Genomic DNA, 922,746 nt, shown 5'->3' with positions numbered 1-922,746 from the left:
CGTCGTATCGGGAGTCGCGTACCAGTGACGCCGCCTGCCGGTGCCGCTGGTACGCCGGGTCGTTCCTCGACGGCGGTCGTCACGCCACCGCGGGAACCAGCGGGAGCGCGTAGTCGACTGTACGGTGCGCGATCTCGAACCCGGTGCGGGTGTAGATGCCCAGAGCCCCGGTCGGGTTGTCCGCGTCCACCCCCAGCCCTGCCTTGTCGTACCCCTGCGTACGGAACTCGGCCAGCGCGTGCGCGAGCAGCGCGCTCGCCACCCCGCGCCCGCGCCACTCGCGCAGGGTGCCGATGATCTGGATCCACGCCTCACGGACCCCGGTCGCCTCGGTGTCGGCCTCGAAATAGTGGGTGAGCAGCACGCCCACGCTCTCCCCCGACGCGTCCAGCGCGACGAAGGACCCATCCGGCCGGAACACCTTCACCCCGACGACGGTGTTCCGCCAGGACTCCGCGGTGTGCTGGACGCTCCCCCAGTGGTCGACGAACGAGCGGTTACGCACCTCCCGGACGGCGTCCTCCAGCTCGTCCCGGTAGGTGACGATCCGGAGCCCATCCGGCGGCGAGACCTCCGGCAGTTCGGCGCCCAGGTCGAGGGCCATCCCGTAGAACCACCGGGCCGGCTCCATCCCGGCCCCGGCGACCAGCGCCCGCAAGCCCTCGTTGCGAGTGTCCACCTCGACATGGAGTTCGAGCGGCCGCCCGGGAAAGTGGCGCTCGTGCAGCACCGGGGTGTTGCCGATCGCCCACTCCAGCAGGTGACCCCCCAGCCCCCGGCGCCGATACTCCGGACGCACCCCGCCCCACAGACTCATCCGATGCACCGGCTCGGCCGCGGCCCGAGCCATGGTCACCCCGTACGCGACCAGCCGGCCGGACTCCCACGCCCCCAACGTGCCCGCGACGGGATCGAGCAGCGGGTTGACGAGCTCCTCGGCGAGGTCGTCCGCGTCGCTTCTCCCCCCGACCTGGTCCACCTCATCGATCGCCGTCAGCAACTCCGCCCACGCCTCGACGTCACCCTTGCTCAGCGGGGCCCACTCGACGGTCATGGGTATTAAGCGTAGAAGCAGGCCCCCCTGACCGGCGACCGGTTTTCCCGCCACCGGCTCCCACGGTTGATCTGCCGGACGCCTCACCGCTTTCGAAGGAGCCTCCGACAGGAGAAGCGTCACGCCGCCCTCCCATCTCCCCTGATCGTTCTTCTCAAGCTCCGCAGGGAGCCGGGTGCGTGGCGGCGGGACTTACGAACGGCATCTGACGTCCTCCAAGTTGCCAGGCAGACTTTTACCGGCGGGCTTGACGACCGGCCGGTTTCCGAGAAAGATCAAGATCGAGACCACCTGACGGGAACGCGCCGCGGCCTGTTCTGCTTGAGGACCTCTCTATCCGGCGACCGTGTCGATGGACGGACCAGGAGGACGCGACAGGAGGTGCTGGTGCCCGAATCGACTGATCTTTCGAGCGTGGACATTTCCAGGTCTCTTAATGGTGCGCTCTCCTGCCTGAGTAAAACGTACCGGTCGAACCCTGACGGCTCCGGCGGCTGGTATCACTATCTTGACGACTTGCAGCCGGGTGTCACCGCTTCTGCAGTGGGGCTGTTCACCTTCGATCTGGTCGGCAGCCATTTCGACTGCACCGCCGAAGTGTTGCGCTATCTGCTCAGCGAGCAAGAGCGGACGCCCGAGGGCGAACTGGGTGGCTGGTCGGTCCGCACCACCGAGGGATTCGCCGTTCTGGAGGCCACCGCGTGGGTGGTTCGAGCCCTGAGCCGGCGGGGGGTAGCCGACCTCAAGGTGGTTGACGCCTTACGCGGTGGAGTCGAATGGCTCAAGCGCAATCAGAATCCCGACCGTGGTTGGGGCTCTCATCTCAACGAGCCGTCGAGAGTCTTCCATACCGCACTCGCCACGCTCGCGATGCAGGAGTCCGGCGGCGACCCGGAGGTCATCGCGGGCGGTGTGAGCTGGTTGATCAAGGCACAGAATTCCCAACTGTCGGCCTGGGGACCACTGCCCGGCAAAGAGCCCACCCTGCTGCACACCAGCATCGCCCTATGGGCGCTGAGCCAGGTGCCGGGCGGACTGGAAGAGGAAAAGCGGGCGAAGTGCATGGACTGGATTCTCCAGCGACTTGCCACGTTCCAACACGTTGAGAGGTCAACTCAGGTCGAGGAGTTCAACGTCCCGTATATCCGAGACGGCGCCAACCTTGTCTTCCAGAACTCCCTTCCCCACTTCGCCGGCCCCGTGGCGGTCATCGCGTTGCTGTCCGCCGGTGTCGACCCGCTTAATCCCCGGATCTTCCAGGCGGCTGCCGTGATGATGAGAGATCAGCAGCGCGACGGGCACTGGGAATTGCCGCGCAGCCCCGAGCGGCAGTCGGTCTGGGCCATCTGGCCTTATGTGGCGGCGTTGTCAGCGCTGCGCTCCGCACTCTTCGTCACCGATAAGGGCAGTGTGAAGCTGATCTCGCCGGGCTGCGCCCTCGTCTTCTCCTCAGAACAGGGGCGGAAGGTCGGAGTACGAACGCTTTTCCGGACAAGGCTGCATGGATGGTGGCTCGCGATGCGACAGGCCAAGATTCTGCTCTGGGCCGTCAGCATCGTCGCTGTCACGATCTTCGCGCTGCTACTCAACATGGGGACGTTGACGCTGAATGAATTCCTGCTGGCGATGGCGTTGCCAGTACTCCTGATGGTCTTTCAGATCTCGTGGGACACCATCCGAAGGCGTCGGGAGCAGGATAAGAGTGGCTGAGAACCCTGTTGCGCTGGACTGCGAGCTATGTGTGGAGGTCCTGGCCGGAGTCGCGGTTACGGGAGGTTCGGCCACAGGGCCGACCAGCCCGTTCTTTTCCCGGCTGGTGCACCGAACCTCGGTGGTGGATGTGATAGCAGGACTTGGCGCGCTCGCGCCCGGCTATCTCCTGGTTCTGCCCAGGCAGCACGTCGAGAGCGTGGGGGAACTCGATCTGCAGGACCTCGCCCACGCCTACAGGGTGGCCCGGGAACTCGCCGTGATCGTGCGGCGGAGATTCGGTTGCCGCGTCGCACTGGTGGAGCACGGGTCGTCCGGGTTGGCGGGGTCATCGAAGGCGTGCATCGCCCACGCGCATATCCACCTCTTCCCGTATCCGCCTGGCCGGGAAGGGGCGGAGTTCGTGGCACCGGGGAGCGAGGCTGTCGAAGGGCTGGATGCCTTGCGTTCAGCTGCGGTCCGGGGGCAAAACTATTACTACTGCTCGCTCGCCGGTCAGGAAGGGAGAATTCTGGTGAACCCTGAACTGCCTTCGCAGTTCGCCCGGCAGAGATGGGCGAGCATGCTGGATGTCGCCGACAAGTGGGATTGGCTGATCTATCCGCAACTGGAGACGGTGACCAGCACCATGGACGTGCTTCGACGGGACTTGACGCACGAAGGGTCCCAGCTGCACGAGACCCTTCTCGGATATTCCGCGATGGCCTCGGACTACGTCCGGCGCACCAGTGTGTTTCCGAAGAACTCGGTGCTGAAGGATGAGATTGCCCGGCTCTCCGATCTGGCCGAGGGCAGCATTCTCGACGCTGGAGCGGGAGGAGGGCGTGACTCACTGCTCTTCGCCAAGCTCGGCCGAGATGTCATCGCGCTCGATGCCTGTCCCGACTTCGTGGCGGCCCTTCCCAAGAACGACCGGATCAGGCCGATGCTCGGCGACATCAGGGCGCTGCCGCTGGAAGCGGAGTCGGTGGGCGGAGTGTGGTGCTCAGCCGTACTTCTGCATTTGGATCAGTCGGATGTCGAGGTTGCCTTCGAGGAGTTCTTCCGGGTACTCAGGCCAGGGGGTGTGATGTACGCGTCTGTCAAGGAAGGGAGTGGACGCGACACCCGTGAGGCTTACGGCGCTTCGGAGCGACTGCTTCACTTCTTCTTCTATCGAGCGGAGACACTGACCGAGATCGCGATGGACGTCGGGTTTGAGGTGCTCGAGACCTGGACGGGCGATGAGCCTGACTCCTCCGGGGAGGTCACGAGCTGGGTGAAGGTGCTGCTGCGGAAGGCAGCTGAATGATTCCGCACCTGCACCTCCATCTGGAACCGTCGATCCGGAAACAGATGGAGGTAGGGCGCAAGCACACGTCGGTCAATGGCGACGAATTCTTCGCCTTCCGCCGGGTCGACAGGACGGATCGCCCGCGTACGAAGCTGACGGACCTGCGTGACTACCTGCTCGCATTGCACGCCGAACAGCGCGGTCAAGGCGTCGACTATGTGGAGATGCGGCTGTCTCCTGAGCGGTTCATCCGCGACGGGGCGAGCTGGGGGCGGTTGCTCGGTGAGCTTCAGGCGGTTCTTTGGCCGCTTTCCGAGCCGCGGATCCGGGTGGTTCTGGTCATCGTCCGCGGTTGCCCGGACAAGTTCATACGTGAGATTCACGACACCGTGCTGGGCACGCTGCCGCCAGTGGTCGTGGGATTGGACCTCGCCGGGGATGAGCGGCGGCCGTGGGATATCTCATCGGTACGCTCGCTGTTTTTCGCCGCCCGTGAGACTCTCGGCCTGGCCGTGCACGCCGGGGAGTTCGGCACCGCTACCGACGTGTGGCGTGCGGTGGACGAGCTCGGCGCTCAGCGCATCGGCCACGCGGTGGCCGCGGGGAAGAGTACAGCCCTGCTGCGCCGGCTCGCCGGGGACGGCATCATGGTCGAGGTCTCGCTCACCTCGAACCTCGCACTTGGCGCGGTGAAGTCGCCCGGTGAGCATCCGGTGACGGCATATGTGGAACACGGGGTGCCGATCTGCTTCAACACCGACATCCCTGTGGAGACCGGGTGCACGCTCGACGACGAACTCCAGCTGGCTTCCCGGATCTTAGGTCTCGGTTGGGACGAGATTCTGGAGATACAGCGGAACGCGATGCGCTTCCATTTCGGCCGCGATCAGGACTTCTGGAGAACCACCCGAACATAACGCCCGCGCCAGGCCCCGTTCGGTGAGTCGGCCGTTTCCCAGTGCACGATCCGGAAGCGTTCGTCCAGCGCTTTTCTGACGCCTTCGGAAGTGTCGAGCTCATAGTCGACCGCGTGTGCGGCGTACTCCTCGGCCAGCCGTGCGACGGTTGGGATCGGAATTCTCGTGTCCCGCTGGAACGGCTCCCACGAAGCGACCGCAGTCTGGACGAAGGAATCGACCAGTGTTTCCCGGCGGTCAACCGGGATATCGGGGTCGAGCACCCGGATCGTGGTGACGGCTCTACCGCCGGGGGCCAGTAACGCGTGCCAGGCGTCGAGGAGCGCCGACCGGCTCTCGCCGTTGGATCGGGACAGGAAGGAGTCGGAGCACACGAGGTCGAACTCGCCGTGCCGGAAGTCGCGCACGTCGGCGTGCTCCGTGGCGAGGGCGACACCCAGCCGTTCGGCCATCCACTCGCACGCGATCAGCGGAGTAGGGCACCTGTCCACGACGGTCACCGATCGCCTCGCCTCGCCCAGGGCATCCAGCACGTAGGCCGGCATCGTGTAGTCGGAGGTGCCAGAGACCAGAGCCCTTACCTCTGCCGGCGCCGTGGCGGGTGGCAGCCAGCGCTGGTAGAACTCCGCGTGCCAGTCTGGGTTGGAGACCAGATCGATGAGGCGGAAGCACTGCCAACTGCCGTGATACCAGGCGCAGGATCCGTTGCCGGTCTCGCCGCAGGTGCGCGGCGCGAGGGAGGCGAAATGCGCCGCGCTTTCCGCGAGCAACCCTGGAAGCGCGGGTACGGTCTGCGGAACCGTCGGTGAGTGGGAAGTGGACCTGGGCGAGCTCGAGTTGTCGTCCCTGGAAGAGGTCGTCACGGTAGCCCTCAGATTGGGGAAGTGAAGCCACGATAACTTGATCGCGACCATGTCGCCAGCCGCGGAATGGCTTGAACCAGACGGTTCGCGAGCCCGCCCGCGTCCAGAGACACCTCCGTACGATCCCGGTCATGAGGTCCGCCTACCACGGTGCCTGCGCGTAGTCCTTGAGGAAGACGCCGTGCACCGGGTCGCCCGCCTCGCCGCGCACGATCGGGTCGTAGACCCGCGCGGCACCGTCGATGACGTCCAGCGGCGTCCGGCGGTCGAGCCACTCCCGCACCGGCACCGGGTTCTCGTCGGTGATCCAGCCGGTGTCCACGCTGCACATGTACACACCCTGCCGTGCCAGATCGGCGGCGCTGGTACGGGTCAGCATGTTCAGCCCGGCCTTGGCCATGTTGGTGTGCGGGTGACGGCCGGTCTTGTTCGGCACCGCGAACTGTCCCTCCACCGCCGACACGTTCACGACGTACCGGCGCGAGAAGGGCGCGGCGAGCAGCAACGGCAGCAGCCGGTCGATCAGCAGGAACGGCGCGACCGCGTTGACCAGCTGGACCTCCAGCAGCTCGGCCGGGTTCACCTCACCGATCCGCACCGACCAGGAGTTACGCACCGACATATCCGGCAGCAGACCGGACGCGTCCGGCACTCCCAGATTCACATCCCCGGAAGGCGGGACCGACAGTCGCTTGGCCTCGTCCACGGAAGTCGAGAGGGTCTCATCCCCGAAAGGAGATACAGGAAGACCTGGCAGATCCCAAGCCCCGTCACCTGACGGCACCGGAAGACCCGACAGATCCCGGAGCCCGTCACTTGGCGACGACAGCGAAAGACCCGGCAGACCCCAGCCCTCATCATCGGAAGGCGGCATCGGAAGACCCGACGGACCCCGGTTCCCGGCACCGGAGAGTCGCACCGTAGGACCCGGCGTGAACCCCGGCACCGTCGACGCCCCCGGCGGAAGCCCGGCCCGCTCCCCCTCTAGCAGGGCGGTGTAGGCCGACGGCGGCCGACGCAGGGTCTGCGCGGCATTGTTGACCAGGATGTCCAGCGGATCCCCGGCCGCCAGGAACCGGTCAGCGAGCGCGATGACCTGGCGAGGGTCGCACAGATCGATCCCCACGACCTCCAGGCGCCCGCCCCAGTCACCGGCCGCCGCGAACCTGCTGACCGCGTCGGCCGGAAAACGGGTGGTCACCGTGACATGGGCGCCGTCACGGAGCATCTTCAGCGCGAGCTGATGCCCTATCTTCGTCCGCCCCCCGGTGACCAGCGCCCGCCGCCCCGACAGGTCGGTACGGGCCGTACGACGGGCCGCGTTGAAGGCCGCGCACGAGGGGCAGAGCAGGTGATACAGGCTGCCCACCCGGGTGAAGCGCTCCTTGCAAACGTAGCAGCGTCGCGCCCTGCACAGCTCTCCGGCCGGCTCTCCCACCGCTCTCTCCGAGAGGGGAACGTCGATCACCCGGTCCGGACTGCCCATCGCGGTGGCCGCCAGCACCGCGGCGTCGGCCTCCTTCGCGGCATGATCACGCTCCTGCCTGCGGCGCTGCTGCCCGTCACGGACCAGTGCGAGCGCCGCGTGCGCGATCCACCTGCGATCCGGATCGTCCAGCGGGAGCCGCCTGGCCTCGCCAAGCGCTCGCAGGACCGTCCAGACGGTCTCGGAGTCCACGTCATCCTCCCGGGGGTGGGGCCGGCTGGATTCTCTTTCCCTGTCAGAGAAAGCGCGACGGCCAACTGCGCTACGGCCCCCACGCAGAACGGCTCGGTTTCGAACCGGCACCTGCGTTCACCCTACCGAGAAGATCAACCCATTTTTGATCATTCGCCGGACTCCGAAGGGCCGCGTTAGAGATGGGAGGAAGGACCATAGGTTGCCCCGATCACCGTCATCCTTCGAGGTAGACACGTCCGAGGAACGCCCCCCGCGCGGCCCGCTTGGCCTCGGCGACCTTCTCGATGTCCGCCCACTCGTGCCCGTGCACCTTGGCGACGGCCCGCAGCACTTCGAGCACGTCGGCGATCTCCTCCGCCACTTCGGTCACCGAAGCCTCGCGCAGCTCCGCCGCCTCCTCGAACAGCTTCTCCAGCAGCGCCGCGCGGTAGTCGTCCTCGCCGAGCACGGTCACCACCGGCTCCCTGCCGTGCTCCCGAATGATCTCCGGAATCCTGTCCCGCACGAGTTTCCCCACCTCAGAGCACTCCTTCGCACACGTACGGCTTCCTTCGGAAAGCCCCGAGACTACCGGGCTCCTCCGCCGTGCGCGTTTCCCAGCACGAGCGGTGAAAATGGCCTGTATTTCGGCAAATACCCCCCAAGGATGGCGGATGGATTTCTCTCACTGGGAACAGAGCCCACGCTCCTCGTGGCGCATGGCCGTACTGATAGGGGCGAACACCCGCACCTACAAGTTCGCCCTCGGCTCCGCGCTCCTGGACGCCGCCGCCGAAGGCCGGTCGGAGATCCTGCTCCGCGACCTGGCGGTGCCGTACGCGATGGGACTGGTACGGCACATCGGCCAGGCACCGCAGATGCGCCTGCGCGCGGAGCGGGGAGAATCGGACTTCCTCTCGGTGGCCGAGCGAGAGGCTGCCGAGTCGCTCAGACTCGGCAGCCCCACCGAGAAACTGCTGGCAGCGGCCATCCGGAGCATGCCCGGGATGGTGATGCAGAAGTTCCACAACCTGCCCAGCGGAGGAGCGGAGGTGCCACATCGCTTCTACGAGGTGACCGGACGCTCCCCCGAACAGGTCGTCCGGCTGAGCAGGGAACTCCGCGACATCGCCCAGTCGGAGCAGGCCCCGACCCTACGAGGCGAGCTGGCAGCCCGCTGGAGCATCGTGGAGACGTCCTTCGCCATCGGGATCGGCCAGAGCCTGATCGATGAGGGTGTGGCCGTGGACATGACCACCCTGCAGATCACCGACAGGCAGCGCCGCCGATCGGTCACCGGCGTCACAGACGCGGTCATCGGCTTCCAGCGCGGCCTCTGCCTGATCTGCACGGAACCCATCACGCCGGGCGAGGACGACATCGCCGTCGACCATGTGTTCCCCTACTCGTTCATGAGACTTCTCCGCTCCGGAGAGCAGGACGCGCCTCTGGACCTGGACGCGGTCTGGAACCTGGCCCCCACCCACGCGCGCTGCAACGGCCCAAAGAGCAACCGGCCGCCCACGCGAGAGGAGATGACCAGGCTGGCACAGCGAAACGAAGCCATCATGCAGTCGCCGGTCCCCCTCAAGAAGACCCTGGAACTGACCCTGAAGCACAACAAGCACAGCAGCACCCGACCAGGCGAGTGGCCCAGGTTCATCCAGCACGTACGTGATCTACTTTGAGTCGCGCCGTCAACATGTGAGTGCTGGAGTCTGCTCCCAGGGCAGGGGATAGCGTTCGGTTCATGACCGAGAGTCGAACGGCTGTATCGCCCGCTGATCGCCCCGGATCTCCCTTCACCTCTGAGAGCACCAAGGCCACACTTCTGCGGGCATGCACCCGAGTCGGACTTGATCCGTCGAACGCCCGGTTGATCCGGCTCGGGGAGAACGCGGTCTACCGCCTGGCTTCATCCGTGATCGTACGCATCGGTCGGACGGTGGCGTACATACATGATGCTCAGAAGGAAGTCGCGGTAGCCGACTGGCTGACCACCGAGGGCTTCCCCGTTGTGCGCGCGCTCTCCCTCGATCAACCCCTCATCCTGGACGGACGTGTTGTCACGTTCTGGGAGTCCATCTCCGAGGTCGAGGACTACGCCTCGCCCGCTGAGCTGGGCACCCTGCTCGCCAGGCTCCACACGATGAGAACGCCAGCAGGGTTGCGGCTCCCCCGGCTGGAGCCCTTCGCGCGGGCGGAGCGCCGGATCGAGGACAACGACTGGTTCAGCCCCGGGGACGCCGCATTCCTACGCGAGCGACTCGCTCGACTACGCGATGAATACGCGGCGCTGAGTTTCGAGCTTCCCCAGGGTGTGATCCATGGGGATGCGAGCGTGGGCAACGTCATCCGCGACCGTACGGGGCGCCCGGTGCTGCTCGACCTGGACGGCTTCGCGCTGGGACCTCGCGAGTGGGATCTCGTCCTCACCGCGATCTACTACGAGCGCTTCGGCTGGCACACCGCCCAGGAGTACGACGCCTACACCCAGGCTTACGGCTTCGACGTGATGCGCTGGCCCGGCTACCGGGTCCTGGGCGATGTCCGGGAGTTCCTCATGGTCACCTGGCTCAGCCAGAAGGCAGGTCAGGACGAACGGGCCGCCGCAGAGGTGCGCAAGCGGATCCGAGCGTTGAGGACCGGCGCTGGGCGAGACGATTGGGAGCCCTACTGAGCCGTCGTCACCTGCTGCCACAAAGAGAAAGCCGCAGCCTGTTCGAAAAAGTCGCCGAGTTCCACGGAGGTGACCGTCGGCGTGAGCCGCACCGAGAACTCACGAAAATAGCTCGCACAGCGGGCAGAGCGTAGCTGCTCGCCAGCTTTCATTGCGACCAGGGCGGCCAGGCATGCCTGTCCGACTTCTCCCGCGCCGAGCTGTGCGTCCGCGAGAACCATCGCGGCGAAGAAGTCGCTTCGCAGATACTCGCCATCCCGGTCGGCCTTGACGCTCGGGGTCACGTACTGGCTGGCCGCCACCGGACGTCCCAGGTCACGAAAGCAATGGCCGAACTCGGCGGCGAGTTCGGCCTCGTCGAAGTAGCCGATCCAGTCCGGGTCGTCGTCGGGGTTTCGCCGCTCGAACTCCCGTACGGCCTGAGTCAGAGCACGATCACAGGCAGGGGCATCGCCCAGACGTGCCAGCGCTCGGGCCTCCATCGTGTGGAAGTGCGCTGTCAACGTCGGAGTGGCCACCCCTGCTGTTCCCTGGCGGGCTGCTCGGGCCAGGTTGACGGCTTCGCGATATCGGCCGACGAAGGTGGCCTGGTGGCTCATGGCATCGAGAACACCGGCGGCCAGCAGCCGGTCGTCTGCCGCCTGCGCCAGGCCGAGGGCTTGGATGAAGTAGCGCTGGGCCAGAGCATGCAGGCCGCTGTCGTATGACATCCAGGCTGCCAGAAGAGTGGCTTCGGCCACTACGGAGACGAGACGAGGGCTCGTCTTCTCCGAAGTCCGACCACGTAGAAGGCGGGTGGTGTCCGTATTCAGATAGTGGATGAAAGAACGTCTCGCATGCTCCCCGCCGAACCGATTGTCCAGCTGCGCAAACAGGTCAACCGTGGCGCGAAATCGCGCTATGTCTGCCTCGCCTATCCGAGATTCTCTTTCATCAGTGGACAGCGGCGTCGCGAGGAGCCAGGTCAGGGAAGCGTCGTTCCATGCTCGTGCGTTGATTTGTCCGTCGAGGACGACCGATGCCCCGTTGAGGTCGGCCTGCCACAGTCGCGTGACCGCCTCCACCCCCTCGGCTAGCGCTTCGGGGTAGGCCAATCCCAGGTCCACCGGCAGCTTGACTGAGGATGCCAGACCGGTGTCGGGGAGGGTGACCGTACGTCCCAGGGCTCGGCTCAACGTCGCGATGATCAGCCCTGTGGTGTCGCCGCGAGGCTGCATACCGTTCAGCCACCGACTCACCGACGTGTGATCACAGTTGATGGGAGTTCCGGCGTTCTCCGAGGCATCTCGGATCGCACGGGCAAACGATTTACGAGAAAACCCGGCTTCTTTGACAAGTCGGGCCAATCGGTCATTGGATATCCGCTCCGCCATTCCTCCTCCTCCCGAGTGCACATTTGCGCCCCCTTGAGCGCGCTGCGGCAGGCCCCCGAAAAGGCGCACTCTTGTGTTGTCCAGTCAAGCGGGGATTACCGGCCTGGTCTACGGCAACGAGAAAAGAAGGGGTGGCATGAACCAGTGAATTCTCCGAATTTCCGGCCGTCCATGGACGGATCTCTGAACAAAGATCCTCTTACCTCGATGGGACGCGTCAGCGCTCTTACCCAGCCCTTCGACGAATACGGTAAGCCGTTGGGACGCTTCCGGATGACCGCCTGGTGCCTACCCCCCGACAACGCCGCCCGGCGCGCCCGGGAGCTGTTCCGCGACCAGTTGGCCAAACAGCTCATGGACCCCGACGTGCTCGACGACCTGGAGATCGTCATCTCCGAACTCGTCACCAACGCCACCCGCTACGCCCCCGCCCCCTACGAACTACGCCTCCTGCACGACCACGGCCTCCCGGTCAGAGCAGAGGTCGTCGACGCCGGAGCGGGAACCACCCTCATCCACCACCTCCTACACCGCCCACCGACCATCCCCGAACACCTCGACGACCTCGAACCCGACGGCCGGGGCCTGCACATCGTCACGAACTCACCCACGGCCACTGCGGCACCCAATGGACCCGCCTGTGCGGCACCGGACAACTCGGCACCGCCGTCTGGTTCGACCTCACCACCCGGCCACACCAACCCTGAACTCCCCCGACCTCCGGGCAGACGGGATCGTCCCCCGATCCCCCTGACCCCGGAGCCGGTCCACGCCGACGGCTCCCCCGTGCCGAGCGTGGGCCGCACAAAAAGGCCGGCGTCCGCGGACCCGATCCCACCCCTGTCCGGGACGCCGGCCTTCCTACTTCCACCACGACGGAAAGCACCGGTTCTCATGGTCGTGCCAGCAAACGAACCCCTCCGCCCCCGAGGCCGCCGCCGTCGCGGAGCGGCCCCCGTACCCGACCTCCCCACCCCGGGACCTGCGACGAGCACGGACAACACCACCGACCTGGCCCACGACCTGGAAGCCCGCCACCTCGGCTGGGTCATCCTCTGGCGCCGCTGGGCCCGCCGCTACTGGGCCTTCCCGACCTGGCTCCCCAACGCCCCCGGCCCCATCGAAGCCAGAAATGTCCAGGACCTACTGGCCCAGATGAACGACGTGTATGACCAAGGGGGCAAAGGTCCCAGCTAGGAAAGGCCGAAGGGTCGGCACAGCACTTTCCCCGGAAGCGCTGACGTGGAAGCGGCCCCTCATCCAGACCGATAAGTTTCCGGGATCTGGTCCTCGGTGTCGCAGATCCGACACTAGACCCGAAGCTCTTCCTCGGTGGGAGTCTTGCCGCCGTGCTCCAAGCGGCTGGCGATGACTTCCGAGGCGGCGACATTCCCTGCTCCAGCAACCGCAAGCGCGAAGACCTTTTCCCTAAACGTCGCTCTACCATTTTTCTCATCTATATAGCCCAACAGACACCAATCGCCTTACTTTCGGACTTTTGACACAATTCGGGCCTCAACCCCTACTGTCCGAGCCGTATGATCTACACCCACAAAAGCGAACTCCCCGAGTCGGAGAGAAAATGCACTTCAAACCATGTAGGTTCATTCACCATCGATAGCCAAACGTAGGCAAAGGTGCATGCGTGCAGGACAGACCGAGGTCAACGTGGCAGTTCTATACCACAGCTTCTGGATCTGATGTGGTCAGCAAGGAGATCCACGAGGTCTTGCAGGGCAAGCCGCCGAGGCTGGAGCTAGGGAACCTCATGCGGCGCATCTCGGATGGCACGACGCTTCGACGCGACACCAAGCACCTGGGCAAAGGGCTACACGAGGCTCGGCTCACCTACGAGACGAACGAGTACCGCCTGTACTACGCCGTCAACCCCCGGGGAGAACATGTCCTTCTCGGTCTCAAGTTCCACATGAAGGGAAGCTCTGGAGCTCAAGACCGAGCCATGGAAGTCGCTCGGGATCGGCTAGCCGAGTGGCGAGGCAGGATATAAGGTGAACCCGATATGAGGAGGTCATGATGGATCAGCACATCGCCGATCTGCTGGGCATCGATCTAGACGACCCTGCCGTGCGCCGGGAGAGCGCCGCCATTGAGCGTGACATGCAGCTGATTGAAGCTCTTGTTACGACGCGCAAGCAGCTCGGCCTCTCTCAGTCGGATGTGGCGAGCCGCATGGGGCGCAGCCAGCCGTCCGTTTCCGACTTCGAGCGCATCGGGGGAGATCCACATCTTTCCACGATTCGCCGGTACGCCCTTGCCATCGGAGCCGAAGTTCGCCACACGGTCTGCATGACCACTGCCAAGGAACCCGCGACCCAGGCGCCTTCCTCACTCATAGTTCGCATGAAGGATGCCGGAGGAGAAACATCGACGGCGGCGGCGCAAAGTGGCACAACAGGCATCACGGCCATCATTACTCGAAGGAGCGCATAGTGCAGGCGTTCCTTCTACTATGCGATTCCGCTCAGCGCGACTCGGTTACCGGAAAAATCCATATGCTTGGCGCAGGATGGTCGGTAACCGGTCCCATTATTCCAGCTATGACGGTTGCCGTCTTTCTTCGACTGTCCTGGGATGAAGCAAGTTCGCCGCACGAATTCAGTCTTTTCCTGGTCGACGAGGACGGTAAATCAGTTACAACACCGTCCCCGGAAGGGGACAGGCCGATTCAGTTTGGTGGGAGTGTCGGCCTGGACAAGGCAGCACAGGCGGAAGTCGATGAAGTCCTACAGAAGACGGGCTTGCAAACCAGCTTCACGGTGAGCGTGCCGCCCCCGCCCTTGAATCCAGGCCATCACTACAAATGGATCTTCACCGCGAACGACGAAGAGCTATCCAGCATTCCTTTCAGCGTACGACCGCTTCCAGAAGACTGACATCGCATCACAGGCCTGCCTACCGCTGAGTACGACACCCTGGCATGTTGCGCTTTACCGGACATCGACGGCTAACCCGACTCGATTTGTGGTCAACGCCGTGGGAAGTAGGCGCTGAGCAACCTCGCGACGATCGGGCCACTTTGGCGGCCTGCCTTGGTTTCGCCACCTCAAAACCCAGGCCGCCGAGCACTCGAACAACGGTAGCGTTCCCCCCAGACGGCCTCAATAGCGCTCTTGCACAGCGCTATGTCGCCTGGATCGGTAGAAGTCCTTCGCTTCTCTCAGCCCGCTATGAGCGGCGCGTAGGGAGCGGTTGATCAGCGATGAGGCGTCGCAGTGCGGCGTGCGCGGGTGGGCCCCATGTGGCTTTGCCGCCTGGGCGGCCGCGGACGCCGGCTTCGCCGATGAGGATGCCGCTGAGGGCGCGTCCCACCGCCCATCCGCGGGCGCGGCGCAGGGTCGCGGCGTCCGGGGCCGGCCGGTAGGCGGCATGGAGGCGGTCGGCGGTGTCGTCCGGCAGCAGAATCCAAGCGGCGGCGAGGTCGCAGGCCGGGTCGCCCGCGCAGAGGTCGCCGAAGTCGATCACGCCACAGATCGTGCCGTCCGCGGTGAGGACGTTGGCCGGATGCAGGTCGCCGTGGAGCCATAGCGCCGGGCCGGTCCAGCCGGGCGCGGCGGCGGCGTCATCCCAGACCGCGCGGACGGCGTCCGGGTCGGGGATCAGCCCCAGCTCGGTGGCCGAGGCGAGCTGCTTGGCGAAACCCTCGGAGTGGTCGGCCAGCGGCCCCCCGCGTCCCCGGCCGGCGGGCGCCTCATCGGGGGCAGGTTGGTGAAGTGCCGTCAGGAAGGCGGCCAGGGCGGTGGCCGCCTCCGCGGCGCGCGTGACGGGGGCGCGGTCGGCAGGCTCGCCCGGCACCCAGGTGGTGACGATCCAGGGCCGCGGAAACCGCGCGGAGGGCTCGCCGAGGCGCTGCGGGACGGGAACCGGCAGTGGAAGGCGAGGGGCAAGAGCGGGCAGCCAGGTGTGCTCCTTGTGCAGCAACGCGTCCGCGGACTCCGTCGCCCAGGGCAACCTGACGGCGAGGTCGTCGCCGAGCCGCCATAGCTGGTTGTCCCAGCCACGCGCGCCGAGCCGCACAGGGTAATCGGCCAGGTCGGGGTGCTGGTCGTGCAGCAGGTCCCGCACCAGCTCCGCGGTGATCTCGATCTCGGCATGCGTCATGCGGAGCAACAGTAACCGAATGCCGGCCGCCCGTTCCGGCTGCTGGAGGCCGTGAAAGCCTCCGTTACGCCCATTGGCGTGATCACACGCTAGATTCACTCCACCCAAACTTGATCTTCACTCACCACCAGGATGTACGGCATGCACCCCCTCATCATCGCCTTAGCTCTCGTGACCGCCGCTCCCACCACCGCCCACGCCCAGACAGCCGAACCCGACCCGGTGGCGGGCCTGCGTTCGCTGCTCGCCCGCGGCGCCGGCGCGACGACCGAGTTCTACGGCCAGGCCTCCACAGACCTGTCCAAGGAGGTGCAACTGAGCAACGGCAGGCGCACCTTCATCGGGAGCGGTATGGGAGTGCGCGGAACCGGCAAGGTCAAGCTGGGGCAGGCCGGTGTGATCGCCTCGGAGCACGTTCGGCAGCTCAGTGTGAGCAACAAGGAGCTGATGGTGGAGGAGGCCCCCAACGACCCCTACTTCGCCGGTGTGCTCCGTACGGTGGGGACGCTGCGCACGATCAGCGTGGGCGGCTGGCAGTACCAGCTCGCGCCGGGGGCGAAGACCTGGGTGCGCACCGGCCGGGCCGGCGGCGCCGCCGCCGCGTACGGCGATCAGCTCATCAATGTCCTGGAGCCGGCCACGCTGCGCAGGCTGCTGTCCATCAAGAGCCGCAAGAGCGTCGCACCATGGCTCAAGGACCACACCACCGGCCGCAAGCAGCGGATTTACACCCTGACCGGGACGATCACGCTCAAGGAGCTCTATCGCGTCTCGCCCAGCTTCCGCGAGGCCGCGGGGACCTCGGCCCTCGGGACGTCCGAGGTGACATGGACGTACATGTACGACGACCGCGGATGGCCGTACCGGGTCGGCTGGCGGTTCTACGCGCACCCGCGGCCCGAGGTCCCGGGGCTCGGACACGACCGGATCCTGCGGGGGCACCTGGCCACGCAGTACCGGAACTGGGACAAGCCGATGACGATCACCGCGCCCAAGGCGAAGCCGGGCCAGGGACTGTCGGTGGACGACCTCGCCGACGTTCTCAGCGCCCCCGAACGCCGCGAATGAGGAGCGGCGACGGTGCCGCCCGGGCGGAGGGAGCGGAGCTCCCGTGGTGAGGACGCCTTGGAGTGACAGACCTCTTCTACGGCAGCTCCGCTGCTCTGCCTACCGGTGACTCTCGACTGACAGAACCCACACCTGACCGAACGGCGTTGGTTCTAGAAGACACGCTCCCTGACCGCGTTGGCCATGCCCGGGTCGTCGGCGAAAACGCCGTCGACGCCGAGGGAGTAGAGCTTCTCCAGCCAGCCCATCACGTTGCCGGTGGCTCGCGGGAAGGCCGGGCTCGCCGGGTTCCCGAACCGGAAGTCCACCGGGAGCTGCGAGTTCTCATTCCTGATGGTCCAGGTGTGGACTGCCAGGCCGGCCCGGTGAGCGTCCCGGATGAGCGGGGAGGGCTGCAGGAGGCGGCCGTCGGGGCCGACGGGCACGATCCGCCTGGTGTCGACACCGACGCCGTCCGCGTAGCTCGCCACATCGCGCGGCCCCGCAGGAGTGACCATGGTGTCGTAGGTACGCGGGTCTCCGGCCGCTGTCCAGTCGTACGGGGCACCGGCGGCGTTGATCAGCTGGACCAGCGGCAGCCTGGTCTTCTTGCTCAGCTCGCGTAGGTTGGCGGTCTCGAAGGACTGGATGAAGACCGGGTCCCGGCTCCCGCGCCAGCCGTGCCGGTCGAGCACCTCCAGCAGCGGCTCCTCCAGAGAGAGCCCGATGGAGTCGAAGTAGCTCGGGTGCTTGGTCTCGGGGTAGACCCCGACCCCGCTCCGCTTGGCGAGCGCGACGACCTCGTCGAAGGTCGGAATCTCCGCGAGGCCGTTGAAGGCGGTGTTGTCCGGACGCAGGTCGGAGATGCGCTCCTCGGCCCTGAGGGTCTTCAGCTCGGCGAGCGTGAAGTCCTCGGTGAACCAGCCGGTGATCGAGACGCCGTCGATGGTCTTGGTCGTACGGCGCCCCGCGAACTCGGGGTGGTTCTCGACGTCCGTGGTGCCGCCGATCTCGTTCTCGTGCCTGGCGACCAGCACGTGGTCCTTCGTCGAGACCAGGTCGGGCTCGATGTAGTCGGCGCCGAGCGCGATGGCGGTCTCGTAGGAGAGCAGGGTGTGCTCGGGCCGGTGCGCACTGGCGCCCCGGTGGCCGACGATGACGGGTTCGCGGCCTCGGGGCTCGGCGGTCGCGGGTTCGGGTTGTTGCAGCACAACGGCGACGGTGCCGGTCGCGAGGACCGCCAGCGCCGCGGCCAGAAGCCTACGGATCATGCCAGGACCGTAGGAGGCCCAGATGACCAGTGGAACAACGACTCACAAAGGAAGAGAGTCACGGAGGCAGCCAGTCACAAAGACCGATGATCCGGCTCGGGGAGAACGCGGTCTACCGCCTGGCTTCACCCGTGGTCGCGCGCATCGGTCGGACGGCGGCGTACATAGATGATGCTCAGAAGGAAGTCGCGGTAGCCCGCCGGCCGGCCATCGAGGGCTTCCCTTTCGACGTGATGCGCTGGCCCGGCTACCGGGTCCTGGGCGATGTCCGGGAGCTTCTCATGGTCACCTGGTCTTCTGGCGTCTTCCAGACTCTGCTGCCCTCGGTCACCGCGCGGGCGTACTCGGGGGTCTGGAGCAGTCCGTGAATGGCGAGGGGGTTGAAGACGAACAGGCCGCTGGCGCTCTCCACCTGGGAGAGGTAGTCGCCGAGCGGGTCGTCGACCACGCCTTCGTAGCGCTGCCACCAGTCGGCTTCGCCGGCCCGGCGTACGAGGTCGCGGAGTTCTTCCCGCAGGGCGGGGTCGGTGATGCCGAAGACCTCGAAGAAGTGGGGAAGCTGCTGGATCTTGAGTCCCTGCAGTCCGTTCTCGATCTTGCTGACCGTTGAAAGGGACTGGTATCCGAGGGCGAAACCCAAGCGAGCCCGCCGAGCATCTGCCGACCTGATCGCAGGGCCGCCCCCAGTCCCACCCGTTAGGAGCAACGATGCTCATCGAGCACGTTCCGGACCCCGGCGAGTACGGCAGACCCCACAACCGCTTCCGGATGACCGCCTGGTGCCTACCTTCAGGCAGTGCGGCCCGGCGGGCCCGGGAGCTGTTCCGTGACCAGCTGGCCAAGCTGCCCCTGGCCGCCGATGTGCTCGACGAGCTGGAGATCGTGGTCTCCGAACTGGTCACCAACGCCACCCGCTACGCCCCCGGCCCCTACGAACTTCGCCTGCTACACGACCACGGTCTGCCCATCCGCGCCGAGGTCGTCGACGCCGGAGCCGGAACCACCCTCATCGAACACCTCCTGCACCGCCCACTCCCCCTGCCCGAACGCCTCGACGACCTCGAACTCGGCGGCCGGGGCCTGCGCATCGTCACCGAACTCACCCACGGCCGCTGCGGCACCCAATGGACCCGCCTGTGCGGCACCGGACAACTCGGCACCGGCGTCTGGTTCGACCTCCCCACCCAGCCCTGACCTCCCCCGACCTCCGGGCGGACGGGATCCCCCCGATCCCGCTGACCCCGGAGCCGGTCCACGCCGACGACTCCCCCGTACCAGGCGTGGACCGTACCGGGGCCGGCGTCCACGGACCTGATCCCACCCTCGTCCGGGACGCCGGCCTCCCCACCCCAAGCCACCACGGAAAGCACCGGTTCCCGTGACCGCATCAGCAAACCCCAAAGGCCGCCACCGTCGCGGAGCAGACCTCGTACGTACCGACCTCCCTGCCACGAAACCCGCGGCGAACACGGACAATGCCACCGACCTGGCCCGCGACCTGGAGTCTCGCCACCCCGGCTGGGTCATCCTCTGGCGCCGCTGGGCCCGCCGCTACTGGGCCTTCCCCACCTGGCTCCCCAACGCCCCCGGCCCCCTCGAAGCCAGAAACGCCCAGGACCTGCTGACCCAGATGAACGACCTCGAAGTCCAGCACTCGCCACGAAGCAGCAACGCCTAACCCGCACATGGAAAATGAGGTAGGAGCTTCAATGGGTGCGGCTCTTCTGGAGGGACAGTGCGGATCAGGCCGTGAGGCCACATCGGGTCTGTTCCAGTCAGGAGAGCCGCAAGTCGATCCAGGGGATGGCGTCTCCGGGCAGCAGGTATCGATCGATCTCGACAAAGCCGTGCTTCAGCGCAAACCGCAGTCCGTCCTCGTTGGAGGACAGGACGACGGTCTCGATCACCTTGGCCCCCAGTTCCCGGGCCTGGTTGAGCCCGCGCGCATACAGTTCCTCGCCGAACCCCCGCCTGCGGTGAGCGGCGAGCACGCGGGCGATGACTGTGGCCGTCAGTGTTTCGTCCGTCGGCGGGCGCACCGTACTGCAGCCCACGAGATCGTCACCGAGGTACGCGATCTCCAGGTGGTTGCGCTGGGCACGTTCCCGTACCTCGTCCAGAGAGAGGGAGTGGGTAGGAATGATCACGTTGTGGGCGTACTGCCAGTCTTTGAGCGTGGCGTCGCCGTCCGGCTGCTGGATGCGAAGATCAGACATCGCAGCAGGAGACCCCAGGACGCCTCGGACGTCAACTCTGTTGGGTGTGGCGATATCTTCAGGGAAGTCCGTGATCAAGCCGTGAGGTCGTAGTCCTGCTGTTCAGGGGCGTGGTAGAGGCGCTGGTGAATTCCTGCTAGTTTCCGGCGGAATCGGACTTCATGATGAGCTGTGCGATCTCCGAAGCACCGGCCGAAACTTGTGTAGGTCAACCAGGCGGCAGCGCTCCGCGCCGCCGCCCAGGACGCGGACGGGTGGTCCCGGCCCTCTGTGTTTCCGGCGTGGCTGCCGATCAGTCCAGGGTGTCCTTAACTTTGATCATGCCGGCGTCGGTCACGAACCTCTGGTTGGTGTTGGTGTTCGCGCATCGCCACAGGTGCACCCGGGTGCCGTTGGCGCGGTGGTTGGTGGCGTCCAAGCACATCGGGGTAGCCGAGCCGAGAGTGTCCTTGACCTTGATCATGCCATCGTCGATCACGAACTTCTGGTTGGTGTGGTTCAGACATTGCCACAGGCGCACCTGGGTGCCGTTGGCGCGGCCGTTGGTGGCGTCCAAGCACATCGGGGTAGCCGAGCCGAGAGTGTCCTTGACCTTGATCATGCCATCGTCGATCACGAACTTCTGGTTGGTGTGGTTCAGACATTGCCACAGGCGCACCTGGGTGCCGTTGGCGCGGCCGTTGGTGGCGTCCAGACACACAGCATCTCCGACGACGGCAGCGTGGGCAGCGGGCTGCTGGACGGCGGCCTCGGCGGGCAGGGCGGTGACCGCACTCGCGGCGACGACGGCGATGGCGCCGGACAGCAGATGGCGGGCAAGCAACATGGTGCCTCCTGGGCAGGTTCGATCAGTACCCGAACACCATCCCGCAACCGAACGTACTTGATCAACTACCCGACGTCACGATCGGTTGCCCGTGTCGCTCTGCGGTCTGTCCCGACCTGGGAACTTACCGACATGGCCGTCGCATTGACGTACTGAATCCGAAAGCTCGGCGTGACGCGCGATCACGCCTCTGACCTGCGGCGACAGATAGCCTTCGAGTAACGTCCACCTTTGGCCGTCAGTACACCCGTGCAGTGATCCGGTTGTAGAGATCGAGCGAGTGTCGTACACCGCCTCCGCCGATATCGGCTGGTCATCGCCCGATGACGGTTTCCTCTACGCACGTGGCTTCATCGTCGCGCTGGGCCGCGACTTCTACGCCGCGGTGGCCGAGGATCCGAAGAAGGCGGTGCTGGATGCCGAGTGCGAGGAGATGTGTTACTTCTTCGCCCACCCGCACCACGAGCGCCATGGCACTTTCCCGGACACCGGATCGAAAATCTCACGCGAGTCGTGTTCCAACCCGGCCGGCTGGCCTGGCTGACCCACTCAGGCGGGGCCGGCTCCGGAGATCTGGTAGCGGACCACCTCGGCGTCGCGAATCATCACCGTCTGGTCGTCGCTCGGCCCGGAGCCTCGGAAGGCGTCGAGACTCTCCTCGGACTCCCAGCGCTCGTAGACGCTGATCCGATCGGCTTCGACGAGGTCGGCGCCGAGCGCGAAGTCGAGGCAGCCGGCCGAGGCACGCGCCTGCTCGACCACGCTGACACAGCCCCGCAGATAGGCGTCACGAGCACCGGGGTCAACCCTGATCCAACCCGAAATGATGATCACGCCGCCACCGTACGACTCGCCACCGACAGAACCGCCACCGCACAAGATCAAGCCTTGTCCTCGGTCACCGGACCACTGATCCTGCCGAGGAGGGCCACCCCTGGCCGGATGCCGGTCAGGAGCCGAGGCCGAACCGGATCGTGCGCGGTGTCGTGACGAACCTCCTCGGAACCGCGACCCGGCTCGGTGACCGATGGCCATCGACCCGAGGAACCGTGCAATCGGCTTGACTCTCCAGTGACTAGAGGGTTCATGCTGCTGCGGTGAACGACCGCGACCAACTGCTCACCATTGGACAGCTCGCTGACCGTACGGGCCTGTCGGTGCGTACCATCCGCTTCTGGTCCGACATCGATGTCATCCCGCCGACGCGCCGGTCGGTGGGCGGCTTCCGCCTGTACGACATGGAGGCGGTGGCCCGGCTTGACCTGGTGCGAACGCTACGCGAACTGGGGCTGGACCTCGACACCGTCCAGAAGGTCCTTACCAGGCAGTGCACGGTGGCCGATGTCGCGCGGGCACATGTGCGGGCGCTGGACACCCAGATCCGCTCCCTCCATCTGCGCCGGGCAGTGCTGCGGTCGATCGCCCAACAGGAGAGCACGACCGAGGAGATGATGCTCATGCACAAGTTGATCCGCCTGTCCGCTCAGGAACGGCAGCGAATGATCGACGACTTCGTCGACCGTACGTTCGACGGCATCGACCCACAGGCGCCAGGGGCCCACATCGCGGCCTCGATGCGCCAGATCCCGGCAGAGCTGCCGGACGAACCCACCCCAGAACAGGTGGAGGCCTGGCTGGAACTCGCCGAACTCGTGGGTGACGCCGGCTTCCAGGAACGTGTACGCCAGATGGCGGTGGCCGGCGCCACACCCGGCGACGAGTCCGGGCCGCAGCCGTACGACCCCACTCTGGTCCTCGAGCATGCCGGGAGAGCGGTGGCTACCGGCATCAGCCCCGAGTCGGCCGAGGGCAGGGCCGTCCTGGATCGGATCGTGGATCCGGCGCTGCCCGCCGGAGACCGCACCCGGGTGGCCGACCAGGTGGAGACGTTCACCGACCGCCGGGTGGAGCGGTACTGGCAGCTCGTGGGCGTGCTCAACGGCAGGCCGCCGTTTCCGCCCGGTGTCCCCGCCTTCGAATGGTTCATCGCCGCGCTGCGCGTATCCCCGATCTGACCCCGGCTTCAGCCGGGCCGCCCCAGGGGGAGGGCTCCGTCCCACCCCCGGGCGGTCGGCGCCGTGGCCACGTGGCCACGAGCATCCCGGCTCCGAGGTCCAATCCCGGGCCGGTTCGCCTTCGTAGTCGGCCTGCACTATTCCTCCAGGGGATGCCGGGTGGCGTCAGTGCGGTGCTCGGCGAGCTGATCGACAGCGTCCCTGTGGGGGCTCACAGCGCCCTGGCCTTTTTCGGTCCGCAGCGGACAATCCACACGAGAGGTTCTTTCTACATCGTGGAGGATGGAGCATGACCGCGATCAAATATGGCCTGCCGGCCATCGGCGCACTCGTCATGCTGGCTGCAGGATGCTCGGCGAGCGGTCCGGCGCCCAGAGCCGAAGGCGCCCGGCCGCCGGCCGGCGCGTGCGTTTCCACCGTCACCCGGGACGCGCTGCCCACCTGGGCGAGGAGCGGGTTCAGCGATGACGGCTCGGGCGTGGCCCACGTGTTCGGCGAGCACGGCGACATCATCGCCGTGCTGTTCAGCTATCCGCTGGTGGCCTCCACCGATCCTGAGGTCACGAACAAGATTCTCTGGGTCTCGCGGCTGCCGCAGCAGCCGATGCGGCCGCTGAGCATCAAGGCGACGCTGGACGGGACGACGACGTCGGTGGTCCGCGAGATCGACGGAGGTCCCGGGCCTTCGTCGGTCAACCTGCCCAAGGCTGGGTGCTGGCGTCTGACGTTGAACTGGTCCGGACACAGCGACGCCATCACGCTCAGGTTCACCTGACCGGCGAGTGGTGGTAACTTTTCGAAATCACCCACACACCCAAGGTAACGCCGTTTAGCCTTTACTTGTGATGGCTACAGTAAAGGTTATGGAGCACGGCAAGAGAACACGTGCCAGGCGTACGGGGCCGGCGCGCATCTCCAGCAAGAACCAGGTGACCCTGCCCGCGGCGGTGCTGCGCAAGCTCGGCCTGCACGCGGGGGATCCGGTTGACATCGCAGAAGAGGGTGGCCAGATCATCATCCGGCGACACCGCAGCCGTCTCGACGGAGTGATCGGCACCATCCCCGGCTTCACCGAGGCCGTGGACGTCGAGACGAGTCGCGAGAGCTGGAGCTGACCGGTGCCAACCGTGATGCTCGACACCAACGTCATCGCCGGCCTGCTCAATCCTGACGACGCGCTGCACGGCCACGCCGGTGACGCGGTCCGCCGCTGGGAGGGCAAGGCGGCCTCGTTCGCCGTCTCCGTGATCACCTGGAGCGAACTGCGGGTCGGTGCGGTCCGCAAGGGGGCCGCGGCCGAGAAGATGCTTGAGGCGTTCCGTGCCGCCGTCATCGACCGGATCGTCGAGGTGGACGAGGCGACGGCCGAGAGCGCGGCCCTGCTCAGAGCCGCGGACCTGACAATCCGGGTACCGGACGCCCTCATCATCGCGACCGCCCGTACGGTGGGGGCCGACGCACTGCTCACCGCGGACCGGAAATTCCCCGGCATCGCCCCGGAACTCGTCGAACTACTACGGCCGAGTTGAACCGTGGCGCGGAATCGCGCGATGTCGACCTCGCCCATCCGAGATCCCCTTTCATCGGTGGACAGCGGCGTACCTGCGACACGTCCCGGCCTGGTCGTGTCTCGCCGGCCTGCCTCCAGAGCACCGAGCAGGAGGGCGATAACCGGTCGCCGCCGCCCCCGGCCCCCTCTCCGGCAAAGAAGGTCCCCACCCCTTTCGTAGTCGACCACTTCTCGGTGAGACACCCGGCGGGTCATCGCCTCACCGGTCGGCGGTCGACGCTCATCATCGGGCAGTGACCGCGGCCACTACCCGTCAGCCTCAAAACTCTATATTCCGAAATTTCGAATTTATGGTTAAATCGAGGAATGCAATCCATCCTCGGCATGCTCCTGACCACAGCGCTGGTGGCCCCGATGACCGGTGCCGGCGCCGACCCCGCCGAACTCAAGGACGTTGAGGCCGTACTCGCCTACATCCAGGCCCACCCCGACGACGTCGCGCTGGTGACCCAGGGCATCAGCCACAACGCCGATCGCCTCACCCCGGTGGCGTCGACCATCAAGATCATCCATCTCGCCGCCTACGCCGACGCCGTCCGCAAGGGAAGGGTCAAGCCGGGCGAACGTGTCTCCATGGCCCTGTGGAACGCCTACCACCTGCCCGGCACCGATGGTGGTGCCCACGAAGCGGCGCTCGAACGGCTCAAGCCCGGTGCGAGCGTCACGCTCGACCAGGTCGTCTCCGCCATGATCGAGGAGAGTGACAACGCCGCCGCCGACCTGCTGCGTGACCGCCTCGGCCCCGGCGCGCTGCGCAAGATCGCACAGACCGGCGTCGGTACCATCAACGGCGAGATACTACGCGCCTTCGGCGGCTGCACGCTGCCCGCCGACGTCTGTCTGAAGAACTACGTCAAAGCCGGTACGCAGGTGCGGCCCACGCTCCCCGGCTTCGCCCAGCAGGCTGCCTGGGCCGAAACCGTGACCCGCGTCGAACCTGGCGTGCTGCGCGAAGTGCTCGCCGGACTCAGGAAGGACAGGACGGCGAGCAGGCACCTGGAGTGGCCGATGCGCCAGCCCGGCGCCGACCCCCGCACACTCCTCATCGGCACCAAGGGGGGCGCGCTGCCCGGCGTCATCAGCGAGGCCATGTACATCGTCCGGCCAGGTGAGAAGCCACGCGAGACCGTTTTCGCACTGCGGCGACTGCCTGAGGCGACCTGGTTCTCCGGGATGCGCAGCTATGCTCATCAGCAGTTCATTGTGCGGATGGCGACCGATCCCGTCTTCTTCGCGAAAGTCCGCGCAGCATTGAAGTGAGGCAACCCTGACCAGTGTCGACGACCGGCTCCAGGACCTCGAGGCGCGGGTCGCCGCCCTCGAGGCCGCACTCACCGTCCCCAAGCCACCGGCGGCCGGTGACGACACCGGCCTGATCACCTACGGCGGCCAGGCCAGACTCGGCGGCTACCAGTGGCTGTGGGAGGTGACCCGCAGCCCCGGCTGGTTGCTCCAGCAGCCGACCGGGCCGTTGGCCGCGGTGCTGGCCGCCGCCGGGCATCCGGCGCGCTTCGAGATCCTGCAGTCGCTGGTCGTCGGGCCCAAGCCGATCGCCGACCTGCAGGCCGAGCTGGCCCTCGCCTCCCCCGGCCAGCTGTACCACCACCTCAAGACGCTGGCCTCGGCCGGGCTGGTCGAGCAGCCCGAGCGGGGGGTCTACCGGGTACCGTCACATGCGATCTTTCCCGTGCTGGCCCTGGCCGCCGCCGCGATCGACGTGGCCGAGCGCTCCGGCGCTCCGGTGAAACCTCACGATCTTCCTGGCTGAGGTGCAACGGGTGCGCGAGATCCACCCCGCCGACACTCCGCTGTGACGGACACCCAGCGGAAGTGCCCCATCCGCGGACCTTTCCAGCCATGACGTCCGATGACCGGCATGCCGAGGCCTGTGGGCTCGCTGTGTCGGCGGGCGAACTGCCGCATGGTGATCCTCGAAGAGCGGTGGCTCCGACACGAAAAAAGAGAAAGGGCTACAACCATTCGCCCGGCGAGTCGCGTTAGGAACGGGCGAGAGGAGCTCACTTTGAATCACCACGACGGCTTCCGCGAGTTCGTGCTCGCCCGCCAGCAGGCGCTGATGCGGACCGCCTACCTGCTCACGGGAGACGCCCACCTCGCCGAGGACCTGCTGCAGAGCGTCCTGATCAAGGTCGCGGGGCAGTGGCCCAAGCTGTCCAGGGGCGGCAGTCCGGAGGCGTACACGCGCAAGGCGCTGGTCAACCAGTACATCTCCTGGCGGCGCCGGCCGCGCCTTGAGTCACCCAGCGCCGACCCGCCGGACCGCGGCGCCTCCTACGACGAGGCCGCACTCGACCGGATCGTGCTGCGCCGGGCGCTGGCCAAGCTGACCCCCAAGCAGCGTGCCGTGATCGTGCTGCGCTTCTGGGAGGACCTCACCGAGCCGCAGACCGCCGAGGCGCTCGGCTGCTCGGTGGGCACCGTCAAGAGCCAGGCCCATCACGCGCTGACCCGCCTGCGCACGCTCACGCCCGAGTTGACGCACCTGCTGTCCGATTCCGAGATCAGGGAGGTGGCCCAGTGAAGAGGCTGCGTGAAGCGCTGGACGGCATCGCCGATGAGGCCCCCCTGGTGGACCTGGCCGACCTGGTCGTCGCCGGCCACCGGCGCAGGCGGCGTACCACCCTGACGCTGGCCGCCGTCGCGGCGGTCGCGGTGCTCGGCGCGGCGACGGCGGCCGTGGCGCTGCCCGGGTCGCGCGGCGGCGACACGGCCACGTCGCGGAGCGTGGACGCGGTGCCCGATCTGCCCGACGGCAGGACAGGGGCGCTCAGCCACGCGTACCAGACGCAGTGCGAGGTCGACGCGGAGCGGCTGCTGCCACCCGACTGCAGCGCCATCGAGTGGCGGGTGGTCACCCGCACCGGCACGACCTACCGGGTGCCGCAGGCGCTCGTCAGGAACACCAAGGATCGACCGGTACCCGTCGCGATCAGCCGGGACGGGCGCATGTTCGCCTACTACAGCCGTCAGGCCCAGGCGCACGTGGTCCGCGACCTGGTGAGCGGCTCCGAGGTGACCTCCTCCGTCACGGTGAAGGAGGAACGGATCGGGCCGGGGTCCATGCTCGTCCTCTCCGACGACGGCCGCTATGTGATCTTCGACCCTCAGGAGGGGAGTAAGGATCCCGGGCTGCTGATCGACATGCGGACCGGCAGGACGGTGTCGGTGCCCGGCAAGTTCGAGGCGATCAGCATCAAGGACGGCGTCGCCGCGCTGGTCCGGTACGTCAAGACCGACCTGTGGCTGATGCCCGTCACCGGCGGAGGCACACCGGTGCGCTTCGACGGCGCGTTCATCATGTTCAGCGAGCTCTCCCCGGACGGCCGCACGGTGGCCGCCTTCAAGTGGCAGAAAGACGGGAGGCACACGTTCACCCTGCTCGACGCCAAGACCGGGCGGACCCTGCGGAAGGTCGCCATCCGCGGCCTGCCGAAGGACGGTGGCATCTCCAACACCACTCTCTGGCGGAGTGGATCCGAGGTCACGATCGTCTACCGGGACAGGAAGTCCCCAGGCACCTACGCGGTCGACGTCAACACCGGACAGGCTCGGCAACTGGCCCGCTACCCCGGCGACTTCGCGCACCTGACCCTGCCTGGAGTCGCGGACAACCAATAGCCACTCAGGATGGAGCGGTCGGCTTCGAGCAGTTCCGCACCGAGACCCGCGTCAAGCCGGTGGAATCGGCGCCGGAAATCGAGGTTCCGCTGGCAGACTCGACCTCGTGCAGGTAACGCTGGTCCAGGGGGACATCACCGCGCAGCAGGTCGACGCCGTCGTCAACGCCGCCAACTCCTCGCTGCTGGGAGGCGGCGGGGTCGACGGGGCCATCCACCGGCGCGGCGGCCCCGCGATCCTGGCCGCCTGCCGCGAGCTGCGCGCCTCGCACTACGGCAAGGGGCTGCCGACCGGCCAGGCCGTGGCCACCGTCGCGGGCGACCTGCCGGCCCGGTGGGTCATCCACACCGTCGGCCCCGTCTTCTCCCCCGCCGAGGACCGCTCGCACCTGCTGGCCTCCTGCTATCGCGAGTCGCTCCGGGTCGCCGACGAGCTGGGCGCGACCAGCGTCGCGTTCCCCGCGATATCCACCGGGATCTACCGCTGGCCCATCGACGACGCCGCCCGCATCGCGCTCGGCGCCATACGCAGCGCACCGACACAGGTCACGGACCTGCGGTTCGTCCTGTTCACCCCGGACGCCTACGGCGTCTTCGAAAGGACGCTCGGCACCGGGTGAGGGGTGGCGAACCACTGACACAAAGGCTGCCGTGCCTGCCTCTCCAGCCCTGACGAACCCTCAGGTGCCGTGAGGGTCCCGGGGCCGGGCGTCGAGCACGCGGACCATGAGCCGTTCGCGGACGCCGGGGTCGTTGGTGTGCGGCTCGGACTCGCCGGTGGCCTCGAAGCCCAGGCGCCGGTACAGCCGGGCCGCCCCGTCGTTGCCGTCCACGACCCACAGCTCGACCCTCCGATGCCCGCGCTCGGCGGCCCACGCGACGACCTCCTCGACCAGCAGGGCACCGACCCCGGCGCCTCGCGCGGCCGGATCGACCCACATGCCGTACACCTCGACCGCCCCACCCCGGCCTTCGGGCACCCAGCCGCCGGCGACCCCGGCCACCCGGCCCTCAACGACCGCGACCGCCTTCACTCCGCGCTCCGGCAGCATCCCGGCACGCCACCGCGCCTCGTCGTACGCCTGTTCCCGCCCGAGTGAGGAGGAGAAGGCCTCCGGTGCGTCCGCCAGTGCCGCGAGCCGGACATCACGGAACGTCCTCCAGTCCTCGGTCGTCAGGCGGCGGACCTCGGCCGGACCCATCCGGAATCCAGCTCGGTGCCCGGTCAGGGCCAGCTCGCCGATGACCTGGTTGTCCGCGGTGACCTTCTCTGGGCGAAGCGACGAAGACATGCTGACAACCTACAGATCGTCTCCGAGAACTCAACGGGATAAATGTCGCCCGGACCTGGCGACCACGACCACCGGAGGGAAGCGTCAACTCCTCCCCTGGACGCAAACGATCAAAAGGTGGCAGTGTTTGGGCAAAGGGGGGCGATGTGCGGGTTGAGGACTTGTCCGAGGCGGAGCGCCGGGTGTGGGAGGCGTTTCCGCTTGGCGAGGAGGTCGACTTCACCACCGGGAAACCGGAGGAGGACGACCCGGCGGCAGGGGCGGCCTGGGACGAGGGGCGGACGGTCCGGGCCAGGGTGATCGCCGTCCTGCTGATGAGCGAGGAGCCTCCTCGGTCGCATCGGATCCCGGTGCTCCGGATCAAGGGTGCCCGGATCACCGAGCGGGTGAATCTGGCCTACTCCACCCTCCGTCACTCCGCGCGGTTCCTGTCCTGCTTCTTCGAGGAGGAACCCAGCCTGTACTGGGCGCGGTGCCCGCAGCTGAGCTTCAACGGCTCCCACCTGCCGGGCCTGTTCGCCTCCAACGCGCAGATCGACGGGCATCTACGGCTGGAGAGGTGCGTGTTCACCGGCCCGGTGGAACTGCGCGGGACCCAGCTTGCCGGGAGCCTCACGCTGAGCCACGCGCGGAGCCTGGACATCGACTGCGAACGGCTCCAGGCGGGGCGGGGCATCTCCGCGATCGGGCTCGGCGCCACGGGTCAGGTCGGCTTCGCCAACGTCAAGGTGGGCGGCACCGTGATTCTGGATCATGCCCGCCTGACGGCCTCCGGCCGGAACGCGCTGGACATGGACGGGCTGATCGCCGACGGGAACGTCTTCTGCCGGTGGATGGCGGTCACCGGGATGATCAGCCTGCGCAACGCCCGGGTGGCCGGGCCGTTCGCCTTCACCGGGACCACGATCGACCGCCCCGGCCGGATGGCCTTCCTCGGTTCCAGGATCACCGCCGAGAACGGGCTCTACCTGGGCGTCGGGTTCAGCGCGACGGGCACCGTACGGCTGGCCAACTCGCGGATCGACCGGGAGCTCAGCCTGAGCGGCGCCCAGCTGAGCTGTCCCGGCGGCGACGCGCTCCAGGCCGCGGAGCTGCAGGTCGAGGGGAGCTTCGACGCGGACGAGCTCGGCGCCGAGGGGCGGGTGGACCTCTCCCAGGCGCGCGTCTCGGGGTCGCTGAACCTGACCGGCGCGAGCCTGTCCGCGTCCGGCGGGGTCGTGCTCGATGCCGACGGGGTGAGCGTCGGTGGCGGGCTGTCGTGCACCAAGGGGTTCCGGGCCGAGGGCGCGGTCCGCCTCGCCGACGCGCGCGTCGGGACGTTCGCCGACTTCAACGGTGCCCGGCTGAGCAACCCCGGTGGCCAGGCGCTCGATCTCGCCGGGGCGAGCGTCGGCGGCGGTCTGGAGTGCGGGCGCGGTTTCGTCGCCGAAGGCGAACTCACCCTGATCGGAACCCACGTCGGCGGGTACCTGTATCTCAACGACGCGACCCTGTCCGCGCCGGGCGGCCGTGCCCTGGCCGCCTGGCAGCTACAGGCCCGCGAGCTGCACCTACGCCCCACGCGGGCGCCCGAGGGCACCGTCGACCTGCGGCACGCCCGGATCGGGGTCATCCTCGACGACCCCGACACCTGGTCACCGCGTCGCCAGGACGGTCTCACCTACGAGGCCCTGGAACCGCGGCTGCCCGCCGCCCGGCGCCTGGCCTGGCTGCGGGACGACCCCGACGGATACGTGCCGCAGCCGTACGAGCAGCTCGCCGCCACCTACCGGCGACTGGGTCAGGACGTCGACGCCCGTACCGTACTGCTGGTCAAGCAGCGGCGGCAGCGCGCCGCGCTCCCGCGGCACGCGCGGGCCTGGGGATGGCTGCAGGACGTCACGGTCGGGTACGGCTACCGTCCGGTCCGTGCCGCCCTGTGGTTTCTGGCCCTGCTCGTCATCGGCGCCGTCGTGTTCGCCGTGCACAACCCGCCCCGCGCCGAAGCCGGCAAGGGTCCCGTTTTCAACGCGCTGTTCTACGCGCTGGATCTGCTGCTCCCGGTGATCGACTTCGGGCAGGAGAAGGCGTACCAGCCCGTCGGCGCCGGTCAGTGGGTCGCCTACGGGCTGGTGATCGCGGGCTGGGTGCTGGTCACCACCATCGCCACCGGCATCACCCGCACCCTGTCCCGCCACTGACCGCGAGGTGGACCGGCTCGGCTCAGGCCGAGGTCTCTCGCCCGCCATGGTGGCGATACCGCACGAGGACGAAGACGCAGGCCAGCCCGATGATCAGCTCCAGCGCGGCCGCGAGCACCAGCCCGCTCGCCGGCATCCCGTCCAGCGCGATGCTCAGCAGGCGGGACAGGCCGTAGGCGAGGTAGGTCGCGGCACCGACGACCGTGGCGGTGAAGGCCAGCCGTGCGACGAACGCGCCGAGCGCGATCAGCACACCGGCCGCCAGCAGCGCGCCGCCCGCGGCCCGGGTCTCGCTGAGCAGGCCGGCGTCGCTCCCGAGCTCGATGCCGTTGGTACCGTGAAAGGCCGCGGGCGCGAACAGGATCGCCGCGCCGATCCCGATCGCCACCACACCGGACACGAGCAGGACGAGTCTCAGTGGTCTCGCGTTCCGCATCCTCACCGCTGCCTCCGGCGGGTACGGCGGGCTCGTCATCTCCACGCCCCGGAGGCGGCGGCCGTCCGGCAGAAGTCGGTGAAGTCGCGGGGTTCGCGGCCGAGTGCCTCGCGTACGCCATGGGCCGGCGAGGCGTTGCGTCCGTCGAACACCTCTTTGCACAGGTCCGTGAGCAGGTCGGCATAGCCGAGCCCGACGCTCTGCTCCAGGGTTGCGTGAAACACCTCCGACGAGATGGCGACGTACTCGACCTGCCGGTCCGCGGCCTTCGCGATCTCGGCCGCGGCCTCGTGGAAGGTCAGCAGGCGCGGCCCGGTGAGCTCGTAGAGCCGGCCGGAGTGACGGTCGTCGGTGAGGGCGGCGACCGCGACGTCGGCGATGTCGTCGACGTCGACGAACGGTTCCGCGACCTCGCCGGCCGGCAGCGCGATCACGCCGCCGAGCACCGAGTCCCGCAGGTGGCCCTCGCTGAAGTTCTGCGAGAACCAGCTCGTCCGGATGAGCGTGTGGCTCAGGCCGGACTCGCCGACGATCCGCTCGCAGCGCTGCGCGTTGAGCTCGCCCCGGCCGGAGAGCAGCACCAGCCGCTGGACGCCCGCGTCGGCCGCGCACACGGTCAGCTCCTCGATCGCGGCCGGTGCGCCGGGCGCGGCGAGGTCGGGGAAGTAGGAGATGTAGACGGATTCGGCGCCGTGCAGCGCCTGGGGCCAGGTGTCGGGCCGCTCCCAGTCGAAGGGCGGGTCGAGGTGGCGCGAGCCGCCCCTGACCGGGTGGCCGCGCTCGGCGAGCCGTTGCACGATTCGCCGGCCGGTCTTGCCGGTCGAGCCGATGACGAGGGTGTGGGGTCGCCGCATGCTCTGGATGCTCCTTTGGTCGCTGGCGAGTCCAGTCTCGCGCGGCGCCTCTGGACCAACAATAGAAAAAAGTCCGTACTTCTTTGCTGTTCGTCCAGTTTCGTGGACGGTTGGTCGAGAGCGGTGACACCATGACGGCTATGCCGAGTGCCCCTCGCCCGTTCCCCGCCCCGGCCGACCCGCTGGGTGAGACCCTGCACCTGCTCCGGCTGACCGGCACCCTCTACTGCCGTGCCGAGCTCACCGCGCCGTGGGGGGTCGACGTACCGGCGCTCGACGGGTCAATGACGTTGCTGGTCGTCACCGCGGGCCGTTGCCGGCTGGAGATCGACGGAGCCGAGCCGCGCCTGCTCCGGCAGGGCAGCCTCACCCTGATCCCGCACGGCACCCCGCACCGGCTGCGGAGCGGTCCCGACGCCGACACCGAACCGCTCTTCGACATACAGGTCGAGCAGGTCAGCGAGTGTTACGAGATCATGCGCCACGGTGGCGGCGGGGACGTCACGCACGCCACCTACGGTGTCGTGCGCTTCGACCATGTGGCGGCCCAGCGCCTCGTCGCGCAACTTCCCGAGGTGCTGCACATCGACGCCTGGGACGACGACGCCGCCAACTGGCTCAACAGCACGCTCCAGTTCATCTCCCGCGAGGCTCTCGCCCTGCGACCGGGCGGGGAGACCGTCATCACCCGGCTCGCCGACATCCTCGTCATCCAGGCGATCCGTTCCTGGCTCGACTCGGCGCCCGAGGCGAACCAGGGCTGGCTGGCCGCCCTGCGCGACGAGCAGGTGGGGCGGGCGCTCGCGTTGATCCACCGCGCGCCCGAACGGCAGTGGAGCGTCGCCTCGCTCGCGCAGGAGGTCGGCATGTCGCGCTCGGCCTTCTCGGCGCGCTTCACCGACCTGGTCGGCGAGTCCGCCATGCGCTATCTCGCACACTGGCGCATGCAGCTGGCCCGCATGCACCTTCGGCAGACACCGGAGCCGCTCTCGGTGGTCGCCCGCCGCTTCGGCTACCAGTCCGAGGCGGCGTTCTGCCGCGCGTTCAAACGGACCTTCGGCGTGCCACCGGGGAACGCCCGCCAGGCCGCGGACGAGGTGAGCTCGACGGCGCGAGGGTGGGACGGCGCCTCAACACGCTGATCGCTGCTCGCGCGGGCCGCGTGCGCAGCGAAGGCGCCGGGAGTTCTAAGCTGTCCGATCATGCGCCTCCTCCCGCCCCGCGCCGGTTTCCGGCGGCCTCTTCGACCTTGGGCCCTGCTGGCCGCCGTGTGTCTTGCCGTCCTGCCCGCCGGAGTCGCGCAGGCCTCCGCGCCCAAGCCCTCGTTGCTGAAGTCCGGCAGGCTGGCGGTCACCTCGTGCCCGGAGCCGCCACTCATCGACAGAGGCGTTCCACAGCCGGGCGAGTACCTCACCGCGGTCATGAAATGTCTGAACACCTCGTGGTCTGCCCACTTCGCTCGGGCCGGGCTGCGGTTCCGCACGCCCACGGTCCGCCTCTACTCCGAACCCGAACGGCGCGTCTGCGGGATGGACTGGCCCCAGAGCGCGGACGCCTTCTACTGCACGGAACGGGCCACACTGGTGTTCCCGCTCACCGGTGCCTGGATCGAGGACCGGACCGACCTGTACCCCCTCAAGGTGGCGGCCCACGAGTACGGCCACCACCTGCAGAGCCTCACCGGCATCAGGGACCACTTCAAGAGGCGCGCCCGCGCCGACCTCTCCCGCCAGTTCGAACTCCGCCGCCGCTACGAGCTCCAGGCCGACTGCCTATCGGGGGTGTTCCTGGGCAGCGTACGGGACTCCCTGCCACGTACCGAGCAGGACTGGAAGACGCTGTCCGGGACGCTCCACGCCAACGGCGACGAGGGCGACCACCGCACCCACGGCACCGGCGCCAACCGGGTCCGCTGGTTCGAACGCGGCTACCGCGCCCTCTCCCCCGCCGCCTGCGACACCTGGACCGCCAGACCGTCCCGGGTGTCCTGACCCACGGGTGCCGGCGGGGACCGGACAGCCGCTACGGCTTCAGCTCAAGCACCAGGTTGAACGGGGTGGCGGTGGCCTGGCGGGTCCGGGTGAAACCCGCCTGCCGGGCCACCTCGAAGAGCCGTTCCCGCCCGGCCTGCGCGCCCAGGGCCTCGGTGCCGCCCTGGGCGAGCGCGTTGGGTACGCAGATGGTGGCCGAGGCGTTGAAGAAGAGCCGGCCCACCGGGTTGAGGTCGTCCGGCAGCCGCCCGTGCGCGAACGGTTCGACCAGCAGCACGGTGCCGTCGGGTGCCAGGGTGGAGTGCACGTGCCGTAGCACGGCAACGGGGTCGCCCATGTCGTGCAGGCAGTCGAACAGGCAGACCAGGTCGTAGCCGCCCCCTGGGTAGTCGTCGGCGTAGGCCGTCTCGAAACTCACCCGGTCCGTGACCCCGGCCTGCAGCGCCAGCTCGCGGGCCCGCACGATCGAGGGCACGTGCGCGTCGAAGCCGGTGAATCGCGAGTTCGGGTACGCCTCCGCCAGCACGATGGTCGAGGCGCCGTGCCCGCAGCCGACATCCGCCACCAGGGCCCCGGCGGTCAGCTTCTCCTCAACGCCCGAGAGTGCGGGAATCCAGCTGTCTCGCAGGTGGGCGGCGTATCCGGGGCGGAAGAACCGCTCGGTGCCGTTGAACAGCGCCCGGTCGTGGTCGGACCAGGCCAGGTCACCGGCACCCCGGTAGGCCGCCGCGATCCTGGCCTCGTCGCGGTAGACGGAGGAGATCAGTTCGGCGAGCCCGGTCATGAACACCGGGCTGGTCTCGTCGGCGAACACCTTCGCCTGCTCGTCGGTCAGCGTGTAGGCGCCGTCCCGGTAGCGGACGTATCCGGCACATGCCTGGGCCGCGAGCCATTCGGCGACGAGCCGCTCGTTGGTGCCGGTGCGCCAGGCCAGGTCACCGGGGCTGAGCGGGCCCGCCCCCACCATCGCCTTCCACAGGCCCAGCCGGTCTCCGAGCACGACCGTCGCCGCTCCGAAGGCACCCCCCAGGTCGAGCACGACCTGGTCCACGAGCCTCTGCAGCCCGGCCTCGTCCATGGGAGCCTTCCCCGTCGGTCCGTGTGATCGCCCGCGGCACTCGGGGCGAACTCCGTACGGGCCCTTCGAGCCCGCCCACCACGCGGAAGAGCCCGCGCGACCACCGTTCCCATCGTAGTGCCGGCCTCTCGCGCCTCCCGGAAACGGATGTTCAACGTCGCGCAACGGCTCCTTCGGCCTCGGATCAAAACGTCCGTGATCAAAACGGGATCAAAAGCGTCTGCTGTGCTGGCCGCTGTCCGATGTCTGCGGGAGGTCGGCCAGGAAAGGACGGAAGTGATGTGGCTCAGCGGGCAGATTCTCCGCCGGCTGCCCGTGCCGGGGGGAAGGGCCGGCTCGGTGCCTGCCCGCAGGGGCGGCCGGACGGCGACCGTACCGGTTCTCGGGGTCGGAAACGTTCCGGCCCAGGCGCTCAAGCAGCGGCGACACCAGCCGCACCGCCGGCGGCGTGAGCGCGAGCAGCACCGCCGTCACCACGCCTGCGGCGAGGGTCGCACCGGCGAACACGTCGTGCGGGTAGTGGACCCCCACCATCACCCGGAGCAGCGCCGCCGCTGCGGCCAGCGGCAGGGTCACCGCGGCGAGGCGGGGACGGAGCAGCGCCAGCCCGACCGCGAGTCCGGCGGCCAGGGTGGCGTGGTTGCTGGGAAACGACCAGTCCCCCACCTCCGGGCACTCCGCGATCGCCGCCGCGGCTCCCGGTACCACCCGGCAGGGGCGTTCCTCGATCACCATCAGCTTCACCGTCTCGCTGATCGCATAGGCGGCGACGGTGCCCACGCCGATCATGACGGTCCCGGCGACACCTCGTACGTCCCTTCGGCGCAGGGCGGTCCACCACACCAGGACGAGGATCAGCCCGAGGAGCACGAGGGTGCCGTCGGTGGCCACCTCCATCGCCGTGCTCGCCCATGAGGGCGCGTTCGCCACCGCCTCGGTCACCGATCGGTACCCGGAGGCCGAGGCGCCTTCCACCACCTTCGCCGGACCGGCCCCGCCCGTTCCCTCCGGCGAAAGCCAGGCAACGACTCCGGCGCCCACGCCCAGCGACACGGCCGAGCCCAGCAGCCGGTTGCGGAGATTGTTCTCAGCGTCAGTCTTCATAGCGGTTGATCATAAGAAGGACCGTGAGATAACACCTAAATGAACAGTGATCGAACCTGAGATGAATCTCAGGCCGGCTCGAATACCCGTCCCAGGCGCGCGCCGTCCGCCAAGCGGCGGAGCCCGGGTCCGCCACACGGCGGACGGCCGGCCGGCCCGCGTCTCTTCCGGGGAGGGTCGCCGGTAGGCGGCCGGCCTCTGTAGTCTGCTGCGCATGCCTGGTAGGACAAACGGTCTCGCGAGGATCAGGCTGGTCATCGCGGACGACCAGGCCATGATCCGCACCGGGCTCCGGTTCGTCGCGGAGACCGCCCCGGACATCGAGGTCGTCGGGGAGGCCGCCGACGGCCTGGAGGCCCTCTCCGTGACCCGGCGACTGCGACCGGACGTGCTGCTGATGGACATCGCGATGCCCCGGCTGGACGGTCTGGGCGCCGCCCGGCTGCTGCTCGCGGACCCGCATCCGCCCAGGATCGTCATACTGACCACCTTCGACACCGACGAGAACCTGCACGCCTCGCTCCGTGCCGGAGTGAACGGCTTCCTGCTCAAGACCTCGCCTCCCGAGCAGCTCATCGAGGCGGTACGGGTGGTGGCGGCCGGTGACGCGCTCATCGATCCGGCGGCCACCACGCGGGTGATCGCCTCGTTCACCGCACACCACGAGCCGGTCGCGCCGCCCGAGCTGGCCACGCTCACCCCGCGTGAGCTGGAGGTGCTGCTCCTGCTCGCCAGAGGGCTCTCCAACCTCGAAATCGCGCGCGAGTTCCAGGTGGGCGACGCGACCATCAGGACCCACGTCGCCCGGCTGCTGCACAAGCTCGGCCTGCGCGACCGGACCCAGGCCGTCGTGTTCGCCTACGAGGCCGGGGTCGTGCGGCCCGGGCAGCGGAACCTGCCGTGCTGAGGAGACTGCTCGGCGACTGGCGGCCGACCTGGCTGGATCTCCTTCTCTCCCTCGCCGTGGGGATCACCGGCCTGGTCGAATCCTTCGGCCGCCAGGGTTCCCAGCCCGGCCAGATCAGCGACCCGGTGCCGCTGGCGGTGGGGGCGGTCGTCGCCGGGACGCTGCTGCTGCTCCGGCGCAGGTTCCCCATGACCCTGCTCCTCGCGCTGACCTCGAACGGCCTGGCCGTGCGGGTGGTGGCGGGCGACGACTACTACGCCGCCTGGCACTTCTACTCGACGCTCATCCTCGTCCACACCGTGGCCAGCGCCGCGGAGCTGCGGAGCCCCCGCAGGATCGCGGGGCTGGCGTGCGTGCTGGCGGCGTACGTCGGCCTGCAGATTCAGGTGTTCCAGAGCAACGACATCGCCGAAATCATGATCACCGCCGTCTTCATCGGCGTGGCGTACGGGAGCGGCATCCTGCTGCGTCGCCAGATAGACCGGACGTTGCGGCTGGCGGAACACGCCATCCGCCTTGAGATGGAGCGCGAGGAGCGAGCCCGGCTGGCGGTGGCGGAGGAACGGACCCGGATCGCCAGGGAGCTCCACGACATCGTCTCGCACAATGTGAGCGTGATGACCCTGCACACCGGCGGGGTGCGGATGCGGCTCGGTGAGGAGCACAAGCGGGAGCGCGACATGCTGCTCGGGGTCGAGCGGGCCGGCCGCGAGGCGGTCGAGGAGCTCCAGCTCATGCTGGGCGTGCTCCGCGGGACCGGCGATCCGGACCCCGGCGCCTCCCAGCCGGGCCTGGAGCGGCTGGACGAGCTGGTCACGCAGGTCGGGGAGGCCGGGTTGGACGTCCGCCTCCGAATCACCGGCGAGCCGCGCCCCCTGCCGCCGGGACTCGCGTTCTCCGCCTACCGGGTGATCCAGGAGGCTCTGACGAACGTGCTGAAGCACTCCCCCGCCGCCAGTGCCGACGTCGTCATCGCCCATGGCCTGACCTGGCTGGATGTGGAGATCACCGACGACGGCACCGGGGGCGGGCGTGGCCCGAACGGGCAGCGCCCGGGTGGGCACGGCCTGATCGGGATGCGCGAGCGGACCGCGCTGCACGGTGGCGAGCTGTCCACCGGTCCCGTCCCCGGCGGCGGTTACCGGGTGGCCGCCCGATTCCCGCTGGACGCCTCGGCGACGACCGGCTGAGCCGCCTCCCGCCCGGCCCACTCCGCGTCGCTCATCCGCAGCATCCGCAGCCCGATCCCCCCAGAACCGGCCAGGTAGAGCAGGCCGCCCACGACCGTGCCGATCGGGAAGATCAGGGTGCCGAAGACGCCCGCGATGATCGCGAAGGGTGCCCACCACGGCCCGTGGCCGGCGTAGGCCAGGGCCAGTCCGAGCAGGAACAGGCCGAGCAGCCCGAGGAAGCCCGGGATCTGGAACCCGAAGGTGGCGCCGGGATCGGAGAGCACCTGCTCGGCGATCATCTCGACCTGGGCGGGCGGCAGGGTGAGATGCTCGCCGAGCCGGGAGTAGATGAAGTCCCCGAGCATCAGTCCGGAGAAGTTCACCACGCCGAGCAGCGCGAGACCGCCGGCGAGGTGGCCGAAGACGACTCCCCGGTGCCTGATGAGGTGGATCATCCCGATGATTCCCGGGATCATCAGCACCCAACTCCAGTGCAGCAGCGAGGCGGCGACCGAGACCTGCTCCGGATACCTGCCGTAGACGCCGGTGGTGTCACCGCCCTGCCGCAGGGCCGGGTCGACGACGGCGGCCACGATGTAGAGGAGTGGCGCGACGATGAGACACACCCCCGCCGCCCATCTGCGGAAACCAAGTGGATCGGAGAGCGACGGCATGAGACCTTCCCTTGCGTTCCGGCCCGCACCTGGGCGGGCGGGGCGAGAACGGGAACGCTAGGCGGCGACGTGGCGCGCGTCGTCCTCCTCATGGCCTATCGTCGCTCCGCTGCCCGGCGGACCCCGTACCCCACCGATCGCGACACGGACGCGGCGTCCCGGACCGTGAAAGCGAATCGGCGGATCGGGCGATAGAGAGGGACCGCCGTTCGCGTTCGAAGGATTTGCACATGACGGGAAGACCATCGTGATCGGCGCACCGCCGACCGCCCCGGCAAAGAAGGCAGTGGGCGACACGCCATCCCGTGCAGACGACAAGATTTGGATTCCAGCACGGTGATATAAGCCGAACGATACGATCCGCCGGTGGAGTTGGTGAAACGTCATCGGGCGCACAAGGCTCGGCTTGATCTCAGCGCGGCCCAGGTGGCCGTGCTGGACGGCCAAGCCCATGCCGCCCGCGCGCTGTGGAACCTGCTGCACGAGTACGCCACCTTCCGCCCGGGCCGGCTGGCGTCGTTGAAGGACTGCGATGAGGCGATCCGGGTGGCCCGCCGGGAGATCGACTAGATGGGGCAACTGCCCGCCCAGGCCGCCCAAGCGGTGCTGAAGACCTACCGGCAGGCGTGGGTGAACTTCCTCAATCCCGGCCACCCCGCCCGGCGGCCCACCTTCAAAAGCCGGTCCCGGTCCCGGATGGCCGTGGACGTCCCCCAGGCTCAGCACTTGAACACCATCCGGCTGAACCGGCGGTGGGGACTGGTGAACCTGCCCAAGGCCGGGCGGGGCCGGTTCCGGTGGACCAAGGACCTGCCCGGCGTCACCAAAGGCGGCCCCGCCGGACGCATCACCGGGGCGCGACTGGTCAGGGAACCTGATGGCTGGCACCTCGTGTTCCGCACTGAGCCCCTGGTCGAACCCGCCGCCGCGCACCGGGGTCCGCAGGTCGGCATCGACCGGGGGATCACGGTCGCGCTGGCCCTGTCGGACGGCACCAACCGCGAACATCGCCCCTGGCTCACCTCCGGCCAAAAGGAACACCTGCGCCGCCTGGAGCGGAAAAGCGCCCGCCAACGCCGGATCCGCCCCCGGGCCGGACGACGTCCAAGCGACTGGCCCGTACCTACCACCAGATCGCCCGGCTCCGTGCGACAGCCAAGCGCCGAGCCGTCGACTGGCAGCACCAGACCACCACCGAACTCGCCGCCACCTTCAGCGTGATCAAGGTGGAAAACCTGCTCATCTCGAACATGGTCCGCTCCGCCAAGGGCACCGCCGAGGCGCCCGGTAGAAACGTCGCGCAAAAGGCCGGGCTGAACCGGTCGATCAGCGGGGAGGCCTGGGGCCGGACCGTCACCCTGCTGGAATACAAGACCACAGACCGGGTCGGGCGAGTCGTGAAGGTCCCCGCACCCGGCACCTCACAGACCTGCCACCGGTGCGGCCACCGTGATGCGGCCGTGCTACCGGTTCACCGACACCGCGTACGGCGTCAGCCGTACGCGGTCGGTCCTGGTCGGCCACGGTGCCGACCTGATGGCCGTGCTGGACTCGGTCCCGGCGGGGTCGGCGCTGCGCAACCTGTGGCACTTCGCCCCCTCGCTCACGGTGGTCTCCAACCGTGACGGCCAGGTGGTCCTGGCCGACGGGGAGTGGCGGGTGACGCTGCTCCAACTCACGATGCCCTCGGGCCGGCCGCTCGGCGGGCAGACCGTGCGGGCCGAGACGATCGCCCTCGGCTACCTCAGGCAGGCCGAGGCGACGACGGTCCTGTCCCCGCCCGCCGAGTCGGTACTCACCCTGATCGTGCCCGGCACCGGCGACCCCGAGGTCACCCGGTCCGGCGGACGGCTGAGCGTCCGCACTCCCGGCGGCCACGTCTCCCTACGCTGGGACCCCGACCTGGGTTTCGCCGACCGGGTTCCGGTGCACCCCGGCGACGGTCAGGTGAAGACGACCGTACGGTGACCGTTGAGCAGCACCCGCTGCTGCACATGCCACTGGACGGCCCTGGCCAGGGTGCGGCACTCGGTCTCCCTGCCCAGCGCGACCAGGTCCTCCACCGACGCCGAGTGGTCGACCCGGGCGACGTCCTGCTCGATGATCGGGCCCTCGTCGAGGTCCGAGGTCACGTAGTGCGCGGTCGCGCCGACCAGCTTGACACCGCGCTCGTGCGCCTGGCGGTAGGGGTTGGCCCCCTTGAAGCTCGGCAGGAACGAGTGCCGGGGTCAACTACAACAACGTGTGGGCGGCCCGCGGTTACCCCGTCGACGTCATCAGGATGCGCCAGCGCGCCGGTGAGCCCTACGACTTCCACATCGGCGGCTCCGACGCGTCCGGCATCGTCTACGCCGTGGGCTCCGAGGTCTCCAACGTGGCCGTCGGCGACGAGGTCATCGTGCATCCCGGCTACTGGGACGAGAACGACCCCTGGATCGCCCGGGGCAAGGACCAGATGGTGGCCCCGTCCGCCCGGATCTGGGGCTACGACACGAACTTCGGGTCCTTCGCGCAGTTCGCCCGGGCGCAGGCCCACCAGGTGCTGCCCAAGGCCGGCCACCTCTCCTGGGCCGAGGCCGCGGCGCCCACCCTGGTCGGCACGACCGCCTACCGGATGCTGCACGGGTTCGAGGGGAACACCGTGCAGGAGGGCGACGTGGTCCTGGTCTGGGGCGGCTCCGGCGGTCTCGGCACGCAGGCCATCCAGCTCGCCAACCTGGCCGGCGCCAAGCCGGTCGCGGTGGTCTCCGACGACGAGCGTGGCGAGTACGCGCTGGCCAAGGGCGCGCTCGGCTACATCAAGCGCGGCGACTACAGCCACTGGGGAATCCCGCCGCTGGTCGACGACAAGGCGGGTCAGAAGGAGTGGCTGGGCCAGGCACGCGCCTTCGGCAAGAGGATCTGGGAGATCGTCGGCGAGCGGAAGGACCCGGCGATCGTCTTCGAGCACCCGGGCGCCGCCACCGTGCCGACCAGCATCATGGTCTGCGAGCCCGGCGGCATGGTGGTGATCTGCGCCGGCACCACGGGCTTCGACGCCATGGTGGACCTGCGTTACCACTGGACCCGCCAGAAGCGTTTCCAGGGCAGCCACGGCACCAACGACGCGCAGGCGGTCGCCTACAACGACCTGGTCATCGCCGGAAAGATCGACCCGTGCCTGGGGCGCGTCGTGGCGTTCACCGACCTCCCCCGCGTGCACGCCGAGATGGGCCGCGGTGAGCAGGTCTTCGGCAACTCCGTCGCCCTGGTGGGTGCCAAGCCCGAGTAGCGGGCCGCGAGACTCCCCGCCCCTCCGGAGGACTCCGGAGGGGCGGGTGAGATCGCCCCGGCCGCCGGCCGGGGCGCCGTCGTCACGGGGCCGTGCGCCCCAGTGCCGGGGTGAGCGAGATCGGTCCGGCGGGCAGGTGCCTGCCGCGGGGGACGGGGTCGGCCAGGAGGCCGTCGTGGACCACGACCCGGCCGCCGACCAGGACGGTCCGCGGCCTGCCGGTCAGGGTCATGCCCTCATACGGCGTGTAGTCCGTCGCCATCTGCAGGTCGCCGGCGCTCACCCGCCACCGGGCGGCCGGATCCCAGATCGCGATGTCGGCGTCCGAGCCCGGCATCAGCGTGCCCTTACGCGGGTACAGGCCGTTGGTCCTGGCCGGGTTGGCGGCGGTCAGCTCGACGAACCGGGTGGCGGGCAGCCCGGCCCCGGCGACGTACTCGGAGAAGATCACCGGTAGCCGGGTCTCCACCCCGGGCAGACCGTTGGGCATGGCCCGCACGTCGGTGCGCCGCGACTCCTTCTGCGCCACGTCGTAGCAGCAGTGGTCGCTGCCGATCGTGGTGATCTCCCCGGTGAACATGTGGCGTCCCAGCGCGTCGACGGCCTGGCGGGAGCGGAGCGGCGGGCAGTAGACGAACCGCTCCGGAGTGGGGCCGTCGTAGTTACCGTCGTCCAGCACCAGGTGGTGGGCGACCGACTCGGTGAACGCCGGTACGCCGCGTCGGCGGGTGCCTGGCCGGGCCGTGGGATGGCGAATTCCACGATCGTGGTGGTGCCGCCGAACACCGCGGCCGTCGTGCACCTGGTGTAGTCGTCGAGCGAGGTGAAGTCGCCGGAGGTGAAGCCGACGTGGCAGTGCGGGTCCACCCCGCCCGGCATGACCAGCCACCCGGTCGCGTTGACCTCGGTCGCGGTGCCCGGCGCGGGCGTGCCCGGCTCGGCCAGGGCGACGACGACACCACCGGCCACGAACACGTCGGCGGGGGCGGACCAGCCCGCCTCGACCATCGTGCCGTCCCGCACCACCAGCTCGGCGTCTCTCATCCGATCGCGCCCTGCGTCCGGCCGGACGCGAGGTAGGCGCGCCAGCCGCCGGCCGTGCTGATGTCGGTGACCCCCGGCAGGGTCAGCGCCCCGTCGCGCATCCGCATGGACAGCGATCCGCTGCCGTCGGCGAGCTCGATCACGCTCAGCTCCAGCTCCTCGGGCTCGTTCGGCAGCAGGTGCTCTCGCAGGATGGTGCCGATGTCGGTGATCCGCATCAGCACCTCGTCGACGACCTTCCCGCCGAGGGCCGCGACCGTGCCGGCCACGGTCCCGATCAGCGCCGCGGCGGCGATCACGATCATCGTGGCGGGCAGGGTGACCCGCGCGCCGGACAGCACCCGGCTGAGCACGTCACGGCCGCCGCCGTCGCCGGCGGCCTCTCCTGACCTTCCAGACGTACAGGATCTCCCAGACGTACGGAATCTCTCAGACGTACAGGGCATGGACAGGGGTATCGGGGCGTCTTACAGTTCGGGGATGTGCTGATCGCGGGTTTCCCAGTGAGGCTGTGGCATGCCGAAACGGTTGCTCTACGTTCCCACGCACCGTCGCTGTCCCGAGGCCATCGTCTCGTATCTGGACGAGAGCCTGTTCCTCGCCCGCGAGTACGGGGAGGAGATCCCCTTCCTGCTCGTCGAGTCGTTTCCGGCCGCCTGGATCTCCGAACATGCCGAGTTGCTCGGGCGGCTCAGCGTCGAGCGGTCCGCGCGGGCCTTTCATCTGATACCGGAGGGGCGGCGAGCCTACGTACGGGCGCTGGTGGAAGCGGCGGCCGATGAACCGGCGGATCGGGATCGGCTGGAAAGGCTCCTGATCCCGGAGGGGGTCTCCTACGGGGCTGGGCCGAACATCGCGGCGTTGGTCGCGGTGGCACTCGACGCCCAGGTGCTGCTGCGCCGGGACTCCGACACGCGCCCGATGCCGCGCGGGGAGGTCCTCGCGTTTCCCGGAGAGCTGGAACTGCGCGCGCTGGCCGGACAGGGGGTGTATTTCGTCGCCAGCACCTACGTGGGAGATCCGCCGCTGGACCGGCGCGACCTGCTGTCGGCGGGACCGGAGTTCGTGCGCCGTATCGAGCGCGAGATCAAACCCGGCCTGAGCGATCGGGAGATCGACGAACTGCTCCGCGAGTACCTGGTCGACGAGCCGGCCCGCGGCTACGACTCCGATTTCGTCACCCCCGACCGGCCTGGAAGCGTGGAGATGGGCGTCTCCTGCGTCAAGGAGATCTTCCGTACGGTGCCGGAGATGCCGCTCACCGAGATGCTCGGATCGGACTTCATCCAGCGGAACCTGCTGCTGGCCGTCGGGTATCCGGTGTTGTTCCACTCCCGGAAGGTCTACCACCGCTACGACAAGACCCGGCGCGGGCGCTCCGACTTCTCGGCCGCGGTCCGCTACGCGGTACGGGACCTGCGTTACCTGCTGTTCTGGCGGATCTGGAGCGAGCTGGCCGCGCGGGTGGCCGCGCGTCCCGAGGATTTCTGGCGCCCGCCGGGAGAGATCGACGCGGAACGGTTCGGTACGGCGGCGCGGCAGGCGGTCGCCCGGCAGGCTCCGTCGCTCCCCGGCATCGCGGCGGAGTTCGGCGCGGCGCACCTGGACGCGGCGGCGGAGACCGGTGGCGACGTCGCGGCACGGCTGAACGCGATCGGTACCGCCGCGCTCGACGGCGCCGACCGTCATGTCGCGGAGGTCGTGGACGGGTTCGCCGACTACTGTTTCCTGCTGGAGCGCTGGCCCGCGCTGGTCGCCGCCGCGTCCCGGTCGGCCGGTCTGGTCCGGGCCCTGACCTTGGTGGGAGAGGACCGGCTCGGGTGACCGATGGCGGGCCGCGCGACAGCGGCCAGGAGGTGCCGCACTCGGCCGCCTTCCGGCGGCAGGTCGCCAACGCGGTCAGGGCGGCCGAGTTCGAGAGATCAGCTCCCTGAGATCAGCCCCCTGAGCTCCGCCTCGCGGGGCGAGCCCACCTCGTGGAACCGATCGGCGGCCAGCCGCCGGTGCTCGGCGGCGGCCCCGGTGTCGCCCGCCGCCGCCCAGGTGTCGCCAAGCAGGGTGAGAATCCGGGCCTGCGCCAGCGCGTCGTCGGCTTCGGCCGCGATCCGCAGCGCCTGGTCGAGCCGGGTGACCGCCTCGGTGAAGCGGCCCGCGTCGGCCGCCACGGCGCCGAGCCCCGCGGTGGCCTCCGCCTCGCCGCGCCGCTGCCCGTACTCGACGCACGGCGGCAGCGCCTGCGCGAACGCCGCCTCGGCCTCGTCGATCTCACCCCGGTCGCGGTGCGCCCAGCCAAGCCTGACCAGCGCGTCGGATTCGGACAGCTTCGCTCCCTGCTCTCGTGCGATCTCCAGCACCTGCCGGTAGAACCCGGCGGCCAGGTCAGCGTGTCCGCGTACCCGCTGGACCTCCCCGATCGCGATCAGCGCGTAGCTCTCCCCACTGCGGTCGTGGAACTCACGCTGCATGACCAGTGACCGCTCCGCCTGTGCCATGGCCTCGTCGAGCCGCCCCAGCTGGAGGTAGCTCATCGCGAGATGGGTGTGGGTGTACGCCACGCCGGTCAGGTCGTCGATCCCGGCCCAGGCCGGCAGTGCCCGCTCGAAGTAGGCGGTCGCCTCGACCATCCGGCCTCGATCCAGGCAGACCTCACCCATCCCGTTGAGCATGAAGGCGCTCAGCAGCGTGCTGTCCAGGTCCGTCGCGATGGCCAGGCCCGCCTCGTAGCAGGCGATGGCCTGGGCCGGGCGGCCCTGGTCCCGGTAGACGTTCCCGAGGTTGCGCAGGATGCACGCCTCGCCTCGCCGGTTGCCCGCCAGCCTCGCCGCCTCCAGCGCCAGTTCGTGGGTTGCCACCCATTCGGCCCAGCGGGCGAGCACCCGGAAATGATAGTGCAGCGGATCGGCGAGTTCCCAGGTCAGGTCCCACAGCCGGTGTTCGTAGGCCTGCCCGACGGCGACGACGATGCCCGCCTCCTCGGTCACGAACCAGTCCATCGGCCGGGGACCGACCAGGACGTCGGCGTCGAGGTCGCGGGGCAGCCAGAGCCTCGCCCGGGGAGCCAGGGCGTCTCGTTTGCTGTTCGGCGACATCAGGTAGAGGGCGCGTTTGGACAGCGCCAGATACCCGCCGAGGACACGTTCCATGGCCTCGTCCGCGGGACCGTGGTCACGCAGCCGTTCCTGGGCGAACGAGCGCAGCAGGTCGTGGAAGCGGAAGCGGAGCTGCCCCACCGCGTCCTCGCCGATCGCCTCCAGGAGCTGGACGTCGGCCAGCCGCTCGATGAGCTCCTCCGCGGCCGCCAGGTCGGAGTCGAGCGCCGCCGCCAGGACCCAGGGGGCGAAGTCGGGTGCTCTGACCAGGCCGAGCAGCCGGAACGCCGACTGCTCCTCCTCGGTCAGGGCCGCATAGCTCAGGGAGAACGAGGCGCGCACGCTGAGATCACCGACTTTCAACTCTTCGAGGCGGCGGTGCTCGTCCTCAAGCCGGATGAGCATCCGGGCCAGCCGCCAGTGCGGCCGGACCGCCAGTCTGGCCCCGGTGATCCGGACCGCGAGCGGGAGGTGGCCGCAGAGCCGTACCAGCCGCTCGGCGGCCTCCGCCTCGGCATCGACCCGAGCCGGACCGACGATCTTCCTCAGCAGTTCGAGCGCCGCCTCGTGCGTCAGCACGTCCAGGTCAAAGCCTCGGGCGCCCTCCAGCGTGGGAAGGCGCCCGCGGCTCGTGATCAGTGCCGCGCAGCCGGGCATGCCGGGCAGCAACGGCCGGAGCTGGGCGGCGGAGGCTGCGTTGTCGAGAACGACGAGCACCCGCCTGCCGTCCAGCAACCCCCGGTAGAAGGCGGCGCGTTCGGCCGCCTCCGGCGGGATCGCCGGGCCCTGCACGCCGAACGCGCGCAGGAACCCGGCGAGGACGTCCGAGGGGTCGAGGGATTCGGCTTCCGCGCCCCGGAGGTTCACGTACAACTGGCCGTCGGGGAAGGAGTCCCGGAGCCGGTGCGCCAGCCGTACCGCGAGGGTGGTCTTGCCGACCCCACCCATGCCCGAGATCGCACTCAGCACCACCGTGTCCTCGGCTCCGACGAGCCAGGAGCGCAGGGTCTCCAACGCCTCCTCACGTCCGGTGAAGTCCGCGAGGTCGGCGGGGAGCTGGTAGAGCCCCGCGGTGATGGTGAACGGCTGGTCCAGATGCTGATGGATGATCAGGTCTCGTCCGGCGACGTAGAGGTCGCGTCCGGCGTGCATCTCAGGCATCGCACCTGCCCCATCGGGAAGGAGTCCAGAGTGACACGAGGATTATCCCCGAGGGGAGCCCGATGATGAAGGCGATTGTCACCAACATTTCCCGCCACGACGGAGCGCATGTCCTCGAAGCGCGCTACGGCGACTGGCGGATCACCGTTCACCTGCGTCCGGACACCGGGCCGGGGACGGCCGCCGAGCTCGCGGAGCCGCTCGGGGCCGTGGCCGCGGCCCTGGCGGCGGCACCGGCGGCGGACCCGCCCTGGAGCGACGCCGAGGACGCGGCGCTGGTGCGTGCCTTCGACGCCTTCCACGACCTCGACGCGGTGGCCGCGCGCCTGGGACGGCCCGCCGGGAGCGTACGGCGGCGGCTGACGCTCTTCGGCAGGCTGCCCGCGATGGATCCGGTGACCGGCCGGCTCATCGAGCCGTCGGACGACCGCGCCACCCCCTGACCTCGGCACGGTCCGCGGTCAGTGCGGCCGGCGTTCGAACAGGGTCCCGTTCACCACCATGGCGTCGAGGCCGGCCTCCCGGAACACCGCCATCGCCTCGGCCGGGGTCTCGACGATCGGCTCGCCGCGGATGTTGAGGGAGGTGTTCAACAGCACCGGGGGCGCGCCGAGGCCGGCGAACTCCGCCAGCAGCCGGCCGAGCGACGGGTGGTCCTGCTGCTCCAGCGTCTGGACTCGGGCCGTGCCGTCCACATGGCATACGCCCGCGAGCGTCTTTCGGTGCTCCGGCCGGATGGGCCAGGCGAACTGCATCCAGGGTGAGGCGCAGTCGGCGTCGAAGTAGTCCCCGGCCGCCTCCGCGAGGACCACCGGGGCGAGCGGCCGGAACCACTCGCGGTGTTTGATGCGGCTGTTGATCCGCCGTGCGACGTCGGCGCGCCGAGGGTCGGCGAGAATGCTGCGGTGGCCGAGCGCTCGCGGTCCGAACTCCGAGCGCCCTTCGAACCAGCCGACCACCCCGCCCCGGTCGAGCAGTTCGGCCGTGCGACGCAGGACCCGGTCGTCGATCTCCTCCGTGCCGTAGGTTCGCCCCCGGTATGGACCGACGGGGAAGCGCGCGGTCGAGGTCGGCGGGTCGAGTTCGAGTGCGGCGAGGATCGCCGCGCCGAGCGCCGTTCCGTCGTCGCCGGGGGCATAGACCACGTGGACCCGTTCGAACGGGGTGTTCCTTATGATCTTTCCGTTGAACGCGCAGTTCAGCGCGACTCCCCCGGCCAGGCACAGGTTGGGGCAGCCGGTCACCCGCCAGGCGTGGGCCAGCACGTGCAGCAGGATCTGTTCCAGGACCCACTGACCGGCGAAGGCGATGCTCGCGTCGACCTCGAACCCGCCGGACACCCGGTCCGAGCGGATCCGGCGGATCCGCTCGACCACGCCGTACGGTCCCTCCAGCGTGATGGTGAAGCGTCCGTCCGGCAACAGCTCGACGGCCTCCATGAGCTCGCCGGTGAACCGGTCGTCACCGTAGGGTGCGAGGGCCATCGTCTTGCCGGCCTGCATGAAGGCGAAGCCGATCCCCTCGGTGACCGCCCGGTAGAGGTCGCCGAGCGAGTTGGACATCAGCGCCGTCAGGTCGTTGGACGACGTGGCGCCCCGCTTGGCCCCCACCACCTGGCCGAGCCGGGTGAGCTCGTTGCCCCGGCCCAGCATCCAGGTGGTCGTCTCCCGCTCGTGCCGGTCCGCGGCGCCCGGTCCGACGACGCTTCCCGCTCCGTCCACGACCAGCACCACGGCCTCCTCGAAAGGGCTGGTGAAGAAGGTGCTCGCGGCGTGCGACCGGTGGTGGTTGACCCAGCGGATCGAGATCTCGGGTTCCCAGCCGCGCAGCGGGGTGAGCATGTCGTTCGCGGCGAAGGCCCGGATGTCCTCGGCCTTCAGGCCTGCCGCGTCCAGGCAGTAGGCGAGGGAGGCCCGGCAGGGGTCGGGGTCCAGCAGCGCGTAGCGGACCCGGCTGAGCCGCTCGTCCTCGATCGCGACGCTGCCGCCGTCCTCGGTGATCAGCCAGGTGGCGAAGTCGTGAATGGACCCGCCGAACCCTACGACGCCCGTCATGTTCTCTCCTTCGTTAGGTCTCGGCGCTGCCAGCCCACGGGTTGCACAGGTGGACGAGGAGGATCGCGATCGCCCAGCGGTCGGGCATCACCGAGGCGGCGCCCAGCGCCACCGGCGGGGCCGCCCACTGGTACAGCCGTGCCGTGTCCGTGGCGACGAGGAGCTGGGCGTAGGCGAGGGTCACGGTGACGACGAGCATGGGCACGACACGCGCGTCGGTGACGAGCAGCGCGAGCAGCCCGGCCCCCCAGGGCGTCAGCGTCGCCAGCGGGTCGAACCACTTTCCCGCGTGGTAGAGGCTGCCCGCCCGCCAGGGATCTCGCATCAGCTCGGACTGCCCGAAGTGGTCCTCGCCGATGGTGCCGGTCAGCCGGCGGATCAACGGGGCGGCGAGAGCGGCCAGGGGCAGCCAGTGCCAGGCGAAACAGGCGGCGAACAGCGGAGCCGACTCCTTGACGCACCCGGCGACGAGGGCCGCCAGCAGGGCCGGGAGCCAGAGCCCGTGCTGGAGGAGGATCGCCGAGCCCAGAGCCCAGGCGAGGGCCGTCCCGTCGACGAGCACCGGCCAGCGGAGCTGGATCCGCCAGATTCCCGGCATGCCGCATATCAACAGGCCGCCGACCACCCGCAGGCGCGCGTCGGGGATCCAGGGTTCCATCCATACGGTGACCAGCGGCGGCAGCGCCACCAGGTGCGCGGTCGTGCACCAGCGCCATCGGCGTTGGGAGTCCCCGCACAGCGCAGGCAGCAGCCAGCGCAGCATGAACGGCAGCGCGACCGGCTGCCCGGCTCCCGCCCGCAGGTAGCGGCGGCCATCGGGACAGACGGCCCGCACCGGCCAGTTGATCAGGCTCAACCCGAGCAGTACCAGGGAGAGACCGAGCGACCACAGCGCCGCGCTCACGAATCACCGCACTGTTCGCACCACCAGCAACCGGTGGCGTACGGGGTGGGTCCCAGCGGCGCGGGACGGTCGCACCGGGATCTCAGCCGCACCGGAGAGGTCTCCGGGGTCTCGATGGCCAGCATGGTCTCCATGACGTGTCCGACGAACCCGCCGGTCAGCCGCTGTTCGGTCAGGCCCCGCAGGGCGTGCGCCATGTCGACGACTCCGATCCCGCGGCCACCCGGCGCGTCCGCCGGATAGGGCACGGTCGTCCATCCCGATGATCGGGCCGTCTTCAGCCGGACCTTGCCGGTGTAGAAATTCGGGTCGGGGATCGCGAGGGTCCCCTCCGTCCCGAAGATCTCCAGATGTGGGATCCGGGTCCCCCACACCTCGAAACTCGTCGTCAGGGTGGCGACGGCCCCGGTTTCGAACTCCAGGAGGGCCGCCAGGTGGGTCGGCACATCCGCGAGGAAGGTCTCCCCGGCGCGTGGTCCGGTGTCGATCGACCGCCGCGGTACGGGCCGGCGGTGCGCGCCGACGACGTCACGCACCGGGCCGAGCAGTCCGACCAGCATGCTCAGGTAGTAGACGCCCATGTCCAGCAGCGGTCCCGCACCGGGCTGGTAGAAGACCTCGGGCGTGGGACAGCTCCGTTCGTGTCCGGGGGTCAGGAGTGCCGCCGCCGCACCCAGCGGATGTCCGATCAGGCCCTGGTCGATCGCGCGGCGGGCGGCCTGGGCGGCGGCCCCGAGTGCGGTGTCGGGCGCGCCGCCCAGCATCGCGCCGGCCGCCGGGGCCGTGACCAGCAGTTCGTCCAGCTCCGCGGCCGAGGCGGCGAGCGGTTTCTCGGTGTAGACGGACTTGCCGGCTCCCAGCGCCTGACGGGTGATCCCGGCGTGCCACCGCGGCGGGGTCAGGTTGATCACCAGCTCGATCGAGGCGTCCCGCAGCGTCTCGGGCAGGGAGGCCGGCACGGCCCGCGCGCAGGACGCGGCCAGTTGCCGGGCTCGCTCGGGAATCGAATCGCAGCAGGCGACGACGTCGATGATCGGCGCCCTGGTCAGGGTCCTCAGATATTTGGCGGAGACGTTCCCGCAGCCGACGACGGCGCACCTGACAGGGGGAACCGGCATGTCTGCCTCGCGTGAGTGGGTCTGTACCGTCATGGCGAATATTCGAAGGCTCTGCTCTTATTAGAGGAGAAAGCCGAAAAATGACAAGGAGAAATCCGGTTTTGTGACCGGACGACATTTACGGAGATGCCGTGGCGGAAATTCGGCCATTCCGTTTCGGGGTGGAGGCGGATGGTGCCCCGAACGCGGCCCGCTGGCGGGACACCGCCCGCGCGGTCGAGGACCTCGGCTACCGGACGCTGCTCGTCATCGATCATCTCAGCGACCAGCTCGCACCGGTTCCGGCGATGCTGGCGGCGGCCGACGCCACGACGACGCTGAGGGTCGGCTCGCACGTGCTCGCCAACGAGTTCCGCCATCCGGCGTTGCTGGCGAAGGAGGCGGCCACCGTCGACCTGCTGTCGGAGGGACGGCTGGAGCTCGGCCTCGGGGCGGGGTGGAACCGCGCCGAGCACGACCGGATCGGGGTCGAGCTGCCCGCCCCGCCCATCCGGGTGGACCGGCTGGCCGAGGCGATCGCCGTCGTCAAGGGCCTGCTGGAGCACGAGTCGTTCAGCTTCTCCGGCCGCCACTACGCCCTCGACGAGGTGGCCGGACTGCCCCGGCCGGTGCAGCGGCCGAGGCCGCCGCTGATGGTGGGCGGCGGCGGGCGGGCGATCCTGTCGCTGGCCGCGCGTGAGGCCGACATCGTCGGCCTGAACGCCAACCTGGCGTCGAGCCGTTCGGACGCCTCCAGCGCGGCGACCATGACCGGGGCGGCCACCGCCGCCAAGGTGGAGTGGATCCGGGCCGCGGCCGGATCCCGGTTCGACGCGCTGGAGCTCAGCGTCCGGGTCTACTACACGGCGGTGACCTCGGACGCGGAAGCGGCGGCCGCGAGACTCGGCCCGCTCACCGGGTTGCCGGTCGCCGAAGCGCTGCGCTCGCCCCATCTGCTGCTGGGCGACACCGAGCGGCTGGTGGACTCCCTCCAGGAATATCGCGAAATATACGGTATTTCCTATTTTGTAATTACGGCCGATGCCTATGAGGCGTTCGCCGGGGTCGTCGCCAGACTGGGATAACCGAGGCGGATGCGGGTTTCGGGGATTCTGTTCCGGCCGGCTTCGCCCTAGTCTGATCCCACAGTCGTCGGCATAGGGACGGTTTCAAATGGACATAGCTGCGGTGTCGTCCGCCGTGGCCCTCATGGCCGCCGGCGGCGCGGTCACGACCATGGGCGAACAGGTGGCCCTGGAGCTGATCGAGCGGATCCGCGCGAGGGTCCGCTCGATCTTCGGCTCCGACGAGCGCTCGGCGGAGACGCTGGACCAGGCGATCGAGGAGCCCGGCGACGAGGGCCGGATCAGGTCGCTGGCCGAGGCACTGTCCTGGTACGCGCGGCGGGACGAGGAGTTCGCCGGCGAACTGGCGGGGTGGGCGCGCGACCATCCGGCTCCGGCGTCCCTCGTGCAGAACATGCACGCGGGCAGGGACGCCTACGCGGCCGGCCGGGACATGACGGTCAACCAGCGCCCCGACTCCTGAGCTCGCCGGCTCCGGATCGACCGGCGGCCCGACGTCCCGGCCACCCGGCGGGCGGCCACCCGCTGGAGTCGAGCGCGGAGGGCCGAACGGTCACGGCGGGGACCGGAGACGGGGCGCATCCGAGCCGCCGGACCCGCTGAACTCAGGCGGGGGTGACCGTGACCGGGAGTTCCTTGATGCCGTTGACAAAGTTCGAGCGGACCCGGCGCACGTCCCCGGCCAGTTCGATGCCCGAGATACGCGGCAGCAGCTCCTCAAACATGATCTTGATCTCCAGGCGGGCCAGCGCGTTGCCCAGGCAGAAGTGCGGGCTGCCCTTGCCGAAGGTGACATGGTCGTTGTCGGCGCGGGTGACGTCGAAGCGGTAGGGGTCGTCGAAGACCCGCTCGTCACGGTTGCCCGAGGCGAACCACATCACCACCTTGTCACCCTCGGCGATCTTCTGGCCGTGCATCTCGACGTCGCGGGTGGCCGTACGGCGGAAGTGATAGACCGGGGAGGCCCAGCGCAGGAACTCCTCGACGGCGCCCGGCATCAACGAGAGGTCCTGACGGAGTCTCTCCGCCTGGTCCGGGTTGTCGATGAGGCCCAGCATCGTGTGCGAGATCGCGTGCCTGGTGGTCTCGTTGCCCGCCACCACCAAGAGCAGGAAGTAGTTGTCGAAGTCGGTCGGCGAGAGCGGCACGCCGTCGGCGGTGGGCTGGTTGATCAGCCTGCTGACCAGGTCGGTGCCGTTGCCGCCCAGACGCTTGCGGGCCAGCTCCCTGCCGTACTCGAAGACCTCGAGGGAGGCCGGGCTGCGGAAGGGCAGGTCCCGGTATTTCTCGCTCTCCTCGCTGTGCAGCAGCACGTCCGCGTAGTCCGGGTCGGTGTTGCCGATGATCCGGTTGCCCCAGTCGATGAGCTGCTGGGTGTCGTCGGCGGGGACGTCCAGCATCTTGGCCAGCACGTTGATCGGAAAGTCCGCCGAGACCTCCTTCACGAAGTCGAACGTGCCCTTGGCCAGCGCCGCGTCCAGGGTCCTGGCGGTCAGGCCGCGCAGGAAGACCTCGTAGCCCGCGACGGCCCTGGGGGTGAACTCGCGCTGCAGGATGCGGCGGAGCACGCTGTGCCGGGGGCCGTCGGTCTCCAGCAGCGAGCGCCGGATGGTGGCCTGGCGGTCGTCCACCTCCTCCAGGTTGGTGAACCTGGAGGAGGTGAAGGTCTGCGCGTCCCTGTCGACGGCCACGATGTCGGAGTGCCGGGTGACCGACCAGAAACCACTGCCGTGCTCCCCCTCGTCCTGCCAGTGCACCGGAGCCTCGGCACGGAGCACGTCGAGCATGCGCCACGGCGTCTCGCCGTCCAGGAACTTGTCGTTATCCGCCAGGTTGACGTCTTCCAGGCGCATGGATCCTCCTCAGGGGTGGCGGTGAAGCCGTGAAACGGTCGGACTACAGGTGGTAGGCGTACTCGCGGAACTCCCAGTCGGTGACAAACCGGGAGAACCTTTCGATCTCATTGCGCTTGTAGGCGAGGTAGGCGACGGCGAACTCCTTGCCGAGCACGTCGGTGAGCTCGGCGTCAGCCTCGAAGGCGTCCAGCGCGACGGGTAGCGACATCGGCAGCATGGGGGCCTTGGCGGTGTCGTAGCCGTAGCCCTCCAGCGGTGCCGGCGGCTCGACGCGGTCGCGGATACCGAGGTAGACGGCGGCCAGCAGGCCGGCGATGCCCAGGTAGGGATTTGCCGAGGCGTCGCCCAGCCGGACCTCCATCCGGGTACCGGCACCACGCTCAGGCGGGATGCGAAGCATCGCACTGCGGTTGTCCAGGCCCCAGTCGTTGAGCCAGGGGGCCAGCGTGTCGGGGCCGAACCGCTTGTAGGAGTTGATCGTGGGGTTGAGCAGGGCCGCGAGTGCGGGCGCGTGCGCCAGCACGCCGCCGATGGCGTGCATCCCGGTCTCGGAGATCCCGTACGGCGCCGCCGGGTCGTCGAAGACATTGCGCCCGTCGCCGTCCACGCACGAGAGGTGGACGTGGAAGCCCGAGCCGCCCTCGTCGTTGAACGGCTTGGCCATGAAGGTCGCCATCAGGCCGTCCCGCCGGGCCAGCTCCTTGATCGCCGACTTGAAGCGGAAGGCCCGGTCCGCGGCGTCGGTCACCTCGGAGTGGTTCAGGTTGATCTCGAACTGACCGCCGGAGAACTCGTGGTTGCCCATGGTCACGCCGATGTCCATCAGGCGGAGCGCCCGCAGGCTGCGGAGCACGTGCGAGCCCCGGTCACCCTTGAGGCCGGCGACGTAGACGTTGCCGGGGGCGTCGTCGTAGCGCTTCCAGCCCTCGCCGTCCGGCTCCAGCAGGAAGTACTCCAGCTCGGGACCGACCACGCCGCTGAGACCGAGCTCGCCCAGCCGGGCGGCGGCGGCGCGCACCACGGAACGGGGGGCCTGAGCGAAGGGCAGGCCGTCGGCCGGATCGTAGGCGTCTCCCAGACAGTGCGCGACGCCCGGTTCCCAGGGCAGCTCGACCAGGGTGGAGAGGTCGGGGCGGATCGAGACGTCCGGAAGACCGTTGTCGAGACCACCGGGCACGGGCACCACGTCGCCCTGAGGGGAGGTGTAGTAGACCGCCCGGCAGAACGCCAGGCCGCTCTCCATCACTTCCGGAAGCCGCTCCACCAGGACGTCCTTGCCGCGCTCCGTGCCGATGAGGTCGACGTATCCGACCCGGACGATGTCGATGCCCTGTTCTTTCAGGCGCTCAACGGTCCGCTCCACGGATTCCGGGCTCACTGGACCTCCTCGGGAACAACACGACGATTCGTTTGGATGCAAACAATACGCGCCGAACGGATCGGGAACAAGACCCCCCAAAGAGGAAAACAACGGCCCTCCACCGTGACATCCCGCAGCTCAGGGCATATCGTATGGACCCAAACAATTCTAATGCCCCGCAAGCAAGGAGGCATCGTGGCAACGGTGCACGGCTTCTACACACCCAAGACCGCGACCGGCCGCTCCTCCCTGGTCCCCAGCCCTCCCTGGCACTACTCGGGCGACCTGCTCACCGTGGAGTACCGCACGGATCCGGCCAGGGTGGCCGAACTGCTGCCCGAACCGCTGGGTCTCGCCGAGGAGGACCCGGGCGCGGTCGCGGTTATCTGGGCGGACTGGCAGTCCTGCTCAGGGAGCAAGGACGAACTGCTCGACCCGGTACGCGCCCAGTACCGGGAGTGCTTCGTCGTGGTGCGCTGCTCCTACCAGGGACGGACCTACTCCCGGTGCGTCTACATCTGGGTCGACAAGGACTTCGCGATCGCCCGCGGCACGCACCAGGGCTACCCGAAGAAGCTCGGCTCGATCCACATGACCCGCCCGCACCCGTTCGGCGCCGCCGCGCCGAGGATCGGCGAGGGCGGTGTGTTCGGCGCCACCCTCGCCGCCGCCGATCGCCGGCTGGCCCAGGCGGTGGTGCGGCTGCGCGAGCCGAGCGAGACCAACGGCTTCGTCAACGGTCACCCGATGGCGCACAACCGCTGGCTGCCGTCGATCGAGCTCGGCGGGGCACTCGCGCTGGACGAGCTGGTCGTCACCGGCGCGGCCTCCTTCGAGGGCGGCCAGGCCTGGCAGGGCGACGCGGAGATCGAGCTGTTCGACGCGCCGACCGAGGAACTGGCCGGTCTGGCCGTGGACGAGATCATCGGCGGCTACTACCGCCAGGTCGGGGTCGTCTGGAACGGCGGCACCCTGCTGGAGTCCGGCACCTCCGGCGCGCGCTGACCCTTCGGTGCCGAGGGCCCGTACGGCATGCCGTACGGGCCCTCGGCACCTCAGGAAGGTCGAAGGAAGGGGTCAGTCCTGCGCCGGCGCCCCCTGCCCGATCCGTGCGTACGCCTGCGGGTCGGCGGACCTCAGGTAGGCGCCGTAACCGATGCCGACGACACCGACCAGCACCATCACCGCCGGGAGCACCCAGTTGAGCATCGAGTCCGGCGGGGTGCCGAGCAGCGCGGAGAAGTTGGTGAAGGCGACGTAGAGGACCACCAGCAGCGCGACTCCGGACAGCGCCGGGGCGATGACCCTGCTCCAGGCGCTCTCACCTCGCGCGTCACGGCCGAAGAAGCCGATCACCGCGACCGAGGTGGCCACCAGCAACATGATCACACCCAGCGCGCCCAGGTTGGTGAACCAGTTGAACAGCGTGCCCATCGGGTCCCCACCGAGCACGCCGAAGCCCAGCACGACGACGACGGCGAAGACGGTCTGACTGATCGATCCCATGTACGGCGAGGCGTGCCGGGGGTGCAGGCCGCCCAGCCTGGCCGGGAGCACACCCTCGCGGCCGAGCGCGAAGAAGTAGCGGGCGACCGCGTTGTGGAAGGCGAGGGTGGCGGCGAACACCGCGGTGATCAGGAAGACCTGGCCGAGGGTGGAGAAGCCCGAGCCGAGTGTCCTCTCCCCCAGTACGAAGACCAGATCCGGGCCGTGTTCCCGGGAGGCGGCGATCACGTTGTCCACCCCGGCGCCCACCGCGGTGGCCCAGGCGGTGAAGGCGTAGAAGACGCCGATCACAGCGACGGAGATGTAGGTGGCCCGGCTGACGGTCCTGCGCGGGTCACGGCACTCCTCGCTGTAGATCGCCCCGGATTCGAAGCCCATGAAGGCGGCCATCGTCCACAGGAACCCGGCACCCACCGCGCCCGTGGTCAGCGCGCTCCAGCTGAACGGCTCCAGCGACAGGCCCTGCGGAGCCGTGGCGATCTGGGAGACGTCGAAGACCAGCACGAGGAGGCTCTCGCAGACCAGCAGTACGGCGAGCACCTTGGCGTTCAGGTCGACCCGGCGGTAGCCGAGGAAGGCGATGACCGCCAGGAAGGCCAGCGAGACGACCCACCAGGGAAGATCCACCCCGAAGGCGGAGGACAGGAAGCCCGAGGTACTGAAGCCGAGCAGGCCGTACAGACCGACCTGCATGGCGTTGTAGGCGACCAGCGCGACGAACGAGGCGCCCACTCCCGGAATACGGCCGATGCCGTGGGTGATGTAGGCATAGAAGGCTCCGGCGTTGGAGATGTGCCTGCTCATCGCCGCGTACCCCGCGGAGAAGACCACGAGTACGACTGCGAGGATCAGGAACATCGCCGGCACGCCGAGAACACCGGTGGTGGCGAAGTTCTGCGGCGTGCCGCCCGCGGCAACGGTGAGAGGGGATGAGGCTGCGACCACGAAGAACACGATGTCCGGCACACCGATGCGACGGCGTGACGGCGTGGCCCTGGAAGCTGCCGTTTCGTTGACGGCCATGGAAACCTTCCGTTGTAGCGAGGGGAGGCCAGAGGTCGTTCGTACTCGTACGACCCGCGTGGCCGGGATCGTACGGGTACAAATGAAGATGGCGCAAGGGTCTGTTTTCGCAGGTCCGTGCCAGTAAGGGTTTTCGACAACCGAGATCGAAGGAGTACGGGTGCCCGCGCACTACTCACTGACAGAGACAGAGGAGGCGGTCAACCGTCGCCTCGGGCCGATCCCGATCGAGCGAGAGGCACTGGCCGCCGTCTCCAACCTGTACCGGGCGGCCAGCACCGTCCGGCAACATCTGGAGAACTCGGCGCTGCGCGGGGCAGACCTGACCTGGAGCGCGTTCGTCGTGCTCTGGGTGGTGTGGATCTGGGAGAAGATCGAGACCCGGCACGTCGCGGCCGAGGCCGGCATCTCCAAGGGCACGCTCACCGGCATCATCAAGACCCTGGAGTCGCGCGGACTGGCCCTGCGCAGCCAGCACCCGGATGACGGCAGGCTGGCCCTGCTCAGCCTGACCCCCGAGGGAGTGGCGCTGATGGAACGACTCTTCCCCGCCTTCAACGCCGAGGAGTCCTTCGTGGTCGACATGCTCACCGGCGAGGAGTCCCTGCGCCTCGCGGACACCCTCCGGCGCATCGTCACGCACCTGGAGGAGCACGGCGAGGATCGCCGCGAGGAACTTCGCAGGCAGAGCCCCGTCCCCCCGCGCCGGGGCGGACGCCGCCGCGCGGGCTGACCTCCGCCCGCCCCTGACGCCGAGGCCCGGTGACGGCGGGCGACGACGTGGCCACCTACCCTCCGGCCTTCTCCACCAGGGCGTCGAAGAGCCGCCGGTTGGGGACGTCGGTGTGCGCGGTGTCCTCGGGGTGCCACTGGACACCGAGGAACCAGCCCCGGCCTTCGGCGAGTTCGACCGCCTCGACGGTGCCGTCGGCGGCATGGGCCGTGGCCACCAGCCCCTCCCCCAGCGCCGAGGCGCACTGGTGGTGGTAGCAGGACACCTCGATCTTCTCCGCCCCCACCGTCCGGGCCAGCAGGGAGCCGGCGCGCACCCCGACCGGGTGGACGAGGTGACGGTGGCCGGACTCCATGTGCTGGTCGAGCCGCCCGCCCAGGGCGACGTTGACCACCTGGAGGCCCCTGCAGATCGCCAGGGTGGGCAGCCCCTCGGCCAGCGCGTGCCGGGCCGCGGCCAGGTCGAAGGCGTCCTGGACGGCGTCCACGTCGTAGACGGCGTCGTGCGCCACGCTCTCGCCGTACGCGGCGGGATCGAGGTCGCCACCGCCGGGGAGCAGCAGCCCGTCGGCGAGCGCGAGCCGGGCCGCAGCCTCCTCCGCGCCGACCGGGTGCATCAGGAACGGCTCGCCGCCCGCCCGGTAGACCGCGTCGGCGAGCGTCCTGGCGGTGACCACGGCCGCGTAGCGGAGGGCCGAGGTGCTCGCGGCGAAGCGTGAGGGGATCGCGATGATCGGACGGCGGGACATCCAGAGGCCTCCAAGCTTGTTTGCATCCAAACGATAACCCAAACGCCCAGGTCATGTCTTGACCGGCCGTCAAACCACCCTTTAGATTGTTTGGACTCAAACGATTTGGAGGAGCGGATGGCCACTGTCGCCGGCGTCGCAGTCGAGGGCGGTCATTGGATCGGGGGCGAGCGCGTCTCCTCACCCACGACGTTCGATGACGTCTCGCCGATCGACGAGAAGGTGATCGCGGAGATCTCCAGGGGCGGGGAGAGGGAGGCCCGCGCCGCCGTCGAAGCCGCGGGCAAGGCGTTCCCCTCCTGGTCGCGGACCAGCCGGGAGGAGCGCGCGCGACTGCTGCACGCCATCGCCGACGGCGTGGAGAAGCGGCTCGACCAGCTCGCGATCGTGGAGACCACGGACAACGGCGCGCTGCTCCGCTCCCACCTGCGCGGCGTGATGCCGCGGGTCGCCCACAACTTCCGGTTCTTCGCCGACTGGCTGCTCACCCTGGGCCACGAGGACTTCGAGACCCGCGGTCACCGCAACCACGTGAGCTGGGACCCGGCCGGCGTCTGCGCGCTGATCACGCCGTGGAACGCCCCGCTCATGCTGGCCACCTGGAAGATCGCCCCGGCCCTGGCCGCGGGCAACACCGTGGTCCTCAAACCGGCGGAGTGGACCCCGCTGACCGCCTCGCTGCTGGCCGACATCACCGCCCAGGCCGGACTGCCGGACGGCGTGTTCAACGTGGTCCAGGGCTACGGCGCGGAGGCCGGCGCCGCCCTGGTCGCCGATCCCGGCGTCCGCCGGGTCAGCTTCACCGGCTCGGTCCCGACCGCGCGGCACATCTCCACCGCCGCCGCCGCCAACCTGACCCCGCTCTCCCTGGAGCTCGGCGGCAAGTCACCTCTCCTCGTCTTCGCCGACAGCGACCTGGACCTGGCCGTGGACCTCGCCGTCGAGCAGTACGACAACGCCGGGCAGGTCTGCCTGTCCGCGGTCCGGCTGCTGGTCGAGGAGTCGGTCGCCGAGGAGTTCACCGCCCGGTTCGTCGCGAAGGCGAGCGCTCTCAACCAGGGCGATCCGCGCGACCTGGCCACCGACATCGGCCCGCAGATCCACCGGCGGCAGTTCGAGCGGATCGACGGCTTCGTCCAGCGGGCCAGGGCCGAGGGCGCGACCGCCCTGATCGGCGGCGGCCCCAACACCGACCTGGGCGGGCTCTACTACCGGCCGACCCTGTTCACCGGTGTCGCCGCCGGCAGCGAGATCGTCAACGAGGAGGTCTTCGGACCTGTCCTCACCCTGCAGACCTTCCGCACCGAGGAGCAGGCCGTCGAGATGGCCAACTCCACCCGGTTCGGCCTCGCGGCCACCCTCGCGACCGGCTCCGAGGAGCGCGCCGCCAGGGTCTCCGAGCGGCTCGTCGCCGGGACCGTCTGGGTGAACTGCTTCTTCGTCCGCGACCTCAAGGCCCCGTTCGGCGGTTCCCGCCAGTCCGGCGTCGGGCGCGAGGGCGGCGACTGGAGCTTCGACTTCTACTGCGACCTCAAGAACACGGTGACCGCGCCATGGGAGAAGTAGTCGGGGCGGGCCTGCTGGCCCACGTGCCCACCATCGTCCTGCCTAAGGAGACCCGCTACGAGCTCAACGAGGGCAAGGAGATCACCCTCGTCACCGGGCTGGAGCGGCTCCGCGCGGAGGTCTTCGAGAAGGTCGACTACGACACCGTCGTCGTGCTCGACTCGCACTGGGCCACCACCGTGGAGTTCGTCGTCACCGCGCAGCAGCGCAGGGCCGGCCTGTTCACCTCCGAGGAGCTGCCCCGGGGCATGTGCCGCGTGCCCTACGACTTCCCCGGCGACCAGGAGCTGGCCCGCGCCGTCGCGGCCAAGGCCAGGGAGCACTCGACGTGGATCACCGCGATCGACGACCCCTACCTGCCGATCTACTACGCGACGATCAACCTGTGGAGGTACCTCGGCGTACCCGAGAAGCCGTGGGTGACGATCGGGGTCTGCCAGACCGGTGACAACGAGGACCACCTGCGGCTGGGCCGCGCGCTCGGCGACGCGATCCGCGAGTCCGGCCGCAAGGTCCTGCTGATCGCCTCCGGCGCGCTGTCGCACACCTTCTGGCCGCTCCGTGAGCTACGAGCGCACGAGGCCTCCGATCCGAGCCACATCTTCACTCCCGAGGCCCGGACGGCCGACCTGGAGCGGATCGAGTGGTTCAAGGCCGGAGACCACGCCCGGGTGCTGGAGACCATGCCGGAGTTCGCCCGGTTCAAACCAGAGGCGAGGTTCTTCCACTACCTGATGATGGCCGGCGCCATCGGCGAGGGTGCCTGCACCGCCCCCGGACGGCAGTACGGCGAGTACGAGAACTCGATCGGCACCGGCCAGGTGCACCTCTGGTTCGACCGGCCCGAGGCCGGCTTCCCCGCCCCGAGTGCGACCGACGCCTCCGGCGACCCCTACCCCTATCCCGGCTGAAGGAGCCCCGATGCCCGAGTACCGCAGGATCCTTCTCGACGGCTCCGCCACGCAGGTGCGCCGTGAAGGCGACGAACTGGTCAGCGCCGACGGCCGGGTGGTCGACGCCGCGGACGCCGTCCACCTGCCGCCGTCGGTACCCAGCAAGATCATTGCTGTGCACCTGAACCACCGCAGCCGGGTCGAGGAGTTCATGACCTCGCTGCCGCCCGCGCCGACCTACTTCCACAAGCCGACCTCGGCGCTCAACGGCCACCGGGGCGCCGTCGTGCGGCCAGAAAGGTGCAGGTACCTCAACTACGAGGGCGAGGTGGCCATCGTCATCGGCCGCACCGCGCGCAACATCTCCCCCGCCGAGGCCGGCGACCACATCGCCGGTTACACGGTCGGCAACGACTACGGCCTGCACGACTTCCGCGACACCGACGCCGGGTCGATGCTCCGGGTGAAGGGCTCGGACACGCTCTGCCCCCTCGGTCCCGGCCTCGTCACCGACTGGGACTTCCACGGCAAGCGGCTGCGGACCTACGTCAACGGCGAGGTCGTGCAGGACGGCTCCACCGATGAGATGGAGTGGGACATGCACTACCTCGTCGCCGACATCGCCCGCACGATCACCCTCTACCCGGGCGACGTGCTGCTGTCGGGAACCCCCGCCAACTCCCGCCCCGTCCAGCCCGGCGATGTGGTCGAGGTCGAGGTCGAAGGCCTCGGCAGGCTGACCAACCACATCGTCACCGGCCCCGCCCCGATCCGGGATGACTGCGGCGCCCAGCCCACCGAGTCCGAGGAGGTCATCTCGACCACCTTCGGTGGCGATTGGGAGTTCCGCGGCATCCGAGCACCCAAGCGCTGATTTTTCAGGAGAAATGCAATGAAGGTCATCGTCGATATGGACGTCTGCAAGGACCACGGGCAGTGCGTCTTCTCCGCGCCCGAGGTCTTCCAGCTCAGCGAGAACGGCCGGCTGGTCTATGTCTCCGACCCCGACGACGCACTGCGCGACGCCGTCGAGGAGGCCGCCGACGTGTGCCCGCTCCAGGCCATCACGGTCGAGGGCTAGCCCCTTCCCGATACGGTCCGCGCAGGCGGCACAGAGAGTGAGGGTGGCGATGAGCCAGCGCATCGTGATCGCGGGCGCGTCCATGGGCGGCCTGCGCGCCGCCGAGCGACTGCGGGCGGGCGGCTTCACCGGTGAGATCGTCGCGATCGGCGACGAGACGCACCTGCCGTACAACCGGCCGCCGCTGTCGAAGGAGGCCCTGGCCTCCGAGGTGACCCACGAGGCGGTCGCGTTCCGGCTCCGCCCGGCCGTCGCCGACGTGATCTGGCGGCTCGGCGTGACCGTGACCTCCGCCGACCTGACCGCCCGCGTACTGCGACTCGCCGACGGCACCGAGCTGACCTACGACGGGCTGGTGATCGCCACCGGGATGCGGCCCCGGCGGCTGCCCGTACCTGGCCCCACGACGGGAAGGCACGTGGTCCGGACCCTGGAGGACGCGAGCGCCCTGCGCGGGGAACTCCGGCCGGGAGCCCGGGTGCTGGTGATCGGCGCCGGGTTCATCGGCTGCGAGGTGGCCGCCACCGCCCGCGGGCTGGGCGCCTCGGTCACGGTCGTGGCACCGGAGGCCGTGCCGATGCTGCGCCCTCTGGGCACCGACCTCGGCGCCGCGCTGCGCCGCCGGCACGAGGCCGAGGGGGTGCGCTTCCTGCTCGGCCGTACGGTACACCGCTTCCTGGGCGACGCGGGGCGGGTGACCGGGGCGGAGTTGTCCGACGGCACCGCGGTCGAGGCCGACGTGGTGGTGGAGGCCGTCGGCTCGGCGGCCGCCACCGGATGGCTGGAGGGCAACGGCCTGGACCTGTCCGACGGCGTGCTCTGTGACAACGCGCTGCGCGTCGAGGGCCGGGCGGGTGTGGTGGCGGTGGGCGACGTGGCCCGCTTCCCCAACCCGCGCTACGACGAGGTGGCCCGGCGGGTGGAGCACTGGAGCATCCCCACCGACACCGCCAGGCGCGCGGCGGCCAGCCTGCTGGCCGATCTCGGGCAGGCCGATCACGACCCGGCCCCGTTCACGCCGCTGCCGACCTTCTGGAGCGACCAGTACGACCTGCGGATCCAGTCCTTCGGCGCCCCCGCGCTCGGTGGGGACGACATCCGCGTGCTGGAGGGCGACCTCGGCGGCGAGGCCGTGGTCGGCTACCACGAGGCCGGTCGGCTGGTCGGCGTGGTCATGATCGGCTTCTCCGCGGCGGCGGCGCGCTACCGCGCGCTGCTCATGCCGGTCCCCGTGACCACCTGACCTCCCCCGCCCCGCCGCCGAGACCCTCACCCGCCAAGGAGAATCCCCATGGACGTGCTGCGCAACGTGATCGCCGGTGAGAGCCGGGACCCGGCCTCCGGCGAGTGGATGGACCTGACCGACCCCGCCACCGGGAAGGTGTACGGCCGGGCGCCCCGTTCCTCCGTCGCCGACGTCGCCGACGCCGTCGCGGCGGCCACCGAGGCCGCGGCTCGCTGGCGCCGCACCACCCCGGCCGAGCGTCAGGGCCTGCTGCTGCGGCTCGCCGATCTGATGGAGGAGAACCTCGACGCGCTCGCCGACGCCGAGGTTCGCTCCACCGGCAAGCCGCGCGGCACCGCCCGCCGCGTCGACGTGGGCGGGTCCGTCGACGCGATCCGCTACTTCGCCGGAGCGGCCCGGGTGCTGGAGGGGCTGGGCGCGACCGAGTACGTCGAGGGCCACACCTCGTTCGTCCGGCGCGAGCCGATCGGCGTGGTCGCCCAGGTGACGCCGTGGAACTATCCGCTGATGATGGCCGCCTGGAAGATCGGCCCGGCCCTGGCCGCCGGGAACACGCTCGTCATCAAGCCCGCCGACACCACCCCCGGCTCGACCGTGCTCCTCGGCGAACTGTGCGCCCGGGTGTTCCCGCCGGGCGTCGTCAACGTCGTCTGCGGCGACCGCGACACCGGCCGCGCCCTCGTCGAACATCGAGGCGTGGAGATGGTGGCCATCACCGGATCGACCCGTGCGGGGGCCGAGGTGATGAGGTCCGCCGCCGACGACCTCAAGGACGTTCACCTGGAACTGGGTGGCAAGGCCCCGGCCGTCGTCTTCGGCGACGTGGACATCGCCGAGGTCGCGCGTTCGGTCGCCGAGGCCGCGTTCTTCAACACCGGGCAGGACTGCACGGCCGTCACCCGGGTGCTGGTCGAGGAGCGGATCCACGAGGAGTTCACCACGGCGCTGGCCAAGGCCGCCGCCGCGCTCACCGTCGGCGGTCCCGACGAGGAGGGCGTCTTCCTCGGCCCCTCCAACAACGCGGCCCAGGCCGAGCGGGTGGCCGGCTTCCTCGCGCGGCTCCCCGCCCACGCCAGGCTGGTCACCGGGGGCCGGATCGATCGGCCCGGTTACTTCTTCGCCCCCGCCGTGGTCGCCGGGGTCCGCCAGGACGACGAGATCGTCCAGCAGGAGATCTTCGGCCCGGTGGTGACCGTCCAGCCCTTCGCCGACGAGGACGAGGCGCTCCTGCTCGCCAACGGCACCGACTACGCCCTGGCGGCCAGCGTATGGACCCGCGACACCGGCCGCGCCATGCGGTTGACGGCCGCACTGGACTTCGGCGCGGTCTGGGTCAACTGCCATCAGGTGATCGTCCCCGAGCTGCCGCACGGTGGCTTCAAGCACTCCGGCACCGGCAAGGACCTGTCCAGGTACGGCTTCGACGCCTACACCCGGATCAAGCACGTGATGATCAGCCATTCCTGATCGCCGGGATCGAGACGCGGAGACCAGGCCGGCTGGTAACGCCCATTACCGGCTCTTCAATGTTGCTGGAAAGCGTCGAACGGTTCTGGCCCGAGCCGCTGGGGCTGCGACTCGTGGCTCTCACGTGTGTGGTGGGGTTATTGCTCGGACTCAGCGCGCTGACATGGCGTTTCATAGAGGCTCCGGCGCAACGGCTGGGCAGGCGCTTCGCGTCGGAGGTGGACCTGCAACAGAGCCGGATCGGACGTTAAGCCAGTTCAGGGAGGTCAGGAGGGGTGGCCGGAGCGGACGAGCGCGGCGAGGAGGCGAAAGACGTGACCGGCGGCAAGCATCGGCCCCCCTTCGGGCCGGGGGCGAGAGGGGGGCCCACCGCCCAGTTCCTCGCCCGCCCGCGGATAAGGGGCGTCGCGAAAGTCGCGAAATCGACGTCACCCGAGGACCGCCACGCCCTCCGCTGTCGTCCGATCAGCCCGCCTCCGCCGCGTCTTGCCGATGGCCCGGTGGGGGCTGTGTCGGCTGGCTGCGCCCAGGCGGACCCGTCCGGGACCGGCTCGGCCTGACGATCACTCCCGAGAGTTACCGTCTGTGGCTTGACGCACCCGACCGGCATCTGCCGCTTCCGGGTTGAGCGGCACACCGGGACTTTTACCACAGCTCGGCTGGAATCTTGCTACCCTCGCCGGAAGATCATGATCCCCACACGAAAGGGTGCCTATGCCATCCACGCGGATCGTCACCGCCGTAACGGCCGCCATCGGCGGGCTTTGTGTCGCGCTCGCCCCAGGCTTCACCCAACCCGCCTGGGCCGTGCCCGGCAATTGTTCGTCCTCCATCGTGGAGACAGGTACGGTCAGGGCGTCCTGTGTTTCCGGGACCGGTCAGTACCGGGCCGTCGCCACCTGCGTCACTGACACCAATCAGCGGCGCACCACTGCCTATGGCACGTGGAGGAGCCCCGCGACCTGGGTCTCCATCGCCACCTGCCCGAGTAGCTCCCCGTACGCGATCAACGCCTCCTATGAGACCAGATAGGCCCCCGCAGCCCTGACCTGGGGCTCCGCCCGCTCTTCGACATCCAGGCGAAGGGAAAGGCGGAGCTCCAGGTGGCGTCCCGGAAAGGAGCCCGGGAAGAACTCCCAGATCCTGCCCATCGCCACCTTGGACTGGCTCTCATGACCCGCAGGACAGGCCCTAGCCGGCGGCCTGCTGTGAGGCGGCGGCCTCCGGGCGCAGGTCGGCGAGGCTCAGCCGGTGCGCCGGCTCCTCCGGCAGCACGACCCGGCGGGTGGGGCTGAGGTCCGGTCCGATGTGGAACAGCTCGCCGGGCTCCATCAGGTGCCACCGGGGATGGTCGTCCATGCGCTCGCTGGCGACCACGGACGCGGAGGTGCCCGCCAGGTCCCGGGAACGGACCCGCATCCGGTCGTTACTGCCGCTGTGGTCGAGGTGCCGGACGCCGTGCTGCCCGCCGGCGGCACGCCGGAGTACGTACAGCTGGTGGGTATCGGGATAGCGCAGCGCCCACAGCTCCCGCGGCGTGGTGAGGACCAGGTTGAGGGCGTAGACGGGCAGGTTCCTGGCGACCCAGCGCGCGGCGCTCTCGATGCCGGCGGCGACGTCGCCGCCGTGCGCCCTGGTCTCCCGGGTGATCAGCGCGAAGAAGCGCTCCGAGTCGGTGTCCCCCTGGACCAGTTCCCGGTCCTTCCCCAGTTCCGCGTCGAGGTCGGCCAGGCCCTCGATCACCCCGTTGTGCGCGAAGAGCCGCCCGTCCTGCAGGAAGGGATGCGTGTTGCGCACCTCCAGGTCGCCGGTGGAGGCGAACCGGACGTGCGCCAGAAAGGTGGTGGACTCCACCTCCTTGGCCTCCTCGGCGAAGCACCGGTCCTCGTAGGCGGCGATGGGAGCCTTGTGCATGTGCGGGGTGCCGTCGGCGTCGAAGTAGCCCAGCCCGGTCCCGTCGGGGTCGCGGTGGCTCTGGTGACTCAGGCTGTCCGGGGCGTCCAGCAGCCAGAAGGTGGCACGGGTACGTTCAGGGGTGCTGCTCAGGCCGAACAGACGGCACATCTCAGGGTCTCCTTCTCTGTCACTTCTGCTCCGGCCGCACCGGCCCGCACCCGACCTGGCGCCGTCAGCCGTGGCGCCGGGGCCTCCTGGCCCCGGCGCCGTGCGCGAACCCACCGGCGTCCTCGGCGGTGTGACGTGGCCGGTCCTGGTCGGAAAGGCGAGGCAGGACCCGGTACAGGTCCTGCAGCAACAGGTCGGCCAGGTCGTTGCTGAAACCGTTACGGACGACGACGCGCAGCACCGCCAGATCCGTGCGGTTCTTCGGAAAGGTGTAGGCGGGCACCAGCCAGCCGCGCTCGCGCAGCGCGGCGGAGACGTCGAAGACCGTGAAGTTGTCGATCCCCTCCCGTACCCGGAAGGCGAACACCGGAGCCTGGCCGCCGTCGGTGATCAGCTCGAACCGGTCCAGCCTGGCGATCTCCCCGGACAGCCGGGTCGCCACGTCCCGGCAGGTCTGCTGGACCCGGCGGTAGCCGTCGAAACCCAGCCTCAGGAAGTTGTAGTACTGCGCGACCACCTGGGCGCCGGGGCGGGAGAAGTTCAGCGCGAAGGTCGGCATGTCCCCGCCGAGGTAGTTGACGTGAAAGACCAGGTCGTCGGGGAGCGCCTCGGAGTCGCGCCACAGCGCCCAGCCCACCCCCGGCATCACCAGCCCGAACTTGTGCCCGGAGGTGTTGATCGACGCCACCCTCGGCACCCGGAAATCCCAGTGCAGGTCGGGGTCGAGGAAGGGCGCGATCATCGCGCCGGAGGCGCCGTCCACGTGGATCGGCACGTCGAGTCCGGTACGGGCCTGCAGGTCGTCCAGGGCCGCGGCGATGTCGGCGACGGGCTCGTAGCTGCCGTCGTAGGTGGAGCCCAGGATGGCCACGACCCCGATGGTGTTCTCGTCACACAGCTCGACGGCCGTCTCCGGGCTCAGGTGGTACCGGTCGCCCTCCATCGGCACGTACCGGGGTTCCACGTCGAAGTAGTCGGCGAACTTCTCCCAGCAGATCTGCACGTTGACGCCCATCACCAGGTTGGGCCGTCCGGCCGGGCGTCCCTCGGCCTGGCGCCGGTGCCGCCAGCGCCGCTTGAGCGCCAGACCGCCCAGCATCGCCGCCTCACTCGAACCGGTCGTCGAGCAGCCCACCGCACGATGGGGCTCCTTCGCGTGCCAGAGCCGGGCGAGCATGTCCACGCACCGGATCTCCAGCTCCGCGGTCTGCGGATACTCATCCTTGTCGATCATGTTCTTCTCGGCGCACTCGGCCATCAGCCGCCGCGCCTGCGGCTCCGCCCAGGTGGTGACGAACGTCGCCAGGTTCAGCCGCGCGTTGCCGTCCAGCATCAGCTCGTCGTGTACCAGCTGGTAGGCCGTCTCCGGCTCCATCTCCCCGGCGGGCATGGCGTAGCGCGGAACCCGGATCGGCTCCCGGCTGAAGATCGGGTTGACCTCCAGATCGCGGCTTCCCCGCCCGGTGTGACCGGGCCGCCTCAGCGGCATCGCCCCACCCCTTCCCCAGCCGATCAACGCCCTCACCTGGGCTTTCCCCTTAGGCTGGGTACCCGTGCCGCCGCGCTGCGACACCAACCGCCGATGATCCGCCCGGCACCGTCACCGGTACGGCTGCCACCTGACCGTCTGGTCGCGGGCCTTGAAACTGCGCATGCGGTGTTCCCACTGCGACCGGATGCCCGGGTTGCTGCGCAGCACGGGCAGGACGCTGGTGACCAGCTTCAGCTCGCGGAGGCGGCGCAGCACCGGAAACCCGCGCCAGCGGGTGACGTCGAAGCCGTAGCCCTCGGCGAGCGACGTGTGCTCGTCGGCGGGGTAGTCCATCCGCAGGCGGCCGACCGCCACCGGGGCGAGGTCCCACTCACGCGGGCCCATCCCGGTGCTGTCGAAGTCGCACAGCACCGGCCCCCTGGACCCGGCGATGACGTTGCCCATGAACACGTCACCGTGGATGACCCCGGCGGGGAGCACGTAGTCGAGCGCGGCGAGCCGCTCCTCGACCTCGTCGCACTCGTCCAGCAGGAAGGCGTGGTCGCCCGCGGACAGATCCTCCGGTTCGGCGAGCCGCTGACGGACCTCGGTCATCGGGGCCCACTCCGGCAGGTCCACCGGCGGGTCCGGCAGCCTGTGCAGGCGTCTGAGCAGGGTGGCCAGCTCGCCGCCGCCGGGGCGCGGGCCCACCTCGGGGGTGTGCTTCCACAGCGTGACCAGATGGCCCTCCACCTGGAGCGGCTGCTCGCAGCCCGGCAGGAGCCGCACCGCGGGGAAGTCGTGGTCGGCCAGCCAGCGGGCGACCCGCACCACGGTCGGCACCCGCGAGCGGGCGGCCGAGGATCCGGCGATGCGCACCACGACGGGCGCCCGGCGCAGGCGGAAGACCGCGTTGTTCGTGAACTTGATCAGCTCGGCGTCACCGGGCACGAGCCCGGCCCGGTCACAGACCGATGCCAGCAGCGAGTGGAGCCGGTCGCGGGTGAGACCGCCGGCCTGACCGGCGGCGTGGTCTGCGGCGTGGTCGGTGGTCATCGTCATGCCGCACGCACCACCGAGATGCGCCGGGCGAGGTCCTGGGCGTCACCGACGTGCGCCCGCATCATGGCGACCGCCTGCAGCGGCGCGAGACGGTCGGTGATCCGCATCGAGCGGATCTCGGTCGCCAGGGTGACCGCCTCGTTGCCGTTGGCGATCCCGGCGGTCATGTCACCGGCTCTGAGCTGCACCGTCGCCAGAGCGGTCAGCTCGAAGGCCCTGCTCCTGGCCATGCTCGGCTCGCGCTGCCCGAGCGCGTCGGCGAGGAAACGCTCGGCGATGCCGAGGTGGCTGTCGAGGTGGGTCTCGGCGAGGTCGGCGTACACCATGCCGCTCGTGGCGTCGAGGTCGGCGGCGCCGAAGAAGCTCACCCAGGCCGGGGACTCGCGGTCATGGGCGCGGGCCAACTCGTCTGCCGCCCGGTTGATCGATTTGAGCGCGAGATCGCTGTCGCCCAGCAGGGCGTAGGCCCACGCCTCGTTGGCGAAGAGCATCGCCACGGTCCGCTCGCAGCTGGCGTCCTGCGCGCAGATCTGTCCGAGCTGGAAGAACCGCAGCGCGTCCAGGATGCGGTCGCAGTGCAGGTGGACGCGGCCCATCCGGTACAGGACGTTGGCCGCCAGCGAGGAGTTCCTCGCGTGCTTGGCCTGTTCGAGCGCGCGGGCCAGGTGGCTTCTGGCCGAACCGTACAGGCCGACGTCGAAGGAGGTCCAGCCCGCGAGGTTGTGCTGGTCGGCCAGCGCCTGGTGCAGGCGGAGGGTGACCGACTCCGGGCATGAGGCCCGCAGCAGCCGCTGTGACCAGGCCAGCTGTGCCACCACCGCGTCGCGGCAGACCCCGCCCCCGTGCCGGTAGTCCAGGGCGCGCAGCGTGCGGGTCACCGTCTCGATCTGCTCGACGTCGGCCATGCCGATGCGGTGCGGGACGGGGGTCTCGGTGGGCGTGACCGGCTCGGTCCACTCTTCCGCGTCCCCGGACGCCGCGCCGATGGTCACCTGCGCGGCGTGCGCGAGCAGGCGGCGCACCTGCTCGTCCTCGCTGGAGTCGTCGCGCTGGTCGGCCGCCGCCGCCGGGGCCAGTGTCGTGCAGGAGGCGTCGTAGGCCAGACCCATGTAGCCACGGGGAATCCCCAGACCGTCGGCGATCCGGCCCAGCACGTCGTACGCCATCACCTGGCGGCCCTTGAGGATCTCGGATATCTCCGACTGGGACTGCGCGGTGAGGGCGGCGATGTGACGCTGTGAGACGCCGATCCGCTGCAGTAACCGGTATACGGTGGCCATGTCGCGGGCGGCCAGGGCCTGTCGCATCTGCGGGCGTTCCCAGAGTGCGGGATCGACTTCCCGCGCGTTCGCGTTGCTGACGTTCATCCCGATCTTCCCACTGCGGAGTTCCCTTGCCGCCAAGGTAACCAGCGATGCGGCGTCGCCGGAGCCGTATCGGTGCGACCGATCACCCAAGGTGATCGGCTCGGCCTATCACCCGACCGATCTGCGGACAGTATTGGTCCTGCGACTCTCCGTATATCGGCCTTGTCCCTCAGGATGGGGGATTCAGACCAGCGAGCGCGATCCCGCGGCCCTGGTGTCCTACTCGATAGGAGCAACGATGCTCACCGAGCACGCTCCAGCTCTGGAGGTCGGCGTGCGCGGCAGGCACCGCGGACGCTTTCGAGTGACCGCCTGGTGTCTCCCCCCGGGCAACGCCGCCCGCCGGGCCCGCAAGCTGCTGCACGACCTGCTCTCCCGTCCGCCCTTCGCCCCCGACGACGTCGCCGACCTGGAGGTCGTGGTGACCGAGCTCGCCACGAACGCCGGCAGTTACGCCCCCGGCCCCTACGAGCTGCGCGTCCTGCACGACCGCGACCTGCCGATCAGGGCCGAGGTGGCCGACGCCGGCGGCGGGGTCCCGCTGATCGAACGTCTGCTGCGTCGCCCGTTCACGCTCCCCGGCCACGTGGACGAGCTGTCACTCGGCGGGCGGGGCCTGCGGATCGTCGAGGAGTTCACCTCCGGGCGCTGCGGGGCGCGCTGGACCCGGCTGTGCGGCACCGGGCAGATCGGAACCGGCGTCTGGTTCGACCTTCCGGCGCACCGCCCCCGGATGTGAACGCACCCGACGGGGCATGAGACCGGTTCACCGCTCGGACCTCGCCCTCAGCAGCGCGGACAGGCGCTCCACCTCGGGGTGATCGGGCCCGAGGGCGAGGTGCTTGACGCGCAGCGCGTCCCGGTAGCGTCGCCCCGCCTCCTCCGGGCGGCCCTGAAGATCGTCCAGGTGTGCCAGATTCACCTGGCACACCGCCACCTCGTAGTGATCGGCTCCCAGGCGCTCAACGAAGATGTCCAGGGCCCGGCTCAGCGTCTCCTCCGCCGCCGCGAGCCTGCCCTGGTTCGCGAGTACCGCGCCGAGCACCGCCAGGTCCGCCGCGACCTGGTCGTGGCGGGGACCGAGCACCCCGCGCCGGATCTCGATCGCGGCTCGCGCGTGGTGCTCTCCCGCGGGTCCGTCGTCACCTCGGGCATGCGCGAGCCCTGCGAGATTGTGCAGAACGTCGGCGCGGGCCAGGGGGTCGTCCACCCCATGCCGCTCCAGGCAGGCCAGCGCTCCGCGATAGTGGGTCTCGGCCTCGCCGTAGCGGCCGAGCTCCTTGCAGAGCACCCCCAGGGCCAGCCGCACCGCCGCGCCCCTCGGCCGGTCCGCCTCGTCCACCAGCTCGAACGCCCGGCGCAGGTGCGCCTCCGCGGTGGTGTGCCGGGCCTGCCTGCGCTCGATGTCACCCATCCGGATCAGCGCGTCGGCGAGTGATGCGTCGCGTCCGCCCCCGGCGGGCGCCGAGGCCAGCGACTCCACAGCCCGCCGGGCCCACTCGTGTGCCTGCGGGTAGCGGGTGAGCCCGTGCCAGAGTGACGCCAGATCCACCAGAAGCGTGGCATGTCCGGTGAGATCCACCTGGCCCGCCACCTCACCCGCCCGCCGCGCCCACCGCTCACCCTCGGCGTACCAGCCGCGCCTTCGGCAGTACGCACCGCGCAGCAGGCACCGGCGGACCACCTTGATCCGATGACGGCGGACGACTCGTTCGAACACCGTCAGGCGGACGGCTCACAGTGATTGGCGATGCGGATGGACTCCGCGGTGGCGCTGCCGGTCTGCAGCACCAGGAGGACGGGTACCGCCGCCGTGAGGATCAGCGTGTACAGGCGTGCGATCTTTCGCATTACCGCTCCTTCTTTCCGGAGAATCAGAACATCCTCATCGTGATCCCGGACGCTTGTGGCCCGGTTGGAAACGACTTGGCACACCCGGTGCCGGAGGAACCGTCGTGTCCGCACACCTGCCGGCCCATCTCGCCGGTTTTCCCGCGGACCGTCTCGGTGGGTTCGTTGTCGCACCGGACTCCGTGGGAGTGTTGCGGCTTATGAGTAGGTCGTTGAAGATGACACGCATCCTGCTGGTGGCCGCGTTCGCCGCCGGCCTTTCCGCCTGTTCCGCGGAGGACGGCTCGTCCGCCTCCTCCACCGCTCCGGCCGTCTCCGCCTCTCCCTCCGGCCCCGAGAGCACCCCTGCCCCTGCCCCTGCCGTCACCGTCACCGTCACCGCGGAGCCCTCGTCTTCGGCCGGCTCGACCGACTCCCCCGCCGAGCCCGCGGTGGACGAGCCGGGCGACGGCGCCGGGGACACCGGACCCGCCGTCTACCTGCTCGGACCACTCGGCACCAGTCCGGGACAGCCGGGCTGGATCACCGTGCGGACCGGCGACGGCGATGTGCAGCCGGTCATGCTCAGCCCGGACGCGGTGGTGCTCGACGCGCGGGGAACGATCTGCGACACGGGCAAGGTCCCGCACAGGTGCACCGCGGCACAACTGGAGAGGGCACTCAACGCGCGAAAGCCCCTGAACGCCAAGGTGATGCTCCAGGGCGGGGTGGCGGTAAGGATCGAGGCGACCACCGGGAAGTGACCCGGTCCGGCGGATCCACCCATTCGGCTGCGTGGATCCGCCGGTCGGCCGCGGTGAGGTGCGGGTCAGCCCACCGTGCAGGGTGTGCCGTTCAGGGTGAACTCGGTCGGCCTGGGGTTGGCGCCGGTGTAGGTGCCGTTGAACCCGATGCCGGTCGAGGCGTTGGGCGCGATGCTCGCGTTCCACGACAGGTTCATCGCGGCGACGGCGGCGCCCGACTGCGACCAGGTCGCCGACCAGGCGGGCAGGGTGACCTTCTGGTTGCCGGGGAAGGTGAACCGCAGCGTCCAGCCGTTGACGGCCGAGGTGCCGGTGTTGGCGACGGTCAGGTTGGCGCTGAAGCCACCTCCCCAGTCGTTGACCGTGTAGGTGACCTTGCAGGTGCCGCCCTCGCCACCACCGCCACCCGTGGTCGCGGTCACCGTGGCCGAGCGGGCCGAGCGGTTGCCCGCCGCGTCACGCGCGTACACCGCGAACGTGTAGGCGGTGCTCGCCGACAGCCCGGTGACGGATGCCGAGTTGGTCGTCGGCGTCGCCACCGTGGTCTCGGTCGTGCCCTGCACCCGTACCACGTCGTACCCCGTCACGCCGACGTTGTCGCTGGACGCCGTCCACGACAGGTTCACCGACGACGAGGTCACGTTCGACACCGTCGGGGTGCCCGGCGCCGTCGGCGGGCCGGTGTCCGCGGCGGACTCGTAGGTCAGCCCGTATCCGTAAGGGAAGAGCGGGGTCTTGCCGTCCCCGTCGTTGATCGGCTGCTGGCCGGCGCTGTTCATCCAGGTCACCGGGAGCTTGCCGGTGGGCTGGGTGAGGCCGAAGAGCACGTCGGCGACGCCCTGCCCCTCGGTGCCCGGCAGCCAGGAGGCCACCAGCGCGTTCCACCCGGAGAGCTGGGAGGAGATGTCCAGCGGGCGGCCGGAGACCAGGACCACGATCACCGGCACACCGGAGGCACGCAGCGTGTTGACGGTGTTCAGGTCCGCGCCGTCCAGCCCCATGGCTCCGGCGCGGTCTCCCTGACCTTCCGCGTACGGGGTCTCGCCCACCACCGCGATCGCCGCCCGGTAGGAGGAGTCGATGCCGCTGCCGGTCTGGTTGTAGGTCACCGTCGTGGAGGATCCGACGGTGTTGCGGATCCCCTGCAGGATGGTGGTGCCGGGAGTGATGTTCCCCGACGAGCCCTGCCAGGAGATCGTCCAGCCGCCGCTCTGGTAGCCGATGTTGTCGGCGCTCCTGCCCGCGACGAAGATCTTGCCGCCGCCGGTGGCCAGCGGCAGGATGTTCCCGCCGTTCTTCAGCACCACCTGCGACCTCGCCACCGCCTGGCGGGCCAGGGCGCGATGCGCGCCGCTGCCCACGGTCGAGGTGTAGGTCCGGTCGGCCAGTGGCTTCTCGAAGAGTCCCAGCTCGAACTTCTTGGTCAGGATGCGTCTCGTGGCGTCGTCGACGCGGGACAGCGGCACCCGGCCCGCCTGCACCTCGGCGCGGAGCAGGTCGATGAACTGCCGCCAGGCCTCGGGCTCCATCACCATGTCGATGCCGGCGTTGATCGCGGTTCGCACGTCGACGGCGGAGAGCCCGAGGGCGCCGTCGATCTGGTCGACGCCGTTCCAGTCGGAGACGACGAAGCCGGTGAAGCCCAGCTCGCCCTTGAGCACCGAGGTGACCAGATACCGGTTCCCGTGCAGCCTGCTGCCGTTCCAGCTGCTGAACGAGACCATCACCGAACCCACCCCGCGGTCCACCGCGGCCCTGAACGGCGGCAGGTGGACCGCCCGCAGCTCGGTCTCGGCCAGCTGCGTGTCGCCCTGGTCGACGCCGTTCGTGGTGCCTCCGTCGCCGACATAGTGCTTGGCGGTGGCCAGCACCGAGGCCGGCCCGTTCAGCGCCGCGCCCTGGGTGCCCGTGATGAAGCTCGTCATCGACGAAGGGATCTCCGGAAGTTCCCCGAAGGACTCGTAGGTGCGGCCCCACCGGTCGTTGCGCGCGACGCACACGCAGGGGGCGAAGTTCCAGTCGACGCCCGTCCCGGTGACCTCCTCGGCGACCGCCCTGCCGATCTGCTGCACCAGGGCGGGATCCCGGGTGGCACCGAGCCCGATGTTGTGCGGGAAGATCGTCGCGCCGGCCACGTTGTTGTGGCCGTGCACCGCGTCCACTCCGTAGATCATGGGGATGCCCAGCGGTGTCGCGAGGGCGGCGTTCTGGTAGCCGTCGTACATGTTCGCCCAGGAGGTGGCGTTGTTGGGCGAGGGCGCCGAACCGCCGCCGGACAGTACCGAGCCGAGCCGGTAGGTGGTGACGTCGGAGTTGCCGACCGAACCACGTTCCGCCTGGGTCATCTGGCCGATCTTCTCATCCAGCGTCATCCGCGAGAGGAGGTCGGCGACCCTGGTCGCCACCGGCAGGCCGGGATCCTGGTAGGGATTCACGGCCGCCGTCGCCGTCGCCGGGACGGATATCCCGGCCGCCAGCAGCAGCGCGGCGAGCCCGACGCGGAGACGGCGGCCCGGCCGGCCCGGCCGGTCGGTCAGGAGGGAGGTGCGCACATCAGGCCCCTTCGGGGAGGTCTTCCGGAAAAGCGGGTCGGACGGTGCAGGGCGGCAGGGCTTGCACAGGCCATTGTGGGAGCGCTCCCACATCTCGCACCATAGAATGCGGCCGCCCGGGGGCCAAGGGAGCTCCGCCTCCTCACCGGCCTGCCGACCCGACATTCACCGGGCCACCTGGCCGGACTCGCCCCGGCCCACCCACCACCCGGTGAAAATTTCACCGCCGGACCAGGCCGCACAGGTCTGCTGCCGGGCACCGGCGGACCCGGCCCTCGGCGGTCCCCGACGGATCGCCGTACCGCTGATCTGCTAGAACGGTGTTCATGCCACAAACCCGCCGGCAGGCGGGCACGGCAGAGGCACGCAGAGGTCGCGTAGATGTTGAAGCTGGACCGGTTGGTGAACGTTCTCGGTGGCTACGGGGCTCGGCTGTGCTGCGCTCCGGCATCGCGGGACGTCGAGCTGCGCAGCGTGGTGGTGCATGATCCGACCGACACCCGCCCCGCGACCGGTGACGTGTTCCTGGCGGTGGGCGTGGAGTCGGCGTCCGACGCCGTACGCCTGGCACGGGCGGCACGGGCCGTCACGGTGCTGGTGCACGGCAACCCTCCGCTCGACGAGAGCACGCTGGAACAGGCTCGTGCCGGTGGGATCGCCGTGCTGCTCGTCGAACCGGCGGTGTCCTGGAGCCAGCTCCTCGGCGTGGTGTACGGCCTGGTGCTCGAAGGCAGCCAGACCGGGCGGGGGCCGAACGATCTGCTGGCCTTCGCGGACACGCTCGCGACCGAACTCGGCTACGCGGTGACGATCGAGGACCAGATGTCGCGGGTCCTGGCCTACTCCGGCTCGCAGCAGACCGCCGATCCGGCACGGCTGGAGACGATCCTGGGCAGGCGGGTGCCGGACGCCATGCGCCGGCTGTTCGAGCGGGAGGGCGTCTTCGCCCATCTGGCGACCTCCGACGAGCCGCTGTTCGTCGACCCCTCACCGGCACACGGCCTCAGAGGCCGCATGGTGGTCGCGGTGCGGGCGGGGCGCGAGCTGCTGGGATCGATCTGGGTCGAGTGTGAGAGCCCGCTGTCCGACGCGCGGCGGACCATCCTGGAGGACGGGGCGCGGGCGGTCGCGCTGCACCTGCTGCGTTCCCGGGTCAGCGCGGACCTGGAGCGTCAGGTGGAGTCCGATCTCGTCATCCAGTTGCTGGAGGGGACCGCCGACGCGGCCGCGTTGATCAGCAGGCTCGGCCTGCCCCGGGAGCGGTTCCGGGTGATCGCGCTCCAGGCGCACATCGCCGAGGAGCGGCATGCCGCGATCCTGCTGGCCTTCGAACGCGCGACCACCGGTTTCGGCTGGTCGCGGCCGGGACGCAGTGCGCTGTTCGGCAACACCCTGTACACGGTGCTGCCCTGCGACAACGACGCCACGCCCACCCTGGACTGGCTCGCCGCGATCGCGAACGTCCTGCCGCGGCGGGTCAGCGTGCTCGCCGGTGTCGGCGGCCCGGCGGGGCCCACCCAGCTGGCCGCGAGCAGGCAGGAGGCCGACGAGAGCCTCGCCCTCCGGGCGGTGCGGCCCGCCGGCGCCCCGGCGGTCGTCTACGACGAGGCGTGGGACGAGATCCTGCTGCAACGCCTCCGGTCCGCCGCCTCGGCGGGGCGTACCCCCGCCCGCGGGCCGGTCGCCGAGCTGACCCGGCATGACGCCGAGCACGGCACCCAGTACATCGCGACGTTGCGCGCGTGGCTGGAGGCGCAGGGCGATCTGGCCGTCGCCGCCGGCCGCCTCAGTGTCCACCCGAACACCGTCCGCTACCGGCTGCGGAAGATGGCCGAGATCACGAACCTCCAGCTCGAACTGCCGGAGAAGCGGCTGGCGATGATCATCGCGCTGGCCGTCGGCCGGGCCTAGCCCCGCGGCGAGGACCGGCCGGCCGGTGCCTCCCGGGGCGGCGGAGGGAGCCGCGGTGGGCGCCGGATCCGGGGCCCGGCTCCCGGCGCTTGTCGCCGCACGACAAAACACACCATTGTGCTTGTCCGAAACGCACACACCATTCTCTGGCCACGCCAGCGATGCTCGAAACAGGCAACGAATGTCAGAGCGGAGAAAATGGTCATGGGCATCGACGGTGGGCCGCGTACGGCAGTGGTGATCGGCGCCGGCGTGGTGGGGTTGTCCACCGCGTGGTTCCTGCAGGAGCGCGGCGTGGAGGTCACGGTCGTCGACCGGGACGACGTGGCCGCGGGCGCGTCGTGGGGCAACGCGGGCTGGCTCTCCCCTGGGCTGGCCATCCCGCTGAACGAGCCCGGCGTCCTCCGCTACGGCCTGCGCTCCCTGCTCGACCCGAGCGCCCCGCTGCACATACCGGCCACTCCCAACCCGGCGCTGCTGTCGTTCCTCACCCGGTTCGCCATGAACTGCAGCTGGAAGTCCTGGAGCCGTGCCGTACGGGCCAACCTCCCGTTCAACGAGGAGTGCCTGGAGGCGTTCGACGTGCTCACCGCGAACGGCGTCGAGGCCCCCACGGTCGAGGCCCCGATCATGGCCGCCTTCGAGACCCCGCGGCAGGCGGTGGCGCTCCTGCACGAGCTCCAGCGCATCAACGAGTCCGGCCTGGAGATCAAGTACAGCGCGTTCGAGGGTGACGATCTCGGCAGGCAGGCGCCGCAGCTCTCCTCGCGCGCACGGGCCGGGATCCGGCTGGACGGGCAGCGCTACGTCGACCCCGGAGAGTTCACCCGCTCTCTCGCCCGCTCCGTCGTCGCCCGGGGCGCCACGATCCGGTCCGGCTTCCGGGTGATCGACGTCTACTCCCACTCCGGCGGGATCGCCGTCCGGTCGAGTGACGGGGACTCCGTCAGCGCCGACGCCGTCGTGCTGGCCACCGGCGCCTGGCTGAACCAGCTCGGCTCCTCCTGGGGCGTCCGGGTGCCGGTACGTGCCGGACGCGGTTACTCGTTCACCGTGCCGACGGACGAGCCCGTGCCCGGGCCGATCTACCTGCCCGCCGTGCGGGTGGCCTGCACGCCCTACCAGGGCAAGCTGCGCGTCGCCGGCACGATGGAGTTCCGGGACGCCGACGCCCCCCTGTACCAGAGGCGCGTCGACGCGATCATCGCGTCCGCCCGGCCGCTGCTCAGCGGCGTCTCCTGGGAGGAGCGCACCGACACCTGGGTCGGTCCGCGCCCCGTCACCCCCGACGGCAGGCCGCTGATCGGCGCCACCCGCGCCCCCGGCAGGTACGTCGCCGGTGGCCACGGCATGTGGGGATTCACCCACGGGCCGGTCACCGGTCGCATGCTGGCCGAGCAGATCACCACCGGAAAGCAGCCCGCGGCCCTACGGGACTTCGACCCCGTCCGCTGAGGCGGGACGGTTCGGCCCGCGGGCGGTGATCAGGACGCTGCCCGAGGGGATCGTGGCCCAGTCGGCGATGCCGTCGCGGATCCAGGCCACGGTCCCCGCACCGTACTCGGCCGCCAGCTCCGCGCGATGGGCGTCGAGCCGCTCCAGGATCCGCCGGTAGAACGGCTCGGTGTGCTCGGTGAGGTCCTCGACGGCGTCGACGCCGAGACCGGCGGCGCGCATGATCTCCAGGTACGCCCCGGCCTGCTCGATGGAGTGGACCTGGAACATCTCGAAGTACGTCGCCAGCCGAGGCCGCAGGTCGTCGGTGACGGGAACGTGCAGGCACGGGGCCTCCACCACCAACCGGCCACCGGGCCGCAGCACCCGGACGAGCTCGGCGAAGAGCGGCTCCGGCGCGAAGTGCGGCGTCGACTCGAAGACCAGTACCGCGTCGAACGCATCGTCGGGGTAGGGCATGGCCAGCGCGTCGCACCGCTCGAAGGAGACCAGCGGCTGCACGCCCCGCTCGCGCGCCCACGCCCTCCCCCGTTCCAGCGCCCGCTCGTCGACGTCGATCGCCGTCACCCGCGCCCCGGTGCGCTCCGCCACCATCACCGCGGGACGCCCGTTCCCACAGCCCACGTCCAGCACCAGCTCACCGGCCCGCGCGTCCAGGCGGTCGACCACGACCCCGGTCAACCGGCCGGTGGCCTCCTCGATCGGCGTGTCGTCGTCGGGTCCCGACCAGTAGCCGTAGTGCAGGTCGAGCCCGCCGACCTGCTCCGTCAACGAGGCCAGGTAGTCGTAGGAACTCGTCGTGGGATACGGCGTGCTGGGCATTTTTCCTCCGTACGCTTACCAGGACACCGGCAGTGATTCGAGGCTGTAGGCCGCGTTCATCGGGGTGAACCGGAGCTCCTCGAACGGGACGTCCAGCCGCAGGCCGGGGAAGCGGTTCAGCAGGCGGGGAACGCAGACCCGTAGTTCCAGCCTGGCCAGCTCGGCGCCCAGGCAGTAACGGGCGCCGTGCCCGAAGGCGAGATGGGGCAGCGGCTCGCGGGTGATGTCGAACCGGTCGGCGTCGGGCCCCAGGACGGCGTCCCGGTTGGCCGACGGCAGGGAGCACAGGACGTACTCCCCCGCCCGGATCTCCTGGCCGCCGACCGTGACGTCCTCCTCGGCGGTGAAGACCTTGCCGAAGGAGACCACCGACAGATGGCGGAGCATCTCCTCGACCGCGCGGTCCACGTCGGCCGAACCGTCGCGCAGCGCCGTGGCCTGGCCGGGGTGGCGCAGCAGGAGCAGGGCTCCCAGCCCGATCGTGCCGGCCGTCGTCGCGTACCCCGCGAGCAGCAACTGGGCGGCGATCCCGGCCAGCTCGGCGTCGGAGAGATCCGCGCCGTACGACGAGATCAGCCTGCCGACAAGGCCGCCGCCGTCGCCGGGATCGCGGCGGCACCGGGAGACGAACGCGCTCAGGTAGGTGTCCAGCTCGGCGAAGGCGACCGCCTGCTCCAGCGGCCTCGGGGTGAAGTCGAGAAGGACGTCGGCGTTGCGCCGCAGCCCCTCCCGGTCGGGCTCGGGGATCCCGAGGAGTTCGAGGAAGATCCGTGCCGGGACCGGGAGCGCGAAGTCCGCGATCAGATCGGCGCCAGGCCCGGAACGGCACATCGCCGCCATCCGCTCGTCGGCCACGGCCTCGACGCGCGGGCGCAGCGCCCGCAGCCGGCGGGCACCGAACTCCGCGTTGAGCATCCGCCGGAGGCGCGCGTGCTCGCGGGGGGCGTACGTCGAGAAGAAGCCGGGGCGCGGCAGCGGGAACCCTCCCGGAGGCTCCGGCGGCGGGATCGGGCCGTCGACCGCCGCCCTGGAGCTGAACCGCCACTGGTCCGCGACCACGCGGCGGGCGTCGGCGTAGCGGGTGACCAGCCACGCGCTCGCCCCGGTCGAGAGGGTGACCCGGACCACCGGCTCTTCGGCCCGCAACCGGGCGAACTCCTCGGCCGGGTCGAGGGGGCAGACGCTGGAGCGGCGGACGAAGAGCGGCACCGGCGGGCTGTCGTCGATCACGGCGGTCACGCGTGCGGGGAGGGGGAGAGCGGGTCGTCGCGGCGCCGCACACCGATGTCGCCGAGGCGGGTCACGATGTCGGTGACGAGTGCCGCCTCCGCGTCCACCGGGTAGAAGTGGCCCCCGGGGAAGGTCAGCAGCTCGAACCCCGCGGACGCGACGCGGTTCCAGGCGCGCATCTCGTCGTGGCTCACGCGCCGGTCGTCCGTCCCCAGGTAGGCGGTGATCGGAGCGGCGATCCTCGGGATGGCGGCGGGCCGGTAGGCGTGCAGCAGGTCGTGGTCCGCCCGCAACGCGATCATCGCCAGGTCCATCAGCTCGGGGAAGCGCAGCAGCGCCGGATCCGCGGCGGCGGCCTGCTCGGCGAGTTGCTCGTCACCGATGGGAATCCGCCGCGCGTCGCTCGCGCACAGGTGCGGCGCCGCGTGCGCGGACACCAGCAGCGACGCCGGGGAGATCCCGTGCTCCCCGGCGAGCCTGACCGCGACCTCGTACGCGACCACCGCGCCCATGCTGTGCCCGAACAGGGCGAGCGGGCGGTCGGCCAGGGGGAGGAGCACTCGGCAGAGATGGTCGACGAGGAGCTCCATCCGGTCGATCGGCCGCTCGTTGATGCGGTTCTGCCTGCCCGGGTAGCACACGGCGGACAGCTCGACGTCCTCGGGCAGGTGGTCCTGCCATCCCCGGTAGAAACTCGGCGACCCCCCGGCGTGGGGAAAGCAGACCAGCCGCAGCCGAGGCTCGGCGAGCATCTGCCGCCGGCGCAGCCACATGCACTGATCGGCCGGGATCGTCTCGGTCATGAAAGATCACTCCTTTCGAGAACCGGGCGCGGACCGCCCGCCCCGGTCTCTCCCTCGCCGTCCGCCCACGTCACGGCGAGTGCCTTCGCCAGGCCCTCGATCGTCGGAGCGACGAACAGTGCCTTGACCGGAAGCTGAACCCCGAATCGCTCCTTGCAGCGCTGGACCACCTGCAGCGCGCTCAGCGAGTGCCCGCCCAGGAGGAAGAAGTCGTCGCGCCTCCCGATCGTGTCGACACCGAGCACGTCCTGCCAGACGGCCAGCAGCTCCAGCTCGCGAGGGCTCCACTCGTCGGTGCCGCCGGCGGGTGGCGCGGCGGGGTGGCGCGGGCGAGGAGGTCGTGACCGGGCGGCGGGCACGGCGGGGCGCCGCGCGGCCTGCCCCGCACTCCCCGGCGGCTGGGAGGAGACGACCACCTGTCCCAGGGGAAGGGCCGCCAGGCACCTCTCGAAGGCCTCGACTCCCTCCTCGGGGCTCAACCCGCCGCTCAGCCCCTCACCGGTGAGCTCACGGTGGCGCCGTTCCATGTCACGGGCCATTCCCACCCCGTTCCAGCGGTCCCAGTTGATCGACAGCACCGGCAGGCCGTCGCGCCGCGCGCAGAGGGCGAACGTGTCGAGGAAGGCGTTGGCCGCCCCGTAGCAGGTGAGCCCGGGAACCCCGGAGAACGAGGCCAGCGAGGAGAACAGCGCGACGAAGTCGGGAACCGCGCCGACCTCCCGCAGGGCGGAGACCAGGGTGGAGGTCCCCTCGGTCTTGGCCCGCAACGCGGTGACGACGTCGTCCTCGGTCAGGAACTCCGCCATGCCGCCCCCCGGCACACCGGCGGCGTGGATCACTCCGTGGATCTCGCCGAACCGCGACCGCGTCTCGTCGAGAACCTCCCCGAGGCGCCGGGCGTCGGCGACGTCCGCGCCGCGCACCAGGACCTGCTCTCCCCGGCCGGCGAGGAGGGCCGTCACCGCCTCGCCCTCCCGGCTTCCGGGCCCGTGCGGCGGGAACTCCCCGGATACTCCGCGCCCGATCAGGACGAGCCGTGCCGAGTACGTGTCCGCGAGGTGCCCGGCCAGCCGCAGCCCGATCCCGCTCGTCCCCCCGGTGATCACGTAGGTTCCGCCCCGGCGTATCCGGGGGCCCGTTCCCGGTGTCACCCGCAGCGGCTCGAAGTGGCGCAGCCAGCGGTGTCCTGCCCGCAGGCCGATCGGGTCCTCGCCCGGATCCCCGCCCGGATCCTCGCGGGAAGGGCGGCAGAGCTCGGCGAGGAGCTCTACGGCTCGGGTTCCGTACTCCTTTCCGTCACCGGGATCCAGGTCCACGAGCCGGATGCGCGCGTCGGCCAGCTCGTGGCGGAGCGGCCCCGCGGCTCCGATCGTGAGGGCCGCGCGCGGGTCGAGCCGCTCGCCTCCGGTGATCTCCAGGGCACCCCTGGTGACCAGGGAGAGATCGGCCCGCGGCCGGCCGCTCAGGGCACGGGCCAGGCCGACGACGTGGCCCAGCGGCGGGCAGGTCCGCGAGAGCGGCGGCGCTCCCCAGAGGCAGACGATCCGCAGCGGTCCGGCCGCGTCGGCCTCCACCGTCTTCAGGAGCCTTTCGTAGTCCTCCCCGCACCCGGGGTCGATCGTGATCCGGTCCGGGGCCGCGCGCTGGAACGCGCGTCCCGGGGTGACGACGACCGTGGTGGCCCCGTACTCCGCCAGCTTCACGATGATCGCCTCGGCGAGGGGCGAGGAGTCGGAGAGCAGGATCCAGCGGTGCTCCCGCACCGCCGGCCCCGGATCCGCCGGCACCTCCACGGCCCTCCTCCAGGTGACCCCGTACAGGCCGTCGGGTGAGCGTTCCACACCGGGGAAGGCCGGCTCTGTGGCCCGCACCGGGTCCGGCGGGCGGGTGACGGTGGGCGCGAAGGGGTAGGGCACCGCGGGCAGCCGGAGCCGCCGTTCCGGCCAGAGCGAGGGCAGGTCGACCTCGACGCCCGCCTCCCACAACCGGCCCAGCGCGCGGAGCAGGACCTCCCTGTCGGCCCGCTCCTCCATCGGGTGGCGGGTGACGTTGACGACCACGGAGTCCGTGCCCGCCCGTACCCGGACCGGCGTGCTCAGCGTCGTGCCGGGACCCACCTCGACGAGGATCTTCGGCCCGTCGGCCAGGACGTGGTCGAGTGCGGCGTCGAACCTGACCGTCGCCCGCAGATGGGTCACCCAGTACTCGGGGTCGGCGAAGTCGGCGTCGTCGGTCCCCGTCACAGCCGAGATCAGGCGCATCGAGGGGGCACGCAGCGCGATCCCGGCGAGGAAGCCGCGAAACTCCCCGAGTACGGGGTCGACCAGGGCCGAATGCGCGGCGGTGCCGAGCGGCAGGAGGCGGCCGGTGATCCCGCGCCGGTCCAGCAGCTCCCTGACCTCGGCGATGTAGGCGGCGGGACCGGCGAGCACGCAGGACGCCGGGCCGTTGACCACCGACAGGCACACTCCCTCTCCGAGGAAGGGCTCGACCTCCCGCTCGGAGGCCGGAACCGCCAGCATCGCCCCGTCGTGCAGCGAGGCCAGCAGCTCGCCGCGTTTGGACACGACGGCGAGGGCGTCGCGCAGCGACATGACGCCCGCGACGCAGGCCGCCGCGTACTCACCGAGGCTGTGCCCCATCAGCAGGGAGGGGATCACCCCTTGGGACATGAGAAGCCGGGCGAGCGCGATCTCCATGACGAACACGGCGGGCAGTTCCAGGGCGGGGTCGCTCTCCCCGTCCGGGACGGTGTCCGAGACGGGGACCGGCATCGCGCCGGACCCGTCCGCCCACAGGGCACCCAACCGCCCGGCGGCGGAGCGGTCCGGCAGCAGGTCCAGGCACTCGTCCACGGCCGCGCGGAAGACCGGCTCCTCGTGGTAGAGCTCGCGCCCCATCCCGGGATACCGGGTTCCTCCACCGGGGAACATGAACACCACGTCGGCGTTGCCCGCCCGGACGGCGGAGGCGGTTCCGCCGGTCGCGCGCCCGCGCAGCTCCGCCACGGCGTGGGAGCGGTCGCGGAAGACTCCGGCATGGCGGAAGGGGAGATGGCGGCGGCCGACCGCGAGGGTACGGGCGAGGTCGGCGAACTCGGGATCGGAGACGTCACCGAGGGCGTCCGCGCAGGCTCCGGCCATCTCGGCGAGGGCCGTCTCGTCACGCGCGGACAGCGCGACGAGCTGCCACGGAGGGGCCGGGGCGGTGGGCGGGCGCGGCGGCGGCTCCTCAAGGATCACGTGGGCGTTGGTGCCACCGATACCGAAGGAGCTGACGGCCGCCCGGCGGGGGACATCCGTGAGCGGCCAGTCCTCCTCCTCCGCCGCGAGGCGGAACGGGCTCGTCTCGAAGTCGATCTCAGGGTTGGGGTGCGGTGAGACGACGGGGCTGGGCGGGATCCGGCCGTGCTGGACCATCAGCGCGGCCTTGATGAACCCGGCGACTCCGGCTGCCGCGTCGGTGTGCCCGATGTTCGATTTCACCGAGCCCAGCCGGCAGTATCCACGCCCGGTCGCCCCCGCCGCCCGGTAGGCCCGGGTCAGCGCGGTGACCTCCACCGCGTCTCCGAGCGCCGTGGCCGTTCCGTGGGCCTCGACGTAGCCGACGGTGTCCGGGTCGACGCCGGAGACCGCGAGCGCGGCCTCCACCGCGGCCTGCTGGCCGCGGACGCCGGGTGCCGCGTAGCTGAGCTTGTCCGAACCGTCGTTGGTGACCGCGCTTCCGGTGACCACCGCGTAGACGCGGTCGCCGTCGGCCAGGGCGTCCCCGAGCCTGCGCAGCACCACGATCCCGAGGCCGTCCGCGGGGACGAACCCCGACGCGTCCCGGTCGAAGGACCGGACATGGCCGTCGGCGGACCAGACGCCGCCCTCCTGGTGCAGGTAGCCCTGCCTGCGCAGCGGCGTCCAGGAGACCCCGCCGGCCAGGGCCATGTCACAGTCGTGGGTGATGAGCGCCCGGCAGGCGAGGTGGATCGCGACGAGCGAGGTGGAGCAGGCGGCCTGCACGGTGATGCTCGGCCCGGTCAGGCCGAGCTTGTAGGAGGCCCGGGTGGAGAGGAAGTCCTTGTCGTCGGCGGCCGCCAGGAGGTCCGCGGAGGTGCCGAGAAAGGCCCCGCGGTCCCTGTCCCGGTGCGTGCCGAGGGTCTGCCCCGCGTAGACGCCGATGGTGCCGGGGAAGTGGTCGGGCGCGTGGCCGGTGTCGTCCAGGGCGTGCCAGGCGGCTTCGAGGAACATGCGTTGCTGCGGGTCCATGAGGGCCGCCTCGCGCGCCGAGTAGCCGAAGAAGGAGGCGTCGAACCGGTCGGCGTCCCAGAGGATGCCACCGGCGGGAACGAGTTCGGGATCGGCGAGGCGCGCCTCGCTCGCCCCGCCCTCCCGCAGCTCGTCCGGGGTGAGCTCGGAGATGCCCCGGCGGCCCTCGGCGATGAGGCGCCGATATTCGGCGACGTCGCGCGCGCCGGGAAAGCGGCAGGCGATGCCGACGACCGCGATGTCGGCGCCCGAGACGCCGACACCCGCGATGTCGGCGCCGTCCGCGTTCGTCGGTTTCAACTCTGTCGTCCTTTCCAGCGGCGTTCCTCAAGTGACCGGCTTCCGGCGAGCAGGTTCCTCCTGCTCGCCGCGGCCGTCGCGAGGTCTCGCCCGGACCGGTCACGATCCCCGGCGCGCGTGTCGAGAAGTGCCGCGAGCGACCGCACGTCGGGGGCCGCGATGAGGTCGGCGACGGGGAGCAGGACCCCCCGGCGTTCGTGGATGTCGGCCTGGAGGGTGATGAGGTCGACCGAGGTCCCGCCCAGCTCGAAGAAGTTCTCCTCCGCGCCGACCTCGTCGAGTCCCAGGAGCAGCCCCACCATCTCGGCCACCTCCCGCTCCCCCGGGCGCGAGGACACCGCGTGGCCGTGCCTCGGCCGGCCGCCCGCCGGGCTCGGCAGCGCCGCGCGGTCGACCTTGCCGTGGGAGGTCAGCGGGAGCCGCTCCAGCGTCACGAAGAGCGACGGGATCATGTACGGGGGGAGCTGACCGGCGAGCAGCTCGCGCAACTCGCCGGCCGGAACCTCCGGCCCTCGCGAGAGCTGCGCGTACGCGGTGAGCCTGGCGGTTCCGGTCTCCTCACCGGTGGTGGTCACCGCCGCTCCGGTGACGCGCGGGTGGCGCATCAGGGCCGCCTCGACCTCGCCGGGTTCGATCCGGTATCCCCGGACGTTGAGCTGCTCGTCGATCCGCCCCACGAAGTCGATCTCTCCCCCTCCCAGCCGCCGGGCGAGGTCGCCGGTACGGTACAGGCGCGCGCCCGGGCGCCTCGCGAACCTGTCGGGGACAAACCTCTCGTGTGTCAGGTCGGGCCGCTTCAGGTATCCCCGCGCCACACCGCGCCCTCCGACGCACAGTTCGCCGGTCTCCCCCTCCGCGACCGGGTCGCCCGCCGCGTCGAGGATGTGGACCTCGACCCCGGCCAGCGGGCGTCCGACGGACGGCCTGCCCGCCCCCGGCCGGCAGCGCCCCGCCGTCGCGGACACGGTGGCCTCCGTCGGACCGTAGGCGTTGAACAGGCGCACCCTGGGTGCCCACCGCTCCACCAGGAACTCGGGCAGCGCCTCGCCGCCCGAGGTGAGGGTGGTGACCGGTACCGGGACGTCCTCGGGCAGGGTGGCCAGCAGCGACGGAGCGCCGGACAGGTGGGTGATGTCCAGCTCGCACAGGACGCGGCTCAGCTCGCGGCCGTACAGCGGCACCCCGGCCTCGGGGACGCAAAGGGTCGCGCCGTTGAGCAGGCTCATCGCGAACTCCCAGACCCAGGCGTCGAACGTGAACGGCGCGAACTGCAGGACGCGGGCCCCTTCGAGGTCGCCGAAGAGCAGCCGCAGCCCCTCCGCCAGGTTGGTCACGCCGCCGTGGTCCACCAGCACGCCCTTGGGGGTGCCGGTCGATCCGGAGGTGTAGAGCACGTAGGCGAGGCTGTCGGCCCGGGTCGCCGGTGCGGCACTCCCCTGCGCCGATCCCGTGACGGGATCCGGCCTTCCCAGGTCCGGCCGTACCGAGCGCAGGCCGTGTCCCGGCAGCAGTTCCTCCGGGTCCCGGTCGGCGACGACGATCCGGGCGCCCGTGTCGGACAGCACCAGCTCGTTCCGTTCCACCGGGTGCGACGGCGGCAGGGGCACGTAGGCGCCACCGGCCTTCCAGATGGCCAGGACCGTAGCGGGCAGCAGGAAGGAGCGCTCCATCAGCACCCCCACCGTGTCGCCCGCCCGCACCCCCGCCGCCACGAGCTCGCCGGCCAGGACCGTGGCGTGCTCGCGCAGCTCCGCGTACGTCATCCGCCCGCCCGGGTGGACGAGAGCGTCACGCTCGGGCGCGACCTCGGCCCATCTCTCGAAGAGATGGTCGGCACCCGCCTCTGCCCACCCCTCGCAGAGGCTGCCGGCACCGGCCGCGCCGCCGACCGGTTCAAACCCGTGCATGCTTCCCCTCAGCGGTTATGGACGGCCGCTCGGCGGCTGCGGAACTGTTCGGTGAGCACCGCCACGTGCTCGCGCCGGTAGCCCTGGTCCATCGCCCTCTGCACGCGCTCACGCATCACGCCCAGGTAGGACTGGTCGATCCCGGCCCGCTCCGCGATGCCGGTCAGGTTGTCGAGGACGTCCAGGTGCGAGGTCAGCGGAGCCTGCTCGAAGGTGTAGTCACGGCGCGCGATGAGACCGAGACCGACGCCGATCGTGTTCTGGAAACCGGGGTCGTAGAGCGGCACGGATTCGGCGAAGTCGTTGAGGGGGACGCCCAGGCTCTCCGCGATGGCCGAGCATTCCAGGAAGCCGTTGACGAACGCGTAGTAGAAGGCGCTGGACACGACGTGGTAGGCCTTCGCATAACCGGGATCGGAGCCCAGACGCACCTGCTTGCCGGAGAGCGCCTCGGTCACGCCCGCCAGTTCCTTGAAGTCCTCGGCCGCCCCGCCGTAGACGGTGAAGCAGTCCTCGGTGCCGATGGCGTCCGGGTAGTTGAGGATCGCCGCCTCCAGGTATCTGCCTCCCGCGGCCTCGACCCGCGCTCGCAGCGGGGGAACGTCGTCGGGGACGCCGCTGGCGTTCTGCACGACGAGCCTGCCGGAGAGATCGGCCGCGGCCCCGTCCAGGACCCGGTGGGTGACCTCGTAGTTGAGCAGGCAGAACAGCACGATCGGGGAGTCCTCGATCGCGGCGGCCGCCTTCTCGTGGATGCGGACGTTCCTTCCCGCGAGCCTCTCCGACCGTTCGGGCGTGCGGTTCCAGACCGAGACCTCAAGGCCGGAGTCGGCGCAGGCCCGCACCACCGCGGAACCGATCACGCCGGTTCCGATGACTGTCATGTCCGCCATGTCAGTGCTCCATCCTGTTGAAGGTCATGACCACTCCACCGACCTCGGTGGCGTCCGCCCAGGCCGCGAAGGTGTCGAGCAGCCGCTCGGTGCCGGCCCTGGCCTCAAGCCGCTCCCGGAGCGCCCATACGAGCCGGGGGAAGGAATCGCGCACGTTCTCCGTGATGTCGACGAGTTCGGTGATCGCCATCCCCGCCTCCCGCGCCGCCGACAGGTGGTCCTCGGGCGCGTCGAGCGACACGGCGTTCAGCATGGCCAGATAGGGGCCGATGCGCCCGCGGATCTCCTCCGTCATCGGAACCCGCAGGTAGGGCGTCTCGACCACCAGGCGCCCCTGCGGGCGCAGGACCCTGGCGATGTTCCGGTAGAGATCGGCGATGTCGAAGTGCGGGGTGACCTCGAAGGCCAGCACCGCGTCGAACGAGGCGGCGGCGAACGGCAGGTCCAGCGCGTCGACGCGCCGGAAGTCCACCATCTCCGCCATCCCGTGCGCCGCGGCGTGCTCCGCCCCGTTGCGCAGTGCCTGCCGGTCGATGTCGATCGCGACGACCCGCGCCCCGAATGTCCTGGCCAGGCGCACCGCCGGACGGCCGTTGCCGCAGCCCACGTCCAGCACCTGCGAGCCGGGGCCCACGTCCAGCCGGTCCAGCACGAAGTCGGTCATCCGCTCCGTGGCTTCGGAGATCGTGGTGTCGTCGTCGGGCCCCGCCCAGAAGCCGTAGTGCCGGTCGGGTCCCGCCGTCTCGCCCACCAGTGCGGCGAGCTCGTTGTAGGTTGACTCGATCTCCGAGGGAGCCGTTCTGACGTTTCCCGCGTCCACCCGGAGTTCGGAGTCCTCACCATCCAGACCAGAAATGAGAAACCTCCCGAACCGGCACCAATAATCTTAAATTGCCGATCGAATTAATTCCCCGGCCGAGCGAAACAGTAGCAGCGGGGGCCGACACAGTCGACGACCTCGAATATCGGTTTCCCACCCATTCGGGTCAACACTTCCACGAACGTCGGTACCGGTACACCACCCTTTCGCCATAAAACCATTTATCGACAAAAGGCGGATCTGTCTTTCTTGGTTTTGCCTTTCCCGCTTCACGGGTAATCCCGCTACGGAAGCCGGACCGCCTCCGCGGATGGTGAACCAAACGACTGTCGGCACCATTGCCCACAAAACGGATAGCCGACTCAGGCTGATGGGCGTCAACGGCGACGCCGAGGTCCGGCGCGGTGGCCGATTCCGGACTTGAACCCAGGCCAGCGAACCGAGTCATTCACCGGAGAGACCGTGGACATCATTCCCGAGCCCGTCGACTACCCTTTCGGTAAGCCCATCCGTCTCGACGTCGACTCCGAATACACGCGCTGCCGCGAGCGGCCGGGGCTGACCAGGGTCCACCCGCCCTACGGTGACGACGCCTGGCTGGTGACCCGCTACCACGACATGCGTTCGGTGCTGCGCGACCGCCGTTTCGTCCGGACGCCCCCCGCCGGCGGCGACGAGGCGCGCCTCACCGTCCTGCCGCTCCAGGACAGCATCCTCAACACCGACCCGCCGCAGCAGACCCGGCTGCGCCGGGTGCTGGCGAGCGGGCTCAGATTCAACACCGAGCGGATCCATCTGCTCCGATCGATCGCCGAGCAGCGTTCCCTTACGCTCATGGCCGGGTTCACGGACACGCCTCCCCCGTACGAGCTGGTCGGCGACTACATCAAGCCACTGGTCGTTGAGGTGCTGTGCCCGCTGATCGGGATCCCCGAGCAGGACCTCGCGATCTTCCTGAACTGGTTCGAGGGGTTCGCCGGCACCGAACTGGCCGCCGACGTCGTGGAGGCCAGGGTCGAGGAGATCTCCCGCTACACCGACCGGCTCATCGCCGCCCGGCGCGCGGAGCCAAGGGACGACCTCGTCAGCGTTCTCGCCAACGCCCTGGACGAGGAGGGTCCCGGCGGTGCCCCCGCCGAGGACGGGGGGCTCGCCGAGGCGGAGATCAAGGAACTGGTCAACGACATCCTGCTGGCGGTCGACAACGTCTCGACACAGCTGACGAACGCCTTCTATCTCCTGCTCACCTCACCCGGGAAGCTGGCGGAGCTGCGCGCGGATCCCGGGCTCATCCCGGCGGCCGTCGACGAACTCATCCGCTACGCGCCGTTCCCCTCGCACGTCACCTTCGCCCGTTACGCCACCGAGGACGTGGAGGTGGGTGGAACGCTGGTGCGCGCGGGAGAACAGGTGCTACCCGCCCTCCCCTCGGGCAACCACGATCCGTCGGTGTTCGCCGATCCCGGCGAGCTCGACTTCCACCGCGGTTCCAACCCGCACCTGTCCTTCGGGTACGGAACGCACCACTGCATGGGAGCGCCCCTGGTGCGCATGCTGATAGGGGTCGCGATCTCCTCGCTGTCGGAGTGCCCGCCGATGCGCCTCGCCGTCTCGGATGACGAGCTGCCATGGCGCTCGGATCTGCTGATCCGCCGCGTGGAGACACTGCCCGTCACCCGCTGACGCCGCGCCCGGCACTCGCCGGAGAAGGACCGCGTGAAAAGGTGGCGGTCGCCAACCGCACGACCGCCACCCCCATCCATCACCCCGGCTATTTCACCTGACCGAAGACCTGGCCGGTACGTGAGGTGAGCTCGCCGACGAAGAAGTCGCGGCAGGCCCTGAAGTATTCCTCGCTGCTGATCTGGCCGTCGCGGTTGGTGTCGATATTGCCCGCCCCCTTCTCCGCCTCGCTGCTGGACAGCCCCCAGGCCTGCAGCAGCTTCGCGTACTCGGATGGGGACAGGAGTCCGTCGTCGTCGATGTCGGCCGCCGCGAACTCGGCATCGGTCACCGGGCGAAGGAGCTTCTCGGCGTTCTCCTTCTTGGCGTTGTTCTCCATGTAGGAGCGGAACTCCTCCTTGGAGATCTCCTCGTTCCTGTCGGCGTCCATGGCCTCGGCCATGGCCACCCAGGCCCGGTCGTACGCCTCCGTGAGGCGGCGCCCCTTGGCGGATCCCTTGTCGCAACCGAAGTGCTTGAGGGTCCTGTCCGCCAGAGCCTGCAGGTCGCTGTGCTGGATCCGGCCGTCGCCGTTGACGTCGACCAGCTTGAACCAGTGGTCCGATTTGCGGGCAATAGCGTCTATAGCCATTATTTGCTCCATTCATATGACGGCCTACTTCTGTGACCGAAATACCCGTAGCGGAGCAACAAAAAAACCAAAGAACGAGAAATTCTTATAGCTTTCAGGAAAAGCCTAGCCGGACTATTCACGAAAAATCAGAGATATTCATACTCGAACGAGAGCCGTCATGATCGGTTCGCTCCGATCATGGATGTGGACAACCGGGGCCCCACGGACTCCAGGCACCCGCCGGCGCATCCGTGAACCACCGATGCCAGCCATATCGGCACATCCGGCCACTTCGATCAGGCAAAATATCCTGGTGATCGATCCGCCGCAGTCGAACCACCAAGATCCCCAGCCCTTCACTCACCTGAGCACACCGAACGCGCCGCTCTACCGTCAGGTGCTGCGTGCGTTCGCGCGGGCAAAGGAACGCTTCATCGTGCATCTGCGGCCCGAGGATGTCGCGGCCGAACTCGGCAGGGACAGTGACGATCAACTCGCACAGGCGCTGGGGAAGCTGACCGAATGGGGGAATCTGCGGGCGGACGCCGACACCGGCAGGGTCACCTCCGTCGAAGATTTCCACCGCAAGCGATTCCTTTTCCAGCTCACCGCGGCCGGCCAGGCGGCCGAGCAGGCCATCGCCTTCTACGAGGAGGCGGTCGGCCGCCGGGGCGCGCTGCAATCGGTGGCCCTCGGTGACATCGCCGAACAGCTCAGATCCCTGTCCGCGCTCGCGGAGCAGGCCGACCCCGATCCCGCCAAGACACATCTGCTGCTGCTCTCCCTGGCCGAGCGGTTCTCCTCGCTCGCCGACAACGCCCAGGCCTTCATGGCGTCGCTGCGCCGCGCCATCGACTTCTCCGACGGTGATGTGGAGGGGTTCATCGCCTACAAGGAACAACTGATCGACTACATCAACCGCTTCATCGCCGATCTCGCCAACTCCGGCGCCCGCATCGCCACGCTCCTGACCGAACTGGAGGCGGGTGACCACGAGAAGCTGCTGCGGCTGGCCGCGCGGCGAGAGGCCGCCGACGCCGTACCGGAGGGAACGGATGCGGCCGACGCCTACGACAGGGCCGAGGCCGCGGCGCTCGGCTCGTGGCGGAACCGCTGGCGTGGGCTGAAGGACTGGTTCGTCTCCCAGGGCACCGGCCACCCCTCGCAGGCCCGGCTGCTGAGGCAGGCGGCGATCACCGCGATCAAGCAGCTCATCGACGCGGTCGGCCTGATCAACGAACGTCGCTCGGGCCGCTCCGACCGCTCGGCCGACTTCCGTACCCTGGCCCGCTGGTTCGCCGAGGCACCGGACGAGGCGGCGACGCACCGGCTGTGGCGCGCGGCCTTCGGCCTGTCGTCCGCGCGGCACCTCACCGTCACCGCCGAGACCGAGAGCGCCTGGCGGCAGGAGGACCCGGCCCCGAACACACCGTGGCGCGCCGCCCCACCCGTCCGGATCTCCCCGCAGCTACGCAGGACCGGCTCCTACGAACGACGGGGGAAGCCGAACCGGGTGCAGGACCGCTCGCGGGCCCGCGCCTTCCTGCTGGAGCGGGTGGAGCGCGAAGCGACGGAGACCGCCGAGGCCCGCGCCATGCTCTGCGGCAAAGGACCGGCTCTCCTGTCCGAGCTCGGCGTCCTCGATCCGCGGGCGTTCCGGCTCTTCCTCGCTCTGCTCGGCGACGCACTGGCCGCCCGCCCGCCGGGCGAGACCGAGGTCAAGACCGTCACCGGCGACGGTTCGATGGAGGTACGGCTCTCGCTCGTCCCCGGCGGCGACCAGATCGAGATCCACACCGAGGACGGGACGCTCACCGGTCCCGAGCATCTCATCGAGATCATCGATCTGATGGCGGCCTCGTGATCCGCGACGAGGAGCGGGCGCAGCGGCGAACCGCGCTCCGCGCGCTGCTGGTCAAGCCGCTGCTCACCGCCGAGAACGACGCGGACAGGTTCGTGCTCGTCCGACGCCACCTGGCCGAGCTGCGTGACTGGCTGAGCCGGGAGACCGGCTGGCGGCTGCTGGCCGACGCGGAAACGGCACGGCTGTTCAAGACCGCTCCGACCCTCTCCGATGCCACCCATCCGGCTCGCGGCAGGGCCAAGGAGCCCTTCGGCCGCCGCCGCTACGTGCTGCTCTGCCTGGCCCTCGCCGTACTGGAGCGGGCGGACGCCCAGACCACGCTTGGACGGCTCGCGGAGGAGGTGCTCAACGCGGCGGCCGAACCCGGGCTCGACTTCGCCTTCACCCTGGAGAGCCGGGCCGAGCGAGCCGACCTGGTGGCCGTCGTGCGCACGTTGCTCGACTGGGGCGCGCTCCGCAGGGTCGCCGGTGACGAGGACGCCTACCTGTCGGCCACCGGCGACGTCCTGTACGACGTGCGCAGACCGGTGCTGGCCACGCTCCTCACTCCGGCGCGCGGCCCCTCCACCATCGATGCCACCGGCTTCGAGGACCGGCTGACCGAACTGACCGCCGAACCCGTCGCCGACACCGACGACCTGCGCAACCAGGCGATGCGCCGCAGGCTCACCCGCAGGCTCCTGGAAGACCCCGTCGTCTACTACGACGACCTCGACGAGGCAGAGCGTGCCTACCTCGTCTCCCAGCGCCAGGCGATCACCCGCAGGATCGAGGAGGCCACCGGGCTGCTCCCCGAGATCCGCGCCGAGGGCATCGCGATGGTCGACCCCGACGACGAGCTGACCGACGTGCGCATGCCCGAGCAGCGCACCGACGGGCACGTGACACTGCTGGTGGCCGAGCACCTGGCCGTCCATGGCGAGGCGGGCACCGAAGAGCTGCGCGCCTTCGTACGGGGGGCCGCGGCCACCCACGCCTCCTTCTGGCGCAAGGGAGTGACCGAACCCGGCGCCGAGGAAGAACTCCTGAGCATCGCGCTGGACAAACTGGTGGCGCTCCGGCTGGTCGAGGTCCGCCCAGATCACGTGCGCGGTCTCCCGGCCATCGTCCGTTACACCCTCGAAGAACCGACAGTCCGCGAAGCTGGAAAGGTCCGGCGATGACACATCCGACTCCGACCTCGGAGCGCTGGAAACCCCTCAGAGCCGGGCTCGTCGACATGTTCCATTACGACGTCGAGGAATTCCACTTCCACGACGGACGGCTGCTGTTGCGCGGCAACAACGGAACGGGCAAGTCGAAGGTCCTCGCCCTGACCCTGCCGTTCCTGCTCGACGGCGAGCTCGCGCCACACCGTGTGGAGCCCGATGGCGACCGCCAGAAGCGGATGGAGTGGAACCTGCTGCTGGGGGGCAGGCATCCGCATCCCGAGCGGCTCGGCTACACCTGGATGGAGTTCGGCCGGCGCGCCGCCGACGGCACCGTGGAGTTCCGGACGATCGGCTGCGGCCTGAAGGCGGTGCGGGACCGCGGCATCGTCAGGCACTGGTTCTTCGTCACCACTCAGCGGGTCGGCGCCGGGCTGGACCTGCTCTCCCCCACCGGCGTCTCGCTCACCAGGGACAAGCTGCGCGACGCCGTCGACGGGCACGGCATGGTCTACGACCGGGCCGTTGACTACCGCAGGGCCGTGGACGAGGCGCTGTTCGGGCTCGGTGAACACCGCTATGAGGCCCTGGTCAACCTCCTCATCCAACTCCGCCAGCCGCAGCTGTCCAAGAAGCCGGACGAGAGGCTGCTCTCCCGCGCACTCACCGAGGCGCTCCCTCCGCTGAGCCCTTCCCTGATCGGCACGGTGGCCGAGGCGTTCCGCGGGCTCGACGAGGAGCGCGACGCCTTGGGAGCGCTGGAGGAGGCCCGCGGCGCCGCGACCGACTTCCTGACCCACTACCGCAGATACGCGGGGATCGCCGCCAGACGCAAGGCCGCGGTGCCCCGCACGGCCCAGAGCCGCTACGAACATCTCGGCCGCGACCTCAACGAGGCCGAGAGCCGCCGTGCCATCGCCAAGGGCGCCCTGGAGGCGGCGCGAGAGTCATTGACCGGGCTGGCCGCGACGCGGGCGCGGCTGGAGGCCAGGAAGGAAACCCTGGAGAAAAGCCCCCGGATGCGCGACGCCGAACGGCTTACGCAGGTCAGCGAGGAGGCCGAGCGGCAGGCCGGACACTCACGTGTCCAGGAGAACGCCAGGGAGGACCTGGCCACCGAGGTGCGCCGCCGCCAGGTCCGGGCGGAGGCCACGGAGGCCAGGGCCGCCCAGGCCGCCCGCGAGCTTTCCGCCGTGCGGGAGTCGGCCGCGTCAGCCGCCCGTCAGGCCTTGTGCGAACGGGCCCACCTCGACATCGTGGCTCGCTGGGAGGAGGATCCGGCCGGGGCCCGCCGCGCCGCCGAGACCCTGGCCGACCGGCGATCGCAGGCGGTGGCCGAGCTTGACCGCCTGTTCGAGGCCGTCACCCGGGCCGGTGCCCGGCTCGATGCCGCCCGCGCCGAGACGGACCGGCTGACCCACGAGCTCCAGGCCGCCGCCGAACGCATCTTCACAGCCGGGCGGATCACGGAGGAGCAGACCGCCGAACTGGCCGGCTCCTATCTCGGCTACCTGGCGGGGGTGGTCGAGCTGCGGATCGACGACCCGGACGCGGTGCTCGGCACACTGGAGTCCTGGGCGGTCACCGCCGAGGGCCCCAACCCCGCGGCGACCGCCGTCGACGACGCCGCCCGGGCGGCTACCGCCGAGCTGAGCCGCGGGCAGGCGGGACTGGACGCCGAGCTGCGCGCCCGGCGGCAGGCCGCCGCGGACCTGGCAGAGGAGATCACCCGGCTGGAGTCCGGCGGTCACGACGCTCCACCCTCCCCGTACACCCGGCCCCCCGGCGCGCGCACCGACCGCCCGGGCGCGCCGCTGTGGAGAGTGGTCGACTTCGTCGGGGCGATCCCCGCCGACCAGCGGGCCGGGCTGGAGGCCGCGCTGGAGGCGGCGGGCATCCTGGACGCCTGGGTGACCCCGGCGGGTATCCTCGTGGCCGAGGACGACACGGTCCTGCTCGCGGGTACGGCTGTCGCCGGCCCCTCCTGCTCGGCCGTACTCCGTCCCGCCGTCGACCGCGCCGACCCTCAGGCGTCCGCGCTGCCGGACGCCGCCGTGCACGCGGTGCTCGCCGCCATCGGGCTCGGTCCCGGCACGACCACCTGGGTCGCGGCGGACGGCCGCTGGGCCAACGGGGTCCTGTCCGGGGCCTGGCACAAGGAGAGCGCCGAACACATCGGCGAAGGCACGCGGGAGGCGGCCAGGCGGGCACGTCTGGCCCGGCTCCGGGAGGAGCTGAACCGGCAGCGCGAGCGGCTGGAGGAGCTCCGGAGGGAGCTGGACGTCCTTGCCGCACGGCAGCGCGCGCTCGCCGAGGAGCACCGCGCGCTGCCGTCGGACGCACGGCTGCGCGAGGCGCACGTCAAGCTGGCGGGCGAGCATGAGCGGCGGCGCGAGCTGGACGGTGCGCACCGCGTGGCGCTCGGCGTGATGAGCGCGCGGCAGGCGGAGGTGGAGACGGCCCGGACCCTGGCAGGCGAGTTCGCCGAGGATGTCGGCCTGCCCACCGGGGCGGCGGAGCTCGCGTCGGTCAGGACCGGGGTGGCCGGCTACCGTCTCGCCCTGGCCGGGCTCTGGCCCGCGGCCGAGACGATGCTCGGTGCGCGCGAGGCCGCGGCGGAGACGGCCGAGGAGCTGTCCCTGACCCGCGAACGACACTCCGAGGCCGTTGAGCGGGCGGCGCGGGCCCGGGAGGGAGCGGAGGCCGCCGCGGAGGCGTACCGGGTGCTGCTGGAGACCGCCGGAGCGGGCGTCGAGGAACTCTACCGACACCTCGACGAGGTGCGGCAGGCCCTGCAGGAGCGGGACACCGCCGAACGCGCCGCGCGGCAACAGGAGCAGACCGCCCTGGTCGAGCAGGGTAAGGCGGAGGGCACACTCGACACCCTGCGTGGCGAGATCGAGCAGGCGGGGTTGGTACGCGACGCGGCGATCGCCGAGTTCCGCGCGTTCGCCGCCACCGGCCTGCTGCGTGTCGCCGTACCCTCACTGGAGATTCCCGATCCCGGCACCGAGTGGGCCGCGACCCCCGCGGTGCTCCTGGCCCGCGCGGTCAACGCCGAACTGGACGGTGTCGACGACGCGGACAGCCCGTGGGACAGGGTCCAGAAGCGGGTCACCGAGGAGCACAAATCGCTCTCCGACGCCATGTCCAGGCACGGGCACTCGGTCGGCCTGACCCTGCGCGACGGGGTCATGGTCGTCGACGTGCTGTTCCAGGGGCACACCAGGGACATCCCCGGTCTGGCGGAGGCGCTTTCCGAGGAGACCGAGCACCGCGCCCAGTTGCTGTCGGCCAAGGAGCGGGAGCTGCTGGAGAACCACCTTCTCAACGAGGTGGCCGGAACCCTCCATGAACTGATCGCCGCGGCCGAGACCGAGGTACGGGAGATGAACTCCGAGCTGGAGGCCCGTCCGACCTCCACCGGCATGCGGCTACGCCTGGTCTGGAAGATCGCCAGGAACGCCCCCGACGGGCTCGACCGGATCCGCGAGAAGCTCCGCCAGACGGTGGACGCCTGGTCTGTCGGAGACCGCGCCCTGGTGGGCGCCTTCCTGCAGGAACAGATCGCCAGGGAGTACGCCGACAACCCGGCCGCGGGCCGGACCGAGCAGCTCACCAGGGCGCTGGACTACCGGAACTGGCACGAGTTCGCGATTCAGCGTCTGCAGGACGGCCAGTGGCGCACCGCCGCCGGGCCGGCCTCGGGCGGCGAACGGGTGCTCGCCGCGTCCATGCCGCTGTTCGCCGCGGCGTCGGCCCACTACAAGTCGGCGGGCAACCCCCACGCGCCACGGTTGGTGGCGCTCGACGAGGCGTTCGCCGGGGTTGACGACGACTCGCGTGCCAAGTGCCTGGGGCTGCTGGCGACGTTCGACATGGACGTGGTGATGACCAGCGAGCGGGAATGGGGCTGCTACCCGCAGGTGCCGGGGCTGGCGATCTGCCAGCTGTCCAGACACGACGGCGTCGACGCCGTGCTGGTCACCACGTGGCGGTGGGACGGCAGGGAACGCCGCAGGATGGAGCGGCCAGATCCCCGCCCCACCGCGATCATCCCCGAGCAGGAGCCGGAAGGGCTGTTCACGTGACGTTGAGAATCCAGACGGCGACCACCCCTCGAAAGCGGACCCGGTGAGCGAAGGACCGTACGGCTGGGGGCCGGCCCCCCTATGAACGGCGAACTCCGCGTGGGCGAAGAGCCAGGGCGGCTGGAGCGGCTGCTCGGCGGCGGGGAGACCGGGTGGCTCGTCGAACGGATCCGCCGCCGCCTCGAACAGGGCAGGACGCCGACCGGGACGGTCACCCTCGGTGCGGCCTCGCCGGAGCAGCGCCGCGCGATAGAGGTGCTGCTGGGCCGCCGCGCGGGCACCGGTACCTCGCTGTCGGTCTCCCTCGACGAGGTCGACCGCGTCCTGCGCTCCAGTGGCGCCTGCCCCGACGGCCTGGCCGCCGCCGTCGTCCTGCTCCGCGGCCCCGTTCGCGACCTACCGCGCGAGAACACCGAACGGGAGACGGCCTGGCGCGGGGCCCTCGCGGAACTCGACACGGTCGTGGCCGGCCGCCCGGAGCTGCACGGCTGGCGTTCATGGCTGGACGCCACCGGTCAGGTGCGGCGGAGCGCCTCCGCCCCGGACGAGGCCCGCGTCCTGCTGGACAGGCTGGCCGAGGTGCTGCGCCGCCTGCCGCACCCGGGTATTCCGATCGGCCGTCTGGCGGCGGAGAGCTGCGACGACGCGCACGCCCTCGACGAGGGCCGGCCACTGGCCACACTGGCGATGTCGGCCGCCCGCGCCCTGGCCGGCCTGCCCTATGCCGGTGAGGGCACGGCCGACGCCCGCAGGAGGGCGTGGGCCGGGGTCGGAGTTCACCTCGACGACCTCTCATCGACCGTCGTCTGCCTGGGACTGCCCGGCGACGACCGTACCCCCACCGGGCGGATGCTCGCGGCCGCCCGCGAGGCGGGCGAGCCGTGCGTGCTCACCCTGCGCCAGCTACATCGCCACGAGACGCCCATCGCCGCGGGGCTGGTACGGATCTGTGAGAACCCGGTCGTGGTCACCGCAGCCGCGGACGAGCTCGGACCGCGCTGCCCTGGTCTGGTCTGCGTCAGCGGCAGGCCGTCGGCGGCCGTCTGGCGCCTGCTCGACCTGCTCTCCGCCGGAGAGACCGCCTTCGCCTACCACGGCGACTTCGACTGGGGCGGCGTGGGCATCGCCGCGGCCGTCCACGAACGGGTCGGCTGGCGGCCGTGGCGCTACGAAACCGCCTCCTACCAGGCGGTGGACTCCCGGAGCCCGCTCACCGGCCGCCCCCGGCCGACCCCCTGGGATCCGGGGCTCTCCGCGGCGATGGCGCGGCGGGCCGTGCGGGTGGAGGAGGAACTGGTGCTGAGCGACCTGCTCGCCGACCTGGCCGCCGACCGGCGGTGACGGTGCAGAGAGCGGACCGCGTGGCGTCACACCGCGAGGCCCGGGACGCACCTGGCATATTCGGCAGCGGCCGGAACGTCCCGTCAACCGGCGAGCAGATCACCGAGCCCGGAGGCGGAAACCCGACGGCGCGGCGTCGCCCCGCGGAGGCCCACCTGGCTTGTTCGGCGACCAGCCGATTCCAGCACGCGTCCCCGGCCTCCGGAAACGTCCCCGTCAGCCGGGAGCCGGACCGTCAAGCCGGGCGCGGTCGAAACGCTCCATGAGGCTGGGCTTGCGCAGGTGCTCCTGGCGCAGGCTCGCGAAGCGCCGCATGAAGTCGCCAAGACGGTCGGCACGCTCGGCCACCGCCCGCAGATCCTTCGGAATCTCGACCGCCTCGTCATACTCGGCCGCTTTCTTGACGCCGATCAACGTGTCGACACGCAGCCAGGCCCCCGCCTCGTCCTCGGCCAGCGTGTCCAACCGCTTCTCCCTGGCCAGAGCCTGCTCTCGTGCACGACGAGCTTCCTCCTGGGCGCGCCTGGCCACGGCAAGGAGTTCGCGTTCCTGGCGCCGCTCCGCCGCCGCGTCCAGCAGCTCGGCCACACTACGCCGGGGAAGACGACCACTGTCCGCCTTGGGTTCGCCGCGGAATCGGCGCAGCAGTTCCATCCGGACCTGAGCCCCCTGGTCCCGGACGACCCGCAGCAGCAGCCCGCTCTTCTCGGTCTCGGGCAGGTTCCCGATCCATGCGGCCAGCTCACGCTGATTGTCCCGTACCGCGGTCAGCTCGGGGCTCGCCTCGGCCGCGACCGCGAGCAGGTCGGCGTCAAGACGGAGGAAGTCGGCCAGGGCCTGCTGCCCCGCGCTCAATGATCCCAACCCCGCCGGAACCGGGGGCTCCATCTCGTCCTCGTCCGTGTAGTCGAAGGCGTCCTCGTCCCGCTCCCACCTGCCGAAGGCCGACAGCCAGACCAGGTAGAGGGGGCGCAGATCACCCGCGGCGAGCTCGGCCCGGACACCGACGATGGCCGACAGGGAGTCCTCGGCACCCTCATCCCATTCACCAGACTCGTCGTCGCTGGTCAGCTCAAGGACGAGATGCTTACCCGAAACCCACGCCGTCACCTGGTCCCCGACGCAGTACCGCTCCGCCACGTCCTGATCGAGCAGCGTTCGCGGCAGCCGGAGCATGATCCGGTGGGTGCCCCAGTTGGTCAGATACAGATGGGCGTCGTAGTAGTGCTCCATCATCCGGCGCGGATCGCCACGGAAGTTGCCCCAGCGATACTCGTTGGTAAAGCTGGTGGCGGTGACCCTGGCCCGGGTCGACAGCGCGCGGACCTCGGCCTGCTCGTGGGCGTCCAGGGGACGGTCCACCGCCAGGAACTCGTAGTACTGGTATTCGCTCATCGCCAGGACCCCCAGTGCCGATACGCCTCGATCCACTCCGAACCCTGGGGCGGCGGATCCGGCAGCGGAAGATCAAGGATGCCGATCGCCTGCCGGTACGCCCCCCCCGTGCGCAGATCGCGACGATCCCGCTCCCCGGGAGCAGATCGATCTTCTTGACCGTTACCTCGATCCCCAGGACAGTCGTCCGGAACGGCGTCGCCAGGTGCTCGTCGAGCATGACGTGGAACCCGGACAGCTGCTCATCATCGTCGTAGGCGTCGACGGTGGCCTCTTCGACCAGCGCGTCCAACTCCGCCTCGCTCAGTTCTGCCATGACCGGCCAGCGTAGCCAGAACGGCACGCCGCCATGGTCGTGATCTCGGCTTCCGAGGTTGTTTCCGTCTCACCGTGAGACGGTCGACATGCCGCCGTCACCGGTAGCGGAAGCCGTCGAGGAAACGGCGGAAGACACCGCCCACCCGGGGCAGGGGCTCGGCCGGTGGCGGAGCCACCGCGCGCTGCCTGGCGATGGGCTGGTCGTAGTCGGTCCGCGCGATGGCGTCGACGACCTGGGCCTCGTCGAAGTCCTCGGACCCCTCGATCACCGGCACGAAACCGACCAGCGTCCCGTTCCGCATCACCAGCGCTTCAAGCCCCGCCGTACCGTCGGTGTCCCAGTCCGCCTCACGCCCACCGGGCAGCAGGACCCGGACCCCGAACTGGTAGCCGCCTCTCGCCAGTTGAGCGTTGATGCCACGGTCACGCAACGCGTCGACCACCCGCCTGGCCCGATTCTCATCCACCCCTCCCACCGTAACCGGCCCCGGTTACCCATGAGCACCCGCGCGGGACCCGGCCGGATGGCCCGGCACGCGGATCGGTCCGGTGATGAACCGTGAGGATCGCCGCTCCGACGTCGAACGACTTGCCCGACAGGGGCCCCGGCGGTTCGAGGGATGCCGCGGGTGGTCCCTCAGCGACTCCGCAACGGCTGTTTCGAGCTTCTCCACCCTCCGTCCGGAGCCGATGCCTACAGCCTGTCCACCCTGCGCAGGAATCCGCGCACGTCCAGGAAGTCGGCGAGCGACCGGCGGTGCTCCGCACAGGCCGTCCAGATCTTCTCTCGCCCGGGCGGGTGAATCTTCGGGTTGTTCCAGATCACGGCGTACACCGCCGCCTCCTGGCAACCCTTCGCCGAGCAGATCGTCGGCTCGCTCATCCGCGGCACACCGCTGCCCACGAGATCCCGTGCCCGTCCTTGGCCCAGCCCACTGCGAGAGCGCTCAGCCGGAGCGTCGACTCATCCATGCGTTCAGCCTGTCATGCCACTGTGACTCCGGGGAGGGCGGTACCCGGATCACCCGGCCCCGCCCCGGAGAACATCGTGTGCGCGTGCACGACGGCCCGGAAAGGAGCGATCGGTCAGCCGAGGATGCCGCGTTCGTACGCGACCGCGACGGCCGCGGCCCGGTCCTTGACCCCCAGCTTGCCGTAGATATGGGTGAGATGGGTCTTGGCGGTCGCCTCGCTGATGAACAGCACGGCGGCGATCTCGCGGTTCGAGGTGCCCTTGGCGACGAGCACGAGCACCTCACGCTCCCTGGCGCTGAGCGTTTCGTTGCCCGGCGCCCTCATCCGTGAGACCAGGCGCGAGGCCACCGCGGGTGACAGCACCGTCCGGCCCTCGGCCGCCGCTCGTACGGCGGTGAAGAGCTCGTCGCGCGGCGCGTCCTTGAGCAGGTAGCCGGTGGCGCCGGCCTCGATCGCCGGCAGGGTGTCGGAGTCGGTGTCATAGGTGGTGAGGACGAGCACCCTGCTACGCAGCCCGCGGCGGGTCAGCTCGGCGATCGCCTCGACTCCGCCGCCGCCGGGCATCCGCAGGTCCATCAGGACCACGTCGGGGTCGAGGCGGGCGGTGAGCGCGACCGCTTCGGCTCCGTCGGAGGCCTCGCCGAGAACCTCGAAGTCAGCGGACGCGGCGAACATGCCGTGCAGCCCGTCGCGTACCACGGGATGGTCGTCGACGATCAGCAGGGTGATGATCCGCTCAGCCATGGCTCAGCAACGGTACGCGAGCCGAGACGGCTGTGCCGTGTCCCGGCTCGGACTCGATCTCGACCGTCCCCGCGATGCGTTCGGCACGGGCGCGCATGCCGCCGAGGCCGAAGCCGCGTGTGGTTTCGCGCCGGGGCAGCGTGTGCGGGTCGAAGCCGCAGCCGTTGTCGCGGACATCCAGCCTCACCTCGTCCTCCATGTACGAAAGGGTGACGCCGACCCGCGTGGCACGGGCGTGCCGACCCGCGTTGGCGAGTGTCTCCTGGGCGATGCGGAGCACGGTGGCCTCGATCTCACCGTGCAGTGCCTCGACGGTACCGGTGACGGTGAACTCGGCCCGCACGCCCGTCGAGACGGACCACGTCTCGACGATGTTCTTCAGCGCCTCGGGCAGCGTGTCGTGCTCCAGCGCTCCGGGACCGAGGTTCTGGACCGAGCGGCGGGCCTCTCCCAGGCTGTGGCGGGCAAGGGCCGCGGCGCGCTCGACGTGGTCGCCGGCGACCGCGGGGTCGGCGCTGTCGGCGGCCGCCTGGAGCTGGGTGACGATACCGGCCAGGCCCTGGGCGATGGTGTCGTGGATCTCGGCGGCCAGGCGCCTGCGTTCGTCGTTGACACCTGCCTCGCGGGCTTGGACGAGGAGTTGGGCCTGCAGTCCCGCGTTCTCCCTCAGTGCCTGCTCAAGACGGATGTTGGCGCCCTCCAGCTCCGCGATGGTGGCAGCCCTCGCCCTGCTGCGCTCGGCCTCCTTGACCCCGATGCTGCCGAAGACGAGGGTGAGCGAGGCGTTGAGCGCGAAGACCGCGCCGAAGGCGGCCCACTGCGTTCCGTCGGCGGGCGGCATACCGCCGGACTGCGAACCGGCCATGGTCACGGCGGTGGCGAGCAGTCCGGCGTACATCTGGCGGCGTGGCAGCAGCCGGTCGGCGTCGAAGTAGCCGATCACCGCGTAGATGGCGAAGAACGGGTTCAGCCAGGTGAGCACGGAGCCGAGCGCGAGGCGTGCGACGTAGTAGACCCGGCCCACCATGTCGTACTCGGGCAGGCCGGGACCGGTGCCGCTCCACCACAGCTGCAGGGCCAGCGCGGCCATGGCGAGCACCCAGGCCGCGTGCTTCTCGTCACGGGTCATCAGCATGTCGCCCGAGGCGATCGAGACCAGGCCGGCGAGACCGAGCAGAGCGTATGGCCCCCAGCGGAAGAACTGGTTCCCCCACTTCTCGGCAGTCATGTCGCCCGCCATCCGCGCGGTTCTCCTTATCTGCGCTACTCCCAACGGAACCAGCGTGACGCGGCACCGAGCAGAATCACAGTCCACAGTGCCGTGACACCGAGGTGCGACCAACCGGGCCAGTCACCCGCCGCCGCCTGGTTCAGCGCCTGCGAGGCCGCCCCGAACGGGGTGAACTCGACGATGCGCCGCAGGATATCCGGCATCGCCTGGACCGGAAACCAGACGCCCGCGGTGAACATGGCCGGGAAGAAGACCGCCGAGCCGAGGGCGGCGGAGATCTTCGTGGTGCGGGAGAACGCGGCGATCGTCGCTCCCATCGCGAGCGCGCCAAGCGTGGTGAGGACCAGTGCCAGCGCGTAGCCGAAGAGCTGCCCGGGGAGCGCCACGTCGAAGGCGAGGCGGCCCACGGTCATCGCGACGACCGCCGCGCACAGGGCGGCCGCGCCGTGCAGCACGATCTGCACCCCCAGCAGCGAGACGGGCCGCACCGGGGTGGTCGACATGCGACGCAGGATGCCACGCTCCCGGTAGCCGGTGAGGACGGGCGGCATGGCCTGCAGCCCGGCCATGATCATGGCGAGGAGCACGACCACGGGGACGTACAGATCGATGACCCGCAGGCCGCCGAGCGCCGGGTCGGCCTCCCGGAAGAACGGGATCAGGCCGAGGATCGTCAGCAGCAGGGTCGGGAAGCCGATTATCCAGAACAGGCTGCCGAGCTCGCGGCCGAAGAGCCTGGTCTCGGACTTCAGCACGGCGGTGGATGCGGACATGTCAGTCCTCCTGTTCTGTGAGGTCTGTCGTGAGGTCTGTCGTGAGGTCGAGGAACGCGTCGTCCAGCGTGGCGTCGGCGACGCGCAGTTGCCGGGCGGTGATCTGATGCCGGGCGAGCAGTGAGATCACCGCGTTGACCGTCTCGTCGGTCCCGTTGATGACCAGCCGGTCGCCCTTCCGCTCCACCGAGGTGACCGCGGGCAGCATGGTCAGTTCGCCGTCGTCCAGCGGCCGCGAGGGCGTGAACGAGATGACCGTCGAGTTCGCGGTGCGGCCGATGAGTCCCACCGGGGTGTCCAGGGCGGCGATCCTGCCCGCGTTGATCACGGCGACGCGGTCGCACAACTGCTGGGCCTCCTCCATGAAGTGGGTGACCAGCAGGACGGTCACCCCTCCGTCCCGGACCTCCTGGATGAGCTTCCAGGTGTCGCGGCGAGCGCGCGGGTCCAGGCCCGTGGTGAGCTCGTCGAGCACGACGACCCTGGGGTTGCCGATGAGGGCCAGGGCGATGAACAGCCGCTGCTTCTGACCGCCCGAGAGCTTGCCGAAGCGGGTGGCCAGCCGGTCGGCGAGACCGAGCCGGTCGGCGAGCGAGCGCCAGTCGGCCGGTCTCGGGTAGAAGGCGCTGTAGAGCTCCAGCGCCTCTCGCACGGTGAGCTTCGCCTGCAGCTCACTCTCCTGCAACTGCGCGCCGAGAAACCGGGTCACCTGTGCGTGGTCGGAGACCGGGTCGAGACCGGCGACCCGGACCGTGCCGGCGTCGGGCACCCGCAGTCCCTCGACGCATTCCACGGTCGTCGTCTTGCCCGCGCCGTTCGGGCCGAGGATTCCGAAGATCTCCCCCTCCTGCACGGCGAAGGACACCCCGTCCACGACGGGTCTGCCCCCGTACGCCTTGCGCAGCCCGCTGACTTCGATGATCGTCATACCTTGAGAATCCCGGTGGGCAGCGGTCCGGCACATCGCCCATCACGCTTGAAATCACCTCAACCGATCGGTTGACACTCGGGTACGACCTCTCATCCGCCGTCCGCGCCCGCGCCGCACGACTCGACCGCGTTCTCACCGACATGAGCGACGTGCGGGAGTTCCGCCGGCGTCGCCTGGCCCTCGCGACGTGAGCGGGGAACTCGACCGCGCCACTCCGGCGTGGAGGTCGCCGAGAGGACGGTTTTCCCTGCTCATGGCAGGTCGGCAGCCGATTCCCCGACCCGCGACCGGGTACAGAACCTGCTGCGCCCCGGTGACGGAGGCCGGGCCGCCGAGCCAGGCGACCTGGAGCTCTCCGCTCCGCGGCGCCCGGCGAACGTGGGGATCCTCCGCCGACCTTGGCAGGGGCTCGGAAAGAAGGTACGCGAAGATGGCCGAACGTACGGTGCCGCCCCCGGTGGATCTGCCCGCGCTCAAGCGGCGCCTCGGCGGCACAGGTGTGTGGCTGGGGTCGATCTCGGCGGCACCCGCGGCCGAGGCGCGGCGCGCGGCCACCACGATCGAACGACTCGGCTACTCCACGCTGTGGTTCGGTGAGACCCCGAACAGCAAGGAGGCCCTGGCCAACGCCGCGGTGCTGCTGTGCGCCACCGAGCGCCTGATCCTGGCCACCGGCATCGCCAACATCTACGGACGAGACGCGACCGCCGCCGCCAACGGGGCCAGAACCCTGGCCGACGCGTGGCCGGAGCGCTTCGTCCTGGGCCTGGGCGTGAGCCACGCCCCGCTGGTCACGAGTCGCGGGCACGACTACAGCAGACCGGTGTCCGCCATGCGCGCCTACCTGGACGCCATGGACACCACCGTCTTCAGCGCGCCCCTGGCGGAGGAGGCACCGAGGTTGCTGGCCGCGCTGCGCCCGAAGATGCTGGAACTGGCCGCGACCCGTGCCCAGGGAGCGCATCCCTACTTCGTCACCCCCGAACACACCGCCCAGGCCAGAAGGATCCTCGGCCCCGACCCCGTCCTCGCTCCAGAGCAGGCGGTGGTGGTCGACACCGACCCCGAGCGCGCCCGTGCCACCGCGCGCCACTACATGGCCCTGTACCTGGCCCTGCCCAACTATCTGAACAACCTGCGTGACCTGGGCTTCTCCGATGCGGACTTCGAGGAAGGCGGCAGCGACGCGCTCGTCGACGCGATCGTGCCCACGGGGGACGTGGAGACCGTCGCCGAACGTGTCCGCGCCCACCACACGGCCGGCGCCGACCACGTCGCCGTGCAACCCCTTGCCCGGACACTCGATCAGCAACTGGAACAGCTGCGACTGCTGGCTCCCCTCCTCATCGGCTGAGCACCACCCGTCCGCGGGAGGTGAGGGTGCCCGGATGGGCGGACTTGCGATACTGCTCCCATGTCCCCCACAACCTTCGTCCTCATCATCGTGTTCGTGGTGCTGGTCGTCACGAACCTGCCTCGCCGAGGCCGGGCCACGTCGTACCAGGACGCCGACCACCAGGGCGTGGTCGTCTACTGGCGGCCCGGTTGCACGTACTGCATGAGGCTGCGCACCCGCCTGCGTTTCACCCGGCTGCGCTACAGCGAGGTCAACATCTGGGGAGATCCCGAGGCGGCGGCGTTCGTCCGCTCGGTCGCGGACGGGAACGAGACGGTACCGACCGTGACCGTGGCCGGAAAGGCGATGGTGAACCCGTCGAAGAGCCAGGTGCTCGAAGCGGTCAGGACGCACCTGGACCCTCAGGTCTGACCCCGCTTCATGGACGCGCCCGGCCCCTCGGATCTGCCCCCGCTTCATGTCGGCGTGCCCCGATGGGAACGCAGCACCGACCACGCGTACCACGCGACCGTGTAGCCGACCAGTACCGCGCCGAACCCACCGACCCCGCCCAGAATCACACAGCGCACCAGGTCGTACAGGCTCACCGCGGCACGGTCGCCGCTCCCCAGCACGGCCGCGCCGAGAACCGCGGCGCCCACCCCGGCGACCAGGACCCATCCGCGCACCCGTCCCGGCACCCCGGGCCGTCCCTGTCGTACGGCGGCGCGCCGGTACCACAGCGCGAACCAACCGGCCAGGACCACCAGCCCGCCAAGCGAGCTGACGTACATCACCACGTTGAACACCCGGTGCGCCCCGACGACCGAGACGCGCATCGCCGGCCAGTGCACCACGGCGAAGCCGCCCACCTGGGTGAACCCGTCCCACACCAGGTGCGTGGCGATGCCGGTCAGTAGCGCGGCCGGCACCGCGATCCCGATCCCGGAGGGCGCCCGATCAGGTAGCCGGTCGCGTAACCCCTGCGGGGCCAGCGCCGTCAACGGCGCGCGGAGCAGCAGGTGGAACACGACGAGCACCGCGACTCCCACCGGCAGGGCCACCAGCAACCCGCCCGGCCAGCCATGGGTGGTGTTGGCGGAGAAGGGCAGCGGCAGGTAGTACGGCAGATCGGGCACCATCGCACCTACCGCCAGTGCCGAGGGGGGCAGCCGGCGCCGCAGCGGCAGGATCGCAACGGTATGGCTCAGCGTGAAAGGCATGTCCCATTGTCGATGTCGGCGACGGTGAGCCACGGCAGGAAGACACACCGAAGATTTCCGGAATCCGCGCGAAATGATGGGGCCGCCCGCGCCATGTAGGGAGTGTCCACTTTTCGTACCCGCGAAGGAGACCTGCCTTGGGAAGCGCCCGTGGATGACGACTGGCTGGCCAGGTTCGAGGCCGTCTACCGGGAGACATACCACCAGATCACGGCCTACGCCGTACGCCGCTGTGACTCGCCGCAGGACGCGGCCGACGTCGTGGCGGAGACCTTCACCATCGCCTGGCGCCGGGTGAGCGAGCTGCCACCGGGACCGGAGGCCAGGCTCTGGCTGTACGGCGTGGCGCGCAAGGTGCTGGCCGGCCACCGCAGGAGCGCGGCCCGGCACCGGCAGCGCAGCGTCGAGCTCGACACCGAGATGGCCGACCTCTACGGGAGTTCACCCGACAGCGGCGTCGAGCTGAGCGTGATCGCCCAGGTGTTCGGGAGCCTGTCCGATGACGACCGTGAGCTCCTCTCGCTGGTCGCCTGGGAGGGGCTGGGACGCGAGGAGATCGCCATGATGCTGGGTCTGTCACGCAACGCGGTACGTATCAGGCTGCACCGTGCCCGCAGGCGTTTCTCCCGCGCGCTCGACGAAGCCGGTGTCCGGTCCACCACGGAAAGCCGGATGGTTCCGGCGGGGAGGTCGCTGTGAGGAACGCCGATGAGATCAGTGAGCTGCTGAGGCCGCTGTCCCGGATCGAACCCGGGCAGCCGGAAGGCCACGCGTCCGGTGCGGGGGCACGAGCGCTGCTGACCTCGATCACAGCCCTGGAGCCGGAACGTGCCCGTCGACCAGGTCTCCTCCCGCGCGGCCCCCGCCGTCTCGCGCCGATCCTGGCCGCCGCGGTCGTGCTCGCGGCAGGCATCGTCGTGGGGCCGAGCCTGCTGGAGGACGGGGGTGGCGTGGCTACCTCCTACGCCAACTCCGCGGTGGAGATCCACCGGGAAGGTGACCAGTACGTCGCCCGCATCAAGGATCCGTTCGCCGACTACGGCAGGTACACCGAGGCGTTCCACGCGGTCGGCCTGAACGTCGATCTGCGCCCGGTGCCCGTCTCGCCGGGCGCGGTGGGAAAGACCCTGGGGATGGTCATCACCAGCAAGGACTCTCTCGCCCCCGACCCGCAGGGCACACCAGACCCCTCCGGCCCCCGATTCGGGGGTGTCGCCCTCTCGGTGGAGACGGCGCCCAGGGGATGCCATCCGGGACGGAGCAGCCACTGCGTCATGGTGATGCGGATCCCCACCGGTTTCGCCGGCGGGGTGAATGTCAGGCTGGGGCGCCAGGCGAAGCCGGGAGAGGAGTATGCGAATTTCGACGCGGCCCTGGCTCCGGGTGAGATGTTCGCCGGGGTCCGGCTGAGAGACGGCCGCTCCGTGGACGACATGCTGGCCGAGGCGCGCAGGCGCGAACTGACCGCGGTGTTCAGCCTCATCCGGACGGACGAGGAGACGGGCGGCCTGTCCTTCGAGCCGCTACCCGCGGACCGGGTCGGGCGCGGCTGGATCGTCTGGCACGCGTGGCAGGTGAAGGCCGGCGTGATCCGGTTGCTCGTCACGCCAGAGCGTCTGCCCGAGAACCCGTTCCACAACGGCAGCGCACCACCGCCCGCCTCCTGATCACGCAGGCGGAGATCGTGACTGTTCCTCCGGGGGCAAGGGTGTCCGCTGATCATGATGCCACCCGAGGCGACGGGCTTCAAAACCCCACCGCGTGATGTCGTTGCCGACCGGCGACCTGACCGGAGCAGACGGCCGGCCACCGCGCGACATCACGCGAAGATCATCAGCAGTCCCGCTTCGGCCGTGTTTCCCGGACTCATGAGAAGTCATCAGAGCCACCTCGCCGTCACGGCCAGAATGATTACCCACTGGCCGGACGGCGACCGACCATGACACGGTGTACCGGTGTCCGATCTCAGCAGACTCCCCCGCTCGGTCGCCGAGGCCATCGCCGCCGAACAGGACGGTGAGCGATTGCGTTACCTGTTCTTCTGGGGCCACCGGCCGGCGCGCGGCGGCGGGGTCGGCGCCGGATGCCTCAGCCAGTGGTGGGAGATCGGCTTCACCTCGGAAGGGCACCTCTTCCGGTCCGCCGAGCACTACATGATGGCGCACAAGGCGTGGCTGTTCGGCGACGACGAGACCGCTACGCGAGTCCTCGCCGCCGAGCACCCCGGTGAGGCGAAGAAACTCGGCCGCGAGGTCCGCGGCTTCGACGAGGCGATCTGGAACGAGCACCGCTACGGGATCGTGGTACGCGGCAACATCGCCAAGTTCGGCGAGCACCCCGAGCTGAAGGACTTCCTGCTCGGCACCCAGGCCCGCGTGCTGGTCGAGGCCAGCCCCGTCGACCGGATCTGGGGCATCGGCCTGGCCGCCGACGACGAACGCGCCGTCTCCGCCACCACCTGGCGAGGCCTTAACCTGCTCGGCTTCGCCCTGATGGACGCCCGCGACGCCCTGGAGGGCACGCCGTGAAACAGGGCCTGACACTCGCGGCGCTGTCACTGGTGGTTCGGTAGAATCCGGCCGCCTCACCCGCCTCACCCGCCTCACCCGCCTCACCCGCCTCACCCGCCTCACCCGCCTCACCCGGCTCACCCGGCTCCTCCGGCTCGCGCCGGATCCGGGCCTCGTCGGGACGTTCGAGCACCGTGTCACCGCCCATGTTGATCATCGCAGGGGCGGATCATGACATTCCACAGGGACTCACCGGAGGACGAGCGGCATGACTCACGGGCTGCCGCCATGGCCCTCCGGCCGCTGTAGTCGCCGAATCTGGCGGCGCAGTTCTTGCTCACGGTACTCATACTGCTGCTCACGCCGTAGTTCCAGTTCTTCGGCGGTCGCGTCGTCCCAGCGCGTCCGGGTCGCCTGGATGTGGTGCAGGGTGACGCGGGACAGCCACATGATGCCGATCGCGATGGCCATGAGCACGGTCATGTGACCGGCGAAGAGCAGCGCGAAACCGGCGACGAAACACATCCAGTACGCGGTCTTGACAGCGATTTCTATCGCGTCGATGTGCTTTTCGAACAGCGTCATCCCTTACTCCGATGGCGTTGGGTGGAGTAGTCGCTCCAACATGAGAGGGAATGACCGAAATATCGATTTCGCCCGCTCGGGTGGTCATGGCTCCACCAGCGGAAGCGCGATGCCGGCCGGGTACCGGACTTGCCGATTTAGACGATCAATACCTAATCTGGTATGCGACTTTTTCCTTCATCACGGGGTCATGAAAAGGACGGGGGTGGCGTGGCCGAGCGGATGGTGCCCAGTCCCCGGCACGAACGGCTGAGGCAATTGCTCGCCGAAGCCGAATACCGGGCTCACGAGGTGCGGCAGGCGTACCAGCACGCCTCCTCGGCGATGCGGTCGGGACAGGTGTGGACGGGGCCGACGGCCACCACCTGGACCACCGAGCTGGAAGACCGGCATCAACGGCTCGGACGGCTCGCCCAGAACGTGGTGGACGCGGTCGAGGAGGAGCTGCGCCGCTCTCCCCCGCTGGTGACCGAGGCAGAGGCGGACGCCATACGCCGGGAGATGGCCGGACGCACGTGACCGTCATGACCATGAGGGGGAACGTTCCATGGCACCGACCGCCGAGTTCTGCGGAATCGACCCCGAACAGATGGGTCAGCTCGCCACCTCCCTGCGCGGCGCCGCCGACCGGCTGACCGCGTACAGCAGGGAGTTCGAGGGAAAGCTCCGCCAGAACGGGGTCGAGGCCCCCGCACTCCGGGAGATCACCGACATCGCCGACTGGGGCGGGAGGCAGGTCTCCATGCTGCATGACCGGATCGACCTGATCAAAACCCTGGGCAACGGCGCCCCGGAGCTGGGCGGGGCGGGGGGCGCGGAGCTGGGCGGGGCCGGGGGCGCGGCCTCGATGGCGGCGGGCGGACAAGGGCTCATCCGGCTCCCCGACGAGCTGAAGGACTTTGATATCGCCCAAGGCCTGGCCAGGATGTACGGCGAGGACATCCTGGTGAACTTCCACGGCGAGTCGCAGGCCAAGCTCATCCACGAGCACATCGACGACGTCGCCAAACTCGCCGACAACCCCCAGGCCGCCGCCGCCTTCTTCGCCCTGCTGTCCCCGAAGGTCCGGGACGCGCTGCCCAGCATCATCGCGGTCACCGGCAGTAAGACCGCCAAGCAGGATCTGGCCGCCTTCAGCAAGGCCCTCGGCGCGGCCCTGAACGCTCCCGCCCTCGTCCCGGCCTTCGCTCAGGTCAGAGCCGACCTGGTGAAACCGGGCGAGGAGAAGGGGTCCGCGTGGAACCGGCTCGCGCTGCTCAAGGGCGCGAACGCCCCCTCGTCCATACGTAGCGCGGTGGCCCGTTCCCTGGTGCTGGACGACTTCGCGAAGGGGCGCAGCCGTGACTGGCGCGCCGGAGCCACCCAGACGCACGCGTACGACCTGCCCCCCGACCTGGTCGCGCTGAGTCTGGAGGTGCTCGCCGGGGACGGTGCGGCAGTACGGGACGCGTTCGCCAAAATGGGCGGGGCCGAGGTCACGCTGAGCCAGGTCGACAAGATGAAGCTGTTCATCGACTACGCCAAGAGCGTGGGCACCGGGGACGAGGTGGCCGACGCCTTCGGCCGGGCCGCGGAGGCGGGCACCGAGGCCACAACCGAGAAGCCCGGCCGGCACAGCCCGGAGGCCGCCGCCTTCGCCCTGGACCTGATCCGCGCCGCGGGCTCCTTCGGCGACGACCTGCCGCACCCGGCCAGGGATTCCATGGGTGTGATCGCCAACTCGTACGTCCACGAGTTGGTCTCGGGCGGACGCTTCGACAGGGCCTCCGACCGTGTCTCCAGCATGCAGATCCCCAAACATTGGGAAGCCTTTCCGGGGGTGACCCCCGCGTTCTACCTGAGTCCTGTCGATACCTATCAATTCATAAAAACCTTCGTCGGCGCTGAGGTTCCGGCCGACGAGTTCAACTCAACGGTGGCGAGGTTCCGCCACGACACCTTGCTGACTGCGGCCCGCTTGGACGCGCAGGGCAACACCGAGTACTTCGGCAAGGCTTCAGTGACGTTCGGTGACTTCGGCAGCGTCACGTTCAAGGCGGCGAAAGACACCCTCGGCGCGGAAGATGCCGTTGCCGATCTAGCCCTCGATTTCACTAAAAACACCGCTGGCCTCCTCCTCGGTGGAGTTGTCGTCGCGGGCCAGGTTGCCGAACTCGGATGGGAACTCACCCAGGCATATATCATCAGCTCCGCCTCGGATAAATGGGCCGACAGTTTTAAGACGCAGGTCGAAGCAGCCACCGAGAAGCGGGTCGATCTCGCCAAACGCATGAAGTACGAGATGGCATACCTTCTCCATAGCGGCGGTTACCCAGCGAGCGAACCCCCTAAGGAGCTAGTTAGCAAAGCCACGGGCGCTCTCAAGACCTATGACGAACTCGTAGCCGAGGCCAGGCGTGAGGCCAGCGGCGACAAGAAATGGGAAGAGGCGCTCCAAAAGAAGCTAGGCACTTACGAGGAATGGATGGACAGCAACGGTAAGCTCGATGAAAAGATTGAAAACTCGTCGCGATTCCAGACCAGCGACCTAGCCGAGAACCTATTGAAGATTCCAAACTGACACGATGGTTTCTCTCATCTCGGCAGGCAAGCAGTCTCCGCATGCAGACGCCAGGTTGGCGCCTCCGGCGCCACGTACACGTTCACCATGACCCCCACCTCTTTACTGCCATGGATGAACCGCCCCTCCGGGGCGTCTACCTGGCTGATGTCGTACGCCACTTTGTAATCCAAAATTTGAGAAAGGGTGTTCTCCATAAGCCTCTGAGCCTGGTCGAGATGAGAGTCCAGTGACTGGTCGGCGCGCGCATAGTCTGCCGTCATCCGCAGCACCCGCTTGACCTTCTCCCCACCACAGGGAAGATCCTTGTCCGGGCGCTGCAGGATGCGCAGTTTTTTGAGTGGGTTCTTGAAGACGTCGTCGGTTTCCAGGCGTTGGGTGTCTTTTTGTAGCTCCGCTGCCGCTTCTCCCAGGGAGGGCTCGGAAGTGCATCCCGAGGTCAGCATCACCAGCGCCAAGCTGGCGGCCAGCAACCGGGCGACGCGCATTCAGTACCTCCGGAGGGGTTGACGCCGAGACGTATCAATCTTCACTCACCCGGCTCACCTTCGCCACACCCTTCACATGCCCGTCCGGCAGCAAAGGGTGACTTCGAGGCGATCCACAGGTTCCGGCCACCGGCACCGGCCCCGGCCCCGGCGGAGGGATGTTCTCGCCGACCAAAGCTGCGGTCTGGCCAACCGAAAGGTCACCTGCCGTCGCGGGCCTCCTTTTCGGGTAATTTCCGATGTTCGCGGCCGGAGCGTGAAAGAGTGCTGTCTTATTCATGTGCGGCCCGACCTTTCTCTGATCAAGAAGGTGATTAACCACTTTCTTTCTTGTGCTTTCGTGAAGAGGATTTCTATGCCTAGACTTCCTTACCGGTAGTTGGCCTGCTACCGGATCGGCAGTCCAGGCTAGAGCGGATGATGACAGCCGTTGGTCTACCCGGACTGGATTCGACATCACCGGCTGGACATTAATTCCGTTTTTCCTAATTCGAGAGGAAATGTGATGGAAAACGCGCCGTCTCTCGACCCTGGATCCCCCCGAGTGCGGTTCGGCGCCGAGATGCGCCGCCTGCGGGAGGCCGCACAGCTCTCGCAGACCGCCGTGGCCAGACGCCTCGGCTGCACCCAGACCCAGATCAGCCGCCTGGAGAGCGCCAGCCGAACGCCGTCCAAGTCCGACGCCGAGAGACTAGACCTGCTCTACGGGAAGGCCAATGGCATCTCCTTCACGGGGATACGCGAGCACATCATCGCCCAACCCGGTGGACCGGCCTGGTTCTGGAACTGGGCCGAGGAGATCGAACCCAGAGCCCTCGTCATACGTTCCTGGGATCCTCTCCTGGTGCCTGGCCTGCTCCAGACGGAGGCGTATGCCAGGTATCTCTTCAGCCGAGGACCACAAATCACGTCCGAGGAGTTGGAGCAACGTGTCGAAGCTCGCATGCAGCGGCAACGGATCCTTGATCGGGAAGATGCGCCCACGCTCCTCGCCCTTATCGATGAGGGCGTACTGCGTCGTCGGATCGGTAACCCCGAGTTGATGCGGGAGCAATTTGGTCATCTGCTGGAGGCCGCACAGCGGTCCGCCGTCTCCATCCAGGTCGTCGATTCGGAGTGCGTGGCGGGCCTGGCGGGAGCCTTCATGATCGCCGAGCTTCCGAACGGAGAGCCGGACGTTGTCCATTCAGACTCACCTGCTCAGGGACACATCACGAACAACCAAGATCTTGTGACTTCTATTTGGAAGCGCTATGAGGCGATACGGCTATGGGCTTATCCTGAGCACATATCCCTCAAAAAAATCGAGGAAGTGAAACGGGAATGGACCTGAGCGCTGCCATCTGGCGGAAATCATCACGCTCCTCGGACAACGGTGGCCAGTGTGTCGAGGTGGCCGCCAACCTGCCAGGGATTGTCGCGGTCAGGGACAGCAAAGACCCAGACGGCCCCAAACTGCTCCTCACCCCCACCGAGTGGGCCACCTTCGTCCACGGCATCAAGTCTGGAGGCTTCGACCGCGAATCCTGCCTCGGTCGGGGACCATCAGCACGCATCCCTCAAGAAGATCGAGGAAGTGAAGCGGGAATGGACCTGAGTGCCGCCGTGTGGCAGAAGTCATCACGTTCCGGATCGAACGGCGGCCAGTGCGTCGAAGTCGCTGCGAACCTGCCCGGGGTAGTCGCCGTCCGGGACAGCAAAGACCCAGACGGCCCCAAGCTACTCTTCACCCCCACCGAGTGGGGCACCTTCGTCCACGGTATCAAAACCGACCGGTTCGACCACTAAACCGGTTCCGGTCAGGAGAAAACAACCCTTCAGAATTTGGAAGCAACGTAAGGCAACACGACTCTGTTCCCATTCTGGGTCGTGTTGCCTCAAGAAGGTCGAGGAACTGAAGCAGAAATGGACCTGAGCACCGCCATCTGGCGGAAATCATCGCGTTCCTCAGGCAACGGTGGCCAGTGTGTCGAGGTGGCCGCCAACCTGCCCGAAGTCGTCGCGATCCGCGACAGCAAGGACCCGGACGGCCCCAAACTGCTCCTCACCTCCACCGAATGGGGCACCTTCGTCCACGGCATCAAGGCCGGCGAATTCGACCGCTGACAGTGGCGAACCATAGGTGCCACTCGTGTGGGGCCACGGCGTCGCCGCGTTTGGGGCTCACGGAGCGGCCACCTCACCGTGGTCCTCGTCCGGCAGCGCGCGGGTGAGCCGCGCGGTCAGCTCGGGATCAGCCAGGATGCGGGCGGTGGCGCGCCACTCGACGATGACCCGGTGCAGCGTGGAGTGGACGTCCAGATCAACCGAGTCCCGGGTGGCGTCCACGAGTTCCCGGACGAACTCCCGCGTCTCCGCCGCGGAGAGATGCCGTGCCCATGGGAAGACCTCGGGCAGCGCGTGCAAGACGGCTCGGGTGCCTTCATCGCTGGCCAGCAGCGCGGCGATCATGCGGGCCGCGACGTCCGCGGTCTCTTCTCGCTGATCGTCATGCCTGGCTACTGAGATGAACAGGTCCTCTCCGTCGCGGCGCGTGACGCGTACGCGATGGAAGCGGTCGATGATCTCGGCGACCCGTTTGGAGTGCCTCGACAGGTCGGAGAACGGCACGGTCGGCATGGCCATGCCCAACCATACTTCGGAACACGTTCCGAAGTAAACGCTGCCGTTCCTCCAGGCAGACCGGCAAGCTCACCAGGCTCCGCCTCCCGGTCGAGGACACCCTGGTGACCGAGGCACTTCCTGGCCTGCGGAGTGCCCATGAAGTCACGCACCGCGCCGGGGTCGACCACTTGCACTGGATCGTGTACGTCCGCCTGTCTGACGCAACACAATAGAGCGATAAATCCATTTAAATGATGACTGAATCTCCTTCCGGTAAGTGCCGTTTACAGTTTTCCGGTGACCGATACCAGACCGGCTACCGACAGCGAATCCCGCAGGATAACCGGTGTTCGCGAGCAGGAGGAAGTCCCATAGAGACACCCGAAACCGTCTGGACAATGCCAGCAGTTTCCTATTGCCTTCGGAGTTGGAAACGGGAAACACCGGAACAGGCCTTGTCTGTCCGACATCGGCTAACACAGTCTTGCAAGCGGTGATTCACGGCTGCTCGGACAGGCGGTGACGGAGGTTCATGTGGTCCAGCAGCCAATCTCCTTCGGAAGGGAACTTCGGCGGCGACGTCTCGCCTCCGATCTCACCCTTACTGATTTATCCAAGTTGGTGCATTACAGCAAAGGCCAGCTCAGCAAGGTCGAGCGCGGCATCAAAGCGCCGAGCCGCGAGTTGGGCCGCCTCTGCGACGTCGCGCTCGACGCCGGAGGCGAGCTCGCCGCTCTGGTCCGCGAACAGCCTCCCAAAGAAGAACTCGTACAGGAGAAGAGTGGTGACGAGGATGAGGTGTGGCTGATGCAGTTGTCCTCAGACGGGCAGAACCGGTTCCAGCCCATGAGCCGGAGACAGGCGCTGGCAGCGGGGGCGGCTTCGATCACGGGAATGAGCATCGGCGGCCCGGCAACCCCGTCCGGCGCCGAGGACACGACGCTCCTGGGGGTATCGCGATCTCTGTTCGACCAGTATCGGCAGTTCGGTCAGACAGTCAGTCCAGGACTCCTACTCCCCGCGCTCATCGCGCAGACCCATACGCTCCGGGAGCTGTCCGCCCATGCCGGTTCTCAGACACGTCAGGGGTTGCTGAGGCTCGGTTCCCGGTACGCCGAGTATGTCGGCTGGCTGGTGCAGGAGACGGGAAACGAGCAGGCGGCGCTGTGGTGGACACAACGCGCCGTTGATTTGGCAGCCGTCGGCGGTGATCATGATCTTGCCGCCTACGGACTGGTTCGCCGGGCACTGGTCACCCTCTATCGCGAGGATGCGTCCCAGACCGTTGAACTGGCCCAGCAAGCGCAGAACGGCAAGGTCCCACCGCGGATCCGCGGCCTGGCAGCACAACGGGAGGCACAGGGTCACGCGCTCGCGGGTGACTACAACGCCTGCATGCACAGTTTGGACCGGGCGCGTGCGCTGCTCGTCGGCCGCGCATCCGACTCTGACGCGCCCGTCATCGGCACCACCAACCTGTCCGACCCGGTCGCGATGATCACCGGCTGGTGCCTCTACGACCTGGGACGGCCGGCCGAAGCCGCCGAAATCATGGAAACACAGTTGGCGCAGGTGCCAACCCAGGCACTGCGCACGCAGGTCCGTTACGGAGTGCGCTGCGCCCTCGCCCACGCCGCGGCTGGGGAGATCGACCACGCATGCGACGTGATCAGCCGACTGCTCGGCAGCGCTGTCACGGTGAGTTCGGCCACCATCGCTGCGGACCTGCGCAATCTCGCCCGTGCTCTGGCTCGTCACCAACGAAACCGATCGGTGCGCGCTCTCACCCCTGAACTCAGCACGACCCTGCAGATCATCGTCCCGTAGAGAGGGAAGCCACCATGCCCGACGTGTTCATCAACTACCGCACCGGAGACGGAGAGAAGACCGCTCTTCTCCTCGAAAAAGAACTATCCGCAATTCTCGGGGGAGAGGAACAGATCTTCCGCGCCACCAGGTCTATCAAACCTGGCCAGCGCTTTCCCGAGGAACTGCTCGGCAACGTGCGGTGCAGTACCGTCCTCCTCGCCGTCATCGGCCCCAATTGGATCCAGTCCCCCAGACTTCATGACGAGGACGACTGGGTCCGTCGAGAGCTCCTTGAGGCGTTCGCCCTAGGCATACCGGTCGTGCCGGTTCTCGAAGGGCACAGGACAAAACGGCTGGACCGGGCGGAGTTGCCGGTGGAGCTGGCCTGGCTCACCGAGACCCAGTCGGTGCACGTGGATCTGGAAAACCTCCAGGCGGACCTCACCCGCCTCGTCGCCAGGCTCGCCGACTGGGTGCCGTCGTTCAGAACGACGAAACGCCCGGCCTCTCAGCCGTCGCCCCCCGACTCCATCGCCAACTCGGCGGGCGACGTTCATGGCACGGTCATCCAGGGCCGCGACATTACCGCCGGCGATGTCGGCACGGTCATCAAGGGCGACCACGGGATGTTCCACACCGGCAAGGGCAACATCCAGCACTTCTCCGGAGACAGGGCAGCATACGTCGCCGGAGACAACCGCGGAGGAATCGGTCACCAGTTCGGCGACTCCCGCAAGGATGAGGAGAACGGCCGTTGAGCGACCAGATCAGGTCCTCCGTCTTCATCGGCCGTGAAGCGGCGGTGCACACGGGTAACGGCAACCAGATCATCTCGCTGGGCGAAGCCACGGGCAAGGATCCCCGGCGCATTGCCGATGACCAGTTGTTATGGTTCCGGCAGCGTTTCCTTTCTCCCGGAGGCTTCACCAGGGCAGGTGCGGTCCTGGAATCCCACGGCACCGTATTCCTGGATGGAACGCCGGGCACTGGAAGAAGGACCGCCGCATGGATTCTCCTGGGTGAGCTGTACTCCGGAAGCGAGACGTTCCACGAGCTCCTGCTGAAGGACAAACCCCCCTATCTGAAAACCAGCCAGGTTGGCGAAGGCGCCTTGGTGCTGGTGGATCTGTCAGCGATCACCAGTGAGCAGGCCTGGACCGAGGTCCAAGGCGAGCTTCCCGACCTCCGCAAGGTCGTGCACGAGCGCGGTGCCCACCTGGTGGCGATACTCCCGACCAGGAGAGTTGAGCGGCTCGGGGCGGATCTCGGCGCCTACCGCGTCGAGATCACCCGCCCAGCAGGCATAGGGGTGCTCCAGCGCTATCTGCGCATGGCGGGTATCCCGGTAGCCGAAACCGATTCGGCACCTCAGGCCACCTCGGGCTTCTTGCTCAGGAGCCCCTCGATGCAGGAGATCGCCGACTTCGCCGCGCTCGTCGTCGAGGCACGGACCACGGCGGGATCAGCGGGCGGATTCGCCGCCTGGTGTGAGAGCGCCCTGGCCGCATTGGACAACCACCAGGGCAAGCTCGTCGCCGACGATCTCGTCAAACTGCGCAAGGGACCACAGCGAGCGCTGCTGCTGGCCACGGCCATGCTGCACGGAGCCCATATCGACGTCATCCACCGGGCCACCGCCGCGATGTTGGAAGGGGTGAAGTACCCGCAGGATGAACGCCCTCTGCTGGAGCGGGCGGATCTTGCCGCCCGTTTTCAGAAGATCGGGGCGACACCCGACGCCTCCGGCCAGGTGCGGTTCGACAAACTCGGATACGACTCGGCGGTCCGTACCCACTTCTGGACCCACCGACCGGAACTACGGGAGCCCATCCAGAAATGGGTCGGTGACGCCGTGGGCCTGACGGGCTTGGAGACAGACGACCGCGACAAACTGATCAAGCGGTTCGCCGAGCTGTGCCTGCACGACAGGTACCGGGACCTCCTGCTGACTCTCATATCGCAGTGCGCGAAGGACACCGGGAACGGCTTCCGGACGAGCGCGGCCGTCCAGGCACTGCGACGAGGACTTCAACACGAGCAACACAGCCGGTTCTTCCGAAAGAAAATCTACGAATGGTCGCGTGAGACGAACCTGCCCAAGGGGCTCACCGAGGTGCTCGTCGTGGCGTGCTGGCAGGTGATGGCCGTGCGCCACCCGGACCAGGCCATGGTCCGGCTCCATCACCTGGCGCGCAGGGAACGCGGAACCACACATGCCCGCGCCGCGCTCATGCAGTTGGTAGGCGCCGACGCCCAGCTTCGGGTCCGGATGCTGGAGCGGTTGGTTGAACGGCTCCAGCTGGAAGAATGGCCGATCGACGCCGACCTGTTCGTGGAGTTCGCCGATCCGGCACCGCTCACAGCCACCGGGCCACGCATGCGCGCACCCCTGTCCGACCCCGGCCTAAGAGAGCGGCTGATCACCGGCTGGAGCATCGCCTTCCACCGGTGTCCGTACGAGGTCTGGCGCACGCAGGTGGAACGCTGGATCCGGACAGCCTCCGACGATGAACCACATCGCGAGTATCTCCTCGACACGCTCGTCGCAGGGGGCGGGCAACGTGCGGACCTCCTGGCCCGCCTGCACGTCATCACCCGAGACCTGGACCGCCCTGGGACGGACGGCCAGGAACGCCACGCCTTTCTCATCGATCACGTCCTACGGAAGATCAACTTTTCCATGGGTATCGGGGCCGTGTGAGCCGCCATCGTGACAACAGACCAGGGAGACAACACCATGGGTTCTGGCCACAGGACGGTGACGGTTTACTTTGTCGCCTTCGCGGGATTGATTCTCGTCGGTCTCATTCTGTTCGCCCCACTACCGCCCTGGACGTGGGTGGTGGTCGCCGTGGTAGCCGGGATCGTCGTGGTCCTGGCCATGAGGGTAACCGGCCGCGTAACGGATTCCTCGCCATCGGTGGAGACGACCTACCTTCCACCGCCACCGATAGAGCCTCGGGAGCAGCGGGTCGTCGGAGTCGCGCTGCCGAGTCTGGAGGAGGACTACGACTTCCTCTTCTCGGCGACGGTGCGGTGGTCTCCGGATGGCAGGACAGTGGACGAGCCGGTCGCCAACCTCGGCGGCCTGGCGGTCGACACGATCCTGGAACGTGCCATGAACGTCACGAAGAACCGGCTCCCCGGCAGGGCTTCGCTCGTTCAGCACGAGTTGAACGGTGCACTGAGCAGAATGCAGTCGGACGCCGACGGATGCGTGCGGGCGATGGCCGAGTCGGTCACGCTCACTCTCTCCGATCATGATCGGCAACGACTGGGGAAGCTCGCCGAGGTGCGCAAGGACAAGGCGGTCTGGGAGCACGAGAGGAAGTACGAGCAGAGCAAGCGGGAGTACCTCGGAGAGGACGTACTGAAAGACCCGGGCAGCACCGTGGTCTGGTGGCTCGCCAGGAACGACGACCGGGTGGAGAAGGTGGTACAGGACCTGGGCATCCTCGCCCAGCTCTCCTCCGCCGCGAACAACGAGGACATACCCGAGTGCTTCCGGTATCTGCTGCCGTCCCCCTCACAACCGGTGGACGACGAGCCGTCCACACCTGATCCCGGGCACGGATCACCCGTCGTCGACCACTTCGAGGCGTTCTTGAAGGCGACCGACTTCCCGGACGGTGACCCGCAACGTGCCCTGTTCACTCGGCAGGTGGCCGACTGTCTCGTCAAGCACGGCAGGCAGGACGCGGCTGACGACCTGGTACGCCGGTTCGACGCGCCCAGTGCCTTCGCCCCCGAGGGTCCGATTCCTCCTTCTGACCAGCTCGACGAAGGGCCGTACACCGACGATCCCGGATGAGCGAGTCGTGATGTTCACCACGGTGATCCCGAATACCTTTCTTGAAGGCGGATCGAGGACACGGCAGATCTTTCTGTCCGCTACCGGACTACGCGGACACTCCTCAATTCCTGCTCAGCAAGGGTACGTTTCTGATCTGTACCGGCACGCCGATCTCCTTACCCCCAGAGGGAGCGCGATGACAGGCACGCAGCAGAGGCCCGTTCCCGTCGATAATCTCTTACGGGCCGTACGCCTGGAGATCATCGCCGAGCTTCGCAGTGACGGCGACGGGGAGAAGGTCTCGCTGACCGCCGGGCGCAGGGTCGGAGGCGACGGGGAGATCCAGGAGTACCTGTTCTCCTGCAAAAGCTGGAAGGACGCGTTCTCTGGCGAGAAACTACTCGTCCGGCTCTCACGTTCTCGTGCCCCGTGGGTGAGCGCCGAGGCCGTGCGGATGCCCGACGGCAAGGTCGCGGTTCGCACCACGGCCGATCTGGGCAGCCAGCCGGGCAACGCTCAGCTACGCAAGGACGAGTCGGCGGGCATGGAGACCCTCGCCGAGCGGCTGGAGTCCGCCGGTGGAAGCGACGGTCTGGTCAATCTCACCACGGCGGGCTGGATGCTCGGCCAGGGAAGTCCGCGCGTCGACCGCTGCGTCGACCCGGACCGTTTCATCCGGGGGTATCGCGAACGCGAACTCAATCCTCGGCAGCGACAGGCGATCGAGCAGGCTCTCGACAGCGAGCTCACCTTCATCTGGGGACCGCCGGGAACCGGCAAGACCGACGTTGTCGCCTCCATCGTCGAGGGCTGTTACCGGCAGGGGATGCGGGTGCTCTTCGTCGCCCCGACCAAGGTCGCCGTGGACCAGGCGCTGGAGCGGATCTGTGCCTTGCTCTCCGGTGAGGAGGGTTTCGACACGGGACTCGTGCAGCGTGCCGGAGACATCGAGCTCGCCTCCCTGGCCACCAGGTTCGGCGACCAGATCAACGCCGGGCGAATCGCCGGACGGATCGCCGCCGCCATCACCGCGCGGATCACCGAAACGCGCGAACTGTTGAACGCGGCACGTCAAGACCTCGCACTCCACACCGAGGCCGAGCGCGTCTCAGGCGAGCTGCGGGACCTGAACGCGCGACACGACGAGGCCGGGCGGCACGCCGCGGCCCTGCGTCGGCAGATCCAGGCCGGGCAGGCCGCCCTCGCCAGGACCGAGCAGCAGATCCACGAGATCGGCCCCCCTTCCGGGCTCTTCGCCAAGAAGAAGCAGGCCAAGCTCGCCGACCTCGGCCGCGTGCACTGGACGCAGCGGAACGCCGTCACCGCGCTCGATCAGCAGCTGCACGCCGCGCTGACCGTACAGCGAAACCGTGCCACCGAAATCGCCAAACGTGAGCCGGAGCTGGCCGTGCTGCATGGCCGGCTGCGAGGGGTTCCCCCGCCCGGTCCTCTTCGGGATGCCGTCGAGAGGCTTCAGCAGCAACTCACCGCGTTGGAACAGGAACAGCAGAAGATCACCGAAGTGGTCCGGGGCAGCTGCCGCGTGATGGGCACCACCGTCGCCAAGGTGGTACAGTCCCGCAGGTTGCTCGACTCGATCGACGTGGTGGTCATCGACGAGGCCGGAATGGTAAACACCCCTTCGGCCTGGTGCGTCGCCGGACTCGCCGCCCGGCGGGTCGTCGTCGCCGGTGACTTCCGGCAGTTGCCCGCCGTGACCAGGTCCTCCGGCGACCGGGACGCCTCCCCCGAGGACAGGCAGCACGCCGCGCTCTGGATGGACCGCGATGTCTTCGTCACGGCCGGGCTGGTGGACCCGGCGGGCTCGGCCCGTCAGGACCGGCGGATGGTCTGCCTGGACACGCAGTACCGTATGCGCCCGTCGATCTGCGAGGTGGTCAATGTCGTCGCCTACCCCGACGCGCCCTTGCGCACCGGGCGCGGTGACCGCAGCAGTCTCCCGCCCTCGCCGTTGATCGACGGCCCGCTGATCCTTGTCGACACCACCCCGCGCCGCCTGCCCAACCCGAAAGGCCGCCGCAACGGGCACAAGACCAACCCGGTGCACGAAGCGGTCATTCACGAGCTTGTCCGAGGCCTGCAGTACGACGAGGTCCTGCCCGCTCGCAAGTGGACGGGCCTGGCCACCGGAGAGCGACCGGCCGACCGGCTGGCTGTGATCGCTCCGTTCAGAGACCAGGTGAAGGCGCTGCGGAACAGCCTGACCTACCGGTTTGGCGAGAGCTACGAGGGGCTGGTGGACACCGTCCATCGATTCCAGGGCAGTCAGCGTCCCCTTGTGGTGATCGATACCGTGGCCGGGGCGGGCGACAAGCTCGGCTACTTCTACGAGGGCTCGGGCCTGTCATCCTCCACCTGCCGATTACTCAACGTGGCCCTCAGCCGGGCGCAGGATCACCTCGTCGTCGTCGCCGACACCCGGTTCCTGCACGACAACCTCAGTCCGGGAAGTGAGGCCGCACTGATGCTCGCCCACCTGGAGCGCCACGCGCGGTTGCTCTCGGTGGACGACCTCGTCCCGTTCCGTTCCGCGGCCGACCTGGCCGGGCTGGACAAGGACGAGCTGGCCCGGCCTGCGTTCTTTCCCGCCGACGAGGTGCCCCGCGCCATCGCATGGGACATCGGGCAAGCTCAGCGCAGCATCGAGATCTACTGTGCCTTCCTGGACCCTGCCCCCGTCGGCAGATGGCTGCGGCATCTCACCCCGCGCATCAACAGCGGAGTGCAGGTCACCGTCCACACCCGGGACCAGGCCGACGATCCACGCAGGCGTGCTCTGGTACGAGACCTTGAGGCCGCTGGTTGCCTGGTCGCGGTACGCGAGCGCATGCACGAGAAGGTCATGATCGTCGACGACACCGTGCTGTGGCACGGCTCGCTCAACCTCCTCGCCAACACCGGCGCCACCGACCTGATGATACGGATCACCGACCCGTTCTCCTGCCGGCAAGTTCGTCACATCGTCGACCGCGCACGAATGGAACGTCCTGCCCGTACCTGGAAGCAGACATCGCCGGAGCCGAATTCGGCCCCCGATGTCAGATCTGGCGATGTGCTGGACGGACGCCTTTACATACAGGTCTCTTTCGACAAGAAAGACGAGTTCAAACACGCGCTACAGACCGCCGGGATACGCCCCCAGTGGCACGGGTCGAGGAAGCTGTGGCATGTCGATGCCGCTGTCCCACGGCACCTGGTCCAGCGTTGGCTTCCTCCGGCTACGCGCTGACAGTGTTGACGAAGTCTGCCTATGCGGCGTTGTCCAGGCCTCGTTCACGGTCACGCCAAAGGACGAGGGCGTGGCGCCCCGTCGCAGGAACTCCAGCGCGAGCGGCGCCTCCTCTTCGTAGCCATCGCCCGAGCCTGCGGCACGCCGTACGTGTCACACAGCGACAGGGCGAGCGCATTCCTCGGCGGATGAGACGCACCCCGAAACCACCGGAAAGCATCTTTCGGGTTTGCTCGCATGGTGCGTCGAACACTCCCTCCAGCCCTTTTCATGCCGTCCATCGACCGAACCACGCATGGCCCGGCGGATCCCATTCAAAGATAGGTCGAGATACCGTGACACGGCTGCGTCAGTCATCCACCGCGACGACCCTGACCGCTCGCAACGAGCCACCTTTGAATTCATGGTGCTGCCCCACGGAGGCCGAGGTAAGGACCTGTCCGAGTTCGGTGAACGGAGACACTCGGTCGTAGCCGTCGAGGTCGACTGCGGAAACGACGACTGCCCCCTCTTCACCATCGGGGTAACGGATGCGAATGAGGCTGCCCGGTGTGACCAAGCCGCATCCGGAGGGACGGCTACTCAGGCGGGGCCAGGCGCGCATGGAGTACAGGTCACGACGCCGGCCGCCCAACTGATCCCGATAGGTCTCGACGTCCTCACCTCGAGTGCTCAGACCGACGGAACGAGTGCTTCTGAGCATGTCCTCGATCGCCTTGATCTCGGCCCGGACCCGCTCGACCGCGTTGACCGTTAGAAACGCCCCTGCACGAACGCATGCCTCGCCTCGGAAGGACAGGCCGTGACGTCGTGCGAATCCTCTCAGGCTTTCCCTCACCATAGAGTGCTCCAACTCGTCGGCGTTCATCCGGTAGCCGCCGAGCCGATAGTCGAATAGGACGCGACCACTGGTTATCCGTCGTAGCTCTCTGTTGAACTCAGGGTTCTTGGGAAAACGGATGACGAGACTGTTCCCTGCGAGCCGAATCGAACTGTCCGTTGTCACATACACCGTCCATACCGTAGGGATAAACAACATCATCGGTGTGTACGGCATCGCCCGCAATACGATTAGATAAGCATCCGCCGCCCCAAGGGATATCGACTGAAACATACGAGCAGGGACACATTTGCTCTTGGCAGCGTGCGAGGACTGGAAGCCGCGCTCACCCACTAGCACCACCAGGCGTTATTTCAGATCGCTCGCCCATGCGGCAACGCCCGAGTCAGGCCAGGGAACGGGAAGAAAACGAAAAACCTGGCGAGAGGGATCGACTCGATCATGATCGGACTCTCGACGCCCATCGGAACGCACGCCGAGAGCGGAACTCCGCCGGTGACGCTCGCCCCTACGATCATGCTTCATGATGATTCACACATTGGCGGCCACTGCCGGGGTGTTCGCCCTGTTGTTCACCGGTACGGCCACCGCGTCCGCCGGTCCCATCGTCGGGGCTCCCGAGCTGACCCACAACCCGCTCTACAAGCAGGGCAGCCTCCCCTCGGTCTCCTGCAAGGTGACCAAGGGCACCAGCAAGGCTTCCACCACGAAGTACCTCAACAAGGTCGTCGACTGCCTGAACTCCGCCTGGCGCAAGACCATCAAGGACTTCGTCCCGGCCGGAGTGGACATCGAGGCCAAGGTCAAGGACGGTCTCTGCCTCACCGGCCTGCAGGTGTCCGGCTCCTTCGCCGCCTACTGCCACCGCTCCATCCAGGTGCAGCTCGGTTCCGACTGGATCAAAGCCAAGTCCGACCAGGCCATCCTCGTCGAGGTCACCCGGGCGTACGGCGTGTTCATCCAGGCACAGACCGGAATCAGCGAGGCCTGGTGGGCACTGCCGGCCGGCGACGAGGAGGACGGTGGCGACGAGCAGATGCACCGCTACTACCTGCAGGCCGACTGCCTGGGCGGGATCTCCATGAGGAGCCTGGGACGCTCGGCCAGGAACTGGAAGCCCCTCCTCACCGCCGAGACCCCGAAGGAGTACGCCAGGTTCAATTGGTACGGCAAGCCCGCCAACCGTCTCCACTGGTTCGAGCAGGGCTACGCGTCGAAGAAGCCGGGCGCCTGCAACACCTGGAAGGCTCCCGCCTCGAAGGTCGCCTGACCCCTGCCTGCTCGTCTCGGCGACGAGCCATGGCCAGGGTGGTTCCACCCGGCGGGCGAGGTTCAGCGGTTGCCACCGGCCTGTGCGTACGCGGGTTCACGCCCGGGGAGAGGGAGTACGGACGCGCCCCCAGACGCGGATGCCGCCCTCCTGCTTGGCGACGCGAGCGAGCGGCCCGACGGGCGATGCCGTCCGCCTCTGCGGATGGAGGTCGGGTGAGGATGGTGGTTCACGTCAAGACTGGACGGGAGTGCAGGTCACGGTCGGGGCGGGGGCGGCGGAAGTCCCCCGCTGGATGAAGGCCAGCTGGACCGCGGCGTTCGGCTTCATGGGATTCCACGACCCGTTGCTGTGGACGGTGACATCGGCCCCCGACTGGTCCATCCGGCCGGCCAGGGAGACGGTCACCTTCTGGTTGCCCGGCCACGTCCAGTTCAGCTGCCACTCGTCGATGATCGAGGGGCTGGTGTTCTTGATCGATATCTCGACCATGTTGTCGGTCACCCAGGACCCGTTCTCCTGGTAGGACCAGGAGTTGACCTCCTGGTACGTCGCCGTGCACGTGGAGGCCCCGGCCGCCTCGACCCCGAGGATCGCAACGAGCACCGGCGCCAGAACCGCCACGCCCAGGGCGCCGACCAGTCGACTTCGCATGTTCGAACTCCTCCAATCCGGGTTTACTAGGATTTTCTACTAAACCCTTATGGTTTCGGTCAAGGAGTGCGCTGACCTGGCCATACAAACTCTTGACTTCTTTACTGACATTTGACTCTGGAGCCATCTGATCGCGTGGGATCACCCGCACCCCACTCCTCGACACCGGCCATCACCTTCCGTCTGGCACCCGCCGGGTCCCGATGAGCGCGGCCTCGAACCTTCCACCCGCCCTCGCCGCGCTTCTCACCATGCGCGGCGCCGCACCTTCAACAGCGGCCCACCCTCCGGCGTGGCGCCCCGCGTGCGGGTTCTGGATGCTCGTACGCCACGTCCACGGGCGTGACCACGGCCGCACACCGCCGAACGCGAAAAGCGCCCCCGACCGCGAACACGCAGGTCAGGGGCGCTTTTCGGGTGATCACAAGGGGTAGGGCGGGCGGGACTCGAACCCGCGACCCAGGGATTATGAGTCCCCTGCTCTAACCGGCTGAGCTACCGCCCCTCGTGCACGCCGTACTGCGGCATTCAACCAAACGTGGGCGCTGTTCGCACACTTGCCGGGCGGGACGGGTTCAAGATGTGACCTTTGGCGGAGCCTGGTCCCAGGGACTCGCTACCCTAACGGTGGGCCTTGTTGAGGAGTGTTGGATCATGCGCGTTGTTGAAGCTTTCCGGGAGTCGTACGGAACGGAGCCCGCCGGGGTGTGGCACGCGCCGGGGCGGGTCAACCTGATCGGGGAGCATACCGACTACAACGACGGATTCGTGCTGCCGTTCGCGGTGCCGTGGGGGGTGACCGCGGCGGTCTCGCCGCGCGAGGACGAGGTGATCCGGCTGCGGTCGTTGCAGGTGGACGAGCCGAACACGCTCGCGACGCCCGACCAGGCCGAGGGCTGGACCCGCTACGTGGCCGGGATGTTCTGGGTGCTCCGCGGGGCCGGGCACCCGGTCGGGGGCGCGGACGTGGTGATCGACGGGGACGTGCCCCAGGGAGCGGGGCTGTCGTCGAGCGCGGCGCTTGAGGTGGTCGTCGGTACGGCGCTGAACGAGCTGTACGAGCTCGGCCTCACCAAGATGGAGATCGCGCTGAACGCGCAGAAGGCCGAGAACGACTTCGTGGGCATGCCGTGCGGGATCATGGACCAGGCGGCCTCGGCCCTCGCGGAGGAGGGGAAGGCGCTGTTCATGGACTGCCGGAGCCTCAGCACCAGGAGTATCCCGTTCGACCTGGCGAGCCACGGCCTCCAGTTGCTCATCATCAACACCGGGGTGCGCCACGAGCTCGCCGACGGGAAGTACGCCCACCGCCGCCGTGACTGCGAGAACGCCGCGAAGCACCTGGGCCTCGACGCGCTGCGCGACGTCACCGACCTGGGTGGCGCCCTCGCCAGGTTGAGCGGCGACGAGCGCAGGCGCACCCAGCACGTGGTGACGGAGAACCACCGGGTCGAGGCGGTGATCGGGCTGCTGCGGGCCGGGGCGGTACGGGAGATCGGCGCCCTGCTGAACGCCTCCCACCTGTCGCTGCGCGACCAGTTCGAGGTGTCCTGCGCCGAGCTGGACGTGGCCGTGGAGTCGGCGGTCAGGGGCGGTGCCCGGGGGGCGCGGATGACCGGCGGCGGGTTCGGCGGCTCGGCGATCGCACTGGTCACCGACGAGCGGGTGGAGTCCGTACGGGAGGCCGTTACCCGGGCCTACGCCGAGCGTGGCTGGGCCGCACCGGAGATCTACCCGGCGACCCCGGCGGCGGGAGCACGGCGACTGGCCTGAGCGACCCGCCTGATGGTTTCCGACACCTGCTTCACCTGCCGGCTCTCCTCGCGGTGATGGGGCTCGGGTGGGATGAGGGTACGGATGGTGTCATCCGCTGTTCCGCACGGGCCGGGGCGGGGCCCCGAGGGCGGTGGTGCGGAAAGAGCGGGACCGGGTCGGCGAGCCGCTCTCCCCGGCACTGGCCGGCGATCCGCGCCGAGGCGTCCGGGAGGAAGGGGGCCAGCAGGTCCGCCAGTTCCCTGCAGGTGGCGACCAGGGTGCCGAGGACCGCATCGAGCCGGGGCGAGCCCTCGCGGGCGAGGCGCCACGGCTCGGTGCGGTTGACGTACCGGTTGGCCTCCTCGGCGACCGCGTAGACGGCGGCGGTGGCCGCGCGGAAGTCGAACGCCTCCAGGGCCTCGATCATCACGCCTCGGGCCTGACCTCTGACCTCGTCCAGAGCCGTCTCACGCTCTTCGGGCACGATCCCGTCCCGGTAGCGGTGGACCATGCTGACCACCCGGTTGACGAGGTTGCCCAGCCCGTCGGCCAGCTCGCCGTCGTGGCGGGCGATGAGCCGCCTCGCGGTGAAGTCGACGTCGCCGACCCTGGGCACCTCCCGCAGCAGCCACCACCTGACCGCGTCCACGCCGTACGCCTCGACGAGCCCGATCGGGTCGACGGCCGAGAGATCGGTTCCCGCGAAGCCGCCACCGGATCGGCCGAAGACGTCGAGGCCTCCCGAAGCACCGGGACCGCCGGAGGCGTCGAGGACTCCGGCGGAGGCGCCCGCACCGCCGGGGACACCGGAGAGGGTCGATTTGCTGATCTTCCGGCCGTCCACGGTCAGGTAGTCGTGAACCAGGATGTCCGTCGGCGGCAACTCCCCCGCCGACAGCAGCATCGCCGGCCAGTAGACCGCGTGGAAGCGCAGGACGCCCTTGCCGAGCACGTGGATCCGCCGGTCGGCGCCGGACCACCAGTGGCCGTGCTCTCCCTTCGCGTAGTCCAGCGCGGTCAGGTAGTTGCCGAGCGCGTCCCACCACACGTAGATCACCTGTCCGGGATCGCCCGGCACCGGGATGCCCCAGCCGCGCGCCCGCGCCTGGGAGCGGGAGACGCTGAAGTCGGACAGCCCCGCGGCGATGAAGGCCAGGATCTCGTTGCGGCGCTCGGCGGGCTCGACGCGAATGCGGCCGCCGTCGATCAGGCCGTACAGCTCGTCGCGGTAGCGGGACAGGCGGAAGAACCAGTTCTCCTCGGACACGCGCTGGAGCGGGGCGTCGTGCTCGGGGCACTGCTCGCCGGACGGGTAGAACTGCTCGCAGCCGACGCAGTAGAGGCCCTCGTAGTGCCTGCGGTACAGGTCGGCGGAGCAGGCCCGCCAGAACCGCTCGACACCGGGCCGGTGCCGGGGGTCGGCGCTGGTACGGATGAAGTCGTCATAGGAGAGCGAGAGCGGTCCCGCCAGCCGGGCGAACTCGGCGGCGTTGCGGTCGACGAGATCCCGTACGGCGATCCCCTCGGCCTCGGCGGCCCGCACGTTCTTGAGCGAGTTGTCGTCGGTGCCCGTCTGGAACCTGACCTCGTCGCCGAGCAGGCGGTGATGCCTGGCGAGCACGTCCGCCTGGACGAGCTCCAGGGCGAAGCCCAGGTGGGGACGGGCGTTGACGTACGGGATGGTCGTGGTGAGCAGGATTCGGGACATCGGAACCTCCGCTGGAGCCCGAAAACAGATCGAGGCCCCCGTTTCAGGGCCTCAAGAAGACGTCAGGTGACCCCGGCTGCGGGGGAGAGCATCACCAAGAAGGTCATGCTCTCATGCTAACCACCCGTTCTCCGGTTCGACATGCGGTTTTCCGCCACGGCCTCGGTCAGGGCACGGCGGAGACCGGTTTGGGCACCGCGCCGAGCAGCTCGCGGGTGTAGTCGTGCTCGGGCAGGAAGAACACCTCATCCACGTACCCCTCCTCCACGACCCGCCCGGCGCGCATGACCAGCACCCGGTCCGCGACGTGGTGGACCACCCCCAGGTCGTGCGAGATGAAGATCATCGCGGTCCCGTCCGATGCCTGGATCTCCGCGAGCAGGTCGAGCACCTGGGCCTGGATCGACACGTCCAGCGCGGAGACCGGCTCGTCGCAGACGAGCACGTCGGGACGGGTGGCCAGCGCCCTGGCGATGGCCACCCGTCCCGACAGGCGCCGGGGATGGTGTCCCGCGACGTCGGCCGGTAGCCCGACCCGGGCAAGCAGCTCGGCCACCCGGTCCTTCCGCCACGAGGCCGGGGCCCCGCGACGGGAAGCACTCCCGAAAGAGGCCCCGCAGGAGGCGCCGCGGAGCGGTTCGGCGACCAGGCGGCCCACCGGGTAGCGAGGGTCGAACGACCCGAGCGGGTTCTGGGAGATCACCTGGATCCGGGACCTGCGGGTGCGTCGTCCGCGCTCGGGGATGCCCGACCAGGGCTCACCTCCCAGCAGCACCTGTCCCGAGGCGGGTTCGAGCAGGCCGAGGACGAGCCGGGCCACCGTGGTCTTGCCGGAACCGGACTCCCCCACGATGCCGAGCGTCTCGCCGGGAAAGACCTCGAAGGACACGTCGTCGACCACGGTGCGCGAGCCGTACGCGGCGCAGAGCCCCGAGGCCTCCAGAATCGGCGCGGCGTGGTTCACGGTCCGCTCCGGCAGCGGGGTGCGCAGCGCGACGCCCCCGGCGGCGATGGCGGACAGCCGGGTGCCGCGCGAGATCGCGGAGGGTACGGCCGCGAGCAGCAGCCTGGTGTAGTCGTGCCGGGGCCGCGCCAGCACCCGCCCCGTCTCCCCCTCCTCGACGATCACCCCGTCCTTCATGACCACTACCCGGTCGGCGATGGCGGAGACCACGGCGAGGTCGTGGCTGATCATGAGCAGTGCGGTCCCGGTGGCCTTGCGGGCGGCGAGCAGCCGCAGGATCTGAGCCTGTACGGTGACGTCGAGCGCCGTCGTCGGCTCGTCGGCGATGATCAGTGGCGGGTCGGCGGCGATGGCGGAGGCGATCAGGGCCCGCTGGCGCAGCCCCCCGGACAGCTGGTGGGCGTACTGCCGGGCGCGCACCTCCGGCTCCGGCACCCCGACCGCGTCCAGCAGCTCGATCACCCTTTCCCGCCGGGCCGCACGGGGTACGACGTCGTGGGTGGCGAGCACCTCGGCGATCTCGTCGCCGACGGTGCGGAGCGGGTCCAGCGAGGTCAGCGCGTCCTGGAGCACCAACCCGGCGAACCGGCCGCGTAGCCGCCGCCAGTCGCGGGCGCCGAACCCGAGCGCGTCCCGGCCGTCGACCGTGAACCGGGAGGCGGTGACCGAGGCGCCGGGGCCGGTCAGCCCGACCAGGGTCCTGGCCGTGACGCTCTTGCCCGAACCCGACTCCCCGACGATCGCCACGCACTCGCCCGCCTCGATCGACAGGCTCACCCCCCGTACGGCCTCCACCCCGGCCCCGGGGAAGCCGGCCCGCAGGTCCTCGATGTCGATGAGGCTCACCGGTCTCTCCCTTCGAAACGGCGCTGCAGGCGGCGCCCGACGAGCGTCAGGCTGATGACGGTCAGGGTGACGGAGAGCCCGGGGAAGAGCACGGTCCACCAGGCGACGCGCAGGTAGTCACGGGCCTCCGACAGCATCGAGCCCCACTCGGGGCTGGGCGGCTGCGGCCCCATGCCGAGGAAGCTGAGACCTGAGGTGGCGATGACGGCGGTGCCCATGCCGATCGTGGCGAGCACCGGCAGCGGACCCAGCACGTTGGGCAGCACGTGGCGCGCGACGAGCACCGGCCTGGCCAGGCCGAAGGTGACCGCCTGCTCGACGTAGCCGGAGCGGCGCACCACGAACGTCTGGGCACGGACCACGCGGGCATGGTTGGGGATCTGTGCGATGCCGATCGCGAGGATCACGTTGCCGGTTCCCGGACCGGTGACGGCGATGACCAGCAGGGCGAGCAGCAGCTCCGGGAAGGTGGCCACCACGTCGAACAGGCGGCTGAGCAGCTCGTCGAGGTAGCGGGGGGACAGTCCGGCCAGGACACCCAGCAGGGCACCCGCCCCGGCTGCGAGGCCGACGGCGGCGGCGCCGATGCTCAACGAGTGCCCGGCGCCGTGGACGACGCGCGACAGCACGTCGCGGCCGAGGTGGTCGGTGCCGAACCAGTGCTCGGCGCTCGGCCCGGCGAGCGCGTGCAACGGGTCGGCGGCCAGCGGGTCGACGCCGGTCAGCAGGCCGGGCGCGACGGCGGCGACCGCGGCCACCGCCAGGACCAGCAGCGGCACCGCCGACGGCACCCTGAAGGCGTGGCTGCGCCGCGCCGGAGCGGGAGCCGCGGTCACGACACCGGGAACCTCGGCGACCGTCGTCATCGGCTCCTCCCCGGACGGTACGGCGACCGGGGCGCCATCGGCATCTTCATCTAATAACTCCCGTGGATACCCCGGCCTTCAGGCCGGGGAGGAAACGGGAGCGGGAAGGCGCTCTAGCGCCTGAGCGTGCCTGGACCCGCACGACCCACCCCACCCAACACTTAACTGATCTTGCAGTAGGGTGTGAAACATGGCGCAGATCGTGAAGCGGGCATTCAAGTTCCGCTTCTACCCGACGGACGAGCAGGCAGCGGAGCTGTCTCGCACGTTCGGCTGCGCCCGCCTCGTCTACAACAAAGCCCTCGAACACCGCACCCGCGCCTACACCCAGGAAGGCCGCCGCGTCTCCTACGTGGAGTCCTCGGCCGCGCTCACCGCGTGGAAGAAGACCGAGGACCTCGCGTTCCTGTCCGAGGTGTCCTCGGTCCCGCTCCAGCAGGCGCTTCGCCACCTGCAGGCCGCGTTCTCCAACTTCTTCGCCAAACGCGCGAAGTACCCCACGTTCAAGTCCCGTAAGAAGTCCCGGGCGAGCGCCGAGTACACCCGTAGCGCCTTCCGATGGAAGGACGGCCGGATCACCCTCGCGAAGATGAACGGGCCACTGGACATCGTGTGGTCGCGTCCGCTGCCCGAGGGGGCCGAGCCGTCCACGGTGACCGTGTCGAGGGACGCGGCCGGGCGCTGGTTCGTGTCCCTGCTGGTCGAGGAGCGCATCACCCCGCTCCCCCGGCCGCGAGTACGGTTGGGGTGGACGCGGGCCTCACCGCCCTGGTCACCCTCTCCACCGGGGAGAAGATCGTCAACCCCGGGCACGAGCGGGCCGACCGCAAGCGCCTGGCCAAGGCTCAGCGCAGCCTCGCCCGCACGGAGAAGGGGTCGAACAACCGGCGGAAGGCGAAACTCAAGGTCGCCCGCGTCCATGCCCGGATCGGTGATCGGCGCCGTGATCACCTGCACAAGGTCACCACTCGTCTCGTCCGTGAGAACCAAACGGTCGTGATCGAGGACCTCACCGTGCGCAACATGGTGAGGAACCACAGCCTGGCCCGCGCGATCTCGGATGCGAGCTGGCGTCGGATGCGGTCCATGCTGGAGTACAAGGCCGCCTGGTACGGGCGGGAACTCCTCGTCGTGGACCGCTGGTTCCCCTCCTCCAGGCTGTGCTCGGCGTGCGGGGCGATCCAGCGGTCCATGCCGTTGGGCGTCCGGGACTGGGTGTGTGCCTGCGGCGCCGCCCATGACCGGGACGTCAACGCCGCGAAGAACATCCTCGCCGCCGGGCTGGCGGAGAGGTAAAACGCCTGTGGAGCCGGTGTAAGACCTCAAAGGGGATTTCTCCTGGCGGGCGACTGGCGGTGAAGCAGGAACCCTCACGGGCGACCGTGGGAATCCCCCTCGTTTACGAGGGGGAGGATGTCAACTGCTCCTCCTCAGGCGGGGGTCGATCGCGAGGTAGGCGAGGTCGACGATCGTGCTGACCGTCACGTAGGCGAGGGCGGAGATCAGCACGACCGCCATCACCAGGAACAGGTCCTTGCTGTTCACCGCGCCGACGGTGACCTGGCCGAGCCCGGGGCGGCCGAACACGGCCTCCACGATGATCGCGCCGCCGAGCAGGACGCCGGTGAACCAGCCGGTGAGGGTGACGGCGGGGAGCAGCGCGTGGCGCAGGGCGTGCCGGGCGACGAGCCGCCGCTCGGCGATGCCGCGCGAGCGCGCGGTCACCGCGAACGGCTCCTCCAGCGCGCGTTCCAGGCCCTCGCGGAGCACCTGGCCGAGCACCCCGGCGATCTGCAGGCCGAGCGCCAGCCCCGGTAGTACGAGCGAGACGAACCCCCGGTCACCGGAGACGGGGAACCAGCCGAGGGTGAAGGAGAAGACGGCGAGCAGCAGGATGCCGACGAGGAACGGCGGGACCGAGACGACGGCCAGTTCCGAGAGTCCGACCAGGCCGCCGAGCCAGGGCCGGCGCCCGGCGGTGGCCAGGGCGAGCACCAGGGCGAGCAGCACCCCGAAGGTCGCGGCGGTGAGCGCGAGCTGGGCCGTCGGCCAGATCTGGGAGGCCAGGATCTCCCCCACACCGCGCTGCAGGACGTAGGAGCGGCCCAGGTCGCCCTGGAGGAGGCGGAGCAGGTAGTCGCCGTACTGCTGGAGCGGTGAGCGGTCCAGCCCCCACTCGGCGATGATCTGCGCCCGCCGCTCGGGGGTGTCGAGGCCGTCGCCGATCAGCACGTCGATCGTGTCGCCGGGGGCGAGCATCAGCGCGAGGTAGGCCGCGGTGGCGGCGGCCCAGAGCACGGCGACACCCGCTCCGAGCCGCCTGGCCACCGGGCCGAGCCACCCGGCGGCGGCCAGCCCCCGCCGCCGGGTGAGTATGAGGGGGCTCATGTCCCGATCCGGAGGTCATAAGCACTGCTGGGGGTGCCGGAGACCGGTTCGAAGGTGATGCCGGTGACGCCGGCGCCGTAGGCGATCTGGTCGGCGGGCACGTACAGCGGGAGCAGCAGCGCCTCGTCCGTGACCACTGTCTTCTGCACCTTGGCGTAGAGCCTCTTGCGCTCGGCGAGGTCGGAGGTCGCAGACGCCTCGGCGAGCAGCCTGTCCAGCTCCGCGCTCTCGAACCTCGTACGGTTGATCGCGGCGCCCTTCGGCAGGATCAGGTTGAGCGCCGCCCCGGCGTCGGTGTCGCCGCGCGAGTTCTCGAAGATCTCGTACTCGTTCTCGTCGGCGGCCTTCTGCGCGGTGCCCTGGTCCACGAGCCTGACCTGGAAGTCGATGCCCGCGCGTCGCCTGACCGCCGCCTGGACGGCCTGGGCGAGGACGTCACGGCGGTCGCGGACGAACGGCGCGGCGCTGACCGTGCGGACCGTCAGCCGCCTGCCGTCCTTGACCCGGTAGCCCTCGGCGTCGCGTCCGGTCCAGCCGGCCTCGTCGAGCAGCCTGTTGGCCCGCGCCGGGTCGTTGCCGAAGGTGTTCTCCAGCGAGGGGTCGTAGAACTGCGGGCTGCCCTGGCCGATGACGCTCCAGGCTTGCTTGGCGGTGCCCTGGTAGACGGAGTCGAGTACGGCGTCCACGTCGACGGCGTCGCGGAACGCCTCGCGGACCCGCTTGTCGTCGAACGGGGGGCGGGAGACGTTGAAGTAGTAGGAGAACGCGCTACCTGAGTTGAGGCTGGTCTTCAGCGTCAGCTCCGGGTTGCCCTTGATGAGGCCGATCTCGGTGGCGGGCACGCCCTCGATCACCTGTACCTGCCCGGAGGTGAGCGCGCCGACCCGCACCGCTGCCTCGGGCAGGAAGCGGTAGGTGATCTCGGCCAGGTGTGCCGGTCCCTGGTGGGCGGCGCCGGCGGGCGGCCAGTCGTAGTTCGGGTTGCGCCGGTAGTGGACCTCCTGACCGGGGGTGAACCGGTCGAGGATGAACGGCCCGGTGCCGACCACGTCGACGCCGCCCGCCTTGAGGTCCTTGGCGTTCCTCAGCGACTTCGGGGAGACCTGGCCGGCGAGTGGGGAGGCGAGGAAGTCCAGGAACAGTCCGTCCGGGGCCTTCAGCGTGACCTTCAGGGTGTGGGGGGCGCTCACCTCGGCGTGGTCGAAGTTGCGCAGCTGGATGGCGCTGACCGCGGCGTTGTAGCCGGGCGAGACGAGCCGGTCGAGGTTGGCCTTCACCGAGGCGGCGTCGAACCTCTCACCGTCGTGGAAGGTCACGTTGTCACGGAGCTCGAAGGTGTAGGTCAGACCGTCCTTGGAAACCTGCCAGGAGGTGGCCAGCCACGGCAGGAAATCACCGTTCCCGCCTCGGGCGATCAACGCGTCGAACTGGTTGTGGACCAGCAGGCGCGCCTTGTTCTGGCCCCACTGGTGCGGGTTGAAGGTGATCGGCTGCGTCTCGACGGCCCACACGAGCGACCCTCCGTCGCCACCGGCCGCCACGGTCGGGGCCTCACTCCCGGCTCCGCACGCCGCCAGCGCCAGCACCCCGGCGAGCGTCAGAGCGCCCCATCGCAACTTCACGTTCTTCTCCCTTGACACCTGGCGGTTCACGCGACGTGCCGCCTTATCCGGGTGCCGACGGCCTCGGACAGGACGATCCGGGCGAGGGCGTCGGCGTGGCGGAAGAGCGGGGCGTTGCGTCGGGGCCTGGCGAAGCCGCCGGTGACCTGGCCGCCGACGACCCAGGGGCCGAAGGCGAACCTGCGCGAGTGCGGGGTGCCGGACCTGTCGACCAGGCGGCGGTCCGCGGCCCGCACGTTCACCAGCCCCGACTTCTCGTCGAGCTCGCCCCGGTCGCGGAGCGCGCCGATGAGCGGGTCGGTGGCCCGGCTCACGCTGGGCGCGGGCAGCCTGGCCTCGACAAGGGTCGTGGCCGTCACGCCGCCGGGCACGGTGGGGCTCTGTGCCCGCCAGCGCCTTTCGTGGTGGTCGACCTTGAGGTCGGCGCCGAGGAAGGTGACCACCCCTGCCCTGGCCAGGGCGCGCAGCTCCGCAAGCCGGGGTCCCGGCGGGCCGCTGGCGAGGTAGCTGAAGAACCCGTGGAACCACGGATCGGAGATGCCCAGCTCGGCCAGGACCCCGTAGACGGAGAGCAGCCCGAGGATCAGGGCGTGGTCGGCGCTGTGCGCCGGGTCGGCGCGCCGCTCCAGGTCGACCGCGAGGTAGCCGTGCATCCACTTCTGCAGCCCCGCCCGGTCGCCGAACCTGATGCCCTCCAGCGGCCGGTCGAGCCGGTCGAAGTCGAGCCGGTCCAGATGCCGGGGCACGGCCGTACGGATCAGCTTGCGCATCCCCGGGCCGCGCCACTCCTGGTCGGCGAACGCCTCCGCGAACGCCGCCCAGTCCAGCCTGGCGCGCTTGGGGTGGGCGGTGATGAGCTCGTGGTAGTACGCGAGGGCGAGCTCCTTGGCGACCAGCGGCCACACGTCCCGGCGGAAGTTCCACGGGCCCTCGCCCAGCGCCTCGCGGGTGAGGAAGCGCGGCACCGGCGGGTGTGCGCCCCCGAAGGGGTAGCCGGTCTTGGAGTGGTACGGCACGCCGCGCCGCGATCCCACGTGCAGCAGGGGTTCCCGACCACCGGGCAGGTAGACCAGCTCCCCGTCGTACTCGCGGACGAACCGGCCGCCCCGGCCCGAGGTGAGCAGCACCATCAGGTCGACGAAGGCCAGCCCCATCCCCCGCACGATCACCGGCTCTCCGGCGGGGATGCCGTCCAGGTCGAGGTCGGCCGCGTATCCGGTGGGCAGGTAACGCAGCCCGCCGCGCGCGGCCAGGTCGGCCAGCGCCCGCTCCTCCCCGCTCGGGGTCACGTCGCCGTGTCCCTGGGCCAGGATCACCGCGTCGACCTCGATCGTCCGGCCGTCCTCCAGCCGTACCGCCTGGCCGCCGGGGATGTCGGCGAGATCGACGGCGCGGACCGGGTGCACGTGCACCCGGACCCCGCGCGGGGCGGTCGCCACCGCGTGCCGGAAGACGTGGGAGAGGTAGCCGTTCTGGGCCGGGCGGGAGGCGAAGGCGCCGGGGTCCCCGCCGAGCCACTCGGCCAGCGTGGGGCCTGGACGGATCGGCCCCTCACAGCGCACCGACTCGTCGGTGAAGAGCGTCACGTCGGCGGCGGCGGAGTTCATCCAGAGCAGTTCGGGCTGGTCACGGCGCCAGACGCGGCCGCCCCCCGGCGGGTGGGGGTCGATCACGTGGACGTCGAGCGAGGGCCAGCCGAGCAGGTCGGCGGCGTTGGCGCAGATGCGCTCCACCAGGCAGGTGCCCGTCGGGCCGGCGCCGACGACGGCGATCGAGGCGCTCATACGGCGGCTCTACGGTGCGGCCGGTAGTGACCGTGGGTGTCGTACTCGACGGGGCTCGCACAGTTCAGTGTGCTGGTCTTCGACATGTGGCACTCCCGGACATGTCTCGGTGACCCCGGTGAGGGGTCCGCGCTTGCGGCACGCCGACCGTGCCGCCAGGTCTCCCCGGGGGCACCCCGCCGCGGTGCGAGGGTTGCCGGTCAGCCGGCCGGGGCTTCGCACTGACACTCTTAACCTATTTAGAAGGTAGGAAATACATAAATCTCTGTCAAGGCTTAATGTTGGGGAATGTCCTATGAGATGGTGAAGGTGGTCTACCGCAAATACGACGGATCACTGCACTGGAACCACAGCGGCCTTCTGCTCGGCGAGGACGAACACGGGGTGTGGACCGGCTGCGCGGCCAACTCCGTCGGCCGCAAGGGCCACGGGCCCGAGGTGGCCTCCCCGCACGCCTTCGTGATGCTCTTCCCCCGCGACGCCTGGTGGACCGCCGCCTTCAACTCCGCCCCGCACAAGCACGAGATCTACTGCGACATCTCCACCGTGCCACGGTGGAGCGACGGCGAGGTCACCATGGTCGACCTCGACCTCGACGTGATCCGGACGCGCCGTGACCTGGCGAGGGGGCGCACGCGCCGGGTCTTCCTGGACGACGAGGACGAGTTCGAGGAGCACAGGGTCAGGTACGCCTACCCGCCCGACGTGATCGAGAGCGCCCGCGCCTCGGCCGCCTGGCTGATGGAGGCCGTCACCGCGGGCACCGCCCCCTTCGGGGCGGCGCCGCACTGGCTCTCCCTGGTCACCTGAACGCGCCCGTCATCGGACGAAACCCTCGGCGTTTCCAGCCCGGCGAACGCCGGGAGTGCTCACCGGCACCATCTTCTTGGCGGACGCCGAGGGTCTTCAACGGTGCCGCCTCGCTAACGAACGCCGGGCGTGTTCCCCAACGCCGCGTTGAGAGCTTCGGTACGGGTCGCCGTTCCCCAGAGCCACTCGATGGTGGCCTCCCTGCGCCGGTCAGCCAGCCATTCGCCGAAAAGCCGCTCCTCGATCAGGGCGCGGGTGGCGTCGTCGAGGACCGCGGGCCGGACCTGAAGCACACGCGCGACGGCGAAGCCGCCTTCGAGGGGGAAGGGGCCGAACACGTCCCCTGCCGTGAGCGCCACAGCGGGCAGGTCGCGACGATACGTTCCTTCCATCTGACAGAACGCCGCGTTGTCCAGCACCTCCCTCGCGGCCAGGGCCACCGGGTCGGCACTGTCGCGCAACCGCAGGAACGCATCCCGCGCGGCTTCCGCTCCCGCGTACCGCAGCCGCAGGACGTGCAGCCCGTCGAACTCGTCGCGGCAGGCGTCGAAGGCGGCTTCCACGCGCCCGGCCACGATCCGCCGACGTAGACGCCCCGCCGCGGCTTGCGCGGCGACCAGTTCCTCCAGAGCGGCGAGACCGAGCCCGCGCTGTGCCATCCACTCCTGGGTGGCCGGCACGGTCAGCAGACCCCTCGCACGACGGAAGGCATCCATCGCCTCCTGGAGCTCGTCGTCCGTGAACTCCGCCGGCTCACTGGAAACCTCCTCCTCCACCAGATAGGCGTTGACCAGTCGTTCTGCCAACCGGACGTCATCCCACAACACGTCCAGAATGGAGATCGCGTGTTCCATGTCCAGGTTGATCCCGTTGATCCGGACGACGACCTGGTCCCCCGACGGCTGGCCACCACGCAATGGCCAGGGGAGAGCCCGGTCCGAGGCGAGGGCCAACGAGATCGTGCCGTCGGCCGTCTTGATCAGCAGGTCGTAGTGACAGGACTCGTCGGCGGCTTCACGCCGCCACACCAGCCTTATCGGCACATCTGAATACCGATCGTGGATGGCGGCCAGCTGTTCTTTGGCCTCGCGGGGCTGGAGACCGGCTACGTCCCGCAGGTAGCCGAGGACATCGGCGAACAGAGCTTCGGGGAGCCGGCCGGACGGAACGGACATGCTTAGGCTCCTTCAAGCAGGAGGTCACAGATGGCCTCGCTGATCGGCAGGCCGGTGAGTCGCTCGATCCACAGCCACTGGCCGTTGGGGTTGATCTCCAGGAAGACATAGCGGCCGTCAGGGGTGACGATCAGGTCCATCGCCCCGTACCGCAGCCCCAGACGGTCCATCAGAACCAGGCAGCGAGCGGCGACCTCGTCGGGCAGATGGTGGATCAGGTGCGGGGTGACATGGGTGTCGTACCGCCTCCAGTCGAAGCGGGCGCGGTTCGCGACCTGGGAGTGGATCTCGGCGGCGAAGATCTGCCGCCCCACGACGGTGACGCGCAGTTCGACCCGCTTGGGAATCTGCTCCTGCACGATGACCGGGCAGAACCGCAGCGCGTCGGTGTGGGTCACGTCACGGGCGGCGACCGGCTCACAGGGCCGGGTCACCATGATCCCATCCCCGACGCCCTCCACCCACGGAATGTTCAGCGGTTTGGTGATGATGCGGCCGTCGTGACGGTCATGGAAGTCGAGGAACGCCTCCCCATTCGTGGTGATCACGGTTTCCGGGATCAGGAAGCCGAGCTCGGCGGCGAGGGCGAGCTGATAGGGCTTGTGCCCGGCCTTCCTGAAGACCGACTCGCGCGCCGGAAGTTGCGGACAGCGCAGATGCTCCCACAGGCCGGTGAGAAGGGCCTGACACTCCTTGACCGTGTACTCGGCGATCGCCTTGTCGGTGAGAGCGGGGTCGGGGACCATGGGCATCGGCCGACGCCACCACATGGCCGTGAAGTCCTCCAGGTCGACGACCTCACCACCGGTGTGCAGGTGTCGGCGAACCGCGCCCTCCAGGTAGAACAGGTCCACCCGTGACGTGCGCTGGAAGTTCTCCGGATTGAACATGGTGATCCGCGCCCCGCGCTCGGCGAGCAACTCACAGACGCGCGCAGCGTGCGGATCCTCCTCATGGTCGTAGGTGAGGACAAGAACATGAGGGAACGACAACGGGATTCCTTTTTCGCGAGTTCCACGACATCAGGTGCGGGAGCCCTGTCTGGACTCCCGCACCCGCTGTTCATCAGACGATGTCGTCTATTACCGATCCGCCGTCGGCGCTGGTCCAGGAGTGAGGCTCCGCCGTCCGCTGGCCCCCACTGATGCCGAGGAGCCGGCTCTCGTCCAGTTCCGCCCCGGCGATGGCGATGTCAGCGAGCACGGTGCGCGAAACGTTACCCATCACGACCCTTCCCTTCGAAGAGCTTGAGTTGCCTTCGAGCACACTGTGCAACAACGGACTTGTGCCTTACTTGCATAAATCAGACGTAACTCATATCTCACGCACAAACCCTCCTGTCTGGGCATTTATCAAAACAAAGCGAATACCACTTGCACCTCACTTGGACCTTCTTGTGGTTTTCGCGAGGTTCCAGCGCAGACTTTCCACAGAACGGCAGAGCGAGGGGCCGATCGGACACCCATACCCGTGTGCGCTCCGTGAGCGTTAGGCCACTCGGACAGCGGATGTCATCGAACGCGTTGGAATCGTCGGCGCCCCCCTGCGGAGAGCCGGCAAAACCCTTACCGTCACGCCGCGCGACGAGCCCGCGATCCCCAGACCGGGGTCAGTTCTGCGGCATGGGAGCGTTCTGCGCACGCGTCAGCCGGGCGTAGTGCCCCTGAGCTCCCAGGAGTTCCTCGTGGCTGCCCGCCTCGATGACGCGCCCCCCGTCCATCACAAGGATGAGGTCGGCGTCCCGTGATGCGTCGGCGGGTGGCCACCAGCAAGCCGATTGTCCAGTTCGTCGGCGATCGCGCGGACGGTGGCGTGGTGCCCGTGCGCCGCGAGGACCATGGCGAGACAGGCGGCTCCGCATTCGGTCAAGGTGTGCTGAAGCTTGACGGGGACCTTCGTACGATTGAACGTCACGAATTCCTCAGTGTTCTCCGGGCCACTTGCATCTGGCTTGGAAGTCGACCGCTTGGAGAACCGGCGAGAGGCATGAGGTCGTTCATGTGCCCCACGTCGTACCGGATGGCGGGCACAGTCCAGGCGAGTGGATCGGGCGGGGCCCACGAGTGAAGCCCGGTCTGCGGAACCGAACCTTACGACAGGGGCGGGAAGTCCGTGGCTCGGCGTTCGACGAAACCGGCGACGCCCTCCGCGAAGTCGGGCCGGCCGAACGATTCGATCATCAGGCGGACCGCCTCGGCCTCCGACCGCTCCAGGGTCTCGGTCCAGTCCCCCCAGACCTGGCGTTTGATCACGGCCATCGAGGCCGGGGAGCTGTACGTCGCCAGCTCGTGGGCGTAGGCCAGGGTCTCCTCCAGCAGCCTGTCTCCCGGCACCGCCCGGTTGGCCAGACCCAGCTCGCAGGCCTCGGCACCGGTGAAGGTGCGGCCGGACAGCAGCAGGTCCATGGCCCTGGCCTGCCCGGCCAGGCGGGGCAGGATCCACGACAGGCCGTACTCGGCGACCAGGCCGCGCCGGGCGAAGGCGGTGGTCCACTTGGCCTCGGCGGCGGTGAAGACCAGGTCGCAGACCAGGGCGTGGACCATGCCGAGCCCGGCGCAGGCGCCGTTGACCGCGGCGATGATCGGCTTGCGGATCGTGGTCGGGAAGGTGGTGGGACGCCGGTCGGGCTCCCCCGCGTACGAGCCGTCCTGGATGGCGGTGAGCATCTGGAAGTCCGCCCCGGCGCAGAAGCCCCTTCCCGCCCCGGTGACCACGATCACCCGGACCTCGGGGTTCTTCTCCGCCTCGGCCAGCTGGTCGAAGTAGCGGCGGCCCATCTCGTCGGTCCAGGCATTGAGCCGGTCCGGCCGGTTGAACGTCAGCGTCAGCACGCCCCGCTCGATCGACGGCAGCACCAGGTCGAGCATCGCCTCTCCCTCCCGGAAGCCCTCGGGGCGCTCCCGCACAAGAGCTCCCCGCCCGGAGAGCTACAGAATATCGTTCTACACCTTTTCCCTCCCCGGTGTCAGCAGGTGCGAGCGGACCAGGTCCTCGACGCCTGCGCGCAGGCCCAGGAAGAGGGAGGTCCGCTTGACGGCGAGGGCCCGGTAGGCGGGCAGGTCGATCGGGACCTCGGCGGCGACCCTGCCGGGTCCGCAGGCGAAGACGAGGACCCGCTGGGCGAGCAGGACCGCCTCCTCCACGTCGTGGGTGACCATCAGCACGGTCGTGCCCGTGTCGCGCCACACCTCGCGCAGGAAGAGCTGCATGTCCTCCTTGGTCTGCACGTCCAGCGCCCCGAACGGCTCGTCGAGCAGGAGCACGGCCGGCTCGCACGCCAGCGCCCTGGCGATCGCCACCCGCTGGCGCTGCCCGCCGGACAACTGCCGGGGCAGCGCGCCCGCCAGGGACGACAGCCCGACCTCGCCGAGATACCAGCGGACCCGCCGTTCCCGGTCGGCCCCGGAGATCGGCAGCAGCCGCAGTCCGAAGGCCACGTTCTCCGCGACGGTGAGGAAGGGGAACAGCGCTCCCGACTGGAAGACCAGCCCGCGCTCGGGACCGGGGCCGACGACGGGTGCCCCGCCGAGTGTGATGGAGCCCGCGCTGGCCGGGGAGAGCCCGGCGATCAGCGACAGCAGCGTTGACTTGCCCGAGCCGCTCGCCCCGACCACGCACACGAACTCGCCCGGCTCCATCGACAGGTCGATGCCGTCCAGGACGCGGGTGGTCCCGTAGTCCTTGGCCACACCGCGCAGCACGAGGGTCATGCCGTCCACCTTCCGAGACGGTCGCGCAGCACGCGCAGCACGACGTCGATCAGCAGGCCGACCGCCCCGATCACGATGAGCACCGCGAAGATCTTGTCGGTCTGCAGGAACCGCTGGGCCCGGACGATCCGGTAGCCGAGCCCGGACTCGGCGGCGATCAGCTCGGCCACCACCACGAAGTTCCACGCGGCGGCGGCGTTGATCCGCGCCGCGTCCACCACCGCCGGCAGCGCGTACGGCCAGATCACCTTCCGGAGGATCTCGCCGCGCCGGGCGCCCAGGGTGGCGGCCGCCTGGCCGAGCTCACCCGGCACCCGCCGTACGGCGTCGGCGACCATCAGCGTGTTGAAGAACACCACGCCCAGCAGCAGAATCGCGATCTTGGACGGCTCGCCGAGACCCAGCCAGATGATCAGCAGCGGGATGAACGCGGCGGCCGGCATGTAGCGGAGCAGGCCGACCGCCGGTTCCAGCAGGGCCAGCGCCACGGCCGAGGTGCCCATCGCGACGCCCACCGGCACCGAGATCGCCACCGCCAGCCCGAACCCGGCCCCGACCCGGCCGAGGCTGGCGAGGGTGTCGTCGAGCAGCAGGCCGGTGCCCAGCATCTCCGCGAACGCCTCTCCGACGGCCAGCGGGGACGGCAGGAAGGTCGGATCGACCAGCTCCGCCATGCCGACGACGGTCCAGAGGGCGAGCGGGATCAGCACCGAGGCCGCCCGCAGACCCCAGCGGGCACGGGCGGACATCCCGGAGCTCCGCTTCCAGGCCGGACCCGGCCGGCCCGCGCGCCGGGGCAGCGGCTCCCAGGCCCGCCGCCCCGCCTCGGGGGGCGCGACGGGCTCCGCGGTCCTCGCGCTCATGACTGCCGCGACCTTCCTGGTGGCGAGCAGGGCGAGCTGAACCCGCCCCGGCCGCAACCGGTCGCCCGGCATGCTCTCCATATCGGCACTCCCGCACTCACGGCTTGAGGCTCCTGACGAACCTCGGCTCGAAGAGACCGTCCAGTGACGGCTCGGTGTCGGCCAGGCCCGACGCGACGAGGAACTTCGCGATCAGGGCGGCCTGGTGGTCGAGGTGGTCGCCGGTGTCGCCGGGCTCGAAGGCGGCCAGGTTGTCGTCCAGGGAGAAGATCGTGGTTCCCGCGTCGTAGCTCGCGTAGTCGGCCTCGCTCACCCCCGCCCGCCTGGCCATGATCGCGGTGGCGTCCGCCCTGTTGGCCGCGATCCACTCCAGAGTCTCGAACCAGGTCTTCACCAGCGCCTGAACCTCCTGCGGCCGCTCGGCGACCAGCGAGGTGGCCACCGCCAGGTGGTCGGGGATCGCGCCGGGGAAGTCCCTGGAGGTGGCGACGGCCGTGGAACCCGGCAGCCCCAGGGCGGTGGTGGTGAAGGGCGCGAACACGCCGACCGCGTCCACCTGGCCCGCCTTGAAGGCCGCCGCGGCGGCGTCCGTCGGCAGCGGCTTGAAGGTGACGTCCTTCTCGGTCAGTCCCACCTTCCGCAGCGCGAGCAGCAGCAGGTAGTGGTCGACGGTGCCCTGCTCGGCCGCGACGGTTCTGCCCTTCAGGTCGGCCATCGTGGCGATGCCGGACCTGGCGATGATCTGGTCGTTGCCGGTGGAGTTGTCGTTGACCAGCACGATCGTCTGCTTCGCCCCGCCGGACACCGAGGCGAGGGTGTCGTTGAGCGTCTGGCTGTTGGCGTCGACGTTGCCGGTGGCCAGCGCGGTCAGGCTGTCGGTGTAGCTGTCGAAGTACTTCAGCTCGACCTCGATGCCGTTCTTGGCGAACAGCCCCCTCTCCTGGGCGACCTGCCAGGGGAACCAGCCGGGCCAGGCGGAGAAGCCCAGGGTGAGAACCTTCTTCCCGCCGGACGCGGCCGGCTCGGCGGCCCCACCCGGGGTGGACGCGCACGCCGCGCAGGCGGCGAGCAGGCAGAGCGAGACGAGCAGGCGGCGGAGCATCACGCGGCTCCCTTCCTCTTGGGCAGATGCCCGGAACGGACCAGGCAGCCGAGGGTGTCGCAGATGACGCGGGCGGCGATCAGCGAGGTGATCTCCGCGTTGTCGTAGGGTGGCGAGCACTCCACGACCTCGATCCCGGCCAGCGGCGCCGCGTCGGCGATGATCTGGATGAACTTCAGGACCTCGCGTGGCAGGAAGCCACCGGGTTCCGGCCAGCCGGTGCCGGGGACGAACGCGGCGTCCAGGCAGTCGACGTCGAAGGAGAGCCACACGGCCTCGGCGTCCTTCCAGGCGACCTCCAGCGCGCGCTCGGCCGCCGCCTCGATGCCCATCTCCACGCAGTCGGTGACCGTCATGATCGTGGTGCCGCGCTCACGACCGACCTTTACCCCAGGTCGGGGCGCCTGCCACCCGCCGATGCCGATCTGCACCAGGTTCTGCGGCGGCACGTTGGGAATGTCGGTGGCGTGGAACCACGGCGTGGTGTGCATACGCTCGTCGAGGTCGGTCTCCTGGGTGTCCACGTGCCGGTCGAAGTGGATGATCCCGAGGTTGCCCGACAGGTGTTCGGCCACGCCGCGCACGGTCGGGTAACCGATGGAGTGGTCGCCTCCCAGCACGACCGGGAACGCCCCGCTGGAGTAGACGTGCGAGACGGCCTTGGAGATCTGGTCGAAGGTCTTCTCGATGTTGCCGGGGATGGTGAACACGTCCCCGAGGTCGGCCATCGTGATCGACTCGCGCAGATCCACCCCCAGCTCGAAGCTGTAGGGGCCGTACAGGGCGGAGATCTTCCTGATGCCCTGCGGGCCGAAGCGGGTGCCCGAGCGGTAGGTCGTGCCGCCGTCGAACGGCGCGCCCAGGATCGCCACGTCGTACGCGCCACAACGCCGCACGTCCTCGACGTACGGAGCCTTGAGGAAGGTGTTGATCCCGGCGAAGTGCGGCAGCTCTCCGCGGGAGAAGGTCGGGATGCGCCGGTCGACGATGGAGTCGGCGCCCTGCAGGCCCACCTCCAGGGCCCAGGCGACCTCGCGCTCCCAGTTGGCGGTGGGCAGCTCGGCCTCGCGGTCGACGGCGAAACGGGCCTCGGGACCGTACCGGTCGGGGCCCGAGGTGGCCGCGCCGGAGGGGCCCTGGCGGGCGGGGTCGGAAGCGGACGGGTGCCAGTGCATGGAGCTCCGATCAGCTCGGACCCCGGCTGGAGGACAGCCGGGATCGGCCGGCCTCCCGGGCTTTTGTCCCGCCGTGGAACGGCCACGCGGCCGCCTGCACCTCTCGGACCAGTCCCGCGCCGTCGCCGTACGGCCTCACGGTCGTGACGCCCGGCGTCGGCGGCGGCGGAACCCTAGATGCGCCCCACCACTCGGTGGGTCACTGCAAGTGCAGCGCCGGTACGTTTCCCCTGAATTAACCTCCCGTTGCAGTCCGGTGACCGAGCGCGCGCTCCAGGGAGTCGGCGTGGTGGACGAAGTTCGGCGACAGCCGCCTGTCCTCGTAGTAGCGGTGGAAGACCGGCGTGGCCGAGGCCGACATGGGCGGCACGATCCAGGTCCAGTCCGCGGGGCAGACCCGTCCTGCCCGCTCCTCGCGCTCCAGATGGATCAGGAAGTGCCTGGCCTCGGTGTGGTGGTCCGTCATCGTCACCCCCGCCCGCTCGAAGGAGTGCAGGACCGCCAGGTTCAGCTCCACCAGCGCCTGGTCCCGCCAGAGCGAGCGGTCGGTGCCGGTGTTCAGGCCCAGACGCCGGGCGATCAGCGGCATCAGGTCGTAGCGGTCGGCGTCGGCCAGGTTGCGGGCGCCGATCTCGGTGCCCATGTACCAGCCGTTGAACGGCGCCGCCCGGTAGCAGACGCCGCCGATCTCCAGGCACATGTTCGAGATGACCGGTACCGCGTGCCAGCGCAGCCCCAGCTGCTCGAACCACGGGTGGTGGGGATGCGAGAGCGCGACCTCCAGCACGGCGTCGCCGGGAATCGTGGACAGCAGCGGCGGCCCGTTCCCGACCGAGATCGCCAGCGGGAGGACGTCGAAAGGGCTTCCGGGGCCGCCGGGCCAGCCCAGCTCGCGCAGCATCGCGGTGAAGCCGACGTAGCGGGGGTCCCCGACGACCGAACCGTCCGCCATCGCGTACCCGGCGTACCGGATGAGCTGCTCGTTCCAGATCCGCGGTCCCGGCGCCCCCGGCCGGTCCTGGGGGAACACGGTGATCGTCGGGCGGATCCGGCGGGCGGGCGCCGCGTCCCGCAGGTGGTTCACGCACTCGACGGCGACGCCCTCGGCCGTGCTGACATGCCGCCGGTCGCGCACCCGCAGCGAGCGCCAGTACAGCCGCCCGATGCATCTGCCGCTGTTGCGCCAGGCCACCCTGGCGCCAAAGACCAGCTCACCGCTGGTGTGCGTGTACGTTCCCGTGTCGACGATCTCCTGCCGGACCTCGCGCAGGCGCTCCCGCAGGACCCCCGCACCGGGATTCTCCGCGTGAAACAGCCGCAGGTAGTCCTCGGCCGCCGCCATCACGTCGGCTGGAGGCACTTCGGGGACCTTGGGAACCTCGTGGAACGGATCCGGCGCACGCCGCCGGGACCTTCGCCAGGTCAGCACAGAAAAACCACCCATTGTGGCTCACGAGCACGACTGCCGTTCCGGGCGGCGTGGTGCCCTGAACGCGGCGGCCCTTCCCCGCTGCGATCACTGTTGGTCCGCGGCGACCGCGCACCGGCTCGCTCGCGGCGACACCGGGCATGGCCTCACTCATTTTCTGTGATTCACCGTGGTTTGTCCGCTGAATCGGGGCACGAGCAGGCCACCAAACCAGGGCATGAGACGCCAAAAGCCCCGGAAGCCGGGCTTCCGGGGCTCTGACACTGGCTCCCGCGATAGGACTCGAACCTATAACCTGCCGGTTAACAGCCGGCTGCTCTGCCGATTGAGCTACACGGGATTGCGCTTTGCGCTGGTCGGACCGGGTGTCCCCCGTTCCTTGCGGCGCAGGAATAGATTAGCGCACTCCATGGGTGTGTGTCGCATCGATAGTCCGGGGTAGGTGCGAGACGAACGGCCATCCGCGGGTGATCACAGGACAGGGACCGGCGGAACATGCTTGTGGAGGTGGACATGCGTTATCGGTTGATGTTCGGGATGGGCTTCGCGGCCGGCTACATCCTGGGGAGCCGCGCCGGTCGGGAGCGTTACGAGCAGATCAAGAGGATGGCCCAGCGGGTCTTCGACAACCCCACCGTGCAGGAGGCGGCCGGCCTGATGGGCGCCAAGGTCTCCAAGGCCACCGGCGTGGCGAGGACCAAGGTGAGCGACGCGGCCAGAAACCGGCTGCCCTTCCTGCAGTCGGCGAACGGCTGGCACGGCGACGAGCACGACGACACGGGCACCGGCTGGCCGGAGAACCAGCGGACCGACACGCCCCACTGATCTTGCCGGTGCCGCCCTGTCGGCGCCCGCGGGCCCCGTGGACGGCCCGCAGGCGCGAAAGGCCCCTCCAGGGGCCTTTCGCGTGTCCGGGCACCCTCAACCCCGGCTCAGACGCCGAAGCTCCTGCGGGTCTCCTCAAGCGCCTGCTCCGCGAGAGCACGCAGCCCGGCGTCGTCCGGGTCAAGACCCGCGTCGAAGACGAACTCCCAGACCAACCGGTCGGCGTCGGCCCTCCTCGCCACCAGCCGCACTCCCCCGCGCGCGTCCAGCGGGACGTAGTGGTTGACCACGATCGAGGCGGTCACCCGCTCCCGCACGGCCTCGGGGATCCGGCCGGGCTCGGGCAGCAGCGCCCGGTACGACCGCCCGTCGGTGGTGACGACGGTCAGTCCCTCCTCGTCCCAGGCGCCGCGGTCCACCTGGAACCAGGGCAGGCGCTCGCCGCCCAGGTAAAGTGCCCTGTCCGCGGCGATCACGTAACCGCCCGGGCCCTCGGCATAGGTGAGCACCCGGTCACCGGGATCGACGGTCCCGCGGATCTCGGCGGGCAGGCGACGGAAGAGCTTCATCTGAATCCTCACAGCGTGCGGAGGCGCGGCGCGGCCCCGCATGGTTCGGTGTCGTGTCCGGCGATGGCCGTACCTCAACACTCCACGGTATCCGCGAGCAGGTCGAGGGTGAGCGCGGCCGACCAGGAGAAGTCCCGGCTGCCTCGTCCGCTGCCGTCGAAGGGGTCGAAGCACTCGCGGAAACCCGCCTGCCGTACGAGGCGCAGGGTCTGCGAGCCCAGCACCCGCACCAGCCCCACCAGGCCGTGCGCCGCCGCCGCCCGCCGCAGCAGCCAGTTGGTGTTCACCCAGGACGGCCCGCGCCAGTAGCAGGACCGGTCGAACTGCGGAGCGCGGATCTCACAGCTCGGCACCGGGTACCCCGCGGCTCCCATGAAGCTCGCCGACTCCAACGTCCCCACCAGCTCCGCGATCCTGTCGGCCGGCAGTCCCGCGTCGAGCATCGGCCCGAAGGAGCCGACCGTGCGGATGGAACTGAGCCGCCCCGCGCGCAGGTCACGGGCGCGGAAGACGCCGTCGGCCCAGAGCCGGTCCAGCAGCGCGGCACGGATCCGCTCCACCGCCTCCCGGTGCGGGCCCGCGTCCGCTCCGGCCACCGGCGCCAGCTCGACGAGTGCCTGGCAGGAGGCGAGCCAGATCCCGTTGAACATCGGGTCCTCGACCGCGAACGGGTGCTCGTCTCTCAGGTACGCCGGGTCGTAGCCGGAGTCCCGGTAGCCCAGGACCAGCGCCATGTAGCGGTCGTGGTGGCTGTCGGGATGCCGCTGGGAGGGCTCCTCGCGCCGGTAGGGGTGACGGACCGGGGGCAGCGCCTCCAGCGGGGCGTCCCAGACGGGGCTGTCGTCCATCCCCGACTCCCATGGATGCACGATCGCGGCCAGCCCTCCCCCGCCCAGGTCCCTGGACGTGGCGAGGTAGTCGTGCTGGGCGACCAGCATCGGGTAGATCCGCCGGACGAGGGCCACGGCCGTGTCGCGATCGGCCGCGTGCCGCCACACCCACCACAGGGCCAGCGCCTGCAGCGGCGGCTGGGTCAGCCCGGAGGTACACAGGCCGTGGGGAGCGGCCCGGTGCTCCGTCGAGCGCCAGATGGCCGGGCCGGGGAAGTAGACCTCCTCGGGGGCGGGCTGGAAGACGATGTGCGGCACCATCCCGGTGTGCCACTGCCCCGCCAGCAGGCTGAGCAGTTCGGTCCCGGCCCTGCGGGTGTCCCAGCGGGCCAGACCGATCGCGATGAAGGTGGAGTCCCAGTTCCACTGGTGCGGATAGAGGCCCGGCGCGGGCACGGTCGCGGCACCCGTCGAGTTCGCGTCGAGCACGGACCACGCCTCGCGCCCGAGCGCGGCATCGTCGACCGCCGCTCGCGACTCCATTCGCCCAGTCTGCGCCTGTATCGGCCGGGAGAACAGCCCGCCTTTCCGGACGCGGGGAAAAGGCCCCCGTACGGCGCGGGCCCCGGGAACCTCGGTTCCCGGGGCCCGCGCCGTACGGCTCCTCAGTCGAGGTAGTCGCGGAGCATCTGCGCCCTCGTCGGGTGGCGTAGCTTGGCGAGGGTCTTCGACTCGATCTGACGGATGCGCTCGCGCGTCACGCCGAACTCCCGGCCGACCTCCTCCAGCGTCCGGGGATGGCCGTCCGCGAGCCCGAAGCGCAGCTGGATGATGCGCTGTTCCCGATCTGAGAGCGTCGCGAGGATGTCGTCGAGCTGGTCCTGCAACATGATGAAGGCCGCAGCCTCCATCGGGACCACCGCGTCCGCGTCCTCGATGAAGTCACCGAGGTCGGAGTCCTCCTCACCGATCGGCGACTGGAGCGAGACCGGCTCCTGGGCGATCCGCTGGATCTCGATCACCCTGTCGATCGGCAGGTCCATCTCCATGGCGATCTCCTCGGGCGCGGGCTCGCGGCCGAGATCCTGGTGGAGCTGGCGCTGGACACGCACCAGCTTGTTGATCGTCTCGACCATGTGCACCGGAATCCGAATGGTGCGCGCCTGGTCCGCGATGGCCCTGGTGATCGCCTGGCGAATCCACCAGGTGGCATATGTGGAGAACTTGTAGCCCTTGGTGTAGTCGAATTTCTCGACCGCCCGGATGAGCCCGAGGTTGCCCTCCTGGATGAGATCCAGGAACAGCATGCCGCGCCCCACATATCTTTTGGCGATTGACACGACCAGTCGCAGATTGGCCTCGATCAGCCGCTGCTTGGCCCGTGTGCCCTGCCAGGCGAGCTCCTTGAACTCCGGGAAGACCAGGCGTGAGACGACGCTGGTCAGCTTGTCCTCGGCGAACAGGCCCGCCTCGATGGACTTGGCGAGTTCCACCTCCTCCTCGGCCGTGAGCAGGGGCACCCGACCGATCTCCCGCAGGTAGATCCGGACGAGATCGCTGGTAGGAGCCCTTTTCCCGATATCCTCCTCATCGGACCGGGCGGGTTCCTCATCGCTCTGAGGCTCGAGGACCTCCACTCCGTGCTCGGCGAGCATGCGGACGACGCGTTCAAGCGCGTCGGACGGCAGCTCGGACTTGTCGAGAGCGGCGGCCACGTCATCGACCGTGACGCTTCCGCGCTCCCTTCCCTTCGTGACGAGGTCGGCCACCTGGTCTACCGATGGCGGCCCACTTGGCAGCACCGATGCACCCACGGAAGACAGTCTGCTGTATTGGGTCCCCTAAATGGCAGACCTATTTTTGTCACCGAAGGTAAGGCCGCGATCATTATCGAATTGAGACCTTATTCGGGTTTGGTGGAATCGCCTCGCGGATATTAAAGCCAATTACGCGATCAGCTCGCGGCGGCGCGTTCCCGCAGCACGCGCCGCTGCTGCTCAAGCGCGACCAGTTCCGCGTACAGCCGCTTGTACTCCTCTGGCTCCTCGACGGGATTGGTCCGCTCCATGCGTGATTTGAGCTGATCGAGCACGCGGGTGACGGCGATCAGTTCGAGTGCCACCAGCAGCCCCGCCGCGTACCGCTCCTCGCTCGTCAGGTCGGCGCGGATCTCCTCGACCGCGAAACGGGTCAGGAGCCCTCTCAGGGAGTCGCTCACGCCGTTCAGCAACCGGTCCACCCACTCTCGCCCACCGGCTCCGGCCGCCGCCGTGCCGCCCGCGTCGGCGATGAGCTTGTAGAGGGCGAGATGCTCGGGCAGGGTGAACGCCTCCCCGCCCATCACGTCGAACTCCGGGCCGAGCAGCGCGGGACGCTGCACCGCCAGTTTGAGAACCTCGGCCTCGGTCCTGACGGTGGGATCGGTCAGGTCCGCGACCTTCCTCGGCCTGGCCTTCTGACGGGGGCCCGGCTGTGCCCGCAGGGACACCTCCATGATCCGGTCCAGCACGAAGCTCTCGTCGTTGAAACCGAGCCAGCGGTCCAGGCTCACCGCGTACAGCTTGCGCAGCCCCTGATCCTTGATCCGGGCCACGATGGGTGCCGCGGCGTCGAGTCCGGCGAGCCGCCCCTCGTTGGTGCTCGCGTCGTAGCGGGAGATCACGCTGCGAATGGCGAAGGCGAACAGTGGCTCCCGGCCGGCGATCAGGTCGCGCACGGCCGCCTCGCCGTGCCTGATGCGCAGGTCACACGGGTCGAGCCCGTCCGCCTGCACCGCCACGAAGGTCTGGGTGGCGAACTTCTGCTCGTCGGCGAAGGCGCGCAGCGCCGCCTTCTGCCCGGCGGAGTCACCGTCGAAGGTGAAGACCACCTCGCCCTGGGAGCCCGTGTGGTCGAGCAGCAGCCGCCGGAGCACCTTGATGTGCTCCTCGCCGAACGCGGTGCCGCAGGTGGCCACCGCCGTCGGCACGCCCGACAGGTGGCAGGCCATCACATCGGTGTAGCCTTCGACGATCACGGCCTGAGAGCGCTTGGAGATCTCGCGTTTGGCCAGGTCGACACCGTAGAGAACCTCACTCTTCTTGTAGAGCGGGCTTTCCGGGGTGTTCAAGTACTTCGGCCCGTCTTCGGCGTCGTTCAACTTCCGCGCACCGAAACCAATGACATCGCCGGTTATATCGCGAATGGGCCAGACCAGCCGTCCCCGGAAGCGGTCGATCGGGCCGCGCCGCCCCTCCTTGGCCAGCCCTCCCTTGATCAGTTCCGCGCTGGTGAACCCTCTGGCCATCAGATGCCGCGAGAGCGCCTCCCACTCGGCCGGGGCGTACCCGACGCCGAAACGCTCGGCGTCGACCCGCTCGAACCCGCGCTCCGACAGGAACCTGCGCCCGATCGCGGCGTCGGGCGCGGACAGCTTCGAGGCGTAGAACTCGGCCGCCGCCCGATGGGCCTCGATCAGGCGGGTGCGCTCGCCCTGCTCGCGTCCCGGGACGTATCCGCCCTGCTCGTAGCGGAGCTGGATGCCCGCCCGGCCGGCCAGCCGCTCGACCGCCTCGCCGAACGACAGGTGCTCCAGACGCCGGACGAAGGTGATGACGTCACCGCCCTCGGCGCAGCCGAAGCAGTACCAGTAACCCCGGGTGGGGGTCACGTTGAACGACGGGCTCTTCTCCTCGTGGAAGGGGCAGAGCCCTTTCAGGTTGCCGCCGCCCGCGTTGCGGAGCTGGATGTGCTCGCCCACGATGTCGGCGATCGGTGAGCGCTCCCGTACGAGCGCGATGTCCTCGTCACTGATCCGGCCTGCCACGCCGCGAGTCTAGTCCGGCCCCCCGACAGGTCGGAGCAGCCGGCCCGGTCCGCCTCCGGACAGGTGGCGGCGGTGCCGCCGGGACGGGAGGAACGATGACTTTCCCGAAGCGGTCGTGACCAACCATGACGTCGGTTACAAAGGTAAAGGCGGATTCTCGATAATGTACGCGGGTGGAGATCATGCGATCGGGGCATATAGCACGATTGGCCGCTGTGACAGGTGCGGTGCTCGTCACCGGAGCCTGCGCGTCGCCGGGTGGGGTGGCGGGCATCGGCACGGCGGCTCCGAGCTTCGAGTCCGAGGCCGCCGCCGGGGCACCGGCCTCGGTCACCGCGACCATGCCCGAGGCGACGCCGACCCCCGCCCCGCAGACGGCGGTCGACCGTCCCAAGGCCGACCCCCCGGTGCGGGTTCCGCCGCCGAAGGTTTCCGAACACACCTATGCCTTCCCGGTGAAGGGCTGCTCGGTCAACTACCAGAGCAGGCTTCTGGTACTGCCCAAGACCACGATCTGGGCGGCCAAGGGCTGCTCCTTCGTCTCGCCGGTGAACGGCATGGTCGACGAGGTCAACGTCAAGAACCGCTGGAAGCCGTCCACCGATCGCGGCGCCGACCGTGAGGGGCGCTTCGTCACGGTCATCGGCGACGACGGCGTGCGCTACCTGGGCGGCCACCTGGACAAGGTGGCCCCGGAGGTCAGGCCGGGACTGCGCGTCAGCGCCGGCCAGGTCCTGGGCCAGATCGGCAACTCGGGCAATGCCCGCTCCACGGCCAGCAACCTCTATTTCGCGATCTCCTGGAAGGCCGATCCCTCGCTGTGGTGGGTCCGCCGGGGCATGGTCGAGCCGTGGGACTATCTGGACGCCTGGCTGAAGGGCAATCCCACGCTCTCTCCGGCCGACGAGATGCGGGCCGTGATGAACCGGACCGGGGCGGCTCCCAGGTGCGTCACCCTCTGCGCGTCGAAGCCGGTGCCGACGAAGAAGCCCACCAAGAAGCCGGAAGAGCCCGAGGAGCAGGAGCAGGTCACGCTGGGCGGCGGCGGCTGAGCGCGACAGCGGGTCAGTGACCCGCCAGGTGGCGGTGCCAGGCGACCGCGGAGGTATCGGTGAGCGAGGCGATCTGGTCGATGACCACGCGGAGCCGATCGGCGTTCCCCGCCGCCCTGGTGAAGGCGGGCCTGAAAGCCGGTTCCAGGGTGCCGGGGGCACCCAGCATGATCTGGTGGGCCAGGTCGTGGATCAGCTCGCGCTGCCTGGCCTGGTTGGCGTTGTGCGCGTCGCTGGCCATCACGTAGTGGGCGGTGACCCCCTTCAGCAGCGCGCACTCCAGCCGGGTGGCCCTGGGCACGATCAGGTCGGCGCTGTAGCGCCCGGCGGCCGGGCCGTACGCCTCGCGGGTGGCCACCTCGGCGGACCTGCAGAAGTGGCCGATGAGCGAGCTGGTGAGCCCCTTGATCGCGGCGAGGTCGGCGAGCGAGCGGTCGAAGTGACGGGGCCAGAGCGGCTGGGTGATCAGGCGCCCGAAGAGATCCTCCAGTTCGCCGGGCTCCGCGTCGGTGGCGTACCACTCGCGGGTGGTCGCGCAGACCTCGCGGCGCTCCGCCGGGTCGCGCATCGCCTCCAGCACCACGTTGCCCGAGTGGAGGGCGTCTTCCAGGTCGTGCACGGAGTAGGCGACGTCGTCGGCCCAGTCCATGATCTGGGCTTCGAAGCTGACCCGTCCCTCGGGTGCGCCCTCCCTGATCCACTCGAAGACCGGCAGGTCATCGTCGTAGACGCAGTACTTGGCACTTCTTTCCCTGGTCCACGGGTATTTGATCGCCGCGTCCAGAGCGGCGCGGGTGAGGTTGAGGCCGGCGCTACGGCCGTCCTCGGTGACCACCTTGGCCTCCAGCCGGGTCAGCAGGCGCAGGCTCTGCGCGTTGCCCTCGAAGCCGCCGCACCCGGCGGCGAGTTCGTTGAGCGCCGTCTCCCCGTTGTGGCCGAACGGCGGGTGGCCGAGGTCATGGGCCAGGCAGGCGGTCTCCACCAGGTCGGGGTTCCTGCCCAGCGCCTCCCCCATCTCCCGGCCGATCTGCGCGCACTCCAGGGAGTGGGTAAGGCGGGTGCGAGGGATGTGCTGGCCGCTGCCGAAGGTCTCTCCCGGGCCGACGACCTGGGTCTTGGCGGCGAGCCGCCGCAGCCCGGCGCTGTGCAGCACGCGTGCCCGATCACGCCCGAACGGATTTCTGCCGGGGTTGCCGGGAGGTTCCGGCACCCACCTGACCTGGTCGTGTTCGTCATAGCCATGCATAAGTGCAGTGATTTTATCCGCGAAAGGAGAGCACTATGCGGAACGGCGAGAAAACACCTGGTTACCGGGACCCGTGACCTTCGCCCCGGCTCGTGCCGGACCCCGAGGCCGCCCCGGTGAGGTGGGACGGCCGCGGGGCCCGACTTCGCGGGTGTCGCCTCCCGCGGTACCGGAGGCGACACACCCGCGAAGTCCGGATGGGATCCGAAGGTCAGCGAGTGTCGGATCCGGTGCGGGCCAGGGTGGCGCGAGCGGCCTCCAGCCGGGCGACCGGGACACGGAACGGCGAGCAGGACACGTAGTCCAGACCCACCTGGTGGCAGAAGTGGATCGAGTCAGGGTCTCCGCCGTGCTCGCCGCAGATGCCCAGCTTCAGGTCGGGCCGGACCTTGCGGCCCTCCTCCACGGCGAGGCCGACGAGCCTGCCGACGCCGTCACGGTCCAGGGTCTCGAACGGGGAGACACCGAAGACGCCAAGCTCGAAGTACTTGGAGAAGAACGCGGCCTCGACGTCGTCGCGAGAGAAACCCCAGGTCATCTGGGTCAGGTCGTTGGTACCGAAGGAGAAGAACTGGGCGGCCTCGGCGATCTGGCCGGCGGTCAGCGCCGCGCGCGGCACCTCGATCATCGTGCCGATCAGCGCCTCGACCCCGGCCTCGGCAAGGATCTTCCGCGCCTCGTCCTTGACGTGCTCCAACTCCTGGACCGCGGCCACGAGCGGAATCATGATCTCCGCGCGGCTGCCGGGCACGGCCTTGGCCGCCGCCGCGATCGCCCGGACCTGCATGGCGAACACGCCGGGGATGACCAGGCCGAGCCGGACACCGCGCAGGCCCAGCATCGGGTTCTGCTCGTGGAGCCGCTTGAGCGCGGCCAGCAGCTCGCGGTCCTTCTCCTCCGCCCCGTCGCCCGCGAGGGCGACCTTCACCGACAGTTCGGTGAAGTCGGGCAGGAACTCGTGAAGCGGCGGGTCGATCAGGCGGATCGTGACGGGCAGCCCCTCCATCGCCTGGAAGATCCCCGTGAAGTCCGCCCTCTGCAGCGGCTCCAGCGCGGCCAGTGCCCGCTCACGCTCCGCCTCGGAGGTGGCCAGCACCAGGTCCTCGACCAGGCTGCGACGCTCGCCGAGGAACATGTGCTCGGTACGGCAGAGCCCGATGCCCTGGGCACCGAACCTGCGCGCCCTGGCGGAGTCCTCGGCGTTGTCGGCGTTGGCGCGCACGGCCATCCGGCGTACCTCGTCGGCGTGGGACATGATCCGGTGCACGGCGCTGACGAGCTCGTCGTCCGCCTCGCCCACACCCTCGAAGTACTCCACGATCGGGGAGGGGACCACGGGCACCTCACCGAGGTAGACGGTCCCGCTGGTGCCGTCGATGGAGATGACGTCACCCTCGGAGACCACGACGCCGGAAGGCGTGGTGAACCTGCGGTCCTTGACCGAGACCTCCAGTTCCTCGGCCCCGCAGACGCAGGTCTTGCCCATGCCCCTGGCGACCACGGCGGCGTGCGAGGTCTTGCCGCCGCGGCTCGTCAGGACGCCCTGGGCGGCGATCATTCCGGCCAGGTCGTCGGGGTTGGTCTCCCTGCGGACCAGGATGACCGCCTCTCCCCGCGCGGCGAGCTCGACGGCCCGCTCGGTGGAGAAGACGGCCTTGCCGACGGCCGCGCCCGGCGAGGCGTTCATCCCCTTGGCGATCACCTCGCCGCCGGAGTCGGCGGCGAAACAGGGGAACATGAGCTGGGCGAGCTGGTGGCCGGTCACCCGGGTCACGGCCTCGTCGAGGTTGATCAGCCCCTGGTCGGCGAGCTGCACGGCGATGCGGAAGGCCGCGCCCGCGGTCCGCTTGCCCACCCTGGTCTGGAGCATCCAGAGCCTGCCGCGCTCGACGGTGAACTCGATGTCGCACAGATCCCGGTAGTGGTTCTCCAGCGTCTCCATGATCCGCATGAGCTCGTCGTAGACGGCCTTGTCGAGGCTCTCCAGCTCCTGCAGCGGCATGGTGTTGCGGATGCCCGCGACCACGTCCTCCCCCTGGGCGTTCTGCAGGTAGTCGCCGTAGACGCCCTGCTGTCCCGAGCCGGGGTCGCGGGTGAAGGCCACACCGGTTCCGGAGTCCATGCCGCAGTTGCCGAAGACCATCGAACAGACGCTGACCGCCGTGCCCAGATCGGCCGGGATGCGTTCCTGGCGGCGGTAGAGGACGGCTCGCGGGGCGTTCCACGACTTGAACACGGCCTCCACCGCCATGCTCATCTGCCGGTGGGGGTCCGCGGGGAAGTCCTCGCCGGTCTGGGCCCGGACGATGTCCTTGTAGGTCGCGACCAGGCGCCGGAAGTCGGCCGCCTCCAGCTCCAGGTCGTGGCGGCCGGCCTTGAGCTCCTCCAGTGCCTCGTCGAAGAGCTCACCGTCGATGCCCTGGACGGTCTTGCCGAACATCTGGATGAGGCGCCGGTAGGAGTCCCAGGCGAACCGCTCGTTGCCGCTCGCCTGCTTGGCCAGTCCGTGGACCGATTCGTCGTTCAGACCGATGTTGAGAACGGTCTCCATCATGCCGGGCATGGAGAACGCGGCCCCCGAGCGCACGCTCACCAGGAGTGGGTCGTCGGCCTGGCCCAGTCGGCGCCCCATCTTGGCCTCCAGCGCGGCCAGATGCGCGGAGACCTCCTCCCGCATTCCCTCGGGAATGACCCCGTCCCGCAGGAAGTTCTGGCAGGCCTCGGTGGTGATGGTGAAGCCGGGGGGAACCGGCAATCCGAGATTGGTCATCTCCGCGAGGTTTGCCCCCTTACCTCCGAGCAGACCTTTGAGATCTTTGTTGCCCTCGGTGAAGTCGTAAACGTACTTGGGCACGGTTGCTCCTTCTTCGACTTCAAAACCGGCGTCTGATTCCGCCTCCCTGCGGACTCTACCGACGAACAAGACGACGAAACGGCACCCATCAGACAACACTGCATTGTCCCAGCTCAGAGCAGGTGAACCGGTCTAATCCAATTCAAATCTGGACCAAATGCGCGAGGATATTGATCACTTCGGAAATTGGTTTACACCAATTGGTGTAAACCAATCTCTCCGGCTTCAACGCCGTTCACGGCGAGCTCGGCGACCGGCCGGACACCAACCACACCGCCGCATGACTCGGGTTTTTCTCACAGAACTGTGGTAGCGCGGAACCGCCTCAGGAGCCCTCTCACAGCTACACCGCCAGATAAATCGGGCTTTTCACACAGGGCCGCGGGGAACGGCCTCAGGAGCCCTCCCGCAGCCGGTACCCCCTACTGATCACGGTCTCGATCACGCCCTCGGCGCCGAGCTTGCGCCGCAGATTGCCCACCGTCACCCGCACGGTGTTGGTGAAGGGGTCGGCGTGCTCGCCCCAGACGTGCTCGAGCAGTTCCTCCGCCGAGACCACGTGCCCGCAGCGGGCCATCAGGTAGCGCAGCACGCCGAACTCCTTCGGGGTGAGCCCCAGCTCCCGTCCCCGCGCCCGGGCCTCGGCCCTGGGGATGTCCAGCCGCAGGTCCCCCACCTGCAAGATCACGGTGTCGTCACCCTGCTTCCGGTGCGGCAGCGCGCGCACCCTGGCCAGCAGTTCGGGAAAGGCGAACGGTTTGACCAGGTAGTCGTCGGGCCCCTCGTCCAGCCCGAGAAGCCGCTCGTCCAGCCGGTCCCGCGCGGTCACCATGATGATCCGCGCGGTCCGGCCGTTGGCGGTCCGCCGCAGCGCGCGGCACGACTCGAAGCCGTCACGGCCGGACAGGTCGAGGTCGAGCAGGACCACGTCGTACGGGTCGGCCTGCAGCCTCTCGGCGGCCTGCGCCGTGTCCCGGGCGACGCAGACCGCGTAACCAGCCCGGACGAACCCCACCCGCAGGGCTTCGACCAGGTCTTCCTCATCCTCGACAACGAGCAGTCGCATGGTACGAACCTAGATCGTGCACGGCCCGAAACCCGGCTGCCACCACCGTCCCCGCCCCCGTCGCTCCCGTGTCGTCGCGGGGCGGGCCTTTCCTCAGTCGTTGAGGTGCTGGCGGAGGTAGGACTCGACCTGGTCGAGGGCCACCCGCTTCTGGGCCATCGAGTCACGCTCGCGGACGGTCACCGCCTGGTCGTCGAGAGTGTCGAAGTCGACGGTGATGCAGAACGGCGTGCCGATCTCGTCCTGGCGGCGGTAGCGGCGGCCGATCGCGCCCGCGTCGTCGAACTCGACGTTCCACCGGCGGCGGAGCTGGGCGGCCAGGTCCTTGGCCTTGGGCGACAGGTCGGCGTTGCGCGACAGCGGGAGCACCGCGACCTTGACCGGCGCGAGCCGGTGGTCGAGCCGCATGACCGTGCGCTTCTCCATGACGCCCTTGGCGTTGGGCGCCTCGTCCTCGGTGTAGGCGTCGATCATGAAGGTGAGCGTGGCGCGGTCGACACCGGCGGCCGGCTCGATCACGTACGGGACGTAGCGCTCGCCGGTGTCCTGCTCGAAGAAGCTGAGGTCGGTGCCGGAGGCCTTGCCGTGCGCGGTCAGGTCGAAGTCCGTGCGGTTGGCGACGCCCTCGAGCTCGCCCCACTCACCGCCGGTGAAGTTGAAGCGGTACTCGATGTCGACGGTCCGCTTGGAGTAGTGCGACAGCTTCTCCTGCGGGTGCTCGTAGATGCGCAGGTTGTCGGGGTTGATACCCAGGTCGGTGTACCAGCGGAAGCGCTCGTCGATCCAGTACTGGTGCCACTCCTCGTCGCTGCCCGGCTTGACGAAGAACTCCATCTCCATCTGCTCGAACTCACGGGTACGGAAGATGAAGTTGCCCGGGGTGATCTCGTTACGGAACGACTTGCCGATCTGGCCGATACCGAACGGGATCTTCCTGCGCGCCGACTGCTGCACGTTGAGGTAGTTGATGAAGATGCCCTGGGCGGTCTCCGGCCGCAGGTAGGCGAGGCCCGACTCGTCCTCGACCGCGCCGAGGTAGGTCTTCAGCAGGCCGCTGAACTGCTTGGGCTGGGTGAAGGAGCCCTTGTTACCGCAGTTGGGGCAGGTGATGTCGGCCAGGCCGTTGACGGGCTCCTTCCCGTGTTTCTCGCTGTACGCCTCTTCGAGGTGGTCGGCGCGGTAGCGCTTGTGACACGCCTGGCACTCGGTCAGCGGGTCGGTGAAGGTGTCCACGTGGCCGCTGGCCTGCCACACCTCGCGGGCCAGAATCACACAGGAGTCGAGACCGACCACGTCGTCACGGCCCTGCACCACGGTCTTCCACCACTGCCGCTTCACGTTGTTCTTGAGCTCCACGCCCAGTGGACCGTAGTCCCACGACGCGCGCAGGCCGCCGTAGATCTCGCTGGAGGGATACACAAGACCGCGCCGCTTGGCGAGGCTGACGATGGTGTCCATGATGTCCGTACGGCGTGCCATAAGGGAAAATCTCCATCCGGCTGGAGGTCGGCGAGGAATTGATTGAACATCCAGCTTAGGGGAGACGGAGCCTCGGGACGTGCGGATAAACCATGACGCCCGCCTCACTCCGGCAAAGCTTCCGTGGAATCTCAGGGACGGTCGACGTCCTCGAACGCGCTCGGCTCGTTGATCATGAGCGTCATCAGCGGATACATCGCCATCCGCGCCGCGCCCAGCGCCCTGCGGTAGAACCCGGCGCCCTCCCACTCGCTGACCAGCGCCCACAGCTCCGGCTCGTCCACCGATCTCGACACCCTGCCGCGCAGGTAACCCGGCTGCCCGGCCAGCGTGTCGACGATCTCGTGGGCCCGGGCCAGGAACTCCTCGGTCTGGCCGGGCGGCACCGAATAACGGATGAGAGCGAGCATCCGCCCAGCATGCCAGAGCCCGGCTCCGTACGGGGCGGGGTGAGAGCCGCGGTGTCGTACCGGGCATCGGGGCGTGTCGCGGCGGGGGCTGTGGCGTTAGGCTCGGCCTGTGGCCGACAAGCACGGGAAACGCCCCGCACATCCGCTGGCACAACCCCGACGCCCGCGAGGCGGGCGTCCGCTGCCCGCGGGCGAGCAGTTCTTCACGCCGGGGGCGACCGGGCTGCGGCGCGGGGCCGAGCGGCGCAGCGCGGCCCCGCTGGTCTTCCTGTTCCAGCTCCCCCGCTGGATCGCCCCGGTGGTGCTGGTGATCCTCCTGTTGACCGGCTTCGCGGTGTCCTCCTTCTGGGGTGGCGTCGCCGTGCTTCCGGTGATCGGGTTCGTCGGCTGGCTCGCCTACATGTCGTGGCCGTCCCTGGGGGCCGGGGGCCGTCTGCTGCGCGTCGCACTGCTCACCTTCCTGATCCTGCTCGCCGCCGACCGCTTCGGCGCCTTCTGACGTCGCCCGGCCCTCGCCGCGCGCACCGCGCTCCCGGGCTCCGCGGTGCCCGTAGGTCGCGGGCACCCGGCGCGTGAAGCCGTCGCACCGGGGGCGACCGGGCTGACCTGGAGACCACACCCGTCCGCCGTGCCGGCGATCGTCGAGCCCGCTGATGACTTTGACAACCATTTTCATTTGCGCGCATACTGGATGACATGATGTCCGAGTCCTCCCGACGTATCCGCATACGTAACGCGAGCCTGGTCGTGGCCGCCGCCCTTGTCGCCACCACCGCCTGCGGCGCCGAAATCGGCTCGGCCAGTGAATCGTCCGGGGGGGCGTCAGGCGTCTCAGCGACGGGGAGGCCCGTCATCACCGCGGCCATGTATCCCCTGCAGTGGCTCGCCGAGCAGGTCGGCGGCCCCGACGTGACGGTCACCGGCCTGACCAAGCCCGGCGTCGAACCACACGACCTGGAACTGTCCCCACTCCAGGTGGCCGGGTTGCAGGAGACGAGGCTCGTCGTCTACATCAAGGGCATCCAGCCCGCCGTGGACGAGGCGGTCGAACAGCACGCCGCCGACCGGAGCTTCGAGGTGGCCTCCTCGGTCCCGACCCTGCCCGCGGCCGGGGAGGAGGGCCACGAAGGCGAGGAGGAGCACGGCCACGAGGAGATCGGCTACGACCCCCACCTCTGGCTCGACCCGGCCCGCTTCGCGACGGTCGCCACCCGGCTCGGCGAGAGGCTCGCCGCCGTCGACCCCGCGCACGCGCAGGACTACCGGGAGCGGTCCGCCGGAACCGCGGCCGGCCTCACCGCCCTGGGCGACGAGCTGGCCAGGGGCCTGACCACCTGCTCCTCACGCGCGATCGTCACCAGCCACGCCGCGTTCGGCTATCTCGCCAACCGCTACGGGCTCCACCAGGTCGGCATCAGCGGAATCGACCCCGAGGCCGAGCCCTCTCCCGCCCGCCTCGCCGAAGTGGCAAAAGTGGCCAAGCAGGAGAAAGTGACTACGATTTTCACCGAGACCCTCGTCAGCCCCAAGGTCGCCGAGGTTCTCGCCCAGGAGGTCGGTGCGAAGACCGCGGTCCTCGACCCGGTCGAAAGCCAGCCGGCGAACGGCGACTACCCGTCTGCCATGCGCCGGAACCTTGAAGTCCTCCAATCTGCGCTCAGCTGCTCGTAAGGGCCACACGTGACATCCAGCAAAACGGTTTTCACCATGAGCGGCGGCCGGGTCGACCTGGACCGCCGCCCGGTGCTCCGCGGGATCGACCTGTCCGTCGGGCCCGGCGAGGCGGTGGCCGTGCTCGGCGCGAACGGGTCGGGGAAGTCCACCCTCATCCGCGCCCTGCTCGGCCTCATCCCCCTGTCCGGCGGCGAGACCCTCCTGTACGGCAGGCCCCCCGCCCGGTTCCGCGAGTGGTGGCGGATCGGCTACGTACCCCAGCGGCTCTCGGTGGGCGGCGGCGTGCCGACCACGATCCGCGAGGTCGTCGCCTCGGGACGGATCGCCAGGCAGCGGCGCCTGCGGCCGACCAGCGCGGCCGACCGGGAGGCGACAGGCCGGGCGCTGGCCGCCGTCGGCCTGGCCCATCGCGCCTCCGATCCGGTGCAGACCCTGTCCGGCGGCCAGCAGCAGCGGGTGCTGATCGCCCGCGCCCTCGCCGGGGAGCCCGACACCTTCGTCATGGACGAACCCACCGCCGGCGTCGACTCCGAGAGCCAGAAGCTCCTCGCCGAGACCCTGTCCGTGCTCGTGGAGCAGGGCAAGACGGTCCTGCTGGTCGCGCACGAGCTCGGCCCGCTGGAACCTCTGATCACCCGCGCGGTGGTCCTGCGGGACGGGTACGTCTGCCACGACGGCCCGCCGCCCCACGCCGTCGGCGCCCACGCGCTGCCCGGCCACGACCACGTGCACCCGCACGCCGAGGAGGAGCCGGTGAGCCCGCTCGACTGGAGACCCACGTCGTGATCGAGCTTCTGCAGTTCGACTTCATGCGGCGGGCGCTGATCGCCGCCCTCCTCGTCGGCCTGGTCGCGCCCGCCATCGGCACGTTCATGGTCCAGCGCCGCCTGGCCCTGCTGGGCGACGGCATCGGGCACGTCGCGCTGACCGGCGTGGCCCTGGGCTTCCTGACCGGGACCGCCCCGGTGCTGACCGCCGTGCTGGTCTCCGTGCTCGGCGCCGTGGCCATCGAACTGGTCCGCGCGCGCGGCAGGACCAGCGGCGACGTGGCACTCGCGCTGCTGTTCTACGGCGGCATCGCCGGGGGCGTGTTGCTCATCTCGCTGGCCCCGGGCGGCAGCAACGCCACCCTGACGTCCTACCTGTTCGGCTCGATCAGCAGCGTTCCCGTCGAGGACGTGTGGGTGATCGGCCTGCTGGCGGCGGCGGTCCTCGGCGTGCTGGCCGTCTTCGGGCGGGAGCTCTACGTGCTCTGCCAGGACGAGGAGGTCGCCAAGGCCAGCGGCCTGCCGGTCCGCTTCCTCAGCCTGCTGATCGCCGTGACCGCCGCGCTGACCGTGGTCATCGCCATGCGCGTGGTGGGACTGCTTCTGGTCAGCGCGCTGATGGTGGTGCCGGTGGCGACCAGCCAGCAGCTCACCCGAGGTTTCACGAGCACGATGCTGCTTTCCATGCTTTTCGGGATGATCTCTACGGTCGGCGGCCTGACCTCCTCCTTCTACGTCGAGGTCCCGCCGGGCGCGGTCATCGTGATCGTTGCTCTCACGGGGTTCGTCCTCGCCCTCGGGCTCGGTAGATTCATACGCCGAAGTCGACCTCAGGAGTCCAGCCCATGAGCAACAGGCGTGATGCCGTCCACGCGGTCCTCCGTCAGAGCGAGGGTTTCCGCAGCGCGCAGGACGTCTACGCGGAGATGCGCGCGGAAGGCGCCAAGATCGGACTGACCACCGTCTACCGGGCGCTCCAGGCGCTCGCCGACACCGGTCACGTCGACGTGCTGAGAACCGACGACGGCGAGTCGGTCTACCGGGCGTGCGCCAGCGGCGACCACCACCACCACCTGGTCTGCCGCACCTGCGGCCGTACGGTGGAGGTGGCCGGACCCGCGGTGGAGCGCTGGGCCGAGGCCATCGGCTCCGAGCACGGGTTCACCGAGATCACCCACACCGTGGAGATCTTCGGGACCTGCGCCGTCTGCTCCACAGCCGCCAAACCGGCCCGTACGCCGAGCCGTGCCTGAGCCCGCCGGGATCCCCTGGCGGGCCGGGTCCCCGGCGGCCGATCCGCGCCCGGAACACCGCACCGGGCGACCCGGCGCACGCGGCGGGTCGCCCCGGACGCGGCGCCGCTGAAGATCACGCCCGCCGGGCGCTCACATGGCGCGCCATCGCGATGTGAGCGCGAGAGAGCAGGCACGAAGGTCCACCGGAGAGATACGCTTCCGACACGGCAAGCCACCGCTTTCTACAGGAGTCAACATGCCATTCGGACATGACATGGTGCACTCACTCGCCACCGCGGTCGACCTGGTCAACACCTCCCCCTCCACCGGAGGCGAGGACACCCTTACCGACCTGCGGGAGCTCGGCGACTTCGTGGCACGCTGGGAGATCAGCGGGATCGGTGCCCTGGACGCCGCCGACCTGGCCCAGGTGCGCGCCCTGCGCGAGGCCTTCCACAAGGTCTTCACCGCCCCGGACCAGCCCACCGCGGTCATCCGGCTGAACACCTTGCTGAGCGGGACCCGCATCACCCCGCACCTGGCGGAGCACGACGGCCACCCCCTGCACGTCCACTACTTCGCGCCGGACGCCTCACTCCACGAGCACCTGGCGGCCGACATCGGGGTCGCCCTGGCCCACCTGCTCGTCGAGGACGAGTGGGAGCGCCTGCGCACCTGCTCGGCACCGGACTGCGACCACGTCTTCGTGGACGAGTCCCGCAACCGCTCGCGGGTCTACTGTGACAGCCGCACCTGCGGGAACCGGATGCACGTGGCCGCCTATCGCGCGCGCCGCCGGGCCTGACGTCACTCTCCGCGTTCGGCCGGGCGCACCTGGCGGCGCGTCGAGGGCGCCCGGGACACGCCGTTATTCCGCGACCACGTTCGGCACGGCTCCGCCGTACCTCCTGTCGCGCTTGGCGTACGTCTCGCAGGCCTCCCACAGATCACGGCGGTCGAAGTCGGGCCAGAGGCGGTTGAGGAAGACCATCTCGGCGTACGCCGTCTGCCAGATCAGGAAGTTGGAGATGCGCTGCTCGCCGGAGGAGCGCACGAACAGGTCGACGTCGGGGATCTGCGGCTCGTCCAGGTAGCGGGCGAAGGTCTCCTCCTTCACCCTGCCCGGCTTGACCTTCCCCTCGGCGATGTCCTGCGCCAGGCGCAGGGCGGCGTCCACGATCTCGGCACGGCCGCCGTAGTTGACGCAGAACTGCAGGGTCAGTGTGGAATTGCCCTCGGTCATCCGCTCGGCGTCGCGCAGCTCCTGGATGACGCTCCGCCACAGCCGTCCGGGGCGGCCCGCCCAGCGGACCCGCACGCCCATCGCGTGGAGCTGATCCCTGCGGCGGCGGATGACGTCGCGGTTGAAACCCATCAGGAAGCGGACCTCGTCAGGGGAGCGCTTCCAGTTCTCCGTGGAGAAGGCGTAGGCCGACAGGTAGGGGATACCGAGCTCGATCGCGCCCTCGATCACGTCGAAGAGCGACGCCTCGCCCGCCTTGTGCCCCTCGGTACGGGGCAGGCCCCGCTGCTTGGCCCACCGGCCGTTGCCGTCCATCACGATCGCCACGTGCCGCGGCATGAGGTCGCGCGGGATCGCGGGCGGGGTTGCGCCGGAGGGGTGCGGGACGGGCGGGCGGACGTTCACGTGGCGAGCTCCCTTTCTACGTGTCGAAGAGAGCGTATGCCGTGTTCGAGGTGCCACTGGAGGTACGCGGCGACCAGACCGCTGCACTCGGCCCGGTGCCTGGGCCCCGAGGCGTCGGCGGTGGGCCAGTCCCCCTTGAGGAGCGCGACCATCAGGGCCAGGGTCTCCCCCTCGGGCACCGCCGCGCCCGCGGGACGGCAGGCCCCGCACACCACGCCACCGGCCACGATGGCGAAGGCCCGCACCGAGACCGCCTTGCAGCGGGCGCAGGCCTCCAGGGCGGGGGCGTAACCGGCGACCGCGAGAGAGCGCAGGAAGTAGGCGTCCAGGACGAGCCTGGCCTCGTGGGCGCCGGAACCGAGCGTGCGCAGGCCGCCGACCAGCAGCAGGAACTGGCGGAGGGCCGGCTCCTTCTCTCCCATGATCAGACGGTCGGCGGTCTCCAGCATCGCGGTTCCCGCCGTGTAGCGCGGGTAGTCCGCGACGAGCGGCCGGCCGTACGGCTGGATGGTCTCGGCCTGGGTGATCACGTCGAGGGTGCGGCCGGTGTGCAGCTGGAGATCGACATGGGTGAACGGTTCGAGCCGGCTGCCAAATCGTGATGTCGTGCGCCGGACGCCCTTGGCGACCCCCCGGATCTTGCCCATCCGCCGGGTCAGGACCGTGACGATGCGATCGGCCTCGCCCAGCTTGTGGGTGCGCAGCACGATGCCGTCATCACGGTACAGACTCACCCGCACAGTGTAGTGGGGGCGCGGGACGGTTCACTTGGCAGAGGTGCAACCATGATCAAACGACACGGATAGATCACTGGTGCGTGTTGTTCGCCCAAAACTCACTAAACTTTGGCCTCTGACGCAACGTATCCTCCGCTACACCGCCTCACACCCGTCTCCGCACGAAAGGGTGCCATGCCCCGCGTGGTCCTGCTGGGCTCATCGCCCGGCCCCGATGCCGCTACCGGCCAGGCGACGCCGCCCGCCGCGTTGACCCTGCCCGCGCTCGCCGGCTGCCCCACGGTGATCGGCAAGCTGCACGGCCAGCTCGCCTCGCTCGACTCCGAGCCGGTGACGATCGCCCGATCGAACGAGGCCGCCGCCTACCGTGGCTTCCCCGGCAGGCTCGTCGAGACCTCCGACCTGGCCGGCGACCTGCGCGCCCTGGCCGACGTGGTCGAGGACGCCACCGAGAACCTGCTCATCCTGCCCGCCAACTCGCTGATCCACGACGAGCTGATCTACCAGATCACCAAGTCGAAGCGCGGGGCGCTCGCGCTGATCGTCAGGGAGCCGCGGGAGGAGGACGAGAACGGTGACGCCGTCGTCCCCGACGTCCCGATCGACGAGGCACAGCCGGAGATCGGCGACCGGAGGCTGGAGGACCTGCCCGTCCGGGTACGCGCCCGCAGGTCCCGCATCATCTCGGTGGGCTCGGCCTTCCATGCGGTGACCAGGCCCAACGCGGTCCTGCTCGGCCCGCTGCACCTGCACCACAAGTACGCGCCCGTCCTCGCCGAGGCCGCCCGCGAGCTGGCCGACATGGCCCACCTGCTGGGCCCCGACGACGACCTGGCCCAGCTGCTGGTCCTGGGCCTGGTCCGCAAGGGCGTCTCGGTCGGCGTCCGCGGCCGCCGGGACCTGTTCTACCGCCGGGTGTCCACTCCCGAGCAGGCCACCGAGGCGCCGGCGGAGATGGCCACGTTCAACGAGGACCGGGCCAGGCTGAACAACGCGGTGAAGGGCGCCGATGGTTTCTTCACCACCTATTTCGTCAGCACCTACTCCCGGTTCATCGCCCGCTGGGCGGCCAGGCGGGGGCTGACCCCCAACCAGGTCACGCTGATCTCGATCGCGCTGGGTGTGGCCGCGGCGCTCTGCTTCGCCACCGGCGAGCGGGCCGGGATGGTCGCGGGCGGTGTGCTGATCTACTTCGCGTTCGTGTTCGACTGCGTGGACGGCCAGGTGGCGCGGTACGCCCGCAAGTTCGGCGTGCTCGGGGCGTGGCTGGACGCGACCTTCGACCGGTTCAAGGAGTACGTGGTCTTCGCCGGTCTGGCGGTCGGCGCGGCGGTCTCAGGTGTGGGCGACGTGTGGACGCTGGCGCTGATCGCGCTCGGTGTGCAGTCCATCAAGCACCTGCTCGACTTCTCCTACGGTGCGGCGAACCGGCGCAAGCCCCCGTCGCCGCTGCCCTCGGTGCCGCTGTCGGTCAGCGCCGACACCGGCCTTCGCCAGGCGCTGGAGCAGCGCAGGGTCGCCCAGACCGGCGGGATCCGCAACCTGCTGAGGATGTGGGGCAGGGCCGGCAGGTTCCGGGCCGTGCACTGGGCCCGCAAGATGATCGTGTTCCCCATCGGTGAGCGCTTCGCCGCCATCGCGATCGTCAGCGCCCTGTTCGACGCCAGGATCACCTTCCTGACACTGATCATCTGGGGTGGCATCGGCGCCGCCTACTCGCTCACCGGACGCCTGATGAGGTCTCTCGCATGATCACCCAGCCACAGACCATCCCTGCTCCGGACCCGTACGAGGAGCGGCTGCGCGTCCAGACCGCGCGGCTGCTCGCCTACCGCGACGACGGCCCGCTGGTGACGCTGCTGCGTGACCGGGTCGGACCCGGGCTGCCCCCGGTGCCCGCCACGCTCGCCGCGCTGCTGGCGATCATCGCGATGGCGGTGACCGGGATGCTGGTGGACGGGCCGATCCTGCTCGTCCCGGTGCTGATCATGATCGTCCTGGTGCTGCCCACCGCGGCCCGCGACCATCTCGGCAAGCTCGACTGGCTGGCGCCGCCGCTGATCCGCGGGGCCGAGTTCCTCGCGATCATCCTGATCGGCCTGGCGGCCGACGCGCCCAAGTGGCTGCTGTACGTGCTGATCTACGTGATCGGCTACCACACCTACGACACGGTGTACCGGACGCGGCAGAGCATCTGGCCGGCCCCCTGGGTCTTCCGTGCCGGCCTGGGCTGGGAGCTCAGGCTGCTGCTGATCGGCGCCGGCGCCGCGCTGGGCGTGCTGACCTGGGTGCTGGCCGCGCTCACCGTCTACCTCGGTGTGCTGTTCGCCGTCGAGAGCGTGACGAGCTGGGTCGGCCTGGACAAGCAGACGGCGCTCGCCCAGGCGGGCGACGACCTGGAGGCCTCCCCCGAGGAGGCCCAGGAGCAGGCCACCGGCGAGGCCGAGCGGACCTGACCGGAAACCTGGCGGATGCCGCCGGACAGGTCACCTGTCCGGCGGCATTTCCATTCATCAGCAGCACCGGGCACGCGGCGGCACGGATTCGGGTGACCGGGCGCCGCCGCTCGCCGTGAGCCCGGACGGACCCGAAGCGATATACAGGTCAGCGTGGAACTGGACAGGCTGGATCGCGACATCATCGGGGCGCTCGTCGAGGACGCCCGAGCCACGTACGCGGAGATCGGACAGCGGGTGGGCCTGTCGGCGTCGGCGGTGAAACGCCGGGTGGACCGGCTGCGCGAGACCGGCGCCATCACCGGGTTCACCGCCAGGGTGGAGCCCGCGGCGCTCGGCTGGACCACCGAGGCCTACGTGGAGCTGTTCTGCGCGGGGAAGACCTCGCCGTCGGAGATCGGGGTGGCCATCGGCCGCCATCCCGAGGTGGTCTCGGCGTGCACCATCACCGGCGAGGCCGACGCGCTGCTGCACGTCAGGGCCACCGATGTGCGGCACGTGGAGAGGGTGATCGAGCGCATCGCCTCGGAGCCGTTCGTGGTGCGGACCAAGAGCTCCATCGTGCTCTCCAGGCTGATCGAGGCACCGCTCATGACCTCGCGCGGCGAACCGTTCGTCGCCCCGCACAACGAATCACCGTTCATCGCCTGAAGCGCGCAAAAAACCCGCGTCAGAACGCAAGCGCAAGCTCTTGGCCTGCGAGAACACCGTTTCCTAGGCTGATGTCGCCGCCACTGGGCCGGCATTTCACCACGACCTTCGATACGGGGTTATTCATGACGAGGCACTACCTCATGTGTCGGCCCGACCATTTCGCGGTTGAGTACGCGATCAACCCGTGGATGCATCCCGAGGCCGGCGCCGACCGCGAGGTGGCGATCAGGCAGTGGGAGACGCTCAGGAGCGCCTATGAGGAGCTCGGTCACCGAGTCAGCCTCATCGACCCGGTGGAGGGCCTGCCGGACATGGTCTTCGCCGCCAACGGGGCGCTGGTGGTCGGCGGCCGCGTGTACGGCGCGCGGTTCACCCACCCGCAGCGAGCGGCCGAGGGCCCCGCCTACCGGGACTGGTTCGTCGACAACGGCTACCAGCAGGTCCGCGAGGCGACCTTCACCAACGAGGGCGAGGGGGACTTCCTCACCCTCGACCACCTGGTGCTGGCCGGCACCGGCTTCCGCACCGACATCACCGCTCACAAGGAAGCCCAGGAGTTCCTCGGCCGGCCGGTGGTCACCCTGCAACTGGTGGATCCGCGGTTCTACCACCTGGACACCGCCCTGTTCCCGCTAAACGGACACAACGTGGCATACTTCCCAGGGGCTTTCTCGCCTGGAAGCCAGGAGGTGCTCCGCGGCCTCTTCCCCGACGCCATCATCGCGAATGAGGACGACGCCTCCGTGCTGGGCCTCAACGCGGTCAGCGACGGCACCAACGTGGTGATCAACGTCGAGGCCGCCAACCTCCAGCTGGAGCTCAAGCGCCAGGGCTTCGAGATCGTCCCCGTGGACCTGTCGGAGCTCCGCAAGGCCGGGGGCGGTCCGAAGTGCTGCACGCTGGAGATCAGGGGATAGTGCCGGGCGAAACGGCCACGGACCAAGGAGGGGCGGATATCGAATGACCAGCACGGACGACTTCATCGAACTGAGCGAGCGCCGCAGCGCTCACAACTACCACCCCCTGCCCGTCGTGATATCCGAGGCGCAGGGCGCCTGGGTGGTCGACGTGGAGGGCAGGCGGTTCCTTGACTGCCTGTCCGGCTACTCCTCGCTGAACTTCGGGCACGGCAACCCGAAGATCATCGCAGCGGCCCAGGAGCAGCTGTCCAGGCTCACCCTGACCAGCCGGGCCTTCTTTCACGACCAGTTCGCCACCTTCGCCGCCGGGCTGGGCGACCTCACCGGCAAGGACATGGTCCTGCCGATGAACACCGGCGCCGAGGCCGTGGAGACCGCGATCAAGGTGGCCCGCAAGTGGGGCTACGAGGTCAAGGGGGTGGCCGCCGAGCAGGCCAACATCATCGTGATGGAGGACAACTTCCACGGTCGCACCACCACGATCGTCAGCTTCTCCACCGACCCCGACGCCCACGACGGCTTCGGCCCGTACACCCCCGGCTTCAAGATCGTAAAATACGGTTCCATCGAGGCGATCCACGAGGCCATCGACGCCAACACCGTCGCGGTGCTGCTGGAGCCCATCCAGGGCGAGGCCGGCGTGCTGGTCCCGCCGGACGGGTACCTCACCCAGGTCCGCGAGCTGTGCACCGCGGAGAACATCCTGATGATCGCCGACGAGATCCAGTCGGGTCTGGGCCGCACCGGCGACACCTTCGCCTGCGACCACGAGGGCGTCGTTCCCGACATCTACGTGCTGGGCAAGGCCCTGGGCGGCGGCGTCGTCCCGGTCTCGGCGATCACCGCGAACGAGGACGTGCTCGGCGTGATCAGGCCGGGGCAGCACGGCTCCACCTTCGGCGGCAACCCCCTCGCCTGCGCGGTCGCGAACGCGGTCATCGAGATGCTCGGCACCGGCGAGTACCAGGCACGGGCCAGGGAGCTCGGCGAGGTCATGCACGAGAGGCTACGCGGCCTGATCGGCCAGGGCGTGGTCACCGTCCGCGGGCGCGGCCTGTGGGCGGGCGTCGACATCGACCCGTCCCTGGCCAGCGGGCGTGAGGTCTCCAAGGCGCTCATGGCCCATGGCGTCCTGGCCAAGGACACTCACGGCTCGACCGTCCGTCTCGCCCCGCCGATCGTCATCTCCGAGGAGGACCTCGTCTGGGCGATCGACCAGCTCGGCGCCGTCCTCGCCGAACTGGCGGAGTGAGCCACCGGCTCGGACGGGCCGGCGGAACCTCGACATGACGGAGCCGGTGCGGCTCTCGCGTCCATGACGCGAGAGCCGCACCGGCTCCGCTGCGTTTCCGTCCCCCGGTCCCCGGGCGGGGACCGGGGGACGGCTGCTACGTCGTCCAGCCGTCGCGGGTGGTCAGGCCCAGCCGCTCGCGCCGTTCCTCCTCGGCCACCAGCCAGGCCGGCCTGGCCTTGGCCGGAGGCCGGTAGAGCCGCTTGACGGCGACCCCGCCGAAGACGAAGGACCCGAAGAAGGCGAGCCCGACGAGCGCGTCGAGGAGTTCCTGCCCGGACACCCAGGTGTAGGCCAGCATCACCGCCCAGAGGGAGAACATGATCGCCCCCGGGAGCTGGGCGAAGGGCAGGTTGCGCCACTCCTTCGGCTTGGCCTCGTCGAAGTAGCGCTCGGCCCACGCGCTCTGCGCGTCCGCCCTGCGGAACCGGCGATGGTTGACGAACCCGAGGACCGCCATGAGGGCGGCGGCGAGCACCGCCCACACCGGCGCGTGCGGGTAACCCGTCAGCACGGCTGTCTCATCCAAAGAGCTTGTTCCATCCCTTCTTGATCCCGGAACCGACGGACTTGACGGTGTTCACCACAGGATCTCGCATCTTGTCGTAGGCGGCGATGGCGGTGTCACCGACGACTCCGCCGACCATACCCCCGATGTAGGCACCGGCCGCACCGCAGACCGCCGCGAGGACCACTCCGGGGCTGCACGCCGCGGCCCCGATGGTGGCACCCGCATAGGCGCCGCCGGCCACCGCGGCACCGCGGATACCGGCTCTCAGGGCCTTCTCGCCCTTGTTGATGTCCTTTCCGCTGTCGGACTTCCACTGGGTCAGCGCGCCGTCGGCGAAGGTGGCCACCAGTCCGAACCGGCCCACGAACTTGCCGGCCTTGGCCAGGCGGCCGCCCCACTTGATGCCGCGCGCCTCCACCCTGACCGACTTGGCGTCGTACCACTTGCGCAGCCCGTTCCAGTACCAGCTGGTCTTCCAGTTGCCCTGCGGGTAGCTCGCCGCCTTGAGGGCGTAGACGCCGCCCATCACGCGCCCGTTCTCGGCGACGTTGGCTCCCCAGGTGTTGAGCATGTCGGACGGGCCGCCGAAGCCGTAGGCGAGCCAGCCCAGCGCCGTGAACTTGCGGGGATCGACGCTGCTGAGGGTGTTGTTCTTGACGGTGCTGCCGTAGGAGGTGGTCACGCCGCCGCTCGGCGCCGGGCGGTGCGGTGCGCCGCCACCACCGCCACCACCTCCGCCGCCGCCCTTGTTACCGCCACCGCCGCCGCTGTTGAGCAGCGCCATCAGTGCCCGGATGATCGCCAGCAGGGCGGCGATCCAGCTTCCCCAGAACTTGCCGTCCGGGTCGGTGAAGGTGACCGGGTTGTTGTTCGCGTAGGCGTACCCGTTCATCTGCTGCGGGTCCTGCGGGTCGATGATCGGGTCGACGCTGATGAAACGGCCGGTCGCCGGGTCGTACTCGCGGGCGCCCAGATGTGTCAGGCCCGTGGAGGAGTCGACGGTGCCACCGACGAACCCCTTCTCCGAGGGCCATGTCCCCGGTGGCGCCCCCCGCAGCTGGCCGAAGGGCTTGAAGCGGCGCTGAGAGACCGCCTGGGTGGTGGCGTTGATCGCGAGCTCGCCGGTGCCGTTGTGGTCGTTGGCCAGGAAGGTCACGCCCGCCGTGGTCCTGACCGCGACCGCGACCGTGTCGTGGACGTAGTACCTGGTGGCCTCGACCTTCGTGGTGGCGTTGGCCAGCCGGAGTTCCATGCCCGGCAGGTACAGGGTCGTGGCGGCCGGCTCCCTGCGGATCAGCCGGTTGCCGTCGGCGTCGTAGAGGTAGGAGGTGACCTTGGCCCCGTCGGTGACCTTGCTCAGCCGCCCCTCGACGTCCCAGTCGAGCTTCTGGTCGACGGCGCCGATCTTGCGGCTGGTCGTGTTGCCGGTGGCGTCGTAGCCGTAGCTCTCGACGCGCGCGCCCGCGCCCCCGGTCTGGGTGACCGAGGCCAGCGCGTGCGGTTGCGGTGCCCCGGGGGCAGGGTAGCCGTAGAGGCGCTGGGTGTCGGCGGTCCCGCCGATGCCGTGCTCGACCTCCCTGGTCCTGTTGCCCGTCGCGTCATAGCCGAACGACTGCCAGTACGGTGCCACACCTCCGACGAGGTTCGCCGCCGGTGCGGTGGCGCAGCTCTGGGTGCCCTGCGTCCACGCCTCGGTCATCCTGCGCAGGTAGTCGTAGGAGAAGCACTGGGTGTCCGTGCCCGGCCGGGAGACGTCGGAGACCGCGGTGACGTTGCCCGCCGCGTCGTAGCCGTAGGTGGCGTTGCGGTCCACCCCGGCGACGTCCTCGCGGTCGACCCGGGCCGACTTCAGCCGCTGCGTGCCGTACTCGTAGGAGTTGGTCAGCCAGACCTTCTTGCCTCCGGTGGAGAGCTCGTACTGCTCGGGCTTGCCGGTGAGGCTGTGGATCGACCTGGTCACATAGGAGGTGAGCCCGGAGGTGACGGTGGGCCGCCGCAGCTCGTCGTAGGAGTAGACGACGGTCTCGGCCGCCAGGCCGCCCGAGGCCGGGAAGGTGGCGGACTGTACCGTGCCGTCCAGCTTGTAGCGGGTGTCGAACTGGTAGCTGCCCGCCAGCTCCTTCTCGGTGCCGGGGATGGTGACCGTGGTCCGGATCGCCCGGTCCAGGTTGTCGTAGGCGTTGACGGTCGTGGTGTACGCCTGGCCGCCCACGTTCCTGGTGGAGCTGGAGAGCTGCCCCTTGCGGACCGTGTCGTAGGTCCACGCCGTCAGGACGGTGCCGGTCTCCGACCCCTCACGGACCTCGGTCTTGCGGCCGAGCGCGTCGTAGGTCGTGAACAGCTTGGCGCCCCTGGCGTCCTCGGTGGAGGTCACCCGGTCCAGGTCGTCGTAGCCGGACCTGGTCGTGCCCTTGTCCGGGTCGTCCACCCGGATCTCCCTGCCACGCAGGTCGTAGTGGTGGGTCCAGGTGTTGTTCGCCGCGTCCTTGACCGTGGCGAGCTTGCCCAGCGGGGTGTAGGTGTAGAGGGTCCGGTCGAAGTCGCCGGTCGGCGAGTCTCCCCGGTACTGGCGCAGCTCGACGATGTGGTCGCGCGCGTCGGTGAAGGTGGTGACCGGCGTGTCCCCGGTCGGCGGGTCCACCGTGACCCGGCCCCCGGCGTAGGAGGTGGTCGTGCGCCATTTCTCCTGGGTCTCGCCGTTGCCGACGAGGAACCGCTCGACGGTCACCCGGTTGCGGCCGTCGAAGTCGAAGACCTTCTGCGACTCGACGTTGCCGTCGAAGGCTCCGAAGAGGGTCGTCGAGGGCGCCCCGGTCGAGTAGTACTGCCCGTACTCGCGGGCGACGTTGCCCCGGGAGTCGTAGAGCTTGTCGGAGATCAGCCGCCCGCCGTCCGGACCCGGGTCCTGGGTCTGGCGCAGCCGCAGCCTGCCGTCGTACAGCTCGTAGGTGGGCTCGGTCTGGCCGCCCTCGGCGGTCAGCCGCTTCGTGCCGATCGCGATGATCTGACCGTCGGTCACCCGGTAGCTGAACTCCAGGTTCGGTGTCTGCCCGGACGCCTTGGAGCGGTCTGCCATCCACACCTTGAGCAGGCGGCCCAGCGCGTCGTACTCCAGGTCGGTCCGCTTGCCGTTGGCGTCCAGTTTGACCGTCTCGAAGCCGAAGGCCGGATCGCGCTCCTCGCTCGTGACGTGGGCCGTGCCGGCGTCACCGGGCTGCACCGGCGGTCCGCTGGTCTTCACCAGCGTGGCCAGGCCCGCGGTGTCGGTGTAGGCGACGGTCGTGACGTTGCTCGCGGCGTCCTTCGTGGTGAGTTCGCGGCCGTAGGAGTCGTAGGTGGAGATCTCGGTGGGGACGTACGTCGCGGTGCTGCCGTTGTGGCTCGCGATCTTCTCGACCCTGGTGACCTCTCCCCTGGTCGGCGCCGCGCCGAAGGCGCCGTTGTCGTAGAAGGAGCGCCCGTCCTCGATCACGTGTTTGGACCGGTCGGGCGTGACCGAGCAGGCCACCGAGAGGCTCTCCACCCGCGAGGGGAACTTCAGCATCCAGGCGGTCTTGTCCTGCGCGTACGTGGTCCTGACACACCGGTCGTCGGCCGCCGTGGCCAGGTCGCCCTTGTCGTCGACCTGGGTGGCGAGGCCCGTGGCGGGGTCGTAGGAGGTCACGGTCTCGGTCTCCCGCCACTTCCCTTCGTCCATCGCGGTCCAGGTGTGGCTCTTGGCGACGTCCGTCAGGTTGGCGGTGACCGTCCCCCAGCTCCTGGTACGGCTGGCGGTCTGCTGCCGCCACGGGGTGTTGACCGTCTTGACGGCCACCGCGCCGCCGACCCCCTCGTACTCCGTCCTCTTCAGCTCGAAGCCCTGCAGCGCCTCGTGGTCGACGTGCTCGCCACCCTCGCCGTCGGCGACGGAGACCTTCCTGGTCCCGCCGTCGGCGTTGAGCCGGTCACCGTCCATGCCCCTCAGGAACAGGCGCTCGTTCTGGGAGCGCAGGTCGTTCCACCCTCCCGTCTTGACCCGCACCCGGCCGTAGCCGCGCCACTGCGACCAGGTCTTGTACTTCTCCTTGGTCATGCCGTCGTCATCGTCGTAGTGCCAGGCCGCACCGTCGAGATACTCGTAGGCGGTGAGCATGTCCGGTGCCTTGCCGGTCCTGTCACTCTGCACGACCTGGGTGACCACGTACTTGTGGAACCAGTCCCGGATCGGGTCGGCATAGCCGGCCGGTGTCCACTTGACCGGGAAGCAGCGCCGGGTGTTGGTCTCCGGCGTCGGCAGCGAGGACAGTGTGCAGTCGGCGTCGGAGTAGTTGACGTCGATCTGGCCGCCGGACTCGTCGTAGATCGCCCCGATCCTGTACTTGATGAACGGCGCGATGTCATCGCCCAGTTTGTCCACCCGGTTAGGCAGCTGGACGTGGTTGAACGTCACCGGGGGCAGCGTGACGGCCGGGGACGCCGCGTGGCCGGTGTGCTGGATCGACTTGACCAGCAGGGCCCTGTCGATGTCGGCGTCGCCCCACAGGTGGTCCAGTTTCCAGGAGTCGATGTCCCGGTAGGCTCCGTCGGCCTTCAGCACCTGGGTGGTGACCTTGGTCAGCCGCTTGCGCGACCAGAAGGTGGGCGCCAGCGTGCCGTGGGTGCCCTTGCACTCGGTGTCGGCGGCGCAGTTCAGGTCCCAGGGCACGTCCGGCCACCTGGTCGGGTTGTCACCGATCTTGTCCGTCGCGCAGTCGGCGGCGGTCTCCGACAGGCAGCGCTCCGAGACGCCGAAGACCACCCGGGCCGACGGCTTCGCCGAGAACAGGGTGCCGGCGCGCTGGCCGTAGTCGATCCGGTCCAGCCAGCCGCCCCGCACGTAGGGGGTGTCGTCGGCGGGCTTGAGGTTGCGGCCGTAGCGGTTGCCCTCCTGCGTGTAGAAGTAGGAGATGGCGTTGCCCCGCGGGTCCACGACGTAGTCGAGGTTCCACCGGTAGGCCTGCTGGCACCAGGAGGTGGCGAACGTGGAGCCGTGGCAGGGCTCGTTGTCGTCGTCGCCGAAGACCGGGTGGGTCCACGTCGACTTCGTCTCCTCCTTGCCGGTGCTCCAGCCAGGCAGCCGGTTCAGGCCGAAGAAGTACTGCACGCCCTCGGTGGTGGTCAGCTTCCAGTACTCGCCGTCGTTGTCGCCGTTGGCCTTCCCGGTGTCCTTGACCCGCTCGATGCGCGTGCCGTCGTCGTTCTTCATCCGCCAGGTGCCGTCCGCGGCCTGGACCAGCTCGCCGCCCTTACCGTTCCAGCTGAGCGTGGCGTTCTCGTAGGCCCAGCACTGGTCGCCCGGCGGAGTGCCCCACTCGTCCTTGGGAGCGCCGTCGTCGGCGCACGGCTTGTAACCGCGCTGGATGTAGCCGGGCCAGTAGTCGAAGCCCTCTCCCACCCAGGACGGCTGGTTGTTGGTGTTGGACGTGCGGCCGTCCATCGCGCCCGAGGAGTAGCCGATCTCCACCTTGGGCGCGAGCTCGCCGGGGACGGGGGGCACCCGCATCGGGTACGACCAGGCGAAGTCGCCCGACTGCTCGGAGACCGCCCAGGTCGACGAGGCCGACAGCGCCGTCGCCTTGTAGTCGCCCTTGTCACTGGACTCCCCCGCCACCGCGGCGAGCACCGTCGCCTGCGGCGCGGCCGTCACCTCGGCCGACAGCGTTCTCGCCTCGGTGTCGTTGCGCGAGGGGACCTCGGTGCCGGTACGGCACTCCGGCGCGTCAGGGGTGGTCAGCGCGCAGGCCGGCAGCCGGACCAGGCGCAGGCGGCTGCCGTAGGACCCGCCGAAACTCCCGGCGAACCCGGAGTAGTCCAGTTCGACGCCGACCCGGCCGGTTTCGGGGCCGGTCCCGGGGCCGCCCACGGTCAGCACGACCCCGTCCACGCCAGCGCGCCGCGCCGCCGCCCGTTCCAGGACCTGGACCTTCACCTCTTCCACGGGGGGCGCCGCCCCCCTGGCCCGTGACTGGGGAGCGCGCACCCGGACCGGCAGGTTCCCGGCGCGGACCGCCTCCCCGCTCGCCGGTACCCTCGCCTCGGTCATGCCCGGCTCCGGCCAGCCCTTCGGGGCCGGGTCGGGCTCGGCCGCCGCGGGGTCGGGCTTGCGCGGTCTCACCGTCTCCGCCCTGCCGGGTACCACGCGCTCGGCGCTCTCGACCTCGGGACGCTCTCCGTCCGGTCCGACCGCGGCGTGCGCCGGCGGCGCCACCAGCAGGCCCGCGGCGGTGACCAGTGCCGTGAACACGGCCAGCCATCGCCGGGTACCCGATTCGGATAACCCCTTCATAAACATCCTCCGCACAGGCGCAGGCCACCGGCCGCCGCACACGGCGGCCGGGGCACCTCAGGAAATGGGGGTGGAAGGGGGATCGCGGGCCGCGATCCCCCTCCTCGGGTCAGGGGCCGGTCTCGGTGTCGAGCTCGTTGCCCGCGGCCAGCATCTGGATCTGCTCCTGTGTGGCGACCCCCTGGAAGGCCCACACGTCGTCGATCACGCCGGGCCAGTACTCGCCCCAGGCGCCGTCGCCCTTGGTCCGGCCGAGCTGCAACCCCTTCGTGGCGTTGAAACCCAGCACGTTGAACCGCCAGGACACCTGCTCCTCGGTCTGCTCCAGCTCCCCGTTGACGTAGAGCCGCATCTCGTCCTGGAGGGCGTCGTAGGCGATCGCCACGTGGTCCCACTCGAAGCTGGACTGGAAGGCCGAGTGCTCCGTGGTGGGGCGCGCGGCTCCGGTGGCGTCGGAGTCCGGCATCTCGATCTGGTAGCCGCCCGCGTTGGCCGGATCCGCCGGGTCCGGCCGGTAGCGGAGGGTGAAGGCGCTGTTGACCGCGCCCTCCTGGCTGAAGACCGCCGCCGTCCGGCCGGGACGGCCCGCGCTGGTCACCCAGCCGGCGACGGTGAAGCTGTCGTCCGTGCGCACCACGGGACCGGCGCTGGCCGCGTAGTCGCCGTCGCCGTCCAGGACCAGTGCGCCCGGCGGGGTGCCGACCCAGCCCGCGCCCTGGTCGATGCGGGCGTTGCCGTACAGGGTGACGTGACGGCCCGCGGTGCCGTCGTCGGCCGCGATGGTCAGCGGGGACCCCGAGGCCAGCGTGGCGATCTCGGAGTCGGTGACGACCTGGTCGAAGATCCGCAGGTCGTCGATCTCACCGGGGAAGAACGATCCCGCCGCGCCGTCGTAGGAACCCGCGCCGAGCTGCACCGGCCCGGTGGCGTTCCACGGCGTGGTGAACGCCGTGGTCGAGGCCAGCTTGCCGTTGACGTAGAGCCTGATCTGCTTGGCGGCCGCGTCGTAGGTTCCGGTCAGGTGCGTCCACACCCCACCCTGTGGCACCGAGGTGGACTGCGCCCGGGTGATCGTGGCGGAGGCGTTGTTCGCGCTGAACCGGTTGAAGATCCACCGATCGTAGGAGGAGGAGTAGTACAGCTCGAACGCGGGTTTCACCGTCGCGGTCTGGGTGGCGATGATCCCCGCATGGGTGGGTTTGGTGGCGGGGAGCCTCGCCCAGGCCGACACCGAGAAGCTCTTGGTGGTGTCGAGCACGGCTCCGGTGGTCTTCAGGTACCCGGTCGTGCCGTTGAGGGTGACGGCCTTGCCGACCTTCCCGGTCGTGCCGAAGGTGACGGTGCCGACCTTGCTCGCCGGGTGGACGCCGCCCACCTCCTCGGCCCGGGTCGCGCCCGCCGCCTCGTCCAGCTTCCAGTACGCCTTGCTCGCCCGGACCGCCGAGGCCGAGTCGTTCAGCTTCCAGCGGGCGTTCACCACCGGGTGCTGGGTGAAGAGGTTACCGACCTCCTCCGGGGTGATGATCCGGTCGAAGATCCGCAGGTCGTCGATCTCACCGGGGAAGAACGCGTCCGGGACCGTGCTGTACAGGCTCGCGCCGAGCTGCACCGCCCCCGTGGCGTTCCACGGCGTGGTGAACGCCGTGGTCGAGGCCAGCTTGCCGTTGACGTAGAGCCTGATGTGCTTGGCGACCGAGTCGTACACGCCGACCAGGTGTGCCCACTCCCCGCCCTGCGGCGCGGAGGTCCCGATGGCCCGCACGATCGTGGCGCTCGTGCTGTCGGTGCTGAACCGGTTGAAGATCCACCGATCGTAGGAGGAGGAGTAGTACAGCTCGAAGCCCGGTCTCGCCGTTCCCGCCTGAGTGGCGATCACTCCGGCATGGGTGGGTTTGACCTCCGGGAGCCGCGCCCACGCCGACACCGAGAAGCTCGTGGTGGTGTTCACCACCGGAGCGGTGGTCCTGGCGTACCCGTTGACGCCGTTGAACTGCGCGGCGCTCTTCGAGACGCCGTCCACGCCCAGGGTGACACCGCCGGTGACGGTGGCGGGGAAGGTTCCCCCGATATCCGTGACCTGCGGGGAGTCGATGGGCTCGTCCAGCGGCCATTCGGCCTTCGCCGGTGCTCCGGCCTTGACCCTGAAGGCGTGGCGGCCGATCTCGCTGGCGTTGCCGGCCGCGTCGAAGGCCTGGACCGTGATGTAGTTCGGCCCCGCGTGCTCGGGCGCGATGTCGATCGTCACCGGCCCGCCGTTGGTGCTGGGCTTGCGCTCGTTGGCCTGCGTGGGGTTGCCGTTGATCCCGAACCAGTACTTGACGACGTCGGTGGAGGCGGAGTCGGCGGTGAAGGCTCCGTAGCGGCCCACCCCGTCGTACCACGGGTCGAGCTCGTTCTCCGGGTCCGACGCGGGGTAGGCGGTCGAGGTCAGTGCCGGAGCGGCCGGCACGCTCTTGTCATAGGTGTAGTAGCAGCCGGTCGCGTCGCCCGCGTAGCTCCACGGGCTGTACTGGTAGCCGTCCCAGGTGCGTACGGACCAGCCGATCGTCTTCTTCTCGGGGATCGTCGAGGGCATCTTGACCTGGAACGTCGATCCCGTGGTCTTGGGGCCGATCCTGCCGGAGGTCCACTTCGTCGCGCCGTCCCAGCTGGCCTGGAACTCGGCGTACACCTTCTTGGCGTCGGCGGAGTCGGAGTCGTGCAGCACCGCCGACAGCGTCGGGGGCACCCGCACCGCCGGGGCCGGGGAGTAGACGCACTTGCCTCCCGGGTCCATCGTCAGGTCGGCCATCTTCGGCTGGGGCGGCGGGGTGTTGTAGTTGACCCGGAGCCAGGCGTCGTCGGCGAACCGCTTCCATCCGTACGGGTCGGTCTCGTACCCGGCCTGGAGGCCGAACGTGGTGGTCGACCACTTGCCCGCCGCAGCGTCCTTGACCGCCTTGGTCGCGTTGAACTCCACGTCGCCACCCGGGCAGCTGGAGGACCAGCCCTTCGCCACGTCCCGGGTGTCGAGGTGTTCGAGCCAGTTGTCCTTGGTGGAGTTCCAGGTCGAGCCCTCGACGAACCCCTTGGTCCGCCAGAGCTGCACGGTGCGGCCGTCGCAGGAGTAGGACCAGGTCTCCTTGGCGACGAACTCCGCGGAGATGATGTACTTGCCCGCGTAGGCACTGGTGGGCATCCGGTAGAAGATGCGCTTCACGTCCGAGGGCGCGCACTTGGAGTCGCCCGAGCAGTAGCCCATGCCGGAGTCGGCCTTGCCGCCGAACTTGTAGTACGACGTGCTCGGGTAGGTGCGGGAGACGTATCCCCAGGCAGAGGCCTTGACCGTCTTCCACACCGGGTCGATGTAAACGGGAAAGCGCGTGTCGGGAGCCGTCAGCAGCGCGGCCTCGGGAGTGAGGGTGAGTGATCCGCCCTCGACGGCGGCTCCGACGTCGGCCACCTTCGAGGTCGGTGCGGGGCCCCTGGCGAGGTCCTCCTGTGGCTCGGCCGCCGCGCGCCGCTCCGTCCCTGCCGACGGGGTCCCGGCCGACGGGGTCCCGGCCGACGCGGTCCCGGCCTGCGTGCCGGAGTCCCACATGGTCGCCGACGGGGCCTCGAAGACCGCGCCTCCTCCCCCGGTGTCGACGGCTCGCAGTTGCCCGTCCGTCTCCGTGCGCACCGCCAGGTCGGTCCCGCCCAGGTCGAAGCCGAGCCGGGCGAGGGCCCCGCTCTCCGCCGCCTCCCTGGTTTTGACGACGAGCGTGTGCGCGAACCCGTCGGTGTCGGCCCGGACGACCAGGTCGACGTCCTTGAGCACCGACCGGTAGACGGCCGAGTCGCCCTGCAGTTCAGGTTCCGGCAGTTTCCCCGGCCACTTCAGCGACATCTCCCGGCCGGCGCGAGCCATCCGCACCATGGGCTCGTCCCCTCCGCCGGAGAGGGTCAGATCGACGGTGGAGGCCCTGGGCCCGATGGACCCGTCGGGCCTGCGGATCAGGGTGACGTCCGGCGCCACCCAGGAGCTGTCCTGCCGGACCCTGACAGGGCGCAGGTGCTCCACCGCGGTGAAGGAACCGTCGGGGTTGGCGAAGACCTCCCTGCTCTCACCCCGCTTGGCGAGGATCTCCGTGCTGCGACCCGTCTCGCGGGCGATCCTGCCGGCCTGCTCATCTGTCGGAGCCACCGGCTCCACCGAGGACGCGACCGCCCTCGGAGCCCCTTCACGGACGTCGATCGCGACCGTTAACCCCGTAGCGATAACCCCGACGGCCACCACGGCCGCCAGGCCCCGTAACGTTGACATGCGCCTCACCAGAAAAAGGGATGACGGCAGCCTAAAGCCGCGTCACCTGGTAGAAAAGGGGCAAATCAGCGCTGATGATCACCATGTAAAACCGGGTGACGCTCGTTGTCAATGATCTTTTTGCGATCGAAACGAACGGGCTTGCGACTCTCGGTAAGCGATTTCCGCAACTTCCCAGGTGGATGCGTTCCACAACGTCCCGGTCGCACGAGAAGAATATTCCGGTTCTCTGGCCGGACGTCGGCCGGAAAACCACGGCATGCCCCGGACCTCTCGGCACGGGGAACAGAGGCGCTTCGCTAGATCCCCTTCAGCTCCACCGTGGTGATCTCCGAGACGTCGGTTCCGGTGGCGGTGTCCCAGCGGACCGAGGTGGGGGCGGTGTCCAGGGACAGCACCGCCACCGCGTTGGAGAACCACGGGCCGTTGGTGATCCGCCAACTGAAGGGCGCCTTGGGGATCTTGGCCAGGCGGGAGAGCGAGCGTCCGATCAGGCCGGCGACGCCGAACTGGGCGACGATGTTGGCCAGGCGGAGCGTGCGGCTCAGCGGGTTGCGGATCGGCGAGCAGACCAGTTGATAGATGGGGAGCCCATGCGCCTTCGAGACATAGGAGTAGTGCACGTCTCCGGAGAGTATGATCACCGGCCTGCCCAGCCCGGCCAGCAGCCTGGACAGGTCCTCGAAGGAGCGCCGGAAGGCCGCCCAGTGCTCCAGGTCCAGCCCTTGGCGCAGCGCCTCCGACCAGCGGGCCACCCTGACGCCCCAGGCCCCCTGCGCCAGCGCCTCGTTCCAGTTCTGGATGTGGTGGATGCCCGCGGGAAGCAGGAACGGCACCGAGGAGCCGATCACGTAGCGCTTCGCGCCGCCCCGCTGGAGTTGCTCGGTGAGCCACTCCCACTCCACCGGGTCGATCATGCGCCGGTCTTTCGGGGTGAGCCGGCGGGAGCAGCGGGAGTCCAGCATGATCAGGCGGGTGTCGCCGAGGTCGCGGGCGTAGCTCCACCGGCTGTCGGCGGGTACGTCGTAGGCGTGCTCGGCGAACGCGTCGAGGACCTCCCCGCCGTCCCCCTCGGCCGCGCACACCTTGCTGAGCAGTTCGTCGGCGGCGCGCTCCGCCGGCGACAGGTTGCCCAGATGCTGGTAGACCCAGTAGGCGCCGATCCCGGAGATCACCCGGTGCCGCCACCACGGGACGTGCTCCATCTGCTCGCGCCAGGTGCTGGAGGTGTTGAAATCGTCGCGCAGGTCGTGGTCATCGAAGATCATCGCGGTGGGCACCGTGGAGAGGATCCAGCGGATCTCCGGGTCGGTCCACGCCAGACGATACAGCTCGGCGTACTCCTCGAAGTCGGCGATCTCCTTCTTCGGCTCGCTGTCCCTGCGGTTTCCGATGAACTCCAGCATCTCGGCGGAGGGCTCGTCGGCGTAGACCTGATCGCCGAGGAGCAGCAGCAGGTCGGGCCAGCGGTCCTCGGGCGCCTCCATCAGGGTGCAGCCGTACGCGCGCAGCATGTCCACCCCGTGGGAGATCGTGTGCAGGGGGTCGTGCGGCACGCTGGTCCGGCAGGAGCCGAACATCACCCGGTCCGGCCCGTCGGGGCCGAGCAGGCGGATGCGACTGGGCGGCTGGTCGGGCAGCGGCCACACGGTCTCGGTGCCCAGGCGCACCTGGTAGGTCCCGCCGCCCGCCACGTCCACGATCGCGTAGTGGTGACCGTGGACCGTGAACGTCCTGGCCTGCGAGCTCACGCCACCGACCTCGACCGTCACCTCACACGGCTCGCTCGTCTCCAGCCATACCGACGCGCTCGTCTCGTCGACGTAACGCAACATCGGGCCGACCACAAGTTCCGGCACGTTCATCCCCTCAGTCACCGCACGACGGCAGGAATCCTTTACCGGAGCCCACCAGATCCGTACCTTCCTCCCAGATTGCCCAGAGACGCGGACAGATAACAACGCACCATCCGGTCGCGGTGGCGCGACCAGGCCTCGGAGCGGTCACGAGAACGAAACACGGCCCGTCCCCGCAGGCAAAAAAGCGCACCTACTCTGATCGTGACCAGCTGCCCCGGGCGGAGCAAAGGCGCCCCGCTCACCGTACGGAGGTTTCCCTTGAGGACGCTCACGGTGCCGTCGACGACGCCGGCCACCACCGCTCCCGTCAGCCCTGGCCGGCAGGCCCTCGACACCGCGCTCTTCCAGCTCGACCAGGCAGCCGACCGGCTGGACCTGGACGACAACCTGCGCGCCGTGCTCGCCACTCCCCGCCGCTCACTCACCGTGTCGGTTCCGGTCCGCCGCGAGGACGGCCGGATGGACGTCGTGCAGGGGTTCCGGGTGCAGCACAACATCACCCGTGGCCCGGCGAAGGGCGGCATCCGCTTCCACCCCCGCACCGACGTCCACGAGGTCACCGCGCTGGCCATGGGGATGACGTGGAAGTGCGCGCTGGCCGGCATCCCGTACGGGGGCGCCCAGGGCGGCGTCTCGGTGGACCCCGCCTCGCTGAGCACCCGGGAGCTGGAGCGGGTCACCCGCCGCTACGTCAACGAGGTCCTGCCGATCGTCGGCCCCGAGCGGGACGTCCCGGCCCCCGAGGTCGGCGCCGACAGGCGGACCATGGCCTGGATCATGGACACCTACTCGGTGAACGCCGGCTACCCGGTGCCCGGCGTGATGACCGGCGGATCGGCGACCTCCGGCGGCGCGCCGGAGCGGGCGGAGGCCACCGCACGCGGCGTGCGGTTCGCCGCGCTCAGGGCCATGTGCGGCTCCCCCGAGGGCCGTACCGTCGCGATCCAGGGCTTCGGCAAGGTCGGCGCCCCCGCCGCGCGCCACCTCGCCGACGCGGGCGCTCTCGTGGTCGCGGTCTCCGACAGCACCGGGGCCGTGGTCAACCGTTCGGGCCTGGACGTCGACGGCCTGCGGGCGTGGTCGAAGGAGACCGGTGGCGTGCGCGGCTACCGCGAGGCGGACCCGCTGTCCCACGACGACCTGCTGGAACTCGATGTGGACCTGCTCGTTCCCGCGGCCCTGGAGGGGGCGATCACCGAGGAGAACGCCCCCCGGATCAGGGCCGGCCTGATCGTGGAGGGCGCCAGCTGCCCCACCACGCCCGGGGCGGACCGCGTCCTCGCCGACGCGGGCATCACGGTGGTCCCCGACATCCTGGCCAACGCGGGCGGTGTGATCGTCTCCTACCTGGAGTGGCTACAGCAGGCGCAGGCTCGTTCCTGGAGCGCGCGCGAGGTGGACGCGAGACTCCGCGGCCTCGTGGAGAACGCGTTCGACACGGTCACGGCGGTCTCGGCCGAATGCGGGATCACCCTGCGCCAGGCCGCCCACGTGATCGGCGTCGGCCGGGTCGCCGAGGCGCACCGGGGGCGCGAGCTCTGATCCCGAAGCCGCCGGCGCTCCCGGCCGAACATGGGAACGTCCTCCCCGTCACGCGTTACCGTGTCGCGGCGTTGACGATGTCCTCGCAGACGGCGTGGGTGGCCAGGGCGTCGCCGGCGTCGACGACGGTGCCGGAGCGGACCGCGTCAAGGAACTCCAGGCAGACCTGCTCGATGCCCCGCTGCCGGGGGACCGGGGTCCAGTCGCCCCGCCTGGTCAGGGTCTCGGCACCGGCGTGGTCGGTCACATCGGCCATGTTGACCACCCGGCGCCTGGCGCCGCCGCCCATGACCTCCACGCTCTCCTCCGCCAGGCCGCCCACCCTGTTCATGATCCCGAAGGCGGTGAAGCCGTCCCCGGAGAGTTCCAGCGTCACGTGCTCCAGCAGCCCCTCCCTGACCCGGGTGCGAACGACGGTGTGCTCGACCTCGCCCGGCACCAGGAACCTGAGCGTGTCCACGACGTGAATGAAATCGTCGTAGACGGCGGCCCGCGGGTTCTCCGGATGGCGCGCACGATGCTTCTGCATCACCACCAGATCGCGGGGAAGATCGCGCAGAGCGGCGTAGGACGGCGCCCTGCGGCGGTTGAAACCGACGAGCAGCGACCGCTCGCTCTCCCGCGCCAGCCGCACCAGGCGCTCGGCCTCGGCGAGGGTGTAGGCGATCGGCTTGTCCAGGTAGACGTGGACGCCGGCCCGCAGCAGCGGTTCGACGACCTTCACGTGCGCCTCCGTCGCGACGTGTACGAAGGCCGCCTCGACCCCCGCGCCGAGCACCTCGTCCACCGAGGAGAGCCGGCGTTCGACCCGGTAGGCGTCACCGAGGCGGTCGAGCGTGGCCCGGTCGCGGGTGCACAGGTGCAGGTCGAGGCCGGGAGTCGCGCCGAGGACGGGCAGGTAGGCCTTCTGCGCGATGTCCCCGAGGCCGATGACAGCGATCTTCATGCTGAGAGCCTACGACGCGCGCTTTTCCGGCGCGTACGTCGCGCCCCGGGCCGGCGCACCCGCCGTACGGGGTCCGACCGGCCCCTACGCCGCCGCGGCCAGACGGTCGCGCCACCACGCGATCGTCGCGGCCAGCGCCTCGTCCATCGGGGTCGGCGCGATGCCGAAGGCGGCCTGGAAGTCACCCGAGTCCAGGACGAAGGGCCGGACGAACTGGTAGCGCAGCTCCTCCAGCTCGCCGAGCATCGGAGAGAAGGTCCCGGCGGCGCGCAGCAGCCAGTGCGGCATGGCCTTGACCCCCGGGTCGGGGATTCCGGCGAGCGCGCACAGCCGCGCGGCGACCTCGCGCACCGTCATCGGCTCGTTCGTCGGGATGTGCCAGGGGCGGCCCCAGGCGCGCTCGCCCTCTCCTGCCGCGACCAGGGCGCGGGCGACATCGGGCACGTAGGTCCAGCTGTGCGGCTGTGCGGGGTCGCCGACGACGCGAACGGTCCTGCCCGCCAGCAGCTTGGGCACGAGCCTCTCCCCCAGGTGCGACTGGTCCAGGCAGCCGGGACCGAAGAAGTCGGATCCGCGTACCTCGGTCACCCGGACCCGGCCCGCCTCGTGCGCGGCCAGGGCCTCCTGCCACAGCCGGACCCGTATCTCGCCCTTGGCGCTGGGCGGGGTCAACGGGTCACTCTCCCGCATCGGCCTGGTGGGAGCGGCGTAGACGTAGAGGTTGCCGAGGATGACGTATCCGGCGCCGGTGTCCTCGGCGGCGCCCAGCAGCGACGCGGCGAGCGGCGGCCAGTCCCGCGCCCACCGGTGGTAGGGCGGGTTGACGCAGTTGTAGAGGACGGCGGCGCCCTCGGTCAGGGCGGTCAGTCCCGCACGGTCGCCCGCGTCGGCGGCGACCCTGCGGATACCCGGCAGCTCGGGTCCTGAGCCCGAGCGGCTGACCAGGACCACCTCGTGTCCCTGCCCGGCCAGCAACCGGGCGACCTCGGAGCCGACCTGACCGGCTCCCGCGATGACGTGCTTGACCATGATGGTTCTTCCTTACTGGTTCCAGAGGAGCCGCAGCGCGGCATTGACGACGAAGAGCGCGGCGAAGGCGATCCCGGGGACGATGCGGCCGGCCATGACCAGCGCCGCGGCGCCGCCGCCGAACCAGAGCACCTCCAGGACGGCACGGGCGAGACCGGTGAGCGGGATCGTCGCGCCGTTGGCCGCGCCGAAGATCGCCCAGGCCACGACGAACAGCGCGGGGCCGCCGAGGCCGAGGAGCAGCTTCACCGGCCAGTTCGAGCCGGTGCCGAAACCCCAGTAGCCGACCGAGGCCAGCACGCCCAGCTCCAGCAGGAACATGACGAGCAGGTTGGTGTTCTTGGCCAGGGAGATCATGGGGGCTCCTAAGAGATTGCCGCTCCGCTCTGAGAGCAATGCTCTCGCCAAAGAGCGTTGTTCGTCAAGAGCAGTGCTCTCGTTTCTTTCCAGTGCTCTGGTATGGTCGGGGCATGAGTTCGAGCCTCACCGCACGCGAAAGGGTCAGGGCCGAGCTGACCCGCGAGATCGCCGACGTCGCCCGCAGGCAGCTGGCCGTCGACGGTGCGAGCGGCCTGTCCCTGCGCGCGGTCGCCCGCGAGATGGGCATGGCCTCCTCGGCGATCTACCGCTACTTCCCCTCCAAGGACGACCTGCTCACGGCCCTGATCATCGACGGCTACAACGCCCTCGGCGAGGCCGTGGAGAACGCCGACGCGACCGTCCCGCACACCGACCACGCGGGCAGGTGGATGGCGGTCTGCCACGCCGTACGGGACTGGGCACTGGCCCACCCGCACGAGTACGCCCTGCTGTACGGCTCCCCCGTCCCCGGCTACCAGGCTCCGCAGGACACCGTCCCCGCCGCGATCCGCGACACTGTCGTCTACGGCCGGATCGTCTCCGACGCCCACCGGGCCGGAACCCTGAGCCCGCCCGGTGACCACCCACCCGCCCCGCCGTCCTTCCGCGAGGACGCCGCACGCCTGCGCGAGCTGATACCCGACGTCCCCGACGACGTGATCGTCCGCGGCCTGATCACCTGGACCGGCCTGTTCGGCTGGATCAGCTTCGAGTTGTTCGGCCAGTTCAACAACGCGATCCTGGACCGCACCGCGGCCTTCGACCACACCATGCGCTGCCAGGCCCGCACCCTCGGCCTGCCCGCCTGACATCTAGCGACAGGACTTGAGGGGGAGAGGCGGAGCGGTTGACCGCCGGCCTCCGCGCGGCTCGCGGGGAGCCGTGTTCGTCTCCCTATTCGGAGACCGGTTCGGGAGTCGACGGGTCGTCAGGGGGCGGAGTGGCCCGGATGGCGCACCAGACCGTACGGCCCAGGCCGCGACCGTGCTCGCGGGTTCCCCACTCAAGGGAGATCTCACCGACGATCAGCAGTCCTCGGCCGTCTTCGGCATCTGGTTCTTTTCGGACATGAGGTCCCAAAAATATTGAACCAGGGTCATTAACCTCCACGTAGACGATTTCCATCGTCGCACTGAGGGTCAGGCCAATGAAGTCACCGGCGCTGGAATCGGAATGCTTGATCGAGTTTGTTACCAGCTCGGAAGTCGCCAGTACGATGTCGTCGACCATCGGATGATCGACACCGAGCCATTCGCGCACTTCAGAGCGGGCTCGTGAGACGGATTCACGAACGCTGGGCAGATCGACGCTGCCGAGAATCCTCGGCTCCGGAGTCGTCGCTTTCATGGTTTCACCCGCTTAGAAGAATCATCTCCGATCGGCCTTCCGACCATCCCAGCTTCCGGCTACAGCCGGTAGTTACTTGACTTCAATCAGCTATCAACGGTTTCAATGAAAGGTCCCTTGAAACTGTTGGCTCTCCCCGGGAGGTCAGATGCCAAAGGAAAGCGAGCTTCGTCCCACCGATTCGCCGACCGCTCTCTTCGGCTTCGAACTGCGACGGCTCCGCAAGGCCAAAGGCTGGTCCCAGATCCGGCTGTCCAAGGCCATCCCCTACTCGGTCGGAACGATCAGCATGATCGAGACCGCCAAACGATCACCGACGGAGGAGTTCGCCCGCTACTGCGACGAGGCCCTGGAGGCCGAGGGCGCCCTGATGCGGCTCTGGCCGATGGTCAGCCACGCCTCGGCTCCGCCCTGGTTCCGGCCATGGCTCGATGTGGAGGCCACCGCGGAGTCGCTCCGCACCTGGGAACCACTGATCGTGCCCGGCCTGCTCCAGACGGAGGACTACGCCAGAGCCATCCTGAGCGGCGACATCGGCGTGACGTCCGAGCAGATCGAGGAACAGGTGACCACTCGAATGGAGCGACAATCCATTCTCAGACGCCCCAAACCCCCCTTGTTCTGGGTGGTCATCGACGAAGCGGCCCTTAACCGCCCGATCGGCAGCCACGCTGTGATGGCAGCGCAACTCTCTCACCTTCTTGAAGCTGGTCAGGCCCCCCGGATCACCATTCAGGTTCTTCCCTTCAAGGCATACTCAACGACCGGCCTCGCCGGTGGGTTCGCCATCGCACAGGCTCGGGGAACCTTCGACACCGCATACGTCGAGTCTGCTGGGGTCATGAGCCGAGTAACAGAGCGACCAGAGGACGTGAGCGTTTTAACATACAGATACGAGGGGATTCGTTCCGAAGCACTGCCCCAGCGCGAGTCCCTAGAATTGATCAAGGAGACGACGCAGCGATGGACGAGTTGACCCAGGAACTCAACACTGCCGTCTGGCGCAAGTCCTCCCTGTCAGGACCCGACGGCGGCAACTGCGTTGAAGTCGCCGAGTTGTCCGGCGGCCGTAAAGGCGTCCGAGACAGCAAAAATCCAACCGGCCCCGCACTGGTCTTCACCCCCGGCGAATGGGGCGCGTTCGTCAAAGGCGTGAAGGGCTGCGAATTCGACTGACCGCTCCCCCTGTTTCCGAGGTTTCACCGGCGTGAACTCGACACGGGCACCGGGTCTTCCCCCTCTCCCGGTGACGAGGCAGCCCACCCCCCTGAGCGGAAACCGACATGCCCTTCCCTGCATCTATGCGCACTCAGGAGGGAGAATCACCCGCGAAGAGGTGGTCGTTCACGAACGGGTTGCGGAACTTGCCCGTGGGGTCGAGGTCGGCGGCCAGCCGCCGGAAGTCCGGTAGCCGGTCGTACCGGGACGCCAGGCGCTCGGGGCCCATCAGAAAGAGCTTGCCCCAGTGGGGGCGAGACTCGAAGGGCTCCAGTAGATCCTCGATCACGGTGAGCACCCGGCGCACCGCGGGCCAGTCCTTCTTCCAGGTGAAGTGGACCGCGACGACGTCCTGGCGGTAGGAGGGGCTCAGCCACAGCTCGTCCGCCGCGACGGTGCGGATCTCCGACACCTGCAGGACGGGGGAGACGACGTCCCTGACCCCGTCCAGCGCGCGGAGCGCGGCCAGGGCGTGGCGGCGCGGGAGCAGATACTCCGACTGGAGCTCCTCCCCGCTGCTCGGGGTGAAGTCCAGGCGAAAGTGCGGCAGCCGGTCGTACCAGGGACCGGGCACCCCCAGTTGCGCGGTGCAGTTGACGGCGGACAGCCCCGGCAGCGGGTGCCGGTCGGCCGGCGCGGCCGTGGCGTCCAGCCAGCGCGACACCGGCTCCCACGGGCCGGGCTCGCCGTCACGCCGCTTCACCCACACCTGGTCGATCACCGGGCCGTCCCATCCGGTGAACATGCTCACGCTGTATCCGGCCGAGGTGATCTCCTCGAAGTGCTCCTCAAGGCGCGCCCAGGGCAGGTTCTCGTAGACGTGCTGTCGCACCTCGAAGGCCGGGACGACGTCGAGGACGACCCTGGTGACGACTCCCAGCGCGCCGAGCCCGACGACCGCCCCCGCGAAGCGGTCGCCGTCCCGCTCCCGGCTGAGGAAGGTGACCTCACCGTCGGCGGTGACCAGTTCGAGGCCAGAGACCGCGGTCGCCAGGTTGCCGTTGGCGTCGCCCGAGCCGTGCGTGGCCGTGGCGCAGGCACCGGCGACCGAGATGTGCGGCAGCGAGCCGAGATTGTGCAGCGCGTAGCCCGCATCGTGCAGATAGCGGCTCAGCTCGCCGTAGCGCACCCCGGCGCCGACCGTGACCGTGCCGCGCGCCGGGTCGAGCTCGGGCCCACCCGGCAGATCCTCCAGCGAGACGAGGTCACCGCCGGGACGGTCGGCGATCTCGTTGAAGGAGTGCCGGGTGCCGAGTGCCCGGACGGCGTCGCTGCCGGCGACCAGTTCCTGGAGCTGCTCCATGCTGCCGGGGCGGTGGAACCGCGCGGCGCCGTAGGTGATGTTGCCCGCCCAGTTCAGCAGCCGTCCGGTCAAGTCGTGCCCTCTCTACGCCTCGCGCCAGGCCGTGCACGGCGGATGCGCGCCGCACACGGGTGGCCGGGCGGGGGCACGGCCCACGGCCGGCGGCCCCGCGAGGGCGCGACGACGGCATCGCCGCCCCAAGGGTATTTCAGACGCCTACGGTGGCGGAATGCCCCGCCACCGTAGGAGCCGATGTGCCGGGGACCGGTGAGCACCCTCACCGGCGATCAGACCGCCGTTTCATGAGAGGCGCCGACGGGGGATGCTCACCGCCCCCGGCCCCGCGAGGGTCAGGACCTAGAAATCGAAGACCGCACCTGTCGCGGCGTGCATGTCGCACTCGTTGCTGAAGGTCCGCCGGTACTGGATGTACTGGCCGTCCCACGTGCCGGTCGCACTCGCCGTCGTGGGGTCGTACACCTGCGCGCACCCCATCCACGTCGGCCTGACCATGGCCGGGTCGCCCTGCGCCGGGTAGAGCGCCGCGCACGCGTCCGCCGCGCGCGGGTGCGTCCCGAAGACCGGCGAGCAACTGAGCTGGACGCTACGGGTGCCCAACCTGCCCGCGACGGTCAGCGAGAGATCCCTGCCCAGTGGTACGCCCACCGTCACGGGCCACTGCGGAACCGGGCGCGGCGGCCACGGAGTCGGCCACGGCGGAAGCGGCCATCCGGTCGGCCTTGGCGGGAACGGGCGCGGCGGCCACGGGGTCGGCCACGGCGGAATCGGGGTCGGACGAGGCGGGATCGGCTGGCCCCAGGTGCCGGGTGGCCACGGCAGCGGAGGCCGCGGCGGCCACGGAGGTCGTGGGGGCGGGATCATCGACCCGGGCCCCGGAGGCAGCGGCCCCGGTCCCGGAGGCATCGGCGGTCGCGGGGGCAGCATGATCGATCCGGGTCCCGGGGGCATCGGCCGCGGCGGCCACGGAGGCGGATCGGCGATCGGCCGGCCCACGGCCGGGTCGGGCCCGCGGCCCGGCGGCTGCGGCAGCGCGTCCGCGGCGGCCGTCGTACCGCTGAGAAGGACGAGCCCGGCGGTGGCCAGGCCAAAGATACATCGCATGAATTCCCCCGATGAATACGAATTTCGTACATAGCCGAAAATGTCGCTTTCGGTGTGTTCGGGGGGAGCGAATTACGCCCTGAGCTGGAAAGATGCTATGTCGCTAACGATGGGGCACCTCGGAGCGACTCGCCGTGGAATGCCATGAATTCACCAGTTTGGAAAGGCCTCGGCCGAACCCGCTTCGTACCGCCGGTCGCCGCTACGGAAGGGTGAAACGACTCGACCGCGCGTCCGCGGGTTACGCGGGAGGCGCGGTCGAACAGGCGACAGATGACCTTGTGGGTCGTTGTCGGGCGCGTTGCCCCGGCGGGTCGTGCCGGGGACTAGCGGTTGGCGCGGTTGACCGCGGAGATGACGGCCTTGAGCGCGGCGGCGGTGGTGTTGGCGTCGATGCCGACACCCCACAGGGCCTGGCCGGCGATCTCGCACTCGATGTAGGAGGCGGCCTTGGCGTCGGTGCCGGCGCTCAGGGCGTGCTCGGCGTAGTCCAGGACGCGAACCTCGATGCCGACCCTGGCCAGGGCCTCACAGAAGGCGGAGATGGGACCGTTGCCGACACCCTCGACCTCCCGGATCTCCCCGTCGATCCGCAGGTCGGCGCTGATCGCGTCCTTCTCGTCGCCCTGGGAGGCGGTGCGGTGGGCCAGCAGGCCCAGCCGGCCCCACGGGCCGGCCTCGTTCGGCAGGTACTCGTCGGTGAAGATCTCGAACATCTGGGCCGGGCTCACCTCGCCGCCGAGGGCGTCGGTGCGGCCCTGGACGACGCGGGAGAACTCGATCTGCAGGCGGCGCGGCAGGTCCAGCTGGTGGTCGGCCTTCATGATGTAGGCGACCCCGCCCTTGCCCGACTGGCTGTTGACCCTGATGACCGCCTCGTACGTACGGCCGATGTCCTTGGGGTCGATCGGCAGGTAGGGGACCGCCCAGGTGAACTCCTCGACCGGGACGCCCGCGGCGGCCGCGTCGCGCTCCAGGTGCTCGAAGCCCTTCTTGATGGCGTCCTGGTGGGATCCGGAGAAGGCGGTGTAGACCAGCTCGCCGCCCCACGGGTGGCGCGGGTGGACGGGGAGCTGGGTGCAGTACTCGGTGATCCGGCGGATCTCATCGATGTCGGAGAAATCGACCTCCGGGTCGACGCCCTGCGAGAACAGGTTCATGCCCAGCGTGACCAGGCAGACGTTGCCGGTGCGCTCGCCGTTGCCGAACAGGCAGCCTTCGATCCGGTCGGCCCCTGCCAGGTAGCCCAGCTCGGCGGCGGCGACGGCGGTGCCCCGGTCGTTGTGGGGGTGCAGGGAGAGCACGATCGAGTCGCGATAGGCCAGGTTGCGGTGCATCCACTCGATCTGGTCGGCGTAGATGTTGGGCGTGGCCATCTCGACGGTGGCGGGCAGGTTGATGATGACCTTGCGGTCGGGGGTGGGCTGCCACACGTCGTTGACGGCGTCGCAGACCTCCACCGCGTACTCCAGTTCGGTGCCGGTGAAGGACTCCGGGGAGTACTGGAAGTAGATCTCCGTGCCGTCCATCTCTGCGGCCAGCTTCTTGCAGAGCTTGGCGCCCTCGACCGCGATCGCGGTGATGCCCTCGCGGTCCTGGCCGAAGACGACCCTGCGCTGGAGGGTGGAGGTGGAGTTGTACAGGTGGATGATCGCCTGCTTGGCCCCGCGCACCGATTCGAAGGTCCGCTCGATCAGCTCGGGTCTGGCCTGGGTCAGGACCTGGATCACCACGTCGTCAGGGATCAGATCCTCTTCGATGATCTGCCGTACGAAGTCGAAGTCGGTCTGGGAGGCGGCGGGGAAGCCCACCTCGATCTCCTTGTAGCCCACCTTCACCAGCAGCTCGAACATCTTGAGCTTGCGGTGGGGGTCCATGGGGTCGATCAGCGCCTGGTTGCCGTCACGCAGGTCGACGGCACACCACCGGGGTGCCCGCTCGATGACCTTGTCCGGCCAGGTCCGGTCGGCCAGCCGGATCGGCGCGAAGGACTCGTAGCGCTTGAACGGCATGGGGCTGGGTTGCTGCTGCGGATACATGCAAAGGCTCCTCGACTGGGAAAACAATCGTGGCCGACACGCATGGCTCGCTCCGCGACGAGGGAGCCGGCCCTTACAGGCCCTCGTCGCGGCAGCTAAGAAGCAGCCCGCGCAGCATGCATAGCACGCTATCAGACGGGTCCGAATGCCCGAGCCCCGGTCTCACATGGCGGAACTCGAAGATCTCCGGGATTCCGTCCGAGGATGGGCACGCGACGCGAACCACACCGCCGCCACCGACGCGGCTTCCGACGGTACGGTCACCAGAGGAGAACTCTGACAGGGGGAGAACCGCCATGAGGGACGTCGACATCCTCGCCCACATCAACGAACTCATCGCCGAGGAGCGGGAGCTCCGAAAGAGACTGACTTCACACTCGATCTCCTCGCATGAGGAGAACAACCGGATCCAGCAACTGGAGGAGGCTCTCGACCAGGCATGGGACCTGCTCAGGCAGCGCCGGGCCCGCCGCGAGTTCGGTGAGGACCCCGACTCCGCCGCGCCCCGCCCGATCGACGAGGTCGAGGACTACCGTCAGTGACCGCCCGCCCCGAAGGCCCCTGCCGGAGTCGGGGACGGGGACGGGGACGGGGAGACGGGAGCGGGTTCCGCGGCCGGGCGGCCCTCGCAGCGTGAATCGGCCGGGGTCCGCTGCGAGATCGGGGCGAGCCAGGAGATCACGCTCTGTTCGACGTACCAGCCGTGCAGGTTCGCCCATGTCCTGGGCACCTCGCCGGGGTCGGGGCAGAGCACCTTCGACCGCAGCCGCTCGTTGGAGATGAAGCTCACCGCACCGTCGCGGTGCAGGACCGTGGTCATCAGGTCGTCACTGGCGACCATGTAGCCCACGAGCACCTCGGAGGACTCCTCCCCGGTGATCTCCAGGGCGATCAGCGGGAGGATCGGCGCCCTCATCACGACCACGCCGACCAGGAACGGAGTGAACACCGCCATCGCGATCGCGATGCCGTGGGTCAGCACCCTGGCCGGCGCCTCGGGCACCGGGCCGGTCAGCAGCGCCGCGAACACCGGGGGAAGCGTCAGCAGGATCGCGGTCGCCACGTCCCGCGCGGCGAACGCGGAGACGATGGCCGGCCACAGCACGACGTACGACAGCACAGCGGCGATCACCGGCAGCGCGTAGCAGAACGTGGTCCGCAGTTCCTCGTGGGCCGGGAATCGTTCACGTACGGCCAGGCCCACCAGGGCCAGCGACAGCATCGCCAGCGTCGGCAGGAAGCGCAGCTGCCAGGTGCACACGCCCGCCACGACGGCCAGGACCACCACCCAGCCGGGCAGCCGCTGAGCGGTGCGCACCAGCCACGAGGAGCGGCCCGTGCTGATCCAGTAGAGGGTGCCGAGAAGCCTGCCGCCGACCACGACGACGGGCAGCACCCACACCGTGGTCAGCAGGACCGCGCTCAGCAGACCCAGCGGGCTGATGGTCTGCACGAGCAGGAGCAGCGTCTGGGTGTCCTGCCGGCTGGCGTACCACAGCCGCATCACCAGCAGGACGATCGGGAACACCGGCAGCAGCGTGAGGAACCACTCCTGGTTCCTCGGCGCGTCCCTGACCCGCCTGTCGGTCTTCAAGGTGCGGAGGGACAATCCTGGACGGGGAGGGTCCGCTCCCACGGCCAGCGGCGCACGTCCGGGGGAAGCGCGCACGGCTGCTGCGCCTGGGCCACGTTCACCCCGGGGTTGGCCGCCAGCAGCGGCCGGATGTGCTTGTCGTAGGCCTCCTCCCACCGCTGGTTCTGCGGATCGGCGTAGGAGCGGTAGAGCGCGAGGTCGACCAGAACGCGCAGCGCGGCGTTGGAACCCGCGTTGACCGCCCACATCTCAGTCTTCTCCAGCGCGATGTCGTGGTGGCGCAGCTTCCTTTCCGGCTCCGCGACGAACCCGGCCAGCAGGGCCGCGTCGGTGGTCACCGCGTCGGCCGCCCTGGCGGCCGGGAGGCCGTCCGCGAGACGGTCCACGCATTTGCTGATCAGCAGCTCGGCGATGGGGTCGACCTTGATCGCCTTTTTCAGCTCGGCCAGCGAGGTCGAGGTGCCGAGCGAACACACCTTCTTGTTCTCGAGTTGCCCCAGGGAGGCGACGTCGCGATCGGGATAGTCGGACCTGGTCACCACCGACTGCTCGGTATAGAGATAGGGCGTGGAGAAGCCGACGGAGGGATCCGCCCTGCGTTCGGGCGTCACGCTGAAGGTCGCCACCACGAGGTCGACCTTGACGAACTTGCCGTCCGTGTCGCGGGCCTGCATGCGCGCCCTGTCCTCGGTCTCGATGGACAGGAAGTCGACCTGGTCGGGCCGGAAGCCCAGATCCGCCGCGATCATGTAGGCGATGTCGATGTCGAAGCCCGTGAAACCGGTCTCTCCCGGCTTCCGCAGGGCGATGCCCGGGGTGTCCTCCTTCACGCCGATCAGGAGCCTGTCCTTGTTGAGAAGCCCCGCCTTCTCCCGCAGCTCGGCCTCGGTGGGAGGCCCGTTCACCCACGCGATGGACACCCCGACCACGACCGCGGCGACGACCAGCGTGATCCAGGCGGTCAGCCGGAAGCGGCGGAACCGGCGCCGACGGGGCGGTCCGGGCGGGCTGGTCGGTGGCCTGGAGTACGCGCCCTCGGCGGCCTCCACGCCCTCGGACCGCGGATCACGGTCGTATCGGCCGTCGCCCCAGCGGTCGCGCTCATACCGGTCATCGGACCTCTGGTCCCGGTCGTACCGATCGTCGTTCCAGCGGCCGCGCTCGTACGGTCCGTGGGACCGCCGCCCCTGCCCGTACCGATCGTCGTCCCACCGGTCGCGCTCATCATCGGCCCCCCGGTCAGGCGCGTCACCCGGCCGCCGATCACGCTCGCCAACGGCCCGGTCCCGACGCTCGCCGCCGGTCTCCCCGCCGGTTCGCCGGCCAGGCTCGGCATCGGCCGACTCGCCGCTCGGCCGGCTGGGCCGTGTCTCACGCTCGTCACCGGCCGGGCCGCCGGTCTCCCTGCGGGAAGACCGGCCCTGCTTCTCGGGAGGGGACGGCACCCCCTCCGATCGCGTTCCCCCGTCCGCAGGTTCCTCCGCCATGACACCCCTCGGACTCCCTTTTTGCTGGGTAGGTTATGTCGCCATCGCCCGCAGCGGGAGGTTCTTCATCAAGAAGAGATCAAATACGATCTTCTTGATATGAAATAGTGCGGTTCACACGGCGAGAAGGCGGTGAATTTCCTCCCCGTGTAATTCCTCCACCGCCCCCGAATGAGCGACGTGCCCGGCGTCGAGGATGAGAAAACGGTCGGCGAGGCGGAGCGCCAGGTCCAGATACTGTTCGACCAGCAGGAGCGACAGGCCGGAGGCGTGCAGCCGCTCGATCGCCTCCTCGATCTCGATGATGATCGAGGGCTGGATGCCCTCGGTGGGCTCGTCCAGGATGAGCAGCCTGGGCCGGGTGACGAGCGCGCGGGCGATCGCGAGCTGCTGCTGCTGTCCGCCGGACAGGAATCCGGCACGCCGCTTGAGCAGTGGCTTCAGGCGGGGAAAGGTCTCCAGCGCCTCCTCCAGCGCCTCCTGCGGGCCGCCGGAGGCCTCCAGCGTGACCTGAAGGTTGGCGAGCACGCTGAGCTGAGGGAAGGTCTCGTGCCCCTGGGGGACGTACGCCATGCCGAGCCGTACCCGCTCGTGCGGTGGCAGGCGCGTCACGTCCCGGTCCTCGAAGGTGACCGAACCCGCGGTGGCGGGCAACACGCCCATCACGGTGTTGAGCAGGGTGGTCTTGCCCACCCCGTTGCGCCCCATCACGCACACCAGTTGCCCTGGCTCCACCCGCAGGGAGACTCCGAACAGCACCCGGGCCCTGCCGTACCCGGCGTCAAGATCCTGTACTGACAGCATCTCCGCGCTTCCTTCCGAGATAGACCTCCTGCACGCGCGGGTCGTCGCGGACCTGGTCCACCGAGCCCTCGATCAGCACCTTGCCCTCGTGCAGGACGGTGACCTGCGAGGCGTACCTGCGCAGGAACTCCATGTCATGTTCGATCACGATCACCGTGTGGTCGTTGGCCACGGACGTCAGCAGCTCGCCGGTCCGTTCCCGCTCGTCCTTCGACATGCCGGCCACCGGCTCGTCCAGCAGGAGCAGCTTGGGGCTCTGGGTGAGCAGCATGCCGATCTCCAGCCACTGCCGCTGCCCGTGGGAGAGCACTCCCGCGGGCCGGTCCGCCAGCTCCCGCAGACCCGTGGTCTCCAGCGCGTCGGCGACGGCCGCGGAGATCCCGCGCCTGCGCCGGGTCAGCGACCAGAGCGAGCGCCGGAAGGAGGCCGCCAGGTCGAGGTTCTCTGAGACCGTGAGCTGCTCGAAGACCACCGAGGTCTGGAAGGTACGCCCGACGCCGAGCCTGACGATGCTGTGCTCGCGCAGGCCGACCAGGCTGCGGCCGTCGAAGACGACCTCGCCGGTGGTGGGGCGGGTGAGGCCGGTGATGACGTCGATGAGCGTGGTCTTCCCCGCGCCGTTGGGGCCGATCAGAAAGCGCAGTTCCCCCTCCTCGACGGTCAGGTCGATGCCGTCGATGGCGCGGAAGCCGTCGAAGACCACCGACAGCCCGCGTACCTCGATGATCGGGCTCATCCGACCTCCTCCATGACTCTCCTGCCGGGGGCGTCGTCCGCGGGCGGGGGTTCCGCGGCCGTGGGGCGCTTCGACCGCCGGGCCAGGGCGTCGCGGGCCGACGCCGCCAGGCCGAGGATCCCTCTGGGGGCCAGGGTCATCACCAGGATGAACAGCGCGCCCTGCAGGTAGAGCCAGCCGTCCGCGAACTGCTCGCTGAAGGAGGTCTTGGCGTACCCCATGACGACCGCGCCGAGGATGGCCCCGGCGAGGGCGAACCTGCCGCCCACCGCGACCGCGACGACGAGTTCGAGCGAGGGGACCACCCCCAGCAGCGCGGGCGAGATGATGCCGACCACCGGCACGAACAGGGCACCCGCCAGCCCGGCCATGCCCGCGGAGATCGCGAAGACGACGGTCTTCACCCTGGCCGGGTCGTAGCCGAGGAACCTGACCCGGTCCTCGCCGTCCCTGATCGCGACGAGCAGCCGCCCGAAGCGGCTGCCCACCAGCCGGCGGGCACCGAGGTAGAGCAGCCCGGTGACGATCGCGACCACGAAGTAGAGCCCGCGCTGGGTGGAGTCCGCCGCCAGGTCCTGGCCGAACAGGTCGAAGAAGTTGGTCAGACCGTTGGTGCCTCCGGTCAGGCCCTGCTGGCCGACGAGCAGGATGACGAACGCGGCGGCCAGAGCCTGGGTGAGGATCGCGAAGTACGCGCCGCGCACCCGCTGGCGGAACACCAGCAGGCCCAGCACGGTGGCGATCAGCATCGGCCCGAGTACGACCATGGCCAGCGCGAACACCGGGTTGGCGAACGGTTTCCAGAGCGCGGGCAACTGCTCGACCCCGCTCCAGACCATGAAGTCGGGCAGGTCTCCCTGGGCGTCCACCAGCTTCAGGTGCATGCCCATCGCGTAGCCGCCGAGCCCGAAGAACACGCCCTGGCCGAGGACGAGCATGCCGCCCTGCCCCCAGGCCAGGCCGATGCCCAGGGCGATGATCGCGAAGCAGAGGTACTTGGCCAGCAGGCCGAGGCGGAAGGGTTCCAGCAGCAGCGGTGCGACGACCAGGGCGAGCACGGCCACCGCCGCGAAGAGCCCCGGCCCTCTGAGGCGGGTGAGATTCATGTGAGCGCCCTCGAGCGGAGTACGAACAGGCCCTGCGGGCGGAACTGGAGGAAGGCGATGATCGCGGCGAACACGATGACCTTCGCCAGGCTGGCGTCGCTCCAGAACTCGGCGTAGGAGTTGAGCAGGCCGAGGCCGGCGGCGGCGATGACGGCGCCGCGCAGCTGGCCGAGCCCCCCGGCGACGACCACCAGGAAGGCGTCGACGATGTAGTAGGTGCCCAGCGCCGGGCCGACGGGGCCGATGAGGGTGAGCGCCACCCCGGCGACCCCGGCCAGCCCCGAGCCGATGAAGAAGGTCCGCTGGTCCACCCGGGCGGTGTCGATGCCGCTGACCGCGGCCAGCTGCCGGTTCTGCATCACGGCCTGCATCCGGCGGCCGGCGCCGGTGCGGTTCATGTAGGCCCAGATGCCGATGACCGTGGCGACGGCCAGGCCGAAGATGAACAGCCGGTTGTACGGCAGGGACGCGATGCCGCCCTGCAGCCAGGTGGGTGCCTGGACCTGCACGTTGGGCGCCCCGAACAGATCACGGGCGAGTTGCTGGAGCACGAGGCTGACGCCCCAGGTGAGCAGCAGGGTGTCGAGCGGGCGGCCGTAGAAGTGCCGGATCGCGGCCCGTTCCAGGATGAGCCCCATCAGCCCGGCGACCAGGAAGGCGACGGGCAGGGCCACGAGCACCGCCATCCGGCCGGTGAGGTCCTGGAGCAGGTAGGCGGTGTACGCCCCGGCCATGATGAATTCACCGTGGGCCATGTTGATCACGCCCATCTGGCCGAACGTGAACGTCAGCCCGAGGGCGATGAGGAGCAGCACGGCGCCGATGGACAGGCCGATCGGGAGCTGGTTGAGAAAGGCCTCCACCGAAGGTCCCCTTCCTACGAGTGTGTGGCTCCGGAGCCGGGCCGCGCCGCGTTGTGGGCGCGCCACGGTACTTTCCGTGATCTGGTCACGGCCCGGTCCGAAGCCGGTCTTGAGGGGGGTCAGCCGGTGGCCAGGCCACTCGCCCAGGGATAGCCCTTGAGGTAGGGGTCGGGCTTGATCGGCTGGCCGGAGTTCCAGACCTCCTTGATGAGACCATCGGGCTGGATCACCCCGATCCTGGCCGTCTTGTACATGTGCTGGTTCTCACCGTCGATGGTGACGAGGCCCTCGGGACGGTCCAGCGCGATGCCGCCCGCCGCCTTCCTGACCGCCTCGACCTCGACGCTGCCGGCCTTCTTGACGGCCTCGGCCCAGAGGTAGACGGCGTTGTATCCGGCCTCCATCGGATCGGAGGTCACCTTGTCCGCGCCGTACTTGGCCTTGAACGCGGCGACGAACTTCTCGTTGGCCGCGTTCCCGGTGGTCTGGTAGTAGTTCCAGGCGACGGGGTGGCCGGCGATGTTGTCGACGCCGATGCCCTTGACCTCCTCCTCGGCGACGCTCACCGACAGCACGGGCATCTTCTCCGCGGTGACCCCGGCGCTGTTGAGCTGCTTGAAGAAGGCGACGTTGCTGTCGCCGTTGAGGGTGTTGAAGACGGCGTCCGGCTTGGCCTGGAGGACCTTGTTGGTCAGCGTGCTGTACTCGGTGTGGCCGAGCGGGGTGTACTCCTCACCGAGGATCTCCATGTCGTTCGCCGCCGCGTACGCCTTGATGATCTTGTTGGCGGTCCGGGGGAAGACGTAGTCGCTGCCGACCAGGAAGATCTTCTTCTTGCCCTGTTCCCTGAGGTAGTCGAGGCCGGGGATGATCTGCTGGTTGGTGGTGGCGCCGGTGTAGAAGATGTACGGCGAGCTCTCCAGGCCCTCGTACTGCACCGGGTACCACAGCAGGGCCTTGCTCCGCTCGAAGACCGGCAGCATCGCCTTGCGGCTGGCGGAGGTCCACCCGCCGAAGGTGGTGGCGACCTTGTCCTGGCGGATGAGCTTGGTGGCCTTCTCCGCGAAGGTGGGCCAGTCGGACGCGCCGTCCTCCACCACGGGGACCAGCTTCTTGCCGAGCACTCCCCCGGCGGCGTTGATCTCCTCGATGGCGAGCAGTTCGGCGTCCCTGACGGTCACCTCGCTGATGGCCATGGTGCCGCTCAGCGAGTGCAGGATGCCGACCTTGATGTCTCCGTCACCGCCACTCGCGGCGGCTGTGTCCTTGCTCGCAGGGGCTTCACCGCCGCAGGCGGTCAGCGTCGCGGCCAGCGCCGCGACGGCCACCACGGAGCACCATGCTGTCTTCCTCAATGACTTTCCTCCTTGCCGGTACGGCCCCCGCACCGATCTATCTGCCGCCAAGGTGACTGAGTGAGGTTTCCCGCCTAGTTCGCGGTTGTTAATTGCGGTTTACCGGCATATCACCGCCGTGACAGGAGGCGGCACCGCGAACAACCCCCGGACTTTTATCCCGATAAGTCAAAAAATTTCGTGATATTAACCTTGAAATGCCTCGGCAGACCCACAGAAAAGGGAGCGCCGATGGACGGTTCTTCCTCTTTCGCGCAGCTCACGTCCCCTGGAAACCGGCACGACATCGGCGCGCAACGTCACCGAAACCGCCGGTTCCTATGGTCCGGGAATGCGGCTCACACCACACGAGCAGGAACGCCTGCTCATCCACGTCGCCGCCGGTCTCGCCCGCGACCGCAGGTCACGTGGCCTCCGGCTCAACCACCCCGAGGCCACCGCGATCATCGCGTCCTTCCTCATGGAGGGGGCCAGGGACGGGCGGACCGTCGCCGAACTGATGGAGGCGGGACGCAGGGTGCTCTCCCGCGACGACGTCATGGAGGGGGTGCCCGAGATGCTGTCGTCCGTGCAGATCGAGGCCACCTTCCCCGACGGCACCAAGCTCGTCACCGTCCACCAGCCGATCCCGTGACCCCAAGGAGCGGTGAGCGCCGATGACACCCGGTGAGATCCTGTACGGCGACACGCCCATCCCGCTCAACCCGGGCCGCGAGCGCGTCACCGTCCGCGTCGTCAACACCGCGGACCGGCCGATCCAGGTCGGCTCGCACTACCACTTCTCCGCGTGCAACCCCGGCCTGGAGTTCGACCGCCAGGCGGCCTGGGGCACCCGGCTCGACGTCCCCGCGGGTACGGCGGTGCGGTTCGAACCCGGTGTGGAGCGCGACGTGACCCTCGTGCCGATCGGCGGGCTGCGGATCGTCCCCGGTCTCCGTCCCGAATGGGCCGGACCTCTCGATGGGAGTCCCAGTGTTCATTGAACGATCCCGCTACGCCGCGCTCTACGGCCCCACCGCCGGTGATCGGATCAGGCTGGCGGACACCGACCTGCTCATCGAGGTCACCGAGGACCTGTCGACGGGCCCCGCCGGAGCGGGCGACGAGGCGGTCTTCGGCGGCGGCAAGGTCATCAGGGAGTCGATGGGCCAGGCCAGGACCACCAGGGCCGAGGGCGCACCCGACCTGGTGATCACCGGCGCGGTGATCCTCGACCACTGGGGCGTGGTCAAGGCGGACATCGGAGTCAGGGACGGCCGCATCGTGGCGATCGGCAAGGCCGGAAACCCCGACACCATGGACGGTGTCCATCCGGACCTGGTGATCGGCCCCTCGACCGAGATCCTCGCGGGCAACGGGAAGATCCTGACCGCCGGGGCGATCGACTCCCACGTCCACCTGATCTGCCCGCAGATCCTCGACGAGGCCCTCGCCGCGGGAGTGACGACCATCGTGGGCGGCGGCACCGGGCCCGCCGAGGGCACCAAGGCCACCACCGTAACCGGCACCTGGTATCTCGCCCGGATGCTGGAGTCTCTCGACTCCTACCCGATCAACGTCGCGCTGCTCGGCAAGGGCAACACGGTCAGCCGCGAGGGGCTGCTGGAACAGCTCCGCGCCGGGGCCTCCGGATTCAAGCTGCACGAGGACTGGGGCACCACCCCGGCCGCCATCGACGCCTGCCTGTCGGTGGCCGATGCCACCGGCACCCAGGTCACGATCCACACCGACACCCTCAACGAGGCCGGGTTCGTGGAGTCGACGCTGGCGGCGATCGGCGACCGGATGATCCACGCCTACCACACCGAGGGAGCCGGCGGCGGGCACGCGCCCGACATCATCCGGGTCGCCTCCTACCGCAACATCCTGCCGTCCTCGACCAACCCGACCCGCCCGCACACCGTCAACACGCTCGACGAGCACCTCGACATGCTGATGGTCTGCCACCACCTCAACCCGTCCATCCCCGAGGACCTGGCGTTCGCCGAGTCCCGGATCCGGCCGTCCACGATGGCGGCCGAGGACATCCTGCACGACATGGGCGCGATCTCGATGATCGGTTCGGACTCGCAGGCGATGGGCCGGGTGGGCGAGACGATCATCCGGACCTGGCAGACCGCGCACTTGATGAAGCGCCGTCGGGGGGCTCTGCCGGGTGACGGCCCCGCCGACAACCTCCGGGCTCGGCGCTACGTCGCCAAGTACACGATCTGCCCGGCCGTGGCCCACGGCCTGGACGGCGAGGTCGGCTCGGTGGAGACCGGCAAGCTGGCCGACCTGGTCCTGTGGGACCCGGCCTTCTTCGGCGTCAAACCGAACCTGGTGGTCAAGGGCGGTGTGATCGCCTACGCCCAGATGGGCGACGCGAACGCCTCCATCCCGACCCCGCAGCCGGTCATGCCGCGCCCGATGTTCGGTGCCGCCCCGGTCACCGCCGCCGCCACGTCCGTCCACTTCGTCGCCCCGCCGGCGATCGAGGACGGCCTCGCCGACCGGCTGGCCGTACGCAGGCGCCTGCTGCCGGTGGCCGACGTCCGCCGCAGGGGCAAGGAGAGCATGCCGCTGAACGACGCCATGCCCAGGATCGACGTCGACCCCGACACCTTCGCGGTCAGCGTCGACGGCGACCTGATCGAACCCGCCCCCGCCGAGACCCTGCCCATGACCCAGCGCTACTTCCTGTTCTGATCTCCTGCCCGGCCGAAGGGAGCCCCGATGAACGCAGCGCTGCTGCTGCTGGCCGATTCCCGGCTGCCCGCCGGGGGGCACGGTCACTCCGGTGGCGCCGAGGAGGCGGCCAGGATCGGCGCGATCCACGACCTCGCCGGCCTCGCCGCCTTCCTGCGGGGCCGGCTGGCCACCGCGGGCCTGGTGACGGCCGCCCTCGCCGCCGCGGCCTGCGGTCTCGGCGCGTCTCCCCCCGCGGCGACCGGCCGCCCGGAGTGGACGCGGCTGGACGCGGAGGCAGACGCCAGGATCTCCTCGCCCGCCCAGCGGGCGGCGAGCCGCACCCAGGGCAGGCTGCTGCTGCGGACCTCGCGGAGGATCTGGCCCTCCCCGGTGCTCGACACGCTGGCCGGGGCCCTGCCCCAGGGCGCCCACCACCCCCTCGCGCTCGGCGCGGTGGCGGCCGTGGCGGGATGCTCCCCCGCCGAGGCCGCCCTCGCGGCGGCCTACACCTCCGTCACCGGCCCCGCCACGGCGGCGGTACGGCTGCTCGGCCTCGACCCCGTCGCCGTCCACCGACTGCTCGCCGATCTCGCCCCGGCCTTGGAAAGGGTCGCGGCCACCGTCCCCACCGGCTGGGAGGCGCTGCCCGCGCATGCCTCTCCCGCGCTCGACCTGCTCGCCGAACACCACATTCGCGCGGATCTACGGCTTTTCGTGTCCTGACCACCATCTGGAAGGACGGTGACCCATATGGGCGCCAACCACGACGACCACCACCCCGCGGCCGACCCGCACGGCCGGGCGTTACGCCTGGGCATCGGAGGCCCTGTCGGCAGCGGCAAGACCGCGCTGACCGCGGCGCTGTGCCGGACGCTCGGCCCGTTCATGCACCTGGGCGTGGTCACCAACGACATCTACACCACCGAGGACGCCGACTTCCTGCGCAGGGCGGGCGTGCTCGACCCGGAGCGGATCGTCGCCGTGCAGACCGGGTGCTGCCCGCACACCGCCATCCGGGACGACATCGCAGCCAACCTCGACGCGGTGGAGACCCTGGAGGAGCGGTTCGGCCCGCTCGACCTGGTGATCGTGGAGAGCGGCGGGGACAACCTCACCGCCACCTTCAGCAGGGGCCTGGCCGATCGGCAGATCTTCGTGCTGGACGTGTCCGGCGGCGACAAGGTCCCGCGCAAGGGCGGCCCCGGCGTGACGACGGCCGACCTGCTCGTGATCAACAAGACCGATCTGGCCCCGATGGTCGGCGCGGACCTCACGGTCATGTCACACGACGCGGCAGCCGTACGGGATGGCAAACCCGTGCTTTTCACCTCGATCAGGGAGGATCCACGAGCGTACGCGGTCTCCGAATGGGTCACCGGCCTCGTCGAGTCCTGGGCCCACGAGCACTCCCACGCCTGACCCATGCCCCTCACCAACCCGGTCCCCGCACCCGTCCTGCCCGCTCCGGCGCCGGCGGAGTCCGTACCACGGCCGGAGCAGGCAGGACGGCGGGCGATGAGGGCGCGGGCGGCGATCGCCACCCGGCGGGACGCGGCCGGCCGGACCGTCCTCGCCACGATGCGTTCCGGCCCACCTCTCACGCTGCGGGCGACCGCGCCCGGCCGGGTGCACCTGGTGTCCACCGCGGCAGGTCCGCTGGGCGGTGACGATCTGGCCCTCGACATCGAGGTGGCACCGGGAACCGAACTGGAGGTGCGGTCGGTCGCGAGCACTCTGGTGCTGCCCGGCCCCGCGGGGGCCGAGTCACTGATGACGATCACGGCCCGGGTCGGCGCGGGCGCCTCGCTCAGGTTCGCGCCGGAACCGACGGTGCTCGCGGCGGGCTGCCTGCACCGCATGGTCGTCCGGCTCGACCTGGCCGAGGACGCGCGGGTGCTCTGGCGCGAGGAGATCGTCTTCGGCCGGTACAGCGAGCGCCCCGGACGCTGCCACTCACGCTTCGACGCCATTCTCGGAGGGGTCCCGCTGCTCCGGCAGGAGTTCGTGGTGGGCGACCCGGAGATCGACGGCAGTCCCGCCGTCTACGGCGACGCCCGCTGCGTGGGCAGCATCTTGATCACCGGCCGGGCACCGGAGACGGTGGTCGGCCAGGGCTGGGCCGCCCTGCCCCTGGCCGGACCGGCCACCCTGGTCTCCGCGCTCGGCCGGGACGCGGTCGAGCTGCGGCGACGGCTCGGGCACGGAGAGCAGGCCATCACCGACCGCCGCTGAGGGCCCCGCCACGGTCCCCGGGAGCCGGGCCCGCAGCCGCGGCTCGCTCCGTCGCGCCGGGAGCCGTCAGTCGTAGAAACCCAGGCGGCGGAGCTGCTTGGGGTCGCGTTGCCAGTCCTTGGCGACGCTGATGCGCAGATCGAGATAGACGCGGGTGCCGAGGAGTGCCTCGATCTGCAGGCGGGCGCGGCTGCCGACATCCTTCAGCCGGGAGCCCTTGTGCCCGATCACGATGGCCTTCTGGGACGGACGCTCGACGAACATGTGAGCGTAGATGTCGAGGAGGTCGTCACGCCCGTCTCTGGGAAGCATCTCGTCGACGACCACCGCGATCGAGTGCGGCAACTCGTCGCGCACCCCCTCCAGGGCCGCCTCCCGGATCAGCTCGCCGACCAGCACCTGCTCGGGCTCGTCGGTGAGCTGTCCTCCCTCGTACAGCGGCGGGCTCTGGGGCAGGCGCTGGACCAGCACGTCGGCCAGCACGTCGAGCTGCTCACCCGACTGCGCGGAGACCGGCACGATGTCGCCGAACTCGGCGAGCTGGGAGACCGCGAGCAGCTGCGCGGCGATCTGCTCGCGGGTCGCCAGATCGCACTTGGTCACCACGGCGACCACCGGGGTCTTCTTGACGCCTGCGAGCTTCTCGGCGATGAACCGGTCGCCCTTGCCGATGGGCTCGTTGGCGGGCACGCAGAAGCCGATCACGTCGACCTCGGTGAGGGTGGAGAGCACCAGGCTGTCCAGCCGCTCACCCAGAAGCGTGCGGGGCCGGTGCAGGCCCGGCGTGTCGACGATGACGAGCTGGGAGTCGGGACGGTGCACGATGCCGCGGATGGCCCGGCGGGTCGTCTGGGGCTTGGAGGAGGTGATCGCCACCTTCGTGCCGACCAACGCGTTCATCAGCGTGGACTTGCCGACGTTGGGCCGACCGACGAAGCAGGCGAAACCGGCATGGAAATCAGCAGCTGAGGAACTCACGTCAACCATTGTCGCCGATGCCGGACTCAGCTCTGACGCGGTGTCCCATCAGGACCGGCCACGAGCAGGGTCTCGGCACCCAGGTCGCGGACCGCCCGCGTGTCCTCGTCGGAGGGTCCCTCACCCGCGGTGACCAGCACGGCCGCCTCCAGCGACTCCGCTCCGCCGGACACCGCCATCGCCACGGCGACCTGGATCGCCGACAGGGTCAGCGACGGCAGCGCCACATTGGTCGCCGAGTAGGTCCGGCCTGTCTCGTCCCGTACCGCCGCGCCCTCGGCGGCTCCGTTGCGTGCACGGGCGGAACGGGCCAGCACGATGATCTTCTTGTCCTCGGGGTCGAGGGTCGCGTCACTCACAGCACAAGGGTATTCAGCTTCCGGCGCCAAGGACGACACGGGTGCGGTCCCGGCACCAAACGACACGGCTGCCGCCTCGCTCAGGCGGCGACCTCGTCGACCAGCAGGCGGGCGAGCTCCCGGGTGCGCTCGGCGTCGACGTCCCTGACACCGGCGTGCACCAGCGAGATCAGGGTGTGGCCGCTGAGAGCGAACACCAGGTGCATCTCGTACGGATATCCGTTCAGCCTGCCGTTCAGCCGCCTGGCCTGCACCTCGTCACCGACCCCTGCCAGGTTCAGGGGGGAGACCCGAAGAGCGGTGCCGCGGCCCGCCACTTGGGCGCGTGCGACCGGACAGCCGCTCAGCGCCTCCGTGAGCTCGTTGAAGTGAAGCTCGGCGTCGTCACCGCGGTAGGAGGCCAGACCGAACCCGGCCAGCTCCCCGACCCCGTCCCCCTGGTAGGTCACGGCCGCCCGCGCCCCCAGTGCCCGCTGCGGCGGCCTGCCTCCCGCGGTGTCGAGAACGAGCCGGCAGTCCTCGTTCACCGGCTGGAACGGAGCACGCCAGCCGTCACGCGGACGGGCCGAGAACCCGCTGGGCAGCGCTCGCGCCTCGTCGAGCACTCCCCGCAGCCGGTTCAGCTCCGCGGCACCGTCCATCGCGTCGCCGGCCCCCGCTCCGCCGGCGCATCCGGCCGCCCCGCCCACGATAAATCCACATAACACTACAAAAGCGACAATATTCATCCCCCGCGTCATGACCATCCCCCCAATGTCATGTGCGAGGCGTCTCGTCCTCGCCGACTCGCTTTCTTCCCCGTCGACAAAAGCGGCAATCATTAAGAAACGCCTAAGGGTGCCCTCAACCGTATTTCACGGTCGAGAACACCCCTAAGCGAGTGACGCAGGACAGCCACGAAGCCCTACGTGAACTCTTCCCCCATGGGCCGATCCGCGCGCCACGAACCCCTCCGGACGCGTGGATCTCCCACCGACTCCCGCGCGACCAGGTGCCGTGAGAGAAGCATCACTCGTGCCGCTTGCAGAGCACTTGCGGACGACTTGGGGCGAATCCACCACCCCGGCCCGTCACTGGTCGGGGGAGGCCGAGACCGAGTCGGGCTCCGCGGGGGCGATCCTGGTGACGAGGACCGTGCCGATCCGGTTGCGACGCCCGGCGAGGCTCTCTGCCGTGAGGCTGAGACCCTCCACCACCGCCTGGGAACCGGCGATCGGCACCCGGCCCAGCGCGTGGGCCAGCAGCCCTCCGACGGTCTCGACGTCGTCGACGTCCAGTTCGATGCCGAACAGGTCTTCCAGATCGTCCACCGGGAGCCTGGCGGTCACCCGCACCGCGCCGCCCTCAAGCGGCTCCACCCTGGGGACCTCCTGGTCGTACTCGTCGGTGATCTCACCGACGATCTCCTCCAGGATGTCCTCGATGGTGACCAGACCGGCCGTACCACCGTACTCGTCGATGACGATGGCCTGGTGGATCTGGCGGGCCTGCATCTCGCGCAGCAGCTGGTCGATCGGCTTGCTCTCCGGCACGTAGGTGGCCGGGCGCATGATGGACTCCACCGGCTCGGCGCGCCCGTCGTCACCGGTGTCCTGCACCCGGCGTGCGATGTCCTTGAGGTAGGCGATGCCGATGACGTCGTCCTCGTTCTCACCGACCACGGGAATCCGGGAGAAACCGCTGCGCAGCGCGAGGGACATGGCCTGGCTCAGCGTCTTGCCGCGCTCGATGAACACCATGTCGGTGCGGGGCACCATGACCTCGCGGACCAGGGTGTCGCCGAGCTCGAAGACCGAATGGATCATCTCCCGCTCGTCTGGCTCGATGACCCTGCGCTCCTCGGCCAGATCGACCAGGTCCCGCAGCTCCGCCTCGGAGGTGAAGGGGCCCTCGCGAAAGCCCTTGCCCGGCGTCACCGCGTTGCCGAGCAGGATGAGCAGCTTGGGCAGGGGGCCGAAGATCCGGGTCAGGCCGTACACCACGGGGGCGCTGGCGAGCGCGATAGGCTCGGCGTGCTGGCGGCCCAGCGTGCGCGGGGAGACCCCGACGATCACGTAGCTGATGACGATCATGACCGCCGCCGCCGAGGCGTAGGCCCAGCCCTGGTCCCCGAGCCAGTCGATGAAGAGCAGCGTGCCGATCACCGTGGCGACCAGCTCGCAGCTCAGCCGGAGCAGGAGCAGGAGGTTCAGGTAGCGCGGCGGGTCGGCGACGATGGCCTGCAGACGCACCGCGCCCCGGCGGCCGTCACGGACGAACTCCTCCGCGCGAACCCTTGAGATGCGAGTCAGAGCCGTCTCCGCGCTGGCGATCAACCCGCCGACCACGACGAGGACGACGGCGGAGAACAACCACCCGTTGGCGAGGTTCACCGCTGGGGGCGCACCTCCTGCCACGACTCCAGAAGCTCGCCCTGAAGGCCGAACATCTCCTTGTGCTCCTCGGGCTCGGCGTGGTCGTAGCCGAGCAGGTGGAGGATGCCGTGCGTGCACAGCAGCTCCAGCTCGGCCTCGGTACCGTGCCCGGCCTCGGCCCCCTGCTTGGCGGCCACCTGCGGGCAGAGCACCACGTCACCGAGGAGCGCCGGATCGGTGGGCGAGTCACCCTCCTGCCGCGCCCCCGTGCCCGGTCCCGGTCGCAGCTCGTCCATCGGGAAGGCGAGCACGTCCGTGGGGCCCGGCTCCCCCATCCACCGTTCGTGCAGAACCGACATGGTCTCTTCGTCGACGACCAGGATCGACAGCTCGGCTAGCGGGTTGATGCCCATCCGCTCCAGCACATGCCCGGCCAGTGAGACGATGAGCCCCTCGTCGATCTCGACACCGGACTCGTTGTTGACCTCGACGCTCACAGGTCCCCCCCTGCTTCCCACGTGCCGCGCGACCCGCCCCGGAATCGTTCCGCGCTCATGTCCTCTCCCGAGGACGCTGCTTGACCACGCCCTTGATCTGCTGCGGCGCGCGTTGGCGCTGCGTCTCGTCATAGCGCCCGTACGCGTCCACGATGTCGCCCACCAGCTTGTGGCGAACCACGTCGTCGCTGGTCAGACGGCTGAAATGGATGTCAGAGATGCCTTCGAGGATGTCCTGGACGACCCGCAGACCGCTCTGTGTGCCGTTCGGCAGGTCGACCTGGGTGACGTCCCCGGTGACGACGATCTTCGAGTTGAACCCCAGCCGCGTCAGGAACATCTTCATCTGCTCTGGCGAGGTGTTCTGCGCCTCGTCCAGGATGATGTAGGCGTCGTTGAGCGTGCGGCCCCGCATGTAGGCGAGGGGGGCCACCTCGATCGTGCCCGCGGCCATCAGCCGGGGGATCGACTCGGGATCGAGCATGTCGTGCAGCGCGTCGTAGAGCGGGCGCAGGTAGGGGTCGATCTTCTCGTAGAGCGTTCCCGGCAGGAAGCCCAGCCGCTCGCCCGCCTCGACCGCGGGGCGAGTGAGGATGATCCGGTTGACCTTCTTCTCCTGGAGGGCCTTCACGGCCTTCGCCATCGCGAGGTAGGTCTTGCCCGTACCGGCCGGGCCGATGCCGAAGACGACGGTGAACTTGTCGATCGCGTCGACGTACCGCTTCTGGTTCACGGTCTTCGGGCGGATGGTCCGGCCCCGCGAGGAGATGATGTCCAGCGAGAGCACCTCGGCGGGACGGTCGGAGGTCATCCGCAACATGGCGATGCTGCGCTCGACCTCGTCGACCGTGAGCTGCGCGCCTCCGCGGACGAGTTCGGACATCTCCTCGAAGAGCCGCACCACGGTGCTGCTCTCCTCCGGGCTGCCGGTGACGGTGATCTCGTTGCCCCGGACGTGGATGTCGGCGCGAAAGGCGCCCTCGATGACGCGCAACAGCTCATCGCGCGAGCCCAGCAGGCTGACCATCGACTGATCGTCCGGAATCACCACCTTTGCCTGAGTCCGGCTGGAACCCCTGGATCTCGGCGACGTTCTGCTGGAATCGTGTGTCTCGGACATGAGCTGGCCCTACGGCCTGTTCGCCTCCAGATATAGGCGTGGAACTTCAACGCCATCGTATCCGTGATCGCCAGGATCGCGCTTGCCGGTTTTCAGCCGGGCGGCCACTTCAGACCCCGCCCCCCGATCACGTGTCCGTGCACGTGGAAGACGGTCTGACCGGCCTCGGGTCCGGTGTTGAACACCAGCCGGTAGCCCGATTCCGCGACTCCCTCCTGACTGGCGACCGCGTGCGCGGTCTTGAGCACGTCGTCGGCCAGCCCCTGGTCGGCGGCCGCCAGCGCCGCGGCGTCCCGATGATGCTCCCTGGGGACCACCAGCACATGGGTCGGCGCCTGGGGGTTGACGTCGCGGAAGGCCAGCGTGCGATCGGTCTCATAGACGATCTCCGCGGGGATCTCCCCGGCCACGATCTTGCAGAACAGGCAGTCGGCTTCGCTCACCATGCAGGCACCTTACCGCCGAGGACGTTGTGAATCGGTGATGGTTCCCGCCAGCAAACAAAGATCCGCCCGGATATGGTGGTTGTGCAAAACTTCAACCAAGACAGCCTTTGCGCACAGCACCATATGGCCGCCTGGCGAGGACACGACTGGGTCATGCCCCTTAATGAACCGGAAGAGCGTAAACCCTCTGGGAAGGCCGAGCGTCCCACTGATGTGACCACCGAGACCCTCGTGGCAGACAGATCGCTCGGGGCGGCGCCCGTCGGGTGGGATGCCGACATGGCCGTTACCGCGCTCTACAGCGCGCACTATCGGTCTCTTGTCCGTCTCGCCGTACTGCTCGTTCGTGACATGGCGACCGCGGAGGAGGTCGTGCAGGACGCGTTCGTCGCCATCCATGGCGCCTGGCGTCGCCTGCGCGACACCGACAAGGCACTGGCCTACCTGCGACAGTCGGTCGTGAACCGATCACGTTCGGTGCTTCGGCACCGGGCGGTCGTCGAGAAGTACGCGCCCAAGGGCATGCCCGACGCGCCGAGCGCCGAGAACGGGGCGATCGGCGAGTTCGAGCGCTCCGCCGTCATCGAGGCGCTCCGCGGGCTGCCCACGCGCCAGCGGGAGGCCCTGGTCCTGCGCTACTACGGAGACCTGTCCGAGGCGCAGATCGCCCACGCGATGGGCATCAGCAAAGGCGCGGTCAAGAGCCACACCGCTCGCGGCATGGCCGCCCTACGAACCTCACTGGAGCAACTGTCATGACCGACTCCCCGGATGAGTACGGCGAGCTGCTCCGCCGTGCGCTCAGCGCGGAGGCGAACTCGGTCGTTCCCTCCCCTGACGGGCTGGAGATAATTCGCGCCCGTATCGAGCGACGTGGGCTCCGCTGGCTGACGTGGTGGCGGACCGGAGCCTCCGTCGCCGGTGCGCTCCTCGTCGCGGCGACCATCGTCATGGTGGTTCCCCAGTTCCGCGAACAGGTGATCCCCCAGGTGAGCACCGGCACGGTCAACTTCACCGAGTCCACTCCCCCGCCGGACGGATCAGCCACCTCAAGGCCCCCGGCTCCGTCCCAGCCGTCGTCCGGCCCCGCCCAGCTCCCCGCCGTCGGCAAGTCGGGGGCGGGCAACGGCACTCTCCCGCCGACGCCCACGCCGTCCAGGAGCACGACGCCCAGCACGAGGCCGACCTCCAGGGCGACCCCGGCACCGCCGACTCCCAGGCCGACGCCGACGCCCACCTGCCCCACCACCTCCCTCGACGAACCGCCGGTCGACCCCAGCGGGATCTCCAAGCAGTGCGAGGAGGCCGAGGCGACCCCCACGCCGACGAAGACGAGACCGCCGGCTCCCTCGGAGAGCCCGTGCTCGGCCGATGAGTGCGGGCCGTCCGATGACGCGTCACCCCCGATGCCGACGGAGGCGAGCATCCCCGCGCCGACCCCGGTCAGCAGCTAGGCCCTGTCCGGCGGATCCCGGCGTGCCGAGGATCGGTCAGACGGCCTCTCCCGGAGCGGAGGAGGGCGCCGCGGCGTGCCACGGCGCCCGACGCGGAAGGCACCGGGCGCAGGGCTCAGGACCGCCGGCCGGGGATCACCAGCGGCCGCTGCGTGTCTGGAGCACCGCCGCCGCGACGACCCCGGCCGTCGAGGTACGCAGCACCGTCGGCCCGAGCAGCGCCGGCACCGCCTTGGCCTCGCGGAAGACGGTGATCTCCTCCTGCGACACCCCGCCCTCCGGGCCGACCACCACGACGATGTCGCCGCCCGCGGGGAGCGGCAGGCCGGACAGCGGGGAGGCGGCCTCCTCGTGCAGCACGACGCCGAGCGCCGCCGCCGACAGCAGGGCGGCGACCCCGGCGGTGGACGCGAGTTCGGTCACCTCGGGCAGGCGGAAGCGACGTGACTGCTTGCCCGCCTCACGCGCCGTGGAGCGCCAGCGGGCCAGCGCCTTGGCCGCGCGCTCGCCCTTCCACTGGGTGACACACCTGGCCGCGGCCCAGGGGACGATCACGTCCACCCCCGCCTCGGTCATCATCTCCACGGCCAGCTCGCCCCGGTCGCCCTTGGGCAGCCCCTGGACCACGACCAGACGCGGGGACGGCACGGGCACCTCGTGACGGCGCAGTACCTGGACCCGGAGCGAATCCCTGCCCGCCTCGATCACCACGCACTCGGCGACGGAGCCCGCCCCATCCGTCAGGTCAAGCCGCTCCCCGGCCCGCAGCCGCCGTACGGCCGCCGCGTGGCGCCCTTCGGGGCCGCCGAAGACGAACTCCGGCCTGGCCAGGTCGGCGGGTTCGGCCAGGAAGACCGGAACGGTCATGAGCCGTCGGGGCGGCACGCCCCGGAACGGACCTTGCCGCCGCGACGTGAGCGGGGGCGGTCCGGGTCAGCGGCCATTGAAGGCGTCCCGCAGCCGGGAGAAGAAACTCTGCTGCCCGGGGGCGAACTTGCCGGGCGGACGCTCCTCGCCGCGAAGCTTGGCGAGCTCCCTCAGCAGCTCCTCCTGTGCCGTATCGAGACGGGCGGGGGTCTCCACGTTCACGTGGATCAGCAGATCGCCACGGCCGGTCTCGTTCAGGCGCTGCACACCGCGGCCGTAGAGCGGGATCGTCTGCCCCGACTGCGTACCGGGACGGATGTCCAGCTCCTCGGCTCCGTCGAGCGTCTCCATGGTCAGGATGGTGCCGAGCGCGGCCGCGGTCATCGGGATCTGCACCGTGCAGTGCAGGTCGTCGCCGCGTCGCTCGAAGATCTCGTGGGGACGCTCGACGATCTCCAGGAACAGGTCGCCGGGCGGGCCGCCGCCTGGGCCGATCTCGCCCTCTCCGGCGAGCTGGATGTGGGTGCCGTCCTCCACCCCGGCCGGGATGCGGACCTTGATGGTCCGCCGGGTACGGACCCGGCCGTCGCCGGAGCACTCCTGGCAGGGGTTGCGGATGATCGACCCGAAGCCGCCGCACTGGGGACAGGGCCGTGAGGTCATGACCTGGCCGAGGAAGGAGCGGGTGACCTGGGAGACCTCGCCCCGGCCGTGACACATGTCACAGGTGTCGGGGTGGGTGCCTGCGGCGGCGCCCGAACCCGTGCAGACCTCGCAGACCACCGCGGTGTCGACGACCAGCTCGCGGGTCGTGCCGAAGCCCGACTCGCGCAGGTCGAGCTCGACCCGGATGGTGGCGTTGCGTCCGCGACGGGCACGCGAGCGGGGGCCGCGACCGCCGCCGCCACCGGCCGCGCCGAAGAAGGCGTCCATGATGTCGCTGAACGGGAAACCGGCACCGAAGCCCCCGGCCCCCGCACCGCCCGAGGCGAACGGGTCGGCCCCCATGTCGTACATCTGCCGCTTGCTGGAGTCGGACAGGACCTCGTAGGCCTGTGTGATCTCCTTGAAGCGCTCCTGAGTCTCGGGGTCGGGGTTGACGTCAGGATGCAGTTCGCGCGCCAGACGTCGGTACGCCTTCTTGATCTCTTCCGCACTGGCGTCACGGCGCACCCCGAGGGTGCCGTAGTAGTCGCTCTTAGCCACTTTTCGTTGACCTCTTATGATGCAGCCAGGATCTGGCTGACGTAGCGTGCCACCGCGCGCACCGCGCCCATCGTGACCGGATAGTCCATCCGCGTTGGGCCCAGCACACCTAGCCGGGCCAGTTGCTTGTCCCCGGAACCGTATCCGGCGGCGACGATCGACGTGCCCTGGAGTCCGGTGTAGGGGTTCTCCGAGCCGATCCGCACAGTCAGCGCCGACAGGTCGGAGGTCTCACCGAGCAGTCGCATGAGCACGACCTGCTCTTCCAGCGCCTCCAGCACATCGCGGAGCCCGACCGTGAAGTCGGCTCCCGCGAGGTTGGCGGCCCCGGCAAAAACAATCTTTTCATCGTGCCTGTCCACCAGGGACTCCAGCAGCACAGACAGGATCGTGGCCGCGAGCGGCCGGTCCTCGGCGGGCAACCGCTCCGGCAGGTCGGCGACCTTGTCCGGGACGCCGGTGAGCCCGCACCCGTCGAGGGAGGTGTTGAGCATCGCTCGCAGATGGGCCACCCGCTGCTCGTCCACGACGTCGGGCAGCTCGATCACGCGCTGCTCCACCCGGCCGGTGTTGGTGATGAGCACGAACATCAGCCGGCGCTCGCTCAGCGGCACCAGCTCGACGTGCCGGACCGTCGAGTTGGTCAGCGTCGGATACTGCACCACGGCGACCTGCCGGGTGAGCTGGGCAAGCAGCCGCACCGTCCGCATGACGACGTCGTCGATGTCCACCGCACCCGCGAGAAAGCTCTCGATGGCCTTGCGTTCCGCGCTCGACAGGGGTTTCACCTGCGAGAGCCGGTCAACGAAGAGCCGATAGCCCTTGTCCGTGGGCACCCGGCCGGCGCTGGTGTGGGGCTGGGCGATGTAGCCCTGCTCCTCCAGCACCGCCATGTCGTTACGGATCGTCGCCGGGGACACCCCCAGACCGTGCCGATCCGCGAGAGCCTTGGAACCCACCGGCTCATTGGTGGACACGTAGTCCTCGACGATGGCGCGAAGCACGGCGAGCTTCCGGTCGTCGACCAACGTGGTCACCTCCCTGCCTGCGTTCAAATGGGAAACACGAGGTCTGGCACTCTGTGTTCCCGAGTGCCAAGTGTACGGCCCCTGTGCGGAAGGCGCGATAAGCAAGAGGTGCGGATGATGACGCCAAGCCATTGGCAAGTCAACTGCTATCGCGCTTCAACCGGCTCCCGTCACAATTCGTACATGTCCAACGATTTTGGTTCTTTTCCGGGCGACGCCTCCCGCAGCCCCGGTTACGGCTCCCCCCAGCAGCCGTATGGCCAGCAGCCCCACCAGAACGACCCCTCCTACGGTTACGCACCTCCCGGCTACGGCGCCCCGCAGAGCCCGCCCCCCACAGGGAAGATCAAGCCCGGTATCGGATGGATCGTCGGGGTATGGCTGCTCGCCCTGGTCAGCATCATCGTCGGCATCGGCGGCTTCGCCGGTGGCGTGCTGGGCGCGGTCACCAGCGCGGCACCGACGAAGACGTTCGCCCCCGGCGAAAACACGACGGTCACGCTCGACCCGGCCGACAAACCCGCCATCTATGTCTCCACCAGTGGACCCACCAATTTCGAGTGCACGCTGACCGGCGGCACCGGCACGCCCAGCCTGCAGAAGCCGCTCGTCCAGCAGACCGTGGCGGGCTCCGACGGCGTCGTCTGGGAGATGGGCCTGCAGATCGGCGTGGAGCAGGCAGGCGACTACCAGGTCACCTGTACCGCCGACCCCGTGGAGGGCACCACGTTCGGCGTGGGCCGGGAACTCTCCGCCGGATCACTGGTCGGCGGGGTGATCGCCCTGTTCGCGGTGCCCGGCATCGGGATCCTGCTGGCCATCATCGTGACGATCGTCGTATTGGTGAAGCGGGGCAACGTCCGCAAGCGCAGGGCCGCCGCGTCGGCGGGGCAGTGGGGAGCGCCGGGACCCTACGGCAGGTGACCCTGGCGTTTGCTAGCGTCCCACGTGATCCCTTGCGAGAGACGGTGGGCGGTCGGTGATGTACGAGCGTGACGTTCTGGCAGGAGACTGGCGGCGCCCCCGCAGAGGGGGGATTCCCCAGGTTCCCGCCGAACTCGATCTGGTCGTCGAGGACGCCGACGGCGGCTTCTGCGGTGCCGTGGTGGCCTGCGACAAGGAGGCCGTCACCCTGGAGGACCGCTTCGGCCGCCGGCGGGTCTTCCCACTGGAGCCTGCCGCGTTCCTCCTGGAGGGCAAGGCGGTGACGCTCGTGCGCCCGGCCGCCGCGCCACGTGGTCCCAGGCGGAGCGCGTCGGGCTCCATCGCGGTGGAGGGCCTGCGGGCCCAGGTGGCCAGGGAGAGCCGGATATACGTGGAGGGCGTGCACGACGCCGCGCTCGTGGAGAAGGTCTGGGGCCACGACCTGAGGGTCGAGGGTGTGGTCGTGGAGTATCTGGAGGGGGTCGATCACCTGCCCGCCATCGTCGGGGAGTTCCGCCCGGGCCCTGGCCGCCGCCTGGGTGTGCTCGTCGATCACCTGGTCCCCGGTTCCAAGGAGAGCCGGATCGCCGCGCGGATCTCCTCCCCACACGTGCTGATCGTCGGGCACCCGTTCGTGGACGTCTGGCAGGCGGTCAAGCCGCACACGCTCAAGATCTCCTCCTGGCCGTCGGTGCCGCGCGGCGTGCCCTGGAAGGAGGGCGTCATCGCCGCGCTGGGCTGGAAGACGGAACCCGGCGACGCGTGGCGCCGCATCCTCGGATCGGTTACGACATATGCCGATCTGGAGCCCGAGCTGCTCGGTCCGGTCGAAGAGCTGATCGACTTCGTCACGGTTCCCGGCGAGGATGGCTAGGCCGTCAACCCATCAGGAGGGGCCATGAGCGAGAACCTTGGGGATGCACCGGGCGAGGACCGGACGGAGCGGCGCATCGGCGATCCCCCGCCCGGACACACGACGCCGGGCCACACGACGCCGGGCCACACGGCGCCCGGATACACGGCGCCCGGACACACCATGCCCGGCCAGAGCGCCCCGCCGCCGGGCCAGGGCTACGGGCAACCGGGCCAGGGCTACCCCTCCCCCCCGTACGACCCGAGCGGTTACGGCTACCAGGATGGATACGCCCAGTACGGCGGGTACGGCCGGCCGGTGGGTTACGGCTACCAGGCGCCGCCGGGGACCTACGGCCCGCGGCCCGGCAGTGACGACACCACCATGGCGATGCTCGCCCACCTGCTGGGCCTGCTGACCAGCTTCGTCGGCCCGCTGGTGCTCTACCTCGCCAAGAAGGACGAGTCACCCTACGTGCGGGACCAGGCCGCCGAGGCCCTCAACTTCCAGCTCACGGTGATGATCGCCTATTTCGTCTGCATGATCCTGGTGTTCGTGCTCATCGGCTTCGTGCTGATGTTCCTCGTCTGGATCGGGTCGATCATCATGATGGTCATCGCCGCGGTGGCGGCCAACCGGGGGGAGAACCACCGCTATCCGATGAGCATCCGCTTCGTCAGCTGACCGGGGCCGGAACTCAGGTGAGGTCGCGGACTAGGGCGTCGGCCAGCAGGCGGCCGCGCAGGGTGAGCACCGCCCGGCCCGCCTTGAACGGCTCCGTCTCCAGCAGGCCGTCGGCCAGCGCGCGGGCGACCACCCGGGGGCGGTCGAGCTCCCCGAGCGGGAAACCCTGAACGAGCCGCAACTCCAGCATCAACCGCTCCACCGCCCTGTCCCCGGGCCCCAGCACCTCTCGCGCCTGGGCGGGCGAGGTGCCCGCGGCCAGTCGCCGGGCGTAGGCGGCGGGGTGCTTGACGTTCCACCAGCGGGTGCCGCCGACGTGGCTGTGCGCCCCCGGACCGACGCCCCACCAGTCTCCGCCGGTCCAGTAGAGCAGGTTGTGCCGGCATCGCCCGGCCTCGGAGGTCGCCCAGTTGGACACCTCGTACCATTCGAACCCCGCCTCGGCCAGCATGGCGTCGGCGATCAGGTAACGGTCGGCGGCCACGTCGTCGTCGGGCATCGGGAGCTCGCCCCGCCTGATCCTGGCGGCCAGCCTCGTCCCGTCCTCGACGATCAGCGAGTACGCGGAGACATGGTCGGGTCCCGCCTCGATCGCCGCGGCCAGCGAAGCACGCCAGTCGTCGTCGCTCTCCCCCGGCGTGCTGTAGATCAGGTCAAGGTTGACGTGCTCGAACCCCGCCTGCCTCGCCTCCCGTACGGCCCGCGCCGGGCGGCCGGGGGTGTGGCGACGGTCCAGCACCGCGAGCACGTGCTCACGGGCACTCTGCATCCCGAAGCTCATCCGGTTGAACCCACCCTCGCGAAGCTCCGCCAGGTAGGCGGGGTCCACCGACTCTGGGTTGGCCTCGGTGGTCACCTCGGCGCCGGGAGCGAGCCCGAACTCCTCCTCGATCGCCCCCAGGATCCGTACCAGGTCTCCGGCCGGGAGCAGGGTCGGGGTGCCCCCGCCGAAGAACACGGTCTCGACCGGGAGGCGCGCGGCGCCGAGGTTGGCCCGCGCCCGCCGCACCTCGTCGACGGCGGTGTCCGCGTAGTCCCGCTGCGCGGCGCCGGGACCGAGTTCCGAGGCCGTGTAGGTGTTGAAATCGCAGTAACCGCACCGGGTCACGCAGAAGGGCACGTGGACGTAGAAACCGAAGGGCCGCTCGCCGAGTCCGGCGAGCGCGCTCTCGGGGAGTTCGCCCGAGGCGGGTACGGGATCCCCGTCGGGAAGTGTGGATGGCACGCCCCAAGTCTGCCGCTCCCCACGCGATGCCCGGGACGTCGCCCCGGCTGTGGAACGCCCGCCGCCGGCCGTTCACCGGTCAAACCACCGCGGGCCGTTGACGGCCGGATCGCACAGGTCTACGATCCGGGAAAACTTAAAGGAAAGTTTCCTATAAGTTACTATTCCGAGCAGTGGAGAAGCCCGTGCAGAGACTCCTCCGGAACATGATCGCGGCAGCCCTCGCCGCCGGTCTCGCGGCGGTGGCCTTACCGGCCCCGGCCCAGGCCCAGACCCCCTCAGGAAACGGTGACCGCTTCAAGCGGGTCGCCTACTTCATCCAGTGGGGCGTCTACGGCCGCGACTACCACGTCAAGGACATGGAGAGCAGCGGCGCCGCCGCCAAGCTGACTCACATCAACTACGCCTTCGGCTTCGTCAACGCCGAGGGCGACTGCTACTCCGCCGACCCGTGGGCCGACTGGCAACGCCCGGTGGCCGCCGAGCAGAGCGTGGACGGCGTCGGCGACGCCGAGGGCCAGGCGCTGAACGGCAACCTGAACCAGCTGAAGAAGCTCAAGGCCAAGCACCCCGGCCTCAAGACGATGATCTCCCTCGGCGGCTGGACCGGCTCGAAGTACTTCTCCGACGCGGTGCTGACCCCCTCCGGACGCGCCAGGCTGGCCTCCTCCTGCATCGATCTGTGGCTCAGGGGCAACCTGCCCGGCACCGCCCCCGGTACCGGAGCGGGCGTGTTCGACGGCATCGACCTCGACTGGGAGTGGCCGGGCTCCTCCGGCAACGAGGGCAACATCATCCGCCCCGAGGACAAGCGGAACTTCACCCTGTTCGTCACCGAACTGCGCCGCCAGATGAACGAGTTCGACCGGCGCGCCGAACTGACCGCCTTCCTGCCCGCCGCCGCCGCGAAGATCGACGCGGGCTTCGAGGTCCGCGACGTCTTCAAGCAGCTCACCTTCGCCACGGTCCAGGGCTATGACCTGCACGGCTCGTGGGAGAACGTCACCGGCCACAACGGCAACCTGTTCACCGACCGGCGCGACCCCAACCCGGTGAAGTACAGCGTGGACCAGACGGTCCGCGACTACCTGAACCGCGGCGCCCCGGCCAAGAAGATCGTGGTGGGCGTGCCCGCGTACGGTCAGGGCTGGACCGGCGTCACCGGCGGCAGGAACGGCCTGTACGGCACCGCCACCGGTCCCGCGCCGGGCGTCTTCGCCGCCGGGGCCGAGGACTACAAGATCCTGGTGAACAAGCCGGGCAAGCGCTACCGCGACCTGCTGACCGGAACCGTGTGGCTCTACGACGGCAACGAGTTCTGGTCCTACGACGACCCGGCCTCGCTGGCCCAGAAGGCGGCCTACATCCGCCTGAAGGGCCTCGGCGGCTCGATGATGTGGTCCATCGACCAGGACGACACCTCGGCGTCGCTCACCTCGGCGCTCTACAGAGTCCTGCGCTGAGCGACCCTCTCATACCGGGCGGGGCCGCAGAGTCTGGGTCACCTGCGGCCCCGCCCGCACCTTCGTCCCCGGACGCCTAACCGCGCTCGCGGCCCAGCACCCGCTCGGCGACCCTGTCCCACTTCTCCGGGTGGCCCGGGTGGGCGAGCAGGCGGCGCAGCAGGTCCCTGTCACCGTGGTAGGCGCGGAAGGACTCGGTGACCGTGACGCTGCCCTCGGGGCACGAGACGATCTCGACGGCGTCGCCCCGGCCCAGCTCGCCCGGCTCGACCACCCGCAGGTAGGCGCCGACCCGCCCGGCCCGGGTGAAGCTCTTGAGCCAGCCCCGCTCCCCGATCCAGCCGCGGAACACCGAGCACGGCACCCTCGGGCCGGTCACCTCGGCCAGAACCGTGCCCATCCGCCAGCGCTCCCCGATCTTGGCCCCGTTGACGTCGAGCCCCGCTGTCGTGAGGTTCTCCCCGAACATGCCGTCGCGCAGCTCCCGGCCCAGCTCGGCCTGCCACCAGTCGTAGTCCTCCCGCGCGTAGGCGTAGAGCGCCTGATCGGAAGAGCCGTGGTGCTCCAGGTCGGCCCTCTCGTCCTGGGCCAGACCGCTCTCCGAGACCCCGACCCGGCCGCCCACGGAGGTCTTGTCTATCGCGGTGCGCTTGAGACGACCGGCCCACTCCGCATCGACCGCGCGACCCACGTTCACCGAGACGATGTGCATGACCGGACGGTACCGGAGCCCTCGATCGGAAGGCGAACCGATATCCACCGCTTCTCCATGCCCGGTTCCACGCCTGGCCGAGCCCCCGGTGTCCTTTACTTCTTTGACTTGTCCACGGAGGACTCGGTGGACAGCGCGGCGACGAACGCCTCCTGGGGCACCTCGACGCGGCCGACCATCTTCATCCGCTTCTTGCCCTCCTTCTGCTTCTCCAGCAGCTTGCGCTTGCGGGAGATGTCGCCGCCGTAGCACTTGGCGAGGACGTCCTTGCGGATGGCACGGATGTTCTCACGGGCGATGACCCTGGCGCCGATGGCCGCCTGGATCGGCACCTCGAACTGCTGCCTGGGGATGAGCTCGCGCAGTTTCTTGGCCATCTCGACGCCGTAGGCGTAGGACTTCTCCCGGTGAACGATGGCGCTGAAGGCGTCCACGGCCTCGCCCTGGAGCAGGATGTCGACCTTGACCAGGTCCGACTCCTGCTCGCCCGAGGGCTCGTAGTCCAGCGAGGCGTAGCCACGCGTACGGGACTTGAGCTGGTCGAAGAAGTCGAAGATGATCTCGCCGAGCGGCATCGTGTAGCGGATCTCGACGCGGTCCTCGGACAGGTAGTCCATGCCCTGCAGGTTGCCCCGGCGGTTCTGGCAGAGCTCCATGATGGCGCCGATGAACTCCGATGGGACGAGCACCGTCGACTTCACCATCGGCTCGAAGACCTTGTCCACCTTGCCGGTGGGGAACTCCGAGGGGTTGGTGACGACGACCTCCTTACCGTCCTCCATGATCACTTGATAGACCACGTTGGGTGCGGTGGAGATGAGCGAGAGGTTGAACTCGCGCTCCAGCCGCTCGCGGACGATCTCCATGTGGAGCAGGCCGAGGAAGCCGCAGCGGAAGCCGAAGCCCAGGGCGGCGGAGGTCTCCGGCTCGTAGACCAGGGCCGCGTCGTTGAGCTGGAGCTTGTCCAGCGCCTCGCGGAGCTCGGGGTAGTCGTCACCGTCGATGGGGTACAGACCCGAGAAGACCATGGGCTTGGGGTGCTGGTATCCGCTGAGCGCCTCGGCGGCCGGCCTCGACACGGAGGTCACCGTGTCACCGACCCGCGACTGGCGGACGTCCTTCACACCGGTGATCAGGTAGCCCACCTCACCGACGCCCAGCCCCTGGTCCGCGATCTTCGGTTCGGGCGAGATGACGCCGATCTCCAGCGTCTCGTGGGCCGCGCCGGTGGACATCATCAGGATGCGCTCACGCTTGCCCAGGTGCCCGTCCATGACCCGGACGTACGTGATCACGCCTCGGTAGGTGTCGTAGACCGAGTCGAAGATCAGCGCGCGGGCGGGCGCGTCGGCGTCGCCGACCGGGGCCGGGATGTTCTCGACCACGTGGTCCAGGAGCTCGCGAACGCCCACACCGGTCTTGCCGGAGACCCTCAGCACGTCCTCCGGGTCGCAGCCGATGAGGTGGGCGATCTCCGCGGCGTACTTCTCCGGCTGGGCGGCGGGCAGGTCGATCTTGTTGAGCACCGGGATGATCGTCATGTCGTTGTTCATCGCCAGGTAGAGGTTGGCCAGGGTCTGCGCCTCGATCCCCTGCGCGGCGTCGACCAGCAGGATCGCGCCCTCACACGCCTGGAGCGACCGGGAGACCTCATAGGTGAAGTCGACGTGCCCGGGAGTGTCGATCATGTTGAGGACGTAGTCGGTCTCGCCGACCTGCCACGGCAGCCTGACCGCCTGCGACTTGATCGTGATGCCGCGCTCACGCTCGATGTCCATCCGATCGAGATACTGAGCGCGCATGGAACGGTCGTCGACCACTCCGGTGATCTGCAGCATGCGGTCGGCTAGCGTCGACTTGCCATGGTCGATATGCGCGATGATGCAGAAGTTGCGAAGCACCGCGGGGTCGGTCTGGCCAGGCTGAATGCGCACCGGGGTCCGTTTCAACAGATTGATGACGATCATACGGCTGGCATGCCAGCCGCCTTCCATGGTGACATGTCCGGGTGATTGCCCGGACCAGAGCACGGCTCGGCCTGCGTTTTCTCGCTGTGGTGGCGGCCCTGCTCCTTGCGCTTCCAGGGTTGGCCGTGGCCACCCTCACCCTGCAGTTTACCGGGACACCCGCCCCGTGGGCGAAGACGACCGGCCACGACGCCCTGTGGCTCGGCCACGCATGGGTCGACGGCAGGAAGACCCACGACGACGTGCGGACGCTCGCCGCCAGGCTCCGCAAGACCGGTATCAAGGACGTCTATCTCCACTCGGGACCGTTCGACCGCGACGGGACGTTGCCCATCGAGAGATATCCCAGGGCCGTCGACCTTCTGAAATGGTGGCGCGAGGAGTTGCCGAAGGTCAGGATCTCAGCCTGGCTCGGCCAGAAGGTCGACGGCACCCTGGACCTCGACGACGCGGCCTCCAGGCAGCGTGTGCTGGACGGCGCGCGCGCGATCATGGCACTCGGCTTCGACGGCGTGCACTACAACTTCGAGCCGATCGGCGACGGCGACACCGAGTTCCTCGACCTGCTGACCCGGACCCGCGCGATCGTGGGCGACGGTCTGCTCTCCACCGCGACCCCGCAGATCGAGCCGTTCCCGCTCACCCGCCCGGCCGTACGCGCCGTCCTCGGCCACGACAAGTACTGGTCGCCCGACTACTTCCGCCAGGTGGCGAACCTTACCGACCAGGTAGCGATCATGACCTACGACTCGTATCTCCCCTTCCCCTCGGTCTACGGCGGCTACGTCGTGCGGCAGAGCACGCTGGCGCTGGAGCTCGTCCCCGAGGAGAAGACGGTGCTGATCGGCGCCCCGGCCTATCACGACCACGACGTCTCCTGGGCCGACGAGGCCGAGAGCGTCGAGAAGGCGGCCAGGGGCGCCCGGCTGGCGCTGACCTCGTACGGCAGGCCCCGTGAGCGGTTCGGGCTGGCGATCTACGTCGACTTCGCCGCCACCAAGGAGGACTGGGCCGAGTACGACAGGTTCTGGTTCAAGCCGTGAGGATCACGGTCCGAGCGATCAAAATCACACGCTAGACTGATCAGGCATCCCTCTGCCCGGCCTGTCGATTTGAGCGACGACCTCGGCAGTTGGTAGCCTAGTCAACTGCGTGTGGCGCGCCCTCTCTGCCCGCGCGCCCCATCCAACGACATTCACCGAGGCTTCTTCGTGGCGAACATCAAGTCCCAGATCAAGCGCAACCGGCAGAACGAGAAGGCCCGGCTGCGCAACAAGGCTGTCAAGTCTTCCCTGAAGACGGCCATCCGCAAGTTCCGCGAGGCCGCCGACCAGGGTGACGTCGAGCAGGCCGCTGTGCTCCAGCGCGCCGCCGCCCGCCAGCTGGACAAGGCTGCCAGCAAGGGCGTCATCCACAAGAACCAGGCCGCCAACCGCAAGTCGGCGATCGCCCAGCGCGCCGCCGCCCTGTCGACGGCCGCCAAGTAGTTTCAGGTTTCGCGGACGCCGCCCCCTCACGGGGTGCGGCGTTCTTGCGTTTCATCCGCCCGTGACGGCTCGGCGCACCGAGTTTCTCGCCCCTGGTGACCTCGTGACGCCTCGCCGGCGGCGTGCCTCTGCGGGCCCCGTGCCCCTGCCCGGCTGCTGCGTTCCTCAACGGAGATCGCGAACGCGTGAGGCCTCCGGGGCGGCCTTCCCGGTTCTCCTGGTCAGCGTGGATCTGTGCTTCCGATGAGGAACGTCGCAATCATTGCGGATCAGCAGCCATACCTGATCCAGTGCAGCGGGTGATCACCCCAGGTCGATCGGGGTCATCTGCGGAACGCAGGCTAGCGTCCGGTGCGGCTGGCGACCACGGTCTGGACCATGTGCTCCAGCGCGTACGCGGGGTCGGCGCCGCCGCCCTTCACCTGAGCGTCGGCGGTGGCGACGGCCTGGATCGCGCGGGCGAGGCCCTCGGGCCCCCAGCCGTTCAGCTGCCGCTGGACCCGTTCGATCTTCCAGGGCGGCATGCCGAGCCGGCCGGCGAGTTGACCGCCCCTCAGGTTGCGGGGAGCACCGCCCACCTTCGCCAGCGAGCGCAGGCCCCCGGCGAGCGCGCTGACCAGCAGGACCGGTGCCGTACCGGTCGCCAGGGCCCAGCGCAGTTGCTCCAGGGCGTCGCCCAGGCGCCCCTCGACTGCCGAGTCGGCCACGGTGAACCCACTGACCTCGGCCCGGCCCCGGTGGTAGCGCGCCACGGCGGCCTCATCGATCGCCTTGCCGGGGGTGTCGAAGGCGAGCTGGCTGCAGGCGGCGGCGAGCTCGCGCAGGTCGTTGCCCACGGCGTCGAGGAGCGCGGCGGCGGCGTCCGCCCCGATGGTGCGCCCGGCCCGTTTCAGCTCCGCCTTGACGAACGCCAGCCGCTCGGCCGGTTTGGTCACCTTGGTGACCGAGACCACCTGTGCCCCGGCTTTCTTGACCCCGTCGACCAGTGCCTTCCCCTTGACGCCCCCCGGATGGACGAGGATCAGCACGGTCTCCTCGGCCGGGTGAGCCGCGTAGGAGACGACTTCGGCGATGACGTCCTTGCCGAGGTCCTGGGCCGAGCGGACGACCACCACGGACCTGTCGCCGAACAGCGAGGGCGACGTCAGACGGGTGAGCTCCCCGAGCTCCATCTTCGCGCCGGGGAGATCGTGCACCTCGGCGGTCGGATCGGCCGCCTTGGCCGCCGAGGTCACCTCGCTCACCGCGCGGTCGGCCAGCAGTTCCTCGTCGCCGAGTATCAGGATCACGGGTGCCGGATCGGTTGCCGCCATGCCGAGCAGCATGCCACGTCCCGGTGGCGGGAGGGGCATCGGCAAGTCGTTCGCAATTGGAATGCAGGTGCCGTGAGACACCCTGGGAACACCACAGGAGGTGAAAAACATGACGAACTCCACCATTCGCCGCCACGCCTGCCCGCGCTGCGGAACATCCCTCGACGAGGGCCCGATCATGTACCGCTGCGCGCGCTGCAGCCGGTCGGTCTACGCCGCCGACGTGGACACCGAGTTCCGCCGCCCGGCCAAGGTCACGTCCTAGACCCCGTACCGTAGCCCCTACGGCCGGAGCGCTCCTTCGGGGGATGACGGACAGGGCTCCCCCGCTGTCCACCACGGCGATGTCCCCCGACAGGTCCGTCCGGTGGACGCGCACACCGAGCCGGTACAGCGTGGCCAGGGTCGACGGGGCGGGATGGCCGTACTCGTTGTCCGCCCCCACGCTGATGAGGGCGGTACGAGCACCGATGGCGGCGAAGAAGGCCGGGTCGTACCTGCTGGATCCGTGATGCGGAACCTTGAGGATCTCGGCGGGCGGCAGGCCCCTGCGGAGCAGCTCCGACTGAGCCTCGGTCTCGATGTCGCCGCTGAGCAGAGCCGACCCCGCGGCCCAGCGAACATGCACCACGACGCTGGCGTTGTTGACGGCCGCCCCCTTCCCCGCGCCGGTCAGGGACGCCTCGGCCACCGGGCCGATGACCGTCAGCTCGGAGGGCCCGAACCGCCAGCTCGCCCCCGGACTCGCCGCCCACTCGACCACCCGGCGGCGGGCGAGATCCTCGCTCAGCCTCGCCCCCTCGTGCTCCCCGGCATCGCCTCCGGTGCCGCGCGGGGTCACCAGCACCGCTCCCACCGCACGCCCGCGGAAGACACCATCGAGCCCTCCCACATGGTCGAGGTGCGGATGGGTGAGGATGACCAGCGGCACCTCCTCGATTCCCATGGCACGCAGACAGCGGTCCACCCGGACGGGATCGGGCCCCGCGTCCACCACCACGGCTCGCCCAGGCCCTGCCGCGACCAGCAACGCGTCCCCCTGACCAACATCGCAGGCCAGCAGCAACCATCCGCGAGGCGGCCAGCGAGTCACGATCGGCGCGGCCACCGTCACGGCGAGAACCAGGCCGACGACGGTCGCCAGGGCGATCAGGCGTATCCCCCGGTGCCGCAGTACCAGCACGGCGAGCGGGACGGCAGCGGCCAGCAGGAGCAGCCCGGTGACACCGCCCGGCCACGGGAGCACGCCCAATGGGAGCCCCGCGGTGTGCCCGGCCACCTCGATGATCCATCCGGTGGCCAGACCCGCCGGCCGGACCAGCAGCTGGGCGAGCCCCATGTGCAGGGGGGCGACCAGCGCCACCACGAAGCCGAGCAGAGTGGCCGGGGCCACGGCCGGGCCCGCGAGCAGGTTGGCCGGGATCGCCACCGGTGCGAGCTGCCCGGACATGAGGACCAGGACGGGGGTGACGGCGGCCTGGGCCGCGGCGGCCACGGCGATCGCCTCCGCCGCCCATCGGGGCATCCGGGTCGAGAGCCGGTCGCGCCAGCGCGGTGCGAGGACCAGAATGCCCGCGGTGGCGAAGACCGACAGGGCGAAGCCGTAGGAGCGGGCGAGGTCGGGGACAAAGAAGATCAGCCCCAGAACCGTCGCCGACAGGGCCGCGACACCGTCGCGCGAGCGGCCCGTGCCGAGTGCCACGGCGGCGACCCCGCCCATCAGGAGAGCCCTGAGCACACTGGGCGAGGGCCGGGCGACGACCGAGAAGGCGACCATGGCCGAGATCGCCAGCACCGCCCGCACTGCGAGTGGCAGACCGGCCATCCTGGCCATCGCGACCGCCGCACCGGCCACGACGGCGAGGTTCGCGCCGGAGACGGCGAGCAGATGGCTGAGGCCGGCCGCCTTGAAGTCGGCTCTGACCTGGTCGTCCATCCGGGACACGTCACCGACCACCAGGCCGGGCAGCAGCCCGCGCTGCGCCGGCGGCAACACCTCGGCCGCCTTCCTCAGCCCCGATCTGAGCACCCCGGCCGCGCGTTGCTCCCAGGAGGGCCCGCTCAGGACTCGCGGTGCCCCCCTGACCAGCACCACCGCCGCGAGCAGCTCACCGGGGTCCGCCGGGCCGAAGCGCCCGCTGACCTCGACCCGCTGGCTGGGCAGCAGCGAGCGCCACTCCGCGCCGGAGACGAAAAGCAGCACCGGAGCCCGCAGCGTCACCCTGTCCGCTCCCGCCCCGACCGACTCGACCCGGGCGGGCACCACGAAGCTCTCCCGTCGGAACAGCCCGCCACGCCGGGCCACCTCCCGGGGGTCGTCGGTCACCACCGCCTCCGCCACCGCAGAGGTGTGCCTGCCGGCCAGCTCGGCGACCGGTCCCGTACCGGCCGCGTGCACCCGGAAGGCCACCGACCCGGCCACCGCGGCCGTGCACCCCAGGACCGCGATCACCGCGTTACGCCAGCCCGCCGTCCTTCCTGTCCGGACCAGAACGGCCACGGCCAGGGCACCCACGGCCGTGAGACCGGCCACCACGGCACCCGTCGCCGCAGGACGGCCCAGCAGGACGAGGGCGGTCACCCACGATGCCGCCGCGGGCAGGAGCAGATGCGCGGCATGCGCACCCCATCCCTTTCCGGAACTCCTGAAACCGTCGGCCTGCCCGGAAGCACCGGAACCATCAGGGCTCTCGGTATCCCCGGCGCACGCGACCTCGACGGCCGGGCCGGCTCGCATCGCGACCGCCCTCCCCGGCCGGCGGATCACACGCGGACCTTGTCGCGCATCTCGGCATACTTACGGTCACCGATGCCGCTCACGTCGCGGAGTTGCTCAACAGTGCGGAAACCGCCATGGGCGGCGCGGTACTCGGTGATGCGCCGGGCGAGCACCTCGCCCACGCCCGGTAGCCGCTCGAGCTGCTCGGCCGTGGCCGTGTTGAGGTCGACGACGGCGGTGGCGGGGTCCGCCGGATCCACGGAGGCGGGTGCCACCGCGACGGCGGGGCCGGCCGAGCCGACGACGATCTGCTCGCCGTCGACGAGTCTGCGCGCGAGGTTGAGAGAGCCCGTGGCGGCTGCCCCGCGAACGCCCCCGGCCGCCTGGACCGCGTCGGCGACCCGGGAACCTCCGGGCAACGTGATCACCCCGGGGCGACGGACCTTGCCGGTCACGTGAACTGTCAGCTCGGTGGCCGGCGCGGGCCGGGACCGTGCGGCGTTGACAGGCTCCGACAGCGGAGCCCCGGAGATCGGTGCCGGCGGGGCCAGCGGCTCGGGCTCCGGCTGGGACCTCCAGGCATACACGCCGCCGGCGACGGCGGCCGTCAGGGCGACGAGCAGCAGGAGGCGTAACCCCGGCCTGCCCGGACCGAGAGCCTGTCCCTGTGCGGCCACGACCTTGCGCAGTGCCTCGAAGGCCGGGGGAGGCGGCATGGAACGCATGCGCGCGGCGGGACCGTCGAGGGAGACGACATCCTGCGGCCGACCCTGCCCACCGGACCACACATCCCCGGCCGGACAGGGCAGGCCGGCCCCGGCCTCCCCATGAGAGAGCGAATCTCCCGAATCGGCGGGGCCTGCCGGCCGGAACCGATCGTCGGGCAGCGGCAGGGCACGCAGGTCGGTCGGCCTGCGTGGGAGGGGCACGGCGGTAGGTGATCCACGCCCTGTCAGGATCCGCAGCCGCGACTCGGCTCGGAACCGCTCGATGTTCTGGCCTGTGGTCCGCACCCGCAGGACGCTACGGCGGCGGCACCGGGAACATCCTCGCCGAACTCCGTTCTGTGGATATCCGGCCGACCGCACGGCCAGGCTGTGGACGGCGATCCGGCGGACGGGCGCCCGGGCCGGGCATGAGCGCCCGCAGGTGTCACGAGGGCGGGAAGGAGACGGTGATGCCGAGCATCCCGGGGCCGACGTGGGCGCCGATGACCGAACCGACCTCGACGACTGTGACCTCGACGAGTGCGGGGATGCGCCGGGGCAGGCGCGCCGCCAGTGCCTCGGCACGGGCCGCGGCGCCGAGATGCTGGACGGCGACCTCCACCGGCGCGGTGCCCGCGGCCTCGACCGCGAGATCCTCGAGCCGGGCGATGGCCCGGCTCGCCGTACGGACCTTCTCCAGGGGAACGATCGCGCCGTCACGGATGTGCAGGATCGGTTTGATCATCAGTGCCGAGCCGAGGAGGGTCGCCGCCGCACCGATCCGGCCTCCCCTGCGCAGGTATTCCAGGGTGTCGACATAGAAGAAGCTGCGGATCGACTCCGCGCGGCGGCGGGCGGCATCCGCCACCTCCGTCCGGGTCGCGCCCGCGGCGGCGGCACCCGCGGCGGCGAGGACGGGGAATCCCAGGCCCATGGCGATGGACCCGCTGTCGATGACGTCGACCGGAACCGGTGAATCCTCGGCTCCCGCGCGGGCGGCCTCGACCGTGCCGGACATCTCCGCCGACAGATGGACGGAGACGATGCCGGTCGCGCCTTGGGCCGCCGCCTGGTCGTAGGCGTCCGCGAAACGCCGTGGGGCGGGCCTGGAGGTCGTCACCGTAGCCCGCTTCCCGAGTGCGTCGTCCATGCTCGCGCCGTCAAGCCGCGCCATGTCGTCGAGCGACCTGCCTCCCACGACCACCTGGAGCGGTACCACGATGATTCCCAGGCGGGAGACCTGCTCTCGCGGGAGGTAGGCGGTGGAGTCGGTGACGACGGCGACCGATGGCGACATGTCCAGAGGTTACTCGGAGGAGATCAGACGAAGAAGGCCGGAGTCACGGACGTTGGACCTACTGGACGGGGGTGCCGCCACGCCAGACCCGGCGGGGCTTGAGACCGAAGGCCCAGGCGAAGGCGCCCTCGTGGTCGGCGTCCCACTGGACGATGTCGGCCAGGCGACCTGGGGCGAGAACACCGCGGTCGGAAGCTCCGAGGACCGTGGCACCGCCGAGGGTGGCGGCGCGAAGGGCGTCGCCGACGCTCATGCCGAAGGCCGCCACCGCGAGGCTGATGACCAGTGACATCGAGGTGATGCCGCAGTGGCCCGGGTTGTGATCACTGCCGAGGGCCACGGTGACCCCCTGGGCAAGCATCCGGCGGACGGGAGGCAGACTGCCACGCTGGAGGGCGGTTCCCGGGCAGACCACGGCGGGGACTCCGTAGCGGGCCAGGATCGCGATGTCCTCGTCGGTGGTGTGATGGAGCAGGTCGGCGGAGGCGCAGCCGAGCTCGGCGGCGAGCTGGACGGCGCCCCGGCGGGTGTACGCGCCGGCGTGCACGCGGGGCTGCAGGCCGACGTTGCGCCCGGAGGCCAGGACCCAGCGGGCCTCTTCCGCGGTGAAGTGACCCTCGTCGCAGTAGACGTCGACGCTGTCGGCTCCCGCCGCCGCGGCGTCGGCGCACCAGGAGCCCACGGCCTCGACGTAGTCGCGCTGGCGGCCGAAGTATTCGGGCGGGACGACGTGCGCGGCCATGAAGGTCACGTGCACCCGCGGCATCATCGGCTCCTTCTCCAGCTCGCGCAGGAGCCGCACGTCGGCGAGTTCGCCGTCGCGGGTGAGGTGGTAGCCGGTTTTGGCCTCGATGGTGGTGGTGCCGCTGAGCAGCCAGTCTCGGAGCCGCTCACGGACACCGTTGCAGAGCGTCCAGGGATCGGTGCCCCGGGTGACCGTCACGGTGGAACCGATGCCGCCGCCCGCCGCGGTGATCGCGGAGGGGGTGGAACCACCGGAGCGCATCGCCATCTCGGCGTAGCGGTTGCCCGCGTAGACCGGATGGGTGTGCGCGTCGATCAGGCCCGGGGTGACCAGCGCGCCGCCCAGGTTCTCGACGTGGTCGACGTCGACGATGTCGTCGACGACGCCGGGCACGCTCTGCGGTAGATCCGCGGCTCGGCCGACCCAGGCGATCCTGTCGTTGTGAACGAGGATCGCCGCGTTGCTGAACACATCGTTTCCGGTCCAGAGCCGGCCGATGTTGGTCAGAAGGCGGACCGTCATCGCATCACCGCCTTGTGTTCAGGGGAAGACGCTTGGAGGAGGACCACACCCGGACGGGACGAGTCGCCCCTGACACTGCCGGGCACCGTGCCCTTCAAGCCCGCTGTGACTCCGGACGGCATCGGGGGTCTCCTGCTCTCATCCGCGTATCTGTTGTGCGGCGACAGTATCGCCGAGATCATGATCGGGCGATTTCAGTTCAGTTACGTTATTTCACAAGTCAGCCCGCTGTACAGGCTAATTGGGAAGAACGCCGCCTCACCGCGACCGCACCTCGCCCGCCGGCTCGACGATCACGCGTGGCGTTGAGCACCTTTCCACAGCTCAGACTACTTCTTCATCGTCCGTAACAGTAGTCACCAGAGCAACTTGCGTCATAACATCTCGCTAGATTTGCCTTATGGTAGCAATCTAAACCCCGGCCGACCACTGCGGCTTTCGTGGCTTTTGTACGTTTTCACGACCACAGTGCATCCCGCAGAGCCGCCCAGCACAAGCCCCGTCATTGAAACGCGATTCACGATCGATCTAAGCTGTTATTCCGGAGGCTTGGGCCATGATCCTTGCCCCCTCCACATCGGCGGCGGGCGGTTGCGTCGCCGTGCGGGCCCCCGGGACGAGCGGCGACATCGCCCCCGGACACCTGCCGACCGAATCCCCATAAAAGGCCGCAAGCAGGGCGCTCCATGTAGCCTTTCGTACGAGTTGTCTGCAGGTCACACGCATAGGAGTTGCCTTGTCCGTCCACGCGGACGCCGGTCGGCGTCGCATTGAAGAACTTCTCCAGGGGCACGAGGAACGCGTCTTCAAGCGCTGGCTCGAGGTCGCCGGTTCCTCCGCCGGAGGCCAGGTGGATCGCGGAGGGTTGGCCGAGCAGTTACGCGAGCTGTACCAGGCACTGCGTCGGTCGTTCGGCGACTCCGGCGACCTCAGCGACCTGCGTGGCCTCCTCGCCGAACTCTCCCGCGACCGCGCCCGCCAGGGATTCACCCCGACCGAGACCGCGATCGTGGTGTTCGGCCTGAAGGAGGCGCTCTACGAGAGCGTCGAGGAGGACGCCTCCCCCGAGGCCCTGCGAGGTTTCATCTGGTTCTCCCGGGTAATCGACGACCTCGGGCTCTTCACCGTGGAGAGCTACGCGGCGGCCAGGGAGAAGATCATCATTGACCAGGCGGAGCAGTTGCTGGAGCTGTCCACCCCGGTGGTCAAGCTCTGGGACGGCATCGTCGCGGTGCCGCTGGTCGGCACACTCGACTCGGCCAGGACCCAGGTCGTCATGGAGAAACTGCTGCAGACGCTCGTCGACACCGGCTCCGAGCACGCGGTCATCGACATCACCGGAGTGCCGGCCGTGGACACCGAGGTCGCGCAGCACCTGCTCAAGACCGTGGTGGCGGCCCGGCTGATGGGCGCCGAGTGCGTGATCTCCGGCATCCGCCCGCAGATCGCCCACACCATCGTCACCCTCGGCATCGAGTTCGGCGACATCGTGACCAAGGCCACGCTCGCCGACGCGCTGGCCCACACGCTGCGGGCGAGCGGCGTCAGGGTCGTCAAGGGCGGGGAGTCCCGAATCGCCGTGAGAACGGTTGAGGGCTGATGGAGCGCGTACCCATCCTCAAGCTCGGCGACATTCTGATCGTCTCCATCCAGATCGACCTGCAGGACATGAGCGTGCTCGCGCTCCAGGAGGACCTGTCGGAGAAGGTGGTCGCGACCGGCGCCCGAGGGGTGATCATCGACATCACCGCCGTGGAGATCGTCGACTCCTTCATCGGCCGGATGCTGGCCACCATCGCGGCGATCTCCCGCATGCTCGACGCCGAGACGATCGTCGTCGGCATGCGACCGGCGGTGGCGATCACCCTCGTCGAGCTCGGCCTCTCCCTCGGTGGCGTGCGCACCGCGCTCAATCTCGAGAAGGGTGTCGCGCTGCTGAACCAGCTCGAAAACTCCCGGACCTCTACGGCCACCTGGTGACAACCGCCGAGGAGCTGCCCATCAACGTCAACGGCGACGTCGTGCTGGTCCGCCAGCGCGTCAGGACCGTCGCCGTGAACGTGGGCCTGTCCCTGGTCGACCAGACCAAGGTGGTGACCGCGGCCAGCGAGCTGGCCCGCAACGCCCTGGTCTACGCGGGAGGGGGGCAGGTACGGGTCGAGGTCGTGCACAAGGGGGTACGGCGCGGCCTACGGATGATCTTCAGCGACAACGGGCCCGGCATCCCGGACATCGAGCAGGCGCTGACCGACGGATGGACCACGGGCAACGGCCTCGGTCTCGGCCTCAGCGGCTCCCGCCGTCTGGTCGACGAATTCGCCCTGGAATCGACTCCCGGTGAGGGCACGCTGATCACGGTGACGAAATGGGCACGTTGATCCGCTCGCGGCACGACGTCTGGGTGCCCGCCGAGGACGCCAGTGCGATCGGTGCGCTCCGCCGTACCGCCGTGGCGCTCGCCGAGACCCGGGGATTCGGCGAGGAGGACACCGGGCGGGTCGCCGTGGCGGTGAGCGAGGCCGCGTCGAACCTGGTGAAACACGCGATCGAGGGGGTCATGCTGATCCGGCCGCATCCCGAACTGGACTCGGCGGTCGAGGTTCTCGCGATCGATCGGGGGCCGGGGATGCAGGACGTCTCCCGTGCCCTGCGCGACGGCTACTCCACGGCGGGCACGCTCGGCATCGGGCTGGGGGGCATCGCCCGGATGGCCAGCGGATACGAGGTTCACTCCATGCCCGGCCGGGGAACCGTGCTCGGCATGTACTTCGTCGCGCAGGGCGCCCCGCGGCCCTCGTCCCAGGTGAGCGGCCTGACGCGCCCGATCGGCGAGGAAACCGTCTGCGGCGACGCCTTCGTGGTCACCGAGACCGGCACCGCGATGACCGTGATGCTCTGCGACGGGCTCGGCCACGGCCCCGCCGCCGCCCATGCCTCCCAGGAGGCGGTGCGCCTGTTCCTGCGGCACCCGGACCTCGCACCGGTCACCGCCCTGGAACGCATCCACACCGGCCTGGGCCACACCAGGGGCGGCGCGGTCGCGGTGGCCCGCGTCGACGGCGCCGCGGGCACGGTGAGCTTCGCCGGCCTCGGCAACATCTCCGCGTGGATCGCCCACGGCGACGGCCGTCAGGGGATGATCTCGGTACCAGGCATCGCCGGCCACAAGGCCAGGACCCTGCGCCAGTACGAGTACACCGTGCCGCGGCACGGTGTCGTCCTGTTCCACTCCGACGGCCTGTCCGAGCGCTGGGACATCACCTCCTACCCCGGGCTCGTCACGCGCCTCCCCTCCGTCGTCGCCGGCACGTTGCTGCGCGAGGCCGGCACCCGCAGGGACGACGCCTGCGTGGTCGCCGTCAGGCCGGGCGCATGACCGGGGACGAGCTGATCAGGGTCGGCGTCCGGGACGACCAGGACGTCTTCGCCATGCGCAGGCTCGGCCGTGAGGTGGCGGAGAGCGTCGGGTTGGAAGCCCAGGACCAGATCCGGGTGGCCACCGCGCTGAGCGAGATCGGCAGGGAACTCCTCGAAGCCGAGATCGAAGCCTCCGTCGCCTTCTGGCTGGAGCGGGACGCCCTGCTCGTCACCGTCGACTTCTCGGCGGAGACCGGTTTTCGTCCCTCGGACGGTGTGACGCTGGCGGGGCGTCTCGTCGACCTCATCGAGGTCGATTCCGCAGAGGGAAGAATCAACATGGTCAAACGGCTCCCGCAGGGCCGCAAGCCGAGGCTCTCGGCAGAGGAGATACGCGACAGACTCGCCAGCGTGGCACCCACCACCGCCCTCGACGAGCTGCGCCTGCAGAACCGCGAGCTCGCCGAGACCCTGGAGGAGGTCCTGCAGCTCAACACCGAGTTACAGGAGACCAACCAGGGAGTGCTGGCGCTCTACAACCAGCTCTCCGAGGAACTGGAGGAGACCAACCGCGGCGTCGTGGCGCTCTACGCCGAGCTGGACGAGAAGTCCGCGCAGCTCCGGACGGCGAGCGACGCGAAGAACAGTTTCTGGGCCACGGTCAGCCACGAGCTGCGCACCCCGCTCAACTCGATCATCGGCCTGGTCCGCCTCCTGGTGGGTCCCGGCGGGGAGCCCCTGGCCGCCGAGCAGCTCCACCAGGTGAACCTCATCGGCTCCTCGGCGGAGACGCTGCTGGCACTGGTGAGCGAGCTGCTCGACATGGCGAAGGCCGAGGCCGGGCGACTCGATCCCCAGCCCTCCATGGTCGACCTGGTGGCGCTGGCGGAACGGCTGCGTATGACACTCCACCCCACCAGCGGCAACGACGAGGTGGCGCTCACGGTGGAGATCCCGCAGGCACCGTTGGAGATGATGGTGGACGAGGTGATGCTCACCCGGATCCTGCGGAACCTGCTCTCCAACGGGCTGAAGTTCACCGAGCGGGGCGAGGTCAGGCTGGAGGTGCGCATCGACGCCGCCACCCACGACCTGGTCTTCACCGTGACCGACACGGGGGTAGGCGTGCCCGAGGAGTATCTGGAACGCGTCTTCGAGGAGTTCTTCCAGGTGCCGGGGGTGATCCAGGCACGGACCAAGGGGACCGGGCTCGGCCTGCCGTACGCCCGCCGGCTGGCCGAGGCTCTGGGCGGCGGACTGCAGCTGGCCAGCACGGTGGGATCCGGGACCACGGCCACCCTGAGGCTGCCCTACCGGCACAACGAGGCCCCGATGGTCGGCCGGTTGCTCGTCGTGGACGACGACGCGGAGTTCCGCGCCACGGTACGGCGGATGCTCACCGGTTTCGCCGCGCACATCGACGAGGCCTCCGACGGGCTGGGGGCGCTGGAGACGATGGCGAAGAACCCGCCCGACCTCGCGCTGGTGGACCTGCTGATGCCCCGTCTCGACGGCACCGCGCTGATGTTGCGGATGTCCGACGACGAGCGACTGTGCGGGATACCGGTGATCATCGTGACCGTCGCCACGTCCCGGCAGGCCCCGGAGGGAGCACACATGGTGATCTCCAAGCAGGGGCTCCGCCGTGACACCCTGCTGGAGGCGATCGGAAGCGCTCTGGGACACGCCCATGGGTAGCGGCGGAGCGACGGTGCTGGTCGTGGACGACACCCCGACCAAGCTGTACATCCTGTCGAGCTGGCTGCGCCGCTCGGGACACCAGGTCGTGCAGGCCACCGGCGGCTTGGAGGCGCTCGCCAAGGTCAGGGAGCTCCAGCCGGACCTGGTCGTCCTCGACGTACGACTGCCCGACATCAGCGGCTACGAGGTCTGCGAGCGGATCAAGGCCGACGCGGCGACGTCGTCGATACCGGTCATCCAGATCTCCGGAGCGGCGATCACCCCGGCCGACCGCGCCCAGGGGCTCGAACGCGGAGCCGACGCCTATCTGGCGGAGCCGGTCGAGCCTGACGAGTTCGCCGCGACGGTCGAGGCCACGCTGCGCTACTACCGCGCCCGGCAACGGGCCGAGCTGATGGCCCGGCGGCTGGCCGCCCTCACCGAGGTCACGCTCTCGATGAACTCCGCCGAGACGTTCGACGAGCTCCTCAGCACGGCCGTCGAGGGGACCTCCAGGATCCTGGAGCGGCAGGCGGGCACGCTCGCCCTGCCTCCCGACGGCCGGACCCGCAGGTTCTCCGCCATACCCCCGGAGAACGTCGCCGTCGCCAAGGTCGCGGCGCCGGACACGCTGAACAGGTTGAGCGCGATGTCCCTGGGCGACTCCGCGGGCACCCAGGTTTTCACGGTCCCCACCGCCGAGTGGATGGGGCTGGTGCCCGACTCGAAGATCAGCGGCGACGTCTCGGCCGTGATCTGCCGCACCAAGCTGGGCAGGCCCCCCGTCTACCTCGGGGTGGACGGGGTCCCGCCACTCGACGTCGACGAGTCCAACGTGCTGCGCCAGCTCGGCCAGGCCCTCGCCCTCGCCGTGGACGCGCTCCGGGCGTACGCCGAGGAGCACGCGATCGCCCTCACCCTGCAGCGCAGCCTGCTGCCGGCGCGGATCCCCGAGACCCCCGGGCTCACGATCAGCTGGCGGTACCAGCCCGCGGTCGACAACGTCGAGGTCGGCGGCGACTTCTACGAGGTCCTACGGCTGGGCCACCGGGTGCTCATCGCCATCGGCGACGTCCAGGGACACTCGCTGCTGGCCGCCACCGTCATGGCGGAGCTGCGCCACGCACTGCGGGCCTCCGTCATCGGCGCCTCGGATCTCGGCACGTCGATGGCCCTGCTCAACGATGTGCTGCGGCGCTACCACCCCGGTATGACCGCCACCGTCTGCCTGCTCCTGCTCGACCCGGTGACCGGGGAGATGGAGATCGCCAACGCCGGGCACATCCCGCCCCTGCTCATCGCCGGCGGCCAGGCCCGCTACCACCGCCTGGGCAATCTCCTACTGGGCGTGGCCGAGGAGAGCTACCGGGTCGACCGGGTGAACGTGCCGCGGGGAGCCGCGGTGCTGATGTTCACCGACGGACTCATCGAGGACCGCGACAAGCTGCTCGACGAGAGTCTGGAGATCGTACGGCACCTGGCCGAGGAGACGGAGGAGGACCTGGAGATCTTCTGCGACCGGCTGATCAAGAGGTTCGGCGCCAGGGAGGACGACGTGGCACTGGTCATGTTCCGCCGCGAGAGGTAGGGGAAGGCTTCGCCGTCCCGCCGTACCGCCTTCAGGAAGGCGGTACGGCGGAAGGAGCCGATCAGACGGTCTCGACCGGCTTGGCGGTCTTCTCCAGCTCGGCGAAGAGGCCGGGCAGAACCCTGGCGTGCAACACCGTGCCGTCCTCGGTGTGCTCGATGCCGAGAACCTCGCCCTCCCCGTGCGCCCTGGAGATCAGGTCGCCGCGCTCGTACGGCACGAGAAGCCTGACCTCCTGGTCGAACCGGGGCAGCTCCCGCTCGATCACGGCCCTCAGCTCGTCGATCCCGGCGCCCGTGCGGGCCGAGACCACGACCGTGTGCTTCTCCCGCGCGGTCAGCTGGGCCAGCACCACCGGGTCGGCGGCGTCGGCCTTGTTGATGACCACGATCTCCGGGATGTCGCGGGCGCCCTCGATATCGGCGAACACCTCACGCACCGCGGCGAGCTGCGACTCGGGGTCGGGGTGCGAGCCGTCGACCACGTGCAGGATCAGGTCGGCATCGCCGACCTCCTCAAGCGTGGAGCGGAACGCCTCGACGAGCTGGTGTGGCAGGTGCCGGACGAACCCGACCGTGTCGGCCAGCGTGAACAGGCGGCCGTCAGGCGTGTGCGCCCTGCGGACCGTCGGGTCGAGCGTGGCGAACAGGGCGTCCTCGACCAGCACTCCGGCACCGGTCAGCCGGTTCAGCAGCGAGGACTTGCCCGCGTTGGTGTATCCGGCGATGGCCACGGCGGGGACCTCGCGCTGCAGACGTCGCGCCCGCTTGGTCTCGCGGGCGGTGGTCATCTCGCCGATCTGGCGGCGCAGCTTGGCCATCCGCTCGCGGATCCGGCGGCGGTCCAGCTCGATCTTGGTCTCACCGGGACCGCGACCGCCCATACCGACGCCGCCCGCGGCGCGCCCGCCGACCTGGCGGGACAGGTTGCCACCCCAGCCTCGCAGGCGCGGCAGGAGGTAGTTGAGCTGCGCGAGCTCGACCTGGGCCTTGCCCTCGCGGCTCTTGGCGTGCTGGGCGAAGATGTCGAGGATCAGCATGGTCCGGTCGATGACCTTGACCTTGACCGTCTCCTCCAGCTGGCGGAGCTGGCCGGGGCTCAGCTCACCGTCGCACACCACGGTGTCGGCGCCGGTGGCGGAGACGATGTCGGCAAGCTCCTGCGCCTTGCCCGAACCGATGTAGGTCGCCGTGTCAGGCTTCTGGCGGCGCTGGATCAGCCCCTCCAGCACCTGTGACCCCGCGGTCTCGGCGAGGAGCTTGAGCTCCAGGAGGGAGTTCTCGGCGTCGGTCGCCGTACCGGAGGTCCAGACACCGACCAGGACGACCCGCTCAAGTCGCAGCTGGCGGTATTCGACCTCGGTGACGTCTTCCAGCTCCGTGGAGAGGCCCGCCACCCGGCGGAGCGCCTGGCGCTCGGCCAGATCCATCTCACCGGTGTCGAGCAGGTCGTCGAATCGATCGATGTCCATGTCCAGCGGCTCACGAGTGTCTATGTCGTCGCTCCATTCAGATGGTGGGTCCGTATGCGTTCTTCTCATCTGAGTGAACGCCCGAACACCCCGGGTCTCTTCCCCTCGATGGTGCCATGGGAACCGCTCCGCCATCACCTGGTTATCACCGCTCCGTCTGCCGGTCGGCACGGTGCCGGTGCCGGTGCCGGTGCCGGGTTCAGGAAAGCAGGACCCGGGCGTCGCCGGAACCGGTCTGCAGCGTGATCTTGCGCGGCGCCGAGGGGTCCCTGACGACCTCCACGGTCTCGTCGCCGGAGCCGGTCTCGGTGGTCACGTCGTAGCTGCCCTTGGGAAGGTACGCGGCCACGTCGCCGGAACCGGTCTGGATCTCCACCCTGTCGGGCATGACCACGAACCTCGCCTCGACCTCGCCGGAGCCGGTGTCGGCGGTGAACTGCCTGGCACCCAGGTTTCCCGCCTCGATGTCGCCGGAGCCGCTCTCGGCGCTCACTCCCCCGGTCAGCCCACGCAGTGTGATGGTCCCGGAACCGGTGTCGAGCTTGGCCGTCAGGCCCGGCGGGACCTCGACCTTGTAGTCGACCGAGCAGCTCATCCCGTCGCAGCGGTGCCGCAGGGTGAGCGTGCCGCCGTCCACCGGGTGCTCGGTGGTGGGCCTGTCGCCGCCGCGCCAGTGGATGGTCTCGGTCACCTGGACGGCCTGCCGGTCCGACTCGGTGATCACGATGTCGCCCGAGCCCGTGGCGACGTCCAGGGCCGTCACCCTGCCGGTGACGTCGTAGGAGACGACGTCCTGCTGCCGGTCACGGAAGTCCAGGGCGAACTCGCATCCCGAGAGCATGAAAACCGCCCCCAACAGCCCACCGGCGACGAGCGTGTTCCTCTTCATGCGCTCAATCCTCGACTTTCCGGGAAGTCTCCGCTTCCCATTCGCGACGTGTCCGTCCTCTCCCTCGGCCGGGAGGCGCTGATCCAACTGTCTCCCGGTTACATCCCCCGGCTCATCGGGGAATTCCCCGAGCGAGCCCTGAGGGGGACCCTGCCTTTGACCGGGAACTGGCCGTCAAGTAGCGTCTATTCCACAATTCAGAAGCTATTTTCCACGATACGGAAAGAGGGCTCATGGACGGTGTTGAGATCAGTGGCCCCGGTCAGGACCGCTTTGACGAGATCCTCACGCCGGAGGCGCTGACCTTCGTGGCCACCCTCCAGCGCGAGTTCAACGACCGGCGTCTGGAGCTGCTCCAGGCCCGCCAGGACCGTCAGGCGGAGCTGTCGGCGGGCGGCACCCTCGACTTCCTGTCCGAGACCAGGCAGGTGCGCGAGTCCGAGTGGCACGTCGCCCCGCCCGCGCCCGGCCTGGAGGACCGCCGCGTGGAGATCACCGGCCCGGTCGACCGGAAGATGACGATCAACGCACTGAACTCCGGCGCCAAGGTCTGGCTGGCCGACTTCGAAGACGCCAACGCTCCCACCTGGGAAAACACCATCAACGGCCAGCTCAACCTCCGCGACGCGCTCGACCGGACCATCGACTTCTCCGCCGGGGAGAAGAGCTACGCCCTCAAGCCCGACTCCGAACTTGCCACCATCGTGGTCCGCCCCCGCGGATGGCACCTGGACGAGAAGCACCTCACCCTCGACGGGGTGCCGTTCTCCGCCTCCCTCGTCGACTTCGGGCTCTACTTCTTCCACTCGGCGCAGCGGCAGATCGCCAAGGGTAAGGGCCCCTACTTCTACCTGCCGAAGATGGAGTCACACCTGGAGGCCCGCCTCTGGAACGACGTCTTCGTCAGGGCCCAGGAACTGCTCGACATCACCCGGGGCACGATCCGGGCGACGGTGCTCATCGAGACCTATCCGGCCGCGTTCGAGATGGAGGAGATCCTCTACGAGCTCCGCGACCACTCCGCCGGCCTCAACGCGGGCCGCTGGGACTACCTCTTCAGCGTGATCAAGAAGTTCCGCACCCGCGGCCGCGAGTTCCTGCTGCCCGAGCGGAACGCGGTGACGATGACCGCCCCGTTCATGCGCGCCTACACCGAACTCCTGGTCAGCACCTGCCACCGGCGCGGGGCCCACGCCATCGGCGGGATGGCCGCGTTCATCCCCTCCCGCCGCGACCCCGAGGTCAACAAGATCGCTCTGGAGAAGGTCACCGCCGACAAGACCCGCGAGTCCGGCGACGGCTTCGACGGTTCGTGGGTCGCCCACCCCGACCTGGTGCCGATCTGCCGCGACGTCTTCGACGCCGTCCTCGGGTCGCGGCCGAACCAGCTCGACCGCCTGCGCGAGGACGTCTCCGTCTCCGCCGCCGACCTGCTCGCGGTCGCCAAGACTCCCGGCGACATCACCGAGGCGGGGCTGCGCAACAACGTGGACGTGGCACTGCGCTACCTGGCCGCCTGGATGGGCGGGCTGGGCGCGGTCGCGATCCACAACCTGATGGAGGACGCGGCGACCGCCGAGATCTCCCGTTCCCAGATCTGGCAGTGGATTCACAACGACATCAAGCTCGCCGACACCGGCGCCGTGGTGACCAGGGAGCTGGTCGAGCAGATCATCGACGAGGAGCTCGCCAAGATCAAGGAAGAGCCCGGATACGACGAGGCCCTTTACGACCAGGCGACCGCGCTGTTCAAGGAGGTCGCCCTGGACGACGACTTCGTGGAGTTCCTTACTCTCCCTGCCTATGCGCGTATGCCATGACATGACCGGCTCGACGGTGAGGAATCCTCATCCCCTGACGAGGATTCCTCACTCCAGGCGGTCACCGGCGGCGGATGCGGAGGCCGAGCCGAGTGGATACTTTGCGTGCATGAGTGATGACAGGAACGGCGAGGAAGCCGGTCGGGGCGACTACGGGTCGCTGCTCGACGCCGTCAAGCGCGAGATCACCGGCAGCCGGGGGCGGGTGGCCCTGCTCACCACCGATGCCGAGCTGATCCGGCAGTACTGGCGGATCGGCCGCCACATCCTCGAACGGCAGACGGACGACGACTGGGGCAGGAGAGCGGTGCCCCGGCTCTCGATCGACCTGCGCGGCGCGTTCCCCGAGGCCATGGGCTACTCACGGACCAATCTCCTCTACATGAGGGCATTCGCGGCGGCCTGGCCGGACTCCGTCCCGCAGACCGGGCGGCCGATCCCGTGGGGCCACCACATCGTCCTGCTGGACATGCTGGACAGCCGGGCGACGAGGGAGTTCTACGCGCGCAAGACCGCGGACGAGGGGTGGGCCAGGGGCGTCCTGATCACAATGATCAAAGGTCGGCTCCACCTCCGCATCCGTCACTCCCCGCCAGGCCCCGCCCGTACCTCGCCGGTCCCCGACTGCCGGTCCGCCCAGCGGGAGTTCGCCGGCCTGCTGGACGAGGGCCCCAGGCACGGCAGGAACGCCGGTGCCCCCGTACTGAGCGAGAATGCGAGATGAGGGTTATGTCGTTAATCGGCCGATGCAGGCCGGTGGGCGACAGCGACGGCGTCCCCGTCGTCGCCGGGCCCTCGGTCACATCGCAGGAGGAACGATGTCGACGAAGACGCTGGACGAGTCGGCCCGCAGGTTCGAGGAGCTCCTCGGCCCCGGGTCGGTGATCACCGACCCCGTGCGGCTGCGCACCTACGAATGTGACGGGCTGACCCACCACCGGGCCACTCCCGGCGTCGTGGTGCTTCCGGAGAGCGCCGAGCAGATCGCGGCCGTGGTGAGGATCTGCAACGAGTACGGCCTGCCGTTCGTGGCCAGGGGCGCCGGGACGGGTCTGTCCGGCGGGGCTCTGCCGAGGACCGACGGGGTGCTGGTGGTGACCTCGAAGATGCGGCGGATCCTCTCCGTCGACGTGCCGAACCGGCGGGCGACCGTGGAGCCGGGGGTCACCAATCTGGCGATCACCGAGGCCGTCCGCGACCTGGGCTACTACTACGCGCCCGACCCCTCCAGCCAGCAGGTCTGCACGATCGGCGGCAACGTGGCGGAGAACTCGGGCGGCGCGCACTGCCTGAAGTACGGCTTCACGGTCAACCACGTGGTCGGCCTGGAGATCGTCACCCCCGACGGTGACATCGTCGAACTCGCCGACGTCGACCCCGGCTACGACCTGCTGGGCGCGTTCGTCGGCTCGGAGGGCACACTCGGCATCGCGACCAAGGTCGTCGTACGGCTGAGCCGGCTTCCGGAGGCCGTGACGACGCTGCTCGCGGCGTTCGAGGACATCGAGCGGGGCGGCCGGGCGGTCTCGGCGATCATCGGCGGCGGCATCGTACCGGCCGCGATCGAGATGATGGACGCCCTGGCCGTCGAGGCGGCCGAGGCGGCCGTGGCGTGCGCCTACCCCGAAGGGGCCGGCGCGGTGCTCATCGTGGAGCTGGACGGCCCGGCCGAGGAGGTCGCGCACCAGTTCGGCGAGGTGACGCGGATCTGCCGGGAGAACGGCGCGTTCGAGATACGGGTCGCCGACGACCCGGTGGAGCGGGCGGCCATCTGGCGGGGCCGCAAGTCGGCGTTCGCCGCGGTGGGCCGGATCAGCCCCGCCTACATCGTCCAGGACGGCGTCGTACCGCGGACCGCGCTGTCCGAGGTGCTGGCGAGGATCGACGGGCTCTCCCGCGAGTACGGGATCAGGGTCGCGAACGTCTTCCACGCCGGTGACGGCAACCTGCACCCACTGGTGCTGTTCGACGACGCGGAGCCAGGTGCGGGCGAGCGGGCGGAGATCGTCTCGGGAAGGATCCTCGACCTGTGCATCGAGCACGGCGGTTCCATCACCGGTGAGCACGGCGTCGGCGTGGACAAATCCCGATATATGCCGAAAATGTTCTCCGACGACGACCTCGACACCATGCAGCTGGTGCGCTGCGCCTTCGACCCCCGCGGCCTGTCGAACCCGGGCAAGATCTTCCCGACCCCGCGGCTGTGCGGCGAGGTCCCCGGGGTCCGCAAGGGCGTGCACCCGCTGGTCGAGTCCGGACAGGCGGAGCACTTCTGATGGAAGCACTGCACGAGACGGGTGTGCCGGTCCGCCCGGCGACCCCCGACGAGACGGTGGGTGGAGTCCTCCCCCGCTGGGTGGCCCTGCCCGAGAGCACCGATGAGGTCGCCGCGCTGATGCGTGTCTCGGCCGCGCACGACCTGGCCGTGGTCCCGACAGGAGGCGGCACGAAGCTCGGCTGGGGAAATCCCCCCGAGCGGTGTGACCTGCTGATCGACACCCGCCGCCTGCTCCTCGGCAACGGATCGACGGTCGAGCACTCCGCCGGCGACCTCGTGGCGCGAGTCGGCGCCGGGCTTCCCCTCGACGTCCTCGACTCCGCACTCTCGCGGTTCGGGCAGGAACTGGCCCTGGACGCCGCCCCGCGCGCCGGCACGGTCGGCGGCACGCTCGCCACCGCGGTCGCCGGCCCCCGCAGGTTCCGCTACGGCACCGCCCGCGACCTGCTGATCGGCATCACGGTCGTGCTGGCCGACGGCACGACCGCCTCCTCTGGCGGCAACGTCGTCAAGAACGTCGCGGGCTACGACCTGGGCAAGCTCTTCACCGGCTCGTACGGCACGCTCGGCGTCATCACGGAGGCCACCTTCCGCCTCCATCCGATCCCGGCCGACCGCCGCTGGATCACCGTGGAACCGGCTTCCCGGGCCGGAGCCGGCCACGGAACGGCCGCGCTGGTCACCGAGCTCGCGGCCGCCCTGGCCGAGCCGAGCGCGATCGAGCTGGACTGGCCGGACCACCCGCTGGGCGCGCCCACCGTGTCCGCGCTCGTCGAGGGGGTGGCGGCCGGCGCCCGGGCGGAGGCCGTGCGCCGGCTCATGGACGGGTACGGGAGCGCGCTGATCACCACGGGGGCGCCCGCCTGGTGGGCGGTACCGCCCGGTGCGGACGTGCTGCTGGAGTTGCGGGTCCCGCCCGCCGCCGCGCACCTGGCGCTGCGGGCGGTCGCCGCGCGCGGGCTGCCCGCGCGGGTGCGCGGTTCGGTGGCCTCGGCGGTCCTGCGGGTCGCCCTGCCCGCGGACGTCGACGAGGCGGCCTTCGCCGGGTTCGTGACGGGCCTGCGCGACGACCTCCGCAAGCTCGGCGGTGGGCTGACCGTGCTCACCGCGCCTCCCGGGACCGCCCGCGGGGTGGATCGCTGGGGGCCGTCGGGCGCGCTGCCGCTGATGCGGCGGATCAAGGAACGGTTCGACCCCGACCGGAGGATGTCCCCCGGCCGGTTCGCGGGAGGGATCTGACATGGACCCGAAGCTGATCAATGACTGTGTGCACTGCGGTTTCTGCCTGCCCTCGTGCCCGACGTACGTCCTGTGGGGAGAGGAGATGGACTCCCCACGCGGCCGGATCCACCTGATGAAGCAGCACGTCGAGGGCACACCGCTGACACCGGAGATGGCCGGGCACTTCGACGCGTGCCTGGGGTGCATGGCGTGCGTGTCCGCCTGCCCGTCCGGGGTGAGGTACGACCGGCTGATCGAGCAGACCCGCGCCGAGGTGGAGCGGGTGCACGTGCGCAAGCCCGACGACCGGGCGCTGCGGGCGCTGGTCTTCCAGTTGTTCCCCTACCCCCGGCGACTGCGGGCGATGCGGCTGCCGCTGCGGCTCAGTGCCGGACTGCGCCGCGCGATCGCCCCGAGGCTGGAGCGGATCAACCCGTCCCTGGCCGCGATGGCCGACCTCGCTCCCCCGGCCGCCGCCAGGGAGGAGTTGCCGCGCGTGCTCCCGGCGCGGGGTCCGCGCAGGGCGACGGTCGGGATGCTCACCGGTTGCGTGCAGGGCGAGTTCTTCCCGCAGGTGAACGCGGCCACGGCCCGGGTGCTCGCGATGGAGGGCTGCGACGTGGTGATCCCGCCGTCGCAGGGCTGCTGCGGGGCGTTGTCACTGCACTCGGGCCAGGAGAGGCAGGCCCTGCGATTCGCGAAGCGGACGATCTCCGTCTTCGAGCGGGCGGGCGTCGACACGATCGTGGTCAACGCCGCCGGCTGCGGATCGACGATGAAGGACTACGCGGAGATCCTCGAAGCCGAGGAAGGCGAGTGGGCCGGCAGAGCACGGGCGATCAGAGTCGTCGACCTGGCCGAGTATCTCGTCGCGCTCGGGCCGGTGGCCGAACGGCACCCGCTGCCGCTCACCGTGGCCTACCACGATGCCTGCCACCTGGCCCACGCACAGGGGATAAGGTCCGAACCTCGCAGGCTCCTGGAAGGCGTGCCCGGCCTGGTACTGAGGGAGATCGCCGAGTCGGCGATCTGCTGCGGCTCCGCGGGAACCTATAACCTGTTCCAGCCCCAGGCCGCCAGGGATCTCGGTGCCCGCAAGGCGGAACGGGTGCTGGCCACCGGCGCCGACCTGCTGGTCTCGGCCAATCCCGGCTGCACCATGCAGATCGCCTCGGCGATCCGCCGCCGGGGGGACGCGCCCATCCCCGTGGCGCACACCGCCCAGGTCCTCGACGCCTCGCTGCGCGGGCTCACGGAGGTGCCGTGAACGAGCCGTCCGACGGCCATGGGGCAGGTAGGGATCCGGGGTCGCCCGGCGAGGAGGTCAGATGAGCGCCGTGCAGTCGGTCGACCGGGCACTGGACGTGCTGGAGGCGCTGGCCGAGCAGGGTGGGGAGGCGGGGCTCTCCGAGATCGCGGCCAGGACCGGCCTGCCCTACGGGACGATCCACCGGCTGCTGCGCACGCTGCTCGCACGGGGCTACGTGCGCCAGGAGTCCGACCGCCGCTACGCCCTGGGCGGCGCGCTGGTACGGCTCGGCGGGGTGGCCGAGCGCATGGTCGGCGTGTGGGCGCAGCCCCACCTGACGAAGATGGTCGAGTTGTGGGGCGAGACGGCCAATCTGGCGGTGCTGGAGGGGGACTTCGTGGTCTACGTCGCCCAGGTGCTCTCGCCGCGGCGGCTGCGGATGTTCGCCGAGGTCGGAAAGCGGGTGCTGCCGCACAGCACGGCGGTGGGAAAGGTGCTGATGGCCGACCGTCCGGACACCGAGGTGGCGTCGCTGGTCAAGCGCACCGGCATGCCCCGGCGAACCGCCAACACGATCACCGACCTGCAGGGGATGCTCACCGAGCTCGACCGGGTGCGCGAGCACGGGTACGCGATGGACCTGGGCGAGGAGGAGATCGGCGTGCACTGCCTGGCGGTGGGCGTACACGACGGGGCGCGGACCGTCGCCGCGCTGTCGGTCTCCGGGCCCGCCGAGCGGATCTCCGCGCTCGACCGGCGGGACCTCACCGAGGGGATGCGCAGGATCGCGCGCGACTTCGGCGCCGAGCTGGGTCCGGCCATGTCCGCCCAGGAGGACGGCACGGCATGAACCGGTCACCCGTGACGGTTCCGGCCACCGGGGTCGGCGGCCGGGAGGGGTGATGCCGAGGTTGCCGCCCTGCGGCACCGGGACCACGCCGACCTGCCCCTTCTGGATGGCCTGCCGGAGCACGGCGCCCTGCGGGCCGAGGGCTTCGGCAAGGTCCTTGATCGATTCGATCTCGGTGCGGACCTTGGTGTTGCGCTGAGTCTGCGCGACGTTCTCCGCCTTGGCCGCCCGCTCCGAGGCCAGGGCGTTGACCAGGGCCTCCGGCGGCTCGGGCTTCTGGGCGGCACCCGCATTTAGGTGTTGAGCATCCACCGCCAGCCGTCGGACGCCCCCCAAGGGAGACATGTCCATCTATGGAACCCGATGGAGCCGGTCGGCGGAGTAGGTAGTGAGAGTGCGTACGCGCTCCGGAAGGATTCCCTCTTGATGACGACTGGACGAAACAGGTGGTGACACTGGGTCTCCCCCAACGGACCGGGGCGTTCCCGCTGTCCCCGCCCGCCGACGACGCGACCGACGCGACGCTGATCGGGGAGTCCCTGACGGACCCCGACAGGTTCGCCGGGCTCTTCGACCGGCACGCCGACGAGATCCACCGGTACGTGGCGCGGCGGCTGGACGACGTGACCACGGCCGACGACATGACGGCCGAGACGTTCCTCGTAGCCTTCCGCAAGCGGGCCCGGTACGACCTCGGCCGCGCCGACGCCAGACCCTGGCTGTACGGGATCGCCTCCAACCTGATCTCCGGCCACCGCAGGTCGGAGACCCGCAGGTTGAAGACGCTCGCCCGGCAGGTTCCCGAGCCCGCGGCCGAATTCGAGGACCGCAGCGCCGAGCGCGTCACCGCCGACCGGCTCAGACCCGCCCTCGCCGCCGCGCTGGCCGGGCTCGGCTCCGCGGAGCGGGACCTGCTCCTGCTGGTGGCCTGGGCCGACCTGACCTACGAGGAGGCCGCGCAGGCGCTCGGCATCCCGATCGGGACCGTCAGGTCCCGCCTCTCCCGCACCCGGACCAAGATCCGCCGCTCCCTGGAGTCACACAGATGAACAAGGACGAGATCGAGCTGGTGGCCGCCATCCGGCCTGAGGCGCCCCCGTACTCCGACGAGGCCAGGCAGGCGGCCAGGCGGGGGCTGGCCGCGACCGCCGCGTCGCGGGCACGGGGACGGAACCCGCTGCGGAACGGGCCGCGGTGGCGCGGGCCGTACGCGATGGCGCTGGCCGGGGCGCTCGCGGTGACGGTGGGGGCGACCGCGATCACCCTGGCGCGGGCTCCGGGCGGCGGCCCCTCCGGAGACGTCGAGGAGGTCGTGGTGACGATGCCCAAGATCGTCGCCGTCTCGGCGAGCGAGGTACTGGACAGGGCGGCGCGAGCGGCCGTGAAGAAGGACCTCGCCCCGCGTGACGACCAGTTCGTCAAGGTCGAGTCGGAGACGATGTACGGCTCCTTCGGCTTCGAGGCGATGAACCCGGAGACGGGCGAGCCAGAGGAGGAGACCCGCTACCTCTACCGGACCAGGCGGGCCATCTGGCTGTCCGCCGACGGGACGAGGAACGGCGTGCTGCGGATCGAACACCTGGAGCCCAGGGCCTACCCGGGCTGGCCGATCCCCGAGACGGCGTACAAGGAGTCCGGAGTCGAGACGATGCCGCTGGTGAACTGCGGGAAGATCCCCGAATACATGCGTACCGACCACGCGGCGCTCAGGAGGCTCCCCACGGACGCCGACGGGATGCGCGCCCACCTCTACACCGGCGACCGGGGCGGCGACTCCAAGGACGAGGCGGCCTTCACCGCGGCGGGCGACATGCTCAGGGAGACCTACATGCCCCCGGCGCAGCGGGCGGCGCTGTTCAAGGCGGTGGGCACCATCCCCGGGGTCGACGTCACCGAGCGGGCCGAGGACGCGGCGGGACGCGAGGGGATCGGCGTCGGCAGGGTCGGCCTCGACGGCGTCAGACAGGATCTGATCTTCGACGCGAAGACGTACGATCTGCTCGGCGAGCGCGGGATCGTGGTCGACGAGAAGGCCGCCAAGTCCCCCAGAGGCAGCCTGGTCGCCTCGACCGCCCAGCTCTCGGTCACGGTGGCCGACGAGGCTCCCGAGGTGGAGGTCGGGGACGCGGACCGCTGCGGCTGACAACCGCTCCTGCCTGCCCCCCCCCCGCCCGCCGCGGCGCCGTGGACCCGACTTCGCGGACGGGGAGCCCCGGCCACGGCCGATCAGCTGTGGACGCGGTGGACGGGTGATCCGTCGGCCGCGCAGGTGACCTCGACCTTGACCTCGGTCTCCTCGGACTCGAACTCGACGCGGGCCCGGTCGGCGGGTCCGCGCTCGACGTCGTCGGTCTGGAATCCCTGGGCCGGGCTCCACGACCGGAGGGTGACCAGGCCGTCCTTGCAGCGGGCGATGACCCTGCCGCCCGCCGTGGTGATCACCCGGCTCTCGCCGGGCTCCGCGACGGGCGCGGCGGTGGTGGTGACGGTAACGGTCGGCTGGGGAGCGGACTCGGCGACGGTCGATTCGGAAGCGGACTCGGCGGGATCCGAGGTGACCCCGGCCGTGGGAACGGCGGTGGGAGGACCGCCGGGAAGGGACGAGGCCAGGGCGAGCGCCTCGTCGACCTCGGCGGCGGAGAGCGGCTGGAGCCCGGTGTCCGTCAGCGGCTCGCTGATCCGGTCGATCACCGCCACCCCCGCCGCGGTCGCGAGGAGTCCGGTGACCAGCCAACCGGCCACGACCAGGGGAAGGCGCTTACGCATGCGTTCACTGTGCCACCTGAAACGATAAGACGAGGTTAAGGGGCCGATAACCCGCTTTTGACGTGGTGTGGAAGGAGGCTAACGTGGCGGCAAATGTCGAACGTACTGCTCATCGAGGACGACGCCGCGATCCGCACCTCCCTCACCCGGGGCCTGCGCGACCGCGGTCACGCCGTGTCATCCGCTCCCACCGCTCTCGACGGCCTCCGGCTGGCCGTTGAGGAACACCCCGACCTGGTGGTACTCGATCTCGGCCTGCCCGACATGGATGGGCTGGACCTCCTTCGGATGCTCCGGGCGGTGAGCCGGGTCCCGGTGATCGTGGCGACCGCGCGGGACGGGGACACGGAGATGGTCAGGTTGCTGGACGCGGGCGCCGACGACTACGTGGTCAAGCCGTTCAGCGCGACCCAGCTCGACGCCCGGATCCGGGCGGTGCTCCGGCGGGTGGCCGGCGAGAACCGCGCCGACAGCTCGGTCACCGTCGGAGGCCTGCGGATCGACCCGCGTACCCGGGAGGCGACCCTGGACGGGACGCCGCTGGATCTGAGCCCGCGGGAGTTCGACCTGCTCCACTACCTGGCCGCCCGCCCCGGCGAGGTGGTCACCAAGCGGGAGCTGCTCACCCACGTCTGGCAGATCCCCTACGGCGGAGCCGACAAGACCGTGGACGTCCATCTGTCGTGGCTCCGCCGCAAGCTGGGCGAGACCTCCCAGGAGCCCCGCTACCTGCAGACCGTCCGGGGCGTCGGCGTGCGACTGGCCGCCCCGGCATGAGGCGCTGGCTGACCCTGCTGGTCGCGGCGACCACCTCCCTGGTGCTGATCGCGCTGATGGTCCCGCTGGCGCTCCTGGTCCGCACGGTGGCGGTGAGCGGGGCGGTCAGCGAGGCCGAGAGCGAGGCCGAGTCGGTGGCCGTCGCGGTCGGCGCCGTGGACACCGAGACCCTGCGGCTCACCACGGAACAGACCTCGCACCCGGTCACCGTCTTCCTCCCCGACGGCCAGGTGATCGGCGCCCCGGCCCCGCGCTCCACCGCCGTGGAGCTGGCCCTCCTCGGTCGCAGCGTCACCGCCGCCGCCCCCGGCGGGAGGGAGATCCTGGTCTCGGTCCAGGGGGCGCCCGGGGGTACCGCGGTGGTCCGGGTGTTCCTGGACGACGACCGGCTGACCAGGGGGGTGCCCCAGGTCTGGGCCGGGCTGGCGGCGCTCGGCCTGGCCCTGGTCGGGCTGGGCGTGCTGGTCGGCGACCGGCTGGCCCGCGCGGTGATCAGGCCGATCACCGCGCTGGCGGGGGTCTCGCACCGGCTCGCCGCGGGCGACCTGTCCGCCAGAACCGTGCCCGACGGCCCCGTCGAGGTGCACGCGGTCGGCCTCGCCCTCAACCACCTGGCCGAGCGCATCACCGGCCTGCTGGCGGAGGAACGGGAGAGCGCCGCCGACCTGTCACACCGGCTGCGCACCCCGCTGACCGGGCTGAGGCTGGAGGCCGAGTCCCTGACCGACCCGGAGGAGTCGGCCAGGATCGAGGCCCGGGTGGACGCCCTGGAACGCGCCGTCACCTCGGTGATCAACGAGGCCAGACGGCGGGTGCGGGACCGGGCCGAGTGCGACGCGGCGGCGGTGACCGCGGCCCGGGTCGCGTTCTGGTCGGTGCTCGCCGAGGATCAGGCGCGGCACTTCACCCTCGACCTGGCTCCCGGCCCGTTGCCGGTCGCCGTCCCCGTGGACGAACTGGCCGCCTGCGTGGACGCGCTGCTCGGCAACGTGTTCGCGCACACGCCCGAGGGGGTCTCGTTCTCCGTACGGTTGGAACCGGCCGAGGGCGGCGCGCTGCTGACCGTCGCCGACGCCGGTCCCGGCTTCGCCACCTCCGACCCGCCGCAGCGTGGGGAGAGCGGGGCCGGGTCGACCGGCCTCGGCCTCGACATCGCCCGTCGCACCGCCGAGTCGGCGGGCGGCTCGCTGTCCCTGCGGACCTCTGCCGCGGGCGGGGCGGGCGTGATCCTGTTCCTGCCCGCCGCCACGTCCTGAGGATCGGCGGCCGTTCGCCGATCCCCGGCCTCCGGCTGAGAGGCTCAGCGGGTTGCCGCGGCGGCGCCCCCTTTCGCACCGGTACTCGTCGCGAACGAGCACCGGGCCCTCCCGTCCCCCACGGTCCTCCACGGGCGTCCGGCCGGATGACGGACCGTGTTCGGGTGGCACTGCCCTGACAGCCGGGAAGCCCGATCCGGCCCGCCCGGGGGTGCGATCCGAAACCGGATTCCCTCGCTTAACGATCTCTTAGCGTGCCCCTATCAAAATCTCGGCAAATCTTGACCCATGAAGCGAATCACCAGAATCACCGTCGGAACCCTCGCAACCGCCGCCCTGCTGACCGCTGGGGGCGGCGTCGCCCTCGCCGCGCACCAGACGGACAGCACGGCGATCACCTCCACCACCACCGCCGGCACGACCGCGGCGGACATCTCCTCCCGCAAGGCCGTACAGATCGCCAAGAAGCGCGTCCCCGGCGCGCGGGTGACCAAGGTCGAGCGCGAGTGGGAGCACGGCCAGCGCGCCTGGAAGATCGAGCTGCGCAAGGGCGCCTGGGAGTACGACGTCTACGTGTCGGCGCGGACAGGGAAGATCATCAAGTTGAAGCGCGAGTACGACGACTGATCAGCAGGCCTCGAGTACGGCCTGCATGGCGTTCTTCTCCGCGGGCGTCACCCACAGGCCGTACTTGACCTTCACCTTGATCTGGCGCTCGACGTAGGGGCACCGGTAGGCGTGGCGCGGCGGGAGCCAGGTCGCCGCGTCACCGGCGCCCTTCTGGCTGTTCAGCGGCCCGTCGACGGCCAGCAGGTTCAGCGGGTCGTTGGCCAGTTCCTTGCGCTTGGTCTCGGTCCACGCCTGGGCGCCCTTCTGCCAGGCGTCGGCGAGTGCGATCACATGGTCGATCTGCACCGCCGAACTGGTCCGCGTCCCGCGCTTGAACTCGATGGTCTTGCCGCTGTAGGGGTCGTCGAGAACGCCGGACTGCACGATGCAGTTCTTGCCGCCCTCCTTGAAGGTCACATCCTTCAGGTCGCGGATGAGAATGTCGTTGCGGGTGTCGCAGCCGTTCTTGTCGACGTCCGACCACGCGGGCCCGAACTCGTCACGGTCGAAACCGGTCATCGAGGCGCGGCCCTTGACCTCAAGCCTCTTCAGGTCCTGGAGCGCCTCGGACGCGGACTGCCCGCCGCCGGAGGACTTCGTACCGTCGTCCAGATCGCCCGGGATCGGGCCGCAGCCCACCACCGTGAACGCGATCGTCGCGATGACCATCCCTCGTGCCAGCGCAGCCCGCACTATGCCACCTCTCTCGCGCGTTCACTACCTCTGAAGCGGCAAATTATTCCAGACACCTCCTTCAATCCTAAAAGCCTCAAGCAGGCTGCGGGAGACCGGGAGGCTTTTCGGGGCGTCAATCCGCACCTTAACCATGTCTCACATCCGACCTGCACAAATGCATTGCGAACACCGCCCTGCCGGAAGCACGTCTCGGAATTTTTACTCAACGCGACTATCGACTACGTAAAGTAACAATGCTCTAATGGCCAAGAGCGCTCACAATCAGTGAGGGAACAACTACGAAGAGGATTCGCATGGGTAAGATCTCATCGCGTCATCCCCACCTCGCACGGACCGCGACAGGACTGTTCAGCACCGCGGCCGCCCTGCTCCTGGCCTCCGCCGGCTCCACCGCGGCGGCCGCGCAGCAGGCCTCCAGCCTGCCACCGAGAGTGGTCCAGCTCGCGGAGAACGCGAGCTGCCCCTTCAACAGCCTCTGTCTCTACCGCGACCACGGCTTCAACGGACCGGGATACAGCATCCCCGCGGGTTACCCGACCGATCTGAACAACGTGCCGATGCCGGGCGGGGTGGGCGGCTCCTCCACCGCCGCGAACAACGTCTCGTCATGGATCAACAACACCGGTTACTACGTCCTGCTGATCGACTACGAGGGCGAGGAGCGCACACTGTACCCCGGCTACTCCTTCGAAGAGCCCCCCGAGACCAACGACAGCGTCGACGCCGTCGACTGGCGCTACTGACCCCCGCCCCCCTTTCTTCTCCCCGCGTGCCCGCCCGTCCGGGCCTCGGGGAGAAGGCCGCCGCGACCGCCCAGGTCAGGTGATCAGGATCCCGCCGTCGACCGGGATCACCGCACCGGTGACGTACGAGGCGGCGTCCGAGGCGAGAAAGATCGCCGCCGCGACGAGTTCGGCCGGATCTCCCGGGCGCTTCATCAGCACCCGGTGCTCAAGCTGCCAGGCCAGATAGCCCTCCGCGTACTGGTCGGTCATCTCCGAGGCGAAGAAACCCGGCTCGACGCAGTTGACCCGGATGCCGCGCCGTCCCGTCCACTGCTGGGCGAGGTCACGGGTGAGACCGACGACCCCCGCCTTGGACGCGCTGTAGGCGGCCTGCGGCAGCCCGGCGGTCGTCTCGCCCAGGATGCTGCCGACGTTGACGATCGAGGAGCCGGGCTTCATGACCCTGGCGCAGGCCTGCGCCATCCAGTAGGTGCCGTACAGGTTGATCTCCACCACCTGCCGGAACTGCTCGGGCGTCTCCCTCAACGCCGGGACCGCGGTGCCCACACCCGCGTTGTTGATCAGGATGTCCACCGCACCCAGTTCGGCAACCGCCGCTTCGGCCAGGGCCTGGCAGTCCTCGGGCCTGGCCACGTCGGTGACGAGGGTCACGCATCGCCTGCCGGTCTCCTCGATCAGGGCGCGGGTCTCCTCAAGACGGTCCTTCCTGCGAGCGCCGATCACGATGTCCGCACCCGCCTCGGCCAGGCCCCTGGCGAACGCGACGCCGAGCCCCGAGGACGCGCCGGTGACGATCGCGACCTTGCCGTCCAGCCGGAATCGGTCCAGCATTTGATTCTCCCCAGTCCGCCGCACATGCCGGACAAGATTCTAACGACCAAGAAAAGCACCGCCCGCGAGGGGCCTCCTCACGGGCGGTGCGGTTTTCCGGGCTCAAGGCTCCGAGCGGTGCCGCGAGCCTCGGGAGCGGCCCGCGGCGATCCGTCCTACAGGCCGTACTCCTTGGTGATCCGCTCGTGCCGCTCCACCTCGACATCGACGGCCTTGGCCAGATCGAGCCAGGCCAGCGGGTGCACCCAGCGCTCGGTGGCGTCGTCCAGGAGCGCGTCGACCTCGACCGGGCTGATGTCCGGCGGGACCGCGATCCAGCCAAACACGCCGGGCAGCGGCTCGCCCGTGGTCGGGTGGGTCACGGTGTAGTTGTCGTCGCTGTAGACCCACATCGGCCAGCCACGCTCGGCCATGACCTCGTTGAACTCCGTCCAGTCGGCCTGGCTGGGCGCGGCACCGTCGAAGAACCAGCTGGTGTAGCCACCGGGGCGGAGCATGCTCACCGCGGCGAAGGGCGGGACGAACTTCTCCTGCTCCTCGGCGCTCTCCGGAATCGGCTCCAGCAACTGCGGCTCGAAGACGACCAGGTCACCGGCGTTGTACTCCATGCCGGGAGGCTGGGGAATGGCCAGGCGCGCCGTCGCGGGGCCCGTGCGCACGCTCAGGACCTGACGCTGACTGCCGTCGGGGGCGGGGAGGATGATGCGCACCAGGCCCATCTCCTCCTCGATCGGTCCCTCGCTCGACTGCAGCGGAATCCCGATCCTGGCGGCGCCCAGGCGGACGGTCTCCCAGTCTTCGGCGGCCGTCGCCATGACGACCATCCTCCACAGGTCCTGCTGCTCGATCTCCTCGGAGTCGAGGAGATCGCGCAGGATGCCCGCGCCCTTGGCGTTGTCGCCGAGCTGCTGCGCCGCGGCCGACCACAGCCTGGCCGCGTCGACACCGCCGCCGGCGGCGACCGCGGCCTCTCCCTCGGCCGCCGCCTGCTCCCAGCGCTCCCGCGCGGTATGCAGGCGCCCCAGGGCCATGTGGCGCTGCGCGGCGGGCAGCCGCTCGGCCAGCTGCTCCAGGCGCTCGTCCTGACGGGCCTCGATCAGCAGGCTGCTGAGGTACGCGGAGTCCTGCGGGTCGGCGTTCTCGATGTCGCCGGACTCGACCAGCATGGTCCAGTAGATGTCGGCACCCCTCGCCGGGTAGCCGAGAAAGCCCAGCGTGGTGGTGTGGCGCCGGGTGCCCTCCACGTCGCGGCCGGACAGCGGGGCCAGCCAGCCCACCCAGCGCTCCGGGTCGGCGTTGAAGCCGTCGGCGGCGTCGAAGGAGCCGACCAGCTCGTCCTCGGGGACCGAGGCAGGAAGCGCGGTGGCCTCGGCGGCTGCGGTGCGCAGCGCGGCGATCCGCTCGGCGACGTCACCGGAGTTCCTGAGCTCTCCCGCCGCCGACTCCGCCAGGTCGGCCAGGAGGTGCGCCTGCCAGATTCCCTGGCGGGCGACCGCCAGGTGCCCGGCGACGAGCGCCAGCTCGACCCGGGCGCGGTAGCCGCCCATCATCGCGAAGTAGTCGATCCACTGCTTGAGCACCCGGCCCAGCTGCCAGGTGTTGGTGATCTGCGCCGACCCGGCGAGCGCGCGGATGGCGTACGACCACTCGACCCAGGCGCGGGGGTGCTCGCCGACCACGTCGAGATCGGGCAGGGCGTCGACGGACTCCTGCACGCGATCGAGGGTCGCGAGCACGAGCGCACGGAGCACTCCCTCGCGATACCCCTTGGCCACCGGGTCGTCCGGCTTGAGACCGGCCGCGGCGTCGAGCGCGGTGAGCGCGTCCTCCGCGCGGCCCGCGGCGAGCAGCGCGCGGGCCGAGGCGGCCCCCAGCTCCCAGCTCGCCTCGCGGCCCGCGCCGCCCAGCGCCGCCACGGCGGTCTCGGCGTGGGAGACGGCCTCCTCGGCGCGCCCCGCGTCGAGAAGCGCCGCGACATAGTGCTCGGCGACGGAGGCGAAGGCCAGCGAGCCGGGCTCGACCTCCAGTGCCGAGAGCGCGGCCAGCCGCTCGGCGGCGTAACCGGGGCCGTCGGCGTTCGCCTGGGCGAGGGCCAGCGCCACGACGGCACCGGGCGCGGCCGGGCATTCGCGGACGTCCTCGCGCCTGGTGAACTCGACCAGTGCCTCGGCGTCGGCGATCGCGACCGCCCCCTGCGCGCGGTCGCCGATACGGCCGATCAGATGCCAGTAGCGGGCGTAGAACTCCAGCCAGGGCATCTGCAGGTTCTCCGCCTGCTGCGCGATCGCGGGCGCGAGCACGTCGAGCTGCGCGTATCGGCCTTCCAGCGCCTGCGCGGGCACATCTCCGATCGCCATAGCCAGACCGGTGTTACCTGCTTCGTGCAGTTGCCGCTGGGTGTCGCCCACCCAGGCCCAGATGTCCACGTCCATGAGACGTCAGTCTGCCAGGTCGGGAAGCATGCCCCAAACGACTTGGCGATCCCGCACGGTCCAGAGGGGCGGTGTTACGGCTCCCGCCCGCACGACTTGGCGCGTGACCTCACCGGACCCGACGCGCCCGCGACGGTGCCGCGCGGGTCAGAGCGTGATCTCACCGGACGCGACGAGGACGGCGGGCCCCGCCAGGTAGCTGGTCCGCTCGTCCAGGGTGACGGTGACGGTGCCGCCGAGCACCTCGACCGCCCAGGTGCCACTGGTCTCACCGGCCAGTCGCGCGGCGGCCACGGCCGAGGCGACCGCGCCGGTGCCGCAGGAGCGCGTCTCACCGGAACCGCGCTCGAAGACCCGCATGACGACCCGGCGCGGCCCCACCGGATTGAGCAGCTCGATGTTGACTCCGGAGGGGAACACCTCGGGATCGAACGCGGGCTGGTGGCTCAGGTCGAGCTGGGCCACCGGGTCGCCGATGACACAGGCCAGGTGGGGGTTTCCCATGTCGACGTGGATGCCTTCGTACTCGTGGCCCGCGACGATCGCGCGGCTCGACCCCAGCACCCGGGGCGGGCCCATGTCGACGGTCACGTCCCCCGTCTCCGCCAGCCGTACCCGCCTGACCCCCGTGCGTGTCGCGACGCCGAACTCCCCGGGCGCGGCGAGCCCCTCGTCGACCAGGTAACGGGCGAAGACCCGCACCCCGTTGCCGCACATCTCGGCGATGCCGCCGTCGGCATTGCGGTAGTCCATGAACCACTCGGCCTCGCCGGCCTGACCGGACACCTCCGGGCTGAGCTTCGTCCGCGTCACCCGTAGCACGCCGTCCGCGCCGATCCCGGCGCGCCGGTCGCACATCGCCACCACGAGTCTCGCGGGCAGCTCCAGCTCACCGTCCGGGTCGGGAAGGATGACGAAGTCGTTCTCGGTGCCGTGCCCCTTCGCGAATCGCATGCCCCAACTCTATCCAGGCCCGCGTCCGCCCCCGTCGCCCCGGGGAACGGCCCATCCTCCGGCACGTCGGCCGGGGAACCGCCGGATCGCCGGCCGGCGCGTCAGGGCGGGTCAGGCCGGTTCGGTGCGGTTCCCGGTCCCGCCCGGCCGGGGTGGCCGGAGCGGTCAGCCGCGAATCGCGGCGAGCGCCCGTCCCAGCAGGTCGGGTTCCTGCTGGGGGAGCCAGATCACCCGGGGGTCGCGACGGAACCACGACTCCTGACGGCGGACGAACCTGCGCGTCGCCCGTACCGTCTCCTCCTTCGCCTCCTCCTCGGTGCACTCACCGCCGAGGAAGCGCAGCACCTGCGCGTATCCGAGGGCGCGACTGGCCGTGCGGCCTCCGGCGAGCCCATGTGCGGCGAGTTCCCTGACCTCGTCCACCAGCCCGGCCCGCCACATGCGCTCGACCCGCGCCTCGACCCGGGCGTCCAGCACCGCCCTCGGCACCTCCACCCCCAGCTGAACGCTGTCGTAGACGGCGTCGTACGACGGCATCGTGGCCGAGAACGGCCGCCCGGAGATCTCGATGACCTCCAGTGCGCGAACGATCCTGCGGCCATTGCTCGGCAGGATCGTCTCGGCCGCCCTGGGGTCGCGCTCGCGGAGCCGCTCGTACAGCGGGGCGGGGCCGTGCAGGTCGAGTTCGGCCTCCAGCAGGGCGCGGACCCGCGGGTCGGTACCGGGGAACTCCAGGTCGTCCAGGGCGGCCCGCACGTACAGCCCGGACCCGCCCACCAGGATCGGCACCACCTCCTTGGCCCGCAGATTGTCGATCAGCGGCCGGACCAGCGACTGGTACTCGGCCACGCTGGCGGTTCTGGTCACGTCCCAGACGTCCAGCAGGTGGTGGGGAACCCCCCGCCGCTCCCCCAGGGAGAGTTTCGCCGTCCCGATGTCCATACCTTGGTAAAGCTGCATCGAGTCGGTGTTTATCACCTCGCCCCCCAGTTCGAGGGCGAGATCCACGGCCAGATCGGACTTTCCGCCGGCGGTCGGGCCGACGACGGCTATGACGGGTAGCTGAGGCACGGGGTAATTCTGCCAACTCGCTGGGTATGGGGGAGAGGCGATGCATTCCGTGCATCGGGATTGGGGGACACATCATGTCCATCTTCGACAAGGTCAAGAACATGCTGGGCGGCGATGCCAAGACCGAGGAACTCGTCAAGAAGGGCATCGACAAGGCGGAGCAGATCGCCAGGGAGAAGACCGGAGGGAAGCACGACCAGCAGATCAGCACCGCCGCGCAGAAAGCGAGGGAGATGGCTGACAAGATCGACGATCAGCCGGGCACGACACCCGGCACCGACCAGAGCGGCGCCGCGCCCGATCCCGGTCAGACCGGCCGGCCCGACGCACCTCCGCCCTACGGCCCGTAGGCGCCGGCCACCCGATGGAGCGGATCCCGATCCCGGTCAGTCCCAGTCGAGCGTCGGCTGCAGATAGCCCTCCAGGGTCAGCAGCCACCGCTTCGACTCCACGCCTTCGCCCCCGCTGAATCCGCCGAGGCCGTTTCCGGCGACCACCCGGTGGCACGGCACGATGACAGGGATCGGGTTGGCTCCCATGATCGACCCGATGGCCCGCGCCGGAACGCCCGTCCCGCTCCGGGCCGCCAGTTCCCCGTAGGTCACCGCCTTGCCATACGGCACCGTTTCGTACAGCGTGCCGAGCACCCTGCGCTGCACCGGCGAGGTCAGCCGCCAGTCCACCGGCACGCCGAAGACCTTCAGCCTGCCCGCGTAGTAGTCGCCCAACTCGGCGACCACCCCGGCGGTCCTGCCGGGATCGTCCACCTCGTCCAGCCTCAGCCGCTCAAGCGCGCGGGTCCTGAACGCCGCCGGGTCACCCCAGCCCACGCTCACCACCCCCTCCTCGGTCACCGCGACGACCATGTCCCCCAGCTGCGTCGCGACACTCCCGAACGCCACGGTTCCCACCATCGACCTCGCATCCCCGTCACCTCGGGCACGGCGCCCATCCGTCACCGTGACCACTGCGGCCTACCTGTTCGTTGCCATCTCGCGCGTCAGTCCGTCGGCGGGGCCGTCCGTTCCGTCCAGCGGGCGGCGAAGTAGCCGACGCCGTAGGGCGCGTCGTCGTAGAGGAGCTCTCCGCGCAGGGCGCTGCCGCAGCCGCCCAGGACCTGCAGGGCCGCACGGCCGGCAACCCACAGTTCGGCGGCCTCTCCGGGGTCGAGCGGCGGGATCTCGGCGCGGGCCAGCGCCAGGGCGATCGCCCTGTTGTACGACTCGGCACGCGAGTCCAGATAACCGGGGGACTTCTCGGTGAGGCAGGCCGAGCCGTCGGCCATGACGAGCATCGCCACGCGATCGGCTGTGGCCGCCAGCCGCTCGCCCAGGGCCGCGCACTCCGCCGGGGGCGCGTCGAAGGAGACCGCATGAAACGCCGAGGCGGTCAGGTGCTCCCTGTCGAGGAGCCGGCGGCCGACCGACAGCGACAGCGGCAGGACGGGTTCCCCCTCGCCGCTTCGCACGTCGACGCCCCAGGGAGCGAGGCTTCCCGCGGCGTCCGCACCGTACGTGACGGTCCGGTCCGCGCCGCCGACCACCACGATCGTGTCGGCTCCGGCATCACGCAACGCGCCGAGCGCGGCCGCGCAGGCCGCCCTGAGATCGTCGAGTTCCACAGCCGCCGCTCCGGCCAGTTCGGGGAGCAGCAGCGGGGGGTGCGGGCACACAGCCGCGGCGACAAGCACCCGGCCAGACTAACCGAGTCCTCCCGGGGAACCGCCCCGGGAAAGCGCGCCGGGGCACGGTGATTCTCTCAGCGCGCCCTGGCGTCCCGCTCATGGCCGAAAGCCGCTCAGCGGCGGAAGGCACGGCTGTCAGCGGCCGATCGGGCCCTGGGGGTGCACGTAGCCGGTGGCGCCGTCGGCACGGGGGTCGTCCGGAACCTCCGTTGGCTTCTGGGGACTGCTCTGCTGCTGCGGCGGCTTGTCCGCCGTGGGTTTCCCCGCGGCCGAATCGGCTCCCGACTCGCTCTGGCTCATCCGGTCGGCGCCCGTGCCCGCGTCGGTACCCGCGCCTCCGGTGGAGGTGTCATCGTCGCCGGAGGCGGTGTTCGACTCCTTCTCCGGCCTCTGCTTCTCCTCCTGCGGCGCGTTCTGGTCAGGCTCGGGGTTCTGAGCGGCCTCCTGGGCGCTCTCCGGCGCTCTTGGCGGCGGCGCTCCGGGGCCGTCCCGGTCACCGTTCACGACGGCGAAGACGACGCCCCCGCTCAGGAGGACGGCGGCGAGGACGGAGAAGACGGCTATGGCCGGGCCGCTTCTCCGCTGGGACCTGCGGGACCTGCGTGGCTTGCCGGGCTCACCGGCGGGACCGGTGAGGATCTCTGTTTCTCCGGGACTGCCCGGAGACGGAGGGACATGCATGGGGAAAACTCCCTGCGGTTCTCGGGGGGAAACCTCCTCGGTTTCCGAAGGGTGCCGAACCACAGTAACCACAGCGGGGAAATGCTCACACACCAATCACAAATGAATCACGAAATATCGTCCCTTAGAGGGATCATGGTGTCATTGTGCGCGTATGCCCTGGCAGGGAAGGTGACAGCGCCGGAATCCCCGCTCCCGCAGGGGATTCCAACTATTCGATCATGAGCGCACGCCCCCCCGGAACGGCCACCTCCGCAGGGGACGTCCTGGGAAGATCCGCCCGGAAAAATCTCAGCGGAGGCGTACCCGAAGCCTCGCGTGGGACCTCAGGTGACGGAGCAGCCCGAGATGTCCGGGAGCGGAGCCGGGCGGCCGATCGAGGGCATGCCGAGCATGACACCGGAGCCGGAGCCCGCCGGGGCGCCCTGGCGGGCCTCCCAGGCATCGCCCGCACGGGTACGACGGAGCCTCAGGGCGGGGCCGTCGGCCACCAGGTGGTGCGGCGCCGCGTAGGTGACCTCGGCGCTCACCACGTCACCGGGGCGCGGGACCTCGGCCCCCGGGGCGAAGTGCACCAGGCGGTTGTCGACGGCCCGCCCCGACATGCGGCGGGTCGCCTCGTCCTTGCGGCCCTCGCCCTCGGCCACCAACACGTCGAGGGTCCGGCCGACCTGCTTCCTGTTCTCCGCCCAGGAGATCTCGGTCTGCAGGGCGACGAGTCGCTCGTAGCGCTCCTGCACGACCTCCTTGGGGATCTGGTGGTCCATGGTGGCGGCGGGGGTGCCCGGCCTGATGGAGTACTGGAAGGTGAAGGCGTTGGCGAACCGCGACTCGCGCACCACGTCGAGGGTGCCCTGGAAGTCCTCCTCGGTCTCGCCGGGGAAGCCCACGATGATGTCCGTGGAGATGGCCGCGTCGGGCATGGCGGCGCGGACCCGCTCGATGATGCCGAGGTAGCGCTCGGCCCGGTAGGAGCGGCGCATCGCCTTGAGGATCCGGTCGGAGCCCGACTGCAGCGGCATGTGGAGCTGGTGCATCACATTGGGCGTCTCGGCCATGGCCGCGATGACGTCGTCGGTGAACGCCGCCGGGTGCGGGCTGGTGAAGCGGACCCGCTCCAGCCCCTCGATCTCGCCGCAGGCCCGCAGCAGCTTGCCGAAGGCCAGTCTGTCTCCGAACTCCACCCCGTAGGTGTTGACGTTCTGGCCGAGCAGGGTGATCTCCAGCACGCCCTGGTCGACCAGGGTGCGGACCTCGTTGAGGATGTCGCCGGGGCGGCGGTCCTTCTCCTTGCCGCGCAGGGCGGGCACGATACAGAACGTGCAGGTGTTGTTGCAGCCCACCGAGACCGACACCCAGGCGGCGTAGGCGGACTCGCGCTTGGTCGGCAACGTGCTCGGGAAGGTCTCCAGGGATTCCTTGATCTCGACCTGGGCCTCCTGCTGGACGCGCGCGCGTTCGAGCAGCACCGGCAGCGAGCCGATGTTGTGGGTGCCGAACACCACGTCCACCCAGGGCGCCCTGCGGACGATCTCTCCCTGGTCCTTCTGCGCCAGGCAGCCGCCCACGGCGATCTGCATGCCGGGATTGCCGATCTTCGAGGGGCGCAGGTGCCCGAGGTTGCCGTAGAGCTTGTTGTCGGCGTTCTCCCGTACGGCACAGGTGTTGAACACGACCACGTCGGCCGTCTCCCCCTGGGCTGCCGGAACGTATCCGGCGTCTTCCAGCAGACCCGACAGGCGCTCGGAGTCGTGCACGTTCATCTGGCACCCATAGGTACGGACCTCGTACGTGCGGGCGCTCTCCACGGTGGCAGTCATCTCACGACAAGGGTAGGCGCTCCGCCGAACCTTCGGGTACGACCAACCATCGGCCGAACCCAGAGTAACGGGCACCTCACCGTCCGCTGGCGGCCAAGAGGTAAGTAGGCCGTGATCTGATCGGTACCGCAGGGTTAGCACGGGGTGCCCTTTACAGAATTACGTTGTCCACCATGACGGAGAACGGGGACAAGACTCCTCTGGTGGTGCTCGAAGGCGTCAACAAGCACTTCGGCAGCCTGCACGTCCTGCGGGACATCAACCTGACGATCTCCCGTGGTGAGGTCCTCGTCGTCATCGGCCCCTCAGGGGGCGGCAAGTCGACCCTCTGCCGGACGGTCAACCGGCTGGAGACGATCGACCAGGGGACGATCACCTTCGACTCCCAGCCGCTCGCCGTCGAGGGCAAGGCGCTGGCCAGGCTCAGGTCCGAGGTCGGGATGGTGTTCCAGTCCTTCAACCTGTTCGCGCACAAGACGATCCTGGAGAACGTCACGCTCGGGCCGATCAAGGTCCGCGGCATCGCCAGGGCCGACGCCGAGCGGCGGGGCATGGAACTGCTGGAGCGGGTGGGCATCGGCGCGCAGGCGTCGAAATACCCCGCGCAGCTCTCCGGAGGCCAGCAGCAGCGCGTGGCCATCGCCCGCGCCCTGGCCATGGACCCGAAGATGATCCTGTTCGACGAGCCGACCTCGGCGCTGGATCCCGAGATGGTCCAGGAGGTGCTCGACGTCATGATCAGCCTTGCCCAGGAGGGCATGACGATGATGGTCGTCACCCACGAGATGGGCTTCGCCCGCCGCGCGGCCGACCGCGTGGTCTTCATGGCCGAAGGTCAGATCGTGGAGGAGAACACCCCCGAGGAGTTCTTCACCAACGCCCGGACCGACCGGGCCAAGGATTTCCTTTCCAAGATCCTCACTCACTGAGACTCTTCAGACCATCGGCTCTCCCCCTAAAAAAAAGAAGAGGTAACCGGAAGATGCGAGTACTACGTGTCGGTGTGGCACTGGCGGCTGTGAGCGCGCTCACGATGGGTCTCGCGGCCTGTGGCGGTGACACGACCTACGCGTCGGTCGTCGAGAAGGCCAAGGACAGTAAGAAGCTTGTCGTCGGCACCAAGTGGGACCAGCCGGGTCTCGGCCTGAAGAAGGGCGCAGAGCCGGAGGGCTTCGATGTCGACGTGGCCAAGTACGTGGTGAAGGAACTGGCCGGCGGCGCGGACGTCGCCATCGAATGGAAGGAGTCCGCCTCCTCCAACCGCGAGGCCTTCCTCGCCAACGGCACCGTGGACATCATTTTCGCGACCTACTCCATCACCGACAGCCGCAAGGAGAAGGTGTCGTTCGGCGGCCCGTACATCGTGGCTCACCAGGACACCATGGTCCGCGGCGACGACGCCAGCATCACCAAGGCCACGGACCTGGCGGGTAAGCGGATCTGCCAGGCCGCCGGCTCCAACTCCTACAAGCGGATCACCGACCCGCCGCCGGACGGCAAGCTCGACCTCGACGCCCAGCTCGTCGGCGCCGCCAACTACTCGGAGTGCATGGCCAAGCTGGGCGGCAGCAATCTGGACGCGGTCACCACCGACGACCTCATTCTCGCCGGCTTCGCCGCCCAGGCGGCCGAGTCCGGCGGAAACTTCAAGGTCCTCGGCGACCCCTTCACCGACGAGAAGTACGGCGTCGGCCTGAAGAAGGGCGACACCGCGACCTGTGAGGCCGTCAACGCGGCGATCACCAAGATGTACCAGGACGGCACCGCCAAGCAGTTGCTGGACAAGTGGTTCGGCAAGACCCAGGGCCTGACGCTGCCCACCGAGGCACCCGCTTTCGAGCCCTGCGCCTAGTCCTCCCAGTACGCAGCTCACACGCAGTGGCCGACGCCCCGGTCCCCGGGCCGTCGGCCGCTACCGTCCCCTTGGTGGAGCACGATGGATGATCTGATCAAATACGCGCCGGCTCTGCTGGAGGGCTTTTTAAGGAACGTTCAGCTCTCGGCTATCTGCGCGGTCCTGTCGCTGGTTCTCGGCACGATCCTGGTGTCCATGCGCGTCTCGCCGACACCCGTCCTGCGAGCGACGGGGGCGGTCTATGTCAACATCGTGCGGAACACGCCGCTGACGCTGGTCCTGGCCTTCTCCGCGCTCGGCCTCAGCGACACGCTCGGGCTCAGCTTCTCCGAGGAGCCCAGCAGCAACGCCTTCTGGCTGGTGGTGCTGGGGTTGTCGATCTACACGGCGACCTTCGTCTGCGAGGCGCTGCGCTCGGGCATCAACACGGTCCCCCTGGGCCAGGCCGAGGCGGCCCGCGCGATCGGGCTCACCTTCTTCCAGTCCCTGCGGATGATCATTCTTCCGCAGGCATTCCGGGTGGTCGTCGCACCGTTGGGGAGCGTGATGATCGCCATGATCAAGAACACCACCGTCGCGATGGCGGGAGGCTACCTGGCGGAGTCCGCGTTCGTCATGAAGGACACCTTCGACGACACCGGCGCCTCGATCCCCATCTTCCTGGGGCTTGTCATCGCGTTCATGGCGATAACCCTGCCGATCGGCTTCTTCACCGGCTGGCTGGCCAACCGACTGGCGGTGGTCCGATGAGCTCCCAGGCGAATGTCCTGTTCGACACGCCGGGGCCGCGCGCGCGTCTCCGTAACAACACCCTGACCCTGCTCACGACGGTCGGGCTGGCGGCGATCGTCTACTTCGTCTATGCGAGGTTCGACGCGAAAGGCCAGTGGGACGGCAAGATCTGGAAGCCGTTCCTGGAAGGCACCACCTGGGTCGACTACATCATTCCCGGCCTGCTCGGCACCCTCAAGGCCGCCGGGCTCAGCGCGATACTCGCCCTGATCTTCGGCGCGATCTTCGGTGTGGCCAGACTCTCCGACCACCGATGGATCAGGGTTCCCGCCGGCGCGGTCGTCGAGGTCTTCCGCGCGATCCCGCTCCTGCTGCTGATCTTCTTCATCTTCTACCTCTCTCCCAGCCTCCTCGGGGGCGGCGACTACACCCTGATCGCGCTCGTGGCCGGGTTGACCCTCTACAACGGCTCGGTCCTGGCCGAGATCGTCCGGGCCGGCATCCGGGCCGTGCCTCGGGGGCAGTCCGAGGCCGCCTACGCGATCGGACTCCGCAAGGCCAGTGTGATGCGGCTGGTCCTGCTCCCCCAGGCCGTCACCGCGATGATGCCGGCGATCGTGAGTCAGCTCGTCGTACTGCTCAAGGACACGGCGCTGGGCTACATCATCGCCTACGTCGACCTGCTCAACATGGGCTTCAAGATCATCCCTGCGGTCAACTTCGGATCCCTCATCCCCGCCGCGATCGTCATCGGAATCATCTACGTCGGTCTCAACATGGCGCTCAGCACCGTGGCGAACTGGCTGGAGAAGCGCAGCCGTCGCAGCCGAAAGACCTCCGCCCGGCCGATCGTCCCGCCAGGAGCCGTGGCACTCGGCGGCGCCGGGGGCGGCGTGTCCGCAGTGGACTAGCGCGCTTTCATTCCGGCAGGTCCACCGGTCGCAGTGGACCTGTCCTGGTTCCAACTGATAGCGGCCCCTTTCCTAGGGTGGATTGCCAGAGTTCCTCCTAAGGGCGGTCACCGGTCGGGTGGCCGCCCTTCCGGCATCCCGAAGAGCCAGGTCATCGCGATCGCCCTTGATACGCGCCATATCGACGACAGGTCACGGGTTATCAGGCAGGATTGCGCCATGTCCCTCGAGCAGGTCGTTCTGCCGTACGCCACCTGGCCCTCGCCGATCTCCACTTCCGACGTCGCCCGCTCCGGGCTGCGCCTCGGGTTCCCGACGGTGCTCGGCGAGGAGGTCTGGTGGACCGAGGACCGTCCCGCCGAGGGCGGACGGACCACCATCGTGCACCAGAGCGCGGACGGCACGCGGCGCGAGTTGCTGAGCGCGCCGTGGAGCGCCAGGACCAGGGTCCACGAGTACGGCGGGCGGTCGTACGCGGTGCTGCCCGGCGAGGGCCTGGTGTTCACGAACTTCACAGACCAGCGGCTCTACCTGCTGCCCACCGGTGGTGAGCCCCGGCCGCTCACACCCGAGCCCGAGCACCCCGCCGCCCTGCGCTACGCGGACCTCCTCGTCCACGACGGTCAGGTCTGGTGCGTCAGGGAGCGGCACGACGACGGCGAGGTGAGCCGGTCGATCGTGTCGATTCCCCTCTCCGGCGAGGTCGAGCCCCGCGAGCGGATCAGCGGGCACGACTTCTACGCCTCCCCCACCGTCTCCCCCGACGGCGAGCACCTGGCCTTCATCTGCTGGAACCATCCCCAGATGCCGTGGAACGGTACCGAACTGCGGGTCTGCCGGCTGGCCGACGGCACCTCCTGGAAGGTCAAGGGCGGCATCTCCGAGTCGGTGCTCGCCCCGCAGTGGCGTGACGACCGGCACCTCTACGCGATCTCCGACTGGTCGGGCTGGTGGAACCTCTACCTGGTCGGGATATACGGCACCGGGACCCGGGCGCTCTACCCGGCGGAGGAGGAGTTCGCGGGCCCGCTGTGGCAGCTCGGCGCGACACCGTACGCGCCGATGGCCGACGGCAGCCTCGCGGTCCTGCACGGGCTGGGCGGTCTGCGGCTGGGCGTCTTCGACCCGGGCAGCGGCCTGCTGAGCGACCTGGAGGTGCCCTACGGCGGCTGGGATCCGGCGCTGGCCACCGACGGGCACGCCCTGGTCGGTATCGGGTACGGCCCGGCGCTGTCCCGCTCGATCGTCCGGGTCGACACGGTGACCGGCGGCGTACAGGAGCTGCGCAGGGACATCAACGAGCTGCCCGACCCCGCCTACCTGCCGCTCCCCAGAACCGTGGAGTTCGAGAGCCGGTTCGGGCGCGAGGTGCACGCGTTCCTCTACCCGCCGTCCAACCCCTCGGCGCGCGGCGAGGGCCCCCCACCGTACGTCGTGTTCGTGCATGGCGGGCCGACCGGGCACAGCGTCGGAGCGCTCGACCTGGAGAAGGCGTTCTTCACCAGCAGGGGCATCGGGGTGATCGACGTCAACTACGGCGGTTCCACCGGCTACGGCCGCGCCTACCGCGAGCGGCTGCGTGGCCAGTGGGGCGTGGTCGACGTCGAGGACTCGATCACCGCGGCCGAATGGCTGGCCGCAGAGGGACTGGCCGACCCGGCGCGGATCGCGATCCGGGGCGGCAGCGCGGGCGGCTGGACGGTCATGGCGGCCTGCTGCACGTCCGACGCGTTCGCCGGAGGCGTCTCCTACTACGGCATAAGCTCACTCGCCACGTTCAGCGCGACCACCCACGACTTCGAGTCACGCTACATCGAATGGCTGATCGGCCCGGAAGATCCCGTTCTGTACGCCTCGCGCGAGCCTCTCGGCCAGGTGGCGGGGGTGAGCTGCCCAATGCTGCTCCTGCAGGGCCTTTCCGACCCCGTGGTCCCCCCTGAGCAGTCGCAGGCCTTCGTCGACGCCCTCGCCGAGCGTGGCATTCCCTGCACCTACCTCACGTTCGAGGGCGAGGCCCACGGCTTCCGCCGCGCCGAGACCCGCAGCGCGGCGCTGGCCACCGAGCTCGCCTTCTACCAGCAGATCTTCCACGTCTGAACGCTCACCTGCGGCCTCCCGCCCCCGGCGCGAGTCTCCGTCCGGCGGGCGGCCTTTCGAGTGCCGGGCCGGTCAGCGGGCGAACTCGGTGGCCCGGGACTCACGGACGACCGTGATGCGGATCTGACCGGGGTAGGTGAGCTCCTCCTCGACCTGCTTGGCGACGTCGCGGGCGATCACCTGAGCCTGGATGTCGTCGACCGAGCCCGGCTTGACCATGACCCTGATCTCACGGCCCGCCTGCATGGCGAAGACCTTCTCGACCCCCTCGTAGGAGGCGGCGATCTCCTCCAGGCGCTCCAGTCGCTTGACGTAGGCCTCCAGCGACTCCCGGCGGGCGCCCGGACGGCCGCCGCTGATCGCGTCGGCGGCCTGGGTGAGGACGGCCTCGACGGTCTTGACCTCGACCTCGTTGTGGTGGGCCTCGATGGCGTGGACCACGTCCTCGTGCTCGCCGTACCGCCTGGCGATCTCGGCGCCGATGAGCGCGTGGCTGCCCTCGACCTCGTGGGTGAGTGCCTTGCCGATGTCGTGCAGGAGCGTGCAGCGCTTGAGCAGCGTCGTGTCGAGCCGCAACTCGGCCGCCATGATGCCGGCGATGTGGGCGGACTCGACGAGATGGCCGAGCACGTTCTGACCGTAGGAGGTGCGGTAGCGGAGCTGGCCGAGGAGGGTGACCAGTTCGGGGTGCATGTCGGTGATGGCGAGTTCCACCAGGGCGTCCTCACCCGCCCGCACGCACAGCTCCTGGACCTCGGCCTTGCTGCGCTCGTGGGCCTCCTCGATGCGCTGCGGATGGATGCGGCCGTCGAGGACGAGTTTCTCCAGGGTCAGCCGCGCGGTCTCGCGGCGGACCGGGTCGAAGCACGACAGCAACACGGCTTCCGGCGTGTCGTCGATGATCAGGTTGACTCCGGTGGTCGACTCGAAGGCACGGATGTTGCGGCCCTCGCGGCCGATGATGCGCCCCTTCATCTCGTCACCCGGCAGGTGCAGGACGCTCACGACGGACTCGGCGGTCTGCTCGGTGGCCACCCGCTGGACCGCCAATGTAACGATCTTGGTGGCGCGCTTCTCGCCCTCCTTGCGTGCCTCGCTCTCGATCTCCCTGACGATCAGGGCCGCCTCGCGCTTGGCCTGGTTCTCGATCTCCCGGACCAGCTCGGCTCTGGCCTGGTCACCGGTGAGCCCGGACACCCGCTCCAGGATGGCCTTGCGCTCCTCGGCCACCCGTTCGAGGTCCTCGCGGCGATCGGCCAGCTCGGTCTCCGTCTCGGCGAGCTTGCGGGCCCGGTCGGCCTGACGCCTGGCCTCATCGTCGAGGCGCTGCTCCCGCTCGGCCAGCCGGTTCTCCCTGCGTTCGAGGTCTGCCCGGAGTTCCTTGAGCTCGTATTTCAGCACCTTGCCCTCGGCGTCGACCTCCTTGCGTATCTCGGCCGCCGCCTCGACCGCCGCCTCCGATTTGCGCAGGAGCTCTCCGGCGTCGTCCTGGGCCTTCGCCCGGATACCGGCGGCCTCGCGCCTGGCCTCCTCCAGCTGGGCCGAGACCTCGGCCTCCTGCTCCGAGGTGAGGCCCCTCGGCCCGGCTCCTCCGATGCGACGCAGCAACACGACCAGCACGGCTGTCATCATGGCAAGAGCCACAACCGCCACTGCCAATATGACGACCACGACCGGATCCATGCGCGTCTCACCTTCCTCGCGTCGCAAATATCAAGCACACGAGGGGTCACACGCACGGCACGGAAAGCTCAAGAGACGGCGCTGTCGGGACAGAAGTGAGCCCAGAGGGATCACTCACCGGCTTTTCCCACCGGCCCGCTCTCTCGCCCTCATCCGCCAAGCCTGCTTGTCCGTATTACACCGCTATGACAATCCGCACTGCGCGGAGTAACTCCTCACTGCCGTTGAGATTAAGCGTCAGAGAGGTAACGAGCAAGCAAAGACCTAGCGTCAGGCTGCTTTGAGCTAGTCGAGGGGATAGCCCGAATCTTCCGTGAATGGCGCTGTTTCTGCCTCATCATCCTCCAGCACTTCGCGGATAACGCGAAACGCCAGGCCAGGACCGTATCCCTTCCGAGCGAGCATGCCGGCCAGCCTGCGGGTCCTGACCGCGGGGTCCAGGCCACGGGTCGAGGAGAGCTTGCGCCGTACGAGGCCACGGGCGGTCTCCGCCTCCTGCTCGGGGTCGAGCTGTTCCATCGCGTCCTTCACGGTCTCCTCGTCCACCCCCCGGTGCCGGAGCTCGGAGGCAAGGGCCTTTCTGGCAAGCCCCCGCCCGGCATGGCGAGAGCTCACCCATGCCTCGGCGAACGCCTCATCGTCGATGAGCCCGACCTCGGAGAAGCGCTCCAGCACGGCGTCCGCCGCCTCCTGGGGCACCTCACGCTTGCGCAGCGCCTCCGCGAGCTGAGCTCGGGTGCGCGGCGCCATCGTCAACAGCCGCAGGCAGATCGCCCGCGCCACCGCCTGCGGATCGGCTCCCCTGCTCGCGGGAGATTCCTTGACCGGTCTGTCAGGAAGGAGGCCGTCAGGAAGGGCGCCCGAGGAACCACCCCCGGACCGTCGCTCACCACGCCGGGAGCCACGTCCCTTCCGGCTTCGCGGCTCGCCGTCGGCAGGACCTGCGGTCTCCCCCTCGGAAGCGGGAAGACCGTCGCCCCGCCCCCGCCCGCTGCTGCCCGGCGAGCCGATCCGGGGCTCGTCGGGCCAGGCACCCCAGTCTCTCGGCCCGACCTCACCGGGCGGACCGAGGTTGGCTCCCATCATCATCGGTCAGCCCGAATCAGGCGTCACCCGGCTTGGGAGTGGCCGCCTTGGAACCGCGACCGGACGCGGCGGCCGCCGGAGCCGGACCGGAACCACGGCCGGACGCGGCGGTCGCCGGAGCGGCAGGCGGCGGGGCGGCCGGGCTGTCGACGCGCGGGCCGACGCCGAGCTTCTCCTTGATCTTCTTCTCGATCTCGTTCGCCATGTCCGGGTGGTTCTTGAGGAAGTTTCGCGCGTTCTCCTTGCCCTGACCGAGCTGGTCGCCCTCGTAGGTGTACCAGGCTCCGGACTTGCGGACGAAGCCGTGCTCCACCCCCATGTCGATCAGGCCGCCCTCGCGGGAGATGCCGACGCCGTAGAGGATGTCGAAGTCGGCCACCCGGAAGGGCGGGGCCATCTTGTTCTTGACGACCTTCACCCGGGTGCGGTTGCCGACCGCCTCGGTGCCGTCCTTCAGCGTCTCGATACGGCGGATGTCGAGACGGACCGAGGCGTAGAACTTCAGCGCCTTTCCACCGGTCGTGGTCTCGGGCGAGCCGAACATGACGCCGATCTTCTCGCGGAGCTGGTTGATGAAGATCGCGGTGGTGCCGGTGTTGTTGAGCGCGCCCGCGACCTTGCGCAGCGCCTGGGACATCAGGCGTGCCTGGAGGCCGACGTGGCTGTCGCCCATCTCCCCCTCGATCTCGGCCTTGGGCACTAGGGCCGCGACCGAGTCGATGACCAGCAGGTCGACGGCGCCGGACCGGATCAGCATGTCGGCGATCTCCAGCGCCTGCTCGCCGGTGTCCGGCTGGGAGACGAGCAGCGCGTCGGTGTCGACACCCAGCTTCTGGGCGTACTCGGGGTCGAGCGCGTGCTCGGCGTCGATGAACGCGGCGATGCCGCCGCCACGCTGGGCGTTGGCCACCGCGTGCAGGGCGATCGTGGTCTTTCCCGAGGACTCGGGACCGTAGACCTCAATGATGCGGCCGCGCGGGAAGCCCCCGATGCCGAGCGCCACGTCGAGCGCGATGGAGCCGGTGGGGACCACCTCGATGGGCGCCCGGGTCTCGTCGCCCAGGCGCATGATGGAGCCCTTGCCGAACTGCCGCTCGATCTGAGCGAGCGCGGTCTCGAGCGCCTTCTCGCGGTCGTTAGCTGCCATGGGAGCCCCCCTGGAGGGTCGCGGGTTGGATCGGTTGCCAGAAAGCTACGGGGTGCCGCCGACAATTTCGGGAGGGCACGCCAGGAGTGACGGCCCGTTCAATATAGCCGAACGACTGTTCGATCGCGGCCCGTTGGCATCACGTGTTCCGGGAACCGTGATCCACCGCGGGACTCTCCCGCACGAGGCCCGCACAGGATCCACACGGGGCCCGCACGGGGCCGGTCACAGGCCTGAGGGCGTGGCAGCGAGGAGCGCGACCCCATCCGGGAGGCGACATTTCCGAGAATTGTCCTGAGCCTGTTGTAACCAGGCTGACCTGGGGTGATCCTAAGGGAAACGACCCGAGGTGCCCGACGTGCCCAACACGTTCACGCAGCAACGCCTAGCCCATCTCGACTCCCTGGCCGCCGAACTGCGACAACGGGGGCTGGTGAGCCGCCCCCTCGGAGGTGCCGCTCCGGTGCTGTGGGTATGGCATCCGGACAGCGGCCGGCAGACCATCGTCTTCGCCACCCCCGTCAGGGACGGCTGGCTGTTTCTGTGGTCGCCGGACGGCGAGGAGAGTGCCGACGACCCCGTGCACGCGGCCGGTTCGGTGGAGAGACTTCTCGCTCCGCCCGCGGAGCCCTCCTGACCGCCCCCGGCCACTCCTCAGCGAAGCCTGGGAGAGACGTCGGTCACCCCGCACACGGCGTGCCAGACCTCCTTCGCCCCGACCCCCTCGGCCAGCGCCTGGATCACGGTCCGGCCGCCGAGGTCGGCGATGACGTAGTCATGGGCCCACGACTCGGCGTACTGGTCGCCGAAGTGCAGCTTCATCCGCTTCCAGAAATCCGACAGGCGCATGCCCCAAGTATGAGACCACACCGGCGTGCCGCGGCCCGCGCCCGGCATGCCGCACCTCGGCGGCGTCCCGGTCGCCCGGTCCCGGTGAAAGGGAGACCTGGGGACGGGGACCGGCAGGGGCGGGGTCCGCGCGTCGGCGGGAGTACGGCCCGCCAAGGGGGCAGGACGGACCGTCGGAGCACGCGGGGACCGTATCCGAGGGCGACCGGCTCGCGGCTGAGGGGCGGCGCGGATCGTCAGAGCACGCGGGAGCCGTACATCTCGCCGAGGGGGTCGGCGAGCAGTTCCACGCGCGCCCCGTCCGGGTCGGTGAAGTAGATGGAGGTACCGCTCTCCACCTGGTGCGGCACGCCCGCCGTCGCCAGCTTGCCTCGCAGGCGCTCCCAGGTGGAGGGGTCCACGGAGATGGCGACGTGGTGGAGCCCGCCGAGGACCTCCCGGTAGGGGCCGAGGTCCAGCCCCGGGAAGTCGAAGAAGGCGAGGAGGTTGCCGTTGCCGATGTCGAAGAAGAAGTGGTTCGACCCCTGGTAGTCGCGGTTCTCGAAGATCTCCGTGAGGGGGAACTCCAGAAGGTCCTGGTAGAACCCGATCGTCGTCTCGACGTCTGAGGAGATCAGCGCGAAGTGGTGCAGCCCTCTCGCGCTGCTCGGCGGACGGTTCTCCCTGAGATGCTCCGCCTTGATCCGCTCGCGTTTCGCCTCGATGGCCTGGTAGTCGATACTCACCGTTAGCTCACCACTCAATGCGTTCTGTGTTCGCCAAAGCATGTCAGTGGCGACAGGAGCCAACCTACTCCTGGGGCGGGCCGTGCCGGCGAGGCCCCGCCGAGGTCCCGCCGAGGTCCCGCCGAACGCCTCCGGCGTACAGATCCGGTGATCCGGCGGTGGCACCGGTGGATCACGTGTCCGCAGGTGAGGAGCCGGCCACCGGGTCCTCCCCGGCCCCCGGCAGGCGGTGGCGGGTTCTGTCGGTGGCGCCGTGCAGTATGGGCGGTGGCCCGGTTGGTCGGCCGAGCCGGGAGGCAGGGGGCGCGATGAACGAGACGGCGGGCGCGGACGGGGCGCTGGGGCACTTCACCCGGATGACCAGGGACTGGTTCACCGGGGCCTTCGCCGCGCCGACCGCGGCACAGGAGGGGGCGTGGGCGGCGATCGCCCGGGGTGACAACACCCTGGTGGTCGCCCCCACGGGCTCCGGCAAGACGCTGGCCGCTTTTCTGTGGTCGCTCGACCGGCTGGCGGCCGGGCACTCGGCCACCGGGTCTCCCCCGTCCGGCGAGGACGCCGGGTTCCCCGGAAGCTCCGGAGACGCCACCACGACCATGGACGCCCCGGCGGGCGCCACCGCCCCGGACATGACGGGCGGCACGGGCGCCGGGAGGAGGCGGAACCGTTCCCGACGGGACGAGGAGCCGCCGAGGCTGTGCCGGGTCCTTTACGTGTCGCCGCTCAAGGCGCTGGCCGTCGACATCGAGCGCAACCTCCGGGCACCGCTGGCCGGGCTGAGACAGACCGCGAGCAGGCTCGGCCTCCCGGTGCCGGAGATCTCGGTGGCGATCCGCTCGGGCGACACCTCAGCCGGGGAGCGGCGCCGGTTCGCGACCAGGCCGTCCGACATTCTGATCACCACCCCCGAGTCGCTGTTCCTGCTGCTCACCAGCCAGGCCCGCGAGGCACTGCGCGGTGTGGAGACGGTCATCGTCGACGAGGTGCACGCGGTGGCCGCCACCAAGCGCGGCGCGCACCTGGCACTCAGCCTGGAGCGGCTCGACGCCCTCCTGCCCCGGCCCGCGCAGCGCGTCGGCCTGTCCGCGACCGTACGGCCGGTGAGCGAGGTTGCCGCCTTCCTGGGCGGGCCCCGTCCGGCGACCGTGGTCCAGCCGCCCGCGGGTAAGGAGATCGAGGTCGAGGTGGTCGTCCCGATCGAGGACATGACAGAGCTCGACACGCCGCCCGCCTCCTCCGCCTCCGACGACGACCGGTGGCTGACCGAGAGCCCGGCCAAGCGGTCGATCTGGCCGCATGTGGAGGAGCGGCTGTTCGACCTGATCGGGGGGCACAGTTCCACGATCGTGTTCGCCAACTCACGGCGGCTGGCCGAACGGCTCTGCACCCGCCTCAACGAGCTGGCGTGGGAGCGGCGGGCCGCCGAGGCGGAGCGGTCCGAGGGGGGCACGGAGGCGGATCCCGCGCACTGGGCCGAGAGCTTCCCCGAGCTCCCCGCCTCCCTCTCCACCCCGGCGGCCATGATGGCGCAGGCCGGTTCGGCCAAGGGGGTCGTCCCGGAGATCGTGCGGGCCCACCACGGGTCGGTGTCGAAGGAGGAGCGTTCCCAGATCGAGGAGGCGCTCAAGTCCGGGCGACTGCCCGCCGTGGTCGCGACCTCCAGCCTGGAACTCGGCATCGACATGGGTGCGGTGGACCTGGTGGCCTGCGTGGGGGCACCGCCGAGCGTGGCGAGCGGCCTGCAGCGGATCGGCAGGGCCGGGCACCAGGTGGGAGCCGTCTCACGTGGTGTGATCTTTCCCAAGTACCGGGGTGACCTGGTCCAGACGGCCGTGGTGGCCGAACGGATGAGAAGTGGGGAGATCGAGGAACTGCGCTATCCGCGCAATCCTCTCGACGTCCTCGCCCAGCAGATCGTGGCGATGACCGCGCTGGACGAGTGGACCGTCGACGAGCTGGAGGAGGTCGTACGGCGAGCCGCCCCCTACCGGACGCTGCCCAGAAGCGCGCTGGAGGCGACCCTCGACATGCTCGCCGGGCGCTACCCGAGCGAGGAGTTCGCCGAGCTGCGACCGCGCATCGTCTGGGATCGGGGGGCCGGCACCCTGCGGGGCCGTCCCGGAGCCCAGCGGCTGGCGGTCACCAACGGCGGCACGATCCCCGACCGGGGGTTGTTCGGCGTGTTCCTGGTCGGGGAGAAGTCCTCCCGGGTGGGCGAGCTGGACGAGGAGATGGTCTACGAGTCGCGGACCGGTGACGTGTTCGTGCTGGGCGCGACCTCCTGGCGGATCGAGGAGATCACGGCTGACCGGGTGCTGGTCACTCCCGCGCCCGGACAACCGGGGAAGCTCCCGTTCTGGTACGGCGACACCGCGGGGCGCCCGGCGGAGCTGGGGAAGGCCATCGGCGCGTTCCTCCGCCAGATGTCCTCGGCGGGCGCGGACGCCGAGGCGGGAGACGGTGGTACGGAGAGCGCGCGGCCAAGGGACGCGGGGGCGGGGAACGCAGGGACGAGAAGCACCGGGACAGGGCACCCGGAAACACCGGGCTCAGGAACGGGAAACCCGGAGACGGGAAGGGCGAAGGCAGGAGCGGGAAGCTCGGGGACGGGAAACGCCGAGGCCGGAAACACGGCACGGGACGGGGCGTTGGAGAGGATCAGGGCGGCGGGGCTGGACGGGTTCGCCGCGGCCAACCTGCTCGCCTACCTGGCCGAGCAGCGGCAGGCGACCGGTTATGTGCCGGACGACCGGACGTTGCTGGTCGAGCGGTTCCACGACGAGTTGGGCGACTGGCGGGTGGTGCTGCACTCCCCGTACGGAGCACGGGTACACGCGCCGTGGGCGCTGGCGATCGGGCGGCGGCTGCGGGAGCGTTACGGCGTCGACGTGCAGGCCGTGCACTCCGACGACGGGATCGTGCTGCGCATCCCCGACACTCTCGCGGAACCTCCGTCCGACGTCGCCGCCTTCGACCCGGATGAGATCGAGCGGATCGTCACCGAGGAACTCGGCGGCTCTGCGCTGTTCGCGGCGCGGTTCCGCGAGTGCGCGGGGCGGTCCCTGCTGCTGCCGCGCCGCGTGCCGGGCAGGCGGTCGCCGCTCTGGCAGCAGCGGCAGCGCGCGTCGCACCTGCTGAACGTGGCCGGCCGCTACGCGTCGTTCCCCGTGGTGCTGGAGACGATGCGCGAGTGTCTTCAGGACGTGTTCGACGTTCCGGGGCTGGTCCGGCTGATGCGCGACATCGAGGCGCGGCGGGTCCGGCTGGTGGAGGTGGAGACCGGGAAGGCGTCGCCGTTCGCCGCGTCGCTGCTGTTCAACTACATCGGCGCGTTCATGTACGAGGGGGATGCTCCGCTGGCCGAGCGCCGCGCCCAGGCGCTCGCGCTCGACACGAGCCTGCTGGCCGAGTTGCTGGGCCAGGCCGACCTGCGCGAGCTGCTCGACCCCGATGTGATCGCCGACACCGAGCGGGAGCTGGCCCGGCTGGACCGGCCGCTGCGCGACGCCGAGGACCTGGCCGACCTGCTCCGCTCCCACGGCCCCCTGGTGGCCGAGGACGTGAGCGTGCGCGAGGGTGACCCGGCGTGGCTGGCCATGCTGGAGGGTTCCCGGCGGGCGATCAGGGTTCGGGTGGCCGGGCAGGAGCGGTGGGCGGCGATCGAGGACGCCGCCCGGCTGCGCGACGCGCTCGGCGTGCCGCTGCCGGTGGGAGTGCCGCACGCGTTCCTGGAACCGGTGGACGATCCGCTGGGCGACCTGCTCGCCAGGCACGCCCGCACGCGCACCCCCTTCCCCCCGAGCACGGCCGCGGCCAGGTTCGGCCTCGGCACCGCGGTCGTCACCGACGCGTTGCGCCGCCTGGCGGCCTCCGGGCGGGTGGTGAGCGGGGAGTTCAGGCCGGGTGGCCGAGGCGAGGAGTGGTGTGACGCCGGGGTGCTGCGGATGCTGCGCCGCAGGTCCCTGGCCAGGCTCCGCAAGGAGGTGGAACCGGTCTCCGCGGAGACTCTGGCCGTCTTCGCCCCCGCCTGGCACGGCATCACCGACTCCCCGCGGCGGGGCAGGCCGCCGATCGACGCGCTGGTGAGCGCGATCGAGCAGTTGCAGGGCTCGGCGGTGCCCGCTTCGGCGCTGGAGACGCTGATCCTGCCCTCGCGGGTGCCCGGATACGACCCGTCGCTGCTGGACGAGCTGACGGCCTCCGGCGAGGTGATCTGGGCAGGGCAGGGGTCTCTGCCGGGTGGCGACGGCTGGGTGTCGCTCTACTTCGCCGACACCGCGCCGCTGCTGATGCCCGATCCCGCCGACATCACGCTGACCCCGGTGCACGGGGCGGTGCTGGAGGTGCTGGGCGGTGGGGGCGCGCTCTTCTTCCGCGAGCTGGCGAGTCGGGCCGGCGTTCTGCTGGCCGGTTCGGTCCCGGACGACCGTGCCCTGTCGGCCGCCGTGTGGGACCTGGTGTGGTCGGGCCGGATCACCGGCGACACGCTGGCGCCGCTGCGGGCCACACTCGGGACGGGGCGCCCCGCGCATCGCCCTGCTCCGACCCGGCGTCGGCGGGCGGTGCTGCCGAGCCGGAGCGGCCCGCCCACGGTGGGCGGGCGCTGGTGGACGCTGCCCGCCCCCGCCGAGGACGCCACCCAGCGCGCCCACGCCCAGGCCGAGGCGCTGCTGGAGCGGTACGGCGTGGTGACCAGGGGCGCGGTGACCGCCGAGCGGCTGCCGGGCGGGTTCGCCGCCGTCTACCAGGTGCTTCGCGCCTTCGAGGAGAGCGGCCGGTGCCGCAGGGGCTACTTCGTGGAGGGGCTGGGCGGCGCCCAGTTCGCCCTTCCCGGTGCCGTCGACCGGATGCGCGCCATGTCCGTCTCACTCACCGCACCGCCGAGCGCGGCACCGGTACCCGACCCGTGGAGCTCCCGGAAGCCCGAGGGCGCGGGGGAGGGCGGCCGGCGAGCGGTGGTGCTGGCGGCGACCGACCCGGCCAACCCGTACGGGGCGGCCCTGCCGTGGCCCGCCCATCCTGGCGAGGTGTCCCACAAGCCGGGCAGGAAGGCCGGATCCCTGGTCGTGCTCGTCGACGGGCACCTGATCCTCTATGTCGAGCGCGGCGGTAGGACCCTGCTCTCCTTCTCCGGAGACGACCGCCTCCGGCCCGCCGTCGACACCCTCGCGCTCGCCGTACGCGACGGCGCCCTCGGCAAGCTGACCGTCGAGCGCGCGGACGGCACCGCCATCAACGACTCCCCCCTGGCCGCCGCCCTGGAGTCCGCGGGCTTCCACCCGACCCCAAGGGGGCTGCGCCTGCGAGCCTGAAGTGCCGCACGCCTTCCAGCCGGTCGACGATGCTCAAGCCGATCGCCAGTAATTCTCAAAAGGTTTCCAAGCGCCGTCGCGATGCTGGTCATGCAAGTCAATCGAAGGGGGAACAAATGGCGACCAACGGCAAGTCGGAGCTCTCCGCTCTGTCCGCGCTCGGCCGCGAACTGGACGAGGACCAGCTCGCGCAGGTCAACGGTGGCTACTACTGGGCGTGCTACCACTGGGAGGACTTCGCTCCCGGCGGCCCGGGTTACTGATCCGACCAGGCGTCAGCCAGGCCATCGCGTTGAACGGACGCGGGTAGCCATATAACGCAGGGGGACGGGGCGCGGCCGGTGGCCGCGCCCCGTCGGCGTTCCCCCACGATGATCACCGTGCGCGTGGGTCATCTTCGGCGGGAGGCCGCCTCCGCGACCGGCCGGCTTTCCTGCCGCATGTGACGCCTCTGGATGCTCTGGAAGCCGACCAGGTCGTCCGGGAGCGCGTCGGGCACGTCCAGGTCGAACCTGGACAGCGTGCGGGTCCGCATCGCGACCAGCGCCGTGACCGCGATGGCGACTGCGAACAGCACGTACATCAGGCCGACGCCGCGGCCCTCGCCGGTACCGAGCACAAGGCCGACCGTGCCGGCGAGCGGCCCTCCCGGCGTGAGCAGCGGCTCGAACAGGGCGCTGCCGTACGGCGCGACCAGGCCGAACCCGATCGGCAGGGTGGACCAGGCGATGAGCGTGTTGAGCGCGATGACCCGGCCGTGGAACCGCTGCGGCACCTTGACCTGGATGATCGTGGCGTAGACGCCGTTGAGCATGGTCAGCCAGAACGACATCCCGAAGGCGCCCACCGCGATCAGGGGCAGGTCCTGCCGCAAACCGGTGACCAGGCAGAAGAGGCTCAGCACGAGGGTGGAGAGCATGACGCCGCGCAGCCGCCGCCGCCTCGGTCCTCCCCAGACGGTCATGGTCAGGCCGCCGAGGAAGACCCCGAGGCCGCCGGCGAAGGAGATCCGGCCGACGTCCTCCAGCGTGGCGAAGCCAAGGACCAGCGGCGAGATGAGCAGGAAGAGCGGGGACAGGAAGACGTTGAGCACCGCGAAGAAGAACAGCATGCCGCGGAAGCCCCGGTTACCCCAGGAGAACCTCCAGCCCTCGACCATCTCGGCGACCAGCGACTCCCTGCGCTTCCACGCCATGGTCCTCGGGAAGCGGACGAAGAGCAGCACCCCGATCGCGAAGACGTAGGAGACGACGTCCAGGACGAGGATGCCCTCCAGGCCGATCACCGCCATCAGGCCGACCGCGAGCAGCGGGACGACCAGTTGCGCGGTGCCGGTGACCATCTGGACCACCCCGTTGGCGTGGCCGAGGAAGCGCTTGGGGACCAGTTGCGGTACCGCCGAGTTGTACGCGAGGCGCTGGAAGGTCAGCGCCACGGAGAGCAGTACCAGGAGCGGGTAGATGTGCCAGACCTGAAGGTTGCCGGTCCACAGCAGGACGCCGAGTGCCAGCTGGGTGCCGAACGCGCCGACGTCTCCGGCGAGCATGACCCGGCGCCGGTCATAACGGTCGACGAGGGCACCGGCGAGGGGGGAGACCAGCATGCCCGGGACCAGTGCGAGGACCGAGAACAGGGCGAACCTGGCGAGCGAGCCGGTGGTGATGTAGATCCACAGCGGTACGGCGAACTCGGTCAGCGACGACCCGACGATCGAGACGAGTTGTCCCGCGGCCACGGTGGCGAACCGCCTCATGCTCGGCTGGGGGCCGGGACTCGCCGAGGAGACCGCCGCTCCGGAGTGCCCGGTCGCCGGTGGCGCGCCGTCCGTGCCGAAACCGGCGGGAGCGGGCACGTCCGGGGGCCGCCCGGCCTGGACGACGGCTCCGGCGGGTACGGTCTGCTCACCGGGGTCCTGACCGGTTCCGGCCCCCGCGTCCTTTACCGGCCCGCCCGGAGGCGTGACGGCTCGGGTGAGGGCCGGGTCGGCGAAGGCGGCCCGGGCCGATGTGTCCTGAACGGAGACGCCCCGAGCAGAGGCGTCCTGGATGGAGACGCCGTCGAGCCACCAGGTGGACCTGTCGGTGCGGCCCAGCTTCGCCGTGTCGCCGGAGGCGATGGCCCGGTGGGTGCCGGTGACGATGGCCGCGAGCTCCTCCGCCCGATATTTCAGGAAAAAGTGCCCGGCCTCGTCGAGGACGACCACGGCCGTGGAGCCGGTCAGCAGGTGCCACTCGCGATAGCGCTCCTGGTAGAACTCGGTGGCCGGATCGCGGTCGCCCGCCACGGAGATGATCGGCGCCCTGAGCGGTTCGACGCCGTCGGCGAAGAGGCGGGTGAAGTAGCGCTCCGCCTCCCTGGTGCCCTTGCGGCGGTTGTCGATCATCAGTTTGAGCTGGTCGCGCTCCAGGTCCTCCACGTCGAGACCGGCGGCCTGCAGGGCGTTGGCCCAGACCTGGTCGCTGCGGAGGCGGTCGGTCAGGTTCGACAGCCGGGCCAGCAGCGAGTCGGGGCGCGCGAAGGGGAAGATGCCGCCGAGGTAGATCGCCTCGACCTGGCGGCCCGCCGCCTCCAGGTGGCGGGCGATCTCCACGGTCAGCATGACACCGAGTCCGCAGTGCCCGTACAGCGCGAGCGGTCCCCGGACGTCCCGGAGGATCTCCGCCACGCAGCCCCGCGCGACCTCCTCCACCGGCCGGGTCTCCTCGATCAGCCCCATCTCCTGGCCGGGGACGGCGACCGCGTGCAGTGCCCAGTTCGCCGGCAGCGCGTCGGCCAGCGGCTGGTAGATGGCCGCGCTGCCGCCGCCGTACGGCACGCAGACCAGGGTCGAGGTGGCCGCGCGGGCCGGGGTGAGCCGGTGCAGGAGCATGCGCGGGCCGTCGTCGGCCGTCTCGACGAGCCGGGCGAGCTCACGGACCGTCCGGTTCTTGAACAGGTCCAGGATGGTGACCTGGCGCCCGCCCTCCGGGATGGCCTTTCTGAGGCGGGCGACCACCTGCGCGGCGAGCAGCGAGTGCCCGCCCAGGTCGAAGAAGTCGTCCAGCACACCGACCTGGACGAGTCCCAGCACCTTCGCCCATACCGCTGCGATCGCCTCTTCGAGCGGCGTTCCCGGCGGGACGAACCCGGCCTCCTGGTCAGGCCGTGCCTCGTCGGGTTCCGGCAGCCTCGCCCGGTCTACCTTGCCGTGCGACTTCAGCGGCAGCTCGTCCAACCAGACGAACCGACCGGGGATCATGTACTCGGGAAGCCGCTCGCCGAGCCTCGCCCGCAGCTCGCTGACGCTGCTCCGGTCGCCGGCGGTCTCCGCGACGACGTACCCGACCAGCCGGTCCGCGCGCAGTTCGACGACGGCGTGGGCGATCCCCGGCTGGCCGGCGAGTACCGACTCGATCTCCGGCAGCTCCACCCGGTAGCCCCTGACCTTGACCTGCAGGTCGCGGCGGCCGAGGAAGCACAGGTCACCCGAGGGCAGCCAGCGGCCCAGATCACCCGTCCGGTACATCCGGGCACCGGATTCGCCGTACGGGTCGGGCAGGAACCTGTCGGCCGTCAGCCCGGGGCGGCCGAGGTATCCGCGGGCGAGCCGGTCACCGCCGAGGTAGATCTCGCCGGTCATACCCGGCGGAACCGGCCGCAGGTGCTCGTCCAGCACGTAGACCCGGGCGCCGGGCAGTGGTCTGCCGATCGGCAGGTTCAGCGCCCGCTCCTCCTCGCCGGTGACGGCGTGGGTGGAGATGCCGACCGTGGCCTCGGTGGGGCCGTAGTGGTTGACCACCGTGGTGTGCGCGGCCAGCTCGCGGGCCCAGTTCCACCCGGAGGCCTCACCACCGAGGATGAGGAGCCTGCGCGGGAGCAGTTCGGCGGGGTCGTCCACCGCGGCGAGCAGCGAGGCGAGGTGGGAGGGGGTCATCTTCAGGTAGTCGGTGCGGCTCAGCTGCCCGGCGAGCTCCTCGGCCGGGGCCTGCGGGTCGGCCAGGTGCAGCTCACCGCCGGTCATGATCGACAGGTAGAGGATCGTCACCCCGAAGTCGAACGAGAGCGACTGCAGCAGCGTGTGGACCGAGGCGGGCTCGACCTCGAAGCGCTCCCTGACCCCGGTGAGGTAGTTGAGCACCTGCCGGTGCTGCACCCCGACGCCCTTCGGCCGCCCGGTGGTCCCCGAGGTGTAGATCACGTACGCCAGGTGGTCCGGCGAGACCCCGGGAGGTTCGAACCCGGTCTCGTCCAGCGCCTCGGAGTCCAGGCGGATCACCGGCGCCTCGGGGAGATCGGGGACCAGGTCGCACAGGGCGGAGGCGGTGAGGACGGCGACGACCCCGGCGTCGGCGAGCATGTACGCCAGGCGGTCGCGGGGCTGCTTGGGGTCGAGGGGCAGGTACGCGCCACCGGCCTTCAGCACGCCGATGACCGCCGCCGCGAGGTCCGTGGACTGTTCGAGAAGGACACCGACCCTGCTGTCCGGCCCCACGCCGTGGCGGTTCCTCAGCAGGGCGGCGATCCGAGTGGAACGCCCGTCGAGCTCGGCGTAGGTCAGCGAGCCGCCGCGAACCCCGGACGTCACAGACGCCGCGGACGCCGTGCCCGAGGCCGGCGAGCAGGCGTGGACCACCGCTGTCGCGCCGGGGGTCAGCGCGGCCTGCGCGGTGAGGAGGTCGTGGAGCAGGTCATGACCGGACGGCCGGAGCGCGGGTCCGGCCCCGAAGCCCAGGACCCGGTCCCGCTCGTCATCACTGAGCAGCGAGAGCTCGCCCACCCGCGCACCGGGGTCCGCCACGATCGAGCGCAGTAGCGTCTCGAACCGCGCCGCCAGCAGCTCCACGGTCTCGGGGTCGAACAGTGCGGTGCTGTAGGAGAGGTGACCGACCAGCCCGTCCGGGCTCTCGAACAGGTAGAGGCCGAGGTCGAACCGGGTCGTCCTGGCCGGGAGGGTGAGGTAGGAGACGCGCCCGTCCTCCTGGCCCGCCTTGAAGTTCTGCAGCGCGAACGTGACCTGCGCGAGCGGCGAGCGGCTGACGTCGCGGACCACGTTCAGCTCGCTGACCAGCTGGTCGAACGGGAGCTCCTGGTGCGCGAAGGCGTCCAGCGCGCTCTCCCGGGTACGGGCCAGGAAGGTGGTGAACGGCGGATCGTCCGCCAGGTCGGCGCGGAGGACCAGGGTGTTGACGAACATGCCGACGACACCGTCCAGCTCGGGCAGCCCGCGTCCGGCGACCGGGGAGCCGACGGCGAAGTCCGCCTGCCCCGAGTAGCGGGCCAGCAGCACCTGGAAGGCGGCCAGCAACGTCATGTACGGCGTGGCGCCGGACGCGGCGCCCAGCTCGGCCAGCCGCCGGGTGAGGTCGGCGTCCACCCGGACGTCGAGCGCGGCTCCCTCGTGACGCTGCTCGGCGGGGCGCGGCCGGTCGGTGGGCAGTTCGAGGGCGGGCAGCCCGGCGAGCCGGTCGCGCCAGTGACCGAGCTCGCGGCGGTGGTCCCGGCCCCGCTGCCAGAGGGCGTAGTCGCCGTAGCCGACCGGCGCGGGCGGCGGGGTCTCGCCGTCGTGCAGGGCGAGCAGCTCGCGGATGAGCAGGTCGCTTGACCAGCCGTCGATGACCGTGTGGTGGGCGGCGAGCAGGAGCACGTGGTCGTCGGGCGCCACCCGGACCAGCACCGCGCGGAAGAGCGGGCCACGCTCCAGGTCGAACGGGACGGCGAGATCGGCGTCGAGCAGCTCGATCGCGGCGGCCACGTCGGCCGCCTCGGTGACGCGCAGCTCGGCGGGTCCCGGCTCGTCGACGACGAGCTCGGGGGTGCCGTCCTCGGTGGTGAGGAACCGCATCCGCAGGGCCTCGTGGCGCGCGACGATCTCGTCCAGCGCCCGGCGCAGCGCGTCGGCGTCCAGCTCCCCGCACAGGCGCACCGCGACGGGGACCGTGTAGGTGGTGGTGCCGGGGCGGTACTGCTCCAGGAACCACAGGCGCTCCTGCGCGTGGGACAGGGGCGGGGCGGTTCCCTGAGCTCGGGCGACGACGGCCCGCGACTCCTCCCGATTCCGGAGCCTTCTCGCGAGCAGTGCCTTCTTCGCGTCTGACAGCGTTGTCTCGCTCAAGCCCGCAGCTCCGTTCTGAGGGCCGCGAGGAAGAGCGCGGCGTCCCGGCCGTTGATCAGTCGATGGTCATAGGCGAGGCCGATGTTGGCGACGGTTCGCACGGTCACCGTGCCGTCCTCGGCGAGTACCGGCTCGGACTGCGGCGAGGTGATCGCGAGGGCGCAGACGGTGCCGGGGAAGATGAGCGGGATCGCGAGGACGACGTCGGCGTCGGTGTGCAGGGTGACGGCGATGTTGGCGCCGGTGAGGTCCTTCTCGCGGAAGTCTCCCTCGGCCGCGGCGAGCCGGTAACGCATGAGCGCCTCGGCGATCTTCCTGAGCGACCCGGTGTCGCGGACGACCGGCACGTACAGGCCCTCGCCCAGGTCGAACGTGACGCCGACGCGCGGGGCGTCGGCCAGCCGTGCCTCGTCCCCGTCGATCGAGGCGAAGAAGAGCGGAAAGGCGGGGTGCAGCGCCGCCACGGCCTGTACGAACAGCTCCGCCAGGCCGACCGGCCTGCGGACCTGTCTGCTCAGCTCCCCGGTCCGCGCCAGCAGCGGACCCACCTCGAACCGCACGACCGTGTACGCGGCGGGGATCGCGGCGTGCGAGGTGGTGACGGCGCGCGCGACGGCGCGCTGCACCCGCGACAGGCGGTGGGTGCCCGCCTGTCGCCCGTCGGCTTTCTCCGGGTCCGTTCCGGATTCCGGCGCGTCTGCCCGCACGGTGGCGGTCGCCTCCCCGGTACGGCGGGCGACCAGGGCCTCCACATCGGCCCGGCGGATGACGGCCAGGCCCAGGGACGCGACATCGGAGTCGGAGACCCCGGACTCCTCCATGGCGGCGCGGGCGGGATCGGTGACGACCGGCTGGAGAGCCGGCGCGTTCCCCTGTCCCGCCATGCCCTCGCCTGCCACCGGCTCGGAACCGGAAAGAACGGAGCCGGACGGAGCCGGGGCGGGACTTTCCAGGACGGGGGAGGCGGGCGGCGGGGTGGCCTCGGCGGTGACGCGGGCGAGGAGCGCGCCGGGAGCGATCCAGGTGTTGAGGGCGGCGGCGTGGTGCAGGTGGCCGGACACCCCCGCCTCCAGCTCGTCGGCGGCCTTGGAGGTCTCCAGCACGGCGACCGCCTCCCCCGCGACGACGGAACGGCCGTCCTCGACGAGCCACTCGACGATCAGGTACTCGGTGTCGTTGTTGTTGAGCTTGGGGACGCGGATGTCAGCCACGCAGGGCCTCCAGTACGGCACGGTGAATCGTGGACTCCCCGGCCAGGACCTCGTTCTCCAGGTGCGCGGCGGTGGGGATCACGGCGGCCCGCGAGTGGACGAGGCGGACGGGACCGCGCAGGCGCTCCCAGACGCGGGCGTGCAGCAGGTGGGCCACCTCGCTGCCCCAGGTGCCCCCGGCGGTGCTCTCCTCCGCGACCACGACGACGTCTGCGAGGTGCGGCAGGAGCGCGTCGGCGTCCAGCGGATAGAGGCGGGAGGGCACCAGCAGCCGGGTGGAGATCTCCGCTTCCACCAGCAGGGAGCGCATCGCGGCCAGCACCCGGTGGGCCATCCCGCCGGGGGCGATGACAACACAGTCGGGGCGCCCCGTGGAGTCGCGGATGTCCACCACGGCCAGGTCCCCGTCGCGGCGGAGGAGGAACAGCGGATCCACCCGGCCCATCGGCCGGGTATAGAGGATCTTGTCCTCGAAGAACACGCACGGCTCGCCCCGTTCCAGCATCGCCGCGAACACCTCGCGGTTGTCGTGGAAGGGGGACATCTCGTACAGCGACAGCCCCGGCATGCCGACGAAGTGCTTCTGCAGGCTCTGGCTGTGCGTGGGGCCGTAGCCCCGGCCGCCGCCGGTCGGGCAGCGCACCACCATCCGCAGCGGCAGCCGCTCGCCGTACATCGACACCGACTTGGCGGCGAAGTTGCAGAGCTGGTCGAAGGCGAGCGACACGAAGTCGCCGAACATGATCTCGGCCACGGCCGTGTTGCCGGTCAGCGCCAGACCCGCCGCGACGCCGGTCAGCGCGCCCTCGCTGATCGGAGTGCCGATCACGCGTCCGGGAAAGCGGCTGGACAGGCCCTTGGTGACCTTGAAGGCGCCTCCGTACGGATCGAGGATGTCCTCGCCGAGGACGTAGGCGGTGGGGTCGTCGTCCAGCAGCCCGTGCAGTGCCGCGTTGAGGTTCTCCGCTACGCGCACGGTGCCTCCCAGCGGGAGAGCGGACGCGCCGCGACCTCGTCGGCGACGGCCCGGACCTCGGCCCTGACCGCGTCGTCGATCCGGTGGAACTGCCCGGGATGGTGGTGGGCGTAGCGGCCGTACCAGTCGTTGTCCCTGGCGGCCCGTACGGCGTCGGCCGGGCGCACGTCGTCGCCCTTGCTGTGCGGCCCGAGGCGGTGGGTGACGAACTCGACCACCAGCGGCCCCGCCTCGCGCACCCGCGCCACCTCCTCCTCCAGCGCGAGGCGGATCTCGTTGACGTCCGTGGAGACGACCAGCAGGTGCGGGATGCCGAAGGCCGCCGCCCGACCGGCCACCGTGCCCGCCATCTGCGACGCGGTCGGGGTGGACTGGGCGATGCCGTTGTTCTCCACCACGACGAGCAGCGGGAGCCGCCAGAGCGCGGCGAGGTTCAATGCCTCGTAGACCGCTCCCTCGCCCCAGGTGCCGTCGCCGATGTGGACGCAGGCCAGGGCCCCTGGCTCGGCGCGCTTGAGATGGAGCGCGGCACCGGCGGCGACCGGCATGCTCTCGCCCTGCACCCCGGTGGACAGGTAGCGGTCGCGGTGGATGTGCTGGCTGCCACCGACGCCTCCGCAGACCGCACCCTGCCTGCCCATGATCTCGGCGAGCAGGCCGTGCGGGTCGCGGAACCTGGCCAGGTAGTGGCCGTGGCCCCGGTGGTTGCTGAAGACGTGGTCGGCCGGGCCGAGCAGGGGGCGGAGCGCGACCGGGACGTACTCCTGGCCGAGGCAGGTGTGGGTGGTGCCGTTGAGCTCGCCCCTGCCGTACAGCTCCAGGAGTTTGAGCTCGAAGTGCCTGACCAGCAGCAGGAGCTCCAGGTCCTCGTCGGCAAGGCGGGAGAGACGGAGCCCGTCGAGGGTCTCAGTCATCGCCGAGGGAGCTCGCGATCCCGGCGATCGTCGGGTTGTCGAAGAAGTCGTCCAGGGAGACCTCGATGTCCAGGCGCTTGCGCATCCGGGCGATGATCTGGGTGATGGTCAGCGAATGACCGCCCAGGTCGAAGATGTCGTCGTCGTCCTCGATCGGCGAGATGCCCAGGACCTCCTCCCAGATCTCGCGCACCTGGTCGGTCAGCGTGGTGACGGAACCCATTCGTTCTCCAGAAGTTCGTGCAGTGGCAGGTCTGGGTCTTCGGTGGCGCGTTCCAGCAGGAGACGCAGGTCCTCGGCCACCCCGGCGGCGTCGGGCACCGTCTCGGGGTCGTGGCGCAGGCTGATCTCCAGTCCGCCGGGGCCGTCCACGCACTGCAGGTGCAGCGCGCCGCGTACCCCGTGGTTGAAGACCGTCCACTCCACGGACGCGTCGAGGCCGGCGAAGACCGGGTCGGCGACGCGGCGGGTGCGGTAGCTGACGGAGACGGGCACCAGCGCGGCGTGCGGCCGGATGCGGGGCAGCGCCCGGGAGAGCGGCACCTGACGGAACCGGTAGACCTCGCGCAGCTCGGCGCGGAGCGCGGTGGCGAACTCGCGGAAGGTCTCCCGTCCGGACGGGGTGGAGGCGACCGGAAGCTCGTTGACGAACAGGCCGATGTGGCCGGTGGCCTGTTCGGGCCGGGTGGACAGGTCGACGGCGGTGGTCACCGAGGCGTTGCCGTAGCCGAGGAGCCGCGTGTGCAGCGCGGCCAGCAGCACCTCGAACCGGGTCAGGCCGGGAACCGAGGGGACCTGTGGGTCGAGGGTGAACCGGAGCACCCGTCCCTCGCCCGCCCGCCGGGACCTCAGCACCCGGCCGAGCACGACGGTCTCGCCCGGATCTCGCCAGCGGGGCTTCCAGAACTCGCGCGCGGCGGGAAGCACGGCGGCCACCCGGTCGCGCTCGGCCCTGCCGTGGTCGATCCCGGGCAGCGGGGGCGGCGGCTCGCCGTTGTAGAAGGCGGCCAGGTCGCGCACCAGGATGTCCTTGGACTGCCCGTCGAAGATCAGGTGATGGGCGACGAAGAGCAGCAGGTGCCGCCCGGGGCCGGTCTCGAACAGGGTGAAGCGGGCCAGCGGCCCCTTCTCCAGGTCGAAGGCGCGAAGGATCTCCTCCCGCACGCCCGGCCCGTGGTCCGGGAAGTCCGGGGCGCCGGCCGGGAGATCGGCGAGGAAGGCCGCCGCCCGGCGTACCGGAACCTCGGCGCCGGGCACGAGCCGCAGCTCGTCGCCCACCTCCGTCACCACGCCGCCCAGCGCCGGGTGCCGGTCGACCACCGCGGCGCAGGCCGCCAGCAGCGCGCCGGTGTCCAGGTCGCCGCGGAGGTGAACGACCAACGGCATGTGGTAGGCGGTGCCACCGCCCGCGGCCTGCTCGGTCACCCACATCCCCTGCTGGGTGAACGTGACCTCGGACCCGGACATCACACGCTCCCCATCGTCCGGCGCAGTGCCTTCTTGTCGACCTTGCCGCCGTCGTTGCGCGGCAGGGCGCCGACGGTGACGACGTGCGCGGGCAGCTCGTGCGGGGCCAACCGGCCCTTGAGGAAGATCCTCAGTTCCTCCGGCGTGAGGGGCTCCGAGGTGGCCAGGGCGACGGTGACGACGGTTCCGAGCACCGGGTGGGGAACCCCGAACGCGGCCGCCTCGATCACCGCCGGGTGCCGGTAGACGGCCTCCTCGACGTGGATCGTGGAGACCTTGAAGGCCCCGGACTTCACCACGTCGCTCTCCCGGTCGACGAGGTAGAGGTAACCGTCGGCGTCGAGGTAGCCGAGGTCGCCCATCCGCACCCAGCCATCGCGGAAGGTCTCGCTGCCGGGGTCGCCGTAGTAGGCGCGCGGTACCGCGGGGGATCGCATCCAGACCTCCCCGGTCTCCCCCCGCGCCAGCGGCTCGCCCGTCGCGGTGGCGATCCTGACCCGTCCCCCGGCGATGGCGCGGCCGACGCTTCCCGGCCGCTCCGGGTCGAACATCATGATCGTCTGAGCCGGGGCCGCCTCGGTCGAGGTGTAGTAGTTGGCGATCGTCGCGCTGGGGAAGGCCGTGGTCAGCGTCTGGGCGACGGCCGAGGGCAGCGGTGCGGCGGCCGAGCCGAGCAGCAGCACGCTGGACAGGTCGTGCCGCTCGGCCACTCCCGCGTTGATCAGCTCGATGGCCATCGCGGGGACCAGGAAGACCGTCCCCGCCCGGTAGGACTCGATCAGCGACGCGAAGCGGCCGGGGGTGAAGCGCGGCAGCGTCACGACGGTCGGCTGGGCGTCGAGCGCGTTGATCAGCATCGTCTGCCCGGCGTTGGTGCCGATCGGGAAGGCGTGGACGAGATGCCGGGAGTGCGCGAACGGGCGGCGTCTGGAACCGCAGCCAAAGGTCAGGTTGGCATGGGTGGCCGAGACTCCCTTGGGGCGGCCCGTGGTGCCGGAGGTGTAGAGGATCTGGGCGAGATCTCCCGGCTCCGGTGCCGCGAGGTCGGCCTTCTCATAGGACGTTTCGGCGCTCAGGCGGTCGACGGTCGCGCTCCAGCCGACCTCGGGCACGGCGAGGTCGGCGGTGCGGCCGGCCGCGTGGACGATCCCGGTCGCACGGCAGTTGGTCAGCATGAGACGCAGGTCATCGGGGGCGAGGCGGTCGGAGAGCGGTACGGCCACCGCTCCGGCCGCCAGAACCCCGCAGAACGCCACGGCGTAGTCCGCCCAGTCGGCGGCCCCGAACACCAGGCCCACCCGGTCACCCGAGGTGACACCGCGCGCGAGCAGGCCGTTCGCGAGCGTGAGGGACCGCTCGTGCCACTGCTGGTAGGTGAGCCGAGCAGAGCCGTGCACGATCAGCGCGACCCCGTCGGGGTCGGCGAGTGCCCGGTCTCCGAGCAGTTGGGGGACGGTCAGGTTCACCGGGTGAACCTCCCACTAAAGATCGGATGTATATGCGATCAAGGCATGTGGCCATTGAGGACACTACAGGAAAGAATCTTTACTATTCAAAATCGAGCGCCAGTCTTACATGATCGCCACAGCCTTGCAAGGCCTTTGGCGGAGGTTCACCGAGAGGACGAAACCTTCGCGAGAGTGGGCCTTGCGCCCTTGGAGTGAAGGTGTAACACTGACCACCCGGAACTAACTGAAAGGTTTCTTTCCAGAAAGCGACCTTTCCTGAGGCCCGTCCAACTGGGCAAATATGCGCGGAGTGGGCCTTTTGCGTACCAATTTCCAGCGCGATTGTGCGAGTTACCGGACCCGCGGCCGAAAAAGGAGCCCTGCGTGTTCCAGTCAGAGACCGTTCCAACCGACCGGCCGGCGACGGAGTACCCCCTGTCACCCGGCCAGCAGCGGCTCTGGTTTCTGCACCGGCTCGACCCGGGCGACTCGACCTACAACACATCCTATGTTTACAGGTTGAAAGGTCGCCTTGACAGGGCCGCTCTGGAGGCCGCGTTCACCGCCGCGGCCACCCGGCACGAGAGCCTGCGGACCAGGTTCCGCGAAGTGGACGGGAAGCCCCTGGCGATCGTCGACCCGCCCTCGCCGGTACCGGTCGAGCGGCTGGCGGCCCGGGACGCGCGGGAGGCCACCGCCCTGGTCGCCGCGCTCACCAACACGGCCTTCGACCTGTCCGCGGCGCCGCCGTTCCGGGTCTCGCTGATCGAACTCGGCCCCGAGGAGCACGTGCTCTGCGTCGTCCTGCACCACATCAACGGCGACGGCTGGTCGCTGAACGTGCTCCGCTCCGAGGTCGCCGTCCACTACGGCAGCCGGGGCGGCGCGGCGCTGCCCGAGCTTCCCCTGCAGTACGGCGAGTACGCGCGCGACCTGAGCCCCGCGGACTCCGAGCTCCGCTGGTGGACCGAGCGGCTCGCCGGGGTGCCCGTCCTGGAGCTCCCGACCGACCGGCCGCGCCCCGCCCGGCGGACCGGCGAGGGCGCCGAGGTCGGCTTCCGGATCGAGGCCGGCGTGGCCGCCTCGATCGGCGCCCTCGCCCGGCGTGCCCGATGCACGCCGTTCATGGTGCTGCTGGCGGCCTACCAGGTCCTGCTCCACCGGCACACCGGCCAGCGCGACTTCTGCGTGGGCACCCCCTCGGCCGGTCGCGGCAGCACCGAACTGGAGACCATGATCGGTTTCCTCTCGACCACGCTGGCCCTCCGCTGCGACCTGTCCGGCGACCCCACCTTCGACGACCTGCTCAGGCGCACCCGCAGGATGGTGCTGGACGGGCTCTCGCGGCAGGAGGTCCACTTCGAGCGCCTGGTGGCGGACCTCGACATGGAACGTGATCTCAGCCGCACGCCGCTGTTCCAGACCATGTTCGCCTTCCACACCCACGGCGAGTGGGCCGAACCCCTGCCCGGCCTCGCCGCCACGCCCTTCCCCAGCGGCTGGTCCCGTGCCCGGCTCGACCTGTCCATGGACCTCTCCCCCGGCGACGACGGCCACCTGTACGGCACCGTCATCTACAGCACCGAGCTGTTCGACCGCGAGAGCGTGGAACGGCTGGTCGCCCGCTTCCAGGAACTGCTCGCGACCGTGGTGACCGACCCCGGCTCGCCGGTGAGCTCACTGCGGATGCTGCCGGACGCCGAGCTCGCCCTGCTGGAGGAGTGGAACGACACCGGGACCGAACCGCCCGAGATCACCCTGGTCGACCTGCTGCTCGAACAGGCCGCGGCGACCCCGGGCGTGATCGCGGTACGGGCCGCGCCCGCCGGCACCGCGCCGGCGGGCGGATCCGGAGCGGAGGAACTCACGTACGCGGAACTGGCCGGGCGGGCGGCGGAGCTCGCCGGGCGGCTGGGCGCGGCGGGGATCGGGCGCGGCTCGCTGGTCGCGGTCCGGATGGAGCGCGGCGCCGACATGCTCGTCGCCCTGCTGGGCGTGGCGATGAGCGGCGCGGCCTACCTTCCCGTCGACCCCGACTACCCCGAGGCCCGCGTCGCGTACGTGATCGAGGACTCCGCGGCGGCGCTGGTCCTGACCGGCCTCGACGACCTTCCCCCGGCGACCGCGGCCCCCGCCGTGACCCCTGCCGTGACCAAGCGGCCACGCCCCGGCGACACCGCGTACGTGCTCTACACCTCCGGGTCCACCGGGCGGCCGAAGGGAGTGGTGGTGCCCCACCGGGCGCTGACCAACTTCCTGCTGGCGATGCGCGAGCTGCTGCGCTCCGCACCCCGGGACGTGTGGCTGGCGCTGACCTCGCTGTCGTTCGACATCTCCGCCCTGGAGCTCTACCTGCCGCTGGTGACCGGTGGCCGGGTGGTCGTCGCCGACGCGGAGACGGCCCGTGACGGCGCGCGGCTCGCGCGCCTGATCAGGGACGAGGGCGTGACCCACGTACAGGCCACCCCCTCGGGCTGGCGGGTCCTGCTCACCGGGGACCTGCCGCGCGTGGTGGGCCTGACCGGCGGTGAGCCGCTCGCGCCCCGGCTCGCCCGCGAGCTCCGCCCGCACCTCGACCGGCTCGTCAACGTCTACGGCCCGACCGAGACCACCGTCTGGTCCACGGCCTGGGACGTCCCGGAGAACCCCGGCGAGATCGTCATCGGCCGCCCGATCGCCAACACCGTCGTCCACGTCACCGACCCCGCCGGCGGACCGTGCCCGATCGGGGTGGCCGGAGAGCTGCTCATCGGCGGCGCGGGGGTGGCCACCGGCTATCTGGGCCGCCCGGCCCTGACCGCGGAGCGCTTCGTCCCCGGCCCCGGCGGCTCGCGGCACTACCGGACGGGAGATCGCGTCCGCCTCCGCAACGACGGCACCCTGGAGTTCCTCGGCCGTACCGACAACCAGGTCAAGCTACGGGGTCACCGCATCGAGCTCGGCGAGATCGAGGCGGTGCTCGACACCCACCCCGGTGTGCGGCAGGCGGTCGTCGCGGTGCGCGGGGACCGGCTGGTGGCCTTCGCGGTACCCGCCGCGCCACCGCCCGCGCGGCCAGGACCGGACGGCCACCCGGACCGCCACGGAACGCTCGACGGTCTCGGGGAGCACGCCGCACGCGAGCTGCCCGGCTACATGGTGCCCAGCGTGTTCGTCGAGGTGGAGGCGTTGCCGCTGACCCCCAACGGGAAGGTCGACCGCAACGCGCTTCCCGAGGTGGACGGGACGCCCGCCCGGGACGCGACCGCCCCCCGCACCCCCGCCGAGCGGATGGTCGCCCGGGTTTTCGCCGAGGTGCTCGGGACGGCGGAGGTCGGGGCGCACGACGACTTCTTCACCCTGGGCGGGCACTCGCTGCTGGCCACCATGGTCACCTCACGGCTGGCGGCGCTGTCCGGAACGGAGGTTCCCGTCCGCGAGGTGTTCACCCGGCCGACGGTCGCCGGGCTGGCGGAACTGCTGCCCGACCCCGGCGTCCAGATCTCGGGAGCGGGGTCCGGCTTCGGCGTCCTGGCCCGCGAGGGCGACGGACCGCGCCCGAGGCCCGAGGGAACCGCCCCGCCGCTCTCCTTCGGCCAGGAGCGGCTCTGGTTCCTCAACCGGCTCGACCGAGACGACGCGTCGTACAACATGTGCCTGGTCAGGCGACTGCGCGGGCCACTGGACCGGGACGCCCTGGCCCGCGCCCTGGCGGGCACGGCCGCCCGCCACGAGAGCCTGCGCACCCGCTTCCCCGAGGTGGACGGCGCGCCGGTCGTGGTCATCGACCCACCGGGTCCCGTGGCCCTCGACGAGATGAGCGCCGCAGCGGAGGCCGAGGCACTGGAGCTGGTCTCGGCTCTGACCAACGCGCCCTTCGAGCTGGGTGCCGAACCGCCTCTGCGCGTCGCACTGATCCGGATCGCCGAGGACGACCACGTCCTGTGCGTCGTGCTCCACCACATCCTCGGCGACGGCTGGTCGCTCAACCTCGTCTTCGACGAGGTGTCACGCCTGTACTCCGGCGACACCGCCCTGCCCCCGGTCCCGCTCCAGTTCGGCGACATCGCCCGCTGGCAGCGTGAGCGCGACCTCGGCGGCCTGCTCGGCTACTGGCGGGACAGACTCGCCGGCCCCACCCCGCTGGACCTGCCGGTCGACCGGCCGCGCACCGCCGGGACCGCCAGGCGCGGTGAGGTGGTCACCGTCCGGCTGGCGGAGACCGAGGCCGCCGCCCTGGCCTGGCTGGGCAGGGAGCACGGTGCCACCATGTTCATGGTCCTGCTCGCCGCCTACCAGGTTCTCCTGTCCCGGCACAGCGGCCGGAGCGACATCCTCGTCGGTACGGCCACCGCCGGCCGGGACCGGGTCGAGCTCGAACCGGTCGTCGGCTATCTCAGCGACACCCTGGTCATGCGCGGCGACCTGTCTGCCGACCCCACCTTCTCGGACCTGCTCCGCGAGACCAGGACCGGTGTCCTGGACGCCTTCTCCCACCGTGGCGTGCCGTTCGAGGAGCTGGTGCGGGCCCTGGAGGTCGAGCGCGACCTCACCCGCACACCGCTGTTCCAGACCATGCTCATCCTGCACACGCAGGACTCCGGGCAGGCCCGAGACGCCTTCGCCGGGCTGACCGCCACGGCGTTCGAGCACGGCATGCGGCAGGCCAAGCTGGAGCTGATGCTGGAGGCGTGGCAGGACGAGCACGAGCTCATGCTCACCTTCGGCTACGACGCCGAACTCTTCGACCGGGCCACGGTCGAGGCCATGGCCGCGCGGTTCCGCCTGCTGCTCACCGCGCTGCCCGGCGCGTCCGGCGACCGCGTCTCGGAGCTGCCGCTGCGCACCGGGGACGACGACGCCCTGCTCCTGCGCCTCTCCCGTGGCCCGGTACGGCCCACCGCCGCCCTGGTGCCCGGCCTGTTCGCGGCGACCGTACGCGACACGCCGGGCGCGGTCGCGATCGGATGCGGGGACGCCACGCTCACCTACGCCGGGCTGGACGCCCGCGCCGACGAGCTGGCCGCGCTCCTGCGGGGGCACGGCGTCGCCGGGGGCGACGTGGTCGGCGTCTGCCTGGACAGGTCACCCGACGCCGTCGCGGCCCTGCTCGCGGTCTGGCTGGCGGGGGCGGCCTATCTGCCGCTCGACCCGGACCACCCCGCCGAGCGGCTCGCCTTCATGCTGGACGACAGCGCCACCCGCCTCGTCCTCACCTCGGCGGCCCTGCGCGACCGGCTGCCCTCCACCACCCCGGTCGTCCAGGTGGACGACCTGCCTCCCGTTCCGGAGACCGGCCGGCCCGCCGATCCGGCGGCGCCGGACGGCGGGGCCGCCTACGTGATCTACACCTCCGGGTCCACCGGAACACCGAAGGGCGTCGTGGTCTCGCATCGCAACCTGGCCGCCCGCGTCGCGTGGATGCGCGAGGCGTACGGGCTGGGTCCGGGCGACCGGCTGGTCCAGTTCGCCTCGCTGAGCTTCGACACCCACGCCGAGGAGATCTACCCGGCACTGGCCGCCGGAGCCCGGCTGGAGCTGCTGCCCGAGGGCGGCGTCACCCTGCCCGACCACCTCGACCAGGTCACCGTGCTCGACCTGCCCACGGCCTACTGGCACGCGCTGGTCGACGACATCGACGAGATCCCCTGGCCGCCGACCCTGCGTCTGGTCATCCTCGGCGGCGAGCAGGTACACGAGGCGGCCGTGGCCCGCTGGCGCGAGCGTTTCGGCGACCGGGTGCGGCTGGTCAACACCTACGGCCCGACCGAGGCGACGATCATCGCCACCGCCGCCGAGCTGGACGACTCCTCGGGACGGCCGCCCATCGGCGTCCCGATCGCCGACACCTCGGTCCTGCTGCTGGACGGCACCGGCCAGGAGGTCCCGCCGGGAGCCCCCGGTGAACTCTGCGTCGGCGGGGCCGGGGTGGCCACCGGCTACCTCGCCAGGCCGGCCCTCACCGCCGAGCGCTTCCCCGTCCTACGTGGAGAACGGATCTACCGGACCGGCGACCTGGCGCGCTGGCGGTCCGACGGGCGGCTGGAGTTCCTCGGCCGCCTCGACGACCAGGTCAAGGTCCGCGGCTTCCGGATCGAGCCCGGCGAGATCGAGGCATGGCTGCTGACCCACCCCGGTGTCGGCCAGGCCGCGGTGGCGGTGCGCCGGGAGACCCTGGTCGGCTACGTCGTCGGCACGGCCACCGGCGAGGAACTGGCCGGATACCTGGCCGGGGCGCTGCCCGCCCACATGGTCCCCACGCTCTGGGTGAACCTCACGACCCTGCCGCTGACCGGGAACGGCAAACTCGACCGGGCCGCGCTGCCCGCCCCCGAGGCCGGCCCCCGGACGAGAACCGCCCCGCGTGGCGACGCCGAGGAGCTGGTGGCCGAGATCTTCGGCGAGGTGCTGGGGATCGAGGAGGTCGGCGCCTTCGACGACTTCTTCGCGCTGGGCGGCCACTCGCTGCTGGCCACCCGCGCCGTCGCCAGGCTCCGCGCCGCCGTCGAGGTGGACGTGCCGATCCGCACCCTGTTCGTGCGGAGCACCGTGGCCGACCTCGCGGCGGCGGTGGAGGAACTGCTCGTCGCCGAACTGTCCGAACTGTCCGACGAGGAGGCCGCGCGCCTCATGGAGACCGGGAGCTGAGTTGGACTACCACGTCGTGGTCAACCACGAGGAGCAGTACTCGATCTGGCCGGACGGCCGGGACCTGCCGGACGGCTGGCGGCACGAGGGCGCCCGCGGTACCAGGGAGGACTGCCTCGCCCACATCGACCGCGTCTGGACCGACCTGCGCCCGCTCAGCGCGAGGAGGTCCTGAAGATGTCCGACCGAATGGTCAGGGAACGGCTGGCGGCGATGGTGGCCTCGGCGTCCGACGGCGCGGTCACGGCCGGGGAGGCACTGACCGCCACGGTCCCGTTGTCCGCGCTGGGGGTCACCTCCCTGGCGCAGATGCGGCTGATCGACGCGGTGGAGACCGAGTTCGGGGTGGAGATCGATCTGTCGGGCGACGGGCTCGACCTGCTGGACGACCTGGACGCGCTGGAGCGCCACATCGACGAGGCACGGCGCTCGCGCTCCTGACCTCCGACTCCTACGACAGGGGGAGCACATGGACATCCGGTTCTCGGGGAGCCGATCGGGGACGGCACCGCTGACCTGGGGGCAGCGCGCCATCTGGGACACGATCCGAAGGACGGCGCCGGACGACCACTACTTCAACTTCGGCCGGGTGCTCGCCGTGCCCCGGCGGGCCGGACCGCTCACCGTGGCGCGGGCCGCCGAGGTGCTGCGCGCGCTGGTGGAACGGCACGAGTCGCTGCGCACCAGGCTGGGCGAGCCCCCGTACGGAACCGCGGACGGCGGCACGCGACCGTACCCTCGGCTCCCCGCGAAGGCTCACGGGTACGGAGACGGCGGCGGCACGGAGCCGTGGCAGGTGCTGGAGACCACCGGGGCCGTCCCGGTCACCGTCTCCGAGGGCGACCCCGAGCGGCTGCGGGACGCGCTGGCACAGACCGCCTTCGATTACCGGAACGAGTGGCCGCTGCGGATCGGGCTCGTCGTCGAGCGCGGCGAGGTCACCCACATCGTGCTCGTCTTCTGCCATCTGGCCGCCGACGGCCTCGGGGCCGAGGTGGCGGTCACGGACCTGCGGCTGCTCCTGCTGCGCGGCTCCCTGCCGGGCCCGCCCCCGCCCTCACCGCTGGATCTGGCCCGCTGGCAGGGCTCCGAGCGAGGTCTGAAGGTCGCGAGGATCGCCGCCGAGCACTGGGAGGGCGAGTACCGGCGCATCCCGCCGACCATGTTCGACCGGCGCGAGGACGCACCCGCGGATCCGCCGATCTGGCGGGCGCGACTCGTCTCGCGGGCGATGGACCTGGCGGTGCGGCGGATCGCCGCCGTGCGCGGCACGAGCACCTCGACGGTCCTGCTGGCCGCCGCGTCCGTACTGGCCGGAAAGGTGGGCGGCCACGACGTGTGCGCGTTGCTGCCGATCGTGGGCAACCGCTTCCGCGGCGACACGGCCGGCGCCGTCACCACGCTCTCCCAGGAGGGCCTGTTCGTGCTGGACCTGCGCCGGGGCGACTTCACCGAACTGCTGCGCGCGGCCAAGCCCGCCGCGCTGCGCGCCTACCGATCCGCCTATCACGACCCCGCCGAGCGGGACCGGATCACCGAGCGGATCAGCCGGGAGCGGGGCACGCCGATCCACCCGTACTGCTGTTTCAACGACATGCGCTTCGCCGACCAGGTGGACGCCTCCCCCGACGAGCGGACCGTGCGGGACGCGCTGGCGGAGACGACCCTCGGCTGGCCGCTCAGCCAGGAGAGGCTCAACTGCCGGTTCTGCCTGCACGTGACCGGCGAGCCCGGCGGGCTGGGCGTCTCGCTCACCGCCGACACCCGCCACCTGTCCCGCCCCGCGATGGAACGCTATCTCCTCGATCTGGAGTCCCTGCTGGTCGAGGCCGCGTTCCGTGAGGTACTGGAGCCGGTCGGTTGACCTCCCGCTTGGCGCCGAGGCCCGCCGGAGGTGCCCGATGACGGCCCACACCCACCCCGGCCGGCGCCCACCGCCCGGCCTCCTGCCCGGAACCGGAGCCCGATGACGGTCCACGCCTACGCCGAGTCGACGTCCTGCGTTCAGGGCGGCTCACTCCGCTTCCACCTCGCCCGCGCCTCCCGGGCCCCGCTGCGCGGCTCGGTGCTGATCGAGGACGTGGCCACGGACCTGGCGGTGCTCGAAGGGGAGTTCACCGGCCCGTCCTGGACGCTCGACGTCTCCGCCGGCTGGCCCAGCTCGCTCTACCGCGCGATCTTCACCGCCGACGAGGGTGTCTGCGAGGTCTACTTCGTCGTACGGGCCGCCAGGGCCGGCTCGCCGATCCTGCTGTCGATCCCGTTCCCGACCTGGCAGGCGTACAACCGGGCGGGCATTCCCGGCGAGTCCATCTACTGGACCGAGCAGGCCACCCGGGCCTCGCGCGTCTCCTTCGACCGGCCGGGCGGCGGGCCGCCGCCCGAGCGCTGGGAGGAGGGCATGATCCGCTGGCTGGGTCCCGCCGGATACGACGTCGACTACTGCTCCGCCCTGGACCTGCACTCCGGGCGCGAACTGCTGGCCGGCTACCGGCTGCTGATGATCAACGGGCACGACGAGTACTGGTCGGCGGGGATGCGCGACAGCGTCGAGGAGTTCATCCGCCGGGGTGGCAACATGGCCGTCTTCTCCGGCAACACCTGCTGGTGGCAGTTCCGGCTGGAGGACGAGGGGCGCACCATGGTCTGCTACCGCGACGCGGTCGCCGACCCGATGGCCGCGATGGATCCCGGCCTCACCACGGTCGAGTGGTCGAGCGCGCCGGTGAACCGCCCGGAGAACGGCCTGACCGGGGTGAGCTTCCGGCGCGGCGCCGGGACGTGGGGCCCGTACATGCGGCTCATGCACGAGGAGTCCTACACCGTCCGCTTCCCCGAACACTGGGTGTTCGAGGGCACCAAGCTGGGCGAGGGCGACACGTTCGGCAAGGGCGCCATCGGCTACGAGACGGACGCCTGCGACTTCGTCGAGGAGGACGGCGTGCCGGTGGCCACCGGACGCGACGGCACCCCGCCGTCCTTCGTCATCCTCGCCACCGCTGACCTGCGCCACTGGCACCGGTACGGCCAGGGCGGTATGGCGACGATGGGCGTCTTCGGCCTCGGCGCCGGGACGGTCTTCACCGCCTCCACCGTGAACTGGGGCAACACCCTGCACGACCCGGTCGTGGACCGGATCACCCGCAACGTGCTGGACCGGCTCTCGGTGCGCGCGGACGGCTGGGAGACCATCGGCGCCGCGGACGAGATCCGGGCGCTGACCGTGTTCGACTCCCTGCTGTACGGTGCCACCTCCGGCGGCTCGCTGCTCACCCGCGAGGTCTCGGGCCAGAACCTGCGCTGGCGTCCCGCGGGCACCGCCCCCGCCCTCGTCGCCCTCGCCACCCCCAGGGAGGCCACCGCCGTCCACCCGATCGGCCTGTACGGTCTCACCGCCGACGACCGGCTCGTCTACCGTGACCCCGAGCGCGGCTGGATCACTCTCGCCGACGGGCCCGGTGGCGGGATCGGCCTGGGCATGGTGAACGGCGAGCTGTTCGCCGCCGCCGCGGACGGCCTGTGGCTGCTCGACCCGGAGACCTCGGCCTGGAGCCTGGTCGAGGCCGGTTCCGGCGCCGTGGCCCTGACCGCGATGAACGGCCGGCTGTACGTGGCGGACGCGGACGGCAGGATCCGCACGCGGCTGCCGGTGGCGACCCCGGCCGGCTGGACCGACCTGTGCGACGCGGGCGGCTGCACCGTGCTGACCGGGCACGCGGGCACCCTGATCGGCACCGCCCGCGACCGCGCCCTGCTCCGCCGCGCGCACCTCCTGGAGCCGACCCTCACGCCGTGACCGTCTCCCCTTGTCCGGGACGGCCTCCGGGGCAGACCTGGGGGACCGCGCCTCGAACAGGCCCACGCCGAGTACACCGTCCCCACGAAGGGCTTTGACGTCACCGGCCCGCTCCGAACGGCTCAGCCGTTCATGCCCGGCCTGAAATTCTGCCGTCGCCCGCGGACACGTAGGAGGTGAAAGCCCTCAGTGTTCGAAAGGTCTGACGAGGATGACGCGTGAGTGAACACGACGACCGGTCCCGGTTCGAGGAGGTGTACCGGCGAACCCATGAGCGGATCCTCGGATACGCCGTGCGGCGGTGTTCCTCTCCCGAGGACGCCGCCGACGTTGTGGCCGAGACCTATGTGATCGCCTGGCGGCGGATAGCCGAGTTCCCCGACGGTGAGGCCGGCAAGCTGTGGCTGTACGGGGTGGCTCGGCGGGTCCTGGCCAACCATCGCCGGAGCGAGCGGCGCAGGCTCACCCGGCACACCGAACTCACCGCCGAGATCGAACGCCTCTACACCGCCCCCTCCCAGCACGGTGAGCAGGACGGTGTGGATGAGGCCATGGGCATGCTTTCCGATAGCGATCGTGAGCTGCTGGCCCTGACCCTCTGGGAGGGGCTCGACCCCGGCGAGATCGCCACGGTGCTGGACTGCTCCCGCAACGCCGCCCGTATTCGCCTGCATCGGGCCCGCAGGCGCTTCGCCAAGGCTCTGGAGAAGACCCGCCCCTCGGCCGCTCGGTTCGTGTCCCGGCCGCTCATCGAGAAGGAGTCACGGTGAACAACGACGAGATCTTCAAAAACCGGGCGCGGGTGCTGGATGAGGACCTGGCCGGCCGGGCGTCCACCGCAGGAGCGGACGCGCTGCTGGCGGAGATCGTCCTGCTGGAACAACCCCCGGCCCGGCGGCGGTTCATGACCTTTCCTGGCCGCGCTCTGCTCGGCCTGGCCGCGGCCTCCGTCGCGGTAGCGGTTGTCGCCCCCACGATGCTCTCCGACAGCACGATCTCCGTCGTGTCTCAACCCGACACGTCGGTGTCCGCGACGGCCGAGCCGACCGCCAGGCAGATCCTGCTCGCCGCCGCCGCCGCCATGGAGCGGACCCGTGCGGACGGCGACTATTGGCGTATCGCGACGATCCACCAGTCGATGGTGATCGACCCCACCCGCAGCTACGTGATCGAGACCAGGAGGTCTGGAGAACAATGGCTGACGGAGCGGCCGGATCTGCAGAGTTGGCGCATCGGCCAGGATCTCGGTGCCAGGCCCGCGACCGCGCAGGATGAGGCGACCTGGCGGGCCGTGGGCGCGCCCAGCAGCTGGCGATACCCCGAGGACTGGCGAGACCCGAAGAACAAGTGGGAGCAACAGTTCGGCATCGGGCCGCTGGAGGCCGCGCCAGGCGAGCGGACCGCCGAGCGGCTTCACGGCCGTTGGAAGGGCTCGGCCGGTGACCTGACGACGGAGCTGATCACCTGGAAGGAGGTGCGCACGATCCCCGGCGAGCCTGAGAAGCTCAGGACCTACCTGGAAGAGCGCATCACCCGGCAGCTGACGGGGGCTCATTACGCCGAGACAGACGTGGAGAAGGTGATGGGGCGGCATCTTCGGGCAGCCTGCATGCGGATCATCAGTAGCCTGCCGGTGTCCCCCGAGGCTCGTGCGTCCGCGTATCGGATTCTCGCGTCTCTTCCCGGTATACAGGCCGAGGGGAAGGTCACAGATCCGCTGGGCAGGCACGGGCAGGCGCTCGGCTATCGGATGGAGGATGACGAGGAGCCGGGTCTGGTCACCGACATCCGTTTCGTGGTCGATTCCCGCACCGGCCTGCCTCTCGCCGAGGTATGGACGATCGCGGGCAGGCTCGCGAACGGACGGCCGGTGGAGATCCGCCACTCCACCTCGTACCAGGCGATCGGCTGGACCGACGAACGACCGAAACTGCCCGCGCAGCGGAACTGAGCCGTTCACCGATCCGTGCGAGACCGGCAGAGCGATCGGTGGCGCGTCCCCTTCTTAGTGATCACCCGCCGCCGACGCTCGCGGGGTCGGGCGGCGGGCAAATGAGTGGGACGGGCCGGCGAGCCGGTACCGGTAGGTTCCGGGGTTGACGAACACCCGGGCAGGCACCGGTTTCCGGTCCGATGTTCCTTCCTGCGGACACTCTCAGGTCTGTACACCTAACGACAGGGGATGCTGATGCCGAGCATGCGCGCTCCGGTCTCCGTGCGCGGGCGGTGGGTGCTGCCCGGGGCGAACACCACGTAGCTGCCCGGCCCGAGCCGATGACCCCTGTCGATGAACTCGCCGGACACGACGTAGTAGCGCTCCTCCCCGTCGTGCACGTCGACCTCCGGCCATTCACTGCCCGGTGCGAAGTCGTAGACCCAGCCACGAGCCGACTCGGTGGTGGGCAGCCGCCGCCGGAAGATACCGGAGGCGACCTCGACGGGTTCAACCTCATCGACATTCAGAATCTGTACATCGTCGTGTGCTTCGGTCATGAGCCCATCGTGGCCGGACACGGTCAGGCCGCCCAGTGTCCCGAATGACATTCTCAGGTACTTTCCTGCCATGACCGTTCATCGCGTCGTCGCCCTGGTCCTGCCGCCGCAGTCCACCTTCGAACTCGCATGCGCCGCCGAGGTCTTCGGCGTGCGCCGTCCCGGCCTGCCCGTCCGCTACGAGTTCGAGGTCTGCGCCGAGTACCCGGGCCGGATGCCCACCCTGGCCGGGTACGACATGGCGGTGACCGCGGGCCTGACAGCGCTCGACGCCGCGGACACGGTCGTGATCCCCGGCTGGCAACGACCGGATACGCCCGCCTCACCCGCCGTCGTGCGCGCGCTGCGGCTGACCCATCGGCGCGGGGCCCGGATCGTCGCGATCTGCTCCGGAACCTTCCTGCTGGCCCAAGCCGGTCTGCTCAGCCACCGCCGGGCCACCACGCACTGGCGAATGGCCGCCGAGTTGGCGGCGCGCTTCCCCGACCTCCAGGTCGACCCCGACACCCTGTACATCGACCACGGCGACGTCGCCACCAGCGCCGGCACAGCCGCCGGTATCGACCTGTGCCTGCATCTGGTCCGTGCCGACCAGGGCGCCGCCTACGCCGCGCAGGTCGCCCGGCACATGGTCATGCCGCCACACCGTGAAGGCGGGCAGCTTCAGTACGCCGCGCCCCCTCCCGCCGACCACCCGCCCGGCTCCCTGGCCCCCATGCTCGACTGGGTGACCGAACGACTCCACGAGCCCCTTTCAGCAAATGATCTTGCCTCCCGGGCCGGGGTCTCCACTCGCACCCTCGCCCGCCGGTTCGCCGAACAGCTCGGCGTCAGTCCCGGCCAGTGGCTGCTCGGCCAGCGGATCGCGGCCGCCCGAGCCCTGCTGGAGGAGACCGACCTGCCCGTCGAGGCGATCGCCGTCAGGGTCGGCCTCTCCTCGGCCACCAACCTCCGCAGGCGTTTCCACCGCGCCCTGCGCACCACCCCCACCGCCTACCGGCGCGCCTTCCGCCGCGGTGAGCCCTCCTCCCCGTGATACGGACCCGCCGGAGCGGGTCGACGCCGTACTCGCCGACCAGCACGGTCCGGTGACCGCGGAGCAGCGCCGCCCGACCGGCCGTACGAGGGTCAGACGGAGACCGGACCGTAGAGGGCGGCCGGGGTGCCGGTGGTCATGGCCCAGTAGCGGTCGCCGTAGGACCAGTGCCACCACTCGGTGGGATAGTTGACCAGGCCGACCGCCTCCAGGGCCGCGCCGAGGATCTCGCGGTGGTACCGGGCCTCGGCCGACAGGCCGGGGGCCTCGGTGTAGCAGGCGCCGCCGCTCTGCTCGGGGGTGGCGTTGAGCGGGGTGCCCATGTCGAGCTCGGTCCCGTCCTCGGCGGACAGGGTCAGATCGACCGCCGCTCCCGCGGTGTGCGGGGCGATCTCGACGGGCGAGACGTAGCGACTCGCCGCACTCCGGAGCTCCGCAGGCGACATTTCTGGAAATGTCGCCCGCAACTCCGCCGAGTAGTCATCGAAGATCTTTTTCTGGGCCGCCAGTGGCCGGTAGCCCTCCACGACCAGCAGCCGGTATCCCCCGGGAAGCTGTGCCTGCGCCTTCTCCAGCCGGTCCAGCAGCCCGAGCCGCAGGTGGGCGAAGGCCCCCTCGGCGTCGGCGAGCCGCCCGTCCGTCTCCAACCGCCCCCGCACGTCGATCAAGGGCTCACCGGACTCCTCGACGGGGATCGAGGCGACTCGGGCGTCGGAGATCAGCACGATGTCACGCATGACGGCAATTCTTCACCAAATACCTGCCGGTTGGAGACCCAGTCCTCCAGAAGGGGTCACGGGCCGGTCGGCGGATCGCCGGCTTCGGCCTCCCCGGCAGAGCGGCGCTCCGGAACTTCGCCGGCCGTCGTCGTCCGGTGCCGTCGTCCGGTGCCGTCGTCCGGTAAGGAACCCGCGAGGATCGAGAACGGATCGGCCGCCGGCGTCCTCCGGGCGGAGGAACGTCAGACGGTAACGTCAGACAGTGTCGGAGAACACCTGCTCCCGAGCCTGCTGCAGCGCCGAGACCAGCGCGCCGCGCAGCACGGGGTTGCCCCTGACCCGCGAGACCACGACCCTGGGCTGGCTCGGGCAGACCCGGGCCACGGCATCCTGCACCCTGGCGGCGAGCGCGTCCCCGCCCGCCCTGCCGACGTCGCCGCTGAGCACGATCAGCCCGGGGTCAAGGACCACGGCGACCGCGGCGACGCCGACCGCCAGCCGCCCGGCCAACTCGTCCAGAAAGGCCTCGGCACCCTCCGCGACGGCCGTACGGACCCGCTCCCCCACCGGAGTCGCGTCGGCGGCGGAACCGATGCCGTAGGCGCTCGCCAGCCCGGCCACGGCGTCGCCGCCGACCAGGCGCTGGAACGAGCCCGACTGGGGTTCGCTCACGTCGGTGGGGAGCGGCTCGCCCGGGACGGGAAGCCAGCCGATCTCACCGGCGCCGCCGGTGAAACCGCGGTGCAGCCGCCCGCCCAGCATGACGCCGAGCCCCTGGCCGACCCCGGCCCAGACGAGCACGAAGTCGTCGACGCCCAGCGCCGCGCCGTGCGCGCGCTCGGCCAGCGCGGCCAGGTTCACGTCGTTCTCGATCGTCACCGGGACGCCGAGGTCGCGACGGAGCTCGGCGAGCACGCCGTTGTGCCAGGAGGGCAGGTCGAAGGAGAACCGCACGTCGCCGGTGCCGGGGTCGACGACGCCCCGGGTGCCGATCACGAAGGCGCGGAGCCGGTCCGCGCCGATGCCCGCGGCCCTGCACGCCTGGCCGACCGCACCGCGCACCAGCCGTACCGGGTCGTCGTGCCCGCTGGGGTCGGCCGAGACCTCGGCGACGAGTGTGCCGGTGATGTCGGCGATCCCGGCGCTGATCCGGTCGGGGAGCACGTCAAGCCCGACCACGTACGCGCAGGAGGGCACCACCCCGTAGAGCGCGGCGTTGGGGCCGCGCCCGCCGGCCTGCTCGCCGACCACCGCGACAAGGTCTCGCTCCTGGAGCCTGGCGAGCAGCTGACCCGCGGTCACCTTGGAGAGCCCGGTGTATTCTCCCAGTTCAGCCCGGGTTAGCGGGCCACTGGACAGCAGGAGCTCCAGCGCCGCGCGGTCGTTGAGCTGGCGCAGCAGCCGGGGAGTCCCCGGGCGTGTGGACAAGGCCGTCCTCCCGTCACGATCCGCTAACGATCGTTTCTTTTAAGAAAGTTTCTTGTTAGTTTAACCCTAGCCAGCCCGCAGGCAAGTGATCGGAACCGCGGGTTGTGACAGCTCCCAGTGAGTGCAACGGGTCGCGGGGGCCCCGGCCATAACAGATGAGTGCAAACTCCGGCGAAAGCCTGAAAGGGAGAACTCCAGTGAAGTTCGCGAGAATCGCCACCACGACGGCCACCACGGCCGCCCTCGCCCTGGGTCTCGCCGCGTGTGGCAGCAGTGAGCCCGCCACCCCGGCCGCCGGCTCCGACGCGTCGGCACCCGCCGCGTCCGGACCCAAGTTCGCAGGTCAGACCCTGACCGTCTGGCGCCTCGGCGCTCCGGACGAGAAGCAGGACAAGCTCATGGGCGACCTGAACGCCAAGTTCAAGGAGACCACCGGCGCCGAGGTCAAGCTCCAGTGGGTGCCGTGGCCCGACGCGCAGGCCAAGTGGACCGCCGCGCTCGCCGGCGGCGAGGGCCCCGACGTCACCGAGTTCGGCAACGACCAGGTCGCCGCCTGGGTGGCGCAGGACGCGCTGACCGACATCACCGACATCGTCAAGGCCGCCCCCGACTTCCAGCAGATCCCGCAGAACCTGTGGGGCTACGAGACGGTGGACGGCAAGATCTACGCCGCCCCGTGGGGTGGCGGCACCCGCGCCGTCCTCTACCGCAAGGACTGGTTCGAGGACCTGAAGATCGAGGTGCCCAAGACCTGGGAGGAGCTCGTCGAGGCGGGCAAGAAGATCGTCGCCAAGAAGGGCAAGGACGTCGACGGCTTCGCCTTCAACGGCGGCTCCGACGCCAACATGTCGCTCTCCCCGTTCGTCTGGTCGGCCGGCGGCGACTTCGCCGCGTTCGAGGGCGGCAAGTGGGTCGGCAAGCTGACCGAGCCCGGGTTCAAGGAGGGCTTCCAGTACTACACCGACCTGGTGACCAAGCACGGCGTCTCGCGCAAGTCCGCGCTGACCCAGAACTCGGTGGACATCGCGACCCGCTTCGCCAACGGCAAGGTCGGCATGTACGTGACCGGCGGCTGGGACATCACCACGATCAAGGAGCAGAGCGGCGGCAAGATCGACGATGCGAAGATGTCCTTCTTCTCGCTCCCGGCCAAGGACGGCAGCGGCCCGGCCCCGGCCTTCCAGGGCGGCAACGACATCGCCATCTGGAAGGACACCAAGAACCTCGAACTGTCCGCCGAGTACGTCAAGCTGGCCGCCGGCAAGGAGTTCGGCACCCGCTACGCCAAGGAGGGTGGCCTGCTGCCGCTCTACCCGGAGGCTCTGACCGAGTACGCGTCCGACCCGGTGCAGGCGCCGTTCGCCGAGACCTTCAAGGTCGCCAAGGGCTTCCCGAACGACACCAACTGGGCCGAGGCCAACGACACCAAGGCGGTCCTGCAGAGCGCGGCCCGCTCGGTCATCGAGGGTAAGAAGGACGTCGACACCGCGCTGACCGACGCCAACAAGGAACTCGAAGAGATCCTGAACCAGTAGTCATGGCAGACACCTCAACCATCGCCCGGGACGGGGGCTCCCCCTCCGTCCCGGCGCGGGGGCACCGAGGCGCCCCGCGCAGGTCCAGTGGACTGCCCGTCCGGGTGGTCCCCTACGCGCTTCTCGTCCCCGGCCTGATCGTCATCGCGGGCCTGCTGCTCTACCCGCTCTTCCAGATGGTCGTCATGTCCTTCCAGAACGTGGGACTGCGGCAGATCCGGGGAGTACCGGCCGAGTCCGTCGGCCTGGAGAACTACCAGAAGCTCATCGAGTCCGAGCTGTTCTGGACCTCGCTGCGTAACACGGTGGTCTTCGCCGTCGTCACGGTGGCGCTCACCCTGACGCTCGGCACGCTGGTCGGCCTGCTCCTGCACAAGCTGGGCAAGAAGATGTCGACCTTCCTGATCGTCGGCATCATGGCCGCCTGGGCCACCCCGCAGATCGCCACCGCGATCATCTGGCGCTGGCTGTTCGACGCGGAGTCCGGGGTCATCAACTGGGCGCTCAACGCGCTGCCCGACTGGCTCTCCTCCCTGCTGTTCGGCCGCTCCGACTGGACCGGCGAACCGTGGCTGAACGACGCGTTCACCATCTACCTGGTGCTGATCATCGCGGTGGTCTGGGCGTCGTTCCCGTTCATCGCGGTCTCGGTGCTGGCCGGGCTGAAAAGCATCTCCAAGGAGCTGTACGAGGCGGCCAGGGTGGACGGCGCCGCCCCGTGGCGGATCTTCTGGAAGATCACCTTCCCGCTGCTGAAGCCGGTCTTCGCGGTGCTCACCGTGCTCTCGGTGATCTGGGACTTCAAGGTCTTCACCCAGCTGTTCGTGCTGGCGGGCGGCACCTCCAACCGGGAGGCGTTCAACCTGTCGCTGTTCGCCTTCACCCAGGCCTTCAGCGCGCCGCCCAAGATGGGCATGGGCGCGGCCATCGCGGTGGTGCTGACGCTGATCCTGCTCTTCATCACCTTCTTCTACGTCCGCCAGATCGTGAAAACGGAGGACGTGCGATGACGACGTACGGCAGGCGCGGGCCGCGGGGGAATCTCCGGCAGCGTAAGCGACTCGGCACCATCGGCCTGAACACCGCGGCCGTCGTGGTGTTCCTGTTCGCGGTCTTCCCCGTCTACTGGATGGTGAGCACCGCCTTCAAGAGCAGCGAGCAGATCTTCACGACGGACTTCATCCCCTTCCCCACCGATCCCACGCTCGAACACGTGCGGCGAGTCTTCACCGAGGGCGTCGCCGGCCACTCCATCTGGCGCTACCTGCTCAACAGCTCCATCGTGGCCCTCGGCACCGTGCTCATCGGCGCGGTCTTCTCGCTGCTGGCGGCGACCGCGGTGGCCCGCTTCCGCTTCCGCGGGCGCACCTCGTTCCTGATCCTGCTGCTCATCGTGCAGATGGTCCCCGGCGAGGCACTGCTCATCCCGCTGTTCATGATGGTCAGGCGGGCCGGGCTGTACGACCAGCTCCTCGGTCTCATCGTGGTGAACGTCGCGATGACGCTGCCGTTCGCCATCTGGATGCTGCGCACCTTCGTCGCGGCGGTTCCCAAGGAACTGGAAGAGGCGGCCTGGATCGACGGCGCGAGCCGGTTCGCCACCTTCTGGCGGGTGCTGTTCCCGCTGGTGGCCCCCGGCCTCGTCGCGACGAGCATCTTCTCGTTCATCACCGCGTGGAACGAGTTCGTGTTCGCGCTGACGCTCATCGGCGACCAGGGCAGCTACACCATGCCCGTGGCGCTGCGCTACTTCGTCAGCCAGCGGTCGGTGGACTGGGGCGGCATCATGGCCGCCTCCACCCTGATGACCATCCCGGTCATCGTCTTCTTTCTCCTGGTGCAGCGGCGGATGGTCTCCGGACTCGTCGCGGGCGCCGTCAAGGGCTGATCCCCCATCGGTGCTGGTACGGCTCGCACCCACAAGGCGCGAGCCGTACCAGCCCTGCCTGTTCCATGTCCGCTCCCCCTACATCTCAGGTAAGGAACACCTACCGCCATGTCTGAGCTCATCGCGGATCGCGGCGATCAGGGGCTGCGTCGTCTCGCGGCCGGCACTCTGCTCGCCGCGTTCCAGGGCACCGAGGCACCCGAGTGGGTCCTGCGGGAGCTGGAGGACGGTCTCGGCGGCGTCACGCTCTTCGGCTTCAACGTCGCCGACGCCGCGCAGCTGTCCGCCCTCACCTCTCGTCTGCGTGAGACAAGCGACCCGGTCATCTCACTGGACGAGGAGGGGGGTGACGTCACCAGGCTCGCCTACCACGTCGGCAGCCCGTATCCCGGCAACGCCGCCCTCGGCGCCGTGGACGACGTCGAGCTCACCCGGCGGGTCTACCGGTCCATCGGCGACGACCTGGCCCGGTGCGGCGTCAACCTGGACATGGCCCCGTCCGCGGACGTCAACACCGCCGAGGACAACCCGGTGATCGGCACCCGCTCGTTCGGGGCTCAGGCCGTGCTCGTCGCCCGGCACACCGTCGCCGCCGTCCACGGCCTGCAGTCGGCGGGCGTGGCCGCCTGTGTCAAGCACTTCCCGGGCCACGGCGCGACCCGGCAGGACTCCCATCTGGAGGTCCCGCTCGTCGACGCCTCCGCCGAACTGCTGCGCGAGCGCGAACTCGTGCCCTTCCGCGCCGCGATCGAGGCCGGAACCAGGTCCATCATGACCGCGCACGTGCGTGTCCCCGCCGTCACCGGCGGGCTCCCCGCGACACTCTCCCCCGCCACCCTGACCGGCCTGCTCCGCGGCGAGCTGGGCTACGACGGTGTGATCGTCACCGACGCCCTCGACATGCGGGCCGTCACCGACACCTACGGCCTGGCAGGCGGCTCGGTGCTCTCCCTCGCCGCCGGAGCCGATCTGCTCTGCCTCGGCCCGATCCCCACCGAGGACGACGTCCACCGGATCCTGGACGAGATCGTCGCCGCCGTACTGGACGGGCGGCTGCCCGCGACCCGCCTGGAGGAGGCCGCCGAGCGGGTGTCCGCCCTGCGCGCCTGGTTCGGCACGCCCCGCACGGGCGAGGCCGAGCGGGACGTGATCGGCCTCACCGCCGCCCGCCGCGCGGTCAGCCTCACCGGCTCGGCGCCTCCCCCGGTCGACCCGCTGGTGGTGGAGGTGGACACCCCGCCGACCATCGCGGTCGGCGACGTGCCGTGGGGTTTCACGCCGCTGCTGCCGCGGGCGGAGGTGCTGCGGGTCAAGCCGGAGGCCGCCGACGTGCCGGGCATCCTGGAACGCGCCGCGGGCCGCTCCCTGATCGTCGTTGTCAAGGACGCCCATCGCTACGAGGCCAGCAAGTCGGTGATCTCCGCGCTGCTGGCCGCCCGCCCCGACACCACGGTGGTCGAGATGGGCCTGCCCATCTGGCGCCCCGAGGGCGTGACCTACGTGGCCACCTACGGCGCCGCCCGCGCCAACGCGCAGGCCGCCGCCGAACTCCTCGGCGTCTGAGCGCCCGTGCCCCTGTCCCCGCCCCGAGCCTAGGAAGGCTCGGGGCGGGATGGCTCCAGCAGTTCCGAGACCTTCGCGCCGGGTTCCGCGGCGAGGGCGCGCAGCAGCGCGCGCAGGTGACCCGCGATCTGGGACACGTCGTCGTGACCGATCACGGCGGGGTTGAAACGGAGGCCGAGGGTGAGACTCCGCTCCGCGTCCACGGCCTGGACGTGCAGCGCGCCGTGGGCCACCCCGTTGAAGACGGTCCACTCCACCCCCGCCCCGATACCGGGGAACTCCGGGACGGCCGCCCTCCTGCGGTAGCTGAACAGCACCGGCGAGGCGGATGGCTCCGGCGGCGCGTGCCGGAACCGGTACATGGCGTGGAGCTCGGCCCGGACCGCGCGCAGGTAGGCGGGGAACTCCTCGTCAGGGCCGGGGTGCGGGACGAACGGCACCCGCGCGACGAACGACCCGATGCGCTCGCGCGTCCGGCAGGTGCGGGTCCCGAAGTCGAGGGCGAGCGGCGAGGCGGCGGTGCCGTAGCCCCGTAGCAGCACGCCCACGGCCGCCAGGAGCAACTCGAACCTGGTCGCGCCGAGAGTCGCGGCGGCCTCGGTGAGGGCGCCGGACTCCGCGGCGCCGAGCACCATCTCGACGATCTCGCCGGAGCCGGTGCCGTGCGGGACGGCGCGCAGGCCGGGCAGGACCGGTTCTGCGGGCTCGCGCTCGCGCTCCCTCCAGAACTCCTCGGCACCGTCGGGCCGTGCCGGGTCGCACGTCGCGGACGGCGCACCGTCCGGCGGCGGGAGGGGCGCACGCGAGAAGTAGGCGTCGGCCAGGTCGCGGACCAGGAGGTCCTTGGAGCCGGCGTCGAACACCCGCCCGTGCGCGGTGAAGAGCAGCCGGACGCGCTCGGGCCCCACCCGGACGAGAGTGAACCGGGCGAGCGGGCCGCGCTCCAGGTCGAACGGGCGGGTGGCCTCGACCGCCGCGACCCCGGGATAGCCCTCGGGGGTCGACTCCGTACGGGTGACCCTGACCCGGCCGAGCACCGGGTGCCGACCGGCCACGGCGGCGCACGCGCCCAGTAGTGCCGGAGTGTCGACGGGACCGTTCAGGTGCAGCGCCAGCGGGATTCCCCGCAGGTCGAAGGGGGTGTGCGCCATCCTGTCCTGCTCCCTCGTGGGTGACCTCTCCTCGGATGGGCGCCGAGGCTCGGGCCTCGGCAGGCAATTATTAGGAAAGTTTCTTGTTTATTTATGCACCCCGAATGCTACACATGTGGTACGCCTGAGACAAGCAGACGTGTGACGAACCGAGCCGGAGGCGTTGATGATCGTTCGTGGCGGCCGGACAGGCGGGCCAAATGGCGCGAGCCCCGAACTGGCCGAGCTTGCCGACACCGTGCTGCAACCCGGATTCGTGGGCGTGGAGGCGCCCGACTGGCTGCGGAGGCGGCTCGCCGGAGGGCTCGGCGGGGTCGCGCTCTACTCCCGGAACCTCGTGGACGGCGAGCAGGTCAGAACGCTGACCGCCGCCCTGCGCGCGGAGAACCCCGACGTGGTGATCGCCACCGACGAGGAGGCGGGCGACGTCACCCGGCTGGAGGCGCTCACCGGCAGCTCGCGCCCCGGCAACCTCGCACTCGGCGCGGTGGACGACCCCGAGCTGACCGAACTGATCGCCCGAGAGGTCGGGCTGGACATGGCCGCCGCGGGCATCAACCTCAACTACGCCCCCGTGGTCGACGTCAACTCCGACCTGGACAACCCCGTCGTCGGCACCCGCGCGTTCGGCACCGACCCCTGGCTGGTCGCCCGGCACGCCCGCGCCTGGGTCACCGGCCTCCAGTCCGCCGGGGTGGCCGGCTGTGCCAAGCACTTCCCCGGCCACGGCGCCACCGCCGTCGACTCGCACGACAACCTGCCGACCGTCGCCTATTCGGCCGAGGAACTCGCGGCCACCACGCTCCCGCCCTACCGGGCCGTCATCGAGGCCGGGGTGCGGGCCGTGATGACCGGCCACCTGCTCGTCCCCGCCTACGACCCCGACTCTCCCGCCACCATGAGCGGCCGCATCCTGGTCGGGCTACTCAGGGAGGAACTCGGCTTCGACGGGCTGATCGTGACGGACGGCGTGGAGATGCCCTCGGTCGCCGGGCGGTACGGCGTGACCGGGGCGGCGGTCCGCGCCCTCGCCGCCGGGGCCGACGCGATCTGCGTGGGCGGCGAGCGCAAGGGTCCCGGAGTGGTCGGCTTCATCCGCAACGCCATCATGGCCGCGGTGGCCGACGGCACCCTTCCCGAGGAACGCCTGGCCGAGGCCGCCTCCCGGGTCCGCCGCCTGGCCGCCTGGTCCGCCGCGCGGCGCCGGACGGCCGGGGCGGCGACCCCGGGAGGCGGACCCGCCGGTCTCGCCGCGGCCAGGCGGGCCCTGCGGGTCCGCGGCGACGGGCTCCCGCTGCCCTCGGCGCCGCAGGTGATCGAGCTCGTCTCCGAGACGAACATCGCCGTCGACCGTGCCACCCCGTGGGGCGTCGCCTCGCCGCTGGCCGCGCTGCTGCCGGGCACGACGGCTCTCCGGCTCGGCGCCGAGGACGCGCTCCCGCCGCCCGCCGCCGGGCGCCCGCTGGTGATCGTGGTCCGCGACGCCCACCGGCACGCCTGGGTCGCGGACCGCCTGGGGGCCCTGCTGTCACGCCGCCCCGACGCGATCGTGGTGGAGATGGGTCTGCCCGGTCCGGCCACCCCCGGTGCCGCGCACATCACCACCCACGGCGCGACCGCCGCCTCAGGCCGGGCCGCCGCCGAACTCCTGGCGGGCCACCACCGGCCGCGGAACTAGGAGGCTGGTGTTTTTCGCGCGAAGTAATCTTGGTCCCTCCACCAAGCCGTCAAAAACGGTGAGGATCGGGAGCACACACTCCACTTGGAGGCCGAATCTGCCTCCGGAATGGACGCTCTGTGGGTGTGACGCTCCACCATGATCGCTAAGCGGCCGTTTAACACCAGCCTCCTAGAGCGTGTTTTGTGGATCTTTCCGCCTACCGCGGCCGGTCCGCAGCACAGGCGAAGATCCACAAAACACGCCTCAGGAGGCGAAGATCTCCTCCCGGGCCTGCTCCAGAGCCGCTATGACGGCCCCGCGCAGCACCGGGTTGCCGGTCACCTCACTGGCCACCACCTGCGGCCGGACCGGGCAGCTCCTGGCCACCGCCTCCTCGATCCTGAAGGTGAGCGCGTCACCTCCGGCCCTGCTGACCTCGCCGGCGAGCACCACGAGCCCGGGGTCGAGCACGACGCACACCGACGCCACGCCCAGCGCCAGCCGCCCGGCGATGTCGTTGATCAGAGGCTCTCCCCGCTCCCCCGCCGCGACCGCCGCCGCGACACACTCGGCGGCGCTCTCCCCCTCGAAGCCGTACGTCGCGGCGAGTTCGGCGACCGCCTCGGCGCTGACCAGGGACTGCAGGCCACCGGCGAGCGACGGCAGCCTGCCGGGCACGGCCCGCACATCCTCGGCCAGCGGCACGCCGGGCACCGGCAGGTAGCCGATCTCACCCGCGCTGCCGGACCGGCCGCGGTGCAGCCGCCCGCCGAGCACGACACCGAGGCCGATGCCGCGGCCCACCCACAGGAGCACGAAGTCATCGACCTCGCGGGCGGCACCCAGGGTGCGCTCGGCGATGGCGACGAGGTTCACGTCGTTCTCTATCCTGACGTCGCGGCGCAGGTCGCGGGCGAGCGCCTCGTGGATGCCCTCGTGCCAGCCCGGCAGGTCGAAGGAGAACCGCACGTCGCCGGTACGGGGATCGACCACGCCCGGAGTTCCGATGACGACCGCGCGCAGCTTGGAGAGCGCGACCTTGGCGGACCGGCAGGCCTTGACCACCCCGCTGTGCACCAGAGCGACCGGATCCTCATGCCCGTTCGGCGCCACCCGCACTTCGGCGACGATCTCCCCATGGATATCCGCGATGGCGGTCGTGACGAATTCCGGGCCGACATCCAGGCCCGCCACATAGGCCGAGGAGGAAATAATCCCATAAAGCGCGGCATTAGGCCCGCGGCCCCCCGCCTGCTCCCCCGCCACCTCTACCAGGCCGCGCCCTTCCAGACGGGCGAGCGTCTGGGACGCCGTCACCTTGGAAAGACCCGTGAGCTCCCCGATCTGTCCCCGTGTCAGCGGCCCGGAGGCGAGCAACAACTCCAGGGCGGCCCTGTCGTTGATCTCCCTCAATAGCCTGGGCACGCCAGGACGTCGCTCCATACGCATGCTCTCTTGTTCGCCGTTTCCCCGTCGCAATTACATTCAAGCAAGAATAACGGTTCTAATCATTAATAAGACTTCCTGATAGCTTAGCCCGGCGGAGGCCCGGCGGAGGTGCGCGAGGGTCCCCCGCCACGCCGCGTCCCCGCCTGCCGCCCCGTCCCCCAGGATGGGCCCCTCCGGTTCTCGCGCGCCGCCCGCACCCCGTCGCCCAGGAGTCGGCGAACCACCGCGCATCCAGAAAATCAAGGGCTTGCGACGTCGACACGGCGCATGGAACACTCCCGGAAATGGTAAAGATTCTTTTCAGTAAGCCCCTGGCCGACCGGTGACGAGGCAGGTCTCGACATGGATACCGTCATGAGGATCGCGGCCGACTACACGGGGCCACAGGCCCGGCAGGGGCCCGTGACCATGGGCCAGGCCAACATGGCGCGTTGCGTGCTCCGCGACCCGCCGCTGCACATGAACTTCCGCGTCACCAGGCGCCTCCCCGGGAGAAGCTCCCTGCCCGCCGTCGCCGAGGCGATCGGGCGGCTGCTCTCCCGGTACGAGGGACTGCGGGCCACCATCCACTCAGGCGTCCAGGTCGTGGCCGGTTCCGGCTCGCTGCCCGTCGGGGTGCACAGTGCCGGGACCGGCCTTGCGGACGAGGTCGCCGAGGATGTGGGCCTGCGGATGCAGGGCACCCGGTTCGATCTGGAGGGCGAGCTTCCGATCCGGGTCGCCGTGATCACCGAGGGCGAGGACCCCCGCCTGGTGGTGTTCGTCCTACCCCACACCTCGGTCGACGCCATCGGCCTGGCCACCCTCATGAGGGAGTGGGAGCGTCTGATCCGGGGAGTCGCCGTACCGGCGCCGTACCCGATGCAACCGCTGGACCTCGCGACCGCCGAGAGCACCCCTGCGGCCCTGCGCCGGACCGAGGCGGCGCTGCGGCACTGGGAGAGCGGCCTGCGGCGGGCACCGCAGTCGATGTTCGCGGTCGACGAGAGCTCCGACGCCGACGCGATCCGCCCCCGGTTGCGGGTCCGCTCGGCGCCGGCGGCCAAGGCGCTGGAAGCCGTCGCGAGCCGCACGGGGGCCAGCCGCTCGGCGATCACACTCGCCGCGCTGGGCGTCCTGCTCGGCCTGTGGAACACGCAGCGAACCTGCGTGATCGCGTCGCTGGCGAGCAACCGGGTACGGCCCGAGCTGCGCGACTACGTCGGGCCGCTGGCCCAGGACGCGCTGATCACCGCGGAACTGGACGCCCCCACCTTCGACGAGGCCGTCCACCGCTTCCGCGGTGCCTCCCTCTCCGCGTACCAGCACAGCCGTTTCGACTCCGCAGCGCTCTGGGAGGTGATCGAGGGGGTCAACGCCGAGCGGGGGGTGAACTTCGCCCGTGACTGCGTCTTCAACGACATGAGCGGTGTCACCGTCTCCGGGCCGGAACCGGCACCCGCCGCCGAGGTCGAGTGCGACTGGCTGCCGGAGGCCTCGCTTCCCGCACACCTCGCGCTCTGGGCCAACCGGCTGGAGGAGGTGGTGGATCTGACGCTCTGGATCGATCCGCGAGTGATGAGCCGGGAGCAGGCGGAGGGCTTCGGGACCGGGCTCGCCCGGCTCCTGATCGCGGCCGGAGACGGGGATGTCCACGCTTGCGACATTACGAATATATCGGGAATTTCGCCTATAGAGCGTGATGCGGACTGGATCTACACCGACTCCTGCTGGGTGAGCCTCCGCGCGGTGGAGCGGCTCGTCGGTGCGGCGGTCCAGGGAAGGCCCCATCGCGTGGTACGCACTCCGGACGGGCTCCTGACCTGCCACGTCACCTCAGGAACCGCCGAGGAGATCCGCGCGGCCTGCCTCGCCCTGCTGCCGGGCCGCACCTCCGCGATGGCCCCCCACCGTTACGTCGTGCACGCGCCGGAACCCACCGGCGCGTCGCCCTACGGCCCCGTCCTCAGCGAGGGCGACGGACGCCGTTCGACGTCTCAGTGGCCCTGGCGCGTAAGTAACCAATAGCAGGCGGGATAATCGGTTACATGCGCCTATCCGCTCGTGTCGACTATGCCCTCCGTGCCGCCGCCGAACTCGCCGCCGCAGGTGATGGCCCCACCACGGTAGGGGAGCTGGCCAAAGAGCAGGACATGCCTCCCAAGTATCTTGAGAACATCCTGCTCCAAATGCGCCGCGCCGGGCTGGTCCGCGGCCAGCGTGGCCCCGAGGGGGGCTACGTGCTGGCCCGCCCGCCCGCCGAGATCAGCCTGGCCGATGTGATCCGTGCCGTTGACGGCCCACTTGCCAACGTCAGAGGGGAGCGGCCCGAGCACGTCGGCTACCGGGGTCCCGCCGAGTCGCTGCAGCAGGTCTGGATCGCGCTGCGCGCCAGTGAGCGGGCGATCCTGGAAGAGGTCACGCTTGAGAACGTGGCCACCGGGGCCCTTCCCGAGCGGGTTCGCAGCCTGTCCGCCGACCCCGCGGCCTGGGACTGACCGTGCCGCCCGCGACGTCCCCCGTGATCGTGCCGGTACCGCCCGCCCGCGGCCGGCACGTGTCTCCCTGCGGCTGCCATGCCCGAGGGTGACGTCGTCCACCAGGCCGCACTGCGGCTCTGCCGGGCACTCGACGGGCGGACGCTGACCCGCTCGGACTTCCGTGTGCCGCGCCACTCCACGGCCGATCTCACCGGGCGTGCGGTGCTGGAGACCGTCTCACGCGGCAAACATCTGCTCACCCGCGTCGAGGGTGGCCTGACCGTCCACACCCATCTGAGGATGGACGGGAGCTGGCAGATCTCGCCCTCGGGGCGGGGACTGCCCCGAGGCGACGTCGTCCGCCTGGTGCTGGCCAACGCGGAGTGGCAGGCGGTGGGAGTCCGGCTGGGCATGGTCGACCTCGTCCGAGCCGAGGAGGAGGGGCGACTCGTCGGGCATCTCGGACCCGACCTGCTCGGAGAGGACTGGGACGAGACCGAGGCCGTACGGCGGCTGGCGCGGCGGCCTGAGACGAGCATCGGGGTCGCGCTGCTCGATCAGCGCAACCTGGCGGGAATCGGCACCATCTATCGCGCCGAGACGCTTTTTCTCACCGGGGTGTGGCCGTGGCGACCGGTGGGTGCGGTAAAGGATCTGGAGGCGATCGTTTCGCTCGCGCGACGGTTGATGGACGCGAACAAGGAGCGCCCGAACAGGACCACGACGGGCGACCCCCGTCCGGGACGGGGCGCCTGGGTCTACGGCAGGGCCGGGCGGCCTTGCCTGCGCTGCGGGCATCGGATCAGTCGCGGGGAGATGGGTGCACAGCCGCAGGAACGGCTGATCGTCTGGTGCCGTCACTGCCAGCCGGAAGAATCGACCGGCTAGGCGGCGACCATGTCGTTGACCTCGGGGAAGACGGAATCGGGCACGGTCTCGGGAATCGGCAGGCGCTCCCGCTCGGGGACATCGCCCGCCAGCACCGGAGCGTGCTGGAGCTCGGCCAACGCGAACTGGTCGGAGACCTCACGAAGAACCTGTGAAAGCGGCACGCCCAGGGCACCGCAAATCGACGCGAGCAGCTCTGAAGAGGCCTCCTTCTGGCCACGCTCCACCTCGGACAAGTAGCCAAGAGAAACCCGAGCCAGTGTGGACACCTCACGCAGGGTGCGACTCTGCCGCACCCTCAGCCGCCGCAGCACGTCACCGAGCAGCTGACGCAGCAGGACCATCTGTCGCTCCCTCCCCGGCGCGGATGCCTTCACGACACTCCGCGCTATCGGTTCGTGCCGCTCGTTCTTCGAACGCGACCCTTGGTACATACTCCTCGCCGTCATCATCGCTTGACCTTTACCTCACTCACAGTTCCACCGTACCTGTATCCACCGACGCCGCGGCAGACCATGGGGAGCATGTTCGCTGGGGACGTAACGCGGTAATCACCCGGAATGTTCCCCCACGTTCGCCTCCAGCACACCTCGGAGAAGGTCTACGGCCTCATTCACCGTCGATTCCCGGATCTGCTCACGAGTCCCCGCGAGTTGCGGATCCCGGTGCCATACCCGTCCGTCCGGACCGCTAACGGCGAGATGAACCGTACCGACCGGTTTACCATCCTGTGGTTCGGGACCGGCCACACCGGTGACGGCCAGACCGTAGGTGGAGCCGGCCAGGAGGCGCACCCCGGTCGCCATGGCGGCGGCGACCTGCGGGTGCACGGCGCCCTCCCGGTCGAGCAGGTCCGCGGGGACGTTCAGCAGCCGCTGCTTGAGCTCACTGGAGTAGGAGATGACCCCTCCCAGGAAGGCCGCGGAGGCTCCCGGCGGCTCTGTGAGGGCCGCTCCGATCAGCCCGGCGGTCAGTGACTCGGCCACCGCCACCGTCTCGCCACCGCGGACGAGAAGGGAGAGGACCGTGGTGGTCGCGAGCAGGCGGTGGCTCATACGGCCCGTGCCCGCTTCGCGACCTGCCTGAGCTTGATCGCCCGGACCACGTAGTCAAGGCCGGTGCCGACGGTGACGACGGTCGCCGCTCCCATGACGACCCAGCGGATCGGATCGGGCACATCCGGCCAGATGTAGGAGACGATCGCAGCGATCTGCAGGACGGTCTTCACCTTCCCACCGTAACTGGCCGGGATGACGCCGTGCCGGATGACCGCGAACCTCAGCGCGGTGACGCCCAGCTCCCTGCCCAGGATCACCACGGTGACCCACCAGGGCAACTCCCCCAGCACCGACAGGCTGATCAGTGCGGCACCGATGAGGGCCTTGTCGGCGATCGGATCGGCGATCTTCCCGAAATCGGTGATCAGGCCGTAGCGGCGGGCCAGCTCGCCGTCGAGCAGGTCGGTGAGCGAGGCCACCATGAAGACCACCAGCGCGGTCACCCTCCAGCCGGATCCCGGCAGGAAGAGGCAGGCCACGAAGAACGGAACCATCGCCAGTCGTATCACCGTCACGACATTGGCGATGTTCCAGGCGCTCACCGTGGGGCGCGCGGGTACCGCTGTCGGGTCGGTGCCGGTCTCTGGCGTGTTGGTCATACGCTCTCCCGGCCCGGTGGCGCGTTCATGGGGCCGCCTTGATGCGGGCGATCAGGTCGACCCCCTCCGAGTCGACCACGACGGCCCGGACGATCTGGCCGGGGACCAGTCCGATGCCCTGGACCGTCACTGAGCCGTCGACCTCGGGCCCCTGGTGGGCGGCGCGGCCCTCGTAGCCGCCGTCGCCCAGGTCCTCCTCGATCAGGACGTCGACCTCGGTGCCGATCCGCTCCTCGGCCCGCTGGGCCATGAGCTCCTCGGCCAGCTCGGTGAGCGTGGACACCCTGGCGTCGACGATCTCCTGGTCGAGCTTGCCCGGGAGCGAGGCCGCCTCGGTGCCCTCCTCGTCGGAGTAACCGAAGATGCCGATCACGTCGAGCCTGGCCTTCTCCAGGAAGCCCACCAGCTCACCGAACTCCTCCTCGGTCTCGCCGGGGAAGCCCACGATGAAGTTGGAGCGCACGCCCGCCTCGGGGGCGTGGGCGCGGATCGACTCCAGGAGGTCGAGGAAGCGCGCGGGGTCACCGAAGCGGCGCATCCGGCGGAGCACGGGACCGCTGGCGTGCTGGAAGGACAGGTCGAAGTAGGGGGCCACCCCCTCCGTCGAGGAGATGATCTCCAGCAGCCCCGGGCGGAGCTCGGCGGGTTGCAGGTAGCTGACGCGTACCCGTTCGACGCCCTCGGTCGCGGCGAGCGAGGGCAGCAGCTTCTCCAGCGCCCGCAGGTCGCCCAGGTCCTTGCCGTAGGAGGTGGAGTTCTCGCTGACCAGCACCAGCTCCTTGACACCCTGCTCGGCCAGCCAGGCGGCCTCACCGAGGAGTTCCTCGGAGCGGCGCGAGACGTACGCCCCGCGGAAGGCGGGGATGGCGCAGAACGTGCAGCGCCGGTCGCAGCCGGAGGCCAGCTTCAGCGAGGCCACCGGCCCTTCGCCCAGGCGCTTGCGGAGCGGCCGGGGACCACTGGCGGGTGCCAGGCCCTCGGGCAGCTCGCCGTGGCCGGGAATGGCGGTCTTGGGGGCGGCGGCACGCTCCACCGGCGAGATGGGCAGCAGGGTCCTGCGGTCACGGGGGCTGTGCGGGACGAGCGGCCTGCCCGCCAGCACGTCGTCGAGGCGGGTGCCGATCTCGGTGTAGTCGTCGAAGGAGATGACCGCCGCGGCCTCGGGCAGCGCCTCGGCGAGCTGGTCACCGTACCGCTCCGCCATGCAACCCGCGGCGACCACCTTGGCCCCGGAGTCGGCCGCGGCGAGCAGCGTGTCGATGGAGTCCTTTTTCGCTGAGTCGATGAAGCCACACGTGTTGACGACGACGACGTCGGGGTCGTCGTCGCCCAGCTGCCAGCCGGCAGCCTCAAGACGAGCGGCGAGCTCTTCGGAGTCGACCTCGTTGCGTGCGCAACCGAGTGTGATCAGCGATGCGGTTCGGCGGGATGACATGGTGAACACTACGGTATCGGGAGTTGGCCACTACCCGATGCACCTCCCCCACTCCAGCACCGCCGCATCCCCGTCCGCCCCGGACATCCCGCCGCGAAGACGGGAGTCCGGAAGGTGAGACCCACCGCGCCGACCAGGGACGTTCACCCGACCGGGTGATCCACGAGCCCGGCCGGAGCCGTTGCCCCGGCCCCGGCAGAACTCCCGGTCGCCGCGTCAGCGCTGCTTGGCGGCGGGGGCGTCGTAGGAGCGGTTGACGATCTGCCCCGGGCTCCCCGGGGCCCCCAGGTTCTTGCCGTTCACCTTCAGGGTGAACGCCCCTCCGTCGCCGAAGGTGACCCGCATCCTGTCCTTCGCCTTCCAGGTCGAGGTCTTGCCCTCCTTGAGCGTTCCGGAGAAGAGCCTCTTGCCGCCCGCGTCCTCCACGTCCAGCCAGGAGGTGCGCTCCGCCCTGACCTGGAGGACGACCATGTCCTTGCGCTTCTTCTCGGCCAGGGACGCCGTCCGGCCCGGTGAGCCGGGAGCGCCGCCGGCCGGCGGCGGCAGTGCGGCGGGCACCGGCACGGGGTGGACGTCCGCTATGGGCGTGTCGCCCCCGCCCATGGTCCGCACCACTCCGAAGATGACCACGATGCCCAGCGCCACCGCCATGGCCGTCGTCCAGTTGGGCGAGCGGCGCTCACGGATCTTCAGTGGCATGTCGGCCTGGAAGACGCTGGACGCCCGCACCGGCAGCGGGACACCCCCGTGCTGCTCGTCGTAGCGGTGCACCAGCGTCTCCGGATCGAGCCCGACGACCTTGGCGATGTTTCTTATATGGCCCCGTGCGTAGAAATCACCCCCGCACTGGGAGAAGTCGTTCCTCTCGATCGCCTGGATGAGCACCTCGCGGATGCGTGTCCGCGCGCTCAACTGCCCAACGGTCATCCCCATCGACCGCCTGGCATCCGCCAGATCGCTTCCAATGCCCATGGCGCACGCCCCCCAGCCCCCGACGTTGCGTAGCGATCCCCATTCAATCAGTAACCGGACGGGAGGTGTGCGGCGGGGGGTCCGTTCCCTCCCGGTGTGTCATCCTCCACGCAGGTCGGTCAGCAGGCCGGGAAGCTCGTCGGGCTTGACCATGACCTCCCGGGCCTTCGAACCCTCGCTGGGCCCGACAACGTTCCTGCTCTCCAGCAGGTCCATCAGACGGCCCGCCTTGGCGAAGCCGACCCTTAGCTTGCGCTGGAGCATCGAGGTCGAACCGAACTGGGTGGTCACGATGAGCTCGGCCGCCTGGATCAGCAGGTCGAGGTCGTCGCCGATGTCCTCGTCGATCTCCTTCTTGGAGGTCGTCACGGCGGCCACGTCGTCGCGGTACTCGACAGCCATCTGGGCCTTGCAGTGCCCGACGATCTCGCCGATCTCCTTCTCGGAGACGAACGCGTTCTGCAGCCGCATGGGCTTGCTGGCGCCCATCGGCAGGAAGAGCGAGTCGCCCTGGCCGACGAGCTTCTCCGCGCCCGGCTGGTCCAGGATGACCCGGGAGTCGGCCAGCGAGGAGGTGGCGAAGGCCAGCCGGGAGGGGACATTGGCCTTGATCAGCCCGGTGACCACGTCCACCGAGGGGCGCTGGGTCGCGATGACCAGGTGGATGCCGGCCGCGCGGGCGAGCTGGGTGATGCGGACGATGGAGTCCTCGACGTCGCGCGGGGCGACCATCATCAGGTCGGCGAGCTCGTCGACGATCACCAGCAGGTAGGGGTAGGGCTGGTAGACCCGCTCGCTGCCCGGTGGCGGCACCAGCTTGCCCGTACGCACCGCCTTGTTGAAGTCGTCGACGTGCCGGAAGCCGCTGGCGGCCAGGTCGTCGTAGCGGCGGTCCATCTCTCCGACGACCCATTCCAGGGCCTCGGCGGCCTTCTTGGGGTTGGTGATGATCGGCGTGATGAGGTGCGGAATGCCCTCGTAGACGCTGAGCTCGACCCGCTTGGGGTCGACCAGGACCATGCGGACCTCGTCGGGGGTGGCCCGCATCAGGATCGAGGTGATCAGACCGTTGACGCAGACCGACTTTCCGGCGCCGGTGGCACCCGCGATGAGCAGGTGCGGCATCTTGGCGAGGTTGGCCACTATCGTGCGCCCCTCGACGTCCTTGCCCAGCCCGACGATCATCGGGTGGTGGTCCGCCTGGGCCACCGGGGAGCGCAGGATGTCGCCCAGTGAGACGAGGTCCTTGTCGGTGTTGGGGATCTCGACGCCGATCGCCGACTTGCCGGGGATCGGGGACAGGATCCGGACGTCGGCCGACTTGACCGCGTAGGCGATGTTCTTGGTGAGCGCGGTGACCTTCTCGACCTTGACCGCCGGGCCGAGTTCGATCTCGTAGCGCGTCACCGTCGGCCCCCGGGTGAAGCCGATCACCTGGGCGTCGATGGCGAACTGCTCCATCACGCTGGTCAGCGCGTTGACGACCACCGTGTTGGCCTTCGTCTGCGGCTTGGGGGCGGTGCCAGGGCGCAGGAGCTGCGGCTCGGGCAGGGTGTAGGGGCCGGCCTGCGGGGACAGGACGAGCTGCTCGACCTTGCGCGGTGCCGGGGTCGGGTCGGGAGGCTCGGACGCGTCGGCCCTGACCTGCGCGGGTTCGGCCTCGTCCACCAGGCCGGGCACGATCTCCGGGGAGTGGCCTCCGAGCCCTCCCGGCGACTCGGCGACCACGGGCGTGTCGTAGGGCTTGACGTGGTCGCCCAGCTCGGTCCCGTCGGAGTCCGGCTTCTTGCGGGTGGGGGACCGCTTCCTGGACGCCCGCGGTGCGGTGGGCAGGTCGCGGTTGAAGAGCATGTGCCTGATCTCGGCCAGCCGCTCGGGAACCCGGTGCACCGGGGTGGCGGTGATCACCAGAATGCCGAAGCCCGACAGGATCAGCAGCAGCGGGATGGTGATGAAGGGGGGCAGGATGCTCGCCGGGGGCGCCGAGACAATGAAGCCGATCATGCCTCCGGCGGCCGCCACCTTGTCCATGCCGTCCGAGCCGCCCCCCGAGGGGTACGGCGTGTCGTGAACGATGTGCACGACGCCGAGCACACCGATGGTGAGGGCGGACCACCCGATGATCATCCGGCCGGTGTCGGCGTTCTGGTCGGGGTGCCGCAGCAGCCGCCAGGCCAGCAGCACGAGCAGGATCGGGACCAGCCAGGTCAGCGATCCGAAGACGGCGCGCATGACCTCGTCGACCACCGTGGAGACCGTGCCGGTGTTCTCCCGCCAGGTCATGGCCGCCAGCACGATCGCCCCGGCGAACACCGCCAGGCCGAGCCCGTCGCGGCGGTGGACGGGGTCGAGTTCGCGCGCGTTCTGCCCCAGGGCCCGCGCGGCGCTGCCGATGCCTCCCGCGAGGAGCATCCAGATGCCCATGAACAGCTTGCCGATCATGGTGAGCACCCAGCTGATCGGGTCGTGCTGCGGCGAGGCCGGCCTGCGGGCCGCACCCGCCCCCCTCCCCCGGTTGGCGGACGCCCGCCGAGTGGGGGCCGTACGGGCCTGGGAGGCGCCCGAGCGACCGGGGGAGCCCTTGCCGGGGGGCTTTCCTGAGGAGCCTTTAGACGTACGGGTGGCCATGCTAGGGAGGTTAACGAGACGGGTGGTGGATTGCTCGCCGACTCGCCGCACGACCAATCCGCCTTTACCACCGAATTCATGTCATAGGTTTCCTCAATACAGTAAAAGAGAAGATCAATGATGATTGGTATGACACGGACGATGACCCGGCTGACAGCGGCGGGCACGGTCGCGGGCACGATCCTCGCGGCCGCCCTCACCGGCGGCACCGCCCTCGCCGGGACGGGTGAGGGCGGAAGTGTCATCCCGAGAGGCTTCCTCCTGTACGAGTCCCAGGCCCGCAAACCGGTGAAACACGCCGACGAGTGGTGGACCATCAGCGACAAGCTGGGAGAGTCCCTGGCCCCCCAACCGTGTGACCTGACCCGCGCCGCCGACCGTGACCGGGTGACCATGCGGAGCGTCTACTACCAGAGCCCCTGGGCAGGCTCCGGCGAGCAGTTGGTGATCTACCGCTCCACGGCCGCCGCACGCAGGGCGCTGGCCGGGATCCGCGGGCATGTCGAGAGGTGCGCGCGTTTCGCGACCAAGAGCCAGCCGATCGTGGTCAGCAGAGCCCGGGCCAAGCCCGTCCGCATCGGGGACGAGGCCATGCAGATCGTCAACTGGCGCCAGATCTACGACGGCAGGACCCCACGCCCCGGCTCCGGCCACAGTTCGCGGACCGTCGTCGTGCGCAAGGGCCGGGCCGTGGCGGTCTACAACGTGACAAATATGGGCGCGGAGGCGGCGCACGGAGCCGGCTTCATCCCTCTGCTGAAGGATGCCAGGAGGATGGCCGCCAAAATCTGCTCCCTGCGCGGCGTCTGCCAACCGGCACGATGAGGCCCGCCCCTGGCTACGGGGAGATCCCCGAAGGCAGGTCCCCTGAGGATCGCGGGCAAGCCCGCCGGCCCTTCGAGAGAAAAACCCGGGCCACCGGCACCCTCGTACGACGGAAGCGACGAGGAAAAGCAGCCGGGCCGATGTTCCGTACGGCGGCCGGTGAGGCCGCCGTACGGAACAGGGGTCAGACCTCGATGACGACCGGAACGATCATCGGGCGGCGGCGATAGGTGTCGCTCACCCAGCGCCCCACGGTCCTACGGACCACGCGGCGGACCTGCTGGATGTCCACCACCCCGTCGGCCGCGTTCTCCTGCAGCGCCCGCTCCACCTGCGGCAGGATGTCGTCGAACATGGCCGGGTCGATGCCGGACCCCCTGGCGTGGATCTCCGGGCCTCCGGCGAGCTTGCCGGTGGCGGTGTCCACCACGATGACGATGGAGATGAAGCCCTCCTCGCCCAGGATGCGGCGGTCCTTCAACGCGAAGTCGGTGACGTCGCCCACCGAGGTGCCGTCCACGTAGACGTAACCGGCGGGAACCGCGCCCACGATCTTGGCCCGGCCGTCGACCAGGTCCACCACGACGCCGTCCTCGGCGATCACGACGTGGTCGTCCGGCACCCCGGTCAGCGCGGCGAGCTTGGCGTGCGCCCGCAGGTGGCGCCACTCGCCGTGCACCGGCATGAAGTTGGACGGTCGCGTCAGGTTGAGCACGTACAGCAGCTCGCCCGCGGCGGCGTGCCCCGAGACGTGCACCTTCGCGTTGCCCTTGTGCACCACGCGGGCGCCCCAGCGGGACAGTCCGTTGATCACGTTGTTGACCGCGGTCTCGTTACCCGGCACCAGCGAGGAGGCCAGGAGAACCGTGTCGCCCTCGGCGATCCGGATCGGGTGATCGCGGTTGGCCATCCGCGACAGCGCCGCCATCGGCTCGCCCTGGGACCCGGTGCAGATCAGCACCACGTCCTCCGGCGGCCAGCCCTCGATCTCCTTGGAGTCGACGATCAGCCCCGGCGAGACCCTCAGATAGCCCAGGTCGCGGGCGACGCCCATGTTGCGCACCATCGAGCGACCGACCAGCGCGACCTTGCGACCGTGCTTCTCAGCCGCGTCGATGACCTGCTGGACGCGGTGGATGTGGGAGGCGAAGCTCGCCACGATCACGCGCTTGCCCGCCGTGCGGATGACCTCGTCGATGACCGGCGCGATCTCCCGCTCACTGGTGACGAAGCCCGGCACCTCGGCGTTGGTCGAGTCGGACATCAGCAGGTCGACGCCCTCCGCGCCGAGCCTGGCGAACCCCCCCAGGTCGGTCAGCCGCCCGTCACTGGGCAACTGGTCCATCCTGAAGTCACCGGTGTGCAGGACGATGCCCGCGGGTGTCCTGATCGCGACGGCCAGCGCGTCCGGGATGGAGTGGTTGACGGCGAGGAACTCGCACTCGAACGGCCCGAACCGGTGCCGCTCTCCCTCCACGACCTCGCGCTTGACCGGCTGGATGCGGTGCTCGGTGAGCTTGGCCTCGATCAGCGCCAGCGTCAGCTTGGACCCCACGACCGGGATGTCGCGACGCTCGCGCAGCAGGTACGGCACGGCACCGATGTGGTCCTCGTGCGCGTGGGTCAGGATCACGGCCTCGACGTCGTCCAGGCGGCCCCGGATGTACTCGAAGTCGGGCAGGATCAGGTCGATGCCGGGCTGGTCGGGCTCGGGGAACAGCACCCCGCAGTCGACGATCAGCAGACGGCCCTCGTACTCGAACACGGCCATGTTGCGGCCGATCTCACCGAGGCCGCCCAGAGCGACAATGCGCAGGGCGCCTTCGGGCAGCGTGGGCGGCGGCCCGAGTTCAGGGTGGGGGTGACTCATCAGGCCACACCTCTCTCAGCGGTCTCACATGCGACAAAGGCCCCCGTGGGCAGCAGGACCACTCCCTCGCCGAGCACCCCGTCCCCTAGCGGACCAGTGTGTCTTCTTTCTCGCAAACTCTCGTTCCTCCCGGATGCGGCCGGTGAGGGCCGCGGTCGTCGCTCTCATGTCACAACTTCGTCGGGCAGCTTCACACCGCCCGTGATCAAGTCTTCGCGCAGCCTGGCGAGCTGCTCATCGGTTGCCTCCACCAGAGGCGACCGCATCGGGCCCGCGGGCTGCCCCACCAGGTTCAACGCCGCCTTCGCCATGATCGCGCCACCGGCCTGCGTCATGATCCCGGAGACCACGGGGAGCAGCCGGCGGTGGATGGCGAGCGCACCCGCCACGTCCCCGGAGCGGTACGCCTCGATCATCGCGGCGATCTCCGCGCCCGCGACGTGGCCGATCACGCTGACACACCCCACGGCCCCCACCGACAGCCACGGCAGGTTGAGCGTGTCGTCACCCGAGTAGTAGGCGAGGCCGGTGGACGCGATGACCTGCGACCCCTCGAACAGGTCGGCCTTGGCGTCCTTCACCGCGACGATCCGCTCGTGCCCGGCGAGCCGCGTCAGCGTCTCCCTCTGGATCGGCACACCGCTGCGACCTGGGATGTCGTAGAGCATGGCCGGCAGGGCCGTGGCGTCTGCCACTGTACAGAAGTGACGGTAGATCCCCTCCTGGGGGGGCTTGCTGTAGTACGGCGTCACCAGCAGGAGACCGTGGGCCCCGGCGCGCTCGGCGGCTCGGGCCACCTCGACACTGTGGTGCGTGTCGTTGGTGCCGGCTCCGGCGACGACCGTGGCGCGGTCCCCGACCGCCTCGACGACGGCGCGCAGCAGGCGCTCCTTCTCCTCGTCCGTGGTCGTCGGAGACTCTCCCGTCGTGCCGCTCACGACGAGGCCGTCGTTGCGCTGCTCGTCCACCAGATAGGTGGCCAGACGACGCGCTCTCTCGTAGTCGACCGCTCCGTCACTCGTGAACGGCGTGACCATGGCGGTCAGCATGCGGCCGAAGGGGGCGTCGTAGGTTCCAGTTGGCGCTGCCATAGACCGAACGCTACCTGGATCCGCTGAAACGGTGGACCCCGCCACCCCGCCTAACCTCCGTCCACCGATGGGCCCAAGAGTGAACATCCCCCCGAGGTGCCCGCTGCACACCGTACACGCGGATATACGACACCGTGGCGAGGGACTCCGATCCGCACTCGTCACGGGGCTCCGGGCCCGCCACGCGACCGGAATCGTCCGCATCGATCCAGGCAGAGGCGAGATGACCTGGGGCGATCAGGGGCCGGAAACGACATCCAGAGCTTCGCGCCCGATTACATGGTTAACGATACTTTTGTCCGCTTCGATGGCGACAAGGAATTCCTTGAAGAAAAAAGAGGCCGCCGATATGTGCTCGGGGGTACACACATCGACGACCTCTACCGTTGAATCGGCGCTCCTTACGCGGGCGTTACACGGTCCCTGAGATATTTTTGGGCACTTCTGGGAGCGGCACGCAAAGTTGGAGTTCCAAATCTCCACCATCACCCTGCGTCGCGCATCGAATACGACAGGATGGGACAACGCCCCAGAACCCAGGGATGGACACGTGGCAAGCTCCGATCCTGTCTACCTGCGCGTCGTCGCCGACATCCGGCGCCAGATCGTCGACGGCTCCCTTCTCCCCGGCTCCCCGATCCCCTCTCGCGCCCAGCTGACCAGGAAGTACGGCGTGGGCGAGACCGCCGCCAGGCACGCGCTGCGCGTGCTCACCGCCGAAGGCCTGATCGTCGGCCGCGTCGGCTCGGGCCACTACGTGCGGGAACAGCCGGCGCTGCTCCCGCTGCACCGCTGGCGCTTCCATGACCACCACGCCCCCTTCGCGGCCGACATCCAGTCACAGGGCACCCGGGCCACCTGGGACTGGCGGGCCGAGCCCGCCGACGCCACCCCCGACATCGCCCACCGTCTCCGGCTGGACGAATCCGCCCCGCTGACCCGCACCCGCTACGTCTTCCGCGGCGACGGCAAGCCGATCCAGCTGACCACCTCCTACGAGCCCGCCGAGTTCAGCGAGCCCGTCACCGAGGAGAACCCGCGCAGCCTGATCGCCCGCCTGTCCGCCTTCGGCGTCAAGATCACCGAGGTCGTCGAGCAGATCCACACCCGCGTCCCGCAGCCCGCGGAGAGCGACGCCCTCGCCCTGCCCGCGGGCGTCAACGTCCTGCACGTCGAGCGCACCCACTGGGCCGGAGACCGCCCGGTGGAGACCAGTGACATCATCATTCCCGGCGATCGCTTCCGCCTGGTCTACTCCCACCCCCTGCACCCCTGAGAGACCTCGGCTACCGCCCTGCCCACGCCTTTCGCCCGGACGGACGAGAGGTCAGGGGTGCGGGCGGGCACGCAGCACCTCCAGGGCGCGGTCCGCGTGGGCCTCCATGTGGGTCTCACTGTGGATCACTTCCAGGAGGCGGTGGTCCTCGTCGACAACGAAGGTCATCCGGCGGGTGAGGAAGGGCCCCACCGCGACGGTACGGCGGGCGCCGAGGCGCCGGGCGACCGCGCCGTCCGGGTCGGACAGCAGCGGAAAGCCCAGCTGGTTGGCCCGGGCGAACCTCGCCTGCCGCTCGACCCCGTCACGGCTGATTCCGATCCTGGTCGCCCCCACGGCGGCGAAGTCCGCCGCCAGGTCGCGGAAGTGACAGCTCTCGGCCGTACATCCCGACGTCATGGCCGCCGGATAGAAGAAGAGCACCACCGGCCCCTTGGCCAGAAACTCACTGAGCCGCCTTCGCGTACCCGTCTCGTCGAGAAGCTCGAAGTCCTCGACCATGTCTCCCACCGCGAGGTTCATGCCCACGGGTCGTCTCCCTACGCCGTCAGAGGGCCTCCGCTCGTACCGCCGGGATCCTCGTACCCGGCCAGAGCGGAAGCCGATGTTCCGCCCCCATTCTCCGGCGAATCACCGACGGCACAACAGGGCCCCGCCCACCTCGGTTCTCAGGAGCGGGATCGCTGCGTCAGGGCCACGCACGCGAGGACCACCAGTGCCGCCGCGATCGTGGCCGGGCCGAACGACTCGCCGAGCAGCGACCAGGCCCACAGCAGCGTCAGCAGCGGCTGGGCAAGCTGGGTCTGCCCCGCACGGGCGATCCCGCCCATGGCCAGGCCCGCGTACCAGGGGATGAAGCCGAGGAACATCGAGACCAGGCCGACGTACGCGAAGCCGGCCAGCGACGCGGCGCCGGGCCGCACGTCGGTGGTCAGCGCCAGCACCACCGTGATCGGCACGGTCAGCGGGGCGGCGAGGACGAGGGTGTGGGAGATGACCCGCCAGCCGGAGGTCTCCCGGGCCAGTCGCCCGCCCTCGGTGTAGCCGACGGCGGCCGACAGCAGCGCACCGACGAGCAGCACGTCGGCGCCGGTGATGTGACCGCCCCCCATGCTGAGGGTGAAGACCGTGATCGCCACGGCACCGAGGCCGCAGGAGATCCAGAACAGCGCCCTGGGCCGCTCCCCCGCCCTCAGCACGGCGCAGGCCGCGGTGGCCGCCGGCAGCAACCCGATCACCACGGCGGCGTGCGAGGTGGAGGCCCCGGTGTCGAGGGCCAGGCCGCTGAAGACGGGGAATCCGAACACCACACCCACCACGATGACGAGGTAGGACCGGAGCTGGGACCTGGGTGGCAGCAGCGGCACCCTGGCGGCGAGCAGGAACGCGGCCGCCGCGACCGCCGCGATGGCGGCCCGTCCGACCGCCACCAGGTAGGGGTCGAAGCCCTCCATCGCGAAGACCGTCGCCGGGAACGACCCGGAGAACGCCAGCACCCCCAGCCCCGCCAGCAGGGTCCCCCGCCACGCCGTGCCCCGCGATTCGGACGGCACCGCCGTCAAGGCCCCGGCCGCTCCGCCGACGCCGTCGACCGCTACTCGATCCGAGACGATAGCGCTACTATTATCCCTCATGAATGACGATAGCAGTATTGCCCGATTGGCCGCCACACTCCGCGAGGAGATCGGGCGGCTCCGTCCTGGCGACAGGCTGCCGTCGAGCCGCGAGCTGGTCCGGCTGCACAACGTGAGTCCGGTGACCGTGTCGCGCGCGATCGGCAGGCTCTCCGCCGAGGGACGGGTGATCACGAAGCCCGGCAGCGGCGCCTACGTCGCCCCGGCGGTCACCCACGGCGCCGACAGCACCGACATGTCCTGGCAGACGGTGGCGCTCGGCGACCGGGTGGTGGACGACAGCGAGGTCACCGGCCTGCTGACCCCTCCGCCGGACGGGGTCATCCCGCTCACCGGCGGCTACCTCAACCCGGCTCTGCGCCCCTCCAGGGCCCTGTCAGCCGCCGCCTCCCGCGCGCTCCGCCGCCCCGACATCTGGGAGATGCCACCGCTGACCGGCTCCGCCGAGCTGCGCAGATGGTTCGCCCAGGAGCTGGGCGGCGACGTCACCCCTTCGGACGTCCTCGTCGTCAGCGGCGGGCAGGCGGCGCTCACCCACGCCTTCCGCTCCCTCGCCGCCCCCCAGACCCCCGTCCTCGTCGAGACCCCCACCTATCCGGGCGCGCTGGCCGCGGCACGGGCGGCCGGGCTCCGCGCGACGGCCGTTCCCATGGACCGCGGCGGGGTCCGGCCCGAACTCCTCGCGGAGGCGTTCGCCGTGACCGGCGCTCGGGTCTTCCTCTGCCAGCCGACCCTGCACAACCCCACCGGCGCGACCCTGACCCTCGAACGGCGCGAGCAGGTGCTGGCGATCGCCCGCGCCGCCGGAGCGTTCGTGATCGAGGACGACTACGCCCGCTACTTCACCACGGCCCCCGTACCGCCCCCGCTGGTCGCGCTGGACGCCCACGGCACGGTCGTGCACATCAACTCCCTGACCAAGGTCCTGTCTCCCAGCATGCGCCTCGCCGGGGTCGTCGCCCGCGGCCCCGCCGCCCGGCGCCTGAGGGCGAGCCAGCTCGTGGAGTCGTTCTTCGTGGCCAGGCCGCTCCAGGAGACCGCCCTGGAGTTCGTCGGCTCGTCCGCCTGGCGGCGCCACCTGGCCACGCTGGGCACCGAGCTGACGCTCCGCAGGGACACCCTCAGCGCCGCCCTGACCGCCCGGATGCCCGCAGCCGAGATTCACCTGGTTCCCCGTGGCGGCCTGCACCTGTGGGTACGGCTGCCCGCCGAGGAGGACGAGGACGCCGTGGTGGAGGCCGCCAGGAGGGCGGGCGCCCTGGTGAGCCCCGGGCGCATCTACTACCCGGCCGAGCCTCCCGGCCCCCGCATCAGGGTGACCCACTCGGCGGCCGTCCACCCGGCCGAGCTGGTCGAGGGCGTCCGCAGACTGGCCACCGCCCTGGACGCCCCCTGACCTCTCGCTCCCGCGGGAGAGGTCAGGGGGCGGCGAAGACCCCTTCCGGCCTCTCCACACCCTCATGATCATGACTGCCCCTCCGGTACGGCTCACGCCTGCGGCTCCCCCTGAACGCGAGGTAGACCAGGGACCACATGACACCCCCCTTGAAACACCATCTATAACCTTATGGCGGTGTCTACGGGAATTACAACCCTCTAACGGCGTACAGTGGTTGCGGAGAGGTGAGTGAAGACATGGACAATCCCGCCGACCTGGTGATCGACTTCGTCAACACGTACGACGTCGAGAGCGACGCCGACTCGATCCCCACCCCCGCGGCGCTGGCCACCTGGCTCGGCGAGCGGGGCCTGATCCGGCCGGGAGAGGTGGCCGGCGAGACGGATCTGGCGACGGCCGTCGGCCTTCGCGATGGTCTCCGCGCGGCGCTCCGGCACGACCATGACCGTCCCGGCGGTGCGGACGGCCACGGAGTCGGCCACGGGGCCGGGCTGCCGCGGGCGTTTGCCGCTCTCCCGCTCAGGGTCACCCTGACCGCCGACGGGCCGGTGCTCGAACCGGTCGTGACGGGAGTGCTCGGCGGGCTGGCCGAGATCGCCGCCGCCGTGATGGGCACCCACGCGGACGGGATGTGGCCGCGCCTGAAGGTCTGCGCCGAGAACACCTGCCAGTGGGCGTTCGTCGACTCCTCCAAGAACCGTTCACGCTCGTGGTGCTCCATGAGGGTCTGCGGCAACCGCGCAAAGACAAGGGCATATCGGGCCCGTCGGCAGACGGAGCCGGGTTCACGTCATCTCTGAGTCGGATTCCCCGATACGGTGTAAGAGCCTGACTCACGGATCCACCCGCCTGATGCCCGCTCGCGTGGCACGAGATCCGCGAGACAGCGCGTTCCGAGGCGACGGCAGACGGCAGAGAAGGAGCGGGCCGAGATGGCAGACGTAGGCGTGCGGGCGGCTCGGCACGAGGATGTCGCCGCGGTGACGAGCACCCAGATCCGCGCCTGGAAGTACGGCTACCGGGATTTCCTTCCCGAAGGACCGCTGGAGCAGATGACCGGCCCGGCGGCCGAGAACATGTGGCGGCAGCAGTGGGACGACGCGATCACCTCGCCGCCCAGCTCCCGGCACCGCGTGCTGGTGGCCGTGGAGCAGGTGGTCCTCGACACCGATGCCTTCCCCGCGCTCGGCCCCGGCGGCATCGAGGCCATGGCGGCGATGCAGGGCGCCGAGAAGGTCGCGGGCCTGGCCTCGCACGCCCCGGCGGAGGACCCCGACCTCGACCCGACCACCGCCGGCGAGATGCTCACCTTCCTCATCGACCCCGACCACGTCCGGCGCGGTCACGGCAGCCGGCTGCTCAACGCCACCGTCGACTACCTCCGTGACGACGGCTACCACACCATCGTGACCTGGGTGTTCGCCGACAACTACGCGGTGCTCGGCTTCCTGGAGTCCGCCGGCTGGGGTGCCGACGGGGCCGAACGGGTCATCGACATGGGCCGTACGGTGCGGATGATCCGCCTGGCAACCGACATCAGCTAGGGCCTGTCCTGTGGATCTTGCCGTGGCGAGGATCGGTCAGGTGGTGTCTCGCAAGGCGGAGGAGGGAGCCGCAGCGTGCTGCGGTGACCGACGACAACGCGGCGAGGCGCCGCCTGACCGACCGCAGTAGGCAAAAGATCCGCAGGACAAGGCCCTAGAGCCGGAGAGGAACACCGCACCCCTATGGCCACCCCGAGCCAGTGGATCGCCGGAGCACGTCCACGCACCCTTCCCGCCGCCGTCGTCCCCGTCGCCATCGGCACCGGAGTCGCGATCGGATACGGCGGAGGGGTGTGGTGGCGGGCCCTGCTGGCCCTGTTCGTGGCTCTCGCCCTCCAGGTGGGCGTCAACTACGCCAACGACTACAGCGACGGGGTGCGCGGCACCGACGAGGGCCGGGTCGGCCCGATGCGCCTGGTCGGCTCGGGTGCCGCGCCGCCCCGCCAGGTCCTCGCCGCGGCCCTCGCGTGCTTCCTCGCCGCCGCGGTGGCGGGACTGGTGCTCGTCGTGGCCACCGGGGCGTGGTGGCTGCTGCTGGTCGGCGCCGTGGCCATCGCCGCCGCCTGGTTCTACACCGGTGGCTCCAGCCCGTACGGCTACCGCGCGCTCGGCGAGATCTCGGTGTTCGTCTTCTTCGGTCTGGTGGCCGTGACGGGCACCACGTACGTCCAGCTCGAATACCTGCCCCCGCTCGCGGTGGCGGCGGCCGTCCCGGCGGGCCTGCTGGCCTGCGCGATGCTCGTGGTCAACAACCTGCGCGACATCGTGACCGACGGCCCGGCGGGCAAGCGCACCATGGCCGTGGTGCTCGGCGATCACCGCACCCGCGTCCTCTACGCCCTCTGCCTGGTCCTGCCCCTGCTGATCGCCCCCGCACTGGCGCCCTGGCAGCCGTTCGCGGCGCTGGCGCTGCTCGCCGCCCCGCTCGCCGTCGCCCCGGTGAAGGCGGTCCGGGCGGGCGCCACGGGCCCGGCGCTGATCGCGACGCTCCAGCAGACGGGCCGCTTCCAGCTCGGGTACGGCCTGCTGCTGACCATCGGCCTGGCGCTCTGACCCGCCCTTCCCCGCGCCTGCAGGAGCGACAGCGGACGGCTCAGAGGACGCGGCGCATCACGACCCGGGGGGCGATCTCGATGCCCAGCTCCCGCTCGTGGCGCACCAGCTCCGCCATCTCCGGACCCCACTCGGCGAGGTCGAGCACGGCGAAGCCGTGCCGGGCGTACCAGGGGGCGTTCCAGGACACGTCGCGGTAGGTCGTCAGCGTCACGGCGGCCAGGCCGGTCGAGGCCGCGTGGTCGCAGACGGCCTCCAGCAGGCGCCCGCCGACTCCCCGGCGCCCGTGGTCGGGATGGACCGCGAGCTGGTCGAGGTGGAGCTGCCCATCGACCAGGCCGACCATGGCGAACCCGATCGGCGGGTCACCCGCGACGAGCACCCGGCCGGGGTCCTCGGTCTCCTCGATCATCGTGCTCCCCGGCGGGAAGGTGATCCCGACCTCGGCGAAGACCCCGTCGGCCGCGACCTCCAGCGCCACCAGCCCGGCCAGCTCCTCCGGCCGCGCCCAGCGGACCTCAGTCGAAGTCGAAGATCGAGTGCTTGTCATAGAACTGCAGGATATAGCGGCACCGCGCGCAGATCATAAGGGTTATCCGGTGGGAGGTGACGCCCCAGCGGCTGTCGAGCCTGCCCACCTCCTTCTGGAACTCGGTGCCATGACAGAGCGGGCAGGCAAGCTCGGATCCCATCATGGTGGCGCAACGAACGGCCCCCCGCCGGGGTTCCTGGGAGCCCCGGCGGCCGAGGACCGTGTCCACCGGCCCGCCACCTGTCAGAGGTCGAGAAGGGGCTCCAGGCCGACGGTCAGGCCGGGAAGCTCGCGGACCCGGCGCACGCCCAGGAGCACGCCGGGGGTGAACGACGAGCGGTTCATCGTGTCGTGGCGGATGGTCAGGATCTCGCCGGCGCCGCCCAGGATGACCTCCTGGTGGGCGATGAGCCCGGCCAGCCGTACCGCGTGCACCCGCACCCCGTCGACGTCTGCGCCGCGGGCTCCGTCCAGCTCCGTACTGGTGGCGTCGGGCATCGGCGCGGAACCCGCCTTGCGCCGGGCCTCGGCGATCAGCTCGGCGGTGTGACGGGCGGTGCCCGAGGGCGCGTCCGCCTTGTTGGGATGGTGCAGCTCGACGATCTCGGCGGACTCGAAGTAGCGGGCGGCCTGCTGGGCGAAGTGCATCATGAGCACCGCCGCGATGCCGAAGTTGGGGGCGATCAGCGCGTTGACGCCCGGGTTGGCGGCCAGCCAGCCCCTGACCGTCGCCAGCCGCCCGGCGTCGAAGCCCGTGGTGCCGACCACCGGGTGGACGCCGTGGGAGATGCACCATTCGAGGTTGCCCATGACGACGTCGGGGTGGGTGAAGTCGACCACCACCTCGGCGCGCTCCAGCTCCTCGATCGAGTCGCCCTGGTCGACCGCCGCGACCAGCTCCAGATCGTCCGCCGCCTCGACGGCCTTGCACACTTCGACACCGACACGCCCTCGGGCGCCGAGAACTCCAACCCTGATCACGACCCCAAGGCTATACCGTGCGGGCCCGCCGGACTGTCGCGGACCACCGGGTCCGGCCCCGTACCGGACGGGCCGTCCGCGTCTCCGGGGCCGCTCTCCGGCCCCGGAGACGCGGACGGCCCCGGCGCGGGAACGCCGGGGCCGCTCGCAGACGGGGTCGTCAGCCGGCCAGAGTCGCGCTGAAGTCCCTGTCCTCGTCGTAGGGGCCGATGACCGCGAGGGACATCGGGCGGTTGAGGACGTCCGCGGCGACCGCGGTGATCTCCTCAGGGGTCACCGCGTCGATCCTGCCGAGCAGGTCGTCGACCGAGAGCAGCTCGTCGAAGACCAGCTCGCCCTTGCCGATCCTGGACATCCGGGAGCCGGTGTCCTCCAGGCCGAGCACGAGACCGCCGCGCATCTGACCCTTGCCCCGGACGATCTCCTCCTCGGTGATGCCGTCGGCGATCACGCGCAGCACCTCCTCGCGGCAGATCTTCAGCACGTCGTCGATCTTCGACGGCAGGCAGCCGACGTAGATGCCGAACTGGCCGGTGTCGGCGAGGGCGGAGGTGTAGGAGTAGGCCGAGTAGGCGAGGCCCCTCTTCTCCCTGATCTCCTGGAACAGCCGCGACGACATGCCGCCGCCGAGCGCCGCGTTGAGCACGCCGAGCGCGAAGCGGCGATCGTCGGTGCGGGTCAGCGCGGTCGTACCGAGGACCAGGTTGGCCTGCTCGGTCGGCCGGTGCACCACCCGGGTACCCGAGCGGGCCTCGACACCGGGCCCCGACACGCGCGGGGGAACCGGCGAGGCGTCCCCGCCCAGTGCCCCCGCCCGCTCGTAGGCCGCGGCGACCAGGGCCACGACCCGCTCGTGGTCGATGTTGCCCGCCACCGACACCACGGTGTGGGTGGGCAGGTAGTAGCGCCGGTAGTACTCGGCGATCCGGTCGCGGGTGACCTCGGTGATCGAGTCGACGGTGCCGAGGATCGGCCTGCCGACGGGCGTGTCGCCGTACAGCTCGGCGGAGAACTGCTCGTGCACCACGTCGGAGGGGTCGTCGTCGTGCATGGCGATCTCCTCCAGGATCACGCCACGCTCGGCCTCGACGTCCTCGGGGGTGATGAGCGAGGAGGTCACCACATCGGCGAGCACGTCGATCGCCACCCGCAGGTCGGAGTCGAGGACCCGCGCGTAGTAGCAGGTGTACTCCTTGGCGGTGAAGGCGTTGATCTCGCCGCCGATGCCCTCGATGGCCGCGGAGATCTCCAGCGCGTCCCGCGTGGGGGTCCCCTTGAACAGCAGGTGCTCAAGAAAGTGGGAGGAGCCCATGTGCTGGGGGGACTCGTCTCTCGATCCGATGCCGACCCACATGCCGACCGCGACGGAACGCACGGTCGGCATGGACTCGGTCACCACCCGGAGCCCACCGGGGAGGACGGTGCGCTTCACCACCCCGGCGCCGTCCTTACCGGGGTGCAGAGTGGTGGTGATCACGAGTTGCGGTCTTCCCCTCCGCCACGGTTGCCGCTGCTGCGGGTACGGGTGCGGCGGGGCCGCTCCTCGCGCGGCCGGTCGTCGGCGGGCGCCTCGGCCTGCGGGGCCGCCGAGGTGTCGGAGTCGCCGGCCTCGGCCTTGGCCGCGGCCTCCTTCTCGATGACCTCGACCGGCACCAGGGAGAGCTTGCCGCGCGAGTCGATCTCGGCGATCTCCACCTGGATCTTCTCACCGACGTTCATGACGTCCTCGACGTTCTCGATGCGCTTGCCGCCGTGCAGCTTGCGGATCTGGGAGACGTGCAGGAGGCCGTCCTTGCCCGGCATGAGGGAGATGAAGGCGCCGAAGGCGGCGATCTTGACGACCGTGCCCAGGTAGCGCTCGCCGACCTCCGGCATGTGCGGGTTCGCGATGGCGTTGATCGCCGACCTGGCCGCCTCGGCGGACGGGCCGTCGGTGGCGCCGATGTAGATGGTTCCGTCGTCCTCGAGGGTGATCTCGGCGCCGGTGTCGTCCTGGATCTGGTTGATCATCTTGCCCTTCGGGCCGATGACCTCTCCGATCTTGTCCACCGGGATCTTGATCGTGATGATGCGCGGAGCCGTGACGTTCATCTCCGCCGGGGAGTCGATGGCCTCCTGCATCACGTCGATGATGGCCAGGCGGGCGCCCTTGGCCTGCTTCAGCGCGGCCGCCAGCACGGAGGCCGGAATGCCGTCCAGCTTGGTGTCGAGCTGGAGCGCGGTGATGACGTCCTTGGTGCCGGCGACCTTGAAGTCCATGTCGCCCATGGCGTCCTCGGCCCCGAGGATGTCGGTCAGCGTGACGTACTGGTCGCCCTCGTTGATGAGCCCCATCGCGATGCCCGCGACGATGCCCTTGAGCGGGACACCCGCGTCGAGCAGCGCCATCGTCGAGGCGCAGACCGACCCCATGGAGGTCGAGCCGTTGGAACCCAGCGCCTCGGAGACCTGACGGATCGCGTACGGGAACTCCTCACGCAGCGGCAGGACGGGCAGCAGCGCCCGCTCGGCGAGCGCGCCGTGGCCGATCTCGCGCCGCTTGGGAGAGCCCACCCGGCCGGTCTCGCCGGTGGAGTAGGGCGGGAAGTTGTAGTTGTGCATGTAACGCTTGGTGCGCTCGGGGTTGAGCGTGTCGATCATCTGCTCCATGCGCAGCATGTTGAGGGTGGTGATGCCCAGGATCTGGGTCTCACCGCGCTCGAACAGGGCCGAACCGTGCACCCGGGGCACAACGTGGACCTCGGCACTGAGCTGCCTGATGTCCTTGACGCCGCGGCCGTCGATACGGACGCCCTCGGCGATGACGCGCTCGCGCATGAGCTTCTTGGTCAGCGACCTGAAGGCGGCGCTGATCTCCTTCTCGCGACCCTCGAAGTCGGGCCCGACCTTCTCCAGCGCCAGGGCCTTGACCCGGTCGAGCTCGGACTCGCGCTCCTGCTTGCCCGCGATGGTCAGCGCGGCGGCGAGCTCGCTCCTGACCGCGCCGGTCACGGCCTCCAGGACGTCGTCCTGGTAGTCGAGGAAGAGCGGGTACTCGGCGGTCTCCTTGGCGGCGACCTTCGCGACCTTGGCCTGCGCCTCGCAGAGCACCTTGATGAACGGCTTGGAAGCCTCCAGGCCCTGCGCCACGGTCTCCTCGGTCGGCGCCATGGCCCCCTCGGCGACGAGCTTGAGCGTGTCGCGGGTGGACTCGGCCTCGACCATCATGATCGCGACGTCGCCGTCGTCGAGCACGCGGCCCGCGACCACCATGTCGAAGGTGGCGTTCGCCAGCTCGGAGTTGGTCGGGAAGGCGACCCACTGGCCCTCGATCAGCGCGACGCGGACGCCGCCGATCGGGCCGGAGAACGGCAGTCCCGCCAGCTGGGTGGAGAGGGACGCGGCGTTGATCGCGATGACGTCGTACAGGTGCTCGGGGTGGAGCGCCATGATGGTGGCGACCACCTGGATCTCGTTGCGCAGGCCCTTGACGAACGAGGGGCGCAGCGGCCGGTCGATCAGGCGGCAGGTGAGGATGGCGTCCTCGGAGGGACGGCCCTCACGCCGGAAGAACGAGCCGGGAATGCGGCCCGCGGCGTACATCCGCTCCTCGACGTCCACCGTGAGGGGGAAGAAGTCGAGGTTCTCCTTGGGATTCTTGGACGCGGTGGTCGCGGAGAGGACCATCGTGTCGTCGTCGAGGTAGACGACGGCGGAACCCGCCGCCTGGCGCGCGAGCCGCCCGGTCTCGAACCGGATGGTACGCGTGCCGAATGAGCCGTTGTCTATAACGGCTTCGCTGCTGTGGACACCCTCCACGGGGGACCTCCTTGTGGGTCGGTCGCCCGCGTCCGGCCAGACGCACGTGTCGCGCCTGGTTCGTCGTGTTGCCGGCTCCCCGTAGGTGCAGCGCCGGTCTTCGATCGAAGCGCCCGGTTCCGTATGGCTTGTGCCAAGATGACCGGGGGCCACTACCGAGGACCGGCCCTCCGACGCCGTGGGGCGCGCTTGCTTGCGGACGCGGGGCACTGTCTCGGCTATTCAGTTTGCTCACTGGAACGGCGTCTTCATGGCGCGACGCGCCGACACCGAACCATATGAGATGAGGGAGTGGCACGCAGGCCACTCCCTCATGACTCTATCGGCGCAGGCCGAGCCGCTCGATGAGCGAACGGTAGCGCGCGATGTCCTTGCTCTGCAGGTACTTCAGCAGCCGGCGGCGGCGGCCGACGAGCAGCAGCAGACCGCGACGGCTGTGGTGGTCGTGCTTGTGCACCTTCAGGTGCTCGGTGAGCTCGCTGATGCGCTTGCTCAGCAGCGCGATCTGCACCTCGGGGGAACCGGTGTCGGTCTCACCCTTGGCGTAGTCACCGATGATCTGCTTCTTTGCGGCGGTGTCGAGCGACACTTCTCTCCTTGAACCTCTACGGGCACGCGCAATTCCGGCTCCCCGAACGACCGTGCGTGCCTACAGTCGCCGTGGCGAGATCAGCATCGGGATCACGAGAACACCGATTACAGAGCTGACATGCCAGGTTACCATCGGCCTCGCGGCCCCGCACATCGTGCGGAAGCCCCATGGATCCGGCCCCCGTGAACCGCCCCTCACAAGGGGCCCCGCGGGGACGGTGACGGCCCTTGTGGCACGAGGGGAGAGATCAGCCTGTCAGGCGCCGCACCTCGTCCACGTCCGCGTGGATCTGCTCGATGAGCGCCTCGATCGAGTCGAACCTGGTGTTGCCGCGGAGCCTCGGCCCGAAGTCGACGGCCACGTGCGCGCCGTAGAGGTCGAGGTCGTCACGGTCGAGCGCGTACGCCTCGACGGTGCGGGGCACGCCCTCGAAGGTCGGATTGGTACCCACGGAGATCGCCGCGGGCCAGCGCTCGCCGCCGTACACGGCGGGCAGGTTGCCGGTCTCGACGCCCTGCAGCCAGCCGGCGTAGACGCCGTCGGCGGGGATCGCGGTGAACTCCGGTGACTCCAGGTTGGCCGTCGGGAAACCGAGCTGCCGGCCGCGCTGGTAGCCGCGGACCACCACCCCCTCGACCCGGTGCGGGCGGCCGAGCGTCAGCCTGACCGCCTCCATGTCACCGGAGGTGATCTGCTGGCGGATCAGCGTGGAGGAGATCGTCTCACCGTCGCTGACCAGCGGGACCGCCTCGGCCACGAAGTCGTACTTCTCGCCGAGGGTGCGCAGTGTCTCCACGTCACCGGAGGCCTTGTGGCCGAAGCGGAAGTTCTCCCCCACCACGACCCCGGCGGCGTGCAGCCGGTCGACGAGCACGGTCTGCACGAACTCGTCGGGGCTCATCCGGGAGAACTCCAGGGTGAACGGCAGGACGCACACCGCGTCGACCCCCAGCCCGGCCAGCAGCTCGGTGCGGTGCCTGGCCGTCGTCAGCCTCGGAGGGTGCGTGCCGGGCCGCACCACCTCATCCGGATGCGGGTCGAAGGTCACCACCACCGAGGGCACTCCAAGATCCGCGGCCATCGCGACGGCTCTAGCCACCATCTGCTGATGCCCGCGGTGAACGCCGTCGAAGACGCCGATCGTGACGACGGACCTGCCCCAGTCTTCGGGCACGTCGTCCAATCCGTGCCAGCCTCGCACCGCAGCCTCTTCCCCTTGTAGCGGATCGACCCCTAAAGCCTGCCATGCTCTTGGACCTTCTCCCCAATCGGGGAGCCCCTTGACGCCCGTGTGCCCCTTGACGTCGGTCGAAGGCGCACCCACCACGGTACGACCGTCAGGGGACGAACACCGCCAGGGACTTGGCGATCTTGCCGTGCTCCTCCACCAGTGCCACCAGTGTGCCGTCGGGGCCGAACACCCCGATGGGCCCGTCCCCCATGCCCAGCGCGGGAAGCCGTCCGCCGTGCGCGACGGAGCCCGCCTCCGCCGCGGTCACGTCCCGGCGGGGAAAGGCCGCCGCGACGGCATCGGCCATCGGCAGGATCACGCACTCGGCGGCGAGTCCCTCCAGGGTGTGGGCCGCCGACAGCTCGTAGGGGCCCACCCGGGTACGGCGCAGGGCGGTCAGGTGGCCGCCGACGCCCAGGCCGGCGCCCAGGTCGCGGGCGAGCGCGCGGATGTAGGTGCCACTGGAGCAGGAGACCGAGGCGTCGACGTCGACGAGGTCACCGTGCCGTCGCACCGCGGTGATCTCGAAACCCGACACGGTCACCGGACGCGGCTTGAGCGTGACCTCCTCACCCGCCCTGGCTCGCTTGTAGGCCCGTTCGCCGTTCACCTTGATGGCGCTGACCTGTGGCGGGATCTGCATGATCGGACCGGTCAGTGCGGCGACCCCCTTGCGGACGTCCTCCTCGGTGACACCCACCGCCGACGCCGTAGCGATGATCTCCCCCTCGGCGTCGTCGGTGTTGGTGGCCTGGCCGAGGCGGATCGTGGCGTCGTAGCCCTTCTCGGTGAGCGCGAGGTGGCCGAGCAGGCGGGTGGCCTTCTCGACGCCGACCACCAGCACCCCGGTGGCCATCGGGTCGAGGGTGCCCGCGTGGCCGACCTTGCGGGTGCCCGCGATGCCGCGGAGCTTGGCCACGACATCGTGGGAGGTCCACTCGGCGGGCTTGTCGACGATGATCAGCCCGCTCGGCGGCGGGGTGCGCTTGGCGCGAGCCGTGCTCAATGGGATTCCTTTGACAGACGTGTCAGGAGAGTTCTACAGCAGTGCCCGGAGACTGGCGATCGTCTCCTCGACGGGCAGATGGGAGGTGAAACCCGCCGCCTTGGCGTGCCCGCCGCCGCCCAGTTCGGCACAGACGCGCGAGACGTCCACCCCGCCCTTGGAACGCGTCGAGACCTGCCAGGCGCCCTCGTCGTCCTCCTTGAGGACCGCGGCGACGTCCGCCTCGTCGGTGCGCCGGACCACGTCGATGATCCCCTCCACCTCGTCGTACGGCAGCCCGTGCGCGGCCCGGTCGGCCCGGGTGACGAACGTCCAGACCAGGCCGCCGCCCACCTCGGGCTCCAGCCGAACCCGCTCCAGCGCGGCACCGAGCACCTTCAGGTAGCCGAACGGGGAACGGTCCCACAGCTCACGGGCGATCTGCTCGGGGTCAAGCCCGCACGCCACCAGCCGGGCGGCCATGGCATGCGCCCGCGGGGTGGTGGAGGAGTGCCGGAACGAGCCGGTGTCGGTGACGAGCCCGACGTACAGGCAGGTCGCGATGGCCTCGTCGATCGGCAGGCCGAGCCTGCGGATCAACTCCTCGGCGAGCACGGCGGTGGCTGCGACGGCGGGGTCGATCAGGTTGAGCGTGCCGAACCCAATGTTGGACGGGTGATGGTCCAGCACGATCAGCTCTCGTGCCCTGACCGCGTTTCCGGCCAGCGTGCCAAGGCGCTCGGCGGTGGGGACGTCGAAGGTGACCATCACCTCGGGTACCGCGGGATAGTGCGCGGGGTCGGTCAGCAGGTCCTGCCCCGGCAGGAAGCGGAGCAGCCTGGGCACATGGAAACTCCGGTCACCGAAGGACGCGGTGACCCGCTTGCCCGCCGCGCGCAGCGCGAGCCCGACGGCCAGCGTGGAGCCGAGCGCGTCACCGTCGGGCGAGACATGACAGGCCAGCGCGACCTCGTCCGCGGCCGAGATGAGCTCGACGGCCCGGTCCCAGTCCTGGCCGGAGACCGGGCCGTCGGCACGCGGATCGGGCGTCACGTCGCGGAACGTCCCGCGCGCTCCGAGGATTCGTCCTCTTCGTCCCCGAAGTCGCTGTCCCTGTCCTCGGGCTTGCGGTAGGGGTCGGCGTCCCCCGCGTGCAGGGCCCCCTCGGCCCGCTTGGCGATCTCCACGTCCCTGGCCTTCGCCTCGGCGAGCAGGTCCTCCAGGTGACGGGCGGTGTCCGGGAGCGGGTCGTGGGTGAACGTCAGTGTCGGCGTGTGGCGCAGCCCCGTCTGGCGGCCCACCTCCGAACGGATGAGCCCCTTGGCGCTCTCCAGCGCCAGGGCGGAGTCGGCTCGCTCCGCCTCAGAGCCGAAAACGGTATAGAACACCGTGGCGTCGCTCAGGTCGTTGGTGATCCGCGTGTCCGTCACGGTCACGAACCCCAGCCTGGGGTCCTTGATCCGGCGCTCCAGCATCTCCGCCACGACCTGCTGGATCCGGTCGGCGATCTTGCGTGCTCGTGCGGCGTCCATAGCTCCCCCCTTCTTGTGGGAACGGCCGGAGCGGGAGGGGTGCCTCCGCCACCGGCCGTCTCCACACCTAGTCTTCGTCCTCGTTGTAGAGCCGGTGTCTGGCGGACAGCAACTCGATCTCCGGGCGGAACGCGATCAGCCGCTCGCAGTCGTCCAGCACCGCACCGCAGTTGGCCGCGGTGGCGGAGACGACCGCGATCCCGATCTCGGTACGGCGGTGCAGATCGAGATGACCGGTCTCCGCCACGGCCACACCCGGGAACCGTCGCTGCACCTCGGCGACGATAGGACGCACCACCGAGCGCTTCTGCTTCAGCGAGTGGACCTCGCCGAGCAGGATGTCCAATGTCAGGGCACCTACATACATAGTGGATCACCCGCCACGATCGTCACCGTGCCCCCTCTGGGGCGGGCCGCCCGCCGGCCGCCCCAGAGGGGGCCGGCCGACGGGACGGTCCTGCTGCCTGTCCGGGCATCAGACGCGCGGCTTCTCCCGCATCTCGAAGGTCTCGATGACGTCATCGATCTTGATGTCGCTGTAGCCGACACCGATACCGCACTCGAACCCTTCGCGTACCTCGGTCGCGTCGTCCTTGAAGCGACGCAGCGAGGAGACGGTGAGGTTGTCGGAGATGACGACCCCGCCGCGGATGAGACGGGCCTTGCTGTTGCGGACGATCGTGCCCGAACGGACCAGAGCACCGGCGATGTTGCCGATCTTCGGCACCTTGAAGACCTCGCGGACTTCCGCGGTGCCCATCTGGACCTCTTCGAACTCCGGCTTGAGCATGCCCTTGAGGGCCGCCTCGATCTCCTCGATCGCCTGGTAGATGACCGAGTAGTAGCGGATGTCGACGCCCTCGCGCTCGGCCAGATCGCGCGCCCTGACCTCGGGGCGCACGTTGAAGCCGATGATGACCGCGTTGTCGTCGGCGACCGCCAGGTTGACGTCGTACTCGGTGATCGCACCGACGGCGCGGTGGAGCACCCGCAGGCGCACCTCGTCACCGACGTCGATCTTGAGCAGCGCGTCTTCCAGAGCCTCGACGGAACCGGAGACGTCACCCTTGATGATGAGCTTGAGCTCGTCGACCTGGCCCTTCTCCATCTCGCTGAAGAGCTCTTCGAGGGTGCGGCGACGGCCGGACTTGGCCATGTCCGCGATGCGCTTGCGCGCCGCGCGCTGCTGGGCGATCTGGCGCGCCATCCGGTCGTCGGTGACGACGATGAAGTTGTCACCGGCGCCCGGCACCGCGGTCAGACCGAGGACCATCACCGGACGGGACGGGTCGGCCTCGGTGATCGCCTCGCCCTTGTCGTCGAGCATCGCCCGGACGCGGCCGAAGGCCTCGCCACAGACGATCGAGTCGCCGACACGGAGCGTGCCGCGCTGGACCAGCACGGTCGCGACCGGACCACGGCCCTTGTCGAGGTGGGCCTCGATGGCGACGCCCTGCGCGTCCATCGTGTCGTTGGCCCGCAGGTCGAGCTCGGCGTCCGCGGTGAGCAGGATGGCCTCGAGAAGGCTCTCGATGCCGGTCCCGTTCTTGGCGGAGATGTCGACGAACATCGTGGTGCCGCCGTACTCCTCGGCGACCAGGCCGTACTCGGTGAGCTGGGCGCGCACCTTGCTCGGGTCCGCCCCCTCCTTGTCGACCTTGTTGACCGCGACGACGATCGGCACGTCGGCCGCCTGGGCGTGGTTGAGCGCCTCGATGGTCTGCGGCTTCACACCGTCGTCGGCCGCGACGACCAGGACCGCGATGTCGGTCACCTTGGCACCTCGGGCACGCATGGCGGTGAACGCCTCGTGACCCGGGGTGTCGATGAAGGTGATCTTCCGGTCCTCGCCCTCGTGCTCGGTGGCGATCTGGTAGGCACCGATGTGCTGGGTGATGCCACCCGCCTCCTGCGCCGCGTCGTTGGTGTTCCGGATGGCGTCGAGCAGCTTGGTCTTACCGTGGTCGACGTGACCCATGACGGTCACCACCGGCGGGCGCGCGACCAGGTCGGACTCGTCGCCCTCGTCCTCGCCGAACTCGATGTCGAAGGTCTCCAGGAGCTCGCGGTCCTCCTCCTCCGGGCTGACCACAAGCAGGTTGTAGTCGAGCTCGGCGGCCAGAAGCTGGAGCGTCTCCTCGTTGACCGACTGCGTGGCGGTCACCATCTCGCCCAGGTGCAGCATGATCTGCACCAGGGACGCCGGGATCGCGCCGATCTTGTCGGCGAAGTCCGACAGGGAGGCGCCACGCGACAGGCGAATCGTCTGCCCGTTGCCGCGAGGAGCCTGCACGCCGCCGATCGCCGGGGCCTGCATGTTGTCGAACTCTTGACGCCGCTGGCGCTTGGACTTGCGACCGCGGGTCGGACGTCCGCCGGGACGGCCGAACGCGCCCGCGGTGCCTCCACCGCGGCCACGGCCACCGCCACCGGGACGGCCGGCGAAACCGCCGCCACCGCCACCGGGACCACCGGTTCCGGTGCCGGGACGGCCCGCGCCGCCACCGCCACCCGGACGGCCGGCGAAACCGCCGCCGCCACCGGGACGACCCGCACCGCCACCGGGACGACCCGCGCCGCCACCGGGACGACCGGCACCCGCACCGCCACCGGGACGGCCCGCGCCGCCACCGGGACCGGCGGGCCGGCCCTGCGGCATCATCATCGGGCTGGGACGCGGACCACCGGGGCGCGGACCACCGGGGCCACCCGCACCGCCGCCGGGACGCGGGCCACCCGCGCCGGGACCCGGACGCGGGCCGGCCGCACCGGGCGGACCGGAACGGGCGCCGGGCGGACGGGGACCGGCGTTGTCGCGACCCTCGCGGGGACCGCGATCCTCACGCGGACCAGGACGCGGCCCTCTGTCGCCGGGGCCGCCGTCGCGGCCGGGACCACCGGGGCCACCGGGACCGCCGGGACGCGGCGGACGGGCCTGGCCCATGCCGCTGGCGTTCGACGAGAACGGGTTGTTACCGGGGCGCGGACCGCGCGGGCCCGGACGCGGACCCGGCTTGGGCGCGCCCGCGCCGGACCTGGGACCCGAGGGCGCTCCGCCGGGACCACCCGAGGGACGACCCTCCGGACGCGCCTCGGGGCGCGCCGCCGGACCGGGGCGCGGAGCGGGCCGCGGACCCGGCTTGGGGCCGGAGGTCGCCGGACGGCCGCTGTCGCTGCGGGGCGCCTCGAAGCGCGGCGGCTGCACCTGCGGCGGCTGCTGCCGCGGCGGCTGCGGAGGCTGCGCCTGCTGGGGCTCCGGCTTGGGAACGACCGGCGGGGCCTGCGGCGCGGGCGCCGCAGGACGAGCCGGTACGGGACCCGGTCGCGGTCCCGGCCGAGGGGCCGGTCCCGGCTTGGGGATGGATGTCGGCGCCGAAGAGACGCCGTTTGGCTGGCCGTCACCCGGCCGAGGTGCCGCCTGAGGCGGCCTGGGGCCTCTGCCCCTGTCGGACGAACCCTTACTGGGGCCGCCTAGCGCTTCCGTGAGCCTGCGGACTACCGGTGCTTCGATAGTCGAGGACGCCGAACGCACGAACTCGCCCATCTCCTGGAGCTTGGCCATGACGACCTTGCTCTCCACACCGAACTCCTTGGCGAGCTCGTATACCCGGACCTTCGCCACTGCACTCCCTTGTCTCGGCCCGGGAGGCGGTGCCGCCGGACCGTCGTTACGTTGACGTACTCATCGCCGCATGCTCATCAGGCGCTCATAGCTATCTGACCAGCCCATCAAATCGGCGTCCTACATGACAGTCGGTAACCATTTCACCCGATCCTTTCAGCCTGTTGCTCTTCCAGGTGACCACGCAGCCGCGACAGGTCGAGCGGAACCGCAACGCGAAACGCACGCGGAAACGCTCGGCGACGCTCTGCGAGTTCGAGACAGCTCAGGGTGGGATGCAGTGAAGCACCACGCCCCTGGAGCCGTCTTCGCAGGTCGGGGACTATAACGCCCTCGACCATCACCAGGCGGAGCAGCTCGGAGGAAACCGTGCGAACCCGGCACCCCACACACGTTCTCAGTGGGGCAGCCTGGCCACCATATTCCAGCTTACCGTGTGGACGCATCTGCGGAACCTGCCGCGTCCCCCGGCTGGGTGTCGGGACGGATGTCGATGCGCCAGCCGGTGAGGCGGTTGGCCAGCCGGGCGTTCTGCCCCTCCTTGCCGATGGCGAGGGAGAGCTGGTAGTCCGGCACGGTCACCCGCGCGGCACGGCCGTCGAAGTCGATCACCTCTACGTGGGAAACGCGCGCCGGCGACAGGGCATTCCCCACGAACTCCGCGGGGTCCTCCGACCAGTCGATGATGTCGATCTTCTCACCGTGCAACTCGGTCATCACGTTGCGCACCCGCGAGCCCATCGGGCCGATGCAGGCACCCTTGGCGTTCACCCCCGGCCGCCGCGACCTGACCGCGAGCTTGGTGCGGTGACCGGCCTCGCGGGCGATGGCGGCGATCTCCACCGTACCGTCGGCGATCTCCGGCACCTCCAGCGCGAAAAGCTTCTTCACCAGCCCGGGGTGGGTGCGCGACAGGGTCACCGAGGGGCCCTTGTGCCCCTTCTTGACCTGGACCACGTAACAGCGGATCCGCTCGCCGTGGACGTACTCCTCACCCGGGACCTGCTCGCTGTGCGGCAGCACCGCCTCGATCTTGCCCAGGTCGACCAGGACCACCCTCGGGTCCTTGCCCTGCTGGATGACGCCGGCCACCAGCTCGCCCTCGCGGCTGGCGAACTCCCCGAAGTTGATCTCGTCCTCGGCGTCACGGAGCTGCTGCAGGATGACCTGCTTGGCGGTGGTCGCGGCGATGCGGCTGAAGTTGCCCGGGGTGTCGTCGAACTCCCTGAGCACCTCCCCGCTCTCGGCGTCGAGTTCGGCGGCGAAGATGGTCACGTGCCCGGACTTGCGGTCGAGCTCGGCGCGCGCCTTGGCCGCCGCGCCCTCGCTCCGGAAATATGCGATCAGCAGCGCGTCCTCGATCGCCTTGACGACCAGGTCGAAGGAGATGTCCTTCTCCCGCTCCAGGCTGCGCAGGACGCTCATGTCGATGTCCACGAGGCTCCCCCTTAGCCCTCGTCGCCGTCTTCGCCGTCGTCTTCGGCGTCGTCGAGCCGGCGGAATTCCACCTGAACCCGTCCTCGGGTCAGGTCCTCATAGTCGATGCGGCGCGGCGCGCCGTCGACGTCCAGCTCCACGCCGGTCTCGTCGGTGGCGACGATCCGGCCCTCCACGGCGGTGCCGTCCCTCAGGTCGGCCTTGACCAGCCTCCGCACCGCGCGGCGCCAGTGGCGCGGCTCGGTGAGCGGGCGGTCCACCCCCGGGGAGGAGACCTCCAGCACGTACGGGGTGCTTCCCATCGCGTCGTCGGCGTCCAGCGTCGCGGAGACCGCGTGGCTGACCTCCGCGACGTCGTCGAGGCTCACGCCGCCGTCACGGTCGACGACGACACGTAGCAACCGCCTCTTGCCCGCGGGGGTGACCGTGACGTCCTCCAAGTCGAGCCCCTCGGCTCCGACGACAGGTTCCAGAAGCTTCATCAGGCGGTCGCGGGATGTGGCGTTGCCCATGCCGACCTCCCATTGTCACGATCTCAGCCGGGCGGACCTCGCCCATGCGATTAACCAGCCTATCCACACCAGGGCGTGGAAACAGCGCCACTCGGTGTGGCGGAGCCGCCCGAGAAGCGAGGTGGGTGCCATTATTCCAAGCCCGTACGATGCTAGGTGCGTCAGCTGCCGACACAGAACCGGAGGTCGTCCGTGCGTTCCGTCTCCCGGCGCGCCCTGTTGCGGGGCGGCGCTCTCGGGGTGGCGGCCGTGGCCGCCGCAGGCTGCACCGCCGAGGAACGGGTGCCTCCGCCTGCCGAGCGTCCCGATCCCGAGACCGTGCTCCTGCGGGAGCTGATCGCGGGCAAGGAGCGGACAGTGGCCCTGTACGCCTCGGCCGCCTCGGCCAGGCTCGCGCCCTTCAGGCAGCGGCACGAGGCCCATCTGGCCGAACTCCGCCGCCGCCTCCCGCCCGCCGCCGCCTCCGTCTCCGCGACGCCCGCCTCCTCGCCCACCCCCTCGCCCTCCGGCGGCGCGTCCGCGGGCGGCAGGACGTCGGTGCGGGCCCTTCGCGATCTGGAGGGCAGGGCCGCCGCGCTCCGTACCCGGCAGGTCGAGGGGGCCTCGCCCCCGCTGGCCCAGCTGATCGCGTCCATCGGCGCCTGCGAGGCCGCGCACGCCCTGGCCCTGTCGAGATCGCTGTGAGGGCCGGCCAGGGGCTCGGCGCGGCGCTGGCGGCCGAGCACGCCGCCGTGTACGCGTACGGGGTCATCGGGGCCAGGAGCACGGGGAGGCTGCGCACCGAGATGACGGCGGCCTACAACGCCCACCGCGCCCGCCGTGACCAGCTCCGCGCCATGATCATCAAGATGGGCGGCACCCCGGCCGAGCCGGCGGCGGTCTACGAGCTCCCGATCACGCCGTCCACGGCGGCGCAGGCGGTGGAGCTGGCCGTGCTGGTCGAGCGGAGGGTGACCGGCGCCTACCTGGAGTTGGCGGCCTCCGCCGACACGGCGCTGCGCAAGATGGCCGCGCTGGCCATGCAGGAGTGCGTCACCCGCTCCTACAACCTGCGCCCGGAGATCGACACCTTTCCCGGCATGCCGTCCGCGCCCGCCGCCTCCCCCACCGCGACCCCCACCGAGTGACTTTCACCCATGGCCGCTTTCCCGGGGTAAGTATTTCCCTGGGTGGCGGGCTGGTCGGCGCGGTATCGATGCCTGACTACGGTCCCCGTGTTCATGAGATGAGATTCAAACCCGCTTTCGCGCATGTTTGTACGGCGCCTGCCGGGTAGCTGAATCTCCGTGAAACACGCCTGAGGAGGAGCAATGGGCTGGGGATACCGGAAATCCATGAAGTTCGGTCCGTTCCGTCTTAACCTTTCGCGGAGTGGAGTGGGTCACAGCTGGGGAAACCGTGCCTTCAGAGTCACCAAGACGGCAGATGGGCGCCGCACGCTGAGCGTCAACCTGCCCGGCGGTTTCCACTGGCGCAAGACGCTCGGCGGCGGTGCACGTCGCTGACGGGCGTTTCCCGGGAACCGTTCACGAACCCCGGTCGTTCTTCTGACACGGCACGAGGTTCGGGGAGAGAACAATGGGCTGGGGATACAGAAAGTCGATCAAAATCGGTCCCTTCCGGATCGACCTGTCTCCACGAGGGGTCGGCCACGGCTTCGGCAATCGCAGATTCCACGTCGCGAGAACTCCCGACGGCCGCAAACACGTCACCGTCAACCTGCCCGGCGGATTCCACGTGGGCAGGACGATCGGCCGGACGGTCGGCCGGAGTTCCCGTTACCGCCACTACTGAGACGGGGCCACAGACGTGAGGGAGCGGCCCACCCGGCGGGTGGGCCGCTCCCTCACGTGCGCGGTGGCGCGGGGCGGGATCGTCGCCTCCCGGCCCGCGGGTTCACTCCTCGCAGGCCGCCACGACGCGGTCGACCGCCTCGGCGAGCGGGATCTCCTCCTTGGCGCCGGTGGCGCGGTCGCGCAGCTCCACGACGCCCTGGGTGAGGCCTCGGCCGACGATCAGGATCGTCGGCATGCCGAGCAGTTCGGCGTCCTTGAACTTCACGCCCGGCGAGACCCCGGAGCGGTCGTCCACCAGGACGCGCAGACCGCGGCCCTCCAACTCCTCGGCGATCTTCACAGCGGCCTCGATCTGGCCGTCCTTGCCGGTGCCCACGATGTGGACGTCGGCCGGGGCGATCTCGCGGGGCCACAGCAGGCCGAGTTCGTCGTGCCGCTGCTCGGCCAGCACCGCCACGGCGCGGGAGACGCCGATGCCGTAGGAGCCCATGGTGATGCGGATCGGCTTGCCGTCGGGGCCGAGGGCGTCGAGCTTCGCGGCGTCGGCGTACTTTCGGCCGAGCTGGAAGATATGACCGATCTCGATACCGCGGTCGATGGAGAGGCCCGAGCCGCAGACCGGGCAGGCGTCGCCCGCGCGGACCTCGGCGGCCTCGATGGTGCCGTCGGCGACGAAGTCACGGCCCGCGACGACGTCCGCGGCGTGCTTGCCCGGCTCGTTGGCGCCGGTCACCCAGGCGGTGCCGTCGACCACGCGGGGGTCGACGAGGTAGCGGATGCCGAGATCCCGCAGGACCTGCGGGCCGATGTAGCCGCGGACCAGGCCGGGATGCCTGGCGAAGTCCTCGGCCTCGAAGATGGCGGGCTCGCCGGGGGCCAGGGACGCCTCCAGCCGCTTGAAGTCGACCTCGCGGTCTCCGGGCACGCCGACGATCAGGGTCTCGGTCTTGCCGGAGCCAGGGACGGTCACCTTGACCACGATGTTCTTGAGCGTCCGGGCGGCGGTGATGTCCAGGCCGTGGTGCTCGTTGACGTGGTTGACCAGCGACTCGATGGTCGGGGTGTCGGGGGTGTCGAGCACCCGCATGGCGGGCCGCTCACCGGTGCCGGTGTCCTCGGCGACCGGGGCGGGGGTGACGACGGCCTCCGCGTTGGCCGCGTAGCCACAGTCGTGGCAGGCCACGAAGGTGTCCTCACCGGTGGCCGCGGGGGCGAGGAACTCCTCGGAAGCCGACCCGCCCATCGCGCCGGACGTGGCGAAACAGATCTTGTAGGCGATGCCGAGCCGGTCGAAGGTCCTGATGTAGGTCTCGCGGTGGCGCTCGTAGGAGTGCTTGAGACCCTCGTCGTCGAGGTCGAAGGAGTAGGAGTCCTTCATGACGAACTCGCGCCCGCGCAGGATGCCGGCCCGGGGCCTGGCCTCGTCGCGATATTTCGTCTGGATCTGGTAAAGGGTCACCGGATAGTCCTTGTAGGAGGAGTACTCCCCCTTGACCATGTCGGTGAACATCTCCTCGTGGGTGGGACCGAGCAGGTAGTCGGCCCCCTTGCGGTCCTTGAGGCGGAAGAGCGTGTCCCCGTACTCGGTCCAGCGGCCGGTCGCCTCGTAGTACTCACGGGGCAGGAGCGCGGGGAAGAGCACCTCCTGGCCGCCCATGCGGTTCATCTCCTCGCGCACCACGCGCGCGACGTTCTCCAGGATCGTCTTGCCGAGGGGCAGCCAGGAGTAGACGCCGGGGGCGACACGGCGGACGTAACCGGCGCGGACGAGCAGCTTGTGGCTCGGGACTTCCGCGTCTGCCGGGTCGTCCCTCAGCGTTCGAAGAAACAGCGACGACATGCGCAGCAGCACGGCTACTCCTAGCTAGCAGGGATCGATGCCCTACAGGCTATCGAGTCCGGCAAGCCGATTGTCGGCCGTCGCCCCTTTCAGAGCCCGGCGAGGAAAACGAAGTAGAAGGCCCCGAGGGCCAGCGCGACCAGCGCGGAGCAGGCACGCTCCCTGCCGCGGGCCAGTGAGACCAGCATTCCCAGCGCGAACACGATCACGACCGCGGTTCCCCACGGCCAGAAGCCGGGGACGTGCTCGGGGCCGGGCATCATCTTGTCGATGCCTTCGAACAGGGCCAGCCCGACCGCCCCGCCGGCCGCGAGAGCTCCCCAGCGGCCGGGGCGCTTGGCGAGGTAGGCGAGAACCCCGAGCGTCACGAGATTGACGATCGTGAGGTTCATCGTGGCGCCGTTGCCGCCGAACCTGGTGAGCCAGTCTCCCGGCTCGAAGAGGGTGGCGGTCAGCAGCGAGAGCAACACTCCGAACGCGGCGAGCACGCTGGAGAGCACCGCCCAGCCGAAACCGGCCGCGGTCCGCCCGACGACCGTGGCGAGGAGGATGTAGGCGTACGGATCGTAGATCGCGTAAGGCAGGGTGGGGCCGTAGACCAGCAACGCTCCGACGCCACCCAGCAGTATCCCCACGAAGAGTGCGAGGAGCATGTGCCGGAGAATGGCGCGATCCCGTCGGTCCCCCGCGACGAAGTCAAGCGTGTAGTTGCGTTCTACCAAAGCCACCGATCCCCCGATCACATGTACTCGTGGCCATCGGCAGTATATCTGACCTGCACTAATACCCAGAGTGAGGCAAATTTTACGAGGCAAGCGAGCGCTTGGTTATGCTGTTGCCGTGAGTCTTTTCGCGAGCGTTTCCCCAAGCCTTTCCGAGGAGCGGCTGGAGCTCCGTGACGCCGTCCGCTCCTTCCTCGCCCGGCACCCGGACGCCCCCTGGGTCCGGTTCGCCGCCGAGCTGGGCGTGGCCGGCCTGGCGGTCCCCGAGGAGTACGGCGGCGCGGGCTGCGGCATGGCCGAGGCGGCCGTCGTGTGCGAGGAGGTCGGCCGCGCCCTGTCGCCCCACCCCTACCTGCAGACCGCGGTGCTGGCCGTGGAGGCGATCAAGGCCACCGGTGACCGGGCGGCCATGGCCAGGCTGCTTCCCGGCATCGCCGAAGGCGCCGTCACCGCGACCGTGCTGCTCCCCGGCGACGCCGAGCTGGTGCTGGACGGCGACCGGCTGACCGGGATCGCCCGGCACGCCCTGGACGGCGAGCTGGTGCTGGCCTACGCGGGCGGCGCGCTCCTTGAGGCCGCCCCCTCCTCCCGCACGCCGCTGCCCACCCTGGACCAGACCCGCCCGCTCACCGCGCTCGCCTTCGACGCCGTCCCCGTCGTCCGGATCGGCTCCGGCACGGCGCACGAGCGGGTCCGCGACCTGGCGGTCGCCGCGCTGGCCGCCGAGCAGGTGGGCGGGGCGGCCCGCTGCCTGGAGACCGCGGTGGCCCACGCGAGACAGCGCCACCAGTTCGGCCGCCCGATCGGCTCCTTCCAGGCGGTCAAGCACAAGCTCGCCGACGTGCTCCTGCTGGTCGAGTCGGCCCGCTCGGCCGCCCTGGCCGCCGCGTGCGCCCCGCTGGAGGAGCTTCCCGTCCGGGCCGCCGTCGCGGGCTCCTACTGCACGGAGGCCTACCTGGCCGCCGCGGGCGAGAGCATCCAGGTCCACGGCGGCACCGGCGTCACCTGGGAGCATCCGGCCCATCGCTACTTCAAGCGGGCCACCGCGGACGCCCAGCTCCTCGGCACCCCGCAGGCGCACCGCGCCCGCCTGGCCGCCGCCGCGGGCCTGTAGGGAGGGCGCCGCACCGGTCGGCTTGTTGACGTCCCGGCATGCTGGTAATCTCGCCAAGCGAGCGCTTGGTTAAGTGGAAGGCCTCGGCCGGGGGTCGGATGGACACAACGGAGGCGTGGATGACGTCCCTAAGGATCAGCTTGGGCTACGAGCTGGAGGTCCGCGGACGCTCCCGCGAGGTCGAACAGCAGACGTTCCGCAACGTGATCGACCAGGTGGTCCTCGGAGACCGGCTGGGCTTCGACACCGCGTGGTTCGTCGAGCACCACTTCACCCGGGGCTTCTCCCACTCATCGGCCCCCGACCTCGTGCTGGCCGCCATCTCCCAGCGCACCGAGCGGATCCACCTCGGCCTGGGCGTGGTGCTGCTGCCCTTCCAGTCGCCGATCAGGACCGCCGAGCGCGTCGCGACCCTCGACGTCATCTCCGGCGGCCGGGTGGAGTTCGGCACCGGACGGGGCGCGTCCCCGCTGGAGTACCAGGCGTTCCAGAAGCCCTTCGAGAAGTCGCGGCAGATCTGGGAGGACTCGCTGGAGGCCACCCTCGCCATCTGGAACGCCGACGGCGAGCCGATCAGCCGGTCCAACGAGTTCTTCGAGATCCCCGACGTCTCCGTCTACCCTCGGCCGGCCCAGGTGCCGCACCCTCCCGTGTGGGTGGCGTCCACCTCCCTGGAGGGCTACCTGGCCGCGGCCAGGCACGGTTACAACCTGCTGGGCATGACGATGCTCAAGGGCCTCGACGACGTCGCCGAGGACATCGCGAGCTACCGGCAGTGCCTGGCCGACAACGGCTTCGACCCCGACAGCCGGCGGGTCGCGCTGATGATCCCGTGGTTCGTCGGCGGTACCAGGGAGCGGGCGTTCGAGATCGCCTCCGACCCGGTCCTGTGGTACATCCGGCGCCAGGTCAACCTGGTCACCCCTCCCGACTACTACGACGCCCGGCACGCCACCCACAAGGTCCTGGGCCAGCTCGCGGCCGGCATGCCCCCCGAGGAGGCCATGGCCACGCTCCGCGAGCACCACATGGTCGTGGTGGACGACGTGGAGGGCTCCCGGAAGGCCACGGCCCGTATCGCCGAGGCCGGGGCCACCGACCTGATCCTGCAGGCACAGGTGGGCGGCCTCTCCCACGAGCACGTCTGCGAGTCGATGCGGCTTTTCATGACCGAGGTGATCAATTGACGACGAACCCGGCGCCCGCCGGAGCCATCCCGCTCGGTGCGCCCTCCGTATGGCTGACCAGGGACGACCTCGCCGCCGGGAGCCGTGGCGCGTCCGGGCTGCTGCTGGTCTCCGCCGACGCCGGCAGCGTGATCCCCGCGGGCGAGGTCGGCGAGCTGACCGCCGCCTACGCCGCCGCGCTGCGGGCGGTGGGCGTGGACGGGCGGGACCGGGTGGTGGCGGCGCTGTCGGGCGACGGCGAGCTGGCGGGCCCGCAGTGGGCGCGCGCCGCCGCCGAGGTCGCGGGGGCGGGTGCCTCCGTCGGCCCCCGGGGCAGGCTCAGGCTGCACCACGCGCTGGAGTCGCTGGGCGCGACCACCCTGGTGATCACGCCGACCGGCGCGATGGACCTGCTGGCCCGGCTACACCTGGAGTTCCTGCTGGACCCGCTGGACCTGGGCCTGCGGCACGTCGTGCTGACCGGGGAGATCGCCTCGCGCCACACGATGTCGCATCTGGCGACGGAGTTCGGGGCACGGGTGACGGAGGTCTACTGCTCGCCGTTCACCGCGACGCCGCTGGGCTGGCGCTCCTCGGAGTCTGCGCCGCTGACCCTGCTCGTACCCGGCTCGGTGGGCCTGGCCCCGCTGGAGAAGGACGAGCTGCAGGCATCGCCGTACGCCTCGGGGCCGGCCGAGCTGGTCGTCGCCGGCGCGCGGGCCGGGGAGGCGGTGCGCACCGGCCAGGTGGTCAGGGTCTCCGGCGGGGAGGCGATCCCCGCCCCCGAGCACACGGTCGGCGACCACGTGCTGGTGCGCGGGGTGTGGGTGTCGCTGAACCGGATCCAGCGGGCGCTCAACAAGATCGACGGAGTCTCCGGCTGGGAGCTGGGCGTCTCGCGGCAGGGCACGCTCGACGCCGCGGTCCTGACCGTGACCTTCAAACGGGAGGGCCTCGTCAGGAATCCCATGTGGAGGTCGCGCCTCCAGCAGTCGCTCAAGGCGCTCACCCCGGTCACGATCACCGTCGAGATCTCCGACCGGATCTCGGAGACGGTCTCCCCCGGCGTGGTGAACGACACGCGAGGTCACCACCTGGGCAGGGATCGCACAGCCATCGCCCGCTGACCCACGAAAGGCGCGACCGCTATGGAAGTACCCGGCTGGCGGACGATTCCCCGCATGCTCCGCGCCCTGTCCGGCGATCACCCCTCGGACGTCGTCGTGGACGACGGGACGGTCCGGCTGACCCTCGCCGAGCTGCGCGACCGGGCGGGCGAGGTCGCCAGGGGCCTGATCGCGCTGGGCGTGCTGCCGGGCGACCGGGTCGCCGTCTGGGGCCCGAACGACGCGCACTGGGTGATCAGCGCGTTCGGCGTCTGGGACGCCGGCGCGGTGCTCGTGCCGCTGTCGTCGCGCTACAAGGGCATCGAGGCCGCCGCGACGCTCCGCTCGACCGGGGCGAGCGTGCTGATCACCGGGTACGGTCACGACGGCGCCGTCCTGGCCGACCTGCTGGCCGAGGCCGCCGGCGAGACGGGCGGCGGCCTGCCCTTCGCCGGCCTGCCGGACCTGCGGCACTCGATCGTGCCCGAGGGGCTGGAGCGGCCCGGCTCGGCGCAGCCCTCGCAGGTGCTCGTCGCCGGCTCCCTCATCGGGCGCGCCGAGGCCGAGGAGCGCGCGCTGGCCGTACGATCTGACGACCTGTGCGAGATCATCTCCACCTCGGGCACCACGGGCACACCCAAGGGTGTGATGCTCGAACACGGCCGGATGCTGCGCGGTTACTGGGACTGGGCGGAGATCGTCACGCTCGGCCCCGGCGACCGCTACCCGGTGATCGCCCCGTTCGCGCACGGCTTCGGGCTCAATGCCGGGCTGCTGGCCTCGGTCATGCGCAGGGCCACGATGATGCCGATCGCCAGGTTCGGCCCCGACCTGCTGGCCGGCCTGATCCTCGACGGCGGGATCACGATCCTGGCCGGGCCCCCGACACTGTTCCACCGGCTGCTCGAGGAGACCGAGATCGGTGAGCACTCGGTGCGCGTGGCGATCTGCGGGGCGGCCTGCGTCCCCGCCGAGCTGGTACGCAGGCTGCTGGAGCGGATCGGCCTGGAACGCATGATCAACGCGTACGGGTTGATGGAGGGCACGGTCGTCTCCATGACCAGGGCCGACGACCCCGTCGAGGTCGTCGCGGGCAGCACGGGCCGCCCCGTGCCGGGTATGGAGGTGCGGATCGTCGACGACGACGGCCTGGAGGTGCCGCGCGGCGAGCGCGGCGAGGTCCTCGTCCGCGGGTACGGGGTCATGCGCGGCTACTGGGGCGAGCCGGAGAAAACGGCCGAGGTGATCAGGGACGGCTGGCTGCACACCGGCGACATCGGCGCCCTCGACACCCGCGGCGACCTCGCCATCGTGGACCGTAAGAAGGAGCTGTTCATCGCCGGAGGGTTCAACGTCTCCCCCGCCGAGGTGGAGGGGCTCCTGCTACGGGAGGGCTCCCTGGCCCAGGCCGCGGTGGTCGCGGTGCCCGACGAGCGGATGGGTGAGGTCGGCTGGGCGTTCGTGGTCCCGAGACCGGGGGCGGCCGTCGAGCCGGAGAAGGTCATCTCCTGGGCCCGCGACAACATGTCCAGCTACAAGGTGCCCAGGCGGGTGATCGTGGTCGACGCCCTTCCCGTCACCGGCAACGGGAAGCTGGACAAGCGCGCCCTGCGCGCGCGGACGACCCCGTAGGCAGCGTGACCGGGCGGGCGTCTCAGCGGCACGTCCTCGCTCGGGGTACCGGGCACACCTTGTTCGCGGGAAATGCAGAGAACCTCCGAGGCACGTGCTCCCACAGACTCCCACGGAGAACCAGGCCCGCCGGGAACACCGTGTTCGCAGGGAATGTTCGGAAATATTGGAAACGTATCCGCCGGACGCCCCGTGCCGGATGACCGGTTCGATCACAACGGACCGCCGAGACTGGCCCGGCGGGCACCGGTAATAGAGAATCGCGTCATGACAGCCAGCACCCTGGGAGGCGATGTGTCGCTGCGAGTCGCGATCGTGGGGTCGGGGCCCGCCGGGATCTACACGGCCGAGGCCCTGAGGAAACAGGCCACCGTGCCCCTGCGGGTGGACGTGCTGGAACGGCTGCCGACCCCGTACGGGCTGGTGCGCTACGGGGTCGCCCCCGACCACACCTCGATCAAGTCGATAGCGGGCTACCTGCGCGGCGTGCTGGAGCTTCCGGACGTGCGGTTCCTCGGCGGTGTCGAGTTCGGCAGGGACATCGGCGTCACCGATCTGCTCGACTGCTACGACGCCGTGGTCTACTGCACCGGCGCGATGGTGGACCGGCGGATGGGCATCCCCGGCGAGGACCTGCCGGGCAGCGTGGCCGCCACCGACTTCGTCAACTGGTACTGCGGCCATCCCGACATGCCCGGTGACCGCTTCGTCCTCGACAGCCCCGAGGTCGCGGTGATCGGCGTGGGGAACGTGGCGGTCGACGTGGTGCGCATCCTGGCCAAGACCGCCGACGAGCTGCGCGCCACCGACGTGCCGCAGGAGGCGCTCGACCGGCTGGCCGCCAGCGAGGTGAAGGCCATCCACATGATCGGCCGCCGGGGGCCCGAGCACGCCAAGTTCACCCTGAAGGAGCTCAGGGAGCTGGGCGAGCTGACCAACGCGGACGTGCGGGTGCGGCCCGAGGAGAGCGCCGCGGACGTCTCGACGGCGTCCCGGCAGATCAGGGGCAACGTCGAGGTCCTGCAGAGCTGGGCGGCCCGCGGCCTGACGGGCCGTCCCCGGCGGCTGGACGTGCGGTTCTGGATGCGTCCGGTGGAGATCCTCGGCGAGGGGCGGGTGGAGGCGCTCAAGCTGGAGCGGACCCGGCTGCTGGACGGCCGGGTGGTCGGCACCGGCGAGTTCGAGACCATCCCGGTCGGCATGGTGCTGCGCTCGGTCGGCTACCAGAGCGTGCCGCTACCCGGCGTTCCCTTCTCCGAGGCCACCATGACCGTGCCGAACGAGGCCGGCCGGGTCCGCGACCGCGAGTACGTGGCGGGCTGGCTCAAGCGCGGTCCCAGCGGTGTGATCGGCACCAACAAGTCCGACGCCGCCGAGACGGTCCGCACCCTCCTCGCCGATCTCGCCGGTCGCGATCCGGTACACCGCACGGACCCGGACGAGCTCCTCGCCTCCCGGGGCGTCTCGCCGATCACCTACGAGCACTGGCTGGCCATCGAGGCCGCCGAGGCGGCACTGGCCAGGTCCCTCGACCGGGGCGAGCGGGTGAAACTTCTCGGCATCGCCGCCATGCTCACCGCCTGCGGCCGTCAGTGACACGGCCGCGGCCGTGTCACTGACGGGGTGCTGTTCGCGCTACTCGCCGTTCTCGGTGCCGCCCTGCTCGCCACCCGGACCGTCGGGGCCCTGCCCCTCCGCCGGGCCCTGCGGGTCGACGCCACCGTCACCGCCGTTGTCACCGTTACCGCCGCCGCCCTGCGGCGCGCAGGAGATCGTGAAGGCCGCCTTCCTGGAGACGACCTCGCGCGGGCTCAGCACCTGGAGCGCCTGCCAGCCCTTCAGGTTGCCGCGGAAGGTGGCGCGATCCTTCAGGATCTTCGTCCTGTTCACCTTCACGGTCTTCACCGCGCTTTTGGAGCCGTCGCCCCTGAGCCAGCGGTAGGCCACCACGGTGGGCGCGCTCACCTTGATCTTCGCCGTGAAGCCGACGGTCACCGGGCACTTACCGGTGTGCTTGGCCGGACTCGCCTTCACCGCCACGGCCACCTTGGGCTTCGCGGGCGCGGCCGCCGCGGCGGCCGGAGCCGCCTGCGTCATCAGCAGTACGGCCAGCAGGGACCCGGCCAGCGCGGAGAGCCCCTTGAGTCTGTTCATGTCATCCCATCGCCGAGTGATCGAATTCCGATGGCAAAGTTTAGCCATGGTGACTTGTGATCCGGTTGGGACCGGCTGAGTCCACTGATCGGCGTGGGGCGACGGTGACAGGGGTGACCGGCGGCGGCGTGCGGCGGCTAAGGTGCGTTCAAAACGGCGCGTCCGGTCCGAACCGGCACGTCCATATCGGCACGTCCGCAGAGGAGCACCAGCATGCGCGTCACGCTCGCCGACCCGTCCGCCCTGATCCCGGGCTTCGAGCGGGTCCACCGCGAGCAGTCGGCGCTGTACCCGTACGGGCCGGCCGGGTGGCAGCCGGTGCACACGGTCTACGTCCCCGCGGACCGCCTCGACGCCGGGACGGTACGGGCGTGGGGTGACGCCGCGCTGGAGCTGATGCGGCGGCACCTGCCGCAGCGCGATCTGGCCGCGATCCTCGGCGTGGGCGGGGACCTCGCCGGAGCCGTCCACGACCGGGTGGCCGCCAAGCTCGGCGAGGAGCCCGTCGAGGACCTGCGCGTCGACTTCGAGGACGGGTACGGGCCGCGTCCCGCGGAGGAGGACGGTCACGCCTCCACCGCCGCCGAGGCGATCGCGGCCATGCACGCGGCCGGAACGCTACCCCGCCGCTGGGGTCTGCGGGTGAAGTCGTTCGCCGACGGCGACCCGGTCCGCTCCCTCAGGACGCTGGACGGCTTTCTCACCGGCGTGGTCGAGCGGGTCGGGCAGCTGCCCGGGGGATTCGTGGTCACCTTCCCGAAGGTGCTGATGCGGGCCTACCTCCACCAGTTCGCCGACTGCCTGCGGGCGCTGGAGGACGGGCTGGGTCTCGACGAGGGCGCGCTCCGGTTCGAGATCCAGGTCGAGGCGCCGCAGACGGTGCTGTTCCTCGACTCCGCTCTGGTCGCCTCCCTGCGGGGCAGGCTGGCCGCGGCGCACTTCGGCGTCTTCGACTACACGGCGAGCTGCGCGCTGCCCCCGCACGAGCAGCGGCTGGACCATCCCGTCTGCGATCACGCCAGGAACGTCATGCAGACGGTCTTCGCCGGGACCGGCGTGGAGTTGTCGGACGGTTCGCTGGCGGCCTCCCCCGCCTCGGACGACAGGCGGGCCGTGCAGGAGCTGTGGCGGCGCCACGCGGAGCTGGTCGGGCACTCCCTGGGCCACGGCTTCTACCAGGGCTGGGACATGCACCCGTCACACCTGGTCAGCCGGTACGCGACGGTCTACGCCTTCCACCTGTCCCGTTACCAGGAGTACGCCCACCGGGTGCGCGCCTGGCAGGAGCGACGCGAGGCGGGCGAGGGTGTGATGGACGAGCCCGCCACGATCAAGACCATGACCGCCGCCCTGCGCCGCGCCGACCTGGCCCTGGGCCCCGCCCCGGCTCCACCGGCCTGACCTCGATCGCCGGCCCCCCGGCCGATCACCGCGAGACCTGACGCGCCTCAGTCGATCAGGGCGCGCCACTGGCGGACCCGGCGCTCGTCGACCGGGTCCGACCAGGACGCCCGCACGGCGCTGCCGACGTGGAAGGCCCGCACGCCGTACTCCATCAGCACCCCGACATGGCCGGGCCTCAGCCTGCCCCCGGCCATGATCAGCGGGCCGTCGCCCGCCTCGCACCGGGTCTTGAGCAGCGGCAGCCCGTCCGCCACGCCACCGGGCGCACCCGAGGTGAGCACGGTGGCGAGGTTGGGCAGCAGGCGGACGGCACGCCAGCTCGCCTGGGTGTCGGCCGCGTGGTCCACCGCCCGGTGAAAGGTCCAGGGCAGCGGTGCGACCGCGTGGATGAGCGCCTCGGTGGCGGCCAGGTCGACCGCCCCCGCCCGATCGAGGAACCCGAACACGAACCCGGCCGCGCCCGCGTCGGCGAGTGCCCTGGCCTCGCGGCTCAGGGTCTTCAGCGACTCGGGCGTGGCCAGGAACGAGGCCTCGCCACGCAGCATCACCATCTGCGGCAGCGCGCACTCCTTGGAGATCGCTGCGACCGTCTCCGCAGCCGGGGTGAGCCCGCCCACGGCCATGTCGGTGACGACCTCCAGGCGATCGGCGCCACCGGCTTCGGCCGCGACGGCATCACGCACGTCAAGCGTGATCACCTCAAGCAAGGATCCGGTCATGAATGGAGGCTATCGGATGGGTTTGCCCTGGGATCGCCGTGGTTCAGACATGCTCGGGGACGGACGACCCGCGCCGGTCCGAGAAGGACGGCGCGAGGCCGGACGCGTGGGCGCGCAGGCCCCCCTGCCGCTGGAACAGGGCGCCGGAGGCGCGATGCGACAGGTCGACCGTGCGGAGGTGCGCGAAACGCTGTCCCCGATAGTAGTCCTGGAGCCGCGAGTTGTCCTTGGAGCAGTCAAGCCTGAGCCATCTTCTCCCCAGGGCCAGGACCCGCAGGCCCGCCCAGTCGAGCAGCGCCTCTCCCAGCCCCCGGCCGGCGTGGGCGCGCGCCACGGCCAGCTTGTGGACGTAGAGCGCCGAGCCGGGGTCGTCTCCCGGGGCCCAGAACTCGGGGTCGGCGTGAGCGTCCAGGGCGAGGGTCGCGGCGGGCCCGTCCTCCCCGTCCAGCAGGTACATGACGCCCTCGTCGATCAGCGGGGTGATGCGCCCGGCGGGGAAGCCGGCGGCGGGCCACTGCCGCACGCCGCGGCGGTTCAGCCACCCGGCGGTCTCGGCGAGGAGCGCGAGCACCCCGTCGAGATCACCGTCCGTGGCCCTGCGCAGCGTGAACGGGCGCACGGTGGTGGGACCGGCGGTGTTCGAGTGCATGGTTCATCCCTTCGTTGCGTTCGGTACGCGAGTTGACACGGAGCGTGGTCACCTGATGACGCACGACACCCATGTCGGGCTAGGCGGATGCCTAGGGGCTGGGGGCGAGCGGCGGGGAGGCGCCGGTCGGGGTGAGAGGCGCGGGCGGCGCGGGAGAGCCCGGCGGGAGGGCGACGGGCGGGGGGAGCTCGGGCGAGACGGCCGGGCCCGGGGAAGTCCCGGCCCGGAGTGCGCCGGCCGGAAGGAGAACGGCCGCCCCGCGGGCGCGGCCCGCCGGGCGCCCGCGGCGCGGACGGAGTGGAGGCCGGCCCGTCAGGGCGGTTACGAAGATGTCAACGGCTTTCCAGCTCGTACCTGATCAGGTGCTTGTCCGCGGGCAGTACCGACACCGCCACGCGCACGGGGGTGTCCTCCACGTCGTAACCGACTCGGACGTAGACGACGACCGGCGTGCCGAGCTGGAGCTGGAGCCGCTCGGTCTCCGCGCTGTTGGGCATCCGCGCCCAGATGTCGTCCACTATCCGCACCTGCCGGTGGCCGAGCTCCTCAAGGACCTTGTTGGCCCCGCGCCTGATGTCGCCGGGACGGGTGATCTCGGAGTCGGCGACCAGGGCCAGCGGGAAGTAGGAGTCGTTGGTGTTGTACGGCTGGCCGTCCACGAAGCGCAGCCTGCGGCGGACCACGGCGAGCTCGTCGTCCGAGAGCTCCAGCCTGCTGGCGATCTCCTCGGCCGGGTGCACGATCGAGACCTCGATCTCCTGGCTCGGCGCGCGCCCCTCCTGCGAGACCGCCCAGGCGAAGGCCTCCAGGGTCTCCTCGCCCCGCGGCTGCAGTTCGCGCTGGGGGTGCATGAGCAGCGGACGGCGCTCCCGCACGACGGTGCCCCTGCGGGGGGTGCGGGTGACCAGGCCCTCGTTCACCAGCTCGCCGAGAGCCAGCCGCACGGTGTTCCGGCTCACCTGGTGCACGAGCATGAGCTCCGCCTCGGTCGGCAGCTGATCCCCCGGTCCGAGCGCACCGGAGTAGATGGTCCTCCTCAGATCGGAGGCCACCAGTTGATACAGCGTTGACCGCGCCATTAAGTCCCCTTTGTGCCAACAAAACTAGACGATCTGGTTCTAGCGGGGAACAGCCCCTTGACCCAACCTCCCAAGACCCGCATCATCCAATCGTTGGTACAAATCCATCGAAAGGCCAGCGAGGGGGTGGAGGCCGGTGCTGTCGGTCCGCGTGGATGCGCCGTACCTGCCCTGGCACGACCCCCGCGAGGCAACGCGTCTACTGCGCTACGCGCTGCACCGCCAGGGATTCACCCACACCTACCAGAGCAACGGAAGCGGGATGTCCGTGCTCTCGGTACTGACCGATCTAACCGTTTGGTGCAATAACGGGCTCTTTGTCTGGAACGAGGATGGCGTTGAGTCCTCGCATCCGGCCGACGACCCGGTTGGGGCGGCCCGCCTCATCTCGCAGCACTACCGGCGGCCCACGCCTGACGACGACCTCGCGGAGGAGGAGGCGGACCACCAGGTCCGCGTCTTCGCCGACACAGACTCCGAGCGCGACTAGCCGGCGGAGGACCCCACCCCTCGCCGGGGTCCTCCGCCCATCGCGCCGGAGCGGAACGCGTCCTGGCGGGTCCCCCACGCCCGCCAGGGCGCGCTCCCCATCTCCGGAGCGCGATCGGCGGGAACGGGACCCGCCGGGACGCGCCCATGACACGGCCTTGATGACGAGCCCCCGCCGCGAGCGCGCCTCAGCCGGGCGGGCGCCAGTCGATCAGCGACAGTTCCTCGTCCACCTTCCTGAAGCACGCCCGGACGGGCAGGCCCGCGACCGGCGGCTCCGCACCGCGCCAGTTGCCGTACATGACGCATTCGGGTGCCTCGTCCAGCCGCACCATCACCACCGTGTACGGCTCGCTCACCCCGGCCAGGAAGGGCTGGTGGCTGACGATCCAGCTCTCGACGCGGCCGGCCGGGGCGATGGGCTCCCAGTGCCACTCGCGGGTCCTGCAGCGGTGGCAGTAGGCGCGGGCGGGAAAGCGTGGCGTGGCGCAGGAGTCGCACCGCTGGAGCACGAACTCCCCGCCGGCGGTCCGCCTCCACCACTCCGCCGAGTCGCGATCGGCAACCGGACGCACCCCTCACCCCTTCCGCAGGATCAGCGCCGAGGTGGCGGGCAGGATGTAGCCGGGCTGGGCCGTGGAGAGCGCCACCTCGGCCCCTTCCACCTGCCTGTCCCCCGCGTCCCCCCTCAGCTGTGAGACGGCCTCGGCGATGTGGTTGACGCCGTGCACGTACCCTTCCGACAGGAACCCGCCGTGCGTGTTCACCGGCAGCTCACCACCCGGCGCGACGGCACCCGAGGCGACGTACGGGCCGCCCTCGCCCTTGGCGCAGAAGCCGTAGTCCTCCAGTTGCACGATCACCGAGTAGGTGAAGCAGTCGTAGATCTCGGCCACGTCGACGTCGGCGGGCCCGATGCCCGCCTGGCGGTACAGGCGCGGGGCCAGTTCGGCCGCGCCGGTCACCGTGCTGTCCGCCCGGCCGCCGGACAGGAAGGAGTCGCCGCCTCCCCACGCGGCGGCGGAGATGAGCACCGGCGGCCTGCGCAGGTCGGCGGCCCGCTCGGCGCTCGTGACGACGAGCGCGCAGGCGCCGTCGGTCTCCAGGCAGCAGTCGAGCAGCCGGAACGGCTCGGCGATCCACCGGCTCGACAGGTAGTCGTCCAGGGTGATCGGGGTGCGCATGAGCGCCCGGGGGTTCTTGGCCGCGTTGGCGCGCTGGACGACCGCCAGCGCGCCGAAGTGCTCGGGGCGGGTGCCGTACCTCGACATGTGGGCGCGGGCGAACATCGCGTACTGCTGCGGCGGCGCGAAGTAGCCGTACGGCGCCTGGTACTGGACCTCGGGGCTGACCGGCAACCCTCGGCCGGTCCCGCCCATCCGGAACTCCGAGCGCGCGTTGATCGCCCGGTAGCAGACGACGGTCTCGGCGACGCCCGCCGCGACCGCGAGCGCCGCCTGGCCGACCACCGAGTGGGAGACGCTGCCGCCGCCGAACTGGTCGAGGTACCAGGAGGGCTCGTGGATGCCGAGCGCGGGACCGACCAGACAGGGCGCGGCGGAGTCGCCGACCCGGTGGGTGGCGATGCCGTCGACGTCGTCGGCGGTCAGGCCCGCGTCGTCCAGGGCCGCCAGCACGGCCTCGCAGGCCAGGGTGAGGGTGCTGACCCCGGAATCCTTGGAGAACCGGGTGTACCCGACGCCCGCGACGGCCGTGCGGTCCCGGAAACCACCCACGGACGAGCCTCCGATCTCAAGCAAGCGCTTGGCCAGAGGCTAGGCCGGGCGAATCGCGGATGTCAACGACGGGCGGTCGCCGTCGACGGCGAGTACGAGCCGGACGACGACCGGGGACTTTTTCCGGGACTCCCCCACAATCCAAGCAAGCGCTTGGTAAGATAGCGCCAGACGGTGGAGGACGCCGTCCGCCGCCGAACCCCTCGGAGGCCGACCGGGCGCGATTGAGGAGGCGAGTAGCACCATGAGCACTCACGCGGCCCGGCTGCTGGAGACCGCCGACCACCCCCGCGCCACCCTGGCCGGGCGCGGCATCATCGCCAACGGAGTCGCCATGCAGAGTGGCCTTTCGCAGGGCCCGTCCAACGGAGCCGAGAGACCTGAGATCAACGGGGCCACGCATCAGGGCGGCGCCGTGGACGGCCAGTGGTTCCGCTCTGTGCTCGGCCACTTCGCCACCGGTGTGGTGGCCATCACCGCCATCGACCCCGACACCGGCGAGCCGTGCGGCCTGGCGGCCAACTCCTTCACCTCGGTGTCGCTGGACCCGCCGCTGGTGGCCTTCTGCGTGGCCCACAGCAGCACGAGCTGGCCGCGCCTGCGCGCCGCCAGAACCCAGACGATCAACGTGCTCGCCGAGCACCAGCAACCGGTCTGCGCCGCGCTCGCCGGCCGGGGCGGCGACAAGTTCGCCGGGCTCGACTGGACGGTCTCCCCGGGCGGCAACCCGGTGATCGAGGAGAGCCTGGCCTGGATCGACTGTTCGATCGAGGCGGAGTATCCCGCGGGCGACCACGTCATCGTCGTCGCCAGGGTCCACCGGCTCGGTGTGCACGGCGACGGCGGCCCGCTGCTCTTCTTCAGGGGCGGCTACGGCCGTTTCCACGCCTGACGTCTGGAGGCACCCCATGACCCTGCGCGAGGAGGCACGCTCCTGGCTGGAGGAGAACCTCACCGGCGAGTTCGCGCACGCCCGGGGACTGGGCGGGCCCGGCCGTGAGCACGAGGGGCACGAGGTCCGGCTCGCCTGGGAGCGGCGGCTGGGCGAGGCCGGGTGGACCTGCCTGGGCTGGCCCGGGGAGTACGGCGGCCGGGACGCCACTCTGGAGGAGCAGGTCGCCTTCCACGAGGAGTACGCCCGTGCCGCCGCCCCGGCGAGGGTCGGGCACATCGGCGAGGGGCTGATCGGGCCGACCATCCTGGAGCACGGCACCGAGGAGCAGCGGCGGCGCTTCCTGCCGCCCATCCAGCGTGGCGAGGAGCTGTGGTGCCAGGGCTACTCGGAGCCGGAGGCGGGCTCCGACCTGGCAGGTGTCCAGACGCGGGCGCGCCTGGACACCGGCGAGTGGGTCATCACCGGCCAGAAGGTGTGGACCTCACTGGCCCACGTGGCCGACTGGTGCTTCGTGCTCGCCAGGACCGAGCCCGGCTCCACGCGCCACCGCGGCCTGTCCTACCTGCTGGTCCCGATGGACCAGCCGGGGATCGAGGTACGGCCCATCCTCCAGATGACCGGCACCAGCGAGTTCAATGAGGTCTTCCTCGACGGCGCCCGCACCGCGGCGGGAAACATCCTGGGCGCCCCCGGCGAGGGCTGGCGGATCGCGATGGCCACCCTCGGCTACGAGCGCGGCGCCTCCACCCTGGGCCAGCAGATCGGCTTCCAGCGGGAGTTCGCGGAGGTGGTGGCCACCGCCAGGCGCACCGGGGCCGCCGAGGACCCGGTGCTCCGCGACCGGCTGGTGCGCTCGTGGCTGGAGCTGGACATCATGCGGCTCAACGCGTTGCGCACCATGACCTCACTGTCGGCGGGCGAACCGGGACCCGAGGTGTCGATCGGCAAGCTGTACTGGTCGGAGTGGCACCGGCGGCTGGGCGAGCTGGCCCAGGCCGTCCAGGGGCGCGCGGGCCTGGTCGCCGACGCCCCGCCGTACGACCTCAACGCGCTGCAGCGGCTCTACCTGTTCAGCCGCGCCGACACCATCTACGCCGGGTCCAGCGAGATCCAGCGCAACATCATCGCCGAGCGCACCCTGGGCCTGCCCAAGGGCTGAGACACGACCACCGGAACGGAGCCCGTATGGCGACACCTCCCCCCTACCCCCGCGCCCACGGCCTGCTTGCGGGAAAGGTCGTCCTGGTCACGGCGGCGGCCGGGACGGGCATCGGGTACGCCACCGCCAGGCGCTGCGCCGAGGAGGGCGCGACCGTGGTCGTCTCCGACCGGCACGAGCGGCGCCTCGGCGAGGCCGCCGAGGCGCTGGCCGGGCTGAGTGGGGTCAAGCCGCTCGCGGTGCCCTGCGACGTCACCTCCGAGGCCGAGGTACGCGCCATGTTCGGCGCGGTGACCGAGGCGCACGGGCGGGTGGACGTGGTGGTCAACAACGCGGGCCTGGGCGGTACGGCGCGGCTGGTGGAGATGACCGACGAGCAGTGGGACGCCGTCCTGGGGGTGACCCTCACCGGCACGATGCGCTGTACCAGGGCCGCCCTGCGGCTGATGGTCCCCCAGGGTTCCGGGGTGATCGTCAACAACTCCTCGGTGATCGGCTGGCGCGCCCAGGAGGGCCAGTCGCACTACGCGGCCGCCAAGGCCGGGGTGATGGCTCTGACCAGGTGCGCCGCCCTGGAGGCCGCCCCACACGGCATCCGGGTCAACGCGGTGGCCCCCTCGCTGGTCATGCACCCCTTCCTGGCCAAGGTCACCACCGACGAACTGCTCACCGAGCTGACCTCCCGCGAGGCCTTCGGCCGCTCGGCGGAACCGTGGGAGGTGGCCAACGTGATCGTCTTCCTGGCGAGCGAGTACTCCACGTACATGACCGGCGAGGTCGTCTCGGTCTCCAACCGGCACCCGTAGGGAGACGCCGGGTTGTACGACGCACCCGGAAAGAGGCCCTCCGGATGCGTTTCCCCCTCCGTGAACGAAGGGGCCTGCACACCGCGCCTCCTACAGAAAGACGCAGAGAATCGCAAAAGATGACAATTACCCCTACCGACGCCCCCTCGAAGACCTACCGGCCATCCCCAGACCTCCGCTCAAGAAAATGGAATACAACGGGTTCTCCTGGGATATTCAGCATCGCATGAAGCTCGCTCTGTCCTACGTCAACCACGTGGAGGACTACTACCGGAGCAGGCTCGACCCCAACGAGAGGGACGAGGTCGCGGCGGGCTTTCGCGAGCACTACGAGATGATCGCCCAGACGTGTGAGGAGTCCGACGACATCCTCTGGCGGCTTGAGCGGCACGTTCTCGGCAATGCCGCGCAACAATCCCCTATGGAGCTGAACGCGCTTGTTGTCCTGATGTACTTCTTCGGTGAATGTGAGATCTTCAAGGTGCCGCCCACGGGTTGGGTCCCGGAGGCCGAGATGGGAGTGACCACGTGATCGTGCCGACCAAAGGGGTCGCTCCCCAGCGCGCCCTGCTGGCTGTGGGGGCTCAGATCGTGATGGCCACCGGGCGTCAGCCCGTGACCGTCACCCAGGCCTGGCGCCGCCTGTTGACCTGGCGCGAGGACAACGACCATCGGGCGCCCCTGACGTTCTGGTGGTTCGCTCTCGCGCTCGACCTGCTCTACGCCCTGGGCCTGGTCGAGCTTGAACAGGACATGTTGATTTTCCGGGCTCGTGACAATGCTGCGTAGCCTCACCTCTGACGACGACAGGTTCCGGACGATCCGCTTTGGGGCGGGGCTGAACCTCCTGGTCGCCGAACGCACCGACGCCTCCACCGACACCGACAGCCGCAACGGTGCCGGCAAGTCGAGCATGGTCGAGTTACTGCATTTTCTGCTGGGTGCCCGCAACGAACCCAAGGCGGTCTGGGCCGCTGAGAAGCTCCGCGACCACACATTCAGGTTGAAACTTGACTGGCCGGGCCAGCCGGAGCCCTTGACGGTGACGCGCTCGGCGACACGGCCGAACAGAGTGACACTCGATCCGGACATAACACGGAAGTCCCCCAGGGGCCTGTTCGAACACGCCGCCGAGGTGTCGACGAAAGACTGGCAGTGGGCGATGGAACGGGATCTCTACAGGGTCGACTCCGAAGGAGCGGAAGTCAGCGGCCGGACGCTGTTGTCATTCGCGATCCGCCGTGTCGATGCAGGAGGCTTTCTTGAGCCCACCAGGACATTCGCCCAGCAGTCGCCTCACGACGCGATGGTCAACCTGTGCCATCTCTTCGGCCTGGACGTCGGCCTGGCAGCACGGTATCGCCTCCTGTCCAATCAGGAGGCCACGAGAAAGAAGCTCGTCGAAGCCGCGAAAGATCCTGTCTGGGGGAAAATCGTCGGCCGTTCCGCCGAACTTCGAGGTGAAATCGGCGCCATAGAACAGCGGGTGAGTGAACTTGAGCGCCAGATCGCGAGTTTTCAGGTCGTCCCCGAATACGAGAACATTCGCCGGGAGGCCGACGAGCTCGATCGGCGCATCCGGTCACTCAGGGCGTCCGAAGCGGTAGACCGACGCAACCTTCAGGACATGGAACAGTCCGTCGACGAGGTAGCCGAACCGGATGACCGGTATCTGGAATCGGCCTACAAGCAGTTGAACCTGATTCTCGGCCAGGAGGTGCGCCGCCGGTTCGACGATGTGCGCGCCTTCCACGAGACCGTGGTCCGAAACCGTGAGAAGCAGTTACACGAGGAGATATCCCGGCTCCGTCGACTTCTGGAGGAGCGCACCCGGACGCGCACGCGACTCGGCGAGCGACAAGCCGCCCTCCTGCATACGCTGAACTCGGGTGGCGCGCTTGACGCGCTCAACTCCCTGCAATATGCCCTGGCTCGCGAACAGGCACATCTTGAGTCTCTCCGTCACCGGTTCCAGGCCGCGCAGGCACTCGAGGCGAGCCGACGGGAGATCGAGGCGAAACGCCTTGAGCTCGAACAGGAGATGGTGACCGACCTTGAGGACCGGGACACCATCACTTTCGAAGCGAGCAGCCTTTTCAACACGTACGCCCGGCGCCTGTACGGAGAGACGAACGTCAGGTGGCACGAGCCCTCCAGCTGGAGGCCGAGGTTACCGAGACCGAGCGGATGCAGTACATCGTCACCATGAACTCCGACGATCTGAACAAGGCGGTTTCAATGGGGTTCGACGCGAATCCTCACATCATCGAGCCTCATCTGACCGACCAGCCGGACGGCGGATTGTTCGGCTTCAGATTTTAACGGTCACTCCCGTTCTGGATCGGCCCCTATCCGTCATGTCGAATTCGTCGGGGCCGCCCTGGCGGCTCTGGCCTCCGACCGAGAGTCACTCCGGGGTGCTCCGCGACACAAGTTCGGGGCACCGGGGAAGACCGCCTTCGCGACATCGGACGCCGCGAAGACGGTCCTCCGGAACGGTGACCTTCAGGCCCAGGAGTGGTCACCCTGGGAACGCCGCCGAACGGTTACCTCAGGCCCGCGTCCAGGGCGGTGGTCAGGGTGCCGGGGTCTCCGGACATCTCCCAGATCATCGCGCCGAGCAGGTTCTTGCTCCGCAGCCACGCGGTCTTCTTACCGATGGACCAGGCGTCGTCGAAAGTCCACCACTGGCCACCGTTGCCGGTGAAGCAGTAGGTCGAGCCCGACTGCTCGTCGTGCTTGATGGTGCATCCCGGCACACTGGCCAGCAGGTTGCTGTACCCGCGGGTGCCGGCCTCGTCCGGGAACTGGCCCGGTGCCGCGCCGGTGGCCGACTGCCACTCGCCGGACTTGCCGCCGTCGGTGACACCCTGCCAGCCGCGCCCGTAGTAGGCGAAGCCGATGGTGAGCTTGCGCGGGTTCACCCCGGCCTGCAGGTAGACGTTGACCGCGTTCTCCACGCTGAACTTGAACGGGTACGGGTCCTCGGTGTCGGTGTACAGGTTGCCCTGGTGGCCCGCCCGGTTGGGCTCCCAGGAGTTGTCACTGCCCGCGCCGTGGAAGTCGTAGCCCTGGATGTTGAAGATGTCCAGGGACTTGGCGATCTCCGGCAGGTCCCAGCCCGCGGCGATCTTCGCCGGGTCGGCGGGGGTGAACGCGGTGAGCTGGTAGCGCTTGCCGGTCTCCTGGGTCAGGGCGTCGAGCTGCCTGCGGAACTCGGCGGTCAGCAGCGTGTTGTTCACCTTGTCGTTCGGGCCGATGTGGTTGCCCGCGTGGCCCTCCGCGCCCGGCCACTCCCAGTCGAGGTCGATGCCGTCGAAGACCCCGGCGGCGCTGCCGGGGCCACCCGCGGCGTTGTAGACCGGCAGGTTGCCCTTGATGTAGATGTCGATGCAGGAGCTCACGAACTTCTTCCTGGACGCGTCGGTGGCCGCCACGTCGGAGAAGTACTTGGAGTAGGTCCAGCCGCCGAGCGAGATCAGCACCTTGAGGTTCGGGTACTTGGCCTTGAGCTTGCGGAGCTGGTTGAAGTTGCCGCGCAGCTTCTCCCAGCCGGTGTCGGCGACGCCGTCCACCGACTGCGCCGCGCTCATCGGCCTGCCGTAGTCGGCGTCCGCGTCACCGGAGCCGTCGCCCTGGTTCGGATCCTGCGGGTTGCCGGTGGTGCCCTTGGTGACACCCTGCAGACAGGTCAGGTTCACCGGGTCGATGTTGCCGAAGGCGTAGTTGAGGTGGGTCAGCTTCGCGGCGACGCCGGTCGTGTCCAGGTTGCGCACGAAGTACTGGCGGCCGTAGATGCCCCACTGGACGAAGTAGCCGACCCTGGCGTAACCGCTGCCGATGATGTCGTCGGTGCTCACCTTCACCGCGGCGCTCGCCGCCGACATGTTGTCGTACACGTCGCGGGCCTTGACGGTGAAGGTGTACTCGGTGGACGGCGACAGCCCGCTCACCGTGGCGGAGGTACCGGTCACCGTCGCCGCCAGGGTGGCGCCGGTGTAGACCTCGTACCCGGCGATGCCCTTGTTGTCGGTCGAGGCGTCCCAGGCGAGCGAGACGCTGGAGGAGGTCTTGCCGGTGGTGCGCAGGTTCGCGGGCACGGTCGGTGGCTGGGTGTCGTCACCGGCGTTGTTGGTGGTCACCGTCAGCGCCGAACTCGCCGGGGAGAGCGTCCCCTTGCGGTCCTTGGTCTTCACCGTGAACGTGTACCCGGTGTTCGAGGTCAGGCCGGTGATGGTGGTGCTCGTCCCGGTGACCGTCGCGGCGAGGTCGGCGCCCCGGTAGACCTGGTAACCGGAGATCGGGAGGCTTCCGGGGGTCGCGGCGTCCCAGGCCAGTGAGACGGTCTTGGTGGTCTTGACGGGTGAGCGCAGGTTGCCGGGCGCGCCGGGCGGCGTGTCGGCCGCGCCGTCGCACCGCACGTCGTTGATCCGGCAGTTCTCCGGCTCGGCGGACGCGTTGCTGAGCGTGAAGGCGGGGCTGTACGGCTCGGTGGTCCCGCGTGCCGCCACCGTCGTGTTGTAGTGGGCCGGGGTCAGCGTGACCTGGCGCCCGCTCTGGCTCAGTGATCCGTTCTGCGCGGCGCTCGCGGTGACCCCGGCGGGCAGGTCGAAGGTGATCGACCAGCCGTTGAGCGCGGCGTCGGTGTTGTTGGCGACCACGAACTTGCCCTGGGTGCCACTCCCCGAGTAGGTCGCGGTGACGGGCGCGTCCGGGGGTGGCGGGTCGCCGCTGCCGTCGCAGTTGGCGCCGTTGATCGTGCAGCTCACCGGCTGGGCCGCCGCGCTGAGCGTGAAGGTGGGACTGTACGGCTCGGTGTTGCCGTTCGCCCGTACCGTGTTGATGTAGAAGGCGGGGGTCAGCTTGACCCGCGTCCCGTTCTGCGTGGTGGTGGCGTTCTGGGCGCCGCTGACCGTGATGCCCGCGGGCAGGTCGAAGGTGATCGACCAGCCGGTGACCGGGGTGGTGCCCGGGTTGCTCACCACGAACTTGCCCTGGGTGCCGGTGAGGGTGAAGGCCGCGGTGAGCCGGGCGGCGGCCGAGGCGGGAGACGAGAGAGCGGCGAAAGTGGCTGCCAGGGCGAGAACCAGCAGCATGGAGGCTAATCGGCGCACGTAAACACCTTTCCATTTAGGAAAGTTTCCTAATAATTAAGCGGATCGTAACCCCGGCGCCCCGCGCCTACAAGACCCAAAACAACGCCTCCCGCCCAGCTCGAACCGTACGGCCGCCCGCTCGAACGCCCAGGAGCGGAAGGCCGGTCAGGTCAGGCCACCGACAGCGGGCAGGGGCGGTCGGACGATCAGGCGAAGCGGCCGGCAGCAGGCGCGACGCCCGACCCGCACGGCACGGCACGGCACGGCAGAACACGACCGGGCGTGGCAGGCACGACCCTGCGTGGCAGGCACGACCCCGGCCGGACACAGCACTGCACGGCACAGGGCGGCACGGCCGGACGCGGCACAGGAAGGCCGGGCCGCCGGCAGTGGGCGACCGGGCGGGCGGCCGGAACCCGCCGGGAGACGCTCGCCTACATCCTCAGCCGAGGCCGCCGTTGGCGTGGAGGTTCTGGCCGGTGAGCCAGCGGCCGTCGGGGCCCGCCAGGAAGGCCACGACGTCGGCGATGTCCGAGGGCTCGCCGAGGCGGCCGAGCGAGGTCATGCCCGCGACCTGGGCCAGGGCCGCCGCGGGGTTGGTGCCGCGCAGCAGGTCGGTGTCCGTGGCACCGGGCGAGACCGTGTTGACGGTGATGCCCCGGCCGCCGAGCTCGCGGGCCGTGACGGCGGTCAGCTGTTCGAGCGCGCCCTTGCTCGCCGCGTAGGGGGCGATGCCGGGTGCCGGGCGGACGGTGTTGAGGGTGGAGATGTTGACGATGCGCCCGCCGTCACGCATGTGCCTGGCGGCGTACCGGATGGTCAGGAAGACCGCTCTGGCGTTGACCGCCATGACACGGTCGTACAGCTCCTCGGTGGTCTCCGCGACGGGGACCGGGGTGAAGGTCAGCGCGGCGTTGTTGACCAGGATGTCGAGGCCACCGAGAAACTCCTCCGCGGTCTCCATCAGCCACTCCGCGGCACCCGGCTTCCCGAGGTCGGCCTGGACGGCGCGGGCGCTCCCGCCCGCCTCCTTGACCACCCATTCCACCTCGCCCGCGGACGCGGCGGCGTTCGCGTAGCTGAAGAGCACGTCCGCCCCGTCGCGGGCGAGGCGCTCCACGATCGCCCGGCCGATGCCCCGCGACCCCCCGGTGACCACCGCCGCCTTGCCCGCCAGCACCGCCATGTCGATCTCCACTCCCCGTGCGGACCTCGTCTCACCGTCGAATCTATGATCCGTGCGGTGCGGCTGTCGACGCCCGCCACGCCGCGCGAGCCGGGCCCGGCCATTGGTGCGTTCCAGATCTGTAATCGTGGAGAACTGGCGGAGTTTCGGTCGTACGCCCTAACGTGCGGACCATGACCATCGATGGGCGCTCGGCGCACATTCTCGACGTCCTGATCACCGAGTTCGGCGACTCCATGAAGCGCGATCCCGCCGCCTTCCGGCGCAAGTTCCGGAAGATGGCCGCCTCGCCGTTCGCCTTCTACCGGGGCAGCGCCTGCCTGTTCTACGCGGACATGACCGGCGAGTTCGCCGACGACGCCTTCCTGGACGACCAGACCAGGCGGGTCTGGATCCACGGCGACCTGCACGCCGAGAACTTCGGCACCTACATGAACGCCTCCGGCGTGCTGGTCTTCAACGTCAACGACTTCGACGAGGCCTACGTCGGACCGTACATCTGGGACCTGCGGCGGTTCTCCGCCAGCATCGCGCTCATCGGGTACGCCAAGGCCCTGTCCGACGAGGTCATCAGCGCCTTGGTGACCGAGTTCGCCGGCGCCTACCTCGCCGAGCTGACCGGTATCTCCGAGGGCGGGGACGACGCGATCGGCTCGCTGACCCTGGAGACCACCACCGGCATGCTGCACCGGGTGCTGCAGCACGCCCGGCTGAACACCCGGGTGGCGCTGCTGGAGACGGAGACCACCGTCGAGAACTTCGACCGCAGGTTCGCCGTCATGGACGGCCGCTACCCAGTCGATACGGAGACCCGGCAGCTGGTGGAGGCGGCCTTCCAGGACTACCTGACGACCCTGCCCACCGTCTCGGCGGTCCAGCACAAGATCAAGGACTTCGCGCTCCGCACCGGCATCGGGATCGGCTCGGCCGGGCTGCCCTCGTACAACATGCTGCTTGAGGGCCACACCCAGGCCCTGGAGAACGACGTCATCCTCTACATGAAGCAGGCCCAGGTCCCGGCCGTGGCTCGGTACGTGACGGACGAGAAGGTGCACGGCTACTTCAAGCACCAGGGCCACCGCACCGCCGAATCGCAGCGGGCCCTGCAGGCGTACGCCGACCCGTGGCTCGGCTACACCACGCTGAACGGCGTCGGCCAGATGGTCGCCGAGGTCTCCCCCTACACCGCCGACCTGGACTGGGGCGACGTCAACGAACCGGACGAGCTCGCCTCGGTGATTCGCGACCTGGGCCGGGCGGTGGCCAGGATGCACTCGGTGGCCGACGACGAGTCCAGCCACGACCTGGTCGACTTCTCCACCGAGGACGCGATCGTGGCCGTGATCGACGGCGACACCGAGGGCTTCACCCGCACCCTGGTCGACTTCGCGCACGCCTACGGGGCGCGGGCCAGGGCCGACCACGGGCTCTTCGTCGACCTGTTCAGGAACGGCCTCCTCCCCGGTCTCTGAGTCCGGCCCCCGAGAGCGGCCCCTGTGATCGGCCCCCCTGATCGGCCCCTGTGATCGGACTCGGAGGCCGGGCTCAGAAACCGTCCTTCGGGAAGGACCGCGCCCGGGGCCGGTCCTGCCTCGCCTCACAGCCGCTCCGTTTCCGCCTCCGTTTCCGTCCTCGCCTCGCGCCGGGCGGAGCGGGCCTCGGCGTGGTGGCAGGCGACCTGGGCCCCGGCCGAGGACGGCAGGACCGGTAGTTCCCTGGACGCGCACAGCCCGTCGACCCCCGCCTCGGCCGCCGCGCCCGAGGCCAGCACCTGGCAGCGCGGGTGGAAGCGGCAGCCGGCCGGGATCCGGGTGGGGTCCGGCGGCTCGCCGCCCAGCACCACGGGCGACCGCGACTCCGGCAGGACCGACAGCAGTGCCTGGGTGTACGGGTGCGAGGGCGAGGTGAGGATCCGCTCCACCGGCCCCGACTCGACGATCCTGCCGAGATACATCACCGCGACCCGGTCGGCGATGTTCCAGGCCAGCCCGAGGTCGTGGGTGACGACCAGGGCCGACAGGCCCAGCTCGGCGCGGAGGCGGAGCAGCAGGGCGAGGATCTCGCCGCGTACCGACGCGTCCAGCGAGGCCACCGGCTCGTCGGCGACCAGCACCCTGGGCTCCAGCGCGAGGGCTCCGGCGATGACCACGCGCTGGCGCTGGCCGCCGGACAGCTCGTGCGGGTGTCGGTCGAAGAACCGTTCGGGAGGACGCAACCCGGCCCTCGACAGGGCGGCGGCGACCAGGTCGCCCTCGCCGGGCAGGCGGTGGATGCGCGGCCCCTCGGCCACCGCCTGGTAGACGGTGTGCCGGGGGTTGAGCGATCCGGTGGGGTCCTGGAGCACGAGCTGCACCTCGCGGCGGTGGGCCCGCAGGGCGCGCGAGGAGTAGGCCAGCGGGACGCCGCCGTAGTGGACCGACCCCGAGGTGGGCCGCTCCAGGCCGAGCAGGGTCCTGGCCAGCGTCGTCTTGCCGCAGCCGGACTCGCCGACCAGCGCGACGATCTCCCCCTCGCCCACGGCGAGGTTCACCCCGTCCACCGCGCGGGCGCGGCGCCCGCGCGAGGCGAACTCCACCCGCACCTCCCGTGCTTCGAGCAGGGTCATCGGCTCTCCTCGCTGACGTGAACGCACGCGGCGGTGTGCGGCGCTCCGGTACCGTCGCCCACGACCCGCAGCTCGACCGGCTCCGACGCGCACGAGACGAGCGAGACCGGGCAGCGAGGGTGGAACGAGCACCCCGCGGGCAGGTGCGCGGGGTCGGGCGGATCACCGCCCAGCCCCCTGGGCGCCATCCTGGAGGCGGGGTCCCCGACGGTGGGGAACGCCTCGGCCAGCGCCCTGCTGTAGGGGTGCCGCCCGCCTGCGAAGACCTCGCGCGAGGGGCCGGACTCGACCACCCGGCCCGCGTACATCACCGCCAGCCGGTCGCACGTCGACGCCAGAACCGACAGGTCGTGGGAGATCATGACGAGGCCGATCCCGTGCTCGGCGATGAGCGAGCGGATCAGCGAGAGCACCTGCGCCTGGATCATCACGTCCAGCGCGGTGGTCGGCTCGTCGGCGATGATCAGGCGAGGTGAGCAGGCGAGCGCCATCGCGATCATCACCCGCTGGCGCTGGCCGCCGGAGAGCTCGTGCGGGTAGCCACGCGCTCGCCAGGCGGGCAGGCCGACCTGCTCCAGCAGCTCCGCCACCCTGCGCCGCGCCTCGGCCCCGGTCGCCATGCCGTGCACCCGCAGCGGCTCGGCGATCTGGTCGCCGATCCGGCGCACCGGGTTCAGCGCGTGCTGGGCCCCCTGGAAGACCAGCGAGGCCGAGGCCCACCGGACCGCGCGCAACCGCCCCCAGCTCATCGTCAGGACGTCCTCGCCGTCCAGCAGGATCTCCCCGGACACCGATGCGTTCCTGGGCAGCAGCCGCAGCAGGGACATGGCCAGCGTCGACTTGCCCGACCCCGACTCCCCCGCCACGCCGAGGGCCTCACCGGCCGCCAGGCCGAGCGAGACGCCCCGCACGGCGGGCACGTCCCCGGCCGCGCCCCGGTAGGTCACCGCCAGGTCGCGCAGTTCGAGCAGGCTCACGAGACTCCCCTCAGCCGTGGGTTGAGCACGGTCTCCAGGGCGCGTCCGCACAGGGTGAACGCCAGGACCACCGCGATGATGCACAGGCCGGGCGGCAGCACGTACCACCAGGCCCCGGAGGTGGCCGCGCCCCAGTCGTATGAGGCCCGCAGCATGCTGCCCCAGGACACCTGACCGGAGCCCGCGCCGAGGAAGGCGAGGGTGGACTCGGTGACGATGGCACTGGCCACCATGAGCGTGGTGTTCGCCAGGACCAGCGGGGCGACGTTCGGCAGCACGTGCCGGGTCATGACGTGCCAGTGCCCCGCGCCCAGAGCCCTGGACCTCTCGATGTACGGCCTGGCCTCGACCGCCAGCGTCTGGGCCCGGATCAGCCTCGCCGTGGACGCCCAGGAGGTCACCCCGATCGCCAGGATGATCGTGGACGCGCTGCCGCCGAGGATGGCCGCGAGCACCATGGCCAGGACCAGCGCGGGCAGCACCAGGAACCAGTCGGTGACGCGCATCAGCACGGCGGCGGCCCAACCCCGGAAGTGCCCGGCCGCGATGCCGAACACCGTACCGATCACCATGCTGAGCAGGGCCGACATGAACCCGATGAGCAGCGAGACCCGCGCACCCCACAGCAACATGAGCGCCACCGAACGGCCGGACTCGTCGGTGCCGAGCGGGAAGTCCATGCTCGGCGGTGCCATCCTGGCGCCCGTCGCCTTCGTCACGTCCATCCCCGACGGGTCGGTGAGCAGCGGCGTGAGCAGGGCCGTCAGGACGGCGACCAGCAGGATCGCCGCCCCGTACAGCCCGGCCCGCTGCCTGGCGTACCGGCGGCAGAACCGTGCCAGAGCGGCGCGGCGGCGGGTACCGGCCATCGTGCTCATGCCGACCTCACCCTCGGGTCCAGGACGTGGTAGACCACGTCGGCCAGCGTGTTCATGACGATCACCGCGACACAGACGAGCATGAAGGTGCCCTGCATCACGGCGTAGTCGGGTCCCCTGATCGCCTCGACGAACAGCAGCCCGAGGCCGGGCCAGGAGTAGACGAACTCCACCGAGACCGCGCCGCCGACCACGAACCCGATCTGCATGAAGACCAGGGTCACCGTCGGCAGCAGCGCGTTCGGCACCGCGTGCCGACGCCGGACGTCGTCGTCGCGCAGGCCCTTGGCGCGGGCGGTGGTCACGTAGTCCTGGCCGATCTCCTCCAGCAGCGAGGAGCGCATCACCAGCAGGTACTGCGCGTAGACGACGGCGACCAGGGTGAGGCAGGGCAGCACCAGGTGGTGGGCGACGTGCAGCAGGTAGAGCGGCCCGCCGGGGGCGTCGACGTCCTCCATGCCCCGGGTGGGGAACAGGCCGGGTATCGGGCCGATCCCCGCGCCGAGGACCATGAGCAGCAGCAGTCCCAGCCAGAAGGTCGGCACCGACCACAGGGTCAGCGCGGTCCCGGTGGAGAGGCGGTCGAAGCGGCCGCCGTGGTGCCAGGCGGCCCTGGTGCCCTGCCACATGCCCAGGCCGACCGCGACGGCCAGCCCGGTGCCCGCCAGCAGCAGCGTCGGCCCCACCCGCTCGCCGATGAGCTCGGCGACCGGTCTGCGGTACTCGTACGAGGTGCCCAGGTCCAGCCGCAGGGTCCGGCCCACGAAGTCCAGGAACTGCGCGCCCAGCGGACGGTCCAGGCCCATCTGCCGTCTGAGCAGGGCGAGCTGTTCCGGGGTCACCGGCACGTCGCGGGTGTAGGCGATGGTGGGGTCACCGGGGATCAGACGGAACAGGAAGAACGTGGCGACGACCACCAGTCCGATGCTGAGCAGTGCCCCGCCGAGCTTGACCAGCGCGTAGCGCGCCACGGCCCGGCGGGCACCGCCCTCCTCGGTGTCGTCCCTCGCCTGTCGCGGCGATGTGAGCATCGGCCGCTACTCGCGGTCGTCGGCGGCGGCTCGGCGGCGGCGCAGCAGGAAGAAGCCCACGGCGCCGAGAACCAGCACGACGGCCACCGCGACGGCCACGAAGGTGCCGCTTCCCGAACCGCTCCCGGCCGGGGCGGCGGCGCGCTCAACGGCACGCAGCGAGTAGACCGGCCAGTAGCTGCTCCCGCCGTACAGGATGCCCTTGTCCTCGGGGATCGGGGTGATGGAGGCGATCCGGTCCTTGCGGTAGCCCTCCAGGTTGTTGGGGTAGTAGATCGCGACGACGGGGGCCTCGGTGTAGAGCCGCTCCTGCATCTGCTTGATCAGCTTGACCCGGGCGGCTCGATCGAGTTCGGCCAGCTGCGCCTGGTAGAGCCGTTCGAACTCCTTGTCACAGAAGAACGACTCGGTGCCACCGCCCTGCCCGCTCGCGGTGGGCCTGCGGCTGCACAGGTGGGTGGCCAGGATCTCCTCCGGGTCCGGGTTGACCGACCAGCCGCTGATCGCGATGTCGTAGAGCGCCGTGCTGCCCGTCTCCTCGGTGAACTTGTTGGAGTCGAGCCTGCGGGTGGTGAGCTGGATGCCGATGTCCTTCAGCCAGCCGGTGAGGAACTGGGCGAGCTTGTCCTCGACGGGCTCGTCGGTGTGGATGCTGAAGCGCATCTCCAGTTTGCGCTTGCCGTCGGGCATGGTGCGGACGCCGTCGGCGCCCTTGGCGTAACCGGCCTCGTCGAGGATGCGGTTGGCCTCCGCCAGGTCGAAGGTGACGGCCTTGTCGCCCTCGGCCTTCCAGAAGAACTCCTGATACATCGGCGGGATGATCGAGCCGTCGGCCGGTACGGCGAGGCCGTTCTGCGCCTGCTCGACGAGGGTCTTCTTGTCGATCGCGTGATGGATGGCCTGGCGCACCCTGACGTCCTTCAGCGCGGGGTGCCCGTCACCGATCGGTTCGCCGTCGGCCGTCGCGGCGCCCGGGTTGAACTGCAGGTAGGCGGCCCGGCGGCCCTGGGTGTTCCACTGGGTGATGTTCGCATCGCCCGCGAGGGCCTCGAACTGCGGGCCCTGCAGGCGGCCGATCCAGTCGATGTCGCCCTTCTTCAGGCCGGCGATCGCCGCCTCGGGGTTCTCGTAGAAGATGACGTGCAGCTCGTCGATGCCGGGGGCACCGCGCCAGTACGCCGGGTTGGCCTTGAGCCTCACATAGCCGTTCTTCTTGTGCTCGACGGCGATGTAGGGGCCGCTGCCGACGGCGGGGTAGGTCTCGTTCTCGTAGGTGCCGATGTCGGGGACGCTCTCCCAGACGTGCTTGGGCATGATCGGGATCGGCAGCTCCAGCATCGAGGCCTGGGGCTTCTTGGTCTTGATGACCAGGGTCCGGTCGTCGGAGGCGGTCACGGTGTCGAAGTTCTCGACGGCGGGGCCGTTGGCCGTCTTGGCCCCGTCATCCGTCATGATCTTGTTGAGGGTCCACGCGGCGTCCTGGGCGGTGACGGGCCTGCCATCCGACCAGGTGGCTCCGGCGCGCATCGTGAAGGTCCAGGTCAGCTTGTCCGGTGAGGTCTGCCACGACTCGGCGAGGTCGGGGCTGGGCTTCAGGGTCTTGGAATCGGGCACCGTGAGGAAGCCGTACATCCAGCGGTGGATCGACGTCGAGACCACCCGGACCGCCAGGAACGGGTTCATCGAGTCCACACTCTGCGTCGCGCCCAGCCGGACGATCCTCTTCTCGACCTGGGGTGAGGTCTGGGAGGTCTGGGCGACAGAGGGTGATGCGGGCGCCACGAGAAGTGTCGCCATCGACAGCGCCAGGCTCAGCGCCGCCAGGCGCGTCCCCGTTCTGACCATGGTGTGCCCCACCTTCGGATCGGTGACTTATTGACAATGAAGGCACACCATATAAACGGCGCGTGTCAACGAGCGGTGGAAGATTGTTTCACTCTCGTTTTATTTGCCGACATTATTTTTCAGGCTCTCCGCCACAAATCTATACAAAAGGGCTTATATGCCCCCAGGAGTCACCGCGGGGTGCTGGACCGACCGTCCGGTATGGACGGAGCGGCCAAGGGTGCGGCATGCTACAGAACATGACTCTGTTCTCGGTGGAAGGCAAGATCGTCGTCGTCACCGGCGGCTCCAGGGGAATCGGCCGGATGATCGCGGCCGGGTTCGTCGACGCGGGAGCCACGGTCTACATCTCCTCCCGCAAGGCGGCCGAGGTCGAGAAGACCGCCGCGGAGCTGGGATGCACGGCCATCCCGGCCGACCTGTCCACCGAGGACGGGGTCTCCACCCTGTTCGAGGCGGTCGCGGGGCGGGAGTCCCGGCTGGACGTGCTGGTCAACAACGCCGGGGCGACCTGGGGCGCGCCGCTGGAGGAGTACCCCGAGCAGGCGTTCGACAAGCTCTGGGGGATCAACGTCAAGGGCGTGTTCTACCTGACCCAGCGGTTCCTGCCGCTGCTCCGCGCCGCCGCGAGTCCCGAGTCCCCGGCCAGGGTGATCAACATCGGCTCGGTGGACGGCATCCGGGTGCCCTCGATGGAGAACTACGCCTACTCCGCGGCCAAGGCGGCGGTGCACATGCTCACCCGGCACCTGTCCCAGCGGCTCGCCAAGGAGTCGATCACGGTCAACGCGATCGCCCCCGGGCCGTTCGAGTCGAAGATGATGGCCTTCGCGCTGCAGGACGAGACGATGCGCGCGGCGGTCGCCTCCCACGTCCCGCTGGGCAGGATCGGCCACCCCGACGACATGGCGGGCACCGCGATCTTCCTGTCCTCGCGCGCCGGCGCCTACCTCACCGGGACCGTGATCCCGGTGGACGGCGGCATCTCCGGCCACGGGTAGTCCCCGGATCCTTCCCTCGCAGCCGGATCATCCGGACCTTGGATCATTTTTAGCCTCAAAAGCACCATTCGTAACGCAAGTGTGAAATTTTATCTCTTGCTGTCATTTCTCACAGATGACAGCTTTACCTCATGCTGAAGCGCTTCAAGGTGGTGGCGCCGGCCGTTCTGGCCGTCGCCATCGCCCTTCCCGCCGGTGCCGCTCAGGCGGACCCCACTCCGGCCGCACCCCCCGTGACCACCTGTGACGCCACCCAGACTCCCGCCGTCTACCACGGCAAGGTGCCGACGCCGAAGAGTGTCCTCGGCTTCGACCTTGGCGAGCGGGAGGTCACCTCGGCCGAGTCCGACACGCTGCTGACCTCGATCGACGCGGCCAGCGACCGGGTCGTCTCCGGCACCCTGGCCACCACCGCCCAGGGACGTCCGCTGAAGTACGCGATCGTCGGCAGCCCGCAGAACATCCGGAACCTGCGCGCGATCGAGAGCTCGATCAAGCTGCTGCGCAACCCCCTCACTCCCGCCCCCGCGGCGAAGACCCTCGCCAGGAACACGCCCGCGATCCTGTGGATCGCCGGAAACGTGCACGGCGGCGAGGAGAGCGGCACCGACGCGGCGCTGAAGACCCTCTACGACCTGGCCGGGCGGGACGACTGCGCGGCCAGGCGGATCCTGGACAACGCCGTCACGGTGATCCTGCCGACGCAGAACCCCGACGGCCGCGAGGCCGACACCAGGCGGAACGCCTACGCCTTCGACATGAACCGCGACTGGTTCGCGCGGACTCAGCCGGAGACCGACGGCAAGATCGAACTGATGCGGAAGTACCCGCCGCAGCTCTTCATCGACGCCCACGAGATGGGCGGCACCGAGTACTTCTTCCCGCCGAACCCCGACCCGATCTACCACGACATCCCCGAGCCGACGATCGACTGGATCAACAACACCTACGGCGCCGCGATGATCAGCGAGTTCACCAAGCGCGGCATCCCGTTCTTCAACCGCCGCGTTTATGACATGTTCTACATGGGCTACGGCGACACGGTCCCCACCACCGCGTTCCACGCGGCGGGCATGACCTTCGAGAAGGGCAACGCCTCGCCGGTCGCCACCCGGACCTTCGAGCAGTGGCTCACTCAGTGGGTCTCCCTCTCGGCCGCGGCAGCCAAGAAGACCGAGATCCTCACCACCTGGCACGGCATGTACGCCGACGCCTTCAAGCAGGGCCTCGAAGGCCGCCTGGAGCCGAACCAGGTCTACAACCCGGGCAACGAGGTCACCATGCCGGTGCCCGACCGCAAGGTGCGCCACTACTTCCTGCGCGCCGACGACCCGGCCAAGAAGGCCGAGACCGACCTCCTGGTGCGCCGTCTGCAGCGCATGGACGTCAAGGTGTTCAAGCTGGCCACCTCGCTGACGGTCAAGGATTTCAAGCCGTACGGAAACCCCGAGGCGAAGACCACCCTGCCCAAGGGCACCTACTGGATCCCGATGGCCCAGGGCCAGAAGCACTGGATCCAGGGCATGCTGAACGAGGACACCTACACCCCGTTCCCCTACTTCTACGACGTGACCGCCTGGAGCCTGCCGTTGCTGAGCAACGTCTCCGGCGGCTCCTCCGGCCAGGTGCTGCTGCCCGTCGCGACCCCGGTGCGGGAGGTGGACGCCCCCTCGGTCAAGATCACCACCTCCCGCAAGATCGGGGTCCTGCAGCTGTCCGGTGGCACCGCGCAGAACGCGGCCGAGTCCTCCGGCTGGCTCCGCCACCGCCTGGACCGCGACTGGAAGCTGTCCTACCAGGTGCTCACCCCGGCCGACGTCGCCGCGGGCAAGCTGAGCGGGCTGGACGTGCTGCTGGTGCCGGACGGCTCGGCCAACTCGGCGAACAACGCCCTCGGTGAGACCGGGCGCACGGCGCTGCGCGACTGGGTCGGTGGCGGCGGCCGGTATGTCGGCTGGGCCGGCGGCACCCAGCTGGCCGTCCTGGCCGGCGTCTCCACCGTGACCCTCACCGAGCCGACCTCGGACATCCCCGGCTCGCTCTTCCGCGCCAACGTGGCCCAGGGGCCGCTGAGCAAGGGCGTCGGGTCGAGCGTCATGCAGTTCACCGAGTACGACCTGGTCATGCGGGCCGCCAACCCGGCGCACGTGGTGTCCTCCTACCCGGCCGCCGACTCGCCCGACTGGTTCATGTCCGGTTTCGCACTGGGCGCCGAGGAGCTCGGCGGGACCGCCGCGACGGTCGACGAGCCGGTGGGCGCCGGCCACGCGGTGCTGTTCGCCGCCGACCCGAACTTCCGCGCCCTCACCGACGGCACGGCGAAGATCCTCGCCAACGCGATCACCGCCGACCTGCCGTCCTCCCGAGCGCGGGCACTCGCCCCGGCTCCCGACGCCTCCCGGGCCGCGGTGGCCATCCCGGACCGCGAGTCGCCGATCCGGATCACGGTTCCCGCCTCCGACCGTGACAAGGTCGTCGCGGCGCTGAACGGCTTCGGTGCCACCTGGACCGAGCAGGCCGCCACCGGCGGCGCGGTCCGGTTCGTCGTGGCCAACCCCGAGGGTCTCGACGCGCACGAGCACCCCTGGGCGCGGGATCTCCCCGACGCGCTCCGTAACGCGGGGGTCTCGCCGCTCGCGGTGGTACTTCCGCAGTAAACCGATGCGGCGCGCGTCCCTTCGCGGGGCGCGCGCCGTTTCCGTGTGCTTACGCGGTTCTCTGCGGCTTGTTTCTCCTCGGGCTTGTTCCCCGCGGCTCTGTTCCCTGCGGACTTGTTTCTCTTCGGGCCGGTTCTCCGCGAACCGTCAGATCGCCTTGGCCAGCGCGGTCGCCAGGTTGGCGGCGGCGCCGGGCGCGTAGCCCAGGAACAGGTAGGGCTCGGTCAGCTCGATCTCGATGAGAGCCGGGATGCCGTCGGCCAGCCGGACCAGGTCCACCCGGGCGCAGAGCAGCTCGGGGAACTCGCCGAGCACCTGCTCGGCCAGCGCGAACTGGTCGGGGTCGGGGGTGCGGAGCTCCCCGTGGTCGTTGCCCTGTCCCGGCTTGGTGGCGTTCTCGGTCAGCATCGGGTTGCGCCGGACGGCATGGCTGAACCTGCCGCCGAAGTAGAGCATCGAGGTCTCCCCCTCGCCCTCGACCATGTCCAGGTACGGCTGGATCATCGCGGTCCGCCCGTTGGCTGCCAGCTTGGCGGCGTGTTCCTCGGCCTGTCCGCGGTCCGCGGTCCTGATCGTGTCGCGGGCTCCGGCCGAGATCGACGGCTTGACCACGTACTCGTCGAGGACCGGAAGGTTCGCGGCCTCGCCCGGCGCGACCCACGAGGTGGGGATGATCGGCGCCTTCAGGTCACGCAGGTAGACCTTGTCGGTGTTGCGTTCCAGCACGGCGGCCGGGTTGAGCAGCCGGGTGACTGACTCGACATGCCGGGCCCAGTCGAGGAACTCCGCCCGCCTCGTCACATAGTCCCAGGCGGTGCGGACCACGACGGCGTCGAACGCGGCCCAGTCGACCTCGGGGTCGTCCCAGCGCACGATGTGGCCGGTGATTCCCGCCTCGGCCCAGGCCGCGACGGCGAGTCCCTTCTCGTCATCGAGCTTGTCCGGATCCGCGAAGGTCACGTACGCCGCAGAAGCACCCATAAGGAATCCCTTTATGTCAGCATCAATTAGACATAAGGCACCTTACCTAAAGCCGTGTTTTCGACCGCCGGCCGGTCTCCGCGGATCGTGCTCTCAGGGGTCGGCCCGGCTCATGCCGCACTCGGCCGCGTTCTCACGTCTTCACGGCGGATCCGAGGTACGCGCTCCGGTGGGTGGGTGCTCCGGCCGGCCGTCTCAGTCGCTCCCCGGTGATTCAGGCCTCCGGCCTGCTCGGGCGCGGTGGTCGCGGGCTTTCATACGCCGGCCGGAACACCCACCCACCTCCGCGCCTTCTGCCCCGCCGTACCGGGTGCGGACCGTAGTCGCTCACTCTCCGACCGCCCAGTGATCTCTCCGGCGCTGAAGCTCTCGCGACGACCTCTCAGGGCTGATCGCCGTAGCTGACGCGTATCTCTCCGACACAGCGCAGGGTCGATGCCGTAGGGATCGGAAGCCGGATCGCTCCCAGAAACCCGCAAGTCGGCCCCAAGACGATCTCCAGTGCCGCCCGCAACCTTGTCCCCAGACCCGATGGCGTGAGCCGTCGGCGCATGCGCTCTCAGTGCATATCAGACAAAGCGAACGCGAACCGGAGGACATGGAAATGTACAAGAAGGCCCTGACCGTCGCGATGGCGGCGGCCGTCCTGGCCATGTCGGCCCCGGCGTCCGCGTCTGCGGCTCCGACGATCGAGACCGTCTTCGGAGCCACCGTCACCCTCAGGGAGCCGGACAGCACCTTCGTCTGCTCAGCCGGAGAGGTGCTGATCGACCGCGCTCACTGGGGGGACGAGGACGGCTGGACCAGATACCGGTGCGGCCAGATCCTCATCGACGGTGAAGCGGTCACCGTGCAGACCGGAAATTGGAGCTACGGCATAAAGGAGAGCAACTCGTACTTCGCCACCCCTGCCGATCAGGTCCTCATCGGCAGGAGGCATAAGGGCGACGAGAACGGCCTGACGTGGTACCTCGCCGGCACGTTGCACTGGCGCGGAAGTCAGGTGCGGCTCACCTCCCGGCAGTGGACCGTGGCCATGACGGAGAGCAACCACTCCTCGCAGGCGTTCGCCCCTCTGGTCATGACCGGCCGCCAGCACCAGGGGGATGAGAACGGCCGCACCTTCTACGAGTACAGCAGGGTCACCGCCGGCTGATGCCTCCCGCCCGCGCAGGCCGCGTGACACACGAACCTCAGCCAGTCCTCCTGCGGGGAAACCCACCCACCCTGGAGGACTGGTGGTGCCACGGTCTACGCGCCGTTTTTCAGGCCTGCCACGAATGCCGCCCAGGTGTTACGGGCAAAGACGAGCCTGGGGCCTTCGGGGTCCTTGGAGTCCCGGACGGCTACGGCATCGTTCAGGTTCGCGACTTCTACGCAGTCTCCGTTGGCTCCGCTGAGCGAACTCTTTCGCCACACGGCTTTGGTCAGGTCTACCGGGTTGGACATCGCACGGCCCTTCCGCTGGACACTCACACCAGGTTGTCTGACGCGTTCATCAGCGTAACCGCAGTATCCGCCGGGTTGAGTACTGCTGCTCCGAGGTTGTCAAACTCGCCGCCCTTGATGCCGTTGACGAAAGTACGCCAATCGCCGGGCGAGAAGACCAACGCGGGGCCGTCTGAGTTCTTGCTGTCACGTACGCCGACACCCTCATGGGTCAACGTGGCAACTTCGATGCAGTTGTTTTGTCCGTCACTTAAGCTGCTCTTGCGCCAGATCGCATCCGGCAAATCAATCGTGTTCATAGCTCCCTGCTATTTGAGAGATCAGGTTTTTCGACTCCCGCTCATCAAGCGCGGCATCCCAGATCGCACCGAAGGCGACATCGTAGCGCTCGATCTCGCCTTCTTTATCCAGGTACAGTGCGCCCGTGAAACCGTCCACATATACGGTGGGCGGCTCTATCTCTTTTCCGTTGCTGTTCGCCGGGAAGCGCAATGTGACGAATGATCCCGACATGACGCCAGGATGCAGTCCGTGGCTGAAGGGCACCACCCTGATCGTGACATTGGGCAGTTCGCCGACTTCTACTAGATGAGTGAGTTGACGCGCCATCAGATTTTCACCACCGATCGGACGGCGCAAAACAGATTCACTCAATACCACGCGCAGCACCGCAGGATCAGTAACTCTGGCGAGAAGCGCTTGCCTCGCGATACGTACGTGTACACGACGCTCGATTTCACCCTCTGTTAGACCTGGGTTATCGGCACTGATCAGTGTATGAGCATAGTCAGCGGTTTGGAGCAGGCCGGGCACCAACTCCGACTGATACCAGGCTAGATGCGACGCCGCTTCCTCCAAGCCGATATACAGGTCGAAGCCTTCCGGAATCACATCGCCATAAGCGTGCCACCAACCACGCCCTTTGGTCTCCTTTGCTAGGCCCATCAACGCTTGCGTGAGATCTGCTGGTGCGCCGTAAATCTTGCACATTGTCTCTACGTCGAGGCTTCGTAGCGATGTCTGCCCTGTCTCGATGCGCCAGATCTTGGCCTCAGACCACTCCAACTTGGAAGCTGCCGACCTAACTGTCAACCGTGACTGCATACGCAAATCACGTAGATATCGCCCCAATTGTCGACGTGGCACTGTCGAGCCTGTCACACCCTCTGCCATCACTCACCCCCTCACCACGAAGCGCTTCCCACACCCGGAATGAAAGCACTCACGCTTCCGCCCCGCAACGCCAATCCTCACTTCAAGGATTCGAAGTGAAGTCTTGCATAACGAAACATCGAGATGCCTGACTTCGGTTACACACGGCAACGCTAGCGAACGCTCCGCATTCTTCTAGCTAGTGACGCTAAGTGTTCACTTCATCACCTTCCGGATCATTCGACCGAAAAGAGGGAGACACAGTGCGTGATCCACAGCAAGTGCAGTACATCCACCTCGTGCGGCTCGGCTGGGACCTGCGGGTTCTTGGGGTGGCCACTTCGGTGGTCATCCCCGCTGCCGGGGTGCCGGTGCTGGAGATCATGTCTCCCAGCGGGGTTCGGGTCCGGATCCAGGTCACCCGTCGCGCCTGCGGCTGGGTCTTCGTCTGGCGTCCCTGGTGGTCGGTGACCTGGCGGCGCGACTGGATCTGGGCCGAGGCCGACAACGCCGCCGACATGATCGCATCGGCGGTGACCGCGTGAGCACGCGGGAACAGGGCGGCCCCGGCGCGGCGGAGGTGGTGATCAAGCGCTGGGACGGGCTCCGGATCGTGGGGCAACGCGACTTTCCCGGCGTCGCGCAGTCGGCGGGGGCCGCCCGCAGGTGGGTGCTGGGCCTCCTGGACGGTCACCCGACCGCCACCGAGACGCTGGAGACGCTCGAACTGCTGGTCAGCGAGGTGGTCACCAACGCCGTCCTGCACAGCGACTCGGCCGGGCCGGGCGGGCTGATCGCGATCCGCGTGGGGTTGGGCGACGGCCTGATCCAGGTTGAGGTGATCGACGACGGCTCGGCGACCAGTGTTCCGGCGATCCGGACGACCGACGACGACAGTCTCAGCGGGCGCGGCCTGAGCTGGGTGGACCACCTGGCCTGCGCCTGGGGCACCGATCGCGACGACGAGGTGGGCGGGGTCGTATGGTTCCGGCTCGCGATCGGTCATCCGTCAGGACGCGATCCCCTTTCCTCCCAGTGGTTCAGACACCGTCATGAGTGAGTCGCCTCGTAGTCGGGGAGTGCGGCCGGGGTGGTCCGGGTCGCCGGGCGCATGGTCAGGATCAGTACGGCCAGCCCGGCGAAGATGACCGCGGCGACGACGCCGGTCACGTGCAGGCCGGCGGTGAACGCCTCCCGCGCGGTGTGCAGCAGTTCCGCGCTCTGGCCGGCGGGAAGGTCCTGGCTGGCGGCGACCGCACCGGCCAGCGAGTCGGACGTGCCGTCCATCCGGCTGCGGTAGACCACCGCGGCCACCACACCGAGCAGCGCGAGGCCGAGCGAGCCGCCGAGGTAGTTGCCGGTCTCCGACATCGACGCCGCCGAGCCGGCGCGCTCCGGCGGTACGGACCCGACGACCAGCCCGGTGCCCAGCGCGAACAGCGGGCCGACGCCCAGGGCCAGTACGGTGATGCCGATCATCACCAGCGGCAGAGCATACGCACCATCGACGCCTACCAGCAGCAGGCTGCCCAGCGCCGACCCCACCAGCCCGCCGGCGATCGCGGTCGTCTGCTTCATCCGCCGGCTCAGCGCCGGCGCGGCCATGGTGCCGACCGCCACCCCCAGGCCCATCGGCGCGAACAGCATCGCCGACGCGAACGGCGAGAAGCCCAGCACGCTCTGCAGGTACTGGGTCACCAGCAGGCCGGTACCGGCCATGGCGATGCCGGCGAAGGTCAGCCCGACGAGTACGGCCGTGAACGGGCGGTTGCGGAGCAGCCGCAGGTCCAGCAGCGGCGTCTCCAGCCGCAGTTGCCGGCGTACGAACAGGAACCCGATGACCACGCCGAGGACGAGGGCCACCGCCGGCACCACCGGCACGCTCTCGACGGTCAGCTGCTTGACGCCGTAGACCATCAGAAGCACCGTCGCGAGCGACAGCCCGACGCTGGCCAGGTCCAAGCGACCGGCCTGGTCGCTGCGGAACTCCGGCAGCAGGGCCGGCCCGGCGAGCAGCAGCAACGCCATCGCCGGCACGGCGACCAGGAACACCGATCCCCACCAGAAGTGCTGGAGCAGGAATCCGGCGAGCACGGGTCCGAGTGCGCCTCCGGTGAACTGGCAGGTCGCCCAGATCGCGATGGCCTGCCCGCGCTGCCGTTCGTCACGGAACATGTTGGTGATCAAGGCAAGTGTGGACGGCGCCAGGGTCGCGCCGGCGACACCCAGCAGCGTACGCGCGACGATCAGCATCAGCGGGCCGGTCGCGAAGGCGGCCACGACCGACAGCACCGCGAACGCCGCCCCGCCGATCATCAGCAGCCGTCGGCGGCCGATCCGGTCGCCGAGCGTGCCCATCGTGATGACGAAACCGGCCACCATGAATCCGTAGCTGTCACTGATCCACAGCTGCTGGACGTTGGTGGCCCCCAGGTCGGCGGCCAGCTGTGGGAGTGCGAGGAGCAACGCCGTCATGTCTATCGCGACAAGAAATGTCGGCAGTACGAGGACGATCAGTCCCAGCCAGGCCCGGTTGACTCGCATATCCGAAACTCCCTGTTCTCTCGATGTCTCACCGGTCAGTCGGAGCGGTCGGGAGCTTCTTGACATCGGTACGGGCGGACAGCTGCTATCGCTCCAGCTTTTCCGCCCTGTCTCGCAGGTAGCGCTGTTCGGGGAGGCTCGTGGTACGCCGGGCCGCCAGCCGGTAGTTCTCCCGTGCGGCGGCGTACTCGCCCGCCAGTTCCTGGAGGTGGGCGCGCACGGCGTGGAGGCGGTGGTGGCGGGCGATCCGGGGGTCGCCGTCCAGGCTTTCCAGCAGTTCGAGTCCGGCCTGGGGCCCGCGGGTCATCGCGACCGCGACGGCGTGATTGAGCGTGACCATCGGGTTCGGCGCGATCCGGCCGAGGATCGCGTACAGGATGCGGATCTGTTCCCAGTCGGTGTCCTCGGCTCGCGGCGCCTGGACGTGCAGCGCGGCGATCGCCGCCTGGAGATGGTAGGGGCCGAGGGGGGAGGAGGACATGGCGTCGGTGACCAGCTCGACGCCCTCTTCGATCAGGGCGGCGTCCCACCGGTTCCGGTCCTGCTCGGCCAGCGGTATGAGGACGCCGTCCGGGCCGGTGCGGGCCGCACGGCGGGCGTCGGTCAGCAGCATCAGTGCCAGCAGCCCGGCGACCTCACCGTCATCCGGCAAGGACCGGTGCACCACACGGGTGAGCCGGATCGCCTCCGTGGTGAGATCGGCGCGGTGCAGGTCGGGTCCGGAGCTGGCGGTGTAGCCCTCGTTGAAGATCAGGTAGAGCACATGCAGGACGGCGTCCAGCCGTTCGGCCCGCTCCTGGGCGCCCGGCATCTCAAACGACGCGTCGACGGTTTTGATCCGCTGCTTGGCGCGGCTGATCCGCGGCGCCATGGTGGCCTCCGGCACGAGGAACGCCCGCGCCACCTCGGCGGTGGTCAGGCCGCCGACGGCGCGCAGCGTGAGCGCCACCTGGGAGGCGGGCGTCAGCGCCGGATGACAGCACAGGAACAGCAGCGCGAGCGTGTCGTCCCGGTCGCCCGGACTTTCCTCGCCGGGCGCCGGCGCGACGGCGGCGTCCGGCGCCTCCCGCACCGCCGCGGTGACCTCCCGGCGGCGGCGTGCCTGCTCGCTGCGTACCTGGTCGACCAGGCGGCGGGAGGCGACCGTGATCAGCCAGGCACGCGGGCTGTCCGGAACCCCGCCGTCGGGCCACTGTCCGGGCCACTGCGTCGCCGCGGCGAGCAGCGCCTCCTGGACCGCGTCCTCGCACTCCTCGAACCCGCCGTAGCGGCGCAGGAGCACGCCGAGGACCTGCGGCGCGAGTTCGCGCAGCAGGTCCCCGAGGCGTTCGGTCGTGCTCACATCTCCATCCCGGCCGAGTCCATCAGCGGCCGCACCTCCACGCCGCCGACCTGACCACTCGGTATCAGGGTGGCCAGTTCCACGGCGCGTTCCCGGCTCTCGCAGTCGACCACGTACTGGCCGACGACATGATCGGGGGTCTGCAGGTACGGGCCCTCGGTCACGGTCACCACGCCCTCCCGGCCCCGTACGACGGCGCTGATGGACGGATCGGCGAACACGTGAGCACTGATCAGTTCCCCTGCCTGCCCTGCCGTGGCCAGGAACTCCTCATGGCCGAGCCCTCCCCGGGGTAGGGCCGTGGCGCTCAGGTAGAGACTCAGCAGGAACTTCACCGCGTGCTCAGTCGTCGGCCGTGCCCGCGTAGACCACCGGCCGCACCTCGATGCCGAGGCCCTCGACGCCGGCGTCCGGGATGAGCGCGGCCAGCTCCAGGGCGCGCTCCCGGCTGTCGCACTCCACCAGGTAGTAGCCGCCGAGGTACTCCTTGGCCTCAAGGTAGGGCCCGTCCGTCACCGCCGGGACGCCGCCCCGGACCCTGACCACGGCGCTCTGCGACGGGTCGGCCAGCGCGGTGGTGCTGATCATCTCTCCGGACTTCTTGATGGTCTCCATGAACGGGCCGTGGCCGCTCATCACCTCGTTGCGCTCCTCCTCGGTCAGCGCGTCCCAGATCCGCGGGTTGTTGTGCATGATCAACAAGAACTTCACGTGTCGTCTCCTTCAGTGGTCGGGCGGCCCCCGAAGGCGCCGTTCACCATGGAGTCGGAGCAGGTGCCACATTCTTGCGGTACCGAACCGCGAGATTTTCCCGCCCGCTCCGAACACCCGGCACGGCAACGGGGTGGTCGCCGCCGTCATTGAACACCTCGCCGCACCTCTCCGACGCCACCGACCAGTGGGAACACCCGGCCGCGGTGTCTTTTCTCCCGTACTCCGGCCGCCTCCGTAGGGATGGCCGCATCCGGTCACGCCAAGGTCATGGCCGCCGGTGTGGTGACGATGAAAGATTGAAGCGATCATTCGCTTCTGCTCCGCCCTGGAAGACATGCGCCCTGCCGGCGGAGTGCTGCCGGGCCGAAGGTGATGCGGGCCTTGACGGCCAGAGGGCGGAGCCGGACGGAAAGGACAGCTCGGCATGCCCCTGCCTGACGACCAGTTTCTTGCGATCGCCACCGACGCCTACGTCTTCGGTTATCCGCTGGTCTTGATGGACATCACCAAGGCCATCGATACCAACATGGATCCCAACAACGAGGACGAACACGCCCCAATCAACCAGTTCATCCACGCCCGCACCCTGCCCGACCCGGCAGACCGCACAGTGGTGCGCACCAACCAGGACACCCTCTACTCCTTCTCCTGGCTCGACCTGACCACCGAGCCGATCGTGCTGTCCCTGCCTGACATGCAAACCAAGGAGCCGGACGACGAGACGGAGCGTCCGCGGTACTGGCTGATGCAGATCATGGACGCCTGGTCCAACACCCTGCACCACCCCGGCCAGACCACCACCGCCACCCCCTCCGCCTTCCTGCTGTATGGCCCCGGCTGGAACGGCGACGTCCCGGCCGACACCACACCGCTGCCGATGCCGACCAACACCGTCTGGATCGTGGGCCGCACCGAACTGATGGCCCTCGACGACGCAGATGAACTGGAGCACGTGCACGCGCTACAGGACGACATGCGGCTGATCCCGCTCAGTGCCTGGTCCTCACCCGGCACCTACGTCCCGCCCCCAGGCACCTTCGATCCCGGCATCAACATGATCGACCCGCCTCCCGCCCAGGTAACGGCCATGGACGCGGTGACGTTCTACAACCGGCTGTGTGCCCTGATGGTCCCCAACCCGGCCTCACCTGAGGATCCGGCCATGATGGAGCGCCTGGCCTCCATCGGGATCGTGCCCGGGGGCACCGTCAATGACCTGAACAGCGATCTGCTGGACCAGGCCAAGAAGGACGGCGAGACCCACGTCAGCACCTACACCAACCCCGCGAATAATGACCTCAACGGCTGGTTGTCGTCTCCCAACCTCGGCACCTACGGCACCGACTACGATCTGCGCGCCTCCACCGCGCTGCATGGACTGGGCGCCAACCGGCCAGAGGACTCCCTCTACCCCAGCACGGCCAGCCCCACCACCACCGACGCCACCCGCTTCCGGCTGCATTTCGAGCCCGGCGGGCTCCCTCCGGTCGATGCCTTCTGGTCGATCACCGCCTACGACACCGACGGCTACTTCATCCCCAACGACGCCAAGAAGTACGCCGTCGGCCACCAGGACCCCATCACCACCAACACCGACGGGTCCGCCGATATCGCCATTCAGCCCGACAATCCCGGCCCTGACATTCCGGCGAGTAACTGGCTGCCCGTCGACACCGCCCCGTTCACGCTGACCATGCGCCTGTACGCACCCGATAAGGACACCATCGCCGACTGGAAGCCTCCTCGGCTGACCCCCGAAAGCTGAGGTGGGATGGTGCTCGCAGGCAGGTGACGTCCGGCGCGGACGGCAGGGACTGTAAACCACCTGCACCGGGCACCGGCGACCTTGCCGCTTGCCAGGCGGGCCGCGGCGCGGTGCTGACCTTGCGATCAGCCCGTTTCCCCGGCCCGTCCGCCGAACCCGGCGTGCTCCTTCTCAGGTGAGGCGGTGCCCGTCCGGGTCGGTGATGCGGCCGGGGAAGTTGAACACCGTACGGATCTCGCGCGGGTCGCGGCCCACGGCGAGCTTGTCCATGATGGCGTGGCAACCGCAGCGTCGGCCTCGGCAGGGTGCTACGAGTGAGTCGCCTCGTAGTCGTCGAGGTAGCGCAGGATGGCCAGCACTCTGCGGCTGTAGCCGGGGTCGCGGGGTAGGTCGAGCTTGTCCATGATGGCGTTGATGTGCTTTTCGACGGTGCTGAGCGACACGTGCAGGCGTTCGGCGATCGCCGCGTTGACGTAGCCCTGCGCGAGGTGTCGCAGCACCTCCGTCTCGCGCCTGCTCAGCCTGCTCAGCGGGTCGGCGTGGGTGGTGCGGGCGAGCAGTTGGCGGACCACCTCCGGGTCGAAGACCGTGCCGCCGGCGCGTATCCGCTCCAGCGAGTCCAGGAAGTCGGCGACCTCCGAGACCCGGTCCTTGAGCAGGTAGCCCAGCCCTTCGGTGTTTCCCGCCAGGAGCGTGGCCGCGTACGTCTTCTCCACGTACTGGGACAGCACGAGGACCCCGACGTCCGGCCGGTGTTCGCGGATCTCCAGTGCCGCCCGCAGCCCCTCGTCGGTGTGCGTGGGGGGCATGCGTACGTCGATCACGGCCACGTCGGGCGGGTGCCGCCGGATGGCGTCGAGCAGCGCCCGCGCGTCGCCGACGGCGGCGAGGACCTCGTGCCCGGCGTCGTTGAGCAGCCGGATCAGGCCCTCGCGGAGCAGCACGGAGTCGTCGGCCAGGATCAGTCGCACGGCGTGTCCTTCGGCAGCGTCGCGACGATCTTGGTGGGGCCGCCTTCCGGACTGTCGACGGTGAACACTCCGTCGAGCGCCAGGACTCGCCTGGCCAGCCCGGAGAGCCCTCCCCCCGAGGGGTCCGCGCCGCCCCTGCCGTCGTCCGAGATCGCCACGCTCACCGTCCGCTCGTCCTCTGTCAGCAGGACCAGGATGTCACGGGCTCCCGCGTGCTTGATCGCGTTGGTGATCGCCTCGCGGGCGGTGAAGTACAGGGCGGTCTCGACCTCGGAGACGGGTCGGTCGGCCAGCCCATAGTGCACGGTCACCGGCATGCTCGACCGCTCGGCGATGCCCGCGAGCGCGGCGCGCAGGCCCAGCTCGTCGAGTGCGGTCGGATAGATCCGCCAGGCCACACTGCGTAGCTCGTCGAGAAGCCGGCGCGACTCGGCGTAGGCCTGGCCCACCAGCTCGGCGGTCCTGGCCTGGTCGGGGCTGTGCCGGGCGCGGCCGAGCAGCATGGCCAGCGCCACCCCCCGCTGCTGCACGCCGTCGTGCAGGTCGCGCTCGATCCTGCGCCGTTCGTCGTCGACGGCCCGGATGACGCCCGCGCGGGTCGCGGTCAGTTCGGCGATGCGCCTGCGCATCAGTTCCTGCCTGTCCGGTCCGAGGAAGTGGTCGGCCAGCCGCCGTTCTGCCACTCCCACGGCGAGGACCCCGAGCGTCACCAGGGCCAGTACTACCCCCGCACCGGCCAGCCCGAGGATCCCGCCGGTGGTGACCAGCTTCACGCCGGGCAGGTTCACCGGCACCGTCTCGGAGTCGCCCCAGAGCAGGTCCCACAGCCCTCCGAACAGGAGCAGACCACCAAGGAACAGACCCGCCGCGCAGCCGTACCCGCCCACCAGGCCCAGGGTGGCGCGGGCGGCGAGAAAGCCGTAGCCGCCGGCCGTTCGCGTCGTGTCGTGGCCCAGCCACCTGGCCAGCCGGGCCCGTTCGAGTGCCGTCAGCCGGGCCAGGCCCCGGTCGGCGGCGGGCCGGGTGGCCGCGACCAGGGAAGCCGGCCAGGCCAGGCAGAGGAAGGCCAGCTCGACGACCCCGAGGGCCATGCCCGCGAGCACCCCCACCAGGGTGCGCGCGGCGCGGTTACCTGACACGGCCCGAAGTCTAGGCATCACGCCGGCGCAGCACGACATGGCCGGCCGCCACCGCCGCCACCGTCCATGCCAGCAGCCAGGCCAGGCCTTCTCCCGCCCCGTAGGGCATCGGGCCGCCGGTCAGGTTGTCGGTACTGCCCATGAAGGCCAGGCCGGCGAACAGCGGCATGCGCAGGGACACCTCCATCGCCGCCGAAACACCCGTCATCAGCAGCATCAGCGGCAGGCCCATCAGCAGCATGAACACCACGGTCAGGGTGCCCGCCGCGCTGCGCACCGCGGTGCCCACGCCGAGCGTCATCACCGACACCAGGGCGAAGAAGACACCGACCCGCAGCAGGTCGAGCGCGACCTCGGCGGGCGGCAGCGCCACATAGCCGCCGAACAGGTCGGCGGACAGCACCGTGTAGACGACCGCGGTGGCCACGGCTCCGGACAGCACTCCGACGGCGAACATCACCGGCCCCACCACCAGCGCCTTCGCGGCGATCACCCGGCCGCGGATCGGCGTGGCCTGCAGCGTGCTCCGGATGCTGCCCGACGCGTATTCCGAGGTGATCGTCAGCATCGCCAGCGCGACCAGCGCGAACTGGGCGAACGAGGTCGCCGAGATCACCGGCTCGCTCGCCGGAAAGCGGGTTCCGCCGCCCTCGGCACGGAGCATGTCCGTGGCCGTCGCCCCGCCCAGCATCAGCGCGCTCAGCACCATGAGCAGCACCGCGCCGGCCAGGCACCACCAGGTGGAGCGGACCGACCACAGCTTCGCCCACTCCGCGCCGACCGCCTGGCCCAACTCTCTGGTCCCCATGTTCACGCTCCCGCTTCCTGTGTGCCGTACTCCACGCTGCTCGCGGTCAGCTCCTGATATGCCTGCTCCAGCGAGGCCTCGCGGGTACGCAGCTCGTGCAGCCGGATGCCCGCCTCGTACGCCAGGTCGCCGATGCGTTCGATCGTGGCGCCGGTGGCGACGAGTTCGTTCTCGCCGAGCCGTTCCACCGTGATCCCGGCACCGTTCAACCGTACGGACAGGTCGGCCGCGTGCGGGGTGCGGACGACCACGGCGGTCAGGGAGTTGCGCCCGATGACCTCCGCCAGCGGCGCGTCCATGATGAGCCGTCCCCTGCCGATCACCACCAGATGGTCGGCGGTGAGCTGCATCTCGCTCATCAGGTGGCTGGAGACGAACACCGTGCGGCCCTCCTCGGCCAGCGAGCGCATCAGGTGGCGCACCCAGCGCACGCCGTCGAGGTCCAGACCGTTGACCGGTTCGTCGAACATCAGCACCTCCGGATCGCCCAGTAGCGCACCCGCGATACCGAGCCGCTGGCTCATGCCCAGCGACAGCCCACCGGCCCGCTTACCCGCCGCATCCGCCATCCCGACCTGCTCCAGGACCTCCGTCACCCGGCTCCGCGTGATGCCGTTGCCGCGCGCCAGCGCCAGCAGATGCGCGTACCCGCTACGCCCGGGATGCAGCGCCCGTGCGTCCAGCATCGCGCCCACCGTCCGCAGCGGATTCCTGATCTCGTGGTACGGCACACCGCCGATCAGCGCCGTGCCCGCGGTGGGGCGGTCGAGCCCGAGGATCAGGCGCATCGTCGTCGACTTGCCTGCCCCGTTCGGCCCGAGGAAGCCGGTGACCGTGCCTGGCCTCACGTCCAACGACAGGTCGTCGACGACCATCCGGTCACCGTAGCGTTTGCCCAAACCTTGAAGACTGATCACGTCGGCCAACGCTAGGCAACCGGCGGCCACGGCCACCATGGAGGCGAACCTCCGACTTCAATGGCGGGAAACCGTAAAGGTCCGCGCTCCGATGTTCGCCAGGTTGTACCGGCACAGGATCGGATATCGGTTCTCCGGCCGGGAGTCGCAGCTGTGCGCTGCGACGGTGGTGACCTCACACCGCCCGCCGTATCCGGCGGCTAGCGAACCCCTCTGATCCTGAGCACTCCCGCCACGCCGAGCAGCGAGATCACGATACCCACCGTGAACAGCGTCGGGTAACCGCCCACCGTGACCACCAGCGCCGCGATGGACGGCGCGACGATCTGCGGCCCGGCGTTGGCGATGTTGATGACCCCCATGTCCTTACCGACCTCCTCCGGGTTCGGCAGCACCTTGGTCACCAGCGCCATGTCCACCGCCATGAAGATCCCGAACGCGATGCCGTGCACCACGTTGTAGATCACCATCCCCTGGAAGGTCGGCATGAGCAGCGGAATGCCCAGGCTGATCGCGGATACGACCCCGGCGATCAGCGCGAACAGCTTGAACCTGCCGATCCGGTCCGACAACGGCCCGATGACCAGCACCGCGAGCAGGGTGGCAACCTGCCCGATGAGCATGAGGATGCCCATCTGCGCGATGACCTGGTCCTTCGGGATCTTGATGAAGTCCTCAAGCAGAAACAGGTTGAACGTGAAGATGACGAAGTAGCCGAGCATGACGCCGAAACGCGAGACGAAGGCCCACCGGAAGTCGTGGGTCTTCAGCGGCCGCCAGAACCCGCCCAGGAAGAGGCCGAAGTCGAACGGCTCGCGCGGCAGATCCACCGATGACGTGTCGGGCGAGGCGAAGACGACGAGCACCGCGGCGACCAGCAGCAGCGCGATGACCACGTAGTAGGCGCCCCCCTGGGCGAGCTGCGGGAAGACGATGAACATGATCGAGGCGGCGATCACCGCGAGCGGCGTGCCCAGTCCGAAGAGTCCGGAGAAGGTGCCGTACCTGGCGGCGGGGACCCGGTCGGGCAGGATGGCCGTTATCGCCGCCTGGTAGCCGTTCATGATGGTCTGCACGGCGGCCCAGCTGATGCCCAGCATGAGCACGCTGCCCACGTTGGCCTGTGCCACCAGCGCGAGCGCGCCGAGCAGTACGCACCCGAGGATCCAGGGCGAGCGCCGGCCGAAGCGCGAGCGGGTCCTGTCGGAGATCTGGCCGAAGATCGGGTTGGCGAGGGTGGCCATGAGCGGCCCGATGGAGTTGGCCAGGCCGAGCGCGGTGACGTCGTTGGTCCCGGTGATCCGCTGTACGTGGACGGGCAGGACGAAGGCCCCCACCGCCAGCCACAGGAACATGACCGCGACATTGGCCAGCGGCAGCGTCAGGTAGAGCGGGCCGAGTTTGTGTCCGTTGTCGACTGTGGGGGCGGCGCCCTGAACTTGGGTCACGGGACCAGCACCTTTCCGGATCAAACGCCATGGTGATACGTATCACCAATGATTGATCTGGAGATTATGCGTCCCTTCGAGAGCCGACAAGGACCATGTTCAACTTGTTACGTCGTCTCTCTGACCACCAGGCGCGGCGTGTAGCGGCTGAGCACGGTCCGGGGCCCGGCCGCACGCTCCCCGCGGATGATCTCGTCAACCATGGCGATCAGCTCGCCGGGCGTCGTGGTCGGGTCCATGTGCACACTGGTCAGCCTGGGCCGCATCAGCCCGGCGATGACCAGGTCGTCCGCCCCGACGACCGCGACGTCCTCGGGCACCCGTACCCCGGCGTCTCGCAGCGCGCTGACGACGAGCATCGCGTACTCGTCGTTGTAGGCGAAAACACCGTCCGGCAGGTCGCCCCGCGCGGCGAAGCGCGCCGCCTCGTCCTCGGAGAGGGCCAGGTCGATCCGCTCGGCGCCGGGCACCACCTGGCACACGCCACGCCAGCGGCCGACGCCCATCTTGTCGATGCCCTGCTCACGCGGCACGACGGCGGCCAGCCGGGTACGGCCCCGCGAGACCAGATGCTCGGCCGCGCAGGCGCCGATGGCCTCCTGGTCGTACAGCGCGACCGGCACGAGCGGTGAAGGACGTTCGGCGCCGAACCCGATGACGGCCTTCACACCCGAGGCCTTGAGCAGTTCGACCGCCGCCTTGGTGAGCCTCTCCACCTCGACGAGCACGGCGACCGGCCGCAGCTCGGCCCACGACCGCGCGGCGGCGGTGCCCTTCAGCCGGCGCTCGCCGTACTGGATGAGGGTGTAACCGCGCTCACGCAGCTCGTCCTCCATCTCGTCGAGCAGGTCTTGCGCCAGTCTGCCGGTTCTGGCCAGGGAGAGCGGGAGCAGGACCAGGCCGCTGTGCCCGGTGCGCAGCGTTCTGGCGCTGGCGTGCGGGACGTAGCCGAGGCGTGCGGCGGCCTCCCTGACCCGTTCGCGGGTCTCGTCGCCGACCCGTGCGCCGGGGCTGTCGTTGAGCACGTAAGAGACCGTGGCCTGGGAGACTCCCGCAGCGCGCGCCACATCGACGCTGGTCGGCGGCTTCACATGGGAGGTCACGGGTCTCGCTCTCTTGCCTGGGCCTGTCCTCGCATGTTATCAACTGCTTATACGTATAACTTAACCCTGGAGAGAGTTGAATGCAGCTTCACACCCGTGAGTGGGGCCCGTCGGACGGCAAGGTCGCCGTCCTGATCCACGGCATCATGGCCGATTCCCAGTGCTGGTGGCGGGTCGGCCCGCACCTCGCCTCCCTGGGCTACCGCGTCATCGCCGTCGATCTGCCGGGACACGGTCAGTCGCCGCGCGCCGAGACGTACTCCCCCGAGCTGTACGCCTCCTCGGTGCTGGAATCCGTGCCCGCCCGTCCCGAACTGGCCATCGGCCACTCGCTCGGCGGGCTGACGCTGGCCGTGGCGGTCGAGCGGCTCAGGCCGGCTCGCGCGATCTACTCGGACCCGGGCTTCCGGCTGCCGCGCATGGAGGGCGACGCGCCGATGACCGACATGATGATGCAGCTCAAGCACGCCACCGTCGAGCAGGTCGCGGCGATGCACCCCGGCTGGACCGCCGAGGAGAACGCGGTCGAGATCGAGATGCTCAAGCTCTGGGACCCGCGGACCGTACTGTCCCTGAGCGAGATCGCCGGCTCCGACCACACCCCCGAGCCGGTCGTGCCCTCGCTGGTGCAGCTCGCCGACCCGAGCTTCCTCGTCTCCCCCGACCAGGCCGATGACCTCAAGGCCAGGGGCTTCGAGGTCCGCGTCGTCAAGGGCGCCGAGCACACCATCCACCGGCACCTCTTCGAGGACTTCCTGACCAGCCTCGACGGCTGGATCTGATCAGTAGTTCAGCCCGTGCCCGAACGGGTAGAGCGGGTCCTCACTGTCGTACGGCATGTCGGAACGGCTCGCCTCGACCGCGGCCATCGAGCGAGGCAGCTCGTATGGCAGGCGCCCGAGCGGCGACCTGCGTCCGAAGACCACGTCGAGAAAGGCCGCGTCGTTCGCGCCGAAGTCACCAAGCACGGCGACGGCCCCCTCGGCGATCTCGGGGAAGACGGCGGGCCGTTCCAGGTACACGTCCACGACCGTGTCGGCCCTGCTCTGCAACGCGCGCAGCCTGGCGATCTCCGCCTCGGGGAAGGCCAGGCTACCCGCGTGGAAGAACGACTCGAACGTGCCGGAACGCGGTTCGTACGGCGCCGCCAGTCGTACGAGCGCGATGTCCGCCTCCTCCGGAGTAGCCACGATCGTCCCGTAGCCTGCGGCGGTCTCGGCGTCGACGCCCTCGACGTACATCCTGAGCCCCTCCGCCAGCGGCAGCGGGCCGTTCTTGAGCAGGGTGAGCGACGCGCTCTGCGCCTCGATCCCCGCCTGGACGAAGTCGGCGCGGCCGACGATCTCCTCGGCTCGGTCCGGGTCTGCGAACGGGTCCTCGAACAGGCCGAGCACGAATTTCTCGCGCAGCAGGCGGCGTACCGAGACGTCGATGCGCTCCTCGGCGATCTGCCCGCTCCTGACCAGCTCGATGACCAGTTCCGGGCAGGCCTCCCCGCCGAACTGGTCGATCCCGGCGTTCAGTGCCTTCTTCGCCCGCTCCAGTGGGGTGAGGTGCTCCACGCCCCAGGCACGGGCGGCCACCGGCTGCCCCATGATCACGTCATCGGTGAGCAGGCCCCAGTCGGTGCAGACGATGCCGTCGAAGCCGTACCGCTCGCGCAGCAGGCCGGTGATGACATCCTTGTTGAATCCGAACCCGACCTCTTCGTACGGCGTGCCGACCGGCATGCCGTAGTAGGGCATGATCTGCGAGGTTCCGGCCTCGAAGGCGGCCTCGAACGGCTTGAGGTGGTAGTCGAAGTTGCCGCCCGGGTAGACCTGCTCGCGGCCGTACGCGAAGTGCGGGTCCTCGCCGTCCTTCTGCGGGCCGCCGCCAGGGAAGTGCTTGGTCATGCAGGCGACGCTGTCCTTACCGAGGCGTACCCCCTGGAAACCTCGGATATATGCCTTGACCAGCCGGGAGGTCAGCTCCGCGTCCTCGCCGAAGGTGGCGTTGGCGCGCGCCCAACGGGGTTCGGTGGCCAGGTCGATCTGCGGGTGCAGAGCGACCCGGATGCCGACGGCGAGGTACTCCTGCCGGGCGATGTCCGTGAACTTCTCGACCAGGGCCTCGTCGCCGATCGCGGCCAGCCCCGTCGTCTCCGGCCACTGTGAGAACACTCCCGCCATCATGGCCGCGCCCGGGTTGCTGGAGAAGGAGTGACGCGGGTCGGTGGAGATCGTCACGGGGATGCCGAGCCTGGTCGCTTTCGCCCGCTCCTGTACGGCGTTGTTCCACTCGGCCATCTCGCGCGCCGAGGCGCTGCCGAACAGGTTGAAGTGGTTCATGAGCCGACCGTCGATCATGTCGGTGGCCGAGGGGATGGGCATGATGTCACTCATCGTCACCATGGTTTGGAAGAGCAGTCCCGCCTTCTCCTCAAGTGTCATCCTGCCCACGAGGTCGTCGACACGCCGCTCGACGGATAGCTGAGGGTCCTGGTAGTCCACGATGCCACCTTTCATTGATTATACGTATAATCACTTGACTCAGGAATTGTTTCAACACTTCAGGCCGAAACGCAACAACACGGCCGGCCGCTTGCCGGAGAACTCCGGCGTAACCAGGGGGTTCCGGCCGCCGTGAGAACCGGCCGGGCGCGACCCGTAACGACCGGGTCTCGCGAAGCCGACCTTGACGGAACCCGGTCGCAGTCCCGCTGTCGGCAGCTATGGGGGTCGCGGGTACCGGTACGGAGTCGGATATCGGTGCTCCGGCCTGGAGTCGCAGCCGTACGCCGTGACGGCGGTGACCTCGTACCGCCCGGCTATGTGCCGTAGACCGGCTCAGGGCCGGGCGCCTCGGTGAGCAGTTCGGCGACGGCGTCACCGATGTCGGCGGGGTTCCAGCGGGCGCCCCGGTCGACGCGGGGGCCGTGGCGCCAGCCGTCGGCCAGCGAGACGACGCCGCCCTCCACCTCGAAGACCCTGCCGGTGACGTGCCCGGAGGCGGCCGAGCCGAGCCAGGTCACCAGGGGCGCGATGTTGGCCGGGTCCATGGCGTCGAAGCCGTCCTCGGGTCTGGCCATCATGGTGGCGAAGACCTCCTCGGTCATCCGGGTGCGGGCGGCCGGGGCGATCGCGTTCACCGTGACGCCGTAGCGGCCGAGCTCGGCGGCGGCGACCTGGGTGAGCGCGACGATGCCGGCCTTGGCCGCGGAGTAGTTGCCCTGGGCGACGCTGCCGAGCAGTCCGGCCCCCGAGGAGGTGTTGATCACCCGGGCGTCCACCGGCTCGCCCGCCTTCGAGCGTTCCCGCCAGTGCGCGCCCGCGTGCCGGAGCGGCAGGAAGTGGCCCTTGAGGTGGACCCGGATCACGTCATCCCACTCCTGCTCGGTCATCGAGACCAGCATCCGGTCACGGACGAATCCGGCGTTGTTCACCAGCGTGTCCAGCCGTCCGAAGGCGCTCAGCGCCGTCTTGACCAGCCGGTCGGCACCGCCCCAGTCGGTGACGTCGTCGTTGTTGGCGACAGCCCGGCCGCCCAGGGCGCGGATCTCCTCGACCACCCGCAGGGCCGGGTCGCCCGACCGCCCGTCGCCCTCGCGGCCGGTGCCGAGGTCGTTGACCACGACCCTGGCCCCCTGCCGGGCGAACTCCAGGGCGTGCTCCCTGCCGATGCCGCGCCCGGCACCGGTCACGATCACCACGCGCCCGTCACAGATCCCGCCCATGCCTGGGCCCCTTTCGTCGTGATCATGCAGAGTGATCATGCAGAGTTTCCCGGCTGTTCACCCGTCGTGTCCAGATGCGATCTCCCGCCAGGCGGGGATCTCGCCACCGCCGTGCACCGCGATCTCCGCACCGGTCACGTAGCCGGGGACCGCCAGCCACAGGCACACCTCGGCCACATCGGCGGGAAGGGCCATCCGGCCCGCGGGAACGGCGGCACCCATCCGCGCGACCCCGGCGGGGCCGCCGTAGTGGTCCGCCGAGTCCTCCGTCTCGGCGAGGCCGACGACCACCGCGTTGACCCGCACCCGCGGCGCCCACTCGGCGGCCAGGCAGGCGGCCAGGTGGTGCAGGCCCGCCTTGGCCGCGCCGTACGCGGAGGTGCCCGGGGAGGGCCGGGTACCGCTGGAACTACCGATCATGATGACCGAGCCGCCGGAGGCGGCGAGCAGGGGGTGGGTGCGCTGCGCGACCAGCAGCGGGGCGATCAGGTTGAGCTCCACGATCCGGGCGTGCAGCCGCGGGGAGGTTCCGGCCAGGAGCGCGTACGGCGAGCCGCCGGCGTTGTTGACCACCGTGTCGAGCCTGCCGTACCGCTCCTCGACCTCGGTGACCAGCCGGTCCACCTCCGCCGCGTCGCGCACGTCGGCCGCGACGAACACGAGGCCCTCGGGCAGGGTCTCCGGCTTCCTGCGGGCGCACACCACCACCTCGGCCCCTGCGGCCAGGAACGCACCGGCGATGCCCGCGCCGAGTCCCCTGGTTCCGCCGGTCACCAGCACGACCGATCCGGTGTGGTCGTAGCGGACCCGGCCGGGTGCTCCACCACTTCCACGAGCCCCGGCGTCCACACCGGCCGCGCGATCCGCGTCGCCCTCGGCGTTCACGGCGCTCGCCTCCTCACCCTCGTCCTCGCCTTCGAAACGGTCACCCGGGAGTCGCCCAGGAGACCAATCGCCGTTCCAGGCGGACCGGCCAGGTCTCGAACCGATCGCCCGGGGTCATCCGGTGGCCGCCGCCGGGCACCCTCCTGTTGTCCGGTCGTCGCGTGCTACCGTACCAAGCAAGCGTTAGGTGCGAACAGTGAGGCGCGATGGGAATCACCCTGCACGGCGGCGGAGCGGTCGCCGAGGTCGTAGTGGACGTGCCACCGGTCAACGCGTTACCCGTCTCCGGCTGGTTCGAGCTGGCCGAGGCCGTCCAGGAGGCCGGCCACGCGCCCGAGACCCGCGTCGTGGTGCTGCGCGCGGAGGGCCGGGGGTTCAACGCCGGGGTGGACGTCAAGGAGATGCAGGCCACCGCCGGGCACGCCGCGCTGGTCGGCGCCAACCGCGGATGCTTCGCGGCGTTCGCGGCGGTCTACGAGTGCGAGGTCCCGGTGATCGCCGCCGTGCACGGCTTCTGCCTCGGTGGCGGGGTCGGGCTGGCGGGCAACGCCGACATCGTGGTGGCCTCCGACGACGCCTACTTCGGCCTGCCCGAGGTGGACCGGGGGGCGCTCGGCGCGGCCACCCACCTGGCCAGGCTGGTCCCCCAGCATCTGATGCGGGCCATGGTCTACACGTGCCGCACCGTCACCGCCGCCGAGCTGCACGCCTTCGGCTCGGTACTGGAGGTCGTGCCCCGCGACCGGCTGCGCGGGACCGCCTTCGAGGTCGCCGCCCAGATCGCCGGAAAGGACCCCTACGTCATCCGGCGGGCCAAGGAGTCGCTGAACGGTATCGACCCGGTCGACGTCAGGCGCAGCTACCGGTTCGAACAGGGCTTCACCTTCGAACTCAACCTGATGGGCTCCGGTGACAGACACCGCGACGCGTTCATCGCGGGGAACAACGGCTCGGTGCGCCGGGAATCGGGTGCCTCCTCGACCTCCTCCACGGGCGAGGAGGCGGGTGGCCGGTGAGCGGGGAGCGAACCAGCGGCAGGCGGCCAAGAGACAGAGCGATCCGCGGAGCGAGAGAAGGGGTGGTGGGCGACCGGTGAGCAAAGTGATGTCGGTCGAGGAGGTCGTCGGGTCGTTGCACAGCGGCATGACGATCGGGATCGGCGGCTGGGGTTCGCGTCGCAAGCCGATGGCGCTGGTCCGGGCGATCTGCCGGTCCTCCCTGGAGGACCTGACGGTCGTCTCGTACGGCGGCCCCGACGTCGGCCTGCTGTGCGCGTACGGCAAGGTTTCCCGGGTGGTCGCCCCGTTCGTGACGATGGACTCGATCCCCCTCGAACCGCACTTCCGGGTCGCCCGGCAGACCGGGGCCGTGGAGTTCACCGAGTACGACGAGGGCATGTTCATGTTCGGCCTGCTCGCGGCGGCGCACCGGCTGCCGTTCCTGCCGACCCGCGCCGGGCTCGGCTCGGACGTGATGCGGGTCAACCCCGAGCTGCGGACCGTACGGTCGCCCTATGCCGGAGGCGAGGAACTCGTCGCCGTCCCCGCGCTGACCCTGGACGTCGCGCTCGTCCATCTCAACCGGGCCGACCAGCGCGGCAACGCCCAGTATCTCGGCCCCGACCCCTACTTCGACGACCTCTACGCCAAGGCGGCCGAGCGCTGCTACGTCTCCTGCGAGCGCGTGGTGGACACCGCCGACCTGCTCAAGGAGGGGCCGGTCCAGTCACTGCTGATCAGCCGGTTCATGGTGACCGGCGTGGTGGAGACCCCCGGCGGCGCCCACTTCACCACCTGCGAGCCCGACTACGGCCGCGACGAGGCGTTCCAGAAGGCCTACGCGAGCGCCGCCACCGGCCCCGAGACGTGGCGGGCCTTCACCGGCCGCTACCTGTCCGGAGACGAGGCCGCCTACCAGGAGGCCGTACGCCAGTTCCGGGAGGAGTCATGACCGTGACCGTCGCCACGCGGGCCGAGGTGTGCGTCGTCGCCTGCGCCGAGGCGTTCCGGGGGGACGGGGAGATCCTGGCCGCGGGCATCGGCGGCGCGATCACCGTGCTGGCCGCCCGGCTGGCCCGGCTCACCTTCGAGCCCGACCTCATCACGCACGACGGGCTGTGCCTGCTGACCGGCGACGTACCGCCGCTGGGACAGAGCCCACAGGTCGTCGAGGGATGGCTGCCGTTCAGGGACCACCTGTGGCTGGTGCTCAACGGCAGGCGGCACGTCATGCTGGGAGCAAGCCAGATCGACCGGTACGGCAACAGCAACATCTCCTGCATCGGTGACTGGTCCCGGCCGAAGTCCCAGCTCCTGGGCGTGCGCGGGGTGCCGGGCAACACCGTGTGCTGCCCGACCAGCTACTGGATCCCCCGGCACTCGCCCCGGGTGTTCGTACCGCGGGTGGACATGGTCAGCGGCGTCGGCCACGACCGCGCGGCCGAAGCCGGGCCGAGCGCCCACCGCCACCACGACCTGCGCCGGGTGGTCACCGACCTGGCGGTGCTGGACTTCCAGAGCCCCGACCACTCGATGCGCCTGGCCTCGGTCCACCCGGGCGTCACCGCGGACGAGGTCGTGGCGGCGACCGGCTTCCCGCTGGCCGTCACCGGCGACGTCCCCGAGACCCGGCAGCCGACCGGCGAGGAACTCCGCGTCCTGCGCGAGGTCCTCGACCCCGGCTCACTCCGCGACCGCGAGATCCCCGCCTGACCTCCTCCCCACCACCGGAACCGGATTCCATCTCTCGCGGACTCTGCCGGCCGATTCGTTCCCGATCCTCGCGACCTGGGTGCCCCGCCTCGGATGACGAGACCGGCAGAGTCCTCACCACCGGCCGCCCGTCAGGAGAACTCCCATGACCTCGTACTCCGGACCCGTCCCGGACCCGCCGGGACCCGCGACCGGCACGTCCGCACCGGAGGCGGAGCCGCCGGGGCTGGCGACCCGGCTCACCGAGATGGTCGGCTGCCGCCACCCTGTCGTGCAGACCGGCATGGGCTACGTGGCCGGGGCCCGGCTGGCCGCCGCCACCTCCGCCGCCGGAGGTCTGGGCATCATCGCGGCGGCCACCATGCCCGTCGAGCAGATGACCGCCGCGATCCGGTCGGTCAGGGAACGCACCGACGCGCCCTTCGGGGTGAACATCCGCTCCGACGCCGACGACGCCGGCGAGCGGATCGACGTCATGATCCGCGAAGGCGTACGGGTCGCGTCGTTCGCGCTGGCCCCCAAGCGCGAGCTGATCGCCCGGCTCAAGGACGCCGGGGTGCTGACGATCCCCTCGGTCGGTGCGCGTCGGCACGCCGAGAAGGTCGCCGCCTGGGGCGTGGACGCGGTGATCGTGCAGGGCGGTGAGGGCGGCGGGCACACCGGGGCCGTCCCCACCACGGTGCTGCTCCCCCAGGTCGTGGACGCGGTGGACATCCCGGTGATCGCGGCGGGCGGGTTCTGCGACGGGCGCGGGCTGGTCGCCGCCCTGTCGTACGGCGCCTGCGGGGTCGCGATGGGCACCCGCTTCCTGCTGACCTCGGACTCCACGGTCGGCGACGAGGTGAAGAGGGTCTACCTCGGCACCGCCGAGACGGTGGTCACCACGCGGGTGGACGGCGTTCCGCACCGCGTGCTGCGCACCCCGTTCGTCGACTCGCTCGAACGCTCGCGCCTGCGGCTGCTCCGCGCGGTCGCCAACGGGGCCAGGTTCAAGCGGCTGTCCGGCATGTCGTGGGCGGCGATGATCCGCGAAGGCCGCCGGATGCGGCACGGCCGGGACCTGACCTGGGCCCAGGTGCTCCAGGCGGCCAACACCCCGATGCTGCTGCGGGCCGCCATGGTGGACGGGCGCGCGGACCTCGGGGTGATGGCCTCCGGGCAGGTCGTCGGGCTGATCGACGACCTGCCGTCCTGCGCGGAGCTGATCGGCCGGATCATGTGGGAGGCGCACGCCGTGCTGGACCGGCTGCCCCGGCCCTGACGGCGCCGGACCCGGTGAGCCGGCCGGGTCAGTTGACGGTGAGACCTCGGGAGGCGAGGATCAGGGCGGCCTGGGACGGGCTGATGATCGCTCCACGCAGCGATCGGAGCCGGGTGTCGTCGACCTCGCCGAGATCCAGGCCGCGCAGGTCGGCCATGGTGAAGACCGTGTCGACGGTGCGGGCGCCGATCATGCGGCAGTCCTCGAACACGGCATTGGTGAAGTCGCAGCTCGACAGGTTGGCCTCGTCGAGGCGGGTGCCCCGCAGGTGGGCGCCTCGGAACGAGCAGCCGATCAGGTCGGCCAGCATCAGGTTGGAACCGTCGAACCGGTAGCCGATGCCCCGGCAGCCGGTCAGCACCGCGCCGATCATGCGGCAGCCGGTGAAGACGACGTCGGTGAGCAGTGCCCGCCCGAAGTTCGCACCCGACAGGTCGACGTCGGTGAAGGCCGCGTCGACGAGTTCGGCGTTCGCGAACCTGAGCCCCGCTCCCCCGCCGCCGGAGAAACGCGCCCCGTCCAGATCCGTACGGCGGAAGTCGGCCCGCTCCAGCACGCATCCCTCGAACGAGGCCCCCACCAGCGACGCCCCGCTGAAGTCGGCGCCGGTGAGGTCGCACTCCTTGAAGACGTAGGGTCCCTCGCCGGTCAGATGATCTCCGAGCGAGCGCCTCGCCAGATCGACCCCGTTGATCTCCCGCTGGCCCGCCAGCAACCGTGCCACATCCATCCGGCGATTCAAGCAGCCTGCCCCGACAGAATCAGCGGGAGGGTGACGCTCACGAATTCCCGCTGATCCCCGAGGCGTTCTGCACGCCTACGACACCGATCTGCTAGCCACCCTCCGGTCAGGTGGACCGCTTCCACGCGGTGACGGCGTGCAGGACGGCGCCGGTGTCGGCGAGATCCGGCAGCACGATGTCCGCGCCGGCCGCCTGTAGTTCCGCGACGCTGTTGGTTCCGGTCGCGACCGCGACGACCCTGGTGCCGGCTGCGTGCGCGGTGGCGATGTCGCGGAGGGTGTCGCCGACGATGACGGTGTCGGCGCCGCTGTGGCGGCGGCCGAGATGCTGCTCGGTCCGTTTGAAAGCGTGCGCCGGCAAGTCGGCGCGTTCGAAGGCGTCGCCTCCGTACGCGCCGAGACGGAAGTCGATGTGGCGGTCGAGGCCGAACACCGCCAACTTCAATACCGCGAGCGGATGCAGGTTCCCGGTCAGGACCGACTGACGCACTCCTGGGACGGCTCCCACAGCGATCAGCGCATCGGCGGCGCCTGGCAGCGCACGCCCGCCGGCGGCCAGGTCGCCCGCACGGTCCCGAAGTTCCATGATCAGCAGTTCGATGAAGCCGTCCAGCAGGCCGGCGTCGGGATTCAGGCCGTGAGCCCGCAACGCATCGGTGGCGGCGGCCAGCTCGGTGCGGCCGTCAAACTGCCAGGGCTGCTCCAGCGTCAGGCCTGTCGCCTTGCGGAACGCCTCGGCATAGGCCTGGCGCGCGACGGCGCCGGGATCGATCAGCGTGTGATCGATGTCCCAGAGCACCAGCAGAGGGGCTGGTGGGTCAGTCCGCATTGCAACCTCCATGATTGTCTCGCGTCCATACGATTCAGTCCAAAGATCATGAACACCGTGCCGACCACCGAGACCGCGGCCCATCCGCCGAGCCGATGGGCCGCCGTGCCCGCGACGGTGCCGGCCGCGCCCCCAAGGCTGTAGGTGATCATGTAGGCGGAGGCGAGCCGTAGCCCACGCTCATGTTCGGCAGATGTGTGCCCACCGCCGCCTCCATCGCCAGGAGACCGACGACGAGCCATGCCAGGCTCCGCGCTCCAAGTGCCACCGCCGCGAACGAGGCCACACCTAGAACGAGCAGCATGCCCGCGGTGGGTGCCGTGCCGACGGTCATGGTGATGACACTACGACGCGATTGGGCCGGGATTAAGATCCAGTAATATGTCAGATTCCTGGCCCACTTCTGGTGTCGATCTCCATCTGGAGCTCGATCCGGCCACCGGCCGCCGTGCCGGTCTTGAGCAGGCCCTGCGTGCCGCGATCCAGACCGGACGGCTCGCGCCCCAGGCCCGGCTGCCCGCCAGCCGCAAGCTCGCCGCCGAACTCGGACTGTCCCGTGGAACCGTCAGAGCGGCATACGACCAGCTCATCGCCGAGGGATATCTGACCGCCCGCCAGGGATCGGGCACGGCGGTGGCCAGGCTTTTCCAGCACCACACGGACAACTCGGCCGGACCGCACGACCGGATCTCGCCCCGTCCCCGGCACGATCTCCGCCCGGGCCGCCCGGATGCCTCCGCCTTTCCCACGGCGGCCTGGCTGCGGTCCACCCGCCGGGCGCTGGGCTCGGCCGCAGCCGACGCGTACACCTATGACGATCCGCGCGGCCGGATCGAACTGCGTACCGCACTGGCCGAATACCTTGGACGCACCCGGGGCGTGCTCGCCCGCCCGGACCTCATCATGATCACGAATGGATATGTTCAGGCCCTGGCTCTGCTCAGCCGCGTACTCAGCGAGACCGGCACGGCCACCATCGCGACGGAGGATCCGGGAGTCGCCTTCCACCGTGAGGTGATCCGCCGCAACGGCTCGGCGGTCGTCCCGCTCGCCGTGGATGAGCGGGGCGCTCGGACCGATCTGCTCGGCGCATCCGGTTTCCCGCCGGTGGACGCGGTGGAGGTGACCCCGGCCCATCAGTATCCGACAGGACAGACCCTCGACTCGGAACGCCGCCGGACCCTCGTCTGCTGGGCGCGCTCCAGCGGCGCTCTGATCATCGAGAACGACTATGACGGCGAGTTCCGCTACGATCGCCAGCCCGTCGGCGCGATCCAGGGCACGGCACCCGACCACGTCGCCTATATCGGAACCGTCTCCAAGACCCTGGGTCCCGCCCTGCGCCTGGGCTGGATCGTGCTACCGCGGCACCTCCTGGAGCCACTGGTCGAAGCCAAGCGCCACAATGATCATCACACCGAGACCATCGGCCAACTGACGCTGGCGGACCTCATCGCCTGCCATGCCTACGACCGGCACGTCCGCGCGTGCCGGTTGCGCTACCAACGCCGCCGCGATCTGCTGCTGACCCGCCTCCAGGCCCCGCCAGGCCGGCTGCCGCCCGGTTTCTCCGTTCACGGGATCGCCGCCGGCCTTCACATCCTGATCAGCCTGCCCGCAGGAGGCCCCACCGAGCAGCAGGTGCTCCATACCGCAGCCGCCGACGGAGTGGGAGTGGGGCACCTGGGCGATCGCTGGCACGCCCCCGGAGACCACCCGCAGGGCATCATCGTCGGCTACGGAACACCGAGCGAGCACGCCTACCCGGCCGCGGTCGACGCCCTCGCCCACGTCCTGCACACCACGTGTCGCACACTCTGAAACAGACTTGGTCAGGCGGTGCCCGGGTCCCCGGCGAGGAGTTCGGCGGCCGCCTGGCCGCAGACGCGGGCGGATCCGTGGGTGGCGATGTGCACGGCGCCGAGGTCGGAGCGGCCGGGCAGGCCCATCTCGACCACGACGGCGTCGGAGCGGGCGGCCAGCAGGTGCCGGAGCGCGTCGGTCTGCCAGGGGTGGCGGTGCGCGTCGCGGACGACGACGACCAGGGGGCGCCCGGCCGCGGCGGCGAGTACGGTCTCGATGGCGCTCCCGGTGGCGGTGGAGGCGTCCAGCCGGGTGACCGTGGTGCCGGGGAGGAGCTTGCCGAGCGGCTCGCCGACGCCCCAGGGGGTGTCCTTCTCGATGGCGAGGTTCATCTCGGGGGCGAGTTCGGCGACGTGCGGTGGGGCGGACAGGGGGAAGGCCGCGGTCGCGGAGCGGCGGGTGACCCGCAGCGCGCGCCGGGCCGCGACCAGGCCGATCGACGCGTCGCCGGAACCGCCGGAGGTGGCGCGCGCGGGCGTGCCCCGGCGGGTGGTCGCGGTCCAGAGGGCGAGCTCGCGGACGCGGCGGGCGGCGTCGGCCAGCCGTTCCTCGGAGAGCCTGCCCTCGATCACGGCATCCGCGATCGCGTCACGGACCGCGATCGCGGTCTCCTCTCCGGCGTGCTCGCCGCCCACGCAGATCGCGTCGGCGCCCGCGGCGACGGCGAGGGCCGAGGCGCCGCCGATGCCGTACGGGCCGGAGACCGCGGTCATCTCGATGCCGTCGGTGACGATGACACCTTCGAAGCCCAGCTCGACCCTGAGCAGGTCGTGCAGGACCCGGCGGCTGAGCGTGGCGGCCATCACCGGGTCCAGGGCGGAGACGAGCAGGTGACCGGTCATGACCGTGCGCACCCCCTGCTCGACGGCCGCGCGGAAGGGCCGCAGCGCCACGTCGCGCAACTCCCCCGCGGTGGCGGCGACGAGCGGCACGCCGTGGTGGGAGTCGACCGAGGTGTCGCCGTGGCCGGGGAAGTGCTTGGCGCAGGCCGCCACGCCCGCCGACTGCATGCCCCGGATCCAGGCCACGGTGTGCCTGGCGACGAGCTCGGGGTCCGCGCCGAAGGAGCGCAGGCCGATGACCGGGTTGTCGGGGTTGGAGTTCACATCCGCCGAGGGGGCGAAGTTGAGGTTGACGCCCGCCCGGGCCAGGTCACGGCCGAGGTCGGCGGCGATCTCCTCGGTGAGGCCGATGTCGTCGACCACGCCGAGGGCGTAGTTGCCCGGCCGGGTGCTCCCGCCGGCCGCCTCCAGGCGGGTGACCTCGCCCGACTCCTCGTCGATGCCGACGAGGACCTGGGGGTTCTCCGCGCGGAGCGCGGCGGTGAGGTCGGCGACCTGGGAGGGGGTGGCGACGTTCCTGGAGAAGAGCACCACCCCGGCCAGCCCTTCACCGAGTCTGCGCCGCACCCAGTCGGGCGGGGCCTTGCCCTCGAAACCGGGAAGGACGACAGTCTCCGCCAGACGGAGCAGCTCTGGGCCGCGCTTCATTCACCACTCCTCGCCTGACGACCGGTCGGCGTCCCATGCCGAAGGCGCGCAGACCCCACGTTGTCCAGAACCTCCGGGGAAAGCGCTCCCACGGCGGCTTGGCGCAAATCTAATAGGAAAGTTTCCTAATTGCTAGTGGGCTGACCATTGGCCTTCAAGTAAAGGTTTACCGGGCCTCGACGAGGATGAGTCAAAATCGGCCGGCACGGAGCCTGGTCGCGACGTCCACGGGTGCCCGGCGACACCTCCGGAGGTGTCGCCGGGCACCCGTGGACGAGGCACTTTCCCTGGCTCGATGATCCCGTGTGGTTCACCCGGACGCCGGCGGCCTTTCCTGGCTGATCGCGTCGAGCGGCGGCGTCGCGGCCACCGGCGCCCCGCCGGTACGGATCGTGCCGGCCACGGCCCTCGCCCGTACGCGGGTCTCGGGGGCCAGGACCGTCCTGAGCACGGCCGACAGGGACTCGATGGTGCGCCGGCGCCCAGAAAGGCCACCGACTCGGCCGGGAGCGGGCGTTCGTCCGGCCGGCGTCAGGAGCTCGTGAGGATGACGAGTTGCCGGGTCGCTCGGGTCATCGCGACATAGCGGTCGACCGCTCCTTCGACGCCGTCGCCGAACGTCTCCGGGTCGATGAGGACGACCAGGTCGAACTCGAGCCCCTTCGACAGCTCCGGGGTCAGCGACCGGACGCGGGACGTTCCCCGGAACGTGGGATCGCCGATGACGCAGGCGATCCCGTCGGCATGCGCGGCGAGCCAGGTGTCGAGGATCGAGCCCAGATCCGCAGCGGATCCGTGGACGACGGGGACGTCGCCGCTGCGGATGGAGGTCGGCACGTTGGCGTCCGGGAGCACGGCCCGGATGACCGGCTCGGCTTCCGCCATGATCTCTTCCGGCGTCCGGTAGTTGACGGTCAGGGAGGCCAGGTTGATCCGGTCGAGCCCGATCCGCTCCAGCCGTTCCTGCCACGACTCGGTGAACCCGTGCCTGGCCTGGGCGCGATCCCCGACGATGGTGAAGCTGCGAGACGGGCAGCGGAGCAGCAGCATCTGCCACTCCGCGTCGGTCAGTTCCTGAGCCTCGTCCACGACGATGTGCGCGAACGGGCCGGCGAGCAGGTCCGGGTCGAGGGTGGGCAGCTCGGACTCGTCGACCAGGTTTCGCTGGAGGTCCGCTCGGCGCAGCTGCGTCACGAGGCCTTCGCCGTCGTCATCGGCCTCGATCAGGGCGTCGACGACCTGGGCCATGCGCTCGCGCTGGGCGGCGAGAGCGGCTTCCTGCCGGCGCTTGCGTCGTGACGCCTCCGGGTCGCCGAGCCGCTGCCGCGCCGCGTCCAGGAGCGGCAGGTCGGACACCGTCCAGGCCTGGGCGTCCGCGCGCCGCAGTCGCCGGACCTCGTCGGGGCTGAGCCAGGGAGCGCACTTGCGCAGGTAGGCGGGTACCGACCACAGGTCTCCGACGAGGTCGGCCGCTTCGATCAGCGGCCACGCGCGGTTGAAGGTCGTGAGCAACTCCCCGTCCTGCATCAGCGACCTGCGGAGCAGGTCAGCCGAGACCTCGCCGTCGTGCTTGTCCATCAGGATCGTGAGCAGCTCCTCCCAGATCTGGTCGCGCGCCTCGTTGTGCGGGGTACCGGGATCCGGTGCCTGGAACGCCTCGGCCCAGTCGTCGGCGCTCAGCCAGATGTCGGCCCAGTGGGTGGTGACCGTCATCCCCTTGGTGGGCGGGTTCTCGTAGAACCTGACGGCCGGCTCGATCGCCTGCACCAGGTTCGCGGACGACTTCAGGCGGGCCACGTCCGGGTCGGCCTCGATCGCCGCCGCGGCTCCCTCGGCGACGAGGTCCCGCAGGGTGCAGGTCTGCACGCCCTCCTCTCCAAGGCTGGGCAGGACGTCTGCGACATAGGCCAGGTAAGGCTGGTGCGGACCGACGAACAGCACGCCGCCCCGGTGGTGACCGAGGCGAGGATCGGAGTAGAGGAGATAGGCGGAGCGGTGCAGAGCGACGACGGTCTTCCCCGTGCCCGGACCGCCGTCGACGACGAGAGCGCCGCGCGATCCCGCGCGGATGACGGCGTCCTGGTCGGCCTGGATGGTGCCGAGCACGTCTCGCATCCGGGCCGACCGGTTGCCACCCAGGCTGGCGATGAAGGCGGACTGGTCGTCGAGCGCGGCGTGCCCTTCAAACCCGTCGGAGGTGAACACCTCGTCCCAGTAGTCGCTGATCCGGCCGCGGGTCCAGCGATACCTGCGGCGGCTTGCCAGACCCATCGGGTTGCCGTGGGTGGCGCCGAAGAACGGCTCGGCCGCGGGGGAGCGCCAGTCGAGCAGCAGCCGACGGCCCGCGCTGTCGGTGAGGCCGAGTCGTCCGACGTACACGGGCTCGGGGCTGTCCGCGCCGACCATGTGTCCGAGGCACAGGTCCAAGCCGAAGCGACGCAGCGCGCGCAGCCGAGCGGTCAGCCGGTGGATCTCCAGGTCCCGGTCCACCGCCTGCCGGCCTTTGCCGCCGGGCGCCTTGCGCTCGGCGTCGAGGCGGTCGGACAGGTCGGCGATCGACTGCTCAAGACTCTCCGCGATAGCCGCGAAGTGCTGCTCGTCGCCGTCGATCAGCCTCGGGTCGGCCTTGGGTGCGAGGTGGTCGGGAAGGTCAAACGCGCTGGTGGTCAGCGGGTTCACGTCGTTGGCTCCGATCTGGGGTCGCTTGCGGCCATTGCGCGCGGCAAGGCGTCTGGACGAGCGTGACGAACCTGGTGGCCATGACGGGCAACGCTCCGCCTGACGTGGCCCCCGGCCGTTGCCGGTTCAGGTCGCCAGGGTTCGCAGGTTCTCGTGTTCCGGGTCCTGGATCGCCGATCCCGTGTGGTTCACGCGGACACCGGCGGCCTTTCCCGGCTGATCGCGTCGAGCAGCAGCGTCGCGGCCACCGTCGTCCCGCCGGTGCGGATCGTGCCGACCACGGCCCTCGCCCGTACGCGGGTCTCGGGGGCCAGGACCGTCCTGAGCGCGGCCGACAGGGACTCGACGGTCGGAGCCGGACCGTCGTGTGCCACACCGATGCCCAGGCCGGCCACCCGGGTGGCCCAGTACGGCTGATCCGTCGCCTGGGGTACCACCACCTGAGGCGCGCCGGCCCGGGTGGCCGTCGTCGTCGTGCCCGCGCCGCCGTGATGCACGACGGCGGCCACCCGGCCGAACAGTGCCTGCTGGTTGACCTCGCCGACGACGAAGCAGTCGTCCCGGTCGTCGATCAGGGCCAGGTCCGCCCAGCCGTGGGAGACCACTACACGGCGGCCCTGCGCGCGGATCGCCTCGATGGCCACCCGGGCGGCGTCCTTCGACGCGCGCATGGGCATGCTGCCGAAGCCCACGTACACCGGTGGTGTGCCGGCGTCCAGGAACGTCACCAACGCGGCCGGAAGCAGGCGTTCGTCCGGCAGAATCCACGCGCCGGTCTGCACAACGTCGAGGTCCGGCGTCTCCTGCCACGGGTCCAGCGTCGGGTCCGTCGCCAGCCACGGCTGGTCGCCGATGACGTAGTCGCGAACGTTGTCCACCGGTGGCAGGCCGATCGACGCCCGGTTCGTGTTGAGCGCCGTACCGAACAGCGCGTTGACGCTCTGGGCGTCCAGCTCCCACAGCACCCGGTTGTCGGTCACGTCCGGCGGGAACGGCCGACCCGGATACGCCAGCGGCGGGTGGTACGGCGACGGCAGGGTGATCTGCTGGAAGGCCACGAACACGGAGCGGATGCCCAGTTTCTCGGCCACCGACCGCGCGCCGGCCGCGGCCGGCATTACACCGGTCGCCACCAACGCGTCACATCCCTCGGCCGCCGCGGTGACCGCGTCGAACTGGCCGGCGATCAACTCGGCCGCGCGCCGGGGCAGGTCCGCCGCCGACGGCGGCGACGCCATAGTCGTCAGCGCGCGCGCCGACCGGCCGACCGGCACCAGCGGCACGTCGACACCGGCCAACCGCTGCGCGAAGTCCTCGTCCGGCGGCGCGCACACCCGCACCTCCGCGCCGAGTTCCCGCAACCGCACCGCGAGTCCCACCAGCGGTTCGACGTCCCCGCGTGACCCATACGTCGACAACAACACTCGCATTTCGTATCCCCCGTTTCCGCAGGTTCTGGCCTCGGCCGACGATTCTGCGGCACGACCCGGGGCTTGTGGCAAGCCCCCCGGTGCGCTATACGTTGAGAGTGGAAAGGAGCGGTTACTCCCCTTTCCACTCACCGACTGGGCAGGAGAACACCGGCGCCGACTGCGGCAGGTGAGCGAAGGCGACCCCGACCGCCCCCGGCATCCCACTCCCCGAACCGTCCCCGAGATCAGGAACACTCTCGAACGCCACATACGGAGCCACCTGGCGGCCGGGGACACGTTCGGGAGCAGATCCCGGTGGGGCGGCCTCGCCGGAGGCGGTCAGAGCCGTTCGATGATCGTCACATTGGCCTGGCCGCCGCCCTCGCACATCGTCTGCAGCCCGTACCGGCCGCCGGTCCGCTCCAGCTCGTGCAGGAGCGAGGTCATCAGCCGGGCGCCGGTCGCGCCGAGCGGGTGGCCGAGGGCGATGGCACCGCCGTTGGGATTGACCCGGCCGGGGTCGGCGCCGGTCTCCTTCAGCCAGGCCAGCACGACGGGGGCGAACGCCTCGTTGATCTCGACGGCGTCGATGTCGCCGATCGTCATACCCGCCCTGCGCAGGGCGTACGCGGTGGCGGGGATCGGCGCGGAGAGCATCATGACGGGGTCGTCGCCGCGGGCGGAGATGTGGTGGATCCGGGCGCGCGGGGTCAGCCCGTGGGCCTTGACCGCCCGCTCGGAGGCGACGAGAAGCGCGGCCGCGCCGTCGGAGATCTGCGAGGAAAGCGCGGCGGTGAGCCTTCCCCCCTCGACCAGGGTCTTGAGCCCGGCCATCCGCTCCAGACTGGTGTCACGGCGCGGGCCCTCGTCGGTGGAGACACCCTCGTAGGGGACGATCTCGGCGGCGAAGCGACCCTCGTCGATCGCGCTGAGCGCCCGCCGGTGGGACTCGTACGCGAACTCCTCCATCTCAAGTCGCGATATATCCCATTTTTCGGCGATCATTTCGGCGCCCCGGAACTGGGACACCTCCTGTCCGCCGTACCGGGCCTGCCAGCCCTTGGAGCCCGCGAACGGGCTGTCGAAGCCGAGCGCCTGCCCGGCGGTCATGGCATAGCCGATCGGGACCCGGCTCATGTTCTGCACGCCACCGGCGACGATCAGGTCGGCGGTGCCCGACAGTACCGCCTGGGCGGCGAAGTGGAGTGCCTGCTGGGAGGAGCCGCACTGGCGGTCGACGGTGACGCCGGGCACCCCCTCGGGCAGCCCGGCGGCCAGCCAGCAGGTACGGGCGATGTCGCCGGCCTGCGGGCCGACGGTGTCGACGCACCCGAACACGACGTCGTCCACGGCCTCGGGATCCACTCCGGTGCGTCCGACAAGCTCGCGGATGGCGTGGGCGCCCAGGTCGGCGGGGTGCGCGTCGGCGAGACCGCCGTTCCTGCGGCCCACCGGGGTACGGACCGCGCCGACGATGTATGCCTCGGTCATTGTCTGAATCCCTTCGGTCTTCACCTGACAACAAGCGTAGCAAGCGCTTGGTTAAAAACAGAGGCCGCGATGAGCTGGCGCGTTTCGGTGAACAAGCGATTGCGCAAGGGTTCATAATGGGGGTGTGAACACGCGAAAGAACTCCGGCGGCGCGACCACGACCCCGGTCAAGCGCCAGGGTGGGGCCAAGCGCGCGGCCGCATCCGGCCCGGCGTCAGAGCGCCGCGATCATCTCGTCAAACTCGCCGCCGAGCTCTTCGCCCGCAAGGGCTTCCAGGCGACCACCGTCCGGGAGATCGCCGAAGAGGCCGGCATCCTCTCCGGAAGCCTCTACCACCACTTCGACTCCAAGGAGACGATCGTCGACGAGGTGCTGACCACCTTCCTCGACGACCTCGTCGGCCGCTACCGCGTCGCCCTGGAACAGGACGGCGACTCCCGCACGATCCTCTCAGAGATGGTGCGCATCGGGTTCAGCACCCTGGAGCCCCACCGTGCGGCGATCACCGTCATGCAGAACGACTGGAACTATCTGCGCTCCCTCCCCGGTGACCGCTTCGACTACCTGGTCAAGGCCGAGGACGAGGTCGAGCGGATGTGGGTCGGGCAGATCAAGCTCGGCCAGGCCGCCGGCCTGTTCCGCGCCGACGTCGATCCCAAGCTCACCTACCGCATGATCCGCGACACCATCTGGGTGGCGGTGCGCTGGTTCCGCCCGGGAGGACGCCTCAACACCGCGGGTCTCGCCGAGCACTACATCACCGTCCTGTTCGACGGCCTGGCGACCGGCGAGCGGAGCAGCCAGAAGGCCTGACGCCGGTGAGCGGAACCCCGCGCGGAGAGCGGCGCGGCCTGTGAGAATCAAGCCGTCCGCGAAGCGAACGGGAAGTGGTGGGCGAGCGTGGAGATACTGCAGAAGGCCGTGCGCATGGCACTCACCGAGGTGGCCGACTCCACCAAGGCCCCGGCCATGCGGGCCTACATGAAGTCCGAGATGCCCTTCCTCGGGGTGCAGGCCGCACCTCGCCGCGCGGCGTTGAAGCGGGTGTTCACCGAGTACTACGTGGAGACGGCACCCGCCTGGCGGGAGGCGACGCTGGCCCTGTGGCACGGGGCCGAGTACCGCGAGGAGCGCTACGCGGCGATCGAACTGACCGGCTTCCGCCTCTACCGGGGCTTCCAGACACTCGACGCGCTGCCGATGTACGAGGAGATGATCGTCACCGGAGCCTGGTGGGACTATGTCGACGACATCGCCGTCCACCGTGTCGGCGGACTGCTCACGGCCTTCCCCGACACCATGCGCCCCCTCATGCTCCGCTGGGCCCGCGGCACCGACCTGTGGAAGCGCCGGACGGCCATCCTCTCCCAGAATCGTTTCAAGGCCGCCACCGACATCGGCCTGCTGTACGCCTGCATCGAGCCGAGCCTGTCGGACAACGACTTCTTCGCCCGCAAGGCGATCGGCTGGGCCCTGCGCGAGTACGCCAAGACCAACCCCGACGAGGTCGTCCGCTACGTCGACCACACCGGCATCAGCGGCCTGAGCCGCCGCGAGGCCCTGAAGAACCTCCCGGCGCGCTGATTGCAGGCGACCACGGGAAACAGCGACGAGGGGTCAGCCCCTATGGGAACAGATCCAGCTGCGGCACAAGGCGCTCGCAGAAGTCGATGATCTCTGCGGTCCACATGGTCGCCTCATCGAGTTCGTCGCCGGTGACCGCCTCACTGGGCCGGCCGGAGTATTCGAGAACGTTTCTTCTGCGCCGCATATGGTCGAGGCGACGCAGAGCGGCACCTTCTCTGGATCGACTCCGCCATGTGATCAGCCAGGGGGACCCGCTGAAATTCGGCTACTTGAGGGCGCCCGCGGTGAGACCCTTCTGGATCTGGCTCTGGAAGAGCGTGTAGACGATCATCATCGGCAGGATGGCCATGCTCAGCGCGGCGAACAGCGCCGACCAGTCGGCGTCGTAGCCGGCCGCCGTGGAGATGTCGGCGATGCCCTGGGTGAGCACCCATTTGTCCCTGTCCGAGGTGAGCAGCACCAGGGGCAGCTGGTACTGGTTCCACTGGCCGAGCACGTTGAAGATGGTCACGCTGATGATGCCCGGCTTGGCCATCGGGAGCATGATCCGGAAGAAGACCCGGGCGTGCGAGGCCCCGTCCACGAAGGCCGCCTCGGCCACCGCGCCCGGCAGCGTCCTGAAGAACGCGGCGAGGAAGAAGACCGTGAAGGGCAGCGAGTAGGCGATGTAGACCAGCACCAGCCCGCCGTGCGTGTTCAGGCCGATGAACTGGCCGATCACCGGAACCGTCCCCATGTTCTGCACGACGAAGAACAGCGGGGTCAGCGCCAGGTAGACCGGGAAGGCCAGGCCGGAGACGAACAGCAGATAGATCGCCCGGTTGCCGCGAAAGCGGTAGCGGGCCAGCACGTACGCGGCCATCGAACCGAACAGCATCGTGCCGAAGGTGCCGAAGGCCACCACCACGATGCTGTTGATCATGTACTGGCCGATGTGCGCCTGCTCCCAGGCACGAGCCCAGTTGTCGAAGCGGAGGGAGGCCGGCAGCGACCAGGCGTCGCCGAAGATCTCATCCTCGCTCTTCACCGAGGCGAGGAAGGTCCACACGATCGGCACGACGACCAGGACCGTCCAGACCAGCAGTGCGACGTGCGTCAGGGCCGACAGGGGGCCGAGCCGCCTCCTGCGCTCCTCGCGGGCCCAGGCCCGGCTCCGGGGAATCACGGCGTCCGCCACTAGAACTCGATCCGTTCACGTCGCGACAGGCGCAGGGCCAGTGTCGCGAACCCGATGGTGAAGAAGAACAGCACCACGCCCATCGCGGAGGCGTAGCCGAACTTGAAGTACTGGAAGGCGGTGCGGTAGATCTCCGCCGCCATCACGGTCGTGGAGTGGTCGGGCCCGCCGTGCTCCGCCGTCATCACCCACACGATGGCGAAGACGTCCAGCGCGGCGATGCCGAGGTAGACCCAGCCGACCTGGATGGTGTCCCAGAGCAGCGGCAGCGTGACCCGCAGGAACAGCTGCCCCCTTCCCGCGCCGTCGATCGCCGCCGCCTCGAACAGGTCACGGGGGATGGAGGCGATGCCGGCGGAGAAGAGCACGACGTAGAAGCCGACGGCCTGCCAGACCAGCACGGCGAGGATCGACCAGAACGCGACCCTGGTGTCCGACAGGAAGCCGACCGGCTCGAACCCCAGGGCGATGAGCGGCGCGTTGAGCATCCCGCTGCGGTCGGGCCTGAAGACCTGCTGGAACAGTACGGCGACCACGGCGACGGCCAGCACCTGGGGGAAGAAGAACACCACCCGGTAGAACTTCGACCCCCAGATGCCCCCGGTGCCGCCCCGCCCGCCCGCGTTGAGCAGGAAGGCGAAGAGGAGCGCGATCCCCAGGGTCAGGACCGGCATCAGGACCAGCAGGATGAGGTTGTGACTGACGGCCTTCCAGAACACGTTGTCGGCCAGGAGTCGCTGGAAGTTCTCCAGGCCCACCAGCCGCGGGCTCGCGTTCACCCCACGCCAGTCGGTGAACGCGATGTAGAAGGCCTGCGCGTAGGGCGCGATCACGTAGATCACGTAGAGGCCCACCGGGATCACCAGGAATCCCGCGACGAACCGTGTCCTGCCGTGGTTCATGAGCGACTCGCCGTTCGGTGATCGGCCCGTCGCCGGGTGGGCCGGTGAACCGTGGACCTCAACGCGATCTCCTGCCTAGGGGGTGGTCGGCACTGGCGTCCCCCGTTGTCGGACGGGGGCGGACGTCAGCGGTTGAACTTCTTCACCGAGGTGTCCTTCTTGATCGCGTCGGCCTTCCGCTGCGCCCGGTCCGCCCAGGCGTCGACGGTCAGCTTGCCGGCCATGAGCTGCCCGGTCGCGGCGGCCACCTCGTCGTGCAGTTCGACGTACCACTTGCGGAACAGGAACCAGACGGCGTTGTCGCCGGCCGCGTTCAGCGCGGCCGAGGCGCTCTTGAGACCGGGCTTGAGCGTCTTGCCCTCCCCCGCGCCCTTGACGACGGTGAGCGTGGAGACCAGCTCCATGAACTTGCCCGCGCCCTCCTTGGAGAGCATGGCGCGCATGTACTCCAGACCCGCGTTGGGGTTGGCCGACTTCGCCGAGACGACGTACTCCTCGCCGGGCCGGGCGTGCAGGGTGCCGTACGGCAGGGCGTCCGAGGAGCCGAAGTCGGGCAGCGCGAACATCGCGTAGCCGAAGTCGGCCGGGGTGGAGTCCTTCTGCTCGTTCTCCAGCCAGGATCCGCAGGGCAACATGGCGACCTGGCCCTTGTTGTGCGCCGTCTGGGTCTGCACGTGGTCGAGCCCCGCGGTGCCCTGGAGCAGGTACTTCGACCCGAGCTCGGCGAAGGCCGCCGCGGCCTGCTTGACCGGCTCGGCCTTCCAGGCGCCGTCCTGGAGGTTATCGATGTTCTTCAGCACGTCCTTGCCGCCGATCTTCGCGGCGAGCGTGAGGATGGTCTCGTAGATGTAGAAGGGGTGCTTGCCGGCGTAGGTGAAGGGCGCGATCTTGCCCGCCTTCTTGATGGTCTCGCACAGGGCCAGGAAGTCGGCCCAGGTCTTGGGGATCTGCCAGCCCTCGGCCTCGAAGAGCTTCTGCGAGTACCAGATGCCCCAGACGGTGGTGGCGTAGTTGAGGACGTAGGGCTTGCCGTCGTAGCTGCCCAGCTCGATCGCGTTCGGGTCGATCGTGTCGCGCACCTTGACCGCGGGGTCGTCCCAGCTGGGCGCGTCGTACAGCGGTGTGAGATCGGCGAGCTGACCGTCCTGGACCAGGGCGCCGAAGTCCATCGCGTTGGCGCCGGAGTTGTTGATGAACTCCGGCGGGTTCCCGCCGGCGAAGCGCGGCTGGAGGGTCTTGGCGATCTCCTTGGTCGCGTTGTGCTTGATCTCCAGTTTGGGGTGCTTGGCCTGGAGCAGCTTCTCGTGGACGTCCTTGGCGTAGCCGTCGCCGAAACCGCCGTCGAAGATCCAGATCTCCAGGGGCCTGTCCTCGGCGAAGCCGAGCGGGTTGGCCGCGCTGGTGGCCCCGGCGGCGGGTGCCGAGGACGCGGCACCACCGTTGCCCGCGGGGGTGGCGCACGCGGACAGGGCGGGCAGGGCGAGGCCGGCCAGGGCCGCGCTGCGCAGGAGCTCGCGCCTGGATAGCTGGGTCATGCTTCCTCCTGGGGGTGGCCTGGAAGTGGCAGGCAGTGGTCAGGCACCTCGCCGGATCCTTCCGGCGTAGCGGTTCTCGAGAACACGGTTGTGCTCGTCTCCGCCGGTCACGTTGGCGGAGCGGTAGATCGGCGGAGTGTGGCCCGCCTCGATCAGCGTGCGCACCACCTCGGCCACGACCATCTGGGCCAGCAGCGCCGAGGTGATCGTGGAGACCGCCCCGAACGTGCCGCCGTCCGGAAGCGGGAGTACCGCGTCGCCGTACGGGGCGCGGTTGTCGAGCACCACGTCGGCGAGGTCGAGCAGCTTGCGGCCCGAGGGGTGGCGTGAGGTCATCGCGGTGCTGTGCCGTACGGAGGTCAGGGCGATCAGGCCGTGCCCCCGCTCCTTGACGATCGAGGCCAGCTCGACCACCGAGCCGTTCACCCCGGAGCTGGAGATCAGCACGAACACGTCCTGCGGCCGGACGGGCGCCAGGTCGTAGATCCGCCGGGCGACCGACGGGTCGCGCTCCAGCTCGCCGGGGGCTCCGAGGAGGGTGCCGACCGGGGCGTCGCCGTACAGGACGACGTCACGCAGGGCCAGACGGTTGCTGGGCACCAGGCCACCCGCGCGCCCGGCGATCTCCATGGCGATCGCCTCGGAGTGCCCGGAGCCGAAGGCCTGGATCACGCCGCCGTCGAGCAGGGAGGTGACCGTCAACGCGGCCGCGTCCCGTACCGCGGCCTCCTGGGTCCGGGAGACCTCGTCCACCAGGGCCTTCACCTCATGGACGTACTCGACGGCCCCGATGTTGATGTCCACACTCAGTTCCTCTCCACGCGGTGGCTCTCAAGGGCCCGGATCGTCAGCTCGAACGCCTCGTTGGTCTGCTCGTAGGTGCGCTGCGCGACCGCGACGTAGACGGTGTCGAGGACGAAGAGCTGGGAGTGGACCGCGGCCAGGCCACCCAGCCGGAAGGTGGTCTCGCGGCTGGCGGTGGTCAGCACCAGCTCCGACAACTCCGCCAGCGGGGAACGGGCGAAGGAGGTGACCGCGACGGTCAGCGCGCCCCGGTCTCCGGCCTCGCCGAGGGACTCCAGCACCTCGCGGGTGCGGCCCTGGTGGGAGATGCCGATGGCGACGTCGCCCTCGCCGAGCAGCGCCGCGTCGGCGAGCGCCTCGTGCGCGTCGGCGTGGCTCCAGCAGGGGACCCGGATGCGGCGCAACCGCCCGCCCATCATCCCGGCCACCGCCCCGCTGGTGGAGACCCCGAAGATGAGGACGCGGCGGGCCGCGACGATGGCCTCGGCGACCTTGGCGACGGTGCCCACGTCGAGTTGGGCCGCGGTCTCCTGGATGAGCCGCGAGTCGGCGGCGGCCATCACGCCGATCGCCGCGTCGAGCGGGTCGGTGGGACCGATCTCGTGGCCCACCCCCATGTCCCAGTTGGCCTGCGCCGCGCGGCCGGTCTCGGTGGCCAGCGCGACCCGTAGCCCGGCGTATCCCGCGAAACCGAACACCCTGCAGAAACGGGTGACCGTGGCGGGCGAGCTGCCGCTCCGCTCGGCCAGCGTGATGATCGTGGATCGCGCCGCCTCCGCAGGGTCGGCCAGGATCGCCTCACCCACCCGGCGCAGCGCCTCCGGCAGCGCGGGCGTCTCGGTCTGGATGCGTCCGAGCGCACCTGCGGCCACAAGCATTCCTTTCATCAAAAATCATCTGGGTGAAAATTATTCTCAACTCGGGGCCGAGTCAAGACCATCGGGGGCATGGTGGCGGGTGTGACGCCGGTGACTCCGGAGTCCGCGGGGAAAGTTCCGACAACCTACGCCGCCCGTCGAGCGTCGTTCATGGCAGAGGTTCCAGAAAAGGAGCCGCCCGACGGAGGCGAACCCACGATGACTCGACGTCCGGCCGACACGCCGCCTCAGGTTTCCAGTGCGCACGTCCACGACGAGCTGGCCGCCCGGCGCGCCCGGCGCGCCCGGGACCAGAGACTGCGCAACGACCCGCACCTCCGGCTGCTCGAACGCGAGCACGGAGTCCGCTTCACGGCCGAGGAGCTCCAGGCCGTGGACCGGCAGGCCCAGGAGAGGCGGGCGGCACGCCACGAGGAGCCGACGCTGGACGAGGAGACGCGCTCCCTGCAGCTGCTCGTCTGGCGCCGCCTGGGCCCGAGGGGGTTCCAGGGGTTCATGCGGGATCTGGAGGAGATGGAGGCCGAGCTCGCCGGCTCTCGGGAGGACGACTGGGACGAGTCCAGCTGAGCCCGTCCGGCCCCGCGCCCGCCGCGCCCCGCCGAGTGGTCGACCCGGCGTGGTCGGCACTCGCCCACCCCCCGCGCGCGTCGCGGCCTCAGCCGGGGCGGACCAGCAGGGCCGCGCTGCCGTAGCTGCCGCCGAATCCGGTCACCAGCGCGGTCTCGCGACCCGCTCTGAGTTCCCTTACCGCCTGGGCCACGTTGTTCAGCCCGTGCACGTACCCCTCCGACAGCAGGCCGCCGTGCGGATTGACCCCGGCGTGGCGGCGGGCGAGGAGGAACTCGCCCAGTTCGGCCCGGCCGGCCAGGCCGAAGTCCTCCAGTTGCCTGGGCACCAGCCAGGAGTAGGCGTCGTAGAGCAGGGCGACGTCCACGTCCCGGGGCCGCATGCCCGACGTCTCCCACAGGGGAGCCGCGACATGGGCGGAGAAGACCGCTGTGACGTCGGGCGAACGGTCCATGGACGAGCAGCCCGGCCCCCCTCCCCTGATCACGGCGTGGATCCGGGGAGCCTCCGGGGCGAGCCGCACGTCGCGGATCACCAGCGCGCAGGCGCCGTCCGTCTCCTGGCAGCAGTCGACGGTCCGCAGCGGTGTGCAGACGTACGGCCTGGCCAGGTATTCCTCCAGCGAGAGCGGATCGCGCCGCAGGGCGCGCGGGTTGGCCGCGGCGTTGTCGCGTGACTGGGCGACGACCGCGTGCAGATGCTCCTCTCCCAGACCGGTCTCGTGCAGGTAGCGCTGTGCCGCCAGGGCGAACATCGGGATCGGTCCCGCCATGCCGTACGGGACCGTGAAGCGCTCCTGCGGACCGGTGGAGACGGTGTTCATGCGCCTGCCCGAGCGGCCGTTCAGCGCCCGGTAGACCAGCACGCTGCCCGCGACGCCGCAGGCGATGAGCATCGCCGCGTCACCGAGGATGGACGCCGCCTGGGTACCGCCGCCGGAGATGTCGTTGTGCCAGCCCAGCCTTTCGATTCCCAGCGCCCTCGCGACACCGACCACGGGGACCGAGTCGTTCATGTGGTAGCTGAGGACCGCGTCGACCTGCCCGGCCTCCATGCCGGCGTCGGCCAGCGCGGCGCGAGACGCCTCGACGGCGAGGTCCAGCTCGGTCCTGCCCGAGGCCCGTGTCAGGGCCGTCATCCCGAGGCCCGCGACGGCCGCCCTACCTCGCATCCGGCTCCTGACAGATCGGGTCGCCCGCCGAGACGGGGCGCGATCCGTCCCGGCGGACGACGTCCGTGGACCGCCGGGACGTCGTGGACGCGGGCGGATCTCGGCCATCGCCCGTCACGGTAACGCGACCACCTGTCTTAGGCAAGCGCTTGCTCGGTTAAGTGGGCGGCGGATTGGCCGGGAGCCCCAGAGGACCGCCCTCGACCTCCGCGACGGACGTCTACATCCCCGCAAAATGGCAGCTCACAGGGGCAGAGGCCGGCATGTGCGGTTTTCGGGGCGGCCGCTGCCTGCCCGGATGAGGCTGGGTAACACTCTGTTCACATACGGGCAACAGTTGCGAAATCGCGACTTGCGAATCTTTGGTGGCAGCAGACACCTCCACCCTCAAGGACTCCGCCGATGACCTTCAAAGCCGAATACATCTGGATCGACGGTACCGAGCCGACCGCCAAGCTCCGCTCAAAGACCAAGGTCATGGCGGACGGTGCCGAACTCCCGATCTGGGGCTTCGACGGGTCCAGCACCAACCAGGCCGACGGGTCCTCCTCCGACCGCGTGCTCAAGCCGGTGTTCATCTGCCCGGACCCGATCCGCGGCGGCAGCAACGTGCTGGTGCTGTGCGAGGTGCTCAACCCCGACATGACCCCGCACGCCAGCAACGCCCGCGCGGCCCTCGTCGAGGTCGCGGAGAAGTACGCCGACCAGGAGTCGTGGTTCGGCATCGAGCAGGAGTACACCTTCTTCAAGGAGGGCCGTCCGCTCGGCTTCCCGCTCGGCGGCTTCCCCGCCCCGCAGGGGGGTTACTACTGCGGCGTCGGCGCCGACGAGGTCTTCGGCCGCGAGATCGTCGAGAAGCACCTCGACTACTGCATCGAGGCGGGCCTGGCCATCTCCGGCATCAACGCCGAGGTCATGCCCGGGCAGTGGGAGTTCCAGATCGGCCCGGCCGGTCCCCTGGAGGTCTCCGACCACATGTGGATCGCCCGCTGGCTGCTCTACCGCACCGCCGAGGACTTCAACATCGCCGCCACCCTGGACGCCAAGCCGGTGAAGGGTGACTGGAACGGCGCGGGCGCGCACACCAACTTCTCCACCAAGGCGATGCGCGAGGGCTACGACCCGATCATCACCGCCTGCGAGGCCCTCGCGGCGAACGCCCTGGAGCACGTCAAGTACTACGGCGCAGGCATCGAGGACCGTCTCACCGGTCTCCACGAGACCGCCCCCTGGAACGAGTTCAGCTACGGCGTCTCCGACCGCGGCGCCTCGGTCCGCATCCCGTGGCAGGTCGAGGTGGAGAAGAAGGGCTACATCGAGGACCGGCGTCCGAACGCCAACATCGACCCCTACCAGGTGACCCGCCTCATCGTGAACACCTGCTGCTCCGCTCTGGAGAAGGCCGAACAGGTCTAATCCCGACCGAGAAGGCGAAGGCCGCGAACGTCCTGCCGGGGGCGTCCGCGGCCTTCCGCTTTCCCCGGTGGCGACCGCACAGCGGCCGGTGCCGGCCGGGCCGAAACAGCGCAGCCCACATAACAACAAAGTGCCGGCATACCGCCCGCCGGATCGGTCCGTTGCCCGGGTCCGTGACCCTGCCCCCGGTGGAGCGGCTTCTCGCCCACCCGGCCGAGATGGGCGGGCGCCGAGCCCGCGACCGTTTCGAACACAGGAACCATAAACGGGGAGGCGATTCATCGGCCGGGTAAACCCGGCAGGTCCCCTCCCGCCAAACGCGACGGCCTCCAACCCGGGTGCGTGACGAAAATCCCACGAAACAGCTGCTTTAGGACAGCGCTAAAGGGGTAGCTTGCGCCGTACCATAACTGCGATGCAGGATGTAGTGGAGCAATTACAGCGTTTGGGGATGTCGGGCTACGAGGCCAAGGCATACGTCACCCTGGTCGGTGCCGGCCAGCCTCTCAACGGCTATGAGGTCGCCAAACGCTCAGGCGTGCCACGCAGCATGGTCTACGCGACCCTGGGCAAGCTGGTGGCCAAGAGCGCGGCCTACGAGTTGCGTGGCGCCGACGACGCCGTCGACTACCTGCCGCTGCCACCGCGCTCCCTGCTGGAACGCATGCGCCGGGAGTTCGACGACTCGATCGAGTCGCTGGAGGTCTCGCTGCCCGTGATCGTGGCGTCCCCCAGGGCATATCTGATCCACAGCCTCAAGGACGCGGAGGCACTGCTCGCGCGGGCCGAGGACGTGGTGGCCGAGGCGCACACCGACCTGTTCCTGTCGATCTGGCCCGAGGAGATGGAGCGGCTCTCCCCACTGGTCGGGCGGGCCGTCGAGCGCGGGGTCGAAACCTCGGTGGTGCACTTCGGATCGGCGCGGAAGCCGGTCGGCGACTTCTACGAGCACCGCTTCCCCTCCCCGCGCGCGACCACGGAGGAGCAGGAGGGACGGGCAGGCCCGGACCACCGGCTGCTGGTCGTCACGGGCGACCGGCGGGAGACCCTGGTCGGCGGCTTCTCCGGCGGCATCGCGTGGGGCGTCTACACCGAGGACCCGGCCGTCGTCGCGATGGCCGTCCAGTACGTCAGGCAGGACATCGCCCTGCAGATCATCGCCGACCGGATCGGCCACGAGAACATGGGCGAACTCTGTGCCGGCGACCCCGAACTCAGGCGATTCCTCACCGGCCACGACTGCGCGACCGCCCTGCTACGCGCCGCCGGGATGCCCGGCCACCGTCCCGGCGCTCCCGATGGCCGATTGCTTTAACACGAATGTGGCATCCTTCGGAGAGGTTGTCCCCATATCGAGGGCCTCTATCTTGAGGGAAGACAGCGCATGGACAAACCGGTCATCATGACCGTCGACGACGATCCGGGTGTATCCCGCTCCGTCGCGCGCGACCTGCGGCGCCGCTATGGCCATTCCTACCGGATCGTCCGGGCCGAAACCGCTGTCCAGGGCATCGAGAGCGTCCGCGAACTTCGGCTCCGCGGCGACGACGTCGCGGCGATTCTCGCCGACTACCGAATGCCCCAGATGAACGGCGTGGAGTTCCTGGAACAGGCCATGGACCTGTATCCGTACGCCCGCCGCGTGCTGCTGACCGCCTACGCCGACACCGAGGCCGCGATCCAGGCGATCAACGTGGTCGACCTCGACCACTACCTGCTCAAACCGTGGGACCCGCCGGAGGAGAAGTTCTACCCGGTGCTGGACGCCCAGCTCGACGCCTGGCAGCGCACCGACCGGCGCGAGTCCGACGAGCTGCGGGTGGTGGGCGCGCGCTGGTCGGCTCCCTCGTACGAGGTCAGGGACTTCCTGTCGCGCAACCAGGTGCCCTACCGCTGGATGCTGGACGACTCCCCCGAGGGCGCCGAGCTGCTCGCGGCGGCCGGGGAGAAGGGCGGTACGGGTCCGGCCAGGGTGCCGCTGGTCGTCACCGGCGACGGTGCGAAGCTCACCGCGCCGAGCCTGTCCGAGCTGGCCCAGGCCGTCGGGCTGTCCACCGCCCCGGCCACCGACTTCTACGACCTGATCGTGATCGGGGGCGGCCCCGGCGGGCTGGGCGCCGCGGTCTACGGTGCCTCCGAGGGACTGCGCACGGTGATGGTCGAGCAGCACGCCTCGGGCGGGCAGGCGGGCCAGAGCTCCAGGATCGAGAACTACCTGGGCTTTCCCGACGGCGTCTCCGGCGCGCAACTCGCCGATCGGGCCAGGCGCCAGGCCTTGAAATTCGGCGCCGAGCTGCTCACCGCCCGCACGGTCACCAGCCTTGAGGTCAGGGGCCAGGCCCGGGTGGTCGGCTTCGCCGACGGCGGCACGATCGCGGCGCACACCGTCATCCTGGCCACCGGCGTCTCCTACCGGCGGCTGAACGCCCCCGGCCTCGACGAGTTCATCGGCTCCGGCTGCTACTACGGCGCGGCCATGACCGAGGCGCCCGAGTGCGGCAACCGCGAGGTCTACATCGTCGGCGCCGCCAACTCGGCGGGTCAGGGCGCGGTCTACCTGTCGGGGTACGCCAGCAGGGTCTACCTGGTCGTCAGGGGTGACGGGCTGGAGCGGACCATGTCGCACTACCTGATCGAGCAGATCTCGCAGATCCCGAACATCGAGGTGCTCACCGAGACCGAGGTGGTCGGCGCCGAGGGCGAGGGGCACCTGGAGCGGATCACGCTGAAGGGCCCGGACGGCGAGCGCACGGTCGGGGCCGAGTGGCTGTTCGTCTTCATCGGCGCCGAGCCGTTCACCGACTGGCTCGGCGAGACCGTCGAACGCGACGCCAGGGGCTTCGTCCTGACCGGCCCCGATCTGACCGCCGACGAGAACCGGCCGCGCAACTGGCCGCTCCGGCGGGAGCCGTACCACCTGGAGACGAACGTTCCCGGGGTGTTCGCCGCCGGTGACGTCCGGGCCGACTCGATCAAGCGGGTCGCCTCCGCGGTCGGCGAGGGCGCGATGGCCGTGGCCCTCGTCCACCGCTACCTGGAGAAGGCGTGACCAGGTCCCGCTCCGTGCTCGGCAAGGAGGTCACATGATCGACACGGATGTGCTCCGCGGGCTGTTCCTCTTCGAGCGGCTCGACGAGGACAAGCTCCGCTGGCTCGCCGAATACGGGACCGAGGAGGAGTACGAGGCGGGCGAGCCGATCATCAAGCAGGGTGATCCGGCCGACTGCTTCGCCGTGCTCATCGACGGCGAGGTGGTGATGATCACCGAGACCCCCGCCGGACCGGTCACGATGACCCCGACCTCGCAGCCCGGCGTCTACGGCGGGGCGGTCCTGGCCTACCTGGGCGACCGCGCCCCGGAGACCTACAGCCACTCGCTGCGCGCGACCAAGCCGACCCGCATGTTCATGCTCCCGGCCAGGAAGTACGGCAAGATCATGGCCGAGTGGTTCCCGATGGCGGTGCACCTGCTGGACGGAGCTCGCATCGGCGGGATGGCACAGCGGGAGCTCATCGACCGGCGGCAGCGGCTGACCGCGCTCGGCACGATCACCGCCGGGCTCACCCACGAGCTCAACAACCCGGCCGCGGCGGCGGTACGGGCCGTGGACGACCTGCGGGTGAAGGTACGGAGCTCGCGCAGGCGGCTGGCCGCGCTGGCGGAGGAGGGCATCGAGCCCGAGCGGCTGCGCGAACTGGTCGACCTGCAGGAGGCGTGCGCCGACAGCGCCTCGAAGGCGCCGCCCCGCTCGCCGCTGGAGACCTCCGACGCCGAGGACGAGCTGTCCGAGGCCCTGGAGGAGGCCGGGGTCTCGGACTCCTGGGAGATCGCGCCGGCGCTGGTGGCGGCCGGGTTCGAGGCCGGCAAGCTTGACGCCGTCCGCGAGACGATCGGCGACCGGCACCTGGACGCGGCGATGCACTGGCTGTCGGAGGCCACCGAGATCTCCCAGATGCTGAACGAGGTGACGGACGCGACCGAGCGGATCTCCTCGCTGATCGCCTCCGCCAAGCAGTACTCCCAGATGGACCGGGCGCCCTACCAGACGGTGGACGTGCGGGAGCTGCTCGACAGCACCCTCACCATGTTCCGCGGCAAGATCCCGCCGGGGATCACCATCGCCACCGACTACGACCCCGGGCTGCCGCCCATCCCCGCCTACGCGGGAGAACTCAACCAGGTGTGGACCAACCTGATCCACAACGCGCTGGACGCGATGGCCGGCAGCGGCGTCCTGACCGTCCGCACCCGCCTCGAACACGACACGATCGCGCTGATCGAGATCTGCGACACCGGCCCCGGCGTCCCCGAGGCCCTGCGCGAGCGGATCTTCGAGCCGTTCTTCACCACGAAGTCGGTGGGCGAGGGCACCGGGCTCGGCCTGGACATCTCCTTCCGCATCGTCGCCGGCCGCCACGGCGGCGACCTGCGCGTGGAGTCGAAGCCCGGCGACACCCGCTTCCAGGCACGCCTCCCCGTCACCGAGGCGTCCACCCCCACCTGAGCCCGTGCCGTCCGGAGCGGGCGCTTTGGACGGCACGGGCTCAGCAGGCCCCGAGACGTTCAGGAGCCGTGGGCGCCGCCCGCGATGTCCATCAGGCGGGCGAGGACCTTGCCGCCGGAGACCCGGACGCCGTCGTGCTCCCACTCGTTGGTCACCCAGGTCCGCACGTTGCCCACCGCGCGCGCGGTGCGCATGGACAGGCCCTCGTCGACGTACATGTCGTCGTAGTAGACGGCGGCGACCACCGGGACCCGGTTGGCGGCCAGCCGGGCCGGGTCGTAGAGGGCCGGCCAGCCGGAGACGGTGGCGAGGATCTCGGCGGCGCCCCTGAAGGGGCGGAGCGCGGCGATCTCGTCGAACATCCAGGGGTAGATCATCTCTCCGGTGGGGAGCGTCTGTCCCGCGTCCTCGCGGAACTCCTCGGGTAGCAGCCGGTGCGCGGCCCAGTCCGTGGCGGCGCCCTGGGCGTAGATCGACTCGTGCAGCACCGCGTAGAGCGGGTTGCCGACGAAACCGGTGGCCATCATGACCTCGTACCGGAAGAGGTCGGAGAGCCTGTCACCGGTCCATGCCTCCTCCAGCAACCAGTGCAGGTATTCGGCGCCGTCGCTCATCCCCAGGCACATGCCGAGGGTCTGCAGGCGGCGTACGGTCAGCACGTCACCGTCGGGGAGCGAGACCTCGTGCAGGCGCAGGTGGGCGGCTATCGCGTCCAGGCGGTCCGAGTCCTGCGGGTAACGGGCGAAGTAGCGGCGCACCTTGTCCAGGACCCGCGGGTAGGTGCGGGAGTAGACGTCGTCGGCGGTGGCGTCGAGCCCGGCCAGGCCACCGGTCACGTAGCAGGTCGCCAGGCCCTCGGGGGCCAGCGAGAGGTAGGTCAGCGTGATGAAGCCGCCGTAGCTCTGGCCGAGGGTCTCCCACGGCCGGTCGCCGGTGAGCTCGCGCCGGATCAGCTCGGCGTCGGCCACGATCGAGTCGGCCCGGAAGTGCCCGAGGCGGGCGGCGAGCTCGGCGTCCGTGCCGCGCACCGTCTTCGCGGTGACGGGAGTGCTGCGACCGGTCCCCCGCTGGTCGAGCAGGAGGACGCGATGGGTTTTCAGCGCCTGCCCCAGCCACCCCTCCGCGGCGGTCGGGCGCGGCGACTTGCCACCGGGACCCCCCTGCAGGAAGAGCAGCCACGGCAGGTCCTCCCGCTGCGTGGCCGGGTCGACCGCCTCCCGGGCGAAGACCTCGATCGTCTCGCCGCCGGGGTCGGCGTGGTCGAGGGGAACGGTGAACACGTGGTCGGTGAGCGCCACACCGGGCAGAAGGACAGTCACCCCGGAAAACTACCCGACCTCGCGCCATGATCCTCGTCCCTCCTGGGGAACGGCGCCCCTCCTGGGACATCGATACATTCCGTCCGGAAGCTTCGAGGTAAGGCGCGACTGACGACAGCAGCGGGGCTCTCAGTATGCACGCGTAATGCCATACAAAAACTGTTAACTCTTACGGGAGACGCTTCCGCCCGCATGCGGGACTTCCCCGGAGGCAGAGAACTGGTACGCTTCCCAAGCGAGCGCTTGGTTTCGTGCGGCCCGCCGCAACCGAGACCGCGGAACGGGACAGACGGAGACGACCGCCAGGGGACAAGCCGATGAAGTTCTCGACCTTCCACCTCTTCCACCGGTTCGACGGCCAGAGCTTCAAGGATGTCTACGACTACCATCTCGAACTGGTCGAGCTGGCCGAGGAGCTGGGTTTCCACGGCGTGCGGCTGGCCGAGCACCACTTCCGCGACTACGGAGTGGTCCCGAACCTGTTCACCATGCTGGCCGCCATGGCCGCGCGCACCGAGCGGCTCCGGCTGGGCACCGGCATCGTGGTGCTGCCGCTGCACAACCCGATCCACGTCGCCGAGGAGGCGGCCATGGTGGACGTGCTCTCCGGCGGGCGGCTGGAGCTGGGCATCGGGCGCGGCTACCAGAGCTTCGAGTTCGAGGGCTTCGGCATCGACCTGGCCGAGGCCCGCGACCGGTTCAACGAGGCGCTGGAGGTCATCCTCGGCCTCTGGGGCAGCCCCACCTTCCGGCACGAGGGCAAGTTCTACCGGACCGGCACCGAGGTCGAACTCGTACCCCGGCCGCTCCAGACCCCGTTCCCGCCGATCCATGTGGCCGCCGTGTCCCCGGAGACCGTGACCATGTACGCCGAGCGCGGCCTGCCCATCCTGGCCGACCCGGCGGCACCGTTCCGCAAGGTGGTCAAGGCGGCGGAGACCTGGCGGACGACCGCGGAACTGGCCGGGCACGACGTGACCGGACACGAGCTGGTGGTCGCGCGCAGCGTCTACGTCGCCGCCACGGCGGAGGCGGCCCGCGAGGACCAGGCCAGGTTCGAGGCGGGGTTCGACCGGAGCCGGATCTTCAACGAGAAGAGCGCCCCGATCGACCCCAGGACCGGCAAGGCCGCACAGGGCTTCGAGTACTACCAGGACCGCTACCTCAAGGGCGGCTCGGTCTCCAATGACTTCCGCTGGGAGCAGCTGGAGGTCATCGGCGACCCCGAGCGGGTGATCGGCCAGATCCGGCTGCTGCGGGACGCCGGATTCGCCAACCTGCTCTGCGACTTCGGCAGCACCAGGCCGATGCCGCTGGCGGAGATGAGGAAGGTCATGCGGTTCTTCGCCGCCGAGGTCATGCCGGCTTTCGAATGATCCGTCCCCGTACGGCTCGCACCGGCCGAGGCGGGAGGTCGCGGGCCGTACGCCACCCCCACCAGGAGGCGCGATGATCCACCAGTTGACCCTGTCCGACGTCCTCGCCGAACACGCCCGCAGCCGCCCCGGGGTGACCGCGGTGGTGGACGGCGAGTTGCGGCTCACCTACCCCGAACTGGACGCGCGGGTCACCCGCCTGGCGGGCGCGCTGGCCGCGCGGGGCGTGACGGCCGGGGAGCGGGTGCTCTGGCTGGGCAGAAACGACCACGCGGTGCTCGAACTGCTGCTCGCCTCGTCCAGGCTCGGCGCGATCCTCTGCCCGGCCAACTGGCGGCAGTCGGCCGAAGAGCTCTCCTTCGTCCTTTCGGACCTCGCCCCCAGGGTCGTCGTCTGGGAGGAGTCGGAGGTCGCCGCCCCGCTCAGCGGTGATGGCTGGGTCCGCGCGGGAGCGGAGTATGAGGCGTTCCTGGCGGACGGATCCGCCGGAGCCGTACCCGACCTGCCTTCCGAGGACACGGCGCCGGTGCTCGCGCTCTACACCGCCGCCTTCGACGGCCGTCCCAACGCGGCGCTGCTGAGCAGCGCCGCCCTGGTCGCGCACAGCGCCTCGCTGCTGGTGGTGCGGCAGATGGAGCCGGGCTTCACCTTCCTGAACAGCGGCCCGCTGTTCCACGTGGGCACGATGATGTTCTGCCTGGCCACGCTGCAGATCGGCGGGACGAACGTGTTCACGCCGGCTTTCGAACCCGAGGAGGTCTGCCGCCTCGTCGACGCGGAGAAGGTCACCCAGGCGTTCCTGTTCGGGCAGATGATCGACGCGGTGGTGACGGCCAACGAGGGCGGCAAGTACGACCTGACGTCGCTCCGCTTCGTCTCCCACTCGGCCGAGTGGGACGCCATGACGAGCGTGGACGACTCCCCCTGGTGCCGATCGGGGATGGGCGGCTACGGGCAGACGGAGGTGGCCGGGATGCTGACCTTCCTGGGGCTCGCCCCGGGTGCCGCGGGGTTCGCCGGACGGCCGTCACCGCTGGTACAGGTGCGCATCCTCGCCCCTGACGGCGACGAGGTGCCCGCGGGAGAGGTGGGCGAGATCTGCGCCCGCGGCAAGTCCCTTTTTTCTGGATATTTCAACAGACCTGAGCTCAACGAGGCGAAGACCCGCGGGGGCTGGCACCACACCGGCGACCTCGGCCGCCGCGAGGCCGACGGCACGATCACCTTCATCGGCCCCCGGCTCCGCATGATCAAGTCCGGCAACGAGAACATCTACCCGGCCGAGGTCGAGCGGGTGTTGAAGACCCATCCCGCCGTCGCCGACGCCGCGGTCATCGGCGTCCCCGACGAGCGGTGGCGGCAGGCGGTGAAGGCCGTCGTGGTCCTCGGGGACGGGGCCACGGCCTCCGCCGAGGAGATCGTCGAGCATGTGCGGGGCGGCCTCGCCTCATACAAGAGGCCACGGCACGTGGACTTCGTGGCGGCCATTCCCAAGAAGGGCTTCACCCCCGACTACGACGCCCTCGACGCCGCCCACGGCGGAGGCGGCTACCCCGGCACCTGACGGTCCATCCCGGTCCCGCACGGTCCGCGACGAGAGCCGGCTCCCGGGAGCCGGCTCTCGTCGGCCGTTCCGGCACGATCGGAATCGTCCACGGCCTGGGCACGACTCGGTAACTCCACCTTGACGCAGACGGAGTTTTTCCCCTTAAATTTCATTATGAATTAAGCCTCAAAGTTGAGCAGCCACCACTCCCCTCGGGCGCCCACAGAGCGCGGGAGGGTGGAACGGCGCCCCTGCCGCCGATCGTCGGCCTGGCGCCGCCCGGCAGGCGACCCATCCGCGTAACCACGCAAGGAGCGATCAAGGGATGACCCAGACCGACGACCGGACCGGCACCGGCCTGGCCCTGTTCCCCCCCGGTTTCCGCTGGGGGGTCGCCACCGCGGCCTACCAGATCGAGGGCGCCGCCGCGGAGGACGGACGCACCCCCTCCATCTGGGACACCTTCGCCAGGACCCCCGGCCGGGTGCACCTCGGGCAGACCGGCGACATCGCCTGCGACCACTACCACCGCTACGCCGACGACGTGGCCCTCATGCGGGACCTCGGCATCGACACCTACCGCTTCTCCGTCTCCTGGCCCCGGATCAGGCCCGACGGCACCGGACCGGTGAACCCCCTCGGGCTCGACTTCTACGACCGGCTGACAGACACCCTGCTGGCCGCCGGCATCGAGCCCATGACCACCCTGTACCACTGGGACCTGCCGCAGTGCCTGGAGGACCGGGGCGGCTGGACCGTGCGGGAGACCGCCCAGCACTTCGCCGAGTACGCCGGAGCGGTGTACGACCGGCTCGGAGACCGGATCAGGACCTGGACCACGCTCAACGAGCCGTGGTGCTCGGCCTTCCTCGGGTACGCCACCGGCGATCAGGCGCCCGGCAGGACCGAGCCGGACGCGGCCTTCCGCGCGGCGCACCACCTGCTGCTCGGCCACGGCCTGGCAGCCCGCGCCCTGCGCGCGGCGGGAGCCCGAGAGGTCTCGATCACGGTCAACCTCACCCCGGTGTCCCCCCGCGACCCGCAGGACCGGCACGACGTCGCGGCGGCCGGGCTCGTCGACGGCCTGCACAACCGGATCTTCCTCGACCCGATCCTCAACGGCCGCTACCCCGCCGACATGCTGGAGCACATGGCCCGCTTCACCACCCTGGAGCACATCGCCGACGGCGACGAGGAGCTGATCGGTGCCCCGATCGACCTGCTGGGAGTCAACTACTACGCGCCGACCCTCGTCGCGGCGAAGGTGGGCACGCCCTCCTCGAACCGCTTCCCCGGCACCGAGGGCGTCGAACACCTCGACCCCGACCTGCCGGTGACCGCCATGGGCTGGCCCGTCGAGGCCGACGGCCTGCGCAGGCTCCTCGTGCGGCTGGCGCGGGACTATCCCGCCACCCCGCTGATGATCACCGAGAACGGGGCGGCCTACCACGACTCCGCCGAGGACGGCCGGGTGGCCGACGCCGAGCGCGTCGACTACCTGCGCACCCATCTGCTCGCCGCCCACCAGGCGATCGGTGAGGGAGCCGACCTGCGCGGTTACCTGGCCTGGTCGCTGATGGACAACTTCGAGTGGGCGTACGGCTACGAGAAGCGGTTCGGGCTGGTCCACGTCGACTACGACACCCAACGGCGCATCCCCAAGGACAGCGCCCTGTGGTACAGCGGCGTCATCGGCAGGAACGGGATCTGAGTCGACGCTCCCCGGCCGGCCCGGATCAGGCCGCGCCGGATCAGGCCGCGCCGGATCAGGCCGCGCCGGATCAGGCCGCGCCGGATCAGGCCGCGCCGGATCAGGCCGCGCCGGATCAGGCCGCGCCGGATCAGGCCGCGCCGGATCAGGCCGCGCCGGGTGAGTTCGTACCCGGCGGGTCCAGGCGACCGGCATGACGGTCTCCGGTGCGGCGAACCGCGTGGTGGACGTCGGCGAGCATCCGAAGCCGCGGCGCTCGGCGCCGGAGACCGGTCAGCCGTGCGCGGGCCCGGCCGCCCGTGCCGGGGTCTCGTCCCGCCCCGCGGGGCGCACCGCGTGGCTGCGCAGCAGGAAGTCCTCGACGACCAGGGTGGCCGCGCCCAGGGCGACCGCCTCGGGGCCGAGCCGGCCCAGCTCGATCGACGCCTGCGAGAAGGGCAGGGGCAGGGCGTACCTGGCGGCGGCGGCACGGATCTCGGCAAGGAACTCCCGCCCGAGCAGGGACCCGGCCCAGCCGCCGAGGATGACACGCTCGGGGTTGAACAGGTTGATGAGGTTGGCCAGCCCCGCCCCGAGACAGCGGACGGCCTCCTCGAACGCGGGCCTGGCCAGCGGGTCGGCGAGAAGCGCGGCGAAGACGCTCTCCTCGTCGTCGTCCCCCAGGTCCCTGCCCGCGCCGGCGAGGATCGCCTCGGCGCCGACGTACGCCTCCAGGCAGCCCTGGCCGCCGCAGCGGCAGGGGCGCCCGTCGAGGACGATCTTCGTATGGCCCCACTCCCCCGCGCCGTTCGCCGTTCCCCGGTAGGTGACGCCGCCGTTGATGACGCTCGCCCCGGCGCCGGTGCCGATGAAGGTCATGACCAGGTGCTGGGCGCCCTTGCCCGCCCCGAACCAGAGCTCGGCCTGGCCGGTGGTCTTGACCCCGTTGTCGGCGAAGACCGGGATCGAGGTGCCCTCGCGCAGCAGCGCGCCCAGCGGTACGCCGTCCCAGCCGAACGCGCGGGCGTGGATGAGCAGGTCGGGCCCCTGCTCGGCGACACCCGGGACGCCCAGCCCCATGCCGAGCACCTCGGACTCGTCCGCCCCCGCCTCCGACAGGACCGCCTCCAGCCCGTCGAGGATGTGACGGGCCACCACGGCGGGCTCGTGGTGGCTCGGGTCGAGGGCGAACTCCTTCCTCGCCCGCTCCTGCATCGCCAGGTCGTACAGCTCGACGCGGACGCGGGTCTCCCCGACCCCCACCCCGACCACGTATCCGTACGAGGGGTCGACCCTGAGCATGATCCGCGGTCGCCCGCCGTCGGAGTCGACGGAACCGGTCTCGACCACGATGCCGTCCGCGATGAGGTCGCCGATCACGTTGCTGACCGTCGCGGCGCTGAGACCGGTCGTCTGGGCCAGGTCGTGCCTGCTCAGCTCGTTGGCGAAATACAACGTCCACAGGACCACGGACCGGTTGCCCTTCCGCACATCACGGAGGGTCCCCCGCTGTGGACGGCTCATGCTTCTCCCCCGGGGAAGTAATTTCAAATGTTAGTACAACTACTACTCTAGTCACTCGCGGCCAATGCTCATCGAGCACACTCCTGCCCGGCGAGGCGCGTCGCACCCGCGTCGGGTGCGAGGAGAGTTTCCCAGGTCGGGCGGGGAATCGCCATGTCCGGCACGGACCCTCGGAACGGTCTCGAAGGCGCCGATCCGCCCGGTGCGCTCCCGGGCGGACCGGGCGGACCGGGCGGATCCATCGGTACAGAACACGCCCGGTGCCCGGGAAACGGCCTTCTCAGAGGATCGCCAGCGGGTTGATCGGGCTTCCCGTGCCCCCCTCGATCCTCAGCGGGGCCGCGACGAAGACGAAGTCCCCGCCGCCGCGACCGGCGCAGGCCGCGCCCAGTTCCTCCAGCGAGAGCATCTCGGCCAGGTGGATGCCGTGCCGCCAGAGCAGGATCAGGTGCAGATCGTCCGTCAAGTCCTCGTCGGCGAGCTGGCGGGCGTTGAGACCCCCGATGGCGGCGTTGTCCGAGGCGACCACGGCGACGTCGCGGGCGGCGAGCCACCTGCCGCCGTCCGCGGACAGGCCCGGCTGGCCCGCCCAGTAGTCCTGCGGCGAGCCCTCCCAGACCAGGGGCCAGCCGGTGCGGACCACCGCCACGTCGCCGGGGCGCACATCGTCGTGGATCTCCGCCAGCAGGTCGCCGGAGACGCGGAAGTCCACCGGCAGGTGGTCAAGGCCGAGATGGCGGGGGACGTCGAAGAGCACCCCCCGGGCGACGACGCCGCCCGCGGTCTCGATGCCGCAGCGGGTGGCCCCGTAGGACCTGACCCTGGCGGCGGGGTGCCCGTTGTAGAGCTCCTCCCCCGCCCACATGTGGCAGAGCGCGTCCATATGAGTCGTGGTGCCGTGGTGGGTGACCATCAGGGCGTCGTCGGCCATCCGCAGCCCGGCCCCGATCGGGCGGGTGCCGGCCGCGTAGTCGCCGCCGTCCACGGACATGAAGTGCTGCGGCAGCGGGCGGCCCCGCAGGTGCGGAACCGTCGTGGGGGCGGGCGAGGAGGTGGCACCCCTGATGGGCATGGCCAGGCTGATCACCTGGCCGGTGACGGCGGAGGCGAGGGCGGCCAGGACCGTGCCGGGGGTCAGCAGGTTGAGGGTGCCACGCTGGTCTCCTGGGCCGAAGCGGCCCCAGTTGTTAGGCTCGGCTACCAAGCAAGTGCTCACTTTCTAAGGATGCGGGGACGGACGATGACTGCGGACGGTGTGATCGAGGGTCGGACGGACACGTACGGGCACTGCGACCCCCGGTTCTCCCGGGTGCGGGAGGTGTTCGAAGCGCACTTCACCGGCGGCGAGGAACTGGGCGCGGCGTTCGCGGTCTTCCTGGACGGCGAACCCGTCGTGGATCTGTGGGGCGGGGTCGCCGACCGCCACAGCGGGCGGCCCTGGGAGCGTGACACCCCCGTGCTGGCGTACTCGTGCACCAAGGCGGTGACCGCGACGGTCGCGCTGCTGCTGGCCGAGCGCGGCCTGCTCGACATCGCCGCCCCGGTCGCGGACGTCTGGCCGGAGTTCGCGCGGCACGGCAAGGAGCGCGTCACCGTCGAGCACCTGCTCACCCACCAGGCGGGGCTGCCCGTGATCGAGGAGCAGGTCCCGGTGGAGGAGTTCGGCGACCAGGCCGCCATCGCGGACCGGCTGGCCGGCCAGGCGCCGATCTGGGAGCCGGGCACCGCGCACGGCTACCACGCGCTGACGTACGGGTTCCTGGTCGGCGAGGTGGTCCGCAGGGTGTCGGGCGGCTCCGTGGGCGAACTGGTGGCCGCGGAGATCTCCGGGCCACTCGATCTGGAGCTCCAGGTCGGCGCCGGCGACGACGCGATCGAGCGGGCGGCCCGGCTGTCCGCCCGGGAGCGCGCGAGGCCCTCCGCCCCGGCACCCGCCGAATCCGCGCCGGCGGGCGCGGCGGACCAGGCCGGACAGATCACCGGCACCGCGCGGGCCGCGGAGGACGGGCGGGCCGGTAACGGCACGGCAGGCGGCCCCGCGACGGTCTCCACGGTGGCGGAGTTGCCGGGAGGCGGACCCGGGGACCCGGTCTACGAGATGGCCAGGGCCTCGCTCGACAGGAACAGCCTGATGAACCGGGCGCTGGGCAACCCGCCGATCCACCGGCTGCCCGGCGGTGCCAACAATCCGGTCGTCCTGCGGGCCGGCTGGCCCGCGATGGGCGCCGTCACCAGCGCCCGGGGACTGGCCGGGTTCTACCGCGACCTGGTGGCCGGGCGGATCGTGGGCCCGGAGACCCTGCGCGACGCGACGCGCAGGAGGGTGCACGGCCCGGACAGGGTGATGTTCATCGACAGCTCCTTCGGGCTGGGCTACATGCGTCCGGCGATGACCTTCCTCACCCCCGCCGGCGGCGCGGAGACCGCTTTCGGCCACACCGGTCTCGGCGGGTCGCTGGGCCTCGGCGACGCCGAGCACGGCCTGGGCATGGCGTACACGATGAACAGGATGGCGGGCGCCGTCTCCGGCAGCCTCCGCGCCTACCGCCTGACCGAGGCCGTCTACGAGTCGCTCCCCCAGGGGCGCCCCACGCGCTGAACCCCGCGGGGACGCCTCCGGAGAACCCGGGAAGGACACCGGGGAGGAGCGGGTCGACAGCCCCCGCCGACCGGCGGCACCGGTTCCCAGGCGCCGTCGTCGGCCACTCGTCCGAGGTGTCAATGCATCGTGACGCCGCCGCTGACCGACAGGGTCTGCCCCGTGACGTAGGCGGCCCTGTCGGTGCAGAGGTAGGCGACCATCCCGGCGACGTCCTCGGGGGCGCCGAGGCGGCGCAGCGGGATGCCCCTGGCGATCCTGTCGACCAGTCCGGGCTTCTCCGCGTCCACCCGGCGGAGCATCGGGGTGTCGGTGGGCCCCGGGCAGACCACGTTGGAGGTGACGTTCCCCCGGGCCGCCTCCCTGGCCAGCGTCTTGGCCAGGCCGAACAGTCCCGCCTTGGTCGCGGCGTACGCGCCCTCGCCGCCGGAGCCGGCCCGTGCCCCGTCCGAGGAGACGAAGACCAGGCGGCCCCAGCCGCGCTCGATCATCCCGGGCAGCAGAAGGCGGGTGAGCAGCATCGGGGCGCGCAGGTTGACCCGCCACATCAGCTCCCAGCCTTCGGGGTCGCCGGTGACGAACGGCTCGACGATCGACACCCCGGCGTTGTTGACCAGGATGTCCACCGGCCCGGCCCGCCCGCAGAAGTCCTCGATGGACGCCGGGTCCGCCAGGTCGACCCGCAGGGCCGTGGCCGGGGCCCGCGGCCCCCTCGGCACCCCGGCCCCGGGACCCAGGCCGATCGACTCCCTGTTCAGCTCGTCGGCGATCGCCACGGCGCCGGACTCGTCCACGTCGGCCACGACGACCCCGGCCCCGAGCGCGGCGAGGTCGCGGCAGACCGCGGCGCCGATCGCCCCGGCTCCCCCGGTCACCACCGCCGTGCGTCCGTCCAGCCTCAGGCCGTCGATCACTTCCAGACCTCCACGATGTCGGCGGCCCGCACCCGTGCGGCGAGCAGGCTCACGGTGTGCCTCAGCACCGCCTGCGCGTAGTCGTCGGGGACTCCCGCCACGGCGTCGGTCACCACCGCCACCCGGTAGCCGAGGTTGACCGCCTCCAGGGCGAGCCCGGGAATGCCGAGGTTGAGGGAGAGCCCCACGGCGACGACCGTCGAGACGCCGAGCGAGCGCAGGGTCATGTCCAGCGACGTCCCGGTGAAGGGCGAGAACCCGTGGTGGCGGCGCGACTCCAGGTCGCCGGGGTCGCGCAGGCCGGGCAGCACCTCGACCGCGCCGCTGCCCTCCAGCATGTGCGCGGGGTCCTTGAGCAGGGCCGCGATGAAGGGGCTGTTCGCGGTGTGCGACCCGGCGCGGTCGGCACGGAAGGCCGCGGTGCAGTGGATCACCGGCACCCCGGCCGCGCGGGCCGCGGCCAGCACCGCGGCGGCGTTGGCCACCACGTCGCGCCGGGCGCACACCTCCACCAGGTCCGGGAACTTCGCGAGATCTCCGGCGACGCCGCGCTGCATCTCCATCACCAGCACCGCGCTGCGGTCCGGCGCGGCGAGCGCGCCCAGATCGACGGCCATCCGACCTCCACTAACCCGAGCGCTTGCTTGGTTAACGATCGGAGCCTAACACGCGAGCGGATCGACCGCCGAGCACGATTTCGATCGTTACCCTTCGCAAAAGTTGACCAACCGTGACAACCAACCCCATGGGTGAGACCGTCGAACAAGTCGACGGCACTCGGAAGGGGGCTGGATGGTTCCGGGATACCGCGAGATTCGGGAACTCGGCGTCGGCGGGGGCGGGCGCGTGGTGCTGGCCACGTACGCCGCCACCGGTGCCTACGTGGCTATCAAATACCTCAACGCGACGCTCAAGGACAACCACCGCTTCCTGGCGCGCTTCCGTGCGGAGGCGCGTGTCATGGTGGAGTTGCAGGACCCGAACGTGGTCCAGCTGTACGAGTACTACGAGGACGTGCTCGAAGCCGCGATCGTGATGGAGCTGGTCGACGGGGTCGCGCTCAGGCGGATCCTGAGCGAGCACGGCAGCACCAGCCCGGAGGCGGCGCTGACCGTGCTCAAGGGCTCGCTGCTCGGCCTGGCCTTCGCGCACGCGGCCGGGGTCGTGCACCGCGACTACAAGCCGGAGAACGTGCTGATCCAGGCCGACGGCGGCAGCAAGCTGGCGGACTTCGGCATCGCCGCCCACGTCGGGGAGACCGGCATCACCGCCGGCACCCCCGCCTACATGGCTCCCGAGCAGTGGGAGGGAGCGGCGGCGAGTGCCGCGACCGACGTCTACGCGGCCACCTGCGTCTTCTTCGAGTGCCTCACCGGGCGCAGGCCGTACCTGGCCGATCACCGCGCGGCGCTGATGCACGGGCACCTGACCGCGCCGATCCCGGTGACGGAGGTGCCCGGCTCGGTCCGCGCCCTGGTCATGCGGGGCATGGCCAAGGACCCGAACGACCGGCCGCGGGACGCGCGGGCGTTCCTGGAGGAGCTGGAGGCCGCGGCGCTGTCGGCGTACGGGCCGGAGTGGGAGCAGCGCGGACGGCGGCACCTGGCCGAGCTCGCCACGCTGCTGGCACTGGCGTTCCCACTGGCCAGGCCCGCGCCGAGGGCGAGTTCCTCGGTGGCCCAGACCGTGCTCGGCCGGATGGGGCGGGTGCGCCGTCCCCGGCTGGGCCCCAGGACGCTGGCCGGGCTTGGGGTGGTCACCGTCGCGATGACCGCCGGTGTGATCGCGGCCAACCGGCCGCATGACCGGCTCTCCGCCGACACGATCTTCACCCCGCCGCCCGGCTCAGCGATCATCCAGGAGACACCGGCGGAACGGAGCCGGGTTCCGGAGCCGCCTGAGCCGTCCGTCGGGCCGAGCCCCTCGCGAAGCGCCGCCGTCGGGCGGCCCGTGCCCCCCGCGGAGAGCACGGCTCCCGCCCCCGTCACGTTCCCCTCGCCGATGCCGAGCCGGACCGTGGACCCCACCCCCTCCACCTCCCGGCCGAAGCCCACACCCACACCCACACCCACACCGAAGGCCACCCCCACACCCACACCGACACCCACACCGCGGCCGCCGACGCCCACCGCCACGCGCACCCCGACACCCGCGCCGACCGTGACGGTGACGCCGCCGGAGCCCGCGCACACGGTCAGCGGTCTGCGGATCGTGGGAATCGACGCGAACGGCACCACGGTCGCCTTCCGCGCCTCCACCGCGGCGGACGTCGCGGTGACCGTCACGTTCGCCGAGGGACCGGAGCGCGGCCGGCTCGTCCAGGCGCCCCCGCGCACCTCCGTCCTCGACGGGTCCGCGGCCTACTCGCACACCGTCCCGCACGCCTTCACGGTTCCGGCCTGCGGGCAGACCCTCTACCGCCGGGTCACGGTCGAAACCTCGCCCCGCTCCTCGGGCGGGACCGCCGTCCGCATCCAGGAGGTCCACGGCGAGCCGTGCTCGCCGCCCTCGGTCTCCATCACCGCCTTCGACGGCACCGCCGTCGGCTTCCTGGTCAGGACCTCGGGCACCGCGCCGGTGACCGTGCGGCTCGGGTTCGCTCAGCGGCTCGACGGCGCGGTGACCAGCGGCACCCGGGAGCTGGAGCTGTCCGGCGCCACCGAGTACGCGCGGGAGGTGAAGGGGGAGTTCGCCGAGCTGCCCCGGTGCGGGGAGCGCGTCACCCGGCTGGTGACGATCAGTACGGTCCCCGCGGGCGACATGCCCTCCCGGACCGTCCGGATCGATCTGCCCTCCTGCACTCCCACCGCCGGCCCGACCCCGGACCCGGCCTCGGAGAGACCACAGGACTCCGAACGGCCCACCGTGGACGAACCCGGCCCCGGGCGAACCGGCGTGGACGGCATCTTGTGAGGTAACCAAGCGTGCGCTAGCTTGGCGATCGATGACCGGATCGATGACCGGCGACACGCTCGCCTACTGGGATGCCTGCCGTCGCGGCGGGTTGGTCGTCCAACGCTGCGCCGGCTGCGCCCGGCGAGTGCACCTGCCCGCCCCCGAGTGCCCCGGCTGCGGCGGCACCGACCTCCCCTACGAACCCGTCTCCGGCGACGGCACGGTGCACACCTTCACGGTCGTGCACCGCTCGTTCGTGCCCGAGTTCCGGGGGCGGGAGCCGTACGTGCTGGCCTGGATCGACCTTCCCGAAGGGGTGCGGGCGTTCGGGCAGGTCGTGGAGTGCCCGCCGGATCTGGTGCGGATCGGCATGCCGGTGCGCGTGACCTTCGTCGACGACCTACCCCAGTGGAGGCCCGCGTGAGCAAGCTCGGCAACGTCCTGATCCCCGTGGACGACCTGGAGACGGCGATCGCCTTCTACTCGGGGACGCTCGGGCTGGCGGTCAGGTTCCGCGACGGCGACCGGTTCGCCGCCCTGGACGGCGGGGGCGCCACGGTCGCGCTGGTCACGGCCGAGGAGAGGGTGGCGGGCGAGGTCACCGCGCCCTCGTACAAGGTGGACGACGTAGCGCGGGCCACCAGGGAACTGGCGGGGGCCGGGGCCGAGCTCGTCCGGGAGCCGGAGACCGGACCGCACGAGATCAGAGCCGTACTGCGCGACCCGTCAGGAAACGTCTTCGTCCTCTACTCCTCGCACTGAAAGCCCGCACCGATCACCCCTCGCTCCGAACGGAGGCCAGAGATGGCGCGCCCGACCCCGGCAGGCACCCCGTACGGCAACTACGCCCACGCCATCCTCACCGCCAACGCCATGCGCACCCCCGACAGGGTCGCGCTGACCTACTGCGGTGAGCAGAGCTTCACCTACGCGGAACTCGACCGGCTCGTCAACAGGCGCGCCCACGCGCTGGCGGAGGCCGGCCTCGCCCCCGGGCAGCGGGTGGCCGCGCTGCTCAACGAGACCCTGCACGTGGCCGAGGTCTACCTGGCCGCGGCGAAGCTCGGCGCCGTCACCGCGGCGCTCAACCCGTACTGGCCCGCCGACACCCTGGCCGCGGTCGTCGCGCACTCCGGCGCCACCGCGTTCGTGTACGACTCCACGGTGGAGGCCGCCGTCGCGGAGATCCGCCCCCGGCTGCCGGAGATCACCCGCTGGATCAGGGTCGGCGGCCCCGGCGAGAACGCCGTGGACCTGGACGCGCTCACCTCGAACGCCGCCGAGGACGAACCCGCCCTCGGCGGCTGCTGGGACGACCCGCTGGCGCTCTACTACACCTCCGGGACGACGGGCCTGCCCAAGGCGGTGGTCCACACGCACGCCTCGTCGCTGGCCACCGCGCAGATCTGGCTCGACGTGCCGCGCACCGAGGACTCGGTGCTCGGCACCGGGGCGATCATCTGGGGCATCGGCTTCCCCGCCCTCGTCGGGCCGGCGCTCTACGCGGGCATGCGGCTGGTGCTCGAACAGGACTGGGGACCGGCGAACTTCCTGAGAGTGGTCCCCCGGGAGAAGGTCACCCACGTCTCGCAGATCCCCTCCTTCTACGCGGCGCTGCTGGGCTCCGACGACCACGCGGGCGCCGATCTGTCGTCCCTGCGGGTCATCATGCTGGGCGGCGAGCCGCTCCCCGCGGCGCTGCTGGCCAGGATGAGGGAGCGGCTGCCCGACGCCGGCGTCTACTGCTACTACGGCCAGACGGAGGCCCCCTACACCTGCTTCGGCCGGGTCGACGACGGCAGCACGCCGCTCGGCTCCTCGGGCAGGGCGCGGACCGGCAACGCCGTGCGGATCACCGGCCCCTCGGGCGCCCGGCCGGCCGGCGAGGTCGGTGAGATCAACCTCGCCGGGCCTCACCGGATGACCGGGTACGACGGCCTGCCGGAGAAGACCGCCGAGGTGCTGCGCGACGGGTGGTACGTCGGCGGCGACCTGGGCGTCCTGTCGGAGGACGGAAACCTCACGGTGCTCGGCCGCCGCGAGGAGTCCGTGCTCAAGGGCGGCGCCTGGTCCCAGCCCTCGGTGATCGAGGAGGCCGCGGTGGCCCTGGACGGCGTGGCGGAGGCCGGTGCGGTCGGCGTGCCCGCCCAGGCCGAGGGGCAGGAGGCGGTCGAGCAGCGGATCCTGCTCGCGGTGGTGGCCAAGACGGGACACCCGGCCGAGCCGGCCAAGATCGCCCTCGCCCTGGCCGAGACACTGCCCGCGCACCAGCGCCCCGACCACGTCGTCGTCGCCACCGAACTCCCGCACTTCCAGGACGCCTCCGGCGGACCCGGCAAGCTGCTGAGGCGGGAGATCCGGGAGAGGTACCAGAACCGGATGGACGAGACGTGACCGCGTCCACCGGCGGGCCGCCCGAGGCGTCCGGGACATCACGGTTCGCGGAGCACGAGGTCAAGGCCCTGCTGCGGGAGTGGGGGGTGGCGGTACCCCGAGGCGCCACGGCCGCCTCCCCCGCCGAGGTCACCGCGGCGGCCCGAGGACTGACTCCTCCCCTGGTGCTCAAGGCCCACGGCCCCGGCCTGGTGCACAAGTCGGACGCGGGGGCGGTACGGCTGGGGCTGTCCGGGCCGGCCGAGGCGGCGTCCGCCGCCGACGAGATGCTGGCCGGACTCGTCTCGCGGGGCATCACGCCCGACGGGTTCCTGGTGGAGGAGCAGGCCGCACCGGGGGTCGAGCTGATCGTCGGCGTGCTGCGCGACCCGGGTTTCGGCCCCGTCCTGCTCACCGGGCTCGGTGGCGTGTGGACCGAGGTCATGCGCGACACCGCGCTCTGTCTCTGTCCCGCCTCCGAGGCCGACGCCCGGCGGATGCTCGCCGCACTGCGCGGCGCGCCACTGCTGCACGGCCACCGCGGCCGGCCCGCCGTGGACTCGGAGGCCCTGGTCGGGCTGCTGCTCGCGATCGGCGGGGCCGGAGGACTGTGGGAACGGCTGGATCTCGGCGAGTTCGAACTCAACCCGGTGATCGCCACCGAGGAGGGCGTGGTCGCGGTGGACGCGCGCTACCTTCCCGGCATGGCGGAGCCCACCGGGCCGGGACCGGAGGAACCACGACAAGACAGGTCGCGGCGGGAAACCCCGGGGCAGGACTTCACCGCACTGTTCGAGCCCAGGGCGGTGGCCGTGGTGGGCGCGTCCGCGAGCAGACCGAACTTCGGGAACATGTTCCTGGAGTTCTACAAGGCCACCGGCGTGCCGCTGGTCGCGGTGCACCCGGAGGCGGACGAGATCAACGGGGTGCCCACGGTGCCGACCCTCGCGGAGGCGGACGCCGACTACGCGCTGGTCGCCGTACCGGCCGAGCGCTGCGCGGAGGTCATGCGCCAGGCGAAGGGCGTCTCGTTCGTCCAGGTGATGAGCGGCGGGTTCGGCGAGGCCGGGGCCGCCGGGCTGGAGGCCGAGCTGGTCAGGGCGGCGCGGGAGGCGGGGGTCCGGCTGCTCGGGCCGAACTGCATGGGCGTCTACAGCCCGCGCGGCGGGCAGACCTTCATCGGCGGCGAGCCGGGTCCTCCGGGTCACGTGGCGTTGATCTCGCAGAGCGGCGGCCTGGCCGGAGAGGTGGTCAGGGTGGGCGAGCGGCGCGGGCTGGCGTTCAGCCGGGTGGCCACGGTCGGCAACTCCGCCGACGTGACCCCCGCCGAGTTGCTCGGCTGGCTCGGCGGTGACGAGCACACCTCGGTCGTCGGCATGTACCTGGAGGACCCCCGGGACGGCCGTGCCCTCTTCGAGGCCCTGATGTCCGTGCGCGGACGGCTCCCGGTCGTCCTGCTGGTCGGCGGCCGGAGCGGCCAGGGGCGCAGGGCGGCCGCCTCGCACACCGGCGGCATGGTCGGCGACGGCCGCGTCTGGCGGGCCCTGGCCGACCAGACCGGCGCCGTCCTGGTCGGCAGCCAGGACGACCTGATCGGCGCCCTGTCCTTCTTCCAGTCCCACGCCTCCAGGATCGCTCCCCCCGCCGGGGCCGTCGCGAATACCGCGCGGGAGCCGTGGACGGGCCACGGCGAGGACGGCCTTCCCTCTGTACTGGTGATCGGCCCGAGCGGCGGGGCGAGCGTGCTGGCGGCGGACGTCCTCGACGCGGCGGGGCTGGCGCTGGCGGCGCTGCCCGACGAGACGCGGGACGTGCTGAAGGCCCTGGGCGCGGGGGCCGCCGGCACCTCTCCGGCCAATCCGCTGGAGGTCCCGGTGGGTCCGCGAGGCCGCCCTGAGCTGGTCAGGGAGGTCATCGGGGCGATCGTGGCGCGCCGGCCGTACCCCGACGTCGTGGCGCACGTGAACGTGCAGAGCTTCTTCACCTTCGGAACCTCCGCCGACCCCCTCTACGCGTACGCGCACAACCTCGCCCGGGCGCAACGGGACCTGCCGGGAGCCAGGATCACCCTGGTCACCAGGAACGGCGAGTGCGCGCCGCCCGGAGTCGAGGACGAGGTCCGCGCGATCGCCGCCGGTGCGGGAATCCCCGTCTACCGCTCGATGGAGGCGGCCGCCGTGGCCGTCGCCGCCGCCGCACGTTTCATCCGAGGAGCTTGACATGGGTCTTCTGGACGGCAAGGTCGCGCTGGTCACCGGTGGCGCCAGGGGCATGGGCGAGTCCCATGTACGGCTGTTCCTGCAGGAGGGGGCGCGGGTCGTCTTCGGCGACGTGCTCGACGAGGAGGGCAAGGCGCTCGCGGAGGAGACCGGGGCGCTCTTCGTCCACCAGGACGTGACCAGGCCCGAGGACTGGGAGCGCGCGGTCGGCGCCGCCGTCGATGCCTACGGCACGCTCGACGTCCTGGTCAACAACGCCGGAATCCTGAAATTTCGTCGGATCGAGGACATGACGCTGGAGGAGTTCGAACGCGTCCTCGACGTCAACCTCAAGGGCACCTGGCTCGGCGTCAAGTCCGTCATCGAGCCCATGAGGGCCGCCGGCCGGGGCTCGATCGTGAACATCTCCTCGGTCGAGGGCTTCATCGGCGCCGAGGGCATGTCCGCCTACTCCGCCTCCAAGTTCGGCGTACGCGGGGTGACCAAGGCCGCGGCCCGCGAGCTCGCCCAGTTCAAGATCCGGGTGAACTCCGTGCACCCCGGTGCGATCAACACCTCCATGGTGCTGGATCCGGAGATCATCGCCAAGGTGGACGCGGAGGCGTTCCTGAAGTCCATGGTCATCAAGCGTTTCGCCAAGCCTGTCGAGGTATCTCATGTGGTGGCCTTCCTCTCCTCCGACCGGGCGAGCTACTGCACCGGTAGCGAGTTCACGGTGGACGGCGGCCTGCTGACCGGCGCGGGCTACTGATCCACCGGCGCCCATCCGGTCACGGTCACGGCGCGTACGGGGGCGAACCACCCTGCGCATAGTGTGGATGGTGCCGGTCGGACCCGAACATGTGGCGGTTCGCCTGCCGAGGCCGGCGTGAGGCGCTGATGAACGTTGATGGATGAGGTGGCACCGGCCACCCAGAAACGGTGGCGGACAGCGGGGCTGCCACCCGAGGTGACCAGTTTCGTAGGACGTCGGCATGAGGTGGCCGAGGTCAGGCGCCTGCTGTCCGGAGCCCGCGTGGTGACCCTCACCGGCCCCGGCGGTGTCGGCAAGACCCGGCTGGCCCTGCGCGTCGCGGCCGACGTCCAGCGGGCCTTTCCCGACGGGGTGTGGCTGGTCGAGCTCGCCGGGCTGAAGGACCCCGAGCTGCTCGGCGCGTCGGTGAGCGAGGCCCTGACGATCAGGGACACCTCGCACCGCCCCCCGGTGGAGGTGGTCGTCGAGCACCTCAGGGAGAAGCGTGCGCTGCTGATCCTCGACAACTGCGAGCACCTCCTGCGGGACTGCGCCGTGCTGGTGGAGATCCTGGTGCGCTCGGCCCCCTGCCTGCGGATCCTCACCACCAGCCGGCAGCCGCTGGGCATCGCCGCCGAGCAGACGCTGGCCGTGCCGACGCTGCCGCTGCCGCCGCCGGCACCCGACTCCAACCGTCCGAGACTGCCCGCCGAGCCCGCCACGCAGTCCGAGGCGGTACGGCTGTTCGCCGAGCGGGCCTGCGCCGTCCTACCGGATTTCACGGTCACCGAGGCCAACCGGGCCGCCGTGGAGCAGATCTGCCGCAGGCTGGACGGCATCCCGCTCGCGATCGAGCTGGCGGCCGCACGGTTGCGCGCGCTCTCTCCCGAGGACCTGCTGGCCAGGCTGGACGACCGGTTCCGGCTGCTCACCGGTGGTTCGCCCACGACACTGCCCCGCCAGCAGACACTGCGCGCGCTGATCGACTGGAGCTACGCCCTCTGCACGGAGAAGGAGCAGCTGCTGTGGGCGCGCGTCTCGGTGTTCGCCGACGGCCTGGACCTCGAAGCGGCCGAGGCGGTCTGCGCGGGGGACGGCATCGATCGCGAGGAGGTGATCGACCTGGTGATCGGGCTGGTGGGCAAGTCCGTCCTGATCAAGGAGGATTCCCCCGCCACCCCCTCGGTGACCCGCTACCGGCTGCTGGAGACGATCCGGCAGTACGGCCGGGAGCGGCTCATGGACCTGGGGCAGGAGACCGCGCTCCGGCGGCTGCACCGCGACCACTACCGGCGGCTGTCCGCGGAGGCGTACGCACAGCGGTTCGGCCCGTTCCAGGTGGCCTGGTTCGGCAGGTTGAACCTCGAACACGCCAACCTGCGCACCGCGCTGGAGTACTGCTTCACCGACCCCGAGGAGACCCCCGCCGCCCTGGGCATGGCCACCGACCTGCTCTACCACTGGATCACGAGCCACTATCTCAGCGAGGGACGCCACTGGCTGGACCGGAGCCTGCCGGCCGTCACCGGGCCCGACGAGATCCGGGGCCGCGCGCTGTGGTCCAACAGCTGGCTGGCCATCATCCAGGCCGACATCACCGCCGCCACGGCGATGCTGGAGGAGGCCCGGGCGCTGGGGGACCGGCCTGGGCACGAGCCGACCCTGGGCTACGTCGCGCTCTACTCGGGGATGATCGCCATGTCCCGGGGAGACCTCGGAGCCGCGATCGAGCTCTACCAGGAGGCGGCGGCGCGTCACCGCGCCGACGACGACCCGACGGGCCTGGCACTGACGCTCATCCGGCTCTGCCTCGCCCACTCCTTCCTGGGTGACTGGGCGAGTTCCGTCTCCGCGGGCGAGGAGTGCCTCACACTCTGCGAAGCCCACGGGGAGGGCTGGCACCGGGCTTACGCGATGATGGCGCTCGGCATCGGGGTCTGGTCCCGGGGCGACGCCCGGCGCGCGACCGAGCTGGAGAAGGCGAGCCTGAGGTTCAACCGTTCGCTCGACGATCTGCTGGGCATCGGCGTCAACCTGGAGGTGCTGGCCTGGATCGCCGCCGCGGAGGGGGACCACCGGCGGGCGGCCGTACTACTGGGGATCCTGGAGACGATCTGGCAGGCGATCGGGGCACCGATGTCCGGGTTCGGACACCTCATGCACTACCACGACGAGTGCGAGGCCCGTACGCGTGAGGCCCTCGGGAAAGCGGCCTTCGACGCCACCGTCAGGCGGGGCGCGAAGCTGCCCTGCGACGAGGCGCTGGCCTTCGCCCTCGACGAGGGCGCCCGCTCCGGCAGGCATCCCGGCAGGGCCGAGCCGTCGCCGTCGCCGTCCCCGCTGACCCGCAGGGAGACCGAGATCGCCCAGCTCGTCGCCCAGGGGCTGAGCAACAAGGAGATCGCGGCCTCGCTGACGATCGCCCAGCGCACCGCGGAGGGTCACATCGAGCACATCATGACCAAACTGGGCTTCCACTCCCGAGCCCAGATCGCCGTCTGGATCGGCGAGCGCAACCGGGACACGGACGGGAGTCACCCATCCGGCACCTGATGGGAGAAGGGGGCGCCGGAGCCGACGAGTGCGGCGATCTCGTCGGCTCCGGCGGGCGGCGGACGGCGAGTCGGGGAACTCGGCCTCCGCTCTTCGGAGGTGGTACGTGGGTTCGGCTCCCGGCGGGGGTGGGGGTGACCGGCGCGTATGGCGGACCCGCGGTCAGCACTCGGCGGCGGCGTACGCGGGGAGCTCGAACCAGACGGCCTTGCCGCCACAGGTACGGTCGCTACCCCAGCAGCAGGAGAGCAGGTCGAGCAGGTGCAGCCCGCGCCCCCGCTCGTCGTCCGCGCATGCCTGGTACACGCGGATCGGGGAGGGGTCCGTGTCCGCGTCCTCGACCTCGCAGCGCAGCAGGCCGTCCTCGAAGGAGAGGGCGAGCCTGATGGTCCCCCGCGAGTGGTGCAGCGCGTTGGTGACCAGCTCGCTGACGAGCAGCTCGGCGACCGTGCTGTGCTCCTCCCGCAACCCCCAGTCCGCCAGACAGGCGCGGGTCATCCGGCGCGCCCGGGGCACGGATGCCGACTCGGGCGTGAGGGAGAACGACGTTTCCTTCACATCCGGCTCCTCGGGGAAGAGGGTCATGGGCGCCACCTCGACCGGGTGCGGCTCGCGCACGCGGCCGTCGCCGACGGCGACCGGCCACGGCTGGGCGACCTGCTGGAGCGGCGTGCTCGGCCCCTGGCCGGTGGGAACGCGAACCGGACTCATGCCGCCTGCCTCATCGGAACGCGGTGAGTGGGCATGTCGTGGACGGGAGTGCTCCGCCCGTCCGGCAGGAGCGCTCCGGTGTCATCGAAGACCACGACGCCGTTGCAGAGCAGACCCCACCCCTGCTCGGGGTGGAAGGCCACGAGGGACGCGGCTTCGTGATCGGGGGCGCTTGCGAGAGGGCATCGCGGCTGGTGCTGACACATGGCTCGTACCTTTGATCCTTCATTGGTTGCAGTTGAGCCTTCGATGTGACAAGCATCTCTCAGCATCAATCCCGACATACGGGGATAAATACCCATATCCATACCCATTTCGCCGATGGTAAAGAGGTCGACCCTCGGCAGGGGGGATGGTCAACAGGGTCGATCCGCGCGGAAACAGCGCTCCTGGCTCCGATCGCGGAAGCCCCGTAGATCTTTTCGCCAAATGCTCTACTCACGAAAGATCACGCGAAAGCCCCCTGACGTCGCCTTTTGTCTAGGTATATGACGCCGAGTGACTTTGCACACACTTTAGACTGTTGTGACCTATCCTTGCCGCCGGGTAGCCACCCTCGTCACCGAGTAACCGGAGGATGCCCCGGCCTTCAGGCCAGAGAGGAATCCGGCTTCCCGCGTAGCGGGGCAGGGATCGCCGATTCGCCGGAATCGGCGACCAGGGCATCCTCCAGCAGGCAAAGTATTTCGGAGTTCAGGGAGCGACGCTCGCGCCGAGCGCGAACAACGAGCCGGGCGTGAAGGTCGCCGGGGACTCTGAGGGTGATGCGGGTCTCGGATTCCATAACACCAGCATAACGTTAAAGAAGTGGTAACATGACACCATGGTGACACTAGAGGCGGCGGAGGAGACCAGGCTCGCCCGCTACACCTACCGGCTTCGCGTGTCGTCCACCGCCTCGGCGGCACTGCTGTCGGAATGGGACCGGTGCCGCTGGGTGTGGAACCAATGTGTCGCCGAATCACGCGCCGCGCACCAAGCCAACGACACCTGCGGACCCGCCCGGCTCGACAAGATGCTGACCGGGTGGCGTGGTGAGCACGAGTGGCTGCGCCAGGGCGGGTCGGTGCCGCAACAGCAGATCATCCGGGACTTCGCGAAGTCCCGCGCCAAGGCCCTCAAGGACATCAAGGCCAAGCTGCCGATACGGCGGCGCGCGGGCATGCCCCGGTTCAAGAGGAAGAACCTTTCGGCTCCCACGCTCAACTACACCCGGCGGGGTTTTCGCCTCAAAGACGGCCGCCTGCACCTGGCCGGAAAAATCGCCCTGACGGTGGTGTGGTCGCGCCCCCTGCCCGCCGCCCCCACCAGCGTCCGCCTTTATCGCGACGGCCTCGGCCACTGGTATGCGGTCCGTCGGGCAGCGTGAGCCAGGAATCCCCTTGCCCTTAAGGCAGGGGAGGATGTCAAGGAAGACAACCGGCCAGTGGTGCCGCCGCACGCGTCTCACCCGTTCCCCGGGAGGCTCGCGTGAACGTGCCGTCGCTCGCCCCCGTCTCCCGGTGGCCCGGAGCGGTCGGGGCGGTAGGGCCGGTTCCCTCACCTCACCCGCCGAACCAGGCGACGTCCTGGTGCACAGCGGCTACCGGGGACACCGTCGCAGGACAGGGGTTCCGGCCTAGTAGGGCCTGGTCAGGTGGAGGTCGACCCGGCGAGTCGCCCGGCGGCAGGGCCTTGAGTGGGGCGACGGTTGGAAGTCATCCGTCCCATCTGGAGCTCTGTGTCTCTTCCGCCTCGTCTTCAAAGGACCGACACGCCGCCGCGTCCAAAGCCGACCAGACCCTACTAGGGACCCGTTGACATCCTCCCCCTCGTAAACGAGGGGGATTCCCACGGTCGCCCGTGAGGGTTCCTGCTTCACCGCCGGTTGCCCGCCCGAGAGGACTCTCGTTGAGGTCTTACACCAGCTCCACAGGCGTTTTACCTCTCCGCCAGCCCGGCGGCGAGGATGTTCTTCGCGGCGTTGACATCCCGGTCATGGGCGGCACCGCAGGCACACACCCACTCGCGAACCCCCAACGGCATGGACCGCTGGATCGCGCCGCACGCCGAGCACAGCTTCGAACTGGGAAACCAGCGGTCCACCGCTACCAGCGTGCGCCCGTACCACCGGGCCTTGTACTCCAGCATGGAGCGCAACTCCCGCCAGGACGCATCCGAGACGGCGCGGGCCAGCGAGCGGTTCTTGACCAGGTTGCGGACGGTCAGGTCTTCCACGGCGATCACTTGGTTCTCGCGAACAAGCCGTGTCGTGACCTGGTGCAGGTGATCCCTTCTGCGGTCGGTGATCCGGGCGTACACCCCGGCGACCTTCAGCCTCGCCTTGGCCCGGTTGTTCGACCCCTTCTCCTTACGGGCCAGCGCCCGCTGGGCCTTGGCCAGCTTGCGCCGGTCACGGCGTTCGTGACGCGGGTTGACGATCTTCTCCCCGGTCGACAGCGTCGCCAGTGCGGTGATGCCCGCGTCCACCCCCACGCTCTGCTCGACCGGCGGCAGAGGGCTGATCTTCTCCTCGACCAGCAGGGACACGAACCAGCGGCCCGCCGCGTCCCTGCTCACAGTGACGGTGGACGGCTGTGCGCCCTCGGGAAGGGGACGCGACCACACGATGGCCAGCGGCGCGTCCATCTTCGCCAGCGTCAGTGCGCCCTCACGCCGGCGAAACGCCGAGCGGGTGTACTCGGCCGACGCCCGCGCCTTCTTCCTGCTCTTGAACGTGGGGTACTTAGCGCGTTTGGCGAAGAAGTTGGAGAACGCCGCCTGCAGGTGGCGCAGCGCCTGCTGGAGCGGGACCGACGACACCTCGGACAGGAAGTCGTAGGCACCGCTGCGTTTCCACTCGGTCAGCCGGGCGGAGGACTCCACGTAGGAGACGCGACGCCCTTGGAGGGTGTAGGCGCGGGTGCGTTCTTCCAGGGCCTTGTTGTAGACCAGGCGCACACAGCCGAACGTCCGGGCCAGCTCGCCGGCCTGCTCGGGGGTCGGGTGGAAGCGGTACTTGTAGGCCCGCTTCACGATCTGCGCCACGCCTCGCACCATACCGTGCGATCAGCTGAGGATCGTGCGTGTGTTCGGTACGGCGGTCCGCCTGGCGGCGAATCGCCTGCCCCTGTCCTGCTCCGCAGGAGCCCGATTCCTCCCCCGCCTGAAGGCGGGGGTCTCCTCGGAGGGACCCGATGAAGCTAGAGATGATCGGCGGCGAAGGCGGCCAGCGCGGCCACCGCGTCGCGGCTGCGCCGCCAGGGGCGGACGATCATGCGGTCCACGCCGAGCCCCTCCCAGCGCGGGATCTCGGCGGGGCCGCCGAGCTCGTAGGCGTGCGCGGTGACCGAGAAGGGGCGGTCGTCGCGGAGCGCGGCGAGCCTGTCGAGCTGCGGGCGGATCGTCTCCAGGGAGTGCGGCATGCTGATCCAGCCGTCGCAGAGCCGGGCGGCCCGCCGCAGGGCCGCGCCCGACTCGCCCCCGGCGAGGATCGGCAGCCGGTCCTGGACCGGTTTGGGCTCGAACGCGACCTCGGGGAAGTCGTAGAAGCGTCCCGCGTGCGCGACGACCGGCTCGGACCAGAGCCGCCGGGTCACCTCGATCGCCTCGTCCAGGCGTGGGCCCCGGGTCGCGAAGTCCACCCCGGCCGCCAGCCACTCCCCCTCGTACCAACCGGCGCCGACCCCGCAGATCGCCCGCCCTCCCGAGACCCTGTCCAGGGTGGCGAAGGCGCGGGCGGAGACGAAGGGATGCCGTAGCGCGTAGAGGTGCACGGCGGTGCCGAGCCGTACCCGCGAGGTCAGCCCGGCCAGCCAGCACAGGTAGGCGGGGGCGTCGAAGAGCGGGGTGACCGGGGAGATACCCGGCCTGTCGGTTCCCGGATAGACGGCCAGCGACAGGTCGGTGGTGAACACCAGGTGCTCGGGCAGCCAGACCGACTCGAACCCCAGCTCGTCGGCGGCGACCGCGACGTCCCGCCACGCGTCCGGATGGATCAGCCCCAGCGGGACCCCGAACCTCACGGCGCCTCCCTCGGTGACCGTGGGGAAACCGCGCCCCCGCGCGGGCGGCCCCGCTCTTGGCCGGCCGGGACCTCCCGGCTCACGGCCACCTCACCGGTCCGGCGGAACCGAGGATCTCGGCTCTCAGCCGGGACCGGTGCAGGGCGGTGCCGCCGTAGGCGGCGGAGAGGGACCACACCCGGGCGAGCCACAGGTGCAGATCGAGCTCCTCGGTGTAGCCGATCGCGCCGTGCACCTGAAGCGCGGTCCTGGCGGCCAGCTCGGCGGCCTCTCCCGCGGCGGCCTTGGCCGCGGCGACGTCCCGGCCGGCGGTCGGCAGCTCCCTGTCCACCGCGAAGGCCGCGGCGTAGACCAGCGGCGCGGCGAACTCGACGGCCACCGCCATGTCGGCGAGCAGGTGCTTGACCGCCTGGAAGGACCCGATCTGGACACCGAACTGCCTGCGGGCCAGCGCGTGGCCGACGCTCGTCTCCAGCAGATGCCTGGCCGCCCCGACCAGCTGGGCGGCGACCGCCACGGTGACCGCGCGGACCGCGGGGGCCACCGGGGCCGTGAGCCGGGTCACACCGTCGGTCACACCGTCGGACACACCGTCGGACCCCGCGTCGAAGTCCACCGCGAACAGCCTCCTGGTCCGATCGACCCCGGACTGGGGCGTGAGCCGCGCCCGCCCCGGCCGCACCGCGTACGGGACGCCGTCACGCTCGACGACCAGCAGGTCCGCCAGGTCCGCGTCGGGAGAGTAGACCTGGTCGCCGATGCGCACGCTCACCCGCAGCGAGCCCGCGGCGAGCTTGCCCAGCCCCGGGTCGCCGGCGAGCAGCAGGGGGGCCGCCACCGCCGTCTCGGCCACCGGACCGGGGAGCGCGGCCCTGCCCGTCTCCTCGAAGGCGAGCACCGCGTCGAGGAGCCCCAGCCCGAGGCCGTCGTGTTCCTCGGGGACCAGCAGCCCGAACAGTCCGATCTCGGCGAGCCGGGACCAGGCGGGAGTCCGCTCCGTCCGCGCGGCCCAAGCCGGGCAGTGCGCGGCGAGTACCTCCCTGACCGTGGCGGCCAGTGCGAGCTGGTCATCGGTGAAGGCGAAGTTCATCGTGGAAGCCCCAGGACGCGTTCGGCGATGATGTTGCGCTGGATCTCGTTGGTGCCCGCGTAGATCGGTCCGGCCAGGGAGAACAGGAAGCCGTCCAGCCAGCGCCCGTCGTCCTCGGCCTCGGGGGCACCTCCGTCCAGGAGGCCGCGCTCGCCGAGGAGCCGCAGGGCGAGGGTGTGCATGCGCACGTCCAGCTCGGACCAGAAGACCTTGCCCATGCTGGAGGCGGAGCCGATCTCCTCCCCCGCCGCCAGACGGCGGGCGGTGCCGAAGGTGTGCAGGCGGTAGGCCTCGGCGTCCAGCCAGGCGCGGGCGACCTGGTCGGCCAGGGCGGGATCGGTGCCCTCGGTGCCACCCGAGCGGGCCAGCCGGACCAGCCGGTCGGCCGTGGCCGTGAACCGGCCGGGGCTGCGCAGGGTGAGGCCCCGCTCCGAGGAGGTGGTCGCCATCGCGATCCGCCAGCCCTCACCGGGGGCGCCGAGCACCAGGTCGTCGGGAACCTCGACGCCGTCGAAGAACAGTTCGGCGAACCCGTGCTCGCCGTCGAGCTGGGCGATGGGCCGTACGGCGACGTCGGCCAGCGGGAACATGAAGTAGGTCAGGCCCCGGTGCCTGGCCGAGGCCGGTCCGGTCCGGAACAGGCCGAAGCCCCAGCCCGCGTAGCAGGCCCGGGAGCTCCAGGTCTTCTGCCCGTACAGCCGCCAGCCGCCCTCCACCCGCTCCGCGCGGGACCGCAGGGCGGCCAGGTCACTGCCCGCCTCGGGCTCGGACCAGGCCTGCGCCCAGACCTCGTCGGCCCTGGCCATCGCGGGCAGGAAGCGCTCCCGCTGCTCCGCCGTGCCGTACGAGAAGATCGTGGGGGCCAGCAGGAAGATGCCGTTCTGGCCGACCCTGCCGGGGGCGCCCGCCGCCCAGTACTCCTCCTCGAAGATCAGCCACTCGACGAGGCTCGCCCCCCGGCCGCCGTACTCGACGGGCCAGGAGACCACCGACAACCTGTCGGCCGCGAGCAGGCGCTCCCACTCGCGATGCGCCTCGAAGCCCTCCCTCGTGTCCATCGAGGGCAGCGGGGCTGCCGGGACATGCCGGGCCAGCCAGTCCCGCACCTCGGCCCGGAATTCCCGCTCCGCGGGAGTGAAGTCCAGATCCACTACACCAACCTAGCGCACGCTTGGGTAAGCGTACAGCGGGCCGTACCGCGAAAGGCCCGGAGCGATGGTTCCGCTCCGGACCTCGACCACCCGGGTGGTGCCCCTCGCCCGAGGGGCACCACCCGGGTGTTTGCCCGGCGTCACCCGTCCGAACGCCGCTGCGCGGACGACCGTCCGGCCGATTCGGACGGGTGACGCCGATTCCGCTCGGGCGAGCGCCGCCGGCGCTCCCCCAGGAGTGGGCACCCACCCGAGCGGACGTGATCAGCGCTGCTCGGGCGGGCGCCGCCCCATGTTCCGGCGCAGTTGCTCCAGCTCCGCCTCCAGACCTGCGATCCGGGTGTTCGCCCCGGGTCCGCCCGACCCCTGCCGGGGCTGCGGCGGGCCGTACGGCGACTGCGGGCGGACCGCCCGGGTCTCGGGCCCCGCCGGGAGCGGGTAAGGCGGCCGCTGCTGGTACTGCTGCGGCGGTGCGCCGTACGGCTGCCCCTGCTGGCCGTACTGCGGCTGTCCGTACTGTGGCTGGCCGTACTGTGGCTGGCCGCCCTGCAACTGCGCCGGGTAGCCGGGCTGCGCCCCGTACGGAGCGGGCGGGAAGGAGGCCGGTCCCTTGGCGCGGCGCTTGCCCCTGGCGACCGCGACGATCGTGCCGATCACGAACGCGGCGACCAGGCCGCCGCCGCCCCAGAGCAGCCACGGCAGGAGCGGGGTGCCGCTCTCGTCCTTGCCCGCGGTGATGGCCTGCTGGGAGTCGCTGATGTACTTGGCGACGTACGGGTGGTTCGGCTGCAGCGCCTGCACCTCGCGGAACTTGGGCAGCGCGTCGGAGTACCTGTTCTGGAAGAACAGGTCGAGCGCCTCGTTGTAGGCCGTCGTCGTCGTCGACTCGGCCGGCTTGATGTTCTTCTCGTTCAGCTTCTCCTTGACGACGCTGACCGGCAGCACGAAGCTCTCACCCTCGGTGGAACCGCCGTCCTGCTGGATCAGGCCGCCGACCAGGATGCCGATGACCTTGCCGTCCTTGCTGAACACCGGACCGCCGGAGTTACCCGGGTAGGAGGGCGCCTGGGTCTGGATGTACGGCACCCCCTCGGGGGTCTGGCGGCTGGCGTTGTAGGGACCCTCGGTGAACGCCGGGTTGAGCTTGGACTCAAGGTTGAAGATCGAGGTCTGCGTCACGGTGCCGGGGAACCCGCTGATGTAGAGGGTGTCGCCGACGCGCACGTCCGAGTCCTCGCCCAGCGGCACGGTCGGCAGGTTGCTCTGCCCGTTGGCCTTGAGGATCGCGACGTCCTTGCCCGGGTAGACCGTGCCCTTGGCGACCAGCTCGATCGGCACCGTCTTGGTGCTCTTGTCGACGCCGCCGCCCGGCAGGCTCTGCAGCAGCGAGAGCGAGCTCTGGACATTGCGGATCTTGATGTTCTCCGCGTTCCAGATCTGGAAGATCTTCACCGCGTTCCGGAGGATCTCCTCGTCGGAGGCGATGTCGCCGAGCTCGGCGACCAGGTCCGCGGCGTCCTTCTCATTGATCTTCGTGAGCGCCTGGGTCGCGAAGGTCTGGGCCAGCTCGGTGTCCTCCTGGCCGACGCAGTGCGCCGCGGTCACCATGTAGCCGTCCGGCGTGATCCACCAGCCGGTGCACAGCCCGCCCGCCGTCGCCTCGACGACCCGCTCCTGCCCGCCGGGTGAGAAGTAGCGGCCCGGGTTCTTGACCATCTGCTGCACGATCCAGCGATAGATGCTGTTCTCGTCGGAGGAGATCTTGCCGCTCTGTACGGCGTCGACCCCCTGCTGCGTCAGGACCTTGAACGCCTCCTCGTTCGTCACCGGCGTCGGCACGGCCACGTCCGCCGTGTAGGACACAGAGGTCAGCTGGACGGACGGGTGCGTCCTGGCGGCCAGCCACGTCCCGACGGGGACGTCGACTTCTTTGGGTTTGGCCACCGCTGTACCCGGCAGTGCCAGCGTGCTCGCCAGCACCAGGCCCGCGACGGCGCTGATTCTTCCCCACATCTTCGTACTCTCCCCAAAACTTGCTTCCCGAGGCGAGAGCATGACGGGAACCACTTGGGGAGTACTTGGAAGCGACTGGTAGGCCGCCGGGAGCGTCCGGCGACGTGCTGGAACCCTCCCGGCGCTCAGGGGACGGGACGGGCCCCGCGCCGGTAAGCGATCAAGGTATGGGCGAGTATATGCCCACAACGGCGAGCGTCGAATCCGTACCCCACCCGCGCGGAGAACGAGGTCAGCCGAGATAGGCGGCACGGACCACGGGATCCTCGCGGATCTCGGCGGGAGCGCCCGAGGCGATGACGTGGCCGAGGTCGAGGACGACGAGACGGTCACAGGTGTCCATCACGAATCCCATGTCATGTTCGACCAGCAGGATCGTCGTCTCCAACGCCCCGATGACCTCCTCGATGCGAGCGGTCTGGTCGGCGTCCAGACCGGACGTGGGCTCGTCGAGCAGCAGGAGCGACGGCGCGTCCGCGAGGGCGCGGGCCAGCTCGACCAGGCGTCGCGACCCGGCGGGAAGTGCCGCCGCGTAGGCGTCGCGCAGCCCGTTCAGCCCGCAGAGCTCCAGCACCTCGTCCACCCGCTCCCCGCGGGCCCGCTCCAGGTTCCGGCGTCCCCGCCAGCCGACCAGGTCGGCCGGGAGCCCACCTCCCCCGCCTCTCCACTCCATCGCGGCCAGCACGTTGTCCGCCACGGTCAGCCGGCCGAACACCTGGGTCCGCTGGAAGGTACGGCGCAGTCCGGCACGCGCCCGCCGCACCGCCGGGATGCCCGTGCTCTCGCGGCCCATCACCGAGACGGAACCCGAGGTCGGCCGGCGCAGTCCGGAGATCACGTCGAACAGCGTGGTCTTACCCGCCCCGTTGGGCCCGATCACCCCGCAGACCTGGCCCGCCGGCACCTCGAAGGAGACGTCGGTGAGCGCGTGGACGCCCCCGAAGGAGACCGACACGGCCTCGACCCGCAGCGCCGCGCTCATCGCCACCCCGTCTCTCATGTCACGACACCCCCAGATAGGCGGCGGTGAGCCTGGCGCCGTCCACCTCGGCCCGGGGGCCGGTCCAGGTGACCCTGCCCAGGCGCATGAACGCGACGGTGTCGGCGAGTTCGAGCACCGAGGTGGCCTTCTCCTCCACCAGGAGCAGCGCGACGCCGCGCTCGCGCAGCTCGGCGAAGACCTCGAAGACCTGCTCGACGACGAGCGGTGCCAGGCCGAGCGAGGGCTCGTCGGCGACCAGTACCCGAGGTGGCCTGACCAGAGCGGGAGCCAGGGTGAGCAGCTGCTGCTCACCGCCGGAGAGTGCCCCGGCGGCGAGCCCCCGGCGCCTGGCGAGTTGCGGCAGCCGCTCGTAGACGGGATCGGGATCGGCGAGCCAGGTCCGCAGATTCTCGTCCACGGTCAGCCCGGGGAAGACACCGCGCCCCTCGGGTGCGAGCAGCACACCTTCCCGCGCGCGGCGGTGGGCGGGCCAGGAGGTCACGTCGGCCCCGTCCAGGACCACCCGCCCCGCCGTCACCCGGAGATCCCCCGCGGCGACCGCGCAGGTGGTGGACTTGCCCGCGCCGTTCGCGCCGAGCAGCGCCACCACCTCTCCCGGCCGTACCGCGAGGTCCACCCCGCGCAGCACCGTGACGTCCCCGTACCCGGCGACCACGCCCTCCAGCCGGAACAGCGCGTCCTCGACGGCGGGTGCCCGCGGCGGTGCGGTGACCGGGCGGTGGCCGGTCCCGTTCGTCACCTTCACCGCCGGAGCGGCCTCCTCGCGCGGGGGTGTCCCGCGTTGGAGGGCCGCGGCGCGGTCACCGCGCGTGCGGCGGCGGTGGCGGGCCTCGCCCAGCTGGGCGAGCACCCCGTCCGGATGCCTGGCCAGGATCATCCCGCCGGCCCCGAAGAGGATCGCCCCGACGTGCGCGGAGACGTGCCACCCGGCCAGCAGCTCGGGGAAGATCGCGGCGATCAGCCCGCCGAGCACCGCGCCACCGATCCTGCGGACGCCCTGCAGGACGACCACGGCCAGCCAGACGAAACCCGAGAAGGCCGGCAGGTCGGTGGCCGTCACCGAGCCCTTGGAGATCGCGAACAGCACTCCGCCCAGCCCCGCGATCCCGGAGGCCAGGGCAAAGAGCATGATCTTGGTGCGGGGTGCCGAGATGCCGGAGGTGGTCGCGGCGGCGGGCGCGGAGCGGACCGCCAGGACCGCCCGGCCCGAGGCCGACCGTTCCAGGTTCCGCACCAGGAGCCCGACCAGCCCGATCAGGGCCAGCAGCAGCAGGACCCGTACCCGGGGGTCGGTGGTGTCGGCGAACCCCAGTCCGAGGGCGGGCAGCGGCCAGCCGATCGTGCCGTTGCTGAACTCGTCGATCTGGAAGAGCACCTGGTCGGCGAGGAGGGCGAGGGCGAGCGTGGCCAGGGTGAGAATCCGGCCGCCCAGCCGGAGGGCGGGCAGCGCGACGAGCACGCCGACCGCTGTCGCGCCGAGCACCCCCAGCAGGATCGCCACCGGTAGGGGCAGGCCGGAGGAGAACGCCCAGCCGCAGGTGAGCGCGGCCATCGAGGCGAAGGACGCCTGCGCGAGGTTGACCATGCCGCCGATGCCGGTGACGACCACGAACGAGCAGAAGATCAGCGCGAGGACGAGCCCCTGGGCCACCACGCTCACGGAGAAGTCGTCGGCCGGGCGGGTGAGGGTCCAGGCCAGCAGCGCGACCAGGCCGAGCGCCCACGGCAGGCGCCGCCGCCACGGCGGCAGGTCGGCCAGGTGATCGGGCGGCGGCGCGTCCTCGGCGGCTGACCCCGCGATGCGGTCTTTGGACCGGTTGAGCAGGATCAGCCCGACGAACAGCAGGATCACCGGTACCGCCGTGCGCAGTCCCGTGACGTTCTCGGCGAAGTCCGCGTACCCCGCGACCAGGTTCTGCACCACGCCGAGCCCGAGCCCTGCCGCGAACGTCCAGGGGATCGACCGGAGCCGGCCGAACACCGCGGCCGTCGCCGAGACGAACAGCATCACGGTGAACGCGGTGGAATCCAGGCCCAGGGTCGAGACCGCCAGCACCCCGGCGAGCCCGGCGAGTGTCGAGCTGAGCGTCCAGGCCATGGCCGAGGAGGCGTCGACGTCGATCCCGCGCAGGGTGGCCAGCCCGCGGCGGTCCACCGAGGCGCGCATTCTCAGGCCGTACGGCGTGTGCCGCATGAAGGCCCACAGCCCCGCGGCGGCCAGCACCGCGAAGGCGAAGGTGATGAGCTGGTCGGAGTCGAGGTGAACGCCGCCGAAGGCGTAGGTGGCCGCCGGGTAGGGGCCCAGGCCGCGCGGCAGCGAGGTCGCGTCGGCACGTGGCAGCCCGAGCGGCTCGGCGACCAGGTCGACGACCAGCAGCCCGAGTGCCGGGAGCGCGATCGTCAGGCCGATGGTCCCGACGATCTGCGCCGTCTCCCCCGCCCGGGCGAGGCCGCGGAACATGACCCTGTGCAGCAGGTATCCGAGCAGCGGTGCGAAGAGCGCCACCGCGACCACCCCGGCCGCCCAGGCGGGCAGCCCGAGACCCACGTTGAGTTCGAAGTACAGCAGCGCGGCCAGGAACCCGATGGCCCCGTGAGCGAAGTTGAACACGCCCGTCGCCGCGTAGGACAGGGTCAGCCCCGAGGCCATGACCGCGAAGACGGCTCCGGTGACGAGACCGCTGAGAATGTAACCAACAAGCTCGGACATAAGGGCCTTCACCCCGGAATTTCGCGCCTGGTTGCTGACTGTTCACGGGTGTGACCGGTACGACCGGCCTACGACCGGCCTTCGAGCGGGCCGGGGCCGCTCCCCGAAGAGGACGACGGTCGGATGGTGGGGTTGACGGGTGAGGGCCGGCAGGGTGGCCGGAGGTGCCCCCGGCTCGCCGCTCACGTGGCCCGCCAGACGCGTGAGCGGCAAGCCCGCGCCCGCTATCTCAGCGGGACGTTGTCGAAGCACTTCATGTTCTTGGCCACCTTGAAGGCGCCCCCCTCAAGCTTGACCAGGGCGCCGCAGCCGTTGGGCTCGGTGTGGTCCTTGGGATAGCGGATCCGGCCGAAGCCGGGATTCTCGTAGTCGAAGGAGCCGTTGGCCGCGGCCAGGAACCTCTCCCTGGTCAGCTCCTTGCCGGTCTGCTCCAGGATCTTGAGGAAGATGTCGGCCGCCCAGTAGCCGATGGCCAGATGCTGGGTGAGCCGAGTCCCCGGTGCGGCCTTCTCCACGTCCGCCCTGAGCTGCGCGATCTCCGGGGCCTGCGACTCGAAGGGCTCGAACATGGGGGCCGCGATCACGCCTTCGAGCGCCTGGGCGATCGCCGGGTCCGCCAGGATCGCGGCGTCGTAGCTGGTCGCGTCGGAGATCAGGCCCTGGTAGCCGGCCTTCTTCAGCGCGCCGTACAGGCCGACGTTGAACTTGGTGCCGGCGATGATCGAGACCACCAGGTCCGGCGGCCCGCCACCGTCGGAGGTCATGATCTTGTTGACGTACGGGAGCCAGTCGGGCGGCGGGGCCGCGGCGGGCAGACCCGAGTTGAGGCCGACCAGCTTGAAGCCCGCGGCCTCGAAGGACTGTGAGATGGTCTTGCCCCCGTACTTGCTGCCGCTGGAGTCACTCGTCTGGATGTAGACGCTCTTGCCCGCCGAGCCGCCGATGAGCTCGGCCATCTGGTTGCCCCACCAGGTCTGCGAGCCCGCGCCCGGCTGCGGCGCCAGGCAGCCGTTGTAGCCGAAGCCCGTCTTCGTGCCACACCACTGCGGCCCGGTGGCCCAGCCGAACCACGGCACGCCCTGCTGCTCCAGGAAGGTCGCGCCACCGAAGTTGGGCGCGTGCACGGGGACCAGCGCGAACACCCTGTCCTTCTGGACCAGCTTCTTGGCCGCCGCATCCCCCTTGGCCGCGTCCTGGTTGTCGTCCTCGGCCCCGATGAACTCGACGGTGCGTCCGTGCACGCCACCGGCCTCGTTCGCGCGCTGGAACCTGGCCCTGGCCCCGATCTCCGCGTCCTTGGTGGAGTAGCCGCTCGCGCTGGTCTTGGTGAGCACGCCGCCCACCTTGACCGTTGTGGCGGTCACCCCCGCCGCCGCCTCGGAGCCACCGCCCCCCGCGGCCTTCTGCTCGGCCGCGCAGCCGCCTGCGGCGAGTGCCGCCGCGGCCACCAGGCCGATGAGTCGCACTGCCTGCCGTCTCATAGGTCGCTCCCTGCCGTGCCGTGCCGTGCGGCGCGCGCCCGGCACAATTTGGCCTAGCGCTCGCTTGGTTTCGTCAGCGTAGATTTGGCATCCGGGGGTGTCAATGGAAGATCACCACACCCCCCACACGGGCCACCCGACCACCCGGAAGGCGGGGAGGGGCGGGCGGCGACACCCCCGGCACGGTAGATAACCAAGCAATTGCTTGCTTATAATGCCGATCCGGGCCGGCGTGCGGAGCGCACGGGGCCCTCGGCTCGACGGGAGCGGACATGTTGATGCGTGCGGCCGTACTCACCGGGTTCGGCACGGCGCTGGAGGTGCGCGAGGTCGAGATCGCCGACCCGGGGCCCGGCGAGGTGCGGGTGCGGATCAAGGCGTCCGGCGTCTGCGGGTCCGACATCAAGGCGCTGGACGGCAAGAGCCCGGTGGTCCGCCGGCTCCCCTTCGTACTCGGCCACGAGAGCGCCGGGATCGTGGAGAGCACCGGAGCCGGGGTGACCGGCGTCAGACCCGGTGACCATGTGATCATCGCGATGAACGGCGCCTGCGGGCGCTGCCGCAACTGCGGCGCCGGCCGGTTCCACCTGTGTGGCGGCCCCGCCAGGATGGCGGCCATCATGGGCACGATGCGCGACGGCGGTACCCGGATCACCGTGGACGGCGACGGCGCCAGGACGATGATCGGCATCGGCTCGTTCGCCGAGTACGCCGTGGTCAACGAGGCGATGTGCGTGAAGATCGCAAAAGACGCGCCGTTCGACACCATGTGCCTGCTGGCCTGCGGGGTGATCACCGGCGTCGGCGCGGTGCTGAACGTCGCGCGGGTCACCCCCGGCTCCAGCGTGCTGGTGGTCGGCTGCGGCGGGGTCGGGCTGAACGTCGTCCAGGGCGCCGCGCTGGCCGGAGCCACCACCATCGTCGCCGCGGACGTGGCCGAACAGAAGCTGAAGCTGGCCGAGGAGTTCGGCGCCACCCACACGATCCTCGTCACCGACCTGCCCGAGCAGGTGGGCGAGATCGTCAGGGGCGGCGTGGACTACGCCTTCGACGTGACCGGCGTGGCCGGCGTGCTCGGCGCCGCCCTCGCCTCCACCCAGCCCGGCGGCACGACGGTGATGGTCGGCAGCCCGCCGCAGGGCGAGCCGCTCAGTGTCGAGCCGGGCCTGCTGTTCGCCTCCAGACGCCTGATGGGCACCCAGGGCGGCGACGCCGCCCCGATCAGGGACCTGCCCATGCTCGCCGAGCAGTACCTGCGCGGCCGCCTCGACCTCGACCGCCTCGTCAGCGAGCGCCTCCCGCTGGAGGAGATCAACGAGGCGATCCGGCACGTCCGCGAGGGGGCGGTGGCCCGCAGCGTCATCGTCTTCGCCTGACCGCCGCCCTCGTGCACGACCTCCCCGGTCGCCGTTTCGGCTCAGCCGCGACCCGCGCCGACGAGCTCCCTGCTCGGCTCCTCGATCTCCTCGTCCTCCTCCTGCCCCTCGATGGAGAGGTTGGGCAGGAGACGGTCCAGCCAGGCGGGGCACCACCAGTTGAACCTGCCGAGCAGGACCATGGTCGCCGGGACCAGCAGGCCCCTGATGATCGTGGCGTCCACCGCGATGGCCACCGCCAGGCCGACACCGAAGATCTTGACCATCGGGTCGGGGTAGGCGATGAACGCGACGAAGACCGAGACCATGATCAGGGCGGCGGAAGTGATCACCCGGCCGGTCGTCCCCAGCCCCTCGGCCACCGCCCTGCGGTTGTCGCCGTGCCTCAGGTACGCCTGCCGTACGGCGGTGAGCAGGAAGACCTCGTAGTCCATCGACAGGCCGAACAGGATCGCGAACAGCATCAGCGGGATGTAGCTGTCGATCGGCACCGTGAAGAACAGCGTGCTCAGATAGGAGGCGTCCACATTGACCGGCGGGTCCATGCCGACCAGGCCGCTGCCAAGGCCCAGGGAGAAGACCAGCGAGAGCGCACCGAACGCGGCGCCGAGCGAGATCAGGTTCATCACCGCGGCCTTGATCGCGACGACCGGCGAGCGGAACGCCAGGAGCAGCAGCAGCGCGCTCAGCAGGACCACGACGCCGACGACCAGCGGGGTGCGTGCGGCGATCTTGGAGTTGGCGTCGGCCATGCCCGCGACCTCACCGCCCACGTGCACCTTGGCTCCGTTGAGTTCGATCGCGCGGACCGCCTCGACCACCTCCAGCGCCCGGGGGTCACTGGGGGCGTAGTCGGGGATCGCCTGAACCAGGGCCGCCGTGCCGCGCTCGTTGAGCACCGGGTCGCCGACATGGGCCACCCCTTCGACGTCCGCGACGCGATCCTTCAGGTTCCGCAATATGGCCGGGGCGGGCTTCCGGTCGACGACCGGGGTCTCCAGATCCGCCACCACGACGAGCGGGCCGTTCATGCCGGGCCCGAACCCGGCCTGCAACAACTCGTAGGAGCGCCGCGCGTCGGTGCCGCGATCGCCGTAGCCGTTGTCGAGCGTGCCCAGCTTGAGTCCCAGGGCGGGGGCGGCGAGCGCTCCCAGGAGCACGAGGCTGAGCGCGAGCACGCTCCAGGGCCGCCTGGCCACCCAGTTGCCCAGCGAGCCCCAGCCGGAGGAGCCGTGGCTGCCCCGGCGCCCCATGAACGGCAGGCGGAACGCGTTGACCCGCTGTCCGAGCATCCCGAGCAGCGCGGGGACCAGCGTGACGGCGGTGAGCACCGCGCAGACCACCGAGATGCCGGTGATCCAGCCGAGCGTCTGCAGCATGGGGAAGTCGGCGAGCATCAGCGCGCTGAGCGCGATGATCACCGTGCCGCCGGCGAACACCACCGCGCCGCCGGAACTCGCGACCACCCGGCGGATCGCCTCTTGGACGGGCACACCGTCGGCCAGCAGCTTGCGGTACCTGCTGAGCAGGAAGAGCGCGTAGTCGATGCCGACACCAAGGCCGATCATCGTCGCCAGGATCGGCGCCTGCTTGGGCACGTCCACCAGGTGGCCGAGCAGGCCGATCGTGCCGAGCCCGGTCGCGATGCTGACCAGTGCGACGAAGATCGGAATCATCGCGGCGACCAGGGTGCCGAACGCGAACAGCAGGACCAGCAACGCGCAGATCACTCCGATGATCTCGCTCGTCCCGGTCTTGATCTCTTTGTTCGCCGGGCTCGACGAGCCGGCGGGCACGACCTCCAGGCCCGCCGCCCGCGCGGGCTCGGCCGCCTCGACGAGGAGCTTGGCGGTCTCGGCCGTCTTGGTGGCGTCGTGCCCCTCAAGCTTGACCGCGATGAAACCGATCTCCAGGCTGGGCGCGATCCCGCCCGTCCGGGAGGGAGGGGTCACCTCCACCACGTGCGGGACCTTGCGGATCCGCTCCGCGGCACGTTCCACCGCGCTCTTCCTCGGCTCGGCGAGGAGGGAGCCGTCAGGAGAGTAGAGGATGAGCTGGACCGAACCACCCATCTCGTAACCGGGGCCGAAACCGTCCTTCAGCAGGTCCATCGCCCGCTGGGTGTCGGTGCCGGGGAGGCTGGTGTCGTTGGTGGCCGGTCCGGGGAACAGCACCGATCCCGCCATCAGCAGTGCCGCGGCGACGGCCCACAGTGCCAGCACCGCCTTGCCGCGCCGCGCGCACCAACTCCCCAGCCGCCCCAGCAAACCAGACATTCAGTGACCGCCCTATTAAAGTCTGAAATGTGCCTGAAACGCCGTACTGTACGGCCGTACAGAACCTACGATATGAGAGTAGGCGCGCAAATTGGGTAATACTCCCAATAGCGTGGGATTGAGACGATGACCACACTTGAGCATGGACACGACACGCGCGGCCGGATCCTCGACGCCGCCTGCCGGCTGTTCGCCGAGCGCGGCTATGCGGCGACCTCGCTGGCCGACATCGCCGCGGCCGTCGGCCTGACGAAGACCGCCGTCGCCTACCACTTCCATCCCAAGGACCGGCTGGCCACCGAGCTGCTCGCCCCCGCCGCCGAGGACATCGTGGTCCTGCTCGAGAGCGACTTCGACGACGACCGCGCCTTCGTCGAGGCCCTGGTGACCTTCGTGGTCAGGTACCGGGCGATCATCCGGCTGATCATGGAGGACATCGGCGGCGCCGACGACGCGCCCCCCGGCTCCCCCGGCGAGGTCATCCGCGCCTTCCGTGACGAGATCTACCACCGGCTGGCCGGAGAAGACCCCGATCCCGACCGCCGGGTCTGGGCCTGGGCGCTGCTGGGGTCGCTCCAGTACGGGGTGGTCAAGACGATCGACCTCCCCCAGGAGGACGTCAGGAGGACCCTGCTGACCACCGCCCTGGCCGCCATCTGACCGCTACCCCGCCGCACGAACACCGCACCCGGGTTCCGCGCTCCCCCGCGGGCGCCCATCGCCCCGGCCCGCCGCCGTACCGGGATGCCGTCATCCCGACGGAGCCGCCTCCCCGGGTACCGGATCCGGCGGGTCGGGAGGATCGGGAGGCGCGGTGGTCTCCCCCGGGCCATGGCTCGGACCCGGCCCCGGACCGGGCCCGCTCTGGCCCGCCACCCCGACCGTGATCACGACCGTCGCGCCCGGCCGGGCACAGGTGCCCGGCGCCACGCTCTGCGCCAGCACCACACCGTCCTGAGCGTCGTCGGTGACCAGCCGCGCCCGGGTCCGTACCGCGAAACCCGCCCCGCCGAGCGTGTTCGAGGCATCGGCGGCGCTCTGGCCGGTGATCGACGGCACCGGAACGCCGTGCCTGGAGATGACGAGCGCCACCGCGCTGCCCGGCGAGACGTGCTTGCCCGCGCCGGGGGTGCTCGCCAGCACCCGCCCGGCCGGCTGGTCCGAGCAGCGCGTACTCACCCCTCCGGCGACCAGCCCGGCCTGGGTAAGCGCCGCCTGGGCGGCAGTCCTGGCGAGGCCGACCAGCGTGGGCACCTGGATCCCCGCGGAGACCTCCAGGTTGACCTTGCCCTTCCTCGGCAGCGTGGTCCCCGCCGCCGGGTCACTCGCGAGCACCTCCCCGACCGGACGGTCGGAGTTGACCGCCTGGACGGTCCCGGCGACCAGTCCGGCCTGTTTGATCAGGCGTGCCGCCCCGGAACGGTCCAGCCCGACGAGGGCCGGCACGACCGTCGTGACCTCGGACGGCGGCAGCGGGGAGGACCTGACTCCCTCCGCGCGCGGAGGCTTGGCCGGGTTCGCCGGGAGAGGCCTGACCGGCGGGCTCGTCCTGCTCGGCCGCGCCGTCTCGGCCTGGGGACTGGTCTCCACCACCGGCGCCGCCGGCGGTGCCGCCGGCGGTGCCGCCGCGCCTTTCGGGGTGACCCCGCTCAGTGCCGGGACCAGCACCCCCACCAGCACCGCGGCGCTCACCAGCAGCGCCCCGGAGACCGCCATCGACGCCCTGGTGGCCGCCCGCCCCGGGTGAGTGCGAGGCTCGTCGAAGTCCTCGCCTTCGGTGAAGTGCCCGCGCCCACCGGACATCGCCCGCCAGGCGGACCCGGAGGTGCGCGACCTCCCCGCGAGGCCCGGCACGTCGAAGGAACCGGGCGTATCCGAGGAATCAGCGGGACCGGACACGCCGGACGGGCCCGAGGCGTCAGGCTCACCGGAGCCGGCCCGCAGGGCGAGACCGCCGGGCACCGGAGGGGTCCGGGAGTCGAGCACCGACCTGTGCCCGTCGTTGCCGAGCAGCGCGAGCAGCAACTCCCGGCTGCTGGGGCGGTTACCGGGATTCTTGTCCAGGCAGTCGACCACCAGCGCGCCGAGCAGCCCGTCGAGGCGCCCCAACTGCGGGGCCGCGGTGAGGATCCGGTTCAGCACCGCCGCGATCGAGTCCTGACCGAAGGGCGCCTGGGCGTTGGCCGCGAAACATATCGTGGCGCCCCAGGCGAAGACGTCGGCCGCCGGGTTGATCTCGGCGCCCTCCACCTGCTCGGGCGCCATGTAAGCCGGAGTGCCCGCACCGCGCCCGCTCTGGGTGGCCGCCGCGTCCAGCGCCCTGGCCAGCCCGAAGTCGATGACCCTCGGCCCGTCCGGACCGAGCAGCACGTTCTGCGGCTTGAAGTCGCGGTGCACGATCCCGGCCCGGTGGATGGCCGCGAGCGCGGTGGCCGTGCCGATGGCCAGACGCTCCAGCCTGCCTCCCTCGCGGGGCCCGCTGACCGCGACCTCGCGGTGGAGCGACGGGCCGTCGACGTACTCGCTGACGATGTAGGGCCGGTCGCCGTCCAGCCCGGCGTCGATCACCTGGGCCGTGCAGAACCGGGCCACCTGCTTCGCCAGCTCGACCTCGCGCAGGAAGATCTCAGGGTTCTCCCCCACCGAGCCGTGCAGAAGCTTGACCGCGTAGGGCTCTGATCCGGTGCCGGGGCGCACCCCGACATAGACCACTCCCTGGCCTCCCTCTCCGAGCCGCCCGATGATCTCGTACTCACCGAGCGCCGCCGGATCCCCCGTTCTGAGCGGCTGCGCATACGGCACGCGAGCCTCCCCTCGCCGCCACCCTTCTCACTCAAGAAGAAGCATCGCCGACAGTCAACGGGCAGACAGGGCTTCTCTCCCTCACCGTGATATTCATGTGATGCTCAGGTCAGGGCAAGTCCCAACACACCTCCCGAATCGCCGGCGCCCAGCACAGCGCCGATGCCGGGTCGGCCATCCCGTACGGCCGATGGGGCGACCCGCAGGACCGGGCACACCCGGCGCGTCATTCCGGAGTCGGCGACTTGAACAGGTCCACCACCCCGTGCCCACCGGGAATGCCCGGACCGCGGCCGGTCAGCGGAGGAAGGCCGTGTACTCGTCGAGGATGGGGAGGATCCGGTCGGCCTCGGCGCTGGGGAGGCTGAGTACGACCTCCTCGATGCCCAGCTCGGAGTAGTAGTCGAGTTTCTCCGCGTTGGGCAGCGTGCCGAAGGGGACGACCTTGGCCATCTCGCGTCCCGCCTTGTCGCAGGCTTCGCGCAGGGCGGGGAGGGCGGCCCTGATGCCCCGGCCGCCGATCGGCAGCCAGCCGTCGGCGTACTCGGCGACGTGGGCGAAGAGCTTGGGGCCCGCGGCCCCGCCCACGTAGACGGGGGGACCGGAGATCGGCTTGGGCCAGGACCAGGAGGGCTCGAAGCCGACGTGGCGGCCGTCGAAACCGGCCTCCTCCCGGCTCCACAGGGCCTTCATCGCCAGCATGTGCTCGCGGGCCACGTCACGGCGGGAGCGGAAACCCTGCGGGCCGAGGTGATCCTCGACCTCCTCGACGTTCCAGCCGAACCCGATGCCGAGCACCACCCGGCCGCCGGAGAGGTGGTCGAGGGTGGCGACGGCCTTGGCGGTGACCAGGGGTTCGCGCTGGGCGACGAGCATGATGCCGGTGCCGAGGGCGATCTCGCTCGTCACGGCGGCGGCGTGGGAGAGCGCGACGAGCGGGTCGAGCGTGCGCCGGTACTCCTCGGGGAGCACCGCCTGTCCCGCGGCCGGGGGCGTACGGCGGGAGATGGGGATGTGCGTGTGCTCCGGCAGGTAGAGGGAGGCGAACCCGCGCTCCTCGGCCGCCCTGGCCAGTTCGGAGACCGGCATGGACCGGTCGGTGGCGAACATCGTGACACCCAGCCGCATCAGCGCCTCCGTCTTCACGTCCGGACCTTCGACGGGTGTCTCGTCTCTCGGCCGGACACCCGTCTTCGCCGGACATTCTGTCCCGTATCCCAGACGTCCGCCCAGGTTGCCGGGGGAACGTCCCAGCCAAGCGGACCCGCTTGGTTAACCAAGCGATTGCTCGTTTATCATCCCTAGGGTAGCTTGCTCACGTCACCAAAGACGAGGCGTTCACCGGGCACGGCCGAGCACCGCGGCCGGCGGACACGGCAATCCTCACGGGAGGACGCTGATGGCGTTCACGGAGCTGGGCGACGTCCGGCTGTTCCACACCGACGACGGCTCCGGCGACACGACGTTGCTGCTCGTCCACGGTCTGGGCGCCGACTCCCACGAGTGGGTGCACCACATCCCCACCCTCGCCAGGGACCATCGGGTGATCGCGGTGGACATGCGCGGGCACGGCTACTCCTCCGCGCCCGAGGAGGGCAACACCCCCCGGCGGATGGCGGACGACCTCGCCGGGCTCTGCGCGGCCCTGGGCGTGGAGTCCTGTGTCGCCGTCGGCCACTCGATGGGCGGCCAGATCGTCTCCCACCTCGCCGTGGAGTATCCCTCGCTGGTCAGGGCGCTGGTCACGGTCGATCCCGGCTACGGCTTCGCGGGCGCGGTCGGCGACTACTTTCCCACCCTGATCGAGCAGATGCGCGAGGACGTGGTGGGGGTCTCAGTGCGCAACGACGAGTGGACCCACACCCCCGCCACCCCGGAGTGGCTGCGCGAGTGGCACCGGCGCCGGATCCTCGCCACTCCTCCGCACGTACTGCTCCAGGCGTTCGAGGCGATGTTCGGCGGTCCGGACGCGCTCGGCCTGCGCCCCAACTCCGACGAATACCTCGCGCGCCGGACCTGTCCGGTGCTCACCTTCTGGTTCGACCCCTCCCAGGCGACCTGGGAGGCCGGACTGTTCAAGAACCCGCACTCCAAGGCGGTCACCTGGGAGGGCAGCGGTCACCGGCTGCACGAGGAACGTCCGGGCGAGTTCCTCATCGTCGTCACCAACTGGCTAAGGAGCCTGCCGTGAAGTTCTCGTTGATGCTCAACCCGCAGATCCCCGGCTCGGGCTACAGCCAGGAGGAGAACGCGAAGGCCAGGAGGCCGATCGGGCGCGACACCGAGTCGTACCAGAGGCTGCTGGACGAGGTGCGCGAGATCGCCGTGCACGCCGACCGGATCGGTTTCGACGCGTTGATGATGACCGAGCACCACTTCCACTCCGAGGGTTTCGAGTTCTCGGTCAACCCGCTGATGTTCCTCACCGACCTGGCGGCCAGGACCGAGCGCATCCTGCTCGCCCCGCTCGGCCTGGTGCTGCCCGCCTGGGACCCGATCAGGGCGGCCGAGGACGTGGCCCTGCTCGACCAGTTCAGCAAGGGCCGGCTCCGGCTCGGCGTGGCCCGCGGCTACCAGAACCGCTGGATGAACGTGCTGGGACAGCGCTGGCACGCCTCGGCCGCCAGATCCGACGGGTCGAACTCCGACAACCGCAACTTCGACGTGTTCGGCGAGGTGCTGAACATCATGAAGATGGCGTGGACCCAGGAGACGCTCCGCTACAAGTCCGACGTGCTCGACTACGAGGTCCCCTCGCCCTTCGACGGGATCGAGGGCTGGCCCGCGCAGGAGTGGACCAGGGCCTTCGGCGCCCCGGGTGAGCTCGACGACGACGGGAAGATCCAGGCGATCTCGGTCTGCCCCCGGCCGTACCAGAACCCCTACCCGGAACTGTGGCAGCCGTTCACCGTCTCCGACCGCTCGGTGGTCAGGGCGGCGCAGGAGGACATCCTGCCGTGGATGTTCACCCCGAACCCCGACGATCACGCCGCCAAGGCCAGGCTCTACCAGGAGGAGTCGGCCAAGTGCGGCCGTGACTACAAGCTGGGCGAGCACACCGGCATCCTCAAGATCGTCGGAATGGCCGACACCAAGGAGGAGGCCATCGCCACCTACGGCAAGAGCATGCAGAAGGACTTCGCCGCCTTCTTCGGGCCGTTCGGCTACCTGGAGGTCCTGCGTAAGAAGGAGGACGACAGGCACCAGCCGATCAGCCCCGAGAAGGGCGACTTCAAACGCATGAACGAGGTCGAGATGGCCCTGCTCGGCGGCCCCGACGACGTCAAGCGCGGCATCCAGCGCATGCTCGACCGGATGCCGGACCTGGAGTGGTTCGGCCTGTTCATGCAGGGTCAGCAGGGCGTCCTGCCCCTCGACACCGTCAAGCGCAACCTGGAGCTGTTCGCCACCAAGGTCATCCCCGAGTTCTCCGACTGACCTTTCGCTGATCCGGCCCTCGGGAATCCCCGTGGGAGGAAGGACAGGGACGGCACCCGCAGATGTCCCCCGGCTGCGCCGGGGGACATCTATCGAAATTTCAGCATTTCGGAGCCCGGGAGGATCCGTGCAGTTCTGGCTTGGAGCATCGTTCGTCGAGACCGGCCAGTTCGTCGAACTGGCCGGGGCCGCGGAGCGGTGCGGCATTCACACGCTCACCCTGTCGGACCACATCTTCTATGCCGACTTCGAGTCGCCCTATCCCTATTCCAGAACCGGCGCCCCCCGCTGGAACGCCGGGACGCACTGGCCGGACGTGTGGGTGACGATCGGCGCGATGGCCGCCGTCACCACCACCCTGCGTTTCGCGCCCAACGTCTACATCGCCCCGGCCCGTGACCTGTTCACCGTCGCCAAACAGGTCTCCACGGCCGCGGTCCTGTCCGGGAACCGGGTGACCTTCGGCGTCGGCGTCGGCTGGTGCAAGGAGGAGTTCGTCCAGACAGGCCAGGACTTCCACACCCGGGGACGCAGGCTGGACGAGATGATCCCGGCCCTGCGTGAACTCTGGGCCGGCGGCACCGTCACCCACCACGGCACCCACTACGACTACGGCCCGCTCTCGATCTCCCCCGTGCCCTCCGCGCCCGTGCCGTTCTTCGTCGGCGGCGACAGCGAGGCGGCGCTGCGCCGCGCGGCCAGGACGGGCGACGGCTGGATGGGCAACCGGATCTACACCGAGGAACAACTCGACCCGGTCCTCGCCGACCTGCGGCGCTACCTCAAGGAGTACGGCAGGGCGGAGGACGCCCTGCAGATCATCGCGCCACTCGCGGTCGTGCCCGACGTCGCCACCTACCGCCGCTTCGCCGACAAAGGGGTGACCGGAACGATGGCCGCACCCTGGTGGCTCGCCACCCCCGAGGAGAAGGCCAGGTACGGCGAGGGCATCGAGCTCAAGGTCGCCACCATGGAGCGCTTCGCCGAGGAGGTCGTCTCGAAAATATGACGCCTCGCCCGGCACGGCGCGGCCGGGCCCCGTGTCGGGCCCCGGTAGATCCCGGCGGTGATCACCGCACCGAACCGGCACAGCCTGCCCCGGCCGGGCCCGTGTGCCGGGTGGCCGGTCGCCCGGCGGCCCGAGCCGATAGCCTGGCCGGGTGCTCGAAAAGATCAAAGCCACCCGTTACGTGACGCCCCTGCGGGAGGGCGGCTCGCTCCCCGGGGTCATGGAGGCGGACGACCTCGGCACCTACGTCGTGAAGTTCCGCGGCGCCGGCCAGGGCCGCCGGGTCCTGGTGGCGGAGATCGTGTCCGCCGGGCTGGCCCGGCGTCTCGGCTTCCGCACGCCCGAGCTGAAGGTGATCGACGTCGATCCACAGCTCGGCGCCCGCGAGCCGGACGAGGAGATCCAGGACCTGCTCAAGGCCAGCGAGGGCAACAACCTGGCCGTCGACTTCCTGCCGGGCGCGCTGGGCTTCGAGCCGCTGGCCTGGCCCCCAGAGCCCGGTTTCGCCTCCCGGCTGCTCTGGTTCGACGCGCTGATCCACAACGTCGACCGGAGCTGGCGCAACCCGAACCTGCTCCTGTGGCACGGCGACACCTGGCTGATCGACCACGGCGCCGCGCTCTGGTTCCACCACAACTGGCCCTCGGCCGACCCGCTGCGCGGCTTCGACGCGCGCGACCACGTGATGGCCCCCTTCGCCACCCGGATGTCCGAGGCCGACGCCGAGTTCAGCGAGAAGATCACCAGGGACCTGCTCGACGGGGTGGTGGACGAGGTTCCCGACGAGTGGCTGGAGGACGAGCCGGGGTTCGACGGGGCGCAGGCCGTGCGGCAGGCGTACGTCGAGCACCTGCTGGCCCGCGCCCAGGGCCCGCGCGCCTGGCTGCCGGCTCCCTCGGCCGCCTCCGGCCAGGACTCGGCGGCTCAGCAGGGAAAGCCCGGCTCGGTGGGCGCGTTCTGGAAGGACAGCCGGTGAAGGACGTCTACGAGTACGCGATCATCCGGGTCATCCCCCGGGTGGAGCGCGGCGAGCTGATCAACGCCGGCGTGCTGCTCTACTGCCAGCCACGCGGCTACCTGTGCGCCCGCGTGGAACTGGACGAGGCACGCCTGCGCGCCCTCGACCCCCAGGTGGATCTCGACGGCGTACGACACGCGCTCGACGTCTACCGGCGCTCCTGCGGCGGCGACGAGGGACCGCTGACCGAGGAGCCGCTGGGCAGCCGGTTCCGCTGGCTGACCGCCCCGCGCAGCACGATCGTGCAGACGGGCCCGGTCCACGCCGGTCTCACCGCCGACCCGGAGGCGGAGCTGGAGCACCTCGTGGCCTGCCTGGTCCGCACCCCCTGAGCCGAGACCGGAAAGCGGCTCGTGCATGCGGACACGAGTGAGCGTCCGGTCGTCGGGGTGCCCGGTGTCGACCTCGATCCGCCGGTAGCCGAGTCGCCCGAAGACCGGCGCCCCGAGGTCGTGGGGGAACGTCGCGCGGAGCGGCGGGGCTCCGGTCAGAAGAGCACGGACATGAAGGTGCCGACCTCGACGAAGCCGGCCCTGCGGTAGGCGGCCCTGGCCGGGGCGTTGTAGTCGTTGACGTACAGCGAGACCACCGGCGCGAAGTAGTCGAGCGCGTGCTTGACCACCGCGGCCATCCCTGACACCGCGTGGCCGCGGCCACGCAGGTCGGGGTGGACCCAGACGCCCTGGATCTGGCAGGCGTGCGGCGTCACCGCGCCGATCTCGGCCTTGAAGACGACCCTGCCCGCCTCGATGCGGGCGTACGACCTGCCGATCCTGATCAGCTCGGCGACCCGGGACCGGTAGAGGGCTCCGCCGTCCCCCAGTTCGGGGGAGACACCCACCTCCTCGGTGAACATCGCCACGCAGGCCGGCAGCAGGATGTCGAACTCGTCGGGCCGGACCCGCCGCACCAGCGGGTCGGCCGGGAGCGGCGACGGCTCCGTGGTCACCATGAGCGGCTGCGCCCAGCGGATCGCACGGGCGGCTCCCCAGTGCGGCTCCAGCCGCTCCCAGAGCACCTCGACCGCGTCGGCCGGGCCGACGATCGAGGAACAGCGGCGGCCCTGCTTGCGCGCGCGTTCGGCGAAGGCGTAGACGGCGTCGGTACCGGCGTTGACCGGAACCAGGTTCGCCCCGGCGTAACAGAGGGAGGTCAGGCCACCGCGCGGCCCGAACCCCCACATCTGGCCACCGAGCCTGGCCGGATTGAGCCCGACCGAACGGACCCTGGAGGCGACGAAAACGTTACCGACGGGGTCGATGTCGAGAAGCGCCAGGACCTCGTCTCGATCGTTGTCGTCGAGCACGCGCGACGCCGTTGTACGCAGCATCACATGCTCAGCCTACGCGACCCCCTCGATTTTGGCAGGAACCAACACAGAGCATCTCATCTACCTGCTAGGCCCTGTCCCTTGGATCTTTTGCCCACTACGGTCAGGCGGCGCCTCGCCGCGTTGCCGTCGGTCACCGCGGCTCCCTCCTCCGCCTCGCGAGACACCACCTGACCGATCCTCGCCACGGCGAGACCCGCGGGGCAGGACCTAGATCGCCCCTCCCCCCGGGTGCCCGGCGGGCACCCGGACGGGCGAGGGCCCGATCACCGGCACGGGCACCGGCAGCGGCAGGCCGGGGCAACGGGCGTCCGGGCCGCCGGAGTCCCGCCGTGCTCCACCGGGGAGGGTGCCGTCCCGCAGGTAGGCGGCCAGGCGACGGTCGACGCAGGCGTTCCCGTTGAGCGAGATCCCGTGATTGCCGCCGGGTACGACCAGCAGCCGGGAGCCGCGGAGCAGGGTACGCATCCGCAGCGCCCCCGCGTACGGGGTGGCGGCGTCGCGCTCACCCTGGATCAGCATGACCGGTGGCAGGCTGGTGCTGTCGTGCACTCGCACGGGGGTGCCTCCCTGCACGGGCCAGAACGCACACGGCGCGTTGTACCAGGCATTGGGCCAGGTGAGGAAGGGCGCCCTGACGTTGGCTCTGGTCATGTCCGTCCGCCAGCGTGTCCAGTCGCGCGGCCAGACGGCGTCGCTGCACTGCACCGCCAGGTAGACGGCGTAGCTGTTCTCGTCCTTGGCGTCGTTCTCCACGTGCTTGCGGTAGGCGCTGAGCAGGAGTGCCGTCTCCCCCCTCTTGACGTAGGCGGAGAAGGCCTTGGCCAGCTGCGGCCAGACGGCGTCGGAGTAGCCGCCGACGGTGTAGAGGTCGTCGAGCTCGCTCGGGCCGATCACTCCCGCCGCGGGGTGGTCGCCCAACCGGGTACGCATGGCGTCCCAGGCGAAGGAGACGGCCCTCTCGGTGGCGCCCAGCCGGTAGACCGGACTGTGACGGGCGGCCCATCTGAGGAATTCCCGGTGCCTGCTCTGGAAGGCGATGCTCTGGCTCAGGTTCGAGCGGTACCAGATACCGCGCGGATCCACCACGCTGTCCAGGACGAGCCGCCTGAGCCGGCCGGGAAAGAGCGTCGCGTAGACCGCGCCCAGGTAGGTCCCGTACGAGTAGCCCAGGAAGCTTATCTTCGACTCGCCGAGCGCCTCCCTGATCAGGTCCATGTCCCTGGCGGAGTTCTCCGTGGTCATGTGGGGCAGCATCCAGCCCCACCGGACGCCGCACGCCTGGGCGTACTCGCGGGCCCGATCGATGAGGATGCTCTCGTCACGCCTGGTGACCGGCACCTGGTCGGGACGGGGCGGCTTGTAGTACTCCACCGGATCGACACAGCTCAGCGCCGGCTCGCTGGCCCCCACCCCGCGCGGGTCGAAACCGATCACGTCGAACCGGTCGGCCAGGCCGCCGGGAAGCCCTGCCACGACGCTCTTGACCAGATCGCGACCGGACGCCCCGGGACCGCCTGGATTGACCAGCAGCGCGCCGAGACGGCCGTGGGTGGCCCTCCCTCTGATCCGGTTCAGGGCGATGTTGATGGTCTGGTATGGATTGTCGTAGTCGAGCGGCACACTCAGCGTGGCGCACTCCATCCGGCTGTCCGCCCGCTGCACGGGAGCGGACGGCGTCACCCCGGGCACCGAGGTCCCGCCCTCGCAGGGCCCCCAGACCAGCCCCTCCCTGCCCTGGGCCACCGCCCCCTGCGGCACTCCCACCGCGGCTGCCAGCATCACGATGCTCGCGGCGATCCCGACGACCCTCTTCTTCACTGTGCGGTCCCCCTACTCGTACGGCAGAGGCGATGGTCTCCCGGAGGTGGCGCGATTCACCCGGGACACAACCGGATATCTAGCAAAGTGTAGTCAGATGATTGCTAAGTGTAATGATCCCAGGTCGGACGGCACCACCAGGCGGGCCGGCGGAACACCACAAACGGCCACGGAGGCTACGGAGACCGGAAAACGGAAATCCCCGGCGGAGAGCACCTCGCAAAAGGTGCGCCCCCGGCGGCGGGAGAGCGACCGGGGGCGGACACGTGCGGGAAGCGGGACGGCGCCTAGCCGACGACGACCTGGGGACCCGTGACGTCGTCGTCGAGGTCGACCTCCACGCCCATCTCCTCGGCGAGGCGCAGCGCCTCCTCGATCAGGGTCTCCACGATCTGCGACTCGGAAACGGTCTTGATGACCTTGCCCTTGACGAAGATCTGGCCCTTGCCGTTGCCGGAGGCGACACCGAGGTCGGCCTCGCGGGCCTCACCGGGGCCGTTGACGACGCACCCCATCACCGCGACGCGGAGCGGGACCTTCAGCCCCTCCAACCCCGCCTGAACCTGCTCGGCCAGGGTGTAGACGTCGACCTGGGCGCGCCCGCAGGAGGGGCAGGAGACGATCTCCAGGCCGCGCTCGCGCAGGTTGAGCGACTCCAGGATCTGGTTGCCGACCTTGACCTCCTCGACCGGCGGGGCGGACAGCGACACCCGGATGGTGTCGCCGATCCCCTCGGCGAGCAGGGCCCCGAAGGCGACGGCGGACTTGACCGTGCCCTGGAAGGCCGGGCCCGCCTCGGTGACACCGAGGTGGAGCGGATAGTCGCACCGGGCGGCGAGCAGGCGGTATGCCTGGACCATCACGACCGGGTCGTTGTGCTTGACGGAGATCTTGATGTCGCGGAAGCCGTGCTCCTCGAAGAGCGAGCACTCCCAGAGCGCCGACTCCACCAGCGCCTCGGGGGTGGCCTTGCCGTACTTCTGGAGCAGGCGGGGGTCGAGCGAGCCGGCGTTGACGCCGATCCTGATCGGCACGCCGCGGTCGGCGGCGGCCCGCGCGATCTCACCGACCTTGTCGTCGAACTTCTTGATGTTGCCGGGGTTGACCCGGACCGCCGCGCAGCCCGCCTCGATCGCGGCGAAGACGTACTTCGGCTGGAAGTGGATGTCGGCGATCACCGGGATCTGCGACTTCCTGGCGATGGTCGGCAGCGCGTCGGCGTCGTCCTGCGAGGGGACGGCGACCCGGACGATCTGGCAGCCCGAGGCGGTCAGCTCGGCGATCTGCTGGAGCGTCGCGTTGACGTCGGCGGTGACCGTGGTGGTCATCGACTGGACGGAAACCGGCGCATCCCCGCCCACGGGGACGGAACCGACCATGATCTGACGAGATATGCGTCGCTCGGCGATCGGCCTGGTCCTTACGGACGGGATTCCGAGAGCAACAGAAGTCATTTTCAGCCCTTGAAGAGTCGACGACGCTCACCAGTCTAGGCAGTCCCGGTGAGCTCCCGTGCCCTTATCCGTGCCCAGGAGTCGGCATCGAGCACCTCGGCCACCGATCCGGCCTCGGTGACGGTGTGCTCGGAGACCACCGAGGCCACGGTGTCGACGATGCCGAGGAAGGGCAGCCGACCGGCCAGGAACGCCTCGACGCAGACCTCGTTGGCGGCGTTGTAGACGGCCGGTGCCGTGCCGCCGGCCGCGCCGACGTGGCGGGCCAGCGCGACGGCGGGGAAGGCTCCGTCGTCGAGCGGCTCGAACGTCCAGGTGTGGGCGGCGGTCCAGTCGACGCCGGGCGCGGCGTCGGCGACCCGCTCGGGCCAGCCGAGGGCCAGCGCGATGGGCAGGCGCATGTCGGGCGGGCTGGCCTGGGCGATGGTCGAGCCGTCGACGAACTCGACCATCGAGTGGATGACCGACTGCGGGTGGACCACGACGTCGATGCGCTCGAAGCCGATGTCGAAGAGCAGGTGCGCCTCGATGACCTCCAGCCCCTTGTTGACGAGCGTGGCGGAGTTCACCGTGATCACCGGTCCCATCGACCAGGTGGGGTGGGCGAGTGCCTGCTCGGGGGTCACCTCCGCGAGATCCGCGCGCGACCTGCCGCGGAAGGGCCCGCCGCTCGCGGTGACGACCAGGCGCCGCACGGCGGAGGCGTCGGGGCCGGTGGGACCCGCCGCCCACAGGCACTGGGCCAGCGCGGCGTGCTCGGAGTCGACCGGGATCAGCTGGCCCGGCTTGGCCAGGCGCTTGACCAGCGGCCCTCCGACGATCAGTGACTCCTTGTTGGCGAGCGCGAGCGTCCGGCCGGCCTCCAGCGCGGCCAGCGTGGAGGTCAGCCCCAGCGCTCCGGTGATGCCGTTGAGCACGACGTCGGCGGGCCAGGAGGCGGCCTCCGCCACCCCTTCGCGACCGGCCAGCACCCGCGCGTCCACCCCGCGCGCGGCCAGGGCCTCGCGCAGTTCCGGCACCGCGGCGGGATCGGCGACGGCGACCACGTCGGGCCTGAACTCGGCCGCCTGCCTGGCCAGCAGGTCGATCCGGCCACCGTAGGCGGCCAGCGCGACCACCCGGAACCGGCCGGGGTTGCGGGCGATGACGTCAAGGGACTGGGTCCCGATGGACCCGGTCGAGCCGAGCAGGACGACGGAGCGGACGGTGTCTGACTGCACCGTCCCATTCTCCCGGCTCGGGCCGCGCTGTCGAATCGGCCTCATCCACCCGGAAATCTGTTAGACGTGGAACACGCGATAAAAGGCGATATTTAAGTCCGAATTTCGTCATATCAATAGCTGTAAATCCTGAGAAATGCGTACGTACGGCGCACTAGCTTCCCGGAACAGCAACGGGCCTCCGGAGGTACATATGCGACGCACAGCACGACTCATCCCCCTTCTCACCGCGGTCGCGGGAAGCACTCTGCTCACCGCGACGATCGCGCACGGCGCCACGGGCACGGGTGCGGGCGGGGGCGTCACCGCGACGCGGGCCGTCCCCCAGCCGGTCGAGAAGGAGGCGGCCGACACCAAGGCGGAGCAGCGGACCGTCCAGCGCTACTGGACGGAGGCGAAGATGGAGGCGGCACAGCCGCTCGCCACCCTCATCCCGGAGAAGGAGAGTGCCCGCCTCACCTCGGCGGCGATCGCGGCGCAGGCCGCGGCCGACCCCGTCTCCATCCCCGCGACCACGCCGGACGGCGAGGCCGTCCCGGCCACCGGCATGGCCGCCAAGGGCACGGCGGCCGTCCGCGCCTCCACCGGCGCGCCGTGGACCCGCGGCGGGGCGATCGCCAAGACCACCGGCCGCGTCTTCTTCACCTACCAGGGCCGCAACGCCTCGTGCTCGGCGAACGCGGTGACGAGTGAGAACAGGAGCACCGTGATCACCGCGGGGCACTGCGTGCGGATGGGCGGGGCCTTCCACCGCAACTGGGTGTTCGTACCGGGATACGAGAACGGCGACCGGCCCTACGGCACGTGGGTGGCGACCACGCTCTACACCACCCCGCAGTGGAACAACACCGAGGACATCAACTACGACGTGGCCTCGGCCGTGGTGGCCCCGCTGAACGGCAGGTCGCTGACCGACGTGGTCGGCGGCCAGGGCGTCTCCTTCAACCGGTCGCGCCGGGCGCAGATGCACTCCTTCGGCTACCCGGCGGCCGGCCCCTACGACGGTTCCAGGCTGGTCTACTGCGCCGGACGGGCCTTCGACGACTTCCTGATGTCCCGCGACATCGGGTTGAACTGCAACATGACCGGCGGATCGAGCGGCGGCCCCTGGTTCCTCGGCTTCAACGAGAGCACCGGCCTGGGCACCCTGAACTCGGTGAACAGCTTCAAGTACGACTTCGCCTCCGGCTGGATGTTCGGCCCGTACTTCGGCACCGACGCGCAGGCCGTCTACGAGGCCGCCCAGACAACCGGCGCCCCCTGAGACTCGCCGGGCGCCCGACGAACCCGAATGCCCTAAAAGTAATCACAAAAATACTCTCCGTAGTGCAAACTCGGGTGTCATGACCTCAAGCCTCCCCCTGCTTGCGGCCGCCTCGCTCCTCGCCGGGCTGCTGAGCGCCCCGATGACCGGCGTGACGGCCACCTGGCAGACGGCCGCCGAGTCCGGGCAGCGGGCCCTGAACATCCCCGTCCGCCCTCTCACCGCGAAAGTCGCGACGCCCGGCATGCCGGACGTCGTCGAGCGCACGATCGCTCCCACCGCGTCGGAGCGAAAGCGCGTGCTCGGCTACTGGACCCCCCGCCGGATGGCCTCGGCGCTCCCCGTCGACCGGCTCTCGAAGGCCACCGGGTTGCTCGGGCGGCTCTTCGCCCGAGCCGGCCGGGGGGTCGCCCCCCAGCGGAGCCCGAACGGCGCCGCCGCACGCACCTCCGGCGCCCGCTGGACCTCCGGCGGGATGGTCGAACGCACCACGGGGCGGGTGTTCCTGACCATCAAGGGCAGTGACTTCGTGTGCTCGGCGAGTTCGGTCAGGAGTGCCAACAGGGATCTGGTCGTGACCGCCGGTCACTGCGTCAAGGACGGCGCCGGCGCCTGGGCCGACAACTGGACCTTCGTCCCCGGCTACTCCCAGGGCCGCCGCCCGTACGGGCAGTACACCGCGCGCCGCATGTTCGTCGCGGGTCCCTGGTCGCGTGGCGGCGACGACAGCCACGACATCGGCATGGTCGCGGTCAACACCGGTGACGGCAAGCACCTCGGCGACGCCGTCGGCGGTCAACAGATCGCTTTCGGCACCCCCAGAGGGCGCCCCAGCAGCGGTTTCGGCTTCCCCGCCGACTCGCCCTACGACGGCGAGCACCTGGTCTACTGCGCGGGCACGCTCCGCGACGACCCGAACGGGCAGACCGGCGACCAGGGGATGCGCTGCGACATGACCGCCGGATCCAGCGGGGGCCCGTGGCTGAGCGGCTTCGACCCCTCCACCGGCCGCGGCACGATCGTCTCGGTCAGCAGTTTCAAATACAGCGACGACCACGGCACCATGTACGGCCCCTACTTCGGCGACTCGGCCAGGGAGCTCTACGCCGTGGCCGCAACGTCATGACACCGGCGGAAGGAGCACGGGGCGAGACGGCCGAGGCGCCCGCGTCTCCGGTGGGAGGAGCGCGGGTCTCGTCGACGCCGGAAGCCGTGACCGGTTCGGAGGGCCGTCACCGGCGAACCGGCCGCGGGACACCGCGACCGGGGCACCGGGGCGGGCTCAGAGGGTCAGGCCGGTGAGGACCATGACCTTCTCGTAGGTGAGGTCGGCGATGGCCGAGCGGATGCCCTCGCGGCCGACGCCCGAGTCCTTGACCCCGCCGTAGGGCATCTGGTCGGCGCGGTACGACGGCACGTCACCGATGATCACTCCGCCGACCTCAAGCTCCCGGTTGGCCCGGAAGGCGACATCGAGACTGCGGGTGAACACCCCGGCCTGCAGGCCGTACTTGGAATCGTTGACCGCGGCGAACGCCTCGTCCACGCCGGACACCGTCTGGACGGTCAGCACGGGGCCGAAGACCTCCTCGCAGGAGACCTTGGCGTCGGCAGGCACATCGGCGAGAACCGTCGGTGCGACGGTCGCGCCGTCGCGGGTGCCGCCGGTCAGCAGGCTGGCACCGGCCGCGACGGCCTCGCCGACCCACTGTTCCACGCGCTCCGCGGCCTCGACCGACACCAGCGGGCCCACCTGCGTCTTCTCGTCGGCGGGGTCACCGACGACCAGGGCCTCGACGGCCGGGACGAGCCTGGCCACGAAGTCGTCGTGCACCGACGCCTCGACGATCACCCTCTGCACGGCGATGCAGCTCTGACCGGCCTGGTAGTTGGAGAACAGGGCGATCCGCGAGGCGGCCCAGTCGAGGTCGGCGTCGGCGAGGACCACCGCGGCGGCGTTGCCGCCGAGTTCCAGGGTCACGTGCTTGCGCGGGACCGCCTCCAGGATCGCGTACCCCACGGGAGCCGACCCGGTGAAGGAGACGACGGGCAGGCGCGGGTCCTCGACCAGTCCTCCGGCGCGGTCGTTGGGCACCGGAAGCACCGAGAACATCCCCTCCGGCAGGTCGGTCTCGGCCAGGATCTCGCCCAGGACCAGCGAGGAGACCGGCGTCGCCGGGGCGGGCTTGACGATGATCGGGGCGCCGACCGCGATCGCCGGGGCCACCTTGTGCGCCACCAGGTTGAGCGGGAAGTTGAACGGGGTGATGCCCAGGACCGGGCCGTGCGGGACACGCGAGATGTAGGCGAGGCGGCCCGCGGAGGCGGCCTCGGTGTCCAGGCGCATGGTCTCGCCGCCGAGGCGACGGGTCTCCTCGGCCGCGAACCTGAAGGTGGAGATCGCACGGCCGACCTCGCCACGGGCCCAGAAGATCGGCTTGCCGTTCTCCTCGCTGATGAGGCGGGCGATCTCGTCGGCGCGCTCGGCCAGGCGGCGCGAGACGTGCGCCAGGGCGTCGGCGCGCACGTGGATCGGGAGCGCGGCCGCCTCCTTCCGCACGGCCGCCGCGGCGGCTACGGCCTCCTCGACCTGGTCGGCCGTCGGCACGGAGCAGACGGCGACGACTCGGCCGTCATGCGGATTGGTCACGGTGAGCTCGGCGTCGCCTGTGGCGGGGCGGCCGGCGAGCCAGAAGGGGCGCACGTCCATACCTCGACGCTATGTCACCTGCGCCGATGTGGTCTTACTCCACTCCGCACAAGATCCCGGTACCGCTACACCTTTCCGGCCAATAGTCCGTTCACTCCAGCCCTGTAACGAAAAGAGGGGCAATCGGGGATATTCCTTACATGGCGCCGGTTTAAATGATCTTCATCATGGCTAAGTCACCGAATGAACACTCAGAGCGGAAGGGCGTGGGCGCATGACCTCCTCGGCGCCGCGCGGCCTTCAGGGCGCGTATCTCCTCGGTGAACGGGCCTCACACGACGAACTGCGCGCCAGGCTGCTCGACGTCGCCAGCCAGTTGCTGGTCACCATCGGTCCCGAGAGCCTGTCGATGCGCCGCATCGCCACCGAGGCGGAATGCTCGACAACGGTCATCTACACCATGTTCGGCAGCAAGGAGGGCCTCGCCGAGGCTCTGTACCTGGAAGGCTTCGAGCGCTTCCGGCGGCGCCTGGAGGCCGTGCCCCCGCGCAGGGACGCCCTGGAGCACCTCACGGCGCTCGGCCCCGCCTACCGGGAGGCCGCGCTGGACGAGCCCGGCTACTACGCCCTGATGTTCGAGCGCGCGATTCCCGGCTTCGTACCGAGTGAGCGGGCCAGGACCCTGGCCCGCGCGGCGCTGAACATCGTCGACCGGGTGATCGCCGACTGCATCTCGGCCGGGTACATCGTCCCCACCCAGCCCAGGAAGATCGCCGATGCCGTGTGGGCCGCCGCCCAGGGCGCGATCAGCCTGGAACGTGCCGGGCACCTGCGCGACAGCAGCACCTACGACACGGTCATCCAGGCCGTCATCTCCCGCTACCTGGTCGCCGACGTCTCCCGGGCGTGACCGGCTCCCCGGCCTCCCCGGCCTCCCCGTGGGCGGAGCCCCGCCCCGGCTCGCCGAGCGGACCCGTCACCCGGCGACGGCCAGGGCGATCCAGAGTTCGGCACGGGCCGCCGGGTCGTCGAGGTCACGGCCAACGAGTTCGGCGACCCGGCGCATGCGGTAGCGCAGGGTGTGACGGTGCACCCCGAGCCGCTGCGCCGCCGCGTCCCAGTGGCCGTTGCAGTCCAGGTAGACCCGGAGGGACTCCAGCAGATCCGCGCGCGAGCCGTACTTCCTGAGCGGGGCGAGCAGCGCCGCGGAGAACGCCGCCGCCGCCTCGGAGTCGAGCAGGCAGAGCAGTCCCCGGCCCGCCAGATCGGCGAAGCGCATCACCGGCACGGCACCGCGCCTGGCCGCGGCGAGCGCCTGGTCGGCCTGGTCGAGTCCGGTACGCAGATCGTCGAGACCGGCGGGATCGCCGACCCCGACGGGGCCGTGCTCGCCGAGTGCCGCCGCCACGGCATCGGCCCGCGAGGCAGGGACGAGCAGGACCACCCTGTCACCGCCGGTGTCGCCGCCGGTGTCACCGTCGGCCGCCGCGAACTCGTCACCCGCGGCCTCCAGCACCGCCTCCCGCTCACCGGCGCAGGCGATGGCCACCAGCGGCCCGGCGGGAAGCCGCTCCCCCAGCCGCTCCAGCGTCTCGCACCCGGCGTCCAGCTGCCCGGCCAGCAGCAGCCGCAGCACCGCCGAGCGGACCCGGCGCTCGGCGGCCAGGTACTCCCTGCCGTGCTCGGCGGCGAGCGTCAGCAGGGAGCCGGCGGCGTTGACCACGGTGTGCGCGACCGGGGTGAAGGGCCGGCCGAGGCCGACGGCGAGGAATCCCCTGACCCGGCGGGCCCCGAACGGTTGCACGATGACGTGCTCCCTGGGCGAGGAGAGGGCCACGCTCGCGGGCGCGCCACGTTTGGTGATCTTTCTCAACCGCTCCAGCTCGGGGCCGAGGTCGTCGGCGGCGCCGGCCGAACCCCGGCCCGCCGCGTGCCGCACGGCCCCCGCCTCGTCGAGCAGGACCGCCCAGCCGCCCAGCTCGCGGGCCAGGCGGTCGATCACCGCGCGAGGCCCCTCCGGGCGCAGGGCGGCGCGGGTGAGACGGCCCTGGGCGGCGAAGGCGCGGCTGAGCTCGTCATACTGCTCCGCGGCGAGCAGTTCGCTGACCACCTTGCCGATGGCGACGAACGGGGTGTCGCGCGGCACCTCGAGCAGCGGCAGCCCCGCCCGGGTGGCGGCCTCGACCAGTTCCCCGGGGATCGTCTCGTGCCCGAGCCCGACGCCGAATCCGAGACCGGCGACCTCCCTGCCGACCAGGCGCTCGACGTAGGACGCGGCGTTGCCGGCGTCCAGGCGCATGCCCGTGGTGAGGACCAGTTCCCCGCCCTCAAGGAACGGGGTGGGATCCTCCAGTTCGCTGACCGCCACCCAGCGCACCGGCCGGTCGAGCGCGTCTCCACCGGCGAGCACGCCGAGCCCGAGCGGCGACCGCCGTACGACGGTGCGCAGCGTCGGCGCCACAGCCACCCCCGTTTTGTACGTTACGTCCACTGTTCCCCGTCAATTTTGACATAGTGCATCATCGGCACACCGACATCCACCACATACCTTCACATCATGAGCACCGTCACCGAGGGCGGCCCCTCGCTTCCGCAGGAACGCCGCATCGTCACCGAGATCCCAGGCCCGAAGTCCCGTGAGCTGTTCGCGCGCAAACAGGCCTCCGTACCACCGGGCATCGGCACCACACTGCCCGTCTTCGTGACGCACGCCGGAGGTGGTGTGGTCGTCGACGCCGACGGCAACTCCCTGATCGACTTCGGTTCCGGCATCGCGGTGACCAACGCCGGCAACGCCGCTCCGCGCGTCGTCGAGCGGGTGCGCAAGCAGGTCGCCGACTTCACGCACACCTGCTTCATGATCACGCCGTACGAGTCGTACGTGCAGGTCGCCGAGAAGCTCAACGAGATCACCCCCGGCGACCACGAGAAGCGCACCTTCCTGCTCAACAGCGGCGCCGAGGCCGTGGAGAACGCGGTCAAGGTCGCCCGCCAGGCCACCGGCCGCCAGGCGGTCGTCGTCTTCGACCACGGCTACCACGGCCGGACCCTGCTGACGATGACGCTGACCGCCAAGAACATGCCGTACAAGCACGGCTTCGGCCCGTTCGCCCCCGAGGTCTACCGGGTGCCGCTGGCCTACCCGTTCCGCTGGCCCTCGGGCCCGGAGAACTGCGCCGAGGAGGCCGCCGCCCAGGCGATCGACCAGATCACCAAGCAGATCGGCGCGGAGAACGTCGCCGCCGTGGTGATCGAGCCGATCGCGGGTGAGGGCGGCTTCATCGAGCCCGCCAAGGGCTTCCTGCCGAGGATCGCGGAGTTCTGCCGGGAGAACGGCATCGTCTTCATCGCCGACGAGGTGCAGACCGGTTTCTCCCGTACCGGCGACCTGTTCGCCTGCGAGGACGAGGGCATCGTGCCCGACATCATCGTCACCGCCAAGGGCATCGCGGGCGGCCTCCCGCTGTCCGCGGTCACCGGCCGGGCCGATCTCCTCGACAGGGTTCACGTGGGCGGTCTGGGCGGCACCTACGGCGGTAACCCGCTCGCCTGTGAGGCGGCACTGGGCGTGCTGGAGACCATCGAGGCCGACGACCTGACCGGAAAGGCCCGCCGCATCGGCGAGACCATGCTCCCCCGGCTGCGCGCCATGGCGGAGCGGAACCCGGTGATCGGCGACGTACGCGGCCGAGGGGCCATGATCGCCATCGAACTGGTGGTTCCCGGCACCAAGGACCCGCACCCCACGGCGGCGGGCGAGATCGCCAGGAGGTGCCACGCCGAGGGCCTGCTCGTGCTGACCGCGGGCACCTACGGCAACGTGCTGCGCTTCCTGCCGCCGCTGGTCATCCCCGACCACCTGCTGGAGGAGGGGCTCACCATCCTGGAGAAAGCCATAAGCGAGGTCTGACGGTTTAGATACCACCAAATAGGGCACCCGGCTTGATGCTGAGTGCCCTATTTGCCGTTATACGGCCTGCAGGTAGGCCGTGATTTAACCACCGCTTGACACCTACCACAACGGTCACGGGCCGTGATCGCGTTATAACAGTTCCGATATGAAAGTGCTCGATCGCCACAGGAAACGTGTCGACATCCTCCCCACGGCCGAGCCGCGGGAGAGAACCAGGGGTCTCCACGCTGGAGGAATTCAAGATGAGTTGGCGGCCGGCCAGAACGGCACACGGCACGATGACCTTCGACCCCGAGGGGCTGACCCGCACCCAGCGTGAGGGCGACGCCTGCGTGGCATGTCACAAGAAGTGGCCCCGCCCGCGCATCAGGATCGGCCGCCTTCCGGACGGCAACGCCCTCTTCGCCTGCCCCGAGTGCGCGGAGGCACTGCTGCCGCAGCAGGACGACGCCCACTCCCTCCCTCGCCACGTGGCCTTCTCCTAGCCCTCCGACGACCTCCGACCCCGCGCCGTCCCGAGGAGTGGACCGTTCGGGTAGCTTCTCCAGCATCGGCGCGCTCGTCCGGCGCCACGGTCACTTCGACGCGTGCGAGGACGCGGTGCAGGAGGCGTTGCCGGCCGCCACCCTGCAGTGGCCCGGCGAGAGCGTACCGGACAATCCCCGCGGCTGGCTGATCACGGCCGCCTCCCGCCGGCTGACCGACGAGCTGCGCAGCGAGTACGCGCGCACCCGCAGGGAGACCCTGGTCGCGACGCGGACGCCCGCGGACGAGTTCCGGTCGCCCGCCGCCCGCGCCGGCTACCGGGAGGCCGCGCGCCGTACCACCAGCCTTCCCGAGCAGCGCTATCTGGAGACCCGGGCCGCCCGGCTGGCGCAGGCGGAACGGTAACGGCTCGCAGGAGGGCGCGGCGCGTCAGGCCGACAGGAGAGCCGGGGTGGTCTGGTCGCGCATGCCCCACGGCGAGCCGTAGGCGTTGAGCAGTTCCAGGAAGGGCACCGCGTCGAACGCCTCGGGGCCGAGCACCCCGGTGCCCGACCAGGCACCGGTGGCCAGCAACTCCAGGGCGACCACCGGGTGCACCGCCGTCTGCCAGACCACGGCCTGGCAGCCGTACTCCCGCATCGACCACTCGTTGTCGACCACGTGGTAGAGGTAGACCTCGCGCGGCCGCCCGTCCTTGCCCACGCCCTTCACCCAGGTTCCGGCGCAGGTCTTGCCCCGCATCCGGTCACCGAGCGTGGCCGGGTCGGGGAGGCTGGCCGCGACCACATCGCGCGGCGAGGTCTCGACACCACCCACCTTGATCTTGCCCACCTTGTCCAGGCCCAGCTTGTGCAGGGTCTTCAGGACTCCGATGAACTCCTCGCCGAGACCGTACTTGAACGTCACCCGCCTGGCGTCGATGTAGCGCGGCACGAGGAGCACCTCCTCGTGCTCGACATTGACGCACTCGACGGGCCCGATCCCCTCGGGGAAGTCGAAGACCTCGGGCTCACTGAACGGCTCGGTGGTGTGCCAGTCACCGTCCTCCCAGACCACCGGCGGGTTGAGGCACTCCTCGATGGTCGTCCAGATGGAGAAGGTCGGCGCGAAGTCATAGCCCTCGACCACCAGGTTGGAGCCGTCGCGGATACCGATCTCCTCGATGCTCTCGAAGAGGTGCTCGGCGGCGTAGCGCGCGAAAACGTCGGCCAGCCCAGGTTCCACACCCATACCGACCAGCGCCAGCCCGCCCCGCTCCCGCCATGCCTCGCCGAGGGCGAACTGCTCGTCGCCGAGCTTCACCCCGGTCAGCTCGTACGGTCTGCGGGGATGGGGGCGTGACAGCGACATCGCCATGTCGAGGTAGTGGGCTCCGGCGTTGAGCGCCGCCTCGAACAGGGACATGGTGAAGCGGGGGTCCACCGCGTTGAAGAGCACGTCGCAGCGGTGCTCGGCGAGGGCGGCCTCGACCGCCACCCGGTCGGAGGCGTCCAGCCCGATGGCACTGAAACGCGGGTCCGCGATCCTGGCCACCACGGCGGCGGCCCGGTCCTGTTGAGAGTCGGCGACCACGATGTGTTCGAAGAAATCTCGGCGTGCGGCGATCGGGACGACGGCGGAGCCAACGCCGCCCGCTCCAACAAGAAGGATTCTCATGGCGACTAGCCTACCCACTGACTGGTCGACCAGTCGATATTAGGAGCATGATTTTCCCACTGAATCCATCGTCAAAAACGATCAGAGCAACGAAAAACGCAGCTTGTCGCCGAGAGCGCAGACATAGCAGGGTAGAGGGAACATCGCGGAGCCTCCTCCCGCGGCGAGGAGGCGACCAGGTGTGGCCTCAGTCGGAGATTCGGGGCTTTCCAGGTTCCGGGGACGCTCGGAGGCTCTTCCAGCGCTCCGCCCAGTCTGCGTAGCCGGTGCACTCCCCGCCCTGGCCGCCGCAGTCCCTCGCCGGGCGGGCGGCGAAGAGGACGTCGCGCAGCCGGCGGTCGTCACGCACGTGGTAGGCCTCGCACATCCGGCGGGCGCGCCCGCCGCAGGCCTCCGGATTGGCCGGGGCGAGGCCGGTCCAGGCCGCGGCGGGGCGCTGCGCCCGCGCCGAGCTCATCCAGTTCAGCCACCGGTAGGCGCAGTTCGGGCTGGCCGGCTTGGCCGCGAGCATCCACGAGTCGACCCACCCTGTCGCCGGGCCCCCCTTCAGCACCTTCATCGGCCGGCCCGCGCGCTGGAAGAGGTCGAGGTGGTAGGGCAGGACCTGGGCGATCCGCACCCGCTCCGCCGACAGTGCCCTGACCAGGTCGAGCGAGCCGTCCCAGTAAACCCGGCCGGGGCCGTCGCCCTCGGCGAGGAGCTTCATCGCGGCGTCGAGCTGGGCGGGGGTGAGCTGGAACGGATCCTTGATCTTCAACTCGGGGCGCGTCCCCTTGAGGGCGAGCGCGGCGTCGGCGATGCTCAGCGGGCTGTTCCTGATCGCCGCCGGAGCCGCCCCGTAGAGGGCAAGGGGTCCCCGCGGCCCGTCCCCTGCGCGGACCACCTGGTTCACCCCCCACAGGTAGGGAATGCCGTAGACCTTGCCGTCCTCACGCAGACCGGGCAGCTCGCGCAGGCGCTTGGGGATCCGCCTGTAGTCAGCGACCAGCGCGGTGTCGAGCGGCGCGACCTTCCCCTGCTCCACCAGCAGACCGGCCAGGTCGGGGGCGGCCGAGAGCACGTCGTAGCCGCCCCTGGCGAACCTGGCGGCCATCTCCTCGCTCGTCCTGACCCGGTCGAGCTTGACGACGCAGCCGCTCTCCCGCTCGAAGGGCGTCAGCCAGTTGACCCGCGAGCTGACCCCGCCGTACTCGACGTACCCCTGGAACGTGAGCACCTGGAGCATGCCCTCGCCCTTGCCGATGGACGCCGACGGCGCCGGGCTGGAGGTGGCTCCGGACGCGGAGCCGGACGTCGCGACGGGCGTGGCGGAGGGCGTTGGACTCCACACCGACTGGGCCGCGCTCGCGGCCCCCGCCTGGGCCAGGGTGGCGAGCGCCAGGCCGCCCGCCCCCAGCACCGCCCCGAGACGCGCGCGACGGAGCCTGTCCCTGCCCACGAGGTTTCCTCCCGACGTCGCCACCGACCTGCCCGGGAGCCTACCGGCCATCCCCGGCCTCCCGCGGTCCGTTGGGGGGTGTGCCCGGTTCCCACAGGCCAGGCGTGGGCGAGCCCCGCCCCGCGGCAGAGGTGTCAGAGCGCGCGTGAGGCCCGCGTCCCGGCAGGAGGGACACGGGCCTCACGGTTCAGGGGCCAGTGGCGGGGCGCCTGCTCCCTACCGGGAACCTCCCGCTCGATGTTCGATATGGGACCACTAGCCGTTGGTGGGGAAGCCGAGGTTGACGCCGCCGTGGCTCGGGTCGAGCCAGCGGGAGGTGACGACCTTGCCCCGGGTGTAGAAGTGCACGCCCTCGGTCCCGTGGACATGGGTGTCGCCGAAGAGCGAGGACTTCCAGCCACCGAAGCTGTAGAAGGCCATCGGCACCGGGATCGGCACGTTGATGCCGATCATGCCGACCTCGACCTCGTTCTGGAAGCGCCGGGCCGCGCCGCCGTCGTTGGTGAAGACCGCGGTGCCGTTGCCGAACTCGCCGCCGTTGATCAGCTCCAGGCCCTCCTCGTAGGAGGAGACCCGGACGATCGCCAGGACCGGGCCGAAGATCTCCTCGGCGTGCACCCGCGAACCCGCGGGCACGTGGTCGAGGACCGTGGGCCCCAGCCAGAAACCAGGGCTCTCCTCGGCGGCGCCGCCGCCCAGGATCGGGGTCCGGCGGCCGTCCACGACGAGCTTCGCCCCCTCCGCGACGCCCAGCTCCACATAGGAGGCGACCTTGTCGCGGTGGACCTCGGTGACCAGGGGCCCCATCTGGGAGGCGGGGTCGTCGCCGGGGCCGACGGTCAGCGCCGCGACCCTGGAGACGATCCTGTCGACCAGGTCGTCCCCGACCGGGTCCACGGCCAGCACGACGGAGATCGCCATGCAGCGCTCGCCGGCCGAGCCGAAGCCCGCCGAGACCGCGGCGTCGGCGACCAGGTCCAGGTCGGCGTCGGGCAGCACCAGCATGTGGTTCTTGGCGCCGCCGAGCGCCTGGACCCGCTTGCCGTGACGGGTGGCGGTCTCATAGACGTACCGGGCGATGGGCGTGGATCCGACGAACGAGACCGCGCGCACGTCCGGGTGCTCCAGCAACCGGTCCACCGCCGTCTTGTCGCCCTGGACGACGCCGAAGACGCCGTCCGGCAGCCCGGCCTCCGTCCAGAGCCGGGCCATCAGCAGCGAGGCCGAGGGGTCCTTCTCCGACGGTTTGAGGATGAAGGCGTTACCCGCGGCGATCGCGATCGGGAACATCCACATCGGCACCATGGCCGGGAAGTTGAACGGGGTGATCCCGGCGACCACGCCCAGCGGCTGCCGGATCGAGTAGGAGTCGACCCGGGTGGAGACGCCCTCGGAGAAGCCGCCCTTGAGCAGGTGCGGGATGCCACAGGCGAACTCCACGACCTCCAGGCCGCGGGCGACCTCGCCCAGCGCGTCGGAGTGGACCTTGCCGTGCTCGGCGCTGATCAGCGCGGCGAGCTCGTCGCGGTGGGCGTACATCAGCTCGCGGAAGCGGAACAGCACCTGTGAGCGCTTGACCAGCGAGGCGTCCCGCCAGGCGGGCCAGGCCGCGACGGCGGCGGCCACGGCCGTGTCCACCTCCTCCACCGAGGCGAGGTGGACCCGCCCCGTGACCTCTCCGGTCGCCGGGTTGAAGATCTCGGAGGTGCGGCCGGAGCCCTCGACGAGGGCTCCGTTGATCCAGTGGGTGACGTTCTTCACGAGGCGACCTCGGCGTTGACGGTTTCGAGCACACCGAGGATGATTCCGAGGCCCTCGGCGGCCTCCTCCATGGTCAGGGTGAGCGGCGGGGCCATGCGGAGCACGTTGCCCCGCAGCCCGCCCTTGCCCGCCAGCAGGCCGGCCTTCCTGCTCTCCTCCATGAACCGGTTGGCGAGCGCCGGGGAGGGCTCGCCCGTCGCCGGGTCGACCAGCTCGACGGCGAACATCAGGCCCCTGCCGCGGACGTCGCCGACGATCGGCAGGCGCGGCGCGGCCTCGCGGAGCCCGTCGATGATCAGGGCGCCGGTCCTGGCGGCGCTGGCCTGCAGGTCGTGGTCGAGGACGTAGTCCAGGGTGGCGTTGGCCGCGGCCATGGAGATCGGGTTGCCGCCGAAGGTGGCCAGCCCGACGGCGTGGAGGTTGTCCATCAGGTCACCCCGGGCGACGACGCCGCCCACCGCGAAGCCGTTGCCCAGCCCCTTGGCGAAGGTCATCATGTCGGGCGTGACACCGTGGTTCTGGATGCCGAAGAAGGCCGAGCCGGTACGGCCCCAGCCGGTCTGCACCTCGTCGGAGATGAACAGGATCCCCTCGGAGTCGAGGACCTCCTGGTAGGCGGCGAACAGCCCGTCGGGGGCCATGGTGAAGCCGCCCACGCCCTGGATCGGCTCGGCGATCAGCGCCGCCACGTCGCTGGAGACGGCGGTGGAGAGCACGTGGCGCAGGTCGTCGACGCAGGCCTCGATGTAGCCGGCGTCGGACAGGCCGCGGAACTGGGCGAGGTGCCGGTCGGCTCCGTGCAGGAAGTGCACGTTCAGCGGCGACAGCGAGTTGTTCTTCCAGGAGCGGTTGCTCGTGACGCCGACCGTGCCGAAGGAGCGGCCGTGGTAGCTCTGCCGCATGGCGAGCACCTGGTCGGACTTGCGCGCGTAGGTCGCCAGCAGCAGCGCGGCCTCGTTGGCCTCGGTGCCGGAGTTGGTGAAGAAGACCTTCGCGTCCTGGATGCCGGATAGCCTGGCGATCTTCTCGGCCAGCTCGATCTGACCGCGCAGCAGGTAGACCGTGGAGGTGTGCACGACACCGGTGGCGAGCTGCCGCTCCACGGCCTCCCGCACCTCGGGCACGTTGTACCCGATCATGTTGGTCAGAATGCCCGCGAAGAAGTCGAGGTAGCTCCTGCCCGACGCGTCGACTACCCGGTTGCCCTTGCCTGAGACGATCTCGATGGGCTCGTCGTAGTAGAGAGCCAGCCAGTTGGGCATTACCGCGCGATGGCGCGCAAGGAGGTCCGACATACATCGAGTATCGCCGCTCAAGGCCACCACCTCATACCGACAACATGTCGGCACATAGCCGATAAACCCATCAGACTGTAAGGTCGGTACGCCCATGCCGGCGGCCGACCCGCCCAGCCCGCCGGGGCGGCGGCCGGAGAGCCCCTCAGCCCTCGGTCTTCACCAGATCGGCGTCCGAGGCGGCCGTGACCACCGGCGCGGGCCGCAGCACCAGGAACGCCAGCGTGGCGGCGGCCAGCGTGAAGGCGACTCCCACCCAGGAGCCGAACGACATGGCGGAGACGAACGCCTCGCGCGCGGTCTCGATCACCCCCGGATCCCCCAGCCGCAGCGCCTCTCCGATCGACTCCCTGGCGACGGCCGGGGCGTCCGCGGGCATCGACGAGGTGTAAACCCCGGCCAGCACGCTGCCCAGCACGGCGATGCTCAGCGCCATGCCGACCTGCTGAACCGTGTCGTTGAGCGCCGACCCGACACCGGCGTGCGCGGGCGGCACCGCGCCCATCAGTGTCGCATAGGCCGCGGGACCCGCCAGGCCGCCGCCGATCCCCATGAGCATGAGACCGGAGATCAACATGCCGTACCCGGTGTCGGCGGTCATGAAGGCGAGCACCCCGAAGCCGGACGCCATCACGGCGAGGCCGACGGCGACCAGCACCCGGTTGCCGACCTTCTGCCCCAACCCGGCACCGACCCCGTTGAACAGCGCGGCGGCCACGGCGTACGGCAGCAGCGCGAGACCGGCCCGCATGGGACCGTAGCCCAGCACGAACTGCAGGTACTGGGTCAGCATCAGCAGCAGCGCGCCCGTGCCGAACGACATCAGCACGATCGAGAACGAGGCGCCGCTGAAGTTCCGGTTGCGAAACAACTCCAGCGGGAGCATCGGATGGTCCGACCTGAGCTCCCAGATCACGAACGCCCCCAGCGCGACCACCGCCACGCCGGCGGCGACCAGCGACTCCGCCGAGGTCCAGCCCGCCGTCGGGGCGGAGACGACCACGTAGACCAGGGCGCTCATGCCGGCCGTGGACAGCACCACGCCGAGCGGGTCGAGCCTTCTCGCCGGACCACGCGACTCGGGCATCAGCAGCACCGCCGCGACGACGGCGACGATCGCGACGGGCACGTTGAGCAGGAAGATCGATCCCCACCAGTAGTGTTCCAGCAGGAAACCACCCAGCGTGGGACCGGCGATCACACCGACCATGGCCACCGCGCTCCACGCGGCGATCGCCTTGCGGCGCTCCTCCTCGTCGAAGACGGTGATCAGGATCGACAGGGTGCTCGGCATCAGGATGGAGCCGCCGACGCCCATCAGCGCGCGGGCACCGATCAGGTGCCAGGGCTCGGTGACCAGCACGGCGACCAGCGAGGCACCGCCGAACAGCAGCAGACCGATGATCAGGAAACGCTTACGGCCGTAACGGTCCGACAGGCTGCCCGAGGTGAGCAGCAACCCGGCGAAGACCAGGACATAGGCGTCGATGATCCACTGGATGTCCGCGGGGGTGGCTCCCAGGTCGACCATCAACGCCGGGATGGCCAGGTTCAGGACCGTGTTGTCCACCACCAGGACCAGCAGGCTCAGACAGAGCACTCCGAGGATCCACCAGCGCCTCGGATCGCGTTCGGCTCGTACAGTGTTCGATTTCACTCGCACACTGTATGACAAGCTCGCACGGTGTACTACCGGATTTATGCTTGGAGCGTGAAACAGCACTTCAGCTCCGTCTGGACGCGCGAGCCGCGCGCCGCCAAGAGCCCGGGGCTCGATCGCGCGCAGATCGTGCGCGAGGCGATGGCACTGCTCGACGCCGAGGGGCTGGACGCACTGAGCATGCGCCGCCTGGGCGCCAGGCTCGGCTCGGGGGCCACCAGCATCTACTGGCACGTGGCCAACAAGGACGAACTGCTGGAGTTGGTCCTCGACGAGGTCTACGGCGAGCTGACGGTCCCGAACACCCAGGAGAGCACCTGGCGCGACTCCGCCTCCTCCTTCGCGTACAGCATGCGCCAGGTGCTCTTCAGGCACCCCTGGGCGATCAACCTCATCGGGACCATCCCCGGCATCGGCCCCAACGCGATACTGCTGATGACCCGGCTCGTCGCCACCTTCGACCACGCCGGGTTCCGTGGCCTCGACCAGGACTACGCCGCCTCGACGCTCATAGCCTACGTGGCCGGGGTCACCATGCCCGAAATCTCCTGGCGGACCATGATGGAGCAGACGGGTCTTGAGTCCAACGAGCTGAACGCGGCCCTCCATCCGCTGGTGGAGAAGGCCGCGGCGGACCACCCCGGACTTGCCGCCCGCTACGCCGAGTTCCGGGAGGTCGACGTCGAGACCACCAAGGCGCTCAACTTCGAGTTCGGCCTGACCTGCCTCCTCGACGGCCTGGAGGCCCGCCTGAACCGCGCGGCCTCGGCGGACCCCGGCACACCGCCCCTGCGGCCGGGCATCCATTAGCGATCTCCTATCCTGTGAAGACGGCGCCGCGGGCCCGATACCGCAGGGACGCGGATGGCAGGTAAACAGCATGTAAAAGAGGGGCCGCGCGTACTTACATTCTGATCAGATACTCTCTGTGCGTGCTCCCTACAGTCGCCGACGTCCTCGCCCTGGACACCGTTCGCCGGGGCAATCCACAGGTCGTAGCGGGGGCTGACCGACTGGACAGCCGGGTGCGCTGGGTGCATGTGGGCGAGGTCACCGATATCGCCCACCTGCTACGCGGAGGCGAGCTCGTGCTCACCACCGGCATAGCCTTGCCCGACGCCCCCGAGAAGCTCGCCAACTATGTCGCCGAGCTGGCCACCGTGGGTGCGTCGGGGCTGATCGTGGAGCTGGGCCGCAAGTTCGTCAAAGAGCTGCCCCGTGCCGTGATCAACGCCGCCGAAATGCACGGCCTGCCCCTGGTGACCCTGGCGATGGAGACGCCGTTCGTGCAGATCACCGAGTCGGTGCACGCCCGGATCATCGACATCCAGCTGGAGGAACTCCGCGCCTCCAAGCAGTTGCACGAGGTCTTCACCGAGCTGTCGGTCGAGGGCGCCTCCCCCGCGAGGGTGCTCGGCCAGGTCACCCGGCTGTCCGGACGCCCCGCGCTGCTGGAGAACCTCGCCCACCAGGTCCTGGCGTGCGACACCGCCGGACGTGACACGGGTACGCTCCTGGCCGGCTGGGAGACGCGCTCCCGCTCGGTGGCACCCCACCCGCGGACCGCCTACGACGCGGCCTCAGGCTGGCTGGTCACCATGGTCGGCGCCCGGGGCCAGGACTGGGGCCGGCTGATCCTGCTCTGTGACACCGAGCCAGGACCGCACGACATCGTGCTCGCCGAACGCGCCGCGACCACCCTCGCTCTGGGCCGCCTGCTGGAACGTCACCAGGAGTCACTGGAGCGTCAGGCACATGGCACGATCATCACCGGAATCCTGACCCACGCGTACGCCGACCCCGAGGAGGCCGCGGCCCGCGCCCGTGCGGTCGGCGTGCCGCTCACCGGTCGCAGGCTCATGAGCGTGGTGCTGCGCCTGGCCGAGTCGGCGGAGAAGCCGATGGACAGCCAGGAGCAACTCGCCCAGCTCGCCGAACTGGGCGACGCGGCCGCCGCCGCCTGCCGGGAGGCCCGCCTTCCCGCCCTGATCGGCGCCCTGGACCAGAACCGGGTCGGCGTCCTGCTCCCCCTGCCACCGCGCGTCCTCCCCGAATCCGCGCTGACCATGCTCGCCGACCACCTGCGCACGGCCTTCACGACCCCCTTCGTCCTCGCCGCGGGTTCCGTGGTCGAGTCGGTCCGCGACGTGCGGCGGAGCTTCCTGGAGGCCGAGCAGGTCGCCGACGTGGCCGTCAGGCAGCCCGACGGCCGCGCCTTCTACCGGCTCCCCGACCTCCGTCTGCGGGGCCTGCTCCACCTCCTGCGTGACGACGCCCGGCTGCAGACCTTCGCCGAGCGCGAGCTCGGCCCGCTGCTCGCCCACGACGCCCAACGTGGCGGCGATCTCACCAGGATCCTCCGGGTCTACCTCAACGCGGGCCGCAACAAGGCCCTCGCCGCTCAGCGGGCGCATCTGTCACGCCCCGCCTTCTACGACCGTCTCCACAGGTTGGAACGCGTCCTCGACACCGATCTGGACGATGTCGAGTCCTGTCTCTCCCTCCATGTCGCCCTGCTGGCGCTGGAGTCCTTCCGGAGAGACAATCCCCGCCCCTGAAAGGTCCCCATGCCCGACATTCTCATCCCAGAGCCCGCCGACCTGGCCCGGATGATCACCGCTGCCGGGGCGTTCTCCGTCCCCACCGGTGATGTGCAGCTCTCACCGGACGAGCTGGAACCCGACCAGATCCTGGCGGGTTCCCCACGCGTTTCGTCCATCGAGCTGTGGTCCTCGCCGGATGGCAGGCAGAGCCGGGGCATCTGGGAGATCACGCCGGGCACCGTGGCCGATGTGGAACGTGACGAGATGTTCGTGGTCCTGTCCGGCCGCGCCACACTGGAGGTCGACGGAGGTGCCACCCTCGAACTCGTCCCGGGCTCGGTCTGCCTGCTCGCCGAGGGGGCCAAGACCGTCTGGATCGTCCACGAGACCCTGCGCAAGGTGTATCACTGCATGGGCTGACCAGATCACGGTCGTGGGTTGTACGGAACCGAGGTTCCGTACAACCCACGACCGTCCGTTTACCCCGATCACCGCTTTCCCCGACGACCGAGTGCGGCGATCTGTCCCGCGGTAACTCCTGCGGACTTTTCCGGGTCTTCCTGAACCGACTTCGTACGCGAACCGCACTAACCGTGTCTGTCGGATGCGGCGTCCATGTGAACGGGGTCATCCGCGCAGATGTGGAGATCCCAGCGGCGCGGACGCGTCAGGATCGCCCCGAGGATGACACCGAGGATCACGCTTGCGATGATCACGATGAGAATGTTCAGCCCCATGACGGCTGCCTCTCGGAAAGATGTGCCGCTTGATCTGAGGAAATGCGGCCTACTGCACCGTAGCGTCGCATTCTCGCTGTCGCAACGAAACGGCCAGGGACTAATCCTTATTGACCAGGACCGTTGACCCGGTCGGGACCGTCACGGGCATGTGAATTCTCCCGCGGGTGACATGACCCTGCGTGAGCAGCAACACTTTCTTGGGATGTTTCGCGTGTTTCGCTCCCCTCGCCCCGTAGATCTCGGCACGATGGTGCACGAACTCTGAAACCAACGGGGAGAGATATACATGTCGCGACGCCTTGTCGCCGGATTCACGGCCCTAGCGCTCACCGCCACAGCGATTCCCGCTGAGGCCGAGCAGGCGAGTTCGGGGTTTCCCTCCTCCGCGTTCCCACTGGGCGTGAGCATGGCCACGGTGAAAAACCAGCAGAGCGTGGCACCGGGAATTGATCTTTTCAGCGTGAAGCACGGCAAGTCCACACAGGGCTGGACAGTCTCCGCCCTCATGCCCAACGGCCACGACGACGGCCGCCTGGACACCGCTCAGACGGTCGCCGAGACCGTGGAGGCGGCGGGGTTCACCCCCAGCATCCTGCGGATCGTGCAGCCCGCCGCAGCGGACGCCCCGGCCGTGGAGCGATACATGGTCAGGATCGGCCTGTGGTCATTCGGCAAGCGGGCCGAGGCCGACAAGGTCGTGAAGGAACTCAAGGAGCAGGGCATCCGGGCCAAGACCGACTATCTCGGTGACGACGGCACCGAGACCACCGGCCCCTGGAACATGCGCGTGCTGATGGTCGACCCGAAGGTGTTCAAGGGATCCTTCAAGACGAGCGTCGGCAAGAGCGTGGCCAAGCGCGAGACCACCAGCTCGATGTCGAAACTGACCGGCGCCATCGCCGGGGTCAACGGCGGCTTCTTCAACATCCACACCGCCAAGGCCCTTCAGGGCGACCCGGTCGGTGTCTCCGTGGTGGGCGGCAGGCTGCTCAGCGAGGCCGTGCCCGGCCGCAGCGGTCTCGTCATCACCCAGGGCCGCAAGGCCCGGATCACCGAGCTGCGGACCCAGGTCACCGCGATCTCCTCGGACGGCACGAAGGCCGAGGTCAACGGCATCAACCGGGCCGCCGGAAGCGACGAGCTCGTCCTCTACACCGAGGAATTCGGCGGCAAGACGGCCACCGACGGTGGCATCGAGGCCGTCATCGACGCCCAGGGCCAGGTCGTCAAGGTCCGCCAGGCCGGCGGCATCGTCGCCCGGGGCACCTACGTGCTTCACGGCACCGGCCTGGCGGCCGTCTGGCTCCAGGAACACACGCAGGGCACTCGGATGAAGCTGGACACCAAGGTCATCGACCTGCGGACGCAGCGGGCGATACCGCTCACCCCTGACACATACATCATGGGCGGCGGGGTCGGGCTGGTCAGGAACGGCCGGGTGCGCATCACCGCGGCGGCCGACGGACACGCCTCGATCAACATGATGCTCCGGCGCCACCCGCGCACGATGGTCGGTGTCGACAAGTCAGGCGGGCTGATCCTGGCCACGGTCGACGGGCGCGACCCGGGTATCTCCGTGGGCGCCTCGATGGTGGAGGCCGCTCAGCTGATGCGGTGGCTGGGCGCCAAGCAGGCCATCAACTTCGACGGTGGTGGCTCCAGCGTGATGGTCGTCGGCCACAAGCCCGTCAACCGGCCCTCGGACGGCGCGGAGCGGACCGTGGGCGACGCCCTCTTCATCACGCCCTGACGAGCGGCGCCCAACGCGAGAAGCCCCGGTCCTCATCGGGCCGGGGCTTCTGGTTCTCCGTAGGCGTACGGCGGCTCTCTCAGCCTCCGGTTCCGAGGCATCGTCCCTAAACCCGGGGGAGCCTGCACAGGGCCTCTGGATCCCTCAGTTCAGATTCCAGGGTAGGAGACCCGCCAGCCAGTGCAAGGCCGGCCTCCCGTTCGGAACCCTCCCAGGAAAACCCGCAAGCCCCTTCCGGAACCCCCTCGGAAAACACGAAGGCCCCCACCAAAAGGTGAGGGCCCTCAATAAAGATTGTCCGGCGGCGACCTACTCTCCCACACCGTCCCCGGTGCAGTACCATCGGCGCTGAAGAGCTTAACTTCCGGGTTCGGAATGTAACCGGGTGTTTCCCCTTCGCCATAACCGCCGTAACACTATGAAACACACAAACCACTGTTTGCTGTCTCAGAATTGCCTAGTGGACGCGAGCAAGAATTGCTTTGAGGTCAAGTCCTCGGCCTATTAGTACTGGTCAGCTCCACACATTACTGCGCTTCCACCTCCAGCCTATCAACCCGGTCGTCTACCGGGAGCCTTACCCACTCTCGTGGTGGGAGACCTCATCTCAAGGCGAGCTTCCCGCTTAGATGCTTTCAGCGGTTATCCCTTCCGAACGTAGCCAACCAGCCGTGCTCCTGGCGGAACAACTGGCACACCAGAGGTTCGTCCGTCCCGGTCCTCTCGTACTAGGGACAGCTCCTTTCAAGTCTCCTGCGCGCGCAGCGGATAGGGACCGAACTGTCTCGCGACGTTCTAAACCCAGCTCGCGTGCCGCTTTAATGGGCGAACAGCCCAACCCTTGGGACCTACTCCAGCCCCAGGATGCGACGAGCCGACATCGAGGTGCCAAACCATCCCGTCGATATGGACTCTTGGGGAAGATCAGCCTGTTATCCCCGGGGTACCTTTTAGCCGTTGAGCGACGGCGCTTCCACATGCCACCGCCGGATCACTAGTCCCAGCTTTCGCTCCTGCTCGACCCGTCGGTCTCACAGTCAAGCTCCCTTGTGCACTTACACTCGACACCTGATTGCCAACCAGGCTGAGGGAACCTTTGGGCGCCTCCGTTACTCTTTAGGAGGCAACCGCCCCAGTTAAACTACCCACCAGACACTGTCCCTGATCCGGATCACGGACCGAAGTTAGACGTTCAAAACGACCAGAGTGGTATTTCACCAATGACTCCACCACCACTAGCGTGATAGCTTCACCGTCTCCCACCTATCCTACACAAGACGTTCCAAACGCCAATGTCAAGCTATAGTGAAGGTCCCGGGGTCTTTCCGTCCTGCTGCGCGTAACGAGCATCTTTACTCGTAGTGCAATTTCGCCGGGTCTGCGGTTGAGACAGCGGGGAAGTCGTTACGCCATTCGTGCAGGTCGGAACTTACCCGACAAGGAATTTCGCTACCTTAGGATGGTTATAGTTACCACCGCCGTTTACTGGCGCTTAAGTTCTCAGCTTCGCGGAGTAAACCCCACTAACCGGTCCCCTTAACGTTCCAGCACCGGGCAGGCGTCAGTCCGTATACATCGTCTTACGACTTCGCACGGACCTGTGTTTTTAGTAAACAGTCGCTTCCCCCTGGCCTCTGCGACCCCCACCAGCTCAGAACGCAAAGGTTCGTCACCAGCGAAGGCCCCCCTTCTCCCGAAGTTACGGGGGCAATTTGCCGAGTTCCTTAACCACAGTTCACCCGATCGCCTTAGTATTCTCTACCTGACCACCTGAGTCGGTTTAGGGTACGGGCCGCCACGACACTCACTAGAGGCTTTTCTCGGCAGCATAGGATCACCCACTTCGCCACAATCGGCTCGGCATCACATCTCAGGATACATAAGAGGCGGATTTGCCTACCTCTCTCCCTACATGCTTACCCCAGGACTACCATCGCCTGGGCTGGGCTACCTTCCTGCGTCACCCCATCGCTTACCTACTACCAGTTCAGGCCAGGCGTTCACCCTCACCCCAAGCCCGAAGGCTCGGAGGGGTTAAGGACCCTTAGTATCACTGGATTCAGTATTGGCGCATCGTAGCGGGTACGGGAATATCAACCCGTTGTCCATCGACTACGCCTGTCGGCCTCGCCTTAGGTCCCGACTTACCCTGGGCGGATTAGCCTGCCCCAGGAACCCTTGGTCATCCGGCGCAGAAGTTTCTCACTTCTGATTCGCTACTCATGCCTGCATTCTCACTCGCACAGCCTCCACAGCTGGATCACTCCGCTGCTTCACCGGCCGCACGACGCTCCCCTACCCATCCACACACCTAAACCACAAAGGCTCAGTTATACGTGTGAATGCCACGACTTCGGCGGTGTACTTGAGCCCCGCTACATTGTCGGCGCAGAATCACTTGACCAGTGAGCTATTACGCACTCTTTCAAGGGTGGCTGCTTCTAAGCCAACCTCCTGGTTGTCACTGCGACTCCACATCCTTTCCCACTTAGCACACGCTTAGGGGCCTTAGTCGGTGGTCTGGGCTGTTTCCCTCTCGACTACGGAGCTTATCCCCCGCAGTCTCACTGCTGCGCTCTCACTTACCGGCATTCGGAGTTTGGCTGACGTCAGTAACCTTGTCGGGCCCATTAGCCATCCAGTGCTCTACCTCCGGCAAGAAACACGCAACGCTGCACCTAAATGCATTTCGGGGAGAACCAGCTATCACGGAGTTTGATTGGCCTTTCACCCCTAAACACAGGTCATCCCCCAGGTTTTCAACCCTGGTGGGTTCGGTCCTCCACGCGGTCTTACCCGCGCTTCAACCTGCCCATGCCTAGATCACTCCGCTTCGGGTCTACAGCATGCGACTCAAACGCCCTATTCAGACTCGCTTTCGCTACGGCTCCCCCACACGGGTTAACCTCGCCACACACCATAACTCGCAGGCTCATTCTTCAAAAGGCACGCAGTCACATCACAAACAAGGCAAGCCTCGTTTACGCTCCTACGGCTTGTAGGCACACGGTTTCAGGTACTATTTCACGACCCCTCACCGGGGCGCTTTTCACCTTTCCCTCACGGTACTTGTTCACTATCGGTCATCAGGGAGTATTTAGGCTTACCAGGTGGTCCTGGCAGATTCACACAGGATTTCTCGGGCCCCGTGCTACTTGGGATCCCCTCCAACAGTCCAACCAATTTCGCCTACCCGACTCTCACGGTCTACGGCGCCACTTCCCAGAAGCTTCGGCTATCGGAAGGATTTCTTACTGTCTACGGTCTCGGCAGAAACCGTCAGAGGGTCCCACAACCCCGTAAACGCAACGCCTGCCGGCTATCACACGCCTACGGTTTAGCCTGATCCGCTTTCGCTCACCACTACTCACGGAATCACTAATTTGTTTTCTCTTCCTACGGGTACTGAGATGTTTCACTTCCCCGCGTTACCACCAACCGCCCTATACATTCAGGCGGAGGCAACACCACATGACTGGTGCTAGGTTTCCCCATTCGGACATCCCCGGATCAAAGTCTGGTTGGCGACTCCCCGGGGCTTAACGCAGCCTCCCACGTCCTTCATCGGCTCCTGATGCCAAGGCATCCACCGTGTGCCCTAAAAAACTTGGCCACAAAGATGCTCGCGTCCACTATGCAAATCTCAAACAACAAACAGCGACCAAACCCGCCCCGCCATCGATCGCCCGAACCCTCAACAGGTCGAGCTGGTATGACAGGAGGCCGGTCCCGCATGAGGCTCCAACAGACAGCAAGCCCGCCACAGGCGGGCCCGCCATGATGTCCGTTTCCTCAGGACCCAACAGTGTGTCCAGACCCATCCGCGTCTCCCAGCCGACGTTCCCACTCCCCGGCTCCGAAGAACCAAGGCGGTACCAGCCGACCCGGGCAGACCCGAATCATCCGATTAGCCAGTGCTCCACTAATGAGCGCGCCGAGCGTGGAACGTTCGCCCACGAACACGGCATGGACCCTCGCGGCCATAGCCACTCAGGTTCGATGCTCCTTAGAAAGGAGGTGATCCAGCCGCACCTTCCGGTACGGCTACCTTGTTACGACTTCGTCCCAATCGCCAGCCCCACCTTCGACCGCTCCCCCCAGACAAGCTGGTTGGGCCACGGGCTTCGGGTGTTGCCGACTTTCGTGACGTGACGGGCGGTGTGTACAAGGCCCGGGAACGTATTCACCGCAGCGTTGCTGATCTGCGATTACTAGCGACTCCGACTTCATGGGGTCGAGTTGCAGACCCCAATCCGAACTGAGACCGGCTTTTAGGGATTCGCTCCACCTCACGGTATCGCAACCCTCTGTACCGGCCATTGTAGCATGTTTGCAGCCCAAGACATAAGGGGCATGATGACTTGACGTCATCCCCACCTTCCTCCGAGTTGACCCCGGCAGTCTCCAATGAGTCCCCACCACCCCCGAAGGAGCGTGCTGGCAACATTGAACAAGGGTTGCGCTCGTTGCGGGACTTAACCCAACATCTCACGACACGAGCTGACGACAGCCATGCACCACCTGTCACCCAGTCCGAAGAGGCACCCATCTCTGAGTGTTTCCGGGCGATGTCAAGCCTTGGTAAGGTTCTTCGCGTTGCGTCGAATTAAGCAACATGCTCCGCCGCTTGTGCGGGCCCCCGTCAATTCCTTTGAGTTTTAGCCTTGCGGCCGTACTCCCCAGGCGGGGCGCTTAATGCGTTAGCTACGGCGCGGAAACCGTGGAAGGTCCCCACACCTAGCGCCCAACGTTTACAGCGTGGACTACCAGGGTATCTAATCCTGTTCGCTCCCCACGCTTTCGCTCCTCAGCGTCAGGTAAGGCCCAGAGAACCGCCTTCGCCACCGGTGTTCCTCCTGATATCTGCGCATTTCACCGCTACACCAGGAATTCCGTTCTCCCCTACCTACCTCTAGCCAGCCCGTATCGAATGCAGACCTGGAGTTAAGCCCCAAGCTTTCACACCCGACGTGACAAGCCACCTACGAGCTCTTTACGCCCAATAATTCCGGACAACGCTTGCGCCCTACGTATTACCGCGGCTGCTGGCACGTAGTTAGCCGGCGCTTCTTCTGCAGGTACACGTCAACTTCGTCCCTGCTGAAAGAGGTTTACAACCCGAAGGCCGTCATCCCCCACGCGGCGTCGCTGCGTCAGGCTTTCGCCCATTGCGCAATATTCCCCACTGCTGCCTCCCGTAGGAGTCTGGGCCGTGTCTCAGTCCCAGTGTGGCCGGTCGCCCTCTCAGGCCGGCTACCCGTCGTCGCCTTGGTAGGCCGTTACCCCACCAACAAGCTGATAGGCCGCGAGTCCATCCCCAACCGAAAAGACTTTCCACACCCACCCGATGCCGGGAGGTGTCGTATCCGGTATTAGACCCAGTTTCCCGGGCTTATCCCAGAGTCAGGGGCAGGTTACTCACGTGTTACTCACCCGTTCGCCGCTCGAGTACCCCGAAGGGCCTTTCCGCTCGACTTGCATGTGTTAAGCACGCCGCCAGCGTTCGTCCTGAGCCAGGATCAAACTCTCCAAACAATGTCTGAACAGTTGCTCCCGGCTGAAAGCACCCATCTCACATGATGGATGTTCAACCAAAGGAATCCGTCCCCCACCCCGATGAAAGGGCAGGTTGGACAGGGTTGTGCTTCATGCACTGGCTTTTAACACACTGTTGAGTTCTCAAGAAACGGACGCGTACACCGTTGTCCGAAGGCCCGCGTTCGCGGTGTCCCGGACTTCGGGGCGTTCCATTCCGTGTCACCATCTTATCGGATCTGCCGGACTTGTGTCAACTTGTCGGCTTTCCGACCATCGACCCAGACCCGCCGAACCCGCTAGGATTGCGACCACCCTGTCTCCAGGGCAACCCCTCTAACTTACTCCAACATCCGGTTGTTGTCCAATCGGATCTCGTCGCGACGCATGCGTCCCGACGAGGGAACTGATCAAAAGGGTGGTCCCGAGGCTCTGGCGATCTCCGCCGACCTCCTCGGGCCTGTGAACTCTATGTACGCCGCCGGGTCCCGTCAAATCAAAGCGCGTGCCCTATGGAGACGTGTTTCCCGCTCGCTGGGTAGAGATCGAATATGACGGATCAGCGAGTCTTGCCCAGGGCGCTCGTCGTGCTTCTCTGCGCCGCGAGCGCGGTGATCGTCCTGGGAGGGATCAGGCAAGTCGACTCGATCGTTGGACCGACACTGCTGGCGCTGGTCCTGGTCCTGGCGGTCTCCCCGGTCAGGACCTGGCTTCACCGGCACGGTGCTCCCGGGTGGGTACTGGTGGCCATCCCCCTGGTGATCGTGCTGCTGATGCTTCTGGGCATGGTGGCGATCCTGACCCTTGCCGTCGCGCAACTGGCCGCTCTCATACCCACCTATGACAAGCAGTTCCAGCAACTCGTTCTGCAGGCACAGCAGCTGGCGGCCAGCCTCGGCATCGGCACGCAGCAGATAAACCAGGCGATCAGCTCCTTCTATCCCGGCAAGGTCTTCACGATCGCGCAGGAATTCCTCAGCGGGCTGGTGGGCGCGTTCTCCGGCATCGTTCTCGTCATCGTCCTGCTCCTGGCCATGTGCCTGGACGCGCAGGCCTTCTCCCGGATTCTCGCCATGGGGGCGGCGCGCAGGCCCCTGCTCATCGGCGCGCTCCACGACTTTGCCCACCGGACCCGTCGTTATCTTGTGGTGTCGACGGCGTTCGGGCTGGTCTGCTCCGTGTTGGACGTGGCCGCGCTCTGGTTTCTCGACGTACCGCTCCCCCTCCTCTGGGGCATGCTGGCACTGATCACCAACTACATCCCCAACATCGGCTTCCTCCTGGGACTGGTACCGCCCGCCCTGCTCGGTCTCCTGTCGGGCGGCCCCAAGACCATGCTCTTCGTGATCGTCGCCTATGTGTTGATCAATTTCGTGGTGCAGTCGCTGATCCAGCCCAAGTACCTCGGTGACGCCGTCGGGCTGTCCACGACCCTGACCTTCATCTCGCTCATCCTGTGGACGTTCCTGCTCGGCCCGCTGGGCGCGCTGCTGGCCATCCCGCTCAGCCTGCTGACCCGCACATTGCTGATCGACAGCGATCCCGACGGCGAGTGGGCCGCCGCCCTCGTCTCGGGGAATATGCCCGACGAGGGGCGGCCGGTGGCGGAAGACTCGACGACGGGCGACCGGCAGGAGAAGAACGGAGGAGACAGCCGCCCGTAACCTGAGGCCATGTATCGCGAGTGGGCTCCGGACTCCCGCGTCGCCGGGCGGGTGGCCTGCGTGTGGAGCAACGAGGCGACCGTCACGACCACTGTCACGACCACTGTCACGACCACGGGCACGACGCCCCAGCTGGTCGTGCCCGACGGCTGTGTGGATCTGATCTGGGGTCCGGGCGGAGCACAGGTCGCGGGTCCCGACACCGGCCCGAAAACCGTGTGGATGTCGCCGGGCGACCGCTACCTCGGGATCCGGTTCAGACCCGGCGCGGCGGGTGGGGTGTTCGGCGTGCCGCTCGACAGCCTGCGCGACCTGCGGGTACCGCTGTCCGAGCTGGAACCGCTCAGGGAACTGTCCGAGCTGGCCCCTTTCACGGGAGGGCCACCGGAGCCGGTCACCGACGCCGTACAACGGGTTCTGGCCGTACGAATGCGCACGACGTCCGAGCCCGATCCCGCCGCGTCGGCGATCGCCGAGGCACTGCTGGCGGGGCGGAGCGTCAGGGAGGTGGCCTGGGATCTGGGGCTCGGCGAGCGGCAGCTTCTGCGCCGGTCCCTGCGAGCCTTCGGGTACGGCCCGAAGACGTTGCAGCGGGTGGTCAGGTTCCAGCGGGCGCTGCGGCTGGCCAGGCGCGGTATCGCGGCGGCCGAGGTCGCCGTGGCCAGCGGATACGCCGACCAGGCCCACATGGCGAACGAGGTACGGCGACTGGCGGGAATTCCCCTGGGCCGGCTGGTCGGACAGTCCGGCGACGGGTACTGACGGGTACTAGGGAAGCAGCCGGGCGCGGCCGAAGTCGACGAACCTGGCGCGCAGTGCCGAGCATGCCTCCTCGGTCAGCGGGACGTAGGCGAGGTCGCGTCCCGGCCGCCACCACACCGGGTCGGCGCACTCCCACAGCTGGCGCCGCAGACCGCTCTTGTCCACCTTGTTGGTGGCGGTGAGCGGCATCTCCGGTGTCAGCCGTACGAAGCGGGGAGCCCACTTGGTGCCGAGGTCGGGCTGGGCGTTGAGGAACGCGGCGAATCCGGCAGGTTCGAAGTCGCCGTCGAGTTCCAGCGCGGCCATGACCTGGTCACCGGTGCGCGGGTCGGGCACCGCGTAGACGGCGCACATGACCGTGCCCGGGTAGCGGGCGAGGATGCGCTCGACGGGGGCGGCGGCGAAGTTCTCGCTGTCCACCCGGAGCCGGTCGGCGTCCCTGCCCGCGAAGTAGAAGTATCCGGCGCTGTCGCGGTAGGCGAGGTCGCCGCTCCAGTACCAGCCGTCGCGGAGCCGCTGGGCGTCCGCCTCGGCGTTGTTGTAGTAGCCCTCGAAGGAGGCGTCGCGCCGGACGATCTCGCCGATCGCCTCGTGCCCGTTGACCAGCCCGCCACTGTCGTCGAAGCGGGCCCGCGGACACTCACGGCCGGTGGCGGGGTCGTGGACGGCGACGTCCGTCCCCTGCTGCGGCAGGCCGAGCGCGTCGGCCGGGGTTCCGGGAACCTTGCTGATCGCGATCGCCCCCTCGGAGGAGCCGTACCCCTCGATGATCTGGGCGCCGAACCGCCTGGCGAACTCGGTCAGGTCGCGGGAGGAGGCCTCGGTCCCGAAAGCGGCCCGCAGCGGGTTGCGGGAGTCGTCGTCGCGTTCGGGGGTGGCCAGGATGTACGCGAGGGCGCGGCCGACATAGTTGAAGTAGGTGACGCCGTACCTGCGGATGTCGGCGAGGAACTCCGAGGCGCTGAAGCGGCGGCGCATCGCCACCGTCGCGCCCACGCCGGTGGCCATCGCCAGGTTGGCCATGACGGCGTTGCCGTGGAAGAGCGGCATCGCGAGGTAGGTCACCGACTCCCGGTCGATCCCGAACCGGCCGCCCCGCCCCGCGATGGCCGCCAGCCGCCCCTGACCGCAGATCACCGCCTTCGGTGATCCGGTCGAGCCCGAGGTGAACAGCAGCAGCAACGCCTCCTCGGGCCGCGGCGGCTTCTCGGCGTCGAGGACCGCCCTCGCCTCGGTGCCGGTGCGGCGGGCCAGCAGCGCGCGGTAGCCGTCGGTGTCGGCGAGCAGGACCCGGCCGGGTGGCGGCCCGAGGTCGAGGCCGTCGAGCAGGGCGGAGCGCGGGGTGTCGGTGACGACGAGGTGGCAGTCGGTGTGCCGGATGTCCGCGGCGAGTTCCGCGCCGCGCCTGGTGGGGTTGACGCCGACCAGGGTCGCGCCCGAGAGGGCCGCGGCGAAGATCCAGAAGACGTACTCGGGGACGTTCTCCAGCAGGACGCCGAGGTGGAACGGGCGGCCCGGCTCCCGCATGTCCAGTGCCAGTGCCGCCCGCAGCTCCGCCTCATGGACGATCCGCGCCCAGCTGTAGCTCTCGTCCTCGAAGCGCAGGCCGGGATGTTCGTCACCGGCCCGTGCCCGGATCAGGTCCGCGAATGTCACCACACCCGGATCTTGAGCAAGTGCTTGGTCAAAGTCAAGCCATGCCGGGGATTCAGACGATCTCCAGCGCCACCGCTCCACCGCTCACCCTGCTCCGGCCGTCGGCCGAGGCGATCGAGACCTTCAGCGTGCTGGGCCGTCCCATGTCCACCCCCTGGATGACGGTGAACTCCGAGCAGCCGGAGCCGAGAGTGCGCAGGTAGCCGCCGAAGGCGGCGGCCGCGGCCCCGGTGGCCGGATCCTCCACGACGCCCCCGACCGGGAAAGGGTTGCGGGTGTGGAACCGCTCGTCGCTCTCCCGCCAGAACAGGTTCACCGTCGTCCAGTCCTCGCGGATCATCAGTGCCTTCAGCCGCTCGTAGTCGTAGTCGAGGTCGGCCAGGCGCTCGCGCGAGGCCGCGGCGATCACGAGGTGCCGCACGCCGCCGAACGCGACGTGTGGCGGAAAGGCCGGGTCGAGTTCGTCGCGGGACCAGCCGAGGGCGGCGAGGGCCTCCTCCAGCGTCTCCTCCGCGACGGGCCGGGAGTAGGTGGGGACGCTGGTGAGCGTGGCGCGGAGCGCGTCGTCGGCGATCTCGGTGTCGATGACGATCTCACCGGCGTTCGTGTCGAAGACCAGCCGGCCGATCCCGAGGCGCTCGGCCAGGGCCACCGAGGTGGCGATCGTGGCGTGCCCGCAGAACGCCACCTCCGTCGAGGGCGCGAAGTACCGGACCCGGAAGGCGCGCCGCCCGTCGTCGCGAGCGGTCACGAACGCCGTCTCGGAGTATCCGACCTCGGCGGCGATGGCGAGCATCTCCTCGTCGGAGAGCCCGGCCGCGTCGAGGACGATCCCGGCGGGGTTTCCCCCTTCGGGATCATGGGTGAAGGCCGTGTAGCGCAGGATTTCCACAGTGTTCGTCACACCTGCCTACACTAACCAGCTAACCCATCACGGCGGTGACAGGCTAGGCGGAGGCCGGGACGGGCCGCAGGGATGGCGGTTCCTCGGGAGCGTCGGGCGTTTTGAAGACGCGGCGCGCCCATGGCATCGCGAGCACCAGGATCGGCAGGAGCACGATGGAGCCCTGGGACCAGAAGACATGGAGGCTGCGCCAGGTGGCGGAGTCGAACTGGGTCATGTAGAGGTAACCGTACGCGGCCCAGAAGGACACGCCGATGATGGCCGGCCAGGCGAAACGGGTCGGACGGGCGACCAGGAACGGCATGAACCACAGGAGGTACTGCGCACCGAGCCTGGGAGTGGCGACCATGAAGGCGATCAGCAGCGCCGTGGTGAGGTCGACCGGGTCGGCGCGGCGCCACAGGAAGGCGGTCACCAGCAGGGTGACGTAGACCAGACGGGTGCCGAAGGTGGCGATCCCCTGGTGCAGATCGTTGACACCGTGCATGAGGATGGCGCTCCAGCCCCACTGGCCGACGATCGGGCGGACGTCCTGGATCACCCGGATGACCTCGGGGATCTGGCTCAGCGAGGTGCCGGCGAAGATCGGCAGAGTGACCAGGAAGAAGATCGGCGCGATGCCGGTGGCCACGAACGCCACGACGCGGGCGCGGAAGGTGGGCAGCAGCAGGAGCATGCCCGGGATGAGCCAGATCGGCCAGCTCTTGGCACAGAGCGCCAGGCCCATCAGCAGCCCCGCGAACAGGGCTCGGCGTAGGGACTGCCGGTCGCCTGGACGCGGGGTGAGCGCCCTGCGGACCACGCCGGTGGGACCCGTGGCATGCCGTACGGCACCGGGGAGGCCTCGGAACGCGACGCTGCCCCGCACCAGCGCGACCACGTCGGTTCGGATGCCCGGCCGGTCGGGGTCGCCGGGCCCCCGGGCGACGACGAAGGCGGCGACACCGAAGACCAGGGCGACCGGCTCGACCTGGCCGTGCACGGAGGCGACCAGGATGGCCAGCGGGTTGCAGGCGTACTGGAAGGCGCGCAACGACGCCCTGGAGCCTCCGGCGAGCTTGCCGACCAGCGGGATCAGCGCGATGTCGGCGACCACGGTGACCAGGCGCCCGCCGATCTCCCAGGGGATGCCCAGCCAGAGCAGGAAGCCGTAGACGTAGGGGATGGTCGGCAGGAAGTGCCAGCCGCCATTGCTCCCCAGGACGGGATCCTCACGGTTCAGGACCGCCTCACCCGCGGGTTTGAAGCTGTTGACGAAGTCGACCGGCTGCCAGGTGTCCATCGCCGAGGTGGTCATGATGAGCACCCTGAAGACGATTCCGACCCCCAGCACGACCAGCAGTGAGGGCCGCCAGCCCTTCCACTGTGCGACCAGGGCGAGCACGACACCTGTGACGAGGACGAACCCCGTGAGAATTGCGTAGTCCATGACGGCCCCTAGCCTGCCGGACCTCACCACCGACCGGCCACCCGGTCTCTAAACCGAGACCTCTCTGCCAGTTTTGGCGCCCCTGGGAATCCGGACCGTCACGATGAGCGACCATCGTGCGCCGCGAACCGCTCCGTGAGACCCGCGGACGCGGGGAGGAACCTCGCCGCCGGAAGTCCGTCTCTCCCGGCGGCGAGGAGTTCTCAGCCCAGACCGTCGAGATAGGCCCGGTGGTTGCGGGAGAACTCGAAGGCGTTGTACCTGTCCCAGTTGATGGACCAGGTCATCAGGCCGCGGAGGTTCGGGTAGACCCCCCTGGGCCGGTACGGACCGCAGTTGGTCCCCTTCGCCAGGCAGTCGAAGGCCTTCTGGACCTCCGCCACCGTGGTGAAGCCGTTGCCCGCGTACGCGGCGGCGGGCAGGCCGATGGCGACCTGGTCCTGGCGTAGCGCGGGGAAGACGTTGGCCGGGTTGCCGGCGATCGGGAAGCCCGCGAGCAGCATGTCGGTCATGGCGACGTGGAAGTCGTGGGTGCCCATGGTGTGGTACTGGTTGTCCAGCCCGGTGATCGGCCCGGAGTTGTAGTCCTGGACGTGCAGCAGGGTCAGGTCGTTACGCATCGCGTGGATGACCGGGAGGTAGGAGGCGGCCCGCCGGTCGGCGGAGCCGTTCGGTCCCGGGCCGTAGAACTGGTAGCCCAGCTGGACGAAGAACGTCTCGGGGGCCATGGTCAGTACGAACCGGGCTCCGTACCTGGCCTTGAGGATCTTCAGCGCGGAGATCAGGTTGACGATGACCGGGGTGGTGGGTGCGGACAGGTTGGTGTCGCCGCTGTCGAGGTAGAGGGAGTGGCCTTCGAAGTCGATGTCCAGCCCGTCCAGGCCGTACCTGTCGATGATGGCGCTCACCGACTGGACGAACTTGTCGCGCGCGGCCGTGGTGCTCAGCTGGACCTGGCCGTTCTGGCCACCGATCGAGATCAGCACCTTCTTGCCGAGTGCCTGCTTGGCCCGGATTCCGGCGATGAACTCCGCCTCGGACTCGACGTTGGGGCACTCGGCGACCGGGCACTGGGTGAAGCGGATGTCCCCCGAGGTCACCGAGGTGGGCTCGCCGAAGGACAGGTTGATGACGTTCCACTCATTGGGGACGTCGGCCATCCGGATGTAGCCGGAGCCGTTGGCGAAGGAGGCGTGCAGGTAGCCGACCAGCACCCGCTTGGGCAGGTCGCCGGGGGGCGGCATGTTGGTGACGGTCGCGGAGACCGCGCCGGACTTCGCCGACTCACCCGAGGGGTTGGTCGCGCTCACCTGGTAGCTGTGGGTGCCCGCGCCGGGGGTGTCGGAGAAGGTGGTCCCGGTGGCTGTGCCGACCTTGGTGCCGTTGCGGTAGACGTTGTAGCCGGTCGCATTCGAGGAGATGTTCCAGCCCAGCGCCACGTTCGCGCCGTTGACCGTGGCGGTCAGGCCGGTGGGCACGGCGGGCGGCGGCGGGATGTCGTTGCCGATCACCACCGAGACCTGGTTGGACTTGGCCGACTCGCCCACCGCGTTGACGGCGGTCACCTGGTAGGTGTAGTTGCCGGCCGGCTGGACCTGCTCGCTGTAGGTGGTCGTCGTGGAAGACCCCACCTTGGTGCCGTTGCGATAGACGTTGTAGCCGGTCGCCCCGGCCGAGGCGGTCCAGTTCAGCATGGCGGTGGTGGTGGTGCCCGCGCCGGTCAGGCCGGTGGGTGCGGCGGGGGGCTGGCCCTGGCCCGGCTGGCCGTCGAGGACGAAGTCGTCGGCCTGGTAGGTGCCCTGGCCGTACCAGCCGTTGACGTAGATCGTCACCGAGGTGGTCGAGGCGCCGGTGGTGAACGAGGTGGACAGCTGGGCGTAGGACGACGGCGAGGACGTCCACGTGCTGGGGTCGGTCCCGCCGGTGCCGGTCGCGCCGAGGAAGACGTAGCCGCCCCTGACCCAGGCCGACAGGGTGTAGGCCGAGGACGGTCTGACGCTGACCGTCTGCTGGCACCGGGCGGTGTCGTTCCCGGCCGGTGTGGCCTGCAGTGCCCTGGTACCGCCGTGCACCGGCGAGGACACCGCCGTGGCCCCGGAGGACGCCGTGCAGGTCCATCCGGTCAGCCCGTCCTCGAAGCCGGGGTTGACCGCGATGTTGGCGGCGTGGGCGGGTGACGCGGCGAGCATCGTCCCGCCCAGCGCCAGTACGGCGATCGCCGCGAGTTTTCTGAGGTGCATCCGATTTACCCCGCAAAGATCTTTAGGAGGGTGTCGTGGGGGTACGGCCCGCACCCGGGCAGGGTGCGGGCCGTACGCGTCGTGTCGGCCGTACGGATCGTGCGCGGCGTGTCTCCGCCCTGGGCGGGCCCGCGTCAGCCGTTTTCGTGCTGGGCGGGCCCGCTCCGTGCGGTTTAGAAGCCGGCGGTGACGCGGGTGAAGTCCCAGTCGGACTGGGCGATGCCGCTGCAGTTGGAGACCACGCCGCCACCGGGGCAGGGGCGGTCGCGGTTGACCGCCCAGTAGGCGAGACGGTTCAGGCCCTTGGACTTGGCCCAGTCACGGATCTGGGTCCAGGTCGCCACCGTGGTCAGCTCCTGCTGGTCGGACAGGCCGTTCATGCCGGAGATGCCCATCCGGGCGTACGCCTGCGCGTCGGTCCAGCCGTTGGCCGCCTTCAGCGCGTTCTTCAGGCCCTCGGAGGCGTTGACGGTGTCGGTGTAGATGTTGGAGCCGCCGAAGTCGAACGGCATGATCGTGTAGTTGTCGATCGGCACGGCCAGCGCCTTGGCCTGGTTGATCAGGCGGATGCCGTGGGAGTTCGGGCCGGTGGTGGTGGTGCCGAAGGTGACGGCGATCTTGACGCTGGGGTTGTTCTGCTTGACGATCTTCAGGCCGTTGAGGATGCGGTCCTGGACGGTGTAGTTCTCGAACTCGTCGGTGTTCTCGATGTCGAAGTCGACGACCGCCGGGCCGACCGCGTTGATGACCTGCTGCACCGCTCCGGCGAAGGCGGCCGGGGTGGCGCAGTTCGGGCCGAGCTTGTTGCCCGACCAGCCGCCGAAGGAGATCTGGACGCTGCCGCCCGCGGCCTTGATCTGGTTGATCGCGGTCTGGTCGGCGCCGCCGGCCAGCGGCCGGTTACCGTCCCAGGCGGGGGTGCAGCCGCCGCTGGACAGGATGAACGCCATGGTGAAGGACTTCACGCCGGTGGCGCTCATGACCGTCGCGGGGTTCGGCGGGTTGCCCCAGCCCATGTAGAGGTACGGGGCTCCGGGCATCCTGCCGGCCGGGTCGGGGTCGACGCAGCCGGTGGTGGTGGCGCTCACCGCGCCGCTGGCGGCCGACTCACCCTGGGCGTTGTATGCCTTGACGGTGTAGGTGTGCGGGGTGCAGGTGCCGAGCGAGCCGATGGTGGCGCTGGTCCCGGTGACCTGGGCCCGCTGGGTGCCGCCCTCGTAGACGCGGTAGCCGGTGACGGTACCGGTGGAGGCGCCCCAGGACAGGGCGATCGAGGAGTTGGTGGTGGCGGTGACCGACGGGGTACCGGGCGTGCCCGGGGTGCCGGGGTTGGTGCCGCCGCCGCAGGCCACGCCGTTGAGCGTGCAGTTGGACGGGGTGACGCCGCCGGGGCTGCCGTTGAAGCCGAAGCTCGCGGTCGCGCCGGGCGCCAGGGTGCCGTTCCAGCCGACGTTGGTGAAGGTGAAGCGCTGCCCGCTCCGGCTCAGCGACGCGTCCCAGAAGGAGCCGACGTTGGCACCGGAGGGCAGGTCGAAGGCGACCGACCAGCCGTTGATCGTGGTGGTGCCGCCGTTGGTGATCGTGTACTTGCCCTCAAAACCGCTCCCCCAGTCGGAGACCTTGGTGAAGACGGCGGTGGGGGAGGCCGCGAAGGCCGGGGCCGCGACCGTTGACAGGCAGAGTGACATGCCGAGCGCGGCCAGAACCGCGGTCAGCGTTCGTCGAATTCTCATGCTTCTTCCTCGGTTGGGGGGTGTCCGAAGGCTTAGGGCAGGGTCGCGAGGTGCGGCTTGACGGTCCTGGAGAAGTTCCAGCCGTTACTGGCGTCCCAGTTGATGGACCAGGTCATCGCGCCGCGGATCTCGGGGTAGGCGCGCGGTGGCACGAAGCCGCCGCAGTTGGTCCTGGTGGCCAGGCAGGTCAGGGCCTGGTTGACCAGTGCGGGTGCGACGATCCCGCCGCCCGCCGCGCCCGGTCCCGCGGGCAGGCCGAGCGCCACCTGGTCGGGGCGGAGGCCGTTCTCCAGCTGGATGCAGGCCAGCGCGGTCATGAAGTTGACGGTGCCCTGGGAGTAGGCGGCCATCTGGTCGCAGCCGAGCATGGAGCCGGAGTTGTAGTACTGGGTGTGGACGACGGTGAGGATGTCCTTGATGTTCAGCGCCAGCTTGAAGTACTCACCGCCGGTGGACTGCATGTCGATGGTCTGCGGCGCCATCGTGATGATCAGGTTCGCGCCGGCCTTGGCCCGCAGCGCACGCAGCGCCTGGCCCATGTAGGTGGCGTTGAGGCCGTTCTCCAGGTCGATGTCGACGCCGTCGAAGCCGTAGTTCTGCATCAGGGCGTAGACGGTGTCGGCGAACTTGGTCGCCGCCGTGGCGCTGGCCACCTGCACGCGGCCGAGTTCGCCGCCGACCGAGAGGATGACCTTCTTGCCGCGGGAGTGGAGGGTCTGCACATCGGCCTTGAACTGGGCGTCGGTGTAGCCGCCGAGGGAGGCCGACAGGCCCGGGTCCACGCCGAAGACGACCTCGCCCGGGGTGGCGGTGGCCTCGCCGAAGGAGACCGCGACCAGGTCGTACTCGTTGGGCACCGCCGACAGCCGCAGCTCGACCGCCAGGTTGTCGAAGTTGTGCCAGTACCCGGTGAGGAAGTGCTTGGGCAGCGGGCCTGTGGTGCAGCCCGTGGTGGTGGCACTGGCCGGGTCGCTCTTCGGACCCTCACCCACGGAGTTGTACGCCGCCACCGTGTAGGTGTGCGCCTCGCACACCCCCAACCCCGACACCGTCGCACTCGTCCCGGTCACCGTCGCCTTGACGACCGAACCCTCGTACACCCGGTAACCGGTCACCGAACCCGACGACGCCCCCCACGACAACGCCACACTGTTCGCACCACCCGTCGCCGACACCGCACCCGGCTTACCCGGAGCGCCTGTGGTGCAGCCCGTGGTGGTGGCACTGGCCGGGTCGCTCTTCGGACCCTCACCCACGGAGTTGTACGCCGCCACCGTGTAGGTGTGCGCCTCGCACACCCCCAACCCCGACACCGTCGCACTCGTCCCGGTCACCGTCGCCTTGACAGCCGAACCCTCGTACACCCGGTAACCGGTCACCGAACCCGACGACGCCCCCCACGACAACGCCACACTGTTCGCACCACCCGTCGCCGACACCGCACCCGGCTTACCCGGGACGGTGGTACCGGTGTCGCCGCCGCAGGCCACGCCGTTGAGCGTGCAGTTGGACGGGGTGACGCCGCCGGGGCTGCCGTTGAAGCCGAAGCTCGCGGTCGCGCCGGGCGCCAGGGTGCCGTTCCAGCCGACGTTGGTGAAGGTGAAGCGCTGCCCGCTCCGGCTCAGCGACGCGTCCCAGAAGGAGCCGATGTTGGCGCCGGAGGGCAGGTCGAAGGCGACCGACCAGCCGTTGATCGTGGTGGTGCCGCCGTTGGTGATCGTGTACTTGCCCTCGAAACCGCTCCCCCAGTCGGAGGCCTTGGTGAAGACGGCGGTGGGGGATGCCGCCTGTGCGGGTAGTGCGACCGTCATCGCCAGGACGAGGGCCGCCAGGGCGACGAGAGAACGAGCGATGGCGCGTAATTTCACGTTAACCTCATGCGTTCTGTGGGGGGGGGTGTGACCGTACGGCCCGCGCCGCACGGGGAGGTGCGCGGGCGCGAACGTGGGCGTGAGCCGTACGGCGAGGTGGGTACGGTCTCGCCGTGGTGAGACCGTTCCGTTGATCAGCGCGGTACGCCGAGGGCCGCCGGGCTCATCGAGTCGCGGGTGCCGTCACCGTCGGATGCTCCGGGCATCGCCGATCGGCGGGTGAGAGTGCGGCGACGGCGGCGCCGAGAGCGGCCGGGACGGGAGCGCCGGGCAGGACCGGGGCGAGGGCACCGGGCGCGGGCAGGGCACGACGAGGGTTTGCAACCGCAGTCAGGACGAGGAGGGGAAAGGTGCGCCGCATGATCGCTCCCATGGATATGGAACCTGGGGGGTGAGGCGTCCGGACGGTCGGACCTTCGGTTGCGGCGGCTCGCGCCGCCGGGTTTTCGCAGCTCATGATCTGTTCACAGGGGGCGCACGAGCCAAGGGCACCCCCATTCGGCACTTCTTTTAGGAAAGTTTCCTAAGAGTTGTCGTGATCGTAGCCTTGACAGGGTCCTGCCACAAGGCCCAAAAACGGTAGTCTCCGCCCTGCTGGACAGGAACGTTCCAAAACCGTGTCGACCGTTCCCCGGCACGACGCAGGCATCCGGTGCGGCGAACCGCACCGGACGCGCGCTCACCCGACGTCGAAACCACTGAGGAGCAGAAGCGCCGCCCCGAGGGCGACCACCACGTTGACCAGGGTCACATGGCAGGGTCGTGGCGGCGAATACCCCGGCCTCCCCGAGCGAGGCCACCCGGAACTCCAGGCCGACGGCGAGCTCGCCCGTTGACCATCGGACCTGTGAGCCGGTGAGCACGCTTCCGGCGGTACGGTAACGATGCATCCCGTAACGCCCCCTGGAGCACCACCATGTTCTTTGGCATCACCGACATCTGGACCTACGTGGCCGGCGCCTTCTTCATCATCCTGCTGCCCGGCCCGAACTCGCTGTACGTACTGAGCACCGCCGCCCAGCGCGGGGTACGCCAGGGGTACCGAGGGGTCATGGGGGTCTTCCTCGGCGACACCGTCCTGATGGTGCTCGCCGCGGCGGGGGTCGCGTCGCTGCTGAAGTCGACGCCGATCCTGTTCAACGTCGTCAAGTACGCCGGGGCGGGTTACCTGGCCTGGATCGGGTTCCAGATGCTGCGGGGGGCCTGGCGCTCGTGGCACTCTCCCGAGGCCGCGCGGGCCACGGCCCCCGTGGCGGAGCGGATCGCGGAGAGCCCCTTTCGCAAGGCCCTGGTCATCAGCCTGATGAACCCGAAGGCGATCCTGTTCTTCATCTCGTTCTTCATCCAGTTCGTGGACCCCGCCTACGGCACCCCCGCGCTGTCGTTTCTGATCCTGGGCGCGATCTGCCAGTTGTTCAGCGTGCTCTACCTGTCGGCGCTGATCTTCGGTGGCACGTTCCTGGCCGGCCAGTTCCGGGCCCGCCGCGGCGTGTCGACGGCGCTGCGGACGGGCGTGGGCGCGCTCTTCATCGGCTTCGGCGTGCGGCTGGCTACCGCGACCCTTGGTTGACCTTGATCGCGACGCTGACCAGCGAGAGGAACAACTCGGCGTCGGCCCGCCCCTCGATGGTCATGGCCACCCACCCGGCGTCCGCGCCGGGAGTGACCCGCCGGCAGTCGGTGAGCACCCGGGCCCACCGGTCGATCACGTCGGTGGTGAGGAGCAGTTCCGCGGTGTGATCGCCGGACATTCTGACGATCTCCCGGCCGCCGGAGCGAAATCCCAGCCCCCTGCGGGTGCGTTTCAGCGCCAGGTCGGGCCAGCCGATGAGCTGGGCCGCCACATTCGCAACGCCCTCGGTGGAACGGCTGGACGCGCGCGTGCTCAGCACTGCCATGTCTCCCATGGTCGCGGACCGGACCCAATCGGGAAAGCTTCCGTTTCTCAACCGTTACCGGGTAAGTGATCCTCTTCATTAATCGTAATAATTCACACCTCCCTCGCACCCGATTGAGATGGTAAGAAGCGGTTTTCGCGAGATGGTGGACCTCGGTCAGATACGGTGAGTGGCCGGTGAACAGCCGGAGACGGCAGTCTCCGCGATCGCCCTCGACATGGCCGGCATGCATACGGCGTGCCGGGGTAGGCGCGAACATCCAGCGCCCACCACCGCACCAGCCCGTGGAGCGTCATGAGCCATCAGCCCATCGTCCTCCCCCGCCTCGCCGCCCTGGCCAGACAGGCGGCGCCGAGACTGCTTGAGGGCGTCGTCGCCCCCCTGGCCGTCTTCTACGCCGCGCTGGCCGTCCTCGGCCTGCGGGGCGCGCTGGTCGCGGCGGTCACCTGGGTGTACGCGGGAGTGGGGTGGCGGCTGGTCCGGCGGATTCCGGTGCCCGGGACGATGATCCTCGCCGTCATCGCGATCACCGTCCGGGCGCTGCTGGGGTTCTGGACCGGGAGCGCGGTGCTCTACTTCCTCCAGCCCGAACTGGGGACGATCTGCATCAGCATGGTCTTCCTCGCCTCGGTCCGGCTCAACCGCCCACTGGTGCAACGGCTGACCCTCGACTACATCCACCTGCCGTCGGCGGTGCTGAAACACGAGCGGGTCCGCCGGTTCTTCGCCCGTATCACCCTGCTGTGGGCCTTCGTGCTGCTGGCCAACTCCGCGGTGAGCATCTGGCTGCTGCTTCACGAGTCGATCGGTACCTACCTGCTGGTCCGTACCTCGACCGTGGCCGTGATCAGCGGCCTGGCCGTGGCCTTCTCGCTGTACGCCTTCCGCCGGGTGCTACGCCGCCTGCACTACGACCCCCTCGCCGTCCCGCCCGCCTAGCGGGGCAACCGCCGTGCGGTGGACGCACGAAAAGAGGACGGGGAGGTTCGCCATCTGGCAGCTCAACTGCGCATCCCCCTCCGTACACGGAGCCCCCTCCCTGACGGAAGTCGGAGGTGGTGGGGGCCGTTCGGAGGATGTGGCGGGCCCCGCCCGGTTCCTAGGGTCGGTGGGACGGATCTCGTGGTGATCTCAGGGACATGACCGGAGACCTCGGGGGTTCTCCCGGATACCCGGGGATCACCAGGGGTGTCAGCGTTCCGTGCGAGACACCCCCACCCCCGACTGGAGCCCGGTGTGACACAGGCGATCCTTGACACCCTGCACGACGCGATGGCATCTCCCTGGATCTATCCGGCGCTGTTCGCGCTGGCGTTACTCGACGGGTTCTTCCCCGTGGTGCCGGCGGAGACGTCGGTCATCACCGCCGGGGTGTTCGCCGCCGCCACCGGCGCGCCCGACCTGCCGCTGGTCATCGCGGCGGCCGTGCTGGGCGCGTTCGCGGGCGACCACGTCTCGTACGCCATCGGGCGCGGCGCCGACGACCGGCTGCGCAACGGCAGGCGCAGCCGCAAGACGTTCGCCTGGGCGGAACGGGCGCTGGCGGAACGGGGCGGGCTGATCCTCGTGGTGGCCCGCTACATCCCGGGTGGCCGGACCGCCTGCACCCTCACGATGGGCGCGGTCGCCTACCCGCGGCGCTCGTTCGCCCTCTTCGACGCGGTGGCCGCGCTGTCCTGGGCGCTCTACTCGGGACTGATCGGCTACGTGGGCGGCGCGGCCTTCGAGAACGACCCGGTCAAGGGCCTGCTGCTCGGTCTCGGGATCGCCGTGACGATCACCGCCGTGGTCGAGGCCGTCCGTTACCTGCGCCGGCGCCGGGTCCCGGCGGCACCGCAGGCGAGCCTGGTCACCTCCGGCGACTGACGGCGAAGGGAGCGGCGGCGTTCATGATCGCTTCCAGATCAGGGTGTGCCACCGGCCGTCCTCCTCCGCCGCCAGCACCAGACGGTCGCCGTCGGCGTTCAGCTCGCGGATCTGGACGGTGCCGACGAAGGCCGGGTTGAGCGACAGCTCGACGTCGTGGGCGACATGCCCGTCGCGGATCTCGTAGCGGCCCGCGTAGGCGAAGAACGAGGTGAACGCCCCGGCCAGCGCCTCCGGGGGCGCCTTCCGCGGGCTGGCACCGGGTAGCGGGGATCGCCCGGCGCGCGCGATGGTCGCGCTCATGTGGCCGTCGGGGGTGTAGCAGAGCAGCCCCACCGCGTCGGTGCCGAAGGGGTGCGAAACCCTTCCCCCGGCGCTGACGATCCGCCACTCGACCAGGCGCCAGGCGCCCACGAGATCCATGCCCGCGAAACTATGATAAGAGAAGCCAGTCAGTCAACAGCCCCGATGTGAATCTCGGGGAATTCCCTGTGAAGTCAGGGTCAACCCCGATGGCTCCGGCACCTCCCGCCAGGGGACGCTTCCACTGTTCATCGCGAGACCCCCACCGGACGCCTTCCCGAGGCGATCCGGTCATCTCGCCATGGCTTCATCTGGTTGGGAGGAGTGCGCATGACCGTGCTGGCGGCAGGCCTGGCGTTGCTGGGCTCCCTGTTCTTCGCACTCGGCGCCGCGCTGCAGCAGTTCGAGGCGTCGAGCACCTCCCGCGCCGTGCTGAGGCGCCTTGTCCGGCGCCCCAGGTGGCTGCTCGGCGGCCTGGCCATCGCGGCGGGCACGGCCCTGCACGTCGTCGCGCTGAAGTACGGCCCGCTCACCGTGGTGCAGCCGATGGGCGTGGCCAGCCTGCTGTTCGCTCTGCCCTGCGCCGCCGCGCTGCGACGTCGCAGACCGCGGCCGGGCGAGCTGGCCGCCGCCGCGGTGATCTCGATCGGGCTGATCGGCCTGGTGCTGGTCGTGCCCGACCAGAGCGGCGACCCACACCTTGGCGCCGGGGAGGCGGTGGCCCTGCTCGCGGGGGCGGCCACCGCCTCCCTGGCACTGTGGACCGCCGCCAGGCACGCCTCCCCCGCCGCGAGAGCCTGCCTGCTCGCCATGGGCGCGGGCGTGCTGTACGGCGCGACCGCCACGCTCACCCGGGTCCTGGTCGACGGGGACGGGGAGTTCTGGTTCCTGCTCGCCGTCCCGGTGCCCGCTCTGATCGCACTGGCCCTGCTCCAGCGCGCCTACGCCGTCGGCCACTTCGGCGTCGCCTTCGCCGCCCTCCAGGTGTCCGACCCCCTCACCGCCGTCGTCTTCGGCGCTCTCCTGCTCGGTGAACCGCTGCCGACCGGCGTGCCGGCGGTGCTCACCGCGCTGGCGGCGGCGGCGCTCACCGCCGCCGGAACCGTCTCGCTGGCCCGTACCACCCCGATGTCCCCGTCGCCCGACGCGACAGCACGATGAACAGCACGATGAACGGAGTCCTGATGGCCATGCCGTCCGCCACCGCCCTGCCGATCCCCGCGCGGGCCCCCGCCATCCTTCCCACCCGGCCTCGCCGGGTGCTGATCGCCACCGACACCTACCCCCCGGACGTGAACGGCGCCGCCTACTTCACGCACCGGCTGGCCCAGGGCCTGGCCGAGCGGGACAACGAGGTCCACGTGGTGTGCGCCTCGGACACCGGCCCGGCCAGGACCGAGCAGGTGGAGGGAGTGACCGTGCACCGGCTGCGCTCGGCGCCGGTGCTGGTCCACCCGACCATGCGCGTCTCGGTGCCGACCCGGCTGGACCGGCTCGTCGATGAGATCTCCCCTGACGTGGTCCACACCCAGGGGCACTTCGTCGTCGGCCGCGCGGCGATCTCCGCCTCCCGGCGTGCCGGCATCCCCGTCGTGGCGACCAACCACTTCATGCCGGACAACCTCTTCCAGTTCGCGCACATCCCCGAACGGCTCCGCACCAGGGCGGGCACGCTGGCCTGGAAGGACTTCAACCGGGTCTTCTCCCGGGCGGACCGGGTCACCACGCCCACCAGAATCGCGGCGGGACTGCTCACCGCGAAGGGCTTCGGCCCGCCGGTGGAGCCCGTCTCCTGCGGCATCGACCTGGCGAGGTTCCAGCCGCGCGCCGAGCCGAAGGCGTGGGCGCGCGGGGCCTTCGGCCTGCCCGACCGGGACACGATCCTGTTCGTCGGCCGGCTGGACGAGGAGAAGCGGCTGGACGAGCTCATCCGCGCCCTGCCGCACGTGCTCAACAACGCCGACGCGCAGATCGCGCTGGTCGGCACCGGCGGGCAACGGGCCGCACTGGCCAGGCTGGCCGACCGGATCGGAGTCGGCGACAGGGTGACCTTCCTCGGATTCGTACCGGACGAGACTCTGCCCCAGGCGTACGCCGCCGCCGATGTCTTCGCCATGCCGGGCGTCGCGGAGCTGCAGAGCATCGCCACGCTGGAGGCCATGGCCACCGGCCTGCCGGTCGTCGCCGCCGACGCGATGGCCCTGCCGCACCTGGTACGGCCCGGCGAGAACGGCGCCCTGTTCTCACCGGGCGATGTCCAGGAGCTGGCGTGGCACCTGAGTGCCCTGCTCGCCTCCCCCGGGCTGCGTGCCTCGATGGGCACCGCGAGCCGCGCCATCGCGCTGACCCACGACCACCAGGCCTCCCTGACCAGGTTCGAGGCGATCTACCGGGAGGTGGCGCGGTGACCCCGCGGGGCGGAGCGCCGGACTCCACGGTGATCTACCAGGACATGGCGCGGGGAACTCCGGGGCGAAGCGCCGGAGGCGATGCAATGAACCCCGAGACGATTCACCGGGAGGCGGGGCGATGAACTCCACAGCGATTCACCGGAAGGCGGCGTGATGACCAAGGACCTGCCGTCCCGGCTGCCGGGAGTGGCCGGGCCGCTGCTCGCCCTGGCCGCGATGGGCTACGCGCACCTGACCTCGGCGGGCGCGGTGAGCCCCTTGAACGGCCTGGTCAGCGAGTACGCGCTGCGCGGTGACAGCGCCTGGGCGATGACCGGCGGCACGATCGCCCTGGCCATGGGCTGCCTCTGGGTCGCGTACCTGCTGGCCAGGGTGGACCCGGTGCGCGGCGCCGCGGCGCGCGCGCTGTTCGTCGCCTCGGCACTGGGACTCCTGCTCACCGCCACCTTCCCCACCGACGCGGCGCCCGGTGTCACCTCGATCGGCGGGGAGATCCACCGCTGGTCGGCGGCCGTTGTCTTCACCGCGCTGCCCTGCGCGGGGTGGCTGCTCGGCCGCCGGTCCGGGAGCCGGGCACTGGCGGGGTCAGCCGTCCTGTCCGTGGCCCTGCTGGCCTGGTTCCTGGCCGCCCACCCGGGCTCGCTGATCTCGGACCTGATCGGCGGCCCCGACCACTACGGCCTGGCGCAGCGTCTGCTGCTGCTCTCCGAGATGACACTGGTCCTCCTCGCCGCCCTGTGGTCAGGCCACCGGGACGGCGACGGCGCGACCGGTCGTCTCGGGAACGACCGGGGGGTGACGGTCCCCATCCAGCCCGGCCCAGACCACGCCCGACGCCCTCACCAGCCGATAGGTCTCGGCTGACAACGAGGCCATCCCCTCCGCTCGCTTACCGGCGAGCAAATGAGACGTGTCACACGTACCAGGCAAGGTCTTACCTACGCTAACGTAGGTTACGGTTGCGTAGTCTTTGAGGGAGAGGCCTGATGCGAAAGTTCAGTGAGACCGAGCTGCTGCTCGAGCTTGAGCCCGTCGTCGCGGGAGAGCTGGACCGACACCACAAGATGGCCAAGGAGTGGTTCCCACACGAGTACGTCCCCTGGTCGGAAGGCCGGAACTACGACGGCCTCTTCGACGGGGACGCCTGGGACGAGTCCGACACCAAGATCCCCGAAGAGGCCCGGATCTCCCTCATCGTCAACCTGCTGACCGAGGACAACCTCCCCAGCTACCACCATGAGATCGCCACAACCCTGGGCCGCGACGCGGCGTGGGGCACCTGGGTGCACCGCTGGACCGCCGAGGAGGGCCGCCACGGCACCGCCATCCGCGACTACCTGACGGTCACCCGCGCGGTCGACCCGGTCGCGCTGGAGCGGGCCCGGATGACGCACATGAGCGAGGGCTTCACCAACTCCTACGAGGGCGTGCTCGCCTCGGTCGCCTACGTCTCCTTCCAGGAACTGGCCACCCGCATCTCGCACCGCAACACCGGCAAGGCCTCCCTGGACCCGAACTGCGAGCGCCTGCTCGCCAGGATCGCCGCCGACGAGAACCTGCACATGCTCTTCTACCGGAACCTGCTCAACGCGGCCTTCCAGCTCGCCCCCGACCAGACCATGCGCGCCGTGACCGACGTCGTCACCACCTTCCAGATGCCCGGCACCGGCATCGAGGGCTTCACCCGCAAGGCCATGACCATCGCCAACGCCGGGATCTACGACCTGCGCCTGCACATGGACGACGTGCTGCAGCCGGTCCTGCGTCAGTGGGACGTGTTCAACATGAAGGACTTCGGCGCCGAGGGTGAGAAGGCCCGCGAGGAGCTCGCCGAGTTCCTCGACCGTCTGGAGACCACCGCCTCCCGCTTCGTCGAGCGCCGTGAGGCCCGCCGCGCCCGCCAGGCCGCAAGCGCCTGACCCGCCTCATCGCCGGAGGGACCGTCCCGACACGGTCCCTCTCCGCGATTCGCATCGGAGCCGCAGTCGCTCCGAGCGGGTTGACCGGCTCGGACATACTCCGATCAGGCCGCCCATGACTGATCGGACGATCATCGCGTGTCCGCTTGGACGTGTCCTCCCTGGCGCGAGGACAGGGTGATCGCCGTCCATCCCGGGCCCTCGCAGTAGGCGGAGAGCCGGGTATGCCTCAGGCGGCCGGGGCCAGCTCGCAGGGCTGTGAGTGTTGAACGGTGGGCCTCAGGGTCCGGAGGAAGATCAAAACCAGCACGGCCGCCAGGCCGGTGGTGATCGGCGGGACCAGGAAGGCCAGGGTCTCGCCGAAGCGGTCCACGAGCTGACCGGCCACGGCGGCACCGGACGCGATGCCCAGGCCGATCGCGCCGGTGAGCCAGGTGAACGCCTCGGTCCTGACCTCGCCGGGCACCAGCGTCTCGACCAGCGTGTAGCCGGTGATCAGCGCGGGGGCGATGACGAACCCGGCCAGGGCCGCCCCGCCGTACAGCATGGGGATGGACGTGGCGAACGTCAGGACGGCGGTGGCGGCGGAGAGCAGTCCGACGCCCGCCACGAGACGGATCGGGGCACCCGCCCGCCAGCGGACGACGCCGTAGAGAATGCCGCCGACGAAGCTGGCCCCCGAGAAGGTCGCGTAGATCGCCCCCGCCGTTCCGGCCTGGCCGAGTGCGGCGGTGTAGGAGGTGATGCCGACCTGGAGGCTGCCGAAGACGGTACCGATGGCGACGAAGGCACCCGCGAGCACGGCCACCCCCCGCAGCCGGAGCACCCCGCGCCGGGCCCGGACCCGGACCGGCATCGGCTCGGGAGCGCCCTTGCCGACCAGGGCGAACAGCAGCGTCCCGGCCACGATCATGACCAGTGCCAGCAGCAGCGCCCAGACCGGCGAGAACCCGGTCGAGATGGCCACCAGCAGCACCGGGGCGAGGGTGAAGGTCAGCTCGTCGGTGATGGACTCCAGGGCGAAGGCCACGTCGAGCCTGCCGGAGCCACCGAGCAGGTGCGCCCAGCGGGCCCGGACCATCGAACCGATCTGCGGCACCGTGGCACCGGCCAGTGCCGCGACGACCACCAGCGCCGGGGCTGGGGCACCGGCGGAGGCGAGCACGAGCAGCGTGCCCAGCGCGGCCGCATGCAGGGCGACCTGCGGGAACAGTACCTTCGGCTGACCGTACCTGTCGGCCAGCCGCCCGCTCTGCGGGCCGGCCAGCGCCGCCGCCACCGCGGCGGCGGCAGCGGCGACACCCGCCACGCCGTACGAGCCGGTGGACCACTGCACGAGCAGCAGGACGCCGAGCTGGAGCATCGCGTACGGCAGGCGCGCGGCGAACGCGGGGACGAGGAACCGCCAGGCTCCGGGCGTACCGAGCACGGCGAGGTACGACTTCAACAGATCTCCGTCCAACATCCAGACGGAGACTCCGCCCGGCTCGGGAGCCCACCGGGGGTGGTGGGCTTCGACCGGGGTGATACCGCTCTCGCGGCCGCCGAGCGGTCATTGCATGCGCCCCTGTGGAACGCAACAGCCATCCACCTTATGCCACGAACCGCCCCACTCCCCGCTCGGCCGAGCACCACGAGCCCTCGCCGCACCCTCCAGTCCGTCATCCGACCTCGACCGCTCCGCAGCCGAGATCGCGGGTCGCTCAGCCGCCCACCTGGTGACGACGCCGGGGCGGAGTCTGGTCGGGGAACGAGCGACCAGGCTCCGGCAGACAGACAACCGAATGCGATCTCATGCCGTCGAATGCCCAGATGGCAGGGCCGGAGTGGAGTTCCCGAGCGTCATCCGGCCGCCTCAAAATCTCGGCAGATCGAAAGCCTGCCGTTCGGCAGATTGAAAGTCTGAGGCTCGGCAGATCAGAAGGCGGGGCACGGCGGCCGGGCTGTCATGAGGTGCGGCCGGTGATCTTCTCCGCATGGTGGAGGTCACCGGGGTCCCACGAGGAGCCGGTGCGGACGACCGATCGCAGGGCGGGCCAGGACAGGCCCGCGAGGGCGGCGGCCAGGGCGGCTACGGCCACCATCGCACCTGACAGGCCGGTGGCCTCGGCCCAGCGCCCGACATAGACGGGACCGGCGAGGAAGCCCAGGTAGGCCACGGTGGCCACCACGGATGTCGCCCTCCCCCTGGTGGCCTCGCCGACCTGGGCGGCGACGACGCCCATCAGCGTGGGGAAGAGCACCGCCGTACCGGCCGCGGCCAGGGCCAGCCCGAGCAGGACCACCGGGACGGACTGCGCGCCGGACACCAGCAGGGTTCCGGCGGCGGCCGTCACGGCGCCGGAGACCAGCACGGTCGTGGCGTACCGGGAGCCGAACGCGCCGGCGGCGAAGCGGGTGAGGGCGACGACCGCGGCGAAGACCGCCGGACCGGCCGAGGCGAGCGCGGGACCGGCGTCGGCCACGTCCGCCAGGTAGACCGCGCCCCAGCTCTGATGGGCGTTCTCCACCGCGAAGGCCAGCGCGCCCAGAGCGCCGACCACGAGCAGCGGGAACAGCCGCACCCCTCCCCCGCCTGATCGGCTTACCTCCACCTCCGCCCGGCCACTGCCCTTTCTCTCACCTACCTGGCTCACCGCGTACTTCGGCCGACCAGGCCCCCTGCGCCGCTCGCCGCCCCGGACGGCCCCCGCCGCGACCGGGGCGACCCGCGCATCGGCGACGACGCTGAGCGCCGCGCCGGTCGTGGCGACCGTGACCAGCAGGAACGGTACGACGACCGGCGCTCCCAGGGCGCCGAGCAGCCCGGTGGAGAGGCTGCCGACCACCACCAGAGCGGAGAAGGTACCGTGCGCGCGGGTGATGACCGGCCTGCCGGACGCCCGTTCCGCCGAGCCCGCCGCCGCGTTGATCGCGACGTCCGCCGCGCCCGAGGAGGCGCCGAGCAGCGCCAGACCCGCCGACAGACTCCAGAAGTCGCGTCCGGCCACGGCCACCAGCGTCCCCACCGCGCCGAGCGTCACCAGCAGCAGCGCGGCTACCCGGAGCCCCCAGCGGTCGACCGCCCTGCCGGTGACCGGCATCGCGGGCAGCGCCCCCGCCCCGATGAAGAGCAGCGCCGTACCGAGCTCCCCGTCGCTGAGCTCCGCCTGGGCACGGATAGCGGGCACCGAGGCACCCCACACTCCCCAGAAAGCACCGAACGCGGCAAAGCCCGCATAGGCCGTACGCGGCCGGACACCGCCCCACTTCACTGACACGTGTGTAACGATACACAAACCTCTTGTGTATCGATACACAGATATCCTCGGCCCATGAGCGGACGGACGGCGCGACGCCGGGTGACCATGGCGGAGGTCGCCCGCGCGGCAGGAGTGTCCGTGATGACCGTCTCGTACGCCTACGGCCAGCCGGGACGGGTCTCCGACGAGGCGCGGGCCAGGGTCCGCGAAGCCGCCGAACGCCTCGGCTACCCGGGGCCGCACCCCGGCGCGCGGTCACTGCGCCGAGGTCGCACCGGCAACCTGGGCGTCGTCCTCGGCGAGCACCTCACCTACGCCTTCGACGACCCCCAGGCGACCCGCTTCCTGTCCGGCGTCGCCCAGGTCTGCGCCGACCACGGCATGGCGCTGACGCTCGTCCCGGTCACCGGAGCCCCCTCCGATGTCAACCGGGTCACCGAGGCCGCCGTCGACGCCTTCGTGGTCTGGACGACCACCGACGACGATCCCGTCATCGACGCCATCACCGCCACCGGCCTGCCCACCGTGATCCACGGCGGCCCCCACCGCGACGGCCTGTTCTTCGTGGCCGCGGACGACCGCGCCGCCGCCGCTACCGTGGGCCGCGAGGTCTTCGCGGGGGCACGGCGCCCGGGAGTGCTGAGCTTCCCCCTCGACCGCGGCCGGATCTCCCAGGTCGCCTTCGGTACGGCCGGTCCCGGCCCGCTCCCCGGGAGCATCACCCCCGCCCCGGACCTCCCCGATCTCGGGCGTGCTCCTACTCCAGATCACGGTCGCGTTCCCGCCACCGCGCCCTCCGATCCTGTCCGTGCTTCCGTCCCCGCGGCCCTCGACCCGAACGCCGAGCCACCCGACACCACTCCGGGCAGCGCGTCTCCGGGAATCGACCCCGACGCCTCGACCTTCCGGGTCACCCGGCAGCGCCTGCGCGGCTACCGCGACGCCTGGACCGAGACCGGCGGCGACTGGTCACAGGTCCTGGTCGCCGTCTGCTCCACCAACAGCGCGCACGAGGCCGAGGCCCTCGCGGCCGAACTGCTCACCGGCCCGTACGCCTGCGACGCGATCGCCGCGATGAGCGACGAATTGGCCCTCGGCGCACTGCGCACCGCCACCCGGCTGGGCCGGACCGTCCCCGGCGACCTCACCCTCAGCGGCTGGGACGACTCCGACGCGGCCACCCCCGCCGGGCTCACCACGATCGCCCAGTCCCTCCGCGACCAGGGCGCCCGCTGCGCCCGCACCGCCCTTGGCCACCCCGCCCCCGCCGGCCAGGGCGCCGACGTCTCCTGGCACCTGATCAGCCGCGCCTCCACCCGGCGGCCCTGAAAGACGGACATGGCACGGCGTCACCGAGCCACCGGGGTGAGGAGCCGTTTCAGCAGGGGTGCCAGCGGGCGTTCGACCGCGATGTTGATGGCGTAGGCCGCCAGGCACATCAGCGCCACCATGCCGACCAGCAGCACGTGCCGCTGCACGCTGCCGCCGAGCCGGTCGAAGATGATGAAGCCGACGTGCGCGTGGATCAGGTACAGCGGGTAGGTCAGGGCTCCGGCGACGGCGAACCAGGGACGGCCGAGCCGCTGGGTGACGCGGAGCGAGACAAGGAACAGCACGATGAAGATCGCGGCGATGATCGCGACGACGACGACGCTCTCGATCTCGGTGTGGTAGCGGGTGCCCACCTTGCCGGCGAACTCGATCCCCCGGTAGACGGCGTTGCCGAAAGAGATCAGCACGATCACGGCGAGCTGCGCCGACAGGCCGAACCGGTAGACCATGCACAGGGCCATGCCCGCGATGAAGTAGTGCGAGAACTGCGACTGCACCACCAGGTCGGCCACTGAGTGGACCGAGGCGGGAAGCACCCCGCTCTGCAGCAGGAAGGTCAGCGCCAGCCAGCCCCACAGCACCCCGATGACCCGGCCTCGGGTGATGCCGATCCAGGCGAGCACGAAGATGAGCGCGTAGAACCTGATCTCGGCCCACAGCGTCCAGTAGACGACGTCGACGTTGGGGATGTCGGGCAACGAGTTGAACATCGTCAGGTTGGCGAGGTACTGCACGAGCGTGACGGGGTACTCGCCCATACCCAGCGTGACGGAGACCAGCGCCGTAATCGTCACCGCGACCCAGAAGGCCGGATAGAGACGGACGATCCGGGATACCAGAAAGGCTCCCGGACGACGGTCCCAGGCGCTGAGCAGCACGACAAAACCGCTGATCATGAAGAACATGTCCACGCCCAGGTAACCGAACCTGGCGATCTCATCCGCGACGGGGAATCCGACCTTGCTCACGCCGCCCGCGTACGCGGAGAAGACGTAGTGGTACACCACCACCGAGACGGCCGCGGTGATACGGAGTGCGTCGATTTCGTAGAGCCGGTCACGCCGCGGGGTGCGATGCCGCCCGGTCTCCGAAACCGGGCCGGAGGAACTGTCACTCTCCACAGCCGCGCTTCGAAAGGGGGAATGATTCACTTTACCTCGGTCGCTAAACGTTGACTCCCCGTACAGGTAATCGAGGGGCAACCCCGGACCCGACACGTTCCGGACAGTTCCCCCACGCCTACCGATATCGATAAAACACTTTGCCATATCCGTCAGGGATGCGCCGACAATCGACAGGTTTCAAGGATTTGGCCATCATTAACGACGATTATCGGATGGACACAAAATCCGAAACTAGATCATTGTCCGGGGGCGCTACGATCCCCGCCTCGTACGCCGGTTGATCATTCTCAATATTCGGATATCCGTTATACGCAGATGACGGGACCGAAATAAACCGAAAGGGTATAGCCCATCCGGTGAACCGGCTGGGCTCGATGCCCTCCCGCACAAGCCGGCTGTTCGACTTCATAGCCACCGACATCACAGGCGGGTCCGATTCCGTCGGTCCCGCCTGCCACTCTCTCCAATCGATTTCTCACCGTCAGGCAACACAAGGAGGTGTTCGCGGTGAGCATGAGTCTTTCGGCGCGTCTACTGGACGCGCCCGGCGATGACAGGAAGCACACGGCGCTGGTGGTGCAGGCCAGATATCAACCGGTCGGCGGTGCGGGCAACATCGCGATGCCCCGCATACAGCTCGGACCGCTCCGGCTCTCCGACCTTCCGCGCCAATCCGGCCTCAGGGCCGGTCTCATTCCCTCCAGGCCGGTCTCATTGCAGCGGCGAGGAGTGACCACTCAAGTTGTCAAGCAAGGTCCGCGAGGTGGCCGCCCTTGATACTTGCGAGGAAAGCGCCCCACTCCCTGGGGGGGAAGGACAGCACTGGACCGTCGGGGTTCTTGGAGTCGCGGACCAGGAGAAGACGCTCGGTACCTGCCATACGTTCGACCTTGGATTGGGGGTTGTCGGCGAGCATGACTTCCACACAGCTACCGCCGTTTCCTCCGCCTAGGGTGCTCTTGATCCAGACACCAACCTCGACACAATCCTGGCCGGCACCGCTGAGCGAGCTCTTGCGCCACGCAATGCCGGATGGATCCGGAGTGGACATCTGCGAACCTCCTCCTCTGGCGATCATTCAAACCCGACGACCGTCTTCGCGATGAGACACCGGGAATCATCCGGATCTATCGCTTTGGCGCGAAGATGATCAAATGCCACTGTATAACGGTAAACCTCCGCCTCCCGTTCTACATAGAGACTGTCCGTTAGGTTTTCCAAGAACACCACATCCGGGTCGCTGGCTTCGGGAAACTCCATGATCTGAAACGCGCCACTCGTGCCTGAGTGCGCTCCGGCCGCGAACGGCAGAACCTGGATCGTGACGTTGGGCAGATCTGCCAGTTCAAGAAGCCGTCTGAGCTGTGCTCGCATCACCTCAGGTCCGCCGATGCTGCGGTGGACGGCGGCTTCGTCGAGGATCGCCCAGAGTCGAAGAGGTTCGGCCTGGGTGAGAAGCGATTGCCTGGCCATACGGACTTCAATGCGCCGTTCGACCACCGGACAGCGACCCCGGATCTGCCCGGACGCCGACCCCGACAGCGGCGGTGGACGCGGCCTCTGGCTGGTTCAGCAACTGTCCTCGGACTGGGGCTGGTACGAGACCTCGGCCGGGCGGGTGGTCTGGTTCCAGTGCGCCGCGAGGCGCTCCGTTATATCCCCGGCTAAGCCGGGATGAACTTGGAGGAATGTTCATGGGTCGATGACTTTACCTGGACCCGAAAGGCGAAGGGAAAAATAGCATGTCAACGAAAGCAGCGGACACAGCGTAGGCGTCAAATGTGGGCCGCCGCGAGACCCGCGTGATATGGCGAAAGCTGGATTGCCTGAAGCCTAATCTCCAGTCGATGAAAAGACGCATCCGCCGGAAAGACGCCTGAAACCGGCGCCGCATCCTGCGCTGGCATCTTGGAACGGCCAGCGCAACCTCCAGGGTGCAGGGGCGATGCCCAGTGAGGGCATTCAAGGATCTGAAAACCAGACCCACGCTCCTCGCGAAGATCCTCAAACAGGCGAAAGCACCGCTGCGCGACGCCGCCGCCGTCAACACCACCCGCTGGGCACTGTGGCAGGCACTGAAAGCCACCGGCCTGCCCGTTCACACCGCCTCCGGCGGGCGCACCACATGGAAGCGCTCCCGCACCGGCGCACCGAAGTCCCACACGTTGGACGCGCTGCACGTCGGCCACCTCGACACCGTGACCACCTGGCCGTCCACGGTCCTGGTGGTCACGGCGACCGGTCGCGGCACCTACGCCCGCACCACCCCCGACCGATACGGATTCCCCCGCCTTGTCCGGCCACGGATCAAACTGCATCACGGCTTCCAAACCGGCGACCTGGTCCGGGCAAACGTCCCGGCGGGCAAGAAGGCCGGGGTTCACCTCGGGCGAGTCGTGGTCCGCTCCTCCGGCTCGTTCGACATCACCACCCGGCACGGTCGCGTCGCCGGAATCAACCACCGGCACGTCCGTCACCTTCAACGCGCGGACGGCTACGGCTACACGACCCAGAAAGAAGCCGATCGACATGACCGGACCGGTCAGGGCACGCTCAGGCCTTGGCGGCCCTCCCGCTCCGAATTCCTCCCCTCCTGAAGGCCGGGGCATCCTCGGGAGATCCTGGTGACTGCGGCCTGACCCTCTACGAGCTGTGCCAGGTGGGCGAGCTGAGACTCATCCGCCGCACGGAGCGCGTACCGGAAAAATCGTCCATCAGCGAGAGTGACCGGTGGCGGGCCCCCGAGGCGGACGCGATGTGGATCACACTGCTGCACGGACTCGTGCGACAGCGACGGGAGGTGGTCTGCGCGCCACCTCACCCGCGATGCCCGGCCCCAGTCGAGCGCCTCGTCCCATGTGGGAAGAAGCGCGCCGGTTTCGGGGCCGAGGTAACCAGCACCGTCTTCACCTTCCAGGAAGCAGCCGTCACTACGACCCCGGCAACACTCACCACGGCGTGCTGCTGGTCAACAACGACGACCATGTGCTCCCCGGCACCGGCTTCGACACCCATCCGCACCAGGACATGGAGATCGTCACCTGGGTCATGGAGGGGTCCCTGGTCCACCAGGACTCGACCGGCCACTCCGGCGTGATCTACCCCGGCCTGGCGCAGCGGATGAGCGCGGGCACCGGCATCCTGCACTCGGAGAAGAACGACTCCTGGCGGCTGCGTGGCGGCGCCGCCCACGACGAGCCGGTGCACTTCGTCCAGATGTGGGTGGTCCCCGACGAGCCCGGGATCACCCCCGGCTACGAGCAACTCGAAATCGAGAACGAGCTGCTGTCCGGCGGCCTGGTGCCGGTGGCGTCCGGGATGGACAAGCACGACGGTGCCTCTGCCATCCGGATCAAGAACCGGTACGCCGCGCTCTACGCCGCTCGGCTGCGGCCAGAGCAGAGCGTCAATCTGCCCGAGGCTCCGTTCCTGCACCTGTTCGTGCCGCGCGGCACGGTCACCCTCGAAGGCGCGGGCACCCTCGGCACCGGCGACGCCGTACGGTTCACCGCGACCGGCGGGCAGCGGGTGACCGCCGTCGAGCCCGCTGAGATCCTGGTGTGGGAGATGCACGCCGCGATCGCCGACTGACCGTCACGTCGCAGAGAGTCCGTCCGTACGGCCCGGGTTGCCGCGGGGCGACCCGGTGCCCTCGATGACCGAGGTCGGGCCTTCCAGTCCGACCGAAGGGCTCCTGGGGCGCTCGGAGGGGCATCACACCTGCCCGGGAGGCATCACGTACGCGCCGTACGGATCCTGGAGTACGCGGACGACTGCCGGGGCACCGCCTCCATGCCGTGCCGGGCGAACGGCAGGGCCCAGCGGCCGAAGACGACCTTCCCCCCGGCCGGTGACCGGTAGTGGCCCCACTCGTCGGTGCAGACGCCGACGAGCTGCAGGCCCCGGCCGCTCTCGTCGTCCTCCCCCGCCTCGGTGATCTGAGGCTCGCCGTCGCTGCTGTCCCAGACCTCCGCGAACAGGCCCACGGTGGTGAGGCGCAGCCGCAGCACGATCGGGTACGGGCCGACGAGCTGCGAACAGGCGCAGGGGGCCGAAGGGTGCGGGCAGGCGTAGCCGTCCGAGGCATGCGGGACTGCGGTGGCCTTGATCGCGTTGGTGGTCATCTCCGAGACGACCAGCACGCAGACGTCGGAAAGCTCCCGCAGGCCCCACCTGCGTAGCTGCGTACAGGTGAAGTCGCGGGCCTGGGACGCGGCGGTCGGCTGCGCCGCCAGCCGCAGCTCGGCGGCGTCCAGGGACAGCTCGTCGGGGGCGCCCAGATCGGGGTGAAACGGTGAGTACATCGGTCCCGGCCGTTCGACGGGGAGCACGGTCATGTGATGGCTCCAGGGAGGTTCAACGGAGATTCGGTCGTACGTCCCCGGCGCAGATGGGGACGCCCCGCCCGAGCCATGAGATCAAGTGAATCCGGCGGCTCCGGCGTTGTCTCAACCCTCCTGTGCGGAGCGTGCCGGAAACAGGCGACGAGACCACGTCTGTTCGTCGCTGTCGGATGTCAATTCGCCCCGCACGACGATGACGCGGCAGGGATCGGTGATCTGGTCGCTGATTTCTGCACTCTGCCGTCACCGAACGTGATCGACCAGTAACGTTCGGCCCGAAGAATCACCACCGGAGGACCCGCCGGGAGAGGCCGAGCCGATGCCACGTGCACCGCGCAGCGTCAAACAGCAGATGGACATCTTCAGCGCTGAACTCCGCGAGCGTGGTTGCACGTGGGCGGAGGTCGCAGCGGAGTTCCAGCGACGTTGGCACCTGAACTCCCGTCAGGGCTTCCGGGAGGCGCATCGACTCACACAAGCCAAGGTCTGCCATCTATGGAACGAGTACTGGCCGAACGAGCCACTGACGACCCGCAAGCTCGGGTCGTGGGAGGCTTGGCCTGGCCCCACCGGCAACGAGCCGCCGATCGCCGGTCTGAACCGGCTGGCCCGTATCTATCACTGCCGCACCGCCGATCTGGTCGACGGTGAAGACCACCGCGATGCCGACGAGCACAACGCCCCGGCCGCCCGGCTCCGGGGACGAGAACTGGTGGCCGCGGGAGCCGCGGGCAGCCTCTGCCACGAGGATATCCAGGGGGTGCTGGCGACCCTGCCGGCCCTGCCCGCCGGACCCGCGCCGGTCGGGTCGACCCGCGAGGAGGAGTACGACGCCCTCGTACGGGCTCTCGCCCAGTGGGCGGCGTCCATGAACCGGCGCGACGTGCTGGCCCTGGTCAGGGCCGCGGCGGCCGCGGCGGCGGCCTCTCCGCTGCTGGACCGGCTGAACGACGACGAGCTCGACCGGCTCGCCCTGATCGCCGCCGAGCCGTCCCGGGTGGACCAGGCGACGGTCGACCACATCGACGCGGTGCTGCATCACTGCATGCGCCAGGAGGACAGTCTCGGCCCCCAGTCGGTGCTGGGGACCGTGCTGGCCCAGCAGCACCTGGTGCGATCGCTGATCCCGGCCGCGTCGACGGACGAGGTGCGCGAGAGGTTGCTGTACCTGCTGGCCAACATCTGCAGGTTCACCGCCTGGGTGCTGTTCAACCTCAACGACTTCAACGGGGCGAACTACTACTACGAGCAGGCCAAGTCGGCCGCGCACCGGGCCGACAACGACGCGATGAACAGCTTCGTCCTGGCCAACTGGTCGCAGCTGGCGACCTGGCAGGGCGATCCCCGCCAGGGTGTCGAGCACGCGCTGGGGGCGCTGGCCTGGGGGCAGCGGGCCGGTAGCAAGCTGCTGGTGTCGTACGCGTGCGACGTCGGTGCCCGCGCCTACTCCGCGGTGTTGCGCCGCTCGGCCAAGACCGATCGCCAGAAGGACTACACCCGGTGCATGAGGAGCCTGGACCGGGCCCTCCGCGAGCTCGGCCACGCGGGCACGGAGGACGTGGGCGGTAAGCTGCTCTACTTCTACGGCGACGGGCAGTATCTGTCGACCAAGACCAAGTGTCTGCTGGACATGGGCGACGCCCAGGCCGCCGTCGAGATGGCCGCCCGCTCCCTGGCCCGGATCGACCCGACGTTCGTCCGCAACCTGGCGTTCAGCCGGCTGGATCTGGCGCGCGCGCATCTGCGGCTGCGCGCCATCGACGAGGCGTGCGAGCATATCGGCGAGGCCGCCCGCCTCACCTGCCGGAACACCTCGCCGCGGCTGGCCCGCTCGGTGGTGGAGATCCGCGAGGCGCTGAACCCGTGGGCGAGAACCCGCCAGGTGGCCGCTCTGGACGAGAAGCTGCATGCCCTCCAGCTCATCGCCTGACGAATCACCTCGCGAGCCGGCTCGCGAGCCGGCTCACCGGCGGCGTGCCGTGGGTATTTTCTCCAGCACCAGGATGTCGAAGACCGGGGCGGGGATCGGCGGGTCCAGCAGCTTGTGGGACACCTTCCGCCACCCCCACCGCCGGTAGATCGCCTGGGTCCGTGCGGCCCTGGGCTGCACCGACAGTGTCGCCCGCTCGGCACCGGATCCGGCGATCAGCTCGTTGTGGATCCGGTGCCCGACCCCGAGGCCACGCCAGCCGGGCAGCACCCCGTAGTCGATGATGGCGAACGTCCTGGTCCCGTTCTCGGTCGCGAACTCCTCATCGACCGGTTCGGCCAGCCCGGTCCACCAGCGGGCGTCGGCGGGCAGCAGGTACCCGTACCCGAATCCGACGAACTCGGGGCCGGAGCGCGCGGTGGTCAGCCGGAATCCGGGCCGGTCCGTCAGGCGGGGAAAGTAGGAGCGCTGGTTGGCGAACTCCGTGCCGTTTCCGTTGAACGGGGGCAGCGAGAACACCGCCTGGTAGAGGCCACAGATCGTCCCGGCCAGCGCGAGCGACTCCCGGCGGCCGCATGTCTCGATGGTCACGTTTTCGGTGGGGGTCATGCCCGCCTCCTCGCCTCCCTGGGACCGCCTTCCCTTGGTGCGGTTACTTACCCGTGGACGGGCGGGCGGCCGCTCCGGTTCCCGTACCGGGGGCGAGGCCGTGCGTCAGCCTTTCGTGACGTCGCCCAGCGGTACGGAGAGGTCGGCGAGCCGCTCCGGGCGGACGGTCGCACCGCTGCGGATCAGATCCTGGGCCGGTGCGATGCCCTCGTCCCACTGGTTGACGTGCATCCCCGCCACGACGCGCCCGCCGGCGAGCCAGAAGGCGTGGAAGGCGCCCGACTCCAGATCTCCGCGGATGACCACGGAGTCGTACCCGCCGGGCGCGAACCACCCGGAGAACTCCATGCCGACGTCGTACTGGTCGGTAAAGAAGTAGGGCGGCCGATCGTAGACGACCGGCCGGCCGAGCATGGCCTTACCCGCGGTCAGTCCTCCGTTGAGCGCGTTGGCCCAGTGCTCGACGCGGATGCGGGTGCCGTACCGGGGGTTGAACGCGTTCGCCACGTCACCGGCGGCGTAGACGTCGGGGTCGTCGGTGCGGAGCGACTCGTCGACGACGATCCCGTTCTCCACCGCCAGTCCGGCCCGCTCGGCGAGCTCGGTGTTGGGGTTCACGCCGACACCGACGATCACCACGTCGGCCGCGACCTCCTGCCCGTCGTCGGTGGCGACCGCGTGGACGCGTCCGGAGCCCAGCAGCCCGGTCACCTCGCGGCCGAGCCGCAGGTCGACGCCGTGCCGCCGGTGCACGTCGGCGAAGAAGGCGCCCAGTTCGGGGCCGAGCGCGGCGTGCAGCGGCACCGCCCTCGGCTCGATGACCGTCACCTCACAGCCGTACCCCCTGGCGGCCGCGGCGGTCTCCAGCCCGATCCAGCCCGCGCCCACGACGGCCACCCTGCCCCCGCCGCGGATCGCCTCGCGCAGCCGCTCCGAGTCGTCGAGACTGCGGAGGTAGTGCACGCCGTCCAGGTCGGCGCCGGGCACGTCGAGGCGGCGCGGTGAGGCGCCGGGCACGAGGAGCAGCTTGTCGTAGCGGATGCGCCGCCCGTCGTGCAGTTCCACCTGGTGCGCGGCCCGGTCGAGGTCCGTCACACGGCGCCCGAGCAGCGGTTCCACGGAGTTGTCCGCGTACCAGCCCTCGTCGTGGACATAGACCTTGGCCTTCTCCTCCTTGCCGAGCAGGTAGCCCTTCGAGAGCGGGGGCCGCTCGTACGGGAGCTCGGTCTCGGCGCCGATCAGCGTGATCCGGCCCGAGAAGCCCTCCTCGCGCAGGGACTCCGCCGCCTTGGCCCCGGCCAGCCCCGCTCCGACGATGACGAACGTCTGCTCGGTAGTCATGCTCTCCTTCCTATCCGATTCCCAGGCCGGTTCCAACGATCGCGAGAGGCCCGGATCCGGTGCGCCGGGTTGGCGGACGCCGGGCCCGCCCGGGGATCGGCGACTGATCGGCCTCGCGGCGGGACACCGGAGTGACGGGCACCGGGCGATCCTCCCGGGAAACGAACAACCGGATTGAGCACGCTTGTCGCAACACATCCCTCAAACGGGCGGTAAATCAGCGAAAGAAGTCCGGCCGGGGCACGATCCGCTTACTCTCGGGAATTCTCAGGAAAGGCACCCGAGCCGCCTGCCGGAAAAACACACCGGTCCTTCGTAATCCCTTTCGTACACGTCCCAGCGGGTTCTCCGCCGCCTGGTCAGGCCCGTGAAATCACAGGCGGCGAGGTCATGCAAGACCTCCAGCCGATTACCCGGGGAAATTTTCGTTTACCCTGCCGGAAACCAGATTCCGCACTCCAGGAAAGGCGGGCTTATATATTTCCTACGCCATCAAGCTCGCCCCGTGGACGGGAATGCCTACGCCCCTGCCCGCGGCGCGCCGTTTTGATAAGGAGCATGCCGCATGCCATTGAATCGACGATTCGCCCGAGTCACGGTCAGCTGCGCGTTCGCGGCGATCGCCGTCCTGAGCCTCGGAGCCTTCTCACCCGTACCGCCGGCCTCCCCGGGCGGCTCGCCGGCCTCCCCGGTCCAGCGGGTCGACCCGCCCCCCAGGCCCACGGCGCGCGCCCTGACCGCCGACGAGATCCGCAGGAGGGGGCTGGACAAGTACATCGACATGTCCCGCCAGCAGGAAACCCCTCCCAGGATCGTCGACACCAACCAGGGCAAGTTCGCCAGCGGCATCCTGTCGCCCGCCAGGCAGTTCTCCAACACCTCCGGTAACTTCACGTCGGGCTGCTGGTATCTGACGACCACGTACGGAGCTCCGGGCCTCAGCGGAGTCGGCTACCACACGTGGTGCGGCAACGGCGCCCAGGTCACGTACACCTCGGCGAGCTGCACGGGAAGCACCAACCTGCCCACCTACATGTACGAGGGCTGCCAGAACATCCAGGCGTACGGGGTCGGCTGGAACGTCTGGGACGTCACGGACGGATGGCGTTTCTGCACCTCCTACAACCCCTACACGGGCGTGTGCTCCTCCCGGTCGTACCCGTGGCAGAAAAACCGCTACGGGGCCAACGGCCAGGTCTGGCTCCTCGGCTGGGGCAACTAGACACTGACTCGCGTTTCGCGGCGGCGGCGCCGGCCTCACCAGGCCGGCGCCGTCGCCGTTCCGTTTCCCGGACCCGGCCGGTGGCGGGACAGGCATGACGAGCCCTGGCCGGGCGGACGCGACAGATAATTCACCACTTGTTGATTTATTGGCCTCTCCGGCCTAACGTTGCAGCACGCATCAGATGCAGCGACACAGGGAGCGGCCCGATGGACGGCGTGGAGCGTGACCGGCCGGCCGGCGACATCCCACCCCCGACGCTTCCGGCGGGGTCCCAGCAGGAGGCGCCCCCGCCTCTCATCCTGAGATTCGAGGACATCGGGGCGGAGATGCTGCCCCTGGTCGGCGGCAAGGCGGCCAATCTCGGCGTGCTCACCACCGCCGGATTCCCCGTTCCCCCGGGCCTGTGCGTCACCACCGAGGCCTACCGCAGGGTCACCGAACGGACCGCGCTGAAGGATCTGCTCACCGCGCTCGCCACCACGCCCGCCGAGGACGTCGCCGCCCTGAACGCACTGGCCGCCAAGGCCCGCGAGACCGTGCTCGCCGCGCCGGTCCCCGACGACATCGCGGACGCCGCGAGGAGCGGCGCGAACGGCCCCGTCGCGGTCCGCTCCTCCGCGACCGCCGAGGACCTGCCACACGCCAGCTTCGCCGGGCAGCAGGACACCTACCTCAACGTGGTCGGCGCCGACGCCGTGCTGGACGCGGTCCGGCGGTGCTGGGCCTCGCTCTGGACCGACCGGGCCGTCGCCTACCGGGCCGCGAACGGCATCGACCACGGCGCGGTGCGCCTGGCGGTGGTCATCCAGGAGATGGTCTCCTCCGAGGTGGCCGGGGTGATGTTCACCGCCAACCCGGTCACCGGGCGGCGGCGCGAGGCGGTGATCGACGCCAGTCCCGGTCTCGGCGAGGCCGTGGTCTCCGGCGCGGTCAACCCCGACCACTTCGTGCTCGACACCGCCACCGGCCGGATCACCGAGCGCCGCCTGGGAGACAAGCAGGTGGCCGTACGGTCGCTGGCGGGCGGCGGCGTCGAGCACGTCGAGACCCCCGCGAACCCTGTGGAGAGTGCCTGCGTCACCGACGCGCGACTGGCGGCGCTGGCCGAGCTCGGCGACCGGGTCGAGCGGCACTACGGGACACCCCAGGACATCGAGTGGGCCATCGACGCCGCCGGTGTGCTCTGGCTGACCCAGGCGCGTCCCATCACCACCCTCTACCCGATCCCCCACCACGCGGAGCCGTCCGCGACCCCGGCGGGCGGCGCTCCCGGGCCGGGCGGCACCCGGATCTACTTCTGCTTCAGCCTGGCCCAGGGTCTCCACCGGCCGATCACCCCCATGGGCATCTCGGCCTTCAGGCTGCTCTCGTCATCGGTGTCCGAGATGCTGGGGACGCCGGTGGCCGACCGGCCGGCCGGGGCCCCGCCCGTCGCCGAGGCGGGCGGGCGGCTGTTCTTCGACGTCACCGGCCTCATCCGCAGCCGGGTGGGCCGGGTGCTCTTCCCGAAGGTGCTCGACGTGATGGAGGCCAGGTCCGCGCGGGTGCTGCGCGGACTGTTCGACGACCCCCGGTTCGGCGTCACCCAGCCCTCGCTCCGGCCGCCGCTGCGCCGGGCGGTGCGGATCGCGGCCCGCTTCCACATCCCGCGACGTGCCGTACGGGCCCTGCGCGACCCCGCCTCGGCGCACCGGGACGTGGAGCTGCTCCGGGAGCGTCTGCGGGGACGGCTCCCGGCACCGCGGGGCGCCACCCCGGCCGAACGTCTCGACCATGTCGAGCGGATGCTGGGCGGCCAGGTCTTCCCGCTGCTGCCGGCCATCGCCCCGGCCGCGGCCGCCGGGTTCGCGATGCTCGGCCTGGCCGCCCTGGTGCTGGGCGACCGGGCCCGGCCCGGTGAGCTGGAGACGGTGCTGCGCGGGCTCCCGCACAACGTGACCACCGAGATGGACCTGGCGCTGTGGCGGCTGGCCGCCCGCATCCGCGAGGACGGTGAGGCCACCGCCCTGCTGCTCGGCACCCCCGCCGCCGAGCTGGCCGAACGCTTCCACGCCGGGACGCTGCCCGGCGTGCTGGGCGACGGCCTGGCGGACTTCCTCTCCGGCTACGGCGTCAGGGCGGTCGCCGAGATCGACCTCGGGCTGCCGCGCTGGTCGGAGGAGCCGACCCACATCCTCGGCGTCCTCGCCAACTACCTGCGGCTGGAGGACACGGCCCTGGCCCCCGACGCGCTGTTCGCCAGGGGCGCCGCCGAGGCCACTGTCATGATCAAGACCTTGGGCGGGCGCGCCGGGGGGCTGCGCGGGCGGTTCGTTCGCTTCGCGCTCGGCCGGACCCGCGCGCTGGCGGGCCTGCGTGAGATGCCCAAGTACGTCGTGGTGACCGCCCTGGCCGCGATGCGGGCCGAGCTGCTGGCCGTCGGTGCCGAGCTGGCCTCCCGTGGCCTGCTCTCCCGCGCCGACGACGTCTTCTTCCTGACCTTCCAGGAGGCCAGGGCGGCCCTCGGTGCCCCATCCGGACCGGAGGCCGCCGCGCCCGCGGCCGACGGCGACGGGCCGGTGCCCTCCCCCGCCCCGCCGGAGGCCGCCGCGCACCCGTCCGACGTGGCCGTACGACCCGCGCTGGGGGACCTCGTGACGCGGCGGCGTGAGGAGGCCGCCCGCGAGCTGCGCCGCAGGCACGTCCCCCGCGTCCTGCTGTCCGACGGCACCGAACCGGAGGCCGTCGCCGTACCGGCACCGGTGGACGGCGCGCTGACCGGTACCCCGGCCTCGGCGGGCACCGTCACCGGCGCCGCCAGGGTCGTCCTCGACCCGGTCGGCGCGCACCTGGAACCCGGGGAGATCCTGGTCTGCCCCTCCACCGACCCCGGCTGGACCCCGCTGTTCCTGACGGCGGGCGGCCTGGTGATGGAGATGGGCGGCGCCAACTCGCACGGCGCCGTGGTGGCCCGCGAGTACGGCATCCCGGCCGTGGTGGGCGTGAGCGGGGCGACCGAGCACATCGTCACCGGCCAGGAGATCACCGTCGACGGTGCCTCCGGTGTCGTCACCACCGCCTGACCACCGGCACGAGATGTCCGGCCGCCGTCTCCGCCCCGTTCCCCGGACATCTCGCGGCGAGGAGGCCGGTTCCGCTGTATGAGAGGCACCGTTCTGTCGCAACGTTGTGGAGGATCGGTACCACCGATGATGTTGTACGAACCCCTGCCGCACGTGTGGGCGTGGACACTGCCGCCGGAATCGCTGTCCGGACACAGTCCCATCAGGTAGTCGATGAACCGAGTTTTCCCAGCACTATTGGGCTCTGTATACCGCTTTTGGCAGATGATCTGCTGCATGCCCTGAGGGATTGCCCGCTGACGTCAACGCGGCTGTTTCCTGGGCCGCGTGCGGAAAATTCCGACAGGACGCCCTGATCACCTTAGTACATGCATATCGTTTCCCCTTCTTGCCTCCTGGCCGGTACGCGAACCGTCCCGACTTCAGGTGGCGCCGAATTCTGCCAAGGCCAGCGGGGCCAAGCCCTAATATGCCGCAGATCCGCCCCTGTGTCGTTGACTCGTAGCGCCAAGGACTTGATATTCCGTGCCAAGCCGGACGCGGTCCGCGCACTCGGCGCCGGCTCGAACCGCTCAGCGGTCCACTGCGGGGCGTCAACGACCCCAACCGGCGCGGCCCTGCTTGGGCGGTGGGCCAGGAGAAAGGCACCGACACCGTCGGCCCGGGGCCTCGGCGAAATGGCGTTGAGCAAGGTGATGTCCGGCTCCGCCGTACCACCCGCGGGGAGGAGCCGAAGGCCGCCCAGAAGGTTGCGGTCCGGTGAGAACTACGCCAGGATCCCAATTGCCGCCTTCCGCGAGTGATGGGTGATCTCCGACCCTCCTGGCGTATTCCCCTGACCCACTTCAAAGGGCGCGGGATTGCCCGTATAAAGCAGCATGAAATTGTTCATGGAGATTTAACTCGGGCGCGGAAGAGATGGGCTGCGGCTGACTCTTCATCAGCCGGTCCGGGATTCGGGTCTCTGACGCACCGTGATCCATACCGGTGGTCGGGCACTCTCCGGGCGATGAGCCCTCAGGCAGGACGGATCACCGAAGCAGGGAAGGGACGCCATGCAGACAGTGCCCAAGGTCCTCGCTCTGTGGAGCGCGCCGCGGTGCCGGTCCACCGCTTTCTTCCGCATGATGTGCGAGCGCGGAGACTTCCATGTGCTGCACGAGCCGTTCTCCTACCTGGCCGAGTTCGGCGAGGTAGAGGTCGACGGGAGGACCAAGGCGTCGGAACACGAGCTGATCGCCGCCATCCGTGGTCTGGCTGAGCGCGGGCCGTTGTTCTTCAAGGACACGACCGACGAACGCTATCCCGGCGTGATCGCCGATCCGGGTTTCCTGTCCCACGACGGCGTACACACGTTCCTGATCAGGAGTCCGGTGGCGACCATCGCCTCGTATCAGGCGATCAATCCGGACGTCGGGTTGCATCAGATCGGTTTCGAGGCACTGTACGAGATCTTCTCCGCGACCTGGGAGCGCACCGGCACCAAACCGGTGGTCATGGACGCGGATGATCTTGTTGCGGATCCGGTGACGATGACCCGCGCCTACTGTGCCCGGGTCGACATCGACTTCGTGGAAAGCTCTCTCACCTGGCGTCCGGAGTCCCGCCCGGAATGGCGGCCCAGCCGGCGCTGGCACGTCGACGTCAGCGAGAGCAGCGGCTTTCGCGCGGCACGGCGTGACTACCGCGTGGATGTGGCGACGCATCCGGTGTTCGGCGCCTACCTGCGGCACCACCTGCCGTTCTACGAGGAGCTTTACGCCCACCGCCTGCTTGCCTGACCGCGCGGGCCGTGGACGACGGCGCTCCGTTCGGGGCGGCACATGGTCGCCGGCCGGTCGGCCGGCGGTACGGGAGGATCTTGCTTCGGCTGCTGCCGAAGCCGCCCTTGGCAGATGGTGTGGCCGCGGGCGTTCGGTTTCGGGAACCAGAGACGGGGTGAAGGCGCGAGTGCGTCCCAGCGCTGAGGACAAGGACCTGATGCTGCGCGAGTGGAATGCGCCGGCGGTGCGGCGCCAGGGGAGTCCACTTCTCCACCAACTGGTGGAGAAGTGGGCCGAGACGGACCCCTCCGCGGTCGCGATGCGGTTCGACGGCGAGGAGATGTCCTACGCCGCGCTCGTGGCCGCCGCCGACCGGGTGGCCGGCGAGCTGCGTACCTCTTTCGGGGTGAAGCCGGACGCCGTCGTCGGGCTGCTGCTCGAACGTGGCCTGGAGCTGCCGGTCGCGATGCTGGCCGTGCTCAAGGCCGGCGGGGCCTGGCTGCCGCTGGATCCGCTCCATCCGCCGGAGCGGATCGCCGGACAGCTGGCCGACGCCGGGGCGATCGGGGTCGTGACCACCGCGGAGCTGGCCGGGTCGCTGCCCCCGTCGACACCCACACTGTGCCTGGACAAGAACTCCGGCCGGCCGAGCACGCCTGTTCCGCCGGTAGCCGAGGAGCGGCATCCGGACGATCTCGCCTACGTCATCTACACCTCTGGCTCCACGGGGCGGCCGAAGGGTGTCATGATTTCGCATCGATCGGCCGCCGAATTCGTGCTGAACGCGCGCGAACTCTTCCGGCTTCGCCCCACTGACCGAGTGCTTCAGTTCGCCAACCCGGCGTTCGACGTCAGCGTCTTTGATTTCTTCGCCACCCTCGGTTCGGGGGCGACGGTGGTGGGCGCACCCCGCGAGCTGCTCCTCGACATCGACGCGTTGCAGGAGCTCATGGAGAAGGAACACATCACGGTGGCGGACCTACCGCCTGCCGTGCTCCGGTTGCTCGACCCGGAACCGCTCACCGATCTGCGGGCGTTGTTCGTGGGCCTGGAGGCGTTTCCCGCCTCGCTGGTCAACCGCTGGCGCACGTCAGAACGGGAGTTCCACAACGGTTACGGCCCCACCGAGGCGACGGTGGCCTGCGTGGACTACACCTGCCCGTCCGAGCCCCTGGACGCGTCACCGCCCATCGGGCGCGCCATGCCCAACCATCGCTGCTACGTCCTCGACGAGACCTTCGAGCTGGTGCCGATCGGCGTCCCAGGTGAGCTTTTCCTGGCCGGCACCGGCCTGGCCCGAGGCTATCTGGGACGCCCGGACCTCACCGCCGAGCGCTTCCTGCCCGATCCCTTCTCCACGGCCGGCGAGCGCATGTACCGCACCGGCGATGTGGTGCGCTGGCGCCCGGACGGCCAGCTTGAGTTTCTCGGGCGGACCGATCGGCAGGTGAAGATCCGCGGCCATCGGGTGGAGCTGGGTGAGGTCGAGCATGCGCTGAGGGAGTGCGCCGGTGTGAGCGAGGGCGCGGCGGTCGTACAGGACCTCGGGAGCCCGCGCGCCGTACTCGTCGCGTACGTGATCGCCGCGCCCGGCGCGGCACCCGGCAGTGCCGCGATACGAGCCCAGCTCACGGATCGCCTGCCCCCGTACATGGTCCCGTCGACGGTGCTCTTCCTGGACAGGTTTCCGCTGACCGCCAGCGGCAAGATCGACCATGCCCGCCTGCCGAAGCCGACCCCAGCCGGTAGGTGACGCCTGACCGGCGGGACGGTCGACACTCACCCGCCGAAAGCCTCCAGCCATTCGCCGGCCGCGATCTCGGCGGCCCGTTCCCACGGCGGCCGGTACGGCATCTCGATCGCGTAGGCGCGGATCACCTCCCGATGCCTCCACACCTTCTCGAACGCGTCCGCGTACCGATCCAGCAGTGGACCGGCGTCGGGATGCAGGTGCGCCTTCTGGATCGTGAAGGAGTCCTCGATGACCCGTGTCGTGTGCGGGAAGTCCTCCTCCCGGTAGCCGACGCCTGTGATGGGCCACCGGTGATCACCGTACCCGCGCCGCTCCCGGAAGAAGGGTTGCGCGGGCAACGGCATCAGCTGGTAGGGGGACGCGGGCACGCCCTCCGCGCGCAACGCGCGCTGGACGGCCGCGCGCAACGGGCCCGCCATCCCGTCCTCCAGCCCGAAGGCGGAGGGCAGAACGCGGAACCGCAGGATGTGCCAGCTGTGCGTGCGGTCAGCCGGGGATGCCGGCGTGAGGTAGCCGGGCAGCTCGGTGATCCGTGACAGCATTCGCCGGATGTTGTGGTCGCGTTGCTCGAGTTCCGCCGGGAAACGGGCCAGCAGGCTTCGGGTGAAGGCGGCCTGAAGCGCGTTCGGTTTGTTGTTCCATCCCAGCATGTGGGAGACGTAGCTGCGTTCCCCACCTGTGGTCGCGGACTCGCCGAACTGCCGGAGCATGCGGGCGCGGGCGGCGTAGGAGGCGTCGTCCGTCGTAATGAGCCCGCCCTCGCCGCAGGTGGCGAGGTTCTTGCTCACGTTCAGGCTGAAGGTGCCGATGTCGCCCAGTGACCCGACCGGGCTCCCCCGGTAGCGCGCGCCCTGCGCCTGCGCGGCATCCTCCACGACCACGACGCCGTGCCTGGCCGCGATCGCTCTCACCTCGTCCATGTCGGCGGGCAGTCCGTGGAGATGGACCACGATGATCGCCCGAGTCCGGGCGGTCATCGCGGCCTGGATCGCCGCCGGGCTCATGTTGAAGCCGTCTGGATCGATGTCCACGAAGACCGGCGTGGCCAGCACGTGCAGCGGGGCCATCGCGGTGGCGACGAAGCTCAGCGCCGGGACGATGACCTCGTCTCCTGGACGGACCCCGGCGGCGGCGAGCGCGATGGCGATGGCGGCGGTGCCGTTGCTCACCGCCACACAGTGGTTGCTGCCGACGTGGGCCGCCCATTCCGCCTCCAGGGCGGGGATCTCCTGTTCGCCGGAGGAGGCGCAGGTGAAACGGCCGGAATCGAGCACCCTGCGCACCGCCTCCCGCTCCTCGCCGGTTACGATCGGCCAGGCGGGGATGCGCACGTCCCTCGGCACGGACCGGCCGCCGCCCAGCATCGCCAGGCGGTCGCCCACTCGTTCGGCTCGCTGCGTCGTCATAGTCGTGACATCTCCTGTTCCAGGTTCACCAGTACGGCCTCGTGGTCCTTCCGCAGGGCGTGTGCCCTGCGGGCCAGACGCTCGGGGGTCATTCCGCCGTCGCGCGTCAGAGCGGCCATGATGCGCACCGCCGACCAGTGGTGTGCGACGCGTTCCACCTCTCGGGCTCGTTCGACCAGGCCGCGTGCATCGACCGCACGGCCGGCGAGGGCAAGCCAGTCCGCGTGCAGAGCCGTGCAGGCGAGTACCGCGCCCGCTACCACGAACAGTTCGTCGGTGACGTCCTCGCCTGCGGCGAGTCGCTCCACCGCGCCCTGCAGGAATGCCTCCTGGCCGAGTAGTCCCAGATAGGCGCCACCGCTCGGCGGCGTGGCGAAGCCCGCAAGATTGCCGGTGATGATCTTCTTGATCCTGGCCCGGTCGAGTGGCGGCAGTTCGGCGGGGTCGATGCCCAGTTCCACCGACAACCACCGATTACCGATGTGGATCCCGGTGAAGAACATGTCCCTGTCGTGCACCGCGGGATTCCCGGAGTCACGCGCGGCGGTCAGCTCGTCGAGGCCGATCTCGCCGTGGAAGGCGGGTGGTACGGCGTCGAGCACGGTCGCCGTCCCCCGCTCCTCATCGAATCCGTGCACGACGATCAGGTGGTTCGAGTGCACGTCCTGGTAGGCCGGCCGGAACGGAAGGTGATAGTTGTCGACCGCCACCGCGACCGGGACGCCCGCTTCGACCGCATCGCGAACCTCACGTCGCCCGCCGGCGGCGTCCGCGGGCTCGTGCCAGCGGGAGCGCACCGGATGGTAGGGGGCGATCGCCTCCAGCAGGGACTCCCCCGGCGCGCAGGGGTAGTAGTACTCCTCACGGCGCACTCCTGCTGGAAAGTGGCGGAACGTCCACGCCGCGCCCAGCACGGGCAGCGCGGGCACGCCTCGCTGCTCAAGCAGGGTGGCCAGGCAGCCGTGCAGGCAGCCGGCCAGGTCGTGGCGCCATGGCCGGACGTTCGCGACGAGTGCCCTCACGAGATCACCGCCGGAGCGGGGGTGTGGAGCAGTGTGACGGCGAACAGATGGATGGCCGGGTTGTCGGGCAGTCTCACGGCCGAGAGCTCGCCCGGGCGCGGCACCGGCAATCGTTGCCGCCAGATGACGGGCGCCATCCGCCGCTCGACATGGCGCGGGTAGTGCATCCGGCCGAGACGGAAGGCTGCGATCTCCCCGAAGCGGGGCTCGGTCTGCGGCCAGAAATCGGACACCCTAAGCCATTCGGATTCGACGGTGCCGTCCTCGTAGTACAGCCAGATGGGATCTTCGGTGCGGCGCTCGGCGGCACAGAGGAGCTGTATCCAGTCGTAGCGGCCGACCGGCAGGTCGACCAGCTGTGCTTCGCAGCGGACGTTGTCGGGGCCGCCGGTCGCGTGCGCGGGGAACAGGAAGGGGATTCCATCGATCATCACCGATGGGCCGGCCGGCAGCTCGTCGGCGGGAAAGGTGTTCCCCCAGATGTTGAAGGCTCCGGCGAGCAGATGCTCCGGGTGCGTGATGCCGGTGTTGTTCAGGTACGGGATCAGCGATACCTCGGTCGCTTGGCGATGGTCGTTCCGTGGCGGAAGCCGGGTCACGAGGAAACCTCCTACGGCAGCGGGGAGGATCGGCCGGCACGCGTGCCGGCCGGTCAAAAGCGATACAACGGTGGCTCGGCGCCCGGCGGCAGCCGGCACCAGGCGTGCAGGAGAGGATGCACGCCCCGAGGCATGACGTGACTCCGCACAGCGTCGCGTTCGGCCGGGAAGACGAGGAAGCCGCCACTCCCCCGGGGCCGGCCCGGGGCCAGGCGGCGGAAGAGCATGTCCGCCGCACCGGCCGGGGTGCCGCGCCACAGATCCAGCCCGGCCACCGCGGCGCCGGGGAACGCGGCGGCTCCCCGGCGAACCTCTTCGTGATCTCCGATCAACGCGAGCAGGGCGTCGCGGGTCAGCAGCCACAGCAGCAGCAGGTCGCTCCGCGGAGGTGGGAGCGCCATTCCGCACGGTTCCGCCGAGGCGAAGGCGGTGCCGGGCCGGCGTTCCATGGTGACCTCGGTCAGCGGTTTGTCACCGCTCGGCCAGTGCCTGACGGCGCGGAAGCCGAGCCGCGCGTACAGGGACGGCAGGCAACGCTCCACCACCGCGTCCAGGCGGAGCACCGGAATCCGCCGGTCCACGGCCAGCCGGTCGACGGCGGTGACCAGGGTTCGGGCCAGGCCCCGGCCGCGGGTGGACGGGGCCACCGCCAGCCTGCTGAGCCGCCAGCTCCCCTGGGACGTCGTCCGGACGCGGAGCGCACCGAGCGGCCGCCCGGCGGCGTCTTCGGCCAGCCAGACGGTGGTGCCCCCGGCGACGTCCGACATGACCTCGGCCGGGGTCTCCCTCGCTCCGTCCGGCATGGGCAACCCGGACAGCGGATCCGATCCGCGGTACGCCGCCCGGGTGAGCGCCGCGATCTCGACCGCGCGGTCGCCGGCCTCCCGCGCGGACAGCTTCCGCACCCGCCGAGGGGACGCGCCGGCGGCCCGTGCGGTCAGAGCAGCAGGCAGCGGGCCCGAGGTCACCTCGTGCCGTCAGCCGCTTGGCGCGGCGACAGGGGCCGCCGGTTCGTCCGGACCTCGGAGATGTGGGCCGGGCATTCGGCCCTGCCACCGCGCGGGCCCACCTTCAGCCCTCCGCTGGGGAGTGCCTTCCCCACCGGCCGGATGGAGTGCCGAGCTTCCACGTCGCGTACGGCGGTGTACTCCGCACCGTCGTCCGATAGTGCAGGCATGATCGCCTCCTGACTAGTTGGGATGCAGTCCCATGAATTCGAGCCCGGTCTCCTCCGGCCATCCGAAGCGGATGTTCAGGCACTGCACGGCATTGCCGGCACCGCCTTTGACCAGGTTGTCCAGTGCACCGATCAGCACCACGTCGGTTCCGTCCGCGCTCACGGCGAAACCCACGTCGCAGAAGTTCGATCCGCTGAGGATCTTCGGATCGGGCAGGCGGTGAATTCCCCGCCGCTGGGCCACCACACGGACAAACGGCTCGTCCGCGTAGGCGGCACGGAACGCCTGGCGCAGGTCCAGCTCACCGGCTCCGGGCGAGAGCCTGGCCCGGCACAGCACCTGGACACCCCGCACCGCTTCCACCCCGGTCGCCGTCATGCGGATCGGCAGGCCGGTGGCCTGGGTGATCTCCGCCTCGTGCCGGTGGCCCGCGGGCGCGTAGACCCGCATCGCGCCGCTGCGTTCCGCGTGGAGACCGGCGGCACCGGACGACAGGCCCGATCCGCTGGAACCGGTGCGGGCGTCCACCGTGACCGTTCCCCCGATCAACCCGGCCGCGGCCGGCGGGCGGAGCGCGAGAATCGCGGCCACCGCCATGCAGCCTGGCATCGAGACGCGGTCGGCGTGCCCGAGCTCCGCACGACCGTATTCGGGCAGGCCGGCAACGAACGCGTCGATCAGCTCGGGCGCCGCGTGCGCGGTCCGGTAGTAGCGTGCGTAGATCTCAGGGTCGCGGAGCCGGAAATCGCCCGACAGGTCGATCACGACGGCGGTCCGCTCTCGCAGGCTCGCCACCATGTTCATGCTCGTGGTGTGCGGCATGGCGATGAACAGCACATCGTGGTCGCATGACGTGGTGGTCAGCAGGTCATGGTCACTGAACGTCAGATCCGTCCGCCCACGCAGGTTCGGGTGCGGCCCGTCCACGCGGCGCCCGGCCAGCGAGCGCGACGTGGCGGTGACGACCTCGACGTACGGATGGCCAAGGAGCAGCCGGAGCAGTTCGCCGCCGATGTATCCGGCGGCGCCGGCGACGGCTACCCGGAGCAAGACCGGTGTCTCGTCACGAGATGGTCCACGATGCGCTCGGCCACCGAGACCCGGTCCCCGAGCGACTCCTGGAACCCGCTGAACTCGACGCCGTGGTTGACCTCCAGCACATGGAGCCGGCCGTCGGAGTCCTCGATGAGATCCACGCCGGCGATGTCCGCGCCGACTGCGCGTGTGGCCATGACCGCCAGGTCGGCGAGCTCGGGCGACGGAGGGAAGGCGGTCATGTCGGCACCGCGCGCGACATTGTGCCGCCAGCCGGGACCGCGCCGGTACGCCGCGCCGATCGGCTCGTCACCGATCACGATGGCGCGGATGTCGCGGTCCGGTCCGGAGATGTATTTCTGGAGATACACGATATGGGCGGCCGGAGAGGGGAGCGCGGCGATGTGCTCCAGCACCGCCTCCGCGCCTTCCCTGTCGCGTAGTCGCGCCACCCGGCGTCCCCAGGAACCGACGAGGGGTTTGACCACGGCCGGATAGCCGATCGATTCAAGTGCGTCGAGTGCGGCATCCGGCGTGAGGGCCAGGACCGTGACAGGGGTGGGGAGGCCGGCATCGCGAAGCGCCACCGAGCTGCGATATTTGTCACCGCAGGTCTCGATGGCCTGGGCGGAGTTGACCACGAGAGCGGCTGCCGCCTCAAGAGCACGGGCCGCGGCGGCGGCACGTGCCTGACCGATCTCGCGATTGAGAACGATCTGCTTCCGCTCGGGGCGGTGCTGCTGGAGCGTGTGCCACAAGGTCCGGCTGTCGAGGTAGGCGTAGGCGACGCCCCGGCGGTCCATCGCCTCAAGGATGCGCTTCTCGTCGGTTCGCAGGCGCGATGCCACGATGCCGAACGGTTCCGAGCCCAAGGCAGGCGTCACTCGCCCCAATCCTCTTCGACCTCGGGGGCCAGTGCGAGTTGCGGTGGTCCGACGGCGATGAGTTCCAGCTCGACCGCGCATTCGCCGCACACGAAAATCTCGCTCGGTTTTGGTGCGTTACCAAGGGCGACAGAGGCGCCACATTCAGGACATTTCCCCATTACATCATCCTCGCAAGGAGAGCGACACAAAACGTGTCGACGATGTTTCGATGAATGGTGTGATGGCTTGCCGGCAGGGAGCAGGAAAAACAGACTCCGCACACCGGCACATGCCGCACAGCCCCCGCTGAAAGGCCCTGCAGGTCGCCGATCATGACGCAAGATGCGGGCGGCTGGCAACCCCCCAAGTGCCGCGTCGCTGTGGGCGGAATCCCGATCCCGCCCGGCCTGCCGAATTTTGTTCACCGAAATCAAGGCGCTGACCTGCCAATATGCAAGATTTTTAAGGCTCGGTTCAGCGGAAGACCAGTGGCTGAATATTGATCAGCCCGCTCGGGCCGGTCTACAGTGAGCCGGACTCACGCCGCCTGGGGCACATGGCGGCGTCAACGGGGATGTGCGGGTAGAGCCATGCCGTCTGCTGGGCGAGAAGCCCGCGGTGATCGGCCGAAAATGTCTCCGAGCCGCCAAAACAGGGGATGTCAATGCAGAAAACCGTCATTGTCAAATGTGGTGGGAATGCCGCTGTCGACGTCGTAACCGTCTGCCGGAATATCGCCGAACTTCGAGGCGAAGGCGCTGCTGTAGTCGTCGTGCACGGAGGTTCCGCGGACATCGATCGGCTGGCCGCCCGCCTGGGTGTGGCCACTCGCCGCATGTACGCGACGGACGGGATGTCCGCGCGCTACACGGACCCCGCCACGCTCGAGGTCGTCCAGCTCGCCCTGGCCGGTGCCGTCAAGCCAAGGCTGGTCACCGCCCTTCTCAAAGCCGGTGTGTCGGCGATCGGGCTGACCGGGGTGGACGGCGGATTGGTCCGAGCACACCGCAGGACGGCGCAACGCGCGACCGTGAACGGAAAAAGGGTCGTGGTCCGCGACGATCACAGCGGCCGCGTCACCGGGGTCGATGCCCGGCTGCTGACCATGTTGCTCGCCGCCGACCACACCCCGGTGATCTCGCCACCGGTCCTGGCCGCCGACGGCCGCCCGGTCAACGCGGACGCCGACCGGGTGGCGGCGGCCGTCGCCGTCGCGCTCGGAGCGAGCGCGCTGGTGCTGCTGACCGGCGTGCCCGGCGTCCTGGCGGACCCGGCGGACGAGGCAGCGGTACTCGACGTGTGCGAGGTACCCGCTTCCGGACCACCGCCCTACGTCGGTGGAGGTATCGGCACGAAACTGGTGGCGGCCCGCGAGGCGCTGGTCGGAGGCGTCCCTCAGGTGATGATCGCCCAGGGTGCGCGCCCTCGTCCGGTTCACCGCGCGCTGGCCGGGGAGGGCACCCGCGTCATTCTTCGCGCACCGGAGCCGACCACCGGGCCGGACGCTCGCACCCCGACGAGTGCCCGATGATGACCGGCGAGAGCGCGGTCCACCTGCTGCACGGCATGCTGCGGATCCCCTCCCCATCCGGCTACGAGGCGGAGCTGGCGGACTACGTGGTCGGCGCCATGCGGAGGCTCGGTTACACCGCCCACGTGGACCAGGCGGGCAACGCCGTCGGTGAGATCGTCCGAGGCCCGGGACCGACCGTGATGCTGGTCGGCCACCTCGACACCGTGCCTGGCGATCTGCCGGTACGCGTCGACGGGGACCGACTGTACGGACGCGGCGCGGTGGACGCCAAAGGCCCCCTGGCGGCGATGATCCGCGCGGCGGCCGGGGCGGAGTTCCACGGCACGCTCGTGGTGGTGGGCGCGGTGGGCGAGGAGACCTCCATGTCACCCGGCGCCAGGCACCTGCGTGCGACGCGTCCGCAGCCGGACATGCTCATCGTCGGCGAGCCGAGCGGCTGGGATTCGGTGGTCCTCGGGTACAAGGGCAAGCTCGATCTCAGGTTCCGGGTGGAACGCGCCGCGACCCACGACACCAACCCGGCACCCAAGGCAGCCGAACTGGCGGCCTCGGCGTGGTCGCTTCTTTTGGAGATCCTCGGTCCGGACGTGGGACACGACGGCTTCGACACGCCGGGTCCCACGCTCGTCTCGATACGCGGCGACGGTGTCTCGGCCGAAGCGGACTTCAGCATCCGCCTCCCGCCGGGGTTCGATGTGCCGAGTCTGGTGACGACGCTGCGCGCGTGCCTGCCGGACGGCACCCTCCAACTGGTCAACTCGGTACCGGCGTGCAGGGTCGACCGCCGCAACCCGGTGGTGCGCGCCCTGGTCGTCGGCATCCGGGCGCAGGACGGCCGGCCACGTATGAAGGTCAAGACCGGCACCTCGGACATGAACACGCTGACCGAAGTCTGGCGAGTACCCGCGGCGACATACGGCCCCGGGGACGGCAGGCTCTGCCATGCCGGCGACGAGCACATCCTGGTGCCGGACTACCTGAGGAGCATCGACGTCCTGACCCGTGCCCTGCACGAACTCGGATGTCATCCCGCCCACCGGCCCAGCCCCCTGGCCGAGGCCGCACCGCACGGAGGGGTGTCGTGGTGACCCCCACGGAGGACGACCTGGCGGCGCACGCGCACCGGGTGCGGGAGCTGATCGTGCGGATGTGCGCGACCCCGGAGGGCGGCCACCTGGGCGGATCCATGTCGCTGGCCGAGATCCTGGTGACGCTGTACTTCCGCGTCCTGCGCATCGATCCGCGGCGACCGGACGACGCAGGACGGGACATGTTCGTGCTCAGCAAGGGGCACGGCGCCATCGCGCTGTACGCCACCCTGGCGACCCGGGGGTTCTTCGACGTGAGCCGGATCGCCGAGTACGGCCGACCGGACAGCGCGCTGACCGCTCACCCCAACCCCGCCGTACCCGGCGTGGAGATGCCGACCGGGTCGCTGGGACACGGGCTGGCCATCGGGGTCGGCGTCGCGCTCGACTCGCGGCTGTCCGGCAGTGACCGCCGGTGCTTCGTCGTCATGGGGGACGGTGAACTACAGGAAGGCTCGGTATGGGAGGCCGCGATGGCGGCCGGCTCGCTCGCCCTTGACGGGCTGACGGCCGTCATCGACCGCAACGGCCTGCAGATCACCGGGCCGACCGAGGACACGGTGGGTCTGGAACCCCTGGCCGACCGCTGGCGCAGCTTCGGCTGGTCGGTCGTGGAGGTCGACGGGCACGACCCACGGCAGCTCCAGGAGGCGTTCGCCCCCGCGCGGCGGCTCGCCGGCCGGCCGACCGTCGTGCTGGCGCGCACGATCAAGGGCCGCGGGCTGGCGTACGTCGAGGGGCAGACCCGGAGCCACTACGCGCGCCTCGGTGGAAGGCAGCAGCAGCGCGCCCTCGCCGCGCTCTCCGCCCGGCGAGCCGGGAAGGAGCAGAAAGGATGACGGTGGCATCGACACCGCCGCACCAGGCGGCGAATCCTCCGGATCGGGCCGCCGACCGCGCGAGCCGTGACGTCTATCGCGACGTCCTGGTGGAACTCATGCGTGCGGACGAGCGGATGATCTGCCTGGACAGCGACACCGGACTCTTCTCGGCGGTCGACTGGGGTGCGGCCGCGGAGCGCTACATCAACCTCGGCATCGCCGAGCAGAACCTCATGGGAGTGGCCGCCGGGATGGCCAAGATGGGACGCGTCCCCTTCGTCAACACCATGGCGACGTTCGCCGCCACCCGCGCCCTGGAAGCGGTCAAGATCGACATCGCCCTGAACAACCTGCCCGTGCGGATAGCGGCGACCCACGGCGGCCTGTCCGCCGGCCATCTCGGCCCCACCCACCACGCGCTGGAAGACCTCGCGGTGATGCGGCTCCTGCCGAACATGACCGTGCTGTCCCCGGCAGACGCGACGAGCACGGCACAGCTCACGCGGGCCTGCGCCCATCTGCCTGGGCCGGTGTACCTGCGGCTTGGTCGCAACGCCACGCCCGATCTCGCGTCCGGCCTGCCGCCGGTCCGCATCGGCCGGGCACGGCGGCTGCGGTCAGGCGACGACGTCACCCTGGTGGCCACCGGCCCCTATCCCGTCCTGGCGGCGCTGTCCGCAGCGGACGAGCTGAGCGGCGACGGCGTCGAGGCGACCGTACTCGACATGCACACCGTCAAGCCGCTGGACCAGGCGGCACTGGTCGATGCCGCGCGCACGACACGCGGCATCGTCACCGTGGAGGAACACTGGGCCGCCGGCGGCCTGGGGTCGGCCGCGGCGGAAGTGCTCTGCAGGCTCGACGTCCGCTGCCCGGTCCTGCCGGTCGCGGTCCAGGACACGTTCGCGGTGGGCACGGGCGGCCAGCGTCACCTGCTGGAGCGTAACGGTCTCACGCCGGAGGCGGTTGTCGCCCACGTACGGCACCTACTCGGTCCGGCCTTGACCCGATCAGGCCGACAGCGATTGGAAAGTCCTTGACCTCCCCGGCGGAACCTCGTGAAACGCTCGTCTTCTCCGCGCCGGCGGGCGATGTCGAAGTAGACCCGGGTGCTGTGGCACTGGTGGACGGCGGGCGGGTCTGGACGTACCGGGAGGTCGACACGACGGTCGACCGACTCGTCACCGCCCTCGCGGACGTCCACCCCGGTGAGATCGTCGCGGTGGTCGCGCCGCGGACGGCCGCCGGTGTGATCGGCATCCTGGCGGTCGCGCGCGCCGGCGCCGCGTTCCTGGCCCTGGATCCGGCCCTGCCGCCCGCCCGGATCGCCGAGCTGATCGCCCACTCCGGGGCCCGGACAGTGCTCGCCGCTCCCGAGGCCGGGCTTTCGCCGCCACCGGAGACCAGGCGCCTCGACCTGCCGGCCGAGCCCGCCCACAGCGTTCCCGGCCGGCGGATCCGCGCAGGACGCGGGGATGACGACGTGGCGTACCTGGTCTACACGTCAGGTACCACCGGCGTGCCCAAAGGAGTGGTCGTCCGGTACGGCGGCCTGCGGATCGTCGCCGCCGAGCAGCAGCGGATCCTCGGACTCGGCCCGGATGCCCGCGTGTACCAGATGGCCAACGTCAGCTTCGACGCGTACGTGTTCGAGTTGCTGATGGCGTTCCAGTCCGGTGGCGCCCTGGTGTTCCCGGGAGAGCAGGGGGCTTATCCGGGAAGCGGGCTCGTGCGGCGATTGCACGAGCAGCGGGTGACCCACCTGGTGGCCACGCCGACCGCGCTCGCCGCCCTGCCGCCGTCCGACCTACCCGATCTGCGGGTCGTGTGCTCAGTGGGCGAACGGTGCACTCCGGCCGTGCGTGACCGCTGGTCCGCGGGCCGCCGGCTGCTCAACCTCTACGGGCCCGCCGAGGCGACGATCTGGTCGACGTGGACGGAGCTGACACCCGACACCGACCCCGCGACGATCGGCCGGCCGATCCGCGGCACCGGCGTGCTGGTGCTCGACGAGCGGCGCGAACCCGTGGCGGCCGGTGCCACCGGAGAGCTGTGCGTCGTCGGCCCCACCGTGGCGCTCGGTTACCACCGCCTGCCGGAGCCGACCGCGGAAAGATTCGAAGTGGTGCCCGCCCCGCTGGTGCGCTCGGTCATCACCGACGGGCCCGACCGGCCGATCTCCGCCTCGGGCGAGGTCACCATGTATGTGACCGGCGACCGGGTGCGGCTCGGCGAAGACGGCACGTTACATTTCCTCGGCCGGTTCGACGACCAAGTGAAGATCAACGGTGTCCGGCTGGAGCCTGGCGAGTCCCAGCACGTTCTCGCCGGCCTTCCCGGCGTGACGGAAGCCGTGGTCGTCGCCGTGCCCGCGGACGGCGACGCCGTGACGCTCGCCGCCGCGTACACCGGCGGCCCGTCGCCGGCGTCGGTCTCGGCCCGCCTGCGGGCTCGGTTGCCGCGCTGGGCGGTGCCCACGCGCGTGGTACGCCTGGACGCGATGCCGGCCACCGGCAACGGCAAGCTCGATATCCCGGCGGTCAGGGATCTGCTGATCGCCGCCGGTGACCCGGTCGGTCCGGCGATGAGCCCCGAAGAGGAGAGCGGTGGTACGGAGACGTCGAGTGACGCCGCCGACCCACTCGCGGAACTGATCCTGCAGGAGACCCGTACCGCACTGGGAACACCGGCACTCCGGCTCGGCGACAACTTCTTCGACGCGGGCGGCCAGTCCATGCTGGCCGTCCGAATCGTCGACCGGGTCGCCGCGGCCCTCGGAGACTTCCTCGACCTGAGCGAACTGCTACAGGCGCCCACGCTCGCCGACTGGGTGGAAGCCGTACGGTCGCGCTCGTCCGCCGGTTCGGCGTCGCCCGTCGGCGGGGACCACGTCCACCCCGCACAGCATCCGGCGGTCGGTCAGACCGAGATCCTGGTGGCGGAACAGTACCTGCTGGTCTCGGCGGCCTATGTCGCCGCGTGGTGCGAGAAGGTCGACGGGGCCTTCGACCCCGACCGATTCGCCCGCGCGCTACGCGACGCGGCGCAGCGGCACGAGGTGCTGCGAACCCGGTACCTCATGACCGCGCACCGTGCCGAAACGGTGGTGGACGACCGGGTGACGATCGCCGAGGAACGGCCGGCCTGCCCGGCGGCCGGGTTGCCGGAGGCGGTCTCGCTCGTCGAGCGGGCCTGTGCCCGGCCCTACGACCTGGCCACGGAGCAACCGGTGCGGCTGCACATCGTGGAGTTCGGCCAATCGGAGCGGGACGCTACGGCCGGTCGGCGCCATCTCGTCACCATCATGATCCACCACGTCGCCTGCGATGCGGCCGCCATCCAGTTGCTGCTGGACGAGGTGTGGCTGCGTTATCGAGGTGGCGTCGTGGAAACCCCGGACCCGCCGCCCTACTCGGAGTTCGTCGCCCGGCAACGGGCCTTCCTCTCGAGCGCCGCCGCCGCCGAGCAACGTCGCTGGTGGCACGAGAACCTCGCCGGACTGAGCCCGTTGCGGATGCGGAGCACGCCCACCGGTCATGACCTCGGGGGAGCGCGGCCGCGGCAGGGCAGGCGCGTGCCCTTCGAACTGGACGGGGCCGTGGTTCGCGCGGTGGAGGCGGTGAGCCGCAGGATGCGCATCGGGACCTTCCCGGTGCTGTCGGCAGCGTATGCGGCGGCACTGCAGGACTACGCCACCGACACCGACTGCGTGATCGGCAGTCCGTGCACCGTCCGTGGCGAGCCGTTCCTGACGACCGTGGGCCTGTTCGTCAACACCCTGCTGTTCCCGTTACGGCTGCCGGCGGAAGGCTCGCTGACCGGCTGGCTCAGAAACTGGGCGGCGTACTGTTCGGCGGCGTTCGCCCGCCGCGACCTTCCTCTGTCGGACGTCACCCGGGAGTGGCGGGCCGACGGGCGGCCCTCGGTTCTCTTCGCGCTCGACTACACCACGGTGGCCCCGGCCCGGATCTCCGGCCGGGTGCGACTCGACCCCGGGCCGGTCAAGAACGAACTGCTCCTGACGATCAGCAGAGGCGGGAGCACCTGGACCGGAGAACTGGTGCACGACCTCGATGCGGTCGCGGAGGACGAGGCGACCGAGATCCTCGAGTCCTTCCTTGGGGCGCTCGACACCATCTGCGAGGTATCCGATACCGGCGATTCCGTCGCGGGCGTCGAGGTCCTGCGCCGAGTGAGACCCGGCTCCTTCACCACGGCCGCGGAGTTCGACTTCGGCGCCACGACGAGATGACGGCACGACCGTCATCGCCACATCCGATTCGAGCGAGGTTGATGCAGATGAGCACCACGCTGTCCGCACGGCGGCGCGCCGCGCGCCGCCACTGGTCACGAATCCTGCCCCACGTGGTCGTCGAAGATTACTGGCCGGCGGATGTCCACTCCCCCGATGAGGGGCGACACTCCGCGCCGAAGGCCGAGCGGCGCACCATCGACGAGAGTCTCGCCGCGCGCATCAGAGCAGTGAGCTCCGGTGACCTCATACTTGTCCACACGCTGCTGACAGCCGCTCTCGCGGTGTGTTTCGCCGCACGGCGCGGTGCCCGCACGGTCTGGTTGGCGGTGCCCCCGACCCGGTCCACCACCCCGGACGAGGAGATCGGCGGCGTGATGGCGGTCCTGCCGACACCCGTGCCGGTCGACCCGGACGCCACCGGGGCGGATCTGCTGTCCGTGACACGTCGGGCGCTGCTGGACGCCTACGATGCCCAGTACGGTGACCCACCGTCACCGAGCGGGGAGGCCGGTGAGCCAGAGGGGCAGGATCCCAGCCCTCCGGTCCTCTCCTGGCTGGTTGAGCACGGCTCGCTGCACCGGCCGGTGCGGTTGGACCCCGGCTTCGACGGCGTGGTGCGAATCGACGAGGGACCCGATCCCGCGCTCTCGGTGACCGGGGCCGCGCACCTGTTCACCAGCGCGTCGCTGGGCAGACTCGCCGACCAGATCATCGACGTGCTGGCCGTACTGGTCGCCGAGCCCGGCACGCGACTGGCGGCGATACCTCGCTGGCGGGCGGCGGACCGGGAATCGGCGCTGGCCGCGGCGCGCTCCGAGCCCGGCCCCCCTGGCCGGGTGCCGGCCGTCGAGGAACTCGTCGGGCGTACCGTGCCGGGGCGGGCGGCGGTCGTCGCCGAGGACGGCGCACTCAGCCACGAGGAGCTGGCAGAGCGTGCCGCCGCCGCGGCCAGGGGACTGCACGAACTGATGGCCTCGGCGGACCGCTCCCAGGCCGGGCCGAAGGGCACTCTCCACTCCGTCGCCCTGCTGACCGGACAGGGCGCTGCCACGGTGGTGGGCGCCTGTGCCGCGCTGCGAGCCGGCATCCCTTACGTAGTGGTTCCGCCCGATCACACGGATGATTGGGCGTTGCTGCGCGAGCGCGGCGTGACCGTGGCGATCACGGCGTCGCCGCTCCCCGATCCCGCACCGCCGGGCATCGCCGTGTGCGATCTCGACGAGCTGATCCGGCGAGGGCGTGAGTCCACCGTGGCTCTGCCGGACGCGCCGCCTCCGGACACCCCCGCCTATCTCATCTTCACCTCGGGTAGCACCGGGATGGCCAAGACCGTCGTGGTGACCCGGGGGAACCTCGCGGTGTCCAACGCCGCACGGCAGGCCGTGTACGGCACCGAACCCGCCGACTTCCTGCTGCTGTCACCGCTGCACTTCGACAGCTCGGTGGCCGGCCTCTACTGGACGCTCGGTTGCGGGGGCACCCTGCACATCGCGCCGCCGTCCACCCTGCGAGACCCGGCCCTGCTCGTCGAACTGATCGCCCGGCACGGCATCACCGCCACCCTCGGACTGCCCCGGGTGCTCGGCGGCATCACCCGCGCGGCGACCGGTGACCAACTGCGGAGTCTGCGCGTGGTCGTGGGCGCGGGCGAGTCGTTCCCCGCCGGCCTGGCCGCGACACTCCGCCTCCGGGCCCCGGGCGTCCGGGTGGTCAACGAGTACGGGCCCAGCGAGGCCACCGTCTGGGCCACCTACCACGACGTCGCGGACGACGAGACCGACGTGCCCATCGGCCGGCCGGTGCCCGGCACACGGGTCCATGTGCTGGACGGCTGGGGCGAGGTCGTACCACCCGGCTTCGTCGGCCAGTTGGCCATCGGCGGCCCCCAGGTCTCCGCGGGCTACGCGAACGCCGCCGAGCTGACCCGCGAGCGTTTCGTCACGGACCGCTTCGACGGGGATCCCGGCGACCGGCTCTATCTCACCGGTGACGAGGGGTACGTCGGGCCGGATGGCGCGCTGCGTTTCGTGGGCCGGGCCGACGACGAGGTGAAGGTCCGCGGCGTCCGGCTGCGACTCGCCGACGTCGCGGCCGCCTTCCGCGCCCACGACGCGGTGGAGGACGCCGAGGCACTGCTCGTCCAGGGGCTGCTGGTCATCTTCCTGGCAGGCGGGAAAAAACTGGACGGCGACGCGGTACTGACGGCGGTGCGTCCGTCGCTCGGCGCGCACGCGGTGCCCGGCCGCGTGATCGTGGTGTCCCGGCTGCCGCAGCTCAGCAGTGGCAAGTGCGACAGGGAGGAACTGCTCGCCCTGGCCCATCGCGCACCCTCGTCGCCGCACGGCCGCCGGCCCCCCGCCGATGAACTGGAGCGTCACGTACTGGCGCTGTTCCACGAAGTCCTCGGCGCGGACGACGTCGGGGTGGATGACAACTTCTTCACAGCCGGTGGAGACTCCATCAAGGCGGCGCTGCTCACCGCCCAGCTTTCCCGCGAGATGTCCACGTACCTCTATGTGGTCGCTCTTCTGGACAACCCGACCCCCGCCGAACTGACCACATACCTGCGGCGGGAGTACGGCAAGGCCCTGGCGGCCAGCGGCATGGGCGGACGCGGGCCGCGAGAGACCGCACCGGAACGGGAGGCGGCGCCGCACGCGGTCTCCCGCGCGGACACCGAGGCCGGCGAACGGCTCCGGCGGCTGATCTCGGCCGCCCACGGCGGCGGGGGAACGCCCGGCGAGCGGTTGCCGTCCCCGGTGTTCGTGCTCGGCCCACCGCGCTCGGGAACCACCCTGATGCGGATCATCCTGAGCGGGCATCCGGAGCTGTTCGCCCCGCCGGAGTTGGAACTCCTTCAGTACGGCACGCTCGCCGAGCGTCGTGCCGCCCTGTCAGGGCGGTACACGTTCAACCGGGAAGGGCTGGTCCGGGCGGTCATGTCGCTGCAGGACGACACGGTTCAGCAGGCCGAGGCGTTCCTCGACCAGGTCACCGACGAGGGCTGGAGCGTCGCGGACGCCTACCATTGGCTGACCGAGCGCGCCGGAGGCCGGACGCTGGTCGACAAGACCACGGCCTACGCGCTTGACGCGGGCACGCTGCGGCGGGCGGAAGAACTGTTCGACGGGCCCAGGTACATCCATCTGACCCGGCATCCGCAGGCGTGCATCGCGTCCTTCCTGGAGGCCCGACTCGACCAGACCTACCTGCGCGCCGACCACGGCTTCACCCCGGAGGAATCGGCCGAGCTCGTCTGGCGGCTGGCCCACGAGCAGGCGTCCGCCTTCCTCGACGGCATCGATCCCGCGCGGGTGATGCGGGTGTCGTTCGAGGAACTCGTCGCCGACCCCGGCGATCTGGCGAGGCGCCTCTGTGCCTTCCTCGGCATCACCTACGACCCGCGGATCCTGCAGGTATACGACGACCAGCGAACCCGTATGACCGACGGCCTGCGGCCCGGCGGCCGCATGCTCGGTGACATCAAGTTCTACGAGCACCACTCGATCGACGCCTCGGCCGCCGACAGGTGGCGAACCGGGGATACCGCCCGTCCCCTGCATCCCCGCACGGCGGCGGTCGCGCGCGAGCTCGGCTACGGCCCCGAGGGGAGGATCACCGAGACGGGGCTCACGTCCCAGCAGCGCTTCATGTGGTTCCTGGAATTCATGCGTCCCGATACGGCGATGTACAACGTGCCCATGCTGCTCGCCGGTGAGGGAGCCGTCGACGATCAGGCGTTGCGCCGGGCGGTGCGCACCGTCGCCCGCCGTCATCACGCGTTCCGCTCGGTGGTCGTCACCCCCGACCAGGAACCGGTCCTGAGATTCGTGCCCGACCTGAGCCCGGCGGTCACCATTCAGGAGGTGCCCGCGGACCTGCAGCGGGAACGGGCCGAACATCTCGCCAGGAGACCGTTCGACGTCGAGCGGGAAAGCCTGCTGCGCGTGCACCTGCTACGCGACGGTGACCGGTTCACGCTGCTCCTGCTCATGCACCACATCGTCGCGGACGCCTGGAGCCTGAGGTTCGTCGTCGGTGACCTGCTGGAGGCATACGAGCAGTGGCGCGCCGGGAGCGTCCCGTCCCAGGCCGCGCTGCCCAGGCAGATCGCCGACGCGAGCTTCGAGGAGGCGGAGCTGGACCTGGCGTCGGTCGACGAACTGACCGAACGCGTGCGCAGGAGGCTCACCGGCGCCGCCTGGCCGCTCAACCTGCCTCCGGCGAGCGGGGGCGGCGACGGCGAGTTGTCACCGGTGGTTGAGGTACGGCTGCCGATCGACCCGGCGACGGCGGCGGCGGTGCGGCGGTACGCCGCCGCGCGTGGCTGCTCGCTGTATCGGGTACTGCTGGTCGCCTTCGGGTGGACTCTGGCGACACTGACCGGGGATCGGGACATCTGCGTCGGCACGCCGGTCCTGCGCCGTGGGCCCCAGGACGAGAGGACCGTGGGCCTCTTCGTGAACACCGCGCTGGTCCGGCTCGACCTGACCGGCTCGGTGAGCTTCGACGACCTCGTCGGCCGGGCCGAGGCGGCGGTACGGGACGCCATCGCCGACGCCGAACTGCCGTACGAGGAGGTGGTCGCCGCGCTGGCGGACCAGGTGGGCGCGGGCGGCACGCTCCTGCAGGCGGTGTTCTCCGTGCAGAGGGTCGACGTACCGCTGGATCTCAGTCCGTCACTACGGCTGCGGCGGCTGGTGATGTCGCCGCAGTACGCCAAGTTCGACATCGCGGTGAGCGTCGCGGACGAGGACGGGCGGCTGGCGGTGACCGCCGAACTGGCGGCCACCAGGTTCGACGAGTCCGCCGCCCGGCGATTCGTCACCGGCTTCGTCGGCTGCGTCCAGCGGCTGGTCTCCGCCCCGGCGGCAGCCATGCGGGCGGGCGGATGACCACCGCACCCATGTCCCGGCCCCCCGCCGGCCCGCAGGGCGCGGTGCTGCTTGCGCTGAGCGCCGTCGACGCGGTGGCCACCGGTGTCATCCTGCCCGCGCTCCCCTTCTTCGCACTGGACATGGGCGCCGGCCCGGTGGCGGTCGGCGCGCTGTTCGCCGCGTCCGCGGTCACTCAGCTCCTGCTGGCACCGATGTGGGGCGGTTTGGCCGACCGGATCGGCACTCGCCGCCTTCTCATGGTTGCCCCACTGGTCGCCGCGGCGGGTCACTTGACTCTTGCCCTGTCGCAGGACTACCCCACGATGTTCGTCGCCCGGGTGCTGGCGGGTACAGGCGGCGCCGTACCCGTTCTGCTGCAGACGCACATGGTCGGCCGCATCGCCGGCGACGCGCGCACGGTGATGATCGGCCGCCTGACCGCGGTGCAGGGCGCGGGAACGATCGTGGGGCCCGCGCTCGGCGCGCTGGCGGTCCCGTACGGCATCGGGCCGGTCGGTACCGTCGCGGCCGCCGCCGCGTTCGCCGCCGCGGTGCTGGCCACCCGCGTCAGTACGGGCGAGCCTGCTGCCGGAACGGTCCGCAAGCCGGTGCTCGGCGCGATCGGATCGCTACTCCGCAGCCGTCGGCTGCGCCCCTTGGCGGCCATCGCCTTCGTGGGCTGGTTTGGCTTCACCGGATATGCCACGGTGTTGCCGCTCTTCCTGCACGAAGAGTTCCGTATTTCGTCCACCGCCTACGGCGGGCTGATGGCGATCAGCGGCATAGTGGCGTTGCTGGTCCGCGGCCTGCTGCTCAGCAGGCTGGTCAGCCGGTTCGGCGAGCCTGGGCTCATGGTGGCCGGCGCGCTCCTGCTGGCCACGTCCATGGCTCTGGTGCCACTGCTGCCCACGGTGTGGTGGACACCGCTACTGCCCCTGACCTACGCCATAGGCGCCGGTCTGCTGTTCCCGTGCCAGGTGACGCGGATGAGTCGCAGCGCTCCCAACGGCGCCGCGGGCCTGGCACTCGGCGGCAACGCCACCGTCGGGGGCATCGGAACGGTGCTCGGCCCGCTGGCCGTCGGGGGCCTGTTCGTATCGCTGTCCGGCGGCCTGTTCGCTCTGGGAGCCGTCCTGTTCACCGTTGTCGCGATGATCGCGCTGGTCACCCAGTTCATCCCTACCCGAAAGGCTCATGTCGCGCCATGACCATCATCCACCGCATCGATGACGTCATCGCCCGTCACGCCGTCGGCACCTTCGACGAGGCGACACCACTGGTGCACGCCGGGATCGAGTCACTGTCGATCCTGCGGATCATCTCCGAGGCCGTCCCGGATCCGGCCACGGAAATCGATCTCGCACGGCTCGTCGATGTCCACACCATCGGCGACCTCCGCGGTTGGCTACGGGAGATGGCGAGTCGCAGCGCCGGGGCACCGGAAGCGGCCGAGGCTCGGGACGGTGTCCGATGACCGCGCCGACTGCCAACCGGCTGCCTTTGACACAGTCGCAAAAGTCGTTGTTGCTACTGCGCGAGATGCTGCCGGTGGCCCATCTGTACAACACGTTGACCGAGGTGGAGCTGGACCCGTCGTACACCGACGACGAGGTGCGCACGGCGCTGGCCGCCGTCGTCGCCGCGCAGCCCGCTTTGCGAACGGTCATGGTCGACGCCCCGGAACCGCACGCGGTGCTCACCGAGCCGCCGACCGCGGGGGAACTGCCGTTCCACAGCGCCCCCCACGGCGGCGACGATCCAGTCGGCGCGGCCGCCGATCGGCTCGCGACCTGGCCATTCGATCTGCACGGCGGACCGCTGTACAGGTTCTGCCTGGTACGGGCGGACCGGTGGGCCGTGCTGCTGGTCTCCATCCATCACATCGTGTTCGACGGCCTCTCGATCCGGCCGCTGGCCGATGACCTGTCCGCCGCGCTCAGGGGCGCCGACGTCGCCGTGCTGCGCGAGGCCCGGGAGAAGGCGCTGGCGACGGAACTGGCCGGCCAGCACCGTGCCGCCCAGAACGCGGCCACGCTCGCCCAGGCCAGAGACTGGGCGGCCGAGTTCCGCGACCTGCCCGAGGCCACGCTGTATCCGCACTCGGACCGGCCCGCCGACGCCACATTCCACGGCGCGCACATCCGATGGACCGTCGACGGCGACACCGCTCGCGCGCTGGCCGCGTTGTGCCGCGGTCGCGGCGTCTCGACGTTCGAGTTCTTCAGCGCCATCTACGCCGCGGTGGTCGCCCGCCATTCGGCTGTGTCGGCGGTGGTGCTCGGCACGCCCCTGATGTCACGTTCTACGCCGGGGGCGTTCGGCCTGTGTGGTTTCTTCGTCAACACGCTGCCGTTGACGGTGCCCGTCGAGTGGTCGGCGCCGTTCGACGAGTTCGTCCGCTCGACGGTACGGGAGGCCGTCAGGAGGACACGATCCCGGGCCGCGGTCGGCTTCAACCAGATTGTGGAGCATCTGCGGCAGGTCCGGACCGGTAACCGGAACCCGGTCTTCTCCTGTGTGATCGCCATGCAGGAGGGACACCCACCGCGTCCGGACGAACCGGTGCGTGCGGTGGGGGAACGGGCGAACGGCACGGCGAAGTTCGACTGCGGGCTGAACGTGACGGCGTTCGACGGCGGCTGGACGCTCGACATCGAATATGACCGCGGAATCCTGCCGGCCGAAGTGGCCGGGGCCGTGGGCGAATCCCTGCGCACCGCGCTGGACCGTGCCCTGAGCATGCCGGACCGGCCTGTCGCGGACCTGTTCGTCGACGCGGACCCGGAGGGCGGTGATCCCTCCGGAGGCATGACACAGATCATCGACGCCTCCGGCCACCTGGCTCCGGTCGGAGTCCCCGGACGGCGGCACCGGGTCGGAGAAGCACCGCCCGAAGGCGACTGGCCGGACCTGAGCGACCTGGTCCTGCGGAACGTGGACGGCGAGATCGCCCGGATCGGCGACGCCTCCGTGACCGGGACCACCGCGCCCGGCGGGAGACCACCGGACACGCCGTCGCCGCGGGAGGACGGATACGCCGATGATCTGGAACGCGAGGTCGCCGAGCTCTGGATGGAACTCCTCGAACTGCCGGCGATCGATCCTTCCCATTCCCTGCTGGAATACGGCGCCCATTCGTTGCTGGTGTTCACCGCCCTATCACGGGTGCGCCGGAAGTACCAGGTGGCGGTGCCCATCATCGAGTTCTTCAAAGAGCCGACGGTCACCGCGACGGCCGAGGCCGTGCGCCGGAGGAGGCGACCATGAGCGTGGCCGGGAATGGTCCGGGTAAGCCGTTGCACGGGTTCTTCGCCGACGGTGCCCTGCGCCATCCGGACCGGACGGCGCTGGAGGTGGCCGGTCTCAAGCTGAGCTATCGACAGCTGGACGACTGCGCGCGGAACGTGACGGCGCGGCTGCTCGCCGACCCGGCATTCCGCCCACGGCGTGTCGGCCTGCTCGCCTCCCGCCACCCCGCCGCCTATGCCGGCTATCTGGGGGCGCTGTTCGCCGGTGCCGCCGTCGTCCCGCTGAACCCCTCGCATCCGCTGTCGCGCACACTCGCCATCACCCGGGCGGCGGGCATCGACACACTGATCGCCGACGACGCGGGATCGGCCGGTTCGGCGGTGATCGCCGCGAGCACGGGCGCACGCCGTCTCGATCTTTCCGGCGACGGCTGGGAGGCGGGCCCCACGGAGGAGGTGGCCGCGTTCGTGTCCGACGGCCTCCCCGGTCCGTCCGCGGACGAACTCGCCTACATCATGTTCACCTCGGGTTCGACGGGAACGCCGAAGGGGGTCCCCGTCCGCCACCGCAACATCACGCCGTTCATCGAGCATCACATCACCCGTTACGAGGCCGGCCCCGAATGCCGGTGGACCCAGAACGGCGACCTCACGTTCGACGCCTCCGTTACAGCGATGTTCGTGGCCTGGGGGTGCGGAGGGACATTGGTCGTACCGCGCCACCGGGAACTGCTGGCGCCGGTCCGGTTCCTCAACGACAGGGAGATCACCCACTGCGTGCTCGTGCCGTCGGTCGTCTCGTTCGCCGGTCGGATGGGAGCCCTGCCCGCGGGAAGCCTGCCGGACGTGCGCTGCACCGTGTTCGGCGGAGAGCAACTGACGCTGTCCCAGGCGCGGGCGTGGCGGGCGGCGGCGCCGAACTCCCGGATCGAGAACGCGTACGGACCGACGGAGCTGACGGTCTGCTGCAGCGCGTACTGGCTGCCCGAGGATGAGGCGCGCTGGCCGCGGACTTCCAACGGCGGTGTTCCCATCGGCACGGTGTACCCGTACCTGGAGAGCCTCATCCTGGCAGCGGACGGCAGGCCGGCCGACGAGGGCGAGTTGTGCGTCAAGGGGGTGCAGCGGTTCGACGGCTACCTCGACCCGGCCGACGACATCGGCCGGTTCGTGTCCGTGGACGGCGAGGAGACGTCACTCCACGACGGCACGGCACCGCTCACGGAGCGGCACTGGTATCGCACCGGTGACCGGGTGCGGTTGGAAGGCGGCCAGATGGTCTGCCTGGGACGGCTCGACCACCAGGTCAAACTGGGCGGGCACCGGATCGAGCCCGGAGAGGTGGAGGCGGTCCTGTCCCGGCATCCCGCGGTCGCCGACGTGCTGGTCGTGCCGCTGACCGCTCCCGACGGCGACGTGGACCTGGTGGCGGTCTACACCGGATCGCAGGTACACACGGACGAGCTGGCGGAACTCGTCAGGACCGCGTTGCCGTCCTACATGCTGCCGCGCCGGTTCCGCTGGGTGTCCCGGTTCCCGCTCACCGAGAACGGCAAGGTGGACCGCCGGGCGCTGGCCGACCTGCTGACCCAGGCCGGTTGATCGAGGAGATGGAGACGAACAGCGGGCAGGACCGGGTACTGGTGCAGATCACCCGGCCGCGACAGGTGGACCTGGACATCGTCATCTTCCCCGGCGCCGGTGGTGGACCCGGTGCGTTCACCGGCTGGAGCCGGCTCCTGCCCGAGGGCTGGCGGCTCGCCGCGGTGTGCCTGCCGGCGAGGGAGCACCGGGCCGACGAGGACTTCGCCGACTCGATCCCGGCGGCTTCCCGGGAGACCGTTCCGGCCATCGCGTCCTGGCGGGCGGAGGCTGTGCCGGTCGTCTACATCGGGCACAGCATGGGGACATGGCTGGCACTCGAAACGGCACTCGCGTGCACGCCCGACCTGCTGGTGCCGGTCGCGTGCGCACCTCGCGCAGGACCGCTGGAGTACGACGCGCCGAACATGCGGGCGTTGCGGGAGATCACCTACGAGCACGGGCGAGGTCTGGGGATCGACGCCGAGATCCTGGAGGAGATCGTCGCCCGGACCGCGACCGTCATGATCGGGGACATCGGCATGGCCGCCGGGTACGTCCCCTCGCCGGGCCGGCTCAGCTGCGACATCGTCGCGTACTACGCCACGCGTGACACCGTCCCCTGCGAGCCGTGGTCGGCCTACACCTCGGGCAGGGCGGAGTCCGTCAAGGTCGAGGGCGATCACCATTTTGTGAAACGGGAACCACAGGCGGTCATCGAGGACCTCCGGGGGAAAGTGCGGGAGCGGTTTGGCGCGGAGCCGCCGGCGCGACGGCGGCCAAGGACGGGAGGACCGGGTGGAACCCATGGATGAAAGACGTCGACGCGTGGCCGTCACGAGTGCCGGAGAGCCGGAGTCCCGGGCCGGTCAGGAAGGCCGGGACATCGATCCGGAGTCCATCGACCTGGTGGATCCGGAGCTGTACGCCCATGGTGATCCGTACCCCGTATGGGCCTGGTTACGGTTACACGAACCGGTCTACCGGCACCGGGCCACCACGATGCCGAGCTTCTGGGCAATCACCCGGTACGACGATGTGAAGGCGGTCTATCGCGACCACGAGACGTTCAGCTCGGCACAGGGAATCCTGCTGCGCCCGGCCTCCCAGGGGTCGGATCCGGGCGGCGGACGCACCATGGCGCTCACCGACCCGCCGCGCCATCACCAGCTGCGATCGCTCGTCGACCGCTGGTTCACCACCCGGGCCGTGCGCGGGATGGACGGCGGCATGCGGTCCGTCGCCGGCGAGGTGGTGGAGCGCGCGTTGCGGCTGGAGGAGTGCGACTTCGTCGCCGACATTGCCGCCCGGCTGCCGCTCTACGTCATCTGCCGCCTCATGGGCATACCGGCCGAGGACAGGGAGTTCCTGTTCCAGCTCACCAGTCAGGCCTTCGGCGCCGGGGACGCCAACGCCCGGAGCATCGCCCACCAGGAGATCATCCGCTATTTCATCGGACTCATCGAGAAGCGGCGTCGGGCACCGGCCAACGATCTGGTCAGCATGCTGGTCCACGGCCGGGTCGAAGGGCGCCCGCTGACCATCGAGGACATCCTGCTCAACTGCGACAACCTGCTGGTCGGTGGCACTGAGAACGTGCGGCTCGCCACCGCCGGAGGGATGCAGGCGTTCATCGAACATCCCGAACAATGGCGCTCGCTCGGCACGTCCCCGGATCTCATGGCATCCGCCGTTGAGGAGATACTGCGGTGGACGTCCAGCGCCACGCACATCATGCGGACGGCGACCCGGCGGGTGCGGCTGCACGGCCGCACCATTGAGGAAGGTGACCGCGTGGTGCTGTGGAACCCCTCGGCGAACCGTGACAGTCAGATCTTCCAGCGGCCGGACCGCTTCGACATCACCCGGCAGCCGAACCGCCATCTCGCCCTCGGTGCCGGACGCCACTTCTGCATCGGTTCCGTCCTGGCTCGTGCCGAGATGAGCGCGCTCTTCTCCGAACTGCGCCGCCAGGTGGGACGCGTCGAACCGACCGGTCCCGCGGTCCGGCTCAGCTCGATCGTCGTGAACGGCCTGGAGAAACTGCCGGTCCGGCTGCACCCGGCCGTGGCGTGACGCCGGTCGGCGGTGAGGGTGCCACAGTGAATTGAGAAGCTGGACCGGCATGTCGAGGCGGGCCACGGCGACCGTCTCGCGCTGATCTACGACCGCCGGACTCGTAGCCCATTCGAAGGTGAGGGCGGCTTTGCGGCGGTCGGTCCAGCGTTTGCGGGCGTTGCCCGTGGAATCCAGGACGCACGTGAGCGCGGCCCGCTCATCCGGAAAACGCCCGCGAGGGCCGATCCAGGATCCTGCGACCGGAACCGGCCCCTTCGTGGAGCAACGTGGCTCCGAGCGGCGCCAGGGAATGCAGGACGGCACCGCCGATCCGGGTGGTCGAAACGAGTCCGGCGTTGCGCAGTACGGTGGTGTGCTGGCTGATGGAGGCCGGGGAGACACCGACCCGTTCCGCCAGCGCCGTGGTGCTGGCCGGATCACGCAACGCGGCCAGGACAGCCGCGCGGGTGTGTCCGAGAAGAGGTCCCAGGGCGTCCGCCGCCGAATCGGCCGGCCTGTCCACGCGGGCCACCGGGTAGACCAGTATCGTCGACTGGCCCGGCCGGTACGTCAGCAGGGGCCCGGGTGCGAGGTACGACGGGACCAGCAGCAGCCCACGCCCACACAGCCCGACGTCGTAGGCGACCGGCGACGGTATGTGCAGGGTGGGGGCCTCCCAGCGCCATCCGGGATGGAGCGTGGCGAGCAGGGCGTCGACTCCGCCCCGCAGCAGCGTCTCGGCGCGGAACGAGCGATCGGCGACCACGCTTCTTTGGATCTGTCCCCACCTCGGGGCGAGCGACGAGGTGAAGCAGGCACCCAGCTCTCTTGCCAGAGTCCGCCGCGCCTTCACGGAACCGGCGGCGAGTTCCTCGGCCCAGGGATCCGCCCGCTGAAAAGCGCTCAGCGGGCGGAGGCCGTCCTCGAACTGTTCCGCGGTCGTCTGCATGACCGACTCGATGCCGTCGGCGAGATCACTGATGGACGGCTGCAGTAGAAAGTCGGGAAGGTAACCTTCCTGAGCGACCAGCCCGTTGAGTACGCCGGTGGCGGACGCGGTGCCGGAGAGTCCGTCTGGAGAGCGCCCGCGGCCCCAACTTCGCGAACGCCGTACGGCGGTGGGCCCGATATGACGTCGGCGTGCTGCGAGAACGGTTTCCATCAACGCGTTCGCGGTAGGGGCCAGCGTGATCTGAGCCAGATCGGCCGCGGTGAAATGCAGGCGCATCATGACTGCCGGCCCTCGTGCGCGCGGCGTCCGTCGTCGCCATGCCCGGACACGCCGTCCGCGCGACCGCGTCCATCCATGTCGCTCCTCATCCAGTTCGTCGTCGTACCGGCGGATCCGTAACCGGCGCTCAGCGCGCCCGGACACGCCGGCAGGGGTCACAACCGGGCAGGCAAAACAATAAGGAAGGACGTGCCGGCGACGTGGTGGTCATCGCGTGGATCCCCGCGTCGTGGCGGCATGGCACGAGCGGCCGGGGGTCCCCCCGCCAAGCTGGGACGAGACCGAAAATCAGCACTGACAGGTGCCGCCGCCAACCCCGGACCGGCAGAAATCGGTGGAACCAGCGGCAGATTACGGCGTGGCAACACCGCGATCATGATAGTTCTGGACCCGTGACTCCTCCGCTCCCTGAAGGGAGCGGCTTCTCGCTAAGCCGCTTGCGCGACGTCGCGAAGGGCAAGCCCTGCCCGCAGGATGTTGATCGCCGCGTTGACGTCGGCGTGCGCCGCATGAGCGCACCGCTGACAGACGAACGTGGCCTGGGCGAGGCGGTTCTCCTTCGCGACATGCCCGCAGCGGGCGCACGTGCGGGAGGTGTGGGCGGGGTTCACCGCGATCAGCTCTCGACCGGCGCTTTCAGCCTTGTGCGACAGGATCGTCAAGAACACCCCCCAACCCGCGTCGAGAATCGAACGGTTGAGGCCGGACTTCTGGGCAACATTGCGGCCGGGCACCTCGACGGTGCCGGACGCCGAGCGGGTCATGTTCGCGATCCGCAGGTCCTCGCAGGCGATGACGTCGTAGTCGCGGACCAGCGCGAGTGCGGCCTTGTGTGCGCCGTCGAGGCGTTGACGGCGGACCTTGCCGTGCAGGGCCGCGACCCGCGCCACCGCTTTACAGCGCCGCGTGGAGCCGCGTTTCCTGCGGGCGAGGTTCCGCTGGGCGACGGCGAGGCGCTCGGCGGAGGCGGCCAGGTGGCGCGGGTTGTCCAGGTGCTCGCCGTCGCTGGTGGTGACCAGCCAGGCCACGCCCAGGTCGATCCCGACGACCGCGCCGGTGGCGGGCAAGGGTTCGGCAGGTACGTCGTCGCACGACAGCACGACGTACCAGCGGGAGCCTTCCCGCTTGACACTGATCGTCTTGACGGTGCCGCGCACCGGCCGGTGCCGGTGGGCGCGGATATGCCCGACACCCTGGAGACGCACGTAGGTGGCGGTAGGGTGTTCGGGCTGGGAGTCCCACCGGCAGCCGTCGCCGTCTTTGGGCCAGGTCACCGTGTCGAAGCACCCCTTGCCCTTGAAGCGGGGAAACCCCGGGGTGCGCCCGGCCTTGACGCGGGCGAAGAACGCGGCGAACGCCTTGTCCAGGCGGCGCAGGGTGGCCTGCTGGGAGGAGAACGACCACCGGCCCTGACCGCCGGTGTCATCGGCGCGGATGTGTTTCAGGTCGGCGGACTGCTCGCCGTAGCGGATGCTCACGCCCGCTTTGGCGTAGGCGGTGCGGCGGTGCTCCAGCGCGGCGTTGTAGAGGGCGCGGTGGTCGTCCAGGCAGGCGGTCAGCGCGGCGGCCTGCCTGCTGGTGGGGCGGAGCAGGAACTTGAACGACCTACGCACGAGCACCACCACTTTTGGAGGTGCGCTCGTACTGAGTGTTGATGTAGCGCCGCACCGTCTCGGCCGACACCGCGCCGACCGTGGCCACGAAGTACGACCGCGACCACAGCGTGGGCAGCTGGGAGCGCAGGTGCGGGAACTCGGCGCGCAGGTGGTGGGAGGTGAAGCCCTTGAACTGGTTGGCCACGTACGACGGCGAGTTCTTCGGGTTGGGCTTGACGAACAGATGCACGTGGTCGGGCATCACCTCAAGCGCCACGATCTCCCACCCGTGCTCGTCGGCCTTGGTGCGGATCAGCTCCTCCAGGCGGTCCTTCACCCGCCCGCCAAGGACCGGGCGGCGGTACTTCGGGCACCACACCACGTGGTACCCGAGGTCATACGCCGCACCGGGAGAAGTGCGTATCCGACGAGTCACATGATGTTTATAACAGCGCCGCTCATCTAATGCACGACGAACGGAGATCTCTGATGCGCAGACCAGACAGGTCAGGGCACGCTCGGGCCTTGGCGGCCCTCCCGCTCCCGATTCCCCCGTCGCCTAAAGGCGACGGTCCCCTCGGGAGGATCTGATGGAGCTGGGCCGGGACACAGCGAGGGCCTTGATCCGTGACCGCCGCCTGAGCATGGGCCTCGGTCAACGTGAACTGGCGGCTGTCTCCGGGGTGAGTGAGCGTTCGCTGCGCGACATCGAGGCGGGCCGGGTGAAACGACCACGCGCGACCACGCTGCAGCGACTGGCGAGGGCACTGTCGTTCTCGGACGACGACCTCGGCGCGCTGCTCGCGACCGCTCGGCCGGGTTCCAGGACAAAAGACCCCCTTCGCATCGGCGTGCTCGGGCCCCTGTCCGTCAGCCGGGACGACGCTCGCATCGACATCACGTCGACCGTGCGGCGGAGCTTGCTCGGCCTGCTGGCGATACAGCCAGGACAGTGTGTGTCACGAGAGGAGATCGTCGACGTACTGTGGGGAGATCGGCCGCCGAAAACCTGGCGGCGTCTGCTCCAAGGATACGTCGGCTCTCTGTGCGGGCTGCTCGCCTCCGGGCGGCAGGGGATGCCCGTCCCCATCACATCGGTCTCCGGCGGCTACACCCTGGATCCGGAGGCCGCCTATCTCGACCTCGTACGATTCGACGAGTTGCTTGGACAGGCGCAGGCCGCGCGGACCGGGGGACGGGCGCTGCCCGCGTGGGAGTTGTTCGACGCTGCTCTGCGATGCTGGCGAGGCAGTGTGCTGGCCGATGCCGATTCCCGGCTGCGTCACCATCCTGTCGCCGTCGCGCTCAACCGGCGCCGGACAGCCGCCGGCCTGGCATTCGCCGATCTGGGGCTCGCCTCCGGCCGGTACGAGGAGACCTGTGTCCGGCTGCGCGAACTCGTCACCGCCGAACCACTGCACGAGGGGTTGCACGCTCGCCTCATCACGGCGATGGCCGGCTGCGGAGAACAGGCGGCCGCACTGCGGCTGTACGCCGAGGTCCGCGCCGGACTCGTCGACGACCTGGGCGTCGACCCCGGCCCCGAGCTGGCCGCCGCGCACCTGAGGGTGCTCCGCCAGGAGACCGCTGATCGCCACGTCGTGCCGGCGGACACGGTCCCGGCGCAGCTCCCCCTCAGCGCGCGGGGATTCGCAGGCCGTACCGGCGAGATCGAACAGCTCGACACCTTCTTGGCCGCCGCAGGCGTACAACCCGCCGCTCTGCCGATCCTGGTCGTATCGGGCACCGCCGGGGTGGGCAAGACCACCCTGGCGGTGCACTGGGCGCACCGGGTTCGCGACCGGTTTCCCGACGGGCAGCTCTACCTGAACCTCCGTGGGTTCGACGCGACCGCCGGACCTGTCGAGCCCGCGGAGGCGATCCGTACGTTTCTGGATGCACTGCATGTGCCCATGCAGCGGATCCCCCAGGACGTCGACGCCCAGATCGGGCTCTACCGCAGTCTGCTGGCCGGTCGCCGAATGCTGCTGCTCCTGGACAACGCCAGGGACGTCGAACAGGTCCGCCCTCTGCTGCCCGGTACGGCAGGCTGCCTCGTCGTGGTGACGAGCCGCGACCAGCTGTCCGGCCTGGTCGCCGTCGAAGGCGCCCATCCACTGTCGCTCGGCCTGTTGCCGGCCGCCGAGGGGCGTGAATTCCTGGCGCGCCGGATCGGCGCCGAACGCGTCGCCGCCGAACCGGAGGCGGTGGACGCGATCGTCGCCGACTGCGCCCGCCTGCCCCTGGCACTCGCCATCGTCGCCACCCGCGCCGTGACCAACCCGCACTTCGCCCTGACCGCCCTCGCCGGGGAGTTACGCCACAGCCGCGGCGACCTGGACATCTTCCACGGCGGCGATTCCGCCACTCATGTGCGAGCGGTCTTCTCCTGGTCCTACCGCACCCTCGGCGACGAGGCGGCGCGGCTGTTCCGGCTGCTGTCGCTCCACCCAGGACCTGACATCGGCGCCCCGACCGCGGCGCGTCTGGCCAACGTGCCCGAGGAGCGGGTACGACGGCTTCTGGCGGAACTGGTCCGTTCTCATCTGGTCAGCGAGCACGAGCCCGGCAGGTACTCCTTTCACGACCTGCTGCGCGTGTACGCCGCGGAACGCGACCGGGACGAGGACTGCGACGAGGAGCGGGCCGCCGCCGTCCAGCGGCTGTACGACCACTACCTGCACAGCACGGACGCGGCGGTGCGGATGCTGTACCCGCAGCTGATACTGCTGCCGGCGAGCGCGCCCCCGCCGGGCACGCCGCCGGCCGGTTTCGACGCGCCGGAGCGGGCGCTGGCGTGGTTGCGGGCCGAGCATGTCAACCTCGTCGCGGCCATCACCTACGCCGCGGAGCACGGGCCCCGGCCGGCCGCGTGGTTGCTCGCCGGCCTCCTGCGCGGCTACCTCGCCCGCAGCCGGCACTCCGTCCAGCGGCTGGCCGTCACCGGCGCCGGGCTGGACGCCGCACGCGCGACGGGTGATCTGTACGGGCAGGCGTCGCTTCACCTCGGCACCGCGCACGCCCACTACTCCATGAGCCGGCCTCTACAGGCGATCGCGCATCTCGAACGCACCCTCGATCTGAGCCGGCGGGTGGACTGGGCGAAGGGCCAGATCGCGGCGCTCATCAATCTCGGAGCCGTGTACGGAGAGCTCGGACGGCTGGACGACGCCAGCGGCAGACTCCTCGACGCACTCGACGTTCTGCGGCGGACCGGTTCACAACAGCACTCCGAGATCATCGTCCTCAACAACCTGGGAAACATTGAACGGAACCGCGGGCGGCTGCGGGAGGCCATCGACTACCTGACCCTCGCGTACGGCATCTGGCGAGAATCGGAACTCCCGGGGGGGTCGTATGCGGCTCTGTGCACGATAGGCCAGGTCTACCATGACCTCGGAATGCTCTCCCGCAGTGCCGAACACCTGCGTGAGGCGATCAGCCTGACCCGCCGGATCGGGGACTACCTCAACGAGGTCGACTCGCTGGCCGCCCTCAGCAGGGTCCGTCATGACACCGGCCACTTCGCCGAGGCCCTCGAACTCGCGCGGACCGCCCTGCGGCTGAGCGAGGACTCCTCCTGCGAGTCCGTCGCACGGAACGCCCTCGCCGCCGCCTGCCACAGCCTCGGACATCACGATGAGGCCGTGGAGCACTACCTGCGAGGTCTCCGGCTGGCGCGGAAGTCCGGCGTCGGCTACCTCGAAAGCGAGGCCCTCATCGGGTTGTCCCGCGTGTACGTGCTCCTCGGTGACGACGGCGAAGCCGATGCCTCCGCCCGTGCGGCCCTTCATATCGCCAGGAAGGCGACTTTCCGTATCAGGGAAGGGCAGGCCCGCGCGGCACTGGCGGAGATCCACCTCAACCGGGACGAGATCGAGGAGGCGGCGGCCCAGGCCAGGCAGGCGATCGACCTTCATCGCCAGAGCGGTCATCGGCTGGGACTGGCCGACGCCCTGGCACAGCTCGGCTCCGCGACGTGCCGGAGCCGGGGAGTGGAGGCGGCTCTCCCCTTCTGGCGGGAAGCACTCGCGCTCTTCACCGACATCGGTTCGCCCGGCGCCGGCCGGGTCCGGGCTCTCTTGAAGGCCGCGTCCACGAAGGCGGTCTAGAAACTCCTGACCGGAGGATCGAACGGTCAACTGTCCTCCATGATCGACTTGATCTCGTACGAGGTCGTCATGGCGCCGGCGTACACGCGGACGTCGTCGACGGCACCGGGGAAGGTGCCGCTGTAGTTGTCAAGATACTTGTAACGCCCGATGGTGAACGCGCCGTTCGCACTGACCCCCGTGGCGGTCTTGGCGCTGACGAGCGCACCGTTGACGAAGAGCATCATCTTGGATGTCGCCTTGTCCCATGCTCCGCAAAGGTGGGTCCAGACGTTGGGAGCGGCGGGGCCGGTGTCCATGACGGTGGTGTAGGAGCTGTCGCTCACCCCGAGGACGAACTCCCAGTGGCCGGCGGAGTTGGTGCGTAGCCAGAACCCGCTGGACCTCGCGGCGTCCTGACTGAAGACGGCGCGGTAGTTGAGGTCGGCCACATCGTCCAGCTTGGCCCATGCGCAGACCGTGTAGCCCTCGGCGGTGGTGACGACCTTGCCGGTGGAGGCGAAGGCGGCGGCCCCGTCGAACCTCAGCGCCTGGCCGTACCTTCCCGCGGTGCCGGTGGCGGAGCCGTTGAGCGTCAGCGTGTGCTGCCTGCCCGAGGAGTCGGCGGTGAGGCCGGTGGCGGCGTCGAACTTCCACTGCCCCATGCGGGGATGCCGGGGAACGTCCGCTCCGAGCTGGGTCGCGGTCAGGGCGCTTTTCCAGATCTGGACGTTGCTCACCTGGCCGGTGAAGTAGGCGGCGGGCGCGCTGTTGTACCGGTAGCGGCCGACGACGAAGCCACCCGTCGAGGGCCAGGTGACGTTCGGGTTGTGGCTCGCGGTGGCCGCGAGTGATCCGTTGACGTAGAGGGCCATCGTGCGGCTGTCGGCGTCGAACACCGCCACCAGATGAGTCCATACGCCGAGTTGCACGCCGGCGGGCGCGACGGCCTGGTCATAGGGCCAGCCCGTGGTGTCGCCGGTGGCCATGCCGAAGCGCCACGTGTTGTCGCTCTCGTTGGGCCACAGGATGAACCGTGAGGAGTGGGCGCCATCCTCCGAGAGGATGACTCCTCCGGTCTTGGCGGGCTTCACCCAGACGGCCACGCTGAAGGACTTCGTGGTGTCGATCAGGGGCCTGTCGCCGACCAGGCTGCCGGTGCCGAGCGGATCCGCACCGGCACCGGTGGCGTCGGTGTTCAGCATCAGGCTCGGACTGAACAGATCGCCGTCGTGCCACACCGCGTTGCCGGACGCCGTCAGCGTGCCGGTGCCGGTGACGTCCTTGGCTGTGGTGACCGGGACGTTGCCTGAGGCGTCGTTCAACGGCCAGGTGTGAGCCGAGGTGACCAGGGGCCGCGCCGGTCGGGTGGTGATGTCGCCGGTGCCGTCGGCGAGGTCGGTGACGAGGGAGGCCGTCGTCACGCCGCCGGGGCCGACGGTCCACAGGTCGGCATTGCCGTCACCGTCGATGTCGGCGGCCCGCAGGCTCAGCGTCGCGTTCTTGTTCCAGTCGCGGGCCAGCGCGTGGGATGTGTGGGCCAGTGTGCCGTCCATGTCGTAACGCAGGTTCGTCCACAGGTGCAGCGCGCCGGTGCCGCGGTTCCACAGGAACATGGCGGTACCGCTGCCGAGCTGGGCGGTGGCGATGGTCCAGTCGTTCCACGCCATGTCGCCGGCGGGGGTCGGGGTGGTCAGCCGGTCGGTCCAGAAGTAGCCACCGGTCAGGTCCATGTTTGGGTAATAGGTCAGGTAATACCCGTCGTCGCCGCTGCCGCCGACGCCGATGAGGTCGGGATAGATCAGCCCTCGGCCGGTGCTGTCACCGGCGTTCGCGAGTCGCAGGGGCTTGTTCCCGAGGTCGTCCACCAGCGTGTTCGAGGTGATGGTGTACTGGTTGCCACTCAGCTGGGACTGGATGACCGAGCCGTCGCCGTTCGCGTGCAGGATCGAGCCACCGCCGGCGTTGCCCCCGCTGGGATAGTAGACCAGCACGTCCTGCAGGCCGCTGCCGGTGAAGCGGCCGCTGATGACCTGACCACCGTCGAAATCGGCGGGTGAGTTGTCGCCGATGCCGTTGCCGTTGGCTCCGATGTCGGTGGCATAGGTGTTGACGTCGTCGAGACTTCTGCCGGCGCTCAGCCACAGTCCTGATGGGAGCCCGTTGCTGGCGCCAACGGTGAGCAGGTCGGCGACGCCGTCGCCGGTGAGGTCCGCGTCGGCGGCCGTGGCGGCGGGGTCGGAGTTGAACGTCACGGTCGCGGTCTCACCGAAGTTTCCGCCGGGGGAGAGGCTGGTCACAGTGAGGGTGTTGGTGAAGCGGGTCGGCGTGACGTTGATGACGACATCGCCGGAAGCCGCGCTGACGGTCGCGGGAGCGGCACCGTTGAGCTGGTAGCTGTAACCGGTCGGGGTGGGTCCGCCCGCCGGTGCGGAGACGGTGAACACCGCCGGTTGCCCGATCGTGGTCCGGCCCGAGGGCGCTGTGACGCCGGGTGCGCCGGGGTAGGACGGGTCGTACAGGAAACGGCAGGTGACCGACCAGTCGCCGGTCAGATTGAAGTCGGTGACCTGCACCTTCCAGGAGAACCCGGTCGGCGTGCCACCGGCGGCGCCGGTCAGGGTGGCGGCCGGCACCACCAGCACGGCCGTGCCGCCGGAAGCATAGGTCAGCAGGCTGGGGTCCGACGAGGCCACGGGGGTCTCGGTCGTGTCGGCGGTCTTCCACAGTTTGAACGACACACCGAGCGTCCCGCCGTTGCGGTCCGACACCGGCGCGTACAGCGACACCGGCCCGGCACCGACCGTGGTCGGCGTGGCCGCGGCGCATGACGTCGCAGGGGACGTGGTCATCCCGGTCGGCGTGTTGGGCCGGTGGTTGTACCTGATGGTCAGCGTGGGACTGGTCTCAAGGAACTTCTTCCAGCTGTTGTGGTCGCTCGCCTCGTTGTGACCGGTGAGGACGAAGGTCTGGGTCTTCTTGCCGGCGTTGACGTCGGACCTGATCTCGGCCAGCACGTCGAAGGCCACACCACGTGCGGGGCAGGAGGGGCCGTACCCGTGGGCCACGCTCTTGTAGTCGGCCACGCTGCCGAGGTTGACCCCCTTCCAGTAGTTCCAGGTGGCATTGGAGGAGGTCAGGGTGGTGCTGGGAGCGTAGAGGTTCACCCTGCTGGGAGTGCACGAGTAAGACCAGATCCCGGTGATGTCGAGGGTCGCGGAGGCGATGGTCGCGCCTGCCAGGGCACCGGTGTCGACCGGAAAATTGATCAGGGTGTGGGACCACTGGCTGCCCGAGTTGCCGACCTGCATGCGGCCCTGCGGGTCGGGAGTCTTCTTCCAGAAGTTGGAGGACGGGTGGTCATATGAGACGGTGGCCCACCCGTTGTTCTTGGTCCCCGTCGCGGACCAGGTGAAGGTGGGGTCGATGTAGACGGGATACACGGTGTCGGCACCGGTCAGCAGTTCCTGGCTCGGCACCAGATCGATTCTGCCGGTGGTCACGGTGGTCCTGATCGGCATCACCTTCGCTGCCTCACCCGGGCCACGGATCGTGGAGGCCAGGCGCTGCTCCAGAGCATCCGATGCCACGCCCTTGGCTACGGCGGCCGGGCGCGCCGAGTCCCAGGCCATCGGCGCGGGGGCGGTCAGCACGACCTGGCCGACGCTGTCCTTGCCGGTGATGTTGCCCGCGCCGTCGGCGGAGAGGTCGACTCCCTTGGCCTGAGTGGCCACGGTGAGCCTCCTCAGCGCCGGGTTGGCCGCCGCGGCGGCGTCGCGCACCACGAGCACGTGGGAGAAGCCGCCTTGGGCGTCGGCGACGATCCGCAGATCGACCCCCTGCAGCACGTCGGAGTAGGTGGCGGTGTCGCCCGTCAGCGTGGGCGCGGGCAGCGGGATCGGCAGAGTGAACGTCACCGACCTGTCCGCGCTCGCCATGGTCGCCATCGGTCCCGTGCCGCCGCCGGAGAGCGTCAAGGGACTCGTCGTCGTGGTGGTCGACAGGGACCCGTCCGCGTTCCGGCGCAACGTCGCGTCGAGCTTCACCCAGGATCCGTCGACGAGCTTGCGGGTCGGCATGACCGATCGGCTCAGGGTCAGGGTGCCGTCAGGATTGGCCGTCACGGTGTCCGTGGGCGTCGCGGCACCGGTGACCTCGATCGGTTCGCCGGCGTGCCTGGCCTGCGCCAGTGACCGCTCCACCGACATGACTCCCGTTCGGGGCGTGGCGGGAGACGGAGACGGCGCGGCGGCGGCCGACGAAGTCGGCAGGGCGCTGAGGGTGGTGGCGAATACCGCCGCGACCGTGGCCGCGCGTTTCACTCGTGACCAGCGCGGACGGTGAACGATTGAACGCATTGGGGACTACTCTCCGTTGGTTTGCGACGCGCCTGCCCGCCGCCGGTCGGCTGACCGACCGGCACCGGTTCGCCCGTACCGCGACGGCCGCGTCACCGACTCGCGCGGTGGTGGGCACCGCGAACGACCGGGCCGGCGTCCGGCTGGAAGAAGCCATTGATGAAAAACTCTCCGAGTGGCCGGGCATCCGGTTCGAAAAGGAACAACACGCCTCGCTGACAGCCGTTTGCGATTGCGGCATGCGGCGAACACCGATAACGGTTCCCGGTTAATGGCGTGACATTCTCTTCCTTAGCACAGATAACGCGTTCCACGGGAAGTATCGACGACCATCCTCAGGGGTGTCGATACCTTTAAGCGGTGACTTAAAGGTATCGACACCCCTGGATCACCTGACGATACTTCCCACGCAAAGCGTCTTGTATTCAGCTCGGAAACTTGCCGAGCCATTCACGAAGAACCGCGGCCGGCACAGTCTTGTTTCTCCCTGTGCGCCTCACCGAAAACGACTGTCATGAACGGCTCTTTTCCTCTCGTGGGCGCAGGTTTCCTTCTTTAATCAATGGACGTGTTTCGCTCACTTGGCTGAGTAGGTGGTCATGGTTTGCTCGAAGCAGAGGACCGGTCTCGCACGGCGGCTCTCCACCGCTGTGGTCTGGGTCGGGGTCGCGTCACTGACGGCGACGATGGCGGTCGCGGATCCGGCCGTCGCACGTCAGGAAGAGCGCGAAGCGGTGGCACCGCCTCGCCCCTCTCCGGGGGCGGCGGTCAGCGGAGCCACCTCGGTGCCGTCCGGGTTCGTCACACCCCGGGATCAGGCCAAGGCGACGTTCGTCGCCGACAAGACCGCGTGGCCGGCCGCGGCGACGGCGGCCATCACGCTCGCACCGCCGGCCGCCGGTACGCGACAGAACCAGAAGTACCGTGCGCCAGGCGTCCCGCTCTGGGCACAGGCGGTCGGCGCGGAGAGACAGTCCGCCGGCTCGGCACGCCTTGACGTGCGGGTCCTCGACCGGTCCACCGCGAAGACAGCCGGGATCAACGGTGTGCTCTTCTCGGTCGCCCCGGGCGCGCCGGTGGGAAGCGCGACAGGCGGCGCCGTGCGGGTGGGCCTGGACTACGGCGGGTTCGCCCAGGCGTTCGGCGGGAACTACGGGTCGCGCCTGCGGCTCGTGCGCCTGCCCGCCTGCGTGCTGACCACTCCTGAGGACCCGAAGTGTCAGAAGGCCGAACCGCTGGATTCCGCCAATGACGGCGCGAGCCAGAGCGTCTCCGCGCGAGTCGGCCTCGACGCGACGGACACCGCCGGTGGCGCCGTGGTGCTGGCCGCGGTGGCGGACGCGGGAGAGGAGGGGGGCAAGGGCGGCACGTACGCGGCCACCGACCTCAAGCCGTCCGGTTCGTGGGCCGGAGGCGGTAACACGGGCTCGTTCAGGTACTCCTACCCGATCACGGTACCGCCGGCGACCTCCAAGCTCGTGCCCGAGGCGGCGCTGTCCTATGACTCGGGCAGCGTGGACGGGCAGACCTCGTCCACCGCGGCGCAGGCGTCGTGGGCCGGGGACGGGTGGGGCACACCGCAGTCGTTCATCGAGCAGACCTTCGTGTCGTGCAAGGACAATCCCGGAGGTAAGCCGTCACCGGTGGCCACGTCCGACCGGTGCTACGGCGGGCCGCTCCTCACCATGTCGCTGAACGGGGCGTCCTCCTCGCTGGTCTGGAATGCCACCAAGAAGGTGTGGAAGCCGACGCACGACGACGGCTCGGTCGTGACGCGGATCTCCAACTCGAACAATGGAAGCGGCACCTACAACACCGACTACTGGCAGGTCGTCCTGCGCGACGGCACGGTGTACGAGTTCGGGCGCAACCACCTGCCGGGCTGGTCGTCGGGCAAGGCCGCGACGAACTCGGTGGATCACATCCCGGTGTACTCGCCGCACTCCGGCGACCCCTGTTACAACTCGTCGGGCTTCTCCTCCTCGGTGTGCACGATGGCCTACCGGTGGAACCTCGACTACGTCAAGGACGTCCACGGCAACGCGATGGCCTACTACTACAAGCAGGACGTCAACTACTACGGCCGTAACAAGGGCGCGACGGATGTCGCCTACATCCGTGACAGCCACCTCGATCACATCGACTACGGCTTCACCGACGGCGGCGCCTACCGGACGCCTCCCAACCGGATCGTGTTCGGCACAGGTGACCGCTGCCTGTCCGGCTCCTGCCAGCCGCTCAACGATTCGACCAAGGCCAACTGGCCCGACGTGCCCTACGACCTTGTCTGTGGCCAGGGGAAGAACTGTGAGGCGTGGGGCCCATCCTTCTTCTCCACAGTCCGGCTCACCTCGATCAGCACACAGCAGTACTCCACGGCCACGTCGCAGTACGCGCAGGTCGACTCCTACGCGCTGAGCCACACCGTCCCGCCCACCGGTGACGGCAACTCCCCGACGTTGTGGCTGGCCTCGATCACACGCACCGGTCACGACACCGGCGCGGGCGGATCCAGCGCACCGATCGCGCTGCCCTCGGTCTCCTTTTCCTCGATCAAGCTGCAGAACCGGGTCGACGCGCTGTCGGACGGTCTGAACCCGTTCTACCGGCACCGGATCGAGACGATCACAACCGAGACCGGTTCGCAGATCACCGCCGAATACGAGCGTCCGGTGCCCTGCACCGCCCCGGTGACCCTGAATCCGGCGACGAACACGTCATCGTGTTATCCGGTGCACTGGACCCCGGACGGCTACACCGCTCCGATCCGGGACTGGTTCAACAAGTACGCCGTCACCCGGGTAGTCGTCACCGACCCCACCGGTGGCGCGCCGGCCTCCACGACCGGCTACCGGTACCAGAACGGCGCCGCATGGCACTACGACGACAACGAGGTGGTCAAGGCCAAGTACCGCGGCTACGGGCAGTTCCGCGGGTACGGGAAGGTGCAGACCTTTGTCGGCGACGGTGTGAACGACCCACGGACGCTGACGGAGAGCACCTACTACCGCGGCATGTCGAAGAACAACAACAGCACGGTGGTCAACCTCACCGACTCCGCCGGCGGCGTCCACGAGGATGTCAACGAGCTGGCGGGCAGCGAGCTGGAGACCACGTCGTACCGGGGTGAGGGCGGGGCGGTCGACAACTCCACCATCACCTCGTACTGGGTGTCATCACCCACCGCGACACGTACCCGTACCGGCCTGCCCGCGCTGACGGCGAACTGGGTGGCACCGGTGAAGACCTACACCCGGCAGGCGGTCACCGGCGGCGAGACGACGACGTGGCGGCTGACGGAGACCGACCACTCCTACGACGCGAACCTCGACAGCGCCACCGTCGGCCTGCTCAAGCACACCTACACCCACACCGTGCCCGCCGAACCCGCCTACGACCAGTGCACGACCTACACCTACGCACCGGTCAACACCACCAAGAACCTGGTCGGCCTGATCAGCGAGCAGGAGACGGTCTCGGTGGCCTGCGGTGGTTTCACCCAGGGGACGCCGGCCTCGGTGCCCGGGAGCGTCAACACGCTGACGGCCCCGGCGAACGTCGACCGCCCGGAGAAAGTGGTGTCGAACGAGCGGTCGTACTATGACGATCCCACCTTCTCCACGACGTTCCCGCAGACCACCGCGCCCAGCAAGGGTGATGTCACGATGACGCGGCGGGCCTCGGGCTGGACATCCGGCTCCTTCGGCTACCAGACCGGCGACCGATCCGTCTATGACTCCTACGGCCGGGTGACCACGAGCTACGCGGGCGAGGACGACGAGGCCAAGACCGTCACCGCCTACACGATGAACAGCGTCGGCCTGACAACCGGCCTGACGGTCACGAACCCGCTCGGCCATGTCACCTCGACGGTCGTGAACCCGGTACGCGGGCAGAAGCAGGCCACCACCGACCCCAACGGGGTGGTCACCAACCTGCGATACGACGCGCTCGGCCGCGGCGTCGCGGTGTGGCTGCGTTCCCGCCCGCTGAGTTCACCGGCGAACTACAAGTTCGGCTACTCGGTATCGAAGACCGGGATCAACGCCACCACCACCCAGGAGCTCACCGAATCGCAGAGCTACCGGACCTCCACCATCATCTACGACAGCCTGCTGCGTACCCGCCAGAACCAGTCCATGACCCCGCAGGGCGGGCGAATGGTGACCGATACCTTCTATGACAGCCGTGGCTGGGTCCGTGCCACGTACAACGGCTGGTGGGATGCGACCACCACGCCGAACACCACCCTGGTGTCCGCCCCCGACCTCAGAACGGTGGTGACCGATCAAAATCTCTACACCTACGACGGGCTGGGCAGGACGATCATCGACGCCCGCGCCTCCAGGGGGGTGGTGATCTCCAGCACCACGACGGTGTACAGCGGTGACCGCACCACCGTCATCCCACCGACCGGCGGCGTGGCCAAGACGACCGTGATCGACCCGCTGGGCCGCACCTCCCGGGTGCTGGAGTACACCGCGCCTCCCACACTGCGCACCCCCGAGAACACCTTCACCGAGATCTTCGGCGTAACCGGCGGCGAGACGACGTCCAGCGCCTACGGATACGACGGACACGGCAACCAGGCGACCGTCACCGACGCGGGGTCCAACACCTGGGCCTCCACCTACGACCTGCTCGGCCAGGTGGTGAAGAAGTCGGACCCCGACGCCGGCACCAGCACCATGAAGTACGACGACGGCCATCTCGTCGAGGTCACCGACTCGCGGGGCAAGACGGTCTCCTACACCTACGACAGGCTCGGCCGCAGAACCGGCTCCTACGCCGCGCCGGTCGGCTCGCAGTCCGCGTCCAACCGGCTGTCCTCGATGGTGTACGACAACACCGACGGCGCCGTATCCGGCATGTCCCACCCGATCGGGCGGCTGACCACCTCCACCGCCTACTGGGAGGGTGCCGCCTACACCAGGCAGATGAAGGGTTTCGACGTCTTCGGCAACTCCCTCGGCGAGACGATCGTCATCCCGTCGGGGGAAGGGCCGCTGGCCGGTTCCTACGACGTCGCGCGGATCTACACCCCCAACTCCGGCATGCCCTCCAAGGTCACCTACCGCGGCCAGGGCGGGCTCCCCGCGGAGACCCTGGTGTACGGGTACACCGGTCAGCTGGACCTGCCCAAGAACCTTGGCGGCAGCCTCGCCGGCTACGTACAGAACCTCAGCTATGACGCGTGGGGCCGGGTCAACCAGCAGACCATCGGCGGCTCCGCCGGCCTCGCGTACGTGACGAGGACCTTCGACACGCACACCGGCCGGCTCGCCGAACAGCGCCTCACCCGCGCGACGGGTACGCCGAGTGAGGTCGACAAGCAGGTCTACGACTACGACCTCGCCGGGAACGTCACCCGGCAGGTCAGCGCCCGCTGGGGCTCCTCGGCCACCTCGGAGACCCAGTGCTACGGCTATGACGCCCTGGCCCGTCTCACCAAGGCGTGGACCGCGACCGACGGCTGCTCGTCCACGCCGACGGCCAACGCTCACGGCATGGTCGGCGACAACCTCGGCGAGGCCAGTGCCTACTGGATCGAATGGGAGATCGACCCGCTCGGCAACCAGACCAAGCAGATCCAGCACGACCCCTCCGGCGGCCCCGACACGACCACCACCCACACCTACGGCGGCAGCGGCGGAGCACAGCCCCACATCCTCACCGGCACCAGCACCACCGGAGGCGCCACCGCTCGGACCTCCTACTCCTACGACAGCGCCGGCAACATGACCCGCCGCAGTGCCGGCCAGGGTGAACAGACCCTTGTCCGCAACGAGGCGAGCCAGCTCGTGTCCGTCACCGGTAGCACCTCCGGCGACAGCACCTTCGTCTACGACGCGGACGGCAACCTGCTCCTGCAGAAGGATCCAGGCGCCACCACCCTGTACCTCCCGCACCAGCAGCACACCCTCGACACCACCACCCGCACCGTCAGCGGGATCCGGCACTACCCGCTGCCCGGCGGCGGTAACGCCATCCGCACCGGCGGCGGCAACGCCTACGGCTTCGCCGTCGACGACCGTCACGGCACGCCGGTCCTCTATCTCAACAGCACCGCCCAGACGCCCCTCTGGCGCCAGTACACCCCCTACGGGGCGCCCCGCGGCACCGCCGGCTCCTACCCTGACAACCGAGGCTTTCTCAACAAACCGATGAACGAGGCGACCGGACTCACCAGGGTGGGAGCCCGTGACTACGATCCCTCGATCGGCCGGTTCGTCTCGCTCGACCCGATCCAGGACACCTCCCAACCTCAGCAGTGGAACGGCTATTCCTATGCCAACAACTCACCGGTCACGCTGAGCGACCCCACCGGCCTGATCCCTGCCGACTGCAGGGAGTTCGACTGCTACGGATACTCTCCCAAAACCGGCTGCCCGCACGGCTGCGGCTCCGTCAAGAACATCAAGTGGGGCAAGCGAAACAATAAGTCGACGACAAAATCCCGGAGGTATTCCGGCACGGCGAAAAAGCCGGTCAGGCCCAGGCCGCTGGGTCCGGTGGCTCCCGGCGTGACATGCGACCCGTCCGCCTGGCAATGCCCTGGCGACCGCATCGCCGCGGCCAGGCCGAGACCCTTGGGGCCGGTGGCTCCGGGCGTGAAGTGCGACCCGTCCGCCTGGCAGTGCCCGACAACCCCGGCTCCAGGAAAGACAGAAAAAGAGCCCCTCGAATTGGCGAGGCCCACGCCACCTATCATCGACATCGGACTCGGTTGCGATATCGACGCCATGTGCTGGTTCAATTGGTACTACGAGAGAAGCGAAACGTTCCGGAAAGCGGTCTATGGCGCCGCGGTCGTGGGAACGACTGTTTACGTTATCGCCAAAGTTCAACACAGCATTTACTGCGATATGGATCCACGCGCCAAGCTGCTATATGGTGCCATGACTCTTATTCCCTCAGGCGGCGAAACTGGCGTAGCGCTACTTGCGATGGAAGCGACGTGTGCATTCAGATGAGTCGAGCTTGAATCGCGACGTGGCGCCAGGCGGTCACGCCCAAGGCACCACCGGCTGAACACCGGTGGTTCCCCGACGGGGAGCTGAACACCTGCCACAACGCGCTGGACCGGCACGTCGAGGCGGTGGTCAGCGGAGCCACTTCGGTGCCGTCCAGGTTCGTCACGACCCGGGATCAGGCCAAGGCGACGTTCGTCGCCGACAAGACCGCGTGGCCGGCCGCGGCGACGGCGGCCATCACGCTCGCGCCGCCGGCCGCCGGTACGCGACAGAACCAGAAGTACCGTGCGCCAGGCGTCCCGCTCTGGGCACAGGCGGTCGGCACGGAGAGACAGTCCGCCGGCTCGGCACACCTTCAATGCCACAGCACCTCAGCCATTAAGCGGGGTATGGCGTGGCGGTGACGCCCTTGTTGCCGGGCCGGCGGCGCCGCGGCAACCGGCCGATCGTTCGGTCGCTCGAATCCCGTACGACCAACTCCGGATCGAAGACAACCTGGCGGTGCTGGTGGCTGCTGTCCTCGGTCACCTCCTCGATGAGCAGCTCCGCCGCGGTCCGGCCGAGTAACTGCCGGGGCTGGCGGACCGAGGTGAGCGGCACCGCGGCGGCGGCCGCGAAGTCGATGTCGTCGTAGCCGACGATCGCGAACTCCTTCGGAATCCGCACACCCCGGCGGGTCATCTCCTGAAGCACGCCGAGAGCGAGCAGGTCGTTGGCGCAGAAAACGGCGGTCGGTCTGGGCCTCGTTCCGAGAAGGCGTGCGGCCGCGTCCCGGCCGGCGGCGACATTGAGCGCGCTGCTCTCGACGGTGCGCAGCTCGCCGGCGTCCTGGCCTGCTGCCCGCATCGCCTGGACGGCGCCCTGGTGTCGATCCTGGACCTGGCGGATGGTGAACGGTCCGCCGACGAACGCGAGGTACTCGTGTCCTTGTGAGAGTAGGTGCCCGATGGCAAGCTCGCCACCGAGCACGTCGTTCACGGCGACCGAGCACTGCGTGTCGTCGGTCGCCATGCGGTCGAGCAGCACGATCGGGGTTCCGCGCCTACGCACGTGTTCCAACCGATCGTTGATCGCGGTGACCGGAGTGATCAGGATTCCCTGCACCCGTTGCTCTTCCAGCAGGTCGAGGTAACGAGACTCCTTGGCGGGGTCGTCGTCACTGTTGCAGAGGATGACCGCGAGACCCGCGTCGCTGGCGGCGTCCTCCACACCTCGCGCGACATCGGTGAAGAACGGATTGGCCACATCGAGGACGACCAGCCCGACGGTGCGGCTGTGGCCGACGCGCAGGTGCCGTGCCGACTCGTTACGGACGAAACCGAGGTCGCGGATCGCGTCGAGGACCCGCCGACGGGTCGATTCGGCGACGATGTCGGGGCGGTTGAGAACGTTGGAGACCGTGCCGACGGACACGCCGGCCTTGCTGGCAACGTCGCGGATGCTCACCGGGGGTCGGCTCACGTCTCCCTCATCTCGTCTGTGCCTGCCGATATCTGGGCCTGCCACTACGGTCCGGCCCCCTTATTGAGTCAGATTCGCCTGTCAGGCGGCGCCCATGTTTCCGGCCGTTATCAGACCGATGACGATATGACTCTTGACGCGGGCTGGAGGTCAGACCTAACTTCGCAGTCTAGTTGACCTTGAAACGATTCAAAACATCCGAAGTTGATACTTGGAGCCCGCCCAAATGAGCCCTACAGTCGACACCGCCACGACGCGCGTCCTGGAGGTTACCGGCCTCACGGTCGAGTTTCCTGGGGTTCGCGCGCTCGACGGCGTCGATCTCGATGTGCAGGCCGGTGAGGTGCACGCCCTGATCGGGGAGAACGGTGCCGGCAAGTCGACCTTGCTGAAGGTACTCGGCGGCGTCCACAGCCCCAGCGCCGGTACGGTCCTGCTGCACGGCAAGGCATACGCGCCACGCCGGCCCAGCGATGCGCTCGCCCACGGCATCGCCGTGATCTATCAGGAGTTCACCCTCTTTCCCGCCCTGACGGTCGCCGAGAACGTTTACGCCGGACGCGAGCCGCACTCCCGGTGGTCCCGCGGCATCCGCTACGGCGAGATGCGTGCCGGCTGCCGAGAGCTGTTCAACATTCTGGGCGTCGACATCGACCCTGACGCGCAGGTCGCCGATCTCAGCGTCTCCGAGCAGCAGCTCGTCGAGATCGCCAAGGCCCTCGGCACCAACGGCCGAGTCATCGTCATGGACGAGCCGACCGCGGCGCTGTCCAACGAGGAAGTCGAGCGGTTGCTCGATGTGGTCCGCCGGCTCCGCGACGAGGGCCGCTCGGTGGTCTACGTGAGTCATCGTCTCGAGGAGGTCTTCGCGGTTGCCGACCGCGCGACCGTGCTGCGCGACGGCCGCCTCGTCCGCACGCTCGACATCGCCGACACCGACGAGGACGAGTTGGTCCGGCTCATGGTCGGGCGCGACGTCGGCGCTGTCTTCCACCGCGAGGCAGTCGCCGAGGGCAAGGTCGCCCTGCGCCTCGTCGGAGTGAGCGCCGGCCGACTCCTGCGCGACGTCGACCTCGACGTCCGCGCGGGCGAGATCGTCGGCATCGGGGGTGTGGCGGGTGCCGGTCAGGCCGAACTCACACAGGCGGTCTTCGGCGCACTGCCGCTGCGCGCGGGGCACATGGAGCTCGACGGCCGGCGCTACGCCCCGGCGACGCCGGCCGACGCGCTCGCCGCGGGTGTCGGCTTCCTGCACGAAGACCGCAAGCGTGCGGGCATCCTGCCCGACCTGTCGATCCGCCAGAACCTCACGGTGACCGTGCTGGAGCGGCTGCGCCACGGGTTGGCCCGCCTGCTCTCCCGGCGTGCCGAGGAGCGCACCTATGCCGAGTACGCCGGCCGGTTGCGCGTACGGGCCACCGGTCCTGAGCAGCTCATCAGCGAGCTCTCCGGTGGCAACCAGCAGAAGGTGCTGCTCGGCCGGGCGCTCGCGCCAGGGGGGCGGGTCCTGGTCCTCAACGAGCCGACCCGTGGCGTCGACATCGGCGCCAAGGCCGAGATCCACGCGCTCGTCAACGAACTCACCGCCGCCGGTGCGGCGGTCCTCATGGTGAGCAGTGACCTGCCGGAACTGCTCGGCGCGAGCGATCGGATCGTCGTGCTCTCCAGAGGTCGCGTGGTCGGCGTCCTGGAGGGAGAAGACCGCACCGAGGAGAACGTAATCGCCTGCGCGACCACCGGTCGCCGGATCGGAGTCGCCGCATGACCGCTGCCGCCCCGACGCGAGGCCCCCGCACAGCCGACCTATGGGTCCGCATCAGCCGGGCGATCGAGAGGGCACCGCTGGCGGTACCGCTCGTCCTGCTCGCTGTCGTGCTCACGGTCGTGACCGATCGGTTCCTCAGCGTCGACAACCTCACCAACGTCATCGTCGCCGCCGGGATCGTCGCGATCCCGGGGCTGGCGATGACGCTGTGCATCGCGATGGGAGAGTTCGACCTGTCGGTCGGCTCCACCGTGTCTCTGACCGGAGCGGTCGCGTGCACCTGGATCGTGGGTGGGCACCCCGCCGGTGTCGCCATGCTGATCGGCCTGCTCGTCGGCGCGGCGGTCGGGCTGTTCAACGGCCTCGTCGTGACGAAGCTTGGGGTGACCCCGTTCATCGCCACCATGGCGATGCTGGTCATCGTCCGCGGCGTCTCACTTGCCTACACCGGCGGCCGGGACGCCATCGTCAGTTCGCCCACCCTGAAGTTTCTCGCCGCCGGACGCGTCTTCGGCGTCCCGATGCCGGTAGTGCTCGCCGTAGCGGCGGCGCTCGCCGCATGGTGGGTGGTCAACCGCACCCGCTTCGGGCGGTCGGTCTGCGCGATCGGCTCGAACCGTGAGGCCGCGCGCATGTCCGGTCTCCCCGTCGACCGCGTACGGACCGCCGTCTACGTCATTGTCGGCGCCGCGGGGGGAGTTTGGGGCCTGCTCATCTCGAGCCAGCTGCAGAAGGGCTCAGGGCAGCTCGGGCTCGGCTTCGAACTCGACGCGATCACGGTCGTGGTGATCGGCGGCACCAGCCTGCTCGGCGGCCGAGCGTCGGTCATCGGCACACTGCTCGGGGCATTGCTCATCGAGACGATCCGCAACGGTCTCAACCTGCTCAACACCCCGCCCGCCTACCAGCGCATCAGCATCGGACTGCTGCTTGTCGTCGCCCTGACGATCCAGGCCATGCGGCGCAACACCCCCCGCGGAGGCCCTCGATGACATCCGACCTCGCCCTGCCGCCGGCGCCCGACGCCCAGACGCCCGCCCCGGCCACGAGGACCCGGCGCCGCTGGGCCCGGCAGCACAGCATCGGCGCGCTCTGGGAGACCTGGGGCATCACCGCGGTCCTCTTCCTCCTGCTCGCCGTCTCGCCGCTGCTGTCGTCGGACTTCCTCACCGTCGCCAATCTCCAGTCGGTGTTGCGCGAAAGCGCCTACCTGGGGATCGTCGCCGCGGCGATGACCCTCGCCGTGATGAACGGCACCTTCGATCTGTCGGTCGGTGGGCAACTCGCGCTGGTCTCGGTGACGACCTTGATGGGCTACGCGGCCGGCGGCACCTGGCTGGCGCTAACAGTCGCGGTGGTCACCGGCGTGGCGTGCGGCGCGGTGAACGGCACGCTGGTCACGGTACTGCGGGTGCCGCCGTTCGTCGCCACGCTCGGGATGCTCTTCGTCTTCCGCGGCATCGCCTACGTCCTCACCCAGGACGGTCCCAAGACGTTGCCCTACAGCGAGATCGGCTCGCCATTCGTGAAGATCGGCGGGCTGAATATCGCCGGTATCCCGTTGCCATTCCTCATCATGGTGGTCTTCTACGGCGCGATCTGGGTGCTTCTGCGGCGTACGGCAACGGGGCGCCGGATCGTGGCTTTCGGTTCTTCCCCGGAGGCGGCACGATTCTGCGGCATCTCGGTGAACCGCATCCGGATGCTCATCTTCGCCGTCATAGGATTCAGCGTCGCCATCGGGGCACTGACCTACATCAGCCGGGTGTGGACGGCCGACGGTTCGGCCCAGGACGGGTTCGAGCTCCGTGTCATCGCCGCTGTCGTCCTCGGAGGCAGCAGCCTCAAGGGCGGCAAGGGCACACTGATCGGCACGTTCTCCGCGGTGCTGCTGGTCGGCGTCCTCAACGACCTACTGGTCAGCGGCGGTGTCGACGCCTCCTACCAGCGGGTGGTGCTCGGCTGCGTACTCATCACCGCACTTGCCATCGACGGACTGCGCGGCCAGTTCGCCATGCCCGGTTCGTTCGCCCGATTGCTGCCATTCCGACGCCGGAAGGCGCCCGCCGCCTGACCGAGCCACCTCCGGATCGGAAGGCCACCGACAACCGATTGAAACGTCTCATTTCCTACTACCCACCGACCACGACGCCGATTGATCCACCTCCTGAGGAGCAACCATGAAACGCACCACCATATCCACACTGGCCATTGCCGGCGCGCTCGCCCTTGGCCTGAGCGCGTGTTCGGACTCCACCACGGCCGAGGGCGGCAAGCCGTCCGGCAACGCGAACGGCGACGTCACCATCGGCTTCTCCGTGTACGACATGCAGTACGAGTTCTTCCAGAAGATGGAGAAGGGCACCCGCGAGGCCGTCGAGGCAAAGGGGTGGAAGTTCAAGCTCCACGACGAGAAGAGCGACGAGAACGAGATGGTGACCGGCGCCCAGGCGCTGCTCGACCAGGGTGTCGACGTCCTCATCATCAGCCCGTTCAAGCCTGACGCACTCGGTCCGATCGTCGCGAAGGCCAAGCAGAAGAACATTCCGGTGATCATCGACGACATCGGCGGGGGCGGCACCCCCTACGACGCCATCGTGATCTCCGACAACGCGGACGGCGGTAAGCAGGCCGCGGACTACATGGCCCAGCAGATCACCGCCAATGGCACCAAGAGCAAGAAGGTCGTCTCGATCACGTGTGAGCCGTCGGCCGTCTACGCGGCCCGGCGTAACCAGGCCTTCGTGCAGCAGATCAAGGACAAGGGCTACCAGGTGGTCACCGAACTCTCCGGCAACTCCAAGGCGGAAGAGGCGTACAAGATCATGAAGGACGCCCTTGCCAAGGATCCTGACGTCGCCGGCGTCTTCGCCTGCAACGACCCGATGGGCGTCGCCGCGGCCAACGCGATCAAGGACGCCGACAAGGATCCGGCCAAGGACATCGTGACCATTGGCTTCAACGCCGACCCGGAGGCGATCACCGCGATCGGCAATGGCGGACTGTCGGCCACGGTCGCCCAGGACCCGGCGGGCATGGGCGCGAAGACCGTGGAACTCGCGGCGCAGACCCTCAACGGCGAGAAGCTGACGTACGACGACGAGAGCGCGCGCGAGGTCTTCCAGAAGATCACCCTCGTGACGAAGGACAACGTGGCGCAGTTCGCGGGCTGAGCCGGCGGTGTGTCATCCCCGGGCGGCCCCAATGCGACGTTCCTCATCGGAAGCACAGATCCACACCGGCCCGTAAGCCAGGGAAGGCCACCCTGACAGCCTCAGGTTCTCGGCCGCGCGTCGCGCCCTCCTTCGCGGAACAGAGCACTGACCGCCGGCGCCCCGGGGAGGGCACTCCGGAACACATGCACCATCTCGCCCCTGCCGCCCTGACCTCACCCCAGGACGCCGCGGCGCCATACGGCAGCACCGTCAACCTGTCAACCCCCATCACTCCCAGATAGGGCCCGCATGAACAACTTGATCGTCCGCGACGACCATCACCGGCAGGCCCGCGTGAATGCCTGCGCCGTCGACGGCCTGGCAGGCAGCCCCTACGACTGGCCGGCCACCACCACGGGGTCGCTCGGCCTGGCCACGACGCCGTGGCCGGCGGACTTCGGCAACGATCACGCCGACCGGGCCGACGCCCTGGTGAGCTACGAGGAGCGACCGTGAACAGGCGGCGAACGCTTCTCCTCAGCCTGGTCGCCACCCTGGCGGTCCTGGTCGGCACCGCCCCACCTGCCGCGGCCGGCTCGCCGCAACCGGTGACGACCATCGTGAACGGTGACGCCTCCGGGTCCACGATCCGGTTCGCCACGGACGGGGACGCGGTCGACGCGCACGACGGCGAGATCCGCCGCTTCGGCAACCGTTACTACCTCTACGGCACCAGCTACGGCTGCGGCTACGAGTGGAATCGTCCCGGCACGCCGTTCTGCGGTTTCCGGTCCTACAGCTCCACGGATCTGGTGAACTGGCGCAACGAGGGCCTCCTCTTCGACGGCTCGACCGCGCAGTGGCAGCAGCGCTGCAGCGGCGACACCTACGGTTGCTACCGCCCGCACGTCGCGTACAACGAGGCGACCCGTAAGTACGTCCTCTGGATCAACTCCTACGACATCGGCGTCGGCTTCCACGTCTTCACCTCCGACCAGCCGACCGGCCCGTTCGTCGAGCAGCGATTCCCGACGCTCGCCGTGACCGCCGGCGTCCCGGCGGGCCTGAACAACGGCGACCACGACCTGTTCGTCGACCGCGACGGCACGGCGTACCTGGTGTTCACCGACTGGCGCCGGGGCGGCGACATCGTCGTGGAGAAGCTCGACCCCGACTACCTCACCGGGACCGGCGAGCACGTCCGGCTGGGCCTCACCCGGGTCGAAGCGCCGTCGATGTTCGAGCGCGACGGTCGCTACTACCTCACGCTCTCCGACCCGAACTGCGGCTACTGCACCACCGGCACCTCCTACCTCACCGCGCCGTCCCCGCTCGGCCCCTGGACCGGCGCGCCCGTCCAGGACACCTGGCGGATCACCGACGGCGCCCTGCTCGTCGACGGCGGCGGCATCGGGTTGTCCAAGGCGGGTGCGCAGTGGACCGACTACGACCTGACCTTCACCGCCACGCCGCTGCAGACCGGCGGCCAGGGCGGCAACAGCTACGCGCAGGCCGGGTGGTTGTTCCGGGCCTCCGACCCCGGCACCGGCTACTCCTGGCTGCTCGGCAACTACCCGCACGCCGGCGCCGTGGGCGGCAACCTCACCAAGATTGTCTGGCGGAACGGTGGGATCGCGAGTGTGAAGACGGTGAAGACCCCGATGGACATCGAGGGCGGGCGGTCCTATGCCGTGCGCACCCAGGTGGCCGGTAGCACGATCCGCACCTGGGTCGACGGCGTGCTCATCGACGAGACCACCGACGCCACGTACGGCTCAGGACGGGTGGGCTTCCGAGAGAGCGGGGGCTCGGACCACGAGAGCGCACGCTTCGACGACGTCAAGGTGACCGCGCCGGACGGTACCGTGCTGCTCGCCGACGACTTCTCCGGCGACCTCGCGGCCTGGGACCGGCCCAGCCTGCCGGTCGCGGGCATCAAGATCAGTGACGACTCGTGCGGCGGACAGCCGGCCGACGTCGTCGAACTACCCGCACGTGGGGGCAAGGTCTACCTCTACCAGAGCGACCTGTGGGCGAACGGGGCGCCGAACGAGGCTCTGGCCCGGCACCACTGGGAGCCACTGCGCTTCCGGGCCGACGGGTCGATCGAGCGGCTCACCTGCGGGCGCAGCTTCGACCTGCCGCTCGCCGGGCTGAAGGTGACGTCCGGTCCGCCGCTACCCGCCGGTACCGACGTGACGACCGGCGACCTGGGCTTCCGGGCACACTCCGACGTGGCCAGGCAGATCCAGCGGGCGCAGACGTTCACCGTCGGGCGCGACGGCCGGCTGGAGCAGGTGGCCTACACCACCTTCCAGACCGGACACCCCGACAAGCCGCTGGTGGTGGAGGTCACCGAGCTGGGCGCGGATGGCCGGCCCGGCGCGGTGATCGCCCGGAGGGAGATCCCCCGGGCCGAGGTGAGCTGGTCGCCGTCGCGGGTCGTCGTCGAGGTCGGCCATGACGTGGCGAAGGGGGACCGCTTCGCGCTCGTGGTCCGTTCGGCCACCGAACGCGGGTCCTACGGCATGGTCTACAACGACGCCGACCCCTACCCCGCCGCCGGTGCTGGCCTCTACAGCAACGACGGTGGCGCGACCTGGCGCGAGGAGTCCGGCCGGGATCTGCGCATCGACACGACCGTCAGGCCGAACCGTGATCAGGACGGGGGCCGGTGATGACCGGCTAAGGCACGGATCGTGGCTGCCGGCGACCCGGTCGTCGGCAGCCACGACGTAAGAGCCACACGACGAGAGTAAATGGATCAGGAGCACGACTCAATGACTGACACAGCGACGGTTAAGGCCGCTCTGAGGGCGCAGCGGATCGAGACACCGTCGTGGGCCTTCGGCAATTCCGGCACCCGCTTCAAGGTCTTCGCTCAGGAAGGGGTGCCGCGCAACGCGTACGAGAAGGTCGACGACGCCGCGACCGTGCACCGCTTCACCGGCATCGCGCCCAGCGTCGCCCTGCACATCCCATGGGACCATGTCGACGACTACGCCGACCTGGCCAAGCACGCCGGCGACGCCGGGATCCGGCTCGGCGCGATCAACCCGAACGTCTTCCAGGACGACGACTACCGTCTCGGCAGTGTCTGCAACCCCGATCCGACAGTGCGCCGCAAAGCGCTGAACCATCTGCTGGAGTGCGTGGAGATCGGCGTTACGACCGGCTCGACGATCCTCAGCCTGTGGTTCGCCGACGGCACCAACTATCCCGGCCAGGACAGCGTCCGGGTCCGCCAGGACCGCCTCGCCGAGGCGCTGGAGGCGACCTACTCCGCGATGCCCGAGGGCATGCGGATGCTGCTGGAGTACAAGCTCTTCGAACCGTCGTTCTACACCATGGACGTTCCCGACTGGGGCACCTCGTACGCGCACTGCCTGACGCTCGGAGACCGGGCCCAGGTGCTGGTCGACACCGGCCATCACGCGCCGGGCACCAACATCGAGTTCATCGTGGCGCTCCTGCTGCGCACCGGCCGGCTCGGCGGCTTCCACTTCAACAGCCGCTTCTACGCCGACGACGACCTCATGGTCGGCGCCGCGGACCCGTTCCAGCTGTTCCGGATCATGCACGAGATCGTGCAGGCCGGCGCCCTGGACGCCGCCGCGGACGTGGCGTTCATGCTCGACCAGTGCCACAACATCGAGCCGAAGATCCTCGCGATGATCCGGTCGGTGCTCAACGTCCAGGAGGCCACGGCCAAGGCGCTGCTGGTCGACTCCGACGCGCTGCGCGCCGCCCAGGAAAACGGTGACGTCCTCGGCGCCAACGCCGTGCTCATGGACGCGTTCAACACCGACGTCCGGCCGGTCCTCGCGGAGCTGCGCGAGGAGATGGGCATCGACCCCGACCCGATCGCCGCCTACCGCCGGTCGGGTCACCACGAGCGGCTCGTCGCCGAGCGGCAGGGCGGAGGCTCGCAGGCCGGCTGGGGCGCCTGACGGTAGTCCGACGCCACCAACCAGGCAACTGCCGCAAGAAAAACCCATAGAAGGACAGATCTCCTCCGCTGACCATGCCTGAGCGGAGTCATCGAGACAAGACCAACCCCACTCGGGAGGATCACGAAATGACCATCACGAGCGAGCCGGTCGCCTCCGGCCCCACGCTGGCCCGAATCCCGCAGCGTCGAGTCAAGGTGGGGCTCGTGGCGGGCGGCCTCGGCACGTACTGGCCGCAGTTTCCCGACCTGCTGCCGCAGCTGCAGCGGTCGGCCGCCCGGGTGAGCGAGAAGATGCACGCCCTCGGCGCGGACGTCGTCGACGTCGGTTTCATCTCCGACGCGCAGGAGGGCGCGGCGGCGGCGGAGAAGCTACGGGTCGCCGGCTGCGACATCATCGTCGGCTTCCTCACCACCTACATGACCGCGACGATGCTCCTGCCGATCGCCCAGCGCAGCGACGCACCGGTGCTGCTCATCAACCTGCAGCCGACCGAGGCGATGGACCACGCGACCTTCGACACCGGACAGTGGCTGGCCTACTGCGGCGCCTGCCCACTGCCGGAAATGGCCAACACGTTCATCCGCTGCGGCATCCCGTTCCGCTCCGTCTCCGGCTACCTGGAGGACGATCGGGCCTGGGCGCGGATCGCCCGCTGGGTGAAGGCGGCCGGCGTACGAGCTGCTCTGCGGCACGGGCGGCACGGCCTGATGGGGCACCTCTACCCCGGCATGCTGGACGTCTCCACCGACCTGACCATGGTGCCGGCCAACTTCGGCGGGCACATGGAGGTTGTGGAGTTCGACGACCTGCGCGTACGGGTCAACGCCGTGACCGACGAGGAGGTGCGAGCGAAGATGGAGCAGGCGCGGGAAGTCTTCGCCGTCACCGACTCGGTGGTGGACGAGGACTTCCAGTGGGCGGCGCGCGTCTCGGTCGGGCTCGATCGACTGGTCGAGGAGTTCGAGCTGGACAGCCTCGCCTACTACCACCGGGGGTTGGAGGGCGAGCTGCACGAGCGGCTCGGCGCCGGCATGATCCTCGGGGCCTCCCTGTTGACCGCGCGGGGCATCCCGGTGGTCGGCGAGTACGAGTTGCGTACGTCTCTGGCGATGCTCGTCATGGACCGGCTCGGCGCCGGCGGGTCGTTCACCGAGCTGCAGTCCCTGAACTTCTTGGACGACGTGGTGGAGATGGGCCACGACGGCCCCGCGCACCTGGCGATCAGCGACGGCAGGCCGCTGTTGCGCGGGCTGGGCGTGTACCACGGCAAGCGGGGCTGGGGCGTGTCGGTCGAGTTCGACGTGAAGCACGGCCCGGTGACCGCCTTCGGCGTCGGGCAGACCCGCGACGGGCGATACACGTTCGTGGCTTCCGAAGGAACCGTCGCCGCCGGACCGCTGCTCCAGATCGGAAACACCACGTCGCGCGTGGACTTCGGCTGCGACCCGGGCGAGTGGACCGATGCCTGGAGCGCGAGCGGTGTGGGGCATCACTGGGCGCTCGGGACCGGGAACCGGGTGGCCGAGCTGAGGGCGGTCGCGGAGCTGCTCGACATCGAGTTCCGCGAGCTGCGGGTATGACCTGAAGGCCGACCCGCGGGGACCGGAGAGGGGCCTCGACCGGGCGCCCCTCGGGAGAGCCTGAAGGCCGACCCCCGGGGACCGGAGAGGGGCCTCGACCGGGCGCCCCCCGAAAGAGCATGATGGCCTGATGTCGTACGCTGACGCGTTTGCCCGCAGTATCACCGACCCGGAGGACTTCTGGGCCGAGGCCGCCGAGGCGGTCACCTGGAGCAGGCCCCCGCGCGAGGTGCTGGACTCCGGGGCGCCGCCCTTCTACCGGTGGTTCCCCGACGGGGAGCTGAACACCTGCCACAACGCGCTGGACCGGCACGTCGAGGCGGGCCACGGCGACCGTCTCGCGCTGATCTACGACAGCCCGGTGACCGGCACCGGCAGGCGCTACACCTACGCCGAGCTGCGCGACGAGGTCGCCGGGTTCGCCGGGGTGCTGCGCCGCCTCGGGGTGGAGCAGGGCGACCGGGTGGTGATCTACATGCCGATGGTGCCCGAGGCGGTGATCGCCATGCTGGCGTGCGCGCGGCTGGGAGCCGTGCACTCGGTGGTGTTCGGCGGGTTCGCGCCCAAGGAGCTGGCGGCCAGGATCGACGACGCGCGCCCCAAGGTGGTCGTCTCGGCCTCCTGCGGGATCGAGCCTGCCCGCGTGGTGCCGTACAAGCCGATGCTCGACGCCGCGCTCGACCTGGCCGGGCACCGGCCCGCGCAGTGCGTGATCCTCCAGCGCGAGCAGGCTCCGGCGGAACTGGTGCCTGGGCGAGACGTCGACTGGGCGAGCGCTGTGGCCGAACCCGCCGGGTGCGTGCCGGTGAAGGCGACCGACCCGCTCTACATCCTCTACACCAGCGGCACCACCGGGCTGCCGAAGGGCGTCGTACGCGACAACGGCGGGCACGCGGCGGCGCTGCTGTGGAGCATGGCCAACGTCTACGACATCGCGCCCGGCGATGTGTTCTGGGCGGCATCCGACATCGGCTGGGTGGTCGGGCACTCCTACATCGTGTACGGGCCGCTGCTGCGGGGCGCCACCACGGTGCTGTACGAGGGCAAGCCGGTCGGCACCCCCGACGCGGGCGCGTTCTGGCGGGTGATCGCCGAGCACCGGGTGAACGCGCTGTTCACCGCGCCGACCGCGTTCCGCGCGATCAGGAAGACCGACCCGGAGGCGGCCCTGCTGCGCGGCCGTGACATCTCGTCGCTGCGGACGCTCTTCCTCGCCGGGGAGCGTCTGGACCCCGACACCTACCACTGGGCGGCGGAGAAGCTCGGCGTCCCGGTCGTCGACAACTGGTGGCAGACCGAGACCGGCTGGCCCGTCGCGGCCAACCTGCGCGGCCTGGAACCCATGCCGATCAAGCCGGGCTCCCCCACCGTGCCCGTCCCCGGCTACGACGTGCGCGTGCTGCGGTCCTCGGGCGCCGAGTGCGCCCCCGGCGAGGAGGGGGCGATCTGCATCCGGCTCCCGCTCCCGCCCGGCACCCTCCCCACGCTCTGGCAGGACGACGAGCGCTATGTGAGGTCCTACCTGTCGGCCTTTCCCGGCTACTACCTGACCGGCGACGGCGGCTACCTCGACGAGGACGGCTACCTCTTCGTGATGGGCCGCACCGACGACGTGATCAACGTGGCCGGGCACCGGCTGTCGACGGGGTCCATGGAGGCGGTGCTGGCCGCGCACCCGGCGGTGGCCGAGTGCGCGGTGATCGGGGTCGCCGACGAGCTGAAGGGGCAGGTCCCGCGTGGCTTCGTGGTGCTGAAGAGCGGGGCGACGATCGAGGTCGAGACCCTGCGGGCCGAGCTGATCCTGGCCGTCCGCGAGCAGGTGGGCGCGGTGGCGGCGCTGAAACAGGTGGACGTGGTCCCGGCGCTGCCGAAGACCAGGTCGGGGAAGATCCTGCGCAAGACCATGCGCGGCATCGCCGAGGGCGCCGACGAACCCGTCCCCTCGACCATCGAGGACCCGACGGTGCTGGACGTGCTGCGACCCATCGTCGGGCGCGGCGCCACCGCCCCGGACGCCGATCCGCTCCGCTCGGGTTCCGGCGACGGCTGAGGGGCCTGCCCTGGTTCTCAGGCCGGTCCGGTTCGTTCCGGAAACGAGCCGGCCTCCTCTCCGGTGGCGAGGGGCGACCCGGCTGAGAGCGCGCTCGCTCCCGGCCGACCGCCGGGATCAGTCGCCGGAGACGATGCGGGCGTGCAGCCGCGCGGCGGTCGCCGGGTCCCAGCCGAACGCCTCCCGCCCGGCCAGCCACGCCGCCGCGCCCGCGCCGTCGCCCGCCAGGACCGTCGCGGTCCCCAGCCTCTCCCGTACCGCGGGGCCGACAGGTCCCTCGCCGGTCAGCACGCTCCCGGCCAGCACGATCGGGCTCGCCTCGCCCGCCGGGCGGACCTCGGCCACCGTCTCGCAGAGCAGCCGGGCAGCGGTGGAGGCGATCTCCAGGGCGACCGGGTCGCCCTCGGCCGCCGCCCGGCTGACGAGCGGGGCGAGCCTGGCCAGCTCCAGCGGGGGCCGCGACTGGGCGCGGACCACCAGCTTGATCGCCGGCGCCCGCATCTCCTCCGTCGCCTCCGCCGCCCTTCCGCCCAGCTCGTCGATCCTCGCCTCCGCCGCCGTCCCCCCGGGCCCGCCGCCCCGCGGGAGCGGCTCGTCCTCCAGCAGGGCGTCGACGACAAGGCGGGTCAACGTCCCGCCCGCCTCCCCCCGGCTGAGGGCGTGGGCGGCGGCGCGGGCCGCCTGCCTGCCCAGCCAGAAGCCGGAGCCCTGGTCGCCCAGCAGCCAGCCGAGCCCGTCGGCGATCAGCACGGGCTCGCCGTCCTCGATCCTGGCGGCGATCGCCCCGGTCCCGGCGATGAGCACGGTGCCGCGCGGCTCCGCCGTACCGGCGGCGAAGGCGATGCCCAGGTCACCGGTGAGCCGGGGCCGGACGCGCAGGCCGGCCGAGGCCCACATGGGGTCGAACACCAGGCGGTCCAGCGCCCCGGCGCCCGCCATCCCGATGACCGCCCCCGCCACCAGGCCCGGGTCGATCCCGTGCAGGGCCTGCCGCAGGGCCAGGCCGATGTTGGCGACGGCGACGGCGTTGCCGTGGGCCGCCGGGTTGCCGCCCCCGGCCACGCCGTATCCGGCCCGCCGGCCGTCGGCGTCGATCAGGAGCGCCCGTGAGGACGTACCGCCGACGTCCAGTCCGAGGACGTACATCGCGTTCAGAGGTGCTCTCCGAAGAACGCGGCGACCGCCTCGACCGCCCGGGTGATATGTGGCTCGGTGTCGTAGAGGTCGATATGGAGCCGGGTGTCCAGCCAGACGAGCCTCTTGGGGGCGTCCATCCGCCGGTAGGCCTCCTCGGCGCCCTCGGGCGAACAGAAGCGGTCGACCACGCCGTGCACGACAAGGCCCGGCTTGGGTGACAGGAAGTCGGCGCCCGTCATGTTGTCCAGGATGATCAGCTCTCGGACCGAGGCCCGGGTCACCGTGTTGCTCCAGTGCGCCGAGGCGCCTCGGGAGGTGCCGTAGTAGGCGAACGGCTCGTCGCCCGGCATGGCCGCCTCGCCCTCCTCGGCCACCGCGGGCAGGTACTCCACCTCACCGCTCCTGTCCTGCCGCTCCAGCACCTCCGTGCAGGAGGCCAGCGCCCGCTGGTATCCGTCGGGCGACATCCCCGCGCGCATGCCGTAGGGATTGTGGTACGCCCCCGCGACGCCCGCGAACGCCTTCACCCGGGGGTCGAACGCGGTGAACCTGAGCGCGTAGCCCGCGCCGAGGCAGATCCCGACCGCGCCGATCCTGCCGACGTCCACCTCGGGCCGCGAGCGCAGCAGCGAGACCGCGGCCCGCAGGTCCTCCAGCTTGCCCTGCGGGTCCTCGTGGTTGCGCGGCTCGCCACCCGACTCGCCCCAGTTGCGGTGGTCGAACGCCAGCGTCACATATCCCGCTCCGGCCAGCCGGGACGCGTACAGGCCGGTGACCTGGTCCCGGGTTCCGGTGAACGGGCCGGTGAGGACCAGGGCGGGGTGCGGGCCCGGTGCCACCGGGACCCGCAGGTCGCCGGCGAGGGTGACCCCGCCGGCGGTGAACTTCACCTTTTCCGACATGGTGCAAGTCTGTACGGCCCGCGTGCCGGAAGCCAACGACTGTCCCCGGCCGGGGCCGGGGACAGTCCCTAGGAATCGAACCCGAGACCCATCCGGTCCAGGGTGCGCAACCAGAGGTTACGGCGGCCCTGGTGCAGGTCGGCCTGGGCGATCGACCAGCGGGTCATCTGGATCCCGACCGAGCGGACCGGCTCGGGCGGGAACGGCACGGGCTTCTCCTTGACCATCCGCAGCTCGGTCCGCTCGGTCCGCTCGCCGGCGAGCAGGTCGAGCATGACGTTCGCCCCGAACCGGGTCGCACCGACGCCCATACCGGTGTACCCGGCGGCGTAGGCCAGGCGCCCGCCGTGCGACCGGCCGTAGAAGGCGCTGAACCGGCTGCAGGTGTCGATGACCCCGCCCCACCTGTGGGTGAAGCGCAGCCCGGACAGCTGGGGGAAGGTGGTGGAGAAGTGTTCGGCCAGCTTGACGAAGGTCTCGTCGCGCTGCTCGTACTCGGGCTTGATCATGCCGCCGTTGTAGTAGACCGCGTCGTAGCCACCCCAGAGGATCCGGTTGTCCTCGGTCAGCCGGTAGTAGTGGAACTGGTTGGCCGCGTCCCCCACGCCCTGCCGGTTCTGCCAGCCCACCGAGGCCAGCTGGTCGGCGGAGAGCGGCTCGGTCATCAGCGCGTAGTCGTAGACCGGCACGAGGAGGTGCCTCAGCCGCCGCAGCAGCGGCTGGAACACCCCGGTGCCGAGCGCGACGTTACGCGCCCTGACCAGGCCGTGCGGGGTGAGCAGGTCCAGGCTCGCCGGGGTGTCCTTCATGGTGCGTACCGGCGTGCGCTCGTAGATGCGCACGCCCACCGAGAGGCAGGCCTCCCGAAGCCCCCAGGCCAGCCGGGCGGGGTCGAGCATGGCGCAGCCGTCGCGCTCCCAGTGGCCGCCGATGTAGGTGGGCGAGTTCACCTCCGCCCGGATCTCCTCCGCGTCGAGGACGTCGAAGCGGGCGCCCAGCTCGCGGGCGATGTCGAGACTCCGGTTCATCTCCTCCAGCTGCCACGGCTCGGTGGCCACGTGCAGTTCGCCGGTACGCTCGTAACCGCAGTCGATGCCGTACCTGGCGACGGCCTCGCCGAGTTCGTCGAGGTTGTCGACGCCGAGGCGTTCCAGCGTGGAGATCTCCTCGGGCCAGCGCTCCAGCCCGTTGGCGATGCCGTGGGTGAGGGTGGCCATCGCGAAACCGCCGTTGCGACCGGAGGCCGCCCAGCCGACCCTCCGTCCCTCAAGCAGGACGACGTCGAGCGACGGGTCGCGTTCCTTTGCCATCAGGGCGGTCCAGAGCCCTGAGAATCCTCCGCCGACCACTGCCAGGTCGGCGCTCGTCTCACCGAAGAGCCGCGTCAGCGGCTCGGGTTTCGCCGGACTGTCGAGCCAGTACGGCTTGCGCTCCGCATCAGCAAGAGCCTTCAGCGGATCCACAAATCTCACTTCCCTACGTGAGTCAGGTTTTCTCTGTGTGTATCGCGTGGTCGTGAAGATCACGCGCGGGTTCCCCCCGCCTGAATCCGATCTCGCCTCCCTGTTCTGTGCCGTGGATGTTCTGTCATGGATGTCCTTGACGGCATCCGGATACACCGAAGCCCCGCGCCACCCGGTGAGGGCACGGGGCTTGACGGCGGCTAGGTGCGGCGGCGCGCGTTGACCGTGTTGACCACGGCGATGGCGACGCCTACCGCGAATATAAGCGTCCCGAGGATGTTGACCTGAGGCGGCACCCCGATACGGGTGGCACCCCAGATCCACAGCGGGAACGTCTGGGTGGCACCACTGGTGAACTGGGTGATCACGAAGTCGTCGATGGAGAGCGCGAAGGCCAGCAGCGCGCCGGAGACGACACCGGGCAGGATCATCGGGAAGGTGACCCGCCAGAACGTCGTCCAGGTGGACGCGCCCAGGTCGCGCGCCGCCTCCTCGATCGACCGGTCGAGCCCGATCACCCGGGCGCGCACGGTGATCGCCACGAAGGAGAGCGAGAAGAGCACGTGCGCGATGACCACCGTCGCGAAGCCGGTCTGCACGCCGACGCTGATGAACAGCGAGAGCAGCGAGGCGCCCATGACGAGTTCGGGCGAGGCGATCGCGGCGAACATCACCAGGTTGGTCGCACCCTGCCCGCGGAAGCGGTAGCGGCCCAGGGCCAGGCCCATGAGCGTGCCGATCAGCGTCGTGATCACCGTGGCCAGCACGGCGATCTTGAGCGAGTTGAGCACCGCTGTGACCAGCTCGGGATACTCGTCCAGGCGGCCCCACCACTTGAGGGTGAAGCCCTGCCAGGTCACGTTCGACTTGCTCTGGGTGTCGTTGAAGCCGAACACGATCATGACGGCGATCGGCAGGAACAGCCAGGCGATGATCAGCCAGACGTAGACCCGGAGCAGCCGGTCACCCAGCCGCCTCGTGTTCAACGGGGACCTCCGCCCGGCGGGCGCCCCGTTCAGGACATCGGTTTCGCTGGTGCTCACGGTCGCTCACCGTTCCTGGTCCCGCGGAGGGTGTCAGGGCTCATCGGGCCGCCGCCTCCAGGACGTTCTCGGTGCCGAGCGCCTTGGCGTAGGCGAAGATGCCGATCAGCATCGCCGCCATCAGCGTGAACGACAGCGCGGCGGCGGTCGGGTAGTCGTTGTTGACCAGATACTCGGTCTGGATGATGTTGCCGATCATCGTGTTCTCCGGGCCGCCGAGGATGCCGGCGTTGACGTAGTCCGCGGTCATCGGGACGAACGTCATCAGCACCCCGGCGAACACGCCGGGCAGCGAGAGCGGCAGCACGATCCTGGTGAACGCCTCGCGCTTGGCCGCGTACAGGTCCTGGGCGGCCTCGATCACCTTGGGGTCCACCCGCTCCAGCGCGACGTAGATCGGCAGGATCATGAACGGCAGGTAGTTGTAGACCAGGCCGCCGATCACCGCGAACGTCGTCTGCAGCACGTGGAAGTCCTCGGGCAGCAGCCCTGCCGACTTGAGCGGCGAGAGCAGCATGCCGTCGTCGGCGAGCAGGAACCGCCAGGACACCGTGCGCAGCACGAACGAGACGAAGAACGGCAGCAGCACCAGCAGCAGGTAGGTGGACTTGCGGTTGCCGCCCTTGAACGCGATCCAGTAGGCCATCGGGTAGGCCAGCGCGATGGAGACGACGGTCGCGACCAGACCGTACCCGGCCGAGCGCAGGAACTGGGTCCTGTACTGCGCCAGGACGTCGCCGTACACCGAGAGGTTGAACGTCTGGGCGAACCCGTTGACCACGTCGCCCTCCTGGGTGGAGACCGAGGCCATGAAGACCATCGGTACCACCAGGAAGATCGCCAGCCAGAGTCCGCCGGGCAGGATGAGCAGGTAGGGGGCGAGGCGCTTCACCGGCCGCTCGCCCCTTTCCGTCTGGTTCGCTCTCTCATCGGCCTAGCCCTGCGTGATCGGTTGGAAGATGTCCTCGAAGATCTTCTCCTCCGCCGGGTCCAGCTTCTTGTACGACCGCAGCTTGGCCATGTCCGCCTCCGAGGGGAAGATCATCGAGCTCTCGGCGATCTGCTCCAGCGCCGCCTTCTCCTTGCCGGTGGCCTTGGCGGCGTCGGCGAGGACCAGGTCCTTGGCGGAGGAGACCGGCGTGATGTAGTTGATGGACTCGACCAGCATCGTGGCGATCTTCGGCTGGTAGACGTAGTCCATGAAGGTCAGCGCGTCGACCGGGTTCTGCGAGGTCTTCGGGATGCACAGGTTGTCCGTCCAGATCGTGCCGCCCTCCTCGGGCACCACGAACCTCAGATCCTTGCCCTCGGCGACCTGCTGGAAGATGTCACCCGACCAGGCCATGGTGATCCAGATGTCTCCCCTGGCGAGGGCGTCGACGTAGTCGTTCTCGTAGTACTTGCGCACCAGGCCCGCGTCGCGCTGCTGCTTGAGCTTCTCCCCCGCCTTCCTCCAGTCGGCCTCGGTCGACTTGTCGGGGTCGATGCCCAGGGCGAACATGCCGAAGTTGGCGACCTCCTGGGTGTCGAGCATCATGCCGACCTTGCCCTTGTACTTGGGGTTCCAGAGGTCGGCGATGCTCTTGACATCGTCCACGTACTTGGGGTTGTAGGCGATGCCGGTCAGGCCGCCCGCCCACGGGATCGTGTGGGCGTTGTTCGGGTCCCAGGTGGGGTTCTTGACCACGGAGCTGGCGTTGGCGGCGAAGTTCGGCAGCTTGGAGTGATCCAGCGGGACGAGGTAGCCCAGCGCGATGGCCTTGGACAGCTGCAGGCCGTTGGTCAGGACCATCAGGTCGTAGCCGATGTCGTTGTTGGCGGCGAGCAGCGGCTGGATCTTGCCGAAGAACGTGGGGATGTCCTGGATGGCCTCGGTGTAGGTCACCTTGATGCCGGTGTCGGCCTCGAACATCTCCAGGGACGGGTACCGCTTGCCGTCCTTGTCGATGTAGAGCGGCCAGTTGGCGAAGCGCAGCGTGCCGTTCTTCTTCTTGGAGCCCCAGTACTCGGCGACGGCGTCCTTCTGGGGCGCCTCCACCTTCTTGCCCTGCACGCCGCAGGCGGTGAGGGCGAGAGCGGCGGCCGACATCCCACCCAGGCGGAGGGCGTCACGGCGGGTGACGGAGCGGCTCTGCGTCATGCCACGCAGGAAGGCGGGGTTCGTGTGGGGGTCCATAGCGTGCTCAACTTCCGATCGCGTACGAGTGGTGCGGCTGCCACGACAACCACACGGCGTCGCCACGCTCCGCCGTACTCGTGCTGTCGAGTGCGTTCTGCTGGAAAACGGTCACCTCTGCCCCCTGGGCCAGACTGACCGTGTAGGAGTTGTAGAGCCCCAGGTAGACCACCTCGGAGACGACGCCTCGTACGACGCTGAGGTCTCCGGTGGGCTCCTCGGTGGAAATACCGATCTTCTCCGGGCGCACCGTGATCGCGATCGGTTCCCCTGCGGTGAACGATCCGCCTTCGGCGAGCACCCGGTCCTCATCGCCCAGCCTAAGCACCGCGAAACCGGACTGGAGACGGTCGACGGTGCCGCTGAGCAGGTTGGACGTGCCGATGAATCCGGCCACGAAGGCGGTTGCCGGCCGCTCGTAGATCTCTCTCGGGGTGCCCAGCTGCTCGACCATGCCGTCGTTCATGACCGCGATGCGGTCACTCATGGTGAGCGCCTCACTCTGGTCGTGGGTGACGTACACGAAGGTGATGCCGACCTCGCGCTGGATGCGCTTGAGCTCGATCTGCATGGCCTGGCGGAGCTTGAGGTCGAGGGCGCCGAGCGGCTCGTCCAGCAGGAGCGCGCGGGGGTTGTTGACCAGGGCCCGGGCCAGGGCCACCCGCTGCTGCTGGCCTCCGGACATCTCACGGGGGCGGCGCTTCTCGCGTCCGGTGAGGTCGACGATCTCCAGGATCTCGCCGACACGGCGCTTGATCTCGGCCTCGGCCACCTTCTTGCGCCGCAGGCCGAAGGCGACGTTCTCCCAGACGTTCATGTGCGGGAAGAGGGCGTACGACTGGAAGACCATGTTGACGTCGCGCTTGTTGGGGGGGACGTTGGTGACGTCCTGGCCGTGCAGCCGCACGTTGCCCCGCGACGGATCCTCAAACCCGGCGATCATGCGCATGGTGGTGGTCTTGCCGCAGCCCGAGGGGCCGAGGAGGGAGAAGAACTCCCCCTCGGCGATCGTCAGGGTGACACCCTTGACCGCCTGGACGACCTCGCCGTGGGAGACGTACTCCTTGACGACCCCGTCGAGTTCGATCGCGGGCATGTGGGGCGAGCGGGAGGCGGCGTCGGCCGCCTCCGCACCCACCTGGATTTCGGTCATGCCAGGCTTATCCCTCTGCTCGCGGCTATTCGCCGATGTAGTGCATGACGTGCTTGACGCGAAGGTAGTCGTGCAGCCCAAAAACGGACAAATCCTTGCCGTAACCGGAGTGCTTGAAGCCTCCGTGTGGCATCTCTGAGACGAATGGGATGTGAGTGTTGACCCAGACGACACCAAAGTCGAGACGGTTCGACACTCGCATCGCCCGGCCGTGGTCGGAGGTCCACACCGAGCCCGACAGGCCGTACCTGACGTCGTTGGCCTTGGCCACCGCGTCCGCCTCGTCGGAGAAGGTCTGGACCGTGATGACCGGCCCGAACACCTCGTTCTGCACCATCTCGTCGTCCTGCCTCAGGCCGTCGACGAGCGTGGGGGCGAAGAAGTAGCCCCGCTCGCCGACCCGGTTCCCGCCGGTCAGGACCTTGGCGTGGCCGGGGACCCGGTCGAGGAAGCCGGTGACGCGGGCCAGCTGCTCGGCGTTGTTGAGCGGGCCGTACAGGGCCTCCGTGTCGGAGAGGTCGCCCGTCACGGTGCTCGCCACCGCCTCGGTGAGCGCGGCGACGAACTCGTCGTGGGCGTCCTCGTGGACCAGCACGCGGCAGGCCGCGGTGCAGTCCTGGCCGGCGTTGTACAGACCCGCGGTGGCGATCGACTCGGCGGCGGCCTTGAGGTCCTTGACGTCGTCGAACACGATGACGGGCGCCTTGCCGCCCAGCTCCAGGTGGACCCGCTTGAGGTCCTCGGCGGCGCTCTTGGCCACGGCCATGCCGGCGCCGACGGAACCGGTGATCGCGACCATCGACGCGGCCGGGTGGCCGACGACCAGCGCGCCGGTCTCCCGGTCGCCGACGACGACGTTGAAGACGCCCTTCGGCAGGACCTCGCCGAGGATCTCGGCCAGCTTGACCGTGGAGACGGGGGTGGTGTCGGAGGGCTTGAGCACCACGGTGTTACCCGCGGCGAGCGCCGGGGCGATCTTCCAGACCGCCATCATCATCGGGTAGTTCCACGGCGTCACCTGACCCACCACGCCGATCGGCTCGTGCCTGATGACCGAGGTGTGCTCGGCCAGGAACTCACCGGAGGTCGGACCCTCCAGCGTGCGGGCGGCACCGGCGAAGAAGCGGAAGTGGTCGGCGGCGACCGGGGTCTCGTCCTCCGCCATCCGGGCGCGCGGCTTGCCGGTGTTGAGGCACTCGGCCTCGTTCAGCTCCTCGGCCCGCGCCTCGATCGCGTCGGCCACCTTCAGGAGCAGGTTGGCGCGCTCGCCGGGAGTGGCCTGACTCCACGACTCGAACGCGGCGGCAGCGGCGGCGTAGGCGGCGTCGACGTCCTCCTGTCCGGAGATGGGAGCACTAAGGTAGATCTCTCCGGTGCAGGGGTCGATGACGTCGGAGAACCGGCCGCTCCGGGCCTCCACGAGCTCACCGTTGACGTAGTTTCTCAGGCGGGGGAGCTCACGGGTCTCAACCGGGGTGGTCACCGTCGGCCTCCTATGGATCGGGGCTGAGTTGTCGCGACTCTTACAGAGCAAGAACCGTTCGACAAGGGATTTCGTTGTTAAGATACCAAATTGCTACGAAATCGCTTGACAGACGGCCCGAAACTGACAGCATGTCGCATCGGAGCCGCAACATGCCGGACACAGCCCCGCAATATGACGCCAGGGAGCGCGGATGACGACGCCGCCCAAGGTACGCCGCGACAACGACGCCAGGTCAGGCCCCGTCGTCCTTGACGAGATCTCCAAGCAGATCATCGAACAGCTGCAGGCGGACGGGCGCAAGCCCTATGCCGCCATCGGCAAGGCCGTGGGGTTGTCCGAGGCCGCGGTACGCCAGCGGGTCCAGCGCCTGATCGACGCGGGGGTCATGCAGATCGTGGCGGTGACCGACCCGTTGACCCTGGGCTTCTCCCGCCAGGCCATGATCGGCATCAAGTGCGAGGGTGACCTGGAGATCGTGGCCGGCGAGCTGTCGGCCATAAAGGAGATCGACTACGTGGTGCTGACCGCCGGGTCGCTCGACATCATGGTCGAGGTCGTCTGCGAGAGCGACCAGCACCTCCTGGAGATCCTCGGCAAGATCCGGGCCATCCCCACGGTCCGCGCCACCGAGACCTTCGTCTACCTCAAGCTCCACAAGCAGACCTACTCCTGGGGTACCCGCTGACACACCTCAACGGCCGAGGTGGACCTCAAGGACGCCCGCCAGGTCGGCGAGGAACCCGTCGACCTCTCCGACCGCGTAGCCCGGCCTCAGCAGCACCGTGGCGAACCTCGCCCCGCGCACGTCATCGGGGGTGAGGGGCTGGTCGGTGGTGCCGCGCAGGGTGGCCACGATCCGGTCGAGGAAGCTGTCGACCTGGTCCTCGTTGTAGCCCATACCGAGCCGCCCGGGTCTGAAGGCGGCCCGCTCGACCCGAACGGCGTGCTCCTCGATCTCATCGGCGCCGAGCGGTTCCGGCAGCCCGCCGGCCACCGGCTCCCAAGCGGCCCGGGCGACCGCCGCCGGTTCCCGCTCGGCGGCCCCCGGATCCCGGAGAGGCGGTTCAGCGCGCTGTGCCCACTCCTGTTCCCGGGGCGCGGCCGGCCAGGGCACGGGCTGCCGGCGCGCGGAAACGATCGGACGCCCGTCCGCCCCGGTGGGCCGAGTCTCGATCGCCACGATGAAGGCCTCCAGCGCGAAGTCGACGGCGATCTCGTGGTAGCCGCCGAGCTTCGTGCGGAAACGGGCCTCGCGGATCTCGTCCGCGGTGATCGGCTCCCCCTCCGGGGCGCCCCTGCCGAGGGTGCCCTCGATCCGGCGGACCAGCAGATCCACCTGATCGGGGTCATATCCCGTACGCACCCCGAGAACCCGTGGAAAGCGGTTCAACCCCGCGTCCTTTCGCCTCTCGCCCATCGGCCTTCCAGCCGATGACCTCCATTCTGCGGGGAATTACCGGGTAAAAGCGAGCAATCGGGACAGTGTCCCGAACGGGCTTGAGGGCCGCGGCGGGCGCTGAGACCGTACGGGAGCGGAGCGTTCCGGTGGCGCGGTCGACGTGACGCCGGAGGTTCCCCCGATATGGTGGCCGGTCATGCGGCTCTCCCAGGTGTCCTTCCGATACTCCCGCCGAGGCCCCTGGATCCTGAGGGACGTCGAACTCTCGCTCCACCCGGGTTCCGTCACCGAGGTCACCGGCCACAACGGCGCCGGGAAGTCGACGCTACTGCGGCTGCTCGCGGGATTCGTCCCCCCTTCCCACGGCGCGATCTCCGACCGGCCCGGCACCGTGGGCTACGCCCCCGACGTGTTCCCCACCGACCAGCCGTTCACCGTCGCCGCCTACCTGGCCCACATGTCCAGGATCCGGGGCGGCTCCCCCGCCTCCGCCATGGAACTGACCGGACGTCTGAACGCCTCCCACCTGCTGGAGCAACCGCTGGGCGACCTGTCCAAGGGCAGCGCGCAGAAGATCGGGCTCATCCAGGCGCTCCTGGCCCCGCCGGACCTGCTGATCCTGGACGAGCCCTTCGCCGGGCTGGACGAGCAGACCCGCGCCGAACTCCCCCTGATCATCGACGAGATCTCCTCGGCCGGCGGCATGGTCGTGGTCAGCGACCACCAGAACCAGCTCCGGGCCTTCCCCGGCGCCACCCACTGGCTCGTCGCGGACGCCACGGTCACCCCGCACACGCCCGAGCCTCAGGCACGCCCGGCCGGCACCCGTCTCGACCACCCACGGGATGTCGACCACCTGCCGCCTCACGGGTCCGAGCCCTCGGCACGCCAGGTGGTCATCGAGGTGATCGTGGACGCCGGCGACGCCGACGAGGTGGAACAGAAGCTCCGCGCCGACGGCTATCTCACCAGGCGGTCATCATGATCCATCTCGTGCGTTTCAAGCTCTCCGCCTACGCCCGGTCGCACCGGCTGTTCCAGCCGATGATCGGGCTCCTGATGATGCTGGTCATCTTCTACTCCACGCTGACCCCGCCCGGCAAGGAGCTGTCCGCCTACGCCGACTCGGCCGGACTGCTGATCCTCGTCTTCGCCTGGGCCGCCCGGGGACTGCTCGACACCGAGCCCCCGACGCAACGGCTGATCTCCATGACGGCGGCCGGGCGGCCGGGCCGCGAGATCGGGGCCGGGCTGCTCGCCGCGCTGACGGTCAACCTCGGCATGGCGACGATCGCGATCGGGCTCCCGCTGATCCACGGCTTCGCCGCCATGCCCGCACCCGCCGACCTGGCGAGTGGTATCGCGCTGCACGTGCTCGGCCTGAGCGCCGGGACCGCGCTGGGCGCGCTGACCAGCCGGCTGATCCTGACCTCTCCCGCGGTCTCGATGCTCGTCCTGTTCGGCGGCTACCTCGCCCTGCTGCTGATCAGCCTGACTCCCGTGGGCCGCCTCTCGGTGCCGATCATGCCCTGGATGCGCGCCGCCAACGACGGCCTGCTCGACGAGGTCCTGCTCCCCGTCTCCGCCGCCACCCTCTTCTGGACCGCCGCGGGCCTCACCCTCTACGTGCGCCTCCGCCGCCTGAGCCCCTGAACGACCCGGCTCCCACCGGCGTTTGGTCGCTGTTCTCCTGGATGCCGGCGGTGGTGGAGGTGGTCACGCCGGGTCGGCGATGAAAGCGGTCCGCGAAGACAGGTGCGGCGCGCTACGGCCTCGGCAGCAAATGCTCGCGGTCGTGCTTGACGAACTCCTCCCGCAGCGCGGACCGGTCCGCGTCGGTCAGCGACATGTACGTGGTGCTTCGGGCGGGCGTCCGCCAAACCGGGTCGGCGGTCTCCCAGGCCGTCCGGCGAAGCGGCGCCTTGTTGACCTTGTTGGTGCCCGTCTGGGCGATCGATTCCGTGACCCGGACGAACCGGGGACGCCACTTGGTGCCGAGGTCCTTCTGGTCGTCGAGGAACCGCTCGAACGCCTTCGGGTCGAATGCCCGCCCCTTCGGGAGCTGGATCGCGCACATGACGTTGTCGCCGGTGTGGGGATCGGGGACAGCGTAGACCACCGCGGACGAGATGCCGTCGTACCGGCTCAGGATGCGTTCGATCGGGGCCGCCGCGAAGTTCTCCCCGTCGACCCTCAGCCAGTCCGAGGTGCGGCCGGCGAAGAAGAAGTAGCCGCGCTCGTCGCGGAAGGCCAGATCCCCCGACCAGTAGTCGTCGCCGCGGACGCGGTCCGCCACGGCCTCGGGGTTGCGGTAGTAGCCCTCGAAGACCTTGACTCGATCGATGCCGACGATCTCGCCGATTGCCTCGTCGGCGTTGAGCAGGCGGCCGTTCTCGTCGAACTTCGCCGGCGGGCACTCCTCGCCCGATTCGTTCAGTGCCTTGATGACCTGGCCGGCAGCGGGCAGGCCGAGTGAGTTGGGCGGCGCGTCCGGACCGGGAAAGATGCTGAGCACCCCTTCCGTGGAGCCGTAGGACTCCCAGATCCGGCATTGGAACCGATCACTGAACTTGACCATGTCGGCCGGAGAGGCTTCGCTTCCGTAGGCCACCTGGAGCGTGCTCAGCCGATCCCTGGGGTCCTCCGCCGTGGCCAGCACGTAGTTGATCGCACGGCCCACGTAGTTCGTGAACGTGATCCCGTGCTCGTGGATGTCGGGTGCGAATCCCGACGCGGAGAACTTGCGGCGCATGACGATCGTCGCCCCGGATCGGACCGAGGGCGCCAGATTGGTGAAGATCGAGTTGCCGTGGAAGAGCGGCATGCACAAATAGGTGATGGTGTCACGATGCACCCCGATCCGGTCGCCCAGCACGTGGGCGCGCCTGGTCATCGCGTGCTGCGAGGAGATGACCGCCTTCGGCGCACCGGTCGAGCCGGAGCTGAAGAGCAGGAGAAGCATGTCCTCGGCGGCCGGTGACCCGGCGGGCAGCGGTGCGCCTCGGTAGGGGCGGAGGTAGTCCGCGTACTCGGCGGTGTCGACGTTCAGGACCCGCCGCACGGACGGCAGCTCGGCCCCGGCGATGAGCGAGAGATGCTCGTTCTCGGTGACCAGGAGGTCGCAGTCGGTGTGGCGAATGTCCTGTGCGAGCTCCTCGCCGCGCCGGGTCGGGTTGATACCGACGATGACAAAGCCACCCAGCCCGCCGGCGAGCAGCCAGAAGACGAAGTCGGGCAGGTTCTGCAGCAGCACCCCGACGTGCACCTGCCGGCGGTCGCCGGCGGGGCGGACGTCGCGGATCGCCGCCGCGCGGTCCGCCGCCTCCTGCACCGTCTCCCGCCAGGTCCAGGCCCGGCCCTCAAAGCGGAGTGCCACACGGTCGTCGCTCGAGCGAGCCCGTACCAATTCCGAAAATGGACCCACAAGAACTCTCCTCGTACCAACGCACCGGGCAGGAACGTCACCGGTAGAACTATCAGATGAGTGTTTGTCGGTAAATCAGGAGGCGGTCGGCGCCACCTGCCACTGCGACGAACGTCGGCCCCGGCGGGGCGGAGACCGCGGCGTGCGGTCGGCCGGGGCGCGTTCCGGATACCGCTACCGCCGCTACCGCCGCTACGGCCGCGCGGCGCCCTCGGGCCGCCCAGCCGCCGATCCCGCGGCCTGGTCGGCGGGCGGGACATCCATGGCACGCCGGAGTGCCATCTTGTCGATCTTCTCGTTCGGCGTACGGGGAAGCCGGTCGAGGACTCGGACGTCGTCGGGCAGCCAGAACTTGGGTACGGAGCCGACGAGCGCGCTTCGGATCCGCGCACCCAGCGAGTCCACATCGGCGCATTCCCGTGCCACCACGTACGCGACCGGCCGTTCGCCCCATTCGGGATGGGGGATGCCGACGACGGCGCACTCCACCACGCCGTCCACCTGAAGGATCGCCTCTTCGAGCCGGCGCGTCGCGATCCATTCGCCGCCGGACTTCACGAGGTCCTTGAGCCGATCGACGATCCGCATGTATCCAGACTCGTCGATCGAGGCGACGTCGCCCGTGCCGAGCCAGTCATGCGACTCCCCCTGCCAGTCCCCCCACAGATAGTCGTTGATGATCCATGGGCCGCGGCAGTTCAGTTCGCCCGTCGAGCGGCCGTTCCACTCGACCGGTTCCTGGGTCTCCAGATCCCGGAGCTCGAACTCGACACCGGCCACCGGAACGCCCTGAGCGCTCTGGGAGTGGCGGCTGGACTCGGGGTCGAGCCAGCCGCGCGGACGGGAGACCGCGGCGATCGGGGAGGTCTCGGTCATGCCCCAGACCTGGATCATCTGCCCGCCGAGGTCGGCGACGCGATCCACCAGAGCGCGATCCACCGCGGAACCGCCTGAGATCATCCGAGTGCCGGCCAGCGGAGTCGGCGTCCCGGCGGACCTCAGCACCTCGGCGACCCGGTGAACCACCGTGGGGACCGCGCCGAAGCAGGTGACCTTGTAGGACTCCACGAGCTCCGCGAGGAACGGTCCGTCGCCCGCTCTGCGCCCGGGCAGGACCATCGAGGCGCCGGCGAGCAGTGCGGCGTACGGCAGCCCCTGGCTGTTGGCGTGGAAGAACGCGGCGGCGGGCAGGACGACGTCGGCCTCGCACACACCGAGGGTGTCCACCCCCAACGCCATCATCGCGTGCAGCATCTGGGAACGGTGGCTGTAGACCACCCCCTTCGGCATGCCCGTCGTTCCGGAGGTGTAGGAGACGAGCATCGGCCGGTTCTCGTCCAGCATCGGCCAGTCGAAGGAGGTCGGCTGGGACGTGGCGAGCTCGTCGAGCCCGGGACAGTCGCAGTCCGGTGCCGCGGCGCCCGACCGGAGCAGCGTCATCTCGCCGCCGGCGTGTGCTCGCAGCGAGTGCGCGAGGTCGGCCAGGTCGGCGTCGAACACCAGCACGCTGATCGGAACCTTCGCGAGCACATGGTGCAGGTGCTCCACGGAGGAGCGGGGATTCAACGGGACGACGACGTCGCCGACGGCCGACGTGGCGAGAATGACGCCCAAGTGGCGATCGTGGTTCCAGGCGAGGGTGGCGATACAGGCACCCGGCTGCGGTGCCGCCTGAGTAAGCACGGCGGCGTACTGTGCGCTCATCGCGAGCAGGTCACCGTAGGTCCGGCAGACCATGTTCCGGCTGTCGTCGGCCGTCCAGTACTTCTTTCCGGAAAAGAGGTGACCCATTCGCCACAGAAGATGACCGACCGTCAGACCGCCGCGCCCGATCTCTGGCCGCATGTGAGCTCCTCGAATATCACGATCTCGCGCCGTGTTGACAACACCGGATCGCCTTTGGTTGCTGGGAATTCGTGAGTTGACCGTTCCCGATGGGCACAGCGTAGATGCGGGCTGGCGGGCCAGGCAACGCAGACTCCCGGAATCCATTTCCGCCACACGGAACGGCCCCGGTGCGCGGCGGATCCTTGATGCGACCAGGCAATGCAGGTTCCCGGAATTCATTTCCGCCACACGGAACGACCGGTGCACGGCGGGCCTTGTAATCTGGCGAGCCGGAGTGAAACCTTTATCCCGGCGTCTTCTTTGAAGGCGAAGACGGAGAGGAATGCGGAATGGCCGACTTTGAGTTCTTGGACGTGACGTGCCGGGAGGAGGTGGCCACCGTCCTGATGCGGCGACCGCCGGTCAACGCTGTGAACGGGGAGATGTACCGCGAGATCAAGGAGGTGTTCTCCCGGATCGAGGAGTACGCGCCGGAGGCTCGCGTCGTCATCCTGACGGGTGAGGGCCGGCACTTCTGCGGCGGCAACGATCTCGAAGAGTTCCGCACCATGACGCCGCAGAACTCACGGCCCCGGATGCAGACCGTGCGGGAGGCGTTCTGGGCCATCTACGACTCGACGCTCCCGGTCATCGCCGCCGTCCAGGGCGTAGCCGTCGGAACCGGTGTCGCGCTCGCGGCCTCGGCCGATCTCGTGGTGGCCGCGCAGGGCGCGAAGTTCAGCCTGCCGGAGATCCAGGTTGGTGCGATGGGCGGCGCGAAGCACCTGTCCCGGCTGGTCCCGCAGGGTGTCGTGCGCCGGATGCACTTCACCGCGGACATGGTGCCCGCCGAGGAGTTGGTGCAGTACGGCGGCATCGTGAGCGTGGTGCCGGCGGATCGGTTGCAGGAGGAGGCCTTCGACCTCGCCCAGCGGATCGCACGGCACAGCCCGGTCGCGATCCGGGCCGCCAAGCGGAGCCTCAACCAGATCGAGTACATGGACCTCAAGTCCGGGTACCAGTTCGAGCAGGGGCTCACCGGTGAGCTGGCCGGGACCCACGACGCGAAGGAGGCGGTCGCAGCGTTCTTCGAGCGCCGCGAGCCCCGATACATCGGCGGGTGACCGTCGTCGGGTGGAATCCGTCGGCCGCATTCGACCCACGTGTCATACCCGGCGGAGCCGCGCGATCGGGCGGGGGTGAGCGGTCATGACGGGAGCGTTCCACACCGGTCATGACGTGGGGCATCTTCCAATGCTTCAGAGGACATCTGTAGCATGCAGCCATGAGCGGCACCAACCAGCCTATCGAGGCGCTCGCCCGCGGACTCCGGGTGCTTGAAGCCCTCTCCAGGTCTTCCGGAAGCATGGGCAACGGCCAAATCGCCCGTGTGACCAATCTGCCGCCCTCAACGGTGTCCCGCTTGACCGACAGTCTCGTGCGCCTCGGTTACCTGCAGATGGATTCCACCTCCGGGGCCTACAGTCTGACCGCAAAGAATCTCCGGCTGGGATATCCGGTTCTCGCGAACATCTCGATTCTCGGCCGGAGCCAGCGGGTCCTCAACACGCTCAGCGCGGACACCGGTCTCACCTCCGCGTTGGCGATCAGGGACGGCCTGCACGTCGCGACCGTCGCCACGGTACGTGGCAGACACCCGCACTCGGTCAGCCTGGCGGTCGGTGGACGACTCCCGCTCGCTGTCTCCGCGTCCGGCGTCGCTCTCATATCCGGGCTGGAGGAGCCGCACAAGAGCAGGCTGGTGAAGGAGATCTGCGCCGGCCTCCAGGCACGCGGCAGGAGCGTGGGCGACTTCGAGAGCCAGCTCAAGGCGTGTGAGGAGACGACGGTGGCCGTCAGCCGGGGTGCCTGGCACGACGACATCGGCGGCATGGCGACGCCGATACGCAGCGGCGGCCAACTGTTCGCGTTGGGAGTCGTCTTCAAGTCCAACGGCACTTCCGCCGAGCTCGGAAAGCTTCCCGTGCAAGCCCTCCGACGAGCCGCGGAGGAGCTTGCCGACTGAGTGCACGGTCGGTTGACGCGCAGTGCCTCTGTCTTCTCCGGTGACCCCGTGTCGCCGCACAGCGGGTCGGTGAGGTCGTCCCCGACCGACGGCCGATCATGCGATCACCACGAGGCCGGCCCTGGCCGGCTGTCCGCACCGCCACTGGAGTGTGGAGCCTTCCACCATGTCCGCGACCTCGCACGCCCCTTGACCGCGACCGCCCTCGGCGTTCAACGCGGCTAAATCAGATATCGCACTACTTTCCCGGGCCCAGCGGTTCCCAGTCGACGGGGAACCACGTTTCATTCCACAGAGCGGAAATGGATTCCAGGCGGGCTATTGTGCGCCAAGCAGCGGCGCCCTACGGTTACGGCATCGAAAGTAAGGCGACTTGATTTTCGGCTTCGCGATAGGGCGCCGGTGGCCCGATGAACGCGACCGAACGGGTTCGATACCGGGCAAGAGGATCTCCCCCAGAAAAGATCAGTACGCCTGAGCCACTTCAGAGAACGTCGATGCGAATAATTCGTCCTACTCCGTGAGGAAGGAACACGAGGAAATGAAAAGAAGGACTCTTCTTGGAGTGGTTCCGGCGTTGAGCGCCATGCTGGTGCTCAGTGCGTGTGGCGGTGGCAGCCAGGCCAAGGGCGGTGCCGGCGAAACCATCACGCTTAAGCTGGGCACCCCCACCGCCGGGTCGCACCACTGGTCGAAGAACGCCCTGCTGCCGTGGCAGAAGCTCGTTGAGGAGAAGACCAACGGCCGGGTCAAGGTGCAGCTGTACGAGGGCGGCACGCTTGGAACGTTCAACTCGGTCCTGACCGACCTGCAGGGCGGTCTCTACGACGTCGGCATGGTGATTCCCAGCTACTTCATGAACTCGAAGCTGTACCCGCTGAGCATCGTGACACTCGCGTTCGCGTACCCCGATCCGGCCACGGGCGGAAAGATCGGCGACGAGTTCTTCCAGAAGAACGCCGACCAGGTCAAGATCGACGGTGTCCGTAACCTGGGCGTCGCGGTCTCCGACAGCTACGTGTTCTTCTCGACGAAGCCGATCAAGACCCTCGCCGACATCAAGGGCATGAAGATCAGGGCCCAGAGCGCGGCGGACGCCGAGATCGTCAAGGCGTGGGGGGGCGTGCCGGTCAACATCCCCGTCCAGGAGAGCTACGAGGCGCTGCAGAAGGGTGTCATCGACGTCTCCCCGTACAGCGTCGTCGGTGCACTCGGTCTCAAGATCCATGAGGTGGCGCCGTATCTGCTCGACACGAGGGCGTGGGGCAGCGTCACCGTGCCGGCGATGAGCGAGAAGTTCCACTCCTCGCTGCCGGATGACCTGAAGAAGGCATTCGACCAGGAGCTCGGTCCGAAGCTCGCCGAGCTGATGCAGCAGTCCTACGTCAAGGAGGAGAACGCCGTACGGCAGCAGCTCCCCGAACTGCTGAAGAAGAACGGTGGCGACTGGATGAGCGTCAGCAGCACCGACCTGGCCCAGTTCAAGGCGGGATCCCAGAGTCAGTGGGACGTCTGGATCAAGGACGCCAACAGCAAGGGCTACGACGGTCAAGGTCTTGTGCGCTCATACCTCGAGCTGATGTCGGCAGCGGGCGTCGAGCCGCCCGTCAAGGGCTGACAGGCAGGACGGAGTGGACGGCTCGACTCCTCCGGGCGGCCGCCGGACGGGCGTCAACGAGTCGATCTCAACGGCGCCAGGTCCGGTGGCCTCGGCCACCGGCGGGTCATCCGGTCCCCATAGAAGAGATGGAATGAGGTGAAACATGCTCCGGACAAGTATCGAGGCATTGAATCGAATTATGGGGTGGATCGCCTTCGCCGCGGCGGTCCTCCTGATGGTGATCACGGTCGTCGGCGTGGTCTCCCGCTGGGTTGGGCTTCCGGTGCTCGGGGTCGACGAACTCATCGCGCACACCATGGTCGTCCTGATCGCGTTCTCGCTGGCCTACACCCAGTCCAAGCGCTCCCACATCTCGGTCGATCTCATCGTGGAACGCCTGCCGGCCCGGGTGCAGGCCGTTTTCAACGCGGTTGGCAGTCTGCTCATCACGGGCATGGCGTTCACCATCGCCTGGATCTATGTGCAGGAGAACCTGGTCAAGGACGGCTCGGCCTCCATCTCCACGGGCCTGCTGAACATCCCGGCACTGCCGTTCAAGGTCGTTCTCGCGCTGGGATTCGCGTCGTGGAGCCTGACCGCGCTGGTCCAATTGCTTGACCTACGGGCGGTGCCGGCGCATGGCGCGGAACGCGGGCCCGACGCTGACGTGGAGGCGAGTCACTGATGCCGTTGGAAATGATCGGCGCCGTGGTCCTGATCGCGATGCTGCTGCTGATGCTGGCGCGCGTACCGGTGGCCGTCTCCATGGCGATTCCCGCCATGATCGGGATCTACTATCTCTCCGGTTGGGAGGTGTTGTCGGCCGCGGTCAACTCCATCGTCTGGCAACACACCCTCAGCTACTCGCTGGTGACCATTCCCATGTTCCTGCTCATGGGCGAGGTACTGCACGTCTCCGGCATCACCGGCGAGCTCTACCAGGCATTTCGGGTCTGGGCCGGGCGCATGCGGGGTGGACTGGCGGTGGCATCGATCGCGGCGTCCGCCGGGCTCGCCGCCGCCTCGGGATCGAGCATCGCCACGACCGCGACCATGGGCACCGTCTCCTCTAAGGAGATGCTCAACGCCGGTTACGACAAGGGCCTCGCCGGTGGGGCCATCGTCGCCGGGGGCGGCCTGGGGATCCTCATTCCCCCGAGCACGGTGCTGGTCATCTACGCGACGCTCACCGAGCAGTCCATCGGCAAGCTTCTCATCGCGGGCATCCTCCCCGGCATCATGCTGACCTTGCTCTTCATTCTCACGGTGATGGTCAGTGTCGGGTTCAACCCGCGGCTCGCGCCTGCCGGCCGGCCTAGTTCGTGGTCGGAGCGCCTGAGCTCGCTGAAGTACGTCATCTGGGTGCTGGTTCTCTTCGCCGTGGTGACCGGTGGAATGTACTTTGGCCTGTTCAGCCCGACCGAAGCCGCGTCGTTCGGGGCGCTCGCGGCGACCGTGATCGTTGCCCTGCGCAGGTCGATCGGCTGGGAGAAGTTTCTGACCGCGGTCAGGAGCACCGTCAAGACGGTCGGGTTCGTCTTCGCGATCATCATCGCCGGCTTCATCCTGAACTACTTCCTCGCCATCACCAGGCTGCCCATCACGATCTCGGAGTACATCGGCGGCCAGGAATTTCCGCCGTTGCTGCTCGCGGCCGCGCTGCTGCTCATGTACATGTTGCTGGGGTGCGTGATGGACGCCCTCGCCATGCTGGTCGTCACCCTCCCCATCGTCTTCCCGATCGTGCTCGCGATGGGATGGGACCCGATCTGGTTCGGCATCGTGATGGTCATCGTGATCGAGATGGGGATGATCACACCGCCGATCGGAATGAACTGCTTCGTCCTTCATGGTGTGGCCCCCGAGCTGGGTCTGAATCGGATCTTCGCCGGCGCGATTCGGTTCGTCATCCCGATGTTGATCGCACTGATTCTGCTCTACGCCTTCCCCCAGATCGCCCTGTTCCTGCCAGGAAAGATGTAGCGGTGCCGCGAGCGGGTGAATGGGACCGGATCGCTGAAAGGACGCCGCGCCGCGGGTGCGGCGCATCGCTAGGAGACGATTGATGGATGTCGAAGACGTGAGCAGCCGCCTCCTCGCGGCGGCGGCTCCGCACCTGAACAACCCCGGCCCTCGTCGCTGGTCCCCCCGGCCGATCGAAGTGTCGGCGGTGTGGAACTTCTGCGAGGCGGTGGAGGACGGGAATCCGGTCTACTGGGACCAAGAGCGCGCGACCAGCTCGCGGTTCGGGCGGATGATCGCCCCGCCACAGGCGCTCTGGGCGCTGAGCATGCGCAACTGGTGGCTGCCGGAGTACTTCCGTGACCGGGATGACCTCGTCGGACTGGGAAACGACAGCATCCCCTCAATGATCGCACGGCGGATTGTCGAGGACTTCGGCTTCAACACGGCGACGAACGTGACGCGCAGTGAGGAGTACCTCGAGCCGTTCGGCCCCGGAGACGGTCGGCTCGGGCAGTCCGAGACTCTCGTCGGCCTGAGCGGGGTGAAACGCACCCGGGTGGGCATGGGCGTCTTTCTCAACACGGAGATCGAGTTCGTCACGGAGAAGGACGACCGCCTGGTGGCCCGCGCCCACAACACCTTGTTGATGTACCAGCCGTTCGCCACTGAGGAGGCCTGAGTGATGGTGCGAGCCGGAGCGGTTTCCCGCGCGGAGATACCGGATGGGATGGAGCTTGCTCCACTGCGAATCGCGGTGACCGCCACCACGTTGGCGAAGGATGTGGCCGGGACCCGGGACCTGTACCCGATCCATCATGACCACGAGTTCGCCAAGGCGGCGGGCGCTCGAAACATCTTCCTCAACACGATGTGGTACCAAGGCGTCCTCGGCCGCTACGCGACCGACTGGGGCGGCCCCGAGTCGTTCGTCCGGCGGTTGTCGTTCGAGATGCGGGCCACGAACTGCCCGGGTGACACCCTCACCGTGCGCGGGACGGTCGTAGGCACCTCGGTCACCGATGACGAGACGCTGGTGGACCTCGACGTCCGCATCGACAACCAGTCGCAGCAGGACACGGTGACGGCGCGGCTGACGCTTGGGCTGCCTCGGCCCGCGCTGTGACCCGATCGCCTCTGTCCACCAATCCCCGACCGCGCCGACGCGGTGGTCAACGTCAAGGAAATACCCCGTGTTTCTCAGCTATACCGACGAGCAACTGGAGCTTCAACGCGAGCTGGACCGCTACTTCGGCGACCTGCTCACCCCGCAGGTGCGGACCGGCCTGCGGGCCGAGCCACGATGCGGACCGACGACTCGGCGGCTACGGCGGCGGCTGGGGCAGGACGGCTGGCTGGGCGTGAGCTGGCCACCCGAGTTCGGCGGGCGCGGCATGTCCGTCCTCGCCGAGCAGATCGTCTTCGACGCGGGCTACCGGGCGGGCGTCCCGCTGCCGTTCCTCGGGCTGAAGACGGTCGGCCCCACCCTGATGGCGTTCGGCTCCGCCGACCAGAAGGCGTTCCACCTTCCGGCGATCGTCGCCGGGGAGGTCGAATGGGCGATCGGGTACTCCGAACCCGAGGCCGGCAGCGATCTCGCCGCGCTGACGACCCGAGCGGTGCGCGACGGCGACGAGTACGTCATCAACGGCAGCAAGATCTTCACGACGGGTGCGGACACGGCGGACTACATCTGGCTGGCGGCTCGGACCGGGCCGGTCGAGGCGCGGCATCGCAATCTCTCGGTGTTCATCGTGCCCACCGGTAGTCCGGGTTTCAGCGCCACGCCGCTGCCGGTCATGACCGACAAGCACACCGCGTTCAGCTTCTACGAGAACGTGCGGGTGCCGGCGGCGAACCTGGTCGGCGCCGAGAACGACGGATGGAAGATCATTACGAGCCAGCTCAACCGAGAGCGGGCCGGCATCGCGGCCCGATCCGGGAGCTGGTCGCAGCAGGCGTTCGACGATGTCGTCACCTGGGCACGCGAGCACACCACACCCTCGGGTCGCCGGATCATCGATCTGCCGTCGGCTCGGATGCCGCTGGCTCGGGCCTGGACCCTCGTCGAGGCGATGAGGCTGTCGAACTGGCGGGTCACCGCCGCCCTGGCCGCGGGAACGCTGACGGCGGCCGAGTCATCCGCCGCGAAGGTCCTCACGACGGAGGCGCATCAGGAGGTCGCCCGGCTGCTGCTGGAGGTCATGGGGCCGGCGGGCGCGCTCAAGGCCGGGTCACCCGGGGCCGAGCTGCAGGGGCGGATCGAGCAGGAGTACCGCACGGCTGTCCTGTACACCTTCGGCGGCGGGAACAACGAGATTCAACGAGAGATCATCGCATGGACCGGGCTCAACCTACCTCGGGGGACGAGATGAGCGTCCCCACGCCGCCTGCACCTCGGCGGCCACAGCCGTTGATCGATCAGGAGAACGAGTTCTTCTGGGAAGGTGTCAAGCTGGGCGAGCTGCGCGTGCAGCAGTGCGACTCATGCCGGTGCCTCATCCACCCGCCCCTTCCGCACTGCGCCTCGTGCGGGTCGTTCGAGCTGGGATACCGCAGCGTCTCGGGGCGCGGAACCGTTTACAGCCATGCGACCGTTCACCGGCCGCTGGTACCACCGTTCACCGAACCATATTCGGTCGTCGTGGTCGAGCTGGCGGAGGGAATCCGGCTGGTGTCCCAGCTCGTCGGCGTCCCGCCCGGCGACGTCGCCATCGGGCTTCCGGTGGAGGTCGAGTTCACGGAGGTGGAAGAGGGGCTCACGCTGCCGCTCTTCCGCCCGATTCACGGTGAGAGCGGTTGAGTAGATGGACTTCAGTCTGAGTGAGGAACAGCGGGCGATCCATTCGGCCGCGGAGAGCGTCTTCGGTCCCCGCTCCGCCGCCTCGGTCGGCCACCAGGCGCCTCCCGGCTCGGCCGAGTCGTTCGACTCCGAGGCATGGGCCGACATGGCGAGGGCCGACCTGCTCGGTATCGCGGTCGGCGAGGAGTTCGGCGGATCCGGCCTCGGCCTTCTCGAGGTGTGCGCCCTGCTGTGGGCTCAGGGCAGGCACCTGATCCGGGTTCCCGCCGGTCCGGCCCTGGCCGTCGCGGCGCCCGCGATCGAACGGTTCGGGTCCGGCGCCCTGCGCGAGTCGGTCCTGGCCCGAGTGGTGACGGGTGACTGCGTCCTGTCCACCGCACTGATCGAGGCCGGGGCGCACGATCCGGCCGACGTCGGAGTGTCGGCGCGGCCCGGCCCGGCGGGGACCTGGCTGGTCACCGGTGAAAAGATCTGCGTGCCGTACGCCGGGCTCGCGGAGCGCATCCTGACCCCGGTCCGCATCCCGGATTCCGGAATCGCCGTCGCCGCCATAGATCCCGGCTCGGCCGGCGTCCGGTTGACGCCGCAGCAGGCGACCCACGGCGAGCCGGTGTACCAGGTCGGCTTCGACGACGCGGTGATCGATGAGGGCGACCTGCTCGGTCGCGGGGCGGAGGAACGCGCAGAGGCGTTCAGCTGGGTGCTCCAGCGATCCACGGTCACGGTCTGCGCGCTACAGCTCGGAGTGGCGGAGCAGATCCTGGCGATGACCACGTCCCACGTCCGCGAGCGGCGACAGTTCGGACGCCCGCTCGGAGCCTTCCAAGGGGTCGCGCTGCGCCTTGCCGACGCCTATCTCGCGGTGGAGTGCATCCGGAACAGCATGTGGCAGGCCGCGTGGGCGTTGTCGGACGGGCGCGATGCCGCGCAGGCCGTCAGGCTGGCCAAGTACTGGGCCGCCGAGTCCGGCCAGAGGCTCGCGGTGATCGGGCAGCACCTGCACGGTGGGATCGGTGTCGACACCGAGTATCCGCTGCATCGCTACACCCTCTGGGCGAAGTCGCAGGAACTCAGCCTCGGCTCGGCCCACCCGATGTTGGACCAGATCGGACGCCACCTGGCCGACGCCGGCACAGCGGCGGTGGGGCCGCCCCCCGGCGACCCGTACCGGCCGAGCGGTGTCGAACCGGCGGAGATGAGCTGACGATGGAACAGTTGAGAGACAAGGCCGCGATCGTCGGCATCGGACAGACGGAGTTCTCCAAGAACTCGGGACGCAGCGAACTACGGCTGGCGATCGAGGCCGTGAAGGCGGCGATCGCGGACGCCGGGCTTCGACCCGAGGACGTCGACGGGCTGACCACGTACACGAGTGACTCAAGCCAGGAGATCGACCTCGCCAGAGCGCTCGGCCTGGGGCCGCTGACCTTCTTCTCACGGGTGGGTTACGGCGGCGGTGCCGCCTGCGCCGTGGTGCAGCAGGCGGCGCTCGCGGTGGCCGCAGGCGTGGCCAAGACCGTGGTGATCTACCGTGCGATCAACGCGCGCTCCGGCCGGCGATACGGGGCCGGGCGGCGTTCGCACTCCGCCTCGGCGGACGGATTCGACTCGGTGATGAGCTGGATCGCCCCGTACGGGCTGTTCACGCCGGCCGGTTGGGTGGCGCCGTTCGCCCGGCGGTACATGCACGAGTTCGGCGCGACGAGCGAGGACTTCGGGCGGGTGAGCGTCGTGGGGCGCAAACACGCCGCGCGTAATCCGGATGCCTGGTTCTACGACAGGCCCATCACCCTGGCCGAGCACCAGGCCTCGCCGTGGATCGTGGAGCCGCTCCACCTGCTGGACTGCTGCCAGGAGAGCGACGGCGGCGTCGCCATCGTGGTCACCGGTGCCGAGCGGGCGCGAGAACTCACCGACCGGCCCGTCATGATCAGGGCGGTGGCCCAGGGCGCCGCGGCCGACCAGCACATGATGACCAGCTACTACCGGCCGGACGAGCAGATGGTGGAGCTGCCCGAGATGGCGCTCGTGGCGCGCCAGCTCTATGCGGCCGCTTCCCTGGGCCCGGAGGACATCCAGGCCGCGATCATCTACGATCACTTCACCCCCCTTGTCCTACCGCAACTGGAGGCTTTCGGCTTCTGCGGCAGGGGAGAGGCGAAGGACTTCATCCGTGACGGCCACCTGGAACTGGACGGCCGGCTTCCGACCAACACGAACGGCGGCCAACTCGGTGAGGCCTACATTCACGGCATGAACGGAGTGCTCGAAGCCGTGCGGCAGATCCGCGGATCCTCCTGCAACCAACTCGCCGAGGTGGAGCATGTCCTGGTCACCGCCGGCACCGGGGTGCCGACGAGCGGCCTCATCGTGGGGCGGGACGGATGAGCCGAAGGGTGCCCGCGTGACCGCCATATCCCTCGTCCACGGACCGTCCTCGGAGGAACACCATGCCGATTGACCCGAACGCCTTCGGAACAAAGAAGACCCTCACCGTCCACGGCAGCCGCATGGCGTACGTGGAGGAGGGCGAGGGTGACGCGATCGTGTTCCAGCACGGCAACCCGACCTCGTCGTATCTCTGGCGCAACATCATGCCGCACTGCCGGGGGCTCGGGCGGCTCATCGCGTGCGACCTCATCGGCATGGGCGACTCGGACAAACTTTCCCCGTCCGGGCCCGACCGGTATCGCTACGCGGAGCAACGTGACTACCTCTTCGCTCTCTGGGACGCCTTGAATCTGGGGGACCGGGTCGTGTTCGTCCTGCACGACTGGGGATCGGCTCTGGGCTTCGACTGGGCGAACCAGCACCGGGACCGCGTCCAGGGCCTCGCGTACATGGAAGGCGTCGTCACACCGGTCACCTGGGACGACTGGCCCGAGAACGCGCGTCGGGTCTTCCAGGGCTTCCGCTCCCCGGCCGGCGAGGAGATGGTGCTCGAGAAGAACACCTTCGTCGAGCGGGTGTTGCCGGCATCGGTCATCAGACCGCTCACCGAGGCGGAGATGACCGAGTACCGGCGGCCGTTCGCCCGGTCAGGCGAAGATCGCCGTGCCACGCTGACCTGGCCGCGACAGCTCCCGATCGACGGCGAGCCGAGCGACGTGACCGAGGTGGTGCGGGACTACTCCGCGTGGCTGAGCACGAATGACGTGCCGAAGCTGTTCGTCAACGCCGAGCCCGGTTCGATCCTGACCGGGCGGCAGCGCGAGTTCTGCCGAAGCTGGCCGAACCAGCGCGAGGTGACCGTGCGGGGAAGTCACTTCATCCAGGAGGACAGCCCCGACGAGATCGGCCGGGCCGTGGCCGACTTCATCCGCGAACTACGGCGGTGAGCACGGCACGCGCGTCCGCATGATCACCCACGAGGTGCCGACGACAACGCCGGACACGCCGGCCATGCCGGCGTGTCCGGCCACCCACCGTGAGAAGACGCCGATGCTCTTCTTCCCGTCGATCAGACGCGAAACGCAGCCCACCTGCCGACGTACTCGTTGAAGCAGGTCGGCCGGTGTTCACCGGCCTCGTATGGGCGGCTACTCGGCGGCGGCGAGCTGGCCGCAGGCGCCGTCGATCTCGCGGCCGCGGGTGTCACGGACCGTCACCGGCACACCGTGAAACTCCAGGCGCCGGACGAAGGCCCGCTCGTCCTGGGGCCGGGAGGCGGTCCACTTGGAACCCGGGGTCGGGTTGAGCGGGATCAGGTTGACGTGCACGAGCTTGTTCTTGATCAGCTTGCCGAGCAGGTCGGCCCGCCACTCCTGGTCGTTGATGTCCTTGATCAGCGCGTACTCGATGGAGACCCGGCGCTTGGTCCTGGCCGCGTAGTCCCAGGCCGCGTCGAGGACCTCGGCGACCTTCCACCGGGTGTTGATCGGCACCAGGGTGTCGCGGAGCTCGTCGTCGGGAGCGTGCAGCGAGAGCGCCAGCGTCACCGGCAGCCCCTCCCCGGCGAGCTTGCCGATCGCCGGAACCAGGCCGACCGTGGAGACGGTGATGCCCCGGGCGGAGATGCCCAGCCCTTCGGGCGCGGGCTCGACCATCCGGCGGACGGCGCCGACCACGGCCTTGTAGTTGGCCAGCGGCTCGCCCATGCCCATGAAGACCACGTTGCTGACCCGCCCGGGACCGCCGGGAACCTCACCGGCGGCCAGTGCCCGCGCTCCGGCGACGACCTGCTCGACGATCTCGGCGGTGGTCATGTTGCGGGTCAGGCCCGCCTGTCCGGTGGCGCAGAACGGGCAGTTCATGCCACAGCCCGCCTGCGAGGACACGCACATGGTCGTGCGGTCGGTGTAGCGCATCAGGACCGACTCGACCAGCGCGCCGTCGAAGAGTCGCCACAGCGTCTTACGGGTGGTGCCGGCGTCGGTGGTCATCTCCCGGACCGTGGTCAGCAGGCTGGGGAAGAACGCGGCGGCGAACTTCTCCCTGGCAGCGGCCGGAAGATCCGTCATCAGCGCGGGGTCGCCGTTGAGCTTCTCGAAGTAGTGCCGGGAGAGCTGGTCGGCACGGAACGGCTTCTCGCCCAGCTCGGCGACCGCCGCCCGGCGCTCGGCCATGGTCAGGTCGGCCAGGTGGCGGGCGGGCTTGGCCCGGCGCGGCGCCACGAAGGTGAGCTGGCCGGGTACGGGGGCAGTCGACACGTCCAATGCCTTCTCTCGACGGTTACGCGAATACTCGAAGCGGCGCCCGACCGTAATCTAGAGTCCGGAGGTATGGCGACAAACCGCCCCACAGGAGAGCGGGGAGACGGCGTCGAGGTCGTGCTCACCGACGTCAATCCCTACCGGAGCCGCACCCTGGTGGTCGAACGCGACGAGACTTCCTCGGTAGCTTACCTGTGCGGATCGCAGGGGGAGGTGCACGGAGCCGTCTGGCTGGCCAATCACGGCCCCGCTCCCGAGGGGCTCGACCAGGACCGCCTGGACTCCGCACTCCCGCCGACCGCCCCCCGGGCGAACACCCGGCACCCCGACGGCAGAGGCCCCCTGGGCACGCTGCGGGCGCTGTGGTTCGAGGAGGGCGACGGCGTCGCCCTGTATGAGAACGAGGAGCTGCTCGCGGTCATTCCCGGCTGGGCGGACATGCACCGGGGAATGCCCGGCTACTGCCGCGATGCGCTGGGCGAGTCCCCGCTCGCCTGGTCACTGGAGGAGGCCCAGGACGGCCTGGCCTCCCGGATCGCCAAGGCCCGCGCCTACTGGGAGTGGCGGGGCGGCGACGGCGCCTGGGCGTCGTTCCAGCAGTTCGTGATGGGCCATCTGGACCGCAGGGTCGGCACCGCGGGCCGGTTCTGGGACGCCGGGGGCGAGCGGATGCCCACGGTGGGCATCACCGAGCGACCGCCGGAGCGGGACAGGGAGTACACGATCCTGTCCACCGTCGGGATGAGCTGCCAGCGGATGCCCACCGTCGAGCAGTACATCGACCGGCCCGATGCCTACGCCCGGGTGGAGCTCGCCGTCGCCTCCCCCGGCGACGCCCGTGACGCGGCCCGGCTCTTCCTGTGGCTGGGACAGTACCCCTGGCACTCGGTCACCTGGCTGGGCCACGGCCACACCGCCAGGTGGTATCACCGGCCGGAGACCTTCCCGCTCGGCTCCGCCTACGGCGGGGTCATGATGCTGACCGGGCTGCCGGGGCTGCCCGACCTGTCGAGTTTCTCCTTCGGCGGGGACTCCGTCCAGTGGCTCTGGCTCATCCCGATCACCCCGGACGAGCTGAACCTGGTCTCGGCCGAGGGCTACCGGGCGGTGCTTCCGCGCCTGTCGGCGACCCGGCTCACCGGGACGAGATGAGCCTCTTCACAGCAGCAGGGTGAACAGCACCCAGACCGGAATCAGCGCCACGACGAGGGAGTCGAGGCGGTCCATCATGCCGCCGTGGCCGGGGAGCACGCTGCTCATGTCCTTGACGCCGAGGTCGCGCTTGATCACCGACTCGACCAGGTCACCGAGGGTGGCGAAGACCACCACGACCGCGCCGATGAGGACACCCTTCCAGACGTCGTCCTTCAGCAGCCACGCCACCAGCCAGCCGCCCACGGCCATGCAGGCCAGTGCCGACCCGGCGAAGCCCTCCCAGGTCTTCTTCGGGCTGATCATCGGGGACATCTTGTGCCTGCCAAGGGATATCCCAGCGAAATATCCACCGATGTCGCTCGCGACCGTGGTCGCGATGAAGACGAGCACCAGGTCCGCGCCCTTGGTCGGGTGGGCGAGAAGCAGCGCCACAAACCCGGCGAGCAGCGAGGGATAGACGACGACCAGGATGGTCGCGGTGATGTCGCGGACGTAGTTCTCGGTGCCCAGGAACATCCGCCAGATCATCAGCACGAGCACGGTCATCGCGAAGACGCCGACCAGCCAGGCGGTCCCGCCCCAGTAGGCGCCGGTCAGCATGGCGGCCATGCCGACCAGAACCGGGATCAGCGGGATTCTGATGTCTCTGGCCTCGAACGACCTGACCAGCTCCGTCACTCCGACGCCCACCGCCGCGATCACCACGACGAGGAAGAGCACCTTTACGAAGTAGAGGGAGGCTATGGTGACCGCCGCCAGGGCGAGACCTACCGCCACCGCAGCGGGAAGATTCCGGCCGGTACGGCTACTGCCCGCCACGGGTTCCACAGGGGGTCCTACTTTCATACATACACAAAATCCTTGTCCCGCACGGAGCGCCCGCGCGGGACAAGGATCATGGATCAAACCTCAAGCAGCTCGGATTCCTTGTGCTTGAGCAGCTCGTCAATCTTGGCGACATGCTTCTGGGTGAGGTCGTCAAGCTCCTTCTCCGCCCGGCGCACCTCATCCTCACCGGCCTCGCTATCCTTGACCAGCTTGTCCAGGATCTCCTTGGCATTACGACGAATGTTACGGATGGAGATCCTGGAGTGCTCCGCCTTGTTCCTGGCGACCTTGATGTACTCCTTGCGGCGCTCCTCCGACAGCTCGGGGAAGGCCACCCGAATCACCGCTCCGTCGTTACCAGGGTTCACACCGAGGTCCGAGTTGCGGATCGCCTTTTCGATCGCGGCCATCGAGCTCTTGTCAAAAGGCTGGATGATGACCATGCGTGCCTCGGGTACGTGGAACGAGGCAAGCTGCTGAATGGGGGTGGGCGTCCCGTAGTACTCAGCGCTGATCTTGTTGAACATCGACGGGGTGACCCGACCGGTGCGGATGCCTGCGAAGTCTTCCTTCGCCACCGACACGGCCTTGTCCATCTTTTCCTCGGCTTCGAGGAGAGTATCGTCGATCACAGCGGCTCCCTGTCTTCTCGGTCACTCACCATCCTCGCTCACTTCGCGGCACGCTCCTACCTCACGCACCACTCCGCTCGCTACGTCGGGCTCGCTCCCTGTCTCCTGGTCGCTCCCCACTCCTCACTCACTTCGCGGCACGCTCCTACCTCACGCACCACTCCGCTCGCTACGTCGGGCTCGCTCCCTGTCTCCTGGTCGCTCCCCACTCCTCACTCACTTCGCGGCACGCTCCTACCTCACGCACCACTCCGCTCGCTACGTCGGGCTCGCTCCCTGTCTCCTGGTCGCTCCCCACTCCTCACTCACTTCGCGGCACGCTCCTACCTCACGCACCACTCCGCTCGCTACGTCGGGCTCGCTCCCTAACGTGCCGGACTTACCAGCGTGCCGATCTTCTCACCGCGCACGGCCCGCAGGATGTTGCCCTCACCCATGAGGTCGAAGACCACGATGGGAAGGTTGTTGTCCATGCACAGACTGATGGCAGTGGCGTCCATGACCCCCAGACCGCGGGTCAGCACCTCACCATATTCGAGGTGGTCGAACCGGACGGCATCGGGGTTCTTCCGAGGGTCGGCGTCGTAGACGCCGTCCACCTGGGTGCCCTTGAGCAGAGCCTCGGCGCCGATCTCCAGCGCTCGCTGCGCGGCGCAAGTGTCGGTGGAGAAGAACGGCGAGCCGAGCCCCGCCCCGAAAATGACCACTCGGCCCTTCTCCAGGTGACGGATGGCACGGCGGGGCAGGAACGGCTCGGCGACCTGCTGCATGGTGATGGCCGTCTGGACGCGGGTGTCGACCCCCCGCTTCTCCAGGAAGTCCTGGAGGGCCAGGCAGTTGATGACCGTGCCGAGCATGCCCATGTAGTCGGCCCTCGCCCGGTCCATGCCGCGCTCGGAGAGGGCGGCACCCCGGAACATGTTGCCGCCGCCCACGACCACCGAGACCTGGACGCCACCTCGGACGGCCTCGGCGATCGAGTCCGCGAGGTGACCCACGACCGCCGGGTCGATGCCCAGCGGCTCGCCGCCGGCGAACGCCTCACCGGACAGCTTCAACATCACCCGCTTCCAGCGAAGCGGATCCGAGTACGAAGAAACCGCCGACGTGGCGGGTCCTGGATTCTCCTGCACGGCGGCGGCCTCCTCGTTTGGTGCTCTGTGTAAAGAGCGGGCGTCTGGAATTAGGCCTGGCCAACCTTGAAGCGGACGAAGGCCTGGACCTTGACACCATTCTCGTCCGCGAACTTCGCGACGGACTTCTTGTTGTCCTTGACGAAGGACTGCTCAAGAAGGGTGAAGTCCTTGTACCAGCCGTTGATACGACCATCGACGATCTTGCCGATGGCCGCCTCGGGCTTGCCCTCCTCGCGGGTCATCTCCTCGAAGAGCGCGCGCTCCTTCTCGATGACGTCGGCCGGGACCTCGGCGGAGCTGAGGTACTTCGGGGCCATCGCGGCGGCGTGCTGCGCGATGTCCTTGGCGACACCGGCGTTCGGGGTGTCGAGCTGCACGAGCACGCCGACCGCCGGGGGCAGCTGGGGGTCGGTCTTGTGCATGTAGGAGCCGATGAAACCGCCCTCAAGCACGGCGAACCGGCGGATCTCGATCTTCTCGCCGAGCGCGGCGTTGGCCTCGTCGAGGTGCGTCTTGACGCTCTTGCCGTCGAGTTCGGACTCGAGCAGCGAGGGCACGTCGCTCGGCCTGGAGGCCAGGACGTGCTTGACCACCTGGGCCGCGAGCTCCTGGAAACGCTCACCCTTGGCGACGAAGTCGGTCTCGCAGTTGAGCTCCAGCAGCGCGGCGGCGGAGTCGCTGTCCTGCTCCAGAGCGACCAGGCCGTTGGAGGCGGTACGAGCCTCACGCTTGCCGACGTCCTTGGCACCCTTGAGGCGGAGGAGCTCGACCGCGCGGTCGAAGTCGCCCTCGGACTCCTCAAGAGCCTTCTTGCAGTCCATCATGCCGGCGGCGGTCAGCTCACGAAGCCGCTTGACGTCGGCCATGTTCACGGAAGCCATTGTCTTTTCCTCGTGGGAATCGTCGTGGATCGGGTGGGTGCCCCCGACTGAGCGGCACCCACCCGGAAGGGTCTTGCGGGTCGTACGGCCAGGCCGTACGGAGATGACCTAGGCCTGCTTCTCGGCGGTCTCGGTCTCGGTCTCGGCCTCGGCAGGGGCCTCCACGACCTCGGCCTCGGCAGGAGCCTCGGCGACCTCGGCCTCGGCAGGAGCCTCGGCGACCTCGGCCTCGGCAGGGGCCTCGGCGGCCGGGGCGCTCTCGGCGCCACCGGCCAGCAGCTCCTGCTCCCACTCGGCCAACGGCTCGGCGCCACCGGCGACGGCCGGCTTGTCGTCGCCGCCACGACCCGCACCAGCGCGGGCCATGAGACCGGCGGCGACGGCGTCGGCGACGACGCGGGTCAGCAGGCCGACGGCGCGGATGGCGTCGTCGTTACCCGGGATCGGGTAGTCGACCTCGTCGGGGTCACAGTTGGTGTCGAGGATGGCCACGACCGGGATGTGAAGCTTGCGAGCCTCGCTGATCCCGATGTGCTCCTTCTTGGTGTCGACGACCCACACGGCGCTGGGAATCCGGGACATGTCCCGGATGCCGCCGAGGGTGCGCTCAAGCTTCTCCTTCTCGCGACGGCGCATGAGGAGCTCCTTCTTCGTGAGCCCCGAGGCGGCCACGTTGTCGAAGTCGAGCTCCTCCAGCTCCTTCAGGCGCTGGAGCCTCTTGTGCACGGTGGAGAAGTTGGTGAGCATGCCGCCCAGCCAGCGCTGGTTGACGTACGGCATGCCGACGCGGGCGGCCTGCTCGGCGATGGCCTCCTGGGCCTGCTTCTTCGTGCCGATGAACATGATCGTGCCGCCGTGCGCGACGGTCTCCTTGACGAAGTCGTAGGCCCTGTCGATGAAGGCCAGCGACTTTTGCAGGTCGATGATGTAGATGCCGTTGCGCTCGGTGAAGATGAAGCGCTTCATCTTCGGGTTCCAGCGACGGGTCTGGTGGCCGAAGTGCACGCCGCTTTCGAGCAGCTGTCGCATGGTGACGACGGGGGTGGACATTGATTGTCCTCCAGATCGGGGCGCCCATCTCTGGGCGCTGTTCTCGGTTGGCCGCGACAACCTGTGGATGTCGCCCTGATGCCCCGAACCGGATCCAGCCGGGCTCTCACCCGGACCGAGGGATCTTGGCTCTTGACGGGGCATGCGAAGTCGGCCCATGACGAATGGGCCACCAAAAATTGTACCCGTACCCGGGCCTCTCCCTGACCTTCGGTCGTCAAGCACCCCTTACGCGTCACTGGGCAGGCCGTGTGGCCGGCGCCGGGCCCGAGGAAAGAGACTGACCTGCGCCTCGGCGATCCGGGCTCCGGACGGAGCGTCCGCCCGGTCCCTGACGGTGGTCAGGTAGGGGGCGAGCAGCTCGTCGATCCGCTCGTTCAGCCGTTTCAGCTCATCGGCGTCGACCAGCAGGACGGCGCGGTTGAACATCATGGCCTCGCGCCACTCCCGGGACTCCCGCTCCATGCTCTGCATGGCCCGGGTCACCTCGTCCGCCGCCTGGTCCCGCACGGCCTTGATCAGGAACTCCTTGGCGCTGCGCACGTCCGGGCCGTCGTCCGGATCGGGAGTGACGCTCAGGCCCACGGGGCTGGAGCGCCACAGCCGCTCCCTGCCGTCGCCGCGCGCGGGCGCGTCCTCGACGAAGCCGTACTTGGCGAGCATGCGCAGGTGGTAGCTGGCCGCGCTCGGCGTGACCCCGACGACCTCGGCGACCTCGGTCGCGGTGCAGGGCCCCTCGGCGTGGAGCCGGTTCAGGATCGCGAGCCGCGCGGGGTGGGCCAGCGCACGCATCGCCGTGGGATCGCTGAGGGACCTGTGCTTCCGTACCTCGGTCATGTGCAGACCGTACCCACTCCAAATATGAAACATTGCCTTCATAACTGTGAAGGGCTACCTTCACAGTTATGAAGTGTTCCTTTCACAGTTTCCGGAGGGTGACGTGACCTCCGTGTTCCAGCCGGTGCCGCTCAGGAGGCAGCGCGACTACCGGCTGCTGCTCTCCGCCCGTGCCGTCACCGAGACCGGCGCCGAGGTCTCCCGGCTGGCGGTGCCGCTGACCGCCGCCGTCCTGCTCGGCGCCTCCCCCGTCCAGATGGGCGTGCTCACCGCCGCGACCTCGCTGCCCTACCTGCTGATCGGGCTCCAGGCGGGTGCCCTCGCCGACCGGCTGAGGCGGCACCGGCCGGTCATGATCGCCTGCGACCTGGTCTCGGCCGCCGCCATGGCCACCATCCCGGCGGCCTGGATCACCGGCCTGCTGACCGTGCCCTGGCTGATCGCGGTGGCCTTCGTGGTCGGCACCTGCTCAGTGATCTTCAGGTCGGTCAACTTCCCGCACCTGGTCACCGTGGTCCACGAGAGCCAGCGGACCGAGGCGCTCGCGGGCTTCCAGTCGGCCTTCGCCGTGGCAAGCGTCGGCGGCCCCAGCCTCGCCGGGCTGCTCGTCCAGCTGATCACCGCGCCGTTCGCGATCCTGGTCGACGCGCTGTCCTTCCTGCTCTCCGCGTTCCTGATCCGGGGGATCCGCGCGCCGGAAACCCACACCCCCGCACCCCCGCGCGGCATGTGGACCGAGATCCGCGAGGGCCTGGGCACCGTGGTCCGGCACCCGGCGCTCCGCGCGCTCTGCGGCGGCGGGACGACGATCAACTTCTTCGGCGGCGTCTACATGGCGCTGTTCGTGATCTACGCGCTCAACGTGCTCGACCTGCCCGGGGGCCTGGTCGGCGCGCTCACCGCCTGCTTCGGCATCGGCGGCCTGCTCGGTGCCGCCGTGGTGCCCCGCCTGACCAGACGGTTCGGTGAGAACCGGATGCTGGTCTACGCCACCCTGCTCTTCCCGATCGACTACGCGGTCGCGGCGCTCTCCGGCGGCCCGGTGTGGCGCAGCTTCCTGCTCATGTCCGCCAGCGCGGTGACCTCCGGCATGGCCGTCGTGGCCTTCGCCGTCTGCATGGGCGCCATCACCCTGCGCGAGACCCCCGCCGAACTGCGCGGCCGGGTCAACGCCACGATGTCCTTCATGATCCAGGGCGTCCTCACCCTCGGCAGCCTGGCCGGTGGCCTGTTCGGCGAGCTACTGGGGCTCCGCCCGGTGCTGTGGATCTCCGCGGCCGGGGTGCTGACCACCCTCGCCTGGATCGGCCTCTCCCCCCTCCGCCACTCCTCCGCAACTCCGACATGATGATCGTTTGTGATGCCCCGCGCGACCACCTCACCACCAGGCGGGCGGGTGCTCACCGTTCTCCGGAGGCGGGCTCGACCAGTACGGCGACACGCCGCCGACGGTGCCGGGGGGCCGGAGATAGGTCAGGCGGCCGAAGGCGCTGTCCATCTCCTCGATCAGATCGGTGACGTCCGGCTCCGGCGTGGCCGCGCCGTCGACCCGGCCGAGGCCGTCCAGCCATCGCGCGGTCCCCGCCAGGGAGAGTTCGACCCGCCAGGAGCCTCCCTCCGCGGACCGGCGGAGCAGGGCGGCCATCGCCCCGAAAGCGGCCAGGTAGCCGGTGGCGTGGTCGAGGACCTGGGCGGGAAGCGGGTGTGGCCGCGATCCGCCACCGCCCTCGTGCGCGATGCCACACGCCATCTGCACCAGGCTGTCGAACCCGCGCCGGAGCGCCCACGGCCCGCGCCCCCCGTACGCCGAGACGTCCACGCAGACGATCCCCGGCCTGATCGCCGCCAGTTCCCCGGGGCCGAACCCCAGCGATCGGAGAGCCCCCGGCCGGTAGGACTGCACGAGCACGTCCGCCCCGGCCACCAGGTCGCGCAGCGCGGCGCGCCCGGCCGTCGTCCTCAGGTCCAGGTGACAGGACCGCTTGCCGAACGCGGTGCCGATCACCAGCCCCGGTACCTCGGGAAGGTGCCCCGCGCCCACCCTGAGCACCTGGGCGCCGTGGGCCGCCAGCGTGCGGGTCGCCACCGGCCCCGCGATCACCCTGGTCAGATCGAGCACCCGAACCCCGTCCAGCGGCCGCCCTTCTCCCCTCCTCGGGGCACGGGTCCGCCCACCGCCGGAGTCTCCGAACCGGGTCAGGCCGACGAGCGGCGACCTGGCGACCTGGCGGGCCTGGGGGTGCTCGCGCCATTCGGCACGGCTGCGCATGGCCGCGGCGCATCCTCCCTCGGCCGTCACCGACTCCTCGACCTCGACGGCGGCCCGGCCGGCGCAGGCGCGCACGACGGCGTCCCGGCCCGCGGCCGGGGGAAGTCCCAGCGCCGCGAGAGCCGCGTCCCGGTGGTGGTCGAAGTTGCAGTGCAACCGGACCCAGCCATCGGCGGCGCGGTAGTCACCCGAGAGAGGGGCCCACAGTTCCCCGGCGACTCCGTCGATCCTGAAGTGACGCTCGTCCCTGAAGGCCGCTGCCGCCTCCCGCAGGTCCACCGCCGCCTCCCGCCCGCCTCCCCCGAGCGCGGCGGCCGCCGCGGTGGCGACTCCAACGGCGACCGCGGCGGCGGCGCCCACCCGGAAGACGGAAGGCAGCACCGGATCATCCCCGGTCACCCGTACCGGCGGCAGCTCGACCCCCGCCTCGGCCGCCAGCTCGCGAATACGTTCTTCGACCACGCGATCCCTCCACACCCTCGGCCGCCTATCCACAGAATCCAGTTCGGCCCATATCCGCCGCGCCGCTGTTCCGCATGCTCGCAGGCATGAGACCCTTCTCCGCCATCGGGCTGCGAGCCGTGCTCTGCTCCCTGATCCTGGCCACTCCGGCAGCCGGCTCCCAGCACGCGACCCCCCTCGCATCCCCCGGCGGAGAAACCGGCGGAGAAACCGGCGGAGAAACCGGCCGCGAGGCCGCACTCGACATGGCCGGGGCGACGCGTCCGGGCGAGGCGCCCGCCCCCTCTCCACGCTGGGGATGGCCGCTCGCCGGGCGACCACGGGTGCTCAGGGGGTTCGCGCCACCGGCGCAGCCGTGGCTGGCCGGTCACAGGGGCACCGACCTCGCCGCGTCACCCGGAGCCGAGGTGCGTGCCGCGGGAGCCGGAACGGTCGGCTACGCGGGCCCGCTCGCGGACCGTGGAGTGGTGACCGTGCTCCACTCCGGCGGCCTGCGGACGACCTACCTGCCCGTCCAGCCCTCGGTGGGACGCGGGCGGGCGGTGGCCACCGGCGAGGTGATCGGCGTCCTCCAGGACGTCCCCGGGCACTGCCCCACCGCCTGCCTGCACTGGGGGCTGCTCCGCGACCGCGCCTATCTCGACCCCCTGCTCCTCCTCGGTCACGGCCAGGTCCGCCTGCTCCCCCTGTGGCCCGGCCTGGATCTCGCCGGCCGTCCCGCACAGCGGTGATCACCGATGGGCACGCCGGTGCCCGTCCCTGACCGATGCCAAGGCGACCGCTTCCCCGGGCACGCCCTGCCCGGGGAGAAGGCTATCCACCGAAAGGACGATCGGCGCGGAGACGCCAGCCCCGAGAGACACGCTCGACGTAGCCCGCGGCGGCCAGGCCGCCGAGGCAGGAGAGCACGGTCTCCAGGTCGACGCCCGCGGCGACGGCTATCGTCGCCGGCCCCATGCCGATCCGGGTGGGCATCGCCTCGACGACCTTCCTGCTCTCCGGGTCGAGCCGGTCACGGGGGAGCACCGGCCCGCGCGCCTCTGGGGCCAGGTCGGTGCCCATCGTTCCGGCGAGCTCGATCACCTCCTCGGCACCGGTGACGCAGACGGCCCTGCCCTGGCGGATCAGCCGATGGCACCCTGCCGAAGCCTCCGAGGTCACCGGGCCCGGCACCGCGGCCAGCTGCCGGTTGAGCGCGACCGCGTGCCCGGCGGTGTTGAGCGCCCCGCTGCGCACGGCGGCCTCGACGACCACGGTGCTCCGTGACAGGGCCGCGATGAGACGGTTCCTGACCAGAAACCTCGGCCGGGTCGGGTGCGCGCCCATGGGACATTCGCTGACCAGCACCCCCTGCGCCCGGACGGCCGCGAACAGTTGCTGGTGCGCGCTGGGATAGGCGACGTCGGCGCCACAGGCGAGCACGACGACCGTCGGTGCCTCACCGGCGAGCGCACCGCGGTGGGCGGCACCGTCGATGCCGTAGGCGCCGCCGGAGACGACCCCCCATCCCCTCTCGCTCAGCCCCGCCCCGAGCTCCGCCGCCACGTGCGTGCCGTATGGCGTGGCGGCCCGGGAACCGACGACCGCGACGGATCTGAGGCAGGAGAATCGCAGGTCGGCGTCGCCGTGCAGCCAGAGCGCATGGGGCCGGGAGCCGCCCAGGTCGTCCAGCTGACTCGGCCACTCGGCGTCGCCGGGAATCACCAGCCTGGCGCCTATCCGCTCGCCCTCGGCCAGATCACGCTCGGGGTCGGCCGTCTTCAGCCGGGCCGCCCAGGATGCGACCATCCGGTCGAACCTGGCCGCGAGCCGTCCGTCCCACCCGGCCCTCCTGCCACCGCCCGCCCCCGAGTCGCCATCTGAGGCGCCTGCCCCTCCCCCACCTCGGTCCGAGCCCCTGTCGTACAGATTCCCGCCGTACGGACCGGAGCCCCCGTCGCGGGGACCGGGACCTCCAGCCGGGCGATCGTGGGTGTCGGCGAACCATCGGGTGAGATCCGCGTCCACGGCGCCCTCCCGGACCAGGGCCACGGCGGCCTGTGGGCCGCGTAGGGCGACGAGCGCGCCCATCGCGGTGTCACCCGGTTCGGCCAGGCGCATCAGGGTGAGCCGCGCGAGCCTGTCGTTCAACGTTCCTCCCCCAGCCACAGCCCGAGGGCGGAATTGGTCTCGTGCGGCTCCGGCCGGTCCTTGCCGGCGAGGTCGGCCAGGGTCCAGGCCAGTTTGATGATCCGGTCAAGACCCCGGGCGCTCAGCAGGCCGCTGTCGAGATGCCGGAGCAGCGGTGACATCGCCGCGGCCGGCGGCCGGTATTCGGCGTGGAGGGCGCGGGCGGGCATCTCCGCGTTGCAGCGCCACGGCATGTTCGCGAACCGCTTGGCGGCGCGCTCACGGGCGAGCAGCACCCGTTCTGCCACCACCCTGCTGGGCTCGATGAAGCGGCGGTCGGCGAGGAGTTCGCGCCTGGTCGACCTGAAGAGGCTGACCTTGACGTCCACCCGGTCGAGCAGCGGGCCGGAGAGCCTGGCGAGATAGCGGCGGCGGGCGGCGGGAGCGCACGCGCACGGATCCTTGGGGGTGGAGGGCCGCGCGCACGGGCACCTGTTGGCCGCCAGCACCAGCGCGAACCTGGCGGGAAAGGTCACCGCCCCCAGCGCCCTGGAGACCGTCACCCGGCCCGATTCGAGCGGTTGCCTGAGCGCGTCGAGAACGGTCGTCGAGAACTCGGGGGCCTCATCGAGAAAGAGCACTCCCCGGTGGGCCAGCGAGACCGCACCGGGACGGATCATCCCGCTGCCCCCACCGATGACGGACGCGACGGTCGCGGTGTGGTGTGGCGCCACGAACGGCGGACGGACCAGCAGCGGGCGATCCTTGGGCAGCACTCCGGCGACCGAGTGTATGGCGGTCACCTCCAGGGCCTGATCCCACTCCAGGGCCGGGAGCAGGGTCGGCAACCGCTCGGCGAGCATGGTCTTGCCGGTGCCGGGAGGACCGAGCATCCAGAGGTTGTGACCACCGGCGGCGCAGACCTCCAGCGCGCGGCGGGCGACGGGTTGCCCGGCGACGTCTCCCAGGTCGGGACCGTCCTCGATGCCACCGGCGGCACCGGCGGCACTGTCTCCCAGGTCGTGCCCGGGGACGGCCTCGCCGGGACATCCCGGCGGAAGCGGGCGCGCGGCCCGGTGATCGGGATCTCCGGCACCGTCCAGGACGCCTCCCGGCGGCTCACCGCTTCGCAGCCCGCTCACCAGCGCGCCCAGGGTGGTCGCGGGGATCACGGTCACGCCCGGCACGAGACCCGCCTCGGCGGCGTTGCGCGCGGGGACGACGACGGTGCGGGCACCCGCGGCGACGGCCGCCAGCACCGCGGGGAGAACGCCCCTCACCGGCCGCACCGAGCCGTCGAGACCCAGCTCACCCAGGAAGAGCGGCTCGGCGACCCTGGCCGCGGGCACGAATCCGGCCGCCGCGAGCAGGGCCATCGCGATCGCCAGGTCGAAGAGGCTTCCCCGCTTGGGCAGGCTGGCGGGAAACAGGCTGACCGTGATCCGGGCGTCGGGCCACGCGTACCGGCTGTTGACCAGGGCGGAGCGGACCCGGTCGCGGGCTTCGCTCAGCGCGGTGTCCAGCATTCCGATCAGGTGCAGACCCGCGACACCGCTACCGATGTCGGCCTCGATCTCGACGAGACGGCCGGTCACCCCGACCAGGGCGACGCAGCGCGTGCGTGCGACGGCCACTCACCTCACCTCCCACGGGGTGGGATGTGGGGAGCGAATGATCCAGGACAGGCCAGGAGACATCAGCACACCCCCCGCTCGTGGCGGATGGCGAAATCCCCGGCGAACCGCTCAAGGGCGACGACGTCAACGCGGATCGCGTCGAACCCCTCCTGGTGCTCGGCGACCCATCTGGCCACGAGCACGCGCAGGCGCGCGATCTTCGCATCGGTGACCGCCTCGAAGGCGGTGCCGTGACGGCGGCCGGAGCGGGTCTTCACCTCCACCGCGACGAGCGTGCGCCCCTCTCGGGCGACGACATCGATCTCCCCGTCCGGGCATCGCCAGTTGCGATCCAGGATCTGCAGGTCGTGCGCGAGCAGATAGTCGACGGCGACCTGTTCGCCGTACCTGCCAAGCTCATCCTTCGCGGCCATGGAACCACCTCCGGTTCCCGACCTTCGCTCAGCTCACCGCGCCCCCGACGAGCCGAACGGGGCTCTGTGGACAACCGGCCGGAGACGAGGCGCGCCTGTGGACGACGCCCCGGCCCGCGGACAGCGTTCCCGCAGCTCAGCAATGGTCAAAAAGCCGCAAAACCCCTCAAGAGGAGAAGCCCTCCTTCGGCATCTCCAGATCGGGTTTGGCGAGCTCCTCGACGTTCACGTCCTTGAAGGTCACCACGCGGACGTTCTTGACGAACCTCGCGGGCCGGTACATGTCCCAGACCCAGGCGTCCTGCATCTTCACGTCGAAGAACACGTCGCCGTTCTCGGCGGTCCGCACGTCGAGATCGACGGAGTTGGTGAGATAGAAGCGCCGCTCAGTCTCCACGACGTATGTGAACAGGCCGACAACGTCGCGGTACTCACGGTAAAGCTGCAGCTCCATCTCGGTTTCGTACTTCTCGAGATCCTCTGCGCTCATACCGGTCCTCCTGTTAAACGCACACCCCGGCCCGCCCGATCAGACGGCACCGGCCCCCAGTTCATTCTCACCCATCACCTCGCCCGCTCCTGACCGTGCCACCGTCGAGAACGAGAAGCGGTGGTCCGGACACGGACCGTAGGTTCTGAGAGCCCTGCGATGATCGACGGTGCCATACCCCTTGTGCACGGCGAATCCGTACCGGGGATGACGTTCGTGCAACGCGACCATCATCTCGTCCCGCGTCACCTTGGCCACGATCGAGGCCGCGGCGATACAGGCCGCGACCTGATCTCCCTTCCACACCCCCAATGACGGCATGGGCAGCCCGGGAACGGGAAACCCGTCGGTGAGAACGTAGCCGGGCTGACGGGGAAGCCGTGCCACGGCCCTGCGCATTCCATCGATGTTGGATCTGTGCAGACCGCGGGTGTCGATCTCACCCGGCGGGATCACCATCACGCTCACCGCCTCCGCGGTCGCCGTGATCCGCTCATACAACGACTCACGGCGGGAGGCCGTCAGCTGCTTGGAATCACCCAGGCCGTCGATCCGGCCGCCCAGCACCACGGCGGCGACCACCAGAGGCCCGGCACAGGCGCCACGGCCCGCCTCGTCGACCCCCGCCACGGGACCGAGCCCGCGGCGGTCAAGGGCCCGCTCGTAGCCGTACAGCCCTAGATCGCGCCGGACCACACTGGGCCTGGGGCGAAACGCAACCGTCATGACACCTCGGGTGACACAGCGACCATGACCAGAGAGTACGCCCCCTCCGGTGCATTCGGTACCGCTATCTCACCTTGAGAAAACTCTCCGGCCTCGAAAGGATCGTGGCCCTGGAGAACGGCCAGTAGATCGCCACCGCACGGCCGACGACGTCGTCCTCGGAGATCGTGCCCTCCCCCTTCCGCTCCTCGTGGGCGCGCGAGTCGGCGGAGGCGGTGCGGTGGTCGCCCATGACCCACAGTCTCCCGGCGGGGACCACCTTCTCGAACGCGTCCCCCGAGGGGAAGTCGCCGGGGTACAGGTAGGAGCCCTCTTCGAGCGGCACTCCGTTGACCGTGATCCGCTTCTGGGCGTCGCAGCACTTCACCGTGTCACCACCGACCGCGATGACCCGCTTGATGGTGTCCTCGTCGTTCCAGCCCTTGAAAACCACGATGTCGCCACGCTCGGCGTCGCCGTGCAGCTTGTTGACGACCACCCGGTCACCCACCTGAAGGGTGTTCTCCATCGACTCCGACGGGATCCAGAACGACTGGAAGACGAAGGCCTGCAACAGCAGCGCCACCACCACCCCGCACACCAGCAGGAACAGCGACTCGCGCAGGTTGCCGCCCTTACCGGACTTCTTGTTCTTGTCAGCCTCGGGTTCCACGGTCATGAGGTTCGGCTACCGCCTTGAAAGTCTGCGACGACGCCACAGCACCAGCGGCACGGCGCCTGCGAAGCCCGCGAGGAACGGGGCCGCGCCTCCCACGGCCGCGGCGGCTTTGAGAGCCGGTTGACCGAAGGTGTCGGGAATGGGAATGGTCGTGGCCCTGGAGAACGGCCACACGATCACGAAGGCCCGGCCGATCACCTTGTCCACCGAGATCGTCCCGCCGCCGGGGTCGCCCAGGTGGGAGCGGGAGTCGAGGGAGACCATCCGGTGGTCGCCCATCACCCACAGGCGGCCCTCGGGGACCTTGGCCTCGAAGAACTTCTGGGACGGCACGTCACCCGGGTAGAGGTAGTCCTCGTCGAGGGGGACCCCGTTGACCGTCACCCGGCCCTGGGCGTCGCAGCACTTCACCGTGTCGCCGCCGACGCCGATGACCCGCTTGATGTAGTCCTTCTCGCCGGGGACCACGCCGAAGGCGGTTCCGACCCAGTGGAAGAACCCCGCGACCGGGTTGGACGGCTCCTCAAGGTCGATCTCGGGATCCCAGGAGTCGACCCCGGAGAACACCACCACGTCGCCGCGTTCGATGTCCCGGACGCGGTAGACGAGCTTGTTGACCAGGACCCGGTCGTTCGTGAGGAGGGTGTTCTCCATCGACTCCGAAGGAATGTAGAACGCCTGGATCACGAAGGTCTTGATTATGAGAGCGAGCACCACCGCCACGACGATCAGAACAGGCAGCTCCTTCCAGAAGGAGCCCTTCTTCTTGCCCTTGTCGCTCTTGGCGTTCTTCTGGGTGTCTTCGGCGACCACGTCCACCTCGTCCTCGACAGGTCGACGCGAGACTGCGCCGTACTCCCGGTCTTCGCTAGTCATCGCTGACGAGCCTAGATGATGGGCGGCACCAAGTGGTCGAGTGACGGGGTACCGCATAGCCATGCGTATTGCCATAGGAGGTCAAACCTCCTTACATGCGACTGGCCCGCTCCCCGGAAAAGAGGGCGCGGGCCAGGGCGGCGACTACCGCGCGCGCCTAGCGGGCCTCGCGCTTCTCGCGGATACGGGCGGCCTTGCCGCGCAGGTCACGCATGTAGTAGAGCTTGGCCCGGCGGACGTCGCCACGGGTCACGAGGACGATCTTCTCGATGACCGGGCTGTGCACCGGGAAGGTACGCTCGACGCCGACGCTGTAGCTGACCTTGCGAACCGTGAAGGTCTCGCGGGCGCCACCGCCCTGGCGGCGAAGGACGAAGCCCTTGAAGACCTGGACACGGGACCTGCTGCCCTCAATGACCCGGACGTGGACCTCGAGCGTGTCACCGGGCCGGAAGCTCGGGATGTCGGTGCGGAGCGCGGACGTCTCGAGCTCGCTGATCAGCGTGTGCATGGCAGTGGTACCTCGTTTTTAAACGCACCCGGAGGTCCATCCGGCCGCGACGGAGCGGCGTCGTGATGGACACGCGTGCTGAAATGGATTGTGTCTTGGAGCCGGCCGCAATGAGACCGGCCCGGAGGCCGGGAAGGCAGTCGACGGCAACGCTTCAGTCTGCCATATTTTCCCGACCGACCGGAAATCAACCGGTCAGGGCCCCGTATCGGCCCCGCCGGTCAGGGGACGGAACCGGTCAGGGAGCCGGGCCGACGGGTCCGGTCCCGGGCTGGTCGAGCTCGGACAGGAGCCGCCTGTCGTGCTTGTCCAGGCTCTGCGGGGCGAGCGCCGCCAGCAGTTCGGGCCGGTTCCTCGCGGTACGGCGCAGTGCCTGATCCCGCCGCCACCGGGCGATCTTTCCGTGATGCCCGGAGAGCAGGATCTCCGGCACCTCGTGCCCCCGCCACTCGGGCGGCTTGGTGTAGACGGGACCTTCGAGAAGGTTCTCCATCGCGCCGGGCGCGAAGGAGTCGTCCACGGCCGAGTGGACGTTGCCGAGCACACCCGGCAGCAGCCGCCCGATGGCCTCGATCATCACCAGCACGGCCACCTCGCCTCCGGCGAGCACGTAGTCCCCGATGCTGACCTCGTCCACCCGCATGCGCGCGCCGTACTCGGCCATCACCCTGGAGTCGATGCCCTCGTAGCGGGCCGGGGTGAACAGCAGCCAGGGCTCGGCGGCGTACTCCATCGCCAGCTTCTGGGTGAAGGGCACACCGCTGGGGGTCGGCACGATCATCCGCGGCAGGGCCACGGGGTCCGCGGCGAGGACCTCGTCGAGGGCCTCGCCCCAGGGTTCGGGCTTCATGACCATGCCGGGCCCCCCCCCGTAGGGTGTGTCGTCCACCGTGCGGTGCACGTCGTGGGCGTGGTCGCGGAGCTGGTGGAGACGGACGTCGAGGATGCCGCGCTCGCGGGCCTTGCCGATGAGGGAGACGTCGAGGGGGGCGAAGTACTCGGGGAAGATCGAGATGACGTCGACGCGCATGTCAGACGATCTCGTCCGGATCGAGCAGTCCCGCCGGACCGTCCACGACGAGGATGCCCTTCTCAAGGTCGATCACCGGGACCAGCGCCTTGACGAACGGCACGTAGACCTCCGCCTTCCCACGCCGTACGACGAGCAGGTCCTGGCCATGGTGGAGCACGTCGGACACCTCGCCCACCCGCTCGCCGTCGGGCTTGACCACGGCGAGGCCGATGAGCTGGTGATCGTAGAACTCGTCGGGATCGTCGGACGGCGGGATGTCCGCCGAGTCGATGACGAGCATGGTGCCGCGGAGATCCTCGGCCTGGTCACGGTCGCTCACGCCCTCGAACCTGACCAGCAGGATGCCCGAATGCCAGCGACGGGACTCGACGACCAGCGGGCCGGCCGAGGCGGGGTCGGTGGCCAGGGCGGTGCCCGGGGCGAAGCGCCTGTCAGGCTCGTCGGTGCGCACCTCCACGGACACGTCTCCGCGGAGTCCGTGCGGGCGACCGATCCGCCCTACGACGAGCTGCACGCCCGCCTCCTCACATAGTGATGCCGGTGGAAAGCAGACGGGCCACCCGCGCTGGGCGGGTGGCCCGTTCGCTCGATTGGACGCGTCCGGCGGCTTGGGCCTGTCCTGCGGATCTTTTGCCTACTGCGGTCGGTCAGGCGGCGCCTCGCCGCGTTGTCGTCGGTCACCGCAGCACGCTGCGGCTCCCTCCTCCGCCTTGCGAGACACCACCTGACCGATCCTCGCGACGGCAAGATCCACAGGACAGGCCCTAGCGGGCCTCGTTCAGGTCGAGCAGATCGACCCGGACGTACTTGCCGTCGCCGAGGGCGTTCACGACCGTGCGAAGCGCCTTGGCCGTACGGCCACCGCGGCCGATGACCTTACCGAGGTCCTCGGGATGCACCCGGACCTCAAGCACACGCCCGCTGCGGATGCGGCGAGCGTGCACCTGGACGTCGTCGGGGTATTCGACGATGCCCTTCACCAGGTGCTCGAGGGCCTCCTCAAGCACCTCAGGCCTCGCCTTCCGGCTTCTCCTCGGCGGCCGCGGTGGGCTCAGCCGGGGCCTCGGCGGGGGCCTCTTCAGCCTTGGGAGCCGCCTTGCGGGTCGACTTCTTCGGCGTGGTGGCGGCTTCCAGAGACAGCGCCTCCTTGGCCGCGGCCTCGTAGACGGCGTGGCGGTCGGCCTTGGGCTCGGCGACCAGGAGCGGAGCCGGAGCCGACTCGCCCTTGAACTTCTGCCAGTCGCCGGTGAGCTTGAGGAGCTTGAGGACGGGCTCGGTCGGCTGCGCGCCGACACCCAGCCAGTAGGCCGCCCGCTCGGAGTCGACCTCGATGCGCGAGGGGTTCTCCTTCGGGTGGTAGAGGCCGATCTCCTCGATCGCCCGGCCGTCACGCTTGGTGCGGCTGTCGGCGATGACGATGCGGTACTGCGGGTTGCGGATCATGCCGAGCCGCTTGAGCTTGATCTTGACTGCCACTGGTGTGGTCTCTCCTGCATTAGAGCGTGGGTGAGCGGTGTCTCATCGAGTGGGGCACGAGGAGAGGACCGATCGAGGGACAGGCATGGCACGTGGGAGTGAGAGGGCAACCACGTGTCACGATGTTCCAACATGTCATTGTGCCAGACGCGCGGGGGTGCCCGGCCAATCCACGGCCATCCCCCGTGGCGGCCGGAGGGCAAATCTCGGTAATCCACGTGTGTCCGGGCCCCCTGCGGGTCCGGCCTGCTGCGCTAAATGGCCGCCGTGGCAACCACCCTCAGATCTCTGCTGCTGACCGCGACCGGATCCATCACCGTGCTGGGAGCGGTGCTGACCATCAGGGCGACCCCTGCCGGTCAGGCCGACGCGCCTCCGGCGTCCGCCCCTTCCCCTGCCGTAAACCCGGGAACCGGCCACGACAGTGTCCCCTGGCCGTCTCACGTCCCACGAGGAACGTCCGTGCCTCCTTGGGGCCCGCTCCTGCCCGGGGCTCCGGTGCGGCCGGGAGCACCCGCCCCGCCGGAGACCCTCGAACCGCCGGGGACCGCCTCGCGGCTCAAAGCCCCCGTCCTGCCCGAGGCGCCGATCCTGCCGGGAGCCGCCCAGGCGCCGGAGACTCCCGCACCCCCGGGAGCACCCGCGCGGCCCGCGTACCCGCCGTACGATCCGTCGGCCAGGATGGCGTGGTGGGAGCACTACTTCGGACGTACCCCGAGCAGTTCGAGCACGGCCACCAGGATGAACCCCGCGACGATGATCACCCAGATCCATCTGGCACGCGCGTGGAAGGGGCCATCGCTCATTTCTGACCGGGGAGCTTGAACTTCGAGGGGTCGAAGCCCGGCGGCAGCTCCAGGCCAGGAGGCAGCTGCTGCCCGGAACCGAGCCTGCCGAGGAGGCCGTTCCCCGCCGGGGCCGCAGGCTCGCCGGACTTGTCGGGGGCGGCCTTGCCGAGGGCGGCCTTGCGCGGGTCACCGCTGACCCTGCGTCCCTTGGCCGCCTTCTTCTGCGCGGCCTTGGCTCCCTTACGACCACCGGGCATCCCGGGGATGCCCATGCCGCCGGCCATCCGCTTCATCATCTTCTGAGCGTCGAAGAAGCGGGTGACCAGGCCGCTCACCTCGGTCACCGTCACACCGGAGCCCCTCGCGATACGGGCACGGCGTGAGCCGTCGATCATCTTCGGATTGTGACGCTCGGCGGGGGTCATGGAGCGGATGATGGCGGCGATGCGGTCGAGGTCGCGGTCGTCCACCTGGTTGAGCTGGTCACGCATCTGCCCCATGCCGGGCATCATGCCGAGCAGGTTCTTGATGGGGCCCATCTTCTGGACCATCATCATCTGCTCGAGGAAGTCCTCCAGGGTGAAGCCCTCGCCCGAGGTGAGCTTGCTCGCCATCTTGGCGGCCTCGGCCTCGTCGAAGGTCTTCTGGGCCTGCTCGATCAGGGTGAGGATGTCACCCATGTCGAGGATGCGGGAGGCCATCCGGTCCGGGTGGAAGGCGTCGAAGTCCTCGAGCTTCTCACCGGTGGACGCGAACATGATCGGCCTGCCGGTGATGTGGCGGACCGACAGTGCGGCACCGCCGCGGGCGTCGCCGTCGAGCTTGGTCAGCACGACACCGTCGAAACCGACGCCCTCCATGAACGCCTGGGCCGTGCTGACGGCGTCCTGGCCGATCATCGCGTCGACGACGAAGAGGACCTCGTCGGGCGAGACCGCGTCGCGGATGTCCGCCGCCTGCTTCATCAGCTCCTGGTCGATGCCCAGGCGGCCCGCGGTGTCGATGATGACGATGTCGTGCTGTTGCCGCTTGGCGTGGTCGATCGACTGGCGGGCCACCGCGACCGGGTCGCCGACGCCGTTTCCCGGCTCGGGCGCGTAGACCGCGACGCCCGCGCGCTCGGCCACGACCGAGAGCTGTTGTACCGCGTTGGGCCGCTGGAGGTCGGCGGCGACCAGCAGCGGCGTGTGGTTCTGCTCACGCAGCCAGCGGGCGAGCTTGCCGGCCAGGGTCGTCTTGCCCGCGCCCTGCAGGCCCGCGAGCATGACGACGGTCGGCGGGTTCTTGGCATAGCGGAGCCGCCGGGTCTCGCCGCCGAGGATCTCGATGAGCTCGTCATTGACGATCTTGACGACCTGCTGCGCCGGATTCAGCGCCTGGGAGACCTCGGCGCCGCGGGCGCGCTCCTTGACCTGGGCGACGAACGCCTTGACCACGGGCAGCGCGACATCGGCCTCGAGGAGCGCGATGCGGATCTCGCGGCAGGTCGCGTCGATGTCGGCCTCGGAGAGCCGACCCTTGGATCGAAGGGAGGAGAAGACCGATGTCAGCCGGTCGGAAAGCGTCTCGAACACGTGATTGGCCAGCCTCTGCGCTACAGGTCTGCGACTCGACCTCCCAGCCTATCCGCTGGGAGGTGCGACTGACGCCCTCCCGCGGTCAGCGGCCCCAGCCGGGAACGGCCATCCGCATGGTGAGCGCGTGCTCCACAAGCGTGATGAGCGTGGCCTTCACCGCGTCGCGCGAGCGGGCGTCGGTCTTGGAGATGGGGATGTGAGGCGCCAGCGTCAGCGCCTCGCGTACCTCCTCCTCACCGTGCAGGTAGGTGCCGTCCCACCCGTTGACCGCGACGACGAAGGGGAGCTTGGCCTCCTCGAAGTAGTCGATCGCCGGGAAGCTGTCGGCCAGCCGCCGGGTGTCGACGAGCACGATCGCGCCGATCGCGCCGCGGACCAGGTCGTCCCACATGAACCAGAACCGGTGCTGGCCGGGCGTGCCGAACAGGTAAAGGATCAGGTCGCGGTCCAGCGAGACGCGGCCGAAGTCCATCGCGACCGTGGTGGTGGTCTTGTTCGGAGTGAGGCCGAGATCGTCGATCCCGGCGCTGGCGTCGGTCATCACCGCCTCCGTGGTCAGCGGCAGGATTTCCGACACCGCCCCCACGAACGTGGTCTTACCGACACCGAATCCCCCGGCGACGACGATTTTCGTCGATGTCAGGCCGCCGCCGCGGCTAGAGCCTGCGAAGTCCACTGAGCACCCTTTCCAGCAGGTTGAGATCCGGCTTGCCCGCGTCCAGCTGAGGCTGATGCAGCTGGATCAGACCCTCGGCGGCCATGTCGGCGACCAGGATCCGGGTCACGCCGAGCGGGATGCGGAGCATCGCGGAGATCTCAGCGACCGAACGCACTTGCCGGCACAGGGAACTGATCGCCTGATACTCCGGGGTGCGGGTGGATAAATCGTGATGTATGGAGGTCGCCGAGGAGACCAGGGCCTCCAGGGCGAGCTGGGTCCGGGGGGCGGTGCGCCCCCCGGTCACGGCATACGGACGGACGAGGGAGCTCTGCTCCGACGGCGCCGGCTGCATGAGATGCGAAGGACTCCCCTGTTGCCGGTGGGGGTCGTCCATCGATTGATAGGGAAACCCGCTGTGCGGGTCACCCTCACCGGTCCAGCCGCGGCCTGCCACGACAGCCTCCTAGCATCATCGCCGTCACCGTGTGTGGGAAGACTGCAGTTCCGCGCGGACGGCCGGGGTCAGCACCTGGCCTGCCCGCTCGACGAGCATCGTCATCTGGTAGGCCACCAGTCCCATGTCACAGTCGGCGGCGGCCAGCACCGCCAGACAGGAACCGTCACTGATGGACATGATGAGGAGCAGCCCTCGTTGCATCTCCACCACGGTCTGGGTGACCGCACCGCCTTCGAAAACCCGTGAGGCGCCCTGGGTCAGGCTGATCAGGCCGGCCGCGACCGCGGCCAGCTGGTCCGCCCTGTCCCTGGGAAATCCGTCGGAATACGCCAACGGCAGACCGTCCGCCGACACGACGACTGTGTGCGCCACACCTGGGACGTTGTTCACAAAGTCAGTGATCAGCCAATTGACCCCCCGGGCGGCCTGGCTCATTTCGCGCACGTGTCATCCTCCTTGGCGACCATGATGAGCTCGCTCACCGGTCCTCCTTGTTTCCTTCAACGTCCCGGCCGAAGTCGGGATACGGCCGTCCGTCCGCGGCTCCGCCCCTGGCGGCCGCGCGGCCCTGCCGTACGCCCTGCTGGAAGCTGGCCAGCCTGCTGCGCACCGCCTCCGGGGAGACTGTCGGCCGGAGCACGGGAGTTTGGGGAGCCGCGCCCAGGTCAGGCGCGGCCGTGCCGGGCACCAGGTTCGCCTTGGGCACCCGCTTGGGCAGCCCTGAACCGGTGATCCCGCCGCGTGAGGGCTCGCTGGCGGCCTTGGCCGCCTGCCAGCCCACGTCGGCGGGTGACGACCAGCCGGTCCCCTGTGTGGGGGCGGCCTGCTGTGAGAGCTGGACGGTCTCCTGAACGGCCTGGGCCGGCCGGGCCGGTTCGACCTCCTCGTCCCGTTCCTCGACGGCCTGGACCGGATCGACCTTCTTGAACCAGTCGGACTCGACGGCCGCGAAGATCGGCAGGAACTCCTCCTTCGCCTCTTCCATGGGCGAGGAGTCGGGGATCACCGGCAGCGGGCCGGTGTTGTCCGCCGCGTCGAACGGGCGCCGCCCGAACGGGCCGGAGTTGCCGGTGGACGGCCAGCCTCCGGAGTCGCCGCCGCGGAGCGAGGAGCTCGACCAGACGTCGGAGCCACTGTCCCTGCTCTGCCCGCCGGGCCAGACGGGGGCGTCACCGCGCGCGGGCGCGCTCGGTCCCCCGGACCACGTTCCGGCGTCGCCTCTGGACGGGCCGCCCTGGCCCTGATGCCACGCGGTGGGGTCGGACTGGGAGGCGTCCGGCCAGCCGGGGGTGGCGCCGGGCGGCGGAAGCTGTCCCGGCCACGGGGTGTCTACGGGTGCCTGCCCGAACTGGCCGCCTCCGAAAGGAGGCTGCGAGGCCTCGAAGGAGTTGAACTGCTGCCCCAGGTCGAAGGAGGCGAACGAGTTCTGGTGGGCGGCCTCGAACGAGGCGAAGGACGGCATCTGGGGAGCCGGGGGGCTGGCCAGCACGGGCGGGCGGTCCATGGAGGGCATGGACCCGGCCCAGTCCCCGCCCTGCGACATGGCACCTGGCGCGCCTCCCGGGCGGGCGGTGACGGCGAGCAGGTTCTCCGGGAGCAGGACCATGGCGGTCAGGCCGCCGCTGTCCTGCTGCCTGAGCTGGACTCGGACACCGTGCCGCAGGGCAAGGCGGCCGACCACGAACAGGCCCATCCGGCGGGAGACCGAGACGTCCACCACCGGCGGGTTGGCCAGTCGCCAGTTGGCCTGGGTGAGTTCCTCGGCGGTCATGCCGATGCCGATGTCGGTCACCGAGACCATCACGCCACCGCCGTCGATGCGATTGCTGGAGACGATGACCTTGGTCTCCCGGGGGGAGAAGGAGATCGCGTTCTCCACGAGCTCCGCGATCAGGTGGACGACGTCGTTGACGGAGGTTCCGGCCACGGCCACACCCGCGGACAGCTGCAGGTCGACCCGCTCGTAGTTCTCGACCTCCGACAGCGAGGCGCGGACCACGTCGATGAGCGGGACCGGCTGGCTCCACCGGCGGGCGGGCTCCTGACCGGCGAGGACCAGGAGGTTCTCCGAGTTGCGGCGCATGCGGGTGGCGAGGTGGTCGAGGCGGAAGAGGCTGCCGAGCCGGTCCTCGTCCTGCTCGCCCTGCTCCAGGCTCTCGATGAGGGAGAGCTGGCGCTCCACCAGGGTCTGGCTGCGCCGGGAGAGGTTGACGAACATCGAGTTGACGTTGCTCCGCAGCGTGGCCTCCTGGCCCGCCAGCCGCACGGCCTCGCGGTGGACCTCGTCGAAGGCCCGGGCCACCTCACCGATCTCGTCGTCGGAGGCGACACCGATCGGGGTGATGTCGGTGGTCGAGACCTCGCCGCTCTCACGCATGCTCTGGACGGTCTCGGGGAGACGCTGGCCGGCGATGGACAGCGCCTCGGTACGGAGCCTGCGCAGCGGCCTGACCAGCGACCGCGCCATGACCGCGGTGACGATCAGGACGAGGATGAGCAGCAGCGCGCTCAGCCCGGCGGCGATCAGCGCTCCGCGCTGCTCCGACTCCTGCAGGACCCGGCTCTGCGTGATGAGGGTGTCGGCGACCTGCTCCTCCACGGTGCGCATGCGCTCGACGATGTCGCTGGAGGCGTCGAACCAGGTCGTCTGGTCACCGACTCCGGCCCTGGAGACGTCGACGTTCCTCAGCGGCTGACCGTTGAGGGCCAGCACGATGGCGCGGGCGCGCAGCGCCGCCGCGCGGTCCTTCTTCTGGCTGCTGACCTTGTCGTCGTAGAGCTGACGCTGGGCGACCGAGGCCTCGGAGCGGAAGGTCGCGAGCTCGCTGTCGAACTGCGCCCGGGCGGCCTGCATGGCGTTCAGGCCTTCCGCGCTGAACCCCCTGACGGCGAGGGCGATGGCGAGGTTCGCCCGCTCCCTGGACGCCTGTTCCTTGGCCCTGGTCAGCGCGGCGAACGCGGCCGCACTGCTGGTGATCTCCTGGTCCGCGACACCCTGAATGATCTCGTCGTGCAGGGCGAGCAGGTCCGCGATGGTGGCGGAGTACACGCGGATCGTGGGCTGGGCCGGCAACTGGGTGGCCGTCGCCGCGTCACGCAGGCTCTTGATCTCGTCGATGCGGGCGAGGATCCGCGTGAGCTCGTCCCTGCTCCGGGTGCTGAACGCCTCGACGACGCCGCTGTCGTTGATGACGCCGTCGATGCGGGTGCGTACCTCGCGGGCGACGCCGTCGACTTTTTCGTACTGCTTGCGTAGATTCGACTTGCCGGTGCTCAGCCGCCCCTGTGCCACGTACCGGGCCGACAGGTCCCGCTCAAGCTGTAGTTCGTCGACCAGGTGGCTCAGGCCCGCGGTGAGTTCGGCGGTGGTGCGCACGCGCTCGTACTCGGCGGCGCTGCTGATCGAGGTGGTGACCCGCAGGCCGCCCAGCACGATCGCGGCGGCCGTGGGGATGACGATGAGCGCGATCAGTCGCGACCTCACCCGCCAGTTCTTGAGCGCGAGCCTGCCGCCGTTCCTCGCAGACCTCTCGGAGCCGGAGCCGTCTGGGCCCTGACCCGGGCCGCTCTGCGGCTGCCCCCCCTGACTGTCGAATCCCAGGGCAGGTGCCAGCCCGGATTCGCGTTCGCTGGGGATTGACGCTGTCCTCACTGGCCTCCGCTGCCTCTCCTCGGATCGTCTGCTTGGAGGGGATCGCGTCACGCAACGATGTGCAGGTGACGCCGACGCATCCATGGGGTAGGGGTTATTGGAGCACAGCCGGATGAGTTCGGCCAACAGCACATAACTCACATTTCCCACCGAACGGGCACACCGCACCCGTAACCGGGCGACGACTCTCCGCCCTGTAGCCACAAACTTCCCCAAAGTTGCGAAACAGATTCATTGACATTTCCGCTTATGCCCGCTAAGTAGATCTATCTGTTGATTGTTATGGATGTGGCAACTGGGTGGCGTATGCCCGCTTTGTAGCTTCGGGACAACAGGGGCGAAAGGGGTGATATTTGTAATTTGACTGATCTACTCCGCTACTCTGATCCGCGGTCGGCAAACCCCCCCTTGACCAACATGCCTCCCGGGACCCCCTCCATGTCGCCCGATGAGTTACCACGAGTTCCGGCAGGGGCGGTCAAATGCAGCTAATGCAGCTAAGGAGACCCATGAGGTTCACACTTGCGAGCCGGGCCGTCATCGCAGGAGTCGCAGCCGCCCTGGTGCTGAGCGCCTGCGGAGGTTCCGACAAGTCCACTGACACCGCCGCCGCCGCGAACGCGGGTGGCCTGGAGAAGACCCAGATCAAGATCGGCGCGCTGCCGATCCCCGACTCCGCCGCGCTCTACATCGCCAACAAGCGGGGCTTCTTCAAGGCGGAGGGGCTCACCGTCACCATCGAGCCGGTGCCCGGCGGAGCCCAGGCCCAGCAGTCCCTCATCGGCGGATCCCTGGACGCCACCCAGACGAACTACGTCTCGGCCTTCCTCGCCGTCGCTGCCGGCAACAAGATGAAGATCATCTCGGACCTCTACCAGGCCGCTCCGAACTCGTTCAACCTCATGGTGCCCAAGGACTCCTCGATCAAGACGCCCGCCGACCTCAAGGGCAAGAAGATCGCGGTCAACAGCCTCAAGAACATCGGCACCCTGGCGGTCACCTCGGTGCTCAAGACGCACGGCCTCACCGAGAACGACGTGCAGTTCATGGAGTTCCCCTTCCCCGAGATGGGTGCCCAGCTGGCCAGCAAGGTCGTCGACGCGGCCTGGATGACCGAGCCCGCCCTGACCGCGGTGCAGAAGAACCTCGGCGCCCAGAAGCTCGCCGACACGATGGTCGACTCCACGGCGGACTTCCCCATCGCCGGCGTGATCGTCATGGAGAACTTCGCCACCGAGAACCCCAAGACCGTCGCCGCCTTCCAGCGGGCGATCGCCAGGGCCCAGCAGATCTCCGCCACCGACCGCAAGGCCGTCGAGGAGATCCTGCCGACCTACACCAAGATCGACGCCGCGACCGCCGCCGTCATCACCCTCGGGTCCTTCCCGACCAGCCTTGACGAGACCCGCCTGCAGCGCGTCGCCGACCTGATGGTCGAGCAGGGCTACCTGAAGAGCGCGATCCAGGCCAAGACCCTCCTTCCTGGAAACCTCGGGTGACACGCCGCAACCCGCTCGACAACAGACTGCTCTGCGGCGCCCTCGGCGTCGCGGGGCTGTTCTGCGTTCTGGAGGTCGTGGGCCGGACCGGATTGATCGATCCACTCGTCTTCCCACTGGCCTCCACGGTGCTGGGTCGAGCAGGCGCACTCGTGACCGACGGGGAGTTCCTCTCCGACGTCGCCTCGACCCTCGGCGCCTGGGCTCTTGGACTGCTGTTCACGGTCGCGCTCGCGGTACCCGCCGGGTTCCTGCTCGGCGGCCTGCCCCGGGTGGAGAACGCGCTCCGGCCGATCCTTGAGTTCCTGCGCCCGATCCCGTCGATCGCGCTGATCCCGCTGGCGCTCGCCGTGTTCTCCGACCGGTTCGACATGAAGGTCACCCTGATCGTCTACGCGGCGACCTGGCCCGTCCTGATCAACACGATGTACGGCCTCAAGGACGTCGACCCGCTCGCCAAGGAGACACTCCGCAGCTTCGGGTTCGGGAAGTCGGCCGTGCTGTGGCGCGTCTCCCTGCCGAGCACGGCGCCCTTCATCGCCACCGGTGTCCGGCTGGCGTCGGCGATCGCGCTCATCGTGGCGATCAGCGCGGAACTGCTCGGCGGCGGCGCCCAGGGCATCGGCAGTTACGTCCTGGAGAGCGGCGGCAGCGCGGACGCGACGGAGTACATCATCGCCGCCGCCATCTGGGCCGGGATCATCGGCGTGATCACCAACGGCCTGTTCGTGCTCGCGGAACGGCGGATCTTCCGCTGGCACACCGCCCGTACGGAGGTGGTCTGATGAACGGCCTGCTGCGCGGCGTGGTCCGGCTGTGGCCGGTGCCCGTCGTGCTGCTGCTGTGGGAGTTGCTCACCCGCGGCATCGAGATGCTGAGCTTCCCGCCGCCGTCGCAGATCGCGACCAGCATGTACACGATGTGGCTGACCGGCCCCGCGGAGCGGCTCTGGTTGACCGAGGCGGCGCTGACGAACATCCCCGCGAGCATCGGCCGGCTGCTGGCCGGGTGGGTGCTGGCCGGGGTCGTCGGGATCGTCCTCGGGGTCGCCCTGGGCCGTTCCCCGCTGCTCTTCCGCTTCATCGACCCCCTGGTCCAGTTCGCCCGCGCCATCCCGCCGCCCATGTTGCTGGCGTTCTTCATGGCGTTGTTCTCCATCGGCCCCCGGATGCAGATCAGCTTCATCGCGTTCGGCATCGTCTGGCCGGTCCTGATCAACGCCTCCGAGGGGGCACGGCAGGTCGACCGCCAGCACCTGGACACCGCCAGGGTCTTCGGGCTGTCGGGCGGTGAGCGGCTGTTCCGGATCATCCTGCCCTCGGCCATGCCGAAGATCTTCGCCGGACTCCGGGTCAGCCTGTCACTGGCGCTGATCCTCATGGTGCTCTCCGAACTGGTCGGCAGCACCGACGGGATCGGCTTCCAGCTTCTGGACGCCCAGAGGTCATACGACTTCTCCGGCGTGTGGGGAACCATCGTGGTGCTCGGCGTCCTGGGATACGTGTTCAACTCGGCGTTTCTGGCGGCCGAGCGACGTGTCCTGTCCTGGCACCGCTCCGCCAAGCAGACGACCTGAGGACCTGCTGTGCTTGAGATCACGAATCTGTCCCACACCTACGGCAGCGGACCGACCGCCCACAACGCGCTGGGTGGCATCGACCTGGAGGTCGCCCAGGGTGAGCTGGTGTGCATCGTCGGCCCCTCCGGATGCGGCAAGTCCACCCTGCTGCGCTCCATCGCGGGGCTGCTCCGGCCCAGCGGCGGCCAGGTCACGCTCAACGGCGCCCAGGTCGAGCAGACCCCCGACGACCTGGCCGTGGTCTTCCAGGACTACAGCCGCTCCCTGTTCCCCTGGATGTCGGTGGTCGACAACGTCTCGCTCCCGCTGCGCCGCAAGGGAATGGACAAACGGCAGCGCGGGCAGGCGGCGATGGAGGCGCTGGAGGAGGTCGGCCTGGACGGCGCCGCGGCCAAGTACCCGTGGCAACTTTCCGGAGGCATGCAGCAGCGGGTGTCCATCGCCCGCGCCCTGGCCTACCGCCCGGCCCTGTTGCTGATGGACGAGCCCTTCGGCTCCGTGGACGCCCAGACCCGCGAGGACCTGGAAGACCTGACCCTGCGGGTCCGCAACCTGCACAACATGACCATCGTGCTGATCACCCACGACATCGACGAGAGCGTCTACGTCGGTGACCGCGTCGTGGTCCTGTCCAAGGCCCCTGCCGGGATCGTCGGTGACCTGCGCGTGGACCTGCCGGGACCGCGCGACCAGATCACCACCCGCGAGCACCCCGACTTCGTGCAGCTGCGCGCCGAGGTCGGCCGCCTGGTGCGCGGCATGCGGAGCCCGTCGGCCTCGACCCCCTGAGGACCGATCGTCGAAAACGCCTGCCGGAACCCGAACCGCTCCCCGCCCGGGCACGCGAGTCCGGCGGTGGTCCCCCTCAGGGCCGCACACCGCAGAGAGAGGATTTTCATGAGCGACCCACAGGCACCGGTATGGGATGCGATCGGCGGTGTCTCCCGTTTCGCCGCTCTGGCCACGATGGCCGAACTGGGCTGCGCCGACCACCTGCGAGACGGCGCCCTGAGCGTTGACGAGCTCGCACTGCGCTGCGGCGCCGACGCCTCCGCGCTCGGCAGGGTGCTCCGCCAGCTCGCCGCCATGGGCATGGTCGCCACCGCGGCGCCCGGCACCTACGAGCTGACCGAGGCGGGTGTCACCCTCCGCACCGACGTGCCCGGCTCGCTCCGCCCCGCCGTACGGATGATCGTCGAGGAGGGCTTCTGGTACGGCATGGGCATGGTCCCGCAGACCGTGCGCACCGGCAGGTCGGGCTTCGTCGAGCGGCACGGGCACCTCTACGGCTACCTGAAGGCCAACCCCGGGGCCGGTGCGCTGTTCAACGACTACATGGTGGTCAGGGCCCAGCCGTTCGCGAACGCCGTGGCCTCCCGCTACGACTTCTCCGGGGTGCGAACCCTGGTGGACGTGGCCGGCGGCAAGGGGCACATCCTGGCCGCCGTGCTGAAGGCCCACTCAGATCTGGACGGGGTGCTGTTCGACCAGGAACAGGTGGTCAGCGCGGCCAGGGAGTTCTTCGCCGAGGCCGGACTTGAAGGCCGGTGCAAATTCGCGGACGGTGACTTCTTCGCCTCGGTGCCCGCCGGGGCGGACGCCTACCTGCTGAGCAGTGTGATCCACAACTGGTCCGACGAGGACTCGGTGCGGATTCTGCGCAATGTCAGGGAGGCCGTCTCCGACGACGGCCGAGTGCTCCTGGTGGAGGCCGTGGTGCCGGACGACGACAGGTCGCACATCAGTAAGGACATCGACATGCGAATGCTCGCCCTTTTCGGCGAGGGCATGGAGCGCAGCACCTCCGAGTACGCCGAACTCCTGGGCAAGTCCGGTTTCCGGCTCAACCGGCAGGTGGAACTGCCCGGCGGCGCCTCAATTGTTGAGGCCCTGCCCATTTAAGGGCCGATACAGGGCCGGCGTAAAGGCCGGCGTCGGGCTCGCGAAACAGCGATGGCCGGTGACGTGAGGTTCACGTCACCGGCCGCCGCTGTTTCATCCACTTTCCATACGGAAAAGAAACGACCATCGTGAAATCGATGGTCACCGTGCGATTGAGCTCAGCGGGTGGCCCGCAGACCGGACCGTGAGGCCGCGTATTCACTCGGCCCCCGGCGCGTCCGCGGTCCGGGATTCATCGGCCGTCGCCTCCGGCCGGATCAGAGGGTCCGGAGCCGGCCTTACGAGATGTCCCCGGCGTGGCGGGCCGCCATGGGCCGCCATGGGCCGCCATGGGCCGCCGTCCGACGTCGTTGTCCGGTGCGGGACACCCGGGTCCCGAGGACGGGGCACGAGCCGGCCGGCAAAGGCGTGCAGATCGGGGATTCCGGAACCAGGACGTCGACCCCGCCGACCCGCGGCGAGTGATGGCGGCTCCGCGGGAGCTCGCACCGAGTCACAGGGGGGCGGAAGAGAGGCGGGTCTCGCCCCTTCGAAGGGGCGAGACCCGCGCCAGGAGATCAGACCCTGAGTGTGAGGACGTGCTCGACCAAGGTGATCAAGGTCGATTTCACCGCCTCCCTGGACCGGGCGTCGGTCCGGACGACGGGGATGTGCGGGGCGATCGTCAGAGCCTCCCGCACCTCCTCCTCACCGTGGACGTGCGATCCGCCGAACCCGTTGAGGGCCACGACGAACGGTAGTCCGGCCTCCTCGAAGTAGTCGATCGCCGGGAAGCTGTCGGCCAGCCGCCGGGTGTCGACGAGCACGATCGCACCGATCGCGCCTTTCACGAGGTCATCCCACATGAACCAGAACCGGTGCTGACCCGGCGTACCGAACAGGTACAGGATCAGGTCGCGGTCCAGCGAGACCCGGCCGAAGTCCATGGCGACCGTGGTGGTTCGCTTCGTCGGGATGTGCGAGAGGTCGTCGACGTCCGCGCTGGCCTCTGTCATCACCGCTTCCGTGGTCAGCGGCATGATCTCGGAGACCGCGCCGACAAAGGTCGTCTTGCCGACACCGAACCCGCCGGCGACGACGATCTTCGTCGACGTCATCCCGGCGTCAGAGCCTGCGAAGCCCACTGAGCACCCTTTCAAGCAAATTGAGATCCGGCTTACCCGCATCCAGCGACGGCTGATGGATCTGCACCAGGTCCTCGGCCGCCATGTCCGCGATCAGTACCCGGGTCACGCCAAGTGGCATGCGCAACAGGGCAGAGAGCTCGGCAACCGAGCGCACCTGCCGGGACAGCGAAATGATCGCCTGATATTCCGTGGAGAGCGTGGCGGGGTCCACCCCCACCAACGTCGCCGAGGAGACCAGTGCCTCGAGAGCTAGCTGCATCCGGGGGGCGGTCCTGCCCCCGGTCACAGCGTACGGGCGAATCAACCGGTCTCGCCCGCTCTTGGCCTGAGACGTGTGCTGGGGTTCCTCCCCCGGCCCACGCCAACCTGGTGCTTCCATATCACCCCCCCTATCGCTGAACCGACTGCAGTTCGGCCCGTAGCGCAGGCGTAAGCGCCTGCCCGGCACGCTCTGAGAGCAGCGTCATCTGGTAGGCCACCAGGCCCATGTCACAGTCCGGCGAGGCCAGTACGGCCAGCGCGGAACCATCACTGATCGACATGGTCAGCAGGAGGCCCCGCTGCATCTCGATCACTGTCTGTGCCACGGGACCACCCTCGAAGACTCGCGAGGCCCCCTGGGTGAGGCTGATCAGACCGGCCGTGATCGCGGCGAGCTGGTCCGCCCGGTCCTTGGGAAATCCCTGGGAGTAGGCCAGCGGGAGCCCATCCGCGGAGACGATCACCGCGTGCGCCACTCCGGGCATCTCCTTGACGAACTCGGTGATCAGCCAGTTGAAGCCGCGGGCGGCCTGGCTGAGTTGGTTGTTCACTGCTGGTTCTCTCCCTCGACGGCCTTGGCGCGCTCGCTCATCTCAGCGCGTCCCTGCCGTACGCCTTGCTGGAAACTGGACAGGCGGCTGCGCACCCGATCCGCCGATATCGGCGGCATCGAGGGGGCCGGCGCAGCCGGTGCCGCCGAGGCGGCTCCGGGAACGAGGTTCGCCTTGGGCACCCGCTTGGGAAGGCCCGCTCCGGTCACGCCGCCCTCCACCGGCTTCTTGGCGACCTCGGCGGCCGCCCAGCCCTGATCCGAGGGGGTGCTCCACGGTTGCCTGTCGGCCGCGGGCGCGGCCGGCCTGGGCGGCGGTGCCTGCTGCGGCTGCTGCTGAGGCTGCGGCGCGGAGTGCGAGATCTGCGGGAAGTCCTGGGTCTCCAGTCCCTGCGGACCTCGCCTGACCCGCTGCTCCAGCAGCCGGGGCCTGGCCTCGGCGACGGGCTCGGGCTCTGCCTCCTGCTCCTGTTCCGGCTCGGGTGCGCCGGACGCGCTGCTGCGGAACCAGTCGGACCCCACCGCCGCGAAGATCGGCAGGAACTCCTCGGACTCCGGTTCCGTCGGCGAGACCTCGACCGCGGGAAGGGCCTGGGTGTTCTCCACCGGTTCCAGCCGCTGCGGTGCCCACAGATCGGACGAGGAGGTCTCGGGCCAGGCGGAGGGGAACGACGGTGCCGGGGTCGACTCCAGCGGTGACGACCACAGGTCCTCCACCGCGGCGGCGGGTACCACCGGCCCCGACCAGAGATCTCCGGACATCGGCGCCGGCACCTGGGGAGGCTGTCCGAGGCCGGCCGGCGGTCGGCCACCGCGCCCGGTGCCGGTCCCGAACGGGTCCGGGTTCGGAACGGAGCCGAACGGGTCGGGGTTCACCGAGGAGAACGAGCTTGCGGGATCGCCGAAGGAACCGGACAGCATACCGCCCCCGGCCATCGCCATCTCGGGCATTACCGTGCCCTGGGCCACCACCTGCACCGGCAGGAGCACGACGGCGCTCAGGCCGCCGGCCTCCGGGCGCCTGAGCTGGACCCTGATCCCGTGGCGCATGGCCAGGCGGCCGACCACGAACAGGCCCATCCGGCGGGAGACCGACAGGTCCACCGCGGGAGGCTCGGCCAACCGGCGGTTGGCCTCGGCCAGTTCCTCGTCGCTCATGCCGATGCCCGCGTCGGTGACCGCCAGGATGACGGCGCCCATCTCGTTGGCGTTGCTGGTCACCGTGATCTTGGTGTCCTGCGGCGAGAAGAAGATCGCGTTCTCGACGAGCTCCGCGACCAGGTGGACGATGTCGTTGACAGCCTGGCCGATGATCGAGATACCCGACTCGACCCGGAGGTTCACCCGCTCGTAGTTCTCGACCTCCGACAGCGAGGCGCGGACGACGTCGCTGAGCGGAACCGGCTCACTCCACCGGCGGCTCTGCTCCTGACCGGCGAGGACCAGGAGGTTCTCGGAGTTCCGGCGCATGCGGGTGGCCAGGTGGTCCAGCTTGAAGAGGCTGCCGAGCCGGTCCTCGTCCTGCTCACCCTGCTCCAGGTCGTCGATGAGGTCGATCTGGCGTTCCACGAGCGACTGGGTGCGCCGGGAGAGGTTGACGAACATCGCGTTGATGTTGCTTCGCAGCCGGGCCTCGTCACCCGCCAGCCGGATGGCCTCGCGGTGGACCTCGTCGAAGGCCCTGGCCACTTCCCCGATCTCGTCGCGGGAGGCCACCCCGATGGAGGGCACCTCGATGTTCGGAGCGTGGTCTCCGGACTCCCGCAGCGCCCGGACGGTCTCGGGCAGCCGGGTGTCGGCCACCTCAAGCGCCTCGCTGCGCAGCTTGCGCAGCGGCCGGACGAGCGTGCCGGCCACCCAGGCGGTGATGAGCAGAATCAGGACCAGCAGGACCAGGAGCGAGATACCGGAGATCACGGCGCTGCGCTGCTCGGCGCTCTCCATCTCCTGGCTGCGGGCGACCACCGCGGCCGACAGGCCGCGCTCGACGGTCCGCATGTTGTCCACGATCGCGGAGGAGGCGGTGTACCAGGTGTCGGCGCTCCTGAGCCAGCCGCCGCCGATCCGCTCCAGCGGCTTGTTCTCCCGCATGAGGGACATGACCAGGGCCCGCATGGAGTCGGCCTGGTCGACCTTGGGGCCGTTGACCACGTCGCGGAAGCGCTTGATGTCGGCGGCCGAGGCGGTCGCCCGGAAGGCGTTCTCCTCGCTCAGCTGGCTCCGGTACGCGCCCAGCAGGTCGGCGGGGTCGTCGAAGTCGAACTTGCGGTCCAGGAAGCTGACCAGAAGGGTGCCCCGCTGCCTGGCGACCTGCTCCTTGGCCCGGGTCAGCGCGCCCAGCGCGAGCGCGTCACCGATGAGGCGCTCGTCGCCGCCGCCACGGCCCAGGTCGTCGTGGAGGGTGACGAAGTCGGCGATCATCCGCGAGTACATGCCGAGGGCCGCCCGGGGCAGCACGCTGCCGTCGGTCATCAGCCTGCGCAGGCCGGGGAGACCGTCGAGCCAGCGGCGGATCTGGGCGACCTCGGTACGGACACGGACCGCCTGCGACTCGTCGAGGCCCTCCATGGCGGTCAGCGTCTGCTTGCTGCTCCGGTCGACCACCCCACGCTGTTCCCTGACCTTGGTGAGCCGGGAGCGAGAGGCGCCGGCGATGTACCAGGCGGTGAGGTCGCGCTCCTCGGCCATCTCGTGGGCGAGCGTGCCGAGCGACTCGACCAGTGAGGCGACCTCGGTCATCCGGCGGTACTCACCGGCCGTGGCGAGGGCGGTGGTCAGCTGCAGTCCGGTGAGCAGGACGGCCGCAGCGGTCGGAAGCAGGATCAGCGCGACCAGACGGGGACGCACGCGCCAGTTCGCCGGCAGGAGTCGACTGCCCACCCCTGACGCGCGGTGGCTCCGGCGGTCTTGTGTCATCACTGGCCTACGTAACCCCTCGCCGGATTTGGAAACGGCGAAAGCAATTTGAGCACATCCTTTATGTCACTTCGAATGGAGTAAATGCCGATAAATCCCCACAAAAAGGACATACGGCTACAAAGTTTTTAGGCCGGCCGGAAGGAATCCCTCACCTCTGGAGCCTGGTGCTTGATCATCAGGTGGCGGGTCACGGAGTATTCACCAACCGCCTCCTGACTCATGTCCTTGCCGAAGCCGCTCCCCTTGACCCCGCCGTGCGGCGCCTCAGAGGCGATGGGCAGATGGTCGTTCACCCAGGTCACGCCCACATCAAGCCGATGCGACACGCGCAGCGCCCTGGCCACGTCCCTGGACCAGACCGATGAGGCCAGCCCGTAGACGGTGTCGTTGGCCAGCCGGACCGCCTCGTCCTCTCCGTCGAAGGGGAGGGCGACCAGTACCGGACCGAAAAGTTCACCCTGAACGATCTCACAGTCCTGGGTCGCGCCGGAAATCAGCGTGGGCGGGTAGTAGAATCCAGGCCCTTCGAGCGGGGCGCCACCGCAGAGCACGGAGGCGCCCGCGGCGACGGACCGCTCCACGAAGCCGTGCACGCGGTCGCGGTGCCCCGCGGAGATCAGCGGGCCGATGTCGGTGGCCGGATCCCAGGGGTCGCCCACCCTGATCCGCGCCAGCGTCGCGTGCAGCGCCTCGACCGCCTCGTCGTACACCTCCCGGGAGATGTAGACGCGAGTCGCGGCCGTGCAGTCCTGGCCGGTGTTGTAGGTGGCGCCCATCGCGACGCCCCTGGCCATCTCGGACAGGTCCGCGTCACCGAAGACCAGTGCCGGAGCCTTGCCGCCGAGCTCCAGGTGGACCCGCTTCAGGGAGCCCGTGGCGCCGCGCATGACCGCGCGGCCGGTCGCGGTGGAGCCCGTGACGCTCACCATGTCGACGCCCGGGTCGGTGACGAGGGCCTCGCCCACCTCGGCGCCGCCCAGCACCACCTGGAGCAGGCCGTCGGGCGCGCCGGCACGGGCGAACAGCTCGGCCATCCGCAGCGTGGTGCCCGGCGTCTGCGGTGCGGGCTTGATGACCACCGCGTTCCCCGCGGCGAGCGCGGGGCCGATCTTCCACACCGCCATGACCAGGGGGAAGTTCCACGGGGCGATCGATCCGACGACACCCACCGGACGACGCACCAGCACCGAGGTGTAGCCGGAGCTGAGCACCCCCGCACCGGTGCCGTCCAGCGAACGGGCCGCCCCGGCGAAGAAGCGGAGGTTGTCCGCCGCGAACGGCAGCTCACCGTCGCGGAAGACCGCCGCGGGCTTGCCCGTCTCGGCGACCTCCAGCCGGGTGAGCTCCTCGGCGTCGGCCTCGACGAGATCGGCGAAGCGCAGCAGCACCCTGGCCCGCTCGGCCGGGGTCGCGGCGCTCCATTCCTGGAACGCCACGCGGGCCCGCCGCACGGCGGCGGCCACCTCCTCGATCGGGGTGTCGGCGATCTCCCCCAGAAGCTCGCCGGTCGCCGGATTGATCAACTTACCCATGGAACTTCCCTCGTCGTGGTGGTGCGGAGAGCCGTCAGGCGCCGGCCCGCTCGATCAGGTCGGCCGCCCTGCGCAGGCCGTCCCGCCCGCGGACCTCCTCGCCCGCGGCTGCCAGGCGCTCGCGGAGCGCGCCGTCGCCCAGGAGCCTGTCCAGCGCGCCGGTCAGCTCCTCGGCGGAGAAGGTGTAGGTGGACAGGCGCACACCGTAGCCGAGTTCGTGGACGCGCTGCGCGTTGTCGTACTGGTCCCAGAACAGGGGCAGCAGGATCATCGGCTTGCCGAAGTGCAGCGCCTCGGTGGTGGTGTTGTTGCCGCCGTGCGTGATGACCAGGTCGGCCATCGGAATGATCTTGGTCTGCGGGACGAACTCGGCCCCCCACATGTTGGCGGCCAGCTTGATCTCCTCGTGCAGCGGACCCATCGAGACGATGAAGCGGTACGGGGTGGTGGCCAGCACGTCGATGACCCGCTGCATGAGCGAGACGTCCGCCGAGCCGAGCGAGCCCAGCGAGAAGTAGACCAGCGAGCCGTCCCGCCCGGCCAGCGACGCGGGGAGCTCGAAGCCGCCGTCCGTCTCGCGCACCGAGGAGTCCAGGCGGTGCCAGGAGTCGCCCAGCGGCCGGGCGTCGACGTAGTCCGCGGTCTCGGGGAAGACGTAGAGGTTGAGGTCACCCTCGTGGATGAAGTCCAGGTCCGGCAGCGGGTCGGCGCCCTGCTCGACGACCCACTCGTTGAAGGCGGTCCAGATCTCGCGGTGGGTGCGGTCGTACTCGGCGTTGAAGGCACCCCACTGCGACCGGTCGTCGGCGGGCAGCCCGGAGAAGACCGGGGCGACGCCCTCGCCGCGCACCTCCAGCGGGTTGCAGGAGACGATCCGGACGAACGGCTTGCCCGCCGTCAGCAGCGCCGGGAAGGTGATGACGTTGTCCTCGACGATGACGTCCGGCTGGACGCGCTCGATAATCTCCTTCAACTGAGGCTCGCAGTACTTGGCGCCGTCGATAAGCGCCTCCCAGATCGGCTTGGTGACCGTCTCCAGCTGCTCCAGAGTCGACTTCCGGTATTCCGGCGCGGTGTCCCTGATGAAGTCCTTCCAGAACTGCCCGGCGTCCTGCTCCTCTTCGGCCGGAGGCGCGAGATCGACCAGGTCCTCCTCGAATCCGAGGGCCTCCAATTTCCCCTTCCAGGAGGCCTCAGCTGCGAAAACGACTCTATGCCCACGCTTACGAAGAATGTCACCGATGCCGATGCAGTTGTTCGTCGGCCCGTAGGCACTCTCCGGCATGAACAGGATCGTGAGAGACATCACGCCCCCTTACGTCTAGAGGTTGCGGCTTTTGAAGAATGGTGGAATTCCCGGCTAGCAAAAATTCTAGAAAACGGTCACTATGGACCCCGGCACAGAGCGTGGTTTTCAACGAGCGGGGGAATATGACGCGCAAGGGACGGGCGGACCGGCGCCTGGATCTCATCGCGGCCGCACATCGGGCGATCATCCGGCATGGCACCGAGGGAGTGCACCTCAACCATGTCGCGGAGGAGGCCGGGCTCACCTCCGGGGCCGTCCTGTACCACTACCCGCGGCTCAGCGAACTGCTGGTCGACGCCCACCACGCCGGGATGGAGCGCTTCTACGAGCAGCGACTCAAGCGGATCAAAGGCATGCGCGACCCCGCGGAGAAGCTTGTCGTGACCGTCCACTCGGGGCTGCCGCACGGCCCGGACGACCCGGACGTCCGGCTGCTCAACGAGCTCGGCGGAGCCGCGCCCCGCAACAGGATGTACGCCCTGCTGCTGACCACCCTCTACGACCGCCAGGTCTCGCTCTACCAGAGCATCCTGGACACCGGGGCCGCGTTGGAGACCTTCACCCTGTCGGGCGACTCCCTGCTCATCGCCCGCAACCTGGTCGCGCTCGAGGATGCGTACGGCTATCGCATAACGGCCCGCCACCCGGTGATCGGCCCGCAGGAGGCGGCGGAACTCATCCTCGACTACGCCAGGGCCGCGACGAAGCACCCGCTCAACTCGTCTCATTGAGGGATCAGCACTCCGTCCCCCTCCGCCCAGGTGAGCGCCACCTCGGAACCCGTCTGGACCTGGGTGGCCCCCTGGGTGGCCACCAGCACGGGCTGCCGGCGCCCGCTCACCTGTACCGACACGTGCGAGACGCCGCCGTAGAAGCTCACGTCGACGACCTCGCCGCTCAGCACGCCCGTGCCCTCGTCGTCCAGCCTGATCCGCTCCGGCCGTACCGAGAGCAACGCGGGCGTGCCGTCGGGCAGGTCCGACGTCCCGGGAAGGACGCCGAGTTCCTCGCCGGCCAGGCCGACCGAGCAGGCCCTGCCCTCGAAGATGTTGCTGGCCCCCACGAAGCCGGCGACGAAAGGCGTGCGCGGGTGCTCGTACAGCTCCACCGGGGCGTCCACCTGCTCGACCCCACCGGCGTTGAAGACCGCGATCCGGTCGGCCAGCGACATGGCCTCCTCCTGGTCGTGGGTGACCACGACGAAGGTGATGCCGACCTCGTTCTGGAGCCGCTTGAGCTCCAGCTGCATCTCCGCGCGCACCTTCTTGTCCAGCGCGGACAGCGGCTCGTCCAGCAGCAGCAGGCGCGGCCGCTTGACGATCGCGCGGGCGAGCGCGACCCGCTGCCGCTGGCCGCCGGAGAGCTGATGCGGCCTGCGTCCGGCCATGGCCTCCAGCCCGACCTTCTCCAGGACCTCGTCGACCCGGCCGCGGACCTCCGCCTTGCCCAGCTTCTCCCTCTCCAGGCCGTACGCGACGTTCTTGGCCACGGTCATGTGCGGGAAGAGCGCGTACGACTGGAACATCAGGTTGACCGGGCGGCGGTGGGCCGCCTGGCCGAGCAGGTCGTCGCCGTCGAGCGTGACGGTGCCCTCGTCGGGCGACTCGAAGCCCGCCAGGATCCGCAGGAGTGTCGTCTTACCGCAGCCGCTGGGGCCGAGCAACGCGAAGAACTCGCCCTGCCGGATCTCCAGGGAGACGTCCGACAGCGCCGTGACGTCACCGAACCGGCGGCTGACACCCGTGATCTTCAGCATTAGGACAGTGACTCCGTCAGTCGGGTCATCCGCTGGGTCACGATCACCGCGGTGAAGCTCACGAGCAGCAGCAGCGTGGCCAGGGCGTTGATCTCGGGGGTGACCCCGAAGCGGACCATTGAGTAGATGACGATGGGCAGGGTCGGCGTGGTGGGCGCCGCCGTGAAGAACGCGATGACGAACTCGTCGATCGAGAGGGTGAACGCGAGCAGCGCGCCGGCCAGGATGCCCGGCGCCAGCTGCGGCAGCGTGATCCGGACGAACGTGGTGAACGGCGTCGCCCCCAGGTCCCTGGACGCCTCCTCCAGGGAGGTGTCGGCGTGGGTGAGCCGGGTGCGGACCACCGCGGTCACGAACGCCATGCCGAACACCGTGTGGGCCAGCAGCACCGAGTGCAGCCCGAGGGTCGACTTGATCGTGGCGTAGAACACCAGCAGGCCGATGCCCAGCACCAGGTCGGGCAGGACGGCCGGCAGCACGCCGAGCGCGTCGAGCGCCCGCGACCTGGTGTGGCGGGCCAGGCCCACGGCCAGCAGGGTGCCGAGCACCGTGGCCAGCACCGTGGAGCCCACCGCGACGATCAACGTGTTGACCAGGCCCTGGCGAATGTCGGCGTTCTCGGCGAGCGTGCCGTACCACTTCAGGCTGAAGCCCTCGTAGACGTAGGGGGACTCGCCGGCGTTGAAGGACATCACGACGAGCACGACGATCGGCGTGTAGAGGAAGACGTAGGTCGCCCAGAAGGGGACGTACAGCAGTCGGGGTCTACGCACGTCGGGCACTCCATGCCTGCGCGAGCAGCAGGACGATCAGCACGGCGATGAGCGCCAGTGCGAGGGTGGACCCGAACGGCCAGTCGCGTGCCTTGAGGAACTGGTCCCTGATCAGGTTGCCGACCATGATGGAACGGCCACCGCCGAGCAGCTCGGGGATGATGAAGTTGCCGAAGCTCGGGACGAACACGAACAGGCAACCGGTGAACACACCCGGCAGGGTCAGCGGCAGCGTCACCGAGGCGAACGTGCGGACGGGCCCGGCGCCGAGGTTGGCCGACGCCTCGCGGAGCTGCGGGTCCAGCTTCTCGATCGCCGCGTACAGCGGCAGGATCATCAGCGGCAGGTACGAGTACACCAGGCCGGTGACGATGGTGCCCTGGTTGTAGAGCAGCTCCAGCGGCTTGTCGATCAGTCCCAGGTCCATCAGGGTGCTGTTGACCAGCCCGGGACCGCTCAGCAGGATGATCCAGGCGTAGATCCGCACCAGGAAGTTGGTCCAGAACGGCAGCACGACCGCGACCAGCGCGATCGTCTTCCACTTCGACGGCAGCTGGGCGATCAGGTAGGCCGTCGGGTAGCCGACCAGCAGGGCGATCAGCGTGGCGATCGCGGCCAGCTTCAGCGAGCCGATCAGCACGTCGAGATAGAGGGGGTCGAGCAGGCGGGTGAAGTTCTCCCCCGTCGCCTCGTAGACCACGCCACCGAAGCGGCCCCTGCGAAACACCGTGAAGCTGATGAGCAGCGCCAGCGGGATCACCAGCAGGACGATCAGGTATGTCAGTCCGGGCCCCAGGAAGACGAGCCTTCCCAGGGCACGCGATCGGCGCGCCCGTGCTCGCACGGACGCGCCGGAGGTGGTGGAGCGCGTCACTGCTGGGCCGAGACCTCGGCCGCGAGCCTGGTGAACTTGGCCGAGTCCTCACCCAGGTCGATGATCGACTCACCCTTGAGCAGGTCGGACGGGCTCATCTGCAGCGGGGCGTTGGCGGCCTTGAGCTCGGGGTTCATCGCGTCCATCGCGGCCTTGTTCGGGACCTTGTAGAGGATGTTCTCCGCGGCCCAGCCGTGCACCTTCGGGTCCAGGATGTAGTTGATGAAGGCGTGTGCCGCCTCCTTGTTCTTGGAGGACTTCAGCACGACCATGGTGTCCACCCACAGGTCGCTGCCCTCCTTGGGCACCACGAACTTGATGTTCTTCTCGGTGGTCGGGCACCAGCCGTCCCACGCCTCGACCATCACGGCCTCGCCGCTCTTGAGCTTGTCGCCGAAGGTGGTGTCGTCGTAGGCGAGCAGCTTGGGCTTGGCCTTCAGCAGCTCCTCCTTGACCTTGGCGAGCTCCTCGTCGCTCTTGGTGTTGACCGAGTAGCCGAGTGCCTTGATGGCGGGCAGGGCCAGCCAGCGCTCGGTGGTCATCATGGTGACCTTCTTCACCGCTTCGGCCGGCGGGTTGAGGATGTCGTTCCAGCTGGTCGGAGCGGTCTTCACCAGGTCGGTGCGGTAGCAGATGCCGGTGGTGCCCCAGGTGTAGGGGACCGAGAAGACGTTGCCCTTGTCGTAGGAGAGCTCCTTGGCCTCGGGGTAGAGGTTCGCGAGGTTCGGGATGAGCTCGGGGTGGAGCGGCTCCAGCAGGCCGGCCTCGTTGAGCGCCTGGGCGTACTGACCGGAGACGAAGGCAACGTCGAGCCCGGTGTCGGCGCCGCTGGTGAGCTTCGCCACGATCACTTCGTTGGTGTCGTGGAACGTGACCTTGAGGTCGGTCTTGAGCTTCTCCTTGACCTCGGCGGCCAGTGCGTCGGGGGTGTAGCCCTTCCAGACGGAGATGGTGATGCTCTGCTTGGAAAGGTCGGCGTTCGGGTTGAGCTGCGCCGATGAGGCACCGGCAGCGGGCGCGGCGGTGTCCGCGGCCTCCCCGCCACATGCCGAGACTGCGAGCGCGAGGCCGACGGCCAGGGCGGCAGCCGGAAGATTACGGGGGTACCGGGTGCGGGACACGGCCGCTACTCCTTCAGAATTCAGTGTAAGTGGGGTAGACCGGCCGTTGGGGGACACGGCAGACCAAAGCAGGAGTGTTGCAGTCAACATTATCTTGAGCAAGACTTCCCACGACATCATCCCTGGAAAGTTGGGTCCGTTTGTTAAATCCAGCTTCAATCTGGAACCGGCTCGACACGGTTCCCCGAGCCGGCGACGGACGGAGCAGCGCCCTCCTTGACGCTCTGACCAGCGCTGCCCCCTCCCCCTTCAGCGTGCGCCGGTTCCATCCACTTCCCTCCCCGGCTGCCACAGTTTTCTCAACCGACACTCAATTGTCATGGATCGACGGAGCCTCTGGGACGGGTGAGCGCGGGTTCGACGTCGACCAGACCAACCACTCGGTGGTCGTCGGCGAGAGGGTGGTCGTCAAATGGCTCACCCCGCCCGTGCCGCTCCCGGCGCCCGCGCCCGACATGTTCGCGCACCTGACATCGGTCGGCTTCACCGCGACCGCCACGCCCTACGCGGCCCTCTCCCGGCGCGCGGACGACGGCTCCGAGACGTTGCTCGCCCTCGTCACCGCCTACCTCCCCGAGGCGAGGGACGGCTGGGAGTGGTGCGTGGACGAGGCCGTCTCCTTCGGCACCTCCTTCGCCGCCGACCTGGGCGCCCTCTCGGCCGACCTGCACGCGGCGATGGCGACCCCGTCGGCGACCTTCCCCGACCCGGTACGTACGGCGGAGGGCCCGTGGTCGCTCCGGGCCGGCGAGGCGCTGGAGGCGGCGCTGGCACTGACCGGCGGCGAGGACGGCGAGTGGCTCGCGGCCCACGCCGGCGCGCTCCGCGCCGGCCTGGCTCCGCTGGCCTCCGCTGGCGCCACCCCACTGATCCGCATCCACGGCGACCTGCACGTCGGCCAGATGCTCCGCTGGCGGGACGGGTACGCGGTGATCGACTTCGACGGCAACCCGACCGTCGCGGACGCCGCCCCCTTCCAGCCCGCCGCCCGCGACCTCGCCCAGCTCACCACGAGCCTCGAACACGTCGGCCAGGTCGCGGTCAGGCGCCGCGACGCCGATCCGGCGATGATCGCCGAGTGGGCCGTCGCGGCCCGTGCCACCCTGGAGTCGGCTTACTCAGGCCGCCTGGCCGAGCTGGGCCACGCCGGACTTTTGGACCGTTCCCTGCTGCGCCCGTTCGAGATCGAGCAGGAGTGCCGCGAGCTCGTCTACGCCGCCCGGCACCTCCCCCGCTGGCGCTACGCCCCGATGGGCGTACTGCGGTCCCGCTACCGGTGACCGTTGAAACCGATGAAGGAGAACACGTGATTCCCGAGCTGTACCTCGCCGATCTGGAGGCCAAGCCCGCCGCGCTGACCGGCCTGGCGAGCGCCCTGGAGGCCGACGACCTGTTCGCCGGAGTTCCCTCCGGGATCCGGCGGGTGGTCTTCCTCGGCATGGGCAGCTCCCGGTACGCCGCCCGGGTGGCCGCGCTGCGCCTGCGGGCCGCCGGGGTGGACGCGGTGGCCGAGTACGCCTCCGCCGCCCTGACCTACCCGCCGAGCCCGGACACCCTGGTGGTCGCCATCTCCGCCACCGGTGGCAGCAGGGAGACCCTCGACGCGGTCGCCCGCATGCGTGGCCGCTCCTTCGTCCTCGCACTGACCAACGCGCCGGGCTCGCCGGTCACCGAGGGCGCCGACCTGGTGGTTCCGATGCTGGCCGGCGAGGAGCGCGGCGGCGTGGCCTGCCGGACCTTCCAGCACACCCTCGCCCTGCTCCTGGCACTCGGAAACCGCCTCACCGCCTCCGGCGGGGACTCACCCGCACTGCTCCGCCGTACGGCCGAGGCCACCGCCGATCTGCTGGAGCGCCGCGACGAGTGGCTGGAGCCGGCGGCGGCACTGCTCGACGGCCCGCACGGCGTCTACACGATCGCCCCCGCCGAGCACCTGTCCTCCGCCGAGCAGTCGGCCCTGATGTTCCGGGAGGGGCCGCGCAGGGCGGCCGACGCGTGCGAGACCGGCGACTGGGCCCACGTGGACGTCTATCTCACCAAGACCCTGGACTACCGCGCCATCCTGTTCCCCGGTTCTCGCTACGACGAGCAGGCCATGGACTGGATCCGGCAGCGCGGCTCCACGGTCCTGGCCGTCGGCGGTGATCTTCCCGGCGCCAAGGCCGCCGTCCGCTACCTCCACGACGACGACCCCGACGTGGCGCTCCTGACCGAGACCCTGGTGGCCGAGCTCGTCGCCGCCAGGTGGTGGCTCACCCCGAGCTGACCCGCCCGCTGCGGGCCCACGACGGGCCTCAGATCTGGTCGAGGCCGCTGAGGACGCGTGCGAGGAGGGCGGGACCGTTCCGGGGGCGGACTCCACACGCTCGGCGCGCTCGCGTCCGGCCGCCCGTCCCAGGTGGGTGCGGGCCAGGTCTGCGCGGGAGGCACCGCGAGCATGGGAACCCTCGGGGGCGCTCCCTCGGCAACGGGCGGCCCCGCACCGGAAGCCTGCGGGAACGACGGGCGACCGAGGCGTCGGCGGCCTGCGGGTTGGCCAGCCGCCGGTTGGCCTGGGTGAGCTCGTCGAGCGTCATGCCGACGCCCTGGTCGGTCACCGAGATCATCACGCCTCCGCCCTCGATCCGGCTGCTGGACACCGTGACCTGGTTTTCGTCTGCGAGAACGAGACGGCGTTCTCCACCAACTCGGCCAGCAGGTGGACCACGTCGCTCACCGCGGGGCCCGCGACGGCGACCTCCGAACGAGCGCCAGCAGGGGTGTCGTCGGGTGGGGTGGTCGCGGACCACGGCCCCACCCGGACGCGACGAGGGCTACACGGACGTGCCGTAGGCCGCGCGGACCCGCAGAACGTGCTCGACCAGAGTGATCAGCGTGCCCTTGACCGAGTCCCGGGAGCGGGCGTCGGTCCGCACGATCGGAATGTGCGGGGCCAGTGTCAGCGCCTCGCGCACCTCGTTCTCGTTGTGCGGGAACTCTCCGTTCCAGCCGTTGATGCCGACCAGGAAGGGGAGCTTGGCCTCCTCGAAGTAGTCGATCGCCGGAAAGCCGTCGGCCAGCCGCCGGGTGTCGATCAGAACCACCGCGCCGATCGCGCCGCGGACCAGGTCGTCCCACATGAACCAGAACCGATGCTGGCCGGGCGTGCCGAACAGGTAAAGGATCAGGTCGCGGTCCAGCGAAAGACGGCCGAAGTCCATCGCGACCGTGGTGGTGGTCTTGTTCGGAGTCAGCCCCAGGTCGTCGATCCCGGCGCTGGCGTCGGTCATCACCGCCTCCGTGGTCAGCGGCAGGATCTCCGACACCGCCCCCACGAACGTGGTCTTACCGACACCGAACCCGCCGGCGACAACGATTTTCGTTGACGTCAGGCCACCCTGATTAGAGCCTGCGAAGTCCACTGAGAACCCTTTCGAGCATGTTGAGATCCGGTTGTCCCTCATCAAGACGCGGCTGATGGATGCGGACGAAGCCCTCGTCGACCATATCCGCCACCAGAACGCGGGCCACGCCGAGCGGAACCTTCAGCAGAGCCGAGATCTCAGCCACAGAGCGGTACGAGCGACAGAGCCTGATGATCGCATCCTGCTCGGGGGTGAGCAGAGCCAGGTCCTCCTCCATGATGAAGGAAGAGGAGACCAACGTCTCCATGGCCAGGTGGAAACGGGGCTCCGACCTGCCACCGGTGACGGTGTACGGACGGAACAGCGGCTCGTCGTCCTGGCTCCCGTCAATCCCCCGCACTGACCCCTCCCCTGAACAAACCCGACACGGCCCCGGCCACTACCGGCCCCGGAGGGACTGTAGCTCGGCACGGAGCGCGGGGGTGAGCACCTGGCCGGCCCGCTCGACGAGCAGGGTCATCTGGTACGCCACCAGACCCATGTCGCAGTCGGAGGAGGCCAGCACGGCGAGCGCGGAACCGTCGCTGATCGCCATGACCAGCAACAGGCCGCGCTCCATCTCGACCACGGTCTGGGTGACCGGTCCTCCGTCGAACACGCGGGAGGCCCCCACGGTCAGGCTGAGCAGACCCGCGGCGACCGCGGCGAGCTGGTCGGCCCTGTCGGCCGGAAATCCCTCCGAGCTGGCGACTCTCAGCCCGTCGGCGGAGACGCACACCGCGTGCGCGACACCGGGCGTGCCGCGGACGAACTCGGTGATCAGCCAGTCGAACCTGCGTGCCTCATGACTCAGGGTCGTCACGAGCCATCCTCCTTGTCGGTAAGGCTCCTGGTAGTGGCGTCGGCTACTTCGGCGCGACCTCGTCGCACCCCCTGCTGGAAACTCGTCAGGCGGTTGCGCACCCTGTCCGGGGACACGGACGGCGCCGGGCTGGACGGCGTGGGAGCGGCCGTGCCCGGTACGAGATTCGCCCGGGGAGTGCGCTTGGGCAGGCCCGCGGCGGTGATCCCACCGAGGGTGGGGTCGCTCACCGCCTGGGCGGCCCGCCAGCCGGCGTCGGATGAGGTGTTCCAGCCGTCCGGGTCGCCCGTCGCGGATCGCTCCGCCTCCGCTCCTACCGAGGGTGAGACCGGCTCGTGAGCCGCCTGGTGGACCGGTACACCCGCCGGTGGTGTGGACTGCTCGCCAGACGTGCTCGCCGGCGCGAGGGGCGCGGGCACCTCGTCTTCCGCCGGACCGTCCGCCCGGCGGAACCAGGCCGACTCGACCGAGGCGAAGATGGGCAGGTACTCCTCCTGCTCGGCTTCGAGCGGGGCGACGCCCACCGCGGGCATCGCCACCGTCGCCGGGTTCTCGTACCCGTACCCGTACTCGTACTCGTACGAGGACTCGCCCCATGAGGAGAATCCCTGGGTGGGGACACCCCCGCCGCCTTTCAGCTCGCCGACCTGGCGCTTGGGCAGTGGCGCGCCACCCGCCGGAGCACCGGACGAGTCCGCCTGACCCGCGGAGGCCTGCCGTTCCGCGGCGAGGTGGTCACCGGGCAGCGAGGTCGAGCCGAACGAGGGTGCGTCCGGGGGGGACGCCTGCCCGAACGAATCCTGCCCAAAGGAGCTGTGGCCGAAAGAACTCTGCCCGAACGAATCCTGCCCGAACGAGGGCTGCTGGACGGGCGGGCGACCGGTGGGCGCCTGGGCGGAGAAGTCCCCCGAGGCCGCCTGCTCCGCCCCCCAGGAGTCCGCCCCCCAGGAGGGGGTCCGTACCGGCTGGTCCTCCTGAGTGACGAGTTCCGGCGGGAGCAGCACCATGGCGACGAGGCCGCCGCCCTCCTGCGGGCGCAACTGCACCCGGATGCCGTGCCGCAGGGCCAGGCGGCCGACCACGAACAGGCCCATGCGCCGCGACACCGAGACGTCGACGACGGGCGGCTCCGCCAGCCTGCGGTTCGCCTCGACCAGTTCCTCGTGGGTCATGCCGATACCCGGGTCACTGACCGCGAGCAGCGCGCCGCCGCCCTCGATCGCACTGCTGGAGACCACGACCCGGCTGGCCCGGGGGGAGAACTGGATGGCGTTCTCCACCAGCTCGGCGACCAGGTGCACGACGTCGTTGGCGGCGCTGCCCGCGACCGAGATCGTACGGTGCACCCTGACCTGGACCCGCTCGTAGTCCTCGACCTCCGACAGGGAGGCGCGCACGACGTCGACGAGCTTGGCCGGCTTGCTGCGCCTGCGGGGCGGCTCGTGACCGGCGAGGACCAGGAGGTTCTCGGAGTTGCGCCGCATGCGGGTGGCCAGGTGGTCGAGCCTGAACAGGTCGGCCAGGCGGTTGCCGTCCTCCTCGCCCTTCTCCAGGCCGTCGATCAGCGAGATCTGCCGCTCGACCAGGGTCTGCGTGCGACGCGACAGGTTGACGAACATCGCGCTGACGTTGGAGCGGAGCTCGGACTCCTCGGCGGCCAGGCGAACGGCCTGCCGGTGGACCTCGTCGAAGGCCTTGGCCACCTCGCCGATCTCGTCGGTGCTCTCGACCGGGATGGGGGCGATCTCGGGCGTCCTGGTGTCGCCGGAGACCCGTAGCCGTTGCACCACCTCGGGAAGCCTGAAGCCCGCGACCTCCAGCGCCTCGGCTCGCAGGCGGCGCAACGGCGTCACCATCGAGCGGGCGATGACCACCGTGAGGCCGAGCACCAGCAACAGCAGCAGCAGGATCAGGGCGGACGTGATGATCGCGTTGCGCTGCTCGGTGTCCTCCAGCATCCGGGCCCTGGCGACCACGTCATCGGCGACCTTGGTCTCGACCTTCCGCATCAGGTCGAGGACCGCGGTGTTGTCCGAGAACCACTGCTTGACATCGTTGGACCCCGACAGCAGCCGGCCGGTGTGCCGAGGGTCGCCGGCGAGCACGATCGCTCTGGACTTGGTCAGCTCGGCCCGGTACACCCTCTCGTCGATCATGGCGCCGGCGAGGAGCCGGCCGTTGGCCGAGCTCGCCTCGACACTGAAGTCCGCCTCGAACTCGTTCATCCGGGAACGGGAGGCGATGAACTTCTCGATCTCCTGCGGGTTGATCAACGAGGGCGCGTAGTAGCCGGCCAGCAGGCGGGCGCGCTGCTTGGAGACCTCCTCCTTGGCGTACGCCAGGGCGCTGAGCGCGCGGGTGTTGCCGATGATCTCCGAATCGTCGCTGACCAGCGTGAACTCCTCGTGGAGCTTGAGCAACGGGGCGATCATGTGGCTGTAACGTTCCACCCGGGTCGTGCCCGGCAGGCGGCGCAGCTCGGCAAGGCCTTCCAGCTGGTAGGCGACGCTCCTGGCCGCCTCAACGGCTCGGGGGCCGTAGGAGTCGTCGATCGCCTGAACCTCCACCAGCACCTTCCTGGTCAGTGCGTCGACCACCTTCCGCTGGGCTTCCTCGCTCTCCTTCAACCCCTTGTCCGATGGCTGGAACGATGCCCAGGCACCTCTGTCACGTTCCAATCCAAGCGCCTGGGCCAGATCCCGAAGACCGCCGGAGTACTCCGCCGCGGCGGCGGTCCGCTGGTATCCGGCGACACTGTCGACGGAGGCCACCACGCGCGTGCCCGCGAGCACGACACCCACTGTGGTCGGCACCAGGATCAGAGCCGTCAGACGCGAGCGGACACGCCAGTTCTTCAGGCCGAACCGGGCGGCAGACCGCTTGCCACGGTCGGGTGCCGAAGCACTCCCGTTATCGGATGTCGCCGTCGCCACAGCTCTCGCTACCCCTCAATCACGACACAGATGCACAACATCAGACCACAAGGTCACGTGAAAGAATCGACAAAACCGACATATCGCCTTTAATCGTTACGAAGGCGACGAGGGGGCGGTCATCCGCGGCTACCGCAGGGCAGCCAGCACCTGGTCCCGTATCTGAGCTCGCTGGACCTCGTCGGTCAGCGGGCGGCCGGCTCTGTCGACCACGTAGAAGACGTCCACCGCCTCTGCGCCGAGAGTCTCCACACGGGCGGCCCGTACGTCAAGGCCACATTCACCAAACGCTCTACCAATCCGCCACAAAAGTCCCGGACGGTCATGGGCACGCACCTCGATGACCGTCGCGGTGTTCGACGCGTCATCCACCAGGTTCACCCTGGGCGGCGCCACCGGCACCCGGACCGGGCGCATCGACCTGCTCCTCCTGGCGAGGCGCTGCTCGATGTCGAGGCGGCCGGCCAGGACCAGCCGCAGGTCGGCCTCCAGCGTCGCGGGGTCGGGCGGCGAGCCGTACTCGGGAACGACCGAGAACTCGATCACGGCGGTCGCCCCCGCCGAGGCCGCCGACGCGGCACGGACCACCATCCGGTGCGCGGCCAGCACCCCGGCCGCACGCCAGAGCAGCCCGGCGCGGTCCGGCGCGACCACGGTGACCGCTCCCCCGTTGATCCGCACGGCGCCTCCGCCGTGTCGGGCCAGGGACGCCTGCTCCACCGAGAGCGAGGGCGCGGGCCGCAGCGGGGTGCCGGAGAGCGCCGAACGGACCCGGCGTACCAGATCGGTGACCAGTGAGGCCTTCCACGAGTTCCAGGCGGCGGGCCCGGTGGCGTGGCCGTCGGCCACGGCGAGGGCCGCCAGCAGTTCGAGGACCTCGCGCGTACCGACGGCCTCGGCCACCCGGGAGATGGTCACCGGGTCGTCCAGGTCGCGGCGGGTGGCCGTCTCGGGCAGCAGGAGGTGATGGCGGACCACGGTCTCCAGGGTGTCGACGTCCCCCGGGGGCAGGCCCATCCGGGTCCCGATGTCGCGGGCGACGACGGCGCCGGTGGTGGAGTGGTCGCCGGGGTATCCCTTACCGATGTCGTGCAGAAGCGCCGATATGAGCAGCAGGTCGGGCCGGGAGACCTCACGGGTGAACGAGGCGGCCCCGGCGGCGGCCTCGATCAGGTGCCGGTCGACCGTGTAGCGGTGCACCGGGTTGCGCTGCGGGCGGTGTCGCACCCGCTCCCAGTCGGGCAGCAGGCGGACCAGCATCCCCGCCTGGTCCAGCTCCTCCCAGACCGGCACGGCCGCACGCCCGGCGCCCAGCAGGGCCACCAGGGCATCGCGTGCCTCGTCCGGCCAGGGCACGGGGAGTGGCGGCGACTGGGCTGCCAGCGTGCTGACCGTGGCGGGTGCCAGCGGCAACCCCGCTTCGGCCGCCGCGGCGGCGGCACGCAGCACGAGGGTCGGATCCTTGCGGGGGTTGACCCCGCGGGCCAGCACGACCTCTCCGCCGTGCTCGACGACGCCGTCGGCGAGCGGGCGGCGGCCACGGGGGGTGGGACCGCTCAGCAGCCGGTCGACGGTCCGCCAGGTGGAGTCGAAGGCGTGCCCGATGGTCCTGGCGGCCTCGGCGAGCCTGCGCATCAGCGCCTCGGCGTCGAGCAGGCCGAGAATCCCGGCGACCGCGTCCTGCTCCTGGAGCACCAGCCGGTCGGCACCTCGGGCGGTCACCAGGTGCAGGCCGTGCCGGATGTCGAGCAGCAGCTCGTAGGCCTCGCGGACCCGCGGGCCGGGAGCCGAGGCGACCCAGGCCGCCGCCACGGCCTGCATCGCCTGCACGTCACGGATGCCGCCGCGGGAGTCCTTGAGGTCGGGTTCGAGCAGGAACGCCAGCTCCCCGCTCGCCTCCGCCCGCTTGTCCGCGGCATCGCGCAGCTCGCCCAGGCGGCGCCGGGAGTCGGCCCGCCACTCGGCGAGCACGACCTCGCGCGCCGACCGCGTCAGCTCCTGGTCTCCCGCCACGTGCCGGGCCTGGATCAGCCCGAGGACCGCCTTGAGGTCCTCCCCGGCCACCCTCGCCGCCTCGTCCACGGTCCGCACCGAGTGGTCGAGGCCGATCCCGGAGTCCCAGATCGGATACCAGATGCGGTCGGCGATACGCGCCACATCATCTCGCCCGTCGTGGAGCAGGACCAGGTCGAGGTCACTGCCCGGCGCGAGCTCCGAGCGGCCCAGGCTCCCAACCGCGACGAGCGCGACTCCGCTGAGGGCGCCGCGCTCGTCGTTTCTCGTCGTTCCCCCGTTGTGCCCGTACGGCGTGCCGCAGGCGGTCCTGACCAGGTCCGTCAGCCAGCGGTCGATGTCCGCGGCCCGTTCCTTACGGGCCGCGGCGTACGAGCGAGTGTCGCCTCTCACCGGTTAGAGCGCCTCAGGTCCGCGTTCCCCGGTGCGGACACGGATCACCGTGTCCACCGGAACGGACCAGACCTTGCCGTCGCCGATCTTGCCGGTCTGTGCGGCCTTGACGATGACGTCGATGACGTCCTCGGCGTCGTCCTCCTCGGTGAGCACTTCGAGGCGGACCTTGGGCACCAGGTCGACCTGGTACTCGGCACCCCGGTAGACCTCGGTGTGGCCGCGCTGGCGGCCGTAGCCGCTGGCCTCGCTGACCGTCATGCCCTGAACCCCGAACTGCTCCAGGGCCGCCTTCACATCGTCCAGTTTGAACGGTTTGATGATCGCGGTGATGAGTCTCATGCGTCCACCTTCTTAGACGCCGGGGTGGAAACCGGACCGTTGACGGCCGCGACACCCGAGGAGTGGATGGTGCCGAGGTCGTAACCGGTCTCGGCGTGGGTGGTGATGTCGACGCCGGCGATCTCCTGCTCCTGGGTGATGCGGAAGCCCATCGTCTTGTCGATGATCTTCGCGATGATCCAGGAGACGATGAAGGAGTAGGCGCCGACCGCGACGGGACCGAGCACCTGCACGCCGAGCTGGGAGATCGGACCGCCGTAGAAGAGGCCCTTCTCCTGACCGTCGGCGAACGGGTAGGCGGCGACGAAGCCCAGCGCCACCGCGCCCACGACACCGCCGACCAGGTGAACGCCGACCACGTCGAGGGAGTCGTCGTAGCCGAGCTTGTACTTCAGGCCGACCGCGTAGGCACAGGCGACACCGGCGAGCGCGCCGATCACGAACGCCGCCCAGGGGTCGACGAAACCACAGGCCGGGGTGATGGCGACCAGACCGGAGACCGCACCGGAGGCGACACCGAGGGTGGTGGAGTGGCCGTCGCGGAGCTTCTCGACGAGGATCCAGGCGCCGGCCGCGACCGCGGTGGCGATCTGGGTGTTCATGAACGCCAGGCCGGTCGTGCCGTCGACGGCGAGCTCGGATCCCGCGTTGAAGCCGAACCAGCCGAACCAGAGCAGACCCGCGCCGAGGAGGACGAGCGTGAGGTTGTGCGGCCGCATCGGGTCCTTGCGCCAGCCGACACGCTTGCCGATCACGAGCGCGACCGCCAGGGCCGCGGCACCGGCGTTGATGTGGACGACGGTGCCTCCGGCGAAGTCCTCGATGCCGAGGGTGCTCAGCCAGCCGCCGCCCCACACCCAGTGGGCCACGGGGAAGTAGACGACGGTCGCCCAGACGAGGGCGAAAACCACCCAGGCGCCGAACTTGACCCGGTCGGCGAGCGCGCCACTGATCAGCGCGACCGTAATGATCGCGAAAGTCATCTGGAACGTCGAGAAGACCAGACTCGGCATACCGGTGCCGTCATCCTTGGTCGCCGTCTCGACCAGGCCGCTCAACCCGATGTTGTCGAGCCCACCAATGATCTTGTTGAGGAATCCGGAGCCGTCCCCGACGGTGTCGAAGGCCAGCGAGTGACCGTAGAGAACCCAGGCGATCGTCACGACGATGATGCTGACCCACGACATCATCATCATGTTGAGAACGCTCTTCGCCCTGGTCATGCCCCCGTAGAAGAAAGCGAGACCTGGCGTCATGAGCAGGACGAGTGCGGTGCTCGCGAGCATCCAGGCTGTGGAGCCGCTATCGATCTCCATGCGAAGCGACCCTCCTTCCAATTGGCGTTTTGCCGGTTTCACATGCAGTGGACGCTTCCAGGGCTCCGTCGACCGGCCGCGCACTGACGTTGCGCCACAGCGTGTTCTTCCGCCGTTTCAAGGCGCGACCCTGCGTGTTTCACATCTGTGAATCTCGGCCACACGATGTTTCCATCGAGTTTCGGACCGGGCATGTCTCGACTCATCAATGCCCCAAAAGAGGCCCAGGTGGGCAACCACCGGAGCCTTCGGAGGGCCGCCGATGACCACGCGCATGACCGCCGCCACGCCCGTCATGTCCCCTCATCCGGGCGAATACGTTGAGCCGTACTCCCTACCCGGCGAAGGCACGAACCGATCGCTCCCAGCGCGATCCCAACCACCGTTCACGCCGCGCGGTCTCCTGCCGCCGTTCACGCCGCGGTGGGCGGGCGGTCCGGCCGGCCGGCCACCGCAGCGGGCACAGAGCCAGAACACACCCAGAAAAAACGATCCGGCACGCCCCCACAGGGAGCGTGCCGGATCGCAGACGGCTCAGGCCGCCGTGGCCATCTTCCGCAGCCGGGCCAGGGCGTCGCGCTCGATGCGGCGCGCGCGGTCCCTGCCGATGCCGTAGCGCTCGCCGACCTCGGTCAGCGTGTGCTCGCGACCGTCCATCAGGCCGTAGCGCCAGCGGAGCATCTCGCGGGTCTGCCCCTCCAGCCCCGTCAGCCACTCCTCCAGACGCTCGCGCTCAAGGACGTCCATCGCCTGCTGCTCGGGATCGGCCCACGTGTCGTCGGCGATCATGTCGCCGAGTTCGGTCTCGTCCTCGTCGCCCACGCCCAGCTGCAGGGAGACGGGGTCGGAGGCCCAGCGGCGGAGCTCGCGCACCCGCTCGATGGGCAGTTCGAGCACCGCCGCCAGGTCGGCGTCGGTCGGCTCGGCGTCGAACTCGGCCAGCATGTCCCGGCGGACCCGCATCAGCCTGGTCATCTGCTCACCCGCGTGGGTGGGCAGGCGGACCGGCCGGGCCTGCTCGTGGATGGCGCGCCCCACGGACTGCCGGATCCACCAGGTGGCATACGTCGAGAACTTGTAACCGCGCCGGTAGTCGAACTTCTCAACCGCGCGAACCAATCCCAGGTTTCCCTCTTGAACCAGATCGATCAGCGGCATTCCCCGCCCTGAATATTTGCGCGCGACAGCCACCACAAGACGTAGATTGGCCTGGATGAATTCATCCTTGGCCCTTCGTCCGGAAACGGCCAAACGCTCAAGCTCCTCATCGACGGCGTCCGCGATCCGCGGCTCCGTCAACCCGCCGTCCAGCAACTGCTCAGCGAAGAGACCCGCCTCGATCCGCTTGGCGAGTTCCACCTCTTCCTCCGCGGTGAGCAGGGGCACCCTGCCAATCTCTGCCAGGTAGGTTCCGAGCAGGTCCCTGTCAGAGACATGCTGATCCTGCGTCCGATTCCCCGTCGGCCTTGCCATCCGATGGCACCTCGCTCCGGCTGCTTATGACGTGTCCACCCGCTCGCTCAACGCCCCATGCGCGCGGACACGTCGCTTGACTTTTCAACGGCTGGATCAGGGCAAAGATTCCCTCAAGAAGTACGCCTGGAGAATGGTTCTGAACTCCTCCTCAGGGAGGATGCCTCCCGACGCCACGACAAGGCTCGCGGCTGCCCCCGGCAAAGAGGGCTAAACCAGACGGCGTCCCTCCTTCCACACCTGTGTCACCAGCGGCACCCCCGGCCGGTAGGCGAGATGGACGTACGTCGGGGCGTCCAGGATCACCAGATTCCCCCTGGTTCCCACGCGCAGCGTGCCGACGTCCCCGCGGCGCAACGCCCTGGCCCCGCCGTAGGTGGCCGCCCTGATCGCCTCCAGCGGTGTCATCCGCATCTCGCGGACCGCCAGCGCCACGCAGAAGGGCATCGAGGAGGTGAAGGAGGAGCCCGGGTTGCAGTCGGTGGCCAGCGCGACCGTCACCCCGGCGTCCAGCAGGCGGCGGGCGTCCGGGTAGGGCGAGCGGGTGGAGAACTCCGCGCCGGGCAGCAGGGTGGCCACCACTCCCGCCGACGACAGCGCCGAGACGTCGTCGTCACTCAGATGGGTGCAGTGGTCGGCGGAGGCCGCACCCACCTCGGCGGCGATCCGCGCCCCGGGGCCCGCGCCCAGCTGGTTGGCGTGGATCCTCGGCAGCAGTCCCGCCTTCATCCCGGCGAGGAGGATCTCCCGGCTCTGGTCGGCGTCGAAGGCGCCGCGCTCGCAGAACACGTCGACCCACCGGGCGTGCGGCGCGCAGGCCTCCAGCATCTCCCCGGTGACCGTGCGGACGTACTCGTCGGCCGAGGAGGCGTCGGGGGGCACCACGTGCGCGCCCAGGTAGGTGGTCTCCTCGGTGAACCCCCGCGCGATCTCCAGGGACCTGCGCTCGTCCTCGACCGTGAGGCCGTAACCACTCTTGATCTCCACCGTGGTCGTCCCCTGGGCGAGCATCTCCGAGACCAGGGCGGCGGTGAGCGTCACAAGTTCGGCGTCGGAGGCGGCGCGGGTGGCCGACACCGTGGTGCGGATGCCGCCGGCCGTGTAGGGCAGGCCCGCCATGCGGGCGGCGAACTCGGCCGTGCGGTCGCCCGCGAAGACGAGGTGGGCGTGGCTGTCGACGAACCCAGGGATCACGCAGCGCCCGTCCACGTCCACCCGCTCGTCGGCGCAGGGAGCCGCGCCGGCGGGCCCCGCCCACACCACCTCGCCGTCCTGCACCACCAGCGCCGCGTCCTCGATCTCCTCCCGCGCCGGATCGCCCGTGTAGAGCAGTCCGATGCGGTCGAAGAGGGTGCTCCTCACCTGCCGGTCCTCGCTCGTCATACCGACCTCCCCGCTCGTGCCTCGATGATCGCCTGAGTGAGCATGCCGCCCACGTCACCGAGTACGTGCCTGCCCTCGGTGACCACGCGGCGGCCCCCCGACACCACGGAGTGCACGTCGGCTGCCGTGGCGGCGAACACGACGGTCTCGGCCAGGTGCGCCGGGGAGGCGCCCGCCGTACGGACCGAGTCCAGGCGCACCGACACCAGGTCGGCCCACGCGCCGGGGACGAGCATGCCCGCGCAGGCGAAGCCGAGCGAGTCGTGTCCCGCCGCCGTGGCGGCGTGCAGGAGCTCGGCGGCCGACCAGTGACCGCGCCGCTCGGTGGCCAGCCGCTCGTCCAGTTCGACCGCGCGGGCCTCCTCGAACAGGTCGACGACCGCGTGACTGTCCGAGCCGAGCGTGACGGGCGCCCCCGCGTCGAACAGCGCCCTGGCCGGCCCGATGCCGTCGGCGAGGTCGCGCTCGGTCGTGGGGCACATGCACACGCGCGTGCCGGAGCCGCCGAGCAGCGCGACGTCCACGTCCGACAGGTGCGTGGCGTGCACGGCGGTCGAGCGGGGGCCGAGCGCGCCGTGCGCCTCCAGCAGCTGGACCGGGCTCGCGGAGTACGCCTCCACGCAGGCGGTGTTCTCCGCCCGTTGCTCGGAGACATGGGCGTGCAGCGGGGCCGCGTGGTGGCGGGAGAACTCGGCGACCACGGGGATCTGCTCGGGCCTGACCGCACGGACCGAGTGCACGGCCACACCGATCTCCACGTCCGGATCGCCCCGGTAGTGGGTCGTGAGCGCCTCCGCCCGTGCCGCCCACCCGTCGGCGTCGCCGTCGCCGAACCGCAGCTGGACACCGCTCAGCGGGGTGCCGACGCCACCGGTCAGGTAACAGGCGTCCAGCAGTGCGATGCGCAGCCCCGCCTCGCGCGCCGCCTGGACGAGCACGTGGCCCATGGCGTTCGGGTCGTCGTAGCGCCTGCCGCCCGGACCGTGGTGCAGGTAGTGGAACTCCCCGACGCAGGTGATGCCGGCCAGCGCCATCTCGGCGAACGCGGCCCTGGCGAGTCTGAGATAGGAGTCGGGGTCGAGGGTCCCCGCCACCTCGTACATCTGCTCGCGCCAGGTCCAGAAACTGCCCTTCTCCCGTTGCGTCACCCCGCGCAGGGCGCGGTGGAAGGCGTGGGAGTGCGCGTTGGCCAAGCCGGGGATGGTCAGCCCGGCCAGCCGGACGGCTCCGCCGGGCGGGGTCGCCACACCGGTGACGATCTCGGAGATCACCGTGTCGTGGACCCTGACGAGTACTCCCGCGACGGCCTCGCCCGGTGGCAGCCAGGCCAGCTCGCACCAGTAGTTCAGCTCGCGCACAGGTCCTCCAAGACCGCGGCGAGGACGGTGACCCCCGCGTGGCAGTCGGCCGTCTCCGCGTGTTCGTCCGGAGAGTGAGAGATGCCCGTCGGATTGCGGACGAACACCATCGCGCTGGGCACGCCCGCGGACGCGAGAATGCCCGCGTCGTGTCCGGCCCCGGTCGGCAGGACGGGTGCGCCTCCGGCGGCGGCGACGACCCGCTCGCGCAGGACCGCGTCGAAGTCGACGACCGGGGTCCACGACTCGACGGTGACCTCGGCACCGGAGAACTCGGTCAGCTCGGCGACCAGCGCCCTGACCGCCTCCTCGTCCCCGCCCCTGGCGTCCAGCCAGGCGCTGACCAGTCCGGGGATGGCGTTGGCGTTGTTGGGCGACACACGCGTCCTGCCGAAGGTGGCGACCACGCCGCCGCGCTCGGCGGCCTGGCGGGCGTGGAGCACGGTACGGGCGAAGGGCAGCATCGGGTCGTCGCGGTCGGCCAGCCTGGTGGTGCCGGCGTGGTTGGCCTGGCCGTGGAAGTCGAACCGCCAGCGGCCGTGCGGCCAGATGGCCGAGGCGACACCGACCGGCGCGTCCCGGTGGATCAGGTCCTTGCCCTGCTCGACATGGAGCTCGACGAAGACCCCGACATGCCGCAGGGTCTCCTCGTCCCGGCCCAGGGCGCCCGGGTCGCGTCCCGCCGCGCGCAGTACCTCGGCCAGCGAGTCGCCCTCGTCGTCGGTCAGCGCGCGCGCCCTGTCCGGGTCCAGGATTCCGGTCAGCAGGCGGGAGCCGACGCACGGGACACCGAACCTGGCGCCCTCCTCGTCGGTGAAGCAGGCGATCCCCAGGGGGCGTGCGGGTCGGAAGCCCCTGGCCCGCAGCAGGTCGAGGGCAGCGAAGGCCGACACGACTCCCAGGGGGCCGTCGAAGGCGCCGCCCTGCCGTACCGAGTCGAGGTGGCTGCCGGTGACCACGCCCGGCCGCACCGACGGGTCACCCCACCAGGCCCACAGATTGCCGTTGCGGTCCTCCCTCAGGTCGAGGCCGCGCCTGGCCGCCTCCTGTCCGAACCAGCGCCGAAGCTCCAGATCCGCCGGCGACCACGCGTCTCGCAGGTAGCCCCGGGTCCGGCCATCACGTCCGAGGTGCTCGATGGCACCCCACATCTCGTCGAACACCCTCCCATTATGTGAATGATCCCATTCATTGGCGAGTCCGCCGCACCTTCACCCGATTCCCTGTCCCACGGAGCCGCTCCGTCTCGCCGGGCGAGAAGCCGTACGGCCCCTTCAGTTCAGCGGGCCCGCGGCGGGACGGACGGTGATCTCGGTGACGTGGGCGTCGGGTGACGCGGTCAGGGCCGCCTGCACCACCCTGGCCACCGAGTCCGCGTTCAGGTACTTCTCCGGCTGGTAGGGACCGCCCTCCAGGACCCGGACCTCACGCTGCATGTCGGTGTCGACCCGTCCTGGGTAGATCGTCGTCACTCGGAGCTCCGGCTCCTCCAGGCGGAGCGTGTCGGCGAAGGCCCGCAGCGCGAACTTGCTCGCCGAGTAGGAGCCCCAACCAGCACCGGCCCGCTGTCCGGAGCCGGAGTTGATCAGCACCACGTGACCGCGCCCCGCGCGCAGGGCGGGCAGCAGCAGCCGGGTCAGCTCGACCACCGCGATCACGTTGACCTCCATGGTGTGACGCCACACCTCGGCCGGGGTCTCCTCCACCCGCCCCAGGTGCAGCACGCCCGCGCTGTGCACCAGCACGTCGAGCCGGTCGATGGCGGCGACGTCGGCCTCCGTGACGGCGGTGAGCTCCACCGGCCAGGGCCGCGCGCCGGGCAGGGCGGAGGCCGTCTCGGCCAGCGCCTCGGGGTCGCGGCCACCGAGCAGCAGGTCATGGGTGGGGGCCAGGGCGCGGGCGATCGCGGCACCGACCCCTCGCGAGGCGCCGGTGACCAGCGCGGTCGGACGTACGGGCATGCCGATCACCTTACTCGGGCTGGAAGACCTCCGGCCGGGGGCGCTCCAGCGTCACGGCGACGGTGTTCTCGCGCGGGTAGCGGAAGTCGTTCGGGCGGACCGTGACCGCGTCGACCGCGGCCTCCACGATCACGCAGCGGTACCACTCACCGCTCTCCAGGAACCGCCAGGGCCTCATCAGCACCTCCAGCCCGGACCGGTGCACCTCCTCCAGCGCCTCCTCCTCCGAGCGCGGCGCCCCGAGCGGGTAGCCGAACACGGTCAGCGGCTCCCAGCCCTCGCCATCGAAGCGGATGAAACCCATGAGGGCACCGTCGTCGTCACGCCTGATCTCTCGCACGTTTGACAGCATATACAAATTTTAATAAAAATTTGTATATGTCCTCCACTCGTGTTCTGCTGCTCGGCGTGTTGCTCGACACCCCACTGCACGGCTATGAGGTACGGCGCCGCCTCGAACTGTGGGGCGCCGACAGCTGGGCCAACGTGGCCTACGGCTCGATCTACCACGGCCTGGCCAAGATGGCGGAGGAGGGACTGCTGGAGATCATCGAGCAGGGCAGGGGAGGCAAGACGGTCTACGGCATCACCGAGGCCGGGCGGGCCGACTTCCAGCAACAACTGATGAACAGCTGGTGGTTGGTGAAGCCGATCGTCGACCCCTTCCAGGTCGCGCTCACCTTCATGGACCGGCTCTCCCCCGCCGAGCTGGTCAATGCCATGGAGGCGAGAGCCGAGCAGTTGCGGGCGTCCATCTCGATGATGCGGCGGGCCCTGGACGGCAAGCAGGGCTACGGAGCCCCCCGGCACATCGACGAGTGCCTCCGGCTCAACATCCACCAGTTCCAGGCGCAACTCAACTGGATCGAACAGTCGGTCGCGAAGGTCAGGGACGGCGACCTCCCCTGATCCCCGCCCCCTCACGCCAGGCCCTCTCACGGAGGGACCCGCTCTCCGCAAACCCCGTGACTCCTCCGCTCCCTGAAGGGAGCGGCTTCTCGCTAAGCCGCTTGCGCGACGTCGCGAAGGGCAAGCCCTGCCCGCAGGATGTTGATCGCCGCGTTGACGTCGGCGTGCGCCGCATGAGCGCACCGCTGACAGACGAACGTGGCCTGGGCGAGGCGGTTCTCCTTCGCGACATGCCCGCAGCGGGCGCACGTGCGGGAGGTGTGGGCGGGGTTCACCGCGATCAGCTCTCGACCGGCGCTTTCAGCCTTGTGCGACAGGATCGTCAAGAACACCCCCCAACCCGCGTCGAGAATCGAACGGTTGAGGCCGGACTTCTGGGCAACATTGCGGCCGGGCACCTCGACGGTGCCGGACGCCGAGCGGGTCATGTTCGCGATCCGCAGGTCCTCGCAGGCGATGACGTCGTAGTCGCGGACCAGCGCGAGTGCGGCCTTGTGTGCGCCGTCGAGGCGTTGACGGCGGACCTTGCCGTGCAGGGCCGCGACCCGCGCCACCGCTTTACAGCGCCGCGTGGAGCCGCGTTTCCTGCGGGCGAGGTTCCGCTGGGCGACGGCGAGGCGCTCGGCGGAGGCGGCCAGGTGGCGCGGGTTGTCCAGGTGCTCGCCGTCGCTGGTGGTGACCAGCCAGGCCACGCCCAGGTCGATCCCGACGACCGCGCCGGTGGCGGGCAAGGGTTCGGCAGGTACGTCGTCGCACGACAGCACGACGTACCAGCGGGAGCCTTCCCGCTTGACGCTGATCGTCTTGACGGTGCCGCGCACCGGCCGGTGCCGGTGGGCGCGGATATGCCCGACACCCTGGAGACGCACGTAGGTGGCGGTAGGGTGTTCGGGCTGGGAGTCCCACCGGCAGCCGTCGCCGTCTTTGGGCCAGGTCACCGTGTCGAAGCACCCCTTGCCCTTGAAGCGGGGAAACCCCGGGGTGCGCCCGGCCTTGACGCGGGCGAAGAACGCGGCGAACGCCTTGTCCAGGCGGCGCAGGGTGGCCTGCTGGGAGGAGAACGACCACCGGCCCTGACCGCCGGTGTCATCGGCGCGGATGTGTTTCAGGTCGGCGGACTGCTCGCCGTAGCGGATGCTCACGCCCGCTTTGGCGTAGGCGGTGCGGCGGTGCTCCAGCGCGGCGTTGTAGAGGGCGCGGTGGTCGTCCAGGCAGGCGGTCAGCGCGGCGGCCTGCCTGCTGGTGGGGCGGAGCAGGAACTTGAACGACCTACGCACGAGCACCACCACTTTTGGAGGTGCGCTCGTACTGAGTGTTGATGTAGCGCCGCACCGTCTCGGCCGACACCGCGCCGACCGTGGCCACGAAGTACGACCGCGACCACAGCGTGGGCAGCTGGGAGCGCAGGTGCGGGAACTCGGCGCGCAGGTGGTGGGAGGTGAAGCCCTTGAACTGGTTGGCCACGTACGACGGCGAGTTCTTCGGGTTGGGCTTGACGAACAGATGCACGTGGTCGGGCATCACCTCAAGCGCCACGATCTCCCACCCGTGCTCGTCGGCCTTGGTGCGGATCAGCTCCTCCAGGCGGTCCTTCACCCGCCCGCCAAGGACCGGGCGGCGGTACTTCGGGCACCACACCACGTGGTACCCGAGGTCATACGCCGCACCGGGAGAAGTGCGTATCCGACGAGTCACATGATGTTTATAACAGCGCCGCTCATCTAATGCACGACGAACGGAGATCTCTAATGCGCAGACCAGACAGGTCAGGGCACGCTCGGGCCTTGGCGGCCCTCCCGCTCCCGATTCCCCCGTCGCCTAAAGGCGACGGTCCCCTCGGGAGGATCTGATGGAGCCTTACCGGCACCCCCCGAAACGGAGAAAAACGATCATCGAAGCGCACGATCTACGCAAGACCTTCACCACCAGGCGAGGGCGCGGCAGGACCGAGCAGGTCGAGGCGGTGAGAGGGGTCGATCTGTCCGTCACCGAGGGCGAGATCTTCACCCTGCCCCTGTCCGCGATCAGCCTGCGCTGGTCGGTCGGCTCGATGAACCGGATCGCCGGTTGGCTCCGCGCTCCTCGCCGGCCTCGGCGGAACCGGTGGCTCTCGCCCGGGCGCGGTTGTCAGCCGAACCGCTCGGTGAAGACCCCCGCCTGGTCGGTCATCCGTTCGTACTCCTCCAGCCGGGCCTGCGTGCGCAGCGGCGCCGCGTCCGCCATGGCCTCCACCAGCACCATGGCCAGGGCCAGTGGCGCCGCGTGCGAGTCGAAGACCAGCCGTTCGCCGACGGGGGCGGCCAGGATCACGTCGGCCTCGAAGGGCACGTCCCGCCGGTCGGTGATCACCGCCGTACGCAGGCCCAGGTCCCGGGCGCCACGCAGCGCCTGCAGGGCCTCGGCCGGATAGCGGGGCAGGATCACCGCGACCAGCCAGCTCGCCCCCGCGCGGCGCGCGGCGTACAGGCCGTCGGCCAGTTCGGAACCGCCGTGGGTCAGCAGGCGGACGTCAGGGTGGATCCGGCGCGCGAAATAGGCGAACGTGGTGGCCAGCCCGCTCGACACCCGCAGGCCCACCACCGGCAGCGGCTCGCATCCCGCCAGCCTGGCACCCAGCTCCGAGATGTCGGAGGGGTCGCCCAGCGCGTCGCGTACGCTCCGCAGGTTGTCGATCTCCACGTCTATGGCCGCCTGCAGGTCGTTGGCCCGCGACGGCCTCCGCCCGCCCACCACGAGGGGCCGCAGCGCCTGTCTGAGCTCGGGATATCCCGCGAAACCGAGCACCATCGCGAACCTCGTCACCGACGGCTGGCTGACCCCCGCCCGCTCGGCCAGTTCCACGCTGGACAGGAAGATGGCCTCGGACAGGTGGTCGCCCAGGTAGCGCGCGATCCGCCGCTGCACCGGCGACAGCCGCCGCCCCTCCAGAAGCTGATCGAGTCCGTCCCCCACGCCCTCTCCAACCGCTCGACACTCCACGAGCATTCCCCTCCCCCACCCCGCCCCGCTGTAGTTCATACACCCGGGCGGGGTGGGAGTGAGCGGCACCGGCAGGATTCACCCCCCGGGATCGGGACACGGGGATCGGGACACGGTACGCGGATCGGTGCGCGTACCGAGTCCCGATCAGGCCCTTCCCGCCCGATCAGGGCCGGCGCGCCCCGGCCGGAGCCCGAGCGTCCGGCCGGGACCCGAACCTCCGGTCAGGACTCGCGCATCGGGATGCGGACGTCCCGTTCCTCGGCCACTGCGACGGCCTCGTCGTAGCCGGCGTCGACGTGACGGATGACCCCCATGCCCGGGTCGTTGGTGAGTACCCGGTTGAGCTTCTCGGCACCGAGCCTGGTGCCGTCGGCGACGGTGACCTGGCCGGCGTGGATGGAGCGGCCGATGCCGACGCCACCGCCGTGGTGGATGGAAACCCACGCGGCACCGGAGGCGACGTTGAGCATGGCGTTCAGCAGCGGCCAGTCGGCGATCGCGTCGGAGCCGTCGGCCATGCCCTCGGTCTCCCGGTACGGGCTCGCCACGCTGCCGCAGTCGAGGTGGTCGCGGCCGATCACCAGCGGAGCCTCGATCTCCCCCGAGGCCACCATGTCGTTGAACCGCTCTCCGGCCAGGTGGCGCTCCCCGTATCCGAGCCAGCAGATACGGGCGGGCAGGCCCTGGAAGTGGACCTTCTCCCCGGCCATCCGGATCCACCTGGCGAGCGGCTCGTTGTCAGGGAAGAGCTCCAGGATCGCGCGGTCGGTCTTGGCGATGTCGGAGGGGGAGCCGGAGAGCGCGGCCCAGCGGAACGGGCCCTTGCCCTCGCAGAACAGCGGCCGGATGTAGGCGGGCACGAAGCCGGGGAAGTCGAACGCGCGACCGTAACCCGCCAGCCGGGCCTCGCCCCGGATCGAGTTGCCGTAGTCGAAGACCTCGGCTCCGGCGTCCTGGAAGCCGACCATGGCCTCCACGTGCCTGGCCATGGCCTCACGGGCCCTGCGGGTGAAGCCCGCCGGGTCCTTCTCCCGTTCGTCGGCCATGTCCTCGAAGGCCACGCCGATCGGCAGGTACATCAGCGGGTCGTGGGCGGAGGTCTGGTCGGTGACGACGTCGATCTCGGCGCCCCTGCGGAGCAGCTCGGGCACGATCTCGGCCGCGTTGCCCTCGACCCCGATGCTCAACGGCCTGCGCTGGTCGCGGGCCTCGTACGCCAGGCGCAGCGCCTCGTCGAGGTCGGCGGCGCGGACGTCCAGGTAGCGGTGCTCGATCCGCCGGTCGATCGACCTGGGGTCGCAGTCGACGCAGATCACCACGCCGCCGTTCATGGTCACGGCCAGCGGCTGCGCGCCGCCCATGCCGCCGAGCCCGGCGGTCAGCGTGATCGTCCCCGCGAGGCTCCCGCCGAACCGCTTGGCGGCCACGGCGCCGAAGGTCTCGTAGGTGCCCTGCAGGATGCCCTGGGTGCCGATGTAGATCCAGGAGCCCGCCGTCATCTGCCCGTACATGGTCAGTCCGGCGGCCTCCAGGCGCCGGAACTCCTCCCAGTCGGCCCAGTCGGGCACCAGGTTGGAGTTGGCGATGAGCACCCGCGGGGCCCACTCGTGGGTGCGGAACACGCCGACGGGACGGCCGGACTGCACCAGCAGCGTCTCGTCGCCCTCCAAGGTGGTCAGGGTGCGGGTGATCGCGTCGAAGGAGCGCCAGTCGCGGGCGGCCTTGCCCGAGCCGCCGTAGACGACAAGCTGTTCCGGATGCTCGGCCACCTCGGGATCCAGGTTGTTCTGGATCATGCGAAGCGCCGCTTCCTGCGGCCATCCCTTTGCGGTGAGCGTGGTACCGCGCGGCGCGCGCACAACCCGGCTGCCGGTCATGCCCGGACCTCCCCATCAAGAATGAATGAATACATTCATATTTGTCACCTGGAGGCTACAGGTCAACCCGGGAAGGGGTGTCACAGCAGGGGTGTCACGGGCGGCACGCCCGCGACACCCCCCCGGTGGTGGCCGTAACGATCGTCGCGCCCCGATCTTCGTCCCGCACGGACGGGATCGGGAGATCGAATGCGGCGCGCGCCCGATGGGCACCCCGGTGCGAAGGAGAGGCTTCGCACAGGCGGGGATGCCCGGTTCGCCGGACAGCGAATCAGACCATCAGCCCGGTGTCCGAATTATTCCTTTGTGAACGATATGAATTTACACAACCGCACCAGAACCACCGCGCTGCCTTCACCATGCCGGACGGCCGCCGAGCGGCGGGACTAGCCGGGCAGCAGGAGTTGGGTGGCGGCCAGCTCTCGGTAGAGGGCGTCGTCGGTGAGCAGCTCGCCGTGGGTGCCCACGGCCCGCACCCGGCCCGCCTCCATCACCACGATCCGGTCGGCACCGGTCACCGTGGAGAGGCGGTGTGCGATCACCAGCACCGTCGTCTCCGCCGCCACCTCCGCGATCACCTCGCGGAGCCGCAACTCGTTGACCGTCACCGGGCTTGAGCCGGTCGACCTCGGAGGCGCGCAGCCGCAGCATCCGGTCGACCAGGCCGCGGCGGGCGGAGAAGACGATGCTCTCCCCCATCCGCTCCAGCACGTAACTGCCCAGCGCGCCGATTCCGGCGCCCACGAGCACGGCGGCGGTCAGCCCCAGCACGGGGCCGCGCAGGGAGCGCTGCTCGCCGAAAGCGTCGACGACCGTCTTGGCCAGGAGCGGCATCGCCAATCCGGCCAGCGAGCCGACGAGGCTGAGCACCCCGCCCAGCAGCAGGATTTTTTGGTAGGGCCTTATATAGGCCACCAATAACCGCCAGGACGCGGTCTCGGACAATGCGACCCCCTTTGAAGCGACGCGATCCACCTACGACCGCTTTTCCTGTCTACCTGGTATGGGGCCGCCCCGAGCGTCTTCGCCGTGTTTCACAATGAAAGTCGATTACATCACTATTTGGTCAACCAAAATTGACACCAGGGGTCGACGAAGGCCCCGCCGGTTCGGCGCCGTTTCACGGCGGGCCGGCGGGGCCGTACCGAATGTCAGGAATCCAGGGAGGGGGTGAGGACCAGGCAGGCGTTGCTGCCCCCGAAGCCGAAGGAGTTGGACAGGACGGGGGCGACGGCCACGGACCGGGGTTCACCGTGCACGATGTCGATGAGGTCGGCCTCGGGGCCGCCCGCGAAGTTGGCGGTCGGGGGAATCAGGCCCTCTCGGGCCGACAGCAGGGCGATGACCGCCTCCAGTGCGCCCGCGCCGCCGACGAGATGGCCGGTCACGCCCTTGGTCGAGGTCACCGGGGGCGTACGGCCGCCGAAGCACGCGTGCAGGGCGGTGGCCTCGGCGCTGTCGTTGTGCGGGGTCGAGGTCCCGTGGGCGTTGACGTGCCCGATGTCACCGGCGTCGAGTCCGGCGTCGAGCAGGGCGGCGCGCATGCACTCGGCCGCCACTGAGCCGTCCCTGAGCGGCGCCACGATGTGGTTGGCATCGCAGTTGGCCGCGTATCCGCTGACCTCGCCGTAGACACGGGCACCCCGCGCCTCGGCGAGGTCGGCGCGCTCCAGGACCAGAAAGGCCGCGCCCTCCCCCATGACGAAGCCGTCACGGTCGGCGTCGAACGGGCGGGACGCCTCCGAGGGAGAGTGCGTCCGCTCCGACAGGGCGCCGACCCGGGCGAAGGCCTCCATCGCGAGCGGGGAGAGCAGCGCGTCCAGGCCTCCGGCGACGGCGGAGCCGACCACGCCCGAGCGGATCGCGCGCAGCGCCTCGCCGATCGCGGTGGCCCCGCTGGCGCAGGCCGTGTTGAAGGTGAGGCATGGCCCCCTGAAGCCGTACCTGATGGCGACGCGTGAGGCGGTCGAGCTGGACATCAGCGTCGGAACCGCGTGGACCGGCACCTTCTCCCTGCCGAGCGTGTGCCCCACGATCAGGTTCTCCAGGGTGGCGAACCCGCCGCCGCCGGTGCCCACGTACACCCCGCAGCCCTCGGCGGGCAGGCCGTCCGCGTCGGCGACGGCGTCGATCGCCGCGGCGAGGCCGATCCGGGAGGTCCGGTCGAGGGTCCGGAGCTCGCGCCCGCCGAAGTAGTCATCCGGCTCGAACGGCGCCAGCGGGCACCCGATCGAGACCGGCACCCGGGCGTCGGCCAGTTCGGGGATGGCGGTCGCGAGCGACTTGCCCGCGAGCACCGTGGCGAAGACGTCCCCCGCCGTGTTACCCGCCGGACTCTTGACCCCCAGACCTGTGACAACGACGCGCGTCACCGGGCCGCCAGCGCGGCGTGCAGTACGCCCGCCATGTCGGCGACGGTCTGCGCCCCGGCGAAGTCGCTGGGGTCGAGCTGGATGCCCAGCCTCTCCTCGATGATGACGGAGATCTCCACCCATTCCAGGCTGTCGATCTGGTGGTCGGCGATGGTGGCCCCCGGCTTCACCTGATCGCTCGGTACGCTCAGCACCTCGGCGATCGCCGACCGGACCACGGATATCGCTGAATCGAGGCTTGTCATTCGCCCACCTTTAAAAGGATTGGTCCACTCGCGCCCCTGCAATGCCTTCGGACTATAGCGAAACAGACATATATTCTGTCTATGTACGGTCAGGCGGAATTCTTGAAATTTCTACTCATTAAGTGATGAGCGGCGCGGGGAAAAACCGCACCTCCCGGAGCCGGCCCGAGGATCGGCCGCGTGCCGGCGCCCCGCCGATCCGGAGCCGGCTCGGCAAGGAGCCCATCGGCGGAACACCGGCGAGCGGGGTCAGTGGCGGCGGACGCCGTACTCCCTGCGCATCTCCACGACGGTGTCCAGGATCTCGTCCTGGGTCTTCAGCAGCCTCGCCTCGGCCTCCTCGGTTCTGGCCTCGGCCACCAGCCGGCGGTTGCCCGTCCGGCCGGCCAGCCTCCGCTTGGTCCTGGCCTTCAGTTCGCGCAGGTTGAACTTCTCGATCAGACCCATGATCAGCACCCCTTCGGCAGGCAGGGCCGTCATCTGCCCGGCGGGCGGCCGGATATGCACGGGTTTGAAAGCTCACCACGACCGTGCCGCCGCTTTCCCCGCGTCCCTCAGTCGGGGTCGGGGACGTCGTCGTAGTCGATGTCGCCCTCCTCCGCGCGGCGCAGCCCGATGTCCTCCACCCAGGCGCCGGCGAACCGGCGGATCTCCCCGAGCTGCTCGCCCCGCACGCCGTGGGCCTCGAAGTCCTCGTCGGCGATCAGGGCGACGAACTCCAGCCGCATCACCAGCTCGGCGAGCGAGAACCCCACGTCGTGCAGGCGGGCGAGGTGTTCGAGTTCACGGAAGCCGTACGGCCCGGAGATCGAGGCGACGTCGATGACGTCGCGGGCGAGACCGCGCTCGTGCAGTGCCCACACCCGCGGGCCGACCTCGGCTCCCGGTCCACACGGCGAGGGCGACGGCGACGGCATCGGCGGCTCAGCGGCGGGAACGGCGGCGGGTGGAGGGAAGGTCATGACGGCCGGAGACGAACTCCTGGAAGGCGATCTTGCCGCGGATCACCGGGCGGCGCCAGCGCTCCTCGCGGCGCTCGGCCCTGGCCATCTTGCGGAGCCGCGGGTGCCGGGCGCCCGGGGCGAAGAACCAGTGCGCCCAGGGCGATCCCGGGCGGGCCAGCCGCACGGCCCCCGGCACCAGGAGGATCGGCACGAACAGTCCGACCAGGCCCGTCCAGATCTTGCCCTTGAGCAGCGTGACCACGGCGAGCCCGAGGTTGGTCACGATGAGGCCGGCGGTCAGCCAGGTGCCCCTGGGGGTGCCGTCGGAGTTCTCCCAGCCGAGCGGGCGCAAGCCGAGCAGGAGCAGGCCGGTGATCGCGACGGCGATGAACACCGCGTCGACGGAGGCTCGGCCCTCCTCCTCCCAGTAGACGTCGCGCAGGTGCAGGATCAGCGCGAACTCGTCGAGGACGAGGGCGGCGCCGATGCCGAAGATCACCGCCGTCACCGCGTACCAGCCCTCGGAGACCCCGGAGACGATGAGGCCGGACACCCCGCCGAGCAGGGTCAGCACCACGCCGAACACCACGTGGTGAATGTGCATCTCGCCGACGTTGACATTACGGAACCAGCCGATCTTGGCCCGGATGAGCCGGACGTTGATCCTGGTGAACACGAAGGCGACGATCAGCGCGACGAAGAAACAGAACAGCGGCAGCCGCCCTGTTTCCATGATCCGATCTCGGAACAAATCTCCCACCGTGTCATCAGGCTATGCGAGGAAGCCCCGTAGCAGCGCGGCGGTGCCCTCAAGATGCTCGGCCACGGCGCGGCGCGCGCCCTCGGGGTCGCCGGCCAGGATCGCCGTCACGATCGCCTCGTGCTGGATCACGGCGTGCTCGATGTTGCGCCGGAGCACCGGGATGGCGTTGAGCAGGTCGGTGACCCGCAGCCGGGCGTCGGCGCAGGCCGCGGCGAGCAGCGGGGAGCCGGTCAGCTCGGCGATGGCCAGGTGGAAGGCCGTGTCGAGACGGCGGTAGTCGTCGGGCCCCGCCGAGTTGACCTCGCGCAGCCGCTCCCGCAGGGTGTCGCGCCGCTCCTCGGTGAGCGCGGTGGTGGCGAGTACCTGGGCGGCGCCGCACTCCACGGCCATCCTGAAGGTGAGCGCGTCGCCCAGGTCGTCGGTGCCCATGTCGGCGACCGCCCTGCGCAGGTCGTCACGGCGCGGGCGCGGCGGGGTGTAGGTGAGAAAGGCGCCGCCGTACCTGCCACGGCGCACGGTGAGGTAGCCCGCCTCCGCCAGGGCGCGGATGGCCTCGCGCAGGGTGACCCTGCTGATCCCGAGCTGGGCGGCGAGTTCCCGCTCGGGCGGCAGCTTCTCGGCTACCAGCCCCAGCTTGATGACCTGGAGCAGGCGCTCCACGGTCTCCTCGAACGCGTTACCCGCGCGCACCGGCCGCAACACGGTCGCCAGTCGCGACACCTCGTCCAATTGATCTCCTCCGACCCTTGACAATGCTCCCCCCGCTACACGTCAATGGTCTGACACTAGCCCAATAAGACTCCGGCGAGGAGGGCGTGTGGACGTCCGCGAACTTCACGACGAGGTGCGGGCAGGACGGATCGACACCGTGCTGCTGGCGATCGTCGACATGCAGGGCCGCCTGCAGGGGAAACGCCTGTCGGCACGTTACTTCCTGCAGGAGGTGCTGGGACACGCCTCCGAGGGATGCAACTACCTGCTCGCGGTCGACGTCGACATGAACACGGTCGACGGCTACGCGATGTCCTCCTGGGAGCGGGGATACGGCGACTTCGTCATGAGACCCGATGTGTCCACCCTGCGCCGGGTGCCGTGGCAGGAGGGGACGGCCCTGGTGATGGCCGACCTGCTCTGGGAGGACGGCTCCGACGTGGCCGCCTCGCCGCGGCAGATCCTGCGCCGGCAACTCGCCCGGCTGGCCGAGCGGGGCTGGGGGGCGTTCGTCGGGACCGAGCTGGAGTTCGTGATCTTCAACGACAGCTACGAGGACGCCTGGCGCGGCGGTTACCGTGACCTGACGCCCGCCAACCTCTACAACGTCGACTACTCCCTCCTCGGCACCGCCAGGGTCGAGCCGCTGCTGCGCAGGATCAGGCTCGGCATGGAGGGCGCGGGCATGTACGTCGAGTCGGCCAAGGGCGAGTGCAACCTCGGCCAGCACGAGATCGCCTTCCGCTTCGGCGAGGCCCTGTCCAGCTGCGACGACCACGCCGTCTACAAGAACGGCGCCAAGGAGATCGCCGCCCAGGAGGGCATGTCGATCACCTTCATGGCCAAACCGAACCAGCGCGAGGGCAACTCCTGCCACATCCACATCTCGCTCAGGGACACCGCCGGAGAGCCGGTCATGGCGGGTTCCGAGGCGCACGGACTGTCCGCGACGGGACAGCACTTCATCGCCGGTCAGCTCGCCCTCATGCGCGAGCTGACCCTGCTGTACGCGCCGAACGTCAACTCCTACAAGCGGTACGTGCCGGGCAGCTTCGCCCCCACCGCCGTCAAGTGGGGCGTGGACAACAGGACGTGCGCGCTGCGCCTGGTCGGCCACGGCCCCTCGCTACGGATCGAGAACCGGGTGCCCGGCGGCGACGTCAACCCCTACCTGGCGGTCTCGGCACTGGTCGCGGCCGGGCTGCACGGCATCGAGAACGAACTGCCGCTTGAGGAGGCGGTCACGGGGAACGCCTACACCTCGGGCGCGGAGACCGTCCCGCACACCCTGCGGGACGCGCTGGAGCTCTGGGAGGGCTCCGCGTTCGCGGCCTCCGTCTTCGGCGAGGACGTGGTGGCGCACTACGCGAACAACGCCCGGACCGAGCTGGCCGCCTTCGACGCGGCGGTGACCGACTGGGAGCTGTTCCGAGGATTCGAACGGATGTGACGGTGAAGATCATAAATCCGGCGACAGCAGAGGTGATCGCCGAGATCGAGATGGCGGACGCCGCCGAGGTCGACAGGGCGGTGGAGCGCGCGAGAAGGGCCTTCGCCACCTGGCGGGGCGTCGGCCCCTCCGACCGGGCCCGGCTGCTGCGCCGGTTCGCCTCGCTGGTGCGCGAGCACGCCGAGGAACTGGCCCTGCTGGAGGTCGCGGGCGCCGGGCACACGATCGGCAACGCCCGCTGGGAGGCGGGCAACGTCGCCGACGTGCTCGACTTCTACGCCGGGGCGCCCGAGCGTGACCACGGCCTGCAGATCCCGGTGCCCGGCGGCCTGGACGTCACCTTCAGGGAACCGCTGGGCGTCGTCGGCGTGATCGTGCCGTGGAACTTCCCGATGGTCATCATGACCTGGGGGACGGCCCCGGCGCTGGCCGCGGGCAACACCGTGATCGTCAAGCCCGCCGAGTGGACACCGCTGACCGCCCTGCGCCTGGCCGAGCTGGCCCTGGCCGCCGGGCTGCCCGAGGGGGTGTTCCAGGTCCTGCCCGGCGCCGGAGAGGTCGCGGGCGCCCGGCTGGTCGAGCACCCGGAGGTGGCGAAGATCGTGTTCACCGGCTCCACCGAGGTGGGCAAGGAGATCGCCGCCGTCTGCGCCGGGCAGGTCAAGCGGCTCACCCTGGAGCTGGGCGGCAAGAGCGCCAACGTGGTCTTCGCCGACGCCGACCTGGAACGGGCGGCGGCGACCGCGCCGTACGCGGTCTTCGACAACGCGGGCCAGGACTGCTGCGCGCGCTCCCGGATCCTGGTCGAGCGCTCGGTGCACGACGAGTTCCTGGCCCGGTTCGGCGAGGCCGTGCTGAAGGTCAGGGTCGGCGACCCCCGCGACGAGAGCACCGAGATGGGCCCGCTGATCAGCGCCGAACACCGGGAGCGGGTGGCCTCCTACGTCACCGAGCCGCCCCACCTGCGGGGCACCTGCCCGTCGGGGCCGGGGTTCTGGTTCCCGGCGACGGTCCTGACCCCGAGTTCGGCCGACGACCGGGCGTTCACCGAGGAGATCTTCGGACCGGTGGTGTCGGTGCTGCCGTTCGACGACGAGGCGGACGCCGTGCGGATCGCCAACGACACCCCGTACGGCCTGAGCGGGTCCATCTGGACCCGTGACGTCGGCCGGGCGCTCCGGGTGGCCAGGGCCGTCGAGGCGGGCAACCTGAGCGTCAACTCGCATTCGAGCGTCCGCTACTGGACCCCGTTCGGCGGTTTCAAGCAGTCGGGCCTCGGCCGTGAGCTGGGACCGGACGCCCTGTCAGCGTTCACCGAGACCAAGAACGTCTTCATTTCCGAGGAGTAGAAGCGATGCTGCGTTTGCAGGACCGGGTGGCCGTCATCACCGGCGCCGGCAGCGGGATCGGCCTGGCCACCGCGCGCCGGTTCGCCGAGGAGGGCGCCCGCGTCGTGTGCGTGGACCTGGACGAGACGACCGGTGCGGCGGCCGCGGCCGAGGTCGGCGGCCTGTTCGTGAAGGCCGACGTGACCAGCGAGGACGACGTCGTCCGGATGTTCCAGACCGCGTTCGACAGCTACGGCAGCGTGGACATCGCGTTCAACAACGCGGGCATCTCACCGCCGGAGGACGACTCGATCCTGGAGACCGGCCTCGACGCCTGGCGCCGGGTCCAGGAGGTCAACCTCACCTCCGTCTACCTGTGCTGCAAGCACGCCATCCCGTACATGCGGCGGCAGGGCAAGGGGTCGATCATCAACACCGCGTCGTTCGTGGCCGTGATGGGCTCGGCGACCAGCCAGATCTCCTACACCGCCTCCAAGGGCGGGGTGCTGGCGATGTCGCGCGAACTGGGCGTGCAGTTCGCCCGCGAGGGCATCCGGGTCAACGCGCTCTGCCCCGGCCCGGTCAACACCCCGCTGCTGCAGGAGCTGTTCGCCAAGGACCCCGAGCGGGCACAGCGCCGCCTGGTGCACATCCCGATCGGCCGCTTCGCCGAGGCGACCGAGATCGCCGCCGCGGTGGCGTTCCTCGCCTCGGACGACGCGAGCTTCATCACCGGCTCGGAGTTCCTGGTGGACGGCGGCATCTCGGGCGCCTACGTCACGCCACTCTGACCGCTCCCCGCCATCTCCGCTCCCGCCACCTTCGCGACCGGCGGTGGCGGGATTTGCCCGGGCCATACCCTGGCCCCGATAACGTGCGAGGACGTGGGCGGATGTCCCATGTCCCCGGCGTCCGCGTGAGAAAGAGACCATGTCCCGTCCCGTCATCGGCATCACCTGCTACGTCGAGCCCGCGAGGTTCACCGTCTGGGAGACGACCACCGCGCTGCTGCCGTACGACTACGTCGACCACGTGGCCCGCGCGGGCGGGCAGCCGGTGATCCTGCCACCCGCGGGCGACCCCGCGGCGCTCGTGGAGCGCCTGGACGGGCTGATCCTGGCCGGCGGCGGGGACGTCGGCCCGGAGCGGTACGGGCAGGAGCCGCACGAGCGGACCGGCTACGTCCGGCCGTTCCGCGACGACGCCGAACTGGGACTGGTCCGGGCGACGCTGGAGCGGGACCTGCCCTTCCTCGGCATCTGCAGGGGCATGCAGATCCTGAACGTCGCCCTCGGCGGCGGCCTCCACCAGCACCTGCCCGACGTGGTGGGCCACCAGGGGCACGCCCCGGCCCCCGGCAGCTACGGCAGGATGCCGGTGCGGCTCGCCCCCGGCAGCCTGACCTCGAAGGTCTTCGGGACCGAGACCGTGGACGTGGCCCACTACCACCACCAGGCCGTCGACCTGCTCGCCGAGGGCCTGACCGTGACCGCCCACGCCGAGGACGGCACGGTGGAGGCCGTGGAGGTGGAGGATCACCCGTTCGCCCTCGCCGTCCAGTGGCATCCCGAGACCGACGACGAGCCGGCCCTGTTCGAGGCGCTGGTCCGGCACGCCCGCCGCTGAGCGGCCCGCTCACCGTGGGGCGGAGCACCGGAGCCGGGCTCATTCCCGCGTGAGGATCAGGGCCAGCGGGAGCCGCTGCACCAGCAGGGCGGGAACAGCGGAGGCCAGGGCCGCGAGCGTGACGGCCACCACCGCCGCGACCGCCGCTCCCACGACCACCGCACTCGGCAGGTCGCCCGCCAGCGCGAACGCGGCCGTCACCCCGCCCAGGACCCCGGCGAGGGCGCCGAGCAGGCCGATACCGGCCCCCTCCAGGACGATCAGCCGGGCCAGCGAGCCCCCCGACCAGCCCGAGGCGCGCAGCGCGGCCAGTTCGGTGTCGCGCTCCCGTACCCCCAGGTAGAGCACGTCGGCCACGGCCAGCACCGCCAGCCCGAACATCACCGCGACAGCCGCGTAGTCGGCCGGGCGGGCCTGCACCACTATGGCGTCGCCGAGCAGCGAGCCCACCACCCGGCCGCGGAAGCCGTAGGTGACGCCGAGCAGCACCGTCAGCCCGAAGACCGCGGCCGCGAGCGTCGCCGCGCCCAGCAGGGTCCGCCCGGGGGACCTGGTCAACCCGCTCACCGCGAGCCCGGCCACCCCGCGCGGCGAGCGCGCCCTGCGCGGCAGCCGCACGGCCGGCCGCACCGCCTCCGCGGGCGGCACCCGCGAGGCCCGCCAGGCAGGGACCAGGCCCGCCGACAGCGCCAGCATCACCGCCGCCGGGACCGCCAGCCACGCCCGCTGCCCCGGCGGCGCGACCCCTGACCACAGGGCGACAGGCCAGGCCAGCGCGACGGACAGCAGGCCCGCCAGCAGGCCGATGGCGCCGACCTCACAGAGCACGGTCCCGAACAGTTTCGGCCGCGACCAGCCCAGGCAGGCCAGCACGCCGAGCTCGGACCTCCTGGCCCGCACGGTCGCCGCCGCACCGTTGAGCACGAACAACCCGCAGACGGCCAGGACCAGTACGAACAACACGAGCGACTTGCGGTCGGCGGCGTTCAGGATCCGGTAGGCGACGTTCTTGTTCACCCAGTCCTCCCGGAGGGTCAGCGCGGGGCGCCCGAAGGACCCGGCGGGCAGGTCCACCGTCATCGGCGACGGCGACGAGCCGACCGTGATGTCCACCTTCAGTCCGGTGGCCGCCACGATGTCCCTGGCCACCTGACTGATCCGCTCCCGGCTGACCGGATCGGGCCCGGTGACACCGTCGACCCGCACCCGTATGACGCTCAGCGGCGCCCGCGCCGCGGGCCGCCCCTCGGTCCTCTCCGCGATCTCCGCCAGCCACTGCAGGCTGGTGAGAAGCAGGGGCGGCGTCTGGAGGTATCCGGCGACGTTGTCGTTGGGCAGCAGAGCCCGGCCGCCGAGGAGCGCGGCGGTTCGGCCGTCGCCCGGCGTGGCGACCGGTGGGTTGTAGGTCTCCATGGGGAGCCGGGTCAGCTCGCTGAAACCGGGCAGCCTGGCCGGGTCGAACCGTCCGACGACGCGGGACTTGAGGTCCCCGGTGTAGCGTCTGGAGATCGCCCTGCGGTTCAGCGTGCGGAACTGGGTGTCGGATGCCCCGACCGTCGCGCCCGGGAAGTCCTTGGCCACGCCCGCCACCCCCGAGAACCACGGATCCTTCCAGACACCGGACCCGTTCCGCACCGGGAGCGCGGCGAGCTCACGCGCTCCCCGCTGCCGGTACTCGACGGGCCCGGATGCCCAGTACCTCGTCAACGGCACGTAGTGCCCGTCCGACAGGTCCGACCACCGGTCGAGCATCGACTCGTAGACCTGTCCGGCGTCGAGGGTGAGACGCCTGACCTCCTCGCCCCGGTTCGCGGCGAGATAGGGCAGAAGCCTCTTGGCCGGCACGCCCTCGGTGACCTTCTCGGCCGCCTCGGCGGGCAGCCGCCGGATCACGACCTCGTCCCGCTGGTCCGCGTAGGGCACCGAGGCCGCGATCAGCGGGATCTCGTTGGGATCGTCCCTGGCCGCCTTCGCCGTGAGGTAACGTCCCTCGACCATCGCCCCCGCCAACCCGGCCAGCCGGGCCTCGGCATCCGGGTCGACGGCCGCGAGCACGAACGGGAACTCCTGGTAGAGCGGCACGCCCGCCTGGCCGGGCTTCAATCCGTTCCAGAAGTATCCGCCACCGTCGCCCAGACCGGTCCGCGTGGACCAGTAGCCGCGGTCGGGGAGCATCCGCTCGGAGGGGAACGGGCTGGTCCTCGCCGGGTCCTGCGACCAGCCGAGCGAGGTCGCCAACCGGACCCGCCGGCCGCCGGGCAGTTCCTCCTCGGCCGCCTCGACGAACTCTCCCCCGTCCGCGACCTCTGTGAAGTCGAGCGTGACGGGGCGGCGGGTGACGTACTCGTACCGGGGCTGCAGGAACGGGATCCGGGTGAGGCCCCGGTCGGTGACCCGGGTGCGCTCCACGCGCAGCATCGTGCGGTCGCCCTCGTGCAGCAGGTCCGTCACGTCGACCCGGACACCTGCCGTGTGCACGACATGACCGATCATGCCGATCGGGGCGGCGACCTCGACGCCGTTGACCCGCTTGATCCGCTCGTACTGGTCGAAGGTGATCCCCCCGAAGATGCCCGACAGGTAGTTGGCGCGGACCAGCCCCTGCGACCGCTCGATGGCGGTGGCCGAGTTCTCCGGGCGGACCAGGATGTCGTACTGCGCCCGGAAGTTCTCCCCGACGGTGCCGATGATCTCCAGACGCTGGGTCTCGGCGGTGCCGGTCAGCACGGTGAACCCGGTGGCCGCGACCACGATGCCGAGCAGGAGCACCAGTGCCCGGACGAGCCGGTGGCGAAGCTGGGCCCAGACCAGGCGGGTCATCCGAGCCGCCCGATCCGGCCGAGCACGTCCTGGGCGGGCGTCACCCGGTCGTCGCCGGTGATCCGGCCGTCACGCATCCGAACCACCCGGTCGCACGCCGCCGCCACCTCGGGGTTGTGGGTGGCGACCAGCATGGTCATGCCGTACTCCTCCCGCAGGGAGAACAGCAGGTCCACGATCTCCTGGCCGGTGACGCTGTCGAGGTTGCCGGTGGGCTCGTCCGCCAGGAGCAGAGGCGGATGGGCGATCAGCGCCCGGGCGATCGCCACCCGCTGCTGCTGCCCGCCGGAGAGCTCGCCGGGCAGCGCCCGTTCCCGGTCGGCCAGCCCGACCGCGGCCAGCAGTTCCCTGGCGCGGGCCCGGCGGTCGAAGCCCACCCTGCGCGGCAGCACGGGGGCGAGCACGTTGTCCAGCAGGCTCAGCGCCGGGAGCAGGTGGAAGCGCTGGAAGACGAAGCCCACCGCGCGCCGGTGCCGGTCGAGACCCCGGCGCCCGAGATCGTCGACGTGCTTCCCTCCGACGTGGATCTCGCCCCCGTCGGGGAGATCCATCGCACCGACGAGATGGAGGAGCGTGGACTTGCCCGCTCCCGAGGGCCCGGTGAACGCGACCGCCTGACCTGCCTCGACCTCCAGGCCGACCTCGTCGAGCGCCCTGGTGGAGCCGTGGACACGGCTGACGCCTCGCAGGCTGACTTCAACGCTCATGACCGATACATTGTCACAATGTACGAGGGTCCGTGAAGTTCCTATCTTGTGACAATGTAGGAATCATGCCACTTAGCCATGCCGTGCTCACCCTGCTGGCCGACGGGCCCAGCCACGGCTACGAACTCAAGGCCCGGTTCGAGGCGGCGGTCGGCCCCCAGTGGGGCGGCCTCAACATCGGGCACCTGTACCAGATCCTGGACCGGCTGGTCAGGGACGGCCACGTGACCCGCAGCCACGTGACCCAGAGCGACCGCCCGGACAAGACGCTGTACCGGCTGACCGAGAGCGGCGCCGGTGAGCTGCGGGATTGGGCGGGCGCTCCCTGGGTCCGCTCGTCGGGGTTCCGGGACGAACTGTTCCTCAAGCTGCTCGCGGCCACCCGGCTGGGCACGGACGCACTCGGCTCGTTCGTGTCCGCTCAGCGCCAGGCCTACCTCTCGGACCTGGCGGCGCTGACACGCCTGCGCCGCGAACAGGACGACCCTCTGGTGTCCCTGCTCATCGACGCGGCCATCGCGCACACCAGAGCCGACCTGCAGATCGTCGACGGCGCCGAGGAGCGCCTGGCGGCGATGGCCACCGCCGGCGCGGACGTGCACGCCGTAAGGCCCGAGGGCGATGGTCTCCGGGCACTGGGCGAGGGGGCCTGATCCCGGCCGGCAGGCGCGAGGGGATTTCGCTCGGCCGGTGCGGGCGGTTAGGCTGGCCGACGACACCGATGAACCCCGCGCGGGAGAGTGTCCTGACATCCAGGCCAGGACCCCTGAAGGAGCAAGCCCTCCCCGCGAACCTCTCAAGGCAAAGGACCGTGCGGGTAGGTGCCTCTGGAAAGCAGGTCCCACGACCTCGCCGAAGGTGAAAGTCCGGTAAAACCCGGATGAAACTCTCAGGCACCAATGACAGAGGGGGAGGATGATCTCATCTGTCCCTTGTCTGAGGTGCGAACATGTCCCGACCTACGCCGCTGCGCGGCGTGCACGAGTCCCTCGGCGCGACGCTGACCGACTTCGCGGGCTGGCTGATGCCGCTCCGCTACGGCAGCGAGTCCGCCGAGCACAACGCGGTCCGCCAGGCGGCCGGCCTGTTCGACCTCTCCCACATGGGCGAGATCTTCGTGACCGGCCCGCAGGCCGCCGAGGCACTCGACTACGCGCTGGTCGGCCACCTCTCCGCGCTGGCGCCCGGCCGCGCCCGCTACACGATGATCGTCGACGCCGGGGGCCGCGTGCTGGACGACCTGATCGTCTACCGGCTGGCCCCCGAAGAGTTCATGGTCGTCGCCAACGCCTCCAACTACCCCCGGGTGGCCGCCGAGCTGACCGAGCGCGCCAGGGACTTCGACGCCGCGGTGCGGGACCGCTCCGAGGAGTACGCGCTGGTCGCCGTCCAGGGGCCGCGCTCGGTGGAGATCCTGAGCACTCTCACCGACGCCGACCTGGACGGGCTCGGGTACTACGCGGGCCTGCCCGCCGTGGTGGCCGGACACGAGGCCCTCATCGCCCGCACCGGATACACCGGTGAGGATGGCTTCGAGCTGTTCGTCGCGGCCTCGGCGGCGGAACCCCTCTGGACCGCCCTCACCGAGGCGGGCGCGCCGCACGGGCTGGTCCCCGCCGGCCTGTCCGCGCGCGACACCCTCCGCCTGGAGGCGGGCATGCCGCTCTACGGCAACGAACTCTCCGCGGACCTCACTCCGTTCGACGCCGGGCTCGGCCGTGTGGTGAGGTTTGACAAGCCGGGCGACTTCGTCGGCCGGGCCGCCCTCGAACCGCTCAGGGACGTCCCGCCGGCCCGTCGTCTGGTCGGCCTGGTCGCAAGCGGCCGCAGGGTGCCCCGGCACGGGTATCCGGTGGTGGTCGCCGATGACGGCACGGTCGCCGGGGAGGTCACCAGCGGGGCGCCCTCCCAGACACTGGGCAGGCCCATCGCCATGGCCTTCGTGGACAGCGGCCTGTCGTCGGGGCTGGCCGTCGACATCCGGGGCAGCCGCGAGCCGGTCGAAGTCGTCGAACTGCCTTTCTACAGGAGGAAAAAATGAGCAGCATTCCCGAGGACCTGCACTACACCAAGGAACACGAGTGGATCGGCGGCGTCGACGACGGCCTGACCCTCACCGTGGGCATCACCGCCTACGCCGCCGAGGCGCTGGGCGACGTGGTCTACGTGCAGGTACCCGAGGTCGGCGCGTCGGTCGCCACCGGTGACGCCGTCGGCGAGGTCGAGTCGACCAAGTCGGTGAGTGACATCTTCGCACCGGTCACCGGCGAGGTCGTGGAGGTCAACCAGGCGGTCGTGGACGACCCCTCGCTGGTCAACAGCGACTCCTACGGCGACGGCTGGCTGTTCCGGGTACGTCTTGAGGGCTCCGCCGACGACCTGCTGTCGCCGGAGGAGTACACCGCGCTCACCTCGGGTGAGTCATAAGTTCGACGCCTCGCGTCACGGTCACGCGCGTCCCCGGGCGCGCGTGACCGTCCACGCTGGAAGGATTCAGATGACGATCAGTGTCTTCGATCTCTTCAAGATCGGAATCGGCCCGTCCAGCTCGCACACCGGCGGCCCGATGGCCGCAGCCCACAGGTTCGCCCGGGGCCTGCACCGGGACGAGCTGCTGGAGAAGACCGCACGGGTGAGCGCCATCCTGTACGGCTCGCTCGGGCTGACCGGCAAGGGCCACGGCAGCGACAAGGCGGTGCTGCTCGGCCTGTCGGGCGAGAAACCCGAGCTGGTCGACGTCGACACGGTCGACGAGCGGCTGGCCGCCATGCGCGCCTCGGGCACCGTCCGCCTGTACGGCTCCCACGAGATCCCCTTCGTCGTCGGCGAGGACCTCGTCTTCGAACGCAGGATCTCGCTCCCCCACCACCCCAACGGCATGCGCTTCACCGCCCTGTCGGAGTCCGGCGAGACGCTGCGCGAGAAGGTCTACTACTCGGTGGGCGGCGGCTTCGTCGTCGACGAGAACGCCACCGGCGCCGACCGGATCAAACCCGACGACACGGTCCTGCCGCACCCCTTCACCACGGCCGCGGAGCTGCTCGCCCAGTGCGCGGAGACCGGGCTGTCGATCTCCGGGCTGATGCTGGAGAACGAGCGGGCGTTCGGCCGCACCGAAGCCGAGATCCGCGCCCAGCTGCTCGTCCTGTGGCAGGTCATGAGCGAGTGCGTGCGACGGGGTATCGGCAAGGAGGGCGTGCTGCCCGGCGGCCTGAAGGTCCGCCGCCGCGCCCACCAGCTCCACCGGCAGCTGCGGAGCGAGCCGGGAGAGAAGGACTCGCTGCAGACGATGGACTGGGTCTCGCTGTTCGCCCTCGCGGTCAACGAGGAGAACGCCGCCGGCGGCCGGATCGTCACCGCGCCCACCAACGGCGCCGCGGGCATCATCCCCGCCGTGCTCACCTACTACGACCGCTTCGTCCGCGAATCCGATGACGAGGGGGTGATCCGCTTCCTGCTGACCGCGGGGGCGATCGGCGTGCTGTTCAAGGAGAACGCCTCCATCTCCGGGGCCGAGGTGGGTTGCCAGGGTGAGGTCGGCTCCGCCTGCTCGATGGCCGCCGCCGGGCTCACCGAGGTGATGGGCGGCACCCCCGAGCAGGTCGAGAACGCCGCCGAGATCGGCATCGAGCACAACCTGGGGCTGACCTGCGACCCGATCGGCGGCCTGGTGCAGATCCCGTGCATCGAGCGCAACGCCGTCGCCTCGATCAAGGCCATCGCCGCGGCCAGGATCGCGCTGCGCGGCGACGGCCGCCACTTCGTCTCGCTGGACAAAGCCATCAAGACGATGCGCGACACCGGCCGCGACATGCTCGACAAGTACAAGGAGACCAGCCGCGGCGGGCTCGCGGTGAACGTCATCGAGTGCTGAACGCCTCCCCGGATCCGCGCTTCAGATGAGGAACGCCGCATAGAACTCGATCGCCACCAAATTTCGCATCACGTATGGGCCCCTCCCGTCCCGCGCCTATGCTGGGTGGCCATGTCCGCGGGACTCGGGAGGTCGTGGTGGTAACGGGAACGCACCCGGCGAACCGTGCCTCGCGGGTGCTCCGTTTCTTCGGGGCACACTGGCTCTTCATCGCCGCCCTGCTGGCCGGCGGCTGCCTGCGCGCCCTGGCCGTGCTCGGCTACCGGCCCGCCCTGTGGTTCTGGGCCGACTCCTTCGTCTATCTGAACGCCGGGCTCGCCCCTCGCCCCCTGGAGTCCCGTCCCGCGGGCTACTCGCTGTTCCTGTGGATCCTCAAGCCGCTGGCCAGCGTCCAGGCCGTGGTCGTCGTCCAGCACCTGCTCGGGCTGGCCGTGGCGCTCTGCGTCTACCTGCTGCTGCGCAGGCTGGGCCGCCTGCCGGGATGGGGCGCGACGCTCGCCGCGCTGCCGGTGCTGCTGGACGCCCACCAGATCCAGCTCGAACACCTCGTCATGGCGGACCTGCTCTTCCAGTTCCTGGCGGTGCTGGCGGTCACCCTGCTGCTGTGGCGGCAACGCCCGGCCGCCTGGGTCGCGGCGCTGGCCGGCCTGCTGCTGGCCGCCGCGACGGTCACCCGGACCATCGGGCTGCCGCTGATCGCCGTGGCGCTGGTCTGCCTGGTGATCCGCCGGGCCGGGTGGCGGGCGGTCGTCTCCGCGACCCTGACCGCCGCCATCGGCCTGGGCTCGTACGCCGCCTGGTTCGAATCCGAGCACGGCGGCTACGCGCTGACCCGGGGCAGCACCTTCCTGTGGGCGCGGACGATGACCTTCGCCGACTGCGCCAGGATCCAGCCGACCGGCCCCGAGGCGGCCCTGTGCCCCACAGAACCGGTGGGGCGGCGCGCGGCACCGCCGGTCTACATCTGGGACGGCGCCTCACCGCTGAACAAGGTCAAGGGCAGCTGGGCCGAGCGCGACGCGCTCGCCGGTGCCTTCGCCACCCAGGCCATCAAGGCCCAGCCGCTGGACTTCCTGCGGGCGGGCCTCGACGACGCGGTCCACATCTTCGACTGGACCCGGCGCGTCTACCCGACCCCCGGACCGCAGAGCGCCTACGTCTTCCCCGACACACTGCGCCCCTTCCCCACCGGGGCCGCCTCGCAGGGGAAGACCGCCGAGCAGCTGACCGTGGCCTACCAGGGCGCCTCGGGAGCGCCGACGATGGCCGAGCCGTACGCGGGCTGGTTGCGCGGCTACCAGGAGTACGGCTTCGTACGCGGCCCGTTCCTCGCGGTGATCTGCCTGGTCGGCCTGGTCGGCGTGCTGATGCGGCTGCGACGGCTCGGCGGCGCGGTACTGCTGCCCTGGGCCGCGGGGACCACGCTGCTGATCCTGCCGCCCTTCATCGCGGCCTTCGACCACCGCTACGTGGTGCCCGCGCTCCCGCTGCTCTGCCTGGCCGCCGGACTGGCCTTCGGCGTCCGGCACCGGGAGAGTGCCTCCGAGGAACCGGACTCCGAACCGGGCTTCGAACCGGCCTACGGCAGGACCGCCGAGCAACCGGTGTACGCGAGCCCCGTCGTGGAACCGGCGTACGACAGGTCAGCGGCGGCGGACGTGCAGACGAACCATCGTGCCGAGTTCTACCTCCCCGAGAGCCCGCCTGACCTTCCCCACCGCGTCCTTGTTCAGCCGCGCCACGAGCCTGCCGACATCGGTCCCCGGCGCGCAGCCCACACTGATTCGCAACCGCTCGTGCCTTACGTACCTGACCCGAATCCGGACGAGCCCTTCGACTTCTTTAAGGGCAACAGCGAGCATGGCGGTCCCCGTTCCGGTCCGCCTGCCCCACCGTCCCCAGCCCAGGGCGTGTAGCAGCCACCGCACCGCCAGCAGCGCGAGCACCACCAGCAGCAGCGCGACCAGCCAGCCCAGCCACGGATGCGCGGCCAGCCACCCGGGGAACCCCCCGCGCACGAGCCTGGCCCCGGGCGGCTGACCGGGCAGGTCGCCACGTCCCCGCAGGAAGGCGTAGAGACCGGCGCAGGCCAGCACCGCGCCGGTGACGGCCAGGCCGATCCGGTTGCCGAGATACGGTCTCATCTGACCCTCCGCCTGCGCAGCCGCACCACGACGTCGCCCGCGCACATCGCGCCCAGGCCCGCCATCCGGTCGCCCACCGCCGCGCCCACCCCGCGCAGCACCGGCCCGGTCCGCTCGGCCTCGGTGAACACGGTGACCTCGACGATCCTTGAGGCGAGCCGGACCCGTGCCCCGCTCACCTCCTCCACCGACGCCGCCGCCTCCCCCAGCGTGCGGCAGAGCCCGGACCTGGTGATCCCGATCACCAGGTGCGGATCTCCCGACTCCAGCGGCACCAGCCTGGGTCGTCCCGGCAGGGCCGCGAGCCCGAGCATCAGCAGGCCCGCCGCCATGGCGAGCACCGCCATGACGAACACGACGGGGTCCGACCAGCTCCACGAGCCGGCCCCGTCGACGAGCCGCCGGTAGGGCATTCGCGCGACGGGCGACTCCATCAGCAGGCCCACGGTCACCGAGGCCGAGACCGACAGCACGACGGACGCCACCAGCGCCGCCGGCACGCCCGCCGGGGTCCTCCCCGGCCGAAGCAGCCGCACCGACCTGCGGCGGACGTCCTGAAACTGCTCGGCCGCCCTGCCTGGAGCGCTCCCGGTGCTCCCCGAGCCCGCCAGGACGTCCTGGAGAGTAGTCGTCATTCGGTCAGGTGTACGCGTTCCGGCGGGGTCGAGGCCGGGATCAACCGCCCTCTTGCGCGATCTTGGGATCCTCCTGGCGGGAGCATTGAGCACCCCGCCAGCAATATGAACATTGCTCATATTCTCCCGAGCCGGGTTATCCTGCGAACATGGACGACCTCCAGCGCTACAACCGGGCCACCGCACACCTGGACCCCCCCTTCGCCGTCCTCGACCTGCCCGCCCTGCGCGCCAACGCCGAGGGAATGCTCCACCGGGCTCACGGCAAGCCGATCAGGGTCGCGAGCAAGTCCATCAGGTCCCGGGCGGTGCTCGAACGGATCCTCGCCATGGGCGGCTTCAGCGGGATCATGGCCTTCACCCTCCCCGAAGCCCTCTGGCTGGTCTCCACCGGAATGCGGAACGTGCTCGTCGCCTACCCCACGGTGGACCGTGCCGCGCTCGCCGAGCTGGCCGCCGAACCGCTCGCCGCACGGGAAATCACCATCATGGTGGACCGGATCGACCACCTCGACCTCGTCGACTCCGCCATCGCCGGCGTCCACGACCGCCAGGAGATCCGGGTCTGCCTCGACATCGACGCGGGCTACCTCGCCTTCGGCGGCCGGTTCCGGGCGGGCGTCCGCCGCTCCTCCATCCGCGAGAGCGACCAGGCCGCCGAGCTGGCCACCCAGATCGCCAAACGCCCCGGATTCCGCCTCGTGGGCGTGATGGCGTACGAGGCGCAGATCGCCGGGGTCGGCGACGACCCCCCCGGCAAGCCCGCCCTCACCCGGGCCATCCGCCTGATGCAGACCCGGTCCCAGCGCGAGCTGATCACCCGCAGGGGCCGGATCGTCCAGGCCGTCCGCCAGATCACCGACCTGGAGTTCGTCAACGGCGGCGGTACCGGCAGCATCGAGAAGACCGCCAGGGAGAAGGCCATCACCGAGATCGCCGCCGGCTCCGGCTTCTTCCACCCCCGCCTGTTCGACTTCTACCGGGGCTTCGGCGGCCACCCCGCCGCCCTCTTCGCCCTGCCCGTCGTACGCCGCCCCGCACCCGGCGTCGTCACGGTCCTCGGCGGCGGCTACCCGGCCTCCGGCCCCCCCGGCGCCGACCGCCTGCCCCAGCCCTACCTGCCGTGCGGGCTGCGGTACGACCCCAACGAGGGAGCCGGCGAGGTCCAGACCCCCCTGGTCGGACAGGCCGCCGAGGACCTGCGCACCGGCGACCGGGTCTGGTTCAGGCACGCCAAGGCCGGCGAGCTCTGCGAGCGCTTCGCCGGCCTGCACCTGATCGACGGGGACAGGGTCGTGGACGAGGTCCCCACCTACCGGGGCGAGGGCCGCACCTTCCTCTGACCCGCCACCCGTGCACGCGGAGCGGGCACCTCGCCCACCGGCGGGTGCCCGCTCGTGTCGCATCCTCCGCCCTCCGGCCCCGGAAGCCCGCGCTGCCCCCGCGCCCGGAGAGGCCCCCGTACCGGGGCTCAGCGGAAACCTCTAGAAGCCCAGGTCGAGCTCGTACCACCTGCTGCACTTGTAGGTGGACCAACCCCGGTAGCTGATCTGGCAGGTCTTCACCTGCACCTCGCTGACGTCATGCGCCGTGACGCGGAAGTACTTGGTGTCGTCATAGCCGCACTGCTTCACCCGCTTGATGACATTCCAGTCCTCGTCATCGGACGAGGCGGCCTGCACCTCGAAGTAGGCACACCGCCCACCCCGGGCCAGCGAACGCCGGTCACCGTCGTACAGCCCGCCCCGCAGCACGAACGTGTTCTCGTCCTCGTCGTCGCCCTCGACCGAGTATTCGGCCTCGACCGTGGCCAGCCCGTTCCTGGACTCCTGGTCGAAACTGTCGTCGAAGTCACGCGCGGCCGACACCGGCGCCGCCGCGAAGGCGGCCGGAGCCACCGTCAGCATGAGACCGGTGGCCGCCGCCACCGCGACCGCAGCGCGAATGATGCTTTTCACGGATTTACCCTCCCTTTTCCTTGCTCGCAATATTCCGCGAGCACGGAAAAGGGCACATGAGTAAACCCCTACTCAACTCCAGACCGCCGACCGCCGGCGCCCTGCACCGCGGTCAGGATCGGCGCCGGATCCGTGCGGCCGGAGGCATCGAAAGGACCACCCGGGACAGAACCGCCACCGGCGCGGCGAGATGGGACGCCGAACCCGCTCATCCGCTCACCCGACGGTCGGGATGATCGGGAGGAGGTGGGCAACGCAGGCCGCCGGTCAGGCTGTCCTCGGGAAGCAGCGCCAGGTTGGACTCCCTGACGTAGTAGACCCGCAGACCTCGCGAGTCGTACGCGAGCCTGTGGAGATAGCGTCCCACCAGAGCCACCGTGGCGAGCACCAGCCCGATGAGCAGGAGCTGGGCCGCGCCCATGACCGACCCGCCCGCCACCCCCAGATATCCGAGTATCGCCAGCACCAGCGAGAGAACCCCGCCCAGCACGGCCACCGCGTACACCGCGTTGAGCGGACGCCAGGAGAAGCCGAAGAACAGCTCGAAGCCGTGTGCGACCAGTCTCGCCAGGCGGAGCTTGGAGCGGCCCGCCGTGCGCGGTCTGTGCCTGACCGGGGTGACGGCGTGGCGGGCACCGACCAGGGGCACCGCCGGGATGAACCAGGGCAGCCTCAGATCGGTGATCGTGCGGGCCACGCCGGTGCGTACCACCCGGAAGGTGGAGGCGCCCCTCGGCATGTCGATCCCGAAGACCCGCCGGGCCGTCCAGTGCAGACCTGCCGACCCGAGCCTGCGAACCAGGGGGTCACGTCGCCCCAGCCGCTCGCCGAACACGACGTCGTACCCCTCGCCGGCTTTGGCGAGCAGTGCCCAGATCTCCTCGGGCGGCACCTGGAGGTCCGCGTCGCACTGGACCGTCCATGGCTGGCCGGCATAGCGGAACCCGGCCGCCATGACGGCATCGATACCGAAGTTACGGGTGAAGGACAGGTAACGCACTCGTGGATCCGACTCCGCCAGGCGGCGGACCCGGTCGAGGGAGTCGTCGGTACTGCCGTCGTCGACGAAGAGGATCTCCAGCTCGTCGATCCCCTTCAGGGCCTCGGTCAGCTCGCGGTGGGCGACCTCGACCTGCGCTCCCTCGTTGAAACACGGCACCAGCACGGTCAGCCCGGTCGTCACATTGCCCTCCTCAACATCAGGCCGAGCACGAACCCGTTCGCTCCCAGCGCGTACACCGCCCCGGCGGCCCCCGCGAGCGGTATCACCAGCGCGCCCAGCCCGATGACCGCGACCAGTGCCATGACAGCCGCCTTCGCGCTGTTTCGCAGGCCGGCCTCATCGGTGTTCTCCAGCATGAAGATCCCGAAGCTCGTCAGCAGGTAGACCGGGAGCGTGGACAGCAGAAGGCCGCCGAGCGCGACCAGGGACCGGGTGCCCGCCAGGCCGCCGATGAGCGCCGTTCCCGCCAGGACCAGCCAGGTGGCGCTCATCCAGACGGAGAGCCGGGCGACACGTCGACCGAGCGCTCGGGCTTCGGCGCCGCCCGAGGCCATTCGCAGCGACAGCCGGGGCTGGTAGATCCGCTGCAGCGTGTAGATCACGGACACGGTGAACCCCCATCCGAGGATCATCATGTAGAGGTCGCCGCTCTGGCTCGCGTGGGAGGTGAGCGCCAGTTCCACGAAGAGCGCGCCCACCATGGCGTTGCTCATCACGTCGGCCGTACCCATCAGCACCACGGTGCCGGCCAGGACGCGGCGCAACGCGCGGTGCGGTGGCCGGCCGGTGCGAGGCAGACCGCGCAGCAGGACGAGGTTGAGCATCGTGCTCAGGACGAGCAGTCCGGCCAGGTAGCCGGCAGGCCGGACGGGTACGGCGAAGGCAAGCCCGGCCATGGCCAGCGTCCCCAGGCCGAGCAGCGAGAAGTGGACGGTGTCGGGGGTGTAACGGCCAAGGGCCCGGTGCACGGCCACGCCGAGCATGCCACAGCCGAGTGAGATGTAGTAGGCGGTGCCGAGCAGGTAGACCGTGACCATGGCGTCAGGCGCGAGGACGAAAGCGGCCGAGGCGGCCACGGCGAAGGGGATCGGGACATGGGCGAGGATCGCGCGGAGCATGCCCGCGAGCTGCTCGCGGGTACGGCGGGCGCGGGGGATGAGCCTGAGCGCCGCCTTCTCAGGACCCGACTGCACCACCATGCACAGCCAGCCCGTCGCCCCCATCGCGGCCGCGTACCGGTTGAAGTCACCCCGGCTCCATGCGGCGACCAGGACACCCGCGGAGCCGTACAGCAGGAGGCGGAACGTGGCGCGACCGCCCAGCAGTGTCAACAGGCGGCGCGGGCCGACGCGGTGTGAGGCCGCGACCTCGGCGGTGACGGTCATCCGGCATCCAGTTCGTCCAGCACGGCCTCGCGCAGCGGGCGGGTGCCGTTCTCCAGGTAGGCGAGCAGGGCTCGCCGGATCCGCTCCTCGCCGAAGTGGTCACGCACCCCCGGGATGGACGGCCCCCGCTCCACGCCGAACAGCGCGGAGAAGAAGGTCCTGACCTGTTCCGCGGTGAACGAGCCGGGCAACGGCAGCAGTTCCTCGACCGCCTCGGGAGCGGGATCGCCGGCGGCAGCCGCCGCCAGCCAGGTCGTGGACCTTCCCGCCGTGGCGAGCCAGCGCCGCAGGTGGCCGACCCTCTCGGCCACGAAGTCCGGATCCTGCCCGGCCAGTCTCGACACGGCGAGCCCGCTGTCGTAGCAGGTGGCGTGCAGCGCGGCGCACACCTTGGAGAACGCGGGGGGCCTGGCGGGCAGCAGGTCGAGCGGAACCTCGCTCACCCGCTCGACGACGGCGCGCGCCTCAGCCGAGGACCGTGCCCCGGCGACAAGGGCGTCAAAATCCTTGTACCACCGCGTGAGCGCCGTCCGGTCCGGCGGGTCGGTGACCGGCTCCTGCCCTTCACGCACCCAGCGGACCATGCGGGCGGGCATGAACGCCATGAGCGGATCGCCGTCCGTCGACGCGTACCGTTCCGGCTCCCGGCCGTGGAACGGGTGGGTCCTGAACACCGCGCCGCACGACCGGCAGGAGTAGCGGGCCGGGCGCAGGCGCCTTCTGATCAGAGTGGGGTGCGGGTGCCCGCACTGCACGCAGGTCACAGGGGCACCGCGAGAACGGAGGAGGGGACGAGTTCCGCGCCGAGGTCCCTCTTGGCCTCGGCCTGGCCCTTGCCCAGGACCAGCCCGGCCTTGCCCGAGGCGATGGACCACTCCACCATGCGGACGTAGCCGTCGAAGTACAGGTGCTTGCGGCCACCGTCCTCCGGCAGGACGGCTCCCCAGCTGAAACAGATCGGCCACGTGGGGTGATCCAGGATCAGGGAGAGCCCGAGGAGCCGCCCGGCGGCGTCACGGTAGGCGAGCGCCATGACCTCGTCGCCGCCGACCAGCGCTTCGAGATAGGAGAACGGCAGTGGGGCGACGGGGAAGAGCCCGCCGCGGTGCTTGAGGTCGTTCTCGGCACGCAGCACGGCGGCCTCCGTTCCGGTCACCAGTTCGCGGGCCGGGCCGATCTCGATCGACAGCCCGCGATCGGCGGAGAAACTCCTGGCTCGCCGCCTGAGCGAGTCCCGACGGGCGCGGTCGAGCAGGGAGTACCACTGGTCGAGGTCACTCCAGGGGGTGGCCAGCCTGGCCAGCGGCTCGGTGGGACAGCGGACCTTGACCGCGCCGGGCAGCAGTGCGGGCTCGCCGGGTGACACCTCTCTCCACACCATGCTCCGCCAGCCGGCACCCAGCTCCGCACGGATGCCGCGCAGGTAGCCGCGTAGCAGTTCCCGCCGCCGCTCGGGTCCCGGCTCGCCGGTGAACCACCAGCCTTTCTGTGAACGGTTGCCCGGCGCGTGGACGTCCAGGAGACCCGCGGGGTCCCGATCGGTGACGTAGACGCCTCTGCGTGGCCGTACTCCGCGCAACGACGCCGACACGGCGCCCACCGCGGCACCTCCCGCCCTGAGCACGGTGAGCAGGACCGGCGCCTGAGCGGCCCAGGCGTAGGCCCGCAGGAGGTCGTAGCGCCAGGTCACGGTCTGGCCGGCGGCGGTGCGGAGCTCCTCCCAGTCCGAGGGCTCGGGATCGTGCCGGGGATCCAGCGTCTGCAGGGTAAGGCTCATCCCATCACCCATCGGGGGACGGCGACGAGCTTCATCGGGACGTACTCGTAGCCCAGCGACTTCTTGATCTCCACCCTGCCCCGGCCACCCAGGAGCTCCTTCTTCCCGTCCTCGATCACCTTCCGGACCAGACGCGCGTGGACGTCGAAGTAGAGGTCCTTGCGCCCGCCCTCCTCCGGCCGCAGCGCCGCCCAGGTGGCGGAGACGGGAGAGGTCTCGTGGTCGAACAGGACCGTGAAGGCCAGCAGCCGCCGCCCGGCGTGATACGAGATCACGCACACGTCCTCACGCTGGAGCAGTCCGCCGAAGTACGCCGCGGGCAGGGGCGCGCGCGGGTCGAGGCGGGTCGCCAGCCGTGCCGTGTGCGTGCGGTTCAGCTCGGCCATCTCCACCGGGTCGAGGTCGGACCGTGCCGTCCCTGCCGTCACGAGCAGGTCGCCTGCCTCGGCGATCCACCGGATCTGACGGCGCAGGGTCTTCCGCCGGTTCTTGCTGAGCGAGCCGAGCCACTCCTCCGTGGAGGTCCAGCGCAGGGGCATGACGGTGCTCCCCGGGGATTCCCACACGATCGCGCCCCGGCGGACGACCAAGGGCAGCTCGCCCTCTGTCACCATGCGGTAGACCACGCCCACGAGCCCCCAGCCGAGTCGGCGCGCGGCGGCCCGCTCGAACAGCCGCAGCATGGCCCGCCGCGCGTCGAACGACACCTCGCCGGAGAAATGCCATGTCGGCCCGTTGGAGTGGCCGGGCAGGCGGACATCGAGGGTGAGCGGCTCTCGGCGGGGCCGGGGCGCCCGGCTGGAACCCGGTGATCGCAGGCCGACGTACACCGCGCCGATCACCGCGGTGATGCGCCGGCCTTCGCGGAACACGGCCAGCAGGGGGCGGGCCCACGATCCCTCGCACGACGCGCCGATGACGTCGTACGCCCAGATGGCGGTCAGCCCTTCGGCCTGCCGGAACTCCTCCCAGCCGTCGGGTTCCGGATCACGGCATGGATCCAACACCTCTAGCCTCACTCGGCCCCCCGGCGACGACAATCATCACAACATGGAAACAGGTCATTATTCTGTCAAGCCAGTTGCAGCAGTATATGTTGACCTGATCATGGACGTGTTTGCTCACAAAAACGACATACACGCACATTTAGGACGCACGCGCACACCTATTGACGCGGAGTGTTCAACTCAACACAGAGGAAGACATGAAAGTCGGGGTAACCGGAGGAAACGGATTCATCGGCCGCTACGTTTGCGAAGAACTCGCATCCCGCGGCCACGTTCCGCTCGTGTTCGATCACAGAGGACGCGCCGAACCGCACATGCCCTGGGAAGTCATGCGGGGCGACATCCGGGACGCCACCGCGATGACGGAACTCGCGGCGCACTGTGACGCGATAGTGCACCTGGCCGCCGTTCTCGGCACCCAGGAGACCATCACCAATCCGCGGCCCGCGGCCGAGACCAACCTCATGGGCGGTCTCAACTTCCTCGAGGCCGTCGCCCAGTACGATCTGCCCGGCGTCTACATCTGCGTCGGCAACCACTGGATGGACAACAGCTACTCCATCTCCAAGACAGCCGTGGAACGCTTCGTCCGCATGTTCAACGCCCACCGCGGCACCAAGGTCAACAGCGTGCGAGTCGTCAACGCCTACGGCCCCCGCCAGCAGGCCGCTCCGCCGTTCGCCCCGGGCAAGGTCAGGAAGATCACCCCTGCCGTCGTCTGCCGCGCGCTGACCGGCATGCCTGTCGAGTTGTACGGCGGAGGCACCCAGATCTCCGACATGGTCTGGGTCGGAGACGTGGCACGGGCACTCGTCTCCTCCCTGGAGACCGCCGCCGCGGGCACGGTCCTCGACCACGTCGTGGAAGTCGGCCCGACCACCTCGTCCACCATCCACGAGGTCGCGGAACTCGTCATCGACCTCTGCGTGGCCCGCGGTTACGAACGGGTGCCCATCGTCGGCCTGCCCATGCGGCCGGGCGAGACGCCCGACACCGCGGTCACGGCACAGAACAAGACCCTCCTGTCGGTCGGGATCGATCCGGACTCACTCGTCTCCCTCCAGGAGGGAATGGCCCGGACCGTGGACTGGTTCATCGAAACCCGCGGCGTCAGCTGGAACGCCCCAGAGGCGGCCCACGCGTGAAGCACCTGGTCATCCTGGGCGGCTCGGACGGCACGATCAGCTCGTTCCGGGCCGCCCGGCGGCTCGGGCTGGGTACGATCTGCGTCGACATCCGCGCCGACGCCCCCGGAGTCCGGGAGGCCGACGAGTTCCTCCACCTCAGCACCCGTGACGTGGAGGCGGTGACGGCGGCACTGCGCGGCCGGGACGACGTGGCCGGAGTACTCGCCCCGGGAAGCGACATCAACCTGCCGGCCCTCGTCGAGGTGACGGAGCGGCTCGGACTACCCCGCGGGCTGTCCGTCCCCGCCCTGCGGGCCTCGGTGGACAAGGCCTACTTCCGCGAGGTGTGCAGGCGGCTCGGCATGGACGGACCCGCCTACGTCAGCGGCACCACCGACGAGATCCTCCGCGACACCGTACGACCGGCCTTCCCGCTCATCGTCAAACCCGTCGACTCGGGCAGTTCCCGCGGCATCACGATCTGCACCGGCCCGCAGGAACTGGGCGACGCCGTGCGGGCGGCGAGCGACGTCTCCCCCTCGGCGACCGTGATCGTCGAGGAACTCGTCACCGGCCGGGACCTCTGCGGTGAGGCGTTCCTCCAGGACGGCCAGGTGGCCCTGCTGGGACTGAGCGACCGCGTGGTGGCGGCGCCCCAGGTCGTCGCGATCGGGCACCACATGGCCCCTCGCGACGAGCCACTGACCCGGGAGGTCACCCGGCAGATCGAACTCGTCTGCGCCGACGTGGGCTACACCGACGGCCCGCTCAACATCGACCTGTTCGTCACCGGCGACGGTGTCGTACTGATCGAGATGGGCGCGAGAATCGGCGGCAACGGCATGGGCGAGGCGCTCGGCCTCATGTACGGGGTCGACACCGTGGCCGCCGCCGTCCTGCTCGCCATCGGCGAGCGCCCCGAGCTCTCTCCCCGCTGGACCAGGCACGCCGCCGTACGCATGCTCCGCTCGGACACCAAGGGAACACTGGTGGCCCTGAACGGCCTGCGGGACGCACTCGCCCTGCCCGGGGTGGACGACGTGCTGGTCACCACCCTGCCGGGCGAACCCGTCATGCCCTACACCGAATGCCGGGCGAAACTGGGTTACGTGCTGGCCTCGGCGACCTCGGCGGACGAACTCACCGAGGTGCTGGCCACCGTCGACGACCTGGTCCAGGTCAGCGTCGATGCCGGCTGACTTCTCGGCGACGCGCTGGGAGCGGGCCTACCGCAGGATCGTCAGGACGGCCTTCCTGCGGGTGCCCTTCTACCGCGACCAGTGGGTGTCCGCGGGCAGGGCCCTCGCCGAACCCGAACCCACACCCTCGGCGGCCCTGACCGGCCAGCTCCACCGCCTGTGCCCGTTCGCTCAGCCCTTCGACGCCTCCCGGGAGCCGTCCCTGTGGATCGACGAGGGACGGGAACTACGGGACGCGCTCAGCCTGGTGGGCGCGCCGAGCCGGACACCCGTCCTGGAAGTACGCGCCGCGACGCTCGACCGGCGTGTCCTTCCCCGTGGCGTTCTCCCCGCCTGGATCGGACCGCGCTACGGGGTGCTGCTCTCCCCCGGTGCGAAGGTCCTCGACGAGGGCCGCCGCCGAGCGCTGAACGCCGAAGCGCTCCGCATCGCGGCCGAGGCCGGACGGGCGACCCTGATAGGTGAACGGGCCGCCCTCGACGCGCTGCTACCGGAACTCGACGGCATCGAGGTGAACACCGTCGAACGGATGACCGCCGCACACGCCGTACTCTCCAAAAGAGCGGGAGTCGTGCACGACCCACATCTCGGCTACTTCGCGGCGTCGGCCACCACCTGCGGTCGGATCCACCTGCTGTGGCGACACTTCCACGCCCACCCCGCCGGACGGGCACTGACCGTGACGGCGCTGCGCCGGACACGGCCCACGCTGGTCAACGTGATCCCCGACGATTCGGGATCACTCATCACAGCTGTCTGCCCCGAGCACGGCGCACCGATCGTCTCAACGCACTGACAGGGATTCAATGCCGTCTTCATCGTCCACCCGGACGGGCACACCACCATCCGTCACGACCGGTTCGTTCTGGCTGGAGAACCGGGTAACGCTGCTGGTGGGGGCCCTCGCGATACTGCTGGCCGCCATGGTGCGCTTCGTCATCCCCTACGAGCGGGAGATCACCTCGGCGTGGATGCTGTTCGTCAAGCTGACACCCCAGATCGCCGCCTGCGTCGCCATCGCCTGGCTGAACATCGCGTGGGCGCGGCGGTTTCGGCTGCACCTGGTCGCACTGCCCGCGATCTTCCTGGCCTTCCTCTGCTACTTCGTGCCCAAGACCTTCATGACCGCGATGGACATGGCGGACGGATCCGCCGTCTTCGAAGATCTCTACCTGCACGTGGTGGTGTTCGTACCGTTCCTCCTGGTAGCACTCACCCTCGCCTACCGGATCGGTGGCGGCTCACGCGAAGGCGTACTACGGACCGGTACGGCCATGACGATCCTGCAGATGTCCGGCCTCGAAGACCTGATGGCGGTCTCCATGAACCGCAGGCTGGACGGGATCCCGGAACTGTGGGACTGGGCCCATCACATGACGGTCCGGCTCGGCCACCCGGCGACACGGAACGAGGCATACGCCTTCATCGCGGTGCACGTCGTCCTCGCCGTACTGGCGCTGGCACTTCCCCGGCGGCTCTTCACCGCGATCGGCCGCCGACTGCGCCGCACCGGCTGACGTCCGGCACCGCTCACCCCGGGAGCGGTGCCGACACCCCGCACACCCACCGCCGCGCGACGGCGCCGTCCGCCGGTCACGGCCGACGGCGCCGCCACAACATGATCACCGCACTGACCGCCAGCAACGCCCCCACACCGATCAGAATCGGCGCCAGATCCGGCCGCTCGTCCGCCCACAGATCCTCGGGCTCGCCATCCAGCCTGACCGGCCTCGGCCCCGACGCACCGGTCACCAGGTCACCGACCTGGGCGACAAGATGCTCGGCATTCGCCCTGACCTTCGCCACGCCACGCTCCGCGACCCGCTTGGGGCTCACCCGGTCCGCGATGGCGTCCACCGTCTGGGCCAACTCCGCGCGCGTGCGCTCGATCTGCCGTTCCAACTCCGCGGGATCGGTGTCCGCCATGGCTCTCCTCCCCTACTTCTTGACATCGATCAGTCTGTCAGGTCCGGCCCACCTACGGCACTTCGGACAGGCCGGTAAGTTGACCTGGGAACCATTCCTCGGAGGGACATCATGAAACTCGAGCCGGGCGACGCCGCCCCGGACTTCACGCTTCCGGCCGCCGACGGCACCACCGTGTCGCTTGAGCAGTACCGCGGCAGGCGCGTCATCCTCTACTTCTACCCCGCCGCGATGACCCCGGGCTGCACCAAACAGGCCTGCGACTTCCGCGACAGCCTGGCCTCGCTCGGCTCGGCCGGCCTCACCGTGCTCGGCGTCTCGAAGGACACCCCCGCCAAGCTCGCCAAGTTCGTCGAGCGCGACGCCCTGACCTTCCCGCTGCTGTCCGACCCCGCGTTGGAGGTCCACAAGGCCTACGACGCCTACGGGGAGAAGATGATGTACGGCAAGACGACGGTCGGGGTCATCCGCTCCACCTTTGTCATCGACGCCGACGGCAAGATCGAGAAGGCTCTCTACAACGTGAAGGCGACCGGCCACGTAGCCCGGCTCCGCCGCGAACTCGGCATCGATTAAATCCCCTTTTTTAGCCATTTATCATGACGTGGGCACGCGTCGAGAATTGCCATACCCGTTACCTAGACTTGACGCGTGCCCATCAAATACAAATACACCCCCGAAATGCTGGTGGAGGCCGCGGCCGACTCCCTCAGCATCGCCGACGTCCTCCGCCGCCTCGGCATCACCATCGCGGGCGGCAACCACGCCCACATCAGCCGCCAGCTGAAGCGCTTCGGAATCGACACGTCGCACTTTCGCAGGGTCTCCCCCAACAGAGGGAAGCCCTCACCACGACGCAGTCGCCCGGAACAGGTTCTCGCCATACGATCGGAGGGCAGCCCTCGCCCAGACCCCGGGCAGCTCAGGCGCAGCTTGATCGAAATCGGGATGCCATACCGCTGCGCGGGCTGTAGGATCGAGGGCGCCTGGCAAGGTCAGGCATTGACACTGCACGTTGACCATATCAACGGCAACTGGCTGGACAACAGAAAAGAAAACCTGCGCTTTCTCTGCCCCAATTGCCATTCACAGACAGAGAATTTCGCAGGCAAGAATAGGGGTCGTAGCCCAACGGCAGAGGCCACGGTTTTAGGTACCGTCCAGAGCGGGTTCGAATCCCGTCGACCCCACAAAACAATTCAAAGCCAACCGGTCGACATGAAGTCGATAGACACCAGCATAACAATATCGGCCCAGGATTCATTCTTCATAGAAGATTGCCGGACCGAAAGGCGCTTCGCGTCGAGATCCGCGGTCATACGCAGAGCCATTCAATTACTGCGCGAATCCGTCCTCGCGGAAGACCGTGCCGCCGCGTCCGGTGTGGCGGGTGAGGCCGGGGATGCACGTTCGGATGGCTTCGCCGTGGGAGACGGCTTCGGTGAGTCACCCGGGTGAGCTCCGGCCGACCGCTCGTGGGACCGGCGTCGCCCGGAGCGGCACGATGTCCACCGCTGGACGGGAGAACCCAGTGGACCCGCGCGGGTAAGCGGGTGATTCGAGGGAGATCACCGAAGCATCCGAGCGGCATCCGGTGTGGCGGGGGGAACGGGGAAAAACGTCAGGTCGCGCGGCGTGGTCTAAATGCCGCGCGACCCAGCGTCGTTGTGACTGATCATCACAAACTGTCTCCCTTTACTCACCCCGGAGGGTGCTCCCATAAACCATGGTGCCGCAGGGGCCGTAAAGGCTCTGTAAGTCGTGCCGGATGTGCGACCTGGGTCGTACATCGGGCTCCCCCTTCCGGGGGAAGGGCGGTGATCTGCGGATACGTATCGTGGTGGTGTGTTCGGCAGATTACGCGCCTGGAGCAGGCGCCATCCCGGGATTACGGGCGCGCTGTGGCTGAGCCCGTTCCTGCTGGTCTCGGTGCTCAATGTCTGGGCCGTCGGGACGGGTGACCTGGTGGCACTGGGAGCTACGAGGCTGGGGTCGTGGGGGTTCGCGGGGCTGGGGTTGTTGCTGTTCGTGCCGCTGCTCTGGTTGCGGCAGCGTCCCGTCACGGTCTTCGTGATCATCTCGCTGACCTGTTTCCTGCAGTGGCTTCTCGGTGTGCAGCCCTTGTTCTTCAATGTCTCGGTGCTCGTCGCCATGTACGGTGTGGCGTCGCGGCGCCCGCTGCGCTGGGCGGTCGGCGCGGGTCTGGTGGTGGAGTTGGGGCTGGCTCTGGCGTTCGCGCGGTTGGCACCGGAACTCGACGTGAGTGCCTTCGCCACGGCCTCGGCGTTCACGATGGCGATCTGGATCGCGGGGATCTACGCGAACACCCGTCGCCGCTATCTGGAGGGGTTGGAGGAGCGGGCCGAGCGGGCCGAGCGGGAGCGTGATCAGCAGGCCCGGTTGGCGGCGGCGGCGGAGCGGGCTCGGATCGCCCGTGAGCTGCACGATGTGGTCGCGCACAATGTGAGCGTGATGATCGTTCAGGCGGACGGGGCGGGTTATGCGATCGAGCATGATCCGGAGCAGGCGCGTCAGGCGATGCGGGCGGTCTCGGCGACGGGGCGCGGGGCGCTGGCGGAGATGCGGCGGATGGTGGGTGTGTTGCGGGCCGATGGTGTGCAGGAGGAGTACGCTCCGCAGCCGAGCCTGTCGCAGTTGGACGATCTGGTGGCGCGGGTGCGTGCGTCCGGGCTGCCGGTGGAGTTTCGGGTGCTCGGGGTGCCGCGGAAGCTTCCTGAGGGGGAGCAGTTGACCGTCTATCGGATCGTGCAGGAGGCGCTCACCAATACTCTCAAGCACGGCGGTCCGGAGAGCAGGGCCGTGGTGGAGATGGAGTACGGCGTGCGGGAGTTGCTGTTGCGGGTGACCGACGACGGTCGTGGTGCCGCGGCGCCGCGGCGTGAGGGCGGGCACGGCCTGGTCGGCATGCGGGAGCGGGTCGCGCTGTTCGGTGGGAGTGTGGAGGCGAGGCCCGGTCCCGGTGGCGGTTTCCGGGTGCTGGCGCGGCTGCCGATCGGTGAGGCCGGGACGGGTCGGGCGGCTTGAGAGTGGGCGTCCGGGTCGGGTGTGGTGGTGATCGGGTGCGTTCCGTGGAGGGCAGGGCGGGGGTGCAGCGGTGGGTGACCAGGTGATTCGGGTGATGCTGGTCGACGATCAGGAGTTGCTGCGTACCGGGTTCCGGATGGTGCTCGGTGCCCATCCCGGTATCGAGGTCGTCGCGGAGGCGGGCAACGGGGCCGCTGCGGTGGAGGCGGTGCGGTCGGTCGAGGTCGACGTGGTGCTGATGGATGTGCGGATGCCGGTCATGGACGGGGTGGAGGCGACGCGGTTGATCTGTTCGGTGGCCGGGGGGCCTCGGGTGCTGATCCTGACCACGTTCGATCTGGACGAGTACGCGTTCGCGGCGTTGAAAGCGGGTGCGTCGGGGTTCCTGCTGAAGGATGTGCCGCCCGCCGATCTGGTGAGTGCGATCCATTCGGTGCACAGCGGGGACGCGGTGGTGGCGCCGAGCACGACGCGGCGGTTGCTGGAGCGGTTCGCGGTGCATCTTCCCTCGGCGGGGGTGGCCGAGCCGGCCGCGCTGTCGGGGTTGACGGCGCGGGAGCGTGAGGTGCTGGTGCTGGTGGCGAGGGGGTTGTCGAACATGGAGATCGCCGGTCGGCTGGAGTTGGCGGAGGCGACCGTCAAGACGCATCTGGGCCGGGTGCTGGCCAAGCTGGGCCTGCGGGATCGGGCGCAGGTCGTTGTGTATGCCTATGAATCCGGGCTCGTAACTCCACATTCGGCCGACTAGCATCGTCACATGACGGATCTCGATGGTCGGCTCCGCGCATCGCATGCCGACCGTGACGCGGTCATCGAGCAGCTACGCGTGGCCGCGGGAGACGGGCGGCTCACCCTGGAGGAGTTGGAGGAGCGGATCGAGCGGACGCAGTCCGCCAGGACGTACGACGACCTGAGGGCGCTGACCTCGGATCTGCCGGGAAACTCGTCGCCTGCCGTACCGGGTGGCAGCGGGGTTCTGGAACTGCGGACGAAGCACGGACTGGTGCAGCGGACGGGTCACTGGACGGTGCCCGCGCATATCGTGGCGAGTTGTGCTTCGGGCAGGGTGAAGATCGACTTCACCGAGGCGGTCTGCTCGCACCGTGAGGTGCTGCTGGAGGCGACCTGCGGGATGGGGGAGATCCGGGTGATCGTGCCGCGCGGGTGGACCGTGTGGATCGACACGCTGACGACGAACATGGGCACGATCCGCAACAAGGCCACCGATCCGGGCCTTCCGGATGCGCCGACGCTGCGCGTCACCGGCAAGGTCGGCCTGGGCAGCCTCAAGATCAGATACCCGCGGAAGTAACCGTCAACGGAAGTGGAGCTCGGGCACGCGTGAGGCCCCGGTCGTCTCGGCCGAATGGCCGAGGTCGTACTACGACGGAGGTGGCGCATGTCCCCCTCTGGACGCCCTCCACCGCACCGCAGGTCAGGCCTAAAGCCTGATGGATCCCCCTTTCCCCATCAATAGCGTTTGGTGCGTCATAACGCCATACGTTGTTGAGGAGAACTGCCGTGACCATCACCGGAGAGGTCGGCGCGTGGGGCGCGCGCGGAAAAGGCGCGGAGCCGGCCGTGACGGCCAGGGGTCTCACGAAGGTGTACGGCCGGGGGGACACCGCCGTGCACGCGTTGCGCGGTGTGGACGTCTCGTTCTCGTCCGGCGCCTTCACCGCGATCATGGGGCCCTCGGGGTCGGGTAAGTCCACGCTGATGCACTGCCTGGCCGGGCTGGACACGGTGAGCGGCGGGCAGGTGCGCATCGGGGACGTGGAGCTCACCGGTCTCAACGACAGGCAGCTCACCCTGCTCCGCCGCGAGCGGATCGGCTTCGTCTTCCAGGCGTTCAACCTGCTGCCGACGCTGACCGCCGAGCAGAACATCCGGCTCCCGCTGGAGATCGCCGGGCGGCTGGCCGACCCGGAGCTGTTCGACCTGGTCGTGGCGACCGTGGGGCTGCGCGACCGGCTGGGGCACAGGCCCGCCGAGCTGTCCGGCGGCCAGCAGCAGCGGGTCGCGGTCGCCCGTGCCCTGATCAGCGGGCCGCAGGTCATCTTCGCCGACGAGCCCACCGGCAACCTGGACTCGCGGAGCGGTGCCGAGGTGCTGTCGTTCCTGCGTACGTCGGTGCGTGAGCTCGACCAGACGATCGTGATGGTCACTCACGACCCGGTGGCTGCCTCCTACGCCGACCGGGTGGTCTTCCTCCGGGACGGCCTGCTGGTCAGCGAGTTGGTGGGGCCGACGCCGCAGTCGGTGCTGGACACGCTGATGAAGCTGGAGGCGTGAGGTGCTGAGGACGACGCTGGCCGGGTTGCGCGCGCACCGGCTGCGCCTGATGCTGACGTCGCTGGCGATCGCGCTGGGGGTGGGCTTCATCGCGGGGACGTTCGTACTGACCGACACCATCGAGGCGGGTTTCACCCAGAAGTTCGCGGCGGCGGCCGACCGGATCGACGTCGCGGTGCTCCCGCTGCCGGACAAGGACGGCGAGGCGCCGGTCGTCTCCGACGCGACCCTGGAGAAGATTCGCGCCACGGAAGGTGTCGCCGACGCCCAGGGGCTGGTGCGGGGCACGTCCGCCCTGATCGGCAAGGACGGCAAGGCGGCCGGTGACCATCCCACGGTGGGGATCTCCCTGCCCGAGGGCGCGCTGAACCGTACCTCGATCGTCAGCGGCGCGGCGCCGAGGACCGCGAAGGAGGCGGTGCTCGACGAGGGTACGGCCAGGACTCGCGGTTTCCAGGTCGGTGACACCGTCGCGGTGCTCGACTCGAAGAACGTCAGGCACGAGTTCACCCTGGTGGGCCTGTTCGACATCGGCCTGGATCAGGAGATCGGGTACAGCGGCGCGGTCGGCTACACCACCGGCACGGCCATGAGGATGACCGGGCAGCAGGGGTTCCGGGAGATCGACGTCGCCGCCGCCGAGGGTGTCTCCCAGGAGACGCTGCGCGCCTCGGTCGCGGCGGTCGTGGGGTCGGGTCACCAGGTCAAGACCGGTGAGCGGTACGCGGCGGACCTGGCCAAGGCCAACGGTGCCAGCAGCGAGTTCCTCACCCTGGGTCTGCTGCTGTTCGGCGTGGTGGCGATGTTCGTGGCCGCGCTGGTCATCTACAACACCTTCAACATCCTGGTGGCCCAGCGGACCCGTGAGATGGCGCTGCTGCGCTGTATCGGGGCGACGCGCGGGCAGGTCTTCGGCTCGATCGTGCTGGAGTCGGCGGTGGTCGGCCTGCTGTCGTCGGTGCTGGGCCTGCTGCTCGGCTACGGGATGGGGGCGGGAGCGCTGGCCGTGCTCACCGCGGTCGGCGCGCCGCTGCCGTCGGTCGCGGCCTCCCTGACGCCTCGTACGATCGTCCTGGGCCTGGTCATCGGCCTGACCGTCACGGTCGGTGCGGCGCTGCTGCCCGCCAGGTCGGCGACGCGGGTGGCGCCGATCGCGGCGCTGCGCTCGCAGGCCGAGGAGCAGACCTTCAGGGCCGGCCTGGTACGGATGATCTTCGCGGCGCTCTTCCTGGTCTCGGGCGCGGGGATCACCGCGGCGGGAATCGCCATGAAGCCCGGCGAGACCGCGCTCGTCGTGGTGATGGCCGGCTGCTCGCTCGTCTTCCTGGCGGTGCTGACCCTCGGCCCGGTGATCGTGAAGCCGCTGTCCGCCTTCGCGGGCTGGGTTCCGGCCAGGCTCTTCGGGGTGCCGGGCAGGCTGGCCGTGGACAACTCCCGGCGTAACCCGAAGCGGTCGGCGACCACCACGGTGGCGCTCACCGTGGGCGTGACGCTGATGACCGTCATCTCCGTCCTCACCGGCACCATCCGGGTGACCTACGCCCATCAGCTCGACGAGCAGTTCCCGATCGACTACCTGGTGCAGAGCCAGGATCGCAACTCGGAGCTGCCTCGGGCGATCGCCGAGGACCTGCGGACCAGACCGGAGCTGACCGCGGTCGTCGCGTTCCGGTCGAGCACCGCCAGGCTCGCGACCGGGGATGAGAAATACGAGGTGGGGACGTTCACCCCGGCTCCGGGTTTCGTCCCGAAGCTGGACGCGGGCTCGGTCGGCCGGCTCATGCCGGGTACGGCACTGGTCGCGGACCACGTCGCCGAGCGGCTCAAGGTCGGGGTCGGTGACCGGATCACCGTGCGGACGGCGAAGGCGGGTGCGGTCGAGCTGTCGATCGTGGGCGTCTCCAATCAGGAGTCGGGCCTTTCCGGTGTGACGGTGCCGGAGCGGGAGTTCGACCGCTACTTCGGCAAGGTGGGCGACAGCCGGGTGATCGTCAACCGCTCCGACGGCGTGGATCCCGACCGGGCGCTGCTGGCCGTCGAGGCGGCGACGCGACCGTACCCGACGGCGAAGGTCGCCAGCTCGACGGAGGTGCGGGGCGAGTTCGACGAGGCGCTCGACATGATGCTGATGATCATCACGGGGCTGCTCGGCCTGGCGGTGCTCATCTCCCTGCTGGGCATCGCCAACACGCTCTCGCTGTCGGTCCACGAGCGCACCCGCGAGTCGGCGCTGCTGCGGGCGCTCGGCCTGACCAGGCCCCAGCTGCGGCGGATGCTCTCGGTCGAGGCGCTGGTCCTGGGGCTCATCGGCGCGCTGGTCGGCGTGGTGCTGGGCATCGGGTTCGGCTGGGCCGCCGCGCGGACGATGACCGAGAACGTCATCTTCCAGCTGCCGGTGCCGCAGATCCTGTCGTTCGTGGCGCTGTCCGGCCTGGCCGGGGTGCTCGCCGCGGTCCTGCCCGCGCGGCGCGCGGCCCGCGCCTCGGTGGTGGGCTCGCTCGCGAGCGGCTGAGCATGGTGGCCGGGACGTCTTCGTTATCGGGGGCGGCGTCCCAGCCACTGCTCCGCCACCGTCTCGGGGTTGAGCAGCGGCCGGATGACGATCTCGCCGGTGGCCCTGTCGATGACCACGCACCCGGAGCCGACGGTGTCGGGCAGCACGCTGGGATCGTCGGAGTCGGGCTCATTCGACCAGGCGACATAGCCCTCTTGAAAGGCATAAATCCTGATTTCGACGGCGGCGCCCACGCTGCGGACGCCGTTGAAGTACTCCTCCGCCACCGCCCTGGCCTGGTCCGGGTTCACAGCCGCCGCCCCTCCCTGTCGATCACGACGCAGAACACGCCGGTCACCGACTCGTACGGCGGCTCCACCGCCATGTGCCCCCGCTGCCCGTCGATCCAGATCACCTCGCCGTCGAAGTTCACCGCGTTCCACGCGTGGCTGCCCCCGGCCGGCCAGCGGTTGACGACCATGGCCGAGGAGCCGTGCCCCCCGGCCAGCAGCGCCTGCGCGATCGGCAGATAGGCGTGGCGCCCCTGCCCCACGTACTGGAAGCGCTGTCCCAGCCACCGCTCCGCCCTGGCCACTCCCCCGGCCTCGCCGCTGAGCAACGGCCTGCCGACCCGGTCGTACTCGGGCCGCCGGGGCGCGGCCACCGCCGGGGCTCCGTACCAGGTGGAGAGCACCGACAGCGCGCAGTCGATCGCGTTGGTGGCCCGGAACGGGTCGTCGGCCGGCCCGGTCCCGTTGATCAGCCTGATCCACATGCCGCGCGGGTCGGGGAAGCGGCGCGGGGTGCCCTGCTCGGTGACCGGGACGGCCCGCAGCATGTCCTCCTCGGTCTGCGGGTCGGGCCTGGCCAGGCCGCCCGCCACCCCGTACGGCCGACACTGGTCCAGCCGGGCCGGCCCCCAGCGCATCCGCTCCCGCTCCCGGGGCACCGCCGCCGCCGGCATCTGAAACTCCAGCTCGAAGTCCCGCCACCGCTGCCCGTCCACGGTCACCACGGGGTTGTAGACCCCCGAGGCCAAACTCCACTCGCTCACCGGCTCCCCCGTCCCCCAACCCCTGGGAGCCAGATAGTAGGGCGGCTCCCAACGCGGCACGGCGGAGTTGACCATTTACGGAGGTGGTGACCAGGGACCTGCTGTTCCCTGGGGGATTTGGCAGGCCGACAGCGGGCAAAATCCCCCAGATCACGGAAACCACCGCTTTTGGCTTCTCCACCTCGCGCAACGCGACACCAACGAACGGCCCCCAGCCCCCTCGCCGCGCTCTTCGATCGTGACCGGCTCCCCCAGCGCCGCGTTTCGCGATCGAACGGGTCGGCCCACGGGACCGGCCCGGTAGATCGATAGGTTGGTTTGCCCGATGTTGCCGTGACACAGGCTGCAAGGCGGGAATGGGAGAATATGACACTCGATGACCGGATCAGTGCACTCGTTCTTCAGGCGGCTCGCCGGCTGAGCGACGCCTGTGACTCGGGCGAGGTGCCCGGAGCCGCGCTCGCCGTCGCGGCCGGGGGAAAGACGGTGCTCGAAGCCGCGTTCGGGCTGGCGTCGGTCGAGGACGGCGTCGCCGCCACGGTCGACACCCCCTTCAGCCTGGCCTCCGTCACCAAGCCCATGGTCGGCACCGCACTGGCTGTCCTGGCCGAACGTGGCGCGCTCGATCTGGACGCCCCGGTGTCGCGTTACCGGCCGCTGCCCGGCCACGCAGCGGTCCCCACCCTCCGGCAGGTCGCCAACCACACCGGTGGTTTCCCGACGTTTCTCAGGTTCTTCTACGGCGACGAGATCGATCGGGCGCCGAGCAAGAACGACCTGCTGCGAGCCTACGCCCGCGTCGTGTTCCCGCCGGGAGTCCGGCAGACGTACTCGAACGTCGGCTACGAGCTGCTCGGCGCGATCATCGAGGAGGTCACCGGCTCTCCGCTGGCGGACGCGCTGTCCGAGCTGGTCTTCGAACCGTTGGAGATGCGGTCGGCCCGGTTCGGTGAGCCGGACGGTGGCCTCGGCGCCGCCCGGCGCCACACCTCGTCGGGATCGGCGTACCCGCCCTACGTCACCGGGCACGGCGCGGCGGCGGAGGCCTGGTGCGGCGTCCGGGACCTGCTCCGTTTCGGGCTCGCGCACGCGGGCGGCATGAGCGCCCTGCCCGCCGAGGCGCTTGCCGCGAGCCACCGTCCCACCGCGCCGTGGCCCGGCGCCGACGGCTACGGGATCGGCTGGGGCGTGCGGCGCCACGGTGATCTGTCCCTCGCCTTCCACGGCGGCAGCATGGGCGGGGTGGCCGCCTACCTGGTCACGGTCCCCACCGCGGGGATCGTGGTCGCGGCCCTGGCCAACGTGCAGAGCGGCAGGGAACTGCTGATCTCGGTGACCAACGACATCCTGGCCGCCCTGCTGCCGGGTTTCACCCCGCTGACACGCGCCGACGGTTCACCCGACGGCGACCTGCTCTCCGCACCGGCCGCCGAGGTCGGCGGCGAGTGGTCGGGAAGCCTCGACCTGCCCTCGGGGGCGGTGCCGCTGTTCCTGTCGATCGCCCCGGACGCCTCCGGCACCACCAGGTGGAACTCCGCCGAACATGCGATCACCGGGCTGCGCGTCACCGGGTCCTCCGTCAGCGTGGAGCTCGACGGCCTGGTCGACGCCCCGGACCTGGCCGCGCGACCGCACGCCCCGGCCCTCTGGCTGCACCGTACGACGGCGACGGAACTCGTGGGCGGTCTCGCGGCCATCGGCGTCCAGAACGCCGACCAGCCCTGGCAGCCCGACATCATCGTCCGGCCCGCCTCGCTCCGACGGGCCTGACCCGACCCCTGTCCACCTGCGAGCGGAGGTACCCACCCGAGCCAGGGCAGGAGAGTTACAGCCCGCTCCGGGGTTGATCCTTGTCACCGGCCTGGGCAAGCGCTGTGCGCCAGTCGGCGAAATGGGATCGGAGCGTATGGACCTGCGGCTCGGTCAGGCCATAGGCGATGAACTCGCTGTCGGGGTAGAGATCGATAGCGGAGAGCATCTGGGCGAAGACTGCTCTGTCGAATCCGAGATCACGGGACGCGGCGAGGTCGAGTAGCCGCTCCCGGGAGAAACGACCACTGGTCAGCAGCGCGTCCACGTCGATGAAATCGCGGACCTCGGCCCGGGTGAACAAGGCTTCGACCTTGCCTCCGGCAACGTCGTCGAGATGTACGACCGGCCCGATCTCCATGGTGACCGGCGGATGCGCACGGAGATCGGCAGCCAGTTCTACTTTGGTGACCTGTCCCGTCGCGGCATCGGAGACGCTGAGCCGTACGAACTGAGGGCTTTCCACGTCGACATGGACGGCCAAGCCGTGCTCGGCGTAGGCATTGCAGACCTTGGTGACCCCGTCGGCGAAATCGTCCCGGACGCTGGAAGTGAACAGATCAATGTCCTCGCTGGGGCGTTGAAGCACGCCATGGGCCTGCACGGCATAGCCACCCGCCAGGGCAAACCCATGCTCACCGGCTGCTCCCAGAGCGATCCGTGCGAGACGGCGATGGTAGTCATCCATTAGGCGGCTTGGCGCTGGAGCTCAGGAAAGCGAGCGACCCAGAGAGCACGGACGGGCGGCGGCAGCACCAACTCCGGCCACAGTCTGCGCAACATCGCGGCGTTGAGAAATTGCCGTAGATCCGCAGGAGTCGCGCTTTCCCGGATCACCCGCATGTACAGCAGTCGCGCATCGGCGATCTGATCCAGGCGGTAACTGCGCTTCGGCCCCCAGTCGAGATGCCTGGGCAGCATGACCACACCGTCGACCGGCCCGGTGAGCTCCTCCAGAGTCTCGGGCACGACATATGGACGGAGCGCTCCATATCCCCTGGCATGCATAACCCCAGTGTGACCGATAGAAGCATGATCATGCCTAATCCCGGGGCGGCCATCCCGGGATATGGCCAATGGGCGCATGCTTGCCGCAGGGTCTGTCCGTTTCGGGAATCCGCTCGCTTGAGATAGGTGCGGCGGCGCGGGTGTAGGGGAAGGCCGCGCCGCCGCACCGGCTTCAGGGAGTGCGGCGGGGTGACCACCGCAGTTGGATCACCACAAGGGCATCGCTGAGCACGGTGATCGTGATGGAGTCGGCCGTTGGGAACTCGCAGTAGAGCGCGATGGGGTAGACGGGGGGTTTCCACCAGCGTTGGCCCCCGGCGAGCGGTTCAAGGTCGGCGACGCGGGCCCAAAGTAGGCCCATGAATCGGTGCCCCCGCCGTTGCCACTCCTCGCCCCGCACCGGAGTCGTCACGAAGGGGATGCTCGGATCGCGCTCGAACAGTAGGGCGTGGCCGTTGCGCAGGTCCGCTGCGGGCTGCACGGTAGGTCCTTGGTCATGGGTGCCCGCACGAGCGGCGATGTCCTCGATCTGGGCGGTCATGGCCGTGCGTCCGGCCTGGCCGCGAGGATCAGCTCCACCACCTGCTCGGGATGCTCGCTCCGCACGGTCTGCAGGTCGGACCCGTTGCGTAGGGAGACCAGGTAGCAGCCCGAACGTGGTCCGACGGTCACCACAGCCGCGCGCCGTCCTTCGGGACCGAGCACGGCCAACTCGGGCGGATACCGGTCCAGCCTCGACCGAGGGTAGGGCCGATCCGGACAGATGAGGGCGTCCAGGCGGTTGCCATAGAGCGAGAGGCAGATCGTCTGATGGCGGCGAGCACGGATCCCCCGCTCGATGAGCAGTAGCTGCACGACCGCCAGCGCCCTGTCATGACTTTCCGCCGTGGCCTCGTCGACCACCTCTTGAGATTCAGCCGGTGCCGTGCGCCGTATCACCCGTCCTCCAAAGGTCGAATCCGGAAAGCGATTAGTTGAACACTCGCTGTTACCGCGACCTTAGAAACAGTCAAGGGGGCCGCTGTGCACAGCTTGTGCACAGCGGCCCCCTTGACACACCGACCCTTCAGACGGTCATGCGTCCTTGCAGCGCCCGTAGCGGCTCCGGAATCTTGCGATGGACTCGTACGAGCTGGCGGACCGTCTCTCTTGCCGAGGGGTGGAAGCGCGTCATCTGCGGCGCGGTCCGCTCAGCGTTGATCATGCGCTTGAGCGCTCTGTCATTGTCGTTGACCCACAGGTGAGCCCTTGCCATGTCGATCTCGTGGTGCGCCCGGCGCTCGTCATTGTTGTCCGGCCCGGACAGGTCGACGCCTTGGTCCAGCCGGATGGCCTGATCGAAATCACCCAGTTCGACGGCCACCGCACACCCGTGAATTGCGGCATTCCCCGGGTTCATCTGCAGGCCGTAGGGGTCGCGACGATCTCTCGGGCTGATCCGTGCCGCCGCCTCGGTCGCGGTTCCGTGGTGCTCCCAGGCATTCGCTGCCTTCCCCGCTCTCGCGGCGGTGATGGCCGCGTTCAGATGCAGCGCCCCGAAAACCTCCGTTGACACCGGGTTATCCTGATCGACTTTACTCATGGCCTGCTGGACCATTTTGAGGGCAACATCCCAGGAACCCATGGTCATCAGCAACCGTGCCCGGCCCAGGGTGACTACATGCGGCAGATATGGATCTTCCGCACGCTGTGCGGAGACCGTCGTTCGTTCCACCACGACCTGTGCCAGGTCGTTGTAACCGAGGCGACGTACCAGGGATCCAGCGAGCGCTTGAGCGCGATTAAGCAGACGCCAGGCACGAACCGTATCCAGTTCCATGACCTGAACCGTCAACTCCTCCAGGAGCGCAGGCAGCAGAGCGCCGAGTTGGGCGTACGACACAGATTTCTGAAGCTTCTGAAGTGCGACCACCTCAGCGGCCAACTCGTCGAGCGTTCGGGGAGGCATGCCCAGTTCGGGTGCGACGTCCACGTAGGCCAAGGCCACCCGGATGGCGGGAATCGCCGCGTGCACGGCGTCACTGCGCTCGTCGGTGCCTCGGTACGGTTGCCCGTTGATCTCCGCCGGATCCACCGAGCAGGCCCGTGCGACAGCGGCGACGAGAGACGGGGTGGCGGGCCTGGCACCCGACTCAACCTTGGCGATCAAACTCCGAGAGACATGCGCGAGCCCGGCCAAGCCTTCCTGGGTGAGATTCCGGAGCTTCCGCGCCTTGGCTATCCGCTGCCCGGTGTACTCGCTACGCTCGGCGTACGCCAGGTCGGGGTTCCAGTCGTTCTCGGTCACCTCGGGGCCCTCCTCGCGACTGCGCGGCGTCTCCACGATAACGAGCCGCCCCTGTCAACGAGGGAAACATTCCCCTTCCGCCAGGTGGTAGCCGACCACATAGGCATCCAGCTCGGCTTCGGCGGCGGCCTGCCGCTCTGGGTCGGCCATCTCGGGATACAGCCGGTGGGCCTCGGCCTTGACCTCCTGCCAGCGGCGTGCAGGGCTCACCGGCGCACCGTCCTTATGTCGGTAGTCGAGAGACCACTGTTTGAGAACCACCGGGATGATTTGAATACAGCCTGAGTCAGCCGACCCGTACCTGGATGGTGTGCCAGCCGGTGGCGCCGTCCGGGGCCACCGGGACTCGGTCGGCGGTCTGGGTGTAGCCGGTGGCGTCGGTGGCGCGGACCTCGATGGTGTGGTCGCCGGGGGTGGCGTCCCAGTCGTCGAGGACCCACTGGCGCCAGGTGTCGGCGGTGGGGGCCTCGGCGAGGCGTGCCTGACGCCACTGGCCCCGGTCGACACGGACCTCGACCGCGTCCACGCCCTTGTGCTGTGCCCAGGCGACGCCCGCGACGACGGTGCGGCCTGCGGAGATGCTCGCGCCGTCCCTGGGCAGGTCGATGCGGGACTCGGTCTTGATCGGGCCCTTGGCGGACCAGCCCCTGGGCGTCCAGTAGGCCTCGTCCTCGTCGAAGCGGGTGACCCTGATGTCGGTGACCCACTTGGTGGCCGAGACGTAGCCGTACAGGCCGGGGACGACCTGGCGGACCGGGAAGCCGTGGTCGACGGGGAGCGCCTCGCCGTTCATGCCGAAGGCCAGCAGGGCGTCGCGGCCGTCGAGGACGACGTCGACCGGGGTTCCGGCGGTCCAGCCGTCGGCGGAGGTGCTGAGCAGCATGTCGGCGTTCTTGTGGACGCCCGCGTCGCGCAGCACGTCGGCCAGGCTGACGCCCAGCCAGCGGGCGTTGCCGATGTAGGGGCCGCCGACCTCGTTGGAGACGCAGCAGAGCGTGACGTCGGCCTCGACCACGGTGCGCTTCATCAGGTCGGCGAAGGTGAGCTCGACCGGGCGGTCCACCATTCCGTGGATCTTGAGAGTCCAACTGCTCGGGTCCACCTGGGGGACGACCAGGGCGGTGTCGACCCGGTAGAAGTCACTGTTCGGGGTGACGAACGGCGACAGACCCTTGATCCTGAGGTCGACCCCGGCGGGCAGCGGCGCGAGGGGGGTCGCGGGCCTGGGCAGCGTGATGCCGTTGCGCGCCACGCTCACCTCGGCCCGCCCGGACAGCATCCGCCCGGCGACCCCGGCCACTCCGGCGACGGCGACGCCGCCGAGCACACCGGTCAGCAAGCCCCGGCGGTCGAACGCGCGCAGATCCCTCCCGGCCCGCATGACCGGCGGCGTGGTCGGCTCGGGCCGTTCCCCAGACTCAGCCAGAGACTCCGGCGAGTCCTGCTGTGGTCCGGTGCCGTGCGCGACCCCCGCCGCGCCCACGGCGCCGCCCGGCATCCGCCCCCCGTACGCGTCGGCGGGCTCTTCGACGGGCACGAGGGAGCGGCGGATGATCCGTCGCAGCGCGAACATGCCCGCACCGACGCCGACCACGGTCGGCAGGACGTCCGCGAGCCCGGCCTCCGGCCGGGTCAGCACGGCGACGACGCCGACGAGGCCGAAGGCGGCCAGGCCCGCCAGGCCGTACCGGACGTCGCGGGCGGCGGCGATGCCCAGTGCGGCGGCGATCAGCGCCATGACCACGAAGATCCCGCCGAGCAGCACGACCTTGTCGTTCTCGCCGAAGGTGCGGATCGCCCACTCCTTGAGCACGGCCGGGGTGAGGTCGACCGCCGCGTTGCCCACCGCGACGATCGGGAAGGCGGAGGGGTTCACCAGACCCGCGACGAGCAGGGAGACCCCGACCGCCACCGCACCGGACACCAGGCCGATCAGCGCCGCGGCCCACGAGGGCATGCGCCTGTTGCTCTGCATGTCTCCGACGCTACGCCCATCGGCGAGCGGGGATCTTACGCCACGATTACAGGCCGTCAGGTGAGCACTTCGGCGAGGATGGGGGCCAGGGCGCGGAAGGCGCGGCCCCGGTGGCTGATGGCGTCCTTCTCCGCGGCGGACAGCTCGGCGGTGGTCCGGGTCTCGCCCTCGGGCAGCAGGATCGGGTCGTAGCCGAAGCCGTTGACGCCGCGCGGGGTGTCGATGATCACACCGTGCAGCGCCCCCTCGGTCACCCGCTCCTCCCCCGAGGGGAGCGCCAGCGCGGCGGCGCAGGCGAAGTGCGCGCCCCGGTGCTCGGCGGGCACGTCGGAGACCTGGGCGAGCAGCAGGTCGAGGTTGGCCAGGTCGTCGCCGTGCTTTCCGGACCAGCGGGCGGAGAAGATACCCGGCATGCCGTTCAGCGCGTCGACGCAGAGGCCGGAGTCGTCGGCGATCGCCGGCAGGCCGGACTGCCGGGCCACCGCGTGCGCCTTGAGCAGGGCGTTCTCCGCGAAGGTCAGGCCGGTCTCGGCGACATCGCCGATCTCGGGGAACTCCTCAAGCCCGACGATCTCCACCGGGACCTCGGCGTCGGCCAGGATCCGGCGCAGCTCGGCGATCTTCCCGGCGTTCCGGGTGGCGAGGACCACGCGGGGCCTGCCCGTATCGCTCTCGTGCACAACGGCCCCGCTCATGACCAATCCCCTTGCCTCGAATTCGGTCACACCCTACCCACCCAGGCGGAAAACGCTTATGCCAGGGCCTCTCGCTGCAGGCGAGTGAGCTCCGCGCAGCCGGCCGCGCCGAGGTCGAGCAACTCGTCGAGGGCGGCGCGGTTGAACGGCTTGCCCTCGGCGGTGCCCTGGACCTCGACGAACTCGCCGGAGCCGGTCATCACCACGTTCATGTCCGTCTCGGCGGCGACGTCCTCGGTGTAGCAGAGGTCGAGCAGCGGCGTCGAGCCGACGACACCGACGGAGACCGCCGCGACCGAGTCGATCAGCGGGTCGGCGCCGCACATCTTCCGCTTGCGCATCCAGGCGATCGCGTCGACCAGCGCCACGTACGCGCCGGTGATGGCGGCGGTGCGGGTGCCGCCGTCCGCCTGGAGCACGTCGCAGTCGATGACGATCGAGTTCTCGCCGAGGACCTTGTAGTCGACGCAGGCGCGCAGTGAGCGGCCGATCAGGCGGGAGATCTCGTGCGTACGGCCGCCGATCTTGCCACGTACCGACTCGCGGTCGTTGCGGGTGTTCGTGGCGCGCGGCAGCATGGCGTACTCGGCGGTGATCCAGCCCTGACCGCTGCCCCGGCGCCAGCGCGGCACGCTGTCCTGCACGGAGGCGGCACAGAGCACCCTGGTACCGCCGAACTCGACGAGCACCGAACCCTCGGCGTGCGTGATCCAGTCGCGGGTGATGGTGACGGGGCGGAGCTGATCGGGAGAACGTCCATCTGCACGAGCCATGCAGTTCACCCTAGGTCATACCGGACCCCGCTTCGTGCGAGTTCCATCCGCCCGCCGAACCCACCGCGAGCGGCATCCTCCCTGACCCGGTCGTGGTCGTTCCAGGGCACCAGGTGGGTCAGCACCAGGGTCTCCACGCCCGCCCTGGCCGCGTGCTCGGCCGCCTGGCGACCGCTCAGGTGCAGGCCTGTGGGGAGTCCTGGCCGGTCGAGGTATGACGCCTCACACAGGAACACGTCGGCCCCCGAGGCGAGCTTGACCAGTTCGGCGCTCTCACCGGTGTCGCCCGAGTAGGCCACCGAGCGCCCGCCGTAGGAGACCCTGAACCCGTAGGTCTCCACCGGATGGTTCATCAGCGCGGCCGTCACCTCGAACGGGCCGACCTCGAACGTTCCCGGCGTCAGCCCCACGAAGTCGAAGGCCGACTCGAGCAGCGGCTCGTCCGGCATCGCGTAGGCCGAGTTCAGGCGCCGGCGCGCGTCGGCGGGCGCGTACACCGGCACCCTGGGCAGCGGCCCCTCGGGCGAGTAGGTGCGGACCACGTGGTACGGGCACATGTCAAGACAGTGGTCGGCGTGCAGGTGCGACAGGCAGATCGCGTCCACGTCGTACAGGCCGATGTGCCTCTGGAGTGCGCCGAGCGCGCCGTTTCCGAAGTCCAGCAGCATCCGGAACCCCTCCGCCTCCAGCAGGTAGCAGGAGGAGGGGCTGTCAGGGCCGGGAAAACTCCCCGAGCACCCGATGATCGTCAGTTTCACGGCGGCCTCCACTGTTTTTTGCGGCGCTGCGCGTCGCGGGCGCCGGTGACCGGTGTCCGCCGCTCCCGGGCGCTCCCCCTACGGAGCGCCGGAGCACCGTCACGCGCGACGCCCGTTGCTTGAAACATCCCCCACCAACGCCGCCTCGACCGCCTCGATCTCCGGTCCGAGGAACCGTCGTCCGAGGTCGGCGAAGAGGTCCGCGTCTCCGGTGGCGCGGAAACGGTGTCTGGGCGCGCCCCCTACGGCGGCCAGACCCCGGTCGTGCAGGATGCGGTACACGTCCTTGGCCGTCTCGTCGGCGCTGGACACCAGCGTGACGCCGTCTCCCACCACGTAGGAGATCGGCCCGACGAGGAGCGGGTAGTGCGTGCATCCCAGGATCAACGTGTCGCACCGGTCGGCGAGCACCGGCTCCAGGTACTCGCGGATGACGGCGATGAGCTCCTCGCTCATGGTCTCCCCGCGCTCGACGAACTCCACCAGGCGCGGCGCCGCCACCCCGGTCAGCCGGACGTCGGGGGCCGCGGCGAACGCGTCGTGGTACGCCATCGACTCGATGGTGGCCCTGGTCCCGATCACCCCGACCCTGCCGTTGCGGGTGGCGCGTACGGCACGGCGGGTGGCCGGCTGGATCACCTCGACGACCGGCACGGCGTAGCGTTCGCGGGCGTCGCGGAGCACCGCGGCGCTGGCGCTGTTGCACGCGATCACCAGCATCTTCACGTCGTGCTCGACGAGGTGATCCATCACCTCCAGCGCGTAGGCGCGGACCTGCGCGATGGTCTTGGGGCCGTACGGCTGCCTCGCCGTGTCCGCCACGTAGAGAATCGACTCGCTGGGCAACTGATCGATGATCGCCCGAGCCACCGTGAGGCCGCCGACACCACTGTCAAAGATTCCAACGCTTGCTTGCGACACAGTTCCCAAGGCTAGGCGACCTGGGTCGATCGAACACGGTAAGAATCCTCACATCGCCGATTGCCGACTCGGCCTGTACTTTTCCGGCCCCGCGAGGGTCAGCCCCGCCCGACCCGGGCCAGCTGGCGGGACTGGGCGACCAGGCGTCCGGTGGAGTCCCAGACCTCGACGTCCTCGTCGAACCAGCCGTCGCTGATCAGCCTGCCTCCGCCGATGAGGGTCAGCCAGCCGGGAGCGGGCAGGGCGCGCAGGTGCCAGGTGAGGTCGACGGTGGGGGCCCAGCCGCGCTCTCCGGCGGAGAAGACCACCGGCGGCAGGCAGTCCACGGCCAGCGCCAGCACGTACGGGTCGGGATCCTGCGGCTCGGCCATCCGGAAGTAGGCGCGGGCCTCGGGGCGGCCGCTGGGCCTGCCGTCGAGCCAGCCGATGGTCGGAGGGTCGAACGCCAGGTCCATCTGGGCGTTGAGCGTCATGTTCGACTCGGTCTTGGGGGCGGGCAGCCGGAGGCACTGCTCCATCGGCGGCATCGCCACCGAGGGTCCGTCCGTCCAGTCGGGGGCGGCGCCGCCGAGGGTCGCGGTCGTGACGAGGCACTCGATGATGGAGTCGCCGTCCCTGACCAGGCTGGCCCGGGTCATCGTGGCGGTGCGGCCGGTCTTGATCTGCTCCAGGCGCACCTGCGCGGGGCCGGGGACGGCGGCGCGCAGAAACTGGGCACCGGTGGTCACCGGGTGCTCATGGGGGGAGGCGTCCACGACCGCGCGCAGCAGCACGGCCATCAGGTAGCCGCCGTTGAGGGGGCCGCCGATCGAGTATCCGGGGTCGAGACACACGTCGTAGGTGGTCTCGTCCACCCGGATGGCCTCTGTCGCCTCGTCGAACTTCGTCATCCACGCTCCCGAACCTTGTTCTAGACGGCTCACTTTACCTACTGCCCGCCGCCTTCGCCTTCCCGGCCCCCCGGACGCTCCCCCACCTGGGCCGAACCCGAGCCCGATCCGATTCCAAACCGAGCCCGAAATGAGGCCGAGGGCACCCGAGTCGCAAGATTCCCCGCGATTTCCCGAGCCTCCCGGGGCTACGGAAAGGCCGAAGCCCATAGGAAGAAGGACGCGAGGACCACCTGCGGAAATAACGTGGTAAGCCCTGGTGAATCCCCAGCGAGCGGGCTCGATCCCGCTTAGACGCATCAATCACATAGTTAGTTCAATGCAAGCGGGTTGCTAGCAAAGTGCACTAACTTCTCCATATCCACGAAGTCCACATTGTGAGTGATCATGCCTGCCAACAATCCCCCAGACCAGTCGCCCACGCCGGATCAGCACCCCGACAGGACGATCGCCTACCGTCGGAACGAGGGCGCGCAGCGAAGCGACCAACCACACACGCAGGTCTACCCCCAGAACGGCCAGCCCGGATACCCCCAGCCCCAGCAGGGCTACCAGCAGGGGCAGCCCTACCCGCAGCAGGGCCAGCCCCAGCAGAACCCCCAGCAGGCGTACGGCCAGCAGAACTACGGGCAGCAGAACTACGGCCAGCCGACCGCCCAGCCCTACGGCCAGCAGAACTACGGCCAGCCGACCGCCCAGCCCTACGGCCAGCAGAACTACGGCCAGCAGGCCGGCCAGCCCTACGGCCAGCAGCAGGCCGGGAACTGGCAGCAGGGCCCCGACTTCCTGGGCGCCGGACAACCGACCGGAACCCCGCCCCGCAAGGGCGGTAAGGGCTGGCTGCTCGCGGCGATCGCCGCGCTCGTGGTGGTCCTCATCGGCGGTGGCGGCGTCTTCGCGGTCAGCCTGCTCAGCGGCGGCGGCGCGCAGCCGCACGACGTGCTGCCCGCCAACGCCATCGGCTACGTACGCCTTGACCTCGACCCGGCCGCGAACCAGAAACTGGCGCTGTTCGGCATCGCCAGGAAGTTCACCGCCACCAAGGACTCCTTCACCGGCGACGACCCGCGCCAGGCCATCTTCGACCTGCTGAAGAAGGAGTCCGGCAGCCTCGGCAAGGTGAACTACGCCACCGACATCGAGCCGTGGCTCGGCGTCCGCGTCGGCGTGGCCGCGCTGACGCCGGCCAAGGGCGCCTCGGAGCCCGGTGTCGTGGTGGCCGTCCAGGTCACCGACCAGGACAAGGCCAAGGCCGGCATCGCCAAGCTGATGGGCAAGGAGAAGTACGGCATCGCGTTCCGCGACGACTACGCGCTGCTCAGCCCCACCCAGGCGGAGGCCGACCAGGCCGCGGCCGCCGCGCCGCTGTCGGAGAACGCCAACTTCTCCGACGACCTGAGCGCACTCGGCGAGACCGGCGTGCTCTCCTTCTGGGCGGACGCCGGAAAGATCGCCCAGCTGACTCCCGAGCTGGCGTCCCAGGACCCCGCCACCCTCGCCCAGATCAAGAACGTCCGGGTGGCCGGCGCCCTCCGTTTCGACAGCGGGTACGTCGAGCTCGCGGGCATCAGCCGCGGCGCCCAGGATCTGGACATGGGCACCCCCGAGCCCTCCAAGATCAGCACGCTCCCGGCCTCCACCGTCGGCGCGGTCTCGATCTCCGGTCTCGGTGAGATTGTCGGCAAGCAGTGGACGCAGCTCATGAAGTCGGCCGACACGGCCGGTGGCGGCGGCGTGCAGCAGCTCGTCGACCAGGCCCAGCAGCAGTCCGGGCTGTCGCTCCCCGACGATCTGGTGACGCTGCTCGGCAAGAACATCACCCTCGCGCTGGACGCCAATGGTCTCGACAGCGACCCGAAGTTCGGCGCGAAGGTCGTCACCGACCCGGCCAAGGCGCAGGAGGTCGTCGGCAAGATCGAGAAGTACCTTGCCGCCACCGGGACGGCCGTCCCGCAGCTCGCCAAGGTCCCCGGTGACGGCACCTTCGTGCTGGCCAGCTCGCAGGAGTACGCCGCCGAACTCGACAAGGACGGCGCCCTGGGCGACAGCGAGACCTTCCAGCTCGCGATCCCCAACGCCGACGAGGCGACCTTCGCCGTCTTCGTCGACCTGGACAAGGTGGAGAAGCTCTATCTCGAAGGCCTGCAGGGCGACGAGAAGGCCAACCTTCAGGTGCTGCGCGGCGTGGGCGTGAGCGGCACCCAGTCGGGCAGCGAGGCGACCTTCTCGATGCGGCTCCTGCTCAACGAGTAGCTCTCCCTCGGTCCCCGGCGGGCTCCCGCCGGGGACCGGTTCCCCTCGGGGACGATGAAGGGCGGGCGTCCCGATGGGACGCCCGCCCTTCATCGTTCACCTGTCATCCGGTGCCGTTCCCGCCACAGGCCTCACGGAACCCGCCGCCCCGCCTCCCGTCGCGGAAACCTCATATCAGGCCCAGAGCTGGCCTTCGAGCCGCTGCTCGGCCTCGTCCAGCGTCCCCTCGTAGGCACCGGTGGACAGGTACTTCCAGCCGCCGTCCGCGACCACGAAGACGATGTCGGCCCGTTCCCCCGCCTTGACGGCCTTGGCCGCCATACCGAGCGCGGCGTGCAACGCGGCCCCGGTGGAGACCCCGGCGAAGATGCCCTCCGAGGCCAGCAGCTCCCGGGTGCGCCGCAGCGCGTCGGCGGAGGAGACGGAGAAACGCGTGGTCAGGACCTCGGCGTCGTACAGCTCGGGGATGAAGCCCTCGTCGACGTTGCGCAGGCCGTACACCAGCTCGCCGTAACGCGGCTCGGCGGCGACGATCTTCACGTCGGGGACGTGCTCGCGCAGGAACCGGCCGACGCCCATCAGGGTGCCCGTGGTGCCCAGACCGGCCACGAAGTGGGTGACGGAGGGCAGGTCCGCCAGGATCTCCGGCCCGGTCGACTCATAGTGCGAGCGCCAGTTGGCCGGGTTGCCGTACTGGTAGAGCATCACCCAGTCGGGGTTCTCGGCGGCCAGCCCCTTGGCGACCCTGACCGCCTCGTTGGAGCCGCCCGCCGCGGGCGAGGAGATGATCTGCGCTCCCCACATGCGCAGCAGCTGGCGGCGCTCCTCGGAGGTGTTCTCCGGCATCACGCAGATCAGCCGGTAACCCTTGAGCCGGGCGGACATCGCCAGCGAGATGCCGGTGTTGCCGCTGGTGGGTTCGAGGATGGTGCAGCCCGGTGAGAGGAGCCCGTCCTTCTCCGCCTGCTCGATCATCCACAGCGCCGGACGGTCCTTGATCGAACCTGTCGGATTACGGTCTTCGAGCTTGGCCCAGATCCGCACCTCCCCTGAGGGCGAGAGCCTGGGCAGGCCGACCAGCGGGGTCCGGCCGACCGAGTCGATCAGTGAGTCAAAGCGCATGGTGTACGGCTTCCGCCTCTGTAGTCCTAACCAACGACAGCGAGGTGCGCCGTCCGTCTCGCGGGACCTCGCGAGGTCCCGCGAGACGGACGGTGCCGCGCACTAGCGGGAGCCGCCGGCCACGGCGGGCAGGACGGTGACCGTGTCGCCGTCGGCGACCGGGGTCTCCAGCCCGCCCAGGAACCGGACGTCCTCGTCGTTCAGGTAGACGTTCACGAAGCGGCGCAGCGCGCCCTTGTCGACCAGGCGCTCCTTCAGCCCGGGGTGCCGGGCCTCCAGGTCGCCGATCAGCTCCTCAAGCGTGGCGCCCTTGGCGTCGACGGCCTTGGCACCGTCGGTGTAGGTGCGCAGGATGGTCGGGATGCGAACCTCAATGGCCATCGCGGGTCAATCTCCTTGTGTCGTCATGGGAGTAATAGCCCACCGGTTTCGGAACGCCGGCGAGCACCGGAGGATTCCAGAAAAACCGGTCAGCGACAGTCGTAGACGACCACGAAGGGCGTGTGCGCGAACAGGAAGTTCTGCACGGGCGCGACGCCCGCGCGCCGTGCCCGTGGGCCGGGACGCGAGCGCACGACGTCCTCCTGGCTCGGGGCGGCGGTCAGCATGCCCACCAGCTTACCCAAAGGGACAATCCACCTCACGGCAGTACACCCGGGACGGTCACCCGGAGGTGATCGTCACCTTCTCCTCGCTCACCACACCGTCGAGGATCCGGTACGAGCGGAGCTCGACCTCCTCGCCCAGCTTCTCACGGGTGGAGACCAGCACGTAGTGGGCTCCTGGTTCGGCGGCGTAGGCGATGTCGGTGCGGGAGGGGTAGGCCTCGGTGGCGGTGTGGGAGTGGTAGATGATCACCGGCTCCTCGTCGCGGTCGTCCATCTCCCGCCAGACGCGCAACTGCTCCAGCGAGTCGAACCGGTAGAACGTCGGCGACCGCTCGGCGTTCTCCATCGGGATGAAGCGTTCGGGAGAGTCGGAACCGAGGGGCCCGGCGATCACACCACAGGCCTCGTCGGGGTGGTCCGCCCGAGCGTGCGCGATGATCTTGTCAACCAGTTCCCGGGAGATTGTGAGCATGCCTGAAAGCTACCAAAGGGCTCGGACCAGGGTGTCCTGGAGGTAGGTCAGCCAGTCATAGATGACGTACACCGGATAACGGGGGTCGTGCTCCGACATGTCGGCGATCTCGTCGTGCACCTCCTCGGTCACCTCCAGCCGGGTGCCGAGCGTGAGCCGCACGTCGTTCAGCGCGCGCATCCACGCCTCCGCCTGCTCCCTGGTCAGCTCGACCCGGCCGGGCTCGGCGCTGTCGAGCATCGCCTTGGCGTCGGCCCGCTTGCCCTCGCGCAGTGTCGCCTCGGTGTACCGGCGAAACTCCGCGGCCGCCTCGCCGTCCTCGTACGCCGAGGGGAACAGCCTGGCCAGCACCGGATCGTTGGACTGCTCGGACGCGCCGATGCCGAGCGCCCTCTCCAGCGGATCGTCGCCGGTCTCCCCCGGCTCTATCAGGCCCAGGGTCTGGGTGACCAGCGAGCGCAGGATCGACACCTCGGCGGCGTCGAAACCCGTGATCACACCGCCCTCGCGCCCCGGCTTGAACCCCGAACTCATCTCTCGCCCACCATTCCTCGCGGGCTCCGCCAGAGACCCGCCCGTCGTCTGGGATCGACCCGCCGCCGCACGGCGACGGATCGCGAAGGGCGGCACCGGACCGCCCGCCCGCTCACGAGTCCCGCTGGACCGTGGCCCACAGCCCGTAGGAGTGCATGATCTGCGCGTCGCGCTCCATCTCCTCACGGGTGCCGCTGGAGACCACCGCCTTACCCTTGTGGTGCACGTCGAGCATCAACTTCTCCGCCTTCTCCTTGGAGTACCCGAAGACGGTCCGGAAGACGTACGTCACATAGGACATCAGGTTGACCGGGTCGTTCCAGACGATCGTCAACCATGGCAGATCGGGTCTTACGTCGATTGACGGACGCTCGACCTCTGTTGGAGCGGTGCTACCCACATTCACCAGTCTGCCCTACCCCGGGATTAGTCTTCGACTCGTGACAGAGAGCATGAGCACCGCGTTGCTTACCGATCACTATGAGCTGACGATGCTGGAGGCGGCGCTGAGAAGCGGCGCCGCCTCCAGGCGGACGGTCTTCGAGGTGTTCGCGCGGCAGCTGCCCGGTGGACGGCGCTACGGGGTCGTCGCGGGTACCGGCCGGGTGCTGGAGGCGCTGGAGTCCTTCCGCTTCGACGAGGAGTCGCTGGCGTTCCTCGAAGACAACCGGGTTGTCGACGAGCCCACCCTGGCCTTCCTCGCCGGATACCGGTTCTCGGGGGACGTGGACGGCTACGCCGAGGGCGAGTGCTACTTCCCCGGTTCCCCGATCATGACGGTGGAGGGCACGTTCGCCGAGGCAGTGCTGCTGGAGACCGTGATCCTGTCGGTGCTCAACCACGACTGCGCGATCGCCGCCGCCGCCGCTCGCATGGTCGGCGCCGCCGGGACCAGGCCGATCATCGAGATGGGCTCGCGACGTACCCACGAGGCGGCGGCCGTGGCCGCCGCGCGGGCCGCCTACCTCTGCGGGTTCTCCTCCACCTCCAACCTCATGGCGGGCCGCGCGTACGGTGTGCCGACGGCCGGGACCGCGGCCCACGCGTTCACCCTGCTCCACGACTCCGAGGAGCAGGCTTTCCAGGCCCAGATCACCTCCCTCGGCACCGGCACCACGTTGCTGGTCGACACCTACGACGTGGCCCAGGCCGTACGGACCGCGGTGGAGCTGGCCGGCCCCTCCCTCGGCGCCGTCCGCCTCGATTCCGGCGACCTCGTCCAGGTGGCCCACGAGGTCCGCGAGCAGCTCGACGCGCTCGGCGCGCACCAGACCCGGATCATCGTCACCAGCGACCTCGACGAGTACGCCATCGCGGCGCTGTCGGCCGCGCCCGTGGACGGCTACGGCGTCGGCACGTCGCTGGTCACCGGATCGGGTTCGCCCACCGCCGCCCTGGTCTACAAGCTCGTCGCCCGCGCCGACGCCGACGGGATCATGCGGCCGGTGGCCAAGAGGTCGGTGGGCAAGCCCAGCAGGGGTGGCCGCAAGAACGCCTTCCGCAGGCTCGACCCGGCGGGCACGGCGGTCGCCGAGCTGGTCACCGCCTCCGCCGATCTTCCCGCGGACGCCCGTCCACTGCAGGTCCCGCTGGTCAGGAAGGGCGAGACCGTCGGCCGTGAGAAGCTGGACGCGGCCCGCGCGCGGCACCGAGAGGCCCTCGCCGAACTGCCGGTCAACGCCCACCAGCTCTCCCGGGGCTACGCCGCGCTGCCCACCGTGTTTGACTGACCGCATGCCAACCGCACTGATCATCGTCGATGTCCAGAACGACTTCTGCGAGGGCGGCAGCCTTCCGGTCGGCGGCGGCGCCGAGGTGGCCGCCGCCATCTCCCGGCACACCGCCTCCCACGGCTACGACCACGTCGTGGCCACCCGCGATCACCATGTGGACCCCGGCTCCCACTTCGCCGCCGACCCCGACTACGTGAACTCCTGGCCCGTCCACTGCGTCGTCGGGACGGCCGGCTCGGACTTCCATCCCGCCTTCGACACCGGACGGGTGGAGGAGGTGTTCAGCAAGGGGGCCCACGCCGCCGCCTACAGCGGCTTCGAGGGCGTCACCCCCGACGGTACGAGCCTGGCCGACTGGCTCGGCGAGCGCGGCGTGGACACGGTTGACGTCGTCGGCATCGCCACCGACCACTGTGTGCGGGCCACCGCCCTGGACGCGCTCGCGCACGGCCTCTCCGTCCGGGTGCTGCTGGATCTCACCGCGGGGGTGGCCGCCCTGACCACCGAGGCCGCCCTCGCCGAGCTCGGCTCCGCCGGAGCCCGTCTCACCGGCACCCCGGTGGTCCGCCCGGCCTGACGGTCGTACACCCCTTGGCACGGTTCCCCGTCCTGTCCGGGAGCCCGGCGGGGGAAGGCCGTCAGGAGTGCCCACTCCGGGCATTCGAACGACTACCGGATCGGCATGGGTGGGTAAATCCGACCACCACCCGCCGCGACAGGAGTATCACGGAGAGCTGAGACCTCTTACTACCGGTGGTGACCTCATATGTTCGTGCTCGGTGTCTCCTGGCTGGTGCTGACCCCGCTGTGCCTGTGGAACCTTTTTCACGGCGGGACGCTGGTGCGGCTGACGAGCGTGCTGGCGCTGGTCTCCCTGGAGGTGGCCACGATCTGGACCACCACCACGGTCCAGATCCCCCCGCGGACCCTCATCGTCGCGCCCCCGCCCTCGGCGGCCCGGATACCGGCACCGGCTCCGGCACCGGCACCGCAGGCGGCTCAGCAGGGCGCTCGGGGCGTGCAGAGCGCCTCCTGCCCCGGCAGGATGCCCGCTCCCGAGCGAGTACGGCTGGCCCGCCGCCAGGGCGCGCTGCGGGGCGTGACGCTCTTCTGGACGGCCAGGACCGACGAGTGCGACACCGCGACCGTGGTCCTGCGCCACCGGAACCGCACGATCAGGGTCTGGATGCGCGACGGTGAGGCGGAGAGTCGCGCCTCGGGCGCCACGACGCGACCGGTGAGCGTCACCGGCGGCGTGGCCTCCCTGCAGGTGCCGCTCGCGCAACCGGTGCGCGGCGAGGGCGGGTTCCGGGCGATCGACGGCCGGACCGGCAGGCCGATCGCCCTCGGCTGACCGGGCCGCGCCCGGCGCGAACGCCGGTGCGACCCGGTGGCCGGGTCAGTGGGAGCGCTGGGTGGCCCAGTGGCGGATCTTGTCGATCCGCTCCTGGATCTGCTCCGCGGAGGCCTGCGCGATGGCGGGGCCGCCACAGGACCTGCGGAGCTCGGCGTGGATGACGCCGTGCGGCTGGCCGGTGCGGTGATTCCAGGCGCCGACGAGGCCGTTGAGCTCCTTGCGGAGGTTGGCGATCAGCTCGTGCGGGGCGAGCTGCGGCTCCTTGGGCTCGGGCCTGTTCCGCCTGGCCTTCAGCTGATCGGACTGGCGCTTGCTCAGCAGGGTGCGGACCTGGTCGGGCTCCAGCAGACCCGGCAGGCCGAGGAAGTCCTCCTCCTCGGGGGAACCGGTCTCCGCGGCGCTGCCGAACTCGCCGCCGTCGAAGAGCACCCGATCGAAGGTGGCGACCGCCTCCAGGGTCTCGAACGGCAGCTCATCACCCAGGACGTCGGGATTGTCCTTTTTGCGCTGGGCGTCCTCCAACAGGAAGTCGTCCAGCCCCTCCTCCGGGGGCTTGCGGTCGAGCACGTGGTCGCGCTCGGCCTCCAGCTCCGCCGCCAGCCCCATCAGGGTCGGCACCGAGGGCACGAAGACGGACGCGGTCTCGCCTCGCTTGCGGGCGCGGACGAAGCGGCCGACCGCCTGCGCGAAGAAGAGCGGGGTCGAGATACTCGTGGCGTAGACACCGACGGCCAGGCGCGGGATGTCGACGCCCTCGGAGACCATCCGGACCGCGACCAGCCAGCGCTGCTCGGAGGCGGAGAACTCCTTGATCTTCTTGGAGGCCGCCGGGTCGTCGGAGAGCACGACCGTGGCGCCCTCGCCGGTGATGGTCCTGATGTGGCGGGCGTAGGCGCGGGCGGTCTCGTGGTCGGTGGCGATGACCAGGGCCCCGGCGTCGGGCACGCCCCTGCGCACCTCGGTCAGCCGCCGGTCGGCCGCCCGGAGGACCTGGCGAATCCACTCGCCCTTCGGGTCGAGCGCGGCCCGCCACGCCTGGCCGAGCTGATCCTTGGTGAGCGGGGTGCCGAGGGTCGCGGCGATCTCGTCGCCGGCGCGGGTCCGCCAGCGCATCTCACCGGCGTAGGCGAGGAAGATGACCGGGCGGACGACACCGTCGGCGAGCGCGGGACCGTAACCGTAGGAGTAGTCGGAGACACTGCGCCTGACCCCGTCGCCGTCTTCGGCGTAGGTGACGAAGGGGATCGGGTTGATGTCGGACCTGAAGGGGGTGCCGGTCAGGGCGAGGCGCCGGGCGGCGGGCTCGAACGCCTCCCGTACGCCGTCGCCCCAGGACTTCGCGTCGCCCGCGTGGTGGATCTCGTCGAAGATCACGAGCGTCTTGCGCGCCTCGGTGCGTGCGCGGTGCAGTGCCGGATGCATCGACACCTGGGCGTAGGTGATGGCCACCCCGACGTAGTCGCGGGAGGTCGCGCCCTGGCTGTTCTTGAACTCGGGGTCGATCGCGATGCCGACCCTGCCCGCGGCGTCCGCCCACTGCTGCTTGAGATGCTCCGTCGGTGTGACGATGGTCACAGCCCGGATCATCCCTCTGGACAGCAGGTCGCTGGCGATGCGGAGCGCGAAGGTCGTCTTGCCCGCGCCCGGCGTGGCGACCGCGAGGAAGTCGCGCGGCTCACGGCCGGAGTACAGGTCAAAGGCCTCCTGCTGCCACGCGCGAAGCTTCGGCGCGGTGCCCCAGGCGGCACGGTCCGGATATGAAGGCGAGAGGTGGGATGCGGCGAAAGTGCTCACAGTGTCACCAGAGTAATCTGCGTCGCCGACAAGACGTGCCGATCGGCCGAGATCCTCGCCAAGGTCGCCTCCACGTGCTAGGTGTTCCGTCCCCCGGATCCTTCGCCCGCCGCGTCGCCGCCGATCGACGGGGCACGCCGCGGCTCACGGAGGCCGGGCGTCAGCCCAGACCCGCGATCACCGTATCGATCTCGGCCCGCGACACGGGATCGTCCGGCTGGGCCATCCCGACCACGACCACCGGGCGCCCGCCGCCACCTGTGAGAAAGACCACGCGAAGGTAGGCCGGCCGGTTCACGATGTCCAGGTACTCGGCGCGCAGCGAGCGGGCGTGCCCGGTGCGCGCCCCCACGGCGATCTCCGTGTCGTCCACGACCTTCACCTTGTCGCCGTGGAGCAGGAGCCGCCCGTACAGGTCGCTGAGCTCGGCCGCGGTGGCGCGCACGTCGGCCGCGGGCTCCGCCGGCCTGACCATCACCGTTGTGTTGACCCCGTCGCCCGCGACCGAGGTGAACCCCGTGACGGGCGGCACCGTGCCCGCGAGCCAGCCCTCCGGCAGCCGGTAGCTGACCCCCGCGACCGGATCGGTCACCCGCCCCGGCGGCGGGTCCGGCACCGAGCGCAGCACCAGCACGACCGCGCCGGCGATGACGCCGCCGCCGACGACCAGGGTGAGCAGTACGAGCAGCAGGCCGCGCAGGCGCCCGGGGCGGGGCTGGGGTGGGGCGATGGGCGTGCCGTACCAGCGGGCCGAGGGCGGGAGGTCGTCGCCGGGCTCGGGTATCCGGGGAGGCCAGGTGAGGTGGGAGCGGCTGTCGGACGGCTCGGACTCCGGCGACGGCCAGGGACGGCGCTCGTCGTCGAGGTCCGGGTCGCCGGGCGGCCACCCCTGGTCCTCCGCCTTCCGGGCGGCCTTCTGCGCGGCCTTCCGGGCGGCCTTCCGGGCGGCCTTCTGGGCGGCCTTTCCGGCCCGCCGGGACCGGCGCCCCCCGTCACGACCGGGCTCGTCCAACGGGTCCGACCGGCGAGGTCGTTCGTGCACGGGGCCTCCTCCCGGCGGTCACGGTCCTACCGTCCTACCATGCATCCCACGGCGTGGTCCGGCTATGGGTGATCGCTGTTACAGGAGTGACCAATGAGTCATGAGATGTCCCGCATCCGCCGGGCCACGATCACCCCGAAGAGCCCCAGGGAGGCCATCAGGAAGACGATCATGGTGTAGCCGGTGGCGATGTCGTCGTGGCCGATCAGGTTGATCAGGACGCCGGCGAAACCGATGGTGAGAGCACCGCCCAGGGTGTCGATGACCTGTAGGGCGGCGGAGTTGGCGCCCTGCTCCGCGTCGGGTGACTGGCGCATCGCGGTGATGTTGACACTGGTGGTGCCGATGCCCATGCCGAACCCGGCGACGATCCAGGCGGGCACGGTGACCCAGCCGGTGATACCGGGTACGAGCGCGAGCAGGGTCAGCAGGATGCCCGCGGTGACCGCCGCGGAGCCGATCCCGACCAACAGGGGCCGATCATATGAACGGCGGCTCTGCAGGTAGGAGCCGACGGTCCAGCCCAGGGCGCCGGTGGTGAGCGCGACCCCCGCCTCGGTGACGGAAAAGCCTCGCACCTCGGTCAGGAACAGCGGGATGAAGGAGTTGACCGCGAAGAAGGCAGAGGCGAGCACCCCGCGCATCATGATCGTGGTGGGCAGGCCGCGGCCGAACCTGAGTGCCCTGGGGGGCAGCAACCTGGGCAACCCCACGGCGAGGAACACCATCCCGGCCACGACGGCGACCCCGCCGGGCACCGGGGTGCTCTGCAGATGGTCCACGCCGTACAGCAGCACCCCGCCGCCGCCCGCCGTGGCGATGGCGGCCAGGGTCATCGCCAGCGGCCTGGACCGGGGCCCGGTGGAGGGCTCGGGTGCCTGGTCCTGCCGGGCACGCAGCGCGGGCAGGAGCATCACGAGGGCGGGGACGACGAGTGGCACGATGCCGTAGAAGACCCACCGCCAGCCGACCGTCTCGGCGATGATCCCGCTGAGGGCCGGCCCGAGCAGGGCGGGGAGCACCCAGGCGGCCGACAGCGCGGCGAACACCCGGGGCCTGGTCTCGGGGACGTAGACCCGCGCGATCATCACGTAGATCGCCACGATGACGGCGCCGCCGCCGAGGCCCTGCACCGCCCGCGCCACGATGAACAGTTCCTTGGTCCCGGCGGCCCCGGCCAGGGCCATACCGGCGGTGAACAGCCCCACACCGAGCAGGAACGGCCAGGCGTGTCCCCGCCGGTCGGACCAGAGGCCGGCGACCACGTTGGCGAGCAGGCCGGAGATGAGGAAGGCCGAAAGACTCATCCCGTACAGGTCCAGGGCGTCGAGATCCTTGGAGACGGCGGGCATGACCGTGCTCACGGACATGCCCTCAAAACCGATCAGCGTGACGACGAGCAGGATGCCGAGAGAGGCGGTGCGGTACTCGGGGCCGAAGAGCCGGAGGGATTCGTAGGGAGCGTCAAGTGTCTTCGGTACTGTCACCTGTCAAGGGTAGTGGCCGCCCCGACTCTCGGTGGGCGACCCACATCTCCTGCATCCTGAGAGCCTGGCCCAAGGTGAACCCGGACATGCAGCGGTCGTCGGAGTAGTCCATGAAGTTGTGGATCGGGTCGAGCCCGCCCCCCTCACAGGTGTCCTTGACCAGCGGGCAGCCCTCGGTGGGCTTCCCCTCGGGCGCGGTGTCGGCAACGCCGTCGCCCGCGGCCTCGCAGCCCTTCTCGAAGGTGTGCAGCAGCCCGAGCCAGTGACCGATCTCGTGGACCCCGGTGAACCCCCGGTCGAAGCTGCGCATCGCCCCACCGGGCAGGCTGCGCCAGTCGACGACCACGCCGTCGAGAGCCGGCTCCTTCCGGTATCCGTAGGGGTAGGTGGAGTAGCCGAGCACCAGCTCGCTGAGCTGGGCGAGGTAGAGGTTGAGCGTCTCGGGACCGCCCCTGCGCATCCGCTTGATCGCCCGCTCGTGGGTGACGGGGTCGCGGAACCAGGCCGGGTTGACGGTGCGGGTGACGCCCTCCAGCCTGAACCGGATCCCGGTGTCCGCCCCGCCGAGCTGCCCGGAGTAGGCGGCGTTGAGCGTGGCGACCTGGTCGCGTACGGCGACGTCGGGGGCGCCGAGGCGACCGTCGGTGATGACGTGCACCCAGGTGGGCACGGTGACGGGGAGCACGCGCGGAAGTGATCTCGACCGGGACCGTCCGGCGGCGAACGGCGCGGGGGATGACACCGGGGACGGCATGGGCGGCTCGGGCCCACGCACCGGCGGCACCGGGCGGACCGCCCCCCGCCCCATGACATGAGCCGCTCCGGAGGCGAGGGCGCACCCGGACGCGGTGGGTTCCCGGCCGGGAACGGGCACCGTCAACAGGCATGCGGAAACAACGGCGATCGCACGCCGAAACATGAACTCCCCCGACAGATCCCAGCCACTGGTCGCTCGTCGCCCCCCGGCGACATCCTGACCGTAGCCTCATCGGTGGCGATCACCCACGAGCAACACTCACTCCTTGTTGCCGTCTTCACCCTTCGGCAGACCTGAGTAGATCTCCTTGCACTCCGGGCAGACCGGGAACTTCTGGGGGTCGCGGTTGGGCACCCAGACCTTCCCGCAGAGCGCGCGGACCGGTGTCCCGCTCAGCGCGCTCTCCATGATCTTGTTCTTCTCGACGTAGTGGGCGAAGCGCTCGTGGTCGCCGTCGCCGTGCGACAGGTCCGGCCGGACGTCGCTCTCAGGGAGAATCTTCGTACTCACCCTGGTGATTTTATGCCCGCACCGCCGCGCCCCGGTCACCGGCGCGACGCCCCAGGCCCGGCGATCGAGCGCCGGCCTGGGGTGGGAGCCGTGTTCGAGGGCTTTCAGCCCGCCCCACTTCGTGGTGGCGCTCTTCACCGCCGTCGCCCGGGTCGGCTTCGAGCTCTGCGAGCCCACCGGCATCGACGACGTCAAGACCCTCGCCCTGGCCGAACGCTCCCTGTGCCCCGGCTGGGACCGCCCCGGGCACCGGGTCTAGTTCATCGACGGGTCGTCGGGGCAGGTGGCCACGTAGGCCAGCTCGCCCCGCTGCCGGCGGAGCACGGCCCGCCAGAGCGACTCGGGATCGTGGTGGAAGGTGTCGCCGGGCTCCGAGTCCACGACGTACCAGGCGCCCTCGCCGATCTCGCTCTCCAGCTGCCCGGCCGACCACCCGGCGTACCCCGCGAAGATGCGCATCTGGGCGATCTCCCCGGCGAGGATCTCCGGCGGCGCGTCGAGGTCGACGGTACCGAGCCTGGATACCGCCGCGGTGCCCGCGTGCAGCCGCCGCCAGCCGAGCGGCTCCTGCCCGCTCGGCACAGCGGCCAGCGCCAAGGCGCTGTCGGTCTGTACGGGGCCTCCCTGGAACAGCACGGACGGGCCGGTGACCATGGTGTCCCAGGTCGGCAGCACCTGGGTCACCGAGATGTCACTCGGTCTGTTGAGCACCACGCCCAGGGTGCCGCCGTCGAGGTCGTGCTCCAGCACCAGGACCACGCTGCGCCGGAAGTTGGGATCCTCCAGCTGCGGGGTGGCCACCAGAAGCCCACCGACGTAGATCGCCTCCGCCATACCTCCATCATGAGGGGTGAACACCCCTTCGCGCTGCTCCCCCCGCCCTTCTGATGACCCGGACCTCATGTGCCCGTCACGTGACGCGCACATGAGGGAACTCCATGGAGCGAAGATCACGGAACGGGACGGTGACGACGGCCTGACGACGGCCCTCAGGCCTCCGTCATGCCCGTACGCGCACGGCCGCCGGCCGACTCGCGCACGGCCGCCGCGACGGCGCCCGACACGTCCGGGTGGAACACGCTGGGGACGATGTAGTTGGGGCCGAGCTCCTCGGTGGTCACCACGTCGGCCAGCGCCTTGGCCGCGGCCAGCAGCATCTCCTGACTGACCACGGTGGCCTGCGCGTCGAGCAGACCACGGAAGACGCCGGGGAAGGCCAGCACGTTGTTGATCTGGTTCGGATAGTCGGAGCGGCCGGTGGCGACCACGGCGGCGTGCTCGCGAGCGATGTCGGGCGAGACCTCGGGCTCGGGGTTGGCGAGCGCGAAGACCACGGCGTCCTTGGCCATCGTGGCGATGTCGTCGCCGTTGAGGATGCCGGGCGCGGACACGCCGATGAACACGTCGGCGCCCTTGACCGCGCCGCGCAGGTCGCCCGCGTAGCCATCGGCGTTGGTGTGGTCGGCGATCCACTGGAGCGAGTCGTCCAGGTCCTGGCGTCCGCGGTGCACCGCGCCCAGGTAGTCGCAGACGACCACGTTGCGGGCGCCCGCCGCGAGCAGCAGTCGCAGCACCGCCGTACCGGCCGCGCCCGCGCCCGCGAGGGTGATGCGGACCTCGCCTAGGTCCTTGCCGACCACGCGCAGCGCGTTGGTGAGCGCGGCCAGCACGCAGATCGCGGTGCCGTGCTGGTCGTCGTGGAAGACCGGGATGTCCAGCAGCTCGCGCAGCCGCCGCTCCACCTCGAAGCAGCGCGGCGCCGAGATGTCCTCCAGGTTGATGCCGCCGAAACCGGGAGCGATGATCTGCACGGTCCGCACGATCTCGTCGACGTCCTGGGTGTCCAGGCAGATCGGCCAGGCGTCGATGTCGGCGAACCGCTTGAACAGCGCGGCCTTGCCCTCCATGACGGGGAGTCCGGCGGCCGGGCCGATGTTGCCCAGGCCGAGCACCGCCGAGCCGTCGGTGACGACGGCGACGGTGTTGCGCTTGATGGTCAGGCGGCGGGCGTCCTCGGGGTTGCGTGCGATGGCCATCGAGACCCGGGCGACGCCGGGCGTGTACGCCATGGAGAGCTCGTCCCGGTTGCGCAGCGGCACCTTCGACCGCATCTCGATCTTTCCACCGAGGTGCATGAGGAAGGTCCGGTCGGAGACCTTGTGGATGACGACGCCCTCGACGCCCTCCAGCTTGTCGACGATCGCCTGCGCGTGATCGGTGTCACGGGCGGCGCAGGTGACGTCGATGCGCAGCGTCTCATGCCCGGCCGTGGTCACGTCGAGCGCGGTGACCACACCTCCGGCGGACTCTACCGCGTGGGTGAGCTGGCTGACGGCCTTGCCGCCCGCGGGCACCTCCAGGCGCACGGTGATGGAGTACGACACACTCGGCACGGTGGCCACAGCCGATCCGCTCCTTTGCGACTAACTTAAGTTGGGATGCCTCCATCGTGCCATCACCAGGGGAGTGGACGCACCGGGGGCGGCGGTCCTCGCACATGTAGATGCGGTCACGAAACACCTCGCCCCGGCCCGTCGTGACGCTCATCACCGAAGACGGCGCCGCGGGGTGGCGCCCGCCCCGCGGCGGGCAGGCCGCCCGGGCCGGGTACTCGGAGGCGGACTGCTCAGAACGGACTGCTCAGAACAGGGCGCTGGCCAGGTTCCTGCGGGCCCTGGCGATGGACGGGTCGTCTCCGGGGAGCGTGTCGAACAGGCCGAGCAGGTGCACCCTGGCCCCGTCCCGCTCGGCCCCCGAGGTGCGGCGCACCACGTCGACGAGCCGGTCGAAGGCCCTGTCCACCTCACCGGAGAGCATCTCGAAGTCGGCGGCCAGGAGCTGGGCCTCGATGTCCGCGGGATCGGCCAGCCTGCTCTGCAGGTCAGCCGGGTCGACATCCTGCGTTCTGCGGATCAGGCCGAGCCCGGCCAGGCCCAGCTTCGCGTCCTGGTTGTTCGGCGAGCGGGCCAGCAGCCGCTCGTACGCGGCCACCGCGCCGTCGAGGTCGCCGGCGTCGACGGCCTGCTCGGCGGCGAGCACGTCCGGGTCGACCGGGGGCTCCTGCGGCTGCTCCTGCTGATCCTGGCCCTCCTCGGTGGGGGGCGGGAGATACTGCGCCAGCGCCTCCATGAGCTGCGACAGCCAGTCACGGAGCTGCGGCTCGGTGGCGATGCCCGGGACCACGGCCACCGGCTGTCCCTGGAAGATGGCATACAGGGCGGGCACGTTCTGCACCCGTAGCGCCTGCGCGATCTGCTGGTTGATCTCAACGTCGACCCTGGCCAGGGTCCACCGGCCGGCGTTCTCGGCGGCCAGTTTCTCCAGCAGCAGGCTGTACTGTTTGGCCTGCTCTGCGCGGGTGACGGTGAGCTCCAGCAGCACGAGGCTGTTCATGGAGCGTTCTACGACCTCGGTCGCGAAGTTGGCGTCGTCGACATCGATGACCGGCGCCGGAACACCGCCGGTTTCCTGTGCGGCGCTCTCCCGCCGCGCCTGTGCCTCCAGTGCCTGCTTGCGAGCGCCGAGATCGACGGCGCCGTAGAGCGATCCGGGTCGAGTGAAGTCCGCTGGGCTCATGGTTCCAATCCTGCCGTATCCCGGCCGGTGCCCCGACGCGCCCTCACTGGAAACGCGCCGGTTCGGTGTAGACGCCCCACTCACCGCGCAACACGTCGCAGATCTCACCCAGCGTGGCCTCGGCCCTGGCCGCGTCGAGCATGGCGGGGATCATGTCGCCCGCCGCCCTGGCCGCCCGCCTCATCGCGGCCAGGGCGGCGTCCACGGCCGCCTGGTCACGGGCGGCGCGGCGCTCGGCGAGGACGCGGCTCTGCTCGCGCTCGACCTCGTGACCCACCCGGAGGATCTCCAGCGGCTCGTCGACGGACGCCGTGTGGCAGTTCACCCCGACGATCCTCTTCTCGCCCTTCTCCAGCTTGCACTGGTGGTCGAAGGCCGCCTCGGCGATCTCGGACGTGAACCAGCCGTCCTCGATGCCGCGCAGGATGCCCGAGGTCATCGTGCCGTCGCCGCCCATCTCCCGGATCCTCGTGAAGATCGCCTCGGCCTCGGCCTCCAGCCGGTCGGTCAGCGCCTCCACGTACCAGGATCCGCCGAGCGGGTCGGCGACGTTGACGACCCCGGTCTCCTCCAGGAGCACCTGCTGGGTGCGGAGCGCGATCTCCGCCGCCCTCGTGGAGGGCAGCGCGAGGACCTCGTCCAGCGCGTTGGTGTGCAGCGAGTTGGTGCCGCCGAGCACCGCCGCGAGCGCCTCGACCGCGGTACGCACCACGTTGTTGTACGGCTGCTGCGCGGTCAGTGACACACCCGCCGTCTGGGTGTGGAAGCGCAGCCACTGGGCCTTCTCCGTACCGGCCCCGTAGACGTCGCGCAGCCACCGCGCCCAGATCCGCCGGGCGGCCCTGAACTTGGCGATCTCCTCGAAGAAGTCGATGTGCGCGTCGAAGAAGAAGGACAGGCCGGGGGCGAAGACGTCGATGTCCAGGCCGCGCGACAGGCCGAGCTCCACGTAGCCGAACCCGTCGGCCAGGGTGAAGGCCAGCTCCTGGGCGGCCGTGGCCCCGGCCTCGCGGATGTGGTAGCCGGAGACGCTGAGCGGCTTGTACGCGGGGACCTCCGCCGCGCAGAACTCCATCAGGTCGCCGATCAGCCGCAGGTGCGGCTCGGGGGCGAACAGCCACTCCTTCTGCGCTATGTACTCCTTGAAGATGTCGGTCTGCAGGGTGCCGTTGAGCCTGGTGACCGGCACCCCCTGCCGCTCGGCGGCGACGACGTACATGCAGAAGATCGGGACGGCCGGACCGCTGATCGTCATCGAGGTGGTGATGTCGCCGAGCGGGATGCCCTCGAAGAGCAGGTCCATGTCCAGCACGGAGTCGATCGCCACGCCGCAGTGGCCCACCTCGCCGAGCGATCGCGGGTCGTCGGAGTCGCGGCCCATCAGCGTGGGCATGTCGAAGGCCACGCTCAACCCGTCACCGCCCGCGGCGAGGATCATCTTGTAGCGCTCGTTGGTCTGCCGCGCGTTGCCGAACCCGGCGAACTGCCGGATGGTCCATGCCTTGCCCCGGTAGCCGGTGGGGTGCAGACCGCGGGTGAAGGGAAACTCCCCCGGCCAGCCGATGCGCTCCATCCGCGGGTCACCGCCGTCCGGACCGTAGACCGGCTCGACGTCGAGCCCGGACAGGGTGCGGAACTCGGCCGCACGCCTGCGAGCCCCGTCGAACCGCGCCTGCCAGCGCGCACGCCCCGCCTCGACCTGCTCAGCGTCCATGGCCAACCCCCTGTACGGCATGCGGCTTGCGGCCTCCCCCAAATACTAGGACGTCCTACTAATCCCTGACCAGAATCCCGGCCGGCCACCCACGAGGCCGCGCCGACGTCGCCAAGGCCACCGGGACGTGTTTTGGCTCATGCCCCGGGGACTCCCCGTGAGGCCGCGCCGGGGACTGGACCGAGGAGAGCGTGGCCGTGAGGCCGCGCCGGGGACTGGACCGAGGAGAGCGTGGCCGTGAGGCCGCGCCGGGGACTGGACCGAGGAGAGCGTGGCCGTGAGGCCGCGCCGGGGACTGGACCGAGGAGAGCGTGGCCGTGAGGCCGCGCCGGGGACTGGACTGAGGAGAGCGGGGTTGCGAGGTACGAGCGGCCCTGGTCGACGAGGGAAGGAGCCGGACAAGAGCGGCCTCACCGCGACGCGTTAGCGTCGTCGGCGACTCGCCATCTAAAAGTCGCCGGCGGCGACGCGGAGGGTTCTGAGGAGGTCGAACATCTGGTCCAGCTCGTCCTCGCCGTACATGGGCATGGCGAAGTCGGCCTCCATCAGGTCGGCGGTCGCCCCGCGGACGACCTCCCGCCCCCGGTCGGTGATCTCGGCGAGCACCCCCCGGCCGTCGCGGGGATTGGGCATGCGACGTACCAGACCGGCATTTTCCAGGCGGCTCACGGTGTTGGTCACGCTCGTGGGATGGACCATCAGACGCTCACCGATCCTGGAGAGCGGCAGCGCTCCGGTCCTGCTGAAGGTCAGCAGCACCAGGGCCTCGTATCTGGCGAAGGTCAAGTCATGCGGTTTGAGCAGCGTGTCCAGTTGCGCCAGCAGGATCTGCTGCGCTCTCATGATCGATGTGACGGCGGCCATGGCCGAGGAGGGCCCGAAGTGAACGCGCCACGTCTTCGCGGCACGTTCGATGGGGTCAAACGGGAGATTCAGCTGACCTGTAACCACAGGGCTACGGTAGCGCGACCTCATCCCGATTCGCCCGTATACGTAGAGTCACCAGCCTGATGGCTTCACCAAGAACCCGGACGCCAAACGTCACGCTCCGTTATGGTTCCCACATCGAATGGTGAGGCCGTGGCCAAGTGGCCACGCTGACTCAGTCCGGCCTGCGGGGGAAGCGAGCCGGACCGGTGCCGAGGGGACCGGCATCCGCACATTCACGGCACGGGGGGTGCTTGATGAACGACAACTTGACGGCGTTCGAACGCCGGACACACTTCGGCTACACCGGCTCGGCGTGGGTTCTCACCACGCCCACCGGTGCGTGAGCACAGGGGCGTTTCACGCGAGGAACTCCAGCAGAGCGGGTTGATGGCGGTCGCCATCCTGCTCGTGCTCGGGGTGGTCGCGGCGTGGAGCGTCCTGGTTCCCGGTGTCAGCGCGTGGGAGAACATCATCGTCGCGGTGATCGGCTCGCTCCGGCTGACCGGCCCGGTGGCGGCCGCGTTCGCCGCGTGGGTGGCGGTGCGCAGGCGGCGCGGGACGGGTGGCCGATCGATGACCCCGTGGCAGGCGGTGCGGGCGCCGCTGGCGATCCTGGTGGTGACAGGTGGCGCGTTCACCGCCACCGTCATGGTCCTGGCGGTCAGGACCATGATCACCGAGCAGGCCGGGCGACTACTGCCCAGCGGCCTGGTGATGGGCGTGGCCGGGCTGGCACTGTACGTCGTCATCGGCTGGGTCACCGGCTGGCTGATGCCGTGGACGATCACGCCGGTCCTGGCCGGGCTCGGTTGCTACAGCCTGTTCACCTGGCTGTGTCACGGGCCGACCTGGGCTGACCGGCTCGCCCCCGCCACGCGGGAGCCGTACGACCCGTTCCAGGGGCTGAACTCGGCGGCGTTCACCGACCAGACGCTCTGGCTGGTGGGGATCAGCGCGGCGCTCCTGCTCGGCTGGGCCGCGGTCGTGACGCGCCAGGCCCTGGTGCTGGCCGCCGCGCTGATCGCGGTGCTGGCGGCGGGGACCGGCATGGCCCGCCTGTTCACCGAGGAGCAGCCGGTCTCGGCCCAGCAGATCGTCTACAGCTGCCAGGAGTGGCCGATCATGGTCTGCGTGCACCCGGGGATGCGCGCCGGACTACCCGAACTGGGCTCGGAGTTCATCAAGATCGCCTCCCGGCTGGCCGGGACACCCGGGGAGTTCTCCCGGGTGGAGCAGCACCCCAGGCGTGACGGTTCCACCCTCTCCGCGGGCGTGATCGCGATCCACGTGGACGATCTGGCCACGGGGTTCGCCGGGAAGGCGGCCGACGAGTTCGTCGACGGCCTGGCCGCGCGGTGTGACGCCACTCCCGCGGCGGGCTACCGAGACATCGTGGCCGCGTGGCTGCGGGGTGAGCCGCTTCCCGGCGGACCGCTCGCGGAGCACCGGTACGCGGCGGCGTGGTTCTCGGGGCTCACGGACGTCCAGCGGCGCGACTGGCTCCGGCTCTACTACGCGGACTTCACCGGCTGCCGGCTACAAAGCACTCACTTTGGCGGTCAGTCCAGGCAAACCGCCCAGACAGGACAGTACAGCCAGCCGGGGCAGGGTGCGGGAGGCACCTCTACCGGGCCCGAGCCCAGGCCAGGCCCCATCCACCAGGCACCCGGCGGGCCGCCGCCGTCCGGGACGGACATCCCGTCCGCCCCGTGGCGTGCCCCCTTCGCCGAAGGCGGCACGCCGCCGTCGCCACGGGGCTGACAAGATCGGCATAGGCTCGGCGTGAGAAGGTCGCCCCCCGGGGAAGGAGAGCTTCGTGAAAGCCTCCCAAGAAGCTCCGCCCGAGACCCCCCAGGCGGCGCCTCGCAGGCGCCGCTGGCGTTTCCTCGCCGGGCTGCTCGTCGTCATGATTCTTCTCGTCGTGGGTGCTCGCCTGACCTGGTCGTGGCTGAACCCGTTCGGCGAGGCCACGATCGACCGCAGCCAGCCCGTGCTGCTGGAGTCCATTCACAACCTCAGCCGTTTCGAGGCCGCCACCGGCAACTTCCAGGTCGTGGTCGACCTGGAGAAGGACGCCGCCTTCCTGCCCGACGCGGTCAAGGGCAGCCGGACGCTCTTCGTCGGTGCCGGTGGCGTCGACGCCTACGTCGACTTCGGCAGCATCGGCAACGGCGGGCTGACGGTCTCCCCCGACCGCACCGAGGTCACGGTCCGGCTGCCCCGCGCCCAGTTGGAGAAGCCGAACCTCGACAACAAGCGCTCCTATGTCTACGCCCAGCAGCGCGGTCTGCTGGACCGGGTCGAGGACTTCCTGTCCTCCTCCCCCTCAGACCAGCAGGAGCTCTACGTGCTGGCCGAGAAGAAGATCGCCGAAGCCGCGCTGGCCAGCGATCTGCGCAACCGCGCCGACCAGAACACCAAGATCATGCTTGAGGGCATGCTGAAGGGGCTCGGCTTCGAGAAGGTCGTCGTCACGTTCGCCGACGAGAGCTGACGCCCCCCGTGTCCCGGTCCTCGGCGCTCCGGCCGGTACGGGGCCGCCCGCGCTCACCGGGTTCGGCGGCGCGCCGCCGCGGAGCCGACCTCGCCCGCCCCCTTGGGACACCTTGGAAACCCTGGAGGCGCGGCGAGGATTCGCGGGCGCCGCGAACCCGAGCGCCGCTCGGTGCCGAGCGGGATCAACCCGGCCGCCCCACCGCCGTCAGAAGCTCGTCAGCCGCGGTGTAGGGGTCGAGTTCCGCGTCCAGAACGCGGGTGGCGAGGGCGTCGAGGCGCCGGTCTCCGTGCAGGTCGGCGAAGCGGGAGCGCAGGGTGGTGAGGGCGATCGCCTCGATCTCGTCCCGGGCCCTGGCGTGGCGGCGGCGGACGAGCTCGCCCGCCCCCTCCAGATAGGCCAGGTGGCCGTCGAGGGCCGCGACCACCTCCTCGCAGCCCTCCCCCCGCAGGGCCACGGTCGGCACGATCGGCGGCCTCCAGGGCCGGTCGACCAGGGCGATCATGTTGCGGAGCTCGCGGATCGCGGCCTGGGTGCCCTCTCGGTCGGCCTTGTTCACCACGAACACGTCGGCGATCTCCAGGATGCCCGCCTTGGCCACCTGGACGCCGTCGCCCATCCCCGGGGCGAGCAGCACGACCGTGGTGTCGGCCAGCGAGGCGATGTCGACCTCCGCCTGGCCGACACCGACGGTCTCGACGAGGATGACCTCGCAGCCGGCCGCCTCCAGGACGCGCAGCGCCTGGGGCGTGGCCCACGACAGCCCGCCCAGGTGACCCCTGCTCGCCATCGACCTGATGAACACGTCCGGATCGGTGGCGTGGTCCTGCATCCGGACCCGGTCGCCCAGCAGCGCCCCGCCGGTGAACGGCGAGGAAGGGTCGACGGCGAGCACGCCGACCCTCACGCCACGCCTGCGGAACGCGTGGACCAGCATCCCCGTGGAGGTCGACTTGCCGACACCGGGCGGGCCGGTCAGGCCGATGATCCGGGCCTGGTGTGGCCGGTCGGCGCAGAGCAGCGCGGCGATCTTTCTGAGTCCGGGGGAACCGTTCTCGACCATGGAGATCAACCGGGCCACGGCCCGGGGTCGGCCCTCCCTGGCCATCGCGACCAGGTCGGAGACCTCCAAGGTCATGCCGAAGGAACGCGGATGATCAGAGCGTCACCCTGCCCGCCGCCACCGCAGAGGCCGGCCGCGCCGAGGCCGCCGCCCCTGCGCTTGAGCTCGTAGGCGAGGGCGAGGACGATGCGGGCGCCGGAGGCGCCGATCGGGTGGCCGACCGCGATGCCGCCGCCGTTGACGTTGACCTTGTCGAGGGGGACGTCGAGCTCCTTGACCGACTGGAGGACCACCTGGGCGAAGGCCTCGTTGATCTCCACCAGGTCGAGGTCACCGGCGACGAGTCCCTGCTTGCCGAGGGCGTGCTTGATCGCGTTGGCCGGCTGGGACTGGAGCGAGTTGTCGGGCCCCGCGACGTTGCCGTGGGCGCCGATCTCGGCCAGCCACTCAAGACCGAGTTCCTCGGCCTTGGCCTTGGACATCACGACGACGGCGCAGGCGCCGTCGGAGATCTGCGAGGCGGACCCGGCGGTGATCGTGCCGTCCTTGGTGAACGCCGGTCGCAGTCGTGACAGGACCTCGACCGTGGTGTCCCCGCGCACGCCCTCGTCCGCGGAGAAGACCGTCGGCTCGCCCTTGCGCTGCGGGATCGCCACCGGCACGATCTCGTCGTCGATGGTCCCGTTCTTGATCGCGGCGGCGGCGAGCGCGTGGGAGCGGGCGGAGAACTCGTCCTGCTCCTCGCGGGTCAGCCCGAAGCGCGCGTTGTGCCGCTCGGTGGACTCGCCCATGGCCACCTGGTCGTAGACGTCGGTGAGGCCGTCGAAGGCCATCGAGTCGATGATGCCGGCGGCGCCGTACTTCACGCCCTTACGCAGGCCGGGCAGCAGGTGCGGGGCGTTCGACATGGACTCCATGCCGCCCGCGACCACGATGTCGAACTCACCGGCCCGGATGAGCTGGTCGGCCAGGGCGATGGAGTCCAGGCCGGAGAGGCAGACCTTGTTGATCGTCAGGGACGGCACGGACATCGGGATGCCCGCCTTGACGGCGGCCTGGCGGGAGGGCATCTGCCCCGCACCCGCCTGAAGCACCTGCCCCATGATCACGTACTGCACTGCCTCTGGAGCGACGCCGGAACGCTCCAGCGCGGCTTTGATCGCGATGCTGCCGAGCTCGACGGCCGACAGGCCGGACAGCGAGCCGAGCAGTCGGCCGATGGGGGTTCGAGCCCCGGAGACGATGACGGAAACGGACATAACAGGGGGCCTCCCTGACAGGGCTTGGAGCGACTTTGCCACCATACCCATGGGCACATCGGTGACCTTGAAGGAGGATGGCTCTATGTTCATGCGCATCGACCACGTGGGAATCGCCTGCCACGATCTTGAGGAGAAGATCGCTTTTTTCGAGCGGACCTTCGAGCTCACGGTGGTGGCCCGCGAGGTGAACGCCGAGCAGGGGGTGAAGGAGGCGATGCTGCACATCGCCGACGGGGAGGGCGGCGGATCGTATATCCAGCTCCTCGAACCGCTCGGTGCCGACACGCCGGTCGGTAAATTTCTCGCGAAGCGCGGGGAAGGCGTTCATCATGTCGCCTTCGGTGTGCCGGACGTCGTGCGCGCCCTGGACACGATCGGCGGCAGGGGCGTCCGGCTGCTCGACGAACGGCCGCGCCACGGCTCCATGGGTTCGTCCATCGCCTTTCTCCACCCCAAAGACGTGGGGGGAATGCTTACCGAACTCGTACAGGCTCCGGAAAGGCAAGCTGAGACCACGCCGAATGCAAGAAACGCCGATACGTAACAAGTCGCGCATAAAGTCGGACGAGACCGCCAACTCGGCAACGGCGGAGTACGCTGGCGTACCACCGGACGTGGATCCCGCCCCGGCTCCCGCTTCGGATGCCTGAAACCCCCGTCCGGCCCGTGTAGCCGTCTCGACAACCCAGGATCGAGCCTCCATGCAGTCCGACATCGACGCCCAGCTCAACAACTTCTTTGAGGACGCCCCCGCTCGGGAATTCGACGTGGTGCTCCGGGGCTATGACCGGCACCAGGTCCACGACCATCTGAAGCAAATCGACGGTGAGCTTCGGCAGTCCCGCGAGCAGGTTCAGAACCTGCAGCGGGATCTGTCCGACTCCCAGCGCCAACTTCAGGAGCAGGAGCGCCCGACCTACTCCGGCCTCGGCGCCCGGATCGAGCAACTGCTCCGTCTGGCCGAGGAACAGGCGACCGAGCTGGTCCAGGCAGCCAGGTCCGAGGCGAACGAGATCAAGGCGGCCTCCAAGGTCGAGGCCGCCGACCTGCGTGCCGCCGCGGAGAACGAGGCCGCGGAGAAGCGTGCCCTCGCCACCCGCGAGGTCGACGAGATGCGCACCACCGCGGAGCGCGAGGCGGAGGAGATCCGCTCGACCGCACGCCGCGAGGCCGACGAGCTGACCGCCACCACCGAGCGCGAGGTCTCCAAGCTGCGGGCCACCGCCGACCACGAGGTGGCCGAGAAGCGCGCCGACGCCGAACGCGAGATCGCCAAGCTGCGCACCACCACCGAGCGCGAGGTGGCCCAGCTGCGCGCCTCGACCAAGCGCGAGCGTGACGAGGTCCTCACCACCGCCAAGCGCCAGGCCGACGAGATGCGCGCCCAGGCCCAGCGAGTGCTTGAGGAGTCCGAGGCCAAGCGGGCCCAGGACGAGGCGGAGTTCGAGATCCAGCTCGCCGCCCGGCGCGAGGAGGCCGAGCGCCAGGAGGCCGAGCGCCACGCCACCGCGCAGGCCGCCACCCAGAAGCTGGTCGCCGAGGCCGAGCAGCGTGCGGCCACCGCCGAGCAGCGCGCCACCAAGGCCACCCAGCAGGCCGAGCAGACCCGCCGCGAGGCCGACACGCACGCCAAGCAGCTGCTGGCCAACGCGCGCAAGAACGCCGACCAGGTCGTGTCCGAGGCCAAGTCGAGCGCCGAGTCCATCGTCTCCGAGGCCAAGTCGGAGTCCGAGCGGAGCCGCTCTGTCGCCCAGCGCCAGGTCGACGAGCTGACCCGCCAGCGTGACAGCATCACCAGCCACCTCGCGCAGCTGCGCCAGCTGCTCGGTGGCGCGCCGCTCCCGGCCGCCGACCCGGAGCCCGCGATCACCGCGGCCCCGCCGAAGCCGGCCATCCCCGCCGCCACCAACGGTGCCGAGAAGCCGGTTCCGACTCCCGCCAGGGCGGAGAAGGACGACGACGCGGAGTGGTGGCAGGAATAGGCGGCCGCTGACTCCGGGGCGTTGACGACGGCTGACGAGAGAGCCTGGTGACCTTCACGGTCACCAGGCTCTCTCGGCGCCGTGGGACTCGACCCGGCCGTCGAGGCGCTGCGACGGCGCCGGTCGATCTCGATTGACCACGGCGATCGCCCTGCTCATCCGCGAGGTGGTGATCCCCCGGCAAGCTCGGCAACGAAGTCCGACACCGCCCGGTTGAACGCCTCGGGCTGCTCGATCGCGCTGAGATGGCCGGCCTTCTCGATGACGGCCAGCCGCCCGTCGGGCACCGCCTCGACCATCGCGCCCGCTTCCGCGGGCGGGGTGATCTCGTCCTCCTCGCCCACGATCACCAGGACCGGCGCCTTGATCGCCCGCAGCGTGTCAAAGGAGTCGGGACGGCCGGCCATGGCCCGTTGCGCCCAGGCCGCGGCCGTCGGCGGAGCCGACTGGACCAGCCCGCGCACCCGGCCGAACACCATCGCCCTGCTCCGCACCGTGGTCTGCCCGACCAGCCCCGGCAGCAACTCCTTCAGCAGGACGGAGGCGCCCTCCTGGAGCACCGCGGCGGCGATCCGCTCGCGGTTGGATCTCGCGGCCTCCGGGTCGGCGCCCGCCTTCGTGTCGGCGAGGATCACCCCCAGCAGCCGGTCGGGGTGGCGGCGGCACAGGGCCATCGTCACGTAGCCGCCCATGGACAGGCCGCCGACGACCGCGCGGTCGACGCCCTCGCTGTCCAGCAGGCGCACGACATCGTCGGCCATCACGTCGAGGGAGGGAACGTCCCCGCCCAGCACCGAGCCGCCGAAACCGCGCAGATCGGGGGTGATGACCTTGCAGACCTCGGCCAGGCCCTCACGCTGGGCCAGCCACATGGCCGATGACAGGGGGAACGCGTGAAGGAGGACGACCGGAAGCCCCTCTCCAGCCGATCGTGTGTACAGCCGCACGCCGTCCACCGTATTCCCGGAGCCCCCGTCTGGCACCCCCGGTTCCACAACCGTTTATGACGTTGTGGTAACTCCGCGGTCAACGAATGGGACCCGGCAGGCGATACGGCGACGAGGATTCCGGGACGGGCCCGAACCGGACAGGGTACCTACGAGTCGGCGACCTCGGTGGGGAGGGGGTGGGCGGCCGGATTGACCCGCAGGACGATCTCGTTGAGGACGATCCGCACGTACGGCTCGCCGACCCACAGGTGCTTGGCGTCGTCCACCCCGACGACCTCGGCCTGGGGCACCCTGGCGAAGCGCTCGCGGGCCTGCTCGGGACGGAGGTAGTCGTCGAACTCCGGAACCAGCGCGGTCAGCGGCCGCCCGAACTCCGCCCACCCGTCGAGGTCGGCGTCGGTAGCCCTGTGCAGCGGCGGGGAGAGCAGGATCGCCCCCTCCACCAGCGGGTCGCGGCCCCACTTGAGCGCCAGTTCGGTACCGAAGGACCAGCCGAGCAGCCAGACCCGGGGCAGGTCGTGGAAGTCGGCGTACTCCAGGGCCGCGGCGACGTCCAGGCGCTCGTCCTCACCCTTACCGAAGGCCCCCTGGGACGTGCCCCGCTCGGAGGTGGTGCCGCGCGTGTTGAACCGCAGCACCGCCAGGTCGGCGAGGGCGGGCAGCCGGTTCGCCGCCTTCTTGTAGACGTGGCTGTCCATCATGCCGCCGTGGGTGGGCAGCGGGTGCAGGCAGACCAGCGTGGCCACCGGAGGCCGCTCCGCGGGAAGGGCCAGCTCACCGACAAGTGTCAGCCCGTCACCGGTGTGCAGCTCGATCGGTTCCCTGCGCGCGGGCAGCACCGTAGAGGCCCGGATCTCCATGTCTCTCCTCACCACGACCGGCGATCCACGCCGGTCAGTATCTGCTTCTGCCAGGACCGCGCCTGACCCTGTTGCGCCAGCACGCGGTGTGCCAGTGCCTGCGCTCCTCCTCGCCGCCCTGCCAGGCGGGCCAGCTGACCAGGTGCGGCAGGCCCGGCCTGATCTCCTGGTCGCAGCCGGGGCAGCGGTAGACCTTGTCCGCCGCGCCGCCGGTGACCCGGCGCACCTGCCAGTCTCCGTCGGGCCACTCCTCCGTCCGGTCGACACCGGGCACCGAGCCGCCGAGGGGGCGGGCCGAACCCCGGTTGCCACCGCGGTCGAACGGATCGGCCCGACGGGCCCTGCGGGGGCTCACGGCAGGTCTCGGAAGCTCCGGACCCCCGCCGCGACGAGCTGCTCCAGCAGCGGCGCGGGCGCGAGGAACGGTTCGCGGTACTCCGCGTACAGGGCGCGCAGGCCGTCGCGGACGGTCTCCAGGCCCAACTCGTCGAGCATCTCGAACGGTCCCGCCTGGTAGCCGCAGCCGAGCCGCATCGCGGTGTCGATGTCGTCGCGGGTCGCATAGCCGGAGTCGTACATCCGGACGGCGTCGTTGAGGTACGGGTACAGGAGCGCGTCGACCACGAACTCGGCCCTGTCCCGGCACGGCACCGGAACCAGGCCGACGCGCCGGACCAGCCCCTCCACGGCCCGCGCGACCTCGGGCCCGGTGAGCGCGGTGGAGGCGACCTCGGCGACCTGGTCGCCCACCAGGTGCAGGCCGACCAGGCGCTCGGGGTGCGGGAGCCCGGGGGCCAGCTCGACGACGGGAACGCTGGACAGCGCGACGACCATCTCCGCGTCCTGCACGGGCACGGTCTTGAAGCCCGCGGCGGAGATCCTGGCGGCGAAGGCGTCGCCCCCCTCGCCCAGCACCGCGACCAAGTCACCGGCCGAGGGCTCGTCCGCCGTCGGTTCCGGTTCGGTGGCCCGGTGGAAGCCACCACCCGACTTGCGGCCGAGCAGGCCGGCCGTGACCCGCTCGCGCAGGATCGGCGCGGCGGCGTGACGGCGGTCGTGGCTCTCCCTGAAGAGCACGCTCAGCACCTCGTACGAGGTGTCCAGGCCGATCAGGTCGAGCAGGGCGAAGGGGCCCATCGGCAGCCCGGCACCGAGCCTCATCGCGGTGTCGATGCCGTCGCGGGTGGCCACACCGTTCTCCAGCAGGACCGCGGCGTGGTTGAGGTAGGGCAGTAGCAGCCGGTTGACCACGAACCCGGCGCGGTCGCCGACGGTCACCGGGGTCTTGCCGAGCCGGCGCGCGAGATCGGCGACCTCACCGGCCAGGCCGTCGTCGGTGAGCAGCGTGTGGATCACCTCGACCAGTCTCATGACCGGGGCCGGGTTGAAGAAGTGCATGCCGATCACCCGGCCGGGGCGGCCGGTGGTGGCCGCGATCTCGGTGACCGAGAGCGAGGAGGTGTTGGTGGCGAGCACCGCGGACGGCTTGCAGATCCGATCCAGGTCGGTGAAGAGCGCCCGCTTGAAATCCATGACCTCCGGAACGGCCTCGATCACCAGGTCGGCATCCGCGAGATCCTCCAGCGAGGTGGTGAGGGTCACCCTGCCGAGGATCTCCGACCTCTCGGTCTCGCTCAGCCTGCCCTTGGCGACCGCGCGGCCCGTGGAGTCCGCCAGATGACCCCGGCCTCGGGTCAACGCCTCCGGGCCGGCCTCCACGCCGATCACGGCGATGCCGGCACGGGCGAAGCACTCGGCGATCCCGGCGCCCATCGTGCCAAGGCCGACCACGCCGACCGTCTCGAAACTGCCCGTCATCGTTCTCTCCACCCTGTTCGCGGATCCCGCTCCGCGCGACAAACCGCCCGCTCCTTGAACCGCAACAGTCTCCCAGAGAGGGATCGGCTACCCAAAAGCCGGTCGGACACCCCGGGAGCCACAAGAAAGTACTTGAATGAGAGTTGAGTAGTAATTAGTATTTGAGTATGTGAAGATTGGAGAAGACGTGGGAGACGACCTGACCCCGGAGGAGGCTCTGCGGCAGATCGGCGAGGTCGACCGGCGCACCCGGCGACCGGCACGCGTCGCCGGCCTGCTCTACGCGGCCCTCGGCCTGGCCACGATCGCCCCGCCCTTCTACGCGGCGTGGCGCGTGCTGCGCGCGGAGCGGTGAGCGGCATGGACGGAGCCGCAGGTGGTACGGGCTCGCACCCCCGGCACGACCTTGACGACGTCATCCACGCACCCGTCCGGCTGTCGATCATGGCCGCTCTGGCGGCCACCGACAGGGCCGAGTTCCGCTTCCTCCGCGACACCATCGAGGTCAGCGACTCCCTGCTCTCCAAGCATGTCCTCACCCTGGAAGAGGCCGGCTACGTGCGCGTGGAGAAGGCCTTCGTGGGTAAACGCCCACGCACCTGGCTGGCCCTCACCGACGAGGGCCGCCGGGCGTTCCATGACTACGTCTCCGTGCTGAGACGCCTAACCGAGGGACCTCCCCCATGATCGAGATAAACGATCTACAGAAACGATACGGCGACAAGACCGCTCTGGCCGGGGTGACGTTCTCCGTGAAACCAGGCGAGATGTTCGGCTTCGTCGGAGCCAACGGCGCGGGCAAGACCACCACGATGCGCATCCTGATGGGCGTGCTGACCGCCGACTCGGGCTCGGTGCTCCGCGACGGCCGGCCCCTGACGTTCGAAGACCGGCGCCGGTTCGGTTACATGCCCGAAGAGCGTGGCCTCTACCAGAAGATGCGGGTCGCCGAGCAGGTCGAGTACTTCGGCAGGCTCAGCGGCCTGACCGCGAGCGGGGCGAAAAAGGCCACCGGCGACCTGCTCGAACAGCTCTCGCTCACCGAACGCGCGACCGACACGGTGGACGCGCTCTCCCTGGGCAACCAGCAGCGCGTGCAGCTCGCGGTGGCGCTGGTGCACACCCCCGAGGTGCTCGTGCTGGACGAGCCCTTCTCCGGGCTCGACCCGCTCGCCGTCGACGCGCTGGCCGGGGTGCTCGCCGCACGGTGCGAAGCGGGCGTGCCCGTGCTCTTCTCCAGCCACCAGCTGGACCTCGTCGAGCGGCTCTGCCACTCGGTCGGCATCATCTCCGCCGGCCGCATGGTGGCCAGCGGCACCGTCGACGACCTGCGCGACCGGGAGGGACGCGGCCGGCTCAAGGTGATCGTCAGGGACGCCTCCCCCGGCTGGACCGCGTCCCTGCCGGGAAATGTCGTCGCGAAGGGCGACGAGGTCCTCGTCACGGATGTGGACGGCGACGGCCAGGACATCCTGCGCCTCGCGGTCAAGGCCGGAAAGGTCGAGCACTTCGGCTGGCAGCGGCCCACACTCACCGAGATCTTCAGGGAGGCGGTCGCGTGAGCGGGCTGTGGTTGGTCGCGCAGCGGGAGATTGTCACGCGCGGCCGTACGAGGGCGTTCGTCATCGGGCTGGTGGTGAGCGCCGTGCTGGTCGCCGCGCTCGCGTTCCTGCCCAAGCTCTTCTCGGGGCCCGACTCCTACACCGTGGGCCTCGTCGGACCGCAGTCGCAGACGCTGCAGCCGGTCCTGATCGGCATGGCCAAGGACGTGACGATCGCCGTCAGGGAGTTCCCCGACGAGGCCGCCGCGAGCGACGCGGTCAACGCCGGCGACGTGGACGCCGCGGTGGTGGACGGCCGCAGGGTGCTCGCCGACGGCGAGGTCGACCGTGAGCTGGGCCTGCTGCTGGAGAACGCGCACCAGACCGTCCGGACCCGGGGTCAGCTGGCCGGCGCGGGCCTGGACGCGGCCAAGGTCGCCCAGGCGATGCAGGTCGCCCCCCTGGAGCAGGTCTCGGTCGGCGCCGACGCCCGCTACGCGAGCGTGCGGGTGGGCATCGCGTCCCTGCTGGTCATGGTCCTGTTCTTCCTGCTCATCTACTCCTCCATGTACGTCGCCATGGGAGTGATCGAGGAGAAGGGCAGCCGGATCGTGGAGATCCTGCTGACCTCGATCCGCCCATGGCAGCTGCTCGGCGGCAAGATCCTGGGGCTGGGCACCCTCGCGCTGGCCAATCTCCTCGTGATCATCGTGGCCGGTCTCGGCGCGGCGGTGGCGACCGGCTTCGTGGCCGAGCTGCCCCCGGGCATGACGGGCATCGTGATCAGCACCCTGTTCTGGTTCATCCTCGGTTACGCGTTCTTCGCCGCGCTGGCGGCGGCGCTCGGGTCGCTGGTGTCCAGGCAGGAGGACGCGAACAGTGTGCTGACACCGATGACGATGCTCATGACGATCGCCTACCTGGTGGCCTACTTCGCGGCGGTCCAGCCCAGCAGCGCGGTGGCCAGGATCCTGTCGATGGTGCCGCCGTTCTCCTCGATGGTCATGCCGGTCCGGATGGCCGGGGGCGAGGTGCTCGCCGGGGAGATCGCGACGGGTGCGGCCCTGATGCTCCTGGCCACGGTGGGCACGCTCCTGCTCGGCGCGCGCATCTACCAGCGCGCGGTGCTGCGCACGGGCGCCCGCGTCAAACTCTCCGAGGCGGTCCGCTGACCGCGCTCTCCAGGCCGTACGCGTGAGCCGGGGCGCGGCTCACGCGTACGGACGCGGGCGGTGCGGTGGAACCGCCGCCGTGGCCGGATCCCGGGGATCGGGACGCCGTCGGGCCGATAGGCTTCGGTAATGCGTCTGGTCATCGCGCGGTGCAGCGTGGATTACGTCGGGAAGCTCACCGCCCATCTTCCGATGGCGCCTCGGCTCATCCTCATCAAGGCCGACAGCAGCGTCTCCATCCATGCCGACGACCGGGCCTTCAAGCCGCTGAACTGGATGAACCCGCCGTGCAAGCTCCGCGAGGAGGAGGGCACCTGGACGGTGACCCACGGCAAGACCGGTGAGAAGCTCGTCCTCACCATGGAGGAGATCATCCACGACACCAGCCACGAGTTGGGCGTGGACCCGGGGCTCATCAAGGACGGGGTCGAGGCCCACCTGCAGGAGTTGCTCGCCGAGCACATCACCACCCTGGGCGCGGGCTGGACGCTCGTCCGCCGCGAGTACATGACGGCCATCGGCCCGGTGGACATCCTCTGCCGCGACCACACGGGCGCCTCCGTGGCCGTGGAGCTCAAGCGCCGCGCCGGCATCGACGCCGTGGAGCAGCTCACCCGCTACCTGGAGTTGATGAACCGCGACCCCCTGCTCGCCCCGGTGACCGGCATCCTGGCCGCCCAGAGCATCGCCCCGCAGGCCAAGACGCTGGCCGAGGATCGCGGAATCCGCTGCGTCACCCTCGACTACGACGAACTACGCGGCATCGAGCGCAACGACACGCTGTTCTAACAGGGCTTACGCGTGAGCCACGCCCGTATGGGCCCGGTGGGGTTTCCCATCGCCACCGGAAATCCCACCTTCGGCCTCATTTCAGCCTGCCCTAAAACAATATTGCGCCCAGACCTCATCCAGAGACGCGATTTCCGGCATCAAGAACAGGCGGTCTGTTCCCTCCGTACCGCACCCGCAGAAGAGAAGCGCTTGAACTGCTGAACTTCAGGGGATACCCCGCGGAGGCGGGGATGGTCCGGACACATCGAGCACAGAGCCGGTTCGATAACGAAACTCTGCGCATGGAACAGCCTCTCGCCGAGAAACAGAGCCCGAACCTCGGGCCTTTGCATAAGCGCCGACAGGGCGGCATGGTGTCGACAGACACGCCGGACCCCCGGGCCGGACGTCAGGGCCGGACGTCAGGGCCGGACGTCAGGGCCGGACGTCAGGGCGGCCGGTCGCGACTCCACAGTGACTCCACAGCGGAAGAGTGTCGATGACCGGCGGCACCGGGCGGCAGACGCCGCCCCGGCAGGTGGACAGCCCAGCTTGTAAGTAATGGTTTACTGTGCAACGACTTCCGGTCTATCGTGAGCGGAACATGCCCGTACCGCCCGCTGCCCGCAGCCGGGGCGGTGGGCGCCGATCTCCCCCGAGCGGCGTTTCGCCTTCCAGGGCATCTGTCACGGCACAGAGGAGACGACCTTGACCACGGCGACCGGACAGCGCACCTTCGACTCCCTCGACCCGGCCACCGGCGCCGTCGTCGGCACCCACCCGATCCAGGACGCCGCGGCGGTACACGCCGCCGTGGCGGAGGCCGGGATCGCCGCCGCGTGGTGGGCCGGGCTGGACCGGGCCGGGCGCAGGCGCCGACTGCTCGACTACAAGGCGATCCTCGCGCGCGATCTGACCAGGATCGCCCGCCTCGTCCATGAGGAGACGGGCAAGCCGGAGGCCGACGCCACCCTGGAGGTCGTCCTGGCCATCACCCACCTCGACTGGGCCGCCAGGAACGCGCACAAGGTGCTCGGGATGCGACGGGTCTCCCCCGGGCTGGTCGGCGCCAACATCGCGGCCACCCTGGAGTACCTGCCGCTGGGGGTGGTCGGGGTGATCGGGCCGTGGAACTACCCGGTGTTCACCCCGATGGGATCGATCGCCTACGCGCTGGCCGCGGGGAACGCCGTGGTGTTCAAGCCCAGCGAGCTGACCCCGGGCGTGGGCATGCTACTGGCCGCGCTGTTCACCGAGGCGGTGCCGGAGCACCAGGTCTTCCAGACCGTCACCGGGCTGGGCGAGACCGGCGCGGCCCTGGCGGGGGACCCCGGGGTGGCGAAGATCGCCTTCACCGGCTCGACCGCCACCGCCAAGCGGGTGATGGCCGCGTGCGCGACGAACCTGACGCCGCTGGTCGCCGAGTGCGGCGGCAAGGACGCGCTGATCGTGGACGCCGACGCCGACCTGCCCGCCGCCGCGGACGCGGCGCTGTGGGGCGCGCTGTCCAACGCGGGCCAGACCTGCGTCGGGGTGGAGCGGATCTATGTGGTGGACGCGGTCTACGACGCCTTCATGAAGGAACTCACCGATCGGGCCGGGCAGGTGCAGGCCGGGCGCGACTACGGCCCGATCACCATGCCCGCCCAGCTGGACATCATCCGGCGGCATATCGACGACGCGGTCGCGGGCGGCAGGGCCGTGCTGGGCGGGACCGGCTCGGTCCGGGCGCCCTTCGTCGACCCGGTGATCGTCGAGGACGTGCCGGAGGACTCCGCCGCGGTCCGCGAGGAGACGTTCGGCCCGACGGTGACGGTGAAGCGGGTCGCCGATGTGGAGGAGGCGCTGGAGAAGACCAATGCCACCGCGTACGGTCTGGCCGGGACCGTTTTCTCGGGAAACACCCGGCGGGCTCTGGAACTCGCTCGCCGGATGCGCGGCGGGATGACCGCCATCAATTCGATCATCTCCTTCGCGTCTATCCCCGCGCTGCCGTTCGGCGGGGTCGGAGACTCCGGATTCGGCCGTATTCACGGCGCGGACGGGCTGCGGGAGTTCGCCCGCCCCAAGGCCGTCTCCCGCCAGCGCTTCGCACTGCCCGGAATGAACATCACCTCGTTCACCCGTAGCCAGAAGGAACTTGACCGGCTAGTCAGGTTTGTTACCTTCTTACATGGACGACGTAGGTAATACCACAACGCCCCTTCCACAAAAAGGATCTTGTACCCATAATGGTTGATTCTGGGGGCCAGAGCCATGAGGTGGAAGTGATAAAGCGATTATCTGTCAACCCCATACCGACGTTCAGGGGCTTGACATGAACGGACGGTCATATCGGGGAATGTCAGCGGAGGAGCGACTGGCAGAACGCCGGGAACGTCTGATCTCCGCGGCGTACAACCTCTACTCCGATCCAGGATTCCCCGAAACCACGATCGAGAGGTTGTGCGCCGCGGCACGCATCTCCAACCGCGCCTTCTACGAATGCTTCTCCGGACGCAACGAGTTGATGCGGGCCGTGCACGGCCGATGCGTGCACGAGACGCTGCAGTCGGTGGCGAAGTCCATAGAGCAGGCCCCTGACACCCTGGCCACCCGGGTCGAGGCGGGAATCTCCGGATACATCAATTTCGTCACCGAAGACAGGCGCCGTGCCAGGATCATGCATCTGGAGGTGCGCAGAGCGGGTGACTGCCTCATCAGCTCACGGCAACTGGCCGTCACGGCCTTCACCGACATGATCGAACTGAACGTCGCGGATCTGCCGGAGGCGGTCAAGGCCAACCGGCACCTGCTCGCGCTGGGCATGATCGGAGCGATCCAGGAACTGCTCATCGAGTGGGTGCTGGCCGACGACCCGCCCTCGACCGAGAGCATGATCAGCACTGCCGTTCACATCTTCTACCGGTCTTTCACCGAATAACCCGGTCACCTCGGTACGACCTCGACGAGGCGGAGACGAGGACGGGCCTCAGCCGGCCCGTCCTCCGATATGTTCCGGTGCCGCCGGTGTCCCGAACTCCGGCGGGCGACCGGATCAGGCCACCGCGGCCATGGGGTGTTCGACGGTGAGGACCCGGTTGAGCCGGGTCACCGCCAGCACCCGCATGATCCTCGGCGGCACCCTCCTGAGAATGAGGCGGCGTTCCGCGCCCACAGCGCGGCGATGCGTGCCCACCAACACCCCCAACCCGGTGGCGTCGATCATTTCCAGCCCGGAAAGATCTACGATCAGGTCGCCGCGCCCGGAGTCGACCGCCTCATGCAGCCGCGGGCGCACTCCGGTGACGGTTCCCACGTCGAGACGGGCCCCGACGCTGACCACCTGTGCCTGGGGGTTACCAGGGACGCGCATGCCTCCTCCTCACACCCGGTCACAAAAGAGATGTGACCGGGCACAACGGCGGTGCGTCATCGCAGCCAGTCGATCACGCACCGCATCCATATGCTGTCACAGCGTGTAAGAAGGCGCGAACCTCACCCGCTTCGAAATTCCCCCTTCTTACCCACATGAGAACCCCTTGCCCGAATCAGCGGATAAAACTCGGACCAAAGCCAACCTTTTCGCTGGACCAACCGGATGGCGGCGATCCGGTTGGTCACGCCTGTCACCTACGGGCGGGGCGGCAGCGCGGGGCGGCGACGGGACGGCCGGGCGGAGGCGTCGGGCGGGGTCGCCGCCGGGCGCTCGTCCAGCGCGGCCAGCGCGAGCCGTACCGCCTCCTCGATCTGCGGATCCCTGCCCGCCGCCCAGTCGTCAGGGCTGATGTCGATCTCGACGTCCGGATCAACGCCGTGGTTCTCCACACCCCAGCCGAGCCCCTCGAACCAGAAGGAGTACCTGGGCACGGTGATGTGCGACCCGTCGACCAGCCGGTGGCTGCCCTCGATGCCGATGACACCACCCCAGGTACGGGTGCCCACCACCGGTCCGAGCTTGTAGATCTTGAAGGCCGCGGTGACGATGTCGCCGTCGGATCCGGCGTTCTGGTTGGCGATCGCGACCAGCGGTCCGCGCGGCGCGTCCTCGGGATAGGTGATCGGCGTCATGCCCCTGGGCAGGTCCCAGCCGATGACCCGGCGGATCAGCCTCTCGATGACCAGCTCGGAGGTGTGACCGCCTCGATTGTTCCGTACGTCCACCACCAGCCCCTCGAAGGTCATCTCCCTGCGCAGGTCGCGGTGGAACTGCGCCCAGCCCTCGGCCACCATGTCCGGGATGTGCAGATAGCCCAGGCGACCGCCGCCGAGCTCCCTGACCCGCGCCCGGCGCCCGGCCACCCAGTGCTGGTAGCGCAGGCGCCTGTCGTCGCCGAGCGGCGTGACGACCACCCTCCGGCCACCGCCCAGGGTCAGCTCGACCGGCTTGTCCGCGGCGCCGACCAGCAGCCTGGCCGGCCCCTCCGGCGGCACCGGGCGGCCGTCGACCGCGAGCAGCGCCTCTCCCTCCATGACCGTCGCCCCTGGCCCGGCCAGCGGCGAGCGGGCGTGCACGTCGGAGGACTCGGCGGGCAGCACCGTGTCCACCTGCCAGCGGCCGTCGGCTCCCCTGGAGAGATCGGCACCGAGCAGGCCGACCGGCTCCGAGGCCGGGTAACCCCAGGCTGCCGCGTCGACATAGGCGTGCGAGCTGCCCAACTCCCCCACGACCTCCCAGAGCAGGTCGGCGAAGTCGTCCGCGGTGGCGACGCGGTCCACCAGCGGCAGGTACTCCTCCAGCACGGCCTCCCACTCGACGTCGGCCATGTCCTCGACCCAGAAGTCCGCGCGCATCCGGCGGCCCGCCTGGGCGTAGGCATGACGTCGCAGCGCCCGAGGGTCGCCGGTGATCCGGATCCTGGACAGGTCGACGGTCGCCTCGTCGCCGTTCTTGGCGCCCGCCTTGCCGCTGACCGGCCGGACCGTGAGCGTGCCCTTGTCACTGACGACGAGCTGCGTGCCGTCACCGCTCACCCGGTACCAGTCGAGCTTGTCGACCACCTCCTCCCACTTGCGCTTGTCCAGGTCGTAACGGTCCAGCGCCGCCCGGGGCGCCTCGCTCGCCACCTCGTCCCTGTCCTCGCCGAGCTCCCCCGCCAGCGGCTCGCGCAGCCAGACGAACCCGCCCTTGACCGCCCGCAGGTCCGAATACCGCCCCTCGGGGACCGGCACCCGCACGACCCTGGCGGCGATGCCGTCCAGGTCCACGGTGATCGCGGCCTCGTCCCGCTTGTCGTCGTCACCGGAGTCGGCGACGGGTCGCCCCGCGGAGCTGGGCGCGAACGGGGACGGCGTGGAGGCGGCCAGCGGCACCAGATAGGGCCGGTAGCCGAGCGGGAAGGACATGTCGAAGGAGTGCGCGTCATAGATCGGGTCGAAGCCGCGCCGCGACAGGAACGCCAGGTGGTCCCCGGTGAACGCGGGCGAGATGTCGGCGAACCTGCCGTCGGTGACATCGGTCACCACTCGGTCGGCCACCCTGGCCAGCTTGATCCTGCGCAGATGCTCGCTGTCCGGGTGTGACCAGGCCAGCCAGCCCGAATCCGGCGACCAGGCGAGACCCCGGATCTCACTGTGGGCCCTCGCCAGCTCCACCACCTCGCCGGAGGCCACGTCCACCAGGAGCAGCCGACCGTCCCTGGCGCTCACCGCGATCACGTTCCCGTCGGGTGCGACGGCCAGGTCCCCGACCTCGCCCAGCTTGCCCGCGGCGATCCTGCGGCTCTCTCCGCCCCCTGCGGGGACGATCTCCAGCCCCTGGGTCTCGCCGTCGTCGGCAACCCACACCACCCGGTCGTCGCCGAGAAGGCGGGGCCGCCCCGCCGACAGGCCGGTGCTGAGCTGCCGCGCCGGGCCGTCCCGATGGGTCACCCAGTGCACCGTTCCCTGGACCTCCACCACGCTGGCCCGCCCGGTGGCGTCCACGGCCAGGTCGTGCAGCCGCCTGCCCGCGTTGACCTGGTAGGGCTGCCGCCCCCGCAGCGGGGAGCCGAGCGTGACGTCGAGCTTGCGGGCCTCGGCGTCAAGATCGTCCAGGAGGTAGAGGTCGCCGGCGTTCTGGTAGACGATCCGCCTCCCGTCGGTGGTGGCGTGCCTGGCGTAGAAGACCTCGTGGTCGGTGTGACGGCGCAGGCCGGTACCGTCCAGCTCGCAGGAGTAGAGGTTGCCGACGCCCTCGTGGTCGGAGAGGAAGGCGAGCCGTCCCCCGATGAGCATCGGATCGGCCAGCTGGCTGTTCAGATCGGTCAGGATCCGGGTGAAGTCACCCTCTCCCCGCCGCACCCACAGCCGGCCCGCCGTACCGCCCCGGTAGCGTTTCCAGGTCGCCGGGTCGCGAGAGAGCGCCGCGGTGAGAAGTGCCACCGCGTCTTCCGTGACCGAGAGGTCGTTGATCGGACCGTACGGCAGCCGCTCGGCTCCGTCGCCGAGCGCGTAGGCCCAGGTCTGCCAGAGGAACGGCTGGCCGGTCGCGCTGATCGCGAGGACCTCTCCCTCCGGTGTCCAGCCGCGCGTGCGGGTCCGCGCGTTCCCCCAGTAGGTCAGCCGCTCGGCGGATCCGGAGTCCAGATCCGCCAGGTAGATCTCGGGGGCGCCGTCGCGAACGCTGGTCCAGGCGACCTTGGTGCCGTCAGGTGAGAGGCGGGGATGGCTCGCGGGAGCCCGGTCGGCGGAGAGGCGCCACGCCCGGCCGCCGTCCGCCGGAGCCACCCAGACGTCGTCGTCCGCGACGAACGTCAGCGTCTCGTGGGAGAGGTGTGGGAATCGCAGGTAGAAACCAGAAACCATTAACAAATCATATTGTCGACTATCAGGTGAATCGGGGGTAATTTTCGTCCCCGATAAGCTGGACGGCATGACGCGAGCTGACAGAGACAACCCGGTGGTGCTCTCCAAGATCTACACCCGTACCGGGGACGACGGCACGACCGCGCTCGGCGACATGAGCCGCACCCGCAAGACCGACCCGCGCCTGGCCGCCTACGCGGACGTCGAGGAGGCCAACGCGGCGATCGGCGTGGCACTGGCCACGGGTTCCCTGGAGGCGGACGTCACCGCCGTTCTCACCCGGATCCAGAACGAGCTGTTCGACGTCGGGGCCGACCTCTGCACCCCGATCACGGAGAACCCCGAGTTCCCGCCGCTGCGGGTCGAGCCCTCCTACATCGAGTGGCTTGAGGCGCGCTGCGACGAGTTCAACGAGCGCCTCAAGCCGCTGCGCAGCTTCATCCTGCCCGGCGGCATCCCTGCCGTGTCCTGGCTGCACGTCGCCAGGACCGTGGTCCGGCGGGCCGAGCGGACCGTCTGGTCGGCGCTGGAGGCCCACGACGACGTCAACCCGTTGACCGCGAAGTACCTCAACCGGCTGAGCGACCTGATGTTCATCCTCTGCCGGGTGGCCGCAGGCGGCGACGAGATCCTCTGGAAGCCCGGCGGCACCCGCTGAGGGGCCCGCCACCCGGTAACGGACGCGGAGGATCAGGCGACGTCGAGATGGGCGCTGGGCGGGGCGGACTCCAGCCAGGCCACGAAACCGGTCAGTGCGCGGTATCCCATGGCGAGTTCGAAGGCGCTCTGCCCGTTGCGGCACTCAAGCGCCGTCACCCCCTCGATGAACCCGAAGAACTCACCGGAGCCGACCCTACGACGGCCGGAAACGACAAGGCCGCGCCTCACGATGACGTGGCGCGGCCTTGGCAGCAGACCTATGAGCGGGATCCAGTTGAGGTGGCCGTCGGCATAGCGGGCCACTCCGACCCGCCACCCCCGTTCCCTCGACATGGGGCGCAGGCAACACAGTACCGATCCTCGGAAGCGGGTCAGGATGAGCACCCTGAGCGCCAGGAGGGCGACGAGCAGCCCCACCACGATGAGTACGTCCAGCACCACCATGTCTGCCCGCCCCCCAACAAGCCCTTACCGCTAGGAAGCCGAATTTATCCGACTTCTTCTCCGGCCGCGCGCAGCCGGGCCCTGGCACGCTTGGCCTCGGCGGCAGCCTCGGCAGCCGCGTCCGCGTCTTCCTGGCCGGACTCGACCGAGGCCTGAGCCCGCTCCAGCGCGCTCCTGGCCCGGGCGATGTCGATCTCGGAACCAAGCTCGGCGATCTCGGCCAGGATTGACACCTCGTCGTCGGCCACCGAGAGGAATCCTCCGTGGACGGCGGCGACGAGGTCGGCCTCGCCGTCACCTCGCTTGATCTTCAGCAGCCCGCCCTCGACGAGAACGCCGAGCACGGGTGCGTGTTTAGGCATGATACCGATCTCGCCGTCGACGGTCTTGGCAATCACCATGTCGGCCTCGCCGGACCAGATCTCCCGCTCCGGGGAGACGACGCCTACTCGCAGCTTCGCCACTTTCTCTCCAGTTCCCTATCGAACCAGGTGCCGGTACGACCGCGTGACCGTACCGGCACCGAAGGCGACTAGCGGGCGAGTTCCTTGGCCTTGGCCACGGCCTGGTCGATGCCACCGACCATGAAGAACGCCTGCTCGGGCAGGTGGTCGTAGTCGCCGGCGCACAGGCCCTTGAACGAGGCGATGGTCTCGTCCAGCGGCACGTTCTCTCCGGGCTGACCGGTGAACGCCTCGGCGGCGTACATCGGGTGGGACAGGAAGCGCTCGATGCGACGGGCCCGGTTGACGGTGACCTTGTCCTCTTCGGAGAGCTCGTCGATACCGAGGATCGCGATGATGTCCTGCAGTTCCTTGTACTTCTGCAGGATCCGCTTGGTCTCCTGAGCCACCCGGTAGTGCTCCTCGCCCACGATCAGCGGGTCGAGGATCCGCGAGGTGGAGTCGAGCGGGTCCACCGCGGGGTAGATGCCCTTCTCCGAGATCGGCCGCGAGAGCACGGTCTGCGCGTCGAGGTGCGCGAACGCGTTGTGCGGGGCCGGGTCGGTGATGTCGTCCGCGGGGACGTAGATCGCCTGCATGGAGGTGATCGAGTGACCGCGGGTCGAGGTGATGCGCTCCTGCAGAACACCCATCTCGTCGGCCAGGGTCGGCTGGTAACCCACCGCGGACGGCATGCGGCCGAGCAGGGTGGACACCTCGGAGCCGGCCTGGGTGAACCGGAAGATGTTGTCGATGAAGAGCAGCACGTCCTGCTTCTGCACGTCACGGAAGTACTCCGCCATGGTCAGCGCGGAGAGCGCGACGCGCAGACGGGTGCCCGGGGGCTCGTCCATCTGGCCGAAGACGAGCGCGGTGTCCTTGAGGACGTTCGCCTCCTCCATCTCCAGCCAGAGGTCGTTGCCCTCACGGGTGCGCTCGCCGACACCGGCGAACACCGAGGTGCCACCGAAGTTGCGGGCGACCCGGCGGATCATCTCCTGGATCAGCACGGTCTTGCCCACGCCCGCGCCGCCGAACAGGCCGATCTTGCCACCCTGCACGTACGGGGTGAGCAGGTCGATGACCTTGATGCCGGTGGTCAGCATCTCGGTGCGCGACTCAAGGGTGTCGAAGGCGGGCGAGGGGCGGTGGATGCCCCAGCGCTCCTCGATCTTGAGCGACGCGGTGGGCACGTCCAGTGCCTCACCGAGCGTGCTCCACACGTGGCCCTTGACGACGTCGCCGACCGGTACGGAGATGGCCGCGCCGGTGTCGGTCACCGCCGCGCCACGGGTCACACCGTCGGTGGGCTGCATGGAGATGGCCCGGACCAGGTTGTCACCCAGGTGCTGGGCGACCTCCAGGGTCAGCAGCCTGGTCTCCCCGCCGAGGGTGACCTCGGTGGTGAGCGCGTTGTAGATCTCGGGCATCGCCTCGACGGGGAACTCCACGTCGACGACGGGACCGGTGACCCGCGCGACGCGGCCCACGCCGGTCTCAACAGTCTGTGCAGTCATTTCACTCTTTCCCCGCTGCGGAGTCAGCCAGCGCGCTCGCGCCACCGACGATCTCGCTGATTTCCTGGGTGATCTCGGCCTGGCGAGCTTGGTTCATCTGCTGGGTGAACGTTCGGATGAGCTCGTTGGCGTTGTCGGTCGCCGACTTCATCGCCCGGCGACGCGACGCCTCTTCCGAGGCCGCCGACTGGAGCAGCGCGCTGAAGATGCGCGACTCCACGTAGCGCGGCAGCAGCGTGTCGAGAACATCGGCCGCGCTGGGCTCGAACTCGAAGTACGGCAACGGCGTGCTGTCCACCGGCTCGACGGTCTCCTCGACCTCCAACGGCAGGATTCGCTTGATCACGACCTCCTGCGTCAGCATCGAGACGAACTGGGTCGAGACGATGTGGATCTCGTCCACCCCGTCCTCGGCCGAGAACGAGTCGATCAGCACGCCGGCGATCTCCTTGGCGTCCGAGTAGGAGGGCTTACGGGAGAACCCCGTCCACTGCCCGCTCATCTCGCGGCCACGGAAGCTGTGCCAGGCGACACCCTTGCGGCCGGTCACGAAGGGCACGGGCTCGATGCCCCTGTCCTTCAGCAGAACGCCGAGGGCCTCGGCCTCACGCAGGATGTTCGCGTTGAAGCCGCCGCAGAAGCCGCTGTCACTGGTGACGATGAGCACGGCGGCCCTGGCCGGCCGCTCCTTCTCCACGGTCAGCGGGTGGTCGACGCTGGCGGTGTTGCTGACGACGCCCGTCACGGCGCGAGTGATCTCGCGCTCGTACGGCACCGCCGCCTGCATCCGCAACTGCGCCTTCACGATGCGCGATGAAGCGATGAGCTCCTGGGCGCGCGTGATCTTCGCCGTTGACTTGACCGACTTGATCCGCCGCCGCAGCAGTCTTAGCTGGGCACCCATCGGCTACTTCTTCTCAGCCGTACGGACGCGCTTGGTGATCTTTTCCTGGCCGACCTCTTCGGCGCCGAGCGCCTCGACCGGCTCCTCGTTGACCAGCAGCTCGCCCGCGGAGGTCTCGAAGGTCTTCTTGAACGCGGTGACGGCGTCCTTGAGAGCGGTGACCGTGTCCTCGGACAGGTCCTTGGTCTCCCGGATGCTGTCGAAGATGCCCTTCTTCTCCCGGCCGATGTAGTCAAGGAAGTCCGCCTCGAAGCGGCGGATGTCCTCGACCGGGACCTCGTCGAGCTCACCGGTGGTGCCGGCCCAGATGGAGACGACCTCCCGCTCGACCGGGAAGGGGTTGTACTGCGGCTGCTTGAGCAGCTCGACCAGGCGCTGACCGCGCTCCAGCTGAGCCTTGGACGCCGCGTCCAGGTCGGAGGCGAAGGAGGCGAAGGCCTCCAGGTCGCGGTACTGGGAGAGCGACAGGCGCAGCGTGCCGGCGACCTTCCGCATCGCCTTGGTCTGGGCCGAGCCGCCGACTCGGGAAACCGAGACACCGACGTTGATGGCGGGACGGACACCGGCGTTGAACAGGTCCGTCTCCAGGAAGACCTGGCCGTCGGTGATGGAGATGACGTTGGTCGGGATGAACGCCGAGACGTCGTTGCCCTTCGTCTCGATGATCGGCAGGCCGGTCATCGAGCCGGAACCCATCTCCTTCGACAGCTTCGCGCAACGCTCCAGGAGGCGGGAGTGCAGGTAGAAGACGTCACCGGGGTAGGCCTCACGGCCCGGCGGACGACGGAGCAGCAGGGAGACCGCGCGGTAGGCGTCGGCCTGCTTGGTCAGGTCGTCGAAAACGATGAGAACGTGCTTGCCCTGGTACATCCAGTGCTGGCCGATGGCCGAACCGGTGTAGGGGGCGAGGTACTTGTAACCGGCCGGGTCGGACGCCGGAGAGGCGACGATGGTGGTGTACTCCAGCGCGCCCGCCTCCTCAAGGCGAGCCTTGACCTGGGCGATCGTGGAACCCTTCTGGCCAACCGCGACGTAGACGCAGCGGACCTGCTTGTCCGGGTCGCCGGAGAGCCAGTTCTCCCGCTGGTTGAGGATGGTGTCCACGGCGATCGCGGTCTTGCCGGTGCCACGGTCACCGATGATCAGCTGGCGCTGGCCACGGCCGATCGCGGTCATCGCGTCGATCGCCTTGATGCCGGTGGCGAGGGGCTCCTTCACCGGCTGGCGCTGCACGACGGAAGGCGCCTGAACCTCGAGGGGACGAACCCCCTCGGACTCGATGGCACCCTTGCCGTCCAGCGGGATGCCCAGCGGGTCGACCACTCGGCCGAGGAAGCCGTCGCCGACCGGCACGGACAGGACCTCGCCCGTCCGGCGGACCGACTGGCCCTCCTCGATCTTGCTGAAGTCGCCCAGAACAACGACACCGATCTCCCGGACGTCCAGGTTCAGTGCCAGGCCACGCGTGCCGTCCTCGAACTCAAGCAGCTCGTTCGCCATCGCCGAGGGAAGGCCGGAGACATGGGCGATACCGTCGCCGCAGTCGACGACGGTCCCGATCTCCTCACGCGCGGCGCCTTCCGGCTCGTACGCCTGGACGAAGCGCTCAAGTGCGTCCCGGATCTCGTCCGGCCGGATCGTAAGCTCCGCCATCTCTCTTCAGTCTCCCTATTCGCCTAGCCGGCCAACCGGCGGCGGACTTCTTCGATTCGTCCCGCGATGGTGGTGTCGATGAGATCGTCCCCGATGTGCACCGAGAACCCTCCCAGCACCCGCGGATCCACCTCGACGTTCAGATGAACGTCGCGGCCGTACGAGGTGCGCAGCCACGTGGCGAGACGCTGCTTCTGCTCCTCTGAGAGCACGATGGCGCTGCGCACCACCGCGACGAGGCACTGCCGCTGGGCGGCGACCAGCCTGCCGAATTCCTCCAGCCCACTGTCCAGACTACGTCCTCGCGGGTGTACCACAAGCTGCGTGATCAGGCGGAGGGTGGTGGGGGCGACCTTGCCGGCGAGGAGGGAGCCCAGCAGCTCCCGCTTGGCCTGTTCCGGTGCCGTCGTGGAGGTCAGGGTCCGGTGTAGTTCCAGGTTCGAGGCGACGATGCGCCCGAACCTGAACAGCTCGTCCTCGACGTCGTCGAGCCTGCCCTGCGCCTCGGCCTCCGCGGAGGCGGCGATGACGCCGAGACGCTCAAGGCCGTCGGCCAGGTCGCCGGAGCGGGCCCACCGCGCGGACACGGCCGCGACGACCGTCTCCAGCGCGGCATCGCTGACCTTGCCCTCCAGCAGCACCCGTACGACCTGCGCCTTCTGGGCCGCGGGCCGGGCGGGGTCGGAGAGGTTGCGGCGGAGCCCGTGCTCACGGTCGAACAGGTCGGCGACCGAGAAGAGCTCGTCGGCCAGCGTGCCGAGGTCGGCGCTTCCCGCGACGGCGTTGAAGCGCTCTTCGACCTCGGCCAGCGAAGCCCTGCTCAGACCTCTCATCTGTCGCTCACCACTCCTCGTTCGCTGCGCGGCCCGCTCGTACCTCGCGAGCCACTCCGCTCACTGCGTCGGGTTCGCTCGGTCATCAGCGGACCGCCGCGCTGCTCGACTCGAGCTCCTCAAGGAACCGGTCCACGGTGCGGCGCTGGCGCGCCTCGTCCTCAAGGGACTCGCCGACGATACGGCCGGCCAGATCGATCGACAGACGACCGAGCTCCGCGCGGAGCTGGGCGAACGCCTGCTGACGGTCGGCCTCGATCTGCAGGTGCGCGGCCTCGACGAGACGACGGGCCTCGGCCTGCGCCTCCTCGCGGAGCTCGGCCTTGATCTGCGCACCCTGCTCGCGAGCCTCCTCACGCAGGCGGGAAGCCTCGTGACGAGCCTCGGCGAGCTGGTCCTTGTACTGCTTGAGCAGCGCCTGGGCCTCGGTCTGGGCGTCCTCGGCTCGCTTGATGCCGCCTTCGATCGCATCGGTCCGCTCGGCCAGGGTCTTCTGGATTCGCGGGGTGAGGATCTTACCGACGACGAAGAGGACGACGAAGAACGCGAAACCGCCGACGACCAGCTCGTAGAGGTGCGGCATGATCGGGCTGGTGCCGCCCTCGGCCGCCAGGAACTTAGCTGCGGTAGTCATCGATGCAGCCTTCCGTCAGAGGTGTTTTCGATCAGCCGTAGATGAACGGCGCGACAAGACCGATCAGCGCCAGCGCCTCGACGAGCACGAAGCCCAGCAGCATGTTCTGGCGGATCAGGCCGTAGGTCTCGGGCTGGCGGGCAATGGCCTGCAGACCGTTACCGAAGATGAGACCGACACCGATGCCGGGGCCGAGCGTGGCGAGTCCGTAACCGATGGAACCGATGTTGCCGGAGACCTCAGCGAGGATGCTCATTGCTGTTTCCTTTACAAGATGGCCGGTGAACGGGTCTCACCGGTCTGAACTGGAGAAGAAGGGTCTTAGTGCTCGGCGTGCAGCGAGCCGCCGATGTACATCGCGGCGAGCAGCGCGAACAGGAAGGCCTGCAGGAACTGGATGAACATCTCGAACCCGGTCATCGCGATCGTCATGATGACGCCGATGACACCGACCGGGGCGCCGAGCGGCGTGAGCTGCTCGAAGAGGAACCAGAAACCGACCGCGCTGAAGAAGGCCAGAATGATGTGGCCCGCGAACATGTTGGCGAAGAGTCGCACCGCGTGGGTGAACGGCGCCACGATCATGTTGGAGAGGAACTCGATCGGCGCGAGCAGCAGGTAGATCGGCTTGGGCAGGCCGGGAGGGAACATCATGTTCTTGAAGTAACCGAGCCCTCCCTGGTGCTTCATGCCCAGGTAGATCTTCAGCACGTAGACGCTGACCGCCAGCACGATCGGGAAGGCGATGTGCGAGGCGATCGGGAACTGCAGGAAGGGGATGACCCCCATCAGGTTCCAGATCCAGACCAGGAAGAACAGGCTCAGCAGCAGGCCCATCCAGCGGTCGGCGTCCTTGCCCAGGAAGGGACGGGCCACCTGGTCGCGGACGAACATGTAGCCGTACTCACCGATGTTCTGGATGCCCCGGGGCACCAGCTTCGGGTTGGCGAAGGCCGACCAGCAGAAGGCTATGACCACGATCGAGCTCAGCAGGGCGAGCAGCACCGGCTTGGTGAACCAGGTGACGCCGGGAATGATCGGGGGGAGATCGAACAGCTCAAGCCCCGGGGCCTTGAACTCGTCTGCGGCGAGGACCGTCAGCGCCTTCACGCGGCGTTCCCTTCAACGTGGTAGTGGATCAAGACTGCTTCCTCAGCGAAGCGACCGCCGCGCGAGGTCAGCGACCGTATTTCCGGTAGACCAGGTAGATGGCGAGAACGACACCGACGATCACTCCGATCGGTGTGAACACGGCCACGCCAGTCCAACGGCTCAGCAACCAACCGCCGCCGCCGTACAGGATGATCCCGGAGAGAATGTAGCTGGGAACCGACCAGGCTGCGTTGGCGAAGTCGCGGCCATCGTTCTCGGGCCTGCGTTCTTGTTCGCTCATTGCGGGCATGACAATAGCAGCCGGGGAGATGACTAGTCATATCGGGTTCCGCCGCCCGGTCATGATACGCCTCACCGGGGGCCGCCCTGTCCGGGAATCGCGGCACCCGGGTCGACGTAGAGCATCTTCGTCTTCACGAAGCCCCACATCTCGCCGGCCGTCCAGACGACGGTGCAGATTATCGCCGACCAGCCGAAGGCACGCGGCTCGAACGCCGTGGCGCTCTCGAACATCTTGAGGAGCGCCATGATGACCAGGACCTTCACCGCGTAGGTGGCGATCGCGGTGACCATCATCACAACGGGAGAGACCCGGCTCGCGGAGGAGACCGCGACCAGGCTGACCGTGAAGAAGACCGCGACCACCGCCAGGCCGATCGCGGCCCCCAGGGCCCCCTTGGCACCGGAGAGCAGAGCCGCCGCGAGGATGACGACCGCACCCGCGGCGGCGGTGGGTATCACGGCCCCTTTGAGGACGCGCACGTCATTGGCCTGCATCGGCACTCCCAGTGACTGTTATCAAGCGAGCGATTGCTACCTCGAAGATCCAGCTGAACCATGGATCCGTTAGTGAAAGCTATCACAAGCTCATGGAAGAGCGCCTTTACCTGCCGTTTCAAGTAAACGATCAATCAGCTGAGGTGGACCGCTCAACGCCGCGTCTCAGGGTTTGAGAAACCTTGCCGGGGAGCGGTGAGTGACAGGTCGGGCAGCGCCGAGCGCGTGGCGGTGCCGTCGCCGTCGTCGCCGCCGACGGCCGGACGGGGCCCCGGCGTCTCCGAGGGGTAGGGGTGGGGCCGGACCCGGGCCTGCGGCTCACCCGGTCGCACCTGCCTCCCCGGCCCCTCGGTGGGACCGCTGAATCCCGTGGGAGCCACCGGCCCGGCGGGCCCGGCGGTGCCGGTCGGGCCCCGCCCTCCGGACCCGCCGACGTCGCGGCGGGCCCGCCAGCGGGGCAGCGCCATCATCACCAGCACGCCGATGGCGAGCAGCACGGTCAGCGGGAACAGGATGAGCGGGACACCCTCGATGGACAGTGCCACGACCGCGAAGGCGAACAGGAAGGTCCAGGCGTACATGATCATGACGCTGCGGCGGTGTGAGTGTCCGATGTCCAGCAGGCGGTGGTGGAGATGCCCTCGGTCGGGCGCGAACGGCGACAGGCCGTTGGACGTGCGCCGGACCACCGCCATGATCAGATCGAGCAGCGGAAGCACCAGGATCGCGACCGGCACGAGCAGGGGAAGGATGACGGGGAAGCGGTTGATGCTGCTGGAGTCGAGCGGCGTCACCAGGATCATCGTGGAGGCGAGGACCAGGCCGATCAGCATCGCCCCGGTGTCCCCCATGAAGATCTTCGCCGGGTGGAAGTTGTGCGGCAGGAAGCCCAGGCAGATCCCGATGAGCACTGAGGCGATGACCGCCGTCGCGTTGATGCTGGTGTTGCCGTAGTCCTTCGACAGGGCCACCGAGTACGTCCAGGTGGCCATCGCCGCGATGCCCACGATCCCGGCGGCCAGCCCGTCGAGCCCGTCGACGAAGTTGACCGCGTTGATCATGACGACCACGATCAGGATCGTGATCAGCGGGCTCAGCGTGGAGTCGAGAATGGTCTGCCCGCCCAGCGCCGTGGGCAGCGGGAGCCACGGCAGGCTGACGCCGAAGGCGACGAGCACGCCCGCCGCGCCGATCTGCCCGGCGAGCTTGACGAGGGCGTCCATCCCCAGCCAGTCGTCCAGAAAGCCGGTCAGCGTGATCAGCCCGCCCGCGGCGATCAGCGCGATCACCGTCTTGCCCTGGCCCTCGGCCGCCAGCTTGCCCCCGGCGTAGGGCAGCTCGCCGGCGATCAGCAGGCCGGCGACGAGACCGCCGTACATCGCCAGGCCACCGAGTCTGGGCGTCGGCGTGGTGTGCACGTCACGGTCGCGGACCTCGGGCATGGCACCGATACGGACGGCGAAAACGCGGACCAGCGGGACCAGCAGGTACGTCACCGCGGCCGCGACGAGCGCCATGAGTAGGTATTCGCGCACGGAACCAGTTTCGCGGATAGTCCGGCCGCCTGTGACCGGAAAACGCCACAGAACAGCTCATAGTTCGCTGGGATATATCTGATGGAGGCTCGTCAGCGCCGCGACGCGCTCCCGTATCTCACCCACTGCGCCGGGGTTGCGGATGGCCTGTGCCACCATCGAGGCCACCGCCTTCATCTCCTCGGCCCCCATCCCCTGGGTCGTGACGCAGGGGGTGCCCACCCGGATCCCGGACGTCACCGTGGCCGGCTCCGGGTCGTAGGGGATCGCGTTGCGGTTCAGCGTGATCCCGGCCGCGCCACACCGCTGCTCGGCCACCGCGCCGGAGACCCCGACGTCACGCAGGTCGATCAGTGCCAGATGGCTGTCGGTGCCCCCGGAGACGGGCCGCATCCCCTCGGCGGCCAGGGCGTCGGCCAGTACCTGGGCGTTGGCGACCACCTGCCGTGCGTACCGCGCGAACTCGGGGCGCAGCGCCTCGCCGAACGCCACGGCCTTGGCCGCCACCGCGTGCATGAGCGGGCCACCCTGCACGAAGGGGAAGACCGCGCGGTCGACCCTGGGGGCCAGCTCCCGGGTACACATGATCCCGCCCCCTCTCGGGCCGCGCAGCGCCTTGTGCGTGGTGAAGGTCACCACGTCCGCGTACGGCACGGCGGACGGCAGGGCATTCCCGGCCATCAGCCCGATGGTGTGCGCGACGTCGGCGAGCAGCCAGGCGCCCACCTCATCGGCGACCCCCCGGAAGGCCGCGAAGTCGATCTTTCGGGAATAGGAGGTGGCACCACATATGATCATTTTGGGCTGATGCTGCAGCGCCAGCTCCCTGACCTCGTCATAGTCGATCAGCTCGGTGTCCCTGCGCACGCCGTACGCCACGACGTCGAACCAGCGGCCGGAGAAGTTGACCTTGGAACCGTGCGTGAGGTGGCCGCCGTGCGACAGCGCCATCGCCAGCACCGTGTCGCCCGGCTGGAGCAGTGCCGCGTAGGCCGCCAGATTCGCCGAGGCGCCGGAGTGGGGCTGCACGTTGACGTGATCGGCGCCGAACAGCCGCTTGGCCCGGTCGATCGCGAGCTGCTCGGCCCGGTCGACGACCTCGCATCCGGCGTAGTAGCGCCTGCCGGGGTAACCCTCCGCGTACTTGTTGGTGAGCGTCGAGCCGAGCGCGGCGAGCACGGCAGGCGAGGCGAAATTCTCACTCGCGATCAGCTGGACGCCGCCGCGGAGCCTGTCGAGCTCGTCGAGGAGTACACGGGCGATCTCCGGATCCTCGCGCTGCAGTAGGCCGAAATCTGGCCCGTAGTACGGCTCTGCGCCCATGGCTCACATCCCGAAGATGACAACTCACCCCCACTGTAAGCCCGGCTGCCCCGGTTATCCCAGGTCAGAGAGGTGTCGCCACGGGAAGACGGGTCTCCGTGCGGAAACGTACGCCCTGGGAAGGCCCCTGGCGTCGCCCTCCCGGGAGGCTTCGAAAACCGCCCGGCCCGCGTGCCTCGCGCCGAAGGACCCGGCCGGCGCCGCCGAGCCGGGAAGAACGTCAGGAGAAGGCGTGCGGGGCCCCGGCTCCCACCGGAACCCATCTCGGCGTGTCGGCCGCCTGGTCGCTGATCGAGGTCAGGATCGCCTGCCGGTAGAGGCCGAGACGGGTGCGCCACTCCGTCATGTCCTCGACGTAGCGGCCGGAGACCGGGGCGTCCCAGACATCCCTGCTCCTGGCGAGCTGGTAGGCCTTGTCCAGACTGGCGGTCAGCGTGTCGAGTGTGGGCAGCACCTGCCGCCACATCATGACCAGCCGCTGGTATTCGGGGTTGAACTCCCACGCCGTGGCGGCGTCCGAGGACGGCAGACCGCCACCGCCCGAGGCCGGTGGGGTCTCCCCCGGCTGCAGCGGCTGCGGTGCGGGTGGATCCACGAACATCACAGGCTCCTCACCCTCGCTGACACAGTCCCTGCCCCTCGCTCACTGCCCGGCGCCGTAGTGGTGCTGACCGGCTCGGGAGTCGAGCTCGCTGACCTGGTCCCCGCCATCGCTCACCGCCCGCCTCCCGGAGGCGGGATCGGCCGCAGCGGATTCCCCGGCTCCACGTCGCCCGCCGGCCCGTCGGGCCCGATGTCCATGGGCGCCCAGGCCCCCTCGCCCCAGGTCTCCCCTTCCGGCACCCGCACGCCGGGCATCTCCAGCGGCTCGATCTCCCGGGCGTTGTCGGCGAGCGTCCTGAGCGCGTCCAGATCGAGAGGGCTCGCCTCCGCGGTGACGACGTCGTCGCCGTCGCCGGCCCACCGGGCGACCGAACCGTCCGGTGCGGCGGCCACCCCCCCGGGAGCCGTCCCCGCCGGCTGTCCTGAGCCCCCAGCGGCATCCTCCGCCCCTCGCGCCTCACTGAAGACCGCGTCGCCGATGGACGGCGTGCCGGCGTCTCCCTGCGGCATCACAGCGGGCTGCGAGGCCGCACCCGCCGTCTGTGCGGCGGGTACGGCGGAGGTCGTGGCCTGCGGCTGAACAGCCGCCTCACCGGAGGTCGTACCGGCGGGTTCGGGGGTGGCGTCGCCCCCCGTGCCCGGCGGCTGGACGGTCTGGTCGGTGGTGGGTCCCGCGGTGTCGAGGAGTGGATAGTCGGGCTTGGCCGAATCGAGCGGGCCGTGCGGCTCGACCCAGCCCGGCTGCCCCGCCGTGGCGGAGACGTTGTCGATCGTGGGCATCTCCAGCGGCGGGATGTCCTCGATGTTCTTCAGCAACTCGTCGACCTCGGCCGCCGTGGGCGAGTCGAGCGGGATCTGGAGCACCTTCACGCCGTCGACCTCCACGACCCTCGCCCGGTGATCGCCGCTCTGGTCGATGTCGTCGGGATGGTCCTTCCGGTAACCGTCGAGGATGTCGTTGCCGGACGTGCCGCCCTCCTGCCTGGGCGAGCGCTCGTCGCCCTTGGAGCCGGAGTCGCCCTTGGCGTCGGAATCGTCCACCGGCGCGTCACCCACGGAGCCGTCCCCACGCGGCGTCGTCTCGTCGCCCTTGGAGCCGGAGTCGCCCTTGACGTCGGCATCCTCCCCGCCAGGCATCGTGTCGTTCACATTGACGATCTCCGGCCGCGCGTCCTCGGCTCTGGGCGCCTCCGGCACGGTGGTGGCATCCGGGCCGGGGGCCTCGGGCGTCTGGCGTGGCACGTCGTCAACCGGCCGCCCCCCGTCCTGAGGCCCCTCACCGGGCCCGGGAACCGCAGGTTTCAAATCCTCGGCCCTCGGCGTCTCCGGCCGCGCGTCCTCGGCTCTGGGCGCCTCCGGCGTGGGCGTGGCATCCGGCTTCGGGGTCTCACGCGGTGTGTCCTCGGCTCTGGGCGCCTCCGGTACGGCATCCGGCTTCGGGGTCTCACGCGGTGCGGTGTCAACCGGCTTGACGTTCTCCTTGGGGGAGTCTCCCTCGCGCGGAGAGGTCTCGTCACCCTTCGAACCCGTGTCCGGCTTCCGGTCGTCGGCCCCGGACGCCTCCGGCTTCGGCGTCTCCTTCGAACCGTCCCTCGGGGAGGTCTCGTCGCCCTTCGAGCCCGCCTCCGGCTTGGCCTCGTCGCCCTTCGAGCCCGTCTCGGGCTTGGTCTCGTCGCCCTTCGGAGGCTCCGGCTTGGGGGAGTCCTTCGGATCGTCACGCTGGGTGCTCCCGGCCGACTGGTCACCGACGCGGGGCTTGTCGTCCGCTCCGACCGCCGGTTTGAGGCCGTCGGCCTTCGGGGTCTCGGGCTTCGCGTCGTCGCCCGCCGCGCCGGTCTCGGGCTTCGTGTCCCCGGCCTTGGGCTCGGCGGGAGGTGCCGTCGCGTTCTGGTTGATCCTCTTCTCCAGCAACGCCACGCGAGCGGAGACGTCACGGACCATCACGTCACACGCGTCGGCGATCTGGACGGGTCTGTGGGTCGACTGCGAGGACAGGCCGGCCCCGCTCATCAGCTGGGTGACCTTGCCCTCGACGTTCCGCATCTGATCGGCCGCCCGCCGCACCTCGGACAACAGGTCGCGGACCAGCTTGGGGTCCATTCCTTCGAACTTGCCCATGGACGTCTCCCGGAAGTGTCGGCCCACTTCAAGGTACCGGGGAGAGCGCCCCGCGTCACGGTGATAATCAGATGGCATGGATCATGGGCATGGGCCGCGCGGCGCCGGGCGCGGAAACCCTCGGGAGATCACGTCCTGGAGTGAACGTGACGCCGGACGGGAAGCAGGATCCCGGTGATGCCCTCCAACCGTCCGATCAGGCGCTGCAGGTGCCAGCCCGCGTCCGCCCAACGTGCGCGGGCGACGCTCAGCAGCGCGCCGCCGAGCGGTCTGGCCAGCACCCTGAGCCGGGCCCGCCAGCCGTGGTGCCTGCGGTACACCCTGCCCGTCCCCCGCGCGACATGGCGTGCCCTGCGGCGGAACTCTCTGGTACCGGCCGCGGGAACGAAGGGGTTGTCCTCGTAGACGACGACGCGCGGGTGGTAGGCGATCGACCAGCCGTCCCGCAGCCCGCGCAGGAGCAGATCGGTGCCCTCTCCCGACTGCCAGGGCGTCGGGCAGCCCGCTCCGAGCCCCTCGTCGAAGGAGCCCACCGCACCCATGAAGGCCGCCGTGTAGAAACAGGTCGCCTCGATGGCCTGGGACCACACGGTGGCGCCGTCGAGGACGGCCGGCTCGGCGCCGAAGGCCAGCTGGGTCGGCTGCCCCGCCGCGTCGAGCAGCATGCCGGAGACGACCCCGTGCCCGCCGATCGCCTCGCACACCCTGGCCAGGGTGTCGGGGGCGTACCAGGTGTCGTCGTCGGGGAAGCCCACGATGTCGTAGTCCCCGAGCGCCGCCACCCCGGCGTTGCGCCCCGCGGACAGCCCTCGCGGCGTGGTCACCCGCCGGACCGGCAGCCGTTCCCGCCAGCGCTCGACGACCTCCGCGGTCCCCGTTCCGCCGCTCTGGTCGACGACGATCATCTCGGTGGCCTGGAGGCTCTGCTCAAGCACCGAGCGAAGCAGGCGGTCGAGGGTCTCGGGCCGACCGATCGTCGTGACGACCAGAGCGACCCGTGGAGTGGGATTCACGCCGATATGGTAGGCCAGCGCAAAGAGATGCGATTGGAGCCCCCCGGGATGATTCACGTGAACAAATCGCCGATGGTATGGGTTTATCATTCCGTGGCCGAATTCAGCCGGGACCCGCTCCGGATCACGGTCTCTCCGGCCAGCTTCCAGCGCCACATGCGCTGGCTGCGCGACCGCGGGCTGCGCGGGGTCACGATGCGTGAGCTGCGCGCCGCCGAGGCCAGGGGCCAGGCCGCCGGGCTGGTCGGGCTCACCTTCGACGACGGCTACGCCGACTTCGCCACGACCGTCGTGCCCACCCTGGCGGAGTACGGCTTCACCGCCACGGTGTTCGTCGTCGCGGGCCACGTGGGCGGCGACAGTTCCTGGGACCCCGGAGCCCCCCGGAACGTGATGACCCGCGAGCAGCTTCGCGAGGTGGCCGCCGCGGGCATGGAGATCGGCTCGCACTCGCTGACCCATCCCCGGCTGCCGACCGTGGACGGCGACCGGCGGCTGGCCGAGGAACTCGTGACGAGCAGGACGATGCTGGAGGACCTGACCGGTGAGGAGGTCGGTGGCTTCTGTTACCCGTACGGGCAGCACGGCGCCCGCGAGGTGGAGGCGGTCGCGGAGGCGGGGTTCGGCTACGCCTGCGCCCTCTGGCACACCGAGCACGCGGGGCTGTTCGCGATGCCGCGCATCGAGCCCTTCGACGAGACGAGATCCACGGGGTTGCACGGCCGGATGCTGGCGCATCGGATGAACAAGACCTACCCCAACATTCGAGGCATTCTCAAGGACCGCTTCGGTATCGATCTCCAGGCTCACCGCTAAAATAGACGAGGTGAGAGAGGACTTCCGGATTCTGATCGTCTGTACGGCGAACATCGTCCGCTCTCCGATGGCCGAGGCGATAGCCAGGGCGATGCTCCGGTTCTCCTCCTGCCCGATCCTCGTGTCGAGCGCGGGCACCCACGCCAGAGCGGGGCACCCCATGGCTCCGTACGCGCTCGACACGCTGAGAAACCTCGGCCTGGACGGCTCCGAGCACCTCTCGCGACCGCTGGACAGCGCCCTGGTCGGCGACGCGGATCTCATCCTCACCATGGAGACGGGGCAACGCGGCACGGCGGTGACGATGGATCCGACCGCGATCCACCGGACGTTCACCCTCCGCGAGTTCGCCCATCTGTCGGCGGGCCGGAAAATCCGCCACCGCTCCGACACCGTCGGGCGTGCGCACGCCGTGGTCCAGGCCGTCGCCAGGCGCCGGGGGGCCCCTGGCCGCCATCCATCGGTCGAGATCGCCGATCCGTACGGCGGGCCGCCAAGGGAGTACGAGGAGTGCTCCCGGGTGATCGGCGACTCGCTCAGCCGCGCCCTGGGGGAACTGCTCGGTCCCCGCTGAGCGGCGAGTCCCCCCTCCTCGGCCGCCGCGCCACGGCAGGCGGCTCCCGGTCCTGGAAGGTGTCCCCCACCAGCTGGGGCTTGGCGGTGTCGCGTACGTACGGGCCGTACCGGTCGGACCTGGTGACCGTCCCGCAGTTGAAGACCAGTCCCACGATGCGGCCCCTGGCCCCCTCCAGCACCGTCAGTGCCTCGCGCAGATCGTCGCGCCTGGTCTTCTTGGCCCGCGTCACCAGGATGGTTCCGTCCGCCTCCGGCGCGAGCACCGCCGCGTCGGTGACGGGCAGCAGCGGCGGGGCGTCCAGGATGACGTAGTCGAAGCCCTGGGCGAGCCGCCGCAGCAGGTCCCGCATGCGCTGGGTGCCCAGCAGCTCGCTGGGGTTGGGCGGCAGCGGACCGCTGGTGAGCACGGTGATCCGATGCGTCCCCGCCGTCGACTGGGCGACATCGGCCAGCTCGGCCCTCCCGGTCAGGACGCTGGTCAGACCCGCCTCGCCGACGAGTCCGAGCATGTCGGCGAGCATCGGCCTGCGCAGGTCGACCTCGACCAGGGCCACCTGGGCCCCCTCGGCCGCCAGGGCCGCCGCCAGGTTGACCGCGGTCGTCGACTTCCCGTCGCCGGGGAGCGGGCTGGTGACCAGGAAAACCTTGGCCGGCTGATCGACACCGACGAAGCGCAGGGTGGTGCGCAACTTGCGGTACGCCTCGGCACGCGAGCCGAAGCGATCGCCGACGAGCGGGGCGGCCTGGGTGTCGGGATCCTTGGGGACCATGGCCAGCAGGGGCTGGCCGCTCAGCCTCGCGAGATCGGCCTCGTTGTGGATCCGGGTGTCGAGCGCCTCGCGCAGGGCGCCCGCGCCGACGCCCCCGATGAGTCCCAGCGCGAATCCCAGCACCACGTCCAGGACGATCCTGGGGCTGCTCGGCCGCTCCGGCACCGCCGCGTCCCTGACCACCTTGACGCGGATCGCCGAGTCAAGGTCCGGGTCCGGTGCCTCCAGGTCCGCGACCACCGCGACGAGCCGGACGGTCACCGCGTTGGCGATCCTCGCCACGGTTTCGGCATCGCCGTACCGGGCGGTGATGTTGAGCAGGACGGTGTCGACCGGGACGTCCACCTCCAGCCGCTGCGCCAGTTCCTCGGGCTTCAGTGACAGCCCGAGGGTCTTGACCACCGACCTGGTCACCACCGGGGTGGTGACCAGCGCGGCGTAGGAGCGCACCCTCTCCTGGGTGAACAGGGTGCCCTGGTATCTCTGGTCGATGCTGGACTGGCCGCCCTGCGCGACGGAGACGAACAGCGTCGTCGTGGTCCTGTACTCCTTCGGCTGCAGCAGGCCGATCCCGAGTCCGGTCCCCGTGCCGAGGACGGCGAGCAGGATGACGAGCAGCAGGTTCCTGCGGGCTCCGGCGATCAGCTCTCTGGCGTTCACGGGTGCTCTCTCGACTGTTGGGGGGTCACGTGCGACGTTCGGAAAGGCGCGGCGGTGAGGACCGCCGCGAGAAGGGCCATGGCGACCAGGAACCCGGTGGCCTCGATCAGCGAGCTCGCCGTGGCCGCGCCGGCGGCGCCGGCCAGCGCCGCCCCCACGCTGACCGCGAGCACGCGTCCCGCCGCCACGGAAACCCTCAGGACGAACAGCGTCCGGACCCGTTCCATGGCGCGCAGCACACCGTAGGGTCCGAGACCGATCCCCTCGATCACGAGCAGGGCGGTGAAGGCGGGGACGAGCGGCCCCACGTCCGCCCAGGACTCGCCGAGCAGGGCCTGGCCGACGGAGTCCGGCAGGAAGGCGGCGATGGCACCGGCCGTCGCGCCCACGACCCCGCACAGCAGCCCGACCACGGCCGCCGAGCGGAGCATCCGGCCGGGGCCCGCGGTCTTGAGCCGGGAAAGCTCGCTGACGGCCGCGACCCGACCGGCCGCCATCACCACGTTCGCCGGGCCGAACAGCGTCAGCGCGGCCCGCCAGGCCCCCACCGCCGCCGGCCCCGCGATGTGCCCGAGGACGATCAGTACGGCATAGCCCGCCAGGGAGAGCGCCCCGGTCTCCACGAAGTAGGGCCGGACCAGCGTGCCGTACTCCCTCAACCAGCGGCGCGGCGCCCCGAGCCGGGGCAGCGTCCTGGCCTGGGCGGCCGCCAGACACGCGGCGACCAGGCCGCCGAACCCCCAGCCGGCGACCAGCCAGCCCAGGCTCGCCTCCACCTGGAGCGCGGCGAACGCCGCCGAGACCTGGACCACCCCGCCCACCACGTCCACCAGCACCGCACGACGCTGCCATCCGATCGCGATGAACGCCAGCCTGAGCGCGTCCCAGATCAGCAGCACCGGCAGCAACAGGGCGAGCGCCACGGCGGAGCGCCAGTGCGAGCCGATCAGGAAGGGCGACAGGGCGAGCAGCAGCAGCCCGGCGAGGGCACCGAACACGGCCGCGGAGCCTGAGCTGTCCGCCAGCGCCCGGCGCACCGCGGCGTCTCCCTCGGGCCGCCTGACCAAAAGCGGCTCGCTGACCGCCGCCCGCGACAGCTCCACGACCACCACGTAGAAGCCGTAGAGGAGTGCGAACTCTCCCAGGGTGACGACCGAGACGTTGCCGGCGACCAGGATCATGAGGGCGAAGTTGCTCCCGCTGCAGATCACATGGTCGGCGAGGGTCCACAGCCCCCGGCGCGCCGCGGTCACCTCTCCTCCCCGGGGTCCCGGCGGCGGTGCAGCAACATGGCCAGCACGGCGGCACCGAGCAGCGTGGGAAAGGCCCGGCCCTCACCCCAGTAGAAGTATCTGGCCAGGTCGACCAGGCCCACGTACAGCAGCGGGTAGAGGATCAGCCCCCGGATCTCCCCCGAGCGCATCCAGCGGTAGCAGAGGCCGACCGCCAGCCCCGTCCCGGCCCAGAAGAGCATGCCGCCCGCCAGCCCGTAGTCGGCGAGGGGGGCGAGCATGCCGCCCGTGTTGTTGTACTCGGGGTTGCCGAACTGCCACAGCAGGCCGGGCCAGACCCGGGCGGGGTGGAAACCCAGCACGGACTCTGGGGTCAGCAGCGCCGACAGGCCGGGGAAGTTCCACAGGAACCCCACCGTGTAGTACGGCCAGACGAGGCCGGGGCCGATCCGGTCGACCACGATGGCGGAGTTGTTGTACGCCGTGGCGTAGTAGCCGGTCAGCCTGCGCAGCACGAACTCGGAGTAGTCGATATGGACGACCGTGGAGTAGTGCGACCAGCTGCGCACGTACTCGAAGGTGCCGAAGAGCGTCACCAGGGCGAACGGGGCGAGCAGCGGCAACCCCGCCCACAGCCAGCGGTGGTGGCGCCGCCCGTCGCCGGGCCGCAGCGTCGAGATCAGCGCGAGGACCGGGAGCGCGATCTCCATCAGGGCGAGCCGCTCGGAGTTGAGCACCACCCGCGCCAGCGTCAACCCGGTGAGTATCACGAACATCGCGGTGTGCGAGCCACCGCCGAGCCGCCGCTCAAGCAGCAGGCAGACCATGGCCAGCGGTCCCAGCTGAGTCAGCGTGGTCACCCCGCCGATGGTGGCGAGTTCGTCCTTGACCGCGTCCGCGGAGCCCGGGCTCAGCGAGAAGACCTCCACGAGGTCGGCGAGGCTGAGCCCGCTCGAGACCGCCGAGGCCAGCCAGGCCGCGTATCCCACCACGGTGAGCGCGGCGGCCAGTCGACCGGCCAGGAGCAGGACCCGGCGCTGGCGCGCGTTGACCGGTATGTCGGTGGCCCGAACCGGCCTGGACAGCGACGGCAGCATGCAGCCCATGACGAAGACGCCGATGAACACCACGACGGTGAGCACCTTGCCGTCGTCGAAGATCTTCGGCGTCCGCCACCACTCCCGGAAGCTGTCGTCCCCGATCAGCCAGACGGCCAGCAGCCCGGGGATGGTGGCGAGCATCGCCGTCCAGGCCGGGTGGAGCCACCAGGCGCCCTCGCGCAGCGGCAACCGCGAGGTGCTCACGCCCGGGTACCTCCGCCCTCGACCAGGGCCGTGAACACCTCGGCGTGGCGCCGCGCGGACTCCTCCCAGGAGAACAGCGCGGCCCGGGTGATCCCCCGGGCCCGCAAATCCGCCGCGGCGCGGTCGTCGGACAGGACGGTCTCCAGACCCGCCGCGATGCCGCGCGCGTCAAGATCGGATACGAGTACGGCGGCGTCACCCGCGACCTCGGGCAGCGCCGCCCGGTCGGAGGTCACCACCGGGGTGCCGCAGGCCATGGCCTCCAGCACCGGCATCCCGAAACCCTCGTGACCCGAGGGGAAGGCGAACACCGTGGCCGCCCTCATCAGGGGCGCCACCACCTCGTGCGGTACCTGGCCGAGGTAGCGGGCGTGCGGCGCCCCGGCCAGTACCCGCTCGACCTGGCCCGACCCGAGGAACCCGCCTCCGGCGACCACGAGGGGGACGCCCAGGCGCGCGGTCGCCTCGACCAGGGTCGTGACATTCTTGCGGGGGTCCAGGTTCCCCAGGTACAGCACGAACCGGCCGGGCAGCCGCAGGGGTTCGAGGAGGGCGTCGTCGCCGACCTCCCGGGGGTGGAAACGACCGGCGTCCAGCCCGTGCGGGATCACGTGGACGCGGGCCGCGGGGACACGGAAGACCCTGCCGATCTCGCCGGCCGAGTGGCGCGAGACGGTGATGACCGCGCCGGCGACCTCGGTGAGCCTGCCGACCCTGGCCATCCAGGTGCGCTTCCAGAGCGCGCGGGCCAGCCCGGGAACGGGAGCGTCCTCGACGCCGTGCACCGTGGCCGCGATCGGTACCCGGGAGCCGATCAGCGCCCCGGTGTCGGCCGGGAAGTGCAGCAGATCGGCCCCTCCCGGGCGGGCCGGCCACAGCAGGCCGTCGGCGGCGGCGTAGGCGAGCTGCCTGACCGCCCCTCCGAGCCCGTCGCCCGGCGGAACGAGGGCCTCGCACTCGATCCCGAAAGGTGCCAGCGCGGTGTAGAGGGTCCGCGTGTAGGAGGTGTTTCCTCCCACGTTCCGGCGGAGCACCTTACCGCTCACCCCGATCCTCACGCCGCCCCCGTGACGAGCGTGTAGGCATGGGCGAGCCGGTCCGCCTGGAGCCCGGAGGTGTGCTGCCCCGCCAGCGCGCCGGCGAGCCGCCGTATCGCCTCCTCGCGCCGCGGGCGGTCCCCGAGGTCGGCCACCGCCCGCGCGCACCCGGCCGGTGTCGTCACCAGGTCCGGTACGCCCAGGCTGCGCAGCGCCGGGATGTCCCTCGCCACCACGGGCAGGCCGGCTCCGACCGCCTCCAGCACGGAGATCGGGGCGCCCTCCCAGCTCGCCGTGTGGACGTAGACGTCCGCGGTGCCGAGCAGGGCCAGCGCCTCCTCGCGGGCGAGCCAGCCCGTCACGACGACTCCGGCGTCCTGAAGGACCCGGCGCAGGGCGGGGTCTCCGTCGCCGATCCAGACCCACCTGATGGACTCGTCGCCCGCGCGGGCGGCGGCGGCGAGGAAGGCGGGGTCCTTCTGCGCGCAGACGCGGCCGACCGAGACCGCGACAAGGCCCGGCCGGTCCCCCGGCTCCCGCGGTTCCACCGCCGCCGGGGTCCCGGGGACGACGTTGGGGACGTAGACCACGCGCTGGCCGCCGCGGAGCCGGGCCGCGAGCTCGGCCTCCCTCGGGCTCACCGCCGCCACGACGCCGGTACGCGAGGCGAGCAGCGTCTCGGCCAGACGGAAGCCGTACCGGACGGGAAGCGCGACGTCGGTCCGCTCGAAGGCGTAGCAGTGCGGGCTGTAGACGATCCGCCCGGTGGGAACCGGCGGGCAGGAGCGGACGTAGAAGCCCGCGTAGGAGGAGTGGGCGTGCACGATGTCGGGACGGATCTCCCGGTAGGCGGCGGCCACGTCGCGGATCCTCGCCAGGTGCCCGTCGGAGAAGACCCTGACCCCCTTGAGCAGGCGGTCCTCGCCCAGCAGGGGGTCGGCCGCGTCGTGCGCCATCAGCAGCCAGTGCTCGTGGTCCGGTGTGGCCTCGACGTAGGCGTGGACGGCGCTGGCCACCCCGCTGCCCCAGCACTCGGTCACATGGAGCACCCGTACCGCCTGCCCGGGGCGGGTACCGCCGGGCGCGGGCCGCTTCACGGCGTCAAGCCCCACCAAGACCTCCGTGACGCGAGTGATAAACGAGTTGACCGTGCTAACTGCCACTAGCGCGACATAAGGTATCGCAGGTTGCATGGCACTTCTTTTGGTATGTCTGACTCGATAGGGGCACCCCCGATGCATCGCGCCCTCCGCCTCCTGCTGATCACCGGAACCGCCGGAATCCTGATGGGTGCCTGTACCGCTGGAACGCTCTACGCCTTCCAGAGCAGCCTCGACAGCGACATCGTGCGCATTCCCGACGCCATCCCCACCGCTGAGGCCGAGCGGCCCCCCGCCGAGCTGGGGGTGGGTGAGAACTGGCTGCTCGTCGGGACCGACACCCGTTCGGAGAGGACGACCACCGGCAAGGACGCGGGGGCCCGGCTGTGGCGCCCCGGCGAGCAGCGCACCGACACGATCATGCTGATCCACCTCGCCGACGCCGGGAACCGGATCAGCGTGATCTCGATCCCGCGGGACTCGTGGGTCTCCGTTCCCGGAAAGGGCAAAGCCAAGATCAATGCCGCCTTCTCCTGGGGCGGCCCCGCCCTGCTGATCAAGACGGTCGAGAAGCTCACCGGTGTCCGCGTCGACCACTACGCCGCGATCGACTTCCAGGGGTTCTCCGCGGCCACCGACGCGATCGGCGGGGTCGACGTCGAGGTGACGGAGACCGTCCGGGACCCGCTCAGCGGCGTCACCTGGAAGGCCGGCCGCCAGCACCTCGACGGCGAGAAGGCCCTGCAGTTCGTCCGCCAGCGCGTCAACCTCCCTGGCGGGGACCTCGACCGGATCAAGCGTCAGCAGGCGCTGCTGCACTCCATCGCCGGCAAGGTGCTCAGCGCCGAGACCCTCGCCAACCCCGTGAAGGTCAACAACCTGCTGCGCGCCCTGACCAAGGCGATCAGCGTCGACTCGGGGGTCACCCCGGGGATCATCAGGTCCCGGCTGTTCGATCTGGCCGGCGCCGACGGGTTCCAGTACACCACCATGCCGGTGCGGGGCAACGGCATGGAGGGCTCGCAGAGCGTCGTGTACCTGGACACACGGCAGGTACGGGCCCTCAGCCAGGCGATCCAGGACGACCGCGTCGACGACTACATCCGGGAAAGCGACAGTGCCAACGCCGTCGACGAGATCCGTTGAGCGCCCGTCGGTGTCAGTAGGCTCCCCGGGCACGCGCGACGGCCCCCCAGGTCTTCCAGAGCAGCTGCAGGTCCAGGATCAGTGACCAGTTCTCGACGTAGCGGAGATCCATCCGCATCCGCTCCTCCCAGGAGAGGTCCGAGCGTCCGCTGACCTGCCACAGGCCGGTCATCCCCGGCCGGACCACCAGCCTGCGGTGGATGTCCGCGCCGTACAGGGCGAACTCCGCGGGCACCAGCGGGCGCGGCCCGACCAGCGACATCTCCCCGCGGACCACGTTGACGAGCTGCGGGAGCTCGTCGAGGGAGTAGCGGCGCAGGAACGTTCCCACCCGGGTGACGCGCGGGTCGTCCCGCATCTTGAGCAGCGCCGCCTCGAGGTCGAGGCCGCCCAGCCGGTCGACGCCGTTCACCATCGTCCGGAACTTGAGGATCTGGAACTCGCGCCCGCCCTTCCCCACCCGGGTCTGCCTGAACAGCGCCGGCCCCTCGCTCGTGGCCCGGACCGCGACGAAGATCGCCAACATCGGGATCGCGAGAACGGCCAGCACCCCGGCGGCCACCACCCTGTCGAACACGTTCTTCACGAGCTGGTTGATCCCACCGAAAGAGGGGTGGTCCACGTGGAGCAGTGTCATGCCGGCGACCGGGCGGACGCTGACCCGCGGTCCGGCGACGTCCATCAGGGACGGGGCGACGAACAGATCGGTGTCGGTGACCTCCAGGCTCCAGGCCAGCCTGCGCAGAGCCACGCCGTCCAGCTCGGGACAGGCCAGGACCGCCACCGCGTCCGCCGACGTCCTGGCCACCACCTCGGCCACGTTGGTGAAGTCGCCGAGGATCGGAACCCCGTCGACGTCGGTGACGCGTCCGAGCTCCACCCCCTCGGGCAGGCAGGCGGCGACCACGCTCATGCCGTACCTGGGCTGGTGACGCAGCTGCATCACCAGGTCCAGCACCGCCACCTGGTGCCCGACCGCGACGACCCGCGCGACCGCCTCGCGGGGGTTCATCCTGTGCAGGTGCCGGCGCAGGAGGCGGCGGAAGGCGAGGGTGAGCAGGATCGCCATGGGCAGCATGGCCATGACGATGCTCCTGGCGATCATGAACTTGGTGACGTAGGCACCGATCGCGACGACCGCGGCCAGCCCCAGGCCACCGTTGAACACCAGGCGGACCTCCTCCAGGCCACCCGCCTGGACCCGCCCTCGGTACGCCCCCACGAACGACATCGCCACCGGCCAGGCGATCACCAGCCCCGCCGAGAACACCATCTCGAACCAGGGGACGTAGCCGCCCCACCACCATCTGGCTCCCAGCACCACGGCATAGGCCACCAGGGCACAGCAGAGGTCACCCGCGACGAGCACGCGTGTGATCGACCGCTTCCGCCCGTTCCCCGGAACGAGCGGAGCATCCGGGGGGCGCTCCGCTCTGCGCTCGGTCGACGTCGCACTCATACGCTCTCACCTTCTTGCTGGACAAGCACAAGAAGGACGTGCGATCCGCCTCAAGAGTTTACCTGTCTATCAAAAATAACAAAAATCACATCAAGTTCGGTTTTATAGCCGGTCACCTGGGAAAAAACGGTCGCTCCGAACCCTCCCCCCGTCCCCAGAGGAGAGCCACGGCCAGCAGCGCCTGCGGGATGGCCGGAAGGGCGTAGCGTCGATCGAACACCGAGGTCGCCGCGGGTATCAGCAGCAGCGCCACCGCGAAGGCCCAGGGGAGGGCGACCTCGGGCCGCCTCCACCTGACCGCTCCGACCGCGCCCGCCATCAGCAGCACGCCGAGGAGCAGGCCCGTCGCGTATCCCTCCACCTTCAGAAGACCCGCCGCCCTGGGCGCGGGCGGCTCCACCGCGTCGTGGCCCAGGGCCGTGGCGACCAGGAGGTCCCCTCCCTCGTACGCGCGAACGTCCCGCACCGGATCGGCTCCCGGCACGTAGGTCGCGTTGACCCCGGAGTCGTACCCCAGTTCCTCGGCCGTCGACGGCATCGGTATCCAGGGTTCGGCGAAGAAGGCGCCGGTGTCCCTGGCGACCGTCGCGGCGAAGTCGAGGGGCTGCTCACGGATCGCCCGCCAGGAGAAGCTCGACGCCAGGTTGTTGACGTCCTCGCTGAAGACGTCGACGCCCATGCTCTGCAGGGGGGTGCCCGGATACCAGATGTAGGTGTCCGACTTCGGGCGGGTTCCCGGCGGTGCCTGCGTGCAGAGTCCCCGCTCGGAAATCGGAGGGGCCATCCTCTCGCAGTCCGCGAAGTCCATGACCCTCCCGTAGAGGAAGATCCCGTTGCTCCGGGTGAACGCGACGCTGCCGTGCCACGCCTGGAACCACAGCCCGTAGCCGGCCAGCGGCAGGACGGCCGCGACCGTGAAGGCGATGACCGGGCGCGGGCCGACACGCCGGACGACCAGGTATCCCACCACCAGCAGAATCAGCGGCAACCCTGCCGCGCGGGCCAGCGTGGCGAGGGCGAGGAGCACCCCCGAGAGCGCGACGGCCCAGGCGGGGGGCGAGCGCCACCAGAGCGCCACCACCACGGCCCCGATGGTCAGCGGAACAAAAAGCGCCTCGCTCATGATGGCGCTCTCCATCTTGAGCTGCCACGCGCCGAACATCACGGGAAGGACGACGAGCGCCGCCACCCAGCCGGGGAGCGAGGTTCGCCGCCGCAGCAGCGCGTAGACACCGGTGACCGAGACGAGGGCCAGCAGGTGCTGGACCGTGACCACCAGCGTGAAGCTGTGGAACGGCTTGAGCAGCCAGAGGAACAGCGGGTAACCGCTGGGCCGTACCACATGCGGCTGGGGCCGCAGGGCCAGCGCGATATAGGCGTAACTGTCGTTCTTGGCCAGCACGGGAAGCTGGGTCACCGTGATGCCCGCGCGGACCACCGTCCCGGCCGCCAGGGCACCGGCGAAGAACGCGTTCCGCCTGATCAGATGGACGACGGCCGCCTGCGACGGACCGCTCGGTCGGGTACCCATTCCGCTGTCGTCCTCTCACCGCGCCGAACACCCGGTAGATGACGAATGACAGGGCCATCAGGGTCACATACGGACCAGAATTCCCATCAGGAACAGGGGATTATTTTCTTCACATGGATGACGGTTTCCGGCCGGAGAACCGTCCGATCACCCGCCGCGCGATCGGACGGGTGCTGCGGACGGCCGTGGCCAGCCCCGGGAGGGGATCGTCGGCGGCGAGCCAGGCGAACTCCCTCCCGCCTCCCTCGGGGATCTGGTAGGCGCGCGTCGCGCGTCGATAGGCGACCCGGGCGGGCACGTCCAGGTTCTCGACGATGATCCTGCGCCCTTCCACCTGTGTTCCCGGCGGGACCGCCTGGCCGGTCAGCGTCAGGTAATGGGCCCGGATCACGTCGATCCCCGCGTCGGTTTCGAAAAGCCGGAACTGCGCTCCCACCCGAGGGTTGAAATCAAGAAGCTTGTACTTTCCGTCACGGTGGTCGAGTCGCCAGTCGAGATCGGCGACGCCCGCGTAGCCGGTCTCCTTGCAGAGCCTGGCGGTCAGGCTCACCAGCTCCGGGTTCGCCACCGAGTAGGCGTACGTCGTCACCCCCACGTGCGGCGGCCACGACCGTACCTTCACCCCGGTGAAGGTGGCCACCGCGTTCCCCTGCTCGTCACAGCAGACGTGGGCGATCCAGTCCGTCGACTCCGAGCGCGGCAGGTACTCCTGGACGAGCGTGTACGGCGCGGCCGGCCACGTCGCGGCCAGCTCGCGCAGCTCCCCGGGTGTCTCCACCACCGTGGAACGGCTGACCGCCGGCGCGGCCAGCCGGAGCCACGGTTCGGAGTTCTTGAGCACGACAGGAAAGGTGAACTCCCCGGCGATCTCGTCGATCTGGTCGAGCGAGGTGATCAGCCGTGACTCCGGAACCGGTATGCCGTGGCGCCGGCACAGCCGGAACATGTCGTGCTTGCTGGCCAGCAGGCGCGGCAGGTCACGCGGGACCGGCGGTAGCAGAAGGTGCTCGGACAGCACCTCCGCGTGCTCGGCGAGCAGGATCGCCGCCTCGTCGTCCGTCGCCACGGCCACCGCCCTTCCCGGCAGCGACGCGGCGATCTCCCGCAGCCCCCGCACAAGATGCTCAGCGGGCTCGGCCCCGGTGGTCGGCCAGACGATCCGGCCGGCCCGGTAACGGGAGAGCGCCGCCGCGGTCAGGCGCCCCTCGGCGATGACGTGAACAGCGACCCCTAGCCGTCCCAGCGTCCGCACGACGCCGACCGCACCGTGGTGAAGCGGGTAGTGCCCGATCTTGACGAGAAGAACGGGAACGCTCGGGTCCATGTTCACCCGCCGGACTCTGTGCCACCGTCAGGCTCGGGACCGGCGTCGGTGGCGACGTAGCCGATCACGCCGCGCAGTTTCTCCACCGCGACCGCCCCGCGCCGCAGCAACCTGGGCACCGCGGTGGTCAGGTCCAGGATCGTCGAAGGGGTGTCGCTCTCACACGGCCCGGCGTCGAGATAGACCGACACCGAGTCGCCGAGCTGCTTCTCCGCGTCGGCGGCGCTGGTCGTGGCGGGGGCACCGGAGCGGTTGGCGCTGGAGACGGCCATCGGGCCGGTCTCCTTGAGCAGGTCGAGGGCGACCGCGTGCAGCGGCATCCGGATGGCGACGGTGCCCTTGGCGTCCCCCAGGTCCCACGAGAGCGACCGATTCGCGCGGCAGATCAGCGTGAGCGGCCCCGGCCAGAAGGCGTCGACGAGATCCTGGCCGTACGGACCGAGGTTCTCCACCAGGGCGTTGGCCGCCCGGACGGTCCCGACCAGCACCGGCACCGGCATGTCACGGCCGCGGCCCTTGGCCTCCAGCAGGGCGGTGACCGCGGCGGGGGTGAAGGCGTCGGCGCCGATACCGTAGACGGTGTCGGTCGGCAGTACCACGAGCTCCCCCCGCCGCAGGGCGGACGCGGCCTCTACCAGGCCCGCGGCGCGCTGCTCGGCATCGATGCAGTCAAAACGTCGGCTCACTGTGCCTCCTCAGGATCGCTCGCTACGCGCATTCGCGTACTTCCTCGCCCGCCGGCACGTCACCGACGGCCGGGATCCCCTCGCTCACGGCGTGCATCCTATTCCTGGCCGAAGCGGGCGGTGACGAAGCGGTCCCTGCGCGTCAGGTCCTGGCGGCTGCGGACGTCGCGCCAGCCGTTCTCCTCAGAGAAGATCAGATAGACCGGGGTGCCCTGCTGATCGGCGTGTTCCACGGCGACGAAGCCACCGGGGCGCAGCAGGCGCCTGGCGGTCCTTTCGACGGCCCTGACCTCGTCGAGGCCGTCGCTGCCCGACCCGTACAGCGCGCGGTGCGGGTCGTAGTCGCGGACCTCGGGGTCACGGGGGATCGCACCGGGCGGGATGTACGGCGGGTTGGAGACCACCAGGTCGACCTGGCCGTCCAGCTCGGAGAGGGCGTCGGTGAGATCCTCCGGATGCAGGTGGACGCGGCCCTGACCGTGCTCGATGATGTTGCGCTTGGCCCAGCCATAGGCGTCCGGGTCGACCTCGACCGCGTGCACGGTGGCCAGCGCGACCTCCTGGGCGATGGACAGCGCGATGGCACCGGACCCGGTGCCGAGATCCACGACCACCGGCGAGGCGACGTCCATCTCCCGCAGCCTGTCGATCGCCCAGCCCACCACGATCTCGGTCTCCGGGCGCGGCACGAACACCCCTGGCCCGACCTCCAGGGACAGGTAGCGGAAGTAGGCCCGCCCGGTGATGTGCTGGAGCGGCTCGCGGGACTCCCTGCGGGCGACGCCCTCCCAGAACAGGGCGTCGAAGTCGGAGTCCTTCACGGTGTGCAGCTCACTGCGCCGTACACCGTGCACACATGCGGCGATCTCCTCGGCGTCGGTGCGTGGCGACGGCACACCTGCCTCGGCGAGCCGGGCGGTGGCGAGGGCGATCTCGTCCAGCAGAAAGGTCATGGGCGCGTTCTATGAATGGTTGGCGAGCTTCTCCGCCATCTCAGCGTTGAGCAGGGATTGGATGACGGCCGTGAGATCCCCGTCGAGCACCTGGTCGAGGTTGTACGCCTTGAAACCGACGCGGTGATCGGAGATGCGGTTCTCGGGAAAGTTGTAGGTGCGGATGCGCTCGGAGCGGTCGACGGTGCGGATCTGGGACTTGCGCTCGGCCATGGCGGCGGCGTTGGCCTCCTCCTCGGCGATCGCCTGCAGGCGGGCCCGCAGGATGCGCATGGCCGACTCCTTGTTCTGGAGCTGGCTCTTCTCGTTCTGGCAGGAGGCGACCACCCCGGTCGGGAGGTGCGTGATCCGCACGGCCGAGTCGGTGGTGTTGACACTCTGACCACCCGGACCGCTGGAGCGGTAGACGTCGATGCGGAGGTCGTTCGGGTCGACCTGGACGTCGACGTCCTCGGCCTCCGGGTAGACGAGCACCCCGGCGGCGCTGGTGTGAATGCGCCCCTGGGACTCGGTGACCGGCACCCGCTGGACGCGGTGCACACCGCCCTCGAACTTGAGCCTCGACCAGACGCCCTCGTCGCCCCTGGCCTTCAGGGCGATCGTGACGTCCTTGTAACCGCCGAGGTCGGAGTGGGTGGCGTCGATGAACTCGGTCTTCCAGCCGATCCGCTCGGCATACCGCAGATACATCCGCAGGAGGTCCCCGGCGAACAGCGCGGACTCCTCGCCGCCCTCGCCCGCCTTGATCTCCATGATGATGTCCTTGTCATCGTTGGGATCACGCGGGACGAGCAGATGCCTGAGCTTCTCCTCCAGCTCGGGAACCCGCGCTTCGAGCTCCTTGGCCTCCTCCGCGAACGCCTCGTCCTCCGACGCCAGCTCCCTCGCCGTTCCGAGGTCCGCCTGGACGCCCTCGAGCTCGCGATAGGTGTTGATGATCGGGGTCAGCTCGGCGTAGCGCCTGCCGAAGGTGCGCGCCTGCTTCTGGTCGGCGTGCACGGAGGGGTCGGCGAGCTTGAGTTCCAGCTCGGCGTACTCACTGAGCAGCTCGTCGAGGTTCACCGTGCGTCCTTCCTTGAAAGCCCTTCTTAAGCCTGCCTCATCACCACGAACGCCGACCCGGGCACCCCCCTTTCGCAGGAGGGTTGTTCCGAGCCGGCGTCGGGATGGGGGCTACTGGCCCGTGGACTTCTTGCCGAAGCGCTTCTCGAAGCGCGCCACCCGGCCGCCGGTGTCCAGGATCTTCTGCTTGCCCGTGTAGAAGGGGTGGCAGGCGGAGCACACGTCGGCGTGGATCACGCCGTTCTTGGCGGTGCTGCGGGTGGTGAAGGAGTTACCACAGGTGCACGTCACCTGAGTGGCGACGTACTCCGGGTGGATGTCGGGCTTCATGTCGTCTTTTCCTCTCCAAAACGCGGTCGCCGGGTCGCCACTGTCTCTCGCCGATGAGGCTTGCGCGCTGGCACACCGAGGTGCGCGCGGGCGGGAACCGGAACCGCTGCGGTTCGGCTACCAGTGTGCCAGATCCTGCAACCATCCCAGGCCACAAGACATTCCCCGCCCGGGAGAGACCGGGGCTACGGGCGTTCACCTGCCCAGATACGCGAGCACGGCGAGAACCCGGCGGTGGTCGTCGGTGGCGGGCTCCAGGCCGAGCTTGCCGAAGATGCCGGAGATGTGTTTCTCCACGGCGCCCTCGGTGACGAGCATGCGCCCGGCGACCGCGGCGTTGGAACGGCCCTCCGCCATCAGGGCCAGCACCTCTCGCTCCTTCGCGGTCAGCGACTCCAGGGGATCTCCCCTGCGCTGGCGGCCCAGCAGCTGCCCGATCACCTCAGGATCGATGACCGTTCCCCCGGCGGCCACCCGGCGCACCGCGTCGAGGAACTCGGCCACGTCCGCTATCCGCTCCTTGAGCAGGTAGCCGACCGCCGCGGCGCCACCGCCGATCAACTCCGTGGCGTACTGCTCCTCGACGTACTGCGACAGCACGAGGATCGGCAGCCTCGGCCGCCGGCTCCTGGCCTCCAGGGCCGCGCGCAGTCCCTCGTCGGTGTGCGTCGGCGGCATCCTGACATCGACGATCGCCAGGTCCGGATCGTGCTCGATGACCGCGGCCACCAGCCCTGGGCCGTCGCCCACGACCCCGACGGTCTCGATGCCCCCGTCGGCCAGCAGCCTGGCCAGCCCCTCGCGCAACAGCACCGAGTCTTCGGCGATCACCACCCGCATGTGTTCAGGCCCTCACCATTCGCAAGGCAGCTCGGCCCTGATCATCGTGGGGCCGCCGAGCGGGCTGTCGACGCTCAGGGTGCCGTCGATGGTCGCCGCCCGGTCGGCCAGCCCGGCGAGACCGCCTCCGGGCCGCGGCACCGCGGCGCCGACCCCGTTGTCGTAGACCTCGACGATCACCCGCTGCTCCTGCCGGCTGACCCGGATGGACGCCTCGGTGGCCTCGGCGTGCTTGGCCAGGTTGGTCAGGCACTCGGCCACGACGAAGTACGCGATGCTCTCCACCGCCGGCGGGGGCCGGTGCGAGACCTCCACCGCCAGGTCCACCCGTACCGGCGCGCGCGCGGCGAGCGACGACAGGGCGGCGTTCAGCCCCCTGTCGGTGAGAATCGCCGGATGGATGCCCCTGGCGAGGTCACGCAGCTCGGCGATGGCGGCCTTGGTGCCCCTGTGCGCCTGGTCGAGGAGCTCCCGGGCCGCGGTCGGGTCGGAGTCCAGCTTGGCCCTGGCCCGGCCCAGGTCCATGGCCACCGACAGCAGCCGCTGCTGTGCGCCATCGTGCAGGTCACGCTCGATCCGGCGCCGCTCGGCCTCGGCCGCGTCCACCCCGCGGGCCCGGCTGGCCCGCAGGTGCGCGGCGCGGGCCGCCAGCCGGTTCTTCTCCCCCGTGCCCAGCAGGGCGGCGCCGAGCAGGCCGTGCAGCCAGGCCATCCCCCGGGTCGCGTACAGGGCCGCGAGCAGGAACCCGATCCCGATCAACGCGCACAGCAGCGCCTTCGGCCCGCTGTCGATCGGCAGTTCGCCGATGGGTGTCATCGGCTCCCCCACCAGCAGCAGCGGCAGTGGCGCCACGGTCAGGCCGAGCCCGAGCGTCCACAGGACCGCCGAGACCGTGAACTCCCCGATCCCGATCGGCAGCAGCAACAGCAGGTAGAGCAGATCCTTCCAGGTGGCGGGGTCGACGAACATGTCCTTCCAGCGCAGGAACAGGTTGTCGCCCTCCGATGGCCGGTAGGGGCTGGGGATGTCGACGCCGAAGGCCAGCCGGAGGAACCGGCGCTCCAGCATCGCCACCCCCCGCCAGGCCAGCATGGTCAGGGCGAGGAGCGGCAGCCCGATCCACACGATCACCAGCGCCAGGGAGAGCGGGATCACCGAGGCGAGGAACGCGAACCAGGCGAGGCCGTGGAACAGGCTCACCAGCAGGTAGGGAACGGCCCGCCAGGTCATCGGGTCGACGAACATGCCGAGGGGGCCGTTCGGCCCGAAGGGCACACGCCGCCGGAGCGGCGTCCTGACCACGGGCGTGCTCACCACTGTCTCGGCAGTCACGCGCCCCCCTGTCGTCCGCGAAAATGCGTCCTGAAGTAGGGATATCCCGAAGACCCGGGCCAGACAAGCGCTTTGGAAACGAACGCCCCGGCCTGAGGGGCCGGGGCGTTCAACGTGCGGTGAGCGGTCAGTCGCGCTCGGAGCTGACGGTCGTCTTCTGCACCTGGAGCAGGAATTCCGCGTTGGACTTGGTCTCCCTCATCTTCTCCAGGAGAAGCTCGAGAGCCTGCTGCATGTCAAGGGCGTGCAGCACCCGGCGGAGCTTCCAGATGATCTGGAGCTCGTCCTTGCCCATGAGGATCTCCTCCTTGCGGGTGCCGGACGCGTCGACGTCCACCGCGGGGAAGATCCGCTTGTCGGCAAGCTGCCGGTTGAGCTTGAGCTCCAGGTTGCCCGTGCCCTTGAACTCCTCGAAGATGACCTCGTCCATCTTGGAGCCGGTCTCGACCAGCGCGGTGGCGAGGATCGTCAGCGAGCCGCCGTTCTCGATGTTGCGGGCGGCACCGAAGAAACGCTTCGGCGGGTAGAGCGCGGTGGAGTCGACACCACCGGACAGGATCCGGCCGGAGGCCGGGGCCGCCAGGTTGTAGGCGCGGCCCAGACGGGTGATCGAGTCGAGCAGCACGACCACGTCGTGGCCAAGCTCCACCAGGCGCTTGGCGCGCTCGATGGCGAGCTCCGCGACCGTGGTGTGATCCTCGGCCGGGCGGTCGAAGGTCGAGTGGATGACCTCGCCCTTCACCGATCGCTGCATGTCGGTGACCTCTTCCGGACGCTCGTCCACCAGGACGACCATCAGGTGGCACTCGGGGTTGTTGTGGGTGATCGCGTTGGCGATCGCCTGAAGCACCATCGTCTTGCCCGCCTTGGGCGGGGAGACGATGAGACCACGCTGGCCCTTGCCGATCGGCGCCACCATGTCGATGATCCGGGTGGTCAGGATGTTCGGCTCGGTCTCCAGGCGCAGGCGCTCCTGCGGGTAGAGCGGGACGAGCTTATTGAAATCAGGGCGCTGCCGCGCCTGCTCCGGGTCCATGCCGTTGACCGTGTCCAGGCGGACGAGCGCGTTGAACTTCTCACGGCGCTCGCCGTCGCGGGGCTGGCGGACGGCGCCGGTGACGACGTCGCCCTTGCGCAGGCCGTTGCGGCGGATCTGGGCCAGCGAGACGTAGACGTCGTTGGAACCCGGCAGGTAACCGCTGGTCCTGACGAACGCGTAGTTGTCGAGGATGTCGAGGATTCCGGCGATCGGGATCAGCACATCGTCGTCGCCCACCACGGGCTCGTTGCTGTCGAAGCGGTCACGGCCACGGCGGTTGCGCTCGCGGAACCGGCCACGACGTCCGCGACGGTCGTCGTCGTCGCCCACGCCGTGCTGGTCGCCGCGGTCCTGCGGCCCCCGGTTCTGCGGGCCACGGTCGCCCCGGTCGCCACGGTCGCCCCGGTCGCCCCGGTCGCCACGGTCGTTGATCCGCTCGCCACGGCTCTGGCCGACGTCGGCGGCGCGGGAGTCGGTGCGCTGGTCTCCGCGGTTGTCGGTGCGCTGATCACCGCGGTTGTCGCCGCGCTGGTCGCCACGCTCGCGGCGGTCGTTGACGCGCTCACCGCGCTCACCGCGCTCACCGCGCTCACCGCGCTCGCCGCGCTCGCCGCCACGGCCACGACGCTCACCGCGCTCGCGACGGCTCTCACCACGCTCGCCGCGGCCCTCGGCCGGGACGGCGTCGATGGTCTGCTGCTCCACGACAGGCTCGGGAGCGACGACGGCGGCCACCGGCTCGGGAGCGGGCGGCGCCTGCTCCACAACGGGCTCGGCGGCCACGACGGGGCGGGAACGTTCCCTGCGGGTGCGTGCCGGACGCTCGACGACCGGCTCGGCCGCGGCTGCGGGGACGGCTACGGCCGGAGTCTCCTTGGCGGTGACGGGAGCCTGGGCACTCTCGGCGGAGACGCCCTGCTTCTCCTGGATGGCCGCGATGAGCTGGCTCTTGCGCATCCGCCCTGTCCCGCTGATGCCGAGACCGGAGGCCATGGCCTGCAGTTCGGGCAGCACCATGGCGGACAGGCCGGTGCCGGAGCGACGGCGCGGCTTGGCCGCGGGGCGGGTGGGGGTGTCGCCGGACGCCGGCGCCGTGCCGGTGACGTCGGAGAGGAGTTCGGTGGTGTCGCTCACTAATGGGTCCTTCCCAGGGGTCGGGCGTGGCCATGATCAGCCAATCGTCCCGGTGGTGCGATCGACCCGGTGGGACAGACCGGGTCGGGTTGCACGTTGCGATCCTCGGCGGCCCATGGAGAGCCGCCGCCACTGTCGGAGAAGGGCTGATCCAGGCCGTCACCATCGAGAATCGCCGACGGTGGGACTTGGAGGACACCCCCCCGGATTGCTACCGGCAACCAGATGTCGAGGTAGATCGAACGCGCATGTCCCCTAAAACGCCGCCTCTTCGTTGCCCAGCCGAATGTGGAGCATTCGGAGGCGACGGATTCGGGGAGGCCACTGCGGCGATCACGCCTCACGGAGTGAGACACGATGCAGCGATGTGTGGCTGACAAGCACGCACCCAACGCGGGGCACCTGGTGCGGCTATCAGCCTAACATCACCAGCGCACACAGCTATTCCCTGAAGGTCGAGAGATGTCAGCGTGTCTCGGGAGAAACAACACGGGCACCCCGGGTTTCGACATCCAGTGGCCGGATGTGCCAGTCATTACCCACTTCTGCTGCGATCAAATCCTGCGCATTCACGGTCGAAAACGCAAGAACCGTGGGCCCCGCTCCCGAAACGACCGCGGCGATGCCCGCCCCGCGCAGCCGCCGTACCAGGTCGGCGGTGAGCGGCATCACAGGCGCGCGGTAGTCCTGATGGAGGCGGTCCTCGGTGGCGGCCAGCAGGAGTTCCGGTTCCGGCCTGGCCGTCAACGCCGCGACCAGCAGCGCGGCCCGCCCCGCGTTCGCGACGGCGTCGGCGTGCGGGACCTCCTTGGGCAGCAGCCCCCGGGCGACCTCGGTGGACAGCCGGTACCCGGGGATGAGGACCACGGGCCTGACGTCGGCGTGCGGGAGCAGCCGCACCAGGTGCGGTGCGCCCGTTCCGTCCGTCCACGCGATGGTGAGCCCGCCCACCAGGCACGGCGCCACGTTGTCGGGATGGCCCTCGATCTCGGTGGCCAGCGCCAGGACCTCGTCGTCGGTGAGCCCGGGCCGCGCCCTCTGCCGGTGAGCGGGGGCGGAGCCGTCCTGATCCGGGGTGGTGGCCAGCGCGCGGGCGGCGATGATCCCGGCGCAGATCGCGGCGGAGGACGACCCGAGGCCGCGGGCATGCGGGATGCGGTTGAGACAGCGCAACCGGATCCCGGGCGGCTGCCCGAGCCCCATCCGGTCGAAGGTCGCGCGCATCGTGGTGACGATGAGGTGCTCCTCGCCCCCGTCAAGCTCGCCGGCGCCCTCTCCCTCGACCTCGATGACGACGCTCCGGGAGCCGGAGCCCTCCGAGGGCTCGAACAGCTCGACCTCGACCTCGTCGTGGAGGCCGAGTGCCAGACCCAGCGTGTCGAATCCCGGGCCGAGGTTCGCCGAGGTCGCGGGGACCTGGACGGTCACCTTGCCGCTGATCATAGATCCCCCGGGGTACGGCTCGATGGCGTGGCCATGGCGGACAAGTGGCTTCTCCTATCTGCCCGGTTCTGCGGGATTTCTGGGTGCGATACCGGGGCGGTCGCGGCGTGCCGGGTTCACTGGGCCGTGCCCCTTGGATCTTCCGCCCATCGTGGCCGGGCGGCACCCCGCCGCGTTGCCGCCGGCCACCGCGGAACGCCACGGCTTCCTCCGCCGTCCCGCGGGGCGCCGCCTGGACCGGCCCCTGCCACGGCGAGATCCGCGGCACAGGACCTAGGCGAGTTCGAGGGCGACGGCCGCGGCGTGCGCGTCGATCGGGATCGTCACCGGGGCGGGGGCGCCCGAGATGGCCCAGTCGGGGTCCTTGAGGCCGTTTCCGGTCACCGTGCACACGACGCGCTGTCCCGGCTCGACCAGGCCCTGGCTGTGGGCCTGGAGGAGGCCCGCCACGCCGGCGGCGGAGGCGAGCTCGACGAAGACGCCCTCCTCCTGGGCGAGCAGCTTGTACGCGGCGGCGATCTGACGGTCGGTGACGGCCTGGATCACGCCGCCGGACTCGTCGCGGGCGGCCTCGGCGAGCCGCCACGAGGCGGGGTTGCCGATGCGGATCGCGGTGGCGATCGTGTGCGGGTGGGTCACCGGCGCACCGTTGACGATCGGCGCGGAGCCGCTGGCCTGGAAGCCGAACATGCGGGGCGTCCTCGTCGCGATGCCGTCACTCGCGTACTCGGTGTAACCCATCCAGTACGCCGAGATGTTGCCCGCGTTACCGACCGGGATGCAGTGGATGTCGGGAGCGTCCCCGAGCGTGTCGACGATCTCGAAGGCGGCGGTCTTCTGGCCCTGGAGCCGGAACGGGTTCACCGAGTTGACCAGCGCGATCGGGTAGTTCTCGGAGAGCTTCCTGGTCATCTCCAGGCAGTCGTCGAAGGATCCCTCGACCTGGAGCAGCCGGGCCCCGTGGACCAGCGCCTGGGCCAGCTTGCCCATCGCGATCTTGCCCCGGGGTACCAGCACGGCGCAGGTCAGGCCCGCGCGGACCGCGTAGGCGGCGGCGGAGGCGCTGGTGTTGCCGGTGGAGGCGCAGATGACCGCCTTCGCCCCGTCCTCGACGGCCTTGCTGATGGCCATGGTCATGCCACGGTCCTTGAAACTTCCCGTCGGGTTGAGGCCCTCGACCTTCAGGTAGACCTCGCAGCCGGTCAGCGCCGACACCCGGTGCGCCGGGACGAGCGGGGTTCCGCCCTCCAGGAGCGTGACGACGGGCGTCGCCGTGGTCACCGGAAGTCGGTCACGGTACTCCTCGATGAGGCCACGCCACGCCCTGGTCATGATTGCTCCTCCCGCGCGCGGCCAATCCGTGCGCGTGCTACCTGCGGTGTTGGAAAAAGAGTCTACGGGCAACCTGTTCAGCCTTGGGATGCACTGTCCACCGAATGGACACCTGGGGCGTCCTGCCTACAGGAAACCCTAAGCATGGGCCGGTAGGGTCTGCGGAGCTTGACAGGCCTTGACAGGCGATGGGCCGAACACTTGACGGGCTACGAACCAGACAAGGGGTGCCACATCATGACGGGCGGCGCGGCGGCGGACCTGCCACCGATCCGGCACAACGACTACTCCCCCCTGGACCCGCCCGCGCTCGGCGCGTGGGATCCGGAACTCTCGGTCAGTGTGATCATCCCGGCCCGCGGCGGACAGCACAGGCTCGATCTGACCCTCGCCTCCCTGGCGGCGCAGACCTACCCGGATCACCTCATGGAGGTGATCGTGGTCGACGACGGCAGCGAGCCTGCGCTGCGGCTGCCGGAGATCGTCCCGCGGGGCACCAGGCTGGTGACCACCGACCCCTCGGGCTGGGGCATCGCCCACGCGGTGAACACCGGCGCCGCCCTCGCCGACGGGCGGATCATCCAGCGCCTCGACGCCGACATGGTCGTCTGCCGCGAGCACATCGAGGCGCTGGCCCGATGGCACCATCTGGCCGGTTACCTGGTCACGATCGGTGCGAAGAAGTTCGTCGAGGAGCCGTCGCTGACGGCGGCCCAGGTGCACGACGGTGTGCGTGCGGGCCGGCTGGAGTCCGTCTTCGACCTGACGGACGCCCTGCCCAGCTCCACCGAGCAGACGATCTCCCGCACCAACGGCCTGCGGGCCAGTCGCAACCCCTACCACGTGTGCACGGGACCGACGGTTTCCATGCGGCGCGAGATCTTCCGCGCCGTGGGCGGGGTGGACGCGGAGGTGTTGCGGGGCGAGGACACCGAGTTCGCCTACCGGCTGGCCGCGCACGGCGTGGTCTTCATCCCCGACATGAAGGCCCAGGCCGTGCATATGGGACTTCCCGCCCAGCGCCGCAACCGGCAGCGGGCGGTACAGGTCGTCGCCCCCTACCTGGCCCACCGGGTGCCGCTCCGCCGCGACCTGCGCAAGGACCGTGGCCGCCACTGGCTGGTCCCGTACGTTGAGGTGGTTCTCGGTGCCGAAGGGCCGGGGGAACAGGTGCGCGAGGCGGTGAGCGCGGCACTCGGCGGGTCACTCGGCGACGTGGTCGTCACCCTGGTCGCCCCCTGGTCGAAGCTGTCCGCGGACCGCCGGCCGGTGCTGGACGACCCGCTGTTCGACCTGCGGCTGCTGCGTGAGCACTTCGCCCACGACGAGCGGGTGCGATTCGCCGACGAGGTCTCCGAAACCCCCGCCCCGATCCCGTTCCGCTATACCGGTCCGACCTCGGTCCCGCTGGGGCGTGACTCGCTGGAACGGATGATCGCCGCGATGCAGGACGACCGTTCCGGCATGCTCGTCGTCGACCTCGGCGCCGACGGCGAGGCGACGCTGGAGCGGACCGAGGCGCTGGGCCGGGCGAGGCTGCTCGGCGCGGAGGACGTCGCCGCCGTCGCCGCCTCGGTCAGGGCCACCCACGGTGTGCGGCGCGGGGCGCGGCCGGAGTTCTGGCCCGCCGAGACGGCGCCCCCCGCTCCGTCCTCGTCCCGGTCCCAGGCTCCGGCCCCCGAGCGGAAGAGCACGCCGCAGGCGGTGAGACAGGGCGCCGGGCAGGTCCGGCCGCACCAGGCCCAGGGCGGGTGGACCACGCTCCTCGGCAGGCTCCGTACCTCCCTCAGGAACTGAGCCGTACCGCCGGGCCAGGGGCCGGTCAGGGCGGATCAGGCCGGGACGCCCACGCTCTCGCGGCCTTCCGGCATCGTCAACCTGCCCGGGTGGTGCCCGGAACCCGGCACCACCGTGCCGTACCGGGACATCGGCTCCTACTTCCCGAGCTGCGTCGGCGCCGTCGGGAACGAACGCCGCCCGGCGCCGCGCGGGCGGGCGTCCGCGTGGGCAAGACCGGCGCGGCAAAACCGGGGCGGGAAGGTCAGCGGCGGCGGGTGATGGCCCGTTTGACGGAGGAGAGCAGCCCGTACTGGACGACCTTCCTGGCGGCGGCCAGTTCCTTGCGCAGGGTGCCGACCTCGCGCCGCAGCTCGACCGCGCTTTTTCGCCAGCGACCCGCCTCGTCACGCCATTTGGTCACCTGACCGCGGAGCCGCTCGTTCTCCCTGGTGAGACGGGCCGCCTGAGCCTCGGCCTCGATCCTGGCCCGGTGGGCACCCCGGCGGCCGACGATGGGGCGGGCCTCGGACGCGAACCCGTAGGTCTCGCCGTCCACCCAGACCACGCCGAAGGTGTCCGCCACGGCGTCGTCGAGGTCCTCTCCCTCCTCCAGCACGATCGCGGCACGCCCGAACGCGGCGGCGCGCTCCAGCCGCGCCGCGACGATCATCCGCTCCGAGCCCGCTCCGAGCCCGCCGGCCGCACCGCCGTCACCGTCCTGTCCCCCCTCGGCCAGCAGCACAGAGACCAGGCCGTAGCCGTCGTCCCCGGCCAGGTCGAGCAGGCGGGCCAGGGTGTCGTCACCGGGCACCCACCCGGCGGGCAGCCTGAGCCGGTAGGGGGTGGCGGTGCCACCGGTGCGGAGCCGCCGGGAGTCCTCGGAGGGGGCGGAGGTGACAGCGGAGGTGACAGCGGAGGTGACGGAAGCCTCGTCGACGAAGCGGACCCTGGCCTCGTGGGCGTAGTGGCCGCGGATCAGCACCAGGTCCAGGTCCGGATCCTTCAGCGGGGCGCGCCCCTCCGTGCCGATGCGGTCCCACGGGCCGGTGAGGGTGACCGCGACATCGGGCAGGGTACCCGCGAGGACGGCGTCGACCGTGGCGCGGACCTCGTCGTAGGAGTATCCGGGACCTTCCCGCCCCGTCCTCCTCCCGGGCTCGACGACCACCTCCAGGTACGGCACCTTCCACTGCCTGCTCGGATGGGAGCGGAGCCAGCGGTAGGAGGGGATCCGGTCGGCCACGAACGCGTGGCTGACCCGGTCGATCGGGGCCTTGCCGCGCATGCGCATGGTCGGGCCCAGGTGGAAGGCGCGCGACAGCGGCTCGGGGACGAAGACGGCACCCGCCTGGGCGAGCCGGTAGCCCATCTCGGTGTCCTGGCCGAGGATCAGGTCGGTGTCCATCGGCCCGGCGGCGGCGAGCAGCGCGGCGTTGACCGAGGTCGCGCCGCCGACGTGCAGGCTGAACGCGCGATGCGGGTTGGCGGTGAGGCCGTCGGTGCGCTCGACGAGGTCGACCAGCCAGGCATGCGGCTCGGCGGGCTCGAAGAGCTTGGCCAGGTCGTCGGCGGCGGCCACCGCCTCGGGAGCGGGCAGCCGGGCCGGAGTGAAGCGCAGGTAACCGGTGACCGCCAGGTACGGGGCGGCATGGTGCCAGCGCATGTGCGCCTCGACCGACCTGCGGTCGAGAACCACGTCGGAGTCGAGCCAGTGGATCACGTCCCCGGTGGCGGCCGACAGACCGGTGTTGCGGGCGTGGGCCCGGCCGGGGATCGGGCAGACGATCAGGCTGGTGCCCTCCGGGCGGAGTTCGGGCAGGCGCAGCGGCGGGCTGCTGCCGTTGTCGACCACGATGACCTCGGTCAGCGCGGCCGGATAGGTCTGCACGGCCAGCCCGGCGAGCGCCAGGTCGAGTTTCTCCTGGTCTCCGTAGGCGGGAATGACGACGCTTACCCGGAGCGAGGGCGTCCAGGCCCCCAGGGCGGGCGGCGTGAGGATCCGGTAGTCGTTACCGGCTATCCGTGCTGTCATCGCGCTTCCAGGATCAGACTCGGGCGAAAACCGCGCCACTGGTTCGACGCGACGCGCAGGAAGTGGGCCAGGGAGAGCCGCCAGGTGTGCTCGGTACCGACCGAACGCCGCAGCACGTAGCCCAGGCCGTGGGTGCGGTAGACGCGCGCCCCCGCGGCGTGCGCGGCCTTCAGCAGCCCGGCGTCGACGCCCCGGGGCAGCGGGGGGAAGCCGCCCGCGTCCCTGAAGGTGTCGGCGGGGAGCAGGATCGTGCCCCCGGCGACGTGCTCGGACCAGACCTCGCTGGTGTAGTCGGTACGGCGGACCGTGGCGTTCAGCGGCTCCAGGTAGAAGAACTCGGCCGCGGTGCCGACGATGTCCGCCCCGGAGTAGGCGCGGGCGAGCAGCAGGTCGGCCAGATGCTCGGGGCCGTACCAGTCATCGTCGTCCCACTTGGCCAGATAGTCGCCCTCCGCCCTGGAGGCGGCCAGGTTGAGCACCTCCCCGAAAGGGGTCTCCCCTTCGGCCTCGACCACCGTGACGGGCAGGGCGCACCCGCGCAGCGCCCGCCTGACCTCCTCGTGCGCGGCGGGGACGCCGTGCAGGCCGAGCAGGACCTCGACCCGTACCCGGCGCTGCCCGGCGATCTGGCCGAGCGCGGCGCCCAGCAGGTGCGGCCGCATGCTGGACATCACGACGCTGACCGTGGGCGGCGTCTCCGCCCGGCCTGTCCCCATCCGGTCGCGGAGCCCGTGGCGGCGTAGTCGCACGCTGTGCTCCTCCCTGCGCAGGGCGGTCACCGACCGGAGACCTGAGCCGTCGTCCTCCTCGGGCGCCCAGGCCGCGAGCAGGCGGGCCAGTTCGGGATCCACCCAGTCCGGCGAGACGGCGGCGTGCAGCGGCACCCCGGCCGCGGCCAGACCGGTGACCGCGCCGATCGGAACCTCGGAGGCGGGCCACCGGACGACCAGTCCCCGCAGCGGGCGCAGGCGGGCCGCCTCCTCGGCGTCCGGCCGGTCGCCGAGCGGCGAACCGGCCGCCAGCCAGCCCTCGCCGGTCCAGGACAGCTCGGCCGTATCCCCGGCCGCCGACCGCAGGAAGCCCGCCGGTGTGGCGAGAAGGGACGGGAGGGGGGAGATCGGCTGCGCGGGCACGACCGAAGGATAGCGAGGTAGAAAGATCCCTTCTCACCCCACTTCCCACTTGACCCAAGTGATCACCATTAATCACTCACAGCTGCCACACAGGTCACAGGAACCTTGGAATTTCACATTTCCAGCCATATTTGCACTTGAAGAGCGGATAACCTCATTTATCTCCCCGTCAATGAACAAGTAATGACATAGCGGTATGGAAGGTAAGCGCGGATGCCCACGCCCCGAAAACTGACGCTTCTGGCGGCGACCATCGGTCCGGTGGTACTGATCACGCTGACGCTGCTCGCGGGCACCGATGTCATCTCGGCCACGGCGGCCGTCGTGCTCGGCGCGATCGCGACGGTGTTCGCCGTCCAGATGCCGACGATCGCGACGGTGCGCAGGGTCGACGGCAAGGCCCTGCGGATCGACACCCGCATCAAGCGCTACGAAGCGGAGCTGGCCACGGTCAAGGCCGCCACCGAGCGGCTGGACCGGCGGCTGGACGAGATCGTCGAACTGCTCAGGGAGCACGAGCGGAAGCGGGACGAGGACCTGCAGACGATCCTGGTCTCGCTGGGCGAGGATCGGCTGGTCTCCATACCGCAGCGCCAGGAGATGGCGGAGATGGTCAACGACCTGCTGCCGCGACTGGCCGCCGTGGAGGCGCGGACCGAACAGGCCACTCCGGAGGGAGAGGCGTGAGCGGGGCCGGGCACAGTGATCTGGCCGATCTGGCCGATCTGGCCGGCGTCCCGCGCGCCAGGGTCAGGCAGAACGACTACGGGCCGCTGCTCCCGCCCGACCTGGGCCGGTGGGAGCCCCGGCTCAGGGTGAGCGTGGTGATCCCGGCGTACGACTGCCAGGACGCCCTGGACCGCACGCTCGCCTCCCTTGCCACACAGACCTACCCCGCGCATCTGACGGAGGTGGTCGTGGCCGACGACGGCAGCGACCCGCCGCTGCGCGTCCCCGAGATCACCCCGGCGGGCACCCGCCTCGTCCGGGTACCGGAAGGCCGCTGGGGGCGGGGCTGGGCCCGCCAGACCGGCGCCGAGGCGGCGGCCGGCGACATCCTGCACTGGGTCGACTCCGACATGATCCTCGACCGGGAGCACGTCGAGGCGCACATGCGCTGGCACCACCTCCTCCCCTACGCCGTCGTGATGGGCGACGTCCGCTTCGCCCCCGACGGGACCTGGCCCCGCGCCGGGGAGGTCCTCTCGGCCGTGCAGGCCGGGGACGCGGAGAGACTGTTCGACGGGTCCGCGCCACACGAGTGGCGGGCGGGCGTGCTCAAGGAGACCCGGTGGCTGCGGGACGCGGGCGCCGGGGCCTACCGGCTCCACTCGGGGGCCAGCACATCGGTCCCGGTGGCACTGCTCCGCTCGGCCGGCGGCGTGAACACCGCGTTGAACATGGGCGAGGACACCGACCTCGGCTTCCGCCTCGCGCAGGCGGGCGCGGTCTTCATCCCCGACCCGCAGGCCCGCGGCTGGCACCTCGGCCCGTCCACGGTCATGCTCAGGGAGAAGGAGGTGCACCGGCACAACTGGTCGGTGCTGCCCGACCTCATCCCCGATCTGCGCTGGCTGCGCACCCACCCGCGCAGGACCTGGCTGGTGCCGTACGTGCACGTCGTCGTCGACGTCGGCGGCGCCCGCTATGAGGACGTGCGGGCGAGCGTGGACAGCGCGCTCGCGGGCACCCTCATCGACGTCGCCGTCACCGTGGTCGGGCCCTGGGCCCGGCTCCCCGCCGGGCGCCACCCCTCCCTCGACGAGCCGCTGCTCGATCTGCGTCTGGTGCACAACCTGTACGTCCATGAGCCACGGGTCCTCTTCGCCGAGGAGGCGCCCTCCGGCTCGGCACCCGCGCCGTTCCGCCTCACCTTCCCCGCCGGGTGGGCACTCGGCGCCGACAGCCTGGCCGAGCTGGTGAAACTCGCCGAGAGCGAGGGGTACGGGCTGCTGAGCGTGGTGCTCGACGAGGAGGCCACCGGGGTCAGGGCGGCCAGGTTGGAGCGCACCGCCGCCTTCGCCAGGGCGGCGCTGGTGACCGGGGGCGCCCCGGACGGTGACCTCGGCAGTGACATCGACAGTGACATCGGCAGTGACATCGGCAGTGACATCGGCAGTGACATCGACGGTGCCGTCCACGAGCTTTTCGGCTCCCTGTGGGTGAGTGCCGCCGAGTTCGGCATGACGACCGCCGGGGAGGCGGAGCCCGTCGCCGGGGACCCCGCGAAGTGGCGGGCCGAGAGCACCCGCTGGAAGCGCGAGGCGGAACGGCTGCGGGGCGAGGTGGAGAGCCTGCGCGCCGAGACCGAGCGTCTGCGGACGGAGGCCGGGCACCCGCGGGACGAGCGGCGGCGCGGCCCTCTGGGGAGGATCATCCCGGCGGCCGGGCGGCAGACGGCTCCGCGGCGGGGGAAGAGCGGCTGATGTCCCTTCTGATCGATCTCGTCCGCACCGCCGGGGAGCGGAACGGCCGGCGGCGCGTCCTCGTCTACTGCGTGGGCTTCGAGACACTCGGCGAGCTGGAGTCGTACGGGGCGATGGACCTCGACGGCGACCTCGACGGCATCCCGCGCGCGGAGGAGGGTGCCGCGGAGATCCTGGTGCTCGCCCGCACCCCGGCGGACCTCCGCAGGGCCGCGAGCCTGCAGTCACTGCTGGCCATGGCCACCCGGGTGGTCGTCGCCGTGGAGGAGACACCGCACTGGTACACCGCGCCGGTGCCCTCGCCCACTCCCGCGCACCGCTGGCGGTCGCTCGTCGAGCTCCGGGTCCACCAGCCGGAAGCACCCGCCTGGGTGATCGAGGCACGGTTCTCCAAACCGGCACCCGCCGGGCGGACGCTCGCCGCGGCCGCCAGGGCGTTCGCGGGACACCGGATGGACGCCGTCGCCGCGCCCGTCGCCGGTCTGGCCGGCCCCGGAGCGGCCCACTGGCGGCCCGGTGACCCGAACGCGGCCCCGGCCTCACCGAGAGGGCCGGTCCCCGACCGGTTCGGGGCCCGCGGCGCCGACCTGGTCGTGCGCGCGACCGACGAGGAGCCGCCGCCCTGGTCCGGCGACGAGAGCCCGGTGGACCGCCCGGTCGCCGAGCTGATGAGCTGGGAGCGGCTCGGCCGCCCCGGCGGCGGCAGGATCCTCCAGGCCGGCCTCGGCGACCTGTCAGAACCCCGGACCGTCCCACCGGTCGACGACCGCTCGGTCAACCCGATGGGCTTCGTCACCGTACCGTCCCTCGGCACCGCCGAGCTGTCCGTGGAGTCCGGCCGCTGGGCGATCACCTGCGGTGGCCGGACCCTCACCGCCTTCGCGACCTCCGGCGCCGTCACGGACGTGGACGTCAACCGGATCAGGCAGGTCAGAGGGGTACGGGTGGACTGGCGGCGCGGCCACAGCGGCCCGGTCGCCGCGCTCCGCGTCGTCACCGGGCTGGCGGCGGCCGGGGTGCCGCTGGTCTCCGAGGCCGTACCGCGCTGGGCGGGCGCCCTCGGCCCCGAGCTGGCCAGGCTGATCACCTCGGTCGACGAGCCCGCGCTCAAGGACGACCTGGAGCGCGAGGAGCACAGCATCCGGCTGCGCCGCGAGGCGCTGCGCGGCCATGGCGTCCGCGCCCGCTGGGAACAGCTCGGCGTCCCCGCGAGGCCATCGCCGCCGGTCTCGGTGCTGCTCGCCACCCGCCGCCCGGAGATGGTGGGCTTCGCGCTGGAGCAGCTGGCCAGGCAGCGCGGCGCCGAGTTCGAGGTGATCCTCGCCCTGCACGGCATCCCGGCGACGCATCCCGGCGTGGCCGGGGCGCTGGCCTCCTTCGAGCGGCCGGTCACCGTGTTCGAGGCGAACGAGGAGAGCGTGTTCGGGGCCATGTTGAACGAGGCCGCGGCCAGGGCGTCGGGATCGTTCCTGTTGAAGATGGACGACGACGACTGGTACGGGCCCGACTTCATCTCCGACCTGCTGCTGGCCCACTCCTACTCGGGGGCCCAGGTGGTGGGCATGGTCCCGGAGTTCGTCTACCTCGCCTCGATCGGGGTGACCGTCCACCGCGAGCAGGTCACCGAGCAGATCACCAACTTCATCGCCGGAGGGACCATCTTCGCCGAACGCTCCGCCTTCGAGGCCGTGGGCGGCTTCCGTCCCCTGCCCGGCACGATCGACGCCCAGTTCCAGCACGCCGTACAGGCCGCGGGCGGGCAGATCTACCGCACCCAGGGGCTGGGCTACATCCTGCGGCGCGGCAACGTCGCCAACCACACCTGGCGCGAGCCGATCGGCACCTTCCTGCGACGGAACAAGCGCCAGTGGCGCGGCTTCCGGCCCAGCGCGCTCATGGAACTCCCCCCGGAGGCACCGTGAACGCGCCGCGCACACCGTGGGTCCCGGCCGGGGGAGGCGTGGACGCGCCGTACGCACCGCCGGTTCCGGTCGTCCATGCCGCCGCGCTGCGGATTCCCGGCAACGACTACGGGGTGCTGCCGGCGCCCGTCCTCGGCGCGTGGGAGCCGCGCCTGCCGGTGAGCGTGGTGATCCCCGCCAGGGGAGGGCAGGACAGACTCGATCTCACCCTGGCCGCGCTCGCCGCGCAGACCTACCCCGCGCACCTCCTGGAGGTGATCGTCGTCGACGACGGCAGCGCGCCCCCGCTCCGGCTCCCCGAGATCGCCCCCGAACGCACCCGGATCGTCCCCGGCGCCCCCGGCCGCCGGGGCATCGCCTGGGCCCTGGAGACCGGCACCGCCGTCGCGGACGGCGCGGTGATCCACCGGATGGACGCCGACATCGTCTCCTACCGGGAGCACGTCGAGGCGCACATGCGCTGGCACCACCTGGCCGGCTACCTGGTGGTGCTGGGGACGCTGCGCTTCACCGCCATGACGGGCACCCCGCCCACCCCCGCCGAGGTCCAGATCGCCGTCGCCAAGGACAGGGCGGACTCCCTCTTCACCGAGGACCCCGAGCACGGGCACGACTGGATCGTCGAGCTCGTCACCGCGCACCGCGGCTTCCGCGACGCCCCCAGCTCGCTGCTGCACCGCGTCCACGTGGGCGCGACGGTCTCACTGCCGGCCGCCCTGCTGAAGGAGACCGGAGGACTGGACACCTCCCTGCGGCTCGGCGAGGACACCGAGCTGGGCTACCGGCTCACCCAGACGGGCGCGGTGTTCGTCCCCGACGCCGAGGCGCTGAGCTGGCACCTGGGCACGACGACCGCCATGCGCAGGCCCGCGGACGTCAGGCGGCACAACGACCCGTTCATCGCCGACCGGGTCCCCTACCGACGCCACCTGCGCACCGACGCGGGCCGGCAGTGGCTGGTCCCCTATGTCGATGTCGTGGTGGACGCCCGAGGCGCCTCCTTCGAGGACGTCAGGGCGAGCGTCGACGGGGCACTGGCCGGCAGCCTGGCCGACGTGCACGTCACCCTGGCCGGGCCGTGGGCGTCGCCTGCGGGCGAGCGCCATGAACCGGTGGGCGGGCCGCTGGACGACCCGTTGCTCGACCTGCGGCTGCTGCGCGGCCAGTACGCCCACGACGGCCGCGTCTCCTTCGTCGAGCGGGTCCCGCCGACCTCGGCTCCCGCGCCGTTCCGGCTCGTCTGCCCGGCCGGGTGGGTGCCCGGGGCGGAGACGCTGGCCATGCTGGTCGAGCGGGCGGAGCAGGAGGACGAGGGCCTGCTGCTCGTGGCGCTGGACGAGGACGAGTCAGGCGTTCTGGCCGCCCGCCTGGAGCGGACCTCCGCCGTGGCGAGGGCGAGGCGGGTGGCCCGCGAGGGCGAGTCGCTCGACGACGTGATCGCCGAACTGCACGGCGCGACCTGGCTGGACGCGGAGTCCTGGCGGCTACGGCCGGCGGCACGCGCCTACCCCTCCTGGGCGACCGACCGCAACCGGGAGGCCGTGCGCTGGCGCGCGACGGCCGAGTCGCGGGCACGGGAGGTCGAACGGGCCCAGCGGCAGGTCGCCGCGCTCAAGGCCGAGCTCAAGGAGTTGCGCGCGGTGGCCGCCAAGGGCCGCCGCGACACCGTCAGGTGGAAGGAGAAGGCCGAACAGCGCCGCCTGGAGGCCGTCGCCCTGCGCCAGGCCCGGCAACGCTCCCTGCTCGGCCGCGCCGCCCGCGGCCTCCGCAGGCTCACCGAGGGCTCCTGACGGCCTTCCCCCGGCCTGGATCACCTGGACCGGACCTGTGGGGATCGCGGAGAGGTCCTGAAGGGGCCGTTCCTCAGCCGGGCACGGGGCGGTAGCGGGCGCCGACGGCACTCTGCAGCGTCTTCACGACGGTGCCGCGGGACTTGCGCGCCGCCAGCCAGTCGAGGAAGGGGTTCAGGCGCTCGGGAGCCACCGAGTAGAGTCCGCAACGGTCGCAGACCCGGTGGAACACCAGCGGAACCAGGCCGCCACCGCTCTTCTCCGCGTTGAGTACCTGCTGTTTCATGTGTCGCAGCAGGGTGTCCTCGCGGACGGAGCCTGGCGTGCGGATCTCGTAGCGGTCTCTCGGGCGCGTGGTCTCGCTCGCCGGGCAGCCGGAGCACTTCCACTCCCTGAGCCCGCCGACCGAGCGGGCCGCGTCGTAGCCGCACCGCCTCGCCACCGCCTTGGCGTCGGAGTCGACCGCGCCGAACGGGTAGGCGAGGGTGGCCGGCCGGTACCCCCACGCCACCAGCCTTCTGCGGTCGTCGCAGATCTGCCCCTCCTGCTCGCTCTGGGTGAGCTCGGTGAGGCGGACGTGGGTCAGCGTGTGACCGCCGATCTCGTGGCCCTTCCCGGCTATCGCGGCGAGGTGGCGACGGGTCAGCTTGAGCTCGCCGCCGATGGTGTCGGTGTTGATGTAGAACGTTCCGCGCATGCCACGTTTCTCCAGCATGCGGGCCACGGCCAGGTGCGTGGAGTCACCGTCGTCGAAGGTGAGCGAGACGACGGTCTCCACCTTCTTGGCGGGTTTCACGGTCTTCGCCTGACCGACCTGTCCCGGCGCCATCGCGACGGCCAGCGTCACCACCGGTGCCACCGCCCAGCGAACGATCTTCACAGTGAACTCTCCTTCCGGGAGGCGCGGGCGCCCCAGGAGGCTGGGAGTCGTACGGGCGTGGACGATCACCGCGAGAGGGCAGCGAAGTCATTCAGCGAACGAGGTACACAGGAAATCACTATATAAGCCCACATAGCTAACTAAACGATCTACCAGCAAACCCTCAGGAAGCCGATGCCGACCCGGCATGACCCGGCCCTCTTCCGGACGTCGGCCGAGTCCGCCGGTCGGATCAGCCCCAATGGCACGCGACGGCCGGCGCGCACCGTGGACCGGGATCCCGGCACGGTCCACAACGACCCGCGCGAGCACGTGACGAACCATCTCGCCGACCGTGACGGGATCCTGATCGTTGACGACACCGGGCTCCCGGGGAAGGCGCGTGCCGGGCCGGGGCACAGCCGCGTGAACCCGACGTCGTCACCTCGCGGGCATGGCACCCGCACGATCCGCTCCCGCCCCTGCCCACACCTGCCGTCTACACCCCCGGCGTCCTCACCACCGGCGAAATCATCGGTTCGGGATCGGGGCCCTGCCGGGGGTCGTCGAGGTCAGCGCCCGTTCTCCCGGGAAGGACGGCTGCGATAGACCTGGGTCTCGATGTTCAAACTCATCTCGCATTCCGCGCCGAAGTAGAAGTCCTGCGCCTCCTTGAAGACCTCCTCGACACCTCTCTGCGCACGCACAAAGGACAGGAGTCCCCAGGCGTCCGCCCGCCCGATACGGATCTCATCCGGGCCGAAGGCCGGTTGCGAGCCTCCCGTGTTGCGCACCGTCGTCGAGAAACGGCGGACAGGTTCGAAGCCGAACTGCTCGGCACGCCCCGGCAGGTCGGTCAGGAACGTGCGATCACCCGCGTAGTTGCGGTTGTGCGTCTCGATCATCCGACGGATCACGTCGGGACCGCGGAAGCTGTCATCGTTGACATCGACCACATAAAGGAGTCCGCCCGGCCGCAGCACCCGCCGCATCTCAAGCAGGGCCAGGTCCGGACTGCGAAGGTGAACGAACACGAAGTTCGCCGTTATCACGTCGTGTGACGAATCGGCTTCACCCGTGGCGTAAGCGGTGCCCTCGCGGAACGTGATCTCCGGAAAGCTCGACCGGGCCCTGGCGAGCAGCTGAGGTGAGGGCTCCACCCCCCGCACGCGATACCCGGCGAGCGGCTCCTCCTGTGCGACCGCCGCCAGGTATTCCCCGGGCCCGGTGCCGATGTCGAGCAACGAGGCAGGCGCGGGCGGGAACGGCGTCGACGCCAGACGCGGCCGCTGCTCGGTGGCCATCAGCCGGCCCTGCGCGGTCAGGCGCGGCATCTCGGCCTCAATGGACAGCGGCTCCAGGTAGTGGTTCTCGGCCCCGAGGCGGTCGGCCGCCAGCGCGTCGCCGCGTCCGCTCTCCACCAGAAAACGGACGAGTGACGGGACAGAGATCCGACTGCCGCCGGGTGCCGGTTTCTTGTCCAGGGCCCGGTTTTTGACATAGAAATCCTCTATGGCCTCCTTTCCTTCCACTGTCATCACCGTGATCGCATCGTCAGCGGAACCGATGTCGGCGTGCCTGACGAAATTCCGCCTGGTGTACCGGTCGATAAGGTAACGGTGCTGCCCCATGACGAGGAGGAAAAAGCGGTCCGGTCGCAGCGACTCGCAGATCTGGCGCAGCATCGAGGTGCCTATGCGTTCGCTGACATGATGCCCCCGATGCTCGGCGAGTTCCACTCGCTTGCCGATCTGAACCGTCAGCCCGTCCACTTTCGGCAACTCCAGAGTGGACAGCTCAGGCGCCCCCGGCTCATAAAGATAAGCCGATATCACGGCGATGATCTCTCCGTTGAGCATGGCGCCCAGGTGAAGGCCCTTCGGGTCCTTCTCGTGGTTCACCATCTCCTCTCCCCAGCCTTGTTCGGTCGCGAACACATGCCGTCGGAGCCCGAGAATCATCTCGCTGCAGTCATTCCAATTCAGCCAGCGCGCTTGGATCTCACTGCTGTTTCCGGTCATCGAACACCTCCCAGTGAATTCATAGCTGATTCCCGGAAATTCCATGGCCTTTTCGAAGCCGATCGGTCACGGCTTGGAGCCCGACCGGCGCGTTCGTCTCTTTCAATGGGGCCGGGCGTCCGGCCCCGGCGAGCACTCACTCAAACCGCCCCGTCCCGAACTTCGGATGGGCGTGGCCTATCCGGGCCGCCATGACCCGCCGCACCTCCAGCCGGCACTTGACCTCTTGGTCCGTGATCAGGCCGTTATGATCACGATAACAGCAATGATCGTGACATTACGAACAGCTACTTGCGGCTGACTTGTAACTCACCGGTCTGGCACTCAACACCCTGCCGGTCGTCCCGATCTCCCTGGACACGGCGAAAAAGCCAGGGGGAATATACGGACCTGTGTCGCGCCGGGGTTCACGATCCTGGCCGGAGAAAGGGCCGAGACCCACTCGGCATGTCGTATGAGGGCGCGAGGCGTCCGGCCGGCGCTGAACGCGCGCTACCCGCCGACGAACTTCGAGACGGCCTGGATCGCGGGCGAGGCGGAGACGGTGACCGGCTGCGGCCCGGCCTTTCCCCCGCCGGGTACGCCGTGTTCACGGCCTGGCACGTCTTTGTCGAACCGCCGGGCCGGGAGCCGTTTCCCACGGCACCCGCAACCGCTTTCAGCTCAGCGCGATGATCTGGGCTCTGCGGATCCAGCCGGCCGGAGCATGTCGCGCGCCGGCCGGTTTGCGGATCTCGCGTTCCTCAACCGTTTCGTGCGGTGTCCGCCAGAACGGAGGTTACGGCACTGCCCTATCGGGCCTTGACGGTACGTCTCAGCTGACCGCTCAAAAAGGAATGGAGCACTAAGGAGCGTCCTCGCCCTCCACCCGCATGACGCTCACCACGTCGCGGACGATGTCCAGCTCGCGCAGGCCCTCGATGGTGGCCGAGAGCGCGGCGTCGCTGGCCCGGTGGGTGACCAGCACGAGCTGAGCGTCCGCGCCGTGGCCCTCCTGACGGACGGTCTGGATGGAGACGTCCTGCTTGGCGAACATGTCGGCGACCCTGGCGAGCACGCCGGGCTTGTCGGCGACGTCCAGCGAGACGTGGTAGCGCGTGACGGTCTCGCCCATCGGGTGCACGGTCAGGTCCGCGTAGGTGGACTCCGCAGGGCCCCGGGTGCTCGCCAGCACGTTGCGGGCCACGGCCACGATGTCGCCCAGCACCGCGCTCGCGGTCGGTGCGCCGCCGGCGCCCGCGCCGTAGAACATGAGCTGGCCGGCGGACTGCGCCTCGACGAACACGGCGTTGTACGCCTCACGGACCCCCGCCAGCGGATGCGTCCTGGGGATCATCGCCGGATGCACCCGTACGCCGAACGACCTGCCGTCCTCCGAGCGGGCACAGATCGCCAGCAGCTTGATGACGTAGCCCATGGCCTTGGCGCTGGCCACGTCCGCCGCCGTGATCTCGGTGATGCCCTCGCGGTGCACGTCGGCGGCCGTCACCCGGCTGTGGAAGGCGATCCCGGCGAGGATCGCGGCCTTGGCCGCGGCGTCGAAGCCCTCCACGTCGGCGGTGGGGTCCGCCTCGGCGTAGCCCAGCGCCTGGGCCTCCCCCAGCGCGTCGGAGAACGAGGCCCCGGTGGAGTCCATCTTGTCGAGGATGTAGTTGGTGGTGCCGTTGACGATGCCGAGCACCCGGTGGACGTGATCCCCGGCGAGCGACTCGCGCAACGGGCGGACCAGCGGGATCGCGCCCGCGACGGCGGCCTCGAAGTAGAGGTCGGCGTTGCCGGCCCTGGCCGCGGCGTGGACCGTCGCGCCGTCCTCGGCGAGCAGCGCCTTGTTGGCCGTGACGACGGACTTGCCGCCGTTCAGCGCGGCCAGGATGAGCGCCCTGGCCGGCTCGATTCCGCCGATCACCTCGATGACGATGTCGATGTCGTCCCGGGTGACCAGGGCCTCGGCGTCGGTGGTGAGCAGGGCGGGGTCCACGTCGGCGTCTCGTCTGCGACCCAGGCGCCGCACGGCGACCCCGGCGAGCTCCAGCGGTGCCCCGATGCGTGCGGCGAGGTCGTCGGCCTGCTCGTGCAGCAGCCTGACCACCTGGGAGCCGACGACTCCGCATCCCAGAAGTGCGACTTTCAGCGCCATACGATCACGCCCCCTCTCGCCCACGCCACGCACGGGTTTCTCGTCCGCTCCTGGTCGTTTCACAGCTGTCCTCTCAGCAGGTCGTCCTCGGTCTCCCTGCGGACGATCACGCGGGACACCCCGTCCCTGACCGCGACCACGGCGGGCTTGGGGAGGTAGTTGTAGTTGTTGGCGAGCGAGCGGCAGTAGGCGCCGGTGCCCGCGACGGCGACCAGGTCGCCGGGGGCCAGGTCGCCGGGGAGCCACAGGTCGCGCACAACGATGTCGCCACTCTCGCAGTGCTTGCCGACCATCCGGGAGAGCATCGGCTCCGCGGCGCTCTCCCGGGAGGCCAGGCGCGCGGTGTACTCGGCCCCGTAGAGGGCGGTGCGGAGGTTGTCGCTCATGCCGCCGTCGACGCTGACGTAGGTGCGCAGCCCCTCGACGTCCTTGATCGTGCCGACCTCGTAGAGCGTCACCCCGGCGAGCCCGGCGATGCCCCTGCCGGGTTCGACGGTGAGCTTGGGCACCGGCAGTCCGGCGGTCCTGGCCACCTTGCTGACGATCTCCCGCAGACTGTCGGCGATCTCCTTGACGTCGAGCGCGATGTCACCGTCGACGTAGGGGATGCCGTAGCCGCCGCCGAGGTCGAGCTCGGGCAGCACGACGTCGTGCTCGTCCTTGATCTGCACCAGGAGCTTGGCCAGGCGGCCCGCGGCCACCTCGAACCCCGCGGTGTCGGTGATCTGGGAACCGATGTGGGAGTGCAGGCCGACGAGTTCCAGCTGGGGCAGGGCGAGGATCCGCCTGGCCGCCTCCGCCGCCGCGCCGGAGCTCAGCGAGAAGCCGAACTTCTGGTCGTCGTGGGCGGTCGCGATGAACTCGTGGGTGTGGGCCTCGACGCCCACGGTGACCCGGATCATCACCCGGGGACGCCTGCCGTGCTTGTCGGCGAGGAAACCCAGGCGGGCGATCTCCTCGAAGGAGTCGGCCACGATGTGCCCGACACCGGCCTCGACGGCCCGCTCCAGTTCGGCGGACGACTTGTTGTTGCCGTGCAGGGTGATCCGCTCGGGCGGGAAGCCGACGCTGAGCGCGACGGCGAGCTCACCGGCGCTGCACACGTCGAGGCCGAGGCCCTCCTGCATGATCCAGCGGGCGACCTCGCGGCACAGGAACGCCTTGCCCGCGTAGTGGACCTCGCCCCCGGAGAACGCGCCGGCGTAGTCGCGGCAGCGGGAGCGGAAATCCTCCTCGTCCACCACGTAGAGCGGGGTGCCGTGCTCGGCGACCAGATCCCTGACGTCCACGCCGCCGATCGTGATCGAGCCGTCGGCTCGGCCCGACGTTCGCGGCCAGATGGTCGGGTCAAGCGTGTTCAGGTCGGCGGGTGCGTGCGGAGGGCGCTCCTCGGGCAGCACTTCGGCATGCCGGTCACCGGCGGGATGGGCGAATCGACTCACCCGATCGAGGCTATCGGACCCGGTGATCCCCCTGAGACGATTGCCCACCTATCGAGACGCGATCGCCCTCGAACGCGCGAATTTTTTACGTTATTGACCACTTTGGCGACATATTTTAATGTCGCGCCGCGGCAGAATCCTCAGGAGACCCGCTCGTCGGGAGCGCCCCAGGTGTTGCAGGACGCCACCGTGCCGCCCTCCTGACCGCGCCGCATCCACTCGGCGCTGCTGGCGCCCGAGCCGTGCGACTGCCGGTAGCCCGCCTCCGCGTCGTCCTCGGCGCCGGAATCATGCCCGGCGAAGCCGCGCAGGCTCTCCAGCCGGCGCGGTGTGGCGACGCGCAGCGTCGCCGCCGCCAGGCAGTCCGCCTGGAGTTCGAGCCGCCGCGACCACGCCTCGTCGAAGGCCTCGGAACCTCTCTGGTCGGCGATCCCGCTGACCTCCTGAACGTGATGGGCGTACTCGTGGGCGAGCGTGAACATCATCGGGAAGGCCGGTTCGTCCTCGACCAGCACGTTGACGACGCGGGAGTCGGGACAGTAGATCCCGGCCCAGTCGTAGTCGTCGATCCCGCACGCGGCCGCCTCGGGGACGGCGATCAGCCGCACCTCCTCCGGCGGCGCGTAGTCGATGCCCGCCTTCGCCAGGGTGTCCGCCCACATCCGGTCCAGGCATCCGGCGAGGGCCTTCAGCGACGCGCGGGCGTCGGCGTCGAGGTTTCGCGGGAGCGTGCCGCAGCGGGCGTCGATCGGCCCCGTCTCCTCGTACAGGCGGTGCGTCGCCGCGGCCGAGCGGGGCGAGCCTGGCGCGGTTCCGAGGAGTTCGCGCAGGTCGCCTCCCAGATAGGCGAGCCCGCCGAGGATCACCGCGAAGGCGAGCAGCATCGGCAGCACCCGTCGGATCATCCCGGGGCGGCGTGGCTCGTACGCCTCCCAGTCGCGGGGACCGCCCATTCGCCGCTCTCCTGATCCTTTTGATCTTCTTTGAGAGGGTCTATCACAACCTGTCGGGAGCCGTCTCGCCAAGCGCCGCCAGCACCTCGGCCAGCACGTCCCGTACCGCCCGCGCCAGGCGTACCCGGGCGGTGTGCAGCTCCGACGGCTCCTCGTCACCGGCGGGGAGCGCGGCGGCCCCCTCGAAGGCGTCGTGGTAGGCCAGGGCCAGGTGTTCGGCGTAGGCGGCCCACCCGGGATCCCGGCTCACCCGCCTGCCGTGCACCTCGGCCAGCGACCTGAGCACCGCCCTGTCCCTACGGTCGTCGAGCAGTTCGGGCCTGAAGGCCCCGCCGACGCCCAGCTCCACCGCCCAGCGCTGCACGGCGACCGCCCGTGCGTGCGCGTACCTGACGACGAACCCGGGGTTGGCCCACGTCCTGGGGAGGTCGTCCCACGGGGACGTGCCCGTGACGGGTGGAACGGGCCCGCCGATCTCCGTGACGAGCTCGCCGGGCACGGACACCGTGATCTCCAGAAAACCGCCGGCCGACACCCGGACGGCCGCGACGCCCGGCAGCGCGCGGAGCCGGTCGGCTGTCCTCTCCGGATCCTCTCCCCGGCGCAGCGCGGCCGGGGAGACGTAGATCGCCTCCTCGGCCCACGTCCCCTTGGGGATCGGCGGCAGGCCGAGGACCTCACCGAGCACGCCTGGCCTCATCGGATCAGCCTAGACTCCGGACGTACGCGCTCAGATCAGCGCGTGCGGGTCGGCCGGACCGTAGTCGACGAGCTGGGCCGAGCCGAGCAGCCAGCGGTCGCGGTCACGGAGGCAGACATAGCCGAAGCGATCCGCGGAGAAGACCTTGATCCCGTCCGCGCGGCACTGGCGCATCAGCACGTCGGCCCAGTTCTCCGAGACGTCGGCGAAGCCGATGCCGCGCAGCACCGTACGGCGGGCCAGCAGGGTGGCCCCCGCGACGTCGGGGAGGTAGGAGTACTCCGCCGAGGGCTGGCGCAGCACCGTCGCCGCGACGTCACGCAGGTGGGCGTAGTAGGCCGCCTTGCCGACGATGTCGGCGCTCGCGAACAGGAACGCCCGGCTGAGATCGGTCAGGTAGTGCTCTCCGTACCGGTCACGGGCGTCCATGACCGCCACCAGGTCCCCCTGGCACAGGTCGAGGGCGCGGTTGAGCATGCCGCCCGTGGTGAGGCCGGGGTCGGGGCGGCGTACCGTGACGTGCACCTGGTCGGGCAGCGCGGCGCGGGCCCGCGCGGCGGCGTCGGGGACGTCCGAGAGCAGCACCAGCTGGACGACGCCCTTCTGTGGCGCGACCTGGGCCAGCGTGTAGTCCAGGTCGCCCCGGTCGATCATGATCACCGAGATGTTCAGGGTGGCCCGGCCGCTGGGCAGGCCGACCGCGTCCAGCAGATCGTCGACCTTGTTGGTCATCGTGCCCGAGGCGTACGCCTGGCGGAGCGCCAGGTGGGCCCGGCGCGGGTCGGGCTCGGTGCCGATGGAGGTTCCACAGGCGGCCAGCTCGGCCATCCGCCAGGGCTCGGTGCCCGGCGGGCAGTCGACCGCGACGGGCCAGCGGTAGGAGGTGAGCACGTCCGGATACGACAGGTGCCCGGGGAGCAGCTCCTCCAGCGAGAGCACCCGCTCGAACCGGTCTCCGGCCAGCGGCAGCGGGTTGTGCACGCGTGGCTGGATGGCGAAGGGCAGGATTCCCAGCGAGGGCGCCCGGCGGCCCGGCTCGGGCTCCTGGGCCGCCAGCGCGGCGCCCCAGGCCCCCACGGACTTGGGCAGCGCGGTCACCACGTGCTCGAACAGCCTGGCCGCGGCGACGAATCCGGCGGCCTCGCCCCCGGTGTGCCAGAAGACCGTGCGGATGCCCCGCTCCGCGCACCAGGACAGCAGGGCGCGCAGTCCCTGGCCCGGCCGGCGCAGCTCCGGTGCCCACGGCCCCTCGGTCACCGACTCGACCAGCAGCAGGTGCGGGACCTCCGCCGCCAGCACCCGGGCGAAGTCCTTGGGCGTGAAGCCGGTGCTCTGGCGCCACTCGTAGCGCAGCAGTGCCTCGCCGTGCGGTGAGGCGATCACCGCGGCGGTCAGGTGCGGGCGGGTGTTCGGCCCGGTCGGGACGCGAAACGGCTTGAGCTTGACCGACCTGCCGCCGACGGTTCTGACGGAACTGGTGGCCTGGAAGGACGCGCCGGGCAGCACCGCCTTGTCGCCGCTCTTGCGCGGCACCGGCTGGCGCTTGGGAGCGGTCGGGCGTTTGGCGGGCTTGGCCGCCCCGCGCAGGCCACGCGCCAGCCGCACCGGGTTGCTCTTGCCCGTCTTGATCGCGTCACCGAGCCGGGACCAGCGGGCCACCTGCACCGAGGAGAGCTTCCACCTGGCCACCTCGGCCTGGTAACGCTGCTCCGCCAGGTCCTTGCGGAGCTTCTCCTCGGCCGCGTTCGCCGCCTCCAGTCGCTCCTCGGTCTCGCTGAGAAGTTCTCGCACCCCACGCAGTTCTTCGGCCACCCGCTCCGCGTCAGCGATCTTGGCCTGTGCCGCGTCAAGCAGACGGGCCAGCTCGGAAGCCCTTTCCGCGTGTGCCACCGCCTCCCGTAACGCCTGCCGTGTGCTTTCGAGTTGGTCGCCCGCCACGCCGTCCTCCGTTTCCTCAGCCGGGCGAAAGGATACCCTTTGCTCAATCGCGACACAGAGGAGTCAGTACGGTGCAGTGGCCGACGTTCAATGTGAGGCCGTACGTCTGCGGCGGCATCGGGCACCTCGACGAGGCGGTCCTGGAGACGCTGCGCGGGGCGGGACCGCGGGTCAGACCCGCCCTCCAGAGCCAGGACGCGGCCCTGTTCAGCTCCTCCCCGCTGCCGCCCTACCGGCGGGACGAGCGCGGCTGGGCCTTCGCCTGGGGGGAGCGCAAGCCCGACGGGGCGGCCCCCTGGAACGCGCAGTGGATCACTGTGGCCGAGACCTACGAGACGCCCGGCCTGATCGACGACGGCGAGCGGATCACCCTGCACGCCGGCGGCCTCGGCCTCGTGGACGTCTACTACCTGTTCCGCGGCGGGGCGCTCTACTTCTCCTCGCTGCTCGAACCGCTGCTCTCCCTGGCGCGCACCCCGTACGAGATCAACTGGGACGCCTGGGCCTCGATCATCCAGCTCACCTTCCCGCTGCGCGACGACACCCCGTACACGCAGGTGAAGCGGCTGGCCGGGGCGAGCGCGCTGGTCTTCGACCGGGCGTCGGGCCGGATCTCCGTCGAGCGGATGCTGCCCCGATGGCTGCGCGAGGAGCCGTACGAGGCGGGCAGGACCGCCGGGGAGATCCTGGAGATCCTGCACGAGGTCTACAAGGAACTCGACGGGCGCCCGCTGCTCGTACCGGTCAGCGGCGGCTACGACTCGCGGCTGCTCTGCTCGGTGGCGGTGGCCCGCGGCGCCGACGTGGAGTCGTGGACGACCAGCCCCGACGACGGCACCGACACCGACATCGTCTTCGCCAAGGCGATAACCCACGAGCTGGGCGTGCGCCACCGGGTGATCCCCCAGGACGCCGCCGCCTATCCCGACGACGCGCTGGCCGCGGCGCGGCGGCTGGAGTTCCTCACCCCGCACCACGCCTGGTACACCCCTTTCGCCCGCGAGGTGCACCGGGCCGGGCGGACCCTGGTCGACGGGCTGGCCGGGGGGCCGCTGCTGAAGAACTTCATGGTCAGCGGGGCCGCACTGGAGGCCTCCGGCCAGGCCGAGCGCAAGGCCGCGCTGCTCGGCTCGCTGGCGCTGGGCTCCTCCTCCACGCCCTTCCTGTCGGAGCGGGCGGAAGAGTGGATCACCGACAGCGTCGGGCACGCCTTCACCCAGTCGACCTCCATGCTCAACGGCCACCGGGCGGAGCTGCCGCTGTCGGTCCTGCACACCAGGACGGCGCGGGGCATCGCCCGCTCCCCGGTCAACCTGGTCGGCCCCGAGGTCTCGTTCACGGCGCCGTTCATGCACCCCGACTTCTTCGACGCGGCGCTCTCCGTCGGGGTGAACCGCAAGGACCAGGGGCGCTTCTACCGCGAGCTGCTGTACGCGGCCAACCCGCGGGTGGCCGCGCTGCCCTCCACCAACGTGGTCAAGCAGCCACTGGCGCGGGTCCCGCTCCGCTCGGCCGCCGCGCCCGCCAGGGAGTACGGCCACCGGATGCTCACCCTCGTCGCCGGCGCCGTGCCCTCGCTGCTCTCCGAGCAGTTGCACACCGTGATCGCCGAGGGCCCCGACGGCCTGACGCGGTTCAACGGCTGGAACGACCGTTTCTGGGTGCGCGGCCTGGTGCTGTTCGGCGCCTGGCTCGGCGACTACCAGGACCGCCTCCCCGACCTCAGCCCGCCCTGGAACTGACCCCCTGACGCCCTCCGTCCGCCGGGGCCCTACCACACGGCCCCGCGGAGTTTTCGCGCGCCCCCGGAATCGGGCTCGGCCACCCCTTCGAGAAGGCCGGAGCGCGTCCCCGCCGCACCGCGCGCGCCCCGGCCGGGTCCGCGGGCATAAGCCGAGGTCACCTCGTTGGGGCGGGTCGTGTTTCAGGCAGGAAAACGGTAAGCGACGCGGCGATTACGCGGGCATGGCGCGATGCGCGCCGCGATTCCGTGGGGCGGGGGCGGCGTACCACGCCAAGGGGGCTTCGAGGGGTTCACTCGGCTGGTAGTGTTCGGCCCAGAAAGCGCCACAACGGATGGCCCCGAATCACAAATTCGGCCTGTCCGTGGCCATGGAGCTCGTGGGGATGACGGCTCCCGCCGGCGCGGTCACCAAACATCATCAGCCGGAGCATCCGGTGACTTCGTCCTGCCCTTTATCACCGTGAGCGAGAACACGATGAACCCATCCCCCCTCCCCTCCCCTTCCCCGGAGTCCGTCGCCGAGGACTTCGTCTCGGCCGACCCCCAGTGGTACAAGCGCGCGGTCTTCTACGAGGTGCTGGTCCGCGGGTTCAAGGACTCCAACGGCGACGGCACGGGTGACCTGCGCGGCCTCATCGAGAAGCTGGACTACGTCCAGTGGCTCGGCGTCGACTGCCTGTGGCTGCTCCCGCTGTACGAGTCCCCCCTGCGTGACGGCGGTTACGACATCTCCGACTACATGAAGATCCTTCCGGACTTCGGCGATCTCGGAGACTTCGTGGAGCTGATCGAGTCGGCGCACCGGCGGGGCCTGCGCATCATCACCGACCTGGTGATGAACCACACCAGTGACAAGCACCCCTGGTTCCAGGCGTCCCGGCACGACCCCGAGGGCCCGTACGGCGACTTCTACGTCTGGTCGGACAGCCCGACCGGCTACCCCGACGCGCCGATCATCTTCATCGGCGCCGAGGAGTCCAACTGGACCTACGACCCGATCCGCAAGCAGTACTACTGGCACCGCTTCTTCCACCACCAGCCGGACCTGAACTACGAGAACCCGGCGGTCCAGGAGGCCATGCTGGAGGTCCTGCGCTTCTGGCTGGACCTGGGCATCGACGGCTTCCGCCTCGACGCGGTGCCCTACCTCTTCGAGCGCGAGGGCACCGACTGCTCCGGCCTGCCGGAGACCCACGCCTACCTGAAGAAGGTCCGCGCCGAGGTCGACCGCCTCTACCCCGACCGGGTGCTGCTGGCCGAGGCCAACGGCTGGCCCGAGGACGTGGTCGAGTACTTCGGCGACCCCGCGGTCGGCGGTGACGAGTGCCACATGGCCTTCCACTTCCCGCTCATGCCGCGCATCTTCATGGGCGTGCGGCGGGGCAGCCGCGAGCCGATCTCCGAGATCATGTCGCGGACCCCGAAGCTCCCCGAGAGCGCCCAGTGGGGCATCTTCCTCCGTAACCACGACGAGCTGACGCTTGAGACGGTCACCGAGGAGGAGCGCGACTACATGCACTCCGAGTACGCCAAGGACCCGCGCATGCGGGCCTACCTCGGCATCCGGCGCCGCCTCGCCCCGCTGCTGGAGAACGACCGCGACCAGATCGAGCTGTTCACCGCGCTGCTGCTCTCGCTGCCCGGCTCCCCGGTCATGTACTACGGCGACGAGATCGGCATGGGTGACAACATCTGGCTGGAGGACCGCGACGCGGTCCGCACCCCGATGCAGTGGAGCCCCGACCGCAACGCGGGCTTCTCCACGGCCGATCCCGGACGCCTCTACCTGCCCGCCGTGATGGACCCGATCTACGGCTACCAGGCGGTCAACGTGGAGGCGCAGCAGCGGAACCCCGCCTCGCTGCTCCACTTCACCAGGAACATGCTGGCGATCCGCCGTGAACACCCGGTCTTCGGCACCGGCGTCTACAACGAGCTGTGGTCCAGCAACCCGGCGGTGCTCAGCTTCGTCCGTGAGGACGGGGACGACCTGATGCTCTGCGTCAACAACCTGTCGAAGTACCCGCAGCCGGTCGAGCTCGACCTGCGCCGCTTCGCGGGGATGACCCCCGTCGAGGCCAGGGGCGGGGTGCACTTCCCCGCGGTGGGCGCCCTGCCGTACCTGCTGACCCTGCCGGGTCACGGTTTCTACTGGTTCTCGCTCAAGCCCTGAGGACGGCTTTCGAGGGTGGCCCCGGGACGCGTGTCCCGGGGCTATCTGGCCGTTACCGGGACCTGGGCGCGGGCCGCGCGGCCCGCCGGGATCAGCGTCACCAGCAGGGCGGAACCGACCGCGACGAGCACCGCGACGGCGAGCGTCAGGGCCGAGGGCGTACGGCCGATGCCGGCGCCGACGCCGCTGGTGTGGCCCTGCAGGTCGATCAGCCCGCTGACCAGCGAGGCCCCGGCCGCGGTGCCCGCGACCACACCCAGCACGATCAGCAGGCCGGTCCCGGTGACCAGGGTGGCGGCCACCTGCCTGGGCGTGAGGCCCATGGCCTTGAGCACCGCGAGATCGAAGGCGTGGTCGCGCAGGCCCAGGGCACCGGCCGTGAGGAGGTTGGCCAGGCCCAGCAGGGCGAGCACGCCGATCAGCGCCACGATCACCACCCGGATGATCGCGAGCCGCTCCGCCGGGTTGACCACCCGGTGCACCTCAAGGGCCTCTCCCGAGGCGGCCAGCAGCCGCGCCCGGACCTCGGCCGGGTCCGCGCCCGGCCTGAGCACCAGGCTGTAGAACTGCGGCGGCACCGCGTCCTTGGCCGCGAGGCTGTCGATGCCGAAGGAGAGCACCTCCCCGTCCTGGTCCGGTTCCACCACCCGGCCCACCAGGTGCACGATCAGCGGGGTGCCGCCCACGGTCAGCCGGACCCGGTCGCCGATCCGCACCCCCAGCAGGTCGAGCAGCCCCTGTCCGGCGACCGCCTCTCCCCTGGCGGCGTACATCCGGCCCTCGACCACCGAGAACGGGTACGGCTCGGTCGAGGTGCCCGCGGCGCGGGCCAGCACGCTCCTGGTCTGCTCGGGCTCCAGGGCGAGCACCTCGGCACCGGGATAGGCGGCCAGCACCTCGGGGTCGGCCCTGGCGATCCTGAGTGCCTCGTCGGCCGGTAGCTTGTCCGGGCGCACCGTGAGCGCCGCCGCCTGGCCCACCTGCTCGGGGTGACGGAGGAAGTCGTCCAGGGTGGCCCAGCAGCCGAGCCCGATGGTGATCATCATCATCGGGATCGCGACGCCGAAGATGCTCAGGAACGCCGGGACCCGCCTGGTGAAGGCGTCGCGGGTGCCCAGGACCAGGGCGGGCGGCAGCCGCAGCAGCAGCGCCAGCCGCGCCAGGCGCGACAGGTGCCCCCGGAGCGGCGCCGCCGGAGCCGCGGGGAGGGGAGGGGTGCGCCCGCCACGCCAGGCCGGCAGGGCCACCGCCACACAGACCACCGCGGCGGTGCCGCCGACGATGGCGAGCAGCGGGCCCGGCGAGAGCGGCAGGATCGGCACCCCGTCCAGGACGAACGAGGCGGCGACCTGACCGCACAGAAGCCCGATGACGATGCCGAGCAAGCCGAGCGCGCCGTGCTCGGCCATGAGCACGGCGAAGACCTGGCCCCGGGTGTAGCCGAGGGACTTGAGGGTGGCGATGTCACGGGTCTGGGTCAGCACCCGGCCGCCCACCACGTTGGCGATGGCGAGCGCGGCGGCGACCAGCCCGGCGATGCCGAACAGCGCGAGCAGCAGGCCGAGCAACCGGTTGTCCAGCTCCATCGAGGCGCGGACCTCGCGCCAGGTGGACATCCGCTGGATCTGCCCCTCCAGGAGGGTGACGGCGCCGTGGACGGCGGGCAGCGTGGCCTCGCCGTCGGCCAGGCGCAGCCCGGTGACCGACTCGCTGCGGCCCAGCGCGGGCTCGACCCTGGCCAGGACCGGCGCGAGCGTCCAGGCCAGGCCGGGCGTCCACTCGGGGTAGAAGCCCTGGTCGGTGCTGTCGGCCAGGCCGACCACGATGAGCGGGTGGGTGGCGCCGTTGAGCCCCGTCACCGGGAAGGGGCCGCCCACCCTCAGGTCGAGCGCCCTGGCGAAGGAGCGCTCGACGACCACGCCGTCGGTGTCGCCGGGGCGGAGCGGGCGCCCCTCACGGATCAGCGGGACGGCGACCCTCGGTGGCGTCGCGGACATCTCCCGCAGCGCCACCGGCGACTTCTTCCCGTCCAGGGTGAGCGTGACCGGAGCCGACCGGTAGGGGCCGGCGACCTGGACCACGCCGGGGAGTCTCGCCAGCGCGGCCGCCTCGGGGGCGTCCCTGGTGTGTATCCACACATGCGCACCCCTGGACTCGGCGAACAGGCTCCGCCACGGGTTGGTACCGTCCTCCAGCAGGGTCGCGGAGGTGATCAGCGCCGTGACGATCCCCGCCACGGCCAGCACCGTCAGCAGCGCCTGCGCCCTGCGTGCCCTGAGGTCGGCCCGGATCCACCTGTAGGAGGCGCGGGCGGTGCTCACCGCGACACCCCCCGGATCCGGGTCCGCACGGCCCACCCGGCGGCGTTCGGGAGCACGGGTCGAAAGGTCCCCGGCGGCAGGGGCATCGGTCAGCCTCTCAGCTCGACGACGTCGCCCGCGTTGCCCCTGGGACGGCGGCGGACCAGGCCGGCACCGCCGTCGTCGACGATCTGCCCGTCCAGGAGGGAGACCACCCGGTCGGCCAGGCTCGCCACCCGGGCGTCATGGGTGACCATGATCACGGTCTGGCCCTCGCGATGGACCTCGCCGAGCAGGCGCAGGACGTCGCGGGTGTTGCGGCTGTCGAGGTTGCCGGTGGGCTCGTCCGCGAGCAGCAGGCTCGGCTTGTTGGCCAGCGCGCGGGCCAGCGCGACCCGCTGCTGCTCGCCCCCGGCGAGCTGGGCGGGGGCTGCGTCGGCGCGCGCGGTCAGGCCGAGCTCGCCGAGCAGGTACTCGCGGCGCCGGCGGGCCTCGCGCGCGCTGACCCCGGCCAGCAGCGCGGGCAGCTCGACGTTGTCGGCCACGGTCATGTTGGCGACGAGGTTGAAGAACTGGAAGACGAAGCCGATCTTCCGGCGGCGGAGCAGCGCCCAGGCGCTCTCGTTCAGCGTGTCGGCCCGCTGCCCGTCGAGCCAGATCTCGCCGCTGGTCCTGCTCTCCAGACCGCCGATCATGTGGACCAGCGTGGACTTGCCGGAACCCGACGGCCCCATGACCGCCACGAACTCCCCCGCGCTCACCCGCAGGTCGACCCCCCGCACGGCGGGCACCGGTACCCCACCGTCCTGGTAGATCTTGACAAGGTTGACTGTGTCGACCACGGGAGACGTCAACTCAGGTCCTCCTGGCAGCGTTCGAGCCAGTCGAGGTCGGCCTGGAGGTGCAGCATGGCCCCCTCGACCAGCAGGAGCGCGACACGATTGTTCGGGTCGGTCCGCTCCGCGAGTTCGTTGAGGTCGCGCATGAGTCCCAGGTAGTGACGACGCTGGCGGTTGATCATCGCCATCCTGTCGGCGATGCCGGTCATCGGGGCGAGCACGAGCTTCATGAAGAACTCGTCCCTGACCCTGGGCCCCTCGGTGGGTTCGTCCACCCAGGTGTCGAGGATCTCGCGGCCCCCGGCCGTCAGGTGGTAGACCTTCTTGTTCGGCCGGTTGGACTGCGCGACGTCCACGGCGCGCACCAGACCGTCCTTTTCCAGGCGGCCGAGCGTGACGTAGATCTGCCCGATGTTCGGTGAAGGGTAGGCGCTCCCGAAGATCTGTTCAAGCGCCTGTTTGAGCTCGTAGCCGTGGGCAGGTTCCTTCGCGAGGAGCGCCAGCAGCATCAGCCGCACGCCCCACCTCCTCGAAGAGCTCGTTACGTGAGCGTTACGGGTTTATCCGTTGACGGTGATGTTATCGCTATGCATAACATGCATGCATCTACCTAACATGTATGTAATCAACTGGAAATCGGGAGGTCACGGTGCGCCGACTCATCCCCGTCGTGCTCGCCATGCTTCTCGTGGCGGGGTGCTCGGCGGCCGGCACGCAGGAGAGCGAGCGGTTCGGCGGAACCGGCCCGTTCACCCTGGTGATCGGGCGCCCCGCGACCGCCTACCTGCAGCCGCTGCTCGACCGCTGGAACCAGGCCCACCCCGAGGAGCGGGCGACCCTGCTCGAACTCCCCGAGGCGGCCGACGAGCAGCGGGCACAGATGGTCGCCAACCTCCAGGCCAAAAGCGACCGATACGACGTGATCGGGCTGGACGTGATCTGGACCGCGGAGTTCGCCGACGCCGGCTGGATCCTGCCGCTGGAGCGCTCGATGTTCCCGCTCGACCGGTTCCTGCCGCCGGTCGTCGACACGGCGATCTATCGGGACAAGCTCTGGGCGGTGCCCTACACCAGCAACGCCGGGCTGCTCTACTACCGCAAGGACCTGCTGGCCAAGGAGGGGTTCAAACCACCGAAGACCTGGGACGAACTGCGCACGCAGGCGCGCACCCTGCACACCAGGTACGACATCGGCGGCTACGCGGGCCAGTTCCTGGCCTACGAGGGTCTGACCGTCAACTTCACCGAGGCCGTGCAGTCCGCGGGCGGGCAGATCCTCAACCAGGACGGCACCACGGTGACCATGGACGTGGCCAAGGCCAAGGCCGGCCTGGACTTCCTGGTGGACGGGTTCCGGGAGGGCTGGATCCCGCAGGAGTCGCTCTCCTTCAAGGAGGACGAGGCGCAGCTCGCCTTCGAGGAGGGACGGCTGGCCTTCGCCCGCAACTGGCCGCACGCCTACGGACCGGCCACCGCCTCGGCGGTCGCCGGAAAGTTCGGGGTGACCCGGCTGCCCGGCCTCGACGGCCCCGGCACCGGCTCGCTCGGCGGCTACAACCTCGCGGTGAGCGCCTTCTCCAAACGGCAGAAGTCGGCCACCGAGTTCATCCGCTACTTCACCGGCCTGGAGAACCAGCGGCGGGTGCTCGCCGACGGCTCGTTCCCGCCCGTATGGGCCGAACTGTACGACGACCCCGCTCTGATCAAGCGTTTCCCCTACCTGCCGGTCCTGAAGCAGAGCATCCTCTCCGCTCGCCCCAGGCCCACCAGTGCCAACTACAACCAGGTGAGCCTGGTGATCGCCAGTGCGGTCTCCAATGCGCTCACCCCGCCCTTCGAGGAGGTCGGCGACGACGTTGTCGCCTCCATGAAAGGCCAGCTCGACGAGATCATCCGGGCTCGTTGACGCCGGGGTGACCCCCTGGCAGAAGCCGTCATCCCCATCTCGGCTGTTTGTACGTCCCCACGTATCCCCCCATCCCATTCAGGAGATCTGTTCAGCATGCGTAGAACCATTGCAGCGGTGACCACGGCGGGGCTCGCCCTGGCACTCGCGGCGTGCAGCGGCGAGTCGGCCACTCCGGCACCGGCCGGGAGCGGTGGCGCGTCCGCCTCCGCGCCCGCCGCCAAGACCCTCGAAGGAGTGTCCATCGAGGTCGCCGCCAAGTGGACCGGCCCCGAGCAGGCCAACTTCCAGGAAGTGCTCAAGGCGTTCGAGGCGAAGACCGGCGCCAAGGTCACCTATGCCTCCACCGGTGAGGACACCGGCGCCTACCTCGGTCCCCGCATCCAGGGCGGCAACCCGCCGGACATCGCGATCCTGCCCCAGCCGGGCCTGGTCAAGCAGTACGCGGACCAGAAGGCGCTCAAGCCGCTCAGCGCCGGGGTCCTGAAGCAGATCGACGACAACTACACCCCGTACTGGAAGGAGCTCGGCTCCGCGGGCGGCCAGTCCTACGGCGTGCTGGTGAAGGCGGCTCACAAGTCGCTCATCTGGTACCGCGACAAGGCGTTCCAGGACGCGGGGGCGCAGCCCCCGGCCACCTGGGACGACCTGATCAAGACCGCCCAGACGATCGCCGACTCCGGCACCCCGCCGTTCTCCCTCTGCGGCGCCTCCGGCTGGACGCTGACCGACCTGTTCGAGAACGTCTACCTGTCCAGCGCGGGCCCGGAGAACTACACCAAGCTCTCCAACCACGAGATCCCGTGGACCGACCCCAGCGTGACAGTCGCGCTGGAGAAGATCGGGCAGCTCGCCGGCAAGAAGGAGTTCCTGCTCGGCGGCTCCTCCGGCGCCCTGCAGACCGACTTCCCGACCTGCGTGACCCAGGTCTACGGCCAGGACAAGTCCGCCATGGTCATCGAGGCCGACTTCGTGGGCACCACCGCCGAGGAGTCGGGCGCCAAGCTGGGCGAGGAGGCCAAGTACTTCCCGTTCCCGAAGGCCGGTGACACCGAGCCGGTCGTGCTGGGTGGCGACATCGCGGTGGCGCTGAAGGACTCCGAGGGCGCGATGGCCCTGCTGGAGTTCCTCGCCTCCGTCGAGGGCGGCGAGATCTGGGCGAAGCTTCCCGGATACCTCTCGCCCAACCGCAACGTCTCGCCCGACAACTACCCCGCCGAGCTGACCAAGCAGCTCGCCCAGACGATCATCTCCGCCGGCGACGCGGTCCGCTATGACATGTCCGACCTGGCGCCGAGCGCCTTCGGCGGCACGGACGGCAAGGGTCAGTGGAAGCTCCTGCAGGACTTCGTCCGCGACCCCTCGGACGTCAAGGGCATCCAGACCAAGCTTGAGGCCGAGGCCAAGAAGGCCTGGAAGTAAGGGAGAGCGGCCGTGACCAACCGGTTAAACGGCCCGCAGGGCCCGCACGGCGACACCGCCGGCGGGTCCTCCCCCGGACCGGACGACACCCGACGACCGGCGCCCGACGCCGGCACCGAGGTCCGCACCCCCCCGCCCGCCGCCCCCGCCGGGGGCACCGCGCCGGTGGAGGCGAAGAGGGCCACCCGGCTGGGACCGCCGCCGAGCATGGCGATCTGGTTCCTGCTGCCGGGGGCGCTCCTGCTCGGCGTGATGGTGATCTACCCGATCATCTACTCGATCTTCCGCAGCCTCTACGACGCCAACGGCGACGGTTTCGTCGGCGCGGGGAACTACGCCACGATCTTCAGCGACTCCGCCACCCTGGTCACGATCAGGAACAACCTGATCTGGGTGGTGGTGGCCCCGCTCCTGGTCACCGTGATGGGCCTGATCTTCGCGGTGCTCACCGAGCGGATCCGCTGGGCCACGGCTTTCAAACTGATCGTGTTCATGCCGATGGCCGTCTCCCTGATGGCCTCCGGCGTCATCTTCCGCCTGGTGTACGAGCAGGCCCCCGACCGGGGCGTGGCCAACGCCGTGATCACCTCGGTGACCGGCCTCTTCGGCTCCGGCCAGGGCTACCCGGACGCCCGTCCCAGGGAGAACGACCAGGCACCGGTCATCGCCGCGCAGGGCGCGGTGGTGAGCAGGGGGCCCGCCGCCCCCGGGCAGGCGGTGCTCGTCCCGCTGGTCGGTGTGAAGCCGGACTCCCTCGCCTCGGCCGCGCCGGCGAAGGCGGCCCAGCCGGGTCCCGGCGAGCTGGCCGGGACGGTGTGGGTGGACTTCACCCAGGGCGGCGGCGGAGCGGTCAACCAGGTGGATCCGACGGAGAAGGGGCTGGTCGGGGTGACCGTGGAGGCGGTACGGGACGGCGCCGTCAAGGCCACCGCCCGCACCGAGGCCGACGGCACCTTCCGCTTCACCGGCCTCGCTCCCGGCGACTACCAGGTGCGGCTGCCGCAGTCGAACTTCCAGGCGGCCTTCAACGGGATCCCCTGGCTGGGACCGACCCTGATCACCCCGGCGATCATCGGGGCGTTCGTCTGGGTGTGGGCCGGGTTCTCCATGGTGCTGATCGCGGCCGGCCTGTCGGCCATCCCGCGCGACGCGCTCGAGGCGGCCCGCATCGACGGCGCCACCGAGTGGCAGGTGTTCCGCAAGATCACTGTCCCGCTGCTCGCCCCGGTGCTGCTCGTCGTGTTCGTCACGATGATCATCAACACGTTGAAGGTCTTCGACCTGGTCTTCGTCATCGCGCCGGGATCGGTGCAGCCGCAGGCCAACGTGATCGCGCTGGAGATGTGGCGCGTCTCCTTCGGCGGCGGAGGCAACCAGGGGCTGGGCAGCGCGCTCTCCATCTTCCTGCTGGTCCTCGTGCTGCCCTTCATGATTCTCAACATCCGCCGGTTCAGGAGGGACAACCAGTGACCACCTCCACCACCCTCGGCGCTCCACCGCGCAGCGTGGCGGGCCGCGTCGTCGACCGGATCGGCGGCGGCCTGGTCCAGGCGGTGCTGGTGCTGATCGGCATCTTCTGGCTGGTCCCGACCCTCGGGCTGTTCGTGGTCTCGCTCCGCGAGGAGACGGCCAACAACTCCACCGGCTGGTGGACCGCCCTGGTCAAACCCGCCGAGTTCACCCTCAAGAGCTACTCCGACCTGCTGGCGAGCGGGTTCACCGCGTCGTTCTGGAACACCGTGTTCATCACGGTGCCCGCGACACTCCTGGTGATCGGCATCGCGGCCATGGCTGCGTACGCGTTCGCCTGGATGGAGTTCCCCGGCAGGGACGCGCTCTTCCTTGTGGTGGTCGGCCTGCTGGTGGTGCCGATCCAGATCGCGCTGATCCCGATCGCGAAGCTCTACGGCACGGTCGGCATCTTCGGCTCCATCGCGGGCGTGGTGCTCTTCCACGTCGCCTTCGGGCTTCCGTTCGCCATCTTCCTGCTCCGCAACTTCTTCGCGGGCATCCCCCGCTCGCTGCTCGAGGCGGCGCGGATGGACGGCGCCGGCGAGTGGAAGATCTTCTCGACCGTGGTGTTCCCGCTGGCCAAGCCCGCGGTCGCCTCGCTCGGCATCTTCCAGTTCCTCTGGGTCTGGAACGACCTGCTCGTCGCCCTGGTCTTCGCCAACACCGAGAACCAGCCGATGACCAAGGCCCTGCAATCCCAGATGCGGCAATTCGGGACCAACGTGGACATTCTTGCGCCAGGTGCTTTCCTGTCGCTGATCATCCCATTGATCCTCTTTTTCGCCTTCCAGAGGTATTTCGTCCAAGGGATGATGGCCGGCTCGGTGAAGTAGAGACAGAGGCAGGCCCGGTGCGGCGCGCGCTGATTTCCGGCACACGCCGTACCGGGCCTAAAACATCGATAGGGTCCTGCACATGGCCGCACGTCCCTTGAACGAAGTCGTGGAAGCCGGGTGGGCCAAGGCCCTGGAACCCGCTGCCGAGAAGATCGCCGAGATGGGCGAGTTCCTCCGGAGGGAAGTGGCGGAGGGCAGGCAGTACCTTCCGTCCGGGGCCAACGTGCTCCGCGCCTTCCAGCAGCCCTTTGACCAGGTCAAGGTGCTGATCGTGGGACAGGATCCGTATCCCACGCCAGGTCATCCCATCGGTCTGAGCTTCTCCGTCGCCGCGGACGTACGCCCGATCCCGGCCAGCCTGCGCAACATCTACAAGGAGCTCACCGAGGATCTCGGGCTGCCGATGCCGAGCAACGGCGACCTGACCCCCTGGACCGAACAGGGCGTGCTCCTGCTCAACCGGGTGCTCACCGTCATGCCGGGCAAGCCCGCCTCGCACCGGGGCAAGGGCTGGGAGGAGGTCACCGAGCAGGCCATCAAGGCCCTCGTCGCACGCGAGCAGCCGATGGTGGCGATCCTGTGGGGGCGCGACGCCCGCAACCTGCGCCCGATGCTCGGCAAGATCCCGGCCATCGAGTCGGCCCACCCCAGCCCCCTGTCGGCCCGCAGCGGCTTCTTCGGCTCCCGCCCGTTCAGCAAGACGAACGAGCTTCTCCAGCAGCAGGGCGCGACCCCGGTGGAGTGGAAGCTCCCCTAGCCCCGTCCCGCGGATCTTACGGCGAGGAGCAGCGGGCAAAAGATCCAACGGACAGGCCCCAGGCCCTGTCCGACCCACACCAGGCACTAGGATTTCCACCATGAGTGATGAATCGGGCACTGAACGCTATCTGCGTCTGACTGTTGAGCTGACCGTGGAGGTGCAGGACATCGCCTCCCTGCAGGCCGCCGCGTTGAAGGAGATCAACCACCCTGACGCCGACCTGGACGACGACGAGCGCAAGGAGCAGGCCGAACTGGTCTCGGCCGACGAGACCGGCGCCACGGCGCTGCAGTGGCTGATCGAGCCGGACCACGTCCTGGGGTTGATCGAGCACGTCGAGCAGATCGAGCCCCGCGAGGCCGTGCTGGGCGTCGAGCCCTCCGACGGCCCCTCGGACGAGGACGAGGACGAGGACGACCACGTGGGCCACGACCATGCCGGTCACAACCACCGGCACTGAGAACATCCCCGTAACCCCGCCGGTGGGCGGCCTTTCCGGCCAGAAAGGCCGCCCACCGGCGGGGTTTTCGGCACCGGAGCACTCACCTCAGTCCACGGAGACGAGCGGCGCGGGATAGCCGGGGACGCCCGAGGGCAGTTTCCACGGCTCGTGGACAACCCGCTTCGGCAGGGCGGCGAGCTCGGGGACGTAGCGGCGGACGTACTCGCCGTCCGGGTCGTACCTCTTGGCCTGCCGGATGTGGTTGACGGGCCGGTTGGGCCGGGTGTCGTTGCCGGTTCCCGCGACCCACTGCCAGTTGCCGTAGTTGTTGGCCACATCGCCGTCGAGCAGCCGCTCGAAGAAGTGGTCGGCCCCGACCCGCCAGTCGACCCGCAGCCGCCTGACGAGGAACGAGCCCACGATCAGGCGGGCCCGGTTGTGCATCCAGCCCTCGGCGAGCATCTGCCGGATCCCGGCGTCCACGATGGGGATTCCGGTCATGCCCTCCTTCCACGCCTGCGCCGCGTGGTCGTCGTCGCGCCACTCGTGCCCGCGCGGGCGGTAGTCGTCCCGGTTGATCCGCGGGAAGGCCCGTGTCACCTGGTGGAAGAAGTCCCGCCAGCACAGCTGCCTGACGAACTCGCCGGTGTCCCCGGCCTCCCTGGCCAGCGACTCCAGCTCCAGCGGCGAGACGCAGCCGAAGCGCAGGTAGGGGCTGAGCCTGGAGGTGCGGTTGCCCGCCATGTCGTCGTGGCCGTCGGCGTAGTCGTCCACGCAGTGTCTCAACCACTGCTCCATCCTCCGGCGCCCGACCGTCTCACCACCCCTGAACAGCTCGTACGTCTTGTGTCCGGGCTCGGGTAGCCGGCCGGGGCTCAGTGCCCGGGGGACACTGACCATGCCGGGTGCCTTGAGCACCTCCCTGCGTGGTCGCCGGCTCCAGGCCCGCCAGTAGGGGGTGAAGACCCGGTAGTGGTCACCGCCGCCCGACGGCCTGAGCGCGTCCGGCGGCACGATCGTCAGGCCGGGGAAGGTGCGGAACTCCACCCCCGCGCGCTCGCACTCCGCCGCCAGGCGCCGTTGCCTGCGGTGCGCGAGGGCGCTGACGTCCATGGCGGCGTGGACCGCCCCGGCCCCCGACTCCCCCGCCAGGCGCATCGTCTCCGCGACCGGATCACCCCTGCGCACGACCAGCTCACCACCCCGCTCACGGAGCGATCCGCGCAGGTCGGCGAGGCATTCGGCGAGAAATCCCAGGCGGTTGCCGGCGGGTATGTCGGGGTCGATGACGAAGAGTGGTATGACATGACGTGCGCGCTCGCACGCAGCGGCGAGCGCCGGGTGGTCGTGCACCCGGAGGTCACGGCTGAACAAAACGATCACAGTATCGGCCACGTTTTCCTTTCGCCGGGTCACGCTCCGCCGGTTGCATCCGCCGGGGGTTCGGAACTCGAAGGAATGTCCAGGGAGCGACCGCTCGTGTCGCCTGTCACGCTGGTACGGCGGTAGCGGGCCTGAAATGGGATGAGATGGAAAAGCAGCGACAGGTGACCGCTGATGAGGAGCCGGGATACGGCATCGGCGCCGTCTCACGACGCCTCGGCGTGCCCGCCCCCACGCTGCGGACCTGGAACCTACGCTACGGCGTGGGCCCGAGCCGCCGGAGCCCCGGGGGGCATCGACGCTACGACACCCGCGACCTGTGGCGCCTGGAGGAGATGAACCGGCTCATCAGGAGCGGGGTGCCCCCCTCCGACGCGGCACGGGAGGTCCTGAGGATCGAGACCGTCCCCCCGGCGGCTCCGGAGGTGGCCACCGAGGAGATCCCCTCCTTCCCCGTGGCGGAGCGGCCCGGCATCCCCACGGCGGCGATGCTGGCGCGGGCGGCGATGACGCTGGACAGCCGAACCGTCCACGACTGGATAGAGGCGTCGCTGGCCAGGCACGGCGTGCCGTGGACCTGGGAGCGACTGGTGCTGCCGGTCTTCGAGACGATCTGCGACCGCCAGGCCGAGAGCGGCGCGAGCGTCGAGATCGAGCACCTGTTCTCCGACCGGCTGCTGGCGGCGCTGATCCGGCTCACCACACGCCCCGCCCAGCCGGTCAACACCCGCCCCGTGCTGCTCGCCTGCGCCGAGGACGAGCAGCACAGCCTGCCGATCTACGCACTGGCCGCCACGCTGGCCACCGACCACCAGGTGGAGACCCGGGTGCTGGGCGCCAGGACCCCGTACCCGGCGCTGGCGGACGCGATGCGCCGGCTGGGCCCCTCGGTGGTCTTCGTCTGGTCCCAGCTGCCCACCACCGGTGACCCCGCCCCGCTCGCGTCGCTGCCCGTGCTCCGCCCGCCGAGCCTGGTCGTCGCGGGCGGTATGGGCTGGTGGGAGGGGCTGCCGGTGTCGGTCCCCCACGTCACGTCGTTCCAGGACGCGCTCACCCGCGTCCTCGCCGCCCTGGCCTGAGTCCCCCCAGCTCGCCCCGCTCCCTCCCGTTGACCGGCGTGCCGCCGTGCCCTGCTTGCGATCACGTCGACCGGCCGGGTATGAATAGGTTTTGAATAAGTTTTCTCGGTGAGCGGAGGCGTCATGACGGACACCCTGAACATCCGGTTCGCCGAGGGCGACGATGCGGCCCTGGCCGAGTGCTTCAACGCCCACGGCTCCCTCATCCGCTCCTACCTGCGGCGATTCGTACCGCAGCAGGAGATCGAGGACCTTCAGCAGATCGTGTTCGCCGAGGTCTGGCGGTCACGGCACCGCTTCGACCCGGCCCGCAGCCTCCCCGCCTGGATGCTCGGCATCGCGCACAAGCGTGCGGTCGACCAGCTTCGGACGCGCACCCTGCGGACGGTGCCGCTGGACGTGGTGGCGGATCCGGTCGGCGACGACGGCAGGGTCGACGGCGACGGCATGGCCGAGCGCGACCAGGTGCGCCGGGCGCTGGCCAAGCTGCCCGAGTCACAGCGCCAGGCGATCGAACTGGCCTACTACGGCGACCTGACCCAGCGGGAGATCGCCGAGAGGCTGAGCGTCCCGCTCGGCACGGTCAAGGCCCGTACCGCCCGCGGTCTGCGCCGCCTGTCCGACATCCTCACCCCGGCCGCGGCGTGAACGGCCGGGCGGACGGCACGGCCATCATGGAGCGGATCTTCGCCCACCTCCGGCTCCGCGCGCTGCTGGGGAGCGACCGGCGACCCCGGGACCTGGTGTCCTCCCACACCCGGCACAAGATGCGGTTGCCGGCCCACCACCCCGTGGCCTACCGGCAGGCGGGGCGTCAGGTGACCGCCTGAGCCTGTGGCCACGCGGCGGTCAGCCGGGCGGGTTCAGAGTCTCACCACCGCGAGGGAGCGGGCGGGCAGGGACAGCTCCTCTCCCCGCACCGTCGCCGACGGGTCCGAGGCGAGCATGATGTGGCCGGGCGCGGACCGTCCTGGCCCGAGCCTAACGGTGAGCGGGACCGGACCGAGGTTGGCCGCCACCCTGAGCCCTCCCCGGTGGACGACCAGCCAGGACTCGCCGTGGTCGACCCGGACCCGATCCAGTCTCGGGTCCGTCAGCTCGGGGTGTGCCCGGCGCAGCGCGATCAGGGCCCGGTACCAGTCGAGATGGGCCCGGTGGGCGTCGTCGTCCAGCTCGCTCCAGTCGAGCTTGGAACGCAGGAAGGTCAGCTCCTCACCGGGATCGGGGGCCTTCTCCGCCCAGTCGTCGTAGCCGAAGCCGACGAACTCCCGCCGCCGCCGGTCGGCCTCGCCCTCGCGCAGGTGCGGCTCGACGTGATCGGTGAAGAACAGGAACGGCGTGCGCGCGCCCCACTCCTCCCCCATGAACAGCATGGGGGTGAACGGCGAGGTCAGCAGGAGCCCGGCGGCCAGCCGGAGCGCCTCGGGCGCCAGCCGGTCGCCCTCCGCGCGGTTGCCGATCTGGTCGTGGTTCTGCGCGCAGCAGACGAAGCGGTAGCCGGGCAGGTGGGCCGCCGACCGGCCGTGGGACCGCCCCCGGAAGGACGAGTAGGTCCCGTCGTGGTAGTAGGCGCGGGTCAGCACCTTGGGCAGTGCCCCGTAGAAGTCGTCGTAGTAGCCGTGCCGCTCCCCGCTCACCGCCACGTGCAGGGCGTGGTGGACATCGTCGTTCCAGGCGGCCGCCAGACCGTACCCCCCGGCCTCGCGGGGGGTCATCAGCCGGGGGTCGTTGAGGTCGGACTCGGCGATGAGGGCCAGCGGCCGGCCCACGGCCGCCGACAGCGCCTCCGTCTCGGCGGCGATCTCCTCCAGCAGGTGGACGGCCCGGTCGTCGCGCAGGGCGTGCACGGCGTCCAGTCGCAGGCCGTCGATGTGGTAGTCGCGCAGCCACTGCGTCGCGTTGCCGACGAAGTAGGCGCGCACCTCGTCGGAGCCGGGGCCGTCCAGGTTGACCGCCTGCCCCCAGAAGGAGGAGGCGCTGGAGTGGAAGTAGGGGCCGAAGGGGGCGAGGAAGTTGCCCGAGGGACCGAGGTGGTTGTAGACGACGTCGAGGATCACCCCGAGCCCGCGCCGGTGGCAGGCGTCCACCAGGCGCTTGAGCCCGTCAGGGCCGCCGTAGTTGTCGGTGACGGCCCACAGGTCCACGCCGTCGTAACCCCAGTTGCGCCCGCCGGGCACCGGCGGCACCGGCATGATCTCCACGAAGTCGACGCCGAGCTCCGCCAGGTGTTCCAGCCTGCCGATCGCCGCGTCGAAGGTGCCCTCGGGGGTGAAGGTGCCGATGTGCAGCTCGTAGATGACCGAGCCCGGCAGGTCACGCCCCCGCCACAGGGCGTCTCCCCACTCGAAGCGGTCGTGGTCGTAGACCCGGCTCGGGCCGAAGATCCCCTCCGGCTGCCAGCGGGTACGGGGATCGGGCAGCGCCTCGCCCCCGTCCAGCCGGAACCGGTAGTCGGTGCCGTGCCCGGCACCGGGCACCTCCGCGGACCACCAGCCGCCGCCCGCGGACGACATCGGGTGGCGGACCTCTCCGATCTCCACGTCCACCGCCGTCGCCCGTGGCGCCCAGACCTCGAACATGGGTCAGTCCCTTTCCAGGAGTGCGACGGGGTGAACCGAGAGCAGGTGTGCGAGCGGGATCCTGCCGGTGTGCTCGGCACCGGAGAGCAGGTCCCGCCAGGTACCGTGCGGCAGGGTGAGCGTGCCGCTCCCCCAGCCGCCGCGCCGCTCCAGGCCGACCGGCAGCCGGGTGGCCACCGCCACCGCCCGCTCCCCCCTGGCGAAGGCGATCGCGTGCTCTCCGGCCTCGATCGGGACGTACGGTGCCGCGGGGTCCAGCCTCCGCCGCAGGTCCAGCGCCCGGCTGGTGATCGCCAGCTTGGCCTCGTCCCATGACAGGCCCTCGGTGGCGGGACTCGGGTGTGCCTGCTCCGGGTGGGCCTGGCTCGCATGGGCCTGGGCCGCCGAGAGCATCCGGCGGCGCAGCGGGAAGTCGACCGGGCGGCGGTTGTCCGGGTCGACCAGGGAGAAGTCGGTGATCTCGTTGCCCCAGTAGAGGTCGGGCACGCCGGGCAGCATGAGCTGGACGAGCTTCTGGCCCAGCGAGTTGGACCTGGCGTACGGCTCGATCCGCGCGGTGAACTCCTTGATCGAGGCGCCGCACTCCTCGACGGCCCGGGTGACGAAGTCGCGGATGCCGCGCTCGTAGGCCGGGTCGGGGGTGGCCCAGGAGATCGAGGTCTTGGCCTCGCGGGCCGCCTTGAACAGGTAGTCGAAGAACCTGTCGGGGCCGATCGGCCAGGAGGCCATCAGGTTCTGCCAGGCCAGGTAGTCCAGGGCCGGGTCGAAGGAGACCTTGGCGGACCACTCGCCGACCGCCGCCGCCCACTCCTCCGGAAGCTCGGACAGCACGGCCAGCCGGGCCCGCACGTCCTCCGAGCGCTTGGTGTCGTGGGTGGACAGCGTCGTCATCGTGCCCGGCGGCATCCGCCGGCAGAACGCGTGGAACTCCTCGATCGGCTCACCGAACCTGTCGGGCTCGCCGCCCACCTCGTTCAGGCAGGACAGCGGGTACCAGCGGTAGAGGGCGGTGTCCTCCACTCCCTTGGCCATCACCGGGCCGCAGGTCTGCTGGAAGCGGGCGACCGCCTCGGCGGGCCCGGCCAGCACCCGCTGGACGACCTCCGCCACCGGGGCGCCCTCGGGCAGCCGCCCCGCGGCGACCTGTCCGGCCTCCTCGACGATCTGGGCCGAGATCTCGGGCACCGGCTCGCCCGGCACCACGTAGGCCCGGTAGACCGGCATCGCGGCGAGCAGCTCCACCAGCGTCCGGCGGTCGGAGCCGACGACGGCGTGCAACCTGTCGATCTCCGAATCGAAGAACAGGCTCAGCACCTCCGCCTTGGACTCGCGGACCACCGCGGCGTAGCCGGCGGGCATGCCGGTCTGCCGGGTGAACAGCTCCACCAGCGGCTCTTTTCCCGCCGGGTCGACGAACAGCCCGGTGATCCGGTTGAGCACCTCGTAGCCGGTGGTCCCGTCGCACTCCCAGTCCGCGGGCAGCCGTTCGGAGCCGATCAGGATCTTCTCCGCCACGGTCCACACGCCCGAGGCGGCGCGCAGCCGCGACAGGTAGCCGCGCGGCTCGGCGAGCCCGTCGGGGTGATCCACCCGCAGCCCCTGGATGATCCCCTCCCGGACCAGCGAGAGGATGACGGCGTGCGTGGCGTCGAACACCTCCGGGTCCTCCACCCGCAGCCCGATCAGCGAGGACACGTCGAAGAACCGGCGGTAGCCGGGCCCGCGCCGCCAGTCGACCAGCCGGTAGTTGGTGTCCGGCAGCGGGAAGACGTGGTCGTGGTAGCGCAGCACGTCACCGTCGGCCACCACCTCCCCCGAGTCGCCGAGCACCGGCATGTTCACCCTGCCGTCGCCACCGGCCCAGTCGATGTCGAACCAGGACGCGTACGGCGACTTCCGCCCCTCGGCGAGCACCGACCACAGTTGCGCGTTGCCCGACTCCGGCACCGGGACCGTCATGTGGTTGGGCACGATGTCGACGACGACGCCGATCCCGTGCTGGGCGAGCGTCGCCGACATCGCCCGCAGTCCCTCGACCCCGCCGAACTCCTCGCGGACGCGCGAGTGGTCGGTCACGTCGTAGCCGTGCCGCGACTCCGGCACGGCCTGCAGGATCGGCGACAGGTAGACGTGGCTCACCCCCAGGTCCCGCAGGTACGGGGCCAGCTCGGCCACCTTGTCGAACCCGAAGTCGGGGGTCAGCTGGAGCCGGTAGGTCGAGACCGGCACCTCGTAGGAGCCGGGCGAGGGCGGGGGCTCGGGTACCTCCTCGGGGAGCTCCGCCGGCTCCGGCACGTCCTCGCCGAACAGTGCCGCCCCGGGTCCCGGCAGGACCTCGCCATGGGCGACCTGCGGCGGGACCACACCGGGCACCGGCTCTCGCGGTACGACAGTGGGCACCGGCTCGGGCGGGACCACACTGGGCGCGGGCTCCAGGGGAGCGGGCCCGGGGTCGGGCTCGGGGGCGGGGTGCGTGATGGGCTCAGACACGGCGCAACACCCTCACCGAGCGGCCGACCACCGGCACGCTCTCGCCGGCCCGGCAGAGCCGGGTGTCAACCGTGATCGGCATCGCCGTGTCGATCTCTGTCAGCCACATCTCACCGTAGTCCTTCGGAAGGGTGAACTTGATGACGTCGTGGTGGGCGTTGAACAGCAGCAGGAACGAGTCGTCGACGATCTGCCGCCCCCTGCGGTCGGGCTCGGTGATGGCCTCACCGTTCAGGAAGACGGCCAGCGACCTGGCGTAGCCAACGTTCCAGTCGGCATCGGTCATCTTCTCCCCTCTCGGAGTGAGCCAGGCGATGTCGCTGAGGTTCTCCTCGGAGCCTCGTACGGGCCGCCCGTAGAAGAACCTGCGCCGCCGGAAGACCGGGTGGTCGGCGCGGAGCTTGGCCAGCCGCCGGGTGAAATCGAGCAGCAGCCAGTTCTCCCTGACGTCGGACCAGTCGACCCAGCTCAGTTCGTTGTCCTGGCAGTACACGTTGTTGTTGCCCCGCTGGGTGCGGCCCAACTCGTCGCCGTGGGAAATCATCGGAACGCCCTGGGACAGGAAAAGAGTGGTCAGGAAGTTGCGCTTCTGCTGCTCGCGCAGGGACTCGACGGCCAGCGGGGCGGGCCCCTCCTCACCGCAGTTCCAGGAGCGGTTGTCGTCGGTGCCGTCCCGGTTGTCCTCACCGTTGGCCTCGTTGTGCTTGCCGTTGTAGGAGACGAGATCCTGCAGGGTGAACCCGTCGTGGCAGGTGACGAAGTTGATGGAGGCGGCGGGGCGGCGGCTGTCGTCCTGGTAGAGGTCGCTGGAGCCGGTCAGCCTGGAGGCGAACTCGGGCAGCGAGGCGGGCTCACCCCGCCACAGGTCACGGATCGTGTCACGGTACATGCCGTTCCACTCGGTCCACCTGGCGGGGAAGTTGCCCACCTGGTAGCCGCCGGGGCCGACGTCCCACGGCTCGGCGATCAGTTTGACCTGTGACAGCACCGGATCCTGCTGGACCAGGTCGAAGAAGGCGCTCAGCCGGTCGACCTCGTGCAACTCCCGCGCCAGCGTCGCGGCCAGGTCGAACCTGAAACCGTCCACGTGCATCTCGATGACCCAGTAGCGGAGCGAATCCATGATCATTTGAAGCACGTGCGGAGAGCGCATGAACAGGCTGTTGCCGGTGCCCGTGGTGTCCAGGTAGTACCGCCTGTCGTCGTCGACCAGACGGTAGTAGTCGGCGTTGTCGATGCCCCGCATGCTCAGCGTCGGGCCCAGGTGGTTGCCCTCGGCCGTGTGGTTGTAGACCACGTCGAGAATGACCTCGATGTTCGCCTCGTGCAGGGCCTTGACCATGGCCTTGAACTCCAGCACCTGCCCGCCGCGCTGCCCGGTGCTGGAGTAGGCGTTGTGCGGGGCGAAGAACCCGATGCTGTTGTAGCCCCAGTAGTTCGTCAGCCCCCGCTCGACGAGGACGTGGTCGGTGACGAACTGGTGCACCGGCATGAGCTCGATCGCCGTCACCCCGAGCGCGGTCAGGTGATCGATGATCTCCGGATGCCCGATCGCCGCGTAGCTGCCCCGAATCCGCTCGGGGATCTTCGGGTGGTTGATCGTCAGCCCCTTGACATGCGCCTCGTAGATCACCGTGTTGTGGTACGGAGTGCTCGGCGGCCGGTCGTGCCCCCAGCCGAAGAACGGGTTGATCACGATGGAGCGCGGTACGAACGCGGCCGAGTCCGCGTCGTTACGGCTCTCCTGATCACCGAAGCGGTAGTCGTACACCGCCTCGTCCCAGTTCACGTCCCCCTCGATCGCCTTGGCGTACGGGTCGAGCAGGAGCTTGGCCGGATTGCACCGCTGTCCCCTCCGCGGGTCGTACGGGCCGTGCACGCGATAGCCGTACCGCTGCCCGGGACCGACGCCGGGCAGGTAGCCGTGCCAGACGAAGCCCTCGCACTCGGTGAAGGTGACTCGTGTCTCCCGGTTCTCCTCGTCGAACAGGCACAGCTCGACGCGTTCGGCGGCCTCGGTGAAAAGCGCGAAGTTGGTCCCCGCGCCGTCGTAGGTGGCCCCGAGAGGATAGGGATCACCCGGCCAGATCTCGATCATTGCACCGCCCTTCAGCGGTGAACAGATATGCCCCGTCTCAGCCTGGACATGCGCACATCTCCATTCCTGCAAGAGTGATCTCGGAGTTGCCCGACGGCATGCCTGGACGGGCCGGGGTCAGGCCGGGCGGAGCTCATGGGCCAGCGCGCGGATCGCGGGTTCGTACACGCGCAGTCCCGCCCCGGCGGCGAACGCCTCCGCCGCCCGCAGGTGGGCCCCGGCCCGCTCCTCGTCACCGTCGAGCAGGGCCAGCCGGGCCAGGCACAGGTCGGCCGGCGACCAGCCGAGCAGCCGTCCCGCGTTCGGGGCGAGCCTGCGGTACAGGATCTTCCCCGCGACCCCGTCGCCGAGCGCCGCGCAGATCTCGCTGACGGCGTCCGGTACGAACCGGTAGGCCAGCTCGGGGCCGAGTCCCGCGAAGCCGTCGCGGGCGAGTTCGGCGAAGGCCTCCCGTGCCTCGTCCGTCCTGCCCAGGTCGATCAGGGCCAGGCAGCGCAGGATCCACCAGGGGATCTGCCCCGGACGGTGGGCGAGCATCTCGTCGGAGAGCGCGAGCGCCTCGCCCGCCGCCCCCTCCGCCCGCAGCTCCAGGAAGCGGAACGTCTCCCGCCGCAGCAGCGCGTCGCCCCTGCCCAGCGCGCCCTCCGGGTGAGCCGCGCCGGACGCGTCGGCCGCGGCGAGCGCGTCCGTGAACCGCCCGGCCAGGTAGGCGTGGACCGCGCTCTGCCAGGCGGCCAGGCTGACCGCCGAGGGCAGCCGGAGCCTCTCCGCGCTCTCCCGCAGCCAGGCCAGCAGCTCCGTGGCGGGGCCTGCGGCGCCCCGGGCGTTCAGCTCGACGTACTCGTTCTCCCTGCCGATCCACTCGGTGGCCAGGTCGCCGGTGCGGCGGCCGATGTCCACGATCTCGGCGACGACCGCCCGCCGGTGGTCGTGGTCGTGGCCGGACCGCAGCAGGATCTCCAGGGCGATCAGCGTCCTGGACAGGGTCCGGTCCTCCCCGGTGCGGCGGGCCAGCCGCACCGCCTCCTCCGCCATCGCCACGCTCCGCTCGACCGGCCGGCCGGTGGAGCCGGTCAGCGCGGCGGCGGCGAGCAACTGGGCCCGCCACGGCGAGCCCTCGGCGAGGTCGGAGGCGAGCACCCGGTCGATGCGCTCGGCCAGCCTGTCGATCCCGGTCATCTCCTCGTACATGGCCAGATGGATCGGGTTGGAGAATCCCAGCACCGCCCTGGCCAGCCGGTTGTCGTCGCCGAGCCCTTCGGCGGCCTGCGCGGCGGCCTCCAGCGAGGCGTGGGCCGCGCTGCTCATCCCCGAGGCCGCCTGTGCCTCGGCCAGGTCCAGCAGGAGGTCGCAGCGGAGCGCGCCGTCGGGTCCGGGCAGCCGGTCGATCATCGCGATCGCCCGTTCCAGGCCCTCCACCGCGTCCTCGTGGGCGAACTGCGCGGTCGCCTGGGCCGCCGCGCGCCGGGTGTAGCCGATGGCCCTGCCCGCCGTCGCGGGGGTCAGCAGACCCTCGCGACAGTGGTGGGCGATCTCGGTCAGCCGCGTCCCGCTCCGCTCCTGGAGCACCTCCGCGATCCGCGCGTGCAGCCTCCTGCGGCGTAGCGGCGGCAGCGCCTCGCGCAGCACGTCGCGGACGATGTCGTGGACGAACCGGCAACTCGGCCCCTCCCCCTCGACCAGCAGCCGGGCCCCCACCGCGGCGTCGACGATGTCCAGAACCCGCTCCTCGGGCAACTCCGCCACGCGCGTCAGGATGTCGGTCGCCGCCTCCCTGCCCAGCAGCGCCGCGACGGTCAGCACCTCCTCGGTGTCGGGCGGCAGGTGGGCCATCCGGCCGCGCACCACGTCCGAGAGCGCCTCGGGGGTCTCCCCCAGCTGTAGCACCTCGCCCAGGAAGAACGGGTTGCCCGCGGTCAGCCTGCCCATCTCCCCGGCCCGCCCCGGGTCGGCGCCCGCCCGTCCCAGATACTCGCGGATCTCCTCCTCCGCCAGGCCGCGCAGCAGGAGCCGCCGCACGTGCGGCAGCCGGAGCAGCACGCCGAGGGTGTGCTCCAGCGGCTCGCCGGGGCGCACGTCGGTGTCGCGGTACGTGGCCACGACCGTCAGCTCCGGGCAGAGCCGGGTGGAGGCCAGGAAGTCCAGCAGCCGCAGCGAGGAGGTGTCCGCCCATTGGAGGTCGTCGAGGACCACCAGCACCCGGCCGTGCGCGTTCAGCAGCCGGGCGAACGCCTCGTACAACGCGAACTGCCCCGCCGGCCCCTCTTGTCCGGCCTGCCCGTTCCCCGTCCCGGCTCCGGCTCCGGCTCCGGCTCCGGCTCCGGCGAGTTGCGCCAGTTCGCCGTCCCTGCCGACCAGGTCCTGCACCGCCTGCGTCCAGGGCCAGAAGGGCGGCGCGCCGGTGCCGTCCCAGCAGCGGCCCCACACCACCCGCCGGCCCCGCGCCCGCGCGACGCCGGCCGCATACTCGGCGAGGCTGGTCTTGCCGATGCCCGGCTCCCCGGCGAGCAGCACCACCCGGTGCCCGTCTCCGGTGACCGCCCGCTCCAGCACCCCGGCCTCCGCCTGCCGGCCCACCAGCCCGGTGCCGTTCTCCAGCCCGGCCGGCTCCGCCGCCCCTGCCGCCCTCTCGGCACCGGTCGCCTCCGCCACGACGGCTGTCTTTCCCGCGTCGACCGCATCCGCCGCTCTGCCCGGCTCCGCCGTGTGCCTGGGCCTCAGCGCGGGATCCTGACCGAGGATGCGCCGCTCCATCTCCCGCGACCGGGGGTCGGGGTCCAGGCCCAGGTCCTCCATCAGCGACCGGCGTCCCTCGGCGAGCAGGCCGAGCGCGTCCGCCTGCCGTCCCGCCTGGTAGAGCGCGTGGGCGGCGAGCGTCCGCAGCCGCTCCCTGAACGGATGGGCGGCGACCAGTTTGGCCAGCCTGCTCGTCACCGCCGCTCCCCGGCCGAGCGCGAGCTCCGCCTCGGCCAGGTCCTCCTCGATCGTCAGCCGCAGCTCGACCAGGTGCGCGCGCTCCTCCGCCGCCCAGGAGGACTCCGCGAGACCGCCGAGCGGTTCTCCGCCCCACTCGCCCAGGGCCAGCCGCAGCTCCCGCACCGCCCCCTCGTGATCTCCCGCCGCGCCCAGGCTCCTGCCCTCGGCCACCTGCCCCCGCACCCTGCCCAGGTCGATCGCGGCGGCGGGGACGTCCAGGACATAGCCTCCCGGCCTGCTGGCCAGGACCTTCGGGGGCACCTCCCGCGGCCTGCTCGGCTCGAAGACGCGGCGGAGTTTGGAGACGTACGCCTGCACGGTGTTGAGCGCCCCCGGAGGGGGGGCGTCCTCCCAGATGGCGTCGATCATCCGGTTCGGCCCGACCGGTCGCGGGGCCGCGAGGACGCATACCGCCAGCACCAGCCGCTGCTGGTAGGGGCCGATGTCCAGCACCGCCCCGCTGTCGGCGATCACCTCGACCGGGCCGAGCACACGAAAGTCCATCCGGCCACCTCGCTCGCGAACTGCGCTGATATTAACCTTTCGCGCCACCTGTCCCAGCCAGCCCGCGATGCTTCCGAGGCGTCCCTCTCCGCATATTCTCAACCGGACGCGTTAACCTCCGTCCAGACCACCCACCATGGGTTCCGGTGGGCTGCCGGAAGACAACGGAACTCTGGTCGCCGCCCTCCCCGGGCAGCGGCCCTTCTTTACGAGTGGAGGACATCAGGAAATGGGTGGATTCAAGAAGTTCCTGCTGAGAGGGAACCTCGTCGAGCTGGCCGTGGCGGTCGTGATCGGGGCGACCTTCAGCGGGCTGGTGCAGGCTCTGGTCAAGGACCTCATCACGCCGTTGATCGGGGCGGTCACCGGCGGCCGGGAGCCGGACTTCTCGGACTACGTGTTCACCGTCAACGGCGCCAAGTTCATGTACGGCGACTTCATCAACCACCTGCTGAGCTTCCTGATCATCGCCGCGGTCATCTACTGGCTCGTCGTGATGCCGATGACCCGGCTGATCGGCTACTTCGACCGGAACAAGGAGGCCACCGAGAAGGAATGCCCGGAGTGCCTCAGCGACATCCCGGTCGCCGCCAGGCGCTGCGCGTTCTGCACCGCGGTGCTGTCGCAGATCCCCATCGCCGGCAGGCCCCCGGCGTAGGCGTCTTCTCCTCCTGGGCGGTACGGCCCTCCGGTCGGCCGGGAGGATCCCGCGGAGGACAATGAGGGCGTGAGCTTCGAACTGGCCGTCTGGCACGAGCCCAAGCCGATCACCAGGGAACACGCTGAGAACGTCTTCCATACGTTCCGTCACGGAAAGCCGCATGGCGCGAGCCCCCACCCCGAAGGGCAGGAGCCCGAGGAGGGTCACCCCGGGGTGGCGGCGTTCGTCGAGCGGCTTCCCGAGGCCGAGCCGCTCTCCGCGGCCTTCGCCCTGGTGACCGTGGACCTGGAACGGGCCGACGAGGTGGCGCCCGAGGTCTTCGCCCTGGCCGCCGAGTGCGGACTGGTCTGCTACGACCCGCAGCGCGGCCTGGTGCACAACCTGTCTCCACGCGGCGTCTATCCCACCATGGAGATGCGTACGGGTGACGGAATGATCGTGGTCTCGCCGGACCTCCAGCTCATCCGTGACGCGCTCGCCACCATGTCACCGCAGAACCCGTTCACGGCGCTGGTCGTCTTCGGCGAGCACTTCGTGCAGAGTTCGCCGGAGATCTCGGGCTATGAGCTCGAATACAAGGACAGCGTCAGGGACCGGATGTTCCGCACTCATGTTCCCGACTTGGAGGCGGTTCAGAGCGCTTTCATTGAGTACGCCACTGGGGAGCGCGCTTTCCTGGAGCGGCACGACTGGCGTCTCGTCTGACTTTTCCGGGTGCGGTTTTCGCTGTGCGCTGCGGTGAGCGGGTGTTCCGGACCGGCATCTCGTCTGACTCGTTCGGGTACACGGCTTATTCACCGTGCCCGCTGCGCTGCCTGTTCACCGTGCCCGCTGCGGTGGGCGGGTGTTCCGGCCGGCCGTCTCAGTGGCCGTCTGGCGATTTCGGCCTCCGGCCTGCTCGGGCGTGGTGGTTGCGGGCTCTTTTTACGCCGGCCGGAACACCCGCCCACCTCCGCTGCACGCGCTCTGGCCGTATGTGGTGCGCGCCGTAGTCGCTCACTTTCGGTGGGCCGGGCTACGCACCGTCGCTGAAGCCTCCTTTGAGGTCGTTCAGGGAGAAGCACCGTAGCTGAAGCGCGACCGCATGACCCAGTCCAGGGCCAGGCGCCGTAGCCGGTCCGGGGCCGGGGCCGGGGCCGGGGCCGGGGTTCTAACGGTCCAGGGGTGGAGTCCGCGCTGGTCAGAAGTCACAGGCTCCACAGCCCCTTACCTATCGTGGTGAACCCGCCCACCAGCGCGAGCAGCAGCACCAGCACCCGGGCCCGTCGCTCCGGTACTCGTTCCGCGAGTGCCTTCCCCAGCACGGCGCCTGCCGCTATCCCAGCCGCGACCAGCAGCCAGAGCGGCACCGTGAGCTTCGGCACGCCCTTGGCCGTAACGGAGAGCGCGTTCACCACCACCCCGTAGAACTGCGCGTTCGGCACGAACTCCCGTACCGTCCAGCCCGCGTTCACCGCATACAGGGAAACCGCCGGACCGCCCACCCCCGCGGAGGAGTTCATGAACCCGCTCGCCGCACCGGCGACCACCGCACCTCCGGCGCCGCGCAGAGCGGGCACTCGGCTGCCCCACATCACGAGCAGTACGGCCACGCTCACCAGCACCCCCATGCCGACCAGCAGCATCGGTTCGGGCAACCAGGCGGCCACCCAGGCCCCGGCCGGCACGGTGCAGGCGGCCGCGGCGACCAACGGAACCATCGCGGTCAGGCGGACCTCCCGCCAGGTACCGACCAGCCCGATCGCGCTGATGGCACCGGCCGCGCAATTCGCCAGCACCACACCCTCGGCCGGGCCGAGAAGCAGCACCAGAGCGGGCACCGCCACAAGCGCGAACCCGATCCCCGCCAACCGCTGCACGGACGCGCCCAGCAGGACGATGCCCCCCAGCAGAAGACCGGCGGTCCAGTCATCCAGCACAGACGCTCCTCGCGGCTTCTCCCCATGAGCGATCCCGCACAACACTCACCCACGCGGCAGGCACAATCATGCAGGCCGACGGGAGAGCGGGCAGCAGGTCACACGAACGGAAAAGCCAGAATATGAACGCCTGCCCCCAAATCGACCCACCTGGCACCCAAAACCCGCCCCCCAACCCCAGACCATCACAACGCCCAACCCTGGACCGTAAGACCCCCGCCCCTGGACCGTCACGACGCCCAGCCCTGGACCGTGAAACCGCCGGCCCTGGACCGTCACGACACCCCCTGAAGCGACAGAACCCCAGACCGGCAGACCCCCAACCCTGGACCGGTTACGGCGCTCGGCCCTGGACTGGGTCATGCGGGGGCGCTTCAGCTACGGCGATCAGCTTTGAACGGCTTCCAAAGAAACGCTTCAGCGACGGCGCGTAGCCCGGCCCACCGAAAGTGAGCGACTACGGCGCGCACCACATACGGCCAGAGCGCGTGCAGCGGAGGTGGGCGGGTGTTCCGGCCGGCGTAAAAAGAGCCCGCAACCACCACGCCCGAGCAGGCCGGAGGCCGAAATCGCCAGACGGCCACTGAGACGGCCGGCCGGAACACCCGCCCACCGCAGCGGGCACAGCGCAAAACCCGCACAGCACACGACGAAAAACTCACCACGCAGGGCACAGCGAACAACCCGCACCTGGAGAACCGCACCGGAAAGCTCCAGATCAGTCATTCACCGGGAAACCGAACACCCACCTGCGCACGGACCTCATCCAGGATGCCCATCACGTCCAACGTCGCCTGCCACGGCACCAGCGGGCTCTCCAGCAGCCCCTCGCGCAGGCAGCGCATCGCCTCGGCCGCCTCGTGCAGCATGCCGGCTCCTTCGAAGGGGACGTGGAAGGTCTCCGGCTCACCGCCCACGCGGTGCAGGACGAAGGTGTCGGGACGGAAGAACGGGTTCGGCAGCTCGATCCGGCCGAGCGGACCGGAGATCGACGCGGTGACCGGGCTGCTCGCGGTGATACCGCAGGAGAGCAGGGCGACGGCTCCGCCGTCGTAGCCGAGCAGCACGCCGGTGTTCTCGTCCACGCCCTCGGGGGTCAGCCGCGCCCAGGACCGCACCCCGGCGGGGACACCGAGCACGAGGTGGGCGAAGGAGATCGGGTAGACGCCCAGGTCGAGCAGGGCGCCGCCGCCCAGCTTCGGGTCGCGGAGCCGATGGTCGGGCTCGACGGAGACGGAGATCGAGAAATCGGCGTGCACGGAGTCGACCGGGCCGACGGCCCCGCCCTCGACCAGCTCCACGAGCTTGCGGATGCCCGGGAGGCAGCGCATCCACATGGCCTCCATCAGGAACAGGCCCCGCTCCCGTGCGAGGTCGACCAGCTTGGCGGCCTCGGCCTGGTTCAGGGTGAACGCCTTCTCGCACAGTACGGCCTTGCCCGCCTCCAGACAGGTCCGTACCGCGGCGTAGTGGGCGTTCTGGGTGTTGGCCACGTAGACGATGTCCACGTCCGGGTCGGCGGCCAGCTCGGCCCAGCTGCCGTGGGCCCGGGGGATGCCGTACCGGCCGGCGAAGGCCCGTGCGGACTCCTCCGACCTCGATCCGACCGCGACCACCTCGGCGTCCGGCAGAAGCTTCAGGTCTTCGGTGAAGGTGGCGGCGATGCCACCGGTCGCCAGGATTCCCCACTTAATCGCACTCATGACGACATATCTCACCATGCACGGCACACAGACGGGCCGGGCACGGCTCTGCAGGAAAGGCCGTACCCGAGCCGGTCAGCCGCGAGTGTCCGCGAGCAGGGCGTCCAGCACCAGGTCAGGGTGGTCGCGCATGACGCCGCGCATCCGCCACTCGTCGGTGAACAGCGCCAGCAGGACCCCGTCCAGCGAGCGGGTGAAGACCTCCACCCCGCGCTGGCGGGCCAGGATCGGCGCCGACTCGGCGTCGGTGAGCCTGGCGATGCCGAAGTCGAGCCGGTCCATCAGGATCTCGGTGTTGAACTCGGTGGCCATCCGGTGCTTGACCACGTCGAACTGCATCGGACCCACCGCGGCGAGCACCGGCGACTGGTCGCCTCTGACATCGGAGCGGAGCACCTGGACCACGCCCTCGGCGTCGAGTTGCTCGATGCCCTTGCGGAACTGCTTGGACCGGCTGGAGTCGCGGACCCTGGCCGTGGAGAAGTGCTCGGGGGCGAAGCTCGGAATCCGAGGGAACTCGACGGGCGAGCCGTCGTACAGCGTGTCGCCGGGACGCAGGGCGCTGGCGTTCACCAGTCCGACCACGTCGCCGGGGTACGCCTCGTCGATCGTGGCGCGTTCCTGGCCGAAGACCGACTGGGCGTACTTGGTGGCGAACGGGCGGGCGGTGGCCGCGTGGACGAGCACCATGCCGCGCTCGAACCTGCCCGAGCAGACCCGGACGAAGGCGATCCGGTCGCGGTGCGAGGGGTCCATGTTGGCCTGCACCTTGAAGACCAGGCCGGAGAACGGCTCCTCCAGCGGGCGCGGATCGTCGTCGACGTCCGGCCGGGGCGCGGGAGCGGGAGCGATGTCGACCATGGCGTCCAGCAGGCGGCCGACACCGAAGTTGGACAGCGCGGCCCCGAACAGCACCGGGGTGGACTCGTGCGCCTCGAAGGTCTTCTGGTCGTGGTCGGCGCCGATCGCGGAGAGCAGGTCGATCTCGTCCTTGGCCCGCTCCCAGTCGCCGCCCAGCTCGATCAGGGCCTGCTCGGCGCTCAGGTCGGCCTCGATGGCCTTGGTGGCACCACCGGGGGTGCGGGTGTAGCGGACGATCCGGTCGGCGGCGCGGTCGGCCACCCCGTGGAAGAAGCCGCCGGTGCCGATCGGCCAGGTGATCGGCGTGGGCTTCAGACCGGTCTTCTCCTCGATCTCGTCCAGCAGTTCCAGGGCCTCGCGGCCCGGCCGGTCCCACTTGTTGACGAACGTGATGACCGGGATGCGGCGGTGCCGGCACACCTCGAACAGCTTGAGCGTCTGCGGCTCCATGCCCTTGGCCGCGTCGAGCAGCATGACCGCGCAGTCGACGGCGGCCAGCACCCGGTAGGTGTCCTCGGAGAAGTCCGCGTGGCCGGGAGTGTCGACCAGGTTGAACATGTGGCCGCGGTATTCGAACCTGAGCGCGGCGGAGGTGATGGAGATGCCTCGGGCCTTCTCCATCTCCATCCAGTCGGAGGTCACCCCGCGCCGTCCGGACTTGCCGTGCACCGCGCCCGCCTGGCTGATCGCGGAGGCGTGCAGCGCCAGCGCCTCGGTCATGGTCGACTTGCCCGCGTCGGGGTGGCTGATCACCGCGAACGTGCGGCGACGTGCCGCCTCCTGCATGATCGCGGTCATTCCTGATCTCCTAGCGGTGCGTAAAGTGGGGAACTCCGGGCACAGTGCGGGGGCACTGAGGAGGCACTGAGCGGCCACTGAAACAGCTTACGCGCCACCACCGGTGTCAACAGATGTGGCAACACTTCCCCAGGCCGCTTGCGCCACCATGGTGTTAAGTGGATCGTGGAACATCTCGGTTCGCCATAGGCCCATCCCAACTGTCCGAAAGCGGCTCAGCTCGTGCAACTCGACGATCTAGTGATGTGCAGATGATCACGCTGCGCTATACGGCAGGGTCCGACGTCGGCCGGATCCGGCAAGGCAACGAGGACGCCGCCTACGCGGGTGCGCGGCTCCTGGCCGTCGCCGACGGAATGGGCGGTCACGTGGGCGGTGAGGTCGCCAGCTCGGCGGCCATCGCCACCGTGGCGTCCCTGGACCAGGAGTGCCCGGGCGACCTCGCCGCCGCCGCCGAGGCCGGGGTTCGCAAGGCCAACCAGCGCCTGCGCGAGCTGGTCGCCGAAGACCCGTCACTCACCGGCATGGGGACCACTCTGACCCTGATGCTCTGGAACGGTTCGCGCGTCGCACTCGCCCACATCGGTGATTCCCGCGCCTACCTGCTCCGCAACGGCGATCTCTATCAGATCACCTACGACCACACCCTGGTCCAGACCCTGATGGACGACGGCCGGATCACCGCGGAGGAGGCCGCCCGCCACCCGCACCGGTCGATTCTGCTGCAGGTCCTCGACGGCAACGAGAACCTCGAACTCGACCTCTCCCTACGGGACGCCGAGGTCGGTGACCGCTACCTGCTCTGTTCCGACGGGCTGTCGGGGGTGGTCGAGGCCGAGCGGCTTCGCCAGGTGCTCGCCGAGGTCGACGATCTTCAGGAGGTCACCCGGCAGCTGATCGCGCTCGCCTGCGAGGCGGGAGGACCCGACAACATCACCTGCGTGGTCGCCGACGTGGTCGAGGGGGAGATCACCGACAATCCCGTGGTGGTCGGTTCGGCCGTCCCCTCATAAGCGCTCACAGAGGCTTACCGAGGCTCGCGGAAGCCGCCCGCCGGTGGCCGGCCACCGCTCATGCGGACGGGTCACGGCACGCCGGGACGCCCCGGTCGCCTTCCGCTGCCCGGTGAGCCCTGGTCACCGCCGGGGGACAGCGGTTATCGTCGGAAGCCCACGTTCCTCGCCACCCCCCTTCGGAGGGATGTCTCCCGTGTACAAGGAATTCGCCATCGAGGCCGTCGTGTGGCTCATCCCCGTCGTGATTCTCGTCGGTCTCGCCTACATGGTCACCCGGCCCGCCTGATCTCTCGGGATCACGCCGAGGACGCGAGGCCACGCCCGCGCTCCTCGGCTTCCTCATGCCCTCGGACGCCCCCGCGCCGCCGTGCGCACAGCCCCCGGGAACCCGCAGGTGGAGCGGTTAATACGGATATTTTTCCAATTTGGGAACTATTCCCTTTAACCAATCTTTACCTGTATATAGTCACCAACGCGCGCTCGGGGGAGCGCGATCCGGTACGCCAGCAGGGGGACCTCACACACCGATGGGCCAGTTCGTCGATGCCACGCTGTCTTTTCCGACCGTCCTGTTCACGTTCCTGCTCCTGGTGATCATCGCGTACTGGGTGCTCGTCGTGTTCGGCGTGTTCGGGTTCGAGGGTGACGGCGACGGCTCCGAAGCCTCGGGGGCCACCGGCTTCCTGAGCGGCCTGGGACTCGGCGGAGTCCCGGCCGCACTGGTCATCTCACTGCTGGTCGTCGTCGCCTGGTTCGCGAGCCTGGTGGGCGGCACTCTGTTCACCGGAACCCCCGCCCTGGTGGCGGTACTGGTCGCGGCACTGGTCTGCGCCTGGGCGTGCACGCGCCTCATCGTGCTGCCACTGCGCCGTCTCATCCCGAAGGAGCGCGTCCCCTCCCGCGCCGACTTCGTGGGCCGTGCGTGCGTCATCCGTACAAGTCGGGTCGGTAGTGACTTCGGCCAGGCCGAGGTCACCGCTCCGGACGGCTCCTCCGCTCTCGTTCAAGTGCGTCAGACCGGCGACGACGTCTTCGCCGCCGGAAGCACCGCCCTGATATTCGCCTACGACCCCCCTGGCGAGTTCTTCTGGGTGATGCCGTACGCCGCGGAACTCGACCCTGATCGTCCTATTTAACCGAGGGACCATTTTGGACGTCATCTCCACCGGACTCGGCATCCTCCTCGCCGTCGTCCTCCTCGTCGTCGTCGGCCTGCTCATCATGATCAGCCGTCTGTTCAACAAGGTCGAGCAGGGCAAGGCCCTGATCATCTCGAAGATCAACAAGGTGGACGTCACCTTCACCGGGGCCATCGTGCTGCCCATCTTCCACAAGTCGGAGCTGATGGACATCTCGGTGAAGACCATCGAGATCGCCCGGACCGGCCGCGAGGGCCTGATCTGCCGCGACAACATCCGGGCCGACATCCGCATCACCTTCTTCGTCCGGGTCAACAAGACCGTCGAGGACGTGGTGAAGGTCGCCCAGGCCATCGGCACCGCCCGCGCGAGCGACCAGGAGACGCTGCAGGAGCTGTTCAGCGCCAAGTTCTCCGAGGCGCTCAAGACGGTCGGCAAGCAGCTCGACTTCGTGGACCTCTACACCCAGCGTGACCAGTTCCGCGACCAGATCATCCAGGTCATCGGCACCGACCTCAACGGCTACAGCCTTGAGGACGCGGCCATCGACTACCTGGAGCAGACCTCGCTGCTGTCCCTCGACCGGAACAACATCCTCGACGCGCAGGGCATCAGGAAGATCACCGAGCTGACCGCCATCGAGCACGTGCGGACCAACGAGTTCCAGCGTCGCGAGGAGAAGGAGATCACCCGCCAGAACGTGGACGCCCGGGAGGCCATCCTGGAACTTGAGCGCCGCCAGGCCGACGCGGAGATCAAGCAGAAGCGCGAGGTCGAGACCATGCGTGCCCGCGAGGAGGCGGAGACCGCCAAGGTCCAGGCCGAGGAGCGGCTCAAGGCGCACGCCGCGAATCTCCGTACCGACGAGCAGCTCGGCGTCCAGCAGGAGAATCAGGCCCGCGAGATCGCGGTGGCGGCGAAGAACCGCGAGCGGGTCCTCGCCATCGAGACCGAGCGGATCGAGAAGGACCGTCTGCTGGAGGTCATCGCCCGCGAGCGCGAGACCGAGCTGTCGCGCATCTCCAAGGACAAGGAGCTGGAGGGCGAGAAGCGCTCCATCGCCGAGGTGATCCGCGAGCGGATCGTGGTGGAGAAGACCGTCGCCGAGCAGGAGGAGAGCATCAAGCGCCTGCGGGTGGTCGAGGAGGCCGAGCGGACCCGCCAGGCCGTGATCATCCAGGCCGAGGCCGAGGCACAGGAGAACCTGGTCAAGGACATCAAGGCGGCCGAGGCCTCCGAGGCCGCGTCCAAGCACAAGGCGCGCGAGGCGCTGGTGCTGGCCGAGTCCCGGCAGCAGGCCGCCGAGCTCGACGCCCGCGCCAAGATCCGCCTCGCCGAGGGCGTCCAGGCCGAGATGGCCGCCGTCGGCCTGGCCGAGGTGCAGGTACGCGAGCGGGACGCCGCGGCGATCGAGAAGGTCGGCCGCGCCGAGGCCGCCGTCGAGCGGGAGAGGGCGCTGGCGGTCGCCGAGGGCGAGCAGGCCAAGGCGCACGCCGTGGCCACCGCGGTACGCGAGAAGCTCAAGGCCGAGGCCGAGGGCGAGCAGGCCATGGCACTGGCCGCCGCCGCGACGGTCGGCGAGAAGCTCAAGGCCGAGGCCGAGGGTCTCACCGAGAAGGCCGCGGCGATGGCCGCGCTCACCGACGCGACCCGCGCCCACGAGGAGTACCGCCTGCGGCTGGAGGCCGAGAAGGAGATCCGCCTCGCCGGGGTGAACGTGCAGCTCAAGATCGCCGAGGCACAGGCCTCCGTGGTCTCCACCGGCCTGTCCAAGGCCAACATCGACATCGTCGGCGGCGACAGCGTGTTCTTCGACAAGCTGATGAGCTCGATCACCATGGGCAAGGCGGTGGACGGCTTCATGGAGCACTCCGACGTCGCCCAGAGCCTGGCCGGGCCGTACCTGAACGGCTCGGCGAGCCTCCCCGCCGACCTGGGCAGGATCCTCGGCTCGATCGACACCGCCGACGTGCGGAACCTCTCGCTGTCCGCGCTGCTGGTGAAACTGATCAAGGACGGCGGCCCCGACGCCGACCGGCTCCGCGGCCTGCTGAGCGAGGCCCAGGCCGCGGCCACCACCACCGAGGCCCCGGTCGCCGCACTCAACTCCGCCGGCAAGTGACGTCCTCCACGGCGGAGGCCGTCACCGACGCCCCCGGCGCGGAGGGGGCCGGGCTGGACGCGGGCACCTACGAGGTGCTCCGCACCCGGCTGGCCGAACAGGCCGCCGAGCTGGCCAGCCGGTCCGACGCGCTCAACGCCGAACGCCTGGCGGTGTTCGGCGGAGCCGAGCTGCGCCTGATCGGCACCGAGCGGATACGCACCGAGAACAACTGCGTGCCGCGCGACATCGTCTCGGTCGGCGGGCTCATGCTCTTCGGCTACAACGTGTTCATCGGGCTGAAGCCGGAGACCGCCGTCGCGGACGTCTTCTCCATGCACACGTTCGTACGGGACACGGCGGACGCGTTCCGGTTCGACCCGGCGCCGATGTTCCGTGACCCGCGCTTCGAGCGGGACTTCGCCGAGCTCTACCGGTACTACCGGGAGACCCGGCTGCTCCAGCTCCGCCGGGTCGAGGGCAAGCTGCTGGCCGTCTTCCAGACCGGCCCGCAGGACACCCGGGTGCTGCGCTGGCAGGTCGGGGTGGACGGCACGCTCACCTACGTCGACGACCGGGGGGAGCGCGATCACACGTTCCCGCCCGCGCACGACTTCGAGTGGACCCCCGCCACCCGCGACGACCACGTGCTCGGCCGCCACCCGCACATCTCGATCCAGGGCGAGGTGTTCGTCGAGACCGTCGGCGGCGACCTCACCATCAAGATCGAGAACAACACCGAGTCCGGCGAGGGCATCTACCGCGAGCCCGTCACCGAGCCGCTGCAGAGCCTCGCCGACGCGGAGGTCCAGCACGCCAGGATCGGCCCGCTGATCCTGCTCCGGATCCGGCCGTACAAGGAGCCCGAGTGGCGTTACCTGGTCTTCAACACCCGGACCAAGGGCGTGGTCCGCCTCGACGGCATCGGGCAGGCCTGCCAGCGCCTGCCCGAGGACCAGGGAATCATCTTCCCCGGCGGCTACTACCTGTCCACCGGGGTCAGCAAGACCTTCGACACCGACGTGTCCGAGCTGGAGTTCGAGCGGGTCATCCGCTCCCCCAACGGCGAGGACGTGCTGTACGTCTTCCACGCCCGCGCCGAGGGGCGCTCGCTGCTGCTGCCGTACAACGTGATCCGCAAGCAGGTGGCGAATCCGCTCTCCTGCCACGGCTACTCGCTGTTCGACGACGGCACGCTGGTCGTCTTCAGGGCCACCTCCGAAGAGCCCACCCGCGTCCACCCGATGCAGGTCTGGCAGACCGCGTACCAGTCGGACCTCTACGCCGCCGGCCGTCCGGTCGGCACCGGCCCGCTGGAGCGGATCGGCAACGCGGAGCTGGTCCGGGGCATCTCCGACTGCCTCTCGGTGGCCAGGATGGTCGACGAGATGGCGCCGTCGATCCCGGTCTTCGAGGCGCTGATCGCCTCCTGCGTCCGGGTCTTCGACCACTACCACTGGCTGGGCGAACACGGGTTGCGCGGCCCGCTCGCCGACGTGCGGGCCACCGCCGAACAGGTGCTGGACGAGTTCGAGAACGTCCAGTCGCTCACCCGGCAGGCCGCCGAGGCGCTGGAGGCCACCGCCGCCGACATCACCGCGCTGGTACGGCGCGCGCGGAGCGAGGCGCCCAGGTCCGCCCAGGGCTGGGTGGACCGGCTCTCGCAGCTGCGCCAGTCGCAGGGGCACCTGGTGACCCTGCGCGAGCTGCGCCACGTCGACGTCACCAGGATCGACGCGCTCGACGCGGAGCTGGCGGCCGAGCTGGACAGCACCGCGCAGCGCGCCGCGGGCTTCCTGCGCGGCGACGACGCCTTCGCCGGCTACCACGCGGAGGTCGAGTCGCTGGTCTCCGAGGCGGGCGCCATCGCGACCGTGGCCGAGGCCGGGCCGATCGGCGAGCGGCTGGAGCGGCAGGCCCGGGGCCTGGAGATCGTGGTCGAGGTGGTCGGCACGCTCGACATCGCCGACGCCACCGTGCGGACCGCCATCCTGGAACGGGTCGGCGAGGTGCTCGGCGGCGTCAACCGCGCCCGCGCCACGCTGGACGCCCGGCGCGGGGAGCTGCTGGCCGGTGAGGGCAGGGCCGCCTTCGCCGCCGAGTACGCCCTGCTGGGGCAGGCGATCACCGGGGCGCTGGCGATGTCCGACACCCCCGAGCGCTGCGACGAGCAGCTGGGCCGGCTGATGCTCCAGCTGGAGAACCTGGAGTCGCGCTTCGCCGAGTTCGACGACTTCCTGGGGCAGCTGTCCTCGAAACGGGAGGACGTCTACGAGGCGTTCTCCTCGCGCCGCCAGGCGCTGCTCGACGAACGGGCCCGCCGCGCCGACCGGCTGGCCGACTCCGCGACCCGGATCCTGTCGAGCGTACGGCGCCGGCTGGCCGGGCTGAAGTCGCTGGACGAGGTCAACACCTACTTCGGGTCCGACCCGATGGTGCTCAAGCTCAAGAGCGTGGCCGGGGAGCTGCGCGCGCTGGGCGACCAGGTCCGCGCCGAGGAGCTCGAAGGCCGGGTCAAGTCCGCCCGCCAGGAGGCGGGCCGCGCCCTGCGCGACCGGCTCGACCTCTACACCGACGGCGGCGAGACCATCCGGCTCGGCCGCCACCTGTTCGCGGTCAACACCCAGCCGGCCGACCTGACCCTGGTCCCGCACGAAGGCCGGATGGCGTTCGCCGTCACCGGGACCGACTACCGTTCCCCGGTGCTTGACGCGGCCTTCGAGGAGACCCGGCCGTTCTGGAACCAGCTGACGGTCTCGGAGTCGCCGGAGGTCTACCGGGGCGAGCACCTGGCCGCCGCCATCCTGGCCGCCGCCGAGTCCGGCACCCTGACCCTGGGTGAGCGACAGGTCTCCCTGGACGCGCTGCACGAGGCGGCGGTGGCCGACGGGGAGCTGCTGGAGATCGTCCGCCGGGTGGCGGAGACCCGCTACGACGAGGGCTACGAGCGGGGCGTCCACGACCACGACGCCACCGCGATCCTGCAGGCGGCGCTCCGCCTGCACGCGGGCGCGGGCCTGCTCCGCTACCCGCCGGCGGCGCGGGCCGCCGCCCAGCTCTTCTGGACCTACGGCACCGACGAGGCCGCCCGCGCGACCTGGACCACCCGGGCGACGTCGCTGGCCCGGGCCCGGACCCTGTTCGGCCAGGTGGAGGCGGTACGGGAGACCCGTGCCGCCCTCGGCTCGGCGATCGCGTCCTTCGGCCGGAGCCTGCACACCGGCGGCCCGGCGGGCGCGCTCGCCCTGGCCGCCGCGAGCACGACCGGGGCGACCGGGACCCGCGCACCGGAAGACGAAGGCGTCTTCGAACTGGCCGGGGAGTATCTCTTCGAGGAACTGGCGGGCAAGCCGTTCGGGTTCGTGACGAGCGCGGGGGCACGGTCGCTGCTCGACCGGTTCGACCGGGCGCTCGGCCCCGCGCGCCAGGAGTTCGAGGACGATCTGCGAGCGCTCGGCGACGACCTCTCCGGGCGGCACCGCCTGGCTGAGGCATGGCTGTCCGCCTTTGACATCTCGACGCCGGCCTCCGACCTGAGCTCCGGGCTGGACTCGGCATCGGCCTCCGGGTCGGCCTCCGGGTCGGCGGAACTGGTGGAGGCGGTTGCCGTACTGCTCTGCGAGGTGGCGCGGCACGACTCGTCGGCGGCGCTGACCGCCACGGTCGAGGGGCTGCTCGGCGCGCACCCCCG

The 922,746-nt window shown here is 69.9% G+C and carries 802 protein-coding genes, 3 tRNA genes, 3 rRNA genes, 6 pseudogenes and 3 riboswitches (2 of these 817 running past the window's edge); of the genes and pseudogenes, 358 read left to right on the top strand and 456 right to left on the bottom strand.

What is annotated here, in order from left to right:
* On the top strand, nt 1-28 hold the 3' end of the coding sequence (locus ACQP0P_RS14375) for a hypothetical protein (RefSeq protein ID WP_433376152.1). It extends 149 nt beyond the left edge of the window; only the last 28 of its 177 coding nucleotides appear in the window; its start codon lies beyond the left edge, outside the window; its stop codon occupies nt 26-28.
* A 51-nt stretch (nt 29-79) separates the two neighbouring features.
* On the opposite strand, the gene ACQP0P_RS14370 is transcribed toward ACQP0P_RS14375, so the two are convergent.
* The gene (locus tag ACQP0P_RS14370; protein WP_433376149.1) at nt 80-1,054 is read right to left on the bottom strand and encodes a GNAT family N-acetyltransferase; all 975 of its coding nucleotides are present in this window, start codon (nt 1,052-1,054) and stop codon (nt 80-82) included.
* Between the two features lie 387 nt (nt 1,055-1,441).
* Here ACQP0P_RS14370 and ACQP0P_RS14365 point away from each other — a divergent pair, with 387 nt between their 5' ends.
* From ACQP0P_RS14365 to ACQP0P_RS14355, 3 genes are read left to right on the top strand one after another with little or no spacing between them, the layout of a single operon-like run.
* Nucleotides 1,442-2,764, top strand: coding sequence for a prenyltransferase/squalene oxidase repeat-containing protein (locus ACQP0P_RS14365; protein WP_433376146.1), 1,323 nt, complete (start codon nt 1,442-1,444; stop codon nt 2,762-2,764).
* On the top strand, nt 2,757-4,055 hold the full coding sequence (locus ACQP0P_RS14360) for a methyltransferase domain-containing protein (RefSeq protein ID WP_433376143.1): 1,299 nt from the start codon (nt 2,757-2,759) through the stop codon (nt 4,053-4,055). The genes ACQP0P_RS14365 and ACQP0P_RS14360 overlap by 8 nt, the downstream gene beginning before the upstream one ends.
* Nucleotides 4,052-4,954, top strand: coding sequence for an adenosine deaminase family protein (locus ACQP0P_RS14355; protein WP_433376140.1), 903 nt, complete (start codon nt 4,052-4,054; stop codon nt 4,952-4,954). The genes ACQP0P_RS14360 and ACQP0P_RS14355 overlap by 4 nt, the downstream gene beginning before the upstream one ends.
* Here ACQP0P_RS14355 and ACQP0P_RS14350 read toward each other — a convergent pair.
* The 3 genes from ACQP0P_RS14350 to ACQP0P_RS14340 all read right to left on the bottom strand — a co-directional run bounded on the left by ACQP0P_RS14350 (nt 4,924) and on the right by ACQP0P_RS14340 (nt 8,015).
* Nucleotides 4,924-5,724 (bottom strand): class I SAM-dependent methyltransferase, encoded by an 801-nt coding sequence (locus tag ACQP0P_RS14350; RefSeq protein WP_433376137.1) that lies wholly within the window; start codon nt 5,722-5,724, stop codon nt 4,924-4,926. The two genes, ACQP0P_RS14355 and ACQP0P_RS14350, sit on opposite strands and share 31 nt — an antisense overlap.
* Nucleotides 5,725-5,959: 235 nt before the next feature.
* A complete protein-coding gene (locus tag ACQP0P_RS14345; RefSeq protein ID WP_433376134.1) occupies nt 5,960-7,495 on the bottom strand; it encodes an SDR family NAD(P)-dependent oxidoreductase in 1,536 nt (511 codons plus the stop codon).
* Nucleotides 7,496-7,712: 217 nt separating this feature from the next.
* Nucleotides 7,713-8,015, bottom strand: a complete 303-nt coding sequence (locus tag ACQP0P_RS14340; RefSeq protein ID WP_433376131.1) for a nucleoside triphosphate pyrophosphohydrolase — start codon at nt 8,013-8,015, stop codon at nt 7,713-7,715.
* A 136-nt stretch (nt 8,016-8,151) separates the two neighbouring features.
* On the opposite strand from ACQP0P_RS14340, the gene ACQP0P_RS14335 reads away from it, so the two are divergent.
* Nucleotides 8,152-9,165 (top strand): hypothetical protein, encoded by a 1,014-nt coding sequence (locus ACQP0P_RS14335; RefSeq protein ID WP_433376128.1) that lies wholly within the window; start codon nt 8,152-8,154, stop codon nt 9,163-9,165.
* 257 nt (nt 9,166-9,422) lie between these two features.
* Nucleotides 9,423-10,157, top strand: coding sequence for a phosphotransferase enzyme family protein (locus ACQP0P_RS14330; protein WP_433376125.1), 735 nt, complete (start codon nt 9,423-9,425; stop codon nt 10,155-10,157).
* On the opposite strand, the gene ACQP0P_RS14325 is transcribed toward ACQP0P_RS14330, so the two are convergent.
* Entirely contained in the window at nt 10,151-11,530 is a 1,380-nt protein-coding gene (locus ACQP0P_RS14325) for a hypothetical protein (protein ID WP_433376122.1), read from the bottom strand. The genes ACQP0P_RS14330 and ACQP0P_RS14325 overlap by 7 nt on opposite strands.
* A 207-nt stretch (nt 11,531-11,737) precedes the next feature.
* On the opposite strand from ACQP0P_RS14325, the gene ACQP0P_RS14320 reads away from it, so the two are divergent.
* From ACQP0P_RS14320 to ACQP0P_RS14305, 4 genes are all read left to right on the top strand, one after another.
* Nucleotides 11,738-12,727: an ATP-binding protein gene (locus ACQP0P_RS14320; protein WP_433376119.1), complete on the top strand. Its 990-nt coding sequence runs from the start codon at nt 11,738-11,740 to the stop codon at nt 12,725-12,727.
* A 505-nt stretch (nt 12,728-13,232) separates the two neighbouring features.
* Nucleotides 13,233-13,538: a hypothetical protein gene (locus ACQP0P_RS14315; protein WP_433376116.1), complete on the top strand. Its 306-nt coding sequence runs from the start codon at nt 13,233-13,235 to the stop codon at nt 13,536-13,538.
* A 23-nt stretch (nt 13,539-13,561) separates the two neighbouring features.
* Entirely contained in the window at nt 13,562-13,981 is a 420-nt protein-coding gene (locus ACQP0P_RS14310) for a helix-turn-helix domain-containing protein (RefSeq protein WP_433376113.1), read from the top strand.
* Between the two features lie 62 nt (nt 13,982-14,043).
* On the top strand, nt 14,044-14,424 hold the full coding sequence (locus tag ACQP0P_RS14305; RefSeq protein WP_433381865.1) for a hypothetical protein: 381 nt from the start codon (nt 14,044-14,046) through the stop codon (nt 14,422-14,424).
* A gap of 292 nt (nt 14,425-14,716) precedes the next feature.
* Here the strand turns inward: ACQP0P_RS14305 and ACQP0P_RS14300 are convergent, their stop codons facing one another.
* On the bottom strand, nt 14,717-15,649 hold the full coding sequence (locus ACQP0P_RS14300) for an aminoglycoside phosphotransferase family protein (protein WP_433376110.1): 933 nt from the start codon (nt 15,647-15,649) through the stop codon (nt 14,717-14,719).
* 141 nt (nt 15,650-15,790) lie between these two features.
* Here ACQP0P_RS14300 and ACQP0P_RS14295 point away from each other — a divergent pair, with 141 nt between their 5' ends.
* Nucleotides 15,791-16,717, top strand: a complete 927-nt coding sequence (locus ACQP0P_RS14295) for a hypothetical protein (protein ID WP_433376107.1) — start codon at nt 15,791-15,793, stop codon at nt 16,715-16,717.
* A gap of 152 nt (nt 16,718-16,869) precedes the next feature.
* Here the strand turns inward: ACQP0P_RS14295 and ACQP0P_RS14290 are convergent, their stop codons facing one another.
* Nucleotides 16,870-17,967, bottom strand: coding sequence for a glycerophosphodiester phosphodiesterase (locus tag ACQP0P_RS14290; RefSeq protein ID WP_433376104.1), 1,098 nt, complete (start codon nt 17,965-17,967; stop codon nt 16,870-16,872).
* A gap of 247 nt (nt 17,968-18,214) precedes the next feature.
* Entirely contained in the window at nt 18,215-18,607 is a 393-nt protein-coding gene (locus ACQP0P_RS14285; RefSeq protein ID WP_433376101.1) for a Scr1 family TA system antitoxin-like transcriptional regulator, read from the bottom strand.
* A 68-nt stretch (nt 18,608-18,675) separates the two neighbouring features.
* Here ACQP0P_RS14285 and ACQP0P_RS14280 point away from each other — a divergent pair, with 68 nt between their 5' ends.
* Entirely contained in the window at nt 18,676-19,161 is a 486-nt protein-coding gene (locus ACQP0P_RS14280; RefSeq protein WP_433376098.1) for an ATP-binding protein, read from the top strand.
* A gap of 184 nt (nt 19,162-19,345) precedes the next feature.
* A complete protein-coding gene (locus ACQP0P_RS14275; RefSeq protein WP_433376095.1) occupies nt 19,346-19,645 on the top strand; it encodes a hypothetical protein in 300 nt (99 codons plus the stop codon).
* Nucleotides 19,646-19,742: 97 nt separating this feature from the next.
* On the opposite strand, the gene ACQP0P_RS14270 is transcribed toward ACQP0P_RS14275, so the two are convergent.
* On the bottom strand, nt 19,743-20,183 hold the full coding sequence (locus ACQP0P_RS14270) for a GNAT family N-acetyltransferase (RefSeq protein ID WP_433376092.1): 441 nt from the start codon (nt 20,181-20,183) through the stop codon (nt 19,743-19,745).
* A gap of 292 nt (nt 20,184-20,475) precedes the next feature.
* A complete protein-coding gene (locus tag ACQP0P_RS14265) occupies nt 20,476-21,009 on the bottom strand; it encodes an RICIN domain-containing protein (RefSeq protein ID WP_433376089.1) in 534 nt (177 codons plus the stop codon).
* A 280-nt stretch (nt 21,010-21,289) separates the two neighbouring features.
* On the opposite strand from ACQP0P_RS14265, the gene ACQP0P_RS14260 reads away from it, so the two are divergent.
* Nucleotides 21,290-21,553: a hypothetical protein gene (locus tag ACQP0P_RS14260; protein ID WP_433376086.1), complete on the top strand. Its 264-nt coding sequence runs from the start codon at nt 21,290-21,292 to the stop codon at nt 21,551-21,553.
* 5 nt (nt 21,554-21,558) lie between these two features.
* Here ACQP0P_RS14260 and ACQP0P_RS14255 read toward each other — a convergent pair whose 3' ends face one another.
* Complete coding sequence (locus ACQP0P_RS14255; RefSeq protein ID WP_433376083.1) at nt 21,559-21,843, bottom strand: putative quinol monooxygenase; 285 nt, start codon at nt 21,841-21,843, stop codon at nt 21,559-21,561.
* 263 nt (nt 21,844-22,106) lie between these two features.
* Between ACQP0P_RS14255 and ACQP0P_RS14250 the strand changes: the two genes are divergently transcribed.
* The 9 genes from ACQP0P_RS14250 to ACQP0P_RS14210 all read left to right on the top strand — a co-directional run bounded on the left by ACQP0P_RS14250 (nt 22,107) and on the right by ACQP0P_RS14210 (nt 28,852).
* On the top strand, nt 22,107-23,024 hold the full coding sequence (locus ACQP0P_RS14250) for a MerR family transcriptional regulator (protein WP_433376080.1): 918 nt from the start codon (nt 22,107-22,109) through the stop codon (nt 23,022-23,024).
* A gap of 289 nt (nt 23,025-23,313) precedes the next feature.
* The gene (locus tag ACQP0P_RS14245; RefSeq protein ID WP_433376077.1) at nt 23,314-23,799 is read left to right on the top strand and encodes a hypothetical protein; all 486 of its coding nucleotides are present in this window, start codon (nt 23,314-23,316) and stop codon (nt 23,797-23,799) included.
* Between the two features lie 88 nt (nt 23,800-23,887).
* Nucleotides 23,888-24,139 (top strand): AbrB/MazE/SpoVT family DNA-binding domain-containing protein, encoded by a 252-nt coding sequence (locus ACQP0P_RS14240; protein ID WP_355612552.1) that lies wholly within the window; start codon nt 23,888-23,890, stop codon nt 24,137-24,139.
* 3 nt (nt 24,140-24,142) lie between these two features.
* Nucleotides 24,143-24,553, top strand: a complete 411-nt coding sequence (locus ACQP0P_RS14235) for a type II toxin-antitoxin system VapC family toxin (protein WP_355612555.1) — start codon at nt 24,143-24,145, stop codon at nt 24,551-24,553.
* Between the two features lie 347 nt (nt 24,554-24,900).
* Entirely contained in the window at nt 24,901-25,854 is a 954-nt protein-coding gene (locus ACQP0P_RS14230; protein WP_433376072.1) for a serine hydrolase, read from the top strand.
* Nucleotides 25,855-26,020: 166 nt separating this feature from the next.
* Nucleotides 26,021-26,362 (top strand): ArsR/SmtB family transcription factor, encoded by a 342-nt coding sequence (locus ACQP0P_RS14225; RefSeq protein ID WP_433376069.1) that lies wholly within the window; start codon nt 26,021-26,023, stop codon nt 26,360-26,362.
* Between the two features lie 255 nt (nt 26,363-26,617).
* Entirely contained in the window at nt 26,618-27,136 is a 519-nt protein-coding gene (locus tag ACQP0P_RS14220; RefSeq protein WP_433376066.1) for a SigE family RNA polymerase sigma factor, read from the top strand.
* Nucleotides 27,133-28,233, top strand: coding sequence for a hypothetical protein (locus ACQP0P_RS14215; RefSeq protein WP_433376063.1), 1,101 nt, complete (start codon nt 27,133-27,135; stop codon nt 28,231-28,233). The genes ACQP0P_RS14220 and ACQP0P_RS14215 overlap by 4 nt, the downstream gene beginning before the upstream one ends.
* A gap of 106 nt (nt 28,234-28,339) precedes the next feature.
* The gene (locus ACQP0P_RS14210; RefSeq protein ID WP_433376060.1) at nt 28,340-28,852 is read left to right on the top strand and encodes an O-acetyl-ADP-ribose deacetylase; all 513 of its coding nucleotides are present in this window, start codon (nt 28,340-28,342) and stop codon (nt 28,850-28,852) included.
* 60 nt (nt 28,853-28,912) lie between these two features.
* On the opposite strand, the gene ACQP0P_RS14205 is transcribed toward ACQP0P_RS14210, so the two are convergent.
* Entirely contained in the window at nt 28,913-29,524 is a 612-nt protein-coding gene (locus ACQP0P_RS14205) for an N-acetyltransferase family protein (RefSeq protein ID WP_433376057.1), read from the bottom strand.
* A 146-nt stretch (nt 29,525-29,670) separates the two neighbouring features.
* Here ACQP0P_RS14205 and ACQP0P_RS14200 point away from each other — a divergent pair, with 146 nt between their 5' ends.
* Complete coding sequence (locus tag ACQP0P_RS14200; RefSeq protein WP_433376054.1) at nt 29,671-31,704, top strand: hypothetical protein; 2,034 nt, start codon at nt 29,671-29,673, stop codon at nt 31,702-31,704.
* A gap of 22 nt (nt 31,705-31,726) precedes the next feature.
* Here ACQP0P_RS14200 and ACQP0P_RS14195 read toward each other — a convergent pair whose 3' ends face one another.
* Both ACQP0P_RS14195 and ACQP0P_RS14190 read right to left on the bottom strand, forming a co-directional pair.
* Nucleotides 31,727-32,140, bottom strand: coding sequence for a DUF4345 domain-containing protein (locus tag ACQP0P_RS14195; protein ID WP_433381863.1), 414 nt, complete (start codon nt 32,138-32,140; stop codon nt 31,727-31,729).
* A gap of 35 nt (nt 32,141-32,175) precedes the next feature.
* Nucleotides 32,176-32,994, bottom strand: coding sequence for an NAD(P)H-binding protein (locus tag ACQP0P_RS14190; RefSeq protein WP_433376051.1), 819 nt, complete (start codon nt 32,992-32,994; stop codon nt 32,176-32,178).
* 140 nt (nt 32,995-33,134) lie between these two features.
* On the opposite strand from ACQP0P_RS14190, the gene ACQP0P_RS14185 reads away from it, so the two are divergent.
* Complete coding sequence (locus tag ACQP0P_RS14185; RefSeq protein ID WP_433376048.1) at nt 33,135-34,136, top strand: AraC family transcriptional regulator; 1,002 nt, start codon at nt 33,135-33,137, stop codon at nt 34,134-34,136.
* 60 nt (nt 34,137-34,196) lie between these two features.
* A complete protein-coding gene (locus tag ACQP0P_RS14180) occupies nt 34,197-34,985 on the top strand; it encodes a neutral zinc metallopeptidase (protein WP_433376045.1) in 789 nt (262 codons plus the stop codon).
* Between the two features lie 31 nt (nt 34,986-35,016).
* On the opposite strand, the gene ACQP0P_RS14175 is transcribed toward ACQP0P_RS14180, so the two are convergent.
* On the bottom strand, nt 35,017-36,063 hold the full coding sequence (locus ACQP0P_RS14175) for a class I SAM-dependent methyltransferase (RefSeq protein WP_433376042.1): 1,047 nt from the start codon (nt 36,061-36,063) through the stop codon (nt 35,017-35,019).
* 210 nt (nt 36,064-36,273) lie between these two features.
* Complete coding sequence (locus tag ACQP0P_RS14170; protein WP_433376039.1) at nt 36,274-37,167, bottom strand: phosphatase PAP2 family protein; 894 nt, start codon at nt 37,165-37,167, stop codon at nt 36,274-36,276.
* A gap of 214 nt (nt 37,168-37,381) precedes the next feature.
* Between ACQP0P_RS14170 and ACQP0P_RS14165 the strand changes: the two genes are divergently transcribed.
* Nucleotides 37,382-38,074, top strand: a complete 693-nt coding sequence (locus ACQP0P_RS14165) for a response regulator (RefSeq protein WP_433376036.1) — start codon at nt 37,382-37,384, stop codon at nt 38,072-38,074.
* Nucleotides 38,068-39,264, top strand: coding sequence for a sensor histidine kinase (locus tag ACQP0P_RS14160; protein ID WP_433376033.1), 1,197 nt, complete (start codon nt 38,068-38,070; stop codon nt 39,262-39,264). The genes ACQP0P_RS14165 and ACQP0P_RS14160 overlap by 7 nt, the downstream gene beginning before the upstream one ends.
* On the opposite strand, the gene ACQP0P_RS14155 is transcribed toward ACQP0P_RS14160, so the two are convergent.
* A complete protein-coding gene (locus ACQP0P_RS14155; RefSeq protein WP_433376030.1) occupies nt 39,213-39,920 on the bottom strand; it encodes a hypothetical protein in 708 nt (235 codons plus the stop codon). The two genes, ACQP0P_RS14160 and ACQP0P_RS14155, sit on opposite strands and share 52 nt — an antisense overlap.
* Before the next feature lie 366 nt (nt 39,921-40,286).
* Here ACQP0P_RS14155 and ACQP0P_RS14150 point away from each other — a divergent pair, with 366 nt between their 5' ends.
* The 4 genes and pseudogenes from ACQP0P_RS14150 (at nt 40,287) to ACQP0P_RS14135 (ending at nt 41,888) form a co-directional block, all read left to right on the top strand.
* Nucleotides 40,287-40,490, top strand: a complete 204-nt coding sequence (locus ACQP0P_RS14150) for a hypothetical protein (protein ID WP_433376027.1) — start codon at nt 40,287-40,289, stop codon at nt 40,488-40,490.
* On the top strand, nt 40,491-41,141 hold the full coding sequence (locus ACQP0P_RS14145) for a hypothetical protein (protein ID WP_433376024.1): 651 nt from the start codon (nt 40,491-40,493) through the stop codon (nt 41,139-41,141).
* 29 nt (nt 41,142-41,170) lie between these two features.
* A pseudogene (locus tag ACQP0P_RS14140) lies at nt 41,171-41,338 on the top strand (transposase); the annotation flags it as partial.
* A 31-nt stretch (nt 41,339-41,369) separates the two neighbouring features.
* Nucleotides 41,370-41,888 (top strand): hypothetical protein, encoded by a 519-nt coding sequence (locus ACQP0P_RS14135; protein WP_433382549.1) that lies wholly within the window; start codon nt 41,370-41,372, stop codon nt 41,886-41,888.
* On the opposite strand, the pseudogene ACQP0P_RS14130 reads toward ACQP0P_RS14135, so the two are convergent.
* A pseudogene (locus ACQP0P_RS14130) lies at nt 41,864-42,142 on the bottom strand (formyltransferase family protein); the annotation flags it as partial. The gene ACQP0P_RS14135 and the pseudogene ACQP0P_RS14130 sit on opposite strands and share 25 nt — an antisense overlap.
* Nucleotides 42,143-42,162: 20 nt before the next feature.
* On the opposite strand from ACQP0P_RS14130, the gene ccrA reads away from it, so the two are divergent.
* Nucleotides 42,163-43,191, top strand: coding sequence for a crotonyl-CoA carboxylase/reductase (gene ccrA, locus ACQP0P_RS14125; RefSeq protein ID WP_433376021.1), 1,029 nt, complete (start codon nt 42,163-42,165; stop codon nt 43,189-43,191).
* Between the two features lie 82 nt (nt 43,192-43,273).
* Here ccrA and ACQP0P_RS14120 read toward each other — a convergent pair whose 3' ends face one another.
* Both ACQP0P_RS14120 and ACQP0P_RS14115 read right to left on the bottom strand, forming a co-directional pair.
* On the bottom strand, nt 43,274-43,993 hold the full coding sequence (locus ACQP0P_RS14120; RefSeq protein ID WP_433376018.1) for an amidohydrolase family protein: 720 nt from the start codon (nt 43,991-43,993) through the stop codon (nt 43,274-43,276).
* Between the two features lie 238 nt (nt 43,994-44,231).
* On the bottom strand, nt 44,232-44,588 hold the full coding sequence (locus ACQP0P_RS14115) for an allophanate hydrolase-related protein (RefSeq protein ID WP_433376014.1): 357 nt from the start codon (nt 44,586-44,588) through the stop codon (nt 44,232-44,234).
* A gap of 163 nt (nt 44,589-44,751) precedes the next feature.
* Between ACQP0P_RS14115 and ACQP0P_RS14110 the strand changes: the two genes are divergently transcribed.
* On the top strand, nt 44,752-46,059 hold the full coding sequence (locus ACQP0P_RS14110) for a DUF6271 family protein (protein WP_433376011.1): 1,308 nt from the start codon (nt 44,752-44,754) through the stop codon (nt 46,057-46,059).
* A gap of 98 nt (nt 46,060-46,157) precedes the next feature.
* Here the strand turns inward: ACQP0P_RS14110 and ACQP0P_RS14105 are convergent, their stop codons facing one another.
* On the bottom strand, nt 46,158-48,485 hold the full coding sequence (locus tag ACQP0P_RS14105; protein ID WP_433376008.1) for an ATP-binding protein: 2,328 nt from the start codon (nt 48,483-48,485) through the stop codon (nt 46,158-46,160).
* Nucleotides 48,486-48,547: 62 nt separating this feature from the next.
* On the opposite strand from ACQP0P_RS14105, the gene ACQP0P_RS14100 reads away from it, so the two are divergent.
* Nucleotides 48,548-48,928, top strand: coding sequence for a hypothetical protein (locus tag ACQP0P_RS14100; protein ID WP_433376005.1), 381 nt, complete (start codon nt 48,548-48,550; stop codon nt 48,926-48,928).
* Nucleotides 48,929-48,946: 18 nt separating this feature from the next.
* Here the strand turns inward: ACQP0P_RS14100 and ACQP0P_RS14095 are convergent, their stop codons facing one another.
* From ACQP0P_RS14095 to ACQP0P_RS14085, 3 genes are read right to left on the bottom strand one after another with little or no spacing between them, the layout of a single operon-like run.
* Nucleotides 48,947-50,539, bottom strand: coding sequence for a carbamoyltransferase family protein (locus tag ACQP0P_RS14095; protein WP_433376002.1), 1,593 nt, complete (start codon nt 50,537-50,539; stop codon nt 48,947-48,949).
* Nucleotides 50,540-50,552: 13 nt separating this feature from the next.
* Nucleotides 50,553-51,443: a hypothetical protein gene (locus tag ACQP0P_RS14090; protein WP_433375999.1), complete on the bottom strand. Its 891-nt coding sequence runs from the start codon at nt 51,441-51,443 to the stop codon at nt 50,553-50,555.
* Complete coding sequence (locus ACQP0P_RS14085; protein WP_433375996.1) at nt 51,440-52,594, bottom strand: Gfo/Idh/MocA family protein; 1,155 nt, start codon at nt 52,592-52,594, stop codon at nt 51,440-51,442. The genes ACQP0P_RS14090 and ACQP0P_RS14085 overlap by 4 nt, the downstream gene beginning before the upstream one ends.
* 98 nt (nt 52,595-52,692) lie before the next feature.
* Here ACQP0P_RS14085 and ACQP0P_RS14080 point away from each other — a divergent pair, with 98 nt between their 5' ends.
* Together ACQP0P_RS14080 and ACQP0P_RS14075 are read left to right on the top strand one after the other, a co-directional pair.
* Entirely contained in the window at nt 52,693-53,625 is a 933-nt protein-coding gene (locus ACQP0P_RS14080; RefSeq protein ID WP_433375993.1) for a TIGR03621 family F420-dependent LLM class oxidoreductase, read from the top strand.
* Between the two features lie 88 nt (nt 53,626-53,713).
* Entirely contained in the window at nt 53,714-54,088 is a 375-nt protein-coding gene (locus tag ACQP0P_RS14075) for a hypothetical protein (RefSeq protein ID WP_433375990.1), read from the top strand.
* Between the two features lie 142 nt (nt 54,089-54,230).
* On the opposite strand, the gene ACQP0P_RS14070 is transcribed toward ACQP0P_RS14075, so the two are convergent.
* Both ACQP0P_RS14070 and ACQP0P_RS14065 read right to left on the bottom strand, forming a co-directional pair.
* Nucleotides 54,231-55,478 (bottom strand): cytochrome P450, encoded by a 1,248-nt coding sequence (locus ACQP0P_RS14070; RefSeq protein WP_433375987.1) that lies wholly within the window; start codon nt 55,476-55,478, stop codon nt 54,231-54,233.
* A gap of 43 nt (nt 55,479-55,521) precedes the next feature.
* Nucleotides 55,522-56,859 (bottom strand): glutamine synthetase family protein, encoded by a 1,338-nt coding sequence (locus ACQP0P_RS14065; protein WP_433375984.1) that lies wholly within the window; start codon nt 56,857-56,859, stop codon nt 55,522-55,524.
* A gap of 177 nt (nt 56,860-57,036) precedes the next feature.
* Here ACQP0P_RS14065 and ACQP0P_RS14060 point away from each other — a divergent pair, with 177 nt between their 5' ends.
* Nucleotides 57,037-57,846: an acetoacetate decarboxylase family protein gene (locus tag ACQP0P_RS14060; protein WP_433375982.1), complete on the top strand. Its 810-nt coding sequence runs from the start codon at nt 57,037-57,039 to the stop codon at nt 57,844-57,846.
* Between the two features lie 72 nt (nt 57,847-57,918).
* On the opposite strand, the gene ACQP0P_RS14055 is transcribed toward ACQP0P_RS14060, so the two are convergent.
* A complete protein-coding gene (locus ACQP0P_RS14055) occupies nt 57,919-59,370 on the bottom strand; it encodes an APC family permease (protein ID WP_433375979.1) in 1,452 nt (483 codons plus the stop codon).
* Between the two features lie 160 nt (nt 59,371-59,530).
* On the opposite strand from ACQP0P_RS14055, the gene ACQP0P_RS14050 reads away from it, so the two are divergent.
* Nucleotides 59,531-60,103 (top strand): MarR family winged helix-turn-helix transcriptional regulator, encoded by a 573-nt coding sequence (locus ACQP0P_RS14050; protein ID WP_433375976.1) that lies wholly within the window; start codon nt 59,531-59,533, stop codon nt 60,101-60,103.
* A 55-nt stretch (nt 60,104-60,158) separates the two neighbouring features.
* Here the strand turns inward: ACQP0P_RS14050 and ACQP0P_RS14045 are convergent, their stop codons facing one another.
* A complete protein-coding gene (locus tag ACQP0P_RS14045; protein ID WP_433375973.1) occupies nt 60,159-60,851 on the bottom strand; it encodes a gamma-glutamyl-gamma-aminobutyrate hydrolase family protein in 693 nt (230 codons plus the stop codon).
* A gap of 117 nt (nt 60,852-60,968) precedes the next feature.
* Here ACQP0P_RS14045 and ACQP0P_RS14040 point away from each other — a divergent pair, with 117 nt between their 5' ends.
* Genes ACQP0P_RS14040 through ACQP0P_RS14015 form a run of 6 tightly spaced genes read left to right on the top strand, consistent with a single transcriptional unit; the run spans nt 60,969 to nt 67,104 of the window.
* Nucleotides 60,969-62,417, top strand: a complete 1,449-nt coding sequence (locus tag ACQP0P_RS14040; protein ID WP_433375970.1) for an aldehyde dehydrogenase — start codon at nt 60,969-60,971, stop codon at nt 62,415-62,417.
* Nucleotides 62,405-63,328 (top strand): 3,4-dihydroxyphenylacetate 2,3-dioxygenase, encoded by a 924-nt coding sequence (locus tag ACQP0P_RS14035; protein WP_433375968.1) that lies wholly within the window; start codon nt 62,405-62,407, stop codon nt 63,326-63,328. The genes ACQP0P_RS14040 and ACQP0P_RS14035 overlap by 13 nt, the downstream gene beginning before the upstream one ends.
* Before the next feature lie 10 nt (nt 63,329-63,338).
* Nucleotides 63,339-64,184 (top strand): fumarylacetoacetate hydrolase family protein, encoded by an 846-nt coding sequence (locus tag ACQP0P_RS14030; protein WP_433375965.1) that lies wholly within the window; start codon nt 63,339-63,341, stop codon nt 64,182-64,184.
* An 18-nt stretch (nt 64,185-64,202) separates the two neighbouring features.
* The gene (locus tag ACQP0P_RS14025) at nt 64,203-64,391 is read left to right on the top strand and encodes a ferredoxin (RefSeq protein ID WP_433375962.1); all 189 of its coding nucleotides are present in this window, start codon (nt 64,203-64,205) and stop codon (nt 64,389-64,391) included.
* A 49-nt stretch (nt 64,392-64,440) separates the two neighbouring features.
* On the top strand, nt 64,441-65,634 hold the full coding sequence (locus tag ACQP0P_RS14020; RefSeq protein ID WP_433375959.1) for an NAD(P)/FAD-dependent oxidoreductase: 1,194 nt from the start codon (nt 64,441-64,443) through the stop codon (nt 65,632-65,634).
* Between the two features lie 48 nt (nt 65,635-65,682).
* Entirely contained in the window at nt 65,683-67,104 is a 1,422-nt protein-coding gene (locus tag ACQP0P_RS14015) for a gamma-aminobutyraldehyde dehydrogenase (protein ID WP_433375957.1), read from the top strand.
* Between the two features lie 1,191 nt (nt 67,105-68,295).
* Here the strand turns inward: ACQP0P_RS14015 and ACQP0P_RS14010 are convergent.
* From ACQP0P_RS14010 to ACQP0P_RS13995, 4 genes are all read right to left on the bottom strand, one after another.
* The gene (locus tag ACQP0P_RS14010; protein WP_433375954.1) at nt 68,296-69,168 is read right to left on the bottom strand and encodes a class II glutamine amidotransferase; all 873 of its coding nucleotides are present in this window, start codon (nt 69,166-69,168) and stop codon (nt 68,296-68,298) included.
* Nucleotides 69,169-69,232: 64 nt separating this feature from the next.
* Nucleotides 69,233-70,657, bottom strand: coding sequence for a glutamate decarboxylase (locus tag ACQP0P_RS14005; RefSeq protein WP_433375951.1), 1,425 nt, complete (start codon nt 70,655-70,657; stop codon nt 69,233-69,235).
* Nucleotides 70,658-70,768: 111 nt separating this feature from the next.
* Entirely contained in the window at nt 70,769-71,701 is a 933-nt protein-coding gene (locus ACQP0P_RS14000; RefSeq protein ID WP_433375949.1) for a phosphotransferase enzyme family protein, read from the bottom strand.
* Nucleotides 71,698-73,068 carry a helix-turn-helix domain-containing protein gene (locus tag ACQP0P_RS13995; protein ID WP_433375946.1) on the bottom strand — a complete coding sequence of 457 codons (1,371 nt, stop codon included), beginning with the start codon at nt 73,066-73,068 and terminating at the stop codon, nt 71,698-71,700. Before ACQP0P_RS13995 ends, ACQP0P_RS14000 begins: the two co-directional genes overlap by 4 nt.
* A gap of 238 nt (nt 73,069-73,306) precedes the next feature.
* Here ACQP0P_RS13995 and ACQP0P_RS13990 point away from each other — a divergent pair, with 238 nt between their 5' ends.
* Nucleotides 73,307-73,807 carry an ATP-binding protein gene (locus tag ACQP0P_RS13990; RefSeq protein WP_433375943.1) on the top strand — a complete coding sequence of 167 codons (501 nt, stop codon included), beginning with the start codon at nt 73,307-73,309 and terminating at the stop codon, nt 73,805-73,807.
* Between the two features lie 27 nt (nt 73,808-73,834).
* Here the strand turns inward: ACQP0P_RS13990 and ACQP0P_RS13985 are convergent, their stop codons facing one another.
* Complete coding sequence (locus ACQP0P_RS13985) at nt 73,835-74,788, bottom strand: tetratricopeptide repeat protein (protein WP_433375940.1); 954 nt, start codon at nt 74,786-74,788, stop codon at nt 73,835-73,837.
* Nucleotides 74,789-74,790: 2 nt separating this feature from the next.
* Nucleotides 74,791-74,919 carry a hypothetical protein gene (locus ACQP0P_RS13980; protein WP_433375937.1) on the bottom strand — a complete coding sequence of 43 codons (129 nt, stop codon included), beginning with the start codon at nt 74,917-74,919 and terminating at the stop codon, nt 74,791-74,793.
* A 218-nt stretch (nt 74,920-75,137) separates the two neighbouring features.
* On the opposite strand from ACQP0P_RS13980, the gene ACQP0P_RS13975 reads away from it, so the two are divergent.
* The gene (locus ACQP0P_RS13975; RefSeq protein ID WP_433375934.1) at nt 75,138-75,662 is read left to right on the top strand and encodes a hypothetical protein; all 525 of its coding nucleotides are present in this window, start codon (nt 75,138-75,140) and stop codon (nt 75,660-75,662) included.
* Nucleotides 75,663-75,727: 65 nt separating this feature from the next.
* Here ACQP0P_RS13975 and ACQP0P_RS13970 read toward each other — a convergent pair whose 3' ends face one another.
* Nucleotides 75,728-78,214: a glycoside hydrolase family 3 N-terminal domain-containing protein gene (locus tag ACQP0P_RS13970; RefSeq protein WP_433375931.1), complete on the bottom strand. Its 2,487-nt coding sequence runs from the start codon at nt 78,212-78,214 to the stop codon at nt 75,728-75,730.
* A gap of 381 nt (nt 78,215-78,595) precedes the next feature.
* Here ACQP0P_RS13970 and ACQP0P_RS13965 point away from each other — a divergent pair, with 381 nt between their 5' ends.
* Nucleotides 78,596-80,125 carry a PucR family transcriptional regulator gene (locus ACQP0P_RS13965; protein WP_433375929.1) on the top strand — a complete coding sequence of 510 codons (1,530 nt, stop codon included), beginning with the start codon at nt 78,596-78,598 and terminating at the stop codon, nt 80,123-80,125.
* 204 nt (nt 80,126-80,329) lie between these two features.
* Nucleotides 80,330-81,580: an NAD(P)/FAD-dependent oxidoreductase gene (locus ACQP0P_RS13960; protein ID WP_433375926.1), complete on the top strand. Its 1,251-nt coding sequence runs from the start codon at nt 80,330-80,332 to the stop codon at nt 81,578-81,580.
* Here ACQP0P_RS13960 and ACQP0P_RS13955 read toward each other — a convergent pair.
* The 7 genes from ACQP0P_RS13955 to ACQP0P_RS13925 are packed head-to-tail and all read right to left on the bottom strand — an operon-like array spanning nt 81,554 to nt 92,611.
* Nucleotides 81,554-82,402 (bottom strand): methyltransferase domain-containing protein, encoded by an 849-nt coding sequence (locus ACQP0P_RS13955; RefSeq protein WP_433375923.1) that lies wholly within the window; start codon nt 82,400-82,402, stop codon nt 81,554-81,556. The genes ACQP0P_RS13960 and ACQP0P_RS13955 overlap by 27 nt on opposite strands.
* A gap of 15 nt (nt 82,403-82,417) precedes the next feature.
* A complete protein-coding gene (locus ACQP0P_RS13950) occupies nt 82,418-83,641 on the bottom strand; it encodes a cytochrome P450 (protein ID WP_433375920.1) in 1,224 nt (407 codons plus the stop codon).
* Nucleotides 83,638-84,435, bottom strand: a complete 798-nt coding sequence (locus ACQP0P_RS13945) for a thioesterase II family protein (protein WP_433375917.1) — start codon at nt 84,433-84,435, stop codon at nt 83,638-83,640. The genes ACQP0P_RS13950 and ACQP0P_RS13945 overlap by 4 nt, the downstream gene beginning before the upstream one ends.
* Complete coding sequence (locus ACQP0P_RS13940; protein WP_433375914.1) at nt 84,432-88,991, bottom strand: SDR family NAD(P)-dependent oxidoreductase; 4,560 nt, start codon at nt 88,989-88,991, stop codon at nt 84,432-84,434. The genes ACQP0P_RS13945 and ACQP0P_RS13940 overlap by 4 nt, the downstream gene beginning before the upstream one ends.
* Nucleotides 88,988-90,898: a non-ribosomal peptide synthetase gene (locus tag ACQP0P_RS13935; protein ID WP_433375911.1), complete on the bottom strand. Its 1,911-nt coding sequence runs from the start codon at nt 90,896-90,898 to the stop codon at nt 88,988-88,990. Before ACQP0P_RS13935 ends, ACQP0P_RS13940 begins: the two co-directional genes overlap by 4 nt.
* Before the next feature lie 8 nt (nt 90,899-90,906).
* Nucleotides 90,907-91,791, bottom strand: coding sequence for an NAD(P)-dependent oxidoreductase (locus tag ACQP0P_RS13930; protein ID WP_433375908.1), 885 nt, complete (start codon nt 91,789-91,791; stop codon nt 90,907-90,909).
* A gap of 1 nt (nt 91,792) precedes the next feature.
* The gene (locus ACQP0P_RS13925; protein WP_433375905.1) at nt 91,793-92,611 is read right to left on the bottom strand and encodes an SAM-dependent methyltransferase; all 819 of its coding nucleotides are present in this window, start codon (nt 92,609-92,611) and stop codon (nt 91,793-91,795) included.
* A gap of 462 nt (nt 92,612-93,073) precedes the next feature.
* On the opposite strand from ACQP0P_RS13925, the gene ACQP0P_RS13920 reads away from it, so the two are divergent.
* Complete coding sequence (locus tag ACQP0P_RS13920) at nt 93,074-94,294, top strand: cytochrome P450 (RefSeq protein ID WP_433375903.1); 1,221 nt, start codon at nt 93,074-93,076, stop codon at nt 94,292-94,294.
* Nucleotides 94,295-94,382: 88 nt separating this feature from the next.
* Here ACQP0P_RS13920 and ACQP0P_RS13915 read toward each other — a convergent pair whose 3' ends face one another.
* Complete coding sequence (locus ACQP0P_RS13915) at nt 94,383-94,925, bottom strand: EF-hand domain-containing protein (protein ID WP_433375900.1); 543 nt, start codon at nt 94,923-94,925, stop codon at nt 94,383-94,385.
* Between the two features lie 295 nt (nt 94,926-95,220).
* Here ACQP0P_RS13915 and ACQP0P_RS13910 point away from each other — a divergent pair, with 295 nt between their 5' ends.
* The 4 genes from ACQP0P_RS13910 to ACQP0P_RS13895 all read left to right on the top strand — a co-directional run bounded on the left by ACQP0P_RS13910 (nt 95,221) and on the right by ACQP0P_RS13895 (nt 103,351).
* Nucleotides 95,221-96,771: a TIGR02677 family protein gene (locus tag ACQP0P_RS13910; protein ID WP_433375897.1), complete on the top strand. Its 1,551-nt coding sequence runs from the start codon at nt 95,221-95,223 to the stop codon at nt 96,769-96,771.
* Nucleotides 96,768-97,934 (top strand): TIGR02678 family protein, encoded by a 1,167-nt coding sequence (locus tag ACQP0P_RS13905; RefSeq protein WP_433375895.1) that lies wholly within the window; start codon nt 96,768-96,770, stop codon nt 97,932-97,934. The genes ACQP0P_RS13910 and ACQP0P_RS13905 overlap by 4 nt, the downstream gene beginning before the upstream one ends.
* On the top strand, nt 97,931-102,010 hold the full coding sequence (locus tag ACQP0P_RS13900; protein WP_433375892.1) for a TIGR02680 family protein: 4,080 nt from the start codon (nt 97,931-97,933) through the stop codon (nt 102,008-102,010). The genes ACQP0P_RS13905 and ACQP0P_RS13900 overlap by 4 nt, the downstream gene beginning before the upstream one ends.
* 99 nt (nt 102,011-102,109) lie before the next feature.
* On the top strand, nt 102,110-103,351 hold the full coding sequence (locus ACQP0P_RS13895) for a TIGR02679 family protein (RefSeq protein WP_433375889.1): 1,242 nt from the start codon (nt 102,110-102,112) through the stop codon (nt 103,349-103,351).
* A gap of 216 nt (nt 103,352-103,567) precedes the next feature.
* Here the strand turns inward: ACQP0P_RS13895 and ACQP0P_RS13890 are convergent, their stop codons facing one another.
* The 7 genes from ACQP0P_RS13890 to ACQP0P_RS13860 all read right to left on the bottom strand — a co-directional run bounded on the left by ACQP0P_RS13890 (nt 103,568) and on the right by ACQP0P_RS13860 (nt 109,715).
* The gene (locus ACQP0P_RS13890) at nt 103,568-104,746 is read right to left on the bottom strand and encodes a hypothetical protein (protein ID WP_433375886.1); all 1,179 of its coding nucleotides are present in this window, start codon (nt 104,744-104,746) and stop codon (nt 103,568-103,570) included.
* Nucleotides 104,747-105,159: 413 nt separating this feature from the next.
* Nucleotides 105,160-105,531, bottom strand: a complete 372-nt coding sequence (locus tag ACQP0P_RS13885; protein ID WP_433375881.1) for a hypothetical protein — start codon at nt 105,529-105,531, stop codon at nt 105,160-105,162.
* Between the two features lie 227 nt (nt 105,532-105,758).
* Nucleotides 105,759-105,947: a hypothetical protein gene (locus tag ACQP0P_RS13880; protein WP_433375878.1), complete on the bottom strand. Its 189-nt coding sequence runs from the start codon at nt 105,945-105,947 to the stop codon at nt 105,759-105,761.
* 203 nt (nt 105,948-106,150) lie between these two features.
* On the bottom strand, nt 106,151-106,783 hold the full coding sequence (locus ACQP0P_RS13875) for a response regulator transcription factor (protein ID WP_350915485.1): 633 nt from the start codon (nt 106,781-106,783) through the stop codon (nt 106,151-106,153).
* Nucleotides 106,776-108,023 (bottom strand): sensor histidine kinase, encoded by a 1,248-nt coding sequence (locus ACQP0P_RS13870; protein ID WP_433375874.1) that lies wholly within the window; start codon nt 108,021-108,023, stop codon nt 106,776-106,778. Before ACQP0P_RS13870 ends, ACQP0P_RS13875 begins: the two co-directional genes overlap by 8 nt.
* Before the next feature lie 23 nt (nt 108,024-108,046).
* Nucleotides 108,047-108,787: an ABC transporter permease gene (locus tag ACQP0P_RS13865; RefSeq protein WP_433375871.1), complete on the bottom strand. Its 741-nt coding sequence runs from the start codon at nt 108,785-108,787 to the stop codon at nt 108,047-108,049.
* A gap of 1 nt (nt 108,788) precedes the next feature.
* Nucleotides 108,789-109,715, bottom strand: coding sequence for an ABC transporter ATP-binding protein (locus tag ACQP0P_RS13860; RefSeq protein ID WP_433375868.1), 927 nt, complete (start codon nt 109,713-109,715; stop codon nt 108,789-108,791).
* A gap of 433 nt (nt 109,716-110,148) precedes the next feature.
* On the opposite strand from ACQP0P_RS13860, the gene ACQP0P_RS13855 reads away from it, so the two are divergent.
* Together ACQP0P_RS13855 and ACQP0P_RS13850 are read left to right on the top strand one after the other, a co-directional pair.
* Nucleotides 110,149-111,072 carry a TIGR03620 family F420-dependent LLM class oxidoreductase gene (locus ACQP0P_RS13855; protein WP_433375865.1) on the top strand — a complete coding sequence of 308 codons (924 nt, stop codon included), beginning with the start codon at nt 110,149-110,151 and terminating at the stop codon, nt 111,070-111,072.
* Nucleotides 111,073-111,132: 60 nt separating this feature from the next.
* Complete coding sequence (locus ACQP0P_RS13850) at nt 111,133-111,486, top strand: glutaredoxin domain-containing protein (protein WP_433375862.1); 354 nt, start codon at nt 111,133-111,135, stop codon at nt 111,484-111,486.
* A 44-nt stretch (nt 111,487-111,530) separates the two neighbouring features.
* On the opposite strand, the gene ACQP0P_RS13845 is transcribed toward ACQP0P_RS13850, so the two are convergent.
* Nucleotides 111,531-112,277, bottom strand: a complete 747-nt coding sequence (locus tag ACQP0P_RS13845) for a DUF4184 family protein (RefSeq protein ID WP_433375859.1) — start codon at nt 112,275-112,277, stop codon at nt 111,531-111,533.
* Nucleotides 112,278-112,427: 150 nt separating this feature from the next.
* On the opposite strand from ACQP0P_RS13845, the gene ACQP0P_RS13840 reads away from it, so the two are divergent.
* The 3 genes from ACQP0P_RS13840 to ACQP0P_RS13830 all read left to right on the top strand — a co-directional run bounded on the left by ACQP0P_RS13840 (nt 112,428) and on the right by ACQP0P_RS13830 (nt 114,805).
* On the top strand, nt 112,428-112,976 hold the full coding sequence (locus ACQP0P_RS13840) for an RNA polymerase sigma factor (RefSeq protein WP_433375856.1): 549 nt from the start codon (nt 112,428-112,430) through the stop codon (nt 112,974-112,976).
* Entirely contained in the window at nt 112,973-113,944 is a 972-nt protein-coding gene (locus ACQP0P_RS13835) for a hypothetical protein (protein WP_433375853.1), read from the top strand. Before ACQP0P_RS13840 ends, ACQP0P_RS13835 begins: the two co-directional genes overlap by 4 nt.
* Nucleotides 113,945-114,232: 288 nt before the next feature.
* A complete protein-coding gene (locus tag ACQP0P_RS13830) occupies nt 114,233-114,805 on the top strand; it encodes an NADAR family protein (protein ID WP_433375850.1) in 573 nt (190 codons plus the stop codon).
* A gap of 255 nt (nt 114,806-115,060) precedes the next feature.
* On the opposite strand, the gene ACQP0P_RS13825 is transcribed toward ACQP0P_RS13830, so the two are convergent.
* Nucleotides 115,061-115,372 carry a hypothetical protein gene (locus tag ACQP0P_RS13825; RefSeq protein WP_433375847.1) on the bottom strand — a complete coding sequence of 104 codons (312 nt, stop codon included), beginning with the start codon at nt 115,370-115,372 and terminating at the stop codon, nt 115,061-115,063.
* A gap of 210 nt (nt 115,373-115,582) precedes the next feature.
* Between ACQP0P_RS13825 and ACQP0P_RS13820 the strand changes: the two genes are divergently transcribed.
* Nucleotides 115,583-115,891: a hypothetical protein gene (locus ACQP0P_RS13820; RefSeq protein ID WP_433375844.1), complete on the top strand. Its 309-nt coding sequence runs from the start codon at nt 115,583-115,585 to the stop codon at nt 115,889-115,891.
* A gap of 28 nt (nt 115,892-115,919) precedes the next feature.
* Nucleotides 115,920-117,932: a hypothetical protein gene (locus tag ACQP0P_RS13815; RefSeq protein WP_433375841.1), complete on the top strand. Its 2,013-nt coding sequence runs from the start codon at nt 115,920-115,922 to the stop codon at nt 117,930-117,932.
* 14 nt (nt 117,933-117,946) lie between these two features.
* Here the strand turns inward: ACQP0P_RS13815 and ACQP0P_RS13810 are convergent, their stop codons facing one another.
* Nucleotides 117,947-118,420 (bottom strand): hypothetical protein, encoded by a 474-nt coding sequence (locus ACQP0P_RS13810; RefSeq protein ID WP_433375838.1) that lies wholly within the window; start codon nt 118,418-118,420, stop codon nt 117,947-117,949.
* Nucleotides 118,421-118,850: 430 nt separating this feature from the next.
* On the opposite strand from ACQP0P_RS13810, the gene ACQP0P_RS13805 reads away from it, so the two are divergent.
* The 3 genes from ACQP0P_RS13805 (at nt 118,851) to ACQP0P_RS13795 (ending at nt 120,526) form a co-directional block, all read left to right on the top strand.
* Entirely contained in the window at nt 118,851-119,753 is a 903-nt protein-coding gene (locus tag ACQP0P_RS13805; RefSeq protein ID WP_433375835.1) for a helix-turn-helix domain-containing protein, read from the top strand.
* Between the two features lie 59 nt (nt 119,754-119,812).
* Entirely contained in the window at nt 119,813-120,208 is a 396-nt protein-coding gene (locus tag ACQP0P_RS13800) for a DUF397 domain-containing protein (protein ID WP_433375832.1), read from the top strand.
* A gap of 117 nt (nt 120,209-120,325) precedes the next feature.
* Nucleotides 120,326-120,526 carry a DUF397 domain-containing protein gene (locus tag ACQP0P_RS13795; protein ID WP_433375829.1) on the top strand — a complete coding sequence of 67 codons (201 nt, stop codon included), beginning with the start codon at nt 120,326-120,328 and terminating at the stop codon, nt 120,524-120,526.
* A 57-nt stretch (nt 120,527-120,583) separates the two neighbouring features.
* Here the strand turns inward: ACQP0P_RS13795 and ACQP0P_RS13790 are convergent, their stop codons facing one another.
* Nucleotides 120,584-121,045 carry a hypothetical protein gene (locus ACQP0P_RS13790; protein WP_433375826.1) on the bottom strand — a complete coding sequence of 154 codons (462 nt, stop codon included), beginning with the start codon at nt 121,043-121,045 and terminating at the stop codon, nt 120,584-120,586.
* A 498-nt stretch (nt 121,046-121,543) separates the two neighbouring features.
* On the opposite strand from ACQP0P_RS13790, the gene ACQP0P_RS13785 reads away from it, so the two are divergent.
* The 5 genes from ACQP0P_RS13785 (at nt 121,544) to ACQP0P_RS13765 (ending at nt 129,876) form a co-directional block, all read left to right on the top strand.
* Nucleotides 121,544-122,851, top strand: a complete 1,308-nt coding sequence (locus ACQP0P_RS13785; protein ID WP_433375823.1) for a helix-turn-helix domain-containing protein — start codon at nt 121,544-121,546, stop codon at nt 122,849-122,851.
* Nucleotides 122,852-122,865: 14 nt separating this feature from the next.
* Nucleotides 122,866-123,591, top strand: a complete 726-nt coding sequence (locus ACQP0P_RS13780) for a toll/interleukin-1 receptor domain-containing protein (RefSeq protein ID WP_433375820.1) — start codon at nt 122,866-122,868, stop codon at nt 123,589-123,591.
* On the top strand, nt 123,588-125,534 hold the full coding sequence (locus ACQP0P_RS13775) for a hypothetical protein (RefSeq protein WP_433375817.1): 1,947 nt from the start codon (nt 123,588-123,590) through the stop codon (nt 125,532-125,534). The genes ACQP0P_RS13780 and ACQP0P_RS13775 overlap by 4 nt, the downstream gene beginning before the upstream one ends.
* A gap of 36 nt (nt 125,535-125,570) precedes the next feature.
* Complete coding sequence (locus ACQP0P_RS13770) at nt 125,571-126,644, top strand: hypothetical protein (protein WP_433375814.1); 1,074 nt, start codon at nt 125,571-125,573, stop codon at nt 126,642-126,644.
* A gap of 178 nt (nt 126,645-126,822) precedes the next feature.
* Nucleotides 126,823-129,876, top strand: coding sequence for an AAA domain-containing protein (locus ACQP0P_RS13765; protein WP_433375811.1), 3,054 nt, complete (start codon nt 126,823-126,825; stop codon nt 129,874-129,876).
* A gap of 349 nt (nt 129,877-130,225) precedes the next feature.
* Here the strand turns inward: ACQP0P_RS13765 and ACQP0P_RS13760 are convergent, their stop codons facing one another.
* Nucleotides 130,226-130,888 carry a hypothetical protein gene (locus tag ACQP0P_RS13760; protein ID WP_433375808.1) on the bottom strand — a complete coding sequence of 221 codons (663 nt, stop codon included), beginning with the start codon at nt 130,886-130,888 and terminating at the stop codon, nt 130,226-130,228.
* 352 nt (nt 130,889-131,240) lie between these two features.
* On the opposite strand from ACQP0P_RS13760, the gene ACQP0P_RS13755 reads away from it, so the two are divergent.
* Nucleotides 131,241-131,987 carry a hypothetical protein gene (locus tag ACQP0P_RS13755; protein ID WP_433375805.1) on the top strand — a complete coding sequence of 249 codons (747 nt, stop codon included), beginning with the start codon at nt 131,241-131,243 and terminating at the stop codon, nt 131,985-131,987.
* 234 nt (nt 131,988-132,221) lie between these two features.
* On the opposite strand, the gene ACQP0P_RS13750 is transcribed toward ACQP0P_RS13755, so the two are convergent.
* Nucleotides 132,222-132,641 carry a cellulose binding domain-containing protein gene (locus ACQP0P_RS13750; protein WP_433375802.1) on the bottom strand — a complete coding sequence of 140 codons (420 nt, stop codon included), beginning with the start codon at nt 132,639-132,641 and terminating at the stop codon, nt 132,222-132,224.
* A gap of 431 nt (nt 132,642-133,072) precedes the next feature.
* Nucleotides 133,073-133,146, bottom strand: a tRNA-Ile gene (locus tag ACQP0P_RS13745).
* 149 nt (nt 133,147-133,295) lie between these two features.
* Between ACQP0P_RS13745 and galK the strand changes: the two genes are divergently transcribed.
* A complete protein-coding gene (galK, locus tag ACQP0P_RS13740; protein WP_433375799.1) occupies nt 133,296-134,414 on the top strand; it encodes a galactokinase in 1,119 nt (372 codons plus the stop codon).
* Nucleotides 134,415-134,445: 31 nt separating this feature from the next.
* On the opposite strand, the gene ACQP0P_RS13735 is transcribed toward galK, so the two are convergent.
* The 3 genes from ACQP0P_RS13735 to ACQP0P_RS13725 form a co-directional block, all read right to left on the bottom strand.
* Entirely contained in the window at nt 134,446-136,104 is a 1,659-nt protein-coding gene (locus ACQP0P_RS13735; protein ID WP_433375796.1) for a methionine--tRNA ligase, read from the bottom strand.
* Between the two features lie 166 nt (nt 136,105-136,270).
* Nucleotides 136,271-137,914: a dipeptide ABC transporter ATP-binding protein gene (locus ACQP0P_RS13730; protein ID WP_433375793.1), complete on the bottom strand. Its 1,644-nt coding sequence runs from the start codon at nt 137,912-137,914 to the stop codon at nt 136,271-136,273.
* Nucleotides 137,911-138,780 (bottom strand): ABC transporter permease, encoded by an 870-nt coding sequence (locus ACQP0P_RS13725; RefSeq protein ID WP_433375790.1) that lies wholly within the window; start codon nt 138,778-138,780, stop codon nt 137,911-137,913. Before ACQP0P_RS13725 ends, ACQP0P_RS13730 begins: the two co-directional genes overlap by 4 nt.
* Before the next feature lie 190 nt (nt 138,781-138,970).
* Here ACQP0P_RS13725 and ACQP0P_RS13720 point away from each other — a divergent pair.
* A pseudogene (locus tag ACQP0P_RS13720) lies at nt 138,971-140,162 on the top strand (RNA-guided endonuclease InsQ/TnpB family protein); the annotation flags it as partial.
* 34 nt (nt 140,163-140,196) lie between these two features.
* Here ACQP0P_RS13720 and ACQP0P_RS13715 read toward each other — a convergent pair.
* Genes ACQP0P_RS13715 through ACQP0P_RS13705 form a run of 3 tightly spaced genes read right to left on the bottom strand, consistent with a single transcriptional unit; the run spans nt 140,197 to nt 144,574 of the window.
* Nucleotides 140,197-141,168 (bottom strand): ABC transporter permease, encoded by a 972-nt coding sequence (locus ACQP0P_RS13715; RefSeq protein WP_433375787.1) that lies wholly within the window; start codon nt 141,166-141,168, stop codon nt 140,197-140,199.
* The gene (locus ACQP0P_RS13710) at nt 141,165-142,790 is read right to left on the bottom strand and encodes an ABC transporter substrate-binding protein (protein ID WP_433375784.1); all 1,626 of its coding nucleotides are present in this window, start codon (nt 142,788-142,790) and stop codon (nt 141,165-141,167) included. Before ACQP0P_RS13710 ends, ACQP0P_RS13715 begins: the two co-directional genes overlap by 4 nt.
* A gap of 26 nt (nt 142,791-142,816) precedes the next feature.
* Entirely contained in the window at nt 142,817-144,574 is a 1,758-nt protein-coding gene (locus ACQP0P_RS13705; protein WP_433375781.1) for an FAD/NAD(P)-binding protein, read from the bottom strand.
* Between the two features lie 124 nt (nt 144,575-144,698).
* A riboswitch (SAM riboswitch) is annotated at nt 144,699-144,810 on the bottom strand.
* Between the two features lie 52 nt (nt 144,811-144,862).
* Here ACQP0P_RS13705 and ACQP0P_RS13700 point away from each other — a divergent pair.
* A complete protein-coding gene (locus ACQP0P_RS13700) occupies nt 144,863-145,384 on the top strand; it encodes a DUF402 domain-containing protein (protein ID WP_433375778.1) in 522 nt (173 codons plus the stop codon).
* A 113-nt stretch (nt 145,385-145,497) separates the two neighbouring features.
* On the opposite strand, the gene ACQP0P_RS13695 is transcribed toward ACQP0P_RS13700, so the two are convergent.
* The 11 genes from ACQP0P_RS13695 to ACQP0P_RS13645 all read right to left on the bottom strand — a co-directional run bounded on the left by ACQP0P_RS13695 (nt 145,498) and on the right by ACQP0P_RS13645 (nt 155,178).
* Nucleotides 145,498-146,559 carry a TIGR04500 family putative peptide maturation system protein gene (locus ACQP0P_RS13695; protein WP_433375775.1) on the bottom strand — a complete coding sequence of 354 codons (1,062 nt, stop codon included), beginning with the start codon at nt 146,557-146,559 and terminating at the stop codon, nt 145,498-145,500.
* Between the two features lie 2 nt (nt 146,560-146,561).
* Nucleotides 146,562-147,551: an MvdC/MvdD family ATP grasp protein gene (locus ACQP0P_RS13690; protein WP_433375773.1), complete on the bottom strand. Its 990-nt coding sequence runs from the start codon at nt 147,549-147,551 to the stop codon at nt 146,562-146,564.
* Between the two features lie 73 nt (nt 147,552-147,624).
* Nucleotides 147,625-147,783, bottom strand: a complete 159-nt coding sequence (locus ACQP0P_RS13685; protein WP_433375770.1) for a hypothetical protein — start codon at nt 147,781-147,783, stop codon at nt 147,625-147,627.
* A 495-nt stretch (nt 147,784-148,278) separates the two neighbouring features.
* Nucleotides 148,279-148,398: a hypothetical protein gene (locus ACQP0P_RS13680; RefSeq protein ID WP_433381860.1), complete on the bottom strand. Its 120-nt coding sequence runs from the start codon at nt 148,396-148,398 to the stop codon at nt 148,279-148,281.
* 251 nt (nt 148,399-148,649) lie between these two features.
* A complete protein-coding gene (locus ACQP0P_RS13675) occupies nt 148,650-149,465 on the bottom strand; it encodes an enoyl-CoA hydratase-related protein (protein ID WP_433375767.1) in 816 nt (271 codons plus the stop codon).
* 36 nt (nt 149,466-149,501) lie between these two features.
* A complete protein-coding gene (locus ACQP0P_RS13670; protein WP_433375764.1) occupies nt 149,502-150,269 on the bottom strand; it encodes an ABC transporter ATP-binding protein in 768 nt (255 codons plus the stop codon).
* Nucleotides 150,266-151,213 carry an ABC transporter permease gene (locus tag ACQP0P_RS13665; RefSeq protein ID WP_433375761.1) on the bottom strand — a complete coding sequence of 316 codons (948 nt, stop codon included), beginning with the start codon at nt 151,211-151,213 and terminating at the stop codon, nt 150,266-150,268. The genes ACQP0P_RS13670 and ACQP0P_RS13665 overlap by 4 nt, the downstream gene beginning before the upstream one ends.
* 16 nt (nt 151,214-151,229) lie before the next feature.
* Nucleotides 151,230-152,234: an ABC transporter substrate-binding protein gene (locus ACQP0P_RS13660; protein ID WP_433375754.1), complete on the bottom strand. Its 1,005-nt coding sequence runs from the start codon at nt 152,232-152,234 to the stop codon at nt 151,230-151,232.
* Nucleotides 152,234-153,409 carry an agmatinase family protein gene (locus tag ACQP0P_RS13655; RefSeq protein ID WP_433375751.1) on the bottom strand — a complete coding sequence of 392 codons (1,176 nt, stop codon included), beginning with the start codon at nt 153,407-153,409 and terminating at the stop codon, nt 152,234-152,236. Before ACQP0P_RS13655 ends, ACQP0P_RS13660 begins: the two co-directional genes overlap by 1 nt.
* Before the next feature lie 235 nt (nt 153,410-153,644).
* Nucleotides 153,645-154,769 (bottom strand): nitric oxide synthase oxygenase, encoded by a 1,125-nt coding sequence (locus ACQP0P_RS13650; RefSeq protein WP_433375748.1) that lies wholly within the window; start codon nt 154,767-154,769, stop codon nt 153,645-153,647.
* A gap of 333 nt (nt 154,770-155,102) precedes the next feature.
* A tRNA-Asn gene (locus ACQP0P_RS13645) sits at nt 155,103-155,178 on the bottom strand.
* A gap of 173 nt (nt 155,179-155,351) precedes the next feature.
* Here ACQP0P_RS13645 and ACQP0P_RS13640 point away from each other — a divergent pair.
* Nucleotides 155,352-155,663 (top strand): YtxH domain-containing protein, encoded by a 312-nt coding sequence (locus ACQP0P_RS13640; RefSeq protein ID WP_433375746.1) that lies wholly within the window; start codon nt 155,352-155,354, stop codon nt 155,661-155,663.
* 107 nt (nt 155,664-155,770) lie between these two features.
* On the opposite strand, the gene ACQP0P_RS13635 is transcribed toward ACQP0P_RS13640, so the two are convergent.
* The 4 genes from ACQP0P_RS13635 to dnaG form a co-directional block, all read right to left on the bottom strand.
* On the bottom strand, nt 155,771-156,232 hold the full coding sequence (locus ACQP0P_RS13635) for a hypothetical protein (protein ID WP_433375743.1): 462 nt from the start codon (nt 156,230-156,232) through the stop codon (nt 155,771-155,773).
* Between the two features lie 74 nt (nt 156,233-156,306).
* Nucleotides 156,307-157,605, bottom strand: coding sequence for an MGH1-like glycoside hydrolase domain-containing protein (locus ACQP0P_RS13630; RefSeq protein ID WP_433375741.1), 1,299 nt, complete (start codon nt 157,603-157,605; stop codon nt 156,307-156,309).
* A 122-nt stretch (nt 157,606-157,727) separates the two neighbouring features.
* A complete protein-coding gene (gene rpoD / locus ACQP0P_RS13625) occupies nt 157,728-158,831 on the bottom strand; it encodes an RNA polymerase sigma factor RpoD (protein ID WP_433375738.1) in 1,104 nt (367 codons plus the stop codon).
* A gap of 185 nt (nt 158,832-159,016) precedes the next feature.
* Nucleotides 159,017-160,867, bottom strand: a complete 1,851-nt coding sequence (dnaG, locus tag ACQP0P_RS13620; RefSeq protein ID WP_433375735.1) for a DNA primase — start codon at nt 160,865-160,867, stop codon at nt 159,017-159,019.
* A 215-nt stretch (nt 160,868-161,082) separates the two neighbouring features.
* Between dnaG and ACQP0P_RS13615 the strand changes: the two genes are divergently transcribed.
* Nucleotides 161,083-161,919 (top strand): M23 family metallopeptidase, encoded by an 837-nt coding sequence (locus ACQP0P_RS13615; RefSeq protein WP_433375733.1) that lies wholly within the window; start codon nt 161,083-161,085, stop codon nt 161,917-161,919.
* Between the two features lie 13 nt (nt 161,920-161,932).
* Here ACQP0P_RS13615 and ACQP0P_RS13610 read toward each other — a convergent pair whose 3' ends face one another.
* The 5 genes from ACQP0P_RS13610 to ACQP0P_RS13590 all read right to left on the bottom strand — a co-directional run bounded on the left by ACQP0P_RS13610 (nt 161,933) and on the right by ACQP0P_RS13590 (nt 168,974).
* Nucleotides 161,933-163,165: a deoxyguanosinetriphosphate triphosphohydrolase gene (locus ACQP0P_RS13610; protein ID WP_433375730.1), complete on the bottom strand. Its 1,233-nt coding sequence runs from the start codon at nt 163,163-163,165 to the stop codon at nt 161,933-161,935.
* 211 nt (nt 163,166-163,376) lie between these two features.
* Nucleotides 163,377-166,019: a pyruvate, phosphate dikinase gene (ppdK, locus tag ACQP0P_RS13605; protein ID WP_433375727.1), complete on the bottom strand. Its 2,643-nt coding sequence runs from the start codon at nt 166,017-166,019 to the stop codon at nt 163,377-163,379.
* Nucleotides 166,020-166,413: 394 nt separating this feature from the next.
* On the bottom strand, nt 166,414-167,085 hold the full coding sequence (locus ACQP0P_RS13600; RefSeq protein WP_433375724.1) for a response regulator transcription factor: 672 nt from the start codon (nt 167,083-167,085) through the stop codon (nt 166,414-166,416).
* Between the two features lie 93 nt (nt 167,086-167,178).
* A complete protein-coding gene (locus ACQP0P_RS13595) occupies nt 167,179-168,564 on the bottom strand; it encodes a glycine--tRNA ligase (protein WP_433375721.1) in 1,386 nt (461 codons plus the stop codon).
* A 131-nt stretch (nt 168,565-168,695) separates the two neighbouring features.
* Entirely contained in the window at nt 168,696-168,974 is a 279-nt protein-coding gene (locus ACQP0P_RS13590; RefSeq protein ID WP_030903876.1) for an antibiotic biosynthesis monooxygenase family protein, read from the bottom strand.
* A gap of 109 nt (nt 168,975-169,083) precedes the next feature.
* Here ACQP0P_RS13590 and ACQP0P_RS13585 point away from each other — a divergent pair, with 109 nt between their 5' ends.
* From ACQP0P_RS13585 to ACQP0P_RS13560, 6 genes are all read left to right on the top strand, one after another.
* Nucleotides 169,084-169,473 carry a DUF6703 family protein gene (locus tag ACQP0P_RS13585; RefSeq protein WP_433375719.1) on the top strand — a complete coding sequence of 130 codons (390 nt, stop codon included), beginning with the start codon at nt 169,084-169,086 and terminating at the stop codon, nt 169,471-169,473.
* Between the two features lie 197 nt (nt 169,474-169,670).
* The gene (locus ACQP0P_RS13580; protein WP_433375716.1) at nt 169,671-170,645 is read left to right on the top strand and encodes a metal ABC transporter substrate-binding protein; all 975 of its coding nucleotides are present in this window, start codon (nt 169,671-169,673) and stop codon (nt 170,643-170,645) included.
* A gap of 36 nt (nt 170,646-170,681) precedes the next feature.
* Entirely contained in the window at nt 170,682-171,434 is a 753-nt protein-coding gene (locus tag ACQP0P_RS13575) for a metal ABC transporter ATP-binding protein (RefSeq protein WP_433381857.1), read from the top strand.
* Entirely contained in the window at nt 171,431-172,264 is an 834-nt protein-coding gene (locus ACQP0P_RS13570; protein ID WP_433375713.1) for a metal ABC transporter permease, read from the top strand. The genes ACQP0P_RS13575 and ACQP0P_RS13570 overlap by 4 nt, the downstream gene beginning before the upstream one ends.
* The gene (locus ACQP0P_RS13565; RefSeq protein ID WP_433375710.1) at nt 172,261-172,668 is read left to right on the top strand and encodes a Fur family transcriptional regulator; all 408 of its coding nucleotides are present in this window, start codon (nt 172,261-172,263) and stop codon (nt 172,666-172,668) included. The genes ACQP0P_RS13570 and ACQP0P_RS13565 overlap by 4 nt, the downstream gene beginning before the upstream one ends.
* Before the next feature lie 238 nt (nt 172,669-172,906).
* Nucleotides 172,907-173,455, top strand: coding sequence for a CGNR zinc finger domain-containing protein (locus ACQP0P_RS13560; protein WP_433375708.1), 549 nt, complete (start codon nt 172,907-172,909; stop codon nt 173,453-173,455).
* Nucleotides 173,456-173,518: 63 nt separating this feature from the next.
* Here the strand turns inward: ACQP0P_RS13560 and ACQP0P_RS13555 are convergent, their stop codons facing one another.
* Together ACQP0P_RS13555 and recO are read right to left on the bottom strand one after the other, a co-directional pair.
* Nucleotides 173,519-174,298, bottom strand: coding sequence for an isoprenyl transferase (locus ACQP0P_RS13555; protein ID WP_433375705.1), 780 nt, complete (start codon nt 174,296-174,298; stop codon nt 173,519-173,521).
* The gene (gene recO, locus ACQP0P_RS13550; protein ID WP_350913331.1) at nt 174,295-175,032 is read right to left on the bottom strand and encodes a DNA repair protein RecO; all 738 of its coding nucleotides are present in this window, start codon (nt 175,030-175,032) and stop codon (nt 174,295-174,297) included. The genes ACQP0P_RS13555 and recO overlap by 4 nt, the downstream gene beginning before the upstream one ends.
* 177 nt (nt 175,033-175,209) lie before the next feature.
* On the opposite strand from recO, the gene ACQP0P_RS13545 reads away from it, so the two are divergent.
* The 5 genes from ACQP0P_RS13545 (at nt 175,210) to rocD (ending at nt 180,317) form a co-directional block, all read left to right on the top strand.
* On the top strand, nt 175,210-176,787 hold the full coding sequence (locus ACQP0P_RS13545; protein ID WP_433375702.1) for a CDP-alcohol phosphatidyltransferase family protein: 1,578 nt from the start codon (nt 175,210-175,212) through the stop codon (nt 176,785-176,787).
* Nucleotides 176,784-177,491, top strand: a complete 708-nt coding sequence (locus tag ACQP0P_RS13540; protein ID WP_433375699.1) for a DUF5941 domain-containing protein — start codon at nt 176,784-176,786, stop codon at nt 177,489-177,491. Before ACQP0P_RS13545 ends, ACQP0P_RS13540 begins: the two co-directional genes overlap by 4 nt.
* A gap of 153 nt (nt 177,492-177,644) precedes the next feature.
* Nucleotides 177,645-178,142 carry an Lrp/AsnC family transcriptional regulator gene (locus ACQP0P_RS13535; protein ID WP_350913324.1) on the top strand — a complete coding sequence of 166 codons (498 nt, stop codon included), beginning with the start codon at nt 177,645-177,647 and terminating at the stop codon, nt 178,140-178,142.
* A 125-nt stretch (nt 178,143-178,267) separates the two neighbouring features.
* Nucleotides 178,268-179,062 (top strand): dimethylargininase, encoded by a 795-nt coding sequence (gene ddaH / locus ACQP0P_RS13530; RefSeq protein WP_433375696.1) that lies wholly within the window; start codon nt 178,268-178,270, stop codon nt 179,060-179,062.
* 43 nt (nt 179,063-179,105) lie between these two features.
* Entirely contained in the window at nt 179,106-180,317 is a 1,212-nt protein-coding gene (gene rocD / locus ACQP0P_RS13525; RefSeq protein ID WP_433375693.1) for an ornithine--oxo-acid transaminase, read from the top strand.
* A gap of 136 nt (nt 180,318-180,453) precedes the next feature.
* On the opposite strand, the gene ACQP0P_RS13520 is transcribed toward rocD, so the two are convergent.
* From ACQP0P_RS13520 to ACQP0P_RS13505, 4 genes are all read right to left on the bottom strand, one after another.
* The gene (locus tag ACQP0P_RS13520; protein ID WP_433375690.1) at nt 180,454-180,885 is read right to left on the bottom strand and encodes a hypothetical protein; all 432 of its coding nucleotides are present in this window, start codon (nt 180,883-180,885) and stop codon (nt 180,454-180,456) included.
* A complete protein-coding gene (locus ACQP0P_RS13515) occupies nt 180,878-187,171 on the bottom strand; it encodes an RHS repeat-associated core domain-containing protein (protein ID WP_433375687.1) in 6,294 nt (2,097 codons plus the stop codon). Before ACQP0P_RS13515 ends, ACQP0P_RS13520 begins: the two co-directional genes overlap by 8 nt.
* Before the next feature lie 109 nt (nt 187,172-187,280).
* Entirely contained in the window at nt 187,281-191,336 is a 4,056-nt protein-coding gene (locus tag ACQP0P_RS13510; RefSeq protein WP_433375684.1) for a LamG-like jellyroll fold domain-containing protein, read from the bottom strand.
* A 419-nt stretch (nt 191,337-191,755) separates the two neighbouring features.
* Nucleotides 191,756-193,333 (bottom strand): alkaline phosphatase D family protein, encoded by a 1,578-nt coding sequence (locus ACQP0P_RS13505; protein WP_433375681.1) that lies wholly within the window; start codon nt 193,331-193,333, stop codon nt 191,756-191,758.
* A gap of 240 nt (nt 193,334-193,573) precedes the next feature.
* Here ACQP0P_RS13505 and ACQP0P_RS13500 point away from each other — a divergent pair, with 240 nt between their 5' ends.
* Nucleotides 193,574-194,857 (top strand): Glu/Leu/Phe/Val family dehydrogenase, encoded by a 1,284-nt coding sequence (locus tag ACQP0P_RS13500; RefSeq protein WP_433375679.1) that lies wholly within the window; start codon nt 193,574-193,576, stop codon nt 194,855-194,857.
* 55 nt (nt 194,858-194,912) lie between these two features.
* On the opposite strand, the gene ACQP0P_RS13495 is transcribed toward ACQP0P_RS13500, so the two are convergent.
* The 3 genes from ACQP0P_RS13495 to ACQP0P_RS13485 form a co-directional block, all read right to left on the bottom strand.
* Nucleotides 194,913-195,803: a Gfo/Idh/MocA family protein gene (locus tag ACQP0P_RS13495; protein ID WP_433375676.1), complete on the bottom strand. Its 891-nt coding sequence runs from the start codon at nt 195,801-195,803 to the stop codon at nt 194,913-194,915.
* Nucleotides 195,804-195,887: 84 nt separating this feature from the next.
* Complete coding sequence (locus tag ACQP0P_RS13490; RefSeq protein ID WP_433375674.1) at nt 195,888-196,832, bottom strand: NAD-dependent epimerase/dehydratase family protein; 945 nt, start codon at nt 196,830-196,832, stop codon at nt 195,888-195,890.
* A 12-nt stretch (nt 196,833-196,844) separates the two neighbouring features.
* The gene (locus ACQP0P_RS13485) at nt 196,845-197,189 is read right to left on the bottom strand and encodes a YrdB family protein (protein ID WP_433375671.1); all 345 of its coding nucleotides are present in this window, start codon (nt 197,187-197,189) and stop codon (nt 196,845-196,847) included.
* Between the two features lie 113 nt (nt 197,190-197,302).
* On the opposite strand from ACQP0P_RS13485, the gene ACQP0P_RS13480 reads away from it, so the two are divergent.
* Nucleotides 197,303-198,001, top strand: a complete 699-nt coding sequence (locus ACQP0P_RS13480) for a TetR/AcrR family transcriptional regulator (protein WP_433375668.1) — start codon at nt 197,303-197,305, stop codon at nt 197,999-198,001.
* 85 nt (nt 198,002-198,086) lie between these two features.
* On the opposite strand, the gene ACQP0P_RS13475 is transcribed toward ACQP0P_RS13480, so the two are convergent.
* A complete protein-coding gene (locus tag ACQP0P_RS13475; RefSeq protein ID WP_433375665.1) occupies nt 198,087-198,539 on the bottom strand; it encodes an ATP-binding protein in 453 nt (150 codons plus the stop codon).
* 148 nt (nt 198,540-198,687) lie between these two features.
* On the opposite strand from ACQP0P_RS13475, the gene ACQP0P_RS13470 reads away from it, so the two are divergent.
* Together ACQP0P_RS13470 and ACQP0P_RS13465 are read left to right on the top strand one after the other, a co-directional pair.
* Nucleotides 198,688-199,515, top strand: a complete 828-nt coding sequence (locus tag ACQP0P_RS13470) for a helix-turn-helix domain-containing protein (protein ID WP_433375663.1) — start codon at nt 198,688-198,690, stop codon at nt 199,513-199,515.
* Nucleotides 199,503-199,715: a DUF397 domain-containing protein gene (locus ACQP0P_RS13465; RefSeq protein WP_433375660.1), complete on the top strand. Its 213-nt coding sequence runs from the start codon at nt 199,503-199,505 to the stop codon at nt 199,713-199,715. Before ACQP0P_RS13470 ends, ACQP0P_RS13465 begins: the two co-directional genes overlap by 13 nt.
* A gap of 133 nt (nt 199,716-199,848) precedes the next feature.
* Here the strand turns inward: ACQP0P_RS13465 and ACQP0P_RS13460 are convergent, their stop codons facing one another.
* The 3 genes from ACQP0P_RS13460 to leuA all read right to left on the bottom strand — a co-directional run bounded on the left by ACQP0P_RS13460 (nt 199,849) and on the right by leuA (nt 204,221).
* Nucleotides 199,849-201,132 carry an FAD-binding protein gene (locus tag ACQP0P_RS13460; protein ID WP_433375658.1) on the bottom strand — a complete coding sequence of 428 codons (1,284 nt, stop codon included), beginning with the start codon at nt 201,130-201,132 and terminating at the stop codon, nt 199,849-199,851.
* A 285-nt stretch (nt 201,133-201,417) separates the two neighbouring features.
* Entirely contained in the window at nt 201,418-201,732 is a 315-nt protein-coding gene (locus ACQP0P_RS13455) for an SSI family serine proteinase inhibitor (protein WP_433375655.1), read from the bottom strand.
* A gap of 776 nt (nt 201,733-202,508) precedes the next feature.
* The gene (leuA, locus tag ACQP0P_RS13450; RefSeq protein WP_433375653.1) at nt 202,509-204,221 is read right to left on the bottom strand and encodes a 2-isopropylmalate synthase; all 1,713 of its coding nucleotides are present in this window, start codon (nt 204,219-204,221) and stop codon (nt 202,509-202,511) included.
* A gap of 296 nt (nt 204,222-204,517) precedes the next feature.
* On the opposite strand from leuA, the gene ACQP0P_RS13445 reads away from it, so the two are divergent.
* Entirely contained in the window at nt 204,518-204,763 is a 246-nt protein-coding gene (locus ACQP0P_RS13445; protein WP_350913284.1) for a DUF2630 family protein, read from the top strand.
* Here the strand turns inward: ACQP0P_RS13445 and ACQP0P_RS13440 are convergent.
* From ACQP0P_RS13440 to urtA, 7 genes are all read right to left on the bottom strand, one after another.
* Nucleotides 204,757-205,815: a hypothetical protein gene (locus ACQP0P_RS13440; RefSeq protein ID WP_433375650.1), complete on the bottom strand. Its 1,059-nt coding sequence runs from the start codon at nt 205,813-205,815 to the stop codon at nt 204,757-204,759. The genes ACQP0P_RS13445 and ACQP0P_RS13440 overlap by 7 nt on opposite strands.
* Nucleotides 205,812-207,302, bottom strand: coding sequence for a transporter substrate-binding domain-containing protein (locus ACQP0P_RS13435; protein ID WP_433375647.1), 1,491 nt, complete (start codon nt 207,300-207,302; stop codon nt 205,812-205,814). Before ACQP0P_RS13435 ends, ACQP0P_RS13440 begins: the two co-directional genes overlap by 4 nt.
* Nucleotides 207,303-207,416: 114 nt before the next feature.
* The gene (gene urtE, locus ACQP0P_RS13430; protein WP_433375644.1) at nt 207,417-208,106 is read right to left on the bottom strand and encodes an urea ABC transporter ATP-binding subunit UrtE; all 690 of its coding nucleotides are present in this window, start codon (nt 208,104-208,106) and stop codon (nt 207,417-207,419) included.
* Nucleotides 208,084-208,842, bottom strand: coding sequence for an urea ABC transporter ATP-binding protein UrtD (urtD, locus tag ACQP0P_RS13425; protein WP_433375641.1), 759 nt, complete (start codon nt 208,840-208,842; stop codon nt 208,084-208,086). Before urtD ends, urtE begins: the two co-directional genes overlap by 23 nt.
* Nucleotides 208,839-209,948, bottom strand: a complete 1,110-nt coding sequence (gene urtC, locus ACQP0P_RS13420) for an urea ABC transporter permease subunit UrtC (protein WP_433375639.1) — start codon at nt 209,946-209,948, stop codon at nt 208,839-208,841. Before urtC ends, urtD begins: the two co-directional genes overlap by 4 nt.
* A complete protein-coding gene (urtB, locus tag ACQP0P_RS13415; RefSeq protein WP_433375636.1) occupies nt 209,945-210,811 on the bottom strand; it encodes an urea ABC transporter permease subunit UrtB in 867 nt (288 codons plus the stop codon). The genes urtC and urtB overlap by 4 nt, the downstream gene beginning before the upstream one ends.
* 119 nt (nt 210,812-210,930) lie before the next feature.
* Nucleotides 210,931-212,166, bottom strand: coding sequence for an urea ABC transporter substrate-binding protein (gene urtA, locus ACQP0P_RS13410; RefSeq protein ID WP_433375633.1), 1,236 nt, complete (start codon nt 212,164-212,166; stop codon nt 210,931-210,933).
* 331 nt (nt 212,167-212,497) lie between these two features.
* Here urtA and ACQP0P_RS13405 point away from each other — a divergent pair, with 331 nt between their 5' ends.
* The 6 genes from ACQP0P_RS13405 to ACQP0P_RS13380 are packed head-to-tail and all read left to right on the top strand — an operon-like array spanning nt 212,498 to nt 217,068.
* On the top strand, nt 212,498-212,800 hold the full coding sequence (locus tag ACQP0P_RS13405; protein WP_433375630.1) for an urease subunit gamma: 303 nt from the start codon (nt 212,498-212,500) through the stop codon (nt 212,798-212,800).
* Nucleotides 212,801-212,822: 22 nt separating this feature from the next.
* The gene (locus ACQP0P_RS13400; protein WP_433375627.1) at nt 212,823-213,149 is read left to right on the top strand and encodes an urease subunit beta; all 327 of its coding nucleotides are present in this window, start codon (nt 212,823-212,825) and stop codon (nt 213,147-213,149) included.
* Nucleotides 213,127-214,854: an urease subunit alpha gene (locus tag ACQP0P_RS13395; RefSeq protein WP_433375625.1), complete on the top strand. Its 1,728-nt coding sequence runs from the start codon at nt 213,127-213,129 to the stop codon at nt 214,852-214,854. The genes ACQP0P_RS13400 and ACQP0P_RS13395 overlap by 23 nt, the downstream gene beginning before the upstream one ends.
* A 27-nt stretch (nt 214,855-214,881) precedes the next feature.
* On the top strand, nt 214,882-215,559 hold the full coding sequence (locus ACQP0P_RS13390; protein WP_433375622.1) for an urease accessory protein UreF: 678 nt from the start codon (nt 214,882-214,884) through the stop codon (nt 215,557-215,559).
* Between the two features lie 27 nt (nt 215,560-215,586).
* A complete protein-coding gene (gene ureG, locus ACQP0P_RS13385) occupies nt 215,587-216,255 on the top strand; it encodes an urease accessory protein UreG (RefSeq protein WP_433375619.1) in 669 nt (222 codons plus the stop codon).
* A 3-nt stretch (nt 216,256-216,258) separates the two neighbouring features.
* Nucleotides 216,259-217,068 carry an urease accessory protein UreD gene (locus tag ACQP0P_RS13380; RefSeq protein ID WP_433375617.1) on the top strand — a complete coding sequence of 270 codons (810 nt, stop codon included), beginning with the start codon at nt 216,259-216,261 and terminating at the stop codon, nt 217,066-217,068.
* Nucleotides 217,069-217,134: 66 nt separating this feature from the next.
* Here ACQP0P_RS13380 and era read toward each other — a convergent pair whose 3' ends face one another.
* From era to ACQP0P_RS13345, 7 genes are all read right to left on the bottom strand, one after another.
* Nucleotides 217,135-218,055 (bottom strand): GTPase Era, encoded by a 921-nt coding sequence (gene era, locus ACQP0P_RS13375; RefSeq protein ID WP_433375614.1) that lies wholly within the window; start codon nt 218,053-218,055, stop codon nt 217,135-217,137.
* 17 nt (nt 218,056-218,072) lie between these two features.
* Entirely contained in the window at nt 218,073-218,405 is a 333-nt protein-coding gene (locus ACQP0P_RS13370; protein ID WP_433375612.1) for a cytidine deaminase, read from the bottom strand.
* Between the two features lie 80 nt (nt 218,406-218,485).
* Nucleotides 218,486-219,094 (bottom strand): hypothetical protein, encoded by a 609-nt coding sequence (locus tag ACQP0P_RS13365; RefSeq protein ID WP_433375610.1) that lies wholly within the window; start codon nt 219,092-219,094, stop codon nt 218,486-218,488.
* A gap of 381 nt (nt 219,095-219,475) precedes the next feature.
* The gene (locus ACQP0P_RS13360; RefSeq protein WP_433375607.1) at nt 219,476-220,777 is read right to left on the bottom strand and encodes a hemolysin family protein; all 1,302 of its coding nucleotides are present in this window, start codon (nt 220,775-220,777) and stop codon (nt 219,476-219,478) included.
* Nucleotides 220,774-221,256 (bottom strand): rRNA maturation RNase YbeY, encoded by a 483-nt coding sequence (gene ybeY, locus ACQP0P_RS13355; protein WP_433375604.1) that lies wholly within the window; start codon nt 221,254-221,256, stop codon nt 220,774-220,776. The genes ACQP0P_RS13360 and ybeY overlap by 4 nt, the downstream gene beginning before the upstream one ends.
* A gap of 55 nt (nt 221,257-221,311) precedes the next feature.
* On the bottom strand, nt 221,312-222,376 hold the full coding sequence (locus ACQP0P_RS13350) for a PhoH family protein (RefSeq protein ID WP_433375602.1): 1,065 nt from the start codon (nt 222,374-222,376) through the stop codon (nt 221,312-221,314).
* 92 nt (nt 222,377-222,468) lie between these two features.
* Nucleotides 222,469-222,819: a histidine triad nucleotide-binding protein gene (locus ACQP0P_RS13345; protein ID WP_030903982.1), complete on the bottom strand. Its 351-nt coding sequence runs from the start codon at nt 222,817-222,819 to the stop codon at nt 222,469-222,471.
* A gap of 282 nt (nt 222,820-223,101) precedes the next feature.
* Here ACQP0P_RS13345 and ACQP0P_RS13340 point away from each other — a divergent pair, with 282 nt between their 5' ends.
* A complete protein-coding gene (locus ACQP0P_RS13340) occupies nt 223,102-223,581 on the top strand; it encodes a SigE family RNA polymerase sigma factor (RefSeq protein ID WP_089209491.1) in 480 nt (159 codons plus the stop codon).
* Nucleotides 223,578-224,276 carry a hypothetical protein gene (locus ACQP0P_RS13335; protein WP_433375599.1) on the top strand — a complete coding sequence of 233 codons (699 nt, stop codon included), beginning with the start codon at nt 223,578-223,580 and terminating at the stop codon, nt 224,274-224,276. The genes ACQP0P_RS13340 and ACQP0P_RS13335 overlap by 4 nt, the downstream gene beginning before the upstream one ends.
* Before the next feature lie 135 nt (nt 224,277-224,411).
* Here ACQP0P_RS13335 and ACQP0P_RS13330 read toward each other — a convergent pair whose 3' ends face one another.
* The 3 genes from ACQP0P_RS13330 to hrcA all read right to left on the bottom strand — a co-directional run bounded on the left by ACQP0P_RS13330 (nt 224,412) and on the right by hrcA (nt 227,377).
* Nucleotides 224,412-225,143, bottom strand: a complete 732-nt coding sequence (locus tag ACQP0P_RS13330) for a 16S rRNA (uracil(1498)-N(3))-methyltransferase (protein WP_433375596.1) — start codon at nt 225,141-225,143, stop codon at nt 224,412-224,414.
* 66 nt (nt 225,144-225,209) lie between these two features.
* The gene (gene dnaJ / locus ACQP0P_RS13325; protein WP_433375593.1) at nt 225,210-226,349 is read right to left on the bottom strand and encodes a molecular chaperone DnaJ; all 1,140 of its coding nucleotides are present in this window, start codon (nt 226,347-226,349) and stop codon (nt 225,210-225,212) included.
* 14 nt (nt 226,350-226,363) lie between these two features.
* Nucleotides 226,364-227,377 (bottom strand): heat-inducible transcriptional repressor HrcA, encoded by a 1,014-nt coding sequence (hrcA, locus tag ACQP0P_RS13320; RefSeq protein ID WP_433381852.1) that lies wholly within the window; start codon nt 227,375-227,377, stop codon nt 226,364-226,366.
* Between the two features lie 183 nt (nt 227,378-227,560).
* On the opposite strand from hrcA, the gene ACQP0P_RS13315 reads away from it, so the two are divergent.
* From ACQP0P_RS13315 to ACQP0P_RS13305, 3 genes are read left to right on the top strand one after another with little or no spacing between them, the layout of a single operon-like run.
* The gene (locus ACQP0P_RS13315) at nt 227,561-228,301 is read left to right on the top strand and encodes a hypothetical protein (protein WP_433375591.1); all 741 of its coding nucleotides are present in this window, start codon (nt 227,561-227,563) and stop codon (nt 228,299-228,301) included.
* Between the two features lie 58 nt (nt 228,302-228,359).
* Entirely contained in the window at nt 228,360-229,175 is an 816-nt protein-coding gene (locus ACQP0P_RS13310; protein ID WP_433381849.1) for a DUF3097 domain-containing protein, read from the top strand.
* A 24-nt stretch (nt 229,176-229,199) separates the two neighbouring features.
* The gene (locus ACQP0P_RS13305; protein ID WP_433375588.1) at nt 229,200-229,838 is read left to right on the top strand and encodes a DUF4870 domain-containing protein; all 639 of its coding nucleotides are present in this window, start codon (nt 229,200-229,202) and stop codon (nt 229,836-229,838) included.
* Between the two features lie 13 nt (nt 229,839-229,851).
* On the opposite strand, the gene hemW is transcribed toward ACQP0P_RS13305, so the two are convergent.
* Nucleotides 229,852-231,063, bottom strand: a complete 1,212-nt coding sequence (hemW, locus tag ACQP0P_RS13300) for a radical SAM family heme chaperone HemW (protein WP_433375585.1) — start codon at nt 231,061-231,063, stop codon at nt 229,852-229,854.
* Between the two features lie 185 nt (nt 231,064-231,248).
* Between hemW and ACQP0P_RS13295 the strand changes: the two genes are divergently transcribed.
* On the top strand, nt 231,249-232,526 hold the full coding sequence (locus ACQP0P_RS13295) for a glycoside hydrolase family 18 protein (RefSeq protein WP_433375582.1): 1,278 nt from the start codon (nt 231,249-231,251) through the stop codon (nt 232,524-232,526).
* Nucleotides 232,527-232,602: 76 nt separating this feature from the next.
* On the opposite strand, the gene ACQP0P_RS13290 is transcribed toward ACQP0P_RS13295, so the two are convergent.
* Nucleotides 232,603-233,238 carry an MOSC domain-containing protein gene (locus ACQP0P_RS13290; protein ID WP_433375579.1) on the bottom strand — a complete coding sequence of 212 codons (636 nt, stop codon included), beginning with the start codon at nt 233,236-233,238 and terminating at the stop codon, nt 232,603-232,605.
* 95 nt (nt 233,239-233,333) lie between these two features.
* Nucleotides 233,334-235,205 carry a translation elongation factor 4 gene (lepA, locus tag ACQP0P_RS13285; protein ID WP_433375576.1) on the bottom strand — a complete coding sequence of 624 codons (1,872 nt, stop codon included), beginning with the start codon at nt 235,203-235,205 and terminating at the stop codon, nt 233,334-233,336.
* 41 nt (nt 235,206-235,246) lie between these two features.
* On the opposite strand from lepA, the gene ACQP0P_RS13280 reads away from it, so the two are divergent.
* Together ACQP0P_RS13280 and rpsT are read left to right on the top strand one after the other, a co-directional pair.
* Nucleotides 235,247-236,248: a hypothetical protein gene (locus tag ACQP0P_RS13280; RefSeq protein WP_433375573.1), complete on the top strand. Its 1,002-nt coding sequence runs from the start codon at nt 235,247-235,249 to the stop codon at nt 236,246-236,248.
* Nucleotides 236,249-236,416: 168 nt separating this feature from the next.
* On the top strand, nt 236,417-236,692 hold the full coding sequence (rpsT, locus tag ACQP0P_RS13275; RefSeq protein ID WP_364210917.1) for a 30S ribosomal protein S20: 276 nt from the start codon (nt 236,417-236,419) through the stop codon (nt 236,690-236,692).
* 341 nt (nt 236,693-237,033) lie between these two features.
* Here rpsT and holA read toward each other — a convergent pair whose 3' ends face one another.
* The 5 genes and pseudogenes from holA to hutI (ACQP0P_RS13250) form a co-directional block, all read right to left on the bottom strand.
* Nucleotides 237,034-238,017, bottom strand: coding sequence for a DNA polymerase III subunit delta (holA, locus tag ACQP0P_RS13270; RefSeq protein ID WP_433375570.1), 984 nt, complete (start codon nt 238,015-238,017; stop codon nt 237,034-237,036).
* A 547-nt stretch (nt 238,018-238,564) separates the two neighbouring features.
* Nucleotides 238,565-239,941 (bottom strand): annotated as a pseudogene (locus tag ACQP0P_RS13265) (ComEC/Rec2 family competence protein); the annotation flags it as partial.
* Between the two features lie 827 nt (nt 239,942-240,768).
* Nucleotides 240,769-241,737 carry a helix-hairpin-helix domain-containing protein gene (locus ACQP0P_RS13260; protein ID WP_433375568.1) on the bottom strand — a complete coding sequence of 323 codons (969 nt, stop codon included), beginning with the start codon at nt 241,735-241,737 and terminating at the stop codon, nt 240,769-240,771.
* Nucleotides 241,738-241,876: 139 nt separating this feature from the next.
* Complete coding sequence (locus ACQP0P_RS13255) at nt 241,877-242,728, bottom strand: DegV family protein (protein WP_433375565.1); 852 nt, start codon at nt 242,726-242,728, stop codon at nt 241,877-241,879.
* Between the two features lie 58 nt (nt 242,729-242,786).
* Nucleotides 242,787-243,995: an imidazolonepropionase gene (hutI, locus tag ACQP0P_RS13250; RefSeq protein WP_343979893.1), complete on the bottom strand. Its 1,209-nt coding sequence runs from the start codon at nt 243,993-243,995 to the stop codon at nt 242,787-242,789.
* 736 nt (nt 243,996-244,731) lie between these two features.
* Here hutI (ACQP0P_RS13250) and ACQP0P_RS13245 point away from each other — a divergent pair.
* The 6 genes from ACQP0P_RS13245 to ACQP0P_RS13220 are packed head-to-tail and all read left to right on the top strand — an operon-like array spanning nt 244,732 to nt 250,620.
* Nucleotides 244,732-245,595 carry an STAS domain-containing protein gene (locus tag ACQP0P_RS13245; protein WP_433375562.1) on the top strand — a complete coding sequence of 288 codons (864 nt, stop codon included), beginning with the start codon at nt 244,732-244,734 and terminating at the stop codon, nt 245,593-245,595.
* Nucleotides 245,595-245,975: an STAS domain-containing protein gene (locus tag ACQP0P_RS13240; RefSeq protein ID WP_433375559.1), complete on the top strand. Its 381-nt coding sequence runs from the start codon at nt 245,595-245,597 to the stop codon at nt 245,973-245,975. Before ACQP0P_RS13245 ends, ACQP0P_RS13240 begins: the two co-directional genes overlap by 1 nt.
* Nucleotides 245,972-246,373, top strand: coding sequence for an anti-sigma regulatory factor (locus ACQP0P_RS13235; RefSeq protein WP_433375556.1), 402 nt, complete (start codon nt 245,972-245,974; stop codon nt 246,371-246,373). Before ACQP0P_RS13240 ends, ACQP0P_RS13235 begins: the two co-directional genes overlap by 4 nt.
* Nucleotides 246,361-247,371 (top strand): ATP-binding protein, encoded by a 1,011-nt coding sequence (locus tag ACQP0P_RS13230; RefSeq protein ID WP_433375554.1) that lies wholly within the window; start codon nt 246,361-246,363, stop codon nt 247,369-247,371. The genes ACQP0P_RS13235 and ACQP0P_RS13230 overlap by 13 nt, the downstream gene beginning before the upstream one ends.
* Nucleotides 247,368-249,050, top strand: a complete 1,683-nt coding sequence (locus tag ACQP0P_RS13225; protein ID WP_433375551.1) for an ATP-binding response regulator — start codon at nt 247,368-247,370, stop codon at nt 249,048-249,050. The genes ACQP0P_RS13230 and ACQP0P_RS13225 overlap by 4 nt, the downstream gene beginning before the upstream one ends.
* Nucleotides 249,043-250,620 carry a SpoIIE family protein phosphatase gene (locus ACQP0P_RS13220; RefSeq protein ID WP_433375548.1) on the top strand — a complete coding sequence of 526 codons (1,578 nt, stop codon included), beginning with the start codon at nt 249,043-249,045 and terminating at the stop codon, nt 250,618-250,620. The genes ACQP0P_RS13225 and ACQP0P_RS13220 overlap by 8 nt, the downstream gene beginning before the upstream one ends.
* Nucleotides 250,621-250,681: 61 nt before the next feature.
* On the opposite strand, the gene hflX is transcribed toward ACQP0P_RS13220, so the two are convergent.
* The gene (gene hflX, locus ACQP0P_RS13215) at nt 250,682-252,091 is read right to left on the bottom strand and encodes a GTPase HflX (RefSeq protein ID WP_350913205.1); all 1,410 of its coding nucleotides are present in this window, start codon (nt 252,089-252,091) and stop codon (nt 250,682-250,684) included.
* 199 nt (nt 252,092-252,290) lie between these two features.
* The gene (locus tag ACQP0P_RS13210) at nt 252,291-252,980 is read right to left on the bottom strand and encodes a DUF4097 family beta strand repeat-containing protein (RefSeq protein WP_433375546.1); all 690 of its coding nucleotides are present in this window, start codon (nt 252,978-252,980) and stop codon (nt 252,291-252,293) included.
* Nucleotides 252,981-253,213: 233 nt separating this feature from the next.
* Here ACQP0P_RS13210 and aceB point away from each other — a divergent pair, with 233 nt between their 5' ends.
* From aceB to ACQP0P_RS13170, 8 genes are all read left to right on the top strand, one after another.
* The gene (gene aceB / locus ACQP0P_RS13205; protein WP_433375543.1) at nt 253,214-254,800 is read left to right on the top strand and encodes a malate synthase A; all 1,587 of its coding nucleotides are present in this window, start codon (nt 253,214-253,216) and stop codon (nt 254,798-254,800) included.
* Nucleotides 254,801-254,909: 109 nt separating this feature from the next.
* Complete coding sequence (locus ACQP0P_RS13200; protein ID WP_433375540.1) at nt 254,910-255,524, top strand: DUF1016 N-terminal domain-containing protein; 615 nt, start codon at nt 254,910-254,912, stop codon at nt 255,522-255,524.
* A gap of 94 nt (nt 255,525-255,618) precedes the next feature.
* On the top strand, nt 255,619-257,076 hold the full coding sequence (locus tag ACQP0P_RS13195) for an FAD-binding oxidoreductase (protein ID WP_433375538.1): 1,458 nt from the start codon (nt 255,619-255,621) through the stop codon (nt 257,074-257,076).
* A complete protein-coding gene (locus ACQP0P_RS13190) occupies nt 257,076-258,317 on the top strand; it encodes an FAD-binding oxidoreductase (protein ID WP_433375535.1) in 1,242 nt (413 codons plus the stop codon). Before ACQP0P_RS13195 ends, ACQP0P_RS13190 begins: the two co-directional genes overlap by 1 nt.
* A gap of 1 nt (nt 258,318) precedes the next feature.
* Nucleotides 258,319-259,566: a (Fe-S)-binding protein gene (locus ACQP0P_RS13185; RefSeq protein ID WP_433375532.1), complete on the top strand. Its 1,248-nt coding sequence runs from the start codon at nt 258,319-258,321 to the stop codon at nt 259,564-259,566.
* A gap of 61 nt (nt 259,567-259,627) precedes the next feature.
* Nucleotides 259,628-260,398, top strand: a complete 771-nt coding sequence (locus ACQP0P_RS13180) for an IclR family transcriptional regulator (RefSeq protein WP_433375529.1) — start codon at nt 259,628-259,630, stop codon at nt 260,396-260,398.
* Between the two features lie 449 nt (nt 260,399-260,847).
* Nucleotides 260,848-261,447, top strand: coding sequence for an RNA polymerase sigma factor (locus tag ACQP0P_RS13175; protein ID WP_433375527.1), 600 nt, complete (start codon nt 260,848-260,850; stop codon nt 261,445-261,447).
* Nucleotides 261,444-262,541 carry a CU044_5270 family protein gene (locus ACQP0P_RS13170; protein WP_433375524.1) on the top strand — a complete coding sequence of 366 codons (1,098 nt, stop codon included), beginning with the start codon at nt 261,444-261,446 and terminating at the stop codon, nt 262,539-262,541. The genes ACQP0P_RS13175 and ACQP0P_RS13170 overlap by 4 nt, the downstream gene beginning before the upstream one ends.
* Nucleotides 262,542-262,624: 83 nt before the next feature.
* Here the strand turns inward: ACQP0P_RS13170 and ACQP0P_RS13165 are convergent, their stop codons facing one another.
* Nucleotides 262,625-263,164, bottom strand: coding sequence for a hypothetical protein (locus ACQP0P_RS13165; RefSeq protein ID WP_433375521.1), 540 nt, complete (start codon nt 263,162-263,164; stop codon nt 262,625-262,627).
* Between the two features lie 93 nt (nt 263,165-263,257).
* On the opposite strand from ACQP0P_RS13165, the gene ACQP0P_RS13160 reads away from it, so the two are divergent.
* From ACQP0P_RS13160 to ACQP0P_RS13150, 3 genes are all read left to right on the top strand, one after another.
* Nucleotides 263,258-263,941 (top strand): response regulator transcription factor, encoded by a 684-nt coding sequence (locus ACQP0P_RS13160; protein ID WP_433375518.1) that lies wholly within the window; start codon nt 263,258-263,260, stop codon nt 263,939-263,941.
* A complete protein-coding gene (locus tag ACQP0P_RS13155) occupies nt 263,938-265,197 on the top strand; it encodes an ATP-binding protein (RefSeq protein ID WP_433375515.1) in 1,260 nt (419 codons plus the stop codon). The genes ACQP0P_RS13160 and ACQP0P_RS13155 overlap by 4 nt, the downstream gene beginning before the upstream one ends.
* Before the next feature lie 288 nt (nt 265,198-265,485).
* On the top strand, nt 265,486-265,824 hold the full coding sequence (locus ACQP0P_RS13150; protein WP_433375512.1) for a PepSY domain-containing protein: 339 nt from the start codon (nt 265,486-265,488) through the stop codon (nt 265,822-265,824).
* Here the strand turns inward: ACQP0P_RS13150 and ACQP0P_RS13145 are convergent, their stop codons facing one another.
* Nucleotides 265,825-266,499: an HNH endonuclease family protein gene (locus ACQP0P_RS13145; protein WP_433375509.1), complete on the bottom strand. Its 675-nt coding sequence runs from the start codon at nt 266,497-266,499 to the stop codon at nt 265,825-265,827. It lies immediately after the preceding gene.
* Nucleotides 266,500-266,795: 296 nt separating this feature from the next.
* Here ACQP0P_RS13145 and ACQP0P_RS13140 point away from each other — a divergent pair, with 296 nt between their 5' ends.
* Nucleotides 266,796-267,245, top strand: a complete 450-nt coding sequence (locus ACQP0P_RS13140; RefSeq protein WP_433375506.1) for a peptidase inhibitor family I36 protein — start codon at nt 266,796-266,798, stop codon at nt 267,243-267,245.
* Between the two features lie 75 nt (nt 267,246-267,320).
* Here ACQP0P_RS13140 and ACQP0P_RS13135 read toward each other — a convergent pair whose 3' ends face one another.
* From ACQP0P_RS13135 to miaA, 4 genes are all read right to left on the bottom strand, one after another.
* The gene (locus tag ACQP0P_RS13135) at nt 267,321-268,079 is read right to left on the bottom strand and encodes an SDR family NAD(P)-dependent oxidoreductase (protein ID WP_433375504.1); all 759 of its coding nucleotides are present in this window, start codon (nt 268,077-268,079) and stop codon (nt 267,321-267,323) included.
* Nucleotides 268,080-268,234: 155 nt separating this feature from the next.
* A complete protein-coding gene (locus ACQP0P_RS13130) occupies nt 268,235-270,511 on the bottom strand; it encodes a tetratricopeptide repeat protein (protein WP_433375501.1) in 2,277 nt (758 codons plus the stop codon).
* A gap of 147 nt (nt 270,512-270,658) precedes the next feature.
* Nucleotides 270,659-271,465 (bottom strand): diaminopimelate epimerase, encoded by an 807-nt coding sequence (gene dapF / locus ACQP0P_RS13125; protein WP_433375498.1) that lies wholly within the window; start codon nt 271,463-271,465, stop codon nt 270,659-270,661.
* Nucleotides 271,466-271,630: 165 nt separating this feature from the next.
* Nucleotides 271,631-272,536 (bottom strand): tRNA (adenosine(37)-N6)-dimethylallyltransferase MiaA, encoded by a 906-nt coding sequence (gene miaA / locus ACQP0P_RS13120; protein ID WP_433375496.1) that lies wholly within the window; start codon nt 272,534-272,536, stop codon nt 271,631-271,633.
* 74 nt (nt 272,537-272,610) lie between these two features.
* On the opposite strand from miaA, the gene ACQP0P_RS13115 reads away from it, so the two are divergent.
* Nucleotides 272,611-272,886 carry an antitoxin gene (locus ACQP0P_RS13115; RefSeq protein ID WP_433375493.1) on the top strand — a complete coding sequence of 92 codons (276 nt, stop codon included), beginning with the start codon at nt 272,611-272,613 and terminating at the stop codon, nt 272,884-272,886.
* A 36-nt stretch (nt 272,887-272,922) separates the two neighbouring features.
* Here the strand turns inward: ACQP0P_RS13115 and ACQP0P_RS13110 are convergent, their stop codons facing one another.
* The 4 genes from ACQP0P_RS13110 to miaB all read right to left on the bottom strand — a co-directional run bounded on the left by ACQP0P_RS13110 (nt 272,923) and on the right by miaB (nt 276,721).
* Complete coding sequence (locus tag ACQP0P_RS13110) at nt 272,923-273,438, bottom strand: methylated-DNA--[protein]-cysteine S-methyltransferase (RefSeq protein WP_433375490.1); 516 nt, start codon at nt 273,436-273,438, stop codon at nt 272,923-272,925.
* Between the two features lie 98 nt (nt 273,439-273,536).
* Complete coding sequence (locus tag ACQP0P_RS13105; RefSeq protein WP_433375488.1) at nt 273,537-274,226, bottom strand: hypothetical protein; 690 nt, start codon at nt 274,224-274,226, stop codon at nt 273,537-273,539.
* Nucleotides 274,227-274,355: 129 nt separating this feature from the next.
* Nucleotides 274,356-274,901 carry a hypothetical protein gene (locus tag ACQP0P_RS13100; protein WP_433375485.1) on the bottom strand — a complete coding sequence of 182 codons (546 nt, stop codon included), beginning with the start codon at nt 274,899-274,901 and terminating at the stop codon, nt 274,356-274,358.
* A 326-nt stretch (nt 274,902-275,227) separates the two neighbouring features.
* Nucleotides 275,228-276,721 carry a tRNA (N6-isopentenyl adenosine(37)-C2)-methylthiotransferase MiaB gene (gene miaB / locus ACQP0P_RS13095; RefSeq protein WP_433375482.1) on the bottom strand — a complete coding sequence of 498 codons (1,494 nt, stop codon included), beginning with the start codon at nt 276,719-276,721 and terminating at the stop codon, nt 275,228-275,230.
* A 173-nt stretch (nt 276,722-276,894) separates the two neighbouring features.
* On the opposite strand from miaB, the gene ACQP0P_RS13090 reads away from it, so the two are divergent.
* The 5 genes from ACQP0P_RS13090 (at nt 276,895) to ACQP0P_RS13070 (ending at nt 282,316) form a co-directional block, all read left to right on the top strand.
* Entirely contained in the window at nt 276,895-277,650 is a 756-nt protein-coding gene (locus ACQP0P_RS13090; protein WP_433375479.1) for an amino acid ABC transporter ATP-binding protein, read from the top strand.
* 53 nt (nt 277,651-277,703) lie between these two features.
* Nucleotides 277,704-278,573, top strand: coding sequence for a glutamate ABC transporter substrate-binding protein (locus tag ACQP0P_RS13085; RefSeq protein ID WP_433375476.1), 870 nt, complete (start codon nt 277,704-277,706; stop codon nt 278,571-278,573).
* 84 nt (nt 278,574-278,657) lie between these two features.
* A complete protein-coding gene (locus ACQP0P_RS13080) occupies nt 278,658-279,326 on the top strand; it encodes an amino acid ABC transporter permease (protein ID WP_433375474.1) in 669 nt (222 codons plus the stop codon).
* The gene (locus ACQP0P_RS13075; protein ID WP_433375471.1) at nt 279,323-280,219 is read left to right on the top strand and encodes an amino acid ABC transporter permease; all 897 of its coding nucleotides are present in this window, start codon (nt 279,323-279,325) and stop codon (nt 280,217-280,219) included. Before ACQP0P_RS13080 ends, ACQP0P_RS13075 begins: the two co-directional genes overlap by 4 nt.
* Before the next feature lie 219 nt (nt 280,220-280,438).
* Complete coding sequence (locus tag ACQP0P_RS13070) at nt 280,439-282,316, top strand: S9 family peptidase (RefSeq protein WP_433375468.1); 1,878 nt, start codon at nt 280,439-280,441, stop codon at nt 282,314-282,316.
* 72 nt (nt 282,317-282,388) lie between these two features.
* On the opposite strand, the gene rny is transcribed toward ACQP0P_RS13070, so the two are convergent.
* From rny to recA, 3 genes are all read right to left on the bottom strand, one after another.
* Nucleotides 282,389-283,999 carry a ribonuclease Y gene (gene rny / locus ACQP0P_RS13065; RefSeq protein WP_433375465.1) on the bottom strand — a complete coding sequence of 537 codons (1,611 nt, stop codon included), beginning with the start codon at nt 283,997-283,999 and terminating at the stop codon, nt 282,389-282,391.
* Nucleotides 284,000-284,284: 285 nt separating this feature from the next.
* Nucleotides 284,285-284,782, bottom strand: a complete 498-nt coding sequence (locus ACQP0P_RS13060) for a regulatory protein RecX (RefSeq protein WP_433375462.1) — start codon at nt 284,780-284,782, stop codon at nt 284,285-284,287.
* Between the two features lie 319 nt (nt 284,783-285,101).
* Nucleotides 285,102-286,232, bottom strand: coding sequence for a recombinase RecA (gene recA, locus ACQP0P_RS13055; RefSeq protein ID WP_433375459.1), 1,131 nt, complete (start codon nt 286,230-286,232; stop codon nt 285,102-285,104).
* Between the two features lie 358 nt (nt 286,233-286,590).
* On the opposite strand from recA, the gene ACQP0P_RS13050 reads away from it, so the two are divergent.
* Nucleotides 286,591-286,869, top strand: coding sequence for a hypothetical protein (locus ACQP0P_RS13050; protein ID WP_433375456.1), 279 nt, complete (start codon nt 286,591-286,593; stop codon nt 286,867-286,869).
* Between the two features lie 17 nt (nt 286,870-286,886).
* Here ACQP0P_RS13050 and ACQP0P_RS13045 read toward each other — a convergent pair whose 3' ends face one another.
* Nucleotides 286,887-287,081, bottom strand: a complete 195-nt coding sequence (locus tag ACQP0P_RS13045) for a DUF3046 domain-containing protein (protein WP_030904097.1) — start codon at nt 287,079-287,081, stop codon at nt 286,887-286,889.
* A 236-nt stretch (nt 287,082-287,317) separates the two neighbouring features.
* The gene (locus ACQP0P_RS13040) at nt 287,318-287,806 is read right to left on the bottom strand and encodes a VOC family protein (RefSeq protein ID WP_433375453.1); all 489 of its coding nucleotides are present in this window, start codon (nt 287,804-287,806) and stop codon (nt 287,318-287,320) included.
* 308 nt (nt 287,807-288,114) lie between these two features.
* Here ACQP0P_RS13040 and ACQP0P_RS13035 point away from each other — a divergent pair, with 308 nt between their 5' ends.
* Both ACQP0P_RS13035 and ACQP0P_RS13030 read left to right on the top strand, forming a co-directional pair.
* Nucleotides 288,115-293,118, top strand: coding sequence for an ATP-dependent helicase (locus ACQP0P_RS13035; protein ID WP_433375450.1), 5,004 nt, complete (start codon nt 288,115-288,117; stop codon nt 293,116-293,118).
* A 116-nt stretch (nt 293,119-293,234) separates the two neighbouring features.
* Nucleotides 293,235-293,381, top strand: coding sequence for a bacteriocin (locus tag ACQP0P_RS13030; RefSeq protein ID WP_433375447.1), 147 nt, complete (start codon nt 293,235-293,237; stop codon nt 293,379-293,381).
* 128 nt (nt 293,382-293,509) lie between these two features.
* Here ACQP0P_RS13030 and ACQP0P_RS13025 read toward each other — a convergent pair whose 3' ends face one another.
* From ACQP0P_RS13025 to ACQP0P_RS12995, 7 genes are read right to left on the bottom strand one after another with little or no spacing between them, the layout of a single operon-like run.
* A complete protein-coding gene (locus ACQP0P_RS13025) occupies nt 293,510-299,209 on the bottom strand; it encodes a non-ribosomal peptide synthetase/MFS transporter (RefSeq protein WP_433375444.1) in 5,700 nt (1,899 codons plus the stop codon).
* The gene (locus ACQP0P_RS13020; RefSeq protein WP_433375440.1) at nt 299,206-300,420 is read right to left on the bottom strand and encodes a 2-oxo acid dehydrogenase subunit E2; all 1,215 of its coding nucleotides are present in this window, start codon (nt 300,418-300,420) and stop codon (nt 299,206-299,208) included. Before ACQP0P_RS13020 ends, ACQP0P_RS13025 begins: the two co-directional genes overlap by 4 nt.
* On the bottom strand, nt 300,413-301,396 hold the full coding sequence (locus tag ACQP0P_RS13015; RefSeq protein ID WP_433375437.1) for an alpha-ketoacid dehydrogenase subunit beta: 984 nt from the start codon (nt 301,394-301,396) through the stop codon (nt 300,413-300,415). Before ACQP0P_RS13015 ends, ACQP0P_RS13020 begins: the two co-directional genes overlap by 8 nt.
* Nucleotides 301,387-302,310, bottom strand: coding sequence for a thiamine pyrophosphate-dependent dehydrogenase E1 component subunit alpha (locus ACQP0P_RS13010; protein WP_433375434.1), 924 nt, complete (start codon nt 302,308-302,310; stop codon nt 301,387-301,389). Before ACQP0P_RS13010 ends, ACQP0P_RS13015 begins: the two co-directional genes overlap by 10 nt.
* Nucleotides 302,303-302,533 carry a phosphopantetheine-binding protein gene (locus ACQP0P_RS13005; protein ID WP_433375431.1) on the bottom strand — a complete coding sequence of 77 codons (231 nt, stop codon included), beginning with the start codon at nt 302,531-302,533 and terminating at the stop codon, nt 302,303-302,305. Before ACQP0P_RS13005 ends, ACQP0P_RS13010 begins: the two co-directional genes overlap by 8 nt.
* A complete protein-coding gene (locus ACQP0P_RS13000; RefSeq protein ID WP_433375428.1) occupies nt 302,512-303,777 on the bottom strand; it encodes a condensation domain-containing protein in 1,266 nt (421 codons plus the stop codon). Before ACQP0P_RS13000 ends, ACQP0P_RS13005 begins: the two co-directional genes overlap by 22 nt.
* Nucleotides 303,777-305,243: a class I adenylate-forming enzyme family protein gene (locus ACQP0P_RS12995; protein WP_433375425.1), complete on the bottom strand. Its 1,467-nt coding sequence runs from the start codon at nt 305,241-305,243 to the stop codon at nt 303,777-303,779. Before ACQP0P_RS12995 ends, ACQP0P_RS13000 begins: the two co-directional genes overlap by 1 nt.
* A gap of 366 nt (nt 305,244-305,609) precedes the next feature.
* Between ACQP0P_RS12995 and ACQP0P_RS12990 the strand changes: the two genes are divergently transcribed.
* The 7 genes from ACQP0P_RS12990 (at nt 305,610) to ACQP0P_RS12960 (ending at nt 317,599) form a co-directional block, all read left to right on the top strand.
* Nucleotides 305,610-311,852, top strand: coding sequence for an amino acid adenylation domain-containing protein (locus ACQP0P_RS12990; RefSeq protein WP_433375422.1), 6,243 nt, complete (start codon nt 305,610-305,612; stop codon nt 311,850-311,852).
* A gap of 1 nt (nt 311,853) precedes the next feature.
* A complete protein-coding gene (locus ACQP0P_RS12985; protein WP_350913117.1) occupies nt 311,854-312,027 on the top strand; it encodes an MbtH family protein in 174 nt (57 codons plus the stop codon).
* Between the two features lie 2 nt (nt 312,028-312,029).
* Complete coding sequence (locus tag ACQP0P_RS12980; protein WP_433375418.1) at nt 312,030-312,293, top strand: acyl carrier protein; 264 nt, start codon at nt 312,030-312,032, stop codon at nt 312,291-312,293.
* A 28-nt stretch (nt 312,294-312,321) separates the two neighbouring features.
* A complete protein-coding gene (locus ACQP0P_RS12975) occupies nt 312,322-313,716 on the top strand; it encodes a hypothetical protein (protein ID WP_433375415.1) in 1,395 nt (464 codons plus the stop codon).
* Between the two features lie 102 nt (nt 313,717-313,818).
* Nucleotides 313,819-315,648 (top strand): N,N-dimethylformamidase beta subunit family domain-containing protein, encoded by a 1,830-nt coding sequence (locus tag ACQP0P_RS12970; protein WP_433375412.1) that lies wholly within the window; start codon nt 313,819-313,821, stop codon nt 315,646-315,648.
* Nucleotides 315,649-315,866: 218 nt separating this feature from the next.
* Entirely contained in the window at nt 315,867-316,418 is a 552-nt protein-coding gene (locus ACQP0P_RS12965) for an RNA polymerase sigma factor (RefSeq protein WP_433375409.1), read from the top strand.
* The gene (locus ACQP0P_RS12960) at nt 316,415-317,599 is read left to right on the top strand and encodes a CU044_5270 family protein (RefSeq protein WP_433375406.1); all 1,185 of its coding nucleotides are present in this window, start codon (nt 316,415-316,417) and stop codon (nt 317,597-317,599) included. Before ACQP0P_RS12965 ends, ACQP0P_RS12960 begins: the two co-directional genes overlap by 4 nt.
* A 218-nt stretch (nt 317,600-317,817) precedes the next feature.
* On the opposite strand, the gene ACQP0P_RS12955 is transcribed toward ACQP0P_RS12960, so the two are convergent.
* Nucleotides 317,818-318,141 carry a cupin domain-containing protein gene (locus tag ACQP0P_RS12955; protein ID WP_433375399.1) on the bottom strand — a complete coding sequence of 108 codons (324 nt, stop codon included), beginning with the start codon at nt 318,139-318,141 and terminating at the stop codon, nt 317,818-317,820.
* 70 nt (nt 318,142-318,211) lie between these two features.
* On the opposite strand from ACQP0P_RS12955, the gene ACQP0P_RS12950 reads away from it, so the two are divergent.
* Nucleotides 318,212-319,177, top strand: a complete 966-nt coding sequence (locus tag ACQP0P_RS12950) for a helix-turn-helix domain-containing protein (RefSeq protein WP_433375396.1) — start codon at nt 318,212-318,214, stop codon at nt 319,175-319,177.
* A gap of 92 nt (nt 319,178-319,269) precedes the next feature.
* On the opposite strand, the gene ACQP0P_RS12945 is transcribed toward ACQP0P_RS12950, so the two are convergent.
* Both ACQP0P_RS12945 and ACQP0P_RS12940 read right to left on the bottom strand, forming a co-directional pair.
* Entirely contained in the window at nt 319,270-319,914 is a 645-nt protein-coding gene (locus tag ACQP0P_RS12945; protein ID WP_433375393.1) for a M15 family metallopeptidase, read from the bottom strand.
* Between the two features lie 237 nt (nt 319,915-320,151).
* Nucleotides 320,152-321,324 (bottom strand): ROK family transcriptional regulator, encoded by a 1,173-nt coding sequence (locus ACQP0P_RS12940; protein ID WP_433375390.1) that lies wholly within the window; start codon nt 321,322-321,324, stop codon nt 320,152-320,154.
* Nucleotides 321,325-321,521: 197 nt separating this feature from the next.
* On the opposite strand from ACQP0P_RS12940, the gene ACQP0P_RS12935 reads away from it, so the two are divergent.
* From ACQP0P_RS12935 to ACQP0P_RS12920, 4 genes are all read left to right on the top strand, one after another.
* Nucleotides 321,522-322,859 carry a sugar ABC transporter substrate-binding protein gene (locus ACQP0P_RS12935; RefSeq protein ID WP_433375387.1) on the top strand — a complete coding sequence of 446 codons (1,338 nt, stop codon included), beginning with the start codon at nt 321,522-321,524 and terminating at the stop codon, nt 322,857-322,859.
* A 2-nt stretch (nt 322,860-322,861) separates the two neighbouring features.
* Complete coding sequence (locus ACQP0P_RS12930; protein ID WP_433375384.1) at nt 322,862-323,869, top strand: carbohydrate ABC transporter permease; 1,008 nt, start codon at nt 322,862-322,864, stop codon at nt 323,867-323,869.
* Nucleotides 323,866-324,747 (top strand): carbohydrate ABC transporter permease, encoded by an 882-nt coding sequence (locus tag ACQP0P_RS12925; RefSeq protein ID WP_433375381.1) that lies wholly within the window; start codon nt 323,866-323,868, stop codon nt 324,745-324,747. The genes ACQP0P_RS12930 and ACQP0P_RS12925 overlap by 4 nt, the downstream gene beginning before the upstream one ends.
* A 108-nt stretch (nt 324,748-324,855) precedes the next feature.
* A complete protein-coding gene (locus ACQP0P_RS12920) occupies nt 324,856-326,310 on the top strand; it encodes a glycoside hydrolase family 3 protein (RefSeq protein ID WP_433375378.1) in 1,455 nt (484 codons plus the stop codon).
* A 29-nt stretch (nt 326,311-326,339) separates the two neighbouring features.
* Here the strand turns inward: ACQP0P_RS12920 and ACQP0P_RS12915 are convergent, their stop codons facing one another.
* On the bottom strand, nt 326,340-327,461 hold the full coding sequence (locus ACQP0P_RS12915; RefSeq protein ID WP_433375375.1) for a condensation domain-containing protein: 1,122 nt from the start codon (nt 327,459-327,461) through the stop codon (nt 326,340-326,342).
* Nucleotides 327,462-327,627: 166 nt separating this feature from the next.
* Here ACQP0P_RS12915 and ACQP0P_RS12910 point away from each other — a divergent pair, with 166 nt between their 5' ends.
* Nucleotides 327,628-329,139, top strand: a complete 1,512-nt coding sequence (locus ACQP0P_RS12910) for a glycoside hydrolase family 3 protein (protein ID WP_433375372.1) — start codon at nt 327,628-327,630, stop codon at nt 329,137-329,139.
* A gap of 246 nt (nt 329,140-329,385) precedes the next feature.
* Here ACQP0P_RS12910 and ACQP0P_RS12905 read toward each other — a convergent pair whose 3' ends face one another.
* Nucleotides 329,386-330,564: an ROK family protein gene (locus ACQP0P_RS12905; RefSeq protein WP_433375369.1), complete on the bottom strand. Its 1,179-nt coding sequence runs from the start codon at nt 330,562-330,564 to the stop codon at nt 329,386-329,388.
* Nucleotides 330,565-330,912: 348 nt separating this feature from the next.
* On the opposite strand from ACQP0P_RS12905, the gene ACQP0P_RS12900 reads away from it, so the two are divergent.
* The 3 genes from ACQP0P_RS12900 to ACQP0P_RS12890 all read left to right on the top strand — a co-directional run bounded on the left by ACQP0P_RS12900 (nt 330,913) and on the right by ACQP0P_RS12890 (nt 333,917).
* Nucleotides 330,913-332,577: a condensation domain-containing protein gene (locus tag ACQP0P_RS12900; protein ID WP_433375366.1), complete on the top strand. Its 1,665-nt coding sequence runs from the start codon at nt 330,913-330,915 to the stop codon at nt 332,575-332,577.
* A 20-nt stretch (nt 332,578-332,597) separates the two neighbouring features.
* Nucleotides 332,598-333,047, top strand: a complete 450-nt coding sequence (locus ACQP0P_RS12895; protein ID WP_326637143.1) for an RrF2 family transcriptional regulator — start codon at nt 332,598-332,600, stop codon at nt 333,045-333,047.
* A gap of 78 nt (nt 333,048-333,125) precedes the next feature.
* Nucleotides 333,126-333,917, top strand: coding sequence for an Fpg/Nei family DNA glycosylase (locus tag ACQP0P_RS12890; RefSeq protein WP_433375362.1), 792 nt, complete (start codon nt 333,126-333,128; stop codon nt 333,915-333,917).
* On the opposite strand, the gene ACQP0P_RS12885 is transcribed toward ACQP0P_RS12890, so the two are convergent.
* The 6 genes from ACQP0P_RS12885 to ACQP0P_RS12860 form a co-directional block, all read right to left on the bottom strand.
* Nucleotides 333,914-334,261 (bottom strand): helix-turn-helix domain-containing protein, encoded by a 348-nt coding sequence (locus tag ACQP0P_RS12885; RefSeq protein WP_030904158.1) that lies wholly within the window; start codon nt 334,259-334,261, stop codon nt 333,914-333,916. The genes ACQP0P_RS12890 and ACQP0P_RS12885 overlap by 4 nt on opposite strands.
* A gap of 207 nt (nt 334,262-334,468) precedes the next feature.
* Entirely contained in the window at nt 334,469-334,972 is a 504-nt protein-coding gene (locus ACQP0P_RS12880; RefSeq protein ID WP_433375359.1) for a CinA family protein, read from the bottom strand.
* Nucleotides 334,969-335,574: a CDP-diacylglycerol--glycerol-3-phosphate 3-phosphatidyltransferase gene (gene pgsA, locus ACQP0P_RS12875; RefSeq protein ID WP_433375356.1), complete on the bottom strand. Its 606-nt coding sequence runs from the start codon at nt 335,572-335,574 to the stop codon at nt 334,969-334,971. Before pgsA ends, ACQP0P_RS12880 begins: the two co-directional genes overlap by 4 nt.
* 25 nt (nt 335,575-335,599) lie before the next feature.
* Nucleotides 335,600-337,009, bottom strand: coding sequence for a 30S ribosomal protein S12 methylthiotransferase RimO (gene rimO, locus ACQP0P_RS12870; RefSeq protein ID WP_433375353.1), 1,410 nt, complete (start codon nt 337,007-337,009; stop codon nt 335,600-335,602).
* Nucleotides 337,010-337,225: 216 nt separating this feature from the next.
* On the bottom strand, nt 337,226-337,921 hold the full coding sequence (locus ACQP0P_RS12865) for a helix-turn-helix domain-containing protein (RefSeq protein ID WP_433375350.1): 696 nt from the start codon (nt 337,919-337,921) through the stop codon (nt 337,226-337,228).
* A gap of 159 nt (nt 337,922-338,080) precedes the next feature.
* Nucleotides 338,081-340,609, bottom strand: a complete 2,529-nt coding sequence (locus ACQP0P_RS12860; RefSeq protein ID WP_433375347.1) for a DNA translocase FtsK — start codon at nt 340,607-340,609, stop codon at nt 338,081-338,083.
* A gap of 129 nt (nt 340,610-340,738) precedes the next feature.
* On the opposite strand from ACQP0P_RS12860, the gene ACQP0P_RS12855 reads away from it, so the two are divergent.
* Nucleotides 340,739-341,434: a hypothetical protein gene (locus ACQP0P_RS12855; protein ID WP_433375344.1), complete on the top strand. Its 696-nt coding sequence runs from the start codon at nt 340,739-340,741 to the stop codon at nt 341,432-341,434.
* A gap of 184 nt (nt 341,435-341,618) precedes the next feature.
* Here ACQP0P_RS12855 and ACQP0P_RS12850 read toward each other — a convergent pair whose 3' ends face one another.
* Nucleotides 341,619-343,304 (bottom strand): ribonuclease J, encoded by a 1,686-nt coding sequence (locus ACQP0P_RS12850; protein WP_433375341.1) that lies wholly within the window; start codon nt 343,302-343,304, stop codon nt 341,619-341,621.
* Nucleotides 343,305-343,468: 164 nt separating this feature from the next.
* Nucleotides 343,469-344,395, bottom strand: a complete 927-nt coding sequence (gene dapA / locus ACQP0P_RS12845) for a 4-hydroxy-tetrahydrodipicolinate synthase (RefSeq protein WP_433375338.1) — start codon at nt 344,393-344,395, stop codon at nt 343,469-343,471.
* Between the two features lie 550 nt (nt 344,396-344,945).
* Here dapA and ACQP0P_RS12840 point away from each other — a divergent pair.
* Nucleotides 344,946-345,671, top strand: a complete 726-nt coding sequence (locus tag ACQP0P_RS12840) for a GntR family transcriptional regulator (protein ID WP_433375335.1) — start codon at nt 344,946-344,948, stop codon at nt 345,669-345,671.
* Between the two features lie 51 nt (nt 345,672-345,722).
* Here the strand turns inward: ACQP0P_RS12840 and ACQP0P_RS12835 are convergent, their stop codons facing one another.
* Nucleotides 345,723-346,193 (bottom strand): peroxiredoxin, encoded by a 471-nt coding sequence (locus ACQP0P_RS12835; RefSeq protein WP_433381846.1) that lies wholly within the window; start codon nt 346,191-346,193, stop codon nt 345,723-345,725.
* Nucleotides 346,194-346,339: 146 nt separating this feature from the next.
* A complete protein-coding gene (locus ACQP0P_RS12830; protein ID WP_433375332.1) occupies nt 346,340-347,305 on the bottom strand; it encodes a DMT family transporter in 966 nt (321 codons plus the stop codon).
* Between ACQP0P_RS12830 and ACQP0P_RS12825 the strand changes: the two genes are divergently transcribed.
* From ACQP0P_RS12825 to ACQP0P_RS12810, 4 genes are all read left to right on the top strand, one after another.
* Complete coding sequence (locus ACQP0P_RS12825) at nt 347,304-348,701, top strand: PLP-dependent aminotransferase family protein (protein WP_433375329.1); 1,398 nt, start codon at nt 347,304-347,306, stop codon at nt 348,699-348,701. The genes ACQP0P_RS12830 and ACQP0P_RS12825 overlap by 2 nt on opposite strands.
* Before the next feature lie 227 nt (nt 348,702-348,928).
* Nucleotides 348,929-349,504: a CGNR zinc finger domain-containing protein gene (locus ACQP0P_RS12820; RefSeq protein ID WP_433375326.1), complete on the top strand. Its 576-nt coding sequence runs from the start codon at nt 348,929-348,931 to the stop codon at nt 349,502-349,504.
* A 132-nt stretch (nt 349,505-349,636) separates the two neighbouring features.
* On the top strand, nt 349,637-350,248 hold the full coding sequence (locus ACQP0P_RS12815) for a GNAT family N-acetyltransferase (RefSeq protein WP_350913053.1): 612 nt from the start codon (nt 349,637-349,639) through the stop codon (nt 350,246-350,248).
* Between the two features lie 183 nt (nt 350,249-350,431).
* Nucleotides 350,432-351,301 carry a 1,4-dihydroxy-2-naphthoate polyprenyltransferase gene (locus tag ACQP0P_RS12810; protein ID WP_433375323.1) on the top strand — a complete coding sequence of 290 codons (870 nt, stop codon included), beginning with the start codon at nt 350,432-350,434 and terminating at the stop codon, nt 351,299-351,301.
* Nucleotides 351,302-351,341: 40 nt separating this feature from the next.
* Here the strand turns inward: ACQP0P_RS12810 and ACQP0P_RS12805 are convergent, their stop codons facing one another.
* From ACQP0P_RS12805 to rimP, 15 genes are all read right to left on the bottom strand, one after another.
* Entirely contained in the window at nt 351,342-351,851 is a 510-nt protein-coding gene (locus tag ACQP0P_RS12805) for a GNAT family N-acetyltransferase (protein ID WP_433375320.1), read from the bottom strand.
* Nucleotides 351,820-352,062 (bottom strand): hypothetical protein, encoded by a 243-nt coding sequence (locus tag ACQP0P_RS12800; RefSeq protein WP_433375317.1) that lies wholly within the window; start codon nt 352,060-352,062, stop codon nt 351,820-351,822. The genes ACQP0P_RS12805 and ACQP0P_RS12800 overlap by 32 nt, the downstream gene beginning before the upstream one ends.
* A 14-nt stretch (nt 352,063-352,076) precedes the next feature.
* Complete coding sequence (gene dapB, locus ACQP0P_RS12795; RefSeq protein WP_433375315.1) at nt 352,077-352,814, bottom strand: 4-hydroxy-tetrahydrodipicolinate reductase; 738 nt, start codon at nt 352,812-352,814, stop codon at nt 352,077-352,079.
* A gap of 160 nt (nt 352,815-352,974) precedes the next feature.
* Nucleotides 352,975-354,288, bottom strand: a complete 1,314-nt coding sequence (locus tag ACQP0P_RS12790; protein WP_433381844.1) for a M16 family metallopeptidase — start codon at nt 354,286-354,288, stop codon at nt 352,975-352,977.
* Entirely contained in the window at nt 354,288-356,612 is a 2,325-nt protein-coding gene (locus ACQP0P_RS12785) for a polyribonucleotide nucleotidyltransferase (protein ID WP_433375312.1), read from the bottom strand. The genes ACQP0P_RS12790 and ACQP0P_RS12785 overlap by 1 nt, the downstream gene beginning before the upstream one ends.
* A 319-nt stretch (nt 356,613-356,931) precedes the next feature.
* Nucleotides 356,932-357,201 (bottom strand): 30S ribosomal protein S15, encoded by a 270-nt coding sequence (gene rpsO, locus ACQP0P_RS12780; RefSeq protein WP_030904195.1) that lies wholly within the window; start codon nt 357,199-357,201, stop codon nt 356,932-356,934.
* A 250-nt stretch (nt 357,202-357,451) separates the two neighbouring features.
* Nucleotides 357,452-358,405 (bottom strand): bifunctional riboflavin kinase/FAD synthetase, encoded by a 954-nt coding sequence (locus ACQP0P_RS12775; RefSeq protein ID WP_433375308.1) that lies wholly within the window; start codon nt 358,403-358,405, stop codon nt 357,452-357,454.
* 136 nt (nt 358,406-358,541) lie between these two features.
* A complete protein-coding gene (gene truB, locus ACQP0P_RS12770) occupies nt 358,542-359,441 on the bottom strand; it encodes a tRNA pseudouridine(55) synthase TruB (protein ID WP_433375304.1) in 900 nt (299 codons plus the stop codon).
* Between the two features lie 33 nt (nt 359,442-359,474).
* Nucleotides 359,475-360,473: a DHH family phosphoesterase gene (locus ACQP0P_RS12765; protein ID WP_433375299.1), complete on the bottom strand. Its 999-nt coding sequence runs from the start codon at nt 360,471-360,473 to the stop codon at nt 359,475-359,477.
* Nucleotides 360,470-360,952: a 30S ribosome-binding factor RbfA gene (gene rbfA / locus ACQP0P_RS12760; RefSeq protein WP_433375296.1), complete on the bottom strand. Its 483-nt coding sequence runs from the start codon at nt 360,950-360,952 to the stop codon at nt 360,470-360,472. The genes ACQP0P_RS12765 and rbfA overlap by 4 nt, the downstream gene beginning before the upstream one ends.
* 67 nt (nt 360,953-361,019) lie before the next feature.
* Nucleotides 361,020-361,319, bottom strand: a complete 300-nt coding sequence (locus ACQP0P_RS12755) for a DUF503 domain-containing protein (RefSeq protein WP_030904200.1) — start codon at nt 361,317-361,319, stop codon at nt 361,020-361,022.
* Between the two features lie 108 nt (nt 361,320-361,427).
* Nucleotides 361,428-364,574: a translation initiation factor IF-2 gene (infB, locus tag ACQP0P_RS12750; RefSeq protein WP_433375292.1), complete on the bottom strand. Its 3,147-nt coding sequence runs from the start codon at nt 364,572-364,574 to the stop codon at nt 361,428-361,430.
* Between the two features lie 143 nt (nt 364,575-364,717).
* A complete protein-coding gene (locus tag ACQP0P_RS12745) occupies nt 364,718-364,915 on the bottom strand; it encodes a DUF448 domain-containing protein (protein ID WP_433381841.1) in 198 nt (65 codons plus the stop codon).
* 88 nt (nt 364,916-365,003) lie between these two features.
* Nucleotides 365,004-366,011 carry a transcription termination factor NusA gene (gene nusA / locus ACQP0P_RS12740; RefSeq protein WP_350913032.1) on the bottom strand — a complete coding sequence of 336 codons (1,008 nt, stop codon included), beginning with the start codon at nt 366,009-366,011 and terminating at the stop codon, nt 365,004-365,006.
* Between the two features lie 11 nt (nt 366,012-366,022).
* Nucleotides 366,023-366,523 (bottom strand): ribosome maturation factor RimP, encoded by a 501-nt coding sequence (gene rimP, locus ACQP0P_RS12735; protein WP_355563137.1) that lies wholly within the window; start codon nt 366,521-366,523, stop codon nt 366,023-366,025.
* A 192-nt stretch (nt 366,524-366,715) separates the two neighbouring features.
* On the opposite strand from rimP, the gene ACQP0P_RS12730 reads away from it, so the two are divergent.
* The 4 genes from ACQP0P_RS12730 (at nt 366,716) to ACQP0P_RS12715 (ending at nt 368,317) form a co-directional block, all read left to right on the top strand.
* Entirely contained in the window at nt 366,716-367,207 is a 492-nt protein-coding gene (locus ACQP0P_RS12730; protein ID WP_433375288.1) for a twin-arginine translocation signal domain-containing protein, read from the top strand.
* Complete coding sequence (locus tag ACQP0P_RS12725) at nt 367,204-367,650, top strand: ferritin-like domain-containing protein (RefSeq protein WP_433375285.1); 447 nt, start codon at nt 367,204-367,206, stop codon at nt 367,648-367,650. The genes ACQP0P_RS12730 and ACQP0P_RS12725 overlap by 4 nt, the downstream gene beginning before the upstream one ends.
* Nucleotides 367,651-367,833: 183 nt before the next feature.
* A complete protein-coding gene (locus tag ACQP0P_RS12720; RefSeq protein WP_355633278.1) occupies nt 367,834-368,028 on the top strand; it encodes a DUF4236 domain-containing protein in 195 nt (64 codons plus the stop codon).
* 73 nt (nt 368,029-368,101) lie between these two features.
* Nucleotides 368,102-368,317 (top strand): DUF4236 domain-containing protein, encoded by a 216-nt coding sequence (locus ACQP0P_RS12715; RefSeq protein ID WP_355563147.1) that lies wholly within the window; start codon nt 368,102-368,104, stop codon nt 368,315-368,317.
* A gap of 102 nt (nt 368,318-368,419) precedes the next feature.
* Here the strand turns inward: ACQP0P_RS12715 and ACQP0P_RS12710 are convergent, their stop codons facing one another.
* Nucleotides 368,420-370,171 (bottom strand): proline--tRNA ligase, encoded by a 1,752-nt coding sequence (locus tag ACQP0P_RS12710; protein WP_433375281.1) that lies wholly within the window; start codon nt 370,169-370,171, stop codon nt 368,420-368,422.
* A gap of 77 nt (nt 370,172-370,248) precedes the next feature.
* On the bottom strand, nt 370,249-370,812 hold the full coding sequence (locus tag ACQP0P_RS12705; RefSeq protein WP_433375279.1) for a hypothetical protein: 564 nt from the start codon (nt 370,810-370,812) through the stop codon (nt 370,249-370,251).
* 187 nt (nt 370,813-370,999) lie between these two features.
* Between ACQP0P_RS12705 and ACQP0P_RS12700 the strand changes: the two genes are divergently transcribed.
* From ACQP0P_RS12700 to ACQP0P_RS12680, 5 genes are all read left to right on the top strand, one after another.
* On the top strand, nt 371,000-371,995 hold the full coding sequence (locus ACQP0P_RS12700; protein ID WP_433375276.1) for an acyl-CoA dehydrogenase family protein: 996 nt from the start codon (nt 371,000-371,002) through the stop codon (nt 371,993-371,995).
* Between the two features lie 119 nt (nt 371,996-372,114).
* A complete protein-coding gene (locus tag ACQP0P_RS12695) occupies nt 372,115-373,182 on the top strand; it encodes an LLM class flavin-dependent oxidoreductase (protein WP_433375273.1) in 1,068 nt (355 codons plus the stop codon).
* Nucleotides 373,179-374,288, top strand: a complete 1,110-nt coding sequence (locus ACQP0P_RS12690) for a hypothetical protein (protein ID WP_433375270.1) — start codon at nt 373,179-373,181, stop codon at nt 374,286-374,288. Before ACQP0P_RS12695 ends, ACQP0P_RS12690 begins: the two co-directional genes overlap by 4 nt.
* A gap of 21 nt (nt 374,289-374,309) precedes the next feature.
* Nucleotides 374,310-375,899, top strand: a complete 1,590-nt coding sequence (locus ACQP0P_RS12685; protein ID WP_433375267.1) for an AMP-binding protein — start codon at nt 374,310-374,312, stop codon at nt 375,897-375,899.
* A 267-nt stretch (nt 375,900-376,166) separates the two neighbouring features.
* Nucleotides 376,167-377,495 (top strand): FAD-dependent oxidoreductase, encoded by a 1,329-nt coding sequence (locus ACQP0P_RS12680; RefSeq protein WP_433375264.1) that lies wholly within the window; start codon nt 376,167-376,169, stop codon nt 377,493-377,495.
* Nucleotides 377,496-377,534: 39 nt separating this feature from the next.
* Here the strand turns inward: ACQP0P_RS12680 and ACQP0P_RS12675 are convergent, their stop codons facing one another.
* Nucleotides 377,535-378,053 (bottom strand): hypothetical protein, encoded by a 519-nt coding sequence (locus tag ACQP0P_RS12675; protein WP_433375262.1) that lies wholly within the window; start codon nt 378,051-378,053, stop codon nt 377,535-377,537.
* Nucleotides 378,054-378,266: 213 nt separating this feature from the next.
* Between ACQP0P_RS12675 and ACQP0P_RS12670 the strand changes: the two genes are divergently transcribed.
* On the top strand, nt 378,267-379,454 hold the full coding sequence (locus ACQP0P_RS12670; protein WP_433375259.1) for a DUF6986 family protein: 1,188 nt from the start codon (nt 378,267-378,269) through the stop codon (nt 379,452-379,454).
* Between the two features lie 47 nt (nt 379,455-379,501).
* Here the strand turns inward: ACQP0P_RS12670 and ACQP0P_RS12665 are convergent, their stop codons facing one another.
* The 3 genes from ACQP0P_RS12665 to ACQP0P_RS12655 form a co-directional block, all read right to left on the bottom strand.
* The gene (locus ACQP0P_RS12665; RefSeq protein ID WP_433375257.1) at nt 379,502-380,176 is read right to left on the bottom strand and encodes a copper homeostasis protein CutC; all 675 of its coding nucleotides are present in this window, start codon (nt 380,174-380,176) and stop codon (nt 379,502-379,504) included.
* Between the two features lie 43 nt (nt 380,177-380,219).
* The gene (locus tag ACQP0P_RS12660; protein ID WP_433375254.1) at nt 380,220-380,825 is read right to left on the bottom strand and encodes a GNAT family N-acetyltransferase; all 606 of its coding nucleotides are present in this window, start codon (nt 380,823-380,825) and stop codon (nt 380,220-380,222) included.
* Between the two features lie 332 nt (nt 380,826-381,157).
* Nucleotides 381,158-381,904, bottom strand: a complete 747-nt coding sequence (locus ACQP0P_RS12655; RefSeq protein WP_433375251.1) for a GntR family transcriptional regulator — start codon at nt 381,902-381,904, stop codon at nt 381,158-381,160.
* A 136-nt stretch (nt 381,905-382,040) separates the two neighbouring features.
* On the opposite strand from ACQP0P_RS12655, the gene ACQP0P_RS12650 reads away from it, so the two are divergent.
* Nucleotides 382,041-382,394 (top strand): hypothetical protein, encoded by a 354-nt coding sequence (locus ACQP0P_RS12650; RefSeq protein ID WP_433375248.1) that lies wholly within the window; start codon nt 382,041-382,043, stop codon nt 382,392-382,394.
* Nucleotides 382,395-382,581: 187 nt separating this feature from the next.
* Here the strand turns inward: ACQP0P_RS12650 and ACQP0P_RS12645 are convergent, their stop codons facing one another.
* A complete protein-coding gene (locus tag ACQP0P_RS12645) occupies nt 382,582-382,968 on the bottom strand; it encodes a Zn-ribbon domain-containing OB-fold protein (RefSeq protein ID WP_433375245.1) in 387 nt (128 codons plus the stop codon).
* A 3-nt stretch (nt 382,969-382,971) separates the two neighbouring features.
* Nucleotides 382,972-384,129 carry a thiolase C-terminal domain-containing protein gene (locus ACQP0P_RS12640; protein WP_433375242.1) on the bottom strand — a complete coding sequence of 386 codons (1,158 nt, stop codon included), beginning with the start codon at nt 384,127-384,129 and terminating at the stop codon, nt 382,972-382,974.
* Between the two features lie 244 nt (nt 384,130-384,373).
* On the opposite strand from ACQP0P_RS12640, the gene ACQP0P_RS12635 reads away from it, so the two are divergent.
* The 7 genes from ACQP0P_RS12635 to ACQP0P_RS12605 all read left to right on the top strand — a co-directional run bounded on the left by ACQP0P_RS12635 (nt 384,374) and on the right by ACQP0P_RS12605 (nt 389,311).
* The gene (locus tag ACQP0P_RS12635; RefSeq protein WP_433375239.1) at nt 384,374-385,021 is read left to right on the top strand and encodes a flavin reductase family protein; all 648 of its coding nucleotides are present in this window, start codon (nt 384,374-384,376) and stop codon (nt 385,019-385,021) included.
* Nucleotides 385,022-385,037: 16 nt separating this feature from the next.
* Entirely contained in the window at nt 385,038-386,183 is a 1,146-nt protein-coding gene (locus ACQP0P_RS12630) for an acyl-CoA dehydrogenase family protein (RefSeq protein ID WP_433375237.1), read from the top strand.
* Between the two features lie 26 nt (nt 386,184-386,209).
* Nucleotides 386,210-386,989 (top strand): SDR family oxidoreductase, encoded by a 780-nt coding sequence (locus ACQP0P_RS12625; protein ID WP_433375235.1) that lies wholly within the window; start codon nt 386,210-386,212, stop codon nt 386,987-386,989.
* 226 nt (nt 386,990-387,215) lie between these two features.
* Nucleotides 387,216-387,521, top strand: a complete 306-nt coding sequence (locus ACQP0P_RS12620) for an ABC-three component system protein (RefSeq protein WP_433375232.1) — start codon at nt 387,216-387,218, stop codon at nt 387,519-387,521.
* Complete coding sequence (locus ACQP0P_RS12615; RefSeq protein WP_326637041.1) at nt 387,518-387,778, top strand: ABC-three component system middle component 6; 261 nt, start codon at nt 387,518-387,520, stop codon at nt 387,776-387,778. Before ACQP0P_RS12620 ends, ACQP0P_RS12615 begins: the two co-directional genes overlap by 4 nt.
* On the top strand, nt 387,768-389,198 hold the full coding sequence (locus ACQP0P_RS12610) for an ABC-three component system protein (RefSeq protein WP_433381838.1): 1,431 nt from the start codon (nt 387,768-387,770) through the stop codon (nt 389,196-389,198). The genes ACQP0P_RS12615 and ACQP0P_RS12610 overlap by 11 nt, the downstream gene beginning before the upstream one ends.
* Entirely contained in the window at nt 389,177-389,311 is a 135-nt protein-coding gene (locus tag ACQP0P_RS12605) for a DUF2326 domain-containing protein (RefSeq protein WP_433375229.1), read from the top strand. The genes ACQP0P_RS12610 and ACQP0P_RS12605 overlap by 22 nt, the downstream gene beginning before the upstream one ends.
* 224 nt (nt 389,312-389,535) lie before the next feature.
* On the opposite strand, the gene ACQP0P_RS12600 is transcribed toward ACQP0P_RS12605, so the two are convergent.
* Nucleotides 389,536-392,103, bottom strand: coding sequence for a glycosyl hydrolase family 18 protein (locus tag ACQP0P_RS12600; RefSeq protein ID WP_433375227.1), 2,568 nt, complete (start codon nt 392,101-392,103; stop codon nt 389,536-389,538).
* 424 nt (nt 392,104-392,527) lie between these two features.
* Nucleotides 392,528-393,271 carry an SDR family oxidoreductase gene (locus tag ACQP0P_RS12595; RefSeq protein WP_433375224.1) on the bottom strand — a complete coding sequence of 248 codons (744 nt, stop codon included), beginning with the start codon at nt 393,269-393,271 and terminating at the stop codon, nt 392,528-392,530.
* 173 nt (nt 393,272-393,444) lie between these two features.
* Here ACQP0P_RS12595 and ACQP0P_RS12590 point away from each other — a divergent pair, with 173 nt between their 5' ends.
* The gene (locus tag ACQP0P_RS12590; RefSeq protein WP_433375221.1) at nt 393,445-394,743 is read left to right on the top strand and encodes a DUF2252 domain-containing protein; all 1,299 of its coding nucleotides are present in this window, start codon (nt 393,445-393,447) and stop codon (nt 394,741-394,743) included.
* Nucleotides 394,744-394,868: 125 nt separating this feature from the next.
* Here the strand turns inward: ACQP0P_RS12590 and ACQP0P_RS12585 are convergent, their stop codons facing one another.
* The 5 genes from ACQP0P_RS12585 to ACQP0P_RS12565 are packed head-to-tail and all read right to left on the bottom strand — an operon-like array spanning nt 394,869 to nt 400,607.
* Complete coding sequence (locus ACQP0P_RS12585) at nt 394,869-395,876, bottom strand: ABC transporter ATP-binding protein (RefSeq protein WP_433375219.1); 1,008 nt, start codon at nt 395,874-395,876, stop codon at nt 394,869-394,871.
* Nucleotides 395,873-396,853 carry an ABC transporter ATP-binding protein gene (locus tag ACQP0P_RS12580; RefSeq protein ID WP_433375216.1) on the bottom strand — a complete coding sequence of 327 codons (981 nt, stop codon included), beginning with the start codon at nt 396,851-396,853 and terminating at the stop codon, nt 395,873-395,875. Before ACQP0P_RS12580 ends, ACQP0P_RS12585 begins: the two co-directional genes overlap by 4 nt.
* On the bottom strand, nt 396,850-397,731 hold the full coding sequence (locus ACQP0P_RS12575; RefSeq protein ID WP_433375213.1) for an ABC transporter permease: 882 nt from the start codon (nt 397,729-397,731) through the stop codon (nt 396,850-396,852). Before ACQP0P_RS12575 ends, ACQP0P_RS12580 begins: the two co-directional genes overlap by 4 nt.
* Nucleotides 397,728-398,762: an ABC transporter permease gene (locus tag ACQP0P_RS12570; protein ID WP_433375210.1), complete on the bottom strand. Its 1,035-nt coding sequence runs from the start codon at nt 398,760-398,762 to the stop codon at nt 397,728-397,730. Before ACQP0P_RS12570 ends, ACQP0P_RS12575 begins: the two co-directional genes overlap by 4 nt.
* 6 nt (nt 398,763-398,768) lie before the next feature.
* Complete coding sequence (locus ACQP0P_RS12565) at nt 398,769-400,607, bottom strand: ABC transporter substrate-binding protein (RefSeq protein WP_433375207.1); 1,839 nt, start codon at nt 400,605-400,607, stop codon at nt 398,769-398,771.
* A gap of 239 nt (nt 400,608-400,846) precedes the next feature.
* On the opposite strand from ACQP0P_RS12565, the gene ACQP0P_RS12560 reads away from it, so the two are divergent.
* Together ACQP0P_RS12560 and ACQP0P_RS12555 are read left to right on the top strand one after the other, a co-directional pair.
* Entirely contained in the window at nt 400,847-401,608 is a 762-nt protein-coding gene (locus ACQP0P_RS12560) for an SDR family oxidoreductase (RefSeq protein WP_433375204.1), read from the top strand.
* Between the two features lie 131 nt (nt 401,609-401,739).
* Nucleotides 401,740-404,265 (top strand): M14 family zinc carboxypeptidase, encoded by a 2,526-nt coding sequence (locus ACQP0P_RS12555; RefSeq protein ID WP_433375202.1) that lies wholly within the window; start codon nt 401,740-401,742, stop codon nt 404,263-404,265.
* A 147-nt stretch (nt 404,266-404,412) separates the two neighbouring features.
* Here the strand turns inward: ACQP0P_RS12555 and ACQP0P_RS12550 are convergent, their stop codons facing one another.
* On the bottom strand, nt 404,413-405,246 hold the full coding sequence (locus tag ACQP0P_RS12550; RefSeq protein ID WP_433375199.1) for an ATP-grasp domain-containing protein: 834 nt from the start codon (nt 405,244-405,246) through the stop codon (nt 404,413-404,415).
* Nucleotides 405,247-405,850: 604 nt separating this feature from the next.
* On the opposite strand from ACQP0P_RS12550, the gene ACQP0P_RS12545 reads away from it, so the two are divergent.
* A complete protein-coding gene (locus ACQP0P_RS12545; RefSeq protein WP_433375196.1) occupies nt 405,851-406,402 on the top strand; it encodes a hypothetical protein in 552 nt (183 codons plus the stop codon).
* 95 nt (nt 406,403-406,497) lie between these two features.
* Here the strand turns inward: ACQP0P_RS12545 and ACQP0P_RS12540 are convergent, their stop codons facing one another.
* The 3 genes from ACQP0P_RS12540 to ACQP0P_RS12530 are packed head-to-tail and all read right to left on the bottom strand — an operon-like array spanning nt 406,498 to nt 407,799.
* Nucleotides 406,498-406,695 (bottom strand): DUF397 domain-containing protein, encoded by a 198-nt coding sequence (locus tag ACQP0P_RS12540; RefSeq protein ID WP_433375193.1) that lies wholly within the window; start codon nt 406,693-406,695, stop codon nt 406,498-406,500.
* Between the two features lie 23 nt (nt 406,696-406,718).
* Nucleotides 406,719-406,994, bottom strand: a complete 276-nt coding sequence (locus ACQP0P_RS12535) for a DUF397 domain-containing protein (protein WP_433375191.1) — start codon at nt 406,992-406,994, stop codon at nt 406,719-406,721.
* Nucleotides 406,981-407,799 carry a helix-turn-helix domain-containing protein gene (locus ACQP0P_RS12530; protein WP_433375188.1) on the bottom strand — a complete coding sequence of 273 codons (819 nt, stop codon included), beginning with the start codon at nt 407,797-407,799 and terminating at the stop codon, nt 406,981-406,983. The genes ACQP0P_RS12535 and ACQP0P_RS12530 overlap by 14 nt, the downstream gene beginning before the upstream one ends.
* A gap of 311 nt (nt 407,800-408,110) precedes the next feature.
* On the opposite strand from ACQP0P_RS12530, the gene ACQP0P_RS12525 reads away from it, so the two are divergent.
* Both ACQP0P_RS12525 and ACQP0P_RS12520 read left to right on the top strand, forming a co-directional pair.
* Complete coding sequence (locus tag ACQP0P_RS12525; protein WP_433375185.1) at nt 408,111-408,392, top strand: hypothetical protein; 282 nt, start codon at nt 408,111-408,113, stop codon at nt 408,390-408,392.
* The gene (locus ACQP0P_RS12520; RefSeq protein WP_433375183.1) at nt 408,389-408,907 is read left to right on the top strand and encodes an ATP-binding protein; all 519 of its coding nucleotides are present in this window, start codon (nt 408,389-408,391) and stop codon (nt 408,905-408,907) included. Before ACQP0P_RS12525 ends, ACQP0P_RS12520 begins: the two co-directional genes overlap by 4 nt.
* Here ACQP0P_RS12520 and ACQP0P_RS12515 read toward each other — a convergent pair.
* The 4 genes from ACQP0P_RS12515 to ACQP0P_RS12500 all read right to left on the bottom strand — a co-directional run bounded on the left by ACQP0P_RS12515 (nt 408,898) and on the right by ACQP0P_RS12500 (nt 412,444).
* Nucleotides 408,898-410,391 (bottom strand): MFS transporter, encoded by a 1,494-nt coding sequence (locus ACQP0P_RS12515; protein ID WP_433375180.1) that lies wholly within the window; start codon nt 410,389-410,391, stop codon nt 408,898-408,900. The genes ACQP0P_RS12520 and ACQP0P_RS12515 overlap by 10 nt on opposite strands.
* An 85-nt stretch (nt 410,392-410,476) precedes the next feature.
* Nucleotides 410,477-411,733: an RNA polymerase sigma factor gene (locus tag ACQP0P_RS12510; protein ID WP_433375177.1), complete on the bottom strand. Its 1,257-nt coding sequence runs from the start codon at nt 411,731-411,733 to the stop codon at nt 410,477-410,479.
* Nucleotides 411,730-412,068 (bottom strand): YciI family protein, encoded by a 339-nt coding sequence (locus ACQP0P_RS12505; RefSeq protein ID WP_433375174.1) that lies wholly within the window; start codon nt 412,066-412,068, stop codon nt 411,730-411,732. The genes ACQP0P_RS12510 and ACQP0P_RS12505 overlap by 4 nt, the downstream gene beginning before the upstream one ends.
* Before the next feature lie 7 nt (nt 412,069-412,075).
* Nucleotides 412,076-412,444 carry a YciI family protein gene (locus ACQP0P_RS12500; RefSeq protein ID WP_433375171.1) on the bottom strand — a complete coding sequence of 123 codons (369 nt, stop codon included), beginning with the start codon at nt 412,442-412,444 and terminating at the stop codon, nt 412,076-412,078.
* Between the two features lie 427 nt (nt 412,445-412,871).
* Here ACQP0P_RS12500 and ACQP0P_RS12495 point away from each other — a divergent pair, with 427 nt between their 5' ends.
* Complete coding sequence (locus ACQP0P_RS12495) at nt 412,872-414,212, top strand: DUF1254 domain-containing protein (protein ID WP_433375168.1); 1,341 nt, start codon at nt 412,872-412,874, stop codon at nt 414,210-414,212.
* A 308-nt stretch (nt 414,213-414,520) separates the two neighbouring features.
* Here ACQP0P_RS12495 and ACQP0P_RS12490 read toward each other — a convergent pair whose 3' ends face one another.
* The 6 genes from ACQP0P_RS12490 to ACQP0P_RS12465 all read right to left on the bottom strand — a co-directional run bounded on the left by ACQP0P_RS12490 (nt 414,521) and on the right by ACQP0P_RS12465 (nt 420,598).
* On the bottom strand, nt 414,521-415,183 hold the full coding sequence (locus ACQP0P_RS12490) for a response regulator transcription factor (RefSeq protein ID WP_433375165.1): 663 nt from the start codon (nt 415,181-415,183) through the stop codon (nt 414,521-414,523).
* On the bottom strand, nt 415,174-416,322 hold the full coding sequence (locus ACQP0P_RS12485; protein WP_433375162.1) for a sensor histidine kinase: 1,149 nt from the start codon (nt 416,320-416,322) through the stop codon (nt 415,174-415,176). Before ACQP0P_RS12485 ends, ACQP0P_RS12490 begins: the two co-directional genes overlap by 10 nt.
* A 10-nt stretch (nt 416,323-416,332) precedes the next feature.
* Nucleotides 416,333-417,130: an ABC transporter permease gene (locus ACQP0P_RS12480; RefSeq protein WP_433375159.1), complete on the bottom strand. Its 798-nt coding sequence runs from the start codon at nt 417,128-417,130 to the stop codon at nt 416,333-416,335.
* A gap of 2 nt (nt 417,131-417,132) precedes the next feature.
* The gene (locus tag ACQP0P_RS12475) at nt 417,133-418,047 is read right to left on the bottom strand and encodes an ATP-binding cassette domain-containing protein (RefSeq protein WP_433375156.1); all 915 of its coding nucleotides are present in this window, start codon (nt 418,045-418,047) and stop codon (nt 417,133-417,135) included.
* A gap of 200 nt (nt 418,048-418,247) precedes the next feature.
* A complete protein-coding gene (locus ACQP0P_RS12470) occupies nt 418,248-419,495 on the bottom strand; it encodes an MFS transporter (RefSeq protein ID WP_433375153.1) in 1,248 nt (415 codons plus the stop codon).
* Nucleotides 419,496-419,602: 107 nt separating this feature from the next.
* Nucleotides 419,603-420,598 (bottom strand): LacI family DNA-binding transcriptional regulator, encoded by a 996-nt coding sequence (locus tag ACQP0P_RS12465; protein ID WP_433375151.1) that lies wholly within the window; start codon nt 420,596-420,598, stop codon nt 419,603-419,605.
* Between the two features lie 80 nt (nt 420,599-420,678).
* Between ACQP0P_RS12465 and ACQP0P_RS12460 the strand changes: the two genes are divergently transcribed.
* Nucleotides 420,679-421,380 carry an alpha/beta fold hydrolase gene (locus ACQP0P_RS12460; RefSeq protein WP_433375148.1) on the top strand — a complete coding sequence of 234 codons (702 nt, stop codon included), beginning with the start codon at nt 420,679-420,681 and terminating at the stop codon, nt 421,378-421,380.
* Here the strand turns inward: ACQP0P_RS12460 and ACQP0P_RS12455 are convergent, their stop codons facing one another.
* The 3 genes from ACQP0P_RS12455 to ACQP0P_RS12445 form a co-directional block, all read right to left on the bottom strand.
* Nucleotides 421,381-423,090 carry a glycoside hydrolase family 3 protein gene (locus ACQP0P_RS12455; RefSeq protein ID WP_433375146.1) on the bottom strand — a complete coding sequence of 570 codons (1,710 nt, stop codon included), beginning with the start codon at nt 423,088-423,090 and terminating at the stop codon, nt 421,381-421,383.
* Nucleotides 423,091-423,407: 317 nt separating this feature from the next.
* The gene (locus ACQP0P_RS12450; RefSeq protein ID WP_433375143.1) at nt 423,408-424,313 is read right to left on the bottom strand and encodes an SDR family oxidoreductase; all 906 of its coding nucleotides are present in this window, start codon (nt 424,311-424,313) and stop codon (nt 423,408-423,410) included.
* A gap of 57 nt (nt 424,314-424,370) precedes the next feature.
* Nucleotides 424,371-425,198, bottom strand: a complete 828-nt coding sequence (locus ACQP0P_RS12445) for an SDR family oxidoreductase (RefSeq protein ID WP_433375140.1) — start codon at nt 425,196-425,198, stop codon at nt 424,371-424,373.
* Between the two features lie 206 nt (nt 425,199-425,404).
* Here ACQP0P_RS12445 and ACQP0P_RS12440 point away from each other — a divergent pair, with 206 nt between their 5' ends.
* The 4 genes from ACQP0P_RS12440 to ACQP0P_RS12425 all read left to right on the top strand — a co-directional run bounded on the left by ACQP0P_RS12440 (nt 425,405) and on the right by ACQP0P_RS12425 (nt 429,170).
* Nucleotides 425,405-426,214, top strand: a complete 810-nt coding sequence (locus tag ACQP0P_RS12440) for an enoyl-CoA hydratase family protein (protein ID WP_433375137.1) — start codon at nt 425,405-425,407, stop codon at nt 426,212-426,214.
* An 88-nt stretch (nt 426,215-426,302) separates the two neighbouring features.
* Nucleotides 426,303-427,148, top strand: a complete 846-nt coding sequence (locus tag ACQP0P_RS12435) for a CoA transferase subunit A (RefSeq protein WP_433381835.1) — start codon at nt 426,303-426,305, stop codon at nt 427,146-427,148.
* Entirely contained in the window at nt 427,145-427,909 is a 765-nt protein-coding gene (locus tag ACQP0P_RS12430; RefSeq protein WP_433375134.1) for a CoA-transferase subunit beta, read from the top strand. Before ACQP0P_RS12435 ends, ACQP0P_RS12430 begins: the two co-directional genes overlap by 4 nt.
* A 145-nt stretch (nt 427,910-428,054) precedes the next feature.
* On the top strand, nt 428,055-429,170 hold the full coding sequence (locus ACQP0P_RS12425) for an NAD(P)H-dependent flavin oxidoreductase (protein WP_433375131.1): 1,116 nt from the start codon (nt 428,055-428,057) through the stop codon (nt 429,168-429,170).
* Between the two features lie 28 nt (nt 429,171-429,198).
* On the opposite strand, the gene ACQP0P_RS12420 is transcribed toward ACQP0P_RS12425, so the two are convergent.
* The 3 genes from ACQP0P_RS12420 to ACQP0P_RS12410 form a co-directional block, all read right to left on the bottom strand.
* Nucleotides 429,199-429,900, bottom strand: coding sequence for a pentapeptide repeat-containing protein (locus tag ACQP0P_RS12420; protein ID WP_433375128.1), 702 nt, complete (start codon nt 429,898-429,900; stop codon nt 429,199-429,201).
* 118 nt (nt 429,901-430,018) lie between these two features.
* Nucleotides 430,019-430,711 carry an HAD hydrolase-like protein gene (locus tag ACQP0P_RS12415; RefSeq protein ID WP_433375125.1) on the bottom strand — a complete coding sequence of 231 codons (693 nt, stop codon included), beginning with the start codon at nt 430,709-430,711 and terminating at the stop codon, nt 430,019-430,021.
* A 178-nt stretch (nt 430,712-430,889) separates the two neighbouring features.
* Entirely contained in the window at nt 430,890-431,075 is a 186-nt protein-coding gene (locus tag ACQP0P_RS12410; protein WP_433375122.1) for a hypothetical protein, read from the bottom strand.
* Nucleotides 431,076-431,122: 47 nt separating this feature from the next.
* Here ACQP0P_RS12410 and ACQP0P_RS12405 point away from each other — a divergent pair, with 47 nt between their 5' ends.
* Nucleotides 431,123-432,562 carry a PLP-dependent aminotransferase family protein gene (locus ACQP0P_RS12405; RefSeq protein WP_433375120.1) on the top strand — a complete coding sequence of 480 codons (1,440 nt, stop codon included), beginning with the start codon at nt 431,123-431,125 and terminating at the stop codon, nt 432,560-432,562.
* Between the two features lie 11 nt (nt 432,563-432,573).
* Here the strand turns inward: ACQP0P_RS12405 and ACQP0P_RS12400 are convergent, their stop codons facing one another.
* The 5 genes from ACQP0P_RS12400 to ACQP0P_RS12380 form a co-directional block, all read right to left on the bottom strand.
* Complete coding sequence (locus ACQP0P_RS12400; protein WP_433375118.1) at nt 432,574-434,094, bottom strand: glycoside hydrolase family 3 protein; 1,521 nt, start codon at nt 434,092-434,094, stop codon at nt 432,574-432,576.
* Nucleotides 434,095-434,404: 310 nt separating this feature from the next.
* The gene (locus ACQP0P_RS12395; RefSeq protein WP_433375115.1) at nt 434,405-434,545 is read right to left on the bottom strand and encodes a hypothetical protein; all 141 of its coding nucleotides are present in this window, start codon (nt 434,543-434,545) and stop codon (nt 434,405-434,407) included.
* Between the two features lie 80 nt (nt 434,546-434,625).
* Complete coding sequence (gene helR / locus ACQP0P_RS12390; protein ID WP_433375112.1) at nt 434,626-436,773, bottom strand: RNA polymerase recycling motor ATPase HelR; 2,148 nt, start codon at nt 436,771-436,773, stop codon at nt 434,626-434,628.
* 188 nt (nt 436,774-436,961) lie between these two features.
* On the bottom strand, nt 436,962-438,203 hold the full coding sequence (locus tag ACQP0P_RS12385; protein ID WP_433375109.1) for a glycosyltransferase: 1,242 nt from the start codon (nt 438,201-438,203) through the stop codon (nt 436,962-436,964).
* 321 nt (nt 438,204-438,524) lie between these two features.
* Nucleotides 438,525-439,676 (bottom strand): acetyl-CoA C-acetyltransferase, encoded by a 1,152-nt coding sequence (locus ACQP0P_RS12380; protein WP_433375106.1) that lies wholly within the window; start codon nt 439,674-439,676, stop codon nt 438,525-438,527.
* 124 nt (nt 439,677-439,800) lie between these two features.
* Here ACQP0P_RS12380 and ACQP0P_RS12375 point away from each other — a divergent pair, with 124 nt between their 5' ends.
* Together ACQP0P_RS12375 and ACQP0P_RS12370 are read left to right on the top strand one after the other, a co-directional pair.
* Nucleotides 439,801-440,490, top strand: coding sequence for a TetR/AcrR family transcriptional regulator (locus ACQP0P_RS12375; protein ID WP_433375103.1), 690 nt, complete (start codon nt 439,801-439,803; stop codon nt 440,488-440,490).
* Nucleotides 440,491-440,577: 87 nt separating this feature from the next.
* Nucleotides 440,578-441,261: a DNA alkylation repair protein gene (locus tag ACQP0P_RS12370; RefSeq protein WP_433375101.1), complete on the top strand. Its 684-nt coding sequence runs from the start codon at nt 440,578-440,580 to the stop codon at nt 441,259-441,261.
* Nucleotides 441,262-441,301: 40 nt separating this feature from the next.
* On the opposite strand, the gene ACQP0P_RS12365 is transcribed toward ACQP0P_RS12370, so the two are convergent.
* The 6 genes from ACQP0P_RS12365 to ACQP0P_RS12340 all read right to left on the bottom strand — a co-directional run bounded on the left by ACQP0P_RS12365 (nt 441,302) and on the right by ACQP0P_RS12340 (nt 446,569).
* A complete protein-coding gene (locus tag ACQP0P_RS12365) occupies nt 441,302-441,448 on the bottom strand; it encodes a hypothetical protein (RefSeq protein WP_433375098.1) in 147 nt (48 codons plus the stop codon).
* A gap of 81 nt (nt 441,449-441,529) precedes the next feature.
* Complete coding sequence (locus tag ACQP0P_RS12360; RefSeq protein ID WP_433375096.1) at nt 441,530-442,441, bottom strand: carbohydrate ABC transporter permease; 912 nt, start codon at nt 442,439-442,441, stop codon at nt 441,530-441,532.
* Nucleotides 442,441-443,343, bottom strand: coding sequence for a carbohydrate ABC transporter permease (locus tag ACQP0P_RS12355; protein WP_433375094.1), 903 nt, complete (start codon nt 443,341-443,343; stop codon nt 442,441-442,443). Before ACQP0P_RS12355 ends, ACQP0P_RS12360 begins: the two co-directional genes overlap by 1 nt.
* Nucleotides 443,344-443,468: 125 nt before the next feature.
* The gene (ngcE, locus tag ACQP0P_RS12350; RefSeq protein WP_433375092.1) at nt 443,469-444,878 is read right to left on the bottom strand and encodes an N-acetylglucosamine/diacetylchitobiose ABC transporter substrate-binding protein; all 1,410 of its coding nucleotides are present in this window, start codon (nt 444,876-444,878) and stop codon (nt 443,469-443,471) included.
* Nucleotides 444,879-444,917: 39 nt separating this feature from the next.
* On the bottom strand, nt 444,918-445,682 hold the full coding sequence (locus tag ACQP0P_RS12345; protein WP_433375089.1) for a sugar isomerase domain-containing protein: 765 nt from the start codon (nt 445,680-445,682) through the stop codon (nt 444,918-444,920).
* A gap of 2 nt (nt 445,683-445,684) precedes the next feature.
* Entirely contained in the window at nt 445,685-446,569 is an 885-nt protein-coding gene (locus ACQP0P_RS12340; protein WP_433375086.1) for a MurR/RpiR family transcriptional regulator, read from the bottom strand.
* Between the two features lie 189 nt (nt 446,570-446,758).
* Between ACQP0P_RS12340 and ACQP0P_RS12335 the strand changes: the two genes are divergently transcribed.
* Nucleotides 446,759-447,127, top strand: a complete 369-nt coding sequence (locus ACQP0P_RS12335) for a hypothetical protein (protein WP_433375083.1) — start codon at nt 446,759-446,761, stop codon at nt 447,125-447,127.
* A gap of 88 nt (nt 447,128-447,215) precedes the next feature.
* Here ACQP0P_RS12335 and ACQP0P_RS12330 read toward each other — a convergent pair whose 3' ends face one another.
* Complete coding sequence (locus tag ACQP0P_RS12330) at nt 447,216-448,298, bottom strand: thiolase C-terminal domain-containing protein (protein WP_433375081.1); 1,083 nt, start codon at nt 448,296-448,298, stop codon at nt 447,216-447,218.
* Nucleotides 448,299-448,700: 402 nt separating this feature from the next.
* On the opposite strand from ACQP0P_RS12330, the gene glnII reads away from it, so the two are divergent.
* The 4 genes from glnII (at nt 448,701) to ACQP0P_RS12310 (ending at nt 454,219) form a co-directional block, all read left to right on the top strand.
* Nucleotides 448,701-449,714, top strand: coding sequence for a glutamine synthetase (gene glnII / locus ACQP0P_RS12325; protein ID WP_433375078.1), 1,014 nt, complete (start codon nt 448,701-448,703; stop codon nt 449,712-449,714).
* Nucleotides 449,715-450,129: 415 nt separating this feature from the next.
* Nucleotides 450,130-451,029, top strand: a complete 900-nt coding sequence (locus tag ACQP0P_RS12320) for a TrmB family transcriptional regulator (RefSeq protein ID WP_433375075.1) — start codon at nt 450,130-450,132, stop codon at nt 451,027-451,029.
* Nucleotides 451,030-451,098: 69 nt separating this feature from the next.
* Nucleotides 451,099-452,763 carry an FAD-dependent oxidoreductase gene (locus ACQP0P_RS12315; RefSeq protein WP_433375072.1) on the top strand — a complete coding sequence of 555 codons (1,665 nt, stop codon included), beginning with the start codon at nt 451,099-451,101 and terminating at the stop codon, nt 452,761-452,763.
* A gap of 34 nt (nt 452,764-452,797) precedes the next feature.
* The gene (locus ACQP0P_RS12310; RefSeq protein WP_433375069.1) at nt 452,798-454,219 is read left to right on the top strand and encodes an ATP-binding protein; all 1,422 of its coding nucleotides are present in this window, start codon (nt 452,798-452,800) and stop codon (nt 454,217-454,219) included.
* A gap of 59 nt (nt 454,220-454,278) precedes the next feature.
* On the opposite strand, the gene ACQP0P_RS12305 is transcribed toward ACQP0P_RS12310, so the two are convergent.
* Entirely contained in the window at nt 454,279-455,538 is a 1,260-nt protein-coding gene (locus tag ACQP0P_RS12305; protein WP_433375066.1) for an alpha/beta fold hydrolase, read from the bottom strand.
* A 317-nt stretch (nt 455,539-455,855) separates the two neighbouring features.
* Here ACQP0P_RS12305 and ACQP0P_RS12300 point away from each other — a divergent pair, with 317 nt between their 5' ends.
* The 3 genes from ACQP0P_RS12300 (at nt 455,856) to ACQP0P_RS12290 (ending at nt 460,171) form a co-directional block, all read left to right on the top strand.
* Nucleotides 455,856-456,914, top strand: a complete 1,059-nt coding sequence (locus ACQP0P_RS12300) for an LLM class flavin-dependent oxidoreductase (RefSeq protein ID WP_355554889.1) — start codon at nt 455,856-455,858, stop codon at nt 456,912-456,914.
* Between the two features lie 73 nt (nt 456,915-456,987).
* Nucleotides 456,988-458,478, top strand: coding sequence for an AMP-binding protein (locus ACQP0P_RS12295; RefSeq protein ID WP_433375063.1), 1,491 nt, complete (start codon nt 456,988-456,990; stop codon nt 458,476-458,478).
* A gap of 307 nt (nt 458,479-458,785) precedes the next feature.
* On the top strand, nt 458,786-460,171 hold the full coding sequence (locus ACQP0P_RS12290; RefSeq protein ID WP_433375060.1) for a GH1 family beta-glucosidase: 1,386 nt from the start codon (nt 458,786-458,788) through the stop codon (nt 460,169-460,171).
* Nucleotides 460,172-460,444: 273 nt separating this feature from the next.
* Here the strand turns inward: ACQP0P_RS12290 and ACQP0P_RS12285 are convergent, their stop codons facing one another.
* Both ACQP0P_RS12285 and ACQP0P_RS12280 read right to left on the bottom strand, forming a co-directional pair.
* Entirely contained in the window at nt 460,445-461,674 is a 1,230-nt protein-coding gene (locus tag ACQP0P_RS12285) for an ROK family transcriptional regulator (RefSeq protein ID WP_433375057.1), read from the bottom strand.
* Nucleotides 461,675-461,954: 280 nt separating this feature from the next.
* On the bottom strand, nt 461,955-462,878 hold the full coding sequence (locus ACQP0P_RS12280; RefSeq protein WP_355554914.1) for a cyclase family protein: 924 nt from the start codon (nt 462,876-462,878) through the stop codon (nt 461,955-461,957).
* A 36-nt stretch (nt 462,879-462,914) separates the two neighbouring features.
* Between ACQP0P_RS12280 and ACQP0P_RS12275 the strand changes: the two genes are divergently transcribed.
* Nucleotides 462,915-464,273 (top strand): serine hydrolase domain-containing protein, encoded by a 1,359-nt coding sequence (locus ACQP0P_RS12275; RefSeq protein WP_433375053.1) that lies wholly within the window; start codon nt 462,915-462,917, stop codon nt 464,271-464,273.
* Between the two features lie 119 nt (nt 464,274-464,392).
* Here the strand turns inward: ACQP0P_RS12275 and ACQP0P_RS12270 are convergent, their stop codons facing one another.
* Nucleotides 464,393-465,184, bottom strand: a complete 792-nt coding sequence (locus ACQP0P_RS12270; RefSeq protein WP_433381833.1) for an SDR family NAD(P)-dependent oxidoreductase — start codon at nt 465,182-465,184, stop codon at nt 464,393-464,395.
* The gene (locus ACQP0P_RS12265) at nt 465,184-465,804 is read right to left on the bottom strand and encodes an isochorismatase family protein (RefSeq protein WP_433375050.1); all 621 of its coding nucleotides are present in this window, start codon (nt 465,802-465,804) and stop codon (nt 465,184-465,186) included. Before ACQP0P_RS12265 ends, ACQP0P_RS12270 begins: the two co-directional genes overlap by 1 nt.
* 175 nt (nt 465,805-465,979) lie before the next feature.
* On the opposite strand from ACQP0P_RS12265, the gene ACQP0P_RS12260 reads away from it, so the two are divergent.
* From ACQP0P_RS12260 to ACQP0P_RS12230, 7 genes are all read left to right on the top strand, one after another.
* Nucleotides 465,980-468,100 (top strand): protein kinase domain-containing protein, encoded by a 2,121-nt coding sequence (locus ACQP0P_RS12260; protein ID WP_433375047.1) that lies wholly within the window; start codon nt 465,980-465,982, stop codon nt 468,098-468,100.
* Between the two features lie 31 nt (nt 468,101-468,131).
* Nucleotides 468,132-468,506: a Zn-ribbon domain-containing OB-fold protein gene (locus ACQP0P_RS12255; protein ID WP_433375044.1), complete on the top strand. Its 375-nt coding sequence runs from the start codon at nt 468,132-468,134 to the stop codon at nt 468,504-468,506.
* Nucleotides 468,503-468,844, top strand: a complete 342-nt coding sequence (locus ACQP0P_RS12250; protein WP_433375042.1) for a VOC family protein — start codon at nt 468,503-468,505, stop codon at nt 468,842-468,844. Before ACQP0P_RS12255 ends, ACQP0P_RS12250 begins: the two co-directional genes overlap by 4 nt.
* 42 nt (nt 468,845-468,886) lie before the next feature.
* On the top strand, nt 468,887-470,476 hold the full coding sequence (locus ACQP0P_RS12245; RefSeq protein WP_433375039.1) for a class I adenylate-forming enzyme family protein: 1,590 nt from the start codon (nt 468,887-468,889) through the stop codon (nt 470,474-470,476).
* The gene (locus ACQP0P_RS12240; RefSeq protein WP_433375036.1) at nt 470,473-472,674 is read left to right on the top strand and encodes an acetate--CoA ligase family protein; all 2,202 of its coding nucleotides are present in this window, start codon (nt 470,473-470,475) and stop codon (nt 472,672-472,674) included. Before ACQP0P_RS12245 ends, ACQP0P_RS12240 begins: the two co-directional genes overlap by 4 nt.
* A gap of 1 nt (nt 472,675) precedes the next feature.
* A complete protein-coding gene (locus ACQP0P_RS12235) occupies nt 472,676-473,425 on the top strand; it encodes a glucose 1-dehydrogenase (protein ID WP_433375033.1) in 750 nt (249 codons plus the stop codon).
* Between the two features lie 138 nt (nt 473,426-473,563).
* On the top strand, nt 473,564-475,960 hold the full coding sequence (locus ACQP0P_RS12230; protein ID WP_433375030.1) for an ATP-binding protein: 2,397 nt from the start codon (nt 473,564-473,566) through the stop codon (nt 475,958-475,960).
* 162 nt (nt 475,961-476,122) lie between these two features.
* Here the strand turns inward: ACQP0P_RS12230 and ACQP0P_RS12225 are convergent, their stop codons facing one another.
* From ACQP0P_RS12225 to ACQP0P_RS12215, 3 genes are all read right to left on the bottom strand, one after another.
* Entirely contained in the window at nt 476,123-476,671 is a 549-nt protein-coding gene (locus ACQP0P_RS12225) for an ATP-binding protein (RefSeq protein WP_433375027.1), read from the bottom strand.
* On the bottom strand, nt 476,668-476,877 hold the full coding sequence (locus tag ACQP0P_RS12220) for a DUF5999 family protein (RefSeq protein WP_350912810.1): 210 nt from the start codon (nt 476,875-476,877) through the stop codon (nt 476,668-476,670). Before ACQP0P_RS12220 ends, ACQP0P_RS12225 begins: the two co-directional genes overlap by 4 nt.
* A gap of 383 nt (nt 476,878-477,260) precedes the next feature.
* Nucleotides 477,261-477,455, bottom strand: coding sequence for an Arc family DNA-binding protein (locus tag ACQP0P_RS12215; RefSeq protein WP_433375024.1), 195 nt, complete (start codon nt 477,453-477,455; stop codon nt 477,261-477,263).
* A gap of 39 nt (nt 477,456-477,494) precedes the next feature.
* Here ACQP0P_RS12215 and ACQP0P_RS12210 point away from each other — a divergent pair, with 39 nt between their 5' ends.
* A complete protein-coding gene (locus ACQP0P_RS12210; protein WP_433375021.1) occupies nt 477,495-478,040 on the top strand; it encodes a hypothetical protein in 546 nt (181 codons plus the stop codon).
* A gap of 465 nt (nt 478,041-478,505) precedes the next feature.
* Here ACQP0P_RS12210 and ACQP0P_RS12205 read toward each other — a convergent pair.
* The 8 genes and pseudogenes from ACQP0P_RS12205 to ACQP0P_RS12170 form a co-directional block, all read right to left on the bottom strand.
* A pseudogene (locus ACQP0P_RS12205) lies at nt 478,506-479,710 on the bottom strand (RNA-guided endonuclease InsQ/TnpB family protein); the annotation flags it as partial.
* A gap of 143 nt (nt 479,711-479,853) precedes the next feature.
* Nucleotides 479,854-480,675 carry a TIGR03619 family F420-dependent LLM class oxidoreductase gene (locus ACQP0P_RS12200; RefSeq protein WP_433375019.1) on the bottom strand — a complete coding sequence of 274 codons (822 nt, stop codon included), beginning with the start codon at nt 480,673-480,675 and terminating at the stop codon, nt 479,854-479,856.
* A 79-nt stretch (nt 480,676-480,754) separates the two neighbouring features.
* On the bottom strand, nt 480,755-481,765 hold the full coding sequence (locus ACQP0P_RS12195) for an acyl-CoA dehydrogenase family protein (protein ID WP_433375016.1): 1,011 nt from the start codon (nt 481,763-481,765) through the stop codon (nt 480,755-480,757).
* Complete coding sequence (locus tag ACQP0P_RS12190; protein ID WP_433375013.1) at nt 481,762-482,916, bottom strand: acyl-CoA dehydrogenase family protein; 1,155 nt, start codon at nt 482,914-482,916, stop codon at nt 481,762-481,764. Before ACQP0P_RS12190 ends, ACQP0P_RS12195 begins: the two co-directional genes overlap by 4 nt.
* Nucleotides 482,917-483,180: 264 nt before the next feature.
* On the bottom strand, nt 483,181-484,929 hold the full coding sequence (locus ACQP0P_RS12185; protein ID WP_433375010.1) for a trypsin-like peptidase domain-containing protein: 1,749 nt from the start codon (nt 484,927-484,929) through the stop codon (nt 483,181-483,183).
* Between the two features lie 232 nt (nt 484,930-485,161).
* On the bottom strand, nt 485,162-485,929 hold the full coding sequence (locus tag ACQP0P_RS12180; protein WP_355557579.1) for an ABC transporter ATP-binding protein: 768 nt from the start codon (nt 485,927-485,929) through the stop codon (nt 485,162-485,164).
* A gap of 1 nt (nt 485,930) precedes the next feature.
* A complete protein-coding gene (locus ACQP0P_RS12175; protein ID WP_433375007.1) occupies nt 485,931-488,642 on the bottom strand; it encodes an ABC transporter permease subunit in 2,712 nt (903 codons plus the stop codon).
* Nucleotides 488,643-488,866: 224 nt separating this feature from the next.
* Nucleotides 488,867-490,123 carry an ABC transporter substrate-binding protein gene (locus ACQP0P_RS12170; protein ID WP_433375004.1) on the bottom strand — a complete coding sequence of 419 codons (1,257 nt, stop codon included), beginning with the start codon at nt 490,121-490,123 and terminating at the stop codon, nt 488,867-488,869.
* Between the two features lie 272 nt (nt 490,124-490,395).
* On the opposite strand from ACQP0P_RS12170, the gene ACQP0P_RS12165 reads away from it, so the two are divergent.
* Entirely contained in the window at nt 490,396-491,499 is a 1,104-nt protein-coding gene (locus tag ACQP0P_RS12165; protein ID WP_433375001.1) for an alcohol dehydrogenase catalytic domain-containing protein, read from the top strand.
* A 41-nt stretch (nt 491,500-491,540) separates the two neighbouring features.
* Here ACQP0P_RS12165 and ACQP0P_RS12160 read toward each other — a convergent pair whose 3' ends face one another.
* Nucleotides 491,541-493,775, bottom strand: a complete 2,235-nt coding sequence (locus ACQP0P_RS12160; RefSeq protein ID WP_433374998.1) for an MMPL family transporter — start codon at nt 493,773-493,775, stop codon at nt 491,541-491,543.
* Nucleotides 493,776-493,901: 126 nt separating this feature from the next.
* On the opposite strand from ACQP0P_RS12160, the gene ACQP0P_RS12155 reads away from it, so the two are divergent.
* Complete coding sequence (locus ACQP0P_RS12155) at nt 493,902-494,435, top strand: TetR/AcrR family transcriptional regulator (protein ID WP_433374995.1); 534 nt, start codon at nt 493,902-493,904, stop codon at nt 494,433-494,435.
* 90 nt (nt 494,436-494,525) lie between these two features.
* Here ACQP0P_RS12155 and ACQP0P_RS12150 read toward each other — a convergent pair whose 3' ends face one another.
* Together ACQP0P_RS12150 and ACQP0P_RS12145 are read right to left on the bottom strand one after the other, a co-directional pair.
* Complete coding sequence (locus ACQP0P_RS12150) at nt 494,526-496,577, bottom strand: protein kinase domain-containing protein (protein WP_433374992.1); 2,052 nt, start codon at nt 496,575-496,577, stop codon at nt 494,526-494,528.
* 297 nt (nt 496,578-496,874) lie between these two features.
* Nucleotides 496,875-497,723, bottom strand: a complete 849-nt coding sequence (locus ACQP0P_RS12145; protein ID WP_433374989.1) for an LLM class F420-dependent oxidoreductase — start codon at nt 497,721-497,723, stop codon at nt 496,875-496,877.
* Between the two features lie 253 nt (nt 497,724-497,976).
* On the opposite strand from ACQP0P_RS12145, the gene ACQP0P_RS12140 reads away from it, so the two are divergent.
* The 5 genes from ACQP0P_RS12140 (at nt 497,977) to ACQP0P_RS12120 (ending at nt 502,374) form a co-directional block, all read left to right on the top strand.
* The gene (locus ACQP0P_RS12140) at nt 497,977-498,768 is read left to right on the top strand and encodes an alpha/beta fold hydrolase (protein ID WP_433374986.1); all 792 of its coding nucleotides are present in this window, start codon (nt 497,977-497,979) and stop codon (nt 498,766-498,768) included.
* Nucleotides 498,765-500,015: an LLM class flavin-dependent oxidoreductase gene (locus ACQP0P_RS12135; RefSeq protein WP_433374983.1), complete on the top strand. Its 1,251-nt coding sequence runs from the start codon at nt 498,765-498,767 to the stop codon at nt 500,013-500,015. The genes ACQP0P_RS12140 and ACQP0P_RS12135 overlap by 4 nt, the downstream gene beginning before the upstream one ends.
* A 127-nt stretch (nt 500,016-500,142) precedes the next feature.
* On the top strand, nt 500,143-501,024 hold the full coding sequence (locus tag ACQP0P_RS12130) for a TIGR03619 family F420-dependent LLM class oxidoreductase (RefSeq protein WP_433374980.1): 882 nt from the start codon (nt 500,143-500,145) through the stop codon (nt 501,022-501,024).
* Between the two features lie 151 nt (nt 501,025-501,175).
* Nucleotides 501,176-502,000, top strand: a complete 825-nt coding sequence (locus ACQP0P_RS12125; RefSeq protein ID WP_433374977.1) for a HipA family kinase — start codon at nt 501,176-501,178, stop codon at nt 501,998-502,000.
* Nucleotides 501,997-502,374: a DUF3037 domain-containing protein gene (locus tag ACQP0P_RS12120; protein ID WP_433374975.1), complete on the top strand. Its 378-nt coding sequence runs from the start codon at nt 501,997-501,999 to the stop codon at nt 502,372-502,374. The genes ACQP0P_RS12125 and ACQP0P_RS12120 overlap by 4 nt, the downstream gene beginning before the upstream one ends.
* 155 nt (nt 502,375-502,529) lie before the next feature.
* Here ACQP0P_RS12120 and ACQP0P_RS12115 read toward each other — a convergent pair whose 3' ends face one another.
* The 4 genes from ACQP0P_RS12115 to dxr form a co-directional block, all read right to left on the bottom strand.
* On the bottom strand, nt 502,530-503,372 hold the full coding sequence (locus ACQP0P_RS12115) for a GNAT family N-acetyltransferase (RefSeq protein ID WP_433381830.1): 843 nt from the start codon (nt 503,370-503,372) through the stop codon (nt 502,530-502,532).
* Between the two features lie 210 nt (nt 503,373-503,582).
* Complete coding sequence (locus ACQP0P_RS12110; RefSeq protein WP_433374972.1) at nt 503,583-505,193, bottom strand: alpha/beta hydrolase; 1,611 nt, start codon at nt 505,191-505,193, stop codon at nt 503,583-503,585.
* A gap of 287 nt (nt 505,194-505,480) precedes the next feature.
* Complete coding sequence (ispG, locus tag ACQP0P_RS12105; protein WP_433374969.1) at nt 505,481-506,647, bottom strand: flavodoxin-dependent (E)-4-hydroxy-3-methylbut-2-enyl-diphosphate synthase; 1,167 nt, start codon at nt 506,645-506,647, stop codon at nt 505,481-505,483.
* A 35-nt stretch (nt 506,648-506,682) separates the two neighbouring features.
* Nucleotides 506,683-507,867 (bottom strand): 1-deoxy-D-xylulose-5-phosphate reductoisomerase, encoded by a 1,185-nt coding sequence (dxr, locus tag ACQP0P_RS12100; protein WP_433374966.1) that lies wholly within the window; start codon nt 507,865-507,867, stop codon nt 506,683-506,685.
* Between the two features lie 193 nt (nt 507,868-508,060).
* Here dxr and ACQP0P_RS12095 point away from each other — a divergent pair, with 193 nt between their 5' ends.
* Both ACQP0P_RS12095 and ACQP0P_RS12090 read left to right on the top strand, forming a co-directional pair.
* On the top strand, nt 508,061-509,131 hold the full coding sequence (locus ACQP0P_RS12095; RefSeq protein WP_433374963.1) for a trypsin-like serine peptidase: 1,071 nt from the start codon (nt 508,061-508,063) through the stop codon (nt 509,129-509,131).
* Between the two features lie 79 nt (nt 509,132-509,210).
* The gene (locus tag ACQP0P_RS12090; RefSeq protein WP_433374960.1) at nt 509,211-510,257 is read left to right on the top strand and encodes a trypsin-like serine peptidase; all 1,047 of its coding nucleotides are present in this window, start codon (nt 509,211-509,213) and stop codon (nt 510,255-510,257) included.
* A 156-nt stretch (nt 510,258-510,413) separates the two neighbouring features.
* Here the strand turns inward: ACQP0P_RS12090 and ACQP0P_RS12085 are convergent, their stop codons facing one another.
* Nucleotides 510,414-511,841 carry an aldehyde dehydrogenase family protein gene (locus tag ACQP0P_RS12085; RefSeq protein ID WP_433374957.1) on the bottom strand — a complete coding sequence of 476 codons (1,428 nt, stop codon included), beginning with the start codon at nt 511,839-511,841 and terminating at the stop codon, nt 510,414-510,416.
* Between the two features lie 214 nt (nt 511,842-512,055).
* Between ACQP0P_RS12085 and ACQP0P_RS12080 the strand changes: the two genes are divergently transcribed.
* On the top strand, nt 512,056-512,691 hold the full coding sequence (locus tag ACQP0P_RS12080) for a TetR/AcrR family transcriptional regulator (protein WP_433374954.1): 636 nt from the start codon (nt 512,056-512,058) through the stop codon (nt 512,689-512,691).
* 66 nt (nt 512,692-512,757) lie between these two features.
* Here ACQP0P_RS12080 and ACQP0P_RS12075 read toward each other — a convergent pair whose 3' ends face one another.
* On the bottom strand, nt 512,758-514,248 hold the full coding sequence (locus ACQP0P_RS12075) for a PucR family transcriptional regulator (RefSeq protein WP_433374951.1): 1,491 nt from the start codon (nt 514,246-514,248) through the stop codon (nt 512,758-512,760).
* A gap of 90 nt (nt 514,249-514,338) precedes the next feature.
* Between ACQP0P_RS12075 and gabT the strand changes: the two genes are divergently transcribed.
* From gabT to ACQP0P_RS12060, 3 genes are all read left to right on the top strand, one after another.
* On the top strand, nt 514,339-515,691 hold the full coding sequence (gene gabT / locus ACQP0P_RS12070; RefSeq protein WP_350952200.1) for a 4-aminobutyrate--2-oxoglutarate transaminase: 1,353 nt from the start codon (nt 514,339-514,341) through the stop codon (nt 515,689-515,691).
* Nucleotides 515,692-515,936: 245 nt separating this feature from the next.
* Complete coding sequence (locus ACQP0P_RS12065; protein WP_350912754.1) at nt 515,937-516,179, top strand: hypothetical protein; 243 nt, start codon at nt 515,937-515,939, stop codon at nt 516,177-516,179.
* 37 nt (nt 516,180-516,216) lie between these two features.
* Entirely contained in the window at nt 516,217-516,585 is a 369-nt protein-coding gene (locus ACQP0P_RS12060) for a hypothetical protein (RefSeq protein WP_433374947.1), read from the top strand.
* A gap of 24 nt (nt 516,586-516,609) precedes the next feature.
* Here ACQP0P_RS12060 and ACQP0P_RS12055 read toward each other — a convergent pair whose 3' ends face one another.
* The 5 genes from ACQP0P_RS12055 to ACQP0P_RS12035 form a co-directional block, all read right to left on the bottom strand.
* Nucleotides 516,610-517,836 (bottom strand): saccharopine dehydrogenase family protein, encoded by a 1,227-nt coding sequence (locus ACQP0P_RS12055; RefSeq protein WP_433374945.1) that lies wholly within the window; start codon nt 517,834-517,836, stop codon nt 516,610-516,612.
* Between the two features lie 187 nt (nt 517,837-518,023).
* Nucleotides 518,024-519,325, bottom strand: coding sequence for a hypothetical protein (locus ACQP0P_RS12050; RefSeq protein ID WP_433374943.1), 1,302 nt, complete (start codon nt 519,323-519,325; stop codon nt 518,024-518,026).
* A 204-nt stretch (nt 519,326-519,529) separates the two neighbouring features.
* Nucleotides 519,530-521,035: a CoA-acylating methylmalonate-semialdehyde dehydrogenase gene (locus ACQP0P_RS12045; protein ID WP_433374940.1), complete on the bottom strand. Its 1,506-nt coding sequence runs from the start codon at nt 521,033-521,035 to the stop codon at nt 519,530-519,532.
* The gene (locus ACQP0P_RS12040; RefSeq protein ID WP_433374937.1) at nt 521,032-522,330 is read right to left on the bottom strand and encodes an aspartate aminotransferase family protein; all 1,299 of its coding nucleotides are present in this window, start codon (nt 522,328-522,330) and stop codon (nt 521,032-521,034) included. Before ACQP0P_RS12040 ends, ACQP0P_RS12045 begins: the two co-directional genes overlap by 4 nt.
* A 145-nt stretch (nt 522,331-522,475) precedes the next feature.
* Complete coding sequence (locus ACQP0P_RS12035; RefSeq protein ID WP_433374934.1) at nt 522,476-523,987, bottom strand: MFS transporter; 1,512 nt, start codon at nt 523,985-523,987, stop codon at nt 522,476-522,478.
* Nucleotides 523,988-524,041: 54 nt separating this feature from the next.
* On the opposite strand from ACQP0P_RS12035, the gene ACQP0P_RS12030 reads away from it, so the two are divergent.
* The 4 genes from ACQP0P_RS12030 (at nt 524,042) to ACQP0P_RS12015 (ending at nt 529,023) form a co-directional block, all read left to right on the top strand.
* Nucleotides 524,042-524,800 (top strand): TetR/AcrR family transcriptional regulator, encoded by a 759-nt coding sequence (locus ACQP0P_RS12030; RefSeq protein WP_433374932.1) that lies wholly within the window; start codon nt 524,042-524,044, stop codon nt 524,798-524,800.
* Nucleotides 524,801-524,922: 122 nt separating this feature from the next.
* Nucleotides 524,923-526,548, top strand: a complete 1,626-nt coding sequence (locus tag ACQP0P_RS12025) for a PucR family transcriptional regulator (RefSeq protein WP_433374928.1) — start codon at nt 524,923-524,925, stop codon at nt 526,546-526,548.
* 9 nt (nt 526,549-526,557) lie between these two features.
* On the top strand, nt 526,558-526,953 hold the full coding sequence (locus ACQP0P_RS12020; protein WP_433374925.1) for a cupin domain-containing protein: 396 nt from the start codon (nt 526,558-526,560) through the stop codon (nt 526,951-526,953).
* 606 nt (nt 526,954-527,559) lie between these two features.
* Nucleotides 527,560-529,023 carry a phosphodiester glycosidase family protein gene (locus ACQP0P_RS12015; protein WP_433374922.1) on the top strand — a complete coding sequence of 488 codons (1,464 nt, stop codon included), beginning with the start codon at nt 527,560-527,562 and terminating at the stop codon, nt 529,021-529,023.
* Between the two features lie 296 nt (nt 529,024-529,319).
* Here ACQP0P_RS12015 and rrf read toward each other — a convergent pair.
* The 3 genes from rrf to ACQP0P_RS12000 all read right to left on the bottom strand — a co-directional run bounded on the left by rrf (nt 529,320) and on the right by ACQP0P_RS12000 (nt 534,558).
* Nucleotides 529,320-529,436: ribosomal RNA gene (gene rrf / locus ACQP0P_RS12010) — 5S ribosomal RNA — on the bottom strand.
* A 71-nt stretch (nt 529,437-529,507) separates the two neighbouring features.
* Nucleotides 529,508-532,636, bottom strand: a 23S ribosomal RNA gene (locus tag ACQP0P_RS12005).
* A gap of 397 nt (nt 532,637-533,033) precedes the next feature.
* Nucleotides 533,034-534,558, bottom strand: a 16S ribosomal RNA gene (locus ACQP0P_RS12000).
* Together the 16S, 23S and 5S rRNA genes form the textbook arrangement of a ribosomal RNA operon.
* A gap of 551 nt (nt 534,559-535,109) precedes the next feature.
* Between ACQP0P_RS12000 and ACQP0P_RS11995 the strand changes: the two genes are divergently transcribed.
* A complete protein-coding gene (locus tag ACQP0P_RS11995; protein ID WP_433374919.1) occupies nt 535,110-536,222 on the top strand; it encodes an AI-2E family transporter in 1,113 nt (370 codons plus the stop codon).
* A 9-nt stretch (nt 536,223-536,231) separates the two neighbouring features.
* Nucleotides 536,232-536,984, top strand: coding sequence for a DUF6597 domain-containing transcriptional factor (locus tag ACQP0P_RS11990; RefSeq protein ID WP_433374916.1), 753 nt, complete (start codon nt 536,232-536,234; stop codon nt 536,982-536,984).
* A 6-nt stretch (nt 536,985-536,990) separates the two neighbouring features.
* Here the strand turns inward: ACQP0P_RS11990 and ACQP0P_RS11985 are convergent, their stop codons facing one another.
* The 6 genes from ACQP0P_RS11985 to ACQP0P_RS11960 all read right to left on the bottom strand — a co-directional run bounded on the left by ACQP0P_RS11985 (nt 536,991) and on the right by ACQP0P_RS11960 (nt 546,814).
* On the bottom strand, nt 536,991-538,643 hold the full coding sequence (locus ACQP0P_RS11985) for an AMP-binding protein (protein WP_433374913.1): 1,653 nt from the start codon (nt 538,641-538,643) through the stop codon (nt 536,991-536,993).
* Between the two features lie 49 nt (nt 538,644-538,692).
* A complete protein-coding gene (locus ACQP0P_RS11980; RefSeq protein ID WP_433374910.1) occupies nt 538,693-539,544 on the bottom strand; it encodes a PhzF family phenazine biosynthesis protein in 852 nt (283 codons plus the stop codon).
* A gap of 43 nt (nt 539,545-539,587) precedes the next feature.
* On the bottom strand, nt 539,588-540,973 hold the full coding sequence (locus ACQP0P_RS11975) for a hypothetical protein (RefSeq protein WP_433374907.1): 1,386 nt from the start codon (nt 540,971-540,973) through the stop codon (nt 539,588-539,590).
* Nucleotides 540,974-541,176: 203 nt separating this feature from the next.
* Entirely contained in the window at nt 541,177-543,213 is a 2,037-nt protein-coding gene (locus ACQP0P_RS11970; RefSeq protein WP_433374904.1) for a carbohydrate binding domain-containing protein, read from the bottom strand.
* Between the two features lie 173 nt (nt 543,214-543,386).
* Entirely contained in the window at nt 543,387-544,946 is a 1,560-nt protein-coding gene (locus ACQP0P_RS11965) for a cellulose binding domain-containing protein (protein WP_433374901.1), read from the bottom strand.
* 32 nt (nt 544,947-544,978) lie between these two features.
* Complete coding sequence (locus tag ACQP0P_RS11960; RefSeq protein ID WP_433374898.1) at nt 544,979-546,814, bottom strand: cellulose binding domain-containing protein; 1,836 nt, start codon at nt 546,812-546,814, stop codon at nt 544,979-544,981.
* A 919-nt stretch (nt 546,815-547,733) separates the two neighbouring features.
* On the opposite strand from ACQP0P_RS11960, the gene leuE reads away from it, so the two are divergent.
* The gene (leuE, locus tag ACQP0P_RS11955; protein WP_433374895.1) at nt 547,734-548,387 is read left to right on the top strand and encodes a leucine efflux protein LeuE; all 654 of its coding nucleotides are present in this window, start codon (nt 547,734-547,736) and stop codon (nt 548,385-548,387) included.
* Here leuE and ACQP0P_RS11950 read toward each other — a convergent pair.
* The gene (locus ACQP0P_RS11950) at nt 548,368-548,715 is read right to left on the bottom strand and encodes a luciferase family protein (RefSeq protein ID WP_350924259.1); all 348 of its coding nucleotides are present in this window, start codon (nt 548,713-548,715) and stop codon (nt 548,368-548,370) included. The genes leuE and ACQP0P_RS11950 overlap by 20 nt on opposite strands.
* Nucleotides 548,716-549,009: 294 nt before the next feature.
* Here ACQP0P_RS11950 and ACQP0P_RS11945 point away from each other — a divergent pair, with 294 nt between their 5' ends.
* Together ACQP0P_RS11945 and ACQP0P_RS11940 are read left to right on the top strand one after the other, a co-directional pair.
* Complete coding sequence (locus ACQP0P_RS11945; RefSeq protein WP_433374892.1) at nt 549,010-549,654, top strand: VC0807 family protein; 645 nt, start codon at nt 549,010-549,012, stop codon at nt 549,652-549,654.
* 297 nt (nt 549,655-549,951) lie between these two features.
* Entirely contained in the window at nt 549,952-550,581 is a 630-nt protein-coding gene (locus tag ACQP0P_RS11940) for a DedA family protein (RefSeq protein WP_433374890.1), read from the top strand.
* Nucleotides 550,582-550,602: 21 nt separating this feature from the next.
* Here ACQP0P_RS11940 and ACQP0P_RS11935 read toward each other — a convergent pair whose 3' ends face one another.
* The gene (locus ACQP0P_RS11935; protein WP_433374888.1) at nt 550,603-551,004 is read right to left on the bottom strand and encodes a lipocalin-like domain-containing protein; all 402 of its coding nucleotides are present in this window, start codon (nt 551,002-551,004) and stop codon (nt 550,603-550,605) included.
* 210 nt (nt 551,005-551,214) lie between these two features.
* Between ACQP0P_RS11935 and ACQP0P_RS11930 the strand changes: the two genes are divergently transcribed.
* The 4 genes from ACQP0P_RS11930 (at nt 551,215) to ACQP0P_RS11915 (ending at nt 555,214) form a co-directional block, all read left to right on the top strand.
* On the top strand, nt 551,215-552,045 hold the full coding sequence (locus ACQP0P_RS11930) for a DMT family transporter (protein ID WP_433374885.1): 831 nt from the start codon (nt 551,215-551,217) through the stop codon (nt 552,043-552,045).
* Nucleotides 552,046-552,053: 8 nt separating this feature from the next.
* A complete protein-coding gene (locus tag ACQP0P_RS11925) occupies nt 552,054-553,292 on the top strand; it encodes a glycosyltransferase (RefSeq protein ID WP_433374882.1) in 1,239 nt (412 codons plus the stop codon).
* Between the two features lie 156 nt (nt 553,293-553,448).
* Entirely contained in the window at nt 553,449-554,159 is a 711-nt protein-coding gene (locus ACQP0P_RS11920; RefSeq protein WP_433374879.1) for a DUF998 domain-containing protein, read from the top strand.
* A 122-nt stretch (nt 554,160-554,281) separates the two neighbouring features.
* On the top strand, nt 554,282-555,214 hold the full coding sequence (locus ACQP0P_RS11915; protein WP_433374876.1) for an acyl-ACP desaturase: 933 nt from the start codon (nt 554,282-554,284) through the stop codon (nt 555,212-555,214).
* A 229-nt stretch (nt 555,215-555,443) separates the two neighbouring features.
* On the opposite strand, the gene ACQP0P_RS11910 is transcribed toward ACQP0P_RS11915, so the two are convergent.
* Entirely contained in the window at nt 555,444-556,661 is a 1,218-nt protein-coding gene (locus ACQP0P_RS11910) for an MFS transporter (protein ID WP_433374873.1), read from the bottom strand.
* A 499-nt stretch (nt 556,662-557,160) separates the two neighbouring features.
* Nucleotides 557,161-558,474: an MFS transporter gene (locus ACQP0P_RS11905; protein ID WP_433374871.1), complete on the bottom strand. Its 1,314-nt coding sequence runs from the start codon at nt 558,472-558,474 to the stop codon at nt 557,161-557,163.
* A gap of 54 nt (nt 558,475-558,528) precedes the next feature.
* On the opposite strand from ACQP0P_RS11905, the gene ACQP0P_RS11900 reads away from it, so the two are divergent.
* Complete coding sequence (locus ACQP0P_RS11900; RefSeq protein ID WP_433374868.1) at nt 558,529-559,785, top strand: substrate-binding domain-containing protein; 1,257 nt, start codon at nt 558,529-558,531, stop codon at nt 559,783-559,785.
* A 20-nt stretch (nt 559,786-559,805) separates the two neighbouring features.
* Here the strand turns inward: ACQP0P_RS11900 and ACQP0P_RS11895 are convergent, their stop codons facing one another.
* From ACQP0P_RS11895 to ACQP0P_RS11885, 3 genes are all read right to left on the bottom strand, one after another.
* Nucleotides 559,806-560,909 carry an acyltransferase family protein gene (locus ACQP0P_RS11895; protein WP_433374865.1) on the bottom strand — a complete coding sequence of 368 codons (1,104 nt, stop codon included), beginning with the start codon at nt 560,907-560,909 and terminating at the stop codon, nt 559,806-559,808.
* Between the two features lie 748 nt (nt 560,910-561,657).
* Nucleotides 561,658-561,963, bottom strand: coding sequence for a DUF397 domain-containing protein (locus ACQP0P_RS11890; protein WP_433374862.1), 306 nt, complete (start codon nt 561,961-561,963; stop codon nt 561,658-561,660).
* Between the two features lie 23 nt (nt 561,964-561,986).
* Nucleotides 561,987-562,385, bottom strand: a complete 399-nt coding sequence (locus ACQP0P_RS11885) for a DUF5753 domain-containing protein (protein WP_433374860.1) — start codon at nt 562,383-562,385, stop codon at nt 561,987-561,989.
* 10 nt (nt 562,386-562,395) lie between these two features.
* Here ACQP0P_RS11885 and ACQP0P_RS11880 point away from each other — a divergent pair, with 10 nt between their 5' ends.
* The 3 genes from ACQP0P_RS11880 (at nt 562,396) to ACQP0P_RS11870 (ending at nt 564,503) form a co-directional block, all read left to right on the top strand.
* Nucleotides 562,396-562,590 (top strand): ATP-binding protein, encoded by a 195-nt coding sequence (locus tag ACQP0P_RS11880; RefSeq protein ID WP_433374857.1) that lies wholly within the window; start codon nt 562,396-562,398, stop codon nt 562,588-562,590.
* Between the two features lie 274 nt (nt 562,591-562,864).
* On the top strand, nt 562,865-563,509 hold the full coding sequence (locus ACQP0P_RS11875) for a hypothetical protein (RefSeq protein ID WP_433374854.1): 645 nt from the start codon (nt 562,865-562,867) through the stop codon (nt 563,507-563,509).
* Between the two features lie 259 nt (nt 563,510-563,768).
* On the top strand, nt 563,769-564,503 hold the full coding sequence (locus tag ACQP0P_RS11870; RefSeq protein WP_433374851.1) for a pirin family protein: 735 nt from the start codon (nt 563,769-563,771) through the stop codon (nt 564,501-564,503).
* 143 nt (nt 564,504-564,646) lie between these two features.
* Here the strand turns inward: ACQP0P_RS11870 and ACQP0P_RS11865 are convergent, their stop codons facing one another.
* Nucleotides 564,647-565,249: an ATP-binding protein gene (locus tag ACQP0P_RS11865; protein ID WP_433374849.1), complete on the bottom strand. Its 603-nt coding sequence runs from the start codon at nt 565,247-565,249 to the stop codon at nt 564,647-564,649.
* A 325-nt stretch (nt 565,250-565,574) separates the two neighbouring features.
* Here ACQP0P_RS11865 and ACQP0P_RS11860 point away from each other — a divergent pair, with 325 nt between their 5' ends.
* Nucleotides 565,575-567,185, top strand: coding sequence for a hypothetical protein (locus ACQP0P_RS11860; protein WP_433374846.1), 1,611 nt, complete (start codon nt 565,575-565,577; stop codon nt 567,183-567,185).
* Between the two features lie 33 nt (nt 567,186-567,218).
* Here the strand turns inward: ACQP0P_RS11860 and ACQP0P_RS11855 are convergent, their stop codons facing one another.
* Nucleotides 567,219-567,794 carry a GNAT family N-acetyltransferase gene (locus tag ACQP0P_RS11855; protein ID WP_433374844.1) on the bottom strand — a complete coding sequence of 192 codons (576 nt, stop codon included), beginning with the start codon at nt 567,792-567,794 and terminating at the stop codon, nt 567,219-567,221.
* A 105-nt stretch (nt 567,795-567,899) separates the two neighbouring features.
* On the bottom strand, nt 567,900-569,135 hold the full coding sequence (locus ACQP0P_RS11850) for an NAD(P)/FAD-dependent oxidoreductase (protein ID WP_433374842.1): 1,236 nt from the start codon (nt 569,133-569,135) through the stop codon (nt 567,900-567,902).
* A 565-nt stretch (nt 569,136-569,700) separates the two neighbouring features.
* On the opposite strand from ACQP0P_RS11850, the gene ACQP0P_RS11845 reads away from it, so the two are divergent.
* From ACQP0P_RS11845 to ACQP0P_RS11830, 4 genes are all read left to right on the top strand, one after another.
* Nucleotides 569,701-570,357, top strand: coding sequence for a hypothetical protein (locus ACQP0P_RS11845; RefSeq protein WP_433374839.1), 657 nt, complete (start codon nt 569,701-569,703; stop codon nt 570,355-570,357).
* A gap of 209 nt (nt 570,358-570,566) precedes the next feature.
* Nucleotides 570,567-573,422: a PEP/pyruvate-binding domain-containing protein gene (locus ACQP0P_RS11840; RefSeq protein WP_433374836.1), complete on the top strand. Its 2,856-nt coding sequence runs from the start codon at nt 570,567-570,569 to the stop codon at nt 573,420-573,422.
* 1,055 nt (nt 573,423-574,477) lie between these two features.
* Nucleotides 574,478-575,203, top strand: a complete 726-nt coding sequence (locus ACQP0P_RS11835; RefSeq protein WP_433374833.1) for a sulfotransferase family protein — start codon at nt 574,478-574,480, stop codon at nt 575,201-575,203.
* A 169-nt stretch (nt 575,204-575,372) separates the two neighbouring features.
* The gene (locus tag ACQP0P_RS11830; RefSeq protein ID WP_433374831.1) at nt 575,373-576,938 is read left to right on the top strand and encodes a non-ribosomal peptide synthetase; all 1,566 of its coding nucleotides are present in this window, start codon (nt 575,373-575,375) and stop codon (nt 576,936-576,938) included.
* Between the two features lie 26 nt (nt 576,939-576,964).
* Here the strand turns inward: ACQP0P_RS11830 and ACQP0P_RS11825 are convergent, their stop codons facing one another.
* From ACQP0P_RS11825 to lysW, 8 genes are read right to left on the bottom strand one after another with little or no spacing between them, the layout of a single operon-like run.
* Nucleotides 576,965-578,344, bottom strand: coding sequence for a DegT/DnrJ/EryC1/StrS family aminotransferase (locus ACQP0P_RS11825; protein ID WP_433374828.1), 1,380 nt, complete (start codon nt 578,342-578,344; stop codon nt 576,965-576,967).
* Complete coding sequence (locus ACQP0P_RS11820) at nt 578,341-579,366, bottom strand: BtrH N-terminal domain-containing protein (protein ID WP_433374825.1); 1,026 nt, start codon at nt 579,364-579,366, stop codon at nt 578,341-578,343. The genes ACQP0P_RS11825 and ACQP0P_RS11820 overlap by 4 nt, the downstream gene beginning before the upstream one ends.
* Entirely contained in the window at nt 579,363-579,965 is a 603-nt protein-coding gene (locus tag ACQP0P_RS11815) for a hypothetical protein (protein ID WP_433374822.1), read from the bottom strand. Before ACQP0P_RS11815 ends, ACQP0P_RS11820 begins: the two co-directional genes overlap by 4 nt.
* A gap of 53 nt (nt 579,966-580,018) precedes the next feature.
* The gene (locus ACQP0P_RS11810) at nt 580,019-580,870 is read right to left on the bottom strand and encodes a GNAT family N-acetyltransferase (protein WP_433374819.1); all 852 of its coding nucleotides are present in this window, start codon (nt 580,868-580,870) and stop codon (nt 580,019-580,021) included.
* Nucleotides 580,871-580,929: 59 nt separating this feature from the next.
* Complete coding sequence (locus ACQP0P_RS11805; RefSeq protein ID WP_433374817.1) at nt 580,930-581,142, bottom strand: MbtH family NRPS accessory protein; 213 nt, start codon at nt 581,140-581,142, stop codon at nt 580,930-580,932.
* 13 nt (nt 581,143-581,155) lie between these two features.
* Entirely contained in the window at nt 581,156-582,193 is a 1,038-nt protein-coding gene (argC, locus tag ACQP0P_RS11800) for an N-acetyl-gamma-glutamyl-phosphate reductase (RefSeq protein ID WP_433374814.1), read from the bottom strand.
* Nucleotides 582,181-583,062 carry a RimK family alpha-L-glutamate ligase gene (locus tag ACQP0P_RS11795; RefSeq protein WP_433374811.1) on the bottom strand — a complete coding sequence of 294 codons (882 nt, stop codon included), beginning with the start codon at nt 583,060-583,062 and terminating at the stop codon, nt 582,181-582,183. The genes argC and ACQP0P_RS11795 overlap by 13 nt, the downstream gene beginning before the upstream one ends.
* Nucleotides 583,059-583,223 (bottom strand): lysine biosynthesis protein LysW, encoded by a 165-nt coding sequence (lysW, locus tag ACQP0P_RS11790; RefSeq protein ID WP_433374809.1) that lies wholly within the window; start codon nt 583,221-583,223, stop codon nt 583,059-583,061. Before lysW ends, ACQP0P_RS11795 begins: the two co-directional genes overlap by 4 nt.
* 479 nt (nt 583,224-583,702) lie before the next feature.
* On the opposite strand from lysW, the gene ACQP0P_RS11785 reads away from it, so the two are divergent.
* The 12 genes from ACQP0P_RS11785 to ACQP0P_RS11730 all read left to right on the top strand — a co-directional run bounded on the left by ACQP0P_RS11785 (nt 583,703) and on the right by ACQP0P_RS11730 (nt 602,524).
* Nucleotides 583,703-584,575 carry a [LysW]-aminoadipate kinase gene (locus tag ACQP0P_RS11785; RefSeq protein WP_433374806.1) on the top strand — a complete coding sequence of 291 codons (873 nt, stop codon included), beginning with the start codon at nt 583,703-583,705 and terminating at the stop codon, nt 584,573-584,575.
* A complete protein-coding gene (locus tag ACQP0P_RS11780) occupies nt 584,572-585,666 on the top strand; it encodes a M20/M25/M40 family metallo-hydrolase (RefSeq protein WP_433374803.1) in 1,095 nt (364 codons plus the stop codon). The genes ACQP0P_RS11785 and ACQP0P_RS11780 overlap by 4 nt, the downstream gene beginning before the upstream one ends.
* The gene (locus ACQP0P_RS11775) at nt 585,660-586,505 is read left to right on the top strand and encodes a transketolase (RefSeq protein WP_433374800.1); all 846 of its coding nucleotides are present in this window, start codon (nt 585,660-585,662) and stop codon (nt 586,503-586,505) included. Before ACQP0P_RS11780 ends, ACQP0P_RS11775 begins: the two co-directional genes overlap by 7 nt.
* On the top strand, nt 586,502-587,527 hold the full coding sequence (locus ACQP0P_RS11770) for a transketolase family protein (protein ID WP_433374797.1): 1,026 nt from the start codon (nt 586,502-586,504) through the stop codon (nt 587,525-587,527). The genes ACQP0P_RS11775 and ACQP0P_RS11770 overlap by 4 nt, the downstream gene beginning before the upstream one ends.
* A 74-nt stretch (nt 587,528-587,601) precedes the next feature.
* The gene (locus ACQP0P_RS11765; RefSeq protein ID WP_433374795.1) at nt 587,602-590,739 is read left to right on the top strand and encodes an amino acid adenylation domain-containing protein; all 3,138 of its coding nucleotides are present in this window, start codon (nt 587,602-587,604) and stop codon (nt 590,737-590,739) included.
* A gap of 47 nt (nt 590,740-590,786) precedes the next feature.
* Nucleotides 590,787-595,637: a condensation domain-containing protein gene (locus ACQP0P_RS11760; RefSeq protein ID WP_433374792.1), complete on the top strand. Its 4,851-nt coding sequence runs from the start codon at nt 590,787-590,789 to the stop codon at nt 595,635-595,637.
* A complete protein-coding gene (locus tag ACQP0P_RS11755; protein WP_433374789.1) occupies nt 595,634-596,827 on the top strand; it encodes an MFS transporter in 1,194 nt (397 codons plus the stop codon). Before ACQP0P_RS11760 ends, ACQP0P_RS11755 begins: the two co-directional genes overlap by 4 nt.
* Nucleotides 596,824-597,093, top strand: a complete 270-nt coding sequence (locus tag ACQP0P_RS11750; protein ID WP_433374786.1) for a hypothetical protein — start codon at nt 596,824-596,826, stop codon at nt 597,091-597,093. Before ACQP0P_RS11755 ends, ACQP0P_RS11750 begins: the two co-directional genes overlap by 4 nt.
* The gene (locus ACQP0P_RS11745) at nt 597,090-598,886 is read left to right on the top strand and encodes a condensation domain-containing protein (RefSeq protein ID WP_433374784.1); all 1,797 of its coding nucleotides are present in this window, start codon (nt 597,090-597,092) and stop codon (nt 598,884-598,886) included. The genes ACQP0P_RS11750 and ACQP0P_RS11745 overlap by 4 nt, the downstream gene beginning before the upstream one ends.
* Nucleotides 598,883-600,469 carry an AMP-binding protein gene (locus tag ACQP0P_RS11740; protein WP_433374781.1) on the top strand — a complete coding sequence of 529 codons (1,587 nt, stop codon included), beginning with the start codon at nt 598,883-598,885 and terminating at the stop codon, nt 600,467-600,469. The genes ACQP0P_RS11745 and ACQP0P_RS11740 overlap by 4 nt, the downstream gene beginning before the upstream one ends.
* Before the next feature lie 8 nt (nt 600,470-600,477).
* Nucleotides 600,478-601,263, top strand: a complete 786-nt coding sequence (locus tag ACQP0P_RS11735) for a thioesterase II family protein (RefSeq protein ID WP_433374778.1) — start codon at nt 600,478-600,480, stop codon at nt 601,261-601,263.
* A 13-nt stretch (nt 601,264-601,276) separates the two neighbouring features.
* Nucleotides 601,277-602,524, top strand: coding sequence for a cytochrome P450 (locus tag ACQP0P_RS11730; protein ID WP_433374775.1), 1,248 nt, complete (start codon nt 601,277-601,279; stop codon nt 602,522-602,524).
* Between the two features lie 199 nt (nt 602,525-602,723).
* Here the strand turns inward: ACQP0P_RS11730 and ACQP0P_RS11725 are convergent, their stop codons facing one another.
* The 3 genes from ACQP0P_RS11725 to tnpA (ACQP0P_RS11715) all read right to left on the bottom strand — a co-directional run bounded on the left by ACQP0P_RS11725 (nt 602,724) and on the right by tnpA (ACQP0P_RS11715) (nt 605,768).
* On the bottom strand, nt 602,724-603,737 hold the full coding sequence (locus tag ACQP0P_RS11725) for an ArsR/SmtB family transcription factor (RefSeq protein ID WP_433374772.1): 1,014 nt from the start codon (nt 603,735-603,737) through the stop codon (nt 602,724-602,726).
* 428 nt (nt 603,738-604,165) lie between these two features.
* On the bottom strand, nt 604,166-605,350 hold the full coding sequence (locus ACQP0P_RS11720; RefSeq protein WP_433374517.1) for an RNA-guided endonuclease InsQ/TnpB family protein: 1,185 nt from the start codon (nt 605,348-605,350) through the stop codon (nt 604,166-604,168).
* The gene (gene tnpA / locus ACQP0P_RS11715; RefSeq protein ID WP_433362464.1) at nt 605,343-605,768 is read right to left on the bottom strand and encodes an IS200/IS605 family transposase; all 426 of its coding nucleotides are present in this window, start codon (nt 605,766-605,768) and stop codon (nt 605,343-605,345) included. The genes ACQP0P_RS11720 and tnpA (ACQP0P_RS11715) overlap by 8 nt, the downstream gene beginning before the upstream one ends.
* 154 nt (nt 605,769-605,922) lie before the next feature.
* Here tnpA (ACQP0P_RS11715) and ACQP0P_RS11710 point away from each other — a divergent pair, with 154 nt between their 5' ends.
* Nucleotides 605,923-609,444, top strand: a complete 3,522-nt coding sequence (locus tag ACQP0P_RS11710; RefSeq protein ID WP_433374769.1) for a BTAD domain-containing putative transcriptional regulator — start codon at nt 605,923-605,925, stop codon at nt 609,442-609,444.
* Between the two features lie 26 nt (nt 609,445-609,470).
* Here the strand turns inward: ACQP0P_RS11710 and ACQP0P_RS11705 are convergent, their stop codons facing one another.
* On the bottom strand, nt 609,471-613,340 hold the full coding sequence (locus tag ACQP0P_RS11705; protein WP_433374766.1) for a LamG-like jellyroll fold domain-containing protein: 3,870 nt from the start codon (nt 613,338-613,340) through the stop codon (nt 609,471-609,473).
* On the opposite strand from ACQP0P_RS11705, the gene ACQP0P_RS11700 reads away from it, so the two are divergent.
* The 4 genes from ACQP0P_RS11700 (at nt 613,330) to ACQP0P_RS11685 (ending at nt 621,159) form a co-directional block, all read left to right on the top strand.
* Nucleotides 613,330-613,767, top strand: coding sequence for a hypothetical protein (locus tag ACQP0P_RS11700; RefSeq protein ID WP_433374763.1), 438 nt, complete (start codon nt 613,330-613,332; stop codon nt 613,765-613,767). The genes ACQP0P_RS11705 and ACQP0P_RS11700 overlap by 11 nt on opposite strands.
* Entirely contained in the window at nt 613,748-614,053 is a 306-nt protein-coding gene (locus ACQP0P_RS11695; protein ID WP_433374760.1) for a hypothetical protein, read from the top strand. The genes ACQP0P_RS11700 and ACQP0P_RS11695 overlap by 20 nt, the downstream gene beginning before the upstream one ends.
* Before the next feature lie 327 nt (nt 614,054-614,380).
* On the top strand, nt 614,381-620,755 hold the full coding sequence (locus ACQP0P_RS11690; protein ID WP_433374757.1) for an RHS repeat-associated core domain-containing protein: 6,375 nt from the start codon (nt 614,381-614,383) through the stop codon (nt 620,753-620,755).
* A gap of 11 nt (nt 620,756-620,766) precedes the next feature.
* On the top strand, nt 620,767-621,159 hold the full coding sequence (locus ACQP0P_RS11685; RefSeq protein WP_433381827.1) for an acetyl-coenzyme A synthetase N-terminal domain-containing protein: 393 nt from the start codon (nt 620,767-620,769) through the stop codon (nt 621,157-621,159).
* Here the strand turns inward: ACQP0P_RS11685 and ACQP0P_RS11680 are convergent.
* The gene (locus tag ACQP0P_RS11680) at nt 621,134-622,216 is read right to left on the bottom strand and encodes a LacI family DNA-binding transcriptional regulator (RefSeq protein WP_433374755.1); all 1,083 of its coding nucleotides are present in this window, start codon (nt 622,214-622,216) and stop codon (nt 621,134-621,136) included. The genes ACQP0P_RS11685 and ACQP0P_RS11680 overlap by 26 nt on opposite strands.
* A gap of 226 nt (nt 622,217-622,442) precedes the next feature.
* Between ACQP0P_RS11680 and ACQP0P_RS11675 the strand changes: the two genes are divergently transcribed.
* From ACQP0P_RS11675 to ACQP0P_RS11635, 9 genes are all read left to right on the top strand, one after another.
* Nucleotides 622,443-623,981 carry a sugar ABC transporter ATP-binding protein gene (locus tag ACQP0P_RS11675; protein WP_433374752.1) on the top strand — a complete coding sequence of 513 codons (1,539 nt, stop codon included), beginning with the start codon at nt 622,443-622,445 and terminating at the stop codon, nt 623,979-623,981.
* A complete protein-coding gene (locus tag ACQP0P_RS11670; protein ID WP_433374749.1) occupies nt 623,978-624,973 on the top strand; it encodes an ABC transporter permease in 996 nt (331 codons plus the stop codon). The genes ACQP0P_RS11675 and ACQP0P_RS11670 overlap by 4 nt, the downstream gene beginning before the upstream one ends.
* Complete coding sequence (locus ACQP0P_RS11665) at nt 624,970-626,055, top strand: ABC transporter permease (protein ID WP_433374746.1); 1,086 nt, start codon at nt 624,970-624,972, stop codon at nt 626,053-626,055. The genes ACQP0P_RS11670 and ACQP0P_RS11665 overlap by 4 nt, the downstream gene beginning before the upstream one ends.
* A 106-nt stretch (nt 626,056-626,161) precedes the next feature.
* Nucleotides 626,162-627,154 carry a substrate-binding domain-containing protein gene (locus tag ACQP0P_RS11660; protein ID WP_433374743.1) on the top strand — a complete coding sequence of 331 codons (993 nt, stop codon included), beginning with the start codon at nt 626,162-626,164 and terminating at the stop codon, nt 627,152-627,154.
* A 291-nt stretch (nt 627,155-627,445) separates the two neighbouring features.
* Nucleotides 627,446-627,652, top strand: coding sequence for a hypothetical protein (locus ACQP0P_RS11655; RefSeq protein ID WP_433374741.1), 207 nt, complete (start codon nt 627,446-627,448; stop codon nt 627,650-627,652).
* Complete coding sequence (locus ACQP0P_RS11650; protein ID WP_433374738.1) at nt 627,649-629,814, top strand: family 43 glycosylhydrolase; 2,166 nt, start codon at nt 627,649-627,651, stop codon at nt 629,812-629,814. The genes ACQP0P_RS11655 and ACQP0P_RS11650 overlap by 4 nt, the downstream gene beginning before the upstream one ends.
* A gap of 102 nt (nt 629,815-629,916) precedes the next feature.
* The gene (gene rhaI, locus ACQP0P_RS11645) at nt 629,917-631,086 is read left to right on the top strand and encodes an L-rhamnose isomerase (protein WP_433374736.1); all 1,170 of its coding nucleotides are present in this window, start codon (nt 629,917-629,919) and stop codon (nt 631,084-631,086) included.
* A gap of 128 nt (nt 631,087-631,214) precedes the next feature.
* Nucleotides 631,215-632,669, top strand: coding sequence for an arabinose isomerase (locus ACQP0P_RS11640; RefSeq protein ID WP_433374733.1), 1,455 nt, complete (start codon nt 631,215-631,217; stop codon nt 632,667-632,669).
* A gap of 130 nt (nt 632,670-632,799) precedes the next feature.
* Complete coding sequence (locus ACQP0P_RS11635) at nt 632,800-634,719, top strand: propionyl-CoA synthetase (protein ID WP_433374730.1); 1,920 nt, start codon at nt 632,800-632,802, stop codon at nt 634,717-634,719.
* Between the two features lie 117 nt (nt 634,720-634,836).
* On the opposite strand, the gene ACQP0P_RS11630 is transcribed toward ACQP0P_RS11635, so the two are convergent.
* The 8 genes from ACQP0P_RS11630 to ACQP0P_RS11595 all read right to left on the bottom strand — a co-directional run bounded on the left by ACQP0P_RS11630 (nt 634,837) and on the right by ACQP0P_RS11595 (nt 644,076).
* Complete coding sequence (locus tag ACQP0P_RS11630) at nt 634,837-635,865, bottom strand: N-acetylglucosamine kinase (RefSeq protein WP_433374727.1); 1,029 nt, start codon at nt 635,863-635,865, stop codon at nt 634,837-634,839.
* A 5-nt stretch (nt 635,866-635,870) separates the two neighbouring features.
* Nucleotides 635,871-636,758: an alpha/beta hydrolase gene (locus ACQP0P_RS11625; RefSeq protein ID WP_433374724.1), complete on the bottom strand. Its 888-nt coding sequence runs from the start codon at nt 636,756-636,758 to the stop codon at nt 635,871-635,873.
* 68 nt (nt 636,759-636,826) lie between these two features.
* Nucleotides 636,827-638,221 carry an NAD(P)/FAD-dependent oxidoreductase gene (locus ACQP0P_RS11620; protein ID WP_433381824.1) on the bottom strand — a complete coding sequence of 465 codons (1,395 nt, stop codon included), beginning with the start codon at nt 638,219-638,221 and terminating at the stop codon, nt 636,827-636,829.
* Nucleotides 638,222-638,421: 200 nt separating this feature from the next.
* On the bottom strand, nt 638,422-639,207 hold the full coding sequence (locus ACQP0P_RS11615) for an ABC transporter permease (protein ID WP_433381821.1): 786 nt from the start codon (nt 639,205-639,207) through the stop codon (nt 638,422-638,424).
* Between the two features lie 97 nt (nt 639,208-639,304).
* Nucleotides 639,305-640,156, bottom strand: a complete 852-nt coding sequence (locus ACQP0P_RS11610) for an ABC transporter permease (RefSeq protein ID WP_433374722.1) — start codon at nt 640,154-640,156, stop codon at nt 639,305-639,307.
* Nucleotides 640,157-640,198: 42 nt separating this feature from the next.
* Nucleotides 640,199-641,440: a polyamine ABC transporter substrate-binding protein gene (locus tag ACQP0P_RS11605; protein ID WP_433374719.1), complete on the bottom strand. Its 1,242-nt coding sequence runs from the start codon at nt 641,438-641,440 to the stop codon at nt 640,199-640,201.
* A 7-nt stretch (nt 641,441-641,447) separates the two neighbouring features.
* Nucleotides 641,448-642,593, bottom strand: a complete 1,146-nt coding sequence (locus ACQP0P_RS11600) for an ABC transporter ATP-binding protein (RefSeq protein WP_433374717.1) — start codon at nt 642,591-642,593, stop codon at nt 641,448-641,450.
* A 25-nt stretch (nt 642,594-642,618) separates the two neighbouring features.
* Nucleotides 642,619-644,076: a gamma-aminobutyraldehyde dehydrogenase gene (locus ACQP0P_RS11595; RefSeq protein ID WP_433374716.1), complete on the bottom strand. Its 1,458-nt coding sequence runs from the start codon at nt 644,074-644,076 to the stop codon at nt 642,619-642,621.
* Between the two features lie 193 nt (nt 644,077-644,269).
* Here ACQP0P_RS11595 and ACQP0P_RS11590 point away from each other — a divergent pair, with 193 nt between their 5' ends.
* Nucleotides 644,270-644,764 (top strand): Lrp/AsnC family transcriptional regulator, encoded by a 495-nt coding sequence (locus tag ACQP0P_RS11590; RefSeq protein ID WP_433374713.1) that lies wholly within the window; start codon nt 644,270-644,272, stop codon nt 644,762-644,764.
* 6 nt (nt 644,765-644,770) lie between these two features.
* Here ACQP0P_RS11590 and ACQP0P_RS11585 read toward each other — a convergent pair whose 3' ends face one another.
* Nucleotides 644,771-645,496 carry a DivIVA domain-containing protein gene (locus tag ACQP0P_RS11585; RefSeq protein ID WP_433374711.1) on the bottom strand — a complete coding sequence of 242 codons (726 nt, stop codon included), beginning with the start codon at nt 645,494-645,496 and terminating at the stop codon, nt 644,771-644,773.
* A 178-nt stretch (nt 645,497-645,674) separates the two neighbouring features.
* Here ACQP0P_RS11585 and ACQP0P_RS11580 point away from each other — a divergent pair, with 178 nt between their 5' ends.
* Together ACQP0P_RS11580 and ACQP0P_RS11575 are read left to right on the top strand one after the other, a co-directional pair.
* On the top strand, nt 645,675-646,463 hold the full coding sequence (locus ACQP0P_RS11580) for an ABC transporter ATP-binding protein (protein WP_433374708.1): 789 nt from the start codon (nt 645,675-645,677) through the stop codon (nt 646,461-646,463).
* Nucleotides 646,460-647,131, top strand: coding sequence for a hypothetical protein (locus ACQP0P_RS11575; protein ID WP_433374705.1), 672 nt, complete (start codon nt 646,460-646,462; stop codon nt 647,129-647,131). The genes ACQP0P_RS11580 and ACQP0P_RS11575 overlap by 4 nt, the downstream gene beginning before the upstream one ends.
* Nucleotides 647,132-647,243: 112 nt before the next feature.
* On the opposite strand, the gene ACQP0P_RS11570 is transcribed toward ACQP0P_RS11575, so the two are convergent.
* Both ACQP0P_RS11570 and ACQP0P_RS11565 read right to left on the bottom strand, forming a co-directional pair.
* Nucleotides 647,244-648,854 (bottom strand): AMP-binding protein, encoded by a 1,611-nt coding sequence (locus ACQP0P_RS11570; protein ID WP_433374702.1) that lies wholly within the window; start codon nt 648,852-648,854, stop codon nt 647,244-647,246.
* A 240-nt stretch (nt 648,855-649,094) separates the two neighbouring features.
* Nucleotides 649,095-650,747 (bottom strand): AMP-binding protein, encoded by a 1,653-nt coding sequence (locus ACQP0P_RS11565; RefSeq protein ID WP_433374699.1) that lies wholly within the window; start codon nt 650,745-650,747, stop codon nt 649,095-649,097.
* 332 nt (nt 650,748-651,079) lie between these two features.
* On the opposite strand from ACQP0P_RS11565, the gene ACQP0P_RS11560 reads away from it, so the two are divergent.
* From ACQP0P_RS11560 to ACQP0P_RS11505, 12 genes are all read left to right on the top strand, one after another.
* A complete protein-coding gene (locus ACQP0P_RS11560; protein ID WP_433374696.1) occupies nt 651,080-651,853 on the top strand; it encodes an enoyl-CoA hydratase-related protein in 774 nt (257 codons plus the stop codon).
* A 161-nt stretch (nt 651,854-652,014) separates the two neighbouring features.
* Nucleotides 652,015-652,755 carry an IclR family transcriptional regulator gene (locus ACQP0P_RS11555; RefSeq protein WP_433374694.1) on the top strand — a complete coding sequence of 247 codons (741 nt, stop codon included), beginning with the start codon at nt 652,015-652,017 and terminating at the stop codon, nt 652,753-652,755.
* A gap of 586 nt (nt 652,756-653,341) precedes the next feature.
* Entirely contained in the window at nt 653,342-654,373 is a 1,032-nt protein-coding gene (locus ACQP0P_RS11550) for a TRAP transporter substrate-binding protein (RefSeq protein WP_433381818.1), read from the top strand.
* Nucleotides 654,374-654,554: 181 nt separating this feature from the next.
* The gene (locus ACQP0P_RS11545) at nt 654,555-655,040 is read left to right on the top strand and encodes a TRAP transporter small permease subunit (RefSeq protein WP_433374691.1); all 486 of its coding nucleotides are present in this window, start codon (nt 654,555-654,557) and stop codon (nt 655,038-655,040) included.
* Nucleotides 655,040-656,338, top strand: a complete 1,299-nt coding sequence (locus ACQP0P_RS11540) for a TRAP transporter large permease (protein ID WP_433374688.1) — start codon at nt 655,040-655,042, stop codon at nt 656,336-656,338. Before ACQP0P_RS11545 ends, ACQP0P_RS11540 begins: the two co-directional genes overlap by 1 nt.
* Before the next feature lie 82 nt (nt 656,339-656,420).
* Entirely contained in the window at nt 656,421-656,999 is a 579-nt protein-coding gene (locus ACQP0P_RS11535) for an FAS1-like dehydratase domain-containing protein (protein WP_433374685.1), read from the top strand.
* 48 nt (nt 657,000-657,047) lie between these two features.
* Complete coding sequence (locus tag ACQP0P_RS11530) at nt 657,048-657,443, top strand: MaoC/PaaZ C-terminal domain-containing protein (RefSeq protein ID WP_433374682.1); 396 nt, start codon at nt 657,048-657,050, stop codon at nt 657,441-657,443.
* A gap of 67 nt (nt 657,444-657,510) precedes the next feature.
* Nucleotides 657,511-658,692 (top strand): acyl-CoA dehydrogenase family protein, encoded by a 1,182-nt coding sequence (locus ACQP0P_RS11525; protein WP_433374680.1) that lies wholly within the window; start codon nt 657,511-657,513, stop codon nt 658,690-658,692.
* Nucleotides 658,689-659,120 (top strand): Zn-ribbon domain-containing OB-fold protein, encoded by a 432-nt coding sequence (locus ACQP0P_RS11520; protein ID WP_433374677.1) that lies wholly within the window; start codon nt 658,689-658,691, stop codon nt 659,118-659,120. Before ACQP0P_RS11525 ends, ACQP0P_RS11520 begins: the two co-directional genes overlap by 4 nt.
* Nucleotides 659,121-659,124: 4 nt before the next feature.
* Entirely contained in the window at nt 659,125-660,324 is a 1,200-nt protein-coding gene (locus ACQP0P_RS11515; protein WP_433374674.1) for an acyl-CoA dehydrogenase family protein, read from the top strand.
* Between the two features lie 2 nt (nt 660,325-660,326).
* Nucleotides 660,327-661,508, top strand: a complete 1,182-nt coding sequence (locus tag ACQP0P_RS11510) for a lipid-transfer protein (RefSeq protein WP_433374672.1) — start codon at nt 660,327-660,329, stop codon at nt 661,506-661,508.
* A 62-nt stretch (nt 661,509-661,570) separates the two neighbouring features.
* Nucleotides 661,571-662,458 carry a haloalkane dehalogenase gene (locus tag ACQP0P_RS11505; RefSeq protein ID WP_433374669.1) on the top strand — a complete coding sequence of 296 codons (888 nt, stop codon included), beginning with the start codon at nt 661,571-661,573 and terminating at the stop codon, nt 662,456-662,458.
* Nucleotides 662,459-662,659: 201 nt separating this feature from the next.
* On the opposite strand, the gene rlmN is transcribed toward ACQP0P_RS11505, so the two are convergent.
* Nucleotides 662,660-663,769: a 23S rRNA (adenine(2503)-C(2))-methyltransferase RlmN gene (gene rlmN / locus ACQP0P_RS11500; RefSeq protein ID WP_433374666.1), complete on the bottom strand. Its 1,110-nt coding sequence runs from the start codon at nt 663,767-663,769 to the stop codon at nt 662,660-662,662.
* Nucleotides 663,770-663,841: 72 nt separating this feature from the next.
* On the opposite strand from rlmN, the gene ACQP0P_RS11495 reads away from it, so the two are divergent.
* Complete coding sequence (locus ACQP0P_RS11495; protein ID WP_433374662.1) at nt 663,842-664,924, top strand: suppressor of fused domain protein; 1,083 nt, start codon at nt 663,842-663,844, stop codon at nt 664,922-664,924.
* Between the two features lie 6 nt (nt 664,925-664,930).
* On the opposite strand, the gene ACQP0P_RS11490 is transcribed toward ACQP0P_RS11495, so the two are convergent.
* The 6 genes from ACQP0P_RS11490 to ACQP0P_RS11465 all read right to left on the bottom strand — a co-directional run bounded on the left by ACQP0P_RS11490 (nt 664,931) and on the right by ACQP0P_RS11465 (nt 670,291).
* Nucleotides 664,931-665,773 (bottom strand): phosphatidate cytidylyltransferase, encoded by an 843-nt coding sequence (locus ACQP0P_RS11490; RefSeq protein WP_433374659.1) that lies wholly within the window; start codon nt 665,771-665,773, stop codon nt 664,931-664,933.
* Between the two features lie 56 nt (nt 665,774-665,829).
* Nucleotides 665,830-666,387, bottom strand: a complete 558-nt coding sequence (gene frr / locus ACQP0P_RS11485; protein WP_433374657.1) for a ribosome recycling factor — start codon at nt 666,385-666,387, stop codon at nt 665,830-665,832.
* Between the two features lie 365 nt (nt 666,388-666,752).
* Nucleotides 666,753-667,448, bottom strand: coding sequence for a UMP kinase (gene pyrH / locus ACQP0P_RS11480; protein WP_350924039.1), 696 nt, complete (start codon nt 667,446-667,448; stop codon nt 666,753-666,755).
* 122 nt (nt 667,449-667,570) lie between these two features.
* The gene (tsf, locus tag ACQP0P_RS11475) at nt 667,571-668,404 is read right to left on the bottom strand and encodes a translation elongation factor Ts (RefSeq protein ID WP_433374653.1); all 834 of its coding nucleotides are present in this window, start codon (nt 668,402-668,404) and stop codon (nt 667,571-667,573) included.
* A gap of 108 nt (nt 668,405-668,512) precedes the next feature.
* Entirely contained in the window at nt 668,513-669,454 is a 942-nt protein-coding gene (gene rpsB / locus ACQP0P_RS11470) for a 30S ribosomal protein S2 (protein ID WP_433374651.1), read from the bottom strand.
* 228 nt (nt 669,455-669,682) lie between these two features.
* Complete coding sequence (locus ACQP0P_RS11465; protein ID WP_433374648.1) at nt 669,683-670,291, bottom strand: ArsR/SmtB family transcription factor; 609 nt, start codon at nt 670,289-670,291, stop codon at nt 669,683-669,685.
* Between the two features lie 103 nt (nt 670,292-670,394).
* Between ACQP0P_RS11465 and ACQP0P_RS11460 the strand changes: the two genes are divergently transcribed.
* Complete coding sequence (locus ACQP0P_RS11460; RefSeq protein WP_433374646.1) at nt 670,395-671,639, top strand: MFS transporter; 1,245 nt, start codon at nt 670,395-670,397, stop codon at nt 671,637-671,639.
* Nucleotides 671,640-671,669: 30 nt separating this feature from the next.
* Here ACQP0P_RS11460 and ACQP0P_RS11455 read toward each other — a convergent pair whose 3' ends face one another.
* Nucleotides 671,670-673,022: a CoA transferase gene (locus ACQP0P_RS11455; protein ID WP_433374643.1), complete on the bottom strand. Its 1,353-nt coding sequence runs from the start codon at nt 673,020-673,022 to the stop codon at nt 671,670-671,672.
* Between the two features lie 86 nt (nt 673,023-673,108).
* Here ACQP0P_RS11455 and ACQP0P_RS11450 point away from each other — a divergent pair, with 86 nt between their 5' ends.
* A complete protein-coding gene (locus ACQP0P_RS11450) occupies nt 673,109-673,753 on the top strand; it encodes a murein hydrolase activator EnvC family protein (protein WP_433374640.1) in 645 nt (214 codons plus the stop codon).
* Between the two features lie 82 nt (nt 673,754-673,835).
* On the opposite strand, the gene dprA is transcribed toward ACQP0P_RS11450, so the two are convergent.
* The 17 genes from dprA to ACQP0P_RS11365 form a co-directional block, all read right to left on the bottom strand.
* On the bottom strand, nt 673,836-675,152 hold the full coding sequence (gene dprA / locus ACQP0P_RS11445) for a DNA-processing protein DprA (protein ID WP_433374637.1): 1,317 nt from the start codon (nt 675,150-675,152) through the stop codon (nt 673,836-673,838).
* Nucleotides 675,149-676,765 (bottom strand): YifB family Mg chelatase-like AAA ATPase, encoded by a 1,617-nt coding sequence (locus ACQP0P_RS11440; protein ID WP_433374634.1) that lies wholly within the window; start codon nt 676,763-676,765, stop codon nt 675,149-675,151. Before ACQP0P_RS11440 ends, dprA begins: the two co-directional genes overlap by 4 nt.
* Nucleotides 676,766-676,827: 62 nt before the next feature.
* A complete protein-coding gene (locus ACQP0P_RS11435) occupies nt 676,828-677,181 on the bottom strand; it encodes a YraN family protein (RefSeq protein WP_433374632.1) in 354 nt (117 codons plus the stop codon).
* A 166-nt stretch (nt 677,182-677,347) separates the two neighbouring features.
* Nucleotides 677,348-677,671, bottom strand: coding sequence for a DUF2469 domain-containing protein (locus ACQP0P_RS11430; RefSeq protein ID WP_030511723.1), 324 nt, complete (start codon nt 677,669-677,671; stop codon nt 677,348-677,350).
* Between the two features lie 39 nt (nt 677,672-677,710).
* Nucleotides 677,711-678,397 carry a ribonuclease HII gene (locus ACQP0P_RS11425; RefSeq protein WP_433374629.1) on the bottom strand — a complete coding sequence of 229 codons (687 nt, stop codon included), beginning with the start codon at nt 678,395-678,397 and terminating at the stop codon, nt 677,711-677,713.
* 64 nt (nt 678,398-678,461) lie between these two features.
* Nucleotides 678,462-679,055, bottom strand: coding sequence for a signal peptidase I (gene lepB, locus ACQP0P_RS11420; RefSeq protein WP_433374626.1), 594 nt, complete (start codon nt 679,053-679,055; stop codon nt 678,462-678,464).
* Between the two features lie 9 nt (nt 679,056-679,064).
* Entirely contained in the window at nt 679,065-679,931 is an 867-nt protein-coding gene (gene lepB, locus ACQP0P_RS11415) for a signal peptidase I (RefSeq protein ID WP_433374623.1), read from the bottom strand.
* Nucleotides 679,932-680,088: 157 nt separating this feature from the next.
* Nucleotides 680,089-680,442 carry a 50S ribosomal protein L19 gene (gene rplS, locus ACQP0P_RS11410; RefSeq protein ID WP_433374620.1) on the bottom strand — a complete coding sequence of 118 codons (354 nt, stop codon included), beginning with the start codon at nt 680,440-680,442 and terminating at the stop codon, nt 680,089-680,091.
* Nucleotides 680,443-680,680: 238 nt separating this feature from the next.
* Nucleotides 680,681-681,472, bottom strand: coding sequence for a tRNA (guanosine(37)-N1)-methyltransferase TrmD (gene trmD / locus ACQP0P_RS11405; RefSeq protein WP_433374617.1), 792 nt, complete (start codon nt 681,470-681,472; stop codon nt 680,681-680,683).
* Nucleotide 681,473: 1 nt separating this feature from the next.
* The gene (gene rimM, locus ACQP0P_RS11400) at nt 681,474-681,989 is read right to left on the bottom strand and encodes a ribosome maturation factor RimM (protein WP_433374614.1); all 516 of its coding nucleotides are present in this window, start codon (nt 681,987-681,989) and stop codon (nt 681,474-681,476) included.
* Nucleotides 681,990-682,239: 250 nt separating this feature from the next.
* On the bottom strand, nt 682,240-682,482 hold the full coding sequence (locus tag ACQP0P_RS11395) for an RNA-binding protein (RefSeq protein ID WP_030906210.1): 243 nt from the start codon (nt 682,480-682,482) through the stop codon (nt 682,240-682,242).
* Between the two features lies 1 nt (nt 682,483).
* Nucleotides 682,484-682,951 carry a 30S ribosomal protein S16 gene (gene rpsP, locus ACQP0P_RS11390; RefSeq protein WP_433374611.1) on the bottom strand — a complete coding sequence of 156 codons (468 nt, stop codon included), beginning with the start codon at nt 682,949-682,951 and terminating at the stop codon, nt 682,484-682,486.
* Between the two features lie 802 nt (nt 682,952-683,753).
* Nucleotides 683,754-685,313, bottom strand: a complete 1,560-nt coding sequence (gene ffh, locus ACQP0P_RS11385) for a signal recognition particle protein (RefSeq protein WP_433374608.1) — start codon at nt 685,311-685,313, stop codon at nt 683,754-683,756.
* Between the two features lie 85 nt (nt 685,314-685,398).
* On the bottom strand, nt 685,399-685,992 hold the full coding sequence (locus tag ACQP0P_RS11380; RefSeq protein WP_433374606.1) for a GTP-binding protein: 594 nt from the start codon (nt 685,990-685,992) through the stop codon (nt 685,399-685,401).
* The gene (locus tag ACQP0P_RS11375; protein ID WP_433374603.1) at nt 685,973-686,431 is read right to left on the bottom strand and encodes a DUF742 domain-containing protein; all 459 of its coding nucleotides are present in this window, start codon (nt 686,429-686,431) and stop codon (nt 685,973-685,975) included. Before ACQP0P_RS11375 ends, ACQP0P_RS11380 begins: the two co-directional genes overlap by 20 nt.
* 24 nt (nt 686,432-686,455) lie before the next feature.
* Nucleotides 686,456-686,869 carry a roadblock/LC7 domain-containing protein gene (locus ACQP0P_RS11370; RefSeq protein ID WP_433381815.1) on the bottom strand — a complete coding sequence of 138 codons (414 nt, stop codon included), beginning with the start codon at nt 686,867-686,869 and terminating at the stop codon, nt 686,456-686,458.
* A gap of 43 nt (nt 686,870-686,912) precedes the next feature.
* Nucleotides 686,913-689,918, bottom strand: coding sequence for a nitrate- and nitrite sensing domain-containing protein (locus ACQP0P_RS11365; RefSeq protein WP_433374600.1), 3,006 nt, complete (start codon nt 689,916-689,918; stop codon nt 686,913-686,915).
* A 677-nt stretch (nt 689,919-690,595) separates the two neighbouring features.
* On the opposite strand from ACQP0P_RS11365, the gene ACQP0P_RS11360 reads away from it, so the two are divergent.
* The 5 genes from ACQP0P_RS11360 to ACQP0P_RS11340 all read left to right on the top strand — a co-directional run bounded on the left by ACQP0P_RS11360 (nt 690,596) and on the right by ACQP0P_RS11340 (nt 695,066).
* The gene (locus tag ACQP0P_RS11360; protein WP_433374598.1) at nt 690,596-691,585 is read left to right on the top strand and encodes an ABC transporter substrate-binding protein; all 990 of its coding nucleotides are present in this window, start codon (nt 690,596-690,598) and stop codon (nt 691,583-691,585) included.
* The gene (locus tag ACQP0P_RS11355) at nt 691,582-692,370 is read left to right on the top strand and encodes an ABC transporter permease (RefSeq protein WP_433374596.1); all 789 of its coding nucleotides are present in this window, start codon (nt 691,582-691,584) and stop codon (nt 692,368-692,370) included. Before ACQP0P_RS11360 ends, ACQP0P_RS11355 begins: the two co-directional genes overlap by 4 nt.
* Nucleotides 692,370-693,161: an ABC transporter permease gene (locus ACQP0P_RS11350; RefSeq protein ID WP_350923983.1), complete on the top strand. Its 792-nt coding sequence runs from the start codon at nt 692,370-692,372 to the stop codon at nt 693,159-693,161. Before ACQP0P_RS11355 ends, ACQP0P_RS11350 begins: the two co-directional genes overlap by 1 nt.
* Before the next feature lie 9 nt (nt 693,162-693,170).
* The gene (locus tag ACQP0P_RS11345; RefSeq protein WP_433374593.1) at nt 693,171-693,953 is read left to right on the top strand and encodes an ABC transporter ATP-binding protein; all 783 of its coding nucleotides are present in this window, start codon (nt 693,171-693,173) and stop codon (nt 693,951-693,953) included.
* Between the two features lie 108 nt (nt 693,954-694,061).
* Complete coding sequence (locus ACQP0P_RS11340) at nt 694,062-695,066, top strand: methyltransferase (protein WP_433374590.1); 1,005 nt, start codon at nt 694,062-694,064, stop codon at nt 695,064-695,066.
* 557 nt (nt 695,067-695,623) lie between these two features.
* Here the strand turns inward: ACQP0P_RS11340 and ACQP0P_RS11335 are convergent.
* From ACQP0P_RS11335 to ACQP0P_RS11310, 6 genes are all read right to left on the bottom strand, one after another.
* On the bottom strand, nt 695,624-696,163 hold the full coding sequence (locus tag ACQP0P_RS11335) for a GTP-binding protein (RefSeq protein WP_433374588.1): 540 nt from the start codon (nt 696,161-696,163) through the stop codon (nt 695,624-695,626).
* A gap of 7 nt (nt 696,164-696,170) precedes the next feature.
* A complete protein-coding gene (locus ACQP0P_RS11330) occupies nt 696,171-696,572 on the bottom strand; it encodes a DUF742 domain-containing protein (RefSeq protein ID WP_433374585.1) in 402 nt (133 codons plus the stop codon).
* 10 nt (nt 696,573-696,582) lie between these two features.
* Nucleotides 696,583-696,939, bottom strand: a complete 357-nt coding sequence (locus tag ACQP0P_RS11325; protein WP_433381812.1) for a roadblock/LC7 domain-containing protein — start codon at nt 696,937-696,939, stop codon at nt 696,583-696,585.
* 62 nt (nt 696,940-697,001) lie between these two features.
* Nucleotides 697,002-699,851 (bottom strand): sensor histidine kinase, encoded by a 2,850-nt coding sequence (locus tag ACQP0P_RS11320; protein WP_433374582.1) that lies wholly within the window; start codon nt 699,849-699,851, stop codon nt 697,002-697,004.
* A 197-nt stretch (nt 699,852-700,048) separates the two neighbouring features.
* Entirely contained in the window at nt 700,049-701,455 is a 1,407-nt protein-coding gene (locus tag ACQP0P_RS11315; protein ID WP_433374579.1) for an aminobutyraldehyde dehydrogenase, read from the bottom strand.
* Nucleotides 701,456-701,489: 34 nt separating this feature from the next.
* A complete protein-coding gene (locus ACQP0P_RS11310) occupies nt 701,490-702,761 on the bottom strand; it encodes a glycosyltransferase (RefSeq protein ID WP_433374576.1) in 1,272 nt (423 codons plus the stop codon).
* Between the two features lie 125 nt (nt 702,762-702,886).
* Between ACQP0P_RS11310 and ACQP0P_RS11305 the strand changes: the two genes are divergently transcribed.
* Nucleotides 702,887-703,495, top strand: coding sequence for a TetR/AcrR family transcriptional regulator (locus ACQP0P_RS11305; RefSeq protein ID WP_433374573.1), 609 nt, complete (start codon nt 702,887-702,889; stop codon nt 703,493-703,495).
* Here the strand turns inward: ACQP0P_RS11305 and ACQP0P_RS11300 are convergent.
* Genes ACQP0P_RS11300 through ACQP0P_RS11285 form a run of 4 tightly spaced genes read right to left on the bottom strand, consistent with a single transcriptional unit; the run spans nt 703,489 to nt 707,288 of the window.
* Nucleotides 703,489-704,520, bottom strand: a complete 1,032-nt coding sequence (locus ACQP0P_RS11300) for an ABC transporter ATP-binding protein (protein ID WP_433374570.1) — start codon at nt 704,518-704,520, stop codon at nt 703,489-703,491. The two genes, ACQP0P_RS11305 and ACQP0P_RS11300, sit on opposite strands and share 7 nt — an antisense overlap.
* Nucleotides 704,520-705,293 (bottom strand): ABC transporter permease, encoded by a 774-nt coding sequence (locus tag ACQP0P_RS11295; RefSeq protein WP_433374567.1) that lies wholly within the window; start codon nt 705,291-705,293, stop codon nt 704,520-704,522. The genes ACQP0P_RS11300 and ACQP0P_RS11295 overlap by 1 nt, the downstream gene beginning before the upstream one ends.
* Complete coding sequence (locus ACQP0P_RS11290; protein WP_433374564.1) at nt 705,286-706,167, bottom strand: ABC transporter permease; 882 nt, start codon at nt 706,165-706,167, stop codon at nt 705,286-705,288. The genes ACQP0P_RS11295 and ACQP0P_RS11290 overlap by 8 nt, the downstream gene beginning before the upstream one ends.
* The gene (locus ACQP0P_RS11285) at nt 706,164-707,288 is read right to left on the bottom strand and encodes a polyamine ABC transporter substrate-binding protein (RefSeq protein WP_433374561.1); all 1,125 of its coding nucleotides are present in this window, start codon (nt 707,286-707,288) and stop codon (nt 706,164-706,166) included. The genes ACQP0P_RS11290 and ACQP0P_RS11285 overlap by 4 nt, the downstream gene beginning before the upstream one ends.
* A gap of 314 nt (nt 707,289-707,602) precedes the next feature.
* Between ACQP0P_RS11285 and ACQP0P_RS11280 the strand changes: the two genes are divergently transcribed.
* Nucleotides 707,603-708,568, top strand: coding sequence for a hypothetical protein (locus tag ACQP0P_RS11280; protein WP_433374559.1), 966 nt, complete (start codon nt 707,603-707,605; stop codon nt 708,566-708,568).
* 26 nt (nt 708,569-708,594) lie between these two features.
* Nucleotides 708,595-709,554: an SIS domain-containing protein gene (locus ACQP0P_RS11275; RefSeq protein WP_433374556.1), complete on the top strand. Its 960-nt coding sequence runs from the start codon at nt 708,595-708,597 to the stop codon at nt 709,552-709,554.
* Nucleotides 709,555-709,582: 28 nt separating this feature from the next.
* On the opposite strand, the gene ACQP0P_RS11270 is transcribed toward ACQP0P_RS11275, so the two are convergent.
* The 14 genes from ACQP0P_RS11270 to ACQP0P_RS11205 all read right to left on the bottom strand — a co-directional run bounded on the left by ACQP0P_RS11270 (nt 709,583) and on the right by ACQP0P_RS11205 (nt 725,006).
* Nucleotides 709,583-709,927 carry a hypothetical protein gene (locus ACQP0P_RS11270; RefSeq protein WP_433374553.1) on the bottom strand — a complete coding sequence of 115 codons (345 nt, stop codon included), beginning with the start codon at nt 709,925-709,927 and terminating at the stop codon, nt 709,583-709,585.
* 174 nt (nt 709,928-710,101) lie between these two features.
* On the bottom strand, nt 710,102-710,689 hold the full coding sequence (locus ACQP0P_RS11265) for a GTP-binding protein (RefSeq protein ID WP_433374551.1): 588 nt from the start codon (nt 710,687-710,689) through the stop codon (nt 710,102-710,104).
* The gene (locus ACQP0P_RS11260) at nt 710,670-711,032 is read right to left on the bottom strand and encodes a DUF742 domain-containing protein (RefSeq protein WP_433374548.1); all 363 of its coding nucleotides are present in this window, start codon (nt 711,030-711,032) and stop codon (nt 710,670-710,672) included. The genes ACQP0P_RS11265 and ACQP0P_RS11260 overlap by 20 nt, the downstream gene beginning before the upstream one ends.
* Before the next feature lie 39 nt (nt 711,033-711,071).
* On the bottom strand, nt 711,072-711,494 hold the full coding sequence (locus tag ACQP0P_RS11255) for a roadblock/LC7 domain-containing protein (protein WP_433374545.1): 423 nt from the start codon (nt 711,492-711,494) through the stop codon (nt 711,072-711,074).
* Nucleotides 711,491-714,307, bottom strand: a complete 2,817-nt coding sequence (locus tag ACQP0P_RS11250) for a nitrate- and nitrite sensing domain-containing protein (protein ID WP_433374542.1) — start codon at nt 714,305-714,307, stop codon at nt 711,491-711,493. Before ACQP0P_RS11250 ends, ACQP0P_RS11255 begins: the two co-directional genes overlap by 4 nt.
* A gap of 249 nt (nt 714,308-714,556) precedes the next feature.
* Nucleotides 714,557-716,833, bottom strand: coding sequence for a [protein-PII] uridylyltransferase (locus ACQP0P_RS11245; protein ID WP_433374539.1), 2,277 nt, complete (start codon nt 716,831-716,833; stop codon nt 714,557-714,559).
* Nucleotides 716,834-716,836: 3 nt separating this feature from the next.
* Entirely contained in the window at nt 716,837-717,175 is a 339-nt protein-coding gene (locus ACQP0P_RS11240) for a P-II family nitrogen regulator (protein WP_433374536.1), read from the bottom strand.
* Nucleotides 717,172-718,491: an ammonium transporter gene (locus ACQP0P_RS11235; RefSeq protein WP_433374534.1), complete on the bottom strand. Its 1,320-nt coding sequence runs from the start codon at nt 718,489-718,491 to the stop codon at nt 717,172-717,174. Before ACQP0P_RS11235 ends, ACQP0P_RS11240 begins: the two co-directional genes overlap by 4 nt.
* 534 nt (nt 718,492-719,025) lie before the next feature.
* A complete protein-coding gene (locus tag ACQP0P_RS11230) occupies nt 719,026-719,964 on the bottom strand; it encodes a sigma-70 family RNA polymerase sigma factor (RefSeq protein ID WP_433374531.1) in 939 nt (312 codons plus the stop codon).
* A gap of 210 nt (nt 719,965-720,174) precedes the next feature.
* Nucleotides 720,175-721,347: an imidazolonepropionase gene (gene hutI, locus ACQP0P_RS11225; protein ID WP_350924891.1), complete on the bottom strand. Its 1,173-nt coding sequence runs from the start codon at nt 721,345-721,347 to the stop codon at nt 720,175-720,177.
* Entirely contained in the window at nt 721,344-722,705 is a 1,362-nt protein-coding gene (locus ACQP0P_RS11220) for a formimidoylglutamate deiminase (RefSeq protein ID WP_433374528.1), read from the bottom strand. The genes hutI (ACQP0P_RS11225) and ACQP0P_RS11220 overlap by 4 nt, the downstream gene beginning before the upstream one ends.
* A complete protein-coding gene (locus tag ACQP0P_RS11215; protein ID WP_433381810.1) occupies nt 722,693-723,856 on the bottom strand; it encodes an allantoate amidohydrolase in 1,164 nt (387 codons plus the stop codon). Before ACQP0P_RS11215 ends, ACQP0P_RS11220 begins: the two co-directional genes overlap by 13 nt.
* A 123-nt stretch (nt 723,857-723,979) precedes the next feature.
* Complete coding sequence (locus ACQP0P_RS11210; RefSeq protein ID WP_433374526.1) at nt 723,980-724,666, bottom strand: SDR family oxidoreductase; 687 nt, start codon at nt 724,664-724,666, stop codon at nt 723,980-723,982.
* Between the two features lie 10 nt (nt 724,667-724,676).
* Nucleotides 724,677-725,006: a hypothetical protein gene (locus tag ACQP0P_RS11205; RefSeq protein ID WP_433374523.1), complete on the bottom strand. Its 330-nt coding sequence runs from the start codon at nt 725,004-725,006 to the stop codon at nt 724,677-724,679.
* 38 nt (nt 725,007-725,044) lie between these two features.
* Here ACQP0P_RS11205 and ACQP0P_RS11200 point away from each other — a divergent pair, with 38 nt between their 5' ends.
* Nucleotides 725,045-725,575 carry a PadR family transcriptional regulator gene (locus ACQP0P_RS11200; protein ID WP_433374520.1) on the top strand — a complete coding sequence of 177 codons (531 nt, stop codon included), beginning with the start codon at nt 725,045-725,047 and terminating at the stop codon, nt 725,573-725,575.
* A gap of 92 nt (nt 725,576-725,667) precedes the next feature.
* On the opposite strand, the gene ACQP0P_RS11195 is transcribed toward ACQP0P_RS11200, so the two are convergent.
* The 5 genes from ACQP0P_RS11195 to ACQP0P_RS11175 form a co-directional block, all read right to left on the bottom strand.
* Nucleotides 725,668-726,852: an RNA-guided endonuclease InsQ/TnpB family protein gene (locus ACQP0P_RS11195; RefSeq protein WP_433374517.1), complete on the bottom strand. Its 1,185-nt coding sequence runs from the start codon at nt 726,850-726,852 to the stop codon at nt 725,668-725,670.
* A complete protein-coding gene (gene tnpA, locus ACQP0P_RS11190) occupies nt 726,845-727,270 on the bottom strand; it encodes an IS200/IS605 family transposase (RefSeq protein WP_433362464.1) in 426 nt (141 codons plus the stop codon). Before tnpA (ACQP0P_RS11190) ends, ACQP0P_RS11195 begins: the two co-directional genes overlap by 8 nt.
* 432 nt (nt 727,271-727,702) lie before the next feature.
* Nucleotides 727,703-728,527 carry a MurR/RpiR family transcriptional regulator gene (locus ACQP0P_RS11185; protein WP_433374514.1) on the bottom strand — a complete coding sequence of 275 codons (825 nt, stop codon included), beginning with the start codon at nt 728,525-728,527 and terminating at the stop codon, nt 727,703-727,705.
* A gap of 251 nt (nt 728,528-728,778) precedes the next feature.
* A complete protein-coding gene (gene hutU, locus ACQP0P_RS11180) occupies nt 728,779-730,434 on the bottom strand; it encodes a urocanate hydratase (RefSeq protein ID WP_433374512.1) in 1,656 nt (551 codons plus the stop codon).
* 386 nt (nt 730,435-730,820) lie between these two features.
* A complete protein-coding gene (locus ACQP0P_RS11175) occupies nt 730,821-731,042 on the bottom strand; it encodes a hypothetical protein (RefSeq protein ID WP_433374509.1) in 222 nt (73 codons plus the stop codon).
* Here ACQP0P_RS11175 and ACQP0P_RS11170 point away from each other — a divergent pair.
* Nucleotides 731,032-731,355, top strand: a complete 324-nt coding sequence (locus ACQP0P_RS11170) for a hypothetical protein (protein ID WP_433374506.1) — start codon at nt 731,032-731,034, stop codon at nt 731,353-731,355. The two genes, ACQP0P_RS11175 and ACQP0P_RS11170, sit on opposite strands and share 11 nt — an antisense overlap.
* Nucleotides 731,356-731,585: 230 nt before the next feature.
* Here the strand turns inward: ACQP0P_RS11170 and ACQP0P_RS11165 are convergent, their stop codons facing one another.
* The 6 genes from ACQP0P_RS11165 to ACQP0P_RS11140 form a co-directional block, all read right to left on the bottom strand.
* Entirely contained in the window at nt 731,586-732,806 is a 1,221-nt protein-coding gene (locus ACQP0P_RS11165; RefSeq protein ID WP_433374503.1) for a beta-ketoacyl-[acyl-carrier-protein] synthase family protein, read from the bottom strand.
* The gene (locus tag ACQP0P_RS11160; protein ID WP_433374500.1) at nt 732,803-733,051 is read right to left on the bottom strand and encodes an acyl carrier protein; all 249 of its coding nucleotides are present in this window, start codon (nt 733,049-733,051) and stop codon (nt 732,803-732,805) included. Before ACQP0P_RS11160 ends, ACQP0P_RS11165 begins: the two co-directional genes overlap by 4 nt.
* Before the next feature lie 249 nt (nt 733,052-733,300).
* Nucleotides 733,301-733,531 carry a hypothetical protein gene (locus tag ACQP0P_RS11155; RefSeq protein ID WP_433374497.1) on the bottom strand — a complete coding sequence of 77 codons (231 nt, stop codon included), beginning with the start codon at nt 733,529-733,531 and terminating at the stop codon, nt 733,301-733,303.
* Between the two features lie 74 nt (nt 733,532-733,605).
* The gene (locus tag ACQP0P_RS11150) at nt 733,606-734,013 is read right to left on the bottom strand and encodes a hypothetical protein (RefSeq protein ID WP_433374494.1); all 408 of its coding nucleotides are present in this window, start codon (nt 734,011-734,013) and stop codon (nt 733,606-733,608) included.
* Nucleotides 733,976-734,728 carry a hypothetical protein gene (locus tag ACQP0P_RS11145; protein ID WP_433374491.1) on the bottom strand — a complete coding sequence of 251 codons (753 nt, stop codon included), beginning with the start codon at nt 734,726-734,728 and terminating at the stop codon, nt 733,976-733,978. Before ACQP0P_RS11145 ends, ACQP0P_RS11150 begins: the two co-directional genes overlap by 38 nt.
* Nucleotides 734,729-734,767: 39 nt before the next feature.
* The gene (locus tag ACQP0P_RS11140; protein ID WP_433374488.1) at nt 734,768-735,487 is read right to left on the bottom strand and encodes a FadR/GntR family transcriptional regulator; all 720 of its coding nucleotides are present in this window, start codon (nt 735,485-735,487) and stop codon (nt 734,768-734,770) included.
* A 64-nt stretch (nt 735,488-735,551) separates the two neighbouring features.
* On the opposite strand from ACQP0P_RS11140, the gene ACQP0P_RS11135 reads away from it, so the two are divergent.
* The 4 genes from ACQP0P_RS11135 (at nt 735,552) to ACQP0P_RS11120 (ending at nt 739,873) form a co-directional block, all read left to right on the top strand.
* Nucleotides 735,552-736,919 (top strand): glutamine synthetase family protein, encoded by a 1,368-nt coding sequence (locus ACQP0P_RS11135; protein ID WP_433381808.1) that lies wholly within the window; start codon nt 735,552-735,554, stop codon nt 736,917-736,919.
* A gap of 50 nt (nt 736,920-736,969) precedes the next feature.
* Nucleotides 736,970-738,268, top strand: a complete 1,299-nt coding sequence (locus tag ACQP0P_RS11130; RefSeq protein ID WP_433381805.1) for an aldehyde dehydrogenase family protein — start codon at nt 736,970-736,972, stop codon at nt 738,266-738,268.
* A 5-nt stretch (nt 738,269-738,273) separates the two neighbouring features.
* Entirely contained in the window at nt 738,274-739,038 is a 765-nt protein-coding gene (locus ACQP0P_RS11125; protein WP_433374486.1) for a 3-oxoacyl-ACP reductase, read from the top strand.
* Nucleotides 739,039-739,177: 139 nt separating this feature from the next.
* On the top strand, nt 739,178-739,873 hold the full coding sequence (locus ACQP0P_RS11120) for a gamma-glutamyl-gamma-aminobutyrate hydrolase family protein (RefSeq protein ID WP_433374483.1): 696 nt from the start codon (nt 739,178-739,180) through the stop codon (nt 739,871-739,873).
* Between the two features lie 39 nt (nt 739,874-739,912).
* On the opposite strand, the gene ACQP0P_RS11115 is transcribed toward ACQP0P_RS11120, so the two are convergent.
* Nucleotides 739,913-742,693: an FtsX-like permease family protein gene (locus tag ACQP0P_RS11115; RefSeq protein WP_433374480.1), complete on the bottom strand. Its 2,781-nt coding sequence runs from the start codon at nt 742,691-742,693 to the stop codon at nt 739,913-739,915.
* Nucleotides 742,690-743,400, bottom strand: coding sequence for an ABC transporter ATP-binding protein (locus ACQP0P_RS11110; protein WP_433374477.1), 711 nt, complete (start codon nt 743,398-743,400; stop codon nt 742,690-742,692). Before ACQP0P_RS11110 ends, ACQP0P_RS11115 begins: the two co-directional genes overlap by 4 nt.
* Nucleotides 743,401-743,465: 65 nt before the next feature.
* On the opposite strand from ACQP0P_RS11110, the gene ACQP0P_RS11105 reads away from it, so the two are divergent.
* The 5 genes from ACQP0P_RS11105 (at nt 743,466) to ACQP0P_RS11085 (ending at nt 749,190) form a co-directional block, all read left to right on the top strand.
* Nucleotides 743,466-744,053 (top strand): PadR family transcriptional regulator, encoded by a 588-nt coding sequence (locus tag ACQP0P_RS11105; protein WP_355621169.1) that lies wholly within the window; start codon nt 743,466-743,468, stop codon nt 744,051-744,053.
* 70 nt (nt 744,054-744,123) lie between these two features.
* A riboswitch (glycine riboswitch) is annotated at nt 744,124-744,222 on the top strand.
* Between the two features lie 2 nt (nt 744,223-744,224).
* Nucleotides 744,225-744,309, top strand: a riboswitch (glycine riboswitch).
* A 40-nt stretch (nt 744,310-744,349) separates the two neighbouring features.
* Entirely contained in the window at nt 744,350-745,441 is a 1,092-nt protein-coding gene (gene gcvT, locus ACQP0P_RS11100; protein ID WP_433374473.1) for a glycine cleavage system aminomethyltransferase GcvT, read from the top strand.
* The gene (gene gcvH, locus ACQP0P_RS11095; protein WP_433374470.1) at nt 745,438-745,827 is read left to right on the top strand and encodes a glycine cleavage system protein GcvH; all 390 of its coding nucleotides are present in this window, start codon (nt 745,438-745,440) and stop codon (nt 745,825-745,827) included. Before gcvT ends, gcvH begins: the two co-directional genes overlap by 4 nt.
* 70 nt (nt 745,828-745,897) lie before the next feature.
* Nucleotides 745,898-747,274: an L-serine ammonia-lyase gene (locus ACQP0P_RS11090; protein WP_433374467.1), complete on the top strand. Its 1,377-nt coding sequence runs from the start codon at nt 745,898-745,900 to the stop codon at nt 747,272-747,274.
* Nucleotides 747,275-747,411: 137 nt separating this feature from the next.
* Nucleotides 747,412-749,190, top strand: a complete 1,779-nt coding sequence (locus tag ACQP0P_RS11085; protein WP_433374464.1) for a hypothetical protein — start codon at nt 747,412-747,414, stop codon at nt 749,188-749,190.
* 224 nt (nt 749,191-749,414) lie between these two features.
* Here ACQP0P_RS11085 and ACQP0P_RS11080 read toward each other — a convergent pair whose 3' ends face one another.
* Nucleotides 749,415-750,053 (bottom strand): DUF6286 domain-containing protein, encoded by a 639-nt coding sequence (locus ACQP0P_RS11080; RefSeq protein WP_433374461.1) that lies wholly within the window; start codon nt 750,051-750,053, stop codon nt 749,415-749,417.
* Between the two features lie 149 nt (nt 750,054-750,202).
* On the opposite strand from ACQP0P_RS11080, the gene ACQP0P_RS11075 reads away from it, so the two are divergent.
* Nucleotides 750,203-751,396, top strand: a complete 1,194-nt coding sequence (locus tag ACQP0P_RS11075) for an amino acid deaminase/aldolase (RefSeq protein WP_433374458.1) — start codon at nt 750,203-750,205, stop codon at nt 751,394-751,396.
* Between the two features lie 141 nt (nt 751,397-751,537).
* Here ACQP0P_RS11075 and ACQP0P_RS11070 read toward each other — a convergent pair whose 3' ends face one another.
* The 6 genes from ACQP0P_RS11070 to ACQP0P_RS11045 all read right to left on the bottom strand — a co-directional run bounded on the left by ACQP0P_RS11070 (nt 751,538) and on the right by ACQP0P_RS11045 (nt 757,183).
* Nucleotides 751,538-752,011 (bottom strand): hypothetical protein, encoded by a 474-nt coding sequence (locus tag ACQP0P_RS11070; RefSeq protein ID WP_433374455.1) that lies wholly within the window; start codon nt 752,009-752,011, stop codon nt 751,538-751,540.
* Between the two features lie 208 nt (nt 752,012-752,219).
* On the bottom strand, nt 752,220-753,194 hold the full coding sequence (locus tag ACQP0P_RS11065; protein ID WP_433374452.1) for a glycosyltransferase family 2 protein: 975 nt from the start codon (nt 753,192-753,194) through the stop codon (nt 752,220-752,222).
* Nucleotides 753,191-754,399: a hypothetical protein gene (locus ACQP0P_RS11060; protein WP_433374449.1), complete on the bottom strand. Its 1,209-nt coding sequence runs from the start codon at nt 754,397-754,399 to the stop codon at nt 753,191-753,193. The genes ACQP0P_RS11065 and ACQP0P_RS11060 overlap by 4 nt, the downstream gene beginning before the upstream one ends.
* Nucleotides 754,396-755,163: a hypothetical protein gene (locus ACQP0P_RS11055; RefSeq protein WP_433374447.1), complete on the bottom strand. Its 768-nt coding sequence runs from the start codon at nt 755,161-755,163 to the stop codon at nt 754,396-754,398. The genes ACQP0P_RS11060 and ACQP0P_RS11055 overlap by 4 nt, the downstream gene beginning before the upstream one ends.
* Nucleotides 755,160-756,176 (bottom strand): hypothetical protein, encoded by a 1,017-nt coding sequence (locus tag ACQP0P_RS11050; protein ID WP_433374444.1) that lies wholly within the window; start codon nt 756,174-756,176, stop codon nt 755,160-755,162. The genes ACQP0P_RS11055 and ACQP0P_RS11050 overlap by 4 nt, the downstream gene beginning before the upstream one ends.
* Nucleotides 756,173-757,183 carry a GNAT family N-acetyltransferase gene (locus ACQP0P_RS11045; protein WP_433374442.1) on the bottom strand — a complete coding sequence of 337 codons (1,011 nt, stop codon included), beginning with the start codon at nt 757,181-757,183 and terminating at the stop codon, nt 756,173-756,175. Before ACQP0P_RS11045 ends, ACQP0P_RS11050 begins: the two co-directional genes overlap by 4 nt.
* Before the next feature lie 197 nt (nt 757,184-757,380).
* Here ACQP0P_RS11045 and ACQP0P_RS11040 point away from each other — a divergent pair, with 197 nt between their 5' ends.
* From ACQP0P_RS11040 to ACQP0P_RS11025, 4 genes are read left to right on the top strand one after another with little or no spacing between them, the layout of a single operon-like run.
* Entirely contained in the window at nt 757,381-758,328 is a 948-nt protein-coding gene (locus ACQP0P_RS11040) for an NAD-dependent epimerase/dehydratase family protein (protein WP_433374439.1), read from the top strand.
* Nucleotides 758,325-759,509 (top strand): ATP-grasp domain-containing protein, encoded by a 1,185-nt coding sequence (locus ACQP0P_RS11035; protein ID WP_433374436.1) that lies wholly within the window; start codon nt 758,325-758,327, stop codon nt 759,507-759,509. Before ACQP0P_RS11040 ends, ACQP0P_RS11035 begins: the two co-directional genes overlap by 4 nt.
* A complete protein-coding gene (locus tag ACQP0P_RS11030) occupies nt 759,499-760,305 on the top strand; it encodes a hypothetical protein (RefSeq protein WP_433374433.1) in 807 nt (268 codons plus the stop codon). The genes ACQP0P_RS11035 and ACQP0P_RS11030 overlap by 11 nt, the downstream gene beginning before the upstream one ends.
* 10 nt (nt 760,306-760,315) lie before the next feature.
* On the top strand, nt 760,316-761,026 hold the full coding sequence (locus tag ACQP0P_RS11025) for a hypothetical protein (protein WP_433374431.1): 711 nt from the start codon (nt 760,316-760,318) through the stop codon (nt 761,024-761,026).
* Between the two features lie 76 nt (nt 761,027-761,102).
* Here the strand turns inward: ACQP0P_RS11025 and ACQP0P_RS11020 are convergent, their stop codons facing one another.
* The gene (locus ACQP0P_RS11020; RefSeq protein WP_433374428.1) at nt 761,103-761,435 is read right to left on the bottom strand and encodes a DUF3618 domain-containing protein; all 333 of its coding nucleotides are present in this window, start codon (nt 761,433-761,435) and stop codon (nt 761,103-761,105) included.
* A gap of 111 nt (nt 761,436-761,546) precedes the next feature.
* Here ACQP0P_RS11020 and bcp point away from each other — a divergent pair, with 111 nt between their 5' ends.
* From bcp to ACQP0P_RS10980, 8 genes and pseudogenes are all read left to right on the top strand, one after another.
* Nucleotides 761,547-762,011 (top strand): thioredoxin-dependent thiol peroxidase, encoded by a 465-nt coding sequence (bcp, locus tag ACQP0P_RS11015; protein WP_433374425.1) that lies wholly within the window; start codon nt 761,547-761,549, stop codon nt 762,009-762,011.
* Between the two features lie 105 nt (nt 762,012-762,116).
* Nucleotides 762,117-762,476, top strand: a pseudogene (locus ACQP0P_RS11010) (hypothetical protein); the annotation flags it as partial.
* Between the two features lie 76 nt (nt 762,477-762,552).
* Nucleotides 762,553-762,625 (top strand) — tRNA-Leu (locus ACQP0P_RS11005).
* Between the two features lie 655 nt (nt 762,626-763,280).
* Nucleotides 763,281-764,480, top strand: coding sequence for a sensor histidine kinase (locus tag ACQP0P_RS11000; RefSeq protein WP_433374422.1), 1,200 nt, complete (start codon nt 763,281-763,283; stop codon nt 764,478-764,480).
* 82 nt (nt 764,481-764,562) lie between these two features.
* Nucleotides 764,563-765,228 (top strand): response regulator, encoded by a 666-nt coding sequence (locus tag ACQP0P_RS10995; RefSeq protein ID WP_433381802.1) that lies wholly within the window; start codon nt 764,563-764,565, stop codon nt 765,226-765,228.
* A 9-nt stretch (nt 765,229-765,237) separates the two neighbouring features.
* Nucleotides 765,238-765,792, top strand: a complete 555-nt coding sequence (locus tag ACQP0P_RS10990) for a DUF1707 SHOCT-like domain-containing protein (protein ID WP_433374419.1) — start codon at nt 765,238-765,240, stop codon at nt 765,790-765,792.
* 209 nt (nt 765,793-766,001) lie between these two features.
* Entirely contained in the window at nt 766,002-766,775 is a 774-nt protein-coding gene (locus ACQP0P_RS10985; protein ID WP_433374416.1) for an ABC transporter ATP-binding protein, read from the top strand.
* Between the two features lies 1 nt (nt 766,776).
* Nucleotides 766,777-769,287, top strand: a complete 2,511-nt coding sequence (locus tag ACQP0P_RS10980; protein WP_433374413.1) for an ABC transporter permease — start codon at nt 766,777-766,779, stop codon at nt 769,285-769,287.
* Nucleotides 769,288-769,310: 23 nt separating this feature from the next.
* On the opposite strand, the gene ACQP0P_RS10975 is transcribed toward ACQP0P_RS10980, so the two are convergent.
* Complete coding sequence (locus ACQP0P_RS10975; protein ID WP_433374410.1) at nt 769,311-769,580, bottom strand: hypothetical protein; 270 nt, start codon at nt 769,578-769,580, stop codon at nt 769,311-769,313.
* Entirely contained in the window at nt 769,577-770,323 is a 747-nt protein-coding gene (locus ACQP0P_RS10970) for a toxin glutamine deamidase domain-containing protein (RefSeq protein ID WP_433374408.1), read from the bottom strand. Before ACQP0P_RS10970 ends, ACQP0P_RS10975 begins: the two co-directional genes overlap by 4 nt.
* Nucleotides 770,324-770,689: 366 nt before the next feature.
* Here ACQP0P_RS10970 and ACQP0P_RS10965 point away from each other — a divergent pair, with 366 nt between their 5' ends.
* Nucleotides 770,690-772,093, top strand: coding sequence for a serine hydrolase domain-containing protein (locus ACQP0P_RS10965; RefSeq protein WP_433374405.1), 1,404 nt, complete (start codon nt 770,690-770,692; stop codon nt 772,091-772,093).
* A 55-nt stretch (nt 772,094-772,148) separates the two neighbouring features.
* Here the strand turns inward: ACQP0P_RS10965 and ACQP0P_RS10960 are convergent, their stop codons facing one another.
* The 12 genes from ACQP0P_RS10960 to ACQP0P_RS10905 form a co-directional block, all read right to left on the bottom strand.
* Nucleotides 772,149-772,820 carry a nucleotidyl transferase AbiEii/AbiGii toxin family protein gene (locus ACQP0P_RS10960; protein ID WP_433374403.1) on the bottom strand — a complete coding sequence of 224 codons (672 nt, stop codon included), beginning with the start codon at nt 772,818-772,820 and terminating at the stop codon, nt 772,149-772,151.
* The gene (locus tag ACQP0P_RS10955) at nt 772,820-773,101 is read right to left on the bottom strand and encodes a hypothetical protein (RefSeq protein ID WP_433374400.1); all 282 of its coding nucleotides are present in this window, start codon (nt 773,099-773,101) and stop codon (nt 772,820-772,822) included. The genes ACQP0P_RS10960 and ACQP0P_RS10955 overlap by 1 nt, the downstream gene beginning before the upstream one ends.
* A gap of 211 nt (nt 773,102-773,312) precedes the next feature.
* Complete coding sequence (locus tag ACQP0P_RS10950) at nt 773,313-773,681, bottom strand: hypothetical protein (RefSeq protein ID WP_433374397.1); 369 nt, start codon at nt 773,679-773,681, stop codon at nt 773,313-773,315.
* Nucleotides 773,678-774,043, bottom strand: coding sequence for a hypothetical protein (locus ACQP0P_RS10945; RefSeq protein ID WP_433374395.1), 366 nt, complete (start codon nt 774,041-774,043; stop codon nt 773,678-773,680). The genes ACQP0P_RS10950 and ACQP0P_RS10945 overlap by 4 nt, the downstream gene beginning before the upstream one ends.
* Nucleotides 774,044-774,206: 163 nt before the next feature.
* The gene (locus tag ACQP0P_RS10940) at nt 774,207-775,427 is read right to left on the bottom strand and encodes a helix-turn-helix domain-containing protein (protein WP_433374392.1); all 1,221 of its coding nucleotides are present in this window, start codon (nt 775,425-775,427) and stop codon (nt 774,207-774,209) included.
* Between the two features lie 54 nt (nt 775,428-775,481).
* Nucleotides 775,482-775,637, bottom strand: coding sequence for a hypothetical protein (locus ACQP0P_RS10935; RefSeq protein ID WP_399527874.1), 156 nt, complete (start codon nt 775,635-775,637; stop codon nt 775,482-775,484).
* Between the two features lie 76 nt (nt 775,638-775,713).
* Complete coding sequence (locus tag ACQP0P_RS10930) at nt 775,714-777,402, bottom strand: molybdopterin-dependent oxidoreductase (RefSeq protein WP_433374389.1); 1,689 nt, start codon at nt 777,400-777,402, stop codon at nt 775,714-775,716.
* 56 nt (nt 777,403-777,458) lie between these two features.
* Nucleotides 777,459-778,097, bottom strand: a complete 639-nt coding sequence (rdgB, locus tag ACQP0P_RS10925) for an RdgB/HAM1 family non-canonical purine NTP pyrophosphatase (protein ID WP_433374386.1) — start codon at nt 778,095-778,097, stop codon at nt 777,459-777,461.
* A 56-nt stretch (nt 778,098-778,153) separates the two neighbouring features.
* A complete protein-coding gene (gene rph, locus ACQP0P_RS10920; protein WP_433374383.1) occupies nt 778,154-778,870 on the bottom strand; it encodes a ribonuclease PH in 717 nt (238 codons plus the stop codon).
* A gap of 5 nt (nt 778,871-778,875) precedes the next feature.
* Entirely contained in the window at nt 778,876-779,628 is a 753-nt protein-coding gene (locus tag ACQP0P_RS10915) for an MBL fold metallo-hydrolase (RefSeq protein ID WP_433374381.1), read from the bottom strand.
* Nucleotides 779,629-779,727: 99 nt separating this feature from the next.
* The gene (gene murI / locus ACQP0P_RS10910; RefSeq protein WP_433374379.1) at nt 779,728-780,549 is read right to left on the bottom strand and encodes a glutamate racemase; all 822 of its coding nucleotides are present in this window, start codon (nt 780,547-780,549) and stop codon (nt 779,728-779,730) included.
* Between the two features lie 98 nt (nt 780,550-780,647).
* Nucleotides 780,648-781,439: a thioesterase family protein gene (locus tag ACQP0P_RS10905; protein ID WP_433374376.1), complete on the bottom strand. Its 792-nt coding sequence runs from the start codon at nt 781,437-781,439 to the stop codon at nt 780,648-780,650.
* Nucleotides 781,440-781,826: 387 nt separating this feature from the next.
* On the opposite strand from ACQP0P_RS10905, the gene ACQP0P_RS10900 reads away from it, so the two are divergent.
* On the top strand, nt 781,827-783,692 hold the full coding sequence (locus ACQP0P_RS10900; protein WP_433374373.1) for a DUF3352 domain-containing protein: 1,866 nt from the start codon (nt 781,827-781,829) through the stop codon (nt 783,690-783,692).
* Between the two features lie 174 nt (nt 783,693-783,866).
* On the opposite strand, the gene ACQP0P_RS10895 is transcribed toward ACQP0P_RS10900, so the two are convergent.
* The 6 genes from ACQP0P_RS10895 to clpS all read right to left on the bottom strand — a co-directional run bounded on the left by ACQP0P_RS10895 (nt 783,867) and on the right by clpS (nt 786,828).
* Nucleotides 783,867-784,814 carry a PLP-dependent cysteine synthase family protein gene (locus ACQP0P_RS10895; RefSeq protein ID WP_433374370.1) on the bottom strand — a complete coding sequence of 316 codons (948 nt, stop codon included), beginning with the start codon at nt 784,812-784,814 and terminating at the stop codon, nt 783,867-783,869.
* Nucleotides 784,815-784,916: 102 nt separating this feature from the next.
* A complete protein-coding gene (locus tag ACQP0P_RS10890; protein WP_030906436.1) occupies nt 784,917-785,195 on the bottom strand; it encodes a MoaD/ThiS family protein in 279 nt (92 codons plus the stop codon).
* A gap of 89 nt (nt 785,196-785,284) precedes the next feature.
* Entirely contained in the window at nt 785,285-785,440 is a 156-nt protein-coding gene (locus ACQP0P_RS10885) for a hypothetical protein (RefSeq protein ID WP_433374367.1), read from the bottom strand.
* Between the two features lie 37 nt (nt 785,441-785,477).
* Nucleotides 785,478-785,894 carry a Mov34/MPN/PAD-1 family protein gene (locus ACQP0P_RS10880; RefSeq protein WP_433374365.1) on the bottom strand — a complete coding sequence of 139 codons (417 nt, stop codon included), beginning with the start codon at nt 785,892-785,894 and terminating at the stop codon, nt 785,478-785,480.
* A gap of 9 nt (nt 785,895-785,903) precedes the next feature.
* Nucleotides 785,904-786,428 (bottom strand): DUF2017 domain-containing protein, encoded by a 525-nt coding sequence (locus ACQP0P_RS10875; protein ID WP_350966110.1) that lies wholly within the window; start codon nt 786,426-786,428, stop codon nt 785,904-785,906.
* A gap of 112 nt (nt 786,429-786,540) precedes the next feature.
* Nucleotides 786,541-786,828, bottom strand: a complete 288-nt coding sequence (clpS, locus tag ACQP0P_RS10870) for an ATP-dependent Clp protease adapter ClpS (RefSeq protein WP_030906445.1) — start codon at nt 786,826-786,828, stop codon at nt 786,541-786,543.
* Between the two features lie 52 nt (nt 786,829-786,880).
* Between clpS and ACQP0P_RS10865 the strand changes: the two genes are divergently transcribed.
* From ACQP0P_RS10865 to ACQP0P_RS10855, 3 genes are all read left to right on the top strand, one after another.
* Complete coding sequence (locus ACQP0P_RS10865; RefSeq protein WP_433381799.1) at nt 786,881-788,158, top strand: nicotinate phosphoribosyltransferase; 1,278 nt, start codon at nt 786,881-786,883, stop codon at nt 788,156-788,158.
* A 4-nt stretch (nt 788,159-788,162) separates the two neighbouring features.
* Nucleotides 788,163-788,738, top strand: coding sequence for an isochorismatase family protein (locus tag ACQP0P_RS10860; RefSeq protein ID WP_433374361.1), 576 nt, complete (start codon nt 788,163-788,165; stop codon nt 788,736-788,738).
* A gap of 189 nt (nt 788,739-788,927) precedes the next feature.
* Nucleotides 788,928-789,515 (top strand): hypothetical protein, encoded by a 588-nt coding sequence (locus ACQP0P_RS10855; RefSeq protein ID WP_433374358.1) that lies wholly within the window; start codon nt 788,928-788,930, stop codon nt 789,513-789,515.
* A 45-nt stretch (nt 789,516-789,560) separates the two neighbouring features.
* Here ACQP0P_RS10855 and ACQP0P_RS10850 read toward each other — a convergent pair whose 3' ends face one another.
* The 5 genes from ACQP0P_RS10850 to ACQP0P_RS10830 all read right to left on the bottom strand — a co-directional run bounded on the left by ACQP0P_RS10850 (nt 789,561) and on the right by ACQP0P_RS10830 (nt 795,108).
* Entirely contained in the window at nt 789,561-791,312 is a 1,752-nt protein-coding gene (locus tag ACQP0P_RS10850) for a DEAD/DEAH box helicase (RefSeq protein WP_433374355.1), read from the bottom strand.
* Between the two features lie 160 nt (nt 791,313-791,472).
* Entirely contained in the window at nt 791,473-792,354 is an 882-nt protein-coding gene (locus ACQP0P_RS10845) for a hypothetical protein (protein ID WP_433374352.1), read from the bottom strand.
* A gap of 98 nt (nt 792,355-792,452) precedes the next feature.
* Nucleotides 792,453-793,841, bottom strand: a complete 1,389-nt coding sequence (locus ACQP0P_RS10840; RefSeq protein ID WP_433374349.1) for an MFS transporter — start codon at nt 793,839-793,841, stop codon at nt 792,453-792,455.
* Nucleotides 793,819-794,526 carry a zinc metalloprotease gene (locus ACQP0P_RS10835; protein ID WP_433374346.1) on the bottom strand — a complete coding sequence of 236 codons (708 nt, stop codon included), beginning with the start codon at nt 794,524-794,526 and terminating at the stop codon, nt 793,819-793,821. Before ACQP0P_RS10835 ends, ACQP0P_RS10840 begins: the two co-directional genes overlap by 23 nt.
* A 330-nt stretch (nt 794,527-794,856) precedes the next feature.
* Nucleotides 794,857-795,108, bottom strand: coding sequence for a DUF3039 domain-containing protein (locus ACQP0P_RS10830; RefSeq protein ID WP_030906465.1), 252 nt, complete (start codon nt 795,106-795,108; stop codon nt 794,857-794,859).
* A 4-nt stretch (nt 795,109-795,112) separates the two neighbouring features.
* Between ACQP0P_RS10830 and ACQP0P_RS10825 the strand changes: the two genes are divergently transcribed.
* Nucleotides 795,113-795,367 carry a hypothetical protein gene (locus ACQP0P_RS10825; RefSeq protein WP_433374343.1) on the top strand — a complete coding sequence of 85 codons (255 nt, stop codon included), beginning with the start codon at nt 795,113-795,115 and terminating at the stop codon, nt 795,365-795,367.
* On the opposite strand, the gene ACQP0P_RS10820 is transcribed toward ACQP0P_RS10825, so the two are convergent.
* From ACQP0P_RS10820 to ACQP0P_RS10800, 5 genes are all read right to left on the bottom strand, one after another.
* Nucleotides 795,364-795,942: a YqgE/AlgH family protein gene (locus tag ACQP0P_RS10820; RefSeq protein ID WP_343975538.1), complete on the bottom strand. Its 579-nt coding sequence runs from the start codon at nt 795,940-795,942 to the stop codon at nt 795,364-795,366. The two genes, ACQP0P_RS10825 and ACQP0P_RS10820, sit on opposite strands and share 4 nt — an antisense overlap.
* Before the next feature lie 155 nt (nt 795,943-796,097).
* Nucleotides 796,098-797,510 (bottom strand): NAD-dependent malic enzyme, encoded by a 1,413-nt coding sequence (locus ACQP0P_RS10815; protein WP_433374340.1) that lies wholly within the window; start codon nt 797,508-797,510, stop codon nt 796,098-796,100.
* Nucleotides 797,511-797,748: 238 nt separating this feature from the next.
* Nucleotides 797,749-798,684: a tetratricopeptide repeat protein gene (locus ACQP0P_RS10810; RefSeq protein WP_433374337.1), complete on the bottom strand. Its 936-nt coding sequence runs from the start codon at nt 798,682-798,684 to the stop codon at nt 797,749-797,751.
* A 43-nt stretch (nt 798,685-798,727) separates the two neighbouring features.
* Nucleotides 798,728-800,398, bottom strand: a complete 1,671-nt coding sequence (locus ACQP0P_RS10805; RefSeq protein ID WP_433374334.1) for an acyl-CoA mutase large subunit family protein — start codon at nt 800,396-800,398, stop codon at nt 798,728-798,730.
* Between the two features lie 447 nt (nt 800,399-800,845).
* Nucleotides 800,846-801,373 carry a MarR family winged helix-turn-helix transcriptional regulator gene (locus ACQP0P_RS10800; protein ID WP_433374331.1) on the bottom strand — a complete coding sequence of 176 codons (528 nt, stop codon included), beginning with the start codon at nt 801,371-801,373 and terminating at the stop codon, nt 800,846-800,848.
* 291 nt (nt 801,374-801,664) lie between these two features.
* Here ACQP0P_RS10800 and ACQP0P_RS10795 point away from each other — a divergent pair, with 291 nt between their 5' ends.
* Nucleotides 801,665-803,089 (top strand): hypothetical protein, encoded by a 1,425-nt coding sequence (locus ACQP0P_RS10795; RefSeq protein WP_433374328.1) that lies wholly within the window; start codon nt 801,665-801,667, stop codon nt 803,087-803,089.
* 55 nt (nt 803,090-803,144) lie between these two features.
* Nucleotides 803,145-803,822 carry a DUF4230 domain-containing protein gene (locus tag ACQP0P_RS10790; protein ID WP_433374325.1) on the top strand — a complete coding sequence of 226 codons (678 nt, stop codon included), beginning with the start codon at nt 803,145-803,147 and terminating at the stop codon, nt 803,820-803,822.
* A gap of 184 nt (nt 803,823-804,006) precedes the next feature.
* Here ACQP0P_RS10790 and meaB read toward each other — a convergent pair whose 3' ends face one another.
* A complete protein-coding gene (gene meaB / locus ACQP0P_RS10785) occupies nt 804,007-804,954 on the bottom strand; it encodes a methylmalonyl Co-A mutase-associated GTPase MeaB (protein ID WP_433381796.1) in 948 nt (315 codons plus the stop codon).
* Between the two features lie 2 nt (nt 804,955-804,956).
* The gene (locus ACQP0P_RS10780; RefSeq protein WP_433374322.1) at nt 804,957-806,144 is read right to left on the bottom strand and encodes an acetyl-CoA C-acetyltransferase; all 1,188 of its coding nucleotides are present in this window, start codon (nt 806,142-806,144) and stop codon (nt 804,957-804,959) included.
* An 85-nt stretch (nt 806,145-806,229) separates the two neighbouring features.
* Here ACQP0P_RS10780 and mce point away from each other — a divergent pair, with 85 nt between their 5' ends.
* A complete protein-coding gene (mce, locus tag ACQP0P_RS10775; RefSeq protein WP_433374319.1) occupies nt 806,230-806,691 on the top strand; it encodes a methylmalonyl-CoA epimerase in 462 nt (153 codons plus the stop codon).
* A gap of 157 nt (nt 806,692-806,848) precedes the next feature.
* Nucleotides 806,849-808,129 (top strand): DivIVA domain-containing protein, encoded by a 1,281-nt coding sequence (locus ACQP0P_RS10770; RefSeq protein WP_433374317.1) that lies wholly within the window; start codon nt 806,849-806,851, stop codon nt 808,127-808,129.
* A gap of 155 nt (nt 808,130-808,284) precedes the next feature.
* On the opposite strand, the gene ACQP0P_RS10765 is transcribed toward ACQP0P_RS10770, so the two are convergent.
* The 4 genes from ACQP0P_RS10765 to ACQP0P_RS10750 all read right to left on the bottom strand — a co-directional run bounded on the left by ACQP0P_RS10765 (nt 808,285) and on the right by ACQP0P_RS10750 (nt 811,757).
* Nucleotides 808,285-809,076 (bottom strand): alpha/beta fold hydrolase, encoded by a 792-nt coding sequence (locus ACQP0P_RS10765; RefSeq protein WP_433374314.1) that lies wholly within the window; start codon nt 809,074-809,076, stop codon nt 808,285-808,287.
* Nucleotides 809,077-809,225: 149 nt separating this feature from the next.
* Nucleotides 809,226-809,939, bottom strand: a complete 714-nt coding sequence (locus ACQP0P_RS10760; RefSeq protein WP_350924743.1) for an alpha/beta hydrolase — start codon at nt 809,937-809,939, stop codon at nt 809,226-809,228.
* A gap of 34 nt (nt 809,940-809,973) precedes the next feature.
* A complete protein-coding gene (locus ACQP0P_RS10755) occupies nt 809,974-810,294 on the bottom strand; it encodes an ATP/GTP-binding protein (protein ID WP_386320246.1) in 321 nt (106 codons plus the stop codon).
* The gene (locus ACQP0P_RS10750; RefSeq protein WP_433374310.1) at nt 810,291-811,757 is read right to left on the bottom strand and encodes a 3-hydroxyacyl-CoA dehydrogenase family protein; all 1,467 of its coding nucleotides are present in this window, start codon (nt 811,755-811,757) and stop codon (nt 810,291-810,293) included. The genes ACQP0P_RS10755 and ACQP0P_RS10750 overlap by 4 nt, the downstream gene beginning before the upstream one ends.
* Before the next feature lie 169 nt (nt 811,758-811,926).
* Here ACQP0P_RS10750 and ACQP0P_RS10745 point away from each other — a divergent pair, with 169 nt between their 5' ends.
* The 7 genes from ACQP0P_RS10745 to ACQP0P_RS10715 all read left to right on the top strand — a co-directional run bounded on the left by ACQP0P_RS10745 (nt 811,927) and on the right by ACQP0P_RS10715 (nt 818,164).
* Entirely contained in the window at nt 811,927-812,112 is a 186-nt protein-coding gene (locus ACQP0P_RS10745) for a hypothetical protein (protein WP_433374307.1), read from the top strand.
* Nucleotides 812,113-812,117: 5 nt separating this feature from the next.
* Nucleotides 812,118-812,444 carry a winged helix-turn-helix domain-containing protein gene (locus ACQP0P_RS10740; RefSeq protein ID WP_433374305.1) on the top strand — a complete coding sequence of 109 codons (327 nt, stop codon included), beginning with the start codon at nt 812,118-812,120 and terminating at the stop codon, nt 812,442-812,444.
* A complete protein-coding gene (locus ACQP0P_RS10735) occupies nt 812,441-813,319 on the top strand; it encodes an ABC transporter ATP-binding protein (protein ID WP_433374302.1) in 879 nt (292 codons plus the stop codon). Before ACQP0P_RS10740 ends, ACQP0P_RS10735 begins: the two co-directional genes overlap by 4 nt.
* A complete protein-coding gene (locus tag ACQP0P_RS10730) occupies nt 813,316-814,470 on the top strand; it encodes an ABC transporter permease (protein ID WP_433374298.1) in 1,155 nt (384 codons plus the stop codon). Before ACQP0P_RS10735 ends, ACQP0P_RS10730 begins: the two co-directional genes overlap by 4 nt.
* 129 nt (nt 814,471-814,599) lie before the next feature.
* A complete protein-coding gene (gene nucS / locus ACQP0P_RS10725) occupies nt 814,600-815,259 on the top strand; it encodes an endonuclease NucS (RefSeq protein WP_350924727.1) in 660 nt (219 codons plus the stop codon).
* A 690-nt stretch (nt 815,260-815,949) separates the two neighbouring features.
* The gene (locus ACQP0P_RS10720; RefSeq protein ID WP_433374294.1) at nt 815,950-817,431 is read left to right on the top strand and encodes an aldehyde dehydrogenase family protein; all 1,482 of its coding nucleotides are present in this window, start codon (nt 815,950-815,952) and stop codon (nt 817,429-817,431) included.
* A gap of 151 nt (nt 817,432-817,582) precedes the next feature.
* On the top strand, nt 817,583-818,164 hold the full coding sequence (locus ACQP0P_RS10715) for a TetR/AcrR family transcriptional regulator (protein ID WP_433374291.1): 582 nt from the start codon (nt 817,583-817,585) through the stop codon (nt 818,162-818,164).
* A gap of 114 nt (nt 818,165-818,278) precedes the next feature.
* Here ACQP0P_RS10715 and ACQP0P_RS10710 read toward each other — a convergent pair whose 3' ends face one another.
* Nucleotides 818,279-818,596, bottom strand: coding sequence for an STAS domain-containing protein (locus tag ACQP0P_RS10710; protein WP_350924717.1), 318 nt, complete (start codon nt 818,594-818,596; stop codon nt 818,279-818,281).
* Between the two features lie 257 nt (nt 818,597-818,853).
* Nucleotides 818,854-822,006: a S41 family peptidase gene (locus tag ACQP0P_RS10705; RefSeq protein ID WP_433374288.1), complete on the bottom strand. Its 3,153-nt coding sequence runs from the start codon at nt 822,004-822,006 to the stop codon at nt 818,854-818,856.
* 67 nt (nt 822,007-822,073) lie between these two features.
* Here ACQP0P_RS10705 and ACQP0P_RS10700 point away from each other — a divergent pair, with 67 nt between their 5' ends.
* Complete coding sequence (locus ACQP0P_RS10700) at nt 822,074-822,664, top strand: cob(I)yrinic acid a,c-diamide adenosyltransferase (protein ID WP_433374285.1); 591 nt, start codon at nt 822,074-822,076, stop codon at nt 822,662-822,664.
* A 32-nt stretch (nt 822,665-822,696) separates the two neighbouring features.
* Here ACQP0P_RS10700 and ACQP0P_RS10695 read toward each other — a convergent pair whose 3' ends face one another.
* From ACQP0P_RS10695 to ACQP0P_RS10620, 16 genes are all read right to left on the bottom strand, one after another.
* Entirely contained in the window at nt 822,697-823,110 is a 414-nt protein-coding gene (locus ACQP0P_RS10695; protein ID WP_326636539.1) for a DUF2550 domain-containing protein, read from the bottom strand.
* A gap of 44 nt (nt 823,111-823,154) precedes the next feature.
* Nucleotides 823,155-823,574 (bottom strand): F0F1 ATP synthase subunit epsilon, encoded by a 420-nt coding sequence (locus ACQP0P_RS10690; RefSeq protein ID WP_355616012.1) that lies wholly within the window; start codon nt 823,572-823,574, stop codon nt 823,155-823,157.
* Between the two features lie 68 nt (nt 823,575-823,642).
* Nucleotides 823,643-825,070: a F0F1 ATP synthase subunit beta gene (gene atpD, locus ACQP0P_RS10685; protein WP_350924698.1), complete on the bottom strand. Its 1,428-nt coding sequence runs from the start codon at nt 825,068-825,070 to the stop codon at nt 823,643-823,645.
* Nucleotide 825,071: 1 nt separating this feature from the next.
* Entirely contained in the window at nt 825,072-825,974 is a 903-nt protein-coding gene (locus tag ACQP0P_RS10680; RefSeq protein ID WP_433374280.1) for a F0F1 ATP synthase subunit gamma, read from the bottom strand.
* 3 nt (nt 825,975-825,977) lie between these two features.
* The gene (atpA, locus tag ACQP0P_RS10675) at nt 825,978-827,627 is read right to left on the bottom strand and encodes a F0F1 ATP synthase subunit alpha (RefSeq protein ID WP_350954709.1); all 1,650 of its coding nucleotides are present in this window, start codon (nt 827,625-827,627) and stop codon (nt 825,978-825,980) included.
* Nucleotides 827,628-827,650: 23 nt separating this feature from the next.
* Complete coding sequence (locus ACQP0P_RS10670; protein ID WP_433374277.1) at nt 827,651-828,460, bottom strand: F0F1 ATP synthase subunit delta; 810 nt, start codon at nt 828,458-828,460, stop codon at nt 827,651-827,653.
* A gap of 85 nt (nt 828,461-828,545) precedes the next feature.
* A complete protein-coding gene (locus tag ACQP0P_RS10665; protein ID WP_433374275.1) occupies nt 828,546-829,094 on the bottom strand; it encodes a F0F1 ATP synthase subunit B in 549 nt (182 codons plus the stop codon).
* Nucleotides 829,095-829,125: 31 nt separating this feature from the next.
* Nucleotides 829,126-829,350 (bottom strand): ATP synthase F0 subunit C, encoded by a 225-nt coding sequence (gene atpE / locus ACQP0P_RS10660; protein WP_326636525.1) that lies wholly within the window; start codon nt 829,348-829,350, stop codon nt 829,126-829,128.
* A 65-nt stretch (nt 829,351-829,415) separates the two neighbouring features.
* A complete protein-coding gene (gene atpB, locus ACQP0P_RS10655; RefSeq protein WP_433374272.1) occupies nt 829,416-830,204 on the bottom strand; it encodes a F0F1 ATP synthase subunit A in 789 nt (262 codons plus the stop codon).
* 67 nt (nt 830,205-830,271) lie between these two features.
* Nucleotides 830,272-830,487: an AtpZ/AtpI family protein gene (locus ACQP0P_RS10650; protein WP_433374270.1), complete on the bottom strand. Its 216-nt coding sequence runs from the start codon at nt 830,485-830,487 to the stop codon at nt 830,272-830,274.
* A 71-nt stretch (nt 830,488-830,558) separates the two neighbouring features.
* Nucleotides 830,559-830,984 (bottom strand): hypothetical protein, encoded by a 426-nt coding sequence (locus ACQP0P_RS10645; RefSeq protein WP_433374267.1) that lies wholly within the window; start codon nt 830,982-830,984, stop codon nt 830,559-830,561.
* Nucleotides 830,985-831,136: 152 nt separating this feature from the next.
* The gene (locus ACQP0P_RS10640) at nt 831,137-832,519 is read right to left on the bottom strand and encodes a glycosyltransferase family 4 protein (protein WP_433374264.1); all 1,383 of its coding nucleotides are present in this window, start codon (nt 832,517-832,519) and stop codon (nt 831,137-831,139) included.
* Nucleotides 832,520-832,576: 57 nt separating this feature from the next.
* Nucleotides 832,577-833,842: a serine hydroxymethyltransferase gene (glyA, locus tag ACQP0P_RS10635; RefSeq protein WP_433374261.1), complete on the bottom strand. Its 1,266-nt coding sequence runs from the start codon at nt 833,840-833,842 to the stop codon at nt 832,577-832,579.
* Between the two features lie 220 nt (nt 833,843-834,062).
* Nucleotides 834,063-834,443, bottom strand: coding sequence for a hypothetical protein (locus ACQP0P_RS10630; protein WP_355549892.1), 381 nt, complete (start codon nt 834,441-834,443; stop codon nt 834,063-834,065).
* Nucleotides 834,444-834,556: 113 nt separating this feature from the next.
* Entirely contained in the window at nt 834,557-836,563 is a 2,007-nt protein-coding gene (locus ACQP0P_RS10625; RefSeq protein ID WP_433374257.1) for a hypothetical protein, read from the bottom strand.
* Nucleotides 836,564-836,691: 128 nt separating this feature from the next.
* Complete coding sequence (locus tag ACQP0P_RS10620) at nt 836,692-837,576, bottom strand: glycosyltransferase family 2 protein (RefSeq protein WP_433374255.1); 885 nt, start codon at nt 837,574-837,576, stop codon at nt 836,692-836,694.
* Nucleotides 837,577-837,669: 93 nt separating this feature from the next.
* Between ACQP0P_RS10620 and ACQP0P_RS10615 the strand changes: the two genes are divergently transcribed.
* Both ACQP0P_RS10615 and ACQP0P_RS10610 read left to right on the top strand, forming a co-directional pair.
* Nucleotides 837,670-838,392 (top strand): polysaccharide deacetylase family protein, encoded by a 723-nt coding sequence (locus ACQP0P_RS10615; RefSeq protein WP_433374252.1) that lies wholly within the window; start codon nt 837,670-837,672, stop codon nt 838,390-838,392.
* 10 nt (nt 838,393-838,402) lie between these two features.
* The gene (locus ACQP0P_RS10610) at nt 838,403-838,966 is read left to right on the top strand and encodes a hypothetical protein (RefSeq protein ID WP_433374249.1); all 564 of its coding nucleotides are present in this window, start codon (nt 838,403-838,405) and stop codon (nt 838,964-838,966) included.
* Here ACQP0P_RS10610 and ACQP0P_RS10605 read toward each other — a convergent pair.
* Genes ACQP0P_RS10605 through ACQP0P_RS10585 form a run of 5 tightly spaced genes read right to left on the bottom strand, consistent with a single transcriptional unit; the run spans nt 838,929 to nt 845,083 of the window.
* Complete coding sequence (locus ACQP0P_RS10605; RefSeq protein ID WP_433374246.1) at nt 838,929-840,398, bottom strand: polysaccharide biosynthesis tyrosine autokinase; 1,470 nt, start codon at nt 840,396-840,398, stop codon at nt 838,929-838,931. The two genes, ACQP0P_RS10610 and ACQP0P_RS10605, sit on opposite strands and share 38 nt — an antisense overlap.
* Entirely contained in the window at nt 840,395-841,651 is a 1,257-nt protein-coding gene (locus tag ACQP0P_RS10600; protein WP_433374243.1) for a hypothetical protein, read from the bottom strand. Before ACQP0P_RS10600 ends, ACQP0P_RS10605 begins: the two co-directional genes overlap by 4 nt.
* On the bottom strand, nt 841,648-842,934 hold the full coding sequence (locus ACQP0P_RS10595; RefSeq protein ID WP_433374241.1) for an O-antigen polymerase: 1,287 nt from the start codon (nt 842,932-842,934) through the stop codon (nt 841,648-841,650). The genes ACQP0P_RS10600 and ACQP0P_RS10595 overlap by 4 nt, the downstream gene beginning before the upstream one ends.
* Entirely contained in the window at nt 842,931-843,980 is a 1,050-nt protein-coding gene (locus tag ACQP0P_RS10590) for a glycosyltransferase family 4 protein (RefSeq protein WP_433374238.1), read from the bottom strand. The genes ACQP0P_RS10595 and ACQP0P_RS10590 overlap by 4 nt, the downstream gene beginning before the upstream one ends.
* A gap of 8 nt (nt 843,981-843,988) precedes the next feature.
* The gene (locus ACQP0P_RS10585) at nt 843,989-845,083 is read right to left on the bottom strand and encodes a glycosyltransferase (protein ID WP_433374235.1); all 1,095 of its coding nucleotides are present in this window, start codon (nt 845,081-845,083) and stop codon (nt 843,989-843,991) included.
* 123 nt (nt 845,084-845,206) lie between these two features.
* Here ACQP0P_RS10585 and ACQP0P_RS10580 point away from each other — a divergent pair, with 123 nt between their 5' ends.
* Entirely contained in the window at nt 845,207-846,217 is a 1,011-nt protein-coding gene (locus ACQP0P_RS10580) for an LCP family protein (RefSeq protein ID WP_433374232.1), read from the top strand.
* A gap of 13 nt (nt 846,218-846,230) precedes the next feature.
* On the opposite strand, the gene ACQP0P_RS10575 is transcribed toward ACQP0P_RS10580, so the two are convergent.
* The 12 genes from ACQP0P_RS10575 to thrC form a co-directional block, all read right to left on the bottom strand.
* Entirely contained in the window at nt 846,231-847,676 is a 1,446-nt protein-coding gene (locus tag ACQP0P_RS10575; protein ID WP_433374230.1) for a sugar transferase, read from the bottom strand.
* Nucleotides 847,677-847,788: 112 nt separating this feature from the next.
* Complete coding sequence (locus ACQP0P_RS10570) at nt 847,789-849,207, bottom strand: hypothetical protein (RefSeq protein WP_433374226.1); 1,419 nt, start codon at nt 849,205-849,207, stop codon at nt 847,789-847,791.
* Between the two features lie 109 nt (nt 849,208-849,316).
* Nucleotides 849,317-850,537, bottom strand: a complete 1,221-nt coding sequence (locus tag ACQP0P_RS10565; RefSeq protein ID WP_433374221.1) for a hypothetical protein — start codon at nt 850,535-850,537, stop codon at nt 849,317-849,319.
* Nucleotides 850,534-851,217 carry an L-threonylcarbamoyladenylate synthase gene (locus tag ACQP0P_RS10560; RefSeq protein ID WP_433374218.1) on the bottom strand — a complete coding sequence of 228 codons (684 nt, stop codon included), beginning with the start codon at nt 851,215-851,217 and terminating at the stop codon, nt 850,534-850,536. The genes ACQP0P_RS10565 and ACQP0P_RS10560 overlap by 4 nt, the downstream gene beginning before the upstream one ends.
* 98 nt (nt 851,218-851,315) lie before the next feature.
* A complete protein-coding gene (prmC, locus tag ACQP0P_RS10555) occupies nt 851,316-852,170 on the bottom strand; it encodes a peptide chain release factor N(5)-glutamine methyltransferase (RefSeq protein ID WP_433374215.1) in 855 nt (284 codons plus the stop codon).
* A gap of 9 nt (nt 852,171-852,179) precedes the next feature.
* Nucleotides 852,180-853,232 (bottom strand): peptide chain release factor 1, encoded by a 1,053-nt coding sequence (prfA, locus tag ACQP0P_RS10550; protein ID WP_433374212.1) that lies wholly within the window; start codon nt 853,230-853,232, stop codon nt 852,180-852,182.
* A 111-nt stretch (nt 853,233-853,343) separates the two neighbouring features.
* Nucleotides 853,344-853,562, bottom strand: coding sequence for a 50S ribosomal protein L31 (rpmE, locus tag ACQP0P_RS10545; RefSeq protein WP_343975689.1), 219 nt, complete (start codon nt 853,560-853,562; stop codon nt 853,344-853,346).
* A gap of 195 nt (nt 853,563-853,757) precedes the next feature.
* A complete protein-coding gene (locus ACQP0P_RS10540; RefSeq protein WP_433374208.1) occupies nt 853,758-854,402 on the bottom strand; it encodes a response regulator transcription factor in 645 nt (214 codons plus the stop codon).
* A 12-nt stretch (nt 854,403-854,414) separates the two neighbouring features.
* Nucleotides 854,415-855,734: a sensor histidine kinase gene (locus ACQP0P_RS10535; RefSeq protein ID WP_433374205.1), complete on the bottom strand. Its 1,320-nt coding sequence runs from the start codon at nt 855,732-855,734 to the stop codon at nt 854,415-854,417.
* Between the two features lie 127 nt (nt 855,735-855,861).
* On the bottom strand, nt 855,862-857,907 hold the full coding sequence (gene rho, locus ACQP0P_RS10530) for a transcription termination factor Rho (protein WP_433374203.1): 2,046 nt from the start codon (nt 857,905-857,907) through the stop codon (nt 855,862-855,864).
* A gap of 465 nt (nt 857,908-858,372) precedes the next feature.
* On the bottom strand, nt 858,373-859,350 hold the full coding sequence (thrB, locus tag ACQP0P_RS10525; RefSeq protein WP_433374200.1) for a homoserine kinase: 978 nt from the start codon (nt 859,348-859,350) through the stop codon (nt 858,373-858,375).
* 273 nt (nt 859,351-859,623) lie between these two features.
* The gene (gene thrC, locus ACQP0P_RS10520) at nt 859,624-860,682 is read right to left on the bottom strand and encodes a threonine synthase (RefSeq protein ID WP_433374197.1); all 1,059 of its coding nucleotides are present in this window, start codon (nt 860,680-860,682) and stop codon (nt 859,624-859,626) included.
* Nucleotides 860,683-860,919: 237 nt separating this feature from the next.
* Between thrC and ACQP0P_RS10515 the strand changes: the two genes are divergently transcribed.
* Entirely contained in the window at nt 860,920-862,479 is a 1,560-nt protein-coding gene (locus ACQP0P_RS10515; RefSeq protein WP_433374194.1) for a glycosyltransferase, read from the top strand.
* Between the two features lie 244 nt (nt 862,480-862,723).
* Here the strand turns inward: ACQP0P_RS10515 and ACQP0P_RS10510 are convergent, their stop codons facing one another.
* Nucleotides 862,724-864,493 (bottom strand): glycosyltransferase, encoded by a 1,770-nt coding sequence (locus ACQP0P_RS10510; protein WP_433374191.1) that lies wholly within the window; start codon nt 864,491-864,493, stop codon nt 862,724-862,726.
* Nucleotides 864,490-865,626, bottom strand: coding sequence for a glycosyltransferase (locus tag ACQP0P_RS10505; RefSeq protein ID WP_433374188.1), 1,137 nt, complete (start codon nt 865,624-865,626; stop codon nt 864,490-864,492). The genes ACQP0P_RS10510 and ACQP0P_RS10505 overlap by 4 nt, the downstream gene beginning before the upstream one ends.
* A 213-nt stretch (nt 865,627-865,839) precedes the next feature.
* On the opposite strand from ACQP0P_RS10505, the gene ACQP0P_RS10500 reads away from it, so the two are divergent.
* From ACQP0P_RS10500 to ACQP0P_RS10485, 4 genes are read left to right on the top strand one after another with little or no spacing between them, the layout of a single operon-like run.
* The gene (locus ACQP0P_RS10500; protein WP_433374185.1) at nt 865,840-866,313 is read left to right on the top strand and encodes a hypothetical protein; all 474 of its coding nucleotides are present in this window, start codon (nt 865,840-865,842) and stop codon (nt 866,311-866,313) included.
* Complete coding sequence (locus ACQP0P_RS10495) at nt 866,310-868,052, top strand: glycosyltransferase family 2 protein (RefSeq protein WP_433374182.1); 1,743 nt, start codon at nt 866,310-866,312, stop codon at nt 868,050-868,052. Before ACQP0P_RS10500 ends, ACQP0P_RS10495 begins: the two co-directional genes overlap by 4 nt.
* Nucleotides 868,052-869,974, top strand: coding sequence for a glycosyltransferase (locus ACQP0P_RS10490; RefSeq protein WP_433374179.1), 1,923 nt, complete (start codon nt 868,052-868,054; stop codon nt 869,972-869,974). Before ACQP0P_RS10495 ends, ACQP0P_RS10490 begins: the two co-directional genes overlap by 1 nt.
* Nucleotides 869,971-871,764, top strand: coding sequence for a glycosyltransferase (locus tag ACQP0P_RS10485; RefSeq protein WP_433374176.1), 1,794 nt, complete (start codon nt 869,971-869,973; stop codon nt 871,762-871,764). Before ACQP0P_RS10490 ends, ACQP0P_RS10485 begins: the two co-directional genes overlap by 4 nt.
* 73 nt (nt 871,765-871,837) lie before the next feature.
* Here ACQP0P_RS10485 and ACQP0P_RS10480 read toward each other — a convergent pair whose 3' ends face one another.
* The 7 genes from ACQP0P_RS10480 to ACQP0P_RS10450 all read right to left on the bottom strand — a co-directional run bounded on the left by ACQP0P_RS10480 (nt 871,838) and on the right by ACQP0P_RS10450 (nt 881,814).
* Nucleotides 871,838-872,644, bottom strand: a complete 807-nt coding sequence (locus ACQP0P_RS10480) for a polysaccharide deacetylase family protein (RefSeq protein WP_433374173.1) — start codon at nt 872,642-872,644, stop codon at nt 871,838-871,840.
* A 551-nt stretch (nt 872,645-873,195) separates the two neighbouring features.
* On the bottom strand, nt 873,196-874,644 hold the full coding sequence (locus tag ACQP0P_RS10475) for a methyltransferase domain-containing protein (RefSeq protein WP_433374169.1): 1,449 nt from the start codon (nt 874,642-874,644) through the stop codon (nt 873,196-873,198).
* 844 nt (nt 874,645-875,488) lie between these two features.
* Nucleotides 875,489-876,781 carry a homoserine dehydrogenase gene (locus ACQP0P_RS10470; protein WP_433374166.1) on the bottom strand — a complete coding sequence of 431 codons (1,293 nt, stop codon included), beginning with the start codon at nt 876,779-876,781 and terminating at the stop codon, nt 875,489-875,491.
* A 59-nt stretch (nt 876,782-876,840) separates the two neighbouring features.
* A complete protein-coding gene (gene lysA / locus ACQP0P_RS10465) occupies nt 876,841-878,223 on the bottom strand; it encodes a diaminopimelate decarboxylase (protein ID WP_433374163.1) in 1,383 nt (460 codons plus the stop codon).
* Between the two features lie 140 nt (nt 878,224-878,363).
* Nucleotides 878,364-879,176, bottom strand: a complete 813-nt coding sequence (locus ACQP0P_RS10460; RefSeq protein WP_433374160.1) for a neutral zinc metallopeptidase — start codon at nt 879,174-879,176, stop codon at nt 878,364-878,366.
* Between the two features lie 43 nt (nt 879,177-879,219).
* Nucleotides 879,220-879,876, bottom strand: coding sequence for a DALR anticodon-binding domain-containing protein (locus tag ACQP0P_RS10455; RefSeq protein ID WP_433374155.1), 657 nt, complete (start codon nt 879,874-879,876; stop codon nt 879,220-879,222).
* 30 nt (nt 879,877-879,906) lie between these two features.
* Nucleotides 879,907-881,814, bottom strand: coding sequence for a hypothetical protein (locus ACQP0P_RS10450; protein ID WP_433374141.1), 1,908 nt, complete (start codon nt 881,812-881,814; stop codon nt 879,907-879,909).
* A 71-nt stretch (nt 881,815-881,885) separates the two neighbouring features.
* Here ACQP0P_RS10450 and ACQP0P_RS10445 point away from each other — a divergent pair, with 71 nt between their 5' ends.
* Both ACQP0P_RS10445 and treS read left to right on the top strand, forming a co-directional pair.
* Nucleotides 881,886-883,556, top strand: a complete 1,671-nt coding sequence (locus ACQP0P_RS10445) for an asparagine synthetase B family protein (protein ID WP_433374138.1) — start codon at nt 881,886-881,888, stop codon at nt 883,554-883,556.
* A 477-nt stretch (nt 883,557-884,033) separates the two neighbouring features.
* Complete coding sequence (gene treS, locus ACQP0P_RS10440; protein ID WP_433374135.1) at nt 884,034-885,731, top strand: maltose alpha-D-glucosyltransferase; 1,698 nt, start codon at nt 884,034-884,036, stop codon at nt 885,729-885,731.
* Nucleotides 885,732-885,772: 41 nt separating this feature from the next.
* Here the strand turns inward: treS and ACQP0P_RS10435 are convergent, their stop codons facing one another.
* The 3 genes from ACQP0P_RS10435 to ACQP0P_RS10425 all read right to left on the bottom strand — a co-directional run bounded on the left by ACQP0P_RS10435 (nt 885,773) and on the right by ACQP0P_RS10425 (nt 889,379).
* Entirely contained in the window at nt 885,773-888,052 is a 2,280-nt protein-coding gene (locus tag ACQP0P_RS10435; RefSeq protein WP_433374132.1) for an ABC transporter permease, read from the bottom strand.
* Nucleotides 888,053-888,141: 89 nt separating this feature from the next.
* Nucleotides 888,142-888,885 carry an ABC transporter ATP-binding protein gene (locus ACQP0P_RS10430; protein ID WP_433374129.1) on the bottom strand — a complete coding sequence of 248 codons (744 nt, stop codon included), beginning with the start codon at nt 888,883-888,885 and terminating at the stop codon, nt 888,142-888,144.
* Nucleotides 888,882-889,379, bottom strand: a complete 498-nt coding sequence (locus ACQP0P_RS10425) for a PadR family transcriptional regulator (protein WP_433381793.1) — start codon at nt 889,377-889,379, stop codon at nt 888,882-888,884. Before ACQP0P_RS10425 ends, ACQP0P_RS10430 begins: the two co-directional genes overlap by 4 nt.
* 140 nt (nt 889,380-889,519) lie before the next feature.
* Between ACQP0P_RS10425 and ACQP0P_RS10420 the strand changes: the two genes are divergently transcribed.
* The 6 genes from ACQP0P_RS10420 (at nt 889,520) to ACQP0P_RS10395 (ending at nt 895,766) form a co-directional block, all read left to right on the top strand.
* Nucleotides 889,520-890,776, top strand: coding sequence for an ABC transporter substrate-binding protein (locus ACQP0P_RS10420; RefSeq protein WP_433374126.1), 1,257 nt, complete (start codon nt 889,520-889,522; stop codon nt 890,774-890,776).
* Between the two features lie 96 nt (nt 890,777-890,872).
* Nucleotides 890,873-892,198, top strand: a complete 1,326-nt coding sequence (locus ACQP0P_RS10415; protein WP_433374123.1) for an ABC transporter substrate-binding protein — start codon at nt 890,873-890,875, stop codon at nt 892,196-892,198.
* Between the two features lie 12 nt (nt 892,199-892,210).
* On the top strand, nt 892,211-893,668 hold the full coding sequence (locus tag ACQP0P_RS10410) for an ABC transporter permease subunit (protein ID WP_433374121.1): 1,458 nt from the start codon (nt 892,211-892,213) through the stop codon (nt 893,666-893,668).
* Entirely contained in the window at nt 893,665-894,543 is an 879-nt protein-coding gene (locus ACQP0P_RS10405) for a carbohydrate ABC transporter permease (protein WP_433374118.1), read from the top strand. The genes ACQP0P_RS10410 and ACQP0P_RS10405 overlap by 4 nt, the downstream gene beginning before the upstream one ends.
* A gap of 82 nt (nt 894,544-894,625) precedes the next feature.
* Complete coding sequence (locus tag ACQP0P_RS10400) at nt 894,626-895,303, top strand: uracil-DNA glycosylase (RefSeq protein WP_350924588.1); 678 nt, start codon at nt 894,626-894,628, stop codon at nt 895,301-895,303.
* Nucleotides 895,304-895,403: 100 nt separating this feature from the next.
* On the top strand, nt 895,404-895,766 hold the full coding sequence (locus tag ACQP0P_RS10395) for a hypothetical protein (protein ID WP_433374115.1): 363 nt from the start codon (nt 895,404-895,406) through the stop codon (nt 895,764-895,766).
* Between the two features lie 87 nt (nt 895,767-895,853).
* On the opposite strand, the gene ACQP0P_RS10390 is transcribed toward ACQP0P_RS10395, so the two are convergent.
* A complete protein-coding gene (locus tag ACQP0P_RS10390) occupies nt 895,854-897,143 on the bottom strand; it encodes a cryptochrome/photolyase family protein (protein WP_433374113.1) in 1,290 nt (429 codons plus the stop codon).
* Nucleotides 897,144-897,295: 152 nt separating this feature from the next.
* Here ACQP0P_RS10390 and ACQP0P_RS10385 point away from each other — a divergent pair, with 152 nt between their 5' ends.
* From ACQP0P_RS10385 to ACQP0P_RS10375, 3 genes are all read left to right on the top strand, one after another.
* Nucleotides 897,296-898,210 carry a MerR family transcriptional regulator gene (locus ACQP0P_RS10385; RefSeq protein ID WP_433374110.1) on the top strand — a complete coding sequence of 305 codons (915 nt, stop codon included), beginning with the start codon at nt 897,296-897,298 and terminating at the stop codon, nt 898,208-898,210.
* 123 nt (nt 898,211-898,333) lie between these two features.
* Entirely contained in the window at nt 898,334-898,858 is a 525-nt protein-coding gene (locus tag ACQP0P_RS10380) for an RNA polymerase sigma factor (RefSeq protein ID WP_433374108.1), read from the top strand.
* Nucleotides 898,855-899,040 (top strand): hypothetical protein, encoded by a 186-nt coding sequence (locus ACQP0P_RS10375; RefSeq protein ID WP_433374105.1) that lies wholly within the window; start codon nt 898,855-898,857, stop codon nt 899,038-899,040. The genes ACQP0P_RS10380 and ACQP0P_RS10375 overlap by 4 nt, the downstream gene beginning before the upstream one ends.
* Nucleotides 899,041-899,073: 33 nt before the next feature.
* On the opposite strand, the gene treZ is transcribed toward ACQP0P_RS10375, so the two are convergent.
* From treZ to ACQP0P_RS10355, 4 genes are all read right to left on the bottom strand, one after another.
* Entirely contained in the window at nt 899,074-900,789 is a 1,716-nt protein-coding gene (gene treZ, locus ACQP0P_RS10370; RefSeq protein ID WP_433374102.1) for a malto-oligosyltrehalose trehalohydrolase, read from the bottom strand.
* A 3-nt stretch (nt 900,790-900,792) separates the two neighbouring features.
* Complete coding sequence (gene treY / locus ACQP0P_RS10365) at nt 900,793-903,279, bottom strand: malto-oligosyltrehalose synthase (RefSeq protein ID WP_433374100.1); 2,487 nt, start codon at nt 903,277-903,279, stop codon at nt 900,793-900,795.
* Nucleotides 903,272-905,377 (bottom strand): glycogen debranching protein GlgX, encoded by a 2,106-nt coding sequence (glgX, locus tag ACQP0P_RS10360; protein ID WP_433374097.1) that lies wholly within the window; start codon nt 905,375-905,377, stop codon nt 903,272-903,274. The genes treY and glgX overlap by 8 nt, the downstream gene beginning before the upstream one ends.
* A 117-nt stretch (nt 905,378-905,494) precedes the next feature.
* Nucleotides 905,495-908,857: a BTAD domain-containing putative transcriptional regulator gene (locus ACQP0P_RS10355; protein ID WP_433374094.1), complete on the bottom strand. Its 3,363-nt coding sequence runs from the start codon at nt 908,855-908,857 to the stop codon at nt 905,495-905,497.
* A 229-nt stretch (nt 908,858-909,086) separates the two neighbouring features.
* Between ACQP0P_RS10355 and mscL the strand changes: the two genes are divergently transcribed.
* The gene (mscL, locus tag ACQP0P_RS10350; protein WP_433374091.1) at nt 909,087-909,515 is read left to right on the top strand and encodes a large conductance mechanosensitive channel protein MscL; all 429 of its coding nucleotides are present in this window, start codon (nt 909,087-909,089) and stop codon (nt 909,513-909,515) included.
* Between the two features lie 69 nt (nt 909,516-909,584).
* A complete protein-coding gene (locus ACQP0P_RS10345) occupies nt 909,585-910,223 on the top strand; it encodes a hypothetical protein (RefSeq protein ID WP_433374088.1) in 639 nt (212 codons plus the stop codon).
* A 482-nt stretch (nt 910,224-910,705) separates the two neighbouring features.
* Here the strand turns inward: ACQP0P_RS10345 and ACQP0P_RS10340 are convergent, their stop codons facing one another.
* The 3 genes from ACQP0P_RS10340 to ACQP0P_RS10330 form a co-directional block, all read right to left on the bottom strand.
* Nucleotides 910,706-911,437 carry a TSUP family transporter gene (locus tag ACQP0P_RS10340; RefSeq protein WP_433374085.1) on the bottom strand — a complete coding sequence of 244 codons (732 nt, stop codon included), beginning with the start codon at nt 911,435-911,437 and terminating at the stop codon, nt 910,706-910,708.
* Between the two features lie 722 nt (nt 911,438-912,159).
* A complete protein-coding gene (locus ACQP0P_RS10335) occupies nt 912,160-913,140 on the bottom strand; it encodes a Gfo/Idh/MocA family protein (RefSeq protein ID WP_433374083.1) in 981 nt (326 codons plus the stop codon).
* Between the two features lie 75 nt (nt 913,141-913,215).
* Nucleotides 913,216-914,799, bottom strand: a complete 1,584-nt coding sequence (locus ACQP0P_RS10330; RefSeq protein WP_433374080.1) for a peptide chain release factor 3 — start codon at nt 914,797-914,799, stop codon at nt 913,216-913,218.
* Between the two features lie 251 nt (nt 914,800-915,050).
* Between ACQP0P_RS10330 and ACQP0P_RS10325 the strand changes: the two genes are divergently transcribed.
* The 4 genes from ACQP0P_RS10325 to ACQP0P_RS10310 all read left to right on the top strand — a co-directional run.
* Nucleotides 915,051-915,812, top strand: coding sequence for a PP2C family protein-serine/threonine phosphatase (locus tag ACQP0P_RS10325; protein WP_355552831.1), 762 nt, complete (start codon nt 915,051-915,053; stop codon nt 915,810-915,812).
* A gap of 530 nt (nt 915,813-916,342) precedes the next feature.
* A complete protein-coding gene (locus ACQP0P_RS10320; RefSeq protein WP_433374078.1) occupies nt 916,343-916,951 on the top strand; it encodes a hypothetical protein in 609 nt (202 codons plus the stop codon).
* A gap of 13 nt (nt 916,952-916,964) precedes the next feature.
* Nucleotides 916,965-919,076: an SPFH domain-containing protein gene (locus ACQP0P_RS10315; RefSeq protein WP_433374076.1), complete on the top strand. Its 2,112-nt coding sequence runs from the start codon at nt 916,965-916,967 to the stop codon at nt 919,074-919,076.
* A protein-coding gene (locus tag ACQP0P_RS10310; protein WP_433374073.1) for a DNA repair ATPase crosses the window boundary here: on the top strand, nt 919,073-922,746 show its 5' portion. It continues 1,384 nt past the right edge of the window; 3,674 of the gene's 5,058 nt are visible here — the first part of the coding sequence; it begins with the start codon at nt 919,073-919,075; its stop codon lies beyond the right edge, outside the window. Before ACQP0P_RS10315 ends, ACQP0P_RS10310 begins: the two co-directional genes overlap by 4 nt.

Origin of the sequence: Streptosporangium sp. CA-115845, assembly GCF_050943795.1 — a bacterium.
In the GTDB taxonomy this organism is placed as follows: Bacteria; Actinomycetota; Actinomycetes; order Streptosporangiales; family Streptosporangiaceae; genus Streptosporangium.
The sequence above is the reverse complement of the archived record's forward strand: the minus strand, read 5'-3'. Positions and strand labels throughout refer to the sequence as shown.

What these genes read in the sequence shown, in the direction of transcription:
- ACQP0P_RS14370 (WP_433376149.1), bottom strand. Translation starts at nt 1,054, where the DNA reads ATGACCGTCGAGTGGGCCCCGCTGAGCAAGGGTGACGTCGAGGCGTGG.
- ACQP0P_RS14355 (WP_433376140.1), top strand. Translation starts at nt 4,052, where the DNA reads ATGATTCCGCACCTGCACCTCCATCTGGAACCGTCGATCCGGAAACAG.
- ACQP0P_RS14335 (WP_433376128.1), top strand. Translation starts at nt 8,152, where the DNA reads ATGGATTTCTCTCACTGGGAACAGAGCCCACGCTCCTCGTGGCGCATG.
- ACQP0P_RS14325 (WP_433376122.1), bottom strand. Translation starts at nt 11,530, where the DNA reads ATGGCGGAGCGGATATCCAATGACCGATTGGCCCGACTTGTCAAAGAA.
- ACQP0P_RS14320 (WP_433376119.1), top strand. Translation starts at nt 11,738, where the DNA reads ATGGGACGCGTCAGCGCTCTTACCCAGCCCTTCGACGAATACGGTAAG.
- ACQP0P_RS14310 (WP_433376113.1), top strand. Translation starts at nt 13,562, where the DNA reads ATGATGGATCAGCACATCGCCGATCTGCTGGGCATCGATCTAGACGAC.
- ACQP0P_RS14305 (WP_433381865.1), top strand. Translation starts at nt 14,044, where the DNA reads ATGCTTGGCGCAGGATGGTCGGTAACCGGTCCCATTATTCCAGCTATG.
- ACQP0P_RS14300 (WP_433376110.1), bottom strand. Translation starts at nt 15,649, where the DNA reads ATGACGCATGCCGAGATCGAGATCACCGCGGAGCTGGTGCGGGACCTG.
- ACQP0P_RS14295 (WP_433376107.1), top strand. Translation starts at nt 15,791, where the DNA reads ATGCACCCCCTCATCATCGCCTTAGCTCTCGTGACCGCCGCTCCCACC.
- ACQP0P_RS14290 (WP_433376104.1), bottom strand. Translation starts at nt 17,967, where the DNA reads ATGATCCGTAGGCTTCTGGCCGCGGCGCTGGCGGTCCTCGCGACCGGC.
- ACQP0P_RS14280 (WP_433376098.1), top strand. Translation starts at nt 18,676, where the DNA reads ATGCTCATCGAGCACGTTCCGGACCCCGGCGAGTACGGCAGACCCCAC.
- ACQP0P_RS14270 (WP_433376092.1), bottom strand. Translation starts at nt 20,183, where the DNA reads ATGTCTGATCTTCGCATCCAGCAGCCGGACGGCGACGCCACGCTCAAA.
- ACQP0P_RS14265 (WP_433376089.1), bottom strand. Translation starts at nt 21,009, where the DNA reads ATGTTGCTTGCCCGCCATCTGCTGTCCGGCGCCATCGCCGTCGTCGCC.
- ACQP0P_RS14245 (WP_433376077.1), top strand. Translation starts at nt 23,314, where the DNA reads ATGACCGCGATCAAATATGGCCTGCCGGCCATCGGCGCACTCGTCATG.
- ACQP0P_RS14240 (WP_355612552.1), top strand. Translation starts at nt 23,888, where the DNA reads ATGGAGCACGGCAAGAGAACACGTGCCAGGCGTACGGGGCCGGCGCGC.
- ACQP0P_RS14230 (WP_433376072.1), top strand. Translation starts at nt 24,901, where the DNA reads ATGCAATCCATCCTCGGCATGCTCCTGACCACAGCGCTGGTGGCCCCG.
- ACQP0P_RS14205 (WP_433376057.1), bottom strand. Translation starts at nt 29,524, where the DNA reads ATGTCTTCGTCGCTTCGCCCAGAGAAGGTCACCGCGGACAACCAGGTC.
- ACQP0P_RS14195 (WP_433381863.1), bottom strand. Translation starts at nt 32,140, where the DNA reads ATGCGGAACGCGAGACCACTGAGACTCGTCCTGCTCGTGTCCGGTGTG.
- ACQP0P_RS14190 (WP_433376051.1), bottom strand. Translation starts at nt 32,994, where the DNA reads ATGCGGCGACCCCACACCCTCGTCATCGGCTCGACCGGCAAGACCGGC.
- ACQP0P_RS14185 (WP_433376048.1), top strand. Translation starts at nt 33,135, where the DNA reads ATGCCGAGTGCCCCTCGCCCGTTCCCCGCCCCGGCCGACCCGCTGGGT.
- ACQP0P_RS14180 (WP_433376045.1), top strand. Translation starts at nt 34,197, where the DNA reads ATGCGCCTCCTCCCGCCCCGCGCCGGTTTCCGGCGGCCTCTTCGACCT.
- ACQP0P_RS14175 (WP_433376042.1), bottom strand. Translation starts at nt 36,063, where the DNA reads ATGGACGAGGCCGGGCTGCAGAGGCTCGTGGACCAGGTCGTGCTCGAC.
- ACQP0P_RS14170 (WP_433376039.1), bottom strand. Translation starts at nt 37,167, where the DNA reads ATGAAGACTGACGCTGAGAACAATCTCCGCAACCGGCTGCTGGGCTCG.
- ACQP0P_RS14165 (WP_433376036.1), top strand. Translation starts at nt 37,382, where the DNA reads ATGCCTGGTAGGACAAACGGTCTCGCGAGGATCAGGCTGGTCATCGCG.
- ACQP0P_RS14155 (WP_433376030.1), bottom strand. Translation starts at nt 39,920, where the DNA reads ATGCCGTCGCTCTCCGATCCACTTGGTTTCCGCAGATGGGCGGCGGGG.
- ACQP0P_RS14145 (WP_433376024.1), top strand. Translation starts at nt 40,491, where the DNA reads ATGGGGCAACTGCCCGCCCAGGCCGCCCAAGCGGTGCTGAAGACCTAC.
- ACQP0P_RS14110 (WP_433376011.1), top strand. Translation starts at nt 44,752, where the DNA reads ATGCCGAAACGGTTGCTCTACGTTCCCACGCACCGTCGCTGTCCCGAG.
- ACQP0P_RS14105 (WP_433376008.1), bottom strand. Translation starts at nt 48,485, where the DNA reads ATGCCTGAGATGCACGCCGGACGCGACCTCTACGTCGCCGGACGAGAC.
- ACQP0P_RS14100 (WP_433376005.1), top strand. Translation starts at nt 48,548, where the DNA reads ATGATGAAGGCGATTGTCACCAACATTTCCCGCCACGACGGAGCGCAT.
- ACQP0P_RS14095 (WP_433376002.1), bottom strand. Translation starts at nt 50,539, where the DNA reads ATGACGGGCGTCGTAGGGTTCGGCGGGTCCATTCACGACTTCGCCACC.
- ACQP0P_RS14085 (WP_433375996.1), bottom strand. Translation starts at nt 52,594, where the DNA reads ATGACGGTACAGACCCACTCACGCGAGGCAGACATGCCGGTTCCCCCT.
- ACQP0P_RS14075 (WP_433375990.1), top strand. Translation starts at nt 53,714, where the DNA reads ATGGACATAGCTGCGGTGTCGTCCGCCGTGGCCCTCATGGCCGCCGGC.
- ACQP0P_RS14070 (WP_433375987.1), bottom strand. Translation starts at nt 55,478, where the DNA reads ATGCGCCTGGAAGACGTCAACCTGGCGGATAACGACAAGTTCCTGGAC.
- ACQP0P_RS14055 (WP_433375979.1), bottom strand. Translation starts at nt 59,370, where the DNA reads ATGGCCGTCAACGAAACGGCAGCTTCCAGGGCCACGCCGTCACGCCGT.
- ACQP0P_RS14045 (WP_433375973.1), bottom strand. Translation starts at nt 60,851, where the DNA reads ATGTCCCGCCGTCCGATCATCGCGATCCCCTCACGCTTCGCCGCGAGC.
- ACQP0P_RS14040 (WP_433375970.1), top strand. Translation starts at nt 60,969, where the DNA reads ATGGCCACTGTCGCCGGCGTCGCAGTCGAGGGCGGTCATTGGATCGGG.
- ACQP0P_RS14035 (WP_433375968.1), top strand. Translation starts at nt 62,405, where the DNA reads ATGGGAGAAGTAGTCGGGGCGGGCCTGCTGGCCCACGTGCCCACCATC.
- ACQP0P_RS14030 (WP_433375965.1), top strand. Translation starts at nt 63,339, where the DNA reads ATGCCCGAGTACCGCAGGATCCTTCTCGACGGCTCCGCCACGCAGGTG.
- ACQP0P_RS14025 (WP_433375962.1), top strand. Translation starts at nt 64,203, where the DNA reads ATGAAGGTCATCGTCGATATGGACGTCTGCAAGGACCACGGGCAGTGC.
- ACQP0P_RS14020 (WP_433375959.1), top strand. Translation starts at nt 64,441, where the DNA reads ATGAGCCAGCGCATCGTGATCGCGGGCGCGTCCATGGGCGGCCTGCGC.
- ACQP0P_RS14015 (WP_433375957.1), top strand. Translation starts at nt 65,683, where the DNA reads ATGGACGTGCTGCGCAACGTGATCGCCGGTGAGAGCCGGGACCCGGCC.
- ACQP0P_RS14010 (WP_433375954.1), bottom strand. Translation starts at nt 69,168, where the DNA reads ATGTGCCGTCTGTTCGGCCTGAGCAGCACCCCTGAACGTACCCGTGCC.
- ACQP0P_RS14005 (WP_433375951.1), bottom strand. Translation starts at nt 70,657, where the DNA reads ATGCCGCTGAGGCGGCCCGGTCACACCGGGCGGGGAAGCCGCGATCTG.
- ACQP0P_RS14000 (WP_433375949.1), bottom strand. Translation starts at nt 71,701, where the DNA reads ATGACGATGACCACCGACCACGCCGCAGACCACGCCGCCGGTCAGGCC.
- ACQP0P_RS13995 (WP_433375946.1), bottom strand. Translation starts at nt 73,068, where the DNA reads ATGAACGTCAGCAACGCGAACGCGCGGGAAGTCGATCCCGCACTCTGG.
- ACQP0P_RS13990 (WP_433375943.1), top strand. Translation starts at nt 73,307, where the DNA reads ATGCTCACCGAGCACGCTCCAGCTCTGGAGGTCGGCGTGCGCGGCAGG.
- ACQP0P_RS13980 (WP_433375937.1), bottom strand. Translation starts at nt 74,919, where the DNA reads ATGCGAAAGATCGCACGCCTGTACACGCTGATCCTCACGGCGGCGGTA.
- ACQP0P_RS13975 (WP_433375934.1), top strand. Translation starts at nt 75,138, where the DNA reads ATGACACGCATCCTGCTGGTGGCCGCGTTCGCCGCCGGCCTTTCCGCC.
- ACQP0P_RS13965 (WP_433375929.1), top strand. Translation starts at nt 78,596, where the DNA reads ATGTTGAAGCTGGACCGGTTGGTGAACGTTCTCGGTGGCTACGGGGCT.
- ACQP0P_RS13960 (WP_433375926.1), top strand. Translation starts at nt 80,330, where the DNA reads ATGGGCATCGACGGTGGGCCGCGTACGGCAGTGGTGATCGGCGCCGGC.
- ACQP0P_RS13955 (WP_433375923.1), bottom strand. Translation starts at nt 82,402, where the DNA reads ATGCCCAGCACGCCGTATCCCACGACGAGTTCCTACGACTACCTGGCC.
- ACQP0P_RS13945 (WP_433375917.1), bottom strand. Translation starts at nt 84,435, where the DNA reads ATGACCGAGACGATCCCGGCCGATCAGTGCATGTGGCTGCGCCGGCGG.
- ACQP0P_RS13935 (WP_433375911.1), bottom strand. Translation starts at nt 90,898, where the DNA reads ATGCACGGGTTTGAACCGGTCGGCGGCGCGGCCGGTGCCGGCAGCCTC.
- ACQP0P_RS13930 (WP_433375908.1), bottom strand. Translation starts at nt 91,791, where the DNA reads ATGGCGGACATGACAGTCATCGGAACCGGCGTGATCGGTTCCGCGGTG.
- ACQP0P_RS13915 (WP_433375900.1), bottom strand. Translation starts at nt 94,925, where the DNA reads ATGGCTATAGACGCTATTGCCCGCAAATCGGACCACTGGTTCAAGCTG.
- ACQP0P_RS13900 (WP_433375892.1), top strand. Translation starts at nt 97,931, where the DNA reads ATGACACATCCGACTCCGACCTCGGAGCGCTGGAAACCCCTCAGAGCC.
- ACQP0P_RS13890 (WP_433375886.1), bottom strand. Translation starts at nt 104,746, where the DNA reads ATGAGCGAATACCAGTACTACGAGTTCCTGGCGGTGGACCGTCCCCTG.
- ACQP0P_RS13880 (WP_433375878.1), bottom strand. Translation starts at nt 105,947, where the DNA reads ATGAGCGAGCCGACGATCTGCTCGGCGAAGGGTTGCCAGGAGGCGGCG.
- ACQP0P_RS13875 (WP_350915485.1), bottom strand. Translation starts at nt 106,783, where the DNA reads ATGGCTGAGCGGATCATCACCCTGCTGATCGTCGACGACCATCCCGTG.
- ACQP0P_RS13870 (WP_433375874.1), bottom strand. Translation starts at nt 108,023, where the DNA reads ATGGCGGGCGACATGACTGCCGAGAAGTGGGGGAACCAGTTCTTCCGC.
- ACQP0P_RS13865 (WP_433375871.1), bottom strand. Translation starts at nt 108,787, where the DNA reads ATGTCCGCATCCACCGCCGTGCTGAAGTCCGAGACCAGGCTCTTCGGC.
- ACQP0P_RS13860 (WP_433375868.1), bottom strand. Translation starts at nt 109,715, where the DNA reads ATGACGATCATCGAAGTCAGCGGGCTGCGCAAGGCGTACGGGGGCAGA.
- ACQP0P_RS13855 (WP_433375865.1), top strand. Translation starts at nt 110,149, where the DNA reads ATGGCCGAACGTACGGTGCCGCCCCCGGTGGATCTGCCCGCGCTCAAG.
- ACQP0P_RS13850 (WP_433375862.1), top strand. Translation starts at nt 111,133, where the DNA reads ATGTCCCCCACAACCTTCGTCCTCATCATCGTGTTCGTGGTGCTGGTC.
- ACQP0P_RS13845 (WP_433375859.1), bottom strand. Translation starts at nt 112,277, where the DNA reads ATGCCTTTCACGCTGAGCCATACCGTTGCGATCCTGCCGCTGCGGCGC.
- ACQP0P_RS13825 (WP_433375847.1), bottom strand. Translation starts at nt 115,372, where the DNA reads ATGACGCTGTTCGAAAAGCACATCGACGCGATAGAAATCGCTGTCAAG.
- ACQP0P_RS13815 (WP_433375841.1), top strand. Translation starts at nt 115,920, where the DNA reads ATGGCACCGACCGCCGAGTTCTGCGGAATCGACCCCGAACAGATGGGT.
- ACQP0P_RS13810 (WP_433375838.1), bottom strand. Translation starts at nt 118,420, where the DNA reads ATGCGCGTCGCCCGGTTGCTGGCCGCCAGCTTGGCGCTGGTGATGCTG.
- ACQP0P_RS13795 (WP_433375829.1), top strand. Translation starts at nt 120,326, where the DNA reads ATGGACCTGAGCACCGCCATCTGGCGGAAATCATCGCGTTCCTCAGGC.
- ACQP0P_RS13790 (WP_433375826.1), bottom strand. Translation starts at nt 121,045, where the DNA reads ATGGCCATGCCGACCGTGCCGTTCTCCGACCTGTCGAGGCACTCCAAA.
- ACQP0P_RS13780 (WP_433375820.1), top strand. Translation starts at nt 122,866, where the DNA reads ATGCCCGACGTGTTCATCAACTACCGCACCGGAGACGGAGAGAAGACC.
- ACQP0P_RS13770 (WP_433375814.1), top strand. Translation starts at nt 125,571, where the DNA reads ATGGGTTCTGGCCACAGGACGGTGACGGTTTACTTTGTCGCCTTCGCG.
- ACQP0P_RS13765 (WP_433375811.1), top strand. Translation starts at nt 126,823, where the DNA reads ATGACAGGCACGCAGCAGAGGCCCGTTCCCGTCGATAATCTCTTACGG.
- ACQP0P_RS13755 (WP_433375805.1), top strand. Translation starts at nt 131,241, where the DNA reads ATGATGATTCACACATTGGCGGCCACTGCCGGGGTGTTCGCCCTGTTG.
- ACQP0P_RS13750 (WP_433375802.1), bottom strand. Translation starts at nt 132,641, where the DNA reads ATGCGAAGTCGACTGGTCGGCGCCCTGGGCGTGGCGGTTCTGGCGCCG.
- galK (WP_433375799.1), top strand. Translation starts at nt 133,296, where the DNA reads ATGCGCGTTGTTGAAGCTTTCCGGGAGTCGTACGGAACGGAGCCCGCC.
- ACQP0P_RS13735 (WP_433375796.1), bottom strand. Translation starts at nt 136,104, where the DNA reads ATGTCCCGAATCCTGCTCACCACGACCATCCCGTACGTCAACGCCCGT.
- ACQP0P_RS13725 (WP_433375790.1), bottom strand. Translation starts at nt 138,780, where the DNA reads ATGACGACGGTCGCCGAGGTTCCCGGTGTCGTGACCGCGGCTCCCGCT.
- ACQP0P_RS13715 (WP_433375787.1), bottom strand. Translation starts at nt 141,168, where the DNA reads ATGAGCCCCCTCATACTCACCCGGCGGCGGGGGCTGGCCGCCGCCGGG.
- ACQP0P_RS13705 (WP_433375781.1), bottom strand. Translation starts at nt 144,574, where the DNA reads ATGAGCGCCTCGATCGCCGTCGTCGGCGCCGGCCCGACGGGCACCTGC.
- ACQP0P_RS13700 (WP_433375778.1), top strand. Translation starts at nt 144,863, where the DNA reads ATGTCCTATGAGATGGTGAAGGTGGTCTACCGCAAATACGACGGATCA.
- ACQP0P_RS13695 (WP_433375775.1), bottom strand. Translation starts at nt 146,559, where the DNA reads ATGTCCGTTCCGTCCGGCCGGCTCCCCGAAGCTCTGTTCGCCGATGTC.
- ACQP0P_RS13685 (WP_433375770.1), bottom strand. Translation starts at nt 147,783, where the DNA reads ATGGGTAACGTTTCGCGCACCGTGCTCGCTGACATCGCCATCGCCGGG.
- ACQP0P_RS13680 (WP_433381860.1), bottom strand. Translation starts at nt 148,398, where the DNA reads ATGGTCCTCGCGGCGCACGGGCACCACGCCACCGTCCGCGCGATCGCC.
- ACQP0P_RS13670 (WP_433375764.1), bottom strand. Translation starts at nt 150,269, where the DNA reads ATGACCCTCGTGCTGCGCGGTGTGGCCAAGGACTACGGGACCACCCGC.
- ACQP0P_RS13665 (WP_433375761.1), bottom strand. Translation starts at nt 151,213, where the DNA reads ATGGAGAGCATGCCGGGCGACCGGTTGCGGCCGGGGCGGGTTCAGCTC.
- ACQP0P_RS13660 (WP_433375754.1), bottom strand. Translation starts at nt 152,234, where the DNA reads ATGCTCCGCCGCCTGCTCGTCTCGCTCTGCCTGCTCGCCGCCTGCGCG.
- ACQP0P_RS13655 (WP_433375751.1), bottom strand. Translation starts at nt 153,409, where the DNA reads ATGCACTGGCACCCGTCCGCTTCCGACCCCGCCCGCCAGGGCCCCTCC.
- ACQP0P_RS13640 (WP_433375746.1), top strand. Translation starts at nt 155,352, where the DNA reads ATGCGTTATCGGTTGATGTTCGGGATGGGCTTCGCGGCCGGCTACATC.
- ACQP0P_RS13635 (WP_433375743.1), bottom strand. Translation starts at nt 156,232, where the DNA reads ATGAAGCTCTTCCGTCGCCTGCCCGCCGAGATCCGCGGGACCGTCGAT.
- ACQP0P_RS13630 (WP_433375741.1), bottom strand. Translation starts at nt 157,605, where the DNA reads ATGGAGTCGCGAGCGGCGGTCGACGATGCCGCGCTCGGGCGCGAGGCG.
- ACQP0P_RS13610 (WP_433375730.1), bottom strand. Translation starts at nt 163,165, where the DNA reads ATGCATGGCTATGACGAACACGACCAGGTCAGGTGGGTGCCGGAACCT.
- ACQP0P_RS13600 (WP_433375724.1), bottom strand. Translation starts at nt 167,085, where the DNA reads ATGCGACTGCTCGTTGTCGAGGATGAGGAAGACCTGGTCGAAGCCCTG.
- ACQP0P_RS13595 (WP_433375721.1), bottom strand. Translation starts at nt 168,564, where the DNA reads ATGGCACGCCGTACGGACATCATGGACACCATCGTCAGCCTCGCCAAG.
- ACQP0P_RS13590 (WP_030903876.1), bottom strand. Translation starts at nt 168,974, where the DNA reads ATGCTCGCTCTCATCCGTTATTCGGTGCCGCCCGGCCAGACCGAGGAG.
- ACQP0P_RS13580 (WP_433375716.1), top strand. Translation starts at nt 169,671, where the DNA reads ATGATGTCCGAGTCCTCCCGACGTATCCGCATACGTAACGCGAGCCTG.
- ACQP0P_RS13575 (WP_433381857.1), top strand. Translation starts at nt 170,682, where the DNA reads ATGAGCGGCGGCCGGGTCGACCTGGACCGCCGCCCGGTGCTCCGCGGG.
- ACQP0P_RS13565 (WP_433375710.1), top strand. Translation starts at nt 172,261, where the DNA reads ATGAGCAACAGGCGTGATGCCGTCCACGCGGTCCTCCGTCAGAGCGAG.
- ACQP0P_RS13560 (WP_433375708.1), top strand. Translation starts at nt 172,907, where the DNA reads ATGCCATTCGGACATGACATGGTGCACTCACTCGCCACCGCGGTCGAC.
- ACQP0P_RS13545 (WP_433375702.1), top strand. Translation starts at nt 175,210, where the DNA reads ATGCCCCGCGTGGTCCTGCTGGGCTCATCGCCCGGCCCCGATGCCGCT.
- ACQP0P_RS13540 (WP_433375699.1), top strand. Translation starts at nt 176,784, where the DNA reads ATGATCACCCAGCCACAGACCATCCCTGCTCCGGACCCGTACGAGGAG.
- ddaH (WP_433375696.1), top strand. Translation starts at nt 178,268, where the DNA reads ATGACGAGGCACTACCTCATGTGTCGGCCCGACCATTTCGCGGTTGAG.
- rocD (WP_433375693.1), top strand. Translation starts at nt 179,106, where the DNA reads ATGACCAGCACGGACGACTTCATCGAACTGAGCGAGCGCCGCAGCGCT.
- ACQP0P_RS13515 (WP_433375687.1), bottom strand. Translation starts at nt 187,171, where the DNA reads ATGAAGGGGTTATCCGAATCGGGTACCCGGCGATGGCTGGCCGTGTTC.
- ACQP0P_RS13495 (WP_433375676.1), bottom strand. Translation starts at nt 195,803, where the DNA reads ATGAAGATCGCTGTCATCGGCCTCGGGGACATCGCGCAGAAGGCCTAC.
- ACQP0P_RS13490 (WP_433375674.1), bottom strand. Translation starts at nt 196,832, where the DNA reads ATGGTCAAGCACGTCATCGCGGGAGCCGGTCAGGTCGGCTCCGAGGTC.
- ACQP0P_RS13485 (WP_433375671.1), bottom strand. Translation starts at nt 197,189, where the DNA reads ATGATCTCCCTGGCCAAGAACACCAACCTGCTCGTCATGTTCCTGCTG.
- ACQP0P_RS13480 (WP_433375668.1), top strand. Translation starts at nt 197,303, where the DNA reads ATGAGTTCGAGCCTCACCGCACGCGAAAGGGTCAGGGCCGAGCTGACC.
- ACQP0P_RS13475 (WP_433375665.1), bottom strand. Translation starts at nt 198,539, where the DNA reads ATGAAAGCGACGACTCCGGAGCCGAGGATTCTCGGCAGCGTCGATCTG.
- ACQP0P_RS13470 (WP_433375663.1), top strand. Translation starts at nt 198,688, where the DNA reads ATGCCAAAGGAAAGCGAGCTTCGTCCCACCGATTCGCCGACCGCTCTC.
- ACQP0P_RS13465 (WP_433375660.1), top strand. Translation starts at nt 199,503, where the DNA reads ATGGACGAGTTGACCCAGGAACTCAACACTGCCGTCTGGCGCAAGTCC.
- leuA (WP_433375653.1), bottom strand. Translation starts at nt 204,221, where the DNA reads ATGTATCCGCAGCAGCAACCCAGCCCCATGCCGTTCAAGCGCTACGAG.
- ACQP0P_RS13445 (WP_350913284.1), top strand. Translation starts at nt 204,518, where the DNA reads ATGAGGGACGTCGACATCCTCGCCCACATCAACGAACTCATCGCCGAG.
- ACQP0P_RS13435 (WP_433375647.1), bottom strand. Translation starts at nt 207,302, where the DNA reads ATGGCGGAGGAACCTGCGGACGGGGGAACGCGATCGGAGGGGGTGCCG.
- urtE (WP_433375644.1), bottom strand. Translation starts at nt 208,106, where the DNA reads ATGCTGTCAGTACAGGATCTTGACGCCGGGTACGGCAGGGCCCGGGTG.
- urtD (WP_433375641.1), bottom strand. Translation starts at nt 208,842, where the DNA reads ATGAGCCCGATCATCGAGGTACGCGGGCTGTCGGTGGTCTTCGACGGC.
- urtC (WP_433375639.1), bottom strand. Translation starts at nt 209,948, where the DNA reads ATGAATCTCACCCGCCTCAGAGGGCCGGGGCTCTTCGCGGCGGTGGCC.
- ACQP0P_RS13405 (WP_433375630.1), top strand. Translation starts at nt 212,498, where the DNA reads ATGCGGCTCACACCACACGAGCAGGAACGCCTGCTCATCCACGTCGCC.
- ACQP0P_RS13400 (WP_433375627.1), top strand. Translation starts at nt 212,823, where the DNA reads ATGACACCCGGTGAGATCCTGTACGGCGACACGCCCATCCCGCTCAAC.
- ACQP0P_RS13395 (WP_433375625.1), top strand. Translation starts at nt 213,127, where the DNA reads ATGGGAGTCCCAGTGTTCATTGAACGATCCCGCTACGCCGCGCTCTAC.
- ACQP0P_RS13390 (WP_433375622.1), top strand. Translation starts at nt 214,882, where the DNA reads ATGAACGCAGCGCTGCTGCTGCTGGCCGATTCCCGGCTGCCCGCCGGG.
- ureG (WP_433375619.1), top strand. Translation starts at nt 215,587, where the DNA reads ATGGGCGCCAACCACGACGACCACCACCCCGCGGCCGACCCGCACGGC.
- ACQP0P_RS13380 (WP_433375617.1), top strand. Translation starts at nt 216,259, where the DNA reads ATGCCCCTCACCAACCCGGTCCCCGCACCCGTCCTGCCCGCTCCGGCG.
- era (WP_433375614.1), bottom strand. Translation starts at nt 218,055, where the DNA reads ATGGTTGACGTGAGTTCCTCAGCTGCTGATTTCCATGCCGGTTTCGCC.
- ACQP0P_RS13350 (WP_433375602.1), bottom strand. Translation starts at nt 222,376, where the DNA reads ATGTCCGAGACACACGATTCCAGCAGAACGTCGCCGAGATCCAGGGGT.
- ACQP0P_RS13340 (WP_089209491.1), top strand. Translation starts at nt 223,102, where the DNA reads ATGGCCGTTACCGCGCTCTACAGCGCGCACTATCGGTCTCTTGTCCGT.
- ACQP0P_RS13335 (WP_433375599.1), top strand. Translation starts at nt 223,578, where the DNA reads ATGACCGACTCCCCGGATGAGTACGGCGAGCTGCTCCGCCGTGCGCTC.
- ACQP0P_RS13330 (WP_433375596.1), bottom strand. Translation starts at nt 225,143, where the DNA reads ATGACCGTTCCGGTCTTCCTGGCCGAACCCGCCGACCTGGCCAGGCCG.
- ACQP0P_RS13315 (WP_433375591.1), top strand. Translation starts at nt 227,561, where the DNA reads ATGTCCAACGATTTTGGTTCTTTTCCGGGCGACGCCTCCCGCAGCCCC.
- ACQP0P_RS13310 (WP_433381849.1), top strand. Translation starts at nt 228,360, where the DNA reads ATGTACGAGCGTGACGTTCTGGCAGGAGACTGGCGGCGCCCCCGCAGA.
- ACQP0P_RS13305 (WP_433375588.1), top strand. Translation starts at nt 229,200, where the DNA reads ATGAGCGAGAACCTTGGGGATGCACCGGGCGAGGACCGGACGGAGCGG.
- ACQP0P_RS13290 (WP_433375579.1), bottom strand. Translation starts at nt 233,238, where the DNA reads ATGCACATCGTCTCGGTGAACGTGGGTCGCGCGGTCGATGCGGAGTGG.
- lepA (WP_433375576.1), bottom strand. Translation starts at nt 235,205, where the DNA reads ATGATCGTCATCAATCTGTTGAAACGGACCCCGGTGCGCATTCAGCCT.
- holA (WP_433375570.1), bottom strand. Translation starts at nt 238,017, where the DNA reads ATGCTGCTCGGCATGGCGGCAACCGATCCGGCACCCGTGATCCTGATA.
- ACQP0P_RS13255 (WP_433375565.1), bottom strand. Translation starts at nt 242,728, where the DNA reads ATGTCGCCATCGGTCGCCGTCGTCACCGACTCCACCGCCTACCTCCCG.
- hutI (WP_343979893.1), bottom strand. Translation starts at nt 243,995, where the DNA reads ATGACGGTCCGCCTTCTGACCAACATCGGCCGGCTCTGGACCGGAAAC.
- ACQP0P_RS13240 (WP_433375559.1), top strand. Translation starts at nt 245,595, where the DNA reads ATGGAGCGCGTACCCATCCTCAAGCTCGGCGACATTCTGATCGTCTCC.
- ACQP0P_RS13230 (WP_433375554.1), top strand. Translation starts at nt 246,361, where the DNA reads ATGGGCACGTTGATCCGCTCGCGGCACGACGTCTGGGTGCCCGCCGAG.
- ACQP0P_RS13225 (WP_433375551.1), top strand. Translation starts at nt 247,368, where the DNA reads ATGACCGGGGACGAGCTGATCAGGGTCGGCGTCCGGGACGACCAGGAC.
- ACQP0P_RS13220 (WP_433375548.1), top strand. Translation starts at nt 249,043, where the DNA reads ATGGGTAGCGGCGGAGCGACGGTGCTGGTCGTGGACGACACCCCGACC.
- hflX (WP_350913205.1), bottom strand. Translation starts at nt 252,091, where the DNA reads ATGGACATCGATCGATTCGACGACCTGCTCGACACCGGTGAGATGGAT.
- ACQP0P_RS13210 (WP_433375546.1), bottom strand. Translation starts at nt 252,980, where the DNA reads ATGAAGAGGAACACGCTCGTCGCCGGTGGGCTGTTGGGGGCGGTTTTC.
- aceB (WP_433375543.1), top strand. Translation starts at nt 253,214, where the DNA reads ATGGACGGTGTTGAGATCAGTGGCCCCGGTCAGGACCGCTTTGACGAG.
- ACQP0P_RS13200 (WP_433375540.1), top strand. Translation starts at nt 254,910, where the DNA reads ATGAGTGATGACAGGAACGGCGAGGAAGCCGGTCGGGGCGACTACGGG.
- ACQP0P_RS13195 (WP_433375538.1), top strand. Translation starts at nt 255,619, where the DNA reads ATGTCGACGAAGACGCTGGACGAGTCGGCCCGCAGGTTCGAGGAGCTC.
- ACQP0P_RS13190 (WP_433375535.1), top strand. Translation starts at nt 257,076, where the DNA reads ATGGAAGCACTGCACGAGACGGGTGTGCCGGTCCGCCCGGCGACCCCC.
- ACQP0P_RS13185 (WP_433375532.1), top strand. Translation starts at nt 258,319, where the DNA reads ATGGACCCGAAGCTGATCAATGACTGTGTGCACTGCGGTTTCTGCCTG.
- ACQP0P_RS13180 (WP_433375529.1), top strand. Translation starts at nt 259,628, where the DNA reads ATGAGCGCCGTGCAGTCGGTCGACCGGGCACTGGACGTGCTGGAGGCG.
- ACQP0P_RS13170 (WP_433375524.1), top strand. Translation starts at nt 261,444, where the DNA reads ATGAACAAGGACGAGATCGAGCTGGTGGCCGCCATCCGGCCTGAGGCG.
- ACQP0P_RS13165 (WP_433375521.1), bottom strand. Translation starts at nt 263,164, where the DNA reads ATGCGTAAGCGCCTTCCCCTGGTCGTGGCCGGTTGGCTGGTCACCGGA.
- ACQP0P_RS13160 (WP_433375518.1), top strand. Translation starts at nt 263,258, where the DNA reads ATGTCGAACGTACTGCTCATCGAGGACGACGCCGCGATCCGCACCTCC.
- ACQP0P_RS13155 (WP_433375515.1), top strand. Translation starts at nt 263,938, where the DNA reads ATGAGGCGCTGGCTGACCCTGCTGGTCGCGGCGACCACCTCCCTGGTG.
- ACQP0P_RS13150 (WP_433375512.1), top strand. Translation starts at nt 265,486, where the DNA reads ATGAAGCGAATCACCAGAATCACCGTCGGAACCCTCGCAACCGCCGCC.
- ACQP0P_RS13140 (WP_433375506.1), top strand. Translation starts at nt 266,796, where the DNA reads ATGGGTAAGATCTCATCGCGTCATCCCCACCTCGCACGGACCGCGACA.
- ACQP0P_RS13135 (WP_433375504.1), bottom strand. Translation starts at nt 268,079, where the DNA reads ATGCTGGACCGATTCCGGCTGGACGGCAAGGTCGCGATCGTCACCGGC.
- ACQP0P_RS13130 (WP_433375501.1), bottom strand. Translation starts at nt 270,511, where the DNA reads ATGGACGTGGACATCTGGGCCTGGGTGGGCGACACCCAGCGGCAACTG.
- dapF (WP_433375498.1), bottom strand. Translation starts at nt 271,465, where the DNA reads ATGCGATTCGCGAAGGGGCACGGCACCGAGAACGACTTCGTCATCCTT.
- ACQP0P_RS13115 (WP_433375493.1), top strand. Translation starts at nt 272,611, where the DNA reads ATGTCCATCTTCGACAAGGTCAAGAACATGCTGGGCGGCGATGCCAAG.
- ACQP0P_RS13100 (WP_433375485.1), bottom strand. Translation starts at nt 274,901, where the DNA reads ATGCATGTCCCTCCGTCTCCGGGCAGTCCCGGAGAAACAGAGATCCTC.
- miaB (WP_433375482.1), bottom strand. Translation starts at nt 276,721, where the DNA reads ATGACTGCCACCGTGGAGAGCGCCCGCACGTACGAGGTCCGTACCTAT.
- ACQP0P_RS13090 (WP_433375479.1), top strand. Translation starts at nt 276,895, where the DNA reads ATGACGGAGAACGGGGACAAGACTCCTCTGGTGGTGCTCGAAGGCGTC.
- ACQP0P_RS13085 (WP_433375476.1), top strand. Translation starts at nt 277,704, where the DNA reads ATGCGAGTACTACGTGTCGGTGTGGCACTGGCGGCTGTGAGCGCGCTC.
- ACQP0P_RS13080 (WP_433375474.1), top strand. Translation starts at nt 278,658, where the DNA reads ATGGATGATCTGATCAAATACGCGCCGGCTCTGCTGGAGGGCTTTTTA.
- ACQP0P_RS13075 (WP_433375471.1), top strand. Translation starts at nt 279,323, where the DNA reads ATGAGCTCCCAGGCGAATGTCCTGTTCGACACGCCGGGGCCGCGCGCG.
- ACQP0P_RS13070 (WP_433375468.1), top strand. Translation starts at nt 280,439, where the DNA reads ATGTCCCTCGAGCAGGTCGTTCTGCCGTACGCCACCTGGCCCTCGCCG.
- rny (WP_433375465.1), bottom strand. Translation starts at nt 283,999, where the DNA reads ATGGATCCGGTCGTGGTCGTCATATTGGCAGTGGCGGTTGTGGCTCTT.
- recA (WP_433375459.1), bottom strand. Translation starts at nt 286,232, where the DNA reads ATGGCAGCTAACGACCGCGAGAAGGCGCTCGAGACCGCGCTCGCTCAG.
- ACQP0P_RS13045 (WP_030904097.1), bottom strand. Translation starts at nt 287,081, where the DNA reads ATGCGCCTGTCGGATTTCTGGAAGCGGATGAAGCTGCACTTCGGCGAC.
- ACQP0P_RS13035 (WP_433375450.1), top strand. Translation starts at nt 288,115, where the DNA reads ATGAACGAGACGGCGGGCGCGGACGGGGCGCTGGGGCACTTCACCCGG.
- ACQP0P_RS13030 (WP_433375447.1), top strand. Translation starts at nt 293,235, where the DNA reads ATGGCGACCAACGGCAAGTCGGAGCTCTCCGCTCTGTCCGCGCTCGGC.
- ACQP0P_RS13010 (WP_433375434.1), bottom strand. Translation starts at nt 302,310, where the DNA reads ATGACTGAGACCCTCGACGGGCTCCGTCTCTCCCGCCTTGCCGACGAG.
- ACQP0P_RS13005 (WP_433375431.1), bottom strand. Translation starts at nt 302,533, where the DNA reads ATGGGTTCCGTCACCACGCTGACCGACCAGGTGCGCGAGATCTGGGAG.
- ACQP0P_RS13000 (WP_433375428.1), bottom strand. Translation starts at nt 303,777, where the DNA reads ATGTCCGGGTCCGAGGTCACGTTCACCCAGCAGGGGATGTGGGTGACC.
- ACQP0P_RS12980 (WP_433375418.1), top strand. Translation starts at nt 312,030, where the DNA reads ATGTCCGACCGAATGGTCAGGGAACGGCTGGCGGCGATGGTGGCCTCG.
- ACQP0P_RS12975 (WP_433375415.1), top strand. Translation starts at nt 312,322, where the DNA reads ATGGACATCCGGTTCTCGGGGAGCCGATCGGGGACGGCACCGCTGACC.
- ACQP0P_RS12970 (WP_433375412.1), top strand. Translation starts at nt 313,819, where the DNA reads ATGACGGTCCACGCCTACGCCGAGTCGACGTCCTGCGTTCAGGGCGGC.
- ACQP0P_RS12955 (WP_433375399.1), bottom strand. Translation starts at nt 318,141, where the DNA reads ATGACCGAAGCACACGACGATGTACAGATTCTGAATGTCGATGAGGTT.
- ACQP0P_RS12950 (WP_433375396.1), top strand. Translation starts at nt 318,212, where the DNA reads ATGACCGTTCATCGCGTCGTCGCCCTGGTCCTGCCGCCGCAGTCCACC.
- ACQP0P_RS12945 (WP_433375393.1), bottom strand. Translation starts at nt 319,914, where the DNA reads ATGCGTGACATCGTGCTGATCTCCGACGCCCGAGTCGCCTCGATCCCC.
- ACQP0P_RS12930 (WP_433375384.1), top strand. Translation starts at nt 322,862, where the DNA reads ATGGCAGACACCTCAACCATCGCCCGGGACGGGGGCTCCCCCTCCGTC.
- ACQP0P_RS12925 (WP_433375381.1), top strand. Translation starts at nt 323,866, where the DNA reads ATGACGACGTACGGCAGGCGCGGGCCGCGGGGGAATCTCCGGCAGCGT.
- ACQP0P_RS12920 (WP_433375378.1), top strand. Translation starts at nt 324,856, where the DNA reads ATGTCTGAGCTCATCGCGGATCGCGGCGATCAGGGGCTGCGTCGTCTC.
- ACQP0P_RS12915 (WP_433375375.1), bottom strand. Translation starts at nt 327,461, where the DNA reads ATGGCGCACACCCCCTTCGACCTGCGGGGAATCCCGCTGGCGCTGCAC.
- ACQP0P_RS12910 (WP_433375372.1), top strand. Translation starts at nt 327,628, where the DNA reads ATGATCGTTCGTGGCGGCCGGACAGGCGGGCCAAATGGCGCGAGCCCC.
- ACQP0P_RS12905 (WP_433375369.1), bottom strand. Translation starts at nt 330,564, where the DNA reads ATGGAGCGACGTCCTGGCGTGCCCAGGCTATTGAGGGAGATCAACGAC.
- ACQP0P_RS12900 (WP_433375366.1), top strand. Translation starts at nt 330,913, where the DNA reads ATGGATACCGTCATGAGGATCGCGGCCGACTACACGGGGCCACAGGCC.
- ACQP0P_RS12895 (WP_326637143.1), top strand. Translation starts at nt 332,598, where the DNA reads ATGCGCCTATCCGCTCGTGTCGACTATGCCCTCCGTGCCGCCGCCGAA.
- ACQP0P_RS12890 (WP_433375362.1), top strand. Translation starts at nt 333,126, where the DNA reads ATGCCCGAGGGTGACGTCGTCCACCAGGCCGCACTGCGGCTCTGCCGG.
- ACQP0P_RS12885 (WP_030904158.1), bottom strand. Translation starts at nt 334,261, where the DNA reads ATGGTCCTGCTGCGTCAGCTGCTCGGTGACGTGCTGCGGCGGCTGAGG.
- ACQP0P_RS12880 (WP_433375359.1), bottom strand. Translation starts at nt 334,972, where the DNA reads ATGAGCCACCGCCTGCTCGCGACCACCACGGTCCTCTCCCTTCTCGTC.
- pgsA (WP_433375356.1), bottom strand. Translation starts at nt 335,574, where the DNA reads ATGACCAACACGCCAGAGACCGGCACCGACCCGACAGCGGTACCCGCG.
- rimO (WP_433375353.1), bottom strand. Translation starts at nt 337,009, where the DNA reads ATGTCATCCCGCCGAACCGCATCGCTGATCACACTCGGTTGCGCACGC.
- ACQP0P_RS12860 (WP_433375347.1), bottom strand. Translation starts at nt 340,609, where the DNA reads ATGGCCACCCGTACGTCTAAAGGCTCCTCAGGAAAGCCCCCCGGCAAG.
- ACQP0P_RS12855 (WP_433375344.1), top strand. Translation starts at nt 340,739, where the DNA reads ATGACACGGACGATGACCCGGCTGACAGCGGCGGGCACGGTCGCGGGC.
- ACQP0P_RS12850 (WP_433375341.1), bottom strand. Translation starts at nt 343,304, where the DNA reads ATGAGTCACCCCCACCCTGAACTCGGGCCGCCGCCCACGCTGCCCGAA.
- dapA (WP_433375338.1), bottom strand. Translation starts at nt 344,395, where the DNA reads ATGGCAGCGCCAACTGGAACCTACGACGCCCCCTTCGGCCGCATGCTG.
- ACQP0P_RS12835 (WP_433381846.1), bottom strand. Translation starts at nt 346,193, where the DNA reads ATGAACCTCGCGGTGGGAGACATGGTCGAGGACTTCGAGCTTCTCGAC.
- ACQP0P_RS12825 (WP_433375329.1), top strand. Translation starts at nt 347,304, where the DNA reads ATGAATGACGATAGCAGTATTGCCCGATTGGCCGCCACACTCCGCGAG.
- ACQP0P_RS12830 (WP_433375332.1), bottom strand. Translation starts at nt 347,305, where the DNA reads ATGAGGGATAATAGTAGCGCTATCGTCTCGGATCGAGTAGCGGTCGAC.
- ACQP0P_RS12815 (WP_350913053.1), top strand. Translation starts at nt 349,637, where the DNA reads ATGGCAGACGTAGGCGTGCGGGCGGCTCGGCACGAGGATGTCGCCGCG.
- ACQP0P_RS12810 (WP_433375323.1), top strand. Translation starts at nt 350,432, where the DNA reads ATGGCCACCCCGAGCCAGTGGATCGCCGGAGCACGTCCACGCACCCTT.
- ACQP0P_RS12805 (WP_433375320.1), bottom strand. Translation starts at nt 351,851, where the DNA reads ATGACAAGCACTCGATCTTCGACTTCGACTGAGGTCCGCTGGGCGCGG.
- rbfA (WP_433375296.1), bottom strand. Translation starts at nt 360,952, where the DNA reads ATGGACGCCGCACGAGCACGCAAGATCGCCGACCGGATCCAGCAGGTC.
- ACQP0P_RS12755 (WP_030904200.1), bottom strand. Translation starts at nt 361,319, where the DNA reads ATGTATGTAGGTGCCCTGACATTGGACATCCTGCTCGGCGAGGTCCAC.
- ACQP0P_RS12745 (WP_433381841.1), bottom strand. Translation starts at nt 364,915, where the DNA reads ATGGTCGAGGGCGTTATAGTCCCCGACCTGCGAAGACGGCTCCAGGGG.
- rimP (WP_355563137.1), bottom strand. Translation starts at nt 366,523, where the DNA reads ATGGGCAACGCCACATCCCGCGACCGCCTGATGAAGCTTCTGGAACCT.
- ACQP0P_RS12720 (WP_355633278.1), top strand. Translation starts at nt 367,834, where the DNA reads ATGGGCTGGGGATACCGGAAATCCATGAAGTTCGGTCCGTTCCGTCTT.
- ACQP0P_RS12715 (WP_355563147.1), top strand. Translation starts at nt 368,102, where the DNA reads ATGGGCTGGGGATACAGAAAGTCGATCAAAATCGGTCCCTTCCGGATC.
- ACQP0P_RS12705 (WP_433375279.1), bottom strand. Translation starts at nt 370,812, where the DNA reads ATGCTCCTCGCACTCTTCGTGGGGATACTGCTGGGTGGCGTCGGAGCG.
- ACQP0P_RS12695 (WP_433375273.1), top strand. Translation starts at nt 372,115, where the DNA reads ATGACGTCCCTAAGGATCAGCTTGGGCTACGAGCTGGAGGTCCGCGGA.
- ACQP0P_RS12685 (WP_433375267.1), top strand. Translation starts at nt 374,310, where the DNA reads ATGGAAGTACCCGGCTGGCGGACGATTCCCCGCATGCTCCGCGCCCTG.
- ACQP0P_RS12680 (WP_433375264.1), top strand. Translation starts at nt 376,167, where the DNA reads ATGACAGCCAGCACCCTGGGAGGCGATGTGTCGCTGCGAGTCGCGATC.
- ACQP0P_RS12675 (WP_433375262.1), bottom strand. Translation starts at nt 378,053, where the DNA reads ATGAACAGACTCAAGGGGCTCTCCGCGCTGGCCGGGTCCCTGCTGGCC.
- ACQP0P_RS12670 (WP_433375259.1), top strand. Translation starts at nt 378,267, where the DNA reads ATGCGCGTCACGCTCGCCGACCCGTCCGCCCTGATCCCGGGCTTCGAG.
- ACQP0P_RS12665 (WP_433375257.1), bottom strand. Translation starts at nt 380,176, where the DNA reads ATGACCGGATCCTTGCTTGAGGTGATCACGCTTGACGTGCGTGATGCC.
- ACQP0P_RS12660 (WP_433375254.1), bottom strand. Translation starts at nt 380,825, where the DNA reads ATGCACTCGAACACCGCCGGTCCCACCACCGTGCGCCCGTTCACGCTG.
- ACQP0P_RS12655 (WP_433375251.1), bottom strand. Translation starts at nt 381,904, where the DNA reads ATGGCGCGGTCAACGCTGTATCAACTGGTGGCCTCCGATCTGAGGAGG.
- ACQP0P_RS12635 (WP_433375239.1), top strand. Translation starts at nt 384,374, where the DNA reads ATGAGCACTCACGCGGCCCGGCTGCTGGAGACCGCCGACCACCCCCGC.
- ACQP0P_RS12630 (WP_433375237.1), top strand. Translation starts at nt 385,038, where the DNA reads ATGACCCTGCGCGAGGAGGCACGCTCCTGGCTGGAGGAGAACCTCACC.
- ACQP0P_RS12625 (WP_433375235.1), top strand. Translation starts at nt 386,210, where the DNA reads ATGGCGACACCTCCCCCCTACCCCCGCGCCCACGGCCTGCTTGCGGGA.
- ACQP0P_RS12620 (WP_433375232.1), top strand. Translation starts at nt 387,216, where the DNA reads ATGAAGCTCGCTCTGTCCTACGTCAACCACGTGGAGGACTACTACCGG.
- ACQP0P_RS12610 (WP_433381838.1), top strand. Translation starts at nt 387,768, where the DNA reads ATGCTGCGTAGCCTCACCTCTGACGACGACAGGTTCCGGACGATCCGC.
- ACQP0P_RS12605 (WP_433375229.1), top strand. Translation starts at nt 389,177, where the DNA reads ATGCAGTACATCGTCACCATGAACTCCGACGATCTGAACAAGGCGGTT.
- ACQP0P_RS12595 (WP_433375224.1), bottom strand. Translation starts at nt 393,271, where the DNA reads ATGGCGGTGCTGGCGGGCAAGGCGGCGGTGGTCACCGGGGGGTCGCGG.
- ACQP0P_RS12590 (WP_433375221.1), top strand. Translation starts at nt 393,445, where the DNA reads ATGACCATCGATGGGCGCTCGGCGCACATTCTCGACGTCCTGATCACC.
- ACQP0P_RS12585 (WP_433375219.1), bottom strand. Translation starts at nt 395,876, where the DNA reads ATGACCCTGCTCGAAGCACGGGAGGTGCGGGTGGAGTTCGCCTCGCGC.
- ACQP0P_RS12575 (WP_433375213.1), bottom strand. Translation starts at nt 397,731, where the DNA reads ATGAGCACGATGGCCGGTACCCGCCGCCGCGCCGCTCTGGCACGGTTC.
- ACQP0P_RS12570 (WP_433375210.1), bottom strand. Translation starts at nt 398,762, where the DNA reads ATGCTCACATCGCCGCGACAGGCGAGGGACGACACCGAGGAGGGCGGT.
- ACQP0P_RS12565 (WP_433375207.1), bottom strand. Translation starts at nt 400,607, where the DNA reads ATGGTCAGAACGGGGACGCGCCTGGCGGCGCTGAGCCTGGCGCTGTCG.
- ACQP0P_RS12560 (WP_433375204.1), top strand. Translation starts at nt 400,847, where the DNA reads ATGACTCTGTTCTCGGTGGAAGGCAAGATCGTCGTCGTCACCGGCGGC.
- ACQP0P_RS12555 (WP_433375202.1), top strand. Translation starts at nt 401,740, where the DNA reads ATGCTGAAGCGCTTCAAGGTGGTGGCGCCGGCCGTTCTGGCCGTCGCC.
- ACQP0P_RS12550 (WP_433375199.1), bottom strand. Translation starts at nt 405,246, where the DNA reads ATGGGTGCTTCTGCGGCGTACGTGACCTTCGCGGATCCGGACAAGCTC.
- ACQP0P_RS12545 (WP_433375196.1), top strand. Translation starts at nt 405,851, where the DNA reads ATGTACAAGAAGGCCCTGACCGTCGCGATGGCGGCGGCCGTCCTGGCC.
- ACQP0P_RS12540 (WP_433375193.1), bottom strand. Translation starts at nt 406,695, where the DNA reads ATGTCCAACCCGGTAGACCTGACCAAAGCCGTGTGGCGAAAGAGTTCG.
- ACQP0P_RS12535 (WP_433375191.1), bottom strand. Translation starts at nt 406,994, where the DNA reads ATGAACACGATTGATTTGCCGGATGCGATCTGGCGCAAGAGCAGCTTA.
- ACQP0P_RS12530 (WP_433375188.1), bottom strand. Translation starts at nt 407,799, where the DNA reads ATGCAGTCACGGTTGACAGTTAGGTCGGCAGCTTCCAAGTTGGAGTGG.
- ACQP0P_RS12515 (WP_433375180.1), bottom strand. Translation starts at nt 410,391, where the DNA reads ATGCGAGTCAACCGGGCCTGGCTGGGACTGATCGTCCTCGTACTGCCG.
- ACQP0P_RS12495 (WP_433375168.1), top strand. Translation starts at nt 412,872, where the DNA reads ATGCCCCTGCCTGACGACCAGTTTCTTGCGATCGCCACCGACGCCTAC.
- ACQP0P_RS12480 (WP_433375159.1), bottom strand. Translation starts at nt 417,130, where the DNA reads ATGGGGACCAGAGAGTTGGGCCAGGCGGTCGGCGCGGAGTGGGCGAAG.
- ACQP0P_RS12460 (WP_433375148.1), top strand. Translation starts at nt 420,679, where the DNA reads ATGCAGCTTCACACCCGTGAGTGGGGCCCGTCGGACGGCAAGGTCGCC.
- ACQP0P_RS12450 (WP_433375143.1), bottom strand. Translation starts at nt 424,313, where the DNA reads ATGGGCGGGATCTGTGACGGGCGCGTGGTGATCGTGACCGGTGCCGGG.
- ACQP0P_RS12440 (WP_433375137.1), top strand. Translation starts at nt 425,405, where the DNA reads ATGGGAATCACCCTGCACGGCGGCGGAGCGGTCGCCGAGGTCGTAGTG.
- ACQP0P_RS12435 (WP_433381835.1), top strand. Translation starts at nt 426,303, where the DNA reads ATGTCGGTCGAGGAGGTCGTCGGGTCGTTGCACAGCGGCATGACGATC.
- ACQP0P_RS12430 (WP_433375134.1), top strand. Translation starts at nt 427,145, where the DNA reads ATGACCGTGACCGTCGCCACGCGGGCCGAGGTGTGCGTCGTCGCCTGC.
- ACQP0P_RS12425 (WP_433375131.1), top strand. Translation starts at nt 428,055, where the DNA reads ATGACCTCGTACTCCGGACCCGTCCCGGACCCGCCGGGACCCGCGACC.
- ACQP0P_RS12420 (WP_433375128.1), bottom strand. Translation starts at nt 429,900, where the DNA reads ATGGATGTGGCACGGTTGCTGGCGGGCCAGCGGGAGATCAACGGGGTC.
- ACQP0P_RS12410 (WP_433375122.1), bottom strand. Translation starts at nt 431,075, where the DNA reads ATGACCGTCGGCACGGCACCCACCGCGGGCATGCTGCTCGTTCTAGGT.
- ACQP0P_RS12405 (WP_433375120.1), top strand. Translation starts at nt 431,123, where the DNA reads ATGTCAGATTCCTGGCCCACTTCTGGTGTCGATCTCCATCTGGAGCTC.
- ACQP0P_RS12400 (WP_433375118.1), bottom strand. Translation starts at nt 434,094, where the DNA reads ATGAAGCGCGGCCCAGAGCTGCTCCGTCTGGCGGAGACTGTCGTCCTT.
- ACQP0P_RS12385 (WP_433375109.1), bottom strand. Translation starts at nt 438,203, where the DNA reads ATGCGAGTGTTGTTGTCGACGTATGGGTCACGCGGGGACGTCGAACCG.
- ACQP0P_RS12380 (WP_433375106.1), bottom strand. Translation starts at nt 439,676, where the DNA reads ATGACCGAGGCATACATCGTCGGCGCGGTCCGTACCCCGGTGGGCCGC.
- ACQP0P_RS12365 (WP_433375098.1), bottom strand. Translation starts at nt 441,448, where the DNA reads ATGCGGCGCAGAAGAAACGTTCTCGAATACTCCGGCCGGCCCAGTGAG.
- ACQP0P_RS12355 (WP_433375094.1), bottom strand. Translation starts at nt 443,343, where the DNA reads ATGAACCACGGCAGGACACGGTTCGTCGCGGGATTCCTGGTGATCCCG.
- ngcE (WP_433375092.1), bottom strand. Translation starts at nt 444,878, where the DNA reads ATGACCCAGCTATCCAGGCGCGAGCTCCTGCGCAGCGCGGCCCTGGCC.
- ACQP0P_RS12340 (WP_433375086.1), bottom strand. Translation starts at nt 446,569, where the DNA reads ATGAAAGGAATGCTTGTGGCCGCAGGTGCGCTCGGACGCATCCAGACC.
- ACQP0P_RS12335 (WP_433375083.1), top strand. Translation starts at nt 446,759, where the DNA reads ATGACTCGACGTCCGGCCGACACGCCGCCTCAGGTTTCCAGTGCGCAC.
- ACQP0P_RS12330 (WP_433375081.1), bottom strand. Translation starts at nt 448,298, where the DNA reads ATGCGAGGTAGGGCGGCCGTCGCGGGCCTCGGGATGACGGCCCTGACA.
- glnII (WP_433375078.1), top strand. Translation starts at nt 448,701, where the DNA reads ATGACCTTCAAAGCCGAATACATCTGGATCGACGGTACCGAGCCGACC.
- ACQP0P_RS12320 (WP_433375075.1), top strand. Translation starts at nt 450,130, where the DNA reads ATGCAGGATGTAGTGGAGCAATTACAGCGTTTGGGGATGTCGGGCTAC.
- ACQP0P_RS12315 (WP_433375072.1), top strand. Translation starts at nt 451,099, where the DNA reads ATGGACAAACCGGTCATCATGACCGTCGACGACGATCCGGGTGTATCC.
- ACQP0P_RS12310 (WP_433375069.1), top strand. Translation starts at nt 452,798, where the DNA reads ATGATCGACACGGATGTGCTCCGCGGGCTGTTCCTCTTCGAGCGGCTC.
- ACQP0P_RS12300 (WP_355554889.1), top strand. Translation starts at nt 455,856, where the DNA reads ATGAAGTTCTCGACCTTCCACCTCTTCCACCGGTTCGACGGCCAGAGC.
- ACQP0P_RS12295 (WP_433375063.1), top strand. Translation starts at nt 456,988, where the DNA reads ATGATCCACCAGTTGACCCTGTCCGACGTCCTCGCCGAACACGCCCGC.
- ACQP0P_RS12290 (WP_433375060.1), top strand. Translation starts at nt 458,786, where the DNA reads ATGACCCAGACCGACGACCGGACCGGCACCGGCCTGGCCCTGTTCCCC.
- ACQP0P_RS12285 (WP_433375057.1), bottom strand. Translation starts at nt 461,674, where the DNA reads ATGAGCCGTCCACAGCGGGGGACCCTCCGTGATGTGCGGAAGGGCAAC.
- ACQP0P_RS12275 (WP_433375053.1), top strand. Translation starts at nt 462,915, where the DNA reads ATGACTGCGGACGGTGTGATCGAGGGTCGGACGGACACGTACGGGCAC.
- ACQP0P_RS12265 (WP_433375050.1), bottom strand. Translation starts at nt 465,804, where the DNA reads ATGGCCGTCGATCTGGGCGCGCTCGCCGCGCCGGACCGCAGCGCGGTG.
- ACQP0P_RS12260 (WP_433375047.1), top strand. Translation starts at nt 465,980, where the DNA reads ATGGTTCCGGGATACCGCGAGATTCGGGAACTCGGCGTCGGCGGGGGC.
- ACQP0P_RS12255 (WP_433375044.1), top strand. Translation starts at nt 468,132, where the DNA reads ATGACCGGATCGATGACCGGCGACACGCTCGCCTACTGGGATGCCTGC.
- ACQP0P_RS12245 (WP_433375039.1), top strand. Translation starts at nt 468,887, where the DNA reads ATGGCGCGCCCGACCCCGGCAGGCACCCCGTACGGCAACTACGCCCAC.
- ACQP0P_RS12235 (WP_433375033.1), top strand. Translation starts at nt 472,676, where the DNA reads ATGGGTCTTCTGGACGGCAAGGTCGCGCTGGTCACCGGTGGCGCCAGG.
- ACQP0P_RS12230 (WP_433375030.1), top strand. Translation starts at nt 473,564, where the DNA reads ATGGATGAGGTGGCACCGGCCACCCAGAAACGGTGGCGGACAGCGGGG.
- ACQP0P_RS12225 (WP_433375027.1), bottom strand. Translation starts at nt 476,671, where the DNA reads ATGAGTCCGGTTCGCGTTCCCACCGGCCAGGGGCCGAGCACGCCGCTC.
- ACQP0P_RS12220 (WP_350912810.1), bottom strand. Translation starts at nt 476,877, where the DNA reads ATGTGTCAGCACCAGCCGCGATGCCCTCTCGCAAGCGCCCCCGATCAC.
- ACQP0P_RS12215 (WP_433375024.1), bottom strand. Translation starts at nt 477,455, where the DNA reads ATGGAATCCGAGACCCGCATCACCCTCAGAGTCCCCGGCGACCTTCAC.
- ACQP0P_RS12210 (WP_433375021.1), top strand. Translation starts at nt 477,495, where the DNA reads ATGGTGACACTAGAGGCGGCGGAGGAGACCAGGCTCGCCCGCTACACC.
- ACQP0P_RS12195 (WP_433375016.1), bottom strand. Translation starts at nt 481,765, where the DNA reads ATGAACTTCGCCTTCACCGATGACCAGCTCGCACTGGCCGCCACGGTC.
- ACQP0P_RS12185 (WP_433375010.1), bottom strand. Translation starts at nt 484,929, where the DNA reads ATGTGGGGAAGAATCAGCGCCGTCGCGGGCCTGGTGCTGGCGAGCACG.
- ACQP0P_RS12180 (WP_355557579.1), bottom strand. Translation starts at nt 485,929, where the DNA reads ATGAGAGACGGGGTGGCGATGAGCGCGGCGCTGCGGGTCGAGGCCGTG.
- ACQP0P_RS12175 (WP_433375007.1), bottom strand. Translation starts at nt 488,642, where the DNA reads ATGTCCGAGCTTGTTGGTTACATTCTCAGCGGTCTCGTCACCGGAGCC.
- ACQP0P_RS12170 (WP_433375004.1), bottom strand. Translation starts at nt 490,123, where the DNA reads ATGAGACGGCAGGCAGTGCGACTCATCGGCCTGGTGGCCGCGGCGGCA.
- ACQP0P_RS12165 (WP_433375001.1), top strand. Translation starts at nt 490,396, where the DNA reads ATGTTGATGCGTGCGGCCGTACTCACCGGGTTCGGCACGGCGCTGGAG.
- ACQP0P_RS12160 (WP_433374998.1), bottom strand. Translation starts at nt 493,775, where the DNA reads ATGTCTGGTTTGCTGGGGCGGCTGGGGAGTTGGTGCGCGCGGCGCGGC.
- ACQP0P_RS12155 (WP_433374995.1), top strand. Translation starts at nt 493,902, where the DNA reads ATGACCACACTTGAGCATGGACACGACACGCGCGGCCGGATCCTCGAC.
- ACQP0P_RS12140 (WP_433374986.1), top strand. Translation starts at nt 497,977, where the DNA reads ATGGCGTTCACGGAGCTGGGCGACGTCCGGCTGTTCCACACCGACGAC.
- ACQP0P_RS12115 (WP_433381830.1), bottom strand. Translation starts at nt 503,372, where the DNA reads ATGCTGCGTACAACGGCGTCGCGCGTGCTCGACGACAACGATCGAGAC.
- ispG (WP_433374969.1), bottom strand. Translation starts at nt 506,647, where the DNA reads ATGACTTCTGTTGCTCTCGGAATCCCGTCCGTAAGGACCAGGCCGATC.
- ACQP0P_RS12095 (WP_433374963.1), top strand. Translation starts at nt 508,061, where the DNA reads ATGCGACGCACAGCACGACTCATCCCCCTTCTCACCGCGGTCGCGGGA.
- ACQP0P_RS12090 (WP_433374960.1), top strand. Translation starts at nt 509,211, where the DNA reads ATGACCTCAAGCCTCCCCCTGCTTGCGGCCGCCTCGCTCCTCGCCGGG.
- ACQP0P_RS12085 (WP_433374957.1), bottom strand. Translation starts at nt 511,841, where the DNA reads ATGGACGTGCGCCCCTTCTGGCTCGCCGGCCGCCCCGCCACAGGCGAC.
- ACQP0P_RS12080 (WP_433374954.1), top strand. Translation starts at nt 512,056, where the DNA reads ATGACCTCCTCGGCGCCGCGCGGCCTTCAGGGCGCGTATCTCCTCGGT.
- gabT (WP_350952200.1), top strand. Translation starts at nt 514,339, where the DNA reads ATGAGCACCGTCACCGAGGGCGGCCCCTCGCTTCCGCAGGAACGCCGC.
- ACQP0P_RS12065 (WP_350912754.1), top strand. Translation starts at nt 515,937, where the DNA reads ATGAGTTGGCGGCCGGCCAGAACGGCACACGGCACGATGACCTTCGAC.
- ACQP0P_RS12055 (WP_433374945.1), bottom strand. Translation starts at nt 517,836, where the DNA reads ATGAGAATCCTTCTTGTTGGAGCGGGCGGCGTTGGCTCCGCCGTCGTC.
- ACQP0P_RS12050 (WP_433374943.1), bottom strand. Translation starts at nt 519,325, where the DNA reads ATGGCCGGTAGGCTCCCGGGCAGGTCGGTGGCGACGTCGGGAGGAAAC.
- ACQP0P_RS12040 (WP_433374937.1), bottom strand. Translation starts at nt 522,330, where the DNA reads ATGTCGGACCTCCTTGCGCGCCATCGCGCGGTAATGCCCAACTGGCTG.
- ACQP0P_RS12020 (WP_433374925.1), top strand. Translation starts at nt 526,558, where the DNA reads ATGCCCGACATTCTCATCCCAGAGCCCGCCGACCTGGCCCGGATGATC.
- ACQP0P_RS12015 (WP_433374922.1), top strand. Translation starts at nt 527,560, where the DNA reads ATGTCGCGACGCCTTGTCGCCGGATTCACGGCCCTAGCGCTCACCGCC.
- ACQP0P_RS11995 (WP_433374919.1), top strand. Translation starts at nt 535,110, where the DNA reads ATGACGGATCAGCGAGTCTTGCCCAGGGCGCTCGTCGTGCTTCTCTGC.
- ACQP0P_RS11990 (WP_433374916.1), top strand. Translation starts at nt 536,232, where the DNA reads ATGTATCGCGAGTGGGCTCCGGACTCCCGCGTCGCCGGGCGGGTGGCC.
- ACQP0P_RS11975 (WP_433374907.1), bottom strand. Translation starts at nt 540,973, where the DNA reads ATGGACTACGCAATTCTCACGGGGTTCGTCCTCGTCACAGGTGTCGTG.
- ACQP0P_RS11970 (WP_433374904.1), bottom strand. Translation starts at nt 543,213, where the DNA reads ATGCACCTCAGAAAACTCGCGGCGATCGCCGTACTGGCGCTGGGCGGG.
- ACQP0P_RS11965 (WP_433374901.1), bottom strand. Translation starts at nt 544,946, where the DNA reads ATGAGAATTCGACGAACGCTGACCGCGGTTCTGGCCGCGCTCGGCATG.
- leuE (WP_433374895.1), top strand. Translation starts at nt 547,734, where the DNA reads ATGTTCTTTGGCATCACCGACATCTGGACCTACGTGGCCGGCGCCTTC.
- ACQP0P_RS11950 (WP_350924259.1), bottom strand. Translation starts at nt 548,715, where the DNA reads ATGGCAGTGCTGAGCACGCGCGCGTCCAGCCGTTCCACCGAGGGCGTT.
- ACQP0P_RS11945 (WP_433374892.1), top strand. Translation starts at nt 549,010, where the DNA reads ATGAGCCATCAGCCCATCGTCCTCCCCCGCCTCGCCGCCCTGGCCAGA.
- ACQP0P_RS11935 (WP_433374888.1), bottom strand. Translation starts at nt 551,004, where the DNA reads ATGGATCTCGTGGGCGCCTGGCGCCTGGTCGAGTGGCGGATCGTCAGC.
- ACQP0P_RS11930 (WP_433374885.1), top strand. Translation starts at nt 551,215, where the DNA reads ATGACCGTGCTGGCGGCAGGCCTGGCGTTGCTGGGCTCCCTGTTCTTC.
- ACQP0P_RS11925 (WP_433374882.1), top strand. Translation starts at nt 552,054, where the DNA reads ATGAACGGAGTCCTGATGGCCATGCCGTCCGCCACCGCCCTGCCGATC.
- ACQP0P_RS11920 (WP_433374879.1), top strand. Translation starts at nt 553,449, where the DNA reads ATGACCAAGGACCTGCCGTCCCGGCTGCCGGGAGTGGCCGGGCCGCTG.
- ACQP0P_RS11915 (WP_433374876.1), top strand. Translation starts at nt 554,282, where the DNA reads ATGCGAAAGTTCAGTGAGACCGAGCTGCTGCTCGAGCTTGAGCCCGTC.
- ACQP0P_RS11900 (WP_433374868.1), top strand. Translation starts at nt 558,529, where the DNA reads ATGAGCGGACGGACGGCGCGACGCCGGGTGACCATGGCGGAGGTCGCC.
- ACQP0P_RS11890 (WP_433374862.1), bottom strand. Translation starts at nt 561,963, where the DNA reads ATGTCCACTCCGGATCCATCCGGCATTGCGTGGCGCAAGAGCTCGCTC.
- ACQP0P_RS11885 (WP_433374860.1), bottom strand. Translation starts at nt 562,385, where the DNA reads ATGGCCAGGCAATCGCTTCTCACCCAGGCCGAACCTCTTCGACTCTGG.
- ACQP0P_RS11880 (WP_433374857.1), top strand. Translation starts at nt 562,396, where the DNA reads ATGCGCCGTTCGACCACCGGACAGCGACCCCGGATCTGCCCGGACGCC.
- ACQP0P_RS11870 (WP_433374851.1), top strand. Translation starts at nt 563,769, where the DNA reads ATGTGGGAAGAAGCGCGCCGGTTTCGGGGCCGAGGTAACCAGCACCGT.
- ACQP0P_RS11865 (WP_433374849.1), bottom strand. Translation starts at nt 565,249, where the DNA reads ATGACCGTGCTCCCCGTCGAACGGCCGGGACCGATGTACTCACCGTTT.
- ACQP0P_RS11860 (WP_433374846.1), top strand. Translation starts at nt 565,575, where the DNA reads ATGCCACGTGCACCGCGCAGCGTCAAACAGCAGATGGACATCTTCAGC.
- ACQP0P_RS11855 (WP_433374844.1), bottom strand. Translation starts at nt 567,794, where the DNA reads ATGACCCCCACCGAAAACGTGACCATCGAGACATGCGGCCGCCGGGAG.
- ACQP0P_RS11850 (WP_433374842.1), bottom strand. Translation starts at nt 569,135, where the DNA reads ATGACTACCGAGCAGACGTTCGTCATCGTCGGAGCGGGGCTGGCCGGG.
- ACQP0P_RS11845 (WP_433374839.1), top strand. Translation starts at nt 569,701, where the DNA reads ATGCCATTGAATCGACGATTCGCCCGAGTCACGGTCAGCTGCGCGTTC.
- ACQP0P_RS11840 (WP_433374836.1), top strand. Translation starts at nt 570,567, where the DNA reads ATGGACGGCGTGGAGCGTGACCGGCCGGCCGGCGACATCCCACCCCCG.
- ACQP0P_RS11835 (WP_433374833.1), top strand. Translation starts at nt 574,478, where the DNA reads ATGCAGACAGTGCCCAAGGTCCTCGCTCTGTGGAGCGCGCCGCGGTGC.
- ACQP0P_RS11825 (WP_433374828.1), bottom strand. Translation starts at nt 578,344, where the DNA reads ATGACGACGCAGCGAGCCGAACGAGTGGGCGACCGCCTGGCGATGCTG.
- ACQP0P_RS11805 (WP_433374817.1), bottom strand. Translation starts at nt 581,142, where the DNA reads ATGCCTGCACTATCGGACGACGGTGCGGAGTACACCGCCGTACGCGAC.
- lysW (WP_433374809.1), bottom strand. Translation starts at nt 583,223, where the DNA reads ATGGGGAAATGTCCTGAATGTGGCGCCTCTGTCGCCCTTGGTAACGCA.
- ACQP0P_RS11785 (WP_433374806.1), top strand. Translation starts at nt 583,703, where the DNA reads ATGTCAATGCAGAAAACCGTCATTGTCAAATGTGGTGGGAATGCCGCT.
- ACQP0P_RS11780 (WP_433374803.1), top strand. Translation starts at nt 584,572, where the DNA reads ATGATGACCGGCGAGAGCGCGGTCCACCTGCTGCACGGCATGCTGCGG.
- ACQP0P_RS11770 (WP_433374797.1), top strand. Translation starts at nt 586,502, where the DNA reads ATGACGGTGGCATCGACACCGCCGCACCAGGCGGCGAATCCTCCGGAT.
- ACQP0P_RS11760 (WP_433374792.1), top strand. Translation starts at nt 590,787, where the DNA reads ATGAGCACCACGCTGTCCGCACGGCGGCGCGCCGCGCGCCGCCACTGG.
- ACQP0P_RS11755 (WP_433374789.1), top strand. Translation starts at nt 595,634, where the DNA reads ATGACCACCGCACCCATGTCCCGGCCCCCCGCCGGCCCGCAGGGCGCG.
- ACQP0P_RS11750 (WP_433374786.1), top strand. Translation starts at nt 596,824, where the DNA reads ATGACCATCATCCACCGCATCGATGACGTCATCGCCCGTCACGCCGTC.
- ACQP0P_RS11745 (WP_433374784.1), top strand. Translation starts at nt 597,090, where the DNA reads ATGACCGCGCCGACTGCCAACCGGCTGCCTTTGACACAGTCGCAAAAG.
- ACQP0P_RS11740 (WP_433374781.1), top strand. Translation starts at nt 598,883, where the DNA reads ATGAGCGTGGCCGGGAATGGTCCGGGTAAGCCGTTGCACGGGTTCTTC.
- ACQP0P_RS11735 (WP_433374778.1), top strand. Translation starts at nt 600,478, where the DNA reads ATGGAGACGAACAGCGGGCAGGACCGGGTACTGGTGCAGATCACCCGG.
- ACQP0P_RS11725 (WP_433374772.1), bottom strand. Translation starts at nt 603,737, where the DNA reads ATGATGCGCCTGCATTTCACCGCGGCCGATCTGGCTCAGATCACGCTG.
- ACQP0P_RS11710 (WP_433374769.1), top strand. Translation starts at nt 605,923, where the DNA reads ATGGAGCTGGGCCGGGACACAGCGAGGGCCTTGATCCGTGACCGCCGC.
- ACQP0P_RS11690 (WP_433374757.1), top strand. Translation starts at nt 614,381, where the DNA reads ATGGTTTGCTCGAAGCAGAGGACCGGTCTCGCACGGCGGCTCTCCACC.
- ACQP0P_RS11675 (WP_433374752.1), top strand. Translation starts at nt 622,443, where the DNA reads ATGAGCCCTACAGTCGACACCGCCACGACGCGCGTCCTGGAGGTTACC.
- ACQP0P_RS11670 (WP_433374749.1), top strand. Translation starts at nt 623,978, where the DNA reads ATGACCGCTGCCGCCCCGACGCGAGGCCCCCGCACAGCCGACCTATGG.
- ACQP0P_RS11665 (WP_433374746.1), top strand. Translation starts at nt 624,970, where the DNA reads ATGACATCCGACCTCGCCCTGCCGCCGGCGCCCGACGCCCAGACGCCC.
- ACQP0P_RS11660 (WP_433374743.1), top strand. Translation starts at nt 626,162, where the DNA reads ATGAAACGCACCACCATATCCACACTGGCCATTGCCGGCGCGCTCGCC.
- ACQP0P_RS11655 (WP_433374741.1), top strand. Translation starts at nt 627,446, where the DNA reads ATGAACAACTTGATCGTCCGCGACGACCATCACCGGCAGGCCCGCGTG.
- rhaI (WP_433374736.1), top strand. Translation starts at nt 629,917, where the DNA reads ATGACTGACACAGCGACGGTTAAGGCCGCTCTGAGGGCGCAGCGGATC.
- ACQP0P_RS11640 (WP_433374733.1), top strand. Translation starts at nt 631,215, where the DNA reads ATGACCATCACGAGCGAGCCGGTCGCCTCCGGCCCCACGCTGGCCCGA.
- ACQP0P_RS11635 (WP_433374730.1), top strand. Translation starts at nt 632,800, where the DNA reads ATGTCGTACGCTGACGCGTTTGCCCGCAGTATCACCGACCCGGAGGAC.
- ACQP0P_RS11630 (WP_433374727.1), bottom strand. Translation starts at nt 635,865, where the DNA reads ATGTACGTCCTCGGACTGGACGTCGGCGGTACGTCCTCACGGGCGCTC.
- ACQP0P_RS11625 (WP_433374724.1), bottom strand. Translation starts at nt 636,758, where the DNA reads ATGTCGGAAAAGGTGAAGTTCACCGCCGGCGGGGTCACCCTCGCCGGC.
- ACQP0P_RS11605 (WP_433374719.1), bottom strand. Translation starts at nt 641,440, where the DNA reads ATGGACCCCCACACGAACCCCGCCTTCCTGCGTGGCATGACGCAGAGC.
- ACQP0P_RS11600 (WP_433374717.1), bottom strand. Translation starts at nt 642,593, where the DNA reads ATGACCGAAATCCAGGTGGGTGCGGAGGCGGCCGACGCCGCCTCCCGC.
- ACQP0P_RS11590 (WP_433374713.1), top strand. Translation starts at nt 644,270, where the DNA reads ATGACGACGCCGCCCAAGGTACGCCGCGACAACGACGCCAGGTCAGGC.
- ACQP0P_RS11585 (WP_433374711.1), bottom strand. Translation starts at nt 645,496, where the DNA reads ATGGGCGAGAGGCGAAAGGACGCGGGGTTGAACCGCTTTCCACGGGTT.
- ACQP0P_RS11580 (WP_433374708.1), top strand. Translation starts at nt 645,675, where the DNA reads ATGCGGCTCTCCCAGGTGTCCTTCCGATACTCCCGCCGAGGCCCCTGG.
- ACQP0P_RS11575 (WP_433374705.1), top strand. Translation starts at nt 646,460, where the DNA reads ATGATCCATCTCGTGCGTTTCAAGCTCTCCGCCTACGCCCGGTCGCAC.
- ACQP0P_RS11565 (WP_433374699.1), bottom strand. Translation starts at nt 650,747, where the DNA reads ATGCGGCCAGAGATCGGGCGCGGCGGTCTGACGGTCGGTCATCTTCTG.
- ACQP0P_RS11560 (WP_433374696.1), top strand. Translation starts at nt 651,080, where the DNA reads ATGGCCGACTTTGAGTTCTTGGACGTGACGTGCCGGGAGGAGGTGGCC.
- ACQP0P_RS11555 (WP_433374694.1), top strand. Translation starts at nt 652,015, where the DNA reads ATGAGCGGCACCAACCAGCCTATCGAGGCGCTCGCCCGCGGACTCCGG.
- ACQP0P_RS11550 (WP_433381818.1), top strand. Translation starts at nt 653,342, where the DNA reads ATGCTGGTGCTCAGTGCGTGTGGCGGTGGCAGCCAGGCCAAGGGCGGT.
- ACQP0P_RS11545 (WP_433374691.1), top strand. Translation starts at nt 654,555, where the DNA reads ATGGGGTGGATCGCCTTCGCCGCGGCGGTCCTCCTGATGGTGATCACG.
- ACQP0P_RS11540 (WP_433374688.1), top strand. Translation starts at nt 655,040, where the DNA reads ATGCCGTTGGAAATGATCGGCGCCGTGGTCCTGATCGCGATGCTGCTG.
- ACQP0P_RS11535 (WP_433374685.1), top strand. Translation starts at nt 656,421, where the DNA reads ATGGATGTCGAAGACGTGAGCAGCCGCCTCCTCGCGGCGGCGGCTCCG.
- ACQP0P_RS11530 (WP_433374682.1), top strand. Translation starts at nt 657,048, where the DNA reads ATGGAGCTTGCTCCACTGCGAATCGCGGTGACCGCCACCACGTTGGCG.
- ACQP0P_RS11520 (WP_433374677.1), top strand. Translation starts at nt 658,689, where the DNA reads ATGAGCGTCCCCACGCCGCCTGCACCTCGGCGGCCACAGCCGTTGATC.
- ACQP0P_RS11515 (WP_433374674.1), top strand. Translation starts at nt 659,125, where the DNA reads ATGGACTTCAGTCTGAGTGAGGAACAGCGGGCGATCCATTCGGCCGCG.
- ACQP0P_RS11510 (WP_433374672.1), top strand. Translation starts at nt 660,327, where the DNA reads ATGGAACAGTTGAGAGACAAGGCCGCGATCGTCGGCATCGGACAGACG.
- ACQP0P_RS11505 (WP_433374669.1), top strand. Translation starts at nt 661,571, where the DNA reads ATGCCGATTGACCCGAACGCCTTCGGAACAAAGAAGACCCTCACCGTC.
- ACQP0P_RS11495 (WP_433374662.1), top strand. Translation starts at nt 663,842, where the DNA reads ATGGCGACAAACCGCCCCACAGGAGAGCGGGGAGACGGCGTCGAGGTC.
- ACQP0P_RS11490 (WP_433374659.1), bottom strand. Translation starts at nt 665,773, where the DNA reads ATGAAAGTAGGACCCCCTGTGGAACCCGTGGCGGGCAGTAGCCGTACC.
- pyrH (WP_350924039.1), bottom strand. Translation starts at nt 667,448, where the DNA reads ATGTTGAAGCTGTCCGGTGAGGCGTTCGCCGGCGGCGAGCCGCTGGGC.
- tsf (WP_433374653.1), bottom strand. Translation starts at nt 668,404, where the DNA reads ATGGCTTCCGTGAACATGGCCGACGTCAAGCGGCTTCGTGAGCTGACC.
- rpsB (WP_433374651.1), bottom strand. Translation starts at nt 669,454, where the DNA reads ATGTCCACCCCCGTCGTCACCATGCGACAGCTGCTCGAAAGCGGCGTG.
- ACQP0P_RS11465 (WP_433374648.1), bottom strand. Translation starts at nt 670,291, where the DNA reads ATGACCGAGGTACGGAAGCACAGGTCCCTCAGCGATCCCACGGCGATG.
- ACQP0P_RS11450 (WP_433374640.1), top strand. Translation starts at nt 673,109, where the DNA reads ATGAGACCCTTCTCCGCCATCGGGCTGCGAGCCGTGCTCTGCTCCCTG.
- ACQP0P_RS11435 (WP_433374632.1), bottom strand. Translation starts at nt 677,181, where the DNA reads ATGGCCGCGAAGGATGAGCTTGGCAGGTACGGCGAACAGGTCGCCGTC.
- ACQP0P_RS11430 (WP_030511723.1), bottom strand. Translation starts at nt 677,671, where the DNA reads ATGAGCGCAGAGGATCTCGAGAAGTACGAAACCGAGATGGAGCTGCAG.
- ACQP0P_RS11425 (WP_433374629.1), bottom strand. Translation starts at nt 678,397, where the DNA reads ATGACGGTTGCGTTTCGCCCCAGGCCCAGTGTGGTCCGGCGCGATCTA.
- lepB (WP_433374626.1), bottom strand. Translation starts at nt 679,055, where the DNA reads ATGACCGTGGAACCCGAGGCTGACAAGAACAAGAAGTCCGGTAAGGGC.
- lepB (WP_433374623.1), bottom strand. Translation starts at nt 679,931, where the DNA reads ATGACTAGCGAAGACCGGGAGTACGGCGCAGTCTCGCGTCGACCTGTC.
- rplS (WP_433374620.1), bottom strand. Translation starts at nt 680,442, where the DNA reads ATGCACACGCTGATCAGCGAGCTCGAGACGTCCGCGCTCCGCACCGAC.
- trmD (WP_433374617.1), bottom strand. Translation starts at nt 681,472, where the DNA reads ATGCGCGTCGACGTCATCTCGATCTTCCCCGAGTACTTCGCCCCCCTC.
- ACQP0P_RS11370 (WP_433381815.1), bottom strand. Translation starts at nt 686,869, where the DNA reads ATGAGCCAGGCCGCCCGGGGGGTCAATTGGCTGATCACTGACTTTGTG.
- ACQP0P_RS11360 (WP_433374598.1), top strand. Translation starts at nt 690,596, where the DNA reads ATGAGGTTCACACTTGCGAGCCGGGCCGTCATCGCAGGAGTCGCAGCC.
- ACQP0P_RS11350 (WP_350923983.1), top strand. Translation starts at nt 692,370, where the DNA reads ATGAACGGCCTGCTGCGCGGCGTGGTCCGGCTGTGGCCGGTGCCCGTC.
- ACQP0P_RS11340 (WP_433374590.1), top strand. Translation starts at nt 694,062, where the DNA reads ATGAGCGACCCACAGGCACCGGTATGGGATGCGATCGGCGGTGTCTCC.
- ACQP0P_RS11335 (WP_433374588.1), bottom strand. Translation starts at nt 696,163, where the DNA reads ATGACGTCGACGAAGATCGTCGTCGCCGGCGGGTTCGGTGTCGGCAAG.
- ACQP0P_RS11330 (WP_433374585.1), bottom strand. Translation starts at nt 696,572, where the DNA reads ATGGAAGCACCAGGTTGGCGTGGGCCGGGGGAGGAACCCCAGCACACG.
- ACQP0P_RS11325 (WP_433381812.1), bottom strand. Translation starts at nt 696,939, where the DNA reads ATGCCCGGAGTGGCGCACGCGGTGATCGTCTCCGCGGATGGGCTCCCG.
- ACQP0P_RS11315 (WP_433374579.1), bottom strand. Translation starts at nt 701,455, where the DNA reads ATGGGTAAGTTGATCAATCCGGCGACCGGCGAGCTTCTGGGGGAGATC.
- ACQP0P_RS11310 (WP_433374576.1), bottom strand. Translation starts at nt 702,761, where the DNA reads ATGTCTCTCACGATCCTGTTCATGCCGGAGAGTGCCTACGGGCCGACG.
- ACQP0P_RS11305 (WP_433374573.1), top strand. Translation starts at nt 702,887, where the DNA reads ATGACGCGCAAGGGACGGGCGGACCGGCGCCTGGATCTCATCGCGGCC.
- ACQP0P_RS11300 (WP_433374570.1), bottom strand. Translation starts at nt 704,520, where the DNA reads ATGCTGAAGATCACGGGTGTCAGCCGCCGGTTCGGTGACGTCACGGCG.
- ACQP0P_RS11240 (WP_433374536.1), bottom strand. Translation starts at nt 717,175, where the DNA reads ATGAGACTCATCACCGCGATCATCAAACCGTTCAAACTGGACGATGTG.
- ACQP0P_RS11235 (WP_433374534.1), bottom strand. Translation starts at nt 718,491, where the DNA reads ATGGAGATCGATAGCGGCTCCACAGCCTGGATGCTCGCGAGCACCGCA.
- ACQP0P_RS11230 (WP_433374531.1), bottom strand. Translation starts at nt 719,964, where the DNA reads ATGGCAAGGCCGACGGGGAATCGGACGCAGGATCAGCATGTCTCTGAC.
- hutI (WP_350924891.1), bottom strand. Translation starts at nt 721,347, where the DNA reads ATGACGAGCGAGGACCGGCAGGTGAGGAGCACCCTCTTCGACCGCATC.
- ACQP0P_RS11215 (WP_433381810.1), bottom strand. Translation starts at nt 723,856, where the DNA reads ATGTGGGGTGCCATCGAGCACCTCGGACGTGATGGCCGGACCCGGGGC.
- ACQP0P_RS11210 (WP_433374526.1), bottom strand. Translation starts at nt 724,666, where the DNA reads ATGCCCGTACGTCCGACCGCGCTGGTCACCGGCGCCTCGCGAGGGGTC.
- ACQP0P_RS11200 (WP_433374520.1), top strand. Translation starts at nt 725,045, where the DNA reads ATGTCCTCCACTCGTGTTCTGCTGCTCGGCGTGTTGCTCGACACCCCA.
- hutU (WP_433374512.1), bottom strand. Translation starts at nt 730,434, where the DNA reads ATGACCGGCAGCCGGGTTGTGCGCGCGCCGCGCGGTACCACGCTCACC.
- ACQP0P_RS11160 (WP_433374500.1), bottom strand. Translation starts at nt 733,051, where the DNA reads ATGACAAGCCTCGATTCAGCGATATCCGTGGTCCGGTCGGCGATCGCC.
- ACQP0P_RS11155 (WP_433374497.1), bottom strand. Translation starts at nt 733,531, where the DNA reads ATGACGGCCCTGCCTGCCGAAGGGGTGCTGATCATGGGTCTGATCGAG.
- ACQP0P_RS11150 (WP_433374494.1), bottom strand. Translation starts at nt 734,013, where the DNA reads ATGACCTTCCCTCCACCCGCCGCCGTTCCCGCCGCTGAGCCGCCGATG.
- ACQP0P_RS11145 (WP_433374491.1), bottom strand. Translation starts at nt 734,728, where the DNA reads ATGGAAACAGGGCGGCTGCCGCTGTTCTGTTTCTTCGTCGCGCTGATC.
- ACQP0P_RS11130 (WP_433381805.1), top strand. Translation starts at nt 736,970, where the DNA reads ATGGCGGACGCCGCCGAGGTCGACAGGGCGGTGGAGCGCGCGAGAAGG.
- ACQP0P_RS11125 (WP_433374486.1), top strand. Translation starts at nt 738,274, where the DNA reads ATGCTGCGTTTGCAGGACCGGGTGGCCGTCATCACCGGCGCCGGCAGC.
- ACQP0P_RS11120 (WP_433374483.1), top strand. Translation starts at nt 739,178, where the DNA reads ATGTCCCGTCCCGTCATCGGCATCACCTGCTACGTCGAGCCCGCGAGG.
- ACQP0P_RS11115 (WP_433374480.1), bottom strand. Translation starts at nt 742,693, where the DNA reads ATGACCCGCCTGGTCTGGGCCCAGCTTCGCCACCGGCTCGTCCGGGCA.
- ACQP0P_RS11110 (WP_433374477.1), bottom strand. Translation starts at nt 743,400, where the DNA reads ATGAGCGTTGAAGTCAGCCTGCGAGGCGTCAGCCGTGTCCACGGCTCC.
- ACQP0P_RS11105 (WP_355621169.1), top strand. Translation starts at nt 743,466, where the DNA reads ATGCCACTTAGCCATGCCGTGCTCACCCTGCTGGCCGACGGGCCCAGC.
- gcvT (WP_433374473.1), top strand. Translation starts at nt 744,350, where the DNA reads ATGTCCCGACCTACGCCGCTGCGCGGCGTGCACGAGTCCCTCGGCGCG.
- gcvH (WP_433374470.1), top strand. Translation starts at nt 745,438, where the DNA reads ATGAGCAGCATTCCCGAGGACCTGCACTACACCAAGGAACACGAGTGG.
- ACQP0P_RS11090 (WP_433374467.1), top strand. Translation starts at nt 745,898, where the DNA reads ATGACGATCAGTGTCTTCGATCTCTTCAAGATCGGAATCGGCCCGTCC.
- ACQP0P_RS11080 (WP_433374461.1), bottom strand. Translation starts at nt 750,053, where the DNA reads ATGACGACTACTCTCCAGGACGTCCTGGCGGGCTCGGGGAGCACCGGG.
- ACQP0P_RS11075 (WP_433374458.1), top strand. Translation starts at nt 750,203, where the DNA reads ATGGACGACCTCCAGCGCTACAACCGGGCCACCGCACACCTGGACCCC.
- ACQP0P_RS11060 (WP_433374449.1), bottom strand. Translation starts at nt 754,399, where the DNA reads ATGACCGTCACCGCCGAGGTCGCGGCCTCACACCGCGTCGGCCCGCGC.
- ACQP0P_RS11050 (WP_433374444.1), bottom strand. Translation starts at nt 756,176, where the DNA reads ATGAGCCTTACCCTGCAGACGCTGGATCCCCGGCACGATCCCGAGCCC.
- ACQP0P_RS11040 (WP_433374439.1), top strand. Translation starts at nt 757,381, where the DNA reads ATGAAAGTCGGGGTAACCGGAGGAAACGGATTCATCGGCCGCTACGTT.
- ACQP0P_RS11030 (WP_433374433.1), top strand. Translation starts at nt 759,499, where the DNA reads ATGCCGGCTGACTTCTCGGCGACGCGCTGGGAGCGGGCCTACCGCAGG.
- ACQP0P_RS11025 (WP_433374431.1), top strand. Translation starts at nt 760,316, where the DNA reads ATGCCGTCTTCATCGTCCACCCGGACGGGCACACCACCATCCGTCACG.
- ACQP0P_RS11020 (WP_433374428.1), bottom strand. Translation starts at nt 761,435, where the DNA reads ATGGCGGACACCGATCCCGCGGAGTTGGAACGGCAGATCGAGCGCACG.
- bcp (WP_433374425.1), top strand. Translation starts at nt 761,547, where the DNA reads ATGAAACTCGAGCCGGGCGACGCCGCCCCGGACTTCACGCTTCCGGCC.
- ACQP0P_RS10990 (WP_433374419.1), top strand. Translation starts at nt 765,238, where the DNA reads ATGACGGATCTCGATGGTCGGCTCCGCGCATCGCATGCCGACCGTGAC.
- ACQP0P_RS10965 (WP_433374405.1), top strand. Translation starts at nt 770,690, where the DNA reads ATGACACTCGATGACCGGATCAGTGCACTCGTTCTTCAGGCGGCTCGC.
- ACQP0P_RS10960 (WP_433374403.1), bottom strand. Translation starts at nt 772,820, where the DNA reads ATGGATGACTACCATCGCCGTCTCGCACGGATCGCTCTGGGAGCAGCC.
- ACQP0P_RS10950 (WP_433374397.1), bottom strand. Translation starts at nt 773,681, where the DNA reads ATGACCGCCCAGATCGAGGACATCGCCGCTCGTGCGGGCACCCATGAC.
- ACQP0P_RS10930 (WP_433374389.1), bottom strand. Translation starts at nt 777,402, where the DNA reads ATGCAGAGCAACAGGCGCATGCCCTCGTGGGCCGCGGCGCTGATCGGC.
- rdgB (WP_433374386.1), bottom strand. Translation starts at nt 778,097, where the DNA reads ATGAGCGGGGCCGTTGTGCACGAGAGCGATACGGGCAGGCCCCGCGTG.
- rph (WP_433374383.1), bottom strand. Translation starts at nt 778,870, where the DNA reads ATGGCTCGTGCAGATGGACGTTCTCCCGATCAGCTCCGCCCCGTCACC.
- ACQP0P_RS10905 (WP_433374376.1), bottom strand. Translation starts at nt 781,439, where the DNA reads ATGACGAAGTTCGACGAGGCGACAGAGGCCATCCGGGTGGACGAGACC.
- ACQP0P_RS10900 (WP_433374373.1), top strand. Translation starts at nt 781,827, where the DNA reads ATGCCTGCCAACAATCCCCCAGACCAGTCGCCCACGCCGGATCAGCAC.
- ACQP0P_RS10895 (WP_433374370.1), bottom strand. Translation starts at nt 784,814, where the DNA reads ATGCGCTTTGACTCACTGATCGACTCGGTCGGCCGGACCCCGCTGGTC.
- ACQP0P_RS10890 (WP_030906436.1), bottom strand. Translation starts at nt 785,195, where the DNA reads ATGGCCATTGAGGTTCGCATCCCGACCATCCTGCGCACCTACACCGAC.
- ACQP0P_RS10880 (WP_433374365.1), bottom strand. Translation starts at nt 785,894, where the DNA reads ATGCTCACAATCTCCCGGGAACTGGTTGACAAGATCATCGCGCACGCT.
- ACQP0P_RS10875 (WP_350966110.1), bottom strand. Translation starts at nt 786,428, where the DNA reads ATGAGTTCGGGGTTCAAGCCGGGGCGCGAGGGCGGTGTGATCACGGGT.
- ACQP0P_RS10865 (WP_433381799.1), top strand. Translation starts at nt 786,881, where the DNA reads ATGAGCACCGCGTTGCTTACCGATCACTATGAGCTGACGATGCTGGAG.
- ACQP0P_RS10860 (WP_433374361.1), top strand. Translation starts at nt 788,163, where the DNA reads ATGCCAACCGCACTGATCATCGTCGATGTCCAGAACGACTTCTGCGAG.
- ACQP0P_RS10855 (WP_433374358.1), top strand. Translation starts at nt 788,928, where the DNA reads ATGTTCGTGCTCGGTGTCTCCTGGCTGGTGCTGACCCCGCTGTGCCTG.
- ACQP0P_RS10820 (WP_343975538.1), bottom strand. Translation starts at nt 795,942, where the DNA reads ATGGCGGAGGCGATCTACGTCGGTGGGCTTCTGGTGGCCACCCCGCAG.
- ACQP0P_RS10810 (WP_433374337.1), bottom strand. Translation starts at nt 798,684, where the DNA reads ATGAGCCCAGCGGACTTCACTCGACCCGGATCGCTCTACGGCGCCGTC.
- ACQP0P_RS10805 (WP_433374334.1), bottom strand. Translation starts at nt 800,398, where the DNA reads ATGGACGCTGAGCAGGTCGAGGCGGGGCGTGCGCGCTGGCAGGCGCGG.
- ACQP0P_RS10800 (WP_433374331.1), bottom strand. Translation starts at nt 801,373, where the DNA reads ATGAGGTCGCGCTACCGTAGCCCTGTGGTTACAGGTCAGCTGAATCTC.
- ACQP0P_RS10780 (WP_433374322.1), bottom strand. Translation starts at nt 806,144, where the DNA reads ATGTCCGTTTCCGTCATCGTCTCCGGGGCTCGAACCCCCATCGGCCGA.
- mce (WP_433374319.1), top strand. Translation starts at nt 806,230, where the DNA reads ATGTTCATGCGCATCGACCACGTGGGAATCGCCTGCCACGATCTTGAG.
- ACQP0P_RS10770 (WP_433374317.1), top strand. Translation starts at nt 806,849, where the DNA reads ATGCAGTCCGACATCGACGCCCAGCTCAACAACTTCTTTGAGGACGCC.
- ACQP0P_RS10760 (WP_350924743.1), bottom strand. Translation starts at nt 809,939, where the DNA reads ATGGAGATCCGGGCCTCTACGGTGCTGCCCGCGCGCAGGGAACCGATC.
- ACQP0P_RS10750 (WP_433374310.1), bottom strand. Translation starts at nt 811,757, where the DNA reads ATGACGGGCAGTTTCGAGACGGTCGGCGTGGTCGGCCTTGGCACGATG.
- ACQP0P_RS10740 (WP_433374305.1), top strand. Translation starts at nt 812,118, where the DNA reads ATGGACGGAGCCGCAGGTGGTACGGGCTCGCACCCCCGGCACGACCTT.
- ACQP0P_RS10735 (WP_433374302.1), top strand. Translation starts at nt 812,441, where the DNA reads ATGATCGAGATAAACGATCTACAGAAACGATACGGCGACAAGACCGCT.
- nucS (WP_350924727.1), top strand. Translation starts at nt 814,600, where the DNA reads ATGCGTCTGGTCATCGCGCGGTGCAGCGTGGATTACGTCGGGAAGCTC.
- ACQP0P_RS10715 (WP_433374291.1), top strand. Translation starts at nt 817,583, where the DNA reads ATGTCAGCGGAGGAGCGACTGGCAGAACGCCGGGAACGTCTGATCTCC.
- ACQP0P_RS10710 (WP_350924717.1), bottom strand. Translation starts at nt 818,596, where the DNA reads ATGCGCGTCCCTGGTAACCCCCAGGCACAGGTGGTCAGCGTCGGGGCC.
- ACQP0P_RS10705 (WP_433374288.1), bottom strand. Translation starts at nt 822,006, where the DNA reads ATGGTTTCTGGTTTCTACCTGCGATTCCCACACCTCTCCCACGAGACG.
- ACQP0P_RS10700 (WP_433374285.1), top strand. Translation starts at nt 822,074, where the DNA reads ATGACGCGAGCTGACAGAGACAACCCGGTGGTGCTCTCCAAGATCTAC.
- ACQP0P_RS10695 (WP_326636539.1), bottom strand. Translation starts at nt 823,110, where the DNA reads ATGGTGGTGCTGGACGTACTCATCGTGGTGGGGCTGCTCGTCGCCCTC.
- atpD (WP_350924698.1), bottom strand. Translation starts at nt 825,070, where the DNA reads ATGACTGCACAGACTGTTGAGACCGGCGTGGGCCGCGTCGCGCGGGTC.
- ACQP0P_RS10680 (WP_433374280.1), bottom strand. Translation starts at nt 825,974, where the DNA reads ATGGGTGCCCAGCTAAGACTGCTGCGGCGGCGGATCAAGTCGGTCAAG.
- atpA (WP_350954709.1), bottom strand. Translation starts at nt 827,627, where the DNA reads ATGGCGGAGCTTACGATCCGGCCGGACGAGATCCGGGACGCACTTGAG.
- ACQP0P_RS10670 (WP_433374277.1), bottom strand. Translation starts at nt 828,460, where the DNA reads ATGAGAGGTCTGAGCAGGGCTTCGCTGGCCGAGGTCGAAGAGCGCTTC.
- ACQP0P_RS10665 (WP_433374275.1), bottom strand. Translation starts at nt 829,094, where the DNA reads ATGACTACCGCAGCTAAGTTCCTGGCGGCCGAGGGCGGCACCAGCCCG.
- atpE (WP_326636525.1), bottom strand. Translation starts at nt 829,350, where the DNA reads ATGAGCATCCTCGCTGAGGTCTCCGGCAACATCGGTTCCATCGGTTAC.
- ACQP0P_RS10650 (WP_433374270.1), bottom strand. Translation starts at nt 830,487, where the DNA reads ATGAGCGAACAAGAACGCAGGCCCGAGAACGATGGCCGCGACTTCGCC.
- ACQP0P_RS10645 (WP_433374267.1), bottom strand. Translation starts at nt 830,984, where the DNA reads ATGCAGGCCAATGACGTGCGCGTCCTCAAAGGGGCCGTGATACCCACC.
- glyA (WP_433374261.1), bottom strand. Translation starts at nt 833,842, where the DNA reads ATGGGCGCAGAGCCGTACTACGGGCCAGATTTCGGCCTACTGCAGCGC.
- ACQP0P_RS10630 (WP_355549892.1), bottom strand. Translation starts at nt 834,443, where the DNA reads ATGTTCGTGGATCCACCCGCACCGCAGCCGCTGCAGCCGGGGGAGACC.
- ACQP0P_RS10625 (WP_433374257.1), bottom strand. Translation starts at nt 836,563, where the DNA reads ATGGGCAAGTTCGAAGGAATGGACCCCAAGCTGGTCCGCGACCTGTTG.
- ACQP0P_RS10580 (WP_433374232.1), top strand. Translation starts at nt 845,207, where the DNA reads ATGCATCGCGCCCTCCGCCTCCTGCTGATCACCGGAACCGCCGGAATC.
- ACQP0P_RS10575 (WP_433374230.1), bottom strand. Translation starts at nt 847,676, where the DNA reads ATGAGTGCGACGTCGACCGAGCGCAGAGCGGAGCGCCCCCCGGATGCT.
- ACQP0P_RS10570 (WP_433374226.1), bottom strand. Translation starts at nt 849,207, where the DNA reads ATGGGTACCCGACCGAGCGGTCCGTCGCAGGCGGCCGTCGTCCATCTG.
- prmC (WP_433374215.1), bottom strand. Translation starts at nt 852,170, where the DNA reads ATGACCTTTCTGCTGGACGAGATCGCCCTCGCCACCGCCCGGCTCGCC.
- rpmE (WP_343975689.1), bottom strand. Translation starts at nt 853,562, where the DNA reads ATGAAGCCCGACATCCACCCGGAGTACGTCGCCACTCAGGTGACGTGC.
- ACQP0P_RS10540 (WP_433374208.1), bottom strand. Translation starts at nt 854,402, where the DNA reads ATGCGGGTGGTGATCGCCGAAGACTCGGTGCTGTTGCGCGAGGGGCTG.
- thrB (WP_433374200.1), bottom strand. Translation starts at nt 859,350, where the DNA reads ATGATCAGCGGCAAGGTGACCGTCCAGGTCCCCGCGACCTCGGCGAAC.
- thrC (WP_433374197.1), bottom strand. Translation starts at nt 860,682, where the DNA reads ATGACCAGGGCGTGGCGTGGCCTCATCGAGGAGTACCGTGACCGACTT.
- ACQP0P_RS10515 (WP_433374194.1), top strand. Translation starts at nt 860,920, where the DNA reads ATGACGGGCGGCGCGGCGGCGGACCTGCCACCGATCCGGCACAACGAC.
- ACQP0P_RS10510 (WP_433374191.1), bottom strand. Translation starts at nt 864,493, where the DNA reads ATGACAGCACGGATAGCCGGTAACGACTACCGGATCCTCACGCCGCCC.
- ACQP0P_RS10500 (WP_433374185.1), top strand. Translation starts at nt 865,840, where the DNA reads ATGCCCACGCCCCGAAAACTGACGCTTCTGGCGGCGACCATCGGTCCG.
- ACQP0P_RS10490 (WP_433374179.1), top strand. Translation starts at nt 868,052, where the DNA reads ATGTCCCTTCTGATCGATCTCGTCCGCACCGCCGGGGAGCGGAACGGC.
- ACQP0P_RS10475 (WP_433374169.1), bottom strand. Translation starts at nt 874,644, where the DNA reads ATGACCGGAAACAGCAGTGAGATCCAAGCGCGCTGGCTGAATTGGAAT.
- ACQP0P_RS10470 (WP_433374166.1), bottom strand. Translation starts at nt 876,781, where the DNA reads ATGGCGCTGAAAGTCGCACTTCTGGGATGCGGAGTCGTCGGCTCCCAG.
- ACQP0P_RS10460 (WP_433374160.1), bottom strand. Translation starts at nt 879,176, where the DNA reads ATGGGCGGTCCCCGCGACTGGGAGGCGTACGAGCCACGCCGCCCCGGG.
- ACQP0P_RS10455 (WP_433374155.1), bottom strand. Translation starts at nt 879,876, where the DNA reads ATGAGGCCAGGCGTGCTCGGTGAGGTCCTCGGCCTGCCGCCGATCCCC.
- treS (WP_433374135.1), top strand. Translation starts at nt 884,034, where the DNA reads ATGAACCCATCCCCCCTCCCCTCCCCTTCCCCGGAGTCCGTCGCCGAG.
- ACQP0P_RS10425 (WP_433381793.1), bottom strand. Translation starts at nt 889,379, where the DNA reads ATGCTGCTGGCGCTCCTCGCGAAGGAACCTGCCCACGGCTACGAGCTC.
- ACQP0P_RS10415 (WP_433374123.1), top strand. Translation starts at nt 890,873, where the DNA reads ATGCGTAGAACCATTGCAGCGGTGACCACGGCGGGGCTCGCCCTGGCA.
- ACQP0P_RS10400 (WP_350924588.1), top strand. Translation starts at nt 894,626, where the DNA reads ATGGCCGCACGTCCCTTGAACGAAGTCGTGGAAGCCGGGTGGGCCAAG.
- ACQP0P_RS10395 (WP_433374115.1), top strand. Translation starts at nt 895,404, where the DNA reads ATGAGTGATGAATCGGGCACTGAACGCTATCTGCGTCTGACTGTTGAG.
- ACQP0P_RS10380 (WP_433374108.1), top strand. Translation starts at nt 898,334, where the DNA reads ATGACGGACACCCTGAACATCCGGTTCGCCGAGGGCGACGATGCGGCC.
- treZ (WP_433374102.1), bottom strand. Translation starts at nt 900,789, where the DNA reads ATGTTCGAGGTCTGGGCGCCACGGGCGACGGCGGTGGACGTGGAGATC.
- glgX (WP_433374097.1), bottom strand. Translation starts at nt 905,377, where the DNA reads ATGATCGAGATCTGGCCGGGTGATCCCTATCCTCTCGGGGCCACCTAC.
- ACQP0P_RS10355 (WP_433374094.1), bottom strand. Translation starts at nt 908,857, where the DNA reads ATGGACTTTCGTGTGCTCGGCCCGGTCGAGGTGATCGCCGACAGCGGG.
- mscL (WP_433374091.1), top strand. Translation starts at nt 909,087, where the DNA reads ATGGGTGGATTCAAGAAGTTCCTGCTGAGAGGGAACCTCGTCGAGCTG.
- ACQP0P_RS10335 (WP_433374083.1), bottom strand. Translation starts at nt 913,140, where the DNA reads ATGAGTGCGATTAAGTGGGGAATCCTGGCGACCGGTGGCATCGCCGCC.
- ACQP0P_RS10330 (WP_433374080.1), bottom strand. Translation starts at nt 914,799, where the DNA reads ATGACCGCGATCATGCAGGAGGCGGCACGTCGCCGCACGTTCGCGGTG.
- ACQP0P_RS10325 (WP_355552831.1), top strand. Translation starts at nt 915,051, where the DNA reads ATGATCACGCTGCGCTATACGGCAGGGTCCGACGTCGGCCGGATCCGG.
- ACQP0P_RS10320 (WP_433374078.1), top strand. Translation starts at nt 916,343, where the DNA reads ATGGGCCAGTTCGTCGATGCCACGCTGTCTTTTCCGACCGTCCTGTTC.